The organism is Weissella sp. ESL1156 (assembly GCF_058505625.1).
Map to the genome: position 1 here is coordinate 346,029 of NZ_CP196372.1, position 922,746 is coordinate 1,268,774.

The following is a 922,746-nucleotide window of genomic DNA, read 5'->3' on the forward strand; positions in this document are numbered from 1 at the left end:
GACAAACCTGCGTTTCTCATTTGTCGACTAAATTTGATCCATTTTAAATCTTCGTCATCGAAATTACGAATACCGTTTTCTTTTCGTTTAACTGGTGGGATGAGACCAATTCGTTCATAATAGCGAATTGTATCTGCTGAAACGCCACTAATTTCACTTGCTTTTTTAATATTCATGATGTTGATCCTTTTCTTGATATTTTCGCTTTTTAATTTAATGACAGTATAAAATTTAGCGTACGCCATAAAAATTTAAATAGTTTTGTTTGACTTAGAGTATACTCCAAGAATTATAGTAATGATATTCAAAAAAGAAAGGAATTTTATCAAATGAGTCAAGATGTTATGTTGGTTACTGGTGCAGGAAAACTTTCTTTAGCAATAGCACGTAGAGTTGGCTCTGGTAAGAAGATTATTTTAGGGGATAAAAATATTCATAATGCGCAGAAAATAGCAGATGTTTTAAATCAAGCGGGTTATGATACAGAAATTTGTGAAATGGATATTTCATCACGTGAATCTATCCAAAAAATGATTAAAAAAGGGCAAAAGTATGGATCCATTAAATATTTAGTCAATGGTGCTGGTGTATCACCATCACAAGCTTCAATTGAGACTATTCTAAAAGTTGATCTTTATGGGACAGCTGTCTTAATGGAAGAGGTACGTCAGGTGATCGCACCAGGTGGTGCAGGAGTTGTGATATCGAGTCAGTCTGGTTTTCGGATGCCAGCATTAACAGCAGAACAAGATCGTCAACTAGCAATGACATCGACAGAAGAACTCTTACAACTTGATTTTCTACAGCCTAATCAGATTAAAGATTCATTGCAAGCATATCAATTAGCAAAAAGATGTAATGAAAAGCGGACAATGTATGAAGCGGTTGAATGGGGCAAAAAGAAAGCACGGATTAATGATATTGCGCCAGGTATCATAGTAACACCCTTGGCAATTGATGAATTTAACGGGCAACGGGGCGATTTTTACAAAAATATGTTTGCTAAGTCACCAGCAGGTCGTCCAGGAACGGCTGATGAAGTAGCAGATGTCGCTGAACTGGTGATGAGTGAACGTGCACAGTTTATTACTGGGTCGACTTTCTTAATTGACGGTGGTGCGACGGCTTCTTATTATTATGGACCTTTACAACCAAAATAAAATTTAGAAGAGGGAAAAATTATGAAAGCAACTTACTTTATAGAACCTGGGAAAATAGCAATTAAGGAAACCCCAAAGCCAGAATTAAAAGAATCGACAGATGCCATTTTACGTATTGTACGCGCTTGTGTGTGCGGTTCTGATCTTTGGTGGTATCGGGGCATTAATCCTAGAACACATCATTCACGGGTTGGTCATGAGGCGATTGCCATTGTAGAACAAGTTGGTAATGCAGTTCAAAAAGTTAAAGCAGGGGATTTTGTTGTCGTACCATTCACACATGGTTGTGGACACTGTGCAGCATGCCTTGCTGGATTTGACGGTAATTGTACTAATCAAGTCTCAGATCCCGAAAATGGCTATCAAGCTGAATATTTACGCTATCACAATGCTAATTGGGGATTGGTTAAAATCCCAGGACAGCCTTCAGATTACACAGAGGAACAACTGAATGATCTATTGACTTTATCGGATGTGATGGCAACTGGTTATCATGCAGCCTATACAGCTGAGGTTAAGCCTGGCACAACGGTAGCCGTTTTAGGCGATGGCGCTGTTGGCCTTTGCGCAGTGATTGGTGCAAAATTATTAGGTGCTAAGGAAATTATTGCTTTAAGTCATCATCAAGACCGTGCCGAACTAGCGCGTGAATTTGGCGCAACGACTATCGTGTCAGAACGGGATGAGCAAGCCGTTGAAAAAATCATGAATTTGACAAATCAAAAAGGGGTTGATGCAGTCCTTGAATGTGTTGGTAGTGAAAATTCTTTAACTGAAGCACAACAAATTAGCTGTCCAGGAGCAGTTATTGGGCGAGTTGGTGTGCCACAAAGTACACCTGATACTAATCAATTATTTTGGCAAAATGTTGGCCTACGTGGTGGTATTGCTGCAGTCACAACTCATGATGAACAGCATGGCTTGCTACAAGCTGTGCTTCAAGGCACGATTCATCCTGGAAAAGTCTTCACGAAACAATTTGATCTTGACCATATTCAGGATGCTTATGACGCAATGGACAAACGTGAAGCCATTAAATCACTAATTGTCATGTAAAACAGTATAAAAACATTGTTAAAACGATATTGTTAAATTTACAATATAATATTTTTTAAAAGGTATATCCATAAATTAAAGTAAAAATTTAATTTATGGATATACCTTATTTTGATAGTAATTTATTTTGAACGTATTTTAGAAATCTACTGCTAGCAACGGAAAGCGTCATATTTTTAGGCCAGACAAAACTAGTGGTAGCACTAATCGTCGGTTTTAAAGGAATGAATTTCAAATTAGTATTAATGGTGTTAAAGACACCTTCTAAACATAGAACATGGCCTATACCCGTCATGGCTATGTTTGCAGCGTTATTAATAAGATTGTAATGGCCAATAATCTGATAATTGATATCATTTTGACCGAACCAATCATTAAATGTCGTTAGTTGATAATTTGTTATTGGAAAAATCAGTTTTTGGTTCTCTAATTGAGCAGGTTGTAATGTTTTATTTTGTGCCAGATTGCTATGTTTATTTGTTAAAACACCCCAATGGGTTTTACCTGGTAGAACAATGTAATTATAATTATCTTTCTCACTGGGATTCATAACGACACCGAAATCATATAGACCATTGTCAATTTTATCGAATGTTGTTGTTGCATCAGTACTTAATAAGTTGAACTGAACATTGGGATAGTCTGTTTGAAAATCGTTAATAATTTGGGCGATAACATTAAACATCGGTGATTCTGCACAACCAATTGTAATTTCGCCGTATATATTAGTATTCTGATTAACGTTGGCTTTGGCTTTTTCAGTTAAATCAATAATTTGCCGTGCCTTATCTAAAAAATATTTGCCAGATGAGGTTAATGTAATCGAACGACTTCCCCTAATAAATAAAGTGGTATTTAATTCATGTTCTAAATTTGTCAATTGCCGTGAAATTGTTGGCTGGGAAATTTGTAATTTTTGAGCAGCTGATGAAATATTTCCCTCATCAACAACAGTAATAAAATAGTGTAATACATGTAATTCCATATCGATTAATCCTATGCTTTTTTCCTATAGTATAACATTACCAATAGATATTAGACATAGTCATAGAAAGTATTTAAACTTAAATAAAAAGGGGGATAAAATTTATGATAGCGTCATTAATTGATGCAGGACCAGTGAATTTTACTGGCAGAATTCAAGCAGAGGCAGATGAAGTTGTGACACAAACAACTCAAAATTTGCTGAATTTTAACCAGGCACAAGACGTTAAAACACAATTAAAAATTTTTGCGACGATTTTAAATCAAAAACTACCGAAGAATTTAAGAATCAACCTACCTTTTCAGGTTGATTTTGGTGCTCATACTTTTATTGGTAAAAATGTTTTTATTAATCGTGATTGTTTATTTATGGATTTAGGGGGAATTTATTTAGGTGATGATGTTCAACTTGGTCCACGAGTAATGTTACTTTCGATGAATCATGGTGAATTACCAATGGAACGACATGATTTAATTTTAAAAGCAGTTCGCATTGAAAAGGGTGCTTGGATTGGTGCTGGTGCAATTATCTTACCCGGCGTGACAGTAGGTAAAAATGCAATCGTTGGTGCTGGCGCCGTTGTTAGTAAAGATGTGCCGGATGGTGTCATTGTTGCAGGGGTACCAGCTAAAATCATTCGGTCAATTAAACAATAAGACTAATTAAGGTGTATCAGACGATTTAATGGAGGCAAGCATATGGAATACACAACAATTGGACAAACTAATATTGAAGTTTCAAAATTATGTGTCGGAGCAATGAGTTTTGGTAAAGCAGGTACAATGCATGATTGGACCTTGGATGCAACAGAGACAGAAAAAATAGTTAAGCAAGCTTTAGATTTAGGAATCAACTTTTTTGATACAGCTAATGGTTATTCTGCTGGAACTAGTGAAGAATATTTAGGACAAGCATTAAAGCATAATGTATCTCGTGAAAAAGTTATCATTGCATCTAAGGTTTACTTTAATGATGGTCGTTTATCTCGTGAGGCAATTAACCGAGAAATTGATGGGACATTAAAAAGATTAGGCACAGATTATTTGGATTTGTATATTATTCATCGTTTTGATTATGAGACACCAATTGAAGAAACAATGTCTGCTTTACATGACTTGGTAAAGACGGGCAAAGTACGTGCAATTGGTGCTTCGGCTATGTATGGTTATCAATTTTATAATATGCAGTTAGTTGCACAAAAGAATGGGTGGACACCATTTTCGGCAATGGAGAACCATTATAACTTGTTATATCGTGAGGATGAGCATGAATTGATTCCGATTTGTAAACAAATGGGCGTTTCTCTAATTCCTTATAGTTCGTTAGCATCTGGTAGATTAGCAAGGCCTGACTGGGAAGCTAATACTTTAAGGAGTCGTACTGATCGGGTGGCCATCGGAAAATATGATCATACAAAAGAAATAGATCAAAAAATTACACAACGTGTTGAAAAATTGGCACAAAAATACGATGCCAAGATGGCTCAAATTGCACTTGCTTGGCAGTGGGCTAAAGGTGTTGCTTCACCAATTATTGGCGCAACTAAATCTAGTTATCTAGTTGATGCTGCTGGAGCAGTTGATATACAGCTTACAACTGAAGATATTAATTATTTGGAGGAGTTATATTTACCTCATAAGATAATTGGTGCGATAGACCAAAATCCAGCTGCAGGAGTTGTTCTTTTGGATGAAGAAAAATAACAAAATTTATGAAATGAGGGATTTAAATGGAACATATGACATTAAAAAATGGTGTCGAGATGCCCCAGAAGGTTTTGGCGTCTTTCAAATAGACGATTTAGAACAATGTGAGACAGTCGTGAAAATGGCATTACAAACTGGTTACCGTTTAATTGATACGGCAAGTAGTTATAAAAATGAAATTGCTGTTGGCAGCGCAATTCGTCATAGTGGTGTTGCTCGTGAAGATGTGTTTTTAACAACAAAAGCTTATATTTCGGATATGAGTTATGAAGGTGCATTACGTTCTTTTGAGCAGTCTTGCAAAGATTTAGGAACGGACTATTTAGACCTTTACCTTATTCATATGCCTTTAGGAGATTATTATGATGCTTGGCGTGCGTTTGAGAAATTATATGATGCAGGTCGTATTAAAGCAATTGGCGTATGTAATTTTTCTGAGATTGATTTATTAGACTTTAGCTACAACGTTGACATTATGCCTATGATAAACCAGATAGAAATACATCCATACTATCAACGTGATCAAGAGTTAAAATTTATGAAACAACTGGGGATTCAAGGCGAGGCTTGGGCACCTTTCTCAGAAGGTATGCATAATCTTTTTAAAAATACAGTACTACGAGAGATTGGTAGAAAATATCATAAAACGCCCGCACAAGTTATGTTGAGATGGCATGTACAACGAGGTTTGGTAATTATTCCAAAATCAGTACATGTTGACAGAATGAAAGAAAACATGGATATTTGGAATTTTGCATTAACGGATGACGATATGCAAGCCATAACAGAAATTGATATAAATCAACCACAGATGCTAGATTTAACAAAAATTAGTGAAGTTAATCGTGTTTATGATTATTTAAACAATCCAGTCTTAACAAGTTTATAAAAAAATATAGCTAAAAAGTAACAGCTGGTTAGAGAAAATTAGATTAATTTTGGTATTGTCATCATGATATTTAGCTAATGAATTTTATCAAAACTATTAATACTCGACTTATTAATAATTTTCGTGGCCCAGGTGTTCGAGGTAAGTTTTAAACTTTTCACTATCAGAAATAATACCTGCATCTTTGGCTTCATACCAGTTGATTTTATCGTTTAAAATTTGTAAATGTTGTTGGATTTCAGCTAATTCCTTTAGAAAATTTGCTTTAGTCCTTTTTAAAAGCGCTAGACGTTGTGGAATAGTCTTATCTCCTTGCTCACGCAGAATAATGTATTGTTTTAAATCAGCAATACTCATACCAGCTCCCTTTAAATGATTTAAAAAACGTAACCAGTCAAAATCATCGTTCGTATAGTAACGATGACCATTAGCTAAACGTTGTGGCTTTATTAAGTTTTCGGCCTCATAATAACGTAAAGTTGAAGTTGGCATACCTGTTAATTCACTAAATTCGCCAATATTATAAATTTTTTGTGTTGGTGTCATGTTAAACTCTCCTTATAGTTGACTTTAAATACCATTATACAGTAAAAACAAATTTAATAATATTAAGATAATCATTTGACTTAAAGTGCACTTTAGGTTTTACAATAAGACTGTTTTATAAATATAAATTAGGGAGGTGCCACTATGGCTAAGAAACAAACAGCAGGACAAGAACAATTAGGAAAGTTTGCCCCACAATTTGCTCATTTAAATGATGATGTTTTATTTGGTGAAGTTTGGGATAAAGAAGATGAATTAAGTGCGCACGATCGTTCGTTGGTAACGATTGCAGCACTGATTGCAATGGGGAACACTGAACAGTTGGAAGCACACTTAAAAATTGGTAAATCAAATGGTATTACGCAAGAGGAAATTACAGCAGAAATTACACATCTTGCATTCTATGCGGGTTGGCCAAAAGCATGGTCAGCCTTTAATCGAGCTAAGGAAATTTGGCAATAAATTAGATATAACGGTATAAAAATAAGGAGAAATGAACATGACAAATCAAAAAGTTGAACAACCAGGTGTTTTTCCAACAGGACCAACCAACGATGCATTTGACCAATATTTTATTGGCCAGAGTTATAATCAAACATTAGTGACACCAGGTGGTGATGTTAGTGTACCTGTTGGGAATGTGACTTTTGAACCAGGCTGCCGAAATAATTGGCACATTCATCATAATGGTAGTCAAATTTTATTGGTGACAGGTGGCCAAGGTTGGTATCAAGAAGAAGGCAAACCAGCGCAACTATTAAATCCAGGTGATGTTGTCATTGCTCATGATGGGGTTAAGCATTGGCATGGTGCAACGAAAGATAGTTGGTTCAGTCATTTAGCAATTACGACTGGTGAATCAGAATGGTTAGAACCGGTTGAAGATGCCGTTTATAATCAATTAGCAAAGTAAAAACATAAAAGGGGTAGTTATGACACGTAGTAAAGTGATTATCCACATGTATGTTTCGATTGATGGTAAAATTGATGGACCACATGGTAGTGGCGCTTCAAGTACTTATTACTCAGATGAATTATTTCAAATGAGTAACGCTGATGCTAACGGTCGTGAAACGATTCAGATGTACGCAGCGCCAGCGAAGCTTGATTTAAGTGAATTTAGCGATGTACAAGTTCCTTATGAGGATTGGATACCAAAAATTACATCAGATACTTGGTCTGTATCTTTTGATCGGCAAGGCAGATGTGGTTGGACACAAAGCTTTTTTGAATATAATGGGCGTCAAATGCATGCCATTGAAGTGGTGACAAAACAAGCTAGCCAAGCTTATTTGGCATTTCTCAAATCAATGAATATTCCATATATTATTGGTGATGACACAGTATTTGATTTTGAAGCAATTTTAGAAAAATTAAATGCTTATTTTAATATTGAAACATTAGCAGTTTGTGGCGGTGCCATGATTAATGGTGCTTTTTTGAAAGCCCATGTTGTTGATGAAATTTCACTAGTCGTTGCACCACATGTGAATGGTGATGGGACTCAAAAGTCTAGTTTTGAAACCATTGGTCAATATATTGATGACACATTTACCTTTGACCAAGCTAAGAAATTACCAGACGGTGGTGTCCATTTAATTTTTAAAAAATAAATAGAAAGATTGAAAGGAAGTCTAACATGACAATTTTAGATGAAACATTTACGTTATCAAATGGTGTTAAAATTCCAAAATTAGGGTTTGGTACATGGTTAATTGATAATGATAAAGTCGTTGAGCCTGTCAAGGTAGCGCTTGATGCTGGTTATCGACATATTGATACGGCCCAAGCATATGGAAACGAAAGAGGAGTTGGTCAAGCGCTTCGTGAGTCATCAGTTTCACGTGAAGATGTGTTTGTGACAACGAAATTGGCAGCCGAAATCAAGTCATATGATGAGGCAGTTACTGCAATTGACCAGTCACTGACTGATTTAGACCTAGATTATGTCGATATGATGATTATTCATGCACCACAACCATGGGCTGATTTTAGGAATGGTGAACACTATTTCAAGGGTAATTTAGCAGCATGGCGTGCTCTAGAGGAAGCTTATGATGCTGGTAAAATTAAAGCCATTGGTGTATCAAATTTCCAACAAGTTGATTTAGACAATATTTTGCAAAATGGTCGTATTAAACCAGTTGTTAATCAAGTTTTAGCACATGTCTCTAATACGCCGTTTGATTTAATCAAATACTGTCAGGATAATGATGTCCTAGTTGAAGCTTATTCACCAGTTGCTCATGGTGAAATCTTGCATAATCCAGAGTTACAAAAAATGGCTGATAAGTATGGTGTTAGTGTTGCACAATTATGCTTGCAATATTGTTTGCAGTTGGGGATGTTACCTCTGCCAAAGGCGGAAACACCAAGTCATATTATCAGTAATACTGAGTTAGCATTCACAATTAGTGATGATGATATGACGGCATTAAAGCAAGTTAAGCATATCGATAATTATGGTGAATCGGATTCGTTCCCAGTTTATGAAAAGACAGATAAATAAGTTCATTACACCGAATGACATACTGCTAAGATTTCTAATCTAGGTAAGTTATAGAAAAATAAACTTGAAAATAAAGCGTTGGTACGAAGACTTTTGCCCTCATGCCAACGCTTTTAATTTGTAGAAAGATTTGATTAGCAGTTAGTAGTCATTAAACTAAACGGAATAGATCGCAATAATCAGTAACAAGATGAAAACAATAGTGACAAAAGTAGCGTTTTTATATTCTTTAAATTTTAAATGTATAACAAAAGCACCAAACATAATAAGCATTAAACCGATAGCCGCCCACATTGTTAACACAGGTAGAATATTGGTTGCTTTAGGTAAAATTAATCCTAAAGCACCAAGCATTTCTGCTGTTCCGATGAACATGATTAAATTCTTTGATTCAAGATGGTCCATTTTTTTTAATTCGTCTTCTTTTTTGCTATATTGGAAAGTTTTTGAATAACCAGAACTTAAAAATAATAGTGCTAATAAAATTTGTAAAATCCACAAAACAATTATCATGTGAATGACCTCCTTTTAAATTATTCAGAGATTGTCTTACCAAAATACATTAATTCCCATATACCATTCGGGTTAGCAACCTCATCAACGGGGCAAAGTTAGAGATTTATTTCCATAAACATGTACCAAATGTGTCAGACCAAATTATCACACCATTCTTAACTATGTTGGTAACGTTCGGTATCATGATTTTAGGTGTCGGTCCAATTGTTCACGGTGTTGAAAATATTTTAGTAGATGGTGTTCAAGGTCTAATTCATTTACCTTATGGTATCGGTGGATTTATTATTGGTGCTGCTTATCCATTGATGGTTTTGATTGGTATCCATCAAATGATGATTGCGATTGAGACATCATTGTTAGCAGCGACTCACCTTAATCCGTTGATTCCATTAGAAGGAATTTATGGATTTACTAATTTGGGTGTTGCTTTGGCTATGATTATGCGTACACGTAATAAAAAAGATAAAGCAACCTTTACCGGTTCTTTCTCATCACAATTATTTGGTGTTTCAGAACCAACTTTATTTGGAATATTGATTAGATATAATCTAAAACCATTGCTAGTTACTGTGTTAGTGAGTGGTGTTGGTGGTGCATTATTAAGTATTTTCAATGTTTCTGCCAATACTTATGGCTTAGCAGTTGTACCATCGTACTTGATGTATATTTATAATGGATATAGTTTGTTAGTATATACAATTGTTTCATTATCTGCGATTGTTGTTGCGTTCATTTTAACGAATATGTTCGCAATGCCCAAAGAATTATTAGTTGATCCAGACGCAACACAAGCAGCAATATTAGACGATAGTGTTTATGCACCAATTGATGGTGAAACAACAGACTTAAGCAAAGTAAATGATCCAGTATTTTCATCTGGTATCATGGGAAATGGTGTTGCTATTAAGAGTAGCAAGGATAATCAAGTCAACGTTTATGCACCGCAATCAGGTAAAATGACGGTGGTTGCAGATACTGGTCATGCATATGGTCTCACGATGACAAATGGTGTTGAAATTTTAGTACATATTGGTATTGATACGGTTGCATTAAAAGGAAAGGGTTTTAATAAAGATGTTGAAGTGGGAGCGATTGTACAAAAAGGTGATTTGCTAGGAAGCTTTAATGCGCCAGTCATACGAGATGCAGGTTATGATGACACAGTAATGGTTATTGTTACAAATGATGAACATAAATTAATTGAACCAATGGCAGAAGCCCAAAAGGTCATACATGGTGATACGGTTATTACGATGCAGGAACCGAAGAGTGATATTGCTGGGGCTATGAGTGAATAAATTATATCAATCTAATTTAGATAAAACGAATTCTTCATTTGTCATGCTTGTGACACTAGTTTAAATTTTTTATTGACTTGGCGTTTACTCCAAGGTGCATACTAAGATTTGTTTTTAAATTAATTAGGGAGGAATTTATCGATGCATCGTAACAAAAACTTAATTGTCTATTATTCACGAACTGGTAATACAGAAGTTGTGGCAAAATTGATTCATGACAAATTGGGTGGAGATATTGTACAGATAGTGACTAGTGAGGCTCGTCCTATTGATTACCGAGAAGAAGTACACCAAAATCAGATGGAACAAGAAAATAATATTTTACCCACTTTAGATACTCATATTGATAATCTGAAGTCTTACAAATGCGTTTTCATTGGCTCACCGACTTGGAATATGGCTTTACCTCAAGCAGTTGTTTCATTTTTGATCAATCATGATTTTACAGGATTAAGGATAATGCCTTTTAATACTAATGGTGGTTATGGTCAGGGGTCAACCTTTGATCAAATTGAGTCGCTGGCATTAGGTGCGCAAATTATTCAGGGTTTTTCAGTAAAGGGTGGTGAAGAAAATAAAGGACGACTTTTAAATATTAAAAATAATCGAAAAATAGAGGTATCACAATTGTTGGATAAATGGTTAGAGTTGAAATAAGATGAGTTCTTCTTGTATAAAAATTTTGTCATATCAGTGAAAAATCAAACACGTTTAAGAGCGTAAATCTACCAACTTCAAATTGATAGATTTACGCTCTTTTCAGCTATTTATAACGACTTATGTTTTCATTCACTTTTTTGGTGACTTGATAGCCAGTTATTTGTTCGTTTTTTCATTGGGGAATGTGACATCAATATTATCTGCAGTTTATAAATGAGGGGTAGTATTAAAAAAGTCAGTACTATTAAATTAAATTTCAGCAAGTTATACTAAATTTATTAAGTTTATTCATTGTCTTAGGAGGTTTTGTATATGACAAAATATAACTTTTTAAAACCATATTTATTTAAAAATAAGGATATAGAATTAAAGAACCGAATTGTTATTCCACCAATGACAGAACGATTGTCATTAGAGGACGGCACTGTTAGCAGTGATGAACTAGCTTATTATTCTCAACATTCTGGTGGTGCAGGTCTATTTATTACGGCAGTTGCAAATGTCAATTCTCTAGGTAAAGGATTTGAAGGCGAGTTGAGTATCTCAGATGATAGATATTTACCAAGGCTCAGCCAGCTAGCCTCGCATATGAAGAAAAATGGCACCAAAGCTATTATTCAGATTTTTAGTGCCGGTCGCATGTCAAACAGTGCAATCTTAAGAGGCGAACGACCTATCAGTGCCAGCGCTGTTTCAGCGGTACGCGAAGATTCTGAAGTGCCACGAGCACTAACTGAAGATGAAATTATTCAAACTATCAAAGACTTTGGTGCAGCAACTAAAAGAGCAATTCAAGCAGGCTTTGACGGAGTAGAGTTGCATGGTGCGAATACGTACTTGTTGCAACAATTCTTCTCGCCACATTCGAATCGTCGAACAGATCATTGGGGTGGTTCGCTTGAAAAAAGAATGAATTTTCCACTTGCAGTCATTGATGAAGCGACTCAAGTAATCGAGAAATATGCTAAAAAAACTTTTCTATTAGGGTATCGTATTTCACCGGAAGAATTGGAGGAACCAGGTATTTCGTTGGATGATACGTTGCAATTGATTGATAGGTTGAAACAAACTAAAATTGATTATTTGCATGTTTCTCAAAGTAATGTGTGGCGGACACCAATGCGGGATCAATCATCTCAGACAATTGTTAATCAAGCCATTAGAGATCGTGTTGCAGGAGCGTTCCCACTGATCGTTGTTGGTAATATTAAAACACCACAAGAAGCAGAAAAGGTCAGTCAGGCATTTGATTTTGTCGCTTTGGGGCACGAATCTATCTGGGAGCCTAAGTGGGTTCAAAAAGTTGAGGCTGGTAACGAAGAGGCCATTCGATACTATCTTACAAAGGCCGATATGGAGGATCTAGGAATTCAGCCAAGTTTCCTAGATCAAATTGCTGAAACAATGGGTGGTTATGAAAATGTTTTTAAACATGATAATTAATACCTGGTTAAAATAAAAACAAATAATTGGCTACACGGTTAATGGCATTATTTAAGTAGGGTACTTATTATTTTGTTGTTGTGTATTTAACAAATAGAAAATAGAATACGTTAACTGGTTAGATTTTTAGATGGGGGTTTGAACGATGAAATCTATAATGAACGGTTTTTATTTAGGTATATCACCAATTAGTTGGCGAAATGAAGATGTCGTTGAACTTGGTGGGGATACTGATTACCGACGTATTTTAAGTGAAGTCGCTTTGGCAGGATACCAAGGTACAGAAGCTGGTAGCTATTTTCCGAAAGCAGCTGATTTAAATGCTGAAGTGGCTATTCGTAAATTGCAGGTGGGTGGACAGTGGTTTAGTAGTTTTATTATTCGTGATGGTATAGCAAAAGCATTGCAAGATTTTGAAAAGCATTGCCAATATCTCTCTGAAATTCATGCATCATTTACAGTGCTATCCGAACAAACAAATTCGATACAAAGGCAAACAGATAAAAATATCTTTGCAGATAAACCCTATTTTACAGATGCCGAGTGGGAAGAGCTATGTGCTGGACTGAATGAATATGGGCGTATAGCACATAAATATGGTGTCCAAATCGCATACCACCATCATTTGGGAACTGGCGTGCAGACAAGTGAAGAAGTTGATCGTTTGATGTCAAATACAGATGCTGACTTAGTTGGATTACTTTTAGATACTGGCCATGCGGTTGTTTCAGACGGGTCGTATCTGCCAATTTTAAAAAAGTATGCAAAACGGATCAATTATTTACATTTAAAAGACGTTCATCAAAAAAAAGAAACCCTTTTTCGTAAAAGAGGGTTCTCCTTTAAAGAAGCAATTTTAAATGACATGTTCACAGTCCCTGGGCAAGGGGATATCGATTTCAGACCACTTTTTGATTTTATAATAAAGAAGAAATACCAGGGATGGGTAATGGTTGATGCTGAAATAAATCCAAACCACGTTAATCCATTGGAAATGGCACAATCTGCGCATTCATTTATCACAAAAAATTTGAAAGACGAGATTAACTAATTTTTTTCTGATGAGTATCTGAATCAGCAATATCACTATCCTCTAAGACAGGATGTTTTTCACCAAATTTTATAATTTCATCTAATAAGGGGATTAATTCTTGACCATTAGATGATAAAGAATATTCTGTTTTAGGTGGTACCGTTTTAAAGTCTTTACGAATAATTAATTGATCTTCTTCAAGTTCTTTTAAGCTGTCGTTTAATGTATGTGCAGTAATCTCATATAATGAACGCTGCAGTTCATTAAAACCATAAGCTCTGTTACGCAAATGATTTAAGATTAAAATCTTCCATTTACCACCAATCAAAGATAGTGTATTGGCAGTAGCACAATGACGTTCTAACAACTGTTTGTATGTTTTTTTCATAAGCTTAAATTTCCTTTCTATAACAAAAGATTAACATAAAATTAATAAGGAGTGTACAGTCATGACTAAAAATAAATATGATTTAAAAAATAAAGCCGTGTTAATAACCGGTGGTGGTAGTGGTATTGGCCGGGCCATTGCACAAGCCTTTCTAGATAATGGCGCACAGGTTGCTGTCGTTGGTCGGCGAGAAAAAGCATTAAAAGAGACAATTGCTGGTTATGATGAAAACAAGGTTTTAACAATTTCAAAAGACATTTCCCAACCAACAGCAGCGCAAGAAGCAGTAGATGAAGTAAGTGCAAGATTTGGTCGCTTAGACATTGTTGTTAGTGATGCTGCAGCTATGATTTCGGGTGAGTTTAATCAGATAACAAAGCAAGAATGGGAAAATGTACGTGCAACAAATATTGATGGTTTTTTCTATCTGGCTCAAGCGAGCTATCCATTATTGAAAAGAAGTCAAGGTTCTTTAATTGCAATTTCTTCCGTTTCTGGAAGTAATGGTGATTGGCAACAATCTATTTATAATGCTACCAAGCATGCTGTCAATGGCTTTGTTAAATCTTTGGCACTTGATTGGGGAGCTGATGGCATTCGGGTAAACGCTGTTGCACCCGCATTTACACTAACTGATATGACAAAAGACATGGCTAAATCTAAGGAACAGTTGAATCCATTTATTAATAGAATTGCTCTTGGTAGGCCTGGAAAACCAGAAGATATTGCACCCGCTGTATTGTTCTTGGCATCAGATGATGCTGCATATATTACTGGAACAATCCTGACTGTAGATGGTGGGACAACAGCTTCTACCGGCCAACCACATATTGAATAATTTTGACTATCTTGGTGACTTATATAACGCAAAGTAAGATTAAAAAATAAGATACAGAAATCTTTTGTGAATTCTGTATCTTTTTTATAGTTTAGTTTTTATTTAATTTATTTGTGACGCTTGCTTGAATATAAAAGTCACGATGGTACCTAGTTAATTAGGCATAAATATCGTACAGCCTTTATTTTTAACTAATTACTATAAAGTATCACAAATGTCAGACGTTAACTAAGCAAGATTGACTTTAAAAAAATGAGTAAATTTGTCAAATGGTATTAGATTCATTTGATCATATAAATCTGTATGAGTTGCATTAGGAATAGTAACTAATTCTTTTGGCTCTTGTAAATGTTCGTAAGCACTTTCGGCCATGTATCGTGAGTGTGCTTTTTCACCAGTTACAATTAATACAGGTCGTGGCGAAATTTCAGAAATTTTCTGCTGTAGTGGAAAATTATAATAACTCCAAGGACTTGTTGCAGACCATGCACCATTTGAATTAATCGAACGTGGATGAAATGCTCGTTCTTTATAATAATGAAAAAAATCAATTGTGACAGGATCGGCATCAGGGCTTAAGGTATTTGGTAGTACTGTTGCAGAATGAATTGGTTGATTGTTTTTGTCAAACGATAGTTCGTGGGGACCACCTTCATAAGTATTTGATTCAGCATCTTGCCAGCGCTGTATTGCCAGATAATCTCGTTCAATATCTTGTTGTTCTTTGGTTTTTGAATTATTCAATCCTAACCACATTGATTCACTCATATCGTACATAACACTTGTTGCGACAGCTTTAATTCTTTTATCAATAGAAGCTGCTGTTAATGCATGGCTACCTAAGCCACAAATTCCTAAGGCACCAATTCTTTTTCGTGATACGTAGTCTTGTAGTCCAATAAAATCAACAGCTGCCGAAAAATCTTCTACAAAAATGTCAGGAGATGCCATATTACGAACAATACCAGAGCTCTCACCAGTAGTAGATTGATCAAATGCTAAAGTCACAAAACCACGCTCAGCTAAAGTTTGAGCATATAACCCACTTGACTGTTCTTTAACAGCACCAAATGGACCAGAAATAATAACAGCAGCATACTTTTTAGTACGGTCAAAGTTAAGTGGTAAATAAAGATGGCCAGCTATGTTAAAACCATATCTGTTTTGGAATCGCACATCTTGTACATCAATTTGTTCATTAATTGTAAATACACGTGTATCATTAGTCAATTTATTCATCATTAGCTCCCTTCTTCAATTAGACAGTTTGTTTGATAGGTCGAATCATCATTTCGTTAATATCCATGCTAGCAGGTGAATCGATTGCAAACGTTACCGCATTTGCGATTTGTTGTGCACTAAGGCCAATGTGTTTTTCATTTTCTAGTTCAGCTTTTTGAGTTTCAGGGTCAGTGGATGATGTGTATAATTCGGTTGCTACAGCACCTGGCGAAATGATAGAAGTACGAATATTATCAGTGTGATGCTCTTGACGCAAACCCTCCATAATTGCTCTAACTGCAAATTTTGAACCATTGTAAACAGCTAAATTAGGGACAACAACATGACCAGCAACTGAATTAGTAGCAATAATATGGCCATGTTGTTGTTTTACCATGATAGGTAAAACTGCTGCAATACCATTCAGCACACCCATAATATTGACATTTAAAATATCTTGCCATTCTTTGCGGGCACCTTTAATTAATGGATTGATAGGCATAATACCGGCGTTATTAAATAAGACATCAATTTTACCAAAGTGCTCAAGGACGGTTTGAATTAAAGCATTGACTTCAGAAAAATTTGTGACGTCAACTTTTTGTGTAATAATTTGCTCATCAGGAAATTCATTTTTTAAAGCATTTAGTTTGTCTGTTCGTCGTGCACCAATAATCAATTTTGCATGTTTAGCGGCTAAAGTTCTTGCAGTTGCAGCACCAATTCCTGAAGAAGCACCTGTGATAATAACAACTTTATTTTTGATAGTCATAGTAAACATGTCTCCTTTTTATTTATCTTTGTGTTCCATTTCAAATGGAAATTCACCTGTTTTAAAATAGCCCTGACAAAAGGGTAGTGTTGATTACTGTATTGAATAATATTTATTTAAGTTTAATTGTTGCTGAAAATGAGTTGTGTGTTTTTAAAAAGTGTTGTGCTTCCTGGCGATTATCAAAATGACCTATAATATGAATACCTGAAAATTTTGGGACATCTTCATAATAAAAAATAATGCGTCTATCAGGAGACCAATAGCCAATATCACCGCCACTTGCTGCTGTACCATTAGTCATACCCTTTGTATCTAACGGCTGTGCTAAATCGCCCATCTTTTCTGCCGAATTAAAATCAACGTACTTCAATTCAAGGGGAAGTTGCTTCTTTAAATCAGCAGTAGCAGCATTTTGATAGAGGTGGGCATGTAAAATCGTGTCATCAATACTAATCGAAATTTTATCTTGTTCAGTTTTTTTAGATTTCATTGTATTATCTCTTCCAGCATGAAAAGTAGTCATATTATCTTTTTTGTCAATTTGACTAAAGATAAAAACGGTTACAAAAAGTGTTAGTAATAACAGACTTATAAGTAAGATATATTTTTTTAGTTTCATTAAGCTGTCTCCTAACGTAAGTTATAGACATTATATCTACTTGGAAATTATTTTAATCGTAACGTTGACAGGCCTTGAATTTAACATATGGTTTAAATAAGGATTTTCTTTATATTTTGAACAATGAACTAGACTAATTTTTTCATCATATTTTATCTCTTCATTACCATGGTTGAATAGTAGGTCCAATTGTAAATTCGCTGATATTAGTATCTTCTGGTTGATCGATGGCGAAGGAAACAACGTTTGCGACTCGATTGGGTGAAATTTCATATTGGTCATATAACGCATTAAATTCTTGTGCAGTCTGTTTATCAGAAATTTTATTAATCAGTTCTGATTGAATGGCAGCCGGGTAAATCGTTGCTGTACGAATATTTGTACCTTCTTGTGCAGATTCCATTCGTAAAACTTCCATGAGATCACGAACCGCCCACTTAGTTGCGCCATAGACGGCACCACCAGGGTATGCTTTTAGGCCGGCAACAGATGATGTCGTGATGATATGTCCAAATTTCTGTTCAGTAAATTTAGGCAAGACAGCTTGTATACCATTTAAAACACCTGTGATATTGACATCAATCATTTGATGCCATTCATCAGACTTTAAAGCTGATAATGGTGAGTTTGGCATTAAGCCAGCGTTTAAAAACATGACATCAACTCGTCCAAATTTATCAATTGCTTGATTAACAAGGTATTGATTATCAGTTTCTTTTGTGACATCAGTGATTTGATAAATGGCTTCGCCACCATTAGATTGAATTTCCTTAACTAATTCTTGTAATTTATCTTCACGCCGTGCACCTAGTACTAATTTTGCTCCTTGGTCTGCTAATTTTTTAGCAGTTGCAGCACCAATACCTGAAGAAGCCCCCGTGATAATTACTACTTTATCTTTAATAGCCATAATATTGATTCTTCCTTTCATATAAAATTATTATTATGTTACAATCACTTTAAAGCCTAAACCTGACTTTAGGTCAAGAAAAATTTAAGAGGCAATGTAATTATGAGAAAAACATATTCAATCGGAGAAGTTGCAACGCAATTTAGTTTATCAATTTCAACAATACGCTATTATGATAAGGAAAATTTAATCCCTAATTTACAAAAAAACGATGCAGGTGTTCGACAATTTACATCAGAAAATCTGAAAACCATTAAAATTATTGAATGTCTCAAAAAATCAGGGATGGCTATTAAAGATATAAAAATATTTATTCAATGGTGTGAGATGGGGGATAGTACATTACAGCAGCGATTGCAAATGTTTCAGGATTTACGACAAACTGTGCAAGCTAAAATGGTTGAATTAGATGAAACATTAGCAACGCTTGAATATAAATGTCATTATTACGGACAGGCAGTTAAAGATGGTACAGAGTTTTATGTAAAAAATAATTGTTAGAAGGGACTTTTAAATGAATTAATATTTAGTTGTAAAAGACGCCGTCGTTATTAAATGCAGCAATTTAATAGCGATGGCGTCTTTTAAGAGTACATGAATCCTATATTGATATTGATTTGATAAATTTTGCTGGATTACCAGCCACGACAACATTATCTGGTACGTTTTTTGTGACAATTGAACCAGCAGCCACGACAGCATTTTCTCCAATGGTCACACCTGGTAAAATAGTGACATTTGAACCAATCCAAGCATTCTTTTTTAATTCAACGGGTTGTAAATGTAAGTTATTTCGTTTATCAGGGTTTAAATCATGATTAATGGTTGCGATGACAACATTATGGCCAATTAAGCAATCATCACCAATAATAATTCTTCCCTGATCTTGAAAACGGCAGCCTGAATTCATAAAAACATGATGACCAATTTTAATATTTTTACCAAAATCAGTGGTGAACGGTAAAAACATTGAAAATGTTGGATCATCTTTTTGACCAATAATTTTAAAAAACTGTTGTCTAATTTCTTCATCTGTATAGACGCCAGTGTTTAAAATCATGCATAAACGTCGTGTGTCACTAGAAATAGCATTCATAGCCTGTTGCGTTTCAGAATTGTTTGCAATAAATTGTTCCGTGTTCATTTTTTGTAATAAATTAACTAATTCCATATTTTTTTCCTTCTTGTTTATCTCTTTTTTTCTCACATGTTGACTTTAAACCCTAAATCTGACTTTAGGTCAAGAAAATCTTGTTATTATTAAAATCCACTAATGGATATTGTACTAATAAGAACCAAAAATGAAACGAGTTGTTATTACAACAGTCTTTATTCCATATTTGTTATAATTTAATTAGGATATCTCTCATCATAAATACGTTGCTGTTAGCGGTGTTAATTGCTAAAGACTGTATTAATGACTAGTTAATTTAATAAATGGGTACGGGCACTATGCTCAAATGTAGATTAATAAAAGGGGATTTATTATGAAAATACATAAGAAAATGGGCTTGTTTTTGCAAGTTTGATAGCAGTGAGTACGTTCGCGGGATATGCTGGTAACAATCATATTATTGCCGCAACAGCTTCAGCACCTGCAAATGGGGATGCAGTAACCATTAAAAGTGGTGAATACATTATTCCGGAAGACAAAAAAACTTTATCTAAAAGCAAAGGTTATTTAGCTTTGAATTTACACATTAAAAACAAAGGGGCTAAGCATAGCTTAATGACTAGCGATATTAAGTTAAAGGATAAAAGTGGTAATCGGATTAAATCAGTTCAAATTTATGGTAGTGGGGATGATTTTTCAACTATGGGATATGAAAAACTAGCCAAGCATGACGTAATCAATGGGTATGTTGTTTTCCCTGTTACTAAGAACAAAAAATATACTTTAGAAGTCTCACCAGTCACATCAGGTACAAATAAAATACCAATGACTAAGGTGAAGGTTAACACTAGTAAGTATCAAGATTATACCGAGGAATCGCAAAAAGCGATGACAAGTTATGTTAATCGGGTATTCCTAAATAAGACAGATGATATTTCGTATGACAAATTATTGACTAATAAGTTAGAAGATGAACAAGTTTCATATCGGAATGTGACTCGAGATTTCCTTGAAACACGCGCATTTAACAATACGATTGCTGATGAAGCAACGACAAATATGATTAAACAAATTCAAGCTGTGAATACTAAAAAAGGTTCTGTTAAATATGCAATAAAGACAGCGACACCAACAACTGCAGAAATTACAGTAACGCCAACTTTAGTAAAATTGACTGATTTATCGGCAGTTATCACTGAAGCGCATCGACAAGTAGATGAAAATGAGAATGCTAATGGTGATATGTCGTATAGTGAAGTTGATGGCGCTGTCAAGGAGTCACTCATCAAAAAGTTTCCAGAAGTTTTAGAGACAATGCCTGTGCTAGAAAATGATGGTCAAGATATTAAATTGATCAAAAATGGACAGTTGATACATCTGAATCGGATTATGAATTTGAACAATTACAGAAAGAATTCGGCGGTAATTTTTATTAGAAAAATGACGTAATAAAAGGGAGGTCGAAACACTTTCATCAAGTAGTGTAAAACCGTTATGTATATTATATGTCATTAAATAACTTAATTATTAAGCAACTGAATTTTTCATGAATTTAGTTGCTTTTTTGGTATATCACGACTAATGTGTTTTTTATTTTTATTCGAAAAGAGATAGATTATTTACGTTGATTTTCAGAGGCATTTTCTAAAATCAGTCTATTTAGTAATTTTAAACTATTAATTATCGTTTCCTGTTCGTGATCGGTAATATTGCTTAAAACCTGATTCATTGTTTTAAATCTTGCATTTTTAATCTTATCCGATAATTTATCACCAGTTATACTTAACTTTATGATACGACTTCGGCTGTCGTTAACATTTATGTTAGTTTCCACGAGGTTTGCAGCTTCTAAGCGTTGTATTTGTCGGCTAATTGTTGAGTGTGGGCGACCTGAAAAATCACTCAATTTTTGGACGGTTACAGGTTGCATTCTTGAAATAGCGACAAACAATGGAAATAGTTTAAAGTCTAAATCAATATTATTTTTTTCTAATAGTAGTTTATCGTTTTCAGGTTGATTAAAAAAGGTTACTAATTTAAAAGTTTCAACATATAATTCTTGTATTTTTTGAGTATCCATATTTGTATTATAAACATAGTGCGTGCATTATGCACGCACTATGTTATACTTATTTATGTGCATAATGCACTTAAATAAAGAGAGGTGTTTATTATGAAAGCAGCCGTAGTTAAAAATAAAGGAATGATGCCTGTCATTCAAGAAATAGAAGAACCGCAAGCATTAACTAGTGATGATTTGGTACTGACCATTAAAGCCAGTGCAGTAACGAGAGTTAGTAAAGGAATATCTTTAGGAAGTCATTATTCTAGTGACAATTCTTTTCCAAGAATTGCTGGTATAGAAGGTGTTGGTGAGTCTAAAAGTGGGGAACGTTACTATTTTAATGGTTCAAAAGGGCTTTATGGTGCATTAGCAGAACAAACAATTGTTGATAGACATCGGACGGTCAAAGTTCCTAAAGGATTAGATACAATTACTGCTGCAGCAATTGCAAATCCAGGTATGAGTTCATATGCAGCTTTGGTTAATCGTGCTAAAATTACTGAAAATGATGTGGTTTTAGTTAATGGTGCTACTGGTACAGCGGGTAGTCTTGCTATTAAGATGGCATATGCTTTGGGCGCTAAAAAAGTTATTGCATTAGGACGTGAAAAAGAAGATTTAAAAGCAGCTGGTGCAGATGTTTATTTATCTTCGAACGACTACAATGATGATGAACAATCTCGATATGTGGCAGATTTAGGTCAAATAATAGCTGATGTGACCATTGTTTTAGACTATTTGTGGGGAGATTCTACCGAGAAAATTATGCAAGCGATTTATCAATTTAATCATGTGCAATCTGAAATTCGCTATATTCAAATAGGAACATTAGCATCCCCAAGTATTAATTTGCCGGGTAATTTATTAAGATCAACCAAAATCAGTTTATTGGGATCAGGCATTGGTTCATTGCATGGTAAAGAATTAGTTTCTGCGATTGCAAACGTTTTTCAATTAGCAATGACAAACAATTGGCAAGTTCCTACAAAATTATTCGCGTTAGATCATATAAAAGAAGCATGGGATGCACCAAGTCATCCAAGACCCGTTGTGATTATTTAACTTGACGTCAGGATGCGCATCTTTAAAATATATTTACCGTGCTATATAGTGTTAATGTATGGTCGTAGAAAACAGGTAAATAAGATATTTTTTAATAAAAATATTTAGAAAGGAGATAATTTATGGAAAAAATTTATCCTAAAAAATTGCAACCTGGTGATGAAATCCGTGTTATTTCACCTAGTTCAAGTTTAGAAAAAATTGGTGGGATGCAAAATAATTTAATTGCTAAAAAACGTTTAGAAGATCTTGGCTTCAAAGTGACGTTTGGACAACATATTTATGAAAATGATCAACTATTTTCTGCTTCGATTTCATCAAGATTGGCAGATTTACATGATGCTTTTAGGGATAAGCAAGTTAAAGCAGTTATGACAACTATTGGTGGCTTTAACGCGAATGAATTATTACCTTATATTGATTGGACATTAATAAAAAGTAATCCTAAATTTTTCTTTGGTTATTCTGATACAACGAGTTTACATACAGCCATCTTTGCTAAAACAGGATTGGTGACATATTATTCACCAGCGTATTCTTCCTTTAAAATGGATGCATTGCAAGACTTTCAAACAAAACAATGGTTGCAAGTCGTATCAAATCAAGAAAAAGATGCGAATTATGATTTGGTAGCTAGTGATGTGTATACAAGTGATCCGTGGTATGACACATCGATGCCAAGGAATTTTTTGCCAAATAAATGGCAAGTTTATCACGGTGGCCGGGCAACTGGCACAATAATTGGTGGTAATATTCAGACTTATCATTTATTATTTGGCACTCCTTTTTTTAAAAGAATTGCGCAGCCAGTCGCATTTTTAGAGGAAGCTGAAGAAGATGATGCGGACGAATTTGATCGTCTTTTAGCGCAATTTTTACAAGTTTATCCAGATATAAGGGGATTAGTCATTGGTAGATTTCCTAAGGAATGCGGTATGACACATGATTTATTGTTGTACATATTAGATAAATATTCGTTGCTTAAACAAATTCCTGTCATTTATGATGTTGACTTTGGACACACGCAACCTATTTTTACCTTTCTTTTGGGTGGTGTAATTGAAATGAGCACAGAACCACTAAAGTTGAAAGTTTATGAGAAGTAATCTGATATGTTGGAGGTTAACTAGTGTTTCAATATAAAATATAGATCCACGCAGCAGTCGAAAATACACGAAGTAACAAAGTTGCTGAAAAAGGTGGCTTTCATTTAGATGGCTTCATTCGGGCAAATGAATTGTTAATAGATGGATGCCATGATGAGTATATATGGATGTTACTGAAGGACGATTGGGAAAATACCCTTTAATGATATAAAAATAGAATTATTTATTTAATGTTGAGAGAGCGATAATAAAGACGTTTTGCGGTCACCAGACCGTGAAGCGGGCAAAATTCGTTACATTGAGAATTCAGTCTTTGTGAACGCGTTTATGCTATAAAAATGACAGGCTTATAATTCAAACAATTTTAGCAAAAAGAGGTTGGAACATTGTCTTTTGTCCCAACCTCTTTTATTATTTGGAATAAAAAATGTCAGTAATTAGTTTGAAAGATTATTGCTTTTCAGTATTTCTTAAAAAGATGAGATATCATTTTAATACAAAACGAGAGCAAGCACTTGCTCTCAATGCTTAACGATGTTATAAATTAATGGTACTGAAATAATTAATTCGTGTTTTAAAAGAAAGGTGTTAATGATGTATAAAGAATACATGAAAAATGAACAATTTAATTTCCAAATCAATCGTTTCATGGAGCCATATTATAATGACGATGATATTCAAAATATCCTTATTGAGTCTGTTAAATATATTTCTGATCAGGAAAGCTGGTATACAGTTTGGTACAAGTTAGGTGATCAAGCTGAAAAAGCAAAGCACCATGGGTTAGCTTCAGCATATTTTCAAATGGCTGATTTCTTTTTAATTGAGAAAGATGTTCGTAAAAAAGAGACTTATCGTCGTTTTTCAGAAAATTTCTATCAAAGTATTGATACATCAAAATTAATCTTTGATAAAGTCCCTTATCAGCAAGGTTATATGCCTGTCGTTCGTATTAATCATAAAAATGCAAACAAGACAATTATTTTTCATGGTGGTTTCGATTCATATATGGAGGAAATCATACGTTTGACATTTTCACAAGGTATGTACGATGGTCTACCAAACTATAATTTCATTTTATTTGAGGGCCCTGGGCAGGGAACTTGTTTAAAAACCGGGGTACCATTAACCCATGAATGGGAAAAGCCAGTTGGTGCGCTTCTTGATTATTATCAAATTGAGGCAGCTGATATTTTAGGAATGTCACTAGGCGGTTATCTAGCAACACGTGCAGCTGCTTATGAACCACGTATTCAAAAGGTACTAGCCTATGATGTGATGTATGATTTAGCTGAATCGTTAATTATGAAGATGCCAGCTGCGGCTGAAATTGTACCTAAATTAGCTGGTGATTCAATATTACAGAATAAGTTCAATGCGATTTTAGTAGAAAAAGCAAGAGATAATGTTGACTTAACTTTTAAATTGCAAAAAGGAATGGATATCACGTTAACGAAGCGACCTGTAGATTTTGTGATGGAAGCAGCTAAGTATACGATGAATGGCAAATTAGATCGTATTACACAAGATGTTTTATTAATTGGATGTACAAAAGATTTGTATGTTCCTGCTGAAACAGCTGCAAAAGAAGCCTTACAATTGGTCAATGCACGTTCTATTACTAGCAAAGTTTTTACTGAAAGAAGTGGTGGCGAGCGTCATTGTCAAGTTGGCGATAAACAATTAGCTGCTAAATGCATTATCAGTTTCTTAAATGAAAACTTTTAAAAAATTGGCTATTTCTGTTGATAATGAATTTTTGTGGTTTCTTTTAATCTCAAAGTACGTTGTCATATTGGGCGTATCAGTTAAAAAAAGTGAGGTCATATGATTGTTAGATACCAAAATTCGGAGGTTAAAGGTTAATTGTGAAGAAATTAATTTCGAATAAGTATGTGAGATTAGGTAGTATTATAATTGGGTCATTTATTATTTTGATTAGTTTAGTGATGATTCGAGATGTTTTATTCTATAACGTTTTAGGTCAATTTGGTTTGATTAAACATGACCAACCTACGGCATTTTTGGGGACAACACTGTTTTTCTTAGGATCAATATTGTTAGCAATACTACCAAAATTGATTCTGAACATTAAGTGGCCTGTCAAGTTTCATTTCAGTATCAAAAAAAATATCAATTGGCTGTCGATTGTTCCACTTCTTTTGGCGATAATATTACCAACGTGTGATCAAATAATTGATTCTATCAAAGCTTTATCACACATGGAGATTGATGCCATTTATGCGGATATTGTCATTGGCAGTCAACCGGGATTTTTTGAGGAGTTATTAATACGCGGCACTATTTTTATACTGCTGCTGCGGTTTTTTAATGGTTCAAAATGGCAAATATTTATGGCAACTATCATTTCTTCGTTGATTTTTGGATCAATACACTTTATTAACTTATCAGGAGGTGAAGCGCCACTAGAAGTGATTCAACAAGTTGTGTACGCAACTGTTTTTGGAATTGGTTTTGCAATTCTCTATATTAGAACGGGTTCGTTATGGCTACCAATTATTATCCACTCTTTTGTAGATATCACCTCGCTGATTCAAAACAGTTCGGGAGCAATGACATGGACTGAAGTGATAATTGGTTTTTTGCCAGTATTGATTATTTCATTATGGATGATTCGACCATCAGCACCTGGCAGTATGTTAAAGGAAACAGACGATACAATTAGCCAATTTTGATATATTTAGCACATATTAAAAGATTTTAGAAGACAGTGGGTTTTGAAGTGTGCTTGGAAGTTAAAGTAAAAATTTAACTTCTAAGCGCACTTCTTTTTTGTTTCTTTTTAATATGTTTATAGCGATTGCAAAAATCAAACATGATATGATAAAGGTATGTGAAATTACCATATAAAGGGGAATATGATGACAAGTGAATGGTGGCAAAAAGCAGTTGTGTATCAGGTGTATCCACGTAGTTTTCAGGATACTGATGGGGATGGTATGGGAGATATTCCCGGTGTGATTAAGCGATTACCTTATTTAAAAAAATTGGGAATCGATGTTGTTTGGTTAAGCCCAGTTTATCAATCGCCAAATGCTGACAATGGTTATGATATTAGTGATTATCAAGCCATTCAACCGGCATTTGGGACGATGGCAGATATGCACGAGTTGTTCCAGAAAGCCCATGAATTAGATTTAAAGATTATGATGGATTTGGTGGTTAATCATACATCTGATGAGCACGCATGGTTTAAGCAAAGTCGGGTATCAAAAGATAATCCATACCGTGATTTTTATATTTGGCGTGATCCAGTTGACGGTCATGAGCCTAATAATTGGGCGTCTGATTTTGGTGGATCAGCCTGGGAGTATGATGCGCACACTGGTCAATACTATTTACATATCTTTTCAAAGAAACAACCTGATTTAAATTGGGAGAATCCAAAGTTACGTCAAGCTATTTATGACATGATGAACTGGTGGTTGGCACAAGGTGTTGATGGGTTCCGTATGGATGTGATTAATTTAATTTCAAAAGATATGCAGTTTCCAGATGATCCCAATGTTGTTGTTGGTCAACATAGTTCATCAATGGAGATGGTTGCAAATGGGCCTCGTGTTCATGAATTTTTGCGTGAAATGAATGAAAAAGTGTTATCAAAAGTTAATATTATGACAGTTGGTGAAACACCAGGTGTTACACCGGCAGATGCAATAAAATATACCGGTTTTAACGCGCATGAGTTACAGATGGTTTTCCAATTTGAACATACGACTATTGATGATAGTAAAGAAGGGCTAGGTAAATGGAGTGATGAGCGTTTTTCATTAGTTGATCTAAAACGTGTTTTATCAAAATGGCAAAATGAATTAGACGGTAAAGCTTGGAATAGTTTGTATTGGAATAATCACGATCGACCACGTGTCGTTTCACGTTTCGGTGACGAGCGTCCTGAGTATCGTGAATTATCAGCTAAAATGTTGGGAACTGTTTTACATTTTATGCAAGGAACGCCCTATGTATACCAAGGTGAAGAAATTGGTATGACAAATATTAAGTATGATGATATTCACGATTATCAAGACATTGATACTTTGAATGCCTATCAAGATTTAGTTATGAAACAACATCGTATATCACCTGATCAAATGATGAAATATGTTTATCATTCATCACGTGATAACGCTCGAACACCAATGCAATGGGATAGTAAGGCCACGGCTGGGTTTACGACTGGGACACCTTGGCTTCAGGTCAATGAAAATTACCCAGAAATTAATGTCACACAGGCATTAGCGGATAATCATTCGATTTTTTATTATTATCAATCTTTGATTAAGTTACGCCATGAACTACCAATTATCACAACAGGACACTATGAATTGTTGGCATCTGATGATGAAGACGTTTATATGTATAAGCGAATCGCTGATAAGGAAGAATTATTAATTATTGCTAATTTTACAGATCATAAAGTCATTCGTAAATTGGTAATACCCCAAAATGCCGAAAAGATTATTAGTAATTATCGGGATGATGCCGATGACGTGCTAAGACCATATGAGGCAAAGGTTTATCGGTATTTTACAAAATAGACTATTTAGTTGAGCGAGTTTGAAATATCTGTCTTTTTTTATACTAAAAAAATGATAATGATGTATAATATATATATTGGGCAAAGTAATAATATATAATGTAAAAATAAACTAAACAAAGGGGATTTAGCGATGACGTACAGTGTAGGATTAGATATCGGAACTGGGTCAGTTGGTTGGGCAGTAATCGATCAAAATTATCGTATTGAGCGTGCAAAAGGTAAGAATTTAATAGGGGTTCGTTTATTTGATTCGGCGTTAACGGCAGAGGATCGACGATCACATCGGACAACTCGACGTCGTTTATCACGTCGTCGTTGGCGTTTACGTTTGTTGAATGAAATTTTTGCACCTCAATTATTGAAAATAGATGAAAATTTTTTGGCTAGATTAAAGTATTCATGGGTTAATCCAGCTGATACAAAAAATCCACAATTCAATGATGGCCGTATTGGCAATGCAACAGTGCTTGGTAGTAGTGAAGCTGATAAAGCATATTATCAGAAATATCCAACCATTTATCATTTGCGATTAGCTTTGATGCAGGATACTGAAAAACATGATTTGCGTGAAATTTATATGGCGATTCATCATGCAGTTAAGTATCGTGGCCATTTCTTAATGACTGGTGAAATTGATGCAAATAATGTTTTTGAGGCAGCATCATTTTTAGATATATTGAAATCGTGGTCGCTTGGTGAAGATACCATGTTATTGTCAGATGGGGATGTTGATGCTTTTGAAACAGCTTTAACGAATCAAACTATTAATCGTACCAAGCGTGTTGAAGACGCAACGGCTGCATTAACTGGTGTGGATTCTAAGATTAGCAAAAATGCGGTTAAGGCGATTTTGACGGCAGTTGTTGGTAATAAATTTGATATTATTAATGCATTTAATCTAGATATTACAGATAAGGATGACAAAAAACAGTTACGTGACATTAAATTTAGTGATGCTGATTATGACGATAAAATACAAGCAATTTTTGATTTAGGCTATTTAGATGATGACCAACAATCATTAATTACAAAGTTGAAAATTGTTTATGATGGTTTGACAGTTAAAGAATTACTAGGTAAGCAAACATCAATTTCTGCCGCCATGGTTAAACTATATGATATGCATCATGCGCAATTACAGACATTACGTCAATTACGCAACCGCGAAAATAAAAAAGATTTTGATGCAAATTATAAGTTGTGGTTGAAAGCAGATTCAGATGATACGAGGAAGAAACCAGGTAAGTATTTTAAAGCGTTAATTGCAGATTCTGAATTACCTGAAAAAGCCGAATATTTAAATTTGTTGGATACTGGTAACTTTTTGCCAGTCCAACGTTCAAAAGAAAACGGCTCAATTCCGCACCAGTTGCATTTAAATGAAGTACGACAAATTATTAAGCAACAAAGTAAGTACTATCCATTTTTAGCTGACGTATATGCTGACCATAAAGAATCTAAAATTGCAGAACTACTAATATTTAGGGTGCCATATTATGTTGGACCTTTAGTTAGTGAGAAGGATAGTCAGCAACAATTCAAAGATCCAAAAAATCATTGGATGGTGCGTAAGAATAATCAAACCATTACGCCATGGAACTTTGATGAGGTAGTTGATAAAGATTCATCAGCTAAAGCATTTATTGATCGTTTAACTGGTACCGATACGTATCTAATTGGTGAGCAAACTTTGCCTCAAAATTCTTTGTTGTATCAAAAGTACAATGTTTTACAAGAATTAAATAACGTGCGCTTAGATAATCAACGTTTAGATGTTGACTTGAAGCAAGATATTTACAATTATATTTTTAAAGTGAAAGTACACGTTTCTAAGACTGATATTGAAGATTATGTGTTACAAAAAATTGGCCGTAGAATGAAGTTAACTGGTTTGTCTGACGAAAAGTATTTCAATAATAGTTTGGATAGTTATCATTATTTGAGAAAAACGTTAGGTGAACATTTTATTGAGAGTCATAAAATTAATGAACTCGATGAAATTATTACCTTACAAACAGTTTTTGAAGATAAAGCTGTATTGGCGCATCAATTGAGTCAGGTTGAGATTGCATTGACGCCACAACAAATCAATAAATTAAAGAGCAAGCATTGGACAGGTTGGGGTCGCTTATCAAAAAAACTATTAACGACACCAATTGTTGCAAATGGTAATCAAATTAGACCTAATGAATTTTCAAATCCAAGTGGTAAACATAGTATTATTGATACTTTGTTTGCAACACAATTGAATTTGATGGAAATCATTAATAATAATCAAGATACTTATGGCGTTCAAGCTTGGTTGGCTCAAGAAAACCAGGCTTCTGAAGATGGAGCTGATGTTTATGGTTTGATTCAAGATTTGGCTGGTGGTAAAGAGATTAAACGTGGTATTACCCAGTCATTCAGAGTATTGGACGATATTGTACGTGCTAAAGGTGAAGAACCAGACCGTGTTTATATTGAATTTGCTCGTGAAACTCAAGAGAGTAAGCGAACGGTTTCAAGATTTAAGCGAATGCAAGATTTGTATAAAGCAGCCGGCTTGAAAGACTTAGCTAAGCAATTAAATGCCGAATCGCCAGATGATTTTAAAGATGATCGTTTGTACCTATACTATCTACAACAAGGTAAAGATTTGTATACTGGGGATTCGTTGAATATCGATAAGTTAAGTAGTTATGATATTGATCATATTGTGCCACAAGCATTTACTAAGGATAATTCAATTGATAACCGTGTTTTGGTAAGCAGTCAAGCCAATCGAGAAAAGTCAAATGCTGGGGGTGTTTCGCAAGCTATCCGTAATAAGTGTAAGCCACTTTGGCAAAAACTAGTGCGTGATGGCTTTATGTCACAAGCTAAGTTTAATAATTTAACAATGAATATTAGTGACAAACAAAAAGAACGATTTATTGCCCGTTCATTAGTTGAAACGCGTCAAATCATTAAGAACGTTGCACAATTAATTGATGTACACTTTGAAAATACGAAGGCGGTTGCCATTAGAGCTAGTTTAACTGGCGATATGCGTCGTTATATTAATGTGCCTAAAATTCGTGATTTGAACGATTATCATCATGCCCATGATGCGTTAATGATTGCTACTGTCGGCGAATACATTGAGAATAAGGGCTTCTTTAAGCAAGGTCAGTTATCTGACAATGCTAATAATGAATATAATCGTTACACAAAAGAATGGATAGCACGAGCACGTAAGGACACAAAATATGCTCGAAAGAATCCATTTACTTTTGTCGTTGGATCAATGAGAAATGCCACACGTGGCGCATTAGATTTGGAAACGGGTGAATTAGTTCCTGAAGAAAATGATTTTTGGAGCCAAGATAATCTTGATTATATTCGGAAAGTATTGTTCTGGAAGAATATATTAGTTACTCGTAAGACGAGCATGAAGCGGACACGGCTGTATGGAGAGACGATTTTACCTGCTAGTGACGTGCATGCATCTATAAAGTTGAATAAACAAAAAGACACGGAACTATATGGTGGATTTACAAAGGTTGAATCAGCAGCCATGATGCTTGTTAGAGCAGATGGTAAAAATCGTTTATTAAATGTACCTGTCATGATTGCTAATCAGATTGATCATCACCAGTTAACAGTCCAGAAATATGTTGACAGTTTGAATATTCGAAAGTTTGATAAAGTATTGAAATATCCATTGCCGCTTAAGACGAAAATTGAAGATGAAGGTAGTGTTTATTATGCTGTAACTTATCAAATGCAGCATAATGCAAAGCAATTGTGGCTAAATAGGCATGATTATGATATTTTGGCAGGTAGGGCTGTTGTACGTGAACAGTTCAGTACTGAAAAATATCAGGAATTGACATTACAAGAACAATTAGAAATATTTGATATTTTGGTTAATGATAAAGTTGCTGACAGGTTGAAGTTTTATAATCATGATATAGAGCATCTTTTAGAAGTCAGAAATTTGTTTGTGGAGGCATCTTCAGAAATTAAAGCTAAATTAGTTTCAGAATTACTATATATATTACATGATGATGCAGGATGGCTTGATCCAGTGAGAAAGAATTTAGGGATTAAAGCAAAACCAGGGTGGAGTAAATTACAAAAAATTGGTGGAATGGTTTTATCTGATAATGCTCAAATAATATCTGAATCACCAACAGGACTATTTGTTAATAAAATTTTGATAAAAGACTTGCTATAGATAAGATTCAGTAAGTAATAAAAGACCCGCAAGTATTTTAAATACCTGCGGGCTTTCTATGTATGCCCATAGGGGCCAATAAAGTTGTAAACTCAGCCGAAGCTTTGTGTTACTTTAATTCTGTATGTCAGATTAATGGGTTCGAATCACTAATCTTAGAGAGTGATGAATCTCCCTATGAATAAATTATAACATGTTTTCATAATAATGGGGGAAAACTTATGGGATTTAGAACGGTTGTTATTACAAAACATTGCAAGATTAGTTATAAAGCCGGTCATGTTGTAGTCCAGACAGATAAAGATGTGCAACTTGTGCCGTTATCAGATATTAATGTGTTGTTATTGGGGACAACGCAGTCTGTTATAACTGGTCATGCCATGATGAAGTTATTAGAAAATGATATTAAAGTTATTTTTAGTGATCAAAAAGGCTTTCCAATTGGAGAAGTAAATGGTTATGGGGGACATAATCAAAGAAATGAGCATATTAAGAAACAGTTTTTATGGTCAACTGAACGAAGATATCTGTTATGGCAAGAAATTGTTATCAATAAAATTCAGGAACAAAAAATGTGTTTAAATGAATTCAGTTTAGATAGTAGTGGGTTTGATCAACTTATTTTAGATTTAGAACCGGGAGATGTGCGTAATCGGGAAGCAGTTGCAGCTCGTATGTATTTTCCACGTTTGTTTGGTAAAAAGTTTAATCGCAAAGACGATGAAAACGATGTCAATGCAAAATTAAACTTTGGTTATCAAATATTATTATCAGCTATGGCGAGAGAAATTCATTTAAGTGGCTACTTAACAGAAATTGGCATTCATCATGATAGTTTAAATAATGAGTGGAATTTAGCGAGTGATTTAATGGAGCCTTTTCGGCCAATTGTGGATAGAATTGTCAAAAATAATGAAGTAGGGAAGCTAGATAGAGACACTAAAATTCAATTGGTAGATTGTTTGAATGACGAAATTACAATAAATGGTCATCAAAGTATTGTGACAAATGCGATGCATGAACTAGTCAGAAATGCATTTATCTTCTTAGATAGTACAGATAAGGATAATATGAACTTTACATTGGAGATAAAAATATGAGGTATCGCATAATGAGAATGTTAGTATTTTTTGATTTACCAACACTGACGAGTGATGATCGACGGAACTATAGAAAATTTCGGAAGACGTTAATTGATGAGGGTTTTTTAATGATCCAATATAGTGTTTATATGCGAATAACCATTGATAAACAGGCAGCCAAGTTTATGGAAGAACGTTTGGCTAAAATTGTACCCGATGATGGTGTTGTACAAACACTAATTGTAACTGAAAAGCAATATCAAAGTATGCGCTTTTTAGCTGGTAGACCAAGTGATGATATTAAGAATAAGGATAATAGGTTGGTCATTATATGAAAACATTAACGATTTATCCATACGAATCATTTGATATTGATAATGGTGTTACTTTATTTGAGTCAACAAATGCACAGCTTATTTGGAAATTGAGTCAATTTTTTAATGGCATACCAAATGAATTTGCTGTATTAAGTGAGTCAAATAAACCAATTAACGTCAATAAAGTGGTAACTTATGTTGGTGATTTAACAACATTTCCTAATTTAAATATAATTTTCGGTAAAAAAATTATCAATCATTTTATTGATCATTGTGATAGTGATCTTATGCGTAATATTCAATTGGAAGATGCTAAGATTAAAAGTCAGGTTATGCAAACTATTTTTAATAACGATTTACCGTTCCAAATTACAGAATCGTTCGATATTAATCAGCTATTAAAATATTTAAATTTATCTATTTCTGATATAGAATATGACTCAGTATATGATATAATTATTAACATAGTTGATATAGCAAATCGTATGAGTGATAATAGTTTATACGTATTTATAAATGCGAGATATTACTTGTATGATGAGCAGTTAATATCTTTAGCGAATGAAGCAAAAATCAAAGAGGTTTCGATTTTACTAGTTAGTTTGACTTTTGATAAAGTTATGTATGATGTTGCAGGAAGTGATGTCGTTTCATATTTTATAGATGATGATTTTGTTGATTTTAGGAGTGATGACCTAAAAAAATAAAATAAAATATTTGTAATACGAACATATGTTCAGCTTTAGATGTATGTCAGATTAATTGGTTCGAATACCAGGCACATCTAGTAAATGATATCCTAAACGCTTTAGATGTATGTCAGATTAATTGGTTCGAATACTGTGCCATTCGAGTAAATTCACACAATATTGCTTTAGATGTATGTCAGATTAATTGGTTCGAATACTTCAAGGCTGCCAGAGTCTGCTCTTGCTAAGCTTTAGATGTATGTCAGATTAATTGGTTCGAATACCCAGCTATGGCGCATACCTTTTACATTAACGCTTTAGATGTATGTCAGATTAATTGGTTCGAATACGTATACGGCTCTGCCTCTGACCTAGTAGAAGCTTTAGATGTATGTCAGATTAATTGGTTCGAATACTATGATTAACTACCGATTCAACATCAGTATGCTTTAGATGTATGTCAGATTAATTGGTTCGAATACAAATTAGGTGTTGACATCTCAATCAATCAGGCTTTAGATGTATGTCAGATTAATTGGTTCGAATACCATGTCCGGACTGCTGGATCTGACATACACGCTTTAGATGTATGTCAGATTAATTGGTTCGAATACCGTTTACTATAACTGTTTGGAATGAAAACAGCTTTAGATGTATGTCAGATTAATTGGTTCGAATACCAGTTGTTGATACTTCCTTAGGCATATTGGGCTTTAGATGTATGTCAGATTAATTGGTTCGAATACAAGATGACTGGTTTATCAAGCAGGCACAAGGCTTTAGATGTATGTCAGATTAATTGGTTCGAATACCCAAGGTGTATACAGTCGTTGAACGAGACCGCTTTAGATGTATGTCAGATTAATTGGTTCGAATACAATTCGCCTCTAAATGATATAACACTTTTGGCTTTAGATGTATGTCAGATTAATTGGTTCGAATACGACAAGCAGTTACTTGCGTTAGTCCGTTCAGCTTTAGATGTATGTCAGATTAATTGGTTCGAATACTGGTGCTGCTCTAAAATTTCCAAACATCTTGCTTTAGATGTATGTCAGATTAATTGGTTCGAATACCAAACACCCTCAACGGAAACGTTGCAACAAGCTTTAGATGTATGTCAGATTAATTGGTTCGAGTATAATTATAAGTATTTAATAGTAAACACAAAAATTCTATTATCACAAAAATGTTGGTAATGGAATTTTTTCAATCCTAGGATATAAATCACATATTACAATATAGATATGCTGATATAGTACAGAAGAGGGAGAGACAATTATGGTAATTACTAACATCGAATTTTATTCTGAAAAATTACAAATGAATACAAAAATTAATGTTATATTACCAGAATATCCAGAACATCATGGCAAGGTATTGTTACTATTGCATGGCTTGAATGATGACGAAACGTCACGGCTAACACAGACAAGATTAGCAGCGTATGCTAGTAAATTTCAAATGACAATCATCATGCTACGTGCTGACCGTAGCTATTACACAAATATAATCGGTGGCAGCCAGTATTTTGATTATATTGCTGATGAAGTGTAGCACCGTTGTTGACAATGGTTTCATTTGCCATCTGATTCAAACAAATGTTTTATTGCTGGTGTGTCAATGGGCGGGTTTGGTGCGCTAAAAATTGGTTTAACGCACCCTGATCAATTCCAACAAATATTTGCGTTATCAGCAATGCCGGATATTGCAAAGCATTGGCGAAACCATCCTGACCGTAATAATTGGTATCATCGTTTGTTTGGCTCACCAGATCAGGTACCAGGATCAGAAAATGATATTGCATATTTAATTTCTCAACAGACAGAGAATGCGCCAGCAATTTGGCAACTTTGTGGTGTTGATGATCCATTTTATGCATGAATCAGACACTAAATCATCAGATTGAACAAAAAGGATTAAAACATGAGTTTCTGGAAGTACCTGGTGCACATGAATGGCAGGTTTGGGACCGCGCTATTCAACAAGTCTTAACTGTTATCAATTCAGAATAAAAAATCATATTATATGCAACGTGAATATTTTTAACGGTATATAAAATATCTCAGTTAAGTAGTTAGTAAAATGTTTAAATTTCAATTTTTGTGAAATATAGTCGGAAAAAATAGCAGACTAGTGAAGTGGAAGTATATTAATCTATTGCTGATTTTACGAAATTAATCTGACTTAAATATTAAAACTTAGTTTTATGAAAATTTTTATTTTTAGATCTAATTTATAGTACAAAAGATAAACGAAAACTTATTTTAACAAACTAGAATAGACCAAAAAATTTGTTGGTTAAAAGATACAGAGAAAAGAATTATTTTAAACATTAAGTAACTGAATTTTTCGTAAATTTAGCCGCTTTTTCTACTTTGTTGTTGGATGGCATTTTTTAAATATTGATCATTTTTTAATGAAAACTAGTTCTATTTATTGACACCAATATGTGTGTCTTTAATTTAATTGAAATTATTTAGACTTAATTTTTAAGTTTTATAACTAAGGTGTTTTTATACAATTTATATTATAATTTTGCCATGTATATGTTTTTTGTAGCCTCCAGTTAATACATGTAGTCAGAAATAATGATATTTATAATTGAAAAAATTAAAATATTTGGTTAGGATTTAGTGAGATATTCTTTAAATGTATAATTACTATATTAGTTAAGTGTTAATAAGAGTATGATATACATTATTAAAATGAATCATCTAGATTGCGTGTTTATGTAAATTAAAAGAGGAAAAATATATGAATAAAGGACAAGATGCAATATTTTCAATAAATAACATTTACGAAAAATTGTACAATAAAGAAAAAAAGGTTGCAGATTATATTTTAAAAAATCCACAAATTGTAGCAGGTATGACCGTTACGGAATTAGCTGAAGCAAGTAAAACTAGTGAAGCAACAATTATGCGATTATCAAAAAAAGCGGGTTTTAGAGGATTTTATCATTTAAAAATTGCATTAACACAGACCTTTGATCAAGAAGAAAATTACAGTAAAAAGGAGGTAGATTATACTGAAAATTTGAAAGAAAATATTGAAAAAATCATGGAAAATAAGAAAAGCGATCTTGAAAAAACTTTCCAAGGATTAGATTTAAAACAAGTAAAACAAGCATTGAAGTTGATTAAAAGTTCAAATACATTGTACATATATGCGGCAGGAAACACGAATAATATAGCAAACTATTCAAGTTATTTATTCAACCAAATTGGAATTAAAGCAATTAGCTCACCCTTACCTGAAATGCAAATTAATTTTGCATATCAAATGAAATCTGATGATCTTTGTTTATTAATTTCAGCTTCAGGAAGTACAACGCTTACAAATAATGTGGCTAAAGTCGCTCAAGACGCGCATGTGCCATGTATTGTAATTACTGAGGAAAGTCGCGCTCCTTTGTCACAGTTAGCCGACGTTTTGTTATTGAGTTCTCATCAACGAACTACTAGCATTCAATTGGTTACGGCTACCCAATTAATGGAAATGGCAATTATTGACTTGTTAATAACCTTGTTGACTACTGTAGAAAATGTAAAGTATGCAAAATATGGAATTAATCAGGAACAGCGTTTGGCTGAATATAAGAAATGATTTTTTTAAGAAGATTATTTGTTTAAAAAATATTATTAAGCAATATGAATAACTTTCTGCTCAATGTAGAGTAGAGTGCACAACAATTTTTATCAATTTGATAAGAGTATGCTAATTAAATTTAGTTATAAATAGAATTTACAAAAGATAGACCAGAATTTGAGGTATTTACCAGAAATTCTGGTCTATCTTTTGTACTAAAGTAAAGATAATAATCGCCATTAAAGAAATAAATTTTGTATTATTGTAATAATTGCGAAATTTATTTCTTTTTTGTTGAATAACGCGAAATTTGATGTTATTATACAGATGAAAACGTTTTCGTATATTTCAGAGGAGAATAAAATGACACAACTGACAGATAAAATTTTGAATGAAATCAAAATAGTGCTAGATAAAATTCCAGAACAACAATTTGATAATGCAAGCAATGCTATTTCCAAGGCAAATAAAATATTTGTTTTAGGATTGGGACGAGCGGGCTTTTCAATTAAATCTTTTGGAATGCGCCTAATGCATATGGGATACCAAAGTTTTGTTGTTGGTGAAACAATTACACCAGATTTTGAAAAAGGTGATTTATTAATTGTTGCTTCTGGTTCAGGGGAAACCAAACAACTAAATGATATGGCTCGTAATGCGAAAAAAATTGGGGGAAATGTATTAGCCATGACTACAAATAGTCAATCAACACTGAATAGTATTGCTGATTATTCGATAATTATTCAAGCTCCAAGTAAAAAAAATGCGGATAATGATTTTTCTTCAATGCAACCTATGGCTTCATTGTATGAACAGTGCGTTTTAATTGTTGGAGATTCATTAGTTCTCCATATTATGGATACTAATAATGAAATGAATGATGACATGTTTCAACGGCATTCCAATCTAGAATAACAAAATAAAATTGATTATTAGAAAATGTAGTTAATCCTGATTAAAAAAGGAGATTAATTTATGACAACTTATACTTTAAATGACCAAACAGCTGTTAATGCAATTCGTGCTCTTAGTATTGATATGATTGAAAATGCAGGATCAGGACATCCTGGGTTACCTTTAGATGCCGCTCCGATGTTATACGTATTGTATAAAAATTATTTGCGATTTGATCCTAGAAATCCAAATTGGTTTGGACGCGATCGATTTATTCTCTCAGCTGGACATGGTTCAGCTATGTTGTATTCTATATTGCATTTACTAGGTTATGATTTATCTATATCTGATTTAAAAGATTTTCGAAAATTAAATAGCAAGACTCCAGGGCATCCTGAACTTGGTACACCAGGTATAGATGCATCAACAGGTCCATTAGGACAAGGAATGGGTATGGCCGTTGGTATGGCAATGGCTGCTAAACATTTGGCTACTAAATATAATTCTGGAGAAAATCAATTAATTGATAATAAAATTTATACATTAGTTAGTGATGGAGATTTGATGGAGGGCATTAGTCATGAAGCTGCAAGTTTAGCTGGCCATCTTAAGTTAAATAATTTAATTGTATTATATGATTCTAACGATATTACATTAGATGCAAAAGCTGATAAATCAATGAATGATAACGTTAAGAATCGCTTTAGTGGATACAATTGGAATTATATTAAAGTAGAAGACGGTAATGATTTAACTGAAATTGATAATGCTCTTAATGTTGCTACTTCATCAACGAATGCGCCAACAATTATTGAAGTAAAGACGGTGCTAGGATATGGTTCACCTAAGGAAAATCAAACAGTTGTACATGGAAATCCCTTAGGTATAGAGGGGGTTGAAGAGACTAAAAAATTCTTTAACTGGAACTATGAACCATTTGATATACCTGATAAAGTTTATAAAACATACCAAGAAATTGTTCATGATAAGCAGGATTCACAAGAATTATGGAAGAAACGTCTTGAAACATTGCATCATGATGATGAATCCACGTATGAGAATTTGTTAGATCATTTAACTGGGAAAATTAAGATACCTGATTTTCATAATTTCAATTTAGCTGTAGAACCTGAAGCTACACGTAATACAATTCATAAATTATTACAACAAACAGTAGAAAGCGATTTTAATTTTTGGGGTGGGTCTGCAGATCTTTCTAGTTCTAATAAAACATATTTTGAAAATGATTCAGGATTTGAACCAGATAGTTATCAAAATAAAAATATATATTTTGGTGTAAGAGAATTTGCATCAGCAGCAGCAGTTAATGGAATTACAATATTTGGTGGGACAAAAGCTTTTACAAGTACGTTCTTTGTATTTTCCGATTATATGCGTAATGCAATTAGAATGGCAGCATTACAAAATATCCCATCTATTTTCTTGTTCAGCCATGATTCAATTGCATTAGGGCCGGATGGACCAACACATCAACCAATTGAACAACTTGATAGTATTCGCGCTATTCCGAACGTTACCTTATTCCGTCCTGCAGATTCCGCAGAAACACTTGAAGCTTGGAAAATTTCGTTAAATAATCAAGAGGGACCGGTTGTTATTGCTATGTCAAGACAGCCATTAGCACAACATCATACTCAGTCAATGATTCCTGAAGTGAATCGAGGAGCTTATGTCCTATCTTCAGCACATAAGAGTAATGCGGATGGAATATTAATGGCATCAGGTTCTGAAGTTGATCTTGCTTTACAAGCACAAACAGTATTATTCGATAAAGGTCATGATGTCACCGTTGTATCAGTACCAAGTCAAGAGTTATTTGACAGTCAAGAATTAGATTATCGTCAGAGTGTTTTACCAAATAATATTCGCAATCGCATGTCAATTGAAATGGGATCTACTCAATCATGGTCGAAATATGTTGGTATTGATGGAATTTCTATTGGAATTGATTCTTTTGGTGCGAGTGGTAATGCGGATGAATTGATAAAGCAACGTGGTTTTTCAGTTGAACATGTGGTAAATGAATACCTTGATCATTTTGATAAGTAATCAACAGAGGAAAAGCACTTTTATTGCGATTAAAATCTATTTCATAAAATTAATGAATTAAGAAGTGTATGTAGTGAACTATTGTTTTATAGCTACAATGGCTTTAATTATTTTCATTAAAAGTTAGATAGGAGCTTTAAAATGAAATATTCAGAAACAATAAATGAAATTTTGAAAGAAGTTGGTGGCCTTTCAAATATTGAAAATGTGACACATTGTGCAACACGATTACGATTTAAAATAAGTGATGAGAAAGTTGTTAATTTAAAGGAAATACAAAAATTACCACTTGTTTTAGGAGCAAGAATTGCTGAAGGAAATGAACTACAAACAATTATAGGAACTGATGTTGGTACAGCATATGATGAATTTATGGAAATTACAAATTTTAATGCTGATTACTCGGATAATAAAAGTGCAAAAAAAACATCAGTTAATTTAAGTCCAAAAAAAATTGGATCAATGATTATTGAATATATCAGTGGAACCGTTGCACCGGTAATACCAATTTATCTTGGTGCAGGAATGTTGATGGCTTTTTTGACAATCTGTACTAATTTTTTAGGGCTAAATCCCAATAGTGGTACTGTTGTTATTTTAAATAGTGCGGCTAATGCCGGGTTTTACTTTATGCCGATTGTCTTAGGGTGGTCTGCTGCAAATAAATTAAAAGCTGATCCTTCACTTGGGGCATTGTTAGGTATGACATTACTAGCCAGTGATATAAATAATAAAGCAGGATTAGACTTTTTAGGATTACCAATATCAAAAGTACAATACAATGGTTCATTTTTACCTATGTTGCTGGGGGCGGCATTCCTTGCTTTGGTTTATCGTTTCTTTAAAAATAAAATCCCGCAATCCATCAGATATTTTTTGTTACCATTAGTAACTCTTTTAATTTCTATTCCCGTTACATTAATTGTATTAGGACCTATTGGATACTTGTCTGGGACAGGATTAATGTGGCTGTTAAACTTGATAGCGTCACATTTCAAAATTTTGGCGATGGCCATTTGGGGATTATCTATACCACTTAGTATTATAACTGGAATGGATAAAGCAGTTTATTTTATAAATATGGAACATTTAAATACGGTTGGTTATGACAATATTTTCCTACCTGGTGGATTAGCTGGTAATGCAGCAATTGCTGGCGCTGCTTTAGCAGTTTGGTTTATTAGTAAAAATACGAAAATTAAATCTATTGGAGCAACATCAGGTATTACTGCATTAGTTGGAATTACAGAGCCAGCATTATATGGAATTCTTATTAACTTTCGTACGGCATTCTTTGGGGCTATGACAGGATCTGCTATTGGATCAGTTTTTGCAGGATTAATTAATTTAAAACAATATGTATACGCTGGCCCAGGTTTGGCAACATCGGCGGTTTATATTTCTCCTAATGGCAATATGACAAACTTTATTCTTTGCTTGGTAACTATTGGCCTATCTACAATTGCTGGTTTCGGGGCAACTTATTTATTCAGTTTAAAAGATAAAACACAATTTGATGGTGAGATTAGTGAAAACACTTCAAATAATAATATAGACATGAATCAGGTAAATTTAACGAAAGATGTTAATTTATATCAAATTTCAACTGGAGAATTAAAAAAGATAGAAGATGTTCCAGACCCAGTATTTTCGGAAAAAATGATGGGCGATGGATATGCAGTTCAGCCAAGTGGCGGAGATGTTTTTTCGCCAGTATCAGGAACGGTTGTCACCGTTGCAGATACTAAGCATGCAATTGGTATTAAATCAGAAAATAATTTAGAAGTATTGGTTCATATGGGGCTTGATACTGTTAGTTTAGAGGGACAAGGATTTGATATTCCAATCAAAGTTGGAGATAAAGTTAACAATGATACAATAATTGCTAAAATAAATCGACAAGTATTCCATGAAAAACAAAAAAACGATATAATTATGGTGGTTATTACTAATATGGATCAAGTAAATGAGATTAAATGGAATCAAAATAGTAATTCAGAAGTACATGATTTAGTTGCAAAAGTTAAATTGAATTGATGATAAAAGATGTGTACATCTTTTATTGATCAGAAAAAACATCTATAAAGGAGTATCAAAACGAAAAAAATTTTGATACTCTTTTATCATAGAATACAAATTATTGAGTAATATTAATAAATTTGAACGATATCATATAAAATTAAAAAACATTTTTAATGAATAGATACTTTTTTAATTATTCCTAATTAAATTTCAATATATCGTCAGCATTTATATTTTCTTAAGTGTTAATATTAGAATTTTAAATGAGAATATTTCCATTTAAGCCTTGACAATTTCAAACAGACGGATTAACATTAATTACAACTTAATAAGTAATTGCTAAGAAAAGATGAGTAATCAATGATAGAAGCTTTACAGAGAGTCATGGTAGCTGTGAAATGACAAGTGGATTTTGATGAAGATGGTCTTGGAATGCAAACGGACGGCAAGTTGAGAAATAAGTCGGTCGCGGTTCTGCCCGTTAACGTAGAAAGGTATAGCAAGTATTGTGTACCTGATAAGAGCATTGTTTGTAAAGATGATGTTAAAAGTGGGTGGTACCGCGTGAAAATTATATTGTTAATGACACGCCCCTAGAAGATAACGAGAGTTGTTTTCTGGGGGTGTTTTTTGTATAGAAAAGGAGAAATGACAATGGTTAGTCAAACAGCAACAAAGTTACATTATGATATTGTAGGAAGTTTCCTACGACCAAGTGAATTAAAGCAAGCACGTGAAGATTATGCAGCAAATAAAATTAGTTATGAACAATTGACAGCAGTGGAAGATGAAGCCATTCGTGATTTGGTTGCGAAGGAAATTGATGCTGGCTTAAAAATTGTGACTGATGGTGAATTCCGTCGCAGTTATTGGCATCTGGATACATTTTGGGGATTTGCTGGGATAAAACATACGATCCCAGAACATGGTTATCTATTTCATGATGAAGAAACGCGAGCTGACTCAGCACAGGTAGAAGGTAAGATTGCCTTTGATCCCAATCATCATGATGTCAAGGCTTTTAAGTTTTTACGTGACTTAGTAGCTGATGAAGATGACATTACACCACGTCAGAGTATTCCAGCGCCTGCACAGTTTTATGCAGAAATCGTGCGCGGCGAAGAAAATGTTGCAGCTGTAAATAAGTATTATGATAATCAAGAAGACTTGATTGCAGATATTGGTCAGGCATATCATGATTTGATTTTGGCTTTGTATGACGAAGGTTGTCGCGATGTCAAAATTGATGATTGTACTTGGGGTATGGTGGTTGATCATGACTTTTGGGAAGATATGACGAATGGTGATTTTGATTTGAATGATTTGCAAGATATTTATTTGAAATTAAATAACGCCGCAATAACAGATTTGCCCGATGATTTGCGTATCAGCACGCACGTTTGCCGTGGTAATTATCATTCAACATGGGCAGCTAAAGGCGGTTATGCACCAGTTGCTAGTCATCTATTAGCGCAAGAGAAAGTGGATGCTTTTTATCTAGAATTTGATGATGATCGTTCTGGTGATTTCGCACCTTTAGCTGAAGTACCAGAGGGTAAGCAAGTTGTACTTGGTTTAGTTACCAGTAAGAAGCCAGAATTAGAATCTAAAGAAACGCTAGTCGAACGAATTAAAGAAGCCTCACAATTTGTGCCTTTAGAGAACTTATCACTTAGCACACAATGTGGTTTTGCTTCAACTGAGGAAGGAAACAAGCTTACTGAACAACAAGAATGGGATAAAATTCGCTTAGTTGTTGAAACTGCCCAAGAAGTTTGGGGAGAATAAATTAGAAATAAAACAGGGTTGAAAGTCTCGTTAATAAAAGATTACTTCTACCTGATATAAAATGACGGCAAATAAGAAACATTATCAATTATAGTTCAAGTATTTTCATTTTTGTCTCAGTCTTTGTTACTAGCCTTTCAATAGTTGTATTTCACTCTGGAAGGTAAGCGATATAGTATAGTTGAAATGTATTCATTGTTCAAAAATGGTTTCATTGCTGATGTACATCAGGATGAGACCATTTTTTATTTTTGAATGAGTTTTCGGTTGAAATAGGAAGTGGAAAAAATTTTTTGAAAGTAGCTATGAATCACATATTAAATATTCTATAAATATTTTTGAAATCATGAATTCTATTTGGACCATAATGTACTGTTTTTGTCAGTTCAAATATTTGTGCCATTCTATAGTACAGATATTTATATTAGTCATAATTCAATGAGTGAGGATTTGAACTAATATGACAGAAAGTTGGGTTGCTTTTCTCGCAACTAGTGGTTGCATGGTTGTGCTCTGATGATTAGCGTGCTTTTCTAATCAGTTTGGTGCACAATGAGTACAAATAAATAGATAAGAGGCGTAGTCATATGACAACAATATTGGGTAAACGAATCAAAGAAGAGCGTGAGAAAAAAGATTTGACACAAGATCAATTAGCACAAACATTAAATGTTAGTCGACAGGCAATTTCTAAATGGGAGTTGGGAACTGCTTACCCTGATATTGAACGGTTAATTACATTGAGTGATTTTTTTAATATCTCATTAGATAATTTGATAAAGGGTGATGTAGATTTGAAAAATAGAATTACTATTGATGATAGTAGTCATTCTGAAACTAATTTTTGGGATTTTTTAATCCACGGCGGGTGGATCATTGTTGCGATTGTTTGGATTATTGGGACCGTTATCAAATCAGTTTGGAGCTAATGATTAGCTGAGTGTTTGAATAAAAACATGAACTGATAAACTGAAATGACCATTGATACACTAAACGGTACTGAACAGAGGTATTTAATTAAATAGTTTGCATATTAAGTAGCTGATTGTTTCATCAATTGTGCTACTTTTTGTTTACAATTTTGTGGGTAGAAACTACTTTTTGATAGTATGCTATGCTTGTTTTAAATTCTTATAATGAACGACATAAACGGACTTTAATAAAAATGATTACTTATCAAATCAACAATAATTATAATGTTGAATTTTTTGACGTTTCAAGCATGCGGACATAAACCAATAAACTGACTAGGATGGCAAAAGAAACGTAGAAAAAGAAAATATTTTCATGGCCAATACTCTTAGTCCATAAAGCGATATACTCGACAGTACCACCAAAGATAGCAACTGTTAAACCATAGGGTAATCCAACCCCTAGGGCTCTAATTTCAGTAGGAAACATTTCAGCTTTCACAATGGCGTTAATTGATGTGTAACCACTAACAATTAATAGACCTGCTAACATTAACAAAAAGACCATTACTGGACTTGAAACGTATTTTAATCCGATAAAAATTGGTACCGTTAGTAACGTCCCCATAATACCGAACCAATATAGTAAAGGTTTACGGCCGATTTTATCTGAAATTGCGCCAAATAATGGTTGAACAGCCATGAAAATTAAAAGGGCAGAAAAATTAATTGTGGTCACTGTTTGATTTGGTAACCCTAGAGTGTTAATCATATATTTTTGCATATAGGTAGTGTATGTATAAAAAGCAATCGTACCACCAAATGTTAAACCAATCACAGTTAGCACCTGACTAGGATATTGCATGAGTGTATGCAATGATCCACGAGATTGACCATTTTTTTCTTGGACGGAATTTTCGAATTGTTGTGTTTCATCCATTGATAGTCGTAGATACATCACTAAGATAGCACCCAATGCGCCAATAACGAAAGGGATACGCCATCCCCATGTTTGAAGTTGTACTTCATTTAGAAAGAATTGCAATATACCTTGAATTGCAAGTGCTGCCAGTTGACCACTAATCAAAGTAACATATTGAAAAGAAGCATAGTAACCACGACGATTTTGGGAAGCCATTTCTGATAAATAAGTTGCTGAAATACCATATTCGCCACCTAATGAAAGACCTTGAATCATTCGTATGATAACTAGTCCAATCGGCGCCAAGATACCAATGGTTTGGTAACTTGGCATCAATGCAATAATCATTGAGCAGGTAGCCATGATAGTCACTGACAAAGTTAGTGCAGCACGACGACCGCGAATATCAGCTAACTTTCCCATAATAAAACTTCCTAAGGGACGCATTAAGAAACCGACTGCAAAAACCCCAGCTGCACTTAATAGTTCTGTGGTCTGATTTGTACTTGGAAAAAAGGATGGTGCAAAATAAACCGTGAATGAGGCATAGATGTACCAGTCGAACCATTCGATCATATTACCTAAAGAACCTTTGATGATGTTAGCAGTAATTTGTCGTTGACTAAAATTTTGCATATCTGGCGCCCTTCTTTTTTTTACAAATAATAGTTAAAGAAACATGTGTTATTTCATTATAAAATAGGAGGATGTTAAGTTTAATAAAATTCGTTAGGTTTTCTAACATATTGATGGATAATAGCTAATTAAATTCTCATCATTAATTAATTTTTATCGAAAATATTTTTTCTAAATCGTTGATTAATTATCCAATAATAAAATTAATGACAAAAAAAGGTATAATAAAAACGATTATATATATTATTAATCTAATAATAATTTATTATATATATTAAATATACATATTAATTTTTATTTTAAATAGTAAGCGCTTTAAAATAAATCGTAAATAACGAACATTAACTCGATTTTATTGTATAAATTTCACATTTTTATTTTACAAATCATTTTGGCAGTGATAAACTCATTAAAATCAAATGAGAAAAGGAGAAAGAATATGTCATCATTATTTCGAAAAAAAGACATTAACGAGCTAACTATGAATGCTTCCCCGTTAAAGAGAACGTTACGTACTTGGGATTTAACTTTCTTAGGAATTGGAGCAATCATCGGAACAGGTATTTTTGTTTTGACAGGTAAAGGGGCGCTTACTGCTGGACCAGCCTTGTCTGTTTCATTCTTGATCGCCGCTATCTGTTGTGGTTTTGCTGGATTATGTTATGCCGAATTCGCATCAATGGCACCAGTTGCCGGTTCAGCTTACACGTATTCATATATTGCATTTGGTGAAATTATTGCTTTTATTATGGGGTGGGATTTAATTCTTGAGTACGCCTTAGGTGCAGCAACAGTTTCTGTTGGTTGGTCAGGTTATTTTGTTAATTTACTTGATAATATAGGGATACATATACCGACAGCCTTAACAGCTGCTGCGGGTACGACACCCGGTGTGACCACATATTTTAATTTACCTGCCTTTGTCATTGTTTTAATTATTACTTGGGTTATTTCAATTGGTATTACACAAACTAAGCGTGTCAATGATACGATGGTTATTATTAAGTTAGCTGTTATCATTTTGTTTATTGTTTGTACGATTTGGTTCATTAAGCCTGGCAATTGGCATCCATTTAGTCCATTTGGGATGTATTCTCGTACAAATGGTGTTGCAACTGGAATTATTCCCGCTGCTTCTATCGTTTTCTTTTCTTTTATTGGTTTTGATGCCGTTTCATCAAGTGCTGAGGAAACAATTAATCCTAGTAAAACACTTCCCAGAGGAATTTTATATTCTTTGTTAATTTCTACAGTCCTTTACATTATCATGACTTTGATTATGACGGGTGTTGTGAAATATAGTGTCTTTGAAAAATATTTGAATGCACCAATTTTAGCTGTTTTAGCAAAAACAGGGCAAACCTGGTTATCAATCATTGTTAGTTTAGGTGCCATTCTTGGTATGACAACTGTTATTTTAGTCCAATTGTACGGACAATCACGTATTAGTTATTCAATGTCTCGTGATGGTTTATTTCCAGAATTCTTTGGTCATGTTGATGAAAAGCATCAAACGCCATTTAAGGGAACATGGTTCTTTGGTATTATCACTGCTTTAGCAAGTGGCTTTATTAACTTAAATATTCTATCAGAATTGGTTAATATCGGAACTTTGACAGCATTTATTTTGGTATCAGCTGGTGTCATGATCATGCGTCGTACAAAGCCTGATTTGCATCGTGGCTTTAAAGCACCTTGGGTACCAGTAACACCATTGATTGCGATTGTGTTCTGTATTGTATTGATTGCTGGTTTGAATTGGGAAACATGGGTACGTTTCTTGGTTTGGTTAGCCCTTGGAATGATTGTATACTTTAGTTATGGTAAGCGTCATGCTGATCTAAAATTTTAAAAAGGAGTATCGTTATGACCTATAAACATATCTTAGTTGGTGTAGATGGTTCTGAGCAAGCTAATCGTGCCTTTGAGGTTGCCTTTTCTTTAGCCAAAAATTTAGGGGCAGATTTACATGTTGCTTGGGTAATTAATCGAGATCGTGGTATGGATTCATCATTTGGTGTTAGCGAAGATTTTTATCAAGATTTAGCAAAACAAGCTCACAAAAAAGTTATCAAGTATTTAGATAAAGCAGCTAATAAAGATGAAGAGGTTGATGTCTATGCTGATGCCATTATCGGCAATGTCAAAACAAGTTTAGCGAAGACACTACCAGAGGAATTAGAAACTGATTTGATTGTGGTTGGTAGTACTGGTGCTAATGCAGTCGAAAAAATGTTGCAGGGATCACATACTAGTTATATTGTGGGACATGCGGGTTGTGATGTTCTAGTTGTAAAGTAAAGATGATAGGCAGTTCTGTCGTCCTTTTCTATCATTATAATTTGTCAGAAATGAAAAAATCGTCAAGATAAAGCTAAACATCTTTGTCTTGACGATTTTGTATTTTACAATTCTTTGACGTTTATTGTTTTAACAAATGTAAAACCTACGTCTGATGAATAGGTGAATTTAAGAATGCAACAATTATGGAAATTAGTAACTCGTTGTTCTATTTCTTTATATGGTAGCCATTTTTGAAGAAACATAAAACAAGCACCACCATGACTAACTGCTAGTACACGATTATGGTCAGATTTTTCCATAATTTTTGTTAATGTGCGATTCATTCGTTCTTGAACTTGTAAATCTGATTCACCACCAAATTGCACGAAAAAGTTACCATATGAATGGCGTTCTGAATCGGTTTGAGGATTTAGTTGTTCACTTTGTCCTTCAAAAACGCCAAAATCCCATTCTTTTAATCCTTTAACTCTGGTATACGGTTGTGAAACAATATTTTCGAGTGTATCAGAGGCGCGTTCTTGCGTCGAAGCATAGGCATGATCAAATGTTAGATTGGTTTCCTTAAAATAATGACCAACTTCTTTGGCGTCGTTAATGCCTTGTTCTGTTAAAGGCGAATCACTTGCACCTTGAATTCGATGTAATTGATTGAATAACGTTTGACCATGACGCATTAAATAAAGTTCTTTCATTTTAAATTACCTTTCTGTCATACTAGTCTTTTTCATTTGACTTTAATATATCGTAGGTTAAGATGAATGTAAAATAGTAGTTATTCACTTTATATAAAAGAATTATTAAATAAGATTTATTGGTCATTTGATAAAATGTCAGACGAATACAAAACAAGTACAACAAGATATGCAACGATATCTATAAATTTATGGAGGATAACCAATGTTTGAATATAAAATTGATAACGAAATTTCTTTAGCCATACCAAGACCTAAAGTAGATGCTGAATCTATATTTAAATTGATTGATGCCAGCCGTAATGAACTAGGCACTTGGTTGTCATGGGTCAATGAGATACAAAATATCGCTGATGAAGAGAAGGCTTTAGTAAGAGATTTAGAAAAGTTTGGTAAAAGGACTTCAGTTACGACGATTATCATGTTTCGAGAACAACCTGTAGGTGCAATTAGTCTTAACAGGTTTCATGATCTAAATAATAGTACGGAAATTGGTTATTGGTTAGGGACTAATTTTAATGGACATGGTATTATGCATCGTGCTGTTATTGGTATGTGTGAGTTAGGTTTTAATGATTATCAAGTCAATAAAATTGAAATTCTTACGGCCATAGATAACCAACAAAGCAATAACGTTGCAAAAAAGGCTGGTTTTCATTTGGACGGCACTATTCGAGCAAATGAATTATTAGCAGATGGCTATCATGATGGTTATATTTGGACATTGTTAAGAGATGAGTGGCAAGCTAAAGTACATTTACAACAATAATGAATTAACGTTTATGTCAATAATTTGAGAATAACAGTCTAATAAGGTAAGGGGGAGAATTTTGAAAATAGTATTCTTACACGGTTTAGGACAAGATAAAAATTCCTGGACTAAAGTTATAAAAAATTTGGATTCGCATATACAATCTATATCAGTGGATTTATTTGCAGATGTCCATGAAAAAACACGTTTATTTTTTTCGTTACTTAATGAATGTTTAACAAAGAGACTAGCATTGGTTAATGAACCGTATATTTTATGTGGACTCTCATTGGGTGGTATTTTAGCTTTGTCACAAGCGACGATGAAAAATAAATTTTTACAAGGTATCATTGTTTCTGGCGCCCAATTTGAAAGTCCAAATAAACTGTTAATTAATTTACAAAATTTAATGTTTCAATTCATGCCCAATAAAAACTTTAGCAATTTAGGAATCACCAAAAAACAAACCATTGCACTATGTCGATCGCTTAAGAAATTACATTTAAGAACAGAGATGTCCTATATAAATCTGCCAACGTATGTTATTTGTGGCTCTAAAGATAAAGCTAATTTAAAAGCAGCAGAAGAATTAGCAACTTTGATTTCTGGTGCTGAATTACATATTATTCCAGGACAACATATTTTAAATGAAGACGAACCAATTGCTTTTGCAGGATTAATTAATGAGTATCATAAGAAATATTGGGATAAATAAACGTTTAGATCTTAAAATTCACTTGACTTTAATTCCTAGTAAGATTTTAGTAACTTTATTTATGGTTGAACACTTCTTTAACAAGATTTTATGAGACAAACTAGCTTCGAGCTAGTTTTTTTTTTATTTGTTTATGAGTAACTTACACAAAAAATTACTGATAACTAATCTGTAAGATTAGCTATCAGTACAAAAATTGTAGAATCTCTGTTAAATTAAGGGTTTAATTATTGAATTAAAAGATCATTTGGGAAAATAAGTGATTCTTCATCTTGCAATTTTCTATCCATGATAATTAAATCTAAATTCGAAAATTGACAAAATGTATATAAACCTGTGTTGTTTAGTTTTGAAGTGTCACATAATAAAACGGTTTGTTGACTAGCTTTTTTGAGCAATTTTTTAACACTCAGTTCTTGATAGGCATGAATTGTGGGACCAGTTTTCGAAAAACCGTCACAACCAATAAAAGCATAGTCAATGTTTAATTGCGAAATAAAGCTTTCAACCCAAGGACCAACATATGAATTACTTTTTTGTCGATATTGCCCACCCGTTAAAAAAATCTGGTTATCAGAATTAGAAAGGACTTCATTAATTTGTAATGAATTGGTAAAAATCGTTAAGCCGGATTGCATAACTAATAATTTAGCTAACTGTAGCACAGTTGTACTAGCCTCCAAAAATATTGAGGAATTAGGTTTAATCATTGCTAATGCGTGTTCAGCGATGATATTCTTTTCTTTTATTTTTTGTTGTTCTTTTTTGGTGAATTCATTTTCGACAAAAGGTGTTTTGGCAGTAACGAATCCATAACTTTTGGTAAGAAGTTTTTTTTCTTCTAGATTCGAAACATCTTTTCGAATAGTTTCAGTTGTCACATTATATTTATCAGCTAATTCATTTATAGAAATTTTATTATGTAATATAACTTCTTGGAGAATACTGTTTCTTCTATCATTGCTACTTTTTTTCATTAGAAACCTCTTTGATAAATTTTAACACAAATTTTGGCTTTTAGGAATGAAACAAATTAATATGATTTGTTTTTGTTGATAAAACAAAAAAGCAGTGTATAATTTGTTTTGTAGCATAAAACAAACGAAAGAGGTTGGCTTATTATGGAAAAACAAATTATAAAAATTGAACCTTACTTTGAACCACGGATTTGGGGTGGTGATAGAATGTTAAAACGATACAATTATAAAACAGATGTTTATCCAGTTGGTGAGGCATATAACGTCGTTGCTTTGCCAGGTGCAGCAGATTGTAAAGTGTCAGGTACAGATATGACCTTGTCACAATTGTATAATTTAAAGCCGGATTGGTTTAAATGTGATACAAAAGAACTACCAATTAGGGTTAATTTATTAGACCCATTATCTGACTTATCTGTACAATTGCATCCGGATGATGAATATGCAATGGCTCATGATGGCTCTCGTGGAAAACCGGAAGCTTGGGTTATTCTAGATGCACCAGAAGATGGGAAAATTGAATTTGGCCATCATGCTCGTACTAAAGAAGAATTCAGGGAGTGGACTGAGAAAAAAGAATGGGGAAAGTTATTAAAATATTTACCAGTAAAAAAAGATCATTTTATTGATATTCCAGCAGGAACGTTGCATGCAATAGGTAGGGACGTCCTAACTTATAACATATCTAGAAACGCTGACTTAACTTATCGTCTTTTTGATTATAATCGTAAGGATAAAAATACAGGTAAAGAACGAGAATTGCACATTGATAAAGTGCAAGATAATGTACTAGTACCAGATAAGTCTCAAGGATTCGAGTGGTATGCACCTTCCTATAATGATGGTTGTGAAGTTACTAATTACTGGGACGAACCAGGATTATATACGCTTAGTCGTGTTAAAACACAAGCGCATGGTCTTTATACTTCTCCTAGATTTGCATTTGTCACGATTGTCGAAGGCCATGGTGATATCAATGGTGTCACTGTTACTAAAGGAGAAACCGTTCTTATCCCAGATGATTTTGGTGAACTTAATTTAAATGGTCAGATGGATATGTTTTTTGCTAGTTATAAAAATTTACGAGGTTAAAAGCATACTATGAAATCAATTAAAGTTGCAATACAGGCGGCAGAAGAGTTAACCAATTGTATTTCACAGATCGATCAAAAGAATTTGGATATATTAATAGAACAAATTAAATCCGCTAATAGAATTTTTTTAGTGGGAGCGGGTAGATCATTATTGGTGATGAAAGCTTTTGCTATGAGGTTAATGCACCTAGGATTTGAGGTGTTTGTTGTTGGTGATGTTACAACACCGTCTTTTAAATTAGGTGATCTTCTCATAGTTGCTAGTGCTTCAGGTGAAACCAAATCCTTATTGATGATTATTGATAAAGTTGATAAATTACATGGGCTATCAACTATTTTTACTACTAGTAAGGATTCTAGTATATCCAAAATTGCTACGAATGTAGTGACAATACCAGCATATACAGACAAATTAATTTCAAGTCAAACTAATAAAAAAGGAATATTACCAGGAGGAAGTTTATTTGAGGAAACAGTTTTTCTATTAGCTGATTCTCTAATTGTGGCGTTGGCAAAATATAAAAATATTAATTTAGAAAAGTCCTTTGATAATCATGCAAATTTAGAATAGGTGAGATAATGAAATTACAACTAGCGATAGATAAATTGTCTTTAAAACAGGCATTAATTATTTTAGATGAATTAGTGCCGTATATTGATATCATTGAAATTGGCACGCCGTTTTTGATAGATGCGGGTAGAGAAGCTGTTAAGCAAATTAAAAATAAATTTCCAATGTTAGAAGTGCTTTGTGACGCAAAAATAATGGATGCGGGTGGTTATGAATCTAAACTAGCATTTGATGTAGGTGCTGATTATATAACTGTGTTAGGAATTACAGATAACTTAACAATTAGTGGTTGTGTTAATGAAGCACATAAGCGTGGGAAAAAAGTAGTGGCAGACATGATTTGTGTTAAAAATTTTGAAGAAAGAGTGCCTGAACTTGAAACTTTAGGGGTTGATGTTATTGCTGTCCATACGGGTGCAGACCAGCAACAAGCTGGCAGAACACCGATAGAAGATTTAAATGAATTAAAGAAATATGCCAAAAGTGTTCAAATAGCCGTTGCAGGTGGTATTAACAAACAAACAGTTATTCAATACTTGTCATTTAAACCAGATATTGTAATTATCGGAAGTGGTATTCTTGATGCTCATTCTCCGTTAAATGAGGCCAAAGCTATTGCGAAGCAAATCAATAGCAACTAGTCAATCAATATAAAAAAGTGCTCCAAACATGATAACATCAATGCTTGGAGCACTTTTTATGTGATGATAATAGAACAAGTTAAAGTTTTTCATTAGAAAGAAGGGGGGGATGCCTATGAATATGCTGGATGGTCATCAAAATCTAATGAAAGGAGGATTAGTCATAAATATCTGTTTATAATGCAATATCTTTAATAATATTATTTTGGAGTTTCTTTTCAACCACACGTAGTAAGAGAGCCTATCTCTTTGACGAGTTAGGCAGTGTTAAAATATATTTTTAAACTAGTCATCATTGAAGTAACCTATGTCTCGTGTTGGTAGCGAGGAGGTTATTTGTTGATTTAGGTAGTTTTATAAAGGCTATTGCGGCATTACAATGGATCAGATGATGCTGATAAAGCCAAATTAGATCTTCTGTCAGAAAAGGCGAGCGTTCCAAACCACTAATTTTTCTATACCAACTAATCAATTGTTCGGTTTAATTAGTCCAAATGTGAATAAAAAATGTTAGGAAATGTTATAATTTAGCTGATTGTTATCATGTTGATTAGTTTTGAAAATATTCCAAATTACATCATTTAATTTGAAATTTAAATTTAAAAAAATATTATCTATTTGTTTGCCACCATTTTATTAACGAAATAAAGGAGAAATAAAAATGAAAATAGCAATTATTGAGGATGATTTAGTGATTGCTCACATAATAAAAAAAGAGTTAATGGCTCAAAATTATGAAGTTGTGCTACCAGATGATTTTTCAAATATTGTTTTATTTCTACAGCAAACTAACCCACAATTAGTTTTATTAGACATTAAGCTACCTGGTAATAATGGCTATTATTGGTGTGAAAAAATACGGGAATGGTCAGAGGTGCCAATTATTTTTATTTCTTCAATTAACGAAAAATTTAATAAATTGATGGCTATACAGATGGGTGGCGATGATTTTATTAGTAAACCTATTGATTTGCAGTTAACCATTTCAAAAATTCAAGCCTTATTAAGAAGAACCTACGAATTTGATACACCTATGAAAACAATCAAGGATTATAGGGATGTTTCCTTAAATGTTGGTAAGGCTATGATAACATACCAACAAAAATCTATTAGTTTAACCCATACGGAACTACAGATTATGACATATCTCTTTGACAAAAAAGGTAATTATGCTGCACGTAATGATATTCTAGATTTTTGTTGGCAAAATAATCAGTTTATTGATGATAATACACTAACTGTCAATGTTACTCGGATACGGAAAAAATTAAAAACAATTGGGTTGGAAAATTTGATAAAAACAAAAAAGAATTTAGGTTATTGTTTAATATGAGGTATCGTATGGGGAAAAATTTTTTGAAATCGGCTAGTATTGTGACCTGTTTGCTTGGAATACCTTTGGGGATATTCGCTTTATTATTCTATTTATTCAATTTAGATTGGTCCATTTTTCGTGCAGGTTTTTTATTTGTTCTTTTAATATACATTGTTGCTTTGGCATATTTATCTTTTCATACAGTACATACGGATAACCTAAACCAACAAATTACTCTTTTACAAGAACAACTTGAAGATTTAAAGAAATCAACAATGCAACAATCACAGAATCAAGAAGATTATTTTTTGATGTGGGTACACCAAATTAAATCTCCAGTGACAGCAAGTGAATTATTATTATCGCAAATGCATAAAGATAAAATGACCATACATTTACAAGAAGAAATATTAAAAATTGATCATTATACCAATATGGTTTTAAATTATTTGAAAATCACTAATCCTGATACAGATATGTTATTTGATCATATTTCAATTGATCAATTGATACAACCGTTGTTGAGGAAATATCGTCTTGAATTTATACATTATCATATTACTTTACATTATCAAAAATCAACAGCAATAGTACTAACTGAAGCAAACTTAACGTCATTGATGATTGAACAATTATTAACAAATGCGATTAAGTATGCTCATAACAAGGATATTTGGATAACATATCAAGAACCAAGCAATCAACTGATAATTAAAGACTCAGGTATTGGCATAGAAGCATCAGATTTGCCAAGGATTTTTGACAAAGGATATATGGGACTTAATGGGCAACTTAATGAACAATCAAGTGGTATTGGTTTATTTCTAGTTAAAAAAATTTCCGAACGTTTATCGCAGCCTATTGTCGTTAAATCTGTTAGGGGAAAGGGAACATGTTTTAAACTGACTTTACATTAAGTTATAACTTACAATACTGACATATAAATTAAATTTTGTAAGCTTAGATAAAGGCAATGTGCTAGCAAATTCAGTATGCTTAATCCATAAACTTGAAAGGGAAGTGAGAATAATGCTACTGGATATTAAAAATGTTAAAAAAATTTATCAGAACAAAGGTGTTCGTGTGGAGGCACTTCATAAAGTGACCTTTGGTGTAGACAAAGGTGAATTTGTTGCGATTATGGGAGAATCTGGGTCGGGTAAAACAACATTATTAAATATGATTGCGACTTTTGACATTCCTAGTGAAGGACAAATTAACCTAGATGGTCGTGATTTAACAAAAATAAAATCAAAAGACTTAGCTAAGTTTCGACGTGATGAACTTGGTTTCGTTTTTCAAGATTTTAATGTTTTAAATACGTTTAGCAACAAAGATAATATTTTATTACCACAAGTTTTATCAAATCAAAAACCTAAAGATATGATAAGTCGCGTTAATAACTTGGCTAGTACGTTGAATATTCAAACAATATTAGAGAAATATCCATATGAAATTTCTGGTGGTCAAAAACAAAGAGTGGCAATAGCTCGTGCATTGATAAATCAACCTAAAATACTATTAGCTGACGAGCCAACTGGTGCACTTGATTCAAAATCATCTAATCAAATTTTGAAGTTGTTTAAAAAATTAAATGAAATGCGTCATACCATTTTAATGGTGACACATTCTGCTCAGGCTGCCGCAGCAGCAAGCAGGGTACTTTTTATAAAAGATGGTATTGTTTTTCATGAGATTTATAAAGGAACGAATAATGATTTAGATTTTCAAGATAAAATTGCATCAAGCTTATCAATGATGAGTAGACTGGAGGATAATGATGAAATATAGCATTCTAAGTCGCTTATCTTTTAAAAGTATTTTAAATTGGAAAAATATTTATGTGCCGTATATTTTGGCAGTTGGTTTTCTGTTTTCGTTAGAATATATTTTACTATCATTAATAAAAAATGATTATGTACGAAACAATGGTGATTATTTATTAAATTTGTTAAGCATGACATTATTTTTTATTACTATACTGAATATTATCATTGCATTATATGGTAGTCGGTTCGTAAGTAAAGTTCGACGGCAGGAATTTGGCTTATATACTATCTTGGGACTAGAAAATAAACATATTAGATATATGTTTTTTATTGAATATTTCTCTTGTTGGCTAGTTACTAGTTTAATCAGTATTTCTTTTGGATTTTGCCTAGGAAAGTTTTTATTTATTATTCTTAATAGAATGATGCATGATACTGGGGCAACCTTTATGAATTATTCATTTGACCTTGCTACAGCCGTTGGAACATCTGGTATTTTATTAGTAATTTTCATCATGATTTTTCTTTTAGATAACTATAGGCTAGTTAAATATCAACCAACTGAATTATTATCATTAGCAAAGTCTGGGGAACGTGAACCTAAAATTCGGCCAGTGATGACATTGTTGGGTATCATTACTCTGATATTAGGCTACTATATTGCTGTAACATCAGAAGGTGTTATACAATCAATTATTAAAATTTTCATCGCTATTTTGTTAGTGGTTATAGGAACTTATTGCTTATTTACTACTGGATCAATTGCCTTATTAAAAATGTTGAAGAAAAGGGATGGTTATTATTACAAGGCTCATCATTTTTTGAACATTTCGGGTATGCTGTATCGTATGAAGTCAAATGCGGTTAGTTTGGCAACAATTGCAATATTATGTTCTGGCATTATATTGACATTAAGTGCAACGGTTACTTTATATTTTGGTATGCAATCACAAATTAATAGTGTCATGCCACGCCAATACGAATTAGCACCCAGTAAACTTGATAACGAGAGCCATCGACAAACTGTGCAAAGTTTGAACACAGGGTTAAAGCAAATTAAACAGACTAAAAAAGTTACGCATAGTTTTTTGTTGACGCAATTAAATGTACCTGCCTCACTAACTAAAAATCATGAAATTATTAATTTGAAGAAAAGTCCAACGACGGATAATGGTAGACCTATTTATATACTAGTACAAACAGTTACTGACTTTAATAAACTTGTAAATAAACATTACAAATTAAATGATAAAACTGTAATGATTGGCTCAAATCTTATTGATGTGTCTGATTATCAACACATAAAATTTGCTGATAAACGATATCAAGTGAAACAGGTCAATACATCATCATTGACGGGAAATTATGGTATTGAAGTTATTAGTATTATTGTGCCAAATAAACAAGCTTTGTTAAAAGCACAAAATCAATATCAAGTCTATGATCAAGAATCAAATAAAATGGTTAAAAAGCCGTTAGATAGTAATTTATATTTTGACTTAGCTAATGGGCAAAAGGTAACTAATCATGAAATAAAAGAATTTCAAATAAATCATAGTCAAATTATTACAACAAAATATTCTGTACAACAGGAAGAGTACCATTTATATGGTGGTTTGTTGTTCATAGGCATGTTGGTTAGTTTAGTATTATTTATCATTACCGTATTGATGATATATTTCAAACAAATTAGTGAAGGCTATTCGGACAGGAATAATTATCAAATTATGCAACAAGTAGGAATACCTGATCAATTAATTAGAAGAACAATTCACTCACAAATTATTTGGCTGTTCGGTTTGCCACTAGTTGTTGGGTTGATTCATGTATTATTTGCAACAAATATAATGAGTCAACTGATGGGAATGGTTGGCATTACAAATATGCATCTTTATTTCGTCAGTTACTTCATCGTTGGGATAATGTTCACTATATTGTATTTGATTATTTATTGGATGACATCTTCAAAATACTATCATTTAGTGAAGTAATTAGTTAATGATAAATTTCAATTAAAGATTGCTAACAAAGATTGCTAACTTAGATACTAATTTAACGCTATCATTCTGACAACAAGAGCGATAGCGTTTTTTAGATGGCCTTACACTTTTGTAAGTGGTATTTTATCATGCTTTGTTTTACGCTTAAATTAAGAAAATGACATAAATCAGTTTTGGGTGGGGGTAGTATTGTGTCAGAAAATGAAAATTTTATATTAGAAACTAAAAATTTAACTAAAAGCTATGGTGAACAAACCAGTGTGGACAATTTAAATATTCACTTAAGGAAGGGTAGAATTTACGGATTATTGGGAAAAAATGGTGCTGGTAAAAGTACAACAATGAAAATTATTTTAGGTTTAGTAAAGGTCAGTGCCGGCTCAGTGAACTTTTTTTCACAGAATATGCAGGCAGTTTCAAAAAAGAAGCCATAAACGTTTATTCTAAAATTGGTAACACCATTGAATCACCAGGATTTTATCCAAATCTAACTGGTACGGAAAATTTGCGAATATTTGCACGACTCCGAGGAACTTCTGAACGAACAATAGCTGAGGTCTTAAAACAATTGTCATTGCCATATAAAGACAAAAAATTGTTTTCAGAGTACTCGTTAGGTATGAAGCAATGATTAGCGATTGCTAACGCCTTATTGAATAAACCAGAACTGTTAATTTTCGATGAACCGACAAATGGATTAGATCCAGATGGGATAATCGAAATTCGAAATTTATTATTGCATCTGAGCCATGATGAACAGATAACTATCTTAATTCAAGTCATATATTGTCTGAAATACAACTTATTGCAGACGATATTGGTATTATTTCCGATGGCAAATTATTAGTTGAGTCGCTCTTGAATCAATTGCTCTTGAATCAATTAATGAATAAAAACAGTGAAACATTCATTCTTGAATTATCAGATGCAACAAAAGCAGTTGATTTGATAAAACGTAAATTTTCACTGCAAAACATTTTAATTGAAAAAGATGTGTTGAAAATTAACGCAAAGGTCACCCACCCAGAAAAAATAATTGCATTGTTAGTGCAATATGGCATTGATGTACGGGCGGCTTATAGACAGAATGGTAATCTAGAAAGTTATTTTGAATCACTCACTAGGGGGTGACAAAAATGATTAGTTTAGTTATGAGTGAAATGGCAAAGTTAAAGCGTAATCATATCGTGATGTTTACGCTTGTAGCAGCGTTTATTTTTCCAGTATTATTATCAATTTTGGCAAGTCACACAGGTAGGTCATTTGAAAAGCTTAGAATGTTTATTTTCATTTTTAGTAGTCTGGTTTTGGCAACGCTAATTTTTGAAGAACGTGATAACCAAATTTTGAAAGGAGATTAACTAGATGAAGTTGGCTTATAATGAAACGGGTGATGATTTAGCATAAACATTGCTGAACATGCAGTTGAGTGAGTTAAAAACACTGCGTTTATGCACAACAAAGCCGTAGATAAAGAAGTCACCGATAGTTATTACGAAAATCTAACGTAGAATGTGCCGTACATACGTGCGTGCCAAATAATATTTTCCCAAAGGCACGCGTTTTAGTGATATTATTGGTCAACAGCGCTTGGGGGGCGCGTGGATCAGGTGGTTTTAATGAAATCAATAGTAAGACGTTAACACATCAGCTAATAAACAACAGAAATCACCAGAATATTTGTTTAAACATGCAACTAAACATTTAAGACAACTAAGACAACGAGAACAACGTACGAGTCCAATGTGGCTGCTAGCTAGAACGTGGCTAAAACAGCAATAAGGATTAATTAATCTTATTAGGTAGGTTTAAATACCACCTGATTATTGTGTTTAAAAATGGATTAAAAAGCTCATTAACTCATTAAAGAGAAAAAGTACAAATAAAGGCTCAAAAAATGTTGCAAAACGACTTTTGTTAGAAAAATGTAAAAAAATGCCAGTAAAACTGGTGTGATAACGGTACAGTACATAGAAAAGATGTAAAATAAATCATCACTTCGTCAAATACTTGACAGTGCCTTTTCTTATTTAACTTTCGATAATATATATTATGTAAACTAATATAAATAAAAATATTAACATCAATAATAAGACATCAAAATGCTAAGCAAGTTATGCCCCCTCCTTTTACTGCTTGACTACCCATTTTTAATGTATTTCGTTTTTAAAAGGTATTCGTATGATCATTACTAGCATGACAATGACTGCAATTAACAAATATATAGGTAAAATTGACATTGATACATATTAACCCAAATAATGGCGGCATTAATGTTGTCCCTAAGTAACTGATGGCCATTTGAAAACCCATAATACTTTGCGATTTGCTGCGACCAAAGTTTGTTGGCGTGGCATGTATTTTAATGATGGAAAAATTGGTGCACAACCAAAGCCAATTAATACCAAACTTAAAAAAGCACAATATTTATTTGGTATGAAAAGTATAATTATACCGAATAAAGGCAAATAACAACCCAATTTTATCAATTTTTGATCGGATAATTTATTAGAAATAACGCCACTTATCAATCGCCCAAGTGTAATACCAATATAAAATAATGAAGCTAAAGTTGCCGCTATGTCGAGGCTGGCACCACGACTATTCACAAAAAATGAACTCGCCCATAAGCCACTGGTTTGTTCTATAGTCGCGTAAGCAAAAAAAGTGATTAATGCTGGCATAACGCCAGCTGTCTTCCAAATAGGTATTTGGTCAGAATCAGCTAAGCTTGCCAGTTCATCGATGATCGCAGTTTGATCATCATTTGATACGATATTAGTTTGCCAACGTGGTACGCTGATTAATAAAATGAACATTAAAAACCTAAATGCCAATTGTTTTGATTTGTTAGTGTGAACCCCATAATATAAGGGCTAATTGAAGCTCCAATTCCCCCAAATGCGTGTAACCAATTCATGTGACGGGTGGCATAGTGAACGGCAACGTAATTATTTAACGCTGCATCCACTGCTCCCTCTCCTAAACCATATGGTACAGCCTAGAGACAGATTGTTAAGAATGAATTTGTAGAAGAAAAGCCAAGTAAAGCAACTGCAGTTAACAATACGCTGATTACGGTAATCAAACCGGTGGATAAACTGGAAATAATTGTTCCCACTGCAATTGTCATTGTAATAATTCCGGCATAAGACGTGGGTACGTTTAAATAATTATGCATCAATGGCCAAGCTGAGCCAATTAAGGAATCCGGTAATCCCAAGCTAATAAAAGCAATATAAATCAAAGTTAGTAAACCAGCGTACATAAATCCCCCCTCACATGCCAAATAATTAAAAATGAATATTTATTTTTAATTATTTAGTGGTCTGATAATGATCTGACACTGTCACGTTCAATTAATTTTGTTGGTACATATATGATTTGTGATTGTTCTATATTGGCTGATTTATTTGAGTTATTAGCCGGCTTATCGGAATCTAAGAAAAATTTCATGGCAACACGACCAATTTCCTGGAAATTTTGTTGAATAGTGGTTAACTTTGGGCGATTAATTTTGGTTTGTTCTAGTCCATCTATAGTAACTATTGATAGATCTTCGGGTACTTTTTTACCATTATCCAACATAGCGTTTGTGATTCCTGGACCAATCATATCAGCAGTGCCAATTGCTGCTGTGAAAGGTAAATTATTAATATTGAATCCCTTTGTCACGCTATTATAACCTGTTTCATATGAATGATCATTACCATAAAAAAAGATATTATCAGTTGTTAAATGATGCTGCTTCATAGATTTAATAAAATTAGATCGACGTACACTTGAAATATTAGTTGTTAATTTTGTGTCACCAATTAAAGCAATATTATGATGTCCCTTTTCAATGAGGTACGAAACTAATGTATCCATCATTTGAAATTCATTTGAAGTAACAGCTGAGACTTTGTCGTCCAATATGGTAGTTAACGAAATAACCATAATCTGCTCTTCCAATAATTTTTTAATCATCCATGACGGAATATCCAGTGATAATAGAAATACCGCCCCTACCTGCCTTGATAGTAATGTTTTAAAAACTTGATATTGATGATCTTCATCCTCATCAAGGTAACTAACTAATAGCTCATAACCCGAAGAAATGGTTTCTTCATATAAACCTTTGATAACCACATCAGCAAAGTTCGTGTGTATTAATGGTACAACAACACCAACTGCTCGGCTTTTTTTGCTAGATAGATCTGCTGCGTTTTGATTTTTATAATAACCCATTTCTTGTGCTAATTTTCTGACTCTTGCTGCTGTTACTTCACTGTACCGACCTCTATTTGTCAGGATACGTGAAACTGACGCAACAGACAAATTAGCCGCTGTTGCAACATCTTTTAAGGTGACTTTCATGAGTGACTCCTATTCCTTCAGTTGGTATTATTATACACTGACTTTCTTGTAACATTATATAAATTATTTCGTTTATTTGGATATGTAAACTGTAGCTAAATTTGACTGCTTTTATAAATATTACTTGACACACAAAATGGAAACGCTTACAATATATTGCGTAAACGTTTGTACAACGTTTAGAGGGTTTTAGTTTTTATTTATATACAAGGAGATTTTCTAATGGATAATCAAACAGACGGTGTCACAACAACACCGGTTAAACATCGGTTACCTGATTTGACAAAAGTTCAAATGTTTATGATGACATTTGGCTACTTTGGAACTCAGATTGCCTTTTCAATGCAGACTGGAAGTATGGGTCGTATCTTTCAAACAATTGGTGCAGATCCAAATAATTTAGGGTTCTTCTTCGTTCTACCGCCTTTGGCAGGAATGATTATGCAACCATTAGTCGGTTTTTTCTCTGATAAAACATGGATACCAAAACTTGGCCGACGGATGCCATATCTAATTGGTGGTTCGGTAGTGTCATTTATCGTTATGTTACTATTACCTAACGCTGGTTCATTAGGCTTTGGATTTGGTTCAGCCGCTGCGTTATGGTTTGGTGCAGTAACCGTCCTATTTATGGATTTGGCATCAAACGTTTCGCAACAACCATTCAAGATGATTATTCCTGATATGGCTAATGAAAAACAATCAAATTCATTATGGTCAATGCAAAATGTTTGGGGTAGCTTAGGAAGCCTAGTGGCCTTTGTTTTTCCATTCATCTTGACAGCTGCAGGCGTTGCAAATACGGCACCTCGTGGTGAAGTACCTATGTCTGTTAAAATCTCATTCTATGCATCAGCAATTATTTTAGCATTATCAGCATTATTTACCATTTTGAACGTTAAAGAATATACGCCAGAGGAAATGGCAAAATATCACAATATTTCTAAAGAAGAACAAGCAGAAAAAGCTTCTATTATGAATGTGTTAAGAAGTGTACCAAAGGTATTTTGGCTACTTGGTATTGTAGAATTCTTTGTTTGGTTTGCTATTCCATACATGTGGACTTATTCTACTGGTGCTTTAGCAGAAAATATTTGGCATGTCACTGATCCATCGACAGCTGGTTATCAAGAAGCTGGAAATTGGTTTGGAATTGTTCAAGCAGTGTATTCAGTCGTTTCCATTATCGTTGGTCTCTTCTTTGCACGCTTAACTAAGAAAACTCGTCGCCCAGCCTATACTGTCAGCATGATCCTTGGTGGTATTGGTTTCTTAATGATTGCTTTTGGTACGACAAAGCTATCATCTATCATTGCGTTTGCTCTATTTGGAGTAGCTTGGATTGCATTAATTACAATTCCATTTACAATTTTGACTAACGCCTTGGATGGTAAGCATGATGGTATTGTATTAGGATTGTTTAACTGCTTTATTTGTATTCCGCAAATTGTGGCATCTTCAATTAGTTTCCTAATTCTACCTGCTTTGGGTGGCTCGATGGCTCACATGTTTATCATTGCCGCAATTGCTTTCTTTATTGCTGGTTTTGCAATTTGGATGGTTCGCGACGAAATTTAGATTAGACAAAATACTTTATTAATTTACATAACAATCGGAGGTTATTATGACACAAGAAGATATTAAATGGTGGCAAAAAGCAGTTGTTTACCAAATCTACCCTCGTTCATTCCAAGATTCAGATAACGATGGTATTGGAGATTTGAAAGGTATTGAGCAACATTTGGACTATGTTAAGAAATTAGGCGCAGATGTGATTTGGTTGAATCCTGTTTACAATTCTCCTAATAAGGACAATGGCTATGATATTTCTGATTATCAGAGTATTAATCCAGAGTTTGGTGATATGGCAGAATTTGATCATTTATTAGCAGCCGCACATGATCGTGGTTTAAAGATTGTGATGGATTTGGTTGTTAATCATTCTTCTGATCAACATAAATGGTTTATTGAAAGTCGCTCATCAAAAGATAATGATAAGCGTGATTTCTATATTTGGAGAGATCCTGTTGATGGTCATGAGCCAAATAATTGGGGTTCATTCTTCTCTGGTCCAGCTTGGAAATATGATGAAAAAACGGGTCAGTATTACCTACACCTTTTTGCTGAAGGACAACCTGATCTTAACTGGGAAAATCCTAAGATGCGCAATGCCATCTGGGACATGATGAACTGGTGGGTTGATAAGGGAATTGATGGATTCCGAATGGATGTTATTTCATTGATTTCTAAGCCAGATGGTTTACCTGATGGTAAGGTGCCCGATGGTGATATCTATGGTAATTCAAATCGTGCAGTTGCTAATGGCCCTCGTGTTCACGAATACTTACAAGAAATGCGTGATAAGGTCTTGAATAATGCTGACATGATGACTGTTGGTGAAGCATCTGGTGTTGATATTGAGAATGCTAAAGAATATGCATCAAATGATGGCAAAGAATTAAACATGGTATTCCAATTTGAACATGTTGAATTAGATGGTAATCCTGATGCTGCTTTGGGTAAGTGGTATGATCAACGCGTCTCTCTACCAAAGTTGAAAGAAAACTTAAGCAAGTGGCAATATGAACTTGATGGTAAAGCATGGAATTCACTATATTGGAATAACCATGATCAACCACGTGCAGTCAGTCGTTACGGTAGTGATAAACCAGAATACCGTGTTGTATCTGCCAAAATGGTTGGTACCCTTCTTCACTTCATGCAAGGAACACCTTATATTTATCAGGGTGAAGAAATTGGTATGACGAATGCGTATAATTTAGGTTGGGATGATTTCAATGACATTGAGATTTTGAATGCGCGTGAGTATTTGGTTAATAAAGATCATTTAATTGATGATGATACAATGTTGCGTTACGTGCATTATAAGGGACGTGATAACGCACGTACTCCTATGCAGTGGACTGCTGGTAAAAATGCTGGTTTTACTGATGGGACACCATGGTTAAAGATGAATGACAATTTTGATAAGATTAATGTTGAAGAAGCACTAGCTGATAAAGATTCGGTATTTTATTACTATCAAGAGTTAATTAAATTACGTCATGAGTTACCTATCATTACAACTGGTCATTATCAGTTGTTGGATCCAAAAGATGCTGAAGTGTACTCGTATAAGCGGATTGGTGATGATGAAGAATTGTTAGTCATTAATAACTTTACTGAGTCAGAACAATCACGTGACTATGATGTGCCGGCTAATGCGGAAGTATTAATTAGTAATTATACGGACGATCGTGGAACAACATTACGCCCATTTGAAGCAAAAGTTTATCGTTATACGAAATAATAATTTTTATAAGTAAAAGGACCAACACCAATTCATAATTGATGTGGTCCTTTTTTTCTATTTTACTTCATTGGCATATACATCCAAGCAGCAAGTAAGTACAAAATAATGATATGGGCTGGGTAGAAGATGTAGAAGAAATACTTCATACCCCGTCCTTTAGCACCACTGTATAAAGCAATTGGAATAATGGCAAAAATCATCATCCATTGTGTTGAACCAAAAATACCGTAGATACATGCAACAACAGCAATACTTAAAATTTGTGCCCAACGTATATTACGGAAAATATATAATACTGGTATTAGCAAAACCATAATATTGTTTTCGGCAAGCAAAATTGCTGGGTCGATTGCTAATAGGATCTGCATAAATATTTTTTGCCCAGAGCCAATTGCTCCTCCCGAAGATAGCACTGGCATGACGATGATTGATAACAAGAAAGGTAATAGAAATAACAGAACACCTAAAGTAATATGCTTACCTGCCTGCCCTTCACGCACTTTCTCAAATTGATCAATACCAGCCATAAAGATGGTTCCAATAAACAGATCACGGAAAATGTTATTAATTAATTGCACTTGTTCAAAGCCAACGATTTGTTGGGTCAAGTTCATTAAAAGAGCCATGACGACCATACTGATGTATAAACGTAGCATATAGCTCTTTTTACTGTGGGTATGTGCGAAACCAACAACAGCCGTAAAAAAGAACAGTGTGGCAACAGGACGCCCAAACCAGTCCAACCAATTAGGTGCACCTAGTGGAGCAAAAGTTTGATGAAAATGGTCAATAACCATTAATACTAAACCAATTACCTTAATATCAAAAGTGGTTAATTGTAAAAATTTATTTTTTTGAATTTGAGTAGTCATCCAATTAACGTCTCCTGTTTCATTTATCGTAAAATCATTTTTCTACAAATGATATTATACACAAAATAATATAAAAAAAGCTACTATTTTTTGGCCAAAATGATAACTGAAAATTTTACGTGCATAAAATTATTAGTCACAACGGGTTTCTGACAATATAAAAAAGGTTAGTTCGTTTGAACTAACCTGCCGACAATAATATTTTATTTGTGATAAACTGGTTTCTTAATGAAAATCCAAATAAGTAATGAGACAATCAACATTACCATATAAATATTGAAGACAACCGATAGATTACCACCAGCTAATGACAAGATAATGGCTCCTGCTAAACTTCCAAACCCAAATCCTTGATAAATCAATGAATAATTCTGGCTATGATTCTTTAGACCAAAGTAGTCGCCCACCCGCCCACCATTGTTGGGTATACTGTAATCGTACCACCGAAGAAGAAGCCTACCGCCATCATTGCGGTATAGAATACAGGTACACTTAGATGAGAACTAAATGCTAATATTGCAACGGCAATAAAGGTTACCGTGTAAGATAAGATAAACATAGGTTTACGTCCAAATTTATCAGATAATGAGCCAATTAAGTGCATTAGCAATAGCAACTAAAGCAACGACGTTCGTTGCTTGGGCAATGTCCAATCCAGCTAAATTAGTCCCTAAGTTGGATGCAATCCCAGTTAGATAGACTGACAATGAAATCGTTAATAATGCAATAAATAACAAGTAAGCTTGAGGCTGACGTAACATTTCACTTGTTGTAAATTCATGATGCATACCATCATCCACAGTAGTAGCCTCTTTTACTTCAGGGGCATCATGGATAAACATCGCACCGCCGACAATAAGGATCATTGATAAAAATCCCCAACCCATTAAAGCATATGGAAGATTATGAACAATATTATTACCTAAAATAGCGGAATCAATATATTTAAAAACAAATGAACCTAAACCATAAAAAGCAACAGAAATACCGGAAATTAACCCAGTTTTTTCAGGAAACCACTTAATGGCATTTGAAAGAGTTACCATATAAGCGATACCATCAGCTGCCCCAAGCATAACACCTGCTGAAATATAATATAACCATAATTGGTTAGATGAATGAACACGTGAAGCAATAAAGACCGAAACACCAAATAAAATGCCAGTAGTTATCGTCACTTCACGCACACCAAACTTTTTAACTAAACTACCAACAAAGATTGTTGATAATGATAAGGCTAAAGCGCCAATTGAAAAAATCAATGAAATAGATCCCAAATGAGGCTGTACAGATGCTGTTTTACCAGTGGATGGATCAATGACTAATTGATGAAACATCTTCAAAATGGGTGTATTAAAAATACTCCATGCGTAAAAGTTCCCACACCTAATTGCACAAGAGCAGTACATTGCAAACGGTTTTGAAAACGCTTGCAAAAATAAATATAGTCCTATTTGCGGGATTTGTCTATAAAAACAATTTTAAAAAATGATTTCACGTTGATTTATAATTTCATATACAATACAAAAAGTGCATTAACGCGATTTGAATTTTTGATAATATTTCAAAAAAGTCACTAATCTAACTATTTCAGATTAGTGACTCTCAAGTTTAAATAAATTAACCTTCTAGTTTATGACTTAACTTCTGTAACTTTGTTTCAATCGTGTTTGTGTGTCCAGGACGAATATCTGCATTCAATGAAACATAGGCACGGATTCCCTGATCTGTTAGTGTTTGAATTGCTTTTTGCACTGTTCCCATAACGTCAGACCACTCCCCCTCAATTTCGGTTCCCATGGCTGTTGTTTTGTATGTTAGACCAGATTCTTCAATGACCCCAATAATGTCGTTAACGTAACTACTTAACTCATCTCCTACACCAAATGGTGCAATTGCAACTGAAATTAATGTGTTCATTTATTTGTCCTCCTCTTATTTATAGACACTTATAGTATATCATTCAATAATGATTAATGTTTCGCTGCCTGTTCCCAAAAAGATAATTCATATTGATAAGATGTTAAATACGTCTCTAAATAGGTTTGTTGTTGTTTTGTTGATAACGTCTGCCAATTTGGGACTTGTTGGTCAATAACTTGCCAACTCCAGTGCGTGAATGCAGTATAGTCAGGACTAGTATAATAAGATAACCAAGGTAAATACGTATTATTTTTTGTCGTGTTGATGAATTGTTGACCAATCAAATGATAAGACTCTGTACAAGGTAATAGCGCCAACATTGCATTTGTTGCATCACCACGTTTAATGGCTTGTTCCATATGATCGAGATATGCTAAGTTATGTACATCAGGTAGAATATCCAAACTTGCTGGACTAGCTAACAAGGCTTCATGAGCTAATTCTTCATCCGATGACTGTGGTTGAGCCGCCTGTTGTGATACGGTTAGTTTTTTTGTTGCTAAATCAAATAATTGTCCAAAATAATTTGTGTAATAGGTATCTTGGGCAACATAATAATCTCTTTGAGTTTGTGGCAAATTATCTGAAGCGATTCCCTGTACAAATGATGTTTGATAAATATTTTTTCGAATATCACTTGATTGTTCCAATAAATAATTATGAAAAATCATTTCTTTTCCTCCATTTGAACATCTACCCAATGATTTAAGGGACCATGTCCATGACCAACATTGATTGTCTGGCGAATGGCTTCATAAGTAAATTGCTTTGCTTTTGGCATAATATCCTTTAATGCGTACCCTTTAGCTAAGTTGGCAGTAATAAAGGCAGACAGTGTGTCTCCGGTTCCATGAGTTCGATTTGTTTTAATTCCTGGCATTGTTAACCATTCTGACGTACCATCAGCATATAGTATATAATCGACATATTCATTTTGTGAATTTGGGCGATGACCGCCCTTAATCAAGACATTTTGTGCACCCATTTTTTGTAATTTAATTGCCGCTTCTATGACATCATTATCAGTGACTAAAGTTTTTTTGACTAGGACTTCTGCTTCCGGTAAGTTAGGCGTAATTAGGAATGCAAGGGGTATTAATTCAGCTTTTAAAGTGTCAATGGCTTCATCACTCAATAAATGTGCGCCCCCTTTTGCAACCATAACTGGATCAACAACTAATTTACCAAAATTGTTTTTTTGCCAACCTTGAGCAACTGCATGGACACGATTAGCATCTAGTAAAGCGCCCGTTTTAGCGGCTTTAATATCTAAGTCATCCGCAATGCTTTTAAATTCTTCTAAAATAAACGTTGATGGAATTGTATACTGCCCTTGAACGCCATACGTATTTTGCGCAGTTAAACCAACAACAATTGTTGCAGCATAAACTTGTTGATTATGGAATGTTTTTAAATCAGCATTAATGCCTGCCCCTCCACTGGCATCTGTTGTCGCAATTGTAATGACCTGTGGTACTTCTATCATGATTCCTCCCAAATATGTGGTAACTAAAAAGCACAAATAATCAGGAAATCCTGGTTATTTGTGCTTGAAAATGCAAGTTTACCATTACTTTCCTTCGTTAGTCTTAACTAAACAGGTTCAAAGGGTCTGTTTTAAAAACATCTCAGCATAAAGCTCCCCTAGTAAATTATTTAATTACAACATGATTATTGCACTTAACATAGGACAAGTCAACGCTTTCATTATGCTTTAAACTTTAGATGGCTAATGGCAAAATAGTTTGTTTTATAAGTTATTGGCTAGTGCTAAAATTTCGGTGATTAAAATATTCAGTCCATTCTCATATAAGTCTAAATCAAAAGATTCATTTGCAGCATGAGCCGTTGATGGTTCATTAGTTGGTAAAACACCAAAGCCAACACCATTAGACATTAAACGTCCAAATGATGCTCCGCCGTTAACACCGGCTTCAGGCAATTGTCCAGTTACTGATTGATAAGCATTGGCCAATAATGTCACTAACTTATCCTCTGGATCGACGTAGTGTGGCACAAGTCCAGCCGGATCACGAACAATATTAGTTAACCATGGTTCGTCTTGGATAATTTGATCAATCGTTTGCTGCTCGTCAAAAGCTAATGAATAGCGGAAGTTTAGATTAATATGACCTGTCTCACCACGAACAAAGTCAGTTATGCCAATATTTTGACTTGTTTTACCAAGTTTTGGCTCGGTTTTACCATAACCCGAATGTTCACCATAAGGATCTTGATGTAACTTTTCACCAATAAATGCTAAAAATTTTGCAGCTTGTCCACTAAATGGGTAGTCTTTTAGAAAATTAGCTAAGTATGTCGCAGCATTTTTCCCAGTTTCTGGTCGTGCGGCGTGTGTTGCAATCCCTTGTAACTTTAATATGATGTTATTGTCATGTTCAGTTAGTGAACCAGAAACTTTGTGGCTATCGCAGTATTTTTGAAATGATGGCTTAACTTCAGTCGTTGATAGACCTGTTAGTATTGCTGTTGCAGACCCTGGTAGAACATTTGTTGCTGAACCACTGTGAAATGATAATAATTTTAGCGGTGCATCTGCATCGTTAGTTGCATCAAAATATAGATCTAGTTGACTAATACCTTTCTCACCATAAGAAAGATGAGCAGAGCCATCAGGTGAGAAACCATATTGTAATTGCCCTTCTTCAGCAAAATATTGATGCATATCAGCCCATTCACTTTCTTCATCAGTCCCGATAATAAAACGAATTTGATGCTTTAAAGGTAAATGTGCATCTTGTATTGCTTTAATTGCATAGTAAGTTAGCATAACAGCAGATTTCATATCGTCAGCACCACGTGCATAGATATGATGATCTGCTTTAATGGTTGGTACAAACGGTTCTGTTTCCCATTGATCAATATCATTAACGGGGACAACATCTACGTGTACAATGACGCCAATTGGTTGCTTGTCATTTTCCGGACCGATATAAATATAGCCAGCACGATTGCCAACTGTACCAATTTTTTCAAAGCCATCACGTTGTGCTAACGACATCATAAAATCAAGAGCTGCTTTTGGACCCGGTCCATAAGGTGCAGTCATCGTAGCGTTTGTATCGTCACGCACTGAGGGAATTTTTAATAAGCCAATTAAATCATTTAACCATGCATCTTGGTATATTGTCGTATCTATTTCGTTCATTTATTGCAATCCTCCAAACAAATCTTCATCATGTTGCCATTATATTAACAATAAATGAAATAATATGCAATATTTTTATTTTATTTAGTATAAATAACCAAAAAAGTTGAACTTACTGAATAATAACAGTAGTCCAACTTTTTTTGAGATACATTCATCTCCGTATCTTATATTTTTAATAAATTTTAAACGAGATTATGACTGAAAATAGCTTGGTAAAGAGCAGTTGTTGTTGCATTTGCAAGACGAGTTGGTCGTTTTGCAACAGGAATCTGATTAATTCCGGCAGCCTTCAATGTCTGCTTTGCCCATGCCTTTGTGCCAAATAAAATCATTATATTGCCTCCTTAATCTTTTCTGTATTCTTGTTTTGATGAATAAATATTTCATTCATCTATCTTCACCATAATACAAATAATGATTAGAATGCAAGTCGGATTTTTATTAATCGTTAACTAATAATTACCATTAAAATTGGAATAACGACTAACATTAACAATGTCGTTTGTGTAATACTAATGGATGCAAATTTATAATCAGCTTTAAATTGTAATGCCATAACTGCAGCGTTCGTCATAGCAGGCATAGCGGCCTGAATAATAAATACTTGTTTTAACAATAGTGGCAAATCAAAAGGCATCAAGATAAGTGCCATTGTTAATGGTGCTAAGACAAATCGACTAAGCGATAGAGTGATGGTTTCTTTATTTGGTAGTAAATCTTTTTTAGGCGTTTTAGCAATGGCAAAACCAATAAATACTAAAGCTAATGGCACGTTGGTGTCACCCAATTCTGTTAAATCGGTTACTAAAAATGCAGGTAATTTAACATTTAAAAAGACAAATAGTAATGACACAATTAAGGCAATCATTGGTGGGTTTAAGATACCAGATAGTGTTTGTCGTAAATTAAAATGTTTATTATTATGATTACCATCAATAGAAATCATATAAACACCAATTGTCCAAAAAACTGTGGTATTAGCCATATAGTAAATGAGAATATACGGTAAACTTTTTGTACCAAATAATGCCATGTTTACTGGTAAACCAACGGTGATTGTGTTGGAATTAAATAACAATGATTGAAAAAGGCCTTTATGCTTTGGATCAACGTGAATTAATCGCGCAATAATAAAAGAAAGCGCCAATAAAAGCATCATACTTGCGATTGGAAATAATAAATTTGTTCCCATTGATAAAAGTGTTTTGGGTGTAAAATCTTGCGGAATATGAACGATTAAATAAGCTGGCATCGCTACTTTTGTGATAAAGCCAGATAAAAATTTACTAATCCGACCATCAGAATCATCAAAAACATTTCCTTTTATTAAAACAAATCCAATGGCAACTAAGCCTAAAATCATTAAAACACCAGTAATACTGTGAGATAAGGCATCCATGTAACCCGTTATTCCTTCTTTCTATAAAAAATTAAATAAAAAAGATGACATATTGCCATCTTCATCAATGATATTAATTAAAATTATGACTCTGATTAGCTACCTTTAACGTATCCATTACTAATTCAAGTTCTTCTTCATTTAAGTGATCATGATCAAATATCTCTTGATGATATAAAATGCCTGCGACTGCACCTACTAGAGACATTATCCGGTTAGATTCACCAGGTAATGTTTTTGCTAGCGAAATTGCTTCATTAAAACTTTCACTATTCAATATGACCCATATTGTCGCTTCCAGTGTGTCAACAACATATCCTGAAGTATGTAGTGAATCAATCGACTCACTTTTTAAATCAGGTTTATTTAGTCCTTGGAAAGCTGATAAATATTGTGCGAATATTTGATGTTGAGCATAGTATTCGTAAGAACTGCTGACAGCTTGATCAACTGCTTCAACTAGCGGAATGTTTTGCAAAAGATTGTTCACTAACATTGCGTAGATACCACTTGCAATTAATGATTGGGGATGATTATGAGTTAATCCTGTAATTTGGTGTAGTACCAGCATGGCAGGATCATGTGCCACAAAATCTTCACCATATTTTGCTCTCAAATATAAAACAACAGGTGTAATATGCATCAATGCCCCATTACCATTGTCAGAAATTTCGCGACCACCAGAATTAAATGGGTCATTAGTACGTTCATATTTATTTAAAGCAAAAGTAGTTGTGTCACCAACAGTGGTGGGCTTTTCAGAATGACCAGTATAGGTACCATACTGATACCAACTCAGATAACGTGACATCATGTCAGTTAGATTATAACCATATGACAAACTACTAATTGTTGCTAATGTTAAGGCGGAGTCCCCACTCCATGATGTCTGTTGACCATCGACTTGCCGCCGTGCTATTAAATCACCAGTAACCAAACCTAGCGTACTGTTATTTAGTGGACTATACGGTAAAACCATGTAAAACTCCATCCTTTCAAGAATCTAATTGTAACACTCATGTAAACTGTTGGCAAATTACACTTGAATACATTATAATTATTTGTGAACATTTAAAGGAGTAAATCATGATGGAATCAATACAAGACGAGGAATTTGATATTTTTTCATTAGAATTACTAAGAGATCATTTATTACCAGAATTATTACAAAATGATCTATCTGAGATTACTTATTGGGCTGGTAAATCATTAGCAACGCAATATGGGTTAAAAGGTATTAATGAAATTCAAAACTTTTTTATGTCAGCCGGTTTTGGTTATCTAACACAGATGACACAAAAATCTGCAGAGCAAACATGGCTATTAAATGGTCCTGTTATTGAAAAAAGATTGACTGATAATGTTGATGCAAGTTTCTCGTTAGAAGCTGGCTTTTTGGCACAACAAGTGCAACAACTGGCACAATGTGGTGCAGAAGCACAGTGGACAAGTGATAAAACAACGGTCACATTTACAGTCATGACGGAAGAACCAGTTAACCTACCAAGTTAGATCATCATTAAAAAAAGAGCGTGTCATAAATATTAGGCTGAATTGACTAGTAGTTATGGCATGCTCTTTTTACGATGTATTGGATTATTAATTAAATGAACCTGTAAATTTGTAGATTGGATATCCTTGTGAAGCAAATTTTTGCTCATACTCAGTTTCGACGTTATCAATCATTTTTTCAGTATCTTCGTGTAAATTTAATGAAATACCCGTTGGTTCAAAATGAATGCCAAAATTAGCAAAAGAGCATAATGAATATTCAAATAAACCACGATTATCTGTTTTAAATTCTATTTTCCCACCTTCTGGTAGCACCTCTTGATAACTCTTTAAAAATGATTGATAAGTTAAACGACGAGATTCATGACGATTTTTGGGCCATGGATCTGAGAAATTTAGAAATAACTTACTAATTTCCCCCTTATCAAAGTACGTGTCTACACCTGCACCGTCACCATAAATAAATTTTAAGTTTGGTAATGATGCATCATCTTCTGCTGCTTTTCTACCTGCAACTGCAACTGCAGCTTCTTGTATTTCCATTCCAATAAAATTAATATCGGGATATTTTTTCGCCATGCCAATAATGAATTGCCCTTTGCCAGTGCCAATTTCAATTTGTAATGGTTGTTTCTTGTCAAAAATTTCTTGCCAATGTCCCTTTAATGAGACAGCACGTTCTTGATTAATGACAAGATCAGTATGCTTTTCTAGCCAAGGTTGTGCCCATTTTTTATTTCTTAAACGCACGAGTCTTTCTCCTTTGTGTGTTTTTGTTAATTTTTTGTTTCGTATACCAGAATACCAAAAAGCCCCCAACTACGACAAGACATATTATATTTTGCATTAATAAGTTAATACTTGGATGAGCAATAAATGAAACTAGTATCCAAAAGAGTTCAGTCATAATCAACCAAGGCAATACGGCTTGCTGAAAAGCTCGCACGCGCTCTAAAGAGGTTATTGGATATAAAAAGTTAAAAACAATGTGTTGATGGACATCATTAAGTGGTAACAGTTGTAAGACCAATAAATAGAATAAAATTAATAACAAGATGGTTTGTAACCATCCTGAAGTTAACCAAGCTGCAAAACCGCCAATAATTGTTAACCGTAACCAAAGTTTTAAATATTGTGTTTGTCTAATAAATGCAGTCACAAATAATTTTGTCATGCCATTTTGTTGTTTATCTGGCCAATGATTAATAATCGTATCTGCCCAAGCTTGGCGTTTAACACGGGGTGCAATACCAGGAACATCAACGAAAAGATTGAAGAAGGATAGGACAATAAATTGATGATTGTCTTCTGCCAGCATTAATTGTCGCCAATTGACTAATTTTGATGTCTGTTGGTTTGCAAATTGTTGCTGCATTCTGGCAATGCGGTCTGTTAGCATCATTTTTAAAATCACCAATACAATCGTATATATCATGATTAATAGTAGTGATTTTGTCCATAACCTTAACATCATTGGCCAGAGCAACATGACTAACAAACATTCTATCAGGCCATTGACACATATGCTGTAGATGGTTGCTTGTTTGATTAATTTTCTTAGTACAGATTCATCACCTAATAAAGTCGTTGGATCAGCTGATTTTAAGAAGTTTGTTGGATTTTTGAACAAGAAAAATGTTAGTAAAACAATCATGACTAATAATGATTTTGTTCCCCAATTAACCGGTGCTGTTTGCCAAATAGAACGATATGCCAAGGCTGCTGCTCCCGCTAAAATAAATAAAGCTAAAACAGCATGATCATTGAACACGTATCGTAGATATTTTAGATAGCGTTGCCAGCGCTTAGCCAGTCGTTCTTTGAATAAATGATTTAATTGCATGATTTTTTATCCTTCGTTACCTGCTAATTCTGGCACTAGTTTTGCAAAATCTGCTGCTGGTCCGGTCGCAGCAACTTGTCCATCCTTAAGATAAACAAATTGATCTGCATGTCCAGCAATCGTTTGTAATACATGGGTCGTTAGTAGAAAACTTGTGCCATTTTTTTTGCGTTGGTCAATTAATGACAATAAATCATTTACAGCTATAACATCCAATCCTAAGAATGGTTCGTCAATGATAAACAATTTTGCGTCAGTTATAAATGCCATCACAATCATGACTTTTTGACGCATACCTTTTGAAAAGTGTGTTGGGAACCATGATAACTTATCATCCAATCGAAACATTTTTAAAAGTTTTTCTGCTTGCTGCCAAGCAGCTTTTTCATCAAGATGATAAGCAGCAATTGTTGTTGTTAAGTGTTCTTTTAGAGTAAGTTCTTCATAAACAATGGGTTGTTCTGGAATATAAGCGATCTGTGCTTTATAAGCAACAGGTTGCGCTAGTAGTGTTAAATTATTTAGTGTAATGGTTCCCTGCTTAGGCATTAATAACCCAATGATGTGGTTTATTGTTGTTGATTTTCCAGATCCATTTAAACCAACTAAAGCAGTCAGACTACCAGCAGGTACGCTAAATGACACGTCATTTAATACGGTTAGTTGACCATAGCCACCGGAAAGATGTTGTATTTCTAAACTCATAATGTTTCACCTGTATTTCTAAGTGTTTATTCTATTTTAACAAAAAATAGCCCAATATTTATACCAGACAGAAACTATAATTAACTGTATAATGAAATTAAAGTCAGAGGAGGAAATAAAGATGTCAGATGTATTTGATAAGATTATTGCTGGTGAGATTCCTTCATATAAAGTATATGAAGATGATGATGTGTTAGCTTTTTTGGATTTAACACAAGCAACACCTGGTCACACGTTGGTTGTGCCTAAGCAACACGTTGCAGACATTTATGAATATAGTGATGAATTAGCAGCACGTGTATTGAGCGTCTTGCCTAAGATTGCACGCGCAATTAAGGCAAGTGATAATCGTATTATCGGCTTAAATATCATTAATAATAATGGTGAAGCAGCTGGTCAGTCAGTCTTTCACTCACACTTCCACTTGTTACCCCGTTATGCTGATGATGGATATGAAATTCCCGTACTAGATAATAGTGATAAAATGACTGATGAAATCTATAAGGAACGTGCACAAAAAATTGCCGCACAATTTGAAAAGGATTAATTATGCTTAAAAAAATCAAGATGCGCATCCTAAATTTTAAAAATGCAATTCAATATGAAAAAGACGCAATCAATCATATTAAAATTGCCGTCACTAATATTCAGAATTCATTAAAAGAAATTAACAAATTAATGGATGATTTGCAGAAACAGATTAGTAAGTTAAACTTTAAAAATAAGCCACATCTTGAACGCATAGATGAAGCACAAACACGAATAACAGAGACTTTAGCAGCATTTTCTAAAAAGAAGGATAAGTAGACAAGTTAATTCTGTCACAAAATGAATAAAAATTTACATATTTTTACTGATTTTGATTGCAACAGATTATATGACACTAAGACCGTGAATCTAACCATTTTAATTTGGTAGATTCGCGTTTTTTTAAGTATGTCCAAAAGATTGTAGAATATTACTTTGTCTTCTTATATTAAGAATGATGTATTTATCAATCATTATCCAATTTGATTATTAATTTAAATGAGAGTAAAATTACAAACGTTCGTTTTTACGAATAAATATGCACAGTTTTAAATGTGAAGTGAGGTCTTTTGATGAATCAGAAAGATAGTGCCTCATTTTTTGGTCAACCACGAGGTTTAATGACTTTGTTCTTTACTGAAATGTGGGAGCGCTTTTCATATTATGGTATGCGAGCCATACTATTGTTTTATATGATTTATGCAGCTGATAAGGGTGGCTTAGGTTTCAATGCAGTTACCGGTGCTGCCATTATGTCAATCTATGGTTCGATGGTCTATCTATCTGGTATTATTGGTGGTTATTTGGCAGATCGTATCCTAGGATCTTGGCGTACCGTATTCTACGGCGGTGTGCTAATTATGTTTGGACATATTGCACTATCTATGCCTTTAGGATCGACTGGGTTATTCAGCTCGATATTATTAATTACTCTTGGTACTGGATTATTAAAGCCAAATGTTGCGACAATGGTTGGTAATCTTTACGATAAAGATGATGAACGTCGTGATGCAGGCTTTTCTATTTATGTTTTTGGTATCAATTTAGGATCTTTTGTATCACCGATCTTAGTTGGTTGGTTCCAGGTTAACGTAAATTTCCATGTTGCCTTTTCATTAGCAGCGATTGGTATGTTTATTGGTCTCGTACAATATGTTATTGATGGGCGTAAGCATTTGCAAAATATTTCAAAATCTGCACCTTTCCCATTACAACCAGAAGAAATGAAATCATTAGCTTGGAAATTAATTGTTAGCATTATTGTTATCGTTGGTTTCTTGATGATTTTGCATGCCAAAAATGCGCTAAATATTAATACTATTATTAATTTATTAACGTTTATTGCTATTTTGGTACCAATTCTTTATTTTGTTGTGATGTTGACTTCAAATAAAACAACGAAGTTTGAACGACGTAAGGTTGTTGCGTACATACCATTATTTATTGCAGCAATGTTATTCTGGGTGATTGAGGAGCAAGGATCGGTGGTCCTAGCACTATTCGCATCAAATCAAACAGCACTTCATGGGATACCGGCTTCTTGGTTTCAATCATTGAATCCATTGTTTATCATGTTGTTCACTCCTTTCTTTGTTTGGCTATGGTCAAAGAAACTAAAAGATAAGCAACCAGCAACGGGTGTTAAATTCGCCTTGGGACTTGTGTTTGCAGGTTTGTCATATGTTTGGATGGCATTTCCTGGCATGTTGTTTGGTGTTCATAATCATTTTAACCCACTCTGGTTAGTTGCTTCTTGGGCGTTAGTTGAAATTGGAGAAATGCTTATTTCACCAGTTGGTTTATCAGCTTCCGCAAAGATGGCACCTGTTGCCTTTCAAGCGCAGATGTTAACTGTTTGGAATTTGTCTGATGCAACTGCACAGGCTGCTAACGCACAACTAGTAAAGCTATATGCACCGAATACTGAAATCATGTATTTCCTAATTATTGGTTTTGTGACAATAATCGCTGGTTTCTTGTTATGGGTAGCCACAAAGAAAATTAAAATTTTAAATGATAGCTTAAGTGAAACAAATTAAATAAAAAGACATGTCAGAGTCATGCTGATATGTCTTTTTTTGTATTTATTTACCCATTTGCAATTTTAATTCCATGACTGCATCCCGTAAATTAGCTGCCTCCTCGAAATCAAGACGCTTTGCTGCTGACCGCATTTGATCTTCCAAATTGTTAATCATAGCATTTTGATCATCACGAGCCATATCTTTAAAGGCAACGTCTGTAAAACTACCCTGATTTTTAGGCTGATCATTATCAGCAGTATGACTAATTGAAATAAGGTCACGAATATCCTTTTTAATGGTATGCGGTGTAATATGGTTATCTGTATTATATTGTATTTGAATTTGACGACGCCGTGCTGTTTCATCCATTGCTTCTTGCATTGAAGCTGTGATAGCATCTGCATACATAATAACATGGCCATTTTCATTACGTGCAGCACGACCAATCGTTTGAATTAAGGAACGTGTGTTGCGCAAAAATCCTTCTTTGTCAGCATCAAGAATAGCGATTAAAGAAACCTCGGGCACATCAATACCTTCACGTAAGAGATTAATTCCAACAAGAACATCAAACTTACCTAATCGAAGATCTCGAATAATTTCAGTACGTTCCAATGTCTTTATATCAGAATGGAGATATTTCACCTTAATCCCAACATCTTCCAAATAGTCTGTTAAATCTTCTGCCATTTTTTTAGTTAATGTGGTGATAAAAACACGTTCATCACGATTGACGCGTTTATTAATTTCACCGATTAAGTCATCAATTTGCCCCATAACTGGACGTACTTCAATTTCTGGATCAAGCAAACCTGTCGGTCGAATAATTTGTTGTGCAACATCTTCTTTTGCAACACGTTCATTTTCATAATCTCCTGGCGTTGCTGACATATAGATGATTTGATTAACATGTTTTTCGAACTCTTCAATACGTAAAGGTCGATTATCTAATGCTGAAGGTAACCGGAAACCGTAATTGATTAAAGTTTCTTTTCTAGCACGATCACCTTTATACATGCCACGTACTTGCGGCATGGTAACATGTGATTCGTCAACAATAATCAAAAAATCATCTGGGAAGAAATCTAGTAGTGTAAATGGTGGTTCGCCTGGTGCACGTCCATCCATATGACGTGAATAATTTTCAATGCCAGTTGTGAACCCCATTTCGCGAATCATTTCAATATCATATTCTGTACGTTGCTTTAAACGTTGTGCTTCTAGTAGCTTCCCCTCTTTTTCAAATTTCTGTAATTGATCATCAAGTTCAGCTTGAATGGTTTTGAGTGCCCGCTCACGAATGGCATCATTAGTCATAAAGTGAGTGGCAGGGAAAATAGTTGCTAAATCTAATTCAGCAGTAACTTCACCAGTTAATGAATCAATTTCACGAATACGATCAACTTCATCACCAAAAAATTCAATTCTAAGAGCCTTCGCATCAGATGAAGCTGGAAATACTTCTAACACATCTCCACGAGCTCGGAAACGGCCACGCTGAAAATCAATATCATTACGTTGAAATTGAATATCAATTAGTTGATGCATTAACGTATTTCTGTCCAATATATCACCAACACGAACATTAATAACATGATCATGATACTGTTCTGGGCTACCTAAACCAAAAATTGAAGAAACCGACGCAACAACGATGGTATCATTTCTTGCTAGCAAAGAAGCGGTCGCAGAATTACGTAATTTATCAATTTCATCGTTAATTGAAGAATCTTTTTCAATATAAGTATCTGACGACGGTACATAGGCTTCAGGTTGGTAATAATCATAATAAGAAACGAAATACTCAACAGCATTATTTGGGAAAAATTCTTTAAATTCTCCATATAATTGTCCAGCCAACGTTTTATTGTGGGATAACACTAAAACCGGCTTTTTTGCTTTTGCAATAACGTTTGAAATTGTAAAAGTTTTCCCCGTTCCAGTTGCACCTAAAAGGATTTGTTCCTTGATACCGTTTTTCAAACCATTAACTAATTTTTCAATAGCTGCTGGTTGATCACCAGTTGGTTGATATTTTGATACTAATTGGTAGTCATTATCATTGCGACGATTAATCATGTGTGTCATAACTCACTTTCTTGCCGAAAATAAAAGAATAACTAAGGGAAATTTTATTTAAATAACCCCTTTCATCCTAATTGAAAATAGCTTAATTTATTATGTCAAGATTGAATTTTTAATCGGCGTTAAAAATACCAATGTAAATACGCTGTAGCTTTTCAGATCCAGGGAAGTGTTCGTTTAATAACTCTGGTAATACTTCCTTGATAAAGTATGCAACACTAGGCATATCCCTGAATGCAAAAATTGTTTCTAAACTCTCTTTATAAATTTCAGTAAATACTGGTTCTGGATTACCTTTTTGTAGTTCACCAAAAGCTTCATACAATAAATCGACTTTATCTGCAACTGATAAGATACGCCCCTCTAATGTATCATCCTTACCCTCATGCAGTCGACGTTTGTAAATTTCTTGTAACTCTTCGGGAATCTCTGTACGAATAAAATTATCCGAGAGCGTGTCTTCAACATCTGCTAACATATGTCTCAATGTTGATGATGCATACTTTACAGGTGTTCTGATGTCACCAATAAAGCGTTCAGTTAAATCATGATTCAGTGCTTTTTCATATAACATACGCCAATCAACTTCATTGCCGTGTGCTTCCTCAATATCACCAAGAAATTGGGCCGCTTCAGTCACTTTCCAAGAATGTGCAGCTACCGAATGTGGCTGATATTTAAAATAACCAGGTGCTCGTGTAATCATTTCTAGCTCGTTTAATCCCGATAAATATTGATGCATTCCCATTAGTTTGAGCCTCCTCATAAAATAAACATTTTCACTATGTTACTTTTAAGTCTATAAAAAAGCAAGAAAAAAAGCCACAATTCTGTGACTTTTCTATTCAAATTAGTATGAACCTAAAATAGTTACTTTATACTTATCAGAATTAGCACTTTGAATTAGGTAGGCTTGCATACCTGTCGAAGCTTCGATTTTAATTTTAACAGAGACTCCTTTTGGCAAATAATTTGGTGCACTCTGAGCGATATAATTTGCAAAGCTTTCGATTTCAGTTGCTGAGTAGAACTGTGTCGAAACTGTTACAATGAGCCCCTTTAAATTATTACCTTCATATGATGCTTGACCGGTGACAGAAGATAGATTTGGGAAAAAACTTTCGATATTATCCGTAAAATTAACAAAACTAGTATTTAATTTTGTACCAACGGATTTTGCATTATCTGTGTCTGCTTGCATTGGCAAGACAACCGTTTGATTATTAAGATCTGTCCAATTACCTAGATTATCACCAGACTTTGAAACATTCCAACTATAATAGTTACCACCGGCTAATGAATCATCTTTTGCTTGTGCGTACATTGCAACATAAATTGGCGTATTATTACTAATGCCGTTAATTTTGCGATAACGTTTTACAATTTCATTAGCAATTTCTCGACCATGGCTGATGCGATCTGCATTACTAATATCTTGCGTGTAACTAGCACCATATTGCTCTTTTTGATAGGTATCTTGTGTGTTCATTGCTAAACCTAAAACAATACCATTTAATTTGAGGTTATTACCTTCTTTGGTCATGAAATCCTGTTCTTCGATACTTTGAAGATAAATAGGATTACGACTATCATCATATTTACCGTTATCTTCAGGATTAAGACCAAGTTGATTACTACTTGATTTACGAGCTAACCAATTATTTGCAGTGTTAGTTGTCAAATATTGACCCTCTTGGAAAATATATTTTGAAGTACTGAAGTGCTCTTTAGAAAAATCTAATAAGCCATTTTCAAAGCTCACTTGATTAAAGGTATTATTTTCTTGAGAAGCTGTCACGCCTCGTGCTTTACTAGTTAGATAACGACCATTTTTAATGACTGTCTGATAAGACGAGTTGTTATTTTTACTAGTTATTTGAATACCCTTTTTTGAACTTGATTTTGTTGTCGTTGTTTTATTACTATTTGTGTTTGAAACGGAAGAAGAATTCTTAGAAAAAAAGTTTCCAAAGAAAACTAACGCTGCAACTAACACAGCGACAACTCCAATGGTAGATAACCATTTTACTGCACGCATACTTGTTCTCCTTTAAACTAAATCGCGTTTAATTTAGCAATTATTCATTATCATTAGTATCCATAATATCACGCAATTGTTTTTCTGACCAAATTTCTATGCCAAGATCTTGTGCCTTTGTGAGTTTAGAACCTGCGTTCTCTCCAGCAATCAATAAATCAGTTTTTTTAGAAACAGAGCCAGCAACAGTTGCTCCTTGTGTTTCTAACCAAGCAGTAGCTTCACGTCTAGAAAATGAAGACAGCGTCCCAGTCAAAACAATCTTTTTATCTGTAAATAGTGGATTGTCAATGGCCTTTGCATGTGAAGTGAATGTTAAGTTAACACCCAGCAATTTAAAATCAGCTAATAATTCTTGTGCTTGATTAGTGGCAAAATATTGCGTAATACTATCACCAATAATGAGTCCCATACCAGGTAATTTTGAAATTTCTTCAGCTGTTGCATTGGCAATTGCGTCTAGTGAACCAAATTTAACAGCAATCGTTTTGGCTGCTTTTGCACCAACATTTCGAATACCCAAACCAAACAACAACCGTTCAACTGAATTAGACTTGGAAGTAGTAATGGCGTTTAATAAATTATTAGCAGCCGTATCACCAAATTTATCTAATTGGATTAAATCGTCATATGTTAGACGATAAAGATCTGTTACTTTGGTAATTAATTGGTGTGCTAACAATTGTGAAATGATTTTCGGACCAAGACCATCAATGTTCATTGCATTACGTGAAGCAAAATGTGTTAATGATTCCTGTACCTGAGCTGGACAAGCAGGATTAATACATCTTAGTGCGACTTCACCATCAACGTGGACTAAAGGTTGATGACAAGTAGGACAATTTTTGGGCAGCTCATATGCAACGCTTGTTTCAGAACGCTTATTTAATAGAACTTTACCAACTTCTGGGATGATATCACCAGCCTTATGTAGCGTTACGACATCACCGATACGAATATCTTTTTCTTGTAGATAGTCAGCATTGTGTAGCGACGCTCTTGCAACTGTCGTACCCGCTAATTGAACGGGCGTCATGACTGCTGTTGGCGTCACAGCACCAGTTCGACCAACTGTCCATTCAATATCCAAAACAGTTGTATTTGCCTCTTCAGGTGGAAATTTATAAGCAATTGCCCATTTAGGAACTTTTACTGTATTCCCTAATTCGTCATGGTAATTTAAATTGTTTACTTTAATGACGATACCGTCGATGCCATATGCTAAGGTATCTCTGGCTGCCGTTTGTGAGACAATATAGTTTTCAATATCTTGCATATTGTTAATCACACGATTAGTTGTATTAGTAGGCAATCCTAAATCATTTAATTTGATTAGTAAATCAGACTGTTGCGACACATGTAAATTTTTTATTGGATCAACAGCTTGATAGAAAAATGCTGCCAACTTTCGCTTTTTTGTAATTTGTGGATCTAATTGCCGTAATGAACCAGCTGCTGCATTACGAGGATTAGCAAATGTTGGGATACCGTCACGTTCTCGACTTTCGTTTAAATTAACAAACGCCTGTTTTGGCATATATATCTCTCCACGAACCTCAACAGATAGTGGTTCGTTAAGATCGATCGGAATACCTTTTATTTGTTTGATATTCTTGGTAACGTCTTCGCCAATATTACCATCACCACGTGTAGATGCTTGTATTAAATGACCATTTTCATAAATAATACTAATGGCTAAACCATCGATTTTTAGTTCAGCATTATATGATAATGGCTCAATAAATGATTTTTGCGTATTATCTAACCAACTAGATAATTCATTAAATGAAAAGACATCACCTAGTGATAGCATTGGTACGTCATGTTGTACTTTTGGTAATTCAGACTTTGTTTTATGACCACCAACTTGTTGTGTAATAGAGTCACTGCTAACTAATTCAGGAAAAGCATTTTCTAGTTCTTCTAAACGTTTATAAACTTGATCATACTCAGCATCCTCAACAGTCGGGGCATCTTTTTCATAATATTCTACCGCCCACTTTTGCAACTGCTCTTGTAGTTGGGCCATTTTTTCAGCTGCTTTCGCTGGATTTGTTAGTGTAACCTCTGACATGATCAATCTCCTATCTATTTTTCAACTTTATTAATAGGTGCAAAAGCAGCCAGTAATCTTTTAATACCTTGGTTAGGGAAAGCAATATCTAATTCTTTATCCTCCCCTTCACCAGTAATTTTAATGACGTGTCCGATTCCCCACTTCTTATGTTGTACGGCATCACCAATCGTCCAATCTTTCTTTTCAGCACCAGTACTTGTTGTATTTGGCTGAGCTTGACTAACCGATTGTCGAGCTTGACGACGACCACTAAACGTGACACCTTGCGCGACATTGTTACGTTGATTAAATGGCAGGTCATTTTCACGATTTCTTGGTTGGAAACTATCACCATCATATTGTACCTTAATAAGTTTTGCGTCAATTTCGTCAATGAATCTTGACGCTGGATTACTTGTTGTTCGACCATACAATAATCTTGAGAAAGCATTTGTTAAGTATAATTTTTCTTTGGCACGGGTAATACCAACATAAGCTAAGCGACGTTCTTCTTCTAATTGATCATCATCTATCGCAGCACGTGATAGTGGGAAAATATTTTCTTCCATACCAATTAAGAAGACAACTGGAAATTCCAGTCCTTTAGCAGCATGTAAAGTCATTAAGGTTACTTGATTACTACTATTTTCATCAACACTATCCAAATCTGATACCAGTGCTAATTCACCTAAGAAGTCAACATATTTAGAAATACTCTCATCTGTTGGCTGATAAGATTTATCGAATTCTTCAGTAACGGACAGAAATTCAGAAAGATTTTCCAGACGCCCTTCATTTTCAGGTGTAGGTGTTTTTTTCAATTGTGTCTCGTAACCGGATTTATCCAGAATTGATTTTGTTAAATCGGTTAGGCTTAAATCAAATGACATTTGTTCTCTGAAGGTTGCAATCATCGTGGCGAACTCTGCCAGTTTATTTGCGGCACGTGTTGATAAATCAGGAATTAGTGCTGCATTGGTAGCGCTATCAAGTAATGTCCAATCTTTTTCTAGAGCAAAGCGGCGCAATTTTTCTAATGATGTTTGACCAATGCCGCGTTTAGGTTCATTAACAATTCGTAAAAAATTTTCATTATCTGCTGGATTAGTTATTAGTGCTAAGTATGCTAAAATATCTCGAATTTCCTTTCGCTCGTAAAACTTAGAACCACCAACAACTGTGTAAGGGATGTTGGCTTTAACTAGAGCCTCTTCCACACCACGAGATTGCGCATTAGTTCGGTAAAGAATAGCAAAATCTTTATAAGCATACTTTTTTGAATTGACAGCGTCACGAATTTCTTTAATCACATACAGTGCTTCAGAACGATCAGATTGTCCACGAAAATAAGTGATTTTTTCTCCATCACCATTATCTGTCCACAACTTTTTAGCAATTCGTTCATTATTATTACGAATAACGGCATTTGCGGCATCTAAAATCGTTTGTGTTGAACGATAATTCTGTTCAAGCATGACCGTTTTTGCATCTGGATATTCCTTGTTAAAGTTTAGAATAATTTGCATATTTGCGCCACGCCAACCATAGATAGATTGGTCAGAGTCACCAACAACTGCTAAATTACGATGTTTTGCAGAGAGTAATGTTACTAATTCATACTGTGCATCGTTTGTGTCTTGATACTCATCGACATGAACATAGAGAAACTTTTCTTGATAGTATTGACGAACGGCTTCATCTTGATGAAGTAGTTCAATTGTTAACATAATTAGATCATCAAAATCTAGAGATTGCGCTAATGCTAACCGGTGTTGATATTCTTTATAGGTTTTACCAACAATTTTCTCAAAAGGTTCAGAGGCATGTTTTAAATACATGTCTGGTTTTTCCATAATGTTCTTTGCATTAGAAATCGCACCTAAAACAGCACGTGGCGTGTATTTCTCAATATCCACATTTAAATCTTTTAAAATACGTTTTACTAAAGTTCGTTGTGCACTGGCATCAATAATTGAAAAATCTTTTTTATAGCCCAATTTATCAATATCACGTCGCAAAATTCGCACAGCAAGTGCATGAAAAGTTGAAACCCAAACAGCTTCAGCATCTGCATCATCCACAAGCTGGCCGATACGCTCTTTCATTTCACGAGCTGCTTTATTAGTAAACGTAATTGCTAAAATACGCCATGGTTGCACATCTAAATCTTTAATGAGATGTGCGACACGGTGTGTTAACACCCGTGTCTTTCCTGAACCCGCACCAGCCATTATTAAAAGTGGTCCTTCAGTTGTAACAACAGCTTCAGCTTGCTTATCATTCATACCCGCAAGTAACGGATTCATATTATTTCTCCCTTCAAATCATCAACTTGAACTTCTTTAATATTTTAATGGCGAATCTTTTTTCCCCAATACTGATACAAATCTACTTTTAATGCCCCATTATACAACTTACGCTTTTTCGTAGCCTTTTCACCAAATGCATTTTCAAATTCTTCATCTGATGTCAAAATATATTTAGACCATGTCGGCATATGATTATAAATGTGCCCCATTTGGCTATATAATTGTCGAGCAGCTATTTCATCACCCAAACGCTCACCATATGGGGGATTAGCAACTAACACACCATTAATTTTGTCAGTTGACCAATCAGCCGCAGCTAACTGTTTAAATGTAATGTCATCACCAACACCTGCAGCTTCTGCATTAGCTTTTGCAATGGCAATCATATTTTCGTCGATATCAAAACCGCTAATATCTAACGGCTCGTCAAAATTAATCATGCTACGCGCTTGTGCTTTGAGAGTCTGTCCAATCTTTTTATCAAACCAATCCCAATCAGTAATATCAAATTCACGATTTAATCCAGGAGCAATATTTCGACCAATTAAAGCAGCCTCAATAGCGATCGTTCCTGATCCAGTTGTTGGGTCAACAAATGGATTATCAGTGAACCAGTGTGCTAGTTTAACTAATGCAGCGGCCATTGTTTCTTTCAAAGGCGCACCACCTTTTTCAGTACGATAACCTCGTTTAAATAATGAATCACCAGTCGTATCAAGGGTAATCATGACATGGTTCTTATCAATTGCTGTTTCTAAAACATATCGTTGACCAGTTTCGGGCAAATAACTGTGAGTATGATATGCCTCAGATAAACGTTTAACGATTGCTTTTTTAGTAATTGCTTGGACAGTTGGTACTGAATGTAAGATTGAGTTTTTTGAACGACCATTCACAGGGAAATTGGCATCATAGGGTAATAAATCTTCCCAGGAAAATGCTTTTGTTTTTTCAAATAACTGGTCAAAAGTTTTGGCATCGAATTCTTGAACAACGATTTTGATACGATCGGCAACACGTAACCATAAATTCGCGCGGTAAATATCTTCTATATCACCATCAAAAAAAACACGGCCGTTCTCAGTTTGAGTTGCATAACCCATTTCTTTGAGTTCTCGTGCAACTAAGGATTCCATACCAGCTCCCATGGTTGCCATTAATTTAAAGTTTTTCATATTTACTTCTCTTTTCAGGTTGATACATTTTATTATAAATGAGTTTAAAAAATTGGGCAAAAAGAAAACCGACGCCACAAGGACGCCGGCTGCCGAATGTATTAGCTGTAAGCCATGTTTTGTTCTAAATAAAAATTGGCAATCTTTATTTAGTGGTAATCATCTATCTCAAACATTTCTGTTTCCCCGACCATCACTTCTTTTTGTTAGGTCAAGCGCCCCTACCAAAGTTTGGGTTGCCCGCTCGTGGGGTTTACCGCGTTCCACCCATCGTATTTCTTTGATGGTTCGTCACTGTGGCACCTTAACAGCTACTAAATCATAGATAAAATCCTTAGATTTTTCACTGGCCGTCATTTAACACAATTAAATGCCTAGCCTTATTTTTTCAGCTAGCGCGAACACTACTAACATCACAGTTAGTGCGAGCATGGACTTTCCTCATGCAACATCAGTCACACGCAATTACCCACTAATACATCACGAATAACCATTATACACTTATTCAGCCGATTGTGTAGCACTTTCTTCAACAACGATATTTTCTACATCAGACGTCTTCTCAACACTACTTCCCTGGTTTCTCTTAAATTGCTCAGATGATGCGCCAAATACACGACGCTCCAAATTTGATAAACGCTTTAAGATATCCATGTTTGTATTAACTGTAGGAGTCGGCGATGCTTTTGGTGTCGACGCTGGCGCTGCAGAAATTTGTTTTGTTAATTCTGCTACTTGATCTTTTAATTTTTGGTTCTGATTGTTGAGTTCATTAATATTCGTTTGGAAGGCTTGATAATCAGAAATAATCTCATCTAAGTAAGCATCTACATCCGTTATATCATAGCCAGTACCAATACGGGTCTTCTTAAAATCCTTGTTTAGAATTTCTTCACGAGTATGTTGCACGTTTTCCATCACTTGCACTCCTTAGTTTTCTTCTTATCCTAGTTTACCAGCTTTTTAAACAGATGACAAAGCTAGTTATGTAAAAAATAATATTTATTATGATTGTTATTGATCAAAATCATCGGCATTTTCTAACTGGTATTCATCAGCATATTCTTGCAGACGATCGAAATCAACTAATAAGATTGGATAATTATGATTTTCGGAAAATTTTTTCATAGCTTGATAATCATATTTTGCTCGTGATTTCTCAGCTTGTTGATCATAAAATATGACTGCACTTTCTGTATGCTTTAACATAAACTCTTGATATAATCGCAACTGTTGTGGATTTTGATAGTTTGATTGAAAAACAGAACTGCTAAAATCAACAGATTGTTTTAGTTCATTTAATCTTTCTTGCTTATTTTGTTGCCAACGACTACCAAAATCTAAAAATGGTACCATGAGTGCTATTTGAAAATTTAAAGATTGTTGTTCTTTTAGTTGTAAAGCCTCTTCAATAGCCCATTGTTCAATACCTAATTGTCCCCCTGTCAACAGCCATTCACAGCCATCTTCTACTTTCATGTTTAGAATTTTTTTTAGTGCATATTTAATTACAGTTAATTTTGGATCTTTTGTGTTAAAAATACCTAGTTCAAAACTACGAAATCCGGTTACCCAAAGACGATTCATTAATTATAAAGACCTTTCTTAACTTATTTTTTCCTTACAAATTCCACTAAACTGTTACTATTGAACCACTTTTGGTATAATAACAAAGATAAAGTTTAATTTTAGGAGTTTATGATGACTTTTAATTATCCCAACGGACATTCATTTAATCAAAAAGCTTTTCGAAAACCTAGTGTTAGTTCAGGTATTTCGCAAAGTAATCGCGGAATGTCATTAGAAGCCGATATTAATGCTGCGAATGACTATTATTTGGCAACTGAGCAAGCGGTTATACATAAAAAACCTACACCCATCCAAATTGTCAATGTGAGCTATCCGGCTCGTTCTGCAGCTAAGATTACAGAAGCGTATTTTCGGCAAGCTTCTACGACGGATTATAATGGTGTTTATAAAGGATATTATATTGACTTTGATGCCAAGGAAACAACCCATAAACGTTCTTTTCCTTTAAATAATATCCATGACCATCAAATCCAACATCTAAAAGCAATCGCAAAACAACATGGTTTAGCTTTCATGATTATTAGATTTACAGTTTTAAAAGAAACATACGTTGTCTGGGCCAACTTCATTTTTCAATATTGGGAAAATAAAGAAACTGGTCGAAAATCAATTCCTTATGAGGAAGTTGTTAATGCAGGTGAATTAGTAGAACCTAAAGTCAATCCAACAACCCCTTATTTAATGGCCGTTGATAAATTATTAGCACAACGTAAACAAGAAGGAGATAACGCACTATGACAGAAGAGATGTCACGTGTTGAACGAGGACGTAACAACACGAAAAATCATAAACGGCCTTCTCAGCCAAAACAAAAAAAACCTAGTTCAAAATTTAAACGTGTTTTAAAGTATACGATTTGGTCGTTAGTTATTTTATTCGTTGTTGGTGGTTTAGCTGGAGCTGGTTTATTTGCTTATTATGCATCATCTGCACCAAAAGTGACGAATGCAGCTTTAGTTGGGACATCACAAACCAAATTCTTAGATAAAGATGGGAATGTTTTCTATTCAACAGGGTCAAAACGAGAAACCGCCAAGCAAAGTGAAATTCCCAAAGAAATGCGTATGGCTGTTGTTTCAATTGAAGATCGTCGCTTCTATAAGCATAATGGTGTTGATCCTAAACGTATTATTGGCGCTGCGTTTGCCAATGTTACTGGTTCATCACTGGGCTTACAAGGTGGGTCTACCCTGACACAACAATTAATTAAATTAACGGCATTTTCAACAAATGCTAGTGATCAAACATTAAAGCGTAAAGCGCAAGAAGCTTGGTTGGCTATTAAACTCGAGAAACAATATTCAAAAAACCAAATTTTAACATTATATATGAATAAAGTTTATATGGGTAATGGCGTTTATGGTATGAAAACAGCTGCTGAATATTATTTCAACAAGGACTTGTCACAGTTGACAGTACCACAAATGGCCCTACTAGCCGGCTTGCCTCAATCTCCTTCTGGCTACGATCCTTATGCTAATCCAAAAGGTGCAACAGCTCGTCGAAATGAAGTTTTGCAAGCTATGGCAAGTAACAATGTCATTTCACAATCAGATGCAACAAAATATAGTAAAACATCAATTAAGGATGGCTTAGCATCAGAACATGCAACCTTAAGTTCTGAAGATAAAGATGCACGTGTTGATGATGCTTATATTACCTCTGTTCGCAATAAATTAACAAAGATGGGTTACGATTTAAACAAAGACGGTTTGGTCGTACAAACTAATTTGGATCCTGATATTCAAAAACGGGCATACGACATTACTAATACTAATGACTATGTTTCATGGACGGATAACCTCATGCAAGTTGGATTAACTGTGACAAATCCTAAGAATGGGAAAGTTATAGCACAAATTGGTGGTCGTAAGCAGACGACGTTACAGGGTTCAAACCGCGCAACGAATACAAAGCGTTCATCTGGATCAACAGCTAAACCATTAGTTGATTATGGTCCAGCAGTTGAAAATTTGAGCTGGTCAACAAATCATGCAGTTAATGATTCTGCCTATGTTTATCCAGGAACAAATACATCTGTATACGATGCGGATCACACCTATCTTGGTCAAATTACAATGCGTAAAGCACTAGCCCTTTCAAGAAATATTCCAGCAATTAAAACATTGCAAGAAGTTGGTTACGATAAGTCATCTGCTTTCTTAAATAAGGTTGGTATTCCAATTAAGAGTAACAAACTTGTTGCATCAAGTGCCATTGGTATTGATGTTTCAAGTGAACAGGAAGCAGCTGCTTTTGCTGCCTTTGATAACGGTGGTACTTATTACAAGCCGCAATATATTTCTAAGATTACAGACCAAAGTGGTGCTGTTAAGGAATTCAAAAATACAGGTAGCACGGCAATGAAATCATCAACAGCTTTCATGCTGACTAATATGATGAAATCAGTCATAACCGATTCATATGCCAAAATCATTAACACATCTGACTACGCACAAGCTGGTAAAACTGGTGTTACTGCTTATGCTGATTCATTGAACATGCCGGATGGTTCAGCCTCTGATTCATGGTTTACTGGATTTACAAAAGCAGCATCAATTTCCGTTTGGACAGGTTATGATCAACCAAATGAAACTGGTCACTCATTAGCATCTGGAGAACAACAATTTATACCATTGCGTGTTTATAAAGCTTTGATGGATTACATTATGTCTAGTGGTGGCGCCGATGGTTCGGATTGGACAATGCCAAGTACGGTAAAGAGTTCGACGATTAATGGTGTTAAAGAATACTCTGTTGTTGGTGCAAATACTTCTTCTGAAGATACAGTTAGTCAAGTGATTAAAAAGTCGTCTTCAAGATCTTCCTCACGTAGTTCTTCATCTAGTGAGGTATCAAGTAGCAGCTCAGAACCATCATCGACTTCTAATGAATCGACAAGTAGCAGCTCAGAATCATCGTCGTCTTCAGCAGAAAGTTCAAGTCAACCCTCAGAAAATACAAGTAGTGCTAATACGTCCACTGATAGTGGTTCACAATCAAGTAGTACACAAAGTACAACACCTACACAATAAATAATAGGTAGTAAAGTAAAAGGAATGTCTAATTAGGCATTCCTTTTTTGTGTGTTATTATTTAAATTTTTCCCAATCAGTATTTAAAATATCAACATTCGTTGGAATATCAATCACATCATCAACTTGTAATTGTTTATAGGTCGTATGACGATTACGCTCATTTTTTATGTCATTTAGTGAGTGATAATTTTTTTTCTGCCAAGAAATTAAAATAGTTTCGATATATCTTAAATTAAGTGCTGAATTTAAGACGGCTTCTTGGATAGCCGCTTTAATAAACTTGGGGTCAAAATGGTCAATATCGAACCAATTTTTAATCGTTTCAATTTCAATTTGACTTAGAGGACGACCAAATTCTTGTTCAACCATATTATAAATATCAGCTCGTGCAATCTGTTCATTATCAATTTTGGGAATGCCTTGGTTTGTTGTCAAACGCTCATGATCTGTTTTTATATCTAGTAGTGCCATATATAGTGGGCTAAAATCGAGTTCAGTCGTTACTTTACCATCACTCGCATGACGACTATTAAAGTCAACTAACCCCTTTTTGCGCATTGATTCAAGAAACGAGAACACTTTTTTGGCAGACCATCCCATTGTATTACCTATATTTTCAGTACTGGGTTCTGGATTACCACGATCAATGCCCATTTTGGTTTGGATGTAAACTAAAAGTTCTTCATTATTCATACCTACTTCTCTATAATGAAGTAATAAAAAGTTGTCTAAAGTTGTCTGACCAACTTTTAAAAATTTTAAGACATTATTTTGATCAATTGTCATTTCTATCGGTCACTTTCTTTGCAAATATTATTTATAAGCATATCATAATCATATTTAAATTTTGGCAATATAATTATGAATTAGTAAGTAAAAACCAGTATATATCACATTACCGTTATTAAGTGATTATACTGGTTTTATTTTAATTTTGTTTATGCCATAGGCGATTCATGGTTCGTGGAAACGGCGAAATGCGTATATACCAGTACTTAATACGCATAAGTGTGGGAATTTACTGATTTTTGTATTTTACTAAAATAACATCTCAAACATCAATTCAGTCTATATAATAACACAAAAAAGCCTTACCCAAATGAATGAGTAAGGCCTTAATTAATTATTTTGCTAATAATGCATCAGCGTTGTACCAAACGTTTCCATAACGTCCTTCAACAATACCTGCACCATTTGAGTTGTTATCGTATTGATCCACAGTCCCGTAATTGTAACCGACCATAAATCTAACCGTGTCACCTACTTGGGTAGTACGATAGTTACCACGAGTTAAATTATCAAGCATAGCTAACGGAATACCATTGGTCGTCCAATTGACATCTTTGCCACCTGCAAGATCGTAATTGATAGCTTGCAACATGCCGTTTACATAAGCAATCTTATCAACTTTGAATGACCTATATGCTGTAAAGCGATTGCCAGCATTCTTAAATTGTTTAATTGCTGATGTATCGTGGTTTACAACAGGGGCAGTTGGTGTCACATTAGGCACAACAGCCGTCTTGTTTGTCCCAGCGGTGAAGAAGTCGTCATACAAGATTGAAGCATCAAAACGTCCTAGTGAACTAGCAAATGTTTGACTTGAAGTCCATTGCCATGAACGTTCTGTACTATATTGATGCATTGCTGACGTTGGCACATATGGATATGCTGCTATCCACGCTTTTTCACCGTCAGGGCTTACTGAAATTGCTGAACCGCCTGTATAAGTTGTTGAGCGATACCCACCAGCCCGAGCGACTTCGCTTTCAAACGCTCTAGCAACAGGTTGCATTGCACGACCCATCGCGATTTGATCTTGATTCTCAATGTCAACAGCTAAAACAGCACCAACTGGTAAGCCGTCAGCTTTAGCCATATTAACAGCGTAATCAGCTTCTTGAACAGCACCAGCGACCGTGGTTGCGTGTAAATAGTGATAGCCATTAATGTACACTACACACCAGCTTGTTCAGCAGCAGCAATGTTTCCCCGTGCCGTGTAATCATGGTAGCCAACGCCCTCGCTGATTTTAGTCGTGACAGCTTTCATACCATAATTATTTCGCATGTAGGTAAATTCAGGTACGGTCATTTGTCCATTATGGTTTGAGACATCCACCATATCCACACGCGGTGTATCAGCATGAACGGTTGTTTCACCAACACCACCTAACGCCAATACAGCACCAACTGCTAAAATAGTGGTTTAATTTTTGTTCATTGGTTTCCTCCTGTCGTATCAGCTACTTCGGTAACCTTAACAGGTTCGTCTGTTTTTGGTTGATCCACCGTGGGCGTTTCAACAACGCCACCGCCAGAGATAACACCAATTACTACAAATAACCATTGCCAACCAGTAATTACATATAACATCAGCAATATACCAATTACTATCAAGTTAAAATCTCTTATAAATTTCATTTTGTGTTAAGATATGAATATACACCAAAGGCGGTGACTTTTTTCATCACCTTTGGCTTGCTGAGCTTACTTCCAGAACTTATCAATTAACCACATCAGGATTGGTGCAACAATCGATGCAATTGATAGCTTATCGCTGGTGGTAAGCTTTTTACACAAAAAAACCGCTATATATCAACAATTAGTTAATGTATAACGGTTGTTTTTTACTTAAAACTATTTTTAATGCTTACGCTTAGATTTGATCAATACTAATCCGCTCGTAAGCAGAACTACGACAGCAACCAATAAGCTATAAATACCCTTATGTTCATTAACATTATTTGCCATCTTAACTGCTGTTTTAGGCAAATTTGCTTTAGTTGTTGGGTCAACCTGTTGTTGACTCTCTACAAGCGTAGAATATTGACTATTAGTGGCAGAACTATTACCACCGTGTGCTAATGTAACAATTGGCTCATGACTACCTACTGTAGCAGCAACAGATCCACCAGCAATTGGCGTATGAGGTGAAGCATTATCATGACCATCAGGCTTACTTACTGATGTATTGCTACTATCTGACGTTGATGTCTGACTTGTTGTGTCATCGCTTGCTGTTGTACCATTACTTGATGTGCTGCTGCTTTCATCTGGATTAATTGGTTTACCTGGTTCATCCGGTGTAATGATTGTGGTCGTATGTTTTAGGGTCACTGTGTAATCTTGATTTGCTACATCATCGTGATCAAAAACCACTCCACCTGATGGATAAGTATCCGATACTAACTCGTATCCTTGCTTATTCAATTCGACAATGCGATCGTGCGTTCGGTAGTCACTCGTGGTATCACTGGCACCGGTTAACTGATCAACCATAATGGTCTTACCCGTAGTTACATCAACATACGTTACTGAAGCATGTTGCTTATTAGCAGCGTAATGCAATAGGGTATCCTCACCTGGTTTCGTTGGATCAACTGGATACGTATCACCCGGTGTTAATGGCTTACCATCTGGATCAACCGGTGTATAACCTGGTACATTTGGAATCGTTGGATCACCTGGCTTTGTTGGATCATTTGGATCATTTGGATATGGTACGGGATCAACCCCTGGCACATCCGGTACTAACGCACCCAACTTATGGTAAACATATTGAACATCGTGAGTTTGATCCACATAAGGGTTATTAATTGTGACATTTGTCGTTCCACCAGTATACGCATTTCTAATAGTTTGTCCTTTTTTAAGGCCATCATACTTATACACAACTCTATTACTCTGATCAAGTATTTCAACATTCATTGTTCCTTTACCGTCCACCTCAGTAAAGATTATCTTATTATATCCATCGTGAAAGTCTTTAATATATTTTTTACCAATATAACCAAACTCAGACATAGTACCGGAAGTATTATCTGGGTTAATCACAAAATAACCATTGATAACACTAGGTAAATTAGTTGTGTATCTTTGACCAGTTAAGCCCTCTTGTTTAATAGGTAGAATCTCATGGCCTGCTGAATCAATAACATTATTCCCATTTTCATCTGTATAAGATACAGTCTGAGTAATTAAATGTGGAGTTAGAAATGTAAACATACTATAAAGAATAGTATCGTCGTATGCACCGATACCATAATTTTCTCTCCATCCATAACTCTGAACTAATCCACTGTAATCATCATTATAAACTTTTACGCCATTAGATAAAGTAACACTTTGATTTTTTTGTAAGGTTCTTTGGTCTATAATTTCTTTAGTTTGATTGTTAATTAAATAAATATATAAAATTCCTGTCCCTGCACGATCCGTTGAGACTACAATCTGTTGTGTATTATTTCCTTTTTGAATATTTAAAAAAGCGTAATGATCTTGGTTAGGATCTTTCCACATATTTCCAGGGTAAATTGGGTCACTGACCTGTGAATTTAGTGTAACTGGCTGATTAATTACGGTTTTCTTTACAGAAGTGTTTTCTGATCTATAATTAATTTGTTTTGAATTACTGAGTGCTTTTTTACCTTTTGCTTGATTCTCAGTAATTGTATTTGTCTTTACTGTCGGTCCATCCTGATAACCATTTTGTTGATTTTCAGTACTACTGACATGATCAGTTTTATCTGAATCATGATTTGCATCTATCCCAGGTATGTCATTATCGCCTGGAGACGCATCATCATTTTCCCCCTGAGTATCATTTGTACTCTGTACACTGTTACCATTATCGCCTTTTGTATTGTTAATTGAGTTATCACTTAAACCATGCTCATCACTATTAGAAACAACTGCAGATTCATCTGAAGAACTATTAGTTGCTTCTTGAGAAACGTTTACATCACCATTAGTGTCAACACTATTATTATTAGATATTTCTTCGTCAGACGTCTTTGAATCTTGTTTTGGAAAACTATTTGATGGAACAACTTCAGAATTGTCTCTGGTTTCATTGCTATTATCTGTCTTATTATATTTAGTCACAGACTCTTTAATAGCCGTAGTTGTCTCATTTACTGTTGTGGTATCTGCGTGCACCATTCCAGTATCAATATATAAACCACTTCCAACCGCAAGTACAGTTATTCCTGCGAACATCCATTTTTTACCACTTCTATACATTTTATAATGTATTCTGTTTTGTTGCATATATATCATCTATCTCCTAATCGTAATTAAACAAACTACAGTTAAAATATATCATATTATCTTAATTTTATATTCGCAAAAAAGTAACATTTAAGTCTAATAAGTTCTTAAAATTGGTTTTAAGAACCTTTTTGTACAACCTACTTTAAAATTACAGTTATTTTTCCAATCTCGAATATTTTAATGCCATATTGAACATCATCGAAATCAGCACCCTCTAGTTTTAATTCATGAATTTTCATTTATTTGTCCTCACTATTCATAAACCCATCAATGATCTGTTCAGCTGTCATATCACGGCGTATTGCATTTTTAGAATTTGCAAAATTTAATTAAAATGCCATGTTTTTGTTCTTCCATATTCTGCCATATATAGAACATAAGCTGATTGATGTTCTAATAGGTCTCGCATATCATATTCAGCTTTCATTCTTGCAATTCCATTATTCATCAACCTCAATAACTTCCTGATGTGAGTTAGCCCATTGGCTACCATCATTAACAGCTTTTGCTGGTTTAATGCCTGCTACAACGCCAACAGCATCCATCATTAAATCATCAATCTGATCAATTGAATCAGCTGTATCGGTAAGCGATAATTTATAATCATAAATGAATGGACATTCTTTATTTTCTTCGTTCGTTTAATACGCCAGATACATACATTTCTGAATCATTTAAAACACGATCAATTGTGTTCTGCCCTGCAGTTCCTGAGTTAACTTTTATCCACGTCGATTTAGAAATACCTAAATGCTCATAGACTTCTTTTTCTGTCATTTGAGCAGCATATAATTCTCCAACTAATCGGCCAACCCTGTCTAAATAAGATTGATTAATTGTGATTGCTACCATCGGTTAACCTCCTTTTTATTATTTTGGTGTACTTTTGTTCCCTACTTTTGTTTACATGTACGCTTTAGCGTGCTACTATGTACACATAAATAAAGCACATAAAACAACTGCTATAACGTCGTTTCCTGAAAAAATTGTCGTTATTAGCAATTACTTTTGTGTACCACTTTTGTAAAGAACTAAGGTACATGGATAATAATAACACGCTAAATGGTAATTGTAATAGTTTTGCACTAAAAAGCGTAAATTTTATTTGTGATACCTCTATGAGGTACTGAAATGACAACATTCGATCGTATAAAAAATATTGCAAAAAAGAAAGGGTACAGTAGTTTACGAGTTTTATCAGAAAATGCTGGTCTTGGGCCTAATGCTATTTATCAATGGCGTGATAAAACTCCACGAACTGATTCATTAAAAAAAGTTGCTGAGGTTCTAGACGTCTCAGTCGATTACCTACTAGGTAACACTGGCGATATGCACGCAAATAAAAAAGAGTCATCAATTAGTGAAGTAGATGTTGAAAAAGACCCTACTATTCTTTCACTAGATGGTATCGAAATCACTGATGAATACCGTCAATTTATCATTGACCAAATTCGCACTATAAGAAAAATGCGGGGTGATGATAAATGACATCTTATGTTGTTTCTAGGTTAAATGATATTTCCCTAGCGAATAACATTATCATTATTGAAACTCATAGCGATTCTTGTGACCCAGATGTAGCTATTGTTAAGGATAGAATTATCTTTATGATGAATCTTGACTTTGATACTTCTATCAGCTATGCCTTTAGATTGGCTCACGAGTTATCTCATATTTTATTTGGTGATTTTGATGCCCAGTCAGTTTATACCTTTTCAATTTACAGTCGAAAGTACGAGGAACATCAAGCTCATCAACATGCGCTTCAATTGATTACTGATATTGTTTACGAGGACACCCCTAATGAATACCGTAATTATCTTGATTTTATGTGTGAATTTGGACTTCCAAATCATTTTGAAGAATTAGTTAAAGAAGTTATTTATAAATAAAGAGGTAGTTAGCATGTTTTTATTTGGAATAATTGGCTTTATTGCATTGTTTTTCATTATTTTAGAAGGATTGTGGACTTTGATACCTTGGCTAATACTAGCCGTCATCATTACTAGCATAATTGGTTTTTTCTTAGATCATTTTGTCATAATCAGCATTATATGTGCGGTTTTAGTAGTCTTAGGAATTATCGGTTACTACGTTAATAAATATGATAATAAATAAAAAAGCCACCCGTTAAGGTGACGTGAAAGGAGATGATGAATATGTCTAACCACTATCAAGAAAATATAAGCAAGAGAGCTAAAAAGTTACTTGAAAATACGTCTGGTGAAATAAAAAAGTCCATGTCTACATATGAAACGCGTAGCATGACTAAATCTAAGTTAGGACAAAAACCTGAAGATTACATCAACTTATATGATCAACTAAAGAAAGAAATGAAACAAAATAAAAAGAATTAACACTTCTTGATTTTAACAAAATGAATTTTATTGGTATAGTCTGTTAATTCATTAATTTCTATCATGTTTTTTCTAGCCATTTCTACAGAACCAGTTAAAAACTTATGATAACTCTCTTCGTTTTCTAATGGCGTTGGTACTATCTCTAATAATAAATCTATTTGACGTTCTTCTGTTCCCTGTATTATAGGACCTGAAGAAATGAAATTTCCATCAAAATCAAAAGTAAACAGCTGCCATTGATCAATATCCTCAAAAAACGAATTGGTAGGTGGTAAATAAGCGCGTGCCCCTTTTTTTAAAAGTATTCTGATGATTTTAATTAACCAATTTATAAAAATTGGTAATAATAAAGTTCCAACTAAATCTACTATTAGCATTGAAACTAAGATTAAAATACTTACTATAATACCAAAATGAATGACGCTTAATGTTTTAAAAATCCAAATTCCAGCTTTAATTAGTAAAAAATTTATTATTGTATATACAGAGAGCCAAGCCAAACGTTCCTCTTTGTTATATTTTCCAAAATAAAGTAAATCACTCTCTTGAGCGATATATAGATTGAAAAAGCCTAATCCACCTGAAACAATTAAAAATGTAATAATTTCTTTCATGGTTTCTACTCGTACTATTATTTAGCTTATTATACAACACGTTGAATAACTTTATCAAAATAAACACGCACACCCCTATCGCCAAACAAGTGTGTACGTGCATCTCAATATTAACAAAGCGGTTTTATGCGCTTTTTACCTATTCAGTATAACATACTGGATTATTTGAAAGGATATTTTTATGAGTGTTTTTAAAACAAAAACAGGATGGCGTGCTGAAGTTACTACTTCTGTTAAAGATAAAAACGGTCGCTATAAAAGAAAAACCAAAAGCGGATTTAAAAGAATCAACCTATGTAGCTTGGAATGCAGTAGAAAAATATATTGTTGACGTTTATTTCGCTGATGTTATGTTGAGTGATATTACACGTCAGTCATATCAAACTTATTTAAATGATTATGCTAAAGGTAAGAAACGCAGTTCTGTTACGAAAAGAAATCAAATCATTAAACAAGTTATAACACAAGCATTTCACGACGGCTTAATTCAATCTGACCCTACTTTTGGAACAGTTATTCCTGGTGAAAAGCCTAAGTCAGATGAAGAAAAATTTATTCAGGTAGATGAATTTAATTGGCTTATTGATTTTATAGAATCGGATGAAAAACTGATAACATGGCGAACTTCGTTTATGATTTATTTAATTGCATTGTCAGGTATGCGAGCTGGTGAAGCATTAGCATTAACAAAAAATGATATTAATTTAATAGATCATACAATTACAATAAACAAAACGAAACAACGTTTATCAGGTGAATCTACCCCTCCTAAAACAGAATCAGCAATTAGAACAATTGCTATGCCTAAACGTTTCTTTATTAATTATCAGAAATTTATTGATGCAAAAGAAACCTGGAATGATAAAGAAGAATTATTTGATGGTCGTCGCTATGCTACCATTTGTAATACTTGGTTTGAAAGAATCGAACGTGAACATAATTTCAGTAATATTGTTTCTGTACATGGATTGCGGCATTCACATGTATCATAACTATTAGATAAAGGTGTTGATATGACCTATGCATCAAAACGATTAGGTCATCGAAATATTTTAATAACGCAACAAATTTATGCTCATTTGTTAATAGAAAAACAGACAAGTGAAGAAGAAAAAACGATTAAATTTTTAGATGAAATCTAGCATTTTTGGCTAGATTTTTTTTTTGGGATTTTGTGGGAATATTTTTAAAATTGTGGGATTTTGTGGGAATTTTATCGAATATTATAGAACACTAGCGTACTTTAACAAACAAATAAAAACCGCTATAACCATTGGCTTAACAACGATTATAGCGGTTTAATAGTGTTTATAATTTGTTTATGGCCATAGGCGATTCATGGTTCGTGGAAACGGTATCGCTTCACGAATATGTTCCTCACCTGTAATCCAAGTGACAGCACGTTCTAGTCCTAAACCAAATCCTGAATGTGGCACGGAACCATACTTACGTAAATCTAAGTACCATGAATATTCATTTAGGTCTAATCCTTGTTCTTTAATACGTGCTTCAAGATAGTCATAATCAGTATCACGCTCTGAACCACCAATAATTTCGCCATAGCCCTCAGGAGCTAGCAGATCAGCAGATATGACAACATCGTCACGGGTTGGATGGCGTTTCATGTAAAAAGCCTTAATTTCTTTAGGAAAGTTGACGATAAAGACAGGTTTTGCAAAGTGATTTGCTAAAAAGGTTTCTTCTGGTGAGCCAAAGTCAACCCCCCACTTAACATCAAAATCATTTTCCTGAAGCAAAGTAATAGCATCATCATAAGAGATACGTGGATATGGTAATTGTGTATAAGACTTTAATAAATCTTTATCACGCCCTAATAAATCCAATTCATATTCGTTACGATCCAAAACGGCTTGAATCAAATAAGCAATATAACGTTCTTGAATTTTTAATGAATCCTCTTGAGTCATCCAGGCCATTTCAGGCTCAATCATCCAAAATTCTGTTAGATGACGACGTGTTTTAGATTTTTCAGCTCGAAACGTTGGCCCAAATGTAAAGACACGCCCGAATGCCATTGCCCCAGCTTCAGCATATAATTGACCAGTTTGTGATAAGTAGGCATCTTCATCAAAGTATTCAGTATGAAACAATTCTGTGGTACCTTCAGGAGCTGAACCCGTTAATAATGGTGAATCAATTTTAATAAAGCCTTCTTTGTTGAAAAATTCATACGTTGCTGCAATCAAAGTATTACGAATACGTAGGACAGCAAATGGTTGGATATGACGCAAATATAAGTGACGATGATCCATCAAAAACTCTGTACCATGCTCTTTTGGTGTAATCGGATAGTCTTGTGAGCTACCAACAACCGTCAAATCTTTCACTTGCATTTCATAACCAAATGGTGATCGTTCATCAGCAACAATTGTTCCAACCAAATACATACTTGTTTCTTGTGAAAGTGCCTTTGCTTTGGCAAAAATTTCTTCACCAACAACTGACTTAACAACCACTCCTTGAAAAAAAGCCGTGCCATCACGCAATTGTAAAAATTGCATTTTCCCTGATCCACGTTTATTTCTTAACCAAGCACCTAAGCGGACTTCTTGGCCAACATAGTTCTTCGCGTCTTCAATGCGAATAGTCTCCATTGTTTTAAGCTCCCTTATAAATTATTTATTTTTTATAAATGACGAATTGTTTGAACTTGTTTACCGTCTGAGAATTGATAAGTAATGAAATTTAAATTATTATCTTTGTCAATAAATGTTAACTGCCAAACAGGTACTTTTTTATATATAGCAAGACCAATACTTGTTATTTTTTTAGGTTGATACTGTTTCTCGACTAACTGACGGACACGACTCTCAGATAAACCATCTGACATTTTTATTGTTGTTAGTTTATTTGACTTTCCCTGAACAATAACACCAACCGTTTGATGTTTTTTATTTTCACCGATTGCACTGTAATAAGTATGTTGTCGTGAAATTCGATAAAATTTTGAGACAGAAGTTAAATCGTTTGATTGCTTAGCAAGCTTAGTTACACGATTTCTGGCCACATCAACGGGCCTTTGTGCTTCTCCTAATATCGATACACCAATCAAAATAATAAACAAAAACACTAGAATGCCAAGTAACCAGTGTCGAAGCCGCTTACCACGGCGTCCGTGGACCGTTGATCGCATCTCCATGATACTAAGCTCCTTTACTTTAATAGTCTTGCCTACTGTAAAAATAAACCACTTACTACTTTACCAAATTTTCCAATCTTATTAAAGATGTTCATCAAAGAAATCTTTTAACTCTCTAACAACATCAGAATCATTTAATTCCTTTTGTGGTAAATTATTAGGTAACATTTTTCGCAAAGTTTTACCATAAGACTTTGTAATAATTCTTGTATCGTAAATAATAATAGCACCATGGTCCGCTGGCGTGCGGATTAAGCGTCCAACGCCCTGGCGTAATTTTAAAACAGCTTTAGGCAGTGTACTTTGATAAAATGGCTGTTTGCCTTGTGCTGTCAAAACAGCTTCTTCTGCCTTTTGTAAAACAGAATCTGGACGGTCAAAAGGTAGACGAGCAATAACTAATAATTTTAGTTGGTCTCCAGGTAAGTCAATACCTTCCCAGAAACTAGCAGCACCTAAAACAACGAGATGGTGTTCACTTTGCATCCGTTTTCTGATTTTACCACGAGTACCTGTAATTCCCTGTGCTAATAATGTTAACTGTGTTTGTTGAAATTTTCGATTACTTTGAATATGATTATATACTTGGCGAATTGTATCTAAAGAATTGAACAGAACTAATGTATTTTGATTTATAGCTGTTGTGACATCAACTAACTGTTTGGCTAAATAATTAGCAAAGTTCACACTTGTTGGTAACGGTGCATTCTTAACCATAATCAAATCAGCTTGATTTTTAAAGTCAAAAATATCTGGATAATGTCGTACTGTTGCCGTGTCTTTATCCAAATTCAAACGATCATACAAGTAGCCAGATTTTGTAGAAGTAAACAATGTTGCACCAATAATTGTTGGAGGCATAAAGTGTGGATACACCTTCTCTTTAAAATAGTTTAATGTATGCAGTAGGCCACCACTTAATTGTAAATTACTACTATCACGATTTTGTGATTCAGTTAACCAGAAGATACTAGCATCTGGAAAGTCCACTAAATCTTGTTGGAAAGTCATTAATTGTTTTTCGTACTGTGTAATACTATCTAATAATCGACGGAAATCAGCCAGTTGTTGGCGTTCACCTAATGAAAATTTGCCTTTTGTACCGCTGAACTCTTTTAGTAATAACTGTAAGGTATCATCTAGATTTTGTACTTCATCATGAATCGTTTTAACATGGTTCGCTTGATCTACCCAAAATTGTGCAAAATCATTATTAGCTAAAGCAATTTCATACCTTCCTTGTGTTGGTGGGGTTCTCTTGTTAAGTAAAAAACGTCGATACAAAGCAACTTGCAACTGTGGAATTTCATTTGCTAATTGCTCTAATGAGCGTAATAAATGATTTCGTAGCTGTTCACCACCAACTATATGTCGTAATATATTGCCAATTGCTGGTTGAACGTCTTGTAAAATAAGATTAATAGCTGTTTGTACTCTGGCAATCCAGATTTGAATTGGCAAGTGGTGCCGACTTTGTTCCAAAATGGCAGCTGGCAAGTTTTGCGCTTCATCAATGACTAAATATGGCGGATTTTGTTTTGTGCCCAATTCATTCGCGTATTCTGCTAAATAATTATGATTCACAATCAGAAATTGTGATTGTTGTGCCAAAATGTGCTGCCGTTCAAAAAATTCATAACCATAAAACGGTGAACCAATTGGATTATTGGCATTTTGTGACAACTTTGCAATAAATTTTTGCTGGGCATTCATTAGATGTAATTCATCAAAATCCCCTCTCGTTGTTTCTGTTAACCAAACTAAAATTTGTGCTTTGATAAATTGTAGTGAAGTTGTTCCCTCATCAATTTGTAAAGAGCGCTTAAAACTTTGCAAATTCAAATAATGTCGTCTTCCTTTTAAACTTACTGCTCGTACCTCAAAAGGTAAAATATCATGTAAAACAGTGTTAACAGTTTCAGTAATTTGTGTTTGCAAAGTAATGGTTGGTTCTGTCACAACAACTTGTTTTTTATTATCATTTGCTAGGTAAGCATACGGTAATAAAAAGCCAAGTGTTTTTCCCATACCAGTAGGTGCTTCTGCAATAAAAGCTGATTCACCTGGCACTTCCGATAAAACGGTATTAGTATAATGATTTTTGATTGCGTTCATTAACTTAGCCTGTTGCTCACGATAGACTAGTTTCTTGCCGTAAAGCTGCTGTTTAGCTGCTCGTTTTGCTGGATACGACTCTCCTTGCTTGGGTACGAGTACCTCAGGATCACTAAATCGGCGAATGGCTAAACCATCAATAACTTGCAAATGTTTTGGTAAAGGTCGCCGTAACGCTTTTGCTCTGAGAAGTACTTGTTCAAATAAATGTGCTGTATCTTGTGGTAAAACTAATGGTAAATCAACTAATGCTTGTAGCGTGACAATCGGTAATTTTTCAAGGCGATCCATTATTTTAATTAATAAAGCACCTGTTGCTAAAGCATCACTGTCAGCCTGATGTGGGTGACCATGCGATAATGATAAATATGATGTTAAATCGACTAAGCGAAATCCCGGTGCCGTTGGCCAAACAATTTGACTTAGTGTTACCGTATCAATCGCTGTTAACCGTAGTGGTGATAAACCAATTCGCTGAAATTCAGCATTTAAAAATGGTAAATCAAAGTTCACATTATGCGCAACGAAAATAGTGCCGGATAACATCGTATAAATTGATTCTGCAACATCTTCAAATACGGGTGCCTGTTGCACCATTTCTTGCGTAATCCCAGTTAGCTGGATAATATTACGCGGGATTATTTCATTTGGGTTAATTAAAGTTGAAAATTGATTAATAATTTTTTTATTCTGCACGAACGCAATCGCAATTTGGATAATACGGCCTGATTCGCTCGTTGTACGGGTTGTTTCAAGATCAACAACCGCATAGATGTCTTTATTTAGCATCGAAACGTACCACGACTTTCTCTTTGTAATCTTAGCTTGATTATAGCATATCTGCAGTCTAAAATTTGCCTTATATAACAATAAATTATTTACCTTTCATATAAAATACATTATAAAACGAACAGTTGACAATATGTAAAATTTCATTTATATAAAGTAATTTAAGCTAGAATCAGTAATATGAATGATGTAATTAATCAATGAATTTGGTATGATTAAGAAAGCTAAAATAAAAAATAGAATGGATTGGTAATTTCAAAGTGAAAAAACCAGGAATCGGCGTCAGCCATGCCAAAGTTATTTTACTTGGCGAACATGCGGTCGTTTATGGCCAGCCAGCTATTGCACTTCCTCTGCCGGATTTGGCAATGACTGTTAAAATCGAATCACGTGAAGCAGGACAAATTGTGCTATCACAATCTTATCAGGGCCCATTAGAAGCAATGGCGGAAGTCTATGAAGGGATTCGACAATTAATCAATCGATTATTAAAGTATTTTAATTCAGATGAAATGCCTTTTACAATGACGATCACATCAAATATTCCACAAGAGCGTGGCATGGGATCGTCAGCTGCAACTGCAATTGCGATTGTTCGTAGTTTTTTTGACTTCTTTGATAAGCCTTTATCAAAGAAAGATTTACAACGTTGGTCAAGTATTGAAGAAGCCATCACTCATGGATCTCCCTCTGGACTTGATACAGCAACGGCCGCACACGATCAGGCCGTTTGGTTTGTTAAGGGTAATCAACCTGAAAAGATTGACATGTCATTAGATGGTACCTTAATCATCGCAGATACTGGCATTCAAGGGCAAACTGGTCTCGCTATTTCAGTTGTTCGTGAACACTTGCTAAATGATCCTGAAATTGCCCAACATCACATCGACAAAATTGGTGAAATTGCCCGAAATACACGCTTGGCAATTTCAGAAAATGATTTACTTAAGGTTGGTCATTTTATGAATAAAGCACAAAAACATTTGGCTGCATTAGGTATTTCTCATCCTAAACTAGATGAATTGATTACAGCTGCTCGCAATGCTGGTGCTGTGGGTGCAAAATTAACCGGTGGCGGTATCGGTGGGACGATGATTGCAATTACTAAAGGTGAAAAACAAACAGCACAAGTAATTAAAGCGCTAGAAGAAAGCGGTGCACAAGAAATCTGGACACAGAATTATAATCATCATTAGTTTAGGAGTATCTATCATGCATTACACGGCTCGTGCGCACACAAATATCGCTTTACTGAAGTATTGGGGAAAGGCTGATGAATCAATTATTACCCCTACAACGACGTCAATTTCACTAACGCTTAATGAATTTTATACTGATACAACTGTCTGGTTCGATAAGCAATTGACCACTGATCAGTTAACTTTGGATAATGTTGCAATTACTGGCCATGAGAAAGATAAAGTTAGTCGATTTTTAAATTTAGTACGGCAAAATGCAGCAGTTGATTCATATGCCCACGTTGTTTCTAATAACCATGTTCCAACCGCTGCTGGACTGGCCTCATCTGCATCAGCTTTCGCGGCACTAGCAGGTGCTGCCAGTAAAGCAGCGGGATTACAACTAACACCATTAGAATTATCTCGACTAGCACGACATGGTTCTGGTTCTGCCACTAGATCAATCTTTGGTGGCTTTGCCAAATGGATTCCTGGTGATGATCAAACATCAGTTGGTAGTTCAATTTCTGAGACAGTTAATTGGCCGATCCAACTCATGACTGTTATTGTCAGTGATCAACCTAAAAAAGTTGGATCACGTCTTGGTATGCAACATGCTAAAGCAACTTCCCCTTTTTATAATGATTGGGTAACATTAGCAAATTCACAAATAGATGACATGATTGTAGCTATCGAACAACATGACTTAATGAAATTAGGCGAGCTTGCTGAAGCAAATGCATTACAAATGCATGCGATAAATACAACTGCCATGCCACCCTTTAACTATTTAACAGATACAAGCTGGCAAATCATTATGATGGCGCAAAAATTACGTGCAAATGGTATTCCTGTGTATGCCACTATGGATGCAGGACCAAACGTTAAATTAATTTCACGTCCAGATGATTCACTAAATATTAAAAAAGCACTTTCAAAAATTGTCTCACCTTCTCAGGTGATTGTTGCGACACCCGGTCCTGGTATTAAAATTGTTGTAGGAGATACTATATGATAGTGACGGCAAAAGCACCTGGTAAGCTATACTTGGCAGGAGAATATGCAATTACATTACCAAGGCAACGTGCCATTATTTTTGGTGTAAATAAATATATCACTGTAACAATGCAGGAAATTTCTGGTAATGACGTTCAGTTAGAAAGTGACCAATTAGGAACTTATAAATTTTCTTTAAATGATCTTCATAAAAATATAGTCTCTAATCAATGGCAACTTGTTTTGCAAACCATTCAAGTCATTTATGACTATCATTTTACGGATGATCAAAAGTTATTAGCAGTAAAAATAAAAATAACTAGTGCTCTTACCTTTGAAGGTAAAAAATTAGGTCTTGGTTCATCAGCAGCTGTTGTCTCAGCAATAATCAAAGCTTTCAATACACTATGGCACCTACATTTGACGAAACAACAACAATTTAAACTAGGTGTTATTGTCATGCTATCACTTCCCCAATTTTCCCATGGATCTATGGGAGACTTGGCGGTTGCGGTATACGGTGGCATGATTTTATATCAAAAATTTGACAATCATTCAGTTGCAGAGTTAATGAGAAACATGCATGATTATAAATCAATAATTAATACATATTGGCCAGAGTTAACTATCACAGAACTATCGTGGCCATCACAATGGCAACTGGTTATCGGCTGGACTGGCGAGCCTGCCGATACACAGCAATTATTGGATACCGTCGTATCTACAAAAGAAAAAAAGCACGCAAAAGAGACCTTAGCAGCGCAAACATTACCTATCATAGACAATCTCGTTAAAAGTATTTTGACTGTTGATTTTTCATTATTGATTAAAAATATTTTGGCAAATCAAACGAGCCTCATTAACTATGCTGATCAAGTTAACATTGATTATTTAACGAACAATCTTTTTAATGCTATGCTTATCGCAAAAAAGATTGGTGTGCCTGCTAAAATATCAGGTGCTGGTGCTGGTGATAATGTTGTTGCAGTGGCCATTAATAATAGTCAAGTAAAGTCATTGAAACAGTCTTGGCGTCGCGCAAACATTGTGCCATTACCTTTAGAAATCGCAATATTAGGAGAATAATAATGGAATCAGCACACGCACATCGAAAAGATGAACACCTTGCATTAGCTGAAGCAGAATTTCGACGACATGTGCCAGTATCGTCTTTGCAACAAGTTCGACTCATTCATCAAAGTTTACCCGAAATAAAAATTAATAAGGTATCCACAGCTATCCAGGATGAAAATTTTAATTTTACAACGCCTTTTTATATCGAGGCAATGACTGGTGGTAGTGAACGGACCGGGGAAATAAATCGTCAATTGGCCGAAGTGGCAAAATCAACGGGTATCGCTATGGCTGTTGGATCACAAAGTATTGCTCTAAAAGATACATCTGCAATCAAGACTTTTACTATTGCACGTGAAATTAATCCAGATGGCTTCATCATGGCAAACATTGGTGCTGGTCATTCAGCAAGCTCTGCTCAAAAAGTTGTTGATATGATCGATGCAAATGCATTAGAAGTACATGTCAATGTTGCCCAAGAAATTGTCATGCCTGAAGGTGATCAAGAGTTTGTCTGGCTTGATAATATTATTGACATCATTCATTCTGTATCTGTTCCTGTTATCGTTAAAGAAGTCGGCTTTGGTATGAGCGCCCAAACAATTAAAAAATTGTATGATAATGGTGCAAAATATGTCAATATTGGTGGTCGCTCGGGAACTAATTTTGCAATTATTGAAGATCGAAGAAATCGTGACAAAAAATTAGGTTATGATTTTTTATATGATTGGGGACAAACGACTGCAGAAAGTCTATTAGATACTCAGTTACTGCATGAAAAACCTGTTATTTTTGCAACTGGAGGTATTCAAAATCCTCTTGATGTCTTGAAAGCACAAGTTTTAGGAGCAACGGCTGTTGGTATTGCGGGACATTTTTTACATACTGTATTACAGCATGGTTCTGAAGGCCTAACCCAAGAAATTAAAACCTGGCAACAACAATTAAAGGAATTATATGCATTAGTTGGTGCTGATTCAATAGCTGATTTAAAAAAAGTTCAGTATGTGCTATCACCTGAATTACAAAATTATCAACAACAACGACACTTATAATATTAATGTTTCGGTAGCGTTTACAAAGGTTTTATTAAGTCGTTAAAATGAATCTTCAGTTTGCTTAATTTTTCACTGACTTAGTTGTTAATAGCGTAAAATTAAAGTATGAAAAACTTGTTAACAGAAAGTATTCGTCAACAAACAGACGATCAAATTATTGATGCAACACTAACCTTGTTACAAAGTCACTCCTATGACCAACTTGCGGTTACAGAAATTGCCCGTAAGGCAGGCGTGTCACGGATGGCTTTCTACCGCCATTTTGGTACAAAAGAAGCTGTCATCAAGGAAATTGTTTTGCAATTGACCCAAGATTTTGAAAAAGAAGCGAATGCATTACCAATAGATGTTAATGAAATTTCAAGAGCTTTTTTTGGCTTTGTTAAGGCGAATGGCATTACAATCGCTGTCCTGTTAAATGCCGGATTACGTGAACAATTCTATCCACCCTTACGTGATATTCTACATGGACTTTATGCAGAATTATTACAAAATCAAGTGACATTTAACCAGTCTATTGATTATGTCTCTGACTTTACAGCATCTGGGATGTTAGCTTTAGCGATTCGCTGGATTGCCACTGGTGCTCATGAATCAATTGATCAAATGGTTCACATTGCAAATGAAATGACAAATGCACAACATGCTAATATTTAAAAATCACCTGATAACGATTCCGCTATCAGGTGATTTTTTATTTATTACTTTTGATTATGGTGTTGTTTACCAGCATTACGGCCGCCTTTAGCCTCGTGTTGGCGTTCTTGAGCTGTTTTGGTAATATCCTTACGCCCATTACTTTGCTGCTGCTGTTGCTGTTGCTGTTGTGCAGCTTGCATTGCTTCAGCAAAGCGACCAGTTGGTTTTGATTGAATTTTACCTGCTAAGGCATCATCAACAACATCTTTAACTTCAAAGGTATCAGCAACATGTGCTTTAAGTCTTGGACGCCAAAGAATAATGATTAATGTTTGAAGAATAATAACTAATGCACCAGCAAAGAAATATAAAGCAATTCCAGCATTAGTAACCCACGTCATAAATAGCATCATGACCGGCATCATAAACATCATCATTTGCATTTGCTTTTTTTGTTCTGCTGGAATACCAATTAATGATAGATATGCTTGAATACCATATGCAATCGCTGTTGCAATTGCTAAAATCGGTGCATGTGACGACAAACTGATTCCAAAAAATGATGCATGAGCAATATCATTTGAGTATCTAATCGCAGAATATAGCCCCATAAAAACCGGCCATTGAATAATCAATGTCGTAAAATTCATGCCACCAAGCAACGAAACATTATTTTCTCGATAAATAGTCATCATGGCTTGTGATGCCAATAATTGCTCTTCTTGCGTTTGTGCATTCTTTTGTGCATCTTGGACCTTTGCAAGTTGTGGTTGTAATAAACGCATTTTTTCTTGCTGAATCGTTGCGTTTCTTTGTTGATGGATCATCATTGGTAGCAGCACTAAACGTACGGCGAGCGTTAAAATAATGATTGACCAACCAACGGCATTGGCGCCCCCAATTGTTGATTCTGACCAGTTCATAAAGTCTGTCAAAGGCGTTTTTAAGAAATCAGCATGGCCAGTAACAAACAAAACGACTAGTACAATTAATAATATGGGTGTTAAACCTTTAATTTTCATGGAATGTATCATCCTACCTATTTCATTTTTTCAAGTAATAATTATATCACGAAACATCATATAAGTTGCGAATCTTTAGCGATTGCTTATAACTGTTAATAGATTACGAACGAAATTTATTAACAATTGATGAAATGTCTTTAATAACTAATGACATTGTACCATCTGGCTTATTAATAAATTCTACCTTACTCTTATCTTGATAAATTTCTATTGGAATCGCAATTTCAATACCAGAATCAAGTTTAAAACGTTGCAAACTGTACTTTTTTTCAATTCTTTCAGTATTTGGTACAGCAATATCATTATAAATTTCTTTGTGAACAATTATCTCTTGATAAGCATGTTGAGCCGATATATTACCTTTAAATACAGATTCTGCAATAGCTGCCGTTTTGATTGCACCATCATCCTGAACATTATCAAAAATAACATTTTGGGTATCCGCCAATACTTCATGTTCTGGTATATCAAATCTGCTAGCAACTGATTTTACAACTTGCTTAATTGCTTGAATATTATCTTTTGTTGACTTACCTGGTTGTATTTGCAAAAATTTTTCTGAAAAATAATTCGTTCGATGACCATCAATTAAATAACGTTTTTCTACCAACATATATTCGCCACTCATTAAATTTATAATGATACCCTCGTCCACTTTTTGAGTTGCCGCAGGTAAAATAGCCTGATTAAGAACAAGATTATTGACGAGCTTCTCCTCATGATACTCAACAATATGCGTATATCTTGGTGTAAAATTTAGCTTTAAAATCCCCCAAAAATCGTTTGTACCTTCTGAAAATTCAACAACCAATAAATCACCAGCCGGAATTGACTCATTTTGTGCAATTATTTCATATAATTTTTCTGCTAAATCTGTTGCTTTTTCAGTAAAAGAACGTTCATCATTATCTGAAATGATTTTTGAAATCATATCATTATCAGTCAGTTGTCCAATTTTATAATCACTTGTTTCAAATTTTTCAATTAATTTTTGCACATAATCATGTAAATTTGGTTGAGTAATATCCAATTCATTTTGTGATGCAATTAAATTCCCACTATTTTTGTCTAAAACGTGCAATATCACGTGCTTTATAATCATATTTTACTATCCTTCACAAATAAAAAAGCAGGTCGATAGACATACAGAATTTTCCTATCGGACTACCATGACCTGCTAATGTTTAACTTTTCTCTTGATGCTTAATGGGAAGTGTAATTCTAAAAATAGAACCTTGCCCAATAGCTGATTCTAATTGAATACGGCCGCCGTAACCTTCTACTAGTTTTTGCGCGATACTTAAACCAAGACCATTCCCACCTTGTTTACGTGAACGTGCTTTATCGACACGATAAAAACGATCAAATACACGACTAGCATCTTCGGGGCTGATACCTTCACCAAAATCTTGAACGGCTAATTCGACAATGTTTCCCGAACGTGATGCTGCAAAATGAATTTCTTTACGATCCTGACTATACTTAACCGCATTGTCTGATAGAATAATCAAAATTTGTTCTAAATGATCGCGGTTCATATTAATAATTGTAGGCCCCTTTAAATCATCATCAATCCAAAATGAAAAATCCGGATGGATCATTTTAAAGTTTGTGTAAACGCCATTAATTAATTCCTTTGCATCTGTATCACCTTCACGAAAAGTTAGCTCTACTTGATCAGCCCTAGTCAGATCAAGCATTTCTGACACCAATCCTTCCATTCGACTAATTTCTTGTAATGAAGCCGCAATTGATTCATTTAAGACTTTTGGATCATCTTTTCCCCAACGGTTTAATAATTCCATATGCCCTTTTACAATCGCTACAGGTGTTCTTAATTCATGGGAAACATCTTCAACGAACTGATGCTGTTGCAAGATGAAGCGTTGCATACGATCAAGCATAACATTTAACAAATCAGATAGGTCTGTTAATTCATCAGGTTTACGTTCTTCATTAGCAACACGTACTTGTGATTGTGGATCATGATTAATCGTATCAACCGTCTTTTTAATGTTGTCAATTGGTCGTAAGAAAAAACCAGCTAACCAGTATCCCCAAAGAGCAATTAAGAAAAGACCAAGTACAATTAAAATCGCGATAATTGAATATACACGATTAAATGTTTTATGATAACCAGTTAAATGATTTTCCACAACAACATGACCAATAATATGATGCTTATTGTCACGTAATGCTTGATGCCCAACCAACATTTTGACGCCCTCAATACGTTCTATTTGAATCACACGTTGTTTGGTCTTATTGAAGGGTATTCTCGCACCACCAATTGGATAAATTTGAGCACCATTTTTATTATAAACTCTAATTGTATAATCTTTACGAGCAATCTGCTGTAACACTGGATCATTAACGACCTGATTAAAATCAGTACTATGCGGTCGTAACATATTATCAATTTTTGATGGTAACATCTGAGATTCATTGATGTGTTGCAAACGATTAGTAACAGCTGTTAAAGAGCTATTGACTTGTTGTCTTTCTGTTTTCATCATTTGTGTTGCAAAAGCTTGCATTACAAACCATGTAAATATAATAAATATTAAAAAAACACCAGCAACTGATCCAAGAGCCCATTTCCATTTCAAGGAAAGACCTTTACGTTGTGGTGTTTTTTCAACAATGGATGTTTGCCTATCCATTAACTTTCCTCCAAATTACTGGCGCATAACATAACCAGTACCGCGAACTGTTTGAATATAAGATGCTCTTGAATCAGGTTGATCAATTTTATTGCGTAGGTAACGAATATAAACATCAACAACATTTGTTTCAATTTCTGAATCGTATCCCCAAACCTTCTTTAATAACTCCTCACGTGATTGGACAACGTTAATGTTTTCCATCAAAATTAATAGCAATTCATATTCACGTTTTGTCAAGTTAATAATTTCATTACCTCGACGAGCAATGCGATTCTCTTTTTCAACAGTTAAATCACGATAGCGCACAACACTTTGGTGCGTACTATGTTCTTCGGTTTCAATATCAATGCGACGTAACAAAGCACGCACACGAGCTAATAATTCTTCAATGGCAAATGGCTTAACGACATAATCATCGGCACCATAATCTAATCCTGAAACACGATCAATGACAGAGTCACGTGCAGTCATCATGATAATTGGTGTGTTTTTTTCTTCACGCAAACGACGTGCCACTTCCAGGCCACTCAATTCGGGTAACATCAAGTCAAGTAAAATTAAATCGTAATCATTTCCTAAGGCAGCGTCTAAACCACCTCGTCCATTATCTTCAACATGAGTCTCATAACCCTCGTGCTGTAGTTCTAGCTCCACAAAACGCGCTAAATTTTCTTCATCTTCAATAACAAGCACACTACTCATACGCTATACCTCTGGTTACTTTCTTACATAATACGATGCCATTCTACAACTATGACATAATTTACATTAATCATAACATGATTTTCTAATAAATCATAGTTTTTCCCTATCAGAGTCAAGTTTTTGATGCTTTTGATAGATCAAAAAGATGCCGATTGTAATCGGCAAAGTTATCATCACACCTAATAGTGCATATAGAAGTGACAACATAGAAGATGTAAATAATTTCGCATTTAGAATGTCACCGAGAGTATATTTCAATTTACTAAATAGAACTGCCAAACTTAAAAAATCAGCCAAAAATCCAAACAATACGGTATTAACAGCTGTACCAATAATTTGTTTACCTAACGTTTGTCCAACATTAACGAGCGCTTTATTTTGTAATTTTGGATTATCTGCTAATAACTCACCAATACCAGTTGCAATGGCAACAGAGGCTTCAGCAATTGCGCCCAATGTTGCTAATAAAGCAGCTACAATACCTAATGTACCAAAATTAACATTAATTGCTAATGATAAGCCTTCCAAATCTTCAGAATTTTCCTCAGCAAATCCTTGCGTGACCGCAATATGTTCAGTTGGCAAAATTACTGCTAATAAAATTAGCATAACAATAAAACTAGCAATAAGTGCGATGGTTGTTGTCCGTTCATCAGCACCAGCGCTTAAAACAGTTACAGTTAAGAGACTTGTTCCACCAATTAGTAGCACCCAAAATGCATTAAATTGAAAACTAATTAACATGATCATAATAACCATAATGGCAAAACTGATCCATAAACTAATAAAGGAACCAATGCCCTTTATTCCACCAATCATGAGCATTAAGACAAATAGTATAACTGATAGCATCATTAAAACACTCATAATTAGATACCTGCCTTTTTTTGTTGCCACTGATGTAATAACCAGACCCAAAAGATACCAGCTGGTACAGTTAATACAATCCCAATGGCACTGATTAGTGTTTGTATCATGCCTAGCGACAGGTTCATTGTATAAGTGAAGCCCCAATTATTACCATTTCTTAAGTACAAAATTGCCATTGGAATTTGTTCAGCGATAAAAATTAAGAAAAGTGTGTTACTCAGTGCGCCGAATATTTCTTGTCCAACATGGCGACCAGTAATTAATAGTTCTTTTATGCCAATATCTGGATGTTCCCGTTCAACGCTAAACAATGTCGCAATCATATCCGTTGCTTCATCCATAACTGCACCAAGTACACCAACTAATGTCATTGATAGAAACATTGGTTGTGGTAATTGTGTAATAAAAGACATTAATTCAAAATGCAAACCTTTACCATTAGTTATTTTAAATACTATCACACCGATTAACATGGCTAAGGTCGTAGATGTTATCACAGTCAAAAGTACTGTCCACGTTAATTTATTTTTAATACCCATAACAAACATCAAGGTCATTGCTGAAGAAATGAGACTAAACAAAATAAATAGCCAAAAAATATTGGCGTCTTTTGTTAAAAGGTTTAAGTAAACTGTTAGAATAAATAACCCAACATTGATAAATAAAGATGCCGCCATTAGGCTACCTGCTTTTCCCATTGAAATGATTAGTATCCCAATAACTAGGATTAAAACAGGAATCCAAAATGTATCACGCTTAAAATTTTTAAGTCCCCAAGCATGTTCAGAACGTGATAAAAAAATTTGATCAGATCGATGCAAGGGTTGCGTAATTGCCATTGCATCATCATAAGTATTCACAAACGTAATGATTTTATCTTTTTTGTCCGTATTGAGTAATTTAACCTGTACACGTTCATTGTGCTGTTTGATGTCATTTCCATATTGATCACGCAAAGTTTTTGTTGATAATTGTTTAACCGTCGTAACTTCACCGATTGGCTGTTGATACCAACCAGCATTGTGACGTAAAACAAAAAAACTTGCAATCATCAGAAGAATCAATACAAGAAATTTTAAGATGATATGCTTTATATTTTTTTGTCTCATTTAATCAAACTCCCGACGATTTTCGCCACCCATTTGGATTTCTTTAGACAGAAATTTAATACGTTGCATTAATCTTTCTGCTTTTAATGGTTCAGCACCGTCTTTGGTTACTGTGAGATGTTCTGTTTCAAGTTGTTGCATTGAAAAATTCGAAGTAAAAAATGTCGTTAGTTCATTTTGCATGCGGTATTCTAAAATAACACCTAAAATATCATCTCGAACCCACGCTGTTAACGATTCAGCACCAATATCATCAATTACTAAAATAGGCACACGTTTAATCGTATTAATTTTTTCTTGGGGTTGTTGATCACTCCCAATGGCACTACGTATTTCAACAACGAAACTCGGGAAGTGAATGAGTGTTACTGCGATACCTTCAAGAGCTAGTTCATTTGCCATGGCGCCCATCAAATGGGTTTTACCAACACCATAAGAACCATGAATGTATAGACCCCGATGAAAATCATCAGGTGATTGGATATAATCACTAATAAATTTCAGGACGCCAGAAAATGCCGCTAGTCGTTCACCATCATGTTCAGAAAAATCATCTAAGCGTGCTTTTTTAATTAATTTTGGCATGCCAATTGATTTCACTAAATGTGCTTGCATGTTCATCCGTTGTGTTAATAGGGTTGACTCATCCGGTTCATAAATAATAACAATACGACCTTCTGTTACTTGTAAAGCTGGTGTGTATCCTCGATGAACAACAGTTTTACCAGCTTTTGCATTCTTTTGTTGTGAGTAGTACTCATATAAAACCGCAAAGTCACGTTCAATAATTTTACGTGATAATTTATCATGATTATCATTAAAAAACCGTCGTATGTCGGGATACTTAAAAACTTTCTTTTGTAATGCTTGATAGCGACTATTCAACTGCTTTTTGTCCATGAAATCTCGCAAGGCATCCCCAACATTCATTGGCGTTACTTCTGACTGATTATCATTTTTTTCAAATTTTTCTGCGCTCATCGCTTATTTCTCCTCTGGCTTCTTTTTATTCCGACGAGCACGCATTGCTACTAAAGCTTCCCTTGCTGAAGCTGCATCTGCTTTAGAAATGCTTGTGCCATGTTGATTTTCCCAATCAGGACGTGTTTCTCGCTTAACAAGATTATTTTGTTTTGACCATTTTTTATTCGATTGATTAGTTTGACGAGCTTGTTGCTTTTTTTTACGTTGTTGTAAATATTGTAGTGCACTAATGGCATCAGTAACTTGATGTTGTGTCCAATCGTTAACTAATGTTTGTAAAATCGTTTTATTTAAAGTTGTCCGTTTTTCGACAACAGTCAATTCATAGATTGCGATATTCAATACTTCTGCGGAAACAACATTCATTTGGGCAATATCAGTTAATGCTTTTACCTCATTATCAGCAACAAATCCATTATTTCGGTGGCGCAGATTCTTCAAAAAGATTAACGGTGACACAGTCTTTGCTGTTTGAATTAATAATGTTGCTGCGTCTGAAGTTTCTGCTTTGTTATTTGCTACTTTACCTGTATTAGCGTCACTTGTGTGATTGTTAGTCCTATCTTTAATTTGGGATTGTTGAAAATTTTGTTCGAGTGCTTTACGAATAGCCGGTATATCAATTGGTTTATTTGGTGATGTTGTTGCTTGAATCACACGAACCATTTCAATATCTGAAAGATTGAACAGTGTTTTTTGAAGTGTTAAGTCAACTTCATTTTCTTGTAATACTTTTTGCTTAATACCATATGATTTTAACATATCTGCCATGAAACCAATATCCAAAGCCTTCACTGCTTTCCTAATGGTGTGTGGCAAATTATCCTGATTATCTTCATTTTTATCCAAGGGTGCTTGATTGCGATGAATAAAACTTTCCTGACCAACCAAATCAAAGAAAGTTTTTGAAACATTTTCACCATTAATCGACCGCTTATCAGATAATTCATCAGTTACTAAATCATTAAATAATTCATCACCAAGATAATGTGCTAATAGACTAGATAGTAAAACATCTGAAAGAAAAGCCCGAATACTCATTGGTGGAAAAATTTGATAGGTCCATTGTGTACCAAAATTAGTTGTTTGTTGATACGATTTAACCAGTCCCATACCTTCTAATTTTTCACGAGCAATTAGAAATGTATGTTGATTCATTGCTAATTGGTCAAGTAAATCAACATGGCGACTTTTGGCCTCTTTTGTTGTACCAACTGTTGCCCAAGCCAGATATAACGTATAAGCATCACGTCCTATAATCGGTAGATAGACTTTTGTCAAAGATCGCACTGAATTCATGTCAATTGTTTCATCATATATCAGTCGATATCTTTGTTGGTTAGAAAAATTTGCCATGAATATTCCCCCTTTACTTAAATCTTATGACATACTTCTTGAATAACTTTATCTACTTGTGCCACTGTTTGTGCCACACTGCCTGAATTGTCGATAATAAAATCTGCCAGTTTTTCTTTTTCTGATAATGGCATTTGTGAAGCAATGCGTTTTTTTGCTTCATCTTTTGTTAAATGATTTCGTAACATTAAGCGAGATAATTGGATTGATTCTGGTAGCCTAACCACCATAACAGCATCAGCTCCCGCAATATTATGGTTTTCAAGTAATAATGGGATATCTAAAATAACTAATTTCGTACCCTGACGTGCTAATTCTGCTAGTTCATTGTTCATCATCTGTTGAATTAGTGGATGTGTGATATCATTCAACTTTTGACGAGCGGTATCATCACTGAATACAATTTTTCCTAAAAGCTGTCGATTAAGTGAACCATCTGCTTGTTTGACTTCATCACCAAAAGTTGAAATAACTTTAGCTAACCCAGGTGTACCTGGTGCAACAACTAATCGCGCAAATTTATCGGCATCTAAAACGGGAATGCCTTTTGATGCTAAATAATTAGAAATTGTTGTTTTACCAGTAGCAATGCCACCTGTTAATCCCAATTTAAACATTAGTGGGTCCTTTCAATTTGACAAACCGGACAATATGTAGTCCCTCTTTGTGCAACCTTGGTCTTAATTAATGGTTCACCACATCGTAAACAAGGCTCACCAACACGACCATATACCTGTAGTTCATTTTGAAATTCACCAGCATTACCAAATACATTTGTAAAACTATGTACTGTCGTACCGTGATGTTCTGTAGCAAGTTTTAATTCAGAAATAATATTTTTCCTTAATGTTGCTAATTCTTCTTTAGTAATGACATTTGCTGGTGTTAGGGGATGAATCTTAGATTGCCAAAGTGTTTCATCAACATAAATATTTCCTAAGCCGGCAATATGATTTTGATTTAATAAAAATGGTTTTATATGCATCTTAGATTTACCAAATTCTTTAATCATATAATCTAACGTCAAATCTTCTGCTGTTGGTTCAGGACCAATTGTTGCTAATCCAGCAACTGTCATTGTCTTGTCATTTGGCACAACATTCATGCGTCCGAATTTACGAGTATCTCGATAAAACAAGTCGATGTCTTGATCAAGATGAAAAGTAACTAGATCGTGTTTACCTGGTTCAGTACCAGCAGGCACCGTATAATACGATCCTTCCATTCTTAAATGTGAGACCATCGTTAAACCGTTTGTAAAACGGAATAATAAATACTTTCCACGACGATCAATTTTTAAGATTGTTTGATTACTTAATGCTTGATCAAACTCAGCAGCAGTTAACCCACCAACTGTTTTTTCCCATCTTACTTCTGTACTTAATACTGTACGTCCGGCAACTAAATTTGTTAGTCCGCGACGGACCGTTTCTACTTCTGGTAGCTCTGGCATATTTCTTGTAAACCTCTTTGCATCAATGATTTAAATTTTTATCTTAACAAAAATCTTAACTAATAATTTTCTGATTAATCTATATTAAGTTTAGCCTTACTTATTTTAGTCCTACACAATATTATACTATCTTATATTAAACATGGAAAAAAGCCCACTGAGCTATGCTAAATTGCATAACTTAGTGGGCTTTAGACTTGATGAAAATTTGTAGATTTTACAATCAATTTATTTAAGAATAGGTTTTTCATAATTTTCATAATCAACATCAAGCTGATTAGATTATAAATGTTCATACTTTTTAAAACAACATAGAATAACACAAAAAAATCCCCACCAGTCGCAATGACCAGTGAGGATTTTTATGATAAATTTTTACCTCAAAGATATTTAACTAACTAATTTTTTAATAAAGGAACAAGTTATAACATTAAAAAAATCAAAAGACTAGCTTAAAAAAATCATATAGCAAATGTAGCCCATAAATAATTAAAATAATACCTGACGTTAAATTTACACCTACCAATAAACTTTTAGGAACTTTCTCTTTAAATAAATTAATAAATAACGTTATTATAGTAAACCATACAAACGTTGCTGACACAAACCCAAAAATAAAGGACCAAAACTGATTTTGATACAATGTAGCTCTTATTGCACTAAGGGTTACCGTACCATCAATGATTGCTTGCGGATTTGCCCATGAAACAATTAAAGCATTTAATAATGCTTTTTTTACACTTGTATTATATCCTTGAGTATCATATTGTACTGATTTTGCACTACGAATAATACTATACCCCAGTCCAAAAACTAAAAAGCTTCCAATTAACATAATTGCCAGTTTTAGTTTTTCATTCGTATTAATTATTGACCCAAAACCAAAAAATGCAACCAATATAAATGTACTATTTGCAAGCCATACAAACATAGAATATAGATAAGCCGTTCTTAAGCGATTATTTATTGCATTGTTAAATATGTATATATTTTGCATTCCTATTGATCCCACTAAAGCAAATCCAATTAAAATTCCTTTAATATACACCATTTCATTCTCCTTACAAAACTTTCAATCTCTAATGACATTTATTGTAGTGTAGTAGAATATGATAATATTTGTTTTTATTAAAATACACCTTTACTGTTTAACAGATAAAGTATTATATTAAATAATTCATAATAAACACATAGTTGCAAATATTACTAGGTTTAATCATTATGTAACAACAAAAAAAGCCTTACCCAAAGTAATGGGTAAGGTCTTAATTAATTATTTAGCTAATAATGCATCAGCGTTGTACCAAATTACGCCATAACGTCCTTCAACAATGCCTGCACCATTTGAGTTGTTGTCGTATTGATCAATCGTGCCATGGTCATAACCACTCATGAACTTAACTTGGTCACCAACTCTTGTGGCTTGGTAGTTACCACGGGTCACATTATCCAACATGGCAAGTGGAATACCATTGGTCGTCCAATTGGCATCTTTGCCACCTGCAAGATCGTAATTGATAGCTTGCCACATGCCGTTCACATAAGCAATCTTATCAACTTTGAATGACTTATATGCTGTAAAGCGATTGCCAGCATTCTTAAATTGTTTAATTGCTGATATATCGTGATTTACAACAGGGGCAGTTGGTGTAATAGTTGGCGTCTTACCGTCGTCGTTCTCTGCAACAAATAAGAAATCGTTATCTTTCTTTACTGAATCAAGTTGATCAGACAAACCAGTTAATTTACCATTGTTGTTAAAAGTAATTGAGTCAGTGTCAATTAATGCCATGACAGCTTTCTCATTTTTAGCGCCTGCTTCTCTTAATGCGTTTGAGATTTCATAACTCTTCTTAGTCTCTTGCAGTTGCTGTTCAGCATTGGCCTTAGATTCATCAAACTTAGTTTGTAATTCTTTCAACTGGTCTTGATATTCACTACCCTTTCTTACGCTTTTTTGCGCATCAGCAAGTTGTGTATTGATGTCATCAAATTGTGATTTATATGAATCACGTTCTTGTTCTGCTGCATCTCTCTCTTGCTTCAGGGCATTCAAGTCATCACCATGTTCAGCCATTACTTGCTTGATTTGTTCGTCATCTAGACCAAAGCCTTTAAGCGTTTCAGTTTTCACGCTTTTCTCCTTAGCTGTTGATTAGCGAGTCAGCCCTCGCACAGATTTTTGCATTAAAAAAGAACAGTTTAATGACATATTCGGGTCAAAATAAAAGCACCAACAAATTAATGTCAGTGCTTAGTCTTTTCAGTGCTTAGTCTTTAATAAATGTTTTGGCATGATCAATAATCTTTCTTAATTCGGATAACCATTGTTCTTGTTTGGTATTATCATATGAATCGGTAAATTCAGGAATAACATCCTGCAAATAATTATCCATTTTAGGATTATCTAATTCAAGTTGATCAGTATCATCAGCAAAATAATCCTGAATATCAAAGGTATATTGAGATAGTGGCTTAGCCTGAAATGCTCTTTCAAGAATATCTAAAGCTAACTTCTCACTAATTTTCATAACTCCCTCCAATTCTTCGATGCTTTTTTTCGCTTTATGAATGTAACAATTCGATCATTTTTCTCTGTCACTATGCCTATTTTATCATAAAATCTAACATTACGATTACTGCGCTTATCAATATAGTTTGGCTTTTTGCCCATTGTACTAACAATAGTTTGATAATTGTAATTTAATGTTCCGTTTTTTCCGGCCATCCTATCTGCCATTCTTGCTGCAGCGTGCCCACTGGCTTCATAACCATCTCTTTTTAAAGAATAATAAATATCAACCCCTTTATTTCTAATTTTTTTATCAGAAGTTTCGCGAGATGAATTCTTAATATAATTAACAGTTTTAACATTTTTACTTAAAACTTGAGATTTTTGATTACTATTACGATATTCTTCCTCACTAGGTGCATGTTTACCAAGCGTTGCGTTAACCTTTTTATATGACTTAGCAATTTGAGCCTGTTGTTGTGTTTTATAAACATCTACCAATTTTTGGTTCTTATAAATACGTTCTCTTGAATAGTCACGATGTAAAAATTCATTATCATCAATCAAATTTCTCAAGCCTAACTGTCTGTTAGATAACAACGTTTTGTAGTGTTGTGTAAGCTCTTCATCACCTAATTGTTTAGCAGCTTCTAGTTTATACTTCGCATCACGAATGCCACGCTCATATGAACGTTGACTAGCTTGCTTTTTACCATTAGCAATTGCTTTACTAGGATTAGGTATATCAATATCAGGTAGACTATTCACACCAATAACAAACGGTGTTAGCGTATGGTGACAGTTGATTCCTAAAGTTCCACCAGGTTCACCATAGCCATGATCATAAATTGAAGCAACATAGCCAACATCTTTATCATGACTGTGAAATCCATCAACTTGCTTAGTGACGACATGTCCTTGAATTGGTGCACAAGCAGGACGAGAAGCAGCATGTGAACTCATTAAGAATGTATCAACACCCATTTGTTCGGATGCACTAGTACGCATCTCGTTATATACACGATAGGTTGTTGACTGCATGACTGTATCTGCATAACGTTCAATGGACCACGTATGACCACCTTTATCAACGAAACCAGGCGGAATGCCTTTATCAATCCATTTCATGACAGTATCAGATAAAGCTTTATCAGGCGATTTAAGCCCTGTTGTGACTTCTGCAACTGATTGCTCAATAATGTTTTTATAAACTCGCATGGTTGAATTATTGCCCAAATTAGTTGTTAATAGCGTTTGATTAACTAGGTTGTTAATGTCTAAAAATGTTTGTTCAGCATATTGTGCTAACGTCTCTTGTACACTATTGTATGTGGGTGTGGCTAATTTTAAATCATTAGCTAATTGTTCAGTCGTATTCTGATACACTTTTAAACCTTCATTTTGGATAATTTCATCGAGTAATTTTCTTGCAACACCCGTTTGTTCTGAAACATATTTGATATTTTCTTCATTCAGCATGTGCATATCGTTAAGCTTTTCAAGTTGCCACAGATAGGGATTATCTTTTAAATCGGCAACACCACGCTTTTTAATTCGTTTAATCATGCGAATAAATAATTCTTGTGCCATGTTACTGTATATATCTCCAACAACAGACGCGCCTAACAACATTTGGTCATCATTCACTTTAGCCATTATTCATCACCAGTTGAATTACTGTACATTGATTGGTCAAACGCACTTGGAGCAGGTTCAGATTCATCACCAATTTCTTGTAAGATTAAATCTGCTTCATCTTCTGGCACATCAAATACTTTCATAATAGCGCGCTTCTTTGAAATTAAACCAGCTGTTAAAGCTTGTGTGTAGTAGGTGAGCTGAACATTCTTATCAGTGAATACCCCATCATCAAAGTTAAACTGTACATCACCAATATCTGGAATATCACCTGAGTAAAAGCCTTCTGCTGCTGCTAACTCTAAAATTGTTACCACCAACTCTTGTAAAGCACGCTCAACATTGTTCAAATGTGAATTACGTGTTTGATAGGTCATCGAGTTTTCTGATACAACTTCGGTCGCTGTTTTTAACCCATCTTTAGCATCAAATGAAAACGTGCCAGCTGACAAACCAACTTGCATTTCAAGAGTCTTTAAGAATTGATTAATTGATTGAATATATGCATCCGCACGAATATCCGTGGACAAATCCGTAATCTTAGCGTCCTCGTCACTGGCATTTACACCAGTGTAAACGTTCTGGTCAGTATCAAAGAAACGAGTATAATTACCGTTTTCATTAATCATTTGCGTCATAAATGACGGAATCATCACACGTCGTTGCCCCATTTTAATTTCCCAGTGATATTGATCATACGCATCATTAATTTGTGCCAACGTTGGCCGTGCATTATCAAAGATTGATAGTCCTAACGGTGAAGTAATATCACGGTTATTAAAGCCAAATGGCTTTAGATAAACAAATAAAGGGCGTTTAAAGTTATTCAACTCTGCGTGTTCAGTTAAATTAGCATAGATTTCATTAGCATCTAATGATTGTCGAACGCCAACTGTGCCAGCATCTTCTGAACGATATAACTCATTGTCAATAACATACTTGTCACCGTCCCATGAATGGAACTCTAACAACGTCCAATAAATAGTACGTTGTCCTTCTGTTGTCGTTGTTTTAGTCGCAATGGCTGCCTCTGAAATATCGTTGGCATTTGATTGCAATGGATAAAACACTGGCGCCTGCACATAGGCAATTTTGATATTGTCACCATCCACATATGGTCGCATAGCTAAACCACCCAATGCTAAACCAGATTCTAAATAGCGCTCAAAGTTCTTAATAAAATCATTGTTATCAAATACTTCATGAACATATTTATCAGCTAATTCATTGTTAGCAATACTAAATGTCATTTGTTCATTAACTAATAATGATGCCATTCGGCGACAAAGTACTTGTGCCATGTTTAACGCTGTATATGGGCGTGTCTGCCGTTCACCGTACGTATTAATGAACTTCACGTTTGGAAATTTTCCCTGAAAGAACTGTAAATCTTCATTAATGCGTTGGTATTCACTATCAGATACGCCTATTCTTGGGTGGTCTGTAATTTTATTTAACGTTGTACTAACGCCCATTTTAGCGCCTCCTCGTTTCAAAAAATTCTTAAATCTATCTATCAGTTTCATATCACGCTCCTAAACCTTTAATTCAAGTAGTCGTGCATTGTCTAATACAAAATACTTGAACGCGTCAACCGTGTGATCATCAACTTTGATAACTTTCGGGTCGTCAGTTTCAACTGTCTTTTCATCCCATTGATAGTTACGATGTTGCTCAATGAATACTTGATTGGCCTGATTATCAAGATAATAAAAACGCCCACTCGCTAATAATGAGTAGACGCTATCAATCATAGTTGTGTTCTTCTTTTTTGCTACTGGATGCCAAGATATTTGCCAGTCCTTGAAGTATTGATTTTTTAATGCAGCTTCTGCGCTATCAATCGTACGCTTAACAACTGGTAATCTTCCCCATGATTGTTTCGTTTGGTTAGCAATAAAATCATGTATTTTAATTGATAAATCGCTAGGTGCTAATTTAATTGCTTGACCAGCTGGCGAGTAGTAATAAGTGTCTAATAAAATAGCTTTCTTTTTGGCCGTTACACCAATACATAAAGCTGTTGTGGCTGAATTAGCATGACCAGCATCAACGGCATAGGCTACTTGAGTCATTGAGTCATCATTGGGGATTACATCAAGTGGGTGGAACATATCCATATTGTAAACATTTGTCCCTAGCCCAATTGCTTCACCTAAATACAAATAACGATAATAGTCATAATCATTTTCTTTATAGCTATTAATTAGATCCATGGTTTGTTTAGTGGTAAAGCCTAACTCATCATCTAAGTAAGTTGAATGGTCTACCAAATATTGCTCGTCAGCCTTTTTGTTCTCAACCCATTCATTAATCCAGTCATAAGGATTCTTAGGCGGGTTGTATGAATAAAACACTTTCACATCATCAACATAAGGTGACTTGTTACGAATAAATGTGGGATTAGCTTGATCAAATACTTCCGCTGATTTAACATTAGCAGCTTCTTCATACCAAACAGCAATGACATCAGGTATTTTATTTGACTTCAATTTTTGCGGATCGTCAGCACCATAAAAATAAAATGCTGAACCTGTCTTAATATGTTCAATCTTCAATGGTGATTTGAATGTTCTGAACTCATTATCTAAGTGCAACATATCAAGCGCCCATAAGATTTGTTCATAGACTGAATCACGTAAATAAGCTTGATTTTCACGAATACAAATGACGTTAGCTCTATGATTATTTAATACTTGTAATAACATTTGCCACATGAGCCATAGACTAAGCACTGATGACTTGAATGAACCACGCCCACCCTTAGCAATGACATAGGGACACTCTGTGTTCCATAGCTTATCAAAGTGTGGATTAATTAACGTTGCAATATCAATATTAATCTTCTCCATTATCTTTCATCCGCTCCTTTGTACTATCAGACAAAACAATCTGCTGATTATTATCATTAACTGATTCAATTTGTATCAAATAATCTAACAACTGTTTACGTGCCTTGTCTCGGTCATATAGTTCAATACGTGGGCCATCTTTACCCATACTGATATTCTTAATCAAACTCGTATCAACTTTATCTTTATCTTTAAACTGTACCCAAGATTTATGGACAACTACTGGTTCATCATTCACATCTAACTCAACATTGCCATCTACATCAGTTTCAAGTGCATCATAATTACCAAACTCTAAGAAGTCGCCTAAGTCAGATCGTGCTTCTTTTGCCAAGTCTTGTATTAAGTCAAATGTATTAACAGACAGCTCTTGTAGCTTAGCTTTTCTCAGCGTTGCAATCGCGTTTTGTACCTTAACATTTCTTAACATCCTTGAACCAGCAATTGCAGCTGTTTTATAAGTTGCATCATAAGCATTGATATAAGCTTGAGTGGCATTTGAAAGTCTTACAAACTCTATTACAAAGGCCTTTTGTTTATCTGTTAAATCACTATCAGACAAATTATCAATCGCTTGGTCCGCCTTTTGAGACGTTGCAACGCTTTTGTATTGCGTTGCACTTTTGTTGCGTTTTGTTGCAGTTTTATCTGAAACATCATCCCATTTATAACGTGATTTCCACGAACGAATCGTTGAGGCAGATTTACCAATCTTTTGCGCAATATCTTTAATCTTCATACCAGCTAAATAATCTTGCTTAGCTTGTTCTTTTAGATCCATTACATATCACCACCTCGTTTCTTTTTAACTGACTTATGTTGTTTAATTTGAGCTTGTTTTTTTAATTCTTTTCGTTCTTGTGCATCCAACTTGCCAATAATGGAGGCTTCTACATTTCGATACCATAGTTCCATTTCATATTTACTACTAATTTTGTGTAAAATAAAAAGCCAATTATTGCTAATTGGCTTTTTATTCACTTTGTTTTCTTAAATGATGTAGTATGCATTAATAAATCAATATCTTTTGTAGAATTTGATGTATTTGTAAATGCATATTTATAAACGACAATAAGTAAACCCAACAAATTTCCAAATAGTCCTGTGATAAGAGCTAATTTAACTTTTTCTGAAACTATTTTTTCAGGCATAAATACTGCTACACCAACTCCTGCTGTAACTATTATAAAAAATATCATTAAAAAGTATACAAGCCGTTTTCTTAACTTATTTTTTTCAAATAATTCTTCTTTTAGATTTTCGGTAATTGCTTGTGCAGCATTTATCCTTAGTTCTTCTTGTCGCAGTTTAGCTCTGCTTATTCCACTTTCAGAATCTTCTTTTTCCTCTTGACTTAAATCATTTTTATCAGTCCTATTATCAAGTAATAATTTTTCTACTTTAATATCATTGCCATTAGGTCGTTGTATTGCGGGACTTTTTTTTAATAAATCATCTAAATTAGTATTTTCACCCATTATATATCCATAACTTTGCGCAATTGCTCTAACTTGATGCGTGCTGTATCATCACTAATAAAATAATTAACCTTAAGACGTTTAATCAACTCTGCATCAGAGTATCCTAATCCCTGATAAGTTTCTAAAAACTCAATTACATCATCTTCAGGAATCAAAAAATCGGAAGCAAAATAATTTGCTTCGTACTCAAGCTCCGATTGTTCTAAAGTATAAGAATCTTGACGACGATAGTTAATCATTAATACACTTTCTTTTTTTGATTCAATTGGTTCAGGTGGCACAAAAAATTTTTGTTTGTTATACATATTTGGTATAAATTTCCAATGTAAAACCAAATGACCTAATTCATGCGCCATAGAAAAAACCTGCCTACGCTTATTTTCGGAGCTATCTACATATATGTCAGGCCGTTTTTTTTCATAATTGTAGGTTATATAAGCATCTACATCTGTATCACTTAAATCAGATGAAAAAACACCAATATTTACAGACCTCAAATATGTTGCTAAATTTTCATTATCTACGTTTTCTGCCATAACAATATAATGTATCTTATCGGCAATAATTGCTATATCATTTTTCCTGTCTAGAGACACCATATTATCACCCTTCTATTTCCGATAACACATTTCCTAATTCTTTAAGCTAATACTAACATATTTTATATTATATGCTCTATAATCTTATGCCATTTATACATTAATTCCAAAATAAAAAGGTTACCCATTTGAATAACCTTCATTATTTTCAATCCTGTACATTCCACGTTTCACCAGCAAATTTGAATTTGCCTCCAAAATCGCCATCATATAACCGATGCCCAACTTCTAATTCACGTTGCACACCACCCTCATAAGTTGATTGTAAATTGTGAACTTTATACCCATACTTTTCTCCATTGGAAGTATATCCGCTCTGTTCGTTACCGCTTAAAATAATCATATATAATTCTCCTTGTATACAGGCAGTGTACTACTTGTAGATATGATTATCAAACTTTATACAAGTGGTTAGGATTTGCACCTAACATGACACCATAAGGATTAGAAGTCACCGTTGTCTTTTCAATTAGCATATAACTAATTACTTGGGCTGAAAGTTAATTTATCCTCATGTTATAGATGGGGGCTTTATCAGGCTCATTTCAACTTCGTCATTCCAGCACCTTTTTCCCACATCTTTGTCTTATAACTTCATTAGGGTCTACCTTTTCCCCCCACGCTTGCTATTTATTAATTAGTCATCAATACGACTAACTGCAATATTATAGAATTCTTTGTTCAATTCAATGCCAATAAAATCACGATTCGTTAGCTTAGCAGCAACACCTGTTGAGCCACTTCCCATAGTATTGTCTAACACTAAATCACCTGGCTTTGTATAGGTCTTAATCAAATAGCTCAACAAGTTAACTGGTTTTTCAGTTGGATGTACGCCTTTATCATGCACTGATGGTTGCTCATATTCTAATATGTCGATTTGATAGCGTTCACCTTTGTTCTCCGTTACGACAGTTTTCTTAGTTGCCCGGTAATGACGTACCAAACGTGGCTTAGTAACCGATTTATATGGTTTACCTTGTCTCATTTGTGGGGTGTAGGTAGGCAACTTTTTATAGAAAACAAGAATTTCTTCTACGGTTCGTAACGGCATACGTTTAGCATTCAAAAATCCAACGGCTCATGCTTTTTTCCAAATCCATTTGTAACGATACATCTTTTCATTTGATGAGATTAAATGATTGGCAAATAAACCTTGACCAAATAACACAATCGCACCATATTCTTTAATGATCCGATTATATTGTTCCCACAACTTATCAAACGGAATTAACACATCCCATTCATTAGTCGTTGTGCCGTAAGGCAAATCTGCCAAAATCATATCAACTGATGCATCAGGTAACTTAGACATTTCTGTCAATGTTTCACCATTGATTAACTTCACTATTCAATTCCTCCAGGTAATCACAGCCTAGTGCTGACTTCTTTATCAATTATTCGACTTTATCATAATACAACGTTTAGTACGCGCTATGTGGCTGACAAATGCGCGCTTTATGCGAACTAATAGCGAACTTTTTACACTTTGTATTCCCTATCATTCCACCACTTGGCATACCACTAATAACAGGCGACTTAACATCTACAAAGCTGATATGTGCTCTGTTCTGAATGATTGGCCAATCGTGTTCAAAAAAACGACGGACATTATTAATTGTTGCTTTTTCATCTAATTCAAAATCACCCAATAACCCTAACAGCCCCATTAGACCAACCTCCATAAGAACTTTTATATTCCATAATTATAACATGTAAACAATGTATTCCTAAACAGAATATATAAAAAGGCTTTTCGTTAATTTTATAGTTTACATATGCTATATATACGTGTAGCATTAAAACGTCTTTCAAGATATTTTAATATTATTTAGGAAAAATCGGAGGCCATACAAGTTGAATTTCTATGGGTTTTTGAAAAACAAAGTAAATTATGTTGATGTTATATTAGTTTTCGGTTTAGCTATTATTTCAACAATCATTCCATTTTTAAGCCATTTTTATAATATTTCTCCAGATGGTATTTATCATCTTGCTCGATTTCAGTCTATCGCAGATTCACTAAAAAATAATGAAATACCTAACACTCTTAATTTTAAATATGTTTCACAGAATTCAGCTGCCGGTGTCGCTATTAATTCATTATATCCTTGGTTAACAGGATTAATATTTATAATTCCCAATTTAGTATTTCAAAATCCTATGTGGGGGTTAGCAGCTGGTTTTTTCATATTAAATATGATTACAATATTGACTACAAAATCACTTATTCGTTATATATCACAAAACCGATTAGTCATATATACCGGAATAATAATTTACCAATTTAACAACTATCATTTTATAGATATGTATTCCCGATCTGCATTTGGTGAATCAATAGCTTATGCTTTTTTACCTTTGGTAGTCTTAGGATTGTTACAAATTAATGATTATAAAAAAGGTGGTTTTTTAGTTCTTGGATTAAGCATGGGACTTCTGATTAACACTCATATCATTTCTTTTATATTCGGCATTATCATGATTTTTATCAATATATTATATAAGTGTGTAATAAAAAAAATTACACTACATGAATTAATCGAGATAGGTAAAGCTGGCATCGTTGGCATAATTATTGGCTTGTACTCAATATATAATTTACTATCTGTTTACTTGTCAAATAAAATTGTTGGACCCTTTAAAACAATAACAATGATCGACATGAATACCATGCTAACAACATTATTTGATAATGATATTAAATCTGAAAATTCCATAGGCTGGAACCTAGGTTTGCCAGTAACAATTTTACTAATTGTCTTGCTAGTTATTGCATATAAAACTAATCAAAATGTAGACTGGAAAAAATGGATTTTTGGTGCAGGTGTTGTTTACCTATTAATATTTGATTGGTGGCCTATAAAGAAACTGGTAAACACACCATTAAGTGTTATTCAATTCTATGGTAGATTTTTGGTGGTGATTAGTCTATTAATCTGTGTTGGATTTGTTTTATTTTTAAATCATAGTAAAGTAAATAGAAAAAAATTAATTTTATTAAATATAATTATTATGGCTTTTTCTTTATCAGCTGTTTATCAAAATCACTATGATTATTGGACTTACCGCAGATCCTTAACCTCAAGCAACTATTATTCAACTTTAGAAAATGGATACACTTTTAATGATTATTTACCTGCCACAAACTCTAAAAAGAATATTAGTGTGTTAAACACAAATATCACATCACCTAAACAAAAAGAATTGACCAATGATAGTATTGCATTTAAATTTAATACTAAGAAAAAGCAAATAATTTCATTACCAGCCGTTATGTATGCAGGAAAATCATATATTATATGGGTAAATGGTCATAAATCACAAAGCTTGTCTCCAAATTTACTTAAAGTTAGGACAGTAAAAGGTAGAAACATTGTTAAAATAGTATCTGTTGATAACGTTAATACATTATTATTAATATTTTCAATTAGCAGTTTCATCGCATTTAGTATTTATCTAGCTTTTATAAATCGTCAAATAACTTACAATGATAAAACACAAACATCTAAATAATTAAAATAGTCCGAATTAAATCCCAAAAGTTTTCGAAAATTAAAGACTTTTGGGATTTTACTATGCCCTCATTTAATAATTATTCTAAGACAGAATAATTTAGATCAAAAAGGAGACTAGGAAAATTGAACTATTTTCGAAGTGCGTTACTTAGTTGTGTACTATCTCTGTTTATAATTTCTTTTAAGTACTTTATAATACAGAGTGAATATAACAATTTACTCCTTATTGAATGAAGGGAATACAATATGTCAAAAAAAGAAGCCATAATTAATAGTTTTTTATCAATTTTAATATTACTTGTAGCACAGGGTGTTGCCGCATTGTGGTCCATCTTAGATTTACCTTATTTTGTAGGAATTTTATTTGGTGTAACCTATGTGTTTGTAACGTATCTATTACTTTATATTTATATGACAATCTATAAAAAACAACCGTTAAGTAAGTTTGGTATTTCGAAGTTCCAAATAAAGTGGCGGTGGGTGGTAGTAGCTGTACTGTTACCAACAGTTGTACTCAGTTTGTTTTATTTATTATTACCTGGGAAAATTTACTTTAATAATTTTTCTGAATCAAAAAGCATACAATATGTTTTGGAGGCTTTTTTTGCAATTAGTTTGGGCAGTGGCATTGTAGAAGAAACAGTTTTTCGTGGCATTATTATGACGTCTATTAAAGAATGTAGTAATGAAAAGTGGGCTGTCTTTCTACCTTCCTTCTTGTTTGGGTGTTTACATTTAATAAATGGTCGACTTAATTTATCCAGCACTATTATGTTACTTGTTGGTGGTACTTTAGTTGGCATCATGTTTTCGCTAATTACGTTGTACAGTCATTCTATTTGGGCAAGTATGTTAGTTCATTCAACATGGAACTTTTTAGTCATTGGAGGGATTGTTACCTTTAGTACAACAAAAAATCCTGATACTATCCTAGGGTACCAAATTAAATCAGATAATCTATTATTAACTGGTGGTGAATTTGGCATTGAAGTTTCACTTTTTGCCATGCTTGGATACATAGCTGTGATTGGTTATGCTTATTTAACAAGAAAAAAGCGTAGTATTGGATAATGTAACGTATTAATTTATAAAGAAGTGTCTAGTATAAAGCTCAATTAGCTTAATTAATTGTAAGCATCAGGATGAATTTTTTGTCTTCGTCCTGGTGCTTATTCATTGATAAATATAATTAAATTCAGAAAAAAGCGTTGAGAAAACATCTCAACGCTTTAAATTTATCCTTGCCCATATAACCTTTCTAACACTTCACGTCCTTGTTGCTCATTCGCCACGATTATGCTTTATCTGTCATTACATCACCTTACAACCATCTAAATAAACAGCACCTTTCCATGATTTTAACGTCTTTATAATCTCGTCTTTTGTAGTTTTTTGCCCTTTGTGAGACCATGTTTCAAAATTAGGCAGTGGGTATAAATTAGCATCATATCCAATTAAATAAAGCTCATCACTAGTGGTTTTTTCTCATCTAATAACCACTCTTCAGTTGCATAACCTTTGAAAAGTGAAATACCACCTTTGTATTTTGAAATTACTTCTTCTCTTGTCATTAACAGCCCCTCTCAATCATCTTGGTGCCTCTCACACTACTTCAGGTTTCTCATATACTTTAAATTCGCTCCAATCACTATTTGTGGTTATAAGCCTACCTGATTAATTACAAAAATCAGGAATATAATCGTTATGATTAGTAGTACGGCTACGATACACAGCGTGACCATTGTGAATGTCAAATTTTCATTGATACGATCCAGCTCTTTATCATGACTATTGATAAGCTCATCTTCACAAGTTTGTATTGTAGCTAAAGAATGGAGATCATGTTGTACCTTGTCATTAATATCATCTTGCACTGATTTTAATTTCGCCATTTGAGCAAAATGCTCATCCACACTGCTAATAACGTTAATATCATTCGTGATTACTGTTTCATCGATATCTTTGTTTTGTCCCATTAGACCACCACCTTAATTATTGTTTCGCAAATGACGCCAACAATTGTTACTAGTGCTATGAGAAGCATTGCTAATTTTACTGGATCAATATTTTTCATTAGTTTGGTACTCCTATCTTTTCCACTAGCTCGGTATTTTCATGAACGTTGCCAATAATCTTCAAGCTATAGATATCTGAATGAGATAAGAAAGACAGAAAATCGTCTCGAATATTTTCGTGTTTAAATCAGAAAAGTGCTTCTGAAAATATAATTTCATCAAAACCAATGCTTCTTCTTGTACCTGTCCGTAAGATTTTGACAATATCGCCTTCGTAAATGTCGGTGTCATTCATATCTTTTAAGCCAGTCCATTGTTCACCAACACATTTTTGATCGTATGGTACATCATCAAAGTGTTCGTAATCATCACTTTCAATCAAGTTTCCCGTCTCTTTCAAGGCATACTCACCGCCATAGTCACTACTGAAATAGCAGTGATACATTTCATTCCAAACTCTAAACTTAACCATTTTCATCAATCCAATCTATTTCAACACGAGGGTTATCCTTATCTATGCCTGTAAAGTCATCATGTATGCCGTCTATATACGTTAAATAAAACACCGTGCCACGTACAGAAGTTTCTTGAAAGGCATCTAAAATGAACTTACGAGTAAAGCTCCAATTATCTAAATCAATACGTCTATTTTCCAAGTACCAAGTTAAATTGAGACGTGTGTGCTTGTTGATTGGTTTAAGACCATCAACCATTGCTTGAGCAACGTACAAACTAATTCTTGCTTGAATTTTCTTTTTATCTCTAGCTGCAATCATACGCCCCTTTGGTTTGCCATGAATGTTGATCCATTCGTTTAAGGTCATATACACTAAGCGTCGTTTTTTATTTTTTGTTGTCACAATGAGGAACACATTGAGTGGAATTACTAACTTTGCCATTAAAAACTCCTGATTACCTGATGACCAGTTGCTGTTAATCCATTTTTTGCTCTATTGGCCAAACGTTCCGAACGTGTTCGCCTTAAATTTACAAATATGTCATGGGTGCCTTTTGCCATTGCCTCAACACTTTCATAGCCAAGTTCTTTAGCCAAACGCTCATTTTGTTTTTGAATATCATCTTTTGTGGGCTTAACCATTTTAGTTTCTTGTTTAAAAGGTTGACCATATCGCCTCTTAGATTGCATCTTTTGTGATTCTTCTACATATTGGCCAACCTCTGCAGCCGTTTTTAAATTATTGGCAACCCAACTTTCAATTTTATTTTTTACATACGCACTTGTATGTCCACCTTCAGATTTAGTTGCCCGAATAGCTAAAATTAATATTTTTCTTGATTCTAGCTCATTTTTTGTAGCTAAATTCAGAGTAGACAAATATTTGTTAATATTTCCAATAAAATATTTATTTTTGGATAATCCTGCTGTTGTCCATTCTTTTAATATTTGTGTATTCACTTTTTCTTCATTATTTTTTGATTCCTATACAATATTATCTGAAACATGAAAAAAGCCCACTAAGTTATGCAAATTAGCATAGCTCAGTGGGCTTTAAACTTGATGAAAATTTGTAGGTTTTACAATCAATTTATTTAAGGATGGGTTTTTCATAGTCAACATCAAGTTGGTTAAATTATAAGTGTTCATATTTTTTAAAACAATAGAAATAAATATCATTGTTTTGTTTATTATCATAAATTAATGCTAGTTACTAGAAATAGAACAACGCAAAAAATCCTCATCAGTCATAATGAACAGTGAGAATTAATTTCATTTAACATCCGCTTTATAGAAAACCTTTCCATAGCGTGTGCGTTGTTATCCCACTACAAATACCTCAATCCAATCAGAATGAAAAAGGAAATAGTCACCAATGTGTAAAATCTAGTCTAGTTAACTAGTAATCCTTTTAGAAACTGGCTTAGTAGTGATCAATGTTTTACCTGAATTTTTTAGCCAGTCAAGTAACAAGGTAGACCCATCAACGCCAAATGACTAACATTTCTAATTTTATCAACGGTTTAAGAGATGGTTATAACGGTAGATAAGTAGTAATCTACGCTATCAATGATAGATGGTATTTTTTATGGTTTCATATCAATACCCCCCTTTTCAGTGCAAAATAAAAGTAGTTGGCTACACATCGACAATTGTGACATGTAGCCAACTACTTTTATTTATTAATGGTATTCAAGCCCTTTTTCACTGCGTATTATATAGTTACAGTTTATCTTATCAGATAAGATATGACGAGTCCATGTATTCATTTTTCGTGATATACTCCCGGTAAAGATATCATATTTTTTTCGTAATACTTTAGTTAATTCGTCTTTACTCATGTTAAACAATTAATTGTTTTGTTTCACAATAATAGCCCCGTCCACCTGCAAAGATACTAGTAATATTATTTTCTTGATCATGATTCAGTTTTACTAATATTTCCGAAGGAGCATTCAAAGAATAACCTTGATTAAACACATACATGCTTTGTCGCAAATAGTTATGAGTGTATAAATAACCGGCTACCGCACAACTAGACGTTCCCGTAGCTGATTCCTCGTCAATATCGTATAGTGGCGCATAATTTCGGCACACAATACGGTTTTCTTGTATCGTATATAAGTGCATACCAATCACATCATGTTTCTCACTAACATTTTTAATTTTGTCAAAGTTTGGTTGTAATTCATGCAGTGCTTGCTCTGACTTTATAGGTACTAAAATATCTTTTAAACCTGTTGAAACAATTTGAATTGGATATTTTCTATCAATAGAATTCATATCAAAACACTCAGCTAATTCTCCTGGCAATAATTCTTCATAAAAAGTTGGCTTATTTTGCTGCATGAAAACTACTGAATCTTTAATATTAATCACTAAAATACCACTATTGGTCTCAATCTGATATTGTTCTTTAGATAGCCTGTTTAAGTACATTAATATGACAAAGGTTGCAATAGTAGCGTGACCGCATAAGTCTACTTCTTCTTTAGTCGTAAAGTATTCTAGTCTAAAATCAGCTACTTTAGATTGTGAAATAAAAGCAGTTTCAGCATACCCTAATTGTCAAGCAATCTCTTTCTTTTGAGATACCTGTAAAGGTTGATCCATAAAAACAACGCCTGCCCCATCCTTGCTGAAAGCACTAGCTACATATACATTGACATTCATCTTATAGTCTCCTTATTTAAAAATGATTTGCACAATCTTAGCACATGCAATCTTAAAAATAAATCGGTAATATCATGTCTATTTGAAGTGACCTATGCCGTTTTATAAAACTTAACAATAGCATTATAAAATGGCAGAGTTAGGATAAACCAAAACTGCCATATAATTCATATGGCAGCGCTATTTAGTTATTGCTTCCAACCACTCTGCGACAGCTAACATGACTTCTTCACTGTCTGGAGCATTAGTGACCATGAGCATTAATTTTTCACCAGTTTTGTTCACTACATTTACATTTTTAACTGAGATACCATTAATTGATAGAAAATAAAGTGCAGCTTGTATCGCAGTTCTTTTATTACCATCAAAAAATACATGTTTTTTTGTAATCTTTTGCAAAATAAAAGCTGCTTTTAACCAGATGGTTGGATATAATTCTTTGCCAAAAACAACTTGTTGTGGTTGATCAACGACAACTAACAAAGCCTCATGTGATTGCACGCCATAATTATGACCACCTACCATTTGAACAGCATACTGATTGATTGCCTCTAATTCAGCTATTGTCAAATATCGCATTACTTATTCTTTAATTGTTCCATCAAGGGTTTAAACTGATCCATGAAATCATGAATATTATCAGTTTGTTGACCAGACAATTTGACAATAGGGCTAAAAATAATATTACCATCATTATCAGATTTCACTTCAAACTCTGTATTTTCAGGGATATTAAACGAACTGGGAATTGTAACGGTTGTGGAGTTTCCTACTTTACGTGCTTTTACTACCATATTGCCCACCTCCTTTTTGTATACATATAAGTATATACATAGTTATAGTTAACGTCAATTATTTTCACGTTCTGAAATTGGCCCTTTCAATTCATTTAAGTTTTCTGCCATAGCTAAATTTTTAATAAACGATCGTGCATAAGTTCGATTCTTATGTTCCTTATTTTTTGTAGCCACCATTACTTAGCTTCATTTTAGGCACTCGTTTTATTATCTATCATTATATTACCTCTAATTTATTAACTATCACTAATAAGATAACTAATGCACCAAGAAATAAATATAAACCAAACGTTTTACACAAAAAAAGCTATATATCAACATTTATTGACATATAACGTTTTGTACTTGAAGTTATTTTTAATGCTTATGCTTAGATGTAGTTAATACTAATCCGCTTGTAAGAAAAATTAAAGCAGCTACTAAAACACTATACGAAAATTTATGTTCCTGCACATTGTTAACAAATTTAGTGGCCGTCTTAGGTAAACTAATCTTTTTCTTTGTTTTGTCATCATGACTGTTAGACGAATTAGTTGCTGACAAATTTGAATTAGTACTAATGGCATGATTACTTGAATTTGTCATTGATCCTAAAGAACTGCTGTTAGCTGATGATGTTATGCCACTAGTATCAGTGCCATTATCAACATGACTTGGGGAAGTAGTACTTGTTTCGTTTTCCGAAGATGAGTTTGAACCGTTACTGACTGACGAATCTACATCTGGCTTATTCGATGAGGTAGAATTATTGCTTGTCGATGAACTCGAACTACTACTTACTGATGAACTTGAATTGTCGCTTGTTGACGAGCTTGAACTAGCTGCATCATCGTTTATCTTTTGCCAAACGTAAGTTCCTGCTTTTTCAGGTGTATAACTACTTGTTAACTCACTAGATGTATACGTAGGACCATTGCTGATACTATTGCCTGATGGATCTGCTTGATATACCCATTTACCTGTATATATATTATCATTTGGTACATCAGGCAGCAGGTCATAATTATCAAATTTATTTTTAAAACCTAAAATTAATTTATTGACAGAACTATTTTTAAATATTCTATAGGTTACAATATTTGACATATCCCAACTACTGATATTTAAACTCGTTAAGTTATTGGTACCGTTAAACATATCTATCATATTTGTGACATTTGCTGTGTCCCAATGACTGGCATCTAAGTCTTTAATTCCAGATTGATAAAACATTCTCATCATTGTTGTAATATTCGATGTATTCCAACCATTAACATCTAATTTTCTTAAATTACTGGTACCATAAAACATATCTACCATATTTGTGACATTTGATGTATCCCAATGACTAGTACTTAAGTTTTCAATCCCAGATTGATAAAACATTCTTTGCATCGTTTTGACATTCGCTGTATCCCAACCACTAATATCTAAATTCCTTAAATTGCCAGTACCATAAAACACATCTAACATGTTTGTGACGTTTGATGTGTCCCAATGACTAGTATCTAAATTTTCAATCCCAGATTGATAAAACATTCTCTGCATACTTGTCAAATTTGCCAATTGCCAACCACTAGCATCCAGATTTTTTAAGTTGCTAGTACCATAAAACATATCTAACACAGACGTCACATGCGACATATCCCAATGACTAGCATCTAACTGTGTCAAATTCTTGTTGTCATAAAATAAACCACGCATGTTTGTAACCGCTGATGTATCTATGTTATTACTTCCAGATATATCCTCTAAATCAGGAAAAAATGAAAACAGATAACTAGAATTTTCAGGTAGTTTGACAGTGTTGGTAATTTTTATATGTTTTACAGATTCACTGAGTTGTAAGCCACCATAGTTAGGATTAGTTATTACGCCACCTGCCAAAGTAAGTGTTTGCGTACTAGCATCATACTGAAAAGGACAGGTACCCCATATTCCAGATGTATCATTGGCCACGCTATCTATATTTATTAGCTCACTAGATGATTGATTGTCATCTGCCAAAACATTATTAGTTATTATTGAATTCACAGACATCATTGATACTAATGTTAAAAAACTTATTTTTAAACTTTTTTTCATAAAAAAGTTCTTCCCCCCTCAAAAATTAATGACATTGGTAACGATAATCAACTAATTTTAACATGTTGCAGTATTTTGAGAATAAGTTCACAAATGTTTAATTACAAAAAAATTAGTAAATAAGCATTTTTTTCAGTATTTATCGAAAAGCAGTTAATGAACACATTTATATAACAGTATTAAGTGAAAAAATCCCCACTAGTCAATTGTTTTGTGTGTATAATCTCACAACTTTATGAATAGCACAAATTAATTTTTTAATATATATTATACGCAATTAATTACATAACTTTTCCATATTTATACTTTAATTATGCTCTAACAGCATACAAAAGCACCAGCATAATTGAATGTTGGTGTTCTTGTTGCATAATAATTGCTACTTCCTTTTTTCAAAATTATATTTAATTTTTACGCTTACTTTTTATAAAAATTAATCCGCTTGTGACTAAAACCGCTCCAACAATTAATAAGCCATAAATACCTTTGTGCTTATTAACATTATTTACTACTTTAGCAGCTGTTTTAGGCAAATTTATCATACGACCACTTTTTTCCTGACCATCTTGTTTGTGCTTTTCTGAAACTGTTGATTGCTTCGTATTGTTAGTTACCGCAGAATTAGTGGATACATTATTTTGTGTGTTGTTGCCATCATCATTGTTAGGACTACTTACATTACTTGACGTTGTATCATTACTTGATGAACTTACATTACTTGAAGACGTATCATTACTTGACGAACTGCTACTATCAGATGAAGATGCACTTGATGAACTTACATTACTTGAAGACGTATCATTACTTGACGAACTGCTACTATCAGATGAAGATGCACTTGATGAACTACTACTTGCTGCACCTGAGTTATTATTAAATTCCTGCCAGACATAAGTTCCTGGTTCATTAAAATCGCTTAATAATTTATCCGATGTATATGTTGGTCCATCAACTATTGTATTTCCCATTGTGTCTTTCACATATACCCATTTACCTGTATATTCATTATTACTGGGTACATCGGGTAAGGCTGGATTAGAAAGTTTACTTTTGTTTCCTAAAACCAGCTCTTTTATTTTGGTTTCACTAAACATGTTAAACATACTTGTAACATTAGACGTGTCCCAATGACTTAAATCTAACTTGTTCAAGCTGGATGCACCTTGAAACATAAAATACATAGTCCAAACATTAGATGTGTCCCAATGACTAGTGTCCAATGTTCTCAAGCCAGATGCATCAGCAAACATAACTGACATACTCGTAACTTGAGACGTATCCCAACGACTAACATCTAAATTAATTAAGCTAGATGCACCTTGAAACATACCCGACATACTCGTAACTTGAGACGTGTCCCAATGACTGACATCTAATTCTCTCAAGTTGGATGTAGCAGCAAACATACCCCACATACCTGTAACATTAGACGTATCCCAACGACTGACATCTAAATTGGTTAAGCTAGATGCACCAGAAAACATATTTGACATATCCCTAACATTAGACGTATCCCAACGACTGACATCTAGGTTGGTTAAGCTAGATGCATTAGCAAACATATTTGACATATCCTTAACATTAGACGTATCCCAACGACTGACATCTAAATTGGTTAAGCTAGATGCACCAGAAAACATATTTGACATATCCTTAACATTAGACGTATCCCAATTACTAATATCTAATGTATTTAAGCCAGCCACATTATAAAACATATATGACATATTCGTAACATGTGATGTATCTAATTTATCGGCACCATCAATAGTCGATATTGAATTATGCATAAATAAACCCGTACAATCAGATGGCAAAATAACTTTATTTTTTATCACAATATGTTGTATAGATGAATCTCTCAAAGGGGAATTACTGTTAGAACCAGCTTGTCCACCCTCAAGAGTCATTGTGCCTGTCTCACTATCAAAAGTCCAATTACAAGTTCCCCAGGTTCCAGTTTGTATACTTGATTGATTATTTATCTCACTTTGCGGTGTTCCCTCAGCATAAATATTACTAATTTCTAATGAATTAGCTAACATCAGCACTGAGGCACCCGTTAATAAACTTACTGCAAAACTCTTTTTCATTAAAAAAGTTCTCCCCTCAAAAATTAATGGCATTGGTAACGATAATCAACTAATTTTAACATATTGCCAGTATTTTGAGAATAAGTTCACAAGCATTTCACTAACATAATCAATTAATTGCATACATATTATATAAATAATATATCAAAAAATTAATATATTCTATTGTATAGAAATTAATCAATAAACGTTTATTGGTACATCAAACTATTCATATTAGACACAAAAAAATCCACTAAGTTATGCTAAATGACATATCTTAGTGGATTTTAAACTTGATGAAAATGGGCAGCTTTTTAAAATGAGTTTATTCAAGGATAATTTTTTCATAGTTATCATCAAGTTGTTTAAATTATAAGTGTTCATATTTTTTTATACAATACAAATAATTATCATTCTTTTGCTTGATGATTTTAATTAATGATAGTTATTAAATGTTTCTGTTATGCCTATCTTAAAGTGACTATTGAACATTAATTAATATGGTTATTTAAACCCGTAGTTAGTCATATCTGACGAATATTTCTAAAAAATGGTCCATATTCAATGCTAGACATACTAATTAAAAATTAACTTAGTTCTTCATTCTAAGTGTTTAAATAAATCACTATGACAAAATAAGTTATTGGTAAGCGTAAGATGTTCACCTTGCCCTCCTGTTTTACCTTATGCATTTAAAAAAGCGTATTTCATTATATGAAATCACGCTTTTAGTTAATTATCACAACTATTTTTCACGAACTACTCGTACGAAAGCAAAATATTCATATGCTGCCAAAAGTACAAATAATAACAAACCAATATAAATAGACGCATAGACAAAAACAACTGAAACTATTGTGAGACCAATAGCAGATATTGTTATAATCAATGAAAATTTTTGCCACTTTGTTAATTTATCTGTATCACCTTGAAATGAAATTGCCGTCATCATCGCACCTACGACGATCATCACCCCAAAAAAAACATGTAAACCAATCATAATATACCTCCTTATATGCCAACAATAATTTATTTATATATTCTTATTATCTTACATTTAATTATTATACAGTAGAATCACTTTTAACTGTATCATGATGTGTGTAATTATTTACTTTTAAAAAAATTTTATTATCTGCAACAAATATGCACCAAATCGTATCCATAAATCACGAATATTAATGTTTATATTTCACACTGATTAACCCTTTTAGTGCAGATAGCATGAAATATGATATTACTCGTTTCTTATTTTTTCGTCAATTTGTCGTGTTGATACTAGTATCAATAAATCTTAGAAAGATTATCTTTCCGACTAAGTAGTTTCAATATCGCTATTATAAAATTTCAATAATGAAATCATTTAGTATTGAAAACCAAAATTTCTAGTGTTATTATAATAAAGTAATAGAGTCCCAAATTCTAATTACTTAAATGTCCAATCAAGCCAAGGATTGGACATTTTTATTTTGGATAAGTCTGAAATAAGTTGGCGTTTAAAAATTACTTGTCTAACGACAAATGCACCTATCTTATCTTTCCAATAAGATAGGTGCACTTGTAGTAAAAATATAGGTAGAAACAAACTACCTACAGCAATTATTCTATTATGAAAAAGTTAAATCAGACCTAAATATAACTTAAACATTTTTTTAATGCGCCTTACCGAATAAATTGACAATAACTACACCAACAACAATGAAAAAAATACCTAATAAGGTAGGTAAATTAATGCTTTGCTTCCAAAAAAGTAGACCGACAAGTGTCACTAAGATGATTCCCACGCCACCCCAAATTGCATAAGCAATGTAAAGCGGTATATATTTCACAGTAAGTGACAACATATAAATTGCTATACCAAAGCACAAAATACAAAGTAACGTTGGCTTAAGTCTTGTAAAACCTGCTGTTTCAATCACAAGATTTGAGCCAATAACTTCTGAAATAACCGCAATCGCTAAATAGATATATCCCATATTCATGAAAAATCTCCTAACAATAAATAATAGTAAGAATATCATAATAGGTATTCTTAAAGAAAGACTTTTTTATTCATAAATAGTATTTGATGATTTAAATAAACGTTAGTGATCATAAATTCAGTAACCAACTAAATATCAAAAAACTAATTACGAAAGTAAATTTTTACGTTATAATGTGGGCAATTCATTTAATCGATTTAAATATAAAATATCAATAATGATACTTGAAAGGAAAGAACGATGCGGCTATGGCATGAAGCTTTAATTACAAAACTACCAAGACAACAATTACTTGGCCAACATAGAGAATGCTGTGCTCTACGTGGTGGCGGTTGGGGTAAAAAACATCGTACAGTAAACTATGTCTTTCAATATTCACCCTACAAACTGTTTCAATATCATGAAAAAGTTATGTATGAAATGCAACAGCGTGGTTATGTACCCAATTCTGTATGGTTTAACCCTCTTTATCGGGGCGTGAATATACCTGCATACAAAGCGCTTGTGCCTGTACCGTTAACATATCCTATCTATCCTGAGCATGATTTAAATTACTATCAAGCATGTCTTCAAAATTTAAAACAAAAGGGAATAAATCTTGATTGATAACTAATATATCAATGCTTAACTCATAAATTTTGTTTCATCTTTGGAATAAATAGATCACGAAAAACTATTATATTGACTTTCCTTACGTGGTAAAATTGAATTGTATGATATATACGAGAGATTTTGCGCTTACAATTCTCTATTGCTCAATGGACTTCAATCCATTGAGTTTTTTTATGCAAAAAGAAGATGCCAAAGATATTGAACTCTTTAAAAATTTGCGGACAACTTGGAACTATGCTGAAATAATACAATGCTTGATTATAAATGTATTTTCCCTAATTTTTTACATGGTTATTATTTGGCGTTTTATCATTGACATGGTCAGGTATTCATAGAGATAATGGAAAAGTTATCATAAAAAAAGCCTCCTAATTTTGGGAGGCTTTTTTATGAATCACAATGCTTGTCTATTTTTATGTCCACTCCAAACTGACCAAAAACGGCCATATAAAGCCGTTGCTAAATAAAAGGCCATTGTTAGTAACATTGGTAATGAACTTGCTGAGTACCCTGCTGCTAACGCGGATACCCACAGCGCAATATTAACAATATCTGATAATAACCACAAAGTATATGAATCACCATAACCAAAGAAAACATACAATGAGGCAGTTGCACCAATAATCAAAACAATCGCATCCCAGACTGGATTTGAGTCACCTAAACGAGTATAAATCCAAATAACTGGTAACCAAAGTATCAACATAGCTGCAATGGTCAATATCCATCCTCGTAGTCGTAAAAATTTTACACCGTCAACAATTCGATGTCCCCATGTTTTCCACGTAATGATCAAAGGCAAGTCAATCAGTAAAATAAATACAAGTTGGTCAAGAACAGAAGCATAATGTCCCGCTTGCCAATTAATATAAATATAACCAAGCGCACTAATTAATCCCAATAGCCCATTAATTGGTTTTCCAATCATCATATAGACCGTACATGCAGAACCAATCAAAGTTGCAAATAAAGTAATCACAGACAATCCTGTAATCGGATTACTTAAAAAAAGTGCGAGTTGTACACCAAAAATAAATGCTAACATGATACTTCCCGCAGTATTAATTGCAGTTAACTCGTTATAAAGCCATTTAAAATACGCCAAAATTTCTACCTCTTTCTCTGATAAGCACAGAGACATATTGTAACAGATGAATCACTATTTGTTAAATTTTAGATTAATCAAAATTTATTTAAATGTCTAACTTTTTTATGTTATTTCATAGATTTTAATAATAAGTTTTCAATCTTTTAAAAAAGTTTAAAGGGCCGTGAATTTACCAATTTAAACTGGTAAATTCACGGCCCTCCCGTTGCTTATGCCAAGATTATGGCGCAACTAATTTATTAATTTTTATTTTGTTGGTTGCATGATAAAGTCAAATTGATGATCAAGTTCACCTGAAATATGATAAGGTGGTTGCACATCAGTTCCCCAACTATCAATACCACCTACGCCGCGAACTTCTCCGTAAATTGTCACAACTGTCCTGCGAGGAATTGGCAACTCTTCAATATGAGTTGCACTCTCTAGTTCAATCGCTGTATATGGTAAAGCTGAAAAAGCAAAAGGCTTTGTTGTTTGTTTAAATGTTAATAAACCTATTTCCTTTGAAAAATCAGCATTATTTAAGGTTGTTGACCGATTGATCGTTAAACTGGACGTTGCCATATGCATCCCCATCTCTTGAGGGACAATATAAGGCGTCAGTGGTAATCCTGCTACTTCATACGTACCAGATTGGCCACCCGCCATTCGATCAGGATAGGTTTCCCCTGATAAACCAGCATAGCTATAGCCATTTGCAACCGTTGGCATAATAAATCGTAATCCTAATGTTGGTAATTCTGGTAAGCCAGCTTTTCCTGCATAATTAACAGCAATATGCAATTCACCCGTTGCTGAAACAGTGTATACCACAGTAACCGTTGTTTGCGGTTGAGTCGCTGTTAAAAAGGTATACGTCACTGACGCATTATCAGCAAATTCATTTGCAGTAAAGCGGTTATTCCCTGGTGCAACCGGCAAGCCCAAATTTTTTCCATCAACGGTCACATGAACTGCTGTAGCTTCAGTAAACATATCTGCTCCGAACCAAGTTGCTGATTTGGTTGAGAAATGACTACCGCGATCATTATCAGTTGTTGCACGCCAAAAGGCTAACTTTGGTACACGATATAACCATTCTTTATTGTTTACTTTAAGTGACTCAAGACCACCTTTTTCGTAACTGAATAAATAATGAAATGTGTCTCCATGTAATCCCAATGACCCATCGCCATATACAACTTGTAATTTATTCGTTGTCGTAGCGTCCATAATAGTAACTTACCTCCTGCATTGCTGGTTTAGGCTGACGATTGGCAAAGACAATCCCATCCCCCGAAAATTCGTAATCTGAATGGCGTTCATCAAAGTCACCACCGTAGCGAAGGACTTGTTGACCAGTCACCTCATCTGTGACATACAAGGCTTGATCGATATAATCCCAAATAAAACCTCCAAGATATGTGTCAAACTCATCAAATAAGTGCACATATTCATCCAAACCACCAACTGAGTTACCCATACTATGCATGTACTCGCAGTTTAAATATGGTTTTTTGGGATTGTCTGAAAGATATGCTTGAATATCAGCTGGGGATGCATACATACGACTTTCGACATCAGATATTCGATCTTCATCAACACGATTTTGAAAGACACCTTCATAATGAGTTAGTCGTGAATCATCAACCGACTTAAAGTAAGCATCCATTGCTGCAATATTATCACCCGTATACGATTCGTTACCCAGCGACCAAAACAAGACTGATGGATGGTTTTTAAATTGTTCAAAATTAGACTTTGCCCGATCTAAGACAACGTCTAACCATTGTGGTACTGAACCTGGCACATTATCCGATGGTTCAACAGCCCCCATTTTTTGCCAAGAACCATGTGATTCCAAATTTGTTTCAGCCATCATATAGATACCCGCTTCGTCACACATACCATACCAAGGTACTTGATTTGGATAATGAGAAGTACGAACAGCATTAATATTATTTGCTTTAAACATGTCAATATCAGTCCGCATTTCGTCAATCGTCACACTTCGGCCACCAACAGCACTCCATTCATGGCGATTAACACCATTTAAATGCAATGGTACATTATTTAATGTCACATGATTTTGTGCATCTTTGACCAACCGACGGAAACCAAATGCGTATGGCACAATTGCAATAACTTGTTTATCAGAATCAAACAAGGTCACAGTCAATTCATACAAATTAGGTTGCTTATGTGACCACAAACTAATATTTTTAATCAGTTCATTTTCAATCGTAATGTTCTGTGAAACTGAGACAAGTTTATCTAAGACGACAATCCCAGATGGGTCATTAACCGTGATTTGAGCACTCGTCTCTGATAATTGACCAGCCATTGTTAGGTCAATCGACAAGTTTCCAGTCTTCAAATCAGCGTTAACAACTGGTTTAATATGCATATCAACAAGATTGACTTGTGGTATGGCCAGTAAACGAACACTTCGGAAGATACCCGAGAAACGGAACATATCTTGATCTTCAATGAAAGCTGCTGTACTGTATTTAAACACTTCAACTGCTAATTTATTTTCACCTGGTTGCAAAAATGACGTTAAATCGAATTCTGCTCTAGCAAAACTGTCTTCAGAATAACCAATAAAATGGCCATTCAACCAAACGTACATGGCTTCTTCAACACCGTCAAATTGAATGTGTACATCATGATCTGAAAAATCGTCAGGTAAAGTAAATGTTTTAATGTATTGACCAACCGTATTATCACTTGCTTCACTAAAAATACCAGGATAAGTCTCATCTGCTCCTAATGCATAAGGAGGGCGTCGATAAGTTTTACCCTCCCATGGGTACAGGGTATTGATATATTGAATTTGTCCGAAATTTTGTAATTCAATATGACCTGGTACTTGAATATCATCAAAGTTTTCTGTATTAAAAGTTGGTGCTTCAAAATTAATTAAACGCTCTGCTGGTGTTTTTGCAAAATGGAAACGCCAAGTCCCATCTAAACTTTTAATCAAACTCGATTTTTTTTGTGCCATTTCTGCCGCTGAACGATAAACGACATGATCACTATGTGCTGGTAATTTACCGACTCTAAATACAGTCGGATCGTCCAACCATTCTAACTTTGCTATCATGGTATCCCCCTAATATTTAAAGAAACGTCATTTGAAAACGTTTTCAATAATTAATTGTACCGTATTATAACAAATTTGTCGTTAAATATTATTAATTTACCGCCCTATTTAAAAAAAGAGTCGCTAGTTAATTCGTGCTAACTAGCATACTCTTAAAAAAATCAATCTTATTTTGCGTCATACCATGATTGACCAATATGTGATGAAACTAATAGTGGTACATCTAATTTTACTGCACTATCCATCACTTTTGTCACAAGCTTCTCTAATGTCGCCATTTCACTTGCAGGTGCCTCGAAAATCAATTCGTCATGAACTTGTAAAAGCATATGTGCTTGCAATCCCGCCTCTTCAATAGCTGCTTGCACTTTAATCATAGCAATTTTAATGATATCTGCAGCAGATCCCTGAATTGGCGAATTCATAGCAGTACGTTCTGCAAATGAACGCGCATTAAATCGCTTTGCCTTAATATCAGGTAAGTAACGACGTCGATGGGCAATGGTCTCAACATAACCTTTTTCACGGGCTGAAGCAACAATGTTATCTGACCATTTTTTAACATCAGGATATTGATCAAAATAGGTTTCAATAATCGACTTGGCTTCCTTACGTGAAACGCCAATATTCTTTGAAAGACCAAAATCAGAAATGCCATACACGATACCAAAATTAACTGCCTTTGCTTGACGTCGAATATTGCCATCAACAACTTCATCATCTTTTAAGCCAAAGATACGACGAGCTGTTGCTGCGTGAATATCCTCACCGTGAATGAATGCTGCTTGAAGATTTTTATCACCAGTAATATGCGCCAATACCCGTAACTCAATTTGTGAATAATCAGCACTAAGGATTTGCCAATCTTTTTGTCTAGGCACAAAGGCCTTACGAATTTGGCGACCTTCTTCGATACGCACTGGGATATTCTGTAAATTTGGATCAACTGAAGATAAGCGGCCAGTTTGTGTCAAAGTTTGTAAGTAACGTGTGTGAACCTTAGAATCTGAACCATGAATAACTCGTAGCAAGCCTTCAACATAGGTCGATTGAATTTTTGCAACTTGACGATATGCTAGGATCGATTCAACAATAGGTACATCACTCATCTTTTCCAGTACTTCAACACTTGTTGAATAACCTGTCTTTGTCTTCTTGATTGGCGTGTAGTTCATTTCCTCAAACAAAACAACACCTAATTGCTTTGGTGACTGGACATTAAATTCATGACCTGCCTGCTGATAAATCTTTTGCTCCAACTCACTTAAACGCTCAGTTAATTTACTACGCATCTGTAACAACTGTTCAGCATCCACAGTAATCCCCGTCGCTTCCATTCGGGCAAGAATCCGTGTTAATGGTAATTCAATATTCTTGTACAAGTCTGTTTGTTCATGATCGGCCAACTTTGTATAAAGTGGTTCACGCAAGAGATTAATGGCCATTGCTTTACGACCAAGATGTTCAAAAAAGTCTGAATCAGTTTCTGGAATAGCAAATTTTGCACCTTTACCATAAACTTCTTCATCAGTTAAAACAGCATAGTAATCGTTATCATGAGCTAATGCCCCTAAGTCATTATTGTTATCATTTGTGTCTAACAAATATGAAACAAGTAGTAAGTCAAAATCAACATTTTGTAATGAAACACCTAGGCGGTTCAAACTGACGTAAAGTTCTTTTGCGTTGAAAACATTTTTAGTAATTTTGGGATCTTCTAAAATAGTTTTAATTGGTGAATTTTGAGTTAACAATTCAATATCACGACTTGCAAAATAACCATTTTCTTGATTTCCCAAAACGAAACCGACCGGGTTTGCAGTATGATAATTTTCTCCATCTAGTTCCAAATAAAAACTAATCGTATCTTGCAATTGTGATATATGCGTTAGACTAGTTGTTGTTAATGTTGATACTTGTAATTTTGTATTATTAATATCAAATGTCGCATTCCCATTATGCTCGTTCGTTGGCACAGTATAACCTTGATTAGCCAATTTTACTAATTGTGCTTTAAAATCTAGATGCTGATAGAAGGGAATAATATTTTTATAATCAGGTCCTTTATAAGTTAGGTCAGAAAGTGAAATAGTTATTGGTGCATCAGTTCGAATTTCAGCTAAATCTCGAGACAAACGAGCATCTTGTTCTCCCGCAATCAGTTTATCTTTTTGTTTTGATGGCTTCATCTCATCAATATGATCGTACATTTCCGAAATTGAATGATATTGTTTAATTAATTTCAGAGCTGTCTTGGGACCAATTCCAGCGACACCTGGATAATTATCACTAGTATCTCCCTGCAATCCTTTAATATCGACAATCTGCTTTGGCTCTAATCCCTCATATAACTCTGAAATCATTGCTGGTGTATAATGATCAATCTCAGAAATGCCTTTTTTAGTTACCCAAACCGTGATGTTATCAGATACTAATTGCGTCATATCACGATCACCAGTGACAATGGTTACCATGTAGCCTGCTTGTTCACCTAATTGCGCCATGGTACCAATAATATCATCTGCTTCATATCCAGGTAATTCATATGAGCGAATGCCGTGAAGTTCAACCATTTTACGTAATGGTTCAAATTGTTCAACTAACTCTTGAGGAGTATTATCACGATTTCCTTTGTAATTATCAAATTTTCCCGTCCGAAAAGTCGTTTTACCTGCATCCCAAGCGACAAGTGCAAGGTCTGGATTAAATGGATCAACAATGCCATCTAGCAGATTGTTAAATCCAACTAATGCATTCGTATGTAATCCTTCATGATTAACAAAACGTTCGACTTGATTAATCAATGCATAGAATGCACGAAAAGCCAATGAATTACCATCAATTAAAAGCAAAGTTGGTTTTGTCATATTTATCTCGTTTCTGGGTTTAAACCCTTTTTAATCTATCTATTAGTGTAGCAGAGTTCAAATAGTGATAACAACATAAACGCAAAAAAAGTGTTATGCTAAATAACTTTAGATAACACTTTCTAGATTAGATTAATCACGTGAATTAAATGACGTGAACAGTTGCAAAATATAGATAAACAAATTAATGAAATCCATATATAGATTTAGCGCACCGGAAACAGCCAGTCCTTGAGCAACTTGTGCACCAGTTTCACCGTATTCATAATACATTGACTTCAAGCGATTCATGTCATAAGCTGTCATCACTGCAAAGACAACAATACCGACAACTGATAAAAAGAAGTATACAACACTATTGAAGAAGAATAGGTTGATAATACCTCCAACAATCAGGGCAATCAGTGAACCAAACAAAATTGAAGACAGTGACGCTAGTGATTTTTTTGTAAAGTATCCATACGCTGCCATACCCACGAATAGGAATGCTGTCGTAAAGAATGCTAAGGCAATTAAGCCAAAATCAATTGTTAACCCAATCACCGTAAATGTAAATCCATTTAACACAGCAAATCCAATCAACATGCCAAAGGCTTGCGCTGGATTTTTATAAACCCGGCTTGAGAATAGCCAGACAAATCCCATCATGATACCAAAAATAACTAGTGATGAAATAGGACTGCTAAAGATTCGAACAATTGGTCCAGCAAATAATGTTGCACCTAAATACGCTGTAACTGCTGTGACGAGTAAGGCTAATGCCATGTACAAATAAACTTTTTTAAAGAAGTTATTCACACCACTTACATCAGGATTTACGAGACGTGGTTCTTGTTTTTGATAATTATCCATATACTTACCTCCTACGTTGTCATAAGTGACAATGGTTTGGTGAACCTCCCCACTACTTAATAGTATAACAGAAAGCTTAGTTTTAATTTAAGGTTTAACAAAAATTAAATATCATTGTAGGTTTGTTTGTGTATTTGACAATAATTTTTCAAAGGCAAATTCAGTCATTTGCAGGTCACCAGCACCCATAAAGATAAAGACACCATCTTCATCTGCCAAAAGCGGCGCAACATTTGTTGGTGAAACAATCCCTTCAAATTTTGTGATTTTTTTACCTAAATCTGCGGAACTAATTTGTCCAGCAGTTTCACGTGCTGAAGCAAATATTTCAGTTAAGAAAACATTATCTGCCAAATCTAATGCCTTTGCAAAGTCATCTTGATAAGCAATTGTTCGTGAAAAAGTATGTGGCTGAAAAACGGCAGTTAATTTTCTATCCGGATATTTTTGACGGGCCGCATCAATCGTTGCTGTAATTTCTGAAGGATGATGTGCATAATCATCAATGATTGTCACTGGCCCGATATGTTTTTCCGTAAAGCGTCGTTTTACTCCTTGAAAAGTTAATAGTTCTTCTTGAATCAAAGATGCTTCAATTTCTTCAAAGTAAGACACAGCAACAACAGCTAATGTGTTTAATATACCATGTTGGCCAAACAAAGGAACCTTATAATTTCCTAGGAACTTGTCATGATAATACGCATCAAAACTAGATCCCTTAGTTGAACGTTTGATGTTATCAGCATAGAAATCGTCTGTCTCAGGATTAGTACCATAATAGTACACTGGCACAGAAACGTGGATTCGTCGTAATTGTTCATCATCACCCCATGCAAAAATACCTTTTTTAACATGATTACCAAAATCTTCAAAAGCACTACGAACATCATCAATGCCTGTGTAGTAATCAGGATGATCAAAATCAATATTAGTCATAATCGCATAATCAGGTGTGTAGTCCTTAAAATGGCGACGATATTCATCAGCTTCAAAAATGAAGAAACGCGCATTTGGAACACCTTTACCGGTACCATCACCAATTAAATATGATGTTGGTGCAATTCCTGAAAGGACATGTGAAAGTAGACCAGTCGTTGATGTTTTACCATGAGCACCAGCAACGCCAATCGATGTATATTGCACGACCAATTGTTCAACCATATCTGGGTAAGTTAAGATGGTTAGTTGATCAGCAATCGCTAATGCTGCTGCAACTTCGACCTGATCATCTTCAAATGAATTACCACGAATAACCGTCATGCCTGGTTTAATGTTATTTTCATCAAACGAATACATTGGAATTCCTGCTGCTTCAAGGGGCTTTTGTGTAAATGTGTATTCATCAATATCTGACCCAGAGACTTGATAACCTTGATCGTGTAAAATTAATGCTAAAGCGCTCATACCTGAGCCCTTAATACCAATAAAATAATAATTAGGATTCTTGTTCATTTTTTTCATCCATTCTAACGTAAATATCGTTCATTAAATTTATTAATTATCTTCTATCTTACCAAAAATTTTACCAAAAAAAACACCTATCGGCATTATTCGATAAGTGTTTTCACTAGTTTAAAATTGTTAACTGTTAAAATAACCATTACGATCTCTAGCAGCTACACTGTCTTCTTCTGACAAAATATCATCCAAACTTAAACCTAAACCTGTTTTAATCATTTTAGGATCAACACTCGTTTTGGCATGATTAACTGATGTTTTTGTTTTTGATGTTGATGATTTTTTAACTTTTTTTGATTGATGAGGCTGTAAAACCTCTACAACAATAGGCTGTTTCGCTGATAATGTTTTAACAATCTCAGTCTCACGATCTGCCAACAAAATGTAATCTGTTTTAGCAGCTAATAATTCTGCAACCTGTTGATCATAAGTGTGCATTAAAGTTTCATAAAAAACAATTGGACGTTGCAAAGCCATTACTTCACCACCTTCTATTGAAAGAGTGATTGTGCAGCTGCTGAATTAGCGTTAAATGGTGCTCCCACTGGCGCAAAATCTTCAGGTAATATCAATGCACCAGGTACTTGAGGCGCATTAGGTAATTTTAATTCACGACCAGAGGTAATCATACCATTTGATTTAACACCACGAAGTTCACCAGGCCAAATAATTAATCCAGAAGGCATCATTGCACCTACTTTTGCCACAACAACTTTAATACCCTGTTGCATATTTGGTGAGCCAGACACAATTTGAACACGTTCATCATGATCAATAACTGTAGTTGTCACTTGCAAATGATCTGAATCTGGATGTGGCTCCACTTTTTCAACATAACCGACAACAAATTTTGGTGTCTTGTCAACAACTAATTTCTCTGAAAATCCGGCCTGATTAATTAAATCATTCAATATTGCTACTTGCACTTCATCTAAGATAATTTGACCAGAAATATTTACTAGGTCTAATGATTGACTAATATTTAAAAAGTTATATCCGATAACTTCATTATTTTTTGTTTTAATTTGAACAACATTCTCGTGTTTTTGAACATCGAATTCGGTTGCTTGGTTGGTTAATACGATTAAGTGATCTCCCATCCCTGCTGGATTATAGCTGGCAATTAACATGCTGTCAGTTCTCCTTTATTTTATTAAGTATTTTTAACTCACTAATCACCATAAATAATATCATTTACCGTGCCTGCATCTAATTTTTGTGCGATTGCTTCAACAAGAGCTTGTGCTGACTCAAAGTCAGCAATTGACCAAACTGTTTGATGAGTGTGAATGTAACGAGATGCTACCCCGAGTGCAACGGATGGAATGCCATTATTTTGTGATTGAGCGCCATGAGCATCAGTCCCACCTTTAGCGACAAAGTATTGTAATGGAATACCAGCATCACTTGCTGTATCTAAAACAAATTCTTTAAGGCGTAGGGGCATTACAACTCCTGGATCAAAGACACGTAATAGTGCGCCTTGATCCATTTGACCTTGACCGTGCTCAGAAACAGTGTCATCAGCAGCTGAAGAGTCAAGTGCAAAGAAAATATCTGGCTTTAATTGATTAACAGCTGGTCCAACACCTCTTAAGCCAACTTCTTCTTGCGTATTAGCCCCCATAATCAATGTATTCGGCAATGTTTGATGTTGCAAATTTTCTAAGGCATTTAAAATAGTCACAAGGCCAAACCGGTTATCCCAACTTTTTGAAGCAACACGTTTGCCATTTGCTAACAGGGTCGTTGTGACTGCTGGTACAATAAAATCGCCTGGGTGAACCCCGTAAGCTGTTGCTTCTTCAGCTGATGAAAAGCCGCCATCAAACAAAATATCTGTTATTTGTGGTGTACCGTTAACATTTCCTTGTCGTAACAAATGTGGTGAGACAGATGATGAAACAACTGGGTACTTATTTTCACGTGTAAATAATGTAAACCGTTCTGCTGAAACAGTATAGGGATTCCAACTACCTACTGGTGCTACCACCAACATACCTCTTGGGGTAATTTGCGTCACGATGAAGCCAACCTCATCCATATGGGCACCAAACATGATTCGGGGTGCTGAAGTATCTTTGTTATATTTAATACCATAGATACCACCTAGACCATTTTGTACAACTTCATCAACTAATGGTGAAAGATCTTCTCTGAATGCCCTTCTAACTTGATGTTCTTGACCGGATGTTCCTTGTAGTTCAGTATATTTTACAATACGCTGCCAAATTCGTTCTTCCAATACACTCACACTTTCTATAATACTATCTATTTCATGCTTGGTTTTTAGTTAAAATCGCTCGTATTTGTGCCTCTAGCATACCAATACCAACAGTATTAGCACCACCTTCAGGTAAAATAATATCTGCATAACGCTTTGTTGGTTCCACAAACTGATGATACATTGGCTTCACAGTAGCCATATATTGATTAACAACTGAATCAACAGTTCTACCACGTTCAACAATGTCTCGTTGCATACGACGAATAAAACGTAAATCATCGTCAGTATCAACATAAACTTTAATATCTAACAAGTCACGTAAACGTGATTCAGTAAACAATAGAACGCCTTCTAAAATAATCACATCTGCAGGAGCGACTGTAATTGTCTTATCGGACCGTGTGTGATTTGTATAATCATACGTTGGCTGCTCAATTGGTTGACGAGCCAATAATTGTTCCAATTGTGTAATTAATAATTCATTATCTAATGAATCTGGATGATCATAATTCGTCATCCTTCGTTCAGACATACTCTTGTCACTCTGGTCTCGATAGTAAGCATCCTGAGGAATCATCACAACTGATTCACCTTCAAGACGTTTAATAATATCTTGACTAACAGTTGTTTTCCCAGAACCAGATCCTCCCGTAACACCGATAACCATTGGGCGTGATGTAGCCATGCTAAACCTCTCTCTTTTCTATATAAACATCATTATTGTAATGGTAAGGTCACTGTAATTGTTGATCCAACCCCAACTTGACTTGTTAATTCAATTTTCCCTTGTGCTTGTTCAACAAGATCATGCACAATTGCTAGTCCTAACCCTGTACCAGGAATTGATTTTGTACGTGACTTATCTACCCGATAAAAGCGTTCAAATATTCTGTTTTGTTCATCACTAGGAATACCTAAGCCAGTATCTTTAACTGCAAAGGCTAACTCACTAGCAGTCATCATAGCTGATACTTTCACTGACCCATTCTGACGGTTATACTTCATAGCATTACCTATTAAATTAGTTAAAATTTGCTCAATCACATTCTTATCCTGCTTAATGACCAATGTCTCACTAACTTCATTTTTTAGTGTCAAATTTAATGCACTATGAGCTGCAGCTTTCGTATTAAAAATTTTATCAACCATTTCAGCCATATTAAACTGTTGCAAATTATGTGATTGCTCAGGTACTTTCGCTAAAGTCAAAATATCATTCGTCAAATCCAACAAACGTTTCGTCTCTGCTTGAATAATCTCTAAAAATTCTTGTCTGTCTTTTGGATCATCCTGTGCACCGTTCAATAGGGTTTCAGTAAAGCCAGCAATGGACGTCAATGGTGTCCGTAATTCATGCGAAGCATTGGCAACAAACGCTGTTTGCATGTCTTTCATTTGAATAACTTCAGTCATATCGTAGAGCAGCACTAATAACTCAAAATGTCGTTCACGAGTCTCATAATAAACAATAGAGACATCAATTGTTTTATCCTCAATTTTGACCAACTCACGAATTTTTTTCTTTTGTTTCAAAGCTTGTTCAAATAATTCCATCAAGCGATGATACTTAATCACATTATCATAATGTTGATTTAATAAACTTTGCTGAACACCCAATAATTGATTAGCTTGCTGATTTGCCTGAATGATCTTGCGCTCAGGTGTAATCTGTAAAACACCTAGAGGCATATTACTCATCAACGTTTCCATCGTACTACTTTGCTCTTGCATAATCTTAATACGTTTACTGTTTAAGTGCTGCACATTGTTAATTGCAGTGGCAAGCGGTGCTAAAGAATCATCTGGACGCATCAAAACATGAGCTGTATGCGTATGAGTTGTCTCTAAATCTTGTAATTTTTCAATAAATAGCGTTAAATGTGCATCTCGACGTTGCCTTTGAATTTCTAATGCTAAAGTCGTTGCACCAGCCAAAATCATTGAAAGCAGGATTAAAACGTGCCACTTTAAAGTAACACTCTGATCACCCGTAAGTGATGTTAACCATAAAATTAACCAGATAATCACTGCATAAAGGAACCAGAAAAGGACAAAACGCTTTGCTGATTCAATTAATTCGTCAATATTCATAGTCTTGTCCTTTAAATTTATTTGTCAGATGGATGGTCAAATCGATAACCAAAGCCCCGAACCGTTTTAAGATAGACTGGGTGTTTTGGATCTAATTCAATTTTGTCGCGCAAGTGTGATAAATGCATATCGACCATTCTCGTATCAGGCCCTGAAAACTCATAACCCCAAACGCCATCTAGAATAGTTTCACGGCTTAATACACGTCCTTCACGTTCAGCCATGTAAGCCAATAACTCATATTCTTTAGGTGTTAATTTCACAACTTCGCCATCAAATTGCACAACCATTTTATCAAAATCAATTGATAAGTCACCATATGACTGCGTATGCTTCATAGCATTTTCATTTGTTACAGCTGTCTTTTGACTAAAACGCCGCAATACTGCATGAACACGTGCTATAACTTCTCGTGGACTGAACGGCTTCGTTACATAATCATCTGCACCAATTTCCAAACCAACAACTTTATCAACCTCATCATCCAAAGCTGTTAACATAATGATTGGAATTTGATTTTTCTCAGCTCGTAATTCACGTGTGACATCAACGCCGCTTTCTTCAGGCAACATCACATCCAATAACACAATGTCAATTTCTTGTTGATGAATAATGTCTAATGCTTGCTTACCATCAACGGCCGATACGACTTCGAAACCGGATTTCTTTAAGTTATACGTTAATAAAGTTTGTAATGATGGTTCGTCATCAACAATCAAAACTTTTGTCATAACTATAAACTCCTATTTTTATATATTAATTATAAGTTTACCACGAAAAGTAATGAAATTGTTTGAAGTTGCTATGCTGCAATGTCAGACAATTTCAATAATGAATGTTCATTCATCTATCATCAATGATTATCTATTAATTTTTTTGCATATGATTTACTTGATAATTCAATAACCAGCATGCCAATAATCAATAAGCTACCTAGTAAGAAAATCGTCCATTCACCCATCCATGAAACACCATATCCTAAAGCCACTGTAATGATTGGTGAAAATAAATCAGTTGCAAAAAACGATATGCCAAAAACTCGGCCTAAATAATCTGGTGAACTGGCTTGTTGACGAACCGTATTAATTTTAATGACAAAGGCAGACCGAGCAAAACCATATAAAATCACTAAAATAATAAAGACCCATAAATATTTAAGGAAAGTCGCAATAATAAACGCTACTCCTAACAGATAAAAGTCATGATACATCGAACTCATCGTATTATATTTCGGTAACTTTGCTAATATGACACTGACAAAAATACCAGCAACTGCAGCTAATGTTAATGCAGTCGAATAACTCGTTGCCGTACCGTGATAATTATGTTGAATTAAATATGGCATCGCTAAAATAAACCCTTCAAAAAAGAAGTTTGTCCAAATTGTTAGCAACATAGACTCAAACAATACTGGTGAGTTTTTTACATATCGAAAACCAGCTGCTAAACTTTGTAAAAAGGGTTCTGTTGTATATGAATCTGACTTTTGTGCTGGTTTGTACTTAATGGCTAAGTTAAAAAGTACCGTAATAAACAACATCACTGCAAGAATTTGTAAGAAAGTTCTCAAGTTGATCCACTTAAAATGCAATAACAGGCCACCAACAAGTGGTCCCATCGCTTGTCCTGTCGAAAATGCTGCGCTTGCCCAAGCATTAAAACCTGCAAGTGATTTTTCTTTAATTACATCGGGTAAAATGGCCCTTGTTGCTGGATACGAATAGGAAACATCCATATTTAAAATAAATGTTAAAATAAACAGAATCCAAATTTGTGGTTTATCTGGATTAATAAAGAATGATAAACTCAGTGCTCCGATTGCTCCCATAAAATCAGCAGTCAAGAGAACAATCTTACGATTAAACCGGTCAAGCATTGAACCGACAAAAATATCATTAACAACATAAACAATAAAGCCAAATCCTGTGAGAATGCCTAAAATTTTTGCATTACCGTAACTTGCGACTAAAAACCAATTCAAACCAAATCGATAAACGCCATCACCAAAAACTGACGCAAAATTTGAAGCAAGCAGCGGAAAACTAAAATTTGCTAATTTAGATTGATGTTCTGTCATAAACACGCCCCCTCTACTATAAAAACTTAATAATAATCACACCAACTGCCATAATAATGACACCAATAATTTGTACCAATGTTATTGGTGCTTTGAGTGAATGCCACCAACCAAATTTTTGTACGAACATTGAACCCAAAATTGACCCAATTAATCCCATGGTAATTGTTAGTCCCGCACCAATTTGAGGTACAGTTAATACTGTCGCTAAAACAAATAATCCACCTAAAATACCACCTAACCAATTCCACCACTTTGTTGTTTTCAACGCAGTCATACTTGGTAATCTTTTTTCAAACACAACTGAAAAAATGGCAATAAGTACAAAACCTGTCAAAAAAGAGATAAACGCTGCTTGTTCTGAATTATGTAATAGCGTACCTAAATACCCATTAATGGCTTGCTGGGTTGCTGAAACACCACCAGCTATAACGGCCCAAATTTGCCAGAATTTTTTCTCTGTTGATTTTGAAATTTCTTTATTAGTTGTTAATGATTCTTTTTGTAACAATGTTGGTAAAGCAACAGCACAAAACACACCAAAAATTAGAACAATTAATCCAAAGACACGCAGAATAGTTAAAGAAATGACTTTTGCCTGAAACCAACCAAACGTGTCAATAATGGTACCCATTAATATTTGTCCTAAAATTGGTAAAATAACTGTTTGCATCGCACCTAATCGTGGAAATAACAAAACATTTGATGTTAAATAAATACCACCTAATAATCCGCCTAACCAAATCCACCAGGGATGTGTATAAATAAACTGACCTGTAGGCCATAAATCACCAGTCATTAACCAACTTAATAATCCTAAAAATAATGTACCAATTAAGAATGAAATAGTCGCTGCTAAAAAGGGGGATCGAACAATTCTACTTAAATCAGAATTAATCGGATTTTGATTAGCCAATAAAAAACCTGCCACCAGGGCAAATCCCAAAGAAACTAAAATCATTTTTATACCTTCCTACTATCTATATCTGCTCAATACGATCATCTATTTTTATTGAAAAAGAGTGGTCTTAACCAGTAATCAATCGGTTAAACCACTCTATTATTGTTGACTATTGTTACTTAATCTAAGAAATCACGTAATTGTTTTGAACGTGATGGATGCCGTAACTTACGCAACGCTTTTGCTTCAATTTGTCGAATTCGTTCACGAGTTACTCCAAATACCTTACCAACTTCTTCTAGAGTACGTGTCCGTCCATCCTCAAGACCAAAACGTAGTCTTAGGACATTTTCTTCTCGATCAGTCAATGTATCAAGAACTGATTCCAGCTGTTCCTTAAGCATTTGATAGGCAGCTGAATCAGCTGGTGATACCGCCTCATTATCCTCAATAAAATCACCCAAGTGTGAATCATCCTCTTCCCCAATAGGTGTTTCTAAAGAGACAGGTTCTTGAGCAATTTTAAGGATATCACGTACTTTTTCTGTTGGCACATCCATTTCGGCACCAATTTCTTCTGGTGTTGGTTCACGTCCTAAATCTTGCAACAGATTACGTTGAATACGAATTAACTTATTGATGGTTTCAACCATGTGTACGGGAATTCTGATGGTTCGTGCTTGGTCGGCAATGGCACGAGTAATTGCTTGTCGAATCCACCACGTGGCGTATGTTGAAAATTTAAATCCCTTACGATAATCAAACTTTTCAACAGCCTTCATTAAGCCCATATTACCTTCTTGAATTAAATCAAGAAATTGCATACCACGACCAACATAGCGCTTTGCAATAGAAACAACCAAACGTAAATTGGCTTCTGCTAGTTCTTGCTTTGCTGTTTCATCACCATCTTCAATTCTTTCTGCTAATGAAACTTCTTCGGCACCTGTTAATAGAGAAACCCGACCAATTTCTTTTAAATACATACGAACTGGATCGTTAATTTTCATACCAGTAGGTGCATCAGCTGCTTGCTTTAGTTCTTTTTCAGACAATTTTGTTTTTTTATTTTCTAGTGCACGTGCTGAAGGTTCTCCGTTTTCATCAACAACCGAAATACCAGCTGACTCAATTTGATCATATAAATCATCAATTTGATCAGCATTTAAAGACATTGGCTTAACAACTGATTTCTGTAGGTCAGCTTCTTTGATTTGCTTATCTTTTTTAAATTCTTTAATAATACCTTTAACCGCTTTATCAAAATCCACCTTACTAAATGAAGTTGATTTTTGCTCAGTTTTCTTTGCAGCCATAGTACACTCCTTAATTTTCTGTATTTTTTGCTTGTTTTTGTTTTAAGACAGTCATATATTCAACACTTAATTGTGCAATACGAGCATGATCATGTAACTGATTTGCTTCTTTGATTTCTCTTGATAACTGACGAATCTTTCTTTCTAAGGGTGCTTCATCACTGATAACACGGATATATTCAGCAACTTGGTCCCGATCAACAAATAATTGTGGATCAATGTCCTCTAACATTGCTAATATACGTATTAACTCTGGTTTTTGTACGTAGTCCATAAACGCAGCCATATCAGATATGGTTTGTTGTTGCTGTTCTTCACGGTATGCCATTGCAATCATAAACAACGTTTCATAAGGTACATCTTGAAAAGAAAAATTCTGATGGTTGGTCACTTCCAACCAAACATCATTATCCCGTAGCATCCAAGCCAATAATATTTGTTCAGCCTTTTCGATACGTGTCATACTACGTTGGATAATTTGATTATCATTTAAAGCCCTTGGTTGATTGCGCTCAATTTTCTTATTACTAGAAGGTCTTTGTGCCTGATACTGTAATAAAATTGGTCGGATTTGATCTTGTAAAGCTTCATAACTCAAATTAAATTCATTGGCTAATTGGCGTAAAAACTGTTCACGAATCACAGGCTCTTTGGCCGTAGCAATAACTCCCAGAGCATCACTAATATACGAAAATAATTCTGTTTGGTTATTTAAATTACGATCAATTTGTAGAAAACGAAGATTAAAAGTAATCGGATCTTCAACATTGTGTAGCAAAATCTGATTAAAGGCTGATGCATCGTTAGACCGTAAATATTCATCTGGATCTTGATTATCAGGAATATTTATAACTTGTGCTGTCATACGCCCCTGTTGTGTAATCAAATCTAGTGCACGCTTTGTTGCTTTTTGCCCAGCCATATCTGAATCATAACTAATGCTTATTTTTTCAGTCAACCGTGACAATCGCTGAATTTGTTCAGTTGTTAATGATGTTCCCATCGAAGCCACGCCGTTTTGTACACCCGCTTGAAACGCCGCAATAACATCCATAAATCCCTCAAACAAAATCACATGTTTCTTCTTTTTAATAGTATCTTTTGCTAAGTCTAAATTAAATAACTCCGCAGATTTATTAAATAATGGACTTTCAGGTGAATTGATATATTTTGGTTCATCGTCATCGGCTGTTAATTTACGACCTGAAAACGCAATTGGTTGACCATAACTATCTCTAATTGTAAATAGTACTCGATTAGCAAAACGGTCATGTAACGTACCATCCGACCATTCAACAAACAATTCTGACTGACGCAATATTTGATAGTCAATTTTTTGAGCATTGAAATAATCATAAAGAATATTTCCTTCAGGTGCAAAACCTAACATAAAAGCATCAATCGTCTTATCATCTAAACCACGTTCATTCAAATAAGATAATGCCTGTTCACCAGTAGTAGTGTTAACTAATAAATGGTGATAGAGCTTCGTTGCCTCATTATATAAATTCCTTAAAGTTTCTGTCTCTGGATCAACCTGAATATTTTGATCATTATCTAAATATCTTTCATCTAGGTCCACACCAGCTTGCGGTGCAATTTTTGCAACAGCTTGTGGAAATGATAAATTTTCAATTTCCATCATAAAACTAAAAACATTGCCACCCCGACCACAAGAAAAACAATGGAAAATTTGTTTCTCCTCATTCACAGAAAAAGACGGTGTCCGTTCTTCGTGAAAAGGACATTTACCAAACAAATTACGCCCTTGTTTTTTTAATTGTACATATGGTGAAACAACATCAACAATGTTAACGCGCTCCCGAATTTCTTCAACGAGATTTTGCGGAATTCGTGCCATTATATTTCACCTCCGCCTCAACAAAAATGAACTTTTCCAGCTCCTATAATTATACGCTTGAATATTTAATATGCAAGTATCTTGTCAACCCCTATGAAACGACGTAATTATGATTATGACAAGGTTCTTAAATTAGCTGGGCAACATTATGTAAACTTAATTGTTAGAGTTAAATTTTGCTCATTATCCATAAGCGTTTCCTCCATTATGACCACCGACTAAACCAGCTCGTTGAATCATCGTGCCCCCTTGACTTAATGAGGATAGTTTGACTAAGCTTGTCACACCAAATTTCTGCCGAATCTCATCAATTACTTGGTCAATTTTTGACGCATTTAATTGTTGCTTGACGGGTGTTAGTAAATCTAGTTGGTCATAACCTGCTGGTTGTAATTTACCCGCAGCAACTCCCAAATTACGCACGTTGCCACCTTCAAAGTGAGCATCAAATAGTTGAATTAACTCACTTGAAATCATATTAGATTGATTCGAAGGGTTAATTTTAGTCTGCACATTAAAGCCATGACTGTGTTTCATGGCACTAGTGGCATACGAATACCCAACAAATAACGAAATCGTGCCAGCTTATTCATTTTTAGCCCGTAGCCTTGCAGCCACCTGTTCGCCAATTTCCCGAATAACTACCTTGATCTCATCGACTCGGTTATAATCGCGTGGTAAAACTTGACTATTAGAAATAGTCTCCTCTTTCACATGATATCGTTCTCGTAAAATACTACGATCAAACCCCCAAGCTAAGGCAAATAATTCTTCTCCACGAATACCCAACTTTTCTTTTAAATTATATGGATTAGCCATCGCTAAGTCATACATTGACCAAATACCTAGCCGATTGAGCTTCTTAGCCGTTCGGCTACCAATACTCCACACCTCATCTAACCTATTAATCGGCCAAAGATGCTTGGGTAAGGTTTCAAAATGCCACTCACCAATTAAATTAAAATCATGTTTTGCCTGGATATCTAATGCCATTTTAGCCATTGCAGGGGTATCACCAATGCCAACGGTCAGATATAGGCCTAGTTCTTGCTTTACTTTTATTTGAATAATTCGCGCTAACTTTTTAAGCGTTAAATCTTGACCATACAAAAATTGTAAGTATCGCCAGGTATCTGTCACGTCCAAAATACTTTCGTCAATCGAGTATAAGTGCAAATCTTCCTCAGCCACAAATTGGCGGAAAATATCATTAACTCTTTTATTCATCGCAATATACCGATTCATTCGTGGTTTAACAACTATAAGTCGTGAATCATTTGGCAGATCACGTTGTCGCATGACGTTTTTAATACCCAATTCTTTTTTGCACGAGGTGAAGCTGCTAAAACCAACCCGCCATTTGTATTTTCCTGTTGACTCATGACGACTAGTAATGACGTTAGTGGATTAAGACCACTATCAACACTTTCAACGCTGGCATAAAAACTTTTAGAATCAATTACCATAATTTTCCGTTGAGCTTCATGTTTTGAAACATCAATAAAGTTCATGCAGGTCGCCTCCCAATAATAAGTTTAACTTGATATTAATTAGTTTAAACTTAGCATTGAGATTAAGCAAGTTCTTTATATTTTCGGTTTTAAACTAGTCAAATTGGTCTAGATTGTGAATTCGAAAGACTTTTATGTTTGTGAAGTAAGCTAGTCATTAAAAATCCATTTTGTTAAAAGACGTTATCTCACAAACAACTGCCAAGCCCATCAAATCAACAACTAATTATAATAGAGCTTATGTCAATCTGGATTGGTCTAGTTAACGTAAGACACATAAACTATTAATTTTTGTAGTCATAATTTTATAATTAAATAATCACAAAAATACCCCGAAAGTTAAATTTTTACTTTAACTTTCGGGGAACACCTCAATTATTAGCCTTATAAATGCGTACACTTTAGTTCTAAAACTAATAAAGCAGAAACAGATATCGTTATATCTGCTTATGCTTTCTAGTGTTAATTTGATTAACAAATAATCAAAACGATATTAAATTTTGTTTCCATCATATGATTACACATCAAATGAACTATTCATCCAGTTCAAGCAAACTGTTAAACACTTCTTGTGGTAACTCGAGGTCACTATGGGCCGCTTGTCGTTTATTAATACTCTGTCGTCTTAACAAAGCTTGTTTTTTAGAAACACTATATGACTTACCATTAACAGCTGCATTTTTACGCAATGGTGGAATATCCACACGCGCAATAGCCTTACCATTAACAATTGCTTGTGCTGGCATAGGGTATAGACGGCGTGGCACAGTATACTTTAGTTTATGGACTAATGATGTTGATTGTTTTTGTGCGTCAACCTGATGAGTCACAAACGTTAGAGCATCCACCTGAGCATAATTGATTTGGACATTAACTTTGACAACATCTGCCATTTCGTAACCTAAAAATTCAGTAGACAATGTTGCATAACCATGCGACACTGACTTTAAATGATTAAAGAAACGATACGCAATCTCAGATAGTGGCATTTTATAAACTAAAACAATCAATTTTCCTTCATTTGTCATGTCCATAAATTCACCTTTAAAGTTCTGGGCTAACGTCATTACTTCACTAAGTAACTGACTATCTGTTGTAATTTCTGCCTTAACCATCGGTTCTTCAACATAATCAATCACCGAAAAATCTGGAAAACTAGCCGGATTAGTGACAGTCAAAATCTGACCTTTTTCCTTTGTACGCTCATTTAAGTGAACTTTGTATGTAACATTGGGTGCTGTAGTTAATACATCAACGCCATATTCATCATGCAAGCGTTCTTTAATAATCTGTAAATGAAAAATTCCCAAAAAGCCACCACGATAGCCGGACCCTAATGCATCTGACGTTTCTGGAACCATCTCTAATGATGAATCATTTAATGCAATACGGTCAATCGCTTCGCTCATGATTTTATAATCGCCTAACGGATAAATACCAGCGTATACCATTGGTCGTGCCGGCTCATAACCAGGCAAAGGTTCCTTAGTGCCATCCACTTGTAGTGTAACTGTATCACCAATGCGCACTTCTTTAGGATTTTTAATTCCCGTCACAATGTAACCAACACTACCTTGTTGTAACTCATCCGTAGCTTTTCTATCAGGACCGAAAATACCAATTTCTTTTGCAATAAAGTTAAGATTATTGGTCATAAATTTCAACTGTTGCCCTGTCTTTATGTTTCCATCAAACAAACGAACATGTGCAATGACACCCTTATACAAATCATATTCATAATCAAAAATCAAAGCTTTTAAAGACGACGCAAGACCACTTTGCGGTGCTGGAATGCGATTTACAACTGCTTCTAACAATTCATGAACACCTTGACCGCTTTTAGCAGAAATATCAATAAAATCTGTTTGTTTTATTCGATCATCTAACGCCATTACCTGGTTTTTAGTTTCTTGAACTTGTGCATTAGGACTATCTATCTTATTAATGACTGGTACAATCGTTAAATTAGCTTTTTTAGCTAATCGATAATTTGCAATAGTTTGTGCCTGCACCCCTTGGGTTGCATCGACTAATAAAATAACACCTTCGCCCGCCATTAAACTCTTTGATACCTCATAGTTAAAATCAACGTGTCCAGGAGTATCAATCAAATTAAGTGCATATACCTGACCATCATCAGCTTGATATTCGTTATGAACCGAACGTGATTTTACAGTCACACCATGCTTTTTTTCAACCGATAATCCATCCAAAAGTTGATCTTGACTATCACGCATATCAATCGTATGTGTTCCTTCCATAATGCGGTCAGCTAAAGTTGACTTTCCATGGTCAATATGTGCAACAATTGAAAAATTTCTTATTTTTAATGTATTCATTTTATTTTCTCCATATTTGTTATTGTTTTTTTAAGAACAACATGGAGTAGCATGTCATTCATTTTATAATGACATACCAACAAACATAATATTATGACTCATTGCGAGCACCTCCTTTGTTTATTCAGCCCAGTTTACAACAATAAAAGTTGAGACGTCAATACGTCTCAGCCCTTATTTGGAGCGATTGTAAGCAGTGTTAAAATCATGAAGTTGTCTAATTAATTTTACGAGCCTTTGGTTTATTAATAAGCAGTTAAAAGTGTTTTGTAATGTATTAAGTCTTTCATATTAGTACAATTTCTCCTGATTTCAAAAAGACCTATGAAGTTTATCAAGTCACTTTAACCCCACAATGTCATTGATTATTTAAGTTAGGTTTCAAGCAGAAAATATTTCAGTCGAGGCATTTATTAAAGATATTCAATTTGTTAATAAGGAATTCTGAAAGCAATACGATGCAACAAAACTAAACACTCGCTATCGATTATATGCACGGATACATATACTACATAACTGGTTAATTTTCTTTTCAAATGATACAAAAACCAAAACATTTATCAAGTAAAAATTATTTGAAAATAAATTAAGAAATTATCGGCAATTGTTATGATAACTAAACTTATATAAACTACATATTGGTCTATTTAATGTAAGACACATAGCTGTTAAATTTTGTTACTATATTTTATAGTTAAATTATCATAAAATAATCCCCAAAGTTAAAGCAAACATTTAACTTTGGGGATATATCTAATATTATGATGTTTTTCTATTCGATATCACAACCACTTATATTTCTATAAAGTACATTGTAATAATCTCCTAAATATTAATTATTTGTTACTATATTAAATAGAAAACTTATTTACTTTTTTCTTGTCAAAAAATATATTGTTTGTGGAAAGTTAAAACATAGTTTGGTTGGTAGTCCAAACATAATAATTTTAATTATCAGTATCCTTCTTCCTAGGTCGTCCATCTTTCCTATTTATTTTAAGAGGAAAGCATTATGGATGTAGAAAAAATCAATTACTGTTAACAATCGCTTTTGATCCACCTTTTTATAAGGCTATTTTTGAAAGTAATTCGGCGGAATCTTATGAAATTGCACAAATTAATTTGGGAACATCAGATCCTGGACTACCCTTAATTTTAAATTTAGTAACTTACCGTTGGAATAAAGTACGATTTTTCAAACAAAGACAATCTGAAAAAATTGAATTTACTAAAAAATTAATCCTAATTGTAAACAACGGCTAACTATAAAATCCGTTCAAAAAGGTATTAGTTCAAAGTCACATTTAGCTTTAAAGAAACAATTCGAACAGACTAAATTAACTAATTGAGAAAAAATATAAATTAAAAAAAGCTAAACTAATTGAAAAACGTAAAGGACACTGAAAAATTTCTATATTAAAAGGGTTTTCAGTACAATTTGACCAATAACCCATTTTACAAACTTAATTGAGATAATTTCATAATTTTAAAACTATTGCAATTGAGCCTAAATCATACCGCTTTATTACAGCACTGCTTAAAAAATAATTATTTTTTTAAGTCCATTTAGATAGTCGCTAACCCATATATAAACCACCATCTACAACAAAGTTTTGACCTGTAACATAAGTCATTTTTGATAACGCTTCAACCAACTCTGCAACTTCACATGGCTTACCAAATCTTTTTAATGGAATAATACTCTCAGCATATTTTTTCATTTTTTCAGACATAGCGTCTGTCATTTTAGTACTTATCATACCAGGTGACACTGCATTAACTAATACACCTCGACTTGCATATTGCGTAGCCAAATATTTTGTTAAGGCTAATATTGCATCTTTTGATGCTGCATAATTCGCCTGTCCAATATTCCCTGATAACCCAATAACTGATGAAATATTAATGATCATAGATCCTGAATTCAAATACGGGAGGACGGTATCAATGACGTTAGTTGTCCCATTAAAATTAATCTCTAAAACCTTCTTAAACTCAATTTCTGTCATTTGAACAAATAATTTATCGATATTTGTTCCTGCTGAATTTATTAATACATCTATTTTTTGATGGGCTGATAAATTATTGTCAAAAGCATATTTAATTGCTTTATCATCAGCCACATCAAATACTAAATTAATAGGTTTATGATGAAATTTATTTAAATTCTTATTTGAAATAGGGCTATGTGAGTGTAAAATTAACTGAACATCTCCTTCATCAAATTTCTGCGCAATCGCTAATCCAATACCGGATGCAGCCCCCGTAATTAAAATGGTCCGTCTAGAATTTGCTTTTTTCATATTAATTCTGCCACTTTCCGTTCGATTTCAAGTACAGTTTGTGGGTAAAAATCAATGGGCATTTTAATGTTAAACTCATCCTCTATCAAGCTAAAAATTTCATAAATATTAAACAACTTACGAACGTTAGTCGCACTCCAATGTTGGCTAGGCCATTTCATAATGATGGTTGATTCTTGTACCTTATTTTTTATAACTTTTGTAATAATTTTTTGTATCTTTATATTAATTTTATTTTCCATTTCTTAATCCATATCAGAGAACACGTCATAACGCATTTTATATTTTCCAGCTTCCATGCTATTACCCATTTTTTGATGACAATTCATAATTAGTAAAGCATATTCTGGCAGCATAAAGTATGATTCATTTTTCTGCACACGATCAAATCCCTCTAATAAAATAGATAGTGCTTTGTTATATGCTTTTAAATTATACAATGCCAGTCCATATTGATAATTAATGACATTCAGATTTTCACTTTTATTTTGTGCTAAATCTAGCGATTTACGTGCAATCAAAAAATAATTCAATGCTTTTTTGGAGTGACCTAATTGTAATTCAATCACGCCCATAGCGTTAAAAATCAGTATTTCTACTTCAGATTCTGGACATTGATTTTTAATAGCCTCACCATATAAAGAAGCCATGTTAAAGTATCGTTTAGCACCAAGTGCGTCATGCTTTAACTGATAAAGTGCACATCCATAGTAATAATAATAAGTTTGAAAATCATTCACTGAAGTTAAACTATCTATAACTTGTTCTTCATCCATATACGCAATCATTTTTGCATATTCATGACGTTTACACAGCTCAAAAGCATGGTTACTAAAATCAGCACTACTATTTAATTTAAGCGCAGTTTTTAAAAAAGAATCATCAAGGTTAATATTCAAACGATCACAAAGTTGCATGAATAGCACCACATTTGGTACATAAGTACCATGTTCAATACTGCTAATCATTGGTTGCGAACAAATATCTTGTGCTAATTCTTTTTGTGATAATCCCATTTTCTGTCGATTTTCACTAATCATAGTCCCTAATCTATCCGCAATTTTTTCTTCACTAGTTGCCATGAAATTTCTCCTTTTATTGCTAATAAATATGAAACACCATTATTTATATTTATTGTACAACAGAAGGCTATTTGAATAATAAAATATTACGTCCACGGCTAGAATTATTTTTTTGATACTTAAATGCCTGATTAATTTCTTTTAATTGAAATGTGTGGTCAATTGGTGCAAATAACTCTTTTTTATTTAATTTTTGAAGAAGTTCTGTATAATTTTTCGGGAAAATTGGTTCACTAATGAACTGTATTCCATTAATGTTAGATAGTGCCACACTCATAATAGTAAAATTCTGTTTAATATAAGGGTGCAAGAATTCAAAGTTACCTGCAATATCAATTATAATGGTATCTTCCTTTAACACAGTTTGATCTAAAGCATAGTCTGGTAGCAGCATTTTCGCTTGTCTACGTTTAAAATAATCTTGTGAAATTGGCCGAACTACTGGCAAAATATTTTTTCCTTTAATATCTTTGAGTAGTTGTAATACTCCCAATCCAATAACTGAATCAGCACCCGTAATAATAATATTATGCGATGAACTATTAATAATTTTTTTATATAAAACTAACGCTGTATCTAAACCACCCACAACTGTCGCTGCTTCTTCATTGGTTACATTGTCTGGTATTGGTATAGTTAAAGGCGGTAGATTAGATGTAATCGTATCTTTAAATGTACCATTGGGATTAAAAGTTATAACTCTTTTGTTTAATAATTTATTAGAACGTAATGCGCCAACTTTGGTAACTTCACCAACAGCACCGTACCCCATTACATTAGGAATCTTGGTTGGCAATGTTCCTTCTAATTTCATGATGTCAAATGGCAAAATGGGTACAGCTACTGTATGAATCTCTATTGAAGTTGGTAAAAAGCTCTCTGGTTCAATATTTTGAACTGAAAATGATTGCAGTCCGACATTATTTGTTTGTAAAACCGCTCGCATTTTCTATATTCTCCTCTTGTTCACATACTATTTTTAAAACTTGTAAATTTTCTTTAAATGCATTTTGAATTAATGGCCGAATAATTTCTGCTATTGACAAAAATGCATTTTTTTCATTTAAATAAACAACTTGTTTTAAATTAGTTAAATGATTATCGACCTTATCAAAAAGCCATGAAACACGATACTCAATTTTCCCGGTCGTCGATACGTATGTGACGGAATCACTAGTACTAATTACATTAATAATTTCCTGTTTATTTAGCGCTGCTCCTTTACGTAAAATGGCAAATTGTTGATTCCCCATAGAATTGACATCACCAATTTCACTATCCCATTTTAAAATATTTTGAATATTTTCTAGTATTGCCTTAATTCGTTCACTAGCTGCATTAACCAAGATTTCATTGGTAAATAACTTCACTTCCATCAGTAACCTCCAGTTGTATATTCGGATTTAGTCGCATAAGCATGACCATTGCTTCTAATTTACGTCGTTGTTCTAATTGATTGCTAGGCGCTATTAATTTGATTTAAAATTTTCAATAATTCATTAATTTTATTGGTTGCTTGATAAGCTTTTGCTAGTGAAATCATGTACTGAATTTTGTTTGGCATTAGCGTATTAGTTTTTTCAAGGAAAGTAACAAATTGTTTTTCTGAACCAATTAAATGATAATAGTTGCCTATAACGTATAACAGTTCTGGATTTTCTGAATTTATAGCAAAAGCAGAATCTAAAATTTTTTTTACTTTTCTCATACCAACACGTCCTTTTAACGTATTAATACCGTTGTCTGCTGCTAAACGACCTAATGAACGTGCTCGTTCAATCAAAATTGTCATTTGTTCATCAAATGTTAAATCATCCATTTTATATAGTTGTTGTCCAATGTATACTGACCTTTTGTAATATTGTTCTGGTAAATGTTTAATTCGGATAATTACGTAATGCATCTTGATTTAGTTTAATCATCATCTGAAACATTTCCTGTTTAACATCAAATTCTTCAATACGTTTATGATCTAGGCGTTCGTTAGCTACAATAGCAATTTTCTCCACATTTGACTCACTAATTTCATCTAATCGTTTTTTATCTGATTTATGTAAATAAATTGGTTCTCCAATCGCTACATCAATTCGGTTTTTTAAATGAGGGTAGAGAGTTTTTCTGGGGAGCATGTCAAATAGGCCGTGCATGCCAATCGTTATTATTGGCACACCTGTTAGATAAGCTAAGGTCTCAGCACCGGTTTTTCCATGGTACATTTCACCAGTTAGGCTTCTTGTCCCTTCGGGATAAATAACAACAATTGCTTCTTCCGATAACAACTTATCTTTGAGAGTTAGCATAGCAGTCGTAGCATTACCACTACGATCAACTGGCACGCAATTTAGGCTTTCATGCCACCATTTTGAAAAAGTAGTATCAAATGCTTCCTGTTTCGTTAAAAAATATACTGGTTGTTTTGAATTTGCCGTTTTAAGAAGGCGCAAAAGTACAAAGTGGTCTAAATAACTATTGTGATTTGCAATAATAATTTTAGGTCCTATCATTTTTAAAGACTCAAAATTACTGGTATTACCTAAAACAAATAATTTAATCAAATTTGTTATAGAATTTGTTAGAATTTTATTCGCAATGCCCATTTTGATCAAAAATGTCCTCTCTAACATGTGTCGTCAAATAATCTTGTAATTGTTTTACAGTTACTAAAGGTAACTCATATTCAATGGCCATTTGCTCTAGATAATCACGACGAGCCATATGACCATCCGGCAATAGTATTTCACAGATAGCACCTACCTCAGGCTCACCTGCTAAAATTGCCAAATCAATTGCGGCTTCTGTATGGCCATTCCTCTTTAAAACACCTCCATCTTCTGCAACTAAAGGAAAACTATGACCTGGATGAACAAAATCACTAGCTTTTACATTTTCAGAAGCAACTTGCATAATTGTAGCAGAGCGATCATATGCAGAAACTCCTGTCGTTACTCCTGTTACTTCAGTCGTACCATCAATAGAATATGTAAACTTTGTACCATTCGTTTCTGTATTATTTTCAACTATTTGTGTTAATGACAATTTATCAGCAATTTTTTTGAAACTGGTGTACATAATAAGCCACGTGCTTTAGTAACCATAAAATTGACATTTTGTGGTGTCATTTTTGAACCTAATACCACTAAATCTCCTCATTTTCACGAATATCGTCATCCATCATTATAATTAAACCGCCATTCTTTAAATGGCGTACGGCTTGTTCGATTGTTGTTTGCATGTTTAGTTACCTCTTTCTATTTGATATGGGTAATCATAAACAATTGATAATTGGCAGTCTAATAAGAATACTAATAATCAAAATCAGCATTCTTATAATGTCATTTATTTTAACTAAAAAAATTCACCTTCACTCATGCCCTGTCCATTTTGCATAACACGTTAAAGTATTGCGTTAAACCATCCAAATTTTTATCGTTCAAATCTTTAAATTATCAGTTAAAATGTAAGCACCAGAATGAAGGGTTTTTCCTTCGCTCTGGTGCTTTTTCATTGTAAACTATAACTACTATTCAATTAGATATTGGTAAAACCTTTCAATAAATAAAGTTTGAGAGAATTAGAGACCTTTTTTTACTGATACCCAATTCTACTAACTATTACAGTCCTCTATCTCAACGTCTTGAATTATTGTATCACCTAGTTAATTGCAAATACTGGTGTACCATTATCCCAATCATCTGGATCTTTCGATAATCTACTTAAGACGCTATCAACACTGTACCAACCGTTATAATAATACTTATTATATGGATCAAATATTTCAGTTTTACCTTGATTATAGCCGTAGCCTACAACTGCATGACCAATACCAACGTTAACAAAGAAAATAATTGGTGTTCCTTGTGCCAAAGCATTTTTAACATCAGCTGGTGTTGACAACGATTGGACTGAATGCCCGTAGGCGTTAACCAGTGTTTTTAAGTCTAATCCTGTTGCACCATAGGCAGCGTGAAATCGTGAGACAGTATTCCCAACTTGACGAGGTGTTGTGTCAATTCCATAAACTCCTTTCAGAATCATAGCGACACTTGTGGGCACGCAACCAGTCGCACCAAATGAACCACCACTTAACCAAGTATTAGCCCAACGTTGGTCTAATTGTGAATAATAAAAGGGCTTATTCATTGCTCGCTCATAGAACGTTCCATCTGTTCCAAAATTATGTCTAACACCGTCGATTGTAACAATTCCTTGAACGGCACGACCATCGTTACCAACGTAATACTTGTAGCCCCAAGCACTTTTCCATTGGTTATCCTGTCGAATACCATTATCAAACCAGCTTGTTGAATCATTGTGCCCCCTAACTTAAGGAGGATAGTTTGACTAAGCTCGTCACACCAAATTTCTGCCGAATCTCAACAATTACTTGGTCAATTTTTGACGCATTTAATTGTTGTTCGACTGGTGTTAGTAAATCTAGTTGGTCATAAACCTGCTGGTTGTAATTTACCCGCAGCAACTCCCAACCTACACACGTTACCACCTTCAAAGTGAGCATCAAATAGTTAAATTAACTCACTTGAAATCATATTAAATTGATTCGATGGGTTAATTTTAGTCTGCACATTAAAGCCATGACTATGTTTCATGGCACTAGTTGCATACGAATACTCAACAAATAACGAAATAGTATCAGCTGCTTCATTTTTTAGCCCGCAGCCTTGCTGCCATCTGTTCACCAATCTCCCGAATATTCACCTTAATTAAGTTCAGACAAAATAGTAATTTGAAACAAATTTGTACGGGTTATTGACATTCTTGCCTTATTGTTTTGCCAACATTTATTAGCTTTTGTCTGTGCATTTTCATTTGTCACTTTATATTTACCTCTCATTTCATATGAGGATAGTAATAATAAAAATAACTACTGATTAACTAGCAAAAGCCGCTACATATCAACATTCATTGATGTATAACGGCTACTTTAAATTGAATTTATTTTTAATTCTTACGCTTAGATTTAATCAATACTAGTCCGCCTGTAAATAAGACTACGACAGCAACTAATAAACTATAAATAACTCTATGTTCATTAATATTATGAACAATCTTAGCCGCTGTTTTAGGTAAGTCTATGCTGTTATCACTCTTTGTCAAACTAACTTGTTTTTCTGACACTGTTGGCTGATTAGCATTACTCATTATCATCGTAGAATTTCCAAGTGGTGCAGTATTACCACTACCATTATTTGGTTTACTTACGTTAGTACTGTTACTTGATAACGTATCGCTACTTGATGAGCTGCTACTATCTGCTGACGAAGCCGTGCTTGACGAGCTTACATCACTTGACGATGTATCGTTGCTTGATGCACTGCTGCTATCTGATGAAGTCGCACTTGATGAACTTACATCACTTGACGATGTATCGTTACTTGACGCGCTGCTACTGTCTGCTGACGAAGCCGTGCTTGACGAGCTTACATCACTTGACGATGTATCGTTGCTTGATGCACTGCTGCTATCTGATGAAGTCGCACTTGATGAACTTACATCACTTGACGATGTATCGTTACTTGACGCGCTGCTACTGTCTGCTGACGAAGCCGTGCTTGACGAGCTTACATCACTTGACGATGTATCGTTGCTTGATGCACTGCTGCTATCTGATGAAGTCGCACTTGATGAACTTACATCACTTGACGATGTATCGTTGCTTGATGCACTGCTGCTATCTGATGAAGTCGCACTTGATGAACTTACATCACTTGGTGATGTATCGTTACTTGATGAGCTGCTACTGTCTGATGAAGTCGCACTTGATGAACTTACATCACTTGGTGATGTATCGTTACTTGATGCGCTGCTACTGTCTGCTGATGAAGCCGTGCTTGATGAGCTTACATCACTTGACGATGTACCGTTACTTGATGAACTACTACTATCCGATGAAGCCATGCTACTATTCGCTGCACCATTATCTGACGTCGCATCAACATCTACAGTATAGTCTCCACTGAAGAATGGAGAAACGTTACCACTAGTGGAATCTTTATAGTTTTGTAACCAATGAAATGTAAATTGATTACCAGGCAATGAATTAGGTACTGTAAACGTCTTAGTCTCAGGAGAATAGGTAACACCATTACTTAAGTTTGTAATCTCTACTGGTTCTAATGAAGCATTCTCTTGTACTCCTAGAAGATCATTCAAAGGTATACTACGGGTAGTTACCTTTTTCTCAGCAGTTTGATTTGTTATTCTTACGTTGGTAAGATCACCATTAATATCTAACCATTCGTATGAAGTCAAACAATTATTGCTGAAATCATCTTGCAAACCACTATCTTTAGGTAGATTATTATGTAATATCAATATTGGGTCTGCTTTATATATTGTAATTTTTGAAATTTTATTACCAGCAAAAGAACCACCACCAAATATTTGTTGATACCAACCGTGGGAGTTCCACAGTGTTCGAAATGTATTTGGTAAAGCTACGGAAGTCAATTTTTCACCAGGAGAATCCTTAAAAGCAAAATTTGCTATCCCTGTTACATCGTGACCGTTAACGCTACCCGGAATTACTAAATTACTTTTTGTACCTTTATAATCAACGACGGTATAACTATTCGTACCATCTTGTAAATGATAACCAATACCATCATCATCGTAATATACAGAATACCAGTCTTCTCCAACACCAAATGAAGTTGCGGAGACATTTGTAACGTTTGATTCGACACCAAATGGTAATATTAAAGCCGTACTAAATAGAACCAAACAAGCCGCCACTTTTCCCAATTTACCCGTTGAAATCCTCATAATCTACTAGTCCTTATCTTCTTTATTTTTCATTGATTATGAAATTGTTAAGTTTCATTAAATAAAATTAATAAAACTACCCTAAAATAATTGTAACTTAAAAATCAAAACTTAAACTTTCAAAAAATTATACTATTATTTAAAAATGATTTAATAAGTAACAAAATAGCCAAAATGTTTACTAAATTAAATCATTTACTCTTTTTTATTAATTATTCTAAGATGGAGCCACTTAGATAAAAAATCGTGAAAAATTTAACTATTTTCGAAATGCGCTTCTTAATTGTATACTATCTCTGTTTATAATTTCTTTTAAGTACTTTATAATACAGGGTGAATATAACAATTTACTCCGCATTGAATAGAGGGAATATATTATGTCAAAAAAGAAGCCATAATTAATAGTTTTCTATCAATTTTAATATTACTTGTAGCACAGGGTGTTGCCGAATTATAGTCAATCTTAGACTTACATGATTTTGAAGAAATTTTTTTTGGTGTAACCTATGTGTTTGTAACGTATCTATTACTTTATATTTATACGGCAATCTATAAAAAACAGTCGTTAAGTAATTTTGGTATTTCGAAATTCCAAATAAATTGGTGGTGAGTGATAGTAGCTGTACTATTGCCAACAGTTGTACTCAGTTTGTTTTATTTATTATTACCTGGGAAAATTTACTTTAATATTTTTTCTGAATCAAAAAGCATACAATATGTTTTGGAGGCTTTTTTTGCAATTAGTTTGGGTGTTTACATTTAGTGAATGGTCGACTTAATTTATCCAGCATTATTATGTTACTTGTTGGTGGTTGTACTTTAGTTGGCATCATATTTTCGCTAATTACGTTGTACAGTCATTCTATCTGGGCAAGTATGTTGTGCGTTGAGTGTGTCTGCATCAGATAGCAGCGGCTTGTCAAGTGATGTAAGCTCATCGTCATCAAACAGTATTAGTACGGCTACGATACACATATCCTATAGTGATACTAACACACGAATAAAAATTCGTACGTAAATACAGTATAGGAAACATAAATATATAATTAAAATCATAGTTGTACACTATCTAGAAAAAATCAAAAGAAAATTTCTATTAATAATATTAACTATTTAAGAATATTATCATCACTTCAAATATAATTACATTTTCTAAAATAAACTTAATTGCTAAAAGTCCATTACTCTATTTAAAAAACAACCAAGTGATTGAAACATAAATTTTTAAAATAAAACATATTTTTTGTCCGATATATTTTCTTTAATTTATAAATATAACTACTATTATTCAATTGGATATTGATAACCCCCCTTTAATAAATAAAGTTTGGGAGAATTAGAGACCTTTTTTTACTGATACCCAATTCTACTAACTATTACAGTCCTCTATCTCAACGTCTTGAATTATTGTATCACCTAGTTAATTGCAAATACTGGTGTACCATTATCCCAATCATCTGGATCTTTTGATAATCTAACTAAGACACTATCAACATTGTACCAACCGTTATAATAATACTTATTATATGGATCAAATATTTCAGTTTTGACCAACAAAAAATAAGGTAAACTATAGCCATTAATTTTTAATTTATGTAGTAATTTTCGTTAAAAACACTAAATCCATACCTTTTTTTATATGCCATTCTGGTTGATTCATCAAGATATACCCGCTTTTAGTATATAGATATATATAATTTAGTTTCCTGTTTTATGGTGTCAATATACCACTGTTTTACATTAGAAAACTTTTCTTCAATCTGTAACAACGTTATTTGAGCAAATCCTCTATTTTCATATTCGGGTAAAATAAGAATTGGTGAAATTTTAGCATGCGTAGTATCTTATGAATCCAATATGACCCTAATAAGTCCAATTTCGTGCTGGTCTTGTAATATGAAAAAATAATAACTGTTTTTTTTGATTTATTTTTCTATATATATCATCTTTTGACTCCATATATGGATTTGTTTCAGTATCCTGATAGGTTTCAAAAAGAATTCTGAATCCCATTTTGTACATTTTAATAATTTTATTAATATCACTTATACTAGCAAGCTTAAACGCTATTGTCTTGGTATCCATATCACATAACTGCAAACAAAAATTATTTTATGTAAATAATTATACGTTTTATTATTCAGTAATACATGTAAACTGTATTCTCAAACAGTTTAAAAAAGGACGTGCTGACCTTATGTGCATTAATTACTTTGGTTCTACAATATTTGGTATTGATAACTAACCTGACAGATTAGTCATCAGTACTTTTTTCTTTGTTTTTCTATATAATTTATGACAAAGACAAAAAAACAGACTAGCTGGAACTAGTTTGCCAAACAAAATCCCTCTAGAAAAGACCTCTAACATAGATAAGTATTTCAAGATTTTACTTGGAATTAAAGACACACGTATTGAATTAGACGATCAAGCCCCGGAGGTGATGACCACGGTCTTAAAAAATGGCGTTCGACAACAAATTTGGTATTTGAAATTATCTTATGATAATTATTGTCCACATTGTGCTTGTTTAATGAATAAGAATGGGATGAAATTCGTACAACATATCGCCTCTCGTGCTGCCAATCTATTTAATCAGCTAGCGATTCACAAACAAAAATACATCTGCCCACAATGTCATCGAACAGCACTAGCTGAATTTTCTGATATTAAACAAGGTGATCATATTATGACCAATGTTAAACAAGCGGCAGTAAGTGAAAATGTTAATCAAAAACATATTGTCCAAGCCTATAATATTTCGTCACACAAGTTTACCGTGCACTAAACATTATTCGTATTCAAACAATGAAAACTTATGGTGCAGAATCACAAGCCTATCGGCAATTAAAAACAGTTTTATTTAACAGTTTTCAAACGGTCCTGTTGAAGGGGCTAATAACAAAATCAAAGCTATAGACAAAAAGCTTATTTGTCGAAGGCATTGTCGGGCCTTGAATCCTAATTTATAACTGCTTTTATGATGCTTAACTTGTAATGCGCCAACATCTTGTTTCCGAGCAGTATTTATCCGTCTTCTAAGTATAGAATTGTAATTTGATTACAGGTCCATTTAACGAAATTTTCCCCTTGAAGTAAAGAGGTGCATGCTATTAATCTTAAAATCAGTTGAATATTTAGACATTAAAAATATCCCATAATCACTAAATTTTTATGTCTAACAATTATGGAGCACTTCAATGAATTCTTTGACTTTTACTATTTAAAATTATGTGATTAATCTAAATTTCTAAGTGAAAGTGAATTACTTTCGAATAAAATTTATTTCAGCCTTTACCTATTTGTTCTATATCTATGAACTTATTGTTGACCCACCTTTATAACGTAACAGGCAAGTATATACCAAGGATGCATACTTCTCTTTTTTTCCATTCATTACCAATGGATAGTTGCTTAGTTGATAGTTGTAAGTCTTGGTTACATCAATTGCTTGATTCTTTTGCGATATATTCTTCATGACAATTCGATAATTGCCGGGTTGAAGAGTTTTATGTAAGCGATATACATAACCCGCACAGTACATTTGATATCGTTGCTGTGTTTGTCGATTTTCTAAAACCACATGAACCCTTGAGCCCTCATGAACTTGAACTGAGAAATAATTTGCACGGCCATTTAAATCAACATCTTCTGTCATTTGCTTACCAGGTGTCAACATGAATGGTTTTGCTTGATATTGCACAGACAATTGGCTACGTTGTGCTGCAATAACTGTATTTTGGGGATGCTCATGACCCAAGCCAATCGTAAATCCTAAACCAACTAGACACAATGGTATCAATGAAAGTACCGCAACTATCCTTGAATTGGTAAATAATCGTTTTCTATCTGTTTCAGGTACCGATATTGCTGCCAATGTGAACCAAATTAATGGCAAGATAATCTGTCCGTAGCGCGTTTCTGCCTCCCAGAGTAACGTGTGAAAAGCTAGATATCCTAACGAGGCAACTACAGCAAGCACAGCGACGACTTGTTGATTATGCTTGAAGTCAGGTTGCCATGATAATAAGCGCAAAATCAGGGTAAACCAAAGAACTATCGTCGCAGCAGTATAACTTAAGATAACGATAACCCTAATCGGTTGTGCTATCTGTTGATACCAATTGGGCGTACTACGATAACCACCGTTATACCAGTCCTGAATGCTTTGGACATTAAGTACAACACCCAGCTTTACCACCCATAATTTAACCGTACCACCAACACCTAATTTTTCAAATCGCTTAGTAATCTTCTTTAGATCATATTGTTGGCGCACTTTTTTATTGGGTTGCTGAATTGCTCGGCGTACATCGTTACCATTATACATCCCCTTATGTTGCGCATTTGCTCCCATCAAAATCCAATGACTGACAGGAAATTCATACTTGGTTTCAGTATGAAAATGACTGACTTGATAAATAGCACGTGTTGCTGGCACGCTTAGTCCAAATCCAAATATAATCAGCAATGTCGGTAGTAACAATTTACTTTGTTTCAGTAACTTCTTATGCCACAAAATAAACATAAGAATCATCAATGCTGGGACTAATACAATAATATTTGACTTGAGAAGCATTCCCAACGTACTAATAAATACTAATCCAATACCTGTGACCAGATGGTATTTTTGAGATTTACCTGGCCATTGCATCATAATGCGCATGATAAGAAATAATATCAGCATACTTGGTAAATCTGAATAAAATACTTGTAAGTAATAGGTATAAGCAAATGGTGTCAGAACAAAAAAAGCAGTTGCACCAATCAATAAACTTTTACGATAGCTCAACTGCCAAATCGTCCGCAATAACAAAACAATAAATATATCCAGAACCAGAATACTTAACGTATGAATAGATATATTTGTACTTAAATGGAATAACTGTGTTAATTGCAACCAGAGAGACATTAAATATGCTAAAGGGACATTATTTGCATAACGCCAAAAATAAGTAATCCCCCAGGTCATATTTCCCGCTGCCATTTGATCAGCTTGTGATAAGACACGATAAGGATCATGGTATACTGTGTTCGACATAACTGATAGTATAACGATTTGCCCAATGAACATGGCAATCAATCCAATACCCACAATCCGTTTGACACGTTTGACTGATAGTTGATTAATACCGCCCGCAAAAAGATGTGCCGTCAAGAACAAAATTAAGGTAACAACTAGTACCGCAATCTCTGAATATCTTATCAAATTCCCAAGTATGCCAATAATCAAACAGATAACCAACACAACCGAGAAAAACATTGGGTAAATCCTACGTTTCATTATTTCCCCTTTTTATCAATTCTACTCAATAATCGTTTGAATTGTATAACGTGGCCGACCCTTTACTTCATTGATCACTTTACCAATATATTCGCCAATAACCCCTAAGCTAATCATTTGAATACCGCTCACAAACCACATTGATACCATCAACGATGACCAACCATGATCGGTTAATCCTAATATTTTCATCACAATGGCATATATGACCATACCAATTGAAAGTAGGCAAGCAAGGACGCCAAAACATAAAATTAAACGGACAGGCGCAATCGTCAAACTTGTAATACCTTCCCATGCGAATGATAACATTTTTTTCAAAGGATATTTAGACTCACCCGCTAATCGTGGTGTACGTTTATAGTCTACTTCACCAGTTTTAAATCCTAATTTTGGAATAATTCCTCTAATAAAAAAGTTACGCTCTGAATAAGACAATAAAGTCTTCACAGCTCTTTTAGACATTAATCGAAAATCAGCATGGTTCGGTACTAATTCAACTCCTAATGCGTGCAATGTCCAGTAATATCCCCGCGCGGTCGTTCGCTTGAACCAAGTATCGGAATCACGATTATTTCTCACGCCATAGACGATTTCGTCGCCGTCCATCGCCATTGAGACCATGTCTAATATTTTTTCAGGATCATCCTGTAAATCAGCATCAATTGTCACCAGAAAGTCAGCTGTTTTAACTGCTTCTTGTAATCCTGCCAACAAAGCTGCTTGATGACCAAAATTACGGGAAAATTGTAGCCCACGAACACGTGGGTTTTCCTTATGTAGTTTTTCTACCAATGACCAGGTTTGATCCGTTGAGCCATCATCAACAATGACAATATCAGCACGCATTCCCAGCATATAATCATGTTGCTCGGCAACCTGATCTTCAATAGCTAGCAATCGATGAACTGAATTTACTAACATTTCTGATTCATTGAAAGCTGGTATAATGATCGTTAATTTTTGTATTTTCATAATGTTTTTTCCCTTTCTGGCAGAAAACGCTGAATAAAACTTTTTATTGGTACTTCATATGCAGTGCACAACAACCAATAACCTGTTGCCAAAATAACACTGGCCAGCACATCTGATCCAAAATGATCACGCAAGTAAACTCTCGATACAGCCACAAAGCCGATCCAAACAATCCCAATCATTCTAACAACTAATTTATTTTCCTCATCATGAATTTTCGGTAGTAATAAACTTAAAATCGATAAGACCAAAATGGTCGTACAAAATGTATGTCCACTGGGGAAACTAAACCCTGTATCTGGTACTAGTTGATTAATTGGACGTGGACGAGCAACCATTTGCTTGGCTATTTCAGTAATGGCAGATCCAGATAGTTGGATGCCACCCAGCCAAATACTTGTCATAACTTGCTTTTTAAAAAACAACCAAGCACATAACAAAGCCGTTAAAATAATGACTGTCAATGGACTACCTAAAAATGCAATAATATTAAAAATTGCTGTGTTCAAAGGAATGTAGGCATTTGCCATCAACTGTGTTATTGCTGAATCAAATTCATTTACCCAATCTGAATGAAGAGCCACGCTGATGGCCAGCATAATAAAAACAGCTAATAATCCTGTACCAAAAAGTTTTTTTCGTCTATTAGCCATCAGTCACACCCACTCGATTACGTATTGTCATAATAAGAGCTGGTAACAATGAAATAATGATGATTGCTATCATGATTATTTCGAAATGCGATTTAACAATGGCAATATTGCCAAAGAAATATCCCGCACCAACTGCAACTGCCACCCATGTCACTCCACCTAAAATGTTGTACTTCGCAAAATCACGATATTTCATATGGCTAACACCTGCTGTAAATGGAATGATAGTTCTAATGATTGGCATAAATCGTCCTAAAAATGTGGCTGGCTTACCATGGCGAGCAAAGAATATTTCCGATCGTCTTAAATATTTGGGCTTAATAAACCGACGTAATTTCTCATTACGCATAATGTATTCTCCAAAATGTTCACCAATTTCAAAATTCAAAGAGTCACCGATTACCGCAGCAATACTAAGAGCTAATAACAAAATCCAAATGTTCAAGGAATGATTGCTCATTGCGGCAAGTGAGCCACATAAGAACAATAGCGAATCCCCCGGTAAAAAAGGCAGTATCACAATACCGGTTTCAATAAAAATCAATGCAAACAGACCAACATAAATCCAACTACCATATTGGCCAATTAAACCCGGCAACAGTTGATTTAAATTTGGCACCAGGCTTGTAATTAATAAGACAGACATATATCTTCTCCTTTAAATCTAACTTTCTTAGTTATCGATATTTAAAGGATAAACAAATTTAGCAATGCATCCTATCTACAGAAAATAAATTAAAAATTAATTTTTTTCAGATTCCGTCAGTTAAACACGACTAATACAACGTCTATTTCTGAATAAAATTCAGATTTCTTAATAGAACAAAAAAAGTTTCTCAAAAAATTGAGAAACTTTTTTAAAACTATCATATGGTATGCGCAGGTATTGTCAATATAAAAATACTCCCTTGCGGGTGATTATCTTTAACTTGAATGTCCCCGCCCATTAATTTAATTAATTGGTCAGCAATTGCCAGTCCCAATCCGGTCCCCTTTATTGAACCTCGGACTTCTGCACTACGATAAAACCGTTCAAAAATATGTGCTTTATCTTCATCACTGATACCTTGGCCTTGATCTTTAATCGTAATGACATAATTACCCTGTGAATTTGTTTCAAGTTGGATTTCAATCGTACTATCTTCAGATGAATATTTCGATGCATTCGTCAACAGACTATTTAAAACCTGATCAATCGCATTTTCATTTCCATTCATATACACATCGGGTTGAATGGTCATCACGAATTTCTGTGGGAACGTATTGTTAAGTTTTTGAACAGCATATGTAACCGTGTCACTTAAATCAATATCATGCACGTCCAATACCAACTGATCCACTCGTGATAATGCCAATAATTCATCAATCAATTGTTGCATTTGTCGTGATTCATCTGTGATATAACGTACGGATTTCTCAATAATTTCCGGATGATCTTTACCATGACGCTCAATTAATTGCGCATGGCTCCTGATTGTCGCAATCGGTGTCCGTAATTCATGTGCTGCATTCATCACAAATATTTTTTGTTGTTCTTGTCTTTTATTAAGCATTGCTAATAATTCATTAAAATTCGCCGCTAATTCAGTAACCTCTGTTGGTTGTTCAGGAACTGGTAATCTCATTGACCCAGGCTCTTTGGCAGACGCAATGACCTTAGTATTTTGTGAAAGATCAGCTATTGGATTTGTGAGACGCTTTGTTAAACGACGAATGTACAATGGCATAACAATTAGTGTCACGCATAAAAGTATCGCTGTTACTAAAATCACACGTAATAATACTGCCAGTTGCGAATGCATACTCTGCCAAAGCGTATAGTAAATACCCTTGGCATGGACAACACGATGATATAAAAAACCAAACGCTGGTCGATAATAAAGATTTGGAATAAACGGTACTTTTACAGGTTCAATCTGTAAAATATACTGTGCATTTGGCGAAAAATATCGTTCGCGCTTCGCATCTTGTCGTAAATTATGCACATAAACATAACTAGCACTAGTATCCAATGTGTTATTACGACGCCATTCCTGCCAATCATCGTCGTCATCAATATTTGCTTTTTTTAGACTAGTTGTAATGTGATTGGTCGTCTGATGAACTTCTTCCAGCAGTTGGTGGCCAACGGCAATAATAATGCACACACCTAAGGAAACGGTCAATATCGTCACCATTGTAATTAAGTTACGTAGCATAATCGTTGCACTCGATTGCTGTTGTTTTCTTTGACTCAACATGGGATTCACCTAGCTTGCACATTTTGTGACAGCATATAACCAACACCACGTACAGTATGAATTAATTTTTGATTACCAGGGTCAGCGTCAATTTTTGAGCGTAAATTTCTAACGTAAACATCTAAAATATTTGGTTGACCCTCAAAATCAACACCCCAAACTTCATCTAGTAAGCTATCACGAGAACAAGTCTCATCTTCATTAGTAACAAGGACAACCAATAATTCATACTCTCGTTGCGTTAATGGAATAATTTTGTCATGACGAGACACCCGTTTTGTGGTTGTATCAACCGTTAAATCCCCAACTGTATAAACCTTAGCTTGATGATCTGTTTTCTGACTATGCCTTAAACTAACTTCAATCCGGGCCAGTAATTCTTCTACTTCAAAAGGTTTGGTCATATAATCATCTGCACCACCGGTCAAACCGGCAATCTTATCACCAATATAATCGCGAGCGGTTAACATAATAACTGGAATTTGACTATTTTTTCTAATTCTCCGTAGCACACTGAATCCATCTAGTTTTGGTAACATCCAATCTAAAATAATCAAGTTTAGTTCTTGTTCATGCTCGTGAAATAAATCCAACGCTTCTTGACCATCTTTTGCCCAGATTATAACCATGTCTTCCAATTCAAATTCTGTCTTTAAAGAATCTGCTAATCCTTCTTCATCTTCAACTAGTAAAATTTTTGTTTTCAAGATTTGCCTCCAAGTTAAATTTCAAAATAAACGTCATTTTTTGTATTATAGTATGCAACTGTCTGAAAAACACGCCACAAATGCTGATACTAATTCACTTGTCATTTAATAAAATAAACTAAACAAGTCAAATATGCCACTAGATGAAAATAAATGAAAACTTAATTTTTCTCAGATTTATCGACTATAAATTAATCCTTAATTTTATATATTAACGTGTAACACGACTTGGATAGTATCAACTAAAACATATCAAACACACAACACCTACTATTTTGATAATAACATTCCATAAGAAATTCTCGAATATTCTTAGAGGTGTATACAACTAGTGATTCAAAAATTTATTTGTAGTAGTTGTTAAAGTAACACTGAGTACTGCCCATCCAGCAATATATTCTACTGCCATTCATAGAATCGACCATGTACTTGGAGGACTAGTCCATACTCAAAATAAAGACTTCATGATGTATTATGTTTGATCACGGTGAAACTACATTGTTTAATCAAAATGTGACCAATCTGAAAGAAATTAACTTTTACTTTAGGACTAATTTTTTAAAGGATTCTAACTAAATATATAACTGTATACTAAAAAAAGCACGATGATCAATGCTATTAAAACATTGAGAAATAATCAAAAAATAAATTGGAAGTTTTCCGATTTATTATGGGAATTCGAGTCAGAGTATGAATATTTCGAATCGTTATCAGCTATAAACATAGCTGTACAGACTACGGCTGATCCTCCTTTCGTTAAATTCTGGTGTCCATGAATCATATTCGTATACAGCAGCCTATTATCTTGTTTATAAATATTTTGTTTGTTCATGTAATTTGTACCTACTATTAATACATGACAAGTCCATATTGAAAATGACATTAACTCACTATTAAATTAAATACTACAGTTTAGTGATTAATAATCTGATTTATCAATTGCACACTTTCTATTAATTCTTCTCGTTTAGGCACTTTAGATTCGTTTATTATAAAGTCAACATTACCCATTGCTAAATTTACCATTAAATAAGTAATGAAGTCAGATTCTTCATAATGAAATAAAGTTAAATACATATTTTTAAAAACTTCTCGCAATTGCACATCAAAACCCATTTTTCCTAAAGGAATATTCCGTAATACTTTAAGTATTTTGGCATTATCTAACAGATAAGTTACCAATTCTTTTGAAAAAAAATAATAACTATCAAAATCTTTTGGTTGTTGCCTCCTCTTTCGTTGACTAGCATCCAAAACATCTTTAAAATGATTGACTTGCTCATCAATTAATGTCACAGCCAATTCATATGTATTGGGATAATGTGTATAAAAAGTTGTCCGATCAACCATACTATCTTTCGCTAATTGTGTAACTGTAATATCTTGAAAATTTTTTGTTTCTAATGCTTGTAAAAACTTATCCCTAATTAATGTTTCAGTTCGCAAAACCGTAAATCCATTAATTTACCTCCAATTTTATTCTACATCTGTTGTCTTATTATACATCTATTAAAAAAATGATGTTTTAATTTAGCTTTATGCTTAATATAATTAACCAAATAATATAAATAAATCAGATTTGTCAGATTTGAAAGAAGGAAAAGTAATGAGCGATTATACAATTAAATTTTCTATTGATGGTAAAGAAGTTACACAACAAGAAATCCGCGATATGGAATTAAGTCGTTATTATCATGTTTTTGGGATTTTCAATAAAAAGCAAATTGATATAACGTTAAACGATGAAGTCATTTCTTATGAAGATTTAATACGCTTACCATTGACTGATGCCAAAGAAGCCTTGGCACAAACACGTGAACACATGGGAAAAGAAAAGACGCTCGAAGTATTTAAACCAGAGATTGAGCGTGGCGATACAATGTGGACAGAAATCGCCAATAATTCACGTGAAGGCGTCAACATGCAAGAAGCCTACGTTGATGTTGAAACCCAGGGCATTACACTTGTACAGTTTATGATGTTTAATCAGTCACTAGCTAAACATAACAATCTGTATCTACCTTCAACAGTGCATCCAGAACACTATTACTTTAATGCAACTAAGGATGGTCGCCAAGAAATCATTGAAACATTTGGTATGTATCAAGATCCCTCATACCTTAATTTAAAACCTGGTAAAATTAATCCAAATTTCTCTGTTCAACCAAAGGAAAATGCTGATATCGTAATGGCTGGTAATACTTACTTAATGGATACTGGTTTAGACACCAAAATGTTAGGTATGCACCAATTATCACGTACTGATGATGGCATGAAAGTCAAATTAGGTGTTCTGTTACCTGAAGGTGCTCCTAAAGAAATTGCTGAGGGTCATAAGTGGCACTTACTTGTTGAATTTAACAATGGTTTGCATATTGCAGCCAAACAACACCCTTCATTTCTCCAAAAGAAATTACTAGAAACGGTGATCAATCACATGGCAAAGAAAAATTAAATATTATTTTTTTAATTATAAATTATAAAATACACAATTATATGCAACATAAACGTGCTGACACACTATAGTAACCGGTGACCAAATATTGTAGAACCTTAATAAGCAAATGGCTCGTATAATCACTGAGACAATTTCACGATTTTCACACTATTTGCAATTGAACGAAAAAAGCCTGAATACAAGGTCTAACCTTATATTCAGGCTTTTAAAAATTTATATTACTTTTTACCAGACAAATTATTAGTCGAGTAAAAATCATAAACAAAGCTTCTTTACAAGACAAAACTACAACAGACCAGCAAATATAAATGCTCCCCTTCATAAATTGTTAGAACATCTTGAAAGCTTGATCTATTTCTTGGAATTCATCTTGTGTCAAATTAATTTGCAGTGCAACTGCATTACTTTTAACTTGCTCAAGATTTCTAGCATCTGGGATAACAATACTAATTTCTGGATTGGCAATATACCAGGCTAAAACAATTTGTGTTACTGTAGCCTCATACTTTTGAGAAATTTCTCGTATTTTTTCTAGACCTATCAAAGCATCTTTATATTCGTTCTCTGTAAAATTCTTTAGGAGTTTTCCGCCATCACTATTCTTAAACTGGTTCCAATCTTTTGACGTATATTTTCCAGTCAACAAGCCAGAGGCTAATGGAAAATAGGGTACAAAAGAAATTTGATTTTCTTGCAAGTAATCCATTTCCTCTCGGACTTTTTTCCTATAGACTAGACTAAATTGATTTTCAACAACATCAACTTTCCCATTTTTATTAGCTTCTTTTATTTGATCTAGTGAAAAATTTGAAACACCAATTGCCCTAATTTTCCCAGCATTTCGCAATTCATCTAGGACTTCGACTGCTTCGTCTTTAGGCGTGTTATCATCTGGATAATGCAAATAAAAAATGTCGATATAGTCAGTCTTAAGTCGTAACAGTGCTTCATCAACAGATTTTTTAATGAATGCCGCACTATTATTCATAGCCATATTTTTCTCTTTATCATGCGCTGCTTTTGTGGCTATTACTACTTTGGAACGATCGTAATCTTGTAAAACATCACCAATTATTTCTTCTGAGCGCCCAAATCCGTATGAGTATGCCGTATCAAGTACGGTTATTCCTTGTTCAATCTTTCACGAAATAAAGCGTAGCCGTCTTTTTCATCAAGATTCTGAAACAAATTATGGCCACCAACTTTATTTGTTCCTAAACCCAATTTGGTTGCAATAACATTGCTTTTACCAATTTTCACTTGTTTTGTCATGTCTATACCCCTTTCAAAACAAATTCTATATAGTGAACAGTCGTTGTCTTATAATGACAATTGTTCCGTCAATAATGTAATTACTGTCTTGTTTTTAAATTCTACATTCTAGTTTCTAAATAAATATAGTTTTTAAAAAGTTATATTTTTTCATATACTCCCCCTAAGACAATGAATTAACCCCACAATTTTAGTGTAGCTTTCTAAAATTTAATTTACCAGTACTAACCATTTTAATGCTACCCATTATTTATAAACTGAATATATTACTGATAACACATCCCCCCAATGGAAAAAATATGTTACCTTGATTAAGGTATTGACAGCCAAAAATTTTTGGTTTTTTCATTGCCATGTTGTGATTTATTTGCAAAAAAAGAGCGCCATGCTGTATACACGGAGCTCAAATTAATTCAACGGTGGCTGCTTTAATACAAAGTTTAGCCCGTCCGACTTGTCAAAATTATAGACGTTTTTTAGTTTGTCCTACTTCTTGTAGTGGTTGTCGATATGCATCAATAACGCCAGCAAGAAAATCCCTGAACAATATCATTAACGATATTTCCTCGTGAACAGACGTCTTGGGCTCCCCCCTTCGTTAGGTTTTAGTGTAAAATTTAATCAATTAATAATACAAGTTATTCATTGATATCTATTATTAAGGAATCAAAAAATATTTTTCTCTTGTATTAAGAAGTATTATCAAACCATCAGTCAACGCCTCAGTTGCTGTAGTTGTATTGGATGACAAATCGGACTATTGACCAAATTAAATTGATTTTTCACCGCACATCAGATTCTAAAATTTCATTTCACCATTAAAATTTTTAACATTATATTTAATATTCTTCAGCACAATTTTTGATAGAGTGAATCAACTTATTTTTTATTTTCACAAATCAATCAACGCTTTTTAAAGCTTCTAACATATCTACCGCATCAATTTTGTGTTTCATTAATATAGCTACTAACAATGTAAATAGCGCAATTAAAAATGTCGCAATAGCATATATTTGCCAAGAAATACCTGGTACTGATAGCACATTTTCAGGTGTAATAATGGTCATCAAATACGAATGAACAAATATTCCGGCAATACTACCTAAGATCAATCCCACAATCGTCAATGTAATTGTTTCCCTGTAAATATATGCCAAAACTTCTCTTGGATAAAAGCCCAAAACTTTAATTGTCGATAACTATCTAATCCTTTCGGAAACATTAATATTCGTTAACGTATACAAAACAATAAATGCAAGCAGTGCACTAACAATAATAATCACCCAAACCACTTTTATTAAACTTGTCAAAATGTTATTAATTGTCTCTTTTGTTTCATCCGACTTTATAACTGTTACTGCTGAAGTAACTGAATTAAGTTCTCTGCTTACCCGATTGGCAATCTTAACTCTAAGTTTCTTTTACTGTTCATCTTTAATAGTATAATAGTCTCCAACAAAAAGATTTTGAATTTTAGCTAACTTTTTACTAATGGTATTCCGTCATTTTTAATTTATCTCATTGTTATCATCTGATTTCAATGAAATAAATAAGGTCGGATACTATTTTTAACCCATATACAATAATAAATAAACTGGCAACAATCTTGTTTAAATAAAAGATTGTTGCCAGTTTTTCAGTCAATTTGTGTCATTAATATTTCCGTTAAAAGCCTTCAATTTGCTGAAATAGTTTCTATTATATTTTTAGGTACGTTACAAAATGCTCTATCTAAAAATTGAAGTCTACTCTTTTTAATCTTATCTAGCAGGTCAATGCCATCATCACTTAACTTAACGACACGACTACGACTATCTAAGGGACTAACAGTAGACAGAATCAACCTACTCGCCTTTAATCGTTGCAGTTGTCAGCTTGTTGTAGAGTGCGGTTGTCCAGTGAAAATACTTAATTCTTGCACTGTAATTGGTTGTAACTTTGAAATATCGATAATTATTGGAAACAACTCAAAGTCCAAATTAATATCAGTTTTTTATATTCATAATTTCTAATAGAGGCTTTAATGTCATTAAAATAAAGCTTTAAGTCGAAGTTTATGAATTTATTATTCAGATAATTTTTTTTCAATCATTGTAATTGCTGTTTTATAATATGCCATACCATAATCAACTGTGAATTTTTGGTCTTCAGACATACCATTTTTAAGCCATTGATTTAGATTATTCTCTAATGTAGCCAATTTTTCTTTTTTTCGAATTAATTCTTCTTCTAAAAGTGTTCGCTTTCTATCCTTCGTCAATGAATTACTAAAATAAAGTTTGAGTAAAAAGTCTGATTTAAAAATTTCCGGTTCAGTCTTCTCGTTGACGATTGTTTGAAATGCCTCGTTTCCAGCATTAGTAATATGAAAAATATTTTTATTCGGTTTTTCATCCTGAGTAATCTTTTCTTTCGTTACTAATCCTTCCTTCTCTAGTTTTTTTAAAGTTGGATAGATCATACCGTACCCACCGTCATAAAAATGATTTAATTGATTACGAACAATATCATTTATTTGATAGCCCGATAAACCGCCACGAGTTGATAACAACCCTAAGATAACTTCTCTACCTTTCACGACTGACTCCTTTACAATGTTATAAATTCTAGAGACTGTCTGACCAAATACTTTTAGGATAACATGGACGACTTTGTCATTATCATGTTTATATTAATTAAGTCAATATAAACATTGATTATTATAAATTACTAATTCTGTAGTATCAACTGCCATTATTGTTTTTATTTTCCCAAAAGCCTAACATAAATGCAATGACAACGATAAGGATAGGTACTGAAATGCTATAAAGTTTTTTAAACGCATTGATGATATTTACTGTGGCTTGAACCTTGATTTGCTTTAATGTTTGATTTACTTCTTTGTCAATATTTTTGACAACTGCACATTTTGCTGGCTTTTTATGCCATCTTTTGATTTTTTTATGATAGCTGTCTTGACTTGAGCTGGAACAGGCAACTTTTTAACGGTTTGACTGACGTACCCAGATGATTTTTGCTGAGCCCCAGATATATTTGTATATAGACCCGTAACAAATATTGCTACTGCTAACACAGTCCCGACTTGTCGTAGTACACCACTGACACTTTGAGATGCAGATAACAATTCTCCCGTAAAATTTGATGCTGCAATAACTGTTATGGGTCCTGTAATCAACCCATAACCTGCTCCTACAAAACAGCCATACAGCGAGGCATATATTTGTGAATCAAGTCCATTATTTGCGTAGCCGATATAACCAATAGTCATAAGAACAAACCCAAATGATATTAAAATTCTTGGTCCAAGTATTTTCAAGGCAAATCCAGCAATTGGGGACATAATAAAAATAAATATTGTAATCGGAAAAATCATTAATGATGCACCTAAAGCATTTAAATGTTCAACATCTGTATAATAGGTTGGCAATATGACAGTGACAGCTACTAAAAATAAATTACTGAGCACAATCACTATTGTTGCACCATTAAAATTCTTATTCTTAAATAATGCCAGTGGTATCATAGGTTTTTTTGATTTTAACTCGATGACTACAAATGCTGCAAAAAAAATGATTGTGATTATGATCAACGTCATTAAACGCCAAGAATACCATCCCCATAATCGACCCTGTGTTAAAGCTGTCGTAAGACTTAATAGAAATAAAACACTAAATAATGCCCCTAAAACATCAAAGTTTGTCATATTTTGTCCAGCAATCTTTAAATCTAATACGAGTAGTCCAATTATTATTGTTAATAATACAATGGGAAAATTAATGAAGAAAATCCAACGCCAGCTTAAGTACTGAGTAATAATGCCACCAATGACAGGTCCGAGCGATGCTGCTAATCCCTGAGTAACTCCTAGTAACGCAATGATGCCAGTACGCTTAGTAGTGTTTACTAAATTAATACCAAGAGTCATTGAAAGCGGAAAAATTAAGGCAGCACCAATACTTTGAACGCCTCTTCCTATCACAAGAACGTTTAATCCGATCGATAGCCCCGAAATCATTGAACCAATACCGAATATTATGAAGCCTAACATCATTAAACGATTCATCCCATATCGTTCAGCAATTCGGGTTAATGGGATTGTGAGTGACGCAAATAAAATCGTATAAATATTAAGTGCCCATGATAAATTGTTCAATGGTGTATGCAATGAATCACTAATTTGTGGTAATGCCACATTCATAACAGTTGTGTCAAGCATGCATATAAATATGCCTAATACGAATATCGTTATTTTTAGCATCTTTTTCATTATCTAAGAATCTCCAGTCACTTATATTGATAGAATCAATATTAACATCATTAATATGCTTGTCAACATTTGATTTTAAAAAAAAGCTAGCCTGAAATATCTTCTTTTCAACGAAATATTATTTATAATAGACTGCCTTGTAAGAATTTAAAATATTGCCACAAAAATGATTTATTTTGAATTATCTTCGTTATATTCACCAATAATAACTACTATTTATAAACAAAAAAGCCGTAAATTCAATGTCAATAACATCAAATTTACGGGCAATTTTCATCAACGCCATTAAAACGCTTCACGATTTTCACATTAATTATCGTTAGGATAACTTACTTAGCTAGTGATTTACTTAAACTTCACAACAATTATTTTACAGCAAAAGGATCTTTATCTGACTCATCATTCCAAACGTATTCCATATCTTTTGCAACCTTTTCTGCAATCTTCCGCCCATGCTTATCAGAAATAAACCCTAAAGCCATGTCTATTCCAGCAGAAATACCAGATGACGTATAGTACTTGTCATCTACGACCCAGCGCGCTTTTTTTTGCCAAAAAACTTGTGGAGCAGTACTAACTACCCATTCCATCGCTTTTTTATTACTGGTGGCTTTCTTTTTATCTAAAAGACCGGTTTGTGCAAGTAAAGCAGAGCCAGTGCAGATTGTTAAGACATTTTCAGCTTGTAAACAAAGTTTATTTAAAATAGCAATCCAATTTTGATTACTGACTAAAGTTCTCGTTCCCTGACCACCAGGTACAATCAAGATGCCTGTTTCTTTTATTTCTGACACAGATTTTGTCATAATTTCTGCTGAATGGTCGCTTGTGATTATGCCACCTTCAATTGAATAATAATTCAACTGATAATCTGCTTTTAACTGACCAAATACTTCCACAGGTCCAAACAAATCAAGTGTTTCAAACCGATCAAATAGTAAAAAATTAACATTCTTCATGAAATTCACCCCTCATATTTTTCAGCAATTATAACATTTTTACATCAGTAGCAACTCTCGAAAATTTCAGACCTCTTCACGAAATTTAAAGTCCGAATTAATCGCTTTTAAGAGATAAGGCATACCGACAATCATGATTGACAACCAAATAATGCCTGCAATGAAATAAATGATTGCCCCATTAGTCGTCTGTTGAAAAATAAATGTAAATACTAACGTCCCGACAGGCATAATGATTGTACAAGCTGTTGTCATAATTGTCGTTACGCGTCCTAAAATTTTCGTTGGTGTAGTTTTTTGAATGTTTACTTGCGTTGTTATATTTAACATCGCAACACCAAAACCACCAAAAAACATGACCATTGACCCAACTATACTAATCAAGTGACTATTTTTAGTAATGATCAACAAGATTCCTAGCAATATAAAATAAAAACTACAAATAAATAAAGGCGCAATAATTTTAAACTTTTCACCTTTATTATTAGGCCAAAAGTTTAATAATAACGCTGCAACAATACCGCCAATTGCATTAAAAGTATCCAAAATACCAATCAAAGCATTACCTAGATTTAATTGGACATTAATAATATACGGTAAACCAATATTGATAGCAGCAAAAATAAAATTTAGAAATACAGCAACCAAAATCAATGTTTTGATCAATGGACGTTTAAACACGTAAATTAGGCCCATCTGAAAATTTTTCAATGAAGATTTTTCTTCAACGACATCATTCATATTAGACGGTTCATTATAATAAAAATGCATCGTTGTCACAATCGCTACTGATACTAATAAGGCACCGATTGCTATCCAAATAAAGATACGAAATCCAAAAGCAGCATATACCCCAACCCCCAACATCGGTGCGAAAATATTTGATATAGAACTAGCACCACTTGTTAATGAACTTAATTGCTGTATTTTTTGATCATTTACCAATTCATGAACTGATGCAGCATACGCAGTACTTGCAAAAACAGTTGCAATGGTATTTACAGCAACAAAAATGATAATTGGAATGAATTTAAACATGTCCGTAAAATAATCAATTGTCAATACTAGAGCCAGTAGTAGTAATATACGAATTAACATACTTGTAATAATGATTTGCTTGTGTGGTAATCGATCAGTTAAATTACCTATTGGAACCATAAATAAAAAACTAATCACTGGACTAATCGCTAATTCGACGCCAAAACTTAATGCTGAATGCGTTTGATTTAAAAGCATTAGTCCCAGACCATACGTAAACATATTACTGCTTAATGAACTAATCAGGTTAGTTAATACGTCTTTAAAGATTTGTTTATTTGAAGCCTGCACACTAATTATCATAACTTTTTCTCCTTTATTAATTGGTAATTTCACTTTATCAATAAATTGAGAGATAATATTATTAACTAGGTTGCAAATATGCAACATGATAACAGGAGAAAAATATGAATAAACTAGGTCCTGCGATTAAAAAAATACGTATTATCAAAGGCTTGTCACAAAAACAGGTATATACAAATATTATTTCACGATCGTTCGCTAATCGATTTGAAAGTGGCGCTAATGATATTCAAGCCGAAAAGTTTTTAATGATTCTTGATAATTTAGGTATTTCGCCTTCTGAGTTTCAATATATTAACAACGGTTATGAATTACCGATTTCTGAGCAACTAATAGCTAAAATAAACTACTTATATGAAACACATGCTTTTAAAACATTATCAAACTGGGTTAAACAGCATAAAAATTCGCATAATATTCGAATACAGATTGTTAGTGGTTATGCCGAAGTATTATTAGCCGCTTATAGCTATCATCATTTTCCATTGTCAAAAAATATGCAGATGTTAATGCTGCATTTATTGCATGAAAAAAGTTGGACGCTCCAAGAAATTAAAATGGTTAAAATCTTGATTCCCATCATCGCAACTCATAAACAATTTCATATTGATATTGAAACAATCACAGCTCGTATTGAAGAAAATTATAAACATTATTTAACAAAATATGCCGACCCTTTTCAAATTTCTGATGAATTAATTAATTACTATGGGGTCGTCTTACAAAATTATTTAAATACTAAACATTATCAAGCAGCATATAATTTACGCCATAAGTTTGATGCCGATAAACTTTTCTTAGATTGGAACGGGCAAATTTCTAAACAACTATGGTTAGCTGTATGGGAGTTATACTTTGGTAATTATAAAACTGGGAAAGAAACGCTGATTAAAATAATCGATTTTAAATCAATGTTTCAAACAAGTTTTTCATTAAACATTGATGCAATATTTAAAATCCGTGTGGCTGATGCAAAAGCTTATCGATTGACCAAACGGATTGAATAACGGTATTATCACTTGCACAGGGGGAAAAATGTATGAATTATCAAGATTACGTTAATATGGCGCTAACAGACAATGACGAAATCAAACTTATTCTCAAAGGAGAAATTTTAAGTGAACATAATAAAAAATGGGTGTTGTTTCAGTCGTGTTCATTAGTAAAAATCCGCAAAAAGCCAAAATAAAATTGGACGAACTTAACAAAAATAAAAATAGTGATGATTATTATATGTTATACAGTTGTCCAACAGATGTAGACCTAACTAAATTATCTCATTACCCTTCTATTGAAATTAACCAAGAAGATTTTATGCCATAATTTATTTCACAACTATTGTTTACATCCGTCGTGTTCATTAAGCATTATTTATCTGCCAAAGAATGGGGTAATGCTGAAAATTCCAGCTATCCATTGACTTCGTTGCAACTTTTTTAGCAATAGTCGTCCAGTTTCTGATAAGGTACCATCAATAGATAACCGTCGTAACGCCTTAATCAAGTCCAACACTTCTTTGTCCTGATTTTTATTATTAATTCTATTGATCGTATCATTTATGACTTTTTTCTCATCATTGTTTGTATTTGGATGTTTCTCTAAAAAATTTAATAAAAAAATTTTTTTGTCATTTTTAAACATATTATCTACCTCAATTATTGTGAATAGTCTATCAATAATCTGTGTCCAATCATTAAAGGCAACATCAGTTATATGTTACATTGATCAGATTAATTGAAGCATCTTCCATGATTTTATATCTTTACTATACAAAGAAAGCATATGGTTCAGCAGTATATTTATATTACCACTTTCCTAGATTTCTTATGACAGTATCACTTATAACTGATACACGATCTGGCAATATCAGTTACTAATAGATTATTATTTATTAATATTAAGTAGCTAATATCGAAATATGCAGTTTTTTGTTAACGAAATAAATCGTGCTACAATTTACCTATCAGTAATTAACATATTTTGCCTACAATTTTTAATCTTGTGCATCCATCTATTCTCTAAATTTTAATGTGTACATTTTTTAGTGATCATTCATGGGAGGTTCTGTATCATGAAGCCAACATTTTCCATTGCAACGGAAAAAGATTTACCCGAAATTGTTCGTATCTATAATCAAGCGATTCCAACCCGACAATCAACCGCTGACTTAAGTCCCGTTACTGTGTCAGACTGCAAAACTTGGTTTTTATCCCATAACAAAAAGCACCGTCCTCTCTGGATTATTCAGTTAGAAAACACGACTGTTGGTTGGATAAGTTTGTCTGATTTTTATGGACGAATTGCCTATCATAAAACAGCTGAAGTAAGCATTTATATCAATCAAAATTATATTGGTAATCACCTCGGTTCTCAGGCACTGACATTTGTGGAAAATAATGTTAAAAGCCTTGGCATTGAGACAATATTAGCGTTTATTTTTAGTCACAATATTGCCAGTCAACATCTATTTAAAAAATTTAATTATCAGACTTGGGCACATTTACCTGAAGTAGCCGAAATGGATGGTATTAAACGTGACTTAGATATTTTAGGGAAAAAATATCAGTAAGTTCTTCTAGTAAGGAATGACACTATGAAACAAATATAATGAATTAACAAATTTTTACCATATGAATGCTAATCTAGTTCAAGCAGAAACAAGTTTAAAAAATCTGCTGTCTAGATAACTAACTCTAACGTCAGTTACTAGCGTTTTTTATTTCAAATAATTATTAACTAAAAACCACTAAATTTCGAAAAATTTAGTGGTTTTTAGGTACAATTATTCATTTAAATATTTTCTATTGATAACACAATTTGATATTTAATAAAAAATCATATATTTGTATTTAATATCAGTCCATAAAAAGTGAGTGCGACAAAAGATGTTTAAGGCGTATCATGCAAAATAGTTTCTTACTATCTTTGGCATACATGCCTATTAAACGTGATCAGCATGATTTTTTGATTGCGCGTTATCTTGTCCGTAATAAGCATTTGCACCATGCTTACGATAATAATGCTTATCTAACAAGTATTGTGGTAAATCAGAATTATTATGCGTTAATGACATTGTATGATAATCTTCTTCAGCAACTACTTCAAGAACTTTCGCATTATAGACTGCTTTGTCCGGTGTTGGTCCCCACGCAAAAGGACCGTGTTGACTAACTAAAGCTGCTGGTACCGCTTCATAATCAATGTGTCGTTCATTAAATGTCTTTACAATTGTTTTACCAGTATTACCTTCATAATCTTCTTCGATCTCGCTTTGGTTAAGCGCATCTGCCGCCGGAATATCACCATAAAAGGTATCTGCATGTGTCGTATTCATTGCCGGAACATCCATTTTTGCAGCAGCAAAAGAAACAGCCCATGGTGAATGCGTATGCACAATCCCACCAACGTTTGGAAAATGATTATACAGATACGTATGTGTTGGCGTATCACTTGATGGATTCATATTACCCTCAACAACTTTACCATTTAAATCAATAACAACCATTTGCTCAGGTTTTAATTCATCATATGAAACACCAGATGGTTTAATAACAAATAATCCTTTTTCCCGATCAATACCAGATACATTTCCCCAAGTAAAAGAAACCAAGCCTAACGCTGGCAGTTTCATATTAGCCTCATAAACTTCTTGTTTTAAATTTTCAAGCATTCGTTTTTACTCCTTCAAAATAATCTATCGGCTCTTGCATAATACCCACTTTTTCGAAAATATCAGCAAAGAACTTCTTAGCATGTTTCAATTCGGCGATCGCATTGTTATTAGCACCTGTCCACATCTCAACGGTGTAACTTCCTGAATAATTTAGTCTGTTTAACATCCGTAAACATCCTTCAAAATCAACACAACCTGTACCAAATGGAACTTCTTTAAATTTTCCTTTGGATGTGGATGTGACTGGTAAAGTATCCTTAAGATGAATAGCTGCAATATTTTGCACATAATCCTCAATATCGTAAGAAATATCATTTTCTGGCCAGGCAGAAATATTTCCCAAATCGGGATAAGCTTGTAACCAAGGACTTTTGATTAATTTTTTATAATGTGAAATTTTGCTAATCGAATTAATGAATGGATCATCCATTGTTTCTATTGAAAGCATTACCATTTTTTTGGCGGCCATACGCACACATTTTTCTAAATTTTCAACAAATAATTCTCGTGACTCAACCGTTTTCTTCTCATAATACACATCATAACCGGCCACTTGAATATTCCTAATGCCTAAGTCAACGGCCAAATCAATTGCTTTTTCCATAATGGTTAACGATTCTTGACGAATTTTTTCATCGGCAGAACCCAATGGATAGAGTCGTTGTCCTGAAAGCATTAAGGTATTAATACGACTATGCGTCTTCCACATAATATCTCTAAAATCCGTTCTTTGAGCGCGTGTCCAATCCAAACGAGCTAATCTGTCGTCACTTTCATCAATAGAAAATTCTAAAAAATTAAATCCTAATTCGTGTACTAAATTAAATTTTTCTTCCCACGTTAAATCCTGTGGCAAGGCTTTTTCATAAATTCCCAATGCATTTACTGTCATGTTATTTACCTTCTTGAAATGACTTTAAGAGTTCCCAATTACCATCTAAAGCATTCATCAATGAAACAAATGCCGCATATTTTTTGTCATAAACAGACGTTTGATCAGCTTGGGGCTCATACCTTCTCTTAACATGGCACATCTTAACAACAGCTTCCTCAAGGGTCGCATATTCACCTGAACCTACCGCTGCTGCCATGGCGCCACCCAAACCACCAAGTTCATTAGCTTCAACTAATTCAATCGGCAAATTTAAAACATCTGCAAACATTTGTACCCAACTTGATGAATTTGTACCACCACCAGACATTCGAATAACTTCTGGTTTCTTGCCTAAAACAGTCAATAACTTTTGTACATGATACTTATGAGCAAAAGTTATTCCTTCATACACAGCTCGAATTAACTCCGATTTTGTTGTGGTACTTTGGAGACCAATAAATGAAGCAGTTGCCTTCGCATCAGAATTGCTACCATATAGATAAGGAAAGAAAATAACTTTAGAAAAGTTCGCATCGGTGTTTTCTAAAAACACCTCTAAAGTATCATAAATTGAATTACCACTTGCCTTTGCATCACGTATTTCCGATGTCATCAACATATTAATGATAATCGACAAATTTCCAGCTGAAGTTGGACTTGAGGCCTCAATCAAATGCTTACCCGTTGGAAAAATAGAGTTCATTAAGCCACTTTCAAGTGAGGCTAATTTACTGTCAGCAAATGTATTCATATTCCATGTACCTGCAATTAAACTTAGTTTGTCATTATTTAAGACACCTGTCGCAATTGCACATGCATCAATATCAAACATTCCACCAAATACTGGCGTACCAACTCGTAACCCTGTCATCGTCGCAATTTCATTCGTGATGACACCACATTGATCAGTCGCATTTACCAAATCTGGCATCTTATCGAACATTTCAGAAATTTCAAAAAAATCAAATAGTCTCTGATCATATTGTCTTGAATTTAAATTAATAAAGTTATTTCCAGATGCATCCCCAATTTCTTGCTTAATTTCACCAGTTAATAAAAACCGTACAAAATCTTTATTGGATAAAACTTTCCCAATTTGATTGTAACGTTCAGGTTCATACTCTTTTAACCATCGCAAAATAACCGGTGCCTGACTTGACATCACATGTTGGTGACTAATGTCAAAAATTTCTGTCACTTTATTTTCAAAATTTGCTGCATAATCTGCTGCACGACTATCAGCAGATAAAATACCATTCATAAAAATTTGATTATTCTTATCTAGAACATACAATCCTTTACCATGACCCACCGTTGTAACGCCAACAATATCATTACCACATAGGCTAGCCTTAGTTAATGCATCCTTTACAGCAATTACTAATTTATCTTTTAGATCTAGTAAATTAATTTCATGGAATCCTGCTTTTCGTTCAAGTCCTTTTGTCGGAAAGGCTGAAACTGAAGTTTGACAACCTTTATCGTCAAAAATAGTCACCTTTGTATTTGTGCCACCATTATCAATTGTTAAATAATAGTTTGTCATAAAACTTTCCCCTAGTTTAGACTAATCTCGTAAACAGCTACTTTGTTTGATTCTCGATTCGCTGATAGTAAAAATTCTCGACCATTTTTTTCATAAACTGTCACGTTACTTGGACCAACTTTTTCATCAATCAATTGTGTATCTAATTGATCACTAGTGATTAACTCTAAATTTTGTTTACCTGCACGCCAACCGAAAATAAAGTATTCATTACCGTCAATTAATGTACCACCCCAAATTGCGTGACCAAATGGTGTCTCTGGCTGACTTAATTTAATCGTGTTAAAGTTTTCATCTGAAATTCTTAGATATGGACCATGAAATCCTTCTATTGTTAGGTATTCAGTTTGTCCGTCCTTGTTAATATCAGCACTAAAAATATCTGAAGTTTCAATATCTGATAACTGCGTTAATTGCCAATCACTAGTTGCCGTTGGATGTTGTAACTTAAAAATACCTTCCACACCAGTAATCAATGAATAATCGGTCATACGTTTATAGCCATGATTCTTGGTCAAAGCAAAATCAAGCGTATGTAAATTGTTCACCGTCTCACGGTCGTCATCATACTCACCAACCCATATCTTTCCTGGATCAGACCAATCATCTACATCTTTTTTGGAGTTTGCAATTGAGCACCCAACAAACCAATAACCCGTATGGTCTGACTTTGGAAAAATATCAAAACGATGAATATAAGGAAAGTCGCCAACAACTACTTGATCCCAATCGTGACCATTGAATTTTTCTTTAACAATCCGACAATGTGGTGCATTAAATCCAGGATAAAATTTTTGTGTTGCCAAAAAATTCAAAGTCTCTGGAATTTGTACCATTGTCATCGTACCGCCTACGGTTGACCAAACAGTCTTTCTTGCATAATTATTATTTAAATCATAGGCATAACAAGGACTATCTTCTTCTGATGCCACAACAATAAAATCCTCATTATTATTTTTAAGCCGCATAATGGCATAACAATGATCTAATTCATCTTCAAATACTTTTGTAAATATCATAATTTCCTCTTCTTTGGTTAACCGATTAACGAAAACATTAAAAAAATAGGATTACTCCTATCTTTTTTAAAGCTATGCATTAACATAATTTAACGGCTCACCCTTTTTTAAGAATGATATCAAATTATTAGATGCTTCTTTAGCAATTGCAGTCCGTGCTTCTAAGGTACCTGTTCCTGCATGTGGTGCCATAATAACATTATCTAATGCCCGCAATTCACTTGAAACGACTGGTTCATTTTCAAAAACATCTAAGCCAGCACCTGCAATTTGACCAGATACCAATGCATCAACTAAATCTTTTTCTTTAACTAATACGCCGCGTGCTGCATTGATCAAGTAAGCCGTATTCTTCATTTTATTGAATACCTCGCTATTGAAAATACCTTTTGTAGAAGGAAGTGCTGGCGCATGCAACGTAACAACATCCGATTCGCGAACTAACGTATCGAAATCAACATATTTTACATCGAGTTCTTTTTCTAAATCAGCATCCAAACGACGAACATCATTATAGATGACTGTCATTCCCAATGCCTGACAGAAATGACCAACTTCTGACCCAACACGTCCCATACCATAGATACCAAGCGTCTTACCTTGTAAACTCATTCCCATGTACTGTTGTTCAGAAACGTCAATCCAATCACCATTACGAACTACTTTATCATAGAAAGATAAACGACGAACCGTTGCCAACAATAATGCAAAAGTCATTTCAGCCGTTGGTACTCGTACACCTGTCGGACAATTTGAAACAACGATTCCTTTTTCCTTAGCATATGTTATATCAATATGATCAAAACCAACACCGTTGGCTGTAATAATTTTTAGATTAGTACCTGCATCAATTAATTCTTTATCAGCCTTAGTTCCCATCAATAATAGGCCATCATAATCTTTTAAATTATCTAAAATCCACTCACGCGTTTCTTTTTCAGGCTCATAAGTAACATCAAAATTTTGACGCAATTCAGTTAAACCTGCTTCAGGTATGATGCCAGTCACTAATACTTTTGCTTTATTCATCTTTAAAAATCCCCTGTTTTTTCAACTTCTTTATTCGCTTTAATTTTATTTTTTAAAGCTTATATTTGACAACAATATAATTTAGTTAAGCGATTAACTATCTACAAGTGAATTCTATCTCATGCTCGTATTTTTGTCAAATATTTCAACGTTTTTTAATTCTTACGTCTCATCTTTTCAAGTATTATTTACGTTATATCGCAAAGCTATCTGTTCTTTACATATACTTATCATATGTGCTTTAATTAGAAATAATAATGATTAATTAGCTTAGAATTATTTGAAAATATTCTTCCAAACTATTGTAGGATGTTACCCGTTTTACTAATTTAAGAAGCATTAGGGAAAATCAATATAAATTAACGGTTATTTATTATTTTTAAATATATAAAATAAATTAAAATTTAAAAGGAACTTATGACACATGGATAAATTCACGATAAAAGACATTGCTAAACTCAGTGACGTTTCAACCGCAACAGTCTCGAACTATTTGAACGGTAACTATACTAAAATGTCACAAAATACAAAACAAAAGTTGGCCAACATCATTGAAAAAACGAATTATCGGCCAAGCACAACAGCAAGAAATCTCGCAAAAAGTGAAAATAAAACCATCGGTGTATCTGTAGCCGATATTACTAATCCGTTTACATCGCCCGTTATTTCTGGTATTTCAGAGCGCTGTTTAGACTATGGTTACAAACTAGTGTTTACGAACTCAAATAACGACGAACAGAAAGAAATCGAAAATATTAATCGATTACTGGAAGAAGAAGTCGCTGGTTTAATCATTGATCCAGTTAATCCAAATAATAATACTTACCAAAGATTATCAAATACATATACCGTTATTGTTGATCGACAAGCTCAAAGAAGCATTATCGATACAGTTACTACCGATAATATGAAATCTGTTGAAGTAATGACACAAAAAATGTTAGCTTCTGGTTATACTGATTTATATTTTGTCACTTGGTCACTATCCGGTATTAGTACACGTATTAATCGATACACTGGTTTTAAAAATGCAACAAAATATACAAACGATGATCACTTGCTAACCATTCCTTATGATTATGAATCCACAAACGATGATCGTTTTACGCAGACGATTCATCAAATCATTAGTAATCGTCATGATAAAGTTGGTTTCTTTACAATGAATTCACGCGTTTTACAAAATTTTTTGATGGTCACTCAAAGTTTAGGTTATACCTATCCTGATGATTTTGGTGTTGCAACTTATGAAAATTTTGATTGGATGCAATTAATGACACCCGGTATTAGCTGTATTAGTCAAGATTCTGTTGCTATTGGCTATGCTGCTATGGATTTGCTCAAGGAAAAATTGGCAATGGATTATACAAGTGAACCGGCACCTAGAATGAAAACTATCCCAACAGACATTATTATTCGAGATAGTTTCTAAACGACTTTTTTGAAATACAAAAGTAGTAGACGACCAATCTTCTAATGAAATACCCCATAATTGTTAGGTATACAATTATGGGGTATTTCACTATAATCTACTGCTTTTTAAATTAAAATTTTACATTTTAAGCAAGTGCAATTTTGACACATAGCTTATGATTGTGCCCAACCTGACCATCGACCATACCATGAGCTGCATGTAAATCACTCGGATCAAAAATCGCATAATGTCGATCTGTTAACAATGCCTTACTATGAAATTTTGGATGATGAAAGTGTTGAATTTCTTCTTCTGGGTCATACTCATCAGTCGGTTCAGTTGTGCCAATGTCTGCCCAGCGTACCCATTCGGCTCCTGTAATCATATAATGAATATCAATATGATCGCGATGTGTCTCATAATCCATGGCACTGTAATCACGTGTATCGTACTCTTGGAACCGTAACTCAACACCTTCCGCAATCTTTTTTGCACCTAAAGGCTCTGCTAATAACTCTTCGGTTGTATGCTTATCTAACCAATCTAAAGCTAACTGAATACGTTCTTGTACTTTTTCATTTCTAATGTGGTTCTTGCTTAATCCAAATTCCATTTTATTTTCCCCTATTCTAAATGTGTTTAATCGCTAACTTCATCATACTTATGTGCATCTGACTCACGTACAAACATTAATGCAACCACTGCAATCAATGGAAATACTGAAATAATTAGGTATGATGTAACATAACTACCTGTAGTTGCTAGAATTTGACCCAATAATACTGGTGCCAAAAATGATCCTACTTGATTGAATGCGTTTATAAATCCTGATACTGTACCTCTTTGATCAGCCGGTGCAACTTCTACCGATAAATTATTCGTAATGGTACTGAACATAAATGCACCAACACCCATTGCACCAGTCCAAAAGTAAAGCATAGCGATATTACCATGTGGCACAAATGTAAAGCCAATAATAGTTGGCGTAAAGATTGCCATAAATATTGCTGCCCAAGCATGCTTTGAGAGTGTTGAATGATCTGAAATCCAACCAGCAACAACCATTGATATGACGGAAGTTATTCCAAAAATAGACATTGCAACACCAGCCGTCACCAAACTAAAGTGCAAATTCTTTACAATGAACAAATTTGCCCAATTCGTAACACCCCACTTGGCACCAGTTGCAAATAAACCTGTAATCGCAAGCATCCAAACACTACGATTATTGACTGCTTTCTTTATACGCTCGAGCGCCGTTTCTTCTTCAACTTCTCCATCACTCTTTTTAATGACAAATTGTTGCGGATAAGGTGGGTTCCCCTTAAGTGCAAAATAAGCGAATATAAATGCGACTAATGGGAAAAATGCTGTCACTGCTAAAGTTGCTCGCCAACCATAATGCACCATAACAGTTGGTGCATACAAATTAATAACGGTTAAACCAAATGACGTGCAGGTATTAAAAATACCAGTTGCAGTAGCTCTTTTTTTGCCACCAAACCATTCAGTAATAATACCCAAACATGCTGACAAATCAGGACCACTAACTAATCCTAAAATAAACCGTAGTGCTAGACCATCCCAATAGCCATGCATAAACACCATCGCTGACATAACAACTAAATTACCTAGAACTGCCGCTAATAATAATTTACGGTAACCAAATTTATCGGCTAACATACCCCCGGGAAGTACTGTAATAGCGTACCCAATATAAAAAGCGGTTAAATAATTATTACCTTGTTGAACAGTAAAATGCAGTGAGTCAATCGCTGCTGGCATAATAGTCGACCAAGATAACCTTGTAATAAAACTAATTAAAAAAGCCAACCATATTCCTGCTAAAACTAAAAATTGCTTCGCAGTCCATCTGTTGTGTGTATTTGATAAAGTTTCCATCCCCATTATCCCTTATCTTTCTAACTTCAAAACTAACTTTTTAACTGATGACGTGTGATTCACGATCCCATTTGTTCGATGCGGCTCATTCATCCCGATTAGAACAAAATCACCACTATGCAAAATAATTTGATTAAAAACAGTCGGTTTTTCAACGTATTGAATGTCCCGTTGGTCATCATATTCAGAATGAGGTGTCACTTGCCCCCTAACACCAACATCAATTCGCTCTTCACCACTAACAACATAATGCAAATCAAGCCGATTACGATGAACTTCAAAGTCAATATTTTCAATGTTCGCCGTCTCATATTCTAAACATTGTACGTAAAATTTCCCCTGATTCGGATAATGACGTCCCACCGTAATTTCTGACAAACGATTACTTTTTAAATAATCGATTGCCGCTTGAATCTGTTGATAATCTTTATCATTAAATTCATTCACATTTGATATTAACAACACTTTACCTCCCCAAAAAATCAATTAATCTTAAATAGTTAATCGTTTAACGATTTATTCAAAAAAATAAAGTAATAATTTATTCAATATATTACTATAAAATCAACATTTATAACTAAAATTACTTTTTGTAGGTTTATCGCTTAACTAACTTACAAGAGCTATTGTAAGCGATTTCATTTTTAATTGCAACCATTTTATATATATTTCACAAAATACGTTGCCAAAATATTGTAAAAGCTGTCAAATCAATGTATAAAAACATTTATTTTTTTTAAAAATTACTCGATTATTCACAATAAGTTAAAAATACCATGACATTTTCTTTTGTAATTAACAAAATAATCAATACGATTATTTTCATTAATTAATCGATAAACAAAAAAAATTGTTAATGATATGTTTAATTATAAAATTAAACCAAATACTATAATTATTTCAAATTATAAATATATATTATATAACACTAATAGAATGCTTTTTATCTAAAATAATTTTGGTAAACAAACAGAAAACGCTTGCATTTATTTGTGACAGATAATACAATTCGTGTCATAGGTTAACCGATTAATATAATTCATGAATTATGCTTAATATTTTTATTGGAGGTACAACATGGCCCACTTTATTCTTAATACCATTGCATTGGTAGATAAGTTAAACAGTGGTTATTCACAATCACAACTCATTCCTCTAGCTCATGACATGGGTTTTGATGCTATTGAATTGCGTGATGAATTTTTGCAAGAAAAAGACATTCCTAAAATTGTACAGCAAGCGCAAGATTTAAATATGGCAGTCTATTACAGTGCAAACGAACCGCTTATTAAAGACGGCCACTTTAATGAACATTTTTTTGATCAATTAAATATTTTACAGAAATTACATGGTAAAAATTTAAAAATGACAATTGGTTCATTAGAAAATTTTGACAATATTTTCCCAAGCAGATTTTTAGATGCTATCACACAAAACATTTCTTTAACTGTTGAAAATAATCAATCATCAATAGAAAGTAATCTAAACAATATTTTGCATTTTTTTGAGATTATTAATGCTAACAAAATGCCTATTACATTTTGTTTTGATACAGCGAACTGGCTTTGGTTAGATACAAATCCAATAACTGCTATTGATAAATTAATGCCAAATGTTAGTTACTTACATTTAAAGAATGCTTCTAAATCTTCAGACACTTGGTCTACAACGCAATCTCTTGAAATTGGTGCTATTAATATTCCAAGGATTATTTCTAAATGTTCAGTTCAAAACTATGGTTTTGAATATCAATCAACTACTGAAAAATTAACACAGGATTTATTAAAAATTAAATCTATTACAAAAGCTTACTAACACTTCTATTTCAAACGGAGAAACTTTTTATGTTAGAGTTTATAAATCATATTTTTCAAACCTTTGGGGCGACAGTCGTTGTGCCCATTATGATTTTTATCGTAGCCTTGTGCCTACGAGTTTCATTAAAAACTGCTATGATGAGCGCCTTTTATGCTGGTGTTGGTCTAACCGGATTTAGTTGGATTATTTCGGCATTTACCCCCATCGTTACTAAAATTATCAAACAAATGGTGAATAACACCGGTATTCATCTACCAATTGTGGATATTGGTTGGCAAGCCGGCTCACTAGCAACATTCGGTTCTACTGTCGGCCTTAGTTTTTTCGTCTTCGGCTTAATTCTGGAATTAGTGTTGTTTGCAATTGGCTGGACTAAAATATTTATGCCTTCTAATTTATGGAATAATTTTGGCTTCATGGTCTGGGGAACACTTGCATATTATGTCACTCATAATTTTTGGTTATCATTAGGATTATCATTTTTTATGTTACTATACACGTTGGCACTAGCAGAAACACAAGCTGATCGCTGGTCAAATTATTTTGGTGTTAAAAATGCAAGTGTTTGTTCTCTTCATAATATGGAGCAAGCCGTTCCAGCTATTTTACTTGATCCGCTTTGGAACCTATTAGGATTTAACAAAGTGAAAATGACACCAGAAACATTTAAAACAAAGTTAGGTGTCTTTGGTGAACCAACCACACTAGGGGCAATTTTGGGAATCATTATTGGCTTATTAGGAAATCTAAAGTCATTAAATACACTGGCAGCTTGGGGACAAATTTTGTCATTTGCAATTGCTCTGTCAGCTGTCATGACAATCTTCCCTCTTGTAACTGACGTTTTCTCAAAGGCATTTTCACCTCTAGCTGAAGAAATTGATAACAAGCGTTCAAAGGATGAGGTGACAACTGATGAAGACGCTGAAGAATTAGCTATAAAAGATAAGAAACGTTGGTTCTTGGCTGTTGATGATGGTGTGGGTTATGGTGAACCAGCAACCATTATTGCGGGTATTATTTTAATTCCGATCATGGTCCTGATCGCATTTATTTTGCCTGGCAACAAAACTTTGCCCGTTGTAGATCTTATTTCAATTCCATTTATGATTGAATCGATTGTTGCAATTACACACGGTAACATATTAAAGGTTATCTGCAACGGCGTAATTTGGTTTAGTCTAGGTCTTTATGCAAGCAGTTGGCTAGGTAGTGTTTATACAGGTGCTATTTCACATTATGGTGTTGCTATTCCTGCTGGTATTGTGCTTATCACCAGCTTTAACTTAATGGCGCGCCCTTTAAACGCGTTAATTTTCGCCGCTTGGATTTCAAAAAATCCAATATGGATCGGCTTAACTATCATTATTTATGTCGTATTTGCCGTTTTGCTTCGAACACATCGCGAACAAATCTGGCTATACCTTAAGAAAATGTCTGAAAAGAACGCTGGTTTTAATGGTAGCACTGAAAAAATCGTATAACTTTTACACAATAAATAAGAAATTGAGGTTAACTTAACAATGATTAAAAAAATTGATGGACATTTACATTTAGTTCGGGCAATTGCTGGTTTTAACGGTAAAGGACGCTTAACCCCATTGGGAGATGGTCGTGCAGTTTGGGATGATGGTACTATCATTAAGCTAATTCCCGATGGTCGTGGTGATGATAACTTTACCGCTGAGGCAGCCCTAGATATGATGGCTGAGTCTAATATTGAAAAAGCTGTTGTTTTACAGGGTAGTCTTAATGGTTATCAAAACTATTACACCTATCAAGCAATTAAAAAATATCCCGATAAGTTTATCGGTGCCTTCTCAGTTGATCCATTTTCAGAATTTTACATGGATATCGTTAAACGATATGTCGTTGATTTAGGTTTCCGGGCTATTAAATTTGAAATTAGCCAAGGTGGTGGTATGCATGGTTATCACTATGACACACCATTCAGACTAGATACTAATCCACGCATTGGCCGTATCATGCATTTCATTTCTGACTATCCTGGTTTCGTTGTCACGGTAGATTATGGTAATTTTGAACAATTTAGTTATCAACCAGAGGCGATTGCTAATCTGGCTAAAATGTATCCAAATATTGACTTTGTTGTCTGCCATTTGTCATTTCCAAATGCTGATCACCCAGACCGTTTACGTGCTGCACTTGCACAATGGCAACCATATGAGAATATTTACACAGATATCTCAGCTATTCAAGATATTGAAAGTGAAACAGTCTTTCCATTTCCACGTTGTGAACAAGATGTTAAAATTGCTAAAGAAATGTTAGGCGCAAAACGTATCATCTGGGGAACTGACTCTCCATGGTCTGCCACATTCAACACATATCATGAGTTAGCAACTTGGTTAGAAAGCACAAACATATTTACTGAAGCAGAATATGCCGATGTCATGTATAACAATGCTTTACGCGTCTACTTCAAACCAACAGCCGTTGCTGCCATCGCTAATGCCGATGACCCAGTTGTAAAACAGTAAATCACATTTACCGAATATCCTAAACTTAGAAAACTAAGACAGCGCCATTTCAATTAAAATGAAAAAAGATCAAAATGAAGGATTTATCTTCACTTTGATCTTTTTTGTCTCTTTATTTTTCAATATGACCTACCCGCTCAACATATGTCTTTAAATGATTTAAGTTGATATTAAGAGCATGCTTTGCAATTGGTTTCAGTAATTGTAACGGTAAATGTATCTCCGCCTTTTCTGCTAAATAAACATCTTCTTGAACAGTCGTTTGTTCATGATTACCCTTTAATTTAAATATAATTTCATATGATAAATTACCACTAGTACTCGTATATTCGATAATACCATCTTCTGTTTTGACAGTAATTTTCTCATATTGATTAACTGCCGAACCACTTCTAGTAATTACGAAGTGGTCGCCTTCTTGCTTTACTAATGTGATTTCTGGTACCCATTTTATTAAAGTTTGTGGGTTTGACAAAATTTTAGCGATCTGTACTTGACTTGCGTTAGCAATAATTACGTTTGAAAAAATTTTTTTAAGTCTTCATATTGATGTTGGTTGCACAATTTGGAAAGTACTTGATTAAACTGTTTATTAGTTGAGATCAAAAAATCACTAGATAAGCTAATTTCATCTAAGCTAACTGAAAGACGGTCATACAAAGATAGCAACAAACGTGCATTCGGCATATACTTGCCATTCTCTATAGCTGATAACATTGACTGTGCGCAAATACCTCGTGCAACAGCGTCCTGTGAAAGATGCTGTTGTTTACGAATTTTTTTTAATGAACTTCCCAATTGATTTTTCATTGTTCGATTCCTCCAACACAGTCTGTACTTAAAATACATTATACAAGCAGTCACTAAAAAAGACTCAGCTATTTTATAACCAAATCTTCTCATCTAAATATTATTAATTCTTTTTTTCTCTATTTTTAACATAGCTATCGACAGTCATAATCGCATTAGCAACATCTTCCGCAGTTACTTCAAACGGCATTTGATGAATTGTCTCTGTTGGAATTGTTGCTTGCTGACCAACTTTTAAGAAATCATCATATGTTGCATTCTCTAAGTGTAAATCAGCCAAAGTTGTTGGCAAACCTAATGATTGATTAAAATCAATATATTTATTTAATACTTCCGTTGGAACATTATCTAACACTAGTTCACAAAGATATCCATAGGCAACTTTTTCACCATGCATCATTTTTTCACTTTCACCAGACAAAACGGTAAAACCATTATAAATGGCGTGGGCAGCAGCCAACCCTGAACTTTCAAAGCCAATACCACTTAGTAACGTATTTGCTTCAACGATTGTTTCTAGAGCTGCTGTCACAACATGAGCTTTTGTCGCAGCAACAGCTTCATGGGCGTGCGCAAACAAATTATCCTCACATGTTTGTGCAATCGCCAAAGATGCCAGTGTTGGTGATTGTCCTAACATTGAATTATTATACCCTCTTGCAACATCTTGTGCCTCAATATTCGTAGCCATCGCATCACCAATACCAGCAATTAAATTCCGTACTGGTGCATTAGCAACAACCTTTGTATCAACTAAAACGATATCTGGATTCTTATCATAAAAAGCATAATTAGTGAATTGTCCTTCAGGTGTATAGAGTACCGACAATGCTGAACAAGGTGCATCTGTTGAAGCTACTGTTGGTAAAATAGCAACAGGAATTTGTAATTTATCAGCAATATTTTTTGCCGTATCTAATGTCTTACCACCACCTAAACCAATAATAAAATCATTTGCATTTTTCTCACCAATGGCAACGACTCGATCAATTTCCTCCTCTGACGCTTCACCACCAAAGGTCACATGCGTTACCATAAAATCAGATGATAAGATATGACTTAATTTTTCACCCACAATTCCCCAAACAATCTCATCACACAATAATATTGGTTTTTTTCCAAAGTTTTCAAGGTATTCCTTGGGATGATCCAATACCCCACTTCCTTGAACATAGTGTGCTGGACTTGAAAATGCTTTAATCATATTTATTATCCCCCATATGAAAAATTTACGGTTCTTATTTTGTGATTTATTTCACTAAATAAAGTCTAACAAATCTGAAGGTATATGACCAGCAACTTGCTCAAAATTTTTCAAAACGTGCAATTTACCCGTATGACGCTGGTAAATGAGTTATCATTTATTGATGCTTACCAATCTATATTGCATACGCCATCATTATCAACCATATTTTTTACAAAATATAACAAAACGAGAATGAAATAAAAGACGTTCTAAAGACGATTGTAACGACAATTAGGTGCCTGTTGTTGGAAAGACGTCATTTTTTGAAACACGTTTAAGGGTGTCATAACAACTTGTGTTCCAATTTCTCCAAACATCATCGCTATTTAAAGTTTCCCCGTTAAAAATTGTGCCTCACCAAAGCCAAAGCTCCAATTAGCATCCCCGTTGATCGTAAAATTAACCATCAAATCATTTTCAGCCACTAACTTGTGTCCTGCCAATTCATGGGCTAACTCCGCATAAAAATTCTTAATATCAGATTCATTTCGAGGCCGACTAGTCACCGAGACAACCAGCACATTTTGACTCCGTTCAAAACCCAATCCTGTATCCTGAATATTCATTTCATAGGGCTCATGTTGCGTTACAATTTGATAGCAGTCTCGTTGATCAACCCCAAAATTATTGACTACAGTTATTTGCGTAATTTTCAGAATATTCTCAATATCCTCTTTTGTACGTCCTTTAATTAAATCAAATCTCACAAGTGGCATCACACGAATCTCCCTTCTGTTTACCTATCATTCTACTGAAATTAACTGATTAATACAAAAACATACTTTCATTTAATCATATTTCCAACATGACATGATTAAATGCAAGAATATATGAATAAATTTTTAATAAAAATATTGTAACAACAATAAACAATACTGATAAATTAAAATAATTAGAATTTAATTAAAAAATAATTGACTTTTTATTTTTTTAGGTCGATAATACGTCACTAATGAACCCATTACACAGATAGTTTGTTAGGTTTATTAATTAATTTATAAAGGAGCATCATATGATTTCACAAAGTGGACCACAGCGTTATATTTCAGATAATGAGGCTTACAATTATTTACCAGAATTTATTAATGAATTAAATATTAAGTCATTATTATTTTTACATGGTGAGAAATCTTTAGCGGCTGCACAACCGTACTTACCCGATTGGCCAACTAATGTTAAAGTCATTGACGTGCCTTTTGGCGGTGAATGTTCATATGAAGAAATTGCTCGGATACGAAGCATTGCAGATGAGAATCAAATTGATATGGTCGTTGGTCTTGGTGGTGGTAAAGTTCTTGATACCGCTAAAAGTGTCACAACAGGAACCCATCGTTACCTTGTATTAATACCAACTTTAGCTAGTAATTGCGCACCTTGGTCTGCTATTTCTGTCCACTACAAAGAATCCGGTGAACATATTGATCATCAAATCTATTTAGAAACCGCAAATTTAATGTTATTAAATCCACAGGTTATTCTAAATTCACCAATTGATTATTTTGTGGCTGGTATTGGTGATACTTTAGCAAAATTCTATGAATCTGAACTTATTTTTGAACAATTACCTGAAAACGCATATACAATTGCCCTAATGATTTCACAACAAATGGGTCGTAACTGTAAAGAAATTTTGCTCAAGCATGCTATTGGCGCCGTAAATGATATGCGCGCAGGTCAGTTAACACCAAGATGGCGCCAGGTTGCTGAAACGATTATTGTTATGGCAGGAACTGTTGGCGGTTGGGGTGATGACTATGGTCGTGCCTCTGGTGCTCACGCCATTCATGACGCATTGACTAGCTTTCCAGCAACATCATCACATCTACATGGTGCCAAAGTTGCTTATGGTATTCTCGTCCTATTGGCGATTGAACATCACACTGACGATTTGAAAAAGCTATTACCCTTCTATATCAAGCTTGGTTTACCAATTAGCCTAGCGGATCTTGATTTAAAAGATATTAGTGACCAAGATATTGAATATCTTGCGCAAACTGCAGCGGACCCAAGTACGCAAATGCATTTCGTTCCTACGAAAACGCCAATTACCACGGATACGATCAAAGAGTCTATTTTAGCAGTGGAAGATATTACAACGGCCGTTACGAAATAGACATAATAACAAAAATAAGAACTTGTTATCTACTGATGTCCTGATGTCAATCAATTAGATTTCAAGTTCTTTTTTAAATAAAAAATTGTTATAAATATTTGTAACATATACGGATATTATACTAAAATAACGACAGTATAAAATTCACTCATTTCATGTTATTTAATCATTTAGTGCCTGATATGATATCTGTTCTTTTGATTTTGAAATCGTTTTCTAATATAATAGTACTGTTTAAAAGACACAGGCGAAAGGAAAAAACAATGTGTTTAACCGTTAATTTATACTACACTGGGACAAATGGTGCTGCAAAAAAATTTGTTCAAGAAATGATTGACCAGGGAATTGTTGCAAAAATTCGTGCTGAAAAAGGCAACTTGAAATATCATTATTTTATACCCTGGGATGATCCTGAAACGGTCATGCTAATTGATAGTTGGGAAAATCAAGATGCACTCGATAAGCACCACGCATCAGAAATGATGACAGATTTAGCACAATTGCGAGAGAAATACGATTTACATATGACCGTCGAACGTTATCGAAAAGATACATCTGACTCATCACACGATGATAAGTTCATACGTCACTAACAAAAGAAGCTAGGATAAAAGTCTTATTAACAATAAATATCCATACTATACGAAGATGACGCCTGTAGTTCAACAGGTGCTTATCATATAATTACGATAAGTAGTCAATTTCATCATGTATAATTTGAATATTCAGATTTGTTTTTACTTTTATCCTAGCTTCTTTTGTTAATCTCACGCAATTATTTCACAAAACTCAACAATCACACCATCTGGTCCTTGAACATTAAAGAATTTAATGCCTTTATCCCAAAATGGTAAATGTTGTACTTCATTATCAATTAACTGGAAGCCTTCTTTTTTGGCTGCCACAAATGCTGCATCTGCATCATTTGTGTCCATTGAAATATGATTAATTGCACCAGGCTTACCAACAATTTCATCGCCTGCCCATGCTTCAATAACTAAATTTTCACGTTGCATAAAGATAACATGACCAACTGGAAAATCACCAACTTTTTTAAATCCTAACTTTTCCAAAAATTTTTCCGATTCCTCTAAAGAAGATGTTGGAATACCAACATGTTGTAATCCTGAATAATAATCAGCAAATGCCATCATTTTCCCCTTTACTTTTTATAATAACACCTATTTCGTATTCACTGATGTTATATGCCAACAGCAATTAATCAGTAAAGTAAGTTACGAAAGACATATTCTCCCAATAACGTCAACTAACACTTATCTGATATCTGAGCAAAAAAGCCACTCACTGATGCGTCTACATCACTATTTTTGCGTTTCAAAGATCAATTAAGCTTCTTCACCACCAACTTTGACGACAGCCTTAGAAACAACACCTAATTTACCATTAACAAAATCATCAACTGTCTTGTAATCCAATTCATGTGACATCAAATTTTCAACATTTAATTTACCAGACGATAACAAAGCTAACGAATCTTCAAAACTATTTGGATTGATGAATGATCCTTGAATTGTTAATTGTTTTTGGAAAATTTCATATGTGTTCATTTCAAACTTTGCATCTGGACCACCAACACCAAACATCAATACTTGTGCGCCTCGTGCAGCTGATGCAATCGCTTCTTCTTGTGTTTGTGGCATACCAACTGCTTCAATCACAACATCGTAAGCTTCTGTCGGAATTTTATCACCATTATTTGTATTGAAAGTATTCTTAACACCAAACTTTTCTTTATTCATTGCAAGTTTTTCATCAACAATACCTGCTAAATCAACTTGATGAATACCATAAGCTTGCAAAATTTGAACAAACAACTCACCCATAAAGCCATCACCAATAACTAGAGCCTTTTGGTAAGGTGATACCTTCAAAAGCTTAATACCATGAACAGCACAAGAAATTGGCTCAACAACTGATGCTGATTTCAATGAAACATTATTAGGAATTTGATAAACGACTGAAGCTGGTGCAGTAAAATATTCTTCAAAACCACCATCACGCGTCACACCAACAGCTGACAAATTCTCACATAATTCAGGACGCCCGGTACGGCAGAATTTACATTGACCACAATAAATATTAGGATCAACAGTCACACGATCCCCTACTTTAACATTTGTGACTGCATCCCCTACTTCAGTAACTACGCCCGAATTTTCGTGTCCCAAAACAATTGGTGGCACAGCATTTGTAGAACCAGGTAATCCAGCATACAACGCATGGTCTGTTCCGCAAATTCCTGCAAATGCAGTATGGATTAAGACCTCATTAGGTAATACTGATGGACGCTCAACATCCTTCACCTCTAACTGTTTAATCCCCGTTAACACAAGTGCTTCCATGATAAAATCTCCTTTTGTATATAAATAACCCTCACAAACATAGTAAACGCTTACGCAACAAATATCAAGTGATTTTTGTAATGACATATTATTGACTTATTTTTATACTAAAAATTATATTAAACATACTATTAAAATATATTTAAATAAATAAAAACGTTTTATTAACAATTAAGTGCGTCATTTTGTTTCTTTAATTATAACGGCATAAATCATTAAAAATATGAATAACTGCACACCTGGTTACATTCGCACACCCATGGTTAAAGAAAATGCCCCTGGTATGGTTGAATTTATGTTACAACGTTCTAAAACACCAATGAAACATCTTTGGGAACCAGATAATATCGCCTATAGCTGTGTTTATTTCGCTTTAAAAGAATCAGAATTTGTTATTGATGGTGGCTACGTGGCACAATAAACTTTATAGACAACATTTTATTTTAAAAAACAAAAAGTGACTGACTATGAAAATAGCCAGTCACTTTTTATATTTAACTTTTTACTGTCAGTGAATATATATCGTCAAAATTGTCACAATTCCAAAAAATACGCCAGGTACATTTGAAATCACTAGCGGCCAATCACGATATTTTTTTAACCATCCATAACCAGTCCATAAGATTGCATCTAACATCATTGTTAGCGGTTGACTAAGCGGTACGGGGTGTCCCGATAAATTACTATTTATTTCTGAAATATACGAAACATACATCAATACACACATTATCGTCGCTAGTTCACTAATAATACGTACGATTTTTTCTTTCTTTTGTGAATCGATAACACCCTGTCTATCACCTGAATCGTCGGTACCACTGTTCATTGTCTTACTGTTTTCCTCCCAACAGACATAATAATACTCATATTTCATGGTACTAATATAAAAATAATATGCAAGTAAAAATAGCAGTTTAAAGTTCTAAAATGTATTTTGCAACTTGGATTCCTGCTTGACGGCCAAAAATAACAGTTTCGGCAATTGAATTACCACCAATTCGATTGTCACCATGTAAACCACCAGCAGCTTCACCAGCAGCATATAACCCATTAATCTTATTTCCCTGTCTATTTAAAACTTCCGTCAACTGATTAATATTAATACCTCCCATCGTGTAATGGATAGCAGGCTTAATATGAATCGCATAAAATGGTGACATCGTCAGCTCACGATGAATGACATTCTGCCGGCCAAACGTTGTGTCTATCCCTAATATTTGACTTTCATTCCACTCTGCAACCGTTGTCACAAGCTTTTCACTATTTAAATGAGCTTTTTCAGCAAGTAGTGACAAACTATCTGCCTGCTTTACTAAGCCAACAGCATCATAAAAATCAATGGCTGGAAATGCCTGGCGTACGCCTTGATCAAAAATTAGCGTCGCACCATCTTCATTTAAATGATTAATTGCCGCAGTTACTTCATCACGAGTAGTCATCTCATTCACAAAACGTTGACCATCTTGATTAACTAAAATGGCACCTTCACCTCGCACACCTTCTCCAATCAAATAAACATGATCAGTATCTTGTTGTGCAGTAGGATGCACTTGAATTTTGTTCATATCAACTAATGAGGCACCAGCTGCAACTGCTAATTGCACCCCATCACCTGTTGCTCCTGCGTGATTCGTTGATTTTAAGGACAGTAACTCTGGAGCATACTTTGCTAACATCATCTTATTCTGAGCAAAGCCACCAGTCGCAATTAAAATTGCTCGCGTTTGAATGACTTTATCACCGATAGCACGGTGATTAACCTTTAATCCTGTTACTTCCCCATCATCTTTGATTATTTGTACTGCCTTTGTCTCTGAAAAAAGTGGTATCTGCTTGTTAAGTAGTTGTTTTTGTAAATTCTTTACTAAATAATTGCCAATAGCCTCTTTATTTTCTGGTCGATGTGCACGTTTTTGTGACATACCACCAGTCGTCGTCAAATCCGTTAAATTAATGTCGTGTTTTGCTAACCAATTAATCGCTGATTCAGAGTGACCGACAAAATATTTTAATAACTGGTGATTGTTTGTACCATGACCACCACGTAAAGTTTCGTCATAAAAAGCCACACGATCATCAATAACCCCATGTGAAAGTTGCACTAAAGTTTCAGTCGCATTCATCCCCGTTGAAGCACGCACAGAATTACCACCTAATACTGATAACTTTTCAAAAATAGCTACATCCAGCCCTAATTCTTGTGCTTGAATTGCTGCAGTCATCCCTGTTATACCTGAACCAATCACTACAAAATCATAACTATTCTTTAAATCACTAATCGCTTTCGTTGGAAAAATAAACTTTGCCATGATATCACTTCCTTTATTATACTTAATGATATGTGTCACAAATAATACCATACTTGTATGCACCGTTTAACCCTTTTTAAGGGTTAAACGTTTTAAGAATTATTAATTAATAAAAAAGATACAAAAATACCCCAAAAGTTAAATTTTTACTTTAACTTTTGGAGTATACATCATACCAACACTTTTCATATGTCGGTATTATTTAAGACAAGGCAACCTTAATAGCATCTAAAGTCACATCGCTCGTTTGCTTAAAGTTCACATCTGCTTCAGATAATACAGTGACATCCCCGATACCAATACTAATTTCGCCGGCACCATTAATACTTTTAATACCAGCTGCTGAATCTTCTAATCCAATGACTTGCCAAGGTGACAAATCCAAAACAGTTGCTGCTGCAGAAAAAATAGCAGGATCAGGTTTACCGGCAGACACTGATGCTGGATCAACAACAGCTGTAAAATATGTGTCTAAACCTAATCGTTCAATGATAAATGGCGCATTTTTAGAAGCCGAAGCAACGCTCATTTGATAACCAGCTTTCTTTAGTTCATCTAAGAATGATTGCATCCCTGGTAGAATATCTTTTGGGGTTAATGTTGAAATTAGTTCTCGATAATTGGCATTTTTCTTCTCAGCTAATGTCTCACGAGCTGATTCATCATAGTCATTTTCATGACCACCAGCTGAAATGATTAGCGCTAAACTTCCCATGCGATCGATGCCTTTTAAACTTTCTTCTAATTCTTTTGTCCAGGTTGTACCGACTTCATCAGCAATTTTGCGCCAAGCAATTGTGTGAAAACGAGCCGTATCGGCCAAAACACCATCCATATCAAACGCAAAACCTTTAATTGCATTAAAATCCCCCATATGTCTAAACCTCCGTAATTGTTTTTTCTTCGTTAGCTCGTAAATTAACCACTTGATCATAAATTGTCGCAACAGTAGTCTGATCAGTCACAACTTTGACTTCATGCGGATAAATGTCCAACGAAATTAAAATACCCCGGAATTTTTGTTTGAATGATAATCTTTTCCAACCATCAGGCAAACTAGGATTAATCACAATATGACCATCACGTAATGAAACACCGCCAAAACCATTTTGAATAACAGCTAAAGTTTCACCCATGACACCAATGTGAATACCTTCTGCCGTTGTACCGCCTTGAATATCATAATAGTCAGAACCAATTGCTGTTGTTAAGTAATCTAGTGCCTCCTGATTATGACCTAGCTTAATATCAATTTCTGCAAAAACAGGACGTGAGGTTGTTGAGCCATGGACTGTCCGAGCAAGATAATAATCCTTATTTTTTGCCAACCAATTTGAGGGTAACGTATATCCAAGTTGTTTCACTAATTTCAAGCAATGTTCAGCACCTAAATTATATAGTGTCATTAATGTATCAGCTTGTTTTGCAACCTGATAATCATCAGGTGATACACCCTCTGCTTTCATTAAACGATCAATGCGATGAATATCACCATACTTATCACGATATGCTTTAAAATCAACAGATTTGAGATCAAAATACCCTGCATATTGCGCAATAATACCATCTTCATTAATTTCCAATGATAAGCGTTTCGCAACATCTTCTGCCTTTGTGAGTAAAGCTGCATCAATAGAAGGTAAGGTATTGTCTTTACTCAATTCTTGCAACCAGTTGAGTGACCATGTGAGCATTAAATTGGTATAAGCATTGTCCGTCATACCACCAATTTTTGCATTAGGATACGCTTCATGGAATTCATCTGGTCCCATGACACCAGCCAGGTGATAACGATTATCATCACCTAAAGTTACCTTATTCAGCCAAAATTTTGAAGTTTCAACGACAACATCCAAACCACCTTCGTGAAGAATACTGTCATCTCCTGTTAGTTGTACGTATATCCATAAATTATAGACAATTGCGAGTGAAACATGTCGTTGTAATCTTGAGTTATCCGGATCCCATTCATTATTAACGGTATTTAAATGAATGATCTGCGCTTGTTCATCACCTGCCATACCAGACTGCCAAGGATACATCGCACCACTTTCACCATCAATTTGTGCATTCCTTTGTGCACCTGGCAAACGGTTAATACGATACTTTAGAATATCTTTTGCCGTTTTTGGATCATTGGCAGCTAGATAAGGTACAACAAAAATTTCGTCCCAGAAGATATGGCCACGATAGCCTTCCCCTGTTAATCCTCTTGAACCAACCGACGCATCCAAATATTGATTGGCATTATGTTGTGCTGACTGACGAAGATGAAAGACATTCATACGAACCATACGTTGTAAATCTGGATCAGAACTGTCTAAGATAATATCTGCTTCAGACCAAACATCGTGCCAATAGGAAACAGAATCGGCCAGAATACTTTTAAATGTTGCCTGTTTTAATTGTTCATCAACAATTGATTCAGGTTCTTCTTCTTCATAACTTGTTGCAATACCAATAACACGCTCAATGTTAATCACTTCATTCGGTGATAAATGAAACTCGCCGGTTGCAATGACTTGCTCATGGCTCGTCGTTATAGCGAAGTCAGCCATTTCACTGATCGTTCTGGCACCAACAACTAATTTAATACCTGATTGTTTCGTTTCAGCAATCAATTTATTAGCCGTTGAGGCTGTCACATGAAACTCTTTAGAGTCAAAATCACGATAACGCTTAACATTTTTATTTTCAACCTGACCATCAATTATTAATTGCACAGTGATATCTGCATTAAAATCTCCACTAATGGCCACTTCCATCCCGATTTGATGCATTTGTCGCGGATTAACAACTTTTCTTGTTTTAAGAGTCAATTCACCCTTCATTGTCGGTAATGTATAGCTTTCTGACAAAATACCTGTATCGAAATGTAATGTGGTTGTTCGTTTTGTTGGATTAAATGTCACTAATTCATCATCAACATAAATTTTCAATAATTGTGGATTAGGCAAATTAACCATATCTTCATTAATAACATCACGACCAGCTACTGGTGTTGACGTTTGGTTAAAGACACCAGCGACATATAAACCTGGATAATGATCATCACTATACGATGTCATTACAGGTGCACCACGCCAACCCAGATAACCATTGCCAAGAGTTAGTAACGATTCCTCACCATATGATCGCACACCAGTTGCCAATTTCGAATAGTTTAACTGCCAATCTTTTTGACTCATTAATCATTCCTTTCATTTCAATTAATTATTCACTGCGTCCTTAAAGACATTCTTCTTTTCTGCTTGCTTTGCAGTTTGTACATCAGAATCCTTAAATCCCCAGAAGTAAACAGCAACGAATGACACAATTGTTGTCACAACACCGGCGATAACAAAGTACCAAATATTATTAGGATTTGTTTTTGAGAAAAATGATGGAAAACCAATCCACGAGCCGGTGAAACCAAACATATCAACATGCAATAGACCAGCAATCAAACCACCAATAGCACCACCAATATTTGCCATCCAGAAGACACGACCATATTTCAAATTAATTCCATACATCGCTGGTTCCGTTACACCAGCAAAACCTGAAAGTGCTCCCGCCAAGGCTAAACTCTTAATATTTGTTATCTTTGACTTTGCCCAAACAGCTAATGCGCCAGCACCTTGTGCAATCATTGTGAAATTAATTAACCCGTTCAAAACGGAATGTCCAGTTTGGGCGATATCGTTTGAAATCAAAGGGACAATCATCCAGTGCAGACCGAAGATGACCAAGACTTGATATAATCCACCAATTAGTAACCCAGCGATTGCTTGATTCAAAGTCACAATCCAATTAATAAAGGCAGCCAATCCTGATGAAATCAATGTAATGACCGGTCCAACGACAACTAAAACGACAGTTGAAACGATAAATAGTGTAAACAAAGGTTGGAAAATTGAACGTAGACTTAATGGCAAAACTTTTTTAAACCAGTTACCAACTGGACGTGCCAACCACGCTGCAAAGATAATTGGAAAAATTGAATACGTATATGATGGAATATGAATCGGTAATCCGAAGAAATTAGCATTCATTGTTACACCAAGAAAATTAGCAAAATGCTTTGAGGTTTTGGCACCTAACTCAACCATCGTTGGATGAACAAGTACACCTGCAATGGCTGCAACAATAATTGGATCCGATTTCAATTGTTTTGCAGCAGTATAACCAACGAGAATTGGCAAGAAATAAAAGGTTGAGTCACCCATCGTATTAATTATTTGATAAGTGGTTGAAGATTCATTGATCCACCCTAAATTAAAGGTAAATAATGTTAAGAACCCTTTTAAAATACCAGATGCTGCTAATAACCCAATAATTGGCATCATTGATCCTGTAATTGTTCCAATTAATAATTGGAATCCATACTTAATCGTACCAAAAAAACCACTTGGCTTATTTTTTTGTTGACCACCAGTTGCTTCAACTGCTGCATCTGTTGCTTCTTGATCAACGACATCATCGCCTAATTGTTCAATAACCTTATCATAAACATCTTCCACTGCTTGACCGATAACGACCTGATATTGGCCTAATTGCGAATTGTAAACTGCTCCTGCAACACCATCCAAATCTTGAATGGCATCTGTATCTGCTTGCTTTTCATCATTTAAATAAAAACGTAAACGTGTAATACAGTGAATCACTTTATCAATATTCTGCTTACCACCAACGTCTTTAATAATATCTTTTGCTAATTCATCATAATTCTGCTTTGCCATTGTTATGCCCCCTGTTAATGTATGGCAGTTGCTTGGCCAACTTTTTGACCAGCAGAAACATCATCGACTTCTTCAAAAGACAATTCTTCAAGTTTGTCCTTTGAATTGGTAATTAATACCATTGTTGTTTTTGGCAAATTGGCATCCTCAACTTGTTGCCAATCCACCACAGCTAGTGGCTCACCACCAGCAACAATATCACCAACTTTCACATTAGCTGTAAATGGTGCCCCATTTAGAGATACAGTATCGATTCCTAAATGTACAAGAATCTCAAGCCCATCTGCGCGTTCCAAGCCAACTGCATGACCTTGTTGAATCGTTACTTTACCAGCAACTGGTGAGACAATATCATGCCCTGTTGGTTCTACCGCAAAACCATCACCCATCATCTTACCAGCAAATACAGGATCAGAAACCGCTTCTAAAGCAATGACTTTACCAGTAACTGGTGCATATAAATTATTATCACTCGCTACCGTTTTCTTCTTTCCAAACCCAAACATAAATAAACTCCTTCTATCTGTGACGTCTTGCAAATTCAACACTTGTAAATCGATCAGCACGATGACGTGATTCCGTGTATGACAGAATACGATTATCTGCTAATCTCGTTTCACTTCGTATAACGACCATTACCATATGTTCATTGACTTGTAGTAATTGACGATCAGAAATCGTACTATTTTCAACAGTCATTCGTTTCACTGCATAATCAATTTGTAGACCGAGTTGGTTTTCAAAATAATTGAATAATGAATCTTCAGCCTCTTCACGAGGGACTTGGGCAACGACATCCTGATTAATATAATCATAATCTAATACCATTTCTTCACCATCAACCCAACGCCGGCGAACTACCAATGTCGTTTGCATAGACGTCCCTTCACCCATCGTTAAGTTTTCTGGAACAGCAACATCCCTTTCGATAGTAATGACATCATTTCTAGCATCCAAATGTGCTTGTGCAACCATTTCACGATAACTTTCAAGTGTTGAAACAGGAAAAACAAAATGTTTACGATTCAAAACAACTGAACCACGACCAGGTAATCGTTGCACATAACCATCATTGGCTAATGCTTTGACTGCCTTTCTAACTGTTTCGCGCGAAACTTGATAACGTATTACCAATTGACCATCGCTAGGTAAATAATCCCCTGGTAAATATGTTTTATTTTGCAATGCCTTTAAAAGGTCATAATAAATTTTTTGATACTTCTCCATTTATTTATTCCTGCCTTTCAACAGTTTTAGTTTATAAGAGTATGAAACCGTTTTCAAGCCTTATCCATCAAGGTTTTACCAACCAGACTAGTCAGGTATAGTCAAACCATAATTAACAGGGGTTTTCTAGACTAGTCAGGTTTTTAAACAATTGTTATTATTTTGATACTTTACCTGTTAAAAATAGTACTGACTTCTCTTAAGTTATCATATTGATAACAAATAATTTGACTTATTTTTATATAAAAAAACAAATACCGTTTTGAAACAGTCAAATGTTTACTGTTCAAAACGGTATTTGTTTTATCTATACTGTTGTTCCATGATAAAGCGAAACTGGTAAAATAAAGTCATTTTCGTCGTATCGATCAACATCAGTTGACATGCGATTTAGCAAACGTTCAACAAGCATCATGACAATATCATCTAATGGTTGCACAATCGTTGTTAATTGTGGAAAGTAAGTTTGCATAAATGTGGTCCCATCATATCCAATAACTTTTAATTTATCAGGTACCTTAATTTGTAATGCCACTGCTGATTGTAAAACAAGCACAGCTGTTAAATCATCACTACAGACAATACCATCTGCTTGATCAGCTTCTAAAAAGCGTTGAATAGATACTTGTTTAATTTTAGCTGTCTCATCAAAGAAAATGGGCATCACGTGACTCTCTAAATTCAATCTTGCCATCTGTTGACGATAACCTTGTAAGCGTCTATCAGTTGGATTTCCTTTTTGGTTTGGATTACCCATAAAATAAATATGACGAGCACCAGCCTCATATAATGTCTGTGTTGCTAAAATACCACCTTGTAAATTATCACTACTAATCGTTGGCATACTTGATGCATACCGCCGATCAAACGCCACAATTGGTAAATGAATATTTTGATACTCTTCAATACCAAGATTGTGCGCACCAGTAATAATACCATCGACTTGATTGGCTATTAGCATTTTAATATAGTCACGTTCTTTTTCGACATCGTCTGCAGCATTACACAAAATAACTTTATAACCTTTTAAAAACAATCGTTTTTCTAATTTTTCAATCAATTCCGCAAAAAAAGGATTTGTGATACCCGGAAAGATCAAACCAATGATTTTTGTTTTTTTACCCTTTAAAGATCTTGCTAATGAATTAGGCTGGTAATGCAATTTTTCCATTGCATCATAAACCCTTTGCTTTGTTCGCGCGCTTAAATAACCATGGTTATTAATAACACGCGAAACAGTTGTTGGTGATACACCAGCTTCTTTAGCAACATCTGATAACTTTGGTTTCACAATGACACATCCTTATTTCTAATTGACTAACATAATGCAGACGATTACATATGGCGTAATGATGAATAACTACCTGAATATTCTATCGTATTTTGTCCTGCAAACGCAATCATTGTCTGTTTTTGTGGTGCAAAAAAACGTAATGTCATCACTTTTTCACCGCCATTAACAAAAATTTCGCAAACCGAATGATCAACAAAGATATCCAAAGTTAGTGGTTGATGAGTTTTAAGTGCTATTTGCCGCGTTTCACCGTAGGCTGTTGCAAATTTTTCACCGACGTTTGAACGATCAACTGTTAAATAGCCTTCATCATTTGTATCAAATTTCAGTTGAAGACTATGATCTATCGTGCCGTCACTGACTAACAATAAATTACCAGTTTGATCAGCTGCAAAATTTATCTCTAACTCATATTGTTGCCCTGCATCAATCACTAATTGCCGCTGATTTTTTGGTAATGCGTGTTCTGCAACAACTAATGTTGACATTGCTGGTACTGGTAATTGATAAAGTTGATGATCAATAATTCTTAGTTGCTTTACTAGGCTAAGACAATGAGCCCAATTTTCTTTATCAGTGGGATAGTCAATTTCAGGCAACCCAATCCAACTAATTAAATAAGCATGACCATCTGGTGCATTGAAAGCCTGACTAGCATAGACATCAAAGCCATCATCTAGTTGTGTGAGCGTTTGTTGTTCAGCTTGCCATTTACCTGTTCTGAAGTCTAAATCCCTGCCGATTGTATACACATTTGGGTAGATATTATTTACTAACAGGTCATCTTGTGATATACCTTGTGGGCAAAAAATCAATACTGCTTTACCATCAACATAAACAAGATTCGGACACTCAATCATATATCCCAAATCACCAAGATTATGTTGTACATAGCCCATATCTTGCCAATCTTTTAAATTATTAGATTGATATATTGAGAATTCACCACGAAGACTCTGTTTATCTTGTGCGCCAATTAACGCATAATAAGTGTCATTAATTTTTAATAATTGGGGATCCCTAAAATGATCTGTCACATGATCAGGCGATATAATCAATGGATCTTTTACTTTCGTCACGACATTATGTTCGTCCATCCAAGCACCTATTTGAAAACTATTTCTATGCCAATCACCATCACGAACATTTCCCGTATACATCAAGAACAACTGATTATCAATGACTCGTGCTGAACCTGAGTAAGCACCATGAGAATCATACTCACCCCCAGGTTGTAAAGCAACACCTAAATTATGCCAGTGGACAAGATCATCTGAAATACAATGTACCCACGATTTTAAGCCATGTACGGCACCAAAAGGAAAAGCCTGATAGAAAACATGCCATTGTCCATTATAATAAGAAAAGCCATTTGGATCATTCAATAAGCCTGACGTTGGACTAATATGAAAACTAGGTTTATAAATTGATGTTGCAGCCTGTTTTTCTAAATTTTGTTTGACTACCTCTGAATAGGCACTGTAGGGCTGATATCTTTTTTCTCTTGTCCATGTCATATAAATATTCTCCTATTTTATTGGAAGCGCTTTCTATTTTGTTGATCGTCATATTTAAGATAAATTAAATGACGAATAATGTCAAACGTTTGACACGTTAATCACCTTTGAATAGTTAGATTAACAAAAATATAAAACATTTTTATGTCAAACGTTTGACATATTATAAAAATGCGTTATCCTAATAAGTGTAAAGAAAAAAGAAAACGCTTTCAGTTATAAGGAGTGGACACATGGATCATAAAAAAGTTGCTAGTGAAATTGTCGATGCTATCGGCAAAGACAATTTCGCTGCTGCTGCACATTGTGCAACGCGGTTACGCTTAGTCCTTAAGGATGAAAATAAAATTAATCAAGAGGCTTTAGACAAAAACGACGATGTCAAAGGAACATTCAAAACCAATGGCCAATATCAAATTATTATTGGTCCCGGGGATGTTAACAACGTTTATGATGAACTGATAAACATTGCCAACGTTGCACCTGTTTCTACTGATGAGCTCAAAAACGTCGCTCAAGAAGACAAAAAATTTAATCCCATAATGGCTTTTATTAAGTTGTTATCTGACATTTTTGTACCGATCATCCCTGCTTTGGTTGCGGGTGGTCTATTAATGGCTTTAAACAATTTTCTAACTTCTGCTGGCTTGTTTGGACCAAAGGCTTTAGTTGAAAGTTTCCCTGTCATTAAGGGATTTTCAGCAATGATACAATTGATGTCAGCTGCGCCATTTATTTTTATGCCAATCTTAGTTGGTATTTCAGCTGCTAAACGTTTTGGTGCTAACCAATATTTGGGTGCCGCATTGGCTATGATTATGGTGTCACCTGATTTAGTTGCCAATCATACTTGGAATATTTTTGGTTTAGCTGTTTCACAAAACAACTATTATTATCAAGTTATTCCGGTACTTGCAGCGGTCTATATTTTGTCATTAATTGAAAAATTCTTACACAAAAAATTACCATCTGCTATTGATTTCACATTTACACCATTAATTTCATTAATGGTAACGGGCTTTCTAACATTTGTTATTGTTGGACCAATTATGCGTTTGTTGTCAAACGGTATTACTGACGGTATTGTCTTTGTTTATCAAACACTTGGTTTCGTTGGTACAGGTATTTTTGGGCTACTATACTCACCAATTGTGCTAACAGGTCTCCATCAAAGTTTCCCTGCCATTGAGACACAATTAATTACAGCATTTACCCAAAACCATACTGGCTATGGTGATTTTATTTTTGTGGTTGCTTCAATGGCCAACGTTGCTCAAGGAGCTGCAACATTTGGTATCTTCGCTTTAACTAAGAATAAAAAGATGAAGGGACTATCATCTTCAGCAACTGTCTCTGCTTTGTTAGGAATTACAGAACCAGCTTTATTTGGGGTTAACTTAAAGTATAAATTCCCATTCTTCTGTGCACTAATCGGCTCTGGTGTCGCTGCAGCTTTTGCAGGTTTCATGCACGTTGTTGCGGTTTCACTTGGTTCAGCTGGTTTTCTTGGCTTCCTATCAATCAACGCAAAGTCAATTCCAGCTTATCTACTATGTGAAGTTATTTCATTTGTTGTTGCATTTACGCTAACTTATCTATATGGTAAGAAAAATGATGCAAAGTTTGCAGTCGTTGATGGTGGTAGTAAAAACACATCAACAGTTTCAGAACCAACATCTGAGACATCTGTTAACGCTGACTTAGCTGATGAAATCATCAAAGCGCCAGTTTCTGGTGATGTGGTTCATTTGAGCGATGTCAATGATCAAGTCTTTTCATCAAAACTAATGGGTGATGGCGCAGCAATAACGCCCACTGATACTGACGTTTATGCTCCTGTTTCTGGTACGATTACTGTTGCTTATGAAACAAAACATGCTTATGGTATTAAGTCTGATGATGGCGCTGAAGTGCTTATTCATTTAGGTATTGATACTGTTAATTTAAAGGGGCAATATTTTGATTCACAAGTTTCTCAAGGACAACATGTTCATGAAGGTGACTTATTAGGTCGTTTTGATATTGAGAAAATCAAGGAGGCTGGTTATGACACCACTGTGATTATGGCGATAACAAATACAGCAGACTTTGCTACGGTTGAACCTATTGAAATAAAAACAGTCCAACATGGTGATTCCTTAGTTGCCGTTACGGCTTAAAAAAACGAGAATGTCATTCGAAAAAATGACATTCTCGTTTTTTTATCTAATTACTCATGCCACAAATATTTGGCATCACCAACCGGATCTTGTGATGTTAAAATTTTGGGTCCATCATTTGTAATCGCAAGTGTATGTTCATACTGTGCCGACAAACTATTGTCTGCTGAGACATAGTACTCCCAACCCGTATCAGGTACAATTTCAGTCTTGATTTCCCAGGAACCACCAGCATTGACCATTGGTTCGATGGTTATAACCATACCTGCTTTTAGCCGTAACCCTTTGTGTGGCACGCCATAATGAAAAACATCTGGCTTTTCATGCATAGTCGGACCAATACCATGACCAATCAAATCGCGCACGTCTCCCATATGATTCTTGTTTTCGACATAGTCTTGAATAGCAAAACCAATATCCCCCAAACGGTTACCAACTTGTGCTTGGTCAATTCCTAAGTATAATGCCGTATGTGTAACATCCATCAAATGATCAATTTCTGGGGTACTTTCGCCAACAACGTATGTCCAAGCTGAATCACTCTCATAGCCATGCCAATTAACACAAAAATCAACTGTCACAATATCATGATTTTTTAATTTCAATCCCTTTCGTGGCGTCGCATGTGCAACTTCGTCATTAATACTAATACATGTTGCATATTTATAGCCTTCAAATCCCTTTTCCGAAGGCGTAGCATCATGATCTAGGATATATTGATTAACGATTTCTTCAATTTCCCATGTATCCATACCAACATATATTTGATTTTTCAATGCAAGATGAGCACCTGCTAAAATTTTACCAGAATGAGCCATTCCCGAAATTTCTCTGTCTGATTTTAATGTAATCAACTTTTTTCTCCTCTATGATTTATTTTATAATGTCTGTTAATGTACTAGCTTGCCCATAAATAATTTTAACCATTTCCTGACTAAACAATGGTCGTTTTATTGGTCGATATTTCTTAAAAAACTGCATACGACATTTTTTAATGGCAAATTGTAATAATATACCAGGTACCCAATTCATGAAACGATGTCGATCATAAATCATGCCTGGATAAACGGCTACAAATTGATTATCTAACTTTTTCTGACCGTATTCAATAACCGTATGTTTGGCAAGCAAATAGTCATTTAGAAAAAAAGGGGCATTATTTGCTGCAATGAAAATAAACTTGGCTGACGAGGTCTGTTTCCATAACTCATCAATCATCACTTTCGCAGGATTAATACTATTTTTTTCATAACTTGTCTGTTTTCGTTTACTAGGCAAAAAAATACCAACACAATCGACAATCACATCTGCTGTTTTAATGATTTGCTGCCATTCACCAGGACTTGTTAAATCAACAGCAACATAATTGACTTGTGCCACTAAATCATGTCGGTTGCTTGCACCTGACCGAGAAAAACTAATTAATTCGTTTTTATGATGAGTTTGTGTTAAAGCTGAAAAAATTCCTTGACCAACATAGCCTGTACCACCCATAATGATTATCTTCATTTGTCGCTCCATTCATATTGACAACAAAATTTACTAAGCTACTACATAGTGTAACATAATCAAAAAAGCAAGTGCGACAAAAGACGTCCTAAAGCCGATTGTAACGATAATTGGGTGATTGATTTTAGTTCGCAATATAACACACCTAATTGTTGTTACAGTAAGGCTTCAGTCTTTTGGGACACGTTTAAAGGCGCCAATCTACCAATCAAAATTGATAGATTAGCGCCTTTTTCAGCTGATTATACCGACTTATATCTCAGCCCCATTTTTCAATAAAGACTATTTCTTAACAGCATATTTATAATTAAATGGTGCACCCGTTGGATTAGCAATCACACCTTTAACATTAGGATTCAACAATGAAGCGGTTGACCTGTAATACAATGGTGCCACACCGGCTTGCTTTTCAAGTAATTGCTCTGCTTTCTTGAAATCTTGATATTGCGCTTTCTTGTTATTAGCGTTTTTATTCTCAGCATCGTTCAGCAAGGCATCATATTTATCATTCTTCCACTTACCATAATTATAAGAAGCGTCTGACTTATACAAGTCTAAGAATGAAGAAGCATCTGGATAATCGGCTAACCAACCAAAGTTAAGCATTTGGAAATTGCCATCAGTACTCAACTTCAAACGTTGCTTCTTTGGTACAGTTTTAATCGAGACATTCATACCTTTTAGATTTTGCTCAAGCTGCTCTTGTAAGAATTGAGCAACACGTTTTGAAGTATCGTCATCGTCTGTCAACAATTGTACAGATAACTTTGACTTACCTTCTTCTTTCATACCTGCTTTAAACAACTTGGCTGCTTTCTTTTTATCAAACTTAATTGCACCAGAAACTTCAGCGTCGGTAGCAAAATCCTTATTATTATTAGGATTCTTTACAAGACCCTTAGGTGTATAAGTTGTTGCTGGAATAGCTGAACCTGTCACAATTTTATCCGATAATGTTTGACGATTAATCGCATAAGAAATGGCTTGTCGAATCTTTGCATTCTTAAATGCAGGTACTTTTTCCTGATTAAACTGAAGTGCTTGCGTTGCTCCAGTTTTAATTTCTTTGTATCCCTTTTTATTCTTTGAGGCCTTCACTTGGTCTGGTGATAATGGTGTAAAGTCTAGTTTTTTGCCTTGATACAAATTATAACCAGTATTTTGATCTTTGATTGTTTGAACATTAATCTTTTTCGTCTTAACCTTGGCTGCATCATAGTACTTATCATTCTTTACGTATGAATATTTATTGTTTGAACCAGTCCAACCCTTAAATTTATAAGGACCCGCAGAAAGATAAGTTGCAGCTGATGTTCCATACTTATCACCTTGTGCCTCCACAAACTTTTCATTTTGTGGGAAAAATACTGGCATCGTTAATTCTTGTACAAAATATGATGCTGGTGATTCCAATGTCACCTTCAATGTATGGTCATCAACTGCTTGAATGCCAAGTTCAGAAGGTTGCTTGTCTCCAGCTTCAATAGCTTTTGCATTTTTCACGCTCTCTAACAAATAAGCGTATTCTGATGCTGTTTTTGGATCAATAGAACGTTGCCACCCATAAACAAAATCCTTTGCTGTTAAGGCTTCACCATTTTCCCATTTCAAACCTGAACGAAGGTGAAAAGTATACGTTAGTCCGTCATCTGACTTTTCATAACTTTTAGCTGCTTCGTTTTCTAATTTATTACCTTTACCAAACTGTACCAATGGTAACCCAGTAGCCCCTAATGCATCGGCTGAAACGGTATCAGTTGACTTAGCCGGATCCATTGTGGATAATGCTGCTACTTCTGACCAATTAATCGTTTTCCCTGTTGATGCAGCTGAGACCGCAACGTTTGGTAATGCAATACTCCCAATCATGGTTACAGATGCGGCTAATGCAGCCGCTTTTCCAATTTTTTTCATTCCAAGTACCCCTTTAAACACCTTTTTCTTAATAGTGCTATTATAATACCATGCAAATTCTCATTTGTCTAATTGTTTTTTAATTTATTAAAAGAAACAAAAAGGCGTTCGAATATGACATTCGAACGCCTTTTACCTGATCAGTATCGCAAGAATCATTTGTTAAAACATGCTCAACTAAACTTTTTTATAAAATCTATGACAACCTCATTAAACTCTTCTGGAAACTCCAAATGTGGGATATGACCTGAACCATCAAAAATATGGATATCTGAACCAGCAACCTTTTGCAAAGCAAGTGCTTGTTGTGCATGTGCTACTGGATACATTGGTGATGCACCGCCCGCCAAAAATAGATGTGGTATACTTTCATAACGAATAACATCACGCCAATCTTGTACAATACCATCAATCATCAATGGCCGATTCTTTCTAAAATTAAATGGCACATAACCATCTGAAACTTGACGTTTCAACTCTTTTGGAATTGTCTGTTGAATCAATTTAGTTGTTGGAAAACTATCTGCAACCTGATCAATTCGAGCGAAGGACGACTCTCTGACACCATACTGCCAACCATCTTCATTCAACATTTTAGGAGTTTGATCCTCAGTTATAATCACATTTACCCGTTTATCTCCAAATAATGATATATACTGACTAGCTACCATTGCTCCCATTGAATGCCCAATAAGACTAAACCGATCAATTTGCAAATAATCTAATAAATTTGCCAAATCCATTGCTAAACGTGAAATGCGTAAGCTTTTGTCCGTTTGTTCACTCTGACCATGATTACGATACTCAAAACGAAGAACACGAAATCCAGCAGCTTTAAAAGCTTCTACCTGTGCGACCCATGTTGTTATCATACTTGTATAGCCACCGAGTAACACCACGACTGGTTGACTGCTATTACCATCAAGTTGATAATGCAATCGAACACCGTCATTTGATTTGAAAAAAGACACTGCCTACTCACCTCAATCCAATTATTTTTATCTATTATACATGAATTCCTAGACCATCGGCAACCTCAGCAGCGTCCATAATCGCCTCACCCAGTGTTGGGTGTGGATGAATGGTCAATGAAATATCTTCTGATGTCAAACCATTCTCAATCGCTAATGACAATTCAGAAATCAAATCAGAAGCAGATGGACCAACAATTTGTGCACCAATCATTGCACGACTATCCTTATCTGTAATCAAGCGTATAAATCCAACACCAGCATCCATTGCCAAGGCACGTCCATTACCAGCAAACGGGAACTTGCTAATTTTAGCATTCAATCCTTTTTCTTTAACGGAATCTGGCGTTTCACCAGTTGTTGCTAATTCATACTGTGTATAAGCAACTGCTGGCAATGAATAGTGTAGATCATGCGCATTGCTTGCCCCACTAATAGCAGCAGCAGCAACTTTACCTTCAAAGCTTGCCTTGTGTGCCAAAGCTGGTCCAGCAACAATATCGCCGATTGCATAAATATGTGATACGCTGGTCTTCATTTGGTTATCGACTTCAATTAAGCCATGGTCACCAACTTTAACATCGGTATTATTTAAGCCCAAAGTATCCGTATTTGCACGACGACCAACAGATACTAATAGATAATCACCCGTTACTGTTTGTTCCTTGCCATCAACTTCATAAGTTAGTGTTACATCCTTATCAGCCTGTGTTGCGCCCTTGGCCATAGCTGAAGTAATGATTTCACCACCATGCTTCTTAAAGTCATTCAAAACAGGTTTTGTCATTTCTTTATCAAACCCATTTAATGTATGATCTAACCCTTCAACGATCGTTACTTTAGCACCTAAGTTAGAATATGCACCACCAAGTTCAGAACCAATAACACCACCACCAACAATGATTAGGTGGTTTGGTACTTCTGGTAAGCTTAACACACCAGTTGAATCAACAATACGACCACCAAACTTTAAGCTTGGAATCTCTACTGGACGTGAGCCGGCCGCAATAATAGCGTTCTCAAAGCGCAATAATTGATGACCGTCTTCTTGCACAACATTCAATGTTTCATTATCATTGAATGTTGCCTCACCATTGATAATTTGCACATGATGCTTCTTCAACAACATTGCAACACCACCAGTTAATTGCTCAACTACTTTATGTTGCTTCCAATCCTGTGCCTTCGACCAATCTAACTTACCTGTCATCGATAATCCAAATGGGTTTTCTTCTTGACTATCACGATAATGATGACCCACATTGATCAATGCTTTTGATGGGATACATCCAATGTTTAAACAAACTCCACCAATATTGTCACGCTCAATTAAAGTAACATCTTGACCTAATTCAGCAGCACGAATCGCTGCAACATACCCTCCAGGTCCTGAACCAATGATAACTGTACCAACATCAGTTGCTTCTGCTCCAACAACCATTTTTTATACCTCCATCAACATATAGCTAGGATCTGCCAACAATTGCTTCAAGTAATTCATTGACTGTTGTCCCAACATGCCATCGATCAAACGGTGGTCGTAACTTAGTGATAGTTTCATGTTTTGTCCAACAGCTAACTCACCATTATCATCAACAATTGGTTCCTTCAAAATTGAACCCAAACCTAAGATAGCTGATTCCTTATTATTAATAATTGGTGTGAACCATGTACCACGAGCTGAACCCAAGTTAGAAATTGTAATTGTTGCACCTTGCATTTGAGCAGGCTTAATTGTACCTTCACGGACAGCACTAGCCAAATCAGCAATTTCAGTAGCAATTGTCATAATTGACTTACTTTCAGCATGAGCAATAACTGGTACATATAATCCTGAAGGCGCATTAACTGCAACACCAACGTTAACTGTATCATGGTAAATGATTTCGTTAGTATCCATATCAATTGATGCATTAAGTTCAGGGAACTTCTTACCCATAGCAGCTAATGCTTTAACTGCGTATGCCAAGTAAGTCAACTTGATACCTTGCTCTTTAGCGGGTTCCTTAAATTGTGCACGGTGAGCAACTAACTTAGAAACTTCAACACTATCAAAGTTTGTAACAGTTGGAATCGTTGTATTCTGTACGGACATTGCCTTAGCAATTGCCTTACGAACACCAGACATTGGTTGACGTCCTGACTTAGTATCAGCAACTTCAATCTTCTTTTCTGGTGCCGGTGCACTTGTCTCAGGTGCTGCTGGTGCTGCTGGTGCTGCTGGTTCAGGTACTGCTGGTGCAACCGGCGCACCGCTAAACCCAGTAACATCAGCCATTGTAATATGACCGTGACGTCCTGATGCAGGAACCTGTGACAAATCAATATTATTTTCAAATGCATAGTGACGCACTGATGGCATTGCTAAAATTTGACCATTTGTCGCAACAACATTACCTGCTGGCGCCTCAGGCGCCGCTGGTGCTGCCGATTCTTCAACGGCCTTCTCTTCTTCCTTTGGTGCCGGTGCAGCCTCACCAGCTGCAGAACCAGTACCATCACCATCAAATTCAATCAATGGATCACCAACAGCTACTGTCGTGTCAGGTTCAACAAACAGCTTTGTGACAGTTCCAGCGTATGGTGATAGAATTTCTTGCACTAACTTATCATTTTGTACTTCGGCAACAGAATCATCAACCTTAACCGTATCACCAACTTTAACTAACCAATTTGTGATATCACCTTCGGCCATTCCTTCACCGATATCCGGCATCTTAAAAATCTCAGTCATAGTTTACAACCTCCTTGGCCTTAGCAACAACGTCATCAGCCTTCATCATCCAGTCATTTTCTGCTTGAGCGAATGGGTAAACTGTATCTGGTGCAGCCACACGACCAATTGGTGCTTTCAAACTCAAGATAAAGCGCTCTGAAATTTCAGCCATCACTGTAGCTGCAACTCCAGCCATACGCTGTGCTTCTTGTACAACAACAACACGACCAGTCTTTTTAACAGACTCACCAATTGTTTCTATATCAATTGGTGAAACTGTACGAAGATCAACAACTTCAGCTTCAATACCTTCTTTAGCTAATTCTTCAGCGGCCTTTAGTGAAACAGGTACAGCACCACCATATGAAACGATGGTAACATCAGAACCTTCACGAGCAATTGCTGCCTTATCCAATGGTGTTGTGTAGTAACCGTCAGCAACTTCACCCTTCATTGAACGATATAGATGCAAGTTCTCCAAGAAGACAACTGGATCATCAGATTCAATTGAACTCAATAGTAATCCCTTTGCATCAGCAGGGTTAGCAGGCATAACAACCCGAAGTCCTGGTACTTGCGCAACAATTCCTTCTAGGTTGTCAGCGTGCATCTCAGGCGTCTTTGTTCCACCACCATATGGTGAACGAACAACGATTGGCATATTACGTGTACCATTGAAACGGAAACGTGTACGTGACATTTGACCAGCAATAGAGTCCATTACTTCAAACAAGAAACCAAAGAATTGGATTTCCATAATTGGACGATAGCCAGTTGTTGCAAGCCCAATTGCTAACCCACCAATACCTGACTCTGCTAGAGGTGTATTGAAGACACGTTCGTCACTATACTTTGCTTGCAAACCATCAGTTGCACGGAACACACCACCATTTTCACCAACATCTTCACCAAAAATTAGGGTGTTCTCGTCTTTATCCAAAGCTAAATCTAAAGCATCCTGAATTGCTGCAATATATGTTTTCTTAGCCATAATTACTTACCCTCGCTCTCAAAGTGCTCAATCTGTTCCTTCATCACCTGTCCTGGAACTTCCAAAGTGTTCTTTAAGAAGTCAGAAATCTTTTGCTTTTCAATGTTATCAGCAATCTTAATTTGCTCATCAATATAACTATCTACTTCAGCGATGTAATCTTCCTCTTGCTTCTCATCCCAGACACCTTTTTCAGTCATAAACTTACGCATACGAATCAATGGCTCTTTCTTCCACCATTCTGCGATGTCTTCCTTTGTACGGTAACGTAATGGATCATCACCGGCTGTTGAGTGTGGTTCCAAACGATTAGTCAATGTCTCAACCAAAACAGGACCATTACCAGCGACTGTCCAAGCACGAGCTTCTTTGGCTGCCAAATACATTGCCAAGGGATCCATACCATCAACAACTAAACTAGGAATACCAGATGCCCAACCTTTAGCTGCCAAATGAGGTGCAGCTGTTTGTAATGCACGTGGTGTTGAAATGGCATAACCATTATTTTGCACAAAGAAAACAGCATTTGCTTTGTATGCTGAAGCAAAGTTAACACCCTCGTAAAAGTCTCCTTGTGAAGTTCCACCATCACCTGTATAAGCATATGCAACAGCATCTTGCTTGCGCTTCTTCAAGCCCAAAGCAACACCAGCTGCCTCAACATATTGAGCACCAATAATAATTTGTGGCATCCATGAGTTAACAGGCTCACCATCTTCTGTGGTAAACTCATTTCCTTTTGCATGACCACGTGACCAAAGGATAGCCTTCCAGACAGGCCAGCCCTTATCAACAATTTCAGGAATATCACGATATCCTGGGAATAGCCAATCTTCCTTACCAAAAGCATATGCTGAAGCCATTTGTGAAGCTTCTTGTCCTGCAGTTGGTGCAAAGAAGCCAAATCGTCCTTGCTTAGCCAACTTTGTTGAACGAATGTCTAGTTGACGACTAAACAACATCTTTTTCATAATTGCGACTAAATCTTCATCTGTTAATTCTGAACGCTTGTAAGCTGCTTTGTCCAATAATTTTCCGTCGTTATCCAATAACTTTAGTGTTGGAAAAAAATCATCTTGCGCTTGCAGTTGTCCATCAAAATCTAAAACCTTCTTGTTTGCATCTGCGATACTTGCCATTGCATGTAGCCCCTTTCTACTTATCACTGTCTCCGGTAAACAATACCGCTAACTCGTTATTAGTAATACCACCGAAATACTGTCCATCTGTATTAGCATTCAAAACTTCAAGAATGGCTTCTGGTGAAAAAACTTGACCAATAAACTTATCTTTAATCTCACGCCAATCGCGAACACCAAGAAAATCCCCCGTAAAATCAATATCTTGAATTTTACCTTCCTTAACATTCGCTTTGACATCAATACTACCGCCACGATATTTCGCATGATTAATAAAATCAAACTCAGGACTCTTCCCATAATTCCATTCCCAAGTTGAGAATCGCTCATCTCGCCAACGTTTAATATCTGCAATCTGTTCATTAGTCAGAACTAACTCGCCGTCTTTACCTTCATTAGATAGATAATAACGCAAAGCCTCCATAAAGCCTGCCAAAGTTTGTCCTTCTGGTGCATAGTTCTTAATATTACCAACACGTGCGCGAACCGACTTTGCTGCTTTTGAAATAAATTTCTCATCAGCAACGTTTAATGATCGCACCATTGCATCAACATCTGTGTCCCACATTAGCGTACCATGGTGCATTAAGTAACCACCAACGTAACGCTGTGCATTACCAGATACCTTCTTGCCATCTACTTCTAAGTCATTTCGACCTGTAATTTTGGCATCGATACCAATTGAATGTAATGCATCATACATTGGTTCAACGAACTGCTTAAAGTTGACCTGACTACTATTTTCAACTGGTACGAAAAAAGTAAAACAAATGTTGCCTAAGTCGTGATAGACCGCGCCACCACCAGACATTCGGCGAACAACTTGTACACCTTCCTTATCAACATATTCCTGATTGACTTCCCCAAAAGTATTTTGGTTTTGACCAACAATGACAGCTTTTTTATTCTGCCATAATGTGAAAACTGGTTCCTTTGGTTTGAGGTTGTATAACAACCAACTATCCATCGCAATATTTTGATAGGCATCGGTGCCTAAATAATTAATATACCTCACGACATATGTTCCCCCTCCAAGAAAGCGCTTACAACTTTCTACACATTTATTATAGCATATTTTTCATTCGTACAAAAATACATTTTATACAGGTATAATTGGCTTAATACCGTATTTATAACATATTATTTTATAAAAAAATATTTATTTTAATATTGTTTTATATTAAAAAAAGTCGCCGAGAACACATACAAATGTGTTCTAATAGCGACAATTTTTTTAGCATTTTTTATTTAATGTGTACCATATATGCAACTATCTATATCTAATGATGTCGTAAATAGTTCAATGCATCTTGAAATGTTTTAACTGGTACGATTTTCATACCTGGCGCATACTTTTTGGCTGTTTTTACAGCTTGTTGATAGTTGGTTAAACCATCAGTCTCATATTTCAAATTTTGCTTTGTTGGTTTCAAATATGGTGCAAAGAAAATTTTAGCCCCTGATTCATGCGCAACAATGACTTTTTTATCAATGCCTCCTATTTCACCAACTTGACCATCCTTATCAATAGTGCCAGTACCTGCAATTTTACGACCATTCGCCAAGTTTTCTGATGATAAACCGTCATACATTTCCAATGCAAACATTAAACCACCAGATGGCCCACTAATTTCACCCATATTGGCACTAATTTTACGTGGTGATGTGACATCCACTGAATCAGTTAAAGCAATACCAATACCTGGTAACTTCTTTGTACCAGCTAAAGCAACAGATTTACCAGTTGCCGTTTTTAACTTATTGTGCTGTTTATAGGTAATTTTTAAAGTTGTACCAACTTTGTGTGATCTAATATACGTTTGAAAACCTTTTGCAGAATTAAATTTCTTATTATCCACTGTTGTAACTGTATCACCAACTCGCAATTTTTTCTTGAAATTAGAATTATCTTGAACTGACATCACATAGATACCATTAAAGGTTCTTTTATAAGGAACTTTAGCAGCTTTGTATGCCACAGCCTTAGCCTCGTTAACAGCTGATTTCATATAAATTTTATTAATTGCTGCACTATCTGACGCACTAGAACCACCATTAGCTTCACGACTAGTCATTACTGTTGCTGTTGGATTTAAAGCAGCAATAATTGCCCCCAATCCATTAACTTGTGATAAATAAACAGCAGTAATCATGTATTTACCATCTATTTGTGGTTTTTTACCATCTATTTTAATATATGACTTTAAATCATCAGCTTCACCGGGCGTTTCAGCATAAAGTGGTAATGGACATATCAATCCTAGTAAAACTAGGACAATCATGATTAAGCCAACTATTTTTAACCTTTTATGTTTTTTGTTTTTATTGACTGATTGCTTTGACATACTAATACCCTAATTTCTTCATTAATGCTATTTCAATATCATGAGGTACATAATTGGCAATATCTGTGCCCGTACTGGCCACTTCCTTTAATAAGGAACTCGACAAAAATTGGTGTTCTGGTTTGGCTAGTAAGAAAACTGTTTCAACCTGTCGGAGTGAATCATTCATTTGTGCGATATCACGCTCATATAAATAATCCTTTTCGTTACGTAAACCACGTATTAAGACATCTGCATGAATCGTTTTCATAAAATCAACAGTTAAGCCTGTCATTGCAATAATTGTAACGTTCGATAAATCAGACACTGTCTTTTTAATCAGTGCCATTTTTTCATCAGAGGAAAATAAATATTGTTTACTGATATTTGTCCCAACCCCAACCACAACCTCATCAAATAACAATGAAGCTCGCTTAACAATATCAAGATGACCATTTGTAAATGGATCAAAACTTCCTGGAAATAATGCTTTTACCATATAGTATTTACCCTTCTATATAACGATATAATGTAATAACGGTAATGCCATAGCCTTTTTGTTTCAGTAATTCAAAACCTGGTAAAGTTTCTGGCAAATCAGCAAATTGATCTGTTTCTGCTACTATTAGCGCATCTGATGCAATTAAGTTCGTCGCAACTAATGCCTCCAAATCTTTAACAATTGTTTGTTTTGCATAAGGAGGATCAAAGTATAAAATATCAAACGCTGACGTGCCTTGTAAACGATGTATCGCTGTTTCAGCCGTACTTTTAATCACTTGAAATTGTTCCGGATGTTTCGTTATTGCAATATTTTCTTTGATTGTCTTAATCGCTGCATACTGTCGATCAACCAAAACTGCTTCGTTAATGCCACGAGAAACACCTTCAATGCTTAAACCACCCGATCCAGCATATAAGTCTAATGACCGACCACCATCAAAGTAAGGACCAATCATACTAAACAATGCTTCTTTGACTTTATCCGTTGTTGGACGTGTTGCATTACCTGGAACTGCCTTTAATGGTCGACCACCAAAATCACCACTGACTATTCTCATTATAATTCCTCTTCGTCTATTGGCTCATCCGAAAGTTCATTGGGATCAATCATTAATTCAAATGAGTCACCGTCACTACCTACCGTTGTATCGACTTCTGGCCAATGAGATAAACTAACTGATGAAACAAAACCTAATTTTTCAATTAATTTTGATTTTGTTGCCACTTCATTTTCATCCATATAAATAACAGCATACTTCATCTTCTCTGAAATATAATTAACAACTCCAAAACGACGTAGCTGACGAGCTTGGCGTACATTTTTTAAGTAAACAATCACACTACGTCGTGGTTTAATTTCAAATGCCATTTGTATTGTCCACCCTTTCTAATTCATTTTTATATTTTATTTGTCCAATAATATTTAAAGCAACGCCAAAAGTTATTCCCCATGAAAGTAACGACGAACCACCATATGAAATCATTGGAAATGTCACACCAGTAATTGGTAAAATACCCACAACACCGCCAAGATTAATTAATATCTGAACGACAACATATGTTGCTACACCATACAACACCAGCCTTTGTTGCATTCGTTGTGCACGAATACCCATGACTAATAATCGCCAAATAATCACGGCAAACACAATCAATACCACCCAAATTGTAATGGCACCCAATTCTTCACCAACAATGGCCATAATAAAATCAGTGTTTGGCTCAGGTAAATAACCTGTTTTCTGAATACTGTTCCCCAAGCCACGGCCAAACAAACCACCATTACTAATGGCATAATATGAATTAATTAATTGATGACCAGAGTCACCAGCTACCCAAGGATTAACATACGCTTCAAATCTGGAAAGCTGATATTGTAAAAAGGGTAACTTTTCAAGCAAAGGTAATGAAAAAGGAATTGCAATATAAAATACAAGTATCATCCCAATCAATGTTAGGAGACTTCGTAACTTAACACCTGACATCGTTAAAACAATTAAAAAAACAATCAACAAAATAATCAAGCCACCAAAGTCGGGCATCAAAAGAACCATAATCATTCCAGAAAAAGGAATCAACAAATCTTGAAATGAAATTTTTGGAAACCAATTATTGCTCTCAGGTTTCTTACGGGAAAATCGATGTGCAATGTACAAAATCATACTAATTTTAAAATATTCCACTGGCTGAATTCCAAAAGAACCAATATAAATCCAGCCTTTTGCCCCAGATGTGACTGGTCCAAAGCCTAAGGTGTAAGCCATGACGAGTAAAATAATGACATTCGTTGCTAATATAAATACTTTAATAAATCTTGATTGCCAATTAATCTTTAAAGTAAATATGACTAACATAATAACCAAGCTCATTAAACCAAAAAAAACCTGTTTAATTAAAAAACTACTAGCTGAACCAATCGCCATATTTGTACTAGAAGTATAAACCATCGCATCACCAAAAATCATAATTGCAATAATTGGTATAAGTAACCACAAGTCTAAATAATGAAATTTGTTTTTTATTCGACCCATTAATCCAAGGCGCTTTTTTCCTTCGCGAGGATGGGTTTTTATTGCTTCCATGTTAATGAGCTCCTTTTATAAATAGCTTTTTCCATTTTATCACATCTACACCCGAGCTATGCTTAATCATTCAGGCTTTTACTTTAATATGATTGATTTCAATACTAAAAAACAGTTGTCATCTATTATATAGGATAACAACTGTTCATTAACATTATTAATAATTAGCCTTGTTGTGACATTTTACGACGCTTTGCAGCCTTTTCACGTTCGTTTGTACCCAAAATTTGCTTACGGATACGGACATTTTCAGGCGTTACCTCTGCATATTCGTCGTCATCTAAGAACTCCAAAGATTCCTCAAGTGTCATGTCACGAGGTGTCTTGATTGAAGCAGTTTGATCCTTGTTTGATGAACGAACATTTGTTTGATTCTTTGCCTTTGTAACATTGACAGAAATGTCATTGTCACGGCTATTCATACCAACAACCATACCTTCGTAGATATCATCACCTGGATGAATAAACATTGTACCACGGTCTTCAACACCCATAATCGCATATGTCGTTGCTTGTCCTTGGTTGATCGATACTAACGTACCATTACGACGACCAGGATTCCAGTTCTTAACAACTGGTGCATATGTCTCAAACGTGTGGTTATAAATACCATATCCACGTGTCAATGACATAAATTCAGTTGAGTATCCAATCAAGCCACGTGAAGGTACCAAGAAATCCATACGAGTGGTTCCTGTACCAGTAGGCTCCATGTTACGCATTTCACCCTTACGTTGATTCAATGAATCAATGACTGCTCCTGAGTATTCATCAGGTGTATCAACTTGAACAGCCTCAAAAGGCTCAGACTGCACACCATCAACATCCTTAATAATAACTTGTGGACGTGATACTTGAAGTTCAAAGCCTTCACGACGAAGTGTTTCAATCAAAATTGATAGGTGTAATTCACCACGACCTGAAACAAGCCATGCACCAGCTTCATCAGTGTCTTCAACGCGTAATGATACATCAGTATGCAATTCACGATGCAAACGATCTTCAATTTGACGAGCCGTTACAAATTTACCCTCACGACCAGCAAATGGTGAATCATTTGTACGGAAAGTCATTTGCAATGTTGGCTCATCAATATGAAGCAATGGTAATGCTTCTGGATGAGCTGGATCAACAACTGTTTCACCAACTGAAATCTCATCCATTCCTGAAACAGCAATCAAATCACCAGATTCGGCCTCATTAATTTCAATACGATCCAAACCAATGTAACCAAACAACTTTGTCACACGGAAGTTTTGTATTGAACCATCAATTTTCATAACAGCAACTGAATCGCCAACTTTAATTTTCCCGTTAAACACACGACCAATACCAATTCTTCCAACGAAATCATTATAATCTAACAATGACACTTGGAACTGTAATGGTTGATCTGATGTATCTTCTGGTGCAGGAATTGTCTTGAATACGGTCTCAAAAATTGGTGCCATCGTGTGTTCTTGTGATGAAATTTCTGGATCATATGAAGACGTTCCATTCATTGCTGAAGCATAAACAACTGGGAAGTCCAGTTGTTCTTCATCAGCTCCTAACTCGATAAACAAATCCAAAACTTCATCAACAACTTCGGTTGGACGAGCACCTGGACGATCCACTTTGTTAACCACGACAATTGGTGTTAAGTTTTGCTCAAAGGCTTTCTTTAGAACAAAACGAGTTTGTGGCATTGTGCCTTCAAAGGCATCAACCACTAGTAAAACACCATCAACCATACCCATAATACGCTCAACTTCACCACCGAAGTCCGCGTGCCCAGGTGTATCCATGATGTTTATTTGCTTATCGCCAACTTTAACAGCTGTATTTTTTGACAAGATAGTAATACCACGCTCTTTTTCAAGATCATTAGTATCCATCGCACGGTCGCTTAATTCTGTACGCATATCTAGCGTATCAGACTGCTTAAGTAGTTCATTAACTAACGTTGTCTTACCGTGATCGACGTGAGCAATAATTGCAATATTGCGGATATTTTCGCGTTTTGCCAAAATCCTATTCTCCTTGACGCATACGTCACTTTTTTCTGTAATCGGTGTAACAAGCGAAAAACTACAAAACTAATGTTATAACCACTCCTTTTGAATAGTCATAATATCATGGTATGTTTTCTCTGTTGCCACAAGTACTGAACCTGATACTAACATATTCATAGGGTATTCGTCAATTGTTCCAACTTTTAATCCTAAAGATTTTGCCAATGCTACACCTGCCGCAAAATCCCATGGTCTCATGCGACTAAGATACGCAACCGCTTTCCCTGTTAATACGTGCAAATAGGAAATGCCTGCAGAACCATAAATACGATAACCAATTGCAGCTTTGGCTAATGCTGTGAATCCATATTCTTCATATAATAATCGGGCACCGGACAGAATAATTAGACCATCTTTTAAACCCAAATTTGTTGGTGTTTCTAGTGGCTTGCCATTGTGATAAACGCCAAACGCTGGGCCACCATGAACGACATCATGTTGTGCAATATCCATAATCCATGCCATTACTGGTTCCCCATTCTCATAAACAGCAACCATTGTTGCAAACTCAGCTTGTTGCTTAACAAAATTCATTGTGCCATCAATAGGGTCAACAAACCAAATACGGCCTTCTGTCGACTTTACGGCATCCCCAAAACCTTCTTCACCCAAGATTTTTGCTTCAGGGTCATACGTCCGAATATGTTGGACATAGTATTGTTCAATTTCTCGATCAACATTTGTTACTAAATCTCGATGACTGCTTTTGGTTTCCACTTGAATTCGTTGATGAATCCGTTTCATCACTATTTGACTAATATCATCGAGCCACCCAAGGACTGTTTCGTCCATTTTTTTTAGTTGTACCTTATCCATAAGCTAGTTCTCCATTCTAAAATGTCGACTAGTAGTCTGTTGTGCAGCATTAATTGTCTTATAAATACTATATCCAGATAATTTTTCGAATTCACGACCGAGCTGTTTCTCCTCGCTTTTACTAGGTACCACCAATTTAAAAGCCGTATAAGCTTCTAATAATTTCTGGCGCTCGATACCGATTTCGTAAGCGTTTGCTACCGCAGAATAAAGATTACTAGCAGTAACAATGTCAGATGTATGCCAACCAGCTAACAGTGGGTAACTAAAATTTTTATCCGAATTTTTCATATAAATCACCCCAAATAACGTGTGTTATCAGTTTGAGCCCATGGATCTTTCTTATTAATATGATCGTAATATAGTGTTCCGTGCAAATGGTCAATCTCATGTTGAAAGACAATCGCTGGATAGCCTTCTAATTTTAATTCTTGTTTATCACCATTTTCGTTTTGATATCTCACCGTAATCCGATATGCCCGAGCAACGTAACCTGGTAAATCATTATCAACTGAAAGACAGCCTTCACCCATTGACAAAGCACCCATTTTAACAGATTGACGCGTAATGACAGGATTATAAATTGTTCCTTTAAAGAAATATTGGTCTTCATTTCCTTTATTTTCTTGCAACTCTTCAACATCAGCTGAAGGAATTAAGATAGATGAAAACTGTTGTGAAATTCCAACTTGTGGCGCTGCTAAACCAACACCTGGTCGTAACCCATATTTTTCGTTTGCTTCTTCATTTTGACTAATAACTAAGTAATCCATCATATTCTTTGAAGCTTCCTTAATTTCGTCAGATAAAGGGAATACAACTTTTGCAGCACGCTCTCGTAATACCTTGTCACCATCACGTACAATTTCATTCATCAAATACATCTTCAGACTCTCCTATTTTTTATCTTATTTTTAGTATATCAAATTCTAAACAGGCTGGTTTAACTTCCTTAAATCTCTTATATACGCAGCAGTTTCTTGATTAACAATATGAGCCACATCGATGTGTAATTCTGGTACGCGATTATCATACCAAACATCGGTTACTAACAGTGCCATATCAGTTTCAGAAGCACTGGGTAAATTATTTTTTTGAGTATATTCTCTTAACGCATTGTTAACTGCTTGACGGACAACAACAACCTCTTGCATCTCAGATACTGGCAAAATAAATTCAAATGCCATGACCTCATGTCCCCAAATGTTAGCAACCAAAGTTGACGAAATATGTTTTTCAGGTAGCAAATATAAGACATCTTGTAAGTCTTGTAATGCATATGTCATGCCATGATTGACCGTTTGCTGCGAAGCAATGATTTGTCGTTCAGTTAACCGACGCCCATAGCGCCTATAAATCGTTATGGCAATAATCATGGTTATTATAATGATCAAAATCCATAAAATCCACATGACTGTTCCTCCATAAAGTTTAAATAAACTTTCTCATTTATTACTATGTTTAGTGTACCCGAATTTGAAACAAAAAACGATTAAATAAATTAACAATGGCTTGATACAAAAAATTTTTTAAATTATTTATATCAAATCTTTTCATTAACAATCAAGTTGCGTAACTATTTTGTCGTTAGTAGCAGATACTATGATTTTCTGCTAAACTAGCTATATACGAATAGTCGGAATAAAAAATAAGGAGATACTTTATTATTATGATTTTTAAAGTTTACTATCAACCTAATACTTTTCAAAGTCCAGAGCGTGAAAACACACATTCTCTTTACTTAGATGCACCAGATTTACCAACCGCACGTTTAGCTGTTGAAAAAAATACAGACTATAATGTCGAACACATCGAACAGCTATCAGAAAAAGCTTTGGCTTATGAACAACAAAATCCAGACTTTAAACTAACGGAGTTTTAATATATGACAACTGATTTAACCATTCAACCTAATGAAGCAGCTGTCTATGCTTTAGGTGGTTTAGGTGAAATCGGGAAAAACACTTATGGTATTGAATACGGTGATGAAATTATCGTTATTGATGCTGGTGTAAAATTTCCAGAAGACGAACTTCTTGGAATTGACTACGTAATTCCTGATTATACCTATTTAAAAGACAATAAAGATAAAATTAAAGCCCTTGTTATTACCCACGGACACGAGGATCATATTGGTGCGATTCATTTCTTTTTAAATGCAGTCAATGTCCCTGTCTATGCCGGACCGCTAGCAATTGCGCTTATTAAAAATAAATTAGACGAACATGGTCTGTTAAACAGTACAGAACTACATGAAATTAATGAAGATACCATTTTAAAATTTGATAAAATGAGTGTTGAATTTTTTCGTACGACCCACTCTATTCCTGATACTTATGGGGTTGCTGTTCATACACCTGCTGGAACCATAGTCGAAACAGGTGATTTTAAATTCGATCTGACGCCAACAACAAAGCAGCCACCTAATTTACAAAAAATGGCTCGCATTGGCTCAGAAGGTGTTTTATTGCTTATGTCTGACTCAACTAATGCGGAACGCCCAGAGTTTTCAAAATCTGAACGTTGGGTAGGTAAAACCATTGATAAATTATTCAACGAAATTAATGGCCGAATAATCTTCGCCACCTTTGCTTCTAACATGTCACGTATTCAAATGGCAACACAGGCTGCTTTACAGCATGGTCGTAAAATTGCTGTTTTTGGTCGCTCAATGGAAAGTGCCGTTACTAACGGACTCGCTCTTGGCTATCTTGACATTCCAGAAGAAATGCTTGTTGATGCTCATGAAATTAATAAGCTACCACCAGAAGAAGTACTCATCATGTGTACCGGTTCTCAGGGTGAGCCAATGGCTGCCTTAGCTCGAATCGCGAATGGTACACATCGTCAAATATCTATTCAACCGGATGATACTGTTATATTTTCTAGTTCACCAATTCCAGGAAACACACAGTCAGTCAATCGAGTGATTAACGAATTGGAAGAAGCTGGTGCGAATGTCATTCATGGAAAAATTAATAATATTCATGCATCTGGTCACGGTGGTCAAGAAGAACAAAAATTAATGCTTTCATTGATGAAGCCTAAGTTCTTTATGCCAATTCACGGTGAATACCGGATGTTAAAGGTTCATGAAGGGTTAGGCCATGATGTTGGTGTGCCAGAAGATCACACTTTTGTTTTAGATAATGGTGATGTATTAGCCGTTTCCCCTGATGAAGCTCGGATTGCTGGACATATTCCTGCACAAGATACTTACGTTGATGGTAATGGTATTGGCGATGTTGGTACTGCCGTACTTCGTGATCGCCAAATGCTATCAGAAGATGGCCTAGTAGTAGTCGTTGCGACTATTGATTTAAAAAGTAAGGAAATTACTGCTGGTCCAGATATCTTATCACGTGGCTTCATTTATATGCGTGAGTCAGAAGAATTAATTAATGAAGGTCGTAAAGTCATTTTCCACGCGATTTTATCTGCTATGCACGAACCAGCGACGACTGAACATAGTATTCGAAATGCTGTTGTTTCACAGTTACAACGATTTTTGTTTGAACAAACCAAACGTCGACCACTTATTCTACCGATGTTTATTATGATTTAATTTCTTATATTTTTTAAAAGCCGTTCAATACTATCACAAAAGAAAGCGTGATAGTATTGAACGGCTTTTTATAGATATTTTATTTATAAGAAAAATGGATATTTTAATGATTTTAATGTCACGTCATAGGTCTTAACAGCCAAAATCTCACCATCTAAATGGCTATATTCTAATTTGATTGTTTTTAAACGAATCTGAGCTGCTTGGACATGATACACTTCTTTATAAAAATAATGATGTCCCCTCAGTAAAGCACCAACTAACCATAGAAGACGCCGTAAATTTTTAGGTCGATCAACAAGCACAATATCAAATAAGCCATCTTTGGCATTAGCGCCAGGTGCAATTTTTATACCACCACCAAAATAAGGCTGATTGGAAATTGTTAATAAATAACCTTGCTGATTATGGATTATTTTGTCGGTATCCAATAATTGTAATGTTACTTCAAATGCATCTTGCTGTTGCACACTTTGAAAAGCAGACAACAAGTAACTGACACTGCCCAAATGAATTTTATTCAACCATTGTTTTAAAGTAGATTGATTTGCTAAAGCAACTGTTGTTGCATCGATACCAATACCAAAATTATTTACAAAAAAGTATTCTTCATGCGTTTGTCTATCAATATAGTTACCAATATCTAGCATAGTCACTTCATGACGTCTAACTGCCTGATCGATACGTTTAAACGCTTCGATCGGATTTTGAGACACGTGATGGCTTCTCGCAAAATCATTCCCCGATCCAGCAGGTATATATGCAATCGGCTGTCTCTGCTTTTTATTTTTAGCTAACCCGTTTAAGGCTTCATGTAACGTGCCATCCCCACCCAAAATAACGACCTGTTGTTTGTCTAAATCAAGTGTCTGCAATTGTTGCGTCATATTACCAGATATTTGAGACCACTGCACATCATATCGAAATTCATATTTATCTAAATATTTTCGTAAAATACGCCATTTTTTCTTTGCTAAACCATTACCTGCAATTGGATTCACAAAAAAGCTATACCTCATTTTGATAGTTATCCCTTCGTTGATTCACTAACTACAAGTATAGCTAATTATATCAATGTTTCATATCATCTAATTTAATTATCGCGTGTTCCCCAAAACTTTTGCTTGTATGCATCGCGGTCCTTTTTTTCATCAGCATAAATATCAGCGTGCTTTCGATAAAATTGTTGATGTTCTTCTTCAGCATCCCAAAAAATTTTTGCTTGCTCAATTTTTGTCACAATTTCATCATCACCAAAAATGTGACTTGCGATTAATGCCTCTTTTGATTGCTTAGCAATAGCTAGTTGTTCATTCGAGTTAACAAAAATCACCGGTCTATAGTTATCGCCACGATCTTGAAATTGTCCCATTGCATCAGTTGGATCAGCGGTTTGCCAATATAATTTGACTAAATCTTCATAGCTCACAATATCTGGATCAAACCAAATTTTCACTGCTTCCGTATGGCCTGTTTCATGTGCCTTTACTTGTGCATAGGTTGGATGATCTTTAAATCCACCTGTATAACCAGAACGTACTTTTAAGATACCTGGTAATGTTTCAAAAGGTTCAACCATACACCAAAAACAACCACCCGCAAAAATTGCCGTCTCTTCTGTCATTATCTCTCTCCTCATATTCTATATCATCACTTATTCATGTATTTTTATTGTTTTATTTCAATTTAATATCCCATGCTGCTTTTTCAGCTGATCCATACAATGCCTTCATATGTGCTTTTGTTTGATCGGTTTGATATGCTTTTACAACTTGTCGATATATTTTCTTATTTTGAGTACCTTTGCGAGCCACAATAATATTAATATAACCCCTATTTGCCTTATTTACTGGTTCTGTATATAATGCTTTGTCAATATCTAATTTAGCATCTAATGCATAATTTGTATTAACGACCCCCGCATCAACACCTTTAAGGGCAGATGCTGTTTGTTCAGAATTAACTTCCTTGATATGAAAATGCTTCTTATTTGTTGTGATGTCTTTAACACCTGGTAGTTTTTTTGAATGGTCATATTTGATTAACTTTGCAGACTCTAACACATCTAAAGCGCGTTTTTCATTGGACCCATCATTTGGCACAATAATCGTGGCTTTTTGAGGTAAGTCAGCTAACTTTTTATATTTTTCAGAATATATACGTATTGGTGTCACATATGTCTTACCGATTGGGACAAGTTTATTACCAAGATGCTTATTTTGTTCATTGAAATAGGCAATTGTCTGCATAGCATTCAAATCAATTGATTTATCAACCAATGCTTGATTTGGTTTCACATAATCAGTAAATACTTTTAATTTAATGTTTAAATGTTTATATGGTATTTTTGGGCAGCATCTTTTTTAACGTATTGCCACAATTGTCTATCAGAATCGCCAACTAAACCAACTGTCACTGTCCGTGAATGACTATCAGCTGACACCGTTGTATTAATTCCACCAATGCCAACAATACCAATACCAATTGCCACAATCGTTTCTAATAAACCATGTTTAACTTTTGTATTCATGTTTTACTCCTTAAAAATAAAAAAGTCGTTACTAGGTTTTACCTAGAAACGACTTATCGTGTTACCATTCTATTTTTTTCATTGATTACTCAACAAAACTTCAAACGTGCGAGCAGGGTGCGATATGATGCATTGCCTATACGTGTGTCCAATAACGGCGACCAATCCGTGTATCATTCATGAACTTGCCACTCATCATACCCAATCACAGGCCATTTTCTACTAACTTCCTCATATCATGTCGCACCAAATCATGACTCTCTAAATTGCGGATATTGTATACTTCCCTGGTCAACTTGTTTCAATATTTGTTTTGTTTACGAACTATATATTATACGATTCACATTTTTAAGTCAATACTTTGTTTTTCATCAGCTTCATGAATCGCTTGTAAGGCTACATCACCAACAAAGTTTATGGGCTGTGTGAAATTTGGTTGGAAAAAAAAGTCCGACATTGCCAAATCATCAATAGTCATTTGGTTTTGAATAGCCAAAGAAACCACATTAGCTGCAAGAGAAATATCATGTTTTGACATAAAGGCTGCACCTAATATTCGACGACTAGTCTTTTCCCAAGTTAAGGTAGTTAATACCGAAGTTGTTGATAACATAAAATCTGGTCGATAATCTGCTTCATAAACTGTCTCAACCGCAGTAAAACCATAATTCTCTGCTGATTGCTGATTCATTCCCGTTGCTGACATCGCATAACCATATAATTCAACCGCAGAGGTCGCTTGTGTGCCCGAGTAAGCAAGTTGATGACCATTAATATTGCGAGCAACTATCATTCCTTGGCGTATAGCATTCGTTGCCAACGGTATGTAATCATAGTCTTGTGTTGGATTATAAAAAACAGTTGCTGCATCTCCAGCGGCAAATACATCGGGCACTGACGTTTCCATATACTCATTTGTCTTGATTGCACCATTATCTAGCATGTCGATTTGACCCTCAAATAGTGCTGTATTTGGTAAAAATCCAATACCTAAAATGGCAATATCGGCTTCATATGATCCTTTATCAGTTGTTACTCGAATGCCACCTGTCGACAAATCTTGAAAAGAAGTTACCATTTGATTTAACGCCAGACTAACTTGATTTTCCTTAAAAGCTTCTGCCAAACGGTCAGTGATAACGGGACTAAAATTTTTAGGTAACACATGCTCAGAACCATCAATTAAGGTCACCTTTTTACCAAGCACTGAAAATTGTTCAGCAACCTCAGCACCAATATAACCTGCACCAATGACAATGACACGTTTCACATCATTAGCAACTTTTTTGAGGCGGTTAGCATCTTCCCAAGATTTTACCATATAAATATTCTTACTACGAATACCTTTGATATCTGGAATAAGTGGTTTAGATCCTGTCGTAATAATGATTTTATCAAATATTTCAGTATTTATTTCACCCGTTATTAAATTCTTACTATCAACCTTTTTTGATGCTAAATCAGCTGCAATAACTTGATGTTGCATCTTCATATTAATTCCTTGTTTTATCATTGATACTGGCGATTCATAAAACATTCGTTGCTCATCAGATATATGATTACCAATCCATAGAGCGATGCCGCATGATAAAAATGAAACGGTTGTATGTTGCTCATAAACTGTGACTTCAGCCTCAGGATATTGTTGCTTAATTTGTGTTGCTGAAAACGTGCCTGCATGCGTACTACCAATAACTGCAATCTTCATTAACTTACCTACCCTATTATTTATATCAGATGATATTTGTGTATTTAAAAGCATCTATTTATACTTTTATTCACAATAAATCACCCTTAAAATCTCTATTAAATCAACGTGCCATACATAAAACGTAAATATTAAGTTAAATGCATCACATGTATATTGTAAAGTATTTCACAATAAAGTCAATTAAAATTCAAATTTTGCACACAAAAAAACCATGACAATTTATTGTCATGGTTAAAACCTCAATAATTGTTACGCCACTGTCTGACTAACATGACTGTACCGGTCATAGCACCAAGTGTCATCATAATCTGTGCAAACAGTGAATTGTCTGCCATAATCGTGATACTAACGACCACTGCGATTGTGAATACCACAAAATAGATACAGGCATCTTCAATTTGTTCGGTTAACATATAATGTCATTTCTCCTATTACTTAAACCAAGCATCAACTTTTGATTGATGTTGCTTGATCCAAGCATTTGCTGCTTGCTTAGGTGATTTACCATTTTGAATATCTAACATCACTTTACCCATATCTTTTTTGGTCCATTTAAAGTTCTTTAAGACCTTATAAGCATCCGGTTTGTCCTCCTTCAGCCCCTTACGAGTCATTGTATTAATAGATTCGGCATCACCAAATGACTTTTTTGGATCCTTCAAATACTTCAAATCATACTTTTGGAACATCCAATGTGGTTCCCAACCAGTAACCACAATGTCTTGCTTTGCTTTGATTGCCTTACCAAGTGCAACTGCCATTGCACCTGATGATGAAGGTGTCACTTGCCAACCCTTACTATCTAGGCCATAGTCCTTCAAAGCTTTTTCTGCAGATGTTGTTACACCAGCTCCTGGTTCAATACCAGTCACTTTCTTACCCGCTTGATTTTGCAAATCACCAATTGAATTAACGTTCATATACTTTGGGACAACCAAACCTGTCGTTGCGCCTTTCAAGTTAGGTCCAAGCAAATCAATATCGTTCTTATATTTCTTATATTGTGCCTTGTGAGTTAATGGTAACCAAGCAGAAACGGATGCATCAGCTTGGCCATTAGCAACTGATTGCCACATAATTGAATTATCTAATGGCGTCAGTTCTACCTGATAACCATGTTGACGCATTGCTTGTGCTAAAACGTTACTTGAAGCCACTTCAGAATCCCATTGCACATAAACCAAATTAATTGATTCTTTATGTGAATTAGCCGAAGTTAATGAAGTCACAACACCACCGCCAATCATGGCTATAGCAACAACTAGTGCCGTCCAGACTTTCCAATGATGCTTTGTTGGCTCCGCTTTTTCAGCAGGCTTTTGATTAAGTTTTTGTGTGAATCGATCAATGATAATGGCTAGTACAACTAGTGACAAACCATTAACAAAACCTTTACCAATATCAGCATTTTGAACAGCGGATAGAACACCACGTCCTAACCCAGGTGCACCAATCATTGATGCAATAACAACCATTGATAATGCTAACATTAATGTTTGATTAATACCTGAAAAAATCGTTCCTTTAGCAAGTGGCAATTCCACTTTAAATAATTTTTGTTTTCCCGTTGAACCAAACGAATCCGCTGCCTCAACTAAATCATTAGGTACCTGACGAATTCCTAAGTTTGACATACGAACTGTCGGTGGTAATGCGAAAATAACCGAGGCAAAGACCCCTGGCACAACACCAATACCAAAAAATGCAACTGCAGGGATCAAGTAAACAAAGGCCGGCATTGTCTGCATAAAGTCCAGTATTGGTTGAACAATTTTATTAACAGTCTCGTTCTTCGCCATCCAAATTCCTAATGGGACACCAATAACAATTGATATCAAACTAGAAATAATGACTAACGTAAATGTATTCATTAAATCAGACCATAAATCCTGATTTTCAACAATTAATAGTCCAATAAATGTAAATAGTGGGAAGCCCCATTTTTTCCCAAACATCAATATGGCAAAAATAGTCATCCCAATAATGAATAGCCATACTGGAATCGCCATCAAAGCATTCGTCATGGTATTCATCACTGCATTTCCACCACTTTGAATGGCATCAAACAGACCACTCAAGTGTTTCGTTAACCAATCAACACCTGAGTCAACCCATGGCCCTAATGGCAACTTAGGAAATAAATCTGCTAAAACAAACATATTATACCTCCTCCTTTGTCTCTAATTGAGCTGTCTCAGATTCAGCATGTTTTTCAACTTCATTTTTAACGGCCTCAGATTCTTCTGACTGACCATTTTCGGCAAGGGCTTCCAATACACGACCACGAATTAAGATGCCGCGTAAGCGACCATCCGGTTCAACAACAGCCAAAGGTGTCGGTGAATCGTAAATGATTGGCATAATGTCCATTACTAACATATCTGGCGCAACTGTTGGAATCTGCGTAGCAACCTCCGCCAATGATAGCCCTTCAGTACGAGCACGAATAGCTGCTTCACTAGAAATAAAGCCTCGGAATTGACGCTTACGATCAACGGCAATTAAGCCAGATACCTCTTCAGTACGCATCTTTTTAAGAGCAACATTCGGACCATCGACCTCAATATTCGTAAAGAATGGTGGAATCATAATGTTTTCCGCAGTTAACACCTTTGAACGATCAACATCTTCAACGAAGGCTCGGACATAATCATTTGCAGGTTGTGTCACAATCTCCTCACCGGTGCCAACTTGAACGATCTCACCATCTTTCATGATGGCAATTCGATCACCAATACGCAATGCTTCATTCAAATCGTGTGAAATAAAAATAATTGTTTTTTTATATTGTTCTTGTAAGTCCAATAACTCATCTTGCATATCGCGACGAATCAACGGATCAAGTGCTGAAAATGCCTCATCCATTAACAAAATCTCAGGGTCATTTGCCAGTGCACGTGCTAGCCCCACACGTTGTTGCATACCACCCGACAATTGATTTGGATATTGGTCCTTAAATGCTAACAAATTAGCATTATCAAGTGCTTTTTCAGCTTTTTTGCGACGCTCATCCTTTGGGACACCCTGCACCTCTAGACCATACTCTGTATTTTGTAGAATCGTCCGATGAGGAAAAAGACCAAAACTTTGGAAAACCATACTCATCTTCTTACGACGAACTTCTAATAACTCTTCTTTATTTAATTTTGAAACGTCTTCATCATCAATGTAAATGTGCCCAGATGTTGGTTCAATTAGTCGATTCAGTAAGCGAATCAACGTTGATTTACCAGAACCAGAAAGTCCCATGATAACAAAAATTTCACCTTCTTCAACAGACAGGTTAGCGTCGTATACACCAACTGTAGCGCCTGTCTTCTTTAAGATATCAGTTTTTGATGCGTGATTCTCCACCAATTGTAGAGCTGGCTTGACACGCTTTCCGAAAATCTTAGTCAGGTGTTCAATTCTAACCTTTGACATATATTTTCTCCTCCTACTTGATCGAAAGATTTTGACTTCCGCTAAGTGACAACTCTATTTTAAACACAAAGTTGGCACTTCGGTCAAATATTACAAACTATACCAATAATAAAAAAAGTTTAAATTAAACATATATAAAGCTTAAAAATAACTATGACCAATTACTAAACCATTTAACTTGCAGCAGACGTTACTTCTAATCTATGATATTCTAAAATTACATGACTAATTTAGGAGGACGATCTATGCCATCCATTAAACAACCTCGATATCGTATAATCGCTCTAAGAATTGCCGAACAAATTAATAATGGTCGACTACAGGTAGGTGAAAAAATCCACGCACGTTCTACATTAGCAACCAGTTATGGCGTATCAGCTGAAACGGCACGCCGTGCAATTAGCGTTTTGGTAGATCTTGGTATCGTTGAATCCCATCATGGTAGCGGTGCAATTATTATTTCACGTGACAAAGCACAAGATTTTATTAAATCTGAAAACGATACACAAGATTTACAAAATTTACAGACAGATTTAATACATCAAATCGCTGATCAACAAGCTGGATTAGACAGCCTGACACAATCTTTAAATGATTTCATCGAACATACTCAGTACTATAAGCAACATAACCCATTTATACCCTACGAATTACATCTTAGTAACGAATCACCAATGTTTAATAAAACAATTAGCGAATTAAATTTTTGGCATATTACCGGTACAACACTTGTTGGCATTCTCCATGAAAATCATTTAACTTTGTCACCTGGTCCGTATGCTAAAATCTTCAAAAATGATACGCTTTATTTCGTTGGCAATGAACTGAGTGTCCAAAATGTTTACAAATTATTTTATGAATAGCTATTCAGTTATCAGCCAATAACCAACATCGTTCACTATGCCATTTTAACATAGTGAATATATCTAATAAAACATTAAGCACCATACTCTATAATAAAAAAAGAATTGCAGGCCTATACACTCACTATTAAGTGTATGGTCCACAATTCTTTTTATTTATCCTTCAAATGCTGTCGTCAACGGTGGTACAACTTGCTTCTTACGTGAAACAACACCGGGTAATGACGCACGACCATCAACTAAGCTAACACCAAATGCTGCTGCAACTTTATCTTGATTTTCACCCAAAACAAGAATATCTGAATCCGAATCCAAAATATTCGTTACAACAAATACAAACGTGTCATAGCCTTTATCAGCAAGTTCTGCCTGAATAGCAGCAACAATTTCATCGCGACGTGCAAAGACATCATTAACATCGACTGTATTGACTTGACCAATACGAATCGTCTTACCAGCTAATTCAAATGATTTTGCATCACCATCAATCAAATCAGTTGCTGATTTCGTAGAAAGATCTGTACCAGCTTTCAACATTTCTAGTCCGTAGGCTTCATAATCAGCCAACCCAGCAATTTTTGCTAAGCCTGTCAATGCTGGCTCATCTAATGGCGTTGTCGTTGGACTCTTCAACAACAATGTATCTGAAATAATTGCTGATAACATCATCCCTGCAATATCTGTGGGAACACTAATACCTGCATTCTGGTATTCATAATACAATATCGTTGCAACAGAACCTAATGGCTTACTGATAAACCACAAAGGTGCTGATGAAGTAAAATTGATTTTGTGATGATCATACACCCCAGCTACTGTCACATCAGCCAAATTGGCAACAGATTGACTAGCTTCGTTATGATCCACCAAGATAACCTCTTCAGTATCAGCATTTTCAATAACACGTGGTGTGGCCACTTTAAAGTAGTTTAATGCATACATTGTTTCAGCATTCGGCGTTCCAAGTGCCACTGCCTCTGTTTCCATGTGATATGCCTTGTTCAAAAAGTATGATGCAGAAATTGCAGAAGCAATTGTATCTGTATCAGGATTTTGGTGTCCAAAAACCAATGTCTTAGCCATCAGATAATTCTCCAATTCATTATTTTTTTATTATTTTAATAATACACCTTTTTTCAAGGGGATTCAGCTATAAAAATTTTAATTTACCATTTTTATTTCTTGATACATTTGCATATTAATTGGTTGCCCATCGACTGACACATCAATAATGAAACTACCATTACTATATCTTTGGGCAAGTGCGTGATCATTTGGCATCACATCAAATTGCTTTCCTCGTGTCGTATAAATCGATAATGGCTTAGGGGATTGCTGGTCAACAATTACTGTCGCCACAATTTCGTGCGAATCTTTCTTTAATTCACGTAATATCGCAACACCTTTACGAGCACGACTTGTTACCGGAATCTCATTAACCAGCATCCATTTAAACGCACCACGTTGTGTAATAATCGCTAAAGCCTGATCATCAATTGCCGTTGCCATGCTAATCACTTGATCATCTGTTGCTAGGTTCATTGCTTTCACACCAGCTGTACGATTTCCTGATATTGGTACCTCAGCCACATCATAGCGTAACCCCATTGCATGTTGCGAAGTCAAAACAACTGTTCGCTTTGCTGCATCGCCAATGGTTAAACGTTCTAAGCCAACAATATTTGTTGTGGCAGTTTTCAATTTCATATAGGTTGTACTACGTTTTTTATAAGTACTTTTAGGCATCAAATCGCTAAAATTAAATTGCTTAATATAGCCATCGTTTGTTGCACTCAACCAAGTGCCTGATAACGCATCTATATCTTTGACAATTTCTACATGAATAATTTCTTCATCAGAAACAAAACCACTAATTGTCTGTGATAAATGTTCCCCAGGGTCCTTCCACTTGAATTCTGGTAGTTCATGAACTGGTCGATAAATCACATGACCTTTGTTAGTAAAAAAGAAGACATGTTGCAGTGTATTCACACGATTAATGAAAATAGCGTCATCACCATCTTTTAGACCATTATCATCACCAGAAGCTTTATACGACCGTAATGATGCCCGCTTAACATAGCCCATTTTTGATACCAAAACAGCCACATCTTCATCAGCTACCGTTACTGTTGGGTCATATTTTAACTCTTGCACATCTGCCTCAATCTGTGTCAAACGAGGTGTACTGTAATTCTTCTTAATCACTTTTAATTCTTGTCGTAGTTCTTGTCGCAAGGTTTTTGGTTCAGAAAGAATTGCATTATAATGCATAATCTTCTCTGACAGCTCTTCGAATTCCGCCTGCAACTGTGTCACATCTGTATTTGTTAATCGATACAACTGTAAAGTAACAATTGCTTCAGCTTGCTCGAGTGTAAACGAAAATTGATCGACTAAATTTTGTTTTGCATGCTTACGATCTTCAGAACCACGAATCGTCGCAATCACTTCATCAAGAATTGAAAGTGCCTTAATCAACCCTGTGACAATATGTTGCCGTTCCTTTGCCTTACGTAGATCAAAGGTTGTCCGCTTAGTAATAATTTCAACTTGATGGTCTAAAAAGGCTTGTAAAGCTGTTTTTAATCCTACCCGTTCAGGTCGTAAGTTATGAATCGCCACCATGTTGAAGTTATAAGTGACTTGCAAATCAGTCTTTTTTAACAAATAAGTTAAAATACCATTGACATTCGCATCTTTACTCAACTCAATGGCAATCGATAAACCATCACGGTCAGATTCATCACGGACTTCAATAATGCCGGATACTTCCTTGTTGAGACGGATTTCATCTATTTTCTTAACCAAATTAGCTTTATTAACTTCATAAGGAATTTCACTTACTTGTATTTGTGATTTACCCCCCTTTAAGGGAACAATTTCTGTTTTTGAACGAACAATAATACGACCGCGCCCATTTTTATAAGCCGACTTAATACCATCAATCCCTTGAATAATACCACCTGTTGGAAAATCAGGTCCCTGCACAAAAGCCATTAAATCATCTAAAGTTGCTTTAGGATGAGCTAAAAGATAGATTAATGCATCAATCACCTCACCCATATTATGAGGCGGAATATCTGTCGCATACCCTGCTGAAATACCCGTCGCACCATTCACTAATAAATTAGGAAAATGCGCTGGTAAAACGGTTGGCTCATATTCAGTATCATCAAAATTTAATACCATATCAACCGTTTCTTTATCCAAGTCTCGTAACATTTCTCCTGCTAATTTGGATAATCTTGCTTCGGTATAACGCATTGCTGCTGGTGGATCATTATCAATTGATCCATTGTTACCATGCATTTCAATTAAAGGTGCACGTAACTTCCAATCCTGTGACATCCGTACCAGTGCTTCATAAATCGATGAATCACCATGCGGATGAAAGTTACCCATGACATTTCCAACTGATTTTGCAGATTTACGAAATTGCTTATCGTACGTATTGCCGTCCTTATTCATTGCATACAAAATCCGTCGTTGGACCGGCTTTAGTCCATCACGAATATCTGGTAATGCACGCTCTTGAATAATATATTTTGAATATCGTCCGAACCGGTCACCCATGACTGCTTCTAAACTTAATTCTTGAATGTTTCCAGATTCTACCATTCAATTTACTCCTTTTTGTCTTGCCAACTCTCGATTATTGGCGCAACAAATTCATTACTTTGGGTATTTGTCTCTTCAGACTGAGCCGTTTCATCAAGTAAGGTATCACCTTCTTCAACGAAATTAAAAGCAACATTATTTTCAATCCATTTACGACGAGGCTCAACCTTGTCGCCCATCAATGTTGTCACGCGTTTTTCAGCTAACATTGCATCATTGATTTTGACACGTATCAATGTACGCTGTGTTGGATCCATTGTTGTTGCCCATAGTTGTTCAGCATTCATTTCCCCAAGACCTTTAAACCGTTGTAGCGTATAACCACGACCAATTTTCTTTTCAGCTTCCGCTAGTTGTGCATCAGTCCAAGCATATTCAATTTGCTGTTGTCTACCTTTGCCCCGTCTCAACATATACAATGGTGGTAAAGCAATATAAACTTTACCAGCATTAATTAATGGACGCATATACTTATAAAAAAAAGTTAATAGTAAAGTTTGAATGTGAGCACCATCATCATCAGCATCGGTCATGATAATGATTTTATCGTAATGTGAATCTTCTACCTTAAACTCAGGACCGACACCTGCACCAATCGTATAAATAATGGTCGCTATTTCTTCATTCTTCATAATGTCCGCTAACTTTGCTTTTTCAGTATTAAGAACTTTACCACGTAAAGGTAGAATTGCTTGGAATTTACGATTACGACCTTGTTTTGCTGAACCACCAGCGGAATCACCCTCCACTAAGAACAATTCATTTTGATTTGCATTTTTAGACTGTGCTGGTGTTAATTTACCAGATAGTAAGCGCTCACTTTTACCTTTTTTCTTGCCTGTGCGGGCTTCATCACGTGCTTTTCGAGCCGCTTCACGCGCTTCACGTGCACGTAACGATTTACGAATTAAGCTTTGCGAAAATTCACCATTTTCCATCAGGTAAAAGCCCAGTTGTTCAGTAATGATATTGTCCACAATTGTCCGTGCTTCTGGCGTCCCTAACTTTTCTTTCGTTTGTCCTTCAAATTGCAGTATATTTTCTGGAATTCGCAATGAAATCACTGCAGATAATCCCTCACGAACATCAGAACCTTCTAAATTCTTATCTTTTTCTTTTAGCAGATTAACTTTACGAGCATATTCGTTAAATGCTTTTGTCCAAGCTGAGCGTAATCCCGCTTCATGAGTACCACCATCAGGCGTTCGCACATTATTAACAAAAGACATCATTGTTTCTGAAAAGCCATCATTATATTGTGCTGCAACTTCAACTTCAACCCCTTGTGCGGTACCATCAAAATACATGATGTCGCCTAGGGTATCTTTGTCTTCATTTAAATAACTAACAAATGCTTTGATACCTTCTGAAAAGTGATAAATTTCTGTTTGTTCTTGACCAGGTCGCTCATCAGTTAATGTAATTTTGACATTACGCAACAAAAAAGCCGATTCTCGTAATCGTTCAGCCAATGTATTGAAATTATAAATCGTTGTTGAAAAAATTGTTTTGTCTGGTTTAAATGTAATGGTCGTTCCTGATTTTTCTTTAGTTTTACCAATTTTATTTAAGGTACCATCTGGATGACCACCATTCACAAAATGTTCTTGGTATTTCACACCATCACGAACAATTGTGACCACTAAATCACTTGATAATGCATTAACAACAGAAGAACCAACACCATGTAGGCCACCAGAAGTTTTATAGCCTCCTTGCCCAAATTTTCCACCAGCATGTAAGACTGTTAAGATAACCTCTGGTGTTGGCTTACCAGAAGCATGCATACCAACAGGCATACCGCGACCATGATCCACCACTGTAATGGCGTTATTTTCATGAATGGTTACATTGATTTCATTACCATAGCCAGCTAATGCCTCATCAACAGCATTATCAAAGATTTCATACACTAAATGATGTAATCCTTTACTATCTGTTGATCCAATATACATTCCTGGTCGCTTGCGAACTGCTTCCAGCCCTTCTAAAACTGTAATGGAATCATCCGAATAATCATTTTTCTTTGTCATGGACGTTTCCCTTTCATATAAATTTAACTTGCGCTTTAACGCGTTTCAAATTTCATAATAGCTCAAAACTAACCTTTGGTGCAATACTATTAAAAAAAATTAAAGTTACAAATACCATAAACATGCTAGAATAGATAACGTTCTTTATCTAATAAGAACCTGACAATCATGAAAAAATATCTAAGGAGCTATCGTTGTGACGGTTTTTCATTTTATTATTAGTTTTGTATTGGCCTATTTATTTGGTGCGATTCCATCAGGATTTTGGATTGGAAAAATTTTTTATAAAAAAAATATTCTTGAGCTAGGTTCAGGAAATATCGGAACAACAAATACTTTCCGTACTTTAGGGCCACTCCCTGGTACCATTGTACTAATTTTAGATTTATGCAAAGGTATCCTAGGTGCCGCAATGGCTGCTATTTGGGGTCCAACACCCCATTGGACATTTATGGTCGTCGGTCTCGGTGCAATTCTAGGGCACACATTTTCAATGTGGATCGGCTTTAAAGGTGGCAAAGCAGTCGCCACTTCAGTCGGTGTTTTGCTCCTGTATAGTCCAGCAATGTTTTTAGCTGCTGTCATTGCCTTTATAACTGCTATCCTTGTCACTAGTATGGTATCAGTTGGTTCAATGCTTGGTTTTGCTACTGTAACATTATTATCTGCTTTTTGGTTACATGACTGGCTGTTAACAACAATTGCTTTAGTGCTAACGATTTTTGTATTTTATCGGCATCGTGGCAATATCAGTCGCATTTTTCATGGTACTGAGTCAAAAGTACCATTTGGATTTGGCTACTGGTTGTCAAAAAAATAATTTATTAAAATAATCTTACCTAATTTTTACAGGTACACGAAAATATTAAAACGTTTATCATTTGCTATAACGTATTAAAGGCCATCAACTCACCATAACTGGTAGGTTGACGGCCTTTTGTCATCGCATAATTATCAAATTCTAAAATCATGTTTCACTTCTAAATGCTAAAAGAATGATAATGAAAATGAACCTGTAAATATTTGTGCCGGTGCTAAACTGTTAATGGCATATTTATGATTAATAATGCCATCAGCATCTACTGTATCAGCTATGCCCCACCAAGGTTCTAAACACACAAAAGGTGCCTCTTTACCATATGGTGTCCAAATACCTACAAATTTTGCATCTTGGATATGCATTGTCACACCGTGAGACTCACTTAATTTTGCGAGGATGATAGACACTGGATTACCATCTAATCGCAAAATAATCGCGTCATCTTTATAATCATCGTAGCGCAAACGTAAAGGAATATCTGAATTAAAAGTTGTATCTAAATTATTATCTAAATATGGTCCAACTAACTTAGAACGACTATATTTACGCTCCGGATCAATATTCACATAATAATCAGTAAACTTTTCACCTGCTTCTAAAGGTACTCTAAATCCTGGATGACCACCTACGGAAAAGAAAATTTCATGGGTATCAGTATTGGTCACAAAATAAGTAATCCCTAAAGTATCTTGTTCAGTTAATCGATAAATAATATCAAATTGAAAATGGAACGGATAAATCGATTGCGTTTCTTCTGAATCAACCAAACGTAATCTCGCCATAGTATTGGTTTTTTCAACTAAATCAAATTCATTATCACGAGCAAAACCATGCTGTGTCATAAAATATGTCTTATCACGATATTTATAGCGATCACCCTTTAATCGACCAACGATAGGAAATAGATTAGGCGCATGACGACCCCAAAAATTAGGATCTGCAGTCCACATGTATTCTAATCCAGATTCACGACTCTTGACACTCGTAAGTTCTGCACCCATTTCTGATATAGTGACGGTGATATTCTCATTTTCAAGTTTAACTGACATAACCCCTCCGCAATAACTAAGTACTATATTAATCATACCAAATAAAATTGGTCTTTACCAATTTTATTCTGACGCTCTGGGAAAAAAATTACGATAACTCTTTTGTAGTGCATCCGTTGTCACATGTGTATAAATTTGCGTTGTACTTAAACTACTATGTCCTAATAATTGTTGGACTGTACGCAAATCAGCCTGATTATTTAAAAGATCCGTCGCAAATGTATGACGGAACATATGAGCTGTAACATCCTGGGTCAAACCAGCTTTTTTCCCGATTTGCTTCAAAGTATATTCAACGCCTGCTGGTGTCAAAGGACGGCCATGTTGGTTTAAAAATAAACAATCTGTATTACCTGTGATGTTTTTTTGCCTCTGTACTAATGTTGGTCGACTATCTGCTAGATATTGTTTTAACGCATTTTCAGCATAATGACCAAAGGGAACAATGCGTGTTTTATTCCCTTTACCGGTAATCGTCACAATACGTGCCTGGCTATCAACGCTTGTTAACGTCATATTAGTTATTTCTGATACACGAGCACCTGTGCCATAAAGCATTTCTAGTAACAATTGATTGCGTAATCCTAACACTGTTTTATCTTTTTCAACAACTTCAAACATACTTGTCAATTCTTTTTGATAAAAATAGCGTGGCAAATGCTGCCCCGGCTTTTTTAACACAATTCCAACAAAAGGATTATCAGCCACCATATCATTATTCATTAAAAAGCGATAAAAACTACGTAATGAACTTACCTTACGAGCAATTGTTCTTGATTCATCTCCCTTTTCATAAAGGTTAGATAAGAACACACGTACATCAAAAGTTGTAATACTGGCTAAATCAATCTTTTCTTTTTCTTGGGTCGTTACTAAAAAATCGAGGAATTCAGTAATATCACTCTCATAAGCCCTTTGTGTTTCACTTGAATATTGTCTTTCAATTCGTAAATAATTTAGAAAAAGTTGTTTTGCATTCTCAGTTTTATTCATAACTATCAACAACCTCGATTTTCATACTTATTTAGCAGTTTCTGATTGTTTTACTTGTTCAGTATCTTTTTGCTCATCATCTTCTTTTGGCGTTGTCCCATCTGGTAATGTTTTCTCAGTTGGTTTATCCCATGAAACAAAATCACATTCCGGATAACGCGAACAGCCATAGAATTTCCGACCACGTTTTGTCTTACGTTCAACAATTTGTCCGATACCACACTTAGGACAGAGCAACCCAATTTCTTCCACAATTGTCTTCGTATTACGACAATCTGGGAAACGTGAACAAGCATAGAATTTACCATAACGTCCTAATTTTTTAAGCATTGGGGCACCACAAATCTCACAATCAAAACCAGCCAATTCATCCTTTAAAACAATTTTTTCCATTTCTTTTTCAGCGGTTTCTAATTCTTTTGAAAATGGCGTGAAGAAATCATCTACGACTTTTACCCAATATTTTTCCCCTGCTTCAACACTATCTAAATCAGTTTCTACTTGAGCGGTAAATTTAATATTAGTCACATCGGGGAAAAACTCTTGTACAGTATTTTGAACTAGCTCACCCAACTCTGTTGGCACAAATTTTTTAGTATCTAAGCGTACATATGCACGACGTTGAATCGTTTCAATCGTTGCAGCATATGTTGATGGACGACCAACCCCATTTTCTTCCAATGCTCGAACTAATGTTGCTTCAGTATAGCGAGCTGGTGGCTGCGTAAAATGTTGTTCAGGAGACATAACTTCAAGACTCACTTGGTCTCCTGTCGTCAAACTCGGTAACTTATTATCCTTATTTTTTGCAGCTGGATACGCCTTAGTATAGCCAGCAAATTTTGTTTGTGAACCATTTGCTCGGAAAGTGACACCATTTTGTTCAATCGTTACAGCCATTGTTGCTAAAATTTCTGGTGTCATTTGACTAGCAACAAATCGTGACCAAATCAATTGGTAAAGTTTAAATTGATCGTTTGTTAATTTATCCTTTACAGAAGCTGGTGTTCGAAATACTGAGGTTGGACGTATGGCCTCGTGAGCATCTTGAGCCCCTTCTTGTTGCTTACCTTGAACTGGTTTTGTTGCAGCATAGTCTGCACCATACTCTTCATTAATAAATGATGCAGCCTCTGACTTAGCAGTTTCTGATAAACGAATAGAGTCAGTACGCATATAGGTTATTAAACCAACTGTACCATTCTTCCCGCCTAAATTAATACCCTCATATAATTGCTGTGCAGCCATCATTGTTTTACGTGTTTTAAAATTTAATTGTGTATTGGCTGCTTGTTGCATTGTCGACGTTGTAAATGGTGGTTGTGGATTTCGTTTACGATCCTTGGTCACAACATTTATGACATGAAATGGTGCTGTTCTATCAATTTGTTTCAAAACTGATTGCACAGCATCATTATCAGGTAAACCAGCTTTTTTACCATCAAATCCATAAAATACCGCTTTAAATTTTGTCCGATCCTTTTTAAAGGTACTATCTAAAGACCAATATTCATCTGGTTCAAATGCCTGTATCTCTTGTTCACGTTTAATAACCAGCCCTAAGGCAATTGATTGTACACGTCCAGCAGATAATCCTTTTTTCACTTTCTTCCATAGAATAGGAGATAATGAGTAGCCAACCAAACGATCCAAAATTCGACGAGCTTGTTGCGCATCAACAAGATCCATATCTATCTTTCGTGGATGCTTAAAAGCATCTTTTACAGCATCTTTGGTGATCTCATTAAAAACAACTCGATTATCACTAGCTTCCAAATCTAAATCTAGAATGTGAGACAAATGCCATGCAATGGCTTCACCCTCTCGATCCGGGTCAGAAGCCAAATAAACATGCTTAGCTGCTTTAGCATCTTTTTTCAAAGATTTAATAATATCACCCTTACCACGTATATTAATATATTTTGGCTGATAATCATTTTCAATATCAACACCCATTGTTGATTTTGGTAAGTCTCTAATATGTCCAATACTAGCAACAACTTTATAGTTTTTACCAAGATACTTTTCAATTGTTTTCGCTTTAGATGGTGATTCGACAATAACCAAATTTTTCTTTTGTTTGGACTTTGTCTTCGCTCGAGATTTTGTTTTAGTACCTGTTGCTTTCACCGCACGCGTCTTTTTTTCTTTAACAGCAGTTTGTGAAGCCATTTGCGTGCACCTCTTTTCTTATAAATTATTTTTTATTTTCAATTAGTCTCTATAACCTAACAATATTGTACTATACACTATACAACGAAATTTTGCCAAATACTCCTTACCACATCATTTGAATAATTAGTAAAAATGTTGAAACTCTAAAATAATTTGACTAACTGATATGACAGGGATTGCACCAGCTAAAATAAGTTCATTTGTTCCACGAGAATTCTTTTCATCAATACGCCCAGGTAAAGCCATGACAGTTCTATTTTGTTCGAGTGCCAACATTGCTGTAATTAGCGAACCAGACCGTCGTTGTGCTTCAATAATAACGCAAACCTGACTTAATCCCGAAATAATACGATTACGTTCTGGAAAATGATGCTTTTTAGGTCCTTCCCAGGGTAAGTACTCACTTAATAATAAACCAGTCTGTCCCACATTTCGTTGTAAATGATCCTGTCGTTTTGGATAAGTATGATTTAAACCTGTGCCTATAACACCAATCGTCTTTCCTCCCGCATTAATTGAATGGCGATGAGTTAATTCGTCAACACCATATGCTAATCCTGATACTGTTGTTAATCCAGCGGCGATTAACTGTGGTATCCAAGAATTTAATACCACTTCACTATAATTGGTTGCTTGACGTGCACCAACAATTGCAACAAGAGGATGTGCTAATAACGATAGATCTCCTTTATAAAATAAACAAATTGGTGCATCAACACACTCATGTAAGTACTTAGGATATTCTGAATCACAAATGGTAATATACTTTTCTTGTTTAAGTTGTTCCCAGTCAGCATGCCAATTGTCTCGTTTTTTCCATGCTACTGCTCGCTGTACCTGTGAATGATTCATACGACTAATTTGCAGAATCAATTGCCAAGATAAATTAGCAATTTTAGTAACAGCCATATATTGCCATATGCGAAATCGGCCTTTAATAGTTAGACCAGGTATTAATAATAACCATAATAAAAAATCACGTTGCTTCATAATAACCTCCCTTAAATGATAGAGACGTTTATCAACGTGATTTGTTTATTATTTATAAATATTTTTTAACAGGGGCAAACGTTTTACGATGAATGGGCGTAATACCTAGCTTAGCCAAAGCTGACAAGTGTTCAGCCGTACCGTAACCAGCATTACGTTCAAATCCATACCCTGGATACTGCTTTGCATATTGTTTCATAAGACTATCACGATAATTTTTCGCTAAAATTGAAGCTGCTCCGATCGATATACTACGATCATCACCCTTAATTAATTTTTCTTGTGGTAAAGCTAAATCAATCGTCATTGCATCAATGAGTAATCTATCCACATGTTGTGTCAAATTTTCAACTGCTTGAAGCATTGCAATTCTTGATGCTTCATAAATATTTAATTGGTCAATATCAGCAGCAGCAACAATACCAAATGCAAAATCGACAACTTTATTTCTAATCTCTTGATCAATGGCTTGTCTTATTTTGCCAGATAATTGCTTAGAATCATGCACAATCGTTAAATCAAACGACTCATCAATAATTACTGCTGCAGCAACAACAGGCCCAGCTAAGGGACCTCTACCAACCTCATCAACGCCTGCAACAACTTGCTGAGCACGCCAAACTTCTTTTTCAAAAATCAAGCGCTTTTCAAATGCTTGTTTCTGTAAAAACAATTTATTTTGCTGTTTTTTAAATTGTTTTAATAAAGTTTGCACACCTTTCCGTTGATCTTGTTGCCACCGCTTTAAATCACTTTCATCGGGTATACCATTTAACTTTTTTTTAATCTGAGCAATTGTTTCTACGCTATTCATCAATAACTTCACCGATCTTATCACTTGGTAATTCCAACGTATATTTACCCAACTTGCCACGTCTTAAATCAAGTAATAACCGTTCTGAAGCACGGTCGTAATCATCTTTAAAGCCAAGTTTCTGTGTTATAGTCAGCAAGATATCGACATCTGACTGTTCATCCCAAATGGTTGAATTCAAGTGATACCGTTCCACAATGGCTTGTGGATTGTAATCTCTAAAAAAATTTAACATTACTAACGAAATATCATCTAAATTAACTAATTGATCTTTAATTGCCCCCGTCATCGCAAGATGTTGCCCGAATCTTTGATCAACAAATTTTGGCCATAATACCCCAGGCGTATCTAATAACTCTAAATTTGTCGGTGTTTTTAACCATTGTAATTTTTTTGTGACACCAGGACGGTCACCTGTTATGGCCACATTTTTTGTCACCAAATGATTTAACAAAGTTGACTTGCCAACGTTAGGCACACCAGCAACTAATGCTCTGATTGCTTTATCTTGGACACCTTTTTCAGCTAAATTAGCCCATTTATCAGCTAATACAGCACGGGCTGCTTTTGTAATGATTTGGGGTGTCTTGTGCCCACGTGTGTCTAAAGACACAACCTTTAATCCTTGAGATTCAAAATAGTTTTGCCATTGTTTTGTTCGTTCAGCATCTGCTAAATCTGTTTTTGTCATCACTAATAGTCTTGGCTTATCACCCAAGACCTCATCTAATTCTGGATTACGTGAAGAAAGTGGGATTCGTGCATCAACCAATTCAAAAACAATATCAACGTGTTTTAAATTTTCACGCATCAATCGAAATGCTTTGGCCATATGTCCAGGGAACCATTGTATAATTTGTGACATGTTAATACCTCCAATTAATTATTCTTCTGATGCTTGGTATTCTGCCCATGCCTGATCAAAAATCGACATACTGTGTAAATACGATGCATTTTCTTCGAGATATCGTGAAATTAAATCAAAATTATTTGAATGTTTTGGAAATTGTGTATCATAAAATGCTGCATTCGCAAAATTTTCAACTTCATCACTTGTTACCGGATTCCTTTGCGTCATTAACCATTGAAAAAAAGAACGTCTCATTTGTCTGAAAATCCTCCTCTAAACACAAACTTATCCTGTTTAGGATTAATTTGAATTGCCTTAACACGTACACCTTGTACTTTTGGTGCCTTACCTAAATCAATCAATAATGTTTTCTTCTGTGAATCAAGGACTAACCAATCAGGTAAATCAATCTTTTTGCCAAAATAATTCATAACATATTTAACAGGTAGCGGTAACTGACCAACAGCGACTGAGTCAGCATGTAATAAAATACCCCCATTTTTTGTCACTTCTGGTGTCATTCGCATACCAAAATCAACTGACTGTCCAAATAATTTATAAGTGCCATATAACATCATCCCTTGTTTTTGCATCTCAAAACGGAATTGATGTCGTAGTGACGGATCAGCATTTATATATTTTTCAACTAAAGCGTTTAATTCCTTGCGGCTAATTCTAACTTCAAATGATGCACGACCAATCTCAGGACGTGAATCTGTCACATGTTGATGACTTTGAGGCATAAAAATAAGTACTGTACTTAAAATAACTAATACGACTAACGTACTAAGAATTCCCTTTAAGTACCCTCGCTTTTGTGCTTGACGCACAACTGAATCTATGTTTGATCGTATATTTTCTTGTTTCATATTATTTTTTTAACCAGTCCTGCTTGTTTAATATCATTTTTTTAACTAGTAACTGACTCATCTTATCATAGCCTAGGTCATTTGGATGATAATGATCTTGTGTCGTAATATACTGATTTAATTCTTTGTCTGTTTGCTTTTGTAAGGTTTCTGTCACCATTTTATTATTTAAGGAACCCCGATTAGCCTTTTCTGCTGCTAATCGTAATTTTTCACGCGCTGCTTTAGTCGTATACTGACCAAAAGTAAGCGTATTAAACGTTGAAACATAGTATATTTGTTTATCAGTCGATGCTAAATTTGCATTAATATCATTATATATTTTAACATCATCATTTAAATCATCTCGATTTGCTAAATAAACATATAAAGGATTATAGTTACCAAATAAATAAATGGGTGCTTGTTTATTTTGTTTCTTTATAAAAGCAGTCAATGCCATCAAATGTTGGGTATAATTTGGCATCGCTCTTTCCACATGCTTTGTCACATCTGTTTCTGATTTAGCGAAAACTGATTTAAACAGTGTCTGTTGTAAGTCATTACCTCCTACAGTCATTACAATGACATCAGCTTTCTTTAATTGATCAACAGCTTGCGGATTTGATTTAATACGCTTTAAAATCTGATCAGAGCGGTCACCCGCTTTACCATAATTAGCTGTTTTAACAGCAATATCATATTTTTTAGATAATTGCTTTGCCGTTCGTTTTGTATATCCTTGCTGAGCTGTCGTATCTCCAACACCTTCTGTTAGTGAATCACCTACTGCAACTAGCCTAATGACATCTTTGTTGGCTGCATTGACTGTCGTGGCTCCCCAAAAAAGGACAACACTTAGCGTTGATAAAAATAAAAAAAATGCACGTCGCATACCAACAACTCCCTTCAACAATGCTTAACAATAACCTAGTTAGATATTTTACCATATTTTTACCCGCAAGAAAAAATGACTAAAATATGCAATGATTTTTCACACAAAAAACCATCAACCTATCCATGAGATGTCGTAGATTGATGGCTTATTTTTAAAGATTGTTACTGACATGCACCAATCTTTTTTAATTTAATTGGTAACTAAAACCAATGGCAGCATCACCAGTATGAGTCGCAACGATTGGTGTCGTCTGCTGTAAAACAATTTCTACATTAGGAAATAATGCTTGCAATTGTTCACCTAATTTTTCACGTTGTTCAGGAATACCAGCGGTTGATATACCAATAGCGTGTACACCATTCGGTACGGTCTGTAGTAAATCAGTAATTTTTTTGATATAGGCTTTGGTTGACTTTGTGCCACGTCCTTTTGCTTCGACAATAATATTGCCCTTAACCACATGAGCACCAACATGAATATTTAACATTCCTGCTAATAAACCTGCAGTTTTAGATAAACGACCACCTGCAACTAAATTATCCAATTTTGAAACCATGACATATTGTTCTGTTTTGGCTTTAACAGACTCTACTTCGGCGATTACCTCGTTACGAGTTGCACCACTCGCTGCCTTCTTAGCAGCCGCCAAGACAACCATACCGAGTGAGCGATCAATTAAATCAGAGTCAATGACAGTGACATCCCCATCGACCATCATAGCTGCTTGACGAGCAGCATCAACTGAGCCAGACAATCCCTTTGTTAGGTGGATTGAAATAACAGCAGAACCATCTGCTACAAGTGGTTCATAGACTTCTGTAAACATACCCAATGCTGGTTGTGAAGTTTGTGGCAAATTTTTAGAAGCTGCCATTTTATCCATAAATTCTTCCGGTGTAATGGTAATACCGTCTTGGTAGGTAACACTATCAATCGTAATTGTTAACGGAATAACTTTTATATCATACTTTTCAATTTCATGAGGTAACAACATCGCTGTTGAATCAGTCACAATTTTTACTTGGGCCATAACATCAATTCCCCGTTTTCTCTTTTCAATATACTCAATTATCTCATCTTTAGTTCGCTTTTTCAATGAAGTAATATGCAAAAAAAGATAATCTAGTTTTAATAACTAAACAATAACGTTTATGTCAAAATACTAAAAAAGCTGTCATATCTTACTTTAGAAAGACAACAGCTCCATTCTTTATAGTGAGTCTGGATCACGTAACCAAGCTAACGCAAGTGCACCTTTTCCCAAGTGAGCACCAATAACCGGCCCAATATATGAATATTCAACACGCATATCTGGATACTTTTTTTGTAATTCATCATGCCAAGCTTGACCAGCGACTTCATCATTTCCTTGGATGACAATTGCACGTAATGGATAATCAGCTTTTTCTTTGGCTTCATGAAACAAAACTTCAGCTCGTTGCATAGCCTTTTTCATCGATCTAACTTTTTCAAATGGTACAATATGATTTGTCTCATTATCAAATGTCAATAATGGCTTAATTTTCAACATCGTACCAATAAAGGCTGAGGCATTCGAGAGACGGCCACCTCGCACCAAATTTTGTAAGTCATCAACAATGAAACATTCATCAATTGTGGCAGATAACTCATCTAACACATTTAATATTTCATTAATGTCCTTACCTGCTTGAACCATTTGTGCTGCTTTAAGGACTAAATGTCCCATTAGACGAACCGTAATTTTCGAATCATACCCAAAAATTTCAAAATCATCAACCATCCCATTTAACCCAGCAACGGTATTAACCGTACCCGAAATAGTTGCAGCTAAGTCTATGACAATTGCACCCTCATAGCCCTCACTTTTTAATGATTCAAATAACGACAACCAATCACCAACAGCTGGCTGAGACGTCGTTGGAAACTCTGACGATGACACTAATTTTTCATAAAATTCCTCAGTAGTAATATCTATGCCTTCATGATATGTTACGCCATCAATAATGACTGGCATTGACATTACTTTAATATTATATTTATCAATTTCTGCTCGATCCAAATATGCGGTGGAATCAGTCACGACTGCAAGTTTCATTTCACTAAATCCTTTCAAAGTCATCTAAACGTTAACGATAACGTTGCCTTTTTAAGTACTATTAATGTGTTCTTCAAAAATTTCTACAAAGTTATACTTATCAATAATGACTTAATCACTCGATAATAAATCATATCATAAATCGAACTTGATTTCAGTAGTATGCAATTTTTTACACTTTAAAAGGGTTTACTGATTGATTTACCTAGTCGATTTAATAAAATTTGTAACATACTTAGTTCTTCATCTGACCACAACTGAAAGACATTATCATGGAAAGACTGATGTTTTTCATTAATCGCATGTAATGTATCAGTACCTCGTAATGTCAATCGGTAGATTAATTGTCGATGGTCATGACCGATGGCTTCACTAACCACTAATTCTTTTTTAGTTAATGAATGTAATTGTCTTGACAACGTCGAATTATCTAAACCAGTATCAGCAGATAGTTTATCTTGTGTATCAATTTTATCATCAAGATGTTTTAATAATTGCCACTCTGCAATCGTTATACCATGATTTTTTGTAATCTTTGTTAGGGCTATTTTATACTGCTTATCAGTCTGCCAAAGTGCTTCAAGAATAGTTTTCATATCAACCTCCAAAATATTGCACAAATGCTACTCAACCTAAAAATACAAAGAAATTTAAAATAACTTCACTACTTTAGAGCCATGCACTTCATTAACACCCAAGTCATTTGCTATTTGGTTAGCATTTTGATAAGTTATACCACCACCTGGCAAAATCGTTAAGCCCTCTGGAGTCATTGCAATAATTTCTTGTAAATGAGGTAAGGTTTCATTAATTGGCATATCCAAATTACCGCCATGTGTTAACACACGAATAACACCATATTGTTGCAACCAACGCAATGCTTGTTTCTGGCAATCCAAATTAATGCTATCAAAAGCCATATGATAAACAACCTTCATTGGTCTGGCAGCCTCTAATAATTTTAACATACTATCACGAGCTAATTGACCTTGTTCATTGACAGCACCAAAAGTTACCGTTTTAACGCCTAGTTTCTTGAAAGTTAAAATTGATTGACGCATTTTATCTATTTCAAAATGTGTATAATTAAAGTCACCAGGACGTGGACGAATCATGACAACTAAATCAATATGTGCTTGCTTAGAAAGTGCGACTGCTTGCGAAACTGTTTGACTGTCTGGTGTCAAACCGCCTAATTCTAAATTTGCATTTAGTTCAATTCGATCTGCGCCTGCAGCAATTGCAGTTGTCATTGTCTTTAAATCTGCTAAAGCCACTTCTCTTTTCATTGCCAGTTCCTCCGTTGTACACTTTAAAAATTATTTGTGACATCGTCATGTTATTTTTAAACTCGTTTTATAAATAAGATACTAAAAAAGGCAGGTTAATACACGTCATTAACCTGACCTTAAAGTTTTTCTTAATTATTTTGGCGTAATTTTTGAACAATTTTTTGTTCTGGTGTCACAGTGATCGTTGTTTGTCCTTCAAAAATAACAAAACCTGGCTTTGAGCCATTGGGTTTTCTAAGTTTACGAACTGGTAAATAATCAACTGGTACATTTGCTGAATTTCTAGCTTTAGAAAAATAGGCTGCTAACATAGCGCCTTCATACAACGTATCTTCTGATGGGTTACTATCATGAATGATAACATGCGATCCAGGAATATCTTTTGTATGCAACCATATATCTGATTTTGCCGCTGTTTTCATCGACAGACGCTCATTTTGTAAGTTGTTTTTCCCAACTTCAATGAGTGTCCCATTTGTTGCATAAAATTTTTCAGGTTGACTGACCTTTGTTTTTTGCTTTTTCTTATGTTGAACGCGTAAATAACCTTCTTGTGTCAATTCTTCTTTAATTTCTGCAATATCTTTTGGGGAAGCAATATCAATCTGTGCAAGTAGCGTTTCAAAATAATCAATTTCTTGCTGTGCTAAATTAATTTGGGAATTTAAATATTTCACAGAATTTTTTAATTTGTTATATTTTGTAAAATACTTTTGGGCATTTTGAGAAGGACCCATTTGATTAGATAAGTCAATTGTTAACGGCTGATTATCATCATAATAATTTGGTAATGTTATTTTTGTCATGCCTCGTTGTATTTGCGTCATATAAGTTGTTAATAACTCACCTTTTATACGAAATTCATCTGCATGATCAGCATTAGCCAGTTCAATACGCTGCTTTTTTATCTTATTTTTATTTTTCTTCAATTCATTTCGCACCGTACGCAATACTATTACAGCTTGTTGTTGAACACGATCTCTTTCAGATTTTTCTGCAAAATACGCATCCAACATATCACTTAATGTTGTAAACGATACTTTCTCACCAATCATCGTTTGCCATTCAAATGGTGAAAAATTAACACCTTTTGCTGTCATAATCAATTGTGGTTTTGGTTCGTTAAACTGATCTAACCATTTTTGTGCTAGAACTAAAGCATTGCCAGATTGTTGCAAGACATTTGCTAATTCTACTGCAGAATCATGCGCAAATCCTTGAAAATGACGTTGAATCTGTTGGGCAAGATTATCAATTTTAGGATTATCTAAAATAATATTAGCTAACCCGTCTAATGAGTGCATTGGATTAATGACATTTTGTTTTGGTGGTAAAGTATAGCTTCCCCCAGGCATTAGTGTACGCACCCGATTTTGGTCCGCTGGTACGTGTTTGATTAAATCAATAATGCGTTGTGAAGCCTCATCCACTAAGAACAGATTTGAATGTCTCCCCATCATCTCAAGAATTAAAGTCGTTTGTTCTTCATCCCCTAATTCATCACGTCCCGAAGTAACAAATCTGATAATACGATCATTTTCAACTTGCTCAATTTTAATTAACTTTGAACCTTCTAAATGTTTCCGTAACATCATCGCGAAATTTGGCGCAGTTTGTGGATTCGTATACTTAATCCTTGAAATCTGTGTACGCGCGAAAGAAGGATGAGCACTTAATAAGACGGGATAATTTTGGCGATTATGACGAATAATTAAAAAAATTTCATTTGAGTACGGTTGATGAATTTTCATAATTCGACCACCAGACAATGTTTTATTTAGTTCCTGCACCATCGCATGTGTAAAAAGGCCATCAAATGACATTTTTAATCATCTCCTTTCAGTGAAGTAAGTAAAAATTGCTTTGCTTGTCGTTCATCTTCCGCTAGTTGATCGATCAATGCTTGTCGATTCACAAATTTGACTTCACCACGTAAATAATGATGCCATCTGATATGAACATTTTCACCGTAGATGATGCGATGAAAGTTAAATAAATTAATCTCTACTGTCTTTGGACGATTATTCCCAAATGTCACATTATAACCTATTGAAGCCATACCAGGGTACCAGTGTGTGCCAATTTTCATTTCAACCACGTAAATACCAATACCCGGCAACCTTTCACCTGGTGTCGTTTCAATATTCGCTGTTGGATAACCTAATTCACGTCCCCTAGCCTCACCATGAACGACTAAACCGGTTGTCTCGTATGATTGTACTAATATGTGACGCAATTCATCCATACGTCCTTCATCAACCATTTGACGTGCTCTTGTAGATGCACTTTCAAAACCATCAACATTAACTTGTTTCACTTCAATAACATCAAAGTTGTTATTAGCATATATTGGTAAATGTTTCATGTCTGCATCTTTAGGACCATAAGTATGGTCAAATCCAGCAACGACTGCAACGGCGTGTAAAGCAACTATATATTGATCAACAAACTGTTGTGGTGCTAATTGTGCGAATTCTGAAGTGAAATTAACGACATATGTTAGGTCCACACCAAGCTCTGTTAATAATTCTAGTTTTCTTGGTAAAGTTGTTAAATAAGTTAATGGTTTAACGTACGTTTTAAATGCAATCGATGGATGGTGATCATATGTCAGCACAGCTAGCTTGATTCCTCGCTTATGGGCCTCTGCAGCTGCTCGTTTTATGACCATCCGATGTCCTGCATGGACACCATCAAAAAATCCCATTGCTAAAACAATTGGGTCACTCTTGATTTGCGTTGGCTCGTATGGATGGTGTAAATAAATAACTTCCATCATTTAAGTCCTTCTTTTCTTTATAGTCAGTGTTTCAATCATAACATACGTGAAAACTGCGTGATTTATTCAATTGAAAATGTGCGATAGGCACGATATTGTTGCTTATCATCTCGCCATGAAAAAACTGATTTGATATCACCATGATACGTCAACACAATTTTATCCTGAACTGGTTCTAATAAACTAGCCGGTTGACCAACACCATGTTTCACCTTTTCCCATTGGCTAGCTTGCAATTCGATATGTGGGTATTGTTTCACCGCTGTTGCTAATGGTTGTAACCATTCTCCCAATGAACCTTCCTGTTCGAATCGCTCCGCAATATCATTCAAAGTATGTGCCTCAGTGAGGTCATAACCACCTGCGCTAACTCTGGTTAACTGGCTCATAACCGACGGTACATTTAACTTTTTTCCTAAATCGAAAGCTAGCGTTCTAATATATGTTCCTTTAGATACTTTTGCAATAAATTGACATGTTTGCGTTCCCTCTGCCTCATTAAATATCGGATTACTTGTCATTTTAAAGTCATAAATAGTCGCTTCCCTTTTTGGTCGCTCAACAGTCTCACCAGCACGAGCATAGTCATATAATCGTCGCCCATTAACTTTGACAGCCGAGTACATTGGCGGTATCTGAATGATATCGCCAATCAACGACTGCATCGCCTGATTAATTTGACTGATGGTAAATGGTTGTTCAATCTTTTGAGTATCAATGATATTACCATCCATATCTTCAGTCGTTGTCGCTATACCAAAAGTAATCGCGCCTGTGTACGTTTTACCAGTTTCCTGCAAAAATTCAATAGTTTTAGTTGCTTTGCCAAGTGCAACTGGCAATACACCATCAACATTTGGATCAAGTGTCCCAGCATGGCCTATTTTTTTCATTTTTAAAATGCGTCGTAACTTAAAAACAACATCATGCGAAGTCATCCCTGCCGTTTTATAAATTGGTAAAATTCCGTCCATATTGTTCACCTTTGATTTTTATTTTAGATATGTATATAAAAAGGTCTTTCGTACCAAAATATACTGGTAAAGAAAGGCCCTTCCATTAATGATTATTGATAAATTATACTAGTCTTTATGTAATTGACGTATTAAATCATCAATTTTATTACCATATTGAATCGACTCATCTTTAACAAATTTTAATTCAGGTGTTTTGTAAATACGTAACCGTGAACCTAATTCTTTACGAATCAATCCAGTCGCTGCATCTAGTCCATCTGCAGCCTTTTTATTAACAGAAGCCAATTCAGACAACACACTGTAATATATCTTAGCTTGTTGCAAATCGCCAGTTACTTCCACACCAGTTACTGTTACCCCTTCAATACGTGGATCACGAATGCGCTTAAGCAATAGATCATTAATTTCTCGCTGAATCTCTTGCTCTAGTCGACCAACTCGAAAATTTTGTTGTGCCATATTAGTTTCCTCCTATCAATGATTATACGACTAATAAAAATTTTAGCGTGGCATTTCAACCATTTCATAAGCCTCAATGACATCGCCAACCTTTTCATCATTGTACTTTTCAATCGTTAGTCCGAAATCATAACCGTTTTTAACTTCTTTGACATCATCTTTATAACGACGTAATGAGCCAATTTTACCATCAAAAATAACAATACCATCACGAATCAAGCGTACAGATGCGTTGCTAGTAATTTTACCTGACATAACCATACCACCAACAATAGTACCAACCTTCGATACCTTAAACAAATCACGAACTTCTGCAGTTCCAACAACCTTTTCCTCGAATTCAGGATCTAGTTGTCCCTTCATTGCTGCTTCAATTTCATCAATTGCATTGTAAATCACACTGTGTAGACGAATTTCCACTTTATCTGTGTCAGCTTGTTGCTTTGCTTGTGGTGTTGGACGAACATTAAAACCAATAATAATTGCACCTGAGGCTTCAGCAAGAGTCACATCAGATTCGTTAATCGCACCGACGGCAGTATGAATGATATCAACTTTAACACCTTCAACATCAATTTTTCTAAATGAACCAGCTAACGCTTCAACAGAACCTTGAACATCCGCCTTGATAATAACAGGTACTGATTTCATTTGTTTTTCGGCCATTTTGTTAAATAGGTCTGAAACCGAAACAATATTATTACGATTTCTTTCAGCAATAACCGCACGCTTTGCACGTTCTTCCCCAGCTGCACGAGCTGTCTTTTCATCCTCAAAGACAACAAATCGATCCCCAGCAGATGGTACTTCATTTAAGCCAGTAATTTCAACTGGTGTAGAAGGCAAAGCTTCTTTAACCCGACGTCCACGATCATTAGTCATTGTACGAACACGACCATACGTGTTTCCGACAACAATTGGATCCCCAACGTGCATTGTTCCTTGTTGTACCAAAACAGTTGCGACTGTTCCACGACCTTTATCAAGACGGGCCTCAACAACTGAACCAGCTGCACGTTTGTTTGGATTTGCCTTTAATTCCAACACATCAGCTGTTAATAGAATCATTTCTAATAGTTCATCAATATTTTGACCAAACTTTGCTGAAATATTAACAAAAATGGTATCACCACCGAACTCTTCCGGTACTAATCCATATTGCATTAATTGATTGATGACATTTTCTGGATTTGCTCCTGGCTTATCAATCTTATTAACAGCAACAATAATTGGTGTCCCAGCAGCCTTTGCGTGATTAATCGCTTCTACTGTTTGTGGCATAACCCCATCATCAGCAGCAACAACTAAAACAGTAATATCTGTAATATCTGCCCCACGAGCACGCATCGCTGTAAAGGCCGCGTGACCAGGTGTATCTAAGAAGGTAACAAGTCGATTATTTAGCTTTGTTTGGTAGGCACCAATATGCTGTGTAATACCACCAGCTTCACCTTCCGTAACATGTGAATTACGCAAATAATCCAGCAAGGTTGTCTTTCCATGATCAACGTGTCCCATAATTGTTACGACAGGTGCACGAGGCGCCATGTTTTCACTATCATCCTCGTTATCTTCAAAGAATTTATCTAAATCGGCAATGTCAACTTCAACTTTTTGTTCAGCATTAATCCCATAATCAGCTGCTAAAAGTTCAATCGTATCAGCATCCAATGATTGATTTTGATTAACCATGATTCCCAACATAAATAATTTTTTAATAATTTCTGTTGCATCACGATGAATCAATTTTGCAATATCTTGTACATTCATACCAATAGAATAAACTAATGTTTCTGGTAATGGTTGGTCTTTACGCACTGTTGGTGCTGGACGGTGCTCATTATTGTTACGATTCCGACCAGGTCCCTTTTTACCGCGACGGTTATTACGGTTATTTCCGTTGTTATTAAAACGGCGGTTCTTATTTTGTGAACTGTGGTTATCGTGACCACCATTACTCTCTTTATTATTCGTGTTTTGGTGTTGTGCATTTGTCTTTTGACGCTGTGAATGAGACGCTTGACCCTCAGTGTGTTTCTCATTTTTCTTATGATTAACGTCTTTCTTTACAGCCTTTTTTTCAGCTGGCTTTGCTGATTGTTTATTATTTTTTATTGTATTTGTCAAAGTTTTAACTGCCTTATCATCTAATGTAGACATATGGTTTTTTACTGGCATGTTTGCTTTAATTGCAATTGACACTAGATCCTTTGATGAAATGTTTAAATCTTTAGCCAACTCATATACTCGCTTGGTCATATAACTTCCTCCTAATTATCTAAGTATTCTTGCATTTTTTTAGCAAATCCACGATCAGCAACACCAATAACTGTCCGTGCTAATCCAGTTGCATCTGCTAATTCTTGACGTGTTAAATCCATAGAAAGTGCAACTCTATAACTGGTTGTTTTATCCATAAACTTTTTTTTACTGGTCTGACCACCATCGGATGCAAAAAAAACTAAACTCACTTTGCCAGAACGAATAGCATTTAAAACTAATGCTTCACCTGTGATTAATTTTCCTGCACGTCTAGCAAGTCCTAATAAGTTTAATAATTTTTGTTTATTTTGCATCCCCAAAAAGCTCCTTACGTGCTGCTTGATGATCAACATATGCTATTAAATCATCATAAAACTGATCATCAAGTTTTATTGCGAATACTTTATCAAAAATACGTTTTTCTTTGGCAGATTCTGCCACATCAACGGATAGAGAGATGTACGCACCACGACCATTTGCTCGGTTTGTTGGATCCAAGATAACTTCACCCTCTGGCGTCCGAACAATACGAACAAGTTCCTTTTTTGGTACCATTTCTCCGGTAACAATGTCTTTACGCATTGGAATCTTACGTGGTTTCATGAGCGTTACCTCCTATTCTTCAGAATGATCTTCAAATGTTACTGTTTCATCTGTTACTGCGTCATTTTCTGACATTGATTCACGTGCTGCTAATTCAGCAACAACTTCTTCACGTGCTGATTCTGGCTTAATATCAATCTTAAAACCAGTTAAACGTGCTGCCAAACGTGCATTTTGACCACGTTTACCAATTGCTAACGACAATTGATAATCAGGAACCAATACTGTTGCTGCACGATCATTATTTGGATCAAAAATAACTTCAACAACTTCAGCTGGATTTAGAGAATTTTTTATGAATTCCGCTGGATCTTCTGTCCATTCAACAATATCCATATTTTCACCTGATAATTCAGTAACAACAGTTTGTACACGTGCACCACGTTGACCGACCATTGTCCCAACAGCATCAAGGTTTTCGTTATGGGAATAAACTGCTATTTTTGAACGATCACCTGCTTCACGAGCAATTGATTTGATTTCTACAGTACCATCAAATACTTCAGGTACTTCCGCCTCAAATAAGCGTTTAACCAAATCCGGATGTGTACGTGACACAAAGACTTGCGGTCCTTTTTGTTCGTTTTGAACTTGTGAAACCAAAACCTTTATTTTATCACCCATACGATATGTTTCACTAGGCATTTGATCATTTGGTTTCATTGCTGCCATTTGGTTACCAGGTAAGATGATATACAAGTATCTTGAATCTTCACGTTCAACTTCTCCCGTAACAATTTCATCTTCATAACCAACAAAATTATCATAGACAACACCACGTTCAGCTTCACGCACTTTTTGCATAATAATTTGCTTAGCAGTTTGCGCAGCCAACCGTCCAAAATCCTTTGGTGTTACCTCAAAACGAATTTCATCACCAATTTCATAGGCTTTATTTAATTCAAGCGCCTCTTCTAAGCTAATTTGTTCATATGGTTCATCAACATCTTCGACAACTGTTTTAACTGCATAAACTTTAATACTACCCTTTTTCTTATCAAATTGGACGTCAACGTTTTGTGACTCATCATAATTTTTTTCATAGGCCTTTTTAAGAGCCTCTTCAAGAGCAGCGATTAAGACTTCTGCTTTAATACCCTTTTCTTCTTCTAATGCATCAAGGGCTGATACTAATTCCTTACTCATTATTGTTTCTCCATATTATTAAAAATCATTTGATTGTCGTGCTTGTGCTACCATACGACGAGGGATTATCAATTTTTCATCTGATTCACTGGTTATAACTAATTCTTCTGATGTGACATCATTTAACTCACCTGAGAATTCCTTATACCCATTAATTTTTTGATAGGTTGAAACATGTACCAATTTATGAAGGGCCCATTCATAATCTTCATCCGTAGATAAAATGCGATCTTGATTAACTGATAATTTTGCCTCTTTCACATTTTTAAGGTTAATTTCAATTAATTGGTGTTTTGTCTTTACTGGTACATCTATTGTTAGTTTATTATCTACAATTGAAACCAATTGACCAACAAATTGATCTAAGTCAGCAACTGGTTGCTGTAAGGTTACTTCAATAAACTTTCCAAGAGCCCATTTAAAGTTTTGTGATTCCTTTAATAATCTGTCAGCACCAGGAGATGAAACATCAAGAAGATATGCTTGTGGGAAAGGATCCGGTGTAATTTTATCCAATTCGTTACTAATAATTTCAGTTAACATGACCAGATCATCCATATTAATTTCACCATCAACACGGTCAACAAGCACACGAAGAACAAAATCACTATCTTGTTTTTCATAGAGAACATCCCATAAATCAAAACCTTGCGTATCTAATACCGGTTTTAAAATTGCTTGAACATCTTCTATAACTTTTGCCATTCTAAACCTCCCTCCATACAATGGTATTTATTTAATAAATTCCTGAAAAAAATGAGCGGCCGAGAAAAATCCGGCCACTCAATTAAGAGCATATTCATTAACATTATTTATACTATCACGAATTACCAATGTAAGCAAGTGAAGACACCCATTCAATCTCAATGCATGGCAAAATGATTAATAAAAAATTTCGCAACATTAAAATAAATAATAACTGAAGTTAAATCAGATAATGTTGAAATAAAGGGACCTGATGCAACCGCAGGATCTACACCCATTCGATCCATAATCAATGGGATAAATGCCCCTGCAACATTGGCTACTAGTATCGCAACAGCCATCGCGACACCAACCGCAATACCTAACAATAAATTTTTCTTCCAGATTAAAATAACAAGAAAAATAGTTATACCAGCTAAAATACCAATCATGGCACCAATTAAAATTTCTACCAACAAGGATTTTGCAACTGACTTTTTCTCTTGTAAAGCAATTCGTCTGACAGCTACCGCTAATGATTGGGTTCCTGCATTACCAGCAGTTCCAGTAATCAGCGAAATAAACACTGCCAAAATCGATGTCTGCGCAACTAAATAATCATAGCCATCAATGACGGAGGCTGTCCCCATACCTAAAAAGATTAGTCCAATTAACCATGGCAAACGCTTTAACGCTGACTTCATTGGATTATCTTCCAATGTAACAACGTCGACACCAGCCAGTCTTGAATAGTCCTCGGCTGCTTCTGCATCGATAACATCAACAATATCATCAACTGTAATCATACCGATCATCTGCTGTTTAGCCACAACTGGAATCGAAACGAAATTATAATCAGCCATAATTTTAGCAACTTCTTCTTGATCATCACTTGGATTCACAGTAATTAAATTCGTATCCATCACTTCAGATACCTTAGCAGCATCTGGCCAAATAATTAGAGACTTCAGTGAGATGACACCAACTAACAATCCATCATTATCGTTAATATAAATATAATTAATTTGTTCTGCTTCTTGAGCAGCTTGCTTCACAGCAATCATTGCCTCGCCAATTGTTAATTGTTGGTTAATAGCAATGAATTCCGTACTCATCAAAGAACCAGCAGTATCATCCTCATATTTCAGGAAACGTTTAATTTCCTCAGAACTTTTGGCAGGCATCAATGACAAATATAATGCCAGATGTTTGGCATCTAAATCCGACATTAAATCAACAGCATTGTCAGTATACATTTCTGCTAACATCTCAGCAGCATAATGCGGTGACATTTCCGACAATAAATCATTAAAATCAACATCTTCAGGATCAATTTCATCGAAAATATCTGCTAATTCTACCGGTTTTAGCCAATCAATAATTTGTCGTCTTAATTGGGTGGTTAATGAAACATAGAAAATTGCTTGATCATACGTATGTAATTCATCAAAACCGTCTAAGAAAGCATTTTTTTCATTATTTTCGATATAAAAAACTAAATGGTGCGCTTGATCTGATAACTCATCTCGCATCTCATCAGTCATTTCTTGCAAATTTTCTTTCATTTTTACTACACCAAAATATTTATCTACAGTTTATTTTTGGCAAGTCCAATTATATTATCATCTAGGATTTGCTTTAAATCTTCCGGTAAAGGACTTTCAATATGCCTTTTCGTTTCCGCAAATGGATCATAAAATTCTAACCAATAGGCATGTAAAGCCTGACGTGTCATGCCTCGATCTAAAGGTCCCCCATAGATTTCATCACCAATCAAAGGATGACCGATATGACTAAAATGAACTCTGATTTGATGCGTACGACCAGTATGTAATTGCACTCTCACTAAGGTTTGATTTGACATACGTTTCACGACCCAAAATTCGGTTCGAGAAGGTCGACCATCGTCACGCACCTCACGACGAATAAAATCGCCATCTTTACGACCAATCGGTGCATCAATCATACCATGATCATCCGCAACAATACCATCAACAATTGCGTAATATCGCTTATCAACGGTATGTGTTTGTAATTGCTTATCTAATAGGCCATGTGCAAAGCGATGCTTGGCCAATAAAGCAACTCCTGACGTAAAGCGGTCTAAGCGTGTCACAACATGTGGTACCAAATCCGTTGCTCCTTCTGATATCAAGTACCCTTTTACACGATTAACCATGGTTGTTTCACGATCAGCTTTACCGGGTACAGAAGTTATTCCAGCCTCTTTATCAACAACCAACCAGTTTTCATCTTCATATAGAATCGTAATTGGCAGATTTGATGCTGCAACAACTGCATTTGACTGTTCTGGTGGCATGTTAACTTCAACCAAATCCCCTGGATGAACATCATCCAAAGTTCTAACTGGTTTTCGATTCAAAAGGACTTGACCCCCACCGCGTTTAATAATTGCAAACATACGATGTGAAACACCACGTTGCGCTAAAAATGATTTGATACGTAAGGTATCGTCACTTTGATTTTTCCAACTAAAATGCGCCAACTATCTTACCTCCGTACCTATAAAGCTTGTTTGCACACGATGCCAAAAATGCATATGACGATACTCTGCAAATTGAATTTTTTGTTCTGACACTTTAAATGAAATCCAATCAATATTAGAAGAAATTTTATTTAAATGATCATAACTAAACGTCACTGCAGACCCATCATTTTCCAATTGTATTTTGATAACTTCATGATTACCAATAATCAATGGTGATCCTAAGGTACGAAATACACGGCTATTAATAGATGCAATTTCTGCCAATTGGATAGCTTGTAAACTTGGATGCATAACTGCACCACCAATCGCTTTATTATAGGCTGTTGAGCCCGTAGGCGTAGATGCCGTTAACCCATCGCCCCTAAATCGTTCAAATAGTTCATTTTGAATATATACATCTGCAACCAACGTCCCTAATGGTCGTTTTATAGCTGCTTCGTTTAATGCCAAAACATTTTCTTCATGTCCATCCGTATAATGTATTTTCACATCTAAGAGCGGATACTTAACAGTGCGAGCAGTCGTTTCTGAATTGACTAAACTTTCCACCAACTCATCGAGTTCAAAGTACTGCCAATCCGCATAAAATCCAAGATGACCAGTATGAACACCAATAAAGCGGATTTTAGCTAATTGATTTGTATAATGATGAAAAGCACCAAGTAATGTACCATCCCCACCAACTGTAATCACAACTTCCGGATGCTCATTATCAAATATTACGTGACCATTGCTACGAGCAATTAACTTCTCTTTTAATAAGGATACGACAGCGCGAGAATGTGGCACATTATTACTATACACAGCAATTTTCATCTGATGGCCTTCCTTTTTCTTTTCTAATTGTCGTCAACTTTTGCTTTTTCAACCAAACCACTATGTAACTCCGAAAACAACTCATCGACTTTAATACTCAATGCTGCTGCATTTTTCAATTTTTCCTTCATTTCAGCGGTGTATTCACCATCGAATTTATAATTAATTGCGTGTTCAATTGTTGCCCAAACATTCATTTGCATCGTCCGGACTTGAATTTCAGCTAATACCTTTTTTTCACCGTCAATTAATTGTACAGGATATTCAATAACAATATGATACGACCGGTAACCAGATGGCTTTTCATTTGTTACGTAATCACGTTCCTCTAGAATGACCATATCCTTACGTTGTCGTAGTATATCAACGACTTTGTAAATATCTTCAGTAAACTGCGTCATAATACGAACACCTGCCAGATCTTCCATATCTTGTTCGATTCGATCTAAACTAATATGACGTCGAGTCAATTTTTCTTCAATTGCTGGAATTGTTTTTACTCGACCGGTAACAAATTCAACAGGTGTTTGTACACCCAACAATTCAAATTCTGGACGCATCCCACGTAATTTAACCTTTAATTCATCAACTGTTTGAACATAAGGTTGTAGCAGTTTTTCCCACTCATTATGTGTCATCTTGATCCCCCAAAAAACAAATTTTTACATATAAATAGTTCTTCTGTGTTTAATCATTGCATCATCCACAACACGCCAACATTAGCATACCGTCGACAAGCAAAAAATTGTTGTCATACGCGTAAAAATTATATAATCAAGTTAGCTTGATATAACAAACAACACAATGCTTTAATTTTACAATTACTATGAATTTCTTTCCAGCCTTATTTAAGAATTAATCCATATTAAAAACTTTAATTAAGCAATTTTTTGTTAAAAGGGTTATCCTTGATTTTGTTATAAGAATAAACACATATAGACACATCAATTATAGTGGCGTACCATTAACTGGTATGTATAAAAATGTTTTTTTGGAGGTTGTCGCTTGTTATGTTAGAAGTGTACCACTTCGTCACGCCACTTTCGACCGAAAGTATCGTGTCAGAAAAAAAAGTGACTGATTACTTTAAACAAATGAAAAAATTTGTTTCTTATCGTATGATCCCAGTTGTAACCATGCAATCTGTTAGAAATACGTATCATGAATTAAAAAATGATTATCATATTGATATGGACTATACAACAGTCGCAACCAGTATTTCACAGTTAGCGCTGGATACAAAGGCTATTCAATCTCAAGGTAGAAAAGCTGCTAGAATGTTCTTTTTGAATATGCAAGAACAGCTTTTGGCGAATATCCCTTATTCCAAAGACTTAGTGTTAGCCACTATTTCAAAACTTAATTTAGACGTTAATCTCTTTTTAGAAGATTATAATACTAGCTTAACTTTGTCTTCACTCAAAGATGACCAAAACATGGCAACAGAAATGTCAGTGGTACGTTATCCAACAATGGTCGTCTATAATTCCAGTCAAGGCAACTATGCTTTGCAAACAGCAGATTTTACAGAAAAAAATCTGACAACTATATTTAATCAATCCGAACAACATTCTGTTAACTCAAAACTTCATTTGATTGATTATGAGGAAGGTAGTAACTAATAAAAATTTGTTATACCCAACAAAGGCCGTGAATCTAACCACTTTTGATCTGGTAGATTCACGACCTTTAACTATGCTCTAAAAAGTTGAAGCTGAACTGAAATAATGTTACAAGTGGCTTCAAATGGTTCTTTATACCACTTATTTACGTGAAAACTCAAATTTCAACCCCGCTACAGGCTGCATATTGCGTGTATAAAACTGAACAGAAAACTTTTCAGGAGTCACTGATAAAATCGCATACGTTCCCTTCAAATAGGCATAAGGCCCTTTTGGTAAGGATATCGATCCAGGATTAATAAATAGTTTACTATCGATCATTTCTGCACCTAATACATGTGTATGACCAGATGTCACAATATCAACATCCTTTTGTGAAACAACTTCTCTTAATTGATTTAGTGAAACTTCAGTGTGTACAAGATGACCATGTGTTTGGTATACCTTAATTATTTCATCTTCATAATTGCGATCATCAGGGAACATTGGGTCGTCATCCATATTGCCAATAACAGGCAATAACGTATCAAATAGTTCATCAGAACGTTGTAACTCAGAATCACCATTGTAAAACATTGCACGAACATGTCCCTTATAATGTGCAACAATATCAGATAAAATTTTACGATCACCATGTGCATCAGATATAATCAAATAATCCATCATTAGTCCTCCCACCATTCTTTAAAAAGCGTCATAAATTTTCTTAATGCATTACCACGATGTGAAATTGCATTTTTTTCTACAGGCGTCAATTCAGCAAAGGTTTTGCCATACGGATCATAGTAAAATAATGGATCATAACCAAACCCATCATCTCCTTGTGGTTCAAACAAAATATGACCATGAACCTCACCATCAGCCATAATCTTTTCACCATTAGGCTTTAAGCCAACAATAACTGTATGGAATGTCGCTGTTCTATCTGGTGCAGCAACATTTACCAATTCTTTCAATAATTTGTTATTATTTGCTAAATCATCATGATCTCCCGCATATCTTGCAGAGTGAACACCTGGTGCGCCATGCAAGGCGTCTACACTCAAACCAGAATCATCTGCAACCACTGGTAGCTGGTAAGCATCTGAAATTACCTTTGCTTTAATTGTTGCGTTATCTGAAAAATCCAAACCATTTTCATCAATTACTGGTACGTTATCTAAATCATTTAGTGAAATGACCTCCACCCCAAATGGCTTTAAGAAATCACGAAATTCGCGAATTTTACCCTTATTTTTTGATGCAAAAATTAATTTAGTCATTTGCCACCTACATTTCTTATTCACTTTCATTTACTAGTTGATTATCTTTAATATTTAAATGCTTCACATTTAAATTAGAAACGCCTAACCAAGACTGAGCTAATTCATTAAAAATATCTGAATTTCCCGTCGTAAAATACTCATCGTTTTTTTTTGATGGTGCTGTCGTTATTTCATGATTCAAATGCATTTCATTTAAAGTGTGTTTGACAACAGTCACTGCCGAAGCACCTGCATCAATTATTTTGATATTAGAAGCAAGCGCTTGTTGAATATAATGGGACAGTAATGGAAAGTGTGTACATCCCAAAACCAGGGTATCAATATCACTATTCTTTATTGGTTTTAAAATTTGTGTCACTGTTTGTTGCATTAGTTGTTCATCAGCTACTGGATTTTCAGCAAGTTTTACAAGCGTTGGTGCAGCTAATTGTAACACCTGATAATGGGAGTTGATTTTTTTAATTCCCTGATAATAAGCCAGTGAGTTTACTGTTCCTTGTGTTGCAATAACACCAATTTTATTTGTCGTTGTCGCTTGACTTGCTGCATCAACACCAGGCTGGATCACACCAATAACCGGTATTGTTAACTTTTGGGTAAGATCATCTAAAGCTGCTGCTGTAGCCGTGTTACAAGCAATCACCAATAATTTAATATCTTTACTCATTAGAAAATTCACTAGTTGCCATGTCAATTTTTTAACTTCTTCAGGTTGCCGAGTGCCATATGGCATACGAGCAGTATCACCAATATAATAAACTTGCTCATTCGGTAAATCTTTCAACGCTTGTTTAACAACAGACAATCCACCTATACCTGAATCTAAATATCCTATTGCACGATTATCCATTATTATCACTTCTTTCGAAATCTTAATATAAATTTTAAACTAATAACTCATTTATTTTTGATCTAATACATACGATGCTAATTCAGTTGGTGTTCTAAAAATAACATCCGCTTGATTATTGAAAACTGATTCATCTCGAACACCCCAAGCCGCCATACCGAATTTAACTGCTGCATTATGTGCCGCTTGCATGTCATGAACAGAATCACCAATATACATTGCCGCATCTGCACTTGTATTTAAGTTCATCAAGGATTTTAAGATAGGATCTGCTGCTGGTTTCATTAGTGGTGTGTCCCCTGCAAATACAAAGTCGCTAAAATATTTTACAAAATCAAAATTTTTACTATGATTTTTAAATTCAGCCGGTGTATTTGAAGTAACAATTCCCAATGATATACCTTTTGATTGCAATTGTGAAAGCATTTGTGTCACACCGTCAAACAATTTCACTTCATGCCAAAAATCATGATAATGACTTTGCCAAGCTAGTTGCATTTCTTTGGGATTTTCAACTCCCAATTTAATCAGACCATCAAGTGAGGGTAATCCAAAAATTTTGTAGACATCTTCATAAGATTTTTCAATACCTCTATCCCGAAATGTTTGAATCAACGACTGCATATACATACTTTCTGTACTTAATAAAGTACCATCTACATCAAATATAATCGTCTTCATAATTTTCCCCTAAAAAGATTTATATCACCCATTATATAACACTCATAAATTTCACGCATCCACTCTCATTAATCACTCACAGTATTAAATGCAAATATTAATTATAGATAATAAAAAGTCCCCAAAGTCCTTCTTTTTCAAGAGGATTTTAGAGACTTTAGCTTAAATAAAGCGGACGACGGGAATCGAACCCGCATTCCCAGCTTGGAAGGCTGGAGCACTAGCCATTGTACTACATCCGCATAAGAATAATCGCGGCGGGGGGAATCGAACCCTCGACCTCCCGGGTATGAACCGGACGCTCTAGCCAGCTGAGCTACACCGCGAACTAATATCGGGACGACAGGATTCGAACCTGCGACCCCCTGGTCCCAAACCAGGTGCTCTACCAAACTGAGCTACGTCCCGAATATATGACTAAACAATACTAAAAAGCAAATCATTATTTGCAATGCACCTAGAAGGATTCGAACCTTCAACCTTCTGATTCGTAGTCAGACACTCTATCCAGTTGCGCTATAGGTGCATATTAAAATGGGTCGTCTGGGGCTCGAACCCAGGACCCATGGATTAAAAGTCCACTGCTCTGCCAACTGAGCTAACGACCCAATGGACGTTACAGGGTTCGAACCTGTGACCCCCTGCTTGTAAGGCAGGTGCTCTCCCAGCTGAGCTAAACGTCCATATGCATCGCAATGTCCTATCCTCGCAGGAGGCGATCCTCCAACTACTTTCGGCGTAACTGAGCTTAACTGCTGTGTTCGGTATGGGAACAGGTGTGACCTCAGTGCCATCATCACGACACGTTTCTAATTGAGTGAACTTAGTTCCCTCAAAACTGAATCATAATTACTTTTTTGCCTTACACCACTTGCTACTTGGTTAAGTCCTCGAACCATTAGTACTAGTCCGCTCCATGCGTCACCGCACGTCCACTTCTAGCCTATCTACCTCATCATCTTTGAGGGGTCTTACTTCATTACTGAATGGGAAATCTCATCTCGAGGCGAGTTTCACACTTAGATGCTTTCAGCGTTTATCTCATCCGTACATAGCTACTCAGCGATGCTCCTGGCGGAACAACTGATACACCAGTGGTACGTCCACCCCGGTCCTCTCGTACTAAGGGCAGCTCCTCTCAAATTTCCTACGCCCGCGACGGATAGGGACCGAACTGTCTCACGACGTTCTGAACCCAGCTCGCGTACCGCTTTAATGGGCGAACAGCCCAACCCTTGGGACCGACTACAGCCCCAGGATGCGATGAGCCGACATCGAGGTGCCAAACCTCCCCGTCGATGTGGACTCTTGGGGGAGATAAGCCTGTTATCCCCAGGGTAGCTTTTGTCCGTTGAGCGATGGCCCTTCCATGCGGAACCACCGGATCACTAAGCCCTACTTTCGTACCTGCTCGACTGGTAAGTCTCACAGTCAAGCTCCCTTGTGCCTTTACACTCTGCGAATGATTTCCAACCATTCTGAGGGAACCTTTGGGCGCCTCCGTTACCTTTTAGGAGGCGACCGCCCCAGTCAAACTGCCTGCCAGACACTGTCTTCCACCACGCTTAGTGGTGTGAGTTAGAGTGTTCATACAACGAGGGTAGTATCCCACGTTTGCCTCCATCGAAACTAGCGTCCCGATTTCTACGGCTCCTACCTATGCTGTACAAGCTGCACAAACACTCAATATCAAGCTACAGTAAAGCTCCATGGGGTCTTTCCGTCCTGTCGCGGGTAACCCGCATCTTCACGGGTCTTTAAATTTCACCGAGTCTCTCGTTGAGACAGCGCCCAGATCGTTACGCCTTTCGTGCGGGTCGGAACTTACCCGACAAGGAATTTCGCTACCTTAGGACCGTTATAGTTACGGCCGCCGTTTACTGGGGCTTCAATTCGTACCTTCGCCGAAGCTAAGCACTCCTTTTAACCTTCCAGCACCGGGCAGGCGTCAGCCCCTATACGTCATCTTACGATTTTGCAGAAACCTGTGTTTTTGATAAACAGTCGCCTGGGCCTATTCACTGCGGCTCAGCTTGCGCTGAGCACCCCTTCTCCCGAAGTTACGGGGTCATTTTGCCGAGTTCCTTAACGAGAGTTCACTCGCTCACCTTAGGATGCTCTCCTCGACTACCTGTGTCGGTTTGCGGTACGGGCAGGTAAACACTAACTAGAAGCTTTTCTCGGCAGCGTGACATCACAGACTTCCCTACTTGATTTCGGTCCTCATCACAACTTATCCTTATGACAGCAAGCATTTGACTCACTCTCAGACTCATTGCTTGACCCAGCTTTTCCAACTGCTGGGTTCTGTTAGCCTTCTGCGTCCCTCCATTGTTCAAACATGTTCACCTGGTACAGGAATCTCAACCTGTTAGCCATCGACTACGCCTTTCGGCCTCGCCTTAGGTCCCGACTAACCCTGGGAGGACGAGCCTTCCCCAGGAAACCTTAGTCATACGGTGGACAGGATTCTCACCTGTCTTTCGCTACTCATACCGGCATTCTCACTTCTAAGCGCTCCACCAGTCCTCACGGTCTGACTTCATCGCCCTTAGAACGCTCTCCTATCGCGCCACTGATGTGGCACCCGTAGTTTCGGTGGTGTGTTTAGCCCCGGTACATTTTCGGCGCAGAATCACTCGACTAGTGAGCTATTACGCACTCTTTAAATGGTGGCTGCTTCTGAGCCAACATCCTAGTTGTCTATGCAACTTCACATCCTTTTCCACTTAACACACACTTAGGGACCTTAACTGACGATCTGGGCTGTTCCCCTTTCGACAATGGATCTTATCACTCACTGTCTGACTCCCGGACATACGTGATTGGCATTCGGAGTTTATCTTAATTTAGTAACCCGAGATGGGCCCCGCACCAAAACAGTGCTCTACCTCCAACACGCTATCTTCCGAGGCTAGCCCTAAAGCTATTTCGGAGAGAACCAGCTATCTCCAAGTTCGATTGGAATTTCACCGCTACCCACACCTCATCCCAACATTTTTCAACATGTACGGGTTCGGGCCTCCAGTGCGTTTTACCGCACCTTCACCCTGGACATGGGTAGGTCACCTGGTTTCGGGTCTACAACAACATACTCGAACGCCCATTTCAGACTCGCTTTCGCTACGGCTCCGGTCTTTCCACCTTAACCTTGCATGTTATCGTAACTCGCCGGTTCATTCTACAAAAGGCACGCTATCACCCATTAACGGGCTCTAACTTGTTGTAGGCACATGGTTTCAGGAACTTTTTCACTCCCCTTCCGGGGTGCTTTTCACCTTTCCCTCACGGTACTGGTTCACTATCGGTCACTAGGGAGTATTTAGCCTTACGAGATGGTCCTCGCAGTTTCCGACCGGATTTCACGTGTCCGGCCGTACTCAGGATCCTACACGGGAGTTTGCTTACTTTCGCATACGGGGCTATCACCCTGTTTCGCTCAGCTTCCCAGCTGCTTCTGCTAATAAACAAATTTGTAACTCCACAACGGTAGTCCTACAACCCCAGTGTGCAAGCACACTGGTTTGGGCTCCTCCGCGTTCGCTCGCCGCTACTGACGGAATCGATTTTTCTTTCTTCTCCTGTTGCTAATGAGATGTTTCAGTTCACAACGTCTACCTTCGTTCAACTATGTATTCATTGAACGATAACTTGCATCACAAGTTGGGTTCCCCCATTCGGAAATCCCCGGATCATAGCTTACTTACAGCTCCCCGAGGCATATCGGTGTTAGTCCCGTCCTTCATCGGCTCCTAGTGCCAAGGCATTCACCATGCGCCCTTAATAACTTAACCGATCAACTCTCGTTGATGATTTCGTTTGAGTATTGTGACTCAATGGTCACAAGCGATTTTAAACTGATTTAAAAAACTCAAAAAATTACGCGGTGTATTTTTTCGGCTCAATTTAATTGATTAATATCAATTGAAATGAATTTAAAAATTTACAATTATGATTCAGTTTTCAAAGAACTAATAAGCAACCGTTTGGTTGCGATGGAGAATATCGGGATCGAACCGATGACCTCCTGCTTGCAAAGCAGGCGCTCTCCCAGCTGAGCTAATTCCCCATATTTGAATGTTAACCACTCAAAACTAAATATCGTTTCGTTGACTGTGTAGGTTTCCGATTTTCCTTAGAAAGGAGGTGATCCAGCCGCAGGTTCTCCTACGGCTACCTTGTTACGACTTCACCCTAATCATCTGTCCCACCTTAGACGGCTGGCTCCTAAAAGGTTACCCCACCGGCTTTGGGTGTTACAAACTCTCATGGTGTGACGGGCGGTGTGTACAAGACCCGGGAACGTATTCACCGCGGCGTGCTGATCCGCGATTACTAGCGATTCCGACTTCATGTAGGCGAGTTGCAGCCTACAATCCGAACTGAGACATACTTTAAGAGATTAGCGCACCCTCGCGGGTTGGCGACTCGTTGTATATGCCATTGTAGCACGTGTGTAGCCCAGGTCATAAGGGGCATGATGATTTGACGTCATCCCCACCTTCCTCCGGTTTGTCACCGGCAGTCTCACTAGAGTGCCCAACTGAATGCTGGCAACTAATAATAAGGGTTGCGCTCGTTGCGGGACTTAACCCAACATCTCACGACACGAGCTGACGACAACCATGCACCACCTGTCACCTTGTCCCCGAAGGGAACGTCCTATTTCTAGGATTAGCAAGGGATGTCAAGACCTGGTAAGGTTCTTCGCGTTGCTTCGAATTAAACCACATGCTCCACCGCTTGTGCGGGTCCCCGTCAATTCCTTTGAGTTTCAACCTTGCGGTCGTACTCCCCAGGCGGAGTGCTTAATGCGTTAGCTGCGACACTCAAGGGCGGAAACCCTCGAACATCTAGCACTCATCGTTTACGGTGTGGACTACCAGGGTATCTAATCCTGTTTGCTACCCACACTTTCGAGCCTCAACGTCAGTTACAGTCCAGAAAGCCGCCTTCGCCACTGGTGTTCTTCCATATATCTACGCATTTCACCGCTACACATGGAGTTCCACTTTCCTCTACTGCACTCAAGTCATCCAGTTTCCAAAGCCATTCCTCAGTTGAGCTGAGGGCTTTCACTTCAGACTTAAATAACCGTCTGCGCTCGCTTTACGCCCAATAAATCCGGATAACGCTTGGAACATACGTATTACCGCGGCTGCTGGCACGTATTTAGCCGTTCCTTTCTGGTAAGATACCGTCACACACTGAACAGTTACTCTCAGTGCCGTTCTTCTCTTATAACAGTGTTTTACGAGCCGAAACCCTTCATCACACACGCGGCGTTGCTCCATCAGGCTTGCGCCCATTGTGGAAGATTCCCTACTGCTGCCTCCCGTAGGAGTATGGGCCGTGTCTCAGTCCCATTGTGGCCGATCAGTCTCTCAACTCGGCTATGCATCATGGCCTTGGTAAGCCTTTACCTTACCAACTAGCTAATGCACCGCGGGTCCATCTCTTAGTGATAGCAGAACCATCTTTCAACCAACAACCATGCGGTTGTTGGTATTATACGGTATTAGCACTTGTTTCCAAATGTTATCCCCTGCTAAGAGGTAGGTTACCCACGTGTTACTCACCCGTTCGCCACTCTTTGTCAGATAAAATCAAATCTGAGCAAGCTCGTCATTTCATTTAAAAACAAAGCGTTCGACTTGCATGTATTAGGCACGCCGCCAGCGTTCATCCTGAGCCAGGATCAAACTCTCATTTTAAAGGTTTGAGTATCACTCAATTGTTGTTATTTGTTTAACAGAAGTTAAACGAATTTATTAGCGAATTGACTTCGCAAATGTTTTTGTATCAGGCAAATTGCTTGATGACCCTACACATTTGTTTCATCGAAACGATATTCAGTTTTCAATGATCAACATTTCGTTATCTTACTGACAACCTAATCTATATTACAGACAACATACCAATTTGTCAACAATTTTTTATATAAAACTTATTAACAAATATGTTTCCATTATATTGTTGCCAACTCGATTTATAATACACATGTTTAGTAACAAAGTCAATGGTCAGTTGATAATAACTGTAAATATAAAATTCGATAAGATCATATTATTTCAAATAACACTAATAATCATATCATTAAAAAACTACTAATTTAACCATTAGGGTTTAATTAGTAGTTCCTAGACTTAATCTAAATGTTTTGCCAAGATAGCTTCAAGTTGATGAGCTGGTGTAAATCCAGTTAAGCGTTCGACAACCTCACCATCCTTTTTTACTAACAAAGTTGGAATTGCCATAATACCAAATTCTTGAGCCGTCGCCGGATTTTCATCAACGTCCATTTTTGTGAACTTCACATCATTCATCTTTTCTGACACAGTTTCAACAACTGGTGATTGCATACGACAAGGACCACACCAAGTAGCCCAGAAGTCAGTTAAAGTCACTCCCTTATCCGTTTCTGATACAAAATTATCATCATTAATATCTACAACTGCCATAAAAAACATCTCCCTCTAATTCCTTATTTATAGTTAGTATAACCTTTACAAGTTAATTTGTCGATATATTTAACTTAACTGAACATAGGTTGCCCCTTGGTCTGGACCTGTAAACTTAAACGATTGCACTTGACGATGCGAACGCAAATATTCTTGCACACCTTTTCGAATAGCGCCAGTACCTTTACCGTGGATAATTTCGACCGAAGATAAATTATTCAATAATGCCTTATCAATAAAACGATCTAATTCAGCCATAGCTGGTTCATACCTAATACCACGTAAATCTAATGTAGCTGATGCTTCTGAACGATTAACCGCCTTATTTGTATTGATATGTGATTTCTTACTTTTTTTATGATGATGTGCCACATTACTGCTAGACAAAACAGTTTGTTGTTTTTCTATTTCGTCATTTGAAAGAACCATTTTTAAAATACCAAGCTGGACTTCAAACTTACCATCCTTCATTTTTCGTATAATTGTACCTTGTTGACCATATTCACGTACAAGTACAGTATCACCCACTGATAATGCTTCCTGTTTAGCCTTTTTAGCTTTACGCAAAATTCTATTATTGGCTGCCGAAGGTTCTTCATGCATCGCATTTAAGGCACCCTTAGCATCCATAATTTTATTTTCTTTAATCGTTGCACCATCTCTAGCCATTCTGTGTAAATCAGCAATTATCTTTTCTGTTTTACGTCGAGCTTCTGCAACAATATGATTTGCTTCTTTTTTAGCATCATCTATTAACTTGACACGTTGCTGTTCAATGGCATCGAATTTATCTTCATATTCATTCTTCAATTGTCGATTTTCAACAATTTGTTGTGTTAGTTCAACTTGCTGCTTTAATACTGCATTTCGTCTAGAAACCAAGTCCGCAATCATATCATTCAATTCTTGCGAATCATCAGTTGTTAATGCTGCTGCACTATCAATAATCTGTTTACTCAATCCTAATCTTTTTGCAATTTCAAGTGCATTTGAACGACCAGGCACACCAATCATGAATTTATAAGTTGGCCGTAGTGAATCAATATCAAATGCCATTGATGCATTAATAGTATCTGATCGATTATATCCATAAACTTTTAATTCTGGATAATGCGTTGTAGCAACTGAATAAGCGCCCGTTTCACCAACAGCATCTAAAATTGCCATCGCTAATGCTGCACCTTCTTGTGGATCAGTCCCAGCACCTAATTCATCAAATAAAACCAATGAGTCTTTATCAATACCTGACAAAATATCAATAATATTCACCATATGAGACGAAAAAGTCGACAGTGATTGTTCAATAGATTGTTCATCCCCAATATCAGCATAAATTTCTTTGAAAATACCAACGGTAGAATACTCAGCAGTTGGAATAAATAAGCCAGACTGTGCCATTAACTGCAACAAGCCCAATGTTTTTAGTGTGATGGTTTTTCCACCTGTATTTGGACCAGTGACAATAATTGCACTATAATCCTCCCCAATAATAATGTCATTAGGCACAACTTTTTCAGGATTCAACAGTGGATGTCTTGCTTTAAGCAAGCGAACATGATTTTCAGAACTAAATTCTGGCTCAATTGCTTTTATTTCAACTGCGTAACGTGCTTTAGCATTTAAAAAATCCAAATGTCCCAGTACCTTAGCATTATTTTCAATATTCTCCACTTCTGGTTTCAGTAATGAAGAAATTTCTAACAAGACCCGTTCTTCTTCTTGTCGTTCCTTCAAATAATGTTCACGTAAACGGTTATTCATGTCGACAACATCAGCCGGTTCAATATAAAGCGTCTGCCCAGTTTGTGATTGATCATGGACCACACCACCAAACTTTTGACGATACGTTGCTTTTACCGGTAATACATATCGATCATTGCGAATAGTAACAATCGGATCTGATAGATACTGTGCTGTTTTTCCGCGTGTATATTCTTGCATCTTTTGTCGTATCGCATTTTCAGTGCCTGTGATTGATTGACGAATACGATGTAAATCAGGTGATGCTTCATCAGTTAATCGACCGTCACCATCAATCGCAGTGTTAACACGTTTCGTTAATTCTGGTAACAAAACTAACCGATTATAATAGACTTCTAAGGCAGGTAACGTTTCCTGTCGATCAGCAACAATATTCTCAAAAAAAACTTTAATCTGACCTGTCGTAAATAGAACACGACCTACTTGTGCTAATTCTGTACCACTTAACGCAGCATCAATACGCAATCGTTGTAGATGTGGTTTCACATCTGCTAACTTTGGAATACGAATACCACCTTGCCAACGTAATACTCGACTGGCATCAGCAGTCTCGGCCAGCCACTGACGCATTGTACCAGCATTATCAGTTGGTAACAAAGCTGATAATTCATGTTCACCTGCCACGGTCGATAAAAAAGGACGTATTTGATTTTTGACCGTATCATACTCAAGTGTTTTTAAAATTTTTGTATTCATTTGTTATTTTAATTACCCACTTCCATACTAAAAATTTTCTATTTACATTAACCACCAATCATAGACTGCATTAGAAAGATATGGCGTATCATTTAATATCAGCTGTGCTATTGTTGAATTAGACATACTTTCTGTATACCAAGGAATATTTAATGTTTGTGTGAATTGTAGAAAGAAAAAAATTTCTACATAAACAATTAATCCAAAAATAATTAAACCACCTAATCGATTTACTGTGCTCAGTATCGGCACTTTATTAATGAATCGTAAACTCCGTTCAATTGCTTTAACAACTGACATACCTAATAAAATTATAATGGTAAATGCAATCCCTGAAGCTAAAAATTCCCCTGGCTGGTTTGTCGCACTAGCAGGTACATCAGTTGCGGTCCAGCTTACCGAAAAACCATTAACAAACGCATTATAGAGCCAACTACCAAATCTATGTGCCAATAGGATTGCGAATGTATAGACAACTATTCTACCAACCAACATTGTCAAACTACGAACTAATCCCAGACGGTATCCATGTACCATCGCTAAGGCCAATAATCCAATGATGATCCAAGAAAAAAATATCATTAATCCTTCGCATCCTTTTTAATCTGCATCGTTAACTGATCTGATAGTGCATTAATCGCTAATAACATCAATAATTGATCATTATCTAACTTTGGTGCAGCTTCTTGCATCTTCTCTAATTGTGAGTTTGCCAAATCAAAAACTGCCTTCATATGAGCCTGTGATTCATTTGATGTAATTGTTAAGTCCTTACCTAAAATAGTTCCTTTAAAGCGTGTTTTCGCAGCCATCTTTGTAACCTCCATTTAAATATTATTATTTCTTAGTATATCAAAAATAAATTTGGTATTCAGCTTATGCTTAATCAATTAATAACATCATAGATAAAATAACCTGTTAATAAAAAACAGGCCTTAAATTTTACCATTAACTGAGAAACGACATCAATTCTCCCTGTTTATGATTAAACTTAGTACCTGTTGTTTAATTATTCAAAATCATCTGGGTTAAAATCACTTCCATCTAGCATTCGTGCCTCTAACCAATCCCAAATATTTTCTTTACCAAATTTTGTTTCTGCTGAAAAAATTTCAAAGTCAGACAATTCTTCATTAAATTGCAAACTACGCTTAATATCTGACTCAACTTTATTCCACTTACCACGTGAAATTTTATCTGCCTTTGTTGCAACAACCAATACGGGTAAACCAATATCGTCAGAAATTAGCCAATTATACATTTCAACATCTTCTTTTGAAGGTAAATGTCGCGCATCAACGAGTTGGATAATGCCCTTTAAAGGTTGCCTTTTTCGTAAATACTCACCTATCATTATTGCAAAGTCTTCACGTGCCTTTTTTGACACTTTCGCATAGCCATAACCAGGGACATCGACAAAGAATATTTGGTTTTCAACTTTATAAAAGTTCAGCGTTTGCGTCTTACCAGGTTGTGAAGATGTACGAGCAAAAGCTTTACGATTGATTAGAACGTTGGTTAATGACGACTTACCAACATTTGAACGACCAACAAACGCTACCTCAGGCAAGCCATCGGTTGGGTATTGTGCTTCACGTACAGCTGACATCACCATTTCAACTTGATGAACTTCCATCTTTTTCCTCAACTATTCTATTATTAATTCTGGTTCTTCATGACGAAGGACAGCCCCTTCATTGATCACAACACCAGTTACTTCATCACGTGAAGGTATGTCGAACATCACATCACGCATAACTTCTTCAATAATTGAACGTAGACCACGCGCACCTGTTTCTCGTTCAATGGCTAGGTGTGCCATTGCCTTTAATGCATCTTCAGTAAACTTCAGATCAACACCCTCTAACGCCATTAATGCCTGGTATTGTTTAACTAAAGCATTTTTAGGCTCTGTTAGGATACGAACCAAATCAGCTTCTGTTAACTCTTCTAACGCTGTTAATATTGGTAAACGACCAATAAACTCCGGTATCAGGCCGAAATTCATTAAATCTTCCGGTAACACTTGTTGCATGATTGATTTATCTGACTTTTGTAATTTCTGCGTTTTGGCATCTGTCCCAAAACCAATCACTTTTGCACCCAAACGCTCTTTAACCATCTGTTCAATACCTGCAAAGGCGCCACCAACAATAAATAGAATATTTGTCGTATCAATTTGAATAAATTCTTGATTTGGATGCTTACGCCCACCTTGAGGCGGTACATTGGCAATTGTTCCTTCCAACATCTTTAACAAAGCTTGTTGGACCCCTTCACCAGAAACATCGCGTGTAATTGAAACATTTTCAGCTTTTTTAGCAATCTTATCTATTTCATCAATATAAATAATTCCGGTTTCAGCACGCTCAACATCATAATCCGCAGCTTGAATAAGCTTCAACAAAATGTTTTCAACATCTTCTCCAACATAACCTGCTTCAGTCAGTGTGGTCGCATCTGCAATTGCAAATGGCACATTCAATAACTTGGCCATTGATTGTGCAATGTATGTCTTTCCTGAACCAGTTGGTCCAATGACGGCAATATTTGATTTTTGAAGATCAACACCCTCTATACCCGTATCACCGGTTAACTTTGCATTAACACGTTTATAATGATTATAAACGGCTACTGCTAATGTATGCTTGGCATCATTTTGTCCAATAACATACTCGTTTAAATTATCAACTATTTCACGTGGCGTCTTAAGTGTCAACGTCCGTGCCATCGCATCTTGTTGCATATCTTCGTTGATAATATCTTGGGCTAGTGCAACACATTCATTACAAATATACACGCCTGGCCCTGCAATCAACTTTTTTACCTCAGTAGAGGGCTTGCCACAAAATGAACAGTATGCAATGCCATTCGAGCTGTCAGTTGTATTAAACACTGTCCAACCTCCTAAAAATTATATTCGTTATAGTTATCATACAGTAAATATTGTATCAAAATTCCGTTACTGGAAAAAGCTAAAAAGGTTAGGCTTCAAAAGAAGTCTAACCTTTTTTTGTTAAAACGACTATTTAGGCTTCAACTGCTTCAGCGACAATTAAGTCAACGACTGATTTAATTGCAATATCATGTGCCAACATATCATCTGACAAGGCGTTACGGACAGCATCCTCTTCCATATTGTAAGCTTCAGCTAATGACTTAACCTCAGCTGCAATATCTTCAGCAGATGGCTTAATATCTTCTGCCTTAACAATAGCTTCTAATACTAAGTTTGTCTTTACACGACGCTCTGCACCTTCCTCATATTGCTTGTGAAGATCATCTTCAGAAGTACCTGTGATTTGGTAGTATAGCTCTGGAGAAATACCTTGCTGTTGCATTGAAGCAAACATTTGATTCATTTGACGGTGAACATCTTCATCAATCATTGATGCTGGAATTTCATCACCAACAACTTTGGCATTATCTACTGCGGCAGCAACGGCAGCATCTTCTTTTGCTTCCTTTGCCGCAGTTGCTTTTTGATCTGCCAAACGAGTCTTAACTTTGTCCTTTAATTCAGCCAAAGTTTCAACTTCTTCATCAACATCCTTAGCAAATTCATCATCAAGTGCAGGCACTTCTTTTGTCTTAACTTCATGAACAGTTACTTCAAAGATAGCTTCTTTGCCAGCCAAATCAGCTGCCTGATAATCTTCTGGGAAAGTAACTTTAACATCGATCTTATCTTCAGCTTTTGCACCAACCAATTGTTCTTCAAAGCCAGGAATAAATGAACCTGAACCTAATTCTAATGAATAGTTATCGGCTTTACCACCATCAAAATGTACACCGTCAACTGAACCATCAAAATCAATAACAACAGTATCACCATTCTTAGCAGCTTCATCAACTAATACAAGTTCAGATTGACCTTGTTGCATATTGGCAAGTTCTTCGTCAACATCCGCATCAGAAACTGATGTATCAGATGCAGGTACTTCAACACCCTTATATTGACCTAGTTCAATTTCAGGAGCTAATTCAACTTCGGCTGTCAAGACCCAAGTTTCACCCTTATTCATTGATTGTGCTTCAATTTTAGGTTGTCCAACAGTAATTGCACCAGTCTCTGAAACAGCCTCACCATAAACATCTGGCAAAACTTTGTTCAGAGCATCTTGGTACAATGACTCTTCACCATACATTTGGAAAAATACCTGCTTAGGCATCTTACCTTTACGAAAACCAGGAACATTGATTTGTTTCTTCACATCATTAAATGCCGCATCAATTCCCTTTTCGTATACATCAACAGGAACTTCAAATTTAATTGTTCCCTTGTTGCCTTCACCCTTAGTGAAAACTGCATTTGCCATGTTTATTCCTCCAATAGTCGTTAGTTAAACACTATTTACGACTTAAATTATCTTTACATACCTAATAAGTATATCGGAAAGCCATTATTTTGACAATAAAATATTCCTTCACCACAAAGTATCTCATTGTAAATTATATAAGATTTATGTCTAAAATTCAAAAAAGAGAGTTATCACATCAAAGATGAAATAACTCTCTTTTTGATACATAAACCAAACACTAATTAAAATTAGTCGATGATTTCTGAAACTGTTCCGGCACCAACAGTACGGCCACCTTCACGAACAGTAAACTTCAATCCCTTTTCAATGGCAACTGGTGCAATCAATTCGATATCGAATGTGACGTTATCACCAGGCATAACCATCTCAACACCTTCAGGCAATTCAACAACACCAGTAACATCAGTTGTGTGGAAGTAGAATTGTGGACGGTAGTTAGTAAAGAATGGTGTATGACGACCACCTTCTTCTTTGGTCAAAACATAAACTTCGGCCAAGAACTTCGTGTGTGTTTGAATTGAACCAGGCTTAGCCAAAACTTGACCACGCTCAATTTCTTTACGATCAACACCACGCAACAATGCACCAATGTTATCACCGGCTTCACCTTGTTGCATAGTCTTACGGAACATTTCGATACCAGTAACAACTGTCTTACGAACATCTTCCTTCAAACCAACAATTTCAACTTCTTCATTCAACTTAATAGTTCCACGATCGATACGACCTGAAGCAACAGTACCACGACCTGTAATCGTAAATACATCTTCAACTGGCATCAAGAATGGCTTGTCAGTATCACGAACTGGTGTTGGAATGTATGAGTCAACAGTATCCATCAACTCTTCGATAACCTTAACTTGTTCAGGATCACCTTCCAAAGCCTTCAAAGCTGAACCACGGATAACTGGAATATCATCCCCAGGGAAATCGTATTCTGACAACAATTCACGAACTTCCATCTCAACAAGGTCGATCAATTCATCATCATCAACTAGGTCAGTCTTGTTCAAGAATACTACAAGGTAGTTAACACCAACTTGGCGAGCCAACAAAATGTGCTCACGAGTTTGTGGCATAGGACCATCAGTTGCAGCAACAACCAAGATAGCACCATCCATTTGAGCAGCACCAGTAATCATGTTTTTAACGTAGTCCGCGTGACCAGGTGCATCGATGTGAGCATAGTGACGTGCTTCTGTCTCATACTCAATGTGAGCAGTGTTGATCGTAATTCCACGTTCACGCTCTTCAGGAGCAGCATCGATTGAAGCAAAGTCTTCTTGCTTAGCCAATCCCTTATCTGATAGTACCTTTGAGATAGCGGCAGTCAACGTAGTCTTACCATGGTCGACGTGTCCAATAGTTCCAATATTAACGTGCGGCTTAGTGCGCTCGTAATTTTCCTTAGCCAAAAGCTTGTCCTCCTATTATTCGCATGTTGATTAATATCAACCTCATTGCTTAGTATAAGTATACTACATATACTCAGTAACTTAAACAATAAGATACGAAAATCTTTTTAATTCTCTATTTATGAGACTGAAATTATTATATATAACTTCCCTATTTTTGTAAATATTTTTTACTTATTTTTATTCTTGTATTAATTTTTTTGCTCACTAAAGCTCTCAAGCAACTTATTTTGGAGTTTATTACGCCAATCTGCCTGATTTTGCGGCTCTGATGGCATTGGATTACCAAATGTTGTTGCAATTAAACCTGCAACCCAACTATCAATATCCTTAACAACCAAATCTAAGTCGGGATAGGCCATCATTAACATCAACCTTGCTTGCTCAATTAGTCCATAAACCATATCTGAACCAATTTGTTTCGCTTGGTCATACAATTTGTTAACAATATTTTGATAAATATTACTTTTCTCAAGAGCTAATAAATCAACTGGTACATATGTTTTTAATTTGCCATCCAAATTAAGCATGACAACTTCTTCAGCAATCGCTAGTTTTCTCAACTGATCTAATACGGTCGTCCTTGAAATTTGTGCTAAAAATGGATCTTGTAAAACAAACTTGGCACCAGTTAAATACTCGGTTAATGGTAATTTATTGGCTAATAACAGTGTTTTTTGTTGTTCTGCCATATTACCATCACCTAGATGGTAAAACTGACGCGCAATTGTTGCCATTGTTTTTTGTTGTTTTAATCGGTATATCTCTTCAGAGTCTATGATTTTTTGTTTGAAATGTGGCTGCTTGTCAATTGACAAATTTGTTAAAAATTCTCTAGCCACTAAAAAATACTGATTATGCAATGTCAAATTCAAGTATAATTCGACATCTTTTTGTTCGTTAGTATATGTCTCTACATATTCATCAGCATACAGTTGTGCTTCTTGATATTGCCCTTGTGCAATTAATAACGTCACAATTAAATGATTAATCTCACTTGTTTGCCTTATTTTATAAGCTGCCATCAAACGACTAATTGCTTGGTCTATTGATTGATCATTCATATATTTTTTTGCTTGCTTAACAAGCATCGTATATTGCTGCTGTTGATTAAATTCATCTGTCATATTATTTCCTCTGAAACAACAAAAGATTCTGATTCGTTTAACCATTGTTAAACAAAAAAGAATCCCTAACTATCTAAAAATCTATTTCACTTCTACCTGCTTATGAGCGTGTTTATCCTGACCATTATTTTTTCTTTTTCTTTGATGATCTGACTTATTTGTCACAGTTTTAGTTTCTGTATGCTTAACAGATTTCTTTTTATTATTTTGCTTTTTTGCAGGTTTAACACCAGTTATTTTTGATTTATTACCTTGGTGCGCTGTTGTTCGCCGACGCCGACGACCATTTTGATTTGCCTCCATAATAACCGGTAAAATAACTGGTTTACGTCGTGTTTTTTCAAACAAGAATTTGCCTAAAGCATCCCGAACGGCATTTTTTAGATTACCCCAATCAAAATCTTTTGAATTCTTCACACCATCAGTGACAGTTTGTTCAACTAATTCAGCTGCCTCATGCATTAAATCACGTGATGCCTTAATGTAGACAAATCCGCGAGAGTCAACTTTGGCAGGAGCAATAACCTTTTTCTTCTTACGATCAATGGTAATAACTGCGATAAAGACCCCGTCTTCCGATAGAATACGCCGATCATTCAAAACAATTGAACCAATATCTCCGATGCCAGAACCATCAATCATTGTTGAGGTCACTTGAATTGAGCCACCCAAATAGAATTTTTCACCATTCCATCGTAGTCTATCGCCTTTAGCAAGTAAAAATACATGATCATCGTCATATCCAACTTGCTCTGAAGCATGATATGCAGCATTTAAAACACGGTATTCACCTTGTATAGGGATAACATTTTGTGGCTTCAGTAGATTTAAGAGTAATTGGAAATCTTCTTTTGAGCCATGTCCCGATGATTTTTTATCTGTTGAAATTTGTTTTACCGTTGCACCCGCACGGAATAACATATCACGTGTTCTTGCGACGTAACCTTCCATCGCTGTTGATGGTGTGGTTGTAATAAACACGAGGTCACCCGGTTGAATTTTAATATTACGATCATCACCATGCGCAATCCGTTGCAGATGTCTAATTGGTTCTCCCATTCGACCAGTTTCTAAAATAACCGTCTCATCTGCAGGTAATTTAGATAGATTCTTAAGTGAAACAAACATCTCATTTTCAGGGATTGGTAAAATAAGCTTTTTCAAACGTAGTGCTGTTCGAACAACCCGTTCTAAATCATTTCCTGAAATAACGACTTTGCGACCAACCTTATATGCTGCATCAATCACTTGTTGAATACGCTGTATATTTGATGCGACTGCTGCAACAATAATACGACCTGATTGGTGAAGATGAAAATTCTCTAAAATATAGTCACCCAAGTCTGATTCATGATCTGGCATACCAAAATTGGCTGTACCAGCTGCATCTGCTAACAAAGCGACGATACCCTTTTGCCCAATTTCTGCTAACCGCATTAAGTCTGTGCGATAATATGGCAAAGCTGTTGTATCAAATTTAAAATCACCCGTATAAACAACTTGTCCAACGGATGTTTCAAGAACAATACCTAAAGATTCAGGAATAGTGTGCGTTGTTTCAAAAAAAGAAACGGTTACGTTACCAAAGCGTACTTCAGAGTTACCGCGTACGACATGGTAATCATCATAGTCTTTTAGTTTTGCTTCGTTATGAACTGCTAACTTCGCTAATTCAATAGTCAATTCAGAACCAAACACTGGTACACGTAATTCTGATAACAAATAGGGTAATGCACCAATAGCATCAGCATGACCGTGTGTCAAAAAAATACCTGCCACATTGTCAGCATGTTCAACTAAATAAGCATAATCCGGGATGACTACGTCAACCCCTAATAAATCACTCTCCGGGTATTTTAACCCTGCATCCAAAATAAATATATCTTCATCAACCGTCACAGCGTACATGTTCATTCCATTTTCACGTACACCACCAAACGGCATAATGTCTAATGTAGTTGCCATAATCTTCCTATTCTCATTGTATTTCACGGGTTTAGTGATACACCCAACGTTTAAATGTTTAATACAATACTACCACATAAGGCCTTGCTAGAAAACCAGTAAGTCATTTATCATTATTTTTAAATATTATTAATTGTTTTTTGCCATACGATACACATTTATAATATGAATAATTATTATGTAGGCAAAAAGAGCCAGCAGCAATATGCTACTAGCTCTTTTTATATTGTCTAATTTGTAATAAATATTACTTGTTCAACAATGAAGCCAAACGTGACTTATCACGTGAAGCCTTATTCTTAGCAATCAAGCCCTTTGATGCGGCACGATCAATTGCTGATGAGGCTGATGCAAATAACTCTTGCAAGTTATCTTGGCCAGCTTCAGCAGCAACACGGAACTTTTTCACTTCAGTACGGTATGCACTTAATTGTGAAATATTACGTTCACGTTGCACCTTATTCAATCGGGCACGTTGGATTGATGACTCAATAATTGGCATCGCTTTTCCCTCCGATGATAAATGTCAAATAACAAACGTCTCTAATAGTTTTATATTAACGACGCAAACCAAGCTTCTGAATCAATTCACGGTAACGTTGTACATCATTGTTACGTAGGTAACGTAATAAGTTACGACGGTGACCGATTTTCTTCATCAAGCCACGTTGTGAGTGAAAGTCATGCTTGTGTTCTGACATGTGTGCGTTCAATTCGTTAATATCAGCAGTTAATACTGCTACTTGAACTTCAACTGAACCAGTATCACCTTCGTGACGAGCGAACTCATTAATGATTTCATTCTTGCGTTCTGCAGAAATAGCCATTGTTGGATATCCACCTTTCATAATAGTCGCCTTAAACAACGTATGACGACGGTGAAGCGTCAAACATAGTAAAAGGTCCTGTGCTAATGCACTCTTAATATCATACTAAAATAGTTGTTCTTATGCAAGTTTTTTAATTGATCATTTGATTTTTATATTTCAAAACAAATAATTCAAATAATAATTCAGGATCCCGAGCTGTTGATTTTAACTGTTCTTCCATATTAACTAATCCCAAAAAAGCCTGTGATAATCGTACGTAACTAAAATTTCGCACAATCTGTCGTGCCAACTTTACACGATACGGATGGACCTTTAATGCTGTCGCTGTCCCTTTTTCACTTTTTGAACTAGATTTAACTTGCAACAATAAACGAAATTGACCTATTAATGCACCATGTAATCGGAGTGGTTCCTCACCACTAACTAATAACTCATGATATAAATTAACAGCACGAGTTAACTGTCCCTTTAACAGACAATCTATTAAATCAAAAACATTTTCAGTTAATGTATGCGTAACAACTGCATTCACATCTGTCACTAAAATTTGCTTCGTGTCAACTGTATAGAGCATTAATTTGTCTAATTCTGACATTATTTGGGTCAATGATGCGTTCGTTAATCGTAATAAAATTTGTTGTGCATCATTTGTTATCTGATAACCTTGTTTTTGTAGGTGCCCATTAATAAACTGAGCAATGTCTTTTTCATTTAGATTAACAAATGAAAGATACCTTGTTTTCTCTTTCAGCATTTTGGTTAATTTTTTACGATTATCTAACTTATTATAAGGTGCAAAAATTATTAAAATGGTTTGTGGTTCCGGTTGTTTTATATAATCTACTAAATCCTCAACATGATGTTCTAAATTACTTTTAACGTGTTCGCCTGTTAAAAAATAAGGTTTATCAATCATAACTACCCGGCGATTACCAAAAAAAGGCACTGATTTTGCATCATCAATTGCTAAACTCAATGGCACTTCTGTTAAATCAAATTGAGCTAGATTTAAGGTACGATCTGCCGGTTGAATAATGCTCAAAAATTGTTTTTTCACTAAATCAAGCAAGTATTGGTCTTGGCCTTGTATGAAATAAATTGGTTGTAGTTGCCCTGTCTGTACATCGTTTATGACATCTGATAAAGTTACGGTCAAAACAACATCCCCTCTCATTTTATCTTGTTACTCTAAGATAGCACGTCTATCAAGTTCTGCCCACCAATTATTTTGCATCTATCATACAATGTACACGATAACAATTAAAAAAAGACCAACTGATTTTAATCATTCCTCGCTCTGCAGTATTATAAACCTGAATATGATATTTATTCGCTGTCCGTAATGTTTCTTTATTCGGGTGTCCATAACGATTATTTAACCCGGCTGAAACAATCCCAATCTCTGGTTTTAATTGCTTTACAAACTTGTCAGCTGTACTTGTTTTTGATCCATGATGACCAAATTTTAAAATTTTAATTTGTGGCAATTGAAATTTTTTGAGAATCTGTTCTTCACCAGCCTTAGACAAATCACCTGTTAGTATTAAATTTAAACCATTAAAATTAGCATACAACGCAATAGAATCATCATTTTCTCCTTGACCACCTTTCATTGGATGACATACTTGAATATCTTTTGTGATTTTTTTACCAGCTAAAACAGGTATAATTTGGCCACCTGTCTGTAGATACTTTTTTGTTTTTTTCTTAAATGATGCTTGTGTTTGCATCCCCATTGGGACATATATTTTTTCCACATTGACAGCACTCAAAAAATTTTCCAGATTGCCAATATGATCGACATCCTTATGAGTCAATATCAACTGTTTAATTTTACAAATAGCTTGTCCCTTTAGAAATCGGGTCAATTCATCGACTTGATAGTTATTAGTCAATGTTGACTGTGCTATTTCGTTTCGTCGTTGTTGGTATTTACCACCAACATCTATCATTGTCACTTGTGAGTGTTGTGAACGAAGAATCGTTGCATCGCCCTGCCCAACATCAAAAAAAGTAACAAAGCCACCTGGCATGATTCGAGGCATGAGCCAAATACTTAAATATAGACAAAATATTCCAATGATAACAATTTTTTGGGGAATCATTAGTAATACCAATGGTCCAATTGTCAAAACAAAACAAAAAATAATGCTCGGACGACCAAATAAAATTTCTCCAGGTATTTTATCTGCATAAGAAATCCAAATTTGTAGCGTATGAATAATAAACTCACAAATATCTCTAATAATCGTTAAATGTAACATTGTTGTTAAAATACCTAATCCAGTAACAGGTATAACCACCCACGTAAAAATAGGTATAATCAAAATATTTGCTACTAGGCTAATGGGGTGCCAACTGAATGTGTGCCAGATCAATATTGGTAATACCAAAAAAGACAACCAAATTGTTTGAAAAATTGTCGACCGATGATTAATCCACAATAATCCAAAAGTTAGTAAATATGATAATTGACCGCCTAAATTATGAAGCACACCTGGTTCAATTAGAAGACCACCTATTAATGACAATCCCCAAGCGTCTTTAGCATCGATGGATAACCAACGTAATTCACGCCAAGATTGAAAGATACCTAATAAAACAGGTCTTATCAACGACTGCACACCACCAGCAAACAACCATAAACTAACTAATAATAATTGAACAATAATTAACGAGCGTTCTCGCTGTATAAATAATCTTCGTGAAATAAAACGCCATAAATAATAGATACCAGTCACTTGAAATCCTGAAATACTAAATAAATGTACTAGTCCAAGTAACTGAATTCCCTTGTTTTGCTGATAAAATTCTGATCGTGTATAACCTAAAAATAAGGTTTCACCATAATCTCTTAATCCTGTCGGTAATTGTTCAAACCATAAAACTAAGCGATAATGTAAACTACGAATCCCCCAAATCACTAGTTGCCAAAAGTTTTCTGGCTTAGCCACATCAATAACGATTGCTTTTTTAATTAATAGTCGATGAACAATGCCACGACTTCGCCAATAAGCCTTTGCATTAAATGAAAATTCATTCCGATTCCCAGTAAATGTTGTTAATTTTCCTGACACATCAACCAATAACGGATGATATTGATTTTTATTTATAACGTTCGTTTTCCCCCCATTATCAAAAAATATTCGAATTTTTTCGCCTGTTATTGCTGTTGCGCTGCCTGTTAAATGATTATCTTTTAATTGTACTTCATCTGGGTGAACTATTATTCTCATGTTCATAGAACCCGTCGGTTGTTTGAGAAATTGATTAATATGATTTTGCCATCCCAAAAAATAACAGGTACTAACTATCATCAGCAGTGTACTTATAAAGAAGTAAGGGAACTTATGGTAGCATAGTATAAGAAACCAACCACCTAGTGGTAACACCCACCAAATATGAAAAAGAACTACTAAATCGATACAAGCTAGACATAGACCAGTAATTAATAAATAGCCTGACTTCATATCGTTACCAATGATTTTAACTTTGCAAATGTCTTTTCACCAATACCATTAACTTCTTTTAAATCTGATATCGTCTTAAATCCACCCATTTTTTGGCGTTGTGTAATAATATCTTGCGCTCGTTTTTCGCCAACACCTGGTAAATTTTGTAGTGTACTCACATCTGCCGTATTCAGATTCACTTTATCTTGTGCCATTTCTGTGACTTCGTTGTTCTTGTTTATTTCAGGCGTTTTCAAATTGGGTTGCCCTGGTAATGGATATTCAGTAGGAGGTTCTTCATTTCCCTTAGGAATGAACAGAACCTGACCATTGGTTAATGTTGCCGCAAAATTTATGCGGTTGCCATCTACATGAGGTAATATACCACCAGCCTTACTAATAACATCAGCAACAATTGGCTTTTTTGCAAAATAATACACACCAGGACGATGAACCTCACCTTTCACATCAATAACAACTTGTGCCTCTTTTGAATGATCCGTTGTCTTTTGTAACGTCTTTTTTTGTTCAGATACTTTTTGATTGGCAGTTATTGTGCTAAGTTCCTTTGGCGACACTGACGCGCTACTCTGAGATAATTGCCACCACATTAACAATGCCATACCGACACCTATTAATATTAGACTATACCATAATTGATGTTGATATCGATAATACAATGCCTTAACTCGAATCATAAACCACCCCTTTCATCAAGAAAGACGCACTGACAATTATTTTGTACAAAAAACACCAACAAATTAATCATGGTAACAGTTAATTTTTAAATTTTTTGACATATATTAAAAGCCAGTAATCTACCAACTAAAACGGGTTGATTACTGACTAATTAAAATATATCAATAGCAATAACTACTGCACAAAATACCTGCTTTTATCCAAATTTATACTCATCAACAAGTAACAAATTGTCTTTCATTATCGTAAACTTGGATCATTAAAAATGGTATTCATTACTTCTTCGATCATATCAAATTCTTGCGTTGTTTCGATGGGTTGTAACATACCTTCATCAACATTTTTATCATAAACAAATGGTAATAAATCAAGTACCTCCGCTTCATCTTGCAATACCGGTTCTAATATAATATACGAATGGTGAAAGTCTTCTGAATCAAATGAGAATAATTCTCGATATTCATGTTCTTTACCTTGATCATCGGTTAAGATAAATATTTCTGCATCATCCATTTCATTACTCCTTCATTAAAACAAAGAACATCTATCCTAAAATATTGGGATAGACGTTCTTAAACGATAAATTAATTATCTTGTTCATCTAAATATTGATTAAGATGTTCTTCAACCATCGTCCACTCAGCATCATCTTCAATAGGTGTTAAGCCACCTTCAACTGCAGTTTCTGTTTCATCTGGATCAAAGATATACGCTAACATTTCGACTTCTTCATCTTCACCAGATCCTGCTGGGTAAAGAATAATGTATGACTTATTATATTCTTCAGATTTGAAGGTAAACAATACTTCAAATAGTTGCTCATCTCCATTATCATCAACCAATGTAATGATATCTTGTTCTTCATCCATTTTTATACCTCCTATTTCACTAGCGGTCCTTTGCGATCTAAATAATTTTGCAAAATTAAACCAGCAGCCAATTTATCAATGACTTTCTTACGCTTTTTTCTAGAAGTGTCCGCTTCTTCAATTAAGATTCGTTCTGCTTCAACTGTTGTTAACCGTTCATCCTGAAAATCAATAGGTAGTCCAAATGTTTCTTGCAATAATTCACCATATGCACGAGAAGCATCAACGCGCGGTCCTGATGTATTATTCATATTTTTAGGTAATCCCAAAACAAACCCACTTGGATTATATTTAGCGACAAGCTCTTTCATACGATCGATGCCAAATTCTTTTTCATCTTCATTTATTTGAATGATTTCCACGCCTTGCGCCGTCCAACCCAATTGATCAGACACTGCAACACCTACAGTGCGTGAACCAACATCCAAACCTAGAATACGTCCCATATCATTTGACCTCTTTCTGTGATACAACAATCAACCTTTATTTTGATAGATAATCTGTCACAAGTGCTTCAATAATCTCATCTCGTTCAAATTTACGAATTAAATTCCGCGCATCATTCACACGTGGAATATAAGCTGGATCATTTGAAATTAAATAACCAACAATTTGGTTGATTGGATTATATCCCTTAGCTTCTAACGCCGCATAAACAATTTCCAACGTCTTTCGAACATCATGTGATTCATTATTGCCAAAATTAAATACCGTTGTATTATCTAATGAACTCATTATACCCAAACCTCCCTTTAAAGTTTCTCTTATTAAAACCACTACTTTGCTTTTAACCAGTTAACAGCGGCATTAAAGGCATCTGCAATTCCCGCAGGATTTTTACCACCTGCTTGTGCCATGTCAGGGCGACCACCACCACCACCACCAATTGATGGTGCAATCGCTTTTACAAGATCCCCTGCTTTAACACCCTGCTTGACAGCTTCAGGTGAAACAGCAACTAGTAGATTTACCTTTTCACCAAGATTTGCTGCCAAAATTAAAACATCAGATGGTGTCGTTTGCTTCCAACTATCAGCCGTTGAACGTAAAACATCCATTGACTCAACAGCCATTTCTGTTGCAATCAACGTGTAATGATTGACTTTTTGTGGGTTAGCAAATGCTGCATTAGCTTCCTGATTAGCCAACTTTTGTTCTAATGTTGCAGCTTGATGCTCTGCTTCTTTTAGAGACAATTGTAAACCAGCAATTTTGTCATTAATTTCTGATAATTGTGGTGCTTTCACTTGTTCAGCTGCTTTCGCTAACCAACTATCGTGTAATTTGAATAATGACATCGCACCCGCACCAGTAACTGCTTCAATACGTCGAACACCTGCACCAGTCCCTTGCTCACTAGTAATCTTAAACATGCCTAGTTCTGCTGTAGAATTTGCATGTGTCCCACCATCAAACTCAGCATTATAATCACCAATAGAAACAACTCGAACTTTTTCACCATATTTTTCAGTAAAGACAGCTACTGCACCAAGTTTTTTAGCTGATTCAATATCAGTCTCAATCCACGTCACTGGTAAGTTTTCAATAATTTTTTCATTAATAATATCTTCAACTTCTTGCAATTTTTCTGTTGAAACTGACCCATTATACGTGAAATCATAACGCAGTCCATCTGCTGTCACAAGTGATCCTGCTTGTGTTGTATGTTCTCCTAAAACATTGCGTAACGTCTGATCCAACAAGTGCGTTGCTGTATGATTCTTTGATACAGCACTATGATAAGCGCGATCCACATCTAATTTATAAACATTACCAACATGCAGTGGTGCAACAACTGATAGTGTATGCAAGTGTTGGCCATTAGGCGCATTTTGTACATCAATTACTTGTGCGACAACTTGACCATCTTCATCATAAATTGTACCCAAGTCAGCAACCTGACCACCCATCTCAGCATAGAATGGCGTTTTAGCAAAGATAGCTTGCACTTCTCCAGTTGTAACATTGTCAACTAATGTATTATCAACAATCAAATCCAACAATGTTGTTTTTTCAACAGTTAATTCAGACCAGCCGACATACTCTGAAGGCGTCTTTAAACTAGTTAATAATTCATTTTGAACACCCATTGATGCTTTATTAGAACGAGCTGAACGTGCGCGATCTTGTTGCGCTTTCATTTCTTTATCAAAGCCATCACGATCAACTGTCAATCCTTCATCAGTTGCGTACTCATCTGTAAGTTCATAAGGGAAACCATACGTATCATAAAGTTTAAAGGCAACTGAACCAGCAATCACGCCTTGATCAGCCTTTGCCTTATCAATCACATCATCTAATAGTGATAATCCAGCTGACAAAGTTTTATTAAAACGAACTTCTTCAGCTTTAACTATTGAAGCGATATAGTCAGCGTTTTCAGAAACTTCAGGATAGTATGACACCATAATTTTACCAACGACAGGTACTAAATCTTTCAAAAATACTTTATCAATTCCTAACTTCCGACCATGCAATACTGCACGACGTAATAATCGACGAATAATATAACCACGACCTTCATTTGAAGGTAATGCCCCATCCCCAATTGCAAACGTCACTGCACGAATATGATCAGCGATAACTTTGAATGAAATATCTTTTGTATCATCCTCGCCATATTTATACTGACCCGACATCTCTTCAGTTTTATGAATAAGTGGTAAAAAGAGATCCGTTTCAAAATTTGTTTTGGCATGCTGGAATACAGAAACGACACGTTCTAATCCCATACCTGTATCAATATTTTTGGTTGGTAACTCTGGGTAATCCTTATTATCAGTTAAGCCTGGTAAATGATTAAATTGTGAAAATACTAAGTTCCAAATTTCCAAGTAACGTTCATTTTCACCACCGGGATAATTTTCTGATGCATCTGCATCATTAAACTCTTCACCACGATCATAGAAAATTTCTGAGTCAGGTCCTGAAGGTCCCTCACCAATATCCCAAAAGTTGTCCGGTTCTTCATAAAGATGATCTTTTGGTAAACCAACTTTATTAAGCCAAATATCTTTTGCTTGATCATCATTAGGATAAACTGTGACATACAACTTATCTGGATCCATGCCAAACCATTCTGAACTAGTTAACAATTCCCACGCCCATGGAATAGCTTCTTCTTTAAAGTAATCTCCGATTGAAAAATTTCCCATCATTTCAAACAAAGTATGATGACGGGCTGTATGACCAACGTTTTCAATATCATTTGTTCGAATCGATTTTTGCGCGTTAGTAATACGATGATTGTCCGGAACGACTGTACCATCGAAATATTTTTTCAGCGTCGCAACACCTGAATTAATCCATAAAAGTGTTGGATCGTCTTTAGGAATTAATGATTGTGATGGTTCAATTTTATGTCCTTTACTCTCAAAGAAACGCAAAAACAACTCACGAACCTCAGCCGATGATAATTCTTTCATCTTAATTTAAGCCTCATTTCAAAAAATATTAAATAAAAACAGACCTTCACTGCAATAACAGAGACGCTAACACGCGGTACCACTCCGATTGCAATGACAGTCTGTATCATTACCTCTTTATTCGCTGATATCGCTAGCGAGCGGTTCACTTTCGTAAACATCAATTATTTAAGGTAGCATTGAATAACTCTTAGCGTTACTTTCATCAAACGTAACGTTTCTGTCTGCTCTAAGAAAAAAGCCAACATGTCCTTGTGGGTATTATATCATAACTGTTAATTATTTTTTCTAATTTTTAAATCTTGAAACAATTTTGTAATTATCGATATTTATTATTTGTCATGCGCACGTTTTTTTGCCTTTTTAGCAGTACGTAGGGATTCACGTTCAGCAACACGCTTTTTATATTTTGCATCACGTGCAATATTATTCTTTATTTGTCGTTTATATCCTGGTTTCACGTGTTTCTTTTTCTTTTTAACCATTCCAATCATCGTTGGATCAAGTTTTGTGGTTGACTTTGTCCGTTGACGACGACGACGACGATCGTACCCATCTTGTAATTCACCATGAGAATAAGTCATTGGTTCAAACTTTACACCCATATTCTCTACCATCTGGACACGATTTTCTTCATCTGGATTATAAATAGTGATGGCTGTCCCAGATAATCCATTTCGACCAGTACGACCAACACGATGGATAAAAAACTCTAATTCAGTTGGAATCCCGTCATTAATAACTAATGACACACCTGGAATATCAATACCACGTGCAGCCAAATCTGTTGCCACGACATATTGATAATCTAAATGCTGAATCTGTTGCATCGTTCTTTTACGTTCTCGTGGTTGAATACCACCATGAATCTCTGCCACTTTTAAACCACGACTGCGCAATGACTTTGTTAGTTCATGTGCTCTAGTTTTTGTATTAGTAAAAACTAGTGCTAAATAAGGAGTACCCATAGTTAATAAATTATAAATCAACGTATCCTTAGATTCACCTTTTGTACCAACTAAAATATTTTTAATTGTCGGTGCAATCACTGTTTCAGCTGGAATTTCTTCAATGATTGGGTTAGATAAATATTTTTTCAAAAAAGGTTGTAATTTTTGAGGAATTGTTGCCGAAAAAACTAGCATCTTTAAGTCTTCCGGCATCGCACTAGCAATAGCATCAACATCGGGTAAAAATCCTAAATCCAAGGTCATATCTGCTTCATCTACAACCAATGTCTTTGCTGTGTGAATATCTAAAGCCCCCGCTTGGTACAAATCTTTAATACGACCAGGCGTACCAATCACAATTTCTGGCTGTCTAGTTTGCAATTGATGAACTTGTCGGCTTTTATCCATACCTCCAACATATAGTCCAATCCATGGTGCTTTATCCTCCGAAAAAGCACTAGCCATTTGTTTTGCTGCATCAAAAATTTGCTGTGCTAATTCACGAGAAGGCGTCGTAATGACTGCTTGAACTGTATGATCATCAATTTGATATTGTTGAAAAATAGGTATTAAAAAAGTATGTGTTTTCCCTGAACCAGTCTGTGATTGTCCAACCACTGAACGCCCCTGTAAAACCACTGGAATTAATCTTGATTGTACCGTTGTTGGCTGAACAAAATGAATTGCTTCTAAAGCTTGATATAGTTCTGGCCGTAAATTATAATCGGTAAATTTTGCCATTATTTTTCTGTTTGCTCCTTTAATAATTTATTTGCTTCATGAATGATGTCATCAACTTCTTCCAAATTTTTGGCCGTTGCACCAGCAGCAAATTCATGACCACCGCCGCCATGGCGCTTGGCTATTTCATTAATAACGATTTGTCGTGATCTGAGTCGTACTCTGAAATAGCCATCATCTTGTTGTTCAAACACAGCCCATGCCTTAACAGTATTGACCTTTCCTAATAAAGGTACAATGAAAGCAGTTCCAAAATCGCCTAAGTTGAAATTATCAACCATGTCATTTGTTAAAATAATATAGTTAAAACCATATTCTGTTGTAATCATATGATCATAAACAAATCCTGAGGCTTTTGCTGCAGGCAACGAAATCGTATCCATTTCCTGATTAATTTTCACCCAGTCAAAGTTAAAAGTCATTAATCTAGCAACAATCTCCATCGTTGTTGAACTTGTGCCATACAAAAAACGACCTGTGTCTCCAACTATACCTGCGTACAAATAAGATGCACCTTTATCAGATAGCTTGAGTTCATCTGCAAATTCTTCATAAAAGGCAAATATCATTGCCGAAGTTGAGGAAGCATTTTCAATAACCCAAGTATAATCACCGTATGGCTCATCATTTGGATGATGATCGATTTTGACTAATACCTTACCGTACTCAAATCGCCGATCATCAACTCTTGGTGAATTGGCAGTATCTGTGACAATTACCAAGGCATCATCATATAATTCATTTGGGATTTTTTCCATTTGTCCCATCCAAGCCATACTTGGCACAGTTTTACCAACAACATGTACTTCTTTGTCAGGAAATGATGCTTTTATTAATTCTGCTAAGCCAAATTGTGACCCAAAAGCATCTGGATCTGGCCGTTGATGACGATGAATAATAATTGTATGTGCAGCCTTTATTTGCGCCAAAATTGCTGTTTGCGCTGTCATAAGTAAATCTCTATTCTATTGAAAATTTTTATTATTTGAAAATCATTTATTAATGATAAATTTGAAACGACAATACATGTAAGTATATCAGAAAATAGTGACAACTTCCTAATCATATAAATCTAAGGTAACATTTTCAAATGATAAGGCTGCCAAATTTGTCATAGTTAGTCCTAATAAACGTATTGGTTTTTGATAACCACCCAACTCATCAAAAATATTTTGAGCCGTACGGTAGAACTCATCTTCATCATTTGGAAAAAAATCTAAATTTGTCGCACGTCGTGTTTCAGTTTGAAAATCATCATCACGTATCTTTAAAACAAGTGTTTTACCATGTCGTTGTTCTTTGATCAATGTTTGTGATAATTGACTTGATAAATCCCTTAGTTCATCTAAGATAGCTTGTTCTGTGTCTAAAAATGGCCCATAAGTTTTTTCTTTTCCTAACGATTTACGCTCTCTTTGCCACATAACAGGGCGATCATCAACGCCTCTGATACGTTCATAAAAAATATAACCACTTTTGCCAAATTCATCTGTTAACTCTGTCTGAGTTGCTTCAAACAAATCTCGTCCATTGTGAATACCTAGTGATATCATTTGTTTGGCTGTTTTAACACCAACACCACGAATATCTTCAATCGGTAATTCATCTAAAAATGATCGAACATCTTCCTTTGTAATTATTGTTAAGCCACTTGGTTTATTATGTTCAGACGCTAACTTTGCTAAGAATTTATTGAATGAAATACCTACTGAACTTGTTAAATGCAACTCTTCATAAATTATTTGTTGTAATTCATGAGCTAAATAAACTTGATTCTCAATTTTAGGAATATTTGTTGTGATATCTAAATAAGCCTCATCAAAAGCAACTGGTTCTACTTTATAAGTATAACGTTGAAAAATTTCATGTAATTGTTGTGATACTGCGCGATATTTCGAAAAATTTGGTGTCACAAAAGTTGCCGATGGTGCTAATTTTAAAGCTTCTGCAGAACTCATAGCTGAATGAACACCTAACGCACGTGCAACATAATTGGCAGTTGCAACAACGCCGCGACCACCTGTTTTTCTCGGATCATGTGCTAAAATAAGTGGTATTGATCGATACATCGGATTATCCCGCATTTCAATTTGTGCATAAAATGCATCCATATCAATATGAATAATTTGACGATCTGTATTTAAATGGATTGGTATTTCTAATAGATTAGCCATTATTCACCTCACCTCATTTATTTCTATCTACTAACTATATAAAAAAGCTTATAGAAAAAATCAGAGAAACTTACCAGTTCTAAATTGGACTAGTAAACTTCTCTGAAAAATTTTTATTGCCTAATGTGTCTTGTTTTCGTCATTTTCTGATGATTCACTGTTTTCTGGTTCATCTTCATGTTGTGAATCTTCAGCTGTTGCTTCTTTGACGTCTGATGTTTCAACTGATGTACTTTCTACTTCAGTTTTTGGTGCATTTGCTTCCTTAACCACCTGACGAATAGCCGACAATTCAAATACTAAAATAATACCTTCAGCGTCTAAATCAAATGTGTGTGCCTCTGTATCAACTGATGCAATTTTACCATGTAGTCCACCAATAGTAACAACCTCTGCACCTGCTTGTACGTTATTTATCATTGCTTGTCGCTTTTTTTGCGCCTTTTGTTGCGGACGAATCATAATAAAGTACATTGCGGCAATAAAAACGACTAAGATAAGTATATTTGCATTCATAATAAATTTAACTCCTTAAGTATATTAACTAATTTTAAAATAATCTAGCGTTTGGTTCAAAATAACCATATTTACGTAACGTTTCCTCACGAAATTCAAGTAAACGATCTTCAGCAATTGCCTGACGAACATCTTCCATTAACTTTAACAGGTAACGCAAATTATGCACAGACGCAATTGTCTGTCCATATAATTCGTTCGTTTTGAAAAGATGATGTAGATAAGCTTTTGTAAAGTGCTGTGAACCATAATCTTCAGTTTCAGAGTCAATCAATGAAAAATCGTCTTTGTATTTTGCATTCTTAATAACAACTCGACCATTTGAAGTCATCAATGTTCCCTTACGTCCAATTCTGGTTGGTAGCACACAGTCAAACATATCAATACCACGAATTGAAGCATCAATTAGAGAGTCAGGCGCAGCCACACCCATTAAATAGCGTGGTTTATTTTCAGGTAGTAATGGTACCGTAAAATCAAGTACTCGATTCATTTCTTCCTTAGACTCCCCCACTGACAAACCACCAATTGCATAACCAGGCAAATCTAGTGAAACCAAATCCTGTGCAGACTGCTTCCTGAGTTCACGGAATCCTGCTCCCTGTACAATACCAAATAAAGCTTGATCTTGTTCACGTTTATGAGCTTTTTGAGCTCGTTCTGCCCATCGAGAAGTTCGTTCAACAGAATTTTTGACATAATCATATGTTTCAAAATATGGAATTGCTTCATCAAGTTGCATCATCACATCCGAACCAAGATTATTCTGAATTCGCATAGCAACCTCAGGTGATAAGAACATTTCATCACCATTTAAATGATTTCTAAATGTCACACCGTCTTCTGTAATATGATTGTGATCCGACAATGACCATACTTGAAAACCACCTGAATCTGTTAAAATTGGACCATTCCAATTCATAAATTTATGTAAACCACCAGCTTTTGCAATCAATTCATCACCAGGTCTTAACCATAAGTGGTATGTATTTGATAAAATAAACTGGGATTTAATTTCTTTTAACTCGCGTGGTGACACACCTTTAACTGTTGCTTGTGTACCTACTGGCATAAACATTGGTGTCATCACTTCGCCATGTGGTGTCGTGATTTTCCCCAATCGCGCACCTGTATGCTTTTCTACATGGAGTAATTCATACTTCACTGCATAATCCGACATATCAAGTATCCTTTCGATCCAATTAGTACTATATATTACTAACTTGTTATCATAAACAAACTAGTATCCATTATATCAGAAACATGTACATCATACTGCTTAGTTTTTTAAATATGTTACGAAATGTTCCTTTTTTTATGAAACGACGATAAACAAAAATAAAAAGTTACCAGTTTTTGGTAACTTTTCTAATAAAATTATGTATATCTTTAAAAAAAGATGGACGTTACAGGGTTCGAACCTGTGACCCCCTGCTTGTAAGGCAGGTGCTCTCCCAGCTGAGCTAAACGTCCATATGCATCGCAATGTCCTATCCTCGCAGGAGGCGATCCTCCAACTACTTTCGGCGTAACTGAGCTTAACTGCTGTGTTCGGTATGGGAACAGGTGTGACCTCAGTGCCATCATCACGACACGTTTCTAATTGAGTGAACTTAGTTCCCTCAAAACTGAATCATAATTGCTTTTTTGCCTTACACCACTTGCTACTTGGTTAAGTCCTCGAACCATTAGTACTAGTCCGCTCCATGCGTCACCGCACGTCCACTTCTAGCCTATCTACCTCATCATCTTTGAGGGGTCTTACTTCATTACTGAATGGGAAATCTCATCTCGAGGCGAGTTTCACACTTAGATGCTTTCAGCGTTTATCTCATCCATACATAGCTACTCAGCGATGCTCCTGGCGGAACAACTGATACACCAGTGGTACGTCCACCCCGGTCCTCTCGTACTAAGGGCAGCTCCTCTCAAATTTCCTACGCCCGCGACGGATAGGGACCGAACTGTCTCACGACGTTCTGAACCCAGCTCGCGTACCGCTTTAATGGGCGAACAGCCCAACCCTTGGGACCGACTACAGCCCCAGGATGCGATGAGCCGACATCGAGGTGCCAAACCTCCCCGTCGATGTGGACTCTTGGGGGAGATAAGCCTGTTATCCCCAGGGTAGCTTTTGTCCGTTGAGCGATGGCCCTTCCATGCGGAACCACCGGATCACTAAGCCCTACTTTCGTACCTGCTCGACTGGTAAGTCTCACAGTCAAGCTCCCTTGTGCCTTTACACTCTACGAATGATTTCCAACCATTCTGAGGGAACCTTTGGGCGCCTCCGTTACCTTTTAGGAGGCGACCGCCCCAGTCAAACTGCCTGCCAGACACTGTCTTCCACCACGCTTAGTGGTGTGAGTTAGAGTGTTCATACAACGAGGGTAGTATCCCACGTTTGCCTCCATCGAAACTAGCGTCCCGATTTCTACGGCTCCTACCTATGCTGTACAAGCTGCACAAACACTCAATATCAAGCTACAGTAAAGCTCCATGGGGTCTTTCCGTCCTGTCGCGGGTAACCCGCATCTTCACGGGTCTTTAAATTTCACCGAGTCTCTCGTTGAGACAGCGCCCAGATCGTTACGCCTTTCGTGCGGGTCGGAACTTACCCGACAAGGAATTTCGCTACCTTAGGACCGTTATAGTTACGGCCGCCGTTTACTGGGGCTTCAATTCGTACCTTCGCCGAAGCTAAGCACTCCTTTTAACCTTCCAGCACCGGGCAGGCGTCAGCCCCTATACGTCATCTTACGATTTTGCAGAAACCTGTGTTTTTGATAAACAGTCGCCTGGGCCTATTCACTGCGGCTCAGCTTGCGCTGAGCACCCCTTCTCCGAAGTTACGGGGTCATTTTGCCGAGTTCCTTAACGAGAGTTCACTCGCTCACCTTAGGATGCTCTCCTCGACTACCTGTGTCGGTTTGCGGTACGGGCAGGTAAACACTAACTAGAAGCTTTTCTCGGCAGCGTGACATCACAGACTTCCCTACTTGATTTCGGTCCTCATCACAACTTATCCTTATGACAGCAAGCATTTGACTCACTCTCAGACTCATTGCTTGACCCAGCTTTTCCAACTGCTGGGTTCTGTTAGCCTTCTGCGTCCCTCCATTGTTCAAACATGTTCACCTGGTACAGGAATCTCAACCTGTTAGCCATCGACTACGCCTTTCGGCCTCGCCTTAGGTCCCGACTAACCCTGGGAGGACGAGCCTTCCCCAGGAAACCTTAGTCATACGGTGGACAGGATTCTCACCTGTCTTTCGCTACTCATACCGGCATTCTCACTTCTAAGCGCTCCACCAGTCCTCACGGTCTGACTTCATCGCCCTTAGAACGCTCTCCTATCGCGCCACTGATGTGGCACCCGTAGTTTCGGTGGTGTGTTTAGCCCCGGTACATTTTCGGCGCAGAATCACTCGACTAGTGAGCTATTACGCACTCTTTAAATGGTGGCTGCTTCTGAGCCAACATCCTAGTTGTCTATGCAACTTCACATCCTTTTCCACTTAACACACACTTAGGGACCTTAACTGACGATCTGGGCTGTTCCCCTTTCGACAATGGATCTTATCACTCACTGTCTGACTCCCGGACATACGTGATTGGCATTCGGAGTTTATCTTAATTTAGTAACCCGAGATGGGCCCCGCACCAAAACAGTGCTCTACCTCCAACACGCTATCTTCCGAGGCTAGCCCTAAAGCTATTTCGGAGAGAACCAGCTATCTCCAAGTTCGATTGGAATTTCACCGCTACCCACACCTCATCCCAACATTTTTCAACATGTACGGGTTCGGGCCTCCAGTGCGTTTTACCGCACCTTCACCCTGGACATGGGTAGGTCACCTGGTTTCGGGTCTACAACAACATACTCGAACGCCCATTTCAGACTCGCTTTCGCTACGGCTCCGGTCTTTCCACCTTAACCTTGCATGTTATCGTAACTCGCCGGTTCATTCTACAAAAGGCACGCTATCACCCATTAACGGGCTCTAACTTGTTGTAGGCACATGGTTTCAGGAACTTTTTCACTCCCCTTCCGGGGTGCTTTTCACCTTTCCCTCACGGTACTGGTTCACTATCGGTCACTAGGGAGTATTTAGCCTTACGAGATGGTCCTCGCAGTTTCCGACCGGATTTCACGTGTCCGGCCGTACTCAGGATCCTACACGGGAGTTTGCTTACTTTCGCATACGGGGCTATCACCCTGTTTCGCTCAGCTTCCCAGCTGCTTCTGCTAATAAACAAATTTGTAACTCCACAACGGTAGTCCTACAACCCCAGTGTGCAAGCACACTGGTTTGGGCTCCTCCGCGTTCGCTCGCCGCTACTGACGGAATCGATTTTTCTTTCTTCTCCTGTTGCTAATGAGATGTTTCAGTTCACAACGTCTACCTTCGTTCAACTATGTATTCATTGAACGATAACTTGCATCACAAGTTGGGTTCCCCCATTCGGAAATCCCCGGATCATAGCTTACTTACAGCTCCCCGAGGCATATCGGTGTTAGTCCCGTCCTTCATCGGCTCCTAGTGCCAAGGCATTCACCATGCGCCCTTAATAACTTAACCGATCAACTCTCGTTGATGATTTCGTTTGAGTATTGTGACTCAATGGTCACAAGCGATTTTAAACTGATTTAAAAAACTCAAAAAATTACGCGGTGTATTTTTTCGGCTCAATTTAATTGATTAATATCAATTGAAATGAATTTAAAAATTTACAATTATGATTCAGTTTTCAAAGAACTAATAAGCAACCGTTTGGTTGCGATGGAGAATATCGGGATCGAACCGATGACCTCCTGCTTGCAAAGCAGGCGCTCTCCCAGCTGAGCTAATTCCCCATATTTGAATGTTAACCACTCAAAACTAAATATCGTTTCGTTGACTGTGTAGGTTTCCGATTTTCCTTAGAAAGGAGGTGATCCAGCCGCAGGTTCTCCTACGGCTACCTTGTTACGACTTCACCCTAATCATCTGTCCCACCTTAGACGGCTGGCTCCTAAAAGGTTACCCCACCGGCTTTGGGTGTTACAAACTCTCATGGTGTGACGGGCGGTGTGTACAAGACCCGGGAACGTATTCACCGCGGCGTGCTGATCCGCGATTACTAGCGATTCCGACTTCATGTAGGCGAGTTGCAGCCTACAATCCGAACTGAGACATACTTTAAGAGATTAGCGCACCCTCGCGGGTTGGCGACTCGTTGTATATGCCATTGTAGCACGTGTGTAGCCCAGGTCATAAGGGGCATGATGATTTGACGTCATCCCCACCTTCCTCCGGTTTGTCACCGGCAGTCTCACTAGAGTGCCCAACTGAATGCTGGCAACTAATAATAAGGGTTGCGCTCGTTGCGGGACTTAACCCAACATCTCACGACACGAGCTGACGACAACCATGCACCACCTGTCACCTTGTCCCCGAAGGGAACGTCCTATTTCTAGGATTAGCAAGGGATGTCAAGACCTGGTAAGGTTCTTCGCGTTGCTTCGAATTAAACCACATGCTCCACCGCTTGTGCGGGTCCCCGTCAATTCCTTTGAGTTTCAACCTTGCGGTCGTACTCCCCAGGCGGAGTGCTTAATGCGTTAGCTACGACACTCAAGGGCGGAAACCTTCGAACATCTAGCACTCATCGTTTACGGTGTGGACTACCAGGGTATCTAATCCTGTTTGCTACCCACACTTTCGAGCCTCAACGTCAGTTACAGTCCAGAAAGCCGCCTTCGCCACTGGTGTTCTTCCATATATCTACGCATTTCACCGCTACACATGGAGTTCCACTTTCCTCTACTGCACTCAAGTCATCCAGTTTCCAAAGCCATTCCTCAGTTGAGCTGAGGGCTTTCACTTCAGACTTAAATAACCGTCTGCGCTCGCTTTACGCCCAATAAATCCGGATAACGCTTGGAACATACGTATTACCGCGGCTGCTGGCACGTATTTAGCCGTTCCTTTCTGGTAAGATACCGTCACACACTGAACAGTTACTCTCAGTGCCGTTCTTCTCTTATAACAGTGTTTTACGAGCCGAAACCCTTCATCACACACGCGGCGTTGCTCCATCAGGCTTGCGCCCATTGTGGAAGATTCCCTACTGCTGCCTCCCGTAGGAGTATGGGCCGTGTCTCAGTCCCATTGTGGCCGATCAGTCTCTCAACTCGGCTATGCATCATGGCCTTGGTAAGCCTTTACCTTACCAACTAGCTAATGCACCGCGGGTCCATCTCTTAGTGATAGCAGAACCATCTTTCAACCAACAACCATGCGGTTGTTGGTATTATACGGTATTAGCACTTGTTTCCAAATGTTATCCCCTGCTAAGAGGTAGGTTACCCACGTGTTACTCACCCGTTCGCCACTCTTTGTCAGATAAAATCAAATCTGAGCAAGCTCGTCATTTCATTTAAAAACAAAGCGTTCGACTTGCATGTATTAGGCACGCCGCCAGCGTTCATCCTGAGCCAGGATCAAACTCTCATTTTAAAAGTTTGAGTATCACTCAATTGTTGTTATTTGTTTAACAGAAGTTAAACGAATTTATTAGCGAATTGACTTCGCAAATGTTTTTGTATCAGGCAAATTGCTTGATGACCGTACACATTTGTTTCATCGAAACGATATTCAGTTTTCAATGATCAACATCACATCAACAAAGATGTTAAGCGGACGACGGGAATCGAACCCGCATTCCCAGCTTGGAAGGCTGGAGCACTAGCCATTGTACTACATCCGCAAAGCGCTTATTTATCAGCAACAATGTATATAGTACACATATCACTAAATAAAGTCAACACTTTTATCACGCAACTAGTATCACTTCTAATAAAGAATAAATGCTATCAGTACTAATGATGGATAAACATTGCATCCCCAAAACTAAAGAAACGATATTTTTCTGCCACAGCATGCTTATAAGCATTCAAAATATTATCACGACCAGTAAATGCGGCAACCAACATCACTAATGTTGATTTAGGTAAATGAAAATTCGTAATAAATGCATCAACAACCCGCCATTCAAAACCTGGTTTAATAAATATATCTGTCCAGCCAGAATCAGCATGTAATTCACCATCAAACTTTGCACCAATGGTTTCAAGTGTTCGAATTGATGTGGTCCCTGTCGCAACAACACGACCGCCATTTGCACGTACTTCGTTCAACGTTTGTGCTGCTTCCTCACTTAATTGATAAAATTCGGAGTGCATCTTATGATCATCAATATTATCCTCCTCGACTGGTCTAAAAGTTCCTAAACCAACATGGAGCGTCAATTCTACTAACTTGATACCCTTATCAGCTACTTTTTGTAACAATTCTGGTGTCCAATGTAAGCCGGCAGTCGGTGCAGCTGCAGAACCATTAACTTTTGAATAAACCGTTTGATAACGTTCTTGATCTTCAAGTTTCTCTTTAATGTAAGGAGGTAATGGCATTTCTCCAAGTTCTTCTAAAATTTCTAAAAAAATACCATCATAATGAAAAGCAATCATTCGACCACCATGTTCGAGTTCCTCAATAACTTCAGCTGTTAATTTACCATCTCCGAAAACAATTTTCTGTCCAACCGGATATTTACGAGCTGGTTTAACCAACGTCTCCCAAACATCACCATGATCTTGACGCAATAGCAATACTTCAACGTGTCCGCCTGTTTCAGGACGTACACCGTATAATCTTGCTGGTAAAACACGCGAATTATTCATCACCAAAGCATCCCCTGGATTTAAATAATCAATAATGTCATAAAAATGACGATCATGCATTTCACCTGTATCAGCATTCAATTCCAATAAACGAGAGCCATCTCGGTTTTCCAATGGTGTTTGTGCAATTAATTCATGTGGTAAATTATAATCAAAATCGTTCAAACTATTGTATGTTTCCGTCATTTATTATACTCCTAACTACTTTTTATCAGGTAAAGGCAAGTGTAAATGTTCATATGCTGCTAATGTGACAACTCGTCCTCGCGGTGTACGTTGTAAAAAACCAATTTGTAACAAATAAGGTTCGTACACTGATTCAATGGTATCAACTTCTTCACCTATATTTGCTGCAATTGTATTGACGCCAACGGGTCCACCTTGATAAAAATTAATCATCGTTTCTAAAATTTTATGATCAACTTCATCCAGGCCCTGACTATCTATTTGTAATAATGCTAATGAAAAATTGACCATTTCATCATTAATCGTTTGCAAGCCTTTAACCGTTGTAAAATCACGAACACGTCTTAACAAACGATTCGCAATTCTAGGCGTCCCTCGAGAACGCCTTGCTAATTCAAATGCGCCTTCGTCAGCAATTTCAATATTAAAAATATTAGCCGATCGCTTAATAATCGTTGCTAATTCCTCCGCTGTATAATACGCCATATGCTCAACGATGCCAAAACGATCCCGTAAAGGTTGCGATAACATACCGGCTCGTGTGGTCGCACCAATTAGCGTAAACGGTGGTAACGGAAAATGGATGGGATGAGCAGTTGGACCCTCACCAGCGATGATATCTACATAAAAATCTTCCATAGCTGAATAAAGCATTTCTTCAACTTGTTTTGGCATTCGGTGTATTTCATCGATAAATAAAACATCACCAGGTGCTAATTCATTTAATAACACTAATAAATCGCCTGATTTTTCTATAGCTGGTCCAGAGGTCGTTCGTAATCCAACACCCATCTCATTAGCCACAACCATCGCTAAAGTTGTTTTCCCTAATCCAGGAGGCCCATAAAGTAACATATGGTCTAACGGTTCCGAACGTTGCTTTGCTGCTTCAATATAAACATGTAATCTTTGTTTTAAGTCTTCTTGACCAATATATTGTTGCAATGTACTAGGACGTAGTGTTTGCTCTATTGACTGTTCACCAGTGTCAGTATTCATATCATGTAAAACATCCTCTGCCATCTAATCTCCTCCAATCTATTGCAGTAATTTCAAACCAGCGCTCACATATGCCGCAGTCGTTAGATTTTCTTTCTTTGATAGTGCCTTCTCCACACGTTTAATCTCTTTTTTTGCATAGCCCAACGCTTCAAGGGCTAGCAGTGCATCCACTAATGCTGGATTTGTTAAATCTGTTTGTATAGGCTTAGGATCACTGGTTGGCGCTGTTAAATCTGTCAATTTATTTTGTAAATCTAAAATAATTTGCTGTGCTGTTTTCTTACCAATGCCTGGAAATTTGGTCAAAAAGGCAACATCATTTTGCATAATCGCATTTACTAACCCAGTATGATCACTGTTGGCTAAGATTGCTAACGCTGATTTTGGACCAATTCCTGAAACATTTAACAATTTTTGAAACAAGTTCTTATCGGCTTTATCCAAAAAACCATACAATGATTGATCATTATCACGAATAATCTGTTCAACATAAACTGTCATTGTGCTATTCAATGCAAATGCATATGGATTAGCGACTAAGACACGATAACCAATACCCTGTATATCAACAACAATATAGGTTGGTAAAATTGCTGTAATTGTCCCCTTTAGATATTCGTACATATTTATCTCCCATTCTCTAAATCACTTTTCTATTATAACAGAAAAAATTAACTCATCTGATAATCCCGCAATGACAATATGTGATTTTTTTTACAATAAAATTCACAATTTATTCATATTTCGGCTTTATGATAACCATATCGACTTAAAGATAGGTTGTGAGTAAGCCTACACTCATAACTTGGTCGTTTCGTCACCCACATGGCGAAGAATTTTTACTTTCCTAGTAAATCTACTCAATTAACATATCTCTTATTAAACCTACAACAAGAAGGGGCTGGTTCTAACCAGTTCTTTTTTGTTGTCTTTTAGTTTCTTTTAAAGCATGACACTATCCTAATAGATTTATAACGTGCACGAATATTATAAAACGAGTAAAATGAGTACTTATAAAAACAAATTAGTGGGAGACAAATATGTTAAAACAAAAATTGTCAGAATTACCGACTTGGCAACGCAATCTTTTCGTCCTTTGGTTCGGTGTATTCATGACTGGCATTGGTTTTAGTGAAGTCATGCCCTTTTTGTCCCTATATGTGGATACCTTGGGAGATTTCACAAAAAATCAATTAACTTTTTATAGTGGGTTGGCATTTTCAATCACATTTTTGATGACAGCTATTATTTCACCATTTTGGGGGAAATTAGCTGATAGCCGCGGTCGTAAACTTATGTTGTTAAGAGCTTCATTAGGTATGGCTATTGTCTTCTTCTTTATGGGCGCTGCACAAAATATTTGGCAACTTGTATTTTTACGTGCATTACAAGGTTTATTTGGTGGTTTTATCTCAAATGCTAACGCCATGATTGCCACACAAACCCCAAAAGAACAATCAGGTTATGCTTTAGGCATGCTGGTGACTGGTGTCACAGGTGGTCAACTACTAGGTCCTTTTATTGGTGGTGTTTTAGCATCAATTGTTAGTTACCGAATTTCCTTCATTATCACTGGTGTTATTTTTGTTCTTGTATTTATTCTTGTCTTTACATTAGTCAAAGAAGAATTTACACCCATTACTCGTGGTAAGTCACCCACCCGTAAAGAAATTTTCAAACAATTAAAATACCCCAAACTAACAATAGGTCTTTTTTTAACAACTTTCATTATTCAAATTGTCAATCAGTCGATTGGTCCTATTGTCGCTCTCTTTGTTCGCGAATTAAACCATGGTGCTGGTAGTACGACTCTATGGGCTGGTGTTGTTGCAGCTATGCCAGGTATTGCAACCATGCTAGCAGCACCAAGATTTGGCCAACTTGGTGATCGAATCGGTACCCATCGTATTATGCTAATTGGTTTTATTTTGGCTTTTGTTTTTATGCTACCAACCGGTTTCGTAACCGCTGTCTGGCAATTAGCTGTCTTACGTTTTATGATCGGTATCTCAGATGCAACAATGTTACCGGCTGTACAAACGCTCTTAACTAAGACCACACCAACACAAATTACATCACGTATCTTTGCCTATAATCAATCGTTCCAATCACTTGGGTCTGTCGTTGGACCAGTTATGGGAACTGTTGTTTCGATGTTCTTTGATTATCGTGGTATCTTTATTGCCAGTGCTTTACTAATCGTTCTCAATGCTGGTCTATTCTTTTATCGCACGAAATCATTAAAAAACGATGATTCACTTAATCTGTAAAAAAACTCAATATCGCCTCCAAGATGTCCAAAATTGACATTGTATGTGAGACGATATTGAGTTTTTTTAATCGATATTAATGCGTCTAATCACATGATATAGCGTTAACAAGGCAAATTGTAAAGCACCAAATGACACAACAAAAACAAAGCTATGCATTGAAATTGAGGCAATAAATAACGTCAATACTTTGTGTGGATTGCTAATAATTTCCCACGAATTTATTCGTAAAAATCGACCTAAATAGATACCATATGCAGATAAAATGGACAACACAATGTAAAAAATAACTGTCCAAATAGCAGATAATTTTTTACAATATATCTTTGCAATGGTATGTGCTGCAGATAAACCAAATAACAACCCCATTAAAACACCCACTGCTAAGATAGCATAATTAAAAAACTGGGTTTCTGTCATCAAACCTGTCCCAATCGATGATAAATGACTAAAATCAGTTACCATGTACATGGCATTTGGGAAAAAGGCCAACCACACAATGGATAATATTATTTGTAACAGACGATGCCCCTGTAACTTTCGAATGACTATTGCTAAGTCAAACGGAATCAATGCTAAAAATAAATTCCAAATTAAAAAATTATAATTAGTTGGTACTAACCAAATAACGATTACCAAACAAATCGCAATTAAATGTACCCGTAAAATATCTTTTTTCATTTTTCTTCCAATACGATATGACTCATGAATTCAAAAGTAATTTTACATTGCTCCAACTAAATGCACCTTAAAATAAACTTATTTCAAAGTTTCCGTACGTGCATTAACAGTTTGCTGATATGGTATTTCATACCAATTAACTTCACCCACCGTGATTTTAATTTGACCTGCCATTTCGTTTATCACTGCTTGTTGAAATAACGCCATTTTATCATCAGCAACAGCTGTTTTAATTGTCACAGCTGTTCCATAGCTTGTATCAATGATCTGATATTGCTGTTGTTCTAACCAATATTTTAAAGGTTCGTATTGTTTATACGTTATTTGTAAATTAACCTCATGCCGTTGAATTCGTTCAATTAAGCCACTTGCTTCAACGCCACCAACAACCGTTCCTGCATAGGCTCTGACCAAACCACCGGCGCCTAGTTTTATCCCCCTAAAGTAACGTGTCACCACCACAGCGACATCACGAACTGCGTTATTTTTTAAGACCTCTAACATTGGTACACCAGCTGTACCAGCAGGTTCACCATTATCTGAATAACGCTGAATTTCATTTCGATTTCCTAAAATATAGGCCCAGACATTATGAGTTGCTTTATGATGCATTTGACTAACGTCTGCAATAAATTGCTGCGCTTCTTGTTCGTTTGATACGCGCGCTATATTCACAATAAACCGTGATTTTTTAATCACTTGTTCCCAGGTTACTTGTTTCTCTGCAATGGTAATGTATCTACCCAACTCACTAACATGTTCAACTTGGTTACCTGCCACGATACTTTCTCCTTTTCAATAATTTATAAAATATTAGTAGTTGAAAATAACAAAAAGGTCATTAACCTAACCATTTAGAATTGGTAGATTAACGGCCTTGCTGTAACAATTTAAAAATTGTTAATTATTCTTCATACTCAAATTGGAAATCCAAAATTTGGACAATGTCACCATTTTTGGCACCCGCCGTATACAACGCCTCATCAACACCCATAAATCTAATTTGTCGGGCAAAGCGCATTAATGATTCTGTATAATTGGTATTTGTCCGCTTAAATAAACGTTCAATTTCGTTACCAGACAATATCCAAACACCATCTTCATCTCTTGTTAGCTCAAATGGTTGTTCCCGATTTTCAAACTCATAGTTAACTTGTTCATCATCTGTATCTACCATGCCCTTTGGTACGAAGATAGGCGTTTCATCAAGTAAATCAGCTGTCCGACGTAATAACGGTTCCAGTCCTTCACGTGATAATGATGAAATTGGCATAATTTCAATATCATCTGGTACATGAACATCTTTGTGTAATTGTTCTTTAAACATATCAAGAGCTGTTTGTGCATCTGGCATATCCATCTTTGTTGGTACAATAATTTGTGGTCGTTCAAGCAGTGCTGGATCATACGCTGCTAATTCTTGATTGATTTTTAAATAATTATCATAAGGATCTTGTTCAGGATCAACACCTGACATATCAATCATGTGTAATATGACACGTGTTCGCTCAACGTGACGTAAAAATTGAATTCCTAAACCAACACCTTCAGACGCACCTTCAATAAGTCCTGGTAAATCAGCCATTACAAAATCACGGCCATCTTCTAAACGGACCATACCCAGATTCGGCACTAAAGTCGTAAAATGATATGCTGCAACTTTAGGCTTTGCTGCAGTGACAACTGATAACAGTGTTGACTTGCCAACAGATGGGAAACCTACAAGCCCTACATCTGCCAATACACGAAGCTCCAAAGCAATATCCAATTCCTCACCAGGCTCACCATTTTCAGCAATTTCTGGTGCTGGATTTTTTGATGAAGCAAAGCGAATATTACCACGGCCACCACGACCACCTTTAGCAATGACCAACCGCTGTCCCTTTTCAGTTAAATCACCAATCACTTGACCAGTTTCAGCATTCGTAATCGTTGTCCCCTGTGGCACTCTAATAATTAAATCTTCCGCAGACTTACCAGTCATTCCTTTGGTTGCACCATTACCACCAACTTTTGCCTTGAAATGACGCTTATAACGGAAATCCATCAAAGTACGTAGCCCTTCATCAACAACCATGACAACTGAACCACCGTGACCGCCGTCACCACCAAACGGTCCACCCATATTAATATATTTTTCATGACGAAATGACACCGCGCCATCGCCACCTTTTCCTGCTTTTACAAAAATTTTTACTTGGTCGACAAACGCCATCGTTTATGACCTCACTTTCTTTATAGCTTTACTCTAGCCAACTGTAGACTGTCGAATTACATTTTACAGCACTTTCTAATGTTTGACTACCATTACTCATCATGATGTTGCATTGCTGCCAATGAAATCTTAATATTGTTTGCAACTTTTTCAGATATCCCCAGTTGTTTTAATTCTGTAATCGACGCTTGTGCCATCTTACTCATTGACCCATATTTCGATAATAATTTTTGTCTTGTTTTCGGACCAACACCAGCAATGCCATCTAAACGTGAACCTAATGAACTTTTTGAATGCAACTGACGGTGAAAAGTAATGACAAAACGATGCACTTCATCTTGAATTCGCTGTAGCAAATAAAACCCTTGTGAATTGGGATCTAAATGTACATGAGTTGCACCTTCTTCTTGTAACAAATCAGCAGTTTTATGTTGTTCATTCTTAACCATTGCTGCTACCGGAATGTTCAATCCTAATTCATCTTCAATAACTTCTTTTGCTGCATTTAATTGGATGACACCGCCATCCATTAAAATAAGATCTGGTAGTTCACCGTGCTCTTTTAGTAATCGCGAGTAACGTCGTCGAATAACTTCCATAGTCTCTGCTCGCTCATCCGCATGTGCAACTGTTTTATTTTTGTATTTACGATATTTATTCTTATTTGGTAGACCATCTTCAAAAACAACCATTGCAGATACCATATCCGCTCCCTGTAAATGAGAATGATCAAATGCCTCAATACGATGAATTTTTGGAATGGCTAAAGCATCAGCTATCTCTTGCATTGCCCCACTTGTTTTGGATTCATTCATCTCTAATAATCGAAATTTTTCACCTAAAACAATTTTGGCATTTTTACCTGCCAATTCTAGTAATGCCTTTTTTTCACCCCGTTGTGGTGTCCGCACAGGTATTTGCAAAACTTCAGCAATTACTTTTTTATCAACACCACTAGGCACTAAAATCTCTTTTGGCAATACTGCATTTCGCCGATTATAAAATTGTAAGATAAAACTTGTTAATTCTTCTTCAGCTGACGCAACAATCGCAAATAACCGTTTTTCACGTTTCATTAAACGTGCTTGTCTAATAAAGAAAACCTGAACAGATAACCAGCCTTTATCCATATAGAAATTGAATATATCACGAGGTGTACCATCACGTGATATAATTTTTTGCTTTTCAACAGTTGCTTCAATAAACTTTAACTGATCCCGTAAATCTGCGGCTCGTTCATAAGCCATGTTTGCGGCAGCTTCATTCATTTTTTTCTGAAGCATTTTTATCACAGCTTTTGTATCACCATCTAAAAATCGTTTAATCTTTTTGATCTGTGCATCATACGTTGCAACCGGTACTTCCTGATAGCAAGCCCCTAAGCATTGACCAATATTTGCGTACAGACAAGGTCGCCCTTGATAACCATGACAACGACGCAAAGGGTATACTTTTTGTAAAAAATGTAATGTCTCCTGTGCCGCATAAACGTTAGGATAAGGACCAAAATAATGTCCACCATCATCTACAACTTCATTGGCTAATAAAATCTGTGGATCTCGTTCTGCCGTAATTTTAATGTACGGATAACCTGTGCCCCGCTTTAAACGAATATTGTAATAGGGTTGATATTTTTGTATTAAGGTAATTTCTAATAATAAGGATTCCTTTTCCGAACTTGTCACAATAAAATCAAAATCTGCAATATTTTCTACTAACTGAGCTGTTTTTCCTGTATGCTCGCTCTTAAAATAAGAACGCACTCTATTTTTTAAATTTTTGGCTTTACCAACATAAATAATCTTGCCGTTCTTATCTTTCATTTGATAAGAACCTGGTAAATCTGGCAGTAAAGCCAATTTTTGTTCAATATGTTCTGATGCCATCAATACGCCTTTCTTAACTCTTAGCTGACAATCGATGTCTGTCTAATGACATTTGGTCGTTTAACCATACTTTAACAAAACATGCTATAATAATGCTAATTATTAATTAGGAGGTCCTTTACATGCCATTACAAACAAAAAGAAATGACGAATTATCTCGTCAAATTGACGAAGTGTTTGACATTCCTGATTTGAAAGATAAAGACAAAGATCGTTTTCTTGGAAAAAGTAACAGTGCAAAAAATAACAAGTAATTTTATAAATGACTAGTACAAAAATATTGTCCTAGGTGAAAACGAATCGTCAATTGACCATCTAAAATAGTCAATTGACGATCTTTTTATATCTAAAAGAACTAAAAATATACTTGATAATAGCCATAAGAGACGTGAATTATAAATCTGCTACTGTTCACATTTTTCCTAATCACCTATACATCATAACAACCTCATGCTACTTTCACAATAGCATGAGGTTGTCACCCTTATTAGTCTTCAAATTTTTTTTTACTGAATAGTCCCTTAAGGCTCAACAATGCAGCTTTCGTAATATTACCATCAGTGTAAGTAAGGACATTTTGCTTATAAACACGTAATCCATACTTCGCTAAAAATACCAATACAACTAATTCCAATCCCAATGCAATCAATGCATCAGTTAAGTTTGCGTATTGCAAACCTAAACGTGCAGGCATCAACGTTTGTGAGATGAAGGGTACATAAGACAAAATATTAATTAGCATATTATGTGGTTGACCTTCCAATATAAAAGTTAGGATATAGCCAATCATTGCAACATAAGTGATTGGTGATACGGCCTGTTGTACTTGACTCAAATCGTTAATCATTGCCGCAATAATAGCTGTTAAAATCATATACAAGAAAATACCCACGATTGCTAATAAGCCAGCCATTATTGCAAAATTAACATCAACACCCGTTAACATTTTTTCGGTTGTCTTTAAGTATTTATTATCTGGCATAAATAGTGCCACACCGCCTGCTGCAATAATGTACACCAAACCGTGTGTCACTGCCAGTGCAGCCACACCCAATAATTTGCCAAAAAATTGAACGCCTGGTGAAGTAACTGCCAGAAGAATTTCCATTATTCGTGATGACTTTTCATTAGCAATTTCTTGTGCAATTATGCCAACATAGGCTGTTAGGAAAATAAAAATAAAAATTCCCAAACCAGCTGCTAGCATGCTATTTGCCATATTTGACGACGACCCACCAGCAGCAGATTTACCATTATGGCTATAGATAGTTGACTGAAATTTTGATGGTTGGACTAAGCGTTGCAATTGCGCTGTACTTAAATTTAATTTGGCAGCTTGCATCACCATTTGATACTGATTTAGATTTGTTTTCAAAGCATCCTCAGATAAAGATTCCGCATTGGCTGACATTGTCAAATGATAGTGGTCATTATTTGACGTTAAATAACCGTCAATTTTGTCATTTTTTAATAATTGTTTCGCTTCCTTTTCCGTTGTCAAATTTTTATATTTCGCACCAACAGACTTATCTTTTTTCAAGTAGGTTGCTAACGTCGTATTATGAACAACAGCTACGGTTGGATTTTCATGACTTTGTGTTGCATTCATGATAAACACAATACCTGCAATGACCAACAGAATAATGATTGGTGCTAAAACAACTGACCAAAAGCCAAATGTTTTTAAGCGATTTAAATAAGTTTGACGCGCAACTAAAAATAATTGATGATTATTCATTTGATTCACCTCCAATTACCTCACGTCGAAAAATTTCATCTAATGTTGGAGGCTGTTGGGCAAAAACCGGCACGTATCCATCTTGAGCAACCAATTTAAACACATCCTTGCCAACTTCTTCTCGAGCCAACTTTAATTGCCGTCCATGTCCTGTTTTCTTTAATGTAACAACACCTGGAATCGCCAATAAATCATGATCACTAACTGTTGACTCTATATAAAGCTCACTACGTCCAAATGACTCTCTAATTTTAGTCAGATTACCACTTAAAACTGTTTTCCCATGTTTAAGCATCAATAATTCATCTGACAATTTTTCAACACCACTCATGTTATGTGAACTAAAAATAATCATTGCACCGTTTTGCTTCAAACGTAAAATTTCATTCATCATTAATTGTGCATTAACGGGATCGAGTCCTGTGAATGGTTCATCTAAAATTAACAATGATGGTTCTGTAATGACAGTTGCGATGAGTTGTACCTTTTGTGCATTTCCTTTCGAAAGACTTTGTACTTTGTCTGAAGTCTTTCCAACTACATCAAGTTGTTTCATCCAATATTTTAATTTTTCTTTCGCTTCACTTTTGACCATGCCGTGTAATTCGGCAAAATAAAGAACTTGCTGCTCAATGGTTAATTTTTGATATAATCCTCGTTCTTCTGGTAAAAAACCAATATTTTGTTTATCTCGACTTGTGATGTTATGACCATCCCACAAGATTGTCCCTTCAGTTGGCTTGATAAAGTCCAACATCATACGAAATGTTGTCGTTTTACCAGCACCATTTTGACCGATTAAACCAACAACGTGTCCTGGTATTAATGTCATATTCATATGGTCTACAGCGACTTTGTCACCAAATTTTTTTATTAAATTCTTCAATTCAATCATTAACCAACCTCCTTTGTTTCATTGCCCTTTTTTATTTATCAGTCGCTAATGTTGATAGAATAACATATTTCAAGCGATAATATGGTCATCTAATGCAAATGCCTCTTCGGTGCAATACTTTATTAAAAAAGTCGGAAATTTCCAAATAAACAGGAAACTCCGACAATCATCCAGTAAAGACCCTCAAGCTAATCTTTTTCTATCACCATTACTGTTACTGTGCATTTTTCTTAAAACGATCCATCATTTCTGGTGTAAACTTTAATTCACGTGGCTTTGACCCATTTGCAGGTCCGATTAAACCACGGTCTTCTAGTGAATCAATGATCCGACCAGCTCGATTATAACCCATACCAAAATGACGTTGTATAGATGAGGTTGAGGCACCGCCTGCTCTGAGAATAAACTCTAACACGTCATCCCATTTTTCATCTAATTCATCAGCGCCAGAATGACTACCATTTTCTAAGGCTTGTACTTCATCATCAGACACTGACATTGACTCATCATATTGTGCACTACCTTGTTGTTTAATAAAATCAGTAATCGCTGCCACATCATCATCCGAAATAAACGCTCCTTGAACACGTTGCGGACCATTAGAACCAATTGGTGAAAATAACATATCACCACGACCTAATAGTTTTTCAGCACCATTACTGTCTAAAATTGTTCGTGAATCAACCCCTGAAGAAACAGCAAAAGCCATCCGTGAAGGCACATTCGCTTTAATTAATCCTGTAATGATATCAACTGACGGCCGTTGCGTGGCGACAATCATATGAATACCCGCTGCACGACCAAGTTGTGCAATACGTACAATGGCATTCTCAACATCTCCAGACACAGAAGACGTCATCATCAAATCAGCCAACTCATCAATGATAACAACCAAATAAGGCATTTTTTGTGACACCACACCCTTATCTGTTTCATCACGTTTAGCAACTAACTTATTATAACCGTCAATATTTCGAACACCTTCTTCTGCCAATAATTTAAAGCGGCGATCCATCTCAGCAACCACTTTTTTCAAGCCTAAAGCTGCCTTTTTAGGATCTGAAACAACTGGTGTAATTAAGTGTGGAATGTCATTATAAACTGATAATTCAACTTTTTTCGGATCCACTAACATCAATCTAACTTGCGATGGTTTCGCCTGTAACAAAATAGAAGCTAAAATACCATTAATTGCAACTGATTTTCCAGATCCAGTTGACCCAGCAATTAACAAATGTGGCATTTTTGTTAAATCAACTTTAACAACACCACTTGTGACACCACGACCAATAGGTACAACAAGTGGTTTTTCGGTATCAATTCCTGCTTCTTCAACCATATCTCTGAACCCAACAGTGGCTTGTTGATCGTTTGCAACTTCAATACCAACCACATTTTTACCTGGTATTGGCGCTTCAATACGTAACGATTTTGCTGCTAAAGCAAGTGCCAAATCATCAGCCAAATTTTGAATTTTAGAAACTTTGACACCCACTGCTGGCTTAATTTCGTATTGCGTAACTGTTGGCCCTAATACTACCTTTTCAACAGTCGCATTAATTTTAAAGCTCTGCAATGTTTGATGTAAAATTCTAGCTTTTTCACTAAGGGCATCACGTTCCTGCGACTGATCAGTTGAACCAATATGTTGCAACAATTGTGTCGTTGGTAACTGATAATGCTTATCCTCAACAATCGTACCCAAACCACTTGCATCAACATCTGGCGTTGGTTCTGTCATTGTTGACGGTATGACATGCTTATTTGCATGGTGATTCGCTTGCTGGTCAACCACTTGTGACGGTTGATCAAGAATGTCAACGTGTGATAACGGCACATCTTGACCTGGCAATAGTTCATCATCAGGCAAGTCTTCTCCATAAATAACTGGTGCAACTGGATCATCCGATTGGATAACTTGTTTTGAATCAAATGTTGGCGTATCCGTTTTTGTTACTTTTACAGACTGATTTTTATTTATATCTGCTTGCTTTTGCTGCATCAATTCAGGATCAACTGCCATCGTTGCTTGTTGTTCATGTTGTGATGTCGGCGCAACAATTTCAGGCACAACAAACTTCGTTGCTTCATCGTCCGAATCTTCATTAGTTGACATGTTGTTTGAATTTAATTTATCAAAATTAATTTCACCTGATGATGATGCTTCTGGCACTGGCTTTTTTTTATGCCCTTGATGTGGTCCAAACGGATCTTCATTAAAAAAATCGTGCATTGCTTCTTGCTGACGATCTTTTTGTTTCGTACGAAATGTGTTAATCGATTCCGTTACCTTTTCATGTGCTGTTGTTGCTTGCGTTTGCACAAGATCACCTGCACCAGCAGCAAATGTGAAGAAATTATCAAAGATACTACGCAATGATAATTTAAACATCACACCGATACCAGTAATTAATAAAATAATGGCAATGAACCATGAACCAAAATTACTCATTGAAAGGTAGGTATATTGATAAAGTACTGCGCCAATGATACCACCACCAACTGGTGTCGTCACTGCATGATTATTTAAATCTTGATTGATCAATTGTTGAATTGTTGCAACATAATCACTATGCAAATTCATTTTATTAAACAATAATATGGAACCAATTAGCATAATTCCTAAATAAAATAGGACAAAACCTAAATAGTGATGCCATTTCAAGCGAGGTGGCCATGTACCATATGCCATAACAACTAGAAACGGTAGCAATAAGACAACTAGTAAAAGCTGATACGAACCACCGACAAGTAAGCGAACCAAATTCGCCACCATTTTCCCAATTAGACCAACTTTGGCAATTGCTAAAACAGATAAAATAACGGCAATCAATCCTGAAATTTGCGGTAACCGCGAAATAAACCAATCTAGAGTTTCATTACTTTGTTTGCGCTTACGACTTGTTGTTTTCCGTGATCGTCTTTTTACTGGTTGTTTTCTAGTGGTTGTTTTTTTATATGCCATATGAACCTCCTTTCTTAAATACTAATTTCTGCAACTATTTTAGTTTATCGTAATCATACGCATGCGTGAGGTCAAGATTAGGAAAATTCTGTTGACGCAATACTTCATAAATAATAATTGCGGCCGTATTTGATAAGTTTAATGAACGAATGTGTTCGTCGTTCTGTGGAATTCTTAATGCTTGATCTGGATGTTCCTTCATAAATGGCTCTGGTAACCCAGTTGTTTCTTTACCAAAAAGGAAATAATAATCATGGTCAGTATTCGTATAATCGGCTTGATGATATGATTTCTTTGCAAATTTTGAGATCAAAAATAATTCATCAGTCTCCTTCAAGGTTGCCATAAATGCTGGTAGATTTTTGTGAACAGTAATATCCACGTTATCCCAGTAATCCAAGCCCGCTCGTTTCACATGCTTATCATCCAATTTAAAACCTAATGGCTCAATTAAATCTAGCTTTGCATTTGTACCTGTTGCAGTTCTCGCAATATTACCTGTATTAGCTGGCATTAATGGCTCAAATAATACAATATGATTCGTACTCATAAATTTACTTCTCCTTCTATGGTTATCTTTTAACCAATACGCGTTTAATGCATACAAAAGTAAGTATAGCACGGACTGTTCGTCACTTGTGCTATACTCAACAAAATTTATTAATGTTTTAAATCTACTCAGTTTCATTAAATAAGTTTGAATTTGCTTGCCACCAACTATAGAACCGGTAAATCAACACTTTTAAGATTGCATAACCTGGTACACCAAAAATGACACCTAGCACACCAAAAATATTACCTGCTGATAAAAGTACGACCAAAACAGTGACCGGGTGAATTTTTAATGACGACCCTAACAATTTTGGAGAAATAATTCGTCCCTCTAACGTTTGCTCAATCATAAAAACAATTAATACTGAAATTAGCATGACTGGTGACACAAAAATACCAACAACGATTGCTGGTACCATTGCTAAAAACGATCCTATAAATGGAATGACGTTTAAAATACCAGCTACAATAGCAATTAACCAACCATACGGCAAACCAATAATTGTATAACCAATCGCAAACATAACCATCACTGCAAATGCAACTGAAATTTGACCACGAATATAATTTGAAATTTGCCGACTAATTTCTTTTAACGTTGCTAAAAATGAATTTCTTGCTTTAACTGGTAAAAATTTTGCCACATAATTTGGCATTTGATGACCATCTTTAAGCAAATAGAATAGAACAAATGGAAAAGTAATTATCGCAATAATAACGCTGGTAACAGTGCCCACGACTGATGAGACACCGTGTAACCCTTTTTTCGCATATTCAGCTGAATAATCTTTTAACCAGCTGGATACTTCATCATTCGTATTATTAAACCATTTGTTTACCATATTAAATTGCTTATTAGATGTCAACTGGTCAACCATTTTAACAATTTTTTCCCAATAAATTGGCCATTGATCAACTAGACTAACAATTTGATTACTAATCCAAGGAATAAACACCGCTAATCCCCAAATAATTAGAAGAGCCAAGACAATAAATTGAAGCGAAATCGTGACAATTCTTGGTGCATTAAACCGTCGTTCCGCCCAATCTACCATTGGATTCAGCAAGAAATAGAAGACACCAGCAATAATAATGGGGGCACCAACTGCACGAAATAACTGTGCAATGGGATTAAATACAAAAGACACCTTATGCAACATAAAAATAATGATCAATAGTAATAAAATCATTAACATTGCTGACACAATTTTATTATCTAGTAACCAACGTTGAAAAATTGATTGATTCGTCTGTTTTTCTTTCATACTTTGCTCCTTTACAGTTTTTTACTTGGTTACTTATAAAAAAAGCACCCTTGGACATCATATAAAAGATATGCAGACCATAAAGGGTGTTTATAGATTCACATTTAGTAACAACAAACTTGTTTAAATAAATAGTACTCTGATTGCTTCTGGTACTTCAAAGTCTTTTTGGACAAGTACCAACTGACCAGTTTCACTATCACGTGAATAAACAGAAACATTATCTGTGTTTTGATTAGCTGCAATTAAAAAGTTTTCCTCTGGATTTAATGCAAAATCGCGTGGAAAATCACCTTCAGTTGAAATCCATTGTATATGTTCAACAGCTGACCCGTTTTCTTTAACAGCAAATACGGCAATTGAATTATGACCACGATTTGACGTATAAATAAAACGACCATCTTTTGAAACATAAATTGCAGCACCACCATTATGTGTATCCCAATCGTCTGGAATCATTGATACTGTTTGTAACAGAGTCATTGAGCCATCTTCATGGTATTCTAACACCGATAACTTTGATGACAACTCTCCTAATAGGTAGGCATACTTGCCATCTGGGCTGAATCGGATATGGCGAGGTCCAAAACCAGCTTCAGTATTAAATGTGGCAACTAACGTTAACTTACCTTCATCTGATACATCAAAAGTCAGTACTTTATCAGCACCTAAATCTACAACCACAACTCGGTTATCTGGTGTTAAATTACTAAAATGAACATGTGTGCTATCTTGCTCAGGGCGTGGCCCATTACCTTCTGACTGGTACGTATCTGTTAATCTTAAATTACCATTATCTTCAATGGCATAAACATCTATCGTTCCCTTGTGATAATTACCCGTGTAAACTAACTGACGAGCCTCATCCACTGATACATACGCTGGTGCAGCGCCTTCACTTAAAATCTCTTGTTGCTTGGTCGCATTGCCATTAGCATAATCATAAACAGCCAGACCGCCCTCGCCATTTCCTTTATCAACTGCATAAAGTTTGTTTGCCTTGCTTAATGCTAAATAAGTTGGTGAGCCAAGCTCTGCCACCAAGTGTGCATTAGACAATTGTCCTAATTCGGTATCAAAATCTGCTGCATAAATTCCCTTTGAGACACGCTTTGTATAGGTTCCAAATAAAATGTGTTCTAATGCCATTAATTTGCTCGCTTTCTTACTTAAATTGTATTTTAAATCGCTTACATTATATCACATTTTGAATATCTAATTCAGTACTTATCACCACAATTAAAACGCTCATTTTTTAAAATAAATCATGATGACTGAGAAACCATAAATTAATGCCCCTCATTGATTAAACATAACGTCTATTCGTATCCAAAAAGGACCGTTAATCAAGCACACCATAGAATGCTTGATTAACGGTCCTTATCCCTGTTCAGAAAATTAATTTGACTTCACATCTAATGCCATAAAATTAGCAATTTTATCTGCTTCTTCAGATACTAATTGTAACGTTGCCAGGCGATTACGCTTGATTGCATCATCTTCAACCATAACCATTGTTTGATCAAAATAATCAGCAATTGCAGGTTGTAATGCTAACAGCGCTGATAACATATTATCGGTTGACAATGTGTCATTTAATAATACTGATATGGCATCGTATAATTGCTTTTCAGCATCATTTTCAAACAAGTTGGTATCCACGACTGCATCAGTTGGATTTTTTGTTGTCAAACGCATAACACGTGTTAATGATTCAACACCAGCACGGAAGTTGGCATCTTCGGCATGTGCCAACAACGTGTGTGCTGAATCAAACATTTGTGTTGTATCTGTCAATTTACCAGTTGTGACAGCATTGATTACATCATAACGCACCTCATCTGTTTGCATGGCTTTCACCACACGGTCAGTTAAAAATGCAACAACATCAGAAACAACTGATGTCAAATTGTGAGCAACTTCTTGTGGTAAGCCATCGTCATTATCATCCTTCATAATTTGGTCAATAAAGGCATGCAAAATAGTATCAATGGTTAAATGCCACTCATTGGCGTGTAGAATATTGACAACACCTGAAGCAGCACGACGCAACGCATATGGATCATTTGACCCAGAAGGCATCATGTTACCAGCAAAGAATGATAACAAACTATCTAACTTATCAGCTAAAGCCAGTATTTTACCCAAAATAGACTCAGGTAATTCACCTTCGGCTGAAACTGGCATGTAATGTTCTCGAATTGCTTGGGCAACTGCTGGTTCTTCTCCAAATAGCAAAGCATACTTTTCACCCATGACACCTTGTAATTCATCGAATTCACCAACCATACCAGTCATCAAATCAAATTTATAGATATTAGCTGCTCTGTTTAGCTGTTCATGTTGTTTAGTAGTCAATGAAAACTGTTGTCCAATAATCGCTGCCAAAACTTGCACTCGTTTTGTATGACTTGCAACAGAACCTAATTTTGCGTGGAATGATACCACTTGTAATTTATCATTGTAGAAGTCAATCGTGTGCTTTTGGTCTTCATGATAGAAGAATTTTGCATCTTCCAAACGAGCAACCAAAACCTTTTCATTACCAGCAATGACATTATCCAAATGTTCTGCATTACCATTACGGACAGAAACAAAATATGGCAATAATGCACCTGCTTCATCAACCACATGGAAAAAACGTTGGTGTTCACGCATTGAAGTGATCAATACTTCATCTGGTAATTCCAAATATTCCGGATCAAAACTGCCGACAAACGCCGTTGGGTATTCAACAATATTATTAACCTCTTCCAACAAATCAGCATCTTTAACAACTTGCCAATGATTTTCTGCTGCAAGCATATTTATTTGAGCCACAATCTTAGCTTTACGTGCCTCAGCATCTGCTTGTACAAACACCTTTGTTAAATCATCTGCATAATCAGTCGCAGTAGCAATCTCAACCGGCTGACCTAAGAAACGGTGGCCGCGGGTTTCGCGACCTGACTTAACATCTAAAATGTCAAATGGCACAACGACATCATCTAACAATGCAACAATCCAACGAATGGGACGTACATACTCAAACGTATGGCGAGCCCACTTCATCGTAGTCGTAAAAGTCATACTCGTCACAACATCTTTGATGCCTGTTAGTACTTCAGCAGCTGGTTTACCAGCCTCAAACTTTGTCACGTAAATGTAATCATTTCCTTTAAACTCTTTAAAAGTAATATCATCCGTTGTCAATCCCTGCCCACGAACAAAACCTTGCGCGGCACGTGAATAATTACCTTCTTTATCAAAAGCAGCTTTTTTCGCTGGTCCCTTCACTTCTTGTGTTAAATCATCCGCTTTGTCAGCAACTTCGGAAATTAAGATAGCAAGACGACGTGGTGTTGAGAAAGGCTTAATATCACCATATTGTAAGCGATTATCTTTCATAAAAGCTGCTGTACGAGTCACTAACTGATTAATCGACGGTGTCACTAAATGTGCCGGCATTTCTTCCAAACCAATTTCTAATAAAAAGTTTGCCATGTTAATTTTCCTCCTCATCAGCTGGTAGGTACTTTGCACGTAATGCCTCATCTTTTAATAAGGGAAAGCCTAGTTTTTTACGTTCATCAATAAATGCGCGAGCTACTGAACGAGCCATATTACGAATACGTGATAGATATTTCGCACGTTCAGTTACTGAAACAGTGCCACGAGCGTCTAATAAATTAAAGGTATGTGAAGATTTCAAAATATAGTCATATGCTGGATGAACTAACCCATCAGCTAACAATTTTTTTGCTTCAGCTTCATATTCATTAAAATGGCGAAGCAACATCTCTGAATCTGATTTTTCAAATGAATATACAGAGTGCTCGTATTCTGGTTCCTTAAAGATATCACCATACAAAACCCCATTTCCCCATTCAAGATCATAAACCGTTGGTACGTCTTGAATATATGATGCTAATCGTTCTAATCCGTATGTAATTTCTGAAGTAACGGCATCAACCTGAATACCACCAACTTGTTGGAAATAAGTAAATTGCGTCACTTCCATACCATCAAGCCAAATTTCCCAACCAATACCAGCAGCACCCATCGATGGATTTTCCCAGTTATCTTCCACAAAACGGATATCATGCGCTAATGGATCAATTCCTAATGCTTTTAATGAGTTTAAATATAACTCTTGAATATTGTCTGGGGATGGCTTCATAACCACTTGAAATTGGTGGTGTTGATACAAACGATTTGGATTATCTCCATAACGACCATCAGCGGGACGACGTGAAGGCTCAACATAGGCAGCATGCCATGGCTCTGGACCGTTTGCTCTCAAAAAAGTATATGGGCTCATCGTACCAGCACCTTTTTCAGTATCATAGGCTTCCATTAACATCGCACCTTGGTCAGCCCAAAACTTTTGCAACGTTAAGATGATATCTTGCACACTCATTTTTGTGCTCATTATGATAAATTCCTTTCTTTTGACCAGGTGAAGCCACTAAAAAACCCTACATCAACTATTCATTAGTTAATGTAGGGACGATAAATTCGCGGTTCCACCCTACTTCTAGTACTGACATACTAGCAGCTTTTTTAATTTCATTTGTTAACCAATAACGCCCCTTAATTAATATTAGACCATCCTCACATTAACGATAGTTTGCTGCACTAATAACAAATTAATTTTTTTATCGGTTTCGTAAGCTTTACAAGTAATAAGTTTAGCACGCCTTACTAACTTGTCAATATTCACAACCACTTTAAATTATTTTTAATTCGAAAATAAAAAGCATCCTTTTATAAATGAAAAAAGAATGCTTATTAATTTATTCTAAAAACTTTAATTGTTGGTGTTCTTCAAATAACTGACCTATCGCCAACAACAATTTGTCTTGACCCTTGGCAGCTTCAAATTGCACGCCAAGTGGTAACCCATTTTCAGAAACATATGTTGGCAAACTAATTGCGGGTTCACCAGAAACATTAGCTAGCTGAGTAAATGGTGTTTTTGTCAAACCATGTAACCAAGCATTATAAATTAATTCAATCTGATCTTTATGCGCCAATTTATCAATGTCATGTAATTGCATTACATACTCTGGTAGATAAGCTGGATCACTATTTAGTGACGCAGTTTCTGCAGTCGTTGGGGTCAAATACAATGGATAATTTTCATGGAACGTAGACATTTGTTGATCAACCAAATCGTTTTCTGCTGCCACTTCTGCCAGCATCGAATCAGGTTGTTTCTTATCTGCTTGATACAAGGCCCAAGTCATTGGTGAAACATCATCAAATGCCATATCTTGCCCAGTTTTTTCCTTGATCATATCATTAGCATCCGTACCGGTTGGTGTCGATTCTGTATAGTAAGTCATCATTAACTTTTTACCATCAACAGGGACATCTTTTTCTACCACTGTATAACCTTGATCACGGAAAAAAGCAACTGTCTCCATAATTGCATGCACAGCGTCCTCACTAACCGGGGTACCAACAGGTGACTTGATTGAGTAAGCAATTGGATATTTTTTCAAATCTTATGGTGTCTCTTTAACCAACTCATGACGATTCTTTTCATTAATCATGCTATCAAAGTAACTTTGTAAATCACCAATATGCTTAGCATTAGCAAAATTTACTGATGATGGTACCGTGTCATCCCCAACGATGACGCCTTGCGTTGGTTTCAAACCAATAACCCCTTTCCAAGATGCTGGAATTCGCAACGAACCACCAGCATCATTACCAGTCGTTAATGGCACGATACTCTTAGCTAAACTAGCAACACCACCACCAGAAGAACCACCAGTATTATAGGCAAGATGCCATGGGTTATGAGCATCACCATAGAGCATTGATTTTGTAACATTTGTTAGACCAAGCTCTGGATAATTTGTTTGACCGATAATAATAAATCCTAGTGAACGTACCCGCTTAACATAATCTGACGTCTCCGTTGCGAGCTTACCCTTAAGTGGGACTAAGCCACGTGTATTAGATTCACTAGTTAGTTGTTGGCCAAGTTCTTTTATTAAGATTGGCACACCATAGAATGGTTGCCCAGTATCTTGCAAAGCTGCTGCTTCTCTCAGTGCCTGTTGTTCACGCAAAGAAATAACCGCATTTAAAGCCGGATTTTCTTTGTTTACTAAAGTCACCGCATGTTTAACTAATTGGCGACTAGTCACTTTGCCATCACGAATTATCTGTGCTAATTCACTTGCTGAAGCATTACGATACTGTTCATCAGAAATTGGTAAATCATCCTCATCATCTGGTTGATCAAATTTATTATCCTGAGCTGCTTTTATTTATTTTATTAACGAAATACTACCAAGTACGGTCACTCCTAATAAAGCAGATAAAATTAGGCGACGTGCACGACCATTATGTGTTTGACTCATTAAGATTCCTTCTTAATAACGCAAAAATAATCATATATATTAAACACCGACTCCACGTTCAGTGTAAGCGCTTTTAAAATATTAATCAACTAACAGCCCATGCTATTTGGTGTAATCAAAAAAGACGTCATTCCAATTATATTGAAATGACGTCTTAAACACTCTTCTCTCAGTTATCATCTACATGCGAATCTCGTTTTATCATACGATTTTGCCAACCAGTTAATTGTTGAATGAATGATTTTGCACGCAAATGAACACCAATCTGATCATCATATAGTTTATCCATAATACGTGCCATTTCTTGTTTAGTATGTGGTTGTAAATTTAATGATCCTAGTAATCTTAAATCAATTGCTGATAGCTTAGACAGTACACGTACAGCACGATGATCAGCATGCATACGATATGGATCAACTGCCCAATGTTGTTGACAAAGAGTACCATTATATTTTTCAGAAAAGTCCAATGGCAAATCACGACGACCACATATTGCACATTGACCCCATGTTAATTGAATTCCAAATACTGGTAATAATTGCAGTTCAAAATAATTGGCAATGCCTTGTGGATCAAGCCCCTTTTGTAACTTTGTTACAGCCTCTGCTACTAAATCATACCATTTTGTGATGGGCTGATTATCAACAAACGCAGCATCGATTAAGCCGAGAATATATGTCATGTACGCATTTAAAACAATATCTGTCATTAAAAATGCAGTTGGTTTGGTTTCTTTAACATCATTAATAAAACTAAGGCCGTGCGTGTTGATCACACCTTCAAACGTCGCCATACTTAAAGGTTGCATCTCCGCTGAAAATTGATAACTTTTACTCTTACCAAAGCGCACATAAAACATTCGCTTACCAGCTTGTCGCGTTAGCATCTTAACAATTAAATCTTTTTCCTTATGGTCTCGTTGATATATCACGATTGCATCAAAAACTTCTGTCATTTAATCACCTATTAAAAATAGAGTGCGACAAAAACTGATTTGAATTCGGTGTGTAACACGGTTTGGACGGTTTGTGGTCGCAGACCATGCAACGGGCAAATGTGTTACATTGAGGATTCAAGTTTTTGGAACACGTCCACATCTACATTATACAACAATCATTAATAGGTTAAGCAAAAGAGGGGGTTGCGACATAAAAGCCCAACCCCCTTTCCTTAACTAAATATCTGAATCTTCTTTGTAACCATATGATTGCAAAGCTTGTGGCTTATCACGCCAACGATCTTCAACCTTGACCCAAGTCTCAAGGAATATTTTATCCCCTAGCAGTCGTTCAATATCCTTACGTGCACGCGTGCCAATTTCTTTGATCATTGCACCTCGTTTACCAATCACAATATTTTTCTGACTATGCCGTTCAACAACAATGGTCGCTTGCACATGAAGATGTTGTTCATCTTCGCGTTCAATTTTATCAATGACAACAGCAACTGAATGTGGTACTTCTTGTCGTGTCAATTCCAACACTTTTTCACGAATTAATTCGCTCATAATGAACCGCTCTGGGTGATCGGTAATTTGATCTGCAGGATAATATTGTGGACCAGCAGACATATGATTCATTGTAAATTGTAATAATTCAGGAACACCTTCACCGGTTAGCGCTGAAATTGGAAAAATCTCAGCAAAATCCATTTGTGCACTATAGTCGGCAATCTGATTTAAAACCTCAGCACGATCAATTAAATCAACCTTGTTAATAATTAAATAAACGGGTGTGTTTGACTCTTTTAAGCGTTTAATGATAAAGTCATCCCCAACACCACGTTCCTGATCAGCATTCACTAATAGCCATACCATATCAGCTTCTCGTAAAGCTGACATCGCTGTTTTAACCATAAAGTCACCTAATGAATTATGTGGTTTATGAATACCTGGCGTGTCCATAAATACCAGTTGACCTTCATTAGTCGTATAAATACCTTGTATTTTATTACGTGTTGTTTGGGCTTTAGGTGACATGATTGCAATTTTTTCGCCAATCATTTTATTCAAAAGGGTTGATTTACCAACATTTGGTCGACCAACTAAGGCAATAAAACCAGATTTAAACGCTTGTTCACTCATTAAAAACTCTCTCTATTTCTTTTATATTATCGAAAAACCATTTGTAAGTTAGGTAATAAATAAGGTTGAAAAATCAGTACACCAATAATAATTGCAAAAGCAACTGCTGCTAATACTCCGCCAGAAGCAACATCTTTGGCAACTTTTGCTAACGGATGATAATTTTCCCCAACAATCAAATCAACAATTGCTTCCACAACCGTATTCAAAAATTCAGCACTAATTACTGTAAAGACAGCAACAGAAATCCACAACCAATCTGAGCGTCCCAGATCAACGTAAATACCAACAATTAACACAACAAATGCTGCGAAAATATGAAAACGCATGTTCCGTTCACGAACTAATAATTCACCAATTCCAGCTAGGGCATGCCCAAATGCTTGCAAAAAATGCGAATTCTTTCGTACCTGTGCCTCTTCTTCTTTTTTCTTATTATCGTTTAAGTCCATAATTATCTAATATTTCACGCTGTAAATCAAACATGACTTTTTCGTCTGCTTCACTCCGCATGTGGTCGTATCCGTTTAAATGTAAAAATCCATGCACGACCAAAAATCCTAATTCACGTTCATAAGAATGCTCGAGGTATTCTGCTTGCTCACCAATTTTATCAACTGACACAATAATATCACCAATATTTTTTGCAATATCATCTGCCATATCATCATCCATCACTAATGGCATATCATCACCATCATCTTCAATCGCAAAAGAGATGACATCCGTTGCTTTATCTAAACCACGATACTCGCGATTGTAACGTCGAATTTCATCATTATTGACAAAAGTAACTGACATTTCAGTATTGTCTGGCAATGATAGATACTGCCCCGCGTAGTTTAAAACATCATTCACTAAGTTTATTTGTTCCTCTGGTACACCAGGTTTTGATTGATCAATTATTGCTAAATCCATATTTAATCCTTTTTGTTTATTTCATTTTGCTGTTCATCATATGCTTCATAGGCGTTAATAATTGCCCCAACAACTGGATGACGTACGACATCATCTGCGTGAAAAGTGACAAAAGCAATGTGATTAACTTCAGATAATACACGTTGCGCCTGAATTAATCCTGAACGAGTCTTTGTTGGTAAGTCAATTTGCGAAACATCACCATTAACTAGCATTGTCGAACCAAATCCTAAACGAGTTAAAAACATTTTCATCTGTTGTGGCGTTGTATTCTGTGCTTCATCTAATATGATAAATGCATTATCTAACGTTCGACCACGCATATAGGCAAGTGGTGCAATCTCAATTGTTTCTCGTTCCATGAGACGTTCTGTATGTTCTTTACCTAAAATTACATATAATGCATCATAAATGGGGCGCAAATAAGGATCCACTTTTTCTTTTAAGTCACCAGGTAAAAAGCCTAAACTTTCTCCAGCCTCAACTGCCGGACGAGTGATGATAATACGCTCAACATCCCCTCTTTTTAGAGCAGCCACTGCCATAACAACCGCTAAGTATGTTTTCCCAGTACCAGCAGGTCCAATACCAAAAGTAATATCATTTTGTCTAATTGCGTGTATATAACGACGTTGACCATAATTTTTAACTCTGACTGGACGCCCTTTCACATCACGCAATAAGGTTTCTGTATACATGTCTTCGAAATATTCAATCGTACCCTTTTCAGCCATTTTAATTGCCGAAACAATATCAGCTGGACTAATATTAATGCCTCGTTTGATTAAAGAAGTTAATGCTGAAACAACTGCTTGTGCTGCAACAACCTGCTCTGATTCACCTTTTATCGTCAATTGACTACCAAAAACTGATAAATTAACTGATAATCCTTCTTCAATTAATTTCAGATAGTTATCTTGTGGGCCAACCAAGCCAATTTCTTGTTCTGCATTTTCAAAATGATAAATTTTTTCAATCTGAGTTGCCAATCGTTAAATTCCTCACACTTCAAAGTATTAATTAAGTATAGTATACTCCAACCATTTATGTATCGGGGAAATCCCCGCTTTAATAATTATTTTAATCATTAAAGTAATGCTTGCACTTTTTGACTAACCAACTTACCATCAGCCTTTCCCTTAACTTTTGGCATCAAAGCTCCCATGACCTTACCCATATCCGCTTTGCTAGTTGCACCAACTTCGCGAATCGTTTCCTTCACGATCTCAGTTACTTCATCTTCAGTTAATTGTTCTGGCATATATTTTTCTAATACAGAGATTTGTTGTTGAATATTTGCAGCTAAGTCATCACGATTGGCTTCTTGATATGATGTTAGTTCTTCAACTCGTTGCTTCATTTCACGTGACAATACCGTCATTTCATCGACATCAGTTAAATCATGTCCTAATTTAATTTGTTCATTTGATAGCGCTGATTTAACCATACGAATGACGCTAAGCGTTTCTTTATCCTTAGCTTTCATTGCCGTTTTCATATCTTCTGTTAATTGTGCTAATAATCCCATGGTCTACTCCTAATTTGTTAATATAATACAACAAAGCCGGACTATCAACTAGGATAGCCCGGCACGAACCGTTTTACCGGCCCTTCTTGTTCTTACGCTTACGTGCGGCCTCAGCCTTTAACTTACGTTGTACTGATGGCTTAATGTAAAACTCACGCTTACGGTATTCTTGTAGAGTACCGTCCTTTGATACACCACGCTTAAAGCGACGGAGAGCATCATCAAGAGACTCATTCTTACGAACAACAGTCTTTGCCATAATGTTTACCCTCCCTTCACGTGTGAAGATTTCAACTTATATTTAATATATGTCGCACACTCTGTTCTTTACTATTTTATCAAAACAGTCATTTTTGTCAATATCAAGTTTAAAAAACAAGTTACAATTTAGGCTCATAAAAGCCACCAAAAATTCGATCAACTCGCCAAAGTGATGCCCAAGCCGTTGGATCAGTACGATAAATTGCTTCATGTAGCTCATATTGTTCATACATTGAAATGACTGTAAATAAAATTTCTTTCTTATGGTGGTTATATCCACCTTCGGCATGATGAATAATTGTAATGCCTCGACGAAGTTCATCTTGTATTGCGGCAATGACTTTCTCCGGTTGTTCTGTCACAATCATCACTTGCATTTTTTGTTGTCTCGTATAGACCAAATCGATAACTCGTGCATTAACAACCAACCCAATACCTGTAAACAAGGCATACTGAACACCAAACATCAATCCTGAAGCGATTAAGATGAAAAAATTAAATGTTAAATTAACCTTTCCCATCTTAGCACCCGTCTTACGACGTATTAAGATTCCAATGATATCTAACCCACCAGTAGATAGACCATTTCTTAAAGCAAATCCAGTACCAAAGCCATTGACAGCCCCACCAAATATCGCCATTGCTAATGGATCATCTGTCCACAACTGAGTCGGTTGTTTAATCCAATGCATCGCCAAAGCAGCAAGTAAAATTGCCAAAGCAGTAAAAATCGCAAATCGCTTTCCTATTTTTCGATATGCCAAAATAAATAATGGTAAATTAAGCATAACCAACCAAATACCGACAGGAATTGACATACCGACTAATCTTGTCGTTAAAGTGTTTAATAATTGTGCTAATCCCGTAAACCCCGATGAATAAATGTGACCTGGAGTCCAAAAAAAGTTTAATGCGACAGCGGAAGCTAGTGCATAAACCATTGCACTGCCGATACGGCTGGAATATTGATGGTGATTTAAATACTGTTCTACCTGCTCCATTGTTCCTTTTCTTTCATGATATATAACGTGATAAGACCGTTTATGATTTTATCATTTCAAAACACCCTAGCCAAATTATTTCTCTTATTTTTTACAAAGAAGAAACTGAGCAACCAAATTAATTTTAGCGATGGCGAATATACTAATTTTCTTTCACGCTTAAATATGGAAAAATCGTTTATTCTTCAGCCATATTTGGTGCAGTAACATCAGCATATACCGGTGCCGTTAATTTTAAGTCGGCAACAATTTGTGCCTTTGCAACTGGTGTAGGTGCCTCAGTCATTGGTTCAGTTGCCTTTGAATTCTTTGGGAATGCAATGACTTCACGAATATTATCTTGACCCGCAAGCAGCATTGCAAGACGGTCAAGACCTAGGGCAATACCACCCATTGGTGGGAAACCATATTCCATGCCCTCCAATAAGAAGCCGAATGCTTCATGAGCAGCTTCTTTTGTAAATCCTAAAGCAGCCAACATCTTCTCTTGAACAGACATTTGATGTATACGAATTGATCCTGATCCTAATTCATAACCATTCAACACCAAATCATATGATTGCGCATGTGCTTTATGTGCGCCCTCTGTCGTATCCAACAAAGGTAAATCTTCCTCGTTTGGCATCGTAAATGGATGGTGAGCTGCAATCCAACGTTTCTCTTCAGGTTGATAATCAAATAATGGCCAATTAACTACCCAGGCAAATGCCCATTTGTTTTGGTCAATTAAGTCTAATTCTTCTGCAGTACGACGACGCAATGCATCCAAAGTCGCAGCAACAACATTACTATTATCAGCAGCAAATAGTAATAAATCACCTGATTTCGCATTTGTGGTCGTTAATAAGGCTTGTTCTTTGGCCTTCAAGAATTTTGCAATTGGTCCCGTAATACCATCATCTGTTACTTTTAGCCAAGCTAAGCCCTTTGCCCCAAAGCGTGTCACATATTGTGCCATTTTATCAATATCTTTACGAGAATAATGATCTGCACCACCCGGTACAACAATTGTTTTTACTTCACCACCATTTTTAATGGCGTTAGCAAAGACACCAAATTCAGAATCAGCCATTAGTTCAGATAAATCTTGTAGTTCTAGATCAAAACGTAAGTCTGGCTTATCCGTTCCAAAGCGACGCATTGATTCAGCATAATCCAATACTGGGATGGTTGTTTTATCAAGATCATAGTTAACCGTTTTCTTCATAATTGCAGCAACCCAATCCGAAACAAGATCCATAATTTCGTCTTGATTCATAAATGACATTTCGACATCCAATTGTGTGAATTCTGGTTGACGATCACCACGTAAATCTTCATCACGGAAAGCACGCGCTACTTGATAATAGCGATCAAATCCCGCACCCATCAATAATTGTTTAAATAATTGTGGTGACTGTGGCAGAGCATAAAACGAGCCTGGATATACACGTGAAGGTACCAAGTAATCACGCGCACCTTCAGGTGTTGACTTAGCCAAGTACGGTGTTTCAATATCAATAAATCCATGATTATCTAAAAATTCATGCGTTGCAGCAGTTATTTTTGATCGTATCCGTAAATTGCGTTGCATTTCTGGACGCCGTAAATCTAAATAACGATACTTTAATCGTAATTCATCAGAAACATTAATGTTGTCCTCAATATAGAATGGTGTTGTCTTTGACTCTGAGAGAATTTTTGCGTCTGTTACGTGCACTTCAATCTTGCCTGACTGTAAATGTTCATTTATGGCACCTTCACCACGCAATTGCACATTTCCAACGACTTCAATGACATACTCTGTACGCATCTCTTCGGCCACCTTTAAAGCAGCTTCACCAAACTCTTTTGAAAAAGTTAATTGAACAATGCCTTCACGATCACGTAAATCAACAAAAATTAACCCACCTAAATCACGACGCTTTTGTACCCAACCTTGTAGAGTCACTGTTTGATCTAAATATTTTTCATCAATTAAACCTGCATAGTTTGTTCGTTTCATGGTCTACTATTCTCCCTCATTTTCAGTTGTTTCAACATATTCTGGTAAGTTTGTGTATAATTCAGCGAGTTTAACTGTCATTTCTTTACCGTTTTGCATATTCTTTAAATGAGCACTTTGTTCAGCTAGTTCACGTTCACCAATCGTAATCATAAAGCGAGCATTTAAACGATTAGCCGTTTTGAATTGGGCTTTTAACTTACGATCTTCATAATCTCGGTCAGCACTATACCCAAATGAACGAATTGCCTGAACCATCTGCATTGCAGCAACATCGGTTTGTTCACCTTGATTAGCAACATAAACATCTAAGTGATGACCAGTTGGTAAAGGCGCATTTTCTGATTCTAGTAATAGCATCAAGCGTTCTAACCCAATTCCAAAGCCCACACCTGCCATTTCTGGGCCACCAAATTGTGATACGAGACCATTATAACGACCACCACCTGTAATCGTCGACCAACCATGACCTAGTGCTTTTGCTTGTGTCATGACTTCAAAAATTGTGTGGTTGTAGTAATCAAGACCTCGCACGACTGTGGCATCCACTTCATAATCAATCCCTAGTGCATCTAAATACTGTTTGACTTTATCCCAATGTGCCTGAGCCTCATCAGTTAAATAATCTAAAATCGATGGTGCATCAGCCACTAATTCTTGATCTTTAGCATCTTTTGAGTCCAAAACTCGCAATGGATTCTTTTCCAAACGTTCCTGTGAATCACGCGATAATTCATCAAAATGAGGTTTCAAAAAATCAATCAAGGCTTGTCGGTAATTATCACGTGATACTTGATCACCAAGTGTGTTTACCTTCACTTTCAAATTTGCAATACCCAACGTTTGAAAGAAATCAATAGCCATTGCAATAACTTCAGCATCTAAAGCCGGTGATTCAGAACCAAGCGCTTCGACCCCAATTTGATGAAATTGGCGCATACGCCCAGCTTGTGGTCGTTCGTAGCGAAACATTGGTCCAATATAGAATAATTTATATGGTTTTGTATGCTCTGGTCCAAATAATTTATTCTCAACAAAAGCACGGACAACACCTGCCGTACCTTCTGGTCGCAGTGCAATATGACGATCACCTTTATCTTTAAAATCATACATTTCTTTCGTCACAACATCTGATGTGTCACCTGCAGAACGAGCAAATATATCAAAATTTTCAAAAATTGGTGTCCTTATTTCTGCATACTGATAGTCACTAAATAACAAACGTGCTGTTTCTTCAACATAATGCCACTTTAGCGAATCAGCTGGTAATAAATCTGCTGTGCCCTTTGGCTTTTGAAATACTTGCTTTGCCATAAATTGTTTCTCCTATTCATTATTCACCTAAAATTAAAAACACCCTTAACGATAAGTATTATCGTCAAGGGTGCTTATCACAATAGCACGGTACCACCTTGTTTTTTGGCTAAAACCGTAACGTGGTCCAACGCACATTATGTGACCTTAAAAGTGTCCCCCTATTAATAACAACCCGGACTTCCACCTAACTCCGTTCGCTTTGCTTGTTCCTAATAAGTTCTCTTTCTCATTGGCTTTATTTATCATCACTTATTATCTTATAGTTCTAAAATGTCGTCAAGTCATCATTCTATTGTGCTGTTTGTACTTGTTGCGCCAGATAATTTTGAATGCCAACCGGCACCGCTCGCGCAATTTTTTCTTGATATTTTTTCGACTTAATATATTTAAAATCTTGTTTTGAATTCATATAACCACTTTCTAACAGAATAGCTGGAACAGTATTATCACGAATGACTAAGAAATTACCATACTCAACACCTTTATTCAACAAAGGTAAGTTCATTGCCTGATTAACACTTTTTGCCAATGCATATGAACCATTGTTCTTATGATAATAATATGTTGTATAACCTGTTGCCGTATTAGCCTCAGGTGACGAATCAAAATGGAATGAAATAAATAAATCTGCATGATTATTTTCGGCAACTTTAGGTATTTTTGACAAATACACAATCTTATCAGTATGCCGTGTCATAATAACTCGCGCACCCGATTTCCTTAATGTTTGTGCCACCCGTTTTGCCAACTGCAATGTATATGTTTTTTCATATTTATTATTATTTGATAACGAACCAACATCTGACCCACCATGTCCTGGATCTAAAACAATTGTTGTTTCAGACAAAGGTGTCACAGATTTTAATGGCGTTTGTCTTTGCAACAGCCATCCTGCTACCCAACCAGTAGATTCATCTTCGCGACGAACCTGATACCAACCTTCTTTCTTATTCAGAATTTGCAAATGTTCCCCTTTTTTTAAAACTGAAACAGGTGTACTGGTCACTCCTTTTTGCTTACGTAATGTTAAATTTGGTATTTGAACGGTAATTTGTTGTTTTTGTAACAAAACTACCGTCAATGAAATTGCAGTCCCTAACATGACAACTACAATTGTTAACGGCATCCAGAATTTCATTAACCAATGTCGCAATAATTGTATTAACTCTTTCATGATCTATCCTCATATTCTGGTGATATACCATTTAGTTTACCCTTTTTTTGTATAATTGGCGATATATTGTAATAAAAAACAGCGGTAACTCATAAAGTTCCACTGCTTATATTACTATATACTGTTCTAAAAGGTCTTACCCGTCCATTTATTGGCTGGTAATTTATCAAAATCATATGTTGCAATATCATTAACTGTCGTTATCACAGCATGTGCTGGCACCGACATCATTAAATTAATCGCACCATCTTTTTCTTTAATCAAAATAACTGGCTTATTAGCTGCTTCTGAATAACCGATTTCCCAAGCCGTACCTGGATCGACATGATCATGATCATAATCAATCACCGCAACTACAACATCCGCCGGATCTAAATGTTCTTTATCCCCCTGATAAATTGCGTCGGCCCATGCTGGTGAACCAAATTCAAATTCATCATGAACTTCTGTCCGTGGACTAAAAAATTCAGAGACCGTCTGATTTTCTGACAACGCTTTTTCTAAACGTTCAATACGGTCAATCTGTTCGTCATCAAAAAATGGTCCAGCTAAGTAAACCCGTTTCATAAAATATCCTCTTTCAATTGATCAAATTATTGCCATTTTATTTTATCGAATAATTCATGAACAATCAAATATATTTTAATGAATTTAAAAAGAAAATCAGAACAATTAGTCGACATTCGTCCACCTTTTTAGTGTTAACGACAAGAATATTGTCTTTGTTCATTTTTTAGACCATGCAAGACATACTTTGCTGGATCTTGATGGGCATCGATTTCACGATCATCTGCACCACGTAAATTATCAGTAAATATCGCTTCATATTCAGCAATACTTACTTGTTGTCGATTAGCTAAAATCGTATTCACTTGACCAGTTACTAACCCATCTTTAAAATGTGGACGTAATGTTAGTGAATAAAACTCACCCTCAGCACCTGAGCCATAAGAAAACATTCCCACACGGTCACCAGATTGCAAAGTCTTTGAATTATCTAATAATGAATACAGGCTCAAATATAATGACCCTGTATATAAGTTACCAATTCGTTTATTATAAACGCGACTGGCTTCAAACTCTTGCAACAATGCTTTTTGCTGCATTTCATCAGCTTCAGGTAAAATATCACGCAAAGCTTTCAAGCCCATTTTTGTAAACGGTAGGTGAAAGGCTAGTGCATTAAAATCTGCAATCTTTAAATCTGATTTTAATTGATATCGTTCCCAAACCGCTTTAAAGAAATCACGATAAACATCTGACGAATATTTGCCATCTACTCGTGCAGTATCCGCATAAATAGGTCGCCAAAAATCCATAATATCACGAGATAAGAACTGATTATCCTGGTTAACTTCAGCAATTGTGGGATTAGCTGCTACTAGCATCGCAACAGCACCACCACCTTGGGTTACTTCGCCACTTGTGTGCAAGCCATAGCGTGCAATATCTGATGCCACAACCAAAACTTTTTCTTCTGGATGTAATGTCACGTAATCGCGGGCTTGCATTAGGGCAAATGTTCCCGAATAACAGGCTTGTTTCAGTTCAATTGTACGAGCATAGGGATTAATTCCTAACAATCTTTGTAAATAAACTGCACCAGATTTTGAATTATCTATCCCAGACTCAGTTGCAAATAAAATCATCGTAATCGCTTTACGATCAGTCGCAGTCAACATTTCATCCGCCGCATTAGCTGCCATTGTAACAATATCTTGAGATGCCGGGATAACTGCTTGTTCCGTTTGCCCAATGCCAATTAAATATTTATCTGGTTCTTCACCACGTGCATTCGCTAATTCAACCATATCAATATACTGATGTGGTGAAAAGAAACTCATTTTATCAATTCCAATAATTGTCATTTTTATACCTACCCATTTATTGCAACACTAATTCTGTTTATAATCTCACGTGCCAGCATTAATTTACTTTGTAATGGTAACATTTCTGGTTCTTGATTTTTTCTTAATATCGTCACCTGATTAGTATCATAACCAAAACCAACCTGTTCTTTTGAAACATCATTAGCAATTAGCATATCTGCATTTTTCTTAACCAATTTTTGCTGTGCATATGTCAACAAATTTTGTGTTTCAGCTGCAAAGCCCACTAAATATTGATGCGTTTTAGCCGCACCTAATTCTGCCAAAATATCGGGGTTTTCAACTAACGTCAAAGTTAGTTGCCCTGAAGGTTGTTTCTTGATTTTATTTTCAGCGGTTTGATCCATACGATAATCTGAGACTGCAGCAGACATGATCACCACATCCATCTCTGGTAAAAGCTGTTTCATTTGATCAGACAATTCTTGTGCTGATTGAATATGAATTGTTTCAATACCAATTGGATCTACGAGTGCTGTCGTTGCAGATACTAGTGTGACAATCGCCCCCTGTTCAGCAGCTGCTTGTGCTAACGCATAACCCATTTTCCCAGAAGAACGATTAGAAATATATCGAACGGGGTCAATTGGCTCAGTCGTCCCACCAGCCGATATCACAACCTGTTTACCTTGTAAGGAACCGTTTTGTTGATACAAAGCCAATTCACTAAGTGCTAATATATCTTGGGGTTCAGGTAATCGTCCTTTGCCTGAGTATCCTTCTGCTAACATACCAGTAACAGGATCAATAACAATATCACCATCAGCTTTAATCTGTGCTAAATTTCTTTGAACGGTTGGTTGTAAATACATGTTTTCATTCATCGCCGGTGCGACAATCAATGGTGAATGTCGCGCAGCTAACACTGAACTTGCTGCATCATCAGCAATACCATTCGCAATTTTTGCAATGATATTCGCTGTTGCTGGCACAACAAAGAAATAGTCTGCCCAATCAGCTAATGCAATATGTATAATATCTGCCTCACTTTGATTAACGAATAAATCTGTTACAACAGTTTCATTCGTTAATACTGCCATTGTCTTTGGTGTAATAAACTCTGTCGCAGATCTCGTCATAACAACTTTTACATTAGCTTGTGCTTTAATTAGTAGGCGTGCAAACATTGCTGCTTTATATGCAGCAATACCACCACTAATGACTAACACAATATTTTTTCTTGAAAACATGACATGTTCTCCTTATATTTTAAAGAATACAACACATTTAGTTTACCATGAATGGCAACACTTACTACGAAATCTCATTGCTAAACGTCATTCTAACGATATTACCAACGAATAGCAAACTTTCTCAACTTTTTTTAAATAAAGTGTTGCAAGGTTTCAATTCATCTGGTATATTATTACATGTTGTTGAAACAGACATCATCATATTAAGTTTCATGGCTCATTGGTCAAGCGGTTAAGACTCCGGTTTTTCACACCGGCATCCAGGGTTCGACTCCCTGATGAGCTATTGGCTTCGACCAACATTTCTATTTTTGGCTCATTGGTCAAGCGGTTAAGACTTCGGTTTTTCACACCGACATCCAGGGTTCGACTCCCTGATGAGCTATATATCGCTAGGATACTTGTTATCCTAGTTTTTTTATGCTTGAAACACATAAAAAATATCGGTATAATAAGTACTCGTGGTGGAGCTATGGCAGAGTGGTAATGCAGCGGACTCGAAATCCGCCGAACCGGTGTCGAACCGGCGCACGGGTTCAAATCCCGTTGGCTCCTTATTAACGTGTCTAAAACGTTGATGTAAAGGCATTTTCAGCGTCCTTACAACGTTTCTTGACCACTTCATTTTTTGGCAAAATATGACTTTTTAACTTTCTGGTCATTTATTTGTCTTTGTACCAATTGAGTACACCTGTGTTTGCTTATGGTTTTATCTTGGCAAGGCACACACTTTTTTACAATATAGTGTCCCTCTTCATTCGGACGCAACAAAAGGCCTTACCCAGTTATTTGAGTAAGGTCTTTTGTTTACTTATTTAACAACGCACCAGTATTGTACCAAATCATGCCATAATCGTAACCAATCATAAACTTGACTTGGTTACCAAACATTGTTGCATCACTCCAGCATTCATCCTGATAACTTGTTGCGTAATTTTTAGCAACAGATGACCAACTATAAGCACTTGTTATTAAATTACTCAGGTAAATCAGTGGTCGGATACCCGTTTGACTATAAACATAATCAAGCCATGTCTTAGCATACATAGCTAATACCTTATAAGATAACATCCCCCTTCCCAATCTAAGGCAAGTTCTAAAGTACCAATATTGTCTTTGATATTATCCAAAAAGTACTGTGCTTCAGTTTCAACACCAAAGCCACTCGCATAATTTAATCACCTAACAAAAGAGCAAACTGGTTAAAATTGTTTACTCTTTTTATCACGACTATTTTAAAAATTTTATTGCAATCATCATTGTGTGTGAATCATAAACACATCGTGTTATGATAAGTAAAACTAATCGAAAAGGTACTATTTAAACATGGCATTACAAGAAACCGGTCGTAAAATAAGTCATCTATATCAGTTATTTATGCAAGAGTACGCTAATTTTGGAGAAACAATATCTGTCAATGTGACCGATTATAACATTTTTTTATCAATCCAAGAAAATCCAGGGTGTAGTCAGCAGTTTTTAGCTGATAAACGTCATGTACAGCGTAGCCTATTGACGCGTATTATTAAAAAGTACGTTGACTTAGGCCTAATCAAACGCAGAAGTAGTGACCGAAATAAAAGTGCTTATGAACTGTACTTGACCAAAAGTGGAGAAGAAACAACACAGCAAATTCGAAATAAAATTCTTGATCTTAATCGGAAGATAGCCAGTCTTTGCTCAGTAGAACAATACGAACAACTCAATGAAGCATTAGATACTATCATTAGCAATTGGTATAGATAATTTAAAATACATTAATCAAAAAAAGGCATGACAATAACTTGTCATGCTTTCTTTTTTATATAGTGTTTACACTGTAAACACTATATGCTATGATTTTATTCATAAACAAAGTGGAACTGATGTATGATCAATATTTAAAAGAAAAAGGTTATAATTAAAATGAAGAACAATGAAAAAAGAATCGCCCTGTTAATGGGTTTAAGCTTATTTATGGAAATGTTAGATAGTACTATTGTTACTACGGCTTTACCACAAATAAAAAATAGTTTGCTTATTACTTCCGCCAGCGCTTCGCTAATCATTAGTGTATATATGATATCCGTAGCTGTCTTCATACCATTGAGTGGCTGGCTTGCAAAAAAATATGGTAATAATAAAATATGGCTTTCAGCTATAATTTTGTTTACTATAAGTTCAATTGGTAGTGGAATTGCATCAAATTTCATAACAATATTAATTATGAGATTACTACAAGGTTTCTCGGGTGCATTAATGGTTCCGATAGCACGATTAATCGTTTTGGAAAATACGCCATCTCAAAATCTACTTAAAATGATTAGTTATGTGATTTGGCCAGCATTAATAGCACCTGCTGTTGCGCCATTTATTGGTGGCGTACTGTCAACATATTGGTCATGGCGTTTGATTTTTATGATTAATGTACCAATCGGTATAGCTTTATTTATTATTGGTAACAAAGTTTTACAACACGATACCGAACGTACAGGCGAGAGCACACCCTTTGATTGGATTGGTTTTGTCTTAATTGGTTTAGCTAGTGCTTCACTCTTAATTGCTTTGGACATTATTTCCTCAAAAAAAGTGCTTAACATGTTATCAATAGTGTTATTATTGATTTTTATAGCTGGAACTATTGGCACTGTTAAACATCTCATTAATGCAACTTCACCACTATTTAGCGTAAAAACACTTAGATTTACGTCATATAAGGTGAGTCAATTTGGAGGTAGTATCATGTGGCTAACTGTGGGTGCTATTCCGTACCTCAGCACCATATTTTTCCAAAATGTTTTCCACTGGTCTGCCATTAAAACAGGTTCCTTTGTTCTATTTATTTTCGTTGGAAATATTGCGATAAAACCATTTGCAAACAATATCATACAAAAAATGGGTTTTAAAAATACCATAATCGTTTCTTTGTTTCTAATATTTGTCACAACGTTTATGATTGGTACGTTAACAAACCAAATAAATCAATTTTATATAATAGCTATCCTAACATTTTCAGGCATTGGTAGATCTTTAGCTTTAACAGCATACAATGGTATGAGCTTGGTAGAAATTCCTTATAATGAACGAAATAGTGCTAATACATTGGCTTCGGTGAGTCAAAATTTATCACAAGGTATTGGCATTTCATTAGTAACAATTATTTTTTCTACTCTAAATCAATATCAGCCAGACCTTGAGGCTTACCGACTAACATACTTTTTATTGGGAGTAATTATTATTGTGCCGATAGCAGAGATTATAATTCAGTCCCAAAGTATCGGTAATGTTAAGCAAACAAATTAAAATTAGTAAATTATGAATACTGAATATAAAAAACAATGTTAACAAAAATAAATTCACAAAGCTACTTGATTAAAGATTCCAACAAATGATCAATCCAGTAAATCAAGTGGACTACACACCATGTAAATATGTCGTGTTCACCTCAAGTCATAACAGTTATTTTAATTGTTTGTCTTGCCAGTGTTGTGAAGCTTTTTATCAAACATTACTTTTCTTATAAGACAATGTAACGCCCCCAAAAAAACGCCAACGTTCTAAACGCTGACACTTAGCATTCTAAAACTTAGGACACTTGTCGCCTGTAGGGTCTTACCCACTTTGCAGGCTTTTGTGTGTTCTAATTATAGGTGATGACTTGCCATTTTGTAAAACTTTATATACAAGTGTACTTCAGTACGGTTGTTCAGTCTTTCGACAATTATGACAAAAGACATCTGTACAAATTATAAAAAATAGTTCCGTTAAAAAACAGAACTACATTATCTAATAATCATTTGCCAAAATTATGGCAGTTATCAACACTGACGTTAAATCCTGTCATTGACTTTTCTGACTATAACAAATCTTCTCTAGTAAATGTATTTTTTATTTTTAGCTAATTGCTTTGGTACAGGTCCTAATAATGCCATCTAATAATTCAACAAAAGCAAATATTCCTGCAATATATGCTGAAAATAACTACCACGTATTAATGACATATTTTATTATTCATTAAATATAAATAAAATCAAAAAATTTATATATTAAATTATTCTGAAAATAATATAAATATTTGTTCGTTATTCTTTGTGGAAAATTTACCTTGTTGCTTAACATTTCTCACATACTAACAACAAAACGGCGCCTTTTTTCTTCGTTCTGGTGCTTATACTTCATTGAATTTTGTTTCAGTTTTTTCTAATATTACGATTTAATATAACCAAAACCAGCTTGTTGTTTTAATGCTAATTCAACTACACCTGAAGGTACTATTTTTAAATCACTTTGTAAATCATCCGCATATATCTTACGCTGATTCATTGAATTTTGACAAACACGAACATCGACATTAATTGTCAATAGTTTACTTAAATCTTGTTTTGCATCTACGACGGTATCAACAACAGCTTCACCATTAACCACCAATTCAATGAGCCCATTATCATGATTAGCATCTAGCCATTCACGTAGATGATATAAATTAGAAATAACAACTGGCCAATTTTGCGATTCATCAATATGAAAAATTGTATTTAACATCTTATATGCCTCCTCATTCAATGATACATGTATATGTCATACTTACCATAAAATTCATATTATCTACTATCCAAATTAATTATTTACAGTAAAACGCCAGCAGAATCAAAGTTTCCTGCTGGCGTTATTCTATCGAAATTTGTTACCACCCAATATGATGACGACCATCGGGCTTTTCTAATTTACCTGCTTGATAGTCTTGAAAGACACCATGCATAATGTCAAAGGCTCGCTGTAAGTCCTCTTCTTTAATCACTAGTGGTGGCTGGAATCGTAGTGTACTACCACGTAACGAAATCATTAACACCCCTTGTTTGAAGAGATTGTAAATAATTGTATTTGTTCCTTGTTCGTCCCCAAGGCCTGTTGCAGGATCGATAATATCAATACCCCCATTCAAACCATATAGACGAACATCTCCAATAAAATCAAATTGTGCTTTTTCTTTTTCAAAAAAATCTTTAGCAACTTGACCAAGTTTAGCAGAACGTTCCACCAACCCCTCAGATTTAATAACATCAAGTGTTGCTAACGCTGAAGCAGCACTCACAACATTACCGGCGGTTGTGTAAACATTTGCTGGCGCATCAAGACTTTGCATAATTTCGCGTCGTCCCAAAACAGCACTTAATGGCAACCCCGAGGCCATTGACTTGCCCATTGCAATTAAATCTGGTTCAATACCAAAATGTTCAAATGACCAGAATTTACCAGTACGTCCATAGCCTTGGTTCACTTCATCGACAGCTAACAAAATACCATTATCGTGAGCAAATTTAGCTACTTTTTGCCAATAACCTGCTGGAGGAGCCATAATACCACCATCCCCCTGAATGGCCTCAATCATAATAACTGCTGTCTCTTCAGCTGGCAAATAATTCTCAAATGGCTCCTTAAACGCCGCAAACATGCGATTTGAAAAATCCTCGTCATTTTCTCCTGGTAATCGCTTATCTGGCGAAGGGAAAGGTACCTTATAGAATCCCGGCAATAATGGTCCAATTTTCCGACTCATATTTAAACTCACTGCAGAGGCAGAAATTGAACCGTATGTTGACCCATGGTATGCACCAACAAAAGATACCACATTTGGTCGTCCAGTATAGCCACGAGAGAATTTAATCACGGCATCGTTCGCATCGGAACCTGAATTACCAAAAATAACCATCCAATCTTCAGGATCACCAGGTGCCAACTTAACCAATTCTCCTGCTAATTTTGCTTCTGTTGATGAAGCAAAATAAGCCGCCGTGTAATGCACTATTTTTTGAGCTTGATCTTGAATTGCTTTGACAATCTTTGGATGTGCATGCCCTGTATTTGTTGCACTTGCACTAGCTAGTAGATCAATATATTCATTACCTGCAACATCCTTCAAAATCGCACCTTTACCAGAGTCGATGACAACATCAAAATAATAGACACGACCCGCTCCAGCAAAATGTTGTTCCTCTTGATTTAAAACATCATTATTTTCAACCATACTTAGCCTTCACTCCCCCTTATGAAAACAATATTTACTCTTTTGATTCACTTCGTAATACCGAATGCTTAGCACCATAAGCAAAGTACACAATGATACCGATAATAAACCAAATCAATGCATAAATCTTTGCATCAATGCTAAGTCCCCAGAAGACCCAGACTGATAAAATAGCACCAATTGCTGGTGTAACTGGATACCCAGGCATCTTAAAGCCTGCTTCTGGCAAGTCTTTTCCTTCACGCTTATGCAATGCATACATTGCCAACGAAACAAAAATAAACGCGATCAATGTTCCTGCTGAGATCAATTCTGATAAGAATGAGAATGGGAAAAATGAGCCAACGACAACAGCAACAATCGTCAAAACTAGTAAGCCACGATTTGGTAGTCCCTTCTCTGCAGTAACTTTTCCTAACCACTTTGGCAACATACCATCACGACCAAATGAATAAAGTAAGCGCGAACCAGCCATCATCATACCAATCAAGGCAGTTAGCATTCCCACAACGGCAATCGTTGAAACTGTCGCAGCAATAATTGGATGACCAGACTCACGTAGAGCCCAACCGACTGGTTCAGCATTGTTAACATACTTTGTGTACTTAAACATACCAACAAGTACCAATGAAACACCAACAAACAAGACAACAGCAATTAACAATGAACCCAAAATACCACGTGGCATTGTTTTTTGTGGATTAACCGCTTCAGCAGAATTTGATGCAATCGAATCAAAACCGATGTATGCCAAGAAGATTCCTGACACACCTGCCCAAATTCCTTGGAAACCACCCATTGTTGCGCCATGAGGATTGTATGCAGGCACAAATGGTGAATAATTTTGTGGATGAATAGCTGTTAAACCAACAACAATAAATAGCAAAACGGCCAATACCTTAATCACAACAAGTATCACTTCAACACGTGAAGCTTCATGGACACCGTGTGATAGCAACCAAGCCACCAATATAATAGCCACGAAAGCAACAATATCAACAACACCACCTTTTGGTCCACTAACTGATGAGGACCAACCAAACATCGAGTGCGTATCAAGCGCTCCTGATAAAGCAGGTGGTAAGTTAATACCAATTTGTGAAATCAAACCTCTAAAGTTTGCAGATAATCCAGAACCAACAAAGGCAACCGCAATAATATACTCTGCTAGCAATGCCCAACCGGCAACCCAACCAAATCCTTCACCAAATAAAACATTGATCCATGAATAGGCTGAACCAGCAACTGGTAACGTTGATGCCATCTCTGCATATGCCAATGCCACAAATCCAGCAACAACTGCTGCTAGTAAGAATGAAAATACCACTCCTGGTCCAGCATATTTAGCTGCCACAACACCAGGCAATGTAAAAATCGCTGTTGAGACAATCGTTCCAACACCCAACGCCAAAAAATCCTTAGTATGCAAAACACGTGGCATTTCTGCGTCTTTACTAATATATGTCGAAGCATCCTCACGCTCCATAAACTTTGACCATAGCCCCATATAAAATTCTCCTAACTTGGGCGATGCTATCAACCACGATACTTTTGAATCTCGTTCCATCACTTAACAATTTAAGTTTTAAAAATAGATTAAGATAGCACCTACTTAATAAATTTAATAGATTGGTGTACTGTTGTGATCTAATTAATAATTTCAGAGTGATAAATAATTAATAATGGCTCAACAACAAATTCACAACCAATATTTTTAATGATACCGCGTTAGTTGTAAAAGTCAATATTTTTCTAATTTTTCTATCATTTACTTAGCAGAAAACTTTATAAATCAAACATTTAAAAATGAAAGAAGGCTGAGACATAGATTTTTAAATCACACAAAAAGTCGAGACTATCCTTATAGATAATCCCGACTTTTCAGATGAAATATACTGACTCTTCTAATTATTTATTTTGTTCAGTTGTTGAGCCACGATCAACATAACCGTGTGGTAGCACAATATTATTAACCGCCAACTCTTCATGGTTCATTAATTTTGTCAACATTCGCATAGCAACCGCACCAATATCATAAATCGGTTGTGTTATTGAAGATAACTGTGGGCGTGTAATGACCGTAACCTTTGAGTCATTACCAGTAATAATTTCAAAATCTTCTGGTACATTGACACCAGCATCAGTCAAACCATTGATCAAACCTGCTGCCATTTCATCATTAACAACGATGGCTGCTGTTGCCTGTGAATCCTTAACTGCTTTAGCTAATTGATAACCCGATTGATAATCATAGTTTCCTTGGAAGACAAGTTGGTCATCATAAGAAACTCCATAAGCTGCTAATGCATCTTGATAACCTGGTAATTTATGTGCTTTATTCATATAGTGATCAAGGTCACCCGTAATGAAAGCAATCTTTTGATGACCAGCTTTCAACAATCGTGTCGTCGCATCACTCACTGCTGAACGATATTCAATATTAACTGATGGCTGTTCTCCAAATTCGTCCAACAGACCTGCTAAGACAACTGGTACATCCGCCTTTTTTAATTCATCACGAATATCATCATTTAAAATATTGCCCATAAAGACAATACCATCAACTTGCTTACCCAGTAGATTTTCAATCACTTGAATTTCTTTTGTATTGGATTCATCAGAATTTGCTAAAATAATTTGATAATGATACATAGCCGCCACATCATCAATCCCACGAGCCAATTCAGCAAAATAATGATTTGTCACATCCGGAATCACAACACCTATCGTCGTTGTACGACGCGATGCTAGCCCACGAGCCACTGCATTCGGCCGATAACCTAATTTGGCGATGACCGCATTAACTTTTTCTTTTGTTTCCGTTTTCACATTGGCATTGCCGTTTACAACACGTGAAACAGTGGCCATTGATACTTTTGCTTCACGAGCCACATCGTAAATTGTCACAGTTTGTTTATCCATTACTATTCTCCTATAAATACAAATTTTTACTCAAGCCCCGCTTATTAGGTAATTTACGCTCTTTTTCAACAAGAAGGATTGATATTCGTTTATGATAACGCTTACAATGTGATTGTAACATGTTTTCATAATTTGTTTCATCATTTAATAATAATTTCACACAATGATTAATTGTAACATAACTTTTCACCATTGATAGGCAATTTTTAAAAATGAGCGTACAATTAATCGTATATTCATTTAAAGGAGATTTTTTTAATGACAGATAAACTTTCGTCAATCCAAACTTGGTTAGAAGAGCAACAATTAGATGTTGCTTACTTCTCAGATTTTCATTCAATTGCTTACTTAACAGGATTTAATTCTGATCCAATTGAACGCGTGCTTGCGTTAGTTGTCTTTCCACAAGGCGAACCCTTTATTTTTGCCCCTGCTTTGGAAGTGGAAGCCGTTAAGAATACTGGTTGGACACATCCCGTTTATGGTTATCAAGATCAGGAAAATCCATGGGCATTAATTGGTCAACATATCCATGCACATACAAAACACACTGAAAAGTGGGCTGTCGAACAAGAACAATTAACTTTACAACGTGCCTCATTGATTCAAACTGCGATGCCAGAAGTCAAGTTTATTGGTAACTTATCACCATTAATGACAAATCTTCATCTTATTAAAACACCTGATGAAATAGTGAAATTACATAAGGCAGGTGAGGATGCAGACCGTGCTTTTGAATTTGCTTTTAATGCACTACAGACGGGTGTTTCTGAGTTACAAGTGATGGCCAAATTAGAATACGATTTAAAATCTTCGGGTGTCGTTGGTATGTCATTCGATACACTTGTACAATTTGGCGCACATGCGGCTGAGCCCCACGGTGACACAAGTGCCAACACACTAAAGTCTGGTGATTTAGCCTTATTTGATCTTGGTACGATTTACGAAGGTTATGTTTCTGATGCCACACGTACGGTTGCTTTCCAATCAGTATCCGACCACCAAAGAGATATCTACAATATTGTCTTAGAAGCTGAATTAGCTGCTCAAGATGCTGCAAAACCAGGCATGACTGCAGGAGAATTAGATAGTGTTGCACGTGATATTATTACCAAAGCCGGTTATGGTGAATACTTCGTTCATCGTCTTGGCCATGGTATGGGATCATCTGTTCATGAATCAATTCAAATTGCGCAAGGTAATGACTTGATTTTACAACCTGGTATGTCGTTCTCTATCGAACCTGGTATTTATATTCCTGGCGATTTAGGTATTCGTATCGAAGATTCAGTCATTATGACAGAATCTGGTGTTGATCCATATACTCATTCTTCTAAAGAATTACGTATCATTGACTAAGTCATAGTAACTAAAAAACGTTAGTGCTGACAAACTAATTTTGTCGGCACTAACGTTTTTTCTATTTGTCATACTACTCTTCAGAGAGGCCTTTTTTATCAGTCTCTGATAAGCCCTCTGTCGGTTCCAAAACTTCTGGTGTAATAACTGGTGTTTCTAGGTCTTCAAATGTTTCAGCTGCAACTGCATCATCAGTTGCTGAGAGAATAATGTCCTCTGTTGTGCCTTCATCATCACCCTTGACTTGATCTTTTAGATCTTGTGCTTTTGCTTTTGCCTGATCAGTTAGATCTTGTGCCTGGCTACGCAAATCTTCAGCCTTTGCTTGGGCTGAAGCTAATAATTCATCTGCCTTTGCTCGTAAGTCAGCTGATTTCTCTTCTGCTGATTCTTTAAAGTCAGCAACTTTTGTATCAAAAGCATATGTCTTGTCAGACACAAAATCATCTGCCTTATCACGGACAGAAGCAACAGCATCGGTCGCAGCGTAACTATAGTCGACAACTTTATCACGAACATCTGCGACTGTTTCATCAAACTTTGCTTTTAAATCCGCTTGTTGTTCTACAGTAAGCATCTTGTAATAACCATATCCTGCTGCAGCAACAAAACTACCAAATGCAACACCTGCAAAAAATCCCTTTGTTTTTGACATGAAAATATCCTCCTATTTCACAATCTCATCACTATTTCGTTGGCTGTGTCTTTTTTGCGTGCCGCCGATTTTTTCTAGCAGCATTTGCAGAAAATAGTGCTGATGCGACTTTTGTTTTTTTAGAGTTAGACGAACCTTTAACTTTATCAGTTAAGTTATGCGTTGCATCATTTAATTCTGATACTGATGTCCCCAAATCAGCAATTGCTTGGAATGCTGGGTCAATTGTTGCAATTTTACCATTAACATCATCTAACAACGTGTCAACATTGGCAAGAATATCATTTGCCTCACGTGCGATAATATCAACATCTTTTGTAACAACACCTAATGTTTGCGTTAATCTTACTAAAAACAACCCAATAAATAGAACTAATAATAATGCAGCAATTGCTAATATTATTAGAGCAATTTGTCCACCTGACATATATTCCCTCCTAATCACTTACTAAGTCTTATTTTAACGTTTTATAAGCTTGCTGGCAATTGTAATGATTTTCAAGATAATTGTATATGACTATATATCATATGTAATCTAAGCTGACTATTTATCCAGTGCTAGTTCATTAACTAGTTGTTCAAATTCATTCAATCGACTTTCAAAGACCTTAAAAGTTTCTCGCAAATAATCTGGCTTTGTCATGTCAACACCTGCTTTTTTCATAACGTCAATTGGAAAGGCTGATGCACCTGCCTTAAGATAATCCTTATAGGCGTTAACAGCTGGTGCACCTTCGTGCAAAATTTTATCTGCTAATGCAGTTGCTGCTGCAAAACCAGTACTATATTGGAACACATAGAAATTATAATAGAAATGAGGAATACGTTCCCACTCATGAGCAATTTCTTCATCTGGTGTTAACGCTGCACCATAATAACGTTGATTAAGCTGGCCATAAGCCTCATTTAATATATCCGCAGTTAATGGGGTTCCTGCAGCATCAGTTTCATGCATCCATTGCTCAAATTCCGCAAATTGCGTTTGGCGGAATAGCGTACCTTTAACACCATCTAAATACTGATTTAAAACATAAGCCTTCATTTTTTTATCACTAACCGTACGTAATAAATAATCGGTTAACAAATTTTCATTCGTTGTTGAAGCAATTTCAGCTAAGAAAATTGGATAATCACCATATTGATAAGGTTGATTAGATCGTGTCAAATATGAATGAACTGAATGACCCATCTCATGTACTAAGGTACTTAAATTGTTCAAGTTATCCACCCAATTTAATAATATAAACGGATTAGTATCATAAGAACCACCAGAATATGCACCTGAACGTTTGCCTTTATTCTCAATAACATCAATCCAACGATTATCAAATGCTTTTTGGACAATATCCAAATAATCCTGTCCTAACGGCGCCAATGCTTTTAATGCCTCAGCTTGTGCACTTGGATAATCAATATCATAATCTGGTTCGCCCAAAATGGGTGTATATAAATCATAAGAATGTAACTCGGTTAGACCTAATAATCGCTTACGCAGTGCCATATAACGTTGTAACAAAGGCAACGCTTTATTCACTTCTGCCACTAAAGTATCGTAGACCACTTCTGGCACATTATTAGCAGCCAATGCCGCTTGTCGCGCCGAATCATAATGGTGTACTTGTGCCATATAATTATGACCCTTAACGTGACTACCAATTAATGATGCAAACGTATTATCTAATGCCATATATGAAGCGTAGAATGTTTTGAAAGCATTTTCTCGAACTGTCGGATTAACTGATTCTAATAATCTAGAATAAACACCATCTGAAAGTGTTTCTAACTCACCTTCATCATTTTCAACTGCTCCAAATTGTATATCAGCATTATCTAACATGCCAAAAGCACGTTCTGAAGCACCAAATATATCACCAGCCGCTGCTAGTAATTTTTCTTCCGATTCAGGTAAAACATGTCCCTTTTGTGTCAAGATATCTTCAAAATAATGCTTATAGTTAGACAATCTTGGCTCAGCTTTAAAATAACTTGCTAGCTCAGTGTCAGTTAGTGATAATACAGCAGGATCAAAAAATGAAATGGCAGCTGAAACCTTCGCTGCTAGAGTTTCAGCTTTGTTACTCATCCCTTGATAAAAGCCATTCGCTGTATCTTGATCAGACTTCATTGATGCATAAACATATAGTTTTTCCAAATCACGCATTAATCCTAATCCGTACTGTAATGCGGTATACAAATCAGTACCTGATTTTGTTGCATTTTTAGCAAAAAAATCCGCATTTTCTAGACGTTCTGCTAGTTCGTTAAAGGCATCTTGCCAATCACTATCAGTTGCATAAATTGTGCTAAGATTCCATGTCATCGATTCAGGTAACTCATCTCGTAAAGGTAATTCTTTTGCCATTATTTTCCCTCATTTCAGTCTAATATATTGTTAATTCTACCATAGTTTTTTATGTCTTTAACGCTTGTTCATTATCTTATTTCGTGAGTTAATATGATTAGGTGATATCTTTGATAATGCCAGCAATTTATCTTGATAATTTTTAAACCATTTTACCGGACGAACTAACGTCACAAAATCGCCAGACTGCCAAATAATTTTAGCATCTGACCAATCATTGATCACTCGTTGAAGCCATAAATGTTGGAGCGTTGACAATCTTAAACAACCAAACTGCTGCCAATCTTTGGTATGTAGTAAGCCCAATAAAGTATTTAGCGATTGTGGTCCTGTTTCTAATAATATAATGAATTGTACCAACACATACCATTGGGGTATTTTAAGACCACCAGGTAATGGTTGCACTGGATGACAAATCCAAGGTATACCAACGACACAACGATTCATTTGATATAGTTGATTTTGAAGTGGTCGAATTGACGATCTTGCTTGCAAAACAAGTTGTTGTATTTTTAATAATTGTTGCATTCGATTATCACCAACAGAAATTTGTGATAAATAGCCTTTGCCATCGAGCTGCCACCATGATTTTCGATAAAGGCTATCTTTTTGATTCCAAAAAGCAATCTGTAACTTATTTTGATAAATGAAGGCAAACTTAGCCATCGTACTAGATTGCAATCGTTTTTCTTGATAGGTTTGACCAAGTACCCAAACGACTTGTAAATGTAACTGACGATATCCATTTGTCCGTTGACGCACCCGTTTTATTGTAATTGGTGCACATTGAAATTCAATCACTGTCCACTTGTGACCTTTTCTGACCATAAGATCTGGTCGTTGCTTAATCTCTTGTAACCAAGGTTCTAATTTAACTTCATCATAGCGCTCATGAAAGTATTGAAATAGTGCTAGTTTCCCTTGTAAATGTGTCACCGTTTCTCCTTCAGCACTAACTTGACAATTTTTAAGGTGCACATGCGCGAAATGTGTTAATTTTGTCTTCCCCCTTTTAAGTTGGACAATTTCAGTACAACCTGGACAGTAATACCTTTCCGACACTTTAGCATCTGATGCTTTAACTAGTTCATTTGTCCCATATTTCTTTGCAATAAACATTGTTACCCTCCAAATATAAGGACGCATTTCATCATTATTGTTTCAATAAAATACTAAAATATGAAGAGGCCGTGAATCTACCAAACTCAAAATGGTTAGATTCACGGCCTCTATTACTGATAATGGATTGATGTTCTGACAACAATTATTTAAAATACATCAATATTTTATTTAATGCATCATCGTCGAAAATAATTTGACCATGTTCAATTAAAACTTCAGTAGAAATTTGTGAAATATTTGCAAACTCACGCCCAATAGCTGCTAAGTCTTGCATATTATATTCATCTTGCAAAAGATGTCCATCAATTCCTAAAATATAATAAAATTGACCGTGATATTTAATTAACTTCGTATTAAAAGCGAATTCTTGTTTTTGAATTAACAGTGAAAATTGAATAATATTTTCAAAATTATCAAATTGTAAAACAAGCTCTTGATTATCTACACTACCAGCAGATAGTAGCTTATCAACAACTTGACTTACTTTTTTAGAAGTACTAACATCCTTGACTTCCGGTTGCTTTAAGTGTGGTGATTCAGACTGACTTGATTCACTCTTTTTATCATTTGCAAGAAGTTTATCCAATAAGTCATCTGACACTTCATCATTTGCTTCACTTGTATCGCGCTTACCAAGAACTGAATTCAACATGCCTTCCATCATCGTTTTATCATCAATATTTTTAGAAATAAATAATTCTAACCCGTTACGATTTGGCAATACTTGGAAAGTCACAGCCTCATTATCTGCAAAATCACCTGCAACATCAACTTCTTCTAAAATACTATAGAAAAATTCTTCAATTTCTTCTTGGTTGCCCAGCAAATCAACAATTGAAATACTTCGCTCTGCTAAATCATCATTTGTCACCACAACGCGAATCGTATCATCATTTATTCGTTCCATTTCCATAATGGGCACCCCTTTCCTCTCAACTAAAATATGAGAATTTGTTTCAATACTTTATTATAACAAATTCTTGTTTTATTAGTCGAATACATTATATAAAAATAAGCTGAGGCAACAATACCTGCCTCAGCTCGCTACGTCTCAAACATCACATCATGTGATCAATTTGAGGAACACGTATCATGTATGAAAGGTCTAAATTCTTTTAATCAGCCAAATTAAAAAACCTTTCATCTTACTTTTTCATTATTGATGATTTTAATCTGATAAATTTTGTTTACAAATTGACCATAGCTGTCACACGAGCCAACTCTGCTTGACGCATTTCATGAGGTAAGAAACGACGAATTTCATCTTCATTATAACCAACCTGCATACGTTTTTCATCCATAATCAAAGGGCGTTTTAGCAAAGCTGGTTGCTTATGCAACAAATTAATCAAATTACTCAATGACATGTCATCCAACTTAATATTTAACTCTGTGAATAATTTTGACCTTGTTGAAATAATCTCTTCAGTACCATCCTCAGTCATCCGCAGAATATTCTTAATTTCGTTTCGTGTCAATGGCTCTTTAAAAATATTTCGTTCCTGATAGGAAATATGATTCTCTTCAAGCCATGCACGTGCTTTGCGGCATGAGGTACAACTAGGTGATGTATATAACGTTACCATAATGGGCCTCCTCTCGGCACTACATGATACGACTATTCATACTACTGTTCCTTATATTGTCCATTATAACGGTATCACATCTAACATGTAACCCTTTTATGTCATTTTTTTGTAATAATTTTCAAAAAAATGAGTTATCACACCGCACTTTTTGTCATTAAAACAATGTATCCTAACTCTCGCTAGCCATTGCTAATAGTTTTTGCCTTAATTCATTTTCCATCACTTTCATTTGTCGTTCAGCAGAAGCCCGTTTTTCACGTCCCTCTTTTTGAATCGTCATTGTCTCTTCAATTGTTTGGATTAATTGATCCTGTGTATGCTGTAATGTCTCAATATCCACAATACCTCGCTCATTTTCTGCCGCAGCTTCAATTGTATTTTGTTTAAGCATGTCTGCATTTGATGTCAATAGTCGGTTAGTTGTATCTGATACTGCCCGTTGAGCCGTTACAGCCTTTTTCTGTTTTAACAAAGTTAGTGCCACTGTTACTTGATTCTTCCATAGTGGAATGGCTGTATGGATGGACGTCTGTATTTTTTCTGTTAACACTTGATTAGTCGTTTGAATTAATCGAATTTGCGGTGCTTGCTGAAGCGCCATTTGTTGGGTCAGCTTTAAATCATTAACACGCTTTTCTAGGCGTTGTTTAAATTGCACGAGATCTTGTACTTGTTGTGTTAACACCGCATCATTAGCATCCTCTGCTCGACTCTCTAAAGTTGGTAGCTCTCTTTTTTCGATATCTGTTAATTTCATTTCAGCACCTGCAATGTGCACATTTAGCTGCTGAAAAAATGCCATATTTTCTGCATAAAGATTGTCTAACATTTGATTATCAGAAAGCAACTCATTTTGATAGTCTTGTAATTTAGCTGAAACAGTATCGATCTGGGCACCAATTTTTTGATATTTCGCAGTTAATTCATAAATTGATTTTTGCATATTTTTGAAAATTCTTGCAAAAATGCCTTGTTTAACAGGTGCTAATTCGGCTGGTTTTGCCTGCGACAAGTTTGTCATTAATTCTGTTAAAGTATCACCAATTGGACCAATATCCTGCGCTTGTACCTTATTTAAAACGCTCTGTGAAAAATCAGTTAATTCTTTTTGGGTATCTGCACCATACGTCACAATTGAATCCATTCGGTTAACATCTAATTGTTGTGCTAATCTTAAAGCTTCTGATCTTTCTTTAGCAGTTAAATCATTTAATGGTTGCGACTGCTTTTGTTGTAAATTATCTGCTGATTCTAGTTTTTCACTCATGATCATCCCCCAATGTCTGTTTCGCTGTATTCATCCGCATGTTTAAATTGTCCATATCTTCACGTATTATTAATTGATAATCTTCATGAATTTTTACAATTAAATTGCGGATCAACTGGCGTGCCTCCTTTAATTGTTTTTTATCATAATCACTAATAACGGAATGATTTGCAATGCTAACATAACTTACCAATAGTTCTTCTAAATCAGGTAAGTGGCGATAAGCAAATTCGTCAACAGTTGTTAACTGGGTCGGATGATCTGCTAACTCTTGTAAAATACCATTGATAAATGTTGTGACTTTTGTTTCAACACCTATTCGTCGTAATCCAACCGTTTCCTGTAATAAATTTTCAATATGTTTAGTTGATTTTTTTAATCTTTTAAAAGTTGCCTTGAAGAATCGCAAATCCCGTCTTGTTAACTTACTTGTATTAATTTTATATATCGGTTGATAGGTTATTTGTTGCAATTTTGTGTGTGGTATGAACAATAACTGTTGTGACACAACCAGCAAACCAACAAATATGCTCTGTGTTAATAGCCCCAGTGACGGCATACTTATCACAAATAAGACCAACGTAACCGGAAATACCCATCGTATAACTTGCTTTGTTGGCGTAAATATTACCGCAATGCTACCTAGAAAAAGCCACAAACTAGCAGCTATATCATGACTAAGTAGTAACCCTATCAGAAAAAATAACCAAAAGACTAACCACTTAACTTGACGTTGCATCTTTTTTGGCATTTTGTCTAAGTTAATCATTTACATGCCTCCAACATATTGCAATAACACCAGTGCAACTTAGTAACAACCAATTTTAATAAAAGAATCAAATTATAAATACTGCTATCTAATTATCTTCAGATTTAGATTGATGATTTTCAGCAAAGATAACTTCTTCCCTCGCTTCTTTGTGCTGTAAATCTGCTAAATAACGACGCGACCATCTATAAGCAATAAGTACCAGTATCATGATTGCAATCGAAATAGATTGAATCAATATCCCCATCGTGTCATCGTGATATACTAACAAATTTCGTAACATGGCCGTAATACCAATATACATAAAATTTTGCAGAGAAATATGTTTCTGCAAAAAATACTCTTGCGTTAAGACAATAAATTCAAAAAATAAAAAAGTTTCTAAAATCAATCGTGCAATTCGATAAAAATTTTTTGCAAGGTCTGCCTGCCAAACCATCTGTATTAAAATCCACAAATCTTTGACAAAAAAGCCAAACATAATAATTCCCAAAGCAAGCATACCAATACCTAACAAAATATTGTAACCTTTTTCAAGATGCTTTTGTCCCATCTAATTTCCTCCATTTATCTATTAATTTAATAGTACCAAACCCTCATGTTAAGTGATAGTTTTTTAATTTTATTCATTATAATTATTTGAACATTCGTCGTAAATGCAACAAAAGTGCTACAAACGCACGATAAAAGATTTTTAGAGCTTTTCGGTGTCTGTCATGATTTTCCTTTTTTCTTGATATAATTTGTGAACTTTGCAATTATTCCCTACAAATTTGAAAGGAGGTTCGTAATGAAACCCGACTCTTACACGACATAATGCTTACAATTGAGTCTGCTGAGCGGTCAATAATGGTAAGGATTACAATCGATGTCTTAATTCATTCTTCCTCTGTTTTACAAAAATGTTCCCTTGAAGAAACGTATTTTGTGTTAACTTATCTCAATCATAAAGTTCATCTAGTATTCGTTTCTTATCTTTTTTGTTGAGCTGTTTTCTTTGTTCTTCAATTGTTGTTGCTGTTATGAGTAACCTCCTGACTTATTTTATTTTTAGATATAATAATATTGAATAATTATTTTTTGTTTACTAATCTGATTAATAGAGTTGTTATTTCTTATATTTACTTTCATCATTGCCACAATTGGGGATATTATTTGTTTGACCGGGTTATTAATCCAGTATCATCAGTATCTAAATTCAAAACCAAAATTAAAAGTTTCTTTCATTAATCAGAATGTTCATCCAAATAGATGGACTAAAATAGACATTGAAAACTTCATTTCAAACAATATGAGTTCAGTTTCTTTTACAAAATCATGTAAAATAATTGTGGATCAAGTTAATATTGAAAATACATCAGACCAAGCCATTACGATAGCAAACCCCAAAGAATCAGATTTATATTTTTAGGATAATGAATATAAAGCAGCTTTTCCTCATTTTAGTCACATATATATTACGTGCAGACAGGATTCACGTTAAAAGCTTGAGGAGCAATGCAATGGAACTACTTAACGGATTATTAGGTAATGCCACTAAGGTTTCAAATGAAAGTGTCCGTTCAGAAATTGAACCACTACTTATTACTGATGAAGTGGTCGAACATTCATATAAACTTGTACGTGACTTGGTTATTTTTACTGACAAGCGACTTATCATTGTTGATAAACAAGGCATCACTGCTACTAAGGTTGAATACAAATCAGTAATTTATCGCTCAATTTCTAAGTTTTCTATTGAAACTGCTGGACATCTTGATTTAGATGGTGAAATTAAGATTTGGATTTCTGGGCAAGCTGAGCCTTCTGAAAAATTAGAATTCAGAAAAGGCGAAGCTCTAACAGATGTTCAACGTTTACTTGCTGAAAAAGTCTTGTAATTTAGTAAAAATATTAGGAGTATGGGTATGAATAAGTTTGTAAAGTTATCAGCTATTGTTGCTACGTCAGCTCTAGTTACAACTGGATTAGCAGAAAGCGTTGCATTGCCTTTATCATTAGTAAATCACGTTTATGCAGCAGAACAAGGTAACTCTAAAAATAATCCAATAACTTTAGATTCAAGTGTTTATGATGATTTGTCAGGGAAACAGTTTGCTAAAAAATACAAAGACAAATTTGTTCAATTTGATGGCCTATTAACTTCTATTCGTAAGTATGATCACTACAAAAATAAAGTTAATTTAAGTTTAGTAATTGGTGATGACAAAGGGGCAATGTTCACTGATGCCACGACACCGTTGTATATGATTGCAAAAGATTCTGATTTACCTGCAGCAACGCAAGGTTGGATTAAAAAGACAAAATCTGTTAATTCAAATCTACATGATAGTCCAGAAAATGTACATGTAACTGCGAAAGTTAAAGGATATATGACTGTTAAGGATGGGAAAGGCTCATCTGATATGAAGGGAAAAGCTGTTTATCTAAAGCCAGTAAAAATTGGTGATGATGCGGCTATTTACACAAAATAACAAAAAACACGCACACCCCCGTCGCCAAACAGTAGTGTACGTGAACTCATATTAACAAGCGTTTTAGTGCGCTTTTATTTAACGTATCTAGTATAACATGACCTAGACACGTCTTTAAACTATCAAAAAAATTTACATGAGAGGTTAGGCTTAAATTAATATGGCAAGTATTTATAAACGCGGTAAAACTTGGACTGCCAACATTTTCGTATTGAAAGATGGTGAACGCCATAGAAAAACAAAATCTGGTTTCAGGACAAAATCAGAAGCACAAGGCTGGGCAAATGAAATGGAGGTAGCTAAGCAGAAACAAATGATCACATTCTCAAATAATATTACCCTCCCCGAATATTTTGATAAATGGTTTGAAACATTCAAAAAGCCAGTAATATCTAATGCCACAATCCGATGGTATAAATTTACTAGTAAAGTTCTACATAATAACTTTGACAATATCAAGCTTGAAAATATGACCCGTCAACAATTTCAAACATTTCTTAATAAGATGGGTAAAAAATATGCTATTGAAACCGTCAAAAAATTCCGAATGCACACTCATCAAATGGTCGAGGCAGCTATCATAGATAACATTATCTATAAAGATTTTACAAAAAACGTTAATATAGTTGGTCGTGCAGGAAAAGATACCGAATTAAAATTCTTAGAAGCTGATACAATGAAAAAACTCGTGAACCAATTAGTATCCCGCCCTGTTAATGAGCGACCCGTAACAGATATGATGATTCTTACTGGATTGCATACAGGATGTCGCTATGCTGAAATATCTGCTCTACAATGGGATGATTTAGATCCTAAAGAAGGTACGTTATCCATTAACAAAAATTGGGATGATTCACTTAAAAAATTCAAGCCAACAAAAACAAAAAGCTCAAATCGAATTATTGCTATCCCAATAGTTTTGATTGATGATCTATTAAAATGGCAAAAAATTCATTCTGAAAGCTCTTTTATATTTAGTGGTATAAATGGGTTCCCTCCTTCTGATAATGCAGCTAACAAGCAATTAGAGCGTAATTTAAACACAATTGAATCAGATAAGATAATAACGTTCCATGGTTTGAGGCACACTCATGCTAGTTGGCTGTTATCACAAGGTGTTGACATAAAATACGTCTCTGAAAGGCTAGGACATGTTAGCATTGATATTACTTTATCAACTTATACTCATCTCCTAAAAACTGAACGCAAAGATGAGGCAAATAAGTCTATGAATCTATTAAATAATTTGTAAATGCTACAAAAGTGCTACAAATACAAAATAAAAGCCCTAAAAACCTTATAAATAAAGGATTTTCAGAGCCATTTCGATGCCATCGACAGGAATCGAACCTGCACGAGATTAATCTCACACCGACCTGAACGGTGCGCGTCTGCCAGTTCCGCCACGATGGCATACCCACTCACAACATAATTCACTATATCAGAAATTAATGCGATTGGGTAGCTAATTTAAACATTTTGTTTTGAGAAAGCTGCAAAACTCAATTGCTTTCTGTGTAAATTGTACTGACTGTTTTCATAGCGATGCATTGGAAAATCGTCAGAAACTTGCCAATCGGTCCAATTTTGCTTTAACCGCCATGTTGATAAGATAACTAATTCATGACTGTTATTGGTTCTTTGTAAAACATATGAACTAATAAATCCAGGTGTTTCAACGTCTAAACGGCTTGCATTGTAACGTCGCAAAAAGTTATCTCTTTCTAAGTCATTCAACGTAATAAATGTAAAACTCATCCAACCACGTAATTCATCTGTCTCACCATGGCTAGAAATAATTTCATAACTTGTTGGCACAGCAAAGATAGATGTCTTGCTGGAAGTTTTTTCTAACAATTCATATTTTTGTTGGTCAGAATCATCACGCATTAATAACAATTCACGATCTAAATTTTGATTTCTAACATTTTGCAATACGGCTCGTGAGCCAAAAGTTTCATGTAAGTACTCTGTCATTCGAATATCCCCCGTTTACAGTCGTATGCCATAACATCCATATGTCTATTATAGCTTTATTAACTAAAAAATATACTAAAAGGAAAAATTTTTTATGCCCCTAAAGCGATACTAATTAAACCAATCGCAGCAATACTATTATTTAACATATGTGTTGCCATAGAATATTGAATCTGTTTGGTTTTCTTATATACAATGGCTAAAGAGATTCCCATCAATGAATACTGAATAAAAGCAAATATTTGGAAGTCTTGAAAGACATGGAAATAACCGAACAAGACACCGGAAATTATCACATTTAACCACCATGGACCATCTTTAAAAAAATAATTCAATACAATGCCACGAAAAATCAATTCCTCAACTAAGGGGGCAACAAATACAGCTAAAACAATAACAAAAATTAAAGCAGCGCCACCCTTACGTGCCATTTCTTCTAATGAGGCTTGATTATTTGCAGTAATCTGCTGATGCGTAATAAGTAATTGTAAAATAACTGTTACCATCCCCGCGCCAATAATCATGGCATAGCCATAGCCAATCCAGACGACCTTATTAGCACGAAATGGATGTAATGCCGTTTTAGGTGATTTTTTTTTAACAGCATAGCCTAATATACATACAGTTATCACTGTTAAAATAACAATAACCACTAACATCACAACAATACCAATCGGACTATTTTTACTAAGATGTAACCCATTGACAACACCTTGCTTACTATACGTACTGCCTAACTGAATCAAAAAATCAAGTATAACACCAACAACCAACCAAATTGCCCCTACCATCAGCGTCCCAATTTGTTCAATCTTCTTCATCTTCGTCCTCTCGATCTTTTGGTTGCAAAGCTAATGCTAGTACTGTCATCAATATCGTTGCAAGAATAAACATTATGAATAATCCCAAACCAATGACCCATATTGGCCAGTTTGCCACTTTAGCAAACCATACAAAACCAACAAATACGATAACGACAATAACACTCGCCCCAATTTGGATAGCAAAACGCATACTATGATTCACCCTCCAATACAAATCGATCTAATATTTCTGCAATAGCACCTTCATTATTTGTCCGTGTTGTGATAAATTTTGCAGCATCCTTTATCATTGGAATGCCATTAGCAACACTAACACCTAGGCCAACGGCATTAATCATTTTTAAATCATTATTATTATCACCAGCCGCAATAATTTCAGATGGCTGAATACCTAATTTTTGACCAAGTAATCGTGTTGCAGAGCCTTTATCAACACCTTTCAGATTAAATTCAACATATCGACCTGATGAATAAGTTGCTTCAACACTATCTACTCCAACCGCATTGATAACGGCATCATAAATTTGCTCATGCATTTTTTTATTAGCACTTTCAAAAATTACTTTCATAATCGGCTGCTCAGCATCTAAAAATGATAAATCATCATCTATGATTTTTTCATAATGAACACCTCGTGTTGCCATGTATGTTTTATCTGATTCATTAATATCGTAAATAAATAATTTATCTACTGTATAAATGTGAACGTCGACCTGATGATTTAAATAACCTGCCCGAAATATTTTTTTGGCTAAAGACGTTGGCATATTTTGAGTCATCAAAACTTGATTATTCTTATTTTCAATAATGGCCGCACCATTATATGAAATAACATATTGACCTTGCTTATCAAATAAATTTAACTCTTTTAACATTTGTTGCACTGATTCAAATGATCGACCAGTATTTGGTACAAATTTAAACCCTTTTTCGACTGCCTGTTGTATGGCACGAATATTTTCTGGATGAATTGTACCGTCATCATTTAGAAATGTTTCATCTAAATCAGATACTAGCATTTTATAACTCATAACTCTCTCTTTCTCTCGCATGTATTTCCTATATTTTAACAGAAATATGTTCAAAAAAATGATGTAACTAATAATTATCTGCCAGACAGCAAATTTTGTTTAAAAATTCCTATTATCACTCACTTATATTTTGACTTAATCAACTTGCTATGTCATATTTATTACATTAATAATAAAGGAGATAGTATATGCGTAGTTTTATAAATGAATTTCGTGATTTCATTATGCGGGGTAACGTGATGGATTTAGCAGTTGCGTTCATTATGGGTGCTGCTTTCCAAACTGTTGTTAAGTCCGTTGTTAACGATCTCATCATGCCGCTAATAGGTATTATTACTGGTTCAATTTCATTTTCAAATATTGTTTGGCATGTGGGCTCAGCCAATATTAAAATAGGATCATTTATTGGCACATTGATCACTTTCATTCTAACAAGTTTTGCCGTATTCCTAATTATCAAAGCTATTCGTAAAGCACAATCACTCACTAAAAAGAGCGAAGAAGCGGAAGACGTTGCGCCTGAAACAGAATTAGTCGTACTACAAGAAATTCGTGATGCATTAAATGAAAAAAATCATTAGTTCCTGTTGAACAACATCAAATTATTCATCACGTAAACTAATCACATAATAGAAATTAATTAATTTTAAGAACGCTCTTGTATCAACATTTAACTGAACAAGTACGTTCTTTTTATTTTGTCAAGACGTTGAATTTATTTATTATATTGGCTAATATAGTTATCAGCTGATAAGCTCACTCATGTACTTAATAAGATGAGTATTTGGAGAAAATATAATCCTGAAGGAAGAAGGACTACCATGGTGATTATCACAGCTGGTATGATCGGTGTTGGGAAAACCACACTAACTGATTTAATTGCAAAGCACCTTAAAACACAAGCCTTTTTCGAACCCGTTGGTGAAAATCCTGTGTTGCCACTATATTATGCAGATCCTAAACAATACGGATTTTTGCTACAAATTTACTTTTTAAATAAACGTTTTGCTATGATAAAGAAAGCTTTATCAGATGACAATAACGTTCTAGATCGTTCAATTTATGAAGACGCTCTATTTACACAAGAAAATCACCGCGAAGGTAATATTTCAGATGCTGAATTAAATGTTTACATGACATTATTGAAAAATATGATGTCAGAAATTCAAACAATGAAAAAAGGTCGCCCAGATCTCATGGTGTTTGCTGACGCAGATTTTGACACAATTCTTTATCGTATTAAAAAACGTGGTCGTGATTATGAACAATTTGAAGATAACGCTGAATTACGTCAATATTATTTCAAAATGTGGTCTGCTTATCAAAAGTGGTATGAAGAGTATAATGCTTCACCAAAAATGAAAATTGATTTACAAACCTATGATCTTGAAAATAAAAATAGTCAAAAAATTGTTTTAGACCAAATCGATGCACGCTTAGCAACTTTATCTAAATAAACATAAAAAGGGTTTCAGCTTTTAACTGAAATCCCTTTTTTGTAGATTAAAATGACATACTGTATGATCCAATAAAATTAGGCAATACAGTCGTATTATCGAGATTAGCAATCTGAACTTGCTGCCCTGGTTCAGAAGCAATAACATATTGACCATTACCAATATAAACCGCAACTTGCCATGTCGCACCATGACCACCCCAGAAAAGTAAGTCACCTGGCTGTGCCGTGGCAACAATGTCTGCATTACTTTGCACATCATGCGTTGTCATATAGGCTTCTTCAGCAATCGTATAGGCAGGAATCGTCACGCCAGCCGCATGATAGGCTTGTGCAACTAGCCCAGAACAATCTAGCCCTGATAGTGATTTACCACCCCATACATACGGAATATTTTGTGATGCGTATCTGGTAGCTGCGGTCACAATCGCATTTCGTTGGGTTTGTGTCAGTACTGTTGTCTGAGATTTTTGTAAATTAGTCGTCTCAGTACTATTCGCCGTGTTATTTGTTACCGTTGATGCCCGATTTTGCATAACATCAGAAGATGGTAAAGCACTTAGTACAACATCTCCATTTGTCATAGTTGTTGCTCTCGTTGCATCATTTGTTGCTGATGCAGTCGTCGCAAGTTGTTGCTTCGTTACTGGCGATTGAGCATGAAATACAGCTGATTTTGCAAGTGTTGCGGTGTTCTCAACAGATTGTTGTACAAATTGTGTCGCATCGTCCGTTGTTTGTGTGGCAACAGTATTATTTGTAGCAGACGCCGTCGTCGTACCATCCTGTGCAGCTCCCGAAACAGATGTCGTACTATTATTATAAGTTGCCTCACCATTCGGTACATAAAGTGACTGTCCAATTTGCAACATATTTGTATCAGCATCTGGGTTCGCCGCTTGTAAATCAGCAATAGAAACACCATTCGCTGCCGCAACTTTTGCTAAAGTGTCACCATCTTGAATAGTATAAACACTTGTCGCATCAGACTGTGAGCTTGCACTGTTAGCTTCTGAAACAACGGCATCTTCGGCTGGTGTTGTTGATGCATCCGTTTCAGAATCATCATAATATGAGTTTGTCTGTTTTTGTTGACTACTAGATGAAACTAATGCATTAGCCATCGCTTGAGAAGCGACCACGTTTAAATCAATATTTGCCTTTTTTACTTGTGTTTTCACAGTCTTAACTGTTAGTAAAGCTGATTTTTTGGTCCCTTTTTCTCGAATAACATCTGATTTTGTGGTTATTTGATTCGATTTTTGACCATTTGTCACTTCTTTAACAAATGTTGCAATACTATCTAAATGGGTGACATGCGCTGAATCAGGGGATACATTAACTGCATCTCTGACAGTTGCTTGTACTACTGGTACTTGAGTTGTAGCAACAACGCCCAAAGCACCTACAATGCCAGTAGCAATTACCTTCGTTGAAACCTCTCCCATAGGCACAACTCCTTCCAAATTCTGATTGTTAACCAAAATTTAAATACCCAAACACCAGCCTATATTTAAACTTTATTTAACATTTATATCATACCTTAAATTTCTTTTATTTTTTAGGGGAACGTATGTTCTTTTTTATATTTAGAAAAAGCAAATTTCGAAGAAAATCAAAATTTGCATGATAAACCATATTATTTTCTACGATTCAGTTTAATTTACTGGAAATAGTCTTGTCGCCTTGACTGCTCGTTGCCAACCTTGATACGATTCTTGGATCTGTTTTTGTTGGCCACCCATTGGTGATTTCAATTCAAGATGGCTGTTTTCTGGTAAATGAGCGATATCTTCCCAAAAACCAACACCTAGCCCGGCTAAATAAGCCGCTCCTAAAGCCGTTGTTTCCAATTGTTCTGGTCGCTTAACTGGCTTATTAATTAAATCTGCCTGGAATTGATGTAAGTAATCATTTGCTGCAACGCCACCATCAATAACCAAATTTTTCACTTCAATGCCCGTATCATCCTGCATGGCATCAAGAACGTCTCGCGTTTGATATGCGATGGACTCCAACGTTGCGCGTACAAAATCACCCTTACTTGTTGCTCTCGTCAGTCCAAACATCGCACCTCTGGCATTTTGATCCCAATAAGGAGCACCTAAACCAGTAAAGGCGGGCACCAGATAAATAGGTTCCGGATGTTGCTCACGTGCAATAGTTGCCAACGCTGCTGTTTCTTTTGCATTTTTAATTAGTTGTAAACCATCTCGTAACCACTGAATGGCTGCTCCGGCAATAAAAATTGAACCCTCAAAGGCGTAAGTTACTTGACCATTGATACTATATGCAATTGTTGTTAAAAGGCCGTTTTTTGAAACGGGTATATCTTGACCCGTATTCATGACAATAAATGATCCCGTGCCATATGTATTTTTTACATCGCCCTGATTAAAAGCTTTATGTCCAATTAACGCTGCCTGCTGATCACCCGCAATACCAGCAATTGGTACTTGAATACCAAAAAAAGCATAATCTGCTGTATAACCAAATATACCTGATGAATCTCGAACATCTGGCAATATTGTTTCTGGAATATGGAATTTATCTAATAAGTCCTGATCCCATTGCTTTGTATGAATATTAAACAACATCGTTCGTGATGCATTTGAGTAGTCTGTTGCGTGCACTTGCCCATTTGTTAACTTATATAATAACCAGGTGTCCACAGTTCCAAATAATAAATCTCCTTGTTCTGCACGTTCTCGTGCACCAGGTACATTATCCAGTAACCACATAATTTTCGTTGCTGAAAAATAGGCATCAACCCATAAACCAGTTTTATCATAGATATAATTAGTTAACCCTGCTGCTTTTAAATCTTCTGCGATATGATCACTTTGTTTAGATTGCCAAACAACCGCTGGTGCGATTGGCTCTCCAGTCAAGCGATCCCAAATGATTGTCGTTTCACGCTGATTAGTCAAACCGATACTAGCTACTTTATAAGGCGGTATATTTGCCTTAATGACGACTTCTGCAATGACTTGACGTGCATCTTCCCAAATCGTGTTTGCATCATGCTCGACCCAACCTGGTTTGTTAAAAATCTGCGGTAACTCTTTTTGTGCTGTGGCAATTACCTGCCCCGCTTTATCAAACAACATTGCACGCGTGCTTGTTGTGCCTTGATCCAGCGCCATTATGTATTGCTCAACCATCTATCTTTATCGCTCCTACTATTATTTTTTCACAATCAAACGATGATTGCGCCCCTCATTAATTAAGATAAAAAAAAGATGAAACATTATCTGTTCCATCTTCCATTGTACGAAATTATTTCTCAGAACGCAAAACGCCACCATCCATAAAACGATTTGGTTGCATTTCATTGACGACAACTTTAACATTCTCTCGTGGTACACCGATATGTTTTTCAATGGCAGTCGTCACGTCTGTCATCATTGCTTTCAACTGCTCATCACTACGGCCTGCAACTAAATCAATATGAACCAATGGCATTTTATTATTCCTCGTTAACTTTCTTATTTGTCTAAGTCAATCTTATCAGCTTCTTCACTGATATTCAACGCATCTGTAATTTGTGCCTTTGCTGCTGTACGTTCACGTCGAATTTGTGATTGTAAATCTTCATTCCAAAAATTATTAGAAACTTCCACTGTACTAACAATATTAATAAATGCATTAACATCAACGGACTTAACTAAATTTTGCATTTCAGTTAATTCATAACGTGACAATACCATCATTAATGTTGTATTTGGTTCCTGCGTAAAAGCACCTCGCGATGGTAAAACCGTGATACCACGAATTAATGCTTCCTGTAAGGCTTTAATCACCTCATCAGGATGATTTGTCACAATAAATGCTGTTAACTTTTGATGACGTGTATGAATAGCGTCCACAGATACTGAAGTTGCATAGATACCAATAATCGTATACATTGCATTTTGCCAACCAATAAAAGCACCCGCAACAACAACGATGAAAACATTAATAATCATATTGATCGTCCCAATTGACTTGCCAGTTGTCTTCTGGACAATCATGGCAACTATATCCATACCACCTGTCGAAAAGCCCATTTTGAACGTTAAGCCAATTGATATTCCCAATAGCAAACCACCAAAAAGCCCTGCTAAAATTGGTTCATGTGTCACTAGTGACGTTTTGGGCAAAACAATTTGCATAAATGAAGCGGCGAAATTATTCAAGAAAGACAAGATTGTAAACTCTCGTCCGGCATATATCCAACCAGCAATCGCCAACGGAATATTCGTTGCCATAATAATCGCACCAACTTCAACATGCAGGCCAAAAACAGAATCAAAAAACAAGCTAATCAGTTGCGCCACACCATTGAATCCACCTGAAAAGATGTTGTTGGGAATGAAAAAGTTATTCATTGAAATAGCTACTAAGACGGCGGCTAATATAAACACAATCGCCTTCATACTATACTCACGTATCCGTGCCGTTGTCACAATATCTGCCTCCTATCTAAACCAAAATCATTTTTCTATTATCACATAAAAAATCGTAATATTCCAGATAGAAAAATAATTTTGCTAATTTTTTAAAATTAATCATTACATAACAGCCACGCATTGAAAATCCATACTGTCAATACGTGGCTGTTATGTCTATTTAATCATTTAATTTTGCCAAATACGCGATATTTTTCTTATCGTCAAAATCTTTTTCAGATTTTGCAATAACGATGGATGCCGTTGAATTACCAACAACATTAACGACTGTTCGTCCCATATCAACTAACCGATCAACACCCGCAATAAAAGCAAGTCCTTGGGCTGGTACACCAATCGACGAAACGGTTGCTAGTAACACCACAAATGATGCGCCAGGAACACCAGCCATTCCCTTAGAAGTAATCATCAATACAACTAACAACGTTATTTGTTGCGTTAGCGATAAATGAATATTGTACGCTTGTGCCATAAATAGTGCACCAATTGCTTGATAAATTGCTGAACCATCTAAATTAAACGTATAACCTGTTGGCACCACAAATGAGACAACTCCCTGACTAACCCCAAATTTTTCCATTTTAGAAACAATTCGAGGTAAAGTTGCTTCTGATGAAGCAGTTGTAAAGGCCAAAATAATTTCTTCTCTTAAGACTTTAAATAAATTAAAAACATTCACATGATAAAAGCGCAACACGAGACCTAAAATAACTACCATGAAAATTAGCATCGTTAAATAAGCAACAAAAATAAAGTAACCCAATGACTAGAGTGATTTCAACCCCATCTGGGCAACTGTCGCTCCGATTAACGCACCAACACCAATTGGTGCTAACTGCATCACCCAATTAGTTACCTTAAACATAACCTCTGCCACTGCATCCAACAAATCAATAATAATTTGCCCTTTTTGACCAATTGCTGCTGTTCCTAAACCAAAAAAACAGAGAACAAAATAACTTGTAACATCTTACTATCTGCTAGCGACGCAAAGAAATTAGTTGGAACAATATCCATAATCGTTGTCCAAACGCTACCTGTGCCCGCTGACTTAGCGGTCGCCAAATAACTACTGATATTTGTGGATTGAAGATGGTGGATGTCAACATGTGCTCCTGGTTCAAAGACATTTCCAGCAATCATTCCTAGAATAATAGCAATGGTTGACAATATCTCAAAGTAAATCAGTGTTTTCAATCCAACACGACCTAGTTTACGCATATCACCCATTTTAGCAATGCTCACCGTCAAACTTGAAACAACAATTGGTAACACAATCATTTGAATCAAACCAATAAACATTGTCCCGATATTTTGCATAGCTGTAATGGCTACTTTATTTTGAAAGAAAATAACACCTAAAATAATACCGATAATTAAACCAAAAACAATCCGCCAACCTAAGCCAATATTGCGCTTTTCTCTTTTTATTTTACCACTCGCAGTCACAATTCTTCCCCCTCTTAATACAGTTATCTAACAAAAAAAAGGCCAACCCCCAGAGGTTGGCCTTTCTTCGCTAATAGTTTACCCTTATTAGCCGCGGCGTGCTTCTGAAATACGAGCAGCCTTTCCATGCAATGCACGTAAGTAATACAACTTTGCACGACGTACGCGTCCATGGCGGATTACTTCAATTTTATCAACACGTGGTGAGTGCAATGGGAACGTACGCTCCACACCAACACCACTTGAAATCTTACGAACAGTATAAGTAGCTTGAATACCAGTACCCTTACGCTTAATGACAACACCCTCAAACATTTGGATACGTTCACGTGAACCTTCGACAATACGTGCGTGAACACGAACCGAGTCTCCGGCACGGAATTCTGGAATATCTGTACGTAATTGGTCAGCAACCAACTTCTCTAATAAAGCGTTTTGACGCATAATTAATTCTCCTCTTCGACAATCATTTCACCACCCGGCCAGCGGATTATCGGGTTTATTTTGTGCTACGAAGCACCGATTAAAATCATATCATATTATTTACAACATCACAAGCTAAAGCTTAATCAGTTGTTTGTTCTTCCTGCTTAATGTCATTTAATAATTGACGGTCACTACTTGTTAATGGATAATTCAATAACAAATCAGGACGCCGTTGATAAGTACGGCGAAGAGCCTCTTTATGTTTCCATTTAGCAATATTGGCATGATGACCTGATAAAAGCACAGATGGCACTTGTAATCCTCTGAAGTCCGCTGGACGTGTATATTGTGGATACTCAAGTAGTCCTGTAGAAAAAGATTCATCCACAGCAGATCGATCGTCCCCTAAAGCTTCATCTAATAGTCGCACAGTTGCATCAACAACAACCATTGCTCCTAGTTCACCACCTGTAAGGACAAAATCACCTAAAGAGACTTCATCATCAACGAGTGTTCGAATACGTTCATCATACCCTTCATAATGACCCGCAATAATGGTTAAATGATCTTCTTTTGCAAATTCTTCTGCCACTGATTGATTAAATGTTTTACCAGCAGGATCCATTAGAATCACACGACCACGATTACCAGCATCCTTTTCAACGGCATCCATTGCATCAAATAAAGGTTGTGGCATCAGTAGCATCCCTTGACCACCACCATATATTTCGTCATCAACTTTATGATGTTTATTTGTTGTATAATTTCTAAAATCAGTGACATTAAAGTCCACTAAACCTCGTTCAACCGTTTTACCAATAATTGATTCACGCATCGGCGCAAACATATTGGGAAATAAACTTAATACATCAATTCGCATATTTAAATTTCCTCTAGCAAATTTACATTCGCCGTGCCGGCTTCTAAATCAACTGCTGTCACAACATCCGCAATAAATGGTAACAACATATCTTCCTTACCTTCTGTTTTAACAACCCAAACATCATTAGCCGGCATTGGCAAAATTTCACTCACTTTGCCAATCATTGTCATCGTTGCATTATCAATAATCTTTAGACCAATAATTTCATGATAATAAAATTCACCATCTGGTAAATCTTGTTGCAACGTATCAGTTACCATGACATCACAATCTTTATATTGTTCAACATCATTAATATTGTTCATACCAGTAAAACTAACCAATATAAATTGTTTATGTTGGCGAGTCGTTGCAATTTTTACTGACACATCTCCTCGTTTTGTCTGGATAACCAATTCTTGGCCTTTTTGAAATCGTTCCGCTGGAAAATCTGTCGTTGGCATGATTCGCACTTCACCTCGAATACCATGTGTATTCACGATTCTACCCACTTTATAAAGTGCCATGTTTTCTTCCTTTTCATTCGTTATATTAATTGTAGTATACCAGTAAAATAAAGTTAACTAAATAGGTAATTCGTTAAATTGATATCACCTTATTAATTGTTTCCGAGCCACAAATCAATTTTGCAATATTTATTTTGAAAAACATTTTGCTGTTTTATCCAGTCAAACTGTCGCACTTTCCTCAAAAAAATCTAAACTCATCAACACTAATATCATGAATCCAATCTAATAGACACAAAAAAGGGAACTCAATGCTGAGTCCCCTTTTTACAACTTATTTTGAATACTTTGCGTTATGGTACTTCTCCATAATGCCAGCATTTGAAAGCAAGTTTTTAACAGTATCTGATGGTTGTGCACCATTGTTCAACCATGACAAGATTAGTTCTTCGTCTAACTTAACTTCTGATGGTTGTACCAGTGGATTGTAAGTTCCAACTGTCTCAATAAAACGGCCATCACGAGGTGAACGTGAATCAGCAACAACGATACGATATACAGGGTGCTTCTTTGAACCCATGCGCTTTAAGCGAATTTTAACTGCCATATTTTAAATAATTCCTCCAGTCGTTTTCTACAAATATCACTATAACAGACTTAAGCAGTGCTGTAAAGTGTTTTCCCTTTACACTTTATCATTAACGACGTTTCTTTTTATTTTTACGAATTTTTCGTGCCATTTGCTTCATTGCAATATTAGCCATTTTCCCTTTCATACCGCCACTGTTTCCAGGGAAACCTGCGCCACTACCACCCATGGCATTCATCATTTGTTCCATGCCAGCCATGTTACCATTCATAACGCCACTCATCATCTTTTTCATTTGATTAAATTGTTTCACCATACGATTAACTTCAACAACTGGGCGACCTGCACCAGCTGCTAAGCGACGCTTTCTTGATGGATTTAACACATCTGGATTTTCACGTTCTTCTGGCGTCATTGACATCACAATTGCTCGGATATGTGCCATATCTTTGGGATCAATTCTGGCATTTTTAAGAGCTGGATTATTAGCCATACCAGGAATCATCTTCATAATATCTTCTAAAGGTCCCATATTTTGTAGTTGATCCATTTGATCAATGAAATCATTAAAATCAAACGTATTTGATTTCATTTTTTCCATTGTTTCAGCGGCTTCTTTTTCGTCGTAATCTTTTTGTGCTTTTTCAATCAGTGTGAGTAAGTCACCCATGCCCAAAATACGACTAGCCATCCGATCTGGATAGAAAATATCCAAATCAGTCATTTTTTCACCTTGACCAACAAATTTAATCGGCTTACCTGTTACTGCACGAATTGATAGAGCAGCTCCACCACGAGTATCACCGTCTAACTTGGTCAATACAACACCAGAAATATCTAAACGATCATTAAATCCTTCAGCCGTTTCAACAGCATTTTGACCAGTCATCGCATCAACAACCAATAGAATTTCATCAGGGTGTGCAATGTCCTTAATATCTGCTAATTCTTGCATCAATGCTTCGTCAATCTGTAAACGACCAGCCGCATCAATAAAAACATAATCAGACTTTAATTCTGTTGCTTTTTCCATACCCGCTTGAACAATTTTGCGTGGATCAACGTCTGTTCCCATATCAAAAACGGGTACATCAATTTGTTCACCCAAAGTCTTTAATTGTTCAATGGCAGCAGGGCGATAAACGTCAGCTGCAATCATTAACGGACGCGCATTTTGCTCTTCTTTAAGCTTTAATGCTAGTTTACCAGCCGTTGTTGTTTTACCAGCTCCTTGTAAACCAACCATCATAATAACAGTTGGTATTTTTGGTGACTTATTTAATGGGACAGCCGATTCTCCCATCATGGCTGTTAATTCATCATTAACGATTGAAACAATTTGTTGGGCAGGATTTAATCCCTCTAAAACCTTAGCCCCCGCTGCTTTTTCACGAACACTTCGGACAAAATCTTTAACAACTTTAAAGTTAACATCAGCTTCAAGTAATGCCAACCGAATTTCACGCATTGTTTCACGCAAATCTGCATCTGTAACTTTTCCTTTACGTCGTAAACCACTTAAGGCTTTTTGTAGTCGATCTGTTAAACCTTCAAAGGCCATTATCTTACTCCTCTTCTAATGTAACTAATTGGATAGCTAAACGGACCAACGTTTCGTCAGTTGGATAATGATTTTTTATATAATCATTCAAGTTATCCGCTGCTTGTTGTCTACTCTGATAATCATTATAGAGATGTAGTTTTTTTTCATAACTTTCCAGTAATTGCGTACTCCTCTTAATATTATCATAGACTGCTTGACGAGAAACATGATATTCCTCAGCAATTTCCCCCAAAGAATAATCATCTGCATAATATAGTTGTAAATAACTATTCTGCTTTGCTGTTAGTAGGGGTTGATAAAAATCGAACAACATATTCAACCGCATACTTTTTTCCAATTCCATTATTTGGTCTCCGTTAATAAACTACCAAACAGACTCTTGGCAAAATCATTCGCTTCAAATGGTTGGATATCTGTAACCTTTTCACCCAAGCCAACCCACTTTACTGGTAAGTGGAGTTCATTACGAATCGGTAAAATAATACCACCTTTTGCTGTACCATCCAATTTTGTAAGGACAATACCCGTAACATCTGTTGAATCTTTAAACAATTTTGCCTGTTGTACAGCATTTTGACCCGTAGTTGCGTCTAACGTTAACAATACTTCCTGTGGTTCATTTGGTAATTCACGCGTAATCACACGCTTCATTTTTGATAACTCTTGCATAAGATTAACATTATTTTGCAAACGGCCAGCCGTATCAACAAACAAAATGTCTGCATGTGTCTCAATTGCAGTACGAACACCATCATAGACAACTGATGCTGGATCGGATTTCGCATTTCCAGTAACAACTGGAATACCATTACGCTCACCCCACACAACTAATTGTTCAGTTGCACCAGCACGAAATGTATCGGCTGCCGCCAAAACAACCTTTTTACCAGCACGTTTATAGTAGGCTGACAACTTACCAATTGTCGTCGTCTTACCAACACCGTTAACACCAACCAATAACACAACCGTTGGTCCTTCTGATGCAAAATGCATAGAAGCATCCTCGTTAATGCCTTGTGTTTGATATAAATCAACTAGCTTATCAACAATCACTTTAGAGATATCTTGTTTACTTTTAGCATTTTGTAATTTTACTTCATCGCGTAATTCTTCAGTTAGTTGGATAGCTGTTTGTGCACCAACATCTGCACCAATCAAAGTTTCTTCTAAATCTTCAAAAAATTCTTCATCAACAGATCGAAATTTTGCCATAAACGTATTCCAACGTTCTGACCAAGTCTTTTTCGTTTTATTTAATCCCGTATCTAACTTTTCACTAGCGTTTTCTGTTTCTGTTTCTGTTTCTGTTTCTGTTTCTGTTTCTGTTTCTGTTTCTGTTTCTGTTTCTGTTTCTGTTTCTGTTTCTGTTTCTGTTTCTGTTTCTGTTTCTAAAGTGTTGACCTTGGGCAAAATAATGTCAACTGCTTGACCAGGTGTTGGTTGCAAGATTTCTACTTTGACAGCCTCAACTGGTGGCATCTCATTTTCCCAACTACTTGGGAACAATACTTCAACTTCAACGGTTTTTACTGGCTTTTTCCTAAAAAAATCAAATAATCCCATGATTAATTTATCTCCTAACTTTCTACCAGAGTTTCATCCAAATCAGTTAGATTAACTGACACCATGGTTGAGACGCCCGGTTCTTGCATGGTTACACCATAAAGAACATCTGCCTGAGTCATCGTTCCTTTACGGTGTGTGATAACGATAAATTGCGTTTGATGATTGACTTCATGAAGATAATTTGCAAATCGATCAACATTTGCTTCATCTAGTGCTGCCTCTGTTTCATCAAGAATGGCGAATGGTACAGGCCGAACAGCCAAAATCGCAAATAATAAGCTAATTGCCGTTAATGCCTTTTCACCACCTGATAATAAACTTAATTGTTGCCGTTTTTTTCCAGGTGGCTGAACTTCAATATTAATGCCTGTGGTTAATAGATTTTCTGGATCTGTTAATACTAGTGAAGCCTGTCCACCACCAAACATTTTAACAAAAATTTGCGTAAATTGTGTTGCAATGGCATCAAAAGTCGTCTGAAAGCGGGTTATCACTTCCGTGTCCATTTCAGCCATCGTTTCTTGCAAATTATCCCTTGCTGAAATGAGATCATCTTTTTGCTGTGTTAAAAAATCATAGCGTTCTTTAACTGTTTGATACTCTTCAACAGCATTCAAATTAACATGACCAATTTCATTTAACCCTTGTTTTAATAATTTCAATTTCGTGCGAATGGTATCAATATCAATATCTAAAAGCTCCGATTTTGCAAACTCAAACGATGTATCATAGGTTGTTTCCAAAGTTTGTTCATTCGTATTAATTGATGATCGTAATTCACCTAAGCGCCCATCAAATTGAGACATAATCGTTACCGTGTTATTAACGGTATCTTGTGCCATACTAAGTTCTGCGTTAAGCGTATCATGTTGTGCTTGAATATGTTGTAATTTTGCTTGCACATCTGCTAATGACTGCGTCACTTTTATTTTCTCAGTTTGTGTCTGCTTTAAGCGATGTGCCAATTTTTCTTGAACATCATTTTCATTTTGCGTTAAATCTTGTAATTGTTGTTCAATTGTCGTGATTTGTCGTTGTTCAGCAGTTTTTTGTTCATACAAATCTTTTTTTCGAACCGCTAACGATGATAAGACTGCTTCAGATTTTGCTAAAGCTGACTCCAAATCACTGATTTTTTTATCAGCTATCGTAATTTCATTTTGAATATCTTTTTGATCACTTAATTGCTCATCCAACATTTGCTGAAGGGCTTGTTGTTTATTAGATAAATCTGCAATCAATTGTGTATTTTGATCAACAGACATTTTTTGATTTTGTGCATCTGCAACCAATTGATGTTCATATTGTAAAGCAGCCTGCTCTTTTTTTACTTGACTAAGTGTTGATTCTGCTAATTGTAAGTTAGCTTTTGCAGTTTGTGATTGCTCATTGGTTTTTAATACAGCAACTTGTTGCTGATTAAAACTGTCAGTTATCTCCTTTAAAGCGGCATCTAAATCTTTAACATGTTTCTCCAATGCCAAAGTTGTTTGATGCAGATCATTTTCTTGACGATTTAATTTTGCAATTTCATTTTTTTGTGATAGTAACCCATTGCCATGTTGCCTAGTCGCCCCACCAGTCATTGAACCACCAGCATTCATTATTTGCCCATCCAAGGTTACTAATCGTACACGATGTTGCAATGTTTTAGCCATCTTAATAGCCGCTGACATATCAACAACAACAATTGTCATGCCAAGTAAATTAGCAATAATGTTTTTATATGCTTCATCTGACTGAACTAAATCAGACGCGACACCAACAAACCCTGTTAACGATTGTGCTGTCTTTAATTGCTGATCAGAAATGCGCCGTGCTTTAATCGCTGTTTGCGGTAAAAAGGTTACTCTGCCTAAACGATGCTTTGCTAAATATTGGATTGCTGTTTTTCCAACTTGTTCATCTCGAACAACAACATGTTGTAAGGCTGAACCTAAAGCCGTTTCAATCGCGATTCGATGAGTGTCTGACACAGTAATCAAGTCAGCAATTACACCTTGAATACCCGAAAATTGTTGTTCGGCTTTCATCAAATTTTTAACACCTTGATAGTAACCATCATAATTTTCAGCTAAATGCTTCAGTGATTGTAAACGCGTACTCAATCGCTGTTCTTGTTCCATTTGCTTAAACCATTCTTGACGTACACTATTTCGTTGTTGTTCCAGTTGTTGTCCTTGTAATTTAATTTTTTCGAAAATCTGTTGTGCTTCAATTAACTCTTTTGTCGCAACATTCAGACGGGTAGTCTTATCTGCAACTCGTGTCTGAGCATCTGTTAGTCGCTGTGCCACTTGTTGTACACGCTGTTGTAATCGCAAAGATTCAGCATCACTACGTTTGGTTTCTTGTGCCAAATAATTTTGCTCATTTTTAGCACTAGTCAAGTCTTGCATAGTTGCTACCAAGTCACGACGTGTTTCTTCAATTTGCTGTGTAATTTTTGCTAACTTTGTCCGTGGATGCAAATCAAGCACTTGTGCCCTTGATTGGTCATATTGCTTGTATTTAGCTTGCTGATCAGCTAATTCGTGTGCACATTGCTGATAAGCCTTTTCTAAAACAGTCAATCTATCTAACGCTGCTTGGTGTCGTTCAGTCAAATCTTTTGTCGTTTTGAAACGATTTTTATGGCGTTCAGCCTGGACATTTTGTTCACCAGTTAATTGCTCAACTTGTTGTGTGGTAACAACTAATTTTGCTTGCAATGTTTGTTGTTGCGTATTTAATTGTGTCTGTTCCTCATCAAGATGTTGTAATTTTTGCTTCTTTTCATGTAAAACCAGTTGTTGCTGCTCATAATTAGCCTTTTCTGCTGTTGATTTTGCAGTCAAATTTTCCTTTTCTTCGTACCAATCTAACAATTCAAGTACCAAACGTGATTGGTCCAATTGATCATACGAAGCTTTTGTTGTTAAATAGTCCTGCGCTTTGGCTGACTCTTTTGCTAAAGGTTCAACACGTCCCTGTAATTCATATAAAATGTCTGCCACACGTGTTAAATTATCATAAACATCAACTAATTCTTTTTCTGCTTTATCTTTATTTTGCTTATATTTATAAACACCTGCCACATCTTCAATAATACTGCGACGTTCAATTGGTTTTTCACTAAAAACACTTTCAACTCGACCTTGTGAGATAATTGAAAAACTTTCACGTCCTAATCCGGAATCCATAAATAATTCGTGAATATCTCTTAAACGAACTGTTACACCATTGATTTGATAATTGGAATCACCATTTCGATATAAAGTTCGTTTAATCGTTATCTCTGAATACTCTGAATTCAAATAATGATCAGTATTATCAAATGTAATTGCCACCTCAGCACGATTTAATGGCGCCCTTTTTGAAGTACCATCAAAAATGACATCTGCCATTTTGTCGCCACGTAATCCTTTTGCTGACTGTTCACCCATTACCCAGCGGATTGCCTCAATAATATTAGACTTTCCGGACCCATTGGGACCAACAACCCCGGTAATACCTGGCATAAATTCAATTTTGGTTCGTTCGGCAAACGACTTAAAACCAGTTATTTCCAAAGTTTTTAATTTCATTTTACATTCCTAGTTGTTCATTAAAGATTGGTAAGCTTTTCGAGCTGCCATTTTTTCAGCATCCTTGGTAGACTTACCTTCACCGACTGCCAATGCTTTATCGTCAACCGCGACTTGCATTGTAAATATTTGTTCATTATTCGAGATAGCTTGTTCATCAAGCTTGGTATACGTTATTTTAACGGTACCATGACGTTGTAAATACTCTTGCAACTTTGACTTATAATCAACGAATTGATCAAAAAAGCCTTCATCAATTTTAACAAACATCATTTCATCTAAAAAGCGCATCACAACTTCTTGTCCTTGATCCAAAAATAAAGCACCGATAAATGCTTCCCATAGATCTTCCAGCAAAGAATCACGATGACGTGCGCCTGATAATTCTTCACCATGACCTAATTGTACATATCGATCTAGATGCAACTCACGTGACAAAGCTGCGAATGCTCTTGTTTGAACCATTGAAATTCTCAACTCTGTCAATCGACCTTCATCCCAATTTGGAAAACGTTTAAATAAATAAACTGCTGTCGATTGTTGCATAACTGCATCACCCAAAAATTCAAGGCGTTGATAATCACCACCAGTATAACCAGGGTGTTCATTAATATAATTTGCTTGTGTTAACGCTTCTTCTAGTAACTTCATATCATTAAAATGAATATGATGTTTTGCTGCTAAATCTTCTTGTAATTGTTGGAACATATTCCTACCCTCTTTTGTATATATACTTTTCTATTATACCAGACCAATAATTATCTATATCATTTTTTGGTGGACAAATCATGATATTATGTGCCAAAAGACGCTCTGAAATCATTTGTAGTTGTTTTTACAATATTGTTTCTATCTTTCAAAACACGTTTAAGGCCGTCAATCTAACCATAATTGATAGATTGACGGCCTTTCGTTACTTGAAGCAGCAACATCATTAATTTTTTATTTCACACGCGATGCAATATAATCAACGGTATTATTTACGGTAATTAATTTTTCGGCATCTTCATCAGAAATCTCAGCACCAAACTCATCTTCCATTTCCAATACGAGTTCAACAAAGTCAATTGAGTCTGCATCGATGTCTTTTGTAAAATTTGTCTCACCAGTGATACTTGCTGGATCTAATTCAAAATGGCTTGCTACCAATGTGATTACTTTATCTAAAATTTCTTGTCGTTCCATGATTATTACTTCCTATTCTAAAAATCAACCGTATTAAGCTTATCGTAATTTATGAATAACGTCCAACTTTTAATCAGCTGACTTTGATAAGTCTGCTTTGTGAGCTGCTACAAAAGTTTCTGTCTTTTCAACCAGCTTTGTTTCCAACATCGTGTGTATTTGTGCCATTGTATTTGCGACTGCACTTGGACCAGCAGAACCATGTGTTTTAACGACTGGCGCTTTAACGCCAATAACAACTGCACCACCATGTTGCGAATAATCTAATCGTGACTGAATCCCCTTCATGGCTGGCTTTAACATTAATCCTGCTAACTTTGTTTTGACATTACCTTCCAAAATAGCATGTTTAATCAAATGTAACATTGCTAAAGCAGTTCCTTCAGTTGCTTTTAAAGCTGCATTACCTGAAAAGCCATCAGCAACTACAACATCAGCTGGTCCATGTAAGATATCACGTGATTCTACGTTACCAATAAAATTAACATATGCTTGTTCTGCACCATGCTTTAATAATTGATGTGCTTCTTTATGAACAGGGTCACCTTTATCTTCTTCGGTACCATTATTTAACAAGCCAACACGTGGATTATCGTAACCAAGTACCTCTTTAGCATAGAAAGAACCTAAAATACCGTATTGGTACAGATGTGTTGGTCGATTTTCAGCATTAGCGCCAACATCCATCATTGCAAAAGCATCATGAGGCCCCTCTAAGGCTGGTAAAACAGTTAATAGCGCTGGTCGATCAATGCCACGAATACGACCAACAGTAAAGATACCAACCGCTAGCAAAGCTCCTGTATTGCCAGCAGAGAATATCGCATCAGCTTTACCATCTTTAACAGCCTGTGCAGCCATCACTAATGAACTTTGCTTCTTACGACGAATTGCCTTCACAGGTTCTTCACCCATTTCGATAATTTCATCAGACTGGATCAATGTTAAATGTGTCTCATCTTTAACCAATGGCTTAACTTTATCCAATTGACCAAATAGTAAAAATTCAGTATCTGGCATTTGATTACGTGCTTTCTCAATACCAGCGACTATGGCTTCAGGTGCATTGTCACCACCCATTGCATCAACAGCAATTTTATACATAATTGACTCCTTCATGGACTGATTAATTTATTTTTTTAATAATTGCAATACTATAAAATGTACCACATTTTCACGTTTTGGTAAAAACATATCTCTAATTTTAATCAAAATTACGGTACCGATTCATGGTTTCAGACAACATTTCTGATAACACTAACATATCTGGTTCTTTATCCCAATCAGGGTTTTCAACAATTGCAATTGCTTCTTCTTGCGCAATATTCATCATCGTCAAATCAGCAATCGGATCCCCGACCCTAAATTCAGGTACACCTGATTGTCGATTACCTAAAACATCCCCTGATCCACGTAACTCCAAATCTTTTTGCGCTAATACAAAACCATCCGTTGTTGCAACCATGGCTTCCATACGATCAATACCATATTGTGTTTTAGGATCACTAATCAAAAACGTATAAGCTTGTCGATTACCTCGTCCAACTCGACCACGTAGTTGATGTAGCTGTGATAGACCAAATCTATCTGCATCTAAAATTAACATCACAGTTGCATTGGGTACATCGACTCCAACTTCAATAACCGTCGTTGCAACCAGTACTTGAAACTGATTTGCTTTGAACGCTGTCATAATGGCATCTTTTTCCTCATTAGATAGTCGACCATGTAGTAGACCGACCTGATAATTTGGGGCAAAATATGCTGACAATTCATCATATACAGCCTGAGCATTTTGTACATCTAATGTTTCAGATTTCTCAATCAATGGTGTGACGACATATGCTTGCGTGCCACTTGCCAATTGACTTTTAATAAATGTGATTACTTTATTTAATTCGTTATGTCGAAGCCAGAACGTCTTCGTCTGCTTTCTACCAGCCGGTAATTGGTCAATAATTGAAATATCCATTTCACCATAAGCCGTAATGGCCAAAGTTCGCGGAATTGGTGTTGCAGTCATTGCCAAAATATCAGGGTTAACACCAACTTTTCTAAGTGTTGCGCGTTGTTGAACACCAAACCGGTGCTGTTCATCAATGACTGCCAAACCGAGATTATGAAAAGCAACATCTGGCTGAATTAAGGCATGTGTCCCAATTAAAATATCAATATCCCCCGCAACTAAGTCTGCTAAAATTTGTCGCCGAGCCGCTGCTTTTGTTGAACCTGTCAATAACTCCACACGCACTTCATTCGGATTAAAATAATTGCCAATCGTTTGTGCGTGCTGTTGTGCTAAAATTTCTGTCGGTGCCATTAAAGTTGCCTGCATGCCAGCTGTTATTGCCGCATACATTGCCAATGCAGCAACAACCGTCTTTCCTGACCCAACATCACCTTGTAATAATCTATTCATATGAACTGGTCGCCGCATATCACGAACGATCTCATTCACCACTCTTTTTTGCGCAGTTGTTAATTCAAATGGTAATTTCTTTATAAAGTCTTTTAATTTGTCATTGTTGTATATAATGGCTCTTCCTTGATGATGACGATCCATCTGTTTTATAACTTGTAACCGCATTTGAAATACAAAGAATTCCATAAACGAAGCCGTTCGTCGTGCTTCAGCAGCTGTTTGTGCATCTTCAGGCGCATGCATTCCAAACACAGTATCATGATAATTTAATAATCGATATTTATGTCGTATTTTTTCGGGAATAATATCGTTTGTCAATAAATCTCCATATTTACCAAGCGCTTGAAAAATTAAATCTTTAATCGTTGCTGCTTTAATTTCTTTAGATGATGGATAAATAGCTTCTAATTCATTTTCACTATTTTTAGGCATCATTTTAATGGCTGATAGGCTTTGATGTGTTTTATTGTATGTACCATAAATCGCAATTTCATCACCCATTGTAATATTTTTACTTAACCATGGTTGGTTAAAAAAAGATATTTGAATGGTATCGTGTGCAACTGTGAGTCGAAAATTTAAGCGTGTTTTTTTATAACCAATGCGACTAATAACTGGTGGTGAAGTAACAATACCTTTAAACGTGACTTTTTCACCATCTAAAGTTTCTGAAGGCAGCTTTTGTGCCAAATCATTATACCGTCGTGGATAGTAAGTTAATAAATCATCAATCGTAAAAACTCCTAATTTATTTAAAGCTTGTTCTCGTTTTGAACCAACGCCTGATAACACCGCAATACTATCAAGTAAACTTGGCATACTCTCCCTCCATCCTTAAAAATGGTCAAAAGGTCTTTAGTACGATGCGCACTAAAGACCTTGTTAGCATTCTAATAGGTTTCTCGCCCATCATATTAATGTGCGCTAACCACGTTAGAACATTATTCAACTGATAGCAAGATTGGATATAATGGTTGACCACCATCATGAATCTCAAATTCTAATTCATCATCTAACGTTTCACCAACTGCTTGTAATGCTTCTGCGTCTGATTCTTGAGCATCTTGACCATAATAAATCGTTACTAACTCTGATTCTTCATCCAGCATCTTTTTTAATAAATCAACAGCGGCTTGATTAATGTCCGCATTGGGCACTGCCACGACAATTTCACCATCCAATAAGCCAATGGCATCGCCAGCTTGAATAGTTAAACCATTGATGGTCGTATCACGAACTGAAGTCGTTACAGATCCTGATTTAACCTCTGAAATAGTTGCAGACATTGCTGCAAAGTTATCATCAAGGGACTTCATTTGATCATAGCCTAAGACCAATGCAGTCAATCCCTGTTGAACTGTCTTTGTCTTAACAACTTTAACTGGTACATCAGCCAATGAAGCGGCCTGTTCAGCAGCCATAAAAATATTACCGTCATTGGGCAGAATAATAGCTGAGGCTGCATGACTATCTGTCAATGCTTGTAATATATCCTGTGTTGCAGGTGCTTGTTGACTGTCAATAATAACGGTTGCACCAGCCGAAGCAAAGATTTCTTTAATACCTGCACCAGCAGCTGTTGTAATAACAGCAACTTCAGGGCCTTTACCAAGTTGTTCATCTGCAGTTGCTTGAGCTTTTTGCTTTTCAGCCGCATTTGCTGCTTCTACCTGTTGATCACGCATGTTGTCCACTTTAACTTTACGTAATGAACCAAATTCAGTCCCCCAATGAATGACATTACCTGGATCTTCAGTATGTACGTGAACCTTAACAACATCATCATCATTAACCACCAACAATGAATCACCCATACCAGCTAGGTGATCATAAAAAGTATCATAATCAAATTTCTTATTGAAAGTTGTTCCTTTAGCAATGTCAACCATGATTTCAGTGCAATAACCATACTTAATATCTTCTGGATTTAACTCACCTTGTACACCCGCATTATGTAAGGATAAGACCATTGCATCAAGATTCGCATTATCAAGTTCTGTTTTAACTTCTTGGCCCGAAAGAACAGCATAAAAAGCGCTTAAAACAATAACAAGTCCTTGGCCTCCTGAATCAACAACGCCAACTTCTTTCAAAACTGGTAATAATTCCGGTGTCGAAGCAAGCGCCTTTTCAGCTGCTGTTAATGCATCCGACATGACTTCTGTCACATCGTCAGAAGTTTTGGCAGTCCGATTAGCCGCTGCAGCAGCTTCACGAATAACCGTCAAAATTGTTCCTTCAGTGGGCTTCATCACTGCTTTATATGCCGTTTCTGCACCGCCCATCAAGGCATCTGCTAAATCACGAGCTGATAGCGTCTCTTTATCTGCAATCTTATTTGCAAAGCCGCGGAAAATTTGTGACAAAATCACTCCTGAATTACCACGAGCACCCATCAGCAAACCCTTCGCTGTTGCTTTTGCTAATTGACCAAGATGTGTATTATCTTCATTACGCTCATACTCAGCCCCACTTGCCATCGATAAAGTCATGTTGGTACCAGTATCCCCATCAGGAACTGGAAAAACATTTAATTTATTTATTTTTTCCGCATTATTTTTTAACGCTTCTGCTGCCGCGTTAATCATTTTACCAAACTCAACGTTGGTAATTGTCGTTACAACTTCCACAGTATTTAACTCCTTATAACTAGGCTAATCCCCTAGTATACGCACGCCCTGAACAGTTACATTAACTTCGCTGGCAACAATCCCTAACATAACATTTAAATCATTTTTAACACGTGCTTGTACACTTTTAGAAATTTCGGAAATTTTCATGCCATATCCAACGATAATATGAACATCTACCGTGACACCACCATTTTGTTGGCGAACAATAACACCCTTTGAGAAGTTATCACCATTCAATATCTGATTAACCCCATCACGCAACGGATTTTGACTTGCCATACCAACAACACCATAGTTATCAGTTGTTGCACTACCTACAATCGTTGCGATTACATCGTTTTCAATTTCAATTGCACCTTGTGCTGTTTGGATCTTAACTGTCATTAGAATGACCTCCGTATAAAACTAATACTATTTTACCACAAGCGACGGTCTAGTATTAGTTGGTAATCGTCACAATCATGTTTAATAATATACAATCGCTACATAAAAGAAAAAAGCCACCAAACGGTAGCTTTATTTCTTATACACGCTCAATTGAGCCGTTCTTCAAACCAGCCTTCAAAGTACGAGCTGATAGGTACACCTTCTTAGGTGCTGAACCGTTAATCTTAACCGTTACTTTTTGCAAATTTGGCTTCCAGCTACGACGACTTGAGTTAAGGGCGTGTGAACGTTGGTTACCGAAGCGAGTACGCTTTCCATTGACTGCATCAACTGCCATATGTTTACCCTCCAATCTTAAGCTCTTTTAAATTCAGTGCTTTTATTTACTTGAATAATAATACCAAACCCTTACATAATAAGCAAGGGTTTTCTGTAAAGTATTTTTACTTTACACATTTTTACTGGTCAGCTGTTTGACCAATTAAGTCTCGACTTTGGATAACAGCTACAACACCTTGTTTAAATGAAAAATGATTCACTGTGCCAGCAAATTCATTTGAAGAAAAAGAAAATGGATTACCAGACCAACTGGTTAGTTGATATTTTTCATCTAATAACGTTAATCCTTGAACTGGAGTTAATGGCATAAATCCTAAATAATCCATTGCAGGATCTTTTATAATCGTATGTTCACCTGGTAGAAAGAATGTTATGCGATTAATTCGATCAATAATGGTAACTTTTTCTATAATGTTCATAAAACGTGGTTGAGTAAAAATCCAAATATTTGACAATAACTGATCAATTCGGCCACCTGTTGCACCATAAATCTCAATTTTATCTGGATGATAATATTTTTCAACCAAAGTTAACAGTAACTCCGTATCTGTATCATCCTTTTCAGGTTTCACACTAACAATATTTGGTAATTGTGCGACCACTTCATGACGTTCTTGACTTGTCACTGAATCAAAATCACCAACAGTTAGAATTGGCGTTTTCCCTAAATTTAATAAGCGTAACGAACCTCGGTCTGCAGCTGCCCAAGGACCTTCTAATTTGCCAGCCTTTAAATCATCGGGCCATTCAACAATCGGACCACCAACTAATAAACGTATTCGTTCCATTAATCAGTTGTGACTTCCTTCAAACGAGCAATTTTAGCTGCAGGGTCGACTTTGTCATAAACATATGAGCCTGCAACAGCAACAGTTGCCCCAGCATCATAAGCTAATTTTGTTGTTTCATCGTTAGCACCACCATCAATTTCAATATCAAAGTCATAACCTTTTCTTCGTTTAATATTTGCCAACATTGCAATTTTTTCAAGTGTTTCTGGTAGAAACTTTTGACCACCAAAACCTGGATTAACTGTCATAACCAAGACTTGATCAACCATGTGCAAAACTGGCTCAATCAGAGCAACAGCCGTACCAGGATTAATCACTACTTCTGCTTTAACACCATGACTTTTAATTTGTTGTAATGCTCGATGGATATGATTCGTTGCTTCATAGTGAACACCAATAATATCAGCACCATCTGCTGCAAATTCGTCAATGTAACGTTCTGGATTAACTGCCATCAAGTGAACATCTAGCGTCATATCAGTAATTTTACGCAATGCCTTGACCCAATTAGGACCATAAGCAATCGCGGGGACAAACGTGCCATCCATCACATCAATATGAAGTAATTCGGCACCTGCTTTGTCAACCAGCTGCACATCACGTGCTAAATTTAAGTAGTCTGCTGCTAAAATTGATGGTGCGACTTTAATTGTCATAATTCTTACCCTCTTTAAAAATTTCTTCTAATGTTTTTTATCATGTTTATTATAAACCGGCCGTCGTCCTGCAATCAAATCATAAAACAACTTATAATTTTCATATCTAGATAGCATAATCTCACCATGTTCAACAGCTGACTTAACTGCACAACCAGGCTCGTTCAAATGGACACAACCACGAAAGCGGCAATTATTGACGAAGCGATTGAAATCACGGAAATATTGACCTAGTTCTCGAGCTGGCATATCAAAAACTTCAAACGCTGAAAAGCCAGGTGTATCCGCAACAAAGCCACCATATAAATCAAGCAATGAAACCTGTCTCGTTGTATGTTTGCCACGGCTGAGTGCCTGTGAGACTTCTCCCGTCGCTAAATGAAGTGTTGGTGAAATATGGTTCAATAAAGTGCTTTTCCCCGCACCAGTTTGTCCCATTAAAACAGTTAACTTATCAGCTAATAAATGTTTTACTTGATTTAAACTCTGTTCATCAAACGATTGCTGAGGCAAAATCACTTGATACCCAATTTCCCGATAGCCAGCCGATATTTCTGAAAACTTTTTCATCTCTTTTTCTGACAATAAGTCAGTTTTAGTAAAGTAAATGATTGGTTCAATATTTTTTTCTTCTAATGCCACTAATTGTCGATCTAATAAATTACTTGACCATTCAGGCATTTTAACCGCTGTCACAACAATCACTTGATCAACATTTGCAACAGGTGGACGCACAATACTATTTTCACGTTCATCAATAGCAAGTATATACCCCTCATTAGGTGTATCTGCACGAAAAGAAACCCAATCTCCTACTAATGGTTTTAAATCTTTTTTTCGAAAATTACCTCGCGCACGTGTTCGAAAAATATTTCCGTCTGCGGTTCGGACATCATAAAATCCGGCTAATGCTAACTGAATTTGTCCATGATATTCTGCCATTAATTCTCCTAACTATGCCATTAGTCTTCTTTTTCAGAACTAGTTGATTCTGAACTTTCAGAAGTTGACTGACTTGTTTCACTAGATTCCGTATTACTTGATGCACTACTTACTGAACTACTTTGTGACGAATTACTATCATTACTATTATTATTATGATTAGAAGTCGTCGTTGATTCTGACGATTTACTTGAAGAATGTGTTGTTTCATTTGGTCCCTTTGATAAAGTAATTAACAACACATCACTTTTCGTCATTTTACTACCTGGGGTCATTGACTGCGAAACCACATAACCGGCTGGAATACTATCAGAATAAACACTATTAAAATCAACAGAAATATTATTTGTCTGCGCCCAATTGACGACAGTACTTTGTGATTTACCAGTAAAATTAGGTACAGAATAACTCTTTGGCCCTGTTGATACTTTAAATTTCACCCTTGTTTTACTTGGAACCACTTGATCCTCAGCATCTACATTTTGTGAAATAATATAGCCTTTAGGCACAGTATCACTCGCCTTTTCTTTTTGAGAAACTTTAAAGCCTTTGTTTTTCAACTTATTGCTTACTGTACTATACTTCGCATTAACATAATCACCAAAGCGAACCTTATTTGGACCCTTCGAAACAATTAAATCAATCACTGACCCAGCCGTAACTGTTTTACCAACTTTAGGATCAGTTTGAATCACATGACCACGTTCAATGTCATTGGCATGTTTTGTAGATATATCTCCCAGCTTTAAGCCATCTTCTTTCAAAGTTTTTTCTGCATTGGCTTGCGTCATGCCCCTGACATCGGATACATGTACATTATTCGGTTGCATTGCACCATAAATAGCTAATCCACCAATCAAAGCAACAATTGCAATCAAAGCAATTAATAAATATCGCCGACGTAATTTTTTCTTTTGACCGCTATTTGTTGGTTTTTTGGACTTTCCGATTACTGATGAGTCGGTCCCATTCTTACCATGATCTGGTTTAAAAGTGGCTGCCGGTCGTTGATTGGCGACTTCCTGTATTTGTGCAAGTGGTATAACTTTCGTTGCCGTTGTATCCTCTATATCATTAGGATCATGCCAACGTGGTTCATTAATTCGATTAGGTGATAATGCCGTCTTTAAGTCATCAGACATTGCCTGAGCTGATGCGTATCGACTCATTGGATTTTTTGCAGTTGCTTTAAAAATAACATTCTCCAACGCTTGTGGTACCCGTGGATCAACATCTCGCACTGAAGGCATCGCATTTTGTGCGTGTTTCACCGCAATGGCAACAGCCGTTTCACCATCAAACGGCACATGCCCCGTTAACATTTCATATAACATAATACCTAATGAATAGATATCACTACGATTGGAAGCAGCACCTCCCCGAACTTGTTCTGGTGCCATATAATGGACTGAACCAATGGCTGTATTAGTTTGTGTCATACCAAAAGAACTTTGTGCACGGGCAATCCCAAAATCAGAGATTTTTGCTTCACCTTCGTTACTAATTAAAATATTTTGTGGTTTCAAATCCCGGTGAATAATACCCGCTTGATGTGCCACTGCGATGCCCGCAAGAATTTCTCGCATGATATCGATAACACGACTGACAGGTATTGGCCAATTTTCAGCAATATATCGCTTAAGATCTGTTCCCGCTACGAATTCTGTCACTAAATATTGTGAGCCACCTTCTTCACCATAGTCATACACTTGAATGATATTAGGATGCAAAATAGCTGAAGTGGCAGCAATCTCATTATTAAATCGTCGCCGGACATTCTCATCATCACGCATATCTAGACGCATCAATTTTAAAGACACGTCACGATTCAAAATAATATCATGAGCTCGATAGACATTTGCCATCCCGCCTTCGCCAAGTGGTTCTACAATGCGATAGCGTTCACCAACTAGTTGATTTATTCGCATTTAGTATCCCCCACTTTCTTGGTGACCAATCAAAACCGTCACATTGTCTGATCCACCAGCATCATTTGTACTAGTAATTAACCGTGTCACGGTATCGGCAATATCTGGTGTTGCTAGAACAGTTTGTAAAATTGTCTCATCATCAATATGTTTTGGCATCCCATCAGTTGTCATTAAAACATAATCGTCAGGTTGTATATTAATAGCAAACAAATCTGCTTTTGAATCATCCGTTACACCTAATTGGCGCGTTATCAAATGTCTACCTGGATGAGTAATCGCTTCGTCTTTTGTAATGGCACCTTCTTGTAATAACTCATTTGCTAAGTTATGATCTGTTGTCAATTGTCTAATTTGTCGCTGTCGAATAATATATGCTCGTGAATCGCCAATATTTGCAATGACTAGTTGACGTGCTAAAATAACCGCAATAACCAGCGTTGTTGCCATGCCATTCAATGTTCTATATCGTTGAGCTGTTTTAACAATAGTATTATTTTCATTATTAATTTGATCTACCAACCATTGTTCCGCCGCTTCTACTGTTGCGATCGTTGATTGTTGCCACTGGTTACCAATATGAGAAACTGCCATCGTCGCAGCAACATCCCCACCATTTTGACCGCCGACACCATCAGCCACAATAGCCAATTGGGCTCCCGATTGATTGATAAAGACACTCACGTAATCTTGATTATCAGAACGCATACGACCAGTGTCAGACGCATATGCAATTTTCATACTTTATCATCCCTTCACCGTTGCTCCATAATACACTATTGTTTCACTAATGTTGCCACAAAAAATCCATCAGATTGATAATCATCTGGGTAGATATGTAGCATACCACGACTATCTAGATTATCTAAATGATATGCTGTCTCTGTTGGTACAAGTTTGTATTCTTTGTGTGTTGCTAAAAAGCCATCAATAACATCTTCATTCTCAGTTTTTAGAATCGTACACGTCCCATAAACTAACCGACCACCTTTTTTTAGTTTACCAGCCACTGCTTCTAAAATTGCACGTTGTACTTTTTGTAGTTGATAACTATCATTTATAGTTTTTTCATATCTAATTTCTGGTTTACGACGTAACAAACCAAAACCTGAACAAGGTGCATCTACTAAAATACGATCAAATGCTTCATCGCCAAACTTTTCGTCAATTTTTCTTGCATCTAGTACAAGCGGCTGTACACGATCAGCAACATGTAAACGTGCTGCATTTTCTTGAATTAATTTCGCTTTATGTTCATGTATATCTAAGGCAATCACTCGACCACCCTGTTCATCATCTAAATAAGTCGCTATTTGAGTTGTCTTACCACCAGGAGCTGCCGCTGCGTCCAATACTTGATGTGACGGTGCAATTGCTAAACTGGGAACCATTAACATCGCAGACTCATCTTGTAAGGTCAATAACCCATTTTTAAATGCTTGGGAACTGGCAACATGCCCACCAGATACAAGTAATGCATCTGGTGTGACTTTAGAAGGCATCACTTGATAACCTTCAGCTTCCAATTTTGATGTTAAGTCAGTAATTGTTGTTAATTCTTGATTAACACGTACCGATTGGGATGGTGCTTGATTAATAGCTGAAGCAATTGAAACCGTTTTTTCTAATCCAACTTGTTCTTTTAAAGTATCAAGTAACCAAATTGGTAAAGATGATGCAATAGACAAACGTTCAATATCATCTGAAATAACTTGTACCTCAGGTACACCTTGTCTTTGTATGGCATGCAACACACCCGTAACTAATTTTCTAATGCCATCATGTCCACGACGCTTGGCAATATCAATTGCTTGATCAAAAATGGCATGATCTGGTACCTTATCTAAATATTTCATTTGAAATAAGGAAATATAAAATAATTCGCGAACCCATGCTTCTAATTTTTTTGAGTTTTTAATAAATGGTGATAACCAGTATTCAAGTGTTAAACGGTGCTGAATCACACCATAGACCATCGTTGTTAATAAATGAACATCCTTTTCTGATAAATTAGACTGTTTGATGACACTATCTAATTGTAAATTTGAATATGCACCATGATGAACCTTTTCAAGTACGCGTACTGCTAAAGCGCGCGGATTATTCATTTCCCAATTGGCAATTGTTTGGTTATTTTTCTTACTCATTCGTAATTATTTGATCTCCCTCTGAGAATTTTGCATGTCCATTTAAATAAGCTGTCACAGCCATTTTTGGCTTACCCGCTGGCTGTAATTCATCAATCGCAATGACATGACCATCACCCGCAGCTAACCACAACTCATGTTTGCCCTTTTTAACAACAGTGCCTGGTGCCAAGTCAGTCACTTCATCTACTAGATGTGTTCGTTGAATTTTCGTCAGTGTACCATTTATTGTTGTATGTGCAATTGGAAATGGAAACAATCCACGAACATGATTATGAATTACTTGTGCTGATTGTTGAAAATCTAATACTTCTTCTTCTGGTCGAATATTTGGTGAGAAAGTCACTTCATCTTCATCTTGCGGCACCGGCTTAACATCACCTGAAATCAACTTAGGTAAAGTTTCTAATAATAGGTCACGGCCCAATAAGCTTAATTTATCAAAAAGAATACCTGTATTATCATCGGGTAAAATTGGCAATTCTGCCTGTGAAATAATGTCACCAGCGTCCATTGCTTTTACCATGTACATAATTGTGACACCCGTTTTTGTATCGCCATTTAATAATGCATAATGAATCGGTGCACCACCACGATATTTTGGTAGCAAAGAAGCATGTACGTTAATCGCACCAATCTGGGCAGCTGCCAATAATTTCGTTGGTAAAAACTGCCCATATGCTGCCGTAATTAAAAAATCAGGTGCTAATGCGATAATTTGCGATAATTCTTCTGAACCAGATAACTTTTCAGGTTGTAGGACAGGAATTCCTGCAGAAAGTGCCACTTCTTTCACTGGTGTTGGTTTTAAGATGTGCTTACGACCAACTGGCCGATCTGGCTGTGTCAATACAGCTTGCACATCATACTCTGAATGGTCTATTAAGCTTTGTAAAATTGGTGCAGCAAAATCTGGTGTACCCATAAAAACAATACTTGTCATTACCTCTTATACTCCTCTAATCATAGTTATGTATGAAGGTGGCACAATAAAATTGGCCAACAATCATGCCTTAAAAAGGCTTGCGTAACGATACACGACTTTTAATTTGAATTAGTCATTGACTTTGCAAAATCGATTGCTATCGTTACATAAAATTCATTGGTTCACGATCGATCATAATTGTGACACCTTTATGCTGTAATGCTTGACCTTTTTGCATTAACTCAGTTAGTGCCTGTATCAGTTTTTGATCATGCCGATATTTAATCACTAAACGATAGTAATATTTATTTTTAATACGTGAAATTGTACTTGGTGCAGGACCTAGCATAATTGTCTCTTGATCAACAACCTCTTTTAACCAATTAGTCACATTATAAGCCGTTTTAGCAGCTTCATTTACTTTTTCATGTGCAAATTTAATTTGGATTGTAAAATAATATGGCGTATAGCGCCACGTATGTCTTAAAACCATTTCTTGCCGATAAAATGCTTCATAATCCTGATTTTTAGCTAATTGGATTGCATAATGTTCTGGATTAAAAGTTTGCATAATAACCGTTCCTGCTTTTTCTGCACGCCCTGCACGTCCAGAAACCTGTGTTAGTAACTGAAAAGTACGCTCTGAAGCTCTAAAATCCGGTAATGTCAAAGTTGTATCAGCATTTAAAATACCAACTAATGTCACATTTGGAAAATCCAGTCCCTTAGCAATCATTTGTGTGCCCAAAAGAATATCCGCCTCATTATTGCCAAATTTGGTAAGTAACTTATCAGTAGCCCCTTTTTTTCGTGTTGTATCAACATCCATACGGATGACACGGGCTTCTGGCAAAAAGTCATTTAATTGTTCAGCTACTTTCTGGGTACCTGTTCCAAATTGACGAATATGACTGGAACCACATTTTTTACATTTTATTGGGATTGTTTCACTATAACCACAGTAATGGCAAACGAGCCGGGAAATATCTTTATGCACAGTCAGCGCAACATCACAATTAACACAACGTGGCGTATAACCACATTCTCGACAAATTAAAAAATTCGCATAGCCACGTCGATTTAACATTAAAACGACTTGTTCATTTTTTGATAGACGATTCCTCATTGCTGTTAGTAATTGCGTTGAAAAAATATCATTACCAGCCGACTTAACTGCTTCCCGCATATCGATAACCTGTGTTTCCGGTAATGTGCCGTTAGTCGCCCGATGACGTAATGTTAATAATTCATAAACACCTTTTTGTGCTCTAGCACGACTTTCTAAAGAAGGTGTTGCTGATCCTAAGACTAATGTTGCATCATGATAATTTGCCCGCCATAGTGCAACATCTCTTGCATGATAATGTGGGTTTTCATCCTGTTTATAGGATGTTTCATGCTCTTCATCAATAATGATGAGTCCAATATTTTTTAACGGCGCAAATACTGCAGATCTAGCACCTACAACGACATGTACCTCTGAGCGTTGCACACGACGCCATTCATCATATCGTTCACCATCTGATAAACCTGAATGCATAACCGCAACATCATCACCGAAGCGACCCTTTACTCGTCGTACCATTTGTGGTGTCAGTGTAATTTCAGGTACCAACATCATCGCCATTTTGTTTTCAGTGAGTGTTTTGGCAATTGCTTGCAAATAAATCTCGGTTTTTCCTGAACCTGTCACACCTTCTAATAAAAATGTTTTTGCTTGTTTTTTTGAAATATTTTGTGCAATGGACTGGTAAGCAATTTGTTGCTCATCAGTCAACTTCAAAGGTTTACTGGGTTGGACTGGGGTATGTAACTTTGGAATTCTGTATGATTCCATTTGTTCTTGCTTAATCCAGCCTTTAAGTTCTGCTTGTTTCAACACGCCATAATCAAGTTGATGCTCTTTTATCACTTGATTAGCAGGTAAATCTATTTGCTCAGACTTCATTAAATAAGTTAGTAATCTTGCTTGTTTGACTGCTGATGGTCGTAATGCCTGCCGCTGCTCTTCATAAAATGTTTGGGATTTGATCGGCTTTATCACATTAATTTTTTTTATTTTCGCACGATTTTTCACAACATACCCAATATCAAGAATGTGTTGCTTTTGTAATTTTATTAGTTGTGGCACAAGTGATATATCAACATTATCTCTGTCAAACGGTACTTCATCTCGATCCGCAAATAAACGTTGTAGCTGCATGTCATCAGCTAATGCTTGACGATCTAACAAACGTAAGACTTTACCATATTTTGCACGCATGACATTAGGTAACATTGTTTGTAACACACTAATCTGAAAAGCAAAATTATATTCAGCTACCCAACTTGCTAATTGTAGTAATTCAGTATTTAAAACTGGCTCTAATTCCACTAATTCCACAATATCTTTTATATTTTGAGATGATGACACTTTTCCTGTAAGAACATTTATAACGAATCCTTGTACCAAACGATTCCCTTTACCAAAGGGCACAATCACACGCATCCCAGGTTCAATTGTTTCTGAAAGGGTATCTGGTAGATGATACGTATATGGCCTATTTGTTTGCATTGTTGGCACATCAACAATTACTTGTGCATACATCTTAGACTCCCCCTTCTTTAAAGTAGTTACTCATATCTTTTATTTTACCAGAATTCATGTCATCAACCTAATATGCTTTCGCTTTTTTACGAAATAAAAAACCAGAACTATGAAGTTGAAGTGCCCTTCACTATCATAGCTCTGATTTTTAAATTATTATTTGTTGTTCTTTGCTTGTAACGCTTGTACATCACGCGCAATCACAACTTCTTCGTTTGTTGCAACTTTTAGAACAGCTGCAGATGAGTCTTCTGTTGAAATAATAACTTCATCATCGCGTGACTCATTCTTTTCTGTATCAAGCTTGATACCCATGAATTCTAAACGCTTAATGACTTCTTCACGGATATTAGCAGCATTTTCACCAATACCTGCTGTAAATGTCAAGGCATCAACGCCACCCAATTCAACATAATATTGACCAATATAACGAACAACACGATCAATAAACATTTCAATTGCAAGAGCAGCATGCTCATTTGTATCTTCAACTTCTTCCAAGTCACGCATATCTGAAGAAAGTGTTGAAATACCCAATAAACCAGATTTCTTGTTCAAAATATCAAGCATCTCGTCATTTGACAAGCCTTCACGGTTTTGAATGTAGTAAACTAATGACGGATCAACATCCCCTGTACGAGTAGCCATCATCACACCGGCTAATGGTGAGAATCCCATTGAAGTATCAAACGACTTACCGTCCTTGATTGCAGTGATTGAAGCACCCGCTCCCAAGTGCAACGTAATCAGCTTTAAGTCTTCCAACTTTTTACCTAGTAAGTCTGCAGTTCGTTGCGCAACATACAAGTGTGACGTTCCGTGTGCACCATACTTACGAGCACCATACTTTGTATAATATTCATATGGTAATGCGTATAGATAGTTTTTCTTAGGCATTGACTGATGGAACGCTGTATCAAATACGGCAACTGACAATGCGTCAGGTAGTAACTTTTGGAAGACGCGAATACCTAATGCCTCTGAAGCATTATGCAATGGTGCATATGCTGCTAAACGCTCAATCTTATCAAGGGCTTCGTCATCCACAATAACTGATTTATTAAACCACTCACCACCAGCAACAATTCGATGTCCAACACCAGTAATTTCTGAAAGGTTTTTAATAACTTCGTGGGCTTTCAATTGATCAAGTAACAAATTAATTGCTGCTTCATGATCGGCAATATCTTGTACAAGCTCGATTTTTTCCCCATTGTACTTCAAAGTAAAAATTGCATCGCTCATACCGATACGTTCTACTTGTCCCTTTGCAATCACTGTTTCTGCTGGCATTTCAAATAATTGAAACTTTAGTGATGATGATCCAGCATTAATCGCCATTGTCTTAGCCATATATACTTATCTCCTCTTTCCTAACGGAATACATTATTAACTCAAAACAGTATATCATAAAAACGGCTCATTCGTTAGTATCAAGGCATGAATGCGCCATCATTTTGACATTGTATATAAGTGATTTTCTTTCATCCAAGTTGTCAAATCCATCACAAACTGTTTATTTTCTAATTCATTTTCTAATTCTGGTGTTTGTGCTAACATTACTGGCTTAGCCTGTTGTGCTTGATTACCCGAACGCTGTAATAACAAGATTATTTTTCCCATTTTTGGATCTTTAAATAATTGATTGGGTAAACGAATTAACCCTTGTAAATAAACATCATTCATTTGTAAATAACTTAACAAGTTTTTACTCTGCGCACTTTCAAATAAATTTGATGGCACAGTCAAAATAGCTAATCCACCTGGTTTTAGTCCACGCACGCTTTGTTCTATTAGCAAATGATGTACAAAAGTTAATCCATTCTGTTCTTTAGTTACAAAGTTTTCAGAAACTTCTTTTGGATAATAACCAACCGGTAAATCACCAATAACAATGTCAGCATCTTCTGTCATTGGCGTCGCAACACTATCAGTCAATGTCATTTGCCAGTTTTCTTCCAATAATGTTGCAATTCCACTAGCAACTGTCAACATTGTGTCATCATTTTCTAAACCAATATTCTTAACTTGCTTGCCTGCAGCTTTTAACGCCTGACTAGTCGTTGCTAATAAGTTTCCAGTTCCTAAAACGATATCTTTTAAGACAACTTGTTTTTGACTAGTTGTGAATTTATCAGCAATAAATGCAACCCACATGCCAATTGCATCGGGCGTTACCTGGTAATTTGCTTGTAATCCATCTTGATGGATTGTCCCTACTAGTAAAAATTGCAAGACTTGTCGCTTTTCTGATTGTGTTAATTGATCAAAATTTGCGGATTTTATTTTTGCTAAAACGATTTTATGTTGTGTTTCTGTTAACTGTTGCCAATCATCTTCTGGTTGATCCAACATCACTTCAAATAAAATAATTAAGGCTTCTATCGATGCGATATCAACAAAGTCCACTAACTGCTGTTGTGCTGCTTGTAAATTCTTCACACTAGTTTCTACTGCTTCATACATGTTGTTACCTCATCTTCCATTCTAGAAACTAGTTTAGCCAGTTTCTTAGGTGCTGACAAGATAAAGTCACTATTTATTTTTTTGAGGTACTTGAACCGTATGCAATTCTGTAACCTTTACCGAGTAATAACCATTATAAATACTAACAACTCGTGGCAACACAAATAATCGTTTATCAATAGTAATTTTCTTTTGCGTACGTATATAATGCACTGCCTGATATTGGTTATACCAAAATTGATATTCACGTTGTTGTAAAATTTGATATTTTACTTGGCTAACTGCCCAAAAAGAGATGCTTAGTAACAAACAAATACTTAAACCTGCCGTTTGTATTAAAATAGTTGCTCGCCGTTTCCTAACCATTGATATATAATTGTTCCTTAAACACTTTTCCATTTGTAAAGCATAATGTTATTTGATATAAATGTGCTGTTATTTTCTTAAAATTTACTTGTTTTACTTCTAACATATAAGATAAAAATTTACCATCATGACGATATAAGCACAAACAATGTCCCCATAATCCAAATTGATAACTTTTGTGTGTTTTCAAGTTAGCAATAGTCAATGTATGCTTTGTCATGTCAGTAACTTTATAATAGTGTCCATCATTTTCAAAACGTGAAATAAACTGATTCATCCGTAAAGATTGTATACCATTAAATTGTTGCAAAACAACTTGTTGGACTTGCCTTGAAGCGATAGAAAACGTTAAAAGGATACTACTAAAAATCATCAACGCTACAAGGCACTCAATTAACGTAAATCCTCGCCTACTAACCATAGTTGTCGTTCCCGATAATATTTTTGTTTCATTGTAAGCAATGCTTGTTCATTACTTTTTGATCTTATCCTGAAAGATTCGACTGTCGCACTTATAATTGTCACCGTCGCAGCAACAATCATTAATCCAACCATTGCTTCCATTAGTAAAAAACCTTTACGTTGTAAATCGATAAGTACCTCCACCAACCTGAAAAATTAACGCACCGCGTTGTCGTGTCTTATAATTAATAAATCGAATCGTACCCGCTGTAACTGACGATGGTTGCCATATGATTCGTACATCATTACTTACATACCATCCTGGTGGTAATACAATGCATTTATGACCAATGCACAACGTATTATCATCACCATAGATACAAAAACAAAACTGTTTACCCAACTGAACCAGTCGTTGTTCCGTAATGTAACTAGTTTCAAATTCATTTTTTACCACTTGCCAATCTCGCTTTTCAACATGCTTAGAAACGGCCACAGGAATTGATATTGTTAGACAAATGGCTAATACAATCAAACTTTCTACTAGTGTCATACCTGACCGTGTCAATTTACTTGCTTTGTACAACCTTATCTCCTTTGATGTCAAAATGTGCTTTTGTCATTTGTTGTACTTGTGTATTGGTCAGATAACCTGCATTTACTAATGTCGCTAAAGTAATTGGTTGGTTGTTATTGTCATCATGAGTAATGTTATACATATTAATTTGACTTTGTAATGTGTTCATAAGTGCTGAACGTTGCTTTTCTTCTGCATTCTTCCGAATATGAGCAACATTTGGATATATCAATACAACTAATAAACCAATAATAAATAGGGTTGTCACGACTTCAATTAACGTGAATCCTTTTCGTCGACTCTTGAGTGTTTTTTTCATTGCACAATGCCTCCCATATTTTGATATAACGGTACAAGTGTTAAGTAATATAAACCAATAATGACAATGCCAATAATTGAAAAACAAATTGGCTGAATCAACGTTAAGTATTTTTGAGTCAGTTCATCACATAATTCAAATTTTCGTTTCGCCAATAATTGAAAATTTTTACTAATATTTTCTTGTGTCTGCCCAAGTGCAAATAGTAGTGCACATTCTTTTGGTAATAAATCTACAGATAAAATAAAGCCTTTTAAATCTTGTCCTTCACACAAAGCTTGCCAAGCTTTATGACCAATGTAACCAACAAGAGATTCACGTGATTTTTTGTGTGCTCGTTCAACGATCGTTGCCAAATCAACACCACTAGCTAACAATAGCCCCAATTGTAAACAAATATAGTACTCAATCATTAATGTTGACAATTTACCAATAACTGGTAATTTCATCATGATTTTTATTCTTTTCTCCCAAGATTGTTTAATAACATACAAAACGAAAAATAATGGTAATGTCATCAATACACCTAGAAACCACCAATAATTAAAATTTGTCACAATTGTTGTAAAGCGGATACCCATCGTTTGAAACTCGGGTAACAAAAAAATGACAAAGGCCACTAACATTAATGCTAGCAGAATAAATAAAACAATTGGATACAATGATATTTGACGTATTTTTTTATATTGTGCTAATCGATGGCGTTCACGACTACCCAATTCTTGCAATAAACTGCTCAAACAGCCATGCACAACAGCAAACTCTAATTGACCAATAATTTCACGATGTAAATAAGGTGTCATTACTTCCGCAAAAGTAGTCCCTGCTGACAAATTCGACAAAATAGATTGCATATTTTTGGGGGGTAATTTTAATAAAATTTGTAACATTTTCAAGGAATTTTCCAAATCAAAACCAACTTGGAGCAGTTGACCCAAATTTTCTAAAAATTCAGTTTGCTGTTTCCGTGACCATTTTGGTTTCTGATTCATTATTTAACCTCATCAATAATCCTACTAATGCTTCACCACTAAAGACGTCTAAATTCGCGTAGATTTGGCGCGCTTCTGACTGTATTTGTTGGTAGCCTAATCCAATGAAAACTTGCATTAATAGTTCTGCAGAAATACCAAACGCACGCATACGATGCCAGATACCAATAACGGACATGGCATGAACTGTGCTTAAAATTAAATGACCACTTAGGGCCGCTTGAACAACAATATGCGCTGTCTTCGCATCGCGAATTTCACCAATGATGATAACATCAGGATGATGACGTAAAGCCAATTTTAATAATGTCGGATAATCCATTTCTGCTGCTTGGTTAACCTGTAATTGTAAAAATTGTGGTTCAATAATCTCTACCGGGTCTTCAATTGTCAAAACCATCTGATTTTTTAAATAATTGGCTGCTAAATGGTATAAAGTTGTTGTCTTACCTGATCCCATTTTTCCAGCAATTAACACCAAACCTTGAGTCATTTTCAAAACATGCTGTAATTCATTTATTTTCTGCTGAGGACGCCAAGTTAATACATTATCTTGAATAGCATAAATCAAGCGAATGACAACAGATTCGCGATTTAAAAAATCAGCCACACTCGATATACGTAAATGTAGCGACTTCTTATCAAGTAAGTAATGCCATCGACCTAATTGTGGTCGACGAACTTCTCCAATATCCATATGCGCTGAAAATTTAATATGGCGAATAAGTGACTCACCTTTTTCCTGATCAAGCGTACGTAATTTATTTAACCCTTTCATCGTATAGTAAGTAACTTCAAAGCCATTTTGACTTGGTAATATATAAATATCACTTGCATGATACTTTGCAGCTTGACCTAACATTTCATAAAAAACCGCTTGTATCTTCACTTATCTCACCTCCTCACAATAATAAGGACGTCAGTTTACCAAAAATGTCCATTCAAAAAATGCCTAACATACCATTATTGTGTGATTCAACACGACAGAAAGGTATATCAGACATTGTAAATATGTCTTTTATTTAATTTTGATCAATCAATGGCAATTACAACAAAATTTAGAATAAACAGAATTGACACTAACCATAGAATAATACTAATTTCGTTAAATTTACGTTTAACACTCTTAATCAATACATAAAAAATGAAACCAGCAGCAATTCCATACGAGATTGAGTATGAGAATGCCATAAATGCTGACGTAAAGAATGCCGGGATTGCGACTTCAATATCATCCCATTTAATTGCCTTAAACTCATTCATCATTGAGATACCAACAACAACCAAGATTGGTGCAGTAGCTGCACTTGGAATGACATTAACCAATGGTGCAGCAATAATCGATAGTATAAATCCTATCGCAATGACCACTGAAGTTAATCCAGTACGACCACCTGCTTTGATACCTGCAGAGGCTTCAATAAAGGTCGTCGTATTTGAGGTTCCAAAAATACCAGCAAACATAGTCGCAAATGTGTCTGCAACTAAGCCACGATCCATCTTTGACTTAAAACCTTTGTTTTCATAGAATTCCTTTTGATCTTTCTCTGAAAAAATGCCTGTTGAGATACCCGTACCAATAAATGTTCCAATTGCATCAAAAAGACCAGATAATCCCATTGAAAAAACTGTTAAAATAACAATTAAAATATTCTTAGGAGATGTAAACATAGACCAAAGGCCATTTGGACCCAGTGCTTGGCCAAAAATTGAGCCAAAATCACGGAACGTCTTAGAAAACGATGCCAATCCTTCAACATGCGTATTGGTGACACCCATTGGAATACCAATTAACGTTGTTGCAAATACTGAAATTAAAAAAGCCCCTGGCACATTTGCAACAACCAATAATACCAAAATAATCAAACCGATTAATGCTAACAAAACTGCTGGTTGTGTAAATGTTGTAATTTCTGGCGTTGTACTACCACCACTGGTCAAAGTTTCAATGGTTTTTGCGCCACCACCATGAAATGGTGCATTGTTTAATGAAATAATGTTTTCAGCATTCACTAAATAATTGATAAAACCTGCATTTTTCAGACCAATATAGGCAATAAACAGACCAATACCAGCGGCAATTGCATGCTTTAATTGTGTTGGAATCGACTTTACAATCAATGATCGAACTTTTGTTAATGTGATAATAACATCAACTAAACCAACTAAAAACACCATTCCCAATGCTTGCTGCCATGTGTACCCTAAACCAAAAACAATGGTATAAGTAAACATCGCTTGCATACCAATTGATGGTGCCAACGCGTATGGCAAATTAGCAAATAAACCCGTAATCAATGTTCCTGTTACAGCAGTTAAAATTGTTGCTAAAAATACACCTTGGCTAGGCATGCCGGTTAACGAAAGTACCGAAGGATTTAAAAAGATAATATAAGCCATGGCAACAAAAGTTGTAATACCAGCAATAATTTCGGTTTTTACAGTTGTATTGTTTTCCGATAGCTTAAAGAAACGTTCCAACATAATAAGTTCTTCTCCCTAAAAAAGTCATGTTAGCGTTACTTACCAACATGACTCAACGAACTAATGACCAGTCTATTCAATTTAAGAATAATCGAAATCATCTAATGATTAGTTTCTGCTTCAGTCTGTGGCAAAACACGTTAACGACCTTAATTTATTAACAATGATTCAACATTATTCCTAATTGACTTAATAGTCAATATAAATTTTAAACTAAAAAAGAACTTGTTGATTAAAACAAGTTCTTCTCATTATTCAGCTGTTGTAAAGACAGCTTGAACATCTTCATTATCTTCAAGCTCAGCAACAAGATTATCTAGTGATTCTTGCTTATCTTCTGGAACAGCCATTGGATTTTGAGCTACCATAGTTACTTCATCAATACTAAATTTATAACCCTTAGCTGCCAATGCATCACGAACTTCAGGAAAGGCCTTTGGATCTGTGTAAATTTCAAATTGATCATCAAATGTCTTCATGTCATCTGCACCAGCATCCAACATATCTTCAAACAATTGATCTTCATCAATGTCATCATCCTCATCACGTTCGATTTCAATATATCCCTTACGATCAAATTGGAAAGAAACTGAACCTGATGTACCTAATTCGCCACCAAAGTGCTTAAATGATGAACGGACAGAAGAAGCAGTACGGTTTGTATTATCTGTTAATGCTTCAACTAAAACTGCAATACCAGCTGGTCCATAACCCTCGTAAGTTAACTCTTGATAATTAGCAGCATTTGCCCCTGAAGCTTTATCCAAAGCGCGTTGGATATTATCTTTAGGCATGTTGGCAGCCTTCGCTTTATCAATTACTAAGCGTAAACTTGAATTTGAATCTGGATCAGCACCACCAGCTTTTGCTGCCGTATACAAATCACGTGCTAACTTTTGGAAAATTTTTCCACGCTTCGCATCTTGGGCGTTCTTACGTCCTTGGATGTTATGCCATTTACTATGTCCTGACATTTCAGAAACCCCTTTTCTTTCGAAAATTTATCGTCTTATTTTACCATATAATTTATCTATTGACTAGTTCTTACTCTTTAACTGTGCATAAAATCGGCTGGTGTCACACCATCTAATCCAATATTTGGATCAATATTACCGTCTTCTATCAAAGCCATTGTTAGTATATAATCTTTGTTCACATTATCAACTGTCGTTACCATTTGTTCAGCAACATCTAATTGTTGTGGTTGTATGTCCTGTGAACCGACTTTTTTAGAATCTGTTTGAACCGACACTTGTCCATTTGACTCTTGTTGATTTGCATACTGCATAATTCGCGCTTGTAGTGTCGTGCGTCGATTGACACCGGTTGTTAAAACGGCTTGCTGAAAAGCACTTTCTTGCCCAAGTAACACCAAGGATTCACGTGCTCGTGTTAACCCGGTATATAATAAATTCCGTTGCAACATCCTCGAAAACGCATTAACCAGTGGCATAATCACTAATTTATATTCTGTTCCTTGCGATTTATGAATCGTCGTTGCATAAGCTAAACTTAATTGTTGCCAATTTTCCCTTGTATAAGTTACCTCACCAGTATCAAAAGCAACAATAATAGTATCTTTATTATCAGTATTTGCCTTATCTTTTGCTAATAGGATCGTTGTAATGTAACCAATATCCCCATTAAAGACATTATTTTCAGGATCATTTGTTGTCTGCATCACCTTATCACCAACACGATAATCAATTGATAAATCACCCTTTTTAACCTGAATTGTTTTCTTTTTTTTAGTTAAAGGATTAAAAATATTTTGAGCGACTTCGTTCAGATGATTGACACCCGCTTGTGTCCGATACATTGGTGCCAATATCTGCATATCAGTCACTGTATGCCCCTTTTTTTGCCAACTCATGGCAACCTTCTCAACGAGTGTTGCGACGTGAGATAAATCCGTTGCAAAAAAAGCGCGATCTATTTTTTTCTCCTTAAAATCAGCTGGTAAGCGACCATTTTTAACATCATTTGCCAAAGCAATTATCGTCGAGCCCTTACCTTGCCGATGAATTGTTTCCAATTCGCGATAGTTAAGTAAGCCACTTGCTAATAAGTCATAAAACACACGACCAGGTCCGACTGATGGTAATTGATCTTTATCACCAACTAAAATAACTTGCATATCTGAGCCTACTGCCGATAATAACGTTGCAAATAATTGTGTGTCAACCATCGACATCTCATCAATGACTAACAAACGACCAGTTAATTCCTCAATATCAACATCATTAATATTCGCTTCACGGCCAGTAATTCCCAAAAGGTGATGAATTGTACTAGCGGGCATCCCTGTTGCTTCTTGCAATCGTTTTGCAGCACGACCAGTTGGTGCCGCTAAATGAACACTATGATCAATTTCATCTGATTTTAACCCATCTTCACGTAATAATTTTTTTAATGTGGCAACAACGCCACTAATAATTGTCGTTTTTCCAGTACCGGGGCCACCAGTTAAAATAAATAATTGATTTGTTAACGCCGCAACGATTGCTTCGCGCTGCGTTGCATCATATTTAAAATTATTGGCCAATTCAACTTCTTTTAAAAATTTAACGACAACTTCACGCGAATAAGTTTGATGTTGACTTTTTGCCAAATCAATCAGCTGTTTTGCAATTTGATTCTCAGCTTCGTAAATTTCTCTGATATATAAATAACTACCATCCGCGACGACAATTCCCTGTGTTGTTAATGTTAATAATGCGCGTTTAATGAGTTCATCGGACACCGTCACTTGCTGTCCGCGTTCTAACAATTGCTTTGTTGTTGATAATAAATCAGGTAATACCATATATGTATCTCCTGATTCAAAAGTTTTGGCATTAATTGCGGCAATTACGCCTGCATTGATTCGTCGTTCATCTAACGCATCAATGCCTTGTTGTAGAGCAAATTGATCAATTCTTCGAAAAGAAATACCATCAATATCAATTACTAACTGATATGGGTTATTTTTTAAAACCGTTAAAGTTTCTTGTTGATATTTTTGGTAAATTGTCGTTGATAAATTAGAACCAAACCCGTAATCATTTAATGCAATGATTGCTCGCTCCATACCGTCAGATTGTGCTAATTGATTAACAATAACTTGTTGTAATTTTTCATTAATATCAACATTAGCAAGTACTTTTGCATTGTCTAATATTAACTCAATCGCATTGACTCCAAGTGTATCAACAATTTTTTTGGCAGTTGCCTTACCAACACCTGGAAATTTTTCACTAGCAAAATACGCAACTAATCCTGAAGCAGAACTTGTTGCCTGCCGATGATAATTATTCGCTACAAATTGCATACCATAACGAGCATGATCTTTTAACTGACCGTTAAATTCATAGCTTGCCCCAACCTGAACATCTCCAAAATTACCAGTTATCGTGAGTTCATCATCATCAAATTCAAAGTTCTTGTCCAAAATTTTAACATGTAATACTTTAAAAAAAGAATCTTGCGCTGAAAAAACAATCGTTGCTATTTGCCCGATCACACTTGGTTGAGACATCTCATTATTATCAAAAAGATCAGTCTGGTTTTGATTCATCATTTTGGCTCCCCAACATCACTTTAATTAAATCGTCCAATCGGTTTGCATCTAGATCGTATTGCTTTGGATTAATTTCTTTTGCTTTGATCAACCAACGATTATTGACAACTGATGTTGTTGCATCGACAACACCTCTACCAAAATTAGCAAAATAGTCTTGATCATCTAACGCCAGTGCCGCATCAAATGCTTGCTTTGCTGATTCACGATTATCCAGACTCAACCAAATATTGCCTAGTAAGACTTGCGCACGTAAATCTTGCGCATTTTGTTGAACAGCTGTTAAAGCAAAAGCTAAACTCTGTTTAAACTTATTTTGCGCATAAAAACATTGTGCTTGCATCATTGTGGCATCATGTTTTAATTGTTCATCTGTTATTTTACTAAAAAAAATCGTTGAACGCGCATAATCAGCCGCCGTGTAGTAAACGGTTCCAGCAGCGTAATATAATTCTTGTTGTGCTTCAGCATTTTCTGAGAAAAGTGTTAGACTTTTAAGCACTAACTCCTCAGCTTCAATTAAATTATTAGCCATTATCAGTGCATTTACCAAATCAACATATGCCTGCCAGTGACTAGGATTTTTTGAAATATCTTTCACTAATAATGTTATATTTTTTTGTATCTTATCATCACCTGTCGTCATTTATTGTTCCACCTGTATTTAAATTGTATTTGATACATTCATTGTGACATGTAAGTAACTCGTATCATTACGCACTAATTCTGTATAATTGATACCATCAGTTGTTTCAAGAATTGATGTGCTTGTATTGCCTAACCCACCACGATCACGTAAATGCGCCAACGGGATATTTAATAATCCACCCATACCAGCAGTTAACGCGGCACCATGACTAAAGAAGATCAAATTAACATCTGGGCCGCCATAATTTTTCACAGCTTCATAGACAGCTTGTCTAAAACGTTGTTGCACTGCCTCAAAGCTTTCTGCTCCAGGTACCTGATGAGCATCAAATTTTTCTGGATGATGTCGTGATGCTTCGTACATCGGTAACCACTTTTCCTTTACTTCAGCAAAAGTCTTCCCTTCCCATATACCAAATGAAAATTCTTTTAAACCTTCTTGAATGGTTAATTGCGGTTTTTCCACCAAATAAGCCAATGTTTGTTCAGCTGTATCCATCGCCCGCTTAATAGGGCTTGAAAAGGCATGTGCAAAGGATATTTGGCTCAAATAATTACCGAGCGCTGCAATTTGCTCGATTGATTCTGGTAACAATGGTGAATCGCCTCCGGACCCTTGAAATCGCCCTTCGGCATTCCATAAAGTCTTTCCATGGCGGATAAAATATAATTTTGTCATGCCGTGATTCTCCAATTCATTTCTAAGTCGTTACTATTCATTATAATCAAAAAAACGATTAGAAACAAAGTTCTAATCGCTCAATCGTTATTCTAACCCTTCAACCAGAGCTTCAGGGAAGTTTTCGCGGACAATTTGTGCTTCATGTGCTGATAGCATTGGGAAATCTGGATCAGCACCTAAATCAGTATGGTACATACGATCTCTTGGTGAAACCTCACCTATGGCATGATCAACTTTAATTTGGTAGCCATCATATACTATGACATCAGCCGGTGCATCAGATGCATCAGCAAGTTGTAGTTGTGACACAAGTAACAACACACGAATATCTTGACCTAATGAGGCAACCATTTTAGCTTGTTCTGCTGTTAGATACAATGTTAATGCTGCTTCAGCTGGCTTACCAATTAATTTGGCATTACGAGCAACCTCAAGCGCTTTATTTGTTGCATTACGTAGATTCATAAACGCATGCCATTTCGTAAATAGGGCCGCCGTATCACCTAAATCTTCAACTTTAGGCATATCTGTTAGATAAGCAAAATCTTCTGTCTCATATGGTAAATACTCAAAAATCTCTTCTGCTGTATGTGGCAAGATAGGTAGCATTAACTTATCTAAACCAACAACAATTTTGTACAAAACAGTCTGCAATGAACGACGAAGATACCCATTAGGTGCTTCAACATATAGAATATCTTTGGCAAAATCTAAGTAGAATGCCGATAGATCAACATTAATGAAATTAATTAATAATTTGTGAACTAACTGGAAATCATAAGCATCATACGCAGCCTTTATTTCACCAACTAATTGGTTAAAACGTGCATAGAAATATTGATCAACAGCTGTTAAGTCCGCATAAGCAATTGCATTCTTATTTGGATTGAAATCAGTCGTATTTGCTAGTAGAAAACGCATCGTATTACGGATCTTACGATACGTCTCAGAAGTTTGCGCTAGAATATCCATTGAAACACGAACGTCAGCTGATGTATCAACTGTTGATACCCATAAACGAATAATTTCTGCACCCATCTTTTTAATCACTTCATTTGGCTCAATCGTATTACCAATTGACTTGGACATTTTTTCGCCATTACCATCAAGTGTAAACCCTTGTGAAACAACTTGTTTATAAGGAGCTTTACCAGTGACCGCAACTGAAGTGATTAGTGAAGAATTAAACCAACCACGATATTGATCAGAACCTTCCAAAACTAAAGTTTCTGGGAATTCTAATTCTGGTCTGGTTGCCATAACACCTTGATGAGAACTACCTGAATCAAACCAGACATCCATAATGTCAGTTTCCTTAGTAAATTCACCATGTGGTGAATGTTCATTTGTATATCCTTCAGGTAATAATTCTTTTGCTTCACGTTCAAACCAAACCGTTGATCCATGCTCAGCGACCAAATCTGCCACATGATCAATGATGGCTGGATCAACAATTGCTGTGCCATCCTCAGCATAGAAGATTGGCAATGGCACACCCCAAACACGTTGACGTGAAATAACCCAATCTCCACGGTCACGAATCATGTTGTATAGCCGTTTCTTACCCCAATCAGGCTTAAATGTGACATCATCTAGTGCATCCAAAATTTCTTGACGGAAACTGTCAATTGATGCAAACCACTGTGGAACTGCACGGAAGATAACCGGTTTCTTTGTTCGCCAATCAAATGGATAACTGTGTGTAATTGGTTCAGACTTTACTAAGGCATCTACGTCACGCAACTTTTGTAATGAAATTTCATTAGCATCTTCATAGAAGACACCTTCAAAATCAGTACCAGCTTCAGCAGTTAAATAACCACGATCATCAACATTCATGATTGGTTGAATATCATATTTTTGACCAGTCATAAAGTCATCTTCACCAAAACCAGGCGCAGTATGAACGAGTCCTGTTCCTGTATCATCAGTAACATAATCTGCCAAAACAACTAAAATATCACGATCAATATAAGGATGCTTTGTAACCATATATTCTAATTCTTTACCTTCGAAAGTTGCTAAGATTGTTGGATTTTCCCAGCCAAACTTTTCAGATAATGTTCCTAATAATGATTCAGCAATCAAATATTTCTTTGTTGTATTTGCTGGCTGTACTTGCACATATTTAAAGTCTGGATGCACTGCCAAAGCCTGTGAAGCAGGCACAGTCCAGGGAGTCGTTGTCCAGGCAACGAAATAAGTATCCTGATCAAGCAATCCTTTACCATCTTTAATTTGCTCTGAAATAAAAGCTGATTCTGAAGTCACATCATGATATTCAATTTCAGCCATCGCCAATGCAGATTCTGATGACCATGACCAAAAGACGGGTTTCTTACCACGATAAATTAATTGGCGCTTAGCCATTGCCCCAAAAACACGTAACTGAGCAGCTTCAAACTCTGGTTGTAAAGTCAAATATGGATGATCCCAATCACCTGAAACGCCTAAACGCTTAAAATCAGCCATTTGTTTTTTTACTTGTTTATGCGCAAATTCATCGGCCATTTTACGCCAAATCACTGGTCCAACCTTTTTACGATCTTTACCGGCTTTTGTTAATTGTTGCTCAATTGGTAGGCCGTGTGTATCCCAACCAGGTACATAGGGTGCATAATAACCATTCATTGACTTATAACGAACGATAATATCTTTTGATATTTTATTCATTGCGTGACCAATGTGAATATTCCCATTTGCGTATGGTGGTCCATCATGAAGCATAAATGATGGCTTACCTTCATTTAATTTTTGACGACGTTCATAGACTTTGTTTTCAAACCAAATATTTTCACGTTGTAACTCAGTCTGTGGTAAATTACCACGCATTGGAAATTTGGTTTTTCCTAGATTTAATGTTTGCTTGATTTTCATGAACATTTCCTTTCATCAACCCATACTAATTATCAAATAACAGTTAATAAAAAGCCGCATTAGTCGTAATGACTAATGCGGGACGTTTTTAACCGTGGTACCACCCGAATTTACGATTTATCAATGATAAACCGCCTCTTCAACATGTATGTGTATTAATTTTCTGCTGATAGATATAATCCGTTACTATCTTAGGCTTTCACCAATCCCTAAGTCGCTGATTAGAATAAATCATATTTTTTGGTCAGAATCATTATGTTATCTATAATACCCAATTAATTATCTTTATTCAAGAAATTTTCAGAATCTTCGCTAGATTCAGGGAAAATAACAACTGTTTCAGCTTCCTCGGCAGATACTGCCTCTGAAACAGCAGGTTCCGCTGCTGAACCAGCCGTAGCTGAAGGTTCTTGATACGTCGCAGGTTGTTGGAACGCAGCCCATTCATCTGTTTGAACCATATCTAATTGTGCACGCAACAAGCCTTCAATCTTAGACTTGAAAGCACCCATTTCTTTATCCAAGCCTTCTTTTTCAGCAACTAGTGCTTCATTTTTAGTTTGTGAATCAGTCAATAATGCGTTTGCCTTTGCATTTGCCTCCATCACAATTTTTTGTGCTTCAGCTTGTGCTTGTTGCAAAGTTGCCTCTGCCTCTGCCTCTGTTTGTTTCTTCAAACGATCTGCAGCTTCTTGCGCAATCAAAATTGATGAGTTAACTGATTGCTTCATTTCTTCAACTTGCTTAGCATTCGCATCTGCTTCTGCTAATTGCGTTTTCAATGTTTGATTTTCTTGCATCAAGGCATCATAATCAGTCACAATCTGATCCAAAAAGTCAGTCACTTCTGACTTATCGTACCATTTGTTACGACTAGTTGTGAATTCTTTAGCATGAATTTCTTGTGGGGTCAATGTCATGAGATGTCTCCAATCTATTTTTTAATGATAGCCATTGTTATGCGCCATTTATCTTTTTTTGTTAAACCATTCAGCTCTGTTATTTTTAATCGACCATAGTGCCGAACAGAAATTAAATCATTAACCGCTAAAATATAATCAGGCTTACTAATGTCAGTCCAATTCACACGAACCAAATCATGTTCAATCATTTGCTTTGCATGGTTCCTAGAAATATTATACCCATTTGCGACAATACTATCTAGTCGTAAAGAACCAACCGTTGTGTTAATTAATGTCCAGTCATCATTAACAGCAACAATTTCAGTTTCAGAAACTTCTTCAAATCGTACCTTAGATTTACCAATGTGATCTAAGTGAGTTATTATGAACGTTCCAATTGCCTTTGTTGCAACGAAATACCACGTTTCTGACTCACCCTTAATAATATCACCAATACTTTGACGCGCAATACCGTTATGCATGAAAGTTCCTAAAATTGTACTATGATGCAGTGTTGCAAATTTTTCTGGATATTTTATCTGAACTAACATTAAATCAAAATCGTCAACTGTTGGTTCATAATAGCTTGGCGCTATTATGACACGCCGGTTTTCGGCATTGGGATAACCACCCGCCTGAAATATTTTCAAATCGTCTCGTTGATTAACCAAAGTTGTTAATATATAAAATTCTCTTGGGTTCAAAAAATTCGTCAAGACTGGACGATATTCATCCAATACCTGACGAACCAAGCCCTCCATTAAATTTAGAAACGTGGCTTCATTAGGGCGGAAATGTTGTGCTACATTATCAACCATAATCTTCTCTATATCATTGTTCGAGCAATAGCTTGCAATCCCATTTCTGCTGCTTGCAAAAGAATCAACCCAATTAAAGGTGTGAAATCTAAAATACCAACGGTTGGTATAAAGCGTCTTAATGGGTTTAAAATTAATTCTGCTATTTTACCTAGCACTTGTCCAATTGATGATTGTTGTGCACCAGGCAACCAAGACATTAAGACCCATATGACAATCACAAATTCTAATGCTCGAAGTAGCAAGCCTAATATTCCAAGGATTGTTAACATATTACCACCTATTAATTAAATTGTTGCCCAAGATTTTGAGAAATCGTACCAGAAATCTCAAAATTATGTGGGGTTGCTAAAAATATTCTTTCACCAACTCGTTCAATTGTGCCATCAACAGCAAATGCGGTACCACCTAAGTAATCTAAAATACGCTTACCCGTATTTTCATCAATTGATCCTAGATTAACAATGACTGCTTCACCACCTAGTAGTTGCGTCGCAATTGTTTGTGCATCTGCATATGTACGTGGCTCATACAAAGCTATTTTTGCCGGATCATCTCTTGATCCATCCATTTTAATAACATTAGCACGTCGCTCATTTGTTGGACGAGTGGCATTATTATTGGGTTCACTAAAATTAGCTTTTTGCTCTTCTTTACTACCTTCTGAGTCTTCATCCTCATAATAGTAATTATCGTCAACACCAAAGATGTAATCCTTAAATTTAAATGCCATGACCAGTCTCCTTACTTATCACCGCGCTTCATCCAATTAAAATAAGCTGGACGCTCAATTTCTTCGTCAGATGAACTTGGTTGAGAGGGTGCGCTTTGCTGTGATGGTGCAGCAGACTCTACAGGCGCACTTTGCTGTGGTGTTTGTACTTGGTCTGAAGGTGTTCCCCAATCAGCAAATGGATCATTATTCACAACTGGTTGTTGTGCTTGTGGCTGCTGTACAGGCTGTTCAGACACTGCTTGGAATGGACTTGTTTGTTGCTTTGAACCCAAGTTAATTTCAGGACGTGGTGTCTGTGGACGATCAATGCCAGTTGCAATTACTGTCACCACCAAATCACCTTCCATTTCCATATCAATGGTCGTTCCAAAAATAATATCCACATCTGTACCAGCAGCTTGTGCAATGGTCTCAGAAGCTTCTTGTGCTTCAAACAAAGACATGTCAGAGCCACCCTTAACAGATAGTAAGACATTTGTTGCACCCTCAATTTTAGCTTCCAACAACGGTGAAGCAATTGCTTTGCGGGTTGCTTCAGCTGCACGATTCTCACCAGATGCTGAACCAATTCCCATCAAGGCAGTTCCTTGACCTGCCATGGCAGTCTTAACATCAGCAAAGTCCAAATTGATAATTCCTGGCTTTGTAATCAAATCTGAAATACCAGAAACACCTTGCTCCAAAACATCGTCGACCATCTTGAAAGCTTCCATAATTGGCGCCTTCTTGTCAACAATTTGTAACAAATTGTTATTAGCAATAACAATTAATGTGTCGACGTTCTCCTTTAATTTCGCTAGTCCTTCAGCTGCAGATTTACCACGTCTTGGTCCTTCAAAAGAAAATGGACGTGTGACAACACCAATGGTAAGTGCACCAGAATCTTTTGCAATTTTAGCAATGACAGGCGCAGCACCCGTTCCAGTTCCACCACCCATGCCTGCAGTCACAAAGACCATATCAGCGCCTTGTAGTGCTTCCGTTAATTCTTGTTCACTCTCTTTGGCTGCTGCCTCACCAACTTCTGGACGAGCACCGGCACCGAGCCCACGAGTTGCCTTTGAACCGATTTGTATTTTATTCTCTGCTGTTGAACGATCAAGTGCTTGTGCGTCAGTGTTCGCAACAATAAATTCAACACCTTCAACACCATCGGTTACCATTTGATTAACAGCATTACCACCGCCACCACCTACACCGATAACTTTAATTGTGGCACCATATTCTTGGTTCATGTCCATTTGCAAATCCATATTGAGCTCCTTTTTTGTTAATTTATGAATTAGTCAAAGAACTCCGCAAAGAAATCTTTAATACGATTTTTCTTCTTAGGTTGTTCTTTCTCAGTTACTTCAGCCGACTCGACTACTTCAGTTTCCATCTGAGCAGCTCGCTGTCTTTGTTGTTCAACTTTTTGTCTTTTCTTTTCATTTCGCTTATCACGAGATACTTGTTCACCCATATTTGGCTGACCAAGTACAACAAGTGGCAAGCCATACAAAGCTTGCTTAACAATAAGCTGAATTGGTGTTTGTTGCGCAGCATAGTGAACCAATGCCCAAGCACCCGCATAACCAGGGTGACGCAAGCCAATATCATCAGGCGCAAATAATTTTGTCTGAACTTTATAAGTATCACGAATGGCTTCAGTCATGCCACGTAAAGCAGCACCACCACCAGTCACGACAATTCCCCCAGGCATTTGAAAAGCACCTACTAAGTCTAATTTTTCACCTAATTTTCCTAAAATTTGTGTCACACGTGCCTCGATAATTTGTGCCAATAAGGTTTCTGAAACTTGTTCTGGTTCTTCCGCACTAACTTTTTTAATAACAAGTTGATTATCTTCTTCTGCTAAATTAGACAATGCAAAACCAGAATCAAGTTTTAACATGTCGGCATCGTGTAACCCAACCTCAAGAACAGCACTAATATCACGTGAGATATTGTCACTTCCTGCTGGAAATGATGATAAGAACTTCAATTGATGTTCATGAACAACGGTAGCTGAAGTTTGTCCAGCACCCATATCTAATATAATTGTGCCAAATTCTTGCTGACCATCATCTAATAATGTCTTACTATATGCCAATGGTGCCAAAACAAAATCACGAAGCTGTAGTCCAGCCTTGTTAATGGCCAAACGTAAATTTCCCATGACATTTCGTGGTGCGGTATAGGCAATTCCTTGCATTGCTAAACGCATTCCTACCATGTCATTTGGATCTTGAATACCATCAAAATCATCAACAACGAATTCAGTCGGAATTAATTCAACCACTTCACGATCTGCAGGCAATTGAACTTTAATTGCCTCCTGCACAGTATTAGCAACATCCTCGTACGAAATATGTTGACTATCTTTGACTGTTACAGTCCCCTTAACATGTTGAATTTGAATGTTGCTTGCAGGTAAACTGGCAACAACCTCAGTTATTGGCTGTTCAGTCTGCTCGTTAACTTGTGCTACTGCTTGACGAATGTCAGTCGCCGTTGCATCAATATCCACAACGACGCCCTTCTTTACACCGTGCGCAACCGATCGACCAACCGCGACAATATTCGCCTGCTGATCTCTAACATCCGCTGCTAGCACTTTAATCGTGTTAGTCCCAACATCAAGACCAACAATTAATCCATGGTTGGCCATCTTAATTCCTCCTTTGACTACCATACAAAAAGTTTAAATAAATAAACAATTCTTTAGAAATAATACCATACTTTAGGGTCATTCTTCCAGACCTGTGCCTAGTTTTATTGATGATATGGCGTAAAATATGCGCCAACTTGCAAATCAGCTTGCCCCTTTTGATTTAGCTGAGCGACCATGCCTGGATAATACTTCATTTTCTTTGATAATTCATCGGCACTAATCAAGACCTCATTGCCATCATTCATATAAATTAAAAGACGTTGATTATTTTGTGCATTTGGTGCCCAAACAATTTCTGAAACAGCATGACGTAATGGATCAGATAACTTACCAAATTCAGATAAAGTTTTACGTAATTGCTTCCCAGACGTAAAACCATCATACAATGGTAAACCGCCTACTTGATTATCGCTGATGCCTTTATTTAACATATGACCATTCTCTAAAATGGGATAATATTTACTGCCAGCTTTAACATACCCCACTTTGACAATTTCATCTACCTTAACTTGTAACGTATTATCAGATTTCAACGTTAATTTTAAATGATTAATTTGCGGATCCCTATCCTTCGCTTGTTGACTAAAATAGTTACTTTGATACAAAGTTGTTAATAACGGTTGCCCTTTTCGTAAACCTGACGCATTCAAAATGACTTTATCTGATAGCTCATGGGTTCCCACAATTTTATAATGTTGTACTTGGCTGGCAGGCGATATCAAATAAACTAATCCTGCAGCCATCATAACAAGTACAATAATTGAACGAATAGCAGCCCATTCATGAGAAAACAACAATCTTTTTCTTTCTTTATGCAACTTCTCTGAATGTAGCTTCTCTGATTGATTATCTGCTATAACTGATTTATCTTCATCTGATGATATCACTTGATCACTGTTTAAATTTTTTATTTCAGCGTCTTCAGACTGATGATTGGTTGGCGTCTGATGCTGTTCTTTTACGACTGATGCTGAATGATTGGGTTTTGATGATACACCATTCCCTGATAATAATGCATTTAAATGTGCCTGAATATCAGAAGAATTCGCATTATCTTTATCATTATGCGGATTTTCTTTTTTATCAGTCATCGTGACCTCCTACAATCCCCTCACAAAAATTTTGTCTATTTAATAACACTTTTAATTAATGCTATAAATTGATCAGCTGCATCTGGGACACCCATTTTCATAGCTGCCTCAGCCATCATATGACGTTGCTTGTCATCAGTCATCAATTGATCGATGGTCGCAAACAAAGTGGTACCTGAAAGTGATTCTTCTGTAATCATTTCAGCCGCACCAGCGTTTGCTAGACTCCGTGCGTTTTTTGTTTGATGATCATTCGTCACATAAGGGCTAGGAATCAAAATCATTGGCTTGCCTAATGCTGTTTGTTCAGCCAAACTAGTTGCACCAGCACGTCCAACGACTAGCGCAACTCTTGGCATTAATTGTGGCATATTACTAATATAAGGGACAACGGCAATGTTCGCCGCAACATGAATATCTTTAGCAGCCATTGCTTGTTTCACATCATCATAACGTTTTGAACCAGTTACAAAGATGACTTGATAAGGTTGATCAGCAAAATTTGTCAACGCATCTACCATTGACGAATTGATTTTAATCGCACCCTGTGACCCGCCAAAAACTAATACAGACGGTTTATCAGGTGACAATCCTAATTTCCCCCAGTCAAAGCTACCTTGTCCATCAACCACCTCTTGTGCTCTTGGATTGCCAACTAGTGTTGCTAATCCGGATTTAAAGGCTGGTAATGCTGCTGGAAAAGCAACTCCTACTTTTGTCACCTTACGTGCTAAGAATTTATTTGTCACACCAACAACTGAATTTTGTTCATGAATAACAGTTGGAATACCCATTTGTTGTGCTGCATAAAGAACTGGTCCTGAAACATAACCGCCTGTTCCCACAACAACATCTGGTTTAAAGGCAACTAAATATTTTTTGGCTTCACGTGTTGCCTTTAAAAACAAATAAATTGTCTTAAAATTATCAAGAGACAATGAACGATGAAAACCTTGTACCTGTAAAGATTTAAATTTAAATCCTGCTTCAGGAACAATATCACCTTCCAAACCACGTTCACTACCAATGTACAAAACTTCAGTATTTGGTTCTAAAGTCTTTAAACGTTTTACAGTTGCTAATGCTGGATAAATATGACCACCCGTGCCACCACCCGATACAATAATACGCATATCTAATCCTCTCTAGTCTTTAATGTCTGATATTTTAAATGCTTTAACAGCCTCAACAAATAATTGACCTCTTGTTTCAAAGTCAGGGAATTGATCCCACGATGCTGCCGCTGGAGACAATAAAATAATTTCACCTTCACAGCTCAATTCAAACGCTGGTTTGACAGCATGAGGCGCATCTTTGGCAAAAATAACTGGTATACCAAGTTTTTGCCCAACTTTTGCTAATTTTTTACCTGTTTGTCCAAAAACAACCAATGCTTTAACATGTTGACGCATTGCCGCTAATAAGCGCATTTGATCATCACCACGATCTAAACCGCCTGCTAATAATACAACCGGTACATTAAATCCAGATAAAGCCATTTCGGTAGCCTCAATGTCAGTTGCTTTGGAATCATTATACACTTGTCGACCATAAAACTTACCGATAAATTGCAAACGATGTGCAACACCAGAAAAATTTCGTAATGCCTGTGAAATGTGCTCATTTGACACTCCCATTAACTTACCAACAGCAATTGCTGCAAGCGCATTATCAATATTATGTTCCCCTGGTACACCGAGTTCCGATGCAGACATGATTAATTCATCTCGATAATATAGATTGCCAGCCTTTAAAAATGTTCCTTCATGACTATTTTCTTGACGTGAAAAAGGGACAACTTTGGCTTGTGTCTCTTTAGAAAGTTGACGCCACTCTTCTGTGTCATAATTAACGACAAAATAGTCCGTTGCCGTTTGATGTTTCGTAATATTCATTTTAGCTGCAATATAATTCTCACGCGTACCATGAAAATTTAGATGCGACGCAAAAATATTCGTTAATACAGCAATGTGTGGCTTTGGCTCAGGCATTCCCGTTAATTGGAATGATGACAATTCGGTTACTAAAGTATCCTGTTTTGTCATTTTAGGGGCAACTTCACTAACTGGCACACCAATATTCCCTGCAACAAGCACATGACCAGATGCCTTCTTTTTTGTCCGTAAGATAGCGGCAATCATTTCCGTCGTCGTTGTCTTACCGTTAGAACCAGTGATTGCAATCCATTGATCCTGAATGTATTTTTGTGCAAGCGCAACTTCAACAACAATGGGTAGTCCCTTTTTCTTTGCAGCAACTAATATTGGAATTGTGTAAGGAATCCCCGGGTTTTTAACGATCAAATCAATTCCTTGTAATAAACTTGCCGATTGATCTGTCGTAAATTGCACACCCTTGTCTTTTAAGGTCATCACTTTCGTATCATTTTCATCTAATTTAGGATCTGACACAATAACATCAGTTCCTTCACTTTGCAGAAGATTAGCTGCCGCTGCACCTGAACGAGCAAATCCAATTATTAATACATGTTTATTCATTAATTTAGCGCCCCTTTTTTTAGATATGTATATGGGGACTAACCCCATGTATTTGATTAGTGAATCCAAACAATCAAATATAAAATTGCCATGAACAGTCCAATTCCCCAAAAAAAGAAATTAACTTGCCATTCATTCCATGGCTTATTGATATTACCTGTTAAGCCACCTTTTTCAAAACTGTGATGAATTGGTGTCATCAAAAAAATTCTTTTTTTAAAAAAGTGATAGCTTGTCACTTGGATAATGACGCTCAATGTCTCGATCATGAAAACAAATCCAATAATCAGCAAAGACCATTCCTGATGTAATACCAATGAATTCATGGCTAAGCCTGCACCTAGCGCCAATGACCCTGTGTCACCCATAAAAATCGTCGCTGGATAGTGATTAAAGAACAAAAACCCTAGTAGTGCACCAATCATAAGCGCATCTAACAGTACCATCGTCATATCACCTTGAATCATTGCTATAATCAAATAGGCAACATAAGCAATAATTGCTGTGCCTGATGCTAGACCATCTAAGCCATCCGTCAGATTCGTTGCATTTGACCACCCAACTAACCAAAAAATAGTAAATAATGTATAGGCAATCACACTATGCCATACACCAAGATGGAAAGGTAGGCTCAAGAAAAAATCAAACTTTCCCAAAGCTAACACGACAACGCCTAAAATTGCTGCTGCAATTTCAGAAAAAAGCTTTGGTAAAAATCGTAATCCTTCATCTCGATGATTAAATACTTTAATGCTATCATCAAATGCACCAACGATGGCAAAAACAACAATAGCAATAACGGTTGCCCAACCTGTTGAGCCAACATGTCTTGTCATAAATGATAATATAATAAAACCAATGACAACAACTGGTATAAAACCTGCCCCACCCATGGTTGGTGTCCCTGCCTTGGCAGCATGATCAGGCTCATGTTCACCTGTGCGCATAACCAATTGTGCAACCTTTATTTTTTTAAACCAATCTCGTAAACGAGGTACTACCAATACAGTAGCAATCAGACCAAATAATAGTCCTAGTAAAAAAGTCGACATCTAACTACTCCTCTCACTCACCTAAATTAATTCGATGTATTTGGCTCTTTAAATGTAATCGTTATTTCATGATAACCATCAGATAACTTTGTATGCGCCTTGACTGATTGTGCAACAGCAAAACCGTTACCTTTAATATTTACTTTAATATCCGCTAACTCAGACCAAGCTAATACATCACTCTTTGCCCAACCACTCATATTTGGCACAGCGATGTTCTCTCCTGTATTTAAGAAAATTCGTTGACCAACTAATGACTTCTGACCTCCAGTTAGGGATTGTGCCTTAATTGTCTGACCATTTCCCATAATAACAGGCGTTAAGCGATTTGACTTCATTTCTTGTTTCGCATCTTGTGTCAAGCCACCGACAACCGTTGGTACTTTAACTTCCTGATTAGCACTAATGACGACTTTATTATCACTCGCTGACATATCCAAAGCTTGTTTCATGACCGTTTTAAATACGTCTGACATGTCTGCTGTAATATTATCAGTATTTTGCTGCGGTTGTTTCGTAACAATATACATTAAATATCGTGGATTATTTGATGGGGCCATGCCCATCCAAGAATGAATTTCATTTGTATTATCACCAGGCGTTGAATACCCTGTTGATGTTGCCATCTGAGCTGTACCAGATTTACCAGTTGTTTTCACATCTGGAATAGCATATTTTTGACCTAATCCATATTTTGAATAAATAACATCTTCCAATTGTTTACGAGTCGCCTTTGCGGTTGCCTTACTAATTGGTTGCGCAACAACTTTCGTTTTAGGTTGCGAGATCACTTTTTTCGTATTTGGATCGACAATTTTTTCAATAATTTGCGGTTTTAATTCCTTACCATTGTTAGCAATCGCAGAGTATGCTTGCATCATTTGTAACGGTGTCACTGAAATAGCTTGTCCAAAAGCGGTGTTGGCTTGCTCTATTGGATATTGGAATTGAATACTCCCTTTTGCCTCACCATTGAAGCCAGAATGAGTTGATTTTAAGAATTTAAACTTTTCTAAATAACTATGCCAAGTTTGCGCGCCCATCTTCTGTTCAGTTAATGCCATCGCGACGTTTGAAGATTCAGCAATACCTCGCGCATAAGTGATTGTTCCCCAACCTTCACCATTATTCCAATCAGTAACTTTCTTATCACCTATTTTCAACGTACCAGATTGATAAGTATCATTAGCGTGCCAATTATTAGAATCAATAGCTGCCGCTAACGTAATCCCTTTTAAGACAGAACCAGGTTCAAATGCACTACCATATAATTGATTGGTCCATAAATCACCAATACCTTCACCTGTAGTCGCATTATAAGTTGGACGTTGGGTTGTCGCCACTATTTTACCTGTTTTCGTATCCATCACAACAGCAATTGCTGCTTTAGGTTTCATATCATCAAATAATTTTTGCATACTTTTTTCAAGTATTGTCTGTAATTTCATGTTAATTGTCGTGTAGACATCATAACCATTCTGCACGGCTAAATTTTTTTTGGATACCGAACGGTCTGTTGTATCAGAAGAAGTTGTTTTAACACCATTGCGCCCTGTTAACTGTTTGTTCCAAGCTTGCTCTAAACCTGTTATTCCAACAATAGACTGTGATCCGCTACTTGTTTCCTTTTTCGTCAGTCCAATTAAATCTGACGCAAAAGTACCATTGGGATAGAGACGTGACTCGCTCGTTGTAAAAGTTAATCCAGGAATTGCTAAGGCTTTTAATTGTTTATACTTTTTAATTGTTAAATTAGTCCCTGCTTCACCAAATTGTACTTGTTGTAAATCATTTTTACGACCATTTTTAATTGAATCTTCATAGGTTTTTGGTTGTCCACCAATGACTTTTGCAATGGCTTTCGCAACAGTTGCATCTTGGCTCTTTTTAACATACATCGGCCTTCCTTTTGCCGATTTTTGACTTTTGTCTAATACGGCTGCCAATGTATAAGTCGTTGAAGATTCAGCTAGCGGATTACCAACCGAATCAAATATTTCACCACGTTTTGCCGGAATTTCATTTTGACTACGATAGATTAGCTGGGCTGCCTTGTCTAACTTATGACCTCTCACATCTTTTGTGATAGCGACATAAGAAAAACGGACCCCCAACACAACCAGTACTAGCATCATCAATATAAGCAAAATTCTACCTGTATTGCGACTATTTTTATCCGATTGGTCACGTTTTGGCATCCGTTGTTTTTTTACCATGCTACTTTACGTTCCTTATGTTTTGATTTTTTAGTGTTAATCCTTTTTTCTCGGCAACTTTATTCAATCGATCTGGGCTAGACAAGTTGCTGACTTCTTGCTTTAGGTCATTATTTTTATCACGTACTTTTTCTAATTGTGCTGAGGTTGCGGATAATTGTGTGTTCGCTGCCGCACTTTTATTAGCCATATAGATAACCAAAAAAGACATCACAACAACCGTGATGATAGCTGCACCCACCATCATAAAATCCATTGTGTCCCATTTTGGCTTAACCATTCTCATTTTGACCATCTTCGTTTTACTGGTCATTTTTGGTTGATCAATTTGTTCCGTCACGACATTGCTATTGTTGTACTTGGGCAATCCATCCATAATGCAGCCTCCTTAATTTTTATTTGATACGTTCAATAACGCGTAACTTTGCGGAATGAGCTCGACGATTAGTTTCTAATTCCTCAGCAGATGGCAAAATAGGTTTGCGTACGACTAATTTAAAATCTGGTTGCATTTCTTCCGGAATAACTGGCAATCCAGCTGGTAAGTCGGGTATTGACACTTTTTCTTTAAACATTGTTTTGACTAAACGATCCTCTAACGAATGAAAAGTAATGACAGCAATGCGACCATGAACATTTAACATATCCAATGCCTGAGCTAATGATTCCTCAACTGCACCTAACTCATCATTAACAGCAATTCGAATGGCTTGAAAGGTACGCTTTGCTGGGTGACCACCTTTTCGTCTAGCAGCTGCCGGGATAGCAGCTTTAATAATGTCTACTAATTCAAATGTTGTTTCAATTGGTTTGATTTCACGTTGCTGTTCAATTTTTCTTGCAATTTGTTTGGCAAACTTTTCTTCACCATACCGTGAAAAAATACGTAATAATTCGTGAAATGACCACTCATTAACGACTGTACGCGCATTCAATCGTTGTGATTGATCCATACGCATATCTAATGGTGCGTCGTAGTTATATGAAAAGCCACGCTGACCATCATCAAATTGTGGTGATGAAACGCCTAAATCATAGACAATACCATCAAATGATGACACACCCTCTGCAACCAAGGCCTCTTGTAAATTGCGAAAGTTGGTTTGAATAAAAGAAACCTTTCCTGCTGCTAATTCATTTGCAAGATGTTTCTGATTATAATTAATGGCTGTCACATCCTGATCAAAAGACCATAATTTACCAGTAATTAAATGACTAGCTAATAATTGAGAATGACCACCACCTCCAAGTGTTGCATCAACATATATCCCGTCAGGTTTAACATTTAATGCTGCAATCGCCTCATTCAATAAGACCGTCACATGTTTAAATTCTGTCATTAGCTTTCAAATTCCTTTCAAATTGACCCTAAAGCCTTTAAAAGCCTAGTTCTTCCAAACCATCGGCAATATCATCGAAGTTTTCGGCAGTTTCATCTTCATAAGCTTGCCACTTTTCAGTGCTCCATAACTCAAAGGTATTTTCTCCGAGACCGAACACTGTGACATTTTTTTCAATCTTTGCATATGTACGTAATGTTTGTGAAAGATTAATACGTCCCTGTTTATCAAATTCAACTTCAATCGCACCACCAAATACAAAACGCTTGAATTGACGAGCTTTTGCATTTGTTTCTGGTAACGCATTAATCTTTTTTGAAAAGTCTTCCCAACCACCAATTGTGTATGCACGCAATGAATGATCCATCCACCGTGTAATCACAAATGACTCACCCAATTGATTTCGGAATTTAGCCGGAATAATTAACCGATTTTTTGTATCCAATGAGTGTTGATAAGTGCCCATAAACATCAGCTAATTCCTCCTTACTAAATTTAAAGTAGCGATAAATATAATTCGCCAATTTATTCAACTATTCAATACATTTAATTTACCACAATATCCCACTTTCAACCACCTTTCCCCACCACTTCCCACCTGTTTTTTTCAACTTTTATTTTCATAACGCTTGACCTAACGGCTTGTAGGGACTTTTTTAACATAAAGTTTACAATTATGCGTATTTTAAAAAACAAAAATGTGCTCATATCTCACGGTGTTACGGTTTTACCCTATCAGTTTCTATCTTTGATTTATTGTCAAAAAAAAAAACGCGTCATCGAATTACTTCGATGACACGTTAACGACATATTATCACGATTAAATCTTACTAAATCCACCATCAACTGGAATTTGCTTATCAATGTCAATTTCCTCTTCTTGACCACTGGTAAAGGCAAATATTTCAATAATCAAATATAATGCAGCAAGGTAATACCCATAAAATGATGAATTAATTTGTAGCCAAACAGATATTAGGAAAATGATTGGCCACACAAACAACAGTACCCAAAATGCACCAGTATGGCGTAAAAAACGGCCAATAACAACACTAAACAACATGTTAATGATAAACAGCGACACGATAATTTTAAAATTTACTGTTAAAGCTGTTAAATTAATTAAATAGGGTACCAATATACCGAAGATTGGCATTAAAATCCAAAAACGCCAATCAAAAGTTTTACTGAACTTATTCATATCAAATCTCCTATGCTCAATGATTATTTATCTAATTCTACAACGTAACTAAGCACGCTTAGCGCATACATTGGTGCTGTTTCAGCTCTCAAAATACGTGGTCCTAACCCAACAGGGATAAATCCCTGTGCTTTTAATTGATCAATTTCTTGTGGGGCCAATCCACCTTCAGGCCCAAACAAAAAACATACTGCATCATTGGGGCATAATGTCTGTAATTGTTGCACTAATTGACTTGTTTCACCTTGTTTGGCACTTTCTTCCCATGCAACTAATTTTAAACTACGCTCGGGTAAAATAATACTATCTATGTCTGTCACATATGATACATCGGGTACTTGCAAACGGTGGGATTGTTCCGCAGCAGCTGTGGCTATTTTATTAAGACGGGCAATTTTCTTAATAGCCTTTTCACCCCAATGAACAACTGACCAGGCTGTTTCAACAACAATAATATGATGTACGCCTAATTCAGTCGCTTTTTGTACAACTGTCTCTGGCTTATCACCTTTAGATAAGCCAATGATAATTGTTGTATCAACTGGTAACTCAACCGTTATTGCTTGGCGAGAAATAGTCGTCATGAGCACGTGTTTGCCCTCAATTCGACTAACCTTCGCAATAATAATTTCTTGGTGATTTGGTAACACAAATTCCGCTTGTAAGCCTTCACGAGCTCGTAAGACAGTTAAAAAATGATGCACCACTGCTTCAGGCAGTTCAAACTCTGCTGTTTGTGGTGTCTTGGTTAAAAAATATCTTTGCATTAATTATCCTCATTTTTAAACTTAGCAATGATACCATACCAATCACCTAATTTCATTGATTGTTCAACAAAAAAACCATTGTTTTCCAAATCTGAAATCATTTTGTCACGTTTATCATAGTAAATCCCAGACAATAAAAGATGTCCTTTAGGTTGTAGTACATGCCCCACTTTTGGAATTAGTAATGCCAAAACTTCTGCTAACATATTTGCAATGACAATATCATATTTTTTTTCTGGCACTGCTTGAAGCAAATCACTAACAATGAGTGTAATATGGCCTACTTGTGGATTTAGGTCCAAATTTCCCTGAGCAGATTGGACGGCAACCTCATCAATATCTGTTCCCAGTACTTCTTGTGTCCCTAACAATTGTGCAGCGATGCTTAAAACACCTGACCCAGTCCCAATATCAAGCACTGTTTCACCACCACGAACAACCACTTCTAGTGCTTGCATCATTAATTGTGTTGTTGGATGAGTACCTGTGCCAAATGCCATCCCAGGATCTAAGACAATCACTTGCTCATCAGACTGCGCCAATGCATAATTTTCCCATTTCGGTACAATCGTCAAATGTCGTGTGACACGTACAGGATGATAATATTTCTCCCATTCAGTTGCCCAATCTGTATCAGCCACCGGTTGAACAGTCACAGTTCCAGGATGTGCGTCCAATCCAAATTCAGCAAGTTGCGCAACCGCTGTCGTTATTTTTTCAATTAATGATTGGCTATTTGATGTGTTTGCAAAATAGCCGCTAACCGCAGCACCACTCGCACGATGAATGATATCTTCCTTCTTAACCATAACTGTTTCATCTGACGGTTGATAATGATCTAATTCGGCAGCATCATCAATTTCAACACCTTCTGCACCACAGGTAACCAAAATATTACTAATTGCTTCAATCGATTCAGTCTGTGTCTCTACAATAATTTTTTGCCAACTCATGACTAGCCCTCATTTACTTTGTTCTAACTGAATTAAGAATACCACAAAATAGCGTCATCGCGCATTATCTAAATATGTAAAAAGCGCTTTGTGCTAGCATCTAGTCACAAGGCGCTTCAAAATTTTTAATGACTAAAAACAACGTCTTAGTCAATCGTCACAATTGTCATCAAGTTAGTTGTACCTGAAGTGGTTACAGGAATACCTGCTGTCACAATAATTGTATCACCTTTACTTGCAAGACCGGCCTTAACCGTTTCTGTCTTTGCCAAATCAATCATCGCATCAGTATTTTCAACTGGTTCAGAAACGATTGGTTGCACACCCCAGTAAATACTCAACATACGTTGAACATCTTCAGTAAATGTCAATGCCAAAATATCAGCATTTGGACGGTACTTTGAAATCATCTTTGCAGTGTATCCCGAAGTCGTCGCTGCAACAATGGCCTTAACGTTCAAATTACCAGCGGCTGTTGCGACTGCTGCCGCAACTGATTCAGTGACGTCAGTTGCATCAAAGTGATCATCATGACGGCCATTCATAACCAATGATGTTTCTGCCTTTTCATCAATACGTGCCATCGTTGCAACTGCTTCAACTGGATAGGCACCATTTGCTGATTCACCTGACAACATCGTAGCATCAGTACCATCAAACACAGCGTTAGCAACGTCAGATGCCTCGGCACGCGTTGGACGTGGATTTTCTTGCATTGAATCTAGCATATCAGTTGCCGTAATAACTGGCTTACCAGCAGCATTCAATTGACGAATCAAATTCTTTTGTACCAATGGCACATTCTCTGCTGGAATTTCAACACCCATATCACCACGAGCAATCATCAATCCATCAGAAACTTCCAAAATTTCATCAAAATTATCGATTCCTTCTTGTGATTCAATCTTTGGGAAAATCATGACTTCTTCATGATGTGCTTCAGTTAGTAATTCACGGATTTCAAGAACATCAGCAGCTTTACGAACAAATGAAGCAGCGATATATTGAATACCATTCTTTAATCCAAAACGAATATCATCAGCATCCTTTTCAGTAATACCAGGTAAGTTAATTGAAACACCTGGTGCATTAACACCTTTACGTGATCCCAAAATACCATGGTTTTGTACTTCAGTTACTAATTCGTGGTTTGCATCATCTTTTTCAGTGATAACCATGTCAAGCTTACCATCATCAAACAAAACATGTCCGCCAACATGAACATCATCAAATAGTCCAGGATATGTAACAGCAATCTTCTCTTTTGTTCCTTCAATAGAAGCATCCATTGATATACGGACAACATCACCAATATTAAATTCGATCTTACCCGGCTCTTGAACAGTTGTACGGATTTCTGCACCCTTCGTGTCCAACAAGAAACCAACCTTCTTGCCTGCAGCTTTTTCAGCCTCATGAACTGCATTCATTCGTCCTAAATGTTCCTCATGATCCCCATGTGAAAAATTAAAACGGACAACATTTGCGCCAGATTCGATTATCTTTGTAATCGTCTCCACATCAGAGCTGGCTGGTCCAAGCGTTGAAACAATCTTGGTTTTTTTCATGATTTAAAACTTCTCCTTAGTAAAAGATAATTGGTATTTCTATCTATCTGAAATTCATTGTACTATTTATCACTTTCTTTGTATACAAATTCAACTCGTCATTTGTTGCAGTGTTAGAACAATTTTTTTCTTGTCAAAATAAAAACCTATTTATATTAAGGAATAAAGCGCTACCATTAATTTAGCTATAAATCGTAAATAATTGCTATAAAAAAAGAATTAGAACAAAATGCTCTAATTCTAACAAACTTCTAAATTAATCTAATGGACGGGCATCAGTATCTAAATCAACTTCTGTTAATTTACGTACCTTGGTATGATTCTTAAGCTTATAACCAAAGTACAATACAATAAATAGCGGTACTGACATGTATGTTGTAATAATCCCGGGCCAATTCCAATTTGCAATGCCACCCTTAAATGCCGTCATATCTTGACCAACAACAACAATAATTGACAATACTAAAGCAATAATTGGTCCAACAGGGAACCACTTTGCTTTATAACGCAACTTATTGACATCACGACCTTGTGCAACAAAGGCACGTCGAAAACGGTAATGGGAGATGGCAATACCAATCCACGCTATAAAACCAGTTAAACCAGATGCAGCGACTAGATAATAGTAGATATCGCGACCGAAAATTGATGTTAAGAACGTTAATAGTCCAACAGCTACTGTGGCAATAACAGCTGGCACTGGAATACCTGTTCGAACATTAACACGCTTAAATATTTTTGGTGCCATACCATCCAAAGCCATAGAATAAAGCATACGAGTAGATGCATATAGACCTGAATTTGCTGATGAAACAACGGCCGTTAAAATAACGGCATTCATAATTGATGCTGCAGCGGCTAATCCTGCTGACTTAAACACCAGCGTAAATGGCGACACTGCAATATTCGATTCACTTGAACGTAGTAGGTTAGGGTCCTTATAGTAAATAACTGCCCCAATCACAAAAATGGCAAGAATATAGAATAACAAAATTCGCCAGAAAATTTGCTTTATTGCTGCTGGTACTGATTTTTCTGGAGTTGCTGACTCACCAGCAGTGATACCAACCATTTCTGTTCCTTGGAATGAAAAACCTGCAACCATGAAGACAGATAAGATACCACCAAAACCACCAACAAAGCCATGATGACCACCAGCCGAAAGATTACGAGCAACATCTGGTTGTTTAAACATAATCCCTAAGATCGTTAACAAACCAACGACTAAAAATGCCAAAACTGCGATAACTTTAATCATTGCCATCCAAAATTCTGTTTCTGCATAAGCCTTAGCTGATAACAAATTAATCACCGTAATTAGTACCAAAACTGCCGTTGACCAAATCCAACTTGGTACATTTGGCAACCAAAAGCCCATCACAACACCAACCGTAGCTGACTCTAAGGCAACTGTGATTGCCCAGTTAAACCAATAATTCCATCCCATCGCAAAACCAAATGCTGGATCAACAAAGCGATCTGCATAAACTGAAAACGATCCAGAAATTGGCATATATGTCGCCATTTCACCCAAACTGGTCATTAAGAAATAAACCATCACACCAATCACAGCATATGCCGTCAAGGCACCCATTGGTCCAGCCTGTGCAACTGTTGCACCTGAGGCAACGAACAAACCAGTTCCGATTGTTCCACCAAGTGCAATCATTGAAAGATGACGGGTTTTCATAGTCCTTTTCAGGTATCCCGTCTGTTGTTGACTATCAGCCATAATTCCTCCTAAACAAAGGCCTAACGCATTTAAAAAACGAAAAAATCCTAGTTTATACTTCTATCGTATAAACTAGGAACTGATTAGTTTTTAGTATTGTCGATAGCTCTCCGCAGCCGACTATTTTGCCGCGACAGTCTGCCCACTATTAATGTACACACCAACAATGAATACCACCATATTCATCATTTCGGCAACCGCCCCTTTTATTTAACCTTACTGTCCGTCGACTAAGCTAAACTACTCTTGTTGATTGCAACCTCTATATTATTAAATTTGTATTTTAAATATACATTAATTTATTTTGCTTTGTCAAGCTGTATTTTAAGCAAAGTAAAAACTATTTAAAGCTTTAAGTCGTTTACGTGTTATTTATTACACACATGTTAAACTTAGTTGAGGAAGTATTTCATGAAATTTAACTGGGTAAAGGAGTATGGGCATATGATTATCGCAAAATCCCACCGACGTTTCATAACGTTAATTATTAGCTTATTATTGTTTATTGTCATTTCAGTGCTAACTTTTGGACATCAAGGATTCTTAAATAAGTTCATGCAGATAAATCATGCCATTGCAAGAGGCATTATTCCTGAATGGCTTGAATACATAATTAAACCTGCTTATTTTTTTAGCCATGGCATACCTGTAGGCGTCATTATTTTTTTAATAGCCTTTCTTTTATGGGGGTTTAAATTTAAAATACCCGCTATGTGGATTTTACTGACTAGTTTAAGTGGTTGGCTAATCATTAACATCCTATCATTGTTTTTTAATTCAGCGACTAATGGTACAAAAATCGTTTACCCTGCCCACACAACTTTTTTTATGACGCTACTAATATCTTTTATATTAACAATAATTGTGCCTGAAATTGCTAGTAATACCTTACAGTTTGTCTGTCAAACAGGCTTATTGTTAATTTGGATTGCAACATTTATGATGACCCTACTGTCACCTCATTATAATCTTGCGGCAGCCATTGCAGGTTGGCTATTAGCACTGGCTTGGCTACAATTTTCTGAAAATGTTTATCGTATGTATGCTGTACCACTTTATCATCGGCGCGTTTTCCGCAATTCATGGTACTAACAAACTATATCATTAATGCATTAGTCCTGTTATATACAATCAGGGACGTGAATCTCACAATTGATCCACGTCCCTTTAAAATGTAACAAAACATTGCAGCCTGCTACATGCTATTTTTTATCCTTAATTAAGGCCGACAATTTCACCATTTTCGTCTATATCAATATCAAATGCTGCCGGATGTTTTGGCAATCCTGGCATTGTTAAAATAGAGCCAGTTAATGCCACTAAAAATCCAGCACCCAATTTCGGAATAAATTCTCGAATATGGATATCAAAATTCTTAGCTGCGCCGATTTGCTTAGCATCATCTGATAATGAATATTGTGTTTTAGCCATTATTATCGGTAGCTTATCCCAACCATATTTTTTAAATGTTGCTAATTGTTTCGTTGCTTTATTAGAAAGAATTGCCGTTTGACCACCATAAATTTCTGTCACGATATGATTTATTTTTACCATTGCATCATCAGTTGCATTATACAATGGTTTGAAACTTTTATCTTGTTCTGTTGCCTGAACCACCCCAGCAGCTAAATCTTGTGCCCCTGTCCCACCTTGAGACCAAACATCAGCAACATATGCTGGTACATCAAAACTAGCGACATAATCCTTAACCAATGCCAACTCTTCTGCTGTATCATCAGTAAATTGATTAATTGCAACAACAACAGGGACACCATAACGACCCATACTTTTTAAATGTTGTCCTAAGTTCGCTAATCCCGCTTTCAGTGCTGCTAAGTTAGGAACGGTCAATGATTTCTTATCTTCACCACCATGCATTTTTAATGCTCTAACAGTTGCCACAATAACAATTGTATCCGGTGTTTTCCCAAGTAAAGGGACCTTAAAGTCAAGAAATTTTTCACCACCTAAATCTGCACCAAATCCTGCCTCAGTCACAACATAATCGGCTAACTTTAAGGCAGATTTCGTTGCTAAGATTGAATTTGTTCCCTGAGCAATGTTCGCAAAGGGACCGCCATGGATAAAAGCCGGTGTATGTGCTAGCGTTTGTACCAGATTTGGCTTGATTGCATCTTTTAATAATGTTGTGATTGCTCCAGCAACGCCTAAATCAGCAACAGTTACAGGCTCTTTATCATAAGTATAGCCAATCACAATTTTCGCAATACGCTGTTTCATATCTTTTAAATCATGTGACAGAGTTAAAATAGCCATTAATTCCGAGGCCACCGTGATATCAAAGCCATCTTCTCTTGGTATCCCTGATGTTGCTCCCCCTAAACCGATGGTGATATGACGCAATGCACGATCGTTGACGTCTAAGGCACGTTTCCACAAAATACGACGTGGGTCTAAATGCAATGGATTTCCTTGATAGAGACTATTGTCGATCAATGCTGCCAATGTGTTATGCGCACTGGTTAACGCATGAAAATCACCAGTAAAATGCATATTAATATCGGCCATTGGAACAACCTGTGAATAGCCGCCTCCTGTGGCGCCACCTTTCATCCCCATAACCGGACCTAAAGATGGTTCACGTAATGCCACAATAGTGCGATGATGTTGTTGCATTAATGCATCTGCTAATCCAACGGTAACTGTTGATTTCCCTTCACCAGCTGGTGTGGGATTGATTGCTGTTACTAGGATCAATTTACCCAACTTGTTTTGCTGATGTGTTTGATTCAGGGTAACTTTTGCCTTGTCTCGTCCATAAGGTTCCCATTCATCTAACGATAGTCCTATTTGATCAGCAATTTTTTCAATTGGCCAAATATCTGCCGACTGTGCAATTTCAATATCTGTTTTCATCCCTAGCTCCCTCTATCCTGCCTACGCAACTATTTATACAACTTAGTCTAACTTTAAAAGTCAATAATCTCAATAAGTTTATTCAAGATTAAAAAAACATCGTATGAAATTGTTTAAAAAAAACCGAAGTGCCAACAATTTGGTAAAACTTCGATTTTATAAATTATTTAAATGAGGATGTACCTATATTTCATTATTTGTTATTAGTACCAAAATAGCGTTGTGAAATTTTATCAATTGTCCCATCTTTTTTCATTTCTGCCAGTGCTTGGTTAATTTTGTGCCGTAATGTCACATCGCCTTTACGCATACCAACACCGTAAGAATCAATACCAAATTTCGTCGGAATAACTTTAAATGCATCAGGATCTTTTTCATGAGCAATATAATAGCCTGCATAGTCAGCATCAATCAACACGGCATTCAGGCGACCAACTTGGAGATCGTTTAAGGCTTTATCAAAAGTATCATACTGTTGTGCATCAGCACCAACAATTTTATGTAAGGTATTATTTTTCTGATTATAAGTCAACAGACCTGACGAACCTGTTTGTGCACCCAAACGCTTACCTTTTAAGTCAGCGAGCTTGTTTATTTGTTGATTTTTCGTCGTGACAATAACTTGTTGATCATGATGATAGGGGTTTGAAAAGGCAACTTTTTTCTGACGATCTGGATTGATTGTATATCCGTTCCAAATCATATCAATATGTCCTGTTTTCAATTCCGTTTCTTTCATTGACCAATCAATCGTTTGAAATTTAGCTTTCAAGCCAATTTTTTTCAAACTCGCGCGAGCCAAATCAACATCAAAACCCACTAATTTACCAGACTTATTACGAAAACCCATTGGAACAAAGGTATCATCAACACCAATAACAACCGTTTTATCAGCTGTTACTTGACGCCAGGTATCTTGGCTATGAGTTGTTCGATACCAAAAAAAGCCACCAATTAAAAGTAAAATAAGAAGAACAAGCCCATTACCGATAATCTGTCGGCGCCAATTAATTTTTGATTTAATCATAAACTCCCCCCTCTAGCAACGTCTGTTCCAAAATCAAATGTTTGATCTGCTACGGCTTGTGCGAACGGCAAGTCGTGCGTCACAATTAACTGTGTGACCCCCTGTGTTTTTAACTGTTGAATCACTTTAATAACTCGTGCTGTTGATTCAGCATCTAATCCAGATGTTGGCTCATCATAAGCTAAAATACCTGGTTTCATTGCCAACGCTCTGGCAATCGCAACACGTTGTTTTTGACCACCCGATAGTTGAAATGGATACTGGTTCATTTGTTCCTCTAAACCAAGATTTTGTAATAACTCTTCTGCGGCTAATTCAGCATCTTGCTTAGACATTTTCTTAACTAATTGTGGTGCTAATGTCACATTTTGCTTGACCGTATACTGAGGAAATAAATTAAAATCTTGAAAAATAACACCGACTTGAGCGCCTTGACGGTTTCCAGAAATATCCAACAACTCATCATTTAAAACGAGTTCGCCACGATCTGCAGGTAATAAACCTGCTAAAATACGTAATAACGTTGTTTTCCCAATTCCAGATGGTCCAACGATCGTTAAGACTTCACCATCTTTGATTGTTAGATCCATTCCCTTAAAAATCACACGACTATCAAACGTTTTTGCCAAATTTTTAATTTCTAGCATATGTCTACCCCTTAACGATAAAAGTTCATTTTATTTTCCATACGACGTTGAATAATGGTTGCTAAAGCAATCAAAATTAAATAAACTAGACCAACTATTAGATAAGGTACTAATGTGACATCACGTGATGCTGCAATATTTCCAGCACGCATAAGATCCCCTAACCCAATAACATAAACCAACGATGAATCCTTTACCAAATTCACAACTTCATTACCAACTGATGGCATAACAATCTTAAATACTTGTGGTAAAACAATCTTACGCATGGTTTGAAACTTTGTTAATCCAAGGACTTGTGCGCCGTCATATTGGCCTTCAGGTATACTTTGAATACCACCACGAAAAATTTCAGCAAAATAAGCGGCATAATTTAAAATGAACGTCACGACAGCTGCTTCAAATCTTGGTAATGTCATAATGTTCGCAAGACTTAAACCGTAGTAAACAAACACAATTTGTAGTAACAATGGTGTCCCACGCATTATCCAGACATAGGCGTTCATTACCCATTTCAGTAAATAAATATCCGAACGTAATGCGAGTGAAACTAAAATTCCTAATGGCACCGAACCGACTAAAGTTAGTGCAAAAACACCAATCGTCATTTTTAAACCACTTAACAAACTGGGTAAAATCTGCAAAATATAGTCCATAAACACAATCTCCTTAAAAATAAAAAAGCCCTCAAGCAGCCAAATAGACTGCTTGAGGACGATGACTCGTGGTTCCACCTCAGTTTAATTAGCCATTACTGACTAATACTCTAATACCATTAAAAAATAATGGCACACATGGATAACGTCATGACACGAGACCGATTAGGATCCGATAATCTTGGGTGTGGTTCATCTAGCATCTTGGTTACTTTCCAGCTTCAGCGTAACTCTCTTAACAAAACAACTAAACTACTCTTCCAATCAAATCTTTAATTACTGTTTACCATAATATAAATTAAAAACAATCATAAGTCAATCTTATTTTGGCATATTTTTTTGTGACCGAGATGTTAATGTCAAACGCCCATTTAAATCTCTTTGAGTCACATCATAAGATGAAATATCCGGTTTTTTAGTCGCATTATATAAAAATGACATAATTCCGTATACTAAAATTAATAAAATTAGATTAATAATAATTGTTGGAAATAAATGAAACATAATAAAATTGGGAATATTCAAGTTAATAAGACCAATAATGCCAAAAGCAGCATAATCATAAACCATGTAGGCAGTTAACGAAACAAACCATACTGCCAATGATGATGAAAAACTGTATGACAAATATTCCTGAATAACTTCAGCTAATTTCAAAATCAAAGCAAATCCAATCGTAGCTGGTCCGATAATACCTGTATAAAAAATATCCACTAATAAACCGGCAAAAAAAGCAATACTATAAAGCCACTTACGCTTAATTTGTTGTGCATGTCCAGTCATTACTGGCATCATCACAGCAATGAGTGCTAGCATTGGACTTGCTGACATTGGTTGTTTAAATAATACTGGTGCAAAATACAATGAAATGCCACCATCAAGCATAACGGCAATGATCACTAAAATAAAATGAATCCATGTCGTACTAATATATTTCAACATAATTATTTTCTCCATAAGGTGTTACAAATTTGGTAACTACATTATAGTAGCCTGATTTTAGTCAACTCGTCAACTAATTTACCATAAAAATCTCTATCATAATTGTTTATAGACTGCTACACTTAACCTAGTAAGGTTTAAAAGGAGAAGTATCATGAAAAAGTTAGATTACACATCACAAGATAAGTGGCCACGCACATCAGGTAATATGCAGTCACCAATTGCATTATCAGATGATCTTGCTGTAGTAAATGATTTTCAAACTGAATTATCATTCGATTATGATCATACAGCAAGTTATGTACGTGATACAGGTGCTGGCATTGAAGTCGGTTTAACAGGACATGCCCTCTTAGGCAATCGACCATTTACATTAAAACAGTTTCACATTCACACCCCCAGTGAGCATACGATCAATGCGCAATCATTCAGTGCAGAAATCCATTTTGTACACGAAGCGCTTGATGGACGATTAGCAGTTGTTGCTGTTCCAGTGATAATTGGGCAAGCCTCTGACTCATATCAAATTGTCTTACAACATATGAATGAATCAATTGATTGTCAATTGCCGCTTGATGATATTATGCCTAAAGATACTGCTTATTATCATTATATTGGTTCGCTAACTACGCCGCCATTAACGGAAAACGTTGAATGGTATGTTCTCAAGAATGCTGTCACTCTATCTGAAGAACAACTATCACAACTGAAAGTTTTCTACAAAAAAAATAATCGTGATTTGCAAGATAGAAATGATCGTACAATCATCACTTCTAATTAACTTAACATGATATTATTCACTAAGCTAAGACTCTAATATTAAAGGCCAACAATTCACCATATAAAATGGTTAAATTGTTGGCCCTTTTTAATTGTCATCTACATTATGGAATAGCGACACTAACAACTGGAATATTATTGAAGTCCGTTGCTGGTTTAATATAAATCTTCTTTGACAGTCCGTAATTATCACTACCGACCTTTTCAACCTTACCAACGTACAAGCCGGATGGTGTCACACCACCTAAGCCACTTGTTGTAACTAAATCACCCTTCTTTACTGTTACATCAGATGTAATTTGTCCCATCACAATCAAGTTTTTTGCTTGGTTAAAACTCGTAATAATGCCGTCTACCGTTTCATCTGCACTATTTTGAACTCGAATAGCAAAACGATCAGCAACTTGATCATTATCTGATAATAATTCAACCTTGGCATTAGTTGTATTCACTTGTGTAATACGTCCAATCAGTCCACCAGATCCCATGACTGATAGTCCCTTTTTCAAACCAGCATTGGTTCCTTTATCGATAATCAATTGTGTTTGCCAATTACTTGGTGATCTCGAAGTAACTACTGCATTAACAACTTTATAATCTGTCAATGTATTGCTAATCTTCAATTGATTTTTCAATGCTCTATTTTCTTGTTGTAACACTTGTAACTGCACTTTAGTTTGTGCTAAATCATCAACCTTGTCAGTTAACCGTTCATTTTCTTGATACGTATTCATCAACTTTTCAACTGAATTGTAACCACCTTGTACGGCTCGTATTGGGGCATTCACAATATTTGCAGTCCAACCTGATACATCCGAAATAACCCGAACTGGCAAAGATGGTTCTTTTTGTGAATTATGCGCACGATCACCTAAAGTAATCGTACCAATTGCCACAATGACAATAATTACACCAATGACTAATCGACGTGATGTAAAGATATTCTTCATCTTAAACTGCCTCTCGTTTATCTTACCTTATTGTATTAAATAAGATTTATTGCTTTTTACTACCATGGATATGAAGAAACTACCCTGAAAATAACGGGGTAGTCCTCATATGATCAGTTTAAGTCTAATTATTTTTCAAAACATCTATAGACTTTAGAGCTTCACCTGTACCAATAACAACAGCATCTAATGGTTCTGGCGCTACAAAGACTGGCACTTTTGTTTCTTCAGCAATTACTTCGTCTAGATGGGCTAATTGAGCACCTCCACCAGTCAGAACAATACCACGATCAATAACATCTGCTGCAATCTCTGGCGATGTTTCTTCTAGTGTTTCTTTGATTGCAACAATCACTTCTGCAATCACATCTTTAATTGCATCAGCAACATCACTGGCTTTAATTTCAATCGTCTTCGGTAGTCCTGTTACCAAATCGCGACCACGTGCAGATGTTCCAGCCATATTTTCAGCAGCTGCAATATCTGCTGAACCAATAGCCATCTTTAAACGTTCAGCAGTTTGTTCACCAATTAAAACTGAATATTTTTGACGAACATAGGCCATAATTGCTTCATCAATTTTATCGCCTGCCATTCGAATTGAACGTGATGAAACAATCCCGCCTAATGAAATAGTGGCCACATCAGTTGTACCACCACCTAAATCAACAACCATCGATCCAGTAGGTTCCATCACTGGTAAACCTGCACCAACTGCGGCCGCAAAAGGTTCTTCAATCACATAGGCATCGCGTGCACCAGCAACACGAGCAGCATCAATCACTGCTCGTCTTTCAACAGCTGTAACACCTGAAGGAACACCAATGGTAACATATGGTTTTGCCCCACGCGTTCCTAAGGCTTTGCCTAAATAATATTTCAACATGGCCACGGTTGTTTCGTAATCCGCAATCACGCCATCACGCATTGGACGAATAGCTGTGATAGATCCCGGTGTACGTCCCAACATCTCTTTAGCAGCAGAACCAACTGCAACGACCTCATTGGTTTTTGTATTACGTGCAACAACTGAAGGTTCGCGTAGGACGATCCCCTTACCTTCAATATACACTAGTGTATTAGCTGTTCCTAAGTCTATTCCGACATTTCGAGTTCCAAATGAAAACACAGCACTTTCCCTTTTCTTTTTTTATTTTTGATAATTCTAACCATGTACTTTTTTATCAAAAAGTACCATACAATTTCTTACTAAGTTTATCACATGTTGTCGACCTTAGTCCATAAATCAATTAGTGTTTCTAGTTCAACTTTTGGTAATAAATCTTCAATTCTGTGACTCAAATAACCCCTCTTAGAAATAATCATAAAATCCAAAAAATGAAACTGCATCACACGACTACAAATAGACATTTGTGTCATTACTGCTTGATCAGCTGACGATGCTCTTAAATTACCACTTGGATGATTATGACATAAAATAAAGCCATAAGCATTGGTCGCAACTAGATGCCGAAAAACATCTCGTGGATGTACCGTTACACTATCCAGCGTTCCTAACGCAACCTGCCAAATTTCTATAATCGTCATCTGCGTTGTTACTGCTATCACCCAACAACCTTCCTGAGGCAAATGTGAATAACGTTGTATCAATAAATCACCTAATTGCCGTACAGATGTAATTTTAACAGTCATAATCTTCCTCCCACAATAAAGACAAAGAACAACCACTTTTTGTCGTCATTGTTTTATTTATTAGCGTATAATAAATAGTTGAAAAAATTTATGAAATTAATGAGGCTAAAAAATGCGAGTTAGAAAATTTCGCCCTTTAGAAATTCCAGCAAATAATGTTCCTAACACTGTTCGCTTTTACCGTGAAGTGTTTGACTTACCAACTGAATTCGGTATCAACGAATCACGTCATCTATATTTTGATCAGCATGCCATTATCTTTAATGAAGAACCAGAAGCTGAACCAATCACTGTTCAAGTTGTTGTTCGTGATCATCGTGAAGCAGTCGAAAATCATTTTATTAATTATGAAGTAAAAGAAACTAGGTCTCCGTTCGAAAGTGAAGATGGTCGCCATATCATCTTTTATTTAGATGATATTGACGGTAACCATATTGAAGTGATTGCTAACAAATAGATTTACAATTTACCATAAAAAATAACGGCGAACAATTGTCACATATCAGATGTACCCCAAAATTAACTTTTTGGGACACCTCAATACGCGCAATTATTCGCCGTTATTTTATTTATATGAGTTATCTAACGCACCAACACATCATTTAATTAGTGTTGTTCAAGATGTCTTTGCCAAGCATTTAACAGTGCTCGACCATTTTCAGACATTTCATGCATTTGTAATTGTTCAGACATATGAATGATCATCTCTGCTTCATGCCAATGATGTTTCACCATTTGATCCATTAAATCTGACCACCAAGCAAAACTCATCGCATCACGTGTTTGTTCAACCATCCATGCTGCCACTTCATGAAAAATTTCATCATGCAAAGTTTCAGCGCCTAATAACATGACCAAAAATTTTGCAGTCATTGTATTTAGAATTTCCATTGTATGGTGAGACCACGATTTGGACCAGATAATGGTCAAATAATCAGCAATTTTTTCAACTGGTATATCTGTGATAACTGGTGCCAATAAAGCAATATCCATTTCTCGCCAGATTGTCACTGCCTCAAATGAGTCAATCAAAATTTTCTTAGCAATTTGTGCATGTTCGTCTGGGATAATTTGCGAATGCAAAACATCAGCTAAACTAGCAACACGTAAATAACCTCGCGCCATTGTATTCCGAAAAAGGTGGTACCCGCGACGACTGATAGTTTTAATTTTATCAACGTCATGTTTTTGATCAGCTTTTTGTAGGGCGAGTATTAATCCCTCAACAGTATCAAACCCATTGACCAACTCCGTATTGACTTCTGTTCCAGTTAATAACAAGTGACTCATCAATGAAATAAAACCTTCAGCTGGTAAATCATTCTCATTATTTAAATACCGGTAATACCGATTACGACTGATTCCAATATTTGCTAACTCACGAACAGGAATATCATTAGCTTGACGAATGGCATTAATTCGATTGCGATCAATTAAACTCATATGGCTATCCCCTATTATACTATCTAACATATCTCATACTATTGAGTGTACCACCTGTGCAACATCCATTCAACAAAGATTAATCACAGATGAGAAATAATTGTTTATTTTTAATGAAATGAATACCATTTAGAATAATTGACCACATTTCATTCCCAAGAATAGCACAATCAAGCCACCACCAAAAGTCAGCAATGTTTTAAGGATCAACAATCGATGCTGTCCAGAATGTTTCTGTAAAGCATCTGCAATATCAACAATTGGTGCCGAAAATGTAGATAATCCACCTAAAATACCAGGTGCTAGAAACGTATGCAGCCATTCTGGCACAAGCAATGTCAAAACAATGCCCATAAAGAAAGCTGCTAGTAAATTAATACAAACCACCATTAAGTCAGCTAATTGACTGAATAAACGTGGTGCCACTGAAAGTAAGCCAAAGCGAATCAATGAACCCAACATCGCACCTAAGCCAGTTAATATTATTTCTGCCATATGAGCACCACCTTATGACCCAAATATCGACTAATAATAACTGCAATAACACCGCCAACAATACTAATCACTAAATACAAAAATGCAGGCCAAAAAGTTTGATCAATCATATCTACTAAAGCTGTGGAATATGTTGTATAAGCTCCTAATATGCCGATCATAATAAAACTTGACGTTGTTTGGCTCAAACGAACCATCTGACTAAATATAATTACCAAAAAGGCCGATATAAACGTACCACTTATATTCACGATAATTGTTGCCCATGGGAAATGATTTGTATGACATATTATCATCATCATAGCTCGTAATATACCACCAATAAATCCACCACTAGCAACCGCTAAACATTCTTTCAACACACTTTTACTCATTTTACTTTGTTCATCTAGTAACGATTAAAGTAATCTAATAAATCTGTTACTGTCAACCTCTCCTTCTCTTCATCACACACATCCAATGAAATTTTACCTTCTGACATAATGATTAATCGATTACCATATTCTAATGCATCTTCAAGATGGTGTGTTATCATCAATGCCGTTAATTTTTCATCATGGATTCTTTGATTAGTCACTCGCATCAATTGTGCACTCGTTTTAGGGTCCAAAGCCGCCGTATGCTCATCAAGTAGTAAAACATCTGGTCGAAGTTGCGTCGCCATCAAAAAAGATAATGCTTGTCGTTGACCTCCAGATAAATCACCAGCGGCCATGTCTAATCTATCAGACAATCCATTGCCCATCGTTGCCGTAATGGTTTCATAAGTCGCTTTTTTGGCCTCATTCAAACCACGATGACGTAAGCGCCGCCGTAATCCCCGCCTTTCTGCCAATAAAAGATTTTCTGCTACAGTCATTCGTGGTGCTGTCCCAAGTTTTGGATCTTGAAACACACGTGCTAAAAAATGTGTCCGTTGTGCTTCATTCAACTTCGTCACATCATGTTCTCCTAAGTAAACATGACCACTTGTTAGCTTCAAAGAACCAGCGATAACATTAAATAATGTTGATTTACCAGCACCATTTGACCCAAGGACTGTCACAAAATCACCATCATTCAGTGTTAATGATACATCATTTAATATTTGCTTTTCATCCGGTTGACCTTGATTAACAATTACTGTCGCATGGTCTAATCGTAATTTTTTTGTCACTGTCATATATTATCCTCTTTTAAAAAATGTATGCAAATGTAATTTCGATCTCATACCTGGTAACATCAATGCAAGGCCAAGAATAACAGCACTAACTAACTTCAAGTCATCAGCATTGAAACCAACATAAAGTACAATGACTAATACGAACCGATAAAAAATTGAACCAATAATAATTGTGATTAAACGTTCGGTCAGCGTTAAGTTATCAGTAAATACAACTTCACCAATAATAATTGAGGCCAATGCAACAACAATCGTTCCAACACCCATGTTCACATCGGCAAATCCGTTGTTTTGTGCCACTAATGCGCCGCCCAATCCAATCAAACCGTTAGCAATCATTAATCCTAAAATAGTCATGTTGTCCGTATTAATGCCTAATGAACGGGCCATCATTGGATTGTCTCCTGTCACAATAAACGCTTGACCCAGTTCGGTTTTCAGAAAAATTGCTAAACAAATCGTTAAAAGAATGATAACAATCAATCCAATAATAATAACGGGGAAATTACGAGGCAAACCATTTAAAAAATCATATGAAAATAAATTATGCTTGCCTAATAATGAACGATTAGCTTGTCCCATAATACGTAAATTAATCGAATAGGCTGCCGTCATTGTCAAAATACCAGCTAATAGTATGGGAATTTTACCCTTTGTATATAACAAACCTGTTACCAAGCCCGCCAGACTACCGACCAATGTCGCTACTAGTGTTGCAAGAATTGGTGATAGACCATTTGAAATTAAAGTAACTGCTGTTGCTGCACCTAATGGGAAAGTTCCTTCAACGGTCATGTCAGGAAAGTCTAAAATTCGAAATGATAAAAATAGCCCAAATCCTAGCGTTGCCCAAATTAAGCCTTGACCAATGGCTGATACAAAAATATCCATAATTGCCTCACTTTACAAATTTTGCATGTTGATAAACCTTAGGTAAGGCTATCCCCAATTTCTGCAATTGCGTACGATTAATCACTAAATCACCTTTTTTGATAAATCCAACGGGTATATCTTTCGGTGATTTTCCCTTTAAAATTTGAGCAACTTGCTTTCCCGTTTGAATACCCAACTTTTTTTGATTAATCGATTCTGCAGCCAAGCCACCGTCTTGAACCATGGTATCGACCGTTGGAAATACTGGTACATGGGCAGCGTTGGTACTATCTATCAAAGTTGGCATCGCCCCAGCAATCGTATTATCCGTTGGTACAAACACTGCATCAACTTGATGGTTGGCAACCATTTGCTTTGCTGTTTGATTTAAATCATTTGACGATGAAATCGTATATGCTTTAACCGTTAACCCCGCTTTTTGTGCTAGTACCATCATTTGTTTTGCTTGAATAGACGCAGAATCATCAGACGACGTATAAATAACACCTAAATTTTTCAAAGATGGTACAAAAGTTTGCATCATCTTTAATTGTGATTTTAAAGGTGCTTGATCTGATACACCTGTCACATTACTGCCGGGATGTTGATAGCTTTTTACTAATTTTGATTGAATTGGCGTTGTTGACGCAGCAAATACAACAGGCTTATCAGTAATCGTATTTGCTAATGATACAGCCGCTGGTGTGGCAATGCCAACTGAGACGTCTGCATGTGCATTCTGAAATTTTGAAGCCATCGTCTTTAAATTGGACTGATCTCCTTGTGCATTTTCGAATAAAATTTTGACATTTTTACCTTTATGAAAACCCTCACTCGCTAATCCTTCATAAATACCTTTATTAATTGCATCTAATGCAGGATGTTTCATAAATTGCAAAACAGCTACTGTCGGTATCGCTTTTTTATTATTCATTTGAATAGAGTCATAGATTCCTGCAAACAATGTAAATGCGGCTAAGACACCAATAGTACTTAATATTTTTTTGTTCATTTGTTCTCCCAATTTGAATAAGACATAACGCTAATAAAAAACACGAGCAGATACGACAGTACCTTCTCGTGTTTCTCATGAAAAGGCCTGCACGATAAGCCGTGTAACCCTCTCCATTTTCTGGAAATTTAGTCAGCACAGACTCAATACATCTGCTCCCTAAGGAACCACGTACCGAATCTATGAAAAATCATAGTCGTACGCGTTATCTGCGCCACCAACCATTAAATTTTGAATCAAAATTTATCATAACTAACTTCCACCTTGTTTATTAATAGCATAATGATAGCACTTTAAAATTCATTATGCAATATACTTAGTCAATATAATAATCAGTATCTGCCATTGCTTCAACCTGCCCCAGTCGATAACCATTACCTACTTGTGAAAAGAAGTCATGATTTGAAGTTGTTGTTGAAATACCATTCATAACAATTGGATTAACATCTTCAGCACCATCAGGGAATAATGGGTCTTGACCTAAGTTCATTAACGCTTTATTTGCATTGTAACGTAAAAATGTTAGAACAGATTCAGTCCAACCGATTTCGTCATACAATAACTTCGTATAATTTTCTTCATTACTATATAAATCTAATAACAAATCGTATAACCATGTTTTTAATTCATTCTGTTCGTCTTCACTTAATTCATTGAAACCTAATTGAAATTTATAACCAATATAAGTACCATGAACAGATTCATCACGTAAAATGAGTTTAATAATTTCAGCGACATTATTAAGTTTGTTATGTCCTAAATACCACAATGGTGTGTAAAAGCCAGAATAAAACAAAAACGTCTCTAAAAATACTGAAGCGACTTTACGTTGTAACTGACTACCTGTTTGATAAATTTGATTAATCCTGTTTGCTTTATATTGTAAGAATTCGTTGCTATTCGTCCAATCAAAGATCTCATCTATTTCTGCTGGTGTATGTAACGTTTCAAAAATAGATGAATAAGATTTGGCATGCACAGATTCCATGAATTCAATATTATTCAATACTGCCAATTCGTGTTGCGTCCTCGTCGATTGTTTCAACGATGCCATACCATCCTGTGACTGTAAAGTATCTAACAACGTTAGTCCGCCAAAAACGTGCCCAACTAAATAATGTTCCTGTTCTGACATTTTACGCCAATCATCCAAATCATTTGACAACGGAATTCTCGTATCTAGCCAGAATTGTTCAGTCAACTTTTCCCAAGTTGCTTTATCAACATTATCTTCAATTGCATTCCAATTAATTGCTTCGTATGATGTATTCATTTATTCACCTATTCCTCATGTATGCAATTATTTAAATTGAACAACTCTCACATTCGTTGACGCCGAATTCTTCCATATCATCCGTATATGTACGTATGTAATAGATTGATTTGATGCCTTTACGATGCGCATATAATCTCAGAATATTTAAATCACGAGTCGTCATTTTTTCAGTATGATTGTCTTTCCAATCATATAATCCTGCTGGAATCGTTGAACGCATGAACAAAGTCAGTGCCATTCCCTGGTCAATATGCTGTTGTGCGGTTGCATACACATCAATTACTCGCCGCATATCCATATTATAAGCAGATTCATAATACGGTAACGTATCCGTTCCTAAGTATGGTGCTGGGTAATAAATTTTACCAATCTTCTTCTCTTGACGTTCTTCAACGCGATTAATAATTGGGTGCAATGAGGCTGTCGCATCATTAACGTAAGAAATTGATCCAGTAGGTGCAATTGCTAAGCGATAAGCGTTGTACAAACCGTATTTTTTAACAGATGCTGCCAAAGCTCGCCAATCTGCCTGTGATGGAAAATGATGTTGTGAGAAAATCTCTTGGACTTTTTCTGTTTTTGGTGACCAATCTGATTGAATATATTTCTCAAAATAAGAACCATTTGCATAATCAGATTTTTCAAATTCATAAAATGGTGTCTGTCGTTCTTTCGCAATTTTATTAGAAGCTACTAAACTGTAATAATTCAACATCAAGAAGTAGGCATTTGTAAAATCAAGTGCTTCTTCATCTCCATAATACATATGATTTTTAGCAAAAAAAGCGTGTAATCCCATCGCTCCTAAACCAATTGCATGGGTTTGACGATTACCCTGGCGAACAGAAGGAACAATGTCCAAATCCGTTTGATCAGAAACAAATGTTAAGGCACGAACCATTGCCTCAATGGATTTACCAAAATCTTTTGTTGCCATCATATTAACAATGTTCGTTGACCCCAAATTACAAGAAACATCTGTTCCTAGTTGATCGTATGTTTGTTCATTGTTAATAACAGATGCCTTTTGCACCTGTAGAATTTCAGAACACAAATTGGATGAAATAATCTTACCGGCTACCGGATTCGCTGCATTAACCGTATCAATATTAATAATATAAGGATAACCAGACTCTTGTTGTAGTTTAGAAATTTCAGTTTCTAATTCACGTGCACGGATTTTCTTTTTTCTAATCTGCTTATTTGCAACCATCGCATCATATTCGGCAGTTATGTCAACATAATTAAAAGGTTTACCATATACGCGTTCAACATCATATGGCGAAAATAAGAACATATCTGAATTATTTCTGATTAACTCATAAAACTTATCAGGTACTGTCAATCCAAGTGATAACGTTTTAACACGAATCTTCTCATCAGCGTTTTCTTTCTTTGTTGCCAAAAAGTTCATAACATCTGGATGGAAAACGGACAAGTAAGCAACACCCGCACCATTTCGTTGTCCCATCTGATTTGAATATGAAAATGAATCTTCCAATAATTTCATAACTGGCACAACACCGGAAGCAGCGTTAGCAATACCTTTGATTGGCGCTCCTGCTTCACGTAGATTTGATAAAACAATGCCGACACCACCACCAATTTTTGACAATTGCAGTGCTGAATTAATCACACGACCAATGGCATTCATATCATCCGTGGCTTGTAAAATAAAACATGACACAAGTTCTCCACGACGAGCACGGCCAGCATTTAGAAATGAAGGTGTTGCTGGTTGATAGCGTTGATGAATCATTTCGTCCGCTAAATCCATAGCTAACGTTTGATTGCCATTAGCATAAAACAAAACATTCATCACAATACGATCATTATAATTTTCAATATAATAATCACCTTCATTTGTTTTTAATGCATATTGTGCATAAAATTTATAGGCAGCCATAAATGATTTAAAATGAAAGTGCTGAGATGCCAAATAATCATACAATTCTTTAATAAAGGACATCGAATATTTATTGATCATTTTTTGATCAACGTAATCATGCTTGATTAAATAATCAAAACGATCTTCAATACTATCAAATTTTAATGTATTCGGTTCAACATTTTCTTTAATAAATGCTTGCAATGCTTCTGCGTCTTTTTGTAATTGAATACTGTTATCTTTTGGAATGTTTAATTGGTTATTTAAATCAAAATAAGTAACCTTATCCAAGTCCAGCGTTGCTAATGACATATAACTCCCCCATGTACCTAGTGTAAAGCGGAATCCCTTTGGTTGCACCGACACATAAGTATCTTAATATTTTAAGTGTAAAATTTACATTGCCTTGCTTAGCTTAGCAAGTAAATCTGGTCGGAATCCCTTAACCGGCTCCATATCTTCTGAAAAGACAACGGGTACCGATTGATAACCCCTTTCTTTCAAAAAGTTCAATGCTTCCTCATCGTTTTCAACATTTTTTTCTGAATAACTAATACCATATTGTGTCAATGTTTTCTTAGTCATCAAACATTGGATACAATTATTTTTCGTATATACTGTAACGTTCTGCATAATCTCACCTAAACTTTCTTTTTTAAAACCTAACGCTTTGTTAATATGAATTGAGTATAAACTACTGAACTAACAATTTGCAAGTCATTAAATTACTAAAAAAAAGGCTTGACACGGGGTTTGTAGCTCCACATAAGCCTTTGATGGAATTGTTACAAAAAGATTAAATAATAACTTTCCGTTACATCGTTCATTGCTAATTATTAAAATATTTTTTAGACTTAGTATTATGATAAAAAGTTTGGAGGAAAACCCTATGCCGATTCATCTGTTATACATTTCAATTTCAGGAAATACGCGTTCATTCATAGAAAAATTAGTCACATATGCTGAAAAGCAAGGTAATTCATCCTTTGTCCCGGTTGAAGTCTCTGATGCGACACCTGATATTATTGCAACCGAACCCTTCTTTGCATTTGTGCCAACTTATTTAGATGGTGGCAATGGTATTGATAATGGCGTTTTTGAAATTTTAACTGATGCTTTACGTGAACAACTTGAATTACCAGAAAATCAGCACCTTTTATTAGGTATTATTGGTTCAGGTAATAAAAATTTTAATGCACAATATATTTTAACTGCTCGTCGTTATGCTATCCAATTTCACGCCCCATTGATTGCTAATTATGAGCTACGTGGCACAGCATCTGATATAAAACGCATTTATAACACCTTGCAACAACGTCTAACAGAATTTCAGAAAGCAAAAACGATATAGTCAAGAGATAACATATCATGGTAGTAACTCATCCAAAATCACATAAAACTTCACTGACTAAAGAACGACGTCAAGAAACCTGGTAACAATTAACACCCGCACAACAGGCGGTTATCAAACAACATATCCGTTACCAACAAACGTCATTATTTATGAATTATGAATTAATTGGACACGGGCGTCACTGGTCATTATCTGGTTACCAGGAAAATCTAAATTATCATATGAAAAATGCACCACAGTTATACTGTGATTGTGGTCGTCGCTTAAAATATCAATATATTTTAATGAATGAATTAGGTGAAACAATCAAGTTGGGCATTACTCACTTTGCCGATCACCTTGGTATTTCTGAAAGCGTTGCTCGTCAACTACAATCAGCAATCCATCAATTGGACTTTGGCTTAGATGAATTGCTACAAAGAATTCGTCGTCATGCTGGCTTAAATGATGATATGCGTCGATGGTTCATTAATCACCAAAACGAATTTCAGGATTTGCCACCACAAACTGTAGCATTTATTACCCATCATTTACCACCAGAAAAAGCTGTCCAACAAACAATCATTCGTGCATACAAAAGAGCCAATTACGTCAAACGCCCTCGTATCCAGCAGAAAAAGCCAAAGCTTAATAAACAAGCCTGGCAGGAAATTTTTCGAGATATATAAAATCAATCGTTAGTTAAGGAGAGCCCTATGATTAAAATCTATACTGCACCAACAAGCAAACCGAAATATGCCGTATTAATTGATGATGAGCGTGGCCTTGTTTCTCAAGTATATCTTATACAAGCACCCATTTTATCTACTGAAATATCACAAACAAAATTTTCAAATATGCTTGATTTGCATACAAAACAAACACAACTGCTAGCAAACGAAAATTACTGGTTATGGCCCATTGATGAAAATACAAATCAATTTCCACCAATGGCAAAGCAGCACCAGAAAATTTAATACAACATACAAAAAAGCTATACTGATCTAACGCTGATATCAACGTTTGTTAGTATAGCTTTTAATGATGCGTCATGTAAAAATTGTCTATGACAACGTATTTTACCACCAACCGTTAGCAGCACGGAAAGAAATGGCATTTTCAACAGAACCATAACGTGAAACTGCATAACTTAACATACCTTGTGTTTGTGTTGCCACTGATCCGTAACCCCATGATTGGTTAGTTTGGCCTAATCCATGATATTGACCGTTTGAGGCATTAACATTACCACCTGACTCAGGCATAACCACTGAGTTCCACAAGGCAGCAGTACCACCAGCAGCAATAAATTGGTCATATGTCGAACCAGAAGCTGAACTAGTTGACGTCGTTGTTGTTTGTGTTGTTGCAGCGCTTGATACAGCTGCAGTAGTTTGCGTTGTTGCAGCACTTGACACTGGTGTTACCGTCGTTGCTTGACTTGCAACTGGTGCAACATAGGCTGTTGTTGTTTGTGTTGTTGCAGCACTTGATGCTGGCGTGCTTTGTGCTGAAGTTGCTTGATCATCCAATTCAAATTGTTCGCCGACAAAAATCAAATTAGCATTTGAAATTTTGTTAGCATTTAAAATGCGATCAACTGTGGTGTTATGATCTGCGGCGATTGATGATAGAGTGTCTCCTGATTTAACAGTGTATGTATCAGCTGATACATCAGTGGCCATTGCAGCAGTTGCAATACCAGCAACAGTTAATGCAGTAAGTACTTTCTTATTCATGTAAATAAATCTCCTTGATGTTTGCCTTATTGGCATATACTCTCATTCAATCCTCTGCAACACAGGCATATCTCTGTGTTGGGAATCGAACTCTTAACGACAAATATTAGTTTACCAAGTTCAGCGTTTAATTCGTTACAATGCTGCGACACTGCGTTACATCTGTATCACAAACTCACTTTTTATCAGAAATTTAATTGTAACATCTTCTTATTTCCCCTGATTGATGCCTGTTCTGTCACCTTTCTTAAAATAATAATTAACTGGTTAATGAATAATAACTTTTTCTTTAAAAGGCAACTTTTTTCTAAAATTCGCCTTTTTTATTAAAAAATTCTTTATTATTTACGATAATATGACAGTAGTAAAGTTAACTTTATTTAAACATTTTTACTTTTAACAATAAAAAACAGCTTGTTACACTGAAGTACCCCATAGTTGTTAGTCAAACAATCTAACAATTATGGGGTATTTTAATCTGTATCAACCTATTTCTATTTAATTTATTTCAATTTACTAATGATTTCTCGATTGACTAATTCGTCTAAATAAAAACGATATAAGGTCACAAGTTCGTCATTGTTATCATGCTTAAAAATATTAATCGTCGCATTGCCACTCGGATTAATAGTCTTTATCTTGATACCTGACAATTGCTTATTAACAACAACTTTCAGTTTAATAGCGTCATCAAGTCCTTTGTCTGGTTCCAATGAACGTTTCATGACATATGCCCCAGCATTATTTTTAACAAAACCGGTATCACCTAAAGCATATTGTTTTAATTCTGGATTAAACTGATAAACAACATTATCGCCAACTACTTTTACAGTCGTTTCAAATGCCACTATTTTTCTCCTTTCTACCTAACCATTAAACTTGTGCATTAAAGAAATTAATTAGCACTTGCGCAGATTGTTTACCTGCTTCAATAATAAATTCATCAAAAGTCACACCCGCTTCACCATTGGCGTTATCCGATATTGCTCTAACAACTGCAAAAGGAATATCAAAATAACTTGCAACTTGCGCAATGGCAGCACCTTCCATTTCAGCAGACTGAGCCTCTTTAAAGTGGCTCAAAATAACTTGCTTTTGCTCATCACTAGCAATAAATGAGTCACTCGTGACGATTAGGCCAGTTACCAAATGTGCCGCTGTCACTGTTTCATAAGCTTTTGCTAGTTCTCTGGATAGTTCAACACTTGTTTTAAAACGAGCTGGTTGTTGTGGTACCTGACCATATTCGTAACCAAACGCACGTGCATCTGCATCTGCATAAGCTAGTTCATTTGCGATGACAACGTCACCGATTCGTAAATCTTTGCCTAATGCACCAGCAGAGCCTGAATTAATAACCGCATCAACACCAAAATTTGTAATCAATAAGGTCGTTGTTAAAGCTGCGGCAACTTTGCCGATTCCCGACTCAACAACGACAACATCTACCTGTCCAATTTTGCCATGATGAAATAACTTACCCGCAATCGTTGTTTTCTTTTCATCGACCATTGCAGCTACTAAAGCTGCTTTTTCTTCTGCCATTGCATTTATAACGCCATATCTCATTTTATATATACTCCTTAATTAAAAATTCACTATAAAAAGAATAGCACGAGATAAGTCAACACGATTAGCATAACTAACCCAAAAATGAATAAATTTAACCGATGTTTTAGTCGCGTTGTCTTACCATTCTGAGTTAATTTCCGTGTTTGAGGATCTAATTCATATCGACCATGTCGTGTTAGACGATGTTCTTCACGTGTGAGCAATTCTGGTTCACTATTGGTTGGCGTAACTACTTGGCTACTCTGCTCCTCAGTTGGATCAATAACTTGTTTTGATCGCCGTTGTCGATTGCTTTGCCGTGATTTTTTTTTAATTACCATTTTTTTACCTATCACTGTAGAGTACGCCAGTAAAGATATGCCATATTTGTTTTAGCATCTTCTAATTGACCACTCTCAAATAGTGCCGTTGCTTCTTGATAACTAACATATATTAGCCGAATTTGTTCATCATCATCTTGTGGTAATTTGTTATCAACTGGCGCTAAATCAGTTGCTAAATACAAAGTCATATATTCATTTGAAAAGCCTACAGATGAGTAAAAACTCGTAATCTTACTAACTGTGCCAGCTTGCAATCTTGTTTCTTCATTTAATTCACGATTAACTGCATCCATTGGTTGTTGATCACGATCATCTATTTTACCAGCTGGCACCTCCAAAGTTATTTTTTTAACAGGGGCACGCCATTGCTGTTCTAAAATCATTTTATGATCAGTCGTCAATGCAAGAATTGCAATCGCATCTGCATGATAGACAATATCTCGTTTTGATTGCCGACCATCTGGAAGTGCAACAATTTGCTCAGTTGCTCGAATAATATGCCCATGATATTGTTCGGTCTCACTTAAAACTGTTTCTTTAAATTTTTCGGTATCTGTTGATAAATCTATCATGACGTCCCTCCAATTTTTAATCTAATACCTCAACTGCTGCAGCCTGTGGTCCGCGAACACCCTGTACGACCACCAGTTTTACTTCTTGACCAACAATTAAATCGCGAACACGTGGTGTTTGAATAGCCGAAAAATGAACAAAAACATCGTCTTCATCTTTTAATTCAATAAAACCAAATCCCTTATCAGCTTGCCAAGTTTTAACATAACCACTAATTTTTTCCATGAATTTACTCCTTATTATCAAGCACGAGTCATAAAATAGGCATAGATGACAATGCCAACTAAAAACACATAACTAGCGAGTGTACTAATTCGCCACCAAATTAACCAAAAACGGCGAGTCACAAAGTTTTCCCGCACAAACCCTTGATACAAGGCTAGAGCAATACCCCAAACAACAAACATTAATAATAATGGTGTTAGCATGGTGACATGCCATATTTCAAATGTTGTTGCAGCAATACTCCACCAAGCAACAAAAACTGCAATGTCCGTTACTTTTAAGCTTTTAGGCCAACGATCTTTTAAGAAAACTTGTTTAATGATCCAGAGTATAATAAGTACAATCAACGCGATAAACACGGTTACTGGCCAATTAAATAATGTCAGCATGCCTGCCTCCTTTAATTCATCAATCTATTTATTATACCTTTATTTAATCACTCTGTGGTACGTTATCCAATTTTTTTGATACAATAGACTAAATGGAAAATCAGAGGTATTAGAATGCAAAAAAATAAAAAAAAGTCAACCATGCAAAAAGTAATTCAAGGATTTGTGATCTTTATGCTCATTCTATCATTTGCCAGTGTTTTTATTACTTTATTGCAAATCTCTTTTTAATCGCCAAGAACCATAAAAAGGACATTAGTGTCATACGAGGTGTTCCCTAAAAGTTAAAGTGAAAATTTAACTTTCGGAGAACGTCTCATGACTAATGTCCTTTTTAATATGCAAAAGATTATACAATCAATGTTACTATTCGTTAAGCTGCCAAACACCAGCAACATGTAATTGATTTAATAACTGCTCAGAACTTGCACCAACAGCCAATACATGTCCTGTCTGTGGTAGCAGCGTTGGTGCTTGATATGCTGCAATTTGCCAATAAGGTTGAATTTGCCAGTGCCTATATAACCGAGCCTCCTCTTGTTTCGTAACAGGTAAGTAAACGGCTGACTGTTCAAAAACAACTTCAGGTAACTTTTGACCAGTAATTGCCCGTAAATGTTGTCCTGTGACACTAATATTGGCCACAGCATCATATAATACTGTTGTCTTAGATAAGCCAGGGATAACGTTTCGTAGGTACAACGTGCCATTCCCAGTCAATAGAAAGGTAACGTCATAAGCACCAACATAATTTAAGGCTTCTCCTAACTTCCTTGTAACCTTAGTAATTTCTTGGACGATCTCATCTGACACATTACCAGTAATCCAAGCACTTGTTAGTCCTGTTTTTAACGGTGCCACTTTTCTTAAAGGATATAGCATCGTTTCATCATGCATCCCTCTTACAGCAGTCATCACAAATGATTGCGTATTTTCAAGCCAAGGTTCAACTAATAACGTACTGCCATCAATCAAAGGTGCGACTAAGCCTAAGTCCCAGTCACCTCGCAAAATGACTTGATCATCGATATGTTTGTGTTTAAACACTGGTTTAACAATGATGGGGTAACCTAATTCTGTCCCTGCTTGAGCAATTTCATCTAACGAACTGCCAGTCACATATGGCAAAATATTCAAAGATTCATTTTCATAAAATGCCTTTGCAACAGCATGATCGTCTGTTATATCTAATATCGACGTGCCTTGCGGAATAATTTGATTAGCCAATTCATCTGTAATCTGCGTTGGCAACCAAGCCGAAGTATAGGTAATCATATCCGACAATGCCGCAAAGCTTTCTATTTCATCATTATTATCTGCTTTACCAATAAAGCGATAATCAGCATCCTTAAAAACAACTGCGTCAGCATGGCTGCTAAAGGCAGCGACCTGATACCCCATATTATGCGCCGCTTGTGCTAAATAGCGACTGGTAATACCTTCACCAATAATACCAATTGTTGCACCTGGTAAAATTTCATTATTCATTTTATCTCACCCTTTTTAATCCGTCTCTATTTATTATCATACTGATTCAAATGATAAGTTTCAATCATCTGGATTATTTTTTCAGCATAAACTGGATCCGTTGCATAACCACCCGTTACTAACGCATTAGCCGCGGTTTTATAATCGGTTGCTTGAATAACTGCCGCATACCGTTGTGGATTATCACTCGTTCCACTTGCTAATAATTTTGCATGTGCCGCCATTGATTCTTGCCAACTATCATATACTCGAAATGACGCATTAACAGTTACCCATTGATTATTTTCAAATTCTTTTGTAGCTAATGTGACACTTGGTTGATCAGCTGTGGCTTTGACTCCAAAAAAATTATTATATTTAGCAGATAATTCTGATTGACCCCAATTAGATTCTAAAGCAGCTTGAGCAATACTAATGGATGGTAAAACACCGTATTGCTTTTGAAGTTGTTGCGCTTCAGGAGCAATTTTTTTTATAAATAATTCATGTGATACCGGCACTTTCGACACCTCACTAGTTGGTTTTTCCTTTTTTACTTGTTGAAAATGTAAATCTGTTTGCCAAAAGCCAAATCCCAACACAATGATCACACAAACTAACAAACGGCCTCGGTTTAGTTGCCCCTTTTCAACAAAAAAAGATTGTATAATATTTTTTCTCTTCTTTTTTGTCCGTCGTTTCTTTGGTCTAGCCAGAAAATCACCTTCTTAAATATCTGTTAGTTGACCATGATCCATTAGCAATAACTTTCTAAACCTTGGTTCTGTTGCCATCAAATATTGCGGCATGCCCTGCATTGTAATTTCTTTATCTTCAATAAAAATAACTTCATCAACAAATTCAATACCCGTTAAATGATGAGTCACCCATATAATCGTTCGATCTGCTAATGTATCAAAAATCATTTGCAAGACATGCAATTCAGTAATTGGATCCAATGCAACTGTTGGTTCATCAAGAATAACAATTGGTGTATCTTGCAGTAACACACGGGCTAAAGCAAAACGTTGTTGTTCACCACCAGAAAAACGACTACCCATTTCAGTCATAGGCGTATCTAATCCTTCAGGTAAACTTCCCACTAAATCTGCTAAGTCAACCTGTTTCAAAACTTGCCACAATGCTTCGTCTGTCGCATGCAAATTACCCAATCTCAAATTATTAGCAACAGAACTTGCAAAGATATAAGGTTGTTGATCTAACACAGCAATGATAGACGAACGTTGCTGCTGCAATTGATCGATTGAGATATCATTAACTGTAATCGATCCACTATTCGGTTGTTCATCACCTAATAGTAACTTTAAAAAAGTGGTTTTGCCAGCACCAGATTGTCCTAAAATGGCCAACTTTTTACCATAACCGATTGTTAAATTCAAATTTGCCAACACAACAGTATCATTATACCCAAAGTTTACTTGATTAAACTTAATTTCTGGTTGTTCAATTCGTTGATCATTTTGTTCGATAACCTGTTGTTTCTCATGTTTAGATTCTATGTCCATTCGATTTAAGCGATGAATTGAATCTTGATAACGTGGCCACTCACCAATACCTGTACTAATAGAAGTTAGTGCATCTTCTGCTGGAAAAATAGCTAACACAAAGGCTGCAATCCAATTAACACCAAAACTATCATGTCCAAATTGTTTGGTTGCAAATATCAATAAGAGAATAGCTGTCAGTCCAATAATGACAGCCCCAAACATATCGCGCCACCAATTAAAATGTGATTGCTTCGATTTTATCTGATTAATCGCATCAAAATCATTTTGTTGACGTTCAAATAACTCATTTGTCCGTCCTGCTAAAATCCAATCTTGCAATCCCATTACAGAATCAGTTAAGTCCGTGTATAACTTTCCTTCTAATTGTTGTTGCTTAAAATCACGTGCACCATTCACCGCCAAAGTAATCATTGGTGCCAAAATTGTTGTCATCCCCAAGACAATTAAGATAGCTAAAGCAAACCCCCAATCAAACACACCAACACCAATTGCAATCAAAACATAGATAACCAAACCGATAACAGTTGGAAATAATGTACGTAAATAAAAATTTTCTATCTTAAATAAATCATTATCTAACACACCTAATACTTCACCTGTTTGTGATTTCGCATAAACAGATTTCGTACCAACTTCAACTAATTCATATAAGCGCTTGCGAAATGTTGAAACAATTTTCAACACCCAATTATGCGACACCAAGCGTTCAGCATAACGAAATGTTGGTCGTCCAATTCCGAAAGCTCTTGTTAAAACAATCGGAACATACACCATTAAAATATTCTCAGGTAACTGTGCAGATCTAGAAATTAAAAATCCCGAAGTAAACATCAACGCTGCCCCAGAAAAATTTGTCATAAATCCTAAAAATATAATTAATACTAATAACTTTTTATATGATTTTAAATATGGAAATACCCATGTATCTTTTTTTATTAACTCAAATAATTTATGCATTTTTGCCACCTCGCATTGCTGCCTGCAAAGCTACAAAGTAGCCATTATTAGCCATCAAATCCGATAGCGTTCCTTGTTCAACGATTTCACCTTCACGCATGACTAAAATCCAATCCATTTCAGTTAACCAATGTAAACGATGTGTTGCAAAAATCACTAAACGATCTTTAAATAACGGAATCATCGTTTCTTTTAAGCGAACTTCAGTTTCAATATCTAAATGTGCTGTTGGTTCATCTAACAATAGCACCCGACGATCTTGATCCAGTAAAACTCTCGCAATACCAATTCTTTGTGCTTGCCCACCCGATGTTTGCATAGCACCTTCACCAATTAAAGTATCTAAGCCCTTTGGCAGATTAGCGTACCAATCATTGAGGCCGACTGTTTGTAACGCCTGAATTAATACAGCATCTGTTTTATTTGGTGCATAGAAAGCCAAGTTATTACGTAAAGTATCATGAAAAATATAAGGACGTTGTGGTAAGACTTGTAATTGATTTTGCCAATCATTTTGTTGCAAGTGAGCTACTGACTGGTTATTTATTTCAATATCACCATTACCGACCAAAAAACCACCTAATAAATTCAAAAGTGTAGATTTACCTGAACCAGAAGTCCCAACGATGGCAATTCTTTGATGCCCTTTAAATGTTAAGTTGATATCCTTCAAAGCCTTTGTTTTTGCTTCAGGATATTGATAGTTAACATGCTTTAATTTTAACGTATCAGAAGGTTGCCATTGTTGTTGCTTACTATGATAGTCATTTGTATCACCAGCTGGTTGCTTATCTAACATTTCCATGATATCAGCAAAAGCATTTTTACCATTTAACGTTGCATGATAATCATTAGCAAAATTACGAATTGGTAAGAAATATTCTGGCGCCAATACCAAGATTGTCAAAGCTGGTAGTAATGGCATTGTCCCATTTAATAATCCTAATCCTAAAAAGAGCGCAACAATCGCAATTGATAATGTTGTAAAAAAATCTAATGCAAAAGTTGATAAAATCGCAATTTTCAAAGTACTCATGGTTGCTTTACGATGTTCTTCTGATACTTCATAAATATTATTGGCATATTGTTTTGCTAAACCAAGTTGTTTCAAAGTGGTCAATCCTCTTAAAGAATCTACAAAGTGGTTAGATAACCGATTGAATGTATCGTACTCTCGATCAGCCTTTGCTTGTGCAGCATATCCTAAAATTATCATAAACAAGACAATTACTGGATAAATCATAAAAAGAAAGATGGCTTGCTTCCAATCTATTGTCAATATATATGCCAAAATAACCCAAGGAATGATCATCATGTCAAATAATTTAACTAATACTAATGTGAAATAATCATGTACCTGATCAATTCCTTCAACTGCTAAAGTAACTGACTTTCCAGTTCCAAGTTGTGTAATTGTCTTGGGCCCTAATTTCGCATATTGTTGCGTTAATTTTCTTTGTAACATCGCCGTTGTCTTATCAGCAAACGGTGCTAAGACGTACTCCTTAAAAACACCCATTAATTGACGCAAGACGTACGCACCAATAAAAATGCAAACAATCCAAAAAACAGATTGTAATGGCTGATGTTGCCATAACTTTGTTAAGGCAACACTAAGCGCCCGTCCTTGACCAATAATTGCCAATGATTGAATAAATGTTAAAACACAAAGTAATCCTAACGTCGTCCTTGCTCCGGCAAATTTAAATAATCGTTTATCTAACATAAAATATTCCCTTCACCTTAAAAATAAATTGATATGTATAAAAAGGTTGGGACAAATATTGTTCCAACCTCTTCGAACCCGTTAACCTCTTACAGTTAATTTATGATTAATATGAAATCTTCTTAACATGAATGCGGTCGCGGAAAACGTAAAAGCTCCAAATTTGATAAGCCAATACAATTGGTAATGCTGTAAATGAAATAATCGTCATCCACTTCAACGTATATGGCGTTGAAGTTGCGTTCTTCAATAGAAGTGACATGCCAGCTTCATTACCAACTATCACACGTGGGAATAATCCTGTGAATAATAGTACGACAACAAGTACGATAACAAGTCCTAAAGCAATAAATGCCAAGGTATTCTGTTGTTTTAAAGTGACTGCCCATGCAATCAACGTTAAAATCACGATTGCAGCTAACATAGCAACTGTTATGATTGGCTTATTAGTAAAGAAATCAGTAAAGATAAATAATGTAATCGCAAAGGCCACCTCACCAACTAATAATACTGGATATAGTACCTTTAGTTGGTTTTGTATACGCACATGTAGTGAACCATCCGTAATCTTTAGACGAGCATAATTCAAACCATGAACATAAGACAACAACGCCATTGCAACACCACCAACAATTGAGAAAATATTGAAATAATCCCAGAAATTTGCTGACATGTCTCCATGGGCATTTAATGGCATGCCTTGTACAACATCTGTAAATAATAAACCAAACAAGAAAGGCACTACCATTGATGTAATTGCTGAAATCGTCGTCCATAAATTACGATACTTAGCAGTTTGCATCTGACCGCGGAACTCGAATGACACACCACGGTAAATTAAACCAATTAGGATTGCAAACAAGATCAAGTAGAAACCAGAAAATAGTGAGGCATACCAGAACGGCATCGCTGCAAACATCGCACCACCAGCCGTAATCAACCATACTTCGTTGCCATCCCAATGAGGACCGATTGATTGAATGAGTGCGTCTTCTTCTGCTTCATTTTTAGCCAATGTCTTTAATGACATACCAATACCAAAGTCAAATCCTTCTAAAAAGAAGAAACCAGCAAACAAAATCGCAATCAGAACAAACCATAAAATTTGATATCCCGTCATTGTTTAGGCCTCCTTTCCAGCTTCAAACGCTTCTGCTGAGAATGGGTCAACATTTTCTTCAGTAGCCACCTCATCAACTGATTCTGGTCCTGCAATCATGACACGACGAGACAACATAATCATAATCAAGCCTAATATTGTAAATGTTAAGAAATACAGAATATTAGACGTCAATAATGATGCAACCGAAACATTAGGTGATACGGCATCAGCCATAGTCAAGACACCATAAACAACCCACGGCGCACGACCTAGTTCCGTTATTAACCAACCTGACGTGATGGCAACATATGGCAAGTATGTTGAAAGTCCAAATATCCAAAGAACCCACTTGTACTTTGATATATCAATCTTCGACTTCTTACGCACGGCCCACAAAACAATTAACGCTAGCAAACCAAATGCACCTGCTGAAACTGCCATAATACGGAAACTATAGTAAATCGTATTATTTGGCAAGTAATAATTCATATCATGACCAAATTTTAGATCATACTTCTCATGCATTTCTTTATTTAGTTCATTCCAACCTTTGCTACCACCAGTTAATGAGTGATGAGCCAAAATCGATAACATGTAAGGCACATCCAATGACCACTTGACATCGTGAGTCTTTGGATCAGTGTAAGCAATCACAGACCAAGGTGCTTGCTTTGTATCACTACCAACATTCTCAGCAATACCTTCTGACGCTGCGAATTTCATTGGTTGATCATCTTGTAAGTACAATGAGTGACGATCACCAGTATATGCCATACCAGCAGTTCCAATCAGTGCAACAATAGCCGCAATCTTGACAGATTTTTTAAAGAAATCTAGTTCATGATGAGGTCGACGTAACAATGACCAAGCAGAAACGCCAATGATCGCAAACGACCCCGCTAGGAACGTTGCGAAAAGAACGTGCGGGAATTCCAACCATAATTGATGATTTTTCAACAAAGCTGGAAAATCAACTAACACTGCACGGTTGAATTTATGATCAACCTGAAATCCAACTGGATTTTGCATAAATGAGTTAGCAGCTAGAATCCAAAGAGCTGAAAAAGCAGAACCTAGAGTTGTTAACCAAATAAACAACAAATGTAATTTCTTATTAAATCGATCCCATCCAAAAGACCATAGACCTAAGAAAGTTGACTCTAAAAAGAATGCAACTAAAGCTTCAACTGCTAAAGCCGGTCCAAAGATATCACCAACATATCGTGAATATCTTGACCAATTCATACCAAATTGGAATTCTTGAATAATTCCTGTAACAACACCAACGGCAAAGCTGAGCATAAATATCTTACCCCAGAATTTCGCCATTCGTTTATATTGGTCATCTTTCTTAATAACGTACATCGTTTCCATTAATGCAACAATAATACCTAATCCAATTGATAACGGTACGAAGAAAAAATGAAAAATCGTTGTCATAGCGAATTGGAATCTTGCGAGGTTCAAAATAGAAAGACCTGCTACCAAGTTCATAAAACTAACCTCCTACTCAACAAATAATTTTCTAAGCGCTCTAAGTGCCCATATAAACTTTATTGTACATATTTTTTTTGTGTTTTACCACTTAATTCGTCGTTTTTTTGTATATTTTTTTGCAAAATTATTGATTATTTGTGAATATTTTCATTATTGTTACAAACGACATTTTTCTTTAACATAAGTCATCATGAAATCGCTTACATTTATATAGACGTTTGCTATTATTTCGCTTAGAATTAGGTTAAATCAACTTATTTGGAGGAATTATCATGTCAACAAAATTACTAGCCTTATTTCCGTTAAGTAATGACCAAATTGACATACTAAAACAATATGATGTCGCTGTCATCAAACCAGAAGAACTGCTTGATTCAGATTATGCAAAAATACAAATTGTTTACGGTTGGAAAGAAGATATCGTTAATCAAATTATGGATACTCCTAATCATCAACTAAAATGGGTTCAAGCCTATTCTGCCGGTGTTGATTACATGCCTTTAGAAAAATTATCCAAAAACAGTATCATTTTAACAAATGCTAGTGGACAAAGGGCTACTCCTATTGCTGAAACTGTTTTGAGCTATATCTTCCACTTTGCACGTGGTCTTAATGTCTATCAAACAAGACATACTTGGCAACCATTTGAAAATCAGTTTACTCTGAAAGAATTACCTGTTGTCATCTTTGGTACTGGTCATATTGGTCAACAAATTGCGACATATTTACATGCTTTTGGTACAACAGTTTACGGTGTCAATACAAGTGGTCGGTCAGTGCCAAATTTTGATAAAACTTTTGCACTGAATCATTTGGAAAAACTGCCCACAGACATTGAAATTGTTATAGATGCTTTACCAGGTACACCAGAAACGAATTTTTTCTTTAATGATGAACATTTATCACTATTTGAACATTTATTTTTGTTTGTCAATATTGGTCGTGGCACAACGGTTGATCAATCATCACTCCTCAGTAAGTTAAATGATGGTCACATCTTACACGCTGCATTAGACGTTACCACACCGGAACCAATTCCGGAAGATTCTAATTTATGGCATCAAGACAATTTGTTATTAACACAACATACTTCTTGGGCTGGTAAATCAGTTGATTTGTTTGAGGTATTTATGAAAAATCTACCTGATTTTATTAATCATAAATCATTAACTAATAACCTTGTTGACTATACACGTGGCTATTAACCTATATAAAAGCACCTAGCGATATCGCTAGGTGCTTTCTTAATGCTTTTCCAAATATTGTTTCACATCATCTTGTAAATGAATATCCTTGGAAAATTCAGCCGCGGCATAAATTAGCATTTGAGCTTCTTGCTTTTCTTTTAACAATGATAATTTTTCACAACACTGTACACGCAATTTTTGGAATTTGATAATTTGATGGAAATGTTCATTTATTGGTAACATGTCTAGCGCTTTTGTAATCCGTTCTTTTGCCTTTTCTGGATTATTAACCGCAAGATATAACTCACTTTGATGATAATACGTGTGGGCAATAACTTTACCTAACTCGGCTTGCATTGACGGTCGATAACCTTTGATAAGTCCACAGGCTCGCTCATAATATTCAGAGGCGTAAACATATTCCCCTTGTTTAGCCCAAGCTGCTCCCATTTCTGTATATATCTCAATCATTAGCTCCATCTGATGTTTTTCAGCATCACCTAAAGCAATCTGCAATAATTGCATCGCAACGGTGACTTGATTATGCGATAACGCAATTTTTGCCCGTAACAGATTATATTCCGGCAATGCAAATATAGGCAAGCGTCGTAACAATGTTGAACTATCCAAGCGATTTGCTGCTTGCTCAATTTGACCAATATCAATAAAATAACGAATAACAGTTAACGGTGTGACTGTTAATTCGTTTATTTTAGCCACGTTTGATACCCGTAATTGTAACCGAGCACAAAGTTGCTGTAAAACAGTGATATTTGAAATTTCGTCAGTACGCTCTATTCGAGATAGTAGTGATTGATGGCATATGCCTTCTGCTACATCAGCCTGAGAAATTCCCAATTGTTCACGACGTCGTTTTAAACTACCTTTTAATAATTTCATTTATGTGATCTCCAGAACAAAAAATATAATAATAGCATAAATGTAAATTAAATAATAAACAAGTTATTTTATATGTTATTTTGTTGTCAATTATAGTTTAAATACATTTTTTATGATATTTTTCATAAAGCAATCAATACTACACCAGCATTCGTATAACTTTTTATTTTATCAAGTTTCACGTAGTTCCCTAAAATAATTAATTTTTACATTTTTCATTATGCAGATTTTGCAATCTTTTTTCTGATGTGCGTGGTGACTAAATTTAATAGTTAACAATCTATGATTAAATTCATTTGGGACATGAAAGCATTGACTTAATGGTTATAGCACAAACAAAATATGTCATTTATCTCCTGACTGATTGACTATTATTAATTACAGTGCCTTATTCATGATTAGCATTGTAAAAAAATATGCCAACAACAAATATCGTAGTAACAATAACTATTAATTAATCGCTTATTTTTATTTTTTTGAAAATAAAAAAGTTTATGAAATACAGCTAAATATTTTATATTTATTAAATGTATAGTACAGAACAAGGAGACATAGTCATCACAACATACATGCCCCGTAGAAACCTTTTTTGTCTTTCTATATAAATTCTCTTACCGAATAATAAAAGGTAGTCTAAAGTGTCTATCAATGGCATAGTTACACACTGAAAGTATTTAAAATTTACAAAAATTATCATAATAAATACTAGGTATAATTAATTGTGACTATAACAACTAATGTATATCGTATTAATGTATCATTAATTTAAAAATTTATTTTATAACAAAAAAGCAACCCTCCAAAGAAGAGTTGCTTTAATTACTAATTAAACGTATTAAGTACGGAGACAGAGGGATTCGAACCCTCGCGCCGGTTTCCCGACCTACACCCTTAGCAGGGGCGCCTCTTCAGCCTCTTGAGTATGTCCCCATGTCAAAAGCGAACTTTTAACAAAATGGGACTGAGAGGACTCGAACCTCCGACCTCACCCTTATCAGGGGTGCGCTCTAACCAGCTGAGCTACAGTCCCATACAACAAAAGCGGACGACGGGAATCGAACCCGCATTCCCAGCTTGGAAGGCTGGAGCACTAGCCATTGTACTACATCCGCATAACAACATTTATTCATGATGCAATGGCGCGGGGCGGAATCGAACCGTCGACACTACGAGCTTCAATCGTATGCTCTACCAACTGAGCTACCGCGCCAAAAAATAAAACGGTCACAACGGGATTCGAACCCGTGATCTTTCGCGTGACAGGCGAACGTCATAACCAACTAGACCATGCGACCAACAGACAAAATATACTTAATCTGATTTAATTGCGGGTGTAGGATTTGAACCTACGACCTTCGGGTTATGGGCCCGACGAGCTACCAGACTGCTCCAACCCGCGATAATAAATAATGGTTATCAATAATAGTAACGAAGGAGAATGTGGGATTCGAACCCACGCGCCGGTTTCCCGACCTGACGGTTTTCAAGACCGTTCCCTTCAGCCAGACTTGGGTAATTCTCCATAAATACCTAAGGCCTAAATGGACCTTGTTGGACTCGAACCAACGACCGGACGGTTATGAGCCGTCTGCTCTAACCAACTGAGCTAAAGGTCCAAGTTATTTTAGCCAATCGCGGCGGGGGGAATCGAACCCTCGACCTCCCGGGTATGAACCGGACGCTCTAGCCAGCTGAGCTACACCGCGAATCATAACACTTAGTGTCATAATCGGGACGACAGGATTCGAACCTGCGACCCCCTGGTCCCAAACCAGGTGCTCTACCAAACTGAGCTACGTCCCGAACATGCTAACAACTAGCAACAAAAAAAACAAACTTACGTTTGTAATGCACCTAGAAGGATTCGAACCTTCAACCTTCTGATTCGTAGTCAGACACTCTATCCAGTTGCGCTATAGGTGCAAATAATATGCCGGCTACCGGGATCGAACCGGTACGATGTCTCCATCGCAGGATTTTAAGTCCTGTGCGTCTGCCTATTCCGCCAAGCCGGCAAAGCGAACAACGGGATTCGAACCCGCGACCTCTACCATGGCAAGGTAGCGTTCTACCAACTGAACTATATTCGCATGATGCCGACTAAAGGGTTCGAACCTTCGACCTCCGCTTTACAAGAGCGATGCTCTACCAACTGAGCTAAGTCGGCAACAATCATACAGTTGCCAGTTTGACGAAATAGATAACATATTATTAAAGTGGGTCGTCTGGGGCTCGAACCCAGGACCCATGGATTAAAAGTCCACTGCTCTGCCAACTGAGCTAACGACCCAATGGACGTTACAGGGTTCGAACCTGTGACCCCCTGCTTGTAAGGCAGGTGCTCTCCCAGCTGAGCTAAACGTCCATTGATGCATCGCAACTTCCTATCCTCGCAGGAGGCGATCCTCCAACTACTTTCGGCGTAACTGAGCTTAACTGCTGTGTTCGGTATGGGAACAGGTGTGACCTCAGTGCTATCGTCACGACACGATTACTATTAAAAGCAACCACGAGATTAATTATCTCAAAACTGAATCATAATGTCAATACTTTTTTGCCTTACACCACTTGCTACTTGGTTAAGTCCTCGAACCATTAGTACTAGTCCGCTCCATGCGTCACCGCACGTCCACTTCTAGCCTATCTACCTCATCATCTTTGAGGGGTCTTACTTCATTACTGAATGGGAAATCTCATCTCGAGGCGAGTTTCACACTTAGATGCTTTCAGCGTTTATCTCATCCGTACATAGCTACTCAGCGATGCTCCTGGCGGAACAACTGATACACCAGTGGTACGTCCACCCCGGTCCTCTCGTACTAAGGGCAGCTCCTCTCAAATTTCCTACGCCCGCGACGGATAGGGACCGAACTGTCTCACGACGTTCTGAACCCAGCTCGCGTACCGCTTTAATGGGCGAACAGCCCAACCCTTGGGACCGACTACAGCCCCAGGATGCGATGAGCCGACATCGAGGTGCCAAACCTCCCCGTCGATGTGGACTCTTGGGGGAGATAAGCCTGTTATCCCCAGGGTAGCTTTTGTCCGTTGAGCGATGGCCCTTCCATGCGGAACCACCGGATCACTAAGCCCTACTTTCGTACCTGCTCGACTGGTAAGTCTCACAGTCAAGCTCCCTTGTGCCTTTACACTCTACGAATGATTTCCAACCATTCTGAGGGAACCTTTGGGCGCCTCCGTTACCTTTTAGGAGGCGACCGCCCCAGTCAAACTGCCTGCCAGACACTGTCTTCCACCACGCTTAGTGGTGTGAGTTAGAGTGTTCATACAACGAGGGTAGTATCCCACGTTTGCCTCCATCGAAACTAGCGTCCCGATTTCTACGGCTCCTACCTATGCTGTACAAGCTGCACAAACACTCAATATCAAGCTACAGTAAAGCTCCATGGGGTCTTTCCGTCCTGTCGCGGGTAACCCGCATCTTCACGGGTCTTTAAATTTCACCGAGTCTCTCGTTGAGACAGCGCCCAGATCGTTACGCCTTTCGTGCGGGTCGGAACTTACCCGACAAGGAATTTCGCTACCTTAGGACCGTTATAGTTACGGCCGCCGTTTACTGGGGCTTCAATTCGTACCTTCGCCGAAGCTAAGCACTCCTTTTAACCTTCCAGCACCGGGCAGGCGTCAGCCCCTATACGTCATCTTACGATTTTGCAGAAACCTGTGTTTTTGATAAACAGTCGCCTGGGCCTATTCACTGCGGCTCAGCTTGCGCTGAGCACCCCTTCTCCCGAAGTTACGGGGTCATTTTGCCGAGTTCCTTAACGAGAGTTCACTCGCTCACCTTAGGATGCTCTCCTCGACTACCTGTGTCGGTTTGCGGTACGGGCAGGTAAACACTAACTAGAAGCTTTTCTCGGCAGCGTGACATCACAGACTTCCCTACTTGATTTCGGTCCTCATCACAACTTATCCTTATGACAGCAAGCATTTGACTCACTCTCAGACTCATTGCTTGACCCAGCTTTTCCAACTGCTGGGTTCTGTTAGCCTTCTGCGTCCCTCCATTGTTCAAACATGTTCACCTGGTACAGGAATCTCAACCTGTTAGCCATCGACTACGCCTTTCGGCCTCGCCTTAGGTCCCGACTAACCCTGGGAGGACGAGCCTTCCCCAGGAAACCTTAGTCATACGGTGGACAGGATTCTCACCTGTCTTTCGCTACTCATACCGGCATTCTCACTTCTAAGCGCTCCACCAGTCCTCACGGTCTGACTTCATCGCCCTTAGAACGCTCTCCTATCGCGCCACTGATGTGGCACCCGTAGTTTCGGTGGTGTGTTTAGCCCCGGTACATTTTCGGCGCAGAATCACTCGACTAGTGAGCTATTACGCACTCTTTAAATGGTGGCTGCTTCTGAGCCAACATCCTAGTTGTCTATGCAACTTCACATCCTTTTCCACTTAACACACACTTAGGGACCTTAACTGACGATCTGGGCTGTTCCCCTTTCGACAATGGATCTTATCACTCACTGTCTGACTCCCGGACATACGTGATTGGCATTCGGAGTTTATCTTAATTTAGTAACCCGAGATGGGCCCCGCACCAAAACAGTGCTCTACCTCCAACACGCTATCTTCCGAGGCTAGCCCTAAAGCTATTTCGGAGAGAACCAGCTATCTCCAAGTTCGATTGGAATTTCACCGCTACCCACACCTCATCCCAACATTTTTCAACATGTACGGGTTCGGGCCTCCAGTGCGTTTTACCGCACCTTCACCCTGGACATGGGTAGGTCACCTGGTTTCGGGTCTACAACAACATACTCGAACGCCCATTTCAGACTCGCTTTCGCTACGGCTCCGGTCTTTCCACCTTAACCTTGCATGTTATCGTAACTCGCCGGTTCATTCTACAAAAGGCACGCTATCACCCATTAACGGGCTCTAACTTGTTGTAGGCACATGGTTTCAGGAACTTTTTCACTCCCCTTCCGGGGTGCTTTTCACCTTTCCCTCACGGTACTGGTTCACTATCGGTCACTAGGGAGTATTTAGCCTTACGAGATGGTCCTCGCAGTTTCCGACCGGATTTCACGTGTCCGGCCGTACTCAGGATCCTACACGGGAGTTTGCTTACTTTCGCATACGGGGCTATCACCCTGTTTCGCTCAGCTTCCCAGCTGCTTCTGCTAATAAACAAATTTGTAACTCCACAACGGTAGTCCTACAACCCCAGTGTGCAAGCACACTGGTTTGGGCTTCTCCGCGTTCGCTCGCCGCTACTGACGGAATCGATTTTTCTTTCTTCTCCTGTTGCTAATGAGATGTTTCAGTTCACAACGTCTACCTTCGTTCAACTATGTATTCATTGAACGATAACTTGCATCACAAGTTGGGTTCCCCCATTCGGAAATCCCCGGATCATAGCTTACTTACAGCTTCCCGAGGCATATCGGTGTTAGTCCCGTCCTTCATCGGCTCCTAGTGCCAAGGCATTCACCATGCGCCCTTAATAACTTAACCGATCAACTCTCGTTGATGATTTCGTTTGAGTATTGTGACTCAACGGTCACAAGCGATTTTAAACTGATTTAAAAAACTCAAAAAATTACGCGGTGTATTTTTTCGGCTCAATTTAATTGATTAATATCAATTGAAATGAATTTAAAAATTTACAATTATGATTCAGTTTTCAAAGAACTAATAAATCAGAGAGATAAATCTCTCAAAACTAAATATCGTTTCGTTGACTGTGTAAGTTTCCGATTTTCCTTAGAAAGGAGGTGATCCAGCCGCAGGTTCTCCTACGGCTACCTTGTTACGACTTCACCCTAATCATCTGTCCCACCTTAGACGGCTGGCTCCTAAAAGGTTACCCCACCGGCTTTGGGTGTTACAAACTCTCATGGTGTGACGGGCGGTGTGTACAAGACCCGGGAACGTATTCACCGCGGCGTGCTGATCCGCGATTACTAGCGATTCCGACTTCATGTAGGCGAGTTGCAGCCTACAATCCGAACTGAGACATACTTTAAGAGATTAGCGCACCCTCGCGGGTTGGCGACTCGTTGTATATGCCATTGTAGCACGTGTGTAGCCCAGGTCATAAGGGGCATGATGATTTGACGTCATCCCCACCTTCCTCCGGTTTGTCACCGGCAGTCTCACTAGAGTGCCCAACTGAATGCTGGCAACTAATAATAAGGGTTGCGCTCGTTGCGGGACTTAACCCAACATCTCACGACACGAGCTGACGACAACCATGCACCACCTGTCACCTTGTCCCCGAAGGGAACGTCCTATTTCTAGGATTAGCAAGGGATGTCAAGACCTGGTAAGGTTCTTCGCGTTGCTTCGAATTAAACCACATGCTCCACCGCTTGTGCGGGTCCCCGTCAATTCCTTTGAGTTTCAACCTTGCGGTCGTACTCCCCAGGCGGAGTGCTTAATGCGTTAGCTACGACACTCAAGGGCGGAAACCCTCGAACATCTAGCACTCATCGTTTACGGTGTGGACTACCAGGGTATCTAATCCTGTTTGCTACCCACACTTTCGAGCCTCAACGTCAGTTACAGTCCAGAAAGCCGCCTTCGCCACTGGTGTTCTTCCATATATCTACGCATTTCACCGCTACACATGGAGTTCCACTTTCCTCTACTGCACTCAAGTCATCCAGTTTCCAAAGCCATTCCTCAGTTGAGCTGAGGGCTTTCACTTCAGACTTAAATAACCGTCTGCGCTCGCTTTACGCCCAATAAATCCGGATAACGCTTGGAACATACGTATTACCGCGGCTGCTGGCACGTATTTAGCCGTTCCTTTCTGGTAAGATACCGTCACACACTGAACAGTTACTCTCAGTGCCGTTCTTCTCTTATAACAGTGTTTTACGAGCCGAAACCCTTCATCACACACGCGGCGTTGCTCCATCAGGCTTGCGCCCATTGTGGAAGATTCCCTACTGCTGCCTCCCGTAGGAGTATGGGCCGTGTCTCAGTCCCATTGTGGCCGATCAGTCTCTCAACTCGGCTATGCATCATGGCCTTGGTAAGCCTTTACCTTACCAACTAGCTAATGCACCGCGGGTCCATCTCTTAGTGATAGCAGAACCATCTTTCAACCAACAACCATGCGGTTGTTGGTATTATACGGTATTAGCACTTGTTTCCAAATGTTATCCCCTGCTAAGAGGTAGGTTACCCACGTGTTACTCACCCGTTCGCCACTCTTTGTCAGATAAAATCAAATCTGAGCAAGCTCGTCATTTCATTTAAAGACAAAGCGTTCGACTTGCATGTATTAGGCACGCCGCCAGCGTTCATCCTGAGCCAGGATCAAACTCTCATTTTAAAAGTTTGAGTATCACTCAATTGTTGTTATTTGTTTAACAGAAGTTAAACGAATTTATTAGCGAATTGACTTCGCAAATGTTTTTGTATCAAGCAATTTGCTTGATGACCCTACACATTTGTTTCATCGAAACGATATTCAGTTTTCAAAGAACTATCTCAAGAAAGCGTTTCCTCAACGCCAGCTATATTAGAATAGCAACTTTGATAAATAATGTCAAGAAGAATAATTACTCAAGAAGAATAATTACTTATCAAGTTTATTGAAAATGTTGCTTTTCAAACAAGACTTAATAATCATATCTGATTAGATGATGATTGTCAACATTTAATTTCAATTAATTATTATTGCGTTTAAATAAAGAATGTAATCTTTCTTCAAAACTCAACTTTTTAATAATACCTAATTTAGAATTGAATTGCAAGTGTTTTTTAAAGATTAGTCTAATTGTGCCACTCCAGTCATATCAACATTCTTCAGAAAATCAACAACATCTTTTGCATTCACAAATTGTAATCCTAAAAGATTTAATCTCTCTAGATTCAAAGCATTAGCATCAACTGGCTCAAATGTATATAACGATACTAGATCTTCTGTAGAATCTAGACCTTGTGTATGCCACGCTGCAAGCTCACCAAAACGTAAATTGTTTATATCAATACCTAATTCATCCTGCATACCACTCACAATTGATCCTAAAGCTGTATCACCCGCATGCTTGTGCATTTTGACAGTGTAAAATTTCGGCAATGGTACTTCATCCGTTACTAAAAAATATGATTGTTCATTTCGAGTAAAAATAATGGTACCTGCAATAAGTGACATCTTAATCTCCCTATGTTCTTTACTGATGTAATCTGTCTAAGGCTTCATGAATCATTGCTGATCCAGATTCAGAAATTGTTTCAAAACCAATCTGTAGATGCTGATTTGTCCAATAGTGATGTTGTGCATATTTATGGTCATGCATTACTTTATCCTTGCTAAGAGGCAACTTATCATAACCATCTAATACTGTACGTCGTGACAGTGATATCTTTTGACTATAAATGTCAATATCTAAAATCATCACCCGAATTGATTGACCAACTTTAATTTCATCTTCAATTTCTCGTATGTAAGCTGATCGACATTCTGATATATGAATCAAACCTTGATGCTGTTCATCCAATTGAACAAACGCACCATAAGGTTGCAAACCAGTTACTGTTCCTTCAACAACATCCCCAATATGAAATGTCATTACTATCCCTCCTTATAAATTTTGTCATATGTATCCGAGAATAACTCCCGGTGCAACCGTTAATCTGTAACCGTTGCTTTTAAAATTTGAATATCAGCTTTGGGCTTATCTGCAAAATCAACCTTTTGTGTTGCCATGTTATCAATGACATCCATCCCGTCAACAACTTGGCCAAACACAGTATGATGCTTGTCTAACCATGGCGTCCCACCATGATTAGTATACGCTTCTAAAATCTCATTTGGTACTGTACCAGCAAGTGATTGTAACATCCGTTCAGGTACTTTATGAGCTTGTACAATAAAGAATTGTGAACCATTCGTATTAGGGCCAGCATTAGCCATTGACAGCGCACCACGAAGATTAAAGACTTCATCTGAAAACTCATCTGAAAATGGCTTTCCCCAAATCGACTCACCACCCATACCGGTACCAGTTGGATCGCCACCTTGGATCATAAATTCATTAATCACACGATGAAAAATAATACCATCATAATAGCCTTTCTTAATTAAGCCAACAAAATTTTCAACCGTCTTTGGCGCTTGTTCAGGAAATAGTTGCACTTTAATATCACCTAACGTTGTTGCTAACGTTGCAACTGGTCCAGTAACTTCATCCATATCTAATTGTGGCAATGCCATTGTTATTCACCTCTTAAGTTATGTTAAATACATTGACGTTATTATAACATATAACTTACAGGGGCTTAAAAAAGTGATAAACTAGTAGCTAAGTAATTTTAAGTCAATTGACAAAATATAGGAGTTTAAACACAAAATGGTTCAAATTATTGACATATTCCTCCATCTTGATGTTCATTTAAATAATCTTGTAAATGCTTGGGGTGGTTGGTCTTACGCCGCGCTATTTGCTGTTATTTTTATTGAAACAGGTGCTGTTGTGTTACCATTTTTACCTGGTGATTCATTGTTATTTGCAGCAGGTTCAATTGCTGCCCTATCAGGTAATTCACTCAACCATTGGGTACTAATTTTATTGTTCTGGATTGCTGCAACAAGTGGTGATTCCCTTAATTTTTACCTTGGTCGAACTGTTGGATTGAAATTAGTTCATCATCCGATACTTGGTCGCTTTATCAAGGAAAAACATTTACAGGAAGCAAATGATTTTTTTGTTAAGCATGGCAAAATGGCTATCATCTTAGGTCGTTTTTTACCAATTATTCGAACATTAGTACCTTTTACAGCTGCAGTATCAGGGTTCCGTTACCGAAACTTTATTATGTTAGAAATGTTAGCCGTAACGCTTTGGGTATTTATAGCAGTCGAAGCTGGTTTTTATTTTGGCGGTAATCAATTTGTCAGCGAACACTTTTCAATCGTTTTGATTGGTATTCTGATTGTTTCTGCATTACCCGCAATTATCAGTGCCTTGCGTCAAATGATTGTATCAAAAAAACAAAATCAAATGAATAAATAAATAGAAAAAGGACGATAGCTTAATGGCTATCGTCCTTTTTCTATTTATTTTGTTATTTTGTCGAATCATCAATAACAACATTACCCGCTTCAATCTCTTCAAAAGCTTGTCCGATTGGCTTTACCGAATCAAACTTTGCTAAAGTTGGTAATTCACCTTCTTCTAATTCATGAGCACGTTTTGCTCCCAAAGCAATTAACTTATAACGTGAATCAACTTTTTCTAGTAACTTATCAACAGATGGATATAAAATCATGCTTCTAACTCCTCAATCATTTTAATATATTCAGGCAATACACGATTAACACGTAATCGTTCCACTTTAATAATGTCCTTTATACGGTTAACTGCCAATGATACTTCATCATTAACAACAGCATAGTCATAATTAGCCATCATTCGAATCTCAGCAGTTGCTGCCGAGACACGACGATCAATAACATCCATGGCTTCAGTACCACGCCCAATTAACCGTTCTTTTAAAGCTGCTAAATCAGGTGGTGTTAGGAAAATATAGGCGCCTTCTGGCATCTTCCCCTTCACTTGTAAAGCACCTTGGACATCAATTTCTAACAGCACATCACGGCCTGCAGCAAGTGTTTGGTCGATAAATTTTTTCGGCGTACCATAATAATTGCCTACATATTCAGCATATTCCAACATATCACCATTTGCAATTTCTGTTTCAAATTCATCACGAGTCACAAAAAAATAATCTTCTCCGTTTACTTCACCATTTCTAGGCTGTCTAGTGGTCATTGAAATAGAATATTGAAAATCAATATCTGGTTCCTCAAATAAGGCTTTTCGCACTGTCCCTTTACCAACACCAGATGGTCCAGAAAGTACGATTAATACGCCACGTTTCATGGTACACATGCTCCTAACTTTTTGTTTCGCTATTTAAGTAGATATTTTACTCGTTTTTCCCATTTGAGACAACTATATTCACTTTATTCGCTGGATTTCTTATGAACATGCGCCCTTTTCAATAAATCTCGTGCATTTTCTTTAGCAGCACTGGTGAGTTCATTTCCTGATAACATACGTGCTAACTCATCAATTCGTTGGTCCTCTGTTAATGGTCGCACCATTGTTTCCGTTCGTTTACCAACAATTTTCTTTTCAATAAAGAAGTGGTGATCTGCGACTGCTGCCACTTGTGGTAAATGCGTAATTGTTAAGACTTGTGAGTATTGACCAATAAAAGCAATTTTTTCGGCAATTGCTTGCGCCACTCGCCCAGAAACACCCGTATCTACCTCATCAAATATAATGGATGTGACCCCTTGTTCCCGGGAAAAAATTGTTTTCATAGCTAACATCATACGAGATAGTTCACCACCCGAAGCAATTTTTGCGAGCGGTTTCGCACCTTCTCCCAAATTAGTTTGTATATAAAATTCAACACCATCTGAACCTGTTAAATTCATTTTTTGATTTGTAAATTTTACTGAAAAAACCGCTTTATCCATATACAAATCTTTTAATTGCTCATGAATTTGACTAGTTAATAACTTTGCTGATTGCAGGCGGATATGATGCAACTTATCAGCTAATTTTTGGGCTGCTTTTTTGGCTATTTGTACTTCATTAGCTAATGTCGCTGCGCTTTGTTCATGGCCACCCATTTGGGCTAATTCTTCATCAACCTCTTGTTGATGTGCAAGAACATCTGTTACACTAGCACCATATTTTTTCTCTAATGAACGAATAAGATTTAATCGTTCGTCTACATATTGTAAGCGCTCTTCATCAAATGATAAACTGTCTCGAACATTTAAGATATCTGAAGTTGCTTCTTGCAATTCATAATAAGCGCCTCGAACAGCTTCCGTTAACTTTGTATATCTTGGTGATAGTTCTTCAATATCTTCAAGTTCACTCATAGCTGTTGCAACTGTTTCTAAACCACTGTGTTCCCATTCGCCATCCAATGCTTCGTATGCTTTTGACAACGCCGAAAGAACATCTTGAAAGTTCGTTAATTCCTGATATTCCGTTTCAAGGCGTTCTTCTTCACCAACAACCAAATTTGCCTCGTTAAGTTCTTTACTTTGAAAACTTAACATATCTAAACGTTGCGCCCAAGCTTGCTCATCATCTTGTCGTTTGTGATATGCCGCTTCTAATTGTCGATATTTGTGATAAGTTTTCTGATATTCTTTTAGAATCGGTTGTAATTGTTGACTTGCAAACTCATCTAACAGTCCCAAATGCTGTTCTGGTTGCATCAGTGCTTGATGTTCATTTTGCCCATGAATATCCACTAAATGGCGTCCTAATGCTTTTAAAGCAGTCGCATTCACCAAGGTATTATTGACTCGAATGACATTTCGACCATTACGATGTAGTTCACGATGAATAAGTAGTTGATTATCTTCCAAAGCAATACCTAAATCTTGTAAAACTTCACGAAGCGCTGCATTTGGTTCGATATCAATCAGCCCTTGTAAAATTGCCGTATCGGCACCTTCACGAATATAATCTTGTGAACCACGGCCACCTGTTAGCAAGCCTACCGCATCGATAATGATAGATTTTCCAGCACCAGTTTCACCTGTCAGTACTGTCATTCCTGGCTCAAAACTAATATTTAATTTTGGAATAATCGCAAAATTTTGAATAGATAGTTCTTGTAACATGCGTCCTCCAATCGTTTATCCAATCTATTGTAATTTTTGTGTCACAAATGCTTCTGCTTGGATGCCTTTCTTTAAAATAATTAATACATCCGAATCATCACCTAACATGCCAAATAATTCTTCAAAATTTGCTTCTTCCAAAGCCAATTTTAATGCAGGACCTGTGCCAGGCAGAACGGTAATCATAACAAAATTATCCTGCGTTCGAATCGTCGTCGTTGGTTCTTGAATAATACGTTTAATATGAGCTATCGCATCGGTTTGGGCAACAACAGCATACGCAAACCCCTTTGTTTCAAGGGGTACCTTTACCAACTGCATTTCAGTAATATCTCGAGAAATCGTGGCTTGTGTCACTGCCCATCCCAATTTATTCAACTCACTCACAAGGTCTTCTTGTCTTTGAATCGTCTTTTGATTAATTAATTCTCGAATTGCTTGTTGCCGTTCTTTTTTAGTTCTTCTCATCCGCTTTCCCCTCATGATGAGCATTTAATTGCGCATGTGCAGCTTGAACAACAGCTTCACGCTCAGCCATCGTCATTGTACTTTCACCACCATCTAAAACAAGGTGTGCTAAAAATTCAATATTTCCCGAACCACCCTTAATTGGTGAATAATCCAACCCAACAATGCTAAAGTTTGCTTGTTTTGCATAATCTGCAACTTTATCGATCACTTGACTATGAATTGCTGCATCTTTAATAATGCCATGTTTTCCAACAGCTTCACGTCCTGCTTCAAACTGAGGTTTAATCAAGGTTGCAACTGAGCCACCTGGTACTAATATTTTTGACAATGGCGGTAAAATAAGATTTAACGAAATGAAAGAGACGTCAATCGTTGCGACATCTGGTCGACCATTGCGAAAATCCGCTAATTGAGAATATCTAAAATTCGTGTTTTCCATCACGACAACACGATTATCTGATCGTAATGACCATACCAATTGATTAGTGCCGACATCTAAGGCATAAACTAGTTTTGCACCATTTTGCAATGAAACATCTGTAAAACCGCCTGTTGAAGAACCAATATCAAGAACCGTTTTATCGGTCACATCTATATTGAAAACACGTAACGCTTTTTCCAATTTAAAGCCCCCACGTGAAACATATGGCATTGGTGTTCCCTTTAAATGAAGTTCAGTTGTGACTGCTATCTTTTCACCAGCTTTATCCATTCGTTGCTCATTAGCCCCTAGTATTTCACCCGCCATAATTGCTCTTTTGGCTTGTTCTCGAGAATGAAATAAGCCTTGTTGTACTGCTAAAACATCTACTCGTTCTTTTTCTATGCCCATGTTTACTCCAGTGTCTCTATAAAATAATCTAAAAATGATGCTAATAATGTGGTTTCTAATTGTGTTTCTAAATGGAATTTTTGTAATGCTTGCTTCGCCAGTGTCATTTGTTCTTGCAGTGCTGTTAATGTTGCTGGCACACCCAATAATGTTGGATATGATTGTGCTTCAACTTTTCCCAATTGATAGTCATCTAAATCATCTTTAATTTGAAAAGCCAAGCCATAAGCCATGCCAAATTCATAAAGTATCTGTTGCACTTCTCGTGTCGCATCAGCCATAATTGCACCTGATTGTAATGCATAAGCAATCAAGGCACCGGTCTTATGATAATGAATAGCCCGTGTCTCTGTTAGCGATACCTTACTTTGTTGCATCGCTTTGATATCTAGTACTTGACCAGCAACCATTCCCTTAGGCCCAGCCGCTTTTGCGAGTGCCAAAGTTAGTTGTACTTTTTGGTGATCTGACAGAAATTCATTTGCTGCTGTTAACCACTCAAATGCTAATGGCTGTAGCGCATCACCAGCTAAAATAGCTATATCTTCACCAAATGCGCGATGTGTTGTCGGTTTACCACGACGCCATTCATCATTATCCATTGCTGGTAAATCATCATGAATCAAACTATACGTATGAATTAATTCTAATGAACTAGCTTCCTTTAAATAATTTTTAATTGGTAGATGATACGTTGCCAAAACCGCTAATGAAAGCATTGGCCTTAATCGCTTGCCACCCGCCATGACAGCATAAGTCATGGCTTCTTTTAATCGTGGTTCAGAAGTACTTTTTTTTAATTCATTGGCTAATGTTTGTTCAATGAGTGGCAAAGCAATTGTTGCAAATTCTTTTAAGCGCATTAGTTATTCTCCCTTGTTAAAATCACTAATACTACCATCTTCATTGACAATTTTGGCTAAACTTTTTTCTGCATTTTGAAGTGTCTTTTGTAACTCTTGACTAATTTTAACACCTGTTTCAAATTGTTTTAGAGCTTCTTCAAGTGGCACATCTCCTTTTTCTAGTTGACTAACGATTTTTTCTAACGTAGTTAAATTTTCTTCAAATGTCTTCTCTGCCATCTTTATTCTCTTTCTTTCCAGTCACTTGTGCTGTCAACTCACCATCTGATATCTGAATTGTAATCTCATCCTGAACAGCGATTTGGTTCACTTGTCGAATAACTTTCTGATCTTTTCTTGTGACACTGTAACCTCGACCTAAAATTGCTAGAGGACTGACTAACTGCAAACTAGCGACAACCTGTCTAAAACGTTGTTGTACTTGTTTCATTATAAATTGCATACTTATTTCTAAACGTGGTGTCAATGTTTGCAACTGTTGCTTTTCACTATCAATTTGTGTCGTCATTGCCCGCACCAATTTTTCTTGAGCAATGTCCAAACGTTGTAAGTATCCTTCATATAAACGTGATGGATTTTTTAAAACATAACTTTGTTGCAGTCGTGTTAAATAATCCTGCCGTTGAGCAATTTCTCGTTGTAATAACATGACCAATTTTTGTTGATCTTGTTGAATGGCTAACCATAAATCAGCTAATGGTACTGGCGTTGCTAATTCTGCGGCAGCTGTTGGTGTTGCTGCTCGTTTATCCGCAATAAAATCCGCAATGGTCGTATCAGTTTCATGCCCAACCGAACTAATCACTGGCATGGAAACTGTTAACAATTTACGAGCCACTTGTTCATCGTTAAATGCCCATAAATCTTCTATTGACCCACCACCACGTCCAATAATTAATACATCATAATCAGCGGCTTGATTGACTGCTTCAATTTGTTGACAGAGCGATGAGACTGCCCCTTCCCCTTGTACAACGGCAGGATATAGTATAATTTGTGCAATTGGAAAGCGTCGTTGCACAGTGGTCATAATATCACGAATAACCGCACCACTTGGTGAAGTGATAACAGCAATTTTCTTTGGAAATGAGGGGATATCAGCATGTCTTACTTGAAACAATCCTTCTTTTTCCAATTTATTTTTTAACTGTTCATAAGCTTGATAAAGCGCCCCCACACCATCTGGCGCTAATGATTCGATAATCAGACTATATGAACCATTAGGTGCATATAAATCAAGATGTCCAACAGCATTGACTTTCATGCCTGGTTCTAGTTGAAATTTCAATCGATTAAAAGCCGATTTGAACATGGTTACTGAAATAACTGCTTGGTCATCTTTAATTTTAAAATATTGATGTCCTGGACGATGACGATAATTCGAAATCTCACCAGTAACGTAGACTTTTTTTAGATATGGATCAGCTGTAAATTTGCGTTTTAAATAGGCTGTGAGCGCGGAAACTGTTAAATATTCTGCCATCCTGACTCCAATTCTATTTGATGATGAATTGCTGCCAATTCAACTGTTGTTTGTAATAACGTGGCAATAGTCATTGGGCCAACACCACCAGGCACAGGTGTGATTGCTCCGGCAACTTTTTCAGCGGTTGCAAAATTCACATCCCCAACTAATTTATTATTAGGTAATCGATTCATACCAACATCAACGACTGTTGCGCCAGGTTTTAAATCAGCACCCATTACTAGATCCGGTACACCCGTTGCCACGATGACAATATCTGCCATTGCTAGTAAATCACGACGCAATTTTACTGGCGTGTGTCGATGTAACATTGTCACACTAGCATCTGCCGCTTGCATTAAGGCAAACATTGGCCGACCAACAAGAATCGACCGGCCAATAATCACAACAAACTGATGACGTAAACAAATATTCTCATGCTTAAGCATAGTCATAATGCCTCGCGGCGTGTTGGCAATTGGGTAATAGCCTGCCTGATCAGCATACAATCGGCCGACATTTTCGGGGTGAAACCCGTCCACATCTTTTGTGGGAGTAATTGCTTCCTGCACCTTTTGTTCATTGATTTGTGATGGTACTGGACTTTGCACCAAAATCGCATCAATCGCATTATCAACATTGAGTGCTGCAATTTTTGCTAAAATTTCGGTTTCAGAGGCCGTGCTTGGATATTTCAACGTGATTGCATTAACACCAACTTTACCTGCTGCACGTTCCTTATTGCGTACGTAAATTTCACTTGCTGGATCATCTCCAATTAAAATAACTGCTAACCCTGGTGTCACCGCGTGTTTTTTTAAAACAGTTGTTTGCTCTAATACTGCAGCTCGTAATTGCTTAGCAATTGCTTTCCCATCAATAATTTTTGCCATATTAGCCTCGCTTTTATTCATTCTTATGCATAAATTTTATCATAAGTTTTATCTTCTCACCACGTTATTTAGAATTTAAAAGGCGAATAAACCGCTTAATTTTAACGATCTATCCACCTCATATTCATTGTATTACTGATGTCATGCCGTACCCTTTACATGCATAAATATTGGTACTAGTCAATAAAATAATGTTGATAAACTCTTAACAACAATGATCCAACGATTGCAATCATGATTGTATTCACAGCCATGATCAACAATCCCTCTTTAACGGCTGCAGCCAGTGGTAAATTATATACCCAATAATCACCCAGCGGCGCAATAATCACCCAAACAACAAAATTAGCCAAAAATTGCCAAATATTAAATAGGATTAATTTACGCGTTGTCAATTTACCCATAAAAATTGCCAAACGTCTTGTAATCAGTCCAATAAATAAACCAAACAGACCATCAGCAATTGTCCAAGTCCACCAAACTGTACCTGTACCACTATTAGTGAGTAGATCTGTTGTCATATGACCGACAAATGCTGTTACTGCACCAGATATCGGGCCAAAAATCGTTGTCGTCAAAGCTAACCATGCTGGTGCTAATGTGGCGTTATCCTTTGTATCACCAATTTGTATGGCGAAATATTTAAATAAAATGATAAAAACAACGATACTAATAATTGTCCCAATGACCTTATGCGATGAGATAACATTATGTTTCATTCGTTTACCCTTTCTTTATCAAATAGACTGTCACTTAGTTTGCTTTGGATTCAACTACTTGATCAGCATTCTCAGCCATTTCCAATGTGGTTGCTTTGTTCTCATTAATGATATTAATCTGTTCATTGAAGAAAGCCGTCACCTTTTCTTCGACAGAAGTTGGATCATCCAAAAATGATTGCACTGATGCTGCTTTTTTAATCAATAAATGCGACTTGGTCACCAATGGGTGCTCCACAATCATATATAATGACACCTCTTCTTCAGGATCATTAATGACAATTTTACGAATCGCATTTGTATATCGTAATGGTAAATTAATTAAGCTCGTTTCTAATCGTAAAGTGATTGGTTGCTCTTCATTAATTACCATTGTGGCACTAAAAATTTGATTGTGTTTAGCAGCTGTTTCAACATAAGTAAATAAATCATCCAAATTAATTGTTGCTTGATCTGCTGCCTCAAATGTTTTTTGTTCATAAGTTTCATCAGTCAGCATACTGATAAAATCATTTCCTGTCATGTTCATGGGTTAACCCTCTTCTTTAACTTTACATATAAGTTTAGCACATGCATGGGTCTTTACACTAGCCATCATTAATTATAAAAATATCTATTATTTATAGAGCAAGTCGTATAACCATCAGACAATTATTTTTTAATCTATAATAAAAGTCGTCAATTCACCAATTTAAAAATATGGTAAATTGACGACTATTTTCAATTAAAATTGTTTACTCAATAGCTTAACTTTTTACTTTGATAACATTACAATGCAATAATTTGATCGCGATGTTGCAAGTTTGCTGCTGCCGCATGATCAATAATGACAATAACATCATCATGCTTTTGTAAAGCACTTGCTGGCACATCTTCAGTAACTGGTCCTTCAATCATTGCGGCAACTGCTGCTGCTTTATTTTCACCATATGCAACTAAAAGAATTTGCTTAGCATTTAAAATGCTACCAATGCCCATTGATATGGCACGACGAGGTACTTCCTCTTCATTGTCAAAGAAACGTGCATTTGCAGCAATAGTTGATGGTGTTAAGTCAACAACATGTGTCTGACTATCAAAAGATGTGCCTGGTTCGTTAAAACCAATATGTCCATTTTGACCCAAGCCAAGTAATTGCAAATCAATTGGATGTTCTGCGATGATATTATCATAACGCTCAAGTTCATCGGTTACATTTGCCGCCAAACCATTTGGCACATAGCTTTCCTTAAATGGCTTTTTATCAAATAAATTTTTATTCATAAAATAACGGTAACTTTGTTCATGTGTACCAGCTAAACCTTGATATTCATCTAAATTAATTGAAATTTTATCAGAAAAATCAATATCACTCGTTGTCAACTCTTGATAAATCGATATGGGTGATGACCCGGTTGCTAAACCAAATACTGTGGCGTTAGCTGCCAATGCATCTTTAAAAAGATTAAACCCGACCTTACCACCAGCTTGTTGATCTTCTACTTCAATAATTTTCATGATGCCACTCCATTTTTCGTTTTTTTGGTATAGACCAATAATATACCAAACTTTTATCATTTGCAATGGAAAGACAAGTTAATTTTTTTACAATTGCTTTTAAAAAAGTTGGACCAACGCTCGTATAAAGGCAATTATATCACTAGTCGTTGCTTTAATCAGTCGCTAACTTTTAGCACACATTTAAAGGCCGTGAAGCTACCAAATTAAAAATGGTTAGATTCACGGCCCTTAATGACTGACAACTAACTAATGATTATTCACCTTTGACAGCTTTTTCTAAGGTATCCAAGGCTCTTGAATGATTTGCAATATCAGCTAACAAATCTTGCTCAAATTGATCGACTGATTTCACGCGTGTATCACGTGAACCAAAACGGCGAATCGTGACCGTATCATTTGAGACTTCTTCATCTCCAATCACTAATGTATACGGTATCTTTAGTGATTGTGCATTACGAATCAAATAACCTAACTTTTCATTGCGACCATCATATTCTGCACGAACACCTTGCTTTACCAAACGATCTGACAACTTTTGGGCAAATTCACCATGAGCTTCTCGGTTAACTGGGATAATTCGTACTTGATGTGGTGCCAACCATGTTGGGAAAGCACCCTTGTACATTTCAGTTAAGTATGCTGTGAAACGCTCCATCGTAGAAATGATACCACGGTGAATCATCACTGGTCGGTGTAATTCACCATCTGCTCCAACATATGTCACATCAAATCGCTCAGGAAGTAAGAAATCAAGTTGAATCGTTGATAAGGTCTCTTCTCCCCCCAATGCTGTCTTAATCTGCACATCTAATTTTGGACCATAGAAAGCGGCTTCTCCTTCAGCTTCAAAGTACGTTAAGCCCATGTCATCCATGGCCCCTTTCAACATACGTTGGGCTTTTTCCCACATTTCGTCATCATCAAAGTACTTTTCAGTATTTTTAGGATCACGATATGATAACCGGAAACGATAATCAGTGATGTCAAAGTCTTTATAGACATCTACCATTAATTGTAGAATCTTTTTAAACTCATCTTCAATTTGATCAAGCATCACAAATGTGTGACCATCATTCAACGTCATTTCACGGACACGTGACAGACCAGTTAATGCTCCTGATTTCTCATAGCGGTGCATCATACCAAGTTCTGCTACACGGAATGGCAAATCACGATATGATCGTTGATGATGCTTGTATACCATAATGTGTGATGGACAGTTCATCGGACGAAGTTCTAGGAATTCACCATCTCCCATATCCATTGGTGGGAACATATCGTCACGATAATGATCCCAGTGACCAGATTGCTTATATAAGTTTAGATTTGATAAAACTGGTGTATAAACGTGTTGGTAACCATCTTGCACTTCGCGGTCGACAATATAACGTTCTAATGTACGACGAATTGCAGCACCATTAGGCATCCAAACGGCCAACCCTGAGCCCACTTCTTGTGAAGTAAAGAAGAGGTCTTGATCTGCCCCAATTTTACGGTGATCACGTTCTTTGGCTTCAGCACGGCGAGTCATTTCAGCATCTAAATCTTCAGCATTCCAAAACGCTGTTCCATAAATACGTTGTAACATTGGATTTGATGACTTACCACGCCAGTAAGCACCCGCAACAGATGTTAACTTGAAATACTTTATCCAACCAGTTGATGGCACCAAACCACCGCGATCTAACTCCACATGTTCACCTTGTACAGCAATTGAAATGCGTTCATCAGCTGGTAAATCATTAATCAATTCAATCTTATATGGATCATTTTTAAACATATCTAATGCTTCTTCGCGACTAATTTCGCGTGAAACAATTGGTAAGTTTTCCTTGACAATACGCTTCATCATCTTTTCAATTTCTGGGAATTGATCAACTGAAATTTGGTTACCTTCGACCTTATCAGTATCATAGTAGAACCCGTTATCAATTGCCGGACCAACCCCATAATGAATTTGATCTGGATATAAACGATTCAAAGCTTGTGCTAACAAGTGAGATACAGAGTGACGTAATAACTTCAGTCCTTCTGCATCATCTTTTGTAATTAATTCAAAATTACCACTCTCACTGATTTCATCGTTCATACCAACATAATGACCATTTAATTTACCAGAAACAGCCTTCTTAGCCAATGATGATGAAATACTTTTTGCAATTGCCAATGGTGTCACATGAGCTGGAAAATCTTTTTGTGCACCATCTGGAAATGTTATTTGTATATCTGCCATAATTATTTCTCCTTTTAATTCATCGTTGATTAACTCGTCAAGTTTGAAACAAAAAGCGCCCCGTCATTAGAATAACTCTAATAACGGGGCGCTTATACGCGGTACCACCCGAATTTATAACAGCCATACTGTTAAACTCTGATCCCTTAACGCGGGAAACGTTGCTATTTAATCACAGCACACTCAGAAATAGTACCACTTAACCTATGCTACCAATTTCCACCACCATTGGCTCTCTTATAACATAACTTGTTAAACGACGTGTTTTCTTCAACGTTTTTATATTCGCCTTTTATTATACCCGAAAACATCAAAAATGAAAGTTTTTTATTTTTTAAGTGCCTGTGCAGTGACGATTAATTGTTTTGTAAAACTTTGTAAATCTTTTGTTGCCTCTTGATCAGGGCTCAAATTAACTTTAACACCTGATGCACCTTTAATAGCGCCTGTTTTTTCAAATTGTTGTTCAAATTTATCAATTGCAACGGCAAAATCATCACCATAAAAATCATCGCCTGAGCCAGAAACCCCATACACAATGCCACTTAAATCAGTATCAACTAAGTCTTCATAAAAATCTAATGCTTCATCTGGTAACGATCCCTTATCAAAGGTATATGGGACGACCACAATAATATCAGTCTCATAAGCAGATATATCTTGTGGATCAATTAATTGGATATCTTCCTTAATCACATCAACACCCTCATTTCTGAAAGTATTGACAATAACATCTGCAACATCTTCATTGTTTCCGGTAATCGTCGCAAAAAAAACTCTGGCTTGCATTTTTTATTCCCCTCAATTATTTCATTAAAATGGGTGATTATCATACTCAACCCATGATTCATGCGAATCCTGTATGCGTTTAAACATTTTTTCCATATCAACATTTGTGAAAGAAACTAATACTGGTCGTCCATGAGGGCAATTATATGGATTATGAGCATGTGATAATTGTTCAAGTAATCCTCGTGCTTCATAGTCATTTAATGACCAATTAGCCTTAATTGATCGTTTACACGACATCATGATCGCTGTTTTCTCACGAAAGTCTTTCGTTGTAATTTGACCATCACGTAATAGCCAATCAACCATTTCACGAATTGTTTCCTCTTCTTGTCCCTTTTCAAACCAACCCGGATGTTCTCTAACAATGACAGCATCATCACCAAATGATTCTAGATGTAAGCCAACTTGATTAAGTTCATCTTCATGAGCTTGGATTTTTAAAATATCAATTTTAGGATAAGTTAATACGATTGGTACAAGTAGTTTCTGACTTTCTAAACCAACTTTGCCAATTTCTTCACGGTAATATTCATATTTGATTCTTTCCTGGGCAGCATGTTGATCAACAATATAAAACCCATCTTGTGTCTGTGCAAATAGAAAAGTCCCATGCATTTGACCAATGTATTGTAAGTCTGGAAATGGCTTATCTTGATGCGTATCAATGACAGGTGATGTTTCTGACAATGATAAAGAAACCTCTTCTGCAGCAACTGGTGTGGCAATTTCAGTAAATGGTTGTTGATCGGTTTCAGACGTATACTTGGCCACAAATCGTTGTACAGCTACATCAGATAATTCAGACGCTTTGGTAACGATCACTGGGTCAATTGCCTGTTCATCCTGCTTAGGATCAATGCTTGCCGCTGACGTTAGTTCATGACTTTCTGAAGTGATTGACTGCCTTGGAAATGACATTGATACCTCTTGTAATTGTGCCATGAACTGCTCATTATCCTGTTCTGGGGCGACATCAGATACCGCTTTGCTTTTCATATAATTATCATAAGCATCTGGAATTAAATTTTCATTTGTAAAGCGTTGTACAATTAATTCTTCAATCAAAGCCATCAACTGTGTTTCTTTTGATAACCGTACCTCATGTTTTTGAGGATGCACATTCACATCAACTAACAATGGATCCATTTTAATTTGCAAAATAGCAATTGGAAACCGTCCCACCATCAATTTTGAACCATATCCTTTAACAATGGCTTTACTTAAATTATAATTTTTAACAAAACGACCATTAATGAGAATTGAAATATATGACCGATTTGCCCGTGTCAATTCTGGTAATGAAATAAACCCATTAATATCGAAATCGTTATCATGACCTGTAACTGCCAACATTTTTCTTGCTTGTTGCACACCATAAACACTCGCAATAACTTGCTGTAAGTTACCATTTCCAGCTGTTTGTAGCAATTCTTTATCATTATGAACTAAATGGAAAGCAACATTAGGATAACTCATGGCTAATCGATTAATGACATCAACAATTTGTGATAATTCCGTTGCTTGCGATTTTAAATATTTTAAACGTGCCGGTGTATTAAAAAACAAATCAGTAACGGTAATATCAGTTCCCTGTCGTGCATCAGTGCCAGTGTCTTCAAGTAATTTTCCTCCTCGATAATGCACTTTTGCTCCTTGACTTGCATCAGCAGTTGCTGTTTGTAAGACAACGTCAGCAACTGAGGCAATCGATGGTAAAGCCTCACCACGAAAACCTAAAGAGCGAACACGAAATAAATCTTGTCGTGAATTAATTTTAGAAGTGGCATGTCGTAGAAAAGCACGTGTCACTTGTTCTGTTGGAATACCCTCACCATTATCAATCACGCGAATAGATTTTACACCAGCTTCTTCAACCAACACATCAATTTGGGTGGCATGCGCATCCAATGCGTTCTCGACCAACTCTTTTACGACAGATCCTGGTCGTTCAATAACCTCACCAGCTGCAATTTGATTAGCGAGAATATCTGATAATTCATGAATTTCAGTCATAGCGCTCCCCCAACTATTGTATCGTTTGTTGCCATTCATTCAGTTTCATTAATGCTTCTAATGGTGTCATCGTAGCCACATTAATATTTTTCAATTCATCAACAACTTGTTGTGCTTCTGGATTCACTGGATCCGGTAAAGTAAACAAATCCAATTGCGCATCCGTTGGCTTAGATTTGACCGTATCTAATGCTGATTCGCCAACAACATCGGTTGGTGTGACAGAATCTGTCGTGTCATTCATTGCGATTTTTTGCATCGGTGCGGTTTTCAATGACACATCCTGTGACTCTAAATTTGTTAAGATATATGCCGCTCGTTTGATCAAATCTTCTGGTAAGCCAGCTAATTTTGCAACATTGATACCGTAACTTTGATCTGCTGGACCTGACAATACTTTATGTGAAAAAATTAATTCACCATCTTTCTCAGTAGCGCCAACATGAACATTACGTAAACCAGTCAATTCATCTGCTAATGCTGTCAACTCATGATAATGCGTTGAAAATAGCGTCTTTGCTTTTGTATGTTGGTGGACATATTCAATAATCGCTTGTGCAAGTGCCATACCATCATAGGTTGCTGTACCACGGCCTAGTTCATCAAATAAGATCAACGAATTTTGTGTTGCGTTTTGTAAAGCTGTATTTGCCTCCGCCATTTCAACCATAAACGTTGAATTACCAGATATCAAATCATCAGCAGCACCAATTCTTGTAAATATTTGATCAAATATGGGCAGTGTCGCTGTATCAGCAGGAACATATGATCCGATTTGTGCCATGACAACGATTAGCGCCAATTGACGCATATATGTTGATTTACCCGACATATTTGGACCCGTAATCAGTAAAATCATATCATCTGGACTCATCGTAACATCATTTGCCACATATGACTGATGTCCCAGTACTTTTTCGACCACGGGATGACGGCCACCCACAATATCAATTGTATGTTCTTTAGTTAAAGTTGGCCGAATAAAATGATATTTTTCTGCAACTGTTGCTAACGATTGTAAAACATCTAATTGTGCCAGATTAGCTGCTAATGTTTGAATGCGTTGAATATTATCTTTAATGATTTGACGCACTTTTGTAAATAATTGATACTCTAATTCACTTGATTTCGTCTCAGCTTCTAAAATCATCTGTTCACGTTCTTTTAATTCTGGCGTGATAAAGCGCTCAGCATTAACCAAAGTTTGCTTACGTGTATAGCGATCTGGATCTAATTTGGGAATATTTGATTTTGTGACTTCAATATAGTAACCAAAGACTTTATTGAACCCTATTTTTAATGAATTAATACCTGTTACTTCACGTTCGTGCGCTTCTAATTCCGCCAACCAAGTTTTACCATTTGTCATAACATCACGATACTGGTCCAGTTGTTCATCATATCCGGTACGAATAACACCCCCATCCGTTACTGAAATAGGTGGTTCATCCATAATTGATTCACTAATGAGTGTTTCAATATCTGTCACTGGATCAATTTGTGCATGCAAACTACCAAAAATAGCAGGATCAAGGTCTGCTAAAATAACTAAAATATCAGGCACTTGACGCAAAGAATTACGTAATTGTAATAAATCTCGACCATTTGCCGTACCGTAAGCCACCCGACCAGCCAAGCGCTCTAAATCGTACACAGATTGTAGTGTTTCTTGTAAGGCAGAACGGCCAAAGAAATCTTTAATTAGTTCACCAATCTTATCATAACGTTGCGTTAATAAATCAGCATCTAACAATGGTTGTTCTAACCATTGTTTTAAAGCCCGACCACCCATTGCTGTTTTTGTTTCATCCAATAGCCAAAGTAACGTGCCCGACCGTTGTTGTGTCCGTAAATTAACCGTTAATTCTAAATTAGCTCGTGAATGTCGATCCATTTTTAAATATTGGGCAACCTCATACGCAGTGGCTTGTTGTAAATGATCAAGTGAGCGCTTTTGTGTATCAAAAAGATAGTTTAATAAAGTAGTAGCCGCATTTTTAGCCGTTTCATCTGCAAGTTTCTGAGTCAAAAATGTTATTTCAGCATGGCTATCTGCCTGAGGATCAACCTTAGAAATCAATATACCTAAAGTCGTTAAATTAGCACGTAAATCATTAGGCAACTCACTTGCCGTCACAATTTCTTTTGTTTCCAAACGACTGATTTCATTTAAAATACCATTCACACCATTCAGACTAGTAGCTTTGATTTCACCTGTTGATAGGTCTGTATAAGCTAGTCCGTATAGATTTGATGAAGTAGTAGCTAAACCAACTAAATAATTATTTTCTTTAGCCGCATCTGCAGACGTTTTCATACGCGTTCCTGGTGTCACAAGTTGGACAACTTCACGTTTTACCATTCCCTCTGCTTCTGCGGGATTTTCCATTTGTTCAACGACTGCTACTTTGTACCCTTTATCAACTAAGATATCAATATAATTTTGTGCAGCATGGTGGGGGACACCTGCCATTGGGATTGGCTCAGCAGAATTTTTATTACGTTGCGTTAATGTTAATTCTAGAATTTGTGAACCGACAATGGCATCATCATTAAATAGTTCATAAAAATCACCTAAACGATAGAATAAAAAAGCATCTGGATATTGAGCTTTTATCTCGTTATATTGCGCCATCATTGGTGTCGTTTTTGATTTAGCCATGCGACAATCACCCTTTCTTTAATAAACAAGACCAGAACGCAAGTTGCTCTGGCCTGTTTCTAATCCTTATAACAAACAATTACCAAGATTTATTTTTCATCATCTTTCAATAAATCAGCTAAACCTGACAAAGGTGTATTTTGTTGTTTTGTTGCTTGTTTTTGATTTTCGTATGTGTCTTCAGAGATAACAGACCAATCTTGTCCCGTTGGCATTGTATCATTTGTTGCTTCTTCTTCAGTTAAAACTTGTAATGGGATGGATAAAACAACATATTCTAACAAAGCTTCATCAAAGTTAATCATACCATCAGTGATTAAAATCACTGACTGTTCATCCGTATAACGTGCTTCATGTTGCTTGTCTTGAATGTAAGTTTCATCAATGTCCAATGCAATTGGTACTGTTACCGGTGTTAACGATCGTGTTGAAGGTGTCACCAGTTCACCAGTAACATGTGCATGAATAAAGACATCATCATCATCATTTTGTGCAAAACCAGCCACAGTCAATGGTGTTACTTGCTTGATGACATCATCAAATTTATTCACTAAGTCATTCGCTAAAGTCACTGTTTCGTTAAATTGTAATGGTTCATCTTTATAAGTTTGTAATTCTGAAAATTGCCACTTCATTCCTAATTCCTTTCTCAGTCAAAAAATTTGGGGATACGTCCCGTATCCATTACTTGTGTCATTGGCTGTTTGGTCATCAACTCGTATAATTTACCAGCACGATAATCTAATTGTAATCGGCCCTCGATTTCTTCTTGTGTCACCTTATTAATGACTGGTAACGTTGTTTGTTCACGATGTTGTTTAATAAATAGCCGACCTTGTTTGGTTGCACCTAATAATCGTAGATAAGGTCGCTCTAACGCTTGCATCATTTCCGTATGGTGAACATTCAATAATGTATATAGAGCCGTTCGTTGTATGCGTGACCACGTGTAACGTTTACTCTTAAATCTAGTCATAAACGTCTGATAGTCATCTCGTGTATGTCTCGTCAGTTGCCCTTTCAGTCGGTATGCCAAGCCATCCGATAGTTGATAAATTTGTTCTAATTCCTCAATAGTTGATGTTAATACTTTATATTTTAATAAAGGGTACCACGCAGTTGCCCAATCTTGAATTTGCGATCCTTGGCTTAATAACCTAGCCATTTCAGATGAGCCATAAGCTTGATAGGCCGTAGTTGTGGCACGCTGTTGCATTAATTTTCGTAAGGCAGTTGCACTCGCAATATGTGTATCCGTAATTTCAGCTTGGTGATACTTAGCGCCTACTCGTTGAATTGGTACCAATGTCATGGTATCTTCATAACCAAGCTCTAAAACAGCTGTCGCATAAGCAAATCCTAATAGATCATTGGGCTCAGATAACTGTTTACCCGTCGCTTGCTTTAATACTTCGTTAAAGGTAGTCGCATAAGTTTGCGTATAATCCGCCTTAAATGCTGGATTAGTTGTCAATATTTTTTGGGCTGTTTTCGCTAAAAACATAAAGTCTAACTGCGCATGTTCTGCGCCAAACACTATTTTCTTGACACCAGCTGCATGCAAAATCTGAACTGCACCTCGTGCAAATAAGTGTGCTGGTTGCACTGCAAATGCAAATGGTAATTCATAAATCACATCTGCACCACCTGCCAATGCTAATGAGGCTCGTTGCCACTTATCAAAAATTGCGGGGAGGCCACGTTGAACAAAATTACCAGACATCACAACAACCGCCGTCTCAGCACCTGTAATTTTTTTCGCTTGTGCCAAATGGTACGCATGTCCATTATGAAATGGATTATATTCTGCAATAATCCCGACTGCTGTCATAGACCGACTTCCTTACTTATGATTTCACTGCACTAAAGAACCACCGATCAGTATCATCTGCAACTTCACTTCTACCAAAATCAGCCGATACTTGAATGTCCTTAAAACCGGCTTTTTGTAATAAACGTTGGTAAGTTGCTAAATCATAAGAACGTTCCGTGTGGATTTCTTGCATTTGCTGATAGCCATCTATCTTTTCATTATAAACAAAGAATGTTAATTCATGCTCCACTGTATGTGGCATCCCCTCAACACCATATGAAGACCACATAAAAGCAGATTCATCATCATGCCAATTGTACATAAAACCTGGATAATAGACATCTGTTTGCCAAGGCGTGATGACATCAAATAAAAATTGACCATTCGATTGCAGATGAGCAGCTACTTGCTTAAATGTTGCTAATACTTCTTGAGTATTTGCTAAATAATTAAACGAATCCGCAAATGATGTAATCGTTGCGTATTTTTGTTTTAAATCTGACCACTCGCGCATATCCCCCTGAATCAAAGGTAAATCAACTTGCGCAGCTTCAGCATGTTCGGCAGCTAACTTCAACATTTCTGGTGATAAATCAAAAACAGTCACATCCTTAAAGCCATTTTGTTTTAATAAAATAGCAAGACGACCCGCACCACCTGCCAACTCCAACAATTTACCTTCTTTGGTTCGGATATGTTTTTGTGCATAATTTTGCCAATCAGCATACGCCGTTTCATCAAATAAATCATCATACAATTTTGCAAAAGTTTGGTAGTTCATTAGAAATTTTCCTTAATAAGCCATTGATCAATCGCAACTTCTGGTGCAGATTGCCAATTCTTTTCTAAACGATAAAATTCACGAGTTTCTGTTTTAAAGACGTGCACAATTAGATCACCAAAATCTAATAGTACCCACTTTCCTTCGCTGCGCCCCTCTTGACGAATCAAATCAAAACCAGCTTCTGACATTTTATCAATAATTTCATCAGTAATTGCGACGACTTGACGTTCTGTAGGTGCACTTAAAATTAAGTAATCATCCGTAATAATACTCATTTCATGAATATCTAATGCGACTAAATCTTCAGCTCGTTTACTATCAGCAGCTCTCACAGCAACTGCTAACATGTCATTTACATTACTTGTCATTTTTATTTAACACTCCAAATATTATATGTTAGTAAAGTACCTGGATAGACACGCACTTGCTTATCTAATAGATACGTCAACGTATGCGCCGTCTGCCAGCCAACACTGGCTGCCAAATCCTCAAATGCTAATGCACGCACTTCTTGCACCCCAGGAAAATCACGATTTTCTTCGACATAATCAGCCATATAGATAATTTGACTTAATTTGGTCATAGCGGGTGCACCAACGGTATGTTGTCGAATAGCATTTAGAATATCTTCATGGGCAATCCCTAATTCATCTTTGACCATTTCAGCACCGACTACCCCGTGCCAGATATAATTACCCCAATTAACAAGATCAGGATCTAATTGTTTTTCAGCGATTTTTGCTAAAAAATCGTCATCTGACCGTTCTTTTGCATAATCATGTGTTAATGCAGCAATTGAAGCTAATTCAGCATCTACTTGCCATCGCTCAGCTAACTTTAAAGCCATTGTTTCAACCCGCAACACATGTTGAAAACGTTTTGATGATAATGCATTTTCTATCTCACTAATTAATTCTTCACGGGAACCATTAAAAATTTGCTTTTTATAAATTATTTTATCTGTCATTTAAATATAACCCATTTTCTACAATATAAGCAGCCACTAAATCTGGTACTAAATAGCGAACAGTTTGATGATGCTTTATACGATACCGAATATCAGTCGAACTGATCATCAAATCTGGCACATCGATCCATAAAACTGGATAGGCTGATTGCTTTGCTTGTCCAGGCCGATTGACTCCTACAAATTTGACTAATCTTAATAAATCATTAATGCGATACCATGTATTTAAATAAGCCACTTCATCTCCACCAATTATAAAATAATAATCATAGTTTGGATGTTCAATGGTCAATTGTAACATCGTATTATACGTATAGCTTTTACCACCACGTTGCACTTCTAATAATTCAATATCAAAGCGACTATTACCCGCAATTGCTGCTTGCACCATGCGTGCACGATCGATTGGATCAATTGCTTCTTTTGTATCAACATGTGGTGGTTTCGCATTTGGCATAAAATATACTTTATCTAACCCCAACTTATCTGCTACTTGTTCAGCGATAATGAGATGGCCAACATGCGGTGGATTAAACGTACCGCCGATAATACCGATTTTCTTCTTTTTATCCGCAGTTTCTGGTTCTACTTGAATCTGCGTAACAAATTGCTTCAATGTTGTTACCATTAGCCATCTCCAATTGCCTATATTAAATCTTTTGTACTGCTACTGAATAGTGACGATTCTCTTTTTCTTGTGATTCGCCAAACAAAACCAACGTATGACCGATGGTTTGTACGACCTGAATATTCGAACGACTCTCAATAAAAGTTTTTAACTCAGTTGTATCAACATCTGAATTAGGTAAGATATTAACCTTAAATAATTCACGCTTGTTAATAGCGTCTACTAATTGGTTCAACCAATTTTCAGTTAAACCCTGTTTACCAACACTAAATAGCGGACGCATATCATGTGCCGCTGCTCGTAAATATCTTTTTTGTTTTCCACGTAGTGATATCATTTTTTAAATCATTGCCCTTCTTATTAAGACTGACACCCCTTTTGGTGCCCAACCTGCCACCACTGTATTTGCTGGCACTGTTAACCAACCTAAACCATCAATGACAATATCGGTTTTTTCTGTTGTTTTAAATTCATGGCGTTGTAATGGTGGTAATTTTTCTATATTTTTCGCCGTTGGTGGTGCGAGTAATTCACCAGCGTGTTTATCATAAAAAGCAACCGCATTGTCTAATTTTGTTCGATGAATCAATAAATTATTTTCAAAATACGCCGTGATGCCTGTTCGGTCACCTTGGATATAATCAAAACGAGCAAGTGCACCCATAAACAACGTTTGACCAGCATTTAGCTGGAACGTCTTTGGTTTAATCTCTTTTTGTGGTGAAACATACTTTAAATCTTTGACACTTAAATAGTGTGCCATTTGGTCTTGATGAATAATGCCCGGCGTATCGATAATATCGCTGTCATCGTCTAGGGGAATTTCAATACGATCTAATGTTGTTCCTGGAAAACGTGATGTCGTAATAACATTTGTTTGATCGCCAGTCACTTCTTTAATAATCTGGTTGATCAGCGTGGACTTACCAACATTTGTCACACCAACAACGTAGACTGAACGACCATGACGATATTTCGCAATTAAGTCTAATAACGTCTGAATGGCATCCCCATTCTTACCAGATGTTAATGCAATATCAATTGGTCGTAATCCTGCAATATTTGCTTGTTGCCGCATCCAATCCTTGATTTTTGTCCGTTTTAATGAGTGTGGTAACACATCAACCTTATTACCAACGAGTAAAATATCATTATTACCAACAAAACGATGTAAACCTGGAATGAGTGAACCAGAAAAATCAAATATATCCATCACATAAACAACCAATGCATTAGTATCAGCAATTTGTTCCAATAAACGTCTAAAATCATCATCCGTCAAATTAACCGGTTGAATTTCATTATAATGACGTAATCGAAAGCAACGTTGACAAAAAACTTCATCATTTTCAAAACTTTTTAACAAAGCTGACATTGGCGTATAACCAATGTCATTTTTGTGGTCAGTTTGAATAAGTGCCCCACAGCCAATACAACGCAAGCCTTCATCAATATATTGACGTACTGTTTCTTCACTAATCAAGTTCTTTCCTCCATTGTAATTGTGGATGTCGTTTCAACATATTCTTTTTAACCCCTTTTTCAAAAAAGCGGTTAATTTTTGTATTCCATTGATCTGTCTCAATCAGTGGTTTAACAAGAATACTACGCATACCAGCGTTATTTGCTGACCAAATGTCTGTTAATAATTGATCGCCAACCATAACAACTTCACTGGTTTCTAATTGTAAAATTGTTGTTGCTTCTTTTAAACCACGTGTCAGTGGTTTTAATGCACGCGAAACAAAGTTTAACTTCAATGGATCAGCAACACGGGCAATTCGACTTGCTGAGTTATTTGAAACAATCATGACTGGAATCTCTGCCTGTTGCATCGCTAACAACCAGTCATGTAGTGCTTGGGTACCATCCGGATTATTCCAAGCAACTAAAGTATTATCCAAATCTGTTAAAACAGCTTTAATATTTTGTTCTTGTAATTGTTTTGGCGTGACACAATAAATTGCATCAATCATCCATGTTGGGGTAAATGAGTTCGTCATTTTTCGTCCTTTTCCACTATTAATCTTATTTTAGAGTATACGCTAAATTAGAGATTTTATAAAGAACCCGACACGACTCTGCACATTGCAAATTGCTTTCATTTATTTAACACAATCTCAATATTAATAAAAAAGACGATTGTTTCTGAAATTATCAGAAAACAACCATCTTAGTTCATCATTTATTTTGTTACTTCAGCATTATATTGTTTCTCACCCATACGTTCTTCACCAAGGGAAACAAAATCATATGACAATTTATTTTGACGCTCAAATTCTGCAATACCATATTGAATCAATTCATCAATCAAATTAGTATAACTAATCCCTGAAACTTCCCACATTTGCGGATACAAAGAAATGTTTGTAAATCCTGGCAATGTGTTTGGTTCACCCAAATAAGGTACACCATCACTATCAATCATAAAGTCCATCCGTGTTAAACCAACTAAGCCCAATGCCTTATAAGCTTTCAAAGCCATTTCAGTGATTTCGTCAGTCAAAGCTGGCTCTAGTTTCACCGGTAGTTCAAAGACCATTCCTGAGGCATCCACAAATTTATTATTGTAATCGTACCAACCGTCTTCGTCAGGCAGAACAATACCACCTAAGTGTGACGCACGTGGTTGTTCATTACCTAAAATTGAAATGAAGACTTCACGTGGCTTATCCAGAGCGGCTTCAACCAATATCTTATAATCATATTGAAACGAATCTTGCAAAGCTGCGGTATATTCAGTAGCATTAGTGACACGTGAGACACCAACTGACGACCCTTGGCTAGCCGCTTTCACAAACAAAACTTTCGAATTTAATTTTTCAACTAATTCTTCATAAGTAAAATCTTGATAATTTTGATCGTTCAAGAGGACATAGTCTGTGTTACGAACGCCGGCTTGATTTAAGATACGTTTCGTTAAATCTTTATCAAAAGACATTGCCGACGCAGCAATACCAGGCCCAAGGTATGGCTTTTGTAATAGGCGGAACAATGCTTGTAATGTGCCATCTTCACCTAAGTTACCATGCACAACGGGATAGAAGAAATCAATATCACGCATTTCCCCCAATACAGCAATTGGTGCTAGTGGATTAGTCAAATCCATCTTTTTCTTAGCTGCTGTAACAACAGTGTCTTCATCTTCCCCCTCAAAAACGCGCCATGAATCTTCCACATTAATTATAATGCCATCTTTTGAAATTAAAAAGACCGTTACATTATACTTCTCTTTGTCCATCGCATCATAAATATTATGCGCTGACCGCTTTGAGACATCGTGCTCTGATGAATTACCACCAAACAACATTGCAATATTTAATTTTTCTGACATAATGGTTGTTCTCCCTTGTCTGTCAAACTGATTTGTGTAGAAACCTAAGTATAACATAGAATTCCTGTTTTCGGGACAATTATGCTAAAAAGTTGCGTGATTCATTTAAATAATCAATGATTTCTTGTGGTAGCGCATCGCGCATAACTAGTCCTTGTAAGAATCTCTGTTGATTATATAATCGATGCCAGTCACCTTCTGAATCTGGCTGCATTTGTCTGGTCATTTCTTGACGCCATTGCTTCAATTGCTTCAAAAAGTATCGTGAATATAATTCATCAGTATTGACTAATTCCGTAATAAAACCGATCAAGCGCCGATTTTCACCCATAATCAGAGGTGTATCTAAGCGTTTGAGCCTTTCAACAAGAATTGTTAATAGCAATATTTTATCCGCTCGCACCATCTTTGAGTCATGAGCTAATTCATCCAGTAAATTGCCAATATGCATAAAGGCATGTGCCCAACCTTTTTCACCAACAAATCCTCGCGTGTCACTTTCTAGAGCAATGTAAGTTGCAAAATTAAGCAAATATGTTTCCTCAATTTCTTCACTAATGAAGTGTACATTTCCTTTGCGATTAGCGTAATGTAACATTGATAAAATAAAAATAGCAAATGAACGGTAAAAAACACCATCATTTTCTTTTTCGGTAATATGACTAAATAACACATTATCCTGCAATAAATAGCGCACCATCAATAATAATTGATTTGGTTTAAAAACATTATTTTGCAGACCATCACTAATAAAGAAGAATGCACCTTTATCACGTAAGGTTGGATCTGTTTGTCGTAGACTACTCATTAATTCTAAAATATCTTCGTTAGTAATTGCGACGGGTTGACCAGCATAAAGTGTTTGTTGCCAATCTAAGATATGTTGTTTAATCATCCCGGCATCATTGTCCGACAGTTGGACAACTGGCGTCGCTTCATCATAATCAAATTGATCAATTAAACGGCCAACCTCGCTACCTAATGAATCAAACAACGTTCCCGCGTGCAAGCGTGAGCGTAACATCTTTAATTCCTCACGAACATCATCAATCGTATAGTCCATTCTTTCATCCCTTCTTTGTTTTTCGTCTCATTTAGATTACCACAACCTTCTAAAATAAAAAACATACGGGTCTATACAATTTCTCAACCTGAGAGGGATAAACCAGTATGTTATGATAACTATTCTTTTAAGTGGAAATAGTATGTTGAAACAGTCACATCACGTGAAGCTAATGCTGTACGCAATTTCATACTATTTTGATTATGCAAGGCATTTTGCCAACTATGGCGTGGCACAAATTGTGGAATTAAAATCGTTAACGAATGATTTCGTTCTTTTGTCCCCTTCGCAATTTCATCAACAAACCGCATGGCTGGTTTAGTAATTGAGCGATATGACGAATGAATGTCAACATAACGTACTTCTGGGAATTCTCGCTTAAATTCAACACCTAAACGATGTTCTTTTTGTGGATTAGAATCAAACGAAACGTGCATTGCTAATACTTTATCACCAATTGATTTCGCATAATCAACCGCCTCAGCAGTAGCACGTGTCAAATTTGATACTAAAACAATGATTGTTGCCCCATCATAATGACTACGTCTAATTGGTTCTTGCGATAAAATTCGCAACTGCTTAGCGACTAACCGATAATGCCGATTAATCCCCCAGAACATACGTATCAAAATTGGCATAATAATCAAATAAGGCCAAACTGATTCAAAATGTAAGGCAAACAACGTAATCACCAATACTGCTGAAATTAATGCACCAATAAAATTGATAAATGCTTTAGAAAGCCAATGGCCATCACGTTCACGCCACCAGTGAATAATCATGCCTGATTGCGATAAGGTAAATGGCACAAACACACCAACGGCATATAACGGAATCAAGGCCTCTGTTGAACCATTGAAAATGACCAACAGCACAATCGCGCCTAAAGCTAATGACATAATACCATTAGAGTAGCCTAAGCGGTCACCTTTATCCATGTAGCTATGAGGCATAAATTTATCTTTTGCCAAATTATAAGCCAATTGTGGAAAAGCTGAAAAACCGGTATTAGCAGCAACTGCCAAAATTAATGCGGTTGAAATTTGTAAAAGATAAAATAGGATACCATGCCCGAAAATACGTTGTCCAATCTGCGCTAAAACAGTGACATGGGCGTTTGGCTGAATACCATAAATAAATGACAAACCAGTCACACCAACCAAGAAAAAGGCCAATATGACAGCCATAATAACCAAAGTGATAGCCGCATTTTTAGGCTTTGGTTCTTTAAAATTTGGCACTGCATTTGAAATGGCTTCCACACCCGTTAGTGATGATGAACCACTCGAAAATGCCTTCAAAAACAATAAGATCGAAACACTACCTGTTGCAATATGTCCTGTCGTCGTTGGTTCGTAATTTACTCGCCCAGTTAGAATGTTATAAAAGCCCCAGACGATCATCACAACCATCATCGCAATAAATAAGTAGACTGGTACCATTAAAGCACCAGCTGATTCTCGTAATCCACGTAAATTAATACCCGTTAGAATTAAAATAATAATCACACCAATAGCAACATTATAATGATGTAATGATGGTATCGCCGACACGATTGCTTCAGTTCCTGATGCCACTGAAACAGCCACCGTCAGCATATAATCAACTAATAATGAGCCACCGGCCACCAAGCCAGCATTACGGCCCCAATTAGTTGACGTCACCAAATAAGCACCACCGCCAGCTGGATACGCATGAATAATTTGCCGATACGACAAAGTAATTGCTGCTAACAGAATCAGCACTAACGCAACGACTGGTAATTGCAACCATAACGTGGCAACACCACCAACAGCTACCAAAACCGTAATAATTTGTTCTGTTCCATATGCAACAGATGACAAAGCGTCAGATGATAAGAGCGCCAATGCTTTCGTTCGGCTAAGTTGACGTGCATCTTCATCCAGAGTTTTTAACGGTTTACCAATTAAAAACCGCTTCAATAAAGGCCACATGTTCCAGCTCCTCAATAAATTTAATTTTGATAAATATGATGTAGAAATTAACCTATTGGTAGGTGCCATTTCTACAAGGGTTTATTGTAGTGCTTAGCTTATCGATTGTCTATCCTTTTGTTTATTTTTATGTTTTCTTTTTTGTAACAATAACTGAAATATTTACGACACAAAAGAAAAGGTCTTAAACCCACCAGCATTCGGCAAATTTAAGACCTTTTTTATCAAAATAAGTAGCAATATCATGACGATATGCCGAAATCCGTTTTGATAGTAAACCAAGCATTTATGATTTTACATCATGCCGGGCATACCACCTTGTGCAGGCATTTGAGCAGCAGTATCATCCTTAGGTTGTTCAGCAATAACTGCTTCAGTTGTTAACAACAAAGCTGAAACAGAAGCGGCATTTTGCAAAGCAGAACGTGTTACCTTGGTTGGATCAACAATACCAGCCTTGATCATATCAGCCCACTCACCAGTTGCAGCGTTGTAACCAATACCAACCTCTTCATTCTTCAATTGGTTAACGATCACTGAACCTTCAACACCAGCATTTTCTGCGATTTGGCGAACTGGTTCTTCTAAGGCACGCTTAACAATATTAATTCCTGTTTGTACGTCACCTTCTTCTGATAACGCATCAACAGCTGGGATGGCATTAACTAATGCAGTACCACCACCAGAAACGAAGCCTTCCTCAACTGCAGCGCGAGTAGCATTCAAAGCATCTTCGATTCGGTACTTACGCTCTTTTAATTCAGTTTCGGTAGCTGCACCAACTTTAACAACAGCGACACCACCAGCTAACTTAGCAAGACGCTCTTGCAACTTCTCACGATCGAAATCAGAGGTTGTCTCTGCAATTTGACCCTTAATGATTTCAACACGTTCGTGAATTGCTGCAGAATCACCATTGCCTTCAACAATTGTTGTATTGTCCTTTGTCACCGTAACCTTAGCAGCTTGTCCAAGTTGGTTGATCGTTGTATCCTTCAAGTTCAAGCCTAAATCGTCAGTAATAACTGTACCACCTGTTAGGATAGCAATGTCTTCAAGTTGTGCCTTACGACGATCACCAAAACCAGGTGCCTTCACAGCAACAACGTTAAATGTACCACGCATCTTGTTCAAAACAAGTGTTGGCAATGCCTCACCGGTAATATCATCAGCAATGATCAACAAAGCACGACCTTGCTCAACAACACTTTGTAGCAATGGTAAGATTTCTTGGATATTACCAATTTTCTTATCTGTAATCAAGATATATGGATTATCTAATGATGCTTCCATCTTATCATTGTCAGTAACCATGTATTGTGACATGTAACCACGATCAAATTGCATTCCTTCAACAACATCCAAAGTTGTCTCAATACCCTTTGACTCTTCAATGGTAATGACACCATCATTGCCAACCTTTTCCATTGCTTCAGCAATCAACTTACCAACTTCTGGGTTAGCAGCAGAGATAGATGCAATTTGTGTGATCTCTTCTTTTGTTGATACTGTCTTTGACATATCATGCAATGATTTAACAGCTGCGTCAGTTGCTAATTCAATTCCCCGACGAACACCAACTGGGTTAGCACCAGCTGTAACATTCTTCATACCTTCATTAATGATGGCTTGTGCCAAAACTGTCGCAGTCGTTGTACCATCACCAGCAATATCATTTGTCTTTGAAGCAACTTCGGCAACTAATTTTGCACCCATGTCTTCGAAATGATCTTCTAACTCAACTGCCTTTGCAATTGTTACACCATCATTCGTAATTGTTGGTGCACCATAACTTTGTTCAATCACAACATTACGTCCTTTAGGACCAATGGTTGTCTTTACTGTATCAGCTAACTTATCAACACCTGCTTGCATTTTTGCACGTGCATCTTCTGAAAATTCAATATCTTTTGCCATATTTACGACCCTCTATTTTCATTAATTATTTAAATTACAACACTGCCACAATGTCTTTTTCGTGGACAACCAAATAATCAACCCCATCAACACTAATTTCAGTACCAGCAAACTTATCAAATATGACATTATCGCCTTCTTTGACTGCAGCCGGTGCTGACAAGTCACCTACCGCTTGTGTCGAAACGGCAACAACTTTTCCTGTAACTGACTTTTCTTGTGCATTAGAAGCTAATAAAATACCCCCAACTGATTGCTCAGGTGCTTCTGATACTTGCAATACAACACGATCTCCTAATGGTTTCAACATGTTATCTGACCTCCACAGGTTAAAATTTTCTATTTGTTAGCACTCTTTATATACAAGTGCTAATTAACACTATCAATAATAACACATTCATCACTTTTTGCAAACTTTTGTTTGACAAAATATCAAAAAAACAGATTTTATTTAGAAAAACTCATAGCTCATTTCGTTGTCATAACAAACAAAAACCGCCAATCCAACAATGAAGTGCCCCATAATTGTTAGACATAAAAATCTAACGATTATGGGGCACTTCACAAATAGATTGACGGTCCTTTATCAAAATATATCAATGACACAATCTGCTATTAATGATCGTCAGCAAGAAATGTTTCCAAAGCAAGACTTGCTTCAGTCCATTGATCCTCAATATCTGCTAATTGTTTATCAAGCGTTGCAATTTTATTAGAAAGATCCGTTAATTTCTCTAAATCAGAGCTATTCGTTGGATCATTCAACGCAACATTTAAATCATCACGTTGATCCGTTAATGCGGTCATTTGCTCCTCAATACCAGTAACTGCACGTTCCAATCGTCGCTGTTCGCGTTGTTGTTCTTTTAACGCAGTTCGTGATAACGTCTGGGTTTTTTCGGAGACAACAGTCGTTTCAGCTGTTGTGCTATTTGTCTCCTTTGCCAATTGCTTATCTTTCTCAGCAGCTGTCTTTTCAAGATAGTAATCATAATCGCCATCAAAAAAGCGTGTACCATTTGGCGAAAGTTCAATCACTTCAGTTGCAACTTCATTAATAAAATAACGATCATGCGACACAAAGAAAATTGTCCCATTATATTCATTTAAAGCCGTTTCTAAAACTTCACGAGAATCAATATCCAAATGATTAGTTGGTTCATCAAGAATTAAAAAGTTTGCATGTTCCAAAGCCAATTTAGTCAATAATAGTCGTGCCCGTTCACCACCTGATAATGCTGATACTAATTTTTCTACTGCCTCCCCAGAAAACATGAATGAACCTAAAATCGACCGAACATCCTTTTCGGGCATCTTAGGATGTTCATCCCAAATGGTATCAATCACAGATTTTTTATTGTCTAATGTTTGTTGTTCTTGATCATAATAACCAACTGAAACATTAGCCCCTAATTTAATTCGCCCCGCTAACAAGGGAAGTTTACCCAGAATCGTTTTAATAAAGGTTGATTTACCAATACCATTAGGGCCAACTAAAGCAACTGCATGTTGCTTATCAACAGCAACATTAACATTTTCGGCTAAGACATGCGTCATATCATATCCCAACTTCACATCTGTTACACGTAACACTTCATTACCAGAATCTTCATCAGCAACAAACTGAATATGAGCAACACCAGACTCATTCTTGGGTGCTTCGATGCGCTTCATTCTTGCTAATTGTTTGCGCCTTGATTGCGCCCGTTTTGTTGTTGATGCCCGCACAATATTTCGCTTAACAAAATCTTCCAATTTTGCAATTTCAGCTTGTTGCTTATCATATGCCTTTTGTTCTTGCAAAACCTTAGCCGCTTTTTGTTGCATAAAATCACTATAATTACCCTTATAGTGGTCTAGTTGACCAGAGTGCATATCGTAGATTTCAGTCACAACACGGTCCAAGAAATATCGATCATGTGACACGATTAGCAATGCACCTTGATAATTCTTTAAATATTGTTCTAACCAAGCCAACGTTTGCATATCTAAATGATTCGTTGGTTCGTCTAAAATTAACAGATCTGGTGTCTCCAATAGTTGCTTTGCAATGGCTAGTCGCGTTCGCTGGCCCCCAGAGAGGGCTGCAATTTTTTGATCATAAAATGACTCATCAAAGCCAAAACCGTGTAATACTGAGCGAATCGTTGCATCATATCCATAACCATTCTTCTCATCAAAATCGTGTTGCGTTTGATCATAAGCTGTCAACAACTCTGTATAGTCATCACTTTCATAGTCCGTCGTTGCAGCAATTTCCGCTTCCATTTGACGCATCCGTTCTTCCAAAGCAATCACATCGGCAAAGGCTGTCAACATTTCATTATAGACAGATAATTTCGAATCTAATCCTGAATTTTGAGCCAAATAGGCTAATCGAATGCCTTTTTTCATTGAAATTTCACCTTCATCAGGTGTTGTTTCACCAATCAACATTTTTAATAATGTTGATTTTCCAGCGCCGTTGCGCCCAACTAAACCAACTCGGGCTTTATTCTGTACTTGCATCGAAATATTTTTAAAGAATGTGACACCATTAAAACGTCGCGCCACATTACTTGCTTGTAAAATAATCATATTTATCACTCCATCTTAGGCATGATGTGTTATCTTACCTAATCTCATTCTCCATCTACTGTATCAAATCAACCCATTTGACGCTAGGTTATTCTTGATCAGCAAGCGCTTGTCGTACCTCAGATACAAAATACAGTGAACCAGTCAATAAAATGATATCGTTCGTACTGCTTTCCTTTTTAACAATATCAAGACCCACTTGCCACGTCCGATGGACAGTTACGTGCTGTGTACGAACTTGATGTGCTGCTAATGATGGCTCAAGTGGTTGACGATTATTCGGTCCTTGAAATCCAACCACATGCAAATCAACATTTGGTAGGTCAGCAAGTAATTGTAACATTTGAGGATAATTTTTATCCTGTAAGACACCAAATAAAATGTGAATCGTCTTTTTTTTAAATCGCGTTGTTAAAATTTCGATTAGCGCCTTTATTCCTGGTTCATTGTGTGAACCATCTAATATAATTATCGGGTCTGTTGCAATTTTTTCAAACCGAACCGGCCACCAAACTGTTTTTAGCGCTTGTGTCACCATTTTCGGTGTCAATTGGCGTTTAAAAAAGTTGGTAACCAACTGAGCTGTTTGTAACGCAACGGCTGCATTATCAATTTGATAATGACCAATCAAGTCAACAAATACTTGCTGATAATTAATTGTCCCCGATACATCGAATGTTTCACCCCATAGATTTTCATCTGGTAATGCGGTCACTTGAAATTGTTGTCCCAAACGATACACGGATGCACCCATAGCAGTTGCCACTGTATCAATCACTTGATTAGCTGCTGGTGTTAATCGTCCCACAACAACAGGACGCTGTTTTTGAATAATGCCGGCTTTTTGTGTTGCAATTTTTGTTATTGTGTCACCTAATACCTGCATGTGATCCAAGCCAACGGTGGTAATCACAGAAACAATTTTATCTGGAATGACCGTCGTTGAATCCCACGTGCCGCCGACACCGACTTCCAACACAACCACATCAACTGGGTGTTCTGAAAAATACATAAACATCATAACTGTCAGTGTTTCAAACTCAGTTAACCCAGTTGTTAATTCATCATCCATTTGATCAATGACTGGTGCCAAGCGCTGCACCAAATCCAATAAATCATTATCATCAATATTACCCTGATCATCTTGAATACGCTCATTAAATGACAAAATATATGGTGATGTAAATAATCCAACCCTTAAGCCACTGGCTCGTAATAATTGTGCAACCATCTTACTAGTTGATCCCTTACCATTTGTACCGGTAATATGAACGTATTGTGATTGTCGTTCCGGATGTCCTAATCGCGTTAAAACTTTGTTTAATCGATTAAAAGTAGGCGTCTTGGACCATTTATGACGGCCATGAATATATGAAATTGCATCAGCAACCGTTTCTATTTTTGCCATTTTAACCTCGATTTTTACAATGATAAACAAAAGCGCCGTCTACATTGTAGATGGCGCTTCTGCATGTGTAATTTACTGCATTGTAACGACGAACCGCTTAAATTCGTTATTCACAATATGTTAAATTATACACTTACCTTACTATTACTGCAAGTAGCTGTTTTACTTGTTTGCCTCTTTTAATTGTGCTAAGCGATCATTCGTTGCTTGCAACTTATTTTCCCAATCAACTAACTTTTCGCGTTCAGCTGCGACAACTTTTTCAGGCGCATTATTGACAAACTTTTCGTTACCTAATTTACTATTGGCACGTGTTACTTCACCTGTAAACTTCTTCACCTCTTCTTGCAGACGAGCTATTTCTTCATCCAAATCAATTAACTCAGCTAATGGAACAAAAATTTCGGCACCAGAGATAATTTGCGTCATGGCTAGATCAGGAGCATCAATTTCAGCCGCAATTTGCAAAGTCTTTGGCTTAACAAAACGATTAATGTAGTCTGCATTATCCTTGAAAATACGTTGCAAGTTCTGATCCGTCGTCTTAATCAAAACATCGATTGTCGTTGACATAGGCGCGTTGGCCTCTGTTCGAATTGTTCGAACAGCCTTAATTAAGTCAATCAAACTATTAAAATCAGTTTCAGCTTGTTGATCATGCAATGCATCATCAATAGTTGGGTAACTTGCCGTAACAATTGTTTCACCCTCGTGAGGCATTTCTTGCCAAATGGCTTCAGTAACAAATGGCATAATTGGATGCAACAACCGTAGCGTATTATCTAATACATATGCCAGAATTGCTTGCACTGTCTTTTGAGCAACCTCATCATTCCCATTAAGGGTCTCTTTAGTCATTTCAATGTACCAGTCAGCAAAATCATTCCAAATAAAGTTATACAATGCGCGGCCAGCTTCACCGAACTCAAACTTATCAAAATTCTTTGTCACCATTTCAATCGTTGTATTGAGACGTGACAGAATCCATTTATCAGCCAATGAGAACTTTGATTTGTCAGTTGGCAAAATTGCCTTTGTATCATCTGATAAGTTCATCAATACATAACGTGAAGCATTCCAAATCTTATTAATGAAATTCCATGCTGAATCCATCTTTGTATATGAAAAACGAACATCTTGACCGGGTGTTGACCCAGTTGCCAAGAACCAACGTAAAGCATCTGCACCATACTTCTCAATGACATCCATCGGGTCAATACCATTGCCTAATGACTTTGACATCTTACGACCTTGCTCATCACGAATCAAGCCATGAATCAACACATTCTTGAATGGCCGTCGACCAGTAAATTCTTTTGATTGGAACATCATACGTGCGACCCAGAAGAAGATAATATCATACCCTGTGACCAAAGTATCTGTTGGGAAGTAGCGCTTAAAGTCTGCCGCATCTGTATCAGGCCAACCCATTGTTGAAAATGGCCACAAAGCTGATGAAAACCATGTATCCAAAACATCAGGATCTTGTTCCCAATTCTCACTATCAGCAGGCGCTTCCATACCAACATACATTTCACCAGTCTCTTTATGGTACCAAGCGGGAATTTGGTGTCCCCACCATAATTGACGAGAAATCACCCAATCATGAATGTCATCCATCCAACGAGTAAAGGTACCTTCAAAACGTGGCGGATAGAAATCAACACGATCGTCCGATTTTTGCATAGCCAATGCTTGTTCAGCCAATGGTTTCATCTTAACAAACCATTGTGTTGACAACCGTGATTCAACTTGCACACCAGTACGTTCTGAATGACCAACTGCGTGCACGATTGGTTCAACTGACAACATCCAACCACCAGCTTCTAAATCGGCAACCATTGCTTTGCGGGCATCAAAACGATCCATACCAACATACTTACCAGCACGTTCGTTCATTGAAGCGTCTTCATTCATCGTATTGATTCGTTCCAAATTATGACGATTACCAACACCAAAATCATTTGGATCATGAGCTGGTGTAATTTTAACCATCCCTGAACCAAACTCAGGGTCAACATATTCGTCAGCAATAATTGGTACTTCACGATTAACAAGTGGCACTAAGACCTTTTTACCAACCAAATCTTTATAACGTTCATCTGAAGGATGTACAGCAACTGCCACATCCCCAAACATTGTTTCAGGACGAGTTGTTGCAATTTCAATATAATGCTTTCCTTGATACGTTGTTTCAGGATCCACAAATGGATACTGTACATGATAAAAGGCACCTTCATCATCTTGATGAATGACCTCGATATCCGACAAGGCTGTCCGAGCTTTCGGGTCCCAATTGATGATGTACTCGCCCCGATAGATCAAGCCTTTCTTGTACAAAGTCACGAATACTTTACGAACAGCTTCTGATAACCCTTCATCTAGCGTAAAGCGTTCACGGTCAAAATCCAAAGATAGCCCTAGTTTTCCCCATTGCGCTTTAATAGTTGCTGCATATTCATTTTTCCAATCCCATACTTGTTCAACAAATTTGTCACGTCCCAAATCATAACGCGAAATACCTTCTTTGGCTAAACGTTGCTCAACTTTAGCTTGCGTAGCAATTCCCGCATGATCCATTCCTGGTAACCATAACGTATCAAAACCTTGCATTCGCTTTTGACGAATCAACATATCTTGTAACGTTGTATCCCAAGCGTGACCTAAGTGTAATTTACCAGTCACGTTCGGTGGCGGAATAACAATTGAATAGGGACGAGCCTTCTTATTTTCTGAAGGTTTGAAGCGCTTCTCTTGCACCCACTTATCATAACGACCCGCTTCAACCGCTGTTGGATTATACTTGCTCGGCATATCAATTTCTCGCATAACTTGAACTCCTTACTTTTATTAAATTTATTCTATAATTGACCCATTAAAAAAACCCTGATCATACAATATTGTATAATCAGGGCGACTTTATCGCGGTACCACCTGAATTAGAGTATTCTCTATCTCATTAAGACTTAACGCGTCACCACGTTATCAACTACTACAATTTCATTGATAAAGCCCACTAGCTACTTTCTAAGTTGTCACTCAAAATCTTTCACCAAAATGACTTTGTCGCTAATAGTAACCTAACCTATACCCTCTAGTGTATTGCTATGAAAGCAATTTTACATGGTTATATGCAAAAAATCAAGGTCAATCGATGCTTTTCGTTAATATGAAGTGTCATCATTTAAAAGATAGCAATCATTGCCTCAATTAATAAATAACCACCATAACCTAAGACGATAATTCCAGATATAGCATTTACACAGACAAGCACTTTTCGAGGTAGCCGATCTTTTAGGATATTCATGATAATTGTAATGCCATTAAACCAAATAAACGTTGCCATCATGACACCAATGATAAATGGCCAAACCGCATCACTAGCCAATGTTCCTCTTAAAGCACCTAATAATAAACTACCATCAATTAAAGCTTGTGGATTCGCCCATGAAACAATAAATGCTGTCAATAAAGCTTTATGTGCAGGTAAGTGATTAGCATGTGTGTTGAGTTGTACTGTATTCGCACTTCTTAAAATATCCCAACCAATCCAAATGACTAGCATCCCACCAATCAACATGACAGTTAATTTTAGCCATGCTGCTGAACTAATAATTGCTCCCATACCAAAAAAGGCCGCCATTGAAAACAACGAGTCAGCAATCCAAACAAAAAGAACATAAACTAACGAACGTTTAAATGAATTCGTTAGTGCATTATTAAATACATACAAATTTTGCATGCCGATTGGTGCCACGAAAGCAAATCCAATCATCATCCCTTTAATCATTGTCATTAACATTATGAAACCCCACTTATTTTAATACTATAACATTTAGTTTACAAAACTAGATGAAACAGTTATCATAATTATAAACATATTGTCATTCAAATAAATAGCCAATTAACTGGTAAAGGAGAAGCCTATGCCTACTCTAACAAAAGAAAATCGCCGCTATCTAATTACCTATGAGACACTCAATGCCGTCACTCACGGTCTTGGTGTGATGGCAGCCATCGTTGGTGCAACACTATTAATGATTAAGAGTGTGCAACATCATTTTGGTGCATTTACAATGGTTGCCTTATCAATTTATGCTGCATCTATTATCAGTTTTTTACTCGCTTCAACCTTATTCCACGCATTAATTTTTACTAAAGCGGGTAAAATTTTTCAATTTTTAGATCACTCAGGCATTTATTTAGTCATCCTGGGAAGTTACACGCCTTACACCTGGCTCTTCCTTAGTCCAAAAATTGGTTGGCCAATTTGGCTAACCATTCTATTATGCACTATTCTTGGCTTTGTTTATGATTTATTTTTTGTCGGTCGTTGGCCTTGGCTTTCAGTCATCATTTATGTCTTGATGGGCTGGTTGATTATTCTGGCCTTTCCCGCTCTACACGTTGCCTTAACATCGTTTTCATTTAATTTCTTATTAGCTGGTGGCATAACATACACTTTGGGTGCCTTGCTTTACCTCATGCCACAACTACCATTAAATCATGTTTACTGGCATCTTTTTGTTTTAGCAGGTGCAACATTAATGTACATTTCAATTTATGCCATGCTATTTAATTAAACCGTTCCGTCATACAGAATACAGAACATAATTGAAAGGGTCAAAGTCTGCCATATTTGGCATAGACTTCGACCCTTTTATGATACGTGTTAGATGCAACAAAAACTACTTAAATCAAAGATTATTTATTTTTCACAATCCCTGCTTGTACCCACTGATTAAAACTATCGTCAGTTGTTTGTACTTGACCACCTTGTTGATGATTTTGATAGTCATTTTTTTGTTGTTGTGAAAATGTGTCCCATACCGAGCCACCAATAGAATAGTGGCTAGCACTAAGAAGCAAATCTTTAGCAGTTGCCGTTGTTGCTAATTTGACAGTATTTGTTAACTGATCTTTCTGCCACTTACCTGCAACTGCGTATTCAGTACCGTCTTCTAATTTCACTTGCTGTGCAATAGCCACACTATCAATATCAGACGTTTGCGCTGCTGCCTGCTTTAAAATGAGGGTGGTTGCTTTGGCATAAGCCGTCATAAAACTTTCGAGTGAATTTGTGCCATCATCTGCAAAAACAATGGTTAATTGTTTATTTGCTAGCTTAACAGAATAAATACTAGGAACCCCCGGTTGATCTTTCAAAACTGCTTTCACATCAAATCCAGTTTTTTTATGACTATCCTGAGACGTCATGGCCTCTTTATCAACCGTTGATTGCTTTTTTCTCTTATGTACCGGTTGATGTTCGGTCTTTTTAGCATGTTGTGTAGAAGTTGCAGCGGTTGCCTGCTTATTACTTTGATGTGGTGTACTATTAAAAATAATTGCGAAAACAGCAACCACAGCGGCAATTGCCATAATTCCAATAATCATCGTCACTTGTCGTTTATGCATTATGATTTACCTTTCTATTCCTTAAACCATAATATTCTATCATAAGAAACTTTTAAGTTTTTGATGACTATGTCACGATTCTATTAATAAATGCTAACGTTTTGTAAAATTAAATGAATATTCTGTAACAATTACTGTTTGCGTCCAAAAAGACGGGCGAAAAAGCCTCGAATACCGCCATGTTTACGCCTCGATATACGAGATGATGTCACTTCAGTATCCTCTTGCACCGTTTCTGATGCAATCACTGCAGGTTCCGGCCTATCATTAGTATCCTTAGTCGTTGTCTCCACTATCAGACTGTCTACAGGTAGCGTTTCTTGCACTATTTGTTGCGAATCCTCTGAATTTGTCGATGCTAACTCATGTTTTACTTCTTCATTATGTACATACTCAGCAATCATCTCATCTGTCAAGGCTGGCATAGCAACCGTTTTTGATGTTACTCCTAGACTAACGATCGTTCGCCCCATTTTGCCCGTTTCCTGATTCGTTGCATGAACTTCTATTTGACTAGGTAAGATGTCTTCTGGTAGAACTAATTCAAATTCTAAACTATTATCAACTGGCAAGGAAATCACATGTTCATCACCAATAAAATGTACAGAAACAGATACATTCTCTTGATTGACACGTCCTTCTAATAATCTTTGCCCCTCTTGTGTTGAAATAACAGCTGTAACCACTGGTGCGGGTTGCTCAATCGTCAATGTCATTGTCTCATGCAATGACTGATTTGGTTGCTCAGCAGTAATCATGACCTCTCCGCTAGCATCCTCCATTGATAATTTCACAACAAAATTACCATCTTGATCTGAGGTCGTTGTATCAGATTTATCATTTGCATATTTCACAGTGATTGCAACATTCTCTGCCCCCACGTGGCCAATAACTGTTGTTCCCAAACTATTTGTTAATATTGATGCTACCAAATTTAGTTTTGACTCACTCATATTGCAATCTCCATCTCTTTTTGAACTGTCAATCATATTTTCATTGTATCAGAAAATTATACTAACTAAAAATAATAGCCTATTTCACATAAACTGGTCATAACAAAAAGGTTGAGACCAATACTCCTGTCCCAACCAACTCACTATTTCAAAATTCTCTAACATACTGGTATACATCAAAGTGATTCATTTAATGATTAATCCCGCTTACGTACAATCAGTGTGTCCACCTTCGCAACACGTGTAACGAACTCAGTAACAGATCCAATTAGCAAACGTTCAATAGCATTCAAACCGGTTGCACCAATCATAATCAAGTCAATACCATACTTTTCTGGTGCTTGCTGAGCAATAACATCCTTAGGTGACCCATATTCAATTGAATAATCGACATTTTCAACACCAGCATCCTTAGCTTGTTGCAAATATGCATCCAATGTCTTCTTTGCTGTACCAGCAACTTGTTCAACCATCGTTGTTCTAAAATCAGTCACATTCTGGAATGAACGTGTATCAATAACATGCAGAATATGCAACTTAGCATCTGGGCCATTCTGCTTAACAACTTGAATAGCACGATTCAACGCAGCCTCAGCTTCTTTAGAGCCATCAACTGGTACCAATACGTTCTTATAGTTTACTTTTACATCAGCCATAACAGTTCCCCCTGTCGGATTGACTATATGTGTCTCATTTCTATACATTAATTATAACGCATTTACCCTATTTTTTCATGTAAATAAGGTCTCTTTTTTAAATTTTGATATATAAATTATTTAAATAAAAGACGAACAATAACAATTGCCAATACAGTTGTTAGCAAAGTAGCAATAATAACAAACAAACCACCTGGTAATGCGGCCCCTTTAGTAACCAGCGTACTGATCACAATTAAGATGGCATCAATTGTAAAGGCCCATCCAAACCAACGGGCAGGTTGCTTTGCTGCGGTTTGTGGAATTCCCAAGAAACCTTGTTGATGTAACAATAAATAAATACCAATAATCGCAATAACTAGTGCAAATAAAATGTATAATCCAATAATCATGATTTCGTTCCTTTTCTTTCCTGATAAAAAAGGTCGCCCACCTTCGATAAACATATCGAACATGCACGACCATCGTTATTCAAAATCTATTGATATGAACAACTATGAACACTTGATTGGTGCCGTTAGTAAATTCAACTGAGTTGGCTCCGATTAAAGGAAAGTGGGTGAATAAGTTTGCTTTTATAGCTACTGAGTGAAACAGCATGCTATAGCAGCTTCCCGACATCCCCGAGCAAAAAGGTTGTAAAGCAACTACAGAAAGTAGAATTACGCGTACACCCAAGAAATCCATCCATGTCTTTATTATACTAGTAAATACACAAATGAAAAGTCTTGACAATCAAGTAACGTGTGATAAAAATCATTGCCGTTATCGATTATTGAGGCCGTCCTGTTGCGCTCGTCGTAATTTCTCATATTGTTCTTTGTATGAACGTTCAACTTTCGAATTCCCTGCAGGTTTAAAATAGTGCGCTCCAAGTAACTTATCAGGAAGATACTGTTGTGGGACCCAATCTCCTGGATGACCATGTGGATAGACATAATCAACACCATGCCCTAATTTTTTGGCACCAGCATAATGCGCATCTTTTAAATGATCAGGTACATCCCCTGTAGCACCTTTTTGAACATCTGCAATGGCTGCATCAACTGCAACCATCGCTGCATTAGACTTCGGTGATAATGCTAATTCGATAACTGCATTGGCTAAGGGAATCCGCGCTTCTGGAAAGCCAAGCTGTAAGGCCGCTTGCACTGCCGTAATCGCACGAGCTGCCACAGCTGGATTTGCAACGCCAATATCTTCATACGCAATAACCTGTAAACGGCGTGCAATAATGAGTAAATCACCCGCTTCAATCAAACGCGCAAGATAATGTAAGGCAGCGTCAACATCACTACCTCGAATTGATTTTTGTAATGCCGAAATGACATTATAATGACCATCACCATTTTTATCCGCTGTTATAGCTTTACGTTGTACGGTTTCTTCAATAATAGGTAATGTAATATGAACTTTGCCATCTGCCATCGGGTTAGTAGATTTCACAGCCAATTCAAGACCATTTAGCGCCGAGCGTAAATCACCATTAGTTGCATAGATCAACTGTTGTTTGGCATCATCATCTAGCACAACTGCAAAATCGCCCAAGCCTCGTTCCTTATCCATCAAAGCACGCTCAATGGCAAGGTTCATATCTGTTTCGGAAAGTGGTTTCACTTCAAAAATTTGTGTTCGAGAACGAATGGCTGGCAATATTGATAAATACGGATTTTCTGTCGTTGCACCAATTAGGACAATGCGCCCACTTTCTAAATGTGGTAACAAAAAATCCTGCTTGGTCTTATCTAAGCGATGAATTTCATCCAGCAACAGGACAACTGTGCCTGACATTTTTGCTTCTTCCGCAACGATTTGTAAATCTTTTTTGCTATCAGTTGCCGCATTAAGAATGCGAAACGCGTATTTTGTAGATCCCGCAATGGCACTCGCAATACTTGTCTTTCCCGTGCCAGGTGGTCCATATAAAATCATTGACGACAACATTTTTGCAGTCACCATGCGATTAATAATCTTTCCCGCACCGACCAAATGTTGTTGTCCAACAACTTCATCAATCGTCCGTGGGCGCATGCGATAAGCCAATGGCTGTTGCATTATCATCCCTTCCTTTCAGTAACGATTAGAATAATTTTTTATACCAAGGCGTTTTGGTTACTGATTGCTTGTTTTCAGGCTTTCCCATATTGCCTACCAACTGAACAATATCAACCACTTCTTTGTGAACTGCCGTCTTTGCAGCTAAGACAACAACAACATCAGAATTCGCATAAACAGTATCAGATTTTAACGTAAACTTTGTCCGTTGTTTCGCTGCTAATTTAATATACTTATCTAATATTTCGCGATCCATTTGGCCATTCAAATAAAGAACTGCATCGGGGTGAGCTGATAATTGCTTTTCCCAAGCCAACATATAAAGTCCGTCACCCGCAGTTTGGCGTGTTTGCAAGGCATAGATCCGTTCACGAAAATTACCTAAATAGCGGTGTTGTTCATCTGGATTAATTTCAGGCGTACCATACAATCCAGATTTAACGTGTGGATCCATCTCTTGTTTATCCATGAATGTCTCTCCTTTTCTATTAGGTTAATTTTAACATAATGCCTAAATGCCGACAATTTTCTTATTCTTATTATGAAAATAAAAAAGCACTTATGACACTAGGCATCGCAATATCATATACGCACAACCTATTCATAAGCGTTCTATTTTTAACTCACTAACAATGTCATATCTGCAATAATCACGTCAATCAACCAATGTAACCTAATCCGTTAAATAAATCATTTTGGATAACGATGTTAAATAATATGACCAACAAAATAAACTGTGATTGGTATGCATAAAATAATAACAAATACCAATGCATCCATTAACCAATTAATCGGCATACATAATAGATAACATTAAAATCACAATTTTGTCTCTAGTTGCACATCAGGGTATTTATTGGCAAACCAACGTTCAGCAAATTGATTTTCAAACAAGAATACTGGATTCTCATGACGATCTCGAACAAGTAAGTTTCGTGATGATGCCATTTGAGGATCTAGTTGTTCTGAATTGATCCAACGCGCAATTTTTGAACCCATTGGCTCTAATGAAACTTCCGTATTGTATTCATTTTCCATTCGGAATTGGAAAACTTCAAACTGCAAGGCACCAACAGCACCAATAATGTAATCACCAGAATCCCATGCCGTATACAATTGAATCGTCCCTTCTTGAACCAATTGCGTGACACCTTTATGGAATGACTTTTGCTTTAACACGTTTTTTGCATGAACACGCATAAATAATTCAGGTGTAAACGTTGGCAATTCTTCAAAAGTGACCTCATGTTTACCGGCATAAATCGTATCGCCAATTTGAAAATTACCAGTGTCATAAATACCGATGATATCCCCTGGGTAGGCCGTTTCAACATTCTCTCGTGTGTCGGCCATAAACTGCGTCACATTTGATAAACGAATTTTCTTTTGAGTACGCTGTAATGTCACATCCATACCACGATCAAATTCACCTGATACAATCCGTAAAAACGCAATTCGATCACGATGGTTAGGATTCATATTCGCTTGGATTTTAAAAACAAAGCCTGTGAATTGCTCATCATCTGGTGAAATAGACACACCTGTCACCGTATTTTTTGGTGAAGGTGCTGGCGCAAACTGCATATATGTTTGCAAGAAAGTTTCGATGCCAAATCCTTGTAAAGCTGACCCAAAGAAGACGGGGGTCAATTCACCACGCATTACAGCAGTTTCATCAAATGAATTTCCCGCATCTTGTAACATTTCAATTTCATCGCGTGTTTCTTGCCACAATGAATTCTCTTGAATGACGTTTGGTTCAGCTAAATCAACGCCCGCCTCATTTAATGGCAAAAAGCGTTGTGCACTATTTTCTGGCCGATACACTTCAACATTATTATGATAACGATCAAATAATCCCGCTAAAATCTGACCTGAACCAATGGGCCAATTCATTGGATAAGCATTAATACCCAATGTTGATTCTAATTCATCAACTAAGTCTAATGGTTCACGACCATCACGATCCAACTTATTAAAGAATGTAAAAATCGGAATATGACGTTCGCTGACAATCTCAAATAACTTTTTTGTTTGAGGCTCAATTCCCTTTGCTGAATCGACGACCATGATCACTGAATCAACTGCCATTAATGTTCGATAAGTATCTTCTGAGAAATCCTCATGACCTGGTGTATCCAAAATATTGATGCGCTTACCGTCAAAGTCAAATTGTAAAACTGATGAAGTCACTGAAATACCACGTTTTTGTTCGATTTCCATCCAATCAGACTTCGCAAAATTTCCTTTACGTCCCTTAACCGTGCCAGCTTCACGCACAACTCCCCCAAGCTTTAATAATTGCTCAGTAATTGTTGTTTTACCAGCATCGGGATGAGAAATAATAGCAAATGTACGCCTTGTTTGCGTTGCTTCTTTTAATGATGCCATAATTTATCGCCTTTTTATATTTTTATTTTATATTATTTTTTTTAAACTTAACAATTCAGTATAACGAATATTATAGGTTGTTTCAATAGTTCGCTCGTTGTGATTATCATTCACAAAATTATCATCACAAATAAAAAAAGATTACGTCTTCAGTAATCTTTTTTGCCTATATTATGACGACTATTGTTGACTATTACGACGCTTAATTTCTAGATAACGTCGATACCACAAGTCAATGTAAGCATCGGAAAACGGTCCCTGTTGATTATTGATCCAATCGACTAAAATCTTCACATGCTCACGCACAATATAATCAACATCCGCCGGATAATGCCAGCGCGCTTTATGTAATTCATATTCATCTGTATCCAACAGACGTTTCTCACCATTTGGAAAAACTTTCACATCCAAATCATAATCGACATACTTCAACGCTTCTTTATCCAACACAAATGGCGACGCAAGGTTACAATAATATGAAACGCCATTTTCCCGAATCATCGCAACAATGTTAAACCAATATTTACGGTGAAAATAAACAATTGCCGGTTCACGTGTCACCCATCGGCGTCCATCATCTTCCGTCACCAATGTATGATCATTTAAACCAATAATCGCATTTTCACTTGTCTTTAACACCATTGTGTCACGCCAAGTCCGATGTAAACTCCCATCATGCTTGTAGCTCTTAATCGTTACAAAGTCGCCCTCACGCGGTAATCGACTATCTTTCATTATTTTGAGCTTTCTGTGAATTTCACCAAATTTTTTCTATTTCATTGTATCACGTGAGCCATTAAAAAACACTGTCAACTTAGTCTTGTTGCTTTAACCAGCGATCAACTAAATCTAAATCATAACCTTTACGATACATAGCGGTTTTGACTTTACTCTTAAACGTCCACCCTTCGTATGAAGAATAACGATTGGCTGCAATAGTTGCATCTCGATCTAATTTTTCCCATTCTAATTCAGCATCAGGCAGATTATTCATGCGATAATCACGAATCGCTTCTTGAATTAATTGGCGATGAAATCCTTGTTGCATTAATTTTTGTTGTGTTTTCTGTTCTGCTAAAAACGTTGCATAACGCGCATTTTTTTCTAATAAGCTTGACACTCGATTTTCTAAAGCAGCTCGCTCATCATCCAACGTATAAGCAATCAAAGCATCTTCAATAACAAATTGATCAATTCCAACTTGTTGTAATTTGTACTTCACACCCTGTGGACCAAATTTACCAGCTGATTTAGCTTGATCAACATATGTTTGAGCATATGTGACATCATCAACAACATGATCATCTTTTAATCGTTGAATGGTCTCTTTAATGACTTGATCATTATAGTCATGTTCTCGTAATTTACGCCGGACTTGTTTTGCTGTGCGCATCTGCCCTGTTGCATAAACTAGCGCTGTTGTATACGCTTTCTGACGAAATTCTGCATTCTGAATATCAACCAAATTATCTTCAGATAAAGTTGCCCCTTTAAACAAGTTATAAGTAATTAAAATTTTTTCATCAACTGCAAATGCATATTCATCATCTAAATAAATATTATAACGACCTGCTCGCCGCTGCCGTGTTACTTTCGTTACGATTGGCATCGTTTGCTCCCATTCATTAGTTGTTAATCATTAATTATTATATGACAAAAAACTGTTAATCTGACCATCTTGTTTGGTAGATTAACAGTCTATCAATGTATACCGAAAAATTGTCTTTAAATCATTGCTTAAGACAATATGATCAGATAAGTACTGAATTTAAATAAACGAAGATGTTCCTGGATTTAATTCAACAATCTTACCCGTTCGTTTATAAATAATCCATTCAGCAATATCCGTCACATAATCTGATGTCCGCTTTAGATAACCTGCAACAACAAGATAGTCTGTTGCTGCTGCAACCTGCTCCGGATCAGCCTTCATTGCACCAATTGACATTTCACGAATTCGTCTAGTAGCATCCGATACACCAGAAGCCACTTCAGAGATACCTTCTGCTGCCACAGCATCATCATTGACATAATAATCCAACACTTGTGAGACCATTTTAGCAACAACTGAACCAGTATTACCAATCGTTTCCTCGATCTTAGCAACCCGTTTGTTACCTTTAACATGAATGGTTGACATTGCAATATTACGTGCATTATCTCCAATACGTTCTAGAACAGAAACAGCCTTCAAAACGGTCATAATTTCACGCAAATCAGTTGTAACCGGTTGGTATAATGCAATCATTTCAAAACTCTTTTTTTCAATAGCAATTTCACGCTGATTAATTGCTTGATCTTGATCAATAATATCTTGTGCAACAACTCGATTATGATCTAAAAATGCTTGGACTGCCTCATCTAACGTTTCAGATACAAGTAGCCCCATTTCTTTAAAAGATGTATCCAAGTCTGCTAATTCATCATCAAAATATTGTCGCATAGCATCATTTCCCTTCTATTTTTTCTTCTATCGTGTCCCCGATACCAATTAACCAAAACGACCGGAAATATAATCTTGCGTCTCTTGTTGGTCAGGATCCAAGAAAATTTTCTTTGTATGGTTAAATTCAATCAATCGTCCATCCATAAAAAAAGCTGTTTTATCAGATATACGAGAAGCTTGCGCCATGGAATGTGTCACAATGATCATCGTCAATTGATCGCGTAACTGCATCATCGTATTTTCGACTTTACTGGCTGATACAGGATCTAAGGCAGCAGTTGGCTCGTCCAATAGTAAAATTTCTGGATCAGTAGCCAAAGCACGAGCAATTGACACACGTTGCTGTTGTCCTCCTGATAAAGATAATGCTGATTTGTGTAAGTTATCTTTTACTTCATCCCAAATTGCAGCCTGTTTTAACGATCTTTCAACAATTTCATCTAGTTCTGCTTTATTTTTATTACCTGCCGTTCGAACACCAAAAGCAACATTATCATAAATTGAAAAAGGAAATGGATTTGGTTGTTGAAAAACCATCCCAATTTTTTGCCTAAGTATCACGGTATCCGTATTTGGTGCATAAATATCTTGCCCATTGAACATAAAGGTACCATTGACAGTCACAGAGTCAGTTAAATCATGCATACGATTTAAGGCACGTAAATAAGTTGATTTTCCTGAACCAGATGGTCCAATTAAAGCAGTAATATCATTTTGATTGAAGTCTAAGTTGATACCATGCAAAGCTTCCTTTTTACCATAATAAAGATGAACATTTTCAGTCGTTAAAATTTTTTGTGTCATCTGCTAGCTCCCTTTTAACCAAAGTTACCATTGACATAATCAATGGTCATTTGTACCTTTGGACGCGTAAATATCTTTCTTGTTAAATCATATTCTAACACTTCACCTGTATGAAAGAACGCCGTGTAATCTGAAATACGACTAGCTTGTTGCATATTATGAGTGACAATAATAATTGTATAACGGTTTTTTAATTCCATTAATGTGTCTTCTATTTTAGCTGTTGAAATGGGATCCAATGCCGATGCAGGTTCATCTAATAATAAGATATCAGGCTTCATCGCAATTGCTCGAGCAATAACTAGTCGTTGTTGTTGGCCACCCGATAACGATAAAGCTGATTTTTTTAAATCATCCTTTACTTCATCCCATAACGCTGCTTGTTTTAAAGATGTTTCAACAATTTCTGCTAACTGCTTTTTATCATGTTGACCATGCTGTTTCAAAGCAAAAGTGATGTTATCCGCAATGGATTTAGCAAATGGATTTGGTCGTTGAAAAACCATGCCAATATGCCTACGCATTTCATAGACGTCAATATCATGTGAGTTAATATCTAACCCGCGATACATAATCTGACCCTTAACAGTTGCAACGTCATCATTCATTCGATTTAATGATCGTAAGAACGTTGATTTTCCTGAACCAGAAGCACCAATCAATGATGTAATTTTAAAGCGTTCGAACGCTAAATCTGCTTCACTTAAAGCCAAATGATCACCATAATATACTTGTAAATTTTTCGTAGACAAAGCAATTTCATGCTTATTATCGTCCATATGATAAATATGACGATCTGGTTGCTCACCCGTTAAATTTAAAGAGCCTGGTTGTCCTACTGTCATAAATATCGTTCCTCTTTCCTATCTAGTTGCTGTTAAACGCTTGAATAAGATGCCACTTAAGAATCGTGCTAAGAAATTAAACAATAAAACAGCAATAATCAATACTGCTGAAGCGCCTGCTGAAACAGCAGCAGCATCAGGCATAATACCTTCTGAATTAACTTTCCAAATATGAACAGCCAGGGTTTCAGCTGGCCGCATAATATTCAATGGACTCGCTGTATTAAATGGATTCCAATCTCCAAAGTCTAAGGCTGGTGCAGACTGACCCGCCGTGTAAATTAAGGCTGCAGCTTCACCAAAGACACGACCAGCTGATAAAACGACCCCTGTTACAATCGACGGCACGGCAGCGGGTAAAATAATGTGACCAACTGTTTCCCAACGTGATAATCCTAACGCTGCTCCGGCTTCACGTTGTAAATCAGGAATGCTTCGTAATGATTCTTCTACTGATCTTGTTAACAAAGGTAAATTAAAGAATGTTAGTGCAATCGCTCCTGAGAGGATTGAAAAACCTAGTTTGAATTGGACAACAAATAGTAAAAAGCCAAATAAACCAACAACAACAGAAGGTAATGAAGATAAAATCTCAATTGCTGTCCGAATAAGGCGAATTAATTGACTATTTTGATTAGCATATTCATGTAGATAAACGCCTGCACCTAATGCAATTGGAAAAGAAATTATCATCGTAATAATCAACAAATAAAATGAATTAAATAATTGAATACCGATACCACCACCAGCAGTAAATGCCGATGAGGGAGCCGTCAGAAAGTGCCATGATAGGTGTGGCACGCCTTGTACAAGGATATAGCCAACTAATGCTACCAATATAAGAATAACCAAGCCAGCAATGCCATATAAAATTATGCTCGCAATTTTATCGCTTTGTTTTGGATTCAACATGTTTTACATCGCCCCTTTCTTTGCAATTGCCTTAATAATGATATTAAAGACGAGTGACATTAATAATAGCAGTAACGCCAAGCTCCACAACACATTGTTCTCTAATGAACCCATGACTGTGTTTCCAATACCTTGTGTCAAAATTGATGTTAATGTTGATGCGGGTGACGTTAAATCTTTTGGCATTAATGAAGCATTACCAATGACCATTTGGACTGCCAATGCTTCACCGAACGCACGCGCCATACCAAAGACAATGGCAGTTAAAATACCTGGTGTGGCTGAACGCAAAATAACTTTATAGATCATCTGCCAACGTGTTGCTCCCAATGCGAGCGCCGATTCACGATAATGACGTGGGACAGACTTTAATGTATCGACCGTCATCGAGGTCACAGTTGGTAAAATCATAACAAATAACACAATCGCACCAGCTAAAATACCAAAACCTGACCCGCCAAATATTTGACGCATAAAGGGCACAATCATTGACAACCCAATAAAACCATAAACAACTGAAGGAATACCAACTAATAATTCTGTTACGGGTCCTAATATTTTTGCACCATGTTTTGGTGAAATTTCTGTCATAAAAACAGCTGTACCAATGGCAAACGGTGTCGCAATGAGGGCGGCGATAAATGTCACCAGAAACGAGCCAATAATCATGGGTAAAGCTCCAACCAATGGATGGCCATGGGCATCAGTTTGTCCCGGTGCCCATTTGGTGCCAGTTAAAAAGTCCCATAAATTAACTTTGTTTGTAAAAAACGTTGCTAGTCCTTTTGACGCAACAAACCAAAAGATTGAGACAACCACGACCACGATCAATAGCAGTGCTGAAAAAGTAATCACACGCCCAAATCGATCTTTTTTTGTTGCCTTTGATTTTTTTAATAATGATTCACGGATTGGATCCATGGCTGATACTCCTTAATCTACTTGACGCTTAATTTACCATTTTCATCACGTGTCACTTGCATATCATGAATCGAGATATAACCCAAATGTGGCAGCAGTGTTTTTTGAATGTGAGCTGAATCAATATAAGCTAAAAATGCTTTTACTTTACCAGTTGGCTGTCCTTTTGTATAGATATGTTCATATGACCAAATAGGCCACTTACCAGTGATGACATTATGATTAGTTGCCGCCACACCATCAATCGTTGGCGTAACAACTGATTTATCCAAGTATGCAAAGGCTGCATACGAAATAGCACCTGGTGTTGAACTAACAATCGAACGTACCATCCCCGATGAATCCTGTTCTTGCGCATTTGCTGATTTAGCACCATTTAGACCCCATTTTTCAAAGGTTGCACGTGTACCAGAACCGGCAACACGATTGACTAAAACAATTGGTACATCAGCGCCGCCAACTTGTTGCCAATTCGTTACTTTTTTCGTGAAAATTGCAATTAATTGTTTTTGAGTTAATTGATCAACATGCGCTTTTTTGTTAATCATTGGAGAAATACCAACAACACCTACTTGATGATCAACTAATTTTTTCGCATTGATACCATCTTTTTCACCAGCAAACATATCTGAATTACCAAGATCAACTGCGCCAGATTGAATTTGTGCTAGTCCAGTACCTGTCCCACCACCTTGCACGTTGACGTAGACACCCAAGTTTTTACTAGCAAAATCTTCACCTGCCGCTTCAACCAATGGCTGTAATGCCGTCGATCCTACTGCCGTAATATTAACGCCACTATTTTTTTGTCGCGTCGTATAACCAAACGTTAACAGGCTGCCAGCAATAATCACGATTGCAGCACTAATCAACCAATTGCGTTTCATTCGTAAACGCCTCCTAAATTTCATTTGCTATGACCATGTCTTTATTATCCCTAAATTTTGTAAATGTGATACCTTTTTTTTGTAAATTTTTTCTTTACAATATTTGACTTGCCCAAACTGTTGTCCAACACTGACGTTGACACTGTATTGAACCACGATCGTTAATGACTATTAATGGTTTACTGGGCTGTACTTCTAAAGCCGTCGTTGTCATTCTGATTTTAACTATTCGATTTGACTGAATCATTTTAAAAGTACGTTGACCAGATAATGGTAGCTGTGGCCAGCCATTAATAATTAACTGTTCTTCATAAAAATAGCCACCAATTAATTGGCGCAAAAATCCCGTCAATACCGCTTGCCAATCACGTTGCCACTTTAAATATGCAAAATCACCTGTGACATCAATAATTGGCGCCCATAGCAACTGTTCAATTTGATCGACACGTTTTACCAAATAAGCTTGATATATTAATCGTCGATAAAACATTGCCCAGCGATATTCGGATTCCCACCGGATTTCAAATCGTTCCCAGAACAACTGCCACAAATATTTTTGTGTCACCTGGTGCTTTCGGAACTGTTCTGTTTCTACTATCAGTCTATCACGCCCTGTATAACACACTGATGTCGTCTTTTTAGACATCTGTTGACTGGTGATGTTCTTTAATTCATCAGTAACCATCATCATTAATGTACATCTTGGCTTGGCAGTCAAAATAAGGCGATAACCCAACCATTTGTCAGTTGTGACAGCTCTCAACTGGCAAACTGTTAATTGCATATGCTGATTAAGCAAATAAGTCGTTATTTGACATCCGAATAAATACTCTTCTGTTATTGTCCAAATTGTTTTATCTGTTGGTACAATTTCTTCATTATTAATCAAAATTTTTTGCAGATACTTTGGCAAAACTGGCACTTGCTTATCTATTATCCCATAACACCGCCGGTCACACCATTGGGTTGTTTGACTGATAGCCAACCACTGGTTGGTTTGTCTGATTTGTACTTGCCAATATTTTGCCCATTCATAAGCCCATACCTGCGAAAAGATAGTCCAATAGTGAATGGATAATTCGCTAAACCGATCATCAATGATTTTTATTGTACTGTCTGCTGACAGACCAATCATTTTGATTTGAATTTGCTCATAAATATTGACGGCATCATTTAAAGTTTTCCAACAACCGATCGATTCTTCATTAACAAAAATAGTATCCTGTGTTAATCGTAGTACAAATTGCTTCATGCATCTTTCCTCATATAATCAAGATATCTTGATTATATAAAGTGATTGCATAAAATAAAACGTCAGCCTGAACTAATTTTTTTAATTAGGCTGACGTTTTATTCATATTAATGATACTTAATTTTCAATTGACCAATCATCCAAAGAATCAACCCAGTGCGTCGGCTGTTGTGCTTCTTTTGCAACGTCAGCCTGTTTTGAAACACCTGAATAGACTAACAATGTATCAATAGTCGCATTGATTCCTGCTTTAATATCAGTCTGATAATTATCACCAACCATTATTGCAGCATCACGTTGGACCTGCAACTTATCTAGTGCGCCATCCATAATAATATGCTCAGGTTTACCAATAACAATTGGTTCTGGTTTAACTGCAGTTGCTAAAAATGCAACTACTGATCCAGCACCAGGAACCATACCTCTTTCTGTGGGTAGATTTGTATCTGGATTTGTTGCCACAAATTTGGCACCTTGCTGAATCGCTAAAGTCCCTTGTAAAATTTTTTCGTAAGTCACCTCACGATCTAAACCAATAGCAACGGCATCAGCCGGTGCTTCAGTAACCAGTTCAAACCCCTTTGCTAATAATGCTTGTTTTAGACCCTCCTCACCGATCATCAAAACACGGTGAATTTGATCAAATTTGGCCAAATAATCAGCCAAAGCCATTCCTGAGGTATAAACTTGGTCTGCTGTCGTTGGAATGTCATGATTATTTGTTAAATTTTCAGCAACTGCTGCTGCCGTTTTTGTCGAATTATTAGTTACAAATAAATATTTCACCTTATTCTTGGTCAAACGTTCAATAAACCGCCGACCACTTGGAAACCTCTTTGTCCCCTGATAGATGGTACCATCTAAATCAATCAAATATCCATCATAGTGTGCTGCCATCTTAATTCTTATCCTTTACTTTATTTTTCGACCGTTCTCGTACTTGAAAATGACGTCGTTTTTTATTCCCAGTTGTTGCAACGTCATTGAACCGTTTTGTCACATGTTTTTCAGGATGTTGTGCACCAGTCACTTTTTCTTTGATAACTGGTGATTTTTTATGCTTTTTACTATCTTGATGGCTGCTTGTTTGGTTATTATGGTGTTTATTTGTTGATTTTGTATTTTTATTGTGATGTTGACGACGTCTTCTTTTCGATTTTGACCCTTCTTTTTCTTCAACATCGATTACTTCATGTGGTGCTAAATTTTCCAAAACAAAAAAGGGTGCGCCAAAATTTGCTTCTTCATACAAAAAATCTTGTAAGGCTGATATTTGTTGACTCCGGGCAATTCCCTTCGTACCATCCTTATAAAAACCTTGCAATCGTAACTGATCAGCTGCAATATCACCAACGATATAGTCATATTTCTCTAAAAAATCACTAAAACGTGCTGCCAATTTTTGCTGATCATAAGCATCACGATAATCCTTCACCAAACGATAAGGACGATCATTAATAAATATGTCCTCTGGTGTATTACCTGTGGTAATTGCTGTGCTAGCTTGCCGTTCAATGAATTGCGCATCAGCTAGTTCTTTCATTCGTTCTCGTTTCATTTTTTTCTCTCTATCAACTATGGCGCAAATTCTTTACGTAAATAATTTGCAAAATCTTCCCTCAACACGGTGTCATAAGACAATGTATTCTGTCCCATAATTTCTAATGTTGGAAAATAAGGAATAAATAGATAATGATCTAGTCCACCAATCGCGTAATAAGCTTCAAAATCAAGCGGCTTTTCATGAATAAAAACGTCACCATTATCTGATACAGTTAATCCGGACCAAATCACCTTACCCCATAAATTACCACGAAATCCCATGCCTTTTAAACGATCATTTTGTAAGAATCGATTATTTTTTAAGACTTCATGAACTAACCGCCACAATTCACGACCTTGTAATATCGTACGCATGGGATGAACTGCATGTGGCAATAAAGCATGTAAATCATTTGCAGTCACAATCCCCGCCGGTAGATCATGTAAAAACATCCCCGTTGACAACATCGCAATATCTGTTTCTGTCCGATCCATCAGTGCAGCCAGTCCAAGGTCAATTAAACGATGCTCATAATTTAATTCCATATGATAATCAGTTGGTAAATATGCCACCACTTGTTTAGTTAATTGCTCTTCACCACTGGCTTGATAACCATTGATCTCAATATTATCACCATAAACAGCTGGTAAATCATCCGTCACAATTGTACGGGCTTGCATATTGATTAACTTACCATCTTCTATTTGAATATCAATACGACCAATATGATCACCATACCGACCAGCTGCTGCTAATAACGAATTGGCATGCTTTTCTCCATGTTCAAGTAAATGATGGGTATGCGCACCAATAATGATTTGAAGTTCACTATATCGTTCAGCTAAATATCTATCCATTGGTAACCCTAAATGTGATAGTAAGATATTAATGTCTGTCTTGCCCGCAAGTTCAGGCAAAATTTTGGCCAAGGCGGTATCAATTCGCTCAGGCATCCAACCAAGCAACGGATACGTTAATTCAAACGGGGCAGTAAATCCTAACACACCAATCCGTGTCCCTTTTGGTGTTGTGATAATTCGAAACGGCATCACCCAATCTGGTAGTTCATTTGTTTGCATATCCCGCAAGTTGCCTAATATGACAGGAAAATTAGCATCATCATATAAATGATTCAATTGCTCATGATTGAGTCCTAAACCCTCATTGTTTCCAATAGTGACACCATCATAGCCAATTTCGTTCATTAAACTAACATTCGCTTGACCAAAGGTTGCTTCTGTTAATGGGTGCTGACGATCCATAAAATCACCAATATCAAAAGTTAAGACACTACGACCATCACGCATTAACTGTCGTTTACGTGTTAACAAATGACGACGAATTTTTGGCCATCGTTCCAAATGAGAATGCAAATCATTGGTATGTAGAATTGATATTTGATCTAACATTCGTTTACCTCCGTTTTGCAAAATCATCATGTTTTCGTTGCATGATGATTTCGATTTCCTGTAATAACAAGGGACTACCCCAAACAGGTTTTTCGGTTGCTTGTAAATAGTCCAAATCAGCACTATCAACACCCACATTGATATTTTCAGGAATGGGTACCATATTATGATGGATATGCCCATGTAAATTGATACTGTTTTGTGATTGGCCCAAAATCAAAGGATAATGTGTTAAAAAGAACTGATGATGATTTGCTTTTACAATTCGGCCAACATCTTCAAACTCAAATTTTAAACGACCATCTTTCATGTTGAAATTATGATTCTGCAAATATTTAAACAACGAACGTGTATCATGGTTGCCCTTAATAAACACAATATGACCAGGTAATTGCTGAACAATTTCCAAAACTAGTTCATGAGCATGACGCTCTGGTCGTACGTGATTCATCATGGCAATATCACCTAAATGATATACCGTATCTTGATCAGTTATTCGCTGACGCCAAGCATGAATCAGACCCGCATGTTCGTCTTTTAAATTATCATATGGACGTGGTGAAAAATGTTGACTCGCTAATAATTTTTCATGATAAAAATGAGTATCTGCTGTAAAATAATCCATGATCAGCCTCTTTTCTTAACGTAATCGGCCACCTGCATAACTGTTTAACCATTGCACAAATTGATCATAATTATCAGGATAACAGTTATAACCAATAATTTTATGGGATTTGTCTTCATCTGACCATTTGGTTTCTAAGCCCCATTCCTTAACCGTACCAGATCGCTGTTCCTGATACGATGCTTTCCAATCAGCTGTTAATAACATTAATTGTCGTTCAATACTAGGCCACTGAAAAGTAATGTTTTGCCAAACTGATGAAAACTGACGTAAATTGTTATCAGTTAAAATTTTTAAATGGTTATCTTGTGAAAAATCAAAATTTTCATCAGTGATATCCATAATTGTGGTCGACAAATTTGCTGGCGCATTAATATAAAATGCATGATCAGCAACCTTCTTCATATAAATATAATCAAACCCCGTTGCTAAATTACCTTGATAAAATGTTAAATATTCTAATGCCATATTATTTATCAATCACAATTAAATCAGTTGTGATCCCTTCAGTTAAATTCTCAAAACCAGTTGGCGTTACAATGACATCATCTTCAATTCGGACACCACCTTTGTCAGTTAAATAAATGCCTGGTTCAATCGTCAAAATCATACCTGTTTTAACTTGATCCTCTGCAGGTGCATGACTAGAAAGGATTGGACCTTCATGAATGTCTAACCCAATGCCGTGACCAGTTGAGTGAGTATAGTCCTCGCCATAACCCGCATTAGTAATAATGTCTCGTGCAACTTTATCTAACTGACTAACCGCAACGCCATCTTTAATGGCTGCAATAGTTGCTCGTTGTGCATGTTGTGTAATATCATAAATTTTTTGGAGTTCTTCACTTAATTTACCGAAGGCAATGGTCCTTGTAATGTCTGAGGTATAACCATCAACGTAGTAACCAAAATCAATCGTTACTAACTCACCTGCTTGAATAGGCTTATCAGAATAAGTACCATGCGGTAATGCGCCACGATAGCCTGATGCAACAATCGTATCAAACGATGGTTTGTCAGCGCCATGTTCCTTCATTTTACGGTCTAATAAATTGGCAACCTCACGTTCAGTCATCCCAATGTGTAACTCAGATAATAAATCATTAAAGCCATCCACTGCCACTTTGGCTGAATGCCGTAGCTTATCTAACTCACGATCGTCTTTAATTTCACGAATGGCTTCAATTAAGTCAGGCACAGGTGCAATGTCTGTCCCAACAAAATTTTCATCAATATAATCAAAATCACGAAAAGCTAATGTGTCTTCAAAACCTAATTTTTCGATATTAAAACGGCGAGCCGCCGCCATCGCAACACCCCAATAATTTCGGGTAATCAATAACGTCACACCATCTGGTAATTGATCACGATAAGCATCTTCATAACGTGCGTCTGTAATCAAAGCTACTTGATCGGTGCCAATCAAGACAAGACCATCACCAGTACCACCAGTAAAGCCAGTCAAATACTGCATATTGGTGCCATTCGCAACCAACAGCCCATCAATTTTTAGGGGTGTAAATACTTGCCGCACATTTTCAATTCTCGTTGTCATATTAGCCCTCATTTCTATATTATCTTCATTATATCAAATTGTAACACTTGCTTATTCATAAACCATTGGCTCATGTACCAAAGTATTTGTAATAACCTGCCAATTTAGTGACACGCCAATGCCATATCCTTGTGGTACCAGTAATTTACCCTGATGAACAATCGGTAAATGTTGACCAATATCTGCAACAAAATAGTGATCAAATTGCGCACTATCAGCAGGCACGATATTGGCACCTGGTAGACTCGCTAAAGCCAAATCAACAGCACGTCCCAACCCAGTTCCAAGCATGCCACCAATCCATGGATACAATTGTGCTACTTGACATTCTTTGATTGCTTGTTGGGCATTGCTAATACCACCAATTTTACCCTGCTTGATCGTCAGTGCTAACGTTGTGCGATGGCGAATGGCACGTTGCACATCTGCTAGATCGTTTAGTGACTCATCTAGGCTCAATTTTAGTTGTTGAAGTGTCTGCTGTGCCTGATAGTGAACTTGCCAAGCATCGGCAGCAAATGGTTGCTCAATCAACGCAAGCCCAGCTTGATCCAATCGCTGCAATTGCTCGATATTTTGTGTGGACCATGAAGCATTTGCATCCACGGAAAACATTTGTTCTGGAAACTGTTGGATCAACTGGATCACTGCTGTTAGATCAGTTTCAGCAGTGATTTTAATTTTGATTCGCCGATAACCGGCCGCAACTGCTGCTGTGACAGATTGAATGGTTTGTTGCCAACTTGGTTGGATGCCAATCGCTGTACTGACTGCCACTGTCGCTTGTTGACCACCCAATAACTGCTGCAAACTTTGCTGTGTCTGTTGACCATAAGCATCCCAAAAAGCCATTTCAATAGCTGCTTTTGCAAAAGACAATGTCGTTTGCTTGCTTAACCAACGGGCAACATCTTCTGGTGCCTGAAAAACTTTGCCAATCAATTTTTGGGCTAGTTGACGTACCATCTGTAATGATTGTGCTTGGGTTTCTGGTGCATATTGATTGTCAGCAAATGATTGTATTTCACCATAACCTACAATATCATTAGTTAATTGAATTGCAACCAAGGTTATTGGTCGATTTAACGTTGTCCCATGTGCCGTTTTAAATGGTTGTTTCATCGTTAAACCAAGTGGATAAATGGTCACTCGGTTGACTTGCATTGATGCACACCTCCGAATACTTAACATTAACTATTTATTTGATTTAAAATACTGGTTACCGATTGTGGTTGTTCAAAATGAACGTTATGACCTGCCTGACTCACTGATTGCCACACGACATTTGGTAACAGTGCAGCCATTTTCTCATTAATATGCGTAAATTTTTGATCGTTTTCGCCTGTAATTAATGTCACTGGTATTTGAATTGACTGTAATTGTGGCCAGAAATTAGGCATTGCTCCTGTTCCAAAATACCTCAGTGAATTCGCGACATTCACCGCGTTTTGATGAACACGTTGATGATGCATAAATTGTCGCTGTGTTTCTGATAACATCTGCTGACTTTGAAATAAAGGTAATTGTTCCCATTCAGTGACAAAGGCTGTCATGCCTACTTGCTGAACATAATCTGCTTTCTTTGTATCTGCAATCACCCTTTTTTGACGTAAGGGTTGCGTTGTTAAACCAGCGGTACCACTTTCTAGCACTAAATATTGGACACGCTCTGGACAATAAATAGCGAAAGCTAAAGCAAGGCGTGCGCCCATTGAATAACCGACTAAATTAACGTGGACGATATCAAGTTGCTCTAAAAGATAACGTATACTCATCACTTGTTGATACACGTCAAACTGCTGCGGTTGGCTCACAGTAGGTGCGTTTACCCCAAAACCTAATAAATTTAAATATATCCGTGTTCCTGTTGGTTGGATTGACTGATAATCTGCCTTACTACCCATAAAGCCATGGCAGAATAACCAGATTGGTTGACCAGTCCCTAAAATATCCATTTCAAATGGATAGTCATTAATTGTTATCACTTTTTTCATGACAATGCCTCAGTAATCGCTGTCGTTAGTGCTTGATGAGCGACTACATTTTGTTCACGATCTGTAACAACTTCAATAATGCGCAGGCGCGTAGCTGGTTTATGAATTAATTCACCTAATCGTTCTAAGCTATCAACTAGTTTATATTCAGCATCATATAAATGTGCCACTCGTTCAACGACAATTGGTAGGGGTGTGCCAAACATTGGTTCAAAATACGCTTTTGCTTGCGCTTGTGGCAAAAACGAAAAGATACCCCCACCTTGGTTGTTAATAACAACAATCGTCATGGGAACATGGGCCTGATGGCTTAACATTAAGCCATTCATATCGTGAAACAATGTTAAATCTCCCGTAAGTAATGTTGTTGGTTGACCGGACATGGCCATACCGAATGCTGATGACACTGTCCCGTCAATACCATTAGCACCTCGATTAGCTGCAATTTGAACGGCATGTTGTGGCACAAAATAATTATCCATATCCCGAATAGGCATTGAATTCGCAATAAATAATTGTGCATTCTCAGGCAAGTTAGCTAATGCTAATGGTAGTTGATACTCCGTCATCGTTGGTTGTTCTTTTGCAACTAACGCCATTAATTGTTGTGATAAATGTTGCCACTGGTTTAAGAAAGTGGCATCTTTGACACCTGGCTCTGCTAATAAATCAGCAACCACTGCATCAACATCTGCAAGCAGCGTTGTATGTGCATGACGTCCATGATCATGTCCTGCGTGTTCTTGCCCAACTTGAATAACTGGAATTGCTTGGTCTTTTAACCACGCAACTACCTTCGCAGACACTGGTGTTCCACCAAAACGTAACACAATTTCTGGTACGAAATCATGATTGATCACACCAGCTGCTAACAAACTATCGATACCATTGATTGCAAACTCACTTGGTCGGAAATTGCTGAGAACGTCTGCCAACACTGGTAGTTGATAATGCGCAGCTAATTGTTGCAGCTTTTCAATATCCCAGCCAACTTCATCTGGCCCTAACAAAATCATTGCTTTACGTTTACGTAATAATGAAGCAATTGCTTGAATATTTTGCCAGCTCGCTTGTCGCTGACCAACTAAAATTCTTTGTGGTGTTACTGTTGGCCATGAAATACCTAACTCTGGCATTAGGGGTTTCCGCAAGGGTAGATTAATTTGTACTGGTCCCATTGGTTGAGTCGTTGCAAGACCAACTAATTCTTGTACATGATAGTCAATGTATGCCGTCACATCCTCATGATCATCTTGCATGGCAATCGCTGTAAATGATTTTGTATGCACACCATATAAATTATTTTGATGAACTGTTTGTGGGGCACCAACATCTTGCAACTCTTCTGGGCGATCAGTTGTTAATGCAATTAAAGGAATATGCGATAAACTAGCTTCCATGATGGCTGGTAAATAATTACCAGTTGCTGTCCCTGAGGTTGCTAATAAAGCGACTGGTTGATGCGTCGTTTTTGCAATGCCTAACGCAAAAAAAGCAGCCGAACGTTCGTCAACATCAACTGTGACACGTACATCCTCACGAATTTGTTGCATTTCTGCCAATAATAAAGCAACGGGCGTTGTTCTAGAACCTGGTGAAACCACAAAATCATGAACGCCTTGTAACACTAGAGCCATTAATAAATGTTTGAGATTGTTTGTCAAATTATCGGTCATTGTTTGACTGCTCCTTTAATAATTTCATCATTGGTAATAATTTTAAGTCTGTTTCTTGATATTCCATTTTTGCATCAGACTCCGCTAAAATACCTGCTCCTGCAAATAAAGTTGCTAACTGGTCGCGGTACCACATTGATCTAATGCCAACAATAAATTCACCATCACCATTCGGTAGAATCATACCAACTGGTCCACTAAACAAGCCACGTGGCTTTTTTTCAATTTGTTTAATTGTGGTAAGCGCCCATGCTTGCGGCTTACCACCCAGTGCTGGTGTTGGATGTAACTGTTCTGCAAGATTTAATACATTAACATTTGAAGCTAAATCACCTGTAATTGGTGTATACAAATGTTGTACTTGCGGATTTTTCATAATTTGTGGCTCTGTTGGCATCTTTAAATGATGAACATTTGCAGCTTGCAAACGTTCTTTGATCGTTGTCACAACTGTCTGATGTTCAAGGCGATTTTTTTGATCATGCCATAATGCATCTGATAATGTTTGATCTGTGACAGCATCTGAACCACGCTTAATTGTCCCAGCAACTGCTGCTGTTGCTAATTTACCGTTAGTAACCTTTACCAGACGTTCTGGCGTTGCTGAGACAAAGAGTTCCCCAGCGTGTTTCAAAACAAAATGATAACTATGTGGTTGTGTTGCTTGTAGACTTTTTAACAAAGTGAGTTCATTTAATGGCGCAGATAAATTAATCTGTCGCTGACGTCCTAATACGACTTTTTCATGTCGTTGATTTTCACGCATATCATCGATTGCACTTTGAATTCTAATTGTCCAATCCGTTTCATCCTGCACGGTCTTAATCATTGATATCCCAGCGAAATTTTGACGAACAAAATCAATTGGTTGCCCAATCATTTCCCGGTGATTCACATCATAAACAACGGCTGGTTGTATGAAATAACCATTCATTAATTGTGTGTCCGGCATTAATTGGCTATCAAATGCCATGCCACCAAAAATTGGTATATTTTCTACTGCTTGTCGCTGTAATAACCATTTTTGAACCTCTTGAAACGTTCCTCCCATTAACTCGGCTTGTTTACCATAAGCATAATATTTCGTTTGCCCATCAGCTGTTGCAAAATAGACAGCATCATTAGCTAATGCAAAAGCACGTTGTAAGTCTTCTTCATGCCAGGAATTCATCTTTGTCCTCCATCTCAATTTTAAAATTGTCTCACTATTGAAACGATTTTCTCATTTAAAATCTGTAATTTGTTACCTTTTGAACAATCTTTAGCGTATACTGAAAGATACAGGTTAAACAGTGGTGTCATACCCCAACTGTTTGCCTGTATCCAAAGCATAGAAGACTAAGAATGGATTTTTCTTAGTCTTTTTTACTTAGTTCTAATAATCGTGTTCGCAAAGCATCATCGGCTGCTGTTAAATATAAGCCTTTCACACCACGTGTTAGTAAAACGTTCAAAACATGAAACATCAAATCTTGCTGCATTTGTTGCAAATCGTCCTGATTTGTCACTCGAGGCGTTTTCTTGTATATTTCACGATGTGTTACTTTCGTTGTATCAATAAATAAACAATCATGTTTCTTATCGTATCGAAATGGCGGTCCCAAAATGACACCCGCGTAATTTAAATCAAATCCTTGGATCGTATAAATAGATCCTACTTCGTTAATTGAATTTGGTCTTTCTGCCCAGGGTGTCTTTTGGACGTCATATTCATCCCAAGGTAAATCAAAATCATCCAAATAAACATGATGTTCAGTTGGTGTACGCCGTTCAAAACCTGTTGTTGCTAACATGCGTGACAAACCTGCTGTCGCCTGCCGTTCTTTGATTTTTTCATACATATCTGCTGCACGACGATATACTTTTAATTCATAATTACCAGTGTCCACTGGTAATGGCAACAATTTTCCCATCGACAGTGCCTGAATCCAATTTTGCACACTCAGTGGTGCTTGCATGCGATACTGCATCGCTAATGTAAATGTTTGATGTTCATATGGTGCTAAACATTGTGCCAGTAATGAGCGATCCCAATACATTTTACTTTGCATCACTTGTTGAAAATCAAAAACAACAATCACAACTTTCGCAATTTTAATTAATTCACTTAATTGATTATCTTGTTTAAAGCGAATATAGGGTTCTGGTTTTGATAACAATAAATGTCCTTCATCCACCACAATAACATCATAGTATTCATGATTTTTGTGTGCCTGATTAATTAAAGTCGTTGGTCGAACATAATCACCCTTTTTCAAACTTGGTATCGTTTGTGATAACTCTTGATAAACCTTCAATAATTCGGGATGATTCACAGTAAACTTATTTTTCAAACCATAATATGGGCTTACAGGATCCTTTGTACCAGCCTGTAATTTTTCAAATAATTTTGTTAATATTACACTTTTACCGGTCCCAGCAACTCCTTCAAGTACCGCCACACTGGCAGTCGCTTTTGGCAATTGTTGTTGTACATAATTTTCAATTGCCGTTAATTGTTGTCTTTGATCAGCTGTTAATTGATCAACATTAAATTTTTCAATCGCAGAATTTTTCATAATTCTAGTATACAATATGCACACCATGTTGAATCGTCGTTTTTACAAAACATATCTAACATAAAAAAATCGAAAATTGTTGTACAACTTACCAACAATTTTCGATAATCTTTTTTCAATCATATTAAGTTAGATCGGGAACCCACTTGCTAGATACAGTCCAAATAAACCAAGCAAAAGAATCACAACATTCCAAGTAGGCTCTAATGACATAAAATAATCTGAACTTTTTAAATACCAACTAGTCTAGTGAACAAGTGATAAAGTCAACACGAAACTACCTTTGCCAAAAAGTTCCTTTAATTTTTGTGGTTGTTCCATATCAATCTTGCCTAAACGTGTAAATTTCCAATTATTCTTGCCATAATAAATAACAAACTTTTCCCCTTGATACAAAATAATATCTCCTGCATTTGTTTTGATATTTTCGTCATTAGTTGGCAAAGAAAATCCAAGTGGTCCAACTTTTTCCATACTAGCAAAGTCATCCAAATTGATTTTTAAATCACCTTTTTTTAAGTGCTCTGCCAAAGCTCTTGCAGATGAGTTATCAGCAAGAGTGGCAGTAAGTTCTTGTTTACCAAAAATTAATTTGATTTTTGTCATTTTCTCCCCTTTAATTCCTTGTTATACATTATTAATTACTGTTTTAATTATTTTTCAATACCGTTTCCATTACAATAAAGCTTATATCCATGGCTATTTTTTTGCCAAACTAATTTAACGAATTTACATTTGTATGAAGAAATGTCAACAAAATAACTATATAAAAAATTTTTGATTTTTAACATCTGGCTATATCGATTGACTAGTCGGACGAATAATCATATTGCTAACGGACATTCGGTCTGGTGTGTCAATTGCAAACGCGACAGCTTCTGCAATATCTCTGGCATGAAGTCCCCATTTCTTTTGTTGCTGATGAAGCTCTTCCGCAGTCCGTTTGTCTGAAATCGTCTGATATAACTCAGTTTCCACAGCCCCTGGGGAAATGATTGTTGATTTGATATTGTTTTCCCTTTGCTCTTGACGTAACCCTTCCATAATTGCTCGAACGGCATATTTTGTTCCACAATAAACCGCTGAATCTGGATAAACGATGTGCCCAGCTACTGAATCAGTTGCTATGATATGACCAAATTTCTGTTTGATCATAATTGGCAAAACTGCGGCAATACCATTCAATACACCCATTACATTAATATCTAACATGTTTTGCCATTCATTGCGTTTCAAATCTGCTAACGGCGCTGTTGGCATAATACCTGCGTTATTATATAAAACATCAATTCGACCAAATTTTTGAATTGCCAAGTCAATTACTTTTTTAACTTCATCATAATTTGTTACATCAGCCTGTGTGACAACAACTTGTTCATTAGAATAATCAGCTTGAATCTTCTCCAAACGATTCATTCTTCGAGCTGCAATCACCAATTTTGTACCTTTATCAGCTAACAAACGAGTTGTTGCTTCGCCAATACCACTGGATGCCCCCATAATAACAACTATCTTATCTTTTAAACTCATACGATTACTTCACTTTCATTTTTGTTATCAATATAGTATTCTTAAACCGATATATCTAAAGTTTATAATAAATATGTTTCCATACAATTTAGGTATAACAAGGAGAACCTTATGGAACTAAGAATTTTACGTTATTTTTTAGTCGTTGCAAAAGAAAAAAACATTACCCATGCAGCAAACATCCTTCATATCTCACAACCCGCCCTGTCACGACAATTAAAAGAATTAGAAACCGAATTGGGTGTCAGTTTATTAAATCGCGGTAACAGACAGCTCGATTTGACAGAAGAAGGATTATATTTACAGCAACAAACTGAAAAGATTCTTGGGCTAGTCAATCATACACAACAAAATTTATTGGCCCAACATGATATCCAAGGAGAAATTTCGATTGGTGCAGGAGAAACGCCCGGTATCTCAATGATTGCCCAAATAATTAAGGAAATTCACACAGAATATCCTAAAATAAAATTTCGACTATCTAGTGGTGACGGAAACGATATTATCCGTCAAATGGATGATGGCACCTTAGACTTTGGGCTAGTTATCGACCCAATCGATAAACACAAGTACAATTTTATTCAATTACCAATAACTGATCGTTGGGGACTGCTTTCTCATAAAGACATGCCCCTTGCTCATAAAAAGAGTATTACGCCACAGTTACTAGTAAATCAACCTCTTTTAATCTCACAGCAAGCCTTAAAAAATGACCTACTTTCGGAATGGCTTGGTACTTCAATTGATGACATCAACTCATTAGGCAGTTATAATTTGTTGTACAATGCTTCAAAACTAGTTGAAAAACAAGTTGGCTATGCTTTATGCATTAAAGGTATCATTCCAACAGAATCAATGGAAAATTTAACTTTCATCCCTCTTTTTCCACGATTGGATGTACATCTAAGTATCATTTGGCATAAAAGTCTAACTTTTTCAAAAGCTGGCGCTATTTTTTTAAAAAAATTAAGAAATGATACCCTATAAACTCAAAGTAAAAATTTAAGGAGACCTCCGGAAACAATTTTAATCATTACTAGTTATATTACGTATATTATTCGGAATATATCTCAACCAGAGATTACTTTCTTTTAAAATTTGACATTCTTTTAAAGTAAAACTAATTGGCATTGTCTTATTGTTAAATGCCGAATTAAATAACCGTGCACTATTCTGAGAACCATCAATAGCGGGTGCAACAATCATAGACACTTCATCACATAATCCCGCTGAAACAAAGCTCCAATTTAGCATTCCTCCTCCACCTAGCAACACATTAGTCATATGATAAATTGTTGCCAATTTATACAATACTAAGGAAATATCTATTTCTTTAACTCCTGCAATTAAATAAGAAATATGGCGATCACGTAAAAAACGTTTATAGCCATTTGTTGCTCTGTCTGTTAATATTTCAATAACTCCTGCTGGATGTCCTTCATAATTAGTATGATTGGATTGCCAGTTCAATTTTCCTTTTCGATCAAAAGCAATATAATAAACATCATGTGTTACCGAACTAATATAATCTCCGTCTGGAACGACTGGCACATCTTCATTAATAACAGGTACCCCTTTCGCAAAATACGCTGTCGATGTATGACTACCATAGATCCAACCTTGAAATTCATACTCTTTGATTGCCTTTTCAAAACCAATCTTCTGAAAAATTTGAGAAGAATAATTAGTTGGCAATGCATCATTAAAATTTCCAGTAATTCTACCATCTAAAGATGAATGAATAAACATCGTAACTTTAGGTCTTATCATGATAATTTCACTCTTCTTTTTTTAAAAACAAACTTCGAATGGTTAACCAATTAAATTTTTCAGTGATTATAAGATAGTCACTATATCACATCTATTTTTACGGCAACTGTTCAATTGGTCGAACATTTATCTCACTGACTGAAACGTTATCGGGCGTGTCTATTGCCTGAACTACTTGAGTTGCGACATCTTCGGCATACAGTGAACGATTAGGATCATGATGTAAAGCTTTTTCCTCATTACGAGCCTTTTCGTCTGGAATCGTTTTGAAAAGTTCAGTCGTAACCGTTCCTGGCGTCACGATTGTTGATTTGATATGCTGAGCTGCTTCCTCCTGCCGAAGACCATCCATAATAGCTCGGACAGCAAATTTTGAACCACTGTACGCTGCAAACCCTGGAAAGACTTTTGTACCAGCAGTTGAACTAGTTGCTAGAATATGCCCGTGCCCTTGCTTCTCCATCGTTGGCAAAACTGCGGCAATACCATTTAAGACACCCATAACATTGATATCAAACGTTTTCTGCCAATCATTGCTACGTCCTTCAATAAGAAAACTATTAGGCATAATCCCAGCATTATTAAATAGAACATCAATCTTACCAAAATGTGTCAGCGTCTTTTGAACGGCTATTTCCCAAGCTGTCCGATTAGTAACATCAAATGCTTGAATCAAGACATCTTGTGATGAAATTTTCTTTCGGACTTCCTTAAGACGATTTTCATTTCTAGCTATTAAAACTAATTTTGCATTCGCATCAGCCAACATTCGTGCTGTAGCTGCCCCTATGCCACTTGATGCACCTGTTATCATAATGACTTTATCTTTTAAACTCAACTTTAAATATCCTTTCTGACTAATATGCTATTCATAACCATGATTATTTAAAATTATTTCTTACCAATTTCAAAAATTTTACTTTAATGGTCCAATAAATCAATATTTAAGTCTACCTTCGATAGGATTAGTTTTGAATTTTTTTACTCCCTGATACAACCTGGTGAGACCATCTTGTAACATGCTCGGTGAGCAAGCCGTGTTCATTCGTATAAAATGTGCACCATTCCCCCGATAAACATTTCCGCTTGTCAATAACAATCCTGTATGTTTTGCAATTGATTTAGTTAATTTATCAGCATTATCAGTAAGTTGGCTCACATCAAACCATAACAAATATGTTGCATTCTCTGAGACTAACGTAATTTCAGGCAAGTTTATCTCTATAAACTCTTTGACTATTTCACGATTAGTTTTTAACCGTTGTTTCAAACTTTGCAACCACTCACTCCCTTGTTCATAGGCGGCAATTGTGGCTGGTAATGCTAATAAATTAGGCTCAGCAATTTCATCATTATTCAACCCACGGCTAACTGAAGACCGAAGCGTCCCGTTTGGTATGATTGCCGTTGCCGCATGCAAAGCTGCAACATTAAAAGTCTTACTAGGCGAAACTAAGGCAATAACATTTTCTAAGTCAACAGTTGGCAAACGACATATTGAAGTATAGTGAGGTTCACCTAGAACAAGATCACCATGTATTTCATCGCTAACTAAGGTCACATTATATTTGTCACACAGTCTGACTAGTTGCAACAGATCTTTATAGCACCACACTTTACCAATTGGATTATGAGGATTGCACAAAATCATTAGTGTCGTTAGAGGGTCGGCTAATTTTTCTGCCAAATCTCCCCAATCAATTGCGTAACTTTGCTTGTGTTGATCATATGACAGATTATTCGCTAAAACATGCCGTCCATTATTTTCAATAGAATGGTAAAAAATGTCATAGACAGGTGGCTGAACGACCACATTATCACCAACGTGACTGATTCGTCGAACTATAGAAGAAATTGCTGGAACTACCCCCGTACAAAAAAGCATCCAATCTGTTTGCAGTACAACACTATGTTGACTTTTGTACCAGTTAACAACGGCTGTAAAATAATCCGCTCCTGGTTCTTCATAACCAAAAATACCAAATTCAATTTTTTTTTGCATTGCCATTAAAATGGCTGGTGAAGTTTGAAATTCCATGTCTGCAATCGTCATCGGTAATTCTTCTGTTCCAACGTGCCACTTGACAGAATCAGTATTTCTTCGATCAATTTTTTGTTTAAAATTTGCCAAACCACTACCTCCCGCTATGCATTATTGTTGTCGAGTTATAATCGTTGTTTTATTGGGATCAACTTTACTCTCATCAAGAATCAATTCGCCGATTGCTTCCGCGCTAATTTCACCACTGATTGGATTTTTAACACTATCAATCTTATTAATGACTTCAGCTTCAATATTAGTACAGTATTCAAAAGCTAAATCTGTTTTAATCAGTTTACAATTTTTCATTATCAAGTGATCGATATAACACAAACCTTGATTACTTTCAATAGTACAATTAATCAAAGTCAATTTTTTTGTATTCCAACCTAGATATTCTCCATTGAGAGTGGAATCATAAATCGTCACATTTTCACAATTCCAAAAAGCATCCTTCGACACAAAAGTTGAATGATGGATTTCGATATTTTTAGCCCCATCAAAAGCGTAATTACCAATTAAATTTAAGTTAGTTGCTTTAATGTTGTCACTATTCATGCCAAAATAATCACCACTAGCTTGAACATTTTTCAGATTAATATCTGTACACTGCCACAATGTTTCTTGTGCGTCAGAAAAGTGATCATTTTCTAAATTAATACGATGTCCACGTCGGAAAAGTTTAGGCGCCTGTAACGAACTATTTTTTACTGTAATATCATCGGTATACCATATTCCAGAACGTGCCATCGTTTCAAAAATACAATGCTCTACATTAATGTGCTTTGCGTACCATAAAGGATACTTCCATTGAAAAATGGCATCCTTTAATTCAATGTGACGGCTTTCTTTTAATGGTGATTCTCCTTTCCCAAAAGTTGTGGCAATAATTGTCGCATCCTTTTCGGCAAACAAAGGACGTTCACCCTCAAAATATTCATCTTGATAAATACTCATCTAATTTTTAGACCTCCAAAACTGCCAGTGAACGAAGCGATTAATTATATTTTTAAAATTAAATTGAAAGTCTGATTTACTTAGTATAAACACTTAACATAATTAAAAAGAGCATCAGTTATTTCAATTTGCCTACCCAATTATTATTAGTAATCAACCGAGACTTATCATTCACTTGTGCTGATGCCACTAGTGTAAGTCCAATATTCTGTGATGTCTAATATCTATCTAGTATGATTTACTATAACTAAAAAGCATATCTAGTCGATTTTATTAAAAATTAGCTGTACATAATGAGCCATGCCACAATTAGCGATTTAAACTTTGCTGACAAAAAAAATCGAAAATTGTTGTGCAACTTACCAACAATTTTCGATAATCTTTTTTCAATCATATTAAGTTAGATTGGGAACCCACTTGCTAGATATAGTCCAAATAAACCAAGCAAAAGAATCAATACAATGATGATAATGCCAAGATTCCTGTTTAACCGTTGTTTATTTTTCTTAGCAAATACCATTTCAATTAGACCAATCAACAATATAGCCAACACAATTTTAATAATTGTTAGTATTGGTCGTTCTTGGTATGCATAATGAAATAGGCCAATACCAGTTACAATTGCGACAATATACGACAGACGAGCAATCATCATGCTAATCATACGCACTTTTTTATTTGAATTAAAAATTGCCAAAGATGCCACAATAATTAATACTAGCCAAGTCACGAGATGAGCCCATAAATTAATCATCTATTTTCCCTCCAGCAGAAATATTACTTCTATCTTACCTCATTTATTTCGCTACTGGTTGATTTTAAATAAAAAATCAAGATCTTACGATTATTTTTCGTAAGACCCTGATTAATTAACTATACAACAAATTTTATTAATGACTATCTCATAATCAAAACAGGAATTGGCGAATACTTCGCCATATAAGCTGCTTGACTACCAAAATGACGTGCAACACCTTTCTTATCAAACGAACCAATAATCAACAAATCTGGTTGTATTTGTGGCATAACATCATGAACGATCGTTTTACCAGGATCGCCTTCACCAATGACCGTTTCTACTTGCTGAACACCGGCATCTTCCGCAATTTGTTTGTATTTAAGCAAATGTTCTTCAAGATCTTTTCTTTCACCATGAATGTAATCATCATCTAAAGCTTGATACACATTCATCGTATCCTCTTCAAGAACAGACACAATAAATAATTTTGCATCAATTGACTTCGCATATGAAATTGCATATTGAAATGCTAATTGTGCGTCCTGCGAATCGTCTGTTCCCACCAATACCTTTTTAAAAGTTCTATTAACAGCATCATCTATCATTCATTATTTCCCTCTTTATTAATTATCATTAACTGCTTGTTGTGCCTCTGCCAAGCGCTTATCACCACGATAAATATCGTAAATCGTCCAAATCAGTAGAATAACAATTAATCCAATTAAAATATAAGCAATTGTATTTGCCAAATTTGTTTGGGCAACAGTTGGATTGTCACCAAAGAAGCCTGCGATAGAATCTGGCAACCCCTTCATATTTAAGAAGATCAATCCAAGAACAGAAATCCACCCTAAAATCTTGACCCATAATCTATTTTTAAAACGATCACCCATTTCAGTTTTACTATTTGTCAACATCAATAATGGAATCATGGAAAATGGTAGGGCGAAAGCTAGGAAGACTTGCGAATTATTCATCAAGTTATTTATGGCCACATGTTGTTTAATTTCACTCTCACCACTTGTTGTTACAACAGCAATTAGCACTGGAATAACGGAGATTAAACGTGTCACTAGTCGTCGAGCCCAAAGGGGCATCTTCATATGTACGAATCCTTCCATAACAACTTGTCCCGTTAAAGTTCCAGTAATCGTAGAATTTTGTCCTGAAGCAAGTAAGGCAACCGCAAATAATGCTGACAAGATACCTGACTTGGCAACATGAATTAAAATACCGTTACTCAAAGTTGATGTATTTGATAAAGCATCATATAAACCAAAGAATGAAGGATCCTGAACTGAACCAGACTTAAAGACGGCCACACCCATGATCAAAAGCAATGAATTAACCACAAAGGCTAATGATAATTGAATATTTGAATCCCACGTAGAAAATTTAACAGTTCGTGCTAAATCTTGTTCATCGTTATGATCGACTTTACGTGTCTGTGAAATAGCAGAATGTAAGTATAAATTATGTGGCATCACAGTTGCACCAATAATTCCTAACGCTCCTGTAATTGGGGTCATACCAGCGACTTCTGGTGATGACGAAAATGTCTGTCCAGTGGGTATCAATCCCTTAAACACTGCACCCCATGATGGATTAGATAAAGCGACTTGATAAATAAATACCCCTAATATCACTAAAATTAAGCAAACGACGATTGCTTCAATTTTTCTGAACCCAATTTTAGTTAACAGTAGTAACAATAGGACGTCAAATACCGTTAAGAAAACAGCTAAGACTAGCGGAATATTGAATAACAAATAAAGTGCTATCGCGCCACCAATAACCTCGGCAATATCAGTAGCCATAATTGCTAGCTCAGTCATTATCCATAAAATAAAACCAAGCGTTTTCCCTGTGCGCGCCCGAGTTGCTTGCGCTAAATCCATCTGACTTACAATGCCCAGTTTAGCTGCCATATATTGTAGCAACATTGCAATTAAACTCGACATTAGAATGATAGACATTAGTAGATACGAGAAGTTTTGCCCACCCGTAATCGAAGTTGACCAATTTCCGGGATCCATGTATCCGACCGCCACCAAAGCGCCAGGTCCTGAATACATAAATAGTGTCTTAAGGAAGCCTCTATCCTTAGGCACTTCAACAGTACCATTAATTTCCTCTAGAGAGGGACCATTTGCGTACTGTATCAAATGGTGCTTTTTTTCAATAGCTGGCTCTTGCATATTCATTAAATTACCACCTTTCTTTTAAGCCATTTTTTATTGTACACCTTTTTATTCATTGTGGCTAAAAAAGTTTTTTATTCTAATCAACACTTAATTTTTTATAAGTGATTTTTAACTTAGCACTTGGCTGATTATGATATAAACTTCAGTGCACAATATTATAAATGATTATTAAGATAGGTTATTCAAAATTAATCACACATTCTCTCTCGTATCGTTTACGACATATAAAAAGCAACGCAACTGATTTAAAAGTTGCGTTGCTTAATCTAATCGCTATTTATTTTATTTCTGTGATAATCATGGTGCACTGACTGTAAATTGATGATCTTTCAACACAATTTGAACATCTGCTTCTTTAGCAACTTCACGATCATGTGTGATTAAAATAACTGTTTTACCATACTTATGTGCTAATTCTTTAAATAACGTCACAATTAACTCAGAATTTTCATGGTCTAAATTACCAGTTGCTTCATCAGCAGCAACAATTGGCGCATCAACTAGTAAAGCACGAACAATGGCAACACGTTGTTGTTCGCCACCAGAAAGCCTCTGCACATTTTTCAAAGCTTTTTCTTCATTAATGCCGACCTTCGCTAATTGTTCTAAAATATATTGACGATCACCTTTATGTGAAGAATTAGTCACTGCTAATGCTGTTTCAATGTTTTGATATGCTGTCATTGATGTTAACAAGTTATATGATTGAAAAATGGTCGCCACATAACGTTGACGATACTTCGTTAACCCAATTTTATTAATTGATTCACCATCAATCGCAATTTCTCCTGCTCGCGGAGAATCCAACCCAGCTAAAAAAGACAAGATTGTCGTTTTTCCCGAACCAGATTCACCGACAATGGCATAAAACTGGCCAGCTTCAAATTCAAGATTAACATCACGATATAGCATATTTGATTCATCCGTATACCAATGTGTTAGATTTTTAATTGTTAATGTCATATATTTTCTCCGTTCTTGCACTAATCAGCTTGCAAAATTTGTTTTGGTTTCATCCGTAGAATAGTAAATCCCGCACCGCTAACCGATAGCAACGCAATCAATATGGCCATACCACCTAATTCAGCAACAGATGCAGGCGTTAAGACCGTGTTAATCGTTGCTGCTTTTGCGGTTGTTTGTGTCATACGACCATTATGCATATCACCACCAGTAGGTGCACCATTGCCTTGACCGCCGGACTTATTCATACGACCGCCTGGTGCTCCCTGACCCATCGCAGATTGTTGTGAATTTTGTTGTTGTTGCACTAGCTTATCTGAAATCGATCCTGAAACGGCTGTTCCTGCTGCAGTTGCAATACCAAGTGCGACGACTAACACGATTAATAATTCAGTAAATAATTGTGCAATGACCTTGCCTTTTGTTTCACCAAGAGAGACTAAAATACCAATTTCGCGACGACGTTCACGCGTCATCAACAAAATAATTAGACCAAGAATTAAGATACCAGCAATAGCAACTACCCAAACAATCTTTGAAGCAAAACTAGCAACGCCTTTCATTTGTTTTGCGACAGCTTTATATGATGAAGCATCACTTGTTAATGTCATATTTGAATCATTCAAAATTTTCTTAGCAGTCGCTATAAATGCTTTTGTCTTTGAAGAATCCGCCATTGTATAAGTAACATTTGACACTTTACCTTCAGTACCAGCTAACTGATTTGATAACGTATATGAAGCATAAATTGTATTTGAGGGATCTTGCTGTGAAAAGCCATCTGTCGTCGTTGTCGCTTTATAAATACCAACAATTTTCATTGTTGTTTTCTTTGATGAATTAGAAACAGTCGCAACCTTAATACTGTCACCCACTTTTAGTTTATTAGATGATGCCAATTCAGATTCGATAACAATATTGTTAGTCCCTTCATCAGTAGCTTTAATGCCACGCCCACTAACAATTTTTGCAGTACCATCTGAAAAATTAGATGATCCATTTGTGGTACTAACACCGTTGATTTGAATGTTACCTATAGTTGAAGAACTACCAAAACTGCCACCACCAAAACCTTTCTTATTTGATAATGACGTTGTCGAAACTGTATTAAAACCACTTGCATTAACAGATGTACTTGTTGAAATATTATAAGACGCAACATTAGACAATGATGCAATTTTTTTAACTTTTGTAACTGTCGTTGTCACTTGCGTCATTGCCGGTTTTTTTATATTTGAAGATGATGATGCCATCTGTTGTTGCATTTTTTTCATCATCTTTTCACGATTTTGTGACAAAGAGACTGTTGACCCAATCGTATTTGTTGCTGTTTTAGCTGATGTTAATGCAGCGTTTTGAATAATCAATCCAGCCATCACAAACATTAAGATGATACTGGCAGTAATTATCAAAAGAATGGTGCGACCCTTTCGAGCCCACAGGGTAATCCCTGCCCGTTTAACAAAGTTCATAATATATTGTTCCTCACTTCACGAATAATTTCTACATTGCGAATATTTATATTCTATGTATACGAACTTTCACAGAGGTTAAATAGGGCTCAAATGAAACTTAAGTTAGCAACATCATATATTGGATGAAATTGTTATATTTATCAAATAAAGTTAATTTTTTTGATTAGTTTTAAATTATTATTGATACTTTGCACTTTTAATGATTATAATTATTTAGCCGATATAACACATTAACTTAGCTCCTATTTTATAGGATCATGAATGGAGGAACATATGTCAGAACAATTACCTGTAAATTTTCGCGATATTGGTGGTATCTCAGTTAATAATCATCACTTGGTACCAGGTATATTTTATCGTAGCGGCCAATTACTAAATTTATCATCTGAAACTGTTCATTTTTTAACCAATCAATGTGGTATCCGCAAGGTGTACGATTTCAGAAGTAAAAATGAAGTTACTCGCATGCCGGATACAACGTTACCACTTGTAACAATCGAAAATTTAGATATTTTACAATCAGCTTCTCAAAATCTCGCAAATATGAATAATATCACTGATGGTAACATTGATGTCCGTCTTGGTATGTTAAAAACCTATGAAGAATTAGTCATGACACCCTCTGCACAAGAAAACTATCGCCTTTTCTTTGAAGATATTATTGCTAACAAACAACCGATATTATTTCACTGTTTTGCTGGTAAAGATCGAACAGGTTTTGCGGCTGCAATTATTTTAAAAATTGCCGGTGCCACTGAACAACAAATCATGACAGATTATTTAAAAACAAACAAATTACGTCACGCAGCCAATGAAGCTATTTTGAAGCGCGTCAGTCATGATAAGAGGGATGCGTTGGCTGTTGCTTTAAACGTTGACAGTGATTATCTAACGCATGCTAAAGAAACGATTATTAAAAACTATGGTAGCTTTAATCATTATCTACAAGAAGGAATTGGTTTGCCAAATGACTACGTCACTGAGTTCCGTCAGCTTTATGTAAATTAATTTAATAATGACTATATCATTATTAAATGCGAGTTGGGACATCACTCGTTATAACCATCTAAGAGGTCGTCAATCTACCAATCAAATTGATAGATTGACGTCTTTTATCGTACTCACTTTTTAAAATATTAGACCAACGACAAAAAAATAACCCATCATTTATTGACACAACAATGTGTCATAAATGATGAGTTAATTTTCAATTCAATTGATAACATTTGCATCTGCTAATAATAAAAATGATGCCAAATCAATCAACTTGTTAAACTGACATAAACACGAGTTTTAAAAGTTAAGCTATTTTATACTTATTTGGTTAAGCCGTATATGACTCATCAATGACAAGGACTGGCTTAATAGTTGTTCCATTCTTTGAATCCTCAAATGCTTGATTAATATCTTCAAAGGCGTACAACTTACTCAATTCATCAATCTTAAACTGACCCTTATGGTAGAAATCAACCAGCTTAGGAATCAATTCTTGTGGGATAGCGTCGCCTTCAATAACACCCTTAATTGTACGTGAGAAGGTTACAATGTCATTTGTAAAATCAACTGAAACTGGCTTCTTACCAACGGCAACTGTTGCTAATTCACCCTTTATTGCTAAACTTTTAATGGCACTATTAATAACAACTGGTACACCAGTCGTATCCAAAGCGTATTGTGCACCTTTACCATTAGTAATGCTCATAATTTCTTTCACTGGATCTACTTCAGCACTATTAATTGTTTCAGTTGCACCCAAGCTCTTAGCAATTTCTAGACGTTCAGCATTAATATCAACGGCAATAACATGTGATGCATTAGAAATAACACCAGCCATCATACCAGCCAAACCAACAGCTCCTGTACCAAAGACAACCAATGTTGAACCTGGTTCTGGTTGCAAAGAATTCAAAACTGTACCACTTCCTGTCATGAAACCACAACCCAAAGGACCTAGAATCCGTAAGTCCATATCTTTATCAACTTTCACTAAATTGTTTTCTTGAACGATTGCATATGTTGAAAATGATGATTGACCAAAGAAGACACTGGCATCATCACCATCGACGGTGTGAATACGGTGTGAACCGTCACGCATAGCACCACCCATGTTCAACTCATTAAAACGTTCACAGGCACCTGGCATGCCTGCACGACAAAACTGGCATTCACCACATGAAGCAAAGCCAACAACAACGTGGTCACCCTGTTTAAAATTAGTAACGCCCTCACCAACACGCTCAATAATTCCGGACCCTTCATGTCCTAGAACTGCTGGAAATGGCATTGGTAGCGTCCCATCTTTTACCGTCGCATCCGTATGACAAACACCTGAAGCGACAATTTTCACTAACACTTCGCCAGACTGTGGTTCATCCAAAATCATATCTGTTAACTGAAATTCTTCATTCACACCATTCAAAACTGCTGACTTAATTTTCATGATTATTATCTCCTGAAATTTATTGTGTCCATAGTATCTTATTATGGCTCTTTTGTTATTTTAAGTCTGATTTTTGGGAATGTAAACGTTTTTTTGTCATTATTATTTCACAAAAAAAACAACTATTTTTATAAACTATATAATTAGATTTATTTCGTATTTTATTGATATTAATAATTCCATCTAAAACTTTTCAAAATATCGACATATTTTTTTTAAACAAATTTCACAAAAATATAAAAAATGACCCTACTAATCAAAATTAGTAAGGTCATTTTATCAGCTAATTACTTAGCAATAATTTCTTTGTATTCTTCACGAGATACAACTGATACTTGGCGCTTGTCACGGCCTAAACGACCGAACTTTACAACACCATCAGTCAAAGCAAACAATGTATCATCGTTACCACGACCAACGTTTACACCTGGGTAGATGTGAGTACCACGTTGGCGGTAAATGATTGATCCAGCTTTGATGTCTTGACCGTCAGCACGCTTTGTACCTAGACGACGACCAGCTGAGTCACGACCGTTGGCTGATGAACCACCACCTTTGTGGTGAGCAAGCATCGTCAAGTTATTCAAATTTAATTGCATGATTTAAATCCTCCTATCCGATGGCTTAGGCAATTGAGTCAATGACAACCTTAGTATAAGGCTGACGGTGACCTTGCTTAGCGTGTGAGTGCTTCTTTGGCTTGTACTTGAAAGTAACAACTTTCTTTTCCTTACCTTGCTTCTCAACAGTTCCAGAAACAGTAACACCTTCAACGTAAGGTGCACCTAATTTGCCATCAGCGAAGACAACTTTGTCAAAGACAACCTTGTCACCTTCTGCGGCGTCCAATTTTTCGACGTAAATAACGTCACCAGCAGAAACCTTGTATTGCTTTCCACCGTTCTCAATGATTGCATATGCTGCCATGAGTCTGTAGACCTCCATAAAAAATTTTGTAAAAAACTTAGACTCACCAATACCCGCGGATTCATTGAATCACTTAATACAGGACATGAGTGGTTGCAGTTTGTGAGATTCCACAAACACAACGTATATAATTATAACTTAATCATTGACCAAATTCAATGATAACAAACTGGTTACTTAAAATAAGTGCTACAAAAATAAGCTTAGTAGCAAATTTGTAGTAAATCGTGTGATATTTTACGCCACTTAAAAATAGTGAAAAAGCAAGAGAAAGCCCTTGATACATCAACGTTTAAGCCGGTATAACAAGGGTTATCAATAATCTATTAAAATGTGCCTAAATGCAACTGGTGGGACTCGAACCCACAACCGCTCGGGTAGAAACCGAGTGCACTATCCAGTTGTGCTACAGTTGCATATCAAATAGATGGAGCAAATATGCATCCGCCTCATCTATTGTACGTTTATTTGCATAATGAATCAAGCAAAGTTCGCATTAAAATTTTTTTGAATTGCCGCATGTAAATCATGCTGTGACAAATTTAATTCTATAAGACCTAATTTCAAGAAAGAACGCCAGGCATGTGAAAAATCATCTTGGCGTTTTTGGTGATAACTATTCAAGAGCATCGTCTTAATCCCCATAAATTGATGCGCCAAATGTCGTTGTGGGAAACGTTCGAATTGCGCAATATCATCATCCGTCATTACCATCAAGTGTGTCCATTGTGCTTTCAAACTTACGGCTAGAAATTGTACGAATGCCCGAGCATATGTCGTTATTATTTCTTCATGTGGACCAGTGATTTGTTCACTAGGAACATTTACTAAGACTGCCTGCGTCTGTAACATCAACTGACTTAAAGTGACATCTAAATTAAGATAATCATTTAATAATATCTGTTTCGGTCCAATCGGTGTTGCCCATTGTACACTGACTTCAGGTAGCATGTCTCGTGTTTGTCGTAAATATTTTGCAATGTCTAACTCAGTCATACTATTCAGACTCCTCAGAAGTTGCCATTGATTGTGGTGATAAGACCTCTGGTTCAATCACCTTTTTTTCAACGTTTGGCTGTTCGTCTTCACCTGGCTTTGGTGTCATTTGCTCAAATACTAATGGTGCACTTTCTACTTCAATATATTGCCTTTCAACAAGATACCAAGCACCAATAAAATCATAGTCTAGTAAAACATCTAACCATGAAATATTGTCTTGACCATCAATAACTTGGAAATGCCAACGCTGAGCATCTGTTGCCGTCGCATCATTCACATAAAAAATACGAACTTCAACATTATTTTCCAGCATCAAGCCAGCACCATTTGGAATAGCTTGTAAGAAATAATCAGAATCAGCTGATAAAACAAATAACCGATCTAAAATACCCGCTGGCATCTCTTTTTGTTGTAATGGATACAAAAAATCATCCTTTGTTTCCAAAATATTATAGTCAACTTGATATCCAAACGTTTGTTCCATATAACGACCAAAAGTGGTCATCAATATCGCAATTGGTCGAATCCGTGCTGCTGTCGTCTTCTTTCGAAAATTACCAACCAATAAATCAGTAATGGCCTGCGCATTAAAATAAATCTGCTTACGTGTTAGTGACCAGTAAAACAATCGCTTATCAGTTCCTAATTCTTTAAAGTATGCACCGCCATTATGATCATGATTAATTTCAAACTCAAAAGTTGCTGGCTCATCTAAATCCGAAAAAACTAATGTTAGTTCTTCACGATCTGCTGGCGTTAATACATCATAACCAGTGACGTTCGCAAAACTCAGAAACCGATCTAAAGCTAACATGTACCAATCAGCTTGCGAATATTGTCGTGGTACCACAACCCATTCAGTGTCCAAAGCTGCTGTTGTCAATTGCTGCGCTAATAAATGTACTTTATTAGAATCAGTCGCATTGGTTAGCTCATTCACCTGAGCAAGTAATTGTTGAATACGACCAATATCATCCGCCAAAATATTAATATATGAATCAACACGCTTCTGTAAATGTTCAGTCATATTAAACACCTTCCTTTTCGGAAGTAGCTGCTAACCCGCCTACATAACTTTCATATAAGCTACCAACAGCTTGTTGGAAGTTTTCAAATGTTCCAAACGTATCTGTAATAGCTCGTTGCTCATAAATTAGAATGGTATCTTCTTTTGAGTAATTTAGAATTTGTGTGTTATTTTCAGCAATTAATGCTGGTACCGTTTGTGCCTTTGCATCTGCCGCATCTAAATGCTTCAAACGTTCTTTTAACACCTCACGTTGCTCAGATTGGCCACGATTGCCAAATAACCCCCCACGTTCTTCAGAAGCTGACAATTGTGCCAACAACTGTGTCCGTTCAACATCACGTTGATTTTGTTCGTCTACGATTTTCTGTAATGTCTCATTAGCGCGGGTTGTATCTTCAATCACTTCGGCATTATAACGCTGTCCCTTTGCGGATAGTTCGACTGCTTTAACTAGTTTTTCATACTCATCATCGTTAAAAATAAATTTCACAGCTAGCGGATCTAATACACCGAAGTGACGACGATCCCACCAATTACCAAAGAACAACTGAAAAACGCCTAATTGTGTTTCCTCATAATAAAAAAACGGAAATTTCTCAGATAAATAACTAATTAATTTTTGCCCTAAATGATGACTTAGTTCATCTTGCATATCATCAACCAACACCGCTAGTGGACGATTTGTTTCAGCCTCTGACTTTTGACGTACTTTTAAATCATACTTTTGACTATCTAGCAACTCATAAACTTGCCGGTCATCTCCTGCGACAACCGCTGATTGAATATTTGTCAAATAATCCAACTTTGTTTGTAACTTTTGTTGTAATACGGATTGATTTGACGGTAGATCTGTCTGAATGTATGGCGTACTTTCCATCTCAACCCCTCCTATTTATAAAATTAATAAATGCTATTAGATTTGGCTCTTAAAATATGGCCTACTACTATCATACATCGTTAACTTAAAAAACAACGCTACTCAGGGTCAAGTTAGCGTTGTTTTTATAAGTTTTTAAGAAATTTTAGTATTGTTCTAGATATGTGTCAATTTCCCACTGTGAAACTTCACGACGATAAGCTTGATATTCAAGACGCTTAGCATCGACAAAAGTCCGACCCATGTGTTCGCCAATCGCATCCATGACGACTTCATCATCACCCAACTTATTAATTGCTTCTAGAAGCGTATCTGGCAAATCAGTAATACCGGCACGACGACGTTCAGCTTCATCCATTAAGTAAATGTTGCGATCTACTGCATGTCTTGGCTCCAGCTTATTTTCAATACCATCTAATCCTGCTGCCAAAATAACCGCAAATGCTAGATATGGATTAGCTGTTGGATCAACAGAACGTAATTCCAAACGTGTTGAATTACCACGAGAAACTGGCACACGTACCATTGGTGAACGGTTAGAACCTGACCAAGCAACATACACAGGTGCCTCATAACCTGGCGTTAGACGCTTATACGAATTAACTGTTGGATTAGTAATTGCTGTGAAGTTGGCTGCGTGTGACAAAATACCACCTAAGAAATGATAGGCTGTTTCAGATAACTGTAGTTCACCATCTTCATCATAGAAGGCATTTCCTGATTCGGTAAACAAAGACATGTTTGTGTGCATACCATTACCATTAATACCTGAAATTGGCTTTGGCAAGAATGTGGCATACAACCCATGCTTACGTGCAATTGTTTTAACGATCATCTTAAATGTCTGAATATTATCTGCGGCATCTAACGCATCAGCATACTTAAAATCAACTTCATGTTGTCCAGGAGCAACTTCATGATGCGCTGCCTCGACTTCAAAGCCCATTTTTTCCATCTCAAGAACAATTTCACGACGAGTATTCTCACCCATATCCAATGGTGCTAAGTCAAAGTAACCACCTTTATCGTTCAAGTTCATGGTTGGCTTACCATTTTCATCCATTTTTAGTAAGAAGAATTCAGGTTCAGTACCAATATTGAAAGTTGTAAAACCATCATCAGTCATCTGCTTTAGAATACGCTTCAAGTTATTACGTGGATCACCAGCAAATGGTTCACGATCAGCTGTATAAACGTCTGCAATCAAACGTGCGACTTTACCACCATGCTCATCAGTTGCCCAGGGGAAAATCATAAACGTTGACAAATCAGGATAAAGATACATGTCAGATTCTTCAATACGAACAAAGCCTTCAATTGATGAACCATCAAACATTAATTTGTTAGCTAAGACTTTTTCCAATTGAGAAACGGGCACTTCCACATTTTTTATTGTGCCAAAAACATCTGAAAATTGTAAACGTAAAAATTCAACATTTTCATCTGCAATCTTCTGTCGAATATCATCTTTTGTATATGCTCTGCGTACCATTTGTTCAATTCTCCTTTATCCTAAACATGCTTTAAAACTTCTGTTGTCCGTTAAATCGTCCAATATTTAATAATTCATCAGCTAACATATGACGCAAACTTTCTTCTGAAGGTTCACCTGGATGCTTTCTTTGCTGTTTTTGATCAACTTCGCGAATCTCAGCCACAGAATAACCAGCATCCAAGTATTCAGCAATCTGAAGTAGACGATCAACATCGTTTAATGAAAAGCGTCGTTGCTTGCCGGCCCCTCTTAGTGGCTCAATCAAACCTTGCTGATCATAATAACGAATTTGGCGATCTGATAAGCCTGTTAATTCTCTGACAACACTCATCGGTAAGACAGCTAAATCACGTCGTAATTCTCGTCCACTCATCTTACTGACCTCCCTTATGACTAGCATATTACCACTCTCTGACAGCAATATGTTTATAAATGTCAGCTATTCTAACATGAAATCTGATAATTGGTCCATAATTTGGTCTAGTTGTGCAGGTTGTTTCACCAGGTCATACCAATGGATATCATTAAATTGATTATTAAACCAGGTCATTTGACGTTTCGCATAGCGCCGTGATGCTTGCTTTAATTTTGCAACTGCCACCTCATAAGATTCCGTTCCTTCAAGATACTGAAATAATTCCTTATACCCAATCGCACGTTTGGCAGTACTATCATCTGGTAAATCTAACACCATTTGGGCTTCTGCTAAAATTCCTGACACCATCATTTGATCAACACGTTGGTTGATTCTTTCATATAAGATAGTACGTTCAGTCGTTAAACCAATAATGTCTGCATCATACCGTCGGTGAGGTTGTGGTTGTAACGATGAAAAGGGTTGCTGTGTATGCGTTGTTACAAGTAATGCTCTCACGAGTCGTCGAATCTGTCCTGGCAAGATTCTTTTTTCACTCACTTGATCGACTTTTTTTAAAGCCTCACGAACAACCTGTTCTCCTTGTTCATGAGCCACAGTTAGCCAGTGTTGCACAAACTCTGGATCATCAACATCGGGGATAACTGCCAATGGTCGATCACCTAGTAAGGCTTGAACGTAAAAACCAGTCCCACCAACCAAAATTGGTAAATGATCACGTTCACATATAGCCGTAATGGCTTGTTGCGCTTCTGAAACAAATTTTGCAACTGAATAATTCTCAGTGGGTTCAGCTATATCAATCAAGTGATGTGGTACAGCGGCTTGTTCTGCTGGTGTTGCTTTTGCTGTACCAATATCTAAATGGCGATAAATTTGCATTGAATCACCCGAAATAATTTCACCATTAAATTTTTGGGCAATGTCAATTGATAATGCTGTTTTACCCACTGCTGTTGGACCAACAATAACTACAATCTTCTGCATAACTTTTTATATCCTTTTTCGATACTTCGTTGCCTGTATAATATCATCGGTAATAACTGCAGCAACTGGTACATGCATGAGTACCCATGTCACTGTTGGTCGATTGATAGTCCACCAATAAGTTGGTAACCACCATGGTAATAAAATACGTAGTGGCATATAGCGGTAATCTAAATTAACTTGTTGGATAATCTTTTCCCTGGCTAACTGCCAACACTTCAAATTTGGATAATGACGTAAATAACCAATTGGTATCTCTTTATCCAAAGAGCGCCATTCTCGCAATGGCTTTTCTTGAAATGATTGTAACATGACTGGATTAGACAATGCTGCCGCTTTTAATTGTTGATATAATGTTTTGGCTCCATGATTACCCTTTAATTCAATGAGTAAGAAACCTTGATAATGAGTTTGTTGGATAACCGTTAGAAAGTCAGTAAATACTGGTAAAACCGAAGTATCATCTTGATTAACATCATGTTTCAACACTAAGCGACCATTAGCCAGTTGTACGTCAACTTCTAGCCCTTCAGCACCATGATCAATCGCTCGTTGAAAAGCAATTAATGAATTTTCTTGTACGTCATGGTCATGCATACCACGATGAGCAATAATTGTTTTTTTAAGTAAGTGCATTTTAAATACCTCTATTTATTAAATGCTGTTAAATATGTTAGAATAATCTTAATAAGTATTTGGAGGAACATCGTATGAAAAAATTTGGGGCTGGAATTCTAACTGGCGTTGCTGGCACAATTGCCGCAGCTGCAACTGCAGCTGTTACTTTTCACAGAGTCGCTGTGAAACCAATAACCGATGAAGAAGAAAAATTTGAGGAGACCGAGCGTAAAGCCGCTCGTAAAGCTGCCCAATCACATGGTAGCCGTTTCTAACTACCTATATCATATCAAAAAACCAGCTAGAGGAACGATTAGCTTTCATAGATAAATTATCTATCAACGGCTAATATCACATTGTCTAGCTGGTTTTTATTTTACTGATTTGACTTTACTTTACCTTTATAATCTGTAAAACCATTCTTCAATACGTAAATTTGATCGTACCCATCTTTTTTTAAAGCCTTTGCTAAACGAGAAACAAATTGCATATTCTCATCGTACAAGAAAACCGGCTTGTCTTTACGTAAAGCAGTATGATTGTCTTTCAACATCATATATTGAATATTACGTGCGCCAAAGACATGTTTTGACTTAAACTTAGCCGGCTCACGAATATCCACAATGTCATGCCCATGACTTTGTGTTTCAAAATCTTCAGATGAAAGCACCGTTGCAGATTTTTTTAGTAAATGATTAGTCCATAATCTGTTACCAACAATCCACAATAACCAAAGTAAAATAATCGTAAATAGCGTTATCCACATGCTATAATTCCTCATTTCTTAACTCATACTTATAATATCATATCAGAAATTTTACCAGAAATCTTTTAAACTTCTCAGTATCCAATATGATCAGCAAACAAAAACAGAGACTAGGAAAACATCCTAACCTCTGAAAGTTATTTCTCAATTATTATTTAAGGGTAATAATTAATGAATGAATGTCAAACCTGAAGCTGAAATCGTACGTGTATGATATGCCAATCCAGCATAGTTACCTTCAGAAATTGTAATTGAATCACCATTAACTGCATTAACAACGGCGACATGACCCAATGCACCAGCGCCTTGTACACCTGGTGCAAAGACAACAACTGAGTTGACAGCTGGTTGACCATTAACCACACGACCCGCTGCGGCTGCTGATGCACCCCAATTAGAAGCATTTCCCCAGTTGTTACCAACCCATGACAAAGCATTCTTGACGAACCATGTACACTGACCAGCAGGATATGAATTACCTGCCGTACTGTATGTTGGTGCCGCAGTCGTTGTTGTTGCTTGTGCAGTCGTCTTCTCAACATTTTGTGAAGTCGCTGTTGTCTCTGCGTTAGTATTAGTCGTTGTCTTGTTATCTGATGTATTTGCTGAAGCATCTAACTTCAACACTTCACCAACGTGAATCGTATTAACATCTGACACACCATTTGCCTTGGCAATATCATCAACTGATAAACCAGTTGCAGAGGCAATCGTTGATAGTGTATCTCCCTCTTGAACTGTATATTCTTTACCAGCTGTTAATAGCACCGCTTTTACATCATCAACTGTCTTTGCCCGCCAAGAAGCTTGCGTATCTTGGTTATCTTTTGTTTCATCAGCAGATGCAGTGGTTGTGTGTGTCATTGGCAAAACAGCAGCTGCTGCTGCCGTTGCTGCCGCAATAAGCCAGCTTTTGTTTGAACGTTGTGTGTTTGAAGTCATTTGTTTACATTCCCCTTGATTTATGTTTGCTCTATCAATGATGTGTTTATCATAACAAGTTGATTTAACATCCGAGTTACATTGATATAACAGTATTTTAATAAAGCTTTAGGGTTCACTTGTTAATTACCAGCTTATAAAACCCTTAAAAACACTGTCATAGCAGTGATTATGCCCATTTATGAAGTTTTTTTTAAGAAATTAATGAACCTTTACAAAAAAATAATTTGTAACAATTTGTTACAAATCATTCAATGTTTTTTTAGGCTTGTGCTTGTAATGCAAGTGATGCAGCACCATATGCTCCTGCATCATTTCCCAATTCTGCTAACTTTACTTCTGTCACATGGCGTGTCATCTTAAAAGCAAAATCATCAAAATTCTTTTTGACCTTGTTTAACAAGAAGTCACCGGCTGCTGATACCCCACCGCCGATAACGATGGCTGATGGATTTAACATGTTGGCAATGTTTGCAGTTGCCAAACCAAGATAGAATGAGACCTTATCAACAACTTCATTAGCAAGATAGTCACCTTCTTTAGCCAAATCAAAAACAATTTTTGATGTGATTTCTTCACCATTTGAAACTAAGGCTTTTAGTTTTGAATCACCAGCGTAGGCATCTGCATAATCATGTGCTAAGTGTACAATACCAGTTGCTGAAGTGTATTGTTCCAAACATCCATAGTTACCACAAGTACATAGATAACCACCCGGTTCAACAATCATATGACCAATTTCACCAGCAGCACCTTTGACACCATGAATCAATTTACCATCATTAACAAGGCCACCACCAACACCTGTTCCAAGTGTCACAAAGACAACTTCAGGTTGGTTATTTCCAGCACCACGCCATTGCTCACCCAAGGCTGCCGCATTTGCGTCGTTATCAATGGCCACAGAAAAGCCTAACCCAGCTTCTAAATCAGCCTTCACATTTTGAGGTTCTTTCCAATTTAGATTAAAGGCACCCTGAACAGTTCCTGTTTTTTGGTCAACAGTTCCTGGTGTTCCCATACCAACACCAATAATTCGCTCTCTATCCAATTGATATAAATCAAGATGATAATTAATTGATTCAATAATATCTGGCACGATATGACTACCTTCATCCAAGATATTTGTTTGAACTGACCACTTTTGTTGAATTTCTCCAGTTGCAGTCATAATAGCAAATTTAATGGTCGTACCACCTAAATCAATACCAATCAGCTTATCTTTCGCCATGATTTAAAACCTCTTTTTCAAAAAATATATGATAAATCTTCACCACTTTCTGTACTATTATACCGATAAACAAACGATTACACAACACAAGTATGAAACCGGTTCCAAATCACTTGTGTGTTGTCTCTTGTTGCCGTCGCTCCTCTAACTCATGTTCATGTGTTAATACTAATTTAATTTGTGCATAGCGTTTATTTTCTAATAATCCTGCTTTGTACATATTATCAATCTCAATAGCTGCTAATTCAATATCCCACAAACGATTGCCTAAATGGATATAAATATCGTATTTCTTTAGCAATTGCAATACATCTAAAAATGTTCTCATTATGCATCCCTCATTCTAATGACGTAAAAAAATAACGGCTACTAATACACCAATATACAAGATTAACGTACTGATACCAACCCAAATTTGTTTTGGTGTCGCCTGACCTTTTTGTAACAAAACTGGCGTTATCAAAAAGCCCGCAATTAGGCCACCGATATGGGCACTAATCGCAATATGCGATCCTAAAAATACTGGAATTAATGACAAAATAACAAATAAACCCAGATTCTTAGCTTGCGCTTGCCAATAGCCTTGTCTATCCAATACACCTAACAAAAAAATCATGCCAAATAAACCAAAAATACCACCTGAGGCTCCCGCTGAAACAGTGTTACCAGCCCCAAATGCCAGAAAATTTAAATTACCAATAATGACGGCTACCAAATAACCTAATAAATATTTGAAGCTCCCTAAATAACCTTCCATCAAACGACCGAGATAGTATAGCGTCACCATGTTTAATACCAAATGCATAAAAGTGACATGTAAGAATCCGGCAGTTAATAAGCGCCACCATTGACCTAATATAATGACAGCTGGTGAAAACATCGCACCTGACTGATAAAGTGACTGTGTTGAAATGCTTAATTGACCACTAATAAATGATTGCACAACAAAAATAACAGTCATTAAACTGACTAACGTTACCGTTACAGGTGCTTGCCGCCAAATGTTTTTAAAACTCACAATTTTCCCCTATTCTTTATCTAACAAAAGGATCTGATCTACCAATTGATCAGTGTTTTCAACTGGCCAAATTGGGTGATGATACAAATTATTTGTAATCGTCGCCGCAACACGAACTGCTTGTACATACGGTAACCAGCGATCGTAATAGCCACCACCAAAGCCAATCCGATCACCTTGATCTGAAAACGCAACGCCAGGTACTAACACGAAATCAATCTCAGTTGGTGAAACCACCCGACCACCAACAGGTTCTAACATACCAAATCGATGTTGCTCATACGTTGTCTCATGATCAATCGTCATAAAGGACAGCTGTCTTTTGGGTAACACTCGAGGTAAAACAACCACTTTATGTTGTAATAATGCTGTTTCGATTAATAATTTCGTTACTAGTTCATCCCCCTGTGACATGGTCAAAGCTACCATTTTTGCTTGTTGCCACGCCGTTAAACGGCTCACCTTTTTAACCATCATTTGCATCAAATAACAACGTTCATTTTCAGATAATGCAGCTAAATTTGCCAATGCTTGTTTGCGGATATCTTCTTTCGTTATCATACTGCCTCCATATAGTAAAAGCACTAAATGTCACCCTTTTTCAAATTGGATTCATTTAGTGCTTTCATTATAAACTATTTTGTTGCAGAACCCGAATCCTGTACATCTTTCCAATATGCAGTATAGATGGCTTTTGCAATCTTTTGATTAACATTTTCATTAGCTTGTGATACACCAGGTACGACAACAGCCATTGCGACATCCGAATTTGGAACAAAAGAAATCAAAGAACTTGTCACAGTTGATTGACCATCTGTAAATGTCTCTGCAGTACCTGTTTTTGCCGAGACAGCTGGTTTAACATCTTTTAAGCCAGTTCCAGTCGCATAACTTGAACTACTGTGAACAACTTCGTTCATACCATCCCAAATTAATTGGCGTTGTGCTGCTGTCCAATTAACGGTTCCCATTACTTCAGTTGGAATAGTCGTCGTCACCTTATGATTATTCCGATCACGTGTAGTAATTGATTCAACAATATGTGGTCGAACACGGTAACCCCCATTAGCAACAGTGGCTGCATACTGGGCAAGTTGCATCGTTGTATACGTATCATATTGACCGAACGACTCATCTAATGCTTTACCAATATCTGACCGTGATGTTGATCCTTTAATACCAGTAATTTCACCTGGCAGATCAATACCCGTTTTAACACCTAACCCAAAGCGAGAAAAGCCGTCACGCATCGTTTGAAAAACACTTGTTGGCAGCGCTGCTAATGACATGCCTTCATAATAATTCAAGCCACCTAGTTTCAACATGACTTGCATAACATACGTGTTAGATGACATCATCAAAGCTTTATCTGCAGTCAAAGCCATGTTACCACTACCATTTTGATTCCACCATGATGTTTTTGCTGATGTACCAGCAATCTTGATTGGTTGGTCTGTTAAAGTGTTATTTTGTGGTGTAATCACATTATTCATCAATCCGGTCGTAATCGTCGCTGGCTTAACAACAGATCCAACAACGTTAGCCTGGTTAACAGTTGACAAAGCATCTGCGGTCAACGTACCGGTCGATGAATCACGATTGATTCCAGAAGTCGCATAAACACCACCCGTTTTCGGATTCAAAACAACAGCATAAGCGCCGGTTGTATAACCACTAGGAATATTATCTTTCAAAATCTGCTCAACATCACTTTGAAACTTATTATTGATCGTTAAGTTCAAATTACCACCAGCTTGACCAGCATAAAGTGTGTGTTCAGTTGTTTTACCATTTTTGTTCGTTGTGACTTTAACTTGGCCCTTTGATCCTTTTAAAGTATCCTCATATTGTTTCTCTAAATATGATGTTCCCACAATATCATCTCGTGAATAACCTTTCGTTAACAACTCATTCACTGAGTCAGAAGGTAATCCACTTTTTGAAGTTGACGTTGCACCAACTAAGGCTTTGATATCCTGACCACCTGGATAATCACGTGTGTAATAGATACCAACTCGAACACCGGGCATCTTAGACTGGCGTTCACCAATATTGGCAATTTCAGCTTGTGACACATCACTCTCTTTTAAATAGACAGTTGACAAAGCATAAGCATTCGCCATTTTTTGAAAAATCATCGCTTTATTTTTTTGTGAAGCACTTAAAGTTAACTGATCACGATGCTTTACAACATATTTCGTTAAAACATTCACATAGGCATCCGTACCTGGTGCTGCACTAGTACCAATCTTCTTAGCAATCTTTTCAGCACGTTTCGTTGATTGAATATAATACAACGCAAAGTTTGCATCTGAAAGTTGATCTGTATCAACTTTCAAATATTGACCAACATGATTGGCAATATTATACATTTGTTTATTGGTGATTGTTTTCGGTTTTGTATAAGTAATTGCCTGTGAACCCTTATTTGTCACCAATACTTTACCTGTACTATCATAAATCAAGCCACGTTGCACATTGGTTTTTTCAACACTGGATTCAGAGCTTGTTACCTCTGTTTTATATTTGGCACTATCTGTAATTTGTAAATTAACTAATCGCCACCCTAATAACACTAGCATTAAAATCACAATACCCATTAAAACATTTAGCCGAACTGGTATCCTTGACATTGAACCTTTTTTGATTTTCCGTCGGTTACCATGACGCTTAGGAGATCGCATAAATCTAAACCCTTTCCTTCATACTCTAATCTACTCATTGTAGCATAAAACAGAGTACTGATGCCTTAATCAACTCATTTACTAATTAAAAATTTTTCAAGCGATTTAAATCACGGTCGAGCATACTGTTGTTTTGTGTTTTAATAGTAGTAATTGAAATAACTTGGAGAATAATTTTATGATCACAAATTTTAATCCCTTCAAGTGGCGTACTTCAACCAAAGCATTATGGATAAGTTTTCTATTACCAGCAATGATTATGCTGATTTATTTTGCTAGTCGTCACATGGCTCCTTTTGGGTCGAGCTCTATTTTGACCGTCGATCTTGGACAACAATATATTGATTTTTTTGCTGGATTTCGCCAAACAATTTTACACGACCCTTTACGTATTTTTTACGATTTTTCAAAGGGTCTAGGTGGTGAAACATACGGAGACTGGGCTTACTACTTATTGAGTCCAACGAACTTTCTGCTATTACCATTTTCAAATGTCCATCTGCCTGCAGCGATTCTGTTACTAACCGTTTTAAAGTATGGTTTAGCTGGTTGGAGTTTTGCTTTTGCCATTCGTAAAATGCACTGGCAACTTGGTTGGCGCTTACCACTTTTTGCAGTGTCATATGCAATGATGGGATGGTTTGTTGCAAATGATTTAAATTTACTTTGGTTAGATGCTGCCATTTTATTACCCTTGATTGTAACTGGTTTAGAATTTTATCTAACGCATGAAAAAAGTTGGCCATTTGTGGTAGCGTTAACTGCCGTTATTATCATTAACTACTACATGGCTTACATGATTGGTCTCTTTCTAATTCTTTACTTCATTTGGCGTTTAACTTGGCAGTCTTATCGTTGGCAAGAGCGTTTGACTATGCTGCGTCGTTTTGTGACTGGTGGCATCATCAGTATTGGCTTAGCGACCGTTGTTTGGTTGCCCACTGCGTTCACCTTAATGAATAGTAAAGGTCAGCACATGTTAAATAATCTCAGCTGGAAATTTGATTATCAACCTGCTGATATTTTAGGTAAATTGTTCCTAGGCACATTTAACTTTGAACAAATGCCCACTGGACTACCAAATATTTTTATTGGTAGCCTACCAATTATTATTTTATGGTTCTTTTTTACTTACACTAATATTCGCTGGCAAACACGATTAACTGCTTTTATTATTACAGCCTTTTTGGTTGTCTCAATGATGTACGCACCGTTAAACTTACTATGGCATGGTTTTCAATTTCCAGTTTGGTATCCTTATCGTTTTTCATATTTATTTAGTTTTTGGGTACTTTGGATCATTGCTTCTGTGTGGTCGCCTTATTTACGGCTTTCTTGGTGGCAATTTCTGAGCCTACTCATTTTGGCTGGTGGCGTATTTATCTACCTCTTTGAACGAATTGACAAGTTAAATTTCTTAACGACCGGTCAGTTGTATATTGGTGGTGGTTTCTTCATCATTTTATTGTTATTGCATATCATTCCTGCTAAGTTAAAATTCTGGTTACCAATTGTAACGCTTATTGTGATTGGTGAAATGACGACAAGTACTATCTGGACACTCAATAATTTTAGTTATTTGACTAATACGGAATATCAAACTTATATTCGCAGTTTGAATAAAATCACTCATCATTTACCGCAAAGTGACCATGACTTCTATCGTGTTGCCCAATCATTTCAACGGACAAAAGGGGATCCGCTACAAGGCAATTATCACGGCGCCTCTACTTTTAGTTCCGCACTCGAACATCAACAAAGTGATCTAATGGCGGCACTTGGTCAGCCTGAAGGTGACAACTATATTTCATATTCGAGCGGGACACTTGTGACAGACGCGCTATTGGGAATGCGCTATTTGCTACAACCAACAGGTACTGAACCAACCGTGAGTGGTACACCAACAAATATGCAAACTTACTCACGTTCTGATACTAATGGCACGTACCGTTTAGTTAAGCAAACCCAACAAGTGGTGCTATCTCAAAATCCAAATGCACTGCCAATTGGTTTTGCAGCAAACGCAAATAGTCGTAATGTGACATTTAAAGAAAACGATCCCTTACGCAACCAAAATGTTTTATGGGAAAGTTTAATTGGCTACAATCAGAAACCTATCTTTACCAGCGTTAATTTTTCAAAATCCAATGTTAGTAATCTTCAAGCACCCACGACAATTACAGGTGCCTACTTAGAGAAAGACCAACCCGATATGGATGCATCTCTCACACTAACTTACATACCGACGTCAAATAATCCTTATTATTTAACATTAGGTAACGCTGTTACAAATGATAATCTGACCATCCAATTGAATGGTCAAACATTACCAGCAATTCCGAGCCATCGTCATACGATTATTGTCCCTTTGCCAGCTTACACTAAGGGTCAACCACAAGAACTCACATTCACACTCAAGAAAAAAGACGTCTGGTTGCAGAATGTGTCATTGTATCAGGCGAATAGGCAACTCATTAATCAACAAGCAAAGCAATTGCAACAACATCCATACAAGTTATCACATCAGTCACCAACTAAGATATCAGGAACGATTACAATACCAAAAAAGGATAGTCTAATGGTAACAACTATTCCAAAATCAGCTGGTTGGCAAGTATCAGTTGATGGTCACATTGCGAATACGGTAACCATTGGTAAATTCTTTATTGGTGTGCCACTAACGCCTGGTAAACATCAGGTAACGTTTAAATTCAAAACACCATTTGTCAAAATTGGTCTAATTATTTCACTGGGTATTTTGCTCGTCATCATTGGCTTGAAATGGTCAGAAAGTAAAAAAAGACGTCATACATTATTTTAAAATCTCGAAAACTCTTTACACACACCACACCGCGTGGTAATGTAAATCTTGAAACTTTGGGGATAACCATTATTTTGAACAAATATTATTACATGTACAGGAGAACATTGTCATGGCTGAAGAAAAAACATTTCCAATGACTCTCGAGGGAAAAGCCAAAATCGAAGAGGAATTAAACACATTAATCACGGAAACACGTGCTGAAATTACTGGTCGCATTCAATTAGCACGTAGCTTTGGTGATTTATCAGAAAACTCTGAATATGCTTCAGCAAAAGATGAGCAAGCATTCGTCGAAGGTCGTATCAAGACTTTACAAAACATGCTCGATAATGCTGAGATAATTGATTCATCAGAAATAGCAGCCGATGAAGTTGCGGTTGGTAAGAAGGTCACCTTCCAGGAATTACCTGATGAAGAACCTGAATCATACAGCATTGTCGGTGCCGTGGAAGCCAATCCATCAGAGGGTAAAATTTCAAATGAATCACCGATTGCGGCCGCTTTAATTGGTCATAAAGTTGGCGAAACTGTATCTGTTACTTTACCAAACGGCTTTAACATGGATGTCAAGATCTTATCTGTTGAAGTCGCTTAATTAACGTAAGAAAGTGGCGAAAGAAATGTATATACATTTCTTTCGCCACTTTTTTATAACTTACTTATGTCATGTCAATCATCTAACGTGCTGACATGAGTTGTTAGCTGACCCGCTTCCTTTTTTTTACAAAGGTACCTGTCTCATCTTCAATATGGAATAGTGGTCGATGCTTCACTTCGGTAAATATTTTGCCAATATAAACACCAACAACCGAAACTGCGGTGATATTAATACCACCAAGCAACCAAATTGAAATCATTAATGATGACCAACCAGCTTCTGCATTACCTAGCAATTTAGCAAATAAAGTATACACAATTTCAATACCAGCAATACTTAAAATAACTGTCCCAATACCGAACAATAAACGAATCGGTTCAACACTGAAACTCGTAATACCATCAATTGCAAAACTAAGCATCTTCTTCAATGGATACTTTGATGTCCCCGCTTGGCGTTCATGTCGTTCATAAAATACTTGCGCTGACTGGTAGCCAACTAGCGGCACCATTGCTCTCAAAAAAACATTTCGCTCTGGCATTTTAAGCAGTTCTTGAACAGCAATGTGACTCATTAATCGAAAATCAGCGTGGTTAGGTATCATTTCAACACCTAACAAGGCTGCTATTTTATAAAAAACCAAGGCTGTATTTCGTTTAAACCAAGTATCTTCAGTTCGACTTGAACGTACACCATAAACAATTTCATTACCTTCATTATATTTCAGAATCATATTCTTAATAACATCGGGACTATCTTGCAAATCCGCATCCAAGGTAATGATAATATCTGCTAACTTCACTGCTTCAGTCATTCCTGCTAGAAGTGCCGGTTGATGACCACAATTTCGGGAAAGTTTCACACTGATTAATTCTGCATGTGTTAACTCTTGTTGTTGTAGAATATGCCAAGTCTCATCATCGGAACCATCATCTACAACAAGAATAAAACTATCTAAACTAATAAGATTATTTTTAATTAAATCTAATTTGATATCATGTAATTTTGCCAATGTTGTTGGTAGAACTTCTTGTTCATTATATGCTGGCAACACCAAGCCTAATCTTGGTTTTATTTTTCCTGATGACATATGATTGATCTCCTTTCTTATTGATAAATCGTCGACAAATCATATAGGGTTGCATTTTGTGACTGCATGCCCATTGATTGCATCGGTGACTTTGTCTTTCGTGTTGCACTGGTTGACGTCGTCGAATATTTGACAGTCGTACCGTGCTTCTTCACCCAAGTCAAAATCTTACCAATTTGACCACTTGTTGCTTTATTACTATTTCCCATCACAAAGTACTTCAATTGACCCGACTTCACTAATTGCTTAAATTCTGACAATGTCATCGTTGGATCAGTACCGTTATAACCACCAATTGCCATTACCGCCTTACCAGATTTAATAATATATCCAGATGCTGAATTAGAATCGGTTGTTGCAAATAAGTACTTTGCACTACCTTGATGCTTTTCTGTGTAGCTAAGTAGCTGCGTGTCAGCTTCGCCACCCATACTATTACCGCCACCCATTTGGCTAAGTAATGACGGACCAGCAGCTGGAATCGCAGACGAATCATGCGCTAAGGTTGGCGTTAATGACCACCAGCCAGCTAAGGTCAGTATACTAATGCATGATAAAATAATTTTAACTATCTGATACTTCTGTTGCGGTAATAGCCACCAAATTGCTAGCAATATCGCCACAATGATTAAGATAATACTAATGATTGGGTAATATGACCAAGCATAATAAGCTTGTAGCACAACAGTCGTCACAATCGCCAAACTAATTAAAATTCGGGCAATGAATGGCTTTCGACCATCTTCTTTTGCCAGTTTCATCACAGCACCGACACCAATTGCTGTCAAAGCAGCGATGGCTGGTGCTAACATAATCGTGTAATAAGGGTGGAAGAAACTTGCAACTGAGAAGAAACCATAAACGGGCACAAACCAACTAGCCCACAAAATGACATCCTGTTGTTCATCTGATATCTGATACCACTTGCTACCACGACGCTTGAAACCAAATAATCCTGCTAACAAACCAATAATAGCTAATGGCAAGTACCAGCCAATTTGTGAGCCAAGATCTGACTGGAACAGTCTAAATGGTCCAGCTGTACCGATAGCAAAGGCACTATTACCACCGCCTTGACCTTGTCCCATTTTACCAGCCATTTTTTGACCACCTGGCCTTTGATTTTTCGCCATTTTCGTACCGGTCTTTTTATTTGGCATCCGATTTTTGGTAGCCTTACCAGTCATGCCTTTACGACTTGGTTGCTTACCAGCGCCGGCACCCGTTGCTTGACCTGCTTTCACCTGACCACTAGGTTTACCCATCCTCGTTTTCCCATTAGGCTGTTTACCTTTGGCTTTAGGAGCAGTCATGCCTTTACCAGCACCCTTTTTTGTATTGCCCATACCTGGAAAAGCACCGCCAGTACCAGTTGATTGGCCTAATAATCTCTCCGTACCGTTATAACCAAATGCTAATTCTAACAAAGAATTTTTTTGTGAACTACCGATATATGGTCGACTTGTCTTGTTAACTGAATCAACAGCACCTGGATAGGCTAACGTAAATATCATTAGCGAAGCAACTGCAGCTAACAACCAAGCAACTTTCTTTTTCCAGAGTATTTTTATTGCAATCCAATAATAAATTAACATCGCTGGTAAAATCATAAATGCTTGTAACATCTTGATATTAAAGCCAACACCAACTAAACCAAAACTCAATAATACTAACCAAATATTTTTCTTGCTAACCGCCTTTTGTAAAACAAAAATAGCTAATAGTAGGAAAAATACCAAAATGGCATCCATGTTATTTGTTCGACTATTGGCAACAACTGTCGGTGTCAATGTCATAATTAACGCTGCAACACGTCCTGGCCAGACACCAAATTTTGGTATAATCAGTTTATACATTAACCAAACTGACCCAATACCAGCAAAAACACTGGGTAACACGACTGACCAGCCATGAACACCAAAAATTTTAGCTGAAATCGCCATAAACCATAAAGCGACAGGTGGCTTATCAACGGTGATAAAACCAGCTGGATCAAAAGCGCCGTACCAGAAATTTGACCAACTTTTCGTCATTGATGTAATAGCAGCCGTATAATAACTATTGGCACTACCAGCATCCCAAATTCCCCAACCGTATAGAAAGGCACTAAGTACTAAAATTGCTACAAAGTACCAATCAACCCGATGATTTATTTTTACTTTCACAAATTTCACCTCTTATTTTTGTGAGTCTAAATAAAATAATATTACTTAAGAATAACTTAATGCTCACTAGTATTTGTTTTATAAGCACGATCACCAAATTCTACAAAAATGTTGTCAGTGCACTATTTAAAACAATAATATTTTTTACCTCCTAATTGAATAGTCTTATTCTAAAAGAGATTTAATAGGAATAAGTTAAATAAAAGTTAATCTAAAATTAAATACATAGTAAAAGAATACTCAGTGAAATTGTTAGGTTATTCATTTAGTGATAGACAACAAAGAGAGCGAGAATAAAGACGCTCTGGATTCGGTGTGTAACGTCATTTGGCCGTTTTGCGGTCGTCAGGCCGTGAAGCGGGCAAATCCGTTACATTGAGAATCCAGTCTTTGTGAACGCGTTTATCGAGAGCGAGAACAAAGACGCTCTGGATTCGGTGTGTAACGTCGTTTGGCCGTTTTGCGGTCGTCAGGCCGTGAAGCGGGCAAATCCGTTACATTGAGAATCCAGTCTTTGTGAACGCGTTTATGCTATAAAAATGACAGGCTTATAATTCAAACAATTTTAGCAAAAAGAGGTTGGAACATTTTCTTTTGTCCCAACCTCTATTGAATCTGTCACAATAAATGATCTCAAATTGTTATCTAATCAAATAAAAATCATTCTTTTTTTACTTGCGAAATGACACTTAACACTTCTTGACCATACTTGTCTGCCTTCGCCTGTCCAATACCTGAAATATGAAGTAATGCAGGTATTGTCGTGGGTTGTTGTCGTGCTAAATCAACTAATGTTCGATCATTAAAAATGATAAAAGATGGCACTTCTGTCTTTTTAGATAATGCCAAACGCCATTGCCGCAACTTAGCAAATATGACTTTCTCTTCATCAGTTAAATCATCTTGTGTTAGTGGTGAATCTGTTGCCACTCGTTCTGTTATTGATTGCACGGTTTGTCGTCTTAAAACCCGATGCTTACCTTGTAAAACTTGTAATCCTGTTTTTGAAACAATTAAGCCTCGATATTCACCTGTAATCTGTAAATAACCTGCTGCCAATAAAAAATCAATAAGTGATGCGATTCGTACGCGAGGCACACCCTGCATTAAGCCAAACGTTGTTAATTCGTCAAAATGCGCCCATTTAAATTTTTCAGGAACATGTCCCCGTAAAGTATCAGCTGTCACCATTTTACCAAAGGCATCTTGATTATGACGTGCGTTCCGCATTCTCACCACATGACTTAAAACTTTCTGTGCATCTGTCGTGATATCAACTGCCGACTGTTCATCTAAACAATTTGTACAATGACCACATGGTAAAGTTTCTTCGCCAAAATAACGCGTAATATACTGTTGCAGACAAACCGTGGTTGCCCCGTAATTTGCCATTTCTTGTAACTTATTTTTCTGTAAACGCTGATACTCTGGTGTTTGATTGTCACTATTTTCAATGAAAAACCGTTGCGTCTGCAAATCTGCCGCAGCATATAGTAAAATGGCTTCCGCTGGTAAATTATCACGACCGGCACGCCCAATTTCTTGATAATATGCCTCAATCGATCCAGGAATACTATAATGAATGACAAAACGTACGTTGGATTTATTAATGCCCATGCCAAAAGCATTTGTTGCCACAACAACGTTTGCGCGGTCAAACAAAAAATCATCCTGTGACTGCACTCGTTCTTCATCAGTCATACCTGCATGATAACCAACAACTGACAAATGTTGACGTCTTAAATGATCAGTTAAACTCGTGACTAATTTGCGCGTGGGTACATAGATAATCCCTGCATCTGTCAAATGATTTTGCAAATAATGTGTTATATAATCATCTTTTTCTTTCTTTTTCAGCCCTGTTTCTAAACGAATCGTCAAATTATCACGGACAACACTCGTACGAACGGTATGATCAATGGCTAGTCGTTCAACTAAATCATTTTGCACACGCTTCGTTGCCGTTGCAGTTAATGCCATCATTCGGGGCGCAGAAACGAAATTATTGATTAGATGAACCACCTCTAAATAACTTGGACGAAAATCATGACCCCATTGTGATAAGACATGCACTTCATCGATTACAACCAATGAAATATCTAAACGATTTAATAAGGCATAGGTTCTTTCACTTTTTAAACGTTCCGGTGCTAAATACAATAATTTTGCTTGTCCGTTCAGTAGATGATTTATCGCATGATGATATGCCACTTCGTCTTGTGTAGAGTTCAAAGTAACCGCATCAATGCCATTAGCAGTTAATTCATCAACTTGATTTTTCATAAGCGAAATTAACGGTGATATCACAACTGTAATACCTGGCAACATTAATGCTGGCACTTGATAGGTAATTGACTTGCCACCCCCGGTTGGCATAATGCCTAACGTTCGTTCACCAGCTAGCACAGCTGCAATAATTTCCGCCTGACCTTCACGAAAATTATCATAGCCGAATGATTGTCTTAACGTTTCCAATGCTGATTGCATGATACCTCCTTTAGAAGTCATCGTTTGTCCAATAAAAAAGCCACATGTTAGAGCTAATATCGCATAACATATGACCAATCAATTAATTACTATTGTCTGCACTACTACCAACTGCATTATTCGTGTCTTCTAAATCACCAGACTTACCAAGATGTTGGTCGTATGTTGCTGAATAGTAAACCTTACCAGTTTTCAAATTAGCAACAAAGTACAAATACTTCTTATCACGGTCTTTTGGATTCAATACCGCTTCGATAGATTCAGCTGATGGGTTATTAAATGGTCCTGGTCCATAGCCTGAGTATTTATATAAGTTATAAGGATTTGTACTCTGAACATCTTTATTAGACAAATTCGTTTTATTTGTCTTCAAGGCATACTTTGTGGCAATGTCGGATTGCAATGGCATATTGTCGTCAATACGATTGAGGAAAACGCCTGCAATCGTTCGACGACTATCTTGATCGATACCTTCTCGTTCGACCAACGAAGCTAATGTGAGTGTCTCATGAACCGTCAGACCAGCATCCTTGATAGCTGTAAACTTATCTTTTAATTGTGCATAAGATTGCGCAACCATCTGGTTAACTAACTCACGTGCATTATTAGTATCCTTCCAATTATAGGTCGCTGGATACAAATAACCTTCTAATCGATAACGAATATCTTTCACTTGCTTACTTGAAGCTTCTGAGTCAAGTAATCCTGGGTACGCAGCTTTTAAACGATTAAAAAATGCTTTATCATTAACTGCCTTCAAAAACTCAGCACGTGTAAATTTCGTCTTTTGACCAACTTCAGTCGCAATATCGTCAATGGTTTCACCTTCACGAACCGTCACTGTATCTTGGTTATTTAATGGTGATGATGCACCACCTTGACGAAGCGTCTTCACAATTTCGCCAACTGTATCAGAGGGTGAAAATAGATAATATCCTGATTTTAAATTAGAAATATGGTGCGATGACAAGTAATGCATAAAAGCCTTTTTTGATCGTAAAACCTTAGCAGAATCTAATTTATCTGCAATTTCATCAGTTTCCGCACCTTCTTTAATTTTAACCTGTTTATTTTTCTTGTCTTGGCTATTTAAAGCAGAATAATCGCGCTTATCCTGATAGCTAGTAACAAAGCTAATGCCACCAACAATAATGGCTATCAAAATAATAACGATCACTAATAACCGCCCTTTTCCTCGCCGGTTGCGCCTTTTCCTTCTTACGCTATGACCGTTTTTCATACTTATTTCTCCTAGACTTATCTTTAATCCATAACGAAAATAGTCGCTATTACTTTGAGTATATCAGTAATAACGACTATTTAATCGTTTTTTTAATTAATCTTAACGAATTTCTGCACCAAATTGCTCTGCTAATGCACCAGCAATATAATCAACAAGTTGATTTGTTTCATCATCTAACATCGTTTGTTCAGGGTTTATAAAAGTCAACCCAAATGCCACTGATTTCATATCATTTGGAACATTGTCACCTGTATAAACATCAAAGATAACAATATCATGCAGATATTTACCACCTGCTTGTTGGATAGCCTCTTCAATGCTTGATGCAGCAACATCACGATTGACTAAGATCGCTAAATCACGTGAGACTGCTGGATAACGTGAAATGGCTTCGTAACGTCCCTGATGCTTTGGCAAAGCGATCATTGCGTCTAAATCTAATTCAAATCCAAATGTCTGATTAATCCGATATTCTTTTGCAATTAATGGATGAATTTGACCAACAAAACCAATAATGGTGTTGCCAACATAAACATCTGCTGTCTGACCTGGGTGCATATCGTCACGTATTGTATTCGCTACAAAATGTACAGGCTCTACAAAATCATAATTAACCAACAATTGTTCCACAATACCTTTTAACGCATAGAAATCTGCTACTTGTGCTTTTTGATTCCATGTCCGCTCAGTAATATTACCAGTTAATACGCCTGCCAAGTGCTCAACTTCTTGTGGTTGTTTCGTTAAATCACCATCTGAAACAAAAACTCGTCCTTGCTCATATAAAGCCACATTGGTTTGCTTACGTGCCACGTTATAGGCAACATCATCTAATAAACCAGTCAACAAACTACTACGAGTTTGTTGATGATCTTGTGACATTGGATAGTCTAATTGAACAGGTTCGCCATCATGTAATTTAAAACGATTTGCCTTTTCTGGCGTTGTCAACACATATGAAATGGCCTGGTTCAAGCCAAGCCCTTCCAAAGCGTGTCGGCTTGCTCGTACAAGACGTTGCTTAGCTGTTAATTTACCTGGTGTCATTTCACCAACTGGTAATGTTGCTGGTAAATTATCATAACCATATAGACGAGCAATTTCTTCAATCAAATCAGCAGGAATCGTAATATCCCAACGACGTGCTGGAATAGTTACTGAAAATAAACCGTCTGTTTCTTCGTAATCAAAGAATAAACGATCAAAAATAGCTGCAATCTCTGCTGTCGTGATGTTTGTACCAAGCACATGATTGACATGCGCCACACTTACCTGAACAACAGGTGCTTCATAGTCAAAGTCCTGTGCAACAACTCGTCCCGTAGTAACTTGACCACCAGCTAATTCAGCTACCAAAGCAGCTGCATGGTCAAGTGCTGTAAATGTATCCTCAACATTAACGCCACGTTCAAAACGCATCGATGCTTCTGAATGTAAGTTTTGGTCACGAGCCGTGTGACGAATTGACTTTGGCTCAAAGATTGCACCTTCTAATACAATATCGGTTGTTTCAGCAGTCACTTCTGTTGATTCACCACCCATCACACCAGCAAACATCAACGCTTCATCTCCTGAAGCAATCACAATATCTTCAGCAGAAGCTTCGCGGGTAACCCCATCCAAAGTTTTGATAACTTCCTTGTCATGAGCACGACGAACATGTACCTCTGGCTGTGGTAATGCATTCAAGTTAAAAGCATGCATTGGCTGACCATACATTAATAACATGTAATTTGTAATATCGACAATATTTGAAATAGGTCGAATCCCCATTGTCCATAAACGACGTTGCAACCACAATGGTGAATCTTTCACCGTGACATTTTTGACCACACGTACAGCATACTTCGATGCTAACTCCGCAGGTGCCGTCACTTGGATAATGTCACTGGTTGCTTCCGTCGTTTCATGTAGCTCAAATGTTGGTAATGTTGGCTCTTCAGAGAGAATAGCTGCAACTTCCCAAGCAGTCCCGTTCATTGAGAACAAATCTGCACGATTAGGTGTAATACCCGTTTCTAAAATATCATCATCCAAACCTAAAACAGCTAATGCATCTTCACCCGGTTGTAACTCAGCTGCATCAACGTCGTTAAATACCCAAATACCGTCTTCAAAATCTTTTGGTGCAACTTTATCTTCAAAGCCAAGCTCTTGCAAAGCTGCTAACATACCATTAGAAACTTCACCACGTAACTTGCCTTTACGAATTTTTTTGTTGTCACCAATAATTGAGCCATGTTTTGCCAAAATAACCGTTTGACCTTCAGCCACATTTGGTGCGCCAGTCACAACTTGGATTGGTTCATCTTCACCTGCATCTAATTGTGTAATCACCATATGATCAGAATCAGGATGTGGCACAACAGACAACACTTTTGCAATGACAATTTTCTTCATATTGCCTTTTGGTTGATATTGTCCCTCAACTTCAACAGCCGTACGCGAAATTTTTTCTGCTAACTGTGCTGCAGGTAATGCAATTGGCAAATAATCACGTAACCAATTTACTGAAACTTTCATTTTGTTTTATCCTTTCTGATCAAATTGCGTTAAGAAACGAACATCGTTCAAATAGAAATTACGAATGTCTTCAACGCCATACTTCAACATGGCGAAACGATCAGGTCCTAATCCAAAGGCAAAACCACCGTAAACGTCTGGATCAATACCAGACTTACGCAAAACATTTGGATGAACCATACCAGCGCCTAGAACTTCAATCCATTCAATATCTTCTGGTGCCATATCTGGTGTCACCGCATTCCATGAAATATCAACTTCTACAGATGGTTCCGTAAACGGAAAGTACGATGGACGTAAACGAATATCATGCGCTTCACCAAATAAATTGTGAGCGACTGCTAATAAAGTTCCTTTTAAATCACCCATCGTAATATGCTTATCAATCACCAGTCCTTCCATTTGGTGGAATTGATGTGAGTGCGTTGCATCATCAGTATCACGACGATAAACACGGCCTGGTGAAACCATCTTTAATGGTCCCTTACTAAAATCATGTGCTTCCATTGTGCGCGCTTGCACTGGTGAAGTTTGCGTGCGCATCAAGATATCGGGTGTGATATAAAACGTATCTTGCATATCACGTGCTGGATGATCTTTTGGCAAATTCATGCGCTCAAAATTATATTGATCTTCTTCAACCTCTGGTCCTTCAATCACCTGATAACCCATCCCAATAAACTGGTCTTCTAAGCTTTCAATAATTTGCTGTAAGACATGTGGTTGTCCTTGCTTAACTGCACGACCAGGTAATGTGACATCAATCGTCTCTACAGCCAATTGTGCATCAAGAGCAATAGCTTCTAAATGTGTTTGACGTTCACTAATGGCAGCATTTAAAGTATCACGGACATCATTGGCTAATGCACCGATTACTGGTCGTTCTTCTGGTGCCAAATCTTTCATGCCACGAAGTACTTCAGTCAATGGTCCCTTTTTTCCTAACCAATGTACTCGTACCTGATTTAATGCCTTAACATCGGCAGCAGCATTAATCTGACCTAATGCTTCATCGCGCAATGTCGTGAGCTCATCTTGTAAACTCATGTTTCTTCTCCTTTTACTAATAAACTTTTTAAATAAAAAGTCCCTTCGATAATCATTATCGAAGGGACGCTCATTAACGTGGTACCACCCAAAAATTCAGTAGTCTTAGACAGACTACCCTCGGTTATCTGTTAACGGTGATAAACCGCATCAACTTTTTATTGACGAACTCCTGACTGAAATTCAATATCCTAAAAGGCAGGCTTTCACCACTTCCTGCTCGCTAAACTTAAGCGGATACTTACTAGGTCATTCATTGTTTCTTGCTCCATTGTACAAATTTTATTTTAAATTAGCAAGTTTCTATTTGTCGGTACATTGCCATTTGTCTGACCACTCATGAATTGCTGTCATCATATCACGCATTGACTCACCACGTGTGGTTAAGGCATATTCAATTAATGAAGAATCATCATAAGTACGACGCTCAACAATATCAGCCCCTTCAAGTTCCTTCAATCTTTCAACTAACACACGATCTGAACATTTTGAAACAGATTGTGCGAGATCCTTAAAACGAACTGGGCCATTGATCAGTAATGTTTCAATAATCATGCCATTCCATTTACGCCCAAGTATATCAAACGTTGCGATAAACTTATCGCATAACTTATTTTCACATACTTCGGTCATATCGGCTGTATTCTCAGTGACAACTGCCATAATATATTCTCCTTAACTTGTTGGTTTCTCTTCTCGTACTTTTATTTTATGCTTTACTTACAAAAAATGCACGAAATAACTTTTAAATTTCATAACTAACATTATATCCTTATTTTCTGCACTCGCAAAGAATAATTTGACAAGCAATGTATACTTATTTAGGTTATTTTTTTAGAAAGACAGGTGTCGTATGACGTCAAATCAAGATTCCCCTAGCATTTTTAATGCTACTTTTATTCAATTATTCATTATTCAAATTTTAAGTATGATGACCTTTTATAGTCTCTTTGTCATTATTGGTCCGTATGCAGTACATACATATCATGTTAGCGCAACAATGGCTGGTCTCATCACTGGTATGACGATTATTGGTACAATGATTGCTCGTTTTAGCGCTGGTGTGATGACTGCCAGGTTCAGTGCAAAAAAATTGACCATTATTAGTATGGTTATTTTGGTTCCCATCTTATTAGCTTACCAATATCACGGTGGTGTACTTTATCTACTATTGATTCGTTTTATTCAAGGATTAGCCGTGGGTTTAACTGGTACAGTCACCAATACTGCCGTTGTTAATGTTATTCCTCATGAACGACGCGCTGAAGGCATAGCTTACTTTTCACTAGCAACTATTCTTGGCACCGCTTTTGGCCCATTTTTTGCTTTATTAATTGAACAACATTATTCATATACCATCTTATTTTGGCTAGAATTTTTCACTGGTCTCATCGCATTGATTGCTTCATTCCTAATTGATGCCAACAAAGTTATCATTAAGTCTGCACCAGCAAAAACGAATTTTAGTTTACGGACATTAATTGAACCAAAGGTCCTAGGAATTTCACTAACCCTGGGATTTGTCACATTTGGCTACGCTGCCTTACAATCTGAATTAGACTTCTATGCTAGTGATCTCCATTTGGTTACATTTGCCTCATATTTCTTCCTAGTTTATGCTTTTGCCATTCTTATTTCACGACCAGTCGTTGGTCGACTAATGGATCATAAAAATGAAAATTACGTCATTTATCCAGCCTTAATTATTTTAGCCATTGGACTATTTGTTTTAGGCAAAATGACTAATGGTTGGATGATGTTATTGGCTGCTATTTTAATCGGTTTAGGTTTTGGTAATTTTCAATCAGCTGTTCAGTCAACAACAACCCAAATGGTACCCGCTGATCGTTTAACACAAACAACTGCTACTTATTTCATTTGTTACGAATTTTCACTAGGTTTTGGTCCTTCTATCATTGGTTTTATCCAACCAATGCTTGATTATCAAAATCTGTTCTTGATAATGGCCGTGATTGCTCTCATTGGTATTGTGCTTTACTATTTTATTCATGGGCGTAAAATTTCTGCTTGATTTAAGACAAAATAAATAAGCGTGAGACAAAGGATTGAAACCTGTTGTCTCACGCTTATTTATTTTGTTTTATATTATAACTCTGCTAACTTAGAAATTAAGATAGCTCCAATAACAACCATAATGGCACCCACAAGGATGAAGCCCATTTGACGTTTTGTTTTTTTCTCTTTCAAAATAAAGATGGCACCAAACGTTCCGACGATAATACCAGTTTGTGACAACGTTGTTGCTGTTGCTTGACCAACATGAGGATTACCCGTTGAGATAAACATGAACACATTTCCTAGTGCCCAAACCAAACCAGTAATCACTTGACGCCATGTACCTGACTTAAACATATCACCAGTCTCTTTAAAGAAAAAGATGACAATTAGGATTGCACCTAAAATTTGTCCAAGTGACTGTGGTGCCACAATGGCAGTCATATAGTCCAAACCATTGTTTTGATTATGAATGGCATTTGAAATGTAACCCCACTTGTTCAACAAGTTAGGAATAACAAAATAGGCCATGAATCCAAGTGTTGATATAATGACTGCTGTTATACCACCCTTAAAATCACGTTCTGGATTCAAATCTTTTGGCGCATTTTTATCACTGACTGTTGTAAATAAAGCACCCACTGTTACCAATGCAATTGACAAGATCCCAAAGAACCACATCCGGCCAGTATGCCATTCCCCTAAAACGGCAGCAGCCATCAAAGCATTACCAATAATTTGACCAGAAGTTGACAATGGATTACCAATTGATACGCCTAACTTCTTAAAGCCAATTAATTGACCAACTTGACCAATAGCCCAAACTAATCCCGATACGAAACCAACAACCCAAATCCTTGCATTAAAAGCATAGTCGGCCCCGGCACTTGGAATAACAAATGCAAATAGTGTACCAAATCCTAAAATTAGCGCACCAATTGTCATTCCCATAATTCCCTGGGCAGCGGTTCCACCAGCTTTAGTCGTGACAATACCGACTGACCCCCAGGCCAGAGCAGGCACTAAAGCGATTAAAATCGACATTTTTCTTTCCTCCACAATAAAAAAATATATAAAATTCAACATAGGGGAGAATACAACATTGCACACAATTACACAAGCACTAATATTGTATTTTAATTATCAAAAAATTATCTAATTTTTTGTGTGACGTACTTTCAACAAAAAAGCATTATAAACAATTACTTTTTTCATTTTTATTTAATTAAATTATTATGTAATATAATGTGACAAAAAAAGGAATTGAAACTTTCTATTTCAATTCGTTTCCTATTTTTATTAATTTGTATGAAATAGTCGTTTCATACGAGCTGAAGCTGGTGAGAAAAATTCAGCAACTGCCAAATAATCATCAACCAAATCGACTAATAAACTTTCACGATAATGTGGTAACTCACTAGTCGCACCCCACATATGTTTTAAAATAATATCTTTTTCCATAGGAGAAAGATGGGTTATTTTTTCTGCATTACGCAAAGCAACACGTGGATGGATAAAAGCATGTGAGCCTAATTCAAACTTGGTTTCGCGCCAATCATAGAAAAACAAATCATGCAATACACCTGCACGAGCAACCGCAGTGGCATTCAAACCAAAACGTAACGCTAAGCGATAACTAACATAAGAAACTGTAATGCAATGTGTTAATCTATCAGAATGATGATGTTGTGTGTAATTTGCCATCTCTTGTACTTGTGGATGAGCCAATAAGTCTTTCACAATATCACTATATACTTTATCTTTTTGCCAATCTAGCATTGTTCTTCCCCCTCGCACAATCTTAGATTACTTTAAAAATCTTTAACGAGCCTTTAATGCAAACATCGCAATACCTGCCGCAACTGCAACATTTAAGGATTCTGCTTGTCCCGTAATTGGAATATAGAGATTTTTAGTGGTCATTGCTGCCAGTTCCGGTTGCATCCCCTGACCCTCATTTCCCATAATTAAGGCAAATTGCGTTTGCGCTGGGATAGTGAAAACCTCTGCTGCCTGTGGATCTAATTGTGTGCCATAAACATTCATGCCATTTTGCGTAAAAGAAGCCGTCCAATCGGCCAAATCACCGGTAGTTGTCATTAAGTGAAATTGTGAACCTTGCATCGCACGCAAAGCCTTTGGTGAATATGGATCAACCGACCCATGACCAAATACAACGCCAGTAAAACCTGCTGCATCAGCTGTACGAACCATTGTACCAACATTACCAGGATCTTGAATCGCATCCAAGAATAACCAAGCACCATCATGAATAAATTGTGGTTCACGCGTTGTTGTCGGCAATGACACTTCGGCAAAAATACCTTGCGGTGTTGTTAAATCTGACAACTTTTTTGCAATGTCAGTTGTAATTTCGAAAACGGGGACACCTAAAGGTAATTCCTCCTGATGCTCATCTAGCTGTTCACGCGTTCCAATAATTGCATGTAGCTTACCGTTGTGTTGGATTGCTTCTTGTACTAAATGCCAACCGTCTAACAAATATGTTTGACTTGCCTGTCGACCTTTTTTGGTTTGTAATTTTTGCCATGTTTTCACACGATTATTTTTTACTGATTTAATAGTTTCCATAAAGTTTATTATACGCTAAAAACAATTATATTGCTTATGTTATAATTCGTAATAAGACTTAAATTTGCTATTTGCTAAAGAAAGAAGGATAACATGCCAGTTTTAGATTTAAGTGACACGGCTGCTGTCAATAAATATGAAGAGTTTGTCCAACAGTCACCTTATGGCCAAGTTGGGCAAGATTTGGGTTGGGCAAAAATTAAAAATAATTGGGAACCTCGGTACGCCTATGTCACTGATGATGATGACAATATCATTGCTGCTATTTCAATGCTACTAACACAAACAAAATTAGGTAAGAAATTTGCCTATGCTTCAAAGGGACCAGTCATGGATATTACTGATTTCTCATTACTAGAGCAACTCATGATTGAAGCAAAACGTGCATTAGCAGACGATGACGCTTATGTCATCAGAATGGATCCTGAAGTACCTTATTCTGATGAATTAAATAGCGCCCTACAAGCACATGGTTTTGAAACACGGAATCGTAATGTGGCTGACGAAGGCATGCATGCGACTATCCAACCACGGCTTAACATGGTACTAGACTTAACCACTAAGCCCGATGCTAAAGAAACTTTTGATTTATACCCTTCTAAAACCAAGTCAAAGCTAAAGCGGCCAATGCGTGATGGTGTCACTGTTCGTTATGGTAGCGATTCAGCCGCAATTGATGCTTTTTATGAAACTTACGTTAATATGGCCAATCGCCATGGTATTACTTATCGTCCAAAAGATTACTTTGAACGGATGCGTGATGCTTTTGGTGATAATGGTATTATGCGGGTCTATATCGCTGAACGTGAAGGCCATCTCCTTTCTACGGGTATTGGTTTTAAGTATGGTCGTAAAATTTGGTATATGTATGCTGGCTCAAATGACGGGCCAACTTATTATGCACCTTATGCTGTCCAAACAGCCATGATTCAGTGGGCATTAGACGAAGGTGTTGATTTATATGATATGGGGGGGATTGCATCACAATCAACTGATGATGGCCTATATGTCTTTAAGCATACATTTATTAAAGCTGACCCACGTGAATATATTGGTGAAATTGATTTGGTCTTAGATGAAGACGCTTATGCTGAATTAGTTCGTAAATAGGATGAAAACTGACTAGAAATTTAAACTACTTGCTTTTGCAACAAGGCGTTAGACAAAAACTATTATATGTGTTTAAGGGCCGTGAATCTACCAAGTTAAAATGGTTAGATTCACGGCCCTTAGACGTATTTCAAAAGACTGAAAGGTTACTATTACACCTTTTTTATTCTGGATTTTGTTCTGACAAACGCCAACGCAAATAGGCATTAATGAAAGGATCTAAATCACCATCCATGACTGCTTGTGGATTACCTGATTCAAAGCCATCACGATGATCTTTGACCATACGATATGGTTGAAAAACGTATGAACGAATTTGTGAGCCCCAACCATTTTCAAGATGATCACCTGCAATTGCTGCTCGTTCTTGCTCTTTTTTATCCATCTCTAATTGATATAATTTTGCTCGTAACATTGCATATGCGGTATCTTTATTTTGGAATTGTGAACGTTGTTGCTGTGAAGCAACAACAATACCAGTTGGTATATGCGTTAAACGTACAGCTGAAGATGTCTTATTAATATGCTGTCCACCAGCCCCTGATGCACGATATACATCCATCTTCACGTCAGCTGGATTAATATCAATATCTACTGAATCATCCAATTCTGGCATCACATCAATAGACACAAATGACGTGTGACGACGACCGGCCGAATCAAACGGTGAAATACGTACAAAGCGGTGTACACCACGCTCAGAACGTAAGTAACCATAGGCATTATGACCTGTAATCATTAATGTCGCTGAATCAATACCCGCAACATCACCTGGATGATAATCCATAACATCTACTTTAAAGCCATGTTGCTCAGCCCAACGTGTATACATGCGTTGTAAATTAGCACCCCAATCTGCCGATTCTGTCCCCCCTGAGCCTGGATGAATTTCCAAAATAGCATTATTTTTATCATAAGGTTCGTTTAGTAATTGAGTTAAACGATAGGCTGATAGATTTTCACTTAATTGTTCTAAATCTGCTGTCATTTCAGCATTCATTTCTTCATCGTCTACTTCACTTAACAAATCAATCGCTGTTGCCACATTTTCAACACCATCTGTCAATTTTAAATAGTCGTCACGACGACCTTTTAAGACATTATTATCATCAATGACTTTTTGCGCCGCAACATTATCCTGCCAAAAATCTGGTTCGACCATTTTTGCTTCATTAGCAGCTATTTCATCATTCAATGCGTCTAAATCTAGTGATTCACCAAATTTTTTTATTTCCGCTGACATATCAGTTAATTTATGACGTGCTTCAGCTAACTCCATGATTTCCTCCCTACCTGATTTAAAAATGAGGTTGAGATATATCTTTACATCCCAACCTCAACAATACTTGTTTAATAATTGTTTTTAACGCACATTTTGCCGGATTTCTGACTTCATGAAGAGACGGGTCACATCATATTCAACACCCGCAATCATTTCATCAAACATACGGAACCCCTCATTTTGATACTCAATTAATGGATTCAATTGACCATAACCACGTAATTGAATCGCATCACGTAACTGATTCATTGCTTCCATATGGTCAGTCCATTGCGCATCAACGACTCGTAAAATAACTACTCGTGTAAATTGCAATAAGCGTTCTTCGTCATCCCCTAAGGCATGCCGTTTTTCTTCATACATCATTTTCGCACGACGATAAAGCTCATTTTCAATCTCTTGTGCATTTTTATCTGTTAAGTCTGCAACTGTTATCGAATCAACCGGTACAATCGTTGATTGTGCAAAGTCAACAATCGCGTCAAGACGCCATTCTTTTGGCTTACCTTCCGTTTGATTTTTGACCACACGGTGAATTGTCCGCTCAACCATTGGTAGCAAAACATCTCGTAAGGAATGTTCCTCATCAATAACCTGGTTACGATTATCATAGAAGGTATTACGCTGTTGTGACATCACATCATCATATTGCAAAACATGCTTACGTGAGTCGTAGTTGTTTCCTTCGACACGTTTTTGGGCTGATTCAACAGAGCGTGTAATCAAGCGATTACGGATAACCGCGTCTTCATCACCCATGTTCATACTTTCCATCAATGTTTTAATGCGCTCACCACCGAAACGAATCATCAAATCATCTTCTAATGATAAGAAGAACTGTGAATAACCTTTATCTCCTTGACGTCCAGAACGACCACGCAATTGGTTATCAATTCGACGTGACTCATGACGCTCAGTACCAATAACTGCTAAGCCACCCATATCAGCAACACCCGGTCCTAACTTAATATCAGTACCACGACCAGCCATATTAGTAGCAATTGTAACAGCACCACGTTGCCCCGCATTAGCGATAATTTCAGCCTCACGTGCATGGTTTTTCGCATTCAAAACGTTGTGGGGAATACCTGCCTTGGTTAACATTTTTGAAATAAGCTCAGATGTCTCAACCGCAACTGTACCAATTAAAATGGGCTGTCCCTTTTTATGTAATTGGGTAACCAATTGTAGCACCGCATTAAACTTAGACCGTAAATTAGGATACAACAAATCTGGTTCATCAACTCGTTGAATGGGCTTATTTGTTGGAATTGTTGTAATTTCCATGTTATAAATCTCACGGAATTCATCTGCTTCAGTTTTTGCTGTACCAGTCATACCAGACAGCTTATTGTACTGACGGAATAAGTTTTGATAAGTAATCGATGCCATCGCACGGTTGTCTTCTTGAATTTGAACTTGTTCTTTGGCCTCTAAAGCTTGATGTAACCCATCAGAGAAACGCCGACCTTCTTGAATACGGCCAGAAAAAGCATCAACTAACACAACTTCACCGTCACGAACAACATAATCTTTGTTATTAAACATCGTGTAGTTTGCACGTAATGCTTGATCAATATGGTGTGTCAATGCAACATTACCTGGACCATAGAGATTATCCAAATTAAAGTATTTTTCACCCTTTGCAATTCCTTCATCATTTAACAAAACTGATTTAGATTCATGATCAACCTTAAAATCTTCATCTTCTGTTAATGACTTTGCAAAACGATCAGCACGAATATACAGTTGTGTACTTGTTTGAGCAGGTGCCCCAGAAATAATCAATGGAGTGCGCGCCTCATCAATTAGAATGGAGTCTGTCTCATCAACCAATGCAAAGTTCAAACCACGTTGTACACGATCCTCTTTACGAGCGACCATGTTATCACGTAAGTAATCAAAACCAATTTCAGAATTAGTCGTATACGTAATATCACACAAGTAAGCTTGGCGCTTTTCGTCTGGTGACATCTCCGTTAAATTAATACCAACAGTTAGACCCAACCATTTATACAATTGGCCCATTTCCTCACCATCTCGTTGTGACAAATATTCGTTCACTGTCACAACATGAACACCCTTTTGTGGTAGCGCATTTAAATAAACTGCCATCGTTGCAGTTAATGTTTTACCTTCTCCAGTTTTCATTTCGGCAATGTTACCACCATGCAAAACGGCAGATCCCATTATTTGCACACGGAATGGATATAAACCTAACACGCGTTTTGCACCTTCACGAACCACTGCAAATGCTTCTGGTAAGATATCATCTAGCGTTTTCCCCTTTTTCAATAATTCTCGAAAATAAGGTGTTTTTGCTTGTAATTCCTCGTCCGATAAGGCTGCCATATCGTCGGCATATGCTTCTACTTTGTCAGCTAAGCGACCTAAGCGACGCAATTTCCCTTTATCACTCTCAATAATTTTACGTAATGGATTAGCCATTTATATCTTCCCTCTCATCGGTCTTTATCAGCTACTTCTAGCTAATTATACTAACTAACATTCTAACATAATGCACGTCATAGTAACACGATTTCTATATAAAAAATGAGAGATGGTCTAATTACTAACCGTAATCAAACCATCTCTCGTTTTTAATTATAGAAATTCACGAATATTAGCAAGCGTTTGCTCACGTCCTAATAATTCAAGTAATTCACCTAAATTAGGACCTTGTTCTTCACGAGTTGTTGCAATACGTAATGGATTCCAAAGGGCACGACCCTTCACAGCCATCTCTGATTGAATTTCACGAACAGCGCGTAATACAGCTGCGGCAGTAAAGATTGGCATTTTTTCAATTTTATCTGCAAATAACGTCAACATTGCAGGCACATTGTCTGCATTCATCCATTCTTTTGCTGAATCTGGGATATCAGCAGCAGCTGGCATCTCAAAGAAAACAGGCTTAATCAATGGCACAATTTGTGCAGTATATGAAACACCGTCCATGTATACGTTCATCACTGAACGTAACCATTGCATCTTTTCAGCTGTTAATTCAGTCGGATCAACAACCTTTGAATAAACCAATTGTTCAATCAATTTATCAAACACCATATTTTGATCAGCGGTCTTAATCCATTGGTTATTTACCCACTCAAGCTTCTTATTATCAAACTTCGCAGGTGATTTTGACAAACGATTTTCATCGAATATCTTAACTAATTGTTTCTTATTAAAGATTTCTTTTTCACCAACTGGTGACCAGCCTAGCAAAACAATGAAATTTAACAAAGCTTCTGGCAAATAGCCTAGTGAACGATATTGTTCAATAAATTGCAATACCGTTTCATCACGTTTTGATAATTTTTTACCAGTATCAGCATTAATAATTAGTGTCATATGACCAAAAATTGGTGCTTCCCAACCAAATGCCTCATAAATCATTAATTGCTTTGGTGTATTTGACACATGATCATCCCCACGTAACACGTGAGAAATTGCCATCTTATGATCATCAACAACAACAGCAAAATTGTAAGTTGGCATGCCATCGGCCTTTTGAATGACCCAATCACCACCAACTGTCGATGAATTAATTTCAATGTGTCCCTTAACAATATCATCCCAAGCATAATCTTTATTCTCAGGTACGCGGAAACGAACCACGTATGGCAACCCTTTTGCTAAAGCATCTGCTTGAAAGGCTGCAATTTCATCATTAGACATACCTGCATATTCATAAACGTAATGTGGTGCTTGTTTAGCAGCAACCTGTGCTTCACGTTCGGCGGCTAGCTCCTCTGATGTTTTAAAAGAACGATAAGCTAAACCACGATCTAGTAAATCTTGAATCAATGGCTTATAAATTGATAGGCGTTCAGATTGACGATAAGGACCATACTTACCTGGATTAGCTGGTGATTCATCCCAATCCAGACCAAGCCAAGCGAGATTATCCAACTGTGACTTTTCACCATCAGCAATATTACGCGTCTGGTCAGTATCCTCAATACGGATAATAAATTCACCTTTATGATGACGTGCAAATAACCAGTTAAATAATGCTGTTCGGGCATTACCTATATGTAAATGTCCTGTTGGTGATGGTGCATAACGCACACGAATTTTCTTTTCGGTAGTCTCAGCCATGCTAATCGACACTCCTCTTTATTTTATAATTCTAAATAATATACCGTTTACTAATATACCGCGCTTTGCAGTGCGTTTCAATGTATTCCCTTGAATAAGTGCTTAATTTCTTAAAATACAGCCTAATTGTCAACAACGTTTCCAAAAATCATGCGACCGGCATCTGTTTGCAATGCAGAAGTTACCTCTACTGTCACCGTCTCTTGTAAATGACTACGTCCCTCTTCGGCAACAACCATCGTGCCATCATCCAAATAACCAACTGCTTGTTGTCGTTCAGTACCATTTTTAACTAGTAATACCGTTAGATGATCACCAACTGCAACCCGTGGTCTTAATGCACCTGCCAGTTCATTGATATTTAATACCTGAACATTTTGAAACTTTGTCACTTTATTCAAATTATAATCGTTTGTTACAAGGCAACCATTTACTTCCTCTGCTAATCGAATTAATTTCTCATCAACTTCAGTAATGTCTTCGTAATCACCTTCCCACATTTCCAAAGGAACATAATCACTTTCACGCAACTCATTTAAGACGTCTAACCCACGACGACCACGCACGCGTTTTAGCGATTCACCAGCATCAGCGATGTACTGCAACTCATATAACACAAAGTTAGGAACTAACAAAGTACCTTCAATGAATCCCGTTTTCACTAGGTCTATAATACGACCATCGATTAAAATATTGGTATCCAAAATTTTATAGTGATGATAGTTTGTTTCTGCTTCAGTTAAAACATCGCCTTGTCCAACATCGTGCTGAGGGCGTACTTTTTTAGTACGGCTTGTTAATGTTGGTATCAACTTACGCCATTCATCAATACGTGTCGTTCCTAAACGAAATCCTAAATAACCCAATAATGCCATCACAATAACCGGTACTACCCCACTTAGGAAGAAATTATTCATGTGTTGCAAAGGTACCGTGATTACGACAGCAATCACTAAACCAATTAAAGTTGTTAATGATCCAATAAGCAATAATAGTGGTGATTGCTTATTTAGATAGTTTTCAATACGATGTATCGTTTGATCAACTGGGCGCCACAACAACAAACTTAATAAATAAAAAATAATAGCACCTAAAATAAAATTGACAATACCGTTATTAATCCAGGTATGTTTAGATAGATTAAAAATATCCCAAATGACTGGTAATAAAGTCAAAGCAATTGCGCCACCAGCTAATACAAAAATTCCCTGAATAATTCGCTTTCGTAACATACTAATTTCTCCTTTCTACATTATCCCAATGCAATTTGTAATGCTTCAGATAATGTTTTTGTCCCAATGATTTGAATGTCACTAATCCCGTTCAATTGATCAGTCACGTGTTTTGGTACAAAAATACGTTTAAAACCAAGTTTCTTGGCTTCAGTGACACGTTCAACAATATTTGGCACACGCCGGACTTCCCCTGTTAAACCAATTTCACCAACAAATGCATCCGTTGGTTGTGTTTCAACATCGTTATAACTTGAAGCAATCGCCATTGCGACAGCTAAATCAATAGCTGGTTCGTCTAGTTTAACACCACCAGCAGCTCGAACATACGCATCTTGATTTTGTAACAAAAGATTTGCCCTTTTTTCTAAAACAGCCATCAATAACGATACACGGTTGCGATCAATACCTGCTGCTGTGCGTTGTGCATTACCGAATACAGTTGGCGTAACCAAAGCTTGTACTTCTACCAGAATTGGTCGAGTACCTTCCATTGCGACAACGACAGCAGACCCACTAGCATTTACCAAACGCTCTTCCAAAAACAAATCTGACGGGTTTGCAACTTCAATTAACCCACCGTTTTGCATATCAAACACACCTAATTCATTTGTTGAACCAAACCTATTTTTAACAGCACGCAGCAATCGGAAACTTCGTTGATTATCACCTTCAAAATAAAGCACCGTATCAACCATATGTTCTAATATTTTTGGTCCTGCAATCGCACCTTCTTTTGTCACATGACCGACAATGAAAATTGTAATATTATTCGTTTTAGCAATTTGTAGTAATTCGGCCGTTGTTTCACGAATTTGGGACACAGAGCCAACTGACGAGCTAATATCAGGTTCTTGCATTGTTTGAATAGAATCAATCACAACAAAGTCAGGTTTGGTTTCATCAATTGCTTGTCTAATCTGTTTCATATCTGTTTCTGGAAAAAGTAAAAAATCAGAATCACCACGGACACCCAAACGTTCCGCACGTAATTTAATTTGTGACGCACTTTCTTCACCAGCAACATATAATATTTTTTGACCAGTATTGGCAAGTTGACCGGATACTTGTAGCAACAATGTCGACTTACCTATTCCTGGATCACCACCAATCAAAACCATTGACCCTGGTACAATACCACCACCAAGGACGCGATTAAACTCTGCGTTCGCTGTCTTAATACGAGGTGTTTCTTCAATATTAACATCATCCAACCGTTCGACTTTAGCAACTTGACCTGCTAAATTAACCCGCGACTTTCGGTCAACCTTTTCTGGTTGCATGACTTCTTCAACAAATGTTCCCCATGCACCACAGTTTGCACAGCGCCCCATATATCGTTGTGAGACAAAACCACAATTTGAACAAACGAATTGCGTTTTTGTTTTTGCCATATTTCCCCCTTTTTTATTTTACACCTGAGCTACCAAAACCGCCTTGACGCGTCTTTTTGGTTTGTAATTGATCATTATCAGTGGTTAAAAACGGCATGAAGATTCCTTGACCAATTCGTTCACCTTTTTTAATCGTGACATCACGCACACTCCAGTTAATCATCTGAATAAAAATTTCACCTTCATTTTTAGGATTATCAACATAATCCGCATCAATGATACCAACACCATTTGGCAAAATTAACCCGCGCTTTAAAGGATTTGAAGAACGATTAGCAATCATTAAATATTCATTCTCACCCATGTAAGCTTTTATACCAGTAGGCACTAACAGTGGTTTAATTGTACGAGATGCTTGTTCATAACTTTCTGATGTTAGAGTTTCATTATGCCTTATCTGCCATAAAATTTTCAAAAATGGTAATCGCCAAATAGAAGGCAATGTAAAATCCTCCGCTGCTTGAAAATCATAACCAGCAGCTTGTTCTGTCGCGCGCACTGGCAAATTTAAATTAGCGTTTGCGTATTTCTTAACAACAGCAAATCCTCGTTTCATAACTATTCCTTTCAAATAAATTATCAAAGATAAGTATAACTTAATTTCATGAAAAATAAAAAAGCACACGTCAAATTCACGCATGCTTTCAAACAAACTTAACCTTTATAGGCGATTTTCTGATATTCTGGATGTCTAAAAAAGGCTTGCCGTGCGTAAGTACATACTGGTTTTAGTTGCACGTGTGCTTTCTCTGCTTGTGCAACGACTTCTGCTAGTAACTGTGCTGCAATTCCTTGACCACGCAACTCTGGATCAACATAGGTATGATCAATCGACCAAACTTTGCCACCAAGAATTGCTGGAAATAATATTTCTGCATCTACAATACCGTTTGTTTCGTGAAATAAACGACCAGGTTCATACATAAATTCCATATCAAACCTCCTGGTATCATTATAACCGAATCACAAATATCCATGGGTTATAAACTATCGAAGTGCCCCGACAAAATCAGGTAACCATTTATTCGAAATTGATTTGATACTAACTTTTTCAGAAAAAGAATCAATCGTAACAAATTTACCACCACCAATATAGATACCTGCAGTTGTTGGTAATACACGACTACCCCAAGCTAATAAATCTCCGGGCATCGCTTCAGAAACCGTAAATTGTGTCAGTGCTTGCATTTGTTCACTCACTTCATGAGGAAAACCAACACCTTCAATGCGATTATACATATATTGAATTAATCCACCAGTATCAAAACCAGTATCAATATTTTTTCCTTCTTTCTGATAAGGTACATCAAGTACATCATCTAATACCGTTAATAACGGTTCACATATGCTTTCCATAATCATTTTCATCATTGTTCTCTGAATGCGAGCACCGGTTGTTTTACGAGCAAAATTTGAAACAGTAATCGTCACAGGTTTTTCAGCAATTGGCGGTTCAAACATAATTTCAGCGTCCGCTTCATCATAATCATTCACGTGAACAACACGTCCAGGTTCTATTCTAAATGGCATTATCATTACCTCTACTTGAATGTATAAAAAAAGACTCGCGAACGAGTCTTTTTAATAATAGCTTTTTATTGGTGAATAAACTGAACACCAGCAGTAGAAATTGTACGTTCGTTATATAGCTTACCTGCATAGTTAGCTTCAGAAATAGTAATCGTACCGTCTGAGTTAACAGAGTCAACGACCGCTACGTGTCCATAACTACTTGCACCACCAACACCAGGTGCAAAGTACGCAACAGAACCAACTGATGCAGTTGAATTTACAGTATGACCTGCAGCAGTTGCTGATGCTGGCCATGATGAGGCATTACCCCAGTAATTACCTACCCAACTCAAATCACCCTTAACATACCAAGTGCATTGTCCATATGGGTATGTGTTTCCAGTCGTGTTTGATGAAACATGATTAGTCGTTGTTGATGTTGTCGTCGTAGCAGATGTAGATGTTGTTGTAGCGGCAGCAGAAGCTGTAGATGTCGTTGACACGTTTTGTGGTCGTGCAGCGGCTGAACTTGCTGCGGCAGCCGATGCGTTTGCTGCTGACGTTGCAGCGGCTTGCGCTGCAGCTGAACTAGCAGCAGCTTGACTAGCAGCTAATGAGGCATTTGCTGCTGACGTTGCGGCGGCTTGTGCTGCAGCTGAACTTGCAGCGGCTTGGCTAGCAGCTAATGAGGCATTTGCTGTTGACGTTGCAGCGGCTTGAACAGCAGCTGAACTTGCGGCAGCTTGGCTAGCAGCTAATGAAGCGTTTGCTGCTGATGTTGCAGCTGATTGCGCTGCGGCTGAACTTGCGGCAGCAGCCGACGCATTCGCTGCTGATACATTTGCTGTTGATGTTGTAGCAACTGATTGTGGTGCGGCTGAACTAGCAGCTTGCGATGCAGGTGCTGCACTAGTAGCAACTTGATGTGCAGAAGCTGAAAGATTAATTGTATCACCAACATAGATAATTGATGAAGCTGAAAGATCATCATTTACTGATAACAATTCAGACAAAGTCATACCATTAGCGTTAGCAATTGCCCACAGTGAATCACCAGCTTTAACTGTATAAGTAGCCCCACTAGCAACATGCTTCGTTGCAACTGAAGAAGCAACTGATTGTGCTGCAGACTTTGGTGCAGCTGATCCAGGTATTTCAACCTTTTGACCAACAAGAATCAAATTTGCATTTGCAATTTTGTTTGCTGATACTAAATCATCAACAGTAACGTGGTGTGCAGCTGCTAATGCATAAAGTGTATCCCCAGATTTAACAGTGATAGAATCAGCTGAAGCGACAACTGAACTACCTGCCAAGGCAGCCGCTGCTCCGGCAGTTGCTAATAGCGTATTTTTTACAGATGCGTGCATATTAAGTACCCCTTAAAACTAAAAATTTGTTGTCCTATATTATGTTAAGAAATAGCCCACGAGAACTTTTCTTAAGGTTTTCTTTATCTTTACTACAAGCACTATTGTACTTTATAGACTTTTCATAAAAATGCATTTAATGTTTCATTTATGTTACACAACACAAAATCCTTAATTTTTTCTTTATTTTGTTCGTTTTTAATGCATTTAAAAAAATCAGAGCATCATTCTTGTACAAAAAAAGACGGTAGTCCTAACTACCGCCTATAAATCATTTATACTTTATTAAATAATTTAGCAACTTTATTCAACTTATTTTTCATCTTTTTCAATAGTGATTTTATCATCAACTAACTTTGCAATTAATTGTTTTGCTTCAGGATTATCTAGATAAAAGTCAGCAATTTGATCTTCTAATTGTTCTTGGATAACACGACGTAATGGACGAGCACCCATTTCAGGATTATATCCCAATTCGACAATCTTTTGCTTGACATCGTCAGTAATCGTAATGTGCAAATCCTTTTCTGCAATTGCAGCATTCATATCATTGATCATCAAATCAACAATCTTTAATAAGTTTTCTTTTGAAAGTGCATTGAATTCAACAATGCCGTCAAAACGATTCAAAAACTCTGGCTTGAAATATGGTGCGAGGCGTTCTAGTAGATGTGAACCACTTTGGCTGTCTTCTGGGTCAAAACCAACCTTTGCTTCTTTGACACCGGTACCCGCATTTGATGTCATGATAATAATAGTATCTTTAAATGACACCACATGACCTTGTGCATCAGTTAATCGACCATCATCTAAAATTTGTAAGAACATGTTCATCACATCAGGATGTGCCTTTTCAACCTCATCAAGTAAGATCAATGAATAAGGACGACGACGAACCGCTTCAGTTAGTTGACCAGCTTCTTCATAACCAACATACCCAGCTGGTGCTCCAATCAACTTTGAAACAGAATGTTTCTCCATGTACTCAGACATATCGAATCGAATCATACTATCAGTTGTACCAAATAGTTCCTTTGCCAACTGCTTAGCCGTCTCAGTCTTTCCAACACCTGTTGGTCCAACAAATAAGAAACTACCAATTGGACGACCAGTTTTATTAAAGCCAACGCGATTACGACGAATGGCACGCGCAATCTTTTCAGTGGCTTCTTCTTGCCCAATAACATGAGCTGATAAATTATCACCTAAGTTTCGTAATTGTGTCTGTTCCGTTTCTGCTAATTCACCAACAGGAATACCAGTCTTTTCCTCAACAATTTTTTGAATATCTTCCACTGTTACTGTTTGTGCAGCTTCATTTTGTGGTGCTTGTTGCTTAACGGCTTCTAACTGTAATTCCAAATTATTGACTTGATCACGTAACTTGCTTGCCTTCTCATAATCTTCACGTTCAATAGCTGATTGTTTTTGAGCTTCAGTTGAATGAATCTTATTTTCTAGTTCTTTTGGATCAGCGATTTTAACTGATAAGTTTTTCTTAGAACCCGCTTCATCAATTAAATCAATTGCCTTATCTGGCAAGAAACGCTCTGAAATGTAACGATTTGATAAGTTAACAGCTGCTTCTAGTGCCTCATCTGAATACTTTACCTTGTGGTAGTCTTCATAGCGCGAACGAATACCTTTCAAAATCTGCAGTGCCTCATCTGTTGATGGCTCATTGACTTGAACTGTTTGGAAACGACGAGCAATCGCTGCATCCTTTTCAATTTTACGATACTCATTTAATGTCGTTGCTCCAATCAACTGGAACTCACCACGAGCTAAGGCAGGCTTTAAGATATTACCAGCATCCATTGAACCTTCACCTGCTGTTCCTGCCCCCATAATTTCGTGAATTTCATCAATAAATAGGATGACGTCTTCACGTTTAGATACTTCATCCATCAATTGTTGCATACGCTCTTCGAATTGACCACGCACACCTGTTCCTTGAACAAGTGAGACAACGTCTAAACGAATCACCTCTTTACCTTGCAGCTTACCAGGTACCTTTGCGTTAACAATGGCCTGTGCTAAACCTTCTACAACCGCTGTCTTTCCAACGCCAGCTTCACCAATTAATACTGGATTATTCTTTGTTCGACGGTTAAGCACCTCAATAACACGAGCAATTTCATCATCTCGACCAATTACTGGATCGAACTTACCCTTACGTGCCATTTCAGTCAAATTAATACCGTATTGATCAAGTAAACTATCACCTTGACCATTATTATTGCCCCCATTACCTTGTCCCATTTGTGGGCGGGGCCTTTGCTGGGTACGTTGTGCTTGTTGTGCCCTTGTTGCTTCATTATTCATCATACGAAAAATATCATCAAAATTTGAAAAACCAAATGGATCTTGTGCCATATTACCAGCCTCCTTACAATCTCTTTTATATTCATTATTCCCAATAGATACAATAGTTGCCGTTTGTTTGACCTTTATTGACCTTGCTTACATTATCTATATTAGCACTCTCATGCATAGAGTGCAAGTCAAAAACGCGATTTTTTTATAAAAAAGAATAAATTTTTTGTTCATAAAAAGTCCATTCTTTTGAATATATTTAATTATATTTTAATATTCAATAACTAACTTACCAATCATATTTCCAATAGCAACTTCTCTCTGTGCTGCTAAAATCGTTTTTGCAGATAACCCCGTCATTGTTTTGGTTAACGTTGATTGTACAACACCCTCATCAACTAACTTAGCTAACAAAGTCAATGCGGCTCCCTGCGTCGCAACATTTTTACCAGCATTTGTTTTTGCAAACATAAATTCCCAATCAAGTGATGCTGCTTGATTCTTAATCAAACCAACAGGCAGTGGTGTCGTTGATTGCACAATCGCACCAATATGGCCAAATACATCAACCAACTTAGCAGCTGATTCAAAATGTTGATCAAGTGAATGTAGTACAGCAATATAGGGTATTGTTGTAAACCCTAATTTTTTTACCGCCGTCACATAATCATCACAATGATTGACCACAAAATCTGCCCCCAACTTTTTAACCCAATCAATCGTATCTTGACGTGAAGCGGTCGCAATAACTGTCATTCCCAGCCATTTGCCTAATTGGATCATCATTGAACCAACACCACCAGCACCATTGATCACAAATAAAGTCTCACCTTTAGCACCATCGGCAACCATTTCTATCTGAAATTTATCAGCAAGCATTTCATATGCTGTTAAAAATGTTAACGGCATTGCAGCAGCTTCTACATTCGATAACCTACTTGGTGCTTCGCTAATCAACGCTTCTCTAACAACTTCATATTCAGCATTAGAACCAGTCCGACCTAATTCACCGGCAAAAAACACACGATCACCAATCGCGAATTTTGTCACATCATCCCCCATTGCGACAATCTCGCCAACCGCATCAAATCCCAATACACGTTCTTGACCTGCTGCTGCAGCTAATTCCCATTGTTTCATATCTACCGGGTTCATGCCTGCTGCAGCAACTCTAACCAACACATCATGATTCGACATGTTTGGTCGTTCAATTTTCTTATCTATCAATGGTTTGTTCGCATCCGTTGTTGTTACAACCGCCTTCATCATTTCTGTCATGATTCACTCCCTTATAATAAGTCATGTTTCCCATTATTCCTCTACTTATATGATACTATCTCTACTATAAAAAAAATAGTAATGGCAACGCTATTCGCTGTTGTCATTACTATCGTATAAATACTTAATCTTGTGAACCTTCTGCTGCTGCAACGCCTTCTTTCAGACCAGCCATTTCAACATGATGCTCACGGAAATCTTTATCTTGAATAGGCAAGTGGAGTGCATAATCATTAAAAATCGTTAAATCACCTTCAAGCTCATTCGCATCAAATCCTAGTACGTGACCACCAAAGGTACGATCGTCACTCAAAAAATGAACATGCCAACCAGCTGCAACAGTACCTTGATACAATTCAGGTGAATAGTAACCAACTAATGTTCCTGTCACATCGCGTTTTTCAAACTCGCGTTGTGTTTTTGTAATTTCAGATAACGATGGAAATGGTCGTTCTGACTTAGGTGCCGACCGAACTTTCATATAATCAAAACTACCTCGCAAAACTACACCTGAGAATGTATTCTCTAATTCACGATCACGAACAAGCGAAACCATCTCTTTCATATTACCAGCACTGAAGGTCACTTTTTCTGATGGATCACTAGTATGATGAACAGTCGCAAATGGTACCGTCTTATTCATATCTGTCACGTGATGAATCGTTCCTTCACCGTCCATATAATAAACCTCACCATCGACCATAATCATCTCACCATCAAGACCATCGAAAGTACCAATACCTGCATCCCCATGCTCTTTTAATTCAGCTAAAGTGGCCGTACCACCTAACACTTTCCCCATCAAAGCTTCTAATGTACTATGTTGATAAACTGTTGCCATGATTTTCCTCCTAATATGGTATTTTAACAAAAAACGCCCAGTGAACTGGACGCTTTTTTATATTATTCTGCATCAATTAATTGTGACATTAATTCATAATTATGTGAGTAGTCTACTGGAATATCAACAACAACTGGTCCTTCGGTTGCAAAAGCTTCATCCATAACCGCATCCAATTGGTCAGGTGTTTCAACACGCAATCCCTTGGCACCAGCTGACTCGGCAAACTTCACAATGTCAATATTTGAGAACTTGACACCTGCTGACTCACCATTGTACTTAACTTCCTCTTGGAACTTAACCATATCATAGTGATAATTATCTTGCCAAACAATGTGCACCGTGTTCAAGTGTAGTTGAACAGCAGTTGCCAATTCCATACCTGAAAAGAAGAAACCACCATCACCAGATACTGAGACAGACTTTGCATTTGGCCGAACCATTGCTGCAGCCATAGCCCAAGGTAATCCGACACCTAACGTTTGCATACCATTTGAAATCAAGAAATGACGTGGCACATATGACTTAAAATGACGACCAAGCCACAAATAATGTGAACCAATATCTGATGATAAGGTCATTTCATCAGTCATGTGTGCTTGTAATGACTTAATAATGTTCAATGGGTGGTTTAGATTTGCTTGTGCTGGTGTATACGTTGGTTCTTCTGCCGCATGTAAAGCAGCCTTAAATTCAGTCAACTTGTTCTGAGAAGCAACTGGTAATTCATAACCTGCAATTTGTTCTTGCAATGCTTTCAAAGTATCAGCTAGTGTCCCAACTAATTGACGTTCAGGCGTAAAGTTATTGTCAATTTGAACAGCTTGTGTATCAATTGCCGCAATACGCAAATCAGCATTCTTGTTCCAATTACGTGGTTCATATTCAATTGCGTCATAACCAACTGTAATAACCAAATCAGATTGGGCTAATAATTGGTCACCAACTTGGTTACGGAAGAAACCAATGCGACCAAAGAAAGTCTTTTCTTCTAATTCACGAGAAATAACACCTGCACCTTGATATGTTTCAACAACTGGTAATGTTGTTTGTTCAAGTAATGCATGCAAGGCTGCCGTTGTCGCATCATCTGAACCACGTGCACCGACTAACAAGACTGGTAGCTCCGCAGCTTTAACTTGCTCTGCTAGCCAAGCAATATCTTCGGCAGCTGCAGCACCATAACGTGCCGGCTTAACTGCTGGTAATGCCGCTGCATTTACTTCAGCTTCATCAACGTCTTGTGGTAACGAAACAAATGCGGCACCTGGCTTTGGACCATTTGCAGCAGCGAAAGCATTTGAAATAATTTCCGAAATGTTATTTGGATCTTGAATTTCTACTGAATAGTTTGTAATTGGTGCAAACAAAGTTGCTGATGGTGTACTTTGATGTGTCAAACGGTATAAATCTTTACGTTGTACTTGACCACCAATTGCCAAAACCGGATCATTTTCAGCAGTCGCCGTCATCAAACCAGAAGCTAAATTACCAACCCCAGGTCCTGAAGTAACTGCAACGACACCAGTTTTACCAGTGATACGTGAAAATGCTTGTGCCATAAAAACAGCATTTTGTTCGTGCCGTGTCACAATTAATTTTGGTGCTTTCTTACCTTCACTAGGATGATCTAATTTTTCAAACAAACGATCAATTTTAGCGCCAGGAATACCAAACACTAAGTCAACGCCATGGTTATTTAAACTGTCGACAACTAAGTCGGCACCAGTCTTCTTTTCTTCAGACATGTACTCTACCTCTTTAATATATTGCCAATAAGCATCAATGCCTATATTGTAGCGCGTTCTGTCAATATTTAGTAGTAAAAAACTACCATTATTTTAGACATAACGGTAGTTCATTTTTTCACAATACGTATAATAATCGAATATAAAGCGTTTTCATTTATTATAAACTTTTATTCAAAATTTCTATCAACATTTTAGCAGATTTTTGCATTTTTGCTTGTTCATCATCTGATAATTGCACTTCAATCACTTGCTCGATACCATTTGCACCAATTACAGCTGGTGTCCCAATATACAAATCATTTAATCCGTATTGTCCATCCAACGGTGCACCCACTGGTAAAATGATTCGTTCATCACGGAAAATTGCTCGCGTGATACGTGCTAAGGATGCGCCGATGCCATAGAAGGTTGCACCTTTTCGCGCAATGATGTCATAAGCCTTATGTGCTGTATCAAATAAGATTTGTTCTAAATCTTCAGCTGTCATTCCTGCTTCAGTTGCCCATACCTTCAATGGACGACCACCAATGGTCGCTTCATCAAAGTTGGCAAATTCTGAATCGCCATGTTCACCCAGAATATATGCTGACACTGCTTCAGGAGCAACTTTAAATCGTCGTCCCAATGCCACTCGTAATCTCGCTGTATCTAGCGACGTCCCTGAGCCAAAGACACGTTCTTTTGAAAACCCCGACATTTTTTGTACAGCAGTCGTTAAAATATCAACTGGATTAGCAGCAACTAAGAAGATACCGTTAAACCCACTGGCAATAATTTCTGACACAATGACTTTCATAATTTTTAAATTCTTATCAACTAAATCCAGTCGTGTTTCACCTGGCTTCTGTGGCGCACCAGCCGTAATAACAACTAAGTCTGCATCATGAGCATCTGCATATGTCCCTGACCAGACCTGCTTATTAAATGTCCAAGCAGTTGTATCTTCCAGATCCATAGCATCTCCTGTCGTTCGATTCTGGTCAATATCAACAATTACTAACTCCTCAGCAATACCTTGTTGCATCAATGCAAAAGCATATGATGAACCAACAGCGCCATCGCCAACCAAAACAACCTTTTGATGGTGTTGTGTCATAATTCATTCCTCCAAAAAATAGACAATAATGGAAACCATTATTAAAGTGTCATAACCAAAGACACCGTCGCAACAACGCACATCAAAAAGGGCGGTCGTCGTACAAACGGTCGTCTCTATCTGGCTATTTATAATCTTCTCAAACTTGCTCCACTATCATAACGACTAACTTTGTTTTTTGCAACTCTAATGCCACCAATCTTTTTAACGATTTTGACAAATAATGATAAACAAAAAGCGTTAACCATTCTTAACGAATAACTAACACTTCCCGCATCTGTAAAACTGGGCATACTGGATTCGAACCAGTGCATGATGGCACCAGAAACCATTGCCTTACCACTTGGCTAATGCCCAAAAACAACTATTAAATCATACAACATACTAACCACAAATTCAAGCCTAATCAAACAAAAAAGATATTCACGATATACAATTCAAACCAAAAAGTTAGCTTGTCAATTTACTTTTCCTATATATTGGTTGGTATATTTTCACCAAATCGCTCCATGAAAGTTAATATTTTTTTGGCCCTTTCATCACCTACTTCTAAAATCCAATTTTCAAAACGCATTTCAATTTGTTTACTCAAAGCTTGTTCAACTTTGTAACCATGTATCGTTAAATGTAATAACATGCGACGACGATCGGTAATATCTGCTTCTTGCCAAATATATTTTTTCCGTAGAAGCATACGAATCTGCCTTGATATAGCAGCACGCGTCACTTGACGCCGTGCAACAATATCAGTCAAAGTTAGCCCATCATGTTGCGCCACACTACGCATAATTAAATATTGCTCAAAAGACAGATCATAAACCGCCGCCGGTTCCGCAACCGTGTCATTTAAATATTTTAACGTTGCTAAGTAAGCATTAATATATTGTGCCACAAGTGTCATCTTTTTTCTCCAAAATCATTTTGTTTGTCACAGAAATAATTTTAACGAATGATTTTCACCGTGTCAGACTAATTTTTTTGAAAAAAAAGATTAGCCCGCGAATGGCTAATCTCTAAGAATCGTTTCTTATTAACGAACAATCATGACTGTGACAGGTGCGTTGTTTGCAACGTAACTTGACTGTGATCCAAAATATTTTTCTGTTCCTTGTTGTGAATGTGAACCAATCACGACCATATCTGGCTGTACAGCAGGAATAACATCTTTAACGATGACCTCACCGGGCTTTCCTTCTGCAATACGCGTATCGACATCTGTGACACCATTTTCTAAAGCCATTTCACGATATCGCTTTAATGCACGTTGAACATCATCTTCTGCAGCTGTTGTACTCTCTTTTGAAAAGAAATCAAAAACATTTAACTGTCCCTTTTCAAAAATTGAAATAATGGTTAATTTCGCATTATCTTCACGTGCCTGGTGAATGCCATTAACTAAAGCCATTTGACCTAAATTTGAATCATCAACAGCGACAAGAATGTGTTTGAATTGTTTACCAATTGCCATCTATACTCTCCTATCATACTATTACTGGTTATACTAACTAGTAAGCAAAATAGCCTACCGTTGCCCCTTTTGCCAATAACCCCCAAATATTCTAAGCTATCAAAACAATCAATTTGTAAGTATTAAATGACTATAATACTTTATTAGCAAATAAATAACTAACAAACATGTTAATTTGGGTATATCTCATTATCTAGCTACCCCAATAAAATGTAAAGTTACAAACGCTTTTACTTTTCTAATTCACACTCACATCAAGGGGTAGCACTTGACAAACGCTGTAAAATAATGTAATTTAGAACAGTTGAAAAAAATAGATTATTAAGCACTGCCTTCTTTCTACACGGCGGTGTAAGGGAGGATATAACTATGGCAGTTCCTGCACGTAAAGTTTCAAAGCACGCAAAGCGCACTCGTCGCGGCGGTCAAGGCGGATTAAAGACGCCAGCCATTCACATGAACGAAAATGGTGTTTACGTACGTAACCACCACGTTGCTGCAGATGGCACTTACAATGGTAAGCAAGTTGTTTCACCTAAGTAAGCTCATTTATTAATCTATTTAGCTATAGATAAAAATAAACGATTATTAAAACAGCGGATGATTAAAATCATCCGCTGTTTTTTTAGTTAGCGACAAGTTACAAGTTATAAGCCCCTAAACAATTGCTTGTCGGTCAGGAATTTTGAGCATTCTTCATTAAAGTATTTTCCTATTCATACAAAAGGGGGCTGAGACATAAGTCGTTATGATCAGCTGAAAAAGGCGCTAATCTACCAATCAAAATTGATAGATTAGCGCCTTTAAACGTGTTCCAAAAGACTGAAGCCTTACTGTAACAATCGGCTTCAAACCGTCTTTTGTCACACGCTCTTTTAATATTAAATATCTTGTTCAAAGTCTGTTGGCTTATAAAGCTTAAGAATCTTTGTAAATAGCCAATCAACTAAGAATCCGGCAATAATTGGAACAACTACCCAAATGATAACAGCTGCCATCACACCAATTGTATTCGTTTGGAAAGCCTTATCGGCAGCATCACGAACAACTGACTGAATAGGTGAAACAAAGCCAATCCAACCAAATCCAGCTGATGTCGGTGTTCCTTGTACGTTCATGAAGCTAATTGGAATAGCTGAGATTCCAGCAGCAACCATAAATGAAATCAACGTTACCGGCTTCTTAAAGACTGAAGGCATCATACCCTTCATCGCACCCAAGAAGATAGCGATTGAAGTTCCAACTTTGTTAACCTTGATTGAGTTAACCAATAATACGACAGTCGTTGCAACAATACCAACACCTGCAGCGGCAGATCCTAATCCTGACAATGAGATTGCTAAAGCAATACCAACTGTCGAAACTGGCGTCACAATGATAACCGCAAAGGCCATGGCAATGATAATCGTCATTGGCAATGGTTGCAGATCAGTTGCCAATTGCACCATCTTACCAATCCAAGTTGTTACTTCACCAACGTAAGGTGCAATTTCCTTACCAATCAAACCAACACCACCACCGACAACGATAGGACTTAAGATAATTGCTAATGAACCAAAGCCCCATAAGTATTTAGCAATTAGCCAAATAACAAGGACCCCAATCGCTGCAACGATCATGGCGTTGATAACATCTCCAGCACCAGCTGCCATGTATATGGTACTAGGTGCAACTGTTTTTACACCAGTTACTGGATTCGCAAATCCAGCTGGCACTGAAGCCCACTTAATTGAACCACAGGCAACACCAACCGCAATTGCCATAACCCCAACATCCAAAGCCTTCATGTTAAATTGCATGGCAATTGCTAAACCAATTAACAAAGGAATAAATGATGAGAACAGTGTCAAGATAGCACTCAAATCAACTGCCCAACCCATTCCACTTTGCACGAATGGGCGAATAACATATTTTAAAACAGCTGATGGTAGAACACCAATCAAGATACCTTGAGCAGACCCAGACAACACTTTAAAGAAAAAATCTTTAAACTTTAGTTCATAAGAACCGTCAAAAACTGCGCTAGCCATAATATTAAATTACCTTTCTAATTTAATGTGATGTAATCACATACCTACTCCGCAATAATGAAATCCCACAATCATTATTACAATAAACTGATTAATACTTCACCTCATTAGGTGTCTCTTCACCCTTGATAAAAGCTAGTGAAGCATTCATTGATTGTGTAACCATTTCATATACAGCCTTAGTTGTATAGAATGCTGTGTGAGGCGTTACCAAAACATTCTCACGTGTAATCAAATCTGCAATTTTTGCATCAGGGAACTCTTCGTGTGACCAGTCCTTATTAAACAAGCCTACTTCGTTCTCATATACGTCCATTGCAAGACCAAAAATCTTACCAGAATCCAAGCCATCAATGATTGCATCAATATCCATCAAATCACCACGAGAAACGTTAATCAATACAACATCATCCTTCATTTTAGCGATTGATTCTGCGTTAATCATGTGGTAATTTTCTGGCAAACTTGGAACGTGAAGTGAGATCACATCAGCTTGTGCATACAATTCATCTAATGTATCAACATAAACACCTTCTGCTTCAAGTTCAGCGTTGTGGTATACATCATAAGCAACAATCTTAGCACCAAAACCCTTCAAAATATTAATCAAAACACGTCCAATATGACCTGTTCCGATAATTCCAAATGTTTGCATGCGCATTTCACGACCAATTGTTGGTGCCCAACGCAAATCGTGATTAGCAATCTTGTTGTCTAATGCCTTTGACTGACGTAACACGCGAGCTCCTTGAATTGCAGCGTGCTCAGCAATTGCATTAGGTGAGTATACGGCAACGTTTGAAATTGAAAAGTCGTAGCGACGAGCTGTATCAAAGTCAATGTTATCTGTACCTACATTACGTAACGACATTTTGTTAATGCCCAATTCATGCAAAGCGGTCAACGTTTCAGGTGTGTATGATAGTTGTTGGTATACATCAACTGCATCTGCGCCTTCAGCTAACTTAGCAGTCTCTGGATTCAACAGCTTATCAGTAAAGTCTACTTCTACTTCTGGGTGGGTTGACTCCCACTCGCGTAGTGCGGCTTGCTCATCTTCTCGAATACCATATGCAAAAATTTTCATTATCCTATTTCCTCCAAAGCATGTCTTAACACTTTTAATTATAGATACATTTGTGAAATATTCAACGTATAATACACGTAGAACCAATATTCAACGTTTCAATATGGGACAAATCACTTTAATAATAGCAAAACTATTATCCATATTTTTGATTAAAAGCGCTTACACAATGTGCATAGGTTCACAATAGGAAAGTATTTATTTAACCATCAAAAATACTTTCCATATCTAATGGTATGCTCTAAATGGGCTATATGTCAACAAAGAAAGCGCTTTCTCAAACTTTGTGAAAAAAGGTGTCGTGACATGAATTTTAAATCATGTCACGACACCCATTGTCAATATTAAATTTTCAGCGAAAGTTAATTATTAACCCTTATCTTTCGCACTAGTCATAATCTTATCAACCAAACCATAAGCAAGTGATTCCTCAGCATCTAACCAGTGGTCGCGCTCGGTATCTTTTTCAACTTCTTCAAATGGCTTACCTGTATTATCTGCCAAAATTTGATTCAACTTCTTACGTGTCTTCAAAATTTCTTCCGCAGCAATTGCAATTTCAGTCTGTTGACCTTGCGCACCACCAGATGGTTGGTGAATCATAAATTGTGAATTAGGCAAAATGAATCGCTTACCCTTCGCACCTGAAGAGGCTAATACTGACGCCATTGACGCTGCCAAACCGATCGTAATTGTTTGGACATCAGCACTAATAAAATTCATTGTGTCATATATTGCCATACCTGCATTAACCTCTCCACCTGGAGAGTTAATGTACATGTAAATATCCTTATCTGGATCTTGGGCATCTAAGAATAGCAACTGGGCAATAATTGCCGTTGCCATTTGAGATTCAATTTCACCATTGACCATGATAATCCGGTCAATCAACAAACGTGAAAAAATATCATATGAGCGTTCACCATGTGATGATTGCTCAATAACATATGGAATTGGTGTCATTTATACTTTCCTCCTGATGTTCAAAGTCAAGAACATAATACCATTCTAACATTAAGTCAAGAATGGTCAAAATTTATTTTTTATAAACTATTTTTGCTGTAATTCTTTAGGTACTCGGCCGGTATCACGCATTTCATCAGCCATTTTTGTGAGTTTACGGAGCCTATGATTAACTCCTGATTTAGAAATCTCACCAGATGGTACATATTGACCAAGTGCGGATAACGGTTCTTCACGATGTGCCAACCGTACTTCAGCTATTTCACGTAACTTTTCTGGTAAACGGCCTAAGCCAATTTCTTCATCTAAGAATAATATATCATCAATTTGCTTTTGACTGGCATTCACTGTCTTATCCAAATTAGCATTTTCTGCATTGACTAAACGATTGACTGAATTACGCATATCCCGAATAATACGCACATCTTCCATGCGAAACATGGCATTAGTTGCCCCAATCACTTTCATCATATCGCCAATCTTTTCTGCTTCTTTTAGATAGACAATAAATCCTGAACGCCGTTCAACAACTTTGGCATTCAAATCAAAACGATTCATGAGACCAGCCAATTGAATCGCTTGTTCTTCATATAAAGAATATATTTCTAGATGATATCGACTAGTTTCTGGATTATTAACGGAACCTGCTGCTAAAAAGGCGCCTCGTAAATATGATCGTGCTTTACCTTCTGAAGCTAACCACTCATCAGGTACTGTCGGTAATAGTTCAAACCCTTCAAAAATATGCAAATCATCTAGCAATTCACTAACGCCCTGTGTGATCCTTACGACGTACAAATTATTCTTTTTTAATTTCATTTGACGACGCACTGAAATCTCGGAAGGTAATCGATAGAATTGTTGTAATAAGCCTAAGATACGCCGAGCAGTGGCCGCATTTTCTGTTTGCACATTCAATGTAAAATGTTGATTAGTTAAGCCTAATGACCCATTCATTCGTAGTAATGCTGATAGTTCCGCTTTCGCATTATCTGGATTACTAATCTCTAAGGTGGTTAATTCTTTTTTAACATCACTTGCAAATGACATTATTGCCACCTCCACTTCATTTATTTTGGTGATTGATGCGTTAATTGCATAATTAATTGGGCAACCGCATCCCCATCATGAAAAGCACCATCATCTCGCAATGCTAATAAATCACCTAGCAACGGCTCTGCACCTTGTGCTCGAACAGCTGCTGGATCAGAATGAACCTGGAATGAGATTTCATTCCACCGTTGCCAATCAATATAGTCATCTGGTACTTTACCAGTATTCATAATAACGGCATCAACGATTCGTTCCCCAACATGGTTATTGATTGCTCTAACATGATCAGCATCGGTGAAATTATCCGTCTCACCTTTTTGGGTCATGATATTAGCAATGTAAACAATTTTAGCTCGCGTTGCACGTAAAGCATCTGCGACATTTGGTACCATCAAATTTGGCAGAATGCTAGTAAACAAACTACCTGGTCCAAGTACAACGATGTCTGCTTCTAAAATAGCATTAACGACTTGCGTTGGTGCTTGTACTTGACGTTGTTCATCAGCTTGCGGCGTCACCCAAATATGATCAATTACTTTATGAGCCGCTGTAATTTCAGCTTCTCCAGCTAATGCCGTACCATCTGAAAAGACTGCATGCAACACTAACGGTTCATTTGCAACTGGATAGACGTGCCCCTGCACACGCATTAATTTCGTTAACACTTGCACACCATCAAAAATATCATGTTCTTTTTCGGCCATTGCAGCAATAATAAGATTGCCTAATGAATGATGTGCAAACATATCATCTTCTGGTTTAAAACGATATTGAAAAATATCAATGATACTTTCTGGTAAATTAGATAGCGTTGCAATGACATTTCTAATGTCACCAGGCGGTACCATTTGCAGATAGTCACGTAGCGTTCCCGATGAGCCCCCATCATCTGCAACAGTAATGATTGCTGTTAAATCACTTGGATATTTTTTTAAACCATCAAGCACGACCGGTTGACCAGAACCACCACCAATGACAACAATCTTTGGCATTCGTTTCACAGTATATTGATTAGTCATGATCGATTAGTGCTCTCCTTTCGACGGTCGATATCACGATGTCGTTCGTTAATAATCCAGTCTTGGCTTAAGTCTTCACTTAAACGATGGGCAAAAGCAACTGAACGATGTTGCCCACCAGTACATCCAAAGGCAATTGTTAACGTGCTTTTGCCTTCCGTTTTATACTTAGGCAATAACCAAACAATTTGTTCATATAGTCGTTTATAAAATGTTTGCGCATCATTAGATTGCCAAACATAATCCGCCACAAGCTTATCTAACCCCGTCTTTTGTCGCATTGTTTGTTGATAATAAGGATTAGGCAAAAAGCGAACGTCAAACATCAAATCCGCATCTAGCGGGACACCATATTTAAAACCAAAACTCATGATTTGGACAGAAAATGTGCCGGCTTGATCACTTTTAGAACCAAAATGTTCTTGAATATAATTACGTAATTGACGAGGTGCATAATCATCTGTATGAATAATTTCACTCGCTAAATCATAGATTTGTGCTAATTTTTCTCTTTCAAGCTGGATACCATATAGTGTGCCCCCCTCACCAGATAATGGATGTGAACGTCGTGTTTCTTTATAGCGTGCAACAAGTTCTTCATCTGAAGCATCAATATAAATAATTTTTAAATCATACTTATCATGACTATTCTTTCTTAATTGACGCACTTCATTATCTAAGTCTTCAAAAAAACTTTGTGATCGTAAGTCGATCATGACAGCCGCACGTTGAATATTATCTTCATCAGAAATCATTTGCCAAAACTTGGGCAACATTGCTGGGGGTAAATTCTGTACAGTAAAGTAACCTAAATCTTCAAAAGCTTGAATGGCAACCGTTTTTCCTGCACCGCTCATACCAGTGACAATCACTAATTCTTTTTTGCCCATCTGGTCATCCTCCTCCTAGTTTATCCTATCTATTGTATCATTTTTACGATATACTCGGGAGTCGCTCGTAACTGAAAATGCTCCATAATGTCAGACTAATTATCTAATCATTACGGAGCATTAAAAATTACTTTTTTGTTGTTTGGCGACTTGCTTCATGAAGCGCCTTCAACGCGCGCTTACGTGTCTTAATATTTGGGCTTTTCATCTTACGACGAGCTGATGCAACATCTAATTTTTCTGCCATGATTATCACTTCTCCATCTATCATTATAGCTTACAAATAATAAGTATAAGCGCTACAAAACAACATTGCAAGTTATTAAGATTTTTGATCAAGTGCACGTTGCCGGTCACGAGCCATAATTGGTGCTAAATATTGACCCGTATATGAATTTGGTGTTGCAGCAATCTTTTCTGGCGTACCCGTCACTAAGATGTTACCACCACCTTCACCACCTTCAGGACCCATATCAATCAACCAGTCAGCAGTTTTGATCACATCAAGATTGTGTTCAATAATCAGGACAGTATTACCACCATCAACCAAACGTTGCAATACCTCAAGTAGTCTGGCAATATCCGCTACGTGAAGTCCAGTTGTTGGTTCATCCAGTATATAGAAGGTCTTACCTGTTGATTTACGTTGTAGTTCAGATGCTAGCTTCATTCGTTGGGCTTCACCACCCGATAAAGTCGTTGCCGATTGCCCTAATTTCACATAACCCAGACCTACATCAACCATTGTTTGTAACTTACGGTGAATTTTAGGAATGGCCGCAAAAAAGTCTACTGCTTGCTCAGCCGTCAAGTTTAAGACGTCCGCAATCGTCAAACCACGATAGGTAACTTCAAGTGTTTCCGAATTATAACGGGTTCCCCCGCAAACTTCACACGTCACATAGACATCTGGTAAGAAATTCATTTCAATTTTGATGACCCCATCACCCTTGCAGGCTTCGCAACGACCACCCTTCGTATTAAATGAAAAACGTCCCTTTTTATAACCACGCATTTTGGCCTCATTTGTTTGTGCAAATAATGCTCGAATATCATCAAACACGCCTGTATAAGTCGCTGGATTTGATCGTGGCGTACGACCAATAGGACTCTGGTCAATATCCACAATTTTATCGATATTATCATACCCTTTTAATTGACGATATTTCCCAGGTTTTTCAGAGTTACGATTTAATTCCATTTTAAGAGCTCGCTTAAGGATGGTATTGACTAGCGTTGATTTACCTGAACCTGAAACTCCTGTTACCACTGTAAACTTTCCTAAAGGAAAATCAACATTAATATTTTTCAAATTATTTTCAGAAGCACCTGTCACCGTAATTTTTTTACCATTACCTGGACGTCTTTTATCTGGTACGGGAATAAATTGCTTACCAACCAAATATTGACCAGTCAATGACCGTGGATTTGCTTCAATCTCTGCTGGTGTTCCCACTGCGATAATTTCACCACCATGTTCACCAGCACCTGGACCAACATCAATAATATAATCAGCTGCTCGCATGGTATCTTCATCGTGCTCAACAACAATCAATGTATTGCCTAAATCACGCATCTGATGAAGAGACTGGATCAAACGATCATTATCCCGCTGATGCAATCCAATTGAAGGCTCATCAAGCACATACATCACACCCGATAAATTAGAACCAATTTGAGTTGCAAGACGAATACGTTGGGCTTCACCACCTGATAAAGTCCGAGCCGATCGTGAGAGCGTCAAGTAGTCTAAGCCAACGTTCTTTAAGAAACGTAACCGATCTTTGATTTCCTTAACAATTGGTGCTGCAACTTCTTGATCTTGTTGACCAAAAGACAATTCTTCAAAAAAGATCAATTCTTTATCAACAGATTTTTCAGATACTTGTCCAATATTTTGACCACCAATTTTAACGGATAAAGCCCCCTCATTTAAGCGGTAGCCATGACATGCTTTACAAGTTAATTCATCCATATAACTTCGCATTTGTTCACGCGTAAAATCTGAATTTGATTCACGATAACGACGATCAATATTATTCATAACGCCTTCAAATGGGACATCAACATCGCGAACACCCCCAAAATCATTTTCATAATGAAAATGGAATGTCTGATCACTAGAACCATATAATACTAATTTTTGTTGTTCATCAGTTAGTTTCTCAAAAGGTACATCCATTGGCACATTAAAAGCTTCAGCAAATTGGCGTAACATCTCTGGATAGTAAGATGATGAGATTGGATTCCAAGCATCGATGGCTCCTTCTGCTAGTGTTTTACTAGCATCTGGTACCACACGATCTATATCCACTTCTAACGTCATACCCAATCCACCACAAACTGGACAGGCTCCTAAAGGTGCATTAAAAGAAAACAATTGTGGTTCTAATTTACCAACTGCAAATTTCTTCAATGGACCAGTATAATGATCTGAATAGGTTAACTGTTCACCTCTGATAACATCTACCATGACCAAGCCTTCAGCTAAACGCATCGCTGATTCAAACGATTCAAATAACCGGGCGCGCGAACTATCTTTCAAAATAATACGATCAACAACAATTGCAATATCATGATACTTATTTTTATTTAAGTCAATATCATCAGTCACTTCATGCATTTCACCATCCACAATAAAACGTACAAAGCCTTCTTTTTGAATACGTTCAAAGGCCGTTGCGTGCGATCCACGTTTATGCCGAATAATTGGCGCCAAAATTTGCATACGACTGCCTTCAGGCAAACGCTCTGATAAATCATTTAGCATTTGATCAATTGACTTCATAACAATCGTGCCATCGGCAGCAGGATCAGGCTTACCAACTCGTGCAAATAGCAGACGATAGTAGTCATTGATTTCAGTTACTGTACCCACAGTTGATCGCGGATTTTTTGATGTTGTTTTTTGATCAATCGAAATGGCAGGACTTAACCCATCAATTGCATCAACATCTGGTTTATCCATTTGTCCTAAAAATTGACGTGCATAAGAAGATAAACTTTCAACATAACGTCTTTGCCCTTCAGCGTACAATGTATCAAAAGCTAATGAACTTTTCCCGGATCCAGACAAACCAGTCATCACAACAAATTTATCTCTTGGAATAGCAACATCGACGTTTTTCAAATTATGAGCGCGTGCGCCATGAATTTTTATCCAATCGTTGACCATAAAATGTCTCCTCTAATCTAAGTTGAACTAATTGTATTATACCCCTTTTGACAACCATTTTGTTAGCTATAACTTAATCAATCATCAAAACATTAATTTTAACAAAATGTTTCTAAGGAATTTCATGGAATTTTTCCCATGACCGCTAATTTCACGTATAATGGTTATATTATTAATTATTGGAGGTTGTCAGCTCATGAATCACAAGACTGCTAAAGCATGGTCTTTGCGCTGGATTGCTCAACATATTGCATCCTTTATTCTATTAATTGGTGCCGTGTTGGCTGCCGCAGCGGCACTAACAATGCTCGTTATTGCAGTTGAAGAGATTATTGCACTTATTTTTGCGCAACGATTAATTAATACCTACACCAATGTTTATGGTAACGCATGGACTACAATTGCTTGGCACTTTGTCATTGTTTTTTCACTCGTTACCTTTTGGTCGGCAATCGATACCTTCATTCCCGAACCTGAAAGCAAAGCTCATCACTAATTATTTTCAAAAATCCTGTTGGCCAATGTTAAACAACATTACCGAACAGGATTTTTATGATGTTTGCTTAAAAAAATTTTGGTGTATTTGTTTGATGATTCATTGCAGATACTAATAATACAACCAATGACTTTGGTGGCATAAACTGGTCACCTATTAATAGCGCATGACCAACGTGTTGACTGACAATCTGCTTTGTATAACTCTGTATCATTGGTAGTTGTGCTAATTCACTAGATGTACTCAATCGATGAATCAAGTAATTACCAAACTGACCAAGTAATGCCGCTGGTAAATCAAGCGGACTTTGTGTGGTCAACATTAAGAATAGGCCTGATTTACGTCCTTCACGAGTAATTCTAAAAATACCATTAGTGACTAATTCATCCGTCGTCAAATAACGATGGGCTTCATCAATCAATAAAGTGACTGGCACACTATGTTTGAGTTGTTGCTTCTCACGTAATAATGACGTCGTTAATAATGAAACAATAACTTTCCCTAAATCTAAATTATCTGCGAAAACAGAACAATCAATCACTAAAATTTTATGATTGCTTCGTTGACTGGCAAACAAACGCAATAAATACATGACATCCGTTTGCATACTGGTGGTTACAAGTTCATCTTCTGGTAAAGGCATATGAAATAAGCGTTGAAAACGTTGTTGACTAGTCAATCGTTTAATGCGTCGAATTAAGGGCAAACATTTAGCAAAATTAGTCTCGTCTATTTGTTGACCAATCAAATCAAAATCATCGACAGGTACCGCATATTCTTGGCGCAACTGTTCGGGCAATAACCCTAACTCAACTGGTTGCGGATAATGATATAACTTCTGACGATCTTGCTCAAAATCTTGCCATGATCGATTAACTTTATGATAAATACCGGGTTCATGCACAATATTCTTTTGTAACTTCAAACTATCCAAAGCATCTGCCATTTTTTCTTGCATATCAGCATCAGTAACACCAAATAACAAATTTAAATCATGACCTGTTAATTGTTCATAATCAATGTAGGCATTGTACCCCAACTTAGCAACTACTGCATTTGGTAAATGTGTATATTCACCAGTTGGATCAATAATCATTGTCGTTTGATTTTGCATCATTAGGCCATGTAGAATCGTCATTGCACTAGTTGATTTGCCACTACCAGTCGCCCCAACAATCAATAAATGTTGTTGCAATAACCGATTAGCTGAGACAGCTGTTTCACTTGATAATGGTATTGTTATCATATTTTCTCCTTATACAATTATCTTTAAAGCAAACGAATAACGTCCCATAAGACATTAACAAACCAAATGATTGCTATCGCCAAAAATAGCCATTGCAACCGTGAACGCTTCATAAATAATGCTGTTAAAAAAATTATCATTAATATTAAGTGGTACCAAATAATTTGAGGCGTAAATACATCGAATAATGAATATAGACCTAAAGCACCCATCATCAAGGCGAATAATCCCAAAACTAAATTACTGAAAGACATTCTTTTTTTCACTCTTTTTTCCTCCAAAAAGATCACTATCACTATGTTACCTTTACTTCATTGATAATGCGATAACAACTGCTTGCAAATTATGACTTTAAATGCGACAGTAGTCATAGATTACTAAGGAGGGGTTTATTTATGTCAATTCCAAACGTTACATTAAATGATGGTCATCAATTACCTATTTTAGGACTCGGAACCTATCAACTCAAAGGCGGTTCAGGCTTTCAACAAGTGTTAGCAGCCATTAAGAGTGGTTACCGTCTTATTGATTCAGCAACCAATTATGACAATGAAGGTATTGTGGGTAAAGCAATTCGCCATTCTGGTGTACCACGTTCAGAATTTTTTATTACTTCAAAGTTACCAGGTAAGTATCATGATTATGAAAGTGCCCGTGATGCCATTCAAGAGTCTTTGGCTCGAATGGGATTAGATTATTTTGATCTATTTATTATTCACTGGCCACTACCTAAGCGTGGTCTTTACGTTGAAGCATGGCAAGCTTTAGTAGATGCACAAAAACAAGGTCTCATTCGTTCAATTGGTGTGTCAAACTTTGAGCCAGAACACTTGGATCGGATTATTGAAGAGACTGGTGTGACACCTGCTGTTAATCAAATTGAAATTCACCCTTACTGGGTCCAAGAAGATAATATCTTAGAAAATCTTCGTCGTGGTATTAAAGTTGAAGCATGGAGTCCTCTTGGTCGTGGTAGTTCTGCATTGAAAGAACCAGTTGTGCAAAAAATTGCGGAGAAATATGGTAAATCAACTAGTCAAATTATCACTCGTTGGCACATTGACCGCGGTATTATTCCAGTACTGCGTTCTTCAAATCCAGCACATCAACGAGAAAATCTTGACATCTTTAATTTCGAATTAGAAAATAACGAAATTGCCGCTATCAATGATCTAAATCGTCCTGATGGTCGTATCGATGGTCAAGATCCCAATGAATACGAAGAATTTGATTAAAAAGAGAGCTGATAAACCATCGTTTTGACGTTTAAAATAAGGTGCAAATTTGGCATGCTGCCGTAGCACAGCGAAGGCGTGTGACATATTTGTGGCTTATTTTGGACGGACTGATTGGTTATCGCGTTTAAAGAGAGCTGATAAACCATCGCTTTGACGTCTAAAATAAATACATTAAAAAGCACAGATGTTCTTACATCTGTGTTTTCTTTCATATTATTTACTTATCCTTCATTCATTAGCTCACGTACTCTTGTTTGTAAAACTGGCACGATGTCTGCTTCAAACCATGGATTTTTACGTAGCCAAATATTATTTCGTGGTGAAGGATGCACAATTGGTAAATACTTTGGTCCAAAATCATGATAGCGTTTAATAACTGCTGTCATTGTTTCAGATTTTTTTATCGGTAAATAGAATCTTTGGGCATATGCGCCAACTAAAATGATTAATGATACTTTAGGCATAGTCGCTAACAAACGGGGATGCCATTTCTCAGCAAAGCCTTTTCGTGGTGGCAAATCCCCACTTTTACCCTTACCTGGAAAATAAAAATCTAATGGTAAATTACCAATTTTACCGCTACGATAAAATTCTTTTGCAGTTACACCTAGCCATTCGCGTAAACGGTCACCACTTTTATCATTGAATGGCACACCCGTTTGTTCGACTTTTAAACCTGGTGCTTGGCCAATGATTAGAAGTCGAACATCTGGACCAACTTGATAGACCGGTTCAATTCCTCGTTCAGTGTATTGTCTATTTTGTTCATCTGCCATGATTGCCTGTTTAATAGCCAAATCACTCATTTACATCACCTTCTTTTATTGTTGTACCTGAATCATCATACTATCCAGCACCATTTTATCACGATCATCAATAATCCTCATTTTTATAACAATGTATCAGTTCATAATCATTTAACTGTTATAATGATACGTAAAATAAATAAAGGAGCTAATTTTCTTATGAAAAATATGGACTATTGGATTAATCATCTAAATCTTGCACCCCATCCTGAAGGTGGTTATTTTATTGAAACAGCAAAAAGTGACCAAACAATTGATTTACCACAGGGTACTCGATCTCTTTATACGTCAATTATCTTCCTGCTAACCGCAACTAATCCATCACATTTACATCGTTTAACATCTGATGAAACTTGGTTTTATCATGCTGGTGCCCCATTAACTGTACATTGTATTTTTCCTGATGGGCATTATGAAGCGATTAAAATTGGTCCAAATGTCGATAAAGGTGAACAACTATCTTATACTGTTCCTAAAAACACTATTTTTGGCTCAAGTGTTGATCAAGCGTACAGTGTTGTCAGTTGTGTCGTGTCACCTGGCTTTGATTATCGTGATTTTGAACTGTTTACACAAGCTACCCTAATCAAGCAATATCCAGAACACAAAGTCATCATTCAAAAATTAGCATTTACTGACCTACCAGAAAATTAAAAAAACCGAAACAGTTACTTCTGTTCCGGCTAAAACGTGTCATAAAATGATTTTGTGGCACGTTCTTAGTTTATGATCGACTTAATTATAACTTTGCTTCAATTTGGTCGTACACTTTTTGTACACCAACACCTGTTAATAAAGCAACCCCATTAATAACCTTGTCTTTGATGGCACTAGGCACCATTGTCGTTGAAACAACGATATCATAATCACCATCCTCAATTGCACTAACTTCATCTGCAATCTTTGATTGTAAAAACTTCACTTGATCTGCCTTACCAACTGATTCCAAATAATCTTTGATTTTTCCTGATGCAACAGTTGATGTTGCAATACCAGTTCCACAAACTACCATTAATGACTTTGCCATAATATAAACTCCTCTTTTATCTATTTACTATTTTAAATAGTTAAACTTCTTCTACTTTGTCTGTCTTTTTAAATTTATTTAACCAAATCATCAGACCAAGAACGATAACAAAGACAATTGCCATACCGCCCCATGACATCAATTTACCAAGTCCGACGATTAGCAATGTCGTCCAAGCACCACCATCTGACAAAACAGAAATTGATGTGGCACCATTCATAGCGAAATGTGCCGACTTAGCTGCTGATGTTAGCAGTGGCGCAATCCATGATGCAATATACAAAGACACTGCCAAATCAATGACACCACCGACAACGATTCGGAAGACATTACCACCAAAGACTGCTGCCATAACAGCTAACATAAATGGAATGGTTGCCAAATCACCGAATGGTAGCACACGGTTTCCTGGTAAGATAACCGCAATCAATAGTGATACTGGTACCAAAATCAATGATGCTGAAAGAACAGCTTCTTGACCAACTGCTAGAGCTGAATCCATTCCGATATACAAGTCACGACCTGGGAATTTCTTTTGCACCATCGTGTTAGCTGCTTCTGAAATTGGTGACAAACCTTCCATCAAAATAGCAACCATACGTGGCATCAAAATGAGAACGGCTGATGTTGTAATTCCAAGCTTTAAAATCTTAATTGAATTATATTGTGCCAAAGCACCAATCACAATTCCAATAATCAACCCCATAACGGCTGAATCACCAAAAACACCTAACTTCTTTTGAATCGTTTCAGGTGTCCAATGAATGTTCTTAACACCTGGGATATGATCTAATACCCAGTTGATTGGCAATGCCAATACGAATCCTGGAGCTGATGCACCTTGTGGGAATGAAATACCTTCTAAGCCATAATGTTTTTGAATTGTTGGCGCAGCCAAATCAGCTAAGAAGTAAATCCACATTGCGTGAACAATCATTGTGAACAAACCTAATCCAAAATTGTGAGTTGCTGCGTAAACCAATGAGCCTGAAAAGGCAATATGCCAATAATTCCATAAATCGACATCAAGTGTTTTAGTTAAACCAATTACCAATAGCACAACGTTTAGTGCCACGCCAATTGGAATTGCCAAACTACCCAATGTTGTCCCATATGAAATAGCTGACGCTGCTGGCCAACCAACATCGATAGAATTCAATGATAAGCCAAAGTGTTTAACCATTGCTTGTGCAGCGGGTCCTAAGTTATCGGTTAGCAAACCGATAATTAAGTTCAACCCAGTAAATCCAATTCCAACCATCAATGCGGCTTTAAAAGCTTTACCTGGTTTAATCCGTAAAATTAATCCAAAAACAAATAGTAATAGTGGTAAAAATACGGTTGGACCAGCAGCCAATAACCATTTAATTACACCCATGATATTTCCCCTTTTATTCTATCCCTGCGTTCTTTAATGTTTCAATAACTTCTTCTGTATCTTGTGCTAATAATAATTGCTGAATTTTTTCTTTATCTTGAATTAAAGCGACTAGTGTCTGCAACATACCCAATTGCGCATGCGCTTCCTTTAGCGCCAACATAAATACGAACTTGACTTGAATTTCTTGTCCATCCCCCATCTGTAAGAAAGTAACTGGGTCTCGTAGGCGCAAAACACCTATTTGGTCATAATTGACATGTTCCGCATCCGTATGTGGCATAGCAATACCAATATTTTCCGTGGCCAACCCCGTTGGAAATTCAACTTCACGTTTTAAAATAGCTGGCTTGTATGACGCTTTAACAGCCCCACTAGCAATCAATTGATCAGCTAATTTCCCAAGAGCTGCTTGGTTATCTGATGCACTCTCGTCAAGTAAAATAATTTTATCTGATAGCATTTAAACTCACCTCCTTTATAAATTCTTCTAAAGCCTGTTGTGACTCTATCTGTTTCAATTTGGCTAAATGCTGTGACTGCAAAAGTACACCTAATAAACTAATCAACTGATTGTCGGGCAGTTGACTATCAATAATCAAAACTAAAGCTGATTTTGCTGGACTTTGAATTAATAACAAACCCTGCTTTGTCAAGTTTGGCAATTCAACATGTGGCATGATCATATCTGCCGTAATAGCCGTACTGCCTAACGATTCACGTGCCTGCATCACGCTCAAGGCCTCTTTTTGATCTAAATCAAATTGGTTGGCAACATATTCGGCCATCACAGCCATCGTTGGTAGTGTCGACGTTGATAAAAATTTAAATTTAACCATATAACATTTCCTCAACTTTGCGACGATCACTCTCGTTAAACAACGCACTAACCTGAATAACAGGTGACGCTGGTTGAAAATGAATGGCAACTGTCGAAATAACCAAGTCGACTTGTTCAAATTTTTTGAGATTCAATTCATAATCTCGAGCTGAAATCGTGCCAACAATATCAAAATCAGGAAACGCATGTCGCACTTTAGTCTGCAATAACTGTGCCGTACCAACGCCTGTTGAACACATTAGTAAGACGCGTTTTTTGACATTGGCTTCTTCTAACGCCCTCACAACATAAAGGGTTAAAAAACCAATTTCATCATCTGAGACATCATATTGTGTTTGTGCCAAAACTTGTTGCACTCGACAAAATGTTTCTTGGTAACTAAAACGAATATCATTCAGTAATGGGTTAACAATGAGCATGTCTTCTTTCATCCGGTGAATCATCGGTCGTACATGTCCAATTAACGCATTACGTAAATTTTCGATATTAACATGTGATGGTAAAGATAAACCATGAATTAAATAATCCACCAAGCGTCGTGCTTCATTTTCCTGACTATTATCCAAGGTACGGTCATATCGTAACCCCACCAAATATAACATCAAGTTTTCAATTTCTTGGCTATTAATTTGAACATGTGCATACTCACTGATGTTATTAATAACTTGTCGTGCAACTCGCAATAATAATTCATCATAGTGCTCATGCATCACGACTGGTGTATCTAATTCACCATTATGTTGTCTCACCCTATCTAACAAAATGTAGAGATGTGAAAAAATATTAACAGTGTACGGATCTAAAATTTCTACATCAAGTTCTTTTTCAATCAATGTCATCTGTGCACTAACAAACGTTTGATCTGTTTTTGAAATATTTGGAAAAATTCCTGATAACCCTTCAACAACCTGTTGTGTAACAGTATTCTCCAACAAAAAATAATTTAACGCTTTTCGAACTTGTATTTCAGTTCCCACAACTTTAGCTTCACCAGCAGATCGATCAATACTGATGTGAAACGGACGAAGCATGTCATTTAAAATACTTAAATCACGCTGCAAAGTTGATTCTGAAATGTACATTTTTTCTAATAAACGCCATCGATTCAAACCATGTGGAAACGAATGTAATAAATTAATTGCTAAATCAAGCTGTCGTTGCTCATCTTGTTCGGTCATCGGTGTTGAAAACCGATTTTCTCGCAAACGATATCCCCGTCCCCGTTGTGACTCGACCACGTTGTCGGTTTGATTCAACTTACTGATCATGCGATAGACTGTTTTTTTTGACACATCAAAAGTCTGTGAAATCAATTGTGCGTCAACAAAATCTGTTTGTTGACCCAAAAACATCAATATTTTATTTTCCAAATTATTGGTGCTCATTTTTTCACTTCCTTTCTACAATTTATATTTTATCCTTGAAGTTGTAAGCGTTTTCTTAATTAAATGGCCATTGCAATGGCCATTAATTTTTAAACATCGCATGTTTTAGTGATATCATGATGTCTTATAAAATATTTATTTGAAAAATTAAAAATATTGACACTTTTATTAAAATGCTCTAATATACATAACAACAATTAATAATTCGTCCAAATAAACCGATGAAGTGGAGATCAAGATCATTGTGCACGCAAAGAGAGTTGCCATTGGTGAGAGTGCAATCGAACGCAGATGATTAAATGGACCACTGAGGGTTCCCTCGAAAAATTTTCGAGTACAGGGAGACGTGTTGGCATACGTCAGTTGCCGGAAGGATGTTGGTCCTTCGCTAAGGGTAATTAGGTGCTCACGTTAGCTAATATCGTATTCGTCTATGGCTAACAATGCAACTAATTAAATTAAGGTGGCACCGCGGAAAAATCCGTCCTTAACTATCGACAGTTATGGGCGGATTTTTTTGTGCACTTGGAGGATATTTATGATACGAACACTTGAAATCAAACGATGGTGGTATTACAGACACATTATCAAAATAAAGATTACTCGTCACAATGATCGATCTTCATTCAATGGCTGACTACCTCATGGGTGGTAGTGGTAAAGGCAGTGGTCAACTACTATCTTTAAATGAAGTGCACATATTAAGCGTCCACTTATTCTTGCTGGTAGATTAACACCTGACAATATGCAACCAGCGATTATGGATGTTTCAAATGGTGTCGAAACAAATCGAAAAAAGACCGTAAAAAATTATACAATTCATTCAAAATACACAAAAGGAGTCTTATCATGAAAACTTTACAAGATGAAAAAGAACAATCAACACAACAACCCGGTCGATATGGTAACGGTTTTGGGGGTCAATATATTCCTGAAACCTTGATGTCAGAACTTGAAAAAGTGAGTGAAGCTTTTAAGGAATTACAAACAGATCCCAAGTTTAACGCAGAACTCCAAAACTTATTACGTCATTATGCTAACCGTCCCTCATTATTATATTATGCCAAAAATATGACTGAAGATCTTGGTGGTGCCAAAATTTATCTCAAACGAGAAGATTTAAATCATACAGGTGCTCATAAAATCAATAATGTGATTGGGCAAGCCCTTGTTGCCAAGCATTTAGGTAAAAAAAGACTCATTGCTGAAACTGGCGCTGGGCAACACGGTGTCGCAACCGCAACAATTGCCGCATTGTTGGGGATGTCTTGTGAAATTTTCATGGGTAAAGAAGATACGGAACGACAAAAATTAAATGTATATCGCATGGAACTACTCGGTGCAAAGGTACACCCCGTCACAACAGGATCACAAGTGTTAAAGGATGCCGTCAACGCTACCTTACAAGAGTGGGCTACTCGAAGTGATGATACCTTCTATATCTTAGGGTCAGCTGTTGGTCCTGCACCTTTTCCTGAAATGGTGAAATATTTTCAAAGTGTCATTTCAGAAGAATCAAAACAACAATTACAAGCACAAGAGAACCAATTACCTGACATGATCGTTGCTTGTGTTGGTGGTGGTAGTAACGCTATCGGTAGTTTTGCTAACTATCTTGATGACCCCAGTGTTAAATTAGTTGGCGTAGAAGCTGCTGGTAAAGGAATTGACACCAATAGAAACGCCGCCACAGTCGAACGTGGGTCTGTTGGCATTTTTCACGGTATGAAATCATTATTCATGCAAAACAATGATGGTCAAATCGATCCCGTGTATTCAATTTCAGCTGGTTTAGACTATCCTGGTATCGGTCCAGAACATGCTGCCTTAGCAGCAGCAAACCGTGCTGAATATGTTGGCATTACAGATGATGAAGCCGTTCAAGCGTTTGAATATATTGCCAAGCAAGAAGGTATCATTGCAGCTATTGAAAGTTGTCACGCCATTGCTTACGTGGAAAAGATTGCCCCAACCATGAACAAAAACCAAATTATTATTTGTACCCTTTCTGGTCGTGGTGACAAGGATGTTGCAAGTATTGCTAAGTATAGAGGAGTTGCTATTGATGACTAAATTAACTGAAATCTTTAAAAATCATAAAATAATTATGCCATTTGTCATGGCTGATGATCCGGATTTTGATACAACGGTACAAAATATCATCGCACTTGCCAAAGGTGGTGCTGATATTGTTGAGCTAGGCGTCCCCTTTTCAGATCCAGTTGCTGATGGTCCTATAATCCAAGCTGCTAGTCTGCGTGCTTTCCAAGCAAATGTTCACGTCGAAACGGTATTTAATATTGTCGCTGCTGCCCGACAAAAAACAGATGTACCAATCGTGCTATTGACGTATCTGAACATTCCCTTCAAATACGGTTATGATGCCTTTTTAAGGCGATGTGCTCAACTGCATATTGCCGGTTTAGTTATTCCAGACCTGTCATATGAAAGTCGAAATGAAATCGTTCCTATCGCGACATCGTATGATATTGACATTATTCCACTCATTGCACCAACATCCGGGCACCGAATCGCTAAAATTGCCAAAAACGCAACTGGGTTCATCTATGTCGTTACATCAGTTAATATCACTAGTGAACGAGATGCCTTTTACAAAAGTTTAAAAGAATTAGTGACTACCATTCATCAGTATACTAACGTGCCAACTGCAATTGGTTTTGGTGTTCACACACCAGAACAAGCACGGCTGATGGCTGAAATCACTGATGGGGTGATTATCGATAGTGCCATTGTCAATATTGTCGCCACGGAGAAACAAGACGCCCCCATTGCAATAGAGTCATTTACCCGAAATATTCGCCAAGCAATAGACGATATTCCCCAGTTTCTCACTAAGTAAAAAAGAATTGCCTGACAAAACGAAAAAATGTCAGGCAATTCTTTTTGTTTATTTGCGCCTCAAAGCCAATAAATCATGTGATAATTTTGCTGTTTGACTATAAATTTGCTTATATAATTCATAATATTCACGATATTGTGACACATTTTCTGGTATCGGTTCATAGGTTTTACCAAAACTTGTAAAAGTATCAGCGGCTTCTTGCACACTATCAAACCAACCTAGACCAACAGCCGCCAAAATGGCTGCTCCCATACCTGGTCCCTGCTCATTCTTAAGCGATACCACTTTTGTATTAAATATGTCCGCTTGAATTTGTAACCATAATGCTGATTTTGCACCACCACCAATAGCAACCACTGTATCAAAATCAGCACCAGCTGTTTCATACAAAGCAAATATATCCTTAAAAGAATAAATAATGCCTTCTAAGACTGCTCTCACAAAATCTGCTCGGGTTTGAGTACCATCAATACCGATAAACGACCCACGGATATCACCATCTCCACGCTCACCAACAATATAAGGTGTGAATAATAGCCCATTAGCACCAATCGTTGACGAATTTGCTAACTCAACCATCTCATTAAAACTAATTTCACTCGCAAAATTCTTTTTAAACCAAGATAATGAATAACCTGCTGCAAGCGTAACGCCCATTGAGTAAAATTTACCAGGAATAGCATGATTAAAGAAAGTTAACTTACCGTGATAATCAACATCTGCTGTGTCTTCATATTTCAAAACAACACCTGAAGTACCAATTGATGACATCACCATATTAGGCTTTAGAATAGCCGATCCTACGGCACCAGCAGCATTATCTGCGGCACCACCAATGACTTGCGTATCTGTCATTAAACCAGAGAACTCTGCATATGCCTGTGAAATTGGTCCAACATTATCAATTGATTGAATAATCTCAGGGAACATTGTTGTTGGTAAATCAAACACTTCCTGTACTCGCTTTGACCATGTACCTGCAGCAACATCTAACGCTACTGTCCCAGCAGCATCCGATATTTCCATTTGTAATTTGCCAGTCATACGATAACGCAAATAATCTTTTGGTGTCACAAATTTATCTACCTGCGCAAAAATATCTGGTTCATTTTCCTTTATCCATAATATTGCTGGTAAGGTAAAGCCTTCTTGGGCTTTGTTACGCGTCACAGCAACAAATTCTTCACCCATTTTTTCATGTATCTCACGTGTTTGTTTTGATGTTCGCGTATCATTCCAAAGCATTGCTGGGCGTAACACTTTACGATCCTTATCTAATAAGACCAAGCCATGCATTTGCCCTGAGAATGAGATACCCTTAATTTGTTCCGGTGCTAACTGGTCATTTAAAATCAACCGCACAATGGCAACGGTTGTCCCACTAACCCATTCTTCTGGATTTTGTTCACTATGTCCTGGTGCAGGCTGTGACAATGGATAATCATAAGCCTCTTGTGCAATAATTGTTCCCTGATGATCTACAGCTGATACTTTAACCGCTGAAGTTCCTAGATCAACACCTAAAACCACTTCTTTTGTCATATTTTTTTCCTATCCCTTTTATATAAAAAAGCGCTCCAATCAATATTAGATTGAGGCGTTTTGTTCTTGTATTCTGTTCAAATTTAGTTAAAAGTTGGACCCAAAACAGAATAAATATAGTTATTTAACGTTGCCTTAATTGCCTCAAGGTGCTGTGATTCAACTTTATCAAAGATTTCATCATTCGTCTTATTTAGAATATAGTCTTCAAATGTCTTCAAAGAACCTTTACCATTTTCAAAATCAGCAAAGATACCTTCATCAAATGAGGCATAACGTTCGCGCTTAATATTCTCTAAGAAGCCATCCTCATACATCTTCATTGCAACACGGAACCCTGCTGCATACGTATCCATTCCTGCCATGTGAGCATAGAATAAATCTTCTGGCTTAAATGATGCACGACGTACTTTAGCATCAAAGTTCAAGCCACCTTTTGGTAGACCACCATTCAAAATGAATTCATACATTACCAATGTTGATTCGTAAATATCGTTAGGGAATTCATCAATATCCCAACCGGTTTGCTTGTCACCCATATTTGCATCAAGTGAACCTAATAATCCAGCTTCACGAGCAAAACGTGCCTCATGCTCATATTTATGACCAGCCAAGTAAGCATGGTTACCTTCAATATTTAACTTGAAGTCCTTTTCCAAACCATATGTTTGTAGGAATGAAATCGTTGTTTGTACATCTGTATCATATTGGTGATCCGTTGGCTCCTTAGGCTTTGGTTCTAGCAACAACTGACCAGTATAACCAATTTCCTTAGCATAATCCCGTGCCATCTTAAAGAATGCAGCGATATGATCTAACTCACGCTTTGTGTCGGTATTTAGTAGTGATTCATAACCTTCACGACCACCCCAGAAAACATAAGATTGTGAACCCAAACGCTTGGCAATTTCTAGTGAGTGCTTGATTTGAGCAGCTGAGTAAGCAAAAACATCAGCAAATGGTGTCGTTGCACCACCAGCTAAGAAACGCTTATCTGTGAACAATGACGATGTGTTCCAAAGTAATTTTTTACCAGTTTCCTTCATCTTTTGTTCAATCTTATCAACGACCTTATCCAAATTTGCATTTGTTTCAGCCAATGTATTTCCTTGTGGTGCTAAATCACGATCATGGAATGCAAAGTATTCTAATCCTAGTTTGTCCATAAATTCAAACAAGTAATCAACTTTTGCTAAAGCGTGATCCATGTCTTCCATATCATCTACACCATCCACATCCCATGGACGAACTGCAGTCCCTTCACCAAATGGATCGACAAGACGCTGATCCATGGTATGCCAATAGGCAACTGAGAATTTCAACCAATCCTTCATTGGCTTTGTTTCACCATTAATTGTAAATTCTTCGTCAGGATTGTAATAGTTATATCCCTTGGTTGATAAAAAATCTACACCCTTCTTACCACCAACATATTCAACTTTTGGAAAATCGTATAATTCAGTCATTTTTGTTCCCCTAAATATAAATTCTAACCCTATTAGGTTAGTCTGTTTTTTGTACCAACCAACTTACAAAGACTATTGTAAACGTTATCAATTAATATGACAAGTTTTTTGCGCTATAAATTTTTGTTCATTATTATCTTTTCACTGACTTAATTGAGAAAATTAGCACACCTCCAATAACCGCAAAAACAAATGACAAAATGAATATTGCTGAATAGCCAAATGTTGAAATCACAATGGCCGCAATAACTGGTGCTAAGGCCTGTGTAATCGTATTACCTAAGTTATACACTCCCAAGAAAAATGCCACTCGATTTGGATCAGGAATAACTTCCAAGTTTAGTAAATTATCAAGTGAATTCCAAATTCCCATACCAATTCCTGCCATAAAAGCATAAATCACAATCCCAATATCATTATGCAAAAGGAACATTGATAATGCGCCCAATGCTAAAAAGATCGTTGATGAACCAATTGGCCATTTTAATACTTTGAATTTATCCGCAAATGGTCCAGCAACAAAGCCCATTAAAATACCAAATATTAACATGATCGTATTAATTAATTGAATTGATGTTTGTGTACTGCCAGTGCTTTTACCGATATAATCAGTCAAGATATATAATAAATAACCAGTAATGGCAAAATTACTAACACCTTGGAATAGTTTGCCCATTAATGCTAAATAATAATCCCGACCAATTTTCCAACCCGGAAAAATAGATAATATCTCATGAAGTGTTTTCTTTTCTGTCTGCTTTTTTTCTGGTGAATTCTCAGACGTTATCTCAACACCAATATTTGATGGTTCATGAACTATCAAAACAGCGAGCAACGTTCCAATAAATGTTACTATTCCAAAAATGATAAATCCCAGTCGAAATTGACCTAATAACATTGCACCAAAAATATTAAAGCCATTGTTACCTAATGCCATTCCTAAGCCACCATAAACTGAAGATGCCGTTCCTTTTCCGTCTTCAGGTGCCATATCTAACCACGCAACCATTGGTGCAACAATAAAGTTTAACGCAACCTGACCAAACATCCATGTTCCCAATAATACCCAAATATTGGGCGCCATTGCTGATGCAATCATCGCTAACATAAAAGTAAACGCCCCACCAACTATCCAAGGTGTTCTTTGTCCATACTTTGAAACAGTTTTATCAGACAACATGCCTGCAAGCATATTCGCCAATGCTGCAACTATCATCGCTGCAGTTGAAAATAGCGCCATTAATTGCACTTTGTGTGGTCCATCTAGATGTTGAATCATTGCTGGCAAAAACAAACTAGAAGCAACAATATAGGGACCTAACCAAGCTGCTGGTCCAATCACTAATCCCGGTACTAATCGTTTTAAAGGTATTTCTTGTATTTTCATTTTTACTTCCCCCAACAAAGTTAATGATTTTTAACATAATAATAATTAAAATCAGCAAACGCATCATGTTGATGTGAATCTACGACACCAATAAAGTTAAATAATCCTGTAAACCCACCAATTTCACCCGGTTCACCATTAACCCCTTCGTCGGACAAATAACTCACATCCACATTTTCAATTAATTTGACCCATTCATTGGTATCTTTAAATTGGTAGTAAACAGTTGCTTTGCCAAATTTATAGCTAATCTTTAATTGGACGCTATTTTCATTCATTGGCACTTTATGATGAATAAATTCGATGCGTTCACCTAATTTTGCTTGTAAAATGCTTAATGTCGTTGTTTTTAAAGATTCTGAATAGTACATACGAACGAAAAACCAATTATTTGAATCATAATACAAGCCCAATCCGGCATTTTCAGAATAATGATCAGGATTAAATGATAGCTCCGTTGCCACTTCAAAGTTTAATGAAGTTGCTCTAGTTGCTACAAGATTTGGCGACATTTGTGAAAATAACGAATTACCGCCGTAAATACGTAAATGGTTTGGTCGTTCCGTTTGATTGACCCAATCCTTATTTGGTAAATGATAGGGTGTCATAAAGTGATTATCCAATTGGTTACTAGCAAAATCAGTGTTAAAGTCCTGATTTTGTTGCGTTTTAACCAAAGTGTTTGACAATCCTTCAAATGTCATCTTTGCTAAATTACTGCCATCAGACATTTCCAACCAACCATCATCTGTCCAAATCATTTTCTGCAAACTAGTCTCGCGTCCTAATGGATTTAATTTTGTATTAGGTAATGGTCGTGACATCAAGTGAGCTACATACCATTCACCTGTTTGGGTTTCAACTAAAGAGCCATGTCCTGCTTTTTGCATTAATGAATTAGGATTATACATATCAAATTGACCAGCATCAGGATCACCTAATGAAAATAGGTGTTGTGGTGACGATGTGATAATAGGTTCACCTGATGGGTGCGGTTCATACGGTCCAAATATGTCTTTTGATCGTCCAATTTCAACACCATGTGCATAACCAGTACCACCAGCTGCAATTAGCAAGTAATAATACCCACCATGCTTATACAATTGTGGTGCTTCAGCTGCACCTCTAGTTGTAAATCCATGGGTCACCCGATGCCATTCTCCAATAATACCGCCATTTTCCAAATCAACTTCAGCGATAACAATGTGTCCCGGTGCTTGGTAACCGACGCGAGATTCCCATTCTAAAATTGACAAATAATGTTTACCATTTTCATCATGAAAAATTGCTGGATCAAAACCAATAGAGGTCATATAAATTGGCTTTGACCAAGGTCCTCGAATATCTGTTGCCCACATTGCATATGAATCAGCATTAAATTCACGACCAGCCATATTTAACATATGTGAAAATGCTAACCAATATCGACCTGTTTTTTCATCATAAGATAAATTAGGTGCCCAAATACCCGCCGGTGTATTTGTGCCTTGCAAGTTAATTTCGTCATGTTTTAACACTTGCTCAATTAATGACCAATTAGCCAAATCAGTGGAATGAAATATTTGAATAGCTGGCATCCAATGAAATGTTGATGTCGCAATATAGTAATCATTTTCAACACGAATAATTGATGGATCTGGTGCCATTCCTGGTATAATTGGATTTGTTACTACTGTCATTATATTTTCCCTCGTCTTTTTATTGTTTGCTTTTCCAACAAAGAGACTATACAATGTAAGCGAATACATTAGCAACAATATTCAAAACACTTTAAATTATCGTCACTTTTTACGTTAAAATTGTAACCTTTTTAATATGGAGACAAAGCTATGACTATTTCTGCACATCATGAAAATGTTTCACCAAATCCAGATGTTGGCGTTAGATTTTACTATTCTGTTATGTCTGAACCAGACTTCGTCCCCCTACATTGGCATCGAAGTTTAGAAATTATCTACGTCATCCATGGTGAATTACTATTTTCATTTAATGGCTATCAATCAATCATCACTGATGGTCAATTTTTAGCAATTCCTTCAGGAATAATTCATTCAGTCCAAAATAAACCTAACGAATCATATGTCTTACAGATTCCCATTGATTTCATTGAACAATATTTGCCGAATGCTGAGCAAACCATTTTTAAGTTAGACAAGCATTCTTCTGAATATGACACAATTACAAATATTTTCCTTAAACTTGGCCAGATATATGCTAATAAAAATCCTGGCTATCAATTACTATTTCAAGCTAATATTTTAATTTTGGTATATTCTCTATTTATCAAATTTGGTATTACCGAAGAGGTTGATAATACTAATATGGATAATCTTAAAGAAGTTTTACGCTATTTAAATCAGCATTATTCTGAAAAAATTAGTATTGCAGAAGTTGCTCGCATATTTTCTTATAATCCAAATTACATCAGCCGGTTATTCAAACAACAAATTGGTGTCACTCCTGTCCAGTATCTTTATCAAATAAGAATAAATGCTTTTTATCATGACGTTATCGAAACTAATTTACCTATTCATGAATTACTATTAAAAAATGGTTTAACTAATAAGAGATTAGCTCTTAAGTATTTCAAAGAGTCCTATCAAACGACACCTTTACAGGCTAGAAAGCAAAAAATGAATAAAAAAACTAAATGAGGTGTTTACCGAAAGTAAAAGTTTAACTTTCAGGGAACACCTCATTTAGTCATGCTAATTAGTTCTGTTTTTTATTTTAAAGTTGAAGAAAATATCAAATTATAATCATCTAATCCCAATACATGGTGCGTGATCAATGAACAACCACCCAAAAGGGTTGCATAATTAGAATGTTCTGTCATATAGAGTTCTGGAACCATCTCTAATTTTTTAGTGGTGGTCTGAATTGCAATAAAAATTTCTGGTATGTCTTCCATCAATCTAGAATTAATGAATATTTTTTCTGGAGAAAAGGAAACGGCTGCATTAAAAATAACACGTGAAATAGCATCAATAAAAGTATCCACAATTTCTTGTGTTTCTATATCTTGATCCTGAAGTAATTTTTCGAGACCGTCCCTAGTCAATCCCTTAATATTCTTTTGATTTTGAACTTTTTCAATAATGGCATCTTCAGAACAAAAATTTTCTACTTTATCAAAACTATACTGTTTATCATTAAACATTAACGATCGACCAATCTCACCAGCAGATCCTCTAAATCCATGATATAAACTGCGATTTAAAATAATGCCTGCCCCAATTCCCTTATGGATACTAACACTCAAAATATTTTTTTCATTTTGTGCCGCATTAAAGTCTCTTTCATAAACCGCAGATAAATTAGCTTCATTTTCTAAAATAACTGGTACACGATATTTGTCTTGGAATCGTTCAACCAGATTAACATCCTGAAAATCTAAAAAGGGAGATTTTAAAATTTGATTGTCATAAACAATACCGTGGATAGAAAATGCAATACCTAATAAGCCATTATCGGATTCAATTTCGTCTGCAATCGCATCAATTTGATTATCAATAATAGCCAATATGTTGTAGATATTACGATCACTAATTTCAATACGCTGATATGACACACTTTTACCATTTAATAAATTAGCCATAATGTGTAAATGACGATATCCCATATCAACACTAATCGTATAGCCATATTGACCATTTAACACAACTAAAGTGGGTTTTCTACCACCAAGTTTCGATGCTTCACCACTACCAATTTCTTTTAAATAGCCAACATCATCTACTTCATTGTATAAGGCCGTTATTGAAGATTTATTCATGCCTAAATTTCTTGCAATCTCAATTCGAGAAATGGGCCCATTATTGATGACTTGTTGTAAAACTAATTTCAAATTTCCTTGGTGAAAAGACTCTTTCTTTGTACCTTCATTCATTGTTTTTCTCTCTTTTTAATTCGTCAACTTAAATTGATTATACATTTTACTTCCTGTGGAATGCAAAAAAATATCAACATGATATTTTCTAGCACAAGAGTAAAATTTTACACTTTCATTTTATCCTTTCTTCCAAAAAAAAAGCCAATAAAAATACTTACACAAAATATAATTACCTAAAAAAGCCCGTAAACCTGATATAAATAACATCAAATTTACGAACTATTTTCACAAAATCAATTAAACAATCGTACTATTTGCAATTGAGCCAAACTATCACTATCAATCACTGTTGTAGTAGTCTTAATAGCACTTTAAATTAAAATATTATTTAACTTTTTTAATCATTAAGATCAAAATACCACCAATTAAACACATTAACCCGGCAACTGGAAAAATGCCACGATAGCCTAATAATCCAATAATAACAGAAGCAACCACTGGTCCTATGATTTGACCTAAGGAATTAGCCAAATTCACTATTCCAAGATCTTTAGCTGCGTTATTTTGACTGGGAAGAACTGTTACATTTAAAGCCTGATCAACTGACTGATACATTCCCATAGCAGCACCACCAAATAAGGCGTATGCAAACATAGTCCATGGAGCAGGATCAACCATTGGGAAGACAACACCAATTCCCAAAACAAACGTTGACAAAGCCACTAATAACTTTAAACTATGGAATTTATCAGCAAGTGGTCCGCCAACAATGGCAAAAGATACCCCCATAATCAACAATATTGTCGACATAATTGATAAGTTTGATGCAGCACTATCAGATGATAATCGCATATAATCTGTAAATATATATAATTGATATCCCACAATTACATAATGAGCTGACACAAATAATAATTTACCCACTACAGCCAAATAAAAATCACGTATTTCGCCATGAATTGGAAACATAAAGGCTTCTACAAGTTGCTTAGCATTTAACTTATCTCGTTTATCACCCTTATTACTTCCATCGCCAATCAACAATAATCCTACTAGTACAAATATTATTTGAAACACCATCAATAAATAAATTCCACTATTAATATGGTCAATAAATCTAGATGCAATAATTGTTGACAGAGAATTTCCAATATTCATTCCTACTCCATAAAATGATGATATTGTCCCTCTATACTCTTTGGGTGCTTTATCAGCAATAAATGCAACTAATGGTGCTACCATCATATTCAATGCAATTTGATAAAATACCCAAATAATAATAATACTTCTGATACTTGTAACCTTAGTTAAAATAAAGAAACATATTAGAGTAGCCACACATCCGAAAATAATCCAAGGATTTCTTTTCCCAATTCTGCTTACAGTTCTATCCGATAAAGCTCCTTCAATGATATTTGAAATTGTTGCCACTATCATTGCGATTGTAGCAAGTAATGCTACTATTTGCACCTTGTTAGTGGGATCTAAAACTTGTAGTTTTGCTGGTAGTAATGTTGAATTAACCCCAATGTATGGCACTAACCACCCCAATAAGCCAAACAATATTCCAAAACCTAATCTGAAAGGAAACTTTCCTTTTCTTTTTTGTGTTTCATTAATATTTTCCATTTTTAAAATTCCCCAAAATTTTATAGTTCATCCTCAACCTTAAAAAAGTCAAAGTCTGCAAAAGAATCATGCCTGTATGAATCCCATGCTCCAATACCAATCATTAATCCTGTAAATCCTTTTATTTGTTCGTCAGACATATACGAAATATCAACATTTTCTAACAATACTTGCCAATTAGAATTATCCTTTTCCTTATAACTAAATTGTGCCTTACCAAAGCTAACTACAATTTTTAATTCCACAACACCTCTAGGAATTGACCTTTTTTCTAAAATTATTTCTTCCTTTGAGGCTTTCTCTGCTTTTAAGATATCCAATACTGGTATTCTTTTATGTTCATCGAAGGTTAGTCTTAAGAAAATCCAATTTTTATTATCATAATAAAGTACCATTCCAGCAGATTGTGAAAAATGTTCCGGATGAAATTCTAACTTAGTAGTTGTTATAAAATTAAATGCATCTGCACGGCAAGCCAATAACGATGTTTCAAAGCGAGAGTAAAATGATTGTTTACCATAAATCCTAGCCCATCCTGGATGCTCAGTCGTATTAACCCAATTATTTTTTATTTGTGAATAAGGCGATAGTAAATGAATATCTAATTTAGCATTATCAAAATGATCCATCATGCCATGATCACTGGTATCTTCTTTATATGAAACGCCTGTAATGCCTGGTGTGGTCTTTTTAGCTAAGTTTGAACCATCTATCATTCTTAACCACCCATCCTTAGTCCACTCAACTTTTTGAATGGATGTTTCTCTACCTAAAATTGACTTAATTGTCCCTGGCAACGGCCTTGCAGATAAATGTGCAATAAACCACTCCCCATTTTCTGTTTCAACTAATGACCCATGACCTGCTTTTTGAATTTCAGCATTTGGGTTATATAAATCAAATCTTGATGCATCAGGATCGTTTTTACGATAATAGTAATATGGTGTTGACGTTATGATTGGGTTATCTGGATCACTTTCATATGGACCAGTTATTGTTTTAGAACGCTGTATAACAACACTATGTCCATATCCAGTACCTCCTTCAGCTGTCATTAAATAATAATAACCATCCTTTTTATAGATATGTGGTGCTTCTACACAACCTCGATCAGTACCTCCATTTGTCAATTCAAAAGTAGGACCAAAAACTCTCTCTTTCTGGGTATCAAATTCTTCTAAAACTATGGTTCCTGGATCTTCGTAATGATCTCTAGTTTCCCATCTCAAAGTGACCAACCAATGTCTACCATCGTCATCATGAAACAATGAAGGGTCAAAGCCAACTGAATTTAAGTAGATTGGTTTGGACCAGTTTCCTAATATAGAGTTAGACCAAACTGCATAGTTATCAGTATCATAGTAACGACCTACCATGCTATTCATTTTAGATATCACAATCCAATATTTATTTTCGTTTTCATCATAAGATAGATGTGGTGCCCAAATTCCCGCAGGAGTATCAACGCCACGTAAGTCAATGCCCTCATTTTCTTCAAAAACTCTAGAAACTAAATTCCAATTAGCTAAATCAGTGGAATGAAACAACAAAACGCCTGGATTCCAATGAAAAGTAGAAGTCGCAATATAATAATCACTGCCAACTCTTAAAATGGAAGGATCTGGTGTAAAACCAGGAATAATTGGGTTAGTAATTATATTTGAATCTTTCATTTTTTCCTCTTTCTATTATTTTTTAGTAAGTTGGTTTTGTACACCAACTATTATAACATCGAATTCACAAAATTTATAACTTTTTTGTAATCGTTTTCAAAATAAATAAAATCGAAGCTGATAAACTTATCGCTTCGATCCTTACGTTTTTTTATTTAACTTTTCTAATTAAGATGATTAATATTGCACCAATAAGACACATCAATCCAGCTGCTGGAAATATCAATCTATATCCTGCAAATCCGACTATCATTGAGGCAACGATTGGTCCCAATACTTGTCCAAGTGAATTAGCTAGATTAACAATACCCAAATCTTTAGCTGTATTATCAGGATTTGGTAACACGCTAACATTTAGCGCTTGATCAACTGAATTATACATTCCCATTGCAGCACCACTAAGCGTTGCATATGCCAACATTGTCCACGCTGATGCAGTTATACCTGGAATGATAATACCAACACCCATTGCTACTGTTGCCAGAGCAACCAGTAGCTTTAGACTATGGAACTTATCAGCAAGTGGTCCGCCAATAATACCGAAAAGAACACCGGTAATTAATAGGATAACAGACATAATTGATAGATTATGTGCTGCATCAGCGGAAGAAAGCTTAATATAATCAGTAAATATATATAATTGATAACCTGTAATTATTGATTGTGCTGAAACAAATAACAATTTCCCAAACACGGCAAAGTAAAAATCACGAACATCTCCATGAATAGGAAACGAAAATGCTTCAAATAATTCAGCACCATGTAATTTTTTTACTTTCTCGCCCTTATTACTCGTGTCACCAATTAAAAATAATCCGAGTAATGTAAATACTACCTCAAAAATAATAAATATATATATTCCTGAATTAATATTCGTAATAAAATTTGAAGCAATCAGTGTTCCAACTGGTTGTCCCATATTATTTCCAACGCCATAAAAAGCTGATATTGAACCTCTATATTTTTTTGGTGCTTTATCAGCAATAAACGCAACCAAAGGAGCAACCATCATATTCAATGCAATTTGATAAATCGACCAATTAATTATTAATCCTGTTATTGTTGTTACTCTTGTAAGAAAGAAAAAACAAATGACAGTCGTAATCATGCCAGCAAAAATCCAAGGATTTCTCTTACCCCACCGACTAACCGTTCTATCTGACAATGCCCCCTCAATAATGTTTGCTATTGTTGCAACAATCATAGCGATTGTTGCAAGTAAAGCAACAATTTGGACTTTGTTATCTGGTGAAATTTGTTGAATTTTTGAAGGTAGTAAAGTTGTATTGATACCAAGATAAGGTACCAACCAACCAACTAGCCCAAACATTAACCCAAATCCTAATCTAAATGGAAATTTGCTGCCAGTATTTTCTTCTCTAACTTCCATGTCATATCCTCATAGATTTCAATAATCTTTTTATCCAAAAAAATAGATATTATTTTCCCCAAAGTACCTTACTTGCGGCTTCTTTTGAAGCAAATGGTCCTGGAATCGTTGAAACACCACGATGATTACCAAAGTAATCTTCATTAAATGTAATACTTGAACCGTCAGGCATTTCATATGCTTGTTCTGGCTCAAATGCTTTACCTAATGTTTCCGTCGTAATTACTTTAGTGAAATAGTTCTCCATAAAATCATAAAGATTTGTTTTTATAGAAAGGTCATTCTCATTTTCTGACAATGCAATATCAACAGCGTCCTTAGTATTAACCAAGTTATCAGTTTCCTTCTTCCATGGTTTAGCACCGTTAAAGTAAACATTACCTGAAGCCCAAATTGGTAAATGACCGAAATGAGCAGGTACTAAATCATCCATATCTGTTTCACGAGCAAAAGTACCATCCATCTTGGCAAATTGTGCAGCCCATTCTTCATAAGTAGGGTATTCATCAAATCCATTTGTTCCAACTTGTTCCGTATCTTTAGCTTCACGATCTACTAATGATTCCTTACCTTCTGGCTCGACTGGCCAGTTTTGCACAAAAATATTATTGTAGAAACGATCATCACCATGAAGAATCGTCATAAATCCAGCTACTTCAGTACGATGACGAATATGGTAAGGTGTAAAGCGTGGTTGGTTGACACCATTAACAAAGAAACTAGTATTGTCACCAATTGATGTGATTGAACCTAACATCAAATTATGAACACAAGCGACACCCTGTGTTGCTAATCTTAATGATACTTTTGATAACATTAAATTGTTATCAATCAAAGTAGGCCCATGGCCTACTTCAACAAAAATATCTTGGCTTTGCATTGCACCAGTAATTCGTTCAGCAGTACCTGCGGGAGCATAATTATGATCCAACAAGTTTTGGGTCATTCGTGTTCCTTGAGCTTCCCAATCGGTCCAAATTCCCATTGTACAGTCATAGATATGATTTCTACGCATCACAACATCAATGGCAGCATGCAACTTAATTCCTGCAATTTCAGCACCTGCTAACTCTTGCATGTTGTTAATATCGTGAATAACATTGTCCTCAATTAAGCTGAAGACACATCCTTGACGACCAACAATACCGTCTTGTTCACAATGATGAATGTTACAACGACGTACAATATGATGACCAATATTTTCTTTCAGCCAACCATGATATTGACCACGACTTACAGCATCACGCTCCATTTGAGTTGGACTCTTCACATGATGATACGTAAAGTATTGATCATTTTCAGGATCCTTATACTTTCCTAACGAAATTCCAGCACAACGGCTGTGACTAATCTCACAATCTTCAATAATCCATCCTTTTGACCAGTGAGGGCCAATCATCCCATCTTGATATGAAGCAGGTGGTGCCCATGTAGTTGCGGCTTTATTGATCTTAAAACCAGAAACCGTTGTATAATCAACACCTGTTTCTTGTGGCATGAAAACTTCACGTCGTACATTAATTTCTACATTTTCATGATTAGGATTCTTTCCTTGGAAATTAGCATAAATAACTGTTTGATCAGCCTCAGTATTTTGCTCTGTGTACCACTTATAGACAGACTTATCACGTTCCCAAGAACGACCATATACATCAGCTTTGATACATTCATCTAACGTTACAGTCTCATAAAACTGTAATTCATTCATATATACTGCCCCAGTATGCTTATTAACTGGACCAAAATACCAATCACCCATCACATAAGTTGTGTATGGATTGTAACTACCAAACACACTATTATCGATGGTCGTTACCCAAACATCACCTTCGTAAGGTTGCCAATAATCTACTTTTTCAGCACCAGTAATTATTGCACCGAGTGGTTCTACACTACGATACGTAATTGGTGCATCTTTTGTTCCGGCATTAATTGGATTAACATATTCACGATACGTACCAGGATAAACTAAAACTTCATCACCTGATTTTGCAAGCTTAGCAGCATCATTAATAAATTTAAACGGTGCAGTCTTGCTACCATTTCCATCAAACTTCTTATTTGTATCTACATAAATTTTCATACAAATACGCTCCCCTTAGTATTTTCAATACACACTGTTTTTGATTTACAGTACAAATTTTGTTTATTTGTAACCGCTTACAAATTATATTATAATAGGTACGAATTCTAATAACTTGAACAAAAATACTATTATTTGAATAAAAGAGTAGACACTGGATATGGAACTTGATCAAATATATATAAATTCATTAAATACATTAGCTATAAAAATTGAATTAACAAAGGAAAATTATGAAATATGTTATAAAAAAGGTGATGTTCTAACAAACACTTATTTTTCGATGATTCATAATCTGCCTACTGAAGAACATTTTGTTATTTTAAAACATGATTTTAATTTATATTCTTTTTATTTTCATGTTGACCAATTTATTTACATCCTTGGACCCGAGATTATTGAGACATCTAGTACAAATGAATTACATCAAAAAAACGCTTATCTATCGGAAAATTTAAATACAACCATTCTAAATAAATCTAATTGTATCTATCAATTAGTGCTGTTTAGTCATTTAATAGGTTTACCAATTAATGACCAACAAATTAATAACGCTTTTGAAAATGCATCCTATATACCACACTTTCAGAGTGCTGTATCCTATATAGATTTAAATGACGAAGGTGCTCACATTAATCATTCTTATGAAATTGCTTTAAAATCAGCTGTTTTACTAGGTAATGACACCCAAATTCACGATATCTTTACAAAATTAATGACCTCTGGAAGAATCGGTATTTTGTCTCAAGAAGGATCTATTCGTAGTATTAAAAATTGGGGTATCATTATCATTTCCGTAATTCTACGTTCAGTTATTGATGCAGGGATGGATTACGATATGGCTTATACCCTTAATGATGAATACGTACGTAATTTAGAGATTCTCCCTTCATTTAATAAGGTCATCTCAGAAATAGAAATTAGTTTAAAAGATATGTCAAAACGGGTTCTAAATCTTAAAAATGAAAATTTAAGTAAAAATGTGCGATTGGTGTACCAACACATCATAAATTCACCGGAAACAACAATTTCTGTGAGTGAGTTGAGTTATCACTTAAATATTTCTCCCCATTATTTATCAACAATATTTAAAAAAGAAATTGGCATAACCATTCCGCAATTTAAAATATTAATTAAAGTTAACCGAGCTATGCAATTGATTATGACAACTAATCTTTCTCTAGCAACAATCGCCAATACTTTAAACTTTTCAGATCAAGCTCACCTGACAAGAGAATTCAAAAAAAGGGTTGGGGTTGCTCCTAGCAAACTGAAAAAGAACCCCTATCTTGTAAAAAATTGGAATATTTATGACTTTATAAATATAAATATTGGATAAGCCTAACCTACACAAAATAAACATTTAAATATATAAAAAGTCGAGTAAAGATTTTGAAGTATTCCATAATTGTTAGATTTTTATGCCTAACAATTAAGGGGCACTTCATAGAAATCATACCCGACTTTTACTCTATTTAATTCTATATAATGTTGTTACTGATTTTTAGAACAAACCAACTAAACAACCAATTGTTACAATGACGACCATAATCAAAATAACTTTTGTTGCTGACATTTGCTTACTTGACACTAACCACCAGCCTAGCATAACCATCCCCAATGGTAGCAAGCCTGGGAAAATGCCATTAAGAACACTTTCAAGCGATGCTGACTTACCACCCATTGGAATATGTGCAGTAGTCTTAAGGACAATGGTGTTAGCAGCTAAAGCACCAACGACCATGACACCTAAAATATTAAACGCATCAGTGATCCGCTTAGAATTTTCACCAACAATTGTGTCGATGGCATTAACTCCTAGGCGATAACCACTTCTAAACGCAATATAAGAAATTGAAACACCGATAACACCATAAGCCAAGATATAGAATATTGGACCAAAGACGCTACCACCAGCTGCCAAACTCATCGCAATCGATAATAGAATAGGTACGATGATTCCTTGAATAATTGAATCTCCAATACCAGCAAGTGGGCCCATCAAAGTCGTCTTAATATTCACTGGCATTTCTTCCGAAACATCTTCGCCCATGGCAATTTGCTCTTCTAGTGAAGCAACAATTCCATTAATTAATTGTCCTGTTTGTGGCTCAGTATTATAAAACATTGAATGTCTTATTAATAATCGACGCTTTTTTTCTGGATCATCTTTATAATGCTTTCGTGCAAATGGTAGATAAGCATACGCCCAAGAATGTCCTTGAATTTTTTCATAACTCATCGAACTAAGATGAGTAAATCCCCAACGACGCCAAATTTGATTCAATTCTTTATTCGTTAGGATTGTTTTCTTTTTTTGTTCAACCATGATTGACTCCCCCTAGTCCTTAGAATAAATCATCATCTTCATACACATCATCTGTGTCAACTGTTTCAGTAGTCTCTGATGTTGTTGCTGCTTGACCACCACTTTTTTGTGTTGATGCATAAAAATACATATAAGCTACTAGCGCTGCAATAAATACAATCGCAATCATGCTTAACTTCGCGAAAGCAAGTAATACGAAGCCAGCAAAGAAGAAAATAAGATGAGACTTATTTTTAATAACAATTGACATCAGCATTGCAATACCTAATGCTGGCAGCACGCCACCAAGTACTTGAATAATATGAGTTATCATATCAGGAATACTTTGAATTAACCAATCAACTAATCCCTTACCAAAATAAATTGCTAAGAATACAGGTAATGCACGAATTAAGAATGTTGTAATTTGTGGAAAGACTAAATGATTCATCACAATGCCACGATCATCATTGTTTTCTGCTGCTTTTTCAGCACGTGTATTCCAATATGAATAGAAAGCCATACGAAAATTATAGAAAATAAGTCCAAATGTTTGTCCAATTAAAATAGCTAATGTAACTGCAATTGCTGGATCTTTAGTCGTAGCCATTGCTAGACCAATACCACCATAGGCAGCATAAGTAATTTCACTGTTAGTTGCACCACCCGTTGATAGATTGGCAATAAAAACAGCTTGCACTGCCAAACCGCATAAAATACCGGCATGAACATCCCCAAATGCTAAACCAACTAATAATCCTGCAACTAAGGGACGACCAACGATATAAAAACCACCAGTCATTCCAAACATCCAAGGCGATTCAATCGCTCCTAGATAACAAAAAATACCTGTTAATAATGCTGGTATAAATAAACTCATGGTACTTCCCCCTAGTCCATTGCATCATATTTATTTTTTAGTGTTTCCCAACTGCGAATACTATCATCTGGTAATAATTGAAATTGAATATCAATATTGTGGTCATTAATATTTTGAAAAGCATCATAGTCTGCCTGATCAATTGCCACTGTATTTCCCAATACCTTAGTGTCAGGACGTGTATTCATTGGGCCAACATTTAATTTTTGTCCAAAATCCACACCCATATCAACTAGTTGTGAGAAAGTTTGTGGTGAATCACTAATCAAAAAGAAACGTTTTTTTGAGGCCACTCCATTAGCAATTTTTTCAGGTGCTTCAGCAACTGTATAAATACCAACTTTTAAATCATTTGCTGCTGCCTTCAACACACGACGACGTAACTTATTATGAGCAATGCTATCACCAACAACTAAAATACCATCAACTGGACGTGCCTTTGTCCAACGAGTCATCGTTTGACCATGAATTACACGATCATCAACACGTACTAATGAAATTGTCATAGTTAAAATTCCCCCTCTTGATTAAAAGTCAATTTCTTCTTCATCTTCATCATCGTTGTCTGGAACTGATATGCCATTGATGCCTGCCTGCTGCACAATGTCTACCGCTTCATCTAAGCTACTTAATCCAGAAATCATCGTCGCAAGCTCAATCACCATTGGTAAATTCACGCCACTAACAACACGAATTTTCTCCGGATGTCCTAAATAATAAGCAAACGATTCATTATATGGTGTACCACCTTTTAAATCAGCTAATACAATTAATGGCTCAGTTGCTTCATTAAACTTTTGTTGCAAACGTTGTCGAAAATTATCAATTCCCATTTCATCTAATGCAACTGCATCAACGTGCTCAGTACTACCTGTAATAAATGACAAGCCCGACAACAACCCCTCGGCTAATTTACCATGTGTCGTAATTAAAATATTCACGGTCCCCCTCCTATTTGTCATGACATATTTGTTTTACGACTTTATTATATGTAACCGTTTACAAAGTGTCAACAATCTTTTTTTATTTAAAATAATTATTAAATATATACCATTTGACTTTCTGAAAAAACAAATTAAAATGGGACATGTAAGGACATATACTACTAACAAAAAGGGGATTTAACATGAAGTATTCTATTGACGATTTTAGTCAACTTATTGATCATACGAACCTACATGCTTACGCTAGTGCAGCCGACATGAAGAAGCTTTGCCAAGAAGCAAAGGAATATCACTTTAAGATGGTTGCTATTAATCAAGTGCAATCATACTTATGTTCACAAGAATTAGCTGGTTCTGATGTACATACTGGTGCTGCAATTAGTTTTCCATTGGGGCAGACAACTATTACATCAAAAGTATTTGATACCCGTGATGCGATTAAGAATGGGGCTAATGAAATTGACTATGTTGTTAATCTAACAGAAGTTAAGAATGGCAATTGGGACTATATTCAAGACGAAATGACACAAATTGTGGCCGTTTGTCGTGAAAATAATGTCATTAGCAAAGTAATTTTTGAAAATTGTTATCTAGAAAAATCAGAAATTAAACACTTAGCTGAAATCGCTAAGATTGTTAAACCTGATTTCATTAAAACTTCAACCGGTTTTGGTACTGGTGGTGCAACCGTTGAAGACGTTAAATTGATGAAAGAAACAGTTAATGGTGCCGTCAAAGTTAAAGCTGCAGGTGGTATCCGGAATTCTGACGACTTCTTAGCATTAATTGCGGCCGGTGCTGAAAGAATTGGTACAAGTTCTGGTATCAAAATTATCAATGTATTAAAAGAACGTATGTCGCAAGACAACATTTCTTATATTGAATTATAAAATATAATAAACAAACCCTCTTATACGCGCATGCAATAAGAGGGTTATTATATTATAATGATTTTTATAACATTTTAATTCAATGTATAAGAAAACTTACCACATCATTTAACTAGAGGGTCTATATGACACAATCACAACCAAAATATCGCATTATTGCAAATCAAATACTAACTCGTATCCAAGATGGTACCTATCCATTAAACAGCTTTATTCCAAAGGAAATTGATTTAGTTGATCATTTTCAGGTTAGTCGCCCAACGATTCGGCAAGCCATTCAGGTCCTTGTCAACGAAGGTTATTTAGCTCGTCGAAAAAAATTAGGTACTTGGGTAAAAGCAACCAAAATTGAGCAAAACTTTACCCATATGATTAAAAGCTATTCTGATGAGATGGACGAAAAAGGGGTTATTCCAAAAACAAAAGTCATTAGTCTAACAAAAACGATTGTCACACCAGAAATTCAAACAGCTCTACAGTTGACTACTAATGATACTATTTTTGCTTTAACACGGTTAAGATATGCTGACGATGAGCCTATTTTATTGACAACTTCATATATTCCAACAAAATATTTACCTGATTTTGATCATCACAACTTTGAAACAGAATCTGTTTTACATACGTTTGAAGCACATCATCTAAATATGACCCATGCGTCACGAACATTAGAACTTTTGCGTGCAGATGAAACAACTGCTGCATTATTACAAATACCATTAGATGACCCCTTATTCTACTTCCATACTATCACCTATACCAAAGATGATATTCCTGTAGAATATGCCTTATCAAAATATCGCGGTGATATCAGTTCTTTTAAGATTGCAGTCAATCAATAGGTCTAACTATAATTAAGTACTGCTAACGAATTAACATGCGTTGGCAGTACTTTTTGTAGCATACAAAAAAGTGAGATAGTCATCTCTATCTCACTTAATAAAAGAACTTTCATTATTTATTGAATCAATGTTGCGTATTCCACAATCATTGATTGTAGGTTACAATCATCCAATGTTTGCGCATAAGTTGCTAATTTCATAGCCGTCATATCTGAATTATCAACCTTTTTCAATATCTCACGTTTTTCTTCATAGGACATTTCCGCACCTTGTAATTGATCTAATAATTGTTGCCGTGCACGTTGACTTTGTTTTGTATCTGTTTGTGCCTGCCCATGATATTGGTCATTATTATGCAGTGCCAATTCAGATTGACCATCAATTGTGAAAGCATGTAACTTAAAGGTCATTGTTCGATTTATAGGGATAATGTGATCTGGATCAATCACATGTATTGTTAGTTGACCATCTTGCACAGTTATTTTAGTTTGTGCAATCGCATGACCAACATGTTCATACATTGTATATGAATTATCTTTTTGACCATAAACATGGATATCAATATCTTCAGGTAAGACATCTGCTAATTGCATGGCATCACTGGTCATTGGCACAATTGCCCCTAGTCTTGCTAATACTGGTATATTTTCTAAGGTTCTTCCGAAGCGAACAGTTGTTGCGCCAGACTTATATTGACCATTCAACATTGTACTTGAAACTAGGGGTTGCTCCTCATTCGCATCCCCTTGATAAACAAGATCTGTAAAAATATCCATCCATTCGCCACTTGGTAACCAAGCATCTACAAAGCCAACATGTAAATGCTTATCTTGTGGCGTCGTAATTGGTGCAACCATCAACTCGTTACCAAAGAAATACTGGTTCTTGTACAAATAGCTTTCTTCATTATCAGGATAACGATAATAAAGCGGTTCAATTAATGCACGATCGTTTAAGTTTGTCTGAATGTTTGCACTATCCAAATAAGGTACTAATTGATTTCGTAATCGCAAATAGTGATCCATATACTGGCGCACGTCTTCACGGAATTTCCAAGGTTCCTTTCCTGAAAATGGATTATCGGAACTGTGTAGCCTATTGATTGGACTGAATACACCGTATTGCACCCAACGTAATGCCAATTCTGGATCAAAGCTACCTTTCATATGACCGCCAATATCATGACTCCACCAAGTATAACCAATATTGGTTGCCGTATTTGTAAAGTATGGTTGGAAATTTAAGGATGCCCATGTGATGACAGTGTCGCCGGAAAAGCCCACTGGATAGCGATGTGAACCCGGTCCAGCATACCGTGATAAAATCAAACCTTCACCATCATGTGATTGGGCATTATCCAAATAATGATAATGATTTAAACTCCACAAAGGTTCCACTTTATCCTTACTACGACTAGAACCCTGTTGCCAATCCAACCACCAAAAATCCAATCCTTGCTTTTCAAGCGGATGATGAACATCTTCAAAATAAGCCTCACGGAATTTTGGATTATCAAAATCGAATGATGCTGGTTCTTCATGAACAGTATCCAAGCCAAGACGTTTGGCGACTGCTGGATACGCATCCTCAAAAGCACGAATACCACCGGCGGGATGTGTATTGACTGTAATATGCTTGTGTCTCTTTTTCAATTCCGCTAAAAATTTTTCAGGATTTGGAAATAATTTACGATTCCATGAATAGCCAGTCCAAGTACTACCAAAGCGTGCTGGCACATCATTTGTCCGATGCCAATCCATATCAATAACTGAAACACTAATCGGTACACCTTCTTCTTCAAAATGATCCATGAGGTTTAAATATTCATCTTGTGTATATTTATAATAACGACTCCACCAATTGCCTAATGCATAACGTGGCAAAATTGGTGTTTTACCACTCAGATGATAATAATCAGCTAATGCCTGTCGATAATCACGACCATATGCAAAGAAGTAGCCATCGGTTTGTTCAGGTGCTCGTGGCACAAAGGCATTATCTTCTAAAGCAAATGATTCTGTATCATCCAAATAGGCATAGCCATTACGACTCATAATCCCATTTTCAAGTGGTGTCGCACCATCAACCACATCCAATGTTGGAATCGTACCACCCAAATTACCAGGTTCTTTTTCACCGAAATACCAGCGACTATCATGTAATCGATATTGATACTTTGAATCAATTCGTAAGTTACTACCTGCAAAGGCGCCACCATCATAATAAAGATGGAAATAAGCTGTCTCAATTTCTATAAGATGTGCGTCATTGTCTTCTTTAACTGTATAATCAACATCATCAAAATCACGATTGACAACCAATTGCGTTTGCCGATTTTCAAACCTACCTGATTCTGAATACTCTAATCGAATTAAACGATCCGTTAGTAATGTGAATCGATAATGCTGTCCTTGTACAATATTTGTCATCAATAATCCCCCCTGAATAATATTATCTACGTTTTCAGTATAGCAATTATGTAAGCGTTTACGCAAATAACAAAAAAAGGTTGGCCCATCGATCATTATGAACAACTAAAAAGGACGTCAATCTATCAATTTGAAATTGGTAGATCAACGCCCTCCCTTAAACGTGTTCCAAAAGACTGAAGCCGATTGCCTCACTCTTTCAATAAATGATACTAAGCTTTGAAAGCCTCATCAATTGTATGATATTCATCAGCTGATAACTGAACATCTAACGACTTTGCTAAATCAGTTGCTTGCTCAGCATTACGAGCACCTGGAATCACCAAACTAATATTTGGATTTGCCATGTACCATGCCAAAACAACATGTGTTAATGATGTTTGGTGTGCATCCGCAATCTGACGTAATTCATCAAGACCTGTCATGATCTGATCAAATTTCGCATCATCTAAACGATCAAATTTTTCACGATCCGACTTGCCATAACGACCAGTTAATAGACCAGATTCCAATGGGAAGTAAGGTACAAAACCAATACCGTGCTCACGAAGATAGTCGAAGCGTTCTTGCTCCTCATCACGATGTGCCAGACTATAGTAATCTTCGTCAAAATCAACTTTACCAGTTGCATTAGCTTCCTTTAGTTGATCAAAACTAAAGTTTGAAACACCAATCGCACGAATCTTACCTGCTTGCTTTAACTTATCAAGTGCTTCCACGGCAGCCAATTTATCTGACGTATCATCTGGAAAATGAATATAAAAAATATCAATATAATCTGTCTTTAAACGCTTCAAAGACTCTTCCACTGTTTTCACTAAAAATTCTGGACTGTTATCTGGTGCCAAATCTTTATCTGGATTTTGAGCACCCTTCGTTGCAATAATAATCTTACTACGGTCATAGTCTTGGATAACATCCCCAATAATTTCCTCTGAACGACCTAAACCATAGACAAACGCAGTATCAAGTACGTTAATACCCGCATCTAATGCGGCGCGTACTAATTCATAACCATCTTGTTCGTCCAAATGATCAAATAAATTGTGACCACCAACCTTGTTAGTTCCTAAACCTAACTTGTGTGCAAATTCTAATGTCATGTTAGTACTCCCTTTTTGATTGATTGTATGATATTGATGAAGCAAGCGCTTCATTTCAGTTTCATCATATCATACTTTTCTTAAGTTAGTAAAAGGGGTGCTTGTGATTTAAAGGGTGCCCTGTTCAAGAGCTAATAACGCTCGTTTGCGATCAATCCCCCCAGCATAACCCGTAAGTAAACCATTACTACCAAGTACCCGATGACAAGGTAAAAAAATCGACAACGGATTCGTACCAATGGCATGTCCCACAGCACGTGATAAATGTTTAGCATATACTTCATCTGTCGTTAATTGCTGACAAATGTCTTTGTAAGTAACAGTTTGCCCATAATCAATTTGTTGTAACGTGTGTAACACCTGTTCTTGAAATGATGTCACATGTAACTTAATCGGCATTGTCAGCAAGGGCTGCTTACCGGCAAAGTAATCTGCTAACCATTTTTTAGCTTGTCGTAATACAGGGGTTTCATTGTCAATAGCCTGTGTTAAATCATACTTGCCACCAAAGTGTTTTTGATTTTCAAACCAACTACCCAATAGTGCGTTGTCATCACTTAACAAGGTCATCTTACCTAACGGCGTTTCAATTACTTGAGAATATTGCTGCATACTTACTAGTCCTTCCTAACATCTTTTTCTTTATCAATATGTTGCATCAAATGCACCATTAATCCTCGAAGCATTTTCTTGACATTAGCCTCCGTCACGTGAGCAAGATGTTCTTCTAAAGTTATGACAAGCAACATATCACGTAATCGTTGTCGATCCACATGTTGACTAGCTTCTCTTGGCCAATCAACACAAGATAATACCATTTTATCAAATCGATCACCATGACCCAAAGCATATTGTGTCATCCATAAGCTAACAACTTTTGTTGCAGACAACTGTTTTAAAAACTTTTCTTTATGTTTTGTAATTTGAATGACTGATCCATCACTTAACACAATATTTGTCCGTAACCCCCGAGTTTGTACCGCTACGATATGACGCACATTAATCCATGTTGTTGGGCCACTTTTATAACTAGTGACCGGTACAAACGCATGATTTTGCATCACCCAGCTACGCATTTGCCCGCTTAAAGACGGGGGCAACAAACGATAGTATGCTTCTACTTGATTGCAACGACTGACACCTAACACATATTCTAATTTATTGATCAACCGATTTGTCGATAATAAGGTATCAACAACAGTACCATCTTCATAGTAAACACGTGAAACCGAACGCTGATAACGATCACGTGCGGCAACAATTAGCATCGTCGTATTGGGACAAATCTCACTAATTTCTGTCATCTGTCGAAGAACTTCCTGACAGTATCCTTTGTCTGATATCACGATAGTTTGTGACATATTTTTTTACATTCCTTTATTTAAAACTACGCAGTTCGATTTTGTTTAATGATCTGCTGTAATAATTTTAACCGGCGATGATATGTCATTCGATGAATTTTTAGACGCATACACCGTTGGGTAATTAAGTCATCCGGATAGTGCATAAAATCCATCATTAAATCATGTAATACATGATACTGACGTTGCTTTTTTATTAATTTATCAATCGTTACAACCGTCTCTATTTGTTCAAAAGCTAATTCACTTGTCACAATTTCTGGTATTTCAGCCGCAAAAATATGGCGTGATTCATAACGCTGACTCCCCCGCTGTAAGTCTCGTAAACGCCATAATAACCATTTAAATAACATCGGATTGTCTTGAGGTGTTAACTGTTCACCAGCCAGTAATCGTTTTAATAGTAACAAGCGTAATTCTTGCCGATAATCTTCAAAATTATCATTTTGACGATATACATGTCCGGATTTCAAAACACCACGAATCATTAACTCATATTGGTTCAAAACACTGCCTAATTCCTCAGTCATATAAAAAACTCCTTTGGGTTGTATTTTGTGTTACCATACCACCTCCTATGACTTGCATAACCAGAGAAAAAAGGCTCAATCATCAGAGTTATTTTTTAAAACTTGCTACAATCAACTAATTTGTAACTAAGTCACCATATTTTTTAGTTATTTTTTTCGGGAAAAGGGGTAGACAAATTTAAATAGTCATTAATAACAAATATGACCAATAGGCATAAATGTTCGTCAGCCCTGTCATTTTTGATTAACAGATTAATCCCAGTCAAGAACTGCTTCAATACTATAATTGTCGCTACCACTTAATAATTGTGATACACAACAACGATTTTCAACTTCACTAACTAATGCTCGCGTTTGTGATAAAGTCTGTCCTGGTACGCATACTTGGGCATGTACTAAAAACTCATAGCGTCCTTTCCCCTTCACATACGATACTTTAGTATGTGCCTTTGCTTGGACGTCAATCTTATGCTCTTTTAGAATAACTGTCATTGTACCAACTAAGCATGTACATAATGACATCCCCAAAAGCTGTTCTGGATTCGTTCCCGGCTCATCATTTAATGGACTACTGGTTGTCACACGAAGTCCATCCTTAGCATAAGCATGCCCATTGAGTCCTTCTTCATTATATGTATCTGTTGTATACATTGCTTTGTCCCATCGCACATCATTCTTCATATTATTGTCTCCTCTTTTTAAAACATAGTTTTATTGTAAGCGTTTTCTATAAATAAACCAACTTTCTAGACAAGTTAAAAATCCGAAGCGCTTCACATTATAAAAAAAGTAGCTTCGGATTTTTTTACTATTTAATATTTCTTTACTTCATATTATTTCTTAACAATATCTCCGTCAGCATTTTTGGTGACTTTCATATCTGAAACAGGAATGTATCCTAATTTCTTAATCGTGCTTTTCATTGACTGAGATTGAACAAATTTAATAAACTTGGTTGTTTGTTTATTAGGATGCTTGGTCGTGTACATATGTTCATAAGCCCAAACTGGCCACTTATTAGATTGTACATTCTTTTCAGTTGGCTTAACTTTATTAATTGCAATTGGTTTCAAATTTTTTGCTTGGTCACCTGCAGTATAAGAAAATGCTAAGTATGAAATAGCACCTGGTGTCTTTGAGACAATCTTTTGGACTGCTCCGTTATCATCCTGTTCTTGTGCCGTTTTTGCAGTCTTACCATTCAAGACTGTCTTTTCAAAAGTAAATCGCGTCCCAGACCCTTGTGCACGATTGACCAACACGATTTTTTCGTCTTGTCCGCCAACCGTTTGCCAATTGGTAATTTTACCCGTAAAAATATCACGTAATTCAGTCATTTTTAATGATGACACTTTAACATCTGCATTGACAACGGGTGTAATACCAACGACGGCAACTTTATGATCCTTTAACTGATTTGCCTTAACCCCATCTTTTTGTTCTGCAAAAATATCAGAATTCCCAATAGTGACATTACCTTTACCAACTTGGCTTAGTCCCGCACCTGAACCACCACCTTGTACATTAACGGTAATTTTAGGATTTTGTTGACTAAATTCTTCTGCTGCTTGTGCGGCTAAGGGTTGTAACGCTGTTGAGCCCACAGCTGTCACTTGTTTTGCAGCATCGGCAGAAACAATCTGATTTCCAATCAACCCACTTGCAAACGTTATTCCAACAACACTCACTAAGAATATTCCTTTTTTCATCACAAACTCCTTTTATTTGTGGTTAATGGCAACATAAGTCATTAAGGTAACTGAGCAATTGGTTTAGTCATAGCAATGGCGTGTCACCCTAACAACACTTAATAGTTTATAAAAGCATTGTATCGATATGACCTTCATTGCGTAAATTTTTCTTAGTTGTTTGGTAAATAATTTCATAACATTGACAAGATAATGTCACGGTTCATCGAAAATAATTAAATTTCTCTTTTGTATTCCTATTTACCTGTCTAACATGTCATAATAGTAGTCATATGAAATAAATTTTTGGGAGTATCATTATGCTAAGTATGGATGAATTAATTAAACAACTAGAAGATATAAAAAAAGCATCATCAACTATCACAAAAGTTCCTGGTGCCAAGTCAATTTACTTAGGAGCTGGCTGGTTTTCTGATCGTCAAATTGAGATGTTATTAGCTGCTTATCAAGCATTAAACAATAACCCGACAATTAGCTATGTACATGTCCCCTTACTAAATCAATTTGGTGGCCAAGCGTTTGATGAGAATGGCGATTTTGATCCTGATTATACTTGGGCTGTCGCAACTTACAACGCTGATATCACTGCAATTCAAAATACAGATGTTACTTTAGGTATTATCACTGCTGGTAATGAAGACAGTGGTACTGCCTTTGAATTAGGCTACGCTAATGCCTTAGGGCGTCCATCAGTTGCATTCTTTGATGGTGACTGGATCAATAAGCCAATCAATTTGATGCCTGCCATTGGACCAGCTTCATACGTCCGTTCAACAGATGAATTAACAACATTTGATTTCATGAGTATTGCAACGCGTATCTATGACGGTAAGATTATTTAAGACAAGAGAACAAGAAAGTGTGACAAAAGATGTTTTGAAGCCAATTGTAACGATAATTTGGTGATTTTGGTTCGCAGTATAACGAAGAACCGGAAGTACCTAATTGTTGTTACAGTAAGGCTTCAGTCTTTTGGAACACGTTTAAAGGCGCTAATCTACCAATCAAAATTGATAGATTAGCGCCTTTTCAGCTGATTATAACGACATATCTCTCAGCCCCTTTTATTTTAGTTGGAAAGTTTATGTCATGTCTTTGATTGTAGGTGTTGTGAAATCATCGTCTATTCAAGAATAAACTGAAATCGTTATTACCATTGATAATTGGTTTGTTCCTGTCGCCCATTACCAGTCGCTTTATCCAGTAAAATGCGTTGTTCAAAATGCGCAACATTTTGCTTTGTTGCTTTGACCATATCTGGATTAACGGAAACATAATCAATTCCTTGTTGAATTAAGAAATCTGTAAATTCTGGGTACTGAGAAGGTGCCTGACCACAAATTGATACTGTTTTGCCATCTTGATGTGCTGTCTTAATCAGATGGGCAATGGCACGCTTTACTGCCAAATTTCGTTCATCAAACAACGATGATACCGTATCATTGTTGCGATCTAACCCCAATAATAGCATCGTTAAATCATTTGATCCAATTGAGTAACCATCAATAAACTGATTAAACTGATCAGCCAAAATAATATTTGATGGTATTTCAGCCATCATATAAATTTTAAAATCTGCCGAACGAACCAAACCAGATTTTGCCATAATATCTGTTACCTTTTGTGCTTCAGACACCGTTCTAACAAATGGCAACATGACATTCAAATTCGTTAACCCAAATTCTTCACGTACTTTTTTAACTGCTGCCAATTCCAATTTAAATGCTTCAATAAACGCTGAATCATAATAACGTGATGCACCACGCCAACCTAACAAATCTGCTGGTTCATGCGGCTCAAATTCTTCGCCACCTTTTAAATGACGGTATTCAGTTGACTTAAAGTCAGATAATCTTAAAACAACAGGCCGTGGACTCATTGCACGAGCAACTTTACTGATACCATTAGCTAACATATCAATTGCCTTTTCAGATTGTCCGTGCTTAATCAAGTGAAGTGGATGTTCGTGAATATAACTTGTCCAAATAAACTCTTCCCGCATCAAACCAACCCCATCAACTGGTAAATGTTCATATTTTTCGATGAGATCCGGGTCGCCAAGATTCATCATGACTCTTGTCGCTGTTGGGGCAAAATACTTCGTAGACGCTGGTGTATTATTATTTATTGCTGTTTTCTGTGTATTTGAAGTCAAAATTGATGACTCCTCACCAGCATACACAATACCATTTTTTGCATCTACAGTAATCGTATCACCTGACTTCAAAACGTCCATTGCTGCAACACCACGACTAGCAGTACCAACAATACATGGTATCTGCATTTCACGAGAGACAATAGCCGCATGACAAGTACGCCCACCATTATTTGTAATAATTGCGCGTGCTTTTTTCATAACCGGTACCCAATCTGGCGAAGTCATACTTGTCACTAATATCTCACCTTCTTTAAATTGATCGATATCTTCTGTATTTTCAATGACATGCACTATACCACTTGCTGTCCCAGGGCTAGCTGGTAATCCTTTAACAAGAACAGTCATCTTTTGATCAGTTGTCATGGTTTTTACCTCTTTTTTATTTGATAATTTTTTATTTTTTTGTGACCAAACTGTTTCTGGACGTGCTTGAACGATCCATAATTTGTCTGTTCTTTCATCAAGCGCAAACTCCATATCCATATAACAGCCATAGTGATTTTCAATTATTTTTGCGTATCTTGCTAGTTCAACAACTTGTTCATCAGTTAATGACGGCGCATTTATCTGTTTATCTGGCACCAGTTGTTCTGCGACACCACCATCTGGTAGACGCTTTAGCGCAATATTTTTTGTCGTAATATCTTTAGAGACAATTTTTAGTGTCTCCTTATCAACAATGAAGTCATCAGGCGTCACTGTTCCTTGCACTAAGTACTCACCAAGCCCCCAAATACTGTCAATAATAATTTTCGTATCATCTCCATTACCCACGTTAATTGAAAACATAACGCCTGAAGCCTTAGAAAAAACCATCATTTGAATGGTAGCCGATAGTGCAACTTGTTCATGTGGAAAATTTTGCTTATGGCGGTAATAAGTTGCTCGATCAGTAAATAATGAGGCATAGCATTCTTTAATTTTTTGGACAACATCATCTGATCCTTGAATGTTAAGGTACGATTCTTGCTGCCCAGCAAATGATGCATCTGGTAAATCTTCCGCTGTTGCACTAGAACGAATTGCAACAAAAGGATTGACGACACCAATTTTTTTCGCTAAGTCTTCATACGCCTGTTTAATTTCAGCTGCTAAATCTGTCGGCATATCACTTCCAATGATTAGTTGACGTATTTTTGCACAAACGTCATGCAATTCATTTGCGTTTTCATAATCATGAATTTGATTTAAAAGTGTTTTAATTTCACGATTAATACCAGTTCTTATCATAAAGTCACGATAAGCATGGGTTGTTGTTGCAAATCCATAAGGTACTGGTATTTTTGTTGCTGAAGTTAATTCACCAAGTGAAGCTGATTTCCCACCAACTAAATCAACATCAGACCGCTGTAATTCATCAAACCATAAAATATTAACTGTCGTTCTGTCTGCCATGAAAATTTCTCCTTAAAAGCTAAATCCTACTTTTACCAATATCGCAAAAATTGATAATATACCTCAAGCAAGTGCAAGCGCTTACTTATTAATTAAAATTAAAAGGTCGTTTGACCGACCCTAATGATGGTTTACCAATAATTGCCATACTTGCACTAGTCCCCAAACGTTCAACGCCAATGGCAACATTTGACTCAACAAGCTTTTCGATAGGCGAATTTTCTCCCCACTGCATACCAGTTATGCAATTCGTTTTGACTGTTGATAATAAAAGTTGCTGACTAACATATGACACCCATTTTGGCGTAACAACTACCGAAGAAAAATGGTTGTCACTCACTTCTCTAATGACTTGATCAATGTCCTGTTGTGATGCATCAGGTTTTAACGTTGTGTGATCAAAATACTGATTTAAGTTCATTTCTAAATAACCCCTTTAATAATTTTTATTATTCATGAACAAACTCATTGTAGCTGAATCTTGAACAAATGTAAACGGTTTATTTGAAATTATGTTCACACTTCTAAGGGGACCTTTTAAATTGTGATATAATTTACATAAATCAAACAGGGGAGTTATTACACTATATGGTCAATACAGCAACTACCAATAAAAATCAAATTGCACTCGAAATTTGTCATTTGTACTACGAAGATGGCCTTAGTCAGAACGACATTGCTAAAAAATTAAACATTTCACGACCAACGATTTCGCGTTTATTAACTTATGCAAAAGAAAACGGTATGGTCCAAATTAAAATAAATGACCCAAAACAAGATTTGAATTTATTACAAACACAACTTAAAAAAAAATATCAACTAAATGATGTTTTAATTGCTGAAAATTTTGTTGACGACTCCCAAATCATTAACGATAAACTCGGAAAATTGACAGCAAGTTATTTAAATAAAATTGTGAAAGATAACGATATTATTGGCATTAGTTGGGGACACACATTAACTGCAGTTGCCAACCATTTAATACCAAATGAACACAATAATATTAAAGTTGTCCAATTAAAAGGCAGTATGTCTGAATCAGATTTGAGTGATTATGCAAATGACATTAATCAAAAATTCGCACAAGCATTCCATACGAATACCATTAGCCTCCCCTTACCTACCTTTTTAGATAATGCCATCACCAAGGATATTGTCATTAAAGATAAATTTATTCATCAAATTTATGAAACTGGTATACAAAGTAATATTGCAATTTATACAACGGGTACTGTTCAAGACCACACACAATTATTCAGCCTTGGTTATTTAAGCGAACAAGAAATTACTGCACTACGTCATTCTGCAGTAGGTGATATTGTATCCCGCTTTATTGATAAGGATGGTCACATCATTAATCCAGCCCTTAATAGTCGAACAACTGGCATTGATTTAGAGCATTTACGTCAAAAGGAATATTCCATTTTAGTCGCTGGTGCAAAAAAGAAACTTATTTCTATCCACGGTGCCCTAAGTGGTCATTATGCAAATGTTTTAATTACTGATAAACAAACTGCAATGGATTTATTAGATAAATACTAAAAAATAACCGTTTCTCTAAATCATGAAAGAAACGGTTATTTTGTGTTTTTAAACTATTTACAATTTCATAGCACTTTGATTCGCCATTTTATGCTATGAATATTTACTTAATGACTGACATAAACTGTTCCGCCATGGCCACTGGGTCATCAGCTGTTGTAATTTTACCACCGACAATAATTGTTTCAACGATTCCCTGTTGTGCAATTAATTGTGCTTGTTTTAAATCAATTCCTCCAGCGACAGCAATGCGTTGAATCGTTGGAAACTGTTCATGAAAATGTTTAATTCGTGCGACCGCATTAAAGTCAGTCCCTGCATCTCTAGAGTGATGTATACCAAAAATAGCTGACTGTAAATCTGTTATTTGACTAATGCGTTGATCATCAACTTCTGTTAAATCAATAAAGATGTCTTTATGAGCATCTTGGGCAACAGCGTAAGTTTGTTCTATTGTCCCACGAGATGCGCTACCCATAACTGTTAAGATATCAGCAGTCGTTTCAAATCCCTTTTTAAATTCATATTCACCTTCATCAATTGTTTTTAAATCAACTAATAGTGCTGACTTTTTTAATTGAAAATGCTCTTTTTTAAGTGCTTCTAAACCATAGTCTTTCACAATTGATGTTCCTAATTCGATAATATCAACTAACCCATCTAATTGCTTTGATAACTGGATTGCTTGAGATAATGAGACACGATCAATGGCAACTTGTAATTTCATGATTTTTCAAACCTCCATATATTAATTTTTACTATAGCACGAAATCCTCTGAGGCCATCTAAAAAGAAACTCATCTAGTACTGTATTTATTAATTTATAAGAATGACCTGTATGGTACATTGACTTCGTTATCATAACGATCATCGAATCCACGTGGATGATAATACTGTAACTTACCAATATCATCTGGATAAGTAAACTTTCCACCTGGTAACCAAGTCATTGGATTAAATTGATACTGCAATTTATCTTTACGATACTTCCACAATAATTCAATTTCATAAGGATCTCCTAACATATTTGACCAGATATCCCAATGCAATGGAATAATAACTTTTGTTTGTAGTGCCTCAGCTGTTCGCAGCACATCTACTGACGTCATTTTATCCTGGACACCAATTGGATTCTCACCATAGGCAACTGTTGCAACATCAATATCAAAGTCTTGACCATGCTTTGCAAAATAGGCTGAATAATGTGAATCTGCTGCATCATAAATGGTGCCAGCTGTTGTCTTAATCACATAGTTCACCGAACGATCATCCATTTCTGGTACTTGATCATCAGCAGGAATATTCGCTTCATCAGTATCTGGATCTGTAATTAAGATTGACCGATCAAATGAATCTGTGACAAAAATCTCGATATCTTTAATTTTGAGCTTATCACCAGGCTTGACAATGATGCAACGATCCTTTGGAACACCCCAATCAATCCACTGCTGAACAACATACTTTGGTCCAATAAATGGTACCTCTTCTTCGACATTATTTAGAACAGCAGCTGCAACATTCTCATCAATATGATCATGGTGAAAATGAGTGACTAAAAAGGCATCTAAATGTTTGATTCTAAAAGGATTAATAACAATTGGTGTTGCCCGAAGATTTGGTTGAATCTTTCGACCACCAGTTAATCTTGACCATTGATGACGAGGTGACATATCTGGCTTATGATGTGTTTGCTTACCAGTACCACTCCATAAATCAATTACCAAATTAGTTTGTTCATCAGACTTAATCCAAAGTCCCATATTAGATAGCCACCACATATTGAATTTACCCTTTTCAACATGCGTTTGTTCAATCTCTTCATTTAGCCATGAACCCCATTCCGGAAAAATCTCTTTTTCCCAAGTGTCTTCTGTTATTTCATCAACTTTTCGCGTCATTTTCTATTGGCATCTCCTATCTACTGATTACTAATTACTTTCCCTCAAGTTCTGTAATTCTTGGATCAATATTTTCCTTAATATTGTTTTTGTCCACAAAATTTGTCAAAACAATCGTTTTATCCTTTAAATCTTCTGGGAACTCATCGAATAATTCACGAGTTGTCACGTAAATATCAGCAGGTGCACTTCTAACTGAACCTAGATCAATCGTGTCAACATCAATTTCATCACGACCTTCTTCGGACAGAATACTTTCAATATTCATCTTTGCGATAACACTTGAACCAACACCTAAACCACATACTGCAATAATTTTCATAATTAAATCCTCCATAGATTGATATATTTTTTTTTAATTAACAAAATACTGATAATGAGTCATTAGAAAATGCCTAGCACCAAACCACGTAGGAACTTTAGCAAGTACATCAATGGCATCCAAACAACAGCGTAATCAATATTTGACCAAGTCAAACCACTACCATAAACGGCACCAGTCAATGGATAGAATAGGATAACAGCGGCTGATGAGATAATACCAGTAAAGAATCCAGCGGCTAAGGCACCACGCCAACCACCAGCTTTATTACCAAACACACCCATAACATTACCATCAAAGTACATAATAATTGGACTTGGAAAGACAATGACTGGTGAATGGAAGATAATCGTTGCGAAAGTGACAATGATACAGCCAATTGTTGAGCCTAGGAATCCAAACATACCACCCATTGGTGAGTATGGGAAAATTGTTGGTGCGTCTAAGGCAGGAATAGCACCTGGTAAGAACTTATCAGAAATACCTTTGAAGGCTGGGACAATTGAACCAATGAACATACGTACACCAGATAGCAAGATAACAATACCAGCAGTAAACGTAAATCCTTGTAAGATCAACCATAAGATCCAATTAGTTGCATCGGCACCAGTACCAGCCAAGTGTTGAATACCTGACTTACCAACAGCCAATCCAATACCAACAAAAATAATTGGCATCAAGAAGAACAAAACAATGGTATTATCACGGAACATTGATGCCCACTTTGGTAACTTCATGTTATCGGCATCTTGTGAAGGATCGCTACTTCCAAACCACTTACCAATGAAGTGGGCCAAAAGTGAACCAACTTGATCCATAAATCCTAAAGTTGAAACATCGTGCATCCAATTACGTGCTAGCTTACGTGGAATAGCTGGTGAATACGTGTAATAAAGTGCATTAAGAATCGTTCCAACTAACACCGTACCAAAGAACTTTGTGTGCAAAACAACTGGTAACGTCACATTCATAAATGCTGCATGATACAACATCAAGTGTGCTGTTAAGTAAGCATTTTTAAAATCCTTTTGTGGTGTAATACGTACGAGTAACAAATGTAAGAAGAATGCTAGTAGGAAAGTAATGACCGTTCCCTTAGCAATCGAACTAAAGTTTAAAACAACACCAAAGACAGCATCATTTGTTGGCAAAACACCTTTAACATGTAGTGTCTTATTTAACGTTGTGACAACTGGTGATAGTGAAGAAATTAGAATACCAGCTCCGGACGATAAGACTGTTAACCCAATCACAGTCTTAACAGTACCATCAATAACTTGTGGAAACTTTTTCTTTTGTAAAAGTAATCCAATCAGTGCAACGAGTCCTAGAAAAATTGTCTCATTGCTTAAAAACTGATAAACAATAAAATTTATAACTTGCATTAGTATTTACCCTCCATTAATTGAATTAGAAATCTGATTTGCTTCTTCAACCGTGTGAGCTTGACGTAATAATTGTAAGTTGGCCTCTTCACCAAGAAACTTAACCAATTTTTGTAATAGTTCTAGGTGATCGGTACCTGTTTTAGAAGCTAAAATAACAATAATATCAACCGGGTCATTATCTTTATTACCAAACTTCACTGGTTTATCTAATGTTGCAATCGCAAATGAAGTTTCTTGTACATCTTCAGATGGTCGTGCATGACCTAATGCTAACCCCGGCGCAATAACGATATATGGTCCTAAGGACTTAACCGAATTAATCATATCGTCAACATACCCTTGATGAATTTTTCCTTCATTAAGTAGTGGTGCCGCTGCAACCTGAATGGCATCTTGCCAATCTGTTGCATTAACTTTTAACTGAATTTCATTATTTAATATTTTAACGTCTACCAATAAAAACACTTCCTTTCTGTAAATTACAATCATTTTTATAGCTATTTATTTGATTTGTTTTTACATATACTATTATAAACGAAAACGCTTACATTGCAACGATGAAATTTTTACAAACTTGACAAATTTATGGTAAAGTTACCTTACATTGTGAAAATTTAATAGAGGAATACTTATGCCATCAAATGTTAAAAAAAGAATCACTAATATTTACCCTAGTTTAGGTGAACAAAGTAAAAAAGTTGTCGATTATATCCTTAAAAAAGGAACCAATTTCAGTTCAAAAACGGTTAATCAAATTGCCAAAGAATGTGATGTCTCTATCGCCACAGTATCACGTTTACCACAACAATTAGGCTATACTAACCTTGCTCAGTTAAAATGGTCAGTTGCAAATGAATTGAATGAAAAGTACACTCTTTCAGACATTCAAGATGATGACTCACCTAAGACTGTTGCTAAAAAAACACTGCAAGCAAATATCAAATCATTAAATAACACGTTCGAGTTAATGGCTGAATCTGATTTGAGTAAAGCTGTGACACTGATCACACAATCACAAACACTAGGATTCTTTGGTCTTGGTGGTTCAAATATTGCAGCACTAGATGCTTATCATAAATTTCTACGAGTGCCAATCAATGTCATTCATGATAGTGAATATCATATGGCATTAATGCAAGCCGCTCGCATGTCGTCTCATGATTGTGCCGTTATTATTTCACATACAGGTGATGATACCGATACATTATTATTAGCAGATACATTACGGGCGCAAGAAGTGCCTATGATTGTCATCACCAGTTTTCCTGAATCACCATTGGCTGATTATGGAGAAGTTAAATTCTTCTCGATTTCCGAAGATTCAAAGTATCGTAGTGAAGCATTGTTATCACTTACTTCACAATTAGCAATTAATGATTGTTTGTATACTTTGACCGCCCAACACTTTGGTTCAAAAGCGAACCAAGTACTGACAGATATTCGTACAACCATCTTCCAGAAGCATAAGAATGCCAAAAAATAACTAATTTAAACAAGAAAAGCTCCTAGATTTGGTGTAACGATACGGGTTAAATCAAATCCAGGAGTTTTGTTTCTTTGTTTATTTATCTGGAAAATTATTTTATTTAATTTTTAATACGTAAATATTCTTTATGGTATGCTTTGGCACGTGCCGTCACACTATCAAAATCACCAGTTGCTGCAGCACCAGTCAAATCACTACCAGCACCAACTGCGACAACGCCTAACTCAAACCATTCGTGCATATTATGCAAGTTAACACCACCAGTTGGCATCACATTAACAAATGGTAATGGTGCTTTAATTGCTTTGACAAAGCCTTTACCGACAGAACTACCAGGAAAGACTTTTACAACATCAGCGCCATAACGCAAGGCTGTTTGAATCTCGTTAATAGTCATACAACCTGGCAAATATGGTATCTGGTATTCATTACAAATGAATGCTGTATCACGATCAAATGCAGGACTAACAATGAATTTTGCCCCTGCCATAATAGCAACTCTCGCAGTAATCGCATCAAGTACTGTCCCAGCACCAACAATTACCTCTGGATCATCAGCAAATTCTTCATTGATTTGCTTAATTAACTCATCAGCTGCAGGTGCTGTGAATGTTAATTCAATCGCTTTAACGCCACCTTTTATACATGCTAACGCTGTTTTATACGCCATTTCTTTTGTTTCACCACGCACCACTGATACGACACCAGCGGCCCCCAAACGTGATAATGTTTCAACTTTTTGCATGACACTCCCCTCTTATCTTACTATTCCATGTTACTATGAGTCGCTTTAGCAGAATCATTAGAAATATGATCACGTCGGCTAATCATTAAACATAAAATATCTAATGTAATGTGAACACTCTGGTCAAATAACGTACTTAATAACTGAATTGATTTCACACCATCACCTGTTTTAGTTGCGCCAGGTACAACGATTGTTGCATCCCCAATCTGACCCAAAGGTGATTGATGGTCACTTGTCACGGCAATCAAAGTTGCGCCAGTTTCTTTTGCTTTTTTACTAGGATTCAAAACACTACCTGTTTTCCCAGATCCAGACACTGACACTAAAACATCACCAGCTTGAATGGATGGCGTAATTGTTTCACCAATAACAAACACGGTGTAACCAATATGCATCAAGCGCATTGCAAAACCTTTAGCCATTAGTCCAGAACGTCCAGCCCCTAAAATAAAGATACGTTTGTTCTTATCAATTAATTTTTCAGCCTGTTCTAATTGGTGTTCATCAACCAATGACATCACCTCAGTAACTTCACTAACAACTTCTTCGATCAACTTCATTTAATTGCCTCCATAAATTTTTGTGCTGCACTAACCGGATCAGACGTTCCAGTAATTTTACTACCGACAATGATTATATCTGCAATACCCTGTGTGGCAATTTTGCTAGCTTGTTTAATATCAATGCCCCCTGCAACAGCTATCCGCTTAATCTGTGAGTGCTTTTCATGAAATTGTTTGATCGTATCAACCGCATCAAATGATTCACCAGAATCTTTTGCATGATGCAATCCAAAAATAGCGTTTGATAATTCGGGCATATCATTTAATTTATCATCATTGATTTCCATTAAATCAATAAAAATATCTTTTTTCACATCTTGTGCAATTTGATAGGTTTGATTTAATGTGCCATTTGAGGAACTACCCATGACCGTTAAAATGTCAGCTGCTGTTTCAAAGCCTTTTTTAAATTCATATTCTCCTTCATCAATTGTTTTCAAATCGATCAGAAGTTCGGATTTTTCAAGATGAAAGGAATTTTTCTTAAGTGCTTCTAACCCATAATCTTTTACGATAGAAGTTCCTAATTCGATAATATCTACTTTACCATCCAAACGATGGGCAATTGCCATTGCTTCTTCAAGTGACACTCTATCAATCGCTACTTGTAACTTCATTACTCTTCGGATACTCCTTCTTTAATATAAAATTCTTTTAAGCCAACTGGTGTTGGATAGCCATCATTATCGCCAAGCGTTTGAACTTGTAATGCGCCGACTGCATTACCACGTAACACAGCAGCCTTTAGTGACTTTCCTTCCAATAAGGCTGTAATCACACCTAATGCAAAGCCATCGCCTGCGCCAACGGTGTCGACTACTTTTTCAACTTTAAATCCTTTGACAGTATAACTTTCACCATCTTGTGTCTTAACATATGCACCAGCAGGTCCAATTTTAACAATAACGGTCTTAGTACGCTCACCTTGTAAGTAAAAGTCAGCAATCTTTTCAGGATCATCTGAGCCCATCAAAATCTTTCCTTCTTCCATACCTGGTAAGACAATATCTGCCATACCAGCCAACTCATTGATTGTTGAAATCATTTTTTCTTTTGATGACCAAAGCGTTGGTCGTAGATTAGGATCAAACGTTGTCAAAATATTCTTATCAATAAGTCGCTTAAACAACGTCCGGAATGTATTTTCAGCAATATCTGAAATGGCAGGAAAAATTCCTGACATGTGTGCAATTTTCACATCAGATAAATCAACTTGATCAATGACTGCTTCTGTTAAATGGCATGCCGCAGAGTCTTTACGATAATTAAAAGTTGCTGGATCACCGTGTGTGACTAATTGCTTTAATTGGTGACCAGTAAAATGGTCAGCATCTTCAGAAATATAAGTTGTACCAACATTATGACTCAATATTGTTTTCTTCACAAATTGTCCAAATGGATCTGCACCCACTTGTGAAATATATTCTGAACTATGCCCCAAACGCGAAACGCCAATAGCGACATTTAATTCAGCACCCCCCATAATTTTATGAAAATTAATTGCATCAGCCAATGAAATATCTGCATCCTTTGACGCAAATGTCACTAATGGTTCTCCAATTGTAATAAACTCACTCATCTTTTTTCCCTCTTTTTTATTTTAATTAACCAAAGAATACGTATACTAGCACTTCGTTGATGATTGAAACTAGCCACATCACTGGAACACCATACTTCAAGAAGTCCTTCGACTTAACCTTCATGTAATCTAATCCCCAAACGTTCCATGATTGTGTGATATCTGTTGAAACAGCCATCAAAGTTGGTACGTAAAGCAATGGTAGTAAGAATGCATCATTGAATAATCCGGTACCTGACAAAACGGCTGCTGTTGCTGCACCGGCACCCCAAACATGTAGTGGGCCACGGAACAAAGCTAATGGTGCTAATACACCAAGTGCGATGGCCAAAATCAAATGACTATGTGGCAAAATGGCATTAAATAATGGTTCGAAGTGTTGTGCATTTAACGTTGCAGCACCACTGAACATGATTAAGGCCATTAAGAAAATAATCAAACCTGAAATATCACTAATTGCTTGTGCAACAGTACTATTAATGAAGTTGACTGTTTCCTTATAGCTCTTCATCTTACCAGTTAAGAGCATGGCAACGATAACAGATAGGACAAGTGATGGAATCGCATCCCACTTGAATAACATGTTCATTGCAACTGGAATAACTGGCACAACGTAAGCGATATAAGGCACTTTCTTAACCGTCTCGCCACTTTCACTGAAGTTAGCACCGATAATCTTTAAGTTTTTCTCTGCGTCTTGTGGCTTAAACTTTTTTCTCATCAAAACTAAGAAAATAATAACAATCGCCAATTGGACTAATGCAGCAGTCCATCCAAATTGTAAGTATTTACCACCATAAACTGCATGGGGGAAGAATGCTTTAATTTGGTTATACAAAACAACGTTGACATACATTGGTGCCCCAATTGCCAATGAGAAAGCTGTTAAAGCAATTTCACGAGGCACACCAACAGATAATAGAATTGGTAGCAAGATAACACCAATTGCAATAACAGAGCCAACACCGTAAGCACTAACGAAGATAAAGGCGGTTACGATAATAACTAGAATTGCTGCAATTAATGGCTTCTTTTTTCCTACCTTATTAGTTGCTTCAGAAATAGCAGGTGCAATCCCACTATCAACCAATACGCGACCAAACCATGAACCAAATACGATATAAATAATCGTTGGACCATAATTCAATGCTGGTTCAGCAAAAACTTTTTGAATGGCTGTATTAAATGGTACCAAACCAATAATTGACCACAGGATAGCCATGACAAAGAATCCAATGACTAAGTTTCCACCTTTTAAAATGTAGAAAATAAAGATTGCAAAAGATATTAATAATAGTATTGAAATGATAGTTGAACTCATTTTAGTCACCTATCTCGGCTTTCAATAACTGAATTTGTTGCTTGATTTGTTCATCTGTATCCATTGGATATTCCAAAGCAAATGACACATTATGTGGTAAGTGTGTCAAAATGTCACGCCAATCGTAAATCCCCTTATCTAAATCATCTGAAGTGCTTAATTCACCATCAACATTAACTGTATTCTTTAAATGAATATAATTTGTTGATTCACGTAACGCATCCGCACTCGCAATGGCATCACCATGCGTAAATGCCCAATTACCAAGATCATAAACATAACCAATACCTGTATAACCAACTTTATGAGCTGCATCTAAGAACGTCTTAATTGGTGCAACTTTACCACTCAGAATCGTTTGGTCATTTTCAACATTCATTTCGATCTTATTTAATGGGAACTTACGAAAGGCTGCTTGTAAATCACCATCAAACTTATCAAAATGGCCTGTGTTAAATTTAATCTTTGAAATACCTAGAATTTCACCTTCTTTGAAGTAGTCCATTAACTTTGGATTAACAGAACCATCTTCAGAAAAGACAACATCTGGGACACTGTAGTTAACGATTAGACCAGCTTCACGAGCACTTTCCCCAACTTGTGCAAGTTCTTTGTCTAAATCTTTGAAGTATTCACGCCGAACTTCAATACCATCAGCACCTAATGCCTTAACACGATCAACAAGTTGTACTTGGCTAACACCTTGCTTAACGTCTTTTTCAAAAATCCATGTATTTAAAATTACTGTCATGATAACCCCCATTATCGTCTATTTAACTAATATAAATTTATCTTCTAACCCTCATTCACTATTAAATACGCTAATTCATCATGCCATAGGCTATTCCTCCCCTTGCTGGTGTAACGTTTTCCTTACAACCACTATGTTAAACGTTACCCCTAATTTTTGCAAGCGCTTTATTTGCTTTAAATAAACCTTTCCTAGTTAGATTTATGTAAAAATATTTATTTTGGTGTAACGTTGCCCTAATAAGGTGTACTATATTCAGGATAGAAACAATTGTTTCATCTTTTTTCAATACTTTTACGTTTTAAAAAAAAGTATATTTTCTCCACAACATTGCTATAAATTGTGATATCTTTATATCATTAAAAACATCTTTTTAGATCGTATTTTATAATTGATTTATAATAACGTTTAATAAAAGTAACGGAGGAAACCGATGGTCGACGAAAAAAAGAAAAGAAAAGCGAATATGAAAGATGTCGCTCATTTGGCAGGTGTTTCTACCACGACTGTTTCACGATTCTTAAATGGTAATTTAGATAAAATGTCCAATGGTACAGCCTTAACAATCAAAAAAGCAATTGAAAAATTACACTATATCCCAAACGCTGCTGCCCGACAAATGGTGACCAATTCAAGTAAGTTAATTGCCGTCATCGTGTCAAACATTGATGACTACTTCTCTACAGAATTGTTTAAAGGGGCCAGCTCCTTCTTAGAATCTAAAGGATATATAGCTGTCCTTTTTGATAGTAATGCGAGTAATGAAAAGGAAAGCCAGATAATTAAAACAACCAGTACATATAATTTTGATGGTATTATTTTCCAACCAAATATCACAACTATGTCACATATTTTTTCTGAAATGTATACTGATACGCCGATCGTCATTGTAGATCGTAATCTTGATACATCTATCTGGCCCCAAGTATTAACTGATAACTATGAAAGTGCGAAAACTGCTACACAAATGTTTAAAGATGAAGGGTATTCACATGTCATTGTTCTAACATCACCTATTGATAGCATTTCAACCCGACGAGACCGTTTTCTTGGTATTCAGTCCGTCATGCCTAATATTGATATGGTTGAAATACCTGAAGATTCTTATAACAAAAAGAAAATTTATAAAGAAATTCAAACATTGATTAAAAAAAATAACGAGAAGACTTTGATTTTCTCGCTAAAGGAACGTTGGTTCTTAGAATTTGTACCATTATTAACGTTTGACGGTCTGATTGATAATAAAAATGTGACGGTTACAGGATTCGCTGATACGAATACCGCCCATGCAATTAATCCAGGTTCAAAATTAATTACACAAAATCCGTTTCTCATTGGGAGCATTTCCGCTGAATTAATGTTCAAACAATTAAATCATGAAACTATCGACAATCAGAAAATCGTTGTGCCAGCAAAAATTTTGTAAATGATTTAACCAACAACACGCAAAAAAGCTATCTCCTTTCATCTGAAATAGAGATAGCTTTTTTTGAATCCTCGATTTAATTTTTAGCGATTGTCCCACTGCTTTTTTAACGATCAACCAAAGAATTTGGCAATCTTGGCAGCATCTAAATCTTTTAGAATTTCAACTGTTAAAGCAACGGCATGTTGGAAATCATCTAAAGATGTCCAGTTATAGGCTGTATGTTCATAACGAACTGGAATCCCAATGACAATCGTTGGGGCCCCATTTCAGTATTGAATAGGTGCCCCGTTGACACTACCACCGGTCCTGACAGAACGTGTGTATGGTATATGATGTTCATCAGCAATTTTAGCAGCATATTCCTCGAATAATGGATTAGCAATAAATGATGTATCCATATCTCGTAGCATTGGACCACGCTTCAATCCCGTTTGAATTAACCACTCTTCTTCGAATGTATCATCACACGGGCATCCCTCAAAAACAATGGCTAAATCCGGTGATATTTTATTGGCAGTAACTTTAGCACCACGTGTCCCAACTTCTTCTTGAGTTGACAAAGCAACAGCCACATCAACATTAAGGTTATCATCATGAATTTGATCTAAAACATCTACTAAAGCAGCTGACCAGCCTTGGAATGAAATATCGTAATTGCCCGCATTAACTGTTTCAATACGACTCTTTGCTGGTACCTTTTGCAAAGTAACATGTAACTTGGACAAATTTTTCTTTAATTGATCTTGTACAAAGACGGCAACTTGCTCAGATGAACTCACATCAGATGTAATAATTTTCACATTGAGTTTATCCTTACCTAATTCTTTCAATCCTTGCGCGAATAACTTCTTAGCTAATTTTGGATTGTAATTTGTCGTATTAGCAACCTTTGATACTTGGTAGAAGTCCTTATTAGTCTTATGATCAGTCGCTAACTTTCTAGGAACAAAGCCATTTGCGGGTTGTGATCCATTCTTCAAAATACGCGTTGTTAATTGCTTACGATTAATTGATAACGAAATAGCCTGACGAATTTTGGTATTTGAGACACCAGAGTCACTCTTTAAATTGTATTGCAAATAAGAAGTTGCTGCTAATTGACGTTTAATAACATCTTTATGTTTTGATAGTTTTTGCGCTTGTTCTCCAATCAAAGTCATTTGATCTAACTTCTTTGTTTGATACAAATTATATGCTATTGACGGATCCTTAATCACCGAATAATTAATCTTACTTAACTTAACATGCTTCTTGTCCCAGTAATATGGATTTTTGTTCAATGTCCATTGCGTCGTTGAGCCTGACCAACCCTTGCTGACAAAAGGACCGTTGTACAACGTCGTCTTTGAAGCAGTACCATACTTACTACCTTGTTGTTCCACAAATTTTTGATTCAATGGTGCTAACGTTTCTCGTGCCAGAATCATTTTGAAATATGATTGAGGTGCCACTAGCTGAATTTGTAACTTATACTTACCAGTTGCTTTGACTCCTAATTCACTAGGATTTTTTGTCCCGTTTTCAATGTCTTTAGCATTCTCAATATTGTCGAACAAGTACGCATACTCACTCGCTGTTTTGGGATTAACCGCACGTCGCCAAGCATAAACAAAATCATTAGCAGTAATCGTATCGCCATTACTCCATTTAGCCCCTTGACGAATATCAATTCGTATAAGTTTTTTTATCAGCCGAAATCTTCGTATTCTGTGCTAAAGCCTTTTTGGGATTCCCATTGCTATCATAAACATACAAACCTTCTGTGACATTATCTAATTGTGTAAATCCATTTGTCTCAGTTGCTTTAGCTGTATCCAATGATGAAATTTCAGTGTTTGAATATGTACTAATAACCTGAGATGTTTTTGCATGCACAGTTTGACTGGTAACGCCTATACCACCAATCAAAATGGACAATGCCACCGCAGATTTCATCCCGAAATATTTTGTTGTCATGAACTTACCCCTTTATGTATCCCACTATAAAAGCATCATTTTGTAGGTTACTTTATTATAAAATTAAAATTCGATTATAAAGTAATTAGTTAAAGTATAAATTGGACTTAAAAATTAAACAAGCATAAAGCTTATAAAAAATAGTCATTCTTGATTTTTATTAACAAATGATTAGAATAATTTAAAAAAACGCTTTGTTGCCGCCAACATTTTCAAAATAACTAATAAATTAACTCATATTGCAAATAACACATCAATAAGCCGTATTTTCAGTGCAATGCTTATCTTATATTGAACTTTACCGCTACAAAAATACCCAGCAGTTAAATGTTTACTTTAACTACCGGGTGACACTTAAAAATTTATTTAACAAGCGATTCTACATATAGTCATTTTTTACTTAGGCAAAACTTCAACCGTTGCATGTCTTGTTTTTTCTGTAAGCATTGGTGCAACATATGGACTAGGATCGTACTTTAAATGATATGCCTCGTCAATTTTATCCAAAACTGCTGGATCATTTTCTGATTGAAAAGTAACATCCAAACGTTCCTCATTTGATACAATATTTCCTTCTTGTTGCGCCATTGCACTCTGATACCATGATGAATTTGCACCATTATAAGCGCGGACAAATAAACGTCCGTCCACAACAACAGACCAAATCCAAGTCGGTGTTCCTGCTACCCCGTTAGCACGGAATGGTGCAATATGAAAATCATCATGATCTTTAAAATATGCTAATTGTTCTTTATTCCAAGTCATATTATCCCTCCACAACTACAGTATAAACCATTTAAATCATATTCAACTATTAATTACTTTTTAGGAAATTCAAATATTAACTTCGCTTTTGGGTTAGTTGCAGTAACAATATTTTGATAGAATTCCTTGGTTGATTGCTTCAACAAATCATTGTATTTAACAACATATTGCTGTTTTGATTTTGTATCTAATACTTTATTAATCATATCTGTTTCACTAATATTCGTCGTAAATGAACTAAAGATACCATTATGTTCGTCCAATACTTTAAACTTAGGATTATTGTAACCAATAAAAATAAACTTTTTAATCGCTATTTTATAAGTATTATTACCGATTGCTGTTATTTTAACATGCTTACCATCTACACCTAATTCGGCGTCAAACGAAGCTTGCATAATTTTTTGACGATTCGTACCAAAAATATTTTGACCAAATAACTTTGTCGCCCGTCTCTCATTTAAAATTTCAGATAACCCTAAATTGACCATGACTATTTTCTTCTCTTTTGTCAAAGATCTGACAGTTAAAGTCTTCTGAGATACCGTTTTCGTCTGAGGTGTTAACTCGTTTTTACTATGTTGGTTACTCACTTGATGTGAAATCAACACGACACCACATGCTACTAAAACACTAATAACAATTCCCAAAATAAACCCAAACCGAATTGGTTTTCTAATATGTTTCTTTATCAAAAAATCCACCTGTTTCTAATATCAATCAATTCATTATATAAAAAATGGTGAATAAAAGCACCTGTCATAAAAAATCTACTCATTCATTTACTTCAAAAAATTACGAGCAATTCCTTGATAAGCATCAATCAAACGCAAATAACTACTAATCGTTGTGTACTCATTCAACTGATGAGTGACCGTATCCCCATCAGGTCCAAGAATAACCGTTGGTAGACCAACATTATTTTTCACAAAGACACTTGCGTCAGTCGCACCATTCATAATGGTTAATCCCACTTGACGATCGTCAAAAGCCGTCTGTGCTGCTTGTTGCACAATTTGGACAAAATCGTTATCCTTTTGTGTTTCAACAGCCTCAAAATTATGAATAATTTCTAATTCAAGTTTGGCATCATATAATTTATTCAACTGATCGATTGTTGTTTGAATACGCGAAATAACTTTCGCATTATTAAACGCTTCTGTTGGCCGAATATTTCCCTGTAATTCAGCTTGTGCAGGGATTGTATTAACCTGTTCACCCCCACGAATAACAGTAATACTATGCTGTACTTTACCTAGATACGGATCTTCTGGTGCATCATTAAATAAATCTTTTTCTACGTTAATATAGTTTACTAATCCCTGGATAGCGTTGATGCCACGATCAGGTGTTGAACTATGTGCTGCTTTACCAGAACTCTTGATACGATAATTAAAACTGCCTGAATGTGCATAAATAATTTGTCCGTCCGTTGCTTCACCAATTACCAAGGCATCTGCATCATCAATTGCGTGTTGCTCATTTAAACGATATGCCCCTTGTGCACCATACTCTTCACCTGCTGTCACAATCAAGCGTAGCGTACCATTCAAATTTACGTCAGGATTTTCATGCAGTTCGATTAATGCAATCACTTCAGCAGCAAGACCACTTTTCATGTCCGCTGCACCACGACCATACAACTTATCACCATCAATATAAGCTTCAAATGGTCCATGTTCCCATGCTGATTCGTCATCAATTGATACCGTATCTTGATGTCCTGAAAAAACCAGTGTCTTAGCATCAGCATTTTGATTTCCAATTGATGCTTGTAGGTTCGCCCGATTATCATCAAATTCATCAACGCTGACTACAATACCATGATTTTCCAACAACTTCTGTAAATACTTTGCAACTACAATTTCATGACCATTGACTGTATTAATATTAACTAAATCTTGTAAAATTTTGATTTTCTCTGCTTTTTCCATGATAAAATACATCCCCTAATATTTATAATTAAAAACAATAAAAAAAGCTTCCACACCCTTTGAACAAAAGGGTGAAAGCTTCACTGTACCACCTTAAATTTGTACTTTTCTCACAAAAAGTACCTTAGCAACTTATATACTTTATAAGTTATGACGATAACGTGTCTATCCGTAATAGCTACTTGCATAACTATTAGTACTCCAAGTTCATTTTCGTTTTCACTCACTTGTGGTTTTCTCAACAACCAACCTTCTCTGTACAAGTTAGTTAAAAATTACTCTACCCTTCAACGTATATTTTTAATTGTTATTTAATAAAAATGGTACTCGATTTGGTGAGGTTTTGCAAGGAAATTAAAAAAATGATACAATTCATAAATCACTATTATTATCTTGTATAATTTAGATTTTTTATCCACAAAACACTAAAAATATATCTATTGGGACTCTATACTTTTAAGCGTGAAATAAAAATTACACGCTTTTTATTTTGCTCTTTTCCACATTATTCAATTGGATTTAAAAGCTGTTCAAAATACGCATATTAAATTTACAACGTAGATTGGCGAATCATAAAAGTCGTCTCTATAAACTGCTAAAAGAAAAATTGATATTTATTTATTACAGACAAAAATCGTTTGAACTTTCAACAAGCACGCTGGTTTAGAGAGATTAATGAATTTATGTACCCACAAGATGCTTTAAAATTGGTCTTCGACAGTTCTCCTGATTTCAAACAGACCTATGAAGTTTATCAAACTGTTTTAAATTCACAACGTCATCGGGCATTTGATGATTTTCAGTCAATTTTGGAAAACTATCAATTTAACCATTATGCAATGGACTCAGTTATTACTACCTAATATTAGAAAAGTGATTCAATAACACATTTTACTTTAATTATCATATGATAATTCCCCAAAAATAAATTTACGAAAAACAGAAGTCTGGTTAACATAGAAATATCCGGATAATAAAAAACACTAAGTTTAAAAACATACATGAAATTCGATGGTGTCTTGTACGTATCTATTACTTAGTGGTAGTGACTAATAATCTGTGTATCTGGTTAGACCTTTGAGATCACAAAAAAATAACGCTGCATTTCAACATATTTTTCTTACTTTTATCTTAGTCTCATGCAATATCATATTACCTTTGAATAAATCATTTATACGCACTAATCAGATTCTGCAATTACTTTTGTGCAGCAGTATCTTGTTATACAATGATCAGAATTAAATCCATGTGATTTACCATCATCAACTTTTAGTTCATGAACTTTACCATTATCATCAATAATATAATTGGTAATTGGCATTGTTAAATCTGCCTTTTGACCATAACCATTCTCTATTGAATCAATAGATATCGTCTTGACGCCCAGTAGAACCATCTTGCAAGGTAATAAATGCAACTCCACCGATTGTATAGATTGGAAAGACATGTCGACTTGGATTCTTTTCATCCTAGACTTATATTTCACCACCTGGTGTATTGGTATACTAATCACCATGACAAAGTAGTAATCAGTAACAGCCATATTACCTATACTTGCGCGACCATCAACCCAATCCAAGCCCCTTTACCCATAGAATTGCCCTTACATATCTATATTTTACTAATTAATAAGATGAACCATTCCCATCTGAATCATCTAAACCCTCTTCTCTAGTCTCTTCTAATGCTTCTTTCTCTTCTAGTTCCTCATGTAACATAATTTCACTTGCTATATAAGGCAAAACATCATCAGAAATATCGTCTTTAGGTTTGGATGTTATCGTCACATCATTCTCAGCAATCGTTTTTTTAGCTACTTGAATCAATGTATAACCAAAAAGAAGTGTATAAGATAAATCTAGCAACTCATTCGGCCCATAATATGGAAACGAAACAATTGCTTGATAACCCACAAGAATATAACATAAATAACCCACTATATACATCAAAGGTACAAAATCATCTAAAAAAATATATATCTTCTTTTTCAACAAACATCCCTCTTTCTAAAAAATCATTGCATTACTTGTTCTTCTATGTATATTAATTATATCACTGTTATATTTATTCTTTATAAGAACTAAACCAATAACAAAAAAAATCCCAAGCCGGCTAAAACCAACTTGGGAGTCATTTTGTTATTTGGATCTTTAACAACCCAGCAAAGTGTACTAGTAGATATTAACGCTTTGAGAATTGTGAAGCCTTACGAGCTTTCTTAAGACCTGGCTTCTTACGTTCCTTCTTACGAGGGTCACGAGTAAGTAGACCAGCCTTCTTTAATGAAGCGCGGAAGTCAGGATCAACAGTCAATAGGGCACGGGCGATACCGTGACGGATTGCACCAGCTTGACCTGAGAAACCACCACCATCAACATTAACCAAAACATCATAGTTTCCTAGAGTTTCAGTGACGTTAAATGGTTGCACCATAACCTCACGCAAGTTAGCGAAAGGAATGTATTGTTCTGCTGAACGACCATTGATCGTGATTGCACCATTACCAGGTACTAAACGTACACGGGCAACAGAGTTCTTACGACGGCCAGTTCCAGAGTATTGTACTTGAGCCATGATTAAACTATTCTCCTTTCGTTAAATTAAATAAGGTTGGTGATATCCAACACTTCAGGGTTTTGAGCTGCGTGTGTGTGCTCTGAACCAGCAAACACATGTAGCTTCAAAGCTTGTTGGTGACCAAGAGTACCCTTTGGCAACATACCTTGAACTGAAAGTTCGATCAAACGTTGTGGGTTCTTCTCGCGCAAGTCACCTGCTTGACGCATCTTCAAACCACCTGGGTGATTTGAGTGGTGGTAATAAATCTTATCAGTGGCCTTCTTACCAGTCAAAGCGACTTTACCAGCATTGATAACGATAACGTTATCACCAGTATCGATGTTTGGTGTGTAAGTTGGCTTGTTCTTACCACGCAAGATTGATGCTACGACAGTTGACAAACGTCCCAATGCAATATCAGTTGCATCAACGACGTACCACTTGCGATCGATCTCACCTGGCTTTGCCATATAAGTTGTACGCATGGAAAATTTCCTCCAGTTTTCTGTTTGTTTACTTTACCAATAATTAAAAAGTCGTACCAGGACATTCCCATTTGTGGTTGGTAAACAATACCGAGTTCTATATTATCTTGTTTTTTAAGAATAGTCAATGAAATGTCCTTGACATCTTTCATCTTTTTTAATATTTAACGTCCATTAAATATAAGCCTTGGGCAGGTGCTGTGAATTGGGCCTGTTGCCGATCTTTAACCGCAAATAACCGTTGAATGTCATTTACTGGTCGCACACCATTACCAATCTCTAATAAAACACCAACCATAATACGAATTTGATTATACAAAAAGCCATTACCTGAAAATTCAAACCAAATTTCTTCAATCTCTGGTTTGACCCACATTTTTGCTGAATAAACTGTGCGAACGGTCGTTTTTTGTTGATAACCTGAAGCGACAAAACTCAACCAGTCGTGTTCACCAACATAGTCACCAATCGCTTGTTGCATAAGTTCCGGCTTTAAACGCCGATGCCAATGACCTGTGTAGTTACGTTTAAATGGGTCAATATATTCACTCGTCGAAAAACGATAAAAGTATGTTTTATCATGCGCATTGAATTGTGCATGAAAATCATCACTAACCTTTTCAACTTTTTTAATGCCAATATCATAGGGCAACATCGTTGACAAACCCTTACGTACAGCATCAGCTGGAATATCAAATGGTAAATCAAAATGAGCGACTTGACCTTTTGCATGCACACGAGCATCAGTTCTGCCAGAACCTTGTACTCGAATATGTTCAGCAGGATGTTTTGCCATTTTATTAACGACTAATTCCATTTCAGCCTGTACTGTCCTTTTATTTGGTTGGACCTGCCAGCCAAAGAAGTCCGTCCCATCATAAGCAATGGTTGCTTTATAACGTGGCATGTTTAAAATCCTTTCTACATCATCCAACGTGTTGCAATCAAAGCAACAGTAAAGATGATAAATCCAATAATGGCAATCGTATCTTGCGTATGCCATGTTAACACACGATATTTTGTTCGTTGGTCACCACCACGATAACCACGCGCTTCCATTGCATCTCCCAGCTCAATTGCTCGTTTAATCGCATTCACAAATAATGGAATTAACAATGGCACAAATGATTTTATACGTGCCATCAGACCGCCTTCATTAAATCGCACACCACGTGCACGTTGCGCATTCATAATACTTTGTGCTTCGTCCATCAATGTTGGCACAAATCGTAAAGCAATTGATAGCATTAGCGCCAATTCAGAAACTGGTAACCCAATTTTTTTAAAGGGTTTTAACAAACTTTCCATCCCATCAGCTACTGCCAAAGGTTGCGTGGTCAAGGTCAAGATCGTTGAAAACATAATAATCAACATAAAACGGACAAATACCACAATACTGTTGATAACACCGTCTGTTGTGATCGTTATAAACGCCCAATGAACCAACACATCCCCAGTTTGCACGAAAAATAGTTGCAATAACGTGGTAATCAGCATCAATAAAATCAATGGACGTACACCCCGTATAAACACCCCTACGCCGAGTCCTGTTAGCATAATAGCAAATAAGGTAAACACTGCAGCTAAAAGATAGCCAATGACATTATTTGCAAAGAAGACCACAAAGATAAAAGCAATGCTCAACACTAATTTTGTACGGGCATCAAGCCGATGAATCCACGAATGTCCAGGCATATAACGCCCAATAATCATATTACTGAACATTATCCACCTCCTTGCTTAATTGTACCGCTAACTGATCTGCTAATTGATTAATATCTAAGACATCATGTAATACAATACCCTTTGTCGCTAATGCATCTGCAAATTGCTTTGCTGCAGGTACATCTAATTGTTTCTCGTGTAACCACTGTTCATCAGCAAAGATTTCTGCCGGTGTCCCTGATTTGACCACTGTACCATGTTCAAAAACCACAACATGATCAGCATACTGTGCCACATATTCCATTTGATGAGTAATCAAAACAACTGTTATTTGTCGTTCATGCTGTAAATCTGTGAACAAGGTCATTAATTCTCGTTGTCCTTGTGGATCTAAGCCAGCAGTCGGTTCATCCAAAATCAATAAATCTGGTTCCATAGCAAGGACACCAGCGATAGCAACTCGCCGCATCTGACCACCTGATAATTCAAACGGTGAACGTTCATATAGTTCAGAAGCAATACCAACTTTTTCCAAAGCCACTTCAGCAGCAGCACGAGCAGCTTCTTCAGATGCACCAAAATTTTTAGGACCAAACATAACGTCTTTTATAACAGTTTGTTCAAATAATTGAGCTTCTGGAAATTGAAACACTAACCCAATATGTGCTCGCATATTATTTAGTTCTTTCAATTTTGTATCAGCTGTCACAACTTGCTTACCAACCGTTACCTGACCTGTCGTTGGTAACACCAAGCCATCTAAATGTTGTACCATTGTTGATTTACCAGAACCAGTGTGCCCAATCACTGCCGTAAATTTACCCTCAGGCATTTCAAACGAAACGTCATGCAAACCAGGGGTCGCAAATGGTGTATTAGGCTGATATGTAAATCCTACTTGGTCGAAATTGATTGCCATAACCATGTCACCAACCCTTCTGTTGTCAAATACTCATTTGGCACGGTAATACCACGTTCACGTAATTGTTCTTTTAATTGTTCAGCAAACGGCACCGCTAAGCCAAAGCGACGTAATTGTGCAGCATTTGCAAAAATTTCCGCTGGTAACCCTGTTTCAACGAGCTCGCCATCATTAATAACGATGACCCGATCGGCACTCGCTGCCTCATCAATATCATGTGTAATCGAAATAACTGTTAAATCATTACCCATATGTTCTTTCAACTCACGTACTAAAGCTAACATCTCACGACGCCCATTTGGATCAAGCATTGCTGTTGCTTCATCTAAAATTAAAATTTTAGGTTGTAGCGCCAATACGGAAGCAATCGCGACACGTTGCTTTTGTCCACCAGAGAGACGCGCTGGTTCACGATCAGCAAATGGCTTCATCTGAACTTCTGCCAGCGCTGCATCCACTCGTTTTATCATTTCATCACGTGGCACCCCACGATTTTCCATCCCAAATGCAACATCATCCGCAACAGTTGCCCCAACAAATTGATTATCCGGATTTTGAAAAACCATGCCAACCATGTCACGAATCGTCCACATGTTGTCTTCATTAGCAATCACATCATTAATTTTAATTTCACCAGCTGTTGGTGCTAATAAGTAGTTTAATAATTTTGCAAATGTTGATTTACCAGAACCATTGTGTCCGATAATCGCCACCCACTCACCTTGATTGATTGTCAATGACAAATCACGTAAGGCAGGTACATCACTATTTGGATATGCGTAAGTCACATGCGACAACGAAATAATTGGCGTCATGTCTGCGCCCCCTTTGTATTTTCTCATAACTATAATCATAACAAATTAATGGTCAATATGCTGTGAAATGTTCAATTCATCTTATTTTATCAGTGTTTACCCCGTTTGACACGTTGTATTCCCCCAGCTAGAATAAAAACATACTATATTCGCTTTTTGCTAGTCATTCACTAGTTGATCAATAAGGAGTTTTTATGTCAGATATTGATTTAACACGTTCCGCAGATTACCGTAACGTGACTGATTTTTATAAAGGAAAAACTGATGATGAAATTCGGACTGCATTAGATATGCACCGTGGTGATATGATTTCCATTATGCAAAATTTAAGTCATGACTTTAACAAAGCATCTGCCGTTCGTAACAGCAATGCATTTGGCATGCGTAAATTGATTTTCTTGAATCCTGAAAACCCAGCTATTCCTGATGCCAAAGAAGGCATTAAAAAATGGGATCGCCGTGGTTCCTTAGGTACACAGAATTATGAACATATTGAACATCATCGCATCACCGATTATCCAGCAATCTTTGCACAACTACATAAACAAGGTTATACCATTTATGCCGTTGATAACACGCCAGGATACGAACCACAATCACTATATGAGATGCATTTCCCAGCAAAATCAGCCTTTTTATTTGGTGAGGAAAAGCTAGGCTTAGCAGATGAGCTGATTGCTGCGGCCGATGCCATGGTTTACATTCCGCAATATGGTAGTGTGCGTTCAATCAATGTTGGTGTTGCTCACGGTGTGATTGCAGCATTTTATGCATCACAACATCAACCAAAATAATCGTAAAAAAATTACTGGTGACTTTTTAGCGAAGTCATCAGTAATTTTTTATTTCTTTAATATATTATTTGTGCATGTCGTTATAATGTGAACGTGCCTTACCGTACCATGACTTACCAAGTGTACGCTCTAGAAGTGGTGTTACCCAGTAATCCAAACCAATTGTGCGACCAGCGCCGTTCATCAAAGCTAGTGAAGCAAATGGTAGTAACAATGCGGCAACACTGACACCAGTACCAGCAAAGACCATGACCAAACCAAAAATGAATCCAACAAAGGCTGCCCATGATGTCAACAAACCAAAGACTAGTAACCAGCCAATGATAGCGGCTAACATACCAGCACCACCACCGATGGTTGCTCCCACTGAAATCCACGTCATGCCCATGACAATACGCAAAGGTACTGACCACAAAACGTTACCAACACGTGATGTCCAACCAAAGAATGGGTTACGATCATTCGGTGTCCGGAAGAATTCATCCAATGTATATTGGAACATGTGGTAACCACTTGTAATTTGCATAAAGAAGTAGAAATTGATAATGTGCTTGAACATATTACCAATGAAACCAGTAACTGGTAGACCTTCTTTACCAATCTTCATATTACCAATTTGTTGTACCACACCAACTGTGTAGTGTGAGCCAATTGAAACGGCATAACCTTGGTAGTGACCCTTAAATTCATGACGATCACCAGTTTGACCGGTTACATCATAGACCACGTTAGGAACAACAGTATTAGCAGCTGATTCACCACCTTCAACTGTTTGTGGGGTCCAACCGGCACGTGGGTTATCAGGGTCTGCTAAGGCAGGCTCTTGATAAGCGGCCACATCACCAGCCACATAAATATCTGTCTCGCCTAAGGCACGTGAATACTCATCAGCTAAGAAACGACCACCAGGGCCTTGTTGCAAGCCCCACTTTGCACCTTGTGGCTTAGCCTTAACACCAGCAGTCCATACCAAAGTCTCAGTTGGCACCTCAGTACCATCCTTCAAGACAGCAGCATGTTCTTTAACTTCAACGACTCCTGCTGACTTACGCAAGTTAATACCATGATTAATCATGTATTGCTCACCCTTATCAGCTAACTTACGGTCTGATAACATGTTCAAAATAGTTGGTGCTGCTTCGATAACTTCCAATTTAATTTCTGATTCGTCCAAGTTGTTGGCGCGTGCCAATTCACGACGTTGATCAATCAATTCACCAGCTAACTCAACACCCGTAAATCCTGATCCAACAATTGCAATCGTTAGCTTTGCTGCACGCAAAGCTGGATCTGACTCCATCGCACCTTCACGAATTGTTTCTTCAATGTGTGCACGCAACTTAACGGCTTCTTCGAATGACCACAAGGTGTACCCATATTCTTCAACACCAGGTGTACCAAATGTGTTTGTGGTACCACCAGTTGCGATAACTAACTTCTCATACGTAAATTCACCTTCGGAAGTCTTAATTACCTTGGCCGTCTTATCAATATCTTCAACATTTGCAGTGACAATTTTTACATTTGATTGGTGCTTAAACAAAGTTCCCAAATCAAATTGGACGTGCTTTGGCTCAACACGCTTCGTTGCAACTTCATGCAACTCCGTCATATAAGTCATAAATGAATGACGATCAATCAAGACGATTTGATAATCGGTGTTCTTTAATTTCTTAGCTAATTTACGCGCAGTAAATACACCAGAAAATCCCGCTCCTACGATAATGATATTTTTACTAGACATACCAAGTTCTCCTCAATAAAATTCCTACAAAACAAATAAAATTTATAATTCCAATGATATATTGTATCGTTGAATTTCTTCTTTGTAAACATAGTTACCCAAAACGTTAAATGAAAGCGTTTTAATAAGAATGTTTCGCCACTTCCATTATAGCAATTTTTTAGGAAAATAATCATCAAAATATCATAAATATACAGTAAAAAGCGTACTTACTAAGATCAATCTTGTAAATACGCTTTCAATAAATTATTTTGCTAACATGCCATCGTGAATTTTATCAATATTCCACTTCACCATGCTGTAGTATGTGTCTCCTTGCGTCCCTTTCTTGGCCAAAGAATCTGTATAAATTTTTGAATAAATTGGTAAGCCTGTTTCCTTTGAAACTTGCTTCATCGACTTTGGTGATACCGAACTTTCAACAAACAATGATTTAACATCTGATTGCGCAATTTTTGCCAGTACTTGTTTCATTTGTTCAGGTGTTCCTTGAGCTTCTGTATTGATTTCCCAAATAAATGCTGGGGTAATACCGTATGCCTTCGAAAAGTACTTAAAGGCTCCTTCTGATGTCACAAGCAAGCGTTGCTTTGCCGGAATATCAGCGAACTTATTTTGTGCTTCCTGGTGCAATGTTCGTAGTTTCTTCACATAAGCGTTTGTTCGTTTTTGATAAGTTTTAGCATGTTTTGGATCCTTTTCCTGTAGCACATGACTAATCATTTGGACATATTTCACACCATTACTTAAGTCTAACCAAGCGTGTGGATCAGTTTCCTTTTCTTTACCAGCTGCCGTTAAATACATTGGTTTCACGTGCTTTGATGCAGCAAAAACTTCCTTATCATCACGTTTATTTGCTGTTTTTGTCAGCTTATTAAACCAACCACTACCACCAGTTTCTAAGTTCAATCCGTTATGGAACAATACATCTGCTTCTGTTGCAGCTGCAATATCGTTGGTCGTTGGATCATATTCATGAGGATCCGTACCACGTTTTACAATACTATAAACTTTCACATCCTTACCACCTACTTGCTCAACCATATCTTCTAAGATTGAATTAGTTGTAACGATACGTAGTTGCTGACCCTTTGTCGTTGATTGCTCACCGCGACTCTTAACAAACCAAATCACACTACCACCGATCAAAATAAGGGCAGCTAAGGTAATACTAATCTTCTTTAACATATTTAACTCCTAATTTGGCAATAAACCCTTGCTTTGGGGCAACAACGAATGAAATCAAGAAAATAATTGCAGCCACGAGTACGATTGCTGGACCAGATGCCCAATTCATCGTGTATGACAAGTACAAACCAACGATTGATGCCACTGCGCCAATGGTAGAAGACAAAAACAACATATGCACCAAACGATTTGTCCACAAGAAAGCTGTGGCTGCCGGCGTAATCAACATCGCCACAATTAGAATAATCCCCACGGTTTGCAAGGCTGATACAGTTACTAATGTCAAAATAATCATTAAACCATAATGAATAACGCTCGTATTCAAACCATATGACTTCGCAAAAACTTCATCAAATGATGTGATTTGTAATTCTTTGAATAACGCAACAACGAAGAGCACAACAATCGTTAAGACAATGACTGTTGAAATCAAATCTGAGTCTGATACAGCTAACACATTGCCAAATAAAATATGATGTAAGTTCGTTGATGATTCAGCCATTGAAATCAAGATGAATCCTAGGGCAAAAAATGCTGAAAAGACAATACCAATTGCTGTATCATTTTTTAACTTACTATTTGAAGCCACAAAACCAATTAATAAAGCTGCGATAACACCAAATACTGTTGCCCCGATCAATAAATTGATACCTAACATGTAAGCAACAGCCACCCCAGGCAGAACAGAATGTGAAATAGCATCACCCATTAATGACATCCCGCGTAAAATAATAAAACTACCAATAATACCTGACATGATGCCAACAATAATAGCAGCCATCAAAGCACTTTGTAAGAAATTGTAATGTCCTAAAGCATGTATAAATTCTACGAAACTTGCCATATTAAGCACCTGCCATCTTGTTAAACAGCACGGCACTTAAATCAGCTGAAAATGCTTGTTGCACATTTTCCTGAGTATAAACCGTTTCAACCGGACCGTGAGCAATCATACCATGGTTCATTATGAGTAAATCATCAAAGTAAGCAGCTACTTTATTCAAATCATGATGAACAACAATGATCGTTTTCCCTTCATTTCGCCAACCACGTAAAACATTCATGATTTCCTCTTCAGATTTCATATCAATACCGACAAAAGGTTCATCTAAAATAACCACATCTGCCTGTTGCACAATCGCACGCGCAACGAACACACGTTGTAATTGACCACCCGATAATTCACCAATTTGGCGATTAATGAATTCTGACAAATTCACTTGTGCCAATGCTTCTTTGGCTAACGCTTTTTCCTGATGACCAGGGCTTTTGAATAATCCTAACTTACCGTACGTCCCTGTTAGAACTACCTCAAAAACGCTGATCGGAAAGGTTAAGTCTAAGGCGGCACGTTGTTCAACATAAGCAATCTTCTGACGAACCTGATTAATGGCAACACCATCTAATGTCGCATTTCCCGAACGGCGAACTAATCCTAAAGCACCTTTGATCAGTGTTGACTTTCCGGCACCATTTGGACCAATAATTCCAGTGATTTTACCTGATGAAAAAGCAACAGATAAATCTTTAAAGACAGGCACATTGCTGTAGGCGACTGTCAAGTCGTTGATTTGCAGCATAAATATGTCTCCTATTTCATAAAATATTTTTGTTGATTGAAATATTTTGTTTTCTCAAAACAACTTATTTATCATAATAAATTTCATGAAACTAATCAATATATTTTCTTAAATGAAAAATAACTGTAAACTGATATCAATTATGTAAAGAAAACTTTTACAACTGACTTATTTTATAAAAGCAAAATAAAAAACCACTAGATTTTTTCAACATCTAGTGGCTTTGCATCGTTAAAAATTTAAGCATCATTCTGCTAATTCGTGATATGTCTGCTTTGATAATTTTTCAATCAAATCAATCCCATCATCTTCAGTATCTGACCCATTCGTCAACACTGCAATGACATAATTTGCATGATCATTTTTCACATGACCAATACTATTAACGATCCAATCATCATCGTCATCAGGTAACCAGCCGTTTTTTAAGGCAATTTGAGCATTCTTTGGTACACCTGCTGAAATACCCCATCGTTGGTCCGATTCAACATGGCGCATTAATTTACGGGCATATTTTTGTGAATCTGGCGAAAAGATTTGACTATCATAAAAAATATTCCGTAATAAGGTCACTTGGTCAGTAGCTGTCGTTCTTGAACTACCCCACGCTTCAACATTCATTTTTGAATGGTTCATACCTAATTGATCAAATAACGTATCTGGTGCATCATACCCGCCCATTTGATACAACAAACTTGTAGTGGCATCGTTATCACTTTGTTCAATCATTAGAGATGCTTGATCTTGTTCATCATCTGACAGGGGTGTCCCCTCTGTTTCATGTTGGCTTAATAAATTACCTAATACCGAAACCTTGATAATACTGGCAGTTGGAAAAGTTTTGCGATCACTTTGCCGTGTTGTGATCAATTTTTTATTCTGTTCATCATAAACTGCAATGTCAACATTTGCCCCACTTTCATTGAGTGTTTCTTGCCAAGCTGCCGTTAAATTTTTTTCATGATTTGCTTGGTTGATTGTGGGTGAAATGGTTTTGATAATTTGCTTGTGATATGCCCCAATAATGACCATCATACTTATTAGTAAGATAGTAACAATAATTAATAATAATCTTTTTATTTTTTTAGTTTTTGTGTTCTTCTGACGTGAACGTTGCTCGCTTTGTTTTTTATTATTCATAAATAACAGTATACGACAAGTTTTAGTCAATTATGTTAATTAATTATCTAAACTATTTAACAAAAAAACAACGTTATTTCCTAAATAACTCGTATCGGCATGCTAAACACGACTATCTCTCGTCATACGATAACAATACCTAGCGAAATCGCTCACGATTAACATATGTGACAAAAGTTTTTTTAATGATATTTTGTAATTAATTGACAGCTTTCATTCTTGTTGACTTATTGCAAAATCAAGTGTAAAAAAAGCGACTTGCATACACAAGTCGCTTTTTTGTGTCATTTCTGACTATTGTCTAATGAACTGAATTACTTTACAGTTACAACGGCACCAGCTTCTTCAAGCTTTGCCTTCAATTCGTTAGCATCGTCTTCTGAAAGACCTTCCTTGATAACTGAAGGTGCATCGTCAACAAGACCCTTAGCGTCCTTCAAGCCCAAGCCAGTTGCTTCACGAACTGCCTTGATAACCTTAACCTTAGCAGTACCTGCTGAAGTCAACTCAACGTCGAATTCAGTCTTAGCAGCGGCGTCACCACCAGCTGCACCAGCTGCTGCAACAGGAGCAGCGGCTGAAACACCAAACTCTTCTTCAATAGCTGAAACCAAGTCAGCCAAGTCCATGATCGTAGCTTCCTTCAATGAAGCAATGATTGAATCCTTATCAAATGCCATGATAAATAATCTCCTCTTTATATTTGCGTTATTTGCAATTAATTTGTGGGCAAATGCCCGAAGTTAAGATGCGAACCTAAACAGACGCTTAGGCTTCAGCTTCTTCCTTTGCATCAGATACAGCCTTAACTGCATAGGCAAAGTTGCGAACAGGTGCTTGCAATGTTGACAACAACATTGATAGCAAACCGTCGCGATCTGGTAATGACGCATATTTATTGATTTCATCAATAGACACGATATTACCATCGATGAATCCACCCTTGATTTCCAAGGCGTCGATATCATCAGCATATTTCTTCAATACGCGTGCAGGTGCGATTGCATCGTCATTTGAAAAGGCGATTGCTGAAGGACCAGCAAATAGGTCGTTCAACTCACTCAAATCAGCAGCTTCAGCAGCGCGAACCAAGACTTTGTTCTTGATAACACGTAGCTCAACACCTTCTCCACGTAATTCAGCACGTAACTTGTTTGATTCCTCAACAGTCAAGCCACGAACGTCAGCAACTAGGGCAGACGTTGCGTTCTTGAACTTGTCAGCAACTTCAGAAACTTGTTGCGCTTTAATAGCAATGGTTGCTTCACTCATGGTGTAATGTTCCTCCTGTTTAGATTTTGATTCTCACCAAAAGACCCCCAGTACATGCTGCACCGGGGTCAAAAGTCGCTTACGCGTTTTTCACTTCCTCGGCGGGATATTAAGTCTTGCGACACCTGCGTCTTAGGTAGAATCGTTTTATTACTCAAACTACTTTATCAGGTAGTCGAGAAAGTGTCAATATTAACGCACACTATTTTAGAATGAACTAATTATAGTGAGGCAACATCGATGTTCACAGCAGGACCAAATGTTGAAGCAATCGATACGTGTTGTACGTATGTTCCCTTAACAGCGGCTGGACGTGAACGCAAGATAACATTAGACAATGCCTTGATGTTTCCTGCTAACTTGTCAGCATCAAATGATACTTTACCAACTGGGACAGCAACGTTTCCGTCACGGTCAGTACGGTAAGTAACCTTACCTGACTTTGCTTCTGAAACGGCTTTTGCAACGTCAAACGTTACAGTACCCGTCTTAGGGTTAGGCATCAAGCCCTTAGGTCCCAAGACACGTCCAACACGTCCAACTTGTGCCATCATATCTGGTGTTGCAACAGCAACATCAAAGTCTAACCAGCCACCCTGGATACGTTGTACTAAGTCAGCGGCACCAACAACATCAGCACCTGCTTCTTCAGCTTCTTTCGCCTTATCACCTTGTGCAAAGACCACAACAGTTTGGTCCTTACCAGTACCGTTAGGCAAAACAACGGCACCACGTAATTGTTGATCAGCTTGACGCGTATCAACGTTTAGATTAAATGCAATTTCAACAGTTGCATCAAACTTGGCAAAGTCAATTTCCTTCACCAATGCAGCAGCTTCTTCAACAGTGTATAACTTAGCACTGTCAACTTTTTCAGCAGCTGCTAAATAATTCTTACCATACTTAGCCATGGTAGCTATTCCTCCTTGCAAATGCGGTCAAATGGTCACTGACCTCCCGCTTGATCTTGCTTAGTTTCCTATGCGATCCGTACGTTACTTGTTAAATTAGCCTTCAACAGTGAAGCCCATTGAACGAGCAGTACCTTCAATCATGCGAACAGCTGCGTCTACGTCAGCTGCGTTTAGATCTTGCATCTTAGTTTCTGCAATCTCACGTACTTGTGCTGCAGTAACTGTAGCGACCTTCTTCGTGTTAGGCTCACCAGAACCCTTTTCAACACCAGCGGCCTTCTTCAAAAGAACAGCTGCTGGTGGCGTCTTAGTAACGAACTCGAATGAACGATCTTCATACACAGTAATAACTACAGGAATTAGCAAACCACCTTGATCAGCGGTACGAGCATTAAACTCCTTTGCGAATCCCATGATGTTAACACCAGCTTGACCCAAAGCAGGTCCAACTGGAGGTGCAGGTGTTGCCTTACCGGCTGGAATCTGCAACTTAACAATACTTGAAACTTTCTTAGCCACGATTGTTTCCTCCTTCGTGTTTGTGGTGTAAATGGCGCGTTTCGATTTACGCCTCCCACATATGCATCTGATGATGACACATACTGTATTATAGTAACAAAACACCTAGCCCTTGGCAAGCTAAGTGTTCAAGTTTCATCATTTATCTTTATTTTACTGGCTTGATATCATTAAATGAAATCTGGGTTGGTGTATCACGACCAAACATGTTCATTAAGACAGTAACTTCTTGATGTTCATCATCAATCGCTGTGACTTCGCCTTCTTGACCAGCAAAGCTACCTGAAATAACATCAACTGAATCACCAATCGTCACATCCAAATGTTCAACCTTACGTTCAACCAAATTCATACGAGCTAACATATCATCAACTTCTTCTGGCAACAAAGGCACTGGTTTTGAACCACCACCGTGAGATCCCAAAAAGCCAGTCACACCTGGTGTATTACGAACAACATACCAAGCTTCATCGGTCATAATCATTTCAACTAAAGCATAACCTGGAAAGTCATTTTCTTTAACGATCTTCGTTTCGCCATCTTTTTCAACTTCGACTTCTTGTTCTGGTACCAAGACACGGAAGATATAATCCGTCATACCCATTGTTTCAATACGTGATTCCAAATTTGATTTCACACGATTCTCGTATCCTGCATATGTGTGCAAAACGTACCATTGCTTATCGAATGACTCAGTTGCCATGATTGCCTCCTCAGACTGTTTGACCTAAATTTTTGTAAATTAAAAACCCTCATCAGTGAGGGCTTTACTTGTCAATTAATAGCTTTAGTATAGCGCATTTTCATTACTTAGACAACCAAGTAATCCCTTGTTCGAATATCCAATCAGCTGCACCAAATATCAAGGCAAAGGCTAGACCGGTAACCACAACAATGGTTGTATTATGAACATTTTCGCGAAATGTTGGCCAAGTAACGGTATGCATTTCTTTAATAACACTTTTTATAAACTTCATCTGTAACCCTCTGTTAGCTATCCTACATTGTTTCACGATGTAACGTGTGATTACCGCAATACTTACAAAACTTTTTTACCTGTAGTCGTTCAACGCGCGTTGGCTTTTTAACGACCATATAATTTCGTGAACCACAAACACTACATGCTAAAGCGACTTTCTTTACTGCCATTTGGCGCCACCGCTCTTCCTAATTTCTATTTTCGTAACTTAAAGTGTATCACTTTTATGATGAAACGACTAGTTATTTTTCATTTCTAGTGCATACAGTTGTTGCCATTTACGACGAATACCATAACACCAAGAACGTGATCGTTTGATTCGTCGAGCCGCTTCTGTCATACCATAACCACGTACTAATAATAACACTAATTCACGTTCCTTAGCAGGTAACGTGACATACCATTCTAAAATAAAACTAGCCAATCCTTGTTGCTTCGTTACAAATTGTTCACATGCTTGTTGATCAACATATGGCAACACGTCATCAGTCATCACAGGAATTTGAAAATCTAACACCCGATACTCACACCGCCATAATTGCACGATATGCGTTTGAAGCGCTTGTTTGTAATACAATGTCAATGCGGCCCATGTTTGGTTATGTAACAGACGTAAGGTCTTATGAAGGACAACACCACATTCATGACGCCAGTCAAGTGGCTGTTGTCGTGACCGTTGTTGTTGATAAGTCTTCCAAATCAATCCCTCAAATTCACATAAAATCGTTTGAAATGCGATGTCATCACCTGCTTGGGCTAATGGAATTAAACTTGCTCGATTTTTACGCACATGGTTCACCTTCCTTATTAGTGTAAGAAAAGGATACTAACAAATCATTGTTTTGCCATGTTTATTTGTAACAAATAGGCCAGTTAACTAACCAATATGCTGTCTTAACACACGCAATTATGACAATGGGTGGCGACTATTATAACCTTGATAAATAAGCAAGCTAGCTGCAACAGAAGCATTCAAACTTTGTACATGTCCAATCATCGGAATCGTTAAGGTTTCATCAACAGACTTCTTTAATAGTGTTGAAATACCCTTACCTTCATTACCAATAATCAGTGCTGTTGCGCCTTGAGCATTCCAACGACGGTAATCTTGTCCATCCATATCAGTACCAAAAATCCAAACACCACGCTCTTTTAATTGCGCAACAGTTTGTACTAAATTCGTCACACGAGCGACTGGTACATGCTCAATTGCGCCAGTTGACGTTTTAGCAACGACTGAGGTTAATTGTACAGCTCGCCGTTTTGGAATAATGATACCATGAACACCAGCAGCATCTGCCGTTCGCATGATTGAACCTAAGTTGTGTGGATCTTCAATAGAATCAAGGACTAAGAAAAAAGGTGCTTCATCTTTTTCAGCAGCTTTCGCAAATAAATCATCAATCGTTGCATATGCATATGCTGCAATTGATAACACGACCCCTTGATGATTTTCACCATTCGTTAATTCATCAAGTTTTGCTTTGGGTGTTTCTTGAATAACTAATCCTTTTTTCTTCGCTAACGTTGTGATTTCATGACGAACCTTATCAGCTAAACCATTTTGCAACCAAACTTTATTAATCTCAGTCCGACCTTTTAAAGCTTCCACAGCGGCATGATGACCATACACAAATTCAACTTGATCATCATCTTGTTGTTCATGTGTTTGACTATCACGTTGGTGCTTTGGTCGGTGATTTGTTTGTTGCCTATTATTTCGTTGTCCCATGATTAACTGTTCGCCCACTTTCTACTTGTTCATAAATCCATGCAATAAGTTCTTCCAAACGTGCCGTTTGTTCACTTGCACCAAGATAACCAATCACGGCTTCAAAACCGGTTGAAATACGATAAGTCACCACATCCGTATTTTTGGCCTTGGTATGCGAATTTGCATTACGGCCACGTTTAAAATACTGATATTCTGTCTCAGTATAAATCCCTTCTGCTTCAATTAACGCATATAATGCGGCATGTGCCTTGGCTGAAACATATTTCTTTGATTCACGTTGTAACTTGGCAGGCTTTGTAATACCTTTTGCTAATAGGTGTTGTCGAATATAAACTTCATAGACCGCATCCCCATAGTAGGCCAAATCAAGTCCATTAAGTTGTTCATAATTTATCTTTTCATTCATGTTTCCTATCATAACATTTTATGTGCTGAAAATGGATACAAACTCATCAAGATAGCACGTGTTATACCAGAGTTTGGTGCCATTTTCTAATCAACTTTAATTCAGCAGGCGTAATTTTACCTTGTTGTTGTGCAACTTGCAGTAAACTAGAAAAATTGGTCAATGATGAAAATGTTGTTTGAGCTGCTGCAAAATTCTTTGCTGCTACTGGCAATTCATAAGAAAAAATAGAAACAACACCGAGGACATCACCACCTGCGACACGTGTTGCTTCAACCGCACCTAATACTGAGCCACCTGTTGAAATTAAGTCATCGATAAGCACAACTTTTTGCCCAGCAGTCAACGCACCCTCAATTTGTTTACCTGTCCCATGATCTTTAGGCTTTGAGCGAACATAAATCATTGGTAACGCTAATGCCTCAGCAACCCACGCCGCATGTGGGATGCCAGCTGTCGCAACGCCGCCAATAACAGCAACGTCCGGATAATTTTTTTTGATCAATGCCACTAGACCAGCAATAATGATACGACGTGCTTTGGGAAATGAAATTGTTTTGCGATTATCAGTGTAAATTGGACTTTTTATACCAGATGCCCAAGTAAACGGATCGTTAGGTTGTAATTTTACTGCTCCAACCTCTAACAATGCAGCCGCGACGTCATTTTGATAATTTACCATGTTTTATCCCTCATAAAATTCTTTCATAACCTGTTGATAAGTATTAACCGGATTCACTGCTTGAGTAATCGAACGACCAACAACAATGCCATTGGCCCCACGGTGGCGTGCTTGTGCTGGTGTCATCACACGATTTTGATCACCTTTATCATCTCCTAATAGTCGAATACCTGGTGTAATTGACAGAAATGTCTCATCCGTTGCTAAATGAATGGCTTCACTTTCATAGGCTGATGAAATCACACCTGCCATACCCGATTTCGCAGCTAATTTTGCCAAATGAATCACTGAATCATTCAAAGAGACTGCTAACTGTTGCGTCTTTTGTAATTCAGCTGCTGTAAATGACGTTAATTGTGTAATTGCCAATAGCTTCACATGACTATGTGTCAATAACGTCGCTTCTTTAGCCGCTGCTAACATGCGTTCACCACCAGCTGCATGTAATGTTAAATAATCAATGCCAAGTTGCGCCAAATTTTTGGTTGCTTGACCTACAGTATGTGGAATGTCGTACAATTTTAAATCAAGAAAAACCGTGTAGCCTTGTTCTTTCAAATCCAAAACGAATCGTGGCCCTTCCCGATAAAATAATTCCATGCCGACTTTCAATGCTAACGGTTGTTTTGTTGGAAATGACTTCAAAAACCGCCAGGCAACTTTAGCATCTGGAAAATCTAATGCAATAAAGATTGGTTCTTGATCATTCATACCTATTCCTCACTTAATTGTGTCCATTCAGATTCACTAGTTGGCAATTTGCGTAATGCTCCTGTGACATCACTGACCTTATCAAAATGATACTTGTCAAGTGCGTCTGGTAGCGCTTGAATTAATTTTTGTAAGAACTGTGGATCAGTTTTGTTACCAATACCAACTTGAACAGCTGATGCGCCCGCTAACATTAATTCAAGCGCATCATCAACGGTTAAGACACCACCAACCCCGATAATTGGAATATTGACAACCGAAGCAGCTTCCCAAATTAATGCAACGGCAAGAGGATGGATTGCCGTTCCTGATAAGCCACCTTTACCACGATATAAACGTGCTGAACGTGTCGTTAAATCCAAACTCATGCCAACCAAAGTATTGATCATCGTTAATCCATCAGCACCCGCCTTTTCAGCCGCTAATGCTAGCGGCTTAATATCAGTCACATTCGGTGATAACTTTGCGTAAATGGCTTTGTCAGTAACTGATCTTACCGCCGCAATCACTGATGCAACACCTGCCTCAGTCACACCAAAAGCACGACCACCCTCATCAACATTTGGACATGACAAATTTAACTCGATCGCATAAATGGCTGGTAATTCATCAATCGTTTCTGCTAACTGCACAAATTCACCAACAGTTGCACCAGAAATCGATAGCATTTTGGGTAGATCTGGTAGTTTATCTGTTAATGCTGGTATAAAGTCTGAAACGACTTTTTCAATGCCTGGATTAGCTAAACCAACTGAATTCAACACACCTGCTTTAGTATTGATAATCCAAGGTTGTGGATTACCTTTTCGAGGCTTAACAGTCGTTGTTTTTAGAACCAATGCACCTAGTTCATTTAAATCAAAATCATCCAAATGGTCCAATCCGTAATAAAATGAACCTGATGCTGGCATAAATGGATTTTTAAGCGTCAAACCTGGTAATGTCACTGCGTATCGTTCGTCATTCATCAGTTAAATCTCCTTAATATAAGCACTATAAAATTGGGACAACAAAATTTTTTACTATTCTATGCAGGGGTAATTGTAAATGCCTGTGATTCCAACACGCTTAACAATGCCTTCACTGTATCAAATGCTGTAAACAATGGCACAGCATTTTCAATCGCAGCATTACGAATCAAACGACTATCGTTGACTGTAACCACATCTTGATGGGTCGAATTAACAACGAGTTGCAATATGCCTTGGCTTAGTGCAGTAACGGCATTGTGATCAGTCTCGCTGATTTTATCTAGCACTTGCACATGTAGTCCATGCTGCATAAAGTATTTTCCCGTCCCCGCTGTCGCAAATAATTGGAAACCCAATTCATTGAAACGTTTTGCTAAGGCCAGTGCTTCAACTTTATCTTCATCTGCAATCGTAAATAGCACATTTCCTGCATGTGGGATTTTAATATTTGAAGCAACAAAGGCCTTATACAAAGCTTTTTCAAAAGTCTTATCTGAACCCATCACTTCACCAGTTGATTTCATTTCTGGACCTAAGAGTGAGTCCACTGCGGGCAATTTTGTAAACGAAAAAATTGGTGATTTCACGTACACCATCTTCGGCTCAGGAACAAGACCTGTTTCAAATCCCATTGTGGTTAGTTTTTCACCCAACATCACCCGTGTTGCTAATTGTGCTAATTGCAAATGTGTCACTTTTGAAATGAAAGGCACTGTTCGTGAAGCACGTGGATTAACTTCAATCACATAAGCTGTATCTTCATGAATAACGAACTGTACATTCATTAATCCAATCGTGTTGAGACTCTGCGCTAGGGCAATAGATGCTGCGATAATTTCTTGTTTCACTTTGTCAGATAACGTCTGACTTGGATAAACAGACATGGAATCACCAGAATGCACACCAGCCCGTTCAATATGCTCCATAATTCCTGGTATGACGACTGTCTCACCATCTGACAAGACATCGACCTCTGCTTCAGACCCTACCAAATACGAATCAATCAGTACTGGATGGTCGTGGGAAACTTGCACTGCACGACCCATATAATCCTGCAATTCATCGGCATTGTTGACGATTTCCATCGCGCGACCACCAAGCACATAAGATGGCCTAACTAAAACTGGATAACCAATTTCTGTTGCGGCTTGTAACGCCCCTGCAATCGTCGTTGCTGTTTGACCAACAGGTTGAGCAAGCGTGAGTTGTTTAATGACTTGATCAAATTCCTCACGGTCCTCTGCACGATTCAAATTTGTAACGCTCGTGCCTAAAATATTGACACCTGCTTTGGCCAATGGTTCAGCTAAATTAATCGCTGTTTGACCACCAAATTGGACAACAACACCAAGCGGTTGTTCTAAGTGAATCACATTCAGCACATCTTCCAAAGTTAATGGTTCAAAATATAATTTGTCAGATACTGAAAAGTCAGTAGAAACTGTTTCCGGATTAGAATTCATAATAATTGCTTCATAACCAGCAGCTTGAATGGCTTTCACTGCATGCACTGTCGCATAGTCAAATTCAACACCTTGCCCAATCCGAATTGGTCCTGAACCAAGGACCAAAACACTTTGTTTATTGGAAACAACCGACTCATTCTCAGTTTCATAAGTTGCATAATAGTACGGTGTTTGTGAAGCAAATTCAGCTGCAACCGTATCAACCATCTTATAAACAGGCTGAATAGCGGCTGCTATTCGTCGTGAGACCACTTGTTCCGTGGTCCAGTGCCAAATATCAGCAATGGTTTGATCAGCAAAACCATTTTGCTTTGCCAATTGTAGTACTTGTTCATCGCCCACATGTTGTGCTAATGCTTGTTCAATCTCAATCAGGTGTAATACTTTATCCAAGAAGAAATAATCTATCTTAGTCCGATCATGAATCTCATCTACTGAAACACCACGACGTAGCAACTCACCAATCATGAACAAACGATCATCACGAGCTGGCATTAAATCAGCAAACAATTTTTCAGTTGGTATGTCAGCAAAATGAATATCACGTAAACCAATCGCCCCAATTTCTAACGAACGGATCGCTTTATTCATCGCTTCCTCAATGTTTCGTCCGATGGCCATTACTTCGCCTGTTGCCTTCATTTGTGTACCAAGGCGACGATCTGCTGTTGCAAATTTATCAAATGGCCAACGTGGTATTTTGACAACAACATAATCTAACGCCGGTTCAAAAGCTGCTTTAGTTGTTCCTGTCACTGGATTAATAATTTCGTCTAATGTCAAGCCCACTGCAATCTTAGCAGCCATTTTAGCAATTGGATAACCTGTTGCCTTTGATGCCAGTGCTGATGACCGTGATACACGAGGATTGACTTCAATAATGTCATAATTGAATGAATCCGGATCAAGTGCCATTTGAATGTTGACGCCACCTTCAATCTTTAAAGCACGGATAATTTTCAAAGCAGCATCACGCATCATTTGTAATTCGCGATCAGACAACGTTTGAACAGGCGCAACAACAATCGAATCCCCTGTATGAATACCGACAGGATCAAAATTTTCCATTGATGCCACAATCAAGGCATTATCCGCAGCATCACGCATAACTTCAAATTCAATTTCTTTATAACCAGCGATGGATTGCTCAATCAACACTTGTGTTACAGGAGACAATTCAAGACCATTAGTTGTAATTGCTTTTAATTCAGCTTCATCATTGGCAATACCACCACCCGTACCACCTAATGTGTATGCTGGACGTACAATAACAGGATAACCATTCGTTTCAGCAAATGATAATGCCTGTTCAACAGTAACGGCAATCATTGATTCTGGTACTGGTTCATCCAAACGCGTCATCAAATTTTTAAATGCTTCACGATCTTCAGCCTCTTCAATTGCCGATAATTTCGTGCCTAACAAAATAATACCAAGTTCATCTAAGATACCTACTTCGGCTAATTCCTTTGCCAGGTTTAAACCAGTTTGGCCACCCAAGGTTGGTAAAATAGCATCTGGTCGTTCTTTACGCAGAATTCGTGATAAAAATTCTAATGACAAAGGTTCAATATAGACTTCATCAGCAATTTCACTATCCGTCATAATGGTTGCTGGATTTGAGTTCACTAAGACAACTTCATAACCCTCTTCTTTTAAGGACATTGCGGCCTGAGTCCCCGAATAATCAAATTCAGCAGCCTGACCAATAACAATTGGCCCTGAACCAATCACCAAAATTTTATGAATATCTGTTCGTCTAGGCATGTTGTTTTTGTCCTTTCTTGTTAGCAACGACCATTGCGAGAAAATCATCAAATAAGTATTCAGCGTCATGGGGACCAGGTGCTGCATCCGGATGGAATTGCACTGAAAAGGCCGGTAAATGCTTCAAGCGCAGTCCTTCAACCGTATGATCATTAATTTCTTCATGCGTTATCTCTAAATCTGTCCCAATAATTGATTCTGCCGAGACAGCATAACCATGATTTTGTGACGTAAAATCAATTTGATCTTTCACGAGGTTTCGAACAGCATGATTAAACCCACGATGGCCAAACTTCAATTTATACGTTTCAGCACCATTTGCGAGGGCAAATAATTGATGACCTAAGCAAATACCCATTAAAGGCAATTGCATTTCTAGTTCACGAATAACAGGCAAAATATGAGCCACCGATTCTGGATTGCCAGGGCCATTTGATAACAAAACACCATCTGGTGCCATGTCTAAAATCGTTTGTGCGTCAACATCTGCTGGGAACACCATGACATTGACACCGCGTTTCGCAAGTGAACGTAGGATTGAATTTTTTAAGCCAAAATCAATTAAGGCAATTGATAACCCTTCTGTTGGATTAACATAGGTTGTCTTCGTTGTCATTCTTGCAACTTCGTTCGTCACTGGTTGAATATCCTGTAACTGGGCGACTGTCTCTGTCGTTATTTCATCAACAATTGCTGCTTTCATCACCCCATGTTCACGAATTTCCTTAGTTAACGCACGCGTATCGATATTCGTAATTCCTGGTAAATCCATTTTTTCTGCCCATTCAGCAATTGACATTTGTTGACGCCAGTTTGATGGTCGCCGAGCAATTTCATGGGCAACAATCGCTGTTGCGGTTGGCTTTAGTGATTCATAATCATCACGATTGATGCCATAGTTACCAATCAATGGGTATGTAAACATTAAAATTTGACCAAAATAAGAAATATCGGTCAATGATTCTTGATAACCAGTCATCCCCGTATTAAAAACAATTTCACCTGTCACAGTCTTGTCTGAACCAAAACTTTCACCGGTATAAACTGAGCCATTTTCTAAAACAAGATAGCGTTGCATAACTTCCTCCTATGCTTCATAAACAATCGTACCGTCAACCACAGTCAACATCGTTTGCCCATAAACAGTTGCACCAATAAACGGTGTATTCACGCCCTTTGAAGCAAATTCATCAGCAGTAATTGTGTGAGCGGTTGTTAAGTCGAACAATGCCAAATCTGCTGGTGCACCGACCACAAGTTGTTGGGGATTAGGTAAATGAAAGGCTTGACTTGGTTGAATAATCATCCAATTCATTAACTGCTCAAGTGTTGCAATGCCCGATTTGACCAAATGCGTGTACATCAGTTGAAAACTTGTCTCAATACCAGTAATGCCAAACGCTGCACCAATGAATGAACGTTGTTTTTCGGCAATACTGTGGGGGGCATGATCTGTTGCAATCATATCAATCGTGCCGTCTAACAACCCAGCAATCAGTGCCATGCGATCATGAGGTGTTCGCAGAGGCGGATTCATCTTAAAATAAGCATCATCACCCGTAATATGGGTTTCGTCTAACAATAAATGATGTGGTGATACCTCAGCTGTCACATGAACCCCTTCTGATTTTGCAAAGCGAACAAGCTCAACAGACGTTTTCGTTGAAATATGAGCCACATGATAATGCACCCCTGTTGCCTGTGCCAAGACTAAATCGCGCGCTAGTTGCGCTGATTCTGCTAATGGGTCGATGCCCGGTAAGCCTAATTCAGCTGACCGTTGACCTAAATTCATTACACCCCCATTAACTAGTGATTCATCTTCTACGTGAGCAACTAATGGTCGGTGCACTTTTGCGGCTGCTTTCATAGCGGCTAACATTGTTGCTGCTGTCTGCACCCCTTTACCATCATTGGTAAAAGCAACGGCACCCGCTTCAGTTAACGCTGTCATATCACTCACCTCAGCCGCTGTTAATCCTGCTGAAATAGCCGCATATTGGTACAGATGTACCAGACTATTCGCATCATTATTTGTCTTAACTTGATTAAACGCTGCAGGTGTTGCTGGTACTGGATCTAAGTTAGGCATTGCCAAAACAGTTGTAAAACCCCCGCGGGCAGCAGCTCGTGTCCCTGTTGCAACTGTCTCCTTGTAAGCAAACCCTGGTTCACGAAAATGCACGTGCACATCAACGAGTCCTGGTGAGACAAAGGCGCCATTCGCATTAATGATTCGGTCAGCTGCTGCCACAATGTTATCGGCCATGTCGCTAATTTTGCCATCCACAATCAAAATATCCTGCATCACTAATTGATTATCATGAATTAAGTGCTGTGCATTTTTAATTAATAATCGCCCCATGTTATTTCTCCTCAATTAATGCTGTTAAGAGTGCCATTCGGGCATATACACCATTGGCCATTTGTGTAAAAATGCGTGATTTCTTTGCTTCAACCAACTCATCGGTAATTTCTACACCACGATTAACTGGTGCTGGATGCATCACAATCGCTGTCTTTTTTAACTTAGCATAGCGTGCATGCGTGAGCCCAAATTGTTGATGATAATCCTTTGTTGAAAAATGTTGCGTATCACCTGTCGTCAATCGTTCATGTTGTACGCGTAATAGCATCAGAACGTCTAACTGTTCCAGTTCCTGATCAACTGGCTGATAAGAACCAAATTGATTAAAGTCGGTTGGATACCATGTTTTAGGTCCCGCAAAACTAATTTTTGCGCCAAGGCGATGCAGGATTTCAGCATTTGAACGTGCTACTCGTGAATGAGACAAGTCGCCGACAATACGTATATTTAAATCTTTAAAATGACCAAATTGTTCATAGATTGTCATTAAATCTAGTAAACTTTGTGATGGATGCTGTCCACTACCATCCCCAGCATTCACTAACTGGGGCATTAGTTCTGATTGTTCGGCAATTAATGGTACATACCAGTTATTTTGACTATGACGAAGGACCACAACTTGTACACCAATGGCACCAAGTGTTTTTAATGTGTCACTTAGTGTCTCCCCTTTTTGAGTAGAACTAGTTTGTGGATTAACATAAATATTTTGCCAACCCATTTTTGCTTCAGCCATTTGAAAACTACTAGCCGTTCGTGTTGAGTTCTCAAAAAACAAATTAGCCACCATGCGCTTCTGTTGTGGCACTTGTTTTTGCCCTGTTTTATAAGCTAAGCTTGTCTTAATGAGTGACATAATGGTTGTTGTTGATAAATCATTTAGATTCACAAAATGTTGCATAACGATCTCCTAACCTGATGCTGACACAAAAAAGCCTTATGAATCCAGTGATTCATAAGGCTTGTTCTTTTAATGGTTGTACAATTATCCTGTTTCTAATTGTTTACCAACTAACATGACCTTGGATAGCCTCACTGGACTACATTTAAAGGTTATTAATGATTAACATTAATATAGCATGTTCATCACACTTGGTAAACAGTTTACTTATTAAAATATTCTGGTTAAATCGTTTAACGTATTGCTATGACCCGCAAAAAAATTTTTAATTTATTCATCGAGGACGTCATGAATCGTTAACACACCCACGACTTCATCACCATCTTCAACAACTAAGTTTGAAATATTATGCGACGCCATTTTCTTCCAGGCAGTACTATTACGCTTATTCACATTAATACTAATAAAGCCCTTGGTCATATAATCCGCAGCAGTCGATGACTTGACCTTTGTAATATTCAAAATTTTCTTACGAATATCACCATCAGTCACAATCCCGATAACGCGCTCATCAGCATCCTTTACCAACGTCATACCAATACCAAAATCACTGATCCGATAAATAACATCATTGATTGGGGTATCTGTTTGCACATATGGAATATTGGTATGCATAACATTTTTAACATTCTGCATTAACAATTTACCAATTGAACCACCTGGATGATACAATGCAAAGTCATCACGAGTAAACTTCTTTTCTTTTTCAATCGCAATCAATAACGCATCTCCAACGACTAATGTTGCTGTTGTCGAACTTGTGGGTGCTAATTTCGTTATGTCAGCTTCAACAGCAACATCAACAATTAGTGGATACAGCGCTTGCTTTGCAAGTGTTGATTCAGCATCACCAGTTAACGCCACTGTTTGTAAATCTTTACCGTGAATTTGTTGCAGTGCAAAAAATGTTTGGAGAACTTCTTCTGTCTCACCACTGTTTGACACAAAGAATACCAAGTCATCAGCAGCAACACGTCCTAAATCACCGTGGAAAGCATTTCCTGCATCGATAAAGAAACTGGGTGTCCCAATAGAAGAAAACGAAGCCGCAATTTTCTCAGCAATGATACCTGACTTACCGATTGCAATAAAAATCAATCGACCCGTGGTCTGAAGAATTTTTGTCACAACTTGATCAAAACTATCATCTAAGGTATCACGCACTTTTTCTAAAGCTGCTATTTCTGTATTAAACGTCTGTTTCGCATCTTTATAATAAGTTTTCATCCGCATACACCGCCTTATTCTCAAGTTGTTGTTGGAATAATTTGTTGGCTTCTTCTAAGATTGGTCGTGCCTTTGATAGATAAAGTTGACTATCTTGATCTGAAATTGCCTCGGGTGGATTTGGGTGCACTTCCGCAAAGATACCATCAATACCAATTGACAACGCAGCACGCATGAGTGGAAAGACGTAATCACGATTACCACCAGAATGATTACCATAGCCACTTGGAATTTGAACTGAGTGGGTTGCATCGTAAATGACTGGATAACCAGTTTCACGCATTTGGATTAAACTCGTCATATCAACTACTAATTGATGGTAACCAAACATCGTACCACGCTCAGTAACTAAAATATGCTCATTATCTTGTGAAGCAACCTTATTCACTGCACTCTGAATATCTTCGGGTGCCATAAACTGAGCTTTCTTAATATTTACTACGCGACCGGTCTTAGCAGCAGCTAACAATAAATCAGTCTGACGACTCAAGTAAGCTGGAATCTGTAGCACATCAGCAACCTCAGCAACTGGCGCACATTGATAAGATTCGTGGACATCTGTCACAATTGGGACGTGATACGTCTCTTTAATTTCACGTAGCACTTTAAGTCCATTTTTCATCCCTGCACCACGATCAGATGAAATCGCACTACGATTTGCCTTATCAAATGATGACTTAAAAACATAATTAATCCCTAGTTCATCCGTAATCTGCTTTAGTTCCTCGGCAACTGTTGCACATGTTTCATATGATTCAATGGCACACGGCCCTGCTAGTAAAGTTAAACGATCATCCTTAAAGCCGTATTCTTGAAAAACGTCACTAATTTTTGGCATCACATTTCCCCCGTTCTTAACTAGTAAATCAAAATAACGATTAGAAACTACTAATTTTTTAATATTATATGCTTTATGCTAACTTTTTTCAGCTTAAAGGTTTTGAATTGCATTTGATCAATACTTAAAAAAGTTGATAAACACCCAACATACCAGGTATTGACCAACTTTTATAAATGATTCTATTTACTGTTAAGCTTCAACCACATGACGGACATAAGGATCGTCAGAAAAGCCTTGTGACAAAATAATGTTGGCCCACTCTTTTGCTGAATGCAAACTATGGTCCTTAAAGTTACCACATTCTGTAGCGGTCGTAGCTGGCACATCATCCCAAGTTATTTCATCACGAATTTTACGTAATACACGGGTAAATGTTTCAGCAACTTGAGTTGGTGAGTAATCCACCCAGCTAATGATGTGAAAGCCCGTGCGGCAACCGAATGGTGAAATATCAATGATACCATCTAATTCATCACGCACTAGACTAGCAAACAAATGTTCTAACGTATGAATTCCTGCTGTTTCAATTGCTGTCTCATTAGGTTGTGTCAAACGTAGATCATAATTTACGATCTGTCCCCCATTTGGTCCTTGTTGTGTTTCAATCTTACGTACATATGGTGCATGTACCTTTGTGTGATCTAATGTAAAACTCTCAACTTCTGCCATGTTAAAATCCTCCTAGTTAGTACTTTCCTAAAATTTAACCAGCTGACATCAAACAAAAACGTCCCGCAATCATCACTGATTACGGGACGTTACCACGTGTTACCACCCGAGTTTAATAAGTTTCACTTATCCTCTAAACGCTTTAACGGACGTTCCCCGAATGGCACTTGTCATTTGCTCATGTCATGATGACTCCAAGACCATCTGGCAACAATCAATCTGTTAGTTTACACCAACCACTAACTCTCTAAAACATGATTTTGTTACACCCATCTCTTCTCAGTCGATATGGCTATGCTAAATCTTATTCACTAGCCTGTCAACCATAAAATTAGATTTCTTTGTTTTTATCATCAATAACTAATGACGGTGCCAACGTGTCCCTTGAGGCGTATCTTCTAAGATAATCCCTTGCTCAGCAAGCATATCACGAATCTCATCTGAGCGTGCAAAATTCTTATTTGCTCGTGCTTCATGACGTTCATTAATTAACGTTTCTACATCCGTTGCTAGCAACTCATCTTGTGCTAAACCATCAACACCAAAGACGCTCATCAAAGTTGCCAAAGTATCCAAAATCAGCTTAGCAGATGTTTGATATACAATTTCTTCCTGTGCATATTGATTTGCCAAATCGACTAACTCGTAAATGGCTGTTAAAGCATTCGGTGTATTAAAATCATCATCCATAGCCGTTTCAAACTGGTCAACACACGTCTTAACCTGATTAGCAATGGTTTGATCATCACCAACACCTGCCGTTGCCAAACGGAATTGTAAGTTTCGATATCCCGTACGAATACGGGCCAAATTTTGTGCTGCTTGTGCCATATGATCATCTGAATATGCAATGGCACGTCGATATTGCGTAGACGTCATAAAAAAGCGTAATACCATAGGATCATCAATTTGTTGTAATAAATCATGCACCGTCACAAAATTACCTAATGACTTAGACATTTTTTCATTCTCATCTCCAACAGTCACAAAACCATTATGTAACCATTCGTTCACAAATTTTTCACCCGTATGCACTTCACTTTGCGCAATTTCATTTGTATGATGTGGAAATGCTAAATCAATTCCACCACCATGAATATCAAAATGATTACCTAAGTATTTCGTTGACATCACAGAGCACTCGATATGCCATCCTGGGCGACCCTTGCCCCATGGTGACTCCCATGAAATGGCCCCGTCACCATTTTCACTTTTCCATACTGCAAAATCCATAGGATCTTCTTTACGAGCCAATTCGGTATCATCCAAACGGCCAGCTGCATTAGACGTCATTTCATCTAAGTCTTGATGCGCTAACGCACCATAGTTTTTAAACTTTTTTGCACGATAATAAACATCACCTGCTGATTCATAGGCATAACCCTTCGCAATCAAGTCAGCGACAAAATCAATAATTTCTGGAATATGCTCAGTTGCACGTGGCCGCACTGTTGCTGGTTTAATATTTAATGCTGCTGTATCTTCATTAAAAGCGGCAATGTATTTATCTGCTAATTCAGAGACCGTGATGCCCTGTTCATCAGCTGCTTTAATCATCTTATCGTCAACATCTGTAAAATTTGACACATAATTGACTTTATAACCACGATACTCAAAATATCGACGAATCGTATCAAAAGCAATCGCTGAACGCGCATTCCCGATGTGTATATAATTGTATACAGTGGGACCACAGACATACATGTTGATTGTATCTTCATGTATTGGCTGGAATGGTTCCTTAGCCAGTGTCATCGTATTAAACATTTTAATCATATGCGTGTCCCTTTCTTTTTAAAACAATGAGTTATCTTTTACATTTTAACATAAAATAGCAGTCAACTAATTTGGACACAGTGATGATTAGCCGCTACAATGAAAACGGATACATCAAACATTTAATTAGGAGGATTCTCACACATGTATCAAGCAAAGAAAACGCGCTATGACCACATGATTTACAACCGAGTTGGCAAAAGTGGTTTAAAATTATCAGCGCTAGGTTTGGGCCTTTGGCATAATTTTGGCAGTGTTGATCCTTTTGAAAATCAACAAGCAATCATTCATCAGGCATTCGATTTAGGGATAACTTATTATGATCTCGCTAATAATTATGGTCCTATTCCAGGTAGTGCTGAAAAAAATTTTGGCCAGATCATACATGGTGACATGCATGCGTACCGTGATGAAATGGTCATTGCCAGTAAAGCTGGTTATGACATGTGGCCAGGTCCTTATGGTAATTGGGGATCTAAGAAAAGCATCATTGCAAGCGCTGATCAAAGTTTACATCGTTTAAAATTAGACTATGTTGATATTTTCTATTCGCACCGACCAGATCCAAAAACACCCGTTGAAGAAACAGCGTTAGCCCTTGATCAATTAGTTAAATCCGGTAAAGCTCTCTATATTGGTATTTCCAATTATTCTGGTAATCAAACACAAGCCATTCTAGATATCTTCAATGACTTACAAACACCCTTTATCGTCCATCAACCACGCTATAATATGTTCAATCGTGGTATTGAAACAGATCTTCTCCCTGTTTTACGGCAAGCAGGTAAAGCTGCGGCTGTTTTCAGCCCACTATCACAAGGCTTATTAACAGACAAGTACTTGCATGGTATTCCTGAAAATTCACGAGCTGCCAAAACAAGCAGTCCTTTCTTAAATTCACAACAAGTTGCTGCAACGATGCAAACCGTACAACGACTAAATGAAGTGGCAACAGCGCGCCAGCAAACGCTATCTGAAATGGCCTTAGCTTGGGATTTACGTGAACCAGAAATTGCAAGTGTCATTGTTGGCGCTAGTCGGCCAGAACAATTGGTTGATAATGTTAAAGCCCTTGATAACTTGACTTTTAGCGAGGCAGAATTAAAGCAAATTGACCAAATTTTACAGACACAACCCGCTATTGATTGGGCAGCAAAATAATTTCCAATAAAAATGACAGTCCGACAATATGTCATGGTACGAGGTATCCACCTCATTGACATAATTATCAGACTGTCATTTTTTTTAATTAGCGCCACCATTCATCAAAAACAGTGACCGGTTGACGACGTTTGTGTTCCGTTGATGTAAATAGACGCTCAATTTGTTGAGCATCTGCTTCAGAAACTGTTTTACCTTCCAAATAGTCATCAATCGCTTCATAGGTTACACCCAATGCGAGTTCATCTGGCAATGCTGGGCGATCTTCTTCTAAATCAGCCGTTGGTACTTTCTCATAAAGACGCGTTGGTGCACCAAGATAAGCTAATAGTTGCTTACCCTGACGCTTGTCCAGACGATACAACGGTGTCACATCAGCCGCACCATCCCCAAACTTCGTATAAAAACCAGCCAATGCTTCAGCAGCATGATCAGTCCCAATGACCACACCCTTATAGGCAGCTGCCACACCATATTGCGCAATCATCCGTTCACGAGCTTTGATATTACCCTTATTAAAATCAGTGACGTGAACACCAGCTGCTTCTAATTGGTGTACAACTCCTAGCACTGATTCTTGAATGTTGACTGTCACTGTTTTATCAGCTTCCTGCCACTTAATGGCTGCTAGCGCATCTGACTCATCAGACTGTTCATTGTATGGTAAGCGCATCGCAATAAATTGATACTCATCATCACCCGTTTCCTCACGTAACTGCTCTACAGCAAATTGCGCTAATTTACCAGCAAGTGCTGAATCTTGACCACCGGAAATACCTAGCACAAGGGACTTTAGCCCTGTTGCTTTAAGATAATCCTTTAATAAAGTGACTGATCGTTTGATCTCAGATGCTGGATTAATTGTTGGTTGAACACCAAGCGTTTTAATAATTTTTTCTTGCAATGGTCGCATAAAAAAACCTCCTTATGAAACGTAAAACTTTATTCTGTTGGATTGATTTGATCAACGTAATCACGTGTTTCCTTAATCAGATTCATTTTATGATCCCACGCTGCTTGTGATAAATCAACTGGATATTCTTGTGGATTCATATCTCGTCGATATTCTGAATATAATGAATCAATGTGCCGTTTTGCAAATGCACGCACATCATCTAAGGCTGGCAATTGATAAACTAACTCACCGTCAACAAAGATATCTTGCAAAATTGGTCGCGCAGTATAGTCAACAACCGTTTTATTCAAATATGGATAACTTGGATGGAACATATACAAACCTTCTGGTAAGTTTTGTGGATTTTCTTCCCACAAAGCCACATAATCACCTTGTGATTTACCATCAGAATTACGTGTAATACGCCAAACTTGCTTTTGACCAGGTGTTGAAATTTTTTCAGCACTACCTGAAATTTTAATGGTATCGGTCATCTCACCATTTTCATCTTCAATTGACACGACTTTATAAACACCACCTAGAGCAGCTTGATCGTAGGCTGTAATTAATTTTGTACCAATACCCCAAGTATCGATCTTTGCATCTTGAAATTTCAAACTCTTAATGGTTGATTCATCCAAATCGTTAGAAGCCACAATTGATGCATTTGGAAAACCAGCTTCATCAAGCATCTTGCGAACACCCTTTGAGACATATGCTAAATCACCTGAATCAATGCGCACACCAATAAAGTTAATTTTGTCACCCATTTCTTTGGCAACTCGAATTGCCGCTGGCACACCTGATCTTAGGGTATCATAAGTATCGACCAAGAAGACAACATCGTGATGCGTTTCAGCATATGCTTTAAAGGCTTCATAATCGTTACGATAAACTTGTACCAAACTGTGTGCATGGGTGCCTGAAATTGGAATTCCAAATAACTTACCTGCACGCACATTTGATGTCGCATTAAAACCACCAATATAGGCGGCACGAGTTCCCCAAATTGCAGCATCCATTTCTTGCGCACGACGTGAACCAAATTCCATCAATGTTTGATCACCAACCACGGAACGAATACGTGATGCCTTAGTTGCAATTAATGTTTGATAGTTAACAATATTTAATAATGGCGTTTCAATTAACTGGGCATCAAAAACAGTCGCTTCAACTTGCACAATTGGTTCGTTATTGAAAACAACATCTCCTTCATGCGGTGTCCGCACTGTCCCTTTAAAACGCCAATTTTTCAAATAATTTAGAAATTCGTCGTTAAATTCTCCTGTTGCATGTAAATAGTCAAGATCACTGTCAGAAAAATGTAAGTCATTCAAAAAATCAACTAACCGTTCTAGACCTGCAAAAACTGCATAACCATTTTCGAAAGGCATCTTGCGAAAATACATTTCGTAAACTGCCTTACGCTCATGGATACCCTTCATAAAATAGGTTTGCATCATTGATAATTGGTATGCATCAGTGTGTAGTGCCAAGCTATCATCTGGATATGCTAAAGCCATAACAAATTACTCCTCATCTCTTTATTAATTAATATTTTACCACAAATTAAAGGGTGTAAAGTCAGCTCTATATTTCTAACAGGTGGTATACTGATTAAATATTTAATAGAATACCTCATGAAAGGATACAATCCCATGCTTAATCGGTCATATCCGATGCAAGAATCACGTCGCGCAGGTATGTTACTCGCTGCGACTGCTGGTTTTATTGATTCATATACTTTTTCTGCCCATGACATGCGTTTTGCTAGTTTTCAAAGTGGTAATATTTTACAAGTCGGCTTAAATATTGCTGGTGGCAAATGGGCGCATGCGTTTATTTATTTTTGGCCTGTCTTTGCTTTTTTACTGGGTGCTGCAAGTAATCAAATTTTAAAAGCTTTCGCAAATCAACGTCGATACTCGCATACGCTAATTGCCTTACTCGTTGAATGCTTGGGCCTATTTTTAATTGCTATTTTAGAGTACGATTCATTTTCAGCAAATATTATTTTACCTTTATTAGCTTTCTTTATGGCCATTCAAGCAGATACCTTTAATAAAATTCATGGTATGCCTTATATGACAATTTTGAGTACTGGTAATTTACGGACACTTGGTAGTGGTTTAACTAATGGTTGGTTATATCATGACTCAACAGCGCTACAACGCGCTGGTCGGGTCGCACCAGTTATTTTAGCATTCTTCTTTTCAGCAATCATTGCTTATTTTGCAATCCACTTATTTAACCAAGCTGCCCTATTTATAGCACCATTATTTGTACTTGTTGTTATTATTTTAATTATTCATGAAGAAAACTTTAGAAAAAGTGTTGACAGTTATAATAACATCATCTAAAATACGAATAAGTATTTCAGAAAAGATAAACAAGTTGATCAGGAAAGTAAATTGATTGTGTATCGTTTAGAGAGACAGTATTTGGTGGGAGCTGTTCGAAAACACGTTGATTGAAAATGGCCTGTGATTGGCGTTAATGAGTAGCAAGTCTATAAATTAGCGACGGAATGGTCTACGTTAATAGACACACGAATCGGCATAGCATCATATCGCTCACTGCCCGCTCGTTGCTAAGGTTTTAATTAGTAATGATTAAAATAAAGTAGAATGGTAACACGAGACTCGTTTCTATCAGATTATACACATAATCAAGATAGGGACGAGTTTTTTTATTCCTATTTTTTCTGACATATTTGCAACCACTTTGGTAATCATATTTTTATATAGAATGAGGAGAGTTAGTCTTATGCGTAAAGGGTTAAAGATTGGTGCCGTTTTGGCAATTAGTACATTTGCAGCAGGCACATTAGCACCAATAACAGCAAATGCCGCATCAAAAAAAACAGTGACTGTTGGTATTGTCGGTACAAGTGATAAGAAATTATGGGATCAAATTAACAAAACAACACAAAAAAAGTATAATTTGACGGTTAAAACAAAGGTGTTTACTGACTACAACCAACCAAACAAAGCTGTTGCTGATGGTTCATTAGATTTGAACGCGTTCCAACACATCTACTTCTTAAATAATTGGAATAAGTCAAATGGTAACAAGTTGAAGCCTATTGGTAAGACATTCATTACCCCTATTCGTCTTTACTCAGAAAAGTACAAAGATGTCAAAGACTTTAAAAAGGGTGATACAATTGCCGTACCAAACGATAGTACTAATGAAGCACGTGCCTTAACATTACTACAATCAGCTGGATTGATCACCCTGAAGAAGAATGTCAGTCTCCCAACAATTAAAGATATTAAGTCAAATAAGTTGAACCTAAAGCTAAAGGAAGTTGCTGCTGATCAAGGACCATCTGCTCTAAAGTCAACTGACGGTGCGGTCATCAACACCAATTTTGCTCAGGAGGCAAAGTTAAAGTTGAATTCTGCCATCTATGTTGAGCCAATCAACAAGAAGACAAAGCAATGGATCAACATTATTGCCGCTCGTAAGAATGATGCAAACAAGAAAGAATATAAAGAAGTTGTTAAAACTTACCAAAGCAAGCAAACAAAAAAGTATCTAAAGGATACTTGGGGTAAGGCCGAAATTCCTGCTTGGGACATCAAGTTAAAGTAAGCCACGACCATTACCACGACCATTATTATGAGAGTGCCAGGTTACCACTGACCTCTCAATACATATCAAAAGTAGGAGAAGAATATGGCTGTTATTTCATTAAAAGGTATTAACGTGACGTTTAAACAGAAAAAACGTGAAATTGTCGCTGTCAAAAATGAATCGCTTGATGTTGAAAAAGGGGACATTTATGGGATTGTCGGTTATTCCGGTGCTGGTAAGTCAACACTCGTACGGACAATTAACTTATTGCAACGACCAACAAGTGGTTCAGTAACTGTCAACGGAACAGATATGTTATCACTATCACCTAAAGCATTACGTGACCAACGTAAAAAAATCGGTATGATTTTTCAACATTTTAACTTGATGAATGAGCTGACAATCTATGGGAATGTTGCGCAACCATTAAAGCATTCTGATTTGTCAAAAAGTGACAAATCAGAAAAAGTCAACAAATTATTGACCTTAGTTGGCTTAGATGACCGAGCAGAAAACTATCCTAGTCAATTATCAGGTGGTCAAAAACAACGTGTTGCCATTGCTCGTGCTTTAGCAAATGATCCTGAAATTTTGATTTCTGATGAAGCAACATCCGCTTTGGATCCTAGAACAACTAATCAAATTTTGGCTCTGCTAAAGAAGTTAAATCAAGAATTAGGATTAACGATCGTCCTCATTACGCACGAAATGCAAGCCATTAAAGAAGCTGCTAATAAAGTAGCAGTTATGGAAAATGGTACGATTATTGAACGCGGTTCATTACTAGAAATCTTTACTAACCCACAACAACAATTGACCAAAGACTTTATCAATACGGCAACGAACTTAGATGAAGCCATTATCAAAGTTAATGAACTATTGTCAGCACAACCGCTATCTGATGATGAAGAACTAATCAAAATCAGCTATGTTGGCGCGGATACTGCCCAACCATTACTCTCAACGATTTATGCCGATTATGGTGTCACAACAAATATTCTATATTCAAATATGGAAATACTAACACAAACGCCCGTTGGTATTGCAATTGCCATTTTTAAAGGAACAGAATCGCAACGTGCAACAGCAAAGGCTAGTTTCACAGATCATGGCGTTGCAATCACTGAACTACAAGGAGGTGCGAATTAATGATTGGATGGATTGAAGAACATTTACCAAATGTTTATGCACTTGGCTGGTCTGGTGACTATGGCTGGGGTATTGCAATTTGGCAGACCATCTACATGACAGTCGGTGCTGCTATCATTGGTGGTATTATCGGTCTTTTATTCGGTGTTGGTTTAGTCTTAACATCTGATGATGGCATTGCACCTAACCGGACTGTCTTTCAAATTTTAGATAAAGTTGTTTCTGTTGGTCGTGCGATTCCGTTTATTATCATGGTTGTTGCCTTCTCACCCCTAACACAATTGATTGTCGGTACAACGATTGGTACGACTGCTGCCCTTGTTCCCCTGTCACTAGGTGTCTTTCCTTTCTACGCCCGGCAAGTACAAGTTGCCTTACTTGGTGTTGAAAGTGGTAAGGTAGAGGCCGCACGATCATTTGGTGCAACAAATTGGGATATCATTACTGATGTTTATCTTCGTGAAGGGCGCGCTGAATTAATCCGTGTTTCAACAGTGACGTTGATTAGTTTAGTTGGTTTAACTGCTATGGCTGGTGCTATCGGTGCTGGTGGTCTTGGAACAACTGCCATCGTTACTGGTTACCAACGTTTCCAAAATGATGTGATGTGGTTAGCGACAATTATTATTTTGCTATTCATTGTTATCATTCAATTTGTTGGTGATCTTTTAGCAAAACATGCTCGTCATAATTAACATTATGCGACCAAAATAATATCATATGACAATAAAAAGATCGTCAGTCTCGTTAGATTGACGATCTTTTTATATACAACAATTTCATTATTGACTGTAATTTTATATGATAGCTATTACTTTATTGGTTTTGTTTGTAACATTTCTTTTGCAATCGTTAAATTACCTAACGCATCAATTGCCGTATTAGGTACGACAACCGTATTTGTATCACCCTTCGCAACTTCACGAAAAGCATCAATATTTTGCGCAACAAGGTAATTATTATCAACCTTTTCCAATGCATCATTAGCAATTTGAATACGGTAGGCTTCTGCATCAGCTGCCAAACGCACAGCCTTTGCTTTTGCTTCGGCAGTCGTAACTAAAGCATCGTTTTGTGCCTTTGTTGTCAATTCAATTGAGCGAGCTTCTCCTTCAGCTTTTGCAATTGCAGCTTCACGTTCTCGTGTTGCATTAATCTGCTTATTCATAGACTCTTGAATTTCAGGCGTTGGCTGAATCGTATCTATATTAATACGGTCGACATTAACACCATATGCGTCAGTAATTGAACTTAACTCACGACTAAGTGCTGCATTAATACGTTCCGTCCCGTTCAAAACATCATTCAGATCCATGGTACCGATAATACCACGAAGATGTGCTCGCGATTGTTGCACCATCGACTTAACTGAATCTGCATTTTCAAAGGTAAATTTATATGGATTTGTCACATGATAGTTCATTGACAGAGAAATAATAACCTCCGCATTGTCTTGTGAAATAACACTTTGTTCACTTAAACTAAGTGGGACTTGTGCTAAGTCAACCTTATCAACATGTGTAATCACTGGCATAGTAAAATGGATACCTGGCGTAATCTGATTCTTGTATTTTCCTAAGACCGATACCATACCTACCATATTTTGTGGAATGATACGAATACTTGAAAATAAGACATACATAATAAAAATAAATATAATCAAAAAGATAATACTAGATAATATCGTCATCCGTTAGCCCCTTCTCTAAATACACCGTGTTCCCTTGAATAGCAATTACCATTACCTCATCGCCCCAACTCAAATCTTGTTTTGATTTTACTTGGTAATAAATCCCATTTAAACGAATAAAATTATCTGAAAAATTTTTCTCTGATAATTTTATGGTCGTATGCAATAAACGATTATCAAAATTATATTGCATAGTAATTCTTGCCAATCGTATGTTCTTTATTAACAACCACATACTTACCTAATTGTTGCCGAATACGAACAGTATCCCCCATCTTTAAATCAACACCGCGATATTCAAAATAACGTCCATTAATCAAAATACGATCTAACGTAAAATTACTTGGTGTTAAATGAATTGTCATTCCTGTTGTATTCGTATTGCGTTTCTTTGCCATGCTATTGCCCCCCAAATAAACTTTTATTTTAGTATATACCAGCAATACTCACGCGTAAATTATTTAATGCGACCCTTGCTCATATTCTAACAACTTAGGTACTTTTTTAAAATTGACAGGCAATGATTACTAATATAGCAAAAAACCTCACACGTTATAGGCGCGATTCTCAAAGCGTGGTGCAACATCGTTAAACAAGTGTTGCAAAGCTGTTTCAACTTGTGCTTTGTTATCATCAATTAGCACATCGCGTCTTATATCTCACGCCTAACTTTTATCTGTTGATTACATAATAAATTTCCCAATGTTTTGTCGACAATAACAAAATTACCAACTTGTTGTCGAATACGTACGGTATCCCCTAAATTTAAATCAATACCTCGATATTGAAAATGACGACCATTAATCAAAATACGATCTGACGCGAAGTAACTTGGTGTTAGATGTATTGTCATGTCGGTCGTGTTCACTTGATGTTTTTGTTGCATTTTTTGCCATTGAAACAACTTTTTTAGTATATACTAGCGTTATCAGTTCGTAAGTCATTATTTGTTTGTTTTGTTCATTTTTGCACAATTAACGTGATTCTGCAAAATTCATATTAACTTTTTACACACTTTGGCATTATAATGAACTCGAAAGCGTATATCATCTATTATTTTTGTTCATTTATCTTTACTAAGAAGGTGAGAATCATGCAAGTAGATTTTAATTTAGATGAAATTTTGAAAAGTAATGCTGATAAGGTTTTGAGCGTACTACTTTCAAGTGCCAATGGTCTAACCAATGAAAATGTTAAACAACGTCAAGAACAATATGGCCCGAATATTCTTGAAAAAGCACACCAAACACCACTCATCATTACATTCTTACAAAACTTCACCAGTATGATGGCCATATTACTTTGGATTGCTGGTGGTATTGCCTTTGTCGCTGGCTTGACCGAATTAGGCATTGCCATTTGGCTTGTTAATTTGATCAATGGTGTATTTAGCTTTTGGCAAGAGTTTCAAGCTGGTAAAGCTACTGCTGCATTAAATAAACTAATGACGACAGAAACTTTAGTCCTAAGAAATGGTCAACAAAAAACGGTGCCCACTGAACAACTCGTTCCTGGTGACATCGTCATTTTAAATGAAGGTGATCGTATCCCCGCTGATATCCGTTTGCTTGATGCCACTGGCATGCGTGTTGATCAATCGACCCTAACCGGTGAAGTAAACCCTGTTTCAAAAGACACAGCCACGGTAACGGATATTTCCAATCATCCCGCCATTCGCAATATGGTCTATATGGGTACCTCATTGATGCAAGGACATGGTCGTGGTGTTGTTGTAACAACTGGTATGAATACAGAATTTGGTAAAATTGCCCGATTAACACAAACCGTGCACGAGAAACTCAGCCCCCTACAAAAAGAATTAAACATTTTGACCAAACAACTTTCATTGTTAGCTGTTGGTATCGGTATCATCTTTTTCTGTTGTGCCGTCTTCTTCGTTCACTATCCGATTGTGGCTTCATTCATCTTTGCCTTAGGTATGATCGTTGCTTTCATTCCTGAAGGATTACTACCCACGGTGACACTGTCCTTAGCTGGTGCTGTTTCTAACATGGCTCGCGAGCACGCCTTGATTAAAAAATTAGCAAGTGTGGAAACCCTTGGGTCTGCTACCGTTATTTGTTCTGATAAAACTGGTACCCTCACGCAAAACGCCATGACTGTTGCTCACCTCTGGACAAGTATTGATTCATACCATGTGACTGGTGAAGGATATCAACCGAATGGTCACATCTACAGTGGTGGGACAGCTGTTAAAGGCAGTGATAACCCAATTCTAAATGAACTATTACTTGGTGGTTTACTAACAGATAATGCCATGATCAAAGAAAATTCTGATCACACCTTTCAAATTATTGGTGACCCCACCGAAGCTTGCTTAGAAGTCGTTGCCCAAAAAGGCGGGTTACCTGTCAAAGATATTCGTCAAAACCACAAAAAAGTTGATGAATTACCTTTTGATTCTAATCGTAAAATGATGACCGTGAAAGTACAGTCTCAAACATCAGAGCCATTTAACATTTATAGTAAAGGCGCACCAAATAAGGTTTTAGATCTTTGTACAACCTACTTAACTAAAGACATGGAAATTAAGCCACTAACTGATGACGTACGTCAAAAAATTATGGCCGCTAACGACGGCTATGCCTCTCAAGCACTGCGTGTTTTAGCAGTTTCGGGTCGTCACCTTGATGAATCAACTGATTTTAAAACCGCAGAACAAGAGATGACGTTTATTGGTTTATCAGCCATGTTTGATCCGCCAAGAGATCAAGTGATTCAAGCTATTGCTGATTGTCATCGCGCACACATTAAAGTTATTATGATTACTGGTGATAATGGTATTACTGCTGAATCAATCGCCCGTAAAATTGGTATTGTTTCACATCATGCTAAAATACGCGTCATTACCGGTAGTGAATTAACAACCCTATCTGATGAAGAATTGAAACTTGCCTTGAAGGATGATGTGTTATTTGCCCGTATGGCTTCAGAACAAAAATATCGCATTATTGCTTGTTTACAAGAAATGGACCATGTCGTTGCTGTGACTGGGGATGGTGTTAATGACGCTCCTGCACTGAAACGCGCAGATATCGGCATTGCCATGGGTAGATCTGGTACCGATGTTGCCAAGGAAGCAGCTGACGTCATTTTAACCGACGATAATTTTGCATCCATCGTTGCCGCTATTAAAGCGGGACGTGGTGTCTACAGTAATATTCGAAAGTTCTTACTGTATATTTTGAGCTCAAATGTTCCCGAAGCATTTCCATCGATTTTGTTTCTACTAAGTGGTGGAAAGATTCCACTAGCGCTAACTGTCATGCAAATCTTATTAATTGACCTCGGAACAGACATGATTCCGGCCTTGGGACTAGGGCGCGAGCCAACAGAATCTTCTGTGATGTTGCAACATCCAAGAAAAAAGACCGAACATTTAATTACTAAAAATACCATTCTCAAAGCATTCGCCTGGTATGGCGCCCTCAGCTCAATTTTGTCAGCTGGTGCATTCTTCTTTAGTAATTATCTAAATGGTCATACTTTTAATAACTTAGTGGCTACTGGTTTTGACTATCGTCAGGCAACGACACTAACCTTGGGGACCATTATCTTCTGCCAAATGGCAGTTGTGCTAAATTGTCGTTATGACTTAAACTCACTATTCTATCCACACCACAATTTCTGGTCTAATGGTTTAGTTTATGCCGGTATTGTCTTCGAAGCACTGCTGTTTATTGCTGTATGTTACGTTCCACTCCTACAGTCTGTTTTTGGCACGACACCACTAATCGTACGAGATTGGCTTTACTTAATCGCATTGCCATTACCATTGATTCTGTTAAATGAACTGAGAAAATATTTACTACGAAGAAAACAAGTTGCTTAAATAAAAAAGTCACGCAACCTTTAATCCAAAATTTGGATGCCAACATTGCGTGACTTTTTTTATAACCATCCTTTATGCAACTTAAAAGAACTACCTCGCATCGTACCAGTTAATTCTTTAGTGATAGGTAGTCCTCTGCTAACCCAACTGTTGTCACATTTTTAAAATCAATCTCATAAGCTCATACAATCGTCCTTTTTGCACTTTGATAGCTTATATGACGTATCGGCATTACCCTATGCAAAAAAAGCACAAAAAAACCTCACACGTTATAGGCGCGACACGAATGCCTTTCAACCTAGACTTGGCCATTGCCATCATCTTAGCAGTTTATACCTTATAACATGAGAGATCTCATTGTGTTTATTAATTAACCAATGAAATTAGTCAACCAATTCCAAGATAACCATTGGAGCAGCGTCTCCACGACGTTGAGTCGTCTTCAAAATGCGAGTGTAACCACCGGCACGACCCTCAAAGCGTGGTGCAACATCGTTGAATAGGTGTTGCAAAGCCGTTTCAACTTGTACTTTGTTATCATCAGTTGTTTTTACATCTGCAATGACGTTACGCAAGAAAGCAGCTGCCTTACGGCGTGATGATAAATCACCATGCTTACCCAATGTAATCATCTTATCAGCAGTACGACGAACTTCCTTTGCACGGGCTTCAGTTGTCGTAATACGACCGTTGATCAATAGATCAGTTGTCAAGTCACGCAACAAAGCCTTACGTTGTGCACTGTTACGTCCCAACTTACGGTATCCCATGAGTGTGTCCTCCTTTACTTGGTATTCTATCGTTTAATCTAATCTTCCTTGCGGAACCCTAAACCGAGCAACTTAAGCTTGTCTTGGATTTCGTCAAGTGATTTCCGACCGAGGTTACGAACAGACATCATTTGTGTCTCCGTACGCTCAGTTAACTCCTGCACAGAGTTAATCCCGGCCCTTTTGAGACAATTATAAGAACGAACAGACAGATCCAACTCTTCAATTGGTGTATCTGCATGTTTTGTTGTTGGCTCTTCTTCTTTGTCTGCCATCACTTGTGCAGTAATTGCGCGTTCAGACATATCAATAAAGGCATTCAAATGATCAGACATAATACGAGCGGCCAAAGAAACAGCTTCAGTAGCTGTCAATGAACCATCAGTCCAAACATCCAAAGTTAATTTATCAAAGTCATCACGTTGACCAACACGAGTGTTTTCAACTTGATAGTTTACGCGTTCGATTGGGGTAAAGATTGAATCAATTGCTAGAACGCCAATAGGCATTTCATCATGCAATTCCTTATTCTGGTCCCCTGAAACATAACCACGACCACGAACAGCCGTCAAAGTCATATGCAAGGTAGCCCCAGCCGCAACAGTTGCAATATGAAGATCTTTATTCAAGATTTCCACATCGCTATCACCAGCTATATCACCGGCCGTCACATCAGCGGGACCGGTTACGTTAACTTCGAGTGTTTTTTCATCATCACTGTCGATGCGCATTGAAACCTTTTTAAGGTTTAAAATGATTTGCGTAACATCTTCAACGACACCTTCGACCGTTGAAAATTCATGCAAAACGCCATCAATCTGTACTGAATTGATTGCCGCACCAGGCAATGAAGACAACAATACACGGCGTAGTGAGTTACCCAAAGTAGTTCCGTAACCACGTTCAAGCGGCTCAACCACAAACTTACCGTAATTGCTATCCTCTTCAACCAGCATAATCTTAGGATTTTCGAATTCAAGCATACTGTTTGTTACCCCTTTCAAAGCATGTTGTGCACTATTTGCAACCGGCAATTAGACACGACGACGCTTTGGTGGACGTGAACCGTTGTGAGGTACAGGAGTAACATCTTTAATAGATGAAACTTCCAAACCTGCAGCGGCTAACGAACGGATAGCAGCCTCACGACCTGAACCAGGTCCCTTAACAGTTACCTCAACAGTCTTCATGCCATTTTCCATTGCGCTCTTGGCAGCAGCCTCAGCAGCCATTTGAGCAGCAAATGGCGTTGACTTACGGCTACCCTTGAAACCAAGTGCACCAGCTGATGACCAAGCAACAGCATTTCCTTGAACGTCGGTGATCATTACGATCGTGTTGTTAAATGTTGCGTGGATATGTGCGACACCAGACTCAACATTCTTACGTACACGACGCTTACGATTAGTACGACCTGCCATAATCAAGTTATCTCCTTTCTACTTAATTTTTAATTACTTCTTCTTACCAGCAATTGAAACAGCTGGGCCCTTACGAGTACGAGCATTGTTCTTCGTGTGTTGTCCACGAACAGGCAAGCCCTTACGGTGACGGATACCACGGTATGAGTTAATTTCTTGCAAAGACTTAATATTCATTGAAACTTCACGACGCAAGTCACCTTCTACCTTAACACCATCAACGACGGCACGGATAGCATCTTCTTGGTCTGGAGTTAGGTCACGAACACGGACATCTTCAGAAACTTTTGCTTCTGCCAAAATCTTTTGAGCAGTAGAATTACCGATTCCATATACATATGTTAATGCGATCACGATACGCTTATCGCGAGGCAAATCAACACCAGCAATACGAGCCATTACGATTACCTCCTTTTTCTATATAATAAATTAATTTTTACGCCAAGTAAGCATTACTTACCTTGACGTTGCTTGTGCTTTGGGTTTGCAGAGCAAATCACCATTACACGACCATTACGCTTGACAACTTTACAGCTGTCGCACATACGCTTAACTGATGGACGAACCTTCATGATATTTACCTCCTTGAATTTTTTGTATGATCTGCTTACTTAAACCGGTATGTAATACGGCCCTTCGTCAAATCATATGGCGACATCTCAACTGTTACACGATCCCCAGGTAAAATACGAATGAAATTCTTCCGAATCTTACCAGAAACGTGTGCTAAGATGTCTGCGCCGTTTTCCAGTTCAACGGTAAACATGGCATTAGGCAAAGTTTCCTTTACCACACCAGAAATTTCAATAACATCACTGGCCACGTTGCTGCCTCCTTAGTTGTGACATTGGAGAACGTAACAAGTTATTATAACACGATAGATTTGCCTTGAAAAGAGACAAATCTACGTCATAATTAGCCGTTCTTCAAACTATCAAGTAACTTCTTTACATCTGCGAACACGATATCTAACTCACGTGCACCATCGATTTTGTTTAAAATGCCTTTTTGGTCATAAAACTCAGCGATAGGCTCAGTAAGTTTTCCATTAACGTCTAAGCGATTTTTGATCACTTCAGGCGTATCATCGGCGCGTCCACGGGCCATCATACGATCAACCAAAACTTGTGTATCAGCAGTAAAGTAAAGAACAGCGTCCAATGAACGTCCTTCCTTACTTAACATATCTTCCAATGCCTTAGCTTGTTCTAAGTTACGAGGGAATCCATCTAAAATGAATCCTGGCTTCGTATCTTCTTCTGCTAACCGCTCAGCAACAATACCATTTGTCACTTCGTCTGGGACCAAATCACCAGCATCCATGAAAGACTTTGCCTTCATACCAAGTTCAGTTTCGTTGGCCATTGCCGTACGGAACATATCACCCGTACTGATGTGTGGCAAGTTGTACATCTCTACGATCTTTGCAGCCTGGGTTCCTTTACCAACACCTGGCAAACCCAACAACATGATGTTCAAACTCATTTTGCTACGACTCCTTCTCGAATAAATCCAACATACTGCCGCTTCATCATCAATCCTTCAAGTTGGCGAATCAGGTCAATTGCCACACCAATGACAATTAAGATCGATGTTCCTGACATTGCAAGGTTACTATCCAACCCAAGGATATGCGTTGCTAGGATTGGTGCTAAAGCGACAAATCCTAGGAACAATGCGCCGACCACTGACAAACGCATCAGTAGACCTGACATCCACTTTTCAGTTGATGGACCAGGCCAGACGCCTACGATATAACTACCTTGCTTCTGTAGATTCTCTTGCACTTTTTCAGGATTAACCTGAACAAATGCATAAAAGAATGTAAACAAGACAATTAATAGTGTGTACACAATACCACCTTGCATCGTTTGAATTGAAAGGTACTGCATAACAGTATTATACCAACCTGCATCAGCAAACTTTGTTGCAAACGCCTGCAAAATAGTTTGTGGCGTCACAAGTAGTGATGAGGCGAAAATAACAGGGATCACACCAGCAATATTAATACGTAGTGGTAAGTAAGATGAATTTCCTGAACCTACAGAACGACGTGTATATTGCATTGGTACCTTTCGAATTGCTTGATTGAACCACGTAACAAACGAAATAACAATCACGAAAATCAACATGATACCAATAAAGAATGCCCACCCACGCGCTGGGTCGTCACCTTGTAAAATGTGTTCCTTGAATAATTTGTAAATACCTGCTGGCAAACGCGCAATTATACCAGCAAAAATCAACATTGAGACACCTTGCCCAAGACCACGTTCTGTAATCATTTCACCTAACCAGACTGATAACATTGTACCCGCCGTTAGAATAAAACCAATTAACAAATAAGTCTCTGTATTTGGTGTTTTAACCAAATTAACTTGACTCAGTTGATTAAATCCAGCTGTTATTCCAATTGATTGGACAAACGCTAGGACAATGGTCAACCACCGGGTTACTTGGTTCAACTTACGTCGACCAACTTCCCCTTGTTTCGACCATTCAACAAATCGTGGCACAATATCCATCTGTAGGAGCTGTACCACGATTTGGGCAGTAACGTATGGTGAAACTCCCATTGCAAATAATGAGTAATTTGTTAGTCCACCACCGCTAAACATATTCAAAATGCTGCCGAGCCCAGAATTTGCTACCTCAGTTAGCGCTGCCGTATTAATTCCCGGCACAGTAATGTAGGCACCCAATCGGTAAACAATTAAAATCCATAAAGTAAAAAACAATTTCTTACGAATATCTTTTTCTTTTAATGAATCGAGCACGGTTTTCAGCATTAGATCACCTCAGCTTTACCACCAGCAGCTTCGATTGCTGCTGTTGCTGCTGCTGAGAACTTGTTAGCCTTAACAGTCAAAGACTTCTCTAGTTGACCATTTGCCAAGATCTTAACACCATTTAGTTCGTTCTTTACGATACCAGACTCAACCAACAATGCTGGTGAAACTTCAGTACCATTATCAAAACGGTTCAACATATCAAGGTTGACAACAGCATACTCCTTACGGTTAATGTTCGTGAAACCACGCTTTGGCATACGACGGAACAATGGCATTTGTCCACCTTCGAAACCTAGACGTGTCTTACCACGAGCCTTTTGACCTTTTTGACCACGACCAGCAGTCTTACCATTACCTGATGACTCACCACGTCCAACACGGTTGCGGACGTTACGTGAACCTTCAGCTACTTGGAGTTCATTTAGCTTCATTAGGGTTTTACCTCCTTCAATGCAATCTAATTATTAAGCTCTTACTTAACTACTTCAACAGTAACCAAGTGAGCAATCTTGAACACTGCACCACGCGTTGCTGCGTTGTCAGGCAATACAACTGATGATTGCACCTTGTTTAAACCAAGGGCCTTCACAATTGCACGTTGCTTTGGCAAACGGTGGGCAGCACTCTTTACAAGAGTAATTTTAACTTGTTCAGCCATATTCTGCCTCCTTAATCTGCCAAGTGCTCTAATGAGACCTGACGCAATTCAGCAACTTCTTCAGCGTTCTTCAATGAGTTGATTGCATCGAAAGTTGCGCGTACAACGTTAATTGGGGTAGCTGAACCTAATGACTTTGCAGTCACGTCAGCAACACCAGCCAATTCCAAAACGGCACGAGCAGCACCACCAGCTGCTACTCCAGATCCTTCAACGGCGGGCTTCAATAAGATGCGACCACCAGCGTAGACACCCAATGTAGAGTGAGGAAGGGTTGTACCAACCGTAGGTACACTAATAATGTTGCGCTTTGCGTCTTCAGCAGCCTTACGGATTGCTTCAGGAACTTCTTGCGCTTTACCAGTACCAAAACCAACATGTCCGTCACGGTCACCAACAACTACCAAAGCAGCGAAACGCAAACGGCGTCCACCTTTAACAACCTTGGTAACACGGTTGATGGCTACAACGTTTTCTTCAAGCTCACCGAGCTTATTTGCATCGATAAATGCCATGTTTTCTTTCCTCCTTCCCTTAGAACTTCAAGCCAGCTTCACGAGCTGCTTCGGCTAAAGCTTGTACACGACCATGGTACAAGTAACCACCACGATCAAATACAACACCTTCAACGTTAGCTGCTTTCGCACGCTCTGCGATTAAAGCACCAACTTTAGCTGCCTGTTCAGTTTTTGGAGCAGCCTCAATTGACTTATCCAATGTTGAGGCACTAGCAAGCGTCACACCCGCTACGTCATCAATTAATTGCGCGTAGATGTTCTTGTTAGAACGGTAAACGTTCAAGCGTGGGCGCTCAGCAGTACCAGAAATCTTGCCACGAACGCGAGTGTGTCGATGTTGACGCACTTTGTTCTTGTCTGACTTCGTAATCATGTTCGTAACCTCTTTTTTTATTATTCGAAAGATATACTCATAAGTAAATCGCAACGTTGCTTACGATTTTAAGCACAAGGCTTAAGCTTACTTACCAGTCTTACCTTCCTTACGTGCAACGTATTCACCTTCGTAACGAATACCCTTACCCTTGTATGGTTCAGGTGCACGTACGGCACGGATCTCAGCAGCGAAATCACCAACAAATTGCTTGCTGATTCCAGCAACTGTAATTGTCGTTGCGTCAGGAACTTCAACAGTTAATCCTTCACGAGCTTCAAATTCTACTGGATGTGAGTAACCAACGTTCAAAACAAGCTTATCGCCTTGTTTTGAAGCACGGTATCCAACACCAACTAGCTTCAAGGTCTTCTTGAAACCATTTGAAACACCCTCGACCATGTTGTTAACAATAGAACGAGTAGTGCCGTGAAGTGCCTTCATACGACCATCATCAGATGGGCGAGTGAATGAAACCTCAGTTCCATCAACAGTCAAATTGATTTCGTGAGCAACTGTACGAGATAGCTCACCTTTAGGTCCTTTAACAGTAACAACGTCACCTTCGCGTGATACTTCAACGCCTGCTGGCAATGTTACGGCCTTATTACCAATACGACTCATTGGTTGACACCTCCTTATTTAAATTTTGTTTTTACCAGACGTAAGCCAATACCTCGCCACCAATCTTCTTGGCGCGAGCTTCTTTATCGGTGATAACACCTTCAGAAGTTGAGATGATTGCAATACCCAAACCGTTTAATACCTTAGGTACATCATCTGACTTAACATAAGTACGTAGACCTGGCTTTGAAATACGCTTCAAACCTGTGATTACGCGAGTTTTGTCAGCAGAATACTTAAGGAAAACACGGATGATACCTTGCTTATCATCTTCAATGTATTCAACGTCACGAACAAAGCCTTCATTCTTCAAGATCTCGGCGATGTCCTTCTTGATCTTTGATGCAGGAACTTCAACTGAGTCGTGGCGAACCATGTTCGCATTACGAATGCGTGTCAAAAAATCTGCAATTGGGTCAGTCATTGACATTGATATTTGCCTCCTATTATTAATTACTGTAAATCAGTGTTGATTACTTTGAGAAAGGCATACCCATTTGAGTAAGCAATTCACGAGCTTCTTCGTCAGTGTTGGCTGTCGTTACAAGAACGATATCCAAACCACGGACACGATTAACCTTATCATAATCAATTTCTGGGAAAATAAGTTGCTCACGTACTCCTAACGTGTAGTTTCCACGGCCATCAAAGGCCTTTGGTGAAACTCCACGGAAGTCACGAACACGTGGCAATGAAACGTTGATCAACTTGTCTAAGAAGTCGTACATACGTTCACCACGCAAAGTAACCTTTGTACCGATTGCCATACCCTCACGCAAACGGAAGCCAGCGATTGACTTCTTTGCACGAGTGATAACTGGCTTTTGACCAGCAATCAATTCCAATTCAGCAACAGCTTCATCCAAGTTCTTTGAGTTTGAAACAGCGTCACCAACACCCATGTTAAGCACAATCTTTTCGATCTTAGGTGCTTGCATGATTGATGAGTACTCAAACTTCTCGACCAATGAAGGTGTAACTTCATTGACGTACTTTTCCTTCAAGCGATTTGCCATGATAATGATTTCCTCCTTTCACCTAGAAAATTATGCCAAAGTCTTTCCAGACTTCTTAGCAAAACGTACCTTCTTACCATCTTCAACTTTGTAACCAATTTTTGTTGGTTCGTTAGTAGAAGGGTCAAGCAATTGTACGTTTGAAACGTGGATTGGAGCTTCAAGCTCAACAATTCCACCTTGTGGGTATTGGTTATTAGGCTTTTGGTGCTTCTTAACCATATTGACACCTTCAACAACGACACGGTCTTGTGATGAAATAGTCTTAACAACTACGCCTTCCTTACCCTTGTCCTTGCCGGCGATAACCTTAACCTTGTCACCAGTCTTCACAAACATGCGAGGCTTCCTCCTTGATTTAATGATGGTAATTACAATACTTCAGGTGCCAATGACACAATACGCATGTAATCATTGTCACGCAATTCACGCGCAACAGGTCCGAAGATACGTGTACCTACAGGACTCTTGTCATCTTTAACGATAACAGCAGCGTTTTCATCGAAACTGATGTATGAACCATCAGCGCGGTGAGTACTAGCAGCAGTACGAACGATAACGGCTTTAACAACGTCACCCTTCTTAACATTTCCACCAGGAATAGCTTGCTTAACAGTTGCAACGATCATGTCACCGATTCCGGCGAACTTACGACCAGATCCACCCAATACCTTGATAGTCAAGATCTCACGTGCCCCTGAGTTATCAGCAACCTTTAAACGACTTTCTTGTTGAATCACGATTTTGTCCTCCTTCCGTTATTGGTAAGATTCGAGATTAAACGATTAGATAATAACGGCCTTCTCGACGATTTCTACCAAACGGAAGCGCTTTGTAGCTGACGTTGGACGTGTCTCCATGATACGTACCAAATCACCTGCTTTAGCTTCGTTGTTCTCATCGTGAGCCTTAAACTTCTTCGTGTACTTAACACGCTTACCATAAACTGGGTGGTTCTTGTAAGTGTTAATGGCAACAGTAATTGTCTTATCCATCTTATCTGAAACCACGCGGCCTTGGTAAACCTTACGTGTGTTACGAGCTTCAGTCATAACGAACGGTCTCCTCTCTTAGTCTACTTGTTCAATTCTTGTTGACGAATGACCGTCTTAATACGGGCGATTTGCTTACGTACTTCTGACAATCGAGCCGTGTTCTCAAGTTGACCTGTAGCTAATTGGAAACGCAAGTTGAATAACTCTTCCTTGTAGCTCTTTTCCTTGGCAACCAGCTCAGCTTGGCTGAGACCCTTGATTTCGTTTTGTTGATCCTTGATCTTCATTATTCACCCTCCACTTGACGAGCCAAGATTTTCGTCTTGACTGGCAACTTGTTAGATGCGAGACGCAAGGCTTCACGGGCAACCTCTTCGGGAACACCGGCAACTTCAAATAATACCTTGCCGCGCTTAACAGGTGCTACCCAGCCTTCTGGGGTACCTTTTCCGTTACCCATACGAACACCAACACCCTTTGAAGTGTATGACAAGTGTGGAAAAATCTTGATCCATACTTTACCACCACGCTTCATGTAACGCGTCATAGCAATACGAGCAGCCTCGATTTGACGGTTTGTAATCCAGTGTGATTCAGTAGCTTGTAAACCGAAATCTCCAAAAGCTACTGTCTTACCACCTTTAGCCTCACCACGCATCTTACCGCGATGTGGTCGACGGTACTTTACACGCTTTGGAACTAGCATGTTACTCGCCTCCTTGCTTCTTTACTGACTTTTTCTCTGGCAAGATATCACCACGGTAAATCCAAGTCTTAACTCCGATTTGACCATAAGTAGTTGTTGCCTCATCCCATGAGTAGTCAATGTCTGCACGCAATGTGTGCAAAGGCACTGTACCCTCTGTATATTGCTCAATACGAGCCATATCTGCACCGTTCAAACGTCCAGAAACTTGTGTCTTGATACCCTTGGCACCAGCACGCATTGCACGTTGGATAGCACTACGCATTGCACGACGGAAAGCCACACGGCGAACCAAATCTGCTGCAATTTGTGAGCCTACCAAGTGGGCATCCAAATCAGGCTTCTTAATCTCAATGATGTTGATGTGAACACGTTCACCCTTGGCAACGATCTTAGCAAGTTCGTTACGCAATGCATCAACTTCAGATCCACCTTTACCAATAACCATACCTGGCTTAGCAGTGTGGATTGAGATATTAACACGGTTAGCAGTACGTTCAATTTCAACACGTGAAATTGATGCTTCGGCCAACTTAGCTTCGATGTACTCACGCAACTTTAAATCTTCATGCAAAGTTGTTGCGAAGTCCTTCTTGTTAGCGTACCATTTTGCATCCCAGTCGCGGATGATGCCGACACGCATACCAGTTGGGTTAATTTTGTGACCCATGACTCAATCCTCCTTACTTTTCTTTTACCACAATTGTAATGTGGCTTGTACGCTTGTTGATTGGTGAAGCTGATCCTTTGGCACGTGGACGGAAACGCTTTAGCGTTGGTCCTTCGTTTGCAAAGGCTTCAGTAACTACCAAATCTTCGCGATCTAATGAGAAGTTGTTCTCAGCGTTTGCTACTGCTGAGTTCAACACTTTATATACATCTTCTGAGCTGTGGTTAGGCATAAATTGCAAAATTGCAAATGCTTCTGCCACAGACTTACCACGAACTTGGTCAAGCACTAGGCGGACCTTACGTGGAGCGACACGAACGATTTTGGCCGTGGCGCGTGCTGACGTGATTTGTTCAGCCATTGTATTGTCCTCCTAATTACTTACGCTTAGTTGCTTTATCGTCTGCTGCGTGTCCGCGGAACGTACGCGTAGGAACGAACTCTCCAAGCTTGTGACCAACCATGTCTTCTTGTACTAAGACTGGCATATGCTTACGACCATCGTAAACTGCAAAAGTTAATCCAATGAAGCTAGGGAAAATCGTTGAGCGACGTGACCAAGTCTTGATGACAGTATGCTTGTCTGAAGCGTTAGCAGCTTCAACCTTCTTTAACAAAGAAGCATCAGCAAATGGCCCTTTTTTTAGGCTACGACCCATTTCGAGGTCCTCCTCTCGTTTTTTAAAAACTTATAATAGCTGGATACTATATTTTATTTGTTCTTACGACCACGAACGATAAACTTCGATGAACGAGCCTTAACGTTACGAGTCTTCTTACCAGCTGTCTTCTTACCCCATGGTGACAATGGTGATGGACGTCCGATAGGAGCCTTCCCTTCACCACCTCCATGAGGGTGATCGTTAGGATTCATAACAGAACCACGAACATGTGGACGTTGACCCTTCCAACGACGACGACCAGCTTTACCCCAGTTAATCAATGAGTGTTGTTCGTTTCCAACAACACCAACTGTGGCACGATTTACGGCTAGGATCATACGTACTTCACCAGATTGTAGGCGAACTAGTACGTACTTTCCTTCCTTACCCAAAACTTGAGCTGAAGCTCCGGCTGAGCGAACTAATTGTCCGCCATGACCTGGCTTCAATTCAATATTGTGGATTTGAGTTCCATCAGGAATATTTGCCAATGGTAGAGCATTACCTACTTTAATATCAGCATCTTTTCCAGATTGAACTGTCATACCAACTTCCAAGCCCTTAGGTGCCAAGATATATGCCTTAGTACCATCAGTGTATTGTAACAAAGCGATGTTTGCAGTACGGTTAGGATCGTATTCGATCGCAACAACCTTAGCTGGTACATCATCCTTAGTACGCTTGAAGTCGATAATACGATATTGGCGCTTGTGTCCACCACCACGGTGGCGTACAGTCATGTGACCGTATGAATTACGAGCACCAGTGTTTGACTTTGATTCCAACAAGCTCTTTTCAGGCGTCGTCTTAGTGATTTCAGAAAAATCTGAAGACGTCATGTTACGACGACCGTTAGAGGTTGGCTTGTACTTCTTGATAGCCACGCTAATTTCCTCCTAATTAGTTTTCGTTGAACAATTGAATGTCCTTTGAAGCGGCAGACAACTTAACAGTTGCCTTCTTACGCTTCTTAGTGTAACCAGCAAAGCGTCCTTGACGCTTCAACTTACCACGTACGTTTGCTGTGTTAATTTTTTCAACTTTAACGTCAAAAATTTCTTCAACAGCGCGCTTAATTTGTGGCTTAGTGGCGCGAACATCAACTTCAAACGTGTAACGCTTCTCATCTAAAACGTTCATCGTTTGTTCAGTGATGACCGGGCGCAAAATGATATCGCGTGCGTCCATTATGCCAAAACCTCCTCAACTTGTGCCAAAGCTGATTGTACAACAACCAACTTATCGTTGTTGATTACGTCAAGCACGTTAACACCCTTAGCAGTCATAACAGTCACGTTTTCTAAGTTACGTGCTGCTAATGCTGCATTAGCATTATCATCGTCCAAGACAACCAACGTCTTTTCATTTACGTTTAAGTTGTTCAAAACTGCCTTAAATTCTTTTGTCTTTGGTGCGTCAAATGACAATGCATCAACAACGACCAATGATGAATCCAAAACCTTTTGTGACAACACTGACTTCAATGCCAAACGGTAAGCCTTCTTAGGCATCTTGTAGGCATATGAACGTGGTGTAGGTCCGAAGACAATTCCACCACCACGCCATTGTGGTGAACGAATTGATCCTTGACGGGCACGACCCGTTCCCTTTTGACGCCAAGGCTTCTTTCCACCACCAGAAACCGCTGAACGGTTCTTTACGGCGTGAGTTCCTTGACGCATTGAAGCGCGTTGCATCAATACGGCATCCGTAATGACATTGTTGTTTGGCTCAACACCGAATACTGAATCATTTAATTCAATATCACCAGCATTTGAACCGTCTTGCTTAAACAAAGCAACCTTAGTCATGTTATTCTCCTCCCTTCGTCCTTATTACTTAGCTTTCTTTGAGTACTTTACAGTAACAAGTGACTTGTTGGCACCAGGAACATTACCCTTAACCAAGATCACGTTATTTTCTACATCAACGCGAACAACTTGCAAGTTTTGTACAGTACGCTTATTGTTACCCATGCGTCCAGGCAACTTCTTACCTTTGAATACACGGTTAATAATGGCACCCAATGAACCAGGACGACGGTGATAACGAGATCCGTGAGCCATAGGTCCACGAGATTGGCCATCCTTCTTGATGTTACCTTGGTAACCATGACCCTTTGTGATTCCAGTTACATCAACAGCTTCGCCAGCAGCGAAAATGTCAACCTTAACTTCATCCCCAACATTGAATTCTCCCTCAGCATCGCGGATTTCACGAATGTAGCGCTTAGGGGTCGTGTTTGCTTTGGCAACGTGACCTTGCTCAGGTTTGTTGCTCAAAACTTGGCGCTTATCTTGGTAACCCAATTGAATTGCGCTGTAACCGTCATTTTCCAATGTCTTAACTTGAAGAACAACGTTTGGCGTAGCTTCAATAACTGTTACAGGGATAAGTTCACCAGTCTCAGTAAATACCTGAGTCATGCCGACTTTGCGGCCTAAGATACCCTTAGTAGTCATGACTATCTCCTTTTCAAATAGTAAATCTAATTTTCGGTTAGTTAGATGCATAACCAGGCAAGTTTATTATCTATAATCAAAGTTATAAGAATTACAACTTAATTTCGATATCAACACCGCTTGGCAGCTCCAACTTTGACAATGCATCGACTGTCTTAGCAGTTGGGTTCATGATGTCAATCAAACGCTTGTGTGTTCGCAATTCGAATTGTTCACGTGCATCCTTGTGCTTGTGAGGTGAACTCAAAACTGTGTAAATCGTACGTTCTGTTGGCAATGGAATAGGACCTGAAATTTCAGCACCTGTACGCTTTGCGGTTTCAACAATCTTTTCAGCTGATGAATCCAAAATCTTATGCTCGTAAGCCTTTAAACGGATACGAATCTTCTTATTTGCCATGATATAAATTCTCCCTTCGTCCATATTGGAATATGAAACTAACTCCGTGGAAACTACCGACACGCCCCACAAGGCTCCATGGCAATGGGCCTCGTGGCAATGCTGCCGGGTGTGTCGCAACCTCCCACATCATTGCTCGTCAATGCACACTAACAGAGGGACACAGTTATGTTGTCCTTCTTTTAGCGTACTTGTTTATGATACAGCAGTCATACTTGATAAGCAAGCACTTTATCGCAATTCATTGAAATATTTTTTACTGCACTTTGCGTCACAACGTTTATTATCATACACAATTTTCAAAATAATTGCCAATATAAACACTTGTATTTGTTAATTATTTTTTATAGATGAAAAATTGCCTGTCGATTACCTTTTTTTAATATATAATAGAAATTAGTTTAAAAGATGTTATGTCAATTTAAGTTTTACAATATAGTAGATTTAAGGAATTCCAAATTAATGAAACAATCACTTATGCAAATTCACCCTATGTGGGATAATTATCCAATAATTAAAAAGGAACTCCAAGATGTGTTGTTAATTATTCAAAATTCGCTGCATGCAAATGATGCGGAAGTTGAACAAGCATTATTGGATATGTTCAGAAGCGGCGGCAAAATGTTACGTCCAGCCTTCGCAGTTATTATCGGTCAATTCTATCCAGGTAATACGTCAAATTTGAACCATATTGCAGCAGCTGTTGAGATGCTTCACACAGCAACGTTGGTTCATGATGATATTATTGATGATTCTCCTGAACGACGCCATGCGCCAAGTATCCAAGCACGCTTTGGTAAAGACATTGCTGCCTACGCTGGTGACTACCTTTTTGCTGCCACGTTTAGAACATTGGCTTATCATACTGATGATATGTCGATCGTTCGCCAAGCAACAAAATTATTAGATGATATTTTAACTGGTGAGTTAACACAACGAACGAATCACTATGATCGACACACGACCCTTGCTGACTATAAAGAACAAATTGCTGGCAAGACAGCAGCCTTGTTTGTTTTATCAGCACAACTTGGTGCAACTAATGGTGATGCCCCTGAAGAATTTGTTGATCTTGTCACTGAATTTGCTTTTAACGTTGGGATGGCGTTCCAAATATTGGATGATATTTTAGATTATCAAGCAACCAACCAAGACCTCGGTAAGCCAACCTTACAAGATGTTCGCGAAGGCGTTTATTCAGCACCACTCATCATTGCTATGCAAGATAATGATGATATCCAAGCACTCTTAGCTAAGCAAGAACTCATCACTAACGAAGAGGCCTTACAACTACGTGATTTAGTTGTGGCAACTGGTGCTGTGGACGAGGCTTCAAATCTTGCGAGTGACTATACAACTGTCGCATTAGATTATTTAGACAAACTGCCCGATAGCGAAGCAAAGGATACATTAATTGCCATTAGTGAAGCACTATTAGAACGTGCAAATTAATTAACTATTTATATAGTAGAAAATCACAAAAAAGGACGCTCTTTTTATAAAGGGCGTCCTTTTCATTATTCATCTTCAGCATAATCAAATTCAAGTGCCGGGTCCGCATTTAATGTCCAATCACCACGTTTACCATGACGATACGCAATATCAACTGCTGCACCAATCATCGCCGCATTATCACCAGCCAACTTAATTGGTACAGGGATAAACATCATTTCTGGACGCTTTGCCATCATATTTGCTAATGCATCACGTAAACCATGATTTGCAGCAACACCACCAGCAACGATAAATGACTTCACTGGATAATGATCTAATGCACGCGCAGTTTTTGTGACTAATACTTCAACGACCGCTGCTTGAAACGAAGCCGCCAGATCATCATGATCAACTGATTCACCACGTTGATCCGCATTATGCATTAAATTAATGACGGCACTTTTCAATCCTGAAAAGGAAAAATCATAAGCATCATCGTTAATCAATGCTCTTGGTAACTGATAGTTTGGCTGACCACGATGTGCCATCTCATCCAATGTTTTACCAGCTGGATACTTTAAGCCCATTGTCCGACCAACTTTATCATAACTTTCGCCAGCTGCGTCATCACGCGTATCACCAATCACGACATACTCATACTCATGTGGCATGAGCACTAATTCTGTATGTCCACCAGAAACCATCAATGCCAATGCTGGATATTGAATCGGCTCCACAAAATTTGCAGCGCTGATATGACCCGCTAAATGCAAGACAGGCACTAGTGGCAATTGATGTGCCCACGCAATTGTTTTCGCAGCAGTCACACCGACCAATAATGCTCCAACCAAGCCTGGTCCCTGCGTCACACCAATCGCTGTTAAATCGTCATAAGTTAAGTTAGCATCAGTTAGTGCAGCGTCCGCTAAAATAGTAACCTGTTCAATATGATGACGACTAGCAACTTCTGGTACAATACCACCAAAACGTTGATGACTTTTTATCTGTGTCGCTGTCTCTAAACTAATGATTTCAACACCATTTTTAATTATGGCAACACTTGTTTCATCAGCACTTGATTCAAACGCCATGATATATCGTGTTTCTGTCATTTTTTACTCCTTTAACGTGACTGGTAATTGTTGCATCATTAAATCAGCATCTTCAACCGGCTGTTTATAATATGCCCGCCGTTGACGATAGATTTTAAACCCAAATCGCTGATAAAGATGTTTTGCAGCAAAATTACCAGTCCGAACTTCTAATAATACTGTTGTCTCATCAGGAAATTCATCAAACCAAGCTTGTAATAAGCGTCCCCCAAAATGGTGACCTTGTTGTGTTTTTACAATGGCCACATTACTGATATCCAATACATTATCTAGGTAAACGCCCCCTGCAAACCCAATTAATTGATTCTCAACAACTAAACCAATATAATGCGTGTATTCATTTGCTAAATCTTTTTCAAATGTTCGCAATTGCCAAGGTGAGCCAGCTTGGTAAGCATTATTTGCTACCTGATACAATTGCTCAGCTGTCATATCATCTTTAGATAAGAAGTTCATGATTGATTTGGTCTCCTAATATTTGTGCCATATCAAAAGCATCTTCACCATTTTCACCATAATAATGTACTTTACGACGAATAACTTGAAAGCCTAATCGTTCATACAATGCCTGCGCACGTTTATTTGAGACGCGTACTTCTAATGAAATACGATGAAAATTAATTTGTTGGGCAATGGTCATCATGTAGGTTACCAAAAATGTGCCAATACCACGTCCTTGCCAATGTGGTACAACCATGATGTTTGTAATATGTACTTCATGAATACCTGGTCGAAAAGCTGCCCCAACTAACGCAACCAAAGAACCAGTTTCTGGTTGGCGTACAACTATATAGAGACGGTCACGCGTCCGATGTAATTCTTCAGCAAACGCTTCTAATGGCCACAAAACATGACCATCATATGCCGCTTGCTCAAGTGCGACCATATCCTCTAAATCTTGTTTCTTGGCTGGCATTAAGTCAAATTCGAGCCCTTTGATAACGATTGTTTGATGGCGTTGTACCTCTTCTGGTAACGATTTTCCTAACCAATGTGCCCATTGACTAAACTTTTTCCACATAGGCATGTCCACCTCGATCTTCTGGATGCAGTTTTGCCCAATCTGCCTCCGCCTGCGATAGTCGATGGTAATTTGGCACAAACTGATGGATATCCGCCATATCAGTCAACGTTTGACCATCTTTTGCTAATCGTAAACAATTAGCTGCATGTGGTAAATTATCCTTTGCAAAAGTTGCTTGCGGTAACAATGTCCGTAATTGTTCTTCAAAACGTTGCCATTCCCCAACAAAAATAATTGGCTGTGTTGTTTTTGCCAACGCCGCATATAGGGACTCAATATTCATATGACTATCTGCTTGAAGCGTAACTAAGTGTTCATCCTGCCATTGGTATTGGGCCGCATAAATATTTTGATTACGAGCATCCATGATTGGCACAATTGTTACGTGATTTTCCTGTACATTGGTTGCTAATAACGCTAAGCTCGAAATACCTGTTAATGATAATCGTAGCGTAAAAGCGAGTGTCTTAGCAGTTGTTACGGCAATTCGCAAACCGGTATACGAACCGGGTCCTTGACTAACAATGACATTGTCTAAATCCTGTGGTGTCCAATGAGCTTGCTTCATTAATTCATCAATAAAAGGTAATAATTGTGTTGAATGGTTACGACGCACATTGGTTTCACGTTGGTCAATTAATTGATCATTTTCAAATAATGCCACACTTAAGGGTTGATTGCTTGTATCAAAAGCAATGGTCTTCATATCACCTGACTCCTCTATTTATAGAATACTATTACTTATTTTACCGCAAATTCATCAGAACAGCAGATTTAATCGTTTAAATCTAAACAAAAAGAACCCCTGCTCAGCAACTTGAATAAATTTTCAAGTCAACATCACATGGATTCTTTGATTATATTTAACGATCGGCATAGCCGTTTGGATGCTTTTGAAGCCAGTTCCAAGCCGTACTAATAATTTCCTTAACGTCATCGTACTTTGGTTCCCAACCAAGTACTTCACGAGCTTTAGCAGATGAAGCCACTAATGAATCAGGATCACCGGCGCGACGTGGACCAACTTCTGCAGGAATTGGTTGACCAGTTGCTTCACGAGCAGCTTCAACCATTTGCTTTACTGAAAAGCCATTGGCTGAACCTAGGTTAAATTGATTAGATTCATTACCTTTTGCCAAGTAATCCAGTGCTAATACATGGGCATCTGCCAAGTCCATCACATGCACATAGTCACGCACATTGAATCCGTCTGGCGTGTTATAGTCATCACCAAACATCATAATTTTTTCACGTTGACCCAATGCTGTTTGTAAAATAATTGGTACTAAATGCGTTTCAGTTGGGTGATCTTCACCAATTGAACCATCCGCCTTTGCACCAGCAACATTGAAATATCGTAATGCGACCCACTTCAAACCATAAGCTTGGTCAGCCCACTTCATAATATGTTCCATTTGGAGCTTTGACTCACCATAAGGATTAATTGGATTTTGTGGTGTCGTTTCCTTGATTGGATTTTCCTTTGCAACACCATATGTAGCTGCCGTTGATGAGAAAACAATTTGCTTGACGTCAAAGTCTAACATCACTTCAAGCAAATTGATCATACCGTAAACGTTATTATCAAAATACATTAATGGCTTTTCAACTGATTCTGGCACAATTGATGATGCGGCAAAATGCACCACTTGTTCAATATTTTCTTTTTCAAAAACTTCTGACAATGCTGCTTTATCACGAATATCGACTTCGTAGAATGGCACCCCTTCTGGCACTGCCGCACGATGTCCTGTTAACAAATTATCAACAACGACAACATCACGATGATCTGCTAACAATGTTGCAACCATATGAGAACCAATATAGCCAGCTCCCCCAAGTACTAATACAGACATTTCAATTCTCCTTATCGTCTTAATTACTCTTAGTTTAGCTTAATTTTTTGCTAACGTCCACTCAATCACTGCTTCTGCTGAAAGCACATCACCAAACCAAATCCGATGCTTTGTCATATTATCAGCAAATTGTACTTCTGACTTTATTTTATTACCTGGCAAAACTTCGTGTTCATATTTAATATTCATTGCAGTTGGTTCATGCGTTTTTAAAAATGACCCTGGTAACACATCGGTCATCCAATCAGCATATTTCGAATTATTAACATGTTGGTTAGAATCAATATCTAGATAACGTACAACGTATTCTTGCTCATAATCTGGTGCTTTTGTGTCATCAAAAGCAATAACTTCTGTTGAACGTGGAATTTTGCGCACATGTTCAGGTTGATATGCCTCAGACATATCCTTAGGAATACGTGCTAATTTTCGTTTGTTCATATCAATCATTGAAAATAAGGTGTCCATCACGACTAAATCTTGGCCTGCTTGATCAAGCAAACGATACTCACGCTTTGCAAAAAAAGGATTAAATTGTTTTGCTTTTGTGGTCAAAATGATTTTTTCACCATCTTTAGGACGACGCTTGATTTTAACTTCTTGTTGTAAAACAATCCAACCTAATCCTTTTTCGTGGGTATAGTCGGGACCGATGTTTAAATCAATTGATTGTTGCGTTGAACTTAAAATTGCCAAATTAAAAATCATTGGCAGGCTCAATTTACCAGTTACATCTGCTTCATAGTAAACCACATCATGTGGCATACGAAATTCTACAGCCATTAATTCTTTTCTCCTTGATATTCTAAATAAAGTGTTTGACGATCAAGTGATCGTTGCTTTGCAATTTGCTTAATTGCTGCTGTGGGTTTTAACCCCGTCGTTATTAACGCTTGGACTGCTTCAATGGGCGACAATGCGGCCAATGGGTCTTCATCGACTAATTCAGCAACTTGATCATTACCACTAACAAGCATGACGAATTCACCGCGAACTTCATGCGTCGTTGCCCAATTGGCTAATTCTGACACCGTACCACGTAAAAATTCTTCATAGCGTTTCGTTAATTCACGTGCTAAAACGATTTGGCGCTCAGGTCCAAAGGATTTTTCAACGGATTGTAACGTCTTTGCTAGTCGATGTGGTGCTTCATAAAAAATCATTGTTTCTTGATGCATTTTTAGTGTTTGCAATATTTGTTGCTGCTCTTTTGGTTTACGCGGTAAAAAACCATAAAACAAAAAAGGTTGGGGCGTTAGACCAGAAGCAATCAATGCGGTAATGCCTGCACTAGCACCTGGGATCGGTACGACTGGTATATCTGCTAAAATAGCTGCCTTAACAAGTTCATGACCTGGATCAGAAATTGATGGCATCCCTGCATCTGATACTTGAGCAATACTATCACCAGCTTGTAATCGTGCAATCAATTCTGGTATCCGAGTCTCTTTGTTATGTTCATGAAACGAAATTTGTTTCGTTGTGATATCAAATTGATTCAATAACTGTTGCGTATGACGTGTATCTTCCGCAGCAATCAGCGCTACCATTTGCATCACTTGGATTGATCGATGTGTCATATCACCTAAATTGCCAATTGGTGTTGGTACTAAGTACAAAGTACCCGTTGTTTGTGTCCCAAAACTTTTCTGTTGTTTCATGATAAACCTGCTAACTTAAATTGACTTTCTAATATCGTGGCTTCTAATGTCGTTTGGAAATTAATATTCTTTTGCAACCGTTGTGATGCCTTTAACACAATACGGACGACTGCCAAAATAACATCAGTCTGATAACGTTGGGCTGCTCCAGTCCAATCTTGTGAAAAATGATTGTGTGTCTGACCCGTTGCTTTAGTTAATAGAATGTCACGCCATGCTTGCGCAAACATCATTAATAGCACCTGATGCCTGGTTGGGTCATTCGCCAAGGGCATAAAGGTAGTGTGCACTAATGTAAATGCTTGATTAGAATTTTTTAAAATAGCCGTGACTAATTCTGCAATTGCTCGCGTTGCTTGAGTAAACCAATCATCAACTAACCAGTCCTGAGCTATTGTTGAACTATCGGTTAAAGCTTGTACTAATGATACTTGACTTTCTTGGTACCCCATTGCAAGAAGCTCATCTTTAAACTGTGTTTGCCCGGTTGCTGAAAATGCCACAACCTGTGTTCGGGAAATAATCGTTGGTAAGATTTGCGCACGATTTTCAGCAATTAAAATGGCTGTCTGACCAGCTACAGGCTCTTCAATAAATTTTAGTAACCCATTCGCAGCACCAGTTGTCATTGTATCAGCACCAGCAATAATAAATATTTTTTGATGACCTTCAACCGCAGTCTTACTAAATTCATCTTTCAAAAAACGTACTTGATCAACTTTGATGCTTTTACCATCTGGCTGTACTTCAATAACATCTGGATGTTCATGCTTCGCAATACGTTGGCATTGATCACAATGACCATCTGGTTGACCATCAGCTGTTACATGTTGACACATCAAACGCATCGCTAGCCAGTCAGCAACCAATTCTTGGCCACGACCAGCTGGTCCAGTAAATAAAAAAGCGTGAGCAAGCTGATGGCTTGCTAACGCCTTTTGTAGTTGCGCAATCAACTGAGGCTGTAAAGCCATGACGCGCGCAATTAATTCTTTGGCGTTCATGAGCACCTCTTAAAAACGATGAAATTGTTCAACATCTTGAACAAAGACTGTTGCGCCACCAACTTGGACTTCCATTGGCGTTGCAGCTGTTGATTCCATTGAAACATCAAGACTAACTGCTGGTGTCATGAATTGCTTACGCGTATGTGATGTATCATGGATAAGGTCTAGCACCTCTTGCACACGATCATCTTCAATACCAATCATAAATGTTGTGTTACCTGAACGTAAGAATCCACCAGATGTTGCCAGTCGTGTTGCACGAATATTTGCTTTCACAAATTTACCACCTAGTTTATTCGCATCTTTATCTTGTACAATCGCAATAATCATTTTCATAATGTGGAATCCTCCTCGTTCTGTATACCAAGTACTGGTCGTAGTGCTGTCCATGTGTCTGTAATAACGTCTGCCAAATCTTGTTCAGCATTAATGATTAGAAAACGTTTTGGGTATTGTTTTGCTAATTGATGATACGCATCTGTCACTCGTTGATGAAATGACAATGTTTCAACATCTAAACGATTAATTTCGTTTTGACGATTTTCTTGAATCCGTTGTAACCCTACTTCTGGGCGAATGTCTAAGTATACCGTCGCAGTTGGCATCAGGCCATTAATCGCAAACTCATTAATTTTCGTGACAGCATCAATACCAAGTTGACGACCCCCACCTTGATAGGCAATTGAACTATCAACATATCGATCACTGATAATGACTTTATCAGCAGCAAGTGCTGGTAAAATCGTATCAACCAGATGTTGTCGTCTTGATGCCGCATATAATAGGGCTTCCGTCCATGCATCCATAGTCGGTAAATTTGGATCCAATACCAAATCACGAATGGCTTCTGCAACGGAACTATCCTTACCACCTGGTTCTCTAGTCAATATCAATTTGTCTCCAAGTAACGGCGTCAATCGATTTATGATTGCTCGTAACACCGATGTTTTTCCCGCACCATCGGGTCCCTCGAATGTAATAAATCTCCCTGGCATGTATTCACCGCTTTCTAATCATTCTATGTTTCTCATTATACCAAAAAGAAGCCGATACAAAATAGTTTCGACCTCTTATTTAATAATTAACTAACAAAATCGTCTTTTTATATACATTTTACATTATTCTGGATGAACAAATGCTGTTGTCCAATGGCCTTTCATACCACGTTGTCGGGCAGCTCGTAATAAAAAGAAATATTTTTGTTTCGCACGAGCTGTTTCAGCTTTTATCATTCTTGGTGCAATATCGCTTTCAAACATAGCATTTTCAGACAAACGTGCTTTTTCATAGTCATATTTTGCCCGTTCGATCGCTTTTGATAAACGTTCATCATAAGCTTGCTTGTTAAATGACGAACGCTTCCGGTGTAATTTGAACATTATAACTGCGTCCTTCCTTCAACTGCCTTAATTAAAGTAATTTGATCGGCATAGTCAATATCACTACCAACAGATAATCCTGTTGCTAAACGTGAGACTTTTAGTCCAGCTGGCTTCAATAAACGCGATAAATACATCGCCGTCGCTTCACCTTCAGCATTTGCATTCGTTGCAACGATTACTTCTTGAATAGTCTCATCTTTTTGAAGACGGTTAACAAGTGATTCAATATTGATATCATCTGGCCCTTTCCCTTCAAGCGGTGATAGAACCCCATGCAACACGTGATATAAGCCTCGATACTCACCAGTATTTTCAATAGCCATCAAATCTTTCACTTCAGCTACCACTAATACCTGACTTTGATCACGACTATCATCTGAACAAATCACGCATGGATCCGTTTCAGTCAAATTACCACAGATCGAACAATACTGTAAATCACGCTTTGCGGAAATCAACGCTTGGGCAAAACTGGTCACTTCTTCTTCTGGCATATCAATCGTATAAAACGCTAATCGTGTTGCAGTCTTGATTCCAATACCTGGTAATTTTGTATAACTATCAATTAATTTTGCAATTGGTTCTGGATACTGCATACAACCGCCTTCTTTCTACTTCATTTTAAAACATACCTTTTGGTGCAAATTGGCCCAAACGTTTTTGTTGATCCTGTTCAATTTGCTTCATGGCATCATTAACTGCAACAATGACCATATCTGATAAGCTATCAACATCATCTGGATCAACGATATCAGCTTTAATTTGCAAATCCTTTAACTCACGATCACCATTAAAAGTTGCTAAAACCAAATCAGAAGGTGCATGACCAACATAATCAGTCTTTGCAATAGCAGCTTGCTCATCTTCCATCTGCTTTTGCATCTTCTTAGCTTGTTTCATCATTTGTTGCATATTTTGTCCACCGAACATTAATTTTTCCTCATTTCATTTATTTTAATCATCAATTTCTTCAACAATGTCTGCATCAAAAATTTTTCTTGCTTCTGCTACGGCATTATCTACCTGTGGATCCTCAGTTTCCTCGACTTCAGGATTAATTGGCGGCGTTGTTGTTTGCTGATGCTTTGGCAACTGAGCCACAAACTTCGCACGCAATTGTGGCCAACTATCAGCCGTAATAAATACCAATTGTCGTTCATTTTGAGCTTGTGTCAATTCGCGTATTTGAGTGACCATCGTTTGTAGCAGATCTGCTTTATGCATGGCATTGACACGAATAACATCAAAATCAAAAGCAACCACTAATCCATCACTGGAAGCTGCAATTGGGCGAGCAACATTCAACATCGCTTGCTCAGGTACTGGCAACATATTGATCATATCAGCCCAAATTGTGGTGACACGATTTAAATCACCACGAGTCGCCTCGCCCAAAACTGTAAATACCGCTGCTTGATCATCACTGACTTGTGGTGCGATTCGTGTCCTTTGCGCAACTGGTTGTTTTGGTGCTGTTGGTTGCTGTGTTGTTGCTTGAGCATTAGTAACAGCTGTTACTGATTCAACCGATGTATTGGTTTGTACCGATGTTCCAGTTTGATTTTGTGGTTTTGCCAGATGAGGTTGCTGATTCGTTGTCACTATTGCAGACTGCGTCATTGGTTGACTCAATTTCACTGTCAACACTTCCAAATAAATAGCTGGTCGATTCGTATAGCGCAATTGTTGTTGCGTTTCATTTAGTGTATCAATCATCAGATACCAACTCGTTGCTGATTGTTCTTTAGCCAATGATGTAAATGTTTCATCGGGTACCAACGTCACTAATTCTGGTGCTTCAGTATACAGCAACAAATCACGGGCATAACTAATCAAATCTTCAACAAAGCGATTGGCATCTTTACCTGCATCTAAAACTTCAGAAAGTTTTGCTAAGGCTCTTTTTGTATCTTGTTTAACAACCGATTGCACATATTCTCCCAACAGTGTTTGTGTCACTGATCCTGTGACTAACAAAGCATTTTCAAGGGTCACATGACCATCGCCAAACGATAGTGCTTGATCCAAAATACTCAAGGCATCACGCATCCCCCCATCAGCAGCATTGGCAATCACTTTAAGTGCTGCTTCATCATACGTATTACCACGTTGATCTAAAATATAAACCATTCGTTCGTAGGCTGATTGCGCATTAATCCGTTTAAAATCAAAACGTTGTGTACGTGAAATAATCGTAGCCGGAATTTTTTGTGGCTCCGTTGTTGCCAGAATAAAAATGACATTTGCTGGTGGCTCTTCCAATGTTTTTAGTAAGGCATTGAACGCACCGGTTGATAACATGTGAACCTCATCGATGATATAAACTTTATACTTTGCTCGTGTTGGTGCATAAGTCACATCTTCACGAATCTCACGAATCTCATCCACACCATTATTCGAGGCCGCATCTAATTCGATGATATCACCTAATGTTCCTTCATCAGCTGCCTGACAAATTTCACAGATGCCATCTGGTTCGCCATCCACTGGATGCAAACAATTAATCGCTTTCGCAAAAATTTTAGCCGCTGAAGTCTTCCCTGTTCCCCTGGGTCCACTAAACAAATACGCATGAGTCGTTTGTCCAGTAATAATGGCATTTTTCAATGTCTTTGTCACAATTTCCTGACCAATCATATCGCTAAATTTCTGTGGACGCCATGTCCGATATAACGCTTGATATGCCATGATTTGGGACCCCTTTCTCATCATTTATTTTTTATTAATTTATTTGTAACTATCCTTACCAATAATATCAGAAAATACAAATTGATAACAGTTGACATTTCAAAAAAAGAGGTCAGAACGATGTGTTCTAACCTCTGATAAAATGCTTAAGAAGTGAAGCACAATGCACGATCTCCTTAGTGCTGCTGCCTTCCGACCCTGACACGATTCGAAGTGCACACTTGCCCCACAAATTACATTATAACAAGTCTTTTTCATTTTGACCAGTCTTTTCCTCAGCAAATCGTTGTGCACGCTTAACCGTTTTTTTTCGTTCGCGTACAGTTTTAAAAAATTGTTTTAATAGTGCACTAGCTTCCGATGCTCGTACACCAGCATGTACATTAACCTGGTGATTTAATCGACTATCTGTCAATAATTCGTACATTGATGTCACACCACCAGCTTTAGGATCATCAGCCCCATAATAAACATCCATTAGTCGAGTCTGTTGAATTAAACCTGCACACATAATGCATGGTTCTAACGTGACAAACAACTGTGCCTTTGGTAATCGCCATGAATGTAATTGACGATTAGCCTCAATGATCGCTTGATATTCAGCATGTTGACTACCATCTTGAAAGTGCTCTCGCAAATTAAACGCCCGACTAATCACCTGACCATCTTGCACAACAACTGCCCCAATTGGCACTTCACCAATACTAGCTGCCTTACGTGCTTCAGCTAATGCTAGTCCCATGAAATAATTGATTTGATCATTCGTCAATTGTATTACCATACACACTTTCCAAAATATAATACCCTTTATCTTTGGCAATAATTTGCACATTACCAAATAATCCGGCCATTAATTTCTTTGCAGATGGTGCACCCTGCTTTTTTTGCAAAACAACGGTTAAAGTACCGCCATCAACAAGATGATCAACGGCACCCGCAATCATATCTGTCACAATTTGTTTCCCCGCTCGGACTGGTGGGTTTGTTAAAATCGCCGCAAATTTATCATGGATATTTTCATAACGATCAGATTGCACGACAGTAATCTGGTCTGCGACATGATTACTTTGTGCATTCCGCTTAATTAAGTCAACTGCACGCTGATTAATTTCTGCTGCAACAAAAGTTCGTTCAGTCATCACCTTTGCAAGACTAATGGCAACAGGTCCATACCCAGCACCTAAGTCTAAAATTTTTCCAGCTGGCAACGATTGATGAAAAGCCGATAACATGGTACGTGTCCCGTAATCAACTGTGGTTCTTGAAAAGACGCCCGTATCTGTCGTAAATGTTAACAATTGATCAAATAAAGAAAATGTCCACGTATGCTCATCATGTGCTGTTGTTGGATTTTCCGTGTAATAATGTTCAGCCATCATTTCCCTTTCTCGTTCATTATTATTTAAAATACTGATGTAAAAATTTTTGCACTGTTGCCTCATATTTTGCTGGGTTCGTGCGATATGATTCAACATGTGAGGCACCAGGCACTAAGTACTTTTCTTTGGGACCATTACTAGCTTCATAAACAGGTTGCATAAATTTTGTTGGCACAAATTTATCATTACTACCATGAATGAATAACATTGGGCGCGTATTCTTTGCCAATAATTTTTCAGCATCAGCCTGCGCATAACTATAACCTGCAAACACCTTTGAATAGCCTGATACGACTGGAATTAAAATATTACTTAACCATTTTGGTAACCCGTACATATGACCAGCTTCATAATGTAATTCATCTGAAACCGATGTATAACCTGAGTCTTCAATATATGCTTCAACTTGTTTTGGCGGATTCATCCCCGATAACATCATCGTTGTTGCAGCCCCCATTGAAGCTCCCATGATCAGGATGCGACTACCTTGACCGTTCTTTTTTAGAACTTGTTGGATCCATTCTTGATAATCTTTTGCATCTAAGTAACCAAAACCAATATATTTACCACCAGATTGTCCAGCAGCACGATCATCAGGCATCAACACATTGTAACCAAAACGATGAAACATTTCACCATAAGGTGCCATCGCACGATGGTCCACACCAAATCCATGAATAACAATGACTGTTTTGGTTGTTGGTTTTGCAGCTGGTAAATAATGACCAACTAACTTTGTCCCATCTTTTGCCTGTAAATGCCACTTTTTTGTGTCCGCTGCCAACCACTTTTGTTGTTGCGAATATAACGGATTGTCCTGATTAACTAACCCACTACCGACAAAGTCTTTTTTTGCTCGTACTTCAGCCACATGAAAGAAATAACCACCAGCGCCTAAAATGGCTGCACCAATTACCATAATCAACGTGGCAAGTGTTGTCCACACTTTTCGTCTTGTCGTCCATTTTTTATGTTGTTTTGCCATTTTTACCTTACCCTATACCTACGAAACTTACTCAAAATATTATAGCATAAGGATTCATACCAGATAAACAACGCTGCTGCTGTTGTTGTTGTTGTTAGTGATTTTACTAATTCGACTCATTTTCGTTAACTCATTCTCAGATTTGTCAATCAGAAATTCATTATTCCATTATTCAATAGTTAATCCTCACTCTTTATTTTTCGTAGAACTAATCTTGTATGGACGATAACTATTATCTAATAACCAGCTTATCCGTGTTCATTTATAATCTAATTGAGTTATGCTAAAATGATTAGAACAATATGAGATAATGGAGTATTAAGATGACCTATTCATTAAACTGGGATTTAGATCCCATTTACCCTGGTGGTATTCACTCACCACAATTCGTCGATAAACTAACTTTGTTAAGCCAGCAAATTACTGACCTACGTACAAACATTGCTCATTACGAGCAACAAAGCGACAGCAAATATCAAAAATTCGCCAAGCTAGTTGCTGATAATCAAGTGATTGATTCAGGTCTTCAAACAGCTAGTTTATTCGTAAATGCCTTATCTGCTGCCGATTATACAAATCCAGAATATCGTTCGTATCAAAATAAAGTTGCACAATTAGCTGTTGCTTATCAAACACCGTTGAATGCTTTTACTAAATTATTAACGACATTCTCAGATAAAGATTTTGCAACAGCGTTAGCCGAAAAATCAGTTGCGCCGGTTGCATTTTATTTAACTGAATTGCGCCAACAAGCTGATCGTTTATTAGATGATCAAACTGAATCATTATTGAATCACTTACGTTTAGACGGTCTCAATGCTTGGTCCGAACACTACGATACAATCAGTGCTGGTCTAACAATGACTTATACAGATGAAAACGGTCAACATCAAACCTTATCTGCTGGACAAGCCTTGAATCGGATCGATGATTATCCTAATAACAATATCCGCGCTAATATCATGCATCAATATGAAAACATGTGGGGTCGTGCTGAAAACTTGGCTGCTGATACATTGAATCATCTTGCCGGCGCACGTTTGACTGAACAAAAAGCCCATGGTTATCATGATTTTCTTGAACAGCCCCTTGAATTAAACCGAATGTCACGTGATACACTGACAACGATGTGGCAAGTTGTTGATGATAATAAAGATATGTTTGCAAACTATTTTGATCGTAAAGCACAATTACTGGGATTAGAAAAAATTGGTTGGCAAGATCAAGCAGCACCAATAACAAAATTAGGTAACTACAAGCCAACAACAACGACCTATGATGAAACTGCTGCTTTTATTATTAAAAATTTTGGTAAGTACTCACCCAAAATGGCTGCTTTTGCGCAACACGCTTTTGAAAATCAATGGATTGAAGCTGAAAACCGTCCTGGCAAAACACCAGGGGCTTGGATGGAAAGTGTACCTGATATTCATGAATCACGAATCATTACAACATTTACCGGATCAGTCAATGATTCTGCAACGATTGCACATGAAATTGGGCATGGTTTCCATACATCTGTATTGGCTGACCTACCCGTTTGGCGTGATGCCTATGCCATGAACGTTGCCGAGACAGCCTCAACTTTTGCTGAAATGTTGATTGCTGATGCCAATGTTCAAGCGGCAACATCAGATGCTGAAAAAGTTGTGTTACTCGATGCGAAGATGGCGAACCCCGTTGCCATGTTCTTAAACATTCATGCACGTTTCTTATTTGAAAAAAGTTTTTATGAAGAGCGTCAAAATGGGTTTGTTCCTGCGGCACGATTGAATGAACTAATGACAACCGCCCAAAAACAAGCTTTTGGTGGTATTTTGGATGAAACACATCCCCACTTCTGGGCATCAAAACTACATTTTTATATTGATGATGTGCCTTTCTATAATTTCCCATATACCTTTGGTTATCTATTTAGTCAAGGTATCTATGCTTGGGCGCAAACACAAGATAATTTTGAAGAGGCTTATATCTCGTTACTCCGTGACACCGCAAATATGACTACTGAAGCACTGGCTCAAAAACATCTTGGTGTTGACTTAACAAAAACAGATTTCTGGCAGGCCGGTGCTGATTTAATCAAACAAGACATCAATGAATTCTTACAACTTTCAGAGCAATTCATCTAAGTTTCGTCGATTAAATTAATCATTGATACCTGAACAGGATCGTTAAATAAACCATTAAGCTGGTAGTTTAACGGTACTGTTACCTTTTGCCTAAAATAGCATTATTATATTTTTAATTTTCATTTAAGCTTCATGGTAATAAAATAACAATTATAGGGGTGTTTAATTTTACTGATCAAATTTTCAGTAATGACTTTATCGATCAAAGACAATCATTGAGGTATTTTGAACAAAAATTCTGAAAGGAAGTGTTTTTATTTTGAATAAAGAAGAGAGTGGTCCTAAAAAGAACAATCCATTTCTAAATTACACAGCTTATATTATTGCACTAGGTGGTTTTCTCTTTGGATATGATACAGGTGTGATTAATGGCGCATTAACTTTCATTAGTCATGCTGACCAATTAGGCGCTTCACCAACGATTCAAGGTTTAATATCAAGTGCTCTAGTTTTAGGCTGTATGTTTGGTGCATTATCAGTCACGACATTAGCTGATAATCTTGGTCGAAAGAAACTGCTACAGTGGATTGCAGCAATTTTTACGATTGCAACTATCGCTTGTTCGTTGGCAATTAACGCTTGGATGTTGATTATTTCACGCTTTATTCTCGGTTTATCAGTTGGTTGTGCATCTAGTTTATCACCACTGTATTTAGACGAGATTTCACCTGATCGCTTAAAGGCGAAAAACGTGAATAAAAATGCTATCGCAATCGTTGTTGGTCAATTAACAGCCTTTACAGTTAATGCCATTCTTGGCTCATTATGGGGCAATTGGCATCCCGTTTGGCGTATTATGATGTTAGCAGCAGCCATTCCTGCCATTTTCTTATGGATTACTTCTGCTAAAATTCCAAACAGTCCCTTCTGGTATTTGTTGGAACGTCAACGTGATCGGGCACAAAAAGTTTTCAAAAAGTTAGGTTTTCCAAAATTAGATATTCGAGAAAATATTAGCGAAGCCAAACAATCACTACGCCAAGGTGAAAAAATCAATTGGCACCTTATTTTTTCATCTAAGGCTGCGTTGTATATCCTCGGTGCTGGTTTAACCGTTGGTTTTATTCAACAGGCTTCTGGTATTAACACAGTCATGTATTATGGCTCAGTCATTCTTGAAAAAGTAGGGCTGGGATCTGGCGCTTCATTATATGGTAATGTCCTAATTGGGATTGTTTCGTCTATCGCTATTTTCGCTGGAAAGCACATTGTTGAACGCGTTTCCCCTTTTCGGCTATTAACGATTGGTTTAACTTCAAATGTTTTTAGTTTAGGTCTATTAAGTTGGGTCATGAAAACGACACCACTTGCACCAGCGATGAATAACATTTTGGTACTAATCATTTTGGCCTACTTTTTGGCAACCCAACAAGGTCTTGTGAGTCCTGTCACCTGGATGCTACTGTCAGAAATGTTCCCACAGCAATTGCGGACGACTTTTAACGCTTTAAGTACGGCAATGATTTGGTTAACAAACTTTATCATTAGTTTAATTTTCCCAATTTTAATTGCTCATCAAGGCACGGCTGGTGTATTCTTGATTTTCACCTTTGCCAATCTTGGTTGCATTTTTTTGGCAGCAATTTTTGCCAACTCACACCTTATCAAACGAGCCGCTGCAAAAATCAACTAATATTGATCACTATGCGATAAAATAATCGTTATTATTAATTATCTCCTGTATAATAACAGAAAATGGGTATACAGGGGGAAATATCATGAAATTATATCGTTCGAAAGATAATCGTGTCTTAGCTGGTGTTTTGGGTGGTTTAGCTGAACGTTTCGATTGGAACGTTAATATACTAAGAGTTCTCTGGGTATTGTTAACCTTAAGTCCATTTCCAGGTTTAATTATTTACTTAATACTTTGGTTATTACTACCTGAAAAATAGCATGAATAAAATATTGTCAAAAAAGAGCGTTAAACAACCAGATACATTTGGCTGTTTAACGCTCTTTCATGATGCTTTGATTTATTTAACAATTAATTTTGAAGAGGCACTAGCCAATGCAACAGTTAATCCTAATGGTAATAAGGCTGAATAATCTAGATGACAGACTTCGAATAACATAAACAAGGCCATTAATGGAGCCTGTTGCGAAGCTGCCAAAAAGCCAACTGCTCCCAAAACACCTGCTTGTGCAAGTGAGGCGTCTGGCACGATCATCACATAACCAAATCCAAGTAATACCCCTAGAGCACCACCAATTGCAATTGAGGGCGTCAATGTGCCACCAGCAGCACCACCTCTAATTGTTAAAATAGTAACGACCGTCTTCAGTAGGGCCCCAACTAATAAAAAGCCGGCGACACGACTATCTGTCTGTATAAACGCAAACTCAGCTAGTCCACGACCATTACCCATGATTTGTGGCATAAACATTGCCACAATCCCAGTTAATAAACCAACCAATGGTAACTGCCAAAGAATTTGTGCAGGTGTACTGCTTTTTTTACCAGCCCATTGGAATCCTCGGCGAAATAATGCTCCCAAAATTCCCATGAGAATACCAAATATCACCACCAGCGGTAACATATCCATGGCAAAATTTTTATGATTAATCAGATAATAAGGCACAAAGCCCTTCGTTATTGATCCAATCAACATCGCAATGACAGACATACTTAAGCTAACTGACACGGTCCGCATACTAACCTTTTTTAACAATAGTTCGACAGCAAACATCATCCCTGTTATTGGTGCAATATAGATACCAGCAAAACCAGCACCGGCAGCAGCAGCAATCAATAAACGTTGATCATCTGTTGATAAACTAGCTAAACCAACATGCTGACTAAATTTCTGCCAGTGTTGGGCTAACATGGCCCCCGCTTCCCGTGGTGCTAACTCACGACCAATTGATCCACCTGTTGCAACATAGAGAATCTGCGTCATCACATGAACGATTGTTACCCAAAAAGGCATCGTTTCACCTTTCAACGCACGATTAATACTGACCGTTGGCCGACAATAACGCTTCAATGCATACCAAACAAGGCTCACAATAATGCCACCCAGAGTGACTGATACTAAGCGATTGATTGCTGTTGCTTGAGTAGCCACTGGTATACTTGCATTTTCCTCAAAATGTAAAAATAAACGCTCAACGACATCTAATAATTGACCTAACAATAGTGAACTAAATCCCACAATGATACCAAGAACGATCGTTGATATAATCAACGTCATTGTTTGACGTGTTGTTTCCTTCATCATAATAATTTTCCTTACTATTCAACTTCAAAAACTTGTTCATTAATCAAATCAAATGATTGATGATGGTTACTTAGAATGGGCGTTAGTTTGGCTTGTGACCAAAACTGCTGAGAATTTGTCGCCCCATTCGGTTCACCAATAATAATAAATCGCTTATGGGTATATTGACTCCGAATGGTTTGCAGAACATCCCAATCAGCTTGGGTCGTATCCGGTGCCCAACTCATGATAATCGTTGTTGCTGTCTCGCCATATTTGGCTAATGCTGCCAACGCGGTCATATTTTCAACTGTCGTTACTGGCTCTGCCAAGGTAATATCGGGTTGATTACGCCAAGTTTGATTATCTGTGGCAAATACAATTTGTTTGGGATCAATAGCTCGCAATCCTGCAGACAAATAGCCATGTCCAGCCATTAATTCAAGAACTGGTTGACCTGCCGTTTCACGTGACAAATCTTGAATAAATGGTGTTGATACATAACCATACATACTAAAGTATTCAATTAAGGCATCACGTAAATGATGAACTAAAAAATCAATATTTTCTAAATCATCTCTTAGCTGTGCCCATAAGGCGTTTCCACGCGTAGGTTGTTGTGGAAATCGTCGTAGAACATCGCTTTGAGTCGCAGTAATCATCTCTTCAGTAACTTCTAAAATAGGTAAAGTTGCTGGTAAATAACCTTGATTTAATAAATTGATAGTTTGTACGACTTGCGTGATTAAATGATTAACACTTGTTATATGACGAAATGATGCCTGATACGACAACAGCTCACTAAGATAATCAATCTCAGTGAGCTGTCTGCCTGTACCAAAACGAATAAGTTCTTCTTGGTTCATCTTGTTTTGATCCTTTAAAACAAACTTTCTTGATGATTACTACGTACATCATCATCAGCAGTATAAGATACTGGATTCAAGTACGAATTGACATATTGAAAAATATCAAACCGTTGTTGATCTGTCAATGGCTTACCATTAAAATCAATTTCTTTACCCGATAAAAATAGTAATGATAGATCAGTTTTTTCAGACATTGCTCGCCCAACTAAAAAATCCATGGACACATTGAAAAAATCAGCTAATTTCCGTACCTCTATGTAAGACGGTGAACGGTCGCCCCGCTCCCAGTTTCCAATTTGAGCGGCTGTATTTGGTTTTTGACCTGGCTCAAGAAGTTTGTTCATTTCTTCAGCAAGATTTTCCAATGTGATATTACGGCCTTTTCGTAATTCACGTAAGCGATCAGGAAACATACGCGTAGGACTCCATTCATTAAATATCGTTTATGGGTTTTCACCTTAATATGTCCATTTTACCGAACTTTTATCTGTTTTTCCACAAATATTTGTGGAAAAGACATTAATTTATCCACATTATGCACAATTAATGATGATATGTCAAAATAACAACATGAACGGTTACCTTTGGCAAGGGTGTCTGCTCGGCAACTTGCTGTGTTTCTGGACGTGCACCCCAATGCAATGGCGTCATATGTAATAGATCAGCATATAAATCATTGGGAATTGTCCATTCATAAGAAATTTCTCGTTGTGTTGCTTTTGGATAATTTGCCATAAAGCGTTGCACAACTTTATCATTTTGGTAGGTATGCTTTGGTGAATCAAGTGGATATAACATTTCGCGTAATTCATGTAAATAGCCTGCAGCTGGCACAACTTTCACCAATGTTCCTGATGGTTTTAATACCCGTTTGAATTCTTCGTAGGCACTCGGCGAAAAAAATTCAACGATACTATCAAAACTATTATCTGTAAATGGTAGGTTAGCTAAGTCAGCGACACTAAAAAATGCCTGCGTCTCCAACTGTGTTGCAAGGTTAATGCCTGCTTTTGAAATATCAAAGCCAAGCGCGGTATCTTGATTGTGTCGTAAATTGAGTAATCGCTGTAATGGTGTGCCTTCACCCGTACCAACATCTAAAATACGTTGTTTTTTTGTTGGTAATTCTTCACTAACAGCCTGTATGATGCCATCAAATAATCCAGCTGTTAATACTCGTCTACGAGAAGCTAACATCTGATCATCATATTCTGTATTGATCGCTTTATTCAAAAAATAGAGTGTCCCTTTTTTATTTAAATCTAAGCGATGGCCACGTGGACAAATTAAGCTGTGGCCGCTCACGTGATCATATGGTTCATTATCTAATAAACAACGAAACATTGATAAGTGTTGTGTGACAAATTGCTGTCCTTTATCTATTTTTTTCATTTTCCCGTCATCTTCATTTTTTTATTTGATAGTATATCACAAATTAATCATATCTTTTAGCATCTGATAACAGTCTATGGTACGCAAACAGGATCGGCAATCTCACCATTTTAATTTGGTAGATTGTCGATCCTATTAAACATGTTCTAAAATATTGATATCTTATTCAAAACCATCAGTTGTTAGTGATGCCCGATACAAATCGACGACATCATCAACAGTCAAATTGACATAACCACCTTCATGATCTAAATGACCAATGCGAACAGCTTCCTGTGCCATTTCAACAAATTTCTCATCAGTACGAATATCAACACCAACTAATGTCATCGGAATGCCTAACGACTTTATCCAATCATAGGTTGATTGAACAGACTGCATTGCAACTTTTTCATCACTACCCGTTAAGTGCCAAACTTCACGCCCAAATCGTGCGAATTTTGCTGCCGTTTTGTCTGAAAGGACTTTCTTCATCCATCGTGGTGTTAAAATACCGAGACCAACACCATGCGTAATATCATAATAAGCAGATAGCTCATGTTCAATTGGATGAACTGTCCAACCATTCTGATTACCAGAACGCGCAATCCCATTCAGTGCCATGGTTGCACCCCACATCAAATTAGCGCGGGCGTCATAATTATTCGGTTCCTTTAAAGCAACTGGTGCCCATTTAATTACTGAACGCATCATACCTTCAATAATACCAGCAGTTACGTCATTGGCAGTTGACCGATCAAAATATTGTTCTGTTAAATGTGAAAAAATATCAAACGATCCTGCAGCAGTTTGCCACTGCGAAACAGAATAAGTTAGTTGTGGATCTAAAAATGAAACCGCTGGTGTCTTAGGACCATAAGTACCTAACTTAATATTTAAATCAGGATTTGAAATAACTGACCCCGCATTCATCTCTGAACCTGTTGCTGCCAACGTTAAAATGTCAACGACTGGTAATTGATCAATATTTGCTCGTGATTTTGAACCACGATCAGCAACTAGATCCCAAGCATCCCCATCATAAAACTTTGCAGAAGCAATGACCTTTGATGCATCCAAAACAGAACCACCACCAACAGATAAAATCACATCTATATCGTGTGCTTTTACTAATTGTTGACCTTCACGAATTGAAGTAATTTTTGGATTAGGTGCAATGCCTGATAATTCAACCACATGTAAACCAGCTAAAGCTTTTATCACACGGTCGTACAGACCAGAGTGTTTGATTGAACCACCACCATAAGTTAGTAAAACGTTTTGACCAAATTGCGCAATGGTGTCATGTAATTCTTCATCAATATGATGTTTCCCAAAACGAATATCTGTACTATTTTGAAAACGAAAATCTTCCATATGAACCTCCTGTCTTGAAAGACGGCTGCCACTCATTAATTTTAATTAACCATACTTACTTTCATGGTAACAAAAAAGCCTCATAGATAACAAACAAATGACATCTATGAGTGCTTTAATTAATCGTTAAAATGAATCTGCAACGATTTATTTTGTTAAATTCATGGCGTTTTCAATATCAGCAATTGATGTTGGTGCATTTTCCTCAGTAACGATTGGATCAGCAACAACTTTATCTTCAATTTCTTGATATTGTTTCATACCAGTACCAGCTGGAATCAACTTACCAATGATAACATTTTCCTTCAAACCAACAAGTGGATCATTCTTACCGCGGATAGCAGCATCTGTCAAGACACGTGTTGTCTCTTGGAATGATGCAGCAGACAAGAATGAATTCGTCTCTAATGATGCTTTGGTAATACCAAGCAAAACTGGACGACCCGTTGCAGGGAGACCACCCTTCAGCAAAGTTTCTTCATTTGCATCACGGAATTGGGCAATATCCATCAAAGTTCCTGGCAACAGATCGGTCTCGCCCGGATCCATGACACGAACCTTACGTAGCATTTGTCGAGCCATTACTTCAATGTGCTTATCAGAAATCTCAACACCTTGCATACGGTAAACTTTTTGCACTTCATGCACAATATAGTTTTCAGTAGCAAGCGTATCACGTACTTGGATAATTTCCTTAGGATCAGCTGAACCTTCATTCAACGTCTCACCACGATGAATATGATCACCTTCACCAACTCGCATACGAGCAGTCATAGGTAATGTATACGTACGCGTATCTGTCTCACCTTGAATTGTAACTTCTTTGGTACGATCAGCAGGATTTTCTTCGATTGAAGTGACTTCACCAGTAACTTCAGTAATCATAGCACGTCCCTTAGGATTACGTGCTTCGAAAATTTCTTGCACACGAGGAAGTCCTTGCGTAATATCGTTTCCAGCAACACCACCCGTGTGGAATGTACGCATAGTCAATTGTGTACCTGGTTCACCGATTGATTGTGCTGCAACAGTACCGACAGCTTCACCAACTTCGACAACATCACCAGTAGCCATGTTACGACCGTAGCATCGAACACAAACACCATGTTCAGTGTTGCAAGTAAATGCTGAACGAATTGTAACAGTTGTGATGCCAGCTTCAATAATACGCTTGGCAATATCTTCTGTGATCATCTCGTTATGACCAACAATCTTGTCACCAGTTTCTGGATCAAAGACTGACTTTTGTGCATAACGTCCCAAAATACGTTCGTATAATGACTCGATAACTTCATTACCATTCATGATAGCAGTCACATCCAAGCCACGATCACTATGACAATCATCTTCACGAATAATAACATCTTGTGCAACATCAACCAAACGACGAGTCATGTAACCAGAATCAGCTGTCTTCAAAGCCGTATCAGTCATTCCTTTACGAGCACCGTGCGTTGAGAAGAACATTTCCAAAACAGATAGTCCCTCACGGAAGTTAGCGATGATAGGTAGTTCCATAATACGACCATTAGGAGCTGCCATCAAACCACGCATACCAGCCAATTGCGTAAAGTTAGAAATATTACCACGGGCTCCAGAATCCGACATCATAAAGATGTTGTTATCTGGTTCGAAGTGTTCAATTAGCTTTTCAGTAATATCATCTTTTGCTTGATTCCAAATAGCAATAACGCGTTCATAACGTTCTGAATCAGTAATCAAACCACGACGGAATTGCTTCGTTACAGTTGCGACTTGCTTGTGAGCAGCATCAATAATCTCTGGCTTTTCCTTCAAGTCAGTCACATCGGAAACACCCACTGTCAAACCAGATTTTGTTGACTCATCATAACCCAAGTCTTTCATACGATCCAGCAACAATGATGTCTCTGTAACCTTGTAAATCTTGTAAACTTCCGCAATAATATCTGACAAGTAACCCTTCTTGAATGGTGGCAAGATTGGTGTCTCAGCGTAACGTGCCTTGATATCTTCACCTGGCTCCAAGAAGAAACGGTCATCAATACGATGCAAGTTTGCTTCAGTTGGTTCATTCAAGTATGGGAAGTCTTCTGGCAAAATGTCGTTAAAGAACAACTTTCCAACAGAAGTCAACATGATGCGTGAACGTTGCTCAGCTGTAAATGGCTTTGCAGCTGGTAATGAATCTGTTTGAATACCAATACGTGTGTGCAAGTGCACATACTTATTTTGGTAAGCTGTTCGCACCTCATTGATATCCTTGAAAATCATACCTTCACCTTCACGACCAGCTTCTTCAGTCGTTAGGTAGTAATTACCGATAACCATGTCTTGTGATGGTGCCACGATTGGCTTTCCATCCTTAGGTGCCAAAATGTGTCCGGCAGCTAGCATTAACAAACGTGCTTCTGCTTGTGCTTCATCTGATAATGGCACGTGGATGGCCATTTGGTCCCCATCGAAATCGGCGTTGTACGCTTCAGTTACCAATGGATGTAGACGCATCGCCTTACCAGAAACAAGCACTGGTTCAAACGCTTGAATTCCCAAACGGTGCAACGTTGGCGCACGGTTCAATAGCACTGGGTGCTCTTTAATAACGTCTTCCAAAACATCCATGACATCATCATCACGACGATCGATCTTACGCTTTGCAGCACGAATGTTACCAGCTAAATCACGCTTGACCAATTCTTTCATGATAAATGGACGGAACAACTCCATTGCCATTGGACGTGGCAATCCCATTTGATTCATCTTCAAGAAAGGCCCAACATCGATAACTGAACGTCCAGAATAATCAACACGCTTACCAAGTAAGTTTTGACGGAAACGTCCTTGCTTACCCTTCAACATATGTGATAATGACTTCAATGGTCGGTTACCTGGTCCAGTAACTGGACGACCACGACGACCATTATCGACCAAAGCATCTGCTGCTTCTTGCAACATGCGCTTTTCGTTTTGCACGATGATACCAGGTGCATTCAACTCTAACAAACGCTTCAAACGATTGTTGCGGTTAATCACACGACGATACAAATCATTCAGATCAGAAGTGGCAAAACGACCACCTTCAAGTTGAACCATTGGGCGCAAATCAGGTGGGATAATTGGAATAACATCCATCACCATCCATTCTGGTTTATTACCAGATTTAACAAAGGCTTCAATAATGTCCAAACGGCGCACCGCACGAACACGCTTTTGACCGGTTGCCTCACGCAATTCAGCCTTTAATTCAGTCACTTCCTCTTCCAAGTCAACGTTAGCTAACAAGGTTTGAACAGCTTCTGCACCCATTCCTGCTTCAAAAGCGTTACCATATTCGGCTTTTAATTCACGATATTCGCGTTCTGATAGTAGTTGCTTTTCAGTTAATGGTGTATCACCACCATTGGTAACCACGTATGAAGCAAAATAAATAACTTCTTCAAGTGAACGTGGTGACATATCCAAAACTAAGCCCATACGAGATGGAATACCTTTGAAGTACCAGATATGTGATACTGGCGCAGCCAACTCAATGTGACCCATGCGCTCACGACGAACCTTTGCTGAAGTGACTTCAACACCACAACGGTCACAAACGATTCCCTTATAACGGATTCGCTTATATTTACCACAGGCACATTCGTAATCTTTTGTAGGTCCAAAGATACGCTCATCAAAAAGGCCATCTTTTTCAGGCTTCAGTGTTCGGTAGTTGATTGTCTCGGGCTTTTTTACTTCACCATAAGACCAGCTGCGAATCTTGTCCGGACTTGCCAGACCAATTTGCATGCTTTCAAACTTATTGACATCGATCAATGGTTCGACCCCTTTCATAGGTTCTCTATACAATTCCGACCCAATCGTCGACTAGATTTGTCCTTAGTATGATTGTTAAATCACCACCATACTAAGCACAAACCTAGCAAACGAAACGCTAGGTCGGCTGACACTTTATTTATATTTTAAAATTAATTAGCACGATCATTCGTGTTTGCAACATTATCTGAATTATTGGTTATATTACCCGCACCTTCAGCATTAAATTCTTGTGCTAATTTGTCAGTTTTCTTATCTGCTGATGCAACATTTAGGACAGAATCATCTTCATCCATATCACGTAGCTCGATCTCACGATCTTCAGCATCCAAGACCTTCATGTCCAAACCAAGTGCTTGTAATTCTTTTACTAACACACGGAATGATTCTGGTACACCAGGCTTTGGAATTTGCTCACCCTTAACAATAGCTTCGTATGTCTTAACACGACCAACAACATCGTCAGACTTGTATGTTAAAATTTCCTGCAACGTATGTGCAGCACCATATGCTTCAAGGGCCCATACTTCCATTTCTCCAAAACGTTGACCACCGAATTGCGCTTTTCCACCAAGTGGTTGTTGCGTAACCAATGAGTAAGGTCCGATTGAACGAGCATGAATCTTATCATCAACCATGTGAGCTAGCTTCATGTAATGCATGATACCAACAGACACACGCTTATCGAATGCTTCACCTGTACGACCATCGTAAAGAATTGACTTTCCATCGGCTGGCAAACCAGCTTCTTGGATGGCATCCCAAATATCCGTGTCACGAGCCCCATCAAAGACAGGTGATGCCACGTGAATACCCAATTCACGAGCAGCCATACCTAAGTGTAATTCAAGCACTTGACCAATATTCATACGTGAAGGCACACCCATTGGTGACAACATAATGTCAATTGGCGTACCGTCAGGCATAAATGGCATATCTTCAGAAGGAACGATCACTGAAACCGTTCCCTTGTTACCATGACGTCCGGCCATTTTATCACCAACTTGAATCTTACGACGTTGGGCAATGTAGACACGAACCATCATGTTAACACCTGGTGACAACTCATCACCGTTTTCACGTGTGAAGATACGGACGTCTTGTACGACACCGCCACCACCATGAGGTACCTTTAATGATGTGTCACGTACTTCTCGAGCTTTTTCACCAAAGATAGCATGTAGCAAACGTTCCTCAGCTGATAACTCAGTCACACCCTTAGGCGTTACCTTACCAACCAAAATATCACCGTCTTCTACTTCAGCACCAATACGGATAATACCGCGTTCATCCAAATTCTTTAATTGATCCTCACCAGTATTTGGAATCTCACGAGTAAATTCTTCAGGGCCAAGCTTTGTGTCACGAGCTTCTGATTCATATTCTTCAATGTGAATTGATGTATAAACATCATCACGAATCAAACGTTCGTTAATAATGATGGCATCCTCAAAGTTATATCCTTGCCATGTCATAAAGGCAATCAATGGGTTTTGACCCAATGCCAATTCACCTTGTTCCATTGATGGTCCATCAGCCAATACTTCATCTGCATCAACTGAGTCACCAACTTTAACGATTGGTCGTTGGTTATAATTCTTACCTGCATTTGAGCGACGGAACTTCATCAAGGCATACTTGTCTAATGAACCATCTTCACGACGAACACGAATCTCGCGACCATCAACATACTCAACAACACCAGGATACTTTGAAATAATTGCCACACCAGCATCATGGGCAGCCTTATACTCAATACCCGTACCAATTAATGGTGCATGTGGATCAATCAAAGGCACAGCTTGACGTTGCATGTTAGCACCCATCAAGGCACGATTTGAGTCATCGTTTTCCAAGAAAGGAATTGCTGCAGTAGCAACAGCAACGATTTGCTTAGGGGAAACGTCCATATAATCAACTTGATCAATTGGTACTTCAACGTTTTCATCACTCTTACGAGCCAAAACAGTTTCAGTAGCAAATGAACCGTCTTCATTTAGGACAGAGTTTCCTTGTGCAACTACGAAATTATCTTCTTCATCGGCAGTCAAATAGTCAATTCGATCAGTCACCTTGTGTGTTGTCCAATCAACACGACGGTAAGGTGTCTCAATGAAGCCATACTTATTAACGCGACCATATGTGGCCAATGAGTTGATCAATCCAATATTAGGTCCTTCAGGTGTCTCAATCGGATCCATACGACCATAATGTGTGTAGTGAACATCTCGAACTTCATATCCAGCACGGTCACGAGTCAAACCACCAGGTCCAAGGGCTGACAAACGACGCTTGTTTGTTAACTCACCCAACGGATTTGTTTGATCCATGAATTGTGATAACTGTGATGAACCAAAGAATTCCTTCACAGCAGCAACAACTGGACGAATGTTAATCAATTGTTGTGGCGTAACGGTATCAGGATCTTGAATTGACATCCGTTCACGAACAACACGTTCCATACGGCTTAGACCAATACGGAAAGTATTTTGTAACAACTCGCCAACACGACGAATACGACGATTTCCCAAATGATCAATATCGTCAGTTGTTCCAACACCTAATGGCAAGTTTAAGAAGTAATTCATACCTGCGATAATATCTGCTGGCTTAACTGTCCGAATAGCTGGATCAAATTGACCATTACCAATGATTGGCAATGTCTTTTCGGGGTCTTCTGGATTTTCAACAAGAATCGTTTGCAAAACCATTGGTTCCGTCACAACTGCATCATCTGATGGTGTATAAGTTGTGCGCTTAAAGTCGTCACGATCTAAGTAAGGTGACAAAGCTGACATAACTTTCTTATCAATCAATGCACCCTTTTCAGCGATGATTTCACCAGTATCTGGATCAGCTAGTGTTTCACCCAATGTCAAGCCCATTAAGCGTGACTTCAATGACAACTTCTTGTTAATCTTGTAGCGACCAACTGGTGCCAAATCATAACGCTTTGGATCAAAGAAACGTGCTGTTAACAAAGCACGTGCTGAATCAGCAGTCTTAGGTTCTCCCGGACGTAAACGCTCGTAGATATCCTTTAAGGCTTCTTCAACTCGTGAATCCTCGATGTCTTTATGCACATCTTTATCCAACGTTAATGAGATTGAATCATATTGGTCACCCAACATTTGTAAGATTTCTGAATCTGAACCATAACCCAATGCACGAACCAATTCAGTAATTGGTAATTTACGTGTACGATCAATACGAACGTAACTTAATCCCTTAGCATCGGTCTCAAATTCTAGCCAAGCACCACGACTTGGAATGAACGTTGTACCGTAATTTGGGCGACCATTCTTATCTAATTCTTCGTTGTAGTACACACCAGGTGAACGTACTAATTGTGAAACAATAACACGTTCGGCACCATTAATAATAAATGTTCCTGACGGTGTCATTAATGGGAAATCGCCAAAGAAAACATCTTGTGACTTAATTTCACCAGTTTCCTGATTTGTTAAACGCAACGTAACGTGTAATGGTGCCGAATAATTAGCATCATGGTTACGAGCTTCTTCTACTGTGTACTTAGGCTCCATGAGCTTATAGTCCACAAATTCTAGAGACAACTTGCCTTGGAAATCTTCGATTGGCAAAATGTCCATAAACATTTCACGTAATCCTTCATCCAAGAACCAGTTGTATGAGTCCGTTTGAATTTCGATCAAGTTAGGCAAATCAAGAACTTCCTTGATTCGTGCATAACTACGACGAACACGGTGTTTACCATACTTTACAAGCGTTCCTACCAAGTTTTCCACCTCGCTTTGAATTGGCCAACTGTGCACCGAGTTATATTACAGTTTGATAACAATTTCTGCTTTTCACCGGTTTTTAAGTGCAAAAAAGACAACAGCATCCCCGTACCTGAAAACGCTCTTGTCATTACTATGCAGGCCTTCAGGGACAATATTTCCTGTCAACCGTTGTCTTATACACAATTAAACTAACCATTAGTATACAAGAAAAAGCAGGCATTAGCAAGAAAAACAATTCTTGTCAACGCTTACTTTTTAAGTTTATTATTCTGTCACAGTCACTGTTTTATTTTTGGCTGGTTTGACGGTGATATTTATCTCGCCATTTTTGGCACCGATCGTTACCTGATCATTCACAGTTACTTGTCCTGTCAATAATTCTTCTGATAAGGCATCTTCAACTTTCGATTGTAGCGCTCGTCTAATTGGCCGTGCACCATATTCTGGGTCAAAACCAGCTTCAGCAATCACATCGATTGCAGCTGGTGTTATTTTCACCTTAAAGCCTTGTTCACCGATTCGTTGCAAGACCGACTTTGACATTAACTTAACAATTTGATGTAGCTCCGCTTTGTTCAATGAATGGAAGACAACCACTTCATCCAAACGATTAATAAATTCTGGACGGAATGTTTCCTTAACGGTTTGCATAATGGTATCACGCATGGCATCGTAATCAGACATCTTATCGACCGCCCCGAAACCAACTGACTTTTCATCACGCAATCGCGTTGCCCCTAGGTTAGACGTCATAATAATAATCGTATTTCTAAAATCAACTTTGCGTCCTTTAGAATCTGTCAAATAACCATCATCAAACACTTGCAACATTAAATTATAAATATCTGGATGCGCTTTTTCAGCTTCATCAAGCAAGACAACTGAGTACGGTTGACGACGAACCTTCTCTGTCAGTTGACCACCTTCTTCATAACCAACGTAACCCGGTGCTGAGCCAACCAAACGACTTGCTGAATAGGCTTCACGATATTCTGACATATCTACACGGATCATGTTATCTTCTGAACCAAACATCGCTTCAGCTAACGCTTTTGCTAATTCAGTTTTACCTGTTCCGGTTGGTCCTAAGAATAAGAAAGTTCCAATTGGACGTTTTGGATCTTTCAAACCTGAACGAGCTCGTCTAATCGAACGTGCAATGGCTGATACAGCCTCATCTTGACCAACAACTCGGTGATGCAGTACTTTCTCTAAATTAACTAGACGTTCTTTCTCTGACTTTTCCATTTGCGTCACAGGAATACCCGTTTGTTCTGATACGACTTCAGCAATATCATGCAGTGATAAGACCAAATCGTATTTTGTTTGATCCACATTTTCTGGATTAGTCTGTGCATCCAAATATTTATCAATGTGCCGTTTTTGTCGCATTTCTTTCTTACGCAGTTCAGCTGCTAATTCAAAATCTAATCGCGCAATTGCTTCATCTTTTTCTTGTTGTAATGTCGCCAATTTTTCTTGTTGCTTTGCTAATGGTGTTTCGTGACCTGTCCGATCAATGCGAACCTTGGCAGCCGCCTCATCCATAATATCAATCGCTTTGTCAGGTAAGAAACGATCCGTGACATATCGTACTGATAATTTCACTGCCTCAACAATGGTTTCATCAGGAATTGCCACTTGATGGTGTTGTTCGTAACGTTCTTTCAAGCCTTTCAAAATAGCAATCGCATCCGCTTGTGTTGGTTCATTCACAGTCACCTGTGCAAAACGTCGTTCTAAGGCGGCATCTACTTCAATATACTTCTGATATTCATCCAAAGTCGTTGCACCAATCGTTTGCAATTCACCACGTGCCAAAGCGGGCTTTAAGATATTTGACGCATCAATGGCACCCTCAGCGCCACCGGCACCAATTAACGTATGTAGTTCGTCAATAAACAAAATGACTTGGCCATCATGTTGGATTTCATCAATGACTTTTTTCAAACGATCTTCAAATTCACCACGATATTTTGTACCAGCAACTAAAGAACCCATATCTAACATCATTAAACGTTTTTGGGTCATATCTGAAGGAACATCACCTGTGACAATACGTTGTGCTAGCCCTTCAGCAATCGCTGTTTTACCAACACCCGGTTCACCAATTAATACTGGGTTATTCTTAGTACGTCGTGACAAAATTTGAATCACACGTTTCACTTCGTTTTCACGACCAACAACTGGATCCATCTTTTGATCACGCGCTAATTGTGTTAAATCACGCGCTAAAGCATCTAACGTTGGTGTTCCTTCTGTTGCTTGTGCTTGATTACCACGTTTCCGTCGTGCATCATGCCGTTTTGCTGTATCACTAACACCCAATTTACGTAAAATTGCACGTCGCATTTCTTGAGGATTAACACCCAAATTAATTAAGATACGTGATGAAAAAATGGTCTCATCTGACAATAATGCCAATAGAATATGTTCTGTTCCTGTACGTTCTTGATGAAGTTTAACGGCATGTTCATTTGCCAATCGAATCATTTCAGCTGCTTTCGGAGAATAGGGCAAATAAGCTTCTTTTTCGGCACGTGATAGTGTGCCATACCCCGTAAATTGTTCAATTTGACTTCTCACATCATCATCAACAACATTAAATTGTTGCATGACTTTACTAGCAATGCCTTCTTTTTCAATTGCCAAAGCAAGTAATAGATGTTCTGTCCCAACAGCTTGATGTTTAAAATGCTTTGCTTGTTCTTGTGCAATAACTAACACATTCTTTGCACTTGGTGTATATTGATTATCCATATTAATTACACTCACTTTCAAACCGTAATCGGTTCAATAATTGTTGTAATAATCTAGCTCGTAAACGACCTTGAACGGTTGCATCGCCAACTGCTAATGCTTCTTTAGACATTAACGTCAAAAGAAGTTCCCCTTCACGTTGTGTCAAGATTTGTTCTCGATATAAACTAGATATTACTGCTGTTGCCGTCCTAAAGCTAACAATCTCAGGGAGACTTTGTCGCATCTCTTCAATCAGATCTGGCTCTGTCCGTAATGCCATTTTTACAATACGAATATAACCACCACCACCACGTTTTGATTCGACGAAATAACCATTTTCGGCACTAAAACGCGTTTTAATGACATAATTAATTTGTGATGGCACGACATTGAAGCGTCGGGCGATTTCAGCACGACGAATTTCAATTTCATTCGCCTGCTGCAAAATTTGTTTCAAGTATGCCTCAATATTATCAGACATATTTGAATCAGCCATGACCTTCACCCCCTTGACCAATATTGACATCATTATAAAACGCATCGTCAAACAATGCTACTAATCAATCATATCTTTTTAAGAGTCGGTCGCAAAATATTTTACAAAAGCTAATTCAAGGTTCGCTTAACTTAAAAATATCAACTTGTCATTATTTTTATTGACTACCCATTTTAAAAAACATGTATTGACACAAAAACCACCAAGATTTCTCTTGATGGTTTGCAATCAATGCACCTAGAAGGATTCGAACCTTCAACCTTCTGATTCGTAGTCAGACACTCTATCCAGTTGCGCTATAGGTGCATGTTCATTTGAAGCTCCCTATTGGAAGTAAGCGAACAACGGGATTCGAACCCGCGACCTCTACCATGGCAAGGTAGCGTTCTACCAACTGAACTATATTCGCATGGAATGCCGACTACTGGATTCGAACCAGCGACCTCTTCATTACTAGTGAAGCGCTCTGCCAGCTGAGCTAAGTCGGCTTCTGTATCGAAAATCGATATACGGATGACAGGAATCGAACCTGCACGCCCTAAGGGCACTGGAACCTAAATCCAGCGCGTCTGCCAGTTCCGCCACATCCGCAACAGACGTCCATCGAGTAAACAACTCTAGACAACTTTTACATTATACCTAATCATTTATTAAGTGTCAACACTCATTTTGATTTGGTATATATCGTAACTGCTATCATGACTAATAACAACTTACCACTCGATACATATTACTAGCTTTTTTATTTTTTTGCAATTCTTTTTTCACTGTTTTGAAAAATTACAATACATTTCCTTATTCTTCATATAAAAAAAACATTAAAATCAATTTTAAAAGTCGCTAATCAACCATGTTAATCTGGTAAATTAGCGACTACGATAAACTATTTTTTTGATCAATGATTATAACAAATCTTCTGCAACAATTTTATCCGCACCAAAGTATGGCCGTAATACTTCCGGAATTGTCACTGTACCATCTTCATTTTGGTAATTTTCTAAGATTGCTGCAACAGTTCGACCAACTGCCAAACCAGATCCATTCAAAGTGTGCACAAATTGTAATTTACCATTTTCATCACGATATTGAATGCGTGCTCGGCGAGCTTGAAATGCTTCTGTATTTGAGACAGAAGAAATTTCACGATAGATATTTTGCTGTGGCATCCACACTTCCACATCATATGTCTTTGCTGCTGAAAAGCCCATGTCACCTGTTGATAATGTGATAACGTGATATGGTAAATTCAATTTCTTCAAAATATTTTCGGCATTGACTGTCATATCTTCCAAAGCTTGATATGAATCCTCAGGCTTTGTGAATTTAACCATTTCGACCTTATTAAACTGGTGCATACGAATCAAGCCACGCGTATCACGCCCTGCTGAACCCGCCTCCTGACGAAAAGCTGGTGATAATGCTGTGACACTATATGGTAACTTTTCTGCATCGATCACTTCTTCACGGAAGTAATTAGTTAGTGGGACTTCTGCCGTTGGAATCAACGTCATGTCATCATTTGTACCAACACGGTATGCATCATCCATAAACTTTGGATATTGACCAGTCCCATACATGGCTTCATCTTTAACCAGGTATGGTGTGATCATTTCCTTATAACCTTCTTTTTGATGTTCATCTAACATAAAGTTATAAACAGCTCGTTCTAAACGAGCCCCTTGTCCAACATAATAGACAAAGCGAGCGCCTGATACTTTTGCACCACGTTCAAAATCTAAGATACCTAAATCTTCACCAATGTCAAAATGCGCTTTGGGTGCAAAATCAAATGTTGGTATATCACCCCATCGCCGTTCTTCACGATTGGCTGCTTCGTCTGGGCCAACAGGAATCGTGTCATTTGGCAAATTGGGAAAATGTAATGCGCGTTCTTTAATTTGCTTGTCTAACACAACAACTTGCTCATCCAACGCTTTAATTGTTGCTGAAACTGTTTGCATTTCAGCAATGACGTCACTAGCATCTTCTTTTTGACGTTTCTTCAGACCAATTTGATCTGATACGGTATTACGGCGTGCTTTTAATTCTTCCGTTTTCACCAATAATTCACGACGTTTTGCATCATCGGCAACTAAAGCATCAATCTCTTCTGGTGCAACGCCACGTGTGGCTAAACGTTCTTTTACTTTTGCTGTCTCATGACGAATTAATTTCATATCTAACATAATCATTATTCTCCTAGTTATTTTTTCAAACCCAGCTCATCGATTTTGTCATCAATCAAGGATAATACCTTGTTGGCTGCTAACTCATCCGTTACAAAATCATATTGATCACCATCAATACTTAATTTTGGGGATCGATCATACCTTTCAAACCAGGCAACATAGCGGTCATTTAAACTCTTATAATAATTATATAAGGATGGATCGTTCTCAATTTGCTCATATTCACGACCACGCTTTTTGATACGAGTTAACATCGTATCAAAACTAACGTGAATATAAATTAACAAATCTGGTGTTTTAACGATCGCATCATCAGAAAAATCCACCTGTTCCATCATGTTATTTAACAAATCACCATAGATTTGTACTTCAGTCTGGGTGGCTCTATCTAAATCTGCATTTAATTTAAACAACAACAAGTCCTCAAAGATAGATCGATCAATGACGTTTAATTGGCTACCCTGTGCATCCTTGATGTTATCTAAACGCTTATTTAAAAAATAATTTTGTAATAAAAAGCCATAGCGTTTTGGGTCTTCATAAAATAATGGCAGAATAGGATTATCATCAACGGATTCGTATAGTGCTTCGCTCCCTAAATGTTCTGCGAGCATCGTTGTTAAGCTGGTTTTCCCAGCACCAATAGTTCCCGATAATACGATCATCCTGTTGTCCTACTTTCTTTAATCAATATTAAGTTTATTTTACCAAATTTTACAACGTCTAACACATCCACTTTTGAGAACCAACCGAATTCTCACTAATTGCATCAAATTAAAAAGCCAAAGCCTTTCGAAATAATCGAAGACTTCGGCTTTTTAATTTGAAATAACCACCGTTACCTCAAAACCTATCATTGCTTCACGTTTACTCGTTCACACAATTACTTTTTACCAGAAACTGCATGAATACGATTAACCGCACGCATTAAGGCAGTTTGTGCACGTGCAACATCGTTTGTTTCACTTGCTGCTAAACGCTTTTCAGCACGTGCTTTCGCATCTTCTGCACGCTTAACATCGATATCTTGTGCTCTTTCTGCACTATCAGAGACAATTGTTAATTCATTATCAGAAAATTCAGCAAAACCACCACTAACTGCAATGATTTCTTCTGTATCTGACGAATCTGATTCGTCATCAACAATTTTCACTTCACTAATGTGCAACGCTGAAATAATTGGTGCATGGTTCGCCATGATTCCTTCTTCACCATTGGTTGTATTTAAAACAACTAATGAAGCTGTCTCATGTTCAAAAACCACACCATTTGGCGTTACCACCTTAACATGTAGGGTGTGTTCACTCATGGCGCCGCCCCCTTTGTTTAGTCAGCCATTTGAGCAGCTTTTTCAGCTACCATCTCAACGGCACCAACGTTACGGAAAGCATCTTCAGGATATTGATCGTACTTACCTTCCAAAATCTCCTTAAAACTGCGTACAGTTTCAGTCAATGGTACATATTGTCCAGGTAATCCTGTAAACGTCTCGGCAACAGAAAATGGCTGAGACAAGAAGAATTGGATACGACGAGCACGGTTAACGATCGTCTTCTCTTCATCTGACAATTCATCCATTCCTAGAATAGAAATGATATCTTGTAACTCACGGTAACGTTGTAATGTATGTTGCACTTCAGTTGCAACGTCATAATGTTCTTGTCCAACAACTTCTGGTGCTAAGGCCGTAGACGTTGAAGCCAATGGATCAACGGCTGGGTAGATTCCTTGTTGTGTCAATGAACGTTCCAAATTAGTCGTTGCATCCAAATGTGCGAATGTCGTCGCAGGCGCAGGGTCAGTATAATCATCGGCAGGCACATAAACAGCTTGAATCGATGTTACTGAGCCCTTCTTCGTTGAAGTGATTCGTTCTTGTAACTGACCCATCTCAGTAGCTAATGTTGGTTGATAACCAACGGCTGATGGAATTCGTCCAAGCAAAGCCGAAACCTCTGAACCTGCTTGCGTGAAACGGTAAATATTATCAATGAATAATAGCACATCCTGACCATTGACATCGCGGAAATGCTCAGCAATCGTCAAACCAGTTAAAGCAACACGCATACGTGCGCCAGGAGGTTCGTTCATTTGACCATATACCATGGCGGTTTGCTTCAAAACACCAGATCCTTGCATTTCATAGTACATATCATTACCTTCACGGGTACGCTCACCCACACCAGTAAAGACAGAAATACCATTATGACCTTGTGCGATGTTGTGAATCAATTCTTGAATCAACACCGTCTTACCAACACCGGCACCACCGAATAGACCAATTTTACCACCACGAACATATGGTGCTAATAGATCAATAACCTTGATACCAGTTTCTAAAATTTCTGTTGACGTTGACAATTCGTCGTATGCTGGTGCATCACGATGAATTGGATCACGTTGTACGTCGTCTCCCAGTGCTTCACCACCATCAACTGGCTCTCCTAGCACGTTAAACACACGTCCCAACGTTGCCTCACCAACAGGGACACTGATTGATTTTTCAGTATCTGTTGCCGTCATTCCACGTCGCAACCCATCAGTTGAATCCATGGCAATCGTACGCACGACACCATCACCCAGTGACAAAGAAACCTCGACCGTCAATGTTTTTTGATCACCCTTATCGATAATCAATGCATTATTAATATCTGGAATCTTTGTACCTGATGGAAAAGCAACGTCAACAACGGGACCAATGACTTGAACAACTTGTCCGGTATTCATTGTCGTTTCCTTTCTTCATTCATATAAATCTGATGTCAGATGCTTTTAATCCAAAGCAGCCATTCCACCAGTAATTTCTGTAATTTCAGTCGTAATTGCACCCTGACGCGCACGGTTGAATTGCAGTCCAAGTGAATCAATAATTTCCTTGGCATTATCAGTCGCTGAAGACATCGCATTTGCCGATGCAGCATGTTCAGCAGTTTTTGCATCGATGATAGCACCATAAACTAAACTTTCGGCATATTGTGGTAGCACAACACCCAAAATTTGTTCAGCTGATGGTTCCATATCATAATCAGCCGTATACTTTGTATCATCTTTAGATTCTGTTAAATCTTCTGTTGAAACAGGTAACATCTTCTCTAAATGTACTTCATTTGTAATACGACTAACATAATGCTGATAACCAACGATTAATTCATCAAAAACTTCGTTGTCATACATTGTTGTCACAGTTTTCACAATTTCACGAACCTCATTAAAGGTTGGCACATCGGAAACACCACGATACTCGTATGCAACATCAAACCCACGTTTCTTAAAGAAATCCGCACCATTACCACCAACCGCTAAGATAACAACTTGATCAGGTGTCAATTGGCGTTCAGTCATTCTAGACATTACTTCTTTTAATAATGTTGAATTATAACCACCAACTAAACCACGATCAGAAGATAGTACTAAAAATCCTACCTTTGACACATGACGTTGTTCAAGCAAAGTCCCTGAAACATTGTTGATATGCGCTGTTGCTAAGTGTGCCACAACGTCATGAAGGGCATCGGCATAAACCGTATATGAACCCCCATGACGTTGAATTTGACTTAGCTTAGCAGTTGAAACCATTTGCATGGCACTTGTAATTTGACGCGTCTTTTTTGTTGAGGCAATGCGGCGTTGAATATCTTGTAAAGAAGCTGCCATTTATCGCCCCTCCTTTACTATTCTTCTGCTGAGCCGGCAAATGTTGCTTTGAATTCCTTAATTGCAGCATCTATCGTGTCGGTATCAGGCAAGTTCTTTGTCTCAACAATTGTCTCTAACAAATCATTATGTGATGCACGCACAGCAGCAATTAATTCTGATTCAAAACGTAGAATATCATCGACTGCGACATCATCCATAAAGCCATGTGTTAGGGCATATAGTGATAACACTTGCTCCTCAACAGGCAATGGCTGATGCAAAGGTTGTTTCAATAACTCAACGGTACGACGACCACGGGCTAACTTAATTTGCGTTGCCTCGTCCAAATCTGAACCGAATTGGGCAAATGACTCCAACTCCTTGTATGAAGCCAAATCCAAGCGCAGTGTACCAGCAACTTTCTTCATCGCTTTAATTTGCGCGTCACCACCAACACGAGAAACAGAAGTTCCGGCATCGATAGCTGGACGAACACCAGCATAGAACTGATCCGCATCCAAGAAAATTTGGCCGTCGGTAATTGAAATCACATTGGTTGGGATGTATGCAGAAACATCACCAGCTTGTGTCTCAATAATTGGCAAAGCGGTCATTGACCCACCACCTAGCTCGTCTGACAACTTAGCAGCACGCTCTAACAAACGTGAATGCAAGTAGAAGACATCACCGGGGTAGGCTTCACGTCCAGGTGGACGACGAAGAATCAATGACAGCTCACGATAAGCCGTTGCTTGCTTTGATAAATCATCATAAACAATCAACACATGCTTACCGTTATACATAAACTCTTCACCCATTGCCGCACCAGCATAAGGCGCTAGATATAGCATTGGGGCTGGTTCTGAAGGACTAGCAGTCACAACGATTGTATAGTCCATGGCACCCATACGACGCAAAGTTTCAACTTGCGTACGCACAGTTGAGGCCTTTTGACCAATCGCAACATAGACAACGATCATATCTTGATCTTTTTGATTCAAAATCGTGTCAATCGCAACAGATGTCTTACCAGTCTTACGATCACCGATAATTAACTCACGTTGACCACGACCAATTGGTACTAAAGCATCGACAGCCTTTAGACCAGTTTGTAGTGGTTCAAACACAGACTTACGCTCCATAACACCTGGAGCTTTAACTTCAACAGGACGTGTTTTTTCTGTTTCAATTGGGCCCATCCCATCAACAGGCTGTCCCAAGGCATTAACAACACGACCAATCAGTTGCTCACCAACAGGCACTTCCATGATACGTCCAGTACGCTTAACAGTATCACCTTCACGAATACTGTCATAGCTACCAAGAATAATGATACCAACATCATTTGATTCTAAGTTTTGCGTCATACCATAAACACCATTTTCAAACTCGACAAGCTCACCAGCAAGGGCATTTTCCAACCCCGTTGCGCGAGCGATACCATCACCAATGTAGGTAACAGTTCCAGTTTCTTTTACTGTTAAGTCGTCTTGATAATTGGCTAATTGCTTTTTGATGAGTGAACTGATTTCTTCAGCTTTGATGCTCATTTCAGCAGTTCCTCTTTCTTTATAGTGTGTCTATTCATCACACACAACATCAATTTTAACTAGAATTTCGATTACTAGCGGATGATACTCTGACGAATAGCAACTAATTTTGTTGCTAATGATCCATCCAAAATTTGGTCATTGGCTTTCACAATCACGCCACCAAGTAGGTTCTCATCAACGATTTGTGTCAAACGAACTTCATTAGCCTGATAACGTTGTACAAGTTTCTCTTTTAAACGTGACACTTGCTCTTCACTCAATGGCACCGCTGTTTGTACCTCTGCATTCACAATACCAGCAGCCTGATTAACAAGTTCTTCATACTTTGAAATAATTGCTGGCAAGTTTTGAATACGTCGATAATCAAACGTCATCTTAATCAGATTTTTAACAACCTGACTCGTATTCTCTGACAAAGTTGTTAACAATTGCTGCTTCACATTTTCATCAATACGCAAAGATAGCAATGCCTTCGTAAATTCTGGATTTTGTACTAATACATCACGAACGACCGATAACTCAGCCATCGTTGCTTCATCAGTACCTTGATCATGGGTTAATTCGAACAAAGCAACGGCATATCGCTTAGCAATCGTTGCTTTATCTAATGCCATTACTTGTTACCTAACCCTTCAATGTAAGCGTCAATAAGCGCTTTTTGATCATCTAACTTTAGTTCTTTCTGGATAATCTTTTGTGCGATGGTTACTGAAAGTTCAGCAACTTCACTCTTAACGTCAGCCATTGCTTCAGAACGTTCTTGTGCAATCTGAGCACTTGCTTGTTCTTTAGTTGCTTGGGCATCTGCTTGAGCGTCAGCAACGATTTGATCACGTTGCTTACCAGCTGCTGCCTTGGCATCAGAAACAATACCGTTAGCTTCAGTACGTGCTGATTGCAACTGCTCTGAACGCTTTGAAGCCATTTCTTCGGCCTTTTGACGCGCTTCTTCAGCAGTATCCAAATCATGAGCGACTTTCTCCGCACGCTTTTCCATCATTTTTACTACTGGTCCCCAGGCATACTTCTTTAATAGAAGCATCAAGACTAGGAATGCCACTAGTACAAACAACATGTTACCCAAAGCCAACCCTTCGCTAGCACCTGCTAGAACAATTTGATTAAACATAATTAGTTGGCCTCCGCGTTTCGATTATCGTGCTAACAACATGAAGGCAATAGCAATAGCGATGATTGGAACGGCTTCGACCAAACCAACTCCGATAAACATGTTCGTACGTAACTTACCTTCTAATTCAGGTTGACGTGCTGTACCAGCAATCATACTTGAAATAACAATACCGTTACCAATACCAGCACCAATAGCGGCACCAGCTGCGGCAACACCAACACCAATGGTTGCAACATCCATTTTTACAATCCTCCGATTAATTTAAACAGTTACTGTAGTTACTCTGTCTTTTCCGAAACATAGACAGTCGTCAAAGTGACGAAGACAAACGCTTGAATGGCCCCAATAAACAATGAAAATCCTTGCCATAGAATTGTGAGCACAAACGCTGGTATAAATGTTAAGGCACCAGCAGACTGTGCCAATTGCCACAATAGAGACAAAACCATTTCACCAGCAAAGATATTACCGAACAGACGTAGTCCCAATGTTAGAAAACTAGTAAACTGCTCAATAAGATTTAAGGGGAATAAGACACTAAATGGTGACAGATATACTGACTTGAAGTATTTCTTAAATCCTTGCTTTTCAACACCTAAGAAATGAGCAATGGTAATCGCAATTAATGCTAATGTCATTGTCACTAGTGGGTTAGCGGTTGGTGAGTTCAGAAATGTATTACCATCCACTTTAACCGTAAAGGCAACACCTAGTTGATTGCCAACGAAGATGAACAAAAACATGGAAAATATGAAAAACTTCAAACTGTTACCAGTCTTATTTGGCAATGATCCATCAACAATATTATTAGTAAAATCAATGACCCACTCTAGCATATTTTGCTTACTTTTCCCGGCTGGTTTCATAACCAATTTTCGAGAAGTCCACAATGCTAGCAGAAAAACAATCGTCATCGAAACTAATGTTGAAATAACCACATTCCAATCAAACGTCAACCCCGCAATGCTAAAGGTCGCGGTTTTCTCCAATGAAATTCACCTCTTTCCTTTCTTGAAATATAATCAAGCGGCATGCATATCAAACAGGACCGTTTAACTTTTACCACCTAATATTACCCCTTTTTGAAGGTATTTCAATAATAAAGGACTACTTTAATTTGTCCCATTTCTGCAACGTTTTTTTACAAAGCTTGTTATATCACACTTTTTACTATTCCAAATAAGAATAATAATAATTTTATATCCAAAATAGAAATAATATTTTGCACTAATCTGTCTTCCCTTATAAAAAAACCGTTATTTTACAACACACATTGCAAAATAACAGTCAAAAAATGCTGTCATCATCACGATAATTTATTTTTCAGAAGCTGCTTTTTCCGGTAAAATCAAGTTCAAAACGATACCCAAGACAGTGGCGATTGCAACACCTGAAAATTGTACAACATTATTACCATGTCCCAATTGTAGATAAGCGTTACCAATCCCAATAACTAAGACAGATGAAGCAATCATCAAATTACGCTTCAAATTAAAATCTAGTTTATTTTCAACAATGATTCGCAATCCTGATGCGGCAATCACACCAAACAATAGGAACGATACCCCTCCTGTGACTGCCCCCGGAATCGTTTGAATCAAAGCTGATAATTTACCAACAAACGAGAAGAGAATGGCAAATGTTGCGGCACCCATCAAAACATACACCGAATGCACCTTTGTAATTGCCATAACACCAATATTTTCACCATATGATGTCACAGATGGTCCACCAACTAAACCAGCAAATAACGAAGCAACCCCATCACCAGCTAGTGTCCGGTGCAACCCAGGATTTTTAATATAATCGCGTCCTGTCAAATCATCTAACACCATCAAATGACCCAAATGTTCTGTAATGGTAACTAACGCAATTGGTGCCATCACGAGCACAGCACCCCAATGCATTACTGGTCGATAATCCACAAACGGGATATCAAAAGCTGGTAAAGTAAACCATGCGGCATCAGCAACTGGCTTTAAGTCGACTAAACCAACCATTATTGCTAAAACGTAACCAACAATGATTCCTAATAATATTGGAATCAAACCTAGAAATCCACGAAGATACATATTAAAGAAAATTGTAATCCCCAATGTTACCATTGCAACTAAAAATACTCGAATATCATATTTACCATTTAATAATGTCGCCGATTGTGCAGCAGAACCAGACAATGATAATCCGATCACCATAATAATTGGACCAACCACTATTGGTGGCAATAACTTTTCAATCCATTCAGTCCCAATGAACCCAACAATCGCTGCAACAATCAAATAAACAATACCAACAGAAATCACACCTGTTGCCACACCAGGATAGCCAGTTGTTTTCATCAAAGCAACCATTGGAATAATGAAAGCAAAGCTTGATCCCATATAAGCAGGGATCTGACGCTTTGTAATCAAAATATGTAATAGTGTTCCAACACCAGAACTAAATAGCGCAATGCCCGGATTTAATCCAACTAGTAATGGTACTAAAACAGTTGACCCAAACATTGAAAACATATGTTGTAACGATAGCCCTATCCATTGCCAAAAGCCTGGCTTTTCATCTACATCTAATACAACCTGCCGTTCTGTATCCATTGTGTTATTCCTTTCATACGTCAGCTTAATTGCTGGGAAATAATTAAAAAATACTGAATGCCTAAAAAGGGACTGTCAATCTTACCATTTTAACTTGGTAGATTAATAGTCCACAAACATGTGTCAAATTTGTACCCTAATTGATGCACCCAGTACCAAAGTAATCTTACTAGTCTCACAGGACCAAGTTAGAGCTATTTTCAACGTCATTTATTATATATCAGTTAACAAATCTAGTAAACGTCTTTTAAATTAGTTAAACGTTTTAATTGAAACAAACTGTCGTTAATCCTAAATAGCTGCCTTTACACATATTAAGTATGCAAGTAACATACCTATCACGTATATAAAAAAGAGGTTAATCACAATTGATTAACCTCAACATCACAGTCACATGATGTAAAAATTTTAGTTTATTAATGAGTACCAAACAAACGGTCTCCTGCATCACCAAGTCCAGGAATAATATAACCATGTTCGTTAAGTTTTTCATCCAACCCAGCAGTATAAATATCAACATCAGGATGTGTCTTTTGCACTGTTTCAACACCAACTGGTGCTGATACCAACGTAATCAACTTAATCTTAGTCGCACCACGCTTCTTAAGTGCATCGATTGCCATCACCGCTGAACCACCCGTTGCTAACATCGGATCAACGACCAATACTTCACGTTGATCGATATCTTCTGGCAACTTCACAAAATACTCAACTGGTTCTAGTGATTCTTCATCACGGTACATACCGATGTGGCCAATACGAGCAGCAGGAATCAACTTCATAATACCGTCTACCATCCCAAGGCCTGCACGTAAAATTGGCACGATGGCTAATTTCTTTCCAGCCAATGTTTTTTGCGTTGTTGTCGCAACTGGGGTCTCAACAACAACATCTTCAACTGGTAAATCACGTGTCACTTCATAAGCCATCAATGAGGCAATTTCATCAACAATTTCACGAAATTCTTTTGTACCAACATTCTTATTACGAATAATTGTTAATTTATGTTGAATTAGTGGGTGGTCAAAAACCGTTAGCTTACTCATTTCAAAGCTCCATTTCGTTTTCTTCTATTATAACGCTTTTTCTTAATTTGCGTATTCAATCCCTGACAAAGGGAAACGACTAGTTAAGTCTAATACCGCCTGCTTTACAGACGTTAACGTTGCTTCATCTTCAGGGTTAGCAAGTACTTTCAAAATCAATGTCGCCACTTCTTTTGACTCAGTTTCTTTGAAACCACGTGTTGTAATTGCTGGTGTCCCAATACGAATACCTGATGTCACAAACGGACTGCGTGGTTCATTTGGAATCGCTTCTTTATTAGTTGTAATGTGCACGCTATCTAAAACATTTTGTGCATGCTTACCAGAAATACCAGTCGCCGTTAGATCTAAGTTAAACAGATGATTATCTGTCCCACCTGATACAACACGGACTAGATCAGACGCAGCAAACACATCAGCCATCGCTTTCGCATTGGCAATTACTTGTTGACCATACGTTTTAAAACTAGGCTGCATTGCTTCGTAAAAAGCAACTGCTTTACCAGCAATCACATGCTCTAATGGTCCACCTTGTGTACCCGGAAAAATAGCTGAATTAATCGCTTTTCCTAATGCTTGCTTTGCTAAAATCAAACCGCCACGTGGCCCACGTAATGTTTTATGCGTTGTTGATGTTACAACATCAGCAATGCCAACTGGTGAAGGATGAACACCAGCAGCAACTAAGCCAGCAATATGCGCCATATCAACCATGAGATATGCCCCCACAGAGTCAGCAATTTGACGGAAACGATCAAAATCGATAAATCGTGAATATGCTGATGCACCTGTCACAATCAACTTTGGCTTGAACTCATTTGCTAAAGCAGCAACTTGTTCATAATCAATCCGCTCATCATCATTCAAACCATAAGCATGAAAATGATAAGTCTTACCAGAAAAATTAACGGGTGACCCGTGCGTTAAGTGACCACCAGCATTCAAATCAAGCCCCAAGACATGATCACCAGGTTCAAGTAATGCTGCGTAAACAGCCGCATTCGCTTGTGAACCAGAATGTGGCTGAACATTGGCGTACTCCGCCCCAAACAGCTCTTTCACACGATCAATTGCCAATTGCTCAACTTGATCGATATATTCAGTACCACCATAATAACGCTTGTTAGGATAGCCTTCAGCATATTTATTGGTTAAAATACTGCCCTGTGCAGCACGCACACCTGCAGACGCAATGTTTTCTGAAGCAATTAATTCAATATTATGCTCTTGGCGATCGGCTTCACGATCAATTGCAGCCCATAGTTCAGGATCAAATTCGCGATAATTTGTCATTGGGGTTGACCTCCTTCAGTCAAAACAGATTAATTAGTTAATAGCTCACTAATCCAGTGGCCACCAGATGCTTTACCTAGTCGATTATTATATGCACCATTTTCATCAATCTGTGGCATGGCAGCAACAAGAATCGTTCGCACATCTTTTTTCTCATCAAAATACCTTAGCCCAGCAAATAATTTTGCAGCGGCTGTATCATTATTATCTCCCAATGACCAAACAAAATCCATACCTGCTAATTGATGCGTTGCAATTAAATCATTAGTCAACATTAACCCAACTGGATCAATTTGGCTTTGCATCCAAATAATCGCCTTTGTCCAATCTTCCGGTGCAACCATATAAACGTCCTTATCAGGTGCATAATGCCGATATTTCATACCAGGCGCCTTAGGTGTTTCATTGTCTGCAACACGATGAATTTCAGAATCTACTGGCGTTTGAATAACTGCTTCTATTTGTGCGGGCGTAATTTTACCTGGACGTAAGATGGCTGGCATTTTAGTTGATAAGTCTAAGACCGTTGATTCAACCCCGATTTTTGTTGGACCGTCATCTAAAATACCTGCAATCTTACCATGCAAATCATGATACACGTGTTTTGCTAATGTCGGCGATGGCTTACCCGAAGTATTTGCAGATGGTCCAACCAATGGCTTACCACTGTCTCGAATCAATTGACGCGTCACATCATTGTCAGGCAAACGTACAGCAACCGTATCCAATCCACCGGTCACTGTCATTGATAAGACACCTGGCCTAACTGGCAGAATCATCGTCAATGGTCCTGGCCAATAAGCAGCCATTAATTTTTGTGCCAACTCGTTAACAATGGCAAAGTCAGCCACTTGCTCTGGGTCAGCGACGTGGACAATTAGCGGATTATCAGATGGTCGCCCTTTCGCTGCATACACTTTGCCAACTGCTTTTTCATTATAGGCATCCGCACCAAGTCCATAAACAGTTTCTGTTGGAAAGGCAACCAACGAACCACGTCTAATGGCACGTGCTGCCGCATCCATATCATTAACTGTCCATATTTTTGTTTCTGTCATTTTTACATCTCCCGCAATACTTTAATCATTCGATCATGACCACTTAAATCCTGACGTAATGTTACCTTGACATGAGGTAATGTTTCAAATAATTTAACAAGTGCCTGTCCTTGTTGATAACCAATTTCAAAGTACGCAGCACCACCTGGATTCAGATATGCTAATAAATCGGCTGCCATTTGTTTATATAATGCTAAACCATCGTCTTCAGCGTATAGTGCAATATCTGGTTCAAAAGCAACAACAGATTCGTCCATCATAGCCTGTTCATCACGACTAATATAAGGTGGATTAGCAACAATAATGTCAAAGCGACCTGCAACATTTGTAAACAAATCACTCTCCAAAAAGCTCACATTTGGTGCATACAATGCTGCATTTTCCTTAGCGACAAACAATGCTTCACTTGAAATATCTAATCCATTGACATCCCAGGTTGGTCGTTCCGCACTTAACGTCACAGCAATCGCACCTGAACCAGTGCCAATATCTAACACTCGTTTCTTGTCACGAGTCACATGATCGTTTAAAATCCATTCAACCAATTCCTCTGTTTCTTGACGAGGAATGAGCACTCGCCGATCGACTTGAAATTCTCTACCATAAAAAGCAGCATGCCCTAATGCATACTGTACTGGTTGACCACCCTTAATGGCGCGTACCGCAACCATAAAACGCAAACGTTTTTCATCTTCTAGAACTGTATTGCGATTATTTGATAATTGCGCATAATTCCAATCCATCATCCCAGTTAACAAATAGTCGATTTGTGCCATCCGCTCAACTTCATCATGAATATAAGGTTCCAACTGCCAGTTCCCCCATTCACGTACTGCTTGAATGGTCCATTGTTCATCAAACATATTATCTTATCCTTGTTTTAATGCTTCAAGCTTAGCCGTTTGATCAGCAATCAATAAGGCATCAATGATATCTGCCAATTCACCGTTCATAATACGGTCTAACTTATTTAATGATAGGCCAATTCGGTGATCTGTTACCCGATTTTGAGGATAATTATATGTTCGAATACGCTCAGAGCGATCACCAGACCCAACAGCAGTCTTTCGTTGTTCGGCATATTCTGCCTCATTTTGTGATGCATAATAATCGTACACACGCGTCTTTAAAATTTCCATTGCCTTCGCACGATTTTGTTGTTGTGAACGTTGGTCTTGCATCGCAACGACAATACCTGTTGGTAAATGTGTCATACGAACTGCTGATGATGTCTTGTTAATATGTTGTCCACCAGCACCAGATGAACGATAAACATCAACACGCAGATCCTTATCGGCAATCTCAATATCAACATCTTCATACTCAGGCATCACACCAACTGTTGCGGTTGAAGTATGTACACGACCAGCTGATTCAGTTTCTGGTACACGTTGCACACGATGCGCACCATTTTCGAATTTCAATTTAGAATAAACATTATCGCCGGTAATCATCAAAACGATTTCTTTATAGCCACCAATTTCCGTCTTATTCTCATCAATAATTTCAACGTGCCAACCTTGTTTTTCAGCATAGCGAACATACATATCATATAAATCAGCCGCAAACAAAGCGCCTTCATCACCACCAGCTGCTCCGTGAATTTCCATAATGATATTTTTATCATCATTAGGATCCTTTGGTAGTAACAGAATTTTGATTTGTTCTTCTAATTCATCTTTTTCAGTATGCAAATCTTTTAATTCTTCTTTTGCTAACTCTTCTAATTCTGAATCACTCGCTTCTTCACGAAGAATATCTTCATTTTCTGCAATCCCTGCAATGACTTTTTTATAACGTTTAAACGTTTCAACTGTTTCACGTAAACTACCCTCTTCTTTAGAGAGTGCAAGAAACCGTTTTGTGTCAGCAATGACTTCCGGGTCTGAAATCATTTCACTTACTTCATCATACCGATCCACAACGGATTGTACTTTTTCAAAAATTTCATCCATGTTTTTCTATTCCTTTAACATTATTCATGATTAATCGCTGTTCGTCGTGCTAATGCTTCTAAATCTGGATGATTATAATGTCTCCGACAAACAGGCATATAGGCTTCGTCACCACCGATTTGAACTTGTTCACCTTCATATATCGGTTGACCATTTGCCAATCGTAAATTCATAATCGCTTTACGACCACAGAACGAGCATAGTGTTTTCATTTCCTCAATTTTATCTGCATAAATCAACAAAGCTTCCGAACCAGGAAACAATTGATTAAATGCATCATTTTTCAAACCAAAAGCTAAGACAGGAATATTTAATTCGTCGACTACTCGGGTTAGTTGCAGTACTTGTTCTTTCGTCATAAACTGTGCTTCATCAATCAATACTGCTGCTACTGTGTCATTGTTCAAAATAATTTGAAATAAATCATCCGTGGCATGAATTGCCCGAGCGGACCGTTGCATACCAATACGCGAAGCAATTTCACCGACACCTGTACGATTATCCAAAGCGCTCGTTAATAACAAGACATGTCGTTGTTGCACCTCGTAATTATGCGCAACTTTTAATATCTCAATACTTTTACCACTGGCCATTGCACCATAACGAAAAAATAATTGCGCCATCTTGTCCCTGCCTTTCACCTATAAAATCTAGCTTACACTCCAATCTAGTATACCAAAATTGTCAATAAAAAAAAGATAAGCTGACAAAAGATGCCTTGGAGTCGGTATGTTACGTGGTTTGGTCGGTTTGTGGTCATAGACCATGAAACGAACAAATGCGTTACATTGAGGATTCAAGTTTTTGGACCACGTTTAAAAGCCGTCAATCTTGCCATAAAATAGCGAAATTGACGGCTTATTGAGACTTTATGACGATTTATGATCACAACAATCAATATAAAATAATAACATATTCTTAGAAAAATTCTGGTGAAATAGTTGCAATTTTAGCTTGCCAATCAATGCCTGGATACTTTCGATCTAAAATCAACTGTAGCATGTGCAACGCTAGATTTCCATTACGAGTCAAAATTGGCCCATGAAAATAGGTCCCATAAACATTACGATAGACCAGTCCTTCGCCACCATCTTCACCATTATTCCCGTTTCCTTTGATAACCTTACCTAATGGCCGCTCATCATCTCCTAAGAACGTACGTCCTTGATGGTTTTCAAAACCATGATACTCCAAATGATTTACTTCATCTTCAATTGTAACGTTACCAATGAAACGATTGTCTGGTTGGTTCAAAGTGTAGTGACTTAAAGCACCAATGCCATTAACTCTTGTCCCATCAGCCAATAAGAAATATTGTCCTAGCAATTGAAAGCCACCACAAACACCTAATAATGGCCCATTGTTTTCAATGTACGTCTTCAAAGCGGGCGCTTTATCCGGCAAGTCATCAGCAACGATCCTTTGTTCATAATCTTGCCCACCACCAAATAAAACAAAATCATAAGCCGTCGCATCAAAAGGATCACCCAATGAGACAATTTTTTCGTCAACCGTGATACCTAATTGTTTTGCATAATAACGCAACGCAACAATATTGCCAAAATCGCCGTACGTATTCATTAAATCACCATACAAATGAGCGGCATGTATCTCATATTCAGCCATCTATTTATTCCCCCATTCCTGTGTGAATATAGCCTTGCTGCTTTAATTCGGCACGCAATTGTAGCATCGCCGTATAAGTTGCTAATACATAAACACGTTTTGTTGGCATGCTTTCAATAGCAGTCACAATATCTTTTAGATCCTGATAAACAGGGTGATCACCAAATCCAGCCATTTTCAAACGTACGTACAAATCTTTATAACGTTCACCACCTGTTGCTACTGCTTGAATACCTGTTTCATGCAGTGATTCAAAGTTTGCATCCCAAATCCAACTCGTATCAATACCATCTGCATAATTTGCATTTAGTAATGCGATCATTGAAAACGGTTGATCATCTGTTTTCATCATATCAATTACTTGATTGGCACCTACTGGATTCTTAATCAATACAATCGTAACTTCTTTATCATTAACTTTAACGGCTTCTTGGCGCCCAAATATTTGGGCATTCGATGTAAAAGCTTGTTGAATTTGTTCTGATGATACGCCCATAAATCGACCAACGGCATATGCGGCTAACGCATTATAAATATTATACATACCGCCAATCTCAATTTGGTAAGTCATTCCATCAATATCAAAATTTGACGAAACTGGTGTTAATTTATTTAATTTTGTCACAGCATAATCTAGGGGAGGACGCTTAAAATCGTCAGTCACTGAGAAATAATCACCCTGATTACCAAAAGTCATAAAATGATAATGTAAAATAGAATTATCCGTTGGTGACAAAACGCCATCAGTATTGTGGGGTGCTTTCATATCTCCTGTTGCAGGCAAATGATTAAATCCATAATAAACTTTTGGATTAGGTAAATCGCCTCGCATAAAAATGGGTGAGTCAGCATTTGCAATCACAGTCGCTTCAGGAAATAGGCGAATCCCTTTTAAAATTTTTTCATAAGTCGTATAAATTTCACCATAACGGTCTAGTTGATCACGAAAAATATTTGTTAAAACAAATGCTTTCGGCTTTAGCTGACGAGCAACTGCCTCAACATTTGCCTCGTCAACTTCTAATAAGGCAACTGGTCGTTGTTTTGGATCAGTTATCTTAGACGTCAACATTGTCCCTGTAATGCCCTGCATCATATTCGAACCAGAAGGATTTGTGATAACATCTGCATATTTTTCCCTCAACACACGCGTTGTTAATGTCGTTGTTAACGTTTTCCCATTTGTTCCCGTAATCAAGATAACATCATAATTTTCAGCATAACTTTGCATCACATTTGGATCAATTTTTGTTGCCAATTTTCCTGGTAATGATGTGCCACCTCGACGCAATACATCATGCAGTAATACGTATGTGCTTTTGCCAACGAAAGTTGCCAATCCACTTTTAAGGCTCATGTTATCCTCCTAGTTTCGTTAATCCAGCCCGCTAGCTTTCTTATTTTTAATTATTTATAACAATCACTATCAAATTTTACCATTTTAACAACATAAAAACACCACTGTTCATATTGTCGGTGGTGTTTCATCTTATCAATACACACGTCTATTATAATGACCTTGGACCAGGCGTTGATGTTATTAAAGTTGCATACCCATTGATCGTCCAAGCCTCAACATCATGTGGCAAAATAAAACTAGTTGCTGTATCCAAATGATAAGTCACGCCAAAAACAGTTAAATCAATATCACCATCAATCACTGTTCCTAATGTGTAAGGTGCCGTCGCATCCATTGTTACTCGTCCCGCAACATCCCATTTTGTCACATTAAAGTAAGGAGCTGTCACTAATTCGGTTATTGTCAAATCTGCCACATGTGATACTTTCTGTACTGGCTTTTTTGGTACAAATGGTACTGTGGTCACATTTTTAGCATCTGCCAAATGCAATTCCCGCTTTTTACCTGTTGTTTTATCAATGCGATCAAAATCATATACACGATAGGTAACATCTGATGATTGTTGTGTTTCTAAGGCTAAAACACCCTCACCAAGGGCATGTAATGTTCCTGATGGCACATAGAAAAAATCACCTGCTTTAACAGGCACCTTTTGCAAAAGATGTTCCCAGTCACCCTGATCAACTTCCGTATCAAATGTCGCTTTATCTTTAGCTGTATGTCCATAATAAATCGTTGCATCTGGCTTGGCGGCTAAAATATACCATGATTCTGTTTTGCCGAGTTCACCTGCATGTTCATCTGCATAGGTATCATCTGGATGGACTTGAACAGACAAATCCTGATGTGCATCTAATATTTTCACTAATAATGGGAATGGCCGTTTCGCATCATCATTTGCAAATAGTTGTGGCTCATCACGCCATAATTCAGCAATTGTTTTGCCAGCATAGCGACCATTTGTCACCGTGACTGGTCCATTTGGATGGCCAGAAATCACCCATGCCTCACCTGTCGTCTCTGAGGGAATATCTAAATGGTAAATGTCACGTAATGCTGTTCCACCCCAAATTTTTTCATGTAATGCTGGTTTTAAAATAAAAGGTTCCGTCATAATTTTCCCCAACTTTGTCTATAATCTGATTATTATTTTGTTAGTGATAAATAAATACTTGATAACCACCCGTGTTGGGCAACGTGGTACCAGGTAACACCTGATGGGTCCTGCACCCGTTCCGTAATCTCGACAGGTGTGCCATGTTGCATCCGATCGATTCGATGCCCATAGGGTTGTGAATAAACATCTACTTCTGAACCTGGAATATAATCAATCTTGCCACCAGCAATAAACGATGCTGGTTGCCAAATTGTTGGTCGTTTCCATTCTGTGACTGGCTGTTGATGCTGTCCATCATTACCTGTCAATTTCATCGTCTGCATATCATATTTTAACCATCGCGAATCCGCTAATTGATACCAAAAATCACCGGTACGTGTTGCAATACGTTGTGCAGCTTTGACAACAGAGCCTGCCCATAATTTTTGTCCGACACCTGTTGCTTGCGCAATCGACATAACTGGTTGTACGTCTGAAAAAATATGTAAATATTTATTAGTTAACTTTTCAGTCTCTGCAACATCATCTCGTTGATAATAAAAAGTTGTGGTATACATTTCTTTTTCATTAAATGTACCAGTCAACGTACCCTCAGAAGAAACAAAGCGATAGCCAGAGATTGGTTCTGGATCAATTGAAAATTTCTCACCAATATAGCCGTCAATTAATCGCGCACGCGTTAACGTACTTTTTGTATCAACATCTTTTGCATAAACCCATACGGGCATCCCCTTTAGTTGAAAGTCAGCCATTCACGCCGCCTCCTAATCGTCATTTATTATCTCTATCATACCAATTAAATGAATTTTTTGCTCTCTTTAATGTTATCCTTTTAATTTTATTTAAATTCCCTGTCCATCATCGAATAAACAAATTAGAATTTATTCATTTAATTTGTTGACTTTTAATTTTTTAATGTGTATATTATATATATTCGCTGATTAATAATTGCTCTGTAGTTCAGTGGTAGAATAACTCACTGTTAATGAGGAGGTCGCTGGTTCGAACCCAGCCAGAGCAGTTATATAAAAGTGACCAAACTTTTATATAAAACCGAATAAAAGTAGAGTCATTTATCTCATTGACTTTTAATCATACGTGTTATATATTATATATTGTTTATTAATCAAACATTGCTCTGTAGTTCAGTGGTAGAATAACTCACTGTTAATGAGGAGGTCGCTGGTTCGAACCCAGCCAGAGCAGTTATATCAAGCATCAGAAAAGTCAAAACTCACCGTCACTTTCGGTAGTTTTGGCTTTTTATTTTTAACCTGTTTAAAACAAATGCTCATCATTAAAAAAGCACCAAATCATCTATCGATTTGATGCCTTATCCTTGAACCAAGGACTATCAATGGTACCTATTGTATTTCTTAAACAGCTGTATAACCACCATCAACCAACAACGTCGTCCCGTTAACAAACGATGCATCATCACTTGCTAAGAATGAAACGACCTTCCCAATTTCTTCTGGCTTTCCTAGACGACCTGCTGGATGCAATTTAACGAGCGCTTCCTTATCAGCACCAGCAATTAATGGTGTATCAATATAACCTGGTGCAACCGCGTTCACACGAATCCCTTCTGCAGCATAGGTAGCTCCCAAAGTTTGTGTCAGCAGCTTAACCCCACCCTTTGCAGATGCATAAGCAGTCACACCAACTTTACCAACGAAACTGTGAATTGATCCCATGTTAACGACAGCACCACCGGTTTTCTGTGTACGCATTTGTTCGATAGCATACTTGTCAGACAAGAAGACACCACTCAAATTAATATCAATTGTCATACGCCATTGATCATATGACATGTCTGTAATATTACCATCACGTGCAATTCCTGCATCTGCGACCATAATATCTAATGAGCCAAAGTGCGCCACTGCTTCTGCCACAACGTGCTTGACGTCTTCTTCTTTAGTCACATTAGTTTTGACAAAAATAACTTGATCTTCACTGCCCAATGAAGCAGCAACTTCTGGTCCGCTATCAGATAAATCTGAAATAACGACCTTTGCCCCTTCTGCCATTAATTCCTTAACGGTTGCTAAGCCAATTCCTGACGCACCACCAGTAACAATTGCCACTTTATCTGTAAATTTTCCCATTTGTTTATCCCCCCATTTAATCGATATTGTTAGGATTGTTAATAAGCTTATTATACATCAACTGTCTTAAATTATGTAAGCGCTTTACTTTTAAAATCTGATATTCAGTACTGATAATAAAAAGAGAGTGTGATAAAAGACGGACGGTTTGAAGCCGATTGTAACCAACAATTGGGTGATTTGGGTTCGTAGTATAACGAAGAACCAGCAGCGCCTAATTGTTGTTACAGTACTTCAGTCTTTTGGAGCAGGTTTTAAAAAAGTGCGAAAAAAGACGTTGATCTACCAATCAAATTGATAGATCAACGCCCTTCTCAGTTAGTCATAACGACTGATGTGCCAATTTCTTAAACCATTTTTTGTAACATACCAGTTAATTCATCAACATTCTATTCAAACACCATTTGGTTTTTATACAATTCTGCATAAAAACCATTCTGTGCTAACAGTGTTTCGTGATTACCTTGTTCAATAATTCGGCCGTCTTTTAGGACAACAATTTTATCCGCATTTAGAATCGTCTTTAATCGATGTGCAATCACAAAACTCGTACGGCCGGCAATGACATTGTCCATTGCTCGTTGAATGCGTTCTTCAGTCACCGTATCAACATTCGATGTTGCTTCATCTAAAATCAATAAATCTGGTTGTGTTAAAATCGTTCTGGCAATAGATAGTAGTTGCTTCTGTCCCGTTGAAAAGACTGAATTTTCATCTGAAACCTCGGTATCATATCCCTTTTCAAGAGTCATAATAAAGTCATGAATGTTCGCTTGTTTGGCAGCGGCAATAATTTCTTCATCAGGCGCATTAACTTTACCAAAAGCAATATTGTCACGCACAGTACCAGTAAATAATACCGATTCTTGTAAGACGATACCTACATGATCACGTAATGATTTCAAATCCATCTGACGTACGTCAACATCATCAAACAAAACAGCTCCTGAAGTCACATCATAGAACCGATTTAATAAATTCATGACAGTTGTTTTTCCAGAGCCAGTTGGCCCCACCAAAGCAACCATCTCACCTTTTTCAACATCAATATCAATGCCATGAATAATTTCTCGATCTGAATTATATCCAAAATGAACATCTTGTAATTTGATGTTATTTTGCACACCAGTAAACTTCACACCATTTGTTGGATTCATTTCTTCATCTTGTTTAAAAATATCATTCAAGCGATGCACACCTGTCATCGCTTGTTGCATCATGTTATACAATGACGTGATTTGTGAAATAGGTTGGAAATACTGTTGCGAGAAAGAAACAAATGTGACAATTAAGCCCAATCCTGCTGCTCGTGAAGCAACATCCCCAGACAAGGCTTGCGTCGCACCAAAGAAAATCACAATCGCTAAATTAAACAATCCCAGTCCTTGCATAATCGGATTCAGAATACCAGACCAAGCTTGTGAACGAATCATCGCCCGGCGAACTTTCTCATTGTGCGTCACAAAACCATCAATCGACTCTGTTTGCAGACCATTGGTAATGATAACTTTTTCACCATTAATCTGTTCATTAATATAACCATTTAAATGACCAACCTCAGCTTGTTGCAAATCAACATACTTTTTGGCTTGAATCATAATAACAATTCCAACAATAATGACTAGCGGTGTTGTTGCCATCGTCGCTAGCGCCATTTTAGGGCTTTCATTAAACATCATCCAAATAACACCGATAAACATGACCACTTGTTGTAGAATTTGAAACAAGGCATTATTCATCGCATTAAAAATGTTATCTAAATCAGAGGTGAAGCGTGATAGAATCTCACCGTCTTGATGATTATCAAAATAACGCACGGTCATTCGTTGTAACTTGGCAAACAAACCCGTTCGCATATCATTAACCGACTTGGGTGACACAATTGCTTGTAGTAATCCATTCAAAAATAGCACAATCAATATTGTGACGGTAAATAACCCAAACAGTAAAAGCGCTTGGTGAAAGTCCGTTAGCGTTGCTTGGCGCCTTGTCAGCGGATTAAGATAAGTCATCAAATATTTTGATAACTCTGTAATTGAGCGTCCCATATAAACAGGTGCTTTCACTTGCAACCACGTCGCTAAAATTGTCAGTATAAATATAAAAATCAGTGATAATTTAAAGTGTTTTAAGTAGCGAGCAAAGAAGATAACTGATTCTTTAAAATTATTCTTCATGATTCTTTGCCTCCCTTGCTTTTTGCGTGGCATAGATTTCCTGATACACCGCTGATGTCTTCATCAATTCCGCATGTGGTCCATAAGCGACTAACTCACCTTTATCTAGCACTAAAATATGATCTGCGTTAATGACTGAAGAAATCTTTTCCGCAATAATAAATGTGGTCGTTTCCTTTAATTCTTCATCCAACGCTTGTTTTACTAACTTTTCCGAACGCGCATCCAACGCTGATGTTGAATCATCTAAAATCAAAATTTTGGGGTCACCAATGACGCCACGGGCAATTGACAAACGCTGTTTTTGACCACCAGAATAATTTGCTGAACGTTCTTCAACAACATGATCATACTGATCATCATATTGTTCAATAAATTCAGCTGCTTGTGCTATCTTCGCTGCCCGTTTCATATCAGCTAATGTTGCATCTTTCTTACCTTGTCGTAAATTGTCAGCAATAGTTCCTGAAAAGAGTGTTGCTTTTTGCAAAACAAATGAGACAGTTGCACGTAATGACGCTTCATTAATCTGCTTTAAATCAACACCACCGACTTTAACCGTCCCTTCGGTTGCATCATAAATGCGTGGAATCAATTGTGCTAATGTTGACTTACCAGACCCAGTTGCGCCAACAATGCCCACCATTTCACCTGGATCTACTTGAAATGAAATGTGCTTTAATGTTGGTTGAGCATCATCTTGATACGTAAATGATACGTCTTCAAATGCAACTCGACCCGTTAGATTTTGATGCTCGGTCTTGGCATAAGTTAATTCAGGCTCCGTATCCATAATCTTTTGGATTCGGCCCATTGAAACAAACGCACGAGTTGCAAAGGACATCATCATACCACCAGTAATAATGGCGTTCATAATAATCATAATGTAATTTGTAAATCCAGTCACCTGTGCTAATAAAGTTGGCTGAGCATCAACCATATTACCCACAAAATAAATGGCTAACACCATTAATCCTTGCCCAACGAACATAAAAGCGGGCATGACCAAAGCGAAAATGTAACCGATTTGAATATTAACATCTTTTAAATCATCAGATACGGCTGTAAATCGTGCTTCTTCATTTTTTTCCTGATTAAACGATTTAACAACCCGCACACCTTGTAAATTTTCTTTGGCTTTGGCATTCACTTTATCCATTAACCATTGGATTTTACCAAAGCGCTTACCTAAATTCTTAACAACGAAAAACGAAACTAAGCTAACTAAGATAATCATCAAAATAATGATCCACCACAATTGTGGAATTGAACGCATTGCTAAAATAAAACCACCAATGAATAAAATTGGCATGCGCATTAACGGTTGTAAAACAAGCATTAAGACATTTTGAATTTGTGTCACATCATTTGTTAAGCGAACCACTAAATTACCAACCGAAAATTTTTCAACATTCGCAAACGAAAAAGTTTGAATTTTACGATAGGCACTTTCACGCACATCTGCTGAAATGCCTTGTGATGCACGTGCCGCAAAAATTGTATTCAATATACCAGCTAATAAACCAATCACTGCTAATATTAATAATTGTGCCCCAATTTTGTTTACTTTATGCATATTGTCATCTGTAATTGCTTGGACAATATTACTTAGTAATGTTGGTTGTAATAGTGTTGCAACTGATGCAATGACTACCATTAGTATCGCTATTGTTAAATCAAGTTTATAGCGGCCAATAAATGGCTTAAGCAACCTCATTTGTTTTCCTCCCATAATCCCCATTTTGATTCGTGTAATACGCTATTGTATCACTTTTATGGTTAGCATTGTCATTTTACTTAACAAAAAAATATTTGTTTTGTAACAACTAGTTTTAATTATTTTGTCAAAAAAAGAAGAATCAAGTTTTTGGCTTAATCCTTCTTTTTAAATTATCCTGCTACAGCAAATTTAAACTTTGTCCACGGCTTAATAAAGTCTAATAAAAATAATTCTTTTTCATCAACATGACCAATTTTATTTTTGCGCGTGTCGCGATGTGGTTCTAAGACAATCTGTAATTCATTTTTATAAACACCAAATGTGTCATTACCAATGACAACATCTCCTCGGACAAATATATCCTGATTATCATGTGGCTGATTAGCTGTTGCCTGATAAGTCACACGAGGCATTGTCGAACGAATGACCTGATCGTTAATATCACCCCGGCGAAAATGTTGTGGCTTTAACGTAATCATTCGTTCAATATCATTCACATTATTAACAAAAGAAATGGCTAACGTTAACTGATATCGATTGAGTTGGCTTAGTGCGGCTAACTCAGTTTCACTAGCATAAGCGTTCCCAATAATCACATCATCAACCAACCCCGTCGCTAATAAATGCTTCGCTTGCACAGCAATGGGCAGTTTCCGATCAACCTCCAATGTTGGCAACCCATCATTGACATTCCATGGTCCAATATGTCCTGTCTGACTAGAAACAAAGGCTGCTAACCGAATACCATATTTTTTAAATCGTTCGCTACAAGCAACAAAATAATCAAAAGGTAATCCTGTACCAACTTGTGGATAAAAATTATGACAGCCGTAAATAAACGGTACGTTCGCTTGATGCGTCATAATATTATTCAAATAATCAACATTATTACTAGCATTTAACTCAATTGCTAATCCATATGGATTATAGGATAACAGCGCTTCTGTTTCACCATCAAACGATTGATCCAACCGAATACCCGCGACATGCAGTTCGTGAAAAAATGATAAATCATGATATGAAATATGCAATTGATCAAAAATTCTCGGTGCAACATCAATAATGGTCTCATACCCTAACTCATTCCCATAATCAACGATGCGTTGATATTTTTGTTTTGTTTCATCAACTGAGCCAGTCACTTCTAACATACTCATAAATAGACGGGTAAAGCCATACTGATGTCCTAAGTTTAGATACTGTTTGTCAGCTTCAAAATCACTATGATCAGGGTAAATAGATAAACCTAATTGTCGTTTCGTCATTTTTCCTACCTTTCAAAAAAGCTAGATCGTGTTTATCACACCATCTAGCTTTTACAAAACAAAATTTATGCAACCTCAATTTCTTTTTCTTCCTTCAAACGATCACGATCCATACTCTTGAAGAAGACATAGTAAATCAAACCATCTAACACAATATTAATAACTTGCATAACAGCACCTGAAATATGACCAGTTGCTAAGTAACCCGAAATAATTGGTGGCGTAGTCCAAGGAACCATGATTCCCATTGTTTTTGCCACTAATCCAGTACTCATTGCTGTATAAGTTGTAATAACGTTTGCCATTGGTGCCAAAACAAATGGAATGATCATCTTATAATTCATCACAATTGGCATACCAAAAATAATTGGCTCATTAACATTGAACAAAGCAGGTCCAACCACCAACTTACCCAACGTCTTAAATTCTTTACTCTTTGATAAGAAAGCAATCATAAAGGCTAAACCAAGCGTGGCGCCGGATCCACCCATGTGAATGAAGTTATCATAAAATTGTTGGGTAACAATATTTGGTAAGGTCTTACCCGCTTGCATGGCATTGGCATTTTGTGCCATAGCTCCCAACCAGATTGGCATCATGACACCACTAACCGTGTTAGAACCATGGATACCAAAGAACCATAACAAGCAGATAATTAGTTCGACAACAATCGCACCTGGCAACGAATTATTCAAATGACTTAATGGTTCTTGCAAGAAGAACGTAATAATATTTGGAATACTCTCCATTGGTGAAGCTTCAACTGCCATTCGGATGACCCACATCACAATCAAAGCTAATGCACCAGGGAATAGTGATGCAAATGAATTGCTGACAGCTGGTGGTACACTAGCAGGCATTTTAATTGTTAAGTTCTTATGAACCAACCACACATAAAAGTCGGTAATAAACAGTCCAACTAGAATGGCAATAAACAATCCTGATGAATCTAATTGTTTTAGTGGTACCCACATCGCACCTGCTTTATCAACTTTCAAAGGAATCGTCAGGATAAACGCTCCAATTGAAATAATCATTGCTGAAAAAGCATCTACTTTATAACTTTTCGCCAAATTATATGATATACCAGCAACGGCGACTAACCCCATGATATGGAACGATGCATTGGTTGGATATTGCACAACCGTTGCCCAATTCGATCCAAAAGTATGCGCCATAAAGTTTTGATAACCTTGAATTGGAAATTGGGCAATGATCATAAAGACAGACCCAATAATAATCATTGGTACGGCTGCAGTCATTCCATCACGCAAAGCAACTAAATGCCGCGAGCCCGACAATTTTTGAAAAAATGGAATAATTTTTTCATTTAATACATTACTTGCCATATTTCTTACCTCACACTTTAAATAAACGTCCTAATCCAGATCAACACCATTGGATGCAATAACTTTTTGGAACCATTTGAATGAATCTTTGTAATATCGGTTACCAGTCCCTTGACCCATATCATCCAAATCAACATAAATAAATCCATAACGTTTCAACATTTCACCCGTTGAAGCAGAAACCAAATCAATACCTGACCAAGGTAGATAACCAATTAATGGAATGCCATCTAAAACAACACCTTGTTCCATTGCTTGAATGTGTCCTTGGAAATAAGCAATGCGATAATCATCGTGAACTTGTTTATCACCAGTCAACTTGTCATAAGCACCAAACCCATTTTCAACAATAAATAGCGGCTTATGCCAACGATCCCACATCCAATTCATTGCCCACCGAATACCGACTGGATCAATTTGCCACCCCCAATCCGACTTTTGTAAGAATGGATTATCACCATGATTTTCATCTTCGTTGTATTCTAGCCACTCATCACCTGTATCTGACACTGTCCATGACATATAATAAGAAAAGGCCACGTAATCCACCGTATTTTCAGCTAGGACTTTTTCGTCAGCCGCCGTTATATCGATCTTGAATCCTTTATGATCCCAGAACTTCTTTACCCAATTTGGATAAACACCATTAGCATGAACATCACCCCAGTAATAGCGTGTTTGCATTGCTCGTTGTGCCATCAAAATATCAGCTGGTTTTGGTGAGGCGGGATAAATTGGATTCATTGATAACATGCAGCCCACTTGGATATCAGCATTTATCTCTTTCGCGATTTCATGAGCATGTTTTGTCACTAACGCCGAAGCAACTAATTCATAGTGTGATGCTTGATACATCAGCTCTTGTGCTTCTTCAGGTTGGTAGTCTTTCAAACCCGAATTTTGCAACATCGGATGTGGGTTCATCCACTCTGTCTGATTCGTGATCTCATTAAATGTCATCCAGTATTTGACACGATCACCATATCGGCGTATCACAGTATCTGCAAATTTGACAAAAAAATCAATCACTTTACGATTACGAAAACCACCATATTCATTCACTAAATGTAATGGCATTTCAAAATGACTGAGTGTGATCACGGGTTCAATCCCATTTTTATGCATCTCATCAATCATTTTGTCATAAAACGCTAATCCAGCTTCGTTAGGTTCTTCTTCGTCCCCATTAGGGAAAATACGTGTCCAAGCAATTGATGTTCGAAACGCTTTCAAACCCAATTCTTTCATCATTTTAAAATCTTGTGGATAAGTATGATAAAAATCAATACCACGATGATTTGGATAGTTACCATCTGGTAAAACAGTATCTGTGACTTCTCGACGAACACCGTTTTTACCTGCTAACATCACATCAGCAATTGAAACACCCTTACCATCAACATCCCAAGCACCTTCCAATTGGTGTGCTGCCACTGCAGAACCCCACAAAAAATCTGCTGGCATTTGATATCCTTTGACCATGTTAACCCTCCAATGCTGCAACACGTTTCATCAGTGCAATCAATTCGACTGCCATATCACGGAAAGTAATCGCATTCATTAGGTGGTCTTGACCATGAACCATATACAAATCAATTTCTGTATGTTCACCCTGCGCTTCTTTCGTTAGCATATCCGTTTGAACATCATGAGCTTCTTTTAGTTCTTGGTTAGCTAATGCCATCGCTTCATCAGCTTCATCATACTTACCTTCTTTTGCTAACTGAATTGCTTGGAAAGCTTGTCCTTTTGCATTGCCACCGTGCATAATTAAGCCCATGACAACTGTCATACGTTCATCGTCCATGATGAATTCCTCCTATTAATAACGGCAACGCGTTGGCTTATTAAACCATTCGTTCACCTTTTACTTATTATTCGTATCGACTATGCATTCATTAATGCTTCAGCTGCTGCCAAAACCTTATCACCCTTCATCATGCCATAGTCCATCATGTTGATAACATCCATTGGAATTCCTGCAGCATCTGTCTTTGACTTCACTTCATTCTTCATATAGCTCACTTGTGGTCCAAGCAACAAAACATCTGGTTTCACTGAAGCAGCTAGTTCATTATCAATATCAGCTGTTGACTTGGCAAAAATTTCATAATCCTTGCCACTTTCTTTTGCGGCTGCCTGCATCTTGCTAACCAATAATGATGTTGACATCCCTGCTGCACATGCTAACATTATTTTCTTATCTGCCATTTTTCTATCCCCTTTTTCTTTTAAAAATTATAAATCAACACCATGTGACGCAATCACATGCTTATACCAATCAAATGAATCTTTTCGCAGACGGTCTCCTGAGCCTTCACCCATATCATCAAGATCAACATAAATGTAACCATAACGTTTACTCATTTCACCAGTTCCTGCTGACACAATATCAATCGGACCCCATGATAGGTAACCAATAACTGGTATGCCATCATTAACGACTGCTTTTTCAACTTCAGAAATATGTGCTTTTAGATAATCAATTCGATATTGATCATGAATCTTACCATCAACAACCTCATCATAAGCACCAAAACCATTCTCAACAATCATGATTGGCAATTCTGGATATTGATCATTCAATTCATTTAACGTATAGCGCAACCCTTGTGGATCAATACCCCAACCCCAATCTGAAACTGGAATTTCTGGATTTGGGACAACTTCGTAATGTTTCACATCTTCAAAATTAGTATCCTGGTCGTCTTTTGCCTTGATCACTGTTGAGTTGTAATAAGAGATTGCTAAGTAATCAACCGTTCCCTCATACAAAGCATCTCGATCAGCCGTTGTGATATCAGGTCGATAACCTGTGCGTTCTGCAAATGCTTCAAATTCAGCTGGATACCCCCCACGTATATGAACATCTGAAAACCAATCATGTAACTGACGCGCTTTTTGTGTTGCCAACATATCCGCTGGCTTCGGTGATGCTGGATATAATGGGGCAACATTCAACATTCCCCCAATCATAAAGTCGGGATTAATTTGATGACCAATCTTTACTGCTTTGGCACTTGCTACGAGTTCATAGTGCGCTGCTTGTACCATTGCAGCTAATTTTTCTTCCGGCGTTGTCTGTTTTGGAAATTGTAAACCTGAATTTGTCCAAATCATAAACTCACTCATGACATCATCAGTTAAATTGGCTTGATTCGAAATTTCGTTATGTGTCATCCAGTAGGTCACTTTGTCTTTATAACGTGTAAATACTGTTGTTGCATACTTAACGAACAAATCAATTAGTTGTCGGTTCGACCAGCCACCATATGCTTTCACAAGATGGTATGGCATTTCAAAGTGATTTAATGTCACAACTGGTTCAATTCCCAATCGATTCATCTCATCAAACAAATCATCATAAAATTTTAATCCTGCTTCATTCGGTTCATCATCATCCCCATTTGGAAAAATACGTGTCCAAGCAATCGATGTTCGAAAGGCTTTAAAGCCCATTTCGGCCATTAAAGCTAAATCTTCTTTGTAAGTATCGTAAAAATAAATACCATGGTGATTGGGATAATTTAATCCGTCAATCACACCATCTGTAATTTCACGGGGTTTATTATTTGCACCCGCCGTTAAAATATCAGCAATCGATACCCCTTTACCATCTCTATTCCATGCACCTTCAGCTTGATGAGCAGCAATTGCGCCACCCCACAAAAAGTTATCAGCTAACTTGAGTCCCATGTTTGCCTCCCGTATACAAGTCTTTCTTGGTTACAGTCTTTGTAAAATGCGAAATCTTTGACTAACTCAAACTGTATAGGTACACTATAACAGTACATGTACAATTTTGCAACCGCTTTCATGTAAACTTTTATTATGTGCCATTTGGTATATAATTAATCTAAAGGAGTTAGGTTATGCTTAAATATCAACAAATCGCAAAAGAACTGTTTTTTTATATTAAAAACAATCATTTGCAACAGGGTGATCAGTTACCGAGTTTAACTGAATTAGCCGTGCATCATCATGCTAGTAAAGCAACAATTTTAAAAGCCTTAGATGAATTAGAGCGTGATGGTTTTATTTATCAAGTACAAGGCAGTGGGACCTTCGTACGAAGTTTACCGAAGGATGATTACATTAACTTTAATATGAGTCATGGTTGGACGAGTGATTTCACACAACAACCAACTAAAAATGCTGATGTTTCTGTGCAAGAAATCTTACCATCCGTGGATATCGCGAAACAATTACATTGTTCAGTTGACACGCCTGTTTTTAAAGTTCAACGTGTTAAACTTCGTCATGATAAAATCTTTTGTTTTGAAACATCCTATTATAATTCGACATTGGTTCCTTTCTTAAATACAGAAATGGCGACCTCATCGCTTTTTAAATATATTAAGCAAGCTTATAAAATTTCTGTCGGTTTTTCAGATAAATATTTTAATGTCCGTGAGTTAACTGATATCGAAACACAAAAATTAGGTTTACCAGCAAAAAGTTTTGGGCTATCCGTCCATGAGTCTTTTTATTCAACAAGTGGTGAAATTTTTGATTATTCAGAAAATGTTTATCATCACGAAAACGCAAAATTTTATCTATAAATTTTATGACAACTTTTTTAGTAAAAAGGCCGCCAATCCAACCACTGTAACGTGGTAGATTGGCGGCCTAGTTTTTTCAATAATCGTACTCTGGCTTTAATTATCTATTTGATATTTTGCAAACCGGGCTGCTTGAATTGGTGTTAGTGTCACTGTCAGGACTGTCCCAGTTTCATCATAATCTAAAGCATGCACCGTTGCTTGTTCATTTAATTCGTTAACAATCTGACCATCTTGAAAAGGCACGTGTAGTCTGGTCGTCACATAGTCAGCAAAAATATGTTCTTTCACGACATCAATCAAAACATCTTGAGAAGCTTTATCAAGCGCTGATAGGATCAAAGTGTCACCTTCCCGTGACGGATAGGTCTGATCTTGTATTTGATCAGCTTTATTGTATACAGTGATCATTGGGATATTCGTAACACCAATCTCTTTTAGCGTTGTTGCTGTTGTTGCCATCATTTCTTGATAATGTGGATCTGAATAGTCAACAACTTGAATTAATAGATCCGCATCTGCTGCTTCTGCTAAAGTTGCTCGGAAAGCTGCAACCAAGCCATGTGGTAACTTAGATACAAAACCAACGGTATCAGATAGCAAAAAATTTTCTTTGTCCGGTAATTGCATCTTACGGACAGAAGTTTCTAATGTTGCAAATAACATATCCGCCTGAAAAACTGTCTTTTCGGGATTATCACCAAAACGGCGAACCAATTCATTCATAATGGTTGACTTACCCGCATTGGTATAGCCTACTAAGGCAATATGACGAATACTTTGTTTCGCGCGATGAGCTCTTCTCGTTGCGTCATCTTCTTCTATATTTGCTAATTCTGCTTGCATTAATGAAATTTGGTGCTGAATATGACGACGGTTCGTTTCAAGTTTTGTTTCACCAGCACCACGACTAGTAAAACTACCGCCACCACCACCCGTTTGCTGATCCAGTCGAACATTCATTGATGTACGTAATCGCGGTAATTGATATTTTAATTGTGCAATCGCTACTTGTAATTTCGCAACCTTTGTTTTTGCCCGTGAAGCAAAAATATCTAATATTAATGCTGTCCGATCCATGATATCTGCTGACGTACCAGCTTCTAAATTACGAATCTGTGAAGGTGATAATTCATCATTAGTCACAACCATATCTGCTTCATAATAAGTTAGTGCTTCTTTTAATTCAGTGACTTTGCCTTTTCCAAAATAAGTAGATGCATTCGGTTTTTCTAACTTTTGAACGACAGTACCAACAACCATCATATTATTAGCAACCGCTAAATTAGTCAATTCCGTCATTTCATATGCAAAATTGTCATTTTGCTGATCTAAACCTGCTAAAATAACCCGCCGTGTTGGTTGTTGCTCATTTTCAATCATTGCTTTTTTACCATTTTGTTGTTGTGTCATTGTATACCTTCAGTTTCAAATTATCATCTGATACTTCCCAAATCGTAATCGACCCATTTTGAGGTTTCTCAGCTGCTAATTCATGTGACGCATATTTATCCACTAAATTACGAATCAATGTGCCATGTGAAACTGCCAAAATATTTTGACCATCCCGTGTATTACGTCGAATCAATTCCAAACCTTTGTTAACACGTGACCAAAACATATCCGCATTTTCAGCATCCCCAGTTGGATCAGCAGTATGCATAGCATCCATGACATCATCTTGACTAAGACGCGCCATTAAATCACCGTAACTATCTAATTCACCTAAGCCATTTTTTTCAGCAACCAATTGTGAACTTTTGTCACTAGGCAACCCTTCAAAAAAACCAAAAAACTGCTCGCGTAATTGTTGCAATTGTTCTGGTTCTCGTAGGTCACCACTTTGTTTATTACGTGCTAAAACAAACTCTGCTGTTTGAATCGCTCGCTGCAAATCTGACGAATAAGCAGCGTCAAATCTAATATTTTCTAGACGATCTCCCGCAGCGTAACCGTCGGAAACGCCCTTATCAGTTAATGGCGCATTACTCCAACCTTGCATTCGTTCATAATGATTAAAAATTGTTTGTCCATGACGTACAAGATATAAATTGAATGACATTCTTGGCTCCTCTGTATTGTTCATTTGATTTTTGTTATTTTGTTATGATGTAATTACTTATAATTGTATCATTAAGTACTCTTTTCCTCATTATGTTGTCCACTTTTATGTACAAAATGGCAAACTGATTGCCCTACGAGGTTTCTTAAATTAGTATATTGACAGAAAACCGGTTTCCCTGTATAGTTAATTATTGTTGTTAAGACAACGATGATAGTGTTGGCCCAATGGTCAAGTGGTTAAGACGTCGCGTTCTCAGCGCGGAATCCAGGGTTCGACTCCCTGTTGGGCTATTCGTTTATGGCTTTGTCACCATTATCATCATGGCCCAATGGTCAAGTGGTTAAGACGTCGCGTTCTCAGCGCGGAATCCAGGGTTCGACTCCCTGTTGGGCTATTCGTTTATGGCTTTGTCACCATTATCATCATGGCCCAATGGTCAAGTGGTTAAGACGTCGCGTTCTCAGCGCGGAATCCAGGGTTCGACTCCCTGTTGGGCTATACATTAGGGATTTCATCAAATAATAATATGTTAACATGATTACTGATATGATTAAGTAATCATGTTTTTTGTTTTCCAATTAAATCTTTATGGCCTATCAATATGAAATCAAAAGTTATTCGGATTAATTATCAAGTGATGACATATTTCATTAATTAGGTACTTTATTTGCTTTTTTACAATAAATCCCTTATTATGAAAACGCTAACATTATAAACTGGGGGAATCTTTATGACCATAAAATTAATTGCGTTAGATATTGATGACACATTACTTAACTCAGACGGTAAAATCCTTACTAGCACCAAAGTTGCGTTAGAAGAAGCATTGCACGCTGGCATAAAAATAGTGCTATGTTCTGGCCGCCCCCTACCAGGCGTCCAACCTTTTTTGCAAGAATTAAACGTTCATGGTGATGAACAATACGCCATCACATACAATGGTAGTGTCATTGAATCAGTGACTGGTAACATCATTAATAAATTAGTTTTAAGTAATCAAACTTATCGAGAAATTGACAACTATGCAAAACAACATCAATTGCCATACTACGTTTTAGACGAAGCTGGTGATGTTTATACAAGTAATCGAGATGTCAATCGCATTGCTGTTATTCAAGCGTGGGAAAATAATGCTGGTATTTTTATTCGTACGCCTGAAGAGTTAGACGATAATTTTACCATTGTCAAAGCTGCTTTTGTTGGTGAAGTTGAACAATTAAATCAAGCCGAAGCTGCTGTTAAACAAGTTTTTGGTGATACTCATTATGTTGTTCGTGCCGCTAGTAATTTTCTAGAAGTCATGAATAAAGCTGCTAATAAAGGAGCTGCACTAAACATATTGGCCAATGAATTAGCGATATCTCCTGATGAAGTGATGGTATTTGGCGACGAACAAAATGACATACCGATGTTTGATTTTGCTGGTCAAGCCATTGCTATGGGCAATGGCTCTGACATTGCCAAAAGCCATGCAACTTTTGTCACTGATACCAATGATCATGATGGCATTGCAAACGCATTAAATAAGTTCGTATTTTAAATTCATTTTAGACATAGCAAAAAGCTTGCAAGCTGCTAAATCATTAGCATACTGCAAGCTTTTTTAATAAAGAACTTAAAATATTCTATAAAAGGATAGAGAATTTAAATCCTAATATTTAACCATCTTTATGTGATTCATTATTTTCAGTTCATTCATGGCATTACACAATTGTTAACATATGACAACAGTAAACTAGAGGCTGATATTCATCAACGCTTTAATACCAGCGTACGCCATGAATACTACAACAATCCAACCAGTATACAATAACCAACGTGGATGATGATACTCTGCTCCCATGATCTTTTTACGAGTTGCAGCAATTAACAAAATGGCTAAAGCAATTGGCAAAATTAAGCCATTCAAAGCTCCTGCAATCACTAACACTTTGGCTGGGTTACCAACGATGTAGAAAACAGCCGTTGAAGCAACAATAAACAAAACAATTAACCAAGAACGCCAATTTTTACGACCCATTTGATTCTTGTTATAATCCAAAAAAGAAATCGACGTAAAAGTTGATCCCAAAACGGAAGTCATTCCTGCTGCCAATAATAGTAATCCAAAGAATTTATAGCCAAAATTACCTGCGGCTACCTTAAAAATCGTTGCGGCTGGATTAGCAGGATCCAATTTCACACCAGTAATGACAATTGCTAAGCCGGCTAAGAACAACATAACACGAATTACTGAGGCAACACCAATTCCTGTCAGTGCACCTTCATTGACATATTTAATGTTGTCAATACCCTTAACGCCTCCTTCAAGCAGTTTATGACCACCTGAAAAAGAGATATAACCACCAACAGTACCACCAACGATTGTCACAATCGAATAAAAATCAACAGAGGTCGGCGCAAAAGTATGAACGATTGCACTTTGATATGGCACAGTTACCACTGCCAATATATAAATTAAAATACAAACCTTGATGACCGCCAAAATTTGGACTGTTCGATCAACCACTAGCATCGCGTTACGAGCGAGAAATAACACAATGGCACATGCTGCGGCAATCAAAGCACCATTTTCAGGCGATATACCAAACAAGACGTTAAGCCCCAACCCAGCACCACCAATATTACCAATATTGAAGGCAAAACCACCAAAAACAATTAAGGCGGTTAACACGTAACCTAAACCAGGTACGATTTCATTTACCAATACTTGTGCATGCTTACCAGAAACAATAATAATACGCCAAATGTTTAATTGCACAACGATATCAACAATAATACAAATCAGAATGGCAAAACCAAAATTAGCGCCCATTTTTCCTGTAAATGTTGCGGTTTGTGTTAAGAAACCTGGACCAACAGCTGCCATGGCCATCATGAAGGCAGCACCCATTGCAACATTTAACGGTGATCTTTTTTTAATTTGTGGCTCTTTTTCTTTCATAACAGCTATCTTCCTTTAAACAATTTTTTTATTTTAAATGGCTTTGACTGCAATTTCCTCATCTATAAGTGCTTGATGAATTTTCTTAACAAATGCTACTGCCTTAACGCCATCTCCATGAACACAAATCGTGTCAGGTACGATTTCAATCGTTGTCCCATCATGTGCCTGAACAGACTGCGTTTTAATCATTTGTATCACCCGAGAAACAGCAACATCTTCATCAGTGATCACTGCATCAGGTAAACTACGCGACATTAAGCTACCATCTGGCTCATAATTTCTATCAGCAAATACTTCCTGTGCAAACGGTAAGCCAATATCTTGCGCAGCATGAATTAATTCGCTATTGGCTAAACCAACTAAAATTAAATCAGGATCTACTGCATAAATTCCCTCACAAATCGCACGCGCGAGATCATAATCTTTGGCCGCCATATTATATAAAGCCCCATGCGGCTTAACGTGATGCAATTTATGGTCTGCACTAAAAGCCTGTAATGCACCTACTTGATAACGCATTTCTGCTTTAGCGGTTTGTGGATCAATTTTCATCTGGCGACGGCCAAATCCTTGCAGATCACGTAATCCCGGATGTGCACCAATTGCAACGTTATTTTCACGAGCCAAATTAACAGTACGTGCCATCACTTCCGGATCACCAGCGTGAAAACCACAAGCAATATTTGCCGATGTAATATATGGCAACATTTCTTCATCTAAGCCTAACTTATAACGCCCAAAACTTTCACCTAAATCACAATTTAAATCAACCTGTACCATACGCTATTCTCTCCTATAAAATATCAGCTAATTGATTATCCTTTATATCCGTCACCAACATATGTCCTGGTGCATGTGTTATCACAAATTCAGGCTTACTTTGCATAACAACCTGTTGTGGTGTGACCCCACAGGCCCAAAATACAGGTACCTCGCCCGGATAAATATCGACTGCATCACCAAAGTCTGGCTGATTTAAATCGGTAATACCAATGGTTTCAGGATGCCCAATTTGTAAAGGCGTGCCATGGACTTGTGGTAACCTTTCAGTAATGGTAACAGCTTTAACGACTTGGGATTCTGGTATTGGTCGCATGCTGACAACATAATTGCCATGAAATTGACCCGCCGCTTTGGCTTCAATATTGGTACGATACATTGGTACGTTGCGCTGCATCGTAATATGGCGCATTTCAATACCGGCAGCAATTAATGCTGCTTCAAATGAAAAACTGCAGCCAATTAGAAATGACACCAGATCCTCACGCCACAAATCGGCAACGTCAGTTGGTTCACTCACCAATTGACCGTTTTCATATACTCGATACTTTGGAAAATCTTTTGCAAGATCCACATCTTTCGCAAACGTTTGTAATTTGCGTGACCCCATATCAGCTACCTCTAATATGGGACATGGCTTTGGGTTACGCTGAGCAAACAAAAGAAAGTCATATGCTTGTGCCTTAGGCAAAATAACTAAATTCGCCTGTGTATAACCAAGGCAAAGGCCACTTGTCTGACCAGTAAAGACGCCTGACCGAGCTTGGCGTCGCAGTTCTGTTGGTGTTAATTGATTAGCCATCATCATTTTCTCCATTCGTCAAACGTTCAATAAATTCAATGTCAAAGTTATTCGCCAAAAAGTCGGTATTATTTAACAGTTGATATAAGAAATCAAGATTCGTCCCGACACCCATAATAACTGTTTCTTCAATCGCAACTTGCATCTTTTTTACTGCAATATCGCGAGTTGCACCATATGTAATAATTTTTGCAAGTAATGCATCGTAATTTGCCGGTACTTGACTACCGTTATATAAGGCGGTGTCAACTCTAACATTGTTGCCACCTGGCAAATGTAATCCCTCAATTTTACCAGGTGTTGTCGCTGTAATCCGACACTCTAATGCATAGCCATTTAATGTGACATCTGCCTGTGTCATGGTCAATTTTTTACCAGCAGCAATATTTAGTTGTGCAACCACTAAATCAGTGGCTGTAATTATTTCTGTAATTGGATGTTCTACTTGAATTCTTGTGTTCATTTCCATGAAGTAAAATTGACCCGGACCAGCATATAAAAACTCAATTGTCCCAGCACCCAAAAAATTCAATGCTTTAGCCGCCCGACGAGCTGTCGCTAACATGTCATGACGCGTTTGCTGATCAATTGCACTAGGTGCTTCCTCCATGACCTTTTGATGATACTGTTGCAGTGAGCAATCGCGTTCACCAAGTGAAATGGTATTCCCATAAGCATCTGCCAAAATTTGTACTTCAATATGTCGCGGACGCACAATGAATTTTTCAAGATACATTTCTGGATTATCAAAGGCTTGTTGTGCTTCACCTTTTGCTAGTGGAAATTCATGCAATAATTGATTCTCATCGTGGATCATACGCATCCCTTTGCCACCACCACCAGCTGCTGCTTTCAACATCACTGGGTAACCGATATCATTAGCTTGTGTAACAGCCATATCTAGTTCTGTGAATCCTTCACGACTTCCGGGAATGACTGGTACATCAGCATCTTGCATTACCTCACGCGCTTGCGCTTTATCACCAAGTAAACGAATTGTTTCAGCATGTGGTCCAATAAACGTTAATCCCTGTTCTTCACAAAGTTGAGCAAACTCTGCATTCTCTGATAAAAAACCATACCCCGGATGAATAGCGTCCGCACCCGTCATCAGTGCTGCTTGAACAATACTATCTTGATTCAAATAACTCGCCTGTGGATTAGCTGGACCAATACAGACAGACTGATCAGCCATTTTAACATGCATCGCATTTGCATCAACGGTTGAATAGACCGCTACTGTTTGCAAATTTTGTTCGTGACATGCCCTAATAATGCGAACAGCAATTTCACCACGATTTGCAATTAATACTTTTTGCATTTAACCACTTTCCTATCTATTCAATTTCAAATAATGGTTGATTGAACTCAACATCTTCTTCATTGGCTGCTAAAATTTTAATAATTTTACCTGAACGATCAGCTTTAACATCGTGAACCATTTTCATTGCTTCAATCACACCAATTGTTTGGCCTGCTTCAATGTCATCACCAACCTTTACAAAAGGTGGTTCATCAGGGCCAGGTGCAGTATAGAAAATCCCCACCATTTGGGCATTGATTGTTTGGGCAGTTTGCAGATCATCACTGACAATATCACTTGGTTCTGATTGCAGTGCCATTGATTTTGTGCCATTCAACTGGCGTTTCAAATGAAAGTGAACATCTCCCTGAGTGTAATCAAATGTTGTGATTTGATTCTCTTTCATCAGCGCCATAATTGATTTCATTTCTTCTAAGTCCATTTGTTAATCCCCCTATTTTTCAAAAATATGACTTAAGCGCTGCGCCATTTTACGTTCAGGATGATTTGTCATCGCCATAAACTTCGTCTTAATTGCTTTTATTTTGGTGTTTTTTTCATGTAATAACCGTTGGCTGAGTGCTAAGTCAATGAGTTCAAACCTCAATTTTTGTCCAGGCTTTAACTGAACGGTTTTACTTAAGTCAACACTTGAAATAACTGCCATCACCGGGTAACCCCCTGTTGTTTGTCGATCCGATAATAAGATAATTGGCTCACCACTTTTAGGAACCTGAATACCACCTAAAACAGTCGCTTCTGATAACATTTCTGGTAATTGATTCGTATCCAATGGCTCGCCAATTAACCGCATGCCCATTCGATCAGAATTTTTGCTAACTTCATATGATTGACTAAAGAATTGTGTCCGAATATCTTGATCAAACTGGTCGTATTCTGGTCCCTTGGTTACTCTGATTGTTACCTCAGATTCATCAGAAATGTTTGAAAACATTACATGCCGTTGATTTAGATTTGAAACGGCAGGCGCTGGTTCTACCGTCTTAATATAGTCACCCTGCTGTAATGAGCGACCTTTAAAACCACCAATGCCATATTTCAAACTGGTTGCATAGCTCTGCATCACTTTCGGTACTTTGATGCCACCTGCAATCGCTAAATAACCATAGCGTCCTTTGATTGTTGGCCCAATGACCAAAGTGTCACCTTTTTTCACATCAACGGCTTGATTCATTGCTATCTGTTGATTATTGATTTTCCCGCTGATGTTTGCCCCAGATAATGCGATCACGGTCGCCGTTGTAAACGTGATCGATGGTCCTAAAACACTATATTCTATCAAAGGTGTCTGATAATCATTATTCACTAAAATATTCGCTAACGATGCTGCATCCGTATCCATCACGCCAGATGGTGAAAACCCGGTTGCCAAGCCAGTCATTCTACCAAAATCCTGTATCGTCGTTAACAAGCCGCCGTCGATAACTCGAATTCCCATTACGCCATCCCTTCTTCTACTTTAATTTGGTATTGTCCCTCCTCATCAAGAAGATGAATTTGGTTGAACTCTGCAACTGTAATTGGGTCAAAATGAACATAATCACCCGCCTGATAATAAAAAGGATTATCATTTTCAGGTCGAAACAATTTCAGTGGTGTCTGTCCAATAATTTGCCAACCACCTGGCGATTTCATTGGATAAACACCTGTCTGTTCACCAGCAATACCAACAGCACCAGGATCAATAGCTAGTCGAGGCGTTGCTAATCTGGGCGTTGCCAACGCCTTATCCATACCACCCAAATACACAAACCCTGGTAAAAAGCCTAACATGTAGATCAAATAATTTGGCTGCGTGTGTCGGTCAATAATTTCTTGTATCGACAAACCACTATGTTCCGCAACATGTGCCATGTCTGGACTAAATGATGCTTCATAACATACTGGAATATGAACAACTCTTTTTTCTTGCTGATCAATTTGTTGCGCTTGACTAGCACTAACTTGAACCATCTTCGTTAATTCATCAAAAGACAATATTTCTGGATCATAAAAAATGGTCAAAGTGCGAAATGCTGGCACCAATGCTGTTAGACCATTAATATTCTGAATTGCTAATTTTTTTTGTAGCATGCGAATAAATTGATTGATTTGTGGATCAACAACGTTAGCAAATGTCACGTTGATAGCCGAGTCTCCTGCTGGGAAAATCGAAAACTCATTCATTCTTAATTACCTCTTTCTAAATTAAAAATTAGTTAGAATAAATTCTATCACAAATTTATTGCAATGCGATTTACTTCTGAATTTAGCGAACAATAATTTTTATATTCGTTAATTATTAACCGTTTTATTAATATTGTAAAGTCTTTATTCCATTCGGTATTAAAAATATCTGATACCAATGATTTAATTTATATAATATGAATAATTAAAAAATAATTAAAATAACGTCTTGCTTGATGACGATTTTATTTTATAAATCATATGATTATCTATTTAATTAATAACAAAAAAAAAAGAGATTAAGACCCACATGGTCCAACCTCTTTCTTGTACTTTAAATTGTAAAATTATCCGTCATTGTTAACATAATTGGCGCATGATCTTGACGGGCACCTGTATCGATCACTGACATCTCAGCTAATTGATCAGCTAAACGATTAGAAGTTAAATAATAATCAATTCGCCAACCAGAATTGTTGATTTTTGATGTTTTTGAGATTTGCGCCCACCAAGTATATACACCTGTTTGATCTGGGTGTAAATAACGAAATGTATCCGTAAAACCAGCATTCAATAACTGACTAAAATGTTCACGTTCTTCATCTGTGAAACCCGCTTTTTTGTGATTTGACTTGGGATTCTTCAAATCAATTTCTTGATGCGCCACATTGAAATCACCCGAAAAAATAACCGGTTTTTGCGCATCTAATTGTTGTATATATGCTCGGTAAGCATCATCCCATAACTGACGATCATCTAAACGTGCTAAACCACTACCAGAGTTTGGTGTATAAACTGTTGAAACATAGGTATTAGCAAATTCAAGCGTGATCACTCGACCTTCAATATCCATATCACCTGGTGCACCAATTTCAGGCATTTCTACTCGAAGTGGCTCATGCCGAGTTAACATCATTGTACCAGAATAACCTGAACGCCCCGTGCTAACACGTAAATAACGGTAATAATTGGGAAATAATTCATCTAATGCGCGTTCTTGCTTCGCTGTGAGTCCCGTTACTTTTAATTTTGTTTCTTGAATTGCTAACACATCTGGCTGTTCTGCGGCCAAATTTTGTAATACTTCCCACGTCATTTCACCACGTGGTGACTTGTGTTCAACAGCTGCATTGATACTATCAATATTCCATGATATAAACTTCATTTTGCCACCGTCCCTCTTTAATCATTCTATTCCCTATTATTATAACAAAAAATAATCCCTGGCTGACTACTACGTCGATCAGCCGGGGATTAATTATCACGAATGATTAAAATTGATCTTTCAACAGTTGTTCAATTTCACTTAGTCGTGGTTGGCGAGGATTACCTGGTGTTGTTTGATCATTGTAAACCAGATCCATTAATCCTGACAGCTCACGATCAAAATCTTCACGCTTAACGCCATTACCAGACAATGTCAAATTCATGTCTAACTTCGCAGCCAAGTCCTTAATCTTACGAATTAAGGCAGACACTAATTCGGCATCATTCTTTCCTGTCAACCCAATATGACGGGCAATATCGGCGTAATCTTTTTGTGCCGTGTATGTTTCATAACGTGGGAATGGTGTCCGCTTAACATTACCAGTCACACCATTAAATTTAATCACATGTGTCATTGCAATTGAAATTGCCAAGCCGTGTGGCAAACCAAACGCACCACCTGTCTTGTGGGCAATCGCATGATTCAATCCCAAGAAGGCATTTCCAAATGACATACCAGCTAAGGTTGAAGCATAGTGCATCTTTGAACGTGCTAATTCACCTTCCTTAGTTGGATGCTTTGCATCATAGTGGTATGAAGACTCCAAATAATCAAAAATCAGCTTGATAGCTTGCAATGCCCATGGTCGTGTAAACTCTGATGACATGACTGAAACATATGATTCTAACGCATGTGATAATGCATCCATTCCTGAATAAGCAACAGTACGACTTGGGACTGTCATGACAAATTCTGGATCAACAATCGCAACTTGTGGTGTTAACTCATAGTCAGCTAGTGGATACTTCACATGTGTCTCATCATCAGTAATGACGGCAAATGGTGTCACTTCAGAACCTGTACCAGATGTCGTTGGAATAGCGACCATTTGCGTCAAGCGTTGGTGCTCAAACTTCACGATACGCTTACGAATGTCCATAAACTTTTGTGCTAATTGTTGGAATAACTCTTTTAGACCTTCATCATCATACAAAATACCCGGCTTTGTTGCTGAGTATTCATATAAGAAACGGGCAATTTTACCAGCATCTAGTGCTGAACCACCACCGAGCAATACAACTGTATCAGGCTTGAAATCCGCCATTTGGCGAGCAATATCAATGGCTTGTGAAATCGTTGGATCCGGACTAACTGATCCATAGAATGATGTTTTGACTTGATCTTCACGTAAAGAAAATTGATCCAAAATTCGGTCAACAAAACCAAATTTCACCATACCGGGATCGGCAACAATAAAGGCACGGTCAACATCTGGTAATTCTTGTAAATAAGTCACTGCATTTGCTTCGTAATAAATATCTTTTGGTAGACGAACCCACTGTGGGCGATTACGACGACGAGCAACGGTCTTAATATTTAACAAATCATAAGTTGATAAATTATGCGACAATGAATTCTTCCCCCAAGTACCAGTTCCAAGCGTTAGTGATGGTCGCAAAGCGTCTGTATAAATATCCCCAACCCCACCAATTGAATCAGGTTGGTTAACCAAAATACGAGATGCTTCGACTCTGTCTGCATATTCTTTAACAAAAGGATCGTCTTGTGCCCCAATTTGAATGGCAGCATTATGACCAGCCCCCTGATAGTTCAACAATGCGCGTACAATTTCAACAGCTTCATTACGATCTTGTGCTTTATAAATCGATAATAATGGACTTAATTTTTCTGATGACAACGGTTCCCCGATATGCCGCTTGTCAAGCTCAAATAACAAAACATCCTTATCGACTGGTAACTTTAATCCAGCTTGTTCAGCAATCCAACGACCAGAACGTCCAGCAACTGGACCCGTCACACCATAACCATCTGCCGTTGGTTTAAAAACAAAATCAGAAATTTTTTTATAGTCTTTCTTAGGTGTTAAATAAGCGCCCTGCTCTTGAAGCTTGCGTAACATCTCATCATAGATGCTAGCATCGATAACAACTGAATTTTCTGATGCACAAATCATCCCATTATCGAAACGCTTTGATAATAACAAATCAGAAACGGCTCGATCAACATTGGCCGTTTTGTCAACATATACAGCACCATTTCCAGCACCAACTCCCATTGATGGATTACCAGAATGCAATGCTGCATTGACCATTGATGGACCACCTGTTGCTAAAATCGAAGCAATATTTGGATTTTTAATTAAAGCATTCGTCGCATCAATTGATGGTGTTTCGATCCACTGCACAAAATGTTTTGGTGCACCTGCTGCTAACGCTGCTTCGTAGACAATCTTAGCTGCATGAGCAGAAGATTTTTGTGCTTGCGGATGGAACGCGAAAACAATCACGTTACGTGTTTTAGCCGTCAACATTGATTTGAAAATCGTTGTTGATGTTGGGTTGGTCGTTGGTACGATTCCAGCTAGAATACCAAGTGGTGCAGCTAATTCAACCTTACCCCTGATTTTATCTTCAGAAATCACACCCACTGTTTTATCATTCTTGATTGCGTTATATACAGATTCAGAAGCAAATCGGTTTTTCGTATCTTTATCTTCGATAACACCGCGTCCAGTTTCCTCATATGCTTCATGAGCAAGAAGTAAAGCATTTTCAGAACCTGCCAATGCCATGGCTGCGACAATTTTATCAACTTGCTCTTGCGTGTAAGTTTCAAATTCTTGTAAAGCAACAGCTGCCTGATCAACTAATTTATTAGTCATTTCTTCTGCAGCTGCATAGTGTGCTGCTTTTTCTTCAGGTGTCAGTACTTTTTTCTTTTTCATCGTAGTAGTCATTGTATTTACCTCTCAAATGGTTTAAAACAAATTAACTTTGCTCATCTTTTAACAATGTTAATTATAGCAAATGCACAACCTGTGTCAACACTTTAAATCGCAATTAATCAAGCTTTCATTGTTTTTTTCATTATAATCAGTAATTATTAAAATTAAAATTTTCCCTTATATTGCTCATCTTTTAACAAATAAAACGCTTACATTTTTGCGAACTATCTCTTTTATAAAAATGTTTTTTGTCAGTAAAAAAGCCACGAAATTATCACTGAATTTCGTGACTTAAAAAAATATCATAAATTTTTTTACTATAATTTGACAATTAATTGCATTTATTTTTTATTATAAATAATCATTAGTTATCGTAAGGTATCAATTAGATTCTTTTGTGAGGCTTGTCTTGCAGGTAAAATACCAAAAATGATACCGACAGCTGAAGAAATACCAACCGCTAAGATAAATGATTCAAATGTGACAGTTGCCTTAAATGGAAATACTAACGATATTAAACTAACTAATCCCCATCCAAATAAGAACCCAATCAAACCACCACTTAGTGTCAGCATAACCGATTCGAGTAAAAATTGTAACATAATATTACTTGGCTTGGCTCCAACTGCTAATCGAATCCCAATTTCTTGTGTACGTTCTGAAACGGAAATATACATCATATTCATAACACCAATACCAGCAATAAACAGAGAAATAGCTGCGATAGCACTAATAAAATATGTTAACGCATTAAACATCGTTTTAATTTTACGCAGTTCACTCCCAATATCGGTATATGAATAACTACCATCATATCGACTCTGACCATTCTTTTTTAAAAATGATGTAATACTTTTAGCAGCTGACTTAACATCGCTACCTTTCTTAAAAGTTATTTGTAATGAATCACCTTTTTGTGCACCATCCGAAGAATTAAACACCGTTTTAGGTAAAATGACATTAACTTCTCTATCCAAAAAATCACCTTTCCGATGATTAAAAGTACCTACTATCTCATATGTTTGATTTGAAATCTCAATACTAGTACCAATTGCGTTTTGACTGTTACCATAATCATTTTTTGCAAGGCTTTTACTAATTAACGCAACCGAGCGGCCATCAATATTATCTCTCCTTGTTATGTTATGACCGTTCACAACATCATACTGGTTAGAATTTCCTTTAACTAAACCAATATTAAAAAGTTTATTATGATTACCCAAATTGCCATACATATTGATTTCTGAACCTATACTAGAGTGATCAATTTTAACTTTTTGAACATCTTTTGCAAAATTATTTTTAATCAAATTAACATCAATATCACTAAAGCCTTGTTTTCCCATACTAACACCATCATTTTGATAAAAATCAATTTCAGCAGTCACTTTACCATCGCTTGTGAAATTAAATTGTGACAGCATTTTATCTTTGATGCCATTACCTAAGGACATAATTGTAATGACTGCTCCCACACCAATTACAATTCCTACCATTGTTAATAGACTACGTTTAGGATTCGTCTTTAACGATTGCCATGCCGTCTTAAATAATTCAAAAAAAATCATGATTATACCGCCTTTTCATCCGAAATGATGTGGCCGTCTAAAATTTGAATCAAACGTTCTGCTTGATGACCAATTTTTTCATCGTGTGTAACTATAATAATAGTGGTATTTTGTTGCTGATTTAACTGTTTAAAAAGTGAAATTATTTCAGCAGAAGTTTGACTATCCAATGCTCCAGTCGGTTCGTCTGCAATTAAAAATTGGGGTTTAGTAATAATTGCTCGTGCTATTGAAACACGCTGCTGTTGTCCACCAGATAAATTTTTAGGTAATTCTTTCTCTATACCAGGCAACCCAACTTGTTGTAAAACATCTGCAACACTTTTTTTAATATTAGCTCGTTTAGCACCAGCATACAAAAGGGGTAACCCAATATTCTCTTGGACGGTTAAATTACTAATTAATTTAAAATTTTGAAATACAAATCCAACATTACTATTTCTTAATTTAGAAAATTGTGCCCGCGTATAATCGTGGATTGGTAAGTCATTATAAAAATAACTACCTTCAAACTGATCATCTAAAAAACCAATGATATTAATCAAAGTAGATTTTCCAGAACCAGATTGCCCCATAATTGCGACAAATTCACCTTCAGCAATGTCTAAATTAATGTCATGTAAAATATGAGTCAAAGATTGTCCTTGTTTGTAGAATTTATTGATATTTTTTAACTTAATCATCTAAGCTAACCTTACTTCCATCATGTAAATTTTTATCTGGATTAACGATAACCGTTTGTCCCAAATGAAGACCTTTTTCAACTTTGTAGTGCCCATTCTCCATTTTACCTGTAACTACTTTGGATGAAACAACATGCTTTTTATTTACCACATAGACACCATGATGTTGAACACTTGACATTGGTATTGATAAACCTAATTGCTTAACTGATGCACGCGCTGTCTGTCCATTCATAAAATGGCCATTAATAGGTGCCGTAACTTCATATTTTGTGTCATTAGCCTTACTTGTTGTCGTCGGCTCATTCGATATAAATTTAATTTTTGTATCAACACTTTCTTTTGAAGCCAATGCTGTAACTTTTAAATTAGCATTTGTTTTTACGTCAGCATAATCATACTCAGATACATTTGCTTTAAAAACTAAATCGTCGCTATATACCATAATATTGGGTTTATCAGTTTCAGTGTCATTAATAATGACCGTTCCAGTAAAAGGTGCAATTGCTGAACTGCTTACCTTGGTCTGTTCTCTTTGTAATTTCGTTTTTAATCTTGATAAGTCATCGTTTGCCTCATTATAGCTCGTTTGTGCTGTTGCAAGTTCTTCTTGATCATCTTGAGACTTTACAACATCCAGTTGGTGTTTTAAATCAGAGACTTTACGTTGTTGTTGCAAAATTTCTTGATTAAAATCATCGACATTATTTTGACTTACTTGACTATACATTGTCACAAGTGGTTGTCCTTCAGTAACATGGGCGCCATTATCAACTAAAATTTGTTGCACCTTTCCCTGTGGTAAAGTAATATGTTGCATTCGATCTGCCTTAATTTTACCAGTAAGAATTAAAGGTTTTAATTGAATGACCTTTGTACTTTTATATTCTGGTATATCATTCTTTTTTTGATGGATATTGTGATAAGTACTCAATGCAAAAATTATCATGATTATTAATACCAATAAACCGACATACTTAAATTTTTTAGAAGTTATTATATTTCTCATAGTTTTCCCCTAAATACCAAAGTGCTATAACCCATAAATTGTTGAAAGATATAACACAATTGAGTAAACTCCTTTACATCATATATATTAATTATTTTTTGATCTAATAAGTAAAATTACTACAGAAAATACTTGAGACGATATCAATGACCATCCAAAAATATCTTCTCTGCTCAATTAAATGTAATGAAAGCATTTACATTAACTATTATATCCTAAAAAACATTTTTTGAAATATGACTTTATTTAATGCTTAATATAAATTATTTTTTATAAAAATTGTATTTTAATGTTTTTTTGATATCGGCTACCACAATATTCAGACTTCAAAAAAGCAAATTTGAAAATGATGTCTGGAGATCAATGGTCAAAACTAAAAAAGCAGAAATAGATACTATCATATCCGTTTCTGCTGCTCATATTATTATGCTTGATTAATAAATTTTATAATTGATAAATAGCCATTTCTTATCATATGATACTGTATTAATAAGCGCTAACTAACTTCGTTTTACCTAACATGACTGAGCTTGTCACAACCGATAACGAACTCAATGCCATTGCCAAACCAGCTATTTCTGGACTCAAGACAATCCCCAGGCCATAGAACAGACCAGCTGCTAGTGGAATCCCTAACACATTGTACACAAACGCCCAAAAAAGGTTCAACTTAATACGATTGAACGTTTTTTTGCTTAATGATAAGGCCATCGCAACATCTCGCAAATCATTTTTAACTAGAACAATGCCTCCAGCATCAATGGCAACATCTGTCCCAGCACCCATTGCAATACCGACATCAGCGGTCGTTAATGCTGGTGCATCATTAATACCATCACCAACAAAGGCGACCGTTTGCGATTGCTGCAATGCCTTAATTTTATCAGCTTTTTCAGCAGGTAAAACACCTGCAATGACTTCATCAATACCAACTTCATTGGCAATTGCTTCGGCAACGTGTTCATTATCTCCGGTTAACATCACTGTTTTTAGGCCACGTGCTTTCAGCGTCGCAATGGCTACTGCCGACGTTTCTTTTGGCGTATCTTGAATAGCAATCAATCCGATGACCCGCTGCTGCAAACCAACGAGAACAACTGTCTTGGCGTCATTTTGTAATTGCGTCATCTTTTGTCGTAGCACATCTGTCATTGTCACATCTGTCAACAAATATTCATTACCCACAAAAGCCTGTTGTCCATCGACCGTTGCCACAACGCCCTTTCCTGATAAAGCTTTAAAATCAGTCACGGCTGATAATGTTAAGTGCTGCTCTTTTGCTGCTTGTATGACTGCCACTGCTAAAGGATGCTCTGAATTTGCTTCAAGTCGTGCGGCTAGTGTTAGTACTTGCTGCTGATCACCAATAATATCAGTTACTTTTGGTTGACCAACTGTTATCGTGCCAGTTTTATCAAAAACAATCGTATCAATATCATTAACTCGTTCGAGCACTTCACCACTTTTAATTAAAATGCCCATTTTAGCCCCACGCCCAGTCCCAACCATCAAGGCTGTCGGTGTTGCTAATCCAAGAGCACATGGACACGCAATTACAACGACTGATACAGCAAAAATTAATGAATTAGCGACATCATGCCCAATAAAGACATACCAAACAAGAAATGTTGCGATCGCAATAATCAAAACAATTGGTACAAAGATATCTGAAACACGGTCAGTTAATTGTTGGATTGGTGCATGACTCGACTGGGCTTTTTTTACCAAAGTCACAATCTGCGCCAACATCGTCTGATTACCAACTTTTTCTGCCTTAAAAATGAAAGTCCCTGTTGTATTGATGGTAGAGCCAATCACCTGATCACCAGTCTTTTTTTCAACCGGCATACTCTCACCAGTAACCATCGATTCGTCCACAGTTGAACTACCGGTAATCATCTGACCATCCACTGGAATCTTTTGGCCTGGTCTGACACGAATCAAATCACCTACGACGACTTCATCTAATGGCACTTGAATAAATTGACCATCTCGTTTAACTTCAGCATTTCGAGCCTGCAGATCCATCAATTTACTAATTGCCGAAGAAGTATTGTCTCGCATTTTTTCTTCGAGAACTTGTCCTAATAAAACAAACGTAATGACAAACGCCGCACTTTCAAAAAAAACAGCTTTACCAGTCAACATCGCATAAATACTATAAATATAAGCTGTTCCTGTGCCAACAGCAATCAGCGTATCCATATTTGAATGATGTTTTTGGAAAGATGCCCAAGCACTCGTTAAAAAAGGGCGCGCCGAAATCAACATCACAATCGTCGTCAAAACAAACATCGTCATCTGCCCACCTGGCAACATCCAACCAGTCAATGGCATGAGTATCATCTCCATTAACATTGGCAGTGACAATACGAATGATATCCAAAACCGTGTAGTCACTTTCATATGGTTCACCTACTTTATGATGACTTTACCTGAAAACATATCCATGCCACAACTAAATTTATATTCACCAGCTTTATCTGTCGCAATGGTCACTGTCTTGGGTTCATTAATTGGTAATGACTCACGAAATGCGAAATCATCCGAATGCACAACGTCTAAACACCCTTTATCATTAGTTCTAGTAAACGTTAATTCTGCAGGGATACCTTGCTTTAAATTCACAACACTTGGTTCATAGCCACCATTAACTGTTATATTAACCTTTTGTACATCATTCATGTTATTTTCTCCTTACTTAATAATAACCTTGCCGTGGAACATATCCATCCCACACGCCCATTCGTATTCACCAGTTTGACTCGTATCTATCGTAACCGTCGCCACTTGATTTTGTGGTAACGCTTGATTGATCCCAAAATCTGCAAAAACCACATGATCAAGACAACTTGATGCATCCGTCCTTGTAAAGTGCAATTGTGCAGGAACACCCTGCTTTAACACAACTTGTTCTGGTGAATAACCACCTTTAACCAAAATATCAACATCTTGTTTCTCACTGGTGACGGATGCCGTTTGCGTCTCTGTGGCATGTTTACCAAAAAACCACCAACTAATAAAGGCAATCAACGCGATGCCAACAATGAATACAACTAATTTCATCATTATTCCCCCTAAGGTGCACAATGTTCACATGAAACTGGCGCAATGCAGTCACAAGTTAGTGTTTCAGGTGCAGTAACTGCCTTTTGTGCCAGCATGTCTTGTAAACTAACAATGTCTGCCTGACTCAATGGCATATCAGTCATTAACTTTACTAAAGTTTGTCCTCGTTTCATACGACACAAACGATCAAAAGCTTCAGTTGTCATTTGGATCATTGCATCATCTTCAGTAATTAACGGATGATAAATAAAATGACGCCCCTCTTTACGTGTCATTAAAACCTTTTTTTGGACCAAACGCCGTAACAACGTCTTAATGGTTGATTCAGACCAATTTTTTTTACCACGAATGGCAGTAATAATTTCGTTACTGCTTGCTTCATGATATGTCCAAATAACACGCATAATCTCCCACTCAGCAGTGGACATGTCATTTGCTTGTGCCATGAAATTACCTCCCAATCACTTATGTTTACATCTGTAACCTAATTATACATTCTTTCATTTACAAACGTCAACTAAAAATGACTTAATGTTAAATCTCAACCATTAACCTATTTCACAACTGTTATTATAATCTGGGTGCAATCTTTTAAATCATATTTAAAGGTCGCCAACCCACCACTTCATAAAATGGTTAGATTGACGACCTATTCATACATGATACATAAAAACAATCTGGTCCTAATTAACGACCGAATTGACTCGTTTACCAAATCATCGTACGTTCACTTGGCTTCCGATACATACCATCACCTTCGTGAACGTCAAACGTGTCATAGAAATCATCAAAGTTTGACACAATGACATTGGTTCTTGCTTTATTTGGTGCATGCACATCAACTGCTGCAAAGTATTTCATTAGTTCTGGCCGAGCTTTCATTCGCCAAATAGTTGCCCAGCTTTCAAAAAATTCTTTTGCTGAGAATGTTTGTTGACGCTTTGCAGCCGCTAAAGCTGCTGCAAAGCCTCCTAAATCAGCAACATTTTCAGAAACAGTCAACTTACCATTAACTTTCGCACCATACGAATCTAATCCATCAAATTGGGTAATGATTTTTTGTGTGCGTTCTTTAAAGGCCGCATAATCTTCATCTGTCCACCAATTATTCAGGCTACCATGTTCGTCAAATGAGGCACCATTGGTATCAAAGGCATGTGAAATTTCATGTGCAATGACTGCACCAATACCACCATAATTAGCAGAATCCGATTGCTCTAAACTGTAAAATGGTGCCTGCAAAATCGCTGCAGGAAAAACAATTTGGTTTTGTTGTGGATCATAATAAGCATTCACCATGTGTGCTGGCATATGCCATTCCTCACGATCTACTGGTTGATGCCATTTTGCCCATGCACGTGCCACATTTTGCTGGGTAAATTTTTGCATGGCTTCGAATAACGTCGCATTGTCGTCAACAATCTTATCTTGATAATAGTCTGGCAATTTTTCAGGATAACCAATATGTGGTTTGATTGCATTCAACTTGACCACCGCTTGGTCACGCGTTGCTTGTTGTAACCAAGTCGTATTTTGTAAACGTTCTTTATAAACATCAATCATTGTTGCAACTTTATCTTCCACATCAGCCTTTGCTGCTGCAGAAAACTGATGATGTGCATACCATAGACCTAATGCTTGATTAAATGGCCCTTCTGCTAAATAATAAGCAGATTTTTGACGGCTTTTTGCTTCGGGTGTGCCAGACAATGCCCGACTAAAAGCACCACCTAGTATGCGAACTTCATCAGATAGGTAACCTGTATAACCATTCGCAATGTCAACAATCAATGTTGCTTGTAATAATGGCCAGGCTTCTTCAGAGAAAAACTGGTCAGACGCGTGCCAAAAACGTTCTTCTGGCACAACGACCATGTCTGGTTCTTCACCAATCATGCTGGTGACAATTTCATTTAATGGTAATGCTGGTGTTAATGCTGTAAAATCAGCCCACTTGTATGGTTTGTACAAATTCACATATTCAGCGGATTCTTCTTGACTCAAAACAACTTGCGCAACGCGCGCATCAAATGCGATTGCTTTATCTAGCAAGTCCTTAATTTCATCTGCATGAAATCCAAATTTAGGCAACAATTTTTCTTGGGATTCACGCCATTGCTTTAATAATGCTGCCCCTTGTGGGTGATCAGGCGCATAGTAAGTTGTATCCGGTAAAATCGTTCCTAAAGCATCTGCCCATAATACATAAGTTTGTGCATCCTTAAAATCTGGTGCAATACCTAGTGGCAAAGCATTTGGTAAGCCTTCTTTTTCTAATGCAACGATATGTTGTGCAAAATCAGCAAACGATTGAAAATTTTGGTAGCGCCGAATAATTGGCAAAACTGGCGTTGTTCCTAATTCATTACGCGTTTGCCAATCTGCTGCTAAACGATGATACTTAATAAAATTACGTAACACATCATCATCCGGTATATCCTTACCAGCTAGCCATTTGTCTGTTGTTGTTAGCATTAAATTTTCAATTTCATCAGCTAAATCAATAAAGCCACCTGTACGTGACTTATCATTTGGAATAACTGCCTGAGCTAGCCAATCTTCATTGATTGCTTCATAAAAATCATCTTGTCGACGTGTCCCCATTGTTTCACCTCAAATATTAATTTTTCTCATAGACTAAGATAACACAATTCGTGAAGTTCGAACATGTTTCCATATCTATTTTCAATAAGACCGCATTAAAAAAGCCGCACACAATGATATATACAAACATCACATGTATCCGACCTTGTTTAAATTATTCCGCTTGTTGCCATTTGCGAATTTGGTTGACAATATCAACCTTTAACTGCTTGTTTGCATCACTTGTCACTTGTTTCACAACATCATTCTTCAACTTATTCTGACTATCTGTATCATTAACAAAATCTTTATCCGTTTTCACTTTTTCAGCAACTCGTTTATTGATTTCATCACGTACTTTATCAGAAATTTTTGACTCATTGGTTTCAATTAATTTTTGTAGATCATCAACTTTACCAGCTGGAACAACATACCAACCCTCAGGAAGCGTTAATTGATATGTCGTATCACCCTTTTCTAACGTCTTTTGCCCTAACAGTAAGAAACGACGCCAAGTTGAATTTGCTTGATAAGTCATCACTGTTGTTTTTAAAGTCGCTTGCTTACCAGCAACAATTTTTGTCTGTGCTTGTTGCGTTAATGTCTGATATGTTTTGTCATTCGTCTTATAAGTATAACGTAAATGACCATTGCTCCCTTTTTCCGTCGTTATTAAATTAAATCCATCTACAGTAACAGCAGGCTGAATTTTTTGTGTTTTAGTGAATGGGACCTCAGCCATTAAAAAGTGGCGTTGTTGTGCACGCTGCAAACCTAACCCCATGAAAACAGTCAACAAAAGACCGATAACAATCGGTACCCATCGTATTTCATGATGTACAACACCTTGAATTGCTGCGTACGCTAGCAGCACAATTCCCAACACAAATAAGACAATCATTAACTTTCTCCTTAAAAACATATTCAACCATTACAAATTATAACAAAAAAAGCTTACAATCGCCAAGAAATAGCGATTGCAAGCTTTTATTTTATCATATTTCAACTAACCTGCGATGTTGATTACTTCTTTAAAGCAGTCCACTTCCAGTCAGTAAACTCTTCGATATCGCGTCCCTCATTACGAGTAACATCGAAGTGCTTTGCCAAGATAGCATCCATCTTTTCGTCAAAGGCCTTTGCTTCATCAGCATTAATAACACCCTTGTCAGCCAAGATATTTGCAGCTTCCTTAGCTTGGTGGAAACGATCCAACTCTGAGTATACACGCATGTCATAAGTTGTTGTGATGTCACCATCTTCACGGTAACCGTGAACATGAGCACCTAAGTGTTGACGCTCGTAGAAGATTGATTCAATTAAGTCTTCGAAACCATGGAAGCCAAACATAACTGGTGTTCCTGACTCACCGAACAATGCTGTAAACTTTTCGTCTGACAAGGCACGTTCGTGGTTCATCTTACCATTCTTGTTTAGCAAACGGTGCAATTCAACAACGTTTACGTAACGCATCTTAACAGCTGGGAAGGCTTCGTTGATCAAGTGCAATGCAGCAAGAACTTCGATTGTTGGTTCAACACCAGCAGATGCAAAGACGATATCAGCATCTTCACCTTCAGCAACAGTTGAAGCCCAATCGATTACCTTAACACCTTCGTTAGCCAATTCTTCAGCTTCTTCAACTGAGAACCATTGTTGACGAGGTTGCTTTGAAGCAACAATATGGTTAACCTTGTGACGTTCAGTAAATGCACGACCAAAGACAGCTAACAAAGTGTTACCATCAGCTGGCAAGTATTGACGAACAAAATCAACCTTCTTCTCAGCCAAGTGTGCCAATAGACCTGGATCTTGGTGAGTGTAACCGTTGTGATCTTGTTGGAAGGCTGTTGATGTTGAAATCAAGTTCAATGATGGGTAATCATTACGCCATGATTGTTCTGAGGCGTGACGTAGCCACTTGAAGTGTTGTGTGATCATTGAATCAACAACACGCAAGAATGACTCGTATGATGCGAATACACCAACACGACCAGTCAACGTATATGCTTCCAACCAACCTTCAGCTTGGTGCTCTGATAATTGAGCATCCAAGATACGACCTTCATGAGCCTCATGTTGATCGTTAGGTTCTTTCACTTCTTCCATCCATTGACGGTTAGTAATGTCGAACATACCCCACAAACGATTTGACATCGTCTCATCAGGTCCGAAGATACGGAATGATGTTGGGTTCAACTTTGATACTGCAGCAAAGTAGTTTGACAAAACGTTCATGTCCATGTTGCGGTTACCATCTGGCAATTCCGTTCCACGGTTATCAGCAGTAATCTCGTTGGCAAAGTCCTTCCAATTTGGCAAAGCCAAATTAGTAGCAGCTTCACCGCGACGACGACCACCATTAGTAACAGGGTTAGCAGCCATACGCTTATCACCCTTTGGTGCCATTGCAGCAATTTCTGCCTTCAATGAGCCATCAACATTAAACAATTCAGCTGGCTTGTATGAATTCAACCATTCTTCAAATTCAGGCAAAGTATCCAACTTATTTTGTGCCAAAGGAAGTGGTACTTGGTGAGCACGGAATGAGTTTTCAATTGGCTCACCGGCTGCGTTATGAGTTGGGCCACCCCAACCCTTTGGCAAGCGAGCAATGATGACTGGCCATGCAGCAACTTCACCATCAATATAGCGGCCTTCTTCACGGGCAGCTTTTTGAATTGCTTGGATGTCTTCGATAGCTTGGTCGAATACCTTAGCAGCCAACTCGTGGTATGCCATGTAGTCATGGATATCATCGTTTTCAATGAAACGTGGTGAGTATCCCAAACCTTCAAAGAACTTTGTGATTTCTTCATCACTCATACGTGAGAAGATTGTTGGGTTTGAAATCTTAAATCCGTTCAAGTCCAAGATTGGCAAAACAGCACCATCATTCTTAGGATTTAAGAACTTGATTGAATGCCATGATGTCATTGAAGGACCAGTTTCAGCTTCCCCATCACCAACAACTGCAAAAGCAATTTGGTCTGGGTTATCCAAAACAGCACCAGTTGCGTGAGATAGTGAGTAACCTAATTCACCACCTTCATGCAATGAACCTGGTGTTTGTGCAGTCATGTGTGATCCAATTCCACCAGGGAATGAGAATCGCTTGAACAAACGTGCCATACCATCAACATCTTGTGTAATTTCAGGATAGTTTTCAGTATAAGTACCGTCCAAGTATGAATTCGTAACCATTACTTGGCCACCATGACCAGGTCCACCAATGTAGAACATGTTCAAGTCATACTTGTTGATCAAACGGTTTGCATGTGCATACAAGAATGTTTGTCCTGAGATCGTTCCCCAGTGACCAATTGGCTTAACTTTAACATCGTCCGCTTGGATTGGTGTGTTAGTTACTGAAAACAATGGGTTGCTCTTCAAAAAGATCATACCTGCTGAAAGGTAGTTGCTGGCACGCCACCAAGCATCAACCTTTGATAGATATTCCTTTGAATCAAAATCTACTGCCATTTTGATGAAATCTCCTTTTACTTTTGAGAAAGGTTCAATCGCAGAAGTCATCTTCTGGATTACATTATTATAATAACAGATTTCCAAATCAGGTACAATAAAAAACTCCTAATTGGACCGTCCCAATTTTGTAACAATTTTTTATCTGTTATTCACCGTCTAAACTCACGAAACTGTTGTAACGCATGTATTCATAATGTACGCGCATTTGACCAACTTCAAAGGGAGTCCCATCGTCTAAAAAGTACACACCTGCCATCACCCCAACTGGTTCAGTTGGTTTCAAATGCAAATATGCCTGATCCTCTTCACTTGATGGTTCCGCTGTAACGGTCATGAATGACTTAGTCACCGCTTTGTTCGTTGTCTGCTCTGCATATTGAAACATGGAATGCGTCATATCTTCTGCTGTTAACATTGGCAATAATTTCACTGGAATCACTGCGTTTTCAATCATAAATACCTTGTCCTGCAAGGTACGAAGACGCTTAATACGATAAACTTCTTCGTCTGATTCTAAAAACAGGGCTTCACGGTCTTCCTCATTGGCAATTTCTTTTTCAAACACAAGTAATTTAATTGCTGGTGTCTCACCTTTAAAGCGAAATGAATCTGATACCCCTAAGTTTTGACCAACGGCATGAAACATCCCCTGATTTTTTAAATATAATGGATTAACAAATGTCCCCGAACCACGCTTTTTAAAAATAATGCCTTGTTGCACCAATACATTGAGGGCTCGTTTGATCGAACTTCGTGAAACAGCGTACGAGCTAGCCAAAGACCGCTCATCTGGTAATTTTAAATCAGGAAATTCCTGATTATTGATCCGCCTATTTAAATCGTTGAGCACTTTCATATACAGTACTTCTTTAGCCATGTTGAACCTCCTGTTCACTACAAGTTACAATCATAACATAAAAGTGGTCCAACCAAAACAAGGTCAGACCACTTTTATGAAATGATTTTATTTTACAATTGGTTTATCACGCATCAGCATCTTGTCGCTGCCGTAACAATCTTGTTAAAGTCAACGCAATAACAACTAGCACTGTGGCTATCCAAAAAGTAACATGAATTCCCGCTAAATCAGCTGAAGACTGCGTTTGCCCTGCTTTAACACTCGCTGAGGTTAAGCCGTATGCTGTAATCAACGCGGCTGTCCCAAATGATGCAGCAACTTGACGAATCGTCGTATAAACAGCTGAACCATCTGGTACCATGGCTATCGGTAATGAATTAAATGCTTCCGTTTGAATTGGCATCGTCACCATAACCAACCCTAACTGGCGAATCAATTGACCAACTGCTGGCAACCATAATGGTGAATCCAATTGCAGGTTAGCTAAAATAATTGTCCCTAAGACAACAATCCCTAGTCCAATTGGTGCTAAACGACGTGCCCCAAATTGATCATACCATTTACCTGAAGTTGGCGATAAAATAGCCGTAATCAACGCACCAGGTAATAGGATCAGTCCAGAAATCAATGCTGATTCACCACGTACCGTTTGCATGTACAATGGTAACATTAATGCCCCACCATATAAGGCACACATCAAGACAACATTAATAATGGTTGCAACTGTAAAATTATGATAATGAAATACATCAAAGTTCAGCAATGGATTTTTCGCATGCGTTTGTTGGTAAACAAAGAGCGTCGTAACCATAATACCAACAAGTAAAAATCCCCATACATTTGGACTTGTCCATTGACCATCCCCTGCGTTTGAGAAACCATACAGTAAACTACCTAATCCAATACTTGACAATAACACACCTAAGAAATTAAACTTTAAAAACTTTTGTGTGCCCAAATTGTCTAATAGGAAGAAAGCCAAAATTAAATCTAAAAAGATAAATGGCGCAATACCCCAAAATAGCCAACGCCATGAATGACTAGAAACAATAAATCCAGATAATGTTGGTCCAATGGTTGGTGCAAAATTTAAGGCTAAGCCAATGATTCCCATTGCCTCACCACGACGATTAGCCGCAAAAATATTCATCACCACCACGTTCATCAATGGTCCGAAAATACCTGCACCAGCAGCTTGGACCATTCGACCTAAAATTAAGATAAAATAAGTTGGTGCAAAACCTGCAATTAAAGTTCCAATAGCAAAAATCAATAACGCACTAAGGTATAACGTCCTTGTTTTCAAACGTTGAATCAGAAAAGCTGTTAGCGGGACCATAATACCGTTAACCAACATATACCCATTTGTCATCCATTGACCCAGTGCTGTTGAAATTTTAAAATCTGCCATGACTTGTGGCAATGCTGTATTCATTAACGTCTGATTTAAAAATCCTAGAAAAACACCGACCATCAATATTAATAGGACACCACGTTCCTTTTTTGATATTGAATTCACATATCCACCCCTTTTTTAAAAAATTAGTAATCTTTTTGTTGCCATTCAAGTTCAAATTGTGTGACAAAATCGTGCATTATCCGGTCTCTTTTGACACCAATTCGTTGTCCTTCTTTCGTATTCAAATAATCTTTGAGCAAAAAAAGTTTTTCATAAAAATGATTCATAATGGTCTCACCATCTGCTTGACGGTACTCTGACTTTGTCTTTACCTGACGTGGTTTAATATCAGGATTATATAGTTCATGTCCATGAGCAACACCATATTGAATCACTCGTGCAATGGCAATTGCCCCTATCGCATCTAATCGATCTGCATCTTGCACGATTTGACCCGCTAACGACAACGATACTGGCTGACCAAATCGTTGTTTACTCCATGACATATTGTCAATAATTGTAAAGATTTCCATTTGACGACTCTTGGTAACTTGATTAGTTGTTAACATGTCTACAACGGCTGCTTTCGCCCCAGCCACATCTGCAAACAACTTATCATCGTACGTATCATGTAAAAGTGCAGCTGCTTGAGCAATAAATGCATCGGCTGTTGGTTCCGTTGTTAAAATGTGTCGCGTCATGTTGAACACTCGATCAATGTGTGTCATATCATGTCCCGTTTTGTCCTTAGACAAGGTTCGTTCAGTAAACGTTCTAATAGCCACTAATTGTTCTACTTCCTGCTGATTCATAACCCGATCTCCAATCGTTATAACGTGTCACTGTAACCAACGTCGTCACTAGTCTCATTCATCAACTGAGCGAATATCAGAAAATTGGCCATGCACAAATTCAGCCAGTGCAACAGCATCAAGACGAACCGAGCGACCAACTTCACCGGCTGAAACCGTAATCGTCCCAGCTTCTTTGGCACTATTATCAAAATAAATTGGAAATTTCTTCGTTTGCCAAATACCGACTGGGTTATTTGCACCATGAATATAGCCAGTTGTTTTTTGTAAATTTTTGGTTGGAATCATGGTCACTTTTTTATTACCCGATACCATTGCCAACTTTTTTTCATTTAAATGATTATCAACCGGTACAATGCCAATCACTGGTCCGGTGACGTTACCCTCTAATGCCAATGTTTTATAAATGTCATGATCTGTTAACCCATAGGCATCTAACTCTGCTTGATCACGATTCATACCTCCTGAAAAAACAATCGTTTCATAAGGAATATTTGCTTTATCTAAAATTTGCTCAACAAGAATTTTCTTAATACGTGCTTTCTTTGACATCTTGTTTCTCCTTCACTCTCTGTCCTTTTTAATATACGCCATTCTGTTGACTTAGAAAAGTAACATCCCTTAAAAACGTAAAAATAACGACACTAGCCTGCTGTCGCTATTCAAAAGAAGAGTGTCTGACAAAACACGTTTAAAGGCGCTAATCTACCAATCAAAATTGATAGATTAGCGCCTTTTTCAGCTGATCATAACGACTTATGTCTCAGCCCCCTCTAAAAAGATTGCTGCCTAACTATTCTAAAATATTGTCGTCTGACACTATTTTATGGTGCTTATTTTGCTTACTTCATGCATTTTTTATCCAAGTGTCTTATCTGATTTGCGTAATCTCTTTTCAAATAAATTCAACAAACGGCTAATACCAAATGTCAATATGAAATAAATCACAGCCGTGATAATTAGAGGTATAAACGGTTTAAATGATGCTCCTTGAACCACTGACGTCTGGAAGGTCAACTCACCAACACCAATAACAGAAACAACTGAACCTTCCTTAATAACTGTTACAAATTCGTTACCTAAGGCTGGCAAAATATTTTTAATGGCTTGTGGTAAAATCATAAATCGCATTGTTTGATTCTTTGTGAAGCCTAATGAACGTGCTGCTTCAGTCTGCCCATCGGGTACCGCTTGAATACCTGAACGAATAATTTCGGCGACATAAGCTGCTGAATTCAAAAACATCGCAATCGCACCAGCTAAAAAGCTTGAAACATGTAATCCAATGGCTTGTGTCCCAAAGTAAACAATAAAGACTTGAATCAACAAAGGCACACCACGAACAGCTTCAATATATGCTGACGCTAACCACTTTAATGGCTTGATTGTTGATAATTTCATGAGTGCAAACAAGATACCTAAAATAATACCAAAGAAGACCCCAATGACAGCCAACCCAATCGTGTAGAATGTTCCCTTAACAAAGTATGGTGCATACTTAGAAACAAATGATTCTTTTTTATTCATTATCTTAATAGCGTTATCTTGCATTTTCTGCAACGGTGCCCCAATCACATGGTCAGTTAATATCTTATTAACTTTTGCTTGTAATACTGTGGCATTTTTGTTCATAACAACTGATGACCCATTAGAAATACCTGGCAATTTTGCTGGTGACACGGCAAATTGATTACTTTGATCTAGATAACTTTTTGCAGTGGTACTTGCCACAACCACACCGTCAACCTTTTTTTGCGTTAACTGTGTTACTTCATCAGTAATTTTCTTCAACGAAACAACTTTTTTATCACTGATTTCATGTGCTAAATCATCTTGTTTTGATGAGACTTGTGCTGCTAATTTTGCTTGGCGGATTTGCTTCAACGTTGCCCATTTGTCTTTGTTTTGCTTTAATGTTAAAACAACATTTTTATCAACAAAGTACGGCTTTGAAAAATTGACTTCTTGCTCACGTTCTGGAGTACTTGTCATCCCCGCAACAACAATATCCACCTTGCCTGTTTTCACAGCACCCAACAAAGCATCAAAACTCATCTCTTGAATTTCCGTCTTAACGCCTAATTGCTTACCAATTTCACGCGCAACGTCAATATCAAAACCAACAATTTTATCTTGCCCATTTTCAGTTGTATGGAACTCATAAGGCGCATAGTCTGCTGAAGTTCCAACGACTAATTTACCTGATTTTTTTATTCGCTCTAAGGTTGGATCTGTTTGTGCAGCACTAACAGTATGCATATCAAAGATACCTAACCCACTAGCCATGACTAAGCCAAAGGCCATCACTGCCATGATCAGCTTTTTCACCCATTTAATCATCATTCAAATTCCTCTCTTACAACATCTTTGCTAAGAAATTCTGCGCACGTTCTGAATTAGGATTTTCAAAAAAGCCTGCCGGACTATCGTATGCAGTCATTTCACCATCACTCATAAACCAAATTTTTGAAGCAACTTCACGCGCAAAGCCCATTTCATGTGTCACGACCAACATTGTCATGCCTTCTTGCGCTAACTCACGCATCGTCTTTAATACTTCACCGACCATCTCAGGATCTAACGCAGAGGTTGGTTCGTCAAATAACATAATTTTGGGATTCATTGCTAATGCACGCGCAATAGCCACACGTTGTTGTTGACCGCCAGATAATGATGCTGGATAAACAGCCGCTTTGTCAGCCACCCCAACTTTTGTCAAAAATTGTTGCGCAATCTGCGTTGCTTCACTATCTGCAATGCCTTTCACTTTCAACAAAGCAATTTTCACATTATCTAATACCGTCATATTCGGAAACAAATTAAAACTTTGGAAAACCATCCCCAAATCTTGACGAATTTTATCAAGATCCGATTCAGTGGCTTTCGTAATATCTTGGTCTTCAAAAATAACCGCCCCTGATGTTGGATGTTCTAGCATATTTAATTCTCGTAATAATGTTGACTTACCAGTTCCTGATGGTCCTAAAATTGCAATCACATCGCCCTCTTCAACTTCAGCATTAATTGACTGCAAGACCGTATTCTTACCATACTCTTTGTGTAAATTTTTAATTTCTAAAATTGCCATATTTCCTCTCCCATTCACTGCTGATTAATAAATCTTAACAGTAATTGAAATTATATGCAATAATTTCCTCAAAAAACCCTTAAAATACCCCAATTTATTCAAAAAACCGAATATATACACAAATGTGTGTTATATCCAGCTTCTTTTTTAAAATATTTTTCGCTTTAGCTATCATTAACCAAATGATTTATCAGACTTATGTAATTGCTTTTCAAATAAGTTCAACAGACGACTAATACCAAAAGTTAACACAAAATAAATAACTGCTGTAATTAGCAATGGTAAGAATGGTTTGAATGATGCTCCCTGAACCACTGATGTTTGGAAGGTCAACTCACCGACCCCAATGACAGAGACAACCGAGCCTTCCTTAATCACTGTCACAAATTCGTTTCCTAAGGCTGGTAAAATATTCTTAATCGCTTGTGGTAAAATCATAAACCGCATCGTCTGGTTCTTTGTAAAACCTAGTGAACGTGCCGCTTCAGCTTGTCCATCGGGTACCGCTTGAATACCTGAACGAATAATTTCCGCGACATAGGCTGCTGAATTCAAAAACATCGCAATCGCTCCGGCTAAGAAGCTTGAAACATGAATACCAATCACCTGAGTACCAAAGTAAACAATAAAAACTTGAATCAACAAAGGCACGCCACGGACCGCTTCAATATAAGCAATTGCCAACCATTTCAATGGTTTGATCGTTGACATTTTCATCAAGGCAAACAAAACACCTAAGATAATACCAAAGAAGACACCAATAACTGCTAACCCAACCGAATATTCCGTTCCTTTAATAAAATAGGGCATGTACTTCTTAATAAATGAATCTTTTTGATTGGCTTGCTTAAAGGCTTTTTCTTGCCATTTATGTAATGGTGCCCCAATGACATGGTCAACTAATATCTTATCAACCTTCGTTTTTAAGACAGGCGCATTCTTATTCATAACCACTGAGACTGCATTACCTGTCTTCACAGGCAAATCTGCCTTAGTAATAGCAAACTGCTTGCTTTGACTCAAATAACTTCTAGCGGTTGTTTGTGCTACAACCACGGCATCAACCTTCTTTTGACTTAATTGCATCACGAGATCCGTCACCTTTTTAACTTGAACAAGCTTTTTATCTGTTAAGTCACCAGCTAAACTTGCTTGACTAGATGCCACTTGTGCTCCTAGTTTTGCATGCCGAATTTGATCGAGTGTTGCCCATTTATTTTTGTTTTGCTTTAAAGTTAAAATGACATTCTTATCATTATAATATGGTGTTGAAAAATTAACTTCTTTCTCACGTTCAGGGGTACTCGTCATCCCCGCAATCGCCATATCAATTTTTCCCGTCTTCACAGAGCCTAATAATGAATCAAAACTCATATCTTGCACAACTAACTTCACACCTAAATGTTTGGCAATCGTTCGTGCAACATCCATATCAAATCCTAAGATTTTATCTTGACCATTAACTGTCGCATGAAATTCATACGGCGCATATTCAGCAGCCGTTCCAACGACTAATTTACCTGATTTTTTAATTCGCTCTAACGTTGGATCAGTTTCAGCAGCATTAACTGTCGTTGTGCCCAAAATACCGATACCACTACTCATAAATATCCCAATCGCCATTAATAAGGTGACGATTTTTTTTATCCACTTCTTCATAAATAAAATTCCCTTCTTACAACATTTTGGCTAAGAAATTTTGTGCACGCTCTGAATTTGGTGATTCAAAAAAACCAATCGGGTCATCATATGCTGTCATCTCACCATCACTCATAAACCAAATTTTTGAAGCAACTTCACGCGCAAAACCCATTTCGTGTGTCACGACCAACATTGTCATACCCTCTTGTGCTAACTCACGCATCGTCTTTAATACTTCCCCAACCATCTCAGGATCTAACGCAGAGGTTGGTTCATCAAATAACATAATTTTAGGATGCATTGCTAATGCGCGGGCAATGGCCACACGTTGTTGTTGACCACCAGAAAGCGATGCTGGATAAACGTCACTTTTTTCTGCCACCCCAACTTTGTCTAAAAATTGCTTTGCCGTTGTGGTTGCTTCACTATCAGATAATCCCTTGACCTTTAATAATGCAATTTTCACATTATCTAATACCGTCATATTTGGGAATAGATTAAAGCTCTGAAAAACCATACCTAAATCTTGACGTATCTTATCTAACCCTGACTCATTTGCCTTCGTAATATCCTGATTTTCAAAAATAACCGCCCCTGATGTTGGATGTTCTAGCATATTTAATTCTCGTAATAATGTCGATTTCCCTGTACCCGATGGTCCAAGAATTGCAATCACATCGCCCTCTTCAACTTTGGCATTAATTGACTGCAAGACCGTATGCTTACCGTACTCTTTATGTAAATTTTTTATCTCTAAAATTGCCATCACGCTACTCCCATTCGTTATTTATGAATAAATATTAACAAGTAATGAGAATTTATGCAATGAAAAACTAATATTTTCTTTAAAAACTTTTATTTATACAAAAAACAGTGAATATATGCACGTTATTATGCACATATTCACTGTTTTTAGAATAGAATTTCTGTTTTAAGCTGCTGCTTTTTGCTGACTATCAAAAATAATTTGCTTATTAGTCACAGCCATTGTTGCCATGTATGGTGTGCCTAATTTCATTGATTCCCCTTTAGCATTTAACAAGAAATCAAATGACGCTAACGTCTTCATCGCTTCGTAAACCGTTTCACGATCTAACATTGTCGCTGGATGCTTAATTTTGATGACTGATAGCTTTTTTGATGTGTCAGTATCCTTACCATCAAGTGCCATAAATGTTAATTCTAATACTTGGTTCATATTAATCATCTCCTTAATTACCGCCTGTGTTGGGATTAAATAAATGTGCCTTTGTTTCAACGGTTGTTATTTTTTCAATGGTTGTTTCAATACCTAATCGCAACATCACTTGTGCCAACTGTGATAACTCATGAACTGTTGTACCAGACTTCACATAAAATTGACGACTCGTTACAACATTTTCAGATGCCTTCCCAATAATTTTGACTTTTAACATATTTGGTACCTTTACCTGCTTTTCTACCATGATAACTTTCCTCATTCCCAATAATTGATCAAATGGCCATTTGAATTATCAGCTTATTGCTGATACTTATACTAACGTTACCAATCATTAATAATGTCACATTTTTTCCAAAGGGGTTGCGGCAGTAATCGTTATGACCAAATGAAAAGGGCGTCGATCTATCAATTTAATTGGTAGATCGACGCCCTCAAACGTTATTGATGTGGATACTGACGCCCACGTTCATATACTTGTTCAGGTTCTTGACTGATACGCGTAAACTTATCTAGCGCATCAATGGCCTTAATTTCTTCCACAGTAAGTGAAAAGTCATAGATATCACCATTCTCAATCACACGTTGTGGATGAATTGACTTTGGAATAATACTTGTGCCATGTGCTAAATGCCAACGTAAAACAACTTGTGCAGGTGATTTCCCATATTTCTCGGCAATTTTCGCAATCACTGGTTCATTAAGTACTGAACCACGACCTAATGGTGCCCATGCTTGTGTCACAATATCATTTTCACGCAAAAAATGACGTAATTCCGGTTGAACAAGATGTGGATGATTTTCAATTTGATTAACAACTGGCATTTCATTTGCTTGTGTTGCTAGGTATTGTAAATGAATCATGCCAAAATTTGACGTGCCCAATGATTTGACGATTCCCTCTGCTTGTAAGCGTTCAAATGCACGCCAAGTTTCAAAAAATTGTTCATGTAATGGCCAATGTACCATCAATAAATCGACATAGTCCATTTGTAAATCTTTTAACGATTGTTCAACAGAAGCCAACGTCTGATCATAACCTTGATTAACTTCTGCAACCTTCGTCGTCACAAAGTAATCTTCACGTGGTACATGAAGTTCCTGTAATGCTTGGCCAACTTCTGCTTCATTTTTGTACATTTGTGCTGTATCAAACAAACGATAACCCGTTTGCCAAGCGGTTTTAACGACTTCTGTCAGGTTAGCTTGATCAGTAACTTTATAGAGTCCCAACCCTTGTTGTGGCATTTGATAACCATCTGCCAATTGAAGCTGTGTGCGAATATCCATTTTATGATTTATGCCCCTTCTTACATGGAATAACTGTTCTCATTTAGTATTTTAACAATAAATCATAACAGATAACATAAAAAAGTCAGTAATAATATGCTTTATGTGACATATTGTTACTGACAATTTTGTGAGAGATTTTTTATTGTTAACTTTTATATGAGATTTTAGGTTTTATTTTTTATTTATTGTTAAATTAAGCAATTTTATTAGTGAATTATTTTAATCTTTGATATCAACGTAAGTCAAATCAAACATCTTTGCCAAATCTGACAATTGTTCTGAATCAATGTCAAATGATAGCACTGTATGGTGACCACCACCAAGTGTCAACCAACTAACAGAACCCTCACGCAAGCCTTGCTTTGGCGTCCATAATTGTTTAGCAACTGGCAACAATGGCATCTCTGCTTCAGGCTTGTTACCACGAACATCATATGACATCAACTTGAATTCATCACCGTAGTCGGCAAGGGTTGCATCAACAGCATCCCCTTCCATACCAGTGAAGACCAAACGAGCGGGGTCAGCTCTGTCACCAATGTCTAATGGGTGAACTTCAACACGTGGCTTGTCTGAAGCAATCGTTGGATCAACTTCAAGCATGTGTGATCCAAGAATTGCTTCGTGACCCTTACGCAAATCAAGTGTGTAATCTTCCATGAAAACAGTGTGCTTGTTGTGTGACATAATCTTCATCAAACGATCCAAAGCAGCTGTCTTCCAGTCACCTTCACCAGCAAATCCATAACCTTCGGCCATTAATAATTGTGATGCCAAACCTGGTAATTGTTCTAGACCATACAAGTCTTCGAAGTTATCTGTAAAGGCTGTGTAACCATGCTCGTCCATGAAGTGCTTCAAACCAAAATACTCGCGAATTTGATACTTAACACTGTGCTCAAACTTTTCAGGTGTGTTATCACCAATCACAAAGTCATAAACTTTTTGTAGTTCCTCATACTTGGCATTGATATCATCTTCGCTAACATTGTTAACAGCTTCAACCAAATCACCCATTGCCCAGTAATCGACACGCCAACCAAACTTGATTTGTGCTTCAATTTTGTCACCATCGGTAACAGCCACATTGCGCATCTTATCAGCAAATGAAGCAACCTTGATCTTGAATGATTCGTTATATGCAACAGCAACGTCCATCCACTTACCAATTTGTGCTTGGACATCTGTATCTGCCCAGTGACCATAAACAATCTTGTTGTTTAACTGCAAACGTGCGTTAATAAATGCATATTCACGATCACCATGAGCTGATTGGTTAGCATTCATGTAATCAAAATCAATGCTATCGTATGGCAATTCTTCTAGATATTGTGTCGCAAAGTGTAGTAAAGGCTTTTGTAGTAATTGTGTTCCACGAATCCAGTTCTTTGCTGGAGAGAATGTGTGCATCCAAGTAATGACTCCGGCAACAGAATCATCATAATTAGCTTCCTTCATAACACCAGCAATATTTTCTGAAGTCGTTGCAACTAATTTAAACTCAACTGGATATGGTAAGTTTCCTGATTCATTCAACTTATCAACGATATCTTTCGCATCTGCTTCAACTTTATCTAATACTTCTGGACCATATAGGAATTGTGATCCTGTAATAAACCAAAACTTGTAATTCTCTGTGTTAAACATGTTCTATTTCCCCCTGAAATATATAATAACAATTAGTCTTTAGACTTCTGACCATAGTAAGCATTTGCACCATGCTTACGCAAATAATGCTTATCCAACAACGCCTGTGAAACATGGATACTATGCGGATTCAACATAATGGTATGGTAAGCCATCTTTGCTGACTCTTCCAAAACAACAGCATTATAGACTGCCTTATCCGCAGATGTTCCCCATGTAAATGGGCCATGATCCTGTGCCAATACAGCTGGCACTGCCATTGGATCAATTCCACGCTTCTTGAACGTCTCAACAATCACATTACCTGTTTCAAGCTCATACTCACCATTAATTTCCTCATCGGTCATTTGGCGAGCAACTGGCACATCCCCATAGAATGTATCTGCATGAGTCGTCCCTGCAGCTGGCAAATCAATCCCAGCTTGTGCAAACGCAACAGCCCATGGCGAGTGTGTATGCACGATACCACCAATTTCTGGAAACGCCGTGTATAGCACACGGTGCGTTTCCGTATCACTTGATGGATTAAGATCACCCTCGACAATCTTGCCATCAAGGTCAACGACAACCATATCTTCTGGTTTTAATTCATCATATGGTACGCCAGAAGGCTTAATAACAAATAAACCACTTTCACGATCGATTTCTGAAACGTTACCCCAAGTAAATTTAATCAAATCATGCTTTGGTAAAGCCATGTTTGCATCATAAACACGTTGCTTAACATCTTCTAACATTCTTAATTAATCCTCCTTAGTTGTTTCAACTGGCATTTTATCAATTGCTTCTTGTTCAATTGACAGACCTGCTTTATACCTTGTCATAAACTCATTAAAGCCAGCAACATCTTCTGCATCTGGCGCAATCGTTGTACTTTCTTGTGCTTGGAATACTTCAGTTTCTAGATAATCAGCCAATGTTTGACCCTCTTTGCGGTTCACCACAAATTGTGACAAAACTGCCATGCCCCAGGGGCCACCCTCACCAGCATTCTTCATCAAAGTAACAGGCGTGTCCATGACACCTGCTAAAATCTTTTGCGCAACAACTGGTGTTGTAAAAATACCACCTTGAGCAACGACCGAATCCATAGCAACCTTTTCCTCTGCTAAAACATCCAACCCAATCTTCATGGCACCAAAAGCACTGTATAGATGCATCCGCATCAAGTTAGCTAAAGTAAACTTAGCATTTGGTGTCCGGACAAATAATGGACGACCTTCGTTCATACCTGTGATATTCTCGCCTGAATGATAGCCATAGCTCAGTAGACCACCAGCATCTGGGTCTGACTTTAGAACACTATTGAACAATGCACTAAAGATTTCACCACCAGTGACCGTTGCACCAATTGCCGCAGCAAATTCAGTAAAGACACGTGCCCATGAATTAATTTCTGACGTACTATTGTTAATATGAACCATGGCAACTGGTGAGCCATCAGGCGTTGTTACCATATCAATATTTTCATTAACTTGTGATAATTCCTTTTCAAGAACCACCATCGCAAAGGCTGACGTACCCGCAGATACATTGGCCGTTCGCTTCTTGACTGAGTTTGTTGATACCATACCAGTACCAGCATCTCCCTCGGGCGCTGCTGCAGGTGCACCACTTTGAAGTGTTCCGGATGGATCGAGTAACTTCGCTCCTGCATCAGTTAAGTGACCCGCTTCTTCACCAGCTAACTTGATAGTTGGTAAAATATCACGTAACTGCCATAAATATTGCTGCACTGACTTATAAGCATTAAACTTATCCATCATTACTTGATTGTAATCATCTGTCTCAGCATCAATTGGGAAAATACCCGACGCATCACCAATACCGATAACTTTTTCACCGGTCAAACGCCAGTGAACATACCCAGCCAACGTTGTTAAGTAATTAATTTCCTTCACATGCGTTTCTTGATTCAAAATTGCTTGGTATAAGTGAGCAATACTCCAACGCTGTGGAATATTGAAGTTAAACAGCTTTGTCAACTCTGCAGCAGCTTCAGCAGTAATTGCATTACGCCATGTACGGAATGGTACTAATGACTGATCATCTTTATCAAATACAAGATAGCCATGCATCATGGCCGCAATGCCAAACGAAGCAAGCTTTGTTACTTTCACGTTGTATTTGTCAGCAACAACTTCCGTCAAATTCTTGTAAGCACTTTGCAAACCTGACCAGACATCTTCCAAAGAATATGTCCAAATACCATTTTCTAGCTTGTTCTCCCAATTATGACTACCAACTGCAATCACTGATGAATCAGCTGCAACTAATACTGCTTTAATTCGGGTAGATCCAAACTCAACACCAAGGGCAGTTTGCCCTGTTTTAATTTGTTCTTGAATCTGTTCTTTATTCATTAATCTATTCCCCTCAAATGAGAATCAATCTGTTTCCGTTTTTGTAACCGTTTACAATTATTATAATAAAACATTTGTGCGGACAAATCAAGTAAAAATCTTTAAATTTGTATGCATAATTCCATACATGTTTGCAAACATGATAGCACTAGGCTTTTAAAAGTCATTTTCATACCGCTAACTATTCACTCTGGTTGCATTAATAAAGCGCTTTGTTCCATTATGTTTTTTTTGTATAATGAACTTAGTTATTAAATTCTTGAAATGGAGCTATCAAATTATGGATACAAAATATGACATCGTTAAAAAAGGGCTCCGCAACGATATTATTTCTGGAAAATTTGCAATTGGTGATAAATTACCAACTGAAGCGAACTTAACTGAACAATATAACGTTAGCCGTTATACTGTACGGCGGGCGACTGCAGGTCTAGAACAAGAACATTACCTCTATCGCATCCAAGGGGATGGCATGTACGTTAATGATTGGAAGAAAGTCCCTGCTGCCAAGACCGAAAATAAAGTCATCGGTGTTGTAACAACACATTTGGCAGACTACATTTTCCCCGAAATCATTAGTGGTATTGACCAAGTCATTTCTGATGCCGGTTATGCGCTTTTTATCAGTAACACTCACAACACATTCGATCGAGAACGTCGTAGCTTATTAAGAATTATCGAGACTGGTGTTAGTGGGCTTATCATCGAACCTACCATGTCAGCTCTACCAAACCCTAATAAAGATTTATACGATCAAATCAAGCAACTAAACATCCCAACCGTCTTTATCAATTCAAAATATGAAGATTTAGATTTCAATTATTTAGAAGTTAACGATATTGATTCAGAGGCCAAGTTAGTCCGCCACCTAATTACAGAAGGCCATAAACGCATTCTGGGAGTCTTTAAAGTTGATGATATTCAAGGTGCTCATCGTATGCAGGGGTTCTATAAGGCTTTTCAGGCCCAACCTGACTATGCATTAGATAGCAACATTATTATGTATCAATCAAATGATGAGGAAAATAATGACTTGATCTTAAATAAAATCGAAACCTATTTAGAATCACCTCATCGCCCAACTGCTTTAGCACTATATAACGATTCACTCGCGATACAAACGATTGATTTGGTGAAATCATTAGGTTTTCGGATTCCTGAAGATATTGCGATTGTCGGCTTTGATGACTATAGCTTATCAACATATATGACACCTAGTTTAACAACCAATCGCCATCCAAAACGTAAAATGGGGCACGATGCCGCTCAAATTTTGCTAAACATTATTGATGGTCAAGATGGTCATGATGTTGTTTATGAACCAGATATTATTATCCGTAACTCATCAACAACTCTTCACCCAATAAAAGATTCAGAAAACTAAATATGTGATACAAAAAAGGCAGCCACCTTCCAAAATAATGGAAGGCAACTGCCTTTTTATATGTACAAACTATTTAACCGACTAATACTATTCATCACGCACTGGCGTCGATAGCTGACGTAATCGCCGAACCATTCGAAGCCAGGCTGGTATTAAGAATAATAGTGAACCTAACCATGCTAATGGGTTAGCCAAACTAGCGCCAAAGAAACCAAACCATACGACTAACGAAAATGCTGCAATTGACCGCATCACCATTTCACCCATACCGGCTAAAGTAGGTGTTCGTACATCTCCAAGTCCTTGTAAAGTATAACGTAAAACAAACAAGATACTTAAAATAAAATAAAATGGTCCATTTGCCCAGAAAAACTCTTGTGCCAGATTCATAACCTTATACTGACCAGCACCAACAAACAAGCTCACCAGATCACGACCAAAGATAACTTCAATGGCTCCTAGCACAAAGCTAACACTGATTGACACCGTTAACGCATTTTTCACACCTGTTAAAATACGATCATATTTTCCGGCACCATAATTTTGTGCAGTATACGTCGCCATAGCAACACCAACAGCCATTAACAATTGGGTACTAATTTGGTCAACCTTAGAAGCCGCTGTATTTGCTGCAACGGCATTAGTTCCCAATGTATTAACAGCCGTTGCTAATGTCACTGAACCAATCGCAATAATTGATTGCTGGAATCCCATTGGTAGTCCCGCCATGAAATGCTTACGTAAATCGCCTTTTTTTAACTTAAAATCAGACCAACTTAATCTTAATGTATCTGTATATTTTGTGATATGCCAATACGAAACAGCAACTGTCACAAATTGTGCAAAAACTGTTGCTGTTGCGGCACCTTCAACGCCCCAATGAAACTTTAAAATCAGTAGTAATTCTAAAGTCACATTAACAATCATGCCAATAATTAAATAATATAAGGGGGCTTTACTGTCTCCAACCGCTCGCATAGCATTTGAAATGACATTATATCCCATTGTCATCACAGTTCCTGCTAAAATAATCCCGATAAATAGCTTCGCTTCTCCATAAATGGCAGCAGGCATTTGCATGACTTGCATTAGATTATCTAAAAACACCAAACTAATAATGGTGAGAATAACTGACATAATCAATGCTGCAATAATGCTTGCTGCATATGATTCACGGACACCACGAACATTTTGTGCACCAAAACGTTGCGCAGTAATAATGGCCATCCCTGAACTAAATCCTTGCACGAAACCCATAATCAAAAATTGAATACTACCTGTTGCACCAACTGCAGCCAAAGAATTCACACCCAGTGTTTGCCCAACAATTAACGTATCAGAAATATTGTAAAGTTGTTGTACCATATTTCCAATCATTAATGGAATGGCAAACATCAGAATGACTTTCACTGGCTTGCCACTTGTTAAATCTTGCATGCTTACCGCTCCTTAAATCTATAAATTTGCATTAGGTTAAAGTATAGAATAAGCGTTGCGCATTTGTCTATTAATAATGATTATTTATCAGTAAATTAAAAAAGTCCGAACAATTTGTCCGAACTTTTGTTTCACTCATCTGCTACTTTAGAAAATAACACAAATATCTAATTGTTACCTTTTTCAGCACCAATCTTTTCAATTTCTTCAAGAGAACGACCACGTGTTTCTGGTACGCGGAATAATACGAACACAACAGCGGCTAAACAAATGACACCAAAGATAGCAAAGACCACTTCTTGTGACATTGATGCAGTCATGATTGGGAAGACCAAAGCAACTGCGAATGATCCGACCCAGTTCATTGATGATGCCAAACCTGATGCGCGACCACGAATAGCTAGTGGGAAAACTTCACCAACTAACACCCAAGTTATTGGGGCCCATGTAAAGGCATAGAAAGCAACGAAGATGCACAGGAATACAACAATCATCATTGGATTAGTATCCATAAATGAATTAATTATTGCTGGCAAGATGAATGAAAGGCCCATCACCGTACCACCTAAAATTAATAAGTGACGACGGTTAAACTTCTCAGCAATAGCCATATAGAACAAAGCACCAACAACCAAGATAACACCGTTAACAACAGGCCATAGCAAGGCATCAGCAGCAGCTTGACCAGTAGCCTTTTCAACAATCAATGGGATGTAATAGAAGATAGCATTAGCACCCATGAATTGTTGGAAGAAGGCGACAACGACACCCGCAATAACTAGATAACGGTAACGGCCATCTAACAATGAACCCCAAGTTGTGGTCTTAGCAGCTTGTTGCTCAATCTTAGCAGTTTCACTAATATCAGTCATTTCAGCATCAATTTCTTCTGGCTTACGAATCCATGACAATACTTGACGTGCTTCATCATTCTTACCTGATTTAATCAAGAAACGTGGTGACTCAGGCAAACGTAGCACTCCCAAGAACAAAATCAAGGCAGGCACGGCTGCCAAAGATAGCATCAAACGCCATGCAATATGTTCTGGCAATCCTTTAAGAATGAAATCAACAATGTATGAAATCAACATACCTGAAACAATCATCAATTGATTGATTCCTGATAAACTACCACGCTTTTCAGCCGGTGACATCTCTGACATATAAGCTGGCACCAACGCTGAGGCTGCACCAACCGCAATTCCTAATACCACACGCGTGAAAATCAAATAACCAACAGCATCATGTGGTGAAATTCCTGCTAGAAGAGCACCAATCATAAATAGCAATGCTGAATATAACACCATCTTACGACGTCCCAAACGATCAGATAACTGACCAGCAACAGCACCCCCAAACACAGCACCTAACATCAGCGATGATGTAATCCAACCTGTAACACCACCACCTGACAAATTCCAGTCACTTTGCAAGAATGGTAATGCACCGGTCATAACACCAATATCGTACCCAAACAGAATACCTCCAAAGGCTCCAAAGAAGTAAATAAATTTACTAGAAATTTTCTTCTCAGACATGAACTAATCCCTCCAAAATCATGCTTTTTGCATAATCCTAAACTTTAAAAAATTTTATTGAAAACGACTATCTGACCCCCAAACGAAGTTCAAAAACAAATACCTGCAATGATTTAGAATCAAATAAAACTTCGTGAAATTTTGTAACCGTTTTCATCAACAACATCATTATACATGTTGTGCGGACAAATTAAAAGCCTTTTATTGAAAACGTACAAATTTACGTACAAATATTCGGAGTAATTTATCATAGTAATGCTTTTATTCAGGTTTGTTTGGTTATTTGTATGCTGAAAATATTTTTCTATAAATAACAAAAAACCTAATTGGTAAACACCATTATGAGGTGTACCAATTAGGCAGTATGATTTAACGAACTGTATCAATCATTAAATTTGTTATATTCTTTTTTACAATACAATATTCTTAGCAGCTAATTGCTTTTGCACCTCGGGATGTGCCATAAATTCATCATAAGTCGTTTCTGCGCGATCAATGACACCTTGATCAGAAACAACAATCACATGATCTGCAATTGTTTGAGCAAATGTATGGTCGTGAGACGTAAAAATTAGACCACCTTTAAAGTTAATCAAGCCATCATTTAATGATGTAATTGACTCCAAATCCAAATGGTTCGTTGGATCATCGAGAATTAAGACGTTTGCTTTTGTCAACATGAGCTTTGACAACATCACGCGGACTTTTTCACCTCCTGAAAGAACATCCAATGTCTTTTCAGCGTCTTCACCCTTAAACAACATCCGACCTAATAAACCACGTAAGAAGGTATTATCACTTTCTTCTTTGGAAGCAAAGTCACGCAAATAATCTAGAATTGGACGCTCAGGATTGGGGAAGTTAGTTCCCATATCCTTAGCTAAATAATCTTGAGTCGTCGTGACACCCCAAGTAACCTTACCAGAATCAGGCTTTACCTTACCAGCAATAATGTCCAAAATCATCGTTGCGGCAACGTCATTTTCAGCCATGACTAATGCTTTTTCATTAGGGTTAACTGTGAATGAAATATTATCCAACACTTTTTCACCATCGATACTCTTTGAAACACCTTCAACTCGCAACATATCGTTTCCCATTTCACGTAACGTTTCAAAGTTAATATATGGGTACTTACGTGAAGATGGTTGAATATCGTCCAACGTAATCTTATCTAATTGCTTCTTACGTGAGGTCGCTTGTTTTGACTTAGAAGCATTGGCAGAAAAACGAGCAATAAAGTCTTGTAATTCTTTGATTTGTTCCTCTTTTTTAGCATTGGCTTGCGATTGAAGCCGCTGTGCTAATTCAGATGATTGTTTCCAAAAATCATAATTACCAACAAAGAGCTTGATCTTACCAAAATCAACATCCAAAATCATTGTTGCCACAGCATTCAGAAAGTGACGATCGTGGGAAACCACTAAAACGGTGTTCTGATAGTCAGCCAAAAAATCTTCTAGCCAGGCAATGGTCTTTGTATCCAACCCATTCGTTGGCTCATCGAGAATCAAGATATCAGGATTACCAAATAATGCTTGTGCGAGCAATACCTTAACCTTAGTAACCTCAGGTAAATCTGACATCATTGTTTGATGTTGACTCTCTGGAATACCAATACTCTGTAATAATTGTGATGCTTCCGTTTCAGCTGTCCAACCATCCAACTCTTCAAACCGAGCAGATAATTCACCAACACGAATACCATCTTCATCCGTAAATGGATCGTGTAGATAGATGGCATCCATCTCTGTTTTGACGTCATATAATTCCTTGTGACCTTGCATCACTGTATCCAAAACAGTGTATTGATCAAAGGCAAAGTGATCTTGTACTAGTGATGACATCCGTTCATTAGGATCCATTGACACATGACCAGTTGTTGGTTGTAACTTGCCTTCTAAAACTTTTAAAAAGGTTGACTTTCCAGCACCGTTAGCACCAATGATGCCGTAAGTATTGCCCGGTGTAAACTTCAAATTAACATCGTCGTACAATTTTTTCCCAGTAAATGAAACTGAGACATTCGAAACAGTTAGCATATTTTTTACTTCTCCTACAAAATATTATCTTATTTTTACGTATAAACTTCCGCTTAATAAACATAAGCATACCATTTATAACTGTATCAAATGGTGTATTTATAAGCAAGTTTAATGCACGATAATCAGCCGAAATCAATTATCTTTTTTTCATTAAACTAACGAAGTAAATACCAGCTTCAATCAAAGCGATAAAAAATGAAACTGGCAAATTTAGCCAGAATGATAGCACAAGCGATACCCAGACACCTAAAACGGAGAATGTCATTGCCAAAACAATAATTTGAGCAACCGATCTACCCCAACGCATTGCTGAACTTGCTGGTAAAATCATTAGAATAAAAATTAACAATGACCCAACAATTTGAGCAGAAACAGCGACTGTCACCGCCATTAACCCTAAAAATAACACCTCAATCAACTGAATATTTTTCAAACTAAAACTAGCTGTTGTGTGATCAAAAGCAAAGTGACGTAATGGTCGATACATCAGTAATGTGACTAAAATAACGATTAAGGCCAAAACAACCACTTCCACGACATCAATATGGTCAATACTAAAAATTGAACCAAATAAAATGCCTGTAGCAGCAGTCGCATTTTTATCAGATAACGATAAGAAGGCAATTCCTAAGCCAATCGCAACCGCACTCACTGCTGATATCAATGATTCAGAACGTTGCTCTTTCATCCCTAACTCACCAATACTCATTGAAGCAACGACTGAAAATAACAGCATCCCCACTAATGGTGACCAACTCATAAACAAAGCAAAAGAGGCCCCTGCAAAACCAATCTCACTCAATGTATGTGCTAAGAAGGACATGCGTCGAGCAACAATGAATGGTCCAATCAGGCCACTCATTATCGCGATAATCGTGCCGGCTACAAAAGCATGTTGCATAAATGGAAAACTAAACAAAATTTGTGCCTCCCTCACGTAGTTTCGTAACATCTAGCTGATTAATCGTATCGTATTCACTGCCTTGTGTTGTTAAGAGTAAATAGTCATCAGCGTAACGTTGGATGATATCAATATCATGACTAACCATAATAATCGTTAGTTGATATTGTTGTTGATAAGCTGTAATAACATCCATTAATTCATATTTGGCAACATTATCTAAATTAGCTGTTGCTTCATCTAATATCAAAACATTGGGTTGTTGCACCAATGCCTGTGCCAAATAAGCACGTTGCCGTTCGCCACCAGACGCCATGTCAATACGTTGATTAGCAATGGTAGTTAAATTTGTCAAAGATAATATCTGTGCCAAACGGTCTTTTTCACTTTTTGATAACCATGGTCGTATCCCTTGATCGAAAGTTAGACCTACAAAATCTCTAATTCGCAATGGAAAAGCTTGCATATCCGGCCGATACTGTGGCACATACGCAATTTTATATTGGCTCTTTTTATCCCATTCAAATTGTCCTGTCGTTAAAGGTATTTTCCCAAGCATCGCACGAATCAAGGTTGTTTTCCCAACCCCATTATCACCTATCAAGGCCATATTATGTCCTTGTGTTAATTCGAAATTAACATTCTGATACAACCAACGATCACCAAATTTAATACCAATATTTTTACCACTTAAAATCTTCATTTTTGTAATGCCTCATCTAACGCTTTTAATTGTTGGATTTGCCAATCAATATATGTTGTCTTTGCCGGTTTTGTTTCACGTGCCTGAACAACAGGTACATGATGGGCCTTCGCATAAGCCACACCTTGCTTCGCCAATTTACCAGTTGCTTGAGGATTATTAATCACGACAGCAATTTTTCCCTGATTAATGAGTGTCTGCCATTCACGTACATCACTTGGTGTTGGATCATCGCCTTCTTCAATAGCCCGAGCAAAGTTTTGATCTTGCATATCAGCACCTAATGCTATCAATGTGTTATCAAACACTGGTTCAGTTGCCAATAATTTTTTCCCCGTCAAATGCTTTTTAACTTGATTTTGTAAATTGATTAATTTTTCAGCTTTCTTCTGATAATTTTTTGCATTCTTTTTAAAGTAGGCTTGTTTTGCTGGCGCTAATGCACTATATTTTTTGACTAATTGTTGTGTTAAACGAGGAATCACATCGGTTTTATACCAAAAATGTTCATTACCACCACTCTGACCATCTTTATAATGATAAAGCTTTGCTAACGTAATCGTCTTAGCGGTTGTATTTTGTTTCGCAAAATTGACACTCCAATTATCAAAGCCACCACCATTAGAAATAATAATATTTGCTTTTTGGAATTGCTTGGCAACACTTGCCGTTGGTTCATATTCATGAGGGTCCATATCTGGCTTATTGATCACACTCGTCACTGTTCCTTGATTCCCTAAAACTGCTTTGGCCATTTCACCATAGCTATCCAGACTGGCAACAACGGTAATTTTATTGGTTTTAACTGTTGGTGTTTGTCGTTGCCACGCACGATAAAAAATCATACCTAATAATACAATGACTAAAATAATTGGCACCCAAATAAACTTTGACTGTTTGTTATTCATGTATTTCTCCTGTTAAACATACTGATAATTGCGTTAAGAATTTACTAATGACTACCTGTTCCTCTTTCGAAAATGTATCTAATAATTTTTCATATTCCACGATGGTTTCACGATGACGTCGTGTGTGTGCAGATGCTAATGAAATACCTAACGTTGTTAATGACCAGCGACTAACACGCCCATCTGCCGGGTCTGGCATGGCATTGACCATTGGCTCATCACGTATATATAAACTCTTCATTGCCTTAGTTACTGCTGCACCAGAAACGTGCAACGCACGTGCAAGTTCTGAATTTGTTTGGGGACCATTTTGTGATAACAACATCAACAGATGTCCTTGCGTTGTCGTAATATCTGTTTTATTTTCACCAATCAACACCTCACGTTGATTTTCGGAACTTAACTTTAAATGATTTAAAAATTCATCAATTTGACTTGCATAATCATGATTTGTCATCTGTACATCTCCTTAACCAGTTAATTAACCAGTTAATAATAACACGTACAAATAGTTAGTGCAACATCTAAAAAAACTGTCAATCTGACTAGCTTAACCTAGCAGATTGACAGTGCACTATCTATTTATTTTGTTCAGCCATTGTTTTCGCAATCAGTGCAGCATATTGTACAGAACCATTTTGATTTGGATGTACATGATCATCACCTAACCAATCCTGATGATCTTTCACGAGTGCTGCCCAATCAACAATATGCAGATTCTTATAACGTTTTGCTTGTTCAGTTAAGAAGTTATTATTCTTACCAACCCAATCACGACTAGCAAATCCATTAACCCAATAGACTTGCCGGTCATTACCTACAGTATCCATGATCTTTTTAAAATCATTTTCACCAATCAAACCATTCGTTCCGATGGAAATAACAACATTTTGTGATAACAAACTTTGACTATCATATGATTCAAGGATTTCTGGCACAGAATACGGTTGTCGACCAACTGTCGCATTTGCAACGGTATTTGGCATTAACTCTTGTAAATCAGGCGCAACATCAACCATGACAGAGTCACCAACTGCTGTCACGCGATTATCACGAATTGCTGTAAATTGATCTGCATTAAGACCATACTTTCCCATCAAATCACGATCAGACTGTGATAACGACTGTGGATCAATCTTTTGACTAGATGACTGCGCACTCGTTTGGTCTTTCTTGTCTTTTTGATCTTTTTGCGCTTGTTTTGCTTGTGCAACAGCTTTTTTATTTGCCTGACTGATGCGATCTTTATTTTTAGTTAGTCGCTTTTCTAACGTATTTTTGGGTTTTGCATGTCCTGAAGCATCTGCTGATACCGCATAACCAGTCCCTGCAATCAATAATACCGCCACAACTAGCATTGCTTGTACAGAATGTGTACCAAAGAACTGTTTGTACCACGATGTTTTTTCAGGTATTGCTGGCTTTTTAACCCGACGGAAGACATTTTCAACGTAGCGATAACTCAATTCTGCTAGCACTAACACAATTGCAATTTTTGCTAGATTCATTAAAAATGATTCGTGCTGTGGTATCAATTTATCAAAAAATACAAACACAGGTAGTTGATACAAATAAATACTATATGAACGCGTACCCAAATAGTTCAAAAAACGATTATCTAATGCATGACTCAAAAAGGATGCTGGATGAGCTGTGATGGCAATTAAACCTGTGATCACTGCTGTTGCAGCAAACATCAAGCCCATATATGTTGCACGCCATTGACCATTCAAGCCAAACAACGTCACAATTGTTAACGCGAGGGCAATACCACCTAAAAGATTCAAATTGCGACGTACACGTGGCGATAAAATATATTTCATCCGCCTAGACGGCCAACCAAATGCTAATGCGGCACCAAATAAAACTGCAAAAATACGTGTATCTGAACCATAGTAGGCACGATTAATGTTCATTGGATCATACATGATGCCCAATAAGATTGCTGAGACGCCCGCAAGCCCAATCAAAGCAACGCCAATGGAAATACGGCGAATACGCAATCCTAATAAAATCATAACAATAATTGGCCAAATTAAATAAAATTGACCTTCAATTGATAGTGACCATAAATGGGTAAACGGTGATGAACCACCCCATGAATCAAAATATGAATCACCATGCTTAGTTGCCCAAATGTTATAGACATATAACATGTTACTAACTAAAATTGCGCGTAAATTATATAGTAAATCGCGGGCAAAAAATGCAATATAGGATGCTGTAGCAAATAACATCATTAATAATGCAGGATACAAACGTTTCATTCGGCGTTTATAAAATCCTAAAATATCTATGCGACCATTACGATCATATTCTTGGATCAATAAATCTGTAATTAAATACCCTGATAGGACGAAAAATAATGGGACACCCATCCAACCACCGGGTAAATACGTTGGCCATAAATGAAATATAATTACTCCAATAACAGCAATTGCTCTAAGCCCATCAAATCCCGTAATGTATCGTGGCTTATTTGTAACATTTTGGCTCATTTTATCTCTTCCTAAATACTTCTACTCTTATTTAAACATTCACCCTGTCTGGGTATTTTAATCAATTTTCTAAATAATAATATCCTACTAATTTTAGCGCTGTTTGACAGTCACCACAAACATAGCGCGCTAAATTAATACGGCGTTGTCGATATATTTTATGACCATTTTGACAAACATAAAGCCAATATCGTTTTTCTTCATGGGGCTTAACAATACGTGGTGCATACCGTAACCCATGAACTTGTTGCAATAAATCTTTAAATGCTTGATCACGATGCATGTATGGCAGTTGTTGTCTATGCAAATGATAATGAACTAACTCATGCTTAATGATACCAACAAGATTATCTAAATCAAAAGCTGACAACATCAATGGATTAATTTCAATATCATGACTGGTCAATAAATAACGGCCACCTGTTGTCCTCAACCGGTCATTAAACCTAGCTTGGTGTTCAAATGATCTTCCAAAAAACGCTTTAGATATTTTTTCAACCAATCGCTGTAAGTCTTGATCCGTCATAGTAACTCTTTACAGTTCATCATTTTCATCGAACGGCATCGTTCTCCGTTGCATAGGTTTTCCTGAACGAACCGCTAAATAGAATTCAGCCAAAGTTGCTTGATAGTATGGAATAACATAGATTGCTGCAATACCATAAGTCAACGAGACAAAAATCCACCAAAAAATAAAACTAATTTGTAACCAGAATAATTGCAACCGGTAACCACGCATCATTTCCTCAGATTTTTTTAAATATGATGTAATTGACGCAATTTCTCGACCAGCTTTCACATCCTCTGCGTATAACAGCGGGGCCTGTGAATATGAATAAGCTTTCAAAATACCTGGAATAATAAATACAAACGTCCACAACACGGTGAAGATAAATCGTAATCCTAATAACACGACAATATCAACAATTGTTTTACCACTCCAAAAATGAAAACTAGTTTGGAAAGGTTTTTCAGGTCCCTTTTTTTGACGATGCCACTGCACAAATGCCCAAGTAATCCCTAATGTAAACACACCAAAAATAACTTCTGATAATAAACTCGTTGTAAAAATCTGCACTGCATACGAGAATGAGTTTGACAATAATTGTGATGAATACGCCATTGTTTCCGTATTCTTTGCTTGATTCATTGTGCCAGAAACTGCCTGATTATTATCTCGAACTGCGGTAACAATTTGCCAAATAATTAAGATAGCGGATAGCTTCACTGCTATACCAAAATTACTACCTTGCACATATGTTTTCGCTTGTTTTTTTAAATCGTAATTCGTTAACATAGATTACCTTTCATTTGTCAATTTCTATTAATTTTAACATAAATTAGTTACTAAATTAGCTATTTTACATCAGATTATATATCACAAATTCTCCCTAACAAATGAAATAAACAATTAAAAAAACACCTGTTTTGAGACAGATGTTTAACAATATATTACTGGGATAGCTGGATTCGAACCAGCGAATACACGGTACCAAAAACCGATGCCTTACCACTTGGCCATATCCCAATGTCATCAACTTAATTATTTTAGTGCAACCTGTTATTCATGTCAATACCATCATCTTTTATCAAACAAAATAAAAAGCCAACAAGCGTAATCGCTCATTGACCCTTTGTAGCTGGGATAGCTGGATTCGAACCAGCGAATACACGGTACCAAAAACCGATGCCTTACCACTTGGCCATATCCCAATAATAATGGGGGCTATAGGATTCGAACCTATGAACCCGAAGGAATGGATTTACAGTCCACCGCGTTTGACCGGACTTCGCTAAACCCCCATATTTCTATCAGGCACTCTGTCCCGACAACTCTTATATAATACCAATTAAAAATGGAGAATGCAAGGCTTTCTTTTAAGGTGTTCATGACGACCAAAACAAATGACCGATTGATGAATGGTATTAAATAGAGTGTGATAAAAGACGGTTTGAAGCCGATTGTAACAATAATTGGGTGATTCTGGTTCGTAGTATAACGAAGAACCGGAAGCGCCTAATTGTTGTTACAGTAAGGCTTCAGTCTTTTGGAACACGTTTAAAGGCGCCAATCTACCAATCAAATTGATAGATCGACGCCCCGTTGCAGCTGGTTCATAACGATTGATGTGCCAACGCTTTATGACTCTATTTAATACCATTCATCAATCGCTTAATACGCGGTACCATGAATACTAATAAGACACCAAGAGCGACAGATGCCACACCAAACCATGTAAAGTAAGCAACTTCATTGTCAGCTGAATATAGTGTTACTAGCTGAGCATTTAATGCTGATCCTGCTGAAGAAGCCAAGAACCACATTGACATCATTTGTGACATAAAAGCTTTCGGTGCTAGCTTCGTGGTTACTGATAAACCAACGGGTGAAATAAGCATCTCACCAATAATAACTAGTGCCCACGAACCAACTAACCAAAGTGGTGATACTTTACCAGTAGTACCAAACAATGCTCCTGGTACAGCCATCAATAGGAATGATGCGCCAGCAAACATTAATCCCACAGCAAACTTCATTGGTGATGATGGTTGATTCTTTTGCCACTTTACCCATAACCAAGCAAAAAATGGTGTATAAAGCATAATGAACAAAGGATTCAACGATTGGAACCAGGCCGCTGGGAACCAAGATGTGTCCACCCGTTCAGCAGCAAACGTTGCTAAAACAATTGATCCTTGTTCTTCGATTGCCCAAAACAATACTGCTGCTAAAAATAACGGAATATATGAATAAACACGTGACCGCTCATTTTTGGTTACCTTAGTAGACGTAATCATCAACACAAAGTACGAGATGGGTAAAATCACTGCCACAATCGTCAATAAATTAATATAACTTTGGAGACTATTCCAACCCATTAGATTCATTAAAATAATCACTAATATAAAGAAAATCACACCAAGAATAATTTTAACGACCAATGGTTTAATTTCTTCTTCTTGTAATGGATCCGGTGCATAATTTGAATCTTCATGAAGATGCTTACCACCAAAGTGATACTGTATCAACCCAAAAAGCATCCCAATTGCTGCTAGTGAAAAGCCAACATGGAAGCCAATATTTTCTTGTGTCCAGCCAACCAATAATGGCGAAATAAATGACCCTAAATTAATACCAAACACAAAAATTGAAAAACCTGAATCACGTGAACTATCATTGTCATCATATAATGAACCGACTAATGACGAGACATTAGGCTTTAGTAACCCTGTTCCAAGGACAATTAAAATCATTGAAACAAACATCGCAGTTGCCCCAAATGGTAGTGATAACGCAATATGCCCAAACATGATTAGGACACCACCCCAGAAGACTGTCCGTCGCTGTCCTAAAATACGATCGGCAATAAAGCCACCAATTACACCTGATAAGTAAACCATCGATGCATAAATCGCCATAATAGATGCAGCTGTGGCTCTAGTGATATTAAGATCACCAGTGCTAATTAAATGCCACATGTAGTATAACAAAATGGCTTTCATACCATAATAACTGAAACGTTCCCACATTTCGGTCATAAACAATGTTTTTAGACCATATGGTTGTCCCAGAAATTTTTTTTCCGTTTCCATAATCAAAAACTCCTTATTCATATCAACTGTTCTTCTACTCTGAACAATGTGATGTCAGATCACTCGTTAAAGTTTACTTGATTTTATAACTTTCGACAAGAACAACCAGCATCTTTCGCTAATTTTTTGCGACCTTGTTATAATCAAATGATGAACCCGGTAAAGAAAGGAGCGTTTATGACAAAAATTATCGTATCCAGTGATAATCACTTTGACGTCAACAAACAAGATATCGGAAAAACTTTGACACAACAGATTACCACCCTAAACCAGCTACAACCAGATTACTATTTAATTGCTGGTGATTTATTTAATGATTTTGAAAAGTCTCTAAAATACGTTCATGCTTTACAACACGCGCTTGCCTCAGATACACGAGTTCTTTTCATTGCTGGTAATCATGATATGGGTCGTAATATTGCCTTTTCTGAATTAGAAACACCCTTAGATACCAGCTACTTTCATAATCAGTATCTTGATATTCCTCAGACAAACTGGCGAATTATTGGTCATAACGGTTGGTATGATTACACTTTTGCCCCAAATGTTGCACCTGAGGCGATTGCCCGCTTTCGATCTGGCTTTTATTATGATCGCGTCATTGACCAACCAATGAGTGATATTGAACGAATGGCTCTTGGCCATTATCAAATGCAAGCGCTATTTGACGATGCCATGAAGCAACACAAACAAGTCATTTTCTTCACACACTTTGCGCCCATTAATGATGAGCTCTTTTATCCGCAAGATAATACACGCTGGACAATGGTCAACGGCGTTTTAGGATCAGCAAAAACGGGTGAATTACTAGCACATTACTCTAATATTCGTCATGTTTTCTATGGCCATATTCACGTCACTGTCCCCCCACGAGAAAAGGGATCACTCACTTATTATAATCCAAGCGTTGGTTATAATCGTCACCGTTTAAAAGAATGGACAGCTGATACATTTTATCAATCGTGGCGTAACAAAATTATACAAATAGTGTTGACAAACAAATAACTATTCTGTATAGTATATATTCGTTGAGTGATATCTTAATTACTTAAACGATACATATGGGGGTTTAGCGAAGTCCGGTCAAACGCGGTGGACTGTAAATCCATTCCTTCGGGTTCATAGGTTCGAATCCTATAGCCCCCATCATTATTGGGATATGGCCAAGTGGTAAGGCATCGGTTTTTGGTACCGTGTATTCGCTGGTTCGAATCCAGCTATCCCAGCTACAAAGGGTCAATGAGCAATTACGCTTGTTGGCTTTTTATTTTGCACTTTTCTCGACACAATTATAATACCCCTTTTTATTACACAAAAAAACTGTTAACCGACCATACTAAATGGATGGATCGATTGACAGTTTTACTGTTATAACGCGTTACTTTTAATCATAACTAATTTTCAGTTTTAAAATGCGCTGGCATTTTGGCCGCCTTCACAATTGTACCAATCGCAATAAATGTACCCAACATCAAAATAGTAGCCATACCGAGATCATTGGTAAACTGTGATAACGATACCATCAAACCTGAAAGGATATTCCCAACTGGGCGTGTTGCTGAAAAGGCACCAGAATAAGCACCAATCTGAACTGGATTCATCATGTCAGCACGCATTGTTTGGCTAGATGGTACATTAATGATCTCACCTAATGTAAAGACAAACGAAATAAATACTAATGGCCAAAAATCACGTAACAAGAAAGAAACAGCAAAACCAAGTCCTTGTAAGAAAGTGCCAATCGCAAAGCTTCGTAATAATGGCCAACGGTTTGTATAGCGATTAATAGCATTCATTGCTAACACAATGACAACGGTATTAATAACCAACATAAAGGAAAGCATTCGTTGACCATAAAAATGAATCCCTACAAATGTATAATCATGGAAATACTGTGTTAGATGAGCCGCTAAATAGAAATCTGGTTGTGAATAAATAACAACTGAAAAAATAGAACCAAACATAAATAGCACATATCGTTTATCTGATAATACTTGTCCGTATGATTTTACAGCACTCCAGACCGATGAATTAGCTTGCACATTCGTCATATCCAGAGTTTCAGACATACCAAATTTCACAATTGCAGCATTGATCAAACCCACCACCGTTGAACCCAATAACAATTCGAAAAGGTAGTCTCGGAAAAACCATCCACCAATTGCGGCACCTAACATGACACCAATATTAATTACCCAATAAATCAGGGCATAAACAAATTTCCTATTTTTTACTGTTGAGGCATCAATCATCATCGCTTGTTCTGCTGGATCTGATAACGAAGCACCAATTGACGCCATTAAAAACCCAATAAAAGTGATATATGGATTTGTATACCAAGGTGCATTGACTAACATCGCCAGACCATAGCCAGTAATAATTAATACCGAACCAACCAGGATTGTCCGTTTACGGCCCCACACATCTGATAAATGGCCACCATAAAGTCCAGCAATAAAACCAGCAACTGAAACAACCATTAATAAAAATCCTGAAACAAATGCACCAAAGTATTGCACATAATAAATTGTCATATTGGGGCCAATCGAACTACCTAATAGAACTGTTAAAAACACAGTCAACGTTCTTAACTTCAAATTTCGATTAAGCGCCATAAATTCCTGCATAACCTTTACCCCTTAGCCCATAAATTCAAATTGTTTCTATGTTACCACAAGCTAACGACCATTGTCGCACGAAAATAGCTTCCGTTGTTTCATTTAACAGTATTTTAGTCTATGGATTACTAACATTTAGTTTTACAGTCTAGATGTGATATAATTGCCCCTATAAACAAGGAAAAGATACGAGGCTGCTAACTATGACGATAACTAATTTAAAAAAAAATAATTTTGAGGACATCATTTTCCCATATTGGGATGATTTGCCTAATTTTGATTTGTACATGGATCAAGTTGTAGAATTTATCAACAAAGTATTAGCACCACTTGAGATGCCAACCGTAACCTCTACAATGATCAACAACTATGTGAAGAAAAAGATGATTTTAGCACCAATTAAAAAGAAGTATCAAACGCTACAGGTTGCTGATATTTTAATCATTTCGTTACTAAAACCTATTTTTTCATTAGATCAAATTCGTGCAGCAATCGATCAAATCACAGCAGATGATTATCCTAAGAATGCGTATAATTCATTTGTTGATACATTGCTGGGTTTTTTCAAAAACCCAACCAGTACGCCAACTGAAGGATCATCATTAGAAACACAACTCATGCAATCTGCTGCTAGTGTTTTATTCCATAAATTAGAAGCCGAAAAAATATTAGCCACATTACAAGCACAGCACCCTATCAAAGAAGTACCAACAACGAAATAATTTGACTGTTACGCGTGTGATAAAAGCTATTTAAAGAGCCGTGAATCTACCCATTTTAATCTGGTAGATTCACGGCTCTAGTAATATAACTAATTGATTAATTTTACTATTCGCCACTTTCTTCTTCCGGTGTTAAAGGCAATAAAATAATAAAGCTTGTCAAATCATCATTTGATTCAACACGCACTTGACCACCATGAGCATTAATCACACCATTAACAATCGCCAAGCCAAGTCCTGTTCCACCTGTTTTGGTATTACGAGAACTTTCCACACGATAAAATCGATCAAATAACCGCTTGATTGATTCTGCTGGAATTTTCGCACCATTATTTGTCACTCGAATTTCAACTTGATTATCTGCCACCTGTTTTGCAGACAAACGAACAAATGTGGCACCTTCGCCATACTTTAATGCATTATTGATAAGATTCATAAAGACGCGTGCCAAGCGATCTGGATCACCCACCATTTCAATAACTGTCGGATTAGATACTGCTGAAATGACAACACCCTTTTGTTTCGCTTCTAATTCATAATTAACAGCCAACTGCTGTAACATGGCAGCTAAATCTAATGGTGCCCAATGTAATTTAAAATCAACTTGATGTACCTGTGTGTAATCAAATAAATCTTCTACTAGAGATTTCATTTGTCCTGATTTATCAAAAGCCGTTTGTGCGTATTTCATAATATCAGCACGGCTCAATTTTTGTTGACCATCATCGTTAATAATCAACCCAAGATAACCCAAAATAGAAGTTAATGGTGTCCGTAAATCATGTGAAACATTAGTCACCATTTCATCCTTTGATCGTTCAATTTCATGCTCTTCAACCATTGCCCGTTGAGCAGCTTCAAACACATCGTTCACATTCTGAACTAATGGTCGTAACCGTCTACCCCAATGATTAACTGCCAATCCTGCGCTTTTTGTATCGCTAACTTGTGGTACTAACTCATGTACCGCAAAAATCAATTCCGCCAACTTCATCTGTTCATAAAATTGCCAAAAAAAGCCCAACCAAATAACTAATAAAATGACACCGACAGCAACGACCAATATTGGCGACTGTCTAGTAACTAAGATTAATTCTGACCAGACATTAGTAGCCTGCCAACTTGGTTGAATGATGAGAATCAAACCAATCCCCATGCATACAAAAAGCAGGGCAGAAACCACTGCTTTGACCATTAGCATCAGCCAATTCAGCATTTTTTGTTTCATCCCCACTGCCTTTCTTAATTAAAGTACTTCGATCTTATAGCCAACACCCCATACTGTTTGGACAACTTGGTTACCACCGGTAGCAGCTTCCAATTTATCACGTAGATGTGACACATGGACCATGACTGTTTTTGCTGAGACAACTGATTCTTGTTGCCAAACGCGTTCAAAAATATCGTCTGCACTAAACACCCGATTTGGATGTGATGCAAGTAAATATAAAATACCAAATTCTAGTGCTGTTAAATTGATATCAACACCATCAGCTGTTCGCACTTCATGACTATCTTTATTAATCGTTAAGGGACCAACATCTAGTACTTCTGGCGTTGCTTGTGCCAAACCATTTTGTGCTCGTCGGAGTAAAGCACGCACTCGTGCCATCACTTCTAATGGATTGAATGGTTTTGTCACATAATCATCTGCGCCCGTAATAAGACCTTGGATTTTATCCATCGCTCCTGACTTAGCTGATAGCAATAAAATAGGCACTGGATTATCTTTACGAACTTCTTTCAAAACTTCTGTACCACTCATTTCGGGCATCATAATATCTAAAATAATTAAACCGATATCAGGATTTGTCCGAATCTTTGTCATGGCTTCTTTACCATCGCTAGCAATTACTGGCTCATAGCCTTCGTTTTTAACGTAGATTTCTAGTAATTCAGCAATTTCATGATCATCATCAACAATCAAAATCTTCATTAATCTACCCTCGTTGCTTCCTTTTGGCTACTTATTTTTTAGACTGTGGCTGTGTATTTGTACCTAGGAAACCACCACGAATACCGGTCTTTGCACGCCAATAGCGGAATCCGAAGAAGGCAATAACTGCAAAAACAATGTATAACCATCCTGGCAACAAAGGATTAATAATTGCAGGCAAATAGGCAAGGCCAAGATATGCCAAGAACCAAATTGCAAAGGCCACCACTGAAACAATCGCTTTTTTCCAAAATGACACATGCTTACCATCTTTACGTGGTGCAATAGTTAAAGTAACTGCTGCGAAGAAGACACCACCCAATACTGAAGTTAGTACTAATGACGTAATCCCTGCTGCACCAGCCGAACCGTTTGAAGCGCCAGCACCACTGAAAAGTAATGTTAACCCAAACATAAAACTAAACATCATAAAGAAGGCAATCCCATTATCAATTGCCAATGGCCAAAAACCATAGCTCGCATAGCCACGTCCAGCTTCACTCTTTTCCTCTGCTTCAGTTTTTAAGCCCATTGCTTCAGCTGGTGAATTGTATAATTGCTTTGCTGTCACACCCGTTTTTTGTGCTGTTAATAATTTTGCACCAACCTCGGTAATCAGTTGAGCCTTTGATTCATCGCCATTTGCAATAATGACCATCTGACGGATAAACTCTTGATTACGCCTTGTTAACCCAGAAGTTGCGAGTTCTTTTACCGTCGGTAGTGTAGGTTCTGGCACCTGTGGTTGTGTTTGTTCCTTTGACTCTGTCATATTTCCCCCAATTAAACATTGAACAAGAATTCGATAATATCACCATCTTGCACAACATATTCCTTTCCTTCTGAACGACGACGACCAGCCTCTTTAATCGCCTTCATTGATGCATACTTATCTAAATCTTCGAATGAAACTGTTTCAGCGCGAATGAAACCGCGCTCAAAATCTGAGTGAATAACACCCGCTACCTGGGGTGCCTTCATGCCAGCCCGAAATGTCCAAGCACGTGTCTCCTTACCACCAGCCGTAAAGAAGGTCCGCAAATCAAGCATATGATAGGCAGCTCGAATCAATCGATTTAACCCAGGTTCCGTGATGCCTTGTAATGCCATAAATTCAGACTTATCATCATCATCCATTTCCGCAATCTCTTCTTCAGCCCGAGCAGAAATACCAATGACACCAGCACCTTCTGTTTCAGCATATTGCTTAATTTGTTGGTAATATTCAGATGATTCAGGATCAGCCATGTCATCTTCGGCAACATTTGCAACGTATAGTACTGGCTTTGATGTTAGTAAGAATAAATTATGAATGATTTTTTGTTCATCGTCATCCCATTCGATAGAACGGGCAGGTTTACCCGCTTCCAAAGCTGGTTTCAATTGATCTAAAACGGCTAATTCTGCAATAGCTTCTTTATCTTTGGCAGACTTAGCTGTTTTTTCCACACGACTATAACGCTTATCAATTGATTCTAAATCAGCCAACACCAATTCGGTATTAATGGTTTCAATATCATCCAATGGATCAACTTTACCAGAAACATGTGTAATATCATCGTCATCAAAAGCTCGTACAACATGCACAATCGCGTTCACTTGACGAATATTCTCTAAGAACTTATTGCCAAGTCCTTCTCCTTGTGAAGCGCCTTTCACAATTCCCGCAATATCTGTAAATTCAAAAGTCGTTGGCACAACTTTGTCTGCTGGAATCAACTCTTGAATACGATCCAAACGATCGTCAGGTACCTCAACCATACCAACATTTGGTTCAATTGTCGCAAATGGATAATTAGCCATTTCCGCACCGGCCTTTGTAATTGCGTTAAACAAAGTCGACTTACCAACATTTGGCAAGCCAACAATTCCTGCTGTAAGAGCCATTTTATTTACCTATCTCTCTTTTCATTCATTAATCTTGTGTATTTTGTAAGACACGTTTAAATCGTTTATCAAAATCATGACGTGTCATAACGACTTGGTGTTGACAACCTTGACAGACAATTTTCATATCAGCACCAACTCGTGTAATCTGCCATTTATTAACACCGCATGCATGTGGTTTTTTCATTTCAACAATATCATGTAAGTTATACATCACTGCCTCCATTATCCCTTATCTAAATCAATGCCTAAGGTTTCGAAAATACGATTTAAATCTTCATCTGACAAATAAGTGATTTCGATTTTACCAGCGCCTTTACGATTACGTGTCATATGAACTTTCGTACCAAACTTATTTTCCAAAGCAGTTGTTGAAGCTTTGATATATGGTGACAAACTTGGTTGACTTTTCACTGGTTCAGATTGTTCATTAAGTTTATTCACTAATTGTTCTAATTGCCGAACCGTCATTCCTTCTGTAATGGCTCGCTTAGCAACTGGCACAATACGTCGCTTATTACGTAAACCCAATAATGTTCGTGCCTGTCCCATTGATAATTTGCCTTCATTCAGCAAATCTTTTACTTCATCGGGCAAATTTAACAAGCGCAAAAAGTTTGCGACCGCCGAACGAGCTTTTCCTAACCGCTTAGCGACTTGTTCTTGCGTTAAATGCAAGCCATCCATCATATCACGATAGGCTTGCGCTTCTTCTAAGGGAGTCAGATCTTCACGTTGTAAATTTTCAAGAATCGCTGCCTGCAACATTTGATTATCATCTAATTTACGGACAATTGCTGGAATCTCAGTTACTTGTGCTAACTGTGATGCTCGCCACCGACGCTCGCCAGCAAGCAGTTCATACTGACTACTATCTTGAGGATTATGACGGACAATAACCGGTTGCAACACGCCATTTTGTTTAATCGATTCTGCTAATTCCTGTAGCTTTTCCTCGTTAAAAACATGCCGTGGTTGAAATGGATTAGCAACCATCTTTTCAACCGCAATATCTCGCACTTCATCACCAGTTGCTACTGAAGTATCAAGGCCCTGATCAGCAAACAAAGCTCCTAAGCCACCACCTTTTTTACCAAGGCCACCTAAACCTGTTTTTTTAGATTTCACCATGAGATGTTAGGACCTCCCTTGCTAATTGTGTATAAACTTCTGCCCCTTTAGACTTAGGGTCATAATCAATAATCGCCATACCACGTGATGGTGCTTCTGATAAACGGACATTACGTGGAATAACAGTGTCATAAACTTCGCTACCAAAGTACTCACGAACATTTTCAATAACATCAGCGGACAAATTTGTCCGTGGATCCACCATCGTCATTAAGACCCCTTCAACTTCCAAATCCGGATTAAAATGCTTTTTCACTAGTTTCATGTTATTCATCAATTGTCCCAAACCTTCTAGCGCATAATACTCTGCCTGGACAGGAATTAGAATCGAATCAGCTGCTGAAAAAGTATTAATGGTCACCAGTCCTAATGAAGGTGGATTATCAATTAAAATGTAGTCATATTGTTCACGAATGTCACCAAGCGCATTTTTCAAGCGTAATTCACGTGCCATCACTGGTGCTAACTCTAATTCCGCACCAGCCAACCGAATTGTTGCTGGTACAATATCAACACCTTCATGTGAAGTTGGTAAAATAACATCTTCTAACGGTACATCGTTAATTAATACATCATAAATATCTTGCGAAATATTTGACTTATGTACACCTGTACCTGAAGTCGCATTCCCCTGGGCATCAGTATCAATGATGAGTACTTTTTTACCAAAGGTTGCTAATGATGCAGCCAAATTGACAGTAGTCGTTGTTTTACCAACACCACCTTTTTGGTTTGCCAATGCAATAATGTGTCCCATTACTTTCCCCTTCCTACAGTGGCTTACGCGCTGGATCTCCCGGTTTCCGTGGATAACGATTAGGTGTGCCCACTTTTTTATGAATGATAATAATTGATCGTGGATCACCATTTGGTAAATTAACTGGGATCGTTTCACCAATCTTGCCACCCAATTTTGTTATGGCATCTTTTGCCTCAATTAATTCTTCATCGGCAGCACTACCTTTCATGGCTAAAAGTGCTCCCCCAACTTTAACAAGCGGTAGCGTTAATTCACCCAATACATTTAATCTCGCAAGCGCTCGTGCAGTTGCAACGTCATATTGCTCACGGTGTGGTGATTTCTTATGACCAAACTCTTCCGCACGAGCATGAACAACTGTTACATTTGATAGTCCAAGTTCTGTGACTAATTCTTGTAAAAATTTAATTCGCTTGTTAAGTGCATCAATAATCGTAATTTTCAATTGTGGAAAGGCTATTTTCAATGGTAATGATGGAAAACCTGCTCCTGCACCAACATCAATCATATGAAGCGCTTCAGTCTGTAACTTTGGATAGGCCCAAGCTAAAGTCAGTGAATCAAAAAAATGCTTTAAATACACTTCATCGCGCTCTGTAATAGCAGTTAAATTCATGTGTTCATTCACTGCTACTAAACGATTATAGTATGTTTGATATTCTGACAATTGTTTATCATCTAAAATAACGTTTTTTTCGCGTAGTGCCGCCGCAAATTCTTCGGGATTCATTATCTTTCTCCAAACTGATTCCAATACTAAAAGAATACCGCAAAATGCCTATCTATTCAATAGATTGACGTGGTTGAATCTAAAAAACAAGGTGTTAATGTTCCACGTGAAACACCAACACCTATGCCATTAAATCGCTGAAATTTTGTTTATAAACCAATTATTAAATGCTATAACATCTACAGATGTTGCCACGCTAACATTTGTCGCTGAATTTTCATGGACAACAGTTGCTCCCATGGCTGGTCCTTCTGTGACAACAGTCACTTGATAGTCATGAAATTGAAAGGATTCTGGATGCGCTAGATAAAACAATGTATTCACGTCATGCATCGGTTTTGCACCATCTTCATCGTCCGCATAGTATTTAAATAATGACTGAAGCATTTTACCTGTTTGATTGATTTCACCTAATTTATCAATGTTTTCTTTACTTAATAACGCCTGTAAAGTCACATTTAAACCAATCATTTTTATTGATAATCCTGATTCGAATAATATCTTTGCTGCATGGGGATCAGTATACACATTAAACTCAGCAACACTCGTTATATTGCCTTTTCCTAAAGACCCGCCCATCACAACGACCTGTTTTATTTTAGGCAATATTTCTGGATACATCCGAATCAATAATGCAATATTAGTAAAGGCTCCCGTTGCAACAAGCGTTAAAGGTTCTTCACTCTTACTTAAGACATCATGAATTGCTGTCACTGCATGTTCACTTAAAGGCCTGCTGGTCACAGGTGGAAATGTCCAGCCAGCCATACCTGATTTACCATGAATATCCGCCGCGTCTTCATATTTTTTGATTAAAGGACGAGTAGCGCCAGCAGCAACAGATATAGTCGCTGATTTGTGAAAAAATTCCACTAATCGTAGTGCATTACGCGTTGTCTTATCAACAGACACATTACCAGCAACCGTTGTTAACAATTGTACTTCAAAGGTATCGTCTGTTAATGCAATTGCAATCGCAGCTGCATCATCAATTCCTGGATCCATATCCAATAATATTTTTTCCATTATTTTGCCCACCTGTTTTCATTATTCATAAACGACTACTTTAAACGTTGCCATATTTTTTCTTGTATTTTTGGTTGTGGATCTTTTTGACTATCCGCCATCGTTTGCCATTTACCACGTGTTAATCGTTGTGCACTCACTTCAGCGGTTAAAATGGTAACGGTCCACTTTAAATGTGTATAAACATGTGTTACTGGTCGCCCAGGTAACTTCTTTAAATTAGCCACGATACCATAATCCATTGCTAATCGTTTTTGCGTTGCTTGAATCATTTCATCTTCTGTCCAATTCGCATCTTTGTCCTGTACGAAATCTGTTAATGGATATAACGGCATCGTCCAAAAATGACTCAATAAGCCATTTGCTGGTCGTTGTTCCCATAAGTAACCAACAGGTGACTGAACTGCAATGGCAAAATAAGTCACAGGCTTTGGCTTGGGTGTCTTGGTTTTCACTGGATAAAAGTCTTCAGTGCCATCTAAATATGCCGCATTAAATGCTTTTACTGGTGAATGTTCACTATCATAATTCTTAGCACTCATATAAGATGACCCTAAATCCATTATCGCTTGATTAAAATCTCCAGGTCGTTGTGGATCAATAATTTTTTTACCAACATCAAAGAAAATTTGTCGCGTTTTGGTTTGTGCAATATCTGCATCAATTTTAAATAATCGTGCCAAAACACGAAAAGCATTCCCGTCAATTGCTGGTACGGGTTCATTGAATGAAATGCTTGCAATCGCAGCTGCTGTATATGGACCAATGCCAGCCAATTTTTGCAAATCCTGCATATTATTAGGCCAAACTGCTGCATACTCATTAACAACTTGTTGGGCAGCCTTTTGCATATGACGAACACGTGAGTAATATCCCAAACCTTCCCATGTTTTCAACAATACTTGCTCTGGTGCATTTGCTAAATCACTGATTGTTGGAAAGGTTGCCATAAATCTTTCAAAATACGGTATCACGGTTTGTACTTGTGTCTGTTGTAGCATAATCTCAGACACCCAAACATGGTAAGGTTCATGATCCTGTCGCCAAGGCAAATCTGCCCGGCCTTCTCGATCATACCATTGTAATAAAGTCTGTCTAAACGCGTTAATTTTTTCTTCGTGCCACATCTTGATCATGACATTTTGCCACCTTTTTTAAAAGTTATTTACCTAGTGTAACATTTTCTAACCTGAGATTTGCCTAACTCACTGATAATGAGAGATAATAGTGTTATAAAAAATAAGAAAGAGGCATTATCATTATGGCAGATCAAACTGCACTTAAAAAAATGGCTGGGTACCGTGCAGCTGAGTTCGTTGAAGATGGTATGGTCGTTGGTATCGGTTCTGGTTCAACAATCGCTTATGTCATCGAAGCTTTGGGGAAACGTGTCGCAGAAGAAGGTTTAAATATTAAAGGAGTGCCAACCTCTGATAAAACTCGTCGTACAGCAGCAAAACTTGGCATTCCAATGCATAACGTTGATGATGTTGATCACATCGATTTAACAATCGACGGTGCCGACCAAATTGACAAAAATTTTGCTGCTATTAAAGGTGGTGGTGCTGCATTACTTTGGGAAAAAATTGTTGCCGTCAATTCACGACGTAATATTTGGGTCATCGATGATACTAAACTAACCCCACAACTGACTCATTATTTGCCAGTTGAAATTATTCCCTATGGTGCCGATCAATTGTTCAAGCGTCTACAATACGCTGGTTATCAACCAACTTGGCGTTTAGATCAGAACGGTAATCCCGTGCGCACGGATTCAGCTAATTATTTATTTGATCTCCATTTTGATAAAATGCCCGACCCATTTAAATTAGGTCGTGAATTAGCTAGTATGGTTGGTGTTGTCGAACATGGCTTGTTTTTAAATGTGGTTGACCAGGTTGTTGTTGGGCGTCAAGATGAAACGGTTGAGATATTCGATTCACATCCCCAGCCCTTAATTTAAGGTAATCACTATTCAAAACAAGAGTAAGACAAAAGACGTCAATCTACCAAATTCAAATTGGTAAATTGACGACTTTTTTAACTACGTATTTTTTTGATTTTTAGGAATTAAAATCTTAAAGATTGTCCCATGTGGTTGATTGTCCAAAATATCAATCGTACCGCGATGACCTTGTACAACCCACTTTGCAATGGCCAAGCCAAGCCCATGACCACCCGTTGAGCGTGATCGCGCTTTATCAATTCGATAGAAACGATCAAACAGATGCTTCTTATCTTCATCTGACACACCCTTACCAGTATCAGCAACCATAATTTTAATATTGTTATTCGTTGCTGCTGCCGAAATTGTCACACTAGCACCCTCACCAGCATACTTTTGCGCATTATCAGTCAGGATTACTAATAATTGACGTAATCGTTGTGCATCACCAACAATTGCCAATGTTTCTGGTACATCAACTGATAATGTCTGATTCTTTTCATTAGCATTATATTCATAGATATCACCGACTTCACGAACGGTTTTCGCAAGATCCATTTCCTCAAAAGCAAACATTGGAATATCTGCATCAGCTTGTGACAACGTCAATAAGTCACCAGTTAAATGATTTAAATGGCGCACTTCAGTCAAGGCATTAGCGACACTCTCAACTTGATCCATCACGGTATCATTTGGATGTTCAAGCATCCGTTCCAAATTATTTTGAATAACTGTCATTGGTGTTTTAAATTCATGGGCTGCATCAGCCACGAAGGTTCGTTGCTGGTTCCAAGATCGAATGATCGGTCGCATATTCGCACGCGTTAATGCCATCCCCATTAATAACAAGGCCAACTCAGACAACACATAAATCCAAAACAATCGTGTCTGATATGATTCTACCAATGCATGTTCAGTTGTGACATCAACATAAGCTAATTCATCACCATGTCGATTAAAGAAATACCAACTACCACGATATTGTCGTAAGTAAACATGGTTTGCTTTAGGTAATTTTAATGTGCTTTTAAAAGAATCAACATAATCGGTAATCTGTGCCGTTTCAGTTTGAACAACTGGCCGGTCAAAACGATTAGCAGGTACTTGAAATGCTCGCCCGACTCTGGACTGAGCATTACCATACATCACCGTCCGAAATTGACTAATTGAAAAAGTACCAATCAAAACAAACACTAAGGTAAACCCAACGACCATTAGGATAGTCATTTTAACTTGCTGTGACAGCGAAGTGCGGATTCTTTGCAGCCACTTCGGTAATTTCAACTTTCTTAAACGAATGTGCCGTGTCTTCGTTGACTTTTTGTTTGTCATTATTCCTCAGTTGTTGCGTTTAATGTGTAACCCACATTACGCAATGTTTTGATATTAACTTGGGCCTCCGCTTGACGCAAGTTCTTACGTAAATTAGACATGTAAACTTCAACAACTGTTAGTGACGTATCAGAATCAAATCCCCATAGTCGATCAAAAATTTGATCTTTCGTAACAATCTGACCAACATGTTGTACTAAATAAACTAACAGACCAAACTCACGTCCTTGCAAACTAACTTCTTGGCCATCAACTAAAACTTTATGTTGATCCACAAAGATTTGTACATTGCCAACTTCCAAGGCGCCATCTTGACCTAGAACACCTGTATGACGAAGTAGCGTCTTCAAACGTGCTAATAATTCTTCTTTATAAAATGGTTTCGTAATATATTCATCAGCACCTAAATCAAATCCTTGCATTTTATCTGCCAATTCACCCTTAGCAGTTAACATTAAGATTGGTAGATTTGGAAATTGTTCTTTTGCTTTCTTTAAAATCGTAAAACCGTCTTGTCCAGGTAACATGACATCTAAAATAACAGCATCATAGACCCCAGATTCAATTTCAAACCATCCCTCATCACCATCATGAACTTGAACGACTTCACCTAACTCAGCAATTGTTTCCCTCACTGTATCATTCAACGCATAGTCATCTTCGACAACTAATAATTTAATCGTGTTTTCTGTCATAATGTACCCCTTTTTGCACTTGGTTATTTCGTTATGGTTAATATAGTCGCTGAACCTTAAAAACTACCTATCTTCAGCTTACCTTAACCTTAAATATTTAAGGTTTACGCTTTAAATTATAAATCACTTATGCTAACAAAAAAAGCAACCGTTTTTTAAAATTCACACCATTTTCGAAAAATAGCACATTGCATAACATAAATGATTTCGCCTGTTGATCGATATTAAAAGACAAAAGACGTTCTGACTAGCTGAAAAAGCGTCAATCTACCAACTTAATTGGTAGATTAACGCCCTTAAACGTGTTTCAAAAGACTGAAGCCTTACTGTAACAACCAATCTGTTATCGTGACAACCAATTACTTTCTACTTGAAAAATAACTGATCAATCCAATAACGATCCAAATTCCTAGAATGACATACTCATATGGCCAAACTAATGACACACCCGTGCCGGGAATGATAGTCGAAATCGCAATCAAAATGGCTATGACACCACCGAGTATTGGTAACCACAAATGTTTATTACGAAAACCACCCTTTAATTCAGGATACTTTTTACGAATCGCCCACAAATTAAAGGCATTGATTCCCCAAGCTAAGGCCGTTAAAAAGCCACCAATATCTAAGAAATAAGTTAACGCACCTTTACCCAGCCAACCTAATGCTAAGACTAAAATCAAAGTCACAATAATTGCACGACTTGGTGTGCCATATTTTGGATGAACTTTCGCAAAGTAACGAGGCAAAATATTTTGTTCGGCTAATAAATAAATCAAACGTGGCGCTGCTGAGAACAAAGCTAAGAAACTCGTTCCTAGTCCTAAGAACGAAATAATAAAGGCCGCTGTTCCTAATAGTGGGAAACCTTCTGCCTTAAAGGCATCAATCGTTCCCATTTCCATCTTTGCTGTACTTTGCCATGGATGTACCCAAGCTGAAGCTAACAACACAAGCAAGTAATAAGCCGCTGCAATGACAATCGCTATCACAACGATCTTACCAATTTTACGCGCCGGTGTTTTAACTTCTTCAGCCATCACCCCAATTGATTCCCAACCTGTTAGGAATGTCATTGCAGGTAAGATAAAGCGAAAAATTTCCGATGTCTTAGCTTGACCATCGTAAAAGGCTGGCCAGAAATTACTTGGTTTACCGTGACTAAAACCAACAACAACTAAAACAATCCCAATTAATACTAACAGGATGAACAAAACGATTTGGACATTACTTGTTAGATTTGCACCTCGATAATTAATTGCAAAAATAAACAAAGTGATGAGTACCCCTAAAATTAGCTCGGTGTAATGTACCTTCACGCCAGCAAACGAATAGGTTGGACCCGTGGCAATCTGTGGGATAATTTGCGATAGCAACATACTTGATGCTGTAACATAAAATGCTAATGCACTCAAATATGAACCAAGCAGTGCCCAACCTGCAAACAAACCACCCTTCTTACCAAATGCTTTAAAACCATAAACAACTTCACCACCAGCTTTGGGATAAATTGTTGATAATTCAGCAAATGATAATGATACTAAAATCGCTAATACTGATGCGGCTAACAAACCAAAGATTTCACCACCAGCACCATACTGGTGAAAAAATTGACTGTTTGTATAAATCCAACTACTACCAATGACTCCACCAGCACCTAAAGAAATAATACCAAAGGTACTAATGCTTGGTTTCAGCCCATTCTGCGCCATAATAAACCTACCTTTCCCAATCCCATCATTTATCAGATGATTAACACATCGACTAAACACAACAATACATTTATTAAGACTTATTTTAGCAAATAATCCCACCAATAGGATAATTTTTAGAAAAAACCAAACATTATTTGCCTATAACAGAATTTGCCTAATTTGTTGGTAATTATTAACTGTATAAGTCGGTTGTACATTCAGTGTATTAGGCAGTGCCTGTGGATTGTACCAAATACTTTTAAGGCCAACCCGTGTGGCACCTAAAATATCTGATTGTAAGCTATCCCCAATCATCATTGTATTATCACTTGTCAACTCGTCAAACTTCGCAAAAATCGGTGTAAAAAATGCTGCGCCGGGTTTCGCATAGCCAATATCTTCCGAAATAAAACAATCAGTAAAATATTTGGCGAGACCCGATCCCGCTAAACGATTAAGTTGCGTCTGTTTAACACCATTGGTACCTACAAGCAACGTAAAATTATTTTTATACAAATCACTTAATAAGTGTTCAGCACCTGGTAACGTATAAAATTGATGATTTAATAATTCACGATATTGGCGTTCTGCTTGCACACCATCAACATCAATGCCAAATGTCGCAAACGTTTCTGTAAAACGATGATCAAATAATGGTTGCCGTTGTGCACCCGCCTCAATCTGCTGCCAAACATGTTGATTAATCGTTTGATATGTTGTTACACCTTGCGTTAAATCTGTTACCCCGTAACGCTTTAATAGTTGTTGCACACTGACAACTTCACTCTTTTGAAAATCTAGCAATGTGTCATCCAAATCAAAAATAAGATATTTTATCATCGCTCCTCCGACAGGTTCTAACTGTCATTCGCCTAACGTTGCTTATTGTCCAAACTTTAAAAACGACAACCTACCCATCCTTATGTTGGTAGATTGTCGTTTTTTCTACAAATTCTAACTGTTTAAACAATCAATTTGTTATTAATCATCCTTATTGATTGTTTGTGCGACGAACCACCGCATCCATTGATAATACTTGCATTGCCTGTAAATATTCAGTTGCCGTAATATCTGACGTCGTTGCTAACAAGTGAAAAGTGCCACCTGAATTTTCCGAAAGTAACTGCTTATCATAAAAACCATTGCGGGTATAGAATGCGTAACGTTTAACACGTTGCGTTTCATTTTCCGCTTGTGTCCCAGTCTCTTCGGCTTCCAAAATGATGCCATCAGAATAGCGCTTTTGTAATATCGCTAAAGCCCGACTACCATATCCTTTGCTTTGAATCGTTGCATCAATCGCAAAATACAAAATAAAAGCCTTATGAGTACCGATTTCACATAGGTACAACACACCAACAACCTGATCATTATCAATAATGACTTGCATACGGGTGCCACTTTGTTGTTCAGACATAGCGACTAACTCTGGTATGGGACGTCGCTCATATTCTGGAAAAGCTTCAAAATAAATGCGTTCCCAGTCTGTTTGCGTTTTTGGCGTAACATCAATGATCTCCATTTCTAACACCTCATTCTTTAACGTAATTTCTAAACTCCTCACGATTATAACATGAATACAAGATAATAAAAAAAGCATCAAGTTCGTCACTTGATGCTCTCGATTATGCTGTTGATTACAATCCGCATAATCTATTTAGTAGTTACCTACTAAATTATACAGAACGTATCGCCCTTGTTTCCTTTTACAAGGGCGATACGTTTCGTTGATTGTGTATATCTGCCAAAACGTATCACCCCCTTTCCTAGATTACCAACTATTATAGTCGCTCAAATTGAAAATTCAAGGATTATGCTTATTGAATTTCTGTTGCACTCGTTACTAAATTACGTAACTTATGACGCTGTATCTTACCACTAGCCGTACGTGGCAAATTTTCTAACAAATAAAAATGAGCTGGTACTTTGTAATGTGCTAGCATTTGTCGGCCGAATTCTCGTAAAGCTTGGCGTGATAATGATTCACCTTGAGTGAACGCAATGAATGCAATGGGTACAGCACCCCATTTTTCATCTGGCATACCAACCACACTAATTTGTTTAATTTCAGACAAACTTGCATAAACGGATTCAATTTCGTCAGGAAAAACATTTTCACCACCTGATGAAATCATGTCGCCTTCTCGACCATCAATATACAAAAAGCCCTCATCATCAAGCCAACCCATATCACCTGTATCAAACCAACCTGCTTCAAATGATTGTGCATATTTTTCTGGTTGATTTAAATAGCCAACTGCTAATGTTGGTGATTTAATTTGAATACGACCATGTTGTTGCGCATCTTGATGGGCAATTCGAATTGAAACAGGAAATAGCGGTTTGCCAGCTGAACCAATTTTTGTTTGCGCACTGGCTGCATCCAAAGCAATAATTTGTGAAGCCGTTTCTGTCATACCATACGATTGCACAACCTCAATACCTGCTGAAGTTGCTCGTTGGAGCGTTGCTAAATCTGTTGGTCCACCACCTAATAACATTGTTCGAAAATGTTGATGATAACGTTTATCAGCTGGTAAAGCAGCTAATAATTGCGTCAACATCACTGGCACAACTGAAATAGTCGTTACTTCACCATTTAATAGCAATTGATTAATAGCTTGCACATCAAATTTTTCAACTAACCGCACGCCCATACCATAAATTAGTGAACGCATCATAATAGACAGACCACTAATATGAAAAATTGGCACAACTGCTAACCAGATATCACCTGGCATCACACCTAAATTTAATGCTGAACCAATTGCCGAATAAAAATGGTTTCCAAACGTTTGCATCACACCTTTCGGATGACCGGTCGTACCAGATGTATACATAATGGATGTTACTACATTAAGATCAAAATCAGCAACTGGTGACACGATATTAGTTATTGGTGTAGCTAGTACTTCTGTAAACGACACTTGCTTACTGGCAGATAGCGTTAAATGAAAATCATCATCTTGAACGACCACACGAACACCAGCATCCTGCAATTGAAAATCAATTTCTCGTGCTGATAAACGTCGATTAATTAAAACCACTGTTTTCCCTAATTGTTGCACAGCTAAAATCATTAAATAACCAGTCAATTGATTTGGTGTAATAATAGCAACACGATCATCAGTTCTAACAATTGTCACTAATTGTGACGCTAGCCGTTGTACCTCTGTCGCTAACTGGCTAAACGTTAATGTGTCCTGTTGATATTGTATTGCCAACCGATTTGGCGACAAATTTGCTCGTTTTGTTAACCAATTTTCCAAAATAATCACTCTCTTATCTTTTCTTTTTAAACCTGATGTCGAATAAAAAGCTCGATAACAGACAATCGCTTGTTGCTTACCGAGTTTAACGAAATTTCTATGGGAATTTTGGATACTTTGTAAAATCTGGTTGACGCTTCTCAAGAAAGGCATTCTTGCCTTCTTTTCCTTCATCAGTTGTATAATACAACATGGTTGCATCGCCTGCAAATTGTTGCAAACCAGCTAAACCATCTGTATCTGCATTCATCGCAGCCTTAATGAAACGCAACGCTGTCGGTGATTTTTGTAAAATAATATTTGCCCATTCAAGGGTTGCATCTTCGACTTCTGCTAATGGCACAACGCGATTAATCCAGTTCATTTCATAAGCTTCTTGTGCTGTGTAAAATTTATTTAAGAACCACACTTCTTTGGCACGCTTATGACCAATGACACGAGCAAGATATCCTGACCCGTATCCAGCATCAAATGAACCAACTTTAGGTCCAGTTTGACCAAACATGGCATTATCAGCAGCAATCGTTAAATCACAAACCAATTGTAAGATGTTTCCACCACCAACTGACCAACCCTTGACCATTGCAATAATTGGCTTTGGAATAATTCGCATCAAATGTTGTAGATCTAATACATTTAATCGGGCAATATGGTCATGTCCGACATAACCACCATTACCACGTACTGATTGATCACCGCCTGATGAAAAGGCCTTGTCACCCTCACCAGTCAAAATAATCACACCAATCGAAGCGTCATCACGCGCAATTGAAAAGGCATCAATCATTTCTTGCACCATATCTGGCGTGAATGCATTGTGATGACGTGGATTATTCATTGTAATCTTAGCAATCGCATCAGCACGTTCAAAGAAAATCTCCGAGTATTCTTTCACTGTTGACCATTCTACTGTCATATTTGTTTGCCACTTCCTATTTTTTATATCTGTCTGATAAACACTACTAGTGCATTATAATCTTTTCTATTATTTTTTCCAAATTAATATTAGAATGATGGTTAATCAACGACTAATTTAAAATGAGGTATGATTATGGACGCATTAAAATTTTTAAATGTTGAAAACAAACTTGTTACTGCTCAGAAAGTCATCATTCAATTACCAATTACAGATCATATTAAGCAACCCTATGGTATGGTCCATGGTGGTATCAATGCTTTTCTTGCTGAAACTGCTGCTAGTTTAGGCGCCAATGCAAGTTTAACAAAACCAGATAAAATTCCTGTTGGTGTGGATATTCACACGCATCATTTAAACGCTGCAACCGATGGGACATTACTTGCAGTTGCAACGCCAATCAAATTAGGCCAGCGTATTCAAACATGGACAGTGGACACAATCATTGCAGAGACGCAACAACATACGTCAACATCAATTGTCACGATAATGATAGCGACAAAACATTAATCATTAACGGCAGTTGCGATATTATGCGAAATAAAAACCAGCAATCTACTTATTTTCATAACAAATCGCTAGTCTCAATACCATATTCTTTTACATCTCGTCTAGACGACCCCATTTTGGTCGTTCATCTGTTGATGCTGCAGGTGTGCCGTCATTATTGCCCGTGACATCTGTTACAGGTGCATGTTCTGCGTCCAATACTTTTGTCAACACATCATATAATGCAACAATTTCATCATGTGATAAGGTCAATCCCTTACCCATCTTACTATTATCGGGTGACCATGAACGTAAATCAAACTTAGGCTGATTATCACCCCATTGTACAAAGTTTAACTGTAATTCCCAACCACTTTTACTCGTTGATAATGTGCCAAATTTTTCTAAAATATCATATGATAACTTTGCCATATCTGCCTCCTTGTTCATCATCTTCAAACAAAACCAATATCATGCGCTGCTTGTGTCTGAATCATTTTTGTAATTTGTTGCGGATCGCGTGTTTGATCTAGTACCCACATTAATTTTGCCACAACAGCTTCCGTATTCATATCACCAACTGTCACACCACCCGCATCAGCGACACGTTTACCAACCTCATAAAGATTGATATCTTGCCCTTCTTCTAAAATTTGCGTTGTGATGATTACTGGAATATTCGCTGCAATTAATTTTTCAATGCCTGGAATTAAATTACGACGTTGGAATGGTAACCCACCATTTCCAAAACTTTCAATAATTACGCCATGCGTATGTGTAACCAGATAATCAAATATATCGACGGACAATCCTGGAAATGCTTTTAAGACAAAAATATTTGGATCTAATGATGTATGTGCTTTAAGTCGTGGTTCTTCAGGTT

880 protein-coding genes, 46 tRNA genes, 9 rRNA genes, 2 other RNA genes, 11 pseudogenes, 1 CRISPR repeat array, 2 riboswitches and 7 other annotated features (2 of these 958 running past the window's edge) are annotated in these 922,746 nt (G+C 36.9%); of the genes and pseudogenes, 158 read left to right on the plus strand and 790 right to left on the minus strand.

The genetic code is table 11. From position 1 onward, the window contains the following. Window positions 1–176, minus strand: partial view of a MerR family transcriptional regulator gene (locus tag ACSKY2_RS01715; protein ID WP_489877890.1) — the 5' end (the start) only. Its footprint begins 229 nt before the window's first position; the window shows 176 of its 405 coding nt (coding positions 1–176); it begins with the start codon at window positions 174–176; its stop codon lies beyond the left edge, outside the window. 153 nt (window positions 177–329) lie between these two features. Between ACSKY2_RS01715 and ACSKY2_RS01720 the strand changes: the two genes are divergently transcribed. Together ACSKY2_RS01720 and ACSKY2_RS01725 are read left to right on the plus strand one after the other, a co-directional pair. Then, on the plus strand, window positions 330–1,160 hold the full coding sequence (locus ACSKY2_RS01720) for an SDR family oxidoreductase (protein ID WP_489877891.1): 831 nt from the start codon (window positions 330–332) through the stop codon (window positions 1,158–1,160). A 21-nt stretch (window positions 1,161–1,181) separates the two neighbouring features. Beyond that, complete coding sequence (locus tag ACSKY2_RS01725; RefSeq protein ID WP_489877892.1) at window positions 1,182–2,216, plus strand: zinc-binding dehydrogenase; 1,035 nt, start codon at window positions 1,182–1,184, stop codon at window positions 2,214–2,216. A gap of 106 nt (window positions 2,217–2,322) precedes the next feature. On the opposite strand, the gene ACSKY2_RS01730 is transcribed toward ACSKY2_RS01725, so the two are convergent. Then, window positions 2,323–3,201, minus strand: a complete 879-nt coding sequence (locus ACSKY2_RS01730; protein WP_489877893.1) for a LysR family transcriptional regulator — start codon at window positions 3,199–3,201, stop codon at window positions 2,323–2,325. A 104-nt stretch (window positions 3,202–3,305) separates the two neighbouring features. Between ACSKY2_RS01730 and ACSKY2_RS01735 the strand changes: the two genes are divergently transcribed. From ACSKY2_RS01735 to ACSKY2_RS01745, 3 genes are read left to right on the plus strand one after another with little or no spacing between them, the layout of a single operon-like run. Beyond that, window positions 3,306–3,857: a DapH/DapD/GlmU-related protein gene (locus ACSKY2_RS01735; protein WP_489877894.1), complete on the plus strand. Its 552-nt coding sequence runs from the start codon at window positions 3,306–3,308 to the stop codon at window positions 3,855–3,857. Between the two features lie 42 nt (window positions 3,858–3,899). Next, window positions 3,900–4,904 (plus strand): aldo/keto reductase, encoded by a 1,005-nt coding sequence (locus ACSKY2_RS01740; RefSeq protein WP_489877895.1) that lies wholly within the window; start codon window positions 3,900–3,902, stop codon window positions 4,902–4,904. Then, window positions 4,891–5,796, plus strand: coding sequence for an aldo/keto reductase (locus ACSKY2_RS01745; RefSeq protein WP_489877896.1), 906 nt, complete (start codon window positions 4,891–4,893; stop codon window positions 5,794–5,796). Before ACSKY2_RS01740 ends, ACSKY2_RS01745 begins: the two co-directional genes overlap by 14 nt. 111 nt (window positions 5,797–5,907) lie before the next feature. Here ACSKY2_RS01745 and ACSKY2_RS01750 read toward each other — a convergent pair whose 3' ends face one another. Beyond that, window positions 5,908–6,342, minus strand: coding sequence for a MerR family transcriptional regulator (locus ACSKY2_RS01750; protein WP_489839622.1), 435 nt, complete (start codon window positions 6,340–6,342; stop codon window positions 5,908–5,910). A gap of 144 nt (window positions 6,343–6,486) precedes the next feature. Here ACSKY2_RS01750 and ACSKY2_RS01755 point away from each other — a divergent pair, with 144 nt between their 5' ends. Genes ACSKY2_RS01755 through ACSKY2_RS01770 form a run of 4 tightly spaced genes read left to right on the plus strand, consistent with a single transcriptional unit; the run spans window position 6,487 to window position 8,851 of the window. Further along, window positions 6,487–6,804, plus strand: coding sequence for a carboxymuconolactone decarboxylase family protein (locus ACSKY2_RS01755; protein WP_489839621.1), 318 nt, complete (start codon window positions 6,487–6,489; stop codon window positions 6,802–6,804). Between the two features lie 37 nt (window positions 6,805–6,841). Further along, entirely contained in the window at window positions 6,842–7,255 is a 414-nt protein-coding gene (locus ACSKY2_RS01760) for a cupin domain-containing protein (RefSeq protein WP_489877897.1), read from the plus strand. Window positions 7,256–7,274: 19 nt separating this feature from the next. Further along, the gene (locus tag ACSKY2_RS01765; RefSeq protein WP_489877898.1) at window positions 7,275–7,955 is read left to right on the plus strand and encodes a dihydrofolate reductase family protein; all 681 of its coding nucleotides are present in this window, start codon (window positions 7,275–7,277) and stop codon (window positions 7,953–7,955) included. Window positions 7,956–7,987: 32 nt separating this feature from the next. Next, window positions 7,988–8,851, plus strand: coding sequence for an aldo/keto reductase (locus ACSKY2_RS01770; RefSeq protein ID WP_489878218.1), 864 nt, complete (start codon window positions 7,988–7,990; stop codon window positions 8,849–8,851). 156 nt (window positions 8,852–9,007) lie between these two features. Here the strand turns inward: ACSKY2_RS01770 and ACSKY2_RS01775 are convergent, their stop codons facing one another. Further along, entirely contained in the window at window positions 9,008–9,364 is a 357-nt protein-coding gene (locus ACSKY2_RS01775) for a DoxX family protein (RefSeq protein WP_489877899.1), read from the minus strand. An 89-nt stretch (window positions 9,365–9,453) separates the two neighbouring features. On the opposite strand from ACSKY2_RS01775, the pseudogene ACSKY2_RS01780 reads away from it, so the two are divergent. From ACSKY2_RS01780 to iolE, 4 genes and pseudogenes are all read left to right on the plus strand, one after another. After that, a pseudogene (locus ACSKY2_RS01780) lies at window positions 9,454–10,665 on the plus strand (glucose PTS transporter subunit IIA); the annotation flags it as partial. Between the two features lie 141 nt (window positions 10,666–10,806). Then, window positions 10,807–11,322, plus strand: a complete 516-nt coding sequence (locus tag ACSKY2_RS01785; protein ID WP_489877900.1) for a flavodoxin family protein — start codon at window positions 10,807–10,809, stop codon at window positions 11,320–11,322. 315 nt (window positions 11,323–11,637) lie between these two features. After that, a complete protein-coding gene (locus ACSKY2_RS01790) occupies window positions 11,638–12,768 on the plus strand; it encodes an NADH-dependent flavin oxidoreductase (RefSeq protein WP_489877901.1) in 1,131 nt (376 codons plus the stop codon). A 145-nt stretch (window positions 12,769–12,913) separates the two neighbouring features. Beyond that, window positions 12,914–13,819 (plus strand): myo-inosose-2 dehydratase, encoded by a 906-nt coding sequence (gene iolE / locus ACSKY2_RS01795; RefSeq protein WP_489877902.1) that lies wholly within the window; start codon window positions 12,914–12,916, stop codon window positions 13,817–13,819. Here iolE and ACSKY2_RS01800 read toward each other — a convergent pair. Next, window positions 13,812–14,189, minus strand: a complete 378-nt coding sequence (locus tag ACSKY2_RS01800; RefSeq protein WP_489877903.1) for a winged helix-turn-helix transcriptional regulator — start codon at window positions 14,187–14,189, stop codon at window positions 13,812–13,814. The genes iolE and ACSKY2_RS01800 overlap by 8 nt on opposite strands. A 61-nt stretch (window positions 14,190–14,250) precedes the next feature. Between ACSKY2_RS01800 and budC the strand changes: the two genes are divergently transcribed. After that, window positions 14,251–15,027, plus strand: a complete 777-nt coding sequence (gene budC, locus ACSKY2_RS01805) for a meso-2,3-butanediol dehydrogenase (protein WP_489877904.1) — start codon at window positions 14,251–14,253, stop codon at window positions 15,025–15,027. Between the two features lie 228 nt (window positions 15,028–15,255). Here the strand turns inward: budC and ACSKY2_RS01810 are convergent, their stop codons facing one another. From ACSKY2_RS01810 to ACSKY2_RS01825, 4 genes are all read right to left on the minus strand, one after another. Then, entirely contained in the window at window positions 15,256–16,269 is a 1,014-nt protein-coding gene (locus ACSKY2_RS01810; RefSeq protein WP_489877905.1) for an alpha/beta hydrolase, read from the minus strand. Window positions 16,270–16,285: 16 nt separating this feature from the next. Then, window positions 16,286–17,020, minus strand: a complete 735-nt coding sequence (locus ACSKY2_RS01815) for an SDR family oxidoreductase (protein WP_489877906.1) — start codon at window positions 17,018–17,020, stop codon at window positions 16,286–16,288. 112 nt (window positions 17,021–17,132) lie between these two features. Continuing rightward, complete coding sequence (locus ACSKY2_RS01820) at window positions 17,133–17,642, minus strand: cyclophilin-like fold protein (RefSeq protein WP_489877907.1); 510 nt, start codon at window positions 17,640–17,642, stop codon at window positions 17,133–17,135. 163 nt (window positions 17,643–17,805) lie between these two features. Further along, complete coding sequence (locus ACSKY2_RS01825; RefSeq protein WP_489877908.1) at window positions 17,806–18,552, minus strand: SDR family oxidoreductase; 747 nt, start codon at window positions 18,550–18,552, stop codon at window positions 17,806–17,808. Between the two features lie 102 nt (window positions 18,553–18,654). Here ACSKY2_RS01825 and ACSKY2_RS01830 point away from each other — a divergent pair, with 102 nt between their 5' ends. Further along, window positions 18,655–19,053, plus strand: coding sequence for a MerR family transcriptional regulator (locus tag ACSKY2_RS01830; protein ID WP_489877909.1), 399 nt, complete (start codon window positions 18,655–18,657; stop codon window positions 19,051–19,053). A 100-nt stretch (window positions 19,054–19,153) separates the two neighbouring features. On the opposite strand, the gene ACSKY2_RS01835 is transcribed toward ACSKY2_RS01830, so the two are convergent. Beyond that, the gene (locus ACSKY2_RS01835) at window positions 19,154–19,723 is read right to left on the minus strand and encodes a DapH/DapD/GlmU-related protein (protein ID WP_489839605.1); all 570 of its coding nucleotides are present in this window, start codon (window positions 19,721–19,723) and stop codon (window positions 19,154–19,156) included. Window positions 19,724–20,086: 363 nt separating this feature from the next. Between ACSKY2_RS01835 and ACSKY2_RS01840 the strand changes: the two genes are divergently transcribed. Beyond that, a complete protein-coding gene (locus ACSKY2_RS01840; protein ID WP_489877910.1) occupies window positions 20,087–21,115 on the plus strand; it encodes a DUF5105 domain-containing protein in 1,029 nt (342 codons plus the stop codon). A 166-nt stretch (window positions 21,116–21,281) separates the two neighbouring features. Here ACSKY2_RS01840 and ACSKY2_RS01845 read toward each other — a convergent pair whose 3' ends face one another. Continuing rightward, the gene (locus tag ACSKY2_RS01845) at window positions 21,282–21,746 is read right to left on the minus strand and encodes a MarR family winged helix-turn-helix transcriptional regulator (RefSeq protein ID WP_489877911.1); all 465 of its coding nucleotides are present in this window, start codon (window positions 21,744–21,746) and stop codon (window positions 21,282–21,284) included. 93 nt (window positions 21,747–21,839) lie between these two features. Here ACSKY2_RS01845 and ACSKY2_RS01850 point away from each other — a divergent pair, with 93 nt between their 5' ends. From ACSKY2_RS01850 to ACSKY2_RS01910, 13 genes are all read left to right on the plus strand, one after another. Beyond that, entirely contained in the window at window positions 21,840–22,793 is a 954-nt protein-coding gene (locus tag ACSKY2_RS01850) for a quinone oxidoreductase family protein (RefSeq protein WP_489877912.1), read from the plus strand. 122 nt (window positions 22,794–22,915) lie between these two features. Further along, complete coding sequence (locus ACSKY2_RS01855; protein ID WP_489877913.1) at window positions 22,916–23,899, plus strand: S66 family peptidase; 984 nt, start codon at window positions 22,916–22,918, stop codon at window positions 23,897–23,899. A gap of 591 nt (window positions 23,900–24,490) precedes the next feature. After that, on the plus strand, window positions 24,491–25,627 hold the full coding sequence (locus ACSKY2_RS01860; protein WP_491737201.1) for an alpha/beta fold hydrolase: 1,137 nt from the start codon (window positions 24,491–24,493) through the stop codon (window positions 25,625–25,627). A gap of 140 nt (window positions 25,628–25,767) precedes the next feature. After that, complete coding sequence (locus ACSKY2_RS01865) at window positions 25,768–26,595, plus strand: CPBP family intramembrane glutamic endopeptidase (protein WP_489877915.1); 828 nt, start codon at window positions 25,768–25,770, stop codon at window positions 26,593–26,595. 183 nt (window positions 26,596–26,778) lie between these two features. After that, complete coding sequence (locus tag ACSKY2_RS01870) at window positions 26,779–28,458, plus strand: alpha,alpha-phosphotrehalase (RefSeq protein ID WP_489877916.1); 1,680 nt, start codon at window positions 26,779–26,781, stop codon at window positions 28,456–28,458. 132 nt (window positions 28,459–28,590) lie between these two features. Continuing rightward, window positions 28,591–32,661 carry a type II CRISPR RNA-guided endonuclease Cas9 gene (cas9, locus tag ACSKY2_RS01875; protein ID WP_489877917.1) on the plus strand — a complete coding sequence of 1,357 codons (4,071 nt, stop codon included), beginning with the start codon at window positions 28,591–28,593 and terminating at the stop codon, window positions 32,659–32,661. Window positions 32,662–32,882: 221 nt separating this feature from the next. Next, a complete protein-coding gene (cas1, locus tag ACSKY2_RS01880) occupies window positions 32,883–33,761 on the plus strand; it encodes a type II CRISPR-associated endonuclease Cas1 (protein ID WP_489877918.1) in 879 nt (292 codons plus the stop codon). Window positions 33,762–33,772: 11 nt separating this feature from the next. Next, a complete protein-coding gene (gene cas2 / locus ACSKY2_RS01885; protein ID WP_489877919.1) occupies window positions 33,773–34,078 on the plus strand; it encodes a CRISPR-associated endonuclease Cas2 in 306 nt (101 codons plus the stop codon). Further along, complete coding sequence (gene csn2, locus ACSKY2_RS01890) at window positions 34,075–34,767, plus strand: type II-A CRISPR-associated protein Csn2 (protein WP_489877920.1); 693 nt, start codon at window positions 34,075–34,077, stop codon at window positions 34,765–34,767. The genes cas2 and csn2 overlap by 4 nt, the downstream gene beginning before the upstream one ends. A 32-nt stretch (window positions 34,768–34,799) precedes the next feature. Continuing rightward, window positions 34,800–35,891: a CRISPR direct-repeat array (repeat unit 36 nt; unit sequence GCTTTAGATGTATGTCAGATTAATTGGTTCGAATAC). Between the two features lie 139 nt (window positions 35,892–36,030). Beyond that, window positions 36,031–36,306, plus strand: a complete 276-nt coding sequence (locus ACSKY2_RS01895; protein WP_489877921.1) for a hypothetical protein — start codon at window positions 36,031–36,033, stop codon at window positions 36,304–36,306. Between the two features lie 24 nt (window positions 36,307–36,330). Next, window positions 36,331–36,633 carry an alpha/beta hydrolase-fold protein gene (locus tag ACSKY2_RS01900; protein ID WP_489877922.1) on the plus strand — a complete coding sequence of 101 codons (303 nt, stop codon included), beginning with the start codon at window positions 36,331–36,333 and terminating at the stop codon, window positions 36,631–36,633. Beyond that, the gene (locus ACSKY2_RS01905; RefSeq protein WP_489877923.1) at window positions 36,630–36,764 is read left to right on the plus strand and encodes a hypothetical protein; all 135 of its coding nucleotides are present in this window, start codon (window positions 36,630–36,632) and stop codon (window positions 36,762–36,764) included. The genes ACSKY2_RS01900 and ACSKY2_RS01905 overlap by 4 nt, the downstream gene beginning before the upstream one ends. A gap of 742 nt (window positions 36,765–37,506) precedes the next feature. Then, window positions 37,507–38,358, plus strand: a complete 852-nt coding sequence (locus ACSKY2_RS01910) for a MurR/RpiR family transcriptional regulator (RefSeq protein ID WP_489877924.1) — start codon at window positions 37,507–37,509, stop codon at window positions 38,356–38,358. A 121-nt stretch (window positions 38,359–38,479) separates the two neighbouring features. Here ACSKY2_RS01910 and ACSKY2_RS01915 read toward each other — a convergent pair whose 3' ends face one another. After that, on the minus strand, window positions 38,480–38,593 hold the full coding sequence (locus ACSKY2_RS01915; RefSeq protein WP_489878219.1) for a hemopexin repeat-containing protein: 114 nt from the start codon (window positions 38,591–38,593) through the stop codon (window positions 38,480–38,482). 110 nt (window positions 38,594–38,703) lie between these two features. Here ACSKY2_RS01915 and hxlB (ACSKY2_RS01920) point away from each other — a divergent pair, with 110 nt between their 5' ends. The 5 genes from hxlB (ACSKY2_RS01920) to ACSKY2_RS01940 all read left to right on the plus strand — a co-directional run bounded on the left by hxlB (ACSKY2_RS01920) (window position 38,704) and on the right by ACSKY2_RS01940 (window position 46,043). Beyond that, the gene (gene hxlB, locus ACSKY2_RS01920; RefSeq protein ID WP_489877925.1) at window positions 38,704–39,255 is read left to right on the plus strand and encodes a 6-phospho-3-hexuloisomerase; all 552 of its coding nucleotides are present in this window, start codon (window positions 38,704–38,706) and stop codon (window positions 39,253–39,255) included. A 60-nt stretch (window positions 39,256–39,315) separates the two neighbouring features. Next, on the plus strand, window positions 39,316–41,304 hold the full coding sequence (tkt, locus tag ACSKY2_RS01925; RefSeq protein WP_489877926.1) for a transketolase: 1,989 nt from the start codon (window positions 39,316–39,318) through the stop codon (window positions 41,302–41,304). Between the two features lie 141 nt (window positions 41,305–41,445). Continuing rightward, window positions 41,446–43,341, plus strand: coding sequence for a glucose PTS transporter subunit IIA (locus ACSKY2_RS01930; RefSeq protein ID WP_489877927.1), 1,896 nt, complete (start codon window positions 41,446–41,448; stop codon window positions 43,339–43,341). 639 nt (window positions 43,342–43,980) lie between these two features. Continuing rightward, window positions 43,981–45,114: a 5-methyltetrahydropteroyltriglutamate--homocysteine S-methyltransferase gene (locus ACSKY2_RS01935; protein WP_489877928.1), complete on the plus strand. Its 1,134-nt coding sequence runs from the start codon at window positions 43,981–43,983 to the stop codon at window positions 45,112–45,114. A gap of 587 nt (window positions 45,115–45,701) precedes the next feature. After that, window positions 45,702–46,043, plus strand: a complete 342-nt coding sequence (locus ACSKY2_RS01940) for a helix-turn-helix transcriptional regulator (RefSeq protein ID WP_489877929.1) — start codon at window positions 45,702–45,704, stop codon at window positions 46,041–46,043. Between the two features lie 262 nt (window positions 46,044–46,305). Here ACSKY2_RS01940 and ACSKY2_RS01945 read toward each other — a convergent pair whose 3' ends face one another. Next, on the minus strand, window positions 46,306–47,583 hold the full coding sequence (locus tag ACSKY2_RS01945) for an MFS transporter (RefSeq protein WP_489877930.1): 1,278 nt from the start codon (window positions 47,581–47,583) through the stop codon (window positions 46,306–46,308). Between the two features lie 439 nt (window positions 47,584–48,022). Between ACSKY2_RS01945 and ACSKY2_RS01950 the strand changes: the two genes are divergently transcribed. Together ACSKY2_RS01950 and ACSKY2_RS01955 are read left to right on the plus strand one after the other, a co-directional pair. Then, window positions 48,023–49,435: an amino acid permease gene (locus ACSKY2_RS01950; RefSeq protein WP_489877931.1), complete on the plus strand. Its 1,413-nt coding sequence runs from the start codon at window positions 48,023–48,025 to the stop codon at window positions 49,433–49,435. A gap of 14 nt (window positions 49,436–49,449) precedes the next feature. After that, window positions 49,450–49,884, plus strand: a complete 435-nt coding sequence (locus ACSKY2_RS01955) for a universal stress protein (protein WP_489877932.1) — start codon at window positions 49,450–49,452, stop codon at window positions 49,882–49,884. Window positions 49,885–49,988: 104 nt separating this feature from the next. On the opposite strand, the gene ACSKY2_RS01960 is transcribed toward ACSKY2_RS01955, so the two are convergent. Further along, the gene (locus tag ACSKY2_RS01960; protein WP_489877933.1) at window positions 49,989–50,579 is read right to left on the minus strand and encodes a histidine phosphatase family protein; all 591 of its coding nucleotides are present in this window, start codon (window positions 50,577–50,579) and stop codon (window positions 49,989–49,991) included. Between the two features lie 205 nt (window positions 50,580–50,784). On the opposite strand from ACSKY2_RS01960, the gene ACSKY2_RS01965 reads away from it, so the two are divergent. Continuing rightward, window positions 50,785–51,348 carry a GNAT family N-acetyltransferase gene (locus ACSKY2_RS01965; protein WP_489877934.1) on the plus strand — a complete coding sequence of 188 codons (564 nt, stop codon included), beginning with the start codon at window positions 50,785–50,787 and terminating at the stop codon, window positions 51,346–51,348. A 61-nt stretch (window positions 51,349–51,409) separates the two neighbouring features. Beyond that, window positions 51,410–52,045: an alpha/beta fold hydrolase gene (locus ACSKY2_RS01970; protein ID WP_489877935.1), complete on the plus strand. Its 636-nt coding sequence runs from the start codon at window positions 51,410–51,412 to the stop codon at window positions 52,043–52,045. 227 nt (window positions 52,046–52,272) lie between these two features. On the opposite strand, the gene ACSKY2_RS01975 is transcribed toward ACSKY2_RS01970, so the two are convergent. Then, complete coding sequence (locus ACSKY2_RS01975) at window positions 52,273–53,022, minus strand: DeoR/GlpR family DNA-binding transcription regulator (protein WP_489877936.1); 750 nt, start codon at window positions 53,020–53,022, stop codon at window positions 52,273–52,275. A gap of 144 nt (window positions 53,023–53,166) precedes the next feature. On the opposite strand from ACSKY2_RS01975, the gene ACSKY2_RS01980 reads away from it, so the two are divergent. The 9 genes and pseudogenes from ACSKY2_RS01980 to ACSKY2_RS02020 all read left to right on the plus strand — a co-directional run bounded on the left by ACSKY2_RS01980 (window position 53,167) and on the right by ACSKY2_RS02020 (window position 61,773). Beyond that, window positions 53,167–54,114: a class I mannose-6-phosphate isomerase gene (locus ACSKY2_RS01980; protein WP_489877937.1), complete on the plus strand. Its 948-nt coding sequence runs from the start codon at window positions 53,167–53,169 to the stop codon at window positions 54,112–54,114. 9 nt (window positions 54,115–54,123) lie between these two features. Then, on the plus strand, window positions 54,124–54,687 hold the full coding sequence (gene hxlB / locus ACSKY2_RS01985; protein WP_489877938.1) for a 6-phospho-3-hexuloisomerase: 564 nt from the start codon (window positions 54,124–54,126) through the stop codon (window positions 54,685–54,687). A gap of 8 nt (window positions 54,688–54,695) precedes the next feature. Continuing rightward, window positions 54,696–55,328: a 3-hexulose-6-phosphate synthase gene (gene hxlA, locus ACSKY2_RS01990; protein WP_489877939.1), complete on the plus strand. Its 633-nt coding sequence runs from the start codon at window positions 54,696–54,698 to the stop codon at window positions 55,326–55,328. Window positions 55,329–55,989: 661 nt separating this feature from the next. Next, a complete protein-coding gene (locus ACSKY2_RS01995) occupies window positions 55,990–56,661 on the plus strand; it encodes a response regulator transcription factor (RefSeq protein WP_489877940.1) in 672 nt (223 codons plus the stop codon). 8 nt (window positions 56,662–56,669) lie between these two features. Continuing rightward, window positions 56,670–57,560, plus strand: a complete 891-nt coding sequence (locus tag ACSKY2_RS02000) for a sensor histidine kinase (protein ID WP_489877941.1) — start codon at window positions 56,670–56,672, stop codon at window positions 57,558–57,560. Between the two features lie 109 nt (window positions 57,561–57,669). Beyond that, window positions 57,670–58,434 (plus strand): ABC transporter ATP-binding protein, encoded by a 765-nt coding sequence (locus ACSKY2_RS02005; protein ID WP_489878220.1) that lies wholly within the window; start codon window positions 57,670–57,672, stop codon window positions 58,432–58,434. Next, window positions 58,424–60,403: an FtsX-like permease family protein gene (locus tag ACSKY2_RS02010; protein WP_489877942.1), complete on the plus strand. Its 1,980-nt coding sequence runs from the start codon at window positions 58,424–58,426 to the stop codon at window positions 60,401–60,403. The genes ACSKY2_RS02005 and ACSKY2_RS02010 overlap by 11 nt, the downstream gene beginning before the upstream one ends. Window positions 60,404–60,603: 200 nt before the next feature. Continuing rightward, window positions 60,604–61,543 (plus strand): annotated as a pseudogene (locus ACSKY2_RS02015) (ATP-binding cassette domain-containing protein). A 5-nt stretch (window positions 61,544–61,548) separates the two neighbouring features. After that, a complete protein-coding gene (locus ACSKY2_RS02020) occupies window positions 61,549–61,773 on the plus strand; it encodes an ABC transporter permease (protein WP_489877943.1) in 225 nt (74 codons plus the stop codon). Between the two features lie 921 nt (window positions 61,774–62,694). On the opposite strand, the gene ACSKY2_RS02025 is transcribed toward ACSKY2_RS02020, so the two are convergent. From ACSKY2_RS02025 to ACSKY2_RS02040, 4 genes are read right to left on the minus strand one after another with little or no spacing between them, the layout of a single operon-like run. Beyond that, on the minus strand, window positions 62,695–63,231 hold the full coding sequence (locus ACSKY2_RS02025; protein ID WP_489877944.1) for an MFS transporter: 537 nt from the start codon (window positions 63,229–63,231) through the stop codon (window positions 62,695–62,697). After that, a complete protein-coding gene (locus tag ACSKY2_RS02030; RefSeq protein WP_489877945.1) occupies window positions 63,231–63,383 on the minus strand; it encodes a hypothetical protein in 153 nt (50 codons plus the stop codon). Before ACSKY2_RS02030 ends, ACSKY2_RS02025 begins: the two co-directional genes overlap by 1 nt. Before the next feature lie 30 nt (window positions 63,384–63,413). Continuing rightward, window positions 63,414–63,680, minus strand: a complete 267-nt coding sequence (locus tag ACSKY2_RS02035; RefSeq protein ID WP_489877946.1) for a hypothetical protein — start codon at window positions 63,678–63,680, stop codon at window positions 63,414–63,416. A 53-nt stretch (window positions 63,681–63,733) separates the two neighbouring features. Further along, entirely contained in the window at window positions 63,734–64,771 is a 1,038-nt protein-coding gene (locus ACSKY2_RS02040) for a LacI family DNA-binding transcriptional regulator (RefSeq protein ID WP_489877947.1), read from the minus strand. 222 nt (window positions 64,772–64,993) lie between these two features. Between ACSKY2_RS02040 and ACSKY2_RS02045 the strand changes: the two genes are divergently transcribed. After that, window positions 64,994–66,349 (plus strand): MFS transporter, encoded by a 1,356-nt coding sequence (locus tag ACSKY2_RS02045; RefSeq protein ID WP_489877948.1) that lies wholly within the window; start codon window positions 64,994–64,996, stop codon window positions 66,347–66,349. A gap of 46 nt (window positions 66,350–66,395) precedes the next feature. Continuing rightward, a complete protein-coding gene (locus ACSKY2_RS02050; RefSeq protein WP_489877949.1) occupies window positions 66,396–68,081 on the plus strand; it encodes a glycoside hydrolase family 13 protein in 1,686 nt (561 codons plus the stop codon). Window positions 68,082–68,143: 62 nt separating this feature from the next. Here the strand turns inward: ACSKY2_RS02050 and ACSKY2_RS02055 are convergent, their stop codons facing one another. The 11 genes from ACSKY2_RS02055 to ACSKY2_RS02105 all read right to left on the minus strand — a co-directional run bounded on the left by ACSKY2_RS02055 (window position 68,144) and on the right by ACSKY2_RS02105 (window position 76,429). Then, window positions 68,144–68,956, minus strand: coding sequence for a TraX family protein (locus ACSKY2_RS02055; protein ID WP_489877950.1), 813 nt, complete (start codon window positions 68,954–68,956; stop codon window positions 68,144–68,146). Between the two features lie 203 nt (window positions 68,957–69,159). Beyond that, window positions 69,160–69,363, minus strand: coding sequence for a hypothetical protein (locus ACSKY2_RS02060; protein ID WP_489877951.1), 204 nt, complete (start codon window positions 69,361–69,363; stop codon window positions 69,160–69,162). Further along, a complete protein-coding gene (locus ACSKY2_RS02065; RefSeq protein WP_489877952.1) occupies window positions 69,342–69,515 on the minus strand; it encodes a hypothetical protein in 174 nt (57 codons plus the stop codon). The genes ACSKY2_RS02060 and ACSKY2_RS02065 overlap by 22 nt, the downstream gene beginning before the upstream one ends. A gap of 19 nt (window positions 69,516–69,534) precedes the next feature. Beyond that, window positions 69,535–70,293: an MFS transporter gene (locus ACSKY2_RS02070; RefSeq protein ID WP_489877953.1), complete on the minus strand. Its 759-nt coding sequence runs from the start codon at window positions 70,291–70,293 to the stop codon at window positions 69,535–69,537. A gap of 283 nt (window positions 70,294–70,576) precedes the next feature. Further along, complete coding sequence (locus tag ACSKY2_RS02075) at window positions 70,577–70,876, minus strand: MTH1187 family thiamine-binding protein (RefSeq protein WP_489839568.1); 300 nt, start codon at window positions 70,874–70,876, stop codon at window positions 70,577–70,579. Window positions 70,877–70,929: 53 nt separating this feature from the next. Then, the gene (locus tag ACSKY2_RS02080; protein WP_489877954.1) at window positions 70,930–71,550 is read right to left on the minus strand and encodes a TenA family protein; all 621 of its coding nucleotides are present in this window, start codon (window positions 71,548–71,550) and stop codon (window positions 70,930–70,932) included. After that, window positions 71,547–72,365, minus strand: a complete 819-nt coding sequence (gene thiD / locus ACSKY2_RS02085; RefSeq protein WP_489877955.1) for a bifunctional hydroxymethylpyrimidine kinase/phosphomethylpyrimidine kinase — start codon at window positions 72,363–72,365, stop codon at window positions 71,547–71,549. Before thiD ends, ACSKY2_RS02080 begins: the two co-directional genes overlap by 4 nt. Before the next feature lie 72 nt (window positions 72,366–72,437). Further along, a riboswitch (TPP riboswitch) is annotated at window positions 72,438–72,535 on the minus strand. 94 nt (window positions 72,536–72,629) lie between these two features. Next, the gene (locus ACSKY2_RS02090; protein WP_489877956.1) at window positions 72,630–74,048 is read right to left on the minus strand and encodes a Sapep family Mn(2+)-dependent dipeptidase; all 1,419 of its coding nucleotides are present in this window, start codon (window positions 74,046–74,048) and stop codon (window positions 72,630–72,632) included. Between the two features lie 185 nt (window positions 74,049–74,233). After that, complete coding sequence (locus ACSKY2_RS02095) at window positions 74,234–74,383, minus strand: hypothetical protein (protein WP_489839564.1); 150 nt, start codon at window positions 74,381–74,383, stop codon at window positions 74,234–74,236. Between the two features lie 116 nt (window positions 74,384–74,499). After that, window positions 74,500–75,450, minus strand: a complete 951-nt coding sequence (locus tag ACSKY2_RS02100) for an AEC family transporter (protein WP_489877957.1) — start codon at window positions 75,448–75,450, stop codon at window positions 74,500–74,502. A gap of 73 nt (window positions 75,451–75,523) precedes the next feature. Then, window positions 75,524–76,429, minus strand: coding sequence for an ADP-ribosylglycohydrolase family protein (locus ACSKY2_RS02105; protein WP_489877958.1), 906 nt, complete (start codon window positions 76,427–76,429; stop codon window positions 75,524–75,526). 107 nt (window positions 76,430–76,536) lie between these two features. Between ACSKY2_RS02105 and ACSKY2_RS02110 the strand changes: the two genes are divergently transcribed. Continuing rightward, window positions 76,537–76,962, plus strand: a complete 426-nt coding sequence (locus ACSKY2_RS02110; protein WP_489877959.1) for a DUF2507 domain-containing protein — start codon at window positions 76,537–76,539, stop codon at window positions 76,960–76,962. An 87-nt stretch (window positions 76,963–77,049) separates the two neighbouring features. Here ACSKY2_RS02110 and trmB read toward each other — a convergent pair whose 3' ends face one another. Genes trmB through ACSKY2_RS02125 form a run of 3 tightly spaced genes read right to left on the minus strand, consistent with a single transcriptional unit; the run spans window position 77,050 to window position 79,510 of the window. After that, on the minus strand, window positions 77,050–77,712 hold the full coding sequence (trmB, locus tag ACSKY2_RS02115; RefSeq protein WP_489877960.1) for a tRNA (guanosine(46)-N7)-methyltransferase TrmB: 663 nt from the start codon (window positions 77,710–77,712) through the stop codon (window positions 77,050–77,052). Next, the gene (locus ACSKY2_RS02120) at window positions 77,696–78,805 is read right to left on the minus strand and encodes an ABC transporter permease (RefSeq protein ID WP_489877961.1); all 1,110 of its coding nucleotides are present in this window, start codon (window positions 78,803–78,805) and stop codon (window positions 77,696–77,698) included. The genes trmB and ACSKY2_RS02120 overlap by 17 nt, the downstream gene beginning before the upstream one ends. Before the next feature lie 6 nt (window positions 78,806–78,811). Continuing rightward, window positions 78,812–79,510, minus strand: a complete 699-nt coding sequence (locus ACSKY2_RS02125) for an ABC transporter ATP-binding protein (protein WP_489877962.1) — start codon at window positions 79,508–79,510, stop codon at window positions 78,812–78,814. A 121-nt stretch (window positions 79,511–79,631) separates the two neighbouring features. On the opposite strand from ACSKY2_RS02125, the gene ACSKY2_RS02130 reads away from it, so the two are divergent. From ACSKY2_RS02130 to ACSKY2_RS02140, 3 genes are all read left to right on the plus strand, one after another. After that, window positions 79,632–80,057: an HIT family protein gene (locus tag ACSKY2_RS02130; protein ID WP_489839557.1), complete on the plus strand. Its 426-nt coding sequence runs from the start codon at window positions 79,632–79,634 to the stop codon at window positions 80,055–80,057. 2 nt (window positions 80,058–80,059) lie between these two features. Then, window positions 80,060–80,317, plus strand: coding sequence for a hypothetical protein (locus tag ACSKY2_RS02135; RefSeq protein WP_489839556.1), 258 nt, complete (start codon window positions 80,060–80,062; stop codon window positions 80,315–80,317). A gap of 293 nt (window positions 80,318–80,610) precedes the next feature. Beyond that, window positions 80,611–82,077 (plus strand): peptide MFS transporter, encoded by a 1,467-nt coding sequence (locus ACSKY2_RS02140; protein ID WP_489877963.1) that lies wholly within the window; start codon window positions 80,611–80,613, stop codon window positions 82,075–82,077. Window positions 82,078–82,122: 45 nt separating this feature from the next. Here ACSKY2_RS02140 and uvrB read toward each other — a convergent pair whose 3' ends face one another. The 9 genes from uvrB to ACSKY2_RS02185 all read right to left on the minus strand — a co-directional run bounded on the left by uvrB (window position 82,123) and on the right by ACSKY2_RS02185 (window position 93,312). After that, window positions 82,123–84,141 carry an excinuclease ABC subunit UvrB gene (gene uvrB / locus ACSKY2_RS02145; RefSeq protein ID WP_489878221.1) on the minus strand — a complete coding sequence of 673 codons (2,019 nt, stop codon included), beginning with the start codon at window positions 84,139–84,141 and terminating at the stop codon, window positions 82,123–82,125. Between the two features lie 118 nt (window positions 84,142–84,259). Continuing rightward, on the minus strand, window positions 84,260–84,895 hold the full coding sequence (locus ACSKY2_RS02150; RefSeq protein ID WP_489839553.1) for a YfbR-like 5'-deoxynucleotidase: 636 nt from the start codon (window positions 84,893–84,895) through the stop codon (window positions 84,260–84,262). A 102-nt stretch (window positions 84,896–84,997) separates the two neighbouring features. Beyond that, complete coding sequence (locus ACSKY2_RS02155) at window positions 84,998–86,185, minus strand: CamS family sex pheromone protein (RefSeq protein ID WP_489839552.1); 1,188 nt, start codon at window positions 86,183–86,185, stop codon at window positions 84,998–85,000. 40 nt (window positions 86,186–86,225) lie between these two features. Further along, the gene (ligA, locus tag ACSKY2_RS02160) at window positions 86,226–88,259 is read right to left on the minus strand and encodes an NAD-dependent DNA ligase LigA (RefSeq protein WP_489877964.1); all 2,034 of its coding nucleotides are present in this window, start codon (window positions 88,257–88,259) and stop codon (window positions 86,226–86,228) included. Window positions 88,260–88,273: 14 nt separating this feature from the next. Next, on the minus strand, window positions 88,274–90,547 hold the full coding sequence (gene pcrA, locus ACSKY2_RS02165; protein ID WP_489877965.1) for a DNA helicase PcrA: 2,274 nt from the start codon (window positions 90,545–90,547) through the stop codon (window positions 88,274–88,276). A gap of 44 nt (window positions 90,548–90,591) precedes the next feature. Next, window positions 90,592–91,725 carry a THUMP domain-containing class I SAM-dependent RNA methyltransferase gene (locus ACSKY2_RS02170; protein WP_489877966.1) on the minus strand — a complete coding sequence of 378 codons (1,134 nt, stop codon included), beginning with the start codon at window positions 91,723–91,725 and terminating at the stop codon, window positions 90,592–90,594. Between the two features lie 103 nt (window positions 91,726–91,828). Beyond that, an RNA gene (rnpB, locus tag ACSKY2_RS02175) (RNase P RNA component class B) lies at window positions 91,829–92,202 on the minus strand. 24 nt (window positions 92,203–92,226) lie between these two features. Beyond that, a complete protein-coding gene (gene gpsB, locus ACSKY2_RS02180; protein WP_489877967.1) occupies window positions 92,227–92,643 on the minus strand; it encodes a cell division regulator GpsB in 417 nt (138 codons plus the stop codon). A gap of 96 nt (window positions 92,644–92,739) precedes the next feature. Continuing rightward, the gene (locus ACSKY2_RS02185) at window positions 92,740–93,312 is read right to left on the minus strand and encodes an SLOG family protein (RefSeq protein WP_489839547.1); all 573 of its coding nucleotides are present in this window, start codon (window positions 93,310–93,312) and stop codon (window positions 92,740–92,742) included. Between the two features lie 114 nt (window positions 93,313–93,426). Here ACSKY2_RS02185 and recU point away from each other — a divergent pair, with 114 nt between their 5' ends. Together recU and ACSKY2_RS02195 are read left to right on the plus strand one after the other, a co-directional pair. Continuing rightward, window positions 93,427–94,053: a Holliday junction resolvase RecU gene (gene recU / locus ACSKY2_RS02190; protein WP_489877968.1), complete on the plus strand. Its 627-nt coding sequence runs from the start codon at window positions 93,427–93,429 to the stop codon at window positions 94,051–94,053. Next, complete coding sequence (locus tag ACSKY2_RS02195) at window positions 94,050–96,350, plus strand: PBP1A family penicillin-binding protein (protein ID WP_489877969.1); 2,301 nt, start codon at window positions 94,050–94,052, stop codon at window positions 96,348–96,350. The genes recU and ACSKY2_RS02195 overlap by 4 nt, the downstream gene beginning before the upstream one ends. 57 nt (window positions 96,351–96,407) lie before the next feature. On the opposite strand, the gene ACSKY2_RS02200 is transcribed toward ACSKY2_RS02195, so the two are convergent. From ACSKY2_RS02200 to ACSKY2_RS02225, 6 genes are all read right to left on the minus strand, one after another. Then, window positions 96,408–97,139: a DnaD domain-containing protein gene (locus ACSKY2_RS02200; RefSeq protein WP_489877970.1), complete on the minus strand. Its 732-nt coding sequence runs from the start codon at window positions 97,137–97,139 to the stop codon at window positions 96,408–96,410. A gap of 337 nt (window positions 97,140–97,476) precedes the next feature. Next, window positions 97,477–98,310: a GH25 family lysozyme gene (locus ACSKY2_RS02205; protein WP_489877971.1), complete on the minus strand. Its 834-nt coding sequence runs from the start codon at window positions 98,308–98,310 to the stop codon at window positions 97,477–97,479. Further along, window positions 98,310–98,534 carry a GH25 family lysozyme gene (locus tag ACSKY2_RS02210; RefSeq protein ID WP_489877972.1) on the minus strand — a complete coding sequence of 75 codons (225 nt, stop codon included), beginning with the start codon at window positions 98,532–98,534 and terminating at the stop codon, window positions 98,310–98,312. The genes ACSKY2_RS02205 and ACSKY2_RS02210 overlap by 1 nt, the downstream gene beginning before the upstream one ends. A gap of 38 nt (window positions 98,535–98,572) precedes the next feature. Next, window positions 98,573–98,752 (minus strand): hypothetical protein, encoded by a 180-nt coding sequence (locus tag ACSKY2_RS02215; RefSeq protein ID WP_489877973.1) that lies wholly within the window; start codon window positions 98,750–98,752, stop codon window positions 98,573–98,575. A 246-nt stretch (window positions 98,753–98,998) separates the two neighbouring features. Continuing rightward, on the minus strand, window positions 98,999–101,413 hold the full coding sequence (locus tag ACSKY2_RS02220) for a mucin-binding protein (protein WP_489877974.1): 2,415 nt from the start codon (window positions 101,411–101,413) through the stop codon (window positions 98,999–99,001). 618 nt (window positions 101,414–102,031) lie between these two features. After that, entirely contained in the window at window positions 102,032–102,259 is a 228-nt protein-coding gene (locus ACSKY2_RS02225; RefSeq protein WP_489877975.1) for a hypothetical protein, read from the minus strand. Between the two features lie 279 nt (window positions 102,260–102,538). Here ACSKY2_RS02225 and ACSKY2_RS02230 point away from each other — a divergent pair, with 279 nt between their 5' ends. From ACSKY2_RS02230 to ACSKY2_RS02245, 4 genes are read left to right on the plus strand one after another with little or no spacing between them, the layout of a single operon-like run. Next, entirely contained in the window at window positions 102,539–102,895 is a 357-nt protein-coding gene (locus ACSKY2_RS02230) for a helix-turn-helix domain-containing protein (protein ID WP_489877976.1), read from the plus strand. Next, on the plus strand, window positions 102,892–103,299 hold the full coding sequence (locus tag ACSKY2_RS02235) for an ImmA/IrrE family metallo-endopeptidase (RefSeq protein WP_489877977.1): 408 nt from the start codon (window positions 102,892–102,894) through the stop codon (window positions 103,297–103,299). Before ACSKY2_RS02230 ends, ACSKY2_RS02235 begins: the two co-directional genes overlap by 4 nt. A 13-nt stretch (window positions 103,300–103,312) precedes the next feature. Beyond that, entirely contained in the window at window positions 103,313–103,525 is a 213-nt protein-coding gene (locus ACSKY2_RS02240; RefSeq protein WP_489877978.1) for a hypothetical protein, read from the plus strand. Window positions 103,526–103,566: 41 nt separating this feature from the next. After that, window positions 103,567–103,764, plus strand: a complete 198-nt coding sequence (locus ACSKY2_RS02245) for a hypothetical protein (RefSeq protein ID WP_489877979.1) — start codon at window positions 103,567–103,569, stop codon at window positions 103,762–103,764. Here ACSKY2_RS02245 and ACSKY2_RS02250 read toward each other — a convergent pair. Continuing rightward, window positions 103,761–104,381, minus strand: a complete 621-nt coding sequence (locus ACSKY2_RS02250; protein ID WP_489877980.1) for a hypothetical protein — start codon at window positions 104,379–104,381, stop codon at window positions 103,761–103,763. The genes ACSKY2_RS02245 and ACSKY2_RS02250 overlap by 4 nt on opposite strands. Window positions 104,382–104,566: 185 nt before the next feature. Between ACSKY2_RS02250 and ACSKY2_RS02255 the strand changes: the two genes are divergently transcribed. Both ACSKY2_RS02255 and ACSKY2_RS02260 read left to right on the plus strand, forming a co-directional pair. Continuing rightward, window positions 104,567–105,373 carry a tyrosine-type recombinase/integrase gene (locus ACSKY2_RS02255; protein ID WP_489877981.1) on the plus strand — a complete coding sequence of 269 codons (807 nt, stop codon included), beginning with the start codon at window positions 104,567–104,569 and terminating at the stop codon, window positions 105,371–105,373. Window positions 105,374–105,394: 21 nt separating this feature from the next. After that, a complete protein-coding gene (locus ACSKY2_RS02260) occupies window positions 105,395–105,523 on the plus strand; it encodes a hypothetical protein (RefSeq protein ID WP_489877982.1) in 129 nt (42 codons plus the stop codon). Between the two features lie 177 nt (window positions 105,524–105,700). Here ACSKY2_RS02260 and asnS read toward each other — a convergent pair whose 3' ends face one another. The 3 genes from asnS to ACSKY2_RS02275 form a co-directional block, all read right to left on the minus strand. Next, window positions 105,701–106,996 carry an asparagine--tRNA ligase gene (gene asnS, locus ACSKY2_RS02265; RefSeq protein WP_489877983.1) on the minus strand — a complete coding sequence of 432 codons (1,296 nt, stop codon included), beginning with the start codon at window positions 106,994–106,996 and terminating at the stop codon, window positions 105,701–105,703. Between the two features lie 32 nt (window positions 106,997–107,028). After that, complete coding sequence (locus ACSKY2_RS02270; RefSeq protein ID WP_489839542.1) at window positions 107,029–107,541, minus strand: cell wall elongation regulator TseB-like domain-containing protein; 513 nt, start codon at window positions 107,539–107,541, stop codon at window positions 107,029–107,031. Between the two features lie 81 nt (window positions 107,542–107,622). Further along, entirely contained in the window at window positions 107,623–110,445 is a 2,823-nt protein-coding gene (locus ACSKY2_RS02275; protein WP_489877984.1) for a helicase C-terminal domain-containing protein, read from the minus strand. A gap of 260 nt (window positions 110,446–110,705) precedes the next feature. Here ACSKY2_RS02275 and mvk point away from each other — a divergent pair, with 260 nt between their 5' ends. From mvk to ACSKY2_RS02300, 5 genes are all read left to right on the plus strand, one after another. Further along, window positions 110,706–111,641 (plus strand): mevalonate kinase, encoded by a 936-nt coding sequence (gene mvk / locus ACSKY2_RS02280; RefSeq protein ID WP_489877985.1) that lies wholly within the window; start codon window positions 110,706–110,708, stop codon window positions 111,639–111,641. Between the two features lie 13 nt (window positions 111,642–111,654). Further along, the gene (gene mvaD, locus ACSKY2_RS02285) at window positions 111,655–112,638 is read left to right on the plus strand and encodes a diphosphomevalonate decarboxylase (RefSeq protein ID WP_489878222.1); all 984 of its coding nucleotides are present in this window, start codon (window positions 111,655–111,657) and stop codon (window positions 112,636–112,638) included. Continuing rightward, window positions 112,635–113,705 (plus strand): phosphomevalonate kinase, encoded by a 1,071-nt coding sequence (locus ACSKY2_RS02290; protein WP_489877986.1) that lies wholly within the window; start codon window positions 112,635–112,637, stop codon window positions 113,703–113,705. The genes mvaD and ACSKY2_RS02290 overlap by 4 nt, the downstream gene beginning before the upstream one ends. Window positions 113,706–113,707: 2 nt before the next feature. After that, window positions 113,708–114,748, plus strand: coding sequence for a type 2 isopentenyl-diphosphate Delta-isomerase (gene fni / locus ACSKY2_RS02295; protein WP_489877987.1), 1,041 nt, complete (start codon window positions 113,708–113,710; stop codon window positions 114,746–114,748). A 108-nt stretch (window positions 114,749–114,856) separates the two neighbouring features. Further along, window positions 114,857–115,408, plus strand: a complete 552-nt coding sequence (locus ACSKY2_RS02300) for a TetR/AcrR family transcriptional regulator (protein WP_489877988.1) — start codon at window positions 114,857–114,859, stop codon at window positions 115,406–115,408. Window positions 115,409–115,452: 44 nt separating this feature from the next. Here ACSKY2_RS02300 and yidC read toward each other — a convergent pair whose 3' ends face one another. From yidC to ACSKY2_RS02420, 24 genes are all read right to left on the minus strand, one after another. Beyond that, on the minus strand, window positions 115,453–116,412 hold the full coding sequence (gene yidC / locus ACSKY2_RS02305; RefSeq protein WP_489877989.1) for a membrane protein insertase YidC: 960 nt from the start codon (window positions 116,410–116,412) through the stop codon (window positions 115,453–115,455). A gap of 103 nt (window positions 116,413–116,515) precedes the next feature. Beyond that, the gene (locus ACSKY2_RS02310; RefSeq protein ID WP_489877990.1) at window positions 116,516–117,517 is read right to left on the minus strand and encodes a nucleoid-associated protein; all 1,002 of its coding nucleotides are present in this window, start codon (window positions 117,515–117,517) and stop codon (window positions 116,516–116,518) included. Window positions 117,518–117,599: 82 nt separating this feature from the next. Then, a complete protein-coding gene (locus tag ACSKY2_RS02315) occupies window positions 117,600–119,078 on the minus strand; it encodes a HAMP domain-containing sensor histidine kinase (protein ID WP_489877991.1) in 1,479 nt (492 codons plus the stop codon). Between the two features lie 15 nt (window positions 119,079–119,093). Next, on the minus strand, window positions 119,094–119,783 hold the full coding sequence (locus ACSKY2_RS02320) for a response regulator transcription factor (RefSeq protein WP_489839532.1): 690 nt from the start codon (window positions 119,781–119,783) through the stop codon (window positions 119,094–119,096). Between the two features lie 93 nt (window positions 119,784–119,876). Next, the gene (locus ACSKY2_RS02325) at window positions 119,877–120,653 is read right to left on the minus strand and encodes a YibE/F family protein (RefSeq protein WP_491737202.1); all 777 of its coding nucleotides are present in this window, start codon (window positions 120,651–120,653) and stop codon (window positions 119,877–119,879) included. Window positions 120,654–120,655: 2 nt separating this feature from the next. Continuing rightward, on the minus strand, window positions 120,656–121,765 hold the full coding sequence (locus ACSKY2_RS02330; protein WP_489877993.1) for a YibE/F family protein: 1,110 nt from the start codon (window positions 121,763–121,765) through the stop codon (window positions 120,656–120,658). Then, entirely contained in the window at window positions 121,766–122,746 is a 981-nt protein-coding gene (gene dnaI / locus ACSKY2_RS02335) for a primosomal protein DnaI (RefSeq protein ID WP_489877994.1), read from the minus strand. Between the two features lie 3 nt (window positions 122,747–122,749). Further along, window positions 122,750–124,105: a replication initiation and membrane attachment family protein gene (locus tag ACSKY2_RS02340; RefSeq protein ID WP_489877995.1), complete on the minus strand. Its 1,356-nt coding sequence runs from the start codon at window positions 124,103–124,105 to the stop codon at window positions 122,750–122,752. 17 nt (window positions 124,106–124,122) lie between these two features. Beyond that, complete coding sequence (gene coaE, locus ACSKY2_RS02345; protein WP_489877996.1) at window positions 124,123–124,722, minus strand: dephospho-CoA kinase; 600 nt, start codon at window positions 124,720–124,722, stop codon at window positions 124,123–124,125. After that, window positions 124,722–125,558 carry a bifunctional DNA-formamidopyrimidine glycosylase/DNA-(apurinic or apyrimidinic site) lyase gene (gene mutM, locus ACSKY2_RS02350; protein ID WP_489877997.1) on the minus strand — a complete coding sequence of 279 codons (837 nt, stop codon included), beginning with the start codon at window positions 125,556–125,558 and terminating at the stop codon, window positions 124,722–124,724. The genes coaE and mutM overlap by 1 nt, the downstream gene beginning before the upstream one ends. 439 nt (window positions 125,559–125,997) lie before the next feature. Next, window positions 125,998–126,609 carry a LysE/ArgO family amino acid transporter gene (locus tag ACSKY2_RS02355; protein WP_489877998.1) on the minus strand — a complete coding sequence of 204 codons (612 nt, stop codon included), beginning with the start codon at window positions 126,607–126,609 and terminating at the stop codon, window positions 125,998–126,000. A 222-nt stretch (window positions 126,610–126,831) separates the two neighbouring features. Next, window positions 126,832–127,692: a phage scaffolding protein gene (locus ACSKY2_RS02360; RefSeq protein WP_489877999.1), complete on the minus strand. Its 861-nt coding sequence runs from the start codon at window positions 127,690–127,692 to the stop codon at window positions 126,832–126,834. A gap of 136 nt (window positions 127,693–127,828) precedes the next feature. Next, on the minus strand, window positions 127,829–128,089 hold the full coding sequence (locus tag ACSKY2_RS02365) for a hypothetical protein (RefSeq protein WP_489878000.1): 261 nt from the start codon (window positions 128,087–128,089) through the stop codon (window positions 127,829–127,831). Continuing rightward, window positions 128,086–129,726: a phage minor capsid protein gene (locus ACSKY2_RS02370; protein ID WP_489878001.1), complete on the minus strand. Its 1,641-nt coding sequence runs from the start codon at window positions 129,724–129,726 to the stop codon at window positions 128,086–128,088. The genes ACSKY2_RS02365 and ACSKY2_RS02370 overlap by 4 nt, the downstream gene beginning before the upstream one ends. Continuing rightward, on the minus strand, window positions 129,726–131,183 hold the full coding sequence (locus tag ACSKY2_RS02375; protein ID WP_489878002.1) for a phage portal protein: 1,458 nt from the start codon (window positions 131,181–131,183) through the stop codon (window positions 129,726–129,728). Before ACSKY2_RS02375 ends, ACSKY2_RS02370 begins: the two co-directional genes overlap by 1 nt. Before the next feature lie 60 nt (window positions 131,184–131,243). After that, complete coding sequence (locus tag ACSKY2_RS02380; protein WP_489878003.1) at window positions 131,244–132,560, minus strand: PBSX family phage terminase large subunit; 1,317 nt, start codon at window positions 132,558–132,560, stop codon at window positions 131,244–131,246. Then, window positions 132,547–133,341, minus strand: coding sequence for a terminase small subunit (locus ACSKY2_RS02385; protein ID WP_489878004.1), 795 nt, complete (start codon window positions 133,339–133,341; stop codon window positions 132,547–132,549). Before ACSKY2_RS02385 ends, ACSKY2_RS02380 begins: the two co-directional genes overlap by 14 nt. Continuing rightward, complete coding sequence (locus tag ACSKY2_RS02390) at window positions 133,341–133,475, minus strand: hypothetical protein (RefSeq protein ID WP_489878005.1); 135 nt, start codon at window positions 133,473–133,475, stop codon at window positions 133,341–133,343. Before ACSKY2_RS02390 ends, ACSKY2_RS02385 begins: the two co-directional genes overlap by 1 nt. 62 nt (window positions 133,476–133,537) lie before the next feature. Further along, a complete protein-coding gene (locus tag ACSKY2_RS02395; RefSeq protein WP_489878006.1) occupies window positions 133,538–134,038 on the minus strand; it encodes a hypothetical protein in 501 nt (166 codons plus the stop codon). Then, window positions 134,038–134,640, minus strand: a complete 603-nt coding sequence (locus tag ACSKY2_RS02400; RefSeq protein WP_491737203.1) for an ImmA/IrrE family metallo-endopeptidase — start codon at window positions 134,638–134,640, stop codon at window positions 134,038–134,040. Before ACSKY2_RS02400 ends, ACSKY2_RS02395 begins: the two co-directional genes overlap by 1 nt. A 148-nt stretch (window positions 134,641–134,788) precedes the next feature. Further along, on the minus strand, window positions 134,789–134,983 hold the full coding sequence (locus ACSKY2_RS02405; RefSeq protein ID WP_489878008.1) for a hypothetical protein: 195 nt from the start codon (window positions 134,981–134,983) through the stop codon (window positions 134,789–134,791). A 294-nt stretch (window positions 134,984–135,277) separates the two neighbouring features. Next, window positions 135,278–135,694: a DNA-methyltransferase gene (locus tag ACSKY2_RS02410; protein WP_489878009.1), complete on the minus strand. Its 417-nt coding sequence runs from the start codon at window positions 135,692–135,694 to the stop codon at window positions 135,278–135,280. Window positions 135,695–135,721: 27 nt separating this feature from the next. Then, the gene (locus ACSKY2_RS02415; protein WP_489878010.1) at window positions 135,722–135,988 is read right to left on the minus strand and encodes a hypothetical protein; all 267 of its coding nucleotides are present in this window, start codon (window positions 135,986–135,988) and stop codon (window positions 135,722–135,724) included. A 76-nt stretch (window positions 135,989–136,064) separates the two neighbouring features. Next, a complete protein-coding gene (locus ACSKY2_RS02420; protein WP_489878011.1) occupies window positions 136,065–136,310 on the minus strand; it encodes a hypothetical protein in 246 nt (81 codons plus the stop codon). Between the two features lie 187 nt (window positions 136,311–136,497). Here ACSKY2_RS02420 and ACSKY2_RS02425 point away from each other — a divergent pair, with 187 nt between their 5' ends. Both ACSKY2_RS02425 and ACSKY2_RS02430 read left to right on the plus strand, forming a co-directional pair. Continuing rightward, window positions 136,498–138,156: a hypothetical protein gene (locus tag ACSKY2_RS02425; RefSeq protein ID WP_489878012.1), complete on the plus strand. Its 1,659-nt coding sequence runs from the start codon at window positions 136,498–136,500 to the stop codon at window positions 138,154–138,156. Between the two features lie 248 nt (window positions 138,157–138,404). Next, window positions 138,405–139,229: a CPBP family intramembrane glutamic endopeptidase gene (locus tag ACSKY2_RS02430; RefSeq protein WP_489878013.1), complete on the plus strand. Its 825-nt coding sequence runs from the start codon at window positions 138,405–138,407 to the stop codon at window positions 139,227–139,229. Window positions 139,230–139,816: 587 nt separating this feature from the next. On the opposite strand, the gene ACSKY2_RS02435 is transcribed toward ACSKY2_RS02430, so the two are convergent. From ACSKY2_RS02435 to ACSKY2_RS02490, 12 genes and pseudogenes are all read right to left on the minus strand, one after another. Continuing rightward, window positions 139,817–140,134, minus strand: coding sequence for a hypothetical protein (locus ACSKY2_RS02435; RefSeq protein ID WP_489878014.1), 318 nt, complete (start codon window positions 140,132–140,134; stop codon window positions 139,817–139,819). A 226-nt stretch (window positions 140,135–140,360) separates the two neighbouring features. Beyond that, complete coding sequence (locus tag ACSKY2_RS02440; protein WP_491737204.1) at window positions 140,361–140,645, minus strand: YopX family protein; 285 nt, start codon at window positions 140,643–140,645, stop codon at window positions 140,361–140,363. Continuing rightward, on the minus strand, window positions 140,638–141,072 hold the full coding sequence (locus ACSKY2_RS02445) for a hypothetical protein (protein ID WP_489878016.1): 435 nt from the start codon (window positions 141,070–141,072) through the stop codon (window positions 140,638–140,640). Before ACSKY2_RS02445 ends, ACSKY2_RS02440 begins: the two co-directional genes overlap by 8 nt. Beyond that, window positions 141,072–141,590 (minus strand): hypothetical protein, encoded by a 519-nt coding sequence (locus tag ACSKY2_RS02450; RefSeq protein ID WP_489878017.1) that lies wholly within the window; start codon window positions 141,588–141,590, stop codon window positions 141,072–141,074. The genes ACSKY2_RS02445 and ACSKY2_RS02450 overlap by 1 nt, the downstream gene beginning before the upstream one ends. 882 nt (window positions 141,591–142,472) lie before the next feature. Continuing rightward, window positions 142,473–143,303: pseudogene (locus tag ACSKY2_RS02455) on the minus strand (PhzF family phenazine biosynthesis protein). Between the two features lie 180 nt (window positions 143,304–143,483). Continuing rightward, window positions 143,484–143,882: a type II toxin-antitoxin system death-on-curing family toxin gene (locus ACSKY2_RS02460; RefSeq protein WP_489878018.1), complete on the minus strand. Its 399-nt coding sequence runs from the start codon at window positions 143,880–143,882 to the stop codon at window positions 143,484–143,486. Further along, window positions 143,882–144,097 carry a type II toxin-antitoxin system PemI/MazE family antitoxin gene (gene mazE, locus ACSKY2_RS02465; protein ID WP_489839465.1) on the minus strand — a complete coding sequence of 72 codons (216 nt, stop codon included), beginning with the start codon at window positions 144,095–144,097 and terminating at the stop codon, window positions 143,882–143,884. Before mazE ends, ACSKY2_RS02460 begins: the two co-directional genes overlap by 1 nt. 54 nt (window positions 144,098–144,151) lie before the next feature. After that, on the minus strand, window positions 144,152–144,277 hold the full coding sequence (locus ACSKY2_RS02470; protein WP_489878019.1) for a hypothetical protein: 126 nt from the start codon (window positions 144,275–144,277) through the stop codon (window positions 144,152–144,154). A 180-nt stretch (window positions 144,278–144,457) separates the two neighbouring features. After that, window positions 144,458–146,164, minus strand: coding sequence for a BspA family leucine-rich repeat surface protein (locus tag ACSKY2_RS02475; RefSeq protein ID WP_489878020.1), 1,707 nt, complete (start codon window positions 146,162–146,164; stop codon window positions 144,458–144,460). A 404-nt stretch (window positions 146,165–146,568) separates the two neighbouring features. Beyond that, entirely contained in the window at window positions 146,569–148,257 is a 1,689-nt protein-coding gene (locus ACSKY2_RS02480) for a BspA family leucine-rich repeat surface protein (protein ID WP_489878021.1), read from the minus strand. A 727-nt stretch (window positions 148,258–148,984) separates the two neighbouring features. Beyond that, window positions 148,985–149,239 carry a hypothetical protein gene (locus ACSKY2_RS02485; protein ID WP_489878022.1) on the minus strand — a complete coding sequence of 85 codons (255 nt, stop codon included), beginning with the start codon at window positions 149,237–149,239 and terminating at the stop codon, window positions 148,985–148,987. A gap of 652 nt (window positions 149,240–149,891) precedes the next feature. After that, window positions 149,892–150,221 (minus strand): DMT family transporter, encoded by a 330-nt coding sequence (locus tag ACSKY2_RS02490; protein WP_489878023.1) that lies wholly within the window; start codon window positions 150,219–150,221, stop codon window positions 149,892–149,894. A gap of 240 nt (window positions 150,222–150,461) precedes the next feature. On the opposite strand from ACSKY2_RS02490, the gene ACSKY2_RS02495 reads away from it, so the two are divergent. Then, the gene (locus ACSKY2_RS02495) at window positions 150,462–150,827 is read left to right on the plus strand and encodes a TIGR02328 family protein (protein WP_489839459.1); all 366 of its coding nucleotides are present in this window, start codon (window positions 150,462–150,464) and stop codon (window positions 150,825–150,827) included. Between the two features lie 400 nt (window positions 150,828–151,227). Here ACSKY2_RS02495 and pnuC read toward each other — a convergent pair whose 3' ends face one another. From pnuC to lepA, 18 genes and pseudogenes are all read right to left on the minus strand, one after another. Beyond that, a complete protein-coding gene (pnuC, locus tag ACSKY2_RS02500) occupies window positions 151,228–151,974 on the minus strand; it encodes a nicotinamide riboside transporter PnuC (protein WP_489878024.1) in 747 nt (248 codons plus the stop codon). Between the two features lie 213 nt (window positions 151,975–152,187). Next, entirely contained in the window at window positions 152,188–153,153 is a 966-nt protein-coding gene (locus ACSKY2_RS02505) for a beta-galactosidase small subunit (RefSeq protein ID WP_489878025.1), read from the minus strand. Next, window positions 153,131–155,026: a glycoside hydrolase family 2 TIM barrel-domain containing protein gene (locus tag ACSKY2_RS02510; RefSeq protein ID WP_489878026.1), complete on the minus strand. Its 1,896-nt coding sequence runs from the start codon at window positions 155,024–155,026 to the stop codon at window positions 153,131–153,133. The genes ACSKY2_RS02505 and ACSKY2_RS02510 overlap by 23 nt, the downstream gene beginning before the upstream one ends. Before the next feature lie 167 nt (window positions 155,027–155,193). Then, window positions 155,194–157,893: a DNA polymerase I gene (polA, locus tag ACSKY2_RS02515; protein ID WP_489878027.1), complete on the minus strand. Its 2,700-nt coding sequence runs from the start codon at window positions 157,891–157,893 to the stop codon at window positions 155,194–155,196. Between the two features lie 132 nt (window positions 157,894–158,025). Continuing rightward, complete coding sequence (locus ACSKY2_RS02520) at window positions 158,026–158,745, minus strand: Bax inhibitor-1/YccA family protein (RefSeq protein ID WP_489878028.1); 720 nt, start codon at window positions 158,743–158,745, stop codon at window positions 158,026–158,028. Window positions 158,746–158,856: 111 nt separating this feature from the next. Continuing rightward, complete coding sequence (gene murC / locus ACSKY2_RS02525) at window positions 158,857–160,197, minus strand: UDP-N-acetylmuramate--L-alanine ligase (protein WP_489839453.1); 1,341 nt, start codon at window positions 160,195–160,197, stop codon at window positions 158,857–158,859. A 129-nt stretch (window positions 160,198–160,326) separates the two neighbouring features. Next, window positions 160,327–160,680, minus strand: a complete 354-nt coding sequence (locus ACSKY2_RS02530) for a hypothetical protein (protein ID WP_489878029.1) — start codon at window positions 160,678–160,680, stop codon at window positions 160,327–160,329. Window positions 160,681–160,694: 14 nt separating this feature from the next. After that, on the minus strand, window positions 160,695–161,333 hold the full coding sequence (gene ytpR, locus ACSKY2_RS02535; RefSeq protein ID WP_489878030.1) for a YtpR family tRNA-binding protein: 639 nt from the start codon (window positions 161,331–161,333) through the stop codon (window positions 160,695–160,697). Window positions 161,334–161,374: 41 nt separating this feature from the next. Further along, window positions 161,375–162,448, minus strand: coding sequence for a glutamyl aminopeptidase (gene pepA, locus ACSKY2_RS02540; protein WP_489878031.1), 1,074 nt, complete (start codon window positions 162,446–162,448; stop codon window positions 161,375–161,377). A gap of 31 nt (window positions 162,449–162,479) precedes the next feature. Then, window positions 162,480–163,115, minus strand: a complete 636-nt coding sequence (udk, locus tag ACSKY2_RS02545; protein WP_489878032.1) for a uridine kinase — start codon at window positions 163,113–163,115, stop codon at window positions 162,480–162,482. A gap of 32 nt (window positions 163,116–163,147) precedes the next feature. Beyond that, window positions 163,148–164,521, minus strand: a complete 1,374-nt coding sequence (locus tag ACSKY2_RS02550) for a sensor histidine kinase (protein WP_489878033.1) — start codon at window positions 164,519–164,521, stop codon at window positions 163,148–163,150. Between the two features lie 17 nt (window positions 164,522–164,538). Next, entirely contained in the window at window positions 164,539–165,252 is a 714-nt protein-coding gene (locus tag ACSKY2_RS02555) for a response regulator transcription factor (protein ID WP_489878034.1), read from the minus strand. Window positions 165,253–165,374: 122 nt separating this feature from the next. After that, on the minus strand, window positions 165,375–166,598 hold the full coding sequence (locus tag ACSKY2_RS02560; RefSeq protein ID WP_489878035.1) for an MFS transporter: 1,224 nt from the start codon (window positions 166,596–166,598) through the stop codon (window positions 165,375–165,377). A gap of 16 nt (window positions 166,599–166,614) precedes the next feature. Continuing rightward, window positions 166,615–167,556, minus strand: a complete 942-nt coding sequence (locus ACSKY2_RS02565) for a DMT family transporter (protein ID WP_489878223.1) — start codon at window positions 167,554–167,556, stop codon at window positions 166,615–166,617. Between the two features lie 122 nt (window positions 167,557–167,678). Further along, the gene (gene rpoD, locus ACSKY2_RS02570) at window positions 167,679–168,815 is read right to left on the minus strand and encodes an RNA polymerase sigma factor RpoD (protein WP_489839445.1); all 1,137 of its coding nucleotides are present in this window, start codon (window positions 168,813–168,815) and stop codon (window positions 167,679–167,681) included. A gap of 10 nt (window positions 168,816–168,825) precedes the next feature. Next, window positions 168,826–170,676, minus strand: a complete 1,851-nt coding sequence (dnaG, locus tag ACSKY2_RS02575) for a DNA primase (RefSeq protein ID WP_489878036.1) — start codon at window positions 170,674–170,676, stop codon at window positions 168,826–168,828. Window positions 170,677–170,859: 183 nt separating this feature from the next. Further along, window positions 170,860–172,187, minus strand: a pseudogene (locus ACSKY2_RS02580) (Y-family DNA polymerase). A gap of 533 nt (window positions 172,188–172,720) precedes the next feature. Beyond that, window positions 172,721–174,526, minus strand: a complete 1,806-nt coding sequence (gene lepA, locus ACSKY2_RS02585; protein ID WP_489878037.1) for a translation elongation factor 4 — start codon at window positions 174,524–174,526, stop codon at window positions 172,721–172,723. 1,074 nt (window positions 174,527–175,600) lie between these two features. Between lepA and ACSKY2_RS02590 the strand changes: the two genes are divergently transcribed. After that, window positions 175,601–175,789: a hypothetical protein gene (locus tag ACSKY2_RS02590; protein ID WP_489878224.1), complete on the plus strand. Its 189-nt coding sequence runs from the start codon at window positions 175,601–175,603 to the stop codon at window positions 175,787–175,789. Window positions 175,790–176,103: 314 nt separating this feature from the next. Here ACSKY2_RS02590 and ACSKY2_RS02595 read toward each other — a convergent pair whose 3' ends face one another. From ACSKY2_RS02595 to ACSKY2_RS02645, 11 genes and pseudogenes are all read right to left on the minus strand, one after another. After that, window positions 176,104–176,829: an SDR family oxidoreductase gene (locus ACSKY2_RS02595; protein WP_489878038.1), complete on the minus strand. Its 726-nt coding sequence runs from the start codon at window positions 176,827–176,829 to the stop codon at window positions 176,104–176,106. Further along, entirely contained in the window at window positions 176,826–177,071 is a 246-nt protein-coding gene (locus ACSKY2_RS02600) for a hypothetical protein (protein ID WP_489878039.1), read from the minus strand. The genes ACSKY2_RS02595 and ACSKY2_RS02600 overlap by 4 nt, the downstream gene beginning before the upstream one ends. 3 nt (window positions 177,072–177,074) lie before the next feature. Beyond that, window positions 177,075–177,911 carry a helix-turn-helix domain-containing protein gene (locus ACSKY2_RS02605; RefSeq protein WP_489878040.1) on the minus strand — a complete coding sequence of 279 codons (837 nt, stop codon included), beginning with the start codon at window positions 177,909–177,911 and terminating at the stop codon, window positions 177,075–177,077. A 67-nt stretch (window positions 177,912–177,978) separates the two neighbouring features. Beyond that, entirely contained in the window at window positions 177,979–178,857 is an 879-nt protein-coding gene (locus tag ACSKY2_RS02610) for a hypothetical protein (protein WP_489878041.1), read from the minus strand. Next, on the minus strand, window positions 178,832–179,287 hold the full coding sequence (locus tag ACSKY2_RS02615; protein WP_489878042.1) for a hypothetical protein: 456 nt from the start codon (window positions 179,285–179,287) through the stop codon (window positions 178,832–178,834). The genes ACSKY2_RS02610 and ACSKY2_RS02615 overlap by 26 nt, the downstream gene beginning before the upstream one ends. An 83-nt stretch (window positions 179,288–179,370) precedes the next feature. Then, on the minus strand, window positions 179,371–179,730 hold the full coding sequence (locus ACSKY2_RS02620) for a hypothetical protein (protein ID WP_489878043.1): 360 nt from the start codon (window positions 179,728–179,730) through the stop codon (window positions 179,371–179,373). 58 nt (window positions 179,731–179,788) lie between these two features. Beyond that, window positions 179,789–180,508: a lysophospholipid acyltransferase family protein gene (locus ACSKY2_RS02625; RefSeq protein ID WP_489878225.1), complete on the minus strand. Its 720-nt coding sequence runs from the start codon at window positions 180,506–180,508 to the stop codon at window positions 179,789–179,791. Continuing rightward, window positions 180,492–181,030 (minus strand): annotated as a pseudogene (locus ACSKY2_RS02630) (3,4-dihydroxy-2-butanone-4-phosphate synthase). The gene ACSKY2_RS02625 and the pseudogene ACSKY2_RS02630 overlap by 17 nt, the downstream one beginning before the upstream one ends. Before the next feature lie 532 nt (window positions 181,031–181,562). Next, on the minus strand, window positions 181,563–182,051 hold the full coding sequence (locus tag ACSKY2_RS02635; protein ID WP_489878044.1) for a C39 family peptidase: 489 nt from the start codon (window positions 182,049–182,051) through the stop codon (window positions 181,563–181,565). Then, the gene (locus tag ACSKY2_RS02640) at window positions 182,048–182,221 is read right to left on the minus strand and encodes a hypothetical protein (protein WP_489878045.1); all 174 of its coding nucleotides are present in this window, start codon (window positions 182,219–182,221) and stop codon (window positions 182,048–182,050) included. Before ACSKY2_RS02640 ends, ACSKY2_RS02635 begins: the two co-directional genes overlap by 4 nt. Before the next feature lie 649 nt (window positions 182,222–182,870). Beyond that, complete coding sequence (locus ACSKY2_RS02645) at window positions 182,871–184,694, minus strand: hypothetical protein (RefSeq protein WP_489878046.1); 1,824 nt, start codon at window positions 184,692–184,694, stop codon at window positions 182,871–182,873. A 2,443-nt stretch (window positions 184,695–187,137) separates the two neighbouring features. Between ACSKY2_RS02645 and ACSKY2_RS02650 the strand changes: the two genes are divergently transcribed. Next, window positions 187,138–187,482 carry a hypothetical protein gene (locus tag ACSKY2_RS02650; protein ID WP_491737205.1) on the plus strand — a complete coding sequence of 115 codons (345 nt, stop codon included), beginning with the start codon at window positions 187,138–187,140 and terminating at the stop codon, window positions 187,480–187,482. A gap of 525 nt (window positions 187,483–188,007) precedes the next feature. Here ACSKY2_RS02650 and ACSKY2_RS02655 read toward each other — a convergent pair. From ACSKY2_RS02655 to ACSKY2_RS02685, 7 genes are all read right to left on the minus strand, one after another. Further along, a complete protein-coding gene (locus ACSKY2_RS02655) occupies window positions 188,008–189,978 on the minus strand; it encodes a hypothetical protein (RefSeq protein WP_489878049.1) in 1,971 nt (656 codons plus the stop codon). Window positions 189,979–189,999: 21 nt separating this feature from the next. Next, the gene (locus ACSKY2_RS02660) at window positions 190,000–190,953 is read right to left on the minus strand and encodes a glycosyltransferase family 2 protein (protein ID WP_489878050.1); all 954 of its coding nucleotides are present in this window, start codon (window positions 190,951–190,953) and stop codon (window positions 190,000–190,002) included. Then, entirely contained in the window at window positions 190,950–191,606 is a 657-nt protein-coding gene (locus tag ACSKY2_RS02665; RefSeq protein ID WP_489878051.1) for a phosphatase PAP2 family protein, read from the minus strand. Before ACSKY2_RS02665 ends, ACSKY2_RS02660 begins: the two co-directional genes overlap by 4 nt. Beyond that, a complete protein-coding gene (locus tag ACSKY2_RS02670) occupies window positions 191,599–192,252 on the minus strand; it encodes a VTT domain-containing protein (RefSeq protein ID WP_489878052.1) in 654 nt (217 codons plus the stop codon). Before ACSKY2_RS02670 ends, ACSKY2_RS02665 begins: the two co-directional genes overlap by 8 nt. A gap of 220 nt (window positions 192,253–192,472) precedes the next feature. Then, window positions 192,473–193,843: a sensor histidine kinase gene (locus ACSKY2_RS02675; RefSeq protein WP_489878226.1), complete on the minus strand. Its 1,371-nt coding sequence runs from the start codon at window positions 193,841–193,843 to the stop codon at window positions 192,473–192,475. 8 nt (window positions 193,844–193,851) lie between these two features. Further along, window positions 193,852–194,553 (minus strand): response regulator transcription factor, encoded by a 702-nt coding sequence (locus tag ACSKY2_RS02680; RefSeq protein WP_489878053.1) that lies wholly within the window; start codon window positions 194,551–194,553, stop codon window positions 193,852–193,854. A gap of 912 nt (window positions 194,554–195,465) precedes the next feature. Continuing rightward, window positions 195,466–195,999, minus strand: a complete 534-nt coding sequence (locus ACSKY2_RS02685; protein WP_489878054.1) for a TetR/AcrR family transcriptional regulator — start codon at window positions 195,997–195,999, stop codon at window positions 195,466–195,468. 160 nt (window positions 196,000–196,159) lie between these two features. On the opposite strand from ACSKY2_RS02685, the gene ACSKY2_RS02690 reads away from it, so the two are divergent. Continuing rightward, window positions 196,160–197,008 carry a hypothetical protein gene (locus ACSKY2_RS02690; RefSeq protein WP_489878055.1) on the plus strand — a complete coding sequence of 283 codons (849 nt, stop codon included), beginning with the start codon at window positions 196,160–196,162 and terminating at the stop codon, window positions 197,006–197,008. 331 nt (window positions 197,009–197,339) lie between these two features. Here the strand turns inward: ACSKY2_RS02690 and ACSKY2_RS02695 are convergent. The 6 genes and pseudogenes from ACSKY2_RS02695 to ACSKY2_RS02720 form a co-directional block, all read right to left on the minus strand. Continuing rightward, window positions 197,340–198,283: pseudogene (locus ACSKY2_RS02695) on the minus strand (aldo/keto reductase). 899 nt (window positions 198,284–199,182) lie between these two features. Then, window positions 199,183–199,560: pseudogene (locus ACSKY2_RS02700) on the minus strand (FtsX-like permease family protein); the annotation flags it as partial. 788 nt (window positions 199,561–200,348) lie between these two features. Then, window positions 200,349–200,861 carry a PadR family transcriptional regulator gene (locus ACSKY2_RS02705; protein WP_489878056.1) on the minus strand — a complete coding sequence of 171 codons (513 nt, stop codon included), beginning with the start codon at window positions 200,859–200,861 and terminating at the stop codon, window positions 200,349–200,351. Between the two features lie 294 nt (window positions 200,862–201,155). Further along, window positions 201,156–202,550 (minus strand): MFS transporter, encoded by a 1,395-nt coding sequence (locus tag ACSKY2_RS02710; protein WP_491737206.1) that lies wholly within the window; start codon window positions 202,548–202,550, stop codon window positions 201,156–201,158. A 365-nt stretch (window positions 202,551–202,915) separates the two neighbouring features. After that, window positions 202,916–203,509, minus strand: a complete 594-nt coding sequence (locus ACSKY2_RS02715) for a DJ-1/PfpI family protein (protein ID WP_489878058.1) — start codon at window positions 203,507–203,509, stop codon at window positions 202,916–202,918. 66 nt (window positions 203,510–203,575) lie between these two features. Next, a complete protein-coding gene (locus ACSKY2_RS02720; protein ID WP_489878059.1) occupies window positions 203,576–204,850 on the minus strand; it encodes an MFS transporter in 1,275 nt (424 codons plus the stop codon). Window positions 204,851–204,954: 104 nt separating this feature from the next. Between ACSKY2_RS02720 and ACSKY2_RS02725 the strand changes: the two genes are divergently transcribed. Both ACSKY2_RS02725 and ACSKY2_RS02730 read left to right on the plus strand, forming a co-directional pair. Beyond that, window positions 204,955–205,857, plus strand: coding sequence for a helix-turn-helix domain-containing protein (locus ACSKY2_RS02725; RefSeq protein ID WP_489878060.1), 903 nt, complete (start codon window positions 204,955–204,957; stop codon window positions 205,855–205,857). A gap of 32 nt (window positions 205,858–205,889) precedes the next feature. Beyond that, a complete protein-coding gene (locus tag ACSKY2_RS02730) occupies window positions 205,890–206,039 on the plus strand; it encodes a hypothetical protein (RefSeq protein WP_489878061.1) in 150 nt (49 codons plus the stop codon). A 182-nt stretch (window positions 206,040–206,221) separates the two neighbouring features. On the opposite strand, the gene ACSKY2_RS02735 is transcribed toward ACSKY2_RS02730, so the two are convergent. After that, window positions 206,222–206,491 (minus strand): hypothetical protein, encoded by a 270-nt coding sequence (locus tag ACSKY2_RS02735; RefSeq protein WP_489878062.1) that lies wholly within the window; start codon window positions 206,489–206,491, stop codon window positions 206,222–206,224. Window positions 206,492–206,921: 430 nt separating this feature from the next. Between ACSKY2_RS02735 and ACSKY2_RS02740 the strand changes: the two genes are divergently transcribed. Beyond that, window positions 206,922–207,419 carry a GNAT family N-acetyltransferase gene (locus tag ACSKY2_RS02740; RefSeq protein WP_489878063.1) on the plus strand — a complete coding sequence of 166 codons (498 nt, stop codon included), beginning with the start codon at window positions 206,922–206,924 and terminating at the stop codon, window positions 207,417–207,419. 372 nt (window positions 207,420–207,791) lie between these two features. Here the strand turns inward: ACSKY2_RS02740 and ACSKY2_RS02745 are convergent, their stop codons facing one another. From ACSKY2_RS02745 to ACSKY2_RS02765, 5 genes are all read right to left on the minus strand, one after another. Further along, window positions 207,792–208,520 carry an L-ribulose-5-phosphate 4-epimerase gene (locus ACSKY2_RS02745; protein ID WP_489839337.1) on the minus strand — a complete coding sequence of 243 codons (729 nt, stop codon included), beginning with the start codon at window positions 208,518–208,520 and terminating at the stop codon, window positions 207,792–207,794. Continuing rightward, window positions 208,513–209,415 (minus strand): L-ribulose-5-phosphate 3-epimerase, encoded by a 903-nt coding sequence (locus ACSKY2_RS02750; RefSeq protein ID WP_489878064.1) that lies wholly within the window; start codon window positions 209,413–209,415, stop codon window positions 208,513–208,515. The genes ACSKY2_RS02745 and ACSKY2_RS02750 overlap by 8 nt, the downstream gene beginning before the upstream one ends. Window position 209,416: 1 nt before the next feature. Next, complete coding sequence (locus ACSKY2_RS02755; protein ID WP_489878065.1) at window positions 209,417–210,943, minus strand: FGGY-family carbohydrate kinase; 1,527 nt, start codon at window positions 210,941–210,943, stop codon at window positions 209,417–209,419. An 11-nt stretch (window positions 210,944–210,954) separates the two neighbouring features. Next, complete coding sequence (locus tag ACSKY2_RS02760; RefSeq protein WP_489839300.1) at window positions 210,955–211,962, minus strand: hypothetical protein; 1,008 nt, start codon at window positions 211,960–211,962, stop codon at window positions 210,955–210,957. A 72-nt stretch (window positions 211,963–212,034) separates the two neighbouring features. Continuing rightward, on the minus strand, window positions 212,035–212,991 hold the full coding sequence (locus ACSKY2_RS02765; RefSeq protein WP_489878066.1) for an NAD(P)-dependent oxidoreductase: 957 nt from the start codon (window positions 212,989–212,991) through the stop codon (window positions 212,035–212,037). Between the two features lie 424 nt (window positions 212,992–213,415). Between ACSKY2_RS02765 and ACSKY2_RS02770 the strand changes: the two genes are divergently transcribed. Next, window positions 213,416–214,423 (plus strand): LacI family DNA-binding transcriptional regulator, encoded by a 1,008-nt coding sequence (locus ACSKY2_RS02770; RefSeq protein ID WP_489878067.1) that lies wholly within the window; start codon window positions 213,416–213,418, stop codon window positions 214,421–214,423. 127 nt (window positions 214,424–214,550) lie between these two features. On the opposite strand, the gene ACSKY2_RS02775 is transcribed toward ACSKY2_RS02770, so the two are convergent. The 3 genes from ACSKY2_RS02775 to ACSKY2_RS02785 are packed head-to-tail and all read right to left on the minus strand — an operon-like array spanning window position 214,551 to window position 216,769. Then, window positions 214,551–215,018, minus strand: a complete 468-nt coding sequence (locus tag ACSKY2_RS02775) for a NanQ anomerase/TabA/YiaL family protein (RefSeq protein ID WP_489878068.1) — start codon at window positions 215,016–215,018, stop codon at window positions 214,551–214,553. A gap of 26 nt (window positions 215,019–215,044) precedes the next feature. Continuing rightward, the gene (locus tag ACSKY2_RS02780) at window positions 215,045–216,307 is read right to left on the minus strand and encodes an MFS transporter (RefSeq protein ID WP_489878069.1); all 1,263 of its coding nucleotides are present in this window, start codon (window positions 216,305–216,307) and stop codon (window positions 215,045–215,047) included. Window positions 216,308–216,319: 12 nt separating this feature from the next. Beyond that, window positions 216,320–216,769, minus strand: a complete 450-nt coding sequence (locus ACSKY2_RS02785) for a NanQ anomerase/TabA/YiaL family protein (RefSeq protein WP_489878070.1) — start codon at window positions 216,767–216,769, stop codon at window positions 216,320–216,322. Between the two features lie 615 nt (window positions 216,770–217,384). Between ACSKY2_RS02785 and ACSKY2_RS02790 the strand changes: the two genes are divergently transcribed. Genes ACSKY2_RS02790 through ACSKY2_RS02800 form a run of 3 tightly spaced genes read left to right on the plus strand, consistent with a single transcriptional unit; the run spans window position 217,385 to window position 220,626 of the window. Further along, window positions 217,385–218,122 (plus strand): sugar phosphate isomerase/epimerase family protein, encoded by a 738-nt coding sequence (locus tag ACSKY2_RS02790; protein ID WP_489878071.1) that lies wholly within the window; start codon window positions 217,385–217,387, stop codon window positions 218,120–218,122. 29 nt (window positions 218,123–218,151) lie between these two features. Further along, on the plus strand, window positions 218,152–219,609 hold the full coding sequence (locus ACSKY2_RS02795) for a PTS transporter subunit IIC (protein WP_489839333.1): 1,458 nt from the start codon (window positions 218,152–218,154) through the stop codon (window positions 219,607–219,609). Window positions 219,610–219,651: 42 nt separating this feature from the next. Then, window positions 219,652–220,626, plus strand: a complete 975-nt coding sequence (locus ACSKY2_RS02800; RefSeq protein WP_489840582.1) for an amidohydrolase family protein — start codon at window positions 219,652–219,654, stop codon at window positions 220,624–220,626. Between the two features lie 112 nt (window positions 220,627–220,738). On the opposite strand, the gene ACSKY2_RS02805 is transcribed toward ACSKY2_RS02800, so the two are convergent. The 4 genes from ACSKY2_RS02805 to ACSKY2_RS02820 form a co-directional block, all read right to left on the minus strand. Then, window positions 220,739–221,101 (minus strand): SRPBCC family protein, encoded by a 363-nt coding sequence (locus tag ACSKY2_RS02805; protein ID WP_489878072.1) that lies wholly within the window; start codon window positions 221,099–221,101, stop codon window positions 220,739–220,741. A gap of 38 nt (window positions 221,102–221,139) precedes the next feature. Then, window positions 221,140–221,436, minus strand: a complete 297-nt coding sequence (locus ACSKY2_RS02810) for a helix-turn-helix transcriptional regulator (RefSeq protein ID WP_489878073.1) — start codon at window positions 221,434–221,436, stop codon at window positions 221,140–221,142. A gap of 103 nt (window positions 221,437–221,539) precedes the next feature. Further along, entirely contained in the window at window positions 221,540–222,637 is a 1,098-nt protein-coding gene (locus ACSKY2_RS02815; protein ID WP_489878227.1) for a glycerol dehydrogenase, read from the minus strand. Window positions 222,638–223,008: 371 nt separating this feature from the next. Beyond that, window positions 223,009–223,398 (minus strand): tautomerase family protein, encoded by a 390-nt coding sequence (locus ACSKY2_RS02820; RefSeq protein WP_489878074.1) that lies wholly within the window; start codon window positions 223,396–223,398, stop codon window positions 223,009–223,011. A gap of 296 nt (window positions 223,399–223,694) precedes the next feature. Between ACSKY2_RS02820 and ACSKY2_RS02825 the strand changes: the two genes are divergently transcribed. Together ACSKY2_RS02825 and ACSKY2_RS02830 are read left to right on the plus strand one after the other, a co-directional pair. Next, window positions 223,695–224,795: an iron-containing alcohol dehydrogenase family protein gene (locus ACSKY2_RS02825; RefSeq protein WP_489878075.1), complete on the plus strand. Its 1,101-nt coding sequence runs from the start codon at window positions 223,695–223,697 to the stop codon at window positions 224,793–224,795. Between the two features lie 263 nt (window positions 224,796–225,058). Continuing rightward, the gene (locus ACSKY2_RS02830; protein WP_489878076.1) at window positions 225,059–225,388 is read left to right on the plus strand and encodes a putative quinol monooxygenase; all 330 of its coding nucleotides are present in this window, start codon (window positions 225,059–225,061) and stop codon (window positions 225,386–225,388) included. Between the two features lie 174 nt (window positions 225,389–225,562). Here the strand turns inward: ACSKY2_RS02830 and ACSKY2_RS02835 are convergent, their stop codons facing one another. Both ACSKY2_RS02835 and ACSKY2_RS02840 read right to left on the minus strand, forming a co-directional pair. Continuing rightward, window positions 225,563–225,946 (minus strand): VOC family protein, encoded by a 384-nt coding sequence (locus ACSKY2_RS02835; protein WP_489878077.1) that lies wholly within the window; start codon window positions 225,944–225,946, stop codon window positions 225,563–225,565. 195 nt (window positions 225,947–226,141) lie between these two features. After that, window positions 226,142–227,158 (minus strand): zinc-dependent alcohol dehydrogenase family protein, encoded by a 1,017-nt coding sequence (locus ACSKY2_RS02840; RefSeq protein WP_489878078.1) that lies wholly within the window; start codon window positions 227,156–227,158, stop codon window positions 226,142–226,144. Between the two features lie 259 nt (window positions 227,159–227,417). Here ACSKY2_RS02840 and ACSKY2_RS02845 point away from each other — a divergent pair, with 259 nt between their 5' ends. Then, window positions 227,418–227,579 (plus strand): hypothetical protein, encoded by a 162-nt coding sequence (locus ACSKY2_RS02845; protein WP_491737207.1) that lies wholly within the window; start codon window positions 227,418–227,420, stop codon window positions 227,577–227,579. 87 nt (window positions 227,580–227,666) lie between these two features. Here ACSKY2_RS02845 and ACSKY2_RS02850 read toward each other — a convergent pair whose 3' ends face one another. From ACSKY2_RS02850 to ACSKY2_RS02890, 9 genes are all read right to left on the minus strand, one after another. Continuing rightward, window positions 227,667–227,984: a SemiSWEET family transporter gene (locus ACSKY2_RS02850; protein ID WP_489839324.1), complete on the minus strand. Its 318-nt coding sequence runs from the start codon at window positions 227,982–227,984 to the stop codon at window positions 227,667–227,669. A gap of 88 nt (window positions 227,985–228,072) precedes the next feature. Next, on the minus strand, window positions 228,073–229,467 hold the full coding sequence (locus ACSKY2_RS02855) for a flavocytochrome c (RefSeq protein WP_489878080.1): 1,395 nt from the start codon (window positions 229,465–229,467) through the stop codon (window positions 228,073–228,075). A 202-nt stretch (window positions 229,468–229,669) separates the two neighbouring features. Next, the gene (gene pgmB, locus ACSKY2_RS02860; RefSeq protein WP_489878081.1) at window positions 229,670–230,341 is read right to left on the minus strand and encodes a beta-phosphoglucomutase; all 672 of its coding nucleotides are present in this window, start codon (window positions 230,339–230,341) and stop codon (window positions 229,670–229,672) included. Window positions 230,342–230,345: 4 nt separating this feature from the next. After that, window positions 230,346–232,655, minus strand: coding sequence for a glycoside hydrolase family 65 protein (locus ACSKY2_RS02865; protein ID WP_489878082.1), 2,310 nt, complete (start codon window positions 232,653–232,655; stop codon window positions 230,346–230,348). 21 nt (window positions 232,656–232,676) lie between these two features. Further along, window positions 232,677–234,188 (minus strand): PTS transporter subunit EIIC, encoded by a 1,512-nt coding sequence (locus ACSKY2_RS02870; RefSeq protein ID WP_489878083.1) that lies wholly within the window; start codon window positions 234,186–234,188, stop codon window positions 232,677–232,679. Between the two features lie 14 nt (window positions 234,189–234,202). Beyond that, window positions 234,203–234,694 (minus strand): PTS sugar transporter subunit IIA, encoded by a 492-nt coding sequence (locus ACSKY2_RS02875; protein ID WP_489878084.1) that lies wholly within the window; start codon window positions 234,692–234,694, stop codon window positions 234,203–234,205. A 13-nt stretch (window positions 234,695–234,707) separates the two neighbouring features. After that, a complete protein-coding gene (gene treR, locus ACSKY2_RS02880) occupies window positions 234,708–235,415 on the minus strand; it encodes a trehalose operon repressor (RefSeq protein ID WP_489878085.1) in 708 nt (235 codons plus the stop codon). A 307-nt stretch (window positions 235,416–235,722) separates the two neighbouring features. Then, window positions 235,723–236,706, minus strand: coding sequence for a LacI family DNA-binding transcriptional regulator (locus ACSKY2_RS02885; RefSeq protein WP_489878086.1), 984 nt, complete (start codon window positions 236,704–236,706; stop codon window positions 235,723–235,725). A 44-nt stretch (window positions 236,707–236,750) separates the two neighbouring features. Continuing rightward, window positions 236,751–238,226: a sucrose-6-phosphate hydrolase gene (locus ACSKY2_RS02890; RefSeq protein ID WP_489878087.1), complete on the minus strand. Its 1,476-nt coding sequence runs from the start codon at window positions 238,224–238,226 to the stop codon at window positions 236,751–236,753. 233 nt (window positions 238,227–238,459) lie between these two features. Here ACSKY2_RS02890 and ACSKY2_RS02895 point away from each other — a divergent pair, with 233 nt between their 5' ends. Continuing rightward, window positions 238,460–240,385 carry a sucrose-specific PTS transporter subunit IIBC gene (locus ACSKY2_RS02895; protein ID WP_489878088.1) on the plus strand — a complete coding sequence of 642 codons (1,926 nt, stop codon included), beginning with the start codon at window positions 238,460–238,462 and terminating at the stop codon, window positions 240,383–240,385. A gap of 50 nt (window positions 240,386–240,435) precedes the next feature. Here ACSKY2_RS02895 and map read toward each other — a convergent pair whose 3' ends face one another. From map to ACSKY2_RS02990, 19 genes are all read right to left on the minus strand, one after another. Next, entirely contained in the window at window positions 240,436–241,239 is an 804-nt protein-coding gene (map, locus tag ACSKY2_RS02900; protein WP_489839314.1) for a type I methionyl aminopeptidase, read from the minus strand. A 19-nt stretch (window positions 241,240–241,258) separates the two neighbouring features. Continuing rightward, window positions 241,259–241,894 (minus strand): NAD-dependent epimerase/dehydratase family protein, encoded by a 636-nt coding sequence (locus ACSKY2_RS02905; protein WP_489878089.1) that lies wholly within the window; start codon window positions 241,892–241,894, stop codon window positions 241,259–241,261. Window positions 241,895–242,176: 282 nt separating this feature from the next. Beyond that, the gene (locus ACSKY2_RS02910; RefSeq protein WP_489878090.1) at window positions 242,177–243,808 is read right to left on the minus strand and encodes a peptide ABC transporter substrate-binding protein; all 1,632 of its coding nucleotides are present in this window, start codon (window positions 243,806–243,808) and stop codon (window positions 242,177–242,179) included. Window positions 243,809–243,981: 173 nt separating this feature from the next. Next, entirely contained in the window at window positions 243,982–244,779 is a 798-nt protein-coding gene (locus tag ACSKY2_RS02915; RefSeq protein ID WP_489878091.1) for an alpha/beta fold hydrolase, read from the minus strand. 34 nt (window positions 244,780–244,813) lie between these two features. Continuing rightward, on the minus strand, window positions 244,814–246,220 hold the full coding sequence (gene lpdA, locus ACSKY2_RS02920) for a dihydrolipoyl dehydrogenase (RefSeq protein WP_489878092.1): 1,407 nt from the start codon (window positions 246,218–246,220) through the stop codon (window positions 244,814–244,816). Between the two features lie 3 nt (window positions 246,221–246,223). After that, window positions 246,224–247,513, minus strand: a complete 1,290-nt coding sequence (locus tag ACSKY2_RS02925; RefSeq protein ID WP_489878093.1) for a 2-oxo acid dehydrogenase subunit E2 — start codon at window positions 247,511–247,513, stop codon at window positions 246,224–246,226. Then, entirely contained in the window at window positions 247,506–248,486 is a 981-nt protein-coding gene (locus tag ACSKY2_RS02930; RefSeq protein WP_489878094.1) for an alpha-ketoacid dehydrogenase subunit beta, read from the minus strand. The genes ACSKY2_RS02925 and ACSKY2_RS02930 overlap by 8 nt, the downstream gene beginning before the upstream one ends. Before the next feature lie 2 nt (window positions 248,487–248,488). After that, window positions 248,489–249,625: a thiamine pyrophosphate-dependent dehydrogenase E1 component subunit alpha gene (locus ACSKY2_RS02935; protein WP_489839307.1), complete on the minus strand. Its 1,137-nt coding sequence runs from the start codon at window positions 249,623–249,625 to the stop codon at window positions 248,489–248,491. 16 nt (window positions 249,626–249,641) lie between these two features. Then, window positions 249,642–250,640: a lipoate--protein ligase gene (lplA, locus tag ACSKY2_RS02940; protein WP_489878095.1), complete on the minus strand. Its 999-nt coding sequence runs from the start codon at window positions 250,638–250,640 to the stop codon at window positions 249,642–249,644. Window positions 250,641–250,905: 265 nt separating this feature from the next. Continuing rightward, the gene (locus tag ACSKY2_RS02945) at window positions 250,906–251,970 is read right to left on the minus strand and encodes a SepM family pheromone-processing serine protease (RefSeq protein WP_489878096.1); all 1,065 of its coding nucleotides are present in this window, start codon (window positions 251,968–251,970) and stop codon (window positions 250,906–250,908) included. A 1-nt stretch (window position 251,971) separates the two neighbouring features. Beyond that, complete coding sequence (coaD, locus tag ACSKY2_RS02950; RefSeq protein ID WP_489878097.1) at window positions 251,972–252,448, minus strand: pantetheine-phosphate adenylyltransferase; 477 nt, start codon at window positions 252,446–252,448, stop codon at window positions 251,972–251,974. Window positions 252,449–252,455: 7 nt separating this feature from the next. After that, window positions 252,456–253,010 carry a 16S rRNA (guanine(966)-N(2))-methyltransferase RsmD gene (gene rsmD / locus ACSKY2_RS02955; protein WP_489878098.1) on the minus strand — a complete coding sequence of 185 codons (555 nt, stop codon included), beginning with the start codon at window positions 253,008–253,010 and terminating at the stop codon, window positions 252,456–252,458. Further along, window positions 253,010–253,321 carry a YlbG family protein gene (locus ACSKY2_RS02960; protein WP_489839302.1) on the minus strand — a complete coding sequence of 104 codons (312 nt, stop codon included), beginning with the start codon at window positions 253,319–253,321 and terminating at the stop codon, window positions 253,010–253,012. The genes rsmD and ACSKY2_RS02960 overlap by 1 nt, the downstream gene beginning before the upstream one ends. Then, window positions 253,311–254,534, minus strand: a complete 1,224-nt coding sequence (locus tag ACSKY2_RS02965; RefSeq protein ID WP_489878099.1) for an FtsW/RodA/SpoVE family cell cycle protein — start codon at window positions 254,532–254,534, stop codon at window positions 253,311–253,313. Before ACSKY2_RS02965 ends, ACSKY2_RS02960 begins: the two co-directional genes overlap by 11 nt. 164 nt (window positions 254,535–254,698) lie before the next feature. Further along, window positions 254,699–256,543 (minus strand): translational GTPase TypA, encoded by a 1,845-nt coding sequence (gene typA / locus ACSKY2_RS02970; RefSeq protein ID WP_489878100.1) that lies wholly within the window; start codon window positions 256,541–256,543, stop codon window positions 254,699–254,701. A gap of 75 nt (window positions 256,544–256,618) precedes the next feature. Further along, a complete protein-coding gene (locus ACSKY2_RS02975; protein ID WP_489841179.1) occupies window positions 256,619–257,404 on the minus strand; it encodes an inositol monophosphatase family protein in 786 nt (261 codons plus the stop codon). A 3-nt stretch (window positions 257,405–257,407) separates the two neighbouring features. Next, window positions 257,408–257,695, minus strand: coding sequence for a UPF0223 family protein (locus ACSKY2_RS02980; RefSeq protein ID WP_489841178.1), 288 nt, complete (start codon window positions 257,693–257,695; stop codon window positions 257,408–257,410). 5 nt (window positions 257,696–257,700) lie between these two features. Then, window positions 257,701–258,288 (minus strand): peptide deformylase, encoded by a 588-nt coding sequence (def, locus tag ACSKY2_RS02985; protein ID WP_489878101.1) that lies wholly within the window; start codon window positions 258,286–258,288, stop codon window positions 257,701–257,703. Between the two features lie 45 nt (window positions 258,289–258,333). Then, entirely contained in the window at window positions 258,334–258,816 is a 483-nt protein-coding gene (locus ACSKY2_RS02990; protein WP_489841176.1) for a hypothetical protein, read from the minus strand. 257 nt (window positions 258,817–259,073) lie between these two features. Here ACSKY2_RS02990 and ACSKY2_RS02995 point away from each other — a divergent pair, with 257 nt between their 5' ends. Continuing rightward, a complete protein-coding gene (locus ACSKY2_RS02995; RefSeq protein WP_489841175.1) occupies window positions 259,074–259,286 on the plus strand; it encodes a DNA-directed RNA polymerase subunit epsilon in 213 nt (70 codons plus the stop codon). Between the two features lie 3 nt (window positions 259,287–259,289). Beyond that, entirely contained in the window at window positions 259,290–260,969 is a 1,680-nt protein-coding gene (gene rnjA / locus ACSKY2_RS03000; RefSeq protein WP_489841174.1) for a ribonuclease J1, read from the plus strand. Window positions 260,970–261,052: 83 nt separating this feature from the next. Here rnjA and ACSKY2_RS03005 read toward each other — a convergent pair whose 3' ends face one another. From ACSKY2_RS03005 to ACSKY2_RS03040, 8 genes are all read right to left on the minus strand, one after another. Next, a complete protein-coding gene (locus ACSKY2_RS03005; RefSeq protein WP_489878102.1) occupies window positions 261,053–261,988 on the minus strand; it encodes a diacylglycerol/lipid kinase family protein in 936 nt (311 codons plus the stop codon). A 74-nt stretch (window positions 261,989–262,062) separates the two neighbouring features. Then, window positions 262,063–262,593 (minus strand): peptide-methionine (S)-S-oxide reductase MsrA, encoded by a 531-nt coding sequence (gene msrA / locus ACSKY2_RS03010; protein WP_489878103.1) that lies wholly within the window; start codon window positions 262,591–262,593, stop codon window positions 262,063–262,065. Window positions 262,594–262,645: 52 nt separating this feature from the next. Continuing rightward, a complete protein-coding gene (locus tag ACSKY2_RS03015) occupies window positions 262,646–263,266 on the minus strand; it encodes a MetQ/NlpA family ABC transporter substrate-binding protein (RefSeq protein WP_489878104.1) in 621 nt (206 codons plus the stop codon). A gap of 29 nt (window positions 263,267–263,295) precedes the next feature. After that, window positions 263,296–263,499, minus strand: a complete 204-nt coding sequence (locus tag ACSKY2_RS03020; protein ID WP_489878105.1) for a hypothetical protein — start codon at window positions 263,497–263,499, stop codon at window positions 263,296–263,298. Between the two features lie 340 nt (window positions 263,500–263,839). Next, window positions 263,840–265,207, minus strand: a complete 1,368-nt coding sequence (locus tag ACSKY2_RS03025) for an FAD-dependent oxidoreductase (protein ID WP_489878106.1) — start codon at window positions 265,205–265,207, stop codon at window positions 263,840–263,842. A 242-nt stretch (window positions 265,208–265,449) separates the two neighbouring features. Further along, on the minus strand, window positions 265,450–265,623 hold the full coding sequence (locus ACSKY2_RS03030) for a hypothetical protein (protein WP_489878107.1): 174 nt from the start codon (window positions 265,621–265,623) through the stop codon (window positions 265,450–265,452). An 18-nt stretch (window positions 265,624–265,641) separates the two neighbouring features. After that, window positions 265,642–267,369: an ABC transporter permease/substrate binding protein gene (locus ACSKY2_RS03035; RefSeq protein WP_489878108.1), complete on the minus strand. Its 1,728-nt coding sequence runs from the start codon at window positions 267,367–267,369 to the stop codon at window positions 265,642–265,644. A 1-nt stretch (window position 267,370) separates the two neighbouring features. Next, window positions 267,371–268,633, minus strand: coding sequence for a quaternary amine ABC transporter ATP-binding protein (locus tag ACSKY2_RS03040; protein ID WP_489878109.1), 1,263 nt, complete (start codon window positions 268,631–268,633; stop codon window positions 267,371–267,373). 245 nt (window positions 268,634–268,878) lie between these two features. On the opposite strand from ACSKY2_RS03040, the gene ACSKY2_RS03045 reads away from it, so the two are divergent. Beyond that, entirely contained in the window at window positions 268,879–269,496 is a 618-nt protein-coding gene (locus ACSKY2_RS03045) for a GntR family transcriptional regulator (RefSeq protein ID WP_489878110.1), read from the plus strand. Between the two features lie 156 nt (window positions 269,497–269,652). Here ACSKY2_RS03045 and ACSKY2_RS03050 read toward each other — a convergent pair whose 3' ends face one another. From ACSKY2_RS03050 to parE, 3 genes are all read right to left on the minus strand, one after another. Continuing rightward, window positions 269,653–270,579, minus strand: a complete 927-nt coding sequence (locus tag ACSKY2_RS03050) for a manganese-dependent inorganic pyrophosphatase (protein ID WP_489878111.1) — start codon at window positions 270,577–270,579, stop codon at window positions 269,653–269,655. Window positions 270,580–270,657: 78 nt separating this feature from the next. Beyond that, window positions 270,658–273,117 carry a DNA topoisomerase IV subunit A gene (parC, locus tag ACSKY2_RS03055; protein ID WP_489878112.1) on the minus strand — a complete coding sequence of 820 codons (2,460 nt, stop codon included), beginning with the start codon at window positions 273,115–273,117 and terminating at the stop codon, window positions 270,658–270,660. A 5-nt stretch (window positions 273,118–273,122) separates the two neighbouring features. Further along, window positions 273,123–275,150, minus strand: a complete 2,028-nt coding sequence (gene parE / locus ACSKY2_RS03060) for a DNA topoisomerase IV subunit B (RefSeq protein ID WP_489878113.1) — start codon at window positions 275,148–275,150, stop codon at window positions 273,123–273,125. Between the two features lie 196 nt (window positions 275,151–275,346). Between parE and plsY the strand changes: the two genes are divergently transcribed. Continuing rightward, on the plus strand, window positions 275,347–275,970 hold the full coding sequence (plsY, locus tag ACSKY2_RS03065) for a glycerol-3-phosphate 1-O-acyltransferase PlsY (RefSeq protein ID WP_489878114.1): 624 nt from the start codon (window positions 275,347–275,349) through the stop codon (window positions 275,968–275,970). Between the two features lie 167 nt (window positions 275,971–276,137). On the opposite strand, the gene ACSKY2_RS03070 is transcribed toward plsY, so the two are convergent. The 26 genes from ACSKY2_RS03070 to ACSKY2_RS03195 all read right to left on the minus strand — a co-directional run bounded on the left by ACSKY2_RS03070 (window position 276,138) and on the right by ACSKY2_RS03195 (window position 300,829). Continuing rightward, a complete protein-coding gene (locus ACSKY2_RS03070) occupies window positions 276,138–277,019 on the minus strand; it encodes an aldose 1-epimerase family protein (RefSeq protein ID WP_489878115.1) in 882 nt (293 codons plus the stop codon). A gap of 63 nt (window positions 277,020–277,082) precedes the next feature. After that, entirely contained in the window at window positions 277,083–278,012 is a 930-nt protein-coding gene (gene xerC, locus ACSKY2_RS03075; RefSeq protein WP_489878116.1) for a tyrosine recombinase XerC, read from the minus strand. Between the two features lie 27 nt (window positions 278,013–278,039). After that, window positions 278,040–280,184: a type I DNA topoisomerase gene (gene topA / locus ACSKY2_RS03080; protein ID WP_489878117.1), complete on the minus strand. Its 2,145-nt coding sequence runs from the start codon at window positions 280,182–280,184 to the stop codon at window positions 278,040–278,042. A 126-nt stretch (window positions 280,185–280,310) separates the two neighbouring features. Then, window positions 280,311–281,177: a DNA-processing protein DprA gene (dprA, locus tag ACSKY2_RS03085; protein ID WP_489878118.1), complete on the minus strand. Its 867-nt coding sequence runs from the start codon at window positions 281,175–281,177 to the stop codon at window positions 280,311–280,313. 52 nt (window positions 281,178–281,229) lie between these two features. Continuing rightward, a complete protein-coding gene (gene rnhB / locus ACSKY2_RS03090; RefSeq protein ID WP_489878119.1) occupies window positions 281,230–281,991 on the minus strand; it encodes a ribonuclease HII in 762 nt (253 codons plus the stop codon). Next, window positions 281,984–282,856 carry a ribosome biogenesis GTPase YlqF gene (gene ylqF / locus ACSKY2_RS03095; protein ID WP_489878120.1) on the minus strand — a complete coding sequence of 291 codons (873 nt, stop codon included), beginning with the start codon at window positions 282,854–282,856 and terminating at the stop codon, window positions 281,984–281,986. The genes rnhB and ylqF overlap by 8 nt, the downstream gene beginning before the upstream one ends. Window positions 282,857–282,874: 18 nt before the next feature. Further along, on the minus strand, window positions 282,875–283,096 hold the full coding sequence (locus ACSKY2_RS03100; protein WP_489841155.1) for a YozE family protein: 222 nt from the start codon (window positions 283,094–283,096) through the stop codon (window positions 282,875–282,877). Beyond that, window positions 283,093–283,710, minus strand: coding sequence for a YpmS family protein (locus ACSKY2_RS03105; protein WP_489841154.1), 618 nt, complete (start codon window positions 283,708–283,710; stop codon window positions 283,093–283,095). The genes ACSKY2_RS03100 and ACSKY2_RS03105 overlap by 4 nt, the downstream gene beginning before the upstream one ends. A 1-nt stretch (window position 283,711) precedes the next feature. Continuing rightward, window positions 283,712–284,584 carry a DUF459 domain-containing protein gene (locus ACSKY2_RS03110; RefSeq protein WP_489878121.1) on the minus strand — a complete coding sequence of 291 codons (873 nt, stop codon included), beginning with the start codon at window positions 284,582–284,584 and terminating at the stop codon, window positions 283,712–283,714. Window positions 284,585–284,771: 187 nt separating this feature from the next. Next, window positions 284,772–285,617, minus strand: coding sequence for a DegV family protein (locus ACSKY2_RS03115; protein WP_489878122.1), 846 nt, complete (start codon window positions 285,615–285,617; stop codon window positions 284,772–284,774). Between the two features lie 180 nt (window positions 285,618–285,797). Next, on the minus strand, window positions 285,798–286,664 hold the full coding sequence (locus ACSKY2_RS03120) for a DegV family protein (RefSeq protein ID WP_489841151.1): 867 nt from the start codon (window positions 286,662–286,664) through the stop codon (window positions 285,798–285,800). A gap of 179 nt (window positions 286,665–286,843) precedes the next feature. Beyond that, the gene (locus ACSKY2_RS03125) at window positions 286,844–287,260 is read right to left on the minus strand and encodes a MarR family winged helix-turn-helix transcriptional regulator (RefSeq protein ID WP_489878123.1); all 417 of its coding nucleotides are present in this window, start codon (window positions 287,258–287,260) and stop codon (window positions 286,844–286,846) included. 54 nt (window positions 287,261–287,314) lie between these two features. Beyond that, window positions 287,315–287,953, minus strand: coding sequence for a copper homeostasis protein CutC (locus ACSKY2_RS03130; RefSeq protein ID WP_489878124.1), 639 nt, complete (start codon window positions 287,951–287,953; stop codon window positions 287,315–287,317). Window positions 287,954–288,084: 131 nt separating this feature from the next. Continuing rightward, a complete protein-coding gene (locus tag ACSKY2_RS03135; protein ID WP_489878125.1) occupies window positions 288,085–289,779 on the minus strand; it encodes an NFACT RNA binding domain-containing protein in 1,695 nt (564 codons plus the stop codon). 2 nt (window positions 289,780–289,781) lie between these two features. Next, window positions 289,782–290,732: a riboflavin biosynthesis protein RibF gene (ribF, locus tag ACSKY2_RS03140; RefSeq protein WP_489878228.1), complete on the minus strand. Its 951-nt coding sequence runs from the start codon at window positions 290,730–290,732 to the stop codon at window positions 289,782–289,784. A 65-nt stretch (window positions 290,733–290,797) separates the two neighbouring features. After that, entirely contained in the window at window positions 290,798–291,709 is a 912-nt protein-coding gene (gene truB / locus ACSKY2_RS03145; RefSeq protein WP_489841147.1) for a tRNA pseudouridine(55) synthase TruB, read from the minus strand. A 108-nt stretch (window positions 291,710–291,817) separates the two neighbouring features. Continuing rightward, window positions 291,818–292,171: a 30S ribosome-binding factor RbfA gene (gene rbfA, locus ACSKY2_RS03150; RefSeq protein ID WP_489841146.1), complete on the minus strand. Its 354-nt coding sequence runs from the start codon at window positions 292,169–292,171 to the stop codon at window positions 291,818–291,820. A 42-nt stretch (window positions 292,172–292,213) separates the two neighbouring features. After that, complete coding sequence (infB, locus tag ACSKY2_RS03155; RefSeq protein WP_489878126.1) at window positions 292,214–294,430, minus strand: translation initiation factor IF-2; 2,217 nt, start codon at window positions 294,428–294,430, stop codon at window positions 292,214–292,216. Between the two features lie 11 nt (window positions 294,431–294,441). Further along, window positions 294,442–294,747 carry a L7Ae/L30e/S12e/Gadd45 family ribosomal protein gene (locus ACSKY2_RS03160; RefSeq protein WP_489841144.1) on the minus strand — a complete coding sequence of 102 codons (306 nt, stop codon included), beginning with the start codon at window positions 294,745–294,747 and terminating at the stop codon, window positions 294,442–294,444. Beyond that, a complete protein-coding gene (gene rnpM / locus ACSKY2_RS03165) occupies window positions 294,737–295,036 on the minus strand; it encodes an RNase P modulator RnpM (RefSeq protein WP_489841143.1) in 300 nt (99 codons plus the stop codon). The genes ACSKY2_RS03160 and rnpM overlap by 11 nt, the downstream gene beginning before the upstream one ends. Window positions 295,037–295,048: 12 nt before the next feature. Then, window positions 295,049–296,182 (minus strand): transcription termination factor NusA, encoded by a 1,134-nt coding sequence (gene nusA, locus ACSKY2_RS03170; protein WP_489841142.1) that lies wholly within the window; start codon window positions 296,180–296,182, stop codon window positions 295,049–295,051. 18 nt (window positions 296,183–296,200) lie between these two features. After that, window positions 296,201–296,887: a ribosome maturation factor gene (locus ACSKY2_RS03175; protein ID WP_489878127.1), complete on the minus strand. Its 687-nt coding sequence runs from the start codon at window positions 296,885–296,887 to the stop codon at window positions 296,201–296,203. A 158-nt stretch (window positions 296,888–297,045) separates the two neighbouring features. After that, window positions 297,046–298,431: a magnesium transporter gene (gene mgtE / locus ACSKY2_RS03180; RefSeq protein ID WP_489878128.1), complete on the minus strand. Its 1,386-nt coding sequence runs from the start codon at window positions 298,429–298,431 to the stop codon at window positions 297,046–297,048. 23 nt (window positions 298,432–298,454) lie between these two features. Further along, window positions 298,455–299,372 (minus strand): RluA family pseudouridine synthase, encoded by a 918-nt coding sequence (locus ACSKY2_RS03185; RefSeq protein WP_489841139.1) that lies wholly within the window; start codon window positions 299,370–299,372, stop codon window positions 298,455–298,457. Next, window positions 299,373–300,191 carry an NAD kinase gene (locus ACSKY2_RS03190; protein WP_489841138.1) on the minus strand — a complete coding sequence of 273 codons (819 nt, stop codon included), beginning with the start codon at window positions 300,189–300,191 and terminating at the stop codon, window positions 299,373–299,375. Between the two features lie 23 nt (window positions 300,192–300,214). Continuing rightward, window positions 300,215–300,829, minus strand: coding sequence for a GTP pyrophosphokinase (locus tag ACSKY2_RS03195; protein ID WP_489878129.1), 615 nt, complete (start codon window positions 300,827–300,829; stop codon window positions 300,215–300,217). 372 nt (window positions 300,830–301,201) lie between these two features. On the opposite strand from ACSKY2_RS03195, the gene ACSKY2_RS03200 reads away from it, so the two are divergent. Continuing rightward, window positions 301,202–301,813: a DsbA family protein gene (locus tag ACSKY2_RS03200; RefSeq protein WP_489878130.1), complete on the plus strand. Its 612-nt coding sequence runs from the start codon at window positions 301,202–301,204 to the stop codon at window positions 301,811–301,813. A 141-nt stretch (window positions 301,814–301,954) separates the two neighbouring features. Here ACSKY2_RS03200 and ACSKY2_RS03205 read toward each other — a convergent pair whose 3' ends face one another. The 48 genes from ACSKY2_RS03205 to ruvA form a co-directional block, all read right to left on the minus strand. Then, a complete protein-coding gene (locus ACSKY2_RS03205) occupies window positions 301,955–302,479 on the minus strand; it encodes a YfcE family phosphodiesterase (RefSeq protein ID WP_489841135.1) in 525 nt (174 codons plus the stop codon). Beyond that, window positions 302,479–303,075 carry an XTP/dITP diphosphatase gene (locus ACSKY2_RS03210; protein ID WP_489878131.1) on the minus strand — a complete coding sequence of 199 codons (597 nt, stop codon included), beginning with the start codon at window positions 303,073–303,075 and terminating at the stop codon, window positions 302,479–302,481. Before ACSKY2_RS03210 ends, ACSKY2_RS03205 begins: the two co-directional genes overlap by 1 nt. 16 nt (window positions 303,076–303,091) lie before the next feature. Beyond that, window positions 303,092–303,928 (minus strand): glutamate racemase, encoded by an 837-nt coding sequence (gene murI / locus ACSKY2_RS03215; RefSeq protein ID WP_489878132.1) that lies wholly within the window; start codon window positions 303,926–303,928, stop codon window positions 303,092–303,094. A 51-nt stretch (window positions 303,929–303,979) separates the two neighbouring features. Further along, window positions 303,980–304,609 (minus strand): HAD family hydrolase, encoded by a 630-nt coding sequence (locus tag ACSKY2_RS03220; protein WP_489841132.1) that lies wholly within the window; start codon window positions 304,607–304,609, stop codon window positions 303,980–303,982. Window positions 304,610–304,779: 170 nt separating this feature from the next. Next, window positions 304,780–304,851, minus strand: a tRNA-Gly gene (locus tag ACSKY2_RS03225). Between the two features lie 10 nt (window positions 304,852–304,861). Beyond that, a tRNA-Met gene (locus ACSKY2_RS03230) sits at window positions 304,862–304,935 on the minus strand. A gap of 8 nt (window positions 304,936–304,943) precedes the next feature. Then, window positions 304,944–305,017 (minus strand) — tRNA-Pro (locus ACSKY2_RS03235). A 44-nt stretch (window positions 305,018–305,061) separates the two neighbouring features. Further along, a tRNA-Arg gene (locus ACSKY2_RS03240) sits at window positions 305,062–305,135 on the minus strand. Between the two features lie 9 nt (window positions 305,136–305,144). Then, window positions 305,145–305,217 (minus strand) — tRNA-Lys (locus ACSKY2_RS03245). A 2-nt stretch (window positions 305,218–305,219) separates the two neighbouring features. Then, window positions 305,220–305,292, minus strand: a tRNA-Val gene (locus tag ACSKY2_RS03250). A gap of 4 nt (window positions 305,293–305,296) precedes the next feature. Next, a 5S ribosomal RNA gene (rrf, locus tag ACSKY2_RS03255) occupies window positions 305,297–305,413 on the minus strand. A gap of 74 nt (window positions 305,414–305,487) precedes the next feature. Further along, window positions 305,488–308,403, minus strand: a 23S ribosomal RNA gene (locus tag ACSKY2_RS03260). 202 nt (window positions 308,404–308,605) lie between these two features. Then, window positions 308,606–308,678: transfer RNA gene (locus ACSKY2_RS03265), tRNA-Ala, on the minus strand. Window positions 308,679–308,748: 70 nt separating this feature from the next. After that, window positions 308,749–310,323, minus strand: a 16S ribosomal RNA gene (locus tag ACSKY2_RS03270). Together the 16S, 23S and 5S rRNA genes with 7 tRNA genes alongside form the textbook arrangement of a ribosomal RNA operon. A 432-nt stretch (window positions 310,324–310,755) precedes the next feature. Continuing rightward, window positions 310,756–311,070, minus strand: a complete 315-nt coding sequence (gene trxA, locus ACSKY2_RS03275; RefSeq protein WP_489841131.1) for a thioredoxin — start codon at window positions 311,068–311,070, stop codon at window positions 310,756–310,758. 69 nt (window positions 311,071–311,139) lie between these two features. Beyond that, window positions 311,140–313,527 (minus strand): endonuclease MutS2, encoded by a 2,388-nt coding sequence (locus tag ACSKY2_RS03280; RefSeq protein WP_489878133.1) that lies wholly within the window; start codon window positions 313,525–313,527, stop codon window positions 311,140–311,142. A gap of 42 nt (window positions 313,528–313,569) precedes the next feature. Further along, window positions 313,570–314,109, minus strand: coding sequence for a CvpA family protein (locus tag ACSKY2_RS03285; RefSeq protein WP_489878134.1), 540 nt, complete (start codon window positions 314,107–314,109; stop codon window positions 313,570–313,572). Further along, entirely contained in the window at window positions 314,109–314,339 is a 231-nt protein-coding gene (zapA, locus tag ACSKY2_RS03290) for a cell division protein ZapA (protein ID WP_489841128.1), read from the minus strand. The genes ACSKY2_RS03285 and zapA overlap by 1 nt, the downstream gene beginning before the upstream one ends. A 197-nt stretch (window positions 314,340–314,536) precedes the next feature. Continuing rightward, window positions 314,537–315,163 carry a ribosome biogenesis GTP-binding protein YihA/YsxC gene (gene yihA, locus ACSKY2_RS03295; RefSeq protein WP_489878135.1) on the minus strand — a complete coding sequence of 209 codons (627 nt, stop codon included), beginning with the start codon at window positions 315,161–315,163 and terminating at the stop codon, window positions 314,537–314,539. A gap of 12 nt (window positions 315,164–315,175) precedes the next feature. Then, window positions 315,176–316,423, minus strand: a complete 1,248-nt coding sequence (clpX, locus tag ACSKY2_RS03300; RefSeq protein WP_489841126.1) for an ATP-dependent Clp protease ATP-binding subunit ClpX — start codon at window positions 316,421–316,423, stop codon at window positions 315,176–315,178. A 133-nt stretch (window positions 316,424–316,556) separates the two neighbouring features. Next, entirely contained in the window at window positions 316,557–317,846 is a 1,290-nt protein-coding gene (tig, locus tag ACSKY2_RS03305; RefSeq protein WP_489878136.1) for a trigger factor, read from the minus strand. 230 nt (window positions 317,847–318,076) lie between these two features. Then, window positions 318,077–319,264 carry an elongation factor Tu gene (gene tuf, locus ACSKY2_RS03310; protein WP_489841124.1) on the minus strand — a complete coding sequence of 396 codons (1,188 nt, stop codon included), beginning with the start codon at window positions 319,262–319,264 and terminating at the stop codon, window positions 318,077–318,079. A gap of 191 nt (window positions 319,265–319,455) precedes the next feature. After that, complete coding sequence (locus tag ACSKY2_RS03315) at window positions 319,456–320,391, minus strand: hypothetical protein (RefSeq protein WP_489878137.1); 936 nt, start codon at window positions 320,389–320,391, stop codon at window positions 319,456–319,458. A gap of 81 nt (window positions 320,392–320,472) precedes the next feature. Then, window positions 320,473–322,356: a ribonuclease J gene (locus ACSKY2_RS03320; RefSeq protein WP_489878138.1), complete on the minus strand. Its 1,884-nt coding sequence runs from the start codon at window positions 322,354–322,356 to the stop codon at window positions 320,473–320,475. 247 nt (window positions 322,357–322,603) lie between these two features. Next, window positions 322,604–322,858 (minus strand): 30S ribosomal protein S20, encoded by a 255-nt coding sequence (rpsT, locus tag ACSKY2_RS03325; protein ID WP_489841121.1) that lies wholly within the window; start codon window positions 322,856–322,858, stop codon window positions 322,604–322,606. Between the two features lie 55 nt (window positions 322,859–322,913). Then, window positions 322,914–323,183 (minus strand): 30S ribosomal protein S15, encoded by a 270-nt coding sequence (rpsO, locus tag ACSKY2_RS03330; protein ID WP_489841192.1) that lies wholly within the window; start codon window positions 323,181–323,183, stop codon window positions 322,914–322,916. Window positions 323,184–323,316: 133 nt separating this feature from the next. Further along, a complete protein-coding gene (holA, locus tag ACSKY2_RS03335) occupies window positions 323,317–324,342 on the minus strand; it encodes a DNA polymerase III subunit delta (protein ID WP_489878139.1) in 1,026 nt (341 codons plus the stop codon). 67 nt (window positions 324,343–324,409) lie between these two features. Beyond that, a complete protein-coding gene (locus tag ACSKY2_RS03340; protein WP_489878140.1) occupies window positions 324,410–326,422 on the minus strand; it encodes a ComEC/Rec2 family competence protein in 2,013 nt (670 codons plus the stop codon). 230 nt (window positions 326,423–326,652) lie between these two features. Continuing rightward, window positions 326,653–327,336: a helix-hairpin-helix domain-containing protein gene (locus ACSKY2_RS03345; protein ID WP_489878141.1), complete on the minus strand. Its 684-nt coding sequence runs from the start codon at window positions 327,334–327,336 to the stop codon at window positions 326,653–326,655. 241 nt (window positions 327,337–327,577) lie between these two features. Then, window positions 327,578–327,850, minus strand: coding sequence for a DUF1292 domain-containing protein (locus ACSKY2_RS03350; protein WP_489878142.1), 273 nt, complete (start codon window positions 327,848–327,850; stop codon window positions 327,578–327,580). A 71-nt stretch (window positions 327,851–327,921) separates the two neighbouring features. Continuing rightward, on the minus strand, window positions 327,922–328,206 hold the full coding sequence (locus ACSKY2_RS03355) for a DUF1292 domain-containing protein (protein ID WP_489841116.1): 285 nt from the start codon (window positions 328,204–328,206) through the stop codon (window positions 327,922–327,924). An 11-nt stretch (window positions 328,207–328,217) separates the two neighbouring features. Further along, window positions 328,218–328,652: a Holliday junction resolvase RuvX gene (gene ruvX / locus ACSKY2_RS03360; protein WP_489878143.1), complete on the minus strand. Its 435-nt coding sequence runs from the start codon at window positions 328,650–328,652 to the stop codon at window positions 328,218–328,220. A gap of 37 nt (window positions 328,653–328,689) precedes the next feature. Beyond that, complete coding sequence (locus ACSKY2_RS03365) at window positions 328,690–328,941, minus strand: IreB family regulatory phosphoprotein (protein ID WP_489841114.1); 252 nt, start codon at window positions 328,939–328,941, stop codon at window positions 328,690–328,692. Between the two features lie 41 nt (window positions 328,942–328,982). After that, window positions 328,983–331,631, minus strand: coding sequence for an alanine--tRNA ligase (alaS, locus tag ACSKY2_RS03370; protein WP_489878144.1), 2,649 nt, complete (start codon window positions 331,629–331,631; stop codon window positions 328,983–328,985). Between the two features lie 332 nt (window positions 331,632–331,963). Then, window positions 331,964–333,322 carry a DEAD/DEAH box helicase gene (locus ACSKY2_RS03375; protein WP_489878145.1) on the minus strand — a complete coding sequence of 453 codons (1,359 nt, stop codon included), beginning with the start codon at window positions 333,320–333,322 and terminating at the stop codon, window positions 331,964–331,966. Beyond that, window positions 333,322–334,272 (minus strand): DHH family phosphoesterase, encoded by a 951-nt coding sequence (locus tag ACSKY2_RS03380; RefSeq protein WP_489878146.1) that lies wholly within the window; start codon window positions 334,270–334,272, stop codon window positions 333,322–333,324. Before ACSKY2_RS03380 ends, ACSKY2_RS03375 begins: the two co-directional genes overlap by 1 nt. 108 nt (window positions 334,273–334,380) lie before the next feature. Next, entirely contained in the window at window positions 334,381–335,496 is a 1,116-nt protein-coding gene (gene dinB / locus ACSKY2_RS03385) for a DNA polymerase IV (RefSeq protein ID WP_489878147.1), read from the minus strand. 120 nt (window positions 335,497–335,616) lie between these two features. Further along, window positions 335,617–336,012 (minus strand): preprotein translocase subunit YajC, encoded by a 396-nt coding sequence (yajC, locus tag ACSKY2_RS03390; RefSeq protein WP_489841109.1) that lies wholly within the window; start codon window positions 336,010–336,012, stop codon window positions 335,617–335,619. Between the two features lie 34 nt (window positions 336,013–336,046). Beyond that, a complete protein-coding gene (tgt, locus tag ACSKY2_RS03395) occupies window positions 336,047–337,192 on the minus strand; it encodes a tRNA guanosine(34) transglycosylase Tgt (RefSeq protein ID WP_489878148.1) in 1,146 nt (381 codons plus the stop codon). A 220-nt stretch (window positions 337,193–337,412) separates the two neighbouring features. Then, window positions 337,413–337,485, minus strand: a tRNA-Val gene (locus ACSKY2_RS03400). Window positions 337,486–337,489: 4 nt separating this feature from the next. Next, window positions 337,490–337,606 (minus strand): 5S ribosomal RNA (gene rrf, locus ACSKY2_RS03405). Between the two features lie 74 nt (window positions 337,607–337,680). Then, window positions 337,681–340,595, minus strand: a 23S ribosomal RNA gene (locus tag ACSKY2_RS03410). Between the two features lie 202 nt (window positions 340,596–340,797). Further along, window positions 340,798–340,870 (minus strand) — tRNA-Ala (locus ACSKY2_RS03415). A gap of 70 nt (window positions 340,871–340,940) precedes the next feature. Beyond that, a 16S ribosomal RNA gene (locus ACSKY2_RS03420) occupies window positions 340,941–342,515 on the minus strand. 178 nt (window positions 342,516–342,693) lie between these two features. Then, window positions 342,694–342,765, minus strand: a tRNA-Gly gene (locus ACSKY2_RS03425). 112 nt (window positions 342,766–342,877) lie between these two features. Continuing rightward, on the minus strand, window positions 342,878–343,924 hold the full coding sequence (gene queA / locus ACSKY2_RS03430; protein WP_489878149.1) for a tRNA preQ1(34) S-adenosylmethionine ribosyltransferase-isomerase QueA: 1,047 nt from the start codon (window positions 343,922–343,924) through the stop codon (window positions 342,878–342,880). 15 nt (window positions 343,925–343,939) lie between these two features. After that, complete coding sequence (gene ruvB, locus ACSKY2_RS03435) at window positions 343,940–344,947, minus strand: Holliday junction branch migration DNA helicase RuvB (protein WP_489878150.1); 1,008 nt, start codon at window positions 344,945–344,947, stop codon at window positions 343,940–343,942. A gap of 15 nt (window positions 344,948–344,962) precedes the next feature. Then, complete coding sequence (ruvA, locus tag ACSKY2_RS03440) at window positions 344,963–345,550, minus strand: Holliday junction branch migration protein RuvA (protein ID WP_489878151.1); 588 nt, start codon at window positions 345,548–345,550, stop codon at window positions 344,963–344,965. Between the two features lie 416 nt (window positions 345,551–345,966). On the opposite strand from ruvA, the gene ACSKY2_RS03445 reads away from it, so the two are divergent. After that, the gene (locus ACSKY2_RS03445; protein WP_489878152.1) at window positions 345,967–347,196 is read left to right on the plus strand and encodes a multidrug efflux MFS transporter; all 1,230 of its coding nucleotides are present in this window, start codon (window positions 345,967–345,969) and stop codon (window positions 347,194–347,196) included. Between the two features lie 66 nt (window positions 347,197–347,262). On the opposite strand, the gene ACSKY2_RS03450 is transcribed toward ACSKY2_RS03445, so the two are convergent. The 4 genes from ACSKY2_RS03450 to uvrC all read right to left on the minus strand — a co-directional run bounded on the left by ACSKY2_RS03450 (window position 347,263) and on the right by uvrC (window position 351,978). Then, entirely contained in the window at window positions 347,263–347,877 is a 615-nt protein-coding gene (locus ACSKY2_RS03450; RefSeq protein WP_489878153.1) for a DUF1361 domain-containing protein, read from the minus strand. A 78-nt stretch (window positions 347,878–347,955) separates the two neighbouring features. Continuing rightward, on the minus strand, window positions 347,956–348,657 hold the full coding sequence (locus ACSKY2_RS03455) for a YigZ family protein (protein WP_489878154.1): 702 nt from the start codon (window positions 348,655–348,657) through the stop codon (window positions 347,956–347,958). Between the two features lie 124 nt (window positions 348,658–348,781). Then, complete coding sequence (gene obgE / locus ACSKY2_RS03460; RefSeq protein ID WP_489878155.1) at window positions 348,782–350,092, minus strand: GTPase ObgE; 1,311 nt, start codon at window positions 350,090–350,092, stop codon at window positions 348,782–348,784. A 92-nt stretch (window positions 350,093–350,184) separates the two neighbouring features. Then, window positions 350,185–351,978: an excinuclease ABC subunit UvrC gene (uvrC, locus tag ACSKY2_RS03465; protein WP_489841100.1), complete on the minus strand. Its 1,794-nt coding sequence runs from the start codon at window positions 351,976–351,978 to the stop codon at window positions 350,185–350,187. A gap of 122 nt (window positions 351,979–352,100) precedes the next feature. Here uvrC and ACSKY2_RS03470 point away from each other — a divergent pair, with 122 nt between their 5' ends. Further along, window positions 352,101–352,232: a hypothetical protein gene (locus ACSKY2_RS03470; RefSeq protein WP_489841099.1), complete on the plus strand. Its 132-nt coding sequence runs from the start codon at window positions 352,101–352,103 to the stop codon at window positions 352,230–352,232. Between the two features lie 233 nt (window positions 352,233–352,465). On the opposite strand, the gene ACSKY2_RS03475 is transcribed toward ACSKY2_RS03470, so the two are convergent. The 24 genes from ACSKY2_RS03475 to coaBC form a co-directional block, all read right to left on the minus strand. After that, on the minus strand, window positions 352,466–353,716 hold the full coding sequence (locus ACSKY2_RS03475; RefSeq protein ID WP_489878156.1) for an ABC transporter permease: 1,251 nt from the start codon (window positions 353,714–353,716) through the stop codon (window positions 352,466–352,468). Next, window positions 353,709–354,611 carry an ABC transporter ATP-binding protein gene (locus tag ACSKY2_RS03480; protein ID WP_489878157.1) on the minus strand — a complete coding sequence of 301 codons (903 nt, stop codon included), beginning with the start codon at window positions 354,609–354,611 and terminating at the stop codon, window positions 353,709–353,711. The genes ACSKY2_RS03475 and ACSKY2_RS03480 overlap by 8 nt, the downstream gene beginning before the upstream one ends. Window positions 354,612–354,825: 214 nt before the next feature. Then, window positions 354,826–357,576 (minus strand): DNA translocase FtsK, encoded by a 2,751-nt coding sequence (locus ACSKY2_RS03485; protein WP_489878158.1) that lies wholly within the window; start codon window positions 357,574–357,576, stop codon window positions 354,826–354,828. Between the two features lie 34 nt (window positions 357,577–357,610). Further along, the gene (locus ACSKY2_RS03490) at window positions 357,611–358,126 is read right to left on the minus strand and encodes a tRNA (cytidine(34)-2'-O)-methyltransferase (protein WP_489878159.1); all 516 of its coding nucleotides are present in this window, start codon (window positions 358,124–358,126) and stop codon (window positions 357,611–357,613) included. A gap of 124 nt (window positions 358,127–358,250) precedes the next feature. After that, window positions 358,251–359,393 (minus strand): AI-2E family transporter, encoded by a 1,143-nt coding sequence (locus tag ACSKY2_RS03495; RefSeq protein ID WP_489878160.1) that lies wholly within the window; start codon window positions 359,391–359,393, stop codon window positions 358,251–358,253. A gap of 123 nt (window positions 359,394–359,516) precedes the next feature. Beyond that, on the minus strand, window positions 359,517–360,542 hold the full coding sequence (locus tag ACSKY2_RS03500; RefSeq protein WP_489878161.1) for a lactonase family protein: 1,026 nt from the start codon (window positions 360,540–360,542) through the stop codon (window positions 359,517–359,519). A gap of 249 nt (window positions 360,543–360,791) precedes the next feature. Then, a complete protein-coding gene (gene glyS, locus ACSKY2_RS03505; RefSeq protein WP_489878162.1) occupies window positions 360,792–362,876 on the minus strand; it encodes a glycine--tRNA ligase subunit beta in 2,085 nt (694 codons plus the stop codon). A 1-nt stretch (window position 362,877) separates the two neighbouring features. After that, on the minus strand, window positions 362,878–363,804 hold the full coding sequence (gene glyQ / locus ACSKY2_RS03510) for a glycine--tRNA ligase subunit alpha (protein ID WP_489878163.1): 927 nt from the start codon (window positions 363,802–363,804) through the stop codon (window positions 362,878–362,880). A gap of 364 nt (window positions 363,805–364,168) precedes the next feature. Continuing rightward, complete coding sequence (locus tag ACSKY2_RS03515; RefSeq protein WP_489878164.1) at window positions 364,169–364,879, minus strand: amidase family protein; 711 nt, start codon at window positions 364,877–364,879, stop codon at window positions 364,169–364,171. A 3-nt stretch (window positions 364,880–364,882) separates the two neighbouring features. Beyond that, on the minus strand, window positions 364,883–365,533 hold the full coding sequence (locus ACSKY2_RS03520; protein WP_489878165.1) for an amidase family protein: 651 nt from the start codon (window positions 365,531–365,533) through the stop codon (window positions 364,883–364,885). 385 nt (window positions 365,534–365,918) lie between these two features. Continuing rightward, the gene (gene recO, locus ACSKY2_RS03525; protein ID WP_489841089.1) at window positions 365,919–366,704 is read right to left on the minus strand and encodes a DNA repair protein RecO; all 786 of its coding nucleotides are present in this window, start codon (window positions 366,702–366,704) and stop codon (window positions 365,919–365,921) included. A gap of 219 nt (window positions 366,705–366,923) precedes the next feature. Continuing rightward, window positions 366,924–367,832, minus strand: coding sequence for a GTPase Era (gene era / locus ACSKY2_RS03530; RefSeq protein WP_489878166.1), 909 nt, complete (start codon window positions 367,830–367,832; stop codon window positions 366,924–366,926). Between the two features lie 26 nt (window positions 367,833–367,858). Further along, window positions 367,859–368,284, minus strand: coding sequence for a diacylglycerol kinase family protein (locus ACSKY2_RS03535; protein WP_489841087.1), 426 nt, complete (start codon window positions 368,282–368,284; stop codon window positions 367,859–367,861). Continuing rightward, entirely contained in the window at window positions 368,268–368,750 is a 483-nt protein-coding gene (gene ybeY, locus ACSKY2_RS03540; RefSeq protein WP_489841086.1) for an rRNA maturation RNase YbeY, read from the minus strand. The genes ACSKY2_RS03535 and ybeY overlap by 17 nt, the downstream gene beginning before the upstream one ends. Window positions 368,751–368,752: 2 nt before the next feature. After that, the gene (locus tag ACSKY2_RS03545) at window positions 368,753–369,739 is read right to left on the minus strand and encodes a PhoH family protein (RefSeq protein ID WP_489841085.1); all 987 of its coding nucleotides are present in this window, start codon (window positions 369,737–369,739) and stop codon (window positions 368,753–368,755) included. 98 nt (window positions 369,740–369,837) lie between these two features. Continuing rightward, on the minus strand, window positions 369,838–370,278 hold the full coding sequence (locus tag ACSKY2_RS03550; protein WP_489841084.1) for a GatB/YqeY domain-containing protein: 441 nt from the start codon (window positions 370,276–370,278) through the stop codon (window positions 369,838–369,840). Between the two features lie 73 nt (window positions 370,279–370,351). After that, on the minus strand, window positions 370,352–370,537 hold the full coding sequence (gene rpsU / locus ACSKY2_RS03555; protein WP_002828392.1) for a 30S ribosomal protein S21: 186 nt from the start codon (window positions 370,535–370,537) through the stop codon (window positions 370,352–370,354). Window positions 370,538–370,658: 121 nt separating this feature from the next. Next, a complete protein-coding gene (locus tag ACSKY2_RS03560) occupies window positions 370,659–371,540 on the minus strand; it encodes a YitT family protein (protein ID WP_489841083.1) in 882 nt (293 codons plus the stop codon). A gap of 178 nt (window positions 371,541–371,718) precedes the next feature. Further along, window positions 371,719–373,524 carry an aspartate--tRNA ligase gene (gene aspS / locus ACSKY2_RS03565; protein WP_489841082.1) on the minus strand — a complete coding sequence of 602 codons (1,806 nt, stop codon included), beginning with the start codon at window positions 373,522–373,524 and terminating at the stop codon, window positions 371,719–371,721. A gap of 6 nt (window positions 373,525–373,530) precedes the next feature. Further along, window positions 373,531–374,838 (minus strand): histidine--tRNA ligase, encoded by a 1,308-nt coding sequence (gene hisS, locus ACSKY2_RS03570; protein ID WP_489878167.1) that lies wholly within the window; start codon window positions 374,836–374,838, stop codon window positions 373,531–373,533. A gap of 292 nt (window positions 374,839–375,130) precedes the next feature. After that, window positions 375,131–376,015 carry an N-acetylmuramoyl-L-alanine amidase family protein gene (locus ACSKY2_RS03575; protein ID WP_489878168.1) on the minus strand — a complete coding sequence of 295 codons (885 nt, stop codon included), beginning with the start codon at window positions 376,013–376,015 and terminating at the stop codon, window positions 375,131–375,133. Window positions 376,016–376,141: 126 nt separating this feature from the next. Then, window positions 376,142–376,582 carry a nucleoside 2-deoxyribosyltransferase gene (locus tag ACSKY2_RS03580; protein WP_489878169.1) on the minus strand — a complete coding sequence of 147 codons (441 nt, stop codon included), beginning with the start codon at window positions 376,580–376,582 and terminating at the stop codon, window positions 376,142–376,144. A gap of 134 nt (window positions 376,583–376,716) precedes the next feature. After that, window positions 376,717–377,883 (minus strand): hydroxymethylglutaryl-CoA synthase, encoded by a 1,167-nt coding sequence (locus ACSKY2_RS03585; RefSeq protein WP_489878170.1) that lies wholly within the window; start codon window positions 377,881–377,883, stop codon window positions 376,717–376,719. An 8-nt stretch (window positions 377,884–377,891) separates the two neighbouring features. Beyond that, window positions 377,892–379,094, minus strand: a complete 1,203-nt coding sequence (gene coaBC, locus ACSKY2_RS03590) for a bifunctional phosphopantothenoylcysteine decarboxylase/phosphopantothenate--cysteine ligase CoaBC (RefSeq protein WP_489878171.1) — start codon at window positions 379,092–379,094, stop codon at window positions 377,892–377,894. Window positions 379,095–379,311: 217 nt separating this feature from the next. Between coaBC and ACSKY2_RS03595 the strand changes: the two genes are divergently transcribed. The 3 genes from ACSKY2_RS03595 (at window position 379,312) to ACSKY2_RS03605 (ending at window position 379,652) form a co-directional block, all read left to right on the plus strand. Then, window positions 379,312–379,383, plus strand: a tRNA-Glu gene (locus ACSKY2_RS03595). Between the two features lie 27 nt (window positions 379,384–379,410). Continuing rightward, window positions 379,411–379,482: transfer RNA gene (locus ACSKY2_RS03600), tRNA-Glu, on the plus strand. An 81-nt stretch (window positions 379,483–379,563) separates the two neighbouring features. Then, window positions 379,564–379,652 (plus strand) — tRNA-Ser (locus ACSKY2_RS03605). Window positions 379,653–379,904: 252 nt separating this feature from the next. Here ACSKY2_RS03605 and ACSKY2_RS03610 read toward each other — a convergent pair. Then, window positions 379,905–380,168 carry a hypothetical protein gene (locus ACSKY2_RS03610; protein WP_489878172.1) on the minus strand — a complete coding sequence of 88 codons (264 nt, stop codon included), beginning with the start codon at window positions 380,166–380,168 and terminating at the stop codon, window positions 379,905–379,907. Window positions 380,169–380,423: 255 nt separating this feature from the next. Here ACSKY2_RS03610 and ACSKY2_RS03615 point away from each other — a divergent pair, with 255 nt between their 5' ends. Both ACSKY2_RS03615 and ACSKY2_RS03620 read left to right on the plus strand, forming a co-directional pair. Further along, window positions 380,424–380,843, plus strand: a complete 420-nt coding sequence (locus tag ACSKY2_RS03615) for a MarR family winged helix-turn-helix transcriptional regulator (RefSeq protein WP_489841076.1) — start codon at window positions 380,424–380,426, stop codon at window positions 380,841–380,843. Window positions 380,844–381,002: 159 nt separating this feature from the next. Next, window positions 381,003–382,379 (plus strand): MFS transporter, encoded by a 1,377-nt coding sequence (locus ACSKY2_RS03620; RefSeq protein ID WP_489878173.1) that lies wholly within the window; start codon window positions 381,003–381,005, stop codon window positions 382,377–382,379. A 903-nt stretch (window positions 382,380–383,282) separates the two neighbouring features. Here ACSKY2_RS03620 and ACSKY2_RS03625 read toward each other — a convergent pair. From ACSKY2_RS03625 to ccpA, 4 genes are all read right to left on the minus strand, one after another. Further along, window positions 383,283–383,618, minus strand: coding sequence for a DsrE family protein (locus ACSKY2_RS03625; RefSeq protein ID WP_489878174.1), 336 nt, complete (start codon window positions 383,616–383,618; stop codon window positions 383,283–383,285). 142 nt (window positions 383,619–383,760) lie between these two features. Further along, window positions 383,761–385,101, minus strand: coding sequence for an aspartate aminotransferase family protein (locus ACSKY2_RS03630; protein WP_489878175.1), 1,341 nt, complete (start codon window positions 385,099–385,101; stop codon window positions 383,761–383,763). 34 nt (window positions 385,102–385,135) lie between these two features. Beyond that, window positions 385,136–386,608 (minus strand): APC family permease, encoded by a 1,473-nt coding sequence (locus ACSKY2_RS03635; protein ID WP_489878176.1) that lies wholly within the window; start codon window positions 386,606–386,608, stop codon window positions 385,136–385,138. Between the two features lie 401 nt (window positions 386,609–387,009). Beyond that, entirely contained in the window at window positions 387,010–388,023 is a 1,014-nt protein-coding gene (ccpA, locus tag ACSKY2_RS03640; protein ID WP_489841071.1) for a catabolite control protein A, read from the minus strand. A gap of 258 nt (window positions 388,024–388,281) precedes the next feature. Between ccpA and ACSKY2_RS03645 the strand changes: the two genes are divergently transcribed. Further along, entirely contained in the window at window positions 388,282–389,382 is a 1,101-nt protein-coding gene (locus ACSKY2_RS03645; RefSeq protein WP_489841070.1) for a M24 family metallopeptidase, read from the plus strand. A 73-nt stretch (window positions 389,383–389,455) separates the two neighbouring features. Here ACSKY2_RS03645 and ACSKY2_RS03650 read toward each other — a convergent pair whose 3' ends face one another. The 9 genes from ACSKY2_RS03650 to ACSKY2_RS03690 form a co-directional block, all read right to left on the minus strand. Then, entirely contained in the window at window positions 389,456–390,037 is a 582-nt protein-coding gene (locus ACSKY2_RS03650) for an ATP synthase subunit B family protein (RefSeq protein ID WP_489878177.1), read from the minus strand. A gap of 31 nt (window positions 390,038–390,068) precedes the next feature. After that, a complete protein-coding gene (locus ACSKY2_RS03655) occupies window positions 390,069–390,464 on the minus strand; it encodes a DUF948 domain-containing protein (RefSeq protein ID WP_489841068.1) in 396 nt (131 codons plus the stop codon). 117 nt (window positions 390,465–390,581) lie between these two features. Further along, window positions 390,582–392,399, minus strand: coding sequence for an oligoendopeptidase F (pepF, locus tag ACSKY2_RS03660; protein WP_489878178.1), 1,818 nt, complete (start codon window positions 392,397–392,399; stop codon window positions 390,582–390,584). A gap of 57 nt (window positions 392,400–392,456) precedes the next feature. Then, a complete protein-coding gene (locus tag ACSKY2_RS03665) occupies window positions 392,457–393,518 on the minus strand; it encodes a competence protein CoiA (RefSeq protein ID WP_489878179.1) in 1,062 nt (353 codons plus the stop codon). 145 nt (window positions 393,519–393,663) lie between these two features. Further along, window positions 393,664–394,434, minus strand: coding sequence for an adaptor protein MecA (locus ACSKY2_RS03670; protein ID WP_489878180.1), 771 nt, complete (start codon window positions 394,432–394,434; stop codon window positions 393,664–393,666). Window positions 394,435–394,708: 274 nt separating this feature from the next. Then, window positions 394,709–395,107, minus strand: a complete 399-nt coding sequence (spx, locus tag ACSKY2_RS03675; RefSeq protein ID WP_489841064.1) for a transcriptional regulator Spx — start codon at window positions 395,105–395,107, stop codon at window positions 394,709–394,711. 172 nt (window positions 395,108–395,279) lie between these two features. Continuing rightward, on the minus strand, window positions 395,280–396,377 hold the full coding sequence (locus tag ACSKY2_RS03680) for a toxic anion resistance protein (protein WP_489878181.1): 1,098 nt from the start codon (window positions 396,375–396,377) through the stop codon (window positions 395,280–395,282). After that, a complete protein-coding gene (locus ACSKY2_RS03685; protein WP_489878182.1) occupies window positions 396,370–397,146 on the minus strand; it encodes a 5-bromo-4-chloroindolyl phosphate hydrolysis family protein in 777 nt (258 codons plus the stop codon). Before ACSKY2_RS03685 ends, ACSKY2_RS03680 begins: the two co-directional genes overlap by 8 nt. A gap of 88 nt (window positions 397,147–397,234) precedes the next feature. Next, window positions 397,235–397,699, minus strand: coding sequence for a phosphate-starvation-inducible PsiE family protein (locus ACSKY2_RS03690; RefSeq protein WP_489878183.1), 465 nt, complete (start codon window positions 397,697–397,699; stop codon window positions 397,235–397,237). Between the two features lie 949 nt (window positions 397,700–398,648). Here ACSKY2_RS03690 and ACSKY2_RS03695 point away from each other — a divergent pair. From ACSKY2_RS03695 to ACSKY2_RS03705, 3 genes are all read left to right on the plus strand, one after another. Beyond that, complete coding sequence (locus tag ACSKY2_RS03695) at window positions 398,649–399,026, plus strand: PH domain-containing protein (RefSeq protein ID WP_489878184.1); 378 nt, start codon at window positions 398,649–398,651, stop codon at window positions 399,024–399,026. Window positions 399,027–399,053: 27 nt separating this feature from the next. Then, a complete protein-coding gene (locus ACSKY2_RS03700) occupies window positions 399,054–399,620 on the plus strand; it encodes a DUF4839 domain-containing protein (RefSeq protein WP_489878185.1) in 567 nt (188 codons plus the stop codon). A 160-nt stretch (window positions 399,621–399,780) separates the two neighbouring features. Continuing rightward, complete coding sequence (locus tag ACSKY2_RS03705) at window positions 399,781–400,872, plus strand: site-specific integrase (RefSeq protein ID WP_489878186.1); 1,092 nt, start codon at window positions 399,781–399,783, stop codon at window positions 400,870–400,872. A 77-nt stretch (window positions 400,873–400,949) separates the two neighbouring features. Here the strand turns inward: ACSKY2_RS03705 and ACSKY2_RS03710 are convergent. The 5 genes from ACSKY2_RS03710 to ACSKY2_RS03730 all read right to left on the minus strand — a co-directional run bounded on the left by ACSKY2_RS03710 (window position 400,950) and on the right by ACSKY2_RS03730 (window position 403,452). Then, a tRNA-Leu gene (locus ACSKY2_RS03710) sits at window positions 400,950–401,033 on the minus strand. Between the two features lie 57 nt (window positions 401,034–401,090). Next, window positions 401,091–401,597, minus strand: coding sequence for an antibiotic biosynthesis monooxygenase family protein (locus ACSKY2_RS03715; protein WP_489841058.1), 507 nt, complete (start codon window positions 401,595–401,597; stop codon window positions 401,091–401,093). Between the two features lie 92 nt (window positions 401,598–401,689). Then, window positions 401,690–402,418: a CPBP family intramembrane glutamic endopeptidase gene (locus tag ACSKY2_RS03720; RefSeq protein ID WP_489878187.1), complete on the minus strand. Its 729-nt coding sequence runs from the start codon at window positions 402,416–402,418 to the stop codon at window positions 401,690–401,692. Beyond that, window positions 402,405–402,611, minus strand: a complete 207-nt coding sequence (locus ACSKY2_RS03725) for a hypothetical protein (protein ID WP_489878188.1) — start codon at window positions 402,609–402,611, stop codon at window positions 402,405–402,407. The genes ACSKY2_RS03720 and ACSKY2_RS03725 overlap by 14 nt, the downstream gene beginning before the upstream one ends. Before the next feature lies 1 nt (window position 402,612). Next, complete coding sequence (locus tag ACSKY2_RS03730; protein WP_489878189.1) at window positions 402,613–403,452, minus strand: Cof-type HAD-IIB family hydrolase; 840 nt, start codon at window positions 403,450–403,452, stop codon at window positions 402,613–402,615. A gap of 188 nt (window positions 403,453–403,640) precedes the next feature. Between ACSKY2_RS03730 and mscL the strand changes: the two genes are divergently transcribed. Then, window positions 403,641–404,033 (plus strand): large conductance mechanosensitive channel protein MscL, encoded by a 393-nt coding sequence (gene mscL, locus ACSKY2_RS03735; protein WP_489878190.1) that lies wholly within the window; start codon window positions 403,641–403,643, stop codon window positions 404,031–404,033. A 240-nt stretch (window positions 404,034–404,273) separates the two neighbouring features. Next, window positions 404,274–404,909 (plus strand): deoxynucleoside kinase, encoded by a 636-nt coding sequence (locus tag ACSKY2_RS03740; RefSeq protein ID WP_489841053.1) that lies wholly within the window; start codon window positions 404,274–404,276, stop codon window positions 404,907–404,909. Window positions 404,910–404,955: 46 nt separating this feature from the next. On the opposite strand, the gene ACSKY2_RS03745 is transcribed toward ACSKY2_RS03740, so the two are convergent. From ACSKY2_RS03745 to ACSKY2_RS04050, 62 genes and pseudogenes are all read right to left on the minus strand, one after another. Beyond that, window positions 404,956–406,356 (minus strand): C40 family peptidase, encoded by a 1,401-nt coding sequence (locus ACSKY2_RS03745; protein ID WP_489878191.1) that lies wholly within the window; start codon window positions 406,354–406,356, stop codon window positions 404,956–404,958. A gap of 210 nt (window positions 406,357–406,566) precedes the next feature. Beyond that, window positions 406,567–408,072, minus strand: a complete 1,506-nt coding sequence (gene glpK / locus ACSKY2_RS03750) for a glycerol kinase GlpK (protein ID WP_489878192.1) — start codon at window positions 408,070–408,072, stop codon at window positions 406,567–406,569. 115 nt (window positions 408,073–408,187) lie between these two features. Further along, window positions 408,188–408,400, minus strand: coding sequence for a 2-hydroxymuconate tautomerase (gene thmT / locus ACSKY2_RS03755; protein ID WP_489878229.1), 213 nt, complete (start codon window positions 408,398–408,400; stop codon window positions 408,188–408,190). Then, entirely contained in the window at window positions 408,397–409,356 is a 960-nt protein-coding gene (locus tag ACSKY2_RS03760; RefSeq protein ID WP_489841050.1) for a YitT family protein, read from the minus strand. The genes thmT and ACSKY2_RS03760 overlap by 4 nt, the downstream gene beginning before the upstream one ends. 163 nt (window positions 409,357–409,519) lie before the next feature. Beyond that, a pseudogene (locus ACSKY2_RS03765) lies at window positions 409,520–410,790 on the minus strand (dicarboxylate/amino acid:cation symporter). A gap of 105 nt (window positions 410,791–410,895) precedes the next feature. Further along, window positions 410,896–411,252: a 50S ribosomal protein L19 gene (gene rplS / locus ACSKY2_RS03770; RefSeq protein ID WP_489841048.1), complete on the minus strand. Its 357-nt coding sequence runs from the start codon at window positions 411,250–411,252 to the stop codon at window positions 410,896–410,898. A gap of 121 nt (window positions 411,253–411,373) precedes the next feature. Then, on the minus strand, window positions 411,374–412,114 hold the full coding sequence (gene trmD / locus ACSKY2_RS03775) for a tRNA (guanosine(37)-N1)-methyltransferase TrmD (RefSeq protein ID WP_489878193.1): 741 nt from the start codon (window positions 412,112–412,114) through the stop codon (window positions 411,374–411,376). Between the two features lie 2 nt (window positions 412,115–412,116). Beyond that, entirely contained in the window at window positions 412,117–412,623 is a 507-nt protein-coding gene (gene rimM / locus ACSKY2_RS03780) for a ribosome maturation factor RimM (protein WP_489841046.1), read from the minus strand. Between the two features lie 274 nt (window positions 412,624–412,897). Beyond that, window positions 412,898–413,170: a 30S ribosomal protein S16 gene (gene rpsP, locus ACSKY2_RS03785; protein WP_489841045.1), complete on the minus strand. Its 273-nt coding sequence runs from the start codon at window positions 413,168–413,170 to the stop codon at window positions 412,898–412,900. Window positions 413,171–413,261: 91 nt separating this feature from the next. Continuing rightward, the gene (gene ffh, locus ACSKY2_RS03790; protein ID WP_489878194.1) at window positions 413,262–414,713 is read right to left on the minus strand and encodes a signal recognition particle protein; all 1,452 of its coding nucleotides are present in this window, start codon (window positions 414,711–414,713) and stop codon (window positions 413,262–413,264) included. 4 nt (window positions 414,714–414,717) lie between these two features. Next, complete coding sequence (locus ACSKY2_RS03795) at window positions 414,718–415,059, minus strand: putative DNA-binding protein (protein ID WP_489841043.1); 342 nt, start codon at window positions 415,057–415,059, stop codon at window positions 414,718–414,720. Next, window positions 415,059–416,279: a signal recognition particle-docking protein FtsY gene (gene ftsY, locus ACSKY2_RS03800; RefSeq protein WP_489878195.1), complete on the minus strand. Its 1,221-nt coding sequence runs from the start codon at window positions 416,277–416,279 to the stop codon at window positions 415,059–415,061. Before ftsY ends, ACSKY2_RS03795 begins: the two co-directional genes overlap by 1 nt. Window positions 416,280–416,293: 14 nt before the next feature. Further along, window positions 416,294–419,848, minus strand: coding sequence for a chromosome segregation protein SMC (gene smc / locus ACSKY2_RS03805; protein ID WP_489878196.1), 3,555 nt, complete (start codon window positions 419,846–419,848; stop codon window positions 416,294–416,296). 9 nt (window positions 419,849–419,857) lie between these two features. After that, a complete protein-coding gene (gene rnc, locus ACSKY2_RS03810) occupies window positions 419,858–420,556 on the minus strand; it encodes a ribonuclease III (RefSeq protein ID WP_489841040.1) in 699 nt (232 codons plus the stop codon). Window positions 420,557–420,790: 234 nt separating this feature from the next. Further along, a complete protein-coding gene (acpP, locus tag ACSKY2_RS03815; protein ID WP_489878197.1) occupies window positions 420,791–421,033 on the minus strand; it encodes an acyl carrier protein in 243 nt (80 codons plus the stop codon). Between the two features lie 69 nt (window positions 421,034–421,102). Beyond that, entirely contained in the window at window positions 421,103–422,137 is a 1,035-nt protein-coding gene (gene plsX, locus ACSKY2_RS03820) for a phosphate acyltransferase PlsX (protein ID WP_489878198.1), read from the minus strand. 100 nt (window positions 422,138–422,237) lie between these two features. After that, window positions 422,238–424,274: an ATP-dependent DNA helicase RecG gene (recG, locus tag ACSKY2_RS03825; RefSeq protein WP_489878199.1), complete on the minus strand. Its 2,037-nt coding sequence runs from the start codon at window positions 424,272–424,274 to the stop codon at window positions 422,238–422,240. Window positions 424,275–424,396: 122 nt separating this feature from the next. Continuing rightward, complete coding sequence (locus ACSKY2_RS03830) at window positions 424,397–426,085, minus strand: DAK2 domain-containing protein (protein ID WP_489878200.1); 1,689 nt, start codon at window positions 426,083–426,085, stop codon at window positions 424,397–424,399. A 24-nt stretch (window positions 426,086–426,109) separates the two neighbouring features. Beyond that, window positions 426,110–426,472: an Asp23/Gls24 family envelope stress response protein gene (locus tag ACSKY2_RS03835; RefSeq protein ID WP_489841035.1), complete on the minus strand. Its 363-nt coding sequence runs from the start codon at window positions 426,470–426,472 to the stop codon at window positions 426,110–426,112. Window positions 426,473–426,611: 139 nt separating this feature from the next. After that, window positions 426,612–426,812 carry a 50S ribosomal protein L28 gene (rpmB, locus tag ACSKY2_RS03840; protein ID WP_003609111.1) on the minus strand — a complete coding sequence of 67 codons (201 nt, stop codon included), beginning with the start codon at window positions 426,810–426,812 and terminating at the stop codon, window positions 426,612–426,614. A gap of 121 nt (window positions 426,813–426,933) precedes the next feature. Further along, window positions 426,934–427,602, minus strand: coding sequence for a thiamine diphosphokinase (locus ACSKY2_RS03845; protein ID WP_489878201.1), 669 nt, complete (start codon window positions 427,600–427,602; stop codon window positions 426,934–426,936). Next, on the minus strand, window positions 427,602–428,261 hold the full coding sequence (gene rpe, locus ACSKY2_RS03850; protein WP_489878202.1) for a ribulose-phosphate 3-epimerase: 660 nt from the start codon (window positions 428,259–428,261) through the stop codon (window positions 427,602–427,604). Before rpe ends, ACSKY2_RS03845 begins: the two co-directional genes overlap by 1 nt. A 27-nt stretch (window positions 428,262–428,288) precedes the next feature. Beyond that, window positions 428,289–429,203 carry a ribosome small subunit-dependent GTPase A gene (gene rsgA, locus ACSKY2_RS03855; protein WP_489878203.1) on the minus strand — a complete coding sequence of 305 codons (915 nt, stop codon included), beginning with the start codon at window positions 429,201–429,203 and terminating at the stop codon, window positions 428,289–428,291. 20 nt (window positions 429,204–429,223) lie between these two features. Continuing rightward, window positions 429,224–431,131 (minus strand): Stk1 family PASTA domain-containing Ser/Thr kinase, encoded by a 1,908-nt coding sequence (gene pknB / locus ACSKY2_RS03860; RefSeq protein ID WP_489878204.1) that lies wholly within the window; start codon window positions 431,129–431,131, stop codon window positions 429,224–429,226. Then, the gene (locus ACSKY2_RS03865; protein WP_489878205.1) at window positions 431,132–431,872 is read right to left on the minus strand and encodes a Stp1/IreP family PP2C-type Ser/Thr phosphatase; all 741 of its coding nucleotides are present in this window, start codon (window positions 431,870–431,872) and stop codon (window positions 431,132–431,134) included. It abuts the gene before it with no gap. Between the two features lie 35 nt (window positions 431,873–431,907). Then, window positions 431,908–433,278: a 16S rRNA (cytosine(967)-C(5))-methyltransferase RsmB gene (gene rsmB, locus ACSKY2_RS03870; protein WP_489876841.1), complete on the minus strand. Its 1,371-nt coding sequence runs from the start codon at window positions 433,276–433,278 to the stop codon at window positions 431,908–431,910. After that, window positions 433,271–434,221 carry a methionyl-tRNA formyltransferase gene (gene fmt, locus ACSKY2_RS03875; RefSeq protein WP_489876842.1) on the minus strand — a complete coding sequence of 317 codons (951 nt, stop codon included), beginning with the start codon at window positions 434,219–434,221 and terminating at the stop codon, window positions 433,271–433,273. Before fmt ends, rsmB begins: the two co-directional genes overlap by 8 nt. A gap of 145 nt (window positions 434,222–434,366) precedes the next feature. Beyond that, window positions 434,367–436,790: a primosomal protein N' gene (gene priA, locus ACSKY2_RS03880; protein WP_489876843.1), complete on the minus strand. Its 2,424-nt coding sequence runs from the start codon at window positions 436,788–436,790 to the stop codon at window positions 434,367–434,369. Between the two features lie 156 nt (window positions 436,791–436,946). After that, a complete protein-coding gene (locus tag ACSKY2_RS03885) occupies window positions 436,947–438,143 on the minus strand; it encodes an acetate/propionate family kinase (protein ID WP_489876844.1) in 1,197 nt (398 codons plus the stop codon). A 99-nt stretch (window positions 438,144–438,242) separates the two neighbouring features. Beyond that, entirely contained in the window at window positions 438,243–439,256 is a 1,014-nt protein-coding gene (locus ACSKY2_RS03890; RefSeq protein WP_489876845.1) for a class I SAM-dependent methyltransferase, read from the minus strand. Window positions 439,257–439,325: 69 nt separating this feature from the next. Then, a complete protein-coding gene (locus ACSKY2_RS03895) occupies window positions 439,326–439,622 on the minus strand; it encodes a hypothetical protein (RefSeq protein WP_489876846.1) in 297 nt (98 codons plus the stop codon). Then, window positions 439,615–440,043: a prepilin-type N-terminal cleavage/methylation domain-containing protein gene (locus ACSKY2_RS03900; RefSeq protein WP_489876847.1), complete on the minus strand. Its 429-nt coding sequence runs from the start codon at window positions 440,041–440,043 to the stop codon at window positions 439,615–439,617. The genes ACSKY2_RS03895 and ACSKY2_RS03900 overlap by 8 nt, the downstream gene beginning before the upstream one ends. After that, on the minus strand, window positions 440,016–440,186 hold the full coding sequence (locus ACSKY2_RS03905; protein WP_489876848.1) for a hypothetical protein: 171 nt from the start codon (window positions 440,184–440,186) through the stop codon (window positions 440,016–440,018). The genes ACSKY2_RS03900 and ACSKY2_RS03905 overlap by 28 nt, the downstream gene beginning before the upstream one ends. Before the next feature lie 13 nt (window positions 440,187–440,199). Next, a complete protein-coding gene (locus tag ACSKY2_RS03910; RefSeq protein WP_489876849.1) occupies window positions 440,200–440,610 on the minus strand; it encodes a prepilin-type N-terminal cleavage/methylation domain-containing protein in 411 nt (136 codons plus the stop codon). Beyond that, complete coding sequence (locus tag ACSKY2_RS03915; protein ID WP_489841020.1) at window positions 440,594–440,920, minus strand: competence type IV pilus major pilin ComGC; 327 nt, start codon at window positions 440,918–440,920, stop codon at window positions 440,594–440,596. Before ACSKY2_RS03915 ends, ACSKY2_RS03910 begins: the two co-directional genes overlap by 17 nt. Then, the gene (locus ACSKY2_RS03920; RefSeq protein WP_489876850.1) at window positions 440,917–441,912 is read right to left on the minus strand and encodes a type II secretion system F family protein; all 996 of its coding nucleotides are present in this window, start codon (window positions 441,910–441,912) and stop codon (window positions 440,917–440,919) included. The genes ACSKY2_RS03915 and ACSKY2_RS03920 overlap by 4 nt, the downstream gene beginning before the upstream one ends. Continuing rightward, window positions 441,872–442,801, minus strand: a complete 930-nt coding sequence (gene comGA / locus ACSKY2_RS03925; protein ID WP_489876851.1) for a competence type IV pilus ATPase ComGA — start codon at window positions 442,799–442,801, stop codon at window positions 441,872–441,874. The genes ACSKY2_RS03920 and comGA overlap by 41 nt, the downstream gene beginning before the upstream one ends. Window positions 442,802–442,944: 143 nt before the next feature. Continuing rightward, window positions 442,945–444,396 (minus strand): NCS2 family permease, encoded by a 1,452-nt coding sequence (locus ACSKY2_RS03930; protein WP_489876852.1) that lies wholly within the window; start codon window positions 444,394–444,396, stop codon window positions 442,945–442,947. Between the two features lie 251 nt (window positions 444,397–444,647). Beyond that, window positions 444,648–445,370, minus strand: a complete 723-nt coding sequence (locus tag ACSKY2_RS03935; protein WP_489841017.1) for a YebC/PmpR family DNA-binding transcriptional regulator — start codon at window positions 445,368–445,370, stop codon at window positions 444,648–444,650. A gap of 77 nt (window positions 445,371–445,447) precedes the next feature. Further along, a complete protein-coding gene (gene recD2, locus ACSKY2_RS03940) occupies window positions 445,448–447,955 on the minus strand; it encodes an SF1B family DNA helicase RecD2 (protein ID WP_489876853.1) in 2,508 nt (835 codons plus the stop codon). Then, window positions 447,933–448,601, minus strand: coding sequence for a tetratricopeptide repeat protein (locus ACSKY2_RS03945; RefSeq protein WP_489876854.1), 669 nt, complete (start codon window positions 448,599–448,601; stop codon window positions 447,933–447,935). The genes recD2 and ACSKY2_RS03945 overlap by 23 nt, the downstream gene beginning before the upstream one ends. 18 nt (window positions 448,602–448,619) lie before the next feature. Then, the gene (locus ACSKY2_RS03950; protein WP_489841014.1) at window positions 448,620–449,282 is read right to left on the minus strand and encodes a histidine phosphatase family protein; all 663 of its coding nucleotides are present in this window, start codon (window positions 449,280–449,282) and stop codon (window positions 448,620–448,622) included. Between the two features lie 87 nt (window positions 449,283–449,369). Then, a complete protein-coding gene (gene ileS, locus ACSKY2_RS03955; RefSeq protein ID WP_489876855.1) occupies window positions 449,370–452,162 on the minus strand; it encodes an isoleucine--tRNA ligase in 2,793 nt (930 codons plus the stop codon). Between the two features lie 275 nt (window positions 452,163–452,437). Beyond that, window positions 452,438–453,082: a DivIVA domain-containing protein gene (locus ACSKY2_RS03960; protein ID WP_489876856.1), complete on the minus strand. Its 645-nt coding sequence runs from the start codon at window positions 453,080–453,082 to the stop codon at window positions 452,438–452,440. 14 nt (window positions 453,083–453,096) lie between these two features. Next, window positions 453,097–453,882, minus strand: a complete 786-nt coding sequence (locus ACSKY2_RS03965) for a YlmH family RNA-binding protein (RefSeq protein ID WP_489876857.1) — start codon at window positions 453,880–453,882, stop codon at window positions 453,097–453,099. Window positions 453,883–453,890: 8 nt separating this feature from the next. After that, entirely contained in the window at window positions 453,891–454,154 is a 264-nt protein-coding gene (locus ACSKY2_RS03970) for a YggT family protein (protein ID WP_489876858.1), read from the minus strand. An 11-nt stretch (window positions 454,155–454,165) separates the two neighbouring features. After that, complete coding sequence (locus tag ACSKY2_RS03975; RefSeq protein ID WP_489841009.1) at window positions 454,166–454,615, minus strand: cell division protein SepF; 450 nt, start codon at window positions 454,613–454,615, stop codon at window positions 454,166–454,168. An 11-nt stretch (window positions 454,616–454,626) separates the two neighbouring features. Beyond that, window positions 454,627–455,871, minus strand: a complete 1,245-nt coding sequence (gene ftsZ / locus ACSKY2_RS03980; protein ID WP_489841008.1) for a cell division protein FtsZ — start codon at window positions 455,869–455,871, stop codon at window positions 454,627–454,629. Between the two features lie 29 nt (window positions 455,872–455,900). Further along, window positions 455,901–457,268: a cell division protein FtsA gene (gene ftsA / locus ACSKY2_RS03985; protein ID WP_489876859.1), complete on the minus strand. Its 1,368-nt coding sequence runs from the start codon at window positions 457,266–457,268 to the stop codon at window positions 455,901–455,903. A 104-nt stretch (window positions 457,269–457,372) separates the two neighbouring features. After that, entirely contained in the window at window positions 457,373–458,362 is a 990-nt protein-coding gene (locus ACSKY2_RS03990) for a cell division protein FtsQ/DivIB (protein WP_489876860.1), read from the minus strand. Between the two features lie 35 nt (window positions 458,363–458,397). Continuing rightward, window positions 458,398–459,495: an undecaprenyldiphospho-muramoylpentapeptide beta-N-acetylglucosaminyltransferase gene (gene murG, locus ACSKY2_RS03995; RefSeq protein ID WP_489876861.1), complete on the minus strand. Its 1,098-nt coding sequence runs from the start codon at window positions 459,493–459,495 to the stop codon at window positions 458,398–458,400. Between the two features lie 12 nt (window positions 459,496–459,507). After that, window positions 459,508–460,860, minus strand: coding sequence for a UDP-N-acetylmuramoyl-L-alanine--D-glutamate ligase (gene murD, locus ACSKY2_RS04000; RefSeq protein WP_489876862.1), 1,353 nt, complete (start codon window positions 460,858–460,860; stop codon window positions 459,508–459,510). A gap of 56 nt (window positions 460,861–460,916) precedes the next feature. Then, window positions 460,917–461,912 (minus strand): phospho-N-acetylmuramoyl-pentapeptide-transferase, encoded by a 996-nt coding sequence (mraY, locus tag ACSKY2_RS04005; protein WP_489876863.1) that lies wholly within the window; start codon window positions 461,910–461,912, stop codon window positions 460,917–460,919. Between the two features lie 26 nt (window positions 461,913–461,938). Further along, window positions 461,939–464,128 (minus strand): penicillin-binding protein, encoded by a 2,190-nt coding sequence (locus tag ACSKY2_RS04010; protein WP_489876864.1) that lies wholly within the window; start codon window positions 464,126–464,128, stop codon window positions 461,939–461,941. A 1-nt stretch (window position 464,129) separates the two neighbouring features. Continuing rightward, window positions 464,130–464,504, minus strand: coding sequence for a cell division protein FtsL (gene ftsL, locus ACSKY2_RS04015; protein WP_489841001.1), 375 nt, complete (start codon window positions 464,502–464,504; stop codon window positions 464,130–464,132). A 19-nt stretch (window positions 464,505–464,523) separates the two neighbouring features. Beyond that, complete coding sequence (gene rsmH / locus ACSKY2_RS04020; RefSeq protein ID WP_489841000.1) at window positions 464,524–465,468, minus strand: 16S rRNA (cytosine(1402)-N(4))-methyltransferase RsmH; 945 nt, start codon at window positions 465,466–465,468, stop codon at window positions 464,524–464,526. A 37-nt stretch (window positions 465,469–465,505) separates the two neighbouring features. Continuing rightward, window positions 465,506–465,940, minus strand: coding sequence for a division/cell wall cluster transcriptional repressor MraZ (gene mraZ, locus ACSKY2_RS04025; protein ID WP_489840999.1), 435 nt, complete (start codon window positions 465,938–465,940; stop codon window positions 465,506–465,508). Window positions 465,941–466,288: 348 nt separating this feature from the next. Then, window positions 466,289–466,669: a hypothetical protein gene (locus ACSKY2_RS04030; RefSeq protein WP_489840998.1), complete on the minus strand. Its 381-nt coding sequence runs from the start codon at window positions 466,667–466,669 to the stop codon at window positions 466,289–466,291. Between the two features lie 23 nt (window positions 466,670–466,692). Further along, window positions 466,693–467,436: an RsmE family RNA methyltransferase gene (locus ACSKY2_RS04035; protein WP_489876865.1), complete on the minus strand. Its 744-nt coding sequence runs from the start codon at window positions 467,434–467,436 to the stop codon at window positions 466,693–466,695. Then, window positions 467,436–468,389 (minus strand): 50S ribosomal protein L11 methyltransferase, encoded by a 954-nt coding sequence (gene prmA / locus ACSKY2_RS04040; protein WP_489876866.1) that lies wholly within the window; start codon window positions 468,387–468,389, stop codon window positions 467,436–467,438. The genes ACSKY2_RS04035 and prmA overlap by 1 nt, the downstream gene beginning before the upstream one ends. Window positions 468,390–468,535: 146 nt before the next feature. Further along, window positions 468,536–469,957, minus strand: a complete 1,422-nt coding sequence (gene pyk / locus ACSKY2_RS04045; protein WP_489876867.1) for a pyruvate kinase — start codon at window positions 469,955–469,957, stop codon at window positions 468,536–468,538. A 256-nt stretch (window positions 469,958–470,213) separates the two neighbouring features. After that, window positions 470,214–471,689 carry an amino acid permease gene (locus tag ACSKY2_RS04050; RefSeq protein WP_489876868.1) on the minus strand — a complete coding sequence of 492 codons (1,476 nt, stop codon included), beginning with the start codon at window positions 471,687–471,689 and terminating at the stop codon, window positions 470,214–470,216. Between the two features lie 95 nt (window positions 471,690–471,784). Beyond that, window positions 471,785–471,962: riboswitch (Lysine riboswitch) on the minus strand. A 138-nt stretch (window positions 471,963–472,100) separates the two neighbouring features. Between ACSKY2_RS04050 and ACSKY2_RS04055 the strand changes: the two genes are divergently transcribed. Continuing rightward, window positions 472,101–472,781, plus strand: a complete 681-nt coding sequence (locus ACSKY2_RS04055; protein WP_489876869.1) for a phosphatase PAP2 family protein — start codon at window positions 472,101–472,103, stop codon at window positions 472,779–472,781. A 123-nt stretch (window positions 472,782–472,904) separates the two neighbouring features. Here ACSKY2_RS04055 and ACSKY2_RS04060 read toward each other — a convergent pair whose 3' ends face one another. From ACSKY2_RS04060 to mreD, 5 genes are all read right to left on the minus strand, one after another. Next, window positions 472,905–474,566, minus strand: a complete 1,662-nt coding sequence (locus ACSKY2_RS04060) for a formate--tetrahydrofolate ligase (RefSeq protein ID WP_489876870.1) — start codon at window positions 474,564–474,566, stop codon at window positions 472,905–472,907. A gap of 193 nt (window positions 474,567–474,759) precedes the next feature. Beyond that, complete coding sequence (locus tag ACSKY2_RS04065; RefSeq protein ID WP_489840991.1) at window positions 474,760–475,593, minus strand: amino acid ABC transporter substrate-binding protein; 834 nt, start codon at window positions 475,591–475,593, stop codon at window positions 474,760–474,762. Then, window positions 475,590–476,240: an amino acid ABC transporter ATP-binding protein gene (locus ACSKY2_RS04070; protein ID WP_489876871.1), complete on the minus strand. Its 651-nt coding sequence runs from the start codon at window positions 476,238–476,240 to the stop codon at window positions 475,590–475,592. The genes ACSKY2_RS04065 and ACSKY2_RS04070 overlap by 4 nt, the downstream gene beginning before the upstream one ends. A gap of 11 nt (window positions 476,241–476,251) precedes the next feature. Further along, a complete protein-coding gene (locus tag ACSKY2_RS04075; RefSeq protein WP_489840989.1) occupies window positions 476,252–476,896 on the minus strand; it encodes an amino acid ABC transporter permease in 645 nt (214 codons plus the stop codon). Between the two features lie 321 nt (window positions 476,897–477,217). Then, the gene (gene mreD, locus ACSKY2_RS04080) at window positions 477,218–477,838 is read right to left on the minus strand and encodes a rod shape-determining protein MreD (protein WP_489876872.1); all 621 of its coding nucleotides are present in this window, start codon (window positions 477,836–477,838) and stop codon (window positions 477,218–477,220) included. Window positions 477,839–477,992: 154 nt separating this feature from the next. Here mreD and ACSKY2_RS04085 point away from each other — a divergent pair, with 154 nt between their 5' ends. Beyond that, the gene (locus tag ACSKY2_RS04085) at window positions 477,993–478,619 is read left to right on the plus strand and encodes a carbonic anhydrase family protein (RefSeq protein ID WP_489876873.1); all 627 of its coding nucleotides are present in this window, start codon (window positions 477,993–477,995) and stop codon (window positions 478,617–478,619) included. Window positions 478,620–478,722: 103 nt separating this feature from the next. Here the strand turns inward: ACSKY2_RS04085 and mreC are convergent, their stop codons facing one another. From mreC to ACSKY2_RS04100, 3 genes are all read right to left on the minus strand, one after another. After that, window positions 478,723–479,568, minus strand: coding sequence for a rod shape-determining protein MreC (gene mreC, locus ACSKY2_RS04090; RefSeq protein ID WP_489876874.1), 846 nt, complete (start codon window positions 479,566–479,568; stop codon window positions 478,723–478,725). Window positions 479,569–479,692: 124 nt separating this feature from the next. Continuing rightward, window positions 479,693–480,697, minus strand: a complete 1,005-nt coding sequence (locus ACSKY2_RS04095; protein WP_489840985.1) for a rod shape-determining protein — start codon at window positions 480,695–480,697, stop codon at window positions 479,693–479,695. A gap of 89 nt (window positions 480,698–480,786) precedes the next feature. Beyond that, window positions 480,787–481,221, minus strand: a complete 435-nt coding sequence (locus ACSKY2_RS04100; protein WP_489840984.1) for a JAB domain-containing protein — start codon at window positions 481,219–481,221, stop codon at window positions 480,787–480,789. A 112-nt stretch (window positions 481,222–481,333) separates the two neighbouring features. Between ACSKY2_RS04100 and ACSKY2_RS04105 the strand changes: the two genes are divergently transcribed. Further along, window positions 481,334–481,678, plus strand: coding sequence for a VOC family protein (locus tag ACSKY2_RS04105; protein ID WP_489876875.1), 345 nt, complete (start codon window positions 481,334–481,336; stop codon window positions 481,676–481,678). 149 nt (window positions 481,679–481,827) lie between these two features. On the opposite strand, the gene ACSKY2_RS04110 is transcribed toward ACSKY2_RS04105, so the two are convergent. The 9 genes from ACSKY2_RS04110 to nrdH form a co-directional block, all read right to left on the minus strand. Next, window positions 481,828–482,664, minus strand: coding sequence for a hypothetical protein (locus ACSKY2_RS04110; protein WP_489876876.1), 837 nt, complete (start codon window positions 482,662–482,664; stop codon window positions 481,828–481,830). Window positions 482,665–482,793: 129 nt separating this feature from the next. Further along, window positions 482,794–483,159: a CrcB family protein gene (locus tag ACSKY2_RS04115; protein ID WP_489840981.1), complete on the minus strand. Its 366-nt coding sequence runs from the start codon at window positions 483,157–483,159 to the stop codon at window positions 482,794–482,796. Continuing rightward, window positions 483,147–483,533 (minus strand): fluoride efflux transporter FluC, encoded by a 387-nt coding sequence (locus tag ACSKY2_RS04120; protein WP_489876877.1) that lies wholly within the window; start codon window positions 483,531–483,533, stop codon window positions 483,147–483,149. Before ACSKY2_RS04120 ends, ACSKY2_RS04115 begins: the two co-directional genes overlap by 13 nt. 14 nt (window positions 483,534–483,547) lie before the next feature. Beyond that, complete coding sequence (locus tag ACSKY2_RS04125) at window positions 483,548–484,321, minus strand: ABC transporter ATP-binding protein (RefSeq protein ID WP_489876878.1); 774 nt, start codon at window positions 484,319–484,321, stop codon at window positions 483,548–483,550. 3 nt (window positions 484,322–484,324) lie between these two features. Further along, window positions 484,325–485,212, minus strand: coding sequence for an ABC transporter permease (locus ACSKY2_RS04130; protein ID WP_489876879.1), 888 nt, complete (start codon window positions 485,210–485,212; stop codon window positions 484,325–484,327). Between the two features lie 7 nt (window positions 485,213–485,219). Next, window positions 485,220–486,206: a tryptophan ABC transporter substrate-binding protein gene (gene trpX / locus ACSKY2_RS04135; RefSeq protein WP_489876880.1), complete on the minus strand. Its 987-nt coding sequence runs from the start codon at window positions 486,204–486,206 to the stop codon at window positions 485,220–485,222. Between the two features lie 316 nt (window positions 486,207–486,522). Next, window positions 486,523–487,479: a class 1b ribonucleoside-diphosphate reductase subunit beta gene (gene nrdF / locus ACSKY2_RS04140; RefSeq protein ID WP_489840976.1), complete on the minus strand. Its 957-nt coding sequence runs from the start codon at window positions 487,477–487,479 to the stop codon at window positions 486,523–486,525. 31 nt (window positions 487,480–487,510) lie between these two features. Next, window positions 487,511–489,682: a class 1b ribonucleoside-diphosphate reductase subunit alpha gene (nrdE, locus tag ACSKY2_RS04145; RefSeq protein WP_489876881.1), complete on the minus strand. Its 2,172-nt coding sequence runs from the start codon at window positions 489,680–489,682 to the stop codon at window positions 487,511–487,513. An 84-nt stretch (window positions 489,683–489,766) separates the two neighbouring features. Continuing rightward, a complete protein-coding gene (nrdH, locus tag ACSKY2_RS04150) occupies window positions 489,767–490,003 on the minus strand; it encodes a glutaredoxin-like protein NrdH (RefSeq protein WP_491737208.1) in 237 nt (78 codons plus the stop codon). Between the two features lie 256 nt (window positions 490,004–490,259). Between nrdH and ACSKY2_RS04155 the strand changes: the two genes are divergently transcribed. The 3 genes from ACSKY2_RS04155 (at window position 490,260) to ACSKY2_RS04165 (ending at window position 491,680) form a co-directional block, all read left to right on the plus strand. Continuing rightward, a complete protein-coding gene (locus tag ACSKY2_RS04155; protein ID WP_489876883.1) occupies window positions 490,260–490,721 on the plus strand; it encodes a class Ib ribonucleoside-diphosphate reductase assembly flavoprotein NrdI in 462 nt (153 codons plus the stop codon). 152 nt (window positions 490,722–490,873) lie between these two features. Further along, window positions 490,874–491,392 (plus strand): hypothetical protein, encoded by a 519-nt coding sequence (locus ACSKY2_RS04160; protein ID WP_489876884.1) that lies wholly within the window; start codon window positions 490,874–490,876, stop codon window positions 491,390–491,392. A gap of 27 nt (window positions 491,393–491,419) precedes the next feature. Beyond that, complete coding sequence (locus ACSKY2_RS04165) at window positions 491,420–491,680, plus strand: hypothetical protein (RefSeq protein WP_489876885.1); 261 nt, start codon at window positions 491,420–491,422, stop codon at window positions 491,678–491,680. Between the two features lie 102 nt (window positions 491,681–491,782). On the opposite strand, the gene ACSKY2_RS04170 is transcribed toward ACSKY2_RS04165, so the two are convergent. The 13 genes from ACSKY2_RS04170 to ACSKY2_RS04230 all read right to left on the minus strand — a co-directional run bounded on the left by ACSKY2_RS04170 (window position 491,783) and on the right by ACSKY2_RS04230 (window position 503,799). Further along, window positions 491,783–492,442 (minus strand): LysM peptidoglycan-binding domain-containing protein, encoded by a 660-nt coding sequence (locus tag ACSKY2_RS04170; protein ID WP_489876886.1) that lies wholly within the window; start codon window positions 492,440–492,442, stop codon window positions 491,783–491,785. A gap of 503 nt (window positions 492,443–492,945) precedes the next feature. Next, the gene (locus ACSKY2_RS04175; protein WP_489876887.1) at window positions 492,946–493,290 is read right to left on the minus strand and encodes a cysteine desulfurase; all 345 of its coding nucleotides are present in this window, start codon (window positions 493,288–493,290) and stop codon (window positions 492,946–492,948) included. 25 nt (window positions 493,291–493,315) lie between these two features. Beyond that, a complete protein-coding gene (locus ACSKY2_RS04180; RefSeq protein ID WP_489876888.1) occupies window positions 493,316–494,011 on the minus strand; it encodes a 5'-methylthioadenosine/adenosylhomocysteine nucleosidase in 696 nt (231 codons plus the stop codon). Between the two features lie 29 nt (window positions 494,012–494,040). Next, window positions 494,041–494,334: a hypothetical protein gene (locus tag ACSKY2_RS04185; RefSeq protein WP_489876889.1), complete on the minus strand. Its 294-nt coding sequence runs from the start codon at window positions 494,332–494,334 to the stop codon at window positions 494,041–494,043. Between the two features lie 11 nt (window positions 494,335–494,345). Continuing rightward, window positions 494,346–494,909: an NUDIX hydrolase gene (locus ACSKY2_RS04190; RefSeq protein WP_489876890.1), complete on the minus strand. Its 564-nt coding sequence runs from the start codon at window positions 494,907–494,909 to the stop codon at window positions 494,346–494,348. A 16-nt stretch (window positions 494,910–494,925) separates the two neighbouring features. Beyond that, window positions 494,926–495,135, minus strand: a complete 210-nt coding sequence (locus ACSKY2_RS04195; RefSeq protein WP_489840965.1) for a cold-shock protein — start codon at window positions 495,133–495,135, stop codon at window positions 494,926–494,928. Between the two features lie 17 nt (window positions 495,136–495,152). Then, window positions 495,153–495,524 (minus strand): DUF3397 family protein, encoded by a 372-nt coding sequence (locus tag ACSKY2_RS04200; protein ID WP_489840964.1) that lies wholly within the window; start codon window positions 495,522–495,524, stop codon window positions 495,153–495,155. A gap of 366 nt (window positions 495,525–495,890) precedes the next feature. Beyond that, on the minus strand, window positions 495,891–497,012 hold the full coding sequence (locus ACSKY2_RS04205; protein WP_489840963.1) for an ATP-grasp domain-containing protein: 1,122 nt from the start codon (window positions 497,010–497,012) through the stop codon (window positions 495,891–495,893). Between the two features lie 26 nt (window positions 497,013–497,038). Then, window positions 497,039–497,614, minus strand: a complete 576-nt coding sequence (locus tag ACSKY2_RS04210) for a glycoside hydrolase family 73 protein (protein WP_489876891.1) — start codon at window positions 497,612–497,614, stop codon at window positions 497,039–497,041. A gap of 105 nt (window positions 497,615–497,719) precedes the next feature. Further along, the gene (gene cydC / locus ACSKY2_RS04215) at window positions 497,720–499,477 is read right to left on the minus strand and encodes a thiol reductant ABC exporter subunit CydC (RefSeq protein ID WP_489876892.1); all 1,758 of its coding nucleotides are present in this window, start codon (window positions 499,475–499,477) and stop codon (window positions 497,720–497,722) included. Then, on the minus strand, window positions 499,470–501,203 hold the full coding sequence (gene cydD / locus ACSKY2_RS04220) for a thiol reductant ABC exporter subunit CydD (protein WP_489876893.1): 1,734 nt from the start codon (window positions 501,201–501,203) through the stop codon (window positions 499,470–499,472). The genes cydC and cydD overlap by 8 nt, the downstream gene beginning before the upstream one ends. Window positions 501,204–501,309: 106 nt before the next feature. Beyond that, window positions 501,310–502,323, minus strand: a complete 1,014-nt coding sequence (gene cydB, locus ACSKY2_RS04225; protein ID WP_489876894.1) for a cytochrome d ubiquinol oxidase subunit II — start codon at window positions 502,321–502,323, stop codon at window positions 501,310–501,312. Between the two features lie 3 nt (window positions 502,324–502,326). After that, window positions 502,327–503,799 carry a cytochrome ubiquinol oxidase subunit I gene (locus tag ACSKY2_RS04230; RefSeq protein WP_489876895.1) on the minus strand — a complete coding sequence of 491 codons (1,473 nt, stop codon included), beginning with the start codon at window positions 503,797–503,799 and terminating at the stop codon, window positions 502,327–502,329. Window positions 503,800–504,074: 275 nt separating this feature from the next. Between ACSKY2_RS04230 and ACSKY2_RS04235 the strand changes: the two genes are divergently transcribed. After that, window positions 504,075–505,007, plus strand: a complete 933-nt coding sequence (locus ACSKY2_RS04235; protein WP_489876896.1) for an NAD(P)-dependent oxidoreductase — start codon at window positions 504,075–504,077, stop codon at window positions 505,005–505,007. Between the two features lie 39 nt (window positions 505,008–505,046). On the opposite strand, the gene ACSKY2_RS04240 is transcribed toward ACSKY2_RS04235, so the two are convergent. The 23 genes from ACSKY2_RS04240 to ACSKY2_RS04350 all read right to left on the minus strand — a co-directional run bounded on the left by ACSKY2_RS04240 (window position 505,047) and on the right by ACSKY2_RS04350 (window position 515,095). Continuing rightward, window positions 505,047–505,889, minus strand: coding sequence for a helix-turn-helix domain-containing protein (locus tag ACSKY2_RS04240; RefSeq protein ID WP_489876897.1), 843 nt, complete (start codon window positions 505,887–505,889; stop codon window positions 505,047–505,049). Between the two features lie 842 nt (window positions 505,890–506,731). Then, window positions 506,732–506,819, minus strand: a tRNA-Ser gene (locus ACSKY2_RS04245). A gap of 26 nt (window positions 506,820–506,845) precedes the next feature. After that, window positions 506,846–506,919 (minus strand) — tRNA-Ile (locus ACSKY2_RS04250). Between the two features lie 10 nt (window positions 506,920–506,929). Further along, a tRNA-Gly gene (locus tag ACSKY2_RS04255) sits at window positions 506,930–507,001 on the minus strand. Window positions 507,002–507,026: 25 nt separating this feature from the next. Beyond that, a tRNA-Phe gene (locus ACSKY2_RS04260) sits at window positions 507,027–507,099 on the minus strand. Window positions 507,100–507,110: 11 nt separating this feature from the next. Next, window positions 507,111–507,184: transfer RNA gene (locus ACSKY2_RS04265), tRNA-Asp, on the minus strand. 30 nt (window positions 507,185–507,214) lie between these two features. Further along, window positions 507,215–507,288: transfer RNA gene (locus ACSKY2_RS04270), tRNA-Met, on the minus strand. Between the two features lie 33 nt (window positions 507,289–507,321). Beyond that, window positions 507,322–507,411 (minus strand) — tRNA-Ser (locus tag ACSKY2_RS04275). Window positions 507,412–507,431: 20 nt separating this feature from the next. Continuing rightward, window positions 507,432–507,505: transfer RNA gene (locus ACSKY2_RS04280), tRNA-Ile, on the minus strand. A 16-nt stretch (window positions 507,506–507,521) separates the two neighbouring features. Next, window positions 507,522–507,595, minus strand: a tRNA-Met gene (locus tag ACSKY2_RS04285). 23 nt (window positions 507,596–507,618) lie between these two features. Further along, window positions 507,619–507,692, minus strand: a tRNA-Pro gene (locus tag ACSKY2_RS04290). Window positions 507,693–507,738: 46 nt separating this feature from the next. Next, window positions 507,739–507,812, minus strand: a tRNA-Arg gene (locus ACSKY2_RS04295). Window positions 507,813–507,820: 8 nt separating this feature from the next. Continuing rightward, window positions 507,821–507,904 (minus strand) — tRNA-Leu (locus tag ACSKY2_RS04300). 2 nt (window positions 507,905–507,906) lie between these two features. After that, window positions 507,907–507,979 (minus strand) — tRNA-Gly (locus ACSKY2_RS04305). A 4-nt stretch (window positions 507,980–507,983) separates the two neighbouring features. Then, window positions 507,984–508,056 (minus strand) — tRNA-Thr (locus tag ACSKY2_RS04310). Between the two features lie 50 nt (window positions 508,057–508,106). Beyond that, window positions 508,107–508,179 (minus strand) — tRNA-Lys (locus ACSKY2_RS04315). Window positions 508,180–508,181: 2 nt separating this feature from the next. Continuing rightward, a tRNA-Val gene (locus ACSKY2_RS04320) sits at window positions 508,182–508,254 on the minus strand. 6 nt (window positions 508,255–508,260) lie between these two features. Continuing rightward, window positions 508,261–508,377, minus strand: a 5S ribosomal RNA gene (gene rrf, locus ACSKY2_RS04325). A gap of 87 nt (window positions 508,378–508,464) precedes the next feature. Beyond that, a 23S ribosomal RNA gene (locus ACSKY2_RS04330) occupies window positions 508,465–511,380 on the minus strand. Window positions 511,381–511,633: 253 nt separating this feature from the next. Beyond that, window positions 511,634–513,208 (minus strand): 16S ribosomal RNA (locus ACSKY2_RS04335). Window positions 513,209–513,646: 438 nt separating this feature from the next. Beyond that, window positions 513,647–514,033, minus strand: a complete 387-nt coding sequence (locus tag ACSKY2_RS04340) for a hypothetical protein (RefSeq protein WP_489840956.1) — start codon at window positions 514,031–514,033, stop codon at window positions 513,647–513,649. Window positions 514,034–514,052: 19 nt separating this feature from the next. Next, window positions 514,053–514,451 (minus strand): CvfD/Ygs/GSP13 family RNA-binding post-transcriptional regulator, encoded by a 399-nt coding sequence (locus ACSKY2_RS04345; RefSeq protein ID WP_489876898.1) that lies wholly within the window; start codon window positions 514,449–514,451, stop codon window positions 514,053–514,055. A gap of 59 nt (window positions 514,452–514,510) precedes the next feature. Further along, window positions 514,511–515,095, minus strand: a complete 585-nt coding sequence (locus tag ACSKY2_RS04350; RefSeq protein ID WP_489876899.1) for a peptidylprolyl isomerase — start codon at window positions 515,093–515,095, stop codon at window positions 514,511–514,513. A gap of 136 nt (window positions 515,096–515,231) precedes the next feature. On the opposite strand from ACSKY2_RS04350, the gene ACSKY2_RS04355 reads away from it, so the two are divergent. Then, complete coding sequence (locus ACSKY2_RS04355) at window positions 515,232–515,894, plus strand: VTT domain-containing protein (protein ID WP_489876900.1); 663 nt, start codon at window positions 515,232–515,234, stop codon at window positions 515,892–515,894. A 52-nt stretch (window positions 515,895–515,946) separates the two neighbouring features. On the opposite strand, the gene rpoZ is transcribed toward ACSKY2_RS04355, so the two are convergent. The 34 genes from rpoZ to ACSKY2_RS04525 form a co-directional block, all read right to left on the minus strand. Further along, complete coding sequence (rpoZ, locus tag ACSKY2_RS04360; protein WP_489840952.1) at window positions 515,947–516,150, minus strand: DNA-directed RNA polymerase subunit omega; 204 nt, start codon at window positions 516,148–516,150, stop codon at window positions 515,947–515,949. Then, window positions 516,147–516,764: a guanylate kinase gene (gene gmk / locus ACSKY2_RS04365; protein ID WP_489840951.1), complete on the minus strand. Its 618-nt coding sequence runs from the start codon at window positions 516,762–516,764 to the stop codon at window positions 516,147–516,149. Before gmk ends, rpoZ begins: the two co-directional genes overlap by 4 nt. Before the next feature lie 83 nt (window positions 516,765–516,847). Beyond that, window positions 516,848–518,539, minus strand: a complete 1,692-nt coding sequence (gene recN, locus ACSKY2_RS04370) for a DNA repair protein RecN (protein ID WP_489840950.1) — start codon at window positions 518,537–518,539, stop codon at window positions 516,848–516,850. 24 nt (window positions 518,540–518,563) lie between these two features. Continuing rightward, entirely contained in the window at window positions 518,564–519,007 is a 444-nt protein-coding gene (locus tag ACSKY2_RS04375; protein WP_489876901.1) for an arginine repressor, read from the minus strand. Further along, window positions 518,994–519,842 carry a TlyA family RNA methyltransferase gene (locus ACSKY2_RS04380; protein WP_489840948.1) on the minus strand — a complete coding sequence of 283 codons (849 nt, stop codon included), beginning with the start codon at window positions 519,840–519,842 and terminating at the stop codon, window positions 518,994–518,996. The genes ACSKY2_RS04375 and ACSKY2_RS04380 overlap by 14 nt, the downstream gene beginning before the upstream one ends. Before the next feature lie 2 nt (window positions 519,843–519,844). Further along, window positions 519,845–520,705, minus strand: coding sequence for a polyprenyl synthetase family protein (locus tag ACSKY2_RS04385; protein WP_489876902.1), 861 nt, complete (start codon window positions 520,703–520,705; stop codon window positions 519,845–519,847). Between the two features lie 3 nt (window positions 520,706–520,708). Further along, window positions 520,709–520,927: an exodeoxyribonuclease VII small subunit gene (locus ACSKY2_RS04390; protein WP_489876903.1), complete on the minus strand. Its 219-nt coding sequence runs from the start codon at window positions 520,925–520,927 to the stop codon at window positions 520,709–520,711. Further along, the gene (xseA, locus tag ACSKY2_RS04395; RefSeq protein WP_489876904.1) at window positions 520,908–522,191 is read right to left on the minus strand and encodes an exodeoxyribonuclease VII large subunit; all 1,284 of its coding nucleotides are present in this window, start codon (window positions 522,189–522,191) and stop codon (window positions 520,908–520,910) included. The genes ACSKY2_RS04390 and xseA overlap by 20 nt, the downstream gene beginning before the upstream one ends. Then, complete coding sequence (locus tag ACSKY2_RS04400; RefSeq protein ID WP_489876905.1) at window positions 522,176–523,066, minus strand: bifunctional 5,10-methylenetetrahydrofolate dehydrogenase/5,10-methenyltetrahydrofolate cyclohydrolase; 891 nt, start codon at window positions 523,064–523,066, stop codon at window positions 522,176–522,178. Before ACSKY2_RS04400 ends, xseA begins: the two co-directional genes overlap by 16 nt. Window positions 523,067–523,242: 176 nt before the next feature. Then, window positions 523,243–523,785, minus strand: a complete 543-nt coding sequence (locus tag ACSKY2_RS04405; protein WP_489840943.1) for an ECF-type riboflavin transporter substrate-binding protein — start codon at window positions 523,783–523,785, stop codon at window positions 523,243–523,245. Between the two features lie 34 nt (window positions 523,786–523,819). Next, window positions 523,820–524,314, minus strand: coding sequence for a hypothetical protein (locus ACSKY2_RS04410; RefSeq protein WP_489876906.1), 495 nt, complete (start codon window positions 524,312–524,314; stop codon window positions 523,820–523,822). A 239-nt stretch (window positions 524,315–524,553) separates the two neighbouring features. Continuing rightward, window positions 524,554–525,282, minus strand: a complete 729-nt coding sequence (gene nagB, locus ACSKY2_RS04415) for a glucosamine-6-phosphate deaminase (protein ID WP_489876907.1) — start codon at window positions 525,280–525,282, stop codon at window positions 524,554–524,556. A gap of 256 nt (window positions 525,283–525,538) precedes the next feature. After that, a complete protein-coding gene (thrS, locus tag ACSKY2_RS04420) occupies window positions 525,539–527,518 on the minus strand; it encodes a threonine--tRNA ligase (protein WP_489876908.1) in 1,980 nt (659 codons plus the stop codon). A gap of 81 nt (window positions 527,519–527,599) precedes the next feature. Continuing rightward, window positions 527,600–527,801, minus strand: a binding site (T-box leader). Window positions 527,802–527,845: 44 nt separating this feature from the next. Further along, complete coding sequence (locus ACSKY2_RS04425) at window positions 527,846–528,307, minus strand: flavodoxin (protein ID WP_489876909.1); 462 nt, start codon at window positions 528,305–528,307, stop codon at window positions 527,846–527,848. A 24-nt stretch (window positions 528,308–528,331) separates the two neighbouring features. After that, window positions 528,332–530,323, minus strand: coding sequence for a DNA mismatch repair endonuclease MutL (mutL, locus tag ACSKY2_RS04430; protein WP_489876910.1), 1,992 nt, complete (start codon window positions 530,321–530,323; stop codon window positions 528,332–528,334). Window positions 530,324–530,336: 13 nt separating this feature from the next. After that, window positions 530,337–532,985 carry a DNA mismatch repair protein MutS gene (gene mutS / locus ACSKY2_RS04435; protein ID WP_489876911.1) on the minus strand — a complete coding sequence of 883 codons (2,649 nt, stop codon included), beginning with the start codon at window positions 532,983–532,985 and terminating at the stop codon, window positions 530,337–530,339. An 89-nt stretch (window positions 532,986–533,074) separates the two neighbouring features. After that, window positions 533,075–533,620 carry a YceD family protein gene (locus ACSKY2_RS04440; protein ID WP_489840936.1) on the minus strand — a complete coding sequence of 182 codons (546 nt, stop codon included), beginning with the start codon at window positions 533,618–533,620 and terminating at the stop codon, window positions 533,075–533,077. Window positions 533,621–533,634: 14 nt separating this feature from the next. Continuing rightward, window positions 533,635–534,816: a nucleotidyltransferase gene (locus tag ACSKY2_RS04445; protein WP_489876912.1), complete on the minus strand. Its 1,182-nt coding sequence runs from the start codon at window positions 534,814–534,816 to the stop codon at window positions 533,635–533,637. A gap of 16 nt (window positions 534,817–534,832) precedes the next feature. After that, the gene (locus ACSKY2_RS04450) at window positions 534,833–535,579 is read right to left on the minus strand and encodes a class I SAM-dependent DNA methyltransferase (RefSeq protein WP_489876913.1); all 747 of its coding nucleotides are present in this window, start codon (window positions 535,577–535,579) and stop codon (window positions 534,833–534,835) included. After that, complete coding sequence (gene rsfS, locus ACSKY2_RS04455) at window positions 535,579–535,950, minus strand: ribosome silencing factor (RefSeq protein ID WP_489876914.1); 372 nt, start codon at window positions 535,948–535,950, stop codon at window positions 535,579–535,581. The genes ACSKY2_RS04450 and rsfS overlap by 1 nt, the downstream gene beginning before the upstream one ends. Before the next feature lie 2 nt (window positions 535,951–535,952). After that, window positions 535,953–536,549, minus strand: coding sequence for a bis(5'-nucleosyl)-tetraphosphatase (symmetrical) YqeK (yqeK, locus tag ACSKY2_RS04460; RefSeq protein ID WP_489876915.1), 597 nt, complete (start codon window positions 536,547–536,549; stop codon window positions 535,953–535,955). Further along, window positions 536,539–537,177 carry a nicotinate-nucleotide adenylyltransferase gene (locus tag ACSKY2_RS04465; RefSeq protein WP_489840931.1) on the minus strand — a complete coding sequence of 213 codons (639 nt, stop codon included), beginning with the start codon at window positions 537,175–537,177 and terminating at the stop codon, window positions 536,539–536,541. The genes yqeK and ACSKY2_RS04465 overlap by 11 nt, the downstream gene beginning before the upstream one ends. A 22-nt stretch (window positions 537,178–537,199) precedes the next feature. Continuing rightward, window positions 537,200–537,514 (minus strand): ribosome assembly RNA-binding protein YhbY, encoded by a 315-nt coding sequence (gene yhbY, locus ACSKY2_RS04470; RefSeq protein WP_489840930.1) that lies wholly within the window; start codon window positions 537,512–537,514, stop codon window positions 537,200–537,202. Window positions 537,515–537,517: 3 nt separating this feature from the next. Further along, window positions 537,518–538,660, minus strand: a complete 1,143-nt coding sequence (gene yqeH / locus ACSKY2_RS04475; RefSeq protein WP_489876916.1) for a ribosome biogenesis GTPase YqeH — start codon at window positions 538,658–538,660, stop codon at window positions 537,518–537,520. After that, window positions 538,653–539,180, minus strand: coding sequence for a YqeG family HAD IIIA-type phosphatase (locus ACSKY2_RS04480; protein ID WP_489876917.1), 528 nt, complete (start codon window positions 539,178–539,180; stop codon window positions 538,653–538,655). Before ACSKY2_RS04480 ends, yqeH begins: the two co-directional genes overlap by 8 nt. Before the next feature lie 182 nt (window positions 539,181–539,362). Continuing rightward, window positions 539,363–540,511, minus strand: coding sequence for a D-alanine--D-alanine ligase family protein (locus ACSKY2_RS04485; protein WP_489876918.1), 1,149 nt, complete (start codon window positions 540,509–540,511; stop codon window positions 539,363–539,365). 79 nt (window positions 540,512–540,590) lie between these two features. Continuing rightward, a complete protein-coding gene (locus tag ACSKY2_RS04490) occupies window positions 540,591–541,574 on the minus strand; it encodes a DUF2785 domain-containing protein (protein ID WP_489876919.1) in 984 nt (327 codons plus the stop codon). Between the two features lie 119 nt (window positions 541,575–541,693). Beyond that, window positions 541,694–543,529, minus strand: a complete 1,836-nt coding sequence (locus tag ACSKY2_RS04495) for an APC family permease (protein WP_489876920.1) — start codon at window positions 543,527–543,529, stop codon at window positions 541,694–541,696. Between the two features lie 294 nt (window positions 543,530–543,823). After that, complete coding sequence (gene groL, locus ACSKY2_RS04500) at window positions 543,824–545,446, minus strand: chaperonin GroEL (protein WP_489876921.1); 1,623 nt, start codon at window positions 545,444–545,446, stop codon at window positions 543,824–543,826. Window positions 545,447–545,480: 34 nt separating this feature from the next. Further along, window positions 545,481–545,756: a co-chaperone GroES gene (locus tag ACSKY2_RS04505; protein WP_489840923.1), complete on the minus strand. Its 276-nt coding sequence runs from the start codon at window positions 545,754–545,756 to the stop codon at window positions 545,481–545,483. A gap of 305 nt (window positions 545,757–546,061) precedes the next feature. Continuing rightward, window positions 546,062–548,023 (minus strand): ABC-F family ATP-binding cassette domain-containing protein, encoded by a 1,962-nt coding sequence (locus ACSKY2_RS04510; protein ID WP_489876922.1) that lies wholly within the window; start codon window positions 548,021–548,023, stop codon window positions 546,062–546,064. 88 nt (window positions 548,024–548,111) lie between these two features. Then, window positions 548,112–549,431 (minus strand): bifunctional folylpolyglutamate synthase/dihydrofolate synthase, encoded by a 1,320-nt coding sequence (locus ACSKY2_RS04515; RefSeq protein WP_489876923.1) that lies wholly within the window; start codon window positions 549,429–549,431, stop codon window positions 548,112–548,114. A gap of 162 nt (window positions 549,432–549,593) precedes the next feature. Continuing rightward, window positions 549,594–552,260, minus strand: coding sequence for a valine--tRNA ligase (locus tag ACSKY2_RS04520; RefSeq protein ID WP_489876924.1), 2,667 nt, complete (start codon window positions 552,258–552,260; stop codon window positions 549,594–549,596). Between the two features lie 77 nt (window positions 552,261–552,337). Further along, window positions 552,338–552,543 (minus strand) — a binding site (T-box leader). Window positions 552,544–552,615: 72 nt separating this feature from the next. Further along, on the minus strand, window positions 552,616–553,233 hold the full coding sequence (locus ACSKY2_RS04525) for a LysE/ArgO family amino acid transporter (protein ID WP_489876925.1): 618 nt from the start codon (window positions 553,231–553,233) through the stop codon (window positions 552,616–552,618). 124 nt (window positions 553,234–553,357) lie between these two features. On the opposite strand from ACSKY2_RS04525, the gene trhA reads away from it, so the two are divergent. Beyond that, window positions 553,358–554,014, plus strand: a complete 657-nt coding sequence (trhA, locus tag ACSKY2_RS04530) for a PAQR family membrane homeostasis protein TrhA (protein ID WP_489876926.1) — start codon at window positions 553,358–553,360, stop codon at window positions 554,012–554,014. Window positions 554,015–554,135: 121 nt separating this feature from the next. Here trhA and ACSKY2_RS04535 read toward each other — a convergent pair whose 3' ends face one another. From ACSKY2_RS04535 to ACSKY2_RS04675, 29 genes are all read right to left on the minus strand, one after another. Next, on the minus strand, window positions 554,136–554,849 hold the full coding sequence (locus tag ACSKY2_RS04535; RefSeq protein ID WP_489876927.1) for a hypothetical protein: 714 nt from the start codon (window positions 554,847–554,849) through the stop codon (window positions 554,136–554,138). A gap of 131 nt (window positions 554,850–554,980) precedes the next feature. Further along, on the minus strand, window positions 554,981–555,802 hold the full coding sequence (locus ACSKY2_RS04540; RefSeq protein WP_489876928.1) for a hypothetical protein: 822 nt from the start codon (window positions 555,800–555,802) through the stop codon (window positions 554,981–554,983). A gap of 197 nt (window positions 555,803–555,999) precedes the next feature. After that, a complete protein-coding gene (locus ACSKY2_RS04545) occupies window positions 556,000–556,458 on the minus strand; it encodes a universal stress protein (RefSeq protein WP_489840915.1) in 459 nt (152 codons plus the stop codon). A gap of 116 nt (window positions 556,459–556,574) precedes the next feature. Further along, window positions 556,575–556,850: a hypothetical protein gene (locus ACSKY2_RS04550; RefSeq protein WP_489840914.1), complete on the minus strand. Its 276-nt coding sequence runs from the start codon at window positions 556,848–556,850 to the stop codon at window positions 556,575–556,577. A 373-nt stretch (window positions 556,851–557,223) separates the two neighbouring features. Next, window positions 557,224–558,513 (minus strand): replication-associated recombination protein A, encoded by a 1,290-nt coding sequence (locus tag ACSKY2_RS04555; RefSeq protein WP_489876930.1) that lies wholly within the window; start codon window positions 558,511–558,513, stop codon window positions 557,224–557,226. 25 nt (window positions 558,514–558,538) lie between these two features. Then, window positions 558,539–558,982, minus strand: a complete 444-nt coding sequence (locus ACSKY2_RS04560; protein WP_489876931.1) for a YueI family protein — start codon at window positions 558,980–558,982, stop codon at window positions 558,539–558,541. A gap of 350 nt (window positions 558,983–559,332) precedes the next feature. Further along, a complete protein-coding gene (locus ACSKY2_RS04565; protein WP_489876932.1) occupies window positions 559,333–560,904 on the minus strand; it encodes a peptide chain release factor 3 in 1,572 nt (523 codons plus the stop codon). A 180-nt stretch (window positions 560,905–561,084) separates the two neighbouring features. Next, entirely contained in the window at window positions 561,085–561,639 is a 555-nt protein-coding gene (ntdP, locus tag ACSKY2_RS04570) for a nucleoside tri-diphosphate phosphatase (protein ID WP_489840910.1), read from the minus strand. 79 nt (window positions 561,640–561,718) lie between these two features. Further along, the gene (locus ACSKY2_RS04575; RefSeq protein WP_489876933.1) at window positions 561,719–562,513 is read right to left on the minus strand and encodes a RecX family transcriptional regulator; all 795 of its coding nucleotides are present in this window, start codon (window positions 562,511–562,513) and stop codon (window positions 561,719–561,721) included. Window positions 562,514–562,672: 159 nt separating this feature from the next. Then, window positions 562,673–563,347: a phosphate signaling complex protein PhoU gene (phoU, locus tag ACSKY2_RS04580; RefSeq protein WP_489840908.1), complete on the minus strand. Its 675-nt coding sequence runs from the start codon at window positions 563,345–563,347 to the stop codon at window positions 562,673–562,675. A 48-nt stretch (window positions 563,348–563,395) separates the two neighbouring features. After that, window positions 563,396–564,154, minus strand: a complete 759-nt coding sequence (pstB, locus tag ACSKY2_RS04585) for a phosphate ABC transporter ATP-binding protein PstB (protein WP_489840907.1) — start codon at window positions 564,152–564,154, stop codon at window positions 563,396–563,398. Between the two features lie 14 nt (window positions 564,155–564,168). Continuing rightward, window positions 564,169–564,999, minus strand: coding sequence for a phosphate ABC transporter ATP-binding protein PstB (pstB, locus tag ACSKY2_RS04590; protein WP_489840906.1), 831 nt, complete (start codon window positions 564,997–564,999; stop codon window positions 564,169–564,171). An 18-nt stretch (window positions 565,000–565,017) separates the two neighbouring features. Beyond that, complete coding sequence (gene pstA / locus ACSKY2_RS04595; RefSeq protein WP_489878230.1) at window positions 565,018–565,908, minus strand: phosphate ABC transporter permease PstA; 891 nt, start codon at window positions 565,906–565,908, stop codon at window positions 565,018–565,020. A 6-nt stretch (window positions 565,909–565,914) separates the two neighbouring features. Continuing rightward, on the minus strand, window positions 565,915–566,832 hold the full coding sequence (pstC, locus tag ACSKY2_RS04600) for a phosphate ABC transporter permease subunit PstC (protein WP_489840905.1): 918 nt from the start codon (window positions 566,830–566,832) through the stop codon (window positions 565,915–565,917). A 17-nt stretch (window positions 566,833–566,849) separates the two neighbouring features. Further along, a complete protein-coding gene (locus ACSKY2_RS04605) occupies window positions 566,850–567,719 on the minus strand; it encodes a phosphate ABC transporter substrate-binding protein PstS family protein (RefSeq protein ID WP_489840904.1) in 870 nt (289 codons plus the stop codon). Between the two features lie 94 nt (window positions 567,720–567,813). After that, window positions 567,814–568,971: a hypothetical protein gene (locus ACSKY2_RS04610; RefSeq protein WP_489876934.1), complete on the minus strand. Its 1,158-nt coding sequence runs from the start codon at window positions 568,969–568,971 to the stop codon at window positions 567,814–567,816. A 117-nt stretch (window positions 568,972–569,088) separates the two neighbouring features. Beyond that, window positions 569,089–569,868, minus strand: coding sequence for a TIGR01457 family HAD-type hydrolase (locus ACSKY2_RS04615; protein WP_489876935.1), 780 nt, complete (start codon window positions 569,866–569,868; stop codon window positions 569,089–569,091). Between the two features lies 1 nt (window position 569,869). Continuing rightward, on the minus strand, window positions 569,870–570,529 hold the full coding sequence (locus ACSKY2_RS04620) for a YutD family protein (RefSeq protein WP_489876936.1): 660 nt from the start codon (window positions 570,527–570,529) through the stop codon (window positions 569,870–569,872). Between the two features lie 17 nt (window positions 570,530–570,546). Next, window positions 570,547–571,923, minus strand: coding sequence for a bifunctional metallophosphatase/5'-nucleotidase (locus tag ACSKY2_RS04625; RefSeq protein WP_489876937.1), 1,377 nt, complete (start codon window positions 571,921–571,923; stop codon window positions 570,547–570,549). A 4-nt stretch (window positions 571,924–571,927) separates the two neighbouring features. Continuing rightward, a complete protein-coding gene (locus ACSKY2_RS04630; protein ID WP_489876938.1) occupies window positions 571,928–572,548 on the minus strand; it encodes a metallophosphatase in 621 nt (206 codons plus the stop codon). A gap of 15 nt (window positions 572,549–572,563) precedes the next feature. After that, window positions 572,564–573,016 (minus strand): phosphoesterase, encoded by a 453-nt coding sequence (locus tag ACSKY2_RS04635; protein ID WP_489876939.1) that lies wholly within the window; start codon window positions 573,014–573,016, stop codon window positions 572,564–572,566. Between the two features lies 1 nt (window position 573,017). Next, a complete protein-coding gene (locus ACSKY2_RS04640; RefSeq protein ID WP_489876940.1) occupies window positions 573,018–574,115 on the minus strand; it encodes an aminopeptidase P family protein in 1,098 nt (365 codons plus the stop codon). Window positions 574,116–574,154: 39 nt separating this feature from the next. After that, window positions 574,155–575,267, minus strand: a complete 1,113-nt coding sequence (menC, locus tag ACSKY2_RS04645; RefSeq protein WP_489876941.1) for an o-succinylbenzoate synthase — start codon at window positions 575,265–575,267, stop codon at window positions 574,155–574,157. 26 nt (window positions 575,268–575,293) lie between these two features. Then, the gene (menH, locus tag ACSKY2_RS04650; protein ID WP_489876942.1) at window positions 575,294–576,097 is read right to left on the minus strand and encodes a 2-succinyl-6-hydroxy-2,4-cyclohexadiene-1-carboxylate synthase; all 804 of its coding nucleotides are present in this window, start codon (window positions 576,095–576,097) and stop codon (window positions 575,294–575,296) included. After that, window positions 576,094–577,773 carry a 2-succinyl-5-enolpyruvyl-6-hydroxy-3-cyclohexene-1-carboxylic-acid synthase gene (menD, locus tag ACSKY2_RS04655; RefSeq protein WP_489876943.1) on the minus strand — a complete coding sequence of 560 codons (1,680 nt, stop codon included), beginning with the start codon at window positions 577,771–577,773 and terminating at the stop codon, window positions 576,094–576,096. The genes menH and menD overlap by 4 nt, the downstream gene beginning before the upstream one ends. Then, window positions 577,763–578,944, minus strand: a complete 1,182-nt coding sequence (locus ACSKY2_RS04660) for an isochorismate synthase (protein ID WP_489876944.1) — start codon at window positions 578,942–578,944, stop codon at window positions 577,763–577,765. Before ACSKY2_RS04660 ends, menD begins: the two co-directional genes overlap by 11 nt. Window positions 578,945–579,128: 184 nt before the next feature. Next, window positions 579,129–580,346 carry a DUF2075 domain-containing protein gene (locus tag ACSKY2_RS04665; protein ID WP_491737209.1) on the minus strand — a complete coding sequence of 406 codons (1,218 nt, stop codon included), beginning with the start codon at window positions 580,344–580,346 and terminating at the stop codon, window positions 579,129–579,131. Between the two features lie 231 nt (window positions 580,347–580,577). Then, the gene (locus ACSKY2_RS04670; RefSeq protein ID WP_489876946.1) at window positions 580,578–580,937 is read right to left on the minus strand and encodes a cyclophilin-like fold protein; all 360 of its coding nucleotides are present in this window, start codon (window positions 580,935–580,937) and stop codon (window positions 580,578–580,580) included. Between the two features lie 189 nt (window positions 580,938–581,126). Further along, complete coding sequence (locus ACSKY2_RS04675) at window positions 581,127–581,861, minus strand: SDR family oxidoreductase (protein ID WP_489876947.1); 735 nt, start codon at window positions 581,859–581,861, stop codon at window positions 581,127–581,129. 111 nt (window positions 581,862–581,972) lie between these two features. Here ACSKY2_RS04675 and ACSKY2_RS04680 point away from each other — a divergent pair, with 111 nt between their 5' ends. After that, the gene (locus ACSKY2_RS04680) at window positions 581,973–582,848 is read left to right on the plus strand and encodes a LysR family transcriptional regulator (protein WP_489876948.1); all 876 of its coding nucleotides are present in this window, start codon (window positions 581,973–581,975) and stop codon (window positions 582,846–582,848) included. A gap of 39 nt (window positions 582,849–582,887) precedes the next feature. Here the strand turns inward: ACSKY2_RS04680 and ACSKY2_RS04685 are convergent, their stop codons facing one another. The 9 genes from ACSKY2_RS04685 to ACSKY2_RS04725 form a co-directional block, all read right to left on the minus strand. Next, entirely contained in the window at window positions 582,888–583,631 is a 744-nt protein-coding gene (locus ACSKY2_RS04685) for a dihydrofolate reductase family protein (protein ID WP_489876949.1), read from the minus strand. A gap of 97 nt (window positions 583,632–583,728) precedes the next feature. Next, window positions 583,729–584,469: an SDR family oxidoreductase gene (locus tag ACSKY2_RS04690; protein WP_489876950.1), complete on the minus strand. Its 741-nt coding sequence runs from the start codon at window positions 584,467–584,469 to the stop codon at window positions 583,729–583,731. 99 nt (window positions 584,470–584,568) lie between these two features. Continuing rightward, complete coding sequence (locus tag ACSKY2_RS04695) at window positions 584,569–585,762, minus strand: MalY/PatB family protein (RefSeq protein ID WP_489876951.1); 1,194 nt, start codon at window positions 585,760–585,762, stop codon at window positions 584,569–584,571. 21 nt (window positions 585,763–585,783) lie between these two features. Beyond that, window positions 585,784–586,629: a DUF3737 family protein gene (locus tag ACSKY2_RS04700; protein ID WP_489876952.1), complete on the minus strand. Its 846-nt coding sequence runs from the start codon at window positions 586,627–586,629 to the stop codon at window positions 585,784–585,786. 400 nt (window positions 586,630–587,029) lie between these two features. Further along, on the minus strand, window positions 587,030–587,383 hold the full coding sequence (locus ACSKY2_RS04705; RefSeq protein ID WP_489876953.1) for a YisL family protein: 354 nt from the start codon (window positions 587,381–587,383) through the stop codon (window positions 587,030–587,032). A gap of 143 nt (window positions 587,384–587,526) precedes the next feature. Beyond that, complete coding sequence (locus ACSKY2_RS04710) at window positions 587,527–587,973, minus strand: universal stress protein (protein ID WP_489840887.1); 447 nt, start codon at window positions 587,971–587,973, stop codon at window positions 587,527–587,529. An 18-nt stretch (window positions 587,974–587,991) separates the two neighbouring features. After that, complete coding sequence (locus ACSKY2_RS04715) at window positions 587,992–589,572, minus strand: Nramp family divalent metal transporter (protein WP_489876954.1); 1,581 nt, start codon at window positions 589,570–589,572, stop codon at window positions 587,992–587,994. Between the two features lie 297 nt (window positions 589,573–589,869). Beyond that, on the minus strand, window positions 589,870–590,535 hold the full coding sequence (locus ACSKY2_RS04720) for an ABC transporter ATP-binding protein (protein ID WP_489876955.1): 666 nt from the start codon (window positions 590,533–590,535) through the stop codon (window positions 589,870–589,872). 20 nt (window positions 590,536–590,555) lie between these two features. Further along, window positions 590,556–592,007: an ABC transporter permease gene (locus ACSKY2_RS04725; RefSeq protein WP_489876956.1), complete on the minus strand. Its 1,452-nt coding sequence runs from the start codon at window positions 592,005–592,007 to the stop codon at window positions 590,556–590,558. Between the two features lie 276 nt (window positions 592,008–592,283). On the opposite strand from ACSKY2_RS04725, the gene ACSKY2_RS04730 reads away from it, so the two are divergent. Beyond that, entirely contained in the window at window positions 592,284–593,018 is a 735-nt protein-coding gene (locus tag ACSKY2_RS04730) for a tyrosine-protein phosphatase (RefSeq protein WP_489876957.1), read from the plus strand. Between the two features lie 316 nt (window positions 593,019–593,334). On the opposite strand, the gene ACSKY2_RS04735 is transcribed toward ACSKY2_RS04730, so the two are convergent. The 11 genes from ACSKY2_RS04735 to ACSKY2_RS04785 all read right to left on the minus strand — a co-directional run bounded on the left by ACSKY2_RS04735 (window position 593,335) and on the right by ACSKY2_RS04785 (window position 601,777). Beyond that, window positions 593,335–594,450, minus strand: a complete 1,116-nt coding sequence (locus ACSKY2_RS04735; protein WP_489876958.1) for an NAD(P)-dependent alcohol dehydrogenase — start codon at window positions 594,448–594,450, stop codon at window positions 593,335–593,337. Window positions 594,451–594,737: 287 nt separating this feature from the next. Next, entirely contained in the window at window positions 594,738–595,049 is a 312-nt protein-coding gene (rpmA, locus tag ACSKY2_RS04740; RefSeq protein ID WP_002827793.1) for a 50S ribosomal protein L27, read from the minus strand. A 25-nt stretch (window positions 595,050–595,074) separates the two neighbouring features. Further along, a complete protein-coding gene (rplU, locus tag ACSKY2_RS04745; RefSeq protein WP_489840881.1) occupies window positions 595,075–595,377 on the minus strand; it encodes a 50S ribosomal protein L21 in 303 nt (100 codons plus the stop codon). Window positions 595,378–595,406: 29 nt separating this feature from the next. Next, window positions 595,407–595,482: a sequence feature (ribosomal protein L21 leader region), on the minus strand. Window positions 595,483–595,719: 237 nt separating this feature from the next. Continuing rightward, window positions 595,720–595,793 (minus strand) — tRNA-Arg (locus ACSKY2_RS04750). Window positions 595,794–595,857: 64 nt separating this feature from the next. Continuing rightward, a complete protein-coding gene (locus tag ACSKY2_RS04755) occupies window positions 595,858–596,373 on the minus strand; it encodes a dUTPase (protein WP_489876959.1) in 516 nt (171 codons plus the stop codon). A 1-nt stretch (window position 596,374) separates the two neighbouring features. Then, window positions 596,375–597,403: a hypothetical protein gene (locus ACSKY2_RS04760; protein ID WP_489876960.1), complete on the minus strand. Its 1,029-nt coding sequence runs from the start codon at window positions 597,401–597,403 to the stop codon at window positions 596,375–596,377. A gap of 1 nt (window position 597,404) precedes the next feature. Beyond that, window positions 597,405–598,283, minus strand: coding sequence for a hypothetical protein (locus ACSKY2_RS04765; RefSeq protein ID WP_489840878.1), 879 nt, complete (start codon window positions 598,281–598,283; stop codon window positions 597,405–597,407). Window positions 598,284–598,428: 145 nt separating this feature from the next. After that, window positions 598,429–599,775: a type I glutamate--ammonia ligase gene (gene glnA, locus ACSKY2_RS04770; RefSeq protein WP_489876961.1), complete on the minus strand. Its 1,347-nt coding sequence runs from the start codon at window positions 599,773–599,775 to the stop codon at window positions 598,429–598,431. A 31-nt stretch (window positions 599,776–599,806) separates the two neighbouring features. Then, window positions 599,807–600,151: a MerR family transcriptional regulator gene (locus ACSKY2_RS04775; protein ID WP_489840876.1), complete on the minus strand. Its 345-nt coding sequence runs from the start codon at window positions 600,149–600,151 to the stop codon at window positions 599,807–599,809. Between the two features lie 66 nt (window positions 600,152–600,217). Continuing rightward, window positions 600,218–601,141, minus strand: coding sequence for a tRNA (adenosine(37)-N6)-dimethylallyltransferase MiaA (miaA, locus tag ACSKY2_RS04780; protein ID WP_489876962.1), 924 nt, complete (start codon window positions 601,139–601,141; stop codon window positions 600,218–600,220). Between the two features lie 6 nt (window positions 601,142–601,147). Next, window positions 601,148–601,777 (minus strand): glycerophosphodiester phosphodiesterase, encoded by a 630-nt coding sequence (locus ACSKY2_RS04785; protein ID WP_489876963.1) that lies wholly within the window; start codon window positions 601,775–601,777, stop codon window positions 601,148–601,150. A 74-nt stretch (window positions 601,778–601,851) separates the two neighbouring features. Here ACSKY2_RS04785 and ACSKY2_RS04790 point away from each other — a divergent pair, with 74 nt between their 5' ends. Beyond that, window positions 601,852–602,034, plus strand: coding sequence for a DUF3042 family protein (locus ACSKY2_RS04790; protein WP_489840873.1), 183 nt, complete (start codon window positions 601,852–601,854; stop codon window positions 602,032–602,034). A gap of 101 nt (window positions 602,035–602,135) precedes the next feature. On the opposite strand, the gene ACSKY2_RS04795 is transcribed toward ACSKY2_RS04790, so the two are convergent. From ACSKY2_RS04795 to ACSKY2_RS04825, 7 genes are all read right to left on the minus strand, one after another. Beyond that, complete coding sequence (locus ACSKY2_RS04795; RefSeq protein WP_489876964.1) at window positions 602,136–602,525, minus strand: rhodanese-like domain-containing protein; 390 nt, start codon at window positions 602,523–602,525, stop codon at window positions 602,136–602,138. Window positions 602,526–602,693: 168 nt separating this feature from the next. Then, window positions 602,694–603,467, minus strand: a complete 774-nt coding sequence (locus ACSKY2_RS04800; RefSeq protein WP_489876965.1) for a COG3942 and LysM peptidoglycan-binding domain-containing protein — start codon at window positions 603,465–603,467, stop codon at window positions 602,694–602,696. 262 nt (window positions 603,468–603,729) lie between these two features. Then, window positions 603,730–604,698, minus strand: coding sequence for an ROK family glucokinase (locus ACSKY2_RS04805; RefSeq protein WP_489876966.1), 969 nt, complete (start codon window positions 604,696–604,698; stop codon window positions 603,730–603,732). A gap of 109 nt (window positions 604,699–604,807) precedes the next feature. Further along, window positions 604,808–605,026, minus strand: coding sequence for a YqgQ family protein (locus tag ACSKY2_RS04810; RefSeq protein WP_489840869.1), 219 nt, complete (start codon window positions 605,024–605,026; stop codon window positions 604,808–604,810). A 15-nt stretch (window positions 605,027–605,041) separates the two neighbouring features. Beyond that, window positions 605,042–605,716 carry a rhomboid family intramembrane serine protease gene (locus ACSKY2_RS04815; protein ID WP_489840868.1) on the minus strand — a complete coding sequence of 225 codons (675 nt, stop codon included), beginning with the start codon at window positions 605,714–605,716 and terminating at the stop codon, window positions 605,042–605,044. A gap of 9 nt (window positions 605,717–605,725) precedes the next feature. Beyond that, the gene (locus tag ACSKY2_RS04820) at window positions 605,726–606,277 is read right to left on the minus strand and encodes a 5-formyltetrahydrofolate cyclo-ligase (RefSeq protein ID WP_489876967.1); all 552 of its coding nucleotides are present in this window, start codon (window positions 606,275–606,277) and stop codon (window positions 605,726–605,728) included. Between the two features lie 74 nt (window positions 606,278–606,351). Then, window positions 606,352–608,400, minus strand: a complete 2,049-nt coding sequence (locus ACSKY2_RS04825; RefSeq protein WP_489876968.1) for a peptidoglycan D,D-transpeptidase FtsI family protein — start codon at window positions 608,398–608,400, stop codon at window positions 606,352–606,354. Between the two features lie 178 nt (window positions 608,401–608,578). Between ACSKY2_RS04825 and ACSKY2_RS04830 the strand changes: the two genes are divergently transcribed. Both ACSKY2_RS04830 and greA read left to right on the plus strand, forming a co-directional pair. Next, entirely contained in the window at window positions 608,579–611,221 is a 2,643-nt protein-coding gene (locus ACSKY2_RS04830; RefSeq protein ID WP_489876969.1) for a YfhO family protein, read from the plus strand. 112 nt (window positions 611,222–611,333) lie between these two features. Then, on the plus strand, window positions 611,334–611,819 hold the full coding sequence (gene greA / locus ACSKY2_RS04835; RefSeq protein WP_489840864.1) for a transcription elongation factor GreA: 486 nt from the start codon (window positions 611,334–611,336) through the stop codon (window positions 611,817–611,819). A gap of 103 nt (window positions 611,820–611,922) precedes the next feature. Here the strand turns inward: greA and ACSKY2_RS04840 are convergent, their stop codons facing one another. The 7 genes from ACSKY2_RS04840 to ACSKY2_RS04870 form a co-directional block, all read right to left on the minus strand. Next, window positions 611,923–612,912 carry a glycosyltransferase family 2 protein gene (locus ACSKY2_RS04840; protein ID WP_489876970.1) on the minus strand — a complete coding sequence of 330 codons (990 nt, stop codon included), beginning with the start codon at window positions 612,910–612,912 and terminating at the stop codon, window positions 611,923–611,925. A gap of 17 nt (window positions 612,913–612,929) precedes the next feature. After that, on the minus strand, window positions 612,930–615,077 hold the full coding sequence (locus ACSKY2_RS04845; RefSeq protein ID WP_489876971.1) for an ArnT family glycosyltransferase: 2,148 nt from the start codon (window positions 615,075–615,077) through the stop codon (window positions 612,930–612,932). 660 nt (window positions 615,078–615,737) lie between these two features. Then, window positions 615,738–617,564 carry a DNA helicase RecQ gene (gene recQ, locus ACSKY2_RS04850; protein WP_489876972.1) on the minus strand — a complete coding sequence of 609 codons (1,827 nt, stop codon included), beginning with the start codon at window positions 617,562–617,564 and terminating at the stop codon, window positions 615,738–615,740. 82 nt (window positions 617,565–617,646) lie between these two features. After that, the gene (gene mltG, locus ACSKY2_RS04855; RefSeq protein ID WP_489876973.1) at window positions 617,647–618,804 is read right to left on the minus strand and encodes an endolytic transglycosylase MltG; all 1,158 of its coding nucleotides are present in this window, start codon (window positions 618,802–618,804) and stop codon (window positions 617,647–617,649) included. A gap of 102 nt (window positions 618,805–618,906) precedes the next feature. Continuing rightward, a complete protein-coding gene (gene pheT / locus ACSKY2_RS04860) occupies window positions 618,907–621,330 on the minus strand; it encodes a phenylalanine--tRNA ligase subunit beta (protein WP_489876974.1) in 2,424 nt (807 codons plus the stop codon). Between the two features lie 6 nt (window positions 621,331–621,336). Further along, window positions 621,337–622,377 carry a phenylalanine--tRNA ligase subunit alpha gene (gene pheS / locus ACSKY2_RS04865; RefSeq protein WP_489840858.1) on the minus strand — a complete coding sequence of 347 codons (1,041 nt, stop codon included), beginning with the start codon at window positions 622,375–622,377 and terminating at the stop codon, window positions 621,337–621,339. A gap of 59 nt (window positions 622,378–622,436) precedes the next feature. Next, window positions 622,437–622,643: a binding site (T-box leader), on the minus strand. Between the two features lie 37 nt (window positions 622,644–622,680). Continuing rightward, window positions 622,681–623,040: a winged helix-turn-helix transcriptional regulator gene (locus ACSKY2_RS04870; protein WP_489876975.1), complete on the minus strand. Its 360-nt coding sequence runs from the start codon at window positions 623,038–623,040 to the stop codon at window positions 622,681–622,683. Between the two features lie 190 nt (window positions 623,041–623,230). On the opposite strand from ACSKY2_RS04870, the gene ACSKY2_RS04875 reads away from it, so the two are divergent. Then, entirely contained in the window at window positions 623,231–624,409 is a 1,179-nt protein-coding gene (locus tag ACSKY2_RS04875) for an MFS transporter (RefSeq protein WP_489876976.1), read from the plus strand. A 74-nt stretch (window positions 624,410–624,483) separates the two neighbouring features. On the opposite strand, the gene ACSKY2_RS04880 is transcribed toward ACSKY2_RS04875, so the two are convergent. The 3 genes from ACSKY2_RS04880 to ACSKY2_RS04890 form a co-directional block, all read right to left on the minus strand. Beyond that, on the minus strand, window positions 624,484–625,437 hold the full coding sequence (locus ACSKY2_RS04880; protein WP_489876977.1) for a GRP family sugar transporter: 954 nt from the start codon (window positions 625,435–625,437) through the stop codon (window positions 624,484–624,486). 255 nt (window positions 625,438–625,692) lie between these two features. Beyond that, window positions 625,693–626,172, minus strand: a complete 480-nt coding sequence (locus tag ACSKY2_RS04885) for an HD domain-containing protein (RefSeq protein ID WP_489876978.1) — start codon at window positions 626,170–626,172, stop codon at window positions 625,693–625,695. A gap of 42 nt (window positions 626,173–626,214) precedes the next feature. Continuing rightward, entirely contained in the window at window positions 626,215–626,985 is a 771-nt protein-coding gene (locus ACSKY2_RS04890) for a TrmH family RNA methyltransferase (RefSeq protein ID WP_489840853.1), read from the minus strand. A gap of 93 nt (window positions 626,986–627,078) precedes the next feature. Between ACSKY2_RS04890 and femX the strand changes: the two genes are divergently transcribed. After that, on the plus strand, window positions 627,079–628,095 hold the full coding sequence (gene femX / locus ACSKY2_RS04895; protein WP_489876979.1) for a UDP-N-acetylmuramoylpentapeptide-lysine N(6)-alanyltransferase: 1,017 nt from the start codon (window positions 627,079–627,081) through the stop codon (window positions 628,093–628,095). Window positions 628,096–628,258: 163 nt separating this feature from the next. Here the strand turns inward: femX and prfB are convergent, their stop codons facing one another. From prfB to ACSKY2_RS04980, 17 genes are all read right to left on the minus strand, one after another. Next, complete coding sequence (prfB, locus tag ACSKY2_RS04900; protein WP_489876980.1) at window positions 628,259–629,374, minus strand: peptide chain release factor 2; 1,116 nt, start codon at window positions 629,372–629,374, stop codon at window positions 628,259–628,261. 84 nt (window positions 629,375–629,458) lie between these two features. Continuing rightward, window positions 629,459–631,825: a preprotein translocase subunit SecA gene (gene secA / locus ACSKY2_RS04905; RefSeq protein ID WP_489840850.1), complete on the minus strand. Its 2,367-nt coding sequence runs from the start codon at window positions 631,823–631,825 to the stop codon at window positions 629,459–629,461. Between the two features lie 156 nt (window positions 631,826–631,981). Next, the gene (gltX, locus tag ACSKY2_RS04910; protein ID WP_489876981.1) at window positions 631,982–633,478 is read right to left on the minus strand and encodes a glutamate--tRNA ligase; all 1,497 of its coding nucleotides are present in this window, start codon (window positions 633,476–633,478) and stop codon (window positions 631,982–631,984) included. A gap of 122 nt (window positions 633,479–633,600) precedes the next feature. Then, on the minus strand, window positions 633,601–634,710 hold the full coding sequence (locus ACSKY2_RS04915) for a PIN/TRAM domain-containing protein (protein ID WP_489876982.1): 1,110 nt from the start codon (window positions 634,708–634,710) through the stop codon (window positions 633,601–633,603). A 20-nt stretch (window positions 634,711–634,730) separates the two neighbouring features. Beyond that, complete coding sequence (gene radA, locus ACSKY2_RS04920) at window positions 634,731–636,104, minus strand: DNA repair protein RadA (protein ID WP_489876983.1); 1,374 nt, start codon at window positions 636,102–636,104, stop codon at window positions 634,731–634,733. Between the two features lie 13 nt (window positions 636,105–636,117). After that, the gene (locus ACSKY2_RS04925) at window positions 636,118–636,660 is read right to left on the minus strand and encodes a dCTP deaminase/dUTPase family protein (protein ID WP_489840846.1); all 543 of its coding nucleotides are present in this window, start codon (window positions 636,658–636,660) and stop codon (window positions 636,118–636,120) included. A gap of 98 nt (window positions 636,661–636,758) precedes the next feature. Then, window positions 636,759–637,037: a GNAT family N-acetyltransferase gene (locus tag ACSKY2_RS04930; RefSeq protein WP_489876984.1), complete on the minus strand. Its 279-nt coding sequence runs from the start codon at window positions 637,035–637,037 to the stop codon at window positions 636,759–636,761. Between the two features lie 54 nt (window positions 637,038–637,091). Continuing rightward, complete coding sequence (locus tag ACSKY2_RS04935; RefSeq protein ID WP_489876985.1) at window positions 637,092–637,634, minus strand: NlpC/P60 family protein; 543 nt, start codon at window positions 637,632–637,634, stop codon at window positions 637,092–637,094. 65 nt (window positions 637,635–637,699) lie between these two features. Continuing rightward, on the minus strand, window positions 637,700–638,986 hold the full coding sequence (locus ACSKY2_RS04940) for a LysM peptidoglycan-binding domain-containing protein (protein WP_489876986.1): 1,287 nt from the start codon (window positions 638,984–638,986) through the stop codon (window positions 637,700–637,702). A 312-nt stretch (window positions 638,987–639,298) separates the two neighbouring features. Beyond that, on the minus strand, window positions 639,299–641,362 hold the full coding sequence (locus ACSKY2_RS04945; protein ID WP_489876987.1) for an ATP-dependent Clp protease ATP-binding subunit: 2,064 nt from the start codon (window positions 641,360–641,362) through the stop codon (window positions 639,299–639,301). A gap of 210 nt (window positions 641,363–641,572) precedes the next feature. Continuing rightward, on the minus strand, window positions 641,573–642,580 hold the full coding sequence (locus ACSKY2_RS04950) for a zinc-binding alcohol dehydrogenase family protein (RefSeq protein ID WP_489876988.1): 1,008 nt from the start codon (window positions 642,578–642,580) through the stop codon (window positions 641,573–641,575). Between the two features lie 124 nt (window positions 642,581–642,704). After that, the gene (gene budA, locus ACSKY2_RS04955) at window positions 642,705–643,421 is read right to left on the minus strand and encodes an acetolactate decarboxylase (protein ID WP_489840840.1); all 717 of its coding nucleotides are present in this window, start codon (window positions 643,419–643,421) and stop codon (window positions 642,705–642,707) included. A 62-nt stretch (window positions 643,422–643,483) separates the two neighbouring features. Then, window positions 643,484–645,169 (minus strand): acetolactate synthase AlsS, encoded by a 1,686-nt coding sequence (gene alsS, locus ACSKY2_RS04960; protein ID WP_489876989.1) that lies wholly within the window; start codon window positions 645,167–645,169, stop codon window positions 643,484–643,486. Between the two features lie 160 nt (window positions 645,170–645,329). Further along, window positions 645,330–646,268, minus strand: coding sequence for an L-lactate dehydrogenase (locus tag ACSKY2_RS04965; protein ID WP_489840838.1), 939 nt, complete (start codon window positions 646,266–646,268; stop codon window positions 645,330–645,332). A gap of 285 nt (window positions 646,269–646,553) precedes the next feature. After that, window positions 646,554–646,625: transfer RNA gene (locus ACSKY2_RS04970), tRNA-Gln, on the minus strand. Between the two features lie 115 nt (window positions 646,626–646,740). Then, window positions 646,741–647,169 carry a MarR family winged helix-turn-helix transcriptional regulator gene (locus ACSKY2_RS04975; protein WP_489876990.1) on the minus strand — a complete coding sequence of 143 codons (429 nt, stop codon included), beginning with the start codon at window positions 647,167–647,169 and terminating at the stop codon, window positions 646,741–646,743. A gap of 129 nt (window positions 647,170–647,298) precedes the next feature. Beyond that, on the minus strand, window positions 647,299–647,736 hold the full coding sequence (locus tag ACSKY2_RS04980) for a universal stress protein (protein WP_489840836.1): 438 nt from the start codon (window positions 647,734–647,736) through the stop codon (window positions 647,299–647,301). A 369-nt stretch (window positions 647,737–648,105) separates the two neighbouring features. On the opposite strand from ACSKY2_RS04980, the gene rpmF reads away from it, so the two are divergent. After that, window positions 648,106–648,279 (plus strand): 50S ribosomal protein L32, encoded by a 174-nt coding sequence (gene rpmF, locus ACSKY2_RS04985; RefSeq protein ID WP_002827844.1) that lies wholly within the window; start codon window positions 648,106–648,108, stop codon window positions 648,277–648,279. 338 nt (window positions 648,280–648,617) lie between these two features. On the opposite strand, the gene ACSKY2_RS04990 is transcribed toward rpmF, so the two are convergent. The 8 genes from ACSKY2_RS04990 to uvrA all read right to left on the minus strand — a co-directional run bounded on the left by ACSKY2_RS04990 (window position 648,618) and on the right by uvrA (window position 657,953). Then, window positions 648,618–649,766: a PTS sugar transporter subunit IIC gene (locus ACSKY2_RS04990; protein ID WP_489876991.1), complete on the minus strand. Its 1,149-nt coding sequence runs from the start codon at window positions 649,764–649,766 to the stop codon at window positions 648,618–648,620. 91 nt (window positions 649,767–649,857) lie between these two features. Continuing rightward, window positions 649,858–650,853: a D-2-hydroxyacid dehydrogenase gene (locus tag ACSKY2_RS04995; protein ID WP_489840834.1), complete on the minus strand. Its 996-nt coding sequence runs from the start codon at window positions 650,851–650,853 to the stop codon at window positions 649,858–649,860. 369 nt (window positions 650,854–651,222) lie between these two features. Next, window positions 651,223–651,816, minus strand: coding sequence for an ATP-dependent Clp protease proteolytic subunit (locus ACSKY2_RS05000; protein ID WP_489876992.1), 594 nt, complete (start codon window positions 651,814–651,816; stop codon window positions 651,223–651,225). Window positions 651,817–651,903: 87 nt separating this feature from the next. Continuing rightward, window positions 651,904–652,866 (minus strand): DNA-binding protein WhiA, encoded by a 963-nt coding sequence (gene whiA, locus ACSKY2_RS05005; RefSeq protein WP_489840832.1) that lies wholly within the window; start codon window positions 652,864–652,866, stop codon window positions 651,904–651,906. A 20-nt stretch (window positions 652,867–652,886) separates the two neighbouring features. Next, a complete protein-coding gene (locus ACSKY2_RS05010) occupies window positions 652,887–653,888 on the minus strand; it encodes a gluconeogenesis factor YvcK family protein (RefSeq protein ID WP_489840831.1) in 1,002 nt (333 codons plus the stop codon). Continuing rightward, window positions 653,885–654,778: an RNase adapter RapZ gene (gene rapZ / locus ACSKY2_RS05015; RefSeq protein ID WP_489876993.1), complete on the minus strand. Its 894-nt coding sequence runs from the start codon at window positions 654,776–654,778 to the stop codon at window positions 653,885–653,887. The genes ACSKY2_RS05010 and rapZ overlap by 4 nt, the downstream gene beginning before the upstream one ends. 127 nt (window positions 654,779–654,905) lie before the next feature. Then, complete coding sequence (locus ACSKY2_RS05020; RefSeq protein WP_002827852.1) at window positions 654,906–655,025, minus strand: putative metal homeostasis protein; 120 nt, start codon at window positions 655,023–655,025, stop codon at window positions 654,906–654,908. 75 nt (window positions 655,026–655,100) lie between these two features. Further along, a complete protein-coding gene (gene uvrA / locus ACSKY2_RS05025; RefSeq protein ID WP_489876994.1) occupies window positions 655,101–657,953 on the minus strand; it encodes an excinuclease ABC subunit UvrA in 2,853 nt (950 codons plus the stop codon). Between the two features lie 196 nt (window positions 657,954–658,149). Here uvrA and ACSKY2_RS05030 point away from each other — a divergent pair, with 196 nt between their 5' ends. Then, the gene (locus ACSKY2_RS05030; protein ID WP_489840828.1) at window positions 658,150–658,449 is read left to right on the plus strand and encodes a hypothetical protein; all 300 of its coding nucleotides are present in this window, start codon (window positions 658,150–658,152) and stop codon (window positions 658,447–658,449) included. Between the two features lie 67 nt (window positions 658,450–658,516). Here the strand turns inward: ACSKY2_RS05030 and ACSKY2_RS05035 are convergent, their stop codons facing one another. Both ACSKY2_RS05035 and ACSKY2_RS05040 read right to left on the minus strand, forming a co-directional pair. Further along, the gene (locus ACSKY2_RS05035) at window positions 658,517–659,695 is read right to left on the minus strand and encodes an ATP-binding protein (RefSeq protein ID WP_489876995.1); all 1,179 of its coding nucleotides are present in this window, start codon (window positions 659,693–659,695) and stop codon (window positions 658,517–658,519) included. 23 nt (window positions 659,696–659,718) lie between these two features. After that, window positions 659,719–659,961: a hypothetical protein gene (locus tag ACSKY2_RS05040; RefSeq protein ID WP_489876996.1), complete on the minus strand. Its 243-nt coding sequence runs from the start codon at window positions 659,959–659,961 to the stop codon at window positions 659,719–659,721. Window positions 659,962–660,090: 129 nt separating this feature from the next. Here ACSKY2_RS05040 and ACSKY2_RS05045 point away from each other — a divergent pair, with 129 nt between their 5' ends. Continuing rightward, on the plus strand, window positions 660,091–660,930 hold the full coding sequence (locus ACSKY2_RS05045) for an aldo/keto reductase (protein WP_489876997.1): 840 nt from the start codon (window positions 660,091–660,093) through the stop codon (window positions 660,928–660,930). A 224-nt stretch (window positions 660,931–661,154) separates the two neighbouring features. Here ACSKY2_RS05045 and ACSKY2_RS05050 read toward each other — a convergent pair whose 3' ends face one another. Continuing rightward, the gene (locus ACSKY2_RS05050) at window positions 661,155–661,739 is read right to left on the minus strand and encodes a uracil-DNA glycosylase family protein (protein ID WP_489876998.1); all 585 of its coding nucleotides are present in this window, start codon (window positions 661,737–661,739) and stop codon (window positions 661,155–661,157) included. A gap of 159 nt (window positions 661,740–661,898) precedes the next feature. Here ACSKY2_RS05050 and ACSKY2_RS05055 point away from each other — a divergent pair, with 159 nt between their 5' ends. Next, entirely contained in the window at window positions 661,899–662,393 is a 495-nt protein-coding gene (locus ACSKY2_RS05055; RefSeq protein WP_489876999.1) for a cupin domain-containing protein, read from the plus strand. A gap of 85 nt (window positions 662,394–662,478) precedes the next feature. Here the strand turns inward: ACSKY2_RS05055 and ACSKY2_RS05060 are convergent, their stop codons facing one another. The 5 genes from ACSKY2_RS05060 to ACSKY2_RS05080 are packed head-to-tail and all read right to left on the minus strand — an operon-like array spanning window position 662,479 to window position 666,370. Then, complete coding sequence (locus tag ACSKY2_RS05060) at window positions 662,479–662,766, minus strand: PTS sugar transporter subunit IIB (protein WP_489840822.1); 288 nt, start codon at window positions 662,764–662,766, stop codon at window positions 662,479–662,481. A gap of 40 nt (window positions 662,767–662,806) precedes the next feature. Further along, a complete protein-coding gene (locus tag ACSKY2_RS05065; RefSeq protein ID WP_489877000.1) occupies window positions 662,807–664,144 on the minus strand; it encodes a PTS galactitol transporter subunit IIC in 1,338 nt (445 codons plus the stop codon). 13 nt (window positions 664,145–664,157) lie between these two features. Beyond that, window positions 664,158–664,607, minus strand: coding sequence for a PTS sugar transporter subunit IIA (locus tag ACSKY2_RS05070; RefSeq protein ID WP_489877001.1), 450 nt, complete (start codon window positions 664,605–664,607; stop codon window positions 664,158–664,160). Beyond that, on the minus strand, window positions 664,594–664,983 hold the full coding sequence (locus ACSKY2_RS05075) for a hypothetical protein (protein ID WP_489877002.1): 390 nt from the start codon (window positions 664,981–664,983) through the stop codon (window positions 664,594–664,596). The genes ACSKY2_RS05070 and ACSKY2_RS05075 overlap by 14 nt, the downstream gene beginning before the upstream one ends. Continuing rightward, a complete protein-coding gene (locus tag ACSKY2_RS05080; protein WP_489840818.1) occupies window positions 664,976–666,370 on the minus strand; it encodes a BglG family transcription antiterminator in 1,395 nt (464 codons plus the stop codon). Before ACSKY2_RS05080 ends, ACSKY2_RS05075 begins: the two co-directional genes overlap by 8 nt. A gap of 614 nt (window positions 666,371–666,984) precedes the next feature. Here ACSKY2_RS05080 and trpF point away from each other — a divergent pair. The 3 genes and pseudogenes from trpF to trpA all read left to right on the plus strand — a co-directional run. Beyond that, window positions 666,985–667,239 (plus strand): annotated as a pseudogene (gene trpF / locus ACSKY2_RS05085) (phosphoribosylanthranilate isomerase); the annotation flags it as partial. Then, on the plus strand, window positions 667,220–668,443 hold the full coding sequence (gene trpB, locus ACSKY2_RS05090; protein WP_489840817.1) for a tryptophan synthase subunit beta: 1,224 nt from the start codon (window positions 667,220–667,222) through the stop codon (window positions 668,441–668,443). The pseudogene trpF and the gene trpB, both read left to right, overlap by 20 nt. Next, window positions 668,436–669,230, plus strand: coding sequence for a tryptophan synthase subunit alpha (gene trpA / locus ACSKY2_RS05095; RefSeq protein WP_489877003.1), 795 nt, complete (start codon window positions 668,436–668,438; stop codon window positions 669,228–669,230). The genes trpB and trpA overlap by 8 nt, the downstream gene beginning before the upstream one ends. Before the next feature lie 48 nt (window positions 669,231–669,278). On the opposite strand, the gene xylB is transcribed toward trpA, so the two are convergent. The 4 genes from xylB to ACSKY2_RS05115 all read right to left on the minus strand — a co-directional run bounded on the left by xylB (window position 669,279) and on the right by ACSKY2_RS05115 (window position 675,307). Then, complete coding sequence (gene xylB, locus ACSKY2_RS05100; RefSeq protein WP_489877004.1) at window positions 669,279–670,775, minus strand: xylulokinase; 1,497 nt, start codon at window positions 670,773–670,775, stop codon at window positions 669,279–669,281. 83 nt (window positions 670,776–670,858) lie between these two features. Beyond that, window positions 670,859–672,241 (minus strand): xylose isomerase, encoded by a 1,383-nt coding sequence (xylA, locus tag ACSKY2_RS05105; protein ID WP_489840814.1) that lies wholly within the window; start codon window positions 672,239–672,241, stop codon window positions 670,859–670,861. Between the two features lie 133 nt (window positions 672,242–672,374). Further along, complete coding sequence (locus ACSKY2_RS05110) at window positions 672,375–673,628, minus strand: MFS transporter (protein WP_489877005.1); 1,254 nt, start codon at window positions 673,626–673,628, stop codon at window positions 672,375–672,377. 20 nt (window positions 673,629–673,648) lie between these two features. Then, window positions 673,649–675,307, minus strand: coding sequence for a glycoside hydrolase family 43 protein (locus tag ACSKY2_RS05115; RefSeq protein WP_489877006.1), 1,659 nt, complete (start codon window positions 675,305–675,307; stop codon window positions 673,649–673,651). 150 nt (window positions 675,308–675,457) lie between these two features. On the opposite strand from ACSKY2_RS05115, the gene ACSKY2_RS05120 reads away from it, so the two are divergent. Further along, window positions 675,458–676,282 carry a helix-turn-helix domain-containing protein gene (locus ACSKY2_RS05120; protein WP_489877007.1) on the plus strand — a complete coding sequence of 275 codons (825 nt, stop codon included), beginning with the start codon at window positions 675,458–675,460 and terminating at the stop codon, window positions 676,280–676,282. 71 nt (window positions 676,283–676,353) lie between these two features. Here ACSKY2_RS05120 and ACSKY2_RS05125 read toward each other — a convergent pair whose 3' ends face one another. From ACSKY2_RS05125 to ACSKY2_RS05145, 5 genes are all read right to left on the minus strand, one after another. Next, window positions 676,354–677,517, minus strand: coding sequence for an ROK family protein (locus ACSKY2_RS05125; RefSeq protein WP_489877008.1), 1,164 nt, complete (start codon window positions 677,515–677,517; stop codon window positions 676,354–676,356). Window positions 677,518–677,844: 327 nt separating this feature from the next. Next, the gene (locus tag ACSKY2_RS05130) at window positions 677,845–679,089 is read right to left on the minus strand and encodes an MFS transporter (protein ID WP_489877009.1); all 1,245 of its coding nucleotides are present in this window, start codon (window positions 679,087–679,089) and stop codon (window positions 677,845–677,847) included. A 20-nt stretch (window positions 679,090–679,109) separates the two neighbouring features. Beyond that, on the minus strand, window positions 679,110–680,762 hold the full coding sequence (locus ACSKY2_RS05135) for a glycoside hydrolase family 43 protein (RefSeq protein WP_489877010.1): 1,653 nt from the start codon (window positions 680,760–680,762) through the stop codon (window positions 679,110–679,112). Between the two features lie 151 nt (window positions 680,763–680,913). After that, window positions 680,914–682,152: an MFS transporter gene (locus ACSKY2_RS05140; protein ID WP_489877011.1), complete on the minus strand. Its 1,239-nt coding sequence runs from the start codon at window positions 682,150–682,152 to the stop codon at window positions 680,914–680,916. A gap of 49 nt (window positions 682,153–682,201) precedes the next feature. Further along, window positions 682,202–684,235 carry a right-handed parallel beta-helix repeat-containing protein gene (locus ACSKY2_RS05145; RefSeq protein ID WP_489877012.1) on the minus strand — a complete coding sequence of 678 codons (2,034 nt, stop codon included), beginning with the start codon at window positions 684,233–684,235 and terminating at the stop codon, window positions 682,202–682,204. 160 nt (window positions 684,236–684,395) lie between these two features. On the opposite strand from ACSKY2_RS05145, the gene ACSKY2_RS05150 reads away from it, so the two are divergent. Next, window positions 684,396–685,574, plus strand: a complete 1,179-nt coding sequence (locus ACSKY2_RS05150; protein ID WP_489877013.1) for an AraC family transcriptional regulator — start codon at window positions 684,396–684,398, stop codon at window positions 685,572–685,574. 165 nt (window positions 685,575–685,739) lie between these two features. Here the strand turns inward: ACSKY2_RS05150 and ACSKY2_RS05155 are convergent, their stop codons facing one another. The 4 genes from ACSKY2_RS05155 to ACSKY2_RS05170 are packed head-to-tail and all read right to left on the minus strand — an operon-like array spanning window position 685,740 to window position 688,364. After that, on the minus strand, window positions 685,740–686,564 hold the full coding sequence (locus ACSKY2_RS05155) for a PTS system mannose/fructose/sorbose family transporter subunit IID (protein ID WP_489877014.1): 825 nt from the start codon (window positions 686,562–686,564) through the stop codon (window positions 685,740–685,742). A gap of 19 nt (window positions 686,565–686,583) precedes the next feature. Further along, on the minus strand, window positions 686,584–687,423 hold the full coding sequence (locus ACSKY2_RS05160; protein ID WP_489877015.1) for a PTS mannose/fructose/sorbose/N-acetylgalactosamine transporter subunit IIC: 840 nt from the start codon (window positions 687,421–687,423) through the stop codon (window positions 686,584–686,586). A gap of 11 nt (window positions 687,424–687,434) precedes the next feature. Further along, window positions 687,435–687,929 carry a PTS sugar transporter subunit IIB gene (locus ACSKY2_RS05165; protein WP_489877016.1) on the minus strand — a complete coding sequence of 165 codons (495 nt, stop codon included), beginning with the start codon at window positions 687,927–687,929 and terminating at the stop codon, window positions 687,435–687,437. A gap of 21 nt (window positions 687,930–687,950) precedes the next feature. Beyond that, entirely contained in the window at window positions 687,951–688,364 is a 414-nt protein-coding gene (locus ACSKY2_RS05170) for a PTS sugar transporter subunit IIA (RefSeq protein ID WP_489877017.1), read from the minus strand. 185 nt (window positions 688,365–688,549) lie between these two features. Here ACSKY2_RS05170 and deoC point away from each other — a divergent pair, with 185 nt between their 5' ends. Both deoC and ACSKY2_RS05180 read left to right on the plus strand, forming a co-directional pair. After that, on the plus strand, window positions 688,550–689,257 hold the full coding sequence (gene deoC / locus ACSKY2_RS05175) for a deoxyribose-phosphate aldolase (protein ID WP_489877018.1): 708 nt from the start codon (window positions 688,550–688,552) through the stop codon (window positions 689,255–689,257). A gap of 125 nt (window positions 689,258–689,382) precedes the next feature. Then, window positions 689,383–690,099, plus strand: coding sequence for a GntR family transcriptional regulator (locus ACSKY2_RS05180; protein WP_489877019.1), 717 nt, complete (start codon window positions 689,383–689,385; stop codon window positions 690,097–690,099). Window positions 690,100–690,215: 116 nt separating this feature from the next. On the opposite strand, the gene ACSKY2_RS05185 is transcribed toward ACSKY2_RS05180, so the two are convergent. From ACSKY2_RS05185 to ACSKY2_RS05215, 7 genes are all read right to left on the minus strand, one after another. Beyond that, window positions 690,216–692,528: a glycoside hydrolase family 31 protein gene (locus ACSKY2_RS05185; protein ID WP_489877020.1), complete on the minus strand. Its 2,313-nt coding sequence runs from the start codon at window positions 692,526–692,528 to the stop codon at window positions 690,216–690,218. 212 nt (window positions 692,529–692,740) lie between these two features. Next, the gene (locus ACSKY2_RS05190; RefSeq protein WP_489840797.1) at window positions 692,741–693,631 is read right to left on the minus strand and encodes an aldo/keto reductase; all 891 of its coding nucleotides are present in this window, start codon (window positions 693,629–693,631) and stop codon (window positions 692,741–692,743) included. A 108-nt stretch (window positions 693,632–693,739) separates the two neighbouring features. After that, window positions 693,740–694,243 carry a methylated-DNA--[protein]-cysteine S-methyltransferase gene (locus ACSKY2_RS05195; RefSeq protein ID WP_489877021.1) on the minus strand — a complete coding sequence of 168 codons (504 nt, stop codon included), beginning with the start codon at window positions 694,241–694,243 and terminating at the stop codon, window positions 693,740–693,742. A 5-nt stretch (window positions 694,244–694,248) separates the two neighbouring features. Further along, window positions 694,249–694,935 carry a competence protein ComK gene (locus ACSKY2_RS05200; RefSeq protein WP_489877022.1) on the minus strand — a complete coding sequence of 229 codons (687 nt, stop codon included), beginning with the start codon at window positions 694,933–694,935 and terminating at the stop codon, window positions 694,249–694,251. Window positions 694,936–695,018: 83 nt separating this feature from the next. Next, on the minus strand, window positions 695,019–695,522 hold the full coding sequence (locus ACSKY2_RS05205) for a hypothetical protein (protein WP_489877023.1): 504 nt from the start codon (window positions 695,520–695,522) through the stop codon (window positions 695,019–695,021). 252 nt (window positions 695,523–695,774) lie between these two features. Then, window positions 695,775–696,203 (minus strand): OsmC family protein, encoded by a 429-nt coding sequence (locus ACSKY2_RS05210; RefSeq protein WP_489840793.1) that lies wholly within the window; start codon window positions 696,201–696,203, stop codon window positions 695,775–695,777. A gap of 152 nt (window positions 696,204–696,355) precedes the next feature. After that, on the minus strand, window positions 696,356–697,231 hold the full coding sequence (locus ACSKY2_RS05215) for a phosphate ABC transporter substrate-binding protein PstS family protein (protein ID WP_489877024.1): 876 nt from the start codon (window positions 697,229–697,231) through the stop codon (window positions 696,356–696,358). Window positions 697,232–697,530: 299 nt separating this feature from the next. Here ACSKY2_RS05215 and ACSKY2_RS05220 point away from each other — a divergent pair, with 299 nt between their 5' ends. Continuing rightward, window positions 697,531–698,073: a nucleoside 2-deoxyribosyltransferase gene (locus ACSKY2_RS05220; RefSeq protein WP_489877025.1), complete on the plus strand. Its 543-nt coding sequence runs from the start codon at window positions 697,531–697,533 to the stop codon at window positions 698,071–698,073. 308 nt (window positions 698,074–698,381) lie between these two features. Here the strand turns inward: ACSKY2_RS05220 and ppsA are convergent, their stop codons facing one another. After that, window positions 698,382–700,784, minus strand: a complete 2,403-nt coding sequence (ppsA, locus tag ACSKY2_RS05225; RefSeq protein ID WP_489877026.1) for a phosphoenolpyruvate synthase — start codon at window positions 700,782–700,784, stop codon at window positions 698,382–698,384. 88 nt (window positions 700,785–700,872) lie between these two features. Further along, the gene (locus tag ACSKY2_RS05230; protein ID WP_489877027.1) at window positions 700,873–701,205 is read right to left on the minus strand and encodes a hypothetical protein; all 333 of its coding nucleotides are present in this window, start codon (window positions 701,203–701,205) and stop codon (window positions 700,873–700,875) included. Window positions 701,206–701,372: 167 nt separating this feature from the next. Between ACSKY2_RS05230 and ACSKY2_RS05235 the strand changes: the two genes are divergently transcribed. Beyond that, a complete protein-coding gene (locus tag ACSKY2_RS05235) occupies window positions 701,373–702,326 on the plus strand; it encodes a sugar-binding transcriptional regulator (protein ID WP_489877028.1) in 954 nt (317 codons plus the stop codon). 103 nt (window positions 702,327–702,429) lie between these two features. Here ACSKY2_RS05235 and ACSKY2_RS05240 read toward each other — a convergent pair whose 3' ends face one another. From ACSKY2_RS05240 to ACSKY2_RS05260, 5 genes are all read right to left on the minus strand, one after another. After that, window positions 702,430–703,053, minus strand: coding sequence for an orotidine 5'-phosphate decarboxylase / HUMPS family protein (locus ACSKY2_RS05240; RefSeq protein ID WP_489840783.1), 624 nt, complete (start codon window positions 703,051–703,053; stop codon window positions 702,430–702,432). Between the two features lie 94 nt (window positions 703,054–703,147). Next, the gene (gene ulaG, locus ACSKY2_RS05245) at window positions 703,148–704,224 is read right to left on the minus strand and encodes an L-ascorbate 6-phosphate lactonase (protein ID WP_489877029.1); all 1,077 of its coding nucleotides are present in this window, start codon (window positions 704,222–704,224) and stop codon (window positions 703,148–703,150) included. 34 nt (window positions 704,225–704,258) lie between these two features. After that, window positions 704,259–704,546, minus strand: coding sequence for a PTS sugar transporter subunit IIB (locus ACSKY2_RS05250; protein ID WP_489840781.1), 288 nt, complete (start codon window positions 704,544–704,546; stop codon window positions 704,259–704,261). Window positions 704,547–704,608: 62 nt separating this feature from the next. Continuing rightward, complete coding sequence (locus ACSKY2_RS05255) at window positions 704,609–705,931, minus strand: PTS ascorbate transporter subunit IIC (protein ID WP_489840780.1); 1,323 nt, start codon at window positions 705,929–705,931, stop codon at window positions 704,609–704,611. Between the two features lie 6 nt (window positions 705,932–705,937). Then, entirely contained in the window at window positions 705,938–706,390 is a 453-nt protein-coding gene (locus ACSKY2_RS05260) for a PTS sugar transporter subunit IIA (protein WP_489877030.1), read from the minus strand. 175 nt (window positions 706,391–706,565) lie between these two features. Here ACSKY2_RS05260 and ACSKY2_RS05265 point away from each other — a divergent pair, with 175 nt between their 5' ends. Further along, window positions 706,566–707,417: a MurR/RpiR family transcriptional regulator gene (locus ACSKY2_RS05265; RefSeq protein WP_489877031.1), complete on the plus strand. Its 852-nt coding sequence runs from the start codon at window positions 706,566–706,568 to the stop codon at window positions 707,415–707,417. Between the two features lie 103 nt (window positions 707,418–707,520). Here ACSKY2_RS05265 and ACSKY2_RS05270 read toward each other — a convergent pair whose 3' ends face one another. From ACSKY2_RS05270 to ACSKY2_RS05295, 6 genes are read right to left on the minus strand one after another with little or no spacing between them, the layout of a single operon-like run. After that, window positions 707,521–708,165: a bifunctional 4-hydroxy-2-oxoglutarate aldolase/2-dehydro-3-deoxy-phosphogluconate aldolase gene (locus tag ACSKY2_RS05270; protein ID WP_489877032.1), complete on the minus strand. Its 645-nt coding sequence runs from the start codon at window positions 708,163–708,165 to the stop codon at window positions 707,521–707,523. Window positions 708,166–708,185: 20 nt separating this feature from the next. Further along, complete coding sequence (gene hxlB / locus ACSKY2_RS05275) at window positions 708,186–708,728, minus strand: 6-phospho-3-hexuloisomerase (protein WP_489840777.1); 543 nt, start codon at window positions 708,726–708,728, stop codon at window positions 708,186–708,188. Continuing rightward, window positions 708,725–709,348 (minus strand): orotidine 5'-phosphate decarboxylase / HUMPS family protein, encoded by a 624-nt coding sequence (locus ACSKY2_RS05280; RefSeq protein WP_489877033.1) that lies wholly within the window; start codon window positions 709,346–709,348, stop codon window positions 708,725–708,727. The genes hxlB (ACSKY2_RS05275) and ACSKY2_RS05280 overlap by 4 nt, the downstream gene beginning before the upstream one ends. Continuing rightward, complete coding sequence (locus tag ACSKY2_RS05285) at window positions 709,348–710,310, minus strand: sugar kinase (protein ID WP_489840775.1); 963 nt, start codon at window positions 710,308–710,310, stop codon at window positions 709,348–709,350. The genes ACSKY2_RS05280 and ACSKY2_RS05285 overlap by 1 nt, the downstream gene beginning before the upstream one ends. Window positions 710,311–710,335: 25 nt before the next feature. Further along, window positions 710,336–711,631, minus strand: a complete 1,296-nt coding sequence (locus ACSKY2_RS05290; protein ID WP_489877034.1) for a gluconate:proton symporter — start codon at window positions 711,629–711,631, stop codon at window positions 710,336–710,338. Between the two features lies 1 nt (window position 711,632). Next, window positions 711,633–712,382, minus strand: a complete 750-nt coding sequence (locus ACSKY2_RS05295) for a sugar phosphate isomerase/epimerase family protein (protein ID WP_489840773.1) — start codon at window positions 712,380–712,382, stop codon at window positions 711,633–711,635. Between the two features lie 433 nt (window positions 712,383–712,815). On the opposite strand from ACSKY2_RS05295, the gene ACSKY2_RS05300 reads away from it, so the two are divergent. Then, on the plus strand, window positions 712,816–713,808 hold the full coding sequence (locus ACSKY2_RS05300; RefSeq protein ID WP_489877035.1) for a LacI family DNA-binding transcriptional regulator: 993 nt from the start codon (window positions 712,816–712,818) through the stop codon (window positions 713,806–713,808). A 113-nt stretch (window positions 713,809–713,921) separates the two neighbouring features. Here the strand turns inward: ACSKY2_RS05300 and ACSKY2_RS05305 are convergent. The 6 genes and pseudogenes from ACSKY2_RS05305 to ACSKY2_RS05330 all read right to left on the minus strand — a co-directional run. Beyond that, window positions 713,922–714,440, minus strand: a pseudogene (locus ACSKY2_RS05305) (M42 family peptidase); the annotation flags it as partial. Between the two features lie 42 nt (window positions 714,441–714,482). Beyond that, window positions 714,483–715,517: pseudogene (locus ACSKY2_RS05310) on the minus strand (peptide ABC transporter substrate-binding protein); the annotation flags it as partial. After that, on the minus strand, window positions 715,477–715,767 hold the full coding sequence (locus ACSKY2_RS05315) for a hypothetical protein (RefSeq protein WP_489877036.1): 291 nt from the start codon (window positions 715,765–715,767) through the stop codon (window positions 715,477–715,479). The gene ACSKY2_RS05315 and the pseudogene ACSKY2_RS05310, both read right to left, overlap by 41 nt. Before the next feature lie 396 nt (window positions 715,768–716,163). Then, window positions 716,164–716,532 (minus strand): DUF2255 family protein, encoded by a 369-nt coding sequence (locus ACSKY2_RS05320; protein WP_489840769.1) that lies wholly within the window; start codon window positions 716,530–716,532, stop codon window positions 716,164–716,166. Window positions 716,533–716,585: 53 nt separating this feature from the next. Continuing rightward, window positions 716,586–717,227: a hypothetical protein gene (locus tag ACSKY2_RS05325; RefSeq protein WP_489877037.1), complete on the minus strand. Its 642-nt coding sequence runs from the start codon at window positions 717,225–717,227 to the stop codon at window positions 716,586–716,588. 87 nt (window positions 717,228–717,314) lie between these two features. Beyond that, the gene (locus ACSKY2_RS05330) at window positions 717,315–718,466 is read right to left on the minus strand and encodes an ArgE/DapE family deacylase (RefSeq protein WP_489877038.1); all 1,152 of its coding nucleotides are present in this window, start codon (window positions 718,464–718,466) and stop codon (window positions 717,315–717,317) included. A gap of 683 nt (window positions 718,467–719,149) precedes the next feature. Here ACSKY2_RS05330 and ACSKY2_RS05335 point away from each other — a divergent pair. Next, entirely contained in the window at window positions 719,150–719,329 is a 180-nt protein-coding gene (locus ACSKY2_RS05335; protein WP_491737210.1) for a hypothetical protein, read from the plus strand. A gap of 317 nt (window positions 719,330–719,646) precedes the next feature. Here ACSKY2_RS05335 and ACSKY2_RS05340 read toward each other — a convergent pair whose 3' ends face one another. The 8 genes from ACSKY2_RS05340 to ACSKY2_RS05375 form a co-directional block, all read right to left on the minus strand. Next, complete coding sequence (locus ACSKY2_RS05340; protein ID WP_491737211.1) at window positions 719,647–719,934, minus strand: hypothetical protein; 288 nt, start codon at window positions 719,932–719,934, stop codon at window positions 719,647–719,649. Between the two features lie 157 nt (window positions 719,935–720,091). Further along, a complete protein-coding gene (locus ACSKY2_RS05345; RefSeq protein ID WP_489877041.1) occupies window positions 720,092–720,457 on the minus strand; it encodes a hypothetical protein in 366 nt (121 codons plus the stop codon). Between the two features lie 190 nt (window positions 720,458–720,647). Next, window positions 720,648–721,040: a 30S ribosomal protein S9 gene (rpsI, locus tag ACSKY2_RS05350; RefSeq protein ID WP_002827907.1), complete on the minus strand. Its 393-nt coding sequence runs from the start codon at window positions 721,038–721,040 to the stop codon at window positions 720,648–720,650. Window positions 721,041–721,066: 26 nt separating this feature from the next. Next, a complete protein-coding gene (rplM, locus tag ACSKY2_RS05355) occupies window positions 721,067–721,510 on the minus strand; it encodes a 50S ribosomal protein L13 (RefSeq protein WP_002827909.1) in 444 nt (147 codons plus the stop codon). A 157-nt stretch (window positions 721,511–721,667) separates the two neighbouring features. Beyond that, the gene (truA, locus tag ACSKY2_RS05360) at window positions 721,668–722,417 is read right to left on the minus strand and encodes a tRNA pseudouridine(38-40) synthase TruA (RefSeq protein WP_489840764.1); all 750 of its coding nucleotides are present in this window, start codon (window positions 722,415–722,417) and stop codon (window positions 721,668–721,670) included. 14 nt (window positions 722,418–722,431) lie between these two features. Continuing rightward, window positions 722,432–723,235, minus strand: coding sequence for an energy-coupling factor transporter transmembrane component T family protein (locus tag ACSKY2_RS05365; RefSeq protein WP_489877042.1), 804 nt, complete (start codon window positions 723,233–723,235; stop codon window positions 722,432–722,434). Then, window positions 723,225–724,094, minus strand: a complete 870-nt coding sequence (locus ACSKY2_RS05370) for an energy-coupling factor transporter ATPase (protein WP_489877043.1) — start codon at window positions 724,092–724,094, stop codon at window positions 723,225–723,227. The genes ACSKY2_RS05365 and ACSKY2_RS05370 overlap by 11 nt, the downstream gene beginning before the upstream one ends. Further along, on the minus strand, window positions 724,070–724,912 hold the full coding sequence (locus ACSKY2_RS05375) for an energy-coupling factor ABC transporter ATP-binding protein (protein ID WP_489877044.1): 843 nt from the start codon (window positions 724,910–724,912) through the stop codon (window positions 724,070–724,072). The genes ACSKY2_RS05370 and ACSKY2_RS05375 overlap by 25 nt, the downstream gene beginning before the upstream one ends. Window positions 724,913–725,106: 194 nt before the next feature. Here ACSKY2_RS05375 and ACSKY2_RS05380 point away from each other — a divergent pair, with 194 nt between their 5' ends. Then, the gene (locus tag ACSKY2_RS05380; RefSeq protein ID WP_489840760.1) at window positions 725,107–725,706 is read left to right on the plus strand and encodes a TrmH family RNA methyltransferase; all 600 of its coding nucleotides are present in this window, start codon (window positions 725,107–725,109) and stop codon (window positions 725,704–725,706) included. Window positions 725,707–725,770: 64 nt separating this feature from the next. On the opposite strand, the gene ACSKY2_RS05385 is transcribed toward ACSKY2_RS05380, so the two are convergent. The 26 genes from ACSKY2_RS05385 to cysS all read right to left on the minus strand — a co-directional run bounded on the left by ACSKY2_RS05385 (window position 725,771) and on the right by cysS (window position 750,565). Next, on the minus strand, window positions 725,771–727,450 hold the full coding sequence (locus ACSKY2_RS05385; RefSeq protein WP_489877045.1) for an NAD(P)/FAD-dependent oxidoreductase: 1,680 nt from the start codon (window positions 727,448–727,450) through the stop codon (window positions 725,771–725,773). Window positions 727,451–727,696: 246 nt separating this feature from the next. Then, on the minus strand, window positions 727,697–728,641 hold the full coding sequence (locus tag ACSKY2_RS05390) for a metal ABC transporter solute-binding protein, Zn/Mn family (protein ID WP_489877046.1): 945 nt from the start codon (window positions 728,639–728,641) through the stop codon (window positions 727,697–727,699). Continuing rightward, the gene (locus tag ACSKY2_RS05395) at window positions 728,625–729,485 is read right to left on the minus strand and encodes a metal ABC transporter permease (RefSeq protein WP_489877047.1); all 861 of its coding nucleotides are present in this window, start codon (window positions 729,483–729,485) and stop codon (window positions 728,625–728,627) included. Before ACSKY2_RS05395 ends, ACSKY2_RS05390 begins: the two co-directional genes overlap by 17 nt. Window position 729,486: 1 nt before the next feature. Further along, window positions 729,487–730,221 carry a metal ABC transporter ATP-binding protein gene (locus ACSKY2_RS05400; RefSeq protein ID WP_489877048.1) on the minus strand — a complete coding sequence of 245 codons (735 nt, stop codon included), beginning with the start codon at window positions 730,219–730,221 and terminating at the stop codon, window positions 729,487–729,489. Between the two features lie 246 nt (window positions 730,222–730,467). After that, on the minus strand, window positions 730,468–731,361 hold the full coding sequence (locus ACSKY2_RS05405; RefSeq protein WP_489877049.1) for a serine hydrolase: 894 nt from the start codon (window positions 731,359–731,361) through the stop codon (window positions 730,468–730,470). Window positions 731,362–731,675: 314 nt separating this feature from the next. Next, window positions 731,676–732,041: a 50S ribosomal protein L7/L12 gene (gene rplL / locus ACSKY2_RS05410; RefSeq protein WP_489840754.1), complete on the minus strand. Its 366-nt coding sequence runs from the start codon at window positions 732,039–732,041 to the stop codon at window positions 731,676–731,678. Between the two features lie 88 nt (window positions 732,042–732,129). Next, window positions 732,130–732,633: a 50S ribosomal protein L10 gene (gene rplJ / locus ACSKY2_RS05415; protein ID WP_489840753.1), complete on the minus strand. Its 504-nt coding sequence runs from the start codon at window positions 732,631–732,633 to the stop codon at window positions 732,130–732,132. A gap of 29 nt (window positions 732,634–732,662) precedes the next feature. After that, window positions 732,663–732,788 (minus strand) — a sequence feature (ribosomal protein L10 leader region). Window positions 732,789–732,854: 66 nt separating this feature from the next. Beyond that, window positions 732,855–733,544, minus strand: a complete 690-nt coding sequence (gene rplA, locus ACSKY2_RS05420; protein ID WP_489877050.1) for a 50S ribosomal protein L1 — start codon at window positions 733,542–733,544, stop codon at window positions 732,855–732,857. Between the two features lie 96 nt (window positions 733,545–733,640). Further along, window positions 733,641–734,066 (minus strand): 50S ribosomal protein L11, encoded by a 426-nt coding sequence (gene rplK, locus ACSKY2_RS05425; protein WP_002827926.1) that lies wholly within the window; start codon window positions 734,064–734,066, stop codon window positions 733,641–733,643. Window positions 734,067–734,214: 148 nt separating this feature from the next. Then, window positions 734,215–734,769, minus strand: a complete 555-nt coding sequence (gene nusG, locus ACSKY2_RS05430) for a transcription termination/antitermination protein NusG (RefSeq protein WP_489840751.1) — start codon at window positions 734,767–734,769, stop codon at window positions 734,215–734,217. A 103-nt stretch (window positions 734,770–734,872) separates the two neighbouring features. Then, window positions 734,873–735,043 (minus strand): preprotein translocase subunit SecE, encoded by a 171-nt coding sequence (gene secE / locus ACSKY2_RS05435; protein ID WP_489840750.1) that lies wholly within the window; start codon window positions 735,041–735,043, stop codon window positions 734,873–734,875. 22 nt (window positions 735,044–735,065) lie between these two features. After that, the gene (gene rpmG / locus ACSKY2_RS05440) at window positions 735,066–735,215 is read right to left on the minus strand and encodes a 50S ribosomal protein L33 (RefSeq protein WP_489840749.1); all 150 of its coding nucleotides are present in this window, start codon (window positions 735,213–735,215) and stop codon (window positions 735,066–735,068) included. A gap of 68 nt (window positions 735,216–735,283) precedes the next feature. After that, window positions 735,284–735,835: a hypothetical protein gene (locus ACSKY2_RS05445; protein WP_489840748.1), complete on the minus strand. Its 552-nt coding sequence runs from the start codon at window positions 735,833–735,835 to the stop codon at window positions 735,284–735,286. A gap of 117 nt (window positions 735,836–735,952) precedes the next feature. Continuing rightward, window positions 735,953–736,777 carry a 23S rRNA (guanosine(2251)-2'-O)-methyltransferase RlmB gene (gene rlmB, locus ACSKY2_RS05450; RefSeq protein WP_489877051.1) on the minus strand — a complete coding sequence of 275 codons (825 nt, stop codon included), beginning with the start codon at window positions 736,775–736,777 and terminating at the stop codon, window positions 735,953–735,955. Then, on the minus strand, window positions 736,761–737,186 hold the full coding sequence (locus ACSKY2_RS05455) for a Mini-ribonuclease 3 (RefSeq protein ID WP_489840746.1): 426 nt from the start codon (window positions 737,184–737,186) through the stop codon (window positions 736,761–736,763). The genes rlmB and ACSKY2_RS05455 overlap by 17 nt, the downstream gene beginning before the upstream one ends. Window positions 737,187–737,247: 61 nt before the next feature. Further along, the gene (gene pyrE / locus ACSKY2_RS05460; protein WP_489877052.1) at window positions 737,248–737,868 is read right to left on the minus strand and encodes an orotate phosphoribosyltransferase; all 621 of its coding nucleotides are present in this window, start codon (window positions 737,866–737,868) and stop codon (window positions 737,248–737,250) included. Window positions 737,869–737,871: 3 nt separating this feature from the next. Then, window positions 737,872–738,579 carry an orotidine-5'-phosphate decarboxylase gene (gene pyrF / locus ACSKY2_RS05465; protein ID WP_489877053.1) on the minus strand — a complete coding sequence of 236 codons (708 nt, stop codon included), beginning with the start codon at window positions 738,577–738,579 and terminating at the stop codon, window positions 737,872–737,874. Window positions 738,580–738,581: 2 nt separating this feature from the next. Then, window positions 738,582–739,547: a dihydroorotate dehydrogenase gene (locus ACSKY2_RS05470; protein WP_489877054.1), complete on the minus strand. Its 966-nt coding sequence runs from the start codon at window positions 739,545–739,547 to the stop codon at window positions 738,582–738,584. A gap of 59 nt (window positions 739,548–739,606) precedes the next feature. Then, complete coding sequence (carB, locus tag ACSKY2_RS05475) at window positions 739,607–742,783, minus strand: carbamoyl-phosphate synthase large subunit (RefSeq protein WP_489877055.1); 3,177 nt, start codon at window positions 742,781–742,783, stop codon at window positions 739,607–739,609. Continuing rightward, entirely contained in the window at window positions 742,776–743,861 is a 1,086-nt protein-coding gene (locus tag ACSKY2_RS05480; protein ID WP_489877056.1) for a carbamoyl phosphate synthase small subunit, read from the minus strand. The genes carB and ACSKY2_RS05480 overlap by 8 nt, the downstream gene beginning before the upstream one ends. Window positions 743,862–743,870: 9 nt before the next feature. Next, window positions 743,871–745,148 (minus strand): dihydroorotase, encoded by a 1,278-nt coding sequence (gene pyrC, locus ACSKY2_RS05485; protein ID WP_489877057.1) that lies wholly within the window; start codon window positions 745,146–745,148, stop codon window positions 743,871–743,873. Between the two features lies 1 nt (window position 745,149). Beyond that, on the minus strand, window positions 745,150–746,052 hold the full coding sequence (locus ACSKY2_RS05490; RefSeq protein ID WP_489877058.1) for an aspartate carbamoyltransferase catalytic subunit: 903 nt from the start codon (window positions 746,050–746,052) through the stop codon (window positions 745,150–745,152). Window positions 746,053–746,322: 270 nt separating this feature from the next. Continuing rightward, window positions 746,323–747,279, minus strand: a complete 957-nt coding sequence (locus ACSKY2_RS05495; RefSeq protein ID WP_489877059.1) for a KpsF/GutQ family sugar-phosphate isomerase — start codon at window positions 747,277–747,279, stop codon at window positions 746,323–746,325. Continuing rightward, window positions 747,263–748,117 (minus strand): 3-deoxy-8-phosphooctulonate synthase, encoded by an 855-nt coding sequence (gene kdsA / locus ACSKY2_RS05500; protein WP_489840737.1) that lies wholly within the window; start codon window positions 748,115–748,117, stop codon window positions 747,263–747,265. The genes ACSKY2_RS05495 and kdsA overlap by 17 nt, the downstream gene beginning before the upstream one ends. Window positions 748,118–748,309: 192 nt before the next feature. Next, the gene (locus tag ACSKY2_RS05505; RefSeq protein ID WP_489840736.1) at window positions 748,310–748,789 is read right to left on the minus strand and encodes an S-ribosylhomocysteine lyase; all 480 of its coding nucleotides are present in this window, start codon (window positions 748,787–748,789) and stop codon (window positions 748,310–748,312) included. Window positions 748,790–748,868: 79 nt separating this feature from the next. Further along, window positions 748,869–749,079 (minus strand) — a binding site (T-box leader). A gap of 70 nt (window positions 749,080–749,149) precedes the next feature. Next, window positions 749,150–750,565, minus strand: a complete 1,416-nt coding sequence (cysS, locus tag ACSKY2_RS05510) for a cysteine--tRNA ligase (protein WP_489877060.1) — start codon at window positions 750,563–750,565, stop codon at window positions 749,150–749,152. Between the two features lie 144 nt (window positions 750,566–750,709). On the opposite strand from cysS, the gene ACSKY2_RS05515 reads away from it, so the two are divergent. Next, entirely contained in the window at window positions 750,710–751,726 is a 1,017-nt protein-coding gene (locus tag ACSKY2_RS05515) for an aldo/keto reductase (RefSeq protein ID WP_489877061.1), read from the plus strand. A gap of 88 nt (window positions 751,727–751,814) precedes the next feature. On the opposite strand, the gene nadE is transcribed toward ACSKY2_RS05515, so the two are convergent. Together nadE and ACSKY2_RS05525 are read right to left on the minus strand one after the other, a co-directional pair. Beyond that, window positions 751,815–752,639, minus strand: a complete 825-nt coding sequence (gene nadE, locus ACSKY2_RS05520; protein ID WP_489877062.1) for an NAD(+) synthase — start codon at window positions 752,637–752,639, stop codon at window positions 751,815–751,817. A gap of 29 nt (window positions 752,640–752,668) precedes the next feature. Next, window positions 752,669–754,144: a nicotinate phosphoribosyltransferase gene (locus tag ACSKY2_RS05525; RefSeq protein WP_489840732.1), complete on the minus strand. Its 1,476-nt coding sequence runs from the start codon at window positions 754,142–754,144 to the stop codon at window positions 752,669–752,671. Between the two features lie 135 nt (window positions 754,145–754,279). On the opposite strand from ACSKY2_RS05525, the gene ACSKY2_RS05530 reads away from it, so the two are divergent. The 4 genes from ACSKY2_RS05530 to ACSKY2_RS05545 all read left to right on the plus strand — a co-directional run bounded on the left by ACSKY2_RS05530 (window position 754,280) and on the right by ACSKY2_RS05545 (window position 758,044). After that, the gene (locus ACSKY2_RS05530; protein ID WP_489877063.1) at window positions 754,280–754,981 is read left to right on the plus strand and encodes a YoaK family protein; all 702 of its coding nucleotides are present in this window, start codon (window positions 754,280–754,282) and stop codon (window positions 754,979–754,981) included. Window positions 754,982–755,006: 25 nt separating this feature from the next. Beyond that, window positions 755,007–755,274: a binding site (T-box leader), on the plus strand. A gap of 113 nt (window positions 755,275–755,387) precedes the next feature. After that, window positions 755,388–756,218: a MetQ/NlpA family ABC transporter substrate-binding protein gene (locus tag ACSKY2_RS05535; protein WP_489877064.1), complete on the plus strand. Its 831-nt coding sequence runs from the start codon at window positions 755,388–755,390 to the stop codon at window positions 756,216–756,218. 84 nt (window positions 756,219–756,302) lie between these two features. Then, the gene (locus ACSKY2_RS05540; RefSeq protein WP_489877065.1) at window positions 756,303–757,349 is read left to right on the plus strand and encodes a methionine ABC transporter ATP-binding protein; all 1,047 of its coding nucleotides are present in this window, start codon (window positions 756,303–756,305) and stop codon (window positions 757,347–757,349) included. After that, entirely contained in the window at window positions 757,349–758,044 is a 696-nt protein-coding gene (locus tag ACSKY2_RS05545) for a methionine ABC transporter permease (RefSeq protein WP_489840728.1), read from the plus strand. Before ACSKY2_RS05540 ends, ACSKY2_RS05545 begins: the two co-directional genes overlap by 1 nt. A 116-nt stretch (window positions 758,045–758,160) precedes the next feature. On the opposite strand, the gene ACSKY2_RS05550 is transcribed toward ACSKY2_RS05545, so the two are convergent. From ACSKY2_RS05550 to ACSKY2_RS05565, 4 genes are all read right to left on the minus strand, one after another. Beyond that, on the minus strand, window positions 758,161–758,991 hold the full coding sequence (locus ACSKY2_RS05550) for an SPFH domain-containing protein (protein ID WP_489878231.1): 831 nt from the start codon (window positions 758,989–758,991) through the stop codon (window positions 758,161–758,163). Window positions 758,992–759,022: 31 nt separating this feature from the next. Further along, window positions 759,023–759,232: an NfeD family protein gene (locus tag ACSKY2_RS05555; protein ID WP_489877066.1), complete on the minus strand. Its 210-nt coding sequence runs from the start codon at window positions 759,230–759,232 to the stop codon at window positions 759,023–759,025. Further along, complete coding sequence (locus ACSKY2_RS05560) at window positions 759,222–759,437, minus strand: hypothetical protein (protein WP_489840726.1); 216 nt, start codon at window positions 759,435–759,437, stop codon at window positions 759,222–759,224. Before ACSKY2_RS05560 ends, ACSKY2_RS05555 begins: the two co-directional genes overlap by 11 nt. A 254-nt stretch (window positions 759,438–759,691) precedes the next feature. Next, window positions 759,692–759,892, minus strand: coding sequence for a hypothetical protein (locus ACSKY2_RS05565; protein ID WP_489877067.1), 201 nt, complete (start codon window positions 759,890–759,892; stop codon window positions 759,692–759,694). Window positions 759,893–760,132: 240 nt separating this feature from the next. Between ACSKY2_RS05565 and ACSKY2_RS05570 the strand changes: the two genes are divergently transcribed. Next, window positions 760,133–762,892 carry a cation-translocating P-type ATPase gene (locus tag ACSKY2_RS05570; RefSeq protein ID WP_489877068.1) on the plus strand — a complete coding sequence of 920 codons (2,760 nt, stop codon included), beginning with the start codon at window positions 760,133–760,135 and terminating at the stop codon, window positions 762,890–762,892. Between the two features lie 383 nt (window positions 762,893–763,275). Here ACSKY2_RS05570 and rplQ read toward each other — a convergent pair whose 3' ends face one another. The 28 genes from rplQ to rpsJ form a co-directional block, all read right to left on the minus strand. Beyond that, on the minus strand, window positions 763,276–763,662 hold the full coding sequence (gene rplQ / locus ACSKY2_RS05575; RefSeq protein ID WP_460251868.1) for a 50S ribosomal protein L17: 387 nt from the start codon (window positions 763,660–763,662) through the stop codon (window positions 763,276–763,278). A 38-nt stretch (window positions 763,663–763,700) separates the two neighbouring features. Beyond that, entirely contained in the window at window positions 763,701–764,645 is a 945-nt protein-coding gene (locus tag ACSKY2_RS05580) for a DNA-directed RNA polymerase subunit alpha (RefSeq protein WP_489840722.1), read from the minus strand. A gap of 51 nt (window positions 764,646–764,696) precedes the next feature. Continuing rightward, on the minus strand, window positions 764,697–765,083 hold the full coding sequence (gene rpsK / locus ACSKY2_RS05585) for a 30S ribosomal protein S11 (protein ID WP_489840721.1): 387 nt from the start codon (window positions 765,081–765,083) through the stop codon (window positions 764,697–764,699). A 33-nt stretch (window positions 765,084–765,116) separates the two neighbouring features. Then, window positions 765,117–765,482 (minus strand): 30S ribosomal protein S13, encoded by a 366-nt coding sequence (gene rpsM, locus ACSKY2_RS05590; RefSeq protein ID WP_489840720.1) that lies wholly within the window; start codon window positions 765,480–765,482, stop codon window positions 765,117–765,119. A 53-nt stretch (window positions 765,483–765,535) separates the two neighbouring features. Beyond that, entirely contained in the window at window positions 765,536–765,655 is a 120-nt protein-coding gene (rpmJ, locus tag ACSKY2_RS05595; RefSeq protein WP_040760535.1) for a 50S ribosomal protein L36, read from the minus strand. Between the two features lie 35 nt (window positions 765,656–765,690). Next, entirely contained in the window at window positions 765,691–765,906 is a 216-nt protein-coding gene (infA, locus tag ACSKY2_RS05600) for a translation initiation factor IF-1 (protein WP_002827967.1), read from the minus strand. A 92-nt stretch (window positions 765,907–765,998) separates the two neighbouring features. Beyond that, complete coding sequence (locus ACSKY2_RS05605; RefSeq protein WP_489877069.1) at window positions 765,999–766,568, minus strand: adenylate kinase; 570 nt, start codon at window positions 766,566–766,568, stop codon at window positions 765,999–766,001. After that, window positions 766,565–767,872, minus strand: coding sequence for a preprotein translocase subunit SecY (secY, locus tag ACSKY2_RS05610; protein WP_489877070.1), 1,308 nt, complete (start codon window positions 767,870–767,872; stop codon window positions 766,565–766,567). Before secY ends, ACSKY2_RS05605 begins: the two co-directional genes overlap by 4 nt. Continuing rightward, window positions 767,872–768,306 (minus strand): 50S ribosomal protein L15, encoded by a 435-nt coding sequence (gene rplO / locus ACSKY2_RS05615; protein ID WP_489840717.1) that lies wholly within the window; start codon window positions 768,304–768,306, stop codon window positions 767,872–767,874. The genes secY and rplO overlap by 1 nt, the downstream gene beginning before the upstream one ends. Before the next feature lie 41 nt (window positions 768,307–768,347). Then, window positions 768,348–768,533: a 50S ribosomal protein L30 gene (gene rpmD / locus ACSKY2_RS05620; RefSeq protein WP_002827972.1), complete on the minus strand. Its 186-nt coding sequence runs from the start codon at window positions 768,531–768,533 to the stop codon at window positions 768,348–768,350. 11 nt (window positions 768,534–768,544) lie between these two features. Then, on the minus strand, window positions 768,545–769,048 hold the full coding sequence (rpsE, locus tag ACSKY2_RS05625; protein ID WP_002827973.1) for a 30S ribosomal protein S5: 504 nt from the start codon (window positions 769,046–769,048) through the stop codon (window positions 768,545–768,547). Between the two features lie 19 nt (window positions 769,049–769,067). After that, window positions 769,068–769,424: a 50S ribosomal protein L18 gene (gene rplR / locus ACSKY2_RS05630; protein ID WP_489840716.1), complete on the minus strand. Its 357-nt coding sequence runs from the start codon at window positions 769,422–769,424 to the stop codon at window positions 769,068–769,070. Window positions 769,425–769,511: 87 nt separating this feature from the next. Then, window positions 769,512–770,048 (minus strand): 50S ribosomal protein L6, encoded by a 537-nt coding sequence (rplF, locus tag ACSKY2_RS05635; protein WP_489840715.1) that lies wholly within the window; start codon window positions 770,046–770,048, stop codon window positions 769,512–769,514. 31 nt (window positions 770,049–770,079) lie between these two features. Continuing rightward, complete coding sequence (gene rpsH / locus ACSKY2_RS05640; RefSeq protein ID WP_489840714.1) at window positions 770,080–770,478, minus strand: 30S ribosomal protein S8; 399 nt, start codon at window positions 770,476–770,478, stop codon at window positions 770,080–770,082. Window positions 770,479–770,521: 43 nt separating this feature from the next. Then, window positions 770,522–771,064, minus strand: a complete 543-nt coding sequence (gene rplE / locus ACSKY2_RS05645; protein WP_002827977.1) for a 50S ribosomal protein L5 — start codon at window positions 771,062–771,064, stop codon at window positions 770,522–770,524. A gap of 30 nt (window positions 771,065–771,094) precedes the next feature. Continuing rightward, complete coding sequence (rplX, locus tag ACSKY2_RS05650) at window positions 771,095–771,403, minus strand: 50S ribosomal protein L24 (RefSeq protein WP_489840713.1); 309 nt, start codon at window positions 771,401–771,403, stop codon at window positions 771,095–771,097. 32 nt (window positions 771,404–771,435) lie between these two features. Continuing rightward, the gene (gene rplN, locus ACSKY2_RS05655) at window positions 771,436–771,804 is read right to left on the minus strand and encodes a 50S ribosomal protein L14 (protein WP_002827979.1); all 369 of its coding nucleotides are present in this window, start codon (window positions 771,802–771,804) and stop codon (window positions 771,436–771,438) included. 45 nt (window positions 771,805–771,849) lie between these two features. Beyond that, window positions 771,850–772,116: a 30S ribosomal protein S17 gene (gene rpsQ, locus ACSKY2_RS05660; protein WP_489840712.1), complete on the minus strand. Its 267-nt coding sequence runs from the start codon at window positions 772,114–772,116 to the stop codon at window positions 771,850–771,852. Window positions 772,117–772,139: 23 nt separating this feature from the next. After that, window positions 772,140–772,346 carry a 50S ribosomal protein L29 gene (gene rpmC, locus ACSKY2_RS05665; RefSeq protein WP_002827981.1) on the minus strand — a complete coding sequence of 69 codons (207 nt, stop codon included), beginning with the start codon at window positions 772,344–772,346 and terminating at the stop codon, window positions 772,140–772,142. Beyond that, entirely contained in the window at window positions 772,346–772,765 is a 420-nt protein-coding gene (gene rplP, locus ACSKY2_RS05670; RefSeq protein ID WP_002827982.1) for a 50S ribosomal protein L16, read from the minus strand. The genes rpmC and rplP overlap by 1 nt, the downstream gene beginning before the upstream one ends. A gap of 1 nt (window position 772,766) precedes the next feature. After that, window positions 772,767–773,435: a 30S ribosomal protein S3 gene (gene rpsC, locus ACSKY2_RS05675; protein ID WP_489840710.1), complete on the minus strand. Its 669-nt coding sequence runs from the start codon at window positions 773,433–773,435 to the stop codon at window positions 772,767–772,769. Between the two features lie 13 nt (window positions 773,436–773,448). Further along, on the minus strand, window positions 773,449–773,796 hold the full coding sequence (gene rplV, locus ACSKY2_RS05680; protein ID WP_489840709.1) for a 50S ribosomal protein L22: 348 nt from the start codon (window positions 773,794–773,796) through the stop codon (window positions 773,449–773,451). Window positions 773,797–773,812: 16 nt separating this feature from the next. Then, window positions 773,813–774,094 (minus strand): 30S ribosomal protein S19, encoded by a 282-nt coding sequence (rpsS, locus tag ACSKY2_RS05685; RefSeq protein ID WP_489840708.1) that lies wholly within the window; start codon window positions 774,092–774,094, stop codon window positions 773,813–773,815. 53 nt (window positions 774,095–774,147) lie between these two features. Further along, complete coding sequence (gene rplB, locus ACSKY2_RS05690) at window positions 774,148–774,981, minus strand: 50S ribosomal protein L2 (protein WP_489840707.1); 834 nt, start codon at window positions 774,979–774,981, stop codon at window positions 774,148–774,150. A 16-nt stretch (window positions 774,982–774,997) separates the two neighbouring features. After that, complete coding sequence (rplW, locus tag ACSKY2_RS05695) at window positions 774,998–775,285, minus strand: 50S ribosomal protein L23 (RefSeq protein ID WP_489840706.1); 288 nt, start codon at window positions 775,283–775,285, stop codon at window positions 774,998–775,000. Next, a complete protein-coding gene (rplD, locus tag ACSKY2_RS05700; protein WP_075270321.1) occupies window positions 775,285–775,908 on the minus strand; it encodes a 50S ribosomal protein L4 in 624 nt (207 codons plus the stop codon). Before rplD ends, rplW begins: the two co-directional genes overlap by 1 nt. Window positions 775,909–775,932: 24 nt before the next feature. Further along, window positions 775,933–776,559: a 50S ribosomal protein L3 gene (gene rplC, locus ACSKY2_RS05705; RefSeq protein ID WP_489840705.1), complete on the minus strand. Its 627-nt coding sequence runs from the start codon at window positions 776,557–776,559 to the stop codon at window positions 775,933–775,935. 91 nt (window positions 776,560–776,650) lie between these two features. Then, window positions 776,651–776,959 (minus strand): 30S ribosomal protein S10, encoded by a 309-nt coding sequence (gene rpsJ, locus ACSKY2_RS05710; RefSeq protein ID WP_489840704.1) that lies wholly within the window; start codon window positions 776,957–776,959, stop codon window positions 776,651–776,653. 462 nt (window positions 776,960–777,421) lie between these two features. Here rpsJ and ACSKY2_RS05715 point away from each other — a divergent pair, with 462 nt between their 5' ends. Next, on the plus strand, window positions 777,422–778,411 hold the full coding sequence (locus tag ACSKY2_RS05715) for a polyprenyl synthetase family protein (protein ID WP_489877071.1): 990 nt from the start codon (window positions 777,422–777,424) through the stop codon (window positions 778,409–778,411). Between the two features lie 65 nt (window positions 778,412–778,476). Here the strand turns inward: ACSKY2_RS05715 and tsaD are convergent, their stop codons facing one another. The 18 genes from tsaD to ACSKY2_RS05805 all read right to left on the minus strand — a co-directional run bounded on the left by tsaD (window position 778,477) and on the right by ACSKY2_RS05805 (window position 791,487). Further along, window positions 778,477–779,505, minus strand: coding sequence for a tRNA (adenosine(37)-N6)-threonylcarbamoyltransferase complex transferase subunit TsaD (tsaD, locus tag ACSKY2_RS05720; RefSeq protein ID WP_489877072.1), 1,029 nt, complete (start codon window positions 779,503–779,505; stop codon window positions 778,477–778,479). A gap of 3 nt (window positions 779,506–779,508) precedes the next feature. Further along, window positions 779,509–779,961 carry a ribosomal protein S18-alanine N-acetyltransferase gene (rimI, locus tag ACSKY2_RS05725; protein WP_489840701.1) on the minus strand — a complete coding sequence of 151 codons (453 nt, stop codon included), beginning with the start codon at window positions 779,959–779,961 and terminating at the stop codon, window positions 779,509–779,511. Continuing rightward, window positions 779,945–780,526, minus strand: a complete 582-nt coding sequence (rimI, locus tag ACSKY2_RS05730) for a ribosomal protein S18-alanine N-acetyltransferase (protein WP_489840700.1) — start codon at window positions 780,524–780,526, stop codon at window positions 779,945–779,947. Before rimI (ACSKY2_RS05730) ends, rimI (ACSKY2_RS05725) begins: the two co-directional genes overlap by 17 nt. Continuing rightward, window positions 780,510–781,235, minus strand: a complete 726-nt coding sequence (gene tsaB / locus ACSKY2_RS05735; RefSeq protein ID WP_489840699.1) for a tRNA (adenosine(37)-N6)-threonylcarbamoyltransferase complex dimerization subunit type 1 TsaB — start codon at window positions 781,233–781,235, stop codon at window positions 780,510–780,512. Before tsaB ends, rimI (ACSKY2_RS05730) begins: the two co-directional genes overlap by 17 nt. A gap of 157 nt (window positions 781,236–781,392) precedes the next feature. Continuing rightward, window positions 781,393–782,385 (minus strand): UDP-glucose 4-epimerase GalE, encoded by a 993-nt coding sequence (gene galE, locus ACSKY2_RS05740; RefSeq protein WP_489840698.1) that lies wholly within the window; start codon window positions 782,383–782,385, stop codon window positions 781,393–781,395. A 39-nt stretch (window positions 782,386–782,424) separates the two neighbouring features. Then, entirely contained in the window at window positions 782,425–783,168 is a 744-nt protein-coding gene (locus ACSKY2_RS05745) for an acyl-[acyl-carrier-protein] thioesterase (RefSeq protein ID WP_489877073.1), read from the minus strand. Continuing rightward, window positions 783,168–784,046 (minus strand): 16S rRNA (cytidine(1402)-2'-O)-methyltransferase, encoded by an 879-nt coding sequence (gene rsmI, locus ACSKY2_RS05750; RefSeq protein ID WP_489840696.1) that lies wholly within the window; start codon window positions 784,044–784,046, stop codon window positions 783,168–783,170. Before rsmI ends, ACSKY2_RS05745 begins: the two co-directional genes overlap by 1 nt. Then, entirely contained in the window at window positions 784,043–785,050 is a 1,008-nt protein-coding gene (gene holB / locus ACSKY2_RS05755) for a DNA polymerase III subunit delta' (RefSeq protein ID WP_489877074.1), read from the minus strand. Before holB ends, rsmI begins: the two co-directional genes overlap by 4 nt. 9 nt (window positions 785,051–785,059) lie before the next feature. Further along, window positions 785,060–785,389, minus strand: a complete 330-nt coding sequence (darA, locus tag ACSKY2_RS05760; protein WP_489840694.1) for a cyclic di-AMP receptor DarA — start codon at window positions 785,387–785,389, stop codon at window positions 785,060–785,062. Continuing rightward, window positions 785,386–786,048, minus strand: coding sequence for a dTMP kinase (gene tmk / locus ACSKY2_RS05765; protein ID WP_489840693.1), 663 nt, complete (start codon window positions 786,046–786,048; stop codon window positions 785,386–785,388). Before tmk ends, darA begins: the two co-directional genes overlap by 4 nt. 123 nt (window positions 786,049–786,171) lie before the next feature. Further along, the gene (locus ACSKY2_RS05770) at window positions 786,172–786,432 is read right to left on the minus strand and encodes a YaaL family protein (protein WP_489877075.1); all 261 of its coding nucleotides are present in this window, start codon (window positions 786,430–786,432) and stop codon (window positions 786,172–786,174) included. Next, window positions 786,432–787,031, minus strand: a complete 600-nt coding sequence (gene recR, locus ACSKY2_RS05775) for a recombination mediator RecR (RefSeq protein ID WP_489840691.1) — start codon at window positions 787,029–787,031, stop codon at window positions 786,432–786,434. The genes ACSKY2_RS05770 and recR overlap by 1 nt, the downstream gene beginning before the upstream one ends. A gap of 25 nt (window positions 787,032–787,056) precedes the next feature. Beyond that, window positions 787,057–787,365: a YbaB/EbfC family nucleoid-associated protein gene (locus ACSKY2_RS05780; protein WP_489840690.1), complete on the minus strand. Its 309-nt coding sequence runs from the start codon at window positions 787,363–787,365 to the stop codon at window positions 787,057–787,059. Window positions 787,366–787,389: 24 nt separating this feature from the next. After that, window positions 787,390–789,123 carry a DNA polymerase III subunit gamma/tau gene (dnaX, locus tag ACSKY2_RS05785; protein ID WP_489877076.1) on the minus strand — a complete coding sequence of 578 codons (1,734 nt, stop codon included), beginning with the start codon at window positions 789,121–789,123 and terminating at the stop codon, window positions 787,390–787,392. A gap of 147 nt (window positions 789,124–789,270) precedes the next feature. Further along, window positions 789,271–789,356, minus strand: an RNA gene (gene ffs / locus ACSKY2_RS05790) — signal recognition particle sRNA small type. Between the two features lie 5 nt (window positions 789,357–789,361). Further along, on the minus strand, window positions 789,362–789,904 hold the full coding sequence (locus tag ACSKY2_RS05795) for a nucleoside deaminase (RefSeq protein WP_489877077.1): 543 nt from the start codon (window positions 789,902–789,904) through the stop codon (window positions 789,362–789,364). Next, window positions 789,882–790,499, minus strand: coding sequence for a class I SAM-dependent methyltransferase (locus ACSKY2_RS05800; protein WP_489878232.1), 618 nt, complete (start codon window positions 790,497–790,499; stop codon window positions 789,882–789,884). Before ACSKY2_RS05800 ends, ACSKY2_RS05795 begins: the two co-directional genes overlap by 23 nt. Before the next feature lie 22 nt (window positions 790,500–790,521). After that, a complete protein-coding gene (locus ACSKY2_RS05805) occupies window positions 790,522–791,487 on the minus strand; it encodes an alpha/beta hydrolase (RefSeq protein WP_489877078.1) in 966 nt (321 codons plus the stop codon). Between the two features lie 323 nt (window positions 791,488–791,810). Here ACSKY2_RS05805 and ACSKY2_RS05810 point away from each other — a divergent pair, with 323 nt between their 5' ends. The 3 genes from ACSKY2_RS05810 (at window position 791,811) to ACSKY2_RS05820 (ending at window position 795,511) form a co-directional block, all read left to right on the plus strand. Continuing rightward, a complete protein-coding gene (locus ACSKY2_RS05810) occupies window positions 791,811–793,616 on the plus strand; it encodes a M3 family oligoendopeptidase (protein ID WP_489877079.1) in 1,806 nt (601 codons plus the stop codon). Window positions 793,617–793,875: 259 nt separating this feature from the next. Further along, window positions 793,876–795,249: a sugar porter family MFS transporter gene (locus tag ACSKY2_RS05815; RefSeq protein WP_489877080.1), complete on the plus strand. Its 1,374-nt coding sequence runs from the start codon at window positions 793,876–793,878 to the stop codon at window positions 795,247–795,249. A gap of 85 nt (window positions 795,250–795,334) precedes the next feature. Next, on the plus strand, window positions 795,335–795,511 hold the full coding sequence (locus ACSKY2_RS05820) for a PspC domain-containing protein (RefSeq protein ID WP_489877081.1): 177 nt from the start codon (window positions 795,335–795,337) through the stop codon (window positions 795,509–795,511). Between the two features lie 81 nt (window positions 795,512–795,592). On the opposite strand, the gene ACSKY2_RS05825 is transcribed toward ACSKY2_RS05820, so the two are convergent. The 34 genes from ACSKY2_RS05825 to ACSKY2_RS05990 form a co-directional block, all read right to left on the minus strand. Next, window positions 795,593–796,837: a chloride channel protein gene (locus ACSKY2_RS05825; RefSeq protein ID WP_489877082.1), complete on the minus strand. Its 1,245-nt coding sequence runs from the start codon at window positions 796,835–796,837 to the stop codon at window positions 795,593–795,595. Window positions 796,838–796,851: 14 nt separating this feature from the next. Continuing rightward, window positions 796,852–797,682 (minus strand): SAM-dependent methyltransferase, encoded by an 831-nt coding sequence (locus ACSKY2_RS05830; protein ID WP_489877083.1) that lies wholly within the window; start codon window positions 797,680–797,682, stop codon window positions 796,852–796,854. 14 nt (window positions 797,683–797,696) lie between these two features. Beyond that, the gene (locus tag ACSKY2_RS05835; protein ID WP_489877084.1) at window positions 797,697–798,098 is read right to left on the minus strand and encodes a helix-turn-helix domain-containing protein; all 402 of its coding nucleotides are present in this window, start codon (window positions 798,096–798,098) and stop codon (window positions 797,697–797,699) included. A 130-nt stretch (window positions 798,099–798,228) separates the two neighbouring features. Beyond that, window positions 798,229–799,077, minus strand: coding sequence for a methyltransferase domain-containing protein (locus tag ACSKY2_RS05840; protein ID WP_489877085.1), 849 nt, complete (start codon window positions 799,075–799,077; stop codon window positions 798,229–798,231). A gap of 162 nt (window positions 799,078–799,239) precedes the next feature. Further along, window positions 799,240–800,433 carry an iron-containing alcohol dehydrogenase gene (locus ACSKY2_RS05845; RefSeq protein ID WP_489877086.1) on the minus strand — a complete coding sequence of 398 codons (1,194 nt, stop codon included), beginning with the start codon at window positions 800,431–800,433 and terminating at the stop codon, window positions 799,240–799,242. A gap of 147 nt (window positions 800,434–800,580) precedes the next feature. Next, window positions 800,581–804,225: a DNA-directed RNA polymerase subunit beta' gene (gene rpoC, locus ACSKY2_RS05850; RefSeq protein ID WP_489878233.1), complete on the minus strand. Its 3,645-nt coding sequence runs from the start codon at window positions 804,223–804,225 to the stop codon at window positions 800,581–800,583. A 152-nt stretch (window positions 804,226–804,377) separates the two neighbouring features. Then, a complete protein-coding gene (rpoB, locus tag ACSKY2_RS05855; RefSeq protein ID WP_489840678.1) occupies window positions 804,378–807,983 on the minus strand; it encodes a DNA-directed RNA polymerase subunit beta in 3,606 nt (1,201 codons plus the stop codon). A gap of 270 nt (window positions 807,984–808,253) precedes the next feature. After that, the gene (locus ACSKY2_RS05860; RefSeq protein ID WP_489877087.1) at window positions 808,254–810,749 is read right to left on the minus strand and encodes an ATP-dependent Clp protease ATP-binding subunit; all 2,496 of its coding nucleotides are present in this window, start codon (window positions 810,747–810,749) and stop codon (window positions 808,254–808,256) included. Between the two features lies 1 nt (window position 810,750). After that, entirely contained in the window at window positions 810,751–811,227 is a 477-nt protein-coding gene (locus tag ACSKY2_RS05865) for a CtsR family transcriptional regulator (RefSeq protein ID WP_489877088.1), read from the minus strand. A gap of 232 nt (window positions 811,228–811,459) precedes the next feature. Then, a tRNA-Arg gene (locus tag ACSKY2_RS05870) sits at window positions 811,460–811,533 on the minus strand. 30 nt (window positions 811,534–811,563) lie between these two features. Continuing rightward, window positions 811,564–811,636 (minus strand) — tRNA-Gly (locus ACSKY2_RS05875). A 6-nt stretch (window positions 811,637–811,642) separates the two neighbouring features. Then, window positions 811,643–811,715: transfer RNA gene (locus ACSKY2_RS05880), tRNA-Thr, on the minus strand. A 20-nt stretch (window positions 811,716–811,735) separates the two neighbouring features. Beyond that, window positions 811,736–811,818 (minus strand) — tRNA-Leu (locus tag ACSKY2_RS05885). Between the two features lie 311 nt (window positions 811,819–812,129). After that, a complete protein-coding gene (serS, locus tag ACSKY2_RS05890) occupies window positions 812,130–813,413 on the minus strand; it encodes a serine--tRNA ligase (protein ID WP_489877089.1) in 1,284 nt (427 codons plus the stop codon). A 17-nt stretch (window positions 813,414–813,430) separates the two neighbouring features. Further along, window positions 813,431–814,081: a deoxynucleoside kinase gene (locus tag ACSKY2_RS05895; RefSeq protein WP_489877090.1), complete on the minus strand. Its 651-nt coding sequence runs from the start codon at window positions 814,079–814,081 to the stop codon at window positions 813,431–813,433. 218 nt (window positions 814,082–814,299) lie between these two features. Beyond that, complete coding sequence (locus ACSKY2_RS05900) at window positions 814,300–814,725, minus strand: F0F1 ATP synthase subunit epsilon (protein ID WP_489840673.1); 426 nt, start codon at window positions 814,723–814,725, stop codon at window positions 814,300–814,302. A 17-nt stretch (window positions 814,726–814,742) separates the two neighbouring features. Further along, window positions 814,743–816,143: a F0F1 ATP synthase subunit beta gene (gene atpD, locus ACSKY2_RS05905; protein WP_489840672.1), complete on the minus strand. Its 1,401-nt coding sequence runs from the start codon at window positions 816,141–816,143 to the stop codon at window positions 814,743–814,745. Between the two features lie 45 nt (window positions 816,144–816,188). Beyond that, a complete protein-coding gene (locus ACSKY2_RS05910; protein ID WP_489877091.1) occupies window positions 816,189–817,070 on the minus strand; it encodes a F0F1 ATP synthase subunit gamma in 882 nt (293 codons plus the stop codon). A gap of 17 nt (window positions 817,071–817,087) precedes the next feature. After that, window positions 817,088–818,602, minus strand: a complete 1,515-nt coding sequence (gene atpA / locus ACSKY2_RS05915; protein ID WP_489877092.1) for a F0F1 ATP synthase subunit alpha — start codon at window positions 818,600–818,602, stop codon at window positions 817,088–817,090. Between the two features lie 74 nt (window positions 818,603–818,676). Beyond that, window positions 818,677–819,219, minus strand: a complete 543-nt coding sequence (atpH, locus tag ACSKY2_RS05920; protein ID WP_489840669.1) for an ATP synthase F1 subunit delta — start codon at window positions 819,217–819,219, stop codon at window positions 818,677–818,679. After that, window positions 819,219–819,734 carry a F0F1 ATP synthase subunit B gene (atpF, locus tag ACSKY2_RS05925; RefSeq protein ID WP_489840668.1) on the minus strand — a complete coding sequence of 172 codons (516 nt, stop codon included), beginning with the start codon at window positions 819,732–819,734 and terminating at the stop codon, window positions 819,219–819,221. Before atpF ends, atpH begins: the two co-directional genes overlap by 1 nt. 24 nt (window positions 819,735–819,758) lie before the next feature. After that, entirely contained in the window at window positions 819,759–819,977 is a 219-nt protein-coding gene (gene atpE, locus ACSKY2_RS05930) for a F0F1 ATP synthase subunit C (RefSeq protein WP_002828033.1), read from the minus strand. A gap of 38 nt (window positions 819,978–820,015) precedes the next feature. Continuing rightward, window positions 820,016–820,726: a F0F1 ATP synthase subunit A gene (gene atpB / locus ACSKY2_RS05935; protein ID WP_489840667.1), complete on the minus strand. Its 711-nt coding sequence runs from the start codon at window positions 820,724–820,726 to the stop codon at window positions 820,016–820,018. A gap of 327 nt (window positions 820,727–821,053) precedes the next feature. Continuing rightward, window positions 821,054–822,331, minus strand: coding sequence for a solute carrier family 23 protein (locus tag ACSKY2_RS05940; RefSeq protein WP_489877093.1), 1,278 nt, complete (start codon window positions 822,329–822,331; stop codon window positions 821,054–821,056). A 416-nt stretch (window positions 822,332–822,747) separates the two neighbouring features. Continuing rightward, window positions 822,748–823,377, minus strand: coding sequence for a uracil phosphoribosyltransferase (upp, locus tag ACSKY2_RS05945; protein ID WP_489840665.1), 630 nt, complete (start codon window positions 823,375–823,377; stop codon window positions 822,748–822,750). Between the two features lie 42 nt (window positions 823,378–823,419). After that, window positions 823,420–824,670, minus strand: coding sequence for a serine hydroxymethyltransferase (gene glyA, locus ACSKY2_RS05950; RefSeq protein WP_489840664.1), 1,251 nt, complete (start codon window positions 824,668–824,670; stop codon window positions 823,420–823,422). 29 nt (window positions 824,671–824,699) lie between these two features. Further along, window positions 824,700–825,728: an L-threonylcarbamoyladenylate synthase gene (locus tag ACSKY2_RS05955; RefSeq protein WP_489877094.1), complete on the minus strand. Its 1,029-nt coding sequence runs from the start codon at window positions 825,726–825,728 to the stop codon at window positions 824,700–824,702. Between the two features lie 2 nt (window positions 825,729–825,730). Then, window positions 825,731–826,591: a peptide chain release factor N(5)-glutamine methyltransferase gene (prmC, locus tag ACSKY2_RS05960; protein ID WP_489877095.1), complete on the minus strand. Its 861-nt coding sequence runs from the start codon at window positions 826,589–826,591 to the stop codon at window positions 825,731–825,733. A gap of 6 nt (window positions 826,592–826,597) precedes the next feature. Continuing rightward, window positions 826,598–827,683 (minus strand): peptide chain release factor 1, encoded by a 1,086-nt coding sequence (gene prfA, locus ACSKY2_RS05965; protein ID WP_489877096.1) that lies wholly within the window; start codon window positions 827,681–827,683, stop codon window positions 826,598–826,600. Window positions 827,684–827,703: 20 nt separating this feature from the next. Further along, on the minus strand, window positions 827,704–828,306 hold the full coding sequence (locus ACSKY2_RS05970; protein WP_489877097.1) for a thymidine kinase: 603 nt from the start codon (window positions 828,304–828,306) through the stop codon (window positions 827,704–827,706). Window positions 828,307–828,601: 295 nt separating this feature from the next. After that, window positions 828,602–829,309 (minus strand): type 1 glutamine amidotransferase, encoded by a 708-nt coding sequence (locus tag ACSKY2_RS05975; RefSeq protein ID WP_489877098.1) that lies wholly within the window; start codon window positions 829,307–829,309, stop codon window positions 828,602–828,604. Between the two features lie 4 nt (window positions 829,310–829,313). Then, window positions 829,314–830,666 carry a DUF1727 domain-containing protein gene (locus ACSKY2_RS05980; RefSeq protein ID WP_489877099.1) on the minus strand — a complete coding sequence of 451 codons (1,353 nt, stop codon included), beginning with the start codon at window positions 830,664–830,666 and terminating at the stop codon, window positions 829,314–829,316. Window positions 830,667–830,817: 151 nt separating this feature from the next. Next, window positions 830,818–831,783, minus strand: a complete 966-nt coding sequence (manA, locus tag ACSKY2_RS05985) for a mannose-6-phosphate isomerase, class I (RefSeq protein WP_489877100.1) — start codon at window positions 831,781–831,783, stop codon at window positions 830,818–830,820. Between the two features lie 32 nt (window positions 831,784–831,815). Beyond that, entirely contained in the window at window positions 831,816–832,538 is a 723-nt protein-coding gene (locus ACSKY2_RS05990) for a MucBP domain-containing protein (RefSeq protein WP_489877101.1), read from the minus strand. A gap of 197 nt (window positions 832,539–832,735) precedes the next feature. On the opposite strand from ACSKY2_RS05990, the gene ACSKY2_RS05995 reads away from it, so the two are divergent. Further along, window positions 832,736–832,807 (plus strand) — tRNA-Asn (locus tag ACSKY2_RS05995). 113 nt (window positions 832,808–832,920) lie between these two features. Then, window positions 832,921–832,992: transfer RNA gene (locus tag ACSKY2_RS06000), tRNA-Asn, on the plus strand. Window positions 832,993–833,162: 170 nt separating this feature from the next. On the opposite strand, the gene ACSKY2_RS06005 is transcribed toward ACSKY2_RS06000, so the two are convergent. From ACSKY2_RS06005 to ACSKY2_RS06045, 9 genes are all read right to left on the minus strand, one after another. Further along, complete coding sequence (locus ACSKY2_RS06005; protein WP_489840655.1) at window positions 833,163–833,897, minus strand: SDR family NAD(P)-dependent oxidoreductase; 735 nt, start codon at window positions 833,895–833,897, stop codon at window positions 833,163–833,165. A gap of 389 nt (window positions 833,898–834,286) precedes the next feature. Continuing rightward, the gene (locus tag ACSKY2_RS06010) at window positions 834,287–836,074 is read right to left on the minus strand and encodes an ABC transporter ATP-binding protein (protein ID WP_489877102.1); all 1,788 of its coding nucleotides are present in this window, start codon (window positions 836,072–836,074) and stop codon (window positions 834,287–834,289) included. Then, window positions 836,064–837,791, minus strand: coding sequence for an ABC transporter ATP-binding protein (locus ACSKY2_RS06015; protein WP_489877103.1), 1,728 nt, complete (start codon window positions 837,789–837,791; stop codon window positions 836,064–836,066). Before ACSKY2_RS06015 ends, ACSKY2_RS06010 begins: the two co-directional genes overlap by 11 nt. 173 nt (window positions 837,792–837,964) lie before the next feature. Continuing rightward, window positions 837,965–839,059 carry a DUF871 domain-containing protein gene (locus ACSKY2_RS06020; RefSeq protein WP_489877104.1) on the minus strand — a complete coding sequence of 365 codons (1,095 nt, stop codon included), beginning with the start codon at window positions 839,057–839,059 and terminating at the stop codon, window positions 837,965–837,967. 65 nt (window positions 839,060–839,124) lie between these two features. Then, the gene (gene celB / locus ACSKY2_RS06025; protein WP_489877105.1) at window positions 839,125–840,408 is read right to left on the minus strand and encodes a PTS cellobiose transporter subunit IIC; all 1,284 of its coding nucleotides are present in this window, start codon (window positions 840,406–840,408) and stop codon (window positions 839,125–839,127) included. A 30-nt stretch (window positions 840,409–840,438) separates the two neighbouring features. Then, entirely contained in the window at window positions 840,439–841,890 is a 1,452-nt protein-coding gene (locus ACSKY2_RS06030; protein WP_489877106.1) for a 6-phospho-beta-glucosidase, read from the minus strand. Window position 841,891: 1 nt separating this feature from the next. After that, window positions 841,892–842,215 (minus strand): PTS lactose/cellobiose transporter subunit IIA, encoded by a 324-nt coding sequence (locus tag ACSKY2_RS06035; RefSeq protein WP_489840649.1) that lies wholly within the window; start codon window positions 842,213–842,215, stop codon window positions 841,892–841,894. A gap of 80 nt (window positions 842,216–842,295) precedes the next feature. Next, window positions 842,296–842,619, minus strand: a complete 324-nt coding sequence (locus tag ACSKY2_RS06040) for a PTS sugar transporter subunit IIB (protein WP_489877107.1) — start codon at window positions 842,617–842,619, stop codon at window positions 842,296–842,298. Window positions 842,620–842,646: 27 nt separating this feature from the next. Next, on the minus strand, window positions 842,647–844,104 hold the full coding sequence (locus ACSKY2_RS06045; RefSeq protein ID WP_489877108.1) for a 6-phospho-beta-glucosidase: 1,458 nt from the start codon (window positions 844,102–844,104) through the stop codon (window positions 842,647–842,649). 176 nt (window positions 844,105–844,280) lie between these two features. On the opposite strand from ACSKY2_RS06045, the gene ACSKY2_RS06050 reads away from it, so the two are divergent. Next, window positions 844,281–844,970: a GntR family transcriptional regulator gene (locus ACSKY2_RS06050; protein ID WP_489877109.1), complete on the plus strand. Its 690-nt coding sequence runs from the start codon at window positions 844,281–844,283 to the stop codon at window positions 844,968–844,970. 96 nt (window positions 844,971–845,066) lie between these two features. Here ACSKY2_RS06050 and hflX read toward each other — a convergent pair whose 3' ends face one another. Together hflX and ACSKY2_RS06060 are read right to left on the minus strand one after the other, a co-directional pair. Next, a complete protein-coding gene (hflX, locus tag ACSKY2_RS06055; protein WP_489878234.1) occupies window positions 845,067–846,353 on the minus strand; it encodes a GTPase HflX in 1,287 nt (428 codons plus the stop codon). 7 nt (window positions 846,354–846,360) lie between these two features. Beyond that, window positions 846,361–847,032 (minus strand): histidine phosphatase family protein, encoded by a 672-nt coding sequence (locus ACSKY2_RS06060; RefSeq protein ID WP_489877110.1) that lies wholly within the window; start codon window positions 847,030–847,032, stop codon window positions 846,361–846,363. Window positions 847,033–847,253: 221 nt separating this feature from the next. Here ACSKY2_RS06060 and ACSKY2_RS06065 point away from each other — a divergent pair. The 4 genes from ACSKY2_RS06065 to ACSKY2_RS06080 all read left to right on the plus strand — a co-directional run bounded on the left by ACSKY2_RS06065 (window position 847,254) and on the right by ACSKY2_RS06080 (window position 848,575). Next, a tRNA-Glu gene (locus ACSKY2_RS06065) sits at window positions 847,254–847,325 on the plus strand. A 32-nt stretch (window positions 847,326–847,357) separates the two neighbouring features. Beyond that, a tRNA-Glu gene (locus tag ACSKY2_RS06070) sits at window positions 847,358–847,429 on the plus strand. Between the two features lie 32 nt (window positions 847,430–847,461). Next, window positions 847,462–847,533 (plus strand) — tRNA-Glu (locus tag ACSKY2_RS06075). Between the two features lie 232 nt (window positions 847,534–847,765). After that, entirely contained in the window at window positions 847,766–848,575 is an 810-nt protein-coding gene (locus ACSKY2_RS06080; RefSeq protein WP_489877111.1) for a Cof-type HAD-IIB family hydrolase, read from the plus strand. A 195-nt stretch (window positions 848,576–848,770) separates the two neighbouring features. On the opposite strand, the gene ACSKY2_RS06085 is transcribed toward ACSKY2_RS06080, so the two are convergent. The 33 genes from ACSKY2_RS06085 to ACSKY2_RS06245 form a co-directional block, all read right to left on the minus strand. Beyond that, window positions 848,771–849,979, minus strand: a complete 1,209-nt coding sequence (locus ACSKY2_RS06085) for an NRAMP family divalent metal transporter (protein WP_489877112.1) — start codon at window positions 849,977–849,979, stop codon at window positions 848,771–848,773. A 33-nt stretch (window positions 849,980–850,012) separates the two neighbouring features. Further along, a complete protein-coding gene (locus ACSKY2_RS06090; protein WP_489877113.1) occupies window positions 850,013–850,762 on the minus strand; it encodes a LamB/YcsF family protein in 750 nt (249 codons plus the stop codon). A gap of 13 nt (window positions 850,763–850,775) precedes the next feature. Beyond that, window positions 850,776–851,564, minus strand: coding sequence for a putative hydro-lyase (locus ACSKY2_RS06095; RefSeq protein ID WP_489877114.1), 789 nt, complete (start codon window positions 851,562–851,564; stop codon window positions 850,776–850,778). Continuing rightward, a complete protein-coding gene (locus ACSKY2_RS06100) occupies window positions 851,557–852,885 on the minus strand; it encodes an acetyl-CoA carboxylase biotin carboxylase subunit (RefSeq protein WP_489877115.1) in 1,329 nt (442 codons plus the stop codon). The genes ACSKY2_RS06095 and ACSKY2_RS06100 overlap by 8 nt, the downstream gene beginning before the upstream one ends. Window positions 852,886–852,901: 16 nt before the next feature. Further along, complete coding sequence (locus tag ACSKY2_RS06105) at window positions 852,902–853,309, minus strand: acetyl-CoA carboxylase biotin carboxyl carrier protein (RefSeq protein ID WP_489840639.1); 408 nt, start codon at window positions 853,307–853,309, stop codon at window positions 852,902–852,904. A 12-nt stretch (window positions 853,310–853,321) separates the two neighbouring features. Next, a complete protein-coding gene (locus ACSKY2_RS06110; protein WP_489877116.1) occupies window positions 853,322–854,326 on the minus strand; it encodes a 5-oxoprolinase subunit C family protein in 1,005 nt (334 codons plus the stop codon). Beyond that, the gene (pxpB, locus tag ACSKY2_RS06115; RefSeq protein ID WP_489877117.1) at window positions 854,326–855,054 is read right to left on the minus strand and encodes a 5-oxoprolinase subunit PxpB; all 729 of its coding nucleotides are present in this window, start codon (window positions 855,052–855,054) and stop codon (window positions 854,326–854,328) included. The genes ACSKY2_RS06110 and pxpB overlap by 1 nt, the downstream gene beginning before the upstream one ends. Window positions 855,055–855,388: 334 nt before the next feature. Continuing rightward, window positions 855,389–856,219 (minus strand): exodeoxyribonuclease III, encoded by an 831-nt coding sequence (locus ACSKY2_RS06120; RefSeq protein WP_489877118.1) that lies wholly within the window; start codon window positions 856,217–856,219, stop codon window positions 855,389–855,391. Window positions 856,220–856,325: 106 nt separating this feature from the next. Further along, window positions 856,326–859,019 (minus strand): bifunctional acetaldehyde-CoA/alcohol dehydrogenase, encoded by a 2,694-nt coding sequence (gene adhE / locus ACSKY2_RS06125; protein ID WP_489877119.1) that lies wholly within the window; start codon window positions 859,017–859,019, stop codon window positions 856,326–856,328. A gap of 356 nt (window positions 859,020–859,375) precedes the next feature. Further along, window positions 859,376–860,575, minus strand: coding sequence for an ABC transporter permease (locus ACSKY2_RS06130; RefSeq protein WP_489840634.1), 1,200 nt, complete (start codon window positions 860,573–860,575; stop codon window positions 859,376–859,378). A gap of 2 nt (window positions 860,576–860,577) precedes the next feature. Next, entirely contained in the window at window positions 860,578–861,258 is a 681-nt protein-coding gene (locus ACSKY2_RS06135; RefSeq protein WP_489840633.1) for an ABC transporter ATP-binding protein, read from the minus strand. Beyond that, entirely contained in the window at window positions 861,251–862,267 is a 1,017-nt protein-coding gene (locus tag ACSKY2_RS06140; RefSeq protein WP_489877120.1) for an efflux RND transporter periplasmic adaptor subunit, read from the minus strand. Before ACSKY2_RS06140 ends, ACSKY2_RS06135 begins: the two co-directional genes overlap by 8 nt. Before the next feature lie 486 nt (window positions 862,268–862,753). Next, a complete protein-coding gene (locus tag ACSKY2_RS06145) occupies window positions 862,754–864,673 on the minus strand; it encodes a copper-translocating P-type ATPase (RefSeq protein ID WP_489877121.1) in 1,920 nt (639 codons plus the stop codon). A 9-nt stretch (window positions 864,674–864,682) separates the two neighbouring features. Beyond that, on the minus strand, window positions 864,683–864,952 hold the full coding sequence (locus tag ACSKY2_RS06150) for a cupredoxin domain-containing protein (protein WP_489877122.1): 270 nt from the start codon (window positions 864,950–864,952) through the stop codon (window positions 864,683–864,685). Window positions 864,953–864,964: 12 nt separating this feature from the next. Next, entirely contained in the window at window positions 864,965–865,333 is a 369-nt protein-coding gene (locus ACSKY2_RS06155; RefSeq protein WP_489878235.1) for a cupredoxin domain-containing protein, read from the minus strand. Window positions 865,334–865,344: 11 nt separating this feature from the next. Then, window positions 865,345–865,782 (minus strand): CopY/TcrY family copper transport repressor, encoded by a 438-nt coding sequence (locus tag ACSKY2_RS06160; RefSeq protein ID WP_489877123.1) that lies wholly within the window; start codon window positions 865,780–865,782, stop codon window positions 865,345–865,347. Window positions 865,783–866,044: 262 nt separating this feature from the next. Then, window positions 866,045–867,940, minus strand: coding sequence for a M13-type metalloendopeptidase (locus ACSKY2_RS06165; RefSeq protein WP_489877124.1), 1,896 nt, complete (start codon window positions 867,938–867,940; stop codon window positions 866,045–866,047). 154 nt (window positions 867,941–868,094) lie between these two features. Beyond that, window positions 868,095–868,820, minus strand: a complete 726-nt coding sequence (locus tag ACSKY2_RS06170; protein ID WP_489877125.1) for a DUF4811 domain-containing protein — start codon at window positions 868,818–868,820, stop codon at window positions 868,095–868,097. Between the two features lie 122 nt (window positions 868,821–868,942). Further along, complete coding sequence (locus ACSKY2_RS06175; protein WP_489877126.1) at window positions 868,943–871,402, minus strand: phosphoketolase family protein; 2,460 nt, start codon at window positions 871,400–871,402, stop codon at window positions 868,943–868,945. A gap of 148 nt (window positions 871,403–871,550) precedes the next feature. Beyond that, window positions 871,551–872,282 carry a GntR family transcriptional regulator gene (locus tag ACSKY2_RS06180; RefSeq protein ID WP_489840622.1) on the minus strand — a complete coding sequence of 244 codons (732 nt, stop codon included), beginning with the start codon at window positions 872,280–872,282 and terminating at the stop codon, window positions 871,551–871,553. Window positions 872,283–872,388: 106 nt separating this feature from the next. After that, window positions 872,389–873,783 carry an MDR family MFS transporter gene (locus tag ACSKY2_RS06185; protein WP_489877127.1) on the minus strand — a complete coding sequence of 465 codons (1,395 nt, stop codon included), beginning with the start codon at window positions 873,781–873,783 and terminating at the stop codon, window positions 872,389–872,391. 23 nt (window positions 873,784–873,806) lie between these two features. Next, window positions 873,807–874,475, minus strand: a complete 669-nt coding sequence (locus ACSKY2_RS06190; protein ID WP_489877128.1) for an HD domain-containing protein — start codon at window positions 874,473–874,475, stop codon at window positions 873,807–873,809. Window positions 874,476–874,529: 54 nt separating this feature from the next. Beyond that, window positions 874,530–875,027 (minus strand): aminoacyl-tRNA deacylase, encoded by a 498-nt coding sequence (locus tag ACSKY2_RS06195; protein WP_489877129.1) that lies wholly within the window; start codon window positions 875,025–875,027, stop codon window positions 874,530–874,532. A gap of 306 nt (window positions 875,028–875,333) precedes the next feature. Further along, window positions 875,334–876,815, minus strand: a complete 1,482-nt coding sequence (locus ACSKY2_RS06200; RefSeq protein ID WP_489878236.1) for an ABC transporter substrate-binding protein/permease — start codon at window positions 876,813–876,815, stop codon at window positions 875,334–875,336. A 16-nt stretch (window positions 876,816–876,831) separates the two neighbouring features. Further along, window positions 876,832–877,563, minus strand: a complete 732-nt coding sequence (locus tag ACSKY2_RS06205) for an amino acid ABC transporter ATP-binding protein (protein WP_489840618.1) — start codon at window positions 877,561–877,563, stop codon at window positions 876,832–876,834. Between the two features lie 174 nt (window positions 877,564–877,737). Beyond that, on the minus strand, window positions 877,738–879,222 hold the full coding sequence (locus ACSKY2_RS06210) for an ABC transporter substrate-binding protein/permease (protein ID WP_489877130.1): 1,485 nt from the start codon (window positions 879,220–879,222) through the stop codon (window positions 877,738–877,740). A gap of 16 nt (window positions 879,223–879,238) precedes the next feature. After that, the gene (locus ACSKY2_RS06215) at window positions 879,239–879,970 is read right to left on the minus strand and encodes an amino acid ABC transporter ATP-binding protein (protein WP_489877131.1); all 732 of its coding nucleotides are present in this window, start codon (window positions 879,968–879,970) and stop codon (window positions 879,239–879,241) included. A gap of 165 nt (window positions 879,971–880,135) precedes the next feature. Beyond that, window positions 880,136–880,402: a hypothetical protein gene (locus ACSKY2_RS06220; RefSeq protein ID WP_489877132.1), complete on the minus strand. Its 267-nt coding sequence runs from the start codon at window positions 880,400–880,402 to the stop codon at window positions 880,136–880,138. Between the two features lie 13 nt (window positions 880,403–880,415). Continuing rightward, window positions 880,416–880,649 carry a hypothetical protein gene (locus ACSKY2_RS06225; protein ID WP_489877133.1) on the minus strand — a complete coding sequence of 78 codons (234 nt, stop codon included), beginning with the start codon at window positions 880,647–880,649 and terminating at the stop codon, window positions 880,416–880,418. 194 nt (window positions 880,650–880,843) lie between these two features. Then, window positions 880,844–881,692: an aldo/keto reductase gene (locus tag ACSKY2_RS06230; protein ID WP_489877134.1), complete on the minus strand. Its 849-nt coding sequence runs from the start codon at window positions 881,690–881,692 to the stop codon at window positions 880,844–880,846. A 222-nt stretch (window positions 881,693–881,914) separates the two neighbouring features. After that, window positions 881,915–883,342, minus strand: a complete 1,428-nt coding sequence (gene araA, locus ACSKY2_RS06235) for an L-arabinose isomerase (protein WP_489877135.1) — start codon at window positions 883,340–883,342, stop codon at window positions 881,915–881,917. Between the two features lie 32 nt (window positions 883,343–883,374). After that, window positions 883,375–884,079, minus strand: coding sequence for an L-ribulose-5-phosphate 4-epimerase (locus ACSKY2_RS06240; RefSeq protein WP_489877136.1), 705 nt, complete (start codon window positions 884,077–884,079; stop codon window positions 883,375–883,377). A gap of 6 nt (window positions 884,080–884,085) precedes the next feature. Further along, on the minus strand, window positions 884,086–885,705 hold the full coding sequence (locus tag ACSKY2_RS06245) for a xylulokinase (RefSeq protein ID WP_489877137.1): 1,620 nt from the start codon (window positions 885,703–885,705) through the stop codon (window positions 884,086–884,088). Between the two features lie 280 nt (window positions 885,706–885,985). Here ACSKY2_RS06245 and ACSKY2_RS06250 point away from each other — a divergent pair, with 280 nt between their 5' ends. Beyond that, complete coding sequence (locus ACSKY2_RS06250) at window positions 885,986–887,089, plus strand: GntR family transcriptional regulator (protein WP_489877138.1); 1,104 nt, start codon at window positions 885,986–885,988, stop codon at window positions 887,087–887,089. A gap of 87 nt (window positions 887,090–887,176) precedes the next feature. Here the strand turns inward: ACSKY2_RS06250 and ACSKY2_RS06255 are convergent, their stop codons facing one another. The 14 genes from ACSKY2_RS06255 to ACSKY2_RS06320 form a co-directional block, all read right to left on the minus strand. Then, window positions 887,177–888,526, minus strand: coding sequence for an MATE family efflux transporter (locus ACSKY2_RS06255; protein WP_489841196.1), 1,350 nt, complete (start codon window positions 888,524–888,526; stop codon window positions 887,177–887,179). Window positions 888,527–888,693: 167 nt separating this feature from the next. Then, on the minus strand, window positions 888,694–890,064 hold the full coding sequence (locus ACSKY2_RS06260) for a sugar porter family MFS transporter (protein ID WP_489877139.1): 1,371 nt from the start codon (window positions 890,062–890,064) through the stop codon (window positions 888,694–888,696). A gap of 410 nt (window positions 890,065–890,474) precedes the next feature. Continuing rightward, on the minus strand, window positions 890,475–892,106 hold the full coding sequence (locus ACSKY2_RS06265) for an ABC-F family ATP-binding cassette domain-containing protein (protein WP_489877140.1): 1,632 nt from the start codon (window positions 892,104–892,106) through the stop codon (window positions 890,475–890,477). Window positions 892,107–892,245: 139 nt separating this feature from the next. Continuing rightward, window positions 892,246–893,028: a metal ABC transporter permease gene (locus ACSKY2_RS06270; protein WP_489840579.1), complete on the minus strand. Its 783-nt coding sequence runs from the start codon at window positions 893,026–893,028 to the stop codon at window positions 892,246–892,248. Further along, complete coding sequence (locus ACSKY2_RS06275) at window positions 893,021–893,713, minus strand: metal ABC transporter ATP-binding protein (RefSeq protein WP_489877141.1); 693 nt, start codon at window positions 893,711–893,713, stop codon at window positions 893,021–893,023. Before ACSKY2_RS06275 ends, ACSKY2_RS06270 begins: the two co-directional genes overlap by 8 nt. Beyond that, window positions 893,710–894,621 carry a metal ABC transporter solute-binding protein, Zn/Mn family gene (locus tag ACSKY2_RS06280; RefSeq protein ID WP_489877142.1) on the minus strand — a complete coding sequence of 304 codons (912 nt, stop codon included), beginning with the start codon at window positions 894,619–894,621 and terminating at the stop codon, window positions 893,710–893,712. The genes ACSKY2_RS06275 and ACSKY2_RS06280 overlap by 4 nt, the downstream gene beginning before the upstream one ends. Next, window positions 894,614–895,078, minus strand: coding sequence for a MarR family transcriptional regulator (locus ACSKY2_RS06285; protein ID WP_489877143.1), 465 nt, complete (start codon window positions 895,076–895,078; stop codon window positions 894,614–894,616). The genes ACSKY2_RS06280 and ACSKY2_RS06285 overlap by 8 nt, the downstream gene beginning before the upstream one ends. A 121-nt stretch (window positions 895,079–895,199) precedes the next feature. Then, a complete protein-coding gene (locus ACSKY2_RS06290; RefSeq protein ID WP_489877144.1) occupies window positions 895,200–897,119 on the minus strand; it encodes an acyltransferase family protein in 1,920 nt (639 codons plus the stop codon). A gap of 61 nt (window positions 897,120–897,180) precedes the next feature. Further along, entirely contained in the window at window positions 897,181–897,645 is a 465-nt protein-coding gene (locus ACSKY2_RS06295) for a SprT family protein (RefSeq protein ID WP_489840574.1), read from the minus strand. 9 nt (window positions 897,646–897,654) lie between these two features. Then, window positions 897,655–898,416, minus strand: a complete 762-nt coding sequence (locus ACSKY2_RS06300; protein ID WP_489877145.1) for a DUF975 family protein — start codon at window positions 898,414–898,416, stop codon at window positions 897,655–897,657. 158 nt (window positions 898,417–898,574) lie between these two features. Further along, window positions 898,575–898,647, minus strand: a tRNA-Gln gene (locus ACSKY2_RS06305). Window positions 898,648–898,759: 112 nt separating this feature from the next. After that, window positions 898,760–898,832: transfer RNA gene (locus ACSKY2_RS06310), tRNA-Gln, on the minus strand. Between the two features lie 7 nt (window positions 898,833–898,839). Continuing rightward, a tRNA-Tyr gene (locus ACSKY2_RS06315) sits at window positions 898,840–898,922 on the minus strand. A gap of 345 nt (window positions 898,923–899,267) precedes the next feature. Next, window positions 899,268–900,713 carry a peptide MFS transporter gene (locus ACSKY2_RS06320; RefSeq protein WP_489877146.1) on the minus strand — a complete coding sequence of 482 codons (1,446 nt, stop codon included), beginning with the start codon at window positions 900,711–900,713 and terminating at the stop codon, window positions 899,268–899,270. 177 nt (window positions 900,714–900,890) lie between these two features. On the opposite strand from ACSKY2_RS06320, the gene ACSKY2_RS06325 reads away from it, so the two are divergent. The 3 genes from ACSKY2_RS06325 to ACSKY2_RS06335 all read left to right on the plus strand — a co-directional run bounded on the left by ACSKY2_RS06325 (window position 900,891) and on the right by ACSKY2_RS06335 (window position 901,939). After that, entirely contained in the window at window positions 900,891–901,718 is an 828-nt protein-coding gene (locus tag ACSKY2_RS06325; protein ID WP_489877147.1) for a metallophosphoesterase, read from the plus strand. 58 nt (window positions 901,719–901,776) lie between these two features. Next, window positions 901,777–901,859 (plus strand) — tRNA-Tyr (locus tag ACSKY2_RS06330). Window positions 901,860–901,866: 7 nt separating this feature from the next. After that, window positions 901,867–901,939, plus strand: a tRNA-Gln gene (locus ACSKY2_RS06335). 168 nt (window positions 901,940–902,107) lie between these two features. Here the strand turns inward: ACSKY2_RS06335 and ACSKY2_RS06340 are convergent. Beyond that, entirely contained in the window at window positions 902,108–903,340 is a 1,233-nt protein-coding gene (locus tag ACSKY2_RS06340) for an MDR family MFS transporter (RefSeq protein WP_489840570.1), read from the minus strand. 194 nt (window positions 903,341–903,534) lie between these two features. Here ACSKY2_RS06340 and ACSKY2_RS06345 point away from each other — a divergent pair, with 194 nt between their 5' ends. Continuing rightward, complete coding sequence (locus ACSKY2_RS06345; RefSeq protein WP_489840569.1) at window positions 903,535–904,053, plus strand: DUF1836 domain-containing protein; 519 nt, start codon at window positions 903,535–903,537, stop codon at window positions 904,051–904,053. A 106-nt stretch (window positions 904,054–904,159) separates the two neighbouring features. Here the strand turns inward: ACSKY2_RS06345 and ACSKY2_RS06350 are convergent, their stop codons facing one another. The 10 genes from ACSKY2_RS06350 to mutY form a co-directional block, all read right to left on the minus strand. Beyond that, window positions 904,160–905,281 carry a sensor histidine kinase gene (locus ACSKY2_RS06350; protein ID WP_489877148.1) on the minus strand — a complete coding sequence of 374 codons (1,122 nt, stop codon included), beginning with the start codon at window positions 905,279–905,281 and terminating at the stop codon, window positions 904,160–904,162. An 18-nt stretch (window positions 905,282–905,299) separates the two neighbouring features. Then, window positions 905,300–905,989: a response regulator gene (locus tag ACSKY2_RS06355; protein WP_489840567.1), complete on the minus strand. Its 690-nt coding sequence runs from the start codon at window positions 905,987–905,989 to the stop codon at window positions 905,300–905,302. Between the two features lie 31 nt (window positions 905,990–906,020). Next, window positions 906,021–906,761 (minus strand): DUF1129 domain-containing protein, encoded by a 741-nt coding sequence (locus ACSKY2_RS06360; protein WP_489840566.1) that lies wholly within the window; start codon window positions 906,759–906,761, stop codon window positions 906,021–906,023. An 11-nt stretch (window positions 906,762–906,772) separates the two neighbouring features. After that, entirely contained in the window at window positions 906,773–907,876 is a 1,104-nt protein-coding gene (gene ychF, locus ACSKY2_RS06365; RefSeq protein WP_489840565.1) for a redox-regulated ATPase YchF, read from the minus strand. 28 nt (window positions 907,877–907,904) lie between these two features. Then, a complete protein-coding gene (locus tag ACSKY2_RS06370; protein WP_489840564.1) occupies window positions 907,905–908,090 on the minus strand; it encodes a DUF951 domain-containing protein in 186 nt (61 codons plus the stop codon). 11 nt (window positions 908,091–908,101) lie between these two features. Further along, a complete protein-coding gene (locus tag ACSKY2_RS06375; RefSeq protein WP_489840563.1) occupies window positions 908,102–909,007 on the minus strand; it encodes a ParB/RepB/Spo0J family partition protein in 906 nt (301 codons plus the stop codon). Beyond that, window positions 908,994–909,764, minus strand: coding sequence for a ParA family protein (locus ACSKY2_RS06380; protein ID WP_489877149.1), 771 nt, complete (start codon window positions 909,762–909,764; stop codon window positions 908,994–908,996). The genes ACSKY2_RS06375 and ACSKY2_RS06380 overlap by 14 nt, the downstream gene beginning before the upstream one ends. A 13-nt stretch (window positions 909,765–909,777) precedes the next feature. Continuing rightward, on the minus strand, window positions 909,778–910,497 hold the full coding sequence (gene rsmG / locus ACSKY2_RS06385; protein ID WP_489877150.1) for a 16S rRNA (guanine(527)-N(7))-methyltransferase RsmG: 720 nt from the start codon (window positions 910,495–910,497) through the stop codon (window positions 909,778–909,780). Window positions 910,498–910,626: 129 nt separating this feature from the next. Next, window positions 910,627–911,523, minus strand: a complete 897-nt coding sequence (gene rihC, locus ACSKY2_RS06390) for a ribonucleoside hydrolase RihC (RefSeq protein WP_489877151.1) — start codon at window positions 911,521–911,523, stop codon at window positions 910,627–910,629. A gap of 35 nt (window positions 911,524–911,558) precedes the next feature. Further along, entirely contained in the window at window positions 911,559–912,659 is a 1,101-nt protein-coding gene (mutY, locus tag ACSKY2_RS06395; RefSeq protein WP_489877152.1) for an A/G-specific adenine glycosylase, read from the minus strand. 125 nt (window positions 912,660–912,784) lie between these two features. Between mutY and rpiA the strand changes: the two genes are divergently transcribed. After that, window positions 912,785–913,486: a ribose-5-phosphate isomerase RpiA gene (rpiA, locus tag ACSKY2_RS06400; protein ID WP_489877153.1), complete on the plus strand. Its 702-nt coding sequence runs from the start codon at window positions 912,785–912,787 to the stop codon at window positions 913,484–913,486. A gap of 81 nt (window positions 913,487–913,567) precedes the next feature. Here the strand turns inward: rpiA and ACSKY2_RS06405 are convergent, their stop codons facing one another. The 7 genes from ACSKY2_RS06405 to menB form a co-directional block, all read right to left on the minus strand. Then, window positions 913,568–914,800 (minus strand): sensor histidine kinase, encoded by a 1,233-nt coding sequence (locus ACSKY2_RS06405; protein ID WP_489877154.1) that lies wholly within the window; start codon window positions 914,798–914,800, stop codon window positions 913,568–913,570. After that, window positions 914,800–915,495, minus strand: a complete 696-nt coding sequence (locus ACSKY2_RS06410) for a response regulator transcription factor (RefSeq protein WP_489840556.1) — start codon at window positions 915,493–915,495, stop codon at window positions 914,800–914,802. Before ACSKY2_RS06410 ends, ACSKY2_RS06405 begins: the two co-directional genes overlap by 1 nt. Before the next feature lie 359 nt (window positions 915,496–915,854). Continuing rightward, on the minus strand, window positions 915,855–917,207 hold the full coding sequence (locus tag ACSKY2_RS06415) for an APC family permease (protein ID WP_489877155.1): 1,353 nt from the start codon (window positions 917,205–917,207) through the stop codon (window positions 915,855–915,857). A 141-nt stretch (window positions 917,208–917,348) separates the two neighbouring features. Further along, window positions 917,349–918,029, minus strand: a complete 681-nt coding sequence (locus tag ACSKY2_RS06420) for a YjjG family noncanonical pyrimidine nucleotidase (protein WP_489877156.1) — start codon at window positions 918,027–918,029, stop codon at window positions 917,349–917,351. 151 nt (window positions 918,030–918,180) lie between these two features. Continuing rightward, window positions 918,181–918,711: a GNAT family N-acetyltransferase gene (locus ACSKY2_RS06425; protein ID WP_489877157.1), complete on the minus strand. Its 531-nt coding sequence runs from the start codon at window positions 918,709–918,711 to the stop codon at window positions 918,181–918,183. Window positions 918,712–919,006: 295 nt separating this feature from the next. Beyond that, the gene (locus ACSKY2_RS06430) at window positions 919,007–920,458 is read right to left on the minus strand and encodes an o-succinylbenzoate--CoA ligase (RefSeq protein ID WP_489877158.1); all 1,452 of its coding nucleotides are present in this window, start codon (window positions 920,456–920,458) and stop codon (window positions 919,007–919,009) included. Between the two features lie 97 nt (window positions 920,459–920,555). Next, window positions 920,556–921,374: a 1,4-dihydroxy-2-naphthoyl-CoA synthase gene (gene menB / locus ACSKY2_RS06435; RefSeq protein ID WP_489840551.1), complete on the minus strand. Its 819-nt coding sequence runs from the start codon at window positions 921,372–921,374 to the stop codon at window positions 920,556–920,558. A gap of 135 nt (window positions 921,375–921,509) precedes the next feature. Between menB and ACSKY2_RS06440 the strand changes: the two genes are divergently transcribed. Further along, the gene (locus tag ACSKY2_RS06440) at window positions 921,510–921,884 is read left to right on the plus strand and encodes a PaaI family thioesterase (protein ID WP_489840550.1); all 375 of its coding nucleotides are present in this window, start codon (window positions 921,510–921,512) and stop codon (window positions 921,882–921,884) included. Window positions 921,885–921,974: 90 nt separating this feature from the next. Here ACSKY2_RS06440 and ACSKY2_RS06445 read toward each other — a convergent pair whose 3' ends face one another. Continuing rightward, the gene (locus ACSKY2_RS06445) at window positions 921,975–922,295 is read right to left on the minus strand and encodes a YdbC family protein (protein ID WP_489877159.1); all 321 of its coding nucleotides are present in this window, start codon (window positions 922,293–922,295) and stop codon (window positions 921,975–921,977) included. Between the two features lie 23 nt (window positions 922,296–922,318). Further along, window positions 922,319–922,746, minus strand: the final stretch of a protein-coding gene (locus ACSKY2_RS06450; RefSeq protein WP_489877160.1) for an asparaginase. It continues 562 nt past the right edge of the window; only the last 428 of its 990 coding nucleotides appear in the window; its start codon lies off the right edge, out of view; it ends in the stop codon at window positions 922,319–922,321.

Bases quoted from the DNA above. Each gene is read 5' to 3' on its own strand.
- ACSKY2_RS04930 (WP_489876984.1), bottom strand. From the start codon at position 637,037: ATGGAATTTATGTATGAACCTGGTCGTTTATTTCACGAAACAAACGGT.
- ACSKY2_RS02835 (WP_489878077.1), bottom strand. From the start codon at position 225,946: ATGGCATTTGCTGATTATTATTCAGGATTACAACATGTTGGTATTCCA.
- rplQ (WP_460251868.1), bottom strand. From the start codon at position 763,662: ATGGGATACCGTAAGTTGGGACGTAACAGTGCACAACGTAAGGCTTTG.
- ACSKY2_RS05300 (WP_489877035.1), top strand. From the start codon at position 712,816: ATGGTCGACGAAAAAAAGAAAAGAAAAGCGAATATGAAAGATGTCGCT.
- ychF (WP_489840565.1), bottom strand. From the start codon at position 907,876: ATGGCTCTTACAGCAGGAATTGTTGGCTTGCCAAATGTTGGTAAGTCG.
- thrS (WP_489876908.1), bottom strand. From the start codon at position 527,518: ATGGCAGATATACAAATAACATTTCCAGATGGTGCACAAAAAGATTTT.
- ulaG (WP_489877029.1), bottom strand. From the start codon at position 704,224: ATGACGCGAAAAGTTGATGAAATAACAGAAGACACTTGGGAAAAAGAG.
- pheT (WP_489876974.1), bottom strand. From the start codon at position 621,330: ATGAAAGTTTCAGTAAATTGGTTACGTGATTATTTGCCAATTGCATTA.
- ACSKY2_RS01950 (WP_489877931.1), top strand. From the start codon at position 48,023: ATGTCATCATTATTTCGAAAAAAAGACATTAACGAGCTAACTATGAAT.
- ACSKY2_RS02635 (WP_489878044.1), bottom strand. From the start codon at position 182,051: ATGAATAAGCCCTTTTATTATTCACAATTAGACCAACGTTGGGCTAAT.
- ACSKY2_RS06265 (WP_489877140.1), bottom strand. From the start codon at position 892,106: ATGCTAACTGTTTCGAATGTCTCAGTTTCATTTACTGGGAAAAAATTG.
- ACSKY2_RS02865 (WP_489878082.1), bottom strand. From the start codon at position 232,655: ATGAGTCAAAAAGATTGGCAGTTAAACTATTCGAAATTGGCAACTGGT.
- ftsA (WP_489876859.1), bottom strand. From the start codon at position 457,268: ATGGCCAACCATGGATTAATTGTTGGTCTTGATGTTGGGACTAACACG.
- ACSKY2_RS05030 (WP_489840828.1), top strand. From the start codon at position 658,150: ATGAATCACAAGACTGCTAAAGCATGGTCTTTGCGCTGGATTGCTCAA.
- ACSKY2_RS04720 (WP_489876955.1), bottom strand. From the start codon at position 590,535: ATGACATTAACAATTAAAAATCTAACACATTGGTATACGGATGAATCA.
- ACSKY2_RS03905 (WP_489876848.1), bottom strand. From the start codon at position 440,186: ATGGAAGCAATGGTTGGATTAATGATTGTTGCTGCGACGGTGACAATT.
- ACSKY2_RS05080 (WP_489840818.1), bottom strand. From the start codon at position 666,370: ATGAGCACCAATAATTTGGAAAATAAAATATTGATGTTTTTGGGTCAA.
- recU (WP_489877968.1), top strand. From the start codon at position 93,427: ATGACTTTTAATTATCCCAACGGACATTCATTTAATCAAAAAGCTTTT.
- ACSKY2_RS04515 (WP_489876923.1), bottom strand. From the start codon at position 549,431: ATGGCAAAAATAGAAACGGTTGCTGATGCAATTTCATATATTCATGGC.
- ACSKY2_RS04820 (WP_489876967.1), bottom strand. From the start codon at position 606,277: ATGATAACGAAAGAAGATATCCGCAAACAAGCATTGGCAAATTTAGCT.
- ccpA (WP_489841071.1), bottom strand. From the start codon at position 388,023: ATGGATAAACAAACTGTGACAATTTACGATGTGGCTCGTGAAGCAAAA.
- ACSKY2_RS01860 (WP_491737201.1), top strand. From the start codon at position 24,491: ATGATGTATAAAGAATACATGAAAAATGAACAATTTAATTTCCAAATC.
- tsaD (WP_489877072.1), bottom strand. From the start codon at position 779,505: ATGACAGAAACACGATATATCATGGCGTTTGAATCAAGTGCTGATGAA.
- ACSKY2_RS04795 (WP_489876964.1), bottom strand. From the start codon at position 602,525: ATGTGGATAACGCTATTTACGATTATTTTACTTTGGTTATTGTGGATT.
- ACSKY2_RS04230 (WP_489876895.1), bottom strand. From the start codon at position 503,799: ATGAACTTGGTAGCAGGTCTTTCTATTTTGAACCTCGCAAGATTCCAA.
- ACSKY2_RS06135 (WP_489840633.1), bottom strand. From the start codon at position 861,258: ATGATTAAGTTAAAAAATATCAATAAATTCTACAAACAAGGACAATCT.
- rplR (WP_489840716.1), bottom strand. From the start codon at position 769,424: ATGATTACGAAGTCAGACAAGAACAAAGTGCGTCAACATCGACACACT.
- ACSKY2_RS03375 (WP_489878145.1), bottom strand. From the start codon at position 333,322: ATGGCAAAATTTACCGATTATAATTTACGGCCAGAACTATATCAAGCT.
- ACSKY2_RS06325 (WP_489877147.1), top strand. From the start codon at position 900,891: ATGACAAAAATTATCGTATCCAGTGATAATCACTTTGACGTCAACAAA.
- ACSKY2_RS04180 (WP_489876888.1), bottom strand. From the start codon at position 494,011: ATGAGATATGGCGTTATAAATGCAATGGCAGAAGAAAAAGCAGCTTTA.
- ACSKY2_RS06360 (WP_489840566.1), bottom strand. From the start codon at position 906,761: ATGACAGAGTCAAAGGAACAAACACAACCACAGGTGCCAGAACCTACA.
- ACSKY2_RS06015 (WP_489877103.1), bottom strand. From the start codon at position 837,791: ATGAGGTTGCTTAAGCCATTTATTGGCCGCTATAAACTTGATTTAACA.
- ACSKY2_RS05240 (WP_489840783.1), bottom strand. From the start codon at position 703,053: ATGAAATTACAAGTTGCCATTGATCGTGTCTCATTATCTCAAGCAATC.
- ACSKY2_RS02770 (WP_489878067.1), top strand. From the start codon at position 213,416: ATGGATAAATTCACGATAAAAGACATTGCTAAACTCAGTGACGTTTCA.
- ACSKY2_RS05530 (WP_489877063.1), top strand. From the start codon at position 754,280: ATGCTTAATCGGTCATATCCGATGCAAGAATCACGTCGCGCAGGTATG.
- glyS (WP_489878162.1), bottom strand. From the start codon at position 362,876: ATGGCAAACTTTTTATTAGAAATTGGTTTGGAAGAAATGCCGGCACAT.
- ACSKY2_RS04890 (WP_489840853.1), bottom strand. From the start codon at position 626,985: ATGGAAACTATTAAATCAGTAAAAAATAATCGTGTGAAAACATGGCAA.
- ACSKY2_RS03885 (WP_489876844.1), bottom strand. From the start codon at position 438,143: ATGGCTAAGACAATGGCGATTAATGCTGGATCATCATCACTAAAGTTT.
- rapZ (WP_489876993.1), bottom strand. From the start codon at position 654,778: ATGGGCAAAAAAGAATTAGTGATTGTCACTGGTATGAGCGGTGCAGGA.
- ACSKY2_RS05570 (WP_489877068.1), top strand. From the start codon at position 760,133: ATGCAAGTAGATTTTAATTTAGATGAAATTTTGAAAAGTAATGCTGAT.
- ACSKY2_RS02440 (WP_491737204.1), bottom strand. From the start codon at position 140,645: ATGGTTAAGTTTAGAGTTTGGAATGAAATGTATCACTGCTATTTCAGT.
- hxlA (WP_489877939.1), top strand. From the start codon at position 54,696: ATGAAATTACAACTAGCGATAGATAAATTGTCTTTAAAACAGGCATTA.
- adhE (WP_489877119.1), bottom strand. From the start codon at position 859,019: ATGACTACTACGATGAAAAAGAAAAAAGTACTGACACCTGAAGAAAAA.
- ACSKY2_RS02850 (WP_489839324.1), bottom strand. From the start codon at position 227,984: ATGAACAGTGGTACCGACGATTCAGGTGATAGACAGGGTGTTATCGAT.
- ffh (WP_489878194.1), bottom strand. From the start codon at position 414,713: ATGGCCTTTGAAGGTTTAACAGATCGACTACAAAAAGCCTTAAGTGGT.
- ACSKY2_RS04200 (WP_489840964.1), bottom strand. From the start codon at position 495,524: ATGCTGACATTATTTAATTGGCCAGTAACCGTGTTTATCGCGTTGATT.
- ACSKY2_RS04125 (WP_489876878.1), bottom strand. From the start codon at position 484,321: ATGACAGTGACAAAAAAATTACGATTAGACCATGCGACAGTAATTGTT.
- ACSKY2_RS05180 (WP_489877019.1), top strand. From the start codon at position 689,383: ATGACACAATCACAACCAAAATATCGCATTATTGCAAATCAAATACTA.
- ACSKY2_RS03115 (WP_489878122.1), bottom strand. From the start codon at position 285,617: ATGGCCCAAGTAAAAATTGTGACTGATTCAACAGCGATGTTGTTACCT.
- ACSKY2_RS06250 (WP_489877138.1), top strand. From the start codon at position 885,986: ATGGATACAAAATATGACATCGTTAAAAAAGGGCTCCGCAACGATATT.
- ACSKY2_RS04870 (WP_489876975.1), bottom strand. From the start codon at position 623,040: ATGGCAGTTGTCACTGAGAATACAGCCGATATGACCGAAGTATGTGAA.
- ACSKY2_RS05000 (WP_489876992.1), bottom strand. From the start codon at position 651,816: ATGACACCAATTCCATATGTTATTGAGCAATCATCACATGGTGAACGC.
- recD2 (WP_489876853.1), bottom strand. From the start codon at position 447,955: ATGATGAATCAAAACCAGACTGATCTTTTTGATAATAATGAGATGTCT.
- ACSKY2_RS04555 (WP_489876930.1), bottom strand. From the start codon at position 558,513: ATGCAACAGCCATTGGCTTATCGCATGCGCCCACGGACGATTGATGAA.
- nadE (WP_489877062.1), bottom strand. From the start codon at position 752,639: ATGCGACCATTGCAAGAAAAAATTATTAAAACGCTTGGTGTTCAACCA.
- ACSKY2_RS02070 (WP_489877953.1), bottom strand. From the start codon at position 70,293: ATGTTTCATCAATTAGTCATTGATCCATCCACTGGTAAAACAGCATCT.
- queA (WP_489878149.1), bottom strand. From the start codon at position 343,924: ATGACGGAAACATACAATAGTTTGAACGATTTTGATTATAATTTACCA.
- ACSKY2_RS03650 (WP_489878177.1), bottom strand. From the start codon at position 390,037: ATGTCAAAAACAAAGGGATTTTTTGCAGGTGTTGCATTTGGTAGTTTT.
- mreC (WP_489876874.1), bottom strand. From the start codon at position 479,568: ATGAAGAATATCTTTACATCACGTCGATTAGTCATTGGTGTAATTATT.
- ACSKY2_RS05525 (WP_489840732.1), bottom strand. From the start codon at position 754,144: ATGGCTTTAGCATATCCAGATGATAGCTTGGCACTACACACTGATGCA.
- ACSKY2_RS05480 (WP_489877056.1), bottom strand. From the start codon at position 743,861: ATGCAACGCTATCTTGTTTTAGAAAATGGCTCAGTTTATACCGGTGAA.
- ACSKY2_RS03550 (WP_489841084.1), bottom strand. From the start codon at position 370,278: ATGGGATTATTAGCACAATTAACAGAAGATATGAAAACGGCAATGAAA.
- atpF (WP_489840668.1), bottom strand. From the start codon at position 819,734: ATGTTTAATCAAATTGTTCTAGCAGGTGCTAGCGAAGGGTTGGCTTTG.
- ACSKY2_RS05010 (WP_489840831.1), bottom strand. From the start codon at position 653,888: ATGACTAATCAATATACTGTGAAACGAATGCCAAAGATTGTTGTCATT.
- ACSKY2_RS02605 (WP_489878040.1), bottom strand. From the start codon at position 177,911: ATGGCAACTAGTGAAGAAAAAATTGCGGATAGATTAGGGACTATGATT.
- ACSKY2_RS03470 (WP_489841099.1), top strand. From the start codon at position 352,101: ATGCCATTACAAACAAAAAGAAATGACGAATTATCTCGTCAAATTGAC.
- ACSKY2_RS02325 (WP_491737202.1), bottom strand. From the start codon at position 120,653: ATGAGTGTTTTAATGATGCTATCAGTTATACTATTTGTCTTAATGCTC.
- rpmJ (WP_040760535.1), bottom strand. From the start codon at position 765,655: ATGAAGGTTCGTCCATCAGTTAAGCGTATGTGCGACAGCTGTAAAGTT.
- ACSKY2_RS02130 (WP_489839557.1), top strand. From the start codon at position 79,632: ATGTCAGATGTATTTGATAAGATTATTGCTGGTGAGATTCCTTCATAT.
- ACSKY2_RS04765 (WP_489840878.1), bottom strand. From the start codon at position 598,283: ATGGAAAGTACGCCATACATTCAGACAGATCTACCGTCAAATCAATCC.
- ACSKY2_RS05375 (WP_489877044.1), bottom strand. From the start codon at position 724,912: ATGACGCCAATTATTTCGTTGTCGCATGTGACTTACGCATATCCAAAT.
- ACSKY2_RS06170 (WP_489877125.1), bottom strand. From the start codon at position 868,820: ATGATTGTCTTATTTGTGTTGGGAATTGTGCTGCTAGCGTACGCAGCA.
- hxlB (WP_489877925.1), top strand. From the start codon at position 38,704: ATGACACAACTGACAGATAAAATTTTGAATGAAATCAAAATAGTGCTA.
- ACSKY2_RS03035 (WP_489878108.1), bottom strand. From the start codon at position 267,369: ATGTTTGTTTTAGCAGATTTATTTCCTAAGTTGCCATTAGGGCCATGG.
- ACSKY2_RS02340 (WP_489877995.1), bottom strand. From the start codon at position 124,105: ATGGCAAATTTTTCTAACCAACAAAGATATCGACTGATATATGATGAA.
- ACSKY2_RS02470 (WP_489878019.1), bottom strand. From the start codon at position 144,277: ATGGTGGCTACAAAAAATAAGGAACATAAGAATCGAACTTATGCACGA.
- rimI (WP_489840700.1), bottom strand. From the start codon at position 780,526: ATGTGGAAAAAGTTTAGTCAATGGGCACATTGGTTAGGAAAATCGTTA.
- ACSKY2_RS03725 (WP_489878188.1), bottom strand. From the start codon at position 402,611: ATGCGTTTTGCTATCCAAATTGGGGCGAGTGTTATTGTCGTTATCGTA.
- rplP (WP_002827982.1), bottom strand. From the start codon at position 772,765: ATGCTAGTTCCAAAGCGTGTAAAGTACCGTCGACCACATCGCGGTAAG.
- ACSKY2_RS01740 (WP_489877895.1), top strand. From the start codon at position 3,900: ATGGAATACACAACAATTGGACAAACTAATATTGAAGTTTCAAAATTA.
- ACSKY2_RS02405 (WP_489878008.1), bottom strand. From the start codon at position 134,983: ATGATTATTTTAAGCGGTAACGAACAGAGCGGATATACTTCCAATGGA.
- kdsA (WP_489840737.1), bottom strand. From the start codon at position 748,117: ATGCCAAAAATTAGTGACGTTTTTCAAGAATACGGCTTTAAGGATGAT.
- ylqF (WP_489878120.1), bottom strand. From the start codon at position 282,856: ATGTCACAAATTATACAATGGTTCCCTGGACATATGGCCAAAGCATTT.
- ACSKY2_RS03975 (WP_489841009.1), bottom strand. From the start codon at position 454,615: ATGGCATTTAAATTTAAGGATTACATCTTTGGTGTTGACGATAATTAC.
- araA (WP_489877135.1), bottom strand. From the start codon at position 883,342: ATGTTTAACACAGAGAATTACAAGTTTTGGTTTATTACAGGATCACAA.
- ACSKY2_RS03040 (WP_489878109.1), bottom strand. From the start codon at position 268,633: ATGTCAAAGGTTAGAATTGAACACCTGACTAAGATTTTCGGAAAGCGT.
- ACSKY2_RS01850 (WP_489877912.1), top strand. From the start codon at position 21,840: ATGAAAGCAGCCGTAGTTAAAAATAAAGGAATGATGCCTGTCATTCAA.
- ACSKY2_RS03585 (WP_489878170.1), bottom strand. From the start codon at position 377,883: ATGACAATTATTGGAATTGATAAAATGAGTTTCTTTTCACCACATCAG.
- ACSKY2_RS03045 (WP_489878110.1), top strand. From the start codon at position 268,879: ATGCCATCCATTAAACAACCTCGATATCGTATAATCGCTCTAAGAATT.
- ACSKY2_RS06295 (WP_489840574.1), bottom strand. From the start codon at position 897,645: ATGACGGATCAAGACTTACAGCGATTGGTTGAAAAAATATCTAAAGCG.
- ACSKY2_RS04050 (WP_489876868.1), bottom strand. From the start codon at position 471,689: ATGGCTGATAGTCAACAACAGACGGGATACCTGAAAAGGACTATGAAA.
- aspS (WP_489841082.1), bottom strand. From the start codon at position 373,524: ATGAAACGAACAAACTATGCAGGTTTAATTGATGAAAAATATTTAGAT.
- ACSKY2_RS02300 (WP_489877988.1), top strand. From the start codon at position 114,857: ATGAAAAACTTGTTAACAGAAAGTATTCGTCAACAAACAGACGATCAA.
- ACSKY2_RS04685 (WP_489876949.1), bottom strand. From the start codon at position 583,631: ATGATAAGACCTAAAGTTACGATGTTTATTCATTCATCTTTAGATGGT.
- ACSKY2_RS05255 (WP_489840780.1), bottom strand. From the start codon at position 705,931: ATGCAAGTTATAAATTTTATTGTTTATCAGTTTTTAAGCAATGAGACA.
- ACSKY2_RS06290 (WP_489877144.1), bottom strand. From the start codon at position 897,119: ATGAGCCAAAATGTTACAAATAAGCCACGATACATTACGGGATTTGAT.
- rsmH (WP_489841000.1), bottom strand. From the start codon at position 465,468: ATGACAGAATTTAAACATGTGACGGTCTTATTGAATGAGGCGATTGCA.
- ACSKY2_RS06320 (WP_489877146.1), bottom strand. From the start codon at position 900,713: ATGGAAACGGAAAAAAAATTTCTGGGACAACCATATGGTCTAAAAACA.
- ACSKY2_RS06415 (WP_489877155.1), bottom strand. From the start codon at position 917,207: ATGGCGCAGAATGGGCTGAAACCAAGCATTAGTACCTTTGGTATTATT.
- ACSKY2_RS06285 (WP_489877143.1), bottom strand. From the start codon at position 895,078: ATGACAAATCATGATTATGCAAGTCAAATTGATGAATTTTTAAATCAT.
- ACSKY2_RS02670 (WP_489878052.1), bottom strand. From the start codon at position 192,252: ATGTCTGTCTTATTAATTACAAGCCTGGTGCCAAATTTAAATCAACTG.
- rpsJ (WP_489840704.1), bottom strand. From the start codon at position 776,959: ATGGCAAATAAGAAGATTCGTATCCGTTTAAAGGCTTACGAGCATAAG.
- budA (WP_489840840.1), bottom strand. From the start codon at position 643,421: ATGGCAACAGTTTATCAACATAGTACATTAGAAGCTTTGATGGGGAAA.
- recO (WP_489841089.1), bottom strand. From the start codon at position 366,704: ATGACAGAAGTTTTTGATGCAATCGTGATATATCAACGAGACCATAAG.
- glyQ (WP_489878163.1), bottom strand. From the start codon at position 363,804: ATGAGCACAAAAATGAGTGTGCAAGATATCATCTTAACGTTGCAAAAG.
- ACSKY2_RS02725 (WP_489878060.1), top strand. From the start codon at position 204,955: ATGAATAAACTAGGTCCTGCGATTAAAAAAATACGTATTATCAAAGGC.
- ileS (WP_489876855.1), bottom strand. From the start codon at position 452,162: ATGAAAATCAAGCAAACATTAAATCTAGGAAAAACCAAATTTCCAATG.
- murI (WP_489878132.1), bottom strand. From the start codon at position 303,928: ATGGATAATCGTGCAATAGGATATTTAGATTCAGGTATAGGTGGATTG.
- murC (WP_489839453.1), bottom strand. From the start codon at position 160,197: ATGAACAAGAATCCTAATTATTATTTTATTGGTATTAAGGGCTCAGGT.
- ACSKY2_RS02740 (WP_489878063.1), top strand. From the start codon at position 206,922: ATGAAGCCAACATTTTCCATTGCAACGGAAAAAGATTTACCCGAAATT.
- ACSKY2_RS05335 (WP_491737210.1), top strand. From the start codon at position 719,150: ATGTACCCACAAGATGCTTTAAAATTGGTCTTCGACAGTTCTCCTGAT.
- infB (WP_489878126.1), bottom strand. From the start codon at position 294,430: ATGACCAAGCGAGTATATGAGTTGGCTAAAGATTTAAACATTTCATCA.
- uvrA (WP_489876994.1), bottom strand. From the start codon at position 657,953: ATGGTCAACGATTGGATAAAAATTCATGGCGCACGCGCTCATAATTTG.
- uvrC (WP_489841100.1), bottom strand. From the start codon at position 351,978: ATGGCATCAGAACATATTGAACAAAAATTGGCTTTACTGCCAGATTTA.
- ACSKY2_RS04625 (WP_489876937.1), bottom strand. From the start codon at position 571,923: ATGTTAGATCAAATATCAATTCTACATACCAATGATTTGCATTCTCAT.
- ACSKY2_RS04945 (WP_489876987.1), bottom strand. From the start codon at position 641,362: ATGGCACAAGATCCATTTGGTTTTTCAAATTTTGATGATATTTTTCGT.
- ACSKY2_RS06370 (WP_489840564.1), bottom strand. From the start codon at position 908,090: ATGTATAACTTACATGATATTGTTGAAATGAAAAAACCACATGCATGC.
- ACSKY2_RS04990 (WP_489876991.1), bottom strand. From the start codon at position 649,766: ATGGCTAGCGCAGTTTTTGACGGTTCTTATGAACTAAAGTTTAAAGAT.
- ACSKY2_RS01980 (WP_489877937.1), top strand. From the start codon at position 53,167: ATGGAAAAACAAATTATAAAAATTGAACCTTACTTTGAACCACGGATT.
- ACSKY2_RS06060 (WP_489877110.1), bottom strand. From the start codon at position 847,032: ATGTCATTCAATTTATATCTTGTACGTCATGGACAAACAATTTTTAAT.
- trxA (WP_489841131.1), bottom strand. From the start codon at position 311,070: ATGGCAGTTGTAGATATTAATGATGATAATTTTGTATCAGAAACGGAT.
- ACSKY2_RS05980 (WP_489877099.1), bottom strand. From the start codon at position 830,666: ATGAGCCTTAAAAGTGGATTGGCAACTTTCGTTGGCAAAAGCACATAC.
- ACSKY2_RS05565 (WP_489877067.1), bottom strand. From the start codon at position 759,892: ATGACAATACATCTAACACCAAGTTACTTCGCGTCAGATCGTATTTTG.
- rlmB (WP_489877051.1), bottom strand. From the start codon at position 736,777: ATGGGACAACGAAATAATAGGCAACAAACAAATCACCGACCAAAGCAC.
- ACSKY2_RS03560 (WP_489841083.1), bottom strand. From the start codon at position 371,540: ATGGAGCAGGTAGAACAGTATTTAAATCACCATCAATATTCCAGCCGT.
- darA (WP_489840694.1), bottom strand. From the start codon at position 785,389: ATGAAAATGATTATTGCGATTGTACAAGATAAAGATGCGAATAAACTA.
- ACSKY2_RS02460 (WP_489878018.1), bottom strand. From the start codon at position 143,882: ATGCGATATTTGACAATAGCTGAATTAGAGGCAATCAATCAGTATGCT.
- ACSKY2_RS02185 (WP_489839547.1), bottom strand. From the start codon at position 93,312: ATGAATCGTCTTTGGGTAACCGGATTTCGTAGTTTTGAACTAGGTATT.
- ACSKY2_RS04065 (WP_489840991.1), bottom strand. From the start codon at position 475,593: ATGATTAAATCAAAAATTAATTGGCGCCGACAGATTATCGGTAATGGG.
- ppsA (WP_489877026.1), bottom strand. From the start codon at position 700,784: ATGGCAGACAGAACGACAGTTAATATTTTATGGTTTGATGAATTACAG.
- celB (WP_489877105.1), bottom strand. From the start codon at position 840,408: ATGGCAAGTAATGTATTAAATGAAAAAATTATTCCATTTTTTCAAAAA.
- ACSKY2_RS02275 (WP_489877984.1), bottom strand. From the start codon at position 110,445: ATGCTAAATAAAGACATCTATGCGGTTGTTGATCTTGAAACAACCCGT.
- femX (WP_489876979.1), top strand. From the start codon at position 627,079: ATGCCAGTTTTAGATTTAAGTGACACGGCTGCTGTCAATAAATATGAA.
- ACSKY2_RS03960 (WP_489876856.1), bottom strand. From the start codon at position 453,082: ATGACATTGACCCCACAAGAAATTCATGCTAAAGAATTCACAACTAGT.
- ACSKY2_RS02610 (WP_489878041.1), bottom strand. From the start codon at position 178,857: ATGCGAGCGGTTTTACAAACAAATAATGTCGGACTGCAATCATTTTCA.
- ACSKY2_RS05220 (WP_489877025.1), top strand. From the start codon at position 697,531: ATGCTAAGTATGGATGAATTAATTAAACAACTAGAAGATATAAAAAAA.
- ACSKY2_RS03915 (WP_489841020.1), bottom strand. From the start codon at position 440,920: ATGAAAAAAACACTCAAGAGTCGACGAAAAGGATTCACGTTAATTGAA.
- ACSKY2_RS05285 (WP_489840775.1), bottom strand. From the start codon at position 710,310: ATGAGTGAGTTTATTACAATTGGAGAACCATTAGTGACATTTGCGTCA.
- ACSKY2_RS02905 (WP_489878089.1), bottom strand. From the start codon at position 241,894: ATGAAGATAATCATTATGGGTGGTACAGGCTATGTTGGTCAAGGAATT.
- ACSKY2_RS05605 (WP_489877069.1), bottom strand. From the start codon at position 766,568: ATGAGTTTGAACATCATGTTGTTGGGTTTGCCAGGTGTTGGTAAAGGA.
- ACSKY2_RS05840 (WP_489877085.1), bottom strand. From the start codon at position 799,077: ATGAAAAAAATAGATAAAGGACAGCAATTTGTCACACAACACTTATCA.
- secA (WP_489840850.1), bottom strand. From the start codon at position 631,825: ATGGCTAATCCATTACGTAAAATTATTGAGAGTGATAAAGGGAAATTG.
- ACSKY2_RS03005 (WP_489878102.1), bottom strand. From the start codon at position 261,988: ATGAGGTATAGCTTTTTTGTGAATCCAATTGCAGGTAATGGTTTAGCA.
- miaA (WP_489876962.1), bottom strand. From the start codon at position 601,141: ATGCAGAAGATTGTAGTTATTGTTGGTCCAACAGCAGTGGGTAAAACA.
- ACSKY2_RS03355 (WP_489841116.1), bottom strand. From the start codon at position 328,206: ATGGATGAAGAACAAGATATCATTACATTGGTTGATGATAATGGAGAT.
- ACSKY2_RS06045 (WP_489877108.1), bottom strand. From the start codon at position 844,104: ATGGGACTCAAGTTAGCTGATAACTTTTTGTGGGGTGGCGCAATTGCT.
- ACSKY2_RS04055 (WP_489876869.1), top strand. From the start codon at position 472,101: ATGAAATTTAACTGGGTAAAGGAGTATGGGCATATGATTATCGCAAAA.
- menH (WP_489876942.1), bottom strand. From the start codon at position 576,097: ATGAAAAAAGTGATAACAATTAATGACTATCCATTTGAAATGGATATT.
- ACSKY2_RS05135 (WP_489877010.1), bottom strand. From the start codon at position 680,762: ATGAAAGATTCAAATATAATTACTAACCCAATTATTCCTGGTTTTACA.
- ACSKY2_RS06150 (WP_489877122.1), bottom strand. From the start codon at position 864,952: ATGAATGATGTACAAAAGGTTAATATAACAGTTAATGGTGGCTATGAA.
- ACSKY2_RS03610 (WP_489878172.1), bottom strand. From the start codon at position 380,168: ATGTTATCTTATAAGGTATTAGCTATGTATGCTAAGACATGGCTTGAT.
- ACSKY2_RS01720 (WP_489877891.1), top strand. From the start codon at position 330: ATGAGTCAAGATGTTATGTTGGTTACTGGTGCAGGAAAACTTTCTTTA.
- rnjA (WP_489841174.1), top strand. From the start codon at position 259,290: ATGACAACTGATTTAACCATTCAACCTAATGAAGCAGCTGTCTATGCT.
- rplU (WP_489840881.1), bottom strand. From the start codon at position 595,377: ATGGCAGCATATGCAATCATTGAGAACGGTGGAAAGCAATACAAGGTT.
- rplW (WP_489840706.1), bottom strand. From the start codon at position 775,285: ATGGACGCACGCGATATCATTTTGCGCCCGGTCATCACTGAACAAACG.
- ACSKY2_RS02875 (WP_489878084.1), bottom strand. From the start codon at position 234,694: ATGTTTGGGTTTGGAAAGAAGAAAACGGTAGCGAGTGATAATAATTTA.
- cas1 (WP_489877918.1), top strand. From the start codon at position 32,883: ATGGGATTTAGAACGGTTGTTATTACAAAACATTGCAAGATTAGTTAT.
- ACSKY2_RS06345 (WP_489840569.1), top strand. From the start codon at position 903,535: ATGACGATAACTAATTTAAAAAAAAATAATTTTGAGGACATCATTTTC.
- ACSKY2_RS04700 (WP_489876952.1), bottom strand. From the start codon at position 586,629: ATGAGTATTTATCAAGATGAATATTTTGAGGGTGAACGTCCTTTGTTT.
- hisS (WP_489878167.1), bottom strand. From the start codon at position 374,838: ATGGCAAAGCAAGTATTTCAAAAGCCAAAGGGCACAGCAGATTTATTA.
- cas2 (WP_489877919.1), top strand. From the start codon at position 33,773: ATGAGAATGTTAGTATTTTTTGATTTACCAACACTGACGAGTGATGAT.
- ACSKY2_RS04620 (WP_489876936.1), bottom strand. From the start codon at position 570,529: ATGAAACGAGAACGAATGAAAGAACTAGCTGATGCGCAATTCATTGAA.
- ACSKY2_RS04340 (WP_489840956.1), bottom strand. From the start codon at position 514,033: ATGTCACTTATTGCAGGTACCATTATTTTTACTCGAAATGAACAATCA.
- ACSKY2_RS04190 (WP_489876890.1), bottom strand. From the start codon at position 494,909: ATGATAGATTTATCAACAGATACCGAAAAATTTAAAGAAACAGTTTTA.
- deoC (WP_489877018.1), top strand. From the start codon at position 688,550: ATGAAGTATTCTATTGACGATTTTAGTCAACTTATTGATCATACGAAC.
- rsgA (WP_489878203.1), bottom strand. From the start codon at position 429,203: ATGGCAGAATATCATGGACAAATTCAGTTAGCATTAGCCGGATTTTAT.
- ACSKY2_RS04605 (WP_489840904.1), bottom strand. From the start codon at position 567,719: ATGAAACGCAATTGGTTGATTAGTGCTGCAATCGTGATTATTGCTGGC.
- iolE (WP_489877902.1), top strand. From the start codon at position 12,914: ATGAAATCTATAATGAACGGTTTTTATTTAGGTATATCACCAATTAGT.
- ACSKY2_RS04400 (WP_489876905.1), bottom strand. From the start codon at position 523,066: ATGGCAAAAATTATTGATGGGAAAGCAATTGCTAAGCAATTACGAGCT.
- rpsE (WP_002827973.1), bottom strand. From the start codon at position 769,048: ATGGCATTTATCGATGCAAATAAGCTCGGTGAGCTTGAAGAAAACGTT.
- rsfS (WP_489876914.1), bottom strand. From the start codon at position 535,950: ATGACAAGTAATGTAAATGACATGTTAGCAGTTGCTGTGAGAGCTGCT.
- ACSKY2_RS01825 (WP_489877908.1), bottom strand. From the start codon at position 18,552: ATGGCTATTAAAGATAAAGTAGTAATTATCACGGGGGCTTCTTCAGGT.
- fmt (WP_489876842.1), bottom strand. From the start codon at position 434,221: ATGACAAGTATTGTTTTTATGGGTACACCAGATTTTGCTGCACCAATT.
- rpsP (WP_489841045.1), bottom strand. From the start codon at position 413,170: ATGGCAGTTAAAATTCGCTTAAAGCGCATGGGTTCAAAGAAGCACCCT.
- ACSKY2_RS02430 (WP_489878013.1), top strand. From the start codon at position 138,405: ATGTCAAAAAAAGAAGCCATAATTAATAGTTTTTTATCAATTTTAATA.
- rsmG (WP_489877150.1), bottom strand. From the start codon at position 910,497: ATGAATCCCGAAGAATTTGCGGCGGCACTACGCGAAAAAAACGTTATT.
- ACSKY2_RS02080 (WP_489877954.1), bottom strand. From the start codon at position 71,550: ATGATTTTTCATAATTATTTATTGGAACAATCAAGTGATATTCGAAAA.
- ACSKY2_RS06120 (WP_489877118.1), bottom strand. From the start codon at position 856,219: ATGAAGTTTATATCATGGAATATTGATAGTATCAATGCAGCTGTTGAA.
- ACSKY2_RS04615 (WP_489876935.1), bottom strand. From the start codon at position 569,868: ATGGCAGCACACTATGATGGATATTTGATTGATTTAGATGGTACCATC.
- ACSKY2_RS03635 (WP_489878176.1), bottom strand. From the start codon at position 386,608: ATGGGGCTATGGTCAAAGTTTATGGAGCGTGAGGATGCTTCGACATAT.
- ACSKY2_RS03110 (WP_489878121.1), bottom strand. From the start codon at position 284,584: ATGCGACGTGCATTTTTTTTATTTTTATCAACGCTAAGTGTTGTCCTT.
- ACSKY2_RS02810 (WP_489878073.1), bottom strand. From the start codon at position 221,436: ATGAAAAATCAATTGGGAAGTTCATTAAAAAAAATTCGTAAACAACAG.
- ACSKY2_RS04010 (WP_489876864.1), bottom strand. From the start codon at position 464,128: ATGGTAAAAAAACAACGGATGCCAAAACGTGACCAATCGGATAAAAAT.
- rimI (WP_489840701.1), bottom strand. From the start codon at position 779,961: ATGAACTTCTTATCTAAAGATGATATGACAGCTGAGCAATTGTATCAG.
- yihA (WP_489878135.1), bottom strand. From the start codon at position 315,163: ATGGAAGTTCATCAAGTTGAAATGGTGATGTCAGCTGTACGTGAAGCA.
- ACSKY2_RS05295 (WP_489840773.1), bottom strand. From the start codon at position 712,382: ATGACAGTAATTTTAAATACATGGATTTTTGAAAAAGACGTTAAGCAA.
- ACSKY2_RS06410 (WP_489840556.1), bottom strand. From the start codon at position 915,495: ATGACAGAAAACACGATTAAATTATTAGTTGTCGAAGATGACTATGCG.
- ACSKY2_RS01800 (WP_489877903.1), bottom strand. From the start codon at position 14,189: ATGAAAAAAACATACAAACAGTTGTTAGAACGTCATTGTGCTACTGCC.
- ACSKY2_RS04480 (WP_489876917.1), bottom strand. From the start codon at position 539,180: ATGACGAACTCATTTACCCCAACATGGATGATTGATGCAATTTATTGT.
- ACSKY2_RS03315 (WP_489878137.1), bottom strand. From the start codon at position 320,391: ATGACAGATGAATTTAATCAACAGCAGCAATATACGATGCTTGTTAAG.
- ACSKY2_RS04390 (WP_489876903.1), bottom strand. From the start codon at position 520,927: ATGGCAGAGAAGACATTTGAAGAAAATTTAACTACGTTAGAAAAAATC.
- nusA (WP_489841142.1), bottom strand. From the start codon at position 296,182: ATGAGTAAGGAATTAGTATCAGCCCTTGATGCATTAGAAGAAGAAAAG.
- ACSKY2_RS06215 (WP_489877131.1), bottom strand. From the start codon at position 879,970: ATGGCAATTTTAGAGATAAAAAATTTACATAAAGAGTACGGTAAGCAT.
- ACSKY2_RS06340 (WP_489840570.1), bottom strand. From the start codon at position 903,340: ATGCAGGAATTTATGGCGCTTAATCGAAATTTGAAGTTAAGAACGTTG.
- rplO (WP_489840717.1), bottom strand. From the start codon at position 768,306: ATGAAGCTAAATGAACTCCAAGTAGCTGAAGGTTCACGTAACGTCCGC.
- ACSKY2_RS02315 (WP_489877991.1), bottom strand. From the start codon at position 119,078: ATGGATAGGCAAACATCCATTGTTGAAAAAACACCACAACGTAAAGGT.
- ACSKY2_RS02775 (WP_489878068.1), bottom strand. From the start codon at position 215,018: ATGGAATTTGGATTAAGCAAGAACCACATTAGAAATGAAAAAGTACAA.
- pknB (WP_489878204.1), bottom strand. From the start codon at position 431,131: ATGCGAATAAATCAACTAGTTGGTGAACGCTATCGCATTGTAGAACCA.
- ACSKY2_RS04995 (WP_489840834.1), bottom strand. From the start codon at position 650,853: ATGAAAATTTTTGCATATGGTATTCGAGAAGATGAGCAAGCCGCACTA.
- recQ (WP_489876972.1), bottom strand. From the start codon at position 617,564: ATGCAATCAGCATTGGAAACGTTAAGACAATCATTCGGCTATGATAAT.
- ACSKY2_RS03050 (WP_489878111.1), bottom strand. From the start codon at position 270,579: ATGGCTAAGACATTGGTTTTTGGACACCAAAATCCTGATACAGATACA.
- ACSKY2_RS04640 (WP_489876940.1), bottom strand. From the start codon at position 574,115: ATGAGGGCTAATATGACAACGAGAATTGAAAATGTGCGGCAAGTATTT.
- ACSKY2_RS02090 (WP_489877956.1), bottom strand. From the start codon at position 74,048: ATGAACGAAATAGATACGACAATATACCAAGATGCATGGTTAAATGAT.
- mutS (WP_489876911.1), bottom strand. From the start codon at position 532,985: ATGGCTAAATCAAAAACGACACCAATGATGGCGCAATATAACGAGATA.
- rsmI (WP_489840696.1), bottom strand. From the start codon at position 784,046: ATGAAACAACAGAAAAGTTTTGGGACACAAACAACGGGTACTTTGTAC.
- greA (WP_489840864.1), top strand. From the start codon at position 611,334: ATGGCTGAAGAAAAAACATTTCCAATGACTCTCGAGGGAAAAGCCAAA.
- ACSKY2_RS04450 (WP_489876913.1), bottom strand. From the start codon at position 535,579: ATGAACTACCAAACTTTTGCAAAATTGTATGATGATTTATTTGATGAA.
- dinB (WP_489878147.1), bottom strand. From the start codon at position 335,496: ATGGCTAATCTATTAGAAATACCAATCCATTTAAATACAGATCGTCAA.
- ACSKY2_RS03705 (WP_489878186.1), top strand. From the start codon at position 399,781: ATGGCAAGTATTTATAAACGCGGTAAAACTTGGACTGCCAACATTTTC.
- ACSKY2_RS05835 (WP_489877084.1), bottom strand. From the start codon at position 798,098: ATGTTTCCTGATCGCTTACGTGAATTACGAAAAGGCCGTAATATCACA.
- ACSKY2_RS02290 (WP_489877986.1), top strand. From the start codon at position 112,635: ATGATAGTGACGGCAAAAGCACCTGGTAAGCTATACTTGGCAGGAGAA.
- trpX (WP_489876880.1), bottom strand. From the start codon at position 486,206: ATGAACAAAAAAATATTAAGTACTATTGGTGTCTTAGCCGCATTTACA.
- ACSKY2_RS06275 (WP_489877141.1), bottom strand. From the start codon at position 893,713: ATGAAGATTTTAAGTGGTAAAAATATTGGTATTAAATTTGGTGATCGT.
- ACSKY2_RS03135 (WP_489878125.1), bottom strand. From the start codon at position 289,779: ATGTCATTTGATGGCCTTTTTACACATGCGATGGTGCAGGAACTAAAT.
- ACSKY2_RS04130 (WP_489876879.1), bottom strand. From the start codon at position 485,212: ATGGATATTTTTGTATCAGCCATTGGTCAAGGCTTAATTTGGGCAACG.
- ACSKY2_RS01745 (WP_489877896.1), top strand. From the start codon at position 4,891: ATGAAGAAAAATAACAAAATTTATGAAATGAGGGATTTAAATGGAACA.
- ACSKY2_RS03835 (WP_489841035.1), bottom strand. From the start codon at position 426,472: ATGACAGTTAAGATCCAAACAGCACAAGGTGCAATTGAAATTGAAAAC.
- ACSKY2_RS05975 (WP_489877098.1), bottom strand. From the start codon at position 829,309: ATGGCTGAATATGAGATACATGCCGCTCATTTGTATGGTGATTTAATG.
- ACSKY2_RS04975 (WP_489876990.1), bottom strand. From the start codon at position 647,169: ATGACACTTGTGGCACAATATATTAATGCTTACTTAGCAACGTTAAAA.
- rplF (WP_489840715.1), bottom strand. From the start codon at position 770,048: ATGAGTCGTATTGGTAATAAGGCCGTAACATTGCCAGCAGGCGTTGAA.
- ACSKY2_RS04830 (WP_489876969.1), top strand. From the start codon at position 608,579: ATGATCACAAATTTTAATCCCTTCAAGTGGCGTACTTCAACCAAAGCA.
- ACSKY2_RS05065 (WP_489877000.1), bottom strand. From the start codon at position 664,144: ATGGGTGTAATTAAATGGTTATTGGCTGCTGGTCCAACCGTATTTTTA.
- ACSKY2_RS03125 (WP_489878123.1), bottom strand. From the start codon at position 287,260: ATGAAAACTATTCTTGAAGCACTTTGGCAGACTGATAAGCAGTATAAA.
- ACSKY2_RS04485 (WP_489876918.1), bottom strand. From the start codon at position 540,511: ATGTCAGAAAAATTAAATATTGCAATGTTGTTTGGTGGTAATTCATCA.
- ACSKY2_RS02150 (WP_489839553.1), bottom strand. From the start codon at position 84,895: ATGGGAATGCATCAATATTTATCGGGATTAAACGAGCTAGAAATGATT.
- ACSKY2_RS01870 (WP_489877916.1), top strand. From the start codon at position 26,779: ATGATGACAAGTGAATGGTGGCAAAAAGCAGTTGTGTATCAGGTGTAT.
- era (WP_489878166.1), bottom strand. From the start codon at position 367,832: ATGAGTGAACAAGCGTTTAAATCTGGTTTTATTGCCTTAGTTGGTCGA.
- ACSKY2_RS05390 (WP_489877046.1), bottom strand. From the start codon at position 728,641: ATGTTAAAGAAGATTAGTATTACCTTAGCTGCCCTTATTTTGATCGGT.
- ACSKY2_RS05380 (WP_489840760.1), top strand. From the start codon at position 725,107: ATGTCAGATATTGATTTAACACGTTCCGCAGATTACCGTAACGTGACT.
- ACSKY2_RS02135 (WP_489839556.1), top strand. From the start codon at position 80,060: ATGCTTAAAAAAATCAAGATGCGCATCCTAAATTTTAAAAATGCAATT.
- ACSKY2_RS04825 (WP_489876968.1), bottom strand. From the start codon at position 608,400: ATGCGATCTCCTAAGCGTCATGGTAACCGACGGAAAATCAAAAAAGGT.
- ACSKY2_RS04980 (WP_489840836.1), bottom strand. From the start codon at position 647,736: ATGGCAATTGGTAAACAATTCAAACACATTCTTGTCGCTGTTGATGAT.
- ACSKY2_RS02945 (WP_489878096.1), bottom strand. From the start codon at position 251,970: ATGTCAAAGCAATCAGTCAATAAAAACAAAAAACATAAAAGGTTAAAA.
- ACSKY2_RS05020 (WP_002827852.1), bottom strand. From the start codon at position 655,025: ATGGCAGAAAAATTAGATGTTGCATCAGCTCGTCGTAAGATGAAAAGC.
- mutM (WP_489877997.1), bottom strand. From the start codon at position 125,558: ATGCCAGAGCTACCAGAAGTAGAAACGGTCCGTCGCGGACTAACAAAT.
- rpsQ (WP_489840712.1), bottom strand. From the start codon at position 772,116: ATGACTGAAGCTCGTAACACACGTAAGGTTTACCAAGGCCGCGTGGTT.
- ACSKY2_RS01960 (WP_489877933.1), bottom strand. From the start codon at position 50,579: ATGAAAGAACTTTATTTAATGCGTCATGGTCAAACGTTATTCAATCAA.
- ACSKY2_RS02235 (WP_489877977.1), top strand. From the start codon at position 102,892: ATGACATCTTATGTTGTTTCTAGGTTAAATGATATTTCCCTAGCGAAT.
- ACSKY2_RS01760 (WP_489877897.1), top strand. From the start codon at position 6,842: ATGACAAATCAAAAAGTTGAACAACCAGGTGTTTTTCCAACAGGACCA.
- ACSKY2_RS02975 (WP_489841179.1), bottom strand. From the start codon at position 257,404: ATGGATAAGGTACAACTAAAAAAAATGGACGAAACAGTCCTTGGGTGG.
- ACSKY2_RS03690 (WP_489878183.1), bottom strand. From the start codon at position 397,699: ATGGGACAAAAGCATCTTGAAAAAGGTTACAATATTTTGTTAGGTATT.
- ACSKY2_RS05455 (WP_489840746.1), bottom strand. From the start codon at position 737,186: ATGAATGAAAAGATAAATTATGAACAACTTAATGGACTTGATTTGGCC.
- ACSKY2_RS06440 (WP_489840550.1), top strand. From the start codon at position 921,510: ATGGACGCATTAAAATTTTTAAATGTTGAAAACAAACTTGTTACTGCT.
- ACSKY2_RS02225 (WP_489877975.1), bottom strand. From the start codon at position 102,259: ATGGTAGCAATCACAATTAATCAATCTTATTTAGACAGGGTTGGCCGA.
- ACSKY2_RS02390 (WP_489878005.1), bottom strand. From the start codon at position 133,475: ATGGAACTATGGTATCGAAATGTAGAAGCCTCCATTATTGGCAAGTTG.
- ACSKY2_RS04030 (WP_489840998.1), bottom strand. From the start codon at position 466,669: ATGAATAAGTTCAGTAAAACTTTTGATTGGCGTTTTTGGATTTTAATG.
- ACSKY2_RS02035 (WP_489877946.1), bottom strand. From the start codon at position 63,680: ATGTACGCTGGTTTACTAACTTTGATTTATATTGCTTTTATTAGCTTG.
- coaBC (WP_489878171.1), bottom strand. From the start codon at position 379,094: ATGTTTTCAAGAAAAAATATTGTGTTAGTCATTAGTGGTGGTATTGCT.
- ACSKY2_RS03900 (WP_489876847.1), bottom strand. From the start codon at position 440,043: ATGGTTAGTAGGCGAGGATTTACGTTAATTGAGTGCCTTGTAGCGTTG.
- ntdP (WP_489840910.1), bottom strand. From the start codon at position 561,639: ATGAAAGATAGTCGATTACCGCGTGAGGGCGACTTTGTAACGATTAAG.
- ACSKY2_RS06110 (WP_489877116.1), bottom strand. From the start codon at position 854,326: ATGGGAATTCGAGTTATCGACGGCGGCTTGTTAACGACGATACAGGAT.
- ACSKY2_RS02720 (WP_489878059.1), bottom strand. From the start codon at position 204,850: ATGATAATTAGTGTGCAGGCTTCAAATAAACAAATCTTTAAAGACGTA.
- nrdF (WP_489840976.1), bottom strand. From the start codon at position 487,479: ATGAATACATCATACGAAGCAATTAATTGGAATGCAATTGAAGATAAT.
- gpsB (WP_489877967.1), bottom strand. From the start codon at position 92,643: ATGGAAAACGTGCAACATACTCGTGAAGAAATTCTAAACAAGGATTTT.
- ACSKY2_RS02650 (WP_491737205.1), top strand. From the start codon at position 187,138: ATGACCACGGTCTTAAAAAATGGCGTTCGACAACAAATTTGGTATTTG.
- plsX (WP_489878198.1), bottom strand. From the start codon at position 422,137: ATGTATAAAATTGCTGTTGATGCAATGGGTGGTGACAATGCACCTGAA.
- ACSKY2_RS02890 (WP_489878087.1), bottom strand. From the start codon at position 238,226: ATGACATGGACAAGAGAAAAAAGATATCAGCCCTACAGTGCCTATTCA.
- ACSKY2_RS04565 (WP_489876932.1), bottom strand. From the start codon at position 560,904: ATGGCATCATTAAAAGAAGCAACGCAAACAAGGCGTACATTTGCTATT.
- galE (WP_489840698.1), bottom strand. From the start codon at position 782,385: ATGTCTGTATTAGTACTTGGGGGAGCTGGCTATATTGGTTCTCATATG.
- ACSKY2_RS06005 (WP_489840655.1), bottom strand. From the start codon at position 833,897: ATGGGAAAATTTACAGATAAAGTGGCAATTGTTACTGGTGGTGCGTCA.
- msrA (WP_489878103.1), bottom strand. From the start codon at position 262,593: ATGACAGAAGAGACGGCAATTTTTGCGGGTGGTTGTTTTTGGTGTATG.
- ACSKY2_RS04670 (WP_489876946.1), bottom strand. From the start codon at position 580,937: ATGACAAAAATCAAATTAATTTTTGGTAAACAAGAACTTACTGCCACT.
- ACSKY2_RS05315 (WP_489877036.1), bottom strand. From the start codon at position 715,767: ATGACAACAAAATATTTCGGGATGAAATCTGCGGTGGCATTGTCCATT.
- ACSKY2_RS01725 (WP_489877892.1), top strand. From the start codon at position 1,182: ATGAAAGCAACTTACTTTATAGAACCTGGGAAAATAGCAATTAAGGAA.
- ACSKY2_RS03615 (WP_489841076.1), top strand. From the start codon at position 380,424: ATGGCATTACAAGAAACCGGTCGTAAAATAAGTCATCTATATCAGTTA.
- ACSKY2_RS05235 (WP_489877028.1), top strand. From the start codon at position 701,373: ATGGTCAATACAGCAACTACCAATAAAAATCAAATTGCACTCGAAATT.
- rplV (WP_489840709.1), bottom strand. From the start codon at position 773,796: ATGGCTGAACAAATCACGTCAGCACGCGCCACGGCCAAAATCGTTCGT.
- ACSKY2_RS03670 (WP_489878180.1), bottom strand. From the start codon at position 394,434: ATGGAAATGGAACGAATAAATGATGATACGATTCGCGTTGTGGTGACA.
- ACSKY2_RS01845 (WP_489877911.1), bottom strand. From the start codon at position 21,746: ATGGATACTCAAAAAATACAAGAATTATATGTTGAAACTTTTAAATTA.
- ACSKY2_RS05505 (WP_489840736.1), bottom strand. From the start codon at position 748,789: ATGGCAGAAGTTGAGAGTTTTACATTAGATCACACAAAGGTACATGCA.
- ACSKY2_RS05780 (WP_489840690.1), bottom strand. From the start codon at position 787,365: ATGTTCGGTGGACAAAATATGCAACAAATGATGAAACAAGCTAAGAAG.
- ACSKY2_RS04885 (WP_489876978.1), bottom strand. From the start codon at position 626,172: ATGCTAGATTGGCAAAAAGATAAAGTATATAGTGATATTGTGAAAGAC.
- ACSKY2_RS05810 (WP_489877079.1), top strand. From the start codon at position 791,811: ATGACCTATTCATTAAACTGGGATTTAGATCCCATTTACCCTGGTGGT.
- ACSKY2_RS04730 (WP_489876957.1), top strand. From the start codon at position 592,284: ATGTCAGAACAATTACCTGTAAATTTTCGCGATATTGGTGGTATCTCA.
- ACSKY2_RS03475 (WP_489878156.1), bottom strand. From the start codon at position 353,716: ATGAATAATCATCAATTATTTTTAGTTGCGCGTCAAACTTATTTAAAT.
- ACSKY2_RS05900 (WP_489840673.1), bottom strand. From the start codon at position 814,725: ATGAGTGAACACACCCTACATGTTAAGGTGGTAACGCCAAATGGTGTG.
- ybeY (WP_489841086.1), bottom strand. From the start codon at position 368,750: ATGGATTTAGCAATAATTGATCAATCAAAACCTGGTGTACCAGAGGAA.
- rnpM (WP_489841143.1), bottom strand. From the start codon at position 295,036: ATGAAACCACGTAAGATTCCAATGCGTAAAGACATTGTTACCGGAGAA.
- ACSKY2_RS03730 (WP_489878189.1), bottom strand. From the start codon at position 403,452: ATGAGTTATAAAATGCTAGTATCTGATTTAGATGAAACATTTCTAAAT.
- csn2 (WP_489877920.1), top strand. From the start codon at position 34,075: ATGAAAACATTAACGATTTATCCATACGAATCATTTGATATTGATAAT.
- secY (WP_489877070.1), bottom strand. From the start codon at position 767,872: ATGCTGAAAACCGTGCTCGATTCATTAAAAGAAAAAGATATTCGTAAG.
- ACSKY2_RS03715 (WP_489841058.1), bottom strand. From the start codon at position 401,597: ATGACAGAGTACTTACATGAAACTTTTGGCTCACGAGCCGTATTGCAA.
- ACSKY2_RS01975 (WP_489877936.1), bottom strand. From the start codon at position 53,022: ATGAAAAAAAGTAGCAATGATAGAAGAAACAGTATTCTCCAAGAAGTT.
- rihC (WP_489877151.1), bottom strand. From the start codon at position 911,523: ATGGAAAAAATATTATTGGATATGGATCCAGGAATTGATGATGCAGCT.
- ACSKY2_RS04110 (WP_489876876.1), bottom strand. From the start codon at position 482,664: ATGAGTTTAATTGATCGCAATCGAATTAATGCCATTCGTCAAGCTAAT.
- ACSKY2_RS04935 (WP_489876985.1), bottom strand. From the start codon at position 637,634: ATGCCATTTAGAATAGAACCTGGACGTGTTGTTCACGTGAATGATTAT.
- ACSKY2_RS03645 (WP_489841070.1), top strand. From the start codon at position 388,282: ATGACAGATAAACTTTCGTCAATCCAAACTTGGTTAGAAGAGCAACAA.
- alaS (WP_489878144.1), bottom strand. From the start codon at position 331,631: ATGAAAGAATTATCATCGGCTGAGGTTCGTGAGTTGTTTTTGCGTTTC.
- thiD (WP_489877955.1), bottom strand. From the start codon at position 72,365: ATGATAGAAGTACCACAGGTCATTACAATTGCGACAACAGATGCCAGT.
- ACSKY2_RS02410 (WP_489878009.1), bottom strand. From the start codon at position 135,694: ATGCCGTTACGAACCGTAGAAGAAATTCTTGTTTTCTATAAAAAGTTG.
- ACSKY2_RS04085 (WP_489876873.1), top strand. From the start codon at position 477,993: ATGAAAAAGTTAGATTACACATCACAAGATAAGTGGCCACGCACATCA.
- ACSKY2_RS03320 (WP_489878138.1), bottom strand. From the start codon at position 322,356: ATGGCAACTACATTAGACATTATGCCGTTTGGTGGTGTACGTGAAAAT.
- ACSKY2_RS06050 (WP_489877109.1), top strand. From the start codon at position 844,281: ATGCTTAAATATCAACAAATCGCAAAAGAACTGTTTTTTTATATTAAA.
- ACSKY2_RS06230 (WP_489877134.1), bottom strand. From the start codon at position 881,692: ATGGATATTCGCACACAGCTTCAATTGGCAGATGGTTATCAAATGCCA.
- prfB (WP_489876980.1), bottom strand. From the start codon at position 629,374: ATGGAGTTAGCTGAAGCACGTCATAAATTAACTGATATGTCAGCGGAA.
- ACSKY2_RS03700 (WP_489878185.1), top strand. From the start codon at position 399,054: ATGAATAAGTTTGTAAAGTTATCAGCTATTGTTGCTACGTCAGCTCTA.
- ACSKY2_RS05825 (WP_489877082.1), bottom strand. From the start codon at position 796,837: ATGATGAAGGAAACAACACGTCAAACAATGACGTTGATTATATCAACG.
- ACSKY2_RS01940 (WP_489877929.1), top strand. From the start codon at position 45,702: ATGACAACAATATTGGGTAAACGAATCAAAGAAGAGCGTGAGAAAAAA.
- ACSKY2_RS06255 (WP_489841196.1), bottom strand. From the start codon at position 888,526: ATGCAAGATTTAACAAGTGGCAAGCCAGTGAAAGTCATTCTGATGTTT.
- ACSKY2_RS04635 (WP_489876939.1), bottom strand. From the start codon at position 573,016: ATGGCATTAGAATATTTAACATTTTATCAAGGTAATTTAGCAACGGGG.
- ACSKY2_RS03630 (WP_489878175.1), bottom strand. From the start codon at position 385,101: ATGGTTGAAAATAATGATGTTTTAAATCAAGAGGAACAACATTTTGCT.
- ACSKY2_RS02120 (WP_489877961.1), bottom strand. From the start codon at position 78,805: ATGCAATTAAATCATTTATTCAAAGAACGACTGGCTAAGCGCTGGCAA.
- ACSKY2_RS05070 (WP_489877001.1), bottom strand. From the start codon at position 664,607: ATGCTATCAGATAAAATTATTTTACTTGACGAGAGTGCATCAGATAAC.
- ACSKY2_RS04375 (WP_489876901.1), bottom strand. From the start codon at position 519,007: ATGAGAAGAACTAAAAAAGAACGGCAACAAGCAATTCGAGAATTAATT.
- ACSKY2_RS03950 (WP_489841014.1), bottom strand. From the start codon at position 449,282: ATGACAAAATTATATTTTATCCGCCATGGAAAGACTTTATGGAATGCC.
- ACSKY2_RS03930 (WP_489876852.1), bottom strand. From the start codon at position 444,396: ATGTTGGAACGTTTCTTTAAGCTATCGGAAAACAATACAACTGTAAAA.
- ACSKY2_RS02620 (WP_489878043.1), bottom strand. From the start codon at position 179,730: ATGGATGATTTAACATTTGATGAACAAATGACAATTTTGATTGAACGA.
- ACSKY2_RS03865 (WP_489878205.1), bottom strand. From the start codon at position 431,872: ATGAAAATTGCATATGCGTCTGACACTGGTCGTATGCGTTCTGATAAT.
- ACSKY2_RS02155 (WP_489839552.1), bottom strand. From the start codon at position 86,185: ATGCGTGCAGTAAAATGGTTATCTACCATTGGAGTTGTCGCTGTGTTA.
- mutY (WP_489877152.1), bottom strand. From the start codon at position 912,659: ATGATCAAGATGTGGCACGAAGAAAAAATTAACGCGTTTAGACAGACT.
- ACSKY2_RS04160 (WP_489876884.1), top strand. From the start codon at position 490,874: ATGAATTATGAATTAATTGGACACGGGCGTCACTGGTCATTATCTGGT.
- ACSKY2_RS02820 (WP_489878074.1), bottom strand. From the start codon at position 223,398: ATGCCACTTGTGAGATTTGATTTAATTAAAGGACGTACAAAAGAGGAT.
- dprA (WP_489878118.1), bottom strand. From the start codon at position 281,177: ATGAAGCAACGTGATTTTTTATTATGGTTATTATTAATACCTGGTCTA.
- ligA (WP_489877964.1), bottom strand. From the start codon at position 88,259: ATGTCAGAGGTTACACTAACAAATCCAGCGAAAGCAGCTGAAAAAATG.
- ruvA (WP_489878151.1), bottom strand. From the start codon at position 345,550: ATGTACGAATATCTAAAGGGGACAATTACAGCAATTTTACCAACCTAT.
- ACSKY2_RS02220 (WP_489877974.1), bottom strand. From the start codon at position 101,413: ATGATATATATGCAACAAAACAGAATACATTATAAAATGTATAGAAGT.
- ACSKY2_RS05145 (WP_489877012.1), bottom strand. From the start codon at position 684,235: ATGAAAATTTATGTAGATACAAATAAGAAGTTTGATGGAAATGGTAGC.
- rpmG (WP_489840749.1), bottom strand. From the start codon at position 735,215: ATGGCAGTAAAGAAAGTCGCTTTAGCATGTAGTGTTTGTGGTTCACGA.
- ACSKY2_RS04355 (WP_489876900.1), top strand. From the start codon at position 515,232: ATGGTTCAAATTATTGACATATTCCTCCATCTTGATGTTCATTTAAAT.
- ACSKY2_RS02200 (WP_489877970.1), bottom strand. From the start codon at position 97,139: ATGACAATTGATCAAAATAATGTCTTAAAATTTTTAAAAGTTGGTCAG.
- ACSKY2_RS03935 (WP_489841017.1), bottom strand. From the start codon at position 445,370: ATGTCAGGACATAGTAAATGGCATAACATCCAAGGACGTAAGAACGCC.
- ACSKY2_RS02760 (WP_489839300.1), bottom strand. From the start codon at position 211,962: ATGATATTTACAAAAGTATTTGAAGATGAATTAGATCATTGTTATGCC.
- ACSKY2_RS03025 (WP_489878106.1), bottom strand. From the start codon at position 265,207: ATGAAGATTGCAGTTATTGGTAGTACGCATGCAGGCACGTTTTCAGCA.
- ACSKY2_RS05365 (WP_489877042.1), bottom strand. From the start codon at position 723,235: ATGTTCAGTAATATGATTATTGGGCGTTATATGCCTGGACATTCGTGG.
- ACSKY2_RS03070 (WP_489878115.1), bottom strand. From the start codon at position 277,019: ATGTCAGTTAAACTTGAAAATGAGAATATCACCGTCACTATATCAGAA.
- holB (WP_489877074.1), bottom strand. From the start codon at position 785,050: ATGAACGCCAAAGAATTAATTGCGCGCGTCATGGCTTTACAGCCTCAG.
- ACSKY2_RS04345 (WP_489876898.1), bottom strand. From the start codon at position 514,451: ATGACATTTCATATTGGGGATGTTGTTGAAGGAACAGTAACTGGTTTG.
- pnuC (WP_489878024.1), bottom strand. From the start codon at position 151,974: ATGTCTCTGTGCTTATCAGAGAAAGAGGTAGAAATTTTGGCGTATTTT.
- ACSKY2_RS05035 (WP_489876995.1), bottom strand. From the start codon at position 659,695: ATGATAACAATACCATTATCAAGTGAAACAGCTGTCTCAGCTAATCGG.
- ACSKY2_RS01730 (WP_489877893.1), bottom strand. From the start codon at position 3,201: ATGGAATTACATGTATTACACTATTTTATTACTGTTGTTGATGAGGGA.
- recG (WP_489878199.1), bottom strand. From the start codon at position 424,274: ATGCCAAGTTTACTTGATAGTATTGCGGTGTTATCAGGCGTTGGTTCA.
- ACSKY2_RS01765 (WP_489877898.1), top strand. From the start codon at position 7,275: ATGACACGTAGTAAAGTGATTATCCACATGTATGTTTCGATTGATGGT.
- ACSKY2_RS02560 (WP_489878035.1), bottom strand. From the start codon at position 166,598: ATGACAGAACATCAATCTAAATTAGCAAATTTTAGTTTTCCGCTGCTT.
- ACSKY2_RS04520 (WP_489876924.1), bottom strand. From the start codon at position 552,260: ATGCGAGAAATTGATATGCCGAGCAAGTATAATCCAACAGCGGTTGAA.
- ACSKY2_RS04575 (WP_489876933.1), bottom strand. From the start codon at position 562,513: ATGCCAATCGTAACGAAAGTAACACGGCAGCGGCGAGCAGGTCGTTAT.
- rpsO (WP_489841192.1), bottom strand. From the start codon at position 323,183: ATGGCTATTTCTGCAGAACGCAAGAATGAAATCATTAATGAGTTCGCT.
- ACSKY2_RS06105 (WP_489840639.1), bottom strand. From the start codon at position 853,309: ATGGACTTAGAAGAAATGAAATCAATTATGGCGCTGATGAAAGAGAAT.
- rpmA (WP_002827793.1), bottom strand. From the start codon at position 595,049: ATGCAATTAAATTTGAATAACTTGACGATGCTTGCTCACCACAAAGGT.
- acpP (WP_489878197.1), bottom strand. From the start codon at position 421,033: ATGGAACGACAAGAAATTTTAGATAAAGTAATCACATTGGTAGCAAGC.
- ACSKY2_RS05830 (WP_489877083.1), bottom strand. From the start codon at position 797,682: ATGAACCAAGAAGAACTTATTCGTTTTGGTACAGGCAGACAGCTCACT.
- ACSKY2_RS02065 (WP_489877952.1), bottom strand. From the start codon at position 69,515: ATGTTTATCTTATCTTACACGGTAACCTTTATTGCCGTTGCAATATTA.
- def (WP_489878101.1), bottom strand. From the start codon at position 258,288: ATGTATTTGATGAATGAAATTGTACGTGATGGTGACAAGGTATTACGA.
- ACSKY2_RS01905 (WP_489877923.1), top strand. From the start codon at position 36,630: ATGAATCAGACACTAAATCATCAGATTGAACAAAAAGGATTAAAACAT.
- ACSKY2_RS02755 (WP_489878065.1), bottom strand. From the start codon at position 210,943: ATGACAAACTATTATTTAACAATTGATAATGGTGGCACAAATACAAAG.
- ACSKY2_RS04155 (WP_489876883.1), top strand. From the start codon at position 490,260: ATGCCGATTCATCTGTTATACATTTCAATTTCAGGAAATACGCGTTCA.
- murD (WP_489876862.1), bottom strand. From the start codon at position 460,860: ATGAATAAACATGTATTAATAATTGGATTTGCTCGTTCAGGTGCAGCG.
- ACSKY2_RS04540 (WP_489876928.1), bottom strand. From the start codon at position 555,802: ATGAGTGAGTCAAAACTAAATTTGGTAGCATCAATATTAACAAATAGT.
- ACSKY2_RS06040 (WP_489877107.1), bottom strand. From the start codon at position 842,619: ATGGCAGATAAGAAAATAATGTTAGCATGTGCAGCAGGGATGTCAACA.
- rpsC (WP_489840710.1), bottom strand. From the start codon at position 773,435: ATGGGTCACAAAATTAACCCAACTGGTATGCGTGTCGGCATCATCCGC.
- rsmD (WP_489878098.1), bottom strand. From the start codon at position 253,010: ATGAGAATAGTCAGTGGTGATTTTGGTGGTCGACCATTAAAGGCAGTT.
- pstB (WP_489840907.1), bottom strand. From the start codon at position 564,154: ATGACACAAAAAATTTTAACGACTGAAAATGTTCATCTTTATTATGGT.
- pyrE (WP_489877052.1), bottom strand. From the start codon at position 737,868: ATGGTAAATTATCAAAATGACGTCGCGGCTGCATTGTTAGAGGTTGGA.
- ACSKY2_RS06100 (WP_489877115.1), bottom strand. From the start codon at position 852,885: ATGCAAAAAGTATTAATTGCAAATCGTGGTGAAATTGCTGTTCGCATT.
- ACSKY2_RS05115 (WP_489877006.1), bottom strand. From the start codon at position 675,307: ATGACAGTAGTAACAAATCCAATTATACCAGGAATGGCACCAGATCCA.
- pcrA (WP_489877965.1), bottom strand. From the start codon at position 90,547: ATGAATCCGTTACTTGCGGGTATGAATGATAAGCAAGCTGAAGCTGTT.
- ACSKY2_RS02845 (WP_491737207.1), top strand. From the start codon at position 227,418: ATGGTTAAAGAAAATGCCCCTGGTATGGTTGAATTTATGTTACAACGT.
- ACSKY2_RS02965 (WP_489878099.1), bottom strand. From the start codon at position 254,534: ATGGAAGCAATAAAAACCCATCCTCGCGAAGGAAAAAAGCGCCTTGGA.
- cydD (WP_489876893.1), bottom strand. From the start codon at position 501,203: ATGTTAGATAAACGATTATTTAAATTTGCCGGAGCAAGGACGACGTTA.
- ACSKY2_RS04800 (WP_489876965.1), bottom strand. From the start codon at position 603,467: ATGACTTCAAACACACAACGTTCAAACAAAAGCTGGCTTATTGCGGCA.
- nusG (WP_489840751.1), bottom strand. From the start codon at position 734,769: ATGGCAACTGAGTCATTCGATAAGCAATGGTACGTTTTGCACACATAT.
- ACSKY2_RS05150 (WP_489877013.1), top strand. From the start codon at position 684,396: ATGGAACTTGATCAAATATATATAAATTCATTAAATACATTAGCTATA.
- ACSKY2_RS06180 (WP_489840622.1), bottom strand. From the start codon at position 872,282: ATGGCTAAAGAAGTACTGTATATGAAAGTGCTCAACGATTTAAATAGG.
- ACSKY2_RS02735 (WP_489878062.1), bottom strand. From the start codon at position 206,491: ATGTTTAAAAATGACAAAAAAATTTTTTTATTAAATTTTTTAGAGAAA.
- ACSKY2_RS05060 (WP_489840822.1), bottom strand. From the start codon at position 662,766: ATGGCAAAGTCATTAATGGTAGTTTGTGGAACTGGTATTGCAACATCA.
- ACSKY2_RS05770 (WP_489877075.1), bottom strand. From the start codon at position 786,432: ATGTTCAAATTACACCGGAAGCGTTCGTCATTTAACAAGCAAGCTTAT.
- radA (WP_489876983.1), bottom strand. From the start codon at position 636,104: ATGGCAAAAACAAAAACGCAATTCGTTTGTTCAAATTGTGGTTTTGTC.
- ACSKY2_RS06030 (WP_489877106.1), bottom strand. From the start codon at position 841,890: ATGGTCAAAGGATATCAAATGCCAGCAGATTTTTTGTGGGGTTCTGCA.
- yhbY (WP_489840930.1), bottom strand. From the start codon at position 537,514: ATGATATCACTACGTGGAAAACAAAAAAGATATTTACGAGCAGCGGCA.
- ACSKY2_RS05250 (WP_489840781.1), bottom strand. From the start codon at position 704,546: ATGAAAATTATTGCAGTATGTGGTTTAGGTGTTGGTTCAAGTGTTATC.
- ACSKY2_RS05210 (WP_489840793.1), bottom strand. From the start codon at position 696,203: ATGAAGAATGATGTGCGATGGGACAAAGCAATGTATACAACAGATACA.
- ACSKY2_RS04940 (WP_489876986.1), bottom strand. From the start codon at position 638,986: ATGCACGCATCTGTAAAAAATACGCTATTAGCAACTGCCGGAGCAGCG.
- ACSKY2_RS04525 (WP_489876925.1), bottom strand. From the start codon at position 553,233: ATGTTAATGACAATGATTAAAGGGATGATGATTGGATTTGCTTTCGTG.
- smc (WP_489878196.1), bottom strand. From the start codon at position 419,848: ATGAAATTAAAAACTTTGGAAATAACTGGTTTTAAGTCGTTTGCCGAA.
- ACSKY2_RS03535 (WP_489841087.1), bottom strand. From the start codon at position 368,284: ATGGACTTAAACGATAATAAGAAAAAAGAAGAAGAGGCACAGGTACGA.
- trhA (WP_489876926.1), top strand. From the start codon at position 553,358: ATGCCTACTCTAACAAAAGAAAATCGCCGCTATCTAATTACCTATGAG.
- ACSKY2_RS02710 (WP_491737206.1), bottom strand. From the start codon at position 202,550: ATGAAAAAGATGCTAAAAATAACGATATTCGTATTAGGCATATTTATA.
- nrdH (WP_491737208.1), bottom strand. From the start codon at position 490,003: ATGCAGAACGTTACAGTATATACGAAAAATAATTGTATCCAATGTTTG.
- ACSKY2_RS06225 (WP_489877133.1), bottom strand. From the start codon at position 880,649: ATGGTAGAAAAGCAGGTAAAGGTACCAAATATGTTAAAAGTCAAAATT.
- ACSKY2_RS03485 (WP_489878158.1), bottom strand. From the start codon at position 357,576: ATGGCATATAAAAAAACAACCACTAGAAAACAACCAGTAAAAAGACGA.
- ACSKY2_RS04875 (WP_489876976.1), top strand. From the start codon at position 623,231: ATGACGTCAAATCAAGATTCCCCTAGCATTTTTAATGCTACTTTTATT.
- pxpB (WP_489877117.1), bottom strand. From the start codon at position 855,054: ATGAATGAGTTTTCGATTTTCCCAGCAGGAGACTCGGCTATCAACGTG.
- ACSKY2_RS04715 (WP_489876954.1), bottom strand. From the start codon at position 589,572: ATGAATATGCAAGAGCCAGCTATTGAAAAAAAGCACCATTTGATACAG.
- ACSKY2_RS03845 (WP_489878201.1), bottom strand. From the start codon at position 427,602: ATGGAACGAATACGTTTATTAGTTGGTGGTCCGATTGTTGAATGGCCC.
- ACSKY2_RS06405 (WP_489877154.1), bottom strand. From the start codon at position 914,800: ATGACAAACAAAAAGTCAACGAAGACACGGCACATTCGTTTAAGAAAG.
- rpsM (WP_489840720.1), bottom strand. From the start codon at position 765,482: ATGGCTCGTATTGCTGGTGTTGATTTGCCTCGCGATAAGCGTATCGTG.
- murG (WP_489876861.1), bottom strand. From the start codon at position 459,495: ATGCGTATTATTGTATCGGGTGGTGGCACGGGTGGTCATATTTATCCA.
- ACSKY2_RS05120 (WP_489877007.1), top strand. From the start codon at position 675,458: ATGACTATTTCTGCACATCATGAAAATGTTTCACCAAATCCAGATGTT.
- ACSKY2_RS02825 (WP_489878075.1), top strand. From the start codon at position 223,695: ATGATTTCACAAAGTGGACCACAGCGTTATATTTCAGATAATGAGGCT.
- rpiA (WP_489877153.1), top strand. From the start codon at position 912,785: ATGGCAGATCAAACTGCACTTAAAAAAATGGCTGGGTACCGTGCAGCT.
- ACSKY2_RS02025 (WP_489877944.1), bottom strand. From the start codon at position 63,231: ATGTTCATTTTATTAATCAGCGTACCACGTTGGCAAACTAATATCGTA.
- ACSKY2_RS06245 (WP_489877137.1), bottom strand. From the start codon at position 885,705: ATGAATAAAGAACAGATTCAAGAACAAATTAAAACAGGGCAAACTGCC.
- secE (WP_489840750.1), bottom strand. From the start codon at position 735,043: ATGAAGTTTATAAAAAGTGTTATTAAAGAAATGCATACCGTTACTTGG.
- ACSKY2_RS05230 (WP_489877027.1), bottom strand. From the start codon at position 701,205: ATGAACTTAAATCAGTATTTTGATCACACAACGTTAAAACCTGATGCA.
- hflX (WP_489878234.1), bottom strand. From the start codon at position 846,353: ATGATTGAAAATGAGCAACAACCAACACGGCGGGTTATTTTAGCAGGT.
- ACSKY2_RS04785 (WP_489876963.1), bottom strand. From the start codon at position 601,777: ATGCACTTACTTAAAAAAACAATTATTGCTCATCGTGGTATGCATGAC.
- ACSKY2_RS04915 (WP_489876982.1), bottom strand. From the start codon at position 634,710: ATGTTACGAAAGCGAATTATTCAGGGAATTTTTGTATTAGCTGGTGGC.
- ACSKY2_RS02000 (WP_489877941.1), top strand. From the start codon at position 56,670: ATGGGGAAAAATTTTTTGAAATCGGCTAGTATTGTGACCTGTTTGCTT.
- ACSKY2_RS05820 (WP_489877081.1), top strand. From the start codon at position 795,335: ATGAAATTATATCGTTCGAAAGATAATCGTGTCTTAGCTGGTGTTTTG.
- ACSKY2_RS04185 (WP_489876889.1), bottom strand. From the start codon at position 494,334: ATGGTAATTAAAAAAAAATCACGGCAAAGCAATCGACAACGGCGATCA.
- ACSKY2_RS06165 (WP_489877124.1), bottom strand. From the start codon at position 867,940: ATGGGGACACGTCGACAAGATGATTTTTATGAAGCAATCAATGAAGAT.
- nrdE (WP_489876881.1), bottom strand. From the start codon at position 489,682: ATGTCATTAGCAACGCTGGACTTGGATAAGGTTACTTATTTTGATTTA.
- ACSKY2_RS04115 (WP_489840981.1), bottom strand. From the start codon at position 483,159: ATGGCAGAAATAATATTAACTGGCTTAGGTGCGATGTTGGGTTCATTG.
- ACSKY2_RS02445 (WP_489878016.1), bottom strand. From the start codon at position 141,072: ATGGCAAAGTTAGTAATTCCACTCAATGTGTTCCTCATTGTGACAACA.
- ACSKY2_RS03685 (WP_489878182.1), bottom strand. From the start codon at position 397,146: ATGATTAACTTAGACAAAATGCCAAAAAAGATGCAACGTCAAGTTAAG.
- ACSKY2_RS02100 (WP_489877957.1), bottom strand. From the start codon at position 75,450: ATGGATGCCTTATCTCACAGTATTACTGGTGTTTTAATGATTTTAGGC.
- ftsL (WP_489841001.1), bottom strand. From the start codon at position 464,504: ATGGATGGATTGCCCAAGTACAACAATAGCAATGTCGTGACGGAACAA.
- ACSKY2_RS05405 (WP_489877049.1), bottom strand. From the start codon at position 731,361: ATGAATAATAAAAAACAAAGCGAGCAACGTTCACGTCAGAAGAACACA.
- ACSKY2_RS01810 (WP_489877905.1), bottom strand. From the start codon at position 16,269: ATGATGAATAAATTGACTAATGATACACGTGTATTTACAATTAATGAA.
- ACSKY2_RS03965 (WP_489876857.1), bottom strand. From the start codon at position 453,882: ATGGTTGATAATGTAGCACAACATTTCCGCCCTAATGAAGCCACGTTT.
- lpdA (WP_489878092.1), bottom strand. From the start codon at position 246,220: ATGGTTGTTGGAGCAGAAGCAACTGATGTTGGTACAGTTATCATTGGT.
- ACSKY2_RS02395 (WP_489878006.1), bottom strand. From the start codon at position 134,038: ATGGGTGAAAATACTAATTTAGATGATTTATTAAAAAAAAGTCCCGCA.
- ACSKY2_RS05845 (WP_489877086.1), bottom strand. From the start codon at position 800,433: ATGGAAGATTTTCGTTTTCAAAATAGTACAGATATTCGTTTTGGGAAA.
- ruvB (WP_489878150.1), bottom strand. From the start codon at position 344,947: ATGGCAGAGGATGTTTTACATGATATGAATACTGACACTGGTGAACAG.
- ACSKY2_RS05265 (WP_489877031.1), top strand. From the start codon at position 706,566: ATGCCATCAAATGTTAAAAAAAGAATCACTAATATTTACCCTAGTTTA.
- ACSKY2_RS03745 (WP_489878191.1), bottom strand. From the start codon at position 406,356: ATGGGAGAGGTTTCAACGAAGGTAATTGCTACTGGCATTGTAGGTGCT.
- ACSKY2_RS02055 (WP_489877950.1), bottom strand. From the start codon at position 68,956: ATGACTACTCAAATTCAAAAAAATAAATTTTTACAATTAACCACTTTT.
- ACSKY2_RS04105 (WP_489876875.1), top strand. From the start codon at position 481,334: ATGCGAGTTAGAAAATTTCGCCCTTTAGAAATTCCAGCAAATAATGTT.
- ACSKY2_RS04405 (WP_489840943.1), bottom strand. From the start codon at position 523,785: ATGAAACATAATGTTATCTCATCGCATAAGGTCATTGGGACAATTATT.
- ACSKY2_RS02125 (WP_489877962.1), bottom strand. From the start codon at position 79,510: ATGAGTTTAGAAATACAACATCTTTCCGGTGGCTATGGTCAACTAACC.
- ACSKY2_RS03345 (WP_489878141.1), bottom strand. From the start codon at position 327,336: ATGATTCGAGTTAAGGCATTGTATTATCGATATCAACATCAATTATGG.
- ACSKY2_RS03175 (WP_489878127.1), bottom strand. From the start codon at position 296,887: ATGGCAAAAGTTATAGAAGATGTTCAAGCAATTTTAAAACCGGTATTA.
- pheS (WP_489840858.1), bottom strand. From the start codon at position 622,377: ATGAGTTTACAAGATGAGCTCACGACATTGCGCGATGAAGCATTAGGT.
- hxlB (WP_489840777.1), bottom strand. From the start codon at position 708,728: ATGAAGTTGATCGAAGAAGTTGTTAGTGAAGTTACTGAGGTGATGTCA.
- xylA (WP_489840814.1), bottom strand. From the start codon at position 672,241: ATGACTGAATTATACGATTTTCCAAAAGTTGAATATGTTGGTGGTAAG.
- ACSKY2_RS06145 (WP_489877121.1), bottom strand. From the start codon at position 864,673: ATGAAAGTGACTACACGGTTTTGGATATCATTCGTATTGTCACTGCCA.
- ACSKY2_RS06375 (WP_489840563.1), bottom strand. From the start codon at position 909,007: ATGGTGAAATCTAAAAAAACAGGTTTAGGTGGCCTTGGTAAAAAAGGT.
- priA (WP_489876843.1), bottom strand. From the start codon at position 436,790: ATGTATGCACAAGTAATTGTTGATGTGCCAACAATGCAAACAAATAGG.
- ACSKY2_RS05895 (WP_489877090.1), bottom strand. From the start codon at position 814,081: ATGATCGTATTATCGGGAACTATTGGTGCTGGGAAAACCAGCTTAACA.
- ACSKY2_RS04610 (WP_489876934.1), bottom strand. From the start codon at position 568,971: ATGAAGCAATTTGTACTACGATTAACACAGGATACTATTTTTGTTAAT.
- ACSKY2_RS01930 (WP_489877927.1), top strand. From the start codon at position 41,446: ATGAAATATTCAGAAACAATAAATGAAATTTTGAAAGAAGTTGGTGGC.
- ACSKY2_RS04235 (WP_489876896.1), top strand. From the start codon at position 504,075: ATGTCAACAAAATTACTAGCCTTATTTCCGTTAAGTAATGACCAAATT.
- rplL (WP_489840754.1), bottom strand. From the start codon at position 732,041: ATGGCATTTGATAAGGATTCAATCATTGCTTCATTGAAGGAAGCTACG.
- ACSKY2_RS05160 (WP_489877015.1), bottom strand. From the start codon at position 687,423: ATGAGTTTATTTATACCAGCATTATTAACAGGTATTTTTTGTTATCTA.
- lepA (WP_489878037.1), bottom strand. From the start codon at position 174,526: ATGAATACATTAAAAATAAGAAATTTTTCAATTGTTGCACATATTGAC.
- truA (WP_489840764.1), bottom strand. From the start codon at position 722,417: ATGCCACGTTATAAAGCAACCATTGCTTATGATGGGACGGACTTCTTT.
- rplX (WP_489840713.1), bottom strand. From the start codon at position 771,403: ATGTTTGTGAAGACTGGTGACAAGGTTAAGGTTATCGCCGGCAAGGAC.
- yidC (WP_489877989.1), bottom strand. From the start codon at position 116,412: ATGAAAATTAAAGGTTTAACACCCATATTATTAATTGTACTAGTCGTT.
- ACSKY2_RS03945 (WP_489876854.1), bottom strand. From the start codon at position 448,601: ATGACGACAGGTGATGATAAGATACAAAAAAATATAACATTATTAGTG.
- ACSKY2_RS05195 (WP_489877021.1), bottom strand. From the start codon at position 694,243: ATGCAGCAATATTCTCAAGTAATTGAAACGCCGTTAGGTAAGATGACC.
- mscL (WP_489878190.1), top strand. From the start codon at position 403,641: ATGCGTAGTTTTATAAATGAATTTCGTGATTTCATTATGCGGGGTAAC.
- ACSKY2_RS04505 (WP_489840923.1), bottom strand. From the start codon at position 545,756: ATGTTGAAACCATTAGGAGATCGTGTTGTATTGCAAGTATCAGAAGCA.
- ACSKY2_RS05805 (WP_489877078.1), bottom strand. From the start codon at position 791,487: ATGGCAAAACAACATAAAAAATGGACGACAAGACGAAAAGTGTGGACA.
- mraZ (WP_489840999.1), bottom strand. From the start codon at position 465,940: ATGTTTATGGGCACTTATCAACACTCATTGGATACAAAAAATCGGTTA.
- ACSKY2_RS05580 (WP_489840722.1), bottom strand. From the start codon at position 764,645: ATGCTTGAATTCGAAAATCCTAAGATTATGCTGGTTGAAGAGGATAGC.
- topA (WP_489878117.1), bottom strand. From the start codon at position 280,184: ATGGCTTCACAAACTGCTGTTAAAGAAAAAAAGACGCGTGCGGTGAAA.
- rpsT (WP_489841121.1), bottom strand. From the start codon at position 322,858: ATGCCAATTATTGAGTCATCAATCCAACGTGCCCGATTGAATAAGGTG.
- ACSKY2_RS01965 (WP_489877934.1), top strand. From the start codon at position 50,785: ATGTTTGAATATAAAATTGATAACGAAATTTCTTTAGCCATACCAAGA.
- ACSKY2_RS01895 (WP_489877921.1), top strand. From the start codon at position 36,031: ATGGTAATTACTAACATCGAATTTTATTCTGAAAAATTACAAATGAAT.
- ACSKY2_RS04880 (WP_489876977.1), bottom strand. From the start codon at position 625,437: ATGTCGATTTTAATCGCTTTAGTGCCTGCTCTGGCCTGGGGGTCAGTC.
- ACSKY2_RS05125 (WP_489877008.1), bottom strand. From the start codon at position 677,517: ATGAATGAAGGTACAAAGAAAGAGTCTTTTCACCAAGGAAATTTGAAA.
- mreD (WP_489876872.1), bottom strand. From the start codon at position 477,838: ATGTTGAAATATATTAGTACGACATGGATTCATTTTATTTTAGTGATC.
- ACSKY2_RS06010 (WP_489877102.1), bottom strand. From the start codon at position 836,074: ATGAAGAATAATTTTAAAGAATCAGTTATCTTCTTTGCTCGCTACTTA.
- ACSKY2_RS04240 (WP_489876897.1), bottom strand. From the start codon at position 505,889: ATGAAATTATTAAAAGGTAGTTTAAAACGACGTCGTGAACAATTGGGA.
- xseA (WP_489876904.1), bottom strand. From the start codon at position 522,191: ATGGCAGAATATTTAACAGTTTCCGCGCTCACAGCCTATTTAAAACGC.
- rimM (WP_489841046.1), bottom strand. From the start codon at position 412,623: ATGGCACTTTATAAAGTGGGTAGAATCGTGAATACACATGGTATTCGA.
- ACSKY2_RS02990 (WP_489841176.1), bottom strand. From the start codon at position 258,816: ATGTGGATTTTATGGATTTTGATCATTATAATAACCATGATTATTGCC.
- atpH (WP_489840669.1), bottom strand. From the start codon at position 819,219: ATGGCATTAGATAAAGCAACGATTGCTAAGCGATATGCCGTTGCTTTG.
- ACSKY2_RS02530 (WP_489878029.1), bottom strand. From the start codon at position 160,680: ATGGCTTTGCAACGTCCAATTGTTTTTTATGAAACTTTAATGCACACT.
- ACSKY2_RS05155 (WP_489877014.1), bottom strand. From the start codon at position 686,564: ATGGTTGAACAAAAAAAGAAAACAATCCTAACGAATAAAGAATTGAAT.
- ACSKY2_RS04165 (WP_489876885.1), top strand. From the start codon at position 491,420: ATGATTAAAATCTATACTGCACCAACAAGCAAACCGAAATATGCCGTA.
- ACSKY2_RS02095 (WP_489839564.1), bottom strand. From the start codon at position 74,383: ATGATTTTATTTGGCACAAAGGCATGGGCAAAGCAGACATTGAAGGCT.
- ACSKY2_RS03160 (WP_489841144.1), bottom strand. From the start codon at position 294,747: ATGCAAAATAAACAAAAATTATTAAACTTATTAGGACTTGCTAGACGT.
- ACSKY2_RS02750 (WP_489878064.1), bottom strand. From the start codon at position 209,415: ATGACAGTAAATGCATTGGGAATTTATGAAAAAGCCTTGCCACAGGAT.
- ACSKY2_RS02320 (WP_489839532.1), bottom strand. From the start codon at position 119,783: ATGAGTAGTGTGCTTGTTATTGAAGATGAAGAAAATTTAGCGCGTTTT.
- rplS (WP_489841048.1), bottom strand. From the start codon at position 411,252: ATGCGTCAAAACGCTTTATTAGAGAAGTTGGTTGCTGACCAATTACGT.
- ACSKY2_RS06155 (WP_489878235.1), bottom strand. From the start codon at position 865,333: ATGAAATTAGTTGTATTCATTGTTGGCATCGCGTTGATTGCCTTTATT.
- ACSKY2_RS06260 (WP_489877139.1), bottom strand. From the start codon at position 890,064: ATGTCTGAGAAGAAAATTTCTAGTAAATTTATTTACTTCTTTGGAGCC.
- ACSKY2_RS03350 (WP_489878142.1), bottom strand. From the start codon at position 327,850: ATGGATGATGCAGAAATATTTATCTTAACCGATGATCAAGGTAAAGAA.
- ACSKY2_RS06195 (WP_489877129.1), bottom strand. From the start codon at position 875,027: ATGTCAAAGAAAGCACGTATTAAGAAAATTCTTGTTGAGCAAATTTTA.
- atpD (WP_489840672.1), bottom strand. From the start codon at position 816,143: ATGAATACCGGACAAGTTGTTCAAGTCATTGGTCCCGTTGTTGACGTT.
- ACSKY2_RS04440 (WP_489840936.1), bottom strand. From the start codon at position 533,620: ATGAAGTGGCAATTTTCAGAATTACAAACTTATAAAGATGAACCATTA.
- ACSKY2_RS04425 (WP_489876909.1), bottom strand. From the start codon at position 528,307: ATGCAAGCCAGAGTTTTTTTTGCGACGATTACCGGAAACAATGAAGAT.
- rpoZ (WP_489840952.1), bottom strand. From the start codon at position 516,150: ATGATTTTATATCCATCTGTTGATAAGTTACTAGAAAAAGTTGATTCA.
- ACSKY2_RS02745 (WP_489839337.1), bottom strand. From the start codon at position 208,520: ATGCTTGAAAATTTAAAACAAGAAGTTTATGAGGCTAATATGAAACTG.
- trpA (WP_489877003.1), top strand. From the start codon at position 668,436: ATGACTAAATTAACTGAAATCTTTAAAAATCATAAAATAATTATGCCA.
- menC (WP_489876941.1), bottom strand. From the start codon at position 575,267: ATGCAAGTCAACCGAGTGACCATTTATCCACTTGGTTTAACGATGAAA.
- ACSKY2_RS04495 (WP_489876920.1), bottom strand. From the start codon at position 543,529: ATGTGGCCTTTATTGAAGCGGTTTTTAATTGGTAAACCGTTAAAAACT.
- ACSKY2_RS02270 (WP_489839542.1), bottom strand. From the start codon at position 107,541: ATGGAGATGCGATCAACGGTCCACGGACGCCGTGGTAAGCGGCTTCGA.
- ACSKY2_RS03575 (WP_489878168.1), bottom strand. From the start codon at position 376,015: ATGAAAGAGTTAATACAATTATTGCGACATTGGTTAATGAAATTCTGG.
- ACSKY2_RS02475 (WP_489878020.1), bottom strand. From the start codon at position 146,164: ATGAAAAAAAGTTTAAAAATAAGTTTTTTAACATTAGTATCAATGATG.
- ACSKY2_RS04100 (WP_489840984.1), bottom strand. From the start codon at position 481,221: ATGACTGTTAAAATTACATCTGTACGGCAATTAGGTGATTTATTGATA.
- cydC (WP_489876892.1), bottom strand. From the start codon at position 499,477: ATGCATAAATTATTTGAGTTAATAAAAAAAGATACATGGGTATTTCCA.
- ftsY (WP_489878195.1), bottom strand. From the start codon at position 416,279: ATGGGATTATTTGATTTTTTTAGGAAAAAGCCAGTAAAAACCGTTGAA.
- ACSKY2_RS04510 (WP_489876922.1), bottom strand. From the start codon at position 548,023: ATGATTATTTTACAAGCAAGTAATGTGGCGCGACGTTTTAATGGTGTC.
- ACSKY2_RS04760 (WP_489876960.1), bottom strand. From the start codon at position 597,403: ATGACTGAACATTTACAGAAGCGTGTTGATTCATATATTAATATTTTG.
- ACSKY2_RS03445 (WP_489878152.1), top strand. From the start codon at position 345,967: ATGTTAAAACAAAAATTGTCAGAATTACCGACTTGGCAACGCAATCTT.
- ACSKY2_RS05400 (WP_489877048.1), bottom strand. From the start codon at position 730,221: ATGCTGCAAATCAACGACTTGACAGTCGCCTACAGCAATGTGCCTGTC.
- hxlB (WP_489877938.1), top strand. From the start codon at position 54,124: ATGAAATCAATTAAAGTTGCAATACAGGCGGCAGAAGAGTTAACCAAT.
- ribF (WP_489878228.1), bottom strand. From the start codon at position 290,732: ATGGAAGTTATTTATTTACACCATCCATACGAGCCAACGCAAATCAAG.
- ACSKY2_RS04380 (WP_489840948.1), bottom strand. From the start codon at position 519,842: ATGGGCATAGAAAAAGAACGAGTAGATGTTTTAGCAGTACAACAAGGC.
- phoU (WP_489840908.1), bottom strand. From the start codon at position 563,347: ATGCGACAATATTTTGATGATGAATTAGCAGACTTGGATACATCTTTT.
- ACSKY2_RS03665 (WP_489878179.1), bottom strand. From the start codon at position 393,518: ATGTTTATTGCAAAGAAATATGGGACAAATGAACTAGTTAAAGCATCA.
- ACSKY2_RS03740 (WP_489841053.1), top strand. From the start codon at position 404,274: ATGGTGATTATCACAGCTGGTATGATCGGTGTTGGGAAAACCACACTA.
- ACSKY2_RS03695 (WP_489878184.1), top strand. From the start codon at position 398,649: ATGGAACTACTTAACGGATTATTAGGTAATGCCACTAAGGTTTCAAAT.
- ACSKY2_RS06080 (WP_489877111.1), top strand. From the start codon at position 847,766: ATGACCATAAAATTAATTGCGTTAGATATTGATGACACATTACTTAAC.
- ACSKY2_RS02050 (WP_489877949.1), top strand. From the start codon at position 66,396: ATGACACAAGAAGATATTAAATGGTGGCAAAAAGCAGTTGTTTACCAA.
- ACSKY2_RS06140 (WP_489877120.1), bottom strand. From the start codon at position 862,267: ATGAGAAATATAATAACTTCTAAAAAATTTAAGTATGTCGGTTTATTG.
- ACSKY2_RS02660 (WP_489878050.1), bottom strand. From the start codon at position 190,953: ATGAAAATACAAAAATTAACGATCATTATACCAGCTTTCAATGAATCA.
- ACSKY2_RS03280 (WP_489878133.1), bottom strand. From the start codon at position 313,527: ATGAATACAAAAATTTTAAAAACACTTGAGTATGATACGGTCAAAAAT.
- xerC (WP_489878116.1), bottom strand. From the start codon at position 278,012: ATGAATAAAACTGAGAATGCAAAACAACTTTTTCTAAATTATTTACGA.
- atpE (WP_002828033.1), bottom strand. From the start codon at position 819,977: ATGGATGTTGCAACCATTGGTGTTGGTGTTGCCGCAGCTGGTGCCGCT.
- ACSKY2_RS02110 (WP_489877959.1), top strand. From the start codon at position 76,537: ATGATGGAATCAATACAAGACGAGGAATTTGATATTTTTTCATTAGAA.
- ACSKY2_RS03500 (WP_489878161.1), bottom strand. From the start codon at position 360,542: ATGGCATTAGAACACATTTTATTTGGAACCTATACAAAGCGTGTCTCA.
- ACSKY2_RS04445 (WP_489876912.1), bottom strand. From the start codon at position 534,816: ATGACAGCAGTCGGGATTATTGCAGAATATAATCCATTTCATAATGGA.
- whiA (WP_489840832.1), bottom strand. From the start codon at position 652,866: ATGTCATTTGCAAGTGATGTTAAAAAAGAATTAACCACCTTAGAGATT.
- ACSKY2_RS02510 (WP_489878026.1), bottom strand. From the start codon at position 155,026: ATGATAGCAAAGTTAGAATGGTTGGACGATCCGACTGTATTTAGAGTC.
- ACSKY2_RS05395 (WP_489877047.1), bottom strand. From the start codon at position 729,485: ATGGCAAGTTTCGTAGAATTTATACATGCTTTAGGACATTACAATTTC.
- ACSKY2_RS02780 (WP_489878069.1), bottom strand. From the start codon at position 216,307: ATGGAAACTTTATCAAATACACACAACAGATGGACTGCGAAGCAATTT.
- ACSKY2_RS02380 (WP_489878003.1), bottom strand. From the start codon at position 132,560: ATGGAGAAGATTAATATTGATATTGCAACGTTAATTAATCCACACTTT.
- ACSKY2_RS05200 (WP_489877022.1), bottom strand. From the start codon at position 694,935: ATGACAGAAATTAGTGAGATTTGTCCCAATACGACGATGCTAATTGTT.
- treR (WP_489878085.1), bottom strand. From the start codon at position 235,415: ATGGAGAAGTATCAAAAAATTTATTATGACCTTTTAAAGGCATTGCAA.
- truB (WP_489841147.1), bottom strand. From the start codon at position 291,709: ATGGACGGAATTTTACCAATTTATAAAACGGCAGGGATGACTTCGCAT.
- rnc (WP_489841040.1), bottom strand. From the start codon at position 420,556: ATGTTCCAACAATTACAAGAAGATTTAGCAGCAAAACATCATATTCAT.
- ACSKY2_RS02555 (WP_489878034.1), bottom strand. From the start codon at position 165,252: ATGACAAAAGTTTTGATTGTTGATGACGAACCATCATTACAAACTTTA.
- ACSKY2_RS05110 (WP_489877005.1), bottom strand. From the start codon at position 673,628: ATGAAAATACAAGAAATACCTTTAAAACGATTAGTACCGGGATTAGTG.
- ACSKY2_RS06420 (WP_489877156.1), bottom strand. From the start codon at position 918,029: ATGATAAAATATCTTATTTTTGATTTGGATGACACATTGCTAGATTTT.
- ACSKY2_RS02655 (WP_489878049.1), bottom strand. From the start codon at position 189,978: ATGAAACGTAGGATTTACCCAATGTTTTTCTCGGTTGTGTTGGTTATC.
- prmA (WP_489876866.1), bottom strand. From the start codon at position 468,389: ATGAGTTGGCAAAAAATTATTGTAGAGACACAGACTGAATCGATTGAA.
- ACSKY2_RS04490 (WP_489876919.1), bottom strand. From the start codon at position 541,574: ATGGACTATACGATTGATGATGTTCGTGAGGAATTAAAGATGTTACGC.
- ACSKY2_RS01775 (WP_489877899.1), bottom strand. From the start codon at position 9,364: ATGATAATTGTTTTGTGGATTTTACAAATTTTATTAGCACTATTATTT.
- rpsI (WP_002827907.1), bottom strand. From the start codon at position 721,040: ATGGCTCAAGTACAATACTCTGGAACTGGCCGTCGTAAGAACTCTGTT.
- ACSKY2_RS05860 (WP_489877087.1), bottom strand. From the start codon at position 810,749: ATGGATAATCAATATACACCAAGTGCAAAGAATGTGTTAGTTATTGCA.
- ACSKY2_RS06190 (WP_489877128.1), bottom strand. From the start codon at position 874,475: ATGAATCAGCAGGAAGTAGAACAATTAGTGGCTATTAGAACGTTTACT.
- ACSKY2_RS01785 (WP_489877900.1), top strand. From the start codon at position 10,807: ATGCATCGTAACAAAAACTTAATTGTCTATTATTCACGAACTGGTAAT.
- menB (WP_489840551.1), bottom strand. From the start codon at position 921,374: ATGACAGTAGAATGGTCAACAGTGAAAGAATACTCGGAGATTTTCTTT.
- pyrF (WP_489877053.1), bottom strand. From the start codon at position 738,579: ATGAATGATCAAGAACCAATCTTTATTGCATTAGATTTTCCAGATGCT.
- ACSKY2_RS06240 (WP_489877136.1), bottom strand. From the start codon at position 884,079: ATGTTAGAAGATGTTAAGCAACGTGTTTATGATGCAAACATGGCTTTA.
- rplD (WP_075270321.1), bottom strand. From the start codon at position 775,908: ATGACTAAGGTTGCTTTGTTTAAGCAAGACGGTTCAAATGCTGGTGAT.
- ACSKY2_RS01910 (WP_489877924.1), top strand. From the start codon at position 37,507: ATGAATAAAGGACAAGATGCAATATTTTCAATAAATAACATTTACGAA.
- ruvX (WP_489878143.1), bottom strand. From the start codon at position 328,652: ATGGGACGTATTCTAGGTTTGGATGTTGGTTCACGCACTGTAGGTGTT.
- polA (WP_489878027.1), bottom strand. From the start codon at position 157,893: ATGACAAAACCAACTTTGCTTTTAATTGATGGTAATTCATTGGCTTTT.
- mltG (WP_489876973.1), bottom strand. From the start codon at position 618,804: ATGAAAAACGGTCATAGCGTAAGAAGGAAAAGGCGCAACCGGCGAGGA.
- gmk (WP_489840951.1), bottom strand. From the start codon at position 516,764: ATGAAACGTGGCGTATTAATCGTACTTTCTGGACCATCTGGTGTTGGT.
- ACSKY2_RS02420 (WP_489878011.1), bottom strand. From the start codon at position 136,310: ATGGGGCTGTTAGGGTTATTGGGTGATTTTGAATTAGATGAAAAAGCA.
- ACSKY2_RS03210 (WP_489878131.1), bottom strand. From the start codon at position 303,075: ATGACTAAATTAATTTTTGCATCAAAAAATAAGGGTAAAATTCGCGAA.
- ACSKY2_RS05940 (WP_489877093.1), bottom strand. From the start codon at position 822,331: ATGGATACAGAACGGCAGGTTGTATTAGATGTAGATGAAAAGCCAGGC.
- parE (WP_489878113.1), bottom strand. From the start codon at position 275,150: ATGACAAAGAAAAATGATTATTCGGATGATTCCATTACAGTTTTAGAA.
- ACSKY2_RS05055 (WP_489876999.1), top strand. From the start codon at position 661,899: ATGAAAAATATGGACTATTGGATTAATCATCTAAATCTTGCACCCCAT.
- rbfA (WP_489841146.1), bottom strand. From the start codon at position 292,171: ATGGCACAACAAAATTTTCGAGTTGGTCGACTAGAGCAAGAGATTCAG.
- ACSKY2_RS03490 (WP_489878159.1), bottom strand. From the start codon at position 358,126: ATGAGTACGAATCATATTGTATTATTTGAGCCATTAATGCCAGCTAAT.
- ACSKY2_RS02485 (WP_489878022.1), bottom strand. From the start codon at position 149,239: ATGATTGGTTTACATGTTTTTTTTGGGGTGATGATCGTCGTAGGTGCG.
- ACSKY2_RS05190 (WP_489840797.1), bottom strand. From the start codon at position 693,631: ATGACATTAGAATTTGCACACAAGTTAGGTTTAGGAACTAACAAGGTT.
- ACSKY2_RS02600 (WP_489878039.1), bottom strand. From the start codon at position 177,071: ATGGAAAATAAAATTAATATAAAGATACAAAAAATTATTACAAAAGTT.
- ACSKY2_RS01935 (WP_489877928.1), top strand. From the start codon at position 43,981: ATGGTTAGTCAAACAGCAACAAAGTTACATTATGATATTGTAGGAAGT.
- ACSKY2_RS01755 (WP_489839621.1), top strand. From the start codon at position 6,487: ATGGCTAAGAAACAAACAGCAGGACAAGAACAATTAGGAAAGTTTGCC.
- rplA (WP_489877050.1), bottom strand. From the start codon at position 733,544: ATGGCTAAGTATGGTAAGAATTATTTAGCAGCTGCTGAAAAAGTTGAC.
- menD (WP_489876943.1), bottom strand. From the start codon at position 577,773: ATGACCGATAATTTGACAAACAATCTCAAACATTTATTAATGGCTCTA.
- ACSKY2_RS05340 (WP_491737211.1), bottom strand. From the start codon at position 719,934: ATGAAAAGAATCCAAGTCGACATGTCTTTCCAATCTATACAATCGGTG.
- ACSKY2_RS03285 (WP_489878134.1), bottom strand. From the start codon at position 314,109: ATGATATTTTTTTCTTGGATCATCATTGGATTATTGGCCTTAGCGATG.
- dnaG (WP_489878036.1), bottom strand. From the start codon at position 170,676: ATGGCACGAATTCCGCAAAATCTCGTTGAAGAAATTCGGGAGCGCGTT.
- mraY (WP_489876863.1), bottom strand. From the start codon at position 461,912: ATGTCGACTTTTTTACTAGGACTATTATTTGGTCTGATTGCTACTGTA.
- tkt (WP_489877926.1), top strand. From the start codon at position 39,316: ATGACAACTTATACTTTAAATGACCAAACAGCTGTTAATGCAATTCGT.
- ACSKY2_RS01835 (WP_489839605.1), bottom strand. From the start codon at position 19,723: ATGGAATTAGTTAATTTATTACAAAAAATGAACACGGAACAATTTATT.
- ACSKY2_RS01855 (WP_489877913.1), top strand. From the start codon at position 22,916: ATGGAAAAAATTTATCCTAAAAAATTGCAACCTGGTGATGAAATCCGT.
- ACSKY2_RS06035 (WP_489840649.1), bottom strand. From the start codon at position 842,215: ATGGACGATGAACGTATGACAGTTGTCATGGGCTTAATTATGCACGGT.
- ACSKY2_RS03120 (WP_489841151.1), bottom strand. From the start codon at position 286,664: ATGAAACTTGCAGTCGTGACTGATTCCACCGCATATTTGGATCGAGCA.
- prmC (WP_489877095.1), bottom strand. From the start codon at position 826,591: ATGTTTGATGAACAATGGACCATTCAAGCAGTACGTGAATGGGGGAAC.
- serS (WP_489877089.1), bottom strand. From the start codon at position 813,413: ATGTTAGATATGAAATTAATTCGTCATGAGACAGCAAAAGTAAAAGAA.
- ACSKY2_RS03030 (WP_489878107.1), bottom strand. From the start codon at position 265,623: ATGTTAACCGAACAAATTGAAGATGCCTGTATCTATTTTGTGGTATTC.
- ACSKY2_RS06350 (WP_489877148.1), bottom strand. From the start codon at position 905,281: ATGAAACAAAAAATGCTGAATTGGCTGATGCTAATGGTCAAAGCAGTG.
- ACSKY2_RS06095 (WP_489877114.1), bottom strand. From the start codon at position 851,564: ATGGCTAATCAATTAACACCAACAGAACTGCGACGCCAAGCTCGGTCA.
- ACSKY2_RS03920 (WP_489876850.1), bottom strand. From the start codon at position 441,912: ATGAATCAGAAACCAAAATGGTCACGGAAACAGCAAACTGAATTTTTA.
- ACSKY2_RS02790 (WP_489878071.1), top strand. From the start codon at position 217,385: ATGGCCCACTTTATTCTTAATACCATTGCATTGGTAGATAAGTTAAAC.
- ACSKY2_RS02495 (WP_489839459.1), top strand. From the start codon at position 150,462: ATGCGGCTATGGCATGAAGCTTTAATTACAAAACTACCAAGACAACAA.
- ACSKY2_RS06090 (WP_489877113.1), bottom strand. From the start codon at position 850,762: ATGGTACAGGTTGATTTAAATTGTGATTTAGGTGAAAGTTTTGGGCGT.
- pstC (WP_489840905.1), bottom strand. From the start codon at position 566,832: ATGGATCCAATCCGTGAATCATTATTAAAAAAATCAAAGGCAACAAAA.
- ACSKY2_RS03580 (WP_489878169.1), bottom strand. From the start codon at position 376,582: ATGAAACGGGTTTACTTAGCTGGACCATTTTTTGATGACGAACAGATT.
- ACSKY2_RS03100 (WP_489841155.1), bottom strand. From the start codon at position 283,096: ATGAGACGTTCTTTTTTTCAATGGTTAATGACGCAAAGGAATCCGGTA.
- ACSKY2_RS04075 (WP_489840989.1), bottom strand. From the start codon at position 476,896: ATGGACTATATTTTGCAGATTTTACCCAGTTTGTTAAGTGGTTTAAAA.
- ACSKY2_RS05715 (WP_489877071.1), top strand. From the start codon at position 777,422: ATGAAACAATCACTTATGCAAATTCACCCTATGTGGGATAATTATCCA.
- yajC (WP_489841109.1), bottom strand. From the start codon at position 336,012: ATGAATGCAAATATACTTATCTTAGTCGTTTTTATTGCCGCAATGTAC.
- ACSKY2_RS04410 (WP_489876906.1), bottom strand. From the start codon at position 524,314: ATGAACATGACAGGAAATGATTTTATCAGTATGCTGACTGATGAAACT.
- ACSKY2_RS04660 (WP_489876944.1), bottom strand. From the start codon at position 578,944: ATGAATTCCTGGCATGAAGAAGACTTACAACGTGCTTTTGCATTAGCT.
- rplC (WP_489840705.1), bottom strand. From the start codon at position 776,559: ATGACTACTAAGGGTATCTTAGGCCGCAAAGTCGGCATGACTCAGGTA.
- ACSKY2_RS02765 (WP_489878066.1), bottom strand. From the start codon at position 212,991: ATGAATAAAGCAAAAGTATTAGTGACTGGCATCATACCTGAAGCAGGT.
- ACSKY2_RS05560 (WP_489840726.1), bottom strand. From the start codon at position 759,437: ATGGCAAAGAAACGCAATACGAATACAACAGGAATGACAATTCATTTA.
- ACSKY2_RS06445 (WP_489877159.1), bottom strand. From the start codon at position 922,295: ATGGCAAAGTTATCATATGATATTTTAGAAAAATTTGGCACATTATCA.
- ACSKY2_RS05280 (WP_489877033.1), bottom strand. From the start codon at position 709,348: ATGAAGTTACAAGTAGCGATTGATAGAGTGTCACTTGAAGAAGCAATG.
- ACSKY2_RS03495 (WP_489878160.1), bottom strand. From the start codon at position 359,393: ATGAAAGAAAAACAGACGAATCAATCAATTTTTCAACGTTGGTTACTA.
- mazE (WP_489839465.1), bottom strand. From the start codon at position 144,097: ATGGTAGTAAAAGCACGTAAAGTAGGAAACTCCACAACCGTTACAATT.
- coaD (WP_489878097.1), bottom strand. From the start codon at position 252,448: ATGGTAAAAGCATTATTTCCAGGAAGTTTTGATCCATTTACAAATGGT.
- alsS (WP_489876989.1), bottom strand. From the start codon at position 645,169: ATGTCTGAAGAAAAGAAGACTGGTGCCGACTTAGTTGTCGACAGTTTA.
- ACSKY2_RS03970 (WP_489876858.1), bottom strand. From the start codon at position 454,154: ATGTTAACAATCCTTGGAATATTAGGCTTGCTACTTCGAGCATTAGAA.
- ACSKY2_RS02075 (WP_489839568.1), bottom strand. From the start codon at position 70,876: ATGAACACATTAATTTCAGTTGCAATTGCACCATTTGGTGTAGGAGAT.
- ACSKY2_RS04810 (WP_489840869.1), bottom strand. From the start codon at position 605,026: ATGAGAACATTTTTAGATGTATTGCAATTGCTAAAGAAATACGATATT.
- ACSKY2_RS02795 (WP_489839333.1), top strand. From the start codon at position 218,152: ATGTTAGAGTTTATAAATCATATTTTTCAAACCTTTGGGGCGACAGTC.
- ACSKY2_RS01790 (WP_489877901.1), top strand. From the start codon at position 11,638: ATGACAAAATATAACTTTTTAAAACCATATTTATTTAAAAATAAGGAT.
- groL (WP_489876921.1), bottom strand. From the start codon at position 545,446: ATGGCAAAAGATATTGAATTTTCAGAAGATGCACGTGCAAAAATGCAA.
- ACSKY2_RS06205 (WP_489840618.1), bottom strand. From the start codon at position 877,563: ATGGCAATTTTAGAAATTAAAAATTTACACAAAGAGTATGGTAAGAAT.
- asnS (WP_489877983.1), bottom strand. From the start codon at position 106,996: ATGGAGACTATTCGCATTGAAGACGCGAAGAACTATGTTGGCCAAGAA.
- ftsZ (WP_489841008.1), bottom strand. From the start codon at position 455,871: ATGGATTTGCAAATGGACATGAACCAAGAATATGGTGCCACAATTAAA.
- recR (WP_489840691.1), bottom strand. From the start codon at position 787,031: ATGCAGTATCCAGAACCAATTGCAAAATTAATTGATAGTTATACAAAA.
- ACSKY2_RS04120 (WP_489876877.1), bottom strand. From the start codon at position 483,533: ATGAGTAAAAGTGTGTTGAAAGAATGTTTAGCGGTTGCTAGTGGTGGA.
- ACSKY2_RS02355 (WP_489877998.1), bottom strand. From the start codon at position 126,609: ATGGTGTATATTAAAGGAATTTTAATTGGATTTGCTTTAGTGGGATCA.
- ACSKY2_RS05385 (WP_489877045.1), bottom strand. From the start codon at position 727,450: ATGTCTAGTAAAAATATCATTATCGTAGGAGCGGGATTTTCTGGTGTA.
- ACSKY2_RS04385 (WP_489876902.1), bottom strand. From the start codon at position 520,705: ATGCGCTTAAAAGAATTTGCAACAATTGCTTTGCCACTCATTGAACAA.
- ACSKY2_RS05555 (WP_489877066.1), bottom strand. From the start codon at position 759,232: ATGCAATATAATTTTGATAATCGTTTATTGCATACGACCATAAAATTA.
- fni (WP_489877987.1), top strand. From the start codon at position 113,708: ATGGAATCAGCACACGCACATCGAAAAGATGAACACCTTGCATTAGCT.
- rplE (WP_002827977.1), bottom strand. From the start codon at position 771,064: ATGGCAAATCGCTTGAAGGAAAAGTACGTCAATGAAGTTACACCTTCA.
- budC (WP_489877904.1), top strand. From the start codon at position 14,251: ATGACTAAAAATAAATATGATTTAAAAAATAAAGCCGTGTTAATAACC.
- mutL (WP_489876910.1), bottom strand. From the start codon at position 530,323: ATGACTGAAATTCATGAATTATCAGATATTCTCGCTAATCAAATTGCA.
- dnaX (WP_489877076.1), bottom strand. From the start codon at position 789,123: ATGGCATATCAAGCGTTATATCGGACATGGCGTCCACAGAAATTTAGC.
- ACSKY2_RS06020 (WP_489877104.1), bottom strand. From the start codon at position 839,059: ATGACGAAACGACAATTAGGTTTATCTATTTACCCTGATCATAGTGAT.
- ACSKY2_RS01945 (WP_489877930.1), bottom strand. From the start codon at position 47,583: ATGCAAAATTTTAGTCAACGACAAATTACTGCTAACATCATCAAAGGT.
- ACSKY2_RS04205 (WP_489840963.1), bottom strand. From the start codon at position 497,012: ATGAATAATGAAATTTTACCAGGTGCAACAATTGGTATTATTGGTGAA.
- ACSKY2_RS04535 (WP_489876927.1), bottom strand. From the start codon at position 554,849: ATGCATAAACGACAAGTGACGATGATTATTGGAATTATGGCAATTGCC.
- ACSKY2_RS01955 (WP_489877932.1), top strand. From the start codon at position 49,450: ATGACCTATAAACATATCTTAGTTGGTGTAGATGGTTCTGAGCAAGCT.
- cydB (WP_489876894.1), bottom strand. From the start codon at position 502,323: ATGACGGGATATCAAATTTTATGGTTTGTTCTGATTGCGATTTTGTTT.
- ACSKY2_RS02490 (WP_489878023.1), bottom strand. From the start codon at position 150,221: ATGAATATGGGATATATCTATTTAGCGATTGCGGTTATTTCAGAAGTT.
- ACSKY2_RS03220 (WP_489841132.1), bottom strand. From the start codon at position 304,609: ATGAAGACGATTATATTTGATGTAGATGGTACTTTATTAAGTACAGAA.
- ACSKY2_RS03130 (WP_489878124.1), bottom strand. From the start codon at position 287,953: ATGAAAAGAGAAGTGGCTTTAGCAGATTTAAAGACAATGACAACTGCA.
- tig (WP_489878136.1), bottom strand. From the start codon at position 317,846: ATGGCAAATGCAGTTTTCACTAAGGGTGAAGGCAACAAGGGAACAATT.
- ACSKY2_RS05795 (WP_489877077.1), bottom strand. From the start codon at position 789,904: ATGGTAATACAATTGACGAATGATCAAATCAATTATTTCATGGGACTA.
- ACSKY2_RS03195 (WP_489878129.1), bottom strand. From the start codon at position 300,829: ATGACACATAATGAGTGGGAAAAACTGCTACAACCTTATGTTCAAACA.
- ACSKY2_RS04035 (WP_489876865.1), bottom strand. From the start codon at position 467,436: ATGCAAAGATATTTTTTAACCAAGACACCACAAACAGCAGAGTTTGAA.
- rnhB (WP_489878119.1), bottom strand. From the start codon at position 281,991: ATGAATAGCGTAGAAACAATTGCTCAGATTAAAAAAAAGTTAAATGGT.
- ACSKY2_RS01815 (WP_489877906.1), bottom strand. From the start codon at position 17,020: ATGACTATCAAAAATAAAGTTGTTATTATCACAGGTGCTTCTTCAGGA.
- ACSKY2_RS02615 (WP_489878042.1), bottom strand. From the start codon at position 179,287: ATGGAAGTGAAGTTATTTACCAATGAAATCTTGGTTAATGCAGCTAGT.
- ACSKY2_RS02140 (WP_489877963.1), top strand. From the start codon at position 80,611: ATGAATCAGAAAGATAGTGCCTCATTTTTTGGTCAACCACGAGGTTTA.
- tmk (WP_489840693.1), bottom strand. From the start codon at position 786,048: ATGCCAGGGAGATTTATTACATTCGAGGGACCCGATGGTGCGGGAAAA.
- ACSKY2_RS03720 (WP_489878187.1), bottom strand. From the start codon at position 402,418: ATGAAGAAGATTGAACAAATTGGGACGCTGATGGTAGGGGCAATTTGG.
- ACSKY2_RS02435 (WP_489878014.1), bottom strand. From the start codon at position 140,134: ATGGGACAAAACAAAGATATCGATGAAACAGTAATCACGAATGATATT.
- ACSKY2_RS03190 (WP_489841138.1), bottom strand. From the start codon at position 300,191: ATGAAAATTGCTGTGTATAGTAATAATGTGCCACATTCTCGCGCTGTC.
- zapA (WP_489841128.1), bottom strand. From the start codon at position 314,339: ATGGCTGCGAAAACACGCTTTAAAGGAACTATTTTAGGTAAGGACTTA.
- ACSKY2_RS05370 (WP_489877043.1), bottom strand. From the start codon at position 724,094: ATGGCAATCAATTTCGACCAAGTAGGATTTACATATCAGCCTAATACA.
- ACSKY2_RS05970 (WP_489877097.1), bottom strand. From the start codon at position 828,306: ATGGCGCAATTATTTTTTCGTTATGGTGCAATGGCCAGTGGTAAAAGT.
- prfA (WP_489877096.1), bottom strand. From the start codon at position 827,683: ATGGATGAAATTTTTGAAAAAGTACAATCCGTTGTGGATCGGTATGAT.
- ACSKY2_RS04840 (WP_489876970.1), bottom strand. From the start codon at position 612,912: ATGTCATCAGGAAAAATAAAACCAAGATTAGGCTTGGTGTTGCCAGCA.
- coaE (WP_489877996.1), bottom strand. From the start codon at position 124,722: ATGTTTAAATTGGGATTAACAGGTGGCATTGCTACTGGTAAAACAACA.
- ACSKY2_RS04925 (WP_489840846.1), bottom strand. From the start codon at position 636,660: ATGAAACGAGGATTTGCTGTTGTTAAGAAATACGCAAACGCTAATTTA.
- ACSKY2_RS01750 (WP_489839622.1), bottom strand. From the start codon at position 6,342: ATGACACCAACACAAAAAATTTATAATATTGGCGAATTTAGTGAATTA.
- ACSKY2_RS02010 (WP_489877942.1), top strand. From the start codon at position 58,424: ATGAAATATAGCATTCTAAGTCGCTTATCTTTTAAAAGTATTTTAAAT.
- ACSKY2_RS04170 (WP_489876886.1), bottom strand. From the start codon at position 492,442: ATGAATAAGAAAGTACTTACTGCATTAACTGTTGCTGGTATTGCAACT.
- dnaI (WP_489877994.1), bottom strand. From the start codon at position 122,746: ATGAGCGCAGAAAAATTTGAAAAAAATGATAATCAGTCAGAAGTAACG.
- ACSKY2_RS03990 (WP_489876860.1), bottom strand. From the start codon at position 458,362: ATGACTGATAAAAAAGAAAATCCGCATAATGATAAAGATAATGCGAAT.
- ACSKY2_RS05290 (WP_489877034.1), bottom strand. From the start codon at position 711,631: ATGAGTTCAACTATCATTTCAATACTATTATTAATATCTTTTGCAATC.
- ACSKY2_RS02640 (WP_489878045.1), bottom strand. From the start codon at position 182,221: ATGATTCAACAAGCTGGTTTGATAATGGTATTCGACAGGATAACCAAT.
- ACSKY2_RS04965 (WP_489840838.1), bottom strand. From the start codon at position 646,268: ATGACACAACACCATCAAAAGGTTGTTTTGGTTGGCGATGGCGCTGTT.
- rpe (WP_489878202.1), bottom strand. From the start codon at position 428,261: ATGACAATTAAAGTCGCACCATCAATTTTAGCAGCAGACTACTTAAAT.
- ACSKY2_RS02625 (WP_489878225.1), bottom strand. From the start codon at position 180,508: ATGGGCATTGCGAATAAAATTCTAACAAATTCTATAACAAATTTGATT.
- ACSKY2_RS06085 (WP_489877112.1), bottom strand. From the start codon at position 849,979: ATGAAAGAAAAAGAGCCACAAATTAAAAAAAGATCACCGTTAAATGTT.
- ACSKY2_RS05075 (WP_489877002.1), bottom strand. From the start codon at position 664,983: ATGGTTAAATTTAAATTTTTATCAACGTCGACACTACCAACGATGGCT.
- ACSKY2_RS06355 (WP_489840567.1), bottom strand. From the start codon at position 905,989: ATGAAGATTTTGATTGTTGATGATGATCATGAAATTGCTGAATTACTA.
- ACSKY2_RS05330 (WP_489877038.1), bottom strand. From the start codon at position 718,466: ATGGAAAAAGCAGAGAAAATCAAAATTTTACAAGATTTAGTTAATATT.
- ACSKY2_RS02480 (WP_489878021.1), bottom strand. From the start codon at position 148,257: ATGAAAAAGAGTTTTGCAGTAAGTTTATTAACGGGTGCCTCAGTGCTG.
- ACSKY2_RS06200 (WP_489878236.1), bottom strand. From the start codon at position 876,815: ATGATTAAATGGGTGAAAAAGCTGATCATGGCAGTGATGGCCTTTGGC.
- pyk (WP_489876867.1), bottom strand. From the start codon at position 469,957: ATGAAAAAAACCAAGATTGTTTCAACGCTTGGACCAGCCAGCTCTGAT.
- ACSKY2_RS02375 (WP_489878002.1), bottom strand. From the start codon at position 131,183: ATGGGCGTTAGTACAACGTTAAATAAAATTACAGACCACCCAAGAATA.
- ACSKY2_RS02895 (WP_489878088.1), top strand. From the start codon at position 238,460: ATGGATCATAAAAAAGTTGCTAGTGAAATTGTCGATGCTATCGGCAAA.
- ACSKY2_RS02930 (WP_489878094.1), bottom strand. From the start codon at position 248,486: ATGGCTAAGAAAACATATATTGCAGCAATTCAGGATGCTTTAGATTTA.
- spx (WP_489841064.1), bottom strand. From the start codon at position 395,107: ATGGTAACGTTATATACATCACCTAGTTGTACCTCATGCCGCAAAGCA.
- ACSKY2_RS04710 (WP_489840887.1), bottom strand. From the start codon at position 587,973: ATGATAGATGATGCTGTTAATAGAACTTTTAAAAAGGTATTGGTGGGA.
- ACSKY2_RS04950 (WP_489876988.1), bottom strand. From the start codon at position 642,580: ATGACAGAAATGATGAAGGCGGTTGTAACAACAACGGATGCGAACAAA.
- ACSKY2_RS02245 (WP_489877979.1), top strand. From the start codon at position 103,567: ATGTCTAACCACTATCAAGAAAATATAAGCAAGAGAGCTAAAAAGTTA.
- pepF (WP_489878178.1), bottom strand. From the start codon at position 392,399: ATGGCAAAAGAATTACCTTTACGAGATGAGTTACCTGAATCGATGACA.
- gltX (WP_489876981.1), bottom strand. From the start codon at position 633,478: ATGGCTGAGACTACCGAAAAGAAAATTCGTGTGCGTTATGCACCATCA.
- ACSKY2_RS02260 (WP_489877982.1), top strand. From the start codon at position 105,395: ATGACCTATGCATCAAAACGATTAGGTCATCGAAATATTTTAATAACG.
- ACSKY2_RS02330 (WP_489877993.1), bottom strand. From the start codon at position 121,765: ATGAGACAAAAAAATATAAAGCATATCATCTTAAAATTTCTTGTATTG.
- ACSKY2_RS03480 (WP_489878157.1), bottom strand. From the start codon at position 354,611: ATGATTGAATTGAAGAATTTAATAAAAAAATTTGGTGACAAAGTCGCT.
- ACSKY2_RS05955 (WP_489877094.1), bottom strand. From the start codon at position 825,728: ATGACAGAAACAAAAATATGGACAGTTAATGATATGGATGCGGCAGCA.
- ACSKY2_RS02840 (WP_489878078.1), bottom strand. From the start codon at position 227,158: ATGGAAGCACTTGTGTTAACGGGGATTAAACAGTTAGAGGTGAAGGAT.
- ACSKY2_RS05470 (WP_489877054.1), bottom strand. From the start codon at position 739,547: ATGAATGACGAACGATACGCAGTGACATTACCAGGTTTGACGCTTAAA.
- ACSKY2_RS05910 (WP_489877091.1), bottom strand. From the start codon at position 817,070: ATGGCAGCTTCTTTACAAGATATTCAACGCCGCATTGCCTCAACAAAA.
- ACSKY2_RS01995 (WP_489877940.1), top strand. From the start codon at position 55,990: ATGAAAATAGCAATTATTGAGGATGATTTAGTGATTGCTCACATAATA.
- ACSKY2_RS06380 (WP_489877149.1), bottom strand. From the start codon at position 909,764: ATGGGACACATTATTGCATTGGCAAACCAAAAAGGTGGTGTTGGTAAA.
- ACSKY2_RS05495 (WP_489877059.1), bottom strand. From the start codon at position 747,279: ATGAAAACTTATTATAAAGATGCGAAACAGACGTTTAATACAGAAATA.
- ACSKY2_RS03625 (WP_489878174.1), bottom strand. From the start codon at position 383,618: ATGTTAAATACAATTTTTCATATTGATGAATCGCAAAATTGGCCAGTT.
- rplJ (WP_489840753.1), bottom strand. From the start codon at position 732,633: ATGAGTGAAGCAACCATTGCTATTAAAGCGCAACAAGTTTCTGAAGTT.
- ACSKY2_RS04675 (WP_489876947.1), bottom strand. From the start codon at position 581,861: ATGAGTTTAAAAGATAAGATAGTTGTTATTATGGGGGCATCCAGTGGT.
- rsmB (WP_489876841.1), bottom strand. From the start codon at position 433,278: ATGAGTAAGAAAAATAACCAAACAATTGCCAATTGGGAAATGAATAAT.
- ACSKY2_RS02195 (WP_489877969.1), top strand. From the start codon at position 94,050: ATGACAGAAGAGATGTCACGTGTTGAACGAGGACGTAACAACACGAAA.
- ACSKY2_RS05320 (WP_489840769.1), bottom strand. From the start codon at position 716,532: ATGACTTGGAATAAAGAACAATTAGCATATTTTAAAGATCATGATGAT.
- ytpR (WP_489878030.1), bottom strand. From the start codon at position 161,333: ATGTTAATTGCCAGCTATAATCCAGCAGGGATGGGAGATCACTTAATC.
- pstB (WP_489840906.1), bottom strand. From the start codon at position 564,999: ATGACAGTAGGACAACCAGGCTCTTTAAATTTAACGGGTGAGCAACCA.
- ACSKY2_RS03620 (WP_489878173.1), top strand. From the start codon at position 381,003: ATGAAGAACAATGAAAAAAGAATCGCCCTGTTAATGGGTTTAAGCTTA.
- ACSKY2_RS02925 (WP_489878093.1), bottom strand. From the start codon at position 247,513: ATGACTGAGATTTTTAAGATGCCGGATATCGGTGAAGGAATGGCCGAA.
- ACSKY2_RS03365 (WP_489841114.1), bottom strand. From the start codon at position 328,941: ATGAGTTCATTAGATAATACAACGGTATTTAATTTTGGCAATAATGAA.
- ACSKY2_RS02830 (WP_489878076.1), top strand. From the start codon at position 225,059: ATGTGTTTAACCGTTAATTTATACTACACTGGGACAAATGGTGCTGCA.
- ACSKY2_RS05865 (WP_489877088.1), bottom strand. From the start codon at position 811,227: ATGGCTGATTCAAATATGTCTGATAATATTGAGGCATACTTGAAACAA.
- ACSKY2_RS02040 (WP_489877947.1), bottom strand. From the start codon at position 64,771: ATGAAAGTCACCTTAAAAGATGTTGCAACAGCGGCTAATTTGTCTGTT.
- ACSKY2_RS03450 (WP_489878153.1), bottom strand. From the start codon at position 347,877: ATGAAAAAAGATATTTTACGGGTACATTTAATTGCGATTTGTTTGGTA.
- ACSKY2_RS04790 (WP_489840873.1), top strand. From the start codon at position 601,852: ATGAAAAAATTTGGGGCTGGAATTCTAACTGGCGTTGCTGGCACAATT.
- ACSKY2_RS05140 (WP_489877011.1), bottom strand. From the start codon at position 682,152: ATGGAAGTTAGAGAAGAAAATACTGGCAGCAAATTTCCATTTAGATTA.
- ACSKY2_RS02550 (WP_489878033.1), bottom strand. From the start codon at position 164,521: ATGAATATTGACGAATTAATTGAATCAGCAAAGCGTTTTGTCCTTTTC.
- ACSKY2_RS02690 (WP_489878055.1), top strand. From the start codon at position 196,160: ATGAGCGATTATACAATTAAATTTTCTATTGATGGTAAAGAAGTTACA.
- ACSKY2_RS02105 (WP_489877958.1), bottom strand. From the start codon at position 76,429: ATGGTTTTACCGTATAGTCCACTAAATAACAGTACGCTAGGTTTGGTT.
- ACSKY2_RS04680 (WP_489876948.1), top strand. From the start codon at position 581,973: ATGGAACTAAGAATTTTACGTTATTTTTTAGTCGTTGCAAAAGAAAAA.
- ACSKY2_RS04070 (WP_489876871.1), bottom strand. From the start codon at position 476,240: ATGCTAGAAATTAAAAATTTGGCAAAAACGTTTGATAGTCGTGTGATT.
- trpB (WP_489840817.1), top strand. From the start codon at position 667,220: ATGAAAACTTTACAAGATGAAAAAGAACAATCAACACAACAACCCGGT.
- ACSKY2_RS03895 (WP_489876846.1), bottom strand. From the start codon at position 439,622: ATGGTTAGGAAACGGCGAGCAACTATTTTAATACAAACGGCAGGTTTA.
- ACSKY2_RS04195 (WP_489840965.1), bottom strand. From the start codon at position 495,135: ATGGAAAAAATTAGTGGTTATGTTAAAACTTGGCAAGCTGATAAGGGA.
- ACSKY2_RS04350 (WP_489876899.1), bottom strand. From the start codon at position 515,095: ATGGCATTGCCACAATTAGATATGGATGAAGTTACTGGACCAGTTGCA.
- ACSKY2_RS05045 (WP_489876997.1), top strand. From the start codon at position 660,091: ATGTCAATTCCAAACGTTACATTAAATGATGGTCATCAATTACCTATT.
- ACSKY2_RS01820 (WP_489877907.1), bottom strand. From the start codon at position 17,642: ATGAAACTAAAAAAATATATCTTACTTATAAGTCTGTTATTACTAACA.
- ACSKY2_RS06160 (WP_489877123.1), bottom strand. From the start codon at position 865,782: ATGGCACAAGCAAATGACATGTCCACTGCTGAGTGGGAGATTATGCGT.
- ACSKY2_RS02250 (WP_489877980.1), bottom strand. From the start codon at position 104,381: ATGAAAGAAATTATTACATTTTTAATTGTTTCAGGTGGATTAGGCTTT.
- glyA (WP_489840664.1), bottom strand. From the start codon at position 824,670: ATGACAAATTATCGCGAATTTGATCCTGAACTATGGGCTGCAATTGAT.
- ACSKY2_RS03105 (WP_489841154.1), bottom strand. From the start codon at position 283,710: ATGAAACAAGAAAATATACGATCAAACATAGATTCAGTTGTGCGTCAA.
- rpsK (WP_489840721.1), bottom strand. From the start codon at position 765,083: ATGGCAGGTCGTACTAATCGTAAGCGTCGTGTACGTAAGAATGTTGAG.
- ACSKY2_RS02365 (WP_489878000.1), bottom strand. From the start codon at position 128,089: ATGAAAATTAGTGAGAAGTTAGCTTTAGATATTCTTGAAAGAGCATTT.
- nagB (WP_489876907.1), bottom strand. From the start codon at position 525,282: ATGAAAATTATTGAAGTAGAAGATCAACAAGCTGGTGGTAAGGTCGGG.
- ACSKY2_RS02370 (WP_489878001.1), bottom strand. From the start codon at position 129,726: ATGGCTAAAGTGAATGATGACCAAATGTTGTTAGGCGCGTCTGTTGTT.
- ACSKY2_RS03655 (WP_489841068.1), bottom strand. From the start codon at position 390,464: ATGTCAGGTGGACAAATTGCTCTAATAATATTAGCAATTGCTGCATTA.
- ACSKY2_RS02505 (WP_489878025.1), bottom strand. From the start codon at position 153,153: ATGGACGCTACGACAACGAATAAATTACAAGTTGTATATGGCGATGGG.
- ACSKY2_RS06280 (WP_489877142.1), bottom strand. From the start codon at position 894,621: ATGAATAACAAACAGTCAAAGTTTATTTGGGTGCCAATTATTTTAGTC.
- ACSKY2_RS04705 (WP_489876953.1), bottom strand. From the start codon at position 587,383: ATGATTAATTTATGGGCTCATCTCGTGACTTGGCTAGTATTAATTATT.
- rpoD (WP_489839445.1), bottom strand. From the start codon at position 168,815: ATGGCTGCAAAGAAAACTGAGCAAAAATCAACTTCATTTAGTAAGGTG.
- ACSKY2_RS06210 (WP_489877130.1), bottom strand. From the start codon at position 879,222: ATGAAGAAGTGGATAAAAAAAATCGTCACCTTATTAATGGCGATTGGG.
- ACSKY2_RS04060 (WP_489876870.1), bottom strand. From the start codon at position 474,566: ATGAAAACAGATATTGAAATTGCACAGTCGGCAGATATTTGGCCAATT.
- ACSKY2_RS06220 (WP_489877132.1), bottom strand. From the start codon at position 880,402: ATGAACCAAGTATTAGAATTAACATTTATGGCACTTGATGGTAAGGAT.
- pgmB (WP_489878081.1), bottom strand. From the start codon at position 230,341: ATGGGGGATTTTAATGCAATTAAAGGTTTTGCGTTTGATATGGATGGT.
- yqeK (WP_489876915.1), bottom strand. From the start codon at position 536,549: ATGACAGATAAAATAATTTATAAAAAGCAAATTTTTAATGGTTCCCGT.
- ACSKY2_RS06175 (WP_489877126.1), bottom strand. From the start codon at position 871,402: ATGGCAGTAGATTTTGATTCAAAGGAATATCTATCAAAGGTTGATGCT.
- ACSKY2_RS04805 (WP_489876966.1), bottom strand. From the start codon at position 604,698: ATGGCGAAAGATAAGCTGATTGGTATTGATTTAGGTGGTACGACCATT.
- ACSKY2_RS04545 (WP_489840915.1), bottom strand. From the start codon at position 556,458: ATGGCTGATGTAAAAGTAAACTATAAGAACGTATTGGTACCAGTTGAT.
- rplM (WP_002827909.1), bottom strand. From the start codon at position 721,510: ATGCGTACAACTTATATGGCAAAGCCAGGTGAGATCGATCGCAAGTGG.
- ACSKY2_RS02935 (WP_489839307.1), bottom strand. From the start codon at position 249,625: ATGGCAAGTATCGCAGATGCAAACAAGAAGGTTTTAGATTTTGATGGA.
- recN (WP_489840950.1), bottom strand. From the start codon at position 518,539: ATGTTACAAGAACTATCTATTCAAAATTTTGCGATTATTCCAAAATTA.
- uvrB (WP_489878221.1), bottom strand. From the start codon at position 84,141: ATGATTAATCGTCGCAATGATAATGACTACCAATTAGTATCAAAATAT.
- ACSKY2_RS04465 (WP_489840931.1), bottom strand. From the start codon at position 537,177: ATGGTAACAACATTGAAGCAATTTGTTACGCAGATTCAAGTAGAACCA.
- ACSKY2_RS03380 (WP_489878146.1), bottom strand. From the start codon at position 334,272: ATGACAGCGCAAACAGCAATTTTGGCGCAAATAAAGGCTGCACATACA.
- ACSKY2_RS05270 (WP_489877032.1), bottom strand. From the start codon at position 708,165: ATGCAAAAAGTTGAAACATTATCACGTTTGGGGGCCGCTGGTGTCGTA.
- rpmD (WP_002827972.1), bottom strand. From the start codon at position 768,533: ATGGCTGAACAAGTTAAAATTACTCTTGTAAAGAGTGCTGCCCACCGT.
- parC (WP_489878112.1), bottom strand. From the start codon at position 273,117: ATGGTAGAATCTGGAAACATTCAAGAATTAAGTTTAGAAGCAGTCATG.
- ACSKY2_RS05800 (WP_489878232.1), bottom strand. From the start codon at position 790,499: ATGGCTGAACATTATTACACGGAAAATCCAACAACAGCACATGATGAG.
- rpmB (WP_003609111.1), bottom strand. From the start codon at position 426,812: ATGGCAGTTGATGCAGTCAATGGAAAGCGTACTCGCTTCGGTAACCAA.
- ACSKY2_RS04560 (WP_489876931.1), bottom strand. From the start codon at position 558,982: ATGGATAAACAAGAGATGGATCCACACGTTAAATCTGGATTGTATGGT.
- trmD (WP_489878193.1), bottom strand. From the start codon at position 412,114: ATGCGAATTGATGTATTAAGTTTATTTCCCAATATGTTTGCGCCGATG.
- ACSKY2_RS03680 (WP_489878181.1), bottom strand. From the start codon at position 396,377: ATGAGTGAAAAACTAGAATCAGCAGATAATTTACAACAAAAGCAGTCG.
- ACSKY2_RS03020 (WP_489878105.1), bottom strand. From the start codon at position 263,499: ATGAATACAAAAGTTAAACATGGTTTATTAGAAACGATTGTGGCAATT.
- ACSKY2_RS02715 (WP_489878058.1), bottom strand. From the start codon at position 203,509: ATGAAGAATGTTAATTTTTTACTATTTGATCGGTTTGAAACACTTGAT.
- rpmC (WP_002827981.1), bottom strand. From the start codon at position 772,346: ATGAAGATCAAGGATCAACAAAACGAAATCAAGGGTCTCAGCCAAGCT.
- ACSKY2_RS06130 (WP_489840634.1), bottom strand. From the start codon at position 860,575: ATGATTTTTTTTGAATTATTTAAGACGGCATGGCAATCGTTAAAGACG.
- ACSKY2_RS02520 (WP_489878028.1), bottom strand. From the start codon at position 158,745: ATGGATAATTATCAAAAACAAGAACCACGTCTCGTAAATCCTGATGTA.
- rpsS (WP_489840708.1), bottom strand. From the start codon at position 774,094: ATGGGTCGTAGCCTAAAAAAAGGGCCATTTGCTGATGCTTCTTTGTTA.
- ACSKY2_RS02870 (WP_489878083.1), bottom strand. From the start codon at position 234,188: ATGGCAAAGCAGAATTATGATGAATTAGCAAAAGATATTATTAAAGAC.
- ACSKY2_RS02645 (WP_489878046.1), bottom strand. From the start codon at position 184,694: ATGAGGATTTCAACGGGTAAATTGGGAAAAGTGGCGGCTTGTTTGGTT.
- ACSKY2_RS05745 (WP_489877073.1), bottom strand. From the start codon at position 783,168: ATGGCTGTAGAATTTCGTATGCCACATGATGTGGTTTACTATGAAGCA.
- atpA (WP_489877092.1), bottom strand. From the start codon at position 818,602: ATGAGCATCAAAGCTGAAGAAATCAGTTCACTCATCAAAAAGCAATTA.
- ACSKY2_RS05130 (WP_489877009.1), bottom strand. From the start codon at position 679,089: ATGGAAAATATTAATGAAACACAAAAAAGAAAAGGAAAGTTTCCTTTC.
- rpsU (WP_002828392.1), bottom strand. From the start codon at position 370,537: ATGGCAAAGACTGTTGTTCGTAAGAATGAGTCTCTTGATGATGCTCTC.
- tsaB (WP_489840699.1), bottom strand. From the start codon at position 781,235: ATGAAGACCATTGCTTTTGATACAAGCAATCAACCCTTAAGTGTGGCA.
- ACSKY2_RS02910 (WP_489878090.1), bottom strand. From the start codon at position 243,808: ATGAAAAAAATTGGAAAAGCGGCTGCATTAGCCGCATCTGTAACCATG.
- ACSKY2_RS03340 (WP_489878140.1), bottom strand. From the start codon at position 326,422: ATGAGAATAATAGTTCACCCAGATGAAGTACAATTAAAAGATAATCAT.
- ACSKY2_RS02310 (WP_489877990.1), bottom strand. From the start codon at position 117,517: ATGATTATAAAGCACGTGATATTGCACGTTTTAGACAAAAATAGTGGG.
- ACSKY2_RS05545 (WP_489840728.1), top strand. From the start codon at position 757,349: ATGATTGGATGGATTGAAGAACATTTACCAAATGTTTATGCACTTGGC.
- ACSKY2_RS05535 (WP_489877064.1), top strand. From the start codon at position 755,388: ATGCGTAAAGGGTTAAAGATTGGTGCCGTTTTGGCAATTAGTACATTT.
- cas9 (WP_489877917.1), top strand. From the start codon at position 28,591: ATGACGTACAGTGTAGGATTAGATATCGGAACTGGGTCAGTTGGTTGG.
- ACSKY2_RS05185 (WP_489877020.1), bottom strand. From the start codon at position 692,528: ATGACAAATATTGTACAAGGACAGCATTATCGATTCACATTACTAACG.
- manA (WP_489877100.1), bottom strand. From the start codon at position 831,783: ATGACGGAACCTTTTATTTTAAAACCAGCATTACATGAAAAAATTTGG.
- ACSKY2_RS02045 (WP_489877948.1), top strand. From the start codon at position 64,994: ATGGATAATCAAACAGACGGTGTCACAACAACACCGGTTAAACATCGG.
- ACSKY2_RS01830 (WP_489877909.1), top strand. From the start codon at position 18,655: ATGAGAAAAACATATTCAATCGGAGAAGTTGCAACGCAATTTAGTTTA.
- ACSKY2_RS02230 (WP_489877976.1), top strand. From the start codon at position 102,539: ATGACAACATTCGATCGTATAAAAAATATTGCAAAAAAGAAAGGGTAC.
- glpK (WP_489878192.1), bottom strand. From the start codon at position 408,072: ATGGTTGAGCAATACATAATGGCGCTGGATCAAGGCACAACAAGCACG.
- tgt (WP_489878148.1), bottom strand. From the start codon at position 337,192: ATGTCGGATTATGCAGTGAAGTATGAATTACTCCATGTAGAAAAGCAT.
- ACSKY2_RS05050 (WP_489876998.1), bottom strand. From the start codon at position 661,739: ATGAGTGATTTGGCTATTAAACAGGCAATCATGGCAGATGAACAAAAT.
- ACSKY2_RS05165 (WP_489877016.1), bottom strand. From the start codon at position 687,929: ATGACAATTTCATTAGTACGTGTTGATGATCGTGTAATTCATGGTCAA.
- ACSKY2_RS04735 (WP_489876958.1), bottom strand. From the start codon at position 594,450: ATGAAAATTAAGTCAGCAGTTTTGAATGGTGTGAATGAAGAATTTCAG.
- ACSKY2_RS04775 (WP_489840876.1), bottom strand. From the start codon at position 600,151: ATGAGTGGACGAGAATTACGACGTGATTTAGCTGTCTTACCGATGAGT.
- ACSKY2_RS05490 (WP_489877058.1), bottom strand. From the start codon at position 746,052: ATGCAACATTTTGTGAATCTAAATGATTTATCAACAACAACCATTATG.
- ACSKY2_RS02400 (WP_491737203.1), bottom strand. From the start codon at position 134,640: ATGGTGTCTCTAGACAGGAAAAATGATATAGCAATTATTGCCGATAAG.
- ACSKY2_RS02730 (WP_489878061.1), top strand. From the start codon at position 205,890: ATGAATTATCAAGATTACGTTAATATGGCGCTAACAGACAATGACGAA.
- ACSKY2_RS04725 (WP_489876956.1), bottom strand. From the start codon at position 592,007: ATGAACTTTGTTAAACGGGCAGGGATTACCCTGTGGGCTCGAAAGGGT.
- ACSKY2_RS03200 (WP_489878130.1), top strand. From the start codon at position 301,202: ATGTTAGAAGTGTACCACTTCGTCACGCCACTTTCGACCGAAAGTATC.
- ACSKY2_RS02385 (WP_489878004.1), bottom strand. From the start codon at position 133,341: ATGGATCTAAAAGAACAAGCTAAGCAAGATTATTTAGCTGGTATGAAG.
- mgtE (WP_489878128.1), bottom strand. From the start codon at position 298,431: ATGAAAGAAAATTTGCAAGAAATGACTGATGAGATGCGAGATGAGTTA.
- carB (WP_489877055.1), bottom strand. From the start codon at position 742,783: ATGCCTAGACGAACAGATATTCATAAAATTTTGGTGATTGGTTCAGGG.
- ACSKY2_RS05550 (WP_489878231.1), bottom strand. From the start codon at position 758,991: ATGTATGTCTTATTTTCAAGTATTCGTATCATTCCACAAAATATGGTA.
- xylB (WP_489877004.1), bottom strand. From the start codon at position 670,775: ATGACAAAAGAAGTGGTTTTAGGTGTTGATCTAGGAACTTCAGCGGTT.
- udk (WP_489878032.1), bottom strand. From the start codon at position 163,115: ATGGCTACATCACGCCCAATGGTTATCGGTGTTACGGGAGGATCTGGT.
- ACSKY2_RS02665 (WP_489878051.1), bottom strand. From the start codon at position 191,606: ATGGCTAATAGACGAAAAAAACTTTTTGGTACAGGATTATTAGCTGTT.
- ACSKY2_RS02980 (WP_489841178.1), bottom strand. From the start codon at position 257,695: ATGAAAAATTCGGATAAAAATTTTAGTTACCCACTGTTAGCTGGTTGG.
- ACSKY2_RS03205 (WP_489841135.1), bottom strand. From the start codon at position 302,479: ATGATGGATTATTTGATTATATCTGATGCACATGGTGATCGTAAAATT.
- ACSKY2_RS05540 (WP_489877065.1), top strand. From the start codon at position 756,303: ATGGCTGTTATTTCATTAAAAGGTATTAACGTGACGTTTAAACAGAAA.
- pyrC (WP_489877057.1), bottom strand. From the start codon at position 745,148: ATGGGGCGATTATTAATTAAAAATGCACAGCACTTAATTCATGATAAT.
- ACSKY2_RS01735 (WP_489877894.1), top strand. From the start codon at position 3,306: ATGATAGCGTCATTAATTGATGCAGGACCAGTGAATTTTACTGGCAGA.
- ACSKY2_RS02995 (WP_489841175.1), top strand. From the start codon at position 259,074: ATGATTTTTAAAGTTTACTATCAACCTAATACTTTTCAAAGTCCAGAG.
- ACSKY2_RS05205 (WP_489877023.1), bottom strand. From the start codon at position 695,522: ATGACTGAGGAATTAGGCAGTGTTTTGAACCAATATGAGTTAATGATT.
- cysS (WP_489877060.1), bottom strand. From the start codon at position 750,565: ATGATTAAAATGTTTAATACGATGACACTGGCTAAGGAACCATTCCAG.
- glnA (WP_489876961.1), bottom strand. From the start codon at position 599,775: ATGGTACGCAGAGCATATACAAAAGATGATATTCGACAGAAGATTGCA.
- ACSKY2_RS06300 (WP_489877145.1), bottom strand. From the start codon at position 898,416: ATGTTAACGAATTACGATTTAAAAAAACAAGCGAAAACATATGTGCAA.
- obgE (WP_489878155.1), bottom strand. From the start codon at position 350,092: ATGGCGTTTGTCGACCAAGTAAAAATTTTTGTAAAAGCAGGAAAAGGT.
- ACSKY2_RS06425 (WP_489877157.1), bottom strand. From the start codon at position 918,711: ATGGAGATCATTGATGTTACGCCAAAAACGCAAACAGACTGGGAACGC.
- ACSKY2_RS02960 (WP_489839302.1), bottom strand. From the start codon at position 253,321: ATGGCATTTGAAATTAAACCACGACGTAGTGTGATTGTTTACTTAAAA.
- ACSKY2_RS02855 (WP_489878080.1), bottom strand. From the start codon at position 229,467: ATGGCAAAGTTTATTTTTCCAACGAAAGCGATTAGTGATTTAAAGAAT.
- ACSKY2_RS04630 (WP_489876938.1), bottom strand. From the start codon at position 572,548: ATGGATTATTTTACAGCAGATACTCATTTTTATCATGAAAAATTATTA.
- upp (WP_489840665.1), bottom strand. From the start codon at position 823,377: ATGAGTAAGCTAACGGTTTTTGACCACCCACTAATTCAACATAAATTA.
- ACSKY2_RS04550 (WP_489840914.1), bottom strand. From the start codon at position 556,850: ATGATTATTGGATTATACATTTTATTTGCACTAGTTATTGCGATTATT.
- rpmF (WP_002827844.1), top strand. From the start codon at position 648,106: ATGGCAGTTCCTGCACGTAAAGTTTCAAAGCACGCAAAGCGCACTCGT.
- ACSKY2_RS03795 (WP_489841043.1), bottom strand. From the start codon at position 415,059: ATGGAATTGGAAAAAAGTATGCGGTTGAATATGTTGTTCGATTTTTAT.
- rpsH (WP_489840714.1), bottom strand. From the start codon at position 770,478: ATGTCAATGACTGACCCAATTGCAGATTTTTTGACACGCATTCGTAAT.
- ACSKY2_RS04755 (WP_489876959.1), bottom strand. From the start codon at position 596,373: ATGACTGAGTTAGACATTGCAAAATATTTACGACAAACACGAGACATG.
- ACSKY2_RS05215 (WP_489877024.1), bottom strand. From the start codon at position 697,231: ATGAAAAAAGGAATATTCTTAGTGAGTGTTGTTGGAATAACGTTTGCA.
- ACSKY2_RS03890 (WP_489876845.1), bottom strand. From the start codon at position 439,256: ATGTATGAAGCAGTAGAAACTAGTGTGAAGAATTTACAAGCAGCACAA.
- ACSKY2_RS05990 (WP_489877101.1), bottom strand. From the start codon at position 832,538: ATGGCTGACTTTCAACTAAAGGGGATGCCCGTATGGGTTTATGCAAAA.
- ACSKY2_RS02240 (WP_489877978.1), top strand. From the start codon at position 103,313: ATGTTTTTATTTGGAATAATTGGCTTTATTGCATTGTTTTTCATTATT.
- ACSKY2_RS02020 (WP_489877943.1), top strand. From the start codon at position 61,549: ATGATTAGTTTAGTTATGAGTGAAATGGCAAAGTTAAAGCGTAATCAT.
- ACSKY2_RS02595 (WP_489878038.1), bottom strand. From the start codon at position 176,829: ATGAAAAAAGCAAATTCTAGACGGACCATTTTAATTACGGGGGCTGCA.
- ACSKY2_RS05515 (WP_489877061.1), top strand. From the start codon at position 750,710: ATGTATCAAGCAAAGAAAACGCGCTATGACCACATGATTTACAACCGA.
- ACSKY2_RS02170 (WP_489877966.1), bottom strand. From the start codon at position 91,725: ATGAAAAACTTTAAATTAATGGCAACCATGGGAGCTGGTATGGAATCC.